This is a genomic window from Cytobacillus sp. BC1816 (assembly GCF_051353635.1).
In the GTDB taxonomy this organism is placed as follows: Bacteria; Bacillota; Bacilli; order Bacillales; family Cytobacillaceae; genus Cytobacillus; species Cytobacillus oceanisediminis_C.
This window is the reverse complement of sequence record NZ_CP195611.1, coordinates 1,630,747-2,553,492: the sequence shown is the minus strand read 5'-3', so window position 1 is coordinate 2,553,492 and position 922,746 is coordinate 1,630,747. Positions and strand designations below refer to the sequence as shown.

Genomic DNA, 922,746 nt, shown 5'->3' with positions numbered 1-922,746 from the left:
TCCTGTTTCATGGGCGATTATGGCCATTTGGTCCATGCCTCCGGGGGCAAGGCTTAAAAAGCTGGTAGCAGGGGAAAGGTGAAAAAAGTGCATAATCATAAAACTAAGCAGCACCGAACCCGTAATGAGAAGCAGGCCGCTTAAGGCAGCCAATGAAATGGTTTTAAATTTATTGGCCAGCTTTTCAGGTTTCATCATTAAGCCGATGTGAGCCCCTATTAATAGCTGGGATAAATCCAAAACAGCTGGCGGGAGTTCAGGTCCGTTTATACCGGAAATAACAAGGACTGCTGTTCCCATGATCGGACCGAGAAGGTACGGAGTAGGGAGCTTCAGTCGTTTGCTTAGGATAATGCCGGCAAAAGAAACGAAGACAAAGAGTATAATGCCAGGGAATAAATCACCCCATAAAGGTTCTGCAGCTTCAAAACCGGGACCACTGGAGACATTCAGCCAAGGTCCGAATACTAGTATAGGGACGATAAATATGATCATGGTCAGCCGTGCGACCTGCATAAAGGTAACAACTGTAATATCGATTCCTTTGACTTCCTCTGCCAGAAGAATCATTTGAGACAGGCCTCCGGGAATACTGCCGATCAAAACTGTGGGATAGTCGATGCCCATTAATTTCGCAATGAGAAGTGCAGAAAGGGCGCTAAACAGAACCATGCAAACGGTAACGAGCAAAATAAAAGGGAGCTTCTGCAGGATAAGCAGGACCGCTTCCTGTGTAAAAGAAAGGCCGATGCTGTATCCGACGATGATAATCCCGGAATCGCGAAATCCGGCTGGCCAATAAAACGGAATCCTGCTGAGCCGGCTTCCAATCATAACCGCAGTCAATGCACCAAGCAAAAAGGCAACCGGAATATGCAATAAAGAAAATGATACTGCACCTAATAAAGCAGTAAGAAAGGTGATCAATAAATTCTTATTCACAAAACAACCTTCTTTTTATTTAGTATACCTAAAGATATTTATACCATATAAAAACAATGAATGAATTACAAGTTTTATATAATCAAATGTTTTCATACAATTTATTATAGAGAAAATCATTTTATAGAAGGGGGACTAACCATGCCGGAAAAATTAAGCCATTTTGTTTTCATCTTATCGTTTATATGTCTCGGTTTATTTTTACTGCTGGGTTTTTCGCCTCTGTATGATATTTATCTGAATAAAATCGGCCATCGTCCATTTTCGCTCCTCCTGCTCCTGACAGTCCTTGTCTTCCTCGTAAGTGTTTTTGTCTTAAAGAAAGTCCAAAACTGGCAGGCAGGCTTTCATGTATTATTTTCCATTATCCTCACCCTGTTTCTTTCATCCGTCTTAGCGATCATCGTGTTCTTTGGCGGCCTATTTAGGTAAGCGAAAAGAGCCTGCACCATCAGGGGTACAAGCTCAGCGGGTTTATTGGATTGGCATCCAGTTCACTTTCCATATTCCGTCATTATTTTTGCTGAGGCCGAAGCCAAACCCTTCTTCTTCAGTTATGGAAATATAAGCTGAAGATTCATCGATAATGACTTCTTCTAAATCGGCGTTCTTCACTCGATGCAATAATGTCTGTTCTTCTGGGATAGATGGTGACTCACTTTTAGCTTTTAGGTAATCATTCAGGGCAGGGAAGGGTTTTTCAATATCTGGATCATGGTTAAACAATGCATATTGAGTATAGTAATCCTCAGTTTCCTCTGCAAACAAGAAGAGCTGAAATACATCTGCCGGGCTTAATCCTCTTAAGATCTCATCCGTCCCTCTTAATGAAAATTCTTTATACACATGGTTTAATGGCTCAAGGAGGACCAGTTCCTTAGTATTATTTACAGCCATATGGAAAGGAACAGCTTCCAATTGAGGTTCTTTGGGCATTACCACCTCCAGGATTTCAGCCTGATGTACAATGCCTTCCGCAGCGCGATATCCACCAATTATTAAAGAAACACTCTCTTCTTTAATAGGTTCAGTTATACCAAACACCTTTTTTAACATCTCCTGATCTGTCTCATTAAAAGTTATTTTTATGTTCTGCCCATCCATGAGCGGCAGTAATTTTAAGGAATCATGATCAGGCAGAAAGTATACTGTTTCTTCCCGGAAATCCAGAGTTCCTGTGACCTTTGCTTTGCCTGTAAAAGCAGCCGATAAGTGGCCATATGAATCCTTCTCGAAATTATTCAGCTTCCAGTTATTTAGCATAGCACCATCTGCAAGGCCGGGATAAAAATCTTTATCTGCAATGGCGGCCTCCTGTCCATTTTGCTTGTTAAAGACATCTGTCTGAATACCGGCAATTCCTCCAATCAATACGATAAACCCAACAGCTGCAGCTGCAGAAAGAAGTTTTGGAACATAATCTTTTTTCCTGCCTTTAACAGCAGAAGTGCCGATTCGGTTTCTGACTCTCTGTTTTTCCTCTTCAGTGAAAACAGAATCTTTCGTCCATGCAGCATTCAATACTTTCTTCACATCCTGATTCAGATCAGCCATGCTGTTCACCTCTTTCTGAAGCAGATAGTAACTTCTTCACTTTTTCCTGTCCTCTGTACAGCCTTGTTTTAACAGTGGAAAGAGGAATATTAAGGGTCTCACTTATTTCAGCCAGACTGAGATCCTGGTAATAATGGAGAAGAAATACTTCCCGGTATTTTACAGTGAGGGACTCTATCGTTTTTAGCAATTCTTGATGTTCATCCCGTTCAAGAAATGATGCTTCCGGATCTTTTTCTCTAGCCTTTTTCAGGAAAAAAACCTTTTCATTCATGACCATATTGCGGTAATGCCAGCTTTTAAGATAGTCCTTGCTTTTATTAATAGCAATTGTGAAAATCCACGTTTTAAAGGAAGATCTTTGCTGGAAACTTTCCAGCTTTTCGTAAACAGTAATAAAGGTATCCTGTGTTAAATCGCTGGCCGCATTCCAATCATTCACATAGCTGTATATCAATCTCTTCAAAACGGTTCCATACTCATTCATGATTATTTCAAGAACGAGTGCACGGTCTACTTGATCAGCAATTGACCGTTTTACATAATCATCAGGGCTCACATGACTGCCTCCTTGCTTAAATGCAGCTGCCGATTCCGGCTGCCTTTTGTTTGACTGACAGTTAGACGACAGATGCAAGAAAATCGCTTCAACTTTTTGGCATTTATTAAGATTATACTAAAAAAGCGCAAACCATTTAGTCTCCTCCTGATTATTTATTCACTTTAATCCTGATTAATTAAAACCACGTCAATGAATAGGTTAAGAACAGAAGGAGCAAAAATAATATGGGAGGCATTCATCATCACATCACTTGTTCTTATGAGTAATTCCAGCCTATACTTTTAGATTGGGAATAATAATCCCTATATTGAAAAAATGATTCTGTCCAAGTGCTTTGTTTTTGATGGGAGGATTGTTTATTTATATAATGGCTATATTGTGCAAGAAAGAAGGGAGATTATTATGTCACAATCAAATATTGCTCCACAGATCAAATTAATCGCTCTTGATATGGATGGAACCTTGTTGAATTCCAGAGGGGAAATTCCTGAAGAAAACCGTAAGGCCATACGAGAGGCAAAGGAAAAAGGGATTGAAGTTATTTTGAGCACTGGGAGATCCAGGCTTACGGCAGGCGACCATGCCGATTCTTTGGAATTGAACTCCTACTTGATCACAGTCAACGGCAGTGAAATATTTGGCCCTGATGGTGAATCAATCTCAAGGACTCCTGTTGATTCAAAAATAATGGAGTGGATGTGGAATCTATCCCAGTCCCATAAGACCAATTTCTGGGCGACCAGCTGCGAACAGGTTTGGACGAATGAAATGCCTGAAAATATTCATGACCATGAATGGCTTAAATTCGGATTTGATATATCAGATGATGAAATCAGGGAACTCATTCAAAAAGAGCTTCAAACAAAAGGGGATCTGGAGATTACAAATTCCAGCTTAACTAATATTGAGGTAAATGCTCTGGGCATCAATAAAGCCAGAGGGATCCAGAAGGTAACAGAGCTTCTGGGCATTTCGATGGAAAATGTAATGGCAATGGGTGACAGCTTGAATGACATTGCCATGATCGAGGAATCAGGCTGGGGAGTAGCAATGGGAAATGCGCAGGATATTGTGAAAGAAACAGCCAATGCTGTGACGGGAACTAATGATGAAGCTGGTGTTGCTCAGGCAATCCGAAAGTGGGCTATTTAAAGAATAAAAACCGGCAGTCATGCCGGTTTTTGGTTTATTTCGAAGTTTCTTTGGCATTTAGGATAGTTTCTTCCAATTCTACTTCTACATTTCCTTTAATCGCCCTGGAAATCATACAGGACGCTTCAGCTTTTTGCGCCAGCTTTCGCGCCAGTGAATGATCCCTTTCTGTCGCTCCTGCCTTTAACAAGATAACAGGTCGATGAATTATTTTCTTATAAGTGATTACTCCTTTGGTTACATCCACAATTCCAATTGATTCCATCGTAAGGTTTTCTTTTTCGAGTTTGCTTCGTTCCATCATAGCGGCGAGGGTAATAATATAACAAGTTGCAGCCGCTCCCAGCAGCATTTCATCCGGATTTGTCCCGATTCCGGGTCCTTCCATTTCTGGCGGAATGGAGACCTTTGTTTTCAGCTGGCCTATTTCAATTTCTCCAACATCATTCCGAAGTCCAGGCCAATATGCTTTTAAATGGAATTGGTGTTCAGCCATTCTTTTATTCCTCCAAGTTATGTATTTCTAATTACACCTTAAAGAGGAACAGGCAGAATTGCAAGACTTTACAGATTCAACGTTTCAGGCTAAGATGAAAACAGCCAACTTAATAGTTTTACTGCTAGGGGTGCCCGATGCGCGGGCTGAGAAAGAAACCGGACTGTTTTTTACCCTTCGGACCTGATCTGGATCATACCAGCGTAGGAAAGTAGTAATTGCGGGGAACGTGTTCATTCTCTTAGATTATTCAGCCAGGTCCAATTGCGGATCTGGTTTTTATTTTGTTCTCAAAAACAGATGAATTGGCTATCAATAAGGAGGATTTTCTATGAATCTTAACGAGCAGATTGTCATTATTACAGGCAGCAGCAGAGGGTTGGGCAAAGAAACAGCAAAAGCATTCGCGAGGGAAGGGGCGAAAGTTGTCATTAACTATTTCAATAGCGAGGAAAAAGCCCATGATCTGCAGAAGGAAATTGGCGAAAAAGCCATTGCCATTCGTGCTGATATTCGGGACAAGGTACAAGTGAAATCCATGTTTCAAGAGACGAAGGAACGCTTTGGAGGTCCCATTACAACCATAGTCAATAATGCACTGGTGAACTTTCAATTTGACCCTATTTCTAAAAAAGATGCAGGAACAATTCAATGGGACGATTACAAAAACCAGCTGGAAGGTGCAATTCTGGGAGCATTGAACACAGTTCAGGCAGGTCTTGAAGATATGAAAAAACAGGAGTTTGGCAGAATCATTTCGGTTGGCACCAATCTATTCCAGCATCCAGTGGTACCCTATCATGACTATACGACCAGCAAAGCTGCTTTATTAGGCTTTACCAGAAATATGGCGAATGAGCTGGGCCAATATGGAATTACTGCAAATATGGTATCGGGCGGTTTGTTAAAAATGACAGACGCCAGTGCTTCGACATCCAAAGAAGTCTTTAAAATTATTGAAAACTCCACTCCATTACGGAAAATCACAGATCCTGCAGAAGTCGCTGATGCGATTGTCTTCTTCGCTTCTCCATGGGCAAGGGCAGTTACAGGACAAAATCTGGTTGTGGATGGCGGACTAGTTATGAATTAAAGGAGGATTTTAGATGAAGATTCAGGAGTTTAGCAGTCTATTGGAAAAAGTAAGAGAGTCAAACCCTCTTGTACATAATATTACTAATGTGGTGGTAACCAACTTTACTGCAAATGGCCTCCTGGCAATAGGGGCATCACCAGTGATGGCATATGCACATGAAGAGGCAGCTGACATGGCTAAAATAGCTGGTGCACTGGTTCTCAATATGGGAACACTGACTGAAAAAGAAGTAAAAAGTATGCTCATAGCGGGTAAATCAGCAAATCAGCATGGGGTGCCAGTCATTTTTGACCCGGTTGGTGTCGGCGCCACGGCCTATCGCACAGAAACAGCTAAAAGAATATTAGAAGAATTAGATATTGCCATCATAAGAGGGAATGCTGCAGAAATTGCCAACGCGGCAGGACAGAATTGGAGTATTAAGGGCGTAGATGCAGTTGAAGCAGCAGGGAACACTTCAGAGCTTGCTGAGTCGGCAGCAAAAGAACTTGGTGCAGTCACTGTTATTACAGGTAAACAGGATATCGTTTCAGATGGAAGATCTATTTATGCCATTAACAATGGCCATCCTCTTCTAACGAAAGTAACGGGTGCCGGATGTCTTCTTACTTCAATAATTGGCGCTTTCTCTGCTGTTGAAAAGGATCCTGTAAAAGCGGCAGTAACTTCATTGGTCGTTTATGGCTCTGCCGCAGAAATTGCAGCAGAAAAAACGGGTGGCAAAGGCCCAGGCACTTTCCAAATAGAGTTTTTGAATAGCTTATATAACCTTTCTGCTGCAGATGTTGAATCATATGGCTCTTTTGAAAAAATGATCGGATAGGAGGCATTATAAATGAAAGTGAACAAAGCTTTAACCATAGCGGGTTCGGATAGCGGCGGCGGCGCGGGCATTCAAGCAGACATAAAAACATTTCAGGAACTCGGTGTTTTCGGCATGTCTGCTTTGACTGCGGTAACAGCACAAAACACTAAGGGCGTTCAGGGAGTTTATCCAATGACAGCAGAGGCAGTTTCTGCTCAAATTCAGTCGATAGGTGAAGACCTCAGACCTGACGCTGTGAAGACAGGAATGCTTTTTAGTGCAGATATAATCGAGAGTGTTTCCAATGAAATTGTGAAATACGGCTGGAAAAATGTCGTCATAGATCCAGTGATGATTGCAAAGGGAGGAGCAAGTCTTCTTCAGAATGAAGCGATAGCAGCAATGAAAAAGCACCTTTTACCTCTCTCTATGGTGATTACCCCGAATATTCCAGAGGCAGAGGTTTTAACGGGCATAAGGATTCGTTCATTAGAGGACAAAAGAGAAGCAGCAAAAAAACTGCAGCAGCTTGGAGCGAAAAACGTCATCATAAAAGGCGGTCATGAAGAAGCAAAAGACATTGCAGCAGACCTTCTTTTTGACGGAGAAAGTTTTTCGGAATTTCGGAGCAGCAGAATACAAACAGCCAACACACATGGAACAGGCTGCACGTTTTCGGCTGCCATCACCGCTGGCCTCGCTGACGGTCATACCGTGCCAGAGGCTGTTGATCGGGCAAAAAAATTCATTCAGGCAGCAATTGAAAATGACTTAGGAATTGGCAGCGGTCATGGACCTACCAATCACTGGGCGTTCAATAGAAGGAAGAAGGAGACTGAGGTATATGGCTGTTAATCCGCAGGCAATGAAAAACTTATTAAAAGTATACTTCATAATGGGCAGCACAAATTGCCATCAAAATCCTGAAAAAGTCCTTCAAGCAGCCATCCAAGGAGGCGTTACATTATTTCAATTCCGTGAAAAAGGAGCAGGATGCCTTCATGGTAAAGAAAAGGAATCGCTCGCAAAAAAACTTCAGGCAATCTGCAAAGAGAGCCGTATTCCTTTTATTGTCAATGATGATATCGAATTGGCACTTAAAATAAATGCAGATGGCGTCCATATAGGCCAGGACGATGAAACAGCCGATACGGTCCGCAGGAAAATTGGCAGCAAAATCCTGGGAGTCTCAGTGCACAGCATGAAGGAAGCGGAAACAGCGATCCGTCAAGGCGCAGATTACCTTGGCATTGGGCCTATTTATTCGACATCCACAAAGGCTGATGCCAAAGCCGTTCAGGGACTTTCCTTTTTGACAGAATTAAGATCTGCTGACATCAAAATTCCGGTTGTAGGAATAGGCGGAATTACTTCTGAAAATGCATCTCCTCTTATTGAGGCAGGAGCAGACGGTGTATCTGTCATTTCTGCAATCAGCCAGGCGGATTCGCCTGAAAAAGCAGCCGAGAAGTTATATGATGCAGTAAATAAAATAATGAGAAATGCCCATTAATTTGGGCATTTTTTATTGTATTGACGTTTGAAATACCAAGGTTTATCCCACTCTATTGAGGGTAGCTCACTAACATACAATAGAAACAGAGGGATGAACAATTGAAAAAGTGGATGGAATCAGGCCTCTATATTCAAGTGGCAGCCGTCATGCTGGTGGTCTATTATGGCTTCATTTCAGGACTTGTGGCTGCGGAAACTAAAATTGCTGAATTCGAAGGGGAAATAGAGGAAAAATATCGGCAGACTTCGGTTGATAATTACTTGAGCAACTTCAGCACGCATGAAGAATATTGGATTCGGCTAGATAATGGCAAATCCTTTGAGCTGACCGCATCATTATATGAAAGTATTAATCGGGGTGAAAAGGTCAAATTAGTGCAAATGAATGCCGGTACCATGATATTCAGGCAATAGAGCACCGCTTATGAAAGTATGCTGCATTTGCCCTTATTTTTGCTGATTGCCGTTCACGTTACAGTACTTTAACTGTGCAAGTATTGAAAATCCATGATAATGTTGTAATCAGACAGATTTTTAACATAAGGAGATATAATAGCAATGAAACTCGTTTCATGGAATGTGAATGGCATTAGGGCTTGTGTGAAAAAAGGATTTATGGATTACTTCAAAGAAGTGGATGCAGATATCTTTTGCATTCAGGAATCCAAACTGCAGGAAGGACAGATCGAGCTCATACTTGAAGGCTATCACCAATACTGGAATTATGCGATAAAAAAAGGATATTCCGGTACAGCTGTATTTACAAAAAAAGAGCCGCTCTCTGTTCGCTATGGATTGGGCGATGAGGAAACAGAAGCAGAAGGCAGGATTCTCACGCTTGAGTATGATGGCTTTTATCTTGTTAATGTCTATACTCCGAATTCACAGCGTGACCTGGCCCGCCTTCCATACCGTCTTGAGTGGGAAGAGCGGATTCGGGAGTATTTACTCGGCCTGGATCAGATTAAGCCTGTGATCATGTGCGGGGACTTAAACGTAGCTCATTTTGAAATAGATTTAAAAAATGCAAAATCCAACAGGGGCAACTCAGGTTTTACTGATGAAGAACGAGAAAAAATGACCAGATTGCTGGGATCCGGGTTTATTGATGCATTCCGGTATAAATATCCTGAAGCTGAAGGAGCATATACATGGTGGTCGTATATGGCCAAAGTAAGAGAGCGGAATATCGGATGGCGGATTGATTATTTTATTGTGTCCGAAAAGCTAAAAGAAAGAATACTAGATTCACAGATCCACTGCGATATTATGGGCAGCGATCATTGCCCGGTAGCACTTGAATTGGAAATGTAAAGCGAACCCCCTGCCAAGATACAGGGGTATTGTTTTAGTAAAACAGGCAATAATTGAAATAACATAATAATAAAGGATTGGTTAAATGAACAAAACAGAGTTGCTGAAGCTTTTTGTTCTAATTGAAAGAATATATCCGCCTTTTCGGATCAAAAACGAAATCGTACATTATTATTTTAATTATTGCCGGGATTTCGACTATGAGATGGCTTTAACCTATATTAAAGGCCATATTAGGAGAAGTCCTTATCCGCCATCAATCAGTCATATTGCTTCCGTGTGCTCACTGCATTCTTTAACAGCTGAATTACCAGACAGCAGGATTTGGGAAAAAGAATATGTCCTTGCTAATCATGTGTCTTGATATCTATTCCCATTCATTATGATGGAAAAGCTACTTTTATTTTGTTATAATGCCAGTAAATCTAATAAAAAGGTTTTCTAGGGTTCCGCAGCACCTGCTGGCCTGGTCCGAGAGAAAACTCATAGCTATAAAAGCTATGCCACGGAAGGATAAAAGCCTGGGAGATACTGTTCATCAGATATCTTCCGGGCTTTTTTCTTTTTTCCGGGAATAATATTCGTTAAAAAGGGGCTGATTTCATGCAGTGGCTAAAGGTATTTATAGCCGCATTTTTTGAAGTGTTTTGGGTGATTGGGTTAAAGCATGCGGATGATCCATTATCATGGGCAGGGACCATTCTATGCATAGCAGTCAGTTTTTATTTGATGATAATGGCTGGCAAAGTCCTGCCTGTGGGAACGGTTTATGCTGTCTTTGTGGGCTTGGGCACTGCTGGTACAGTTTTATCTGAAATTATATTTTTCGGAGAGCCTTTGAAATTATCTAAAATAATTCTTGTTCTAATTTTATTATTAGGTGTTCTGGGCTTAAAGCTAGTGACAAATGAAGATAAAGGAGCTGAAAGTTCATGAGCTGGGTGTTTCTAATTTTGGCTGGGCTTTTTGAAATGACAGGTGTCACCATGATAAACAGCTGGCACAAAAAACGGAATTGGCAATCATTATTCCTCCTGATCGGCGGTTTTGGCGCCAGCTTCTTGTTCCTTGCCCTGGCCATGAAAGAACTTCCGATGGGTACAGCTTATGCGGTCTGGACTGGAATTGGTGCCGCTGGAGGAGCCATTCTTGGCATGATACTGTACGGAGAGCCCAAAGATGCCAAACGGATATTTTTTATTGCAATGGTATTAAGTGCTGCAATCGGACTTAAACTTGTATCTTAGATATATAATGGAATTAAAAATGATTTAGGCAGGTAGGAAATGAAAAAAAATACAATCGTTTTTACAGGGGGCGGCTCTGCCGGGCATGTGACTCCAAATATCGCCATAATAAATGAACTTTCCCAAGGAGAATGGGATATTCACTATATCGGATCTATAAAGGGAATCGAAAAAGAATTGATTTCTGAAGTGGACATACCTTATTACGGAATCAGCAGCGGAAAACTTCGCCGCTACATGGATAAAGAAAATGCAATAGATCTTTTTCGAGTGTTAAGAGGGATTATTGAAGCACGAAAGCTGCTTAAAAGGCTGAAGCCCAAGCTTGTATTTTCTAAAGGCGGATTTGTATCGGTCCCTGTTATTATTGCGGCAAGCTCATTAAACATACCAATTTATATACATGAAAGTGACCTGACTCCAGGACTTGCAAACAAAATTTCTCAGCGGTTTGCAGACAGGATTTTTACTTCATTCGATGAAGCTGCATCACATTTTCCTGCGAGAAAGACTACGGCCATAGGATCTCCGATCAGAAGGGAAATCTTCTCAGGTGATAAGGAGAGAGGAAGGGAGTTTCTTGGATTTACGGATGAAAGGCCAATTTTGACTGTAATGGGAGGCAGCCTGGGGGCTAAGAAAATTAATGAAACGATCAGGGAAGCACTTCAGGAGCTGACTTCTATATACCAAATTGTTCATCTATGCGGCAAAGGACAGAAGGATGAGAGTTTAATAAACATTAAAGGCTACAGACAATTTGAATACATTAGCAATGAGCTTGCTGATATTCTCGCCGCTACAGATACAGTCGTCACCAGGGGAGGATCCAATGCCATTTTTGAATTCCTTGCTTTGAAGCTTCCTATGCTCATCATCCCGCTAACCAAAAAACAAAGCAGGGGGGACCAAATACTAAATGCAGAATCTTTCTTAAAAAAAGGATTCTCCCTTACATTGGAAGAAGAAAACTTAACAGGAGACAGCCTGCTTGAATCCCTGGACAAACTTGAAAAAAGACGGGGACAAATCATCAATAACATGCAAGCCTCGCCAATGAGCGATGCACTAACTGTTTTGATAAAGGAAATTAACATACGCCGCAGATAATCTTGAGTGGCGGCTTTTATATGGCCATGGAGAGGAAAATTCAGTGGCTCATTACCGAAGGGCCGCCCTGGAGTTTTCATGAAGACGTAAATTCAGTGGCGCACCAAAAAATAGTCGCCATAGAGCCTTCATATAGAAGAAACTCCACCTTTGAAAACTAAAAGATAAAAAGTTTGGAGTAATCTGGACTTTTGATATAAAAGAAAAGCTTGAAGAAAAAGGCCATCATCTGTAAGAAGAATTTAAGCTGCTTGAAGTGAGGCAGAGTGGTATTGAAAGAAGATCTTTGGATATTGTAAAATCGTAGGATATAAGCAAAACGGCAAAACGAAGATAGGGTTGCCAAGGCCACGCGCGTTAATAAGCTTGATTGATAATCAGAACCTAAAAGAAATGGCTTTAGATATCAAGCAGCGCCTGATTGCCTGCCTGAATAAATCTGTTTAATACTTTTCCGGCACTAAAATAACCTCTTCAAACCGGCAAGCAGTTAATAATGCTGTTTGTTTTTCTTTTTATGCATTACAATAATATGCGAATTCTAAATATTGCGAAGGTGATTCGATGGATACAAAATTAATTTTAATCGAGGGTTTACCTGGTTCAGGCAAATCTACTACTGCAAGATTGGTTCAGGAGGTTTTGATGCAAAACGTTATCGAATCAGAACTATTCTGCGAGGGTGATCTGAATCACCCGGCAGATTACGAGAGCGTTGCCTATTATGAGAATGACCAGTGGCATCGATTGCTGGAAGATTACAGTGCATTTAGAGACCAAATTTTCGAAAATTGCATTCCGGAAGGTAATGGCTATTTATTGCGGTATAAAAAGCTTGGACCTGATATTCCAGACATATTTTATGAGAAGGTATATAAAAATGATATCTATGAGCTTCCTTTGGATCAAAATATGAAACTTATAATCAATAATTGGGAACGATTTTCCAAGCGGGCTGCCAGCGGAAAAAAAGTACATATTTTTGAATGCTGTTTTATACAGAATCCTGTTACAGTAGGTATGATTAAATATGGAGCTCCGCTAACAAAGGTTCGGAATTATGTACTGGCATTGGAAAAATCCGTGAAAAACCTGAATCCGATCTTAATTTATATCAGTCAGGATAACCTTGACTTCTCTTTCAAGAAAGCGATAATAGAACGGCCGCAATCCTGGTCTGATGGTTTTATCCATTATTATACCGATCAGGGATATGGAAAGAAAAATCTTTTAAGCGGGGCAGAAGGCACTTTAAAGGTTCTTAAAGCAAGGAGGCAGGCTGAAGAGGAAATCTTGAAGGAGCTGTCCATCCGAAAGGCTGTAATCAATAACTCTGCTTTTGATGCGAATTCACATAAAGCCGCTTTGGAGAAGTTGCTGATAAATCACCCTGAAAAGAAAGGAAAAAATTAAATGCCGTATCAGGATCATTGTCCTTTTTGCAGTCCGCACCAGGATCCTCATCAAAATATCATTTTTGAAAACAGCACTTGTTATTTTCTTCAGCACGATAAAGAACAGGACGTATTGGAGGGCTGCGGGGTCATAGTGCCAAAAGCTCACCATTCCGATGCCTTTCAGCTGACAGCTGAAGAGTGGAATGATACATATGAACTTCTGCAAAAAGCTAAGGATTATTTAGATAAAAAACATGCACCAGATGGATATACGCTTGGCTGGAATGTGGGCGATGCTTCCAATCAATCCATTCTTCACAGCCATCTGCACGTCATTCCCAGATATAATGATGAACCACACGCAGGTAAAGGGCTCAGGCATTGGCTGAAGCAGGCCGATAATAAAAGAGCGATTCTGAAAAGATAAAAAAAACACACAGCGGGACTGTGTGTTTTTAAATTACTGAATTTTCGGCGGATTGCTCTTGACTTCAAGAACATCCAGCATGAATACAAACACTGGTATACCGACGATTAATCCCCAAACACCGAAGAAATGTTCAGAGAAAATCAAGACTATAAAAGTATAAAAGACAGGTAAATCCGTTTTGGATGACATAAGCTTCGGATTTAAAATATACGCTTCAATGGCGTGGATCACCATAATGACAAGTACGATATAAAATACTTGGATGAATCCGCCGAGAGAATAGGCGATTGTACATAGCGGGACAAGCGAAATAATGACACCTGCTACAGGAATTAATCCCAGCAGGAAAATAAGAATTGACAATCCCATTAGCTGAGGAAAGTCCATGATCCATAATGCAAGTGTTGTCAGGGTGCAATTCACTGTGGCAATGACGAACTGCGCCTCGATTACTTTCCCGAATGTTTGCACAAATTTACTTCCGAAATACTCGATTTCATTATAAAAGTCAGAGATTTTGCTGTGTTTAAATTTCAAGGTGAATTCGATAAGTTTCGGTTTTTCGAGCAGGAAAAACAAACTAAGGATTAGAGACAGCAATACCTGGATCGCAATATGACTAATATCGGAAAAATATTGAAGCAGGAACGCAAAGCCCTGTTCAAGATATTTCGTAATTTCATTTGTTTCGAGCATTTGAACAATATATGTAATTACTATATTGTCATGTTTTTGGGTGTAAAAGCTTTCAACCTGTTTAAACAGCTGTGATATTTCAGATACAATTAGAGGGAGATACTTGATAATTCCTATAGAAAGCAGACCGATAATTCCCATATAAAGGGTTACGACCGTCAGTTTTCTATTCAGTTTAAATCTCGATAGGACAAGCTTCACAAGCCTATCCATCAAAAATGAAAATATAAATGTAATCAGAATTAAATTAATCATGCTCCTCAGCAGATAAAGAGCCAGGACAATAATTCCAAAAATAATAAATCGTTTGATGCCGTTATTATTTAAAAATGATTTAATCGTTTCCAACTTCATTCCTCCACACTTTTTTAAGTTTCTTTAAAATTTAATGAAATGCGGAGATAATTACTCTGGAACATATAAGGGGTCATGTATTCATTACTTCTGTGAATTGCACAGGAATTTAGCGCCTGAAAATAGATCCGGTATTCTTTATAATAGGTTAGCTTCGCAGTTAATTTTACTGCAGCTGCTAATGTGCTGCTAAATGCAGGGCTTTTTAGGGCAGGTGAATCAATAACAATGGCATTTCCCTTCAGATGTACATTGAAATCAATCGGCTCCTGGCTTTGCTGCACAGATGAAGACAAACCGGATACAAGCAGGAAAATGCTGAAAAATATGTGTGCCACCTTGTTCATCCTCTTATTATCAATATATTTACTATTTTATAATACTTTTTCATTTAATTATATATCTATTTACAGGCGATATGGAAAAATTCATTACTAAGAAAGGATGATGATAGTTGGATAGGAAAAATGCTGCTATTACAGGCTGTTCCAGCGGGTTTGGAACCTTGATGGCCATTGAACTGGCTAAGAATAATTTTCAAGTTATTGCCACAATGAGAAACACGAATAAAAGCAAAATATTAATGGAGAAAGCTAGACGAGAGGGAGTTCATGAACAAATTTCCATTCATGAATTAGATATCACCTCATCCTCATCCATTGAAAGTTTTAAAAACCTGATCCTTCAATTGCCTTCAATTGATGTTTTAATCAACAATGCCGGCTATGCAGGGGCAGGATTTGCGGAAGAAATACCGCTGGAGGATTATAAAAATCAGTTTGAGACAAATGTTTTTGGAACGTTTGCAATAACACAGGCGGTTCTGCCATTTATGCGGAAACAAAGAACAGGAACCATCTTAAATGTGAGTTCCATCAGCGGGAGAATCGGGTTTCCAGGCTTATCGCCATATGCCGCATCAAAATTTGCTGTAGAAGGGTGGAGTGAATCACTTAGACTTGAAATGAAACCGTTTGGCGTAAATGTTGTGCTGATTGAGCCAGGATCATTCAGGACAGGCATCTGGACAACAGGGAAAAAGATTGCGGAACCATCCTTGAAAAAAGACTCACCTTATTATCCATATATGTCAAAAATTCAAAATTACCTTGATCAAGGCGAGCCCATTTATGAAGATCCGCTAATCGTAGCGAAAAAAGCAGTAAGCATTCTCAGGGAAAAAGAACCTGCACTCAGGTACCCGGTAGGAAAGGGGGTACGAACAAGAATATGCCTGAAAAACGTGCTGAACTGGAAAAGCTGGGAGAAAATCATATTAAAAACTCTCTACAAAAAATAGTAGTTACTTTCAAAGTCAACTAGTTTAAAACACCAAACTTTATTTTACTGCTGGGCTGATTGGAGCGGAGGATACTTGACTCCGGCGGGAGGAGGATCTCATGCCTCCCGCGGAAAGCATATTAAATAATAAACAAATACGCAGTAATAATTATTCCAACAATAAAAAAAGCAAAAGTCCCTGCTAGAAACGGATTGATATTAATGAAAAAATCCGCTCTTTCTTCTTCGTTCATATGAGTCATCATATTTAGCTTTGAATCAGCAATCACATTATTTGTCCAGGCATCACCCTGTGAAAAAGCAAATAGGCTTAATGCAAAAAGAATAAAGCTGCTGTAGGCCATGGTATCAAGCAGAGGCAAGTGAAAAAAAAGTGAAACACCCGCTGCTAAAATTGATTCTAAAATAAAGAACAACAATGCCCAAACCCAGAATTTTTTTTGTTTAACCATGCAGGACCTCCATTTTCATTTTCTTTTATAACGAATAAAACGATAAAAAGTTTCAAAATTTTCCTTTTTTTCTTCTTTTTTCATAAGCCCCCAATCTCTGATTAATTTTCTTGCATCGAGAGAAAATAAGAGAACTTATCTTTGATCATCTGGGGGAGATGGAATGAAAAAGGGAATGAAAAAATACTTAATCACGCTGTTATTATTCATAGCCCTGCTGATTGTCTGGAACCAGACGGAAGCTGAAGTATCCGGACCGCCAACCATCCATCTGCGCCTGATGGAAACCACTGATTTGCATGGAAACATGATTGGTTATGATTACGAAGACCGCAAGAAAACAGTGGAGTTTGGGCTTTCAAGAACGGCCAGCTTGATTAAACAGGCAAGAAATGAGTCTCCTAACTCCCTTCTATTTGATAATGGGGACATTCTTGAAGGAAACGGACTCGATGAGTATGCCTATAGAAGCCATCCGCTTGACATGGCTAATGTCCATCCTGTCTTTAAAGCCATGAATACCTTGCTTTATGATGCTGCGACGGTGGGAAATCATGAATTTAATTACGGAATTGATTTTATGGAAGAAAGCCTCAGGGGAGCTAACTTTCCTTATGTCAATGCCAATATATATGTTGAAGACAGCAATCAGCTCGATGAGGATGATTTGAATTATTTTAATCCCTATACCATCATAGAGAAAGAAGTAACAGATACATCAGGGGAGAAGCATAAGCTGAAAGTTGGTGTCATTGGCTTTATCACACCGATTGTTGCAGAATGGAATAAAGAGTATTTTCACGGAAACCTTAAAGTGAAAAATATAAAGGAAACTGCCGAGCATTTTATCCCTATTATGAAAAGTAAAGGGGCAGATATCATTGTGGCTCTTGCGCATACCGGTCTCCAATCCGATAAAGGACTAGATGAAAAAAAGGGCAATTCAGTTCATGCCCTCAGCAAAGTTAAGGGATTAGATGCCATTCTATTCGGTCACAGCCATTCTGTTTTTCCTGTTAAAGATGAACTGCAAAAGCTGCCTGGCATTGACTTAGAGACTGGTACCATTAACGGAACGGCTGCTGTCCAGGCTGGATATTGGGGCAATCATCTTGGTCTCATCGATTTGAAAATTGTATTCCAGGATAGCGAATGGAAGGTGAAAAGCAGTCTTTCGTCGATTAGGCCCGTTTACCGGACAATTAATAAAAAAAGCAGGGAAGTCATTCCCGCAGACCCAATAATTGAACAGATTATGAAAAAGGATCATCATGATGCCCTGAATTATTTGAAAAACAAAAAGTAAAAGGCGCCCACTGGACGCCTTTTTCCTATAAAACCGAAAACTCCTCATTTTTCAAATCAGTAATAAACATATGTCCCGGAGCATGTGTAATTATAATCTCCGGCTTCACATGCATGGCAACTGCCTGAGGTGTGACCCCGCAGGCCCAAAAAACCGGTACCTCTCCATCTTTAATGGTCACAGCGTCTCCAAAATCAGGGCGTTGAACATTGTTAATGCCGATTGCTTCAGGATTTCCAATATGGACAGGGGCCCCATGGACAGATGGGAAGCGGCTTGTCACCTGTACAGCTCTAATGGCTTCCTTCTCTGTCATCGGACGCATACTCACTACCATTGGTCCTTCAAACCGGCCTGCACCCACACATCCAACATTGGTTATATACATCGGGACATTCCGATTTTCCTCAATATGGCGTATAGGGATATTATTTTTGAGCAAGGCGTCTTCGAACGTAAAGCTGCATCCGATCAGAAATGCTACCATATCATCATTCCAATAAGATGTTATGTCTGAAAGTTCCTCAGCGAGCTCTCCGTTTTTATATACCCTGTATTTTGGCAGGTCGGTTCTAATATCAGCATTGGGAGCTGACAGCATTGGCACGGGTGAACCTGGTTCAGTCACATCAATGATTGGACAGGATTTAGGATTACGCTGGCAGAAAAGCAGAAATTCAAAGGCCAGTTCTTTTGGCAATATAGCCAGATTAGCTTGAATAAAGCCATTAGCCATTCCTGCAGTTGGATTATTCCAATCCTGGACACGTATCAATTTGCGCGCTTCATCGGGATTCAATTGAGAAGGGGAGTTCATATGAAAATCTCCTTTCATGCTTATTTAAATAGCTCGGGGATACCATTGATTAATGAATAAATCCCCATGTAAGACATAGCAATCACGATAATAAGTCCGAAAATCGTCATCCAAAGAGGATGTTTATAATCGCCGACAATTTTGGTTTTATAGGCAGCAATCAGCATTACACCTAATGCAATTGGCAGGATAAGACCGTTTAATGAACCAACTAAAACTAATATTTTTACCGGTTTTCCAATCAAAACAAAAACAAATGTAGAAATGGCGATAAAGCCGACAATGACCCATTTATGATATTTCTCGACAGCAGGGCTCAATGTCCGAATGAATGAGACCGATGTATAAGCTGCACCGACAACAGAAGTAATGGCAGCTGCCCACATAACTACTCCAAATATCTTATAACCAATATTGCCCGCTGCCAGCTGGAAGACAGAAGCAGGGGGGTTGGATGGATCGAGTGCAAGGCCCTGTGAAACCACACCCAGTGCAGCAAGAAACAGGAAAATGCGCATAATGGAAGCGATCCCGATTGCACTGACTGAGCTCTTTGTGACTTCCGGCAGAGCTTCTTTTCCTTTGATTCCAGCATCAATTAAACGATGGCCGCCAGCGAAGGTAATATAACCCCCAACCGTTCCGCCGACAAGTGTAATAATGGCCAGGATATCAATTTTATCCGGCGCAAACGTTTTGACAACTGCCTCACCGACAGGAGGCTGTGCAGTAAACATTACATAAAGAGTTAATCCAATCATGACAAATCCTAAAATCTGTGTGAAACGGTCCATTAATCTGCCCGCTTCTTTTACAAGAAAGATGCCGATTGCCAAAATTCCGCTTAAAAGAGCGCCCATTTCAGGGGATATCCCGAAAATAACATTTGTTCCTAAACCGGCACCAGCAATATTCCCAATATTAAAAGCAAGTCCGCCCATGACAATCAGGGCAGCAAGGAAATATCCCAGTCCCGGAAGGACATCGTTGGCAATATCCTGTGCGCGTTTTTCAGAAACGGCAATGATTCGCCAGATATTCATCTGTGCCCCAATATCGATAATAATAGAAATTAAAATGACAAACCCAAAACTCGCAAGCAGGGTTTCTGTAAAAACTGTTGTTTGTGTCAGAAAGCCTGGGCCAATGGCAGAAGTGGCCATAAGGAAAGCGGCACCAAGCAATAGACTGGCATTAGATTGCTTTTTCATTCTTTTTCCCCCAATAATTCTTTTTGTGGTTATCTTTCGTGCTTCTTTTACCTTGCAGCAGCACTTTTAGTAATGATTCAGTGCCAATCGCGCTTAATTATAGGGCTTCAACGGCACTATTCCAGCTGATGAGTGCCATTCAAGCTTTATCATTCGACTTCAACGGCACTATTCCCCCCTATCAGTGCCATTCGCGCTTAATTATTCGACTTCAACAGAACTATACCCGACAGCCGCCCGAAAAACCTACACACTATCTTATAAAACCTCATTTGCACTATTACAAGCAGATGAGAACCATTGAAACCTATGCAGTATCAATTATTCTTGTTTTATGCGGTCATCCATAAAGGAACACCAATTTTTCATTATTTCAACGAATACCGATATTATTTCAAAAAATCGCTGATTTTTGCTACTTGGATGCCTGCTTCATTCAGAGCTTTCGGAATATATTGGGCAAATTCAAGTGCACTTTCCCCGTCACCATGGATGCATATCGTATTTGCCTCAATGGAAACATCTGTACCCTGGACAGAATGAACTTTTCCATCCTTGACCATGCGGATTACCTGATTTACAGCGTCGCTATGATCTGTAATAAGTGCATTGTTTTCCCTTCTTGAAGTAAGAGATCCATCCTCCTGGTACGTGCGGTCTGAGAACACTTCATTTGCAGAGCGGAGTCCGATTTTCCTGCCGGCTTTTACTAATTCGCTTCCAGAGAGCCCGAAAAGAATCAGTTCAGGATCGACTTTATAAACCGCTTCTGCGATTGCTTCTGATAATGGTGCGCTTTTTGAGGCCATGTTGAATAATGCACCGTGCGGTTTTACATGCTGAAGCTTTCCGCCTTCTGATTTAACAAATGCATACAAAGCGCCAATTTGATAGACCACTAAGTCATAAGCTTCCTGAGGGGTTATGTTGATATCCCTCCGGCCGAATCCATGGAGATCCTGGAGTCCCGGATGGACTCCCAGACCAACATTCTTCTCAAGTGCCATCTTAACTGTTTTTCGCATGGTCGCTGGGTCGCCGGCATGAAATCCGCATGCAATATTGGCAGAAGTTATATGATCAAGAATTTCCTCATCTCGCCCCATCTTGTATAAGCCAAAGCTTTCTCCCATATCACAATTAATGTCTACAATGTGCATCTTAATTGCCTCCTCTTGTTTTTAAAAATATACCTTGCTTTAATTCCTTTAATTTCATTTCTCTCTTAATTAATAACTGCTGCGCCTGTTCATTTGAAATTTCTGCAAAACTTAAGGAGTCTCCAGGTTTGGCCTGCGCCAGAAGGGGAAGATCGACAGCAGCAGCCTGTCCAATTTTGGGGTAACCCCCCGTTGTTTGCCTGTCAGCCAGCAATACAATCGGATTTCCATCCGGAGGAACTTGTATGGAGCCAAAATTTACAGCTTCAGATATTTGCTCAGCATGTTCTGATAGCGCAAGGGCAGGGCCTTTCAGTCTGTAACCCATTCTGTCCGATTGTGAGGTCACTTCAAAGGCATGTTTAAAAAGCTGAACCTTGCTTGCTTCAGAAAATAAATCAAATTGGCGGCCCCTGGTTATTCTGATTTCTGGATTTGCCGCTGTGTCCGGTATGAGTTCTGATGCAATACCCCAGTCGTTTTCAACAAAGGTTCTATCAAGAATCTGTTTTGTCAAATACTCCGTTATTTTCAATGACTGGAGAGAAGGTTTGCCGGTTTCCAGCAGGTCTCCTGACTTTAATGCTCTGCCTTTATAACCGCCAAGGCCTGCGCGGAGGTATGTGGATTTGCTGTTCATGACTTCAGGTACCGAAAATCCGCCCGCAACAGCCAGATAGGCTCGGCACCCTTTACGGCACTGGCCGAATTTAAGTTCACTGCCTTTTTTCACTAAAACGGATCTCCATGTCCGAACAGGCTGGCCATTGATGGAAGGGGATAGGTCCCCTCCGCAAATTGAAATGAGTGTATCCTCTTTAAATGTTAGCATTGGACCCATCATCGTTATTTCTAAAACAGGATCATTTTCTTTGTTTCCAGCCAGGAGATTGGCCATCCGGTGTGAAAAAGGGTCCATTGCCCCGCTGGAAATCACGCCATACTTTTGGTACCCGGTTCTCCCCAGGTCCTGAATGCTTGAAAGAAGTCCGGGCTTTAAAACGTTAATCATTGTTCCGTCTCCTCCCAATGATGGTATTCTTCCAGACTGATTGGCTTGAATTTGATATGGTCGCCTGCTTTCAGGAGAGTAGGGGATTCATCCATCGGCCGAAACAATTTAACAGGAGTACGCCCAATCAGCTGCCAGCCGCCTGGCGTCTCAATGGGGTAAATCCCTGTCTGCATACCGGCAATCCCTACCGTTCTTTCCGGTATCTTTAGACGTGGCGTATCCCGTCTTGGTGCGGCAATTTGCTCTGACATTCCGCCAATAAAAGGGAATCCCGGTGCAAATCCAATCATATAGACCAAGTAACTGCCTGAAGAGTGAACTTCAATAACTTCTTCAGGTGTAATCCCATTATGCTCTGCCACAAAATCAAGATCCGGCCCAAATTCTCCTCCATAGCATACCGGTATTTCAACGATTTGAGGTTCCTGCATATCATTTTCCGTCAGTTCTTCAATAAGCGGTGTTATCAGTGAACACACGAAATCAAACGGGAGCTGGCCATTTGAAAGCTGATAGGCTTCAAATGGATTATAAAAAATGGTTACAGTTGTGTAAGCAGGTATGTATTCAATCATCCATTCGGGTGGGTGCTTTTCGAGAAAGGCAGTCAGCGATTGAACTTTCCGATGTGTTTCCTTGCTGATTTCTTTCCCAAGCTCAACAAGAACAGCATCTTCCCCCAAAGGGTGTAAAGTGTATCTCATCATTTCACCAGCTTTCGCAGAAATTTGTTGTGCGGAGGAATGAAATATTATTTAGATATAATAAATATTCATTTTCGTTATAAAGAAATGCATTCATTATTCTTTCCTTTGAAAAGGTATAGTCATATCGTTTAACGGTAGAACGAAAAAAATTATTAGTAAAGTTATATATTTATGCAAAGTCCTCAGCTGAAGAATATAATATTCTATAATAGACTGAAAATTCTTTTTGTGCAAATTATTCTGCCAGTATTCATACCATTATCTTCAAAGTTTAGTTTGTCCATCATTTTGGGAATAGAGGAGGGATATTACCAATTTAGGGAGAGATCATATTGGAAGCAGACATAGAAATGAACTTATCAGAAAGATTTGAGGCTGCCTTTAACCGTATTCACAAAGCCTTAAAACAATCTGCTAAAAACGCCAGAACAGATAGATTTTATAAACTTATAGAAATACAGAAAAACCATTCGCTGATTCGATTATATGAAGATGATTTGCACCAGTTTGCCAAACTGCGAAATGCCATTGTCCATGAAAAAATAGACCTTGATTATTATATTGCGGAGCCCCATCGGGAGACGGTAGAAAAGATTGAAAGAATTGCAGGCCATTTTGAAAAGCCAAAAACAGCACTCTCCATAGCTGCAACTCCCGTATTTTATTTTTATGAAGATGGCAAGCTAGCAGATGTACTTGCCATAATCAACAAATTTTCGCACTCCCAATTCCCGATTTACTCGAGAAAAGAGGAATATTCATGGCTATTAACTTCGGCAGATATCGTGAAATGGATGGCAGAGCACTTTACAGAAGAAACAATCCAGTTGAAAAAGGTGAAAATTAAAGAGCTTTTCAACAAGAAATCGAAGCATCAAATCTCGTTTGCCGGCAAAGATACATCAATATTTGAATTAGAGGATATGTTTGAGTACTCCCGAAATAAAAGTGAAAAGCTGGAAGGGATTATTGTTACCGAGAATGGAAAGCCGACTGAAAAACCAAAAGGCATCATTACAGCGTGGGACCTCCTGGAAGCCGATTTCGAAAATTAAAATGCAAAAAAGGTGCCAGGCAACAGCTGCACCTTTTTTGCCGGTTCCGATTATTGCAGCAGTCCCAGACGTATCATAGTGGTCCTATCCTGGATATTCATTCCTGCAGACCTTCTTGCAAATGTCCCTTTTTTTGCAATGCCAAAGGAATAGCGTGAAGTCGATGTAAACCGGATCATGGCTTCAGTCCCTCCTTCAGAAATTGGCGCTGCATTATTACTTTCCCGCGATTTTGAATAATAAAACTTTTTTGCTGTATAAATTAAAGCCTTCTAAAAAATCATTAAAGATGATAATATAAACTGATAGTTCAATAACAAATCCGTGTACACGGTAGAGGTTCTAGCTACCCTCTTTAAAAAACTAAGGAAAACAGGTCTGCTTTCTTAGTGGTCCTGTTTTTCTATTTAAAGGAGAATTTTTATATGAAAAATGACAAAGCACTCGTTGTGTTCAGCGGTGGTCAGGATAGTACAACTTGCTTATTCTGGGCAAAGGAACGTTTTGCAGAAGTGGAAGCAGTCACTTTTAATTATAATCAGCGTCATAAGCTGGAGATCGAATGTGCACAGCAAATAGCAAAAGAGCTGGGAATCAGGCACCACATTCTGGATATGTCCCTATTGAATCAGCTGGCACCAAATGCACTTACCCGTGATGAGATTGAAGTTAAGGATGGGGAGGAAGGCGAGCTCCCATCCACATTTGTGCCTGGGAGAAACCTTTTATTCCTGTCATTTGCCGGTGTGCTGGCCAGTCAGATCAACGCAAAGCATATTATAACCGGGGTGTGTGAGACAGATTTCAGCGGCTACCCTGACTGCAGAGATATTTTTATTAAATCATTAAATGTTACACTTAATCTATCAATGGATCACCAGTTTGTGATCCATACACCTTTAATGTGGCTTAACAAAGCAGAGACATGGAAGCTGGCAGATGAATTAAATGCCCTCGATTATGTGCGTGAGAAGACACTGACATGCTATAACGGAATTCCGGCTGATGGCTGCGGTGAGTGTCCTGCATGCCATTTAAGGAAAAATGGCCTTGAAGAATACCTCAAGGAAAAGGAGGAGCTTTAAGCCATGTACGGTTTCAGGATTGTTGATAAACTGCAGAAAATTAATGAGGATATTAAACCCGATCAGCTGAAATACCACCAAAAGCGTGTATTGGTCAGCAAGGAATTCACTTTTGATTCAGCCCACCATCTGCATTGCTATGAAGGCAAATGCAAAAACCTGCATGGGCACACCTACAAGGTGGTTTTTGGCCTAAGCGGATTTGTGGATGACAGAGGGTTAATGATAGATTTTGGCGACATTAAAGAAATTTGGAAAAACGAAATTGAAATATTTCTGGACCACAAGTATCTGAATGAGACACTGCCGCCAATGAATACGACAGCAGAGAATATGGTTGTCTGGATTTATGAAAAAATGGCAGACAGCCTTCAAAACAGAAAAGAGCAATATATTGGGGCAAGAGTAGAATTTGTGCGCCTTTTTGAAACTCCTACAAGCTATGCTGAAGCAAGAAGGGAGTGGATGGAGGTTGAGTAAGATTCCTGTTCTTGAAATATTTGGGCCAACCATTCAGGGTGAAGGGATGGTGATCGGCCAGAAAACGATGTTCGTCCGTACAGCAGGATGTGATTATTCCTGCAGCTGGTGTGATTCATCCTTTACCTGGGATGGAAGCGCAAAAGACAGCATCCGCCAAATGGAACCGGAGGATATTTGGAACGAGCTTAAAGAGCTTGGCGGGGATGGATTCTCCTTTGTAACGATATCCGGCGGTAATCCAGCCCTTCTAAAAAATTTGAGTGATCTTATTTCATTGCTCAAAGCAGAAAAAATTAAGATCTGTCTGGAAACACAGGGGAGCTGCTGGCAGGATTGGTTTTATGAAATTGATGAACTGACCCTATCCCCAAAACCGCCGAGCTCAGGCATGAATACAGACTTCGATGTGCTCAATTATATTGTGAATAATCTTCAGACCCAAAGTAAGGCTGACCAGCAGTTCTCACTGAAGGTTGTTGTTTTTGATGATAAGGATTATGAATATGCAAAAAACGTTCATAAGCGCTATCCCGGTGTTCCGTTTTATCTGCAGGTGGGAAATGATGACACTGTTACAGCTGACGACCGAAACTTATTGCAGAGACTGCTTGACAAATATGATTGGCTCATTGAAAAAACGATACATGACAGTGATTTGACAGATGTTAAAGTACTTCCGCAGCTGCATACATATGTATGGGGCAATAAGCGGGGAGTGTAGTATCTGAATATCCCGCACCAATGGCTGCGGGATATTTTTGTTAAGGATGTTCACCAATATATGACAGATTCCGAGAAATTTATGATATTATACGTTTGAACTTAACAATACATAAGTGCTGTAATTTCTATAGATAGGGAGAGTTAGATGACAGATAACACCATTATTCGATTTAATTCCGTTACAAAAAGATATGATAATGATCCGCCGGTTTTAAAAGATGTCAGCTTTGAAATTGAACGCGGGAAGTTCTATACCCTTTTAGGGCCATCGGGCTGCGGGAAAACAACCATATTGCGATTGATTGCCGGCTTTACTGAACCTTCCGAAGGGGACATTTATTTTAATGGGCGAATAATAAATAATGTTCCAGCAAACAAAAGGCAGGTAAACACTGTTTTTCAGGATTACGCTCTATTTCCGCATCTGAATGTGTATGAGAATATTGCATTCGGTTTAAAAATCAAAAAATTAAAGAATGCAGATATTGATAGGAAAGTAAAAGAAGCGCTAAGATTTGTGAACCTTGAAGGCTACGAAAATCGGGAAATTAAAGAAATGTCAGGTGGACAGCGCCAGCGTGTGGCCATCGCGCGTGCCATTGTCAATGAACCAGAGGTTATTCTCCTGGATGAGCCTTTATCCGCACTTGATTTAAAGCTGCGGACCGAAATGCAATATGAGCTGAGGGAACTGCAGAGGAATCTGGGCATTACATTTATTTTCGTCACACATGACCAGGAAGAAGCATTAGCCATGTCAGATGAAATTTTCGTGCTTAACAGTGGAAGCATCGAACAAAGTGGAACTCCTACTGATATTTATGATGAGCCGATCAATCGTTTTGTGGCAGATTTTATTGGGGAATCAAATATTGTTGCTGGAACGATGATCCAAGATTATCAGGTAAAGTTTGCCGGAAAATTATTTGAGTGTGTTGATGGGGGCTTTGAGCCAAATGAAGATGTAGAGATCGTCATCCGGCCTGAAGACCTGGCTATTACTGCACCGGAAGACGGGAAACTGAAGGTACATGTTGACTCCCAGCTTTTTAGGGGCGTCCATTATGAAATCAGCTGCTATGACAGCGATGGCAATGAATGGCTGGTCCATTCAACCAAAAAGGCGACAGTCGGGGATCAAATTGGCCTTTATTTCGATCCCGAAGCAATACACGTCATGAGGCATGGGGAAACAGAAGAGGAATTTGATAAGCGTCTTGAAGCTTATGAAGAGGAAAGCCATGAGAACTAACTCCCGCAACTTTTATTTAATTCCTTATGTCCTTTGGATTGCCCTCTTTGTTGTAGCGCCATTGCTTCTTGTTCTGTATTATTCGTTTTTCGATATTGAAGGGCACTTCACTTTGGAGAATTATAGAAAGTTCTTTACACCCGTTTATTTAAAAATGACCCTGAGCTCCTTTTGGTATGCCTTTTTAATTACGTTATTTTCATTGCTGATCGCTTATCCGACAGCCTTTTTGCTTACTAAGACGAAACATAAGCAGCTTTGGCTCTTATTAATTATCCTGCCATCGTGGATTAATTTGCTTTTGAAAGCCTATGCTTTTCTGGGCATCTTTGGAACATATGGGGCAGCGAATAGCTTTTTGGATGTCATGGGAATAGGGGGAAGGCAAATTCTGTTCACTGATTTCAGCTTTATCTTTGTGTCGGTATACATTTTTCTTCCTTTCATGATTTTGCCAATATTTAATTCTTTAGATGAACTCAATCCAACCCTTCTTGATGCCAGCAATGATTTAGGCGGGTCTTCCTGGGTAACATTTAAACGCGTTATTTTTCCTTTGACACTTGACGGGGTGAAAGCAGGATGCCAGATTGTCTTTATCCCTGCACTTTCTCTATTCATGCTGACAAGGCTGATTGCAGGAAACCGTGTCATTACTCTGGGAACAGCCATTGAACAGCATTTTCTAGTGACACAGGACTGGGGAATGGGCTCGACCATTGCCGTATTCCTGATTATCGCAATGGTGTTCATTATGGTGCTGACAGGCAGAAGAAAGCGGGGGATTCTATAATGAAAAAGAACAGGAGATGGCCGGCGATTTATTTGGCTCTTATCTTTATCATCCTGTACGCCCCGATCTTTTACTTGATATTTTATTCATTCAACAGCGGAGGAACCATGTATCAATTCGAAGGTTTCACCCTGGATTGGTATCGGGAGCTGTTTGCTGATACCCGCTTGCTCATCATTGTCCTTAACACTATTATTATTGCCCTATTGTCTGCCGCGATTTCGACTATAATTGGAGTGGCTGGAGCACTTGCCATTGCCTATGCGAGAAAACGAAGAGTGAAAAACACGCTCTTGTCACTGAATAATGTGCTGATTGTCAGTCCGGATGTCATTATAGGCGCCTCGTTTTTGATTCTGTTTACAATGATCGGACTTAAGCTTGGATTTGTATCTGTTTTGCTTGCACACATTGCCTTTAGTGTTCCGATTGTTGTGCTGATGGTTTTGCCTAAAATAGAAGAAATGAGCACGTCCATGATTTATGCAGCCATGGATCTTGGGGCAAGCAGGTTTGATGTGCTGACTAAAGTCATTCTCCCTTATATTACTCCAGGAATTTTCGCTGGCTTTTTTATGGCCCTGACGTATTCCCTGGATGATTTTGCGGTAACTTTCTTTGTTACAGGCAACGGCTTTACCACATTGTCTGTCGAGATTTACTCACTGGCAAGACGGGGAGTTTCTTTAAATATTAATGCTTTATCTGCTTTGCTTTTCCTATTTACAATCATTCTGGTAATAGGCTATTACTTTATTACAAAACGAAATGATAAGCCGAATGGAATGGGGGTGAGGCAATGAAGAAGCTTGTTCAGGCGCTCGCCGCCGTACTAATTGTTTCATTTGCCTTGTTGTACATCGTTTCAGGGCTGAATTCCTCTCAGGGCTATACAAGCGGCAATACTTTGACCATTTTTAACTGGGGCGACTATATTGATGCAGACTTGGTGGACAAGTTCGAACAGGAAACAGGCATAAAAGTCATCTATGAGACGTTCGATTCCAATGAAGCCATGATGACCAAAATTGAACAGGGCGGCACAGCCTATGATATTGCCGTTCCATCTGAATATGCAATTGAAAAAATGAAAGAGGAAGACCTGCTTTTGCCGGTTGACCATTCGAAAATTCCGAATCTGAAATATATTGATCAGCGTTTTATGAACCTGCCTTTTGATCCCGGGAATGAATATTCGATTCCATATTTCTGGGGAACAGTCGGGATTCTTTATAACACCGATATTTTAGGAGATAAAAAAATCAAAAGCTGGCATGATTTATGGGACCCTGAATTAAAGAACCAGATCCTGCTGATTGATGGGGCACGGGAAGTAATGGGCATGGGGCTCAACAGTCTGCATTATTCTCTGAATGACAAAAATAAAGACCATTTGATCGAAGCAAAAGAAAAGCTCGATAGTCTTACTCCTAACATTAAAGCCATTGTCGGTGATGAAATCAGAATGCTGATGGAAAATGATGAAGCCGGCATTGGGGTGGTCTGGTCCGGCACGGCACAGGAGCTCATGTGGGAGAAGGATAATCTGGAATATGTACTTCCGGAAGAAGGCTCCAATCTTTGGTTTGATAATATGGTCATCCCTAAGACTGCCAAAAACCCGGAAGCGGCCCACCAGTTCATGAATTTCATCCTTGACCCGGAAAATGCGGCACAAAATACAGAATACGTTGGATATTCAACGCCGAATAAAGAAGCGATGAAATATATGGACGAAGAAACAATCTCAGATGAACGATTCTATCCCGATGAAGAAATGACAGCTCGGCTGGAGGTTTATGAGAACCTGGGAAAAAGGATGCTTGCTTATTATAATGAGCTTTTCCTTGAGTTTAAAATGCATAAAAAATAAAGTGCTGCCAGGATCAATTCCTGGCAGTTTTTGCATTGGAACTGTTTTAAAGATTCAGGGAATGCTAGCCCAAAGGAGGATGGAAAATGAAAATATTCATCAGTATATTTTTATTGATTTTTTCATTCGCAAGTATGGGGACTTCCATAAGTGCTGCCCCGCTAAAACCTGAATTGGCGATTGTCATTGACGATCTGGGAAACAACATGAAGGGAACAGCAGAAATGATGGAGCTCCCGGTGACCTTAACGGTTGCCATCATGCCTTTTATGCCAACGACAAAAGAAGATGCAGAACTGGCAAGTGAAAATGGACATGAAGTGATCGTTCATATGCCGATGGAGCCGAAAAGAGGAAAGAGGAGCTGGCTAGGTCCAGGGGCAATCACAACTGATTTAACCGATGAAGAAATCCGCAGCAGGGTGAAGAGTGCCATTAAAGAAGTGCCGCATGCCGTCGGGATGAATCATCATATGGGTTCAAGAGCCACTGAAAATGAGCGGGTCATGAGAATAGTCCTTAAAGTATGCAAAGAACAAGGATTATTTTATCTCGACAGCAAAACAACCGGCAAAAGCGTCGTTGGCAAATTGGCAAAAGAAATAGGTGTACCCTATGTAGAAAACAATATTTTCTTCGATGACATATACACCACTGCCCATATTACAAAACAGGCTGACAGACTTGCTGAAAAACTGGTGAAAAATGAACGAATTATCGCAATCGGCCATGTCGGCATCACAGGAACAAAGATGGTTAATGTGCTTAAAGAGTATATACCTGTTTATAAAGAGAAAGCAGAGATAGTGCCGCTGTCAGAACTGATTCCAGGCTATGAACTTATTGACGAAGGACCATAAATAAAATAAAAGCTGCAAGCCTGGTGTGGTTTGCAGCTTTATTCATGGTGTGTAATAAAACGGTGATGGTGAATACGGTTTGAATCCTAAAAGGTGGCCGCCCACATTCCGGTCTGGTTAGTCCCGCAACGAAGCGATGTTAGAAGAGGTGGGCGACCGTGAATATAGTATATGCAGTGATGCAAAAAGGATGCAGCAAAACCTCCCTGAATACAGGAAGGTTTTGTATGATTTTATTGATCTTGTATGGCATGGGTGTGCGGCACCTTTTTAAACGCGAGATACATCATCGGAACAATGATCAGGGTCAGGATGACCGAGAATAAAATGCCTGAGATAATGGTGATGGCAAGCGGCGTGAAGAGTGCGTCGCCGCTTACTGCAACAGGTATTAAAGCAACGATTGATGTTAATGCAGTCAGGATAATGGGCCTGAATCTGACACGACCAGCTTCTACTACTGCTTCTTGAATGGTCATTCCTGTTTTTAATCCCTGTTCCATAAATTCGATTAAAACAACAGAGTTGCGGACTACTATGCCGGTCAATGAAACCATGCCCATAACAGCAAGGAAACTGATTGGCGTTTGTGTAACGAACAAGCCTAGAATCGCACCGGCAATCGCCAGGTAAACGGCAACTAACACAAGGAATGGCAGGCCAAGGGAATTAAATTGAAATGCGATCAGCAAATAGACAAGGAAGATCACAATAATAAACAATACCGTTATTTCGGCAAAGAAATCATTTTGTGCCTGGTTTTCCCCGCCTATTGAAATACTGTAATTTTGATCATTCAATTTTTCACGTTCGTCTTCTACTAGATTTTGCACGGTTTCCTTAAAGGTTTTCTCATCCTTCGGGAAAGCCCTGATTGTAATGGCCCTTTCTCCATTTTGGTGAGGGATCCGCTGAATTTCTTCCGTTCTTTCTTCCTCAACAAGCGTATCTGCGGAAATCATTGCTGGAGGTCCACCCTGAGTACTTTCCGCTGGTATTTCCAGCTTGGATAGGTCAAGTTCTGCACCTTTTTCTCCAAGAAGGATACTCATATCTCTTTTGACAACACCATTATCAAAAGCTTTAAGCGGGATCCCTTCTGTAACCAGCCGAATCTGCTCACTGATCTCGTTTACCGTTATCCCATATTCCTCAAGAAGCTCTCTCTTCGGTACGTATTTTAAAGTTGGTTCCATACTGCCAATGTTATCGACTACAAAGTCGGCTCCTGCTTCATTCATTTCTCTGGAGAGATTATCGCGGAGTTCCAGCAGTTTTTCTAACTCAGGCCCTTTGACTGTTACCGTCACAGGTGCACCAGCAGGAGGCCCCTGCTGTATCGTTTCCATGAATATTTCTGAATCGGGATATTTCTCTCTCAAAATGGGCGACCAGTCATCGATTAACCCCTGTGCCGTCTGGCTCTCACGGTCCACCCGGGCAACAATCTGACCTGTATTGGAACCAGTCACATTAAGGGAGCTATTGAACAAGTTAGGCAAACCAGTCCCGGCAAAGACACTTGTTTCCTTCACACCCTTGTCGCTTAAAAGCATCTTTTCAATGTTCTCAAGTTCTTCAGCAGTCTCTTCAAGTGTTGTACCGATCGGCAATGACACATCTATAGTGACTTCTTCACGATCCGCAGCAGGGAAGAACTCAAAGGGCGTTAACAAAGCAAGGCCTAGGATAGCTGTAGTAACTATCAATCCTAAGAAAGAAACAAGCTTAGGTTTTTTGGAAATAGACTTTAAAAGCTTGTCAGCATATAGATCTGCTGATTTATTCAGCGGTTTTCCCAAAAGACCGGGTGCATCCGGAACTTTCCTGCTCGTTCTGCTGTACATCATGTAGCGCATCATTGGTACAAATATCAGTGCAACCAAAGTTGAAGCCAAAATGGTTGTAATCAGCACTGTTGGCAGCGCACGGATAAATGCTCCATTCCCTCCAGACAGAAAGATAAGCGGCAGGAAGGTAAAAACAATCGCCAGGGAGGACGTAACAATCGAAACCCAGATTTCTTTTGTCCCATTTATGGCTCCTTTTAATGCATTGTCCCCGAGCTTATACCTTCTCTGGATATTATCATTAACAACTATGGAGTCATCAACCAAAATCCCTAATGCGATTATGGCACCAATCACCGAGATCTGATTTAAATCAACCCCGGAAACCGGCAGGGGAATAAGCCCGATTAATACTGAAATAGGTATAGCCAGTGCAACAACAAATGCGCCTGAAACAGTAAGGCCAAGTGCTGTTGTTAATATAACCGCAATGACTGAGATGGCAAGGGATAGGAAAAGCCCGTCAAAAATCTCAGTGACAAGATGAGCCTGAGAATAATAATTCTCAATACCCACATTCTCAGGCAGGGATTTACTGAGTTCCTCCATTTTTTCGCTTACGCTTTCATCAACTGACGGAATATCCTGTCCTGCTTCCACAAAAGCTGTAAATGAAATCGAAGGTTTGCCTTTAAATGTAACAATATCTCCTTTTTCCTTCTGGACAATTTCTACATTGGCAATATCACCGAGAACGACTGATTCACCCTGGGGAGTCTTGCCTGCAAATACATTCTCAAGCTCATCCTCAGTTGTAAAATGATCGACGGTCAATTGAACGATTTCTGAATTTATTTCTTGTTTTCCTATTGGCGCAGGGTAGTATTCTTCATTTATTGCCTCGATCACATCAGGCAGAATGATGCCCTTTTCTTTTAGTGATTCTGGGTCAAGCTGGATGGCGATTTCTTCTTCAGCTAAACCTTTAATAGTTACACCTTCAACTCCTTTTAACGATTCAACTTCTTCCTTCCATCGCGCCAGTTCATCCTGTAAAGGAAGAAGGTTATCTATACTGTCACTTGTAAGATGGTAAGAAACGATTGGCATTTTTACATTCGATTCATTAATTTCAGGCTCAAAGGCTTCCTCAGGAAATCCGGCGGCTGCATCTGAAACAGCCTGCCGGATATTGCTGAACACTTCTTTTTTGTCTTCTCCGTCAGATACGGTTACGATAATAGCAGAGAAACCGGCTGCTGATGAAGAACTGATTTCTTCAATCCCATCAATGGACTGCAATTTTGTCTCAATGGGATTCGTAATATTTCTCTCCACACTGTCAACAGTCGCTCCGGGATAAACCGTATTCACCGTCCCGATATTAATGGCTGTTTCAGGAATTTCCCTTTGAGGGAGCTGTAAAAATGTAAAGGCTCCTACGATAACAAACAATAAAAATAAGATTAATATGATTTTGGATCGCTTTAGAATCCATTCAAGCATAAATTCTCCTCCTAAAAAAATGACTTTCGGGTCAAAATGAAAATAAATCACTTTTAATGTATTGAAAAATAAAGGTTTTCACCCCGACTTAATAGTCATTTTGAAGTGTTTTGTTAATGGAGTCAAGAATGGATGTGCTGAGGGACGAAAACTTATGTATGAGGTGTTTAGGATATGAATAAACGGGAAGCAATTTTAGAAACTGCAGTAAGCCTATTTGCAGAGAAAGGGTACAATCAGACCTCCATGCAGGAAATCGCAGATGGGGTCGGGATTTCCAAAGGATCCCTGTATTCTTTTTTTACTTCAAAAGAAGAGTTGATGATATCCATATATGAACATTATCAGCAGCTTGTATTTGAGAGGGTATTTATCATCGGTCTGGATGAAGATCTGCCGCCGCTTCAAAAGCTTGAGAAACAATTCACTGTTCAGTTTGAAGGAATATTGGAATATAAAGCATATATGAAGATGCATATGAGGGGAGAAGCTGCCACAAATAGTAAAAAAATTTCCGCTATGGAACACAGAATGAGAGGACGGTTATTTTCCTGGCTGGAAAAGAGTCTAGTCAGTCTTTATGGCGAAGAACTCTCAGCATATAAATGGGATATGCTGTTTATGATTCAATCCATATATCGGACCTATATGATGCTCATGGTTTCTGGAAAGGCGAAAATTTCACCTGCAAAAATTGGAAAGCATATCGTCAGACAACTTGAAGCAATGGCAATTGACTTTATCAGGGGAAACAGCCATCCGATTCTAGATGAAGAGATGATGAAGGATTTTGTTGTTGAAATGGACAAAGAAGGTGCATTCATTTCTTTTGAGAAAAGGGAGCAGGCATGGAAAACGTTTTATACCAAGCTTAAGGATTTGGAAAAAAGTGAAGCATCCTCATTAAAAGAAATTGCCAATCGCATATCAGAAGAAACAAGAAAATCCAGACCTGAAATGGTGGTAATCAAAGGACTATTCGCTTTATTAAAAGAGAACGGAGAAATAGCGGCTGCCGCAAAAGTGCTGGAAAATGAAATACTTTCTGAATAAAAATATCCATCCATTGCAAAACATAACATTGTCAGAACTGTAAAAAGTGCGGCAATGTTTTTTTTGTATTTTTCATTTACTCATGAATTAGTCCCCATTGTTAGGGGTATGTAAATAATAGATCAACAGGAAGGGGTGAATTGCATGCTTTGGACTTTAGCAGGTATTCTGCTTGTATTATGGATACTCGGATTAATATTTAAAGTAGCAGGGGGCATCATTCATATACTGCTGGTAATAGCAGCGATCATCATTGTTGTAAACTTTATAAGAGGCCGTGCATCCGGTAGGGGATAAATGAAAAAAGCCTTCAGTTTTGGAGGCTTTTTTCATTGGTACTTTAAAGTTAATGTATTTGATCCATCCCGTTTAAAGCTATCCCGTGCTGCCAGCATTTATTTTTCGAATTAACTCTCATTAATACGCTGACCTTCAGACCTGTTTTCGAAAGGAGGCAGCCGAACCTCTTCAGGCGAGTAATATAACGGCAGCGAAATAGTAAAATTGGTTCCTTTATTCTGTGTGCTTTCTATTAAATATTTCCCTTTCAAACGACTGATGATGTCAAAAGATATCATTAATCCTAAGCCGGTTCCTTTTGTTTTAGTTGAGTAATAGGGCTGACCGAGCATTTGAAGTTTTTCTTTTGACATTCCAACACCTTCATCTTTAATTTGTATTTCTGCTGCAGTATTTCTTTTGAATGCTTTAACCTCTAGAATACCGCCATCAGGCATGGCTTCTATACTATTTTTCATTACGTTTATAAATAATTGCTTCATTTCATTTGGATTACCCATGATAAAAATCCCTTCAAAAATACTTGTCCTTATTTCAACCTTTGTCATCAGTCCATAAGGCCTCATAAAATCTGCCGCTTCCAATAGTACTCCGGAAAGAGAAACTTTACTGGCACCAGGAGTTTCCGGTCGTGCAAGTGAAAGGAAATCACTAATAATATGATTGGTTCTGTCCAGCTCTTCCAAAGAAACTTTAATAAAGGACTTTTGATCTGCAGTCAGGTTTTTTTCATTTTTAAGCATTTGCAAAAACCCTCTTACAGTAGTCATTGGATTCCTAATTTCATGGGCAACAGACGCAGCGAGCTGACTGATCGCATTGATTTTTTCAGCATCTCTCAGTTTTTGCATCATCTTTTCCTGAAGCAGATTCATTTCAATCAAATAGATAATCATAGAAAGAGTCACAATGGAAACTGCTGAAAACAATAGTAAGTATGGAGCGTCTTCTTTTATATCCTTTTGAAGGAGAATAACATACCTGGTTATCGTAATGGGAAGATAAAATAACACAGCTATACTGAGTTTTTGTCTAAATGTACATTTTTTATAGAATTTTGAAGCATAGAAAAAGAGCAAAGAAATAAATGTGTAATTTACGAGCGCAATCCAAATATCTCCTGGTGAAAAAAAGCCCTTAAAAGAAATCAATACAAAAATAGTCAGGAAACCCGCAACAGGGTTAATGTAAAAATAGGCGACAAAAACAGGAATAAATTTCAAGTCAAAAAACTGACCGCCTGCAATTTCCACCGGGAAAGTCATAGTAAGGAAAAGGGCTAAAAAAAGACCAGAAAAAAGCGGGGCCGAAGTCTTCAAGCGATCCCCCTGATGGGAAGAGATTTTATGGATAAAAGGGATCATCATCATAATCAGAAAGTGAAAAATCAAGTCAGCTGTAAAATCATACAAAAGAACCATTCCTTCAACATGTAGGTATATTAGTAATTAAACAAAAGAGAGGAAGAATCCTTTATATGGGAACAATTATATTAATTCTGTTTATTTGAAGGACCATTTGTTTACATAACATTATTATGGAATAAATTTGATTATTTACTTATGACCCGCAGTTTCCATTATAAAAACCGGCCCCCAGGGGCCGGTTACTTATCATGCTATTACCATTTCAGTCTTCAATTCTCCAACAATATTCTGGACTTCACTGCCTTCAAGAGTTTCTTTTTCAAGAAGGGCATCTACGAGAGTTTCAAATTGACGCTGATGATTTGCGATGATCAATTCGCATCTTTCCAGTGCTTTCTGGAAAAGATCCTGCATTTTTGCTTCTTTTTGACCTTTGTTAAAAGTAAGCTCAAAGCCGTTATCCAGTAACCCGGTGTCAACCATTTGCTCAATGATATGCTTGGCTTGTTTAACATCACCGCTTACTCCAATGCTATGCTCGCCAAGAATCATTCGTTCTGATACACCGCCAGCGAGAATCATGGCAACCTGATCAAGCAATTCACTTGTTGTCGATAAGTGTAGCTCTTTTTGAATAGGAGCTACGTAACCAAGTGCTTCACCCCGGGGAATGATGGTTGCTTTTCGGACGGATCCTGGTTTTGTTAAAGCAGCCACTAAAGCATGGCCAGCTTCGTGTATGGCAACCCGCTGCTTCGTACCGGGATCCTGCAATGCCCGGGTGGTTGTTCCCAGTATGGTCCGGTCCAGCGCATAATCCAAATCATCCTTTGAGATAATTTCCTGGCCGTTTCGGACAGCTCTGCGGCTTGCCGTTTCAAAAAGGGAATGAAGATCTGCTCCCGAGAATCCAGAAGTGCTTTCAGCTAAATCGCCAAGTGTTGTCATGACATCCTCAGCAAGTAATCTATTTTTCGTGTGAATATTGATAATCTCTCTTCGGCCCTTTGTATCCGGAAGAGGGACATTGAAGGAGAAGTCAATACGTCCCGGACGGAGGAATGCTTCATCGAGCATATCCTTCCTGTTTGTCGCTGCAATAAATAGTATTCCATCATTGGAATGTCCGCCGTCCAGCTGGACTAACAGCTCAGTTAAAGTTTTTTCGCTTTCTTCTCCGCCATGTTGCTTTCTTCTGCCCGCCAATGCATCTACTTCGTCAATGAAGACGACAGCAGGAGCATGCTTTCTGGCATTTTGGAAAAGATTTCTTACTCGGGATGCTCCCACACCAACGAACAATTCATTAAAACCGGAACCGCTGGTTGAGAAAAACGTTGCTCCAAGTTCTTTAGCGATTGCCTGAGCCAGCAATGTTTTTCCCGTTCCAGGAGGCCCGTATAATAGAATTCCCTTCGGCGGCTTAATCCCCATCTTCAGTGAGCGCTCGGGTTCTTTTAATATTGAAAGTGTCTGCATGATTTCCTCTTTCATTTCTTCCTGAATTCCGCCAACATCTTCAAGTGAAATGGAAGGAAGAGCCTTTGGCTTAGATACACTTTGCTTCATTGTATTTGTAGCACCCATTCCGCCTTTTCCTGACTTAAACAGGTAAATGCCAATGGCTATAAACAAAAGGACTACACCGCCCAGAATCCAAGGGGTGTAAGGTCCTGTGGTTGCGAATGTATATTGTATATTATAGGTTTCTACTAATTTATCAACCATCTCACTGTTGGGAGGCACATGGGAGATGTACTCGCCATCAGGGGCTGTGATCAGCAGTTTCCCATTTTTATATTCCTGTACTGCAACAGTCTTTCCATCCTGGGAGGCAATAATTTTTTCCACAGAAGAAAATGGGACTGTCACATCCTTTTTTCCTGCTTGTACGGTCCAAATAACCGCCGCCAAAATCACCGTGATCACCAATGCAATAGAAACAATCGTCGAAGGCTTCTTAAGACGTGATTTCAACTATTTCCCTCCTCATTAAACATACCTACATTATAAGGAAAAAGAATTGTTAATTACAGGGTTTTACGCTTTTTAAACGTTGTAAATTATGGAAAAATAATAGTTTTTTAGAGAGATTGTGCTATAACAGCATTTCAGGTGCATCTATTTGTGATAAAAATGTGACAGCGGTGAAGAAAATAAAATCATAAAACTTAATCAAAATCAAAACCATAAAATTGGAAACAGAATGTGAAATAGGGAATAATGGAACTGTGAAAAATATAAGGAAAAAAGGTGTTAAGATGGCTCAGCAGGATTTTACAAAAGGAAATATATTCAAACAGCTCCTGGTGTTCTCAACTCCAATCATGCTTACTAATTTCCTGCAGGTTTCTTATCAATTTATTGATAGTCTATGGGTTGGGAATCTGCTAGGGGCTGACGCATTGGGAGCTGTCGCGGTGTCAGGAACTGTAATCTTTACAGTTCTTTCTTTTATCATTGGAATAAACAATGCGGCGTTAACGATCTTATCCCAGCAAAAAGGCGGAGATCATGAAGAGGGGCTGAAACGATATTTGAATGCCTTTACCGTCATTCAGACAATTATGTCAGTTGCTCTAGGAATAGCTGGATTCCTGCTTGCAGAAAGAATTTTGGCCTTTATGGGTACACCTGCGGGAATGGCAGAAGGTGCAGCATCCTATTTACAGATTAACTTCATTGGAATTCTGTTTTTATTTGGATACAACTTTATAGGAACTGTACTTAGAGCGCTCGGAGACAGCATAAGTCCTCTGTACTTTGTCCTGATAGCAGTCGTATTAAATGCAATCCTGGATCCTCTTTTTATATCTGTATACCAGCTTGGTATTGATGGGGCAGCTTATGCAACAATCCTTTCACAGGGGTTCGCATTTATGATCGGAATGATATTCATACTCCGCAAAAAGCTGGCACCGTTCTCTGTCCCTTCTTGGCCGCATAAAGAGGAGGCAGCATTAATTTTTAAGCTTGGCATCCCTTCAGGACTCCAAATGACTGTTATATCGGCTGGTGTTATGGCTATTATGTCTGTTGTCACCTCCTTTGGCGGTGACGTGGTTGCGGGATTTGGTGCAGCACAGCGCATTGACAGCATCATTATGCTTCCGGCTATGGCATTGGGGACTGCAGTCAACAGTATGGCTGGTCAAAATATAGGGAAAAATCAATGGGAAAGAGTTCATCAAATTGCCTTGTACGGAGTAGTTTACAATCTTGGAATCATGTTCATCATCGCCTTTGGGACGGTCCTATTTGCCGAACACGGGGTGCGCCTGTTTATTCAGGATAAGGAATCAGTTAAGTATGGCACTGACTATTTAAAGATCATTGCATTTTTTTATCCGCTCCTGGGCATTAATTTTATATTGAATGGTGTGGTAAGAGCATCTGGTGCGATGTTTCAAGTGCTGGTACTGAATATTATTTCATTCTGGATCCTGCGCTATCCTTTAACATTTATATTTTCAAAGCTTATGGGTGATAAAGGTATAGCTGCAGGCATGGGGATCAGCTTTGCCATAAGCAGTGTCATTGCCTTTATGTATTACCGAATCGGAAAGTGGGATAAACAGATTATATTTGGCGAGGAAAAATAAATCCTTTTCACTTTCAATTTTTTCATTTATACTAAAATCGGATAATACAATAACGTGCCACAAGGGGAGCATTTTGCTGAGAGTGAACAGTTCGCTGTTCTGACCCTTTGAACCTGTTAGATAATGCTAGCGCAGGAATGTGGAATAAAAGGCGGAAGGGGTTTTTCTGCCTGCTTGTTCTCCCTTGGGGTATCGTCATACGATTAAAGGGGGATTTTTTTTATGAAAAAATTAAGCCTGACGGCGATGATTGAAGCTTCATTTTTTGCAGCATTTGCTATTATTTTGGATTTCCTTCCATCTTTAAAGCTGTCGCCTTCCATTTCGATTTCTGCTGCGATGATACCAATATTCATTTTGGCATTCAGATGGGGCTTTAAGGTGAGCTTCATTTCCGGTCTATTATGGGGAATATTGCAGATTGCCATGGGTGATGCCTGGATTGCGACTCCGCTTCAGGCATTTATCGAATACTTTATTGCATTTGCCTGTATTGGTTTAGCTGGTTTGTTTTTCCGCCCAATTCAAAATCAGCTGCGCAGCGGAAACAAGAAAAAGGCATTGGGCTGGGTAGTTTTAGCTGTGTTTGCCGGAAGCCTTGCCCGGTATTTCTGGCATTTCATAGCAGGTGTCCTTTTCTTTGGAAGCTATGCGCCAGAAGGGATGTCACCGGTTCTTTTTTCCTTCCTGGCAAACGGTGCAACCATGCTCGGAGCAGCTATTCTCTGCTCGATTTTAGCTGTATTAATTATATCTTCGGCTCCAAGATTAATCATAAGAAAGACAGATGAAATGATTCAATCTCAAAAAAGTGTATCCTAATAAAATCAGCCTCTTTGAAAATTTTCAAAGAGGTTTTTTCTTATTATAGGAAACTGCTCCTGAAAAATGGGTATATTACTCAAAAAGGGGAGTGATAGTTTGTCACACACATTGCAGGGCAACATCATAACAGGTGTATATGATGCAGAAACCAGTGCTTTTGAGATCCAAAAGGTTAAAAATTTCAGTACCCAGTCGGTCCTCAACAAAAATCAATGTGAAAATTTGTATAACTATTTATCCCTTCATGAAGAGGATGAGGGAGGACAGATTATTACACTTTACGATCAAATGCCATTAATGCTGACCAGGCAGGAAATAGGCAATTTAAAGAAAGATTTGGAGAACATTAAAAAGCTGTATCAGTAGTAAATTTTGCTTTGCACCTTTGCAAGGCTTTTTTTTTGCATAAATAATTTTGACGAATTTGTGACAAAAAGTTTGACAAATTTGTGAACATAGTTAGAATATTAAATAAAAGGGGATGAAAAAATGACTTTAAAACAGCAAAAGGTGCTGCACTTTTTTAGAAATGTGACTGCGGCCGGTATTTTACTAGGATTAATTGTCTTTATTTCAAGCTTTTTTGTAAGCGGTCTCACAGGTGAATATATATTATCAATTGGCTTAAGTATCATGGTATCATCCATGCTGATATTTGGTTTTGGTTTTTTTATCAACGTAATGGAAGAAATGACAAAGGGAAGCAAGGGTATCAGACAATACAAATAAAACCGGCCTCCAAATGGGAGACCGGTTTTTTGTTTTGTCCTAGCTCCAGCGGGGAGAAAAGGCGATGGAGCTTTTCTTGATTTAATGAGCTGCGTGCCCAGAGGTTAAGACCCAAATAGAACCTACTACAATAACAATAACCATAAATACGGCATAAATCATATTTACTAAGTTCGTTTTGCCGTCTTCGCCTTCTCTTAAGTGCATGAACATGAACAGCTGCATGCCTGCCTGTATGACAGCCAGTGAGCCGATGATCCACATGATCACTTTAAAAGAGAGGTTCGTTTTTAAGGCAATTCCTGCTGCTCCAAATGTCAGCACAAGAGAAACAACAAATCCAATGACATGGCTTATAGGGAAGCTTTTTGATTGATGATGTTCCATTTAAGCCACCAGTCCCTTCAAATACACGAATGTGAAAATAAAGATCCAGACTACATCAAGGAAGTGCCAGTAAAGGCCGATAATAAACGTTTTTCTTGCTGTAGTAGGGGTAAGGCCTCTTTTTAAAAGCTGAATAATGACCATAGTTGCCCAGCCAATACCCAAAGTAACGTGGGCTCCGTGTGTGCCCAGCAAGACAAATAAGCTGGAAAGGAACGCACTTGTCTGCATCGTTGCGCCTTCATGGGCATAATGGATAAATTCATTAATCTCCATGAATAGGAATCCTGCGCCAAGAGCAAGGGTAATCACCAGCCAGGTGATTAGCCCTTTCAGGTTATGGCGGCGCATTTCAAAAATGGCGATGCCCATTGTAAAGCTGCTTGTTAAAAGGAGGACTGTCTGAATCATGACATCCTTGATAACAAAGATATCTTTATGTGTTGGTCCTCCTGCATAGCGTTCATATAATACGCCATATACTCCGAACAGAGTGGCAAATAGAACGATTTCAGCGCCAAGGAAAACCCAGAAGCCAAGAATATTCATCCGGTCCTGTTCAGTTTGATATTCAAGGGGCAAAGAAGTATCCACTTTAGCTGACATGATCGTGCACCTCTCCTTCTGTTTTTCTCCAGGCATTTTCAATTCTGTGAATTTCATCTTTCTTAACATGGAAGCCTTCATTGTAATCGAATGAACGAATGATCAATCCAGCAAAAATGCCGATGGCAGCTACAGCTGCAGCGATGTGCCATTCAAATACAAGGAGGAAGCCTGCAATCCCAAAGATGACACCCATATAAATCGGAAGCCAGGAATTGCTTGGCATATGAATCTCTTCGATTTCACTGTCAAATAACGTTAAGCCTTCATTCTTTTTCTTCATGTGCCAGAAAGGATCAAGGGATTTAACTTCCGGCAGTTTTGCAAAGTTATAGAATTGAACAGGTGAAGCAGTAGACCATTCCAATGTCCTTGCATCCCATGGGTCGCTTGAGATGTTTCTGTCGGCATAGCGGATGCTCCAGTAAATGTTGTAGCAGAATACAGCAAATCCGGCTGCCAGAATGATGGACCCAATTGCCGAAAGCATGAAGAGTGGTGCAAATCCAGACTCGGCGGAGTATGTGTATGCACGTCTTACAGCTCCGTTTAATCCAAGGAAGAACATAGGCATGAATGTTACGTTAAAGCCGATAACAAAAAGCCAGAAATGCCATTTCCCGATTTTTTCATTAAGAATGAAACCGAACATTTTTGGCCACCAGTAGTAAAGACCTGCAAATACCGCAAATACTACACCTGGAATTAATACATAGTGGAAGTGGGCAACCAGGAATAATGTATTGTGATACTGATAATCCGCTGCACCCATTGCAAGCATTACGCCGGTAACCCCGCCAATCACGAAGCATGGCACGAATGCAAGTGCCCATAGCATGGCGGAAGTAATTTTTATGCGGCCTTTACGCATCGTAAACAGCCAGTTAAACATCTTAACCCCAGTCGGTATGGCTATCGCCATTGTCGTGATGGAGAAGAAAGAGTTAACCGCAGGGCCTGATCCCATTGTATAGAAATGGTGGACCCATACAACCATACTTAAAAGCGCAATTCCAAGGATGGAAAATACCATTGACTTATATCCAAACAATGATTTTCTTGAGAAAGTTGCAATAACTTCTGAGAAAATACCGAATGCAGGAAGGGCAACAATGTAAACCTCGGGATGTCCCCAAAGCCAGAACAGGTTAGCCCAAAGCATATCCATTCCTCCGCCTGATACTGTAAAGAAGTGTGTTCCATACAGACGGTCGAATGTCATCAATGCCAATGCAACTGTGAAAATAGGGAAAGCAGCCACAATCAGAATGGATGTTACAAAGGTAGTCCAAGTGAACATTGGCATTTTCATCAGTGTCATGCCTTTTGTTCTCATTTTCAAAATCGTAACGATGAAGTTTATACCTGTCATTAGTGTCCCGATACCAGCAATTTGCAGCGCGACTGCATAAAAGTTATTGCCGATTCCCGGGCTGAATTCCTTGCCTGCAAGAGGGAAGTAAGATGTCCATCCTGCATCAGGCGATCCCCCAATGACAAATGAAATATTAAATAGCATAGCTCCGCTGAAGAACAGCCAGAAGCTAAGTGCATTCAGCTGCGGAAAGGCAACGTCACGCGCACCGATTTGAAGCGGAATAACAACGTTCATTAATCCAATCAAGAATGGCATCGCCATGAAAAGAATCATAATAACGCCGTGTGTTGTAAAGATTTCATTATAGTGCTGGGAATTCAGAAATTCCATTTCAGGGCGTGCTGTCTGAGCTTTCATCAGCAAACCGTCCATCCCGCCGCGGAAGAACATCAATACTGCGGAGATGATATACATGATACCGATTTTTTTATGATCAACTGTAGTCAGCCATTCTGTCCAGAGGTATTTCCACTTTTTTAAATAAGTGATGGCAGCTACTGCACCAATCATCGTTAATAAAATAGCAATCTGTGAACCTAGTATAAGGGGGTCCCCAGTAATAAAAAACTCATCCCATTTAATGCCCATGATGGTCACCTCCATGGTTTTCTTGACTATCATGGCTATCTTCTTCGCCATGACCTTCAATTACGTTTGGATTCTCATTTTTATAATTGTCATCTTCTTCGAAGGTTTTACCTTGATATCCATGGCCTCTGTAGAGCTCAGGATTTGTATAAGCTTTCGAATTTGGATCAGCATGGTTAACCCATTCTAAATGAGTATTGGAATATGTCAGCCTTCCTAAATGTGTAGGCTTCAGCAGCCCTTCGTATTCTTTCTCAGTCAGTTTAGGTGCTGTATCTTTAACGTCGTCAACCCATTGGTCAAAATCTTCCTGTGTTTGAGCAAGGACTTCAAACTTCATATCCGCATATCCGCGGCCGTTAAAGTTGGTGTTCTGTCCTTCATATGATCCAGGGTTATCTGCGACAAGATACAGTTCCGTTTCCATTTTGGGCATCGTATATTTCTGTCCGCCTAGTGCAGGCACCCAGAAAGATTGCATGGTGCTGGCAGATGTCATTTTAAAGAGAACCGGCCTATCTTCTGGAATATTGACATAGTTCACTGTTTCAATGCCTTCTTCAGGATAGCTGAAGATCCATTTCCAGTCAGCAGATGTTACATGTATTGTAATAGGTTCTTTTTCTTCATAGCCTTTAGGTGTTTCTTCCAGCGCATAAAGTGTTTTTACTGTCGGGATTGTTAAGGCGATGACAATTAAAATCGGAATCCCGGTCCAGATAATTTCAAGAAGTGTACTTCCATGCTCCTCAGGGGGTTCATAATCTTTATTCTCAGGTCGTTCACGGTATTTCCACACAATGTAGCCGAATAATCCAAACACGACTGCAACGACAAGAAGCATCCAGATCAGGGACCAGTTAATTAATTCGGTAATGCTTCTTGCAACGGGGCCCTGAGGTTCAAACACAACCATATTGCAGCCGCTTAGAACCATTAAGGGCAATAGAGCTGTTAAAGAAAGCAGCATTTTCTTCATCTGATGTTTCATCTCCTTTTGACAAAAAACTATTGTTAAATAATTCACAAATAATGTGCGGGTTTTCACAAAGATGCCAAAAAAATATATAGCTGGTAAACATAAACATCCTTAAAACCCTAATTTAACTTAGTTATCACTGTGTAAATGATATTAACATAAGCAAATATGAAAAGTTGTGACAAAAGTTAGAAGGAAATAAATGTAAGATATTTGGACAGCTGATAATTTTGTGCAAATAGCATTATTACAGGGTTTTGGTCATCAAAACAACTTTTGAACAAATTTTGAACTTTAATGCAACACCCAAATTATTATATGTTACTTCTATATTCAAACAAAAAACCGCCAATAAGAATCTCCATACATTAATTAAATGGATTCTCTCTTTATTGAAAAATACTGAATAGTACAGTAACATGGACTAAAAATAGAGAAGGACAGGGTGAGGAAATGATTGATTTAAGAAGTGATACGGTTACAAAACCAACTGAAGAAATGAGGAAAGCGGCTTATGAAGCAGAAGTTGGGGATGACGTATATGGAGAGGATCCATCAATAAATAAATTGGAAGAGACCGCTGCTGAGGTGCTTGGTAAGGAGGCAGCTCTGTTTGTAACGAGCGGCACGCAGGGAAATCAGATTGCCATCTTAACACATTGCCGTCCGGGCAATGAAATTATTCTCGAAGCAGAAAGCCATATTTTTTATTATGAAAGCGGCGCTTCATCTGCCTTTGCCGGGGTCCAGACAAGGACGCTGAAAGGGACAAGAGGTGCAATGAATCCCTCAGAAGTGGAGTATGCCATTAGGGGAGAAGATCAGCATTATCCGGAAACAGGATTGATTTGTCTCGAAAATACTCATAATAGAGCTGGCGGTGCCGTAATACCTATTGATAATATGAAAGAAATATACAGCATTGCCAAAACGAATAATATTCCCGTACATATTGATGGGGCAAGACTGTTTAATGCAGCCGCAGCCTTAAACCTGCCGGCTGCTGAATTGGCCAATCATTGCGACACTGTGCAAGTATGCCTCTCAAAGGGGCTCGGAGCACCTGTTGGTTCCATTCTTGCGGGCAGCAGAGAATTTATTGCTGCAGCAAGAAAATGGCGCAAAAGATTGGGCGGTGGACTCCGCCAGGCTGGGATCATAGCAGCTCCGGGAATTGTTGCATTAACAAATATGAGAGAGCGTTTAGCCGAGGATCACGAAAATGCTCAATACCTTGCACAGCAGCTTGGACAAATCAGAGGGATTGAAATCGTAAATCAAGTGGATACAAATATCATTGTGGCTGATGTAAAAAACCTTAAAATGAACTCATCGGAATTTGTTGAAAAGTTAAAAGCTGAGGGCGTGCTTTCAGGCACTTTCGGACCTTCTTATGTCCGTTTTGTCACTCACTATGATGTTACTAAAAACCAGCTTGAAGATGCAATCAAAGCCATACACAGAACAGCTGGTCAAATGATCTAACTGCAAAAAAACGCATGTTTTCTGCCGCATGCGTTTTTCCAATAGCACACAAATGGTTATAGCTAAAAAAGGAAATCGGCGCATTAGCCGATTTCCTTTTTGTTGATTAGAGGTTCAAGCTGATTTTTTATATCATCAAGCAATTCATGAATGGTCACTTCATCATCTGTTTGCCCTTTATCAAGAGCTGATTCCAATAGCTTTGCAAAATCATTAAAGTTAGTTTTCATAATAGACACCTTCAAATTGCAATGTATTTTATGACTCTATTCCCTGTTAAGATTTTTTAAAACTCATTATATATTATTAATTTCCCCGCTGAGGCGTGACGAAAAGTGAACATCCATTCAACTTGTTCTTTGTATGGATGTTTAGATCCAAAGAAATCCGGGTAATAAATACTGATTAAATTTCTCAGCTGCCCCCATACCTGTCTAATACAAAGCGAATAGTATAGCAGGAAAGAGATTTTAGATTCTTTTATTAAAACAGGAGGTCTGGTTATGAGATTGGTGCAAATGGATATTGATCAGCTATTGGAATCTACATCGGAAATTGCCGAAGAAGACCTTGGCTATATGATCAGACATGTAGAAATTGACCATTTATTAGAACGAACCCAGGATTGGTAATATATATGGAAACTCCCCGCAGCGAGGAACTGAGGGGAGTTTTTTATGCTGAAGACTTATTTTCTTGAACATGATTCTTGAATCGAAGAGATTTTTTAGAAGATATTACTACCCCCAAGGTGACAATTCCTCCTCCAATTATCTGATACAAATACAATTTTTCCTCCGTAAAACACAATGCGAATATGATAGCGAAAACAGGAAGAAGATTCAGGAAAACCCCTGCTTTGGCTGCTCCAATTAAGGAAACTCCAAAATTCCAGGATAGGAAAGCCATAACTGAAGCCAGGAAACCCACATACAGCAAGATTCCTGCGGAAGGTAATGTGAAGACAGGGCTTCTTTCCAGCACTAAATATTCAATAAAGCTTAAAGGCGCCAATAGTAAAATGCCGATAAATGCGGATGCATAAAAAGAAGTTAGCATCGGCAAAACGTCTGAATATTTTTTGCCAATTACCGAATACAATGCCCACATAATGACTGCTGCCAAGACGTATAGATCTCCGGCATTTATTTTCCATGAAAGAAACATTTCTATCGATCCTTTTGAAATAATATATAAAATGCCAAAGACTGAGAGGAGAATTCCTGCTGCCTGTCGGGCTAAAAGCTTTTCTCTTAATATAAATATGGCTAGAATGGCGATAAAAAGGGGTGTAGTACTATTTACCACAGATGCATTAATAGAAGGGGTGTCTTGCAGCGCAAAATAAATGATTGTATTGTAGCCGGCTACACCTGTCACCGCCAATAGCAAAAGTATCCGTTTATGGTGCCAAATAATGTTCCAATCTTTTTTTAGCTGCTTGACCATAAAAGGAGTTAAAAGCAAGAATGCTATAATCCATCGCAAAAGGGAAAAGAGGAGCGGCGGAAAATAATCGACACCAATTCTCCCAATTACAAAATTACCTCCCCAAATCATGTTAGCTAAAATCAGCAATAAAAAACCATACTTTTTGTTTGTCTCATCCAGCATTTGAGAAAACCTTCTTCCTGCACTGTAATAAATTAAATTTTACCTTTATCGCCAGGAAAATTCATTAATTTCAGAAATTTTATAAATTTTAATTTGTAACTATTGGAAGAATTAACCCGTCAACTTACTTAAAAAGGGGTGTCTTTCATGAAGAAAAAATGGTTTTTTCTTGCCGGAATCACACTGATCATTATTTTATTGGCGTCTGTCTCGTTTCTTAACAGATTAAAAATTGTCAGTAGTCTGCCAGAAAATAATGAAGAAGTTACAGTTCTGAATAATAAAGTGTGGGAAGTTGCGTTTTCAAAAGAACTTAATTCAAATAGTGTTAACAGCAGGTCGGTTTATATTTTGAATGAGAAGGGAGAAAAAGAGCAGGTAAAAATCTCACTGGAAAATAATAATAAATCCATTGAAATTCAGCCGCCTAATGAAGGATATAATCTAAATTCTCCATACTATACATTGGTTCTTACTAAAGAAATCAAGACAAAGGGCGGACATAACCTAAATCAATCAGTAAAGACTGCTTTCAAAGTTATAAATACCCTGCCGGCAATCGGCTCAAGAAATAACTTGAACAATTACTTTTCAAAAATGCTAAATGAAGAAAGGACTTTCCTTGCTGGAAGGGATATGGCAGTGAGTGAGGAGAGCAGCAGTGAAAAGAGCTCAGCAGATTCTGCAGGAGCAGACTTTTCCGCGACAAATGTTCAAGTAGCCGGTATAGATGAAGCTGATCTGATAAAAACGGATGGTACGCATATTTACAAAATTACTGATAATAAAGTCCAGATTATTAAGGCCTTGCCGGCTGACAAAATGAAGATGGAATCTATATTAACATTTAATCAAGAGTTCTCTCCCTATCAGCTATTTATAGAGGGCAATCAATTAATTGTTATGGGCCACAGCTATAAAGATGCTCCTGATCACATAGGAAAACCGGCTTCAAAAAAAATGATTGCACCTGCATTTCATTCCACAAAAACAATTGTTTTTAATATCGAAAATAAACAAAAACCAGCACAAATCAGAGAGGCGGAGATCGAAGGCAGTTTGCTCGCTTCCAGGCTAATGGATGGAAGAGTATATTTGATTACAAGTTATTATCCCGAATATTGGATTTTAGAAAGAAATAAAAATGCAGATCTGCGCCCTCGTTATTTTGATACTGCCGAGAGCAGGGAGCCGCAGATCGTTGATTATAATGAGATAAAATATTTTCCCGGTTCCCAAAACGCAAACTATATTAATATAGGTGTATTGAATTTAAGAGCCGACAAAGAGCCACTATCAGTCACAAGCTACTTAGGCAGCGGAAATGAATTCTATATGTCCAATAATAATCTATACTTATCAGCCGCCAATTACAGTAATGAAACAATCGCAGACAGACAGATGCCCCATCCGGATACGAGCATCTATAAGTTCAATATAAAAGACGGAAAAGTAGAGTTCCAGACATCAGCTGTAATAAAAGGCACCGTTTTAAATCAGTTTTCAATGGATGAATATAATGAAAACTTCAGAGTGGTAACAACCAAGGGAGAGGCCTGGGACGAGAGAACTCCTTCATCCAACAGCCTTTATATTTTGGATAAGAATTTAAAACAGATTGGACAGCTTGAAGACCTGGCTAGAGGGGAACGGATTTATTCTGCAAGGTTTATGAATGACCGTATTTATATGGTTACTTTTAAGGAAACGGACCCGCTCTTTGTTATTGATGGGTCAAATCCGGAAAAACCGTCTGTACTGGGTGAATTAAAAATTCCCGGCTTCAGCAATTACCTGCACCCATTAGACGAAAACCACCTCATAGGCTTTGGACATGATACGAAGATAACAGGAGGCAAAGGACCAGGCAGTCAGCCTGTTATTACAACGGACGGTGTTAAAATATCTTTATTCGATGTTAGTAATACCAATAAGCCCGTGGAAAAAGATACAGAAATAATAGGAGGACGCGGAACATATTCACCTTTAAATCACGATCACAAAGCTCTGTTCATCCATAAAAAGAAAAATCTATATGGATTTCCGGTTTCGATCTATCAAAATAAAGAAGGAAGCCAGTTTGAATCAAATTTCGACTACCAGGGTGCGTTATTATACAAAATTACTGCCCAAAATGGAATCGAGCTTCAAAGTCAAATTACCCATCAGACAGAAAATGCAATTTATGAAGAATGGGAAGATGCAATCGAAAGGCTTATCTATATCGAAGACCACATATATAGCATTTCCCCTAAAAAAGTGGAGGCCTACCATATAGATGGATTCAAAAAAGCAGGAGAACTTGAGTTAAATTAATTGAAGGACCAGCCATTTTCTGGCTGGTTCTTTTTTTATGCGTGCGCAAAAAAACGATAATGGCAATGAATCACCATATATTTGAATGAAAATGTTGAATGAAGGATAATATAATGCTGATAGTCTATAAATATAATTTTCCTAAACGGCTGGCGAGAATATGAAAGGCAGCAGGATTCCTAAATTGATATCGTCCTAATTGGCCATGCTGTGGAATACATATATGGCAGATACTGCAGCAGTCTGCTGCATAAGCACTATATAAAAACAAATGAAGATCCAAATGTCCTGCGGGTTTTGAAATACGCGCTATCCATCGCCAAGGATCACATAGACGACATTTCCTCACTCTTTAAAAAAGAAGAATTTCTCATACCTGATGGATTTAATGAAAAAGACCTGCACAATGACACACCCAAATTATGTTCAGATGTAACCTATTTAAGATTCATGCATCATTTGGGAAGAACCGGATTGAATGCCTATTCTCTTGCTAAATCAGTTTCTGCAAGAAAAGACGTTCGAAGCATGTTTAAAAAATACTATGAACAAACAGAGAAACTTTTTGATATGGCTGCTGAAGTCATGCAAGAAAAGGGAATTTTCATTCGATCACCATATATTGAATATCCTAAGAAAGTAAGTTATGTATCAGATTATCGTTTTCTGGGCGGAATTATCGGCAAAAGACGGCAGCTGCTGGCCATCGAAATCGCCCATCTGGGTACGAATATCGAACTATCCATTATTGCTAAAACCATGCTTTTGGCATTCAGCCAGGCAGCCGGACAAAAAAATATACGCGATTATTTTAAAAGGGGCTATGAAATGAGCCTGGAGCATGTCGAATATTTTCTCAATGTCTTAAAAATGACGAGGTGGCATATCCAAGCACGTGGGATGGTTCCATTACAGACTCAACCATCTCACCTTTTTCGGATAAATTAATGATGTTTCTAATCGCCAGCATAACTGCGGCCGGCGTAATGGACTTTGGAATAGCCATCGGTGCAAGCGTTAGAAAAGACCTGGCTATTCAGTATGGTAAAATGATGATCAAAGTCGGTGATTTTGCAGATGAAGGAGCAAAAATTATGATAGACAACGACTGGCTGGAAAAGCCGCCTCAATCACTTGATAGAGAAAAACTCAGGAATAAATAGCTGAAGCACCTTTTTACAGGTGCTTTATTTTTTTATTATGAATGCAAATCAAAATTTGGGGTAATAGATTACTAGCTTAGGAGAATTAAAAAAGGAGATGATCAGATATGCGTAAATGGATGCTTGCTTTTACCGCCTGCATTCTGATGACAGCATGCAGTGCAGAGGAAGAAAATAGTGGAGAAGCAAAGAATGATTCAACTAATAGCCAGGAATATAATGAAGCTACTAATACAGAAGGTGAAGAAAAGCCTCTCTCAGTTGCTGAATTGGAAGATCGTATTAATGAGGGAATGAATATTGATACTTACTCGGCCGAAGTTCAATCATGGGCGGAAAAAGGACAGCTTGAAATGGAAGAAACAGTTATCGTCGAAGAGGAAAACACATCATCTGCTGATATCCTGCAGCTTGCTGATGGATTTCTCGGAGTAGCTTATGATGAAAAAGAGGTGACAGAAGTTAAAATGTTCCAGTCAGCAGAACATGCCAAAGAATATTTTGAATCTCTATAACTGGAAAAGTGCTGGAGTTTGCCTGTCTGAATTTTAAATATTCTAATCCAACTGATAGTAGACCTTCCGGATGGAAGGTCTTATCTCATTCTGGGCTATTTACCATAATGGCCGCCACCTGCATTAGTCGATCATAGAACAGAGCCGATGCAGGGTTTTGATCCAGCCCCGATTCCTTAAAGGCCTCTTTCATGCAGGCAAGCCATCTTTGTGCTCTCAAAGGTGTAATCTCAAATGGCAGATGCCTTTGCTTCATGGCCGGCGGTCCAAACTCCTGGCTGTAAAGAGGCGGTCCTCCAAGAAATTGTGTAAGAAACATCCTCTGTTTTCGCTTAATTTCCTCTATATCTCCTTCAAAAAGGGGACTTAATACCGGATCTTCATAAACACGGGGATAAAACGCCTCCACTAGCTTTTCAATGGTTTCAGTTCCGCCTATTTCATCAAAAAGCGTTTTAAAATCCTTCACGATTCTTCACCTGCTTGAATTAAATTTTAATTCATTATATAGAAGTTATACTAACTTAAATGTGATTTAAATCACAGTATGATAATTGGCGAAACTTTTTTTATCTGTGAACGTACATTAAAGAAAGAAATCGGAAGGGTGAGAAGATGGATAAAAAAGGCTGTATTAAATGCGGCAGCAATGATGCCGGTCAAAAAGAAGTTGCTATGACTGGTACAGGACTTTCCAAAATGTTTGATATTCAGCATAACCGCTTTCTGGTAGTTTACTGTAAAAACTGTGGATACTCAGAATTCTATAATAAAAACTCTTCCAATGCAGGAAATGTTTTGGACTTTTTCTTCGGCGGATAAAAGTAAATGTTCATGCATTGCCCAACATGCGGCAATGTTTTTCTTTTTTAGGCAAAAAATTTTGTTAGCTGAAAGGAATGTGAGAAAATTATCCAGTATCCTAATTAATAAAAAGAGGTGAAAGAATGGAAAATTTACAATCTGCTGCACCATTACATAACGGTGTCAAAATGCCGTGGCTGGGACTGGGTGTTTTTAAGGTTAAGGATGGAGACGAAGTTGTCCAGTCAGTGAAATCAGCCATTAAAGCAGGATATAAAAGCATTGATACGGCAGCAGTCTATCAGAATGAAGAAGGTGTAGGCCAGGCAATCAAGGAAGCAGGCGTACCTCGTGAAGAACTTTTTATTACCACAAAAGTTTGGAATTCTGACCAGGGCTATGATTCCACAATCAATGCATTTGAAACCAGCCTTAAAAAGCTGGGTCTCGATTATATCGACCTTTACCTGATTCATTGGCCTGTGAAGGGGAAATATAAAGAAACATGGAAAGCCCTTGAAACTCTTTATAAAGAGAAAAGAGTAAAGGCAATTGGTGTGAGCAACTTCCAGATCCATCACCTTGAAGATCTGATGCAGGAGGCTGAAATAAACCCTATGGTTAACCAGGTTGAGCTTCATCCTTTGCTGAACCAGGCTGAGCTAAGGGACTTCTGCAAGAAACAGGACATTCAAATAGAAGCATGGTCACCACTGGCACAGGGGGAGCTTCTTGAAAACGCAGTATTGAAGGAAATTTCCCAAAAGTACAGCAAATCGGTTGCACAAGTTATCTTAAGATGGGATCTTCAGAACGAAATTGTTACAATACCCAAGTCAGTAAAAGAACATCGCATCATTGAAAATGCTGATGTATTTGACTTTGAGCTTTCTTCAGAAGATATGGACAAAATCAGCGGCTTAAATGAAAATAGACGAGTAGGTCCGGACCCTGATAACTTCGATTTCTAAATAATACAGCAAACCGGCAGGCAAAAGGCCTGCCGGTTTCATTTTATTCCTCAAAATATTCCCTAAATTCTTCTGTATCCGTTTCGGCTTTATTCTTAAAGTAAGGATTATCTTCAGTCGAATTTTCTGGATCTAGATTTGTCTTTATCACAAGTGTTGGCCCCGAAGTATGCCCGGCAATCATCCGATCATTCAGTTCTTCGAAATCCGGCAGCTTTTTGCTTCCTGGTTTTATTGGATCCACGGCTGCACCTCCCAATCAATAGCGTGCAATGAGCAGGCGGATTTTATTCACTCATATTCCTTGATAACTAAATAATGTTTGCACAGGAGGAAAAAAGGATATTAGGGAAGAAAACATTCTTTGGTATTTACATCACCCTGTTTTGATGGAGGAAGAAACAATGAGTATTTTCGAGAATATTTTGGATATCCTGGAGAAAAAGGGAGCTATATCAATTCCTTCCTTGCTTGACGAAATGAATAGACTAAGCAACTTTCAGAATTCCAACCAGAAACCGCTTGAATTATCACATGTAAAATCTGTCATCAGCAGAAAAAGAGAAATTTTCCATATAAAAAATAATATTGTCACGATTGACCCTGATAAAGACCCCATCCTATTGAGTGTCAGCCTCGGCGGTTATCCCGGGCCGTGGTACAAAATTGAAGTAGATTTTATCAATGGACGATTTGTCTATTTTGAATGGCATTTAAGTTCATTCTCACCTCGAAATGCTCTCCCTGCAGCATCAGGCAGCATTGAGGAATTTAAGAAGGAATTATATAGGCTTAAATTTTGGAAGTGGCAAAAGGAATACCAAAACCCAGGAATCATACTAGATAGTGTGACATGGTCCATAAAGCTGATTACAAAGGAGAATATATTTGAGAGTCAGGGCATACAGGCATTCCCTAAGGGCTGGGAAAAGTTTTGCAAGGCACTTTCAAAGCTGACAGGAAAATATATCTGCTGAAAAGCTGCTGCTAAGGAACTAGCTGCAGCTTTCTTAGTGTTCTGAAATTATCTTAAGGACAAAACTCTTATCCTCCTCATCAATGAAAAGGCAATATTCTTCTTTCTCCGTTATGTCAAGAAGAAGCTGAAGTTCTTTTGGAATATGAATAGAACCATTTTCAGATACAAGTCTTTTATTATGGGTTGATTCCAAATCGGCCTTCTCAATAATAATTTGATCCTGGTCGAAGCGAAGATCAGCCAGTTTTCCCGGCAAAAGCCCAAATTGGCTGCGCCACTTGCCTGGGAGCAGGATTTTACCAGTTTTATTGAAATTTTTGCATTTATACATTGTTAACATACTGATCAGCTCCTTCTATGCTTGTTAATCTATTACACATATTGGAATGTTCAAAACACATATTTAAAAGGAAAGTTAAAAATGTCTGCCCTTCATGCGGAAAGAGTGAATAAATTTCCTATAAATACAAAACCTTTAAAAAAAGGTGGGGTAAGATGAAAAAGAAGCTATATTTGGTGCTTATAATTCTCCTTTCCTGGCTGACCGTTCCGTTCATAGGCAAAAGGGATTTTAAACGTTTTTATCCAGCAGCCATTTTTATGTGCCTTTATGTTTTGATAGAAGGATTTATCGCTGAAAAAAACAAATGGTGGACTATTAAGGAAAGACTTCTTCCAAAGCTCAGTGGTGAATTGCCAATGATATTAGGGCCGTTTTTTGCGGGATCTATATGGATATTAAAATTAACTTATGGCAGGCCCTTGCTGTATATCCTTTTGAATACAGTTGTTGACGCCTTTTTCGCCTACCCTTTTTATAATTGGTTCAAAAAGATCGGGATTTGGAAGCTTCTCCGTTTTTCACAGCTGAAGCTATTTATGCTGTTCTTGATGAAATCCATATTTATGTATGTTTTTCATATGGCATTTGTGGATAAAAAAATGTTATCGGCGGCAGTTGGCGGATTAAGAAATTACTTTAATATATCCCGAATGAATAAGAGAGAGGAGAGAGGATAATGGAAAAAAAGGACACGTCCTGTACAGATGATAAAGATATTCTTCATCATCTAATGGAAGAACAAATTGCTTATATCTGTGTAGAGGAGGAAGAAGAAAGGATGAAGGAAGAAAGCATGGATAACGGGAATAACGATTAAGATTTTTTACTGAAAGAGGTATAAAATGAAAAAAATAATTATCAGCCTTATGGTTTTGTTCGCTTTATCAGAATACATTCCCATTCGGGCATTGTACGTAGAAGCGCATACTGAAAGACCAGAGCCAGCCTATGCTAAATGGGGAAGACTTGCAATGGAAACAGCAAAAAAGAAATACCCAAAAGCTAAAATTCTTGACTACTTGCATATCGGCAGAGAAAAAAGACAAACGACAGACATCGAAAAGTTCAAGCTATGGATAGAGGATGAGGGCAAGGAATTCGGTTTATACATTGATATTGAATTTGATTCAAAAACTGACAGAGTAATCAGGATCAATACGCGAAGATCAGTTAATTAACTTGATCGGAATAAACCAGGGACTTTATCAAATTGAAGTCCCTGGTTCCTTATTTCTCAAATTCAAATTTTGAATAACAATCAATCGTGAAATCTGCATAGGGGTTAGGGTTGCGGAATGAACAGGTGCTGATGCCGATCTGTCTGGCAGGCATTAAATCTGTATCCTGGTCGCCAATGGCCAAATCAATATGATAGCGCCGATGAAGATATTCATAGGATTCGGGATCCGGCTTTAAGGAGAAACCATCAAATTCAGGACAGATAACTTCTTCAAAATAGGAAGTGAGTTTCCAATACTCGAGCAGCTCCTCAGTAGATTGCCGATTCCGATGGGTTACCAGCACGTTTAAATTATTTTGTTCTAATATTTGTCTGACATATGGAAATAATGGCTTCTCATCATGCTTAAAAGTTGCTTCCATTTGACGAAAATCAGCAATTTTTTCCGGAGAAACATTAAATTTCTGATATGCTGTCCCGTTTTTAAGAGGCATAAGAACTTCACGAGGATTCAGCTCTTTGCCGGATATGCGAATAAAAGCCTGAACCAATGTGGGCCATGTATCTAGAATAGTGCCATCTAAATCCCAGAGAACATTCATAAAAATCTCCCCTCCTTGGAATATAACCATTGTAAAGGTTTTAAAAGGGGAAAGGCAAATACCCGGCAAATTATTTGCCGGGTATTATACTATCTTAATACATTAAAATATCTTGCTTCGGGATGGGCAAAGACCATTGCAGATACAGAGGCTTCCGGTTCCATCATGCATTCTTCTGTTAGCTTAATACCAATATCCTCAGGCTGTATAAGCCTAAATAGCTTTTTCTGGTCCTCCAGATCAGGGCACGCAGGATATCCATAAGAAAAGCGCTGTCCCTGGTACTTCGCCGCAAAACGGTCTTTCATAGTCATTTCAACTGGATCAGGGAATCCCCAGCGATCCCGTATCTGACGATGGATCAGCTCGGCAAGCCCTTCAGCTGTCTCCAAAGCCAGCGACTGCAGGGCATGACTTTCCAGGAATCTGCCTGCGGCTTTTAAACGGTCTGCTATACCGCGTATACCCTTCCCGGCTGTTACAGTAAAGAAGGCAGCATAATCCATTTGACCGCTTTCTTTTGATTTAAGGAAGTCTGCCAGACATAGGAATGGCTCCGTTTCCTGGCGCGGGAACTCAAACGTTTCAATGACCGTTTTTTCATCTTCATCATAGATATACACCTTATCGCCATCTGACTGGGCAGGGAAGAATTGATAAACTGCTTTTGGTTCAATCCAGTTTTTCTCTTTTGCTTCAGCAATCAGTTCATCCACCATTGTGTTAATCTTTATCGCTTTTTCATCTTTTTCTGCAAGCAGCTTTTGCAGGTTTCCTTTTAAGCCAAGGTGATGGCCAATCAGCATTTGCTTATTAATATACGGCTCGACATGTGAGAGGGAATATGTTTTCAGCAAATGCCGCTTTAAGTCTTTTGGAACAAAAACTGGCACTTTAGTGCTGACTGTTGGTTTAGGCTTTACTGCAACTGCAACCGATCCGCGGTCAAAAGGGACTGCATTCAGCACGGCTGCCTGTTTTTCTGCCTGCTGAATCCTCAGTTTCTCAGCTTCTTCGGGCTCCTGAAGCTGATTGGCTAGAGCTAGTCCATTCATGGCATCCTTGGCATATAGTACAAGTCCATCATATTCCTTTGAGATCTTAGTATCTGTAAACTTTCTTGACAGAGCAGCGCCGCCTACTAATATCGGAATATCGATTCCTGCCTGTTTCATGTCATGCGCCGTAATGACCATCTGCTGTGCGGATTTAACAAGCAGACCTGAAAGGCCGACCATATCCGGATCCTCACGCCTGATTTTTTCAATCAGTTCAGCAGGGGAGACCTTGATTCCCAGGTCTATCACTTCATATCCATTATTGCTTAAAATAATATCCACAAGGTTTTTCCCTATATCATGGACATCCCCCTTAACGGTTGCAAGGATGATTTTCCCCTTGGATGAAGATTGTGCAGCATCTTTTTCCATATAAGGTTCCAGGTATGCAACAGATGCTTTCATAACCTCCGCACTTTGAAGGACTTCTGCAACAATCAGCTGGTTATCATTGAACAATCTTCCTACTTCTTTCATTCCATTCATTAATGGTCCATTAATGATGTCAAGCGGAGCAGGGTAAGCTTGCAGGGCCAGATCAAGATCAGGCAGCAGCCCTTCTTTTGTTCCCTCCAGAATATAATAGGCGAGGCGTTCCTCAAGGGTCATATCCGGGAGAACACTTTTGCTTTCTTTCTTCTTATCCCGGTAAAAATCAGTGAAAATGGCAAGTGATTCATCAGTAGTTTCGAAAAGGAGCTTTTCAGCCATTAAAACCTCTTCCTTTGAAATGGAGGCAAATCTTTCAAGTTTTTCCGTATTCACTATCGCATAGTCGAGTCCTGCTTGAGTACAGTGATACAGGAATACTGAATTTAATATCTCCCTGCCGACAGGAGGGAGGCCAAATGAAACATTACTGATTCCTAATATGGTTTGAACCTCCGGGAAAGCCTCTTTAATAAGTCTTATCCCATCTACCGTTGCCTTTGCAGACCCGATGTATTGCTCATCCCCTGTGCCGACGGGGAAGACGAGGGGGTCAAAAATAAGATCCTCAGGTGGAATTTGATACTTATTTACAAGTAAATCATACGAACGCTTTGCAATTTCAAGTTTTCTTTCCGCCGCAACACCCATTCCGACTTCATCAATTGTACCTACTACCACAGCTGCACCATATCGATGGATCAGTGGAGCAATAGCTTCGAATCTTTCTTCGCCATCCTCCAGATTAATGGAATTTATGATGGCTTTACCCTGTGAATAAGTGAGGGCCTTCTCGATAACCGTTTCGTCAGTTGAATCAATGACCAGCGGAACCTTAATTTTTTTTACTAACTCCTTGATAAAATTTTCAACATCCTGCATTTCTTCACGGTCAGGATCTGCAAGGCAAATATCAATAACGTGGGCTCCGCCTTTTACCTGTGCCCGGCCTATTTCAGCAGCTTCCTCGAACTTTCCTTCAGCAATCAGCCTTTTAAACTTGCGAGAGCCAATTACATTTGTACGCTCGCCGACCATAATAGGCCTTAATGTCGGGTCATCATAAATCAGAGGTTCAATTCCAGAAACTTTATGGAGTGAATTCCCCTCATAATTCCTGGGTTTATATTCTTTAACCGACTCAGCAATCGCCTGGATATGTTCAGGGGTGGTTCCGCAGCAGCCGCCTACGATATTCAGCCAGCCTTCCTTGGCAAAGCCCTCAAGCTTGCTCGCCAGTGATTCCGGAGTTTCATGGTACTGTCCTTCCTCATCAGGCAATCCTGCATTGGGATAGCAGCTGACTGCAGTAGATGCCAATCCTGACAAAGAACGGATATGGTCCTGCATGAATTCGGGCCCTGTCGCACAGTTGAGTCCGACTGCCAGTGGTTTCATGTGTTCCAGCGAAATATAAAATGCTTCAATCGATTGGCCTGCCAGAGTCGTGCCCATCGGTTCAATCGTTCCCGAAACGATGAGCGGAAGTTTAATTCCCGTCTTTTTTGATGCATTTTCAATGCCGATAAAACCAGCCTTCACATTCAGCATGTCCTGGCTGGTTTCCAGGAGGAGAAGATCGGCTCCACCGTCAATTAACCCTCTGGCTTGTTCTTCATAAGCCTCTATCATTTCTTCAAATGTAGACCCGCCTGTTACACTCAGCGTCTTCGTCGTAGGTCCCATGGCACCAGCCACATACCTCGGCCATTCAGGAGTTGAAATGCGGTCTGCAGCTTCTCTGGCAATTTCAACAGCAATTTTATTTAGATCATAAGCTTTTTCTTCCAGGTCGTAATCTGCCAGAACAATGCTGGTTGCGCCAAAAGTATTGGTTTCAATAATATCTGCGCCGGCTTTTAAATATTCAAGGTGAATATGTTCTATCACCGAAGGAGCTGTTATATTTAAATTCTCGTTGCAGCCTTCATATTCTTCACCGCCAAAGTCATCCGCGGTAAGATTGGCCCTCTGCAGCATGGTGCCCATTGCTCCATCCATGATCAGGATTTTCTTTTTTAGCTGCTCCTGCAGTGATGGTTTATGCATGTTGTTTCCTCCTTGAAAGCCGCTCGGTTGTCTCACGGGCATAGTTTGATAGTTCAACAGTCATTTCATAGCGCATAAATGGAGTGATGAGGTAAATGCCATTAAACAGCTCTGCCGCGGCATCGATCAGCGACTTGGCAATGGCTATGCCTTCAGCTCCAGCCTGTGCAGGATCATCCTTTAATGAAGCCATACGGTTTCTAATGCTGTCCGAAATTTTGATTCCAGGAACTTCATTATGCAGAAACTCAGCATTCCGGCTTCCGGTAAGAGGCATTAGGCCTATATAAACAGGTGCTTTTAAATCTTTCACAGCCTCATGAACTTCCAGCAGCTTCTCTTCAGAAAAAACAGGCTGCGAGATGAAATAATCCGCACCATGTTCAATTTTCTTTTCAAGCCGTCCAACAGCTTTTTCCAATGAGCGGACATTGGGGTTAAAAGCGCCTGCAACTGAAAAGGCAGCTTTCTGGCCGAGATCTTTCCCTGAAAAAGATAACCCTTCATTTAACTGCTTGATCATACTGATCAATTCAAATGATGAGACATCATATACAGAAGATGCTCCTGGAAAATCACCGACACGTGCAGGATCACCTGTTACGGCTAGAATATCATTTAATCCAAGTGCGTGCAGACCCATTAAATGGGATTGCAGTCCAATTATATTCCTATCCCTGCAGGTCACATGAACAAGCGGGCGCAATCCAGTCTGCTGCTTGACGAGATAGCCAAGCGCAGAGTTGCAAACCCGGGGGGAAGCAAGGGAGTTATCTGCAAGTGTAATCGAATCTATTCCGGCTTCCTTCAATGCTTTTGCACCTTCAAAAAAGCGTGAAGTATCAAGCTTCCTTGGGGGATCCAATTCAACAATGACGGAAGGCCTTTCCCTGACAATATCATGAAGGGGAGGGAGCTCTCTTGATGATGACGGCTTTTCGGAAACAATGACTTTATTGATTGCCCTTGTCTCTTTTTCCTCGATTGGCGCAAGCCCTTTTAATTCGTCAGAAAACGCCTTAATATGGTCAGGTGTTGTTCCACAGCAGCCTCCAAGCAGGCGGACACCCTGATTTCGGAATTCAATCGCTGACTGCCGGAAATATTCTGCATCTCCTTCATAATGAAATTTGCCGTCCGTATAGGCTGGAATACTGGCGTTCGGATAAGCAGATAGATAGGCATGCTTTGGCAAAGGTACACTTTCCAGAGTTTTCAGCATATGATGCGGACCAAGCCTGCAGTTGAGTCCCACAACATCCGCACCAATTCCTTCAAGCTTTGTTAAAGCATCACCGATAGAGGTCTGGTTCTGAAGAACTCCTGCTTCCTGAAGAGACACCTGTGCGATAATCGGCAAATCAGTTTCCTTTCTGGCTATGGCAAGGACCGTCTCAAGTTCTTCCAGATCATAATAGGTTTCAAGCAAAATACCATCTACATTCTCAAGCAGCAGGCAATATAGCTGCTCTCTGAAGCTTCTTTTTATTTCTTCAAGTGTAATCATGTTGGGCTTGAATCCTCTAATCCCGCCGATTGTACCAGCAACATATGCGCGGCCCTTGGCAGCTTTTTTGGCAATCCTTGCTGCAGCACTGTTAATCTCCTTAACGGAGTCCTCCAGTCCATAACGCTGCAGCTTCAGATAATTCGCCGCATACGTATTTGTTTGGATTAATTCAGCCCCTGCGCCTATGTAAGCTTCATGGATGTGCTGGATCTGTTCAGATTGTGATAGATTTAATTCCTCAAAACAGCTGTCGGTACCATAGGAGTACAGAAGAGTTCCCATCGCGCCATCTGCTATGATGATTTCATTCTTTAATTTTTTTAGGAAACTCAAAAGATCACCCCCGCTGTAAAATCGAATGTTTTGTTTGTCCGGCAGCAGATAAAGCTGCCTTGAAATCTTCTATAATATCATCTGCGCTCTCCAGGCCAACAGATAGACGAAGAAGACTGTCCGTTATTCCGCGCTGATCCCGTTCGGATGCAGGCATGGCTGCATGTGACATTTTTGCAGGGTAGGAGAGGATGGATTCAACAGCTCCCAGACTTACGGCAAAAACAGGTATTTTGGCATTCTCAACAAATGTTCTCATCGATAGCTCATCTTCAAGCTCAAAAGATAGGACAGCACCTGCGTTCACAGCCTGCTTTTTCTGGATTTCATATCCGGGATGATCTGCAAAACCTGGATAATGCACCTTCTTAACAGATGGGTGATCATTAAGAAAGCCGGCAATTTTCTCAGCTGATTTGACAGACTGATCAAGCCTTACCTGCAGCGTTTTAATGCCTCTCAGCACAAGCCAGGCATCCTGAACACCCAGAACAGCTCCAAAGGAATTCTGGAGAAAAGCAAGCCTTGCACCCAATTCCGGATCTTTCACAACCGCCAGGCCAGCAACGACGTCGCTGTGTCCGGATAAAAATTTGGTTGCACTGTGCAGCACTATATCTGCACCTAACGAGAGCGGTTTTTGAAGGGCAGGGGTCAGGAATGTATTATCCACAAATGTCAGGGCTCCATGCTGTCTTGCAAGTGAACTGATGGCCTGTATATCAGTCACTTTCAGCAGCGGGTTGGAAGGAGTCTCTACATAGAAAACTTTCGTGCTGGGACGAATTGCTTCTTTTACTTCCTCAAGATTTGTCATATCAACAAATGTGTGCTCAATTCCAAAACGGGACAGGACTTCTGTTGTCATACGATAGGTTCCGCCATATACGTCTTCTGTAATGACAACATGATCTCCCTGTGATAAGAGGAGGAATGCTGTAGAAATCGCAGCCATTCCAGAAGAAAAGGCAAACCCTCTAATACCTTCTTCAAGCTCCGCTATGACTTCTTCAAGTGCTTCCCTTGTTGGATTCAGGCTGCGGCTGTAATCATATTTTCCGAACGCATCAATATCTTTTTGATGAAAAGTGGAGGCATGCTGGATCGGTACACTGACAGCTCCTGTTTCCGGGTCGAATTTTTGATTATTGTGAAGTAATTTGGTTTGGAATGTGTAATTCGAACTCATCGTACTGCCTCCTTAACAACCCTTGCAAAAGCATGTTCAAGATCCGCCTTCAAATCTTCTGCACTTTCTATTCCAACCGAGAAACGCAGAAGCCTATTACAGACACCGGTTTCAATGCGGATTTCTTCAGGAATGTCGGCATGTGTCTGGGTTGCTGGATAAGTTATGAAACTCTCGACTCCGCCAAGGCTTTCTGCAAAGGAGATAAGGGAGAGGCTCTGCAGAAATGGGTTCACCCAGGATTCATCCTTGATTCGGAAAGATATCATGCCTCCTTTGCCGGGATATAGGACATCCGTTACTGCATCGTGGCCCGATAAAAATTCTGCTAATACCTTCGCATTTTCTCCATGCCGTTCCATGCGGAGAGAGAGTGTCTTCATCCCTCTGATCAGCAGCCATGAATCAAAAGGGCTAAGGACAGCACCTGCGGCATTGTGGTTCATAGCCAGTGCATCACATAACTCTTTGCCTTTTGCAGCAATTAATCCGGCAAGGACATCATTATGTCCGCCAAGATACTTTGTTGCACTATGGATGACAATATCAGCTCCAAGCTTTAACGGCTGCTGAAGGAGAGGGGTATAAAACGTGTTATCAACGATAAGGAGGATATTATGCTTTTGGGCAATGTCTGCTATCAATTGAATGTCAGTCTGTTCCATCAGCGGATTAGTTGGTGTCTCCAGAAATATTGCCTTGGTCTTTTCCGTGATTAAAATTTCAACATCTTCGGGATTGCTGGTATTTACATATTTGCACTGAAGTCCCCACTTCTTGAAGCCCTGTTCAAGCAGACGATATGTACCGCCATATAAATCCTTGGATACAATCCATTCATCTCCGGATTTAAAAAGAGAAAGTATGGTAAGAATTGCGGCCATTCCAGAACTGCATGCATAGCCTTGGTCGCCTTCTTCCAGATCGGCGATCGCCTTTTCAAGCAGCTGGCGGGTGGGGTTGCCTGTTCTGCTATAGTCAAATCCAGTTGACTGCCCAATACCTTCATGGCGATATGCCGTGGAAAAATATACAGGCGGATTGACAGCACCTGTTGCTGACTCGCTCCTGTTTCCGATTTGCGCTAATCTTGTGTCAATATTATACATGCTTGTAACCACTCCTTAGTAAAAATAAAAAAAGCCTTCTATAAGAAGAAGACTTTTTAATGTGATCAGCCATTCTTCTTATCTTTCAAGTTTTTAGAAACTTGCAGGAATTAGCACCTTTTCAATCAAAAAAATGATTGCTGGTTGCTGAGGCGTCATCGGGCCTTACCCTCGACCTCTCTGGATAAGAAATCAAATATTAAATTTTCTCTAAACTTTACTACAGTAAACCGTTAATCGTCAACACTTTTTTGAATATTTTATGTTATAAAAAATATCCGATAAGGTGTTTTCAGTCCTTTTAACCTAAGTGTCCGTTTTCAATGGGGAATGAGGAAGATTATGAACAAAAAAACTTCCCATCACATACTGGGAAGTTTTTAAGGGTATTCATTCTTCAATCAATTCGTTAACCGGCACATCCATTTCTTTTTCAGAATCTGCTTTTGTGTAAATACGTGCTGTCTTAGTCTGTTCATCTACATGCTGAATGATGATCTGGATGCCATTGAAAGTAACACTGTGCATTTCAGCAGACTCGGCAATCTCTTTTGCTCTGCCAATATTCATGGAAAAACCTCCTGATTTTGAATAATTTTAATGTGTCTTAAATATACACTAATTATTCTTTTGAAAAAAACCTGGCATAAAATGTTAGAAGTGGATCACTTCAAAGTTCAGAATATTTGTTTTATAATGAAGGCAAATGAAATTTTTCTTGGAGGGAAGCTAATATGCGTGAACATAGCCACTGCCGCCACCGGTTTTCGGAATCCGAAGGACCAGCAGTATTCCAGACCATGGATGGCATTGAAGTAAATGTTTCTGGTTCCATGTTCGAAAAATGTACAACTTGCGGCCATTTTGATTTTCCTGTGGAAACGAGAGAAGCAATTGAATCTTCCCTAAAAGAAAACAGAAAAAATTCGAATGCAGCGAAACAAATCTATATTAACTTAGTTGAGACTTTTTAAAGCCGAACAGCATTTCGGCTTTTTATTTTTGCCTCTTCTAAAAACCACCCAGTTATTTCTTATTTATAATTGTTTAACATTTAACAAAACATTTTATTAGAATAAGTAATTACTAAAAAAATTTTTTTAATAGTTTTCCACTATATTCATGTTTTTATCTTTGTACAACTAGATTTTCCGTGTTAGAATAACTGTGGAAACGTTTTATCCTCTGAAAAATATTATTATTCGTAAAAATAAAACGTTAATGCATCTTATAGACGGGTATTGTATTTTCAGGGGAGAAAAATGCATTTGAATTATTTACTTAAAAACAGTTATGGAGGTAATTTTCCATGAAAAAGCCATCGAATGGTGAGGGACCTTTTGAACAAGGATTTCATGGCCCCAACCTTGGCTACGTTATTGAACTATATGAAAGATACTTAGAGGATCCATCTTCTATCGATCCTGAAATGAAAGACTACTTTGAAAGAAATGGTTCCCCTCTAGCGAGTGAAGGAACTCCGCAAATGGCTTCATCAGCAAATCAGCCAATGAATGCCGGACAGCTTGAAAAAACACTTGCTGCAATTCGCCTTGCTGATAATATCCGCACATATGGCCACTTGGCTGCAGATATTTATCCGCTGGGTAACCATAAATCTGAAAGTGCATTATTCGAACTGAGCAAATATGGCTTATCTGAAAATGATTTAAAAGAGATTCCTGCCGGTGTGATTACTAAAGACGCCACGTATCCTTTACGCAACGGACTCGAAGCAATTGAATTCCTGAAAAGCGCTTATATGGGACCAATTGCGTTTGAATTCCAGCATATATTTGATGAAAACGAAAAAGACTGGCTTCGCCGTAAAATAGGGGCCAACAGCCACAAACTGTCAATGCAGAAGGCGGAAAAACTGAAAGTTTTAAGAAGACTGACTGAAGTTGAGGAATTTGAAAAGTTCCTTCATAAAACATTCGTTGGACAGAAAAGATTCTCAATTGAGGGTCTAGATACAATGGTTCCATTACTGGATGAAATTGTTTCTGAATCCGTTTCTGATGGTGCCAAAACGATTAACATCGGAATGGCCCACCGCGGAAGGTTAAATGTTCTCGCTCATGTGCTAGGAAAGCCGTATGAAATGATCTTCGCGGAATTCCAGCATGCTCCAAATAAAGAACTGGTTCCTTCCGAAGGATCTATCGGAATCAATTACGGATGGACAGGCGACGTTAAATATCACCTAGGCCTTGATAAACAGATCAAAGATGAGAATACGACCATAGCCAGACTGACATTAGCTAACAATCCGAGCCATCTTGAATTTGTAGGTTCACTGGTTGAGGGCTACACAAGAGCTTCACAGGATAATAGAACAAAGGCCGGATATCCTGAAGTGGATCCAAAAGCTGCTTTAGCCATTATCATTCATGGAGACGCAGCATTCCCAGGACAGGGAATTGTAGCAGAAACACTGAACCTCGGACAGCTGACTGGCTATAATACGGGCGGATCGATCCATATCATCGCCAATAATACAATTGGCTTCACAACAGAATCACATGATTCACGTTCTACCAGATATGCAAGTGATCTTGCCAAAGGTTATGAAATGCCAATTCTGCATGTTAATGCAGATGAACCTGAAGCAGTAGTTGCAGCGGCAAGAATTGCGTGTGAATATCGTGCAAAATTCCAAAAGGATATCCTTATCGACTTAATCGGATACCGCAGATTTGGGCACAACGAGATGGACGAGCCTATGACGACTAATCCACTTATGTATAATATTATTCGCAAGCGTCCAACCGTGAAAGCGCTGTATGCTGATAAGCTTTTAAATGAAAAGATCATTTCAAAAGAGGAAGCAGAAGGCATTCACCATGATGTACTGGAAAAAATGAAGGCTGCCTATGAAAAAGTGCCAAAAGAAAAGAAAGAGGCGGAGTTAACCGATCCCCCTGAAACAGTTGAAAAGGGTCTGCCAAATATTAAAACAGCTGTGTCTGTCGATAAATTAAAGCAAATTAACGAAGAATTATTAAAATGGCCAGAGAATTTCAACGTGTTTGATAAACTCGGCAAAATCTTGCAGCGCAGATTGGAAGCGCTTGAAGGAGACGGCAAGATTGATTGGGGACTTGCCGAAACACTTGCTTTTGCAACCATTTTATCTGATGGCACCCCTGTCAGACTGACTGGCCAGGATTCTGAGAGAGGTACATTTGCACAAAGAAACGTTGTTCTGCACGATCATACAACTGGAAAAGCGTATTCACCTTTGCACAAGCTTTCAACAGCCAAAGCATCTTTCGATGTCCATAACAGCCCATTATCTGAGGCTGCTGTAGTAGGCTTTGAATATGGATATAATGTATTCGCTCCGGAAACGCTTGTTCTATGGGAAGCTCAGTATGGTGATTTTGCCAATGCGGCACAGGTAATGTTTGACCAGTTTATTGCTGCTGGCCGTGCGAAATGGGGCCAAAAATCAGGTCTTGTCATGCTTCTTCCACATGGCTATGAAGGACAGGGACCTGAACATTCAAGTGCCCGCCTGGAAAGATTCCTGACTCTTGCGGCAGAAAACAACTGGACAGTAGCCAATCTATCTTCTTCAGCACAGTACTTCCATATCTTAAGAAGACAGGCTGCCATCCTCGGAAAAGAGGAAGTTCGCCCGTTAGTGATCATGTCACCTAAGAGTCTGCTGCGCAATCCAAATGTCGCTTCAAATGGACGGGAATTGAGCGAAGGAGAATTCAAGTCTGTTATTGAACAGCCTGGTTTAGGCCAAAATCACAAAAAAGTGAAACGCATAATTCTTGGAACAGGTAAGATCACAATTGATTTATCCGAAAACCTGAAAAACTACCAGGATCAGGATTGGTTCCATATTTTACGAGTGGAAGAAATCTATCCGTTCCCAATGAATCAAATTAAAGAAATTTTAACCCGCTATCCTAATGTAGAAGAAATCGTCTGGATTCAGGAAGAACCAAAAAATATGGGTGCATGGAATTTCGTTGAACCTAGACTGAAAGAAATCGCAGGAAGCGATATCGATGTCAGCTACATTGGAAGAAGACGCCGTTCAAGCCCTGCTGAAGGTGACCCGACTGTTCATAAGAAAGAACAAGCACGGATAATAGATGAGACCCTATCGCAGTCTCACGGGCAGTAAGCCTCGCGCATTAAGACTCAGATAGATGAATTGAAACAGAATTAGCGGGAGTCAAACTCCCCGTAGAGGCCCGATTGGTGCAACTAACAATCAGCAGGAAAAATCCCCCGCTGATTGAAGTTTCACTTTAACACGCAAGCAAGAAGGAGGAAATTAAGGTGGCAGAAATCAAAGTTCCAGAATTGGCGGAATCCATTACAGAAGGTACGGTAGCACAGTGGCTAAAACAGCCTGGTGACACAGTAAATAAAGGTGATTATGTAGTAGAACTTGAAACAGATAAAGTAAATGTTGAAATCATTTCTGAACATAGCGGTGTTTTACAGGAAATTAAAGCACAGGAAGGCGACACGGTTAATGTAGGTGAAACCATTGCTATCGTTAATGAAAGCGGACAAGCTGCACCTGCTCCGGAAAAAACGGAAGAAAAACCTGAGGCTCCTAAAGCTGAACAGCCTAATACAGAGGCTCAGCCCGAACAGCCAGCGGCTGATGAAAAGACTGGCGGACAGCGTCCGATCGCTTCTCCGGCAGCACGCAAGCTGGCAAGAGAAAAAGGGATTGACCTAAGCCAGGTGCCGACAGCTGATCCACTGGGCAGAATCAGAACCCAGGATGTTGAATCCTTCAATCCAAATCAGGCAAAACAGCAAGCTCAGACACCAAAACCGGCAGCAGCTTCTAAACCTGCTGAACAGCCAGCCGGCGGAAAAGAAGTCGAACGAATCAAAATGTCACGCCGCCGCCAGACCATTGCAAACCGCCTTGTAGAAGTTCAGCAAACAGCTGCGATGCTGACAACATTCAATGAAGTGGACATGACAAATGTGATGAACCTTCGTAAGAACCGCAAAGATAAATTCTTTGAAGAAAATGATGTTAAGCTTGGCTTCATGTCATTTTTCACAAAAGCGGTAGTAGCAGCCCTTAAGAAAAACCCTTATTTAAATGCGGAAATTCAAGGTAATGAAATTGTTCTTAAAAAATTCTATGACATTGGTATTGCCGTGTCAGCTCCAGAAGGTCTTGTCGTTCCGGTTGTACGTGATGCAGACCGCAAAAACTTTGCTGAAATCGAAAAGGATATCATGGACCTTGCGGTTAAGGCCAGAGACAACAAACTTGCCTTATCAGATCTTCAGGGTGGAAGCTTCACTATCACAAATGGCGGTGTATTTGGCTCCATGATGTCTACGCCAATCCTGAACGGACCACAGGTTGGTATTCTTGGAATGCATTCTATCCAATTGCGTCCGGTTGCAATTGATGCTGAAAAAATGGAAAACCGCCCAATGATGTATATCGCACTTTCCTATGACCACCGAATTGTTGACGGTAAAGAAGCTGTCACATTCCTGAAACGCGTCAAGGAACTGATCGAGGATCCTGAAAGCCTGCTTTTTGAAGCATAATAAAATTAGAAACCAGAGCGGAATTCGCTCTGGTTTTATTTTTTTCTTTATTGAAAATTATTTGCATTAAGGAAACATTGTACTTGTTATTCATATTATATTAAAAAGCAGGTGATGAGCTTGAGAAGAAGACAAATGAAGATACTGCAATACAGTACGGTTTTAAAGAAACTCGGTGTTCTCAGTGAACAGGAATATGAAAATATTAAAAAGGCAAATAAACTTTCAGCATACTTGAGGAAATATTAAAAAAAGCGGGAGTATCTCCCGCTCTACATATCCACTAAGTATTTGGCAAATTAATATTAAGTTGAAACTTAATCTTTAAACGGCTTCAGTCCCCGTTTTTGAATTTCAGTTTTTAATATCCTAATCCATTCCTTTTCAGACCCTGACTTCAATGCATCACGATACGAGACGACCAGCTGTTCATTACTCATAATTTTCATTATGCATACCTCCTGGTTAAATGGATTGAATATTCTATTTTTAATTATTGTAAAGGTTTTTTAAGTTTTTGTGAACCCTTTATAAAGAAAAGATTTATTTCATTATGATGACATTTTTTGTGGGGGCTTTTCAGCAGCTGATAGTGGACTCGAATACAAACCGAAGGTAAGATTTATATAAATAGATTGCAAAAAGGAGGAAGCCGCTAATGAATCTGGCACTAGACCACCTCGTCCACTTTATTAAAGCTGAACCATCTGAAGCAGTGGAGAAATGGGAGAATGCAGGATATAAAGCAGTAATGGGAGGAAGCCACGAAAACTGGGGTACCTATAACAGCCTTCTATATATTGGACAGTCATACATTGAATTCTTATCAATTGAATCAAATCATATTGCCTCTGCTGCTCAAAACCCGCTCATTAAACAGCTGACAGAGGAACTCCCGTTAGGAGAAGGCATCGGGCAGTTCTGCTTCCGAACCAGTAATATTGAAGGTCTAAAGTCTGAATTAAAGAGGAAAGGCTTTGAAACCCTTCCAATTTTTGAAGGAAGCAGAAGGAGGCAGGATGGAAGTATGCTTTCGTGGAAAATGCTGTTCTTTAAAGAAAACCCCGATTATAAATATCCTTTCTTTATTGACTGGGGGGTGGAAGACGATAGAAGATTTGAAGAACTGCGACATCTTGGCTTTATGGATGAAAACCTTGAAAATAAAAAAATGGAAGAAATCTTTATAGCCTCCATTGACTGTGAAAAATCTGCAGATTCATGGCAGGCGATTATGCCGATTTCCATGGCTGATGTTTACATAAGCAGTGACGGAAAGGAGAAGAGAGCATCCATTGGAATTGGCTCAGTAAAACTCACCTTTTGCCAGCCATTGCAGGATGAAGGAAGAGCTTTGGAAGTTCTGAAAAAAAGAGGAGAAAAGCCCTTTTCTGTTCAGTTTTCGCCTGGTCTTGAAAAAGAATTAATCCTATTTGAAGCTGTTTATTTTTAAAGGAGGGTGCCCATTGTTAAGGAAATTCACTGTAAACACTTCTGAACGAGACCAGTTTCTCGAAATAACTTCAGAAGTACAGGCATACATTAACCAGTGTGGAATCGCTGAAGGAGCAGCAATTGTCTATTGCCCGCATACAACTGCCGGCATCACCATAAATGAGAATGCAGATCCGGATGTTAAGACTGATATGATCCGACGATTCGATGAAGTATATCCGTGGGATCAGCAAGCAGACCTTCATATGGAAGGGAATACCGCAGCGCATATGAAAGCGGGCACTGTCGGTTCCTCACAGCATATCATCATAACAGAAGGACAGCTGCTGCTGGGCACCTGGCAGGGTATTTACTTCTGTGAATTTGATGGACCAAGGACGAGAACATTTTATGTGAAAGTTTTAGAATGAACAAAGGAAGCTGCTCTTATATTAAAGGGCAGTTTTTTTATTATGAAAGAGTACACATTTGATGAATCTATCCTTAAGATAATGAAGCCAGAAAATAAGCTATCAATATATGAAAATATTGAATATTCAGCAATATATGATAACATAAAATGTAAGCGTTTTATATCAGCATCTTAGAGAACTCTTTACACAATGATTAGATCATCACATACCGAGGAGGATTTCTGGATGACGGAATTATTGAATCTAACAGTAGGGAAGCTCCTGGAGGAGAAAGCCGGCCTTCACCCTAATCACGAAGCTGTAGTTTACGCAGATCGCGGGCTCCGAATGAGTTATAAGGAGTTTAATGAATATTGCAGGCTTGCTGCCAAAGGGTTTATGAAGCTGGGTCTTGAAAAAGGAGAGCATATTGCGGCATGGTCAACCAATACGCCCGAATGGCTTACATGCCAGTTCTCAACAGGCAAAATGGGTGCTGTCCTTGTAACCGTTAATACAAACTATCAAGCCGCTGAGCTTGAATATCTATTAAAGCAATCTGACAGTACAACTATTGTTCTGATGGAAAAGTTCAGAGAAACCTCATACATAGAAATGCTATACAGTATTGTCCCGGAACTTAAGGATTCTGAGCCAGGTCAGCTGAAAAGCAAAAGACTTCCTTTCTTAAAAAATGTTATCGTGATGGGAGAGAAACGTTTTCCCGGAACTTACAGCTGGGAAGATATAATCAAGATGGGCGAATCAGTCACTGATGCAGAACTCAATGATCGTATGGGGAGCCTGGACCCGGACGATGCCATCAATATGCAATATACATCAGGGACGACAGGCTTTCCAAAAGGGGTTATGCTCACACATAACAACATAGTTAACAATGGCTATAATATTGCAAATTGCATGCGTTTAACAAAAGATGACCGGTTATGTATTCCTGTTCCGTTTTTCCATTGTTTCGGGTGCGTGCTGGGAACGATGGCATGCATATCCGTCGGCGCAACCATTGTGCCGGTGCAGGAGTTCAGTCCTAAAGCTGTTCTGCAGACGGTCCAGGATGAGAAATGTACAGGCCTGCATGGGGTGCCGACAATGTTTATTGCAGAGCTGAATGATCCCGACTTCTCAAAGTATGATCTATCGACTCTCCGTACTGGCATAATGGCTGGATCCAATTGCCCTATTGAAGTCATGAAAGGCGTTATTGAAAGAATGGGTGCAAGTGAAATAACCATTGCTTACGGACAAACAGAATCCTCTCCAGTCATTACGCAGACACGGACGGATGATCCGGTTGAGCTGAGAGTGGAATCTGTGGGAAGAGCACTGCCTAATGTGGAAGTGAAAATTGTGGAACCAGGCACCAATAACGAAGTACCGTCTGGAAAACAAGGGGAATTGTGTACAAGGGGCTATCATGTCATGAAGGGATATTATAAAAATCCGGATGCTACGAAAGAAGCCATTGATGAAGAAGGCTGGCTCCATACAGGTGATCTCGCTGTAATGGATGAGAACGGGTACTGTAAAATCACTGGAAGACTGAAGGATATGATCATTCGCGGAGGAGAGAATATATATCCCCGCGAAATCGAAGAATTTCTTTATACTCATCCAGCGATCCTGGACGTTCAGGTGGTTGGAGTCCCAGATGCCGTCTATGGTGAGGAAGTGGTCGCCTGGATAATCCTTAAAGAAGACACTGAATTAACACCAGCCAACCTTCGGGAATACTGCAAAGGGAAAATCTCACGCCATAAAATCCCTCGCTATATTGAGTTTACTAAGGAGTATCCAATGACAGCTTCTGGAAAAATCCAGAAATTCAAATTGCGGGAACAGGCTAAAGAAGTCATTGAAAAAGCAAATACTTTAAAATAAAGTACATGTAACCTGTTGGGACTTTTCCAGCAGGTTTTTTATGGAACTCAGCCTTCCTTCATTCATTAGTCTTAATAAATCTCAATCTCCCAACCAATGTTTTACTGCGTGAAAGTATATAAAATGAGATTAAAGATAAATGGAAGGGAGAAATAGAAAATGTACGAGGACATTTATGTCATAGAAGTTTTAAATAAAGCTAAGCTTAAGGAACTAGCAGAAAAAAGCCAGATTAATCCGTATCAAGAAAATACAAAGGAAAAATTGTGCTGCAAGCTGCCTATAGTAAAAAAGTTCACAGTATGCCAATGCAGCTAGGATGGAGAATATTCTCCATCCTATTTTTTTGAAAAGAATCTTCAGAAAATGATAGTATAATAAACAAAAGAGAACAAAAAGGGGAGCAAGTGCTAATGACAATACAAAAGCTGTTTGTTTATGGAACCTTAAGAAAACATGAGTCAAATCACTTTGTTTTAAAAGGCAGTCCCTGCATTGCAGAGCAGGCATGGGTATATGGGGAGTTATATGATACAGGACTCGGCTACCCCTCTATGAAACCATCACTTGACCAAAAAGTGTACGGAGAACTTTATGAAGTGCACTTAGATCATTTCACTGACCTGGATGAGCTTGAGGATTATATCCCGGGCAGAAAAGATAATTTATATGACCGGGTGGAACAGACTGTTCATACGGATACTGGAGAAGTAAAGGCACTGGTATATGTCTCCTGCCGGGATGATCTTTTAGCCGAACCCATTCTTCATGGAGATTGGAAGCTTTACCGTTTAATGAAGGATAAGCCGGAAAAGACCTTTTATTTTGCTTACGGTTCCTGCATGGATGATGAGCGGTTTTGTGTGGCAAAGGTAGATCATCATTTTAAAACCATTGTCGGTGGGGGAACGCTGGCCGGTTATTCGATGCAATACCTATTTTCCAGAGATGATGGAGGAAGGGCAGACATTATTGAAAATGGCGGCGTCACGGAAGGAGTTCTATATGAACTTCCTTATGAAGGAGTTGAATACCTGTTCCATAGAGAAGGGTTTTATGGTCAATGGTATCGTCCTGCCTTTGTGAATGTCAAGGTTGGAGAAAAGTTTTATGAAGACGTCCTGACTTTTCATGTTTATAATAAAAAAGGCGAGCTTCCCCCGCCTGACCATTACGCCCTTGAAATTCTCCGGGGAGCAAGAGGGAGAGTAAGTGACGATTATTACAGAAAGCTTGAACAGCAGCTGGAAAAACTGGGTGTTCAAATTAGATTGGATGCATAGCAGCATAAGACTTAAGGATGAGCAAAAGTTCATCCTTTTTTCTATATTGTATGGTCCTGATTCTTCTGTGATAAAGCAGTTAATATGGAATAGGAGGACCATACAATCCATGAAGCAAAATTATATGAAGCACATCTTGATTCAGCCAATTTTGAAAGAAGCATTGAGTTTTATGGAAACCTTGGCTTTAAAGCAGCGTACACAATAGAAGACAGGAAAGCAGCATTATTCTTTCTGGGGGAAAATACATGCTGGGCATCTGGGAAACAAAAGTCACCCCGATTTATAGAAGTCATTGCATTTTCCGTTTCGGCAGACAAGCTGCGGGGAATTATGCCTTTTTTAATGGAAAAGGAATCGGGGTGAGGGAAAGCTTTGGCTTGTCCATACTTGGATGCCAGCTGCTTCGGTATATTTTTTATGAGCCAGACGGCCATTCATTAGAGTATAAAGCTGTCTTAGAGGATGAAGCAAGACCTTACTTGAATCTAATGTACTTAAGTTAATGGGAAGGAATAAAATAATGCAAAATTTTTAATTGGTGGTTTGAAACAGGCTAAGCGGGTGGTATATTACCTTTGCCATCATCTTAGAAAGAAGGTCATCAAAATGAAAATTATAGCAGATAATGGCTTTTATGAAGTGGAATATGAAAACGAACATTATGATCATTTAGAGTTTATACGAATAGACCAAATCTGTGAAATTACGTATGTAACAATGAAAAACACACTAACTGGAGAAGTCTATACATTTGAAGCGGATAAAATCAGGAGATTCCGCAAAATAATGAAGTTAATTCCAGCAGTTAAAGAGAATCTAGTTGCAGACAGCAGATCGTATTCTTTATAATAATTACTAACCATATAAAGTTTGCAGACTGTGAAGGAGTGGCAATTTTGATTCATTTAAAATGGCATGAACGAGAAACATTGAAAAAAGTAAAATGCGTGCATACAGATGCAGCAAAATACATTGTTGACCGGGCATTGACGGCAGGGAATATCTATGATGTAAAAAATGAAACTGAAGAATTCTATTTTATCCTAGACAATTCCGGAAAAGTAAGCGGATTTTATAAAGACTATTTCCAGGATGCTTAGTTCATTAAAGAAAACGGCTATTTGATAGCCGTTTTCTTTTTTTTACCTCTGTGTTGGGAAAATTCTGCGGACAGTTTCTGTAAATTCATCAAAAAATCCTTCGATTGGCTGACCAGCTCGAATGTCCTCTGTATATCCTGTCATTCGATCATAAAAGTCCGGGTTAACAGAAACATATACATTATCAATATCCTGATCGACCGCTTTGACCTGATCTGAAATCTTCCCCTCGACATCCTTAGTCAATTCTCCATTTCCATCACTCAAGCGTGCGGCAACATAGGCATTATTGTCTGTTACGATTACATTCGCAGACTCAACCTCTGGAATAGAGGTAATTTTATCTACAGCTTTATCAGCAACCTCCATTCGCGGGGATTCATTGCGATTCTCATTGTTCGTTCCCGTGCGGGTAAGATCAATCCCCGGTTCAGTGGTGCGTCCATTTTCGCCATAGTTGCTGTCGTTCACTTTTGTAGGCTCTGTCAAGTCTCTGTTTCTTTGAGCTGTCTCATTCATATCAGCGTTATTCATAGCACATCCTGCAAGCAACGCAGCTGAAAGAGCCCCTGCCATAAATAATTTACCTTTGATCATTCACTTTCCTCCTTCCGTTTTTCCCCCTTATCTTTCCAAGAATAGGCGCTGTTATTCCAATTTCTTTTATCTGTAAACAAAAAAAAGGAGCATGGCATTTAGCCTGCTCCCCATGTGATTATGACTCTGACATGAACTGCACGGTATCAGATTTATCTTTTGTATATAACCTTCTGCTAAGCCATGATTGAAAAACTAAAAATATTCCGCCCGCAGTCCAATATAGCGGCAAAGCGGCAGGGGCATTTAAAGAAACCAGCATAATCATTACAGGAGACAATAAACCAATCAATTTCATTTGCTTTGGCGTTTGCGCAGTCATATTGGTTAAAGTGAACCGGTACTGAAGATAGTACACAATTCCTGCAATTATAGTGATCCAAATATCAGAATGACCAAGATTGAACCAGAGAAACGAATGTGCAGCAATTTCCTGATTCCCTCTTATGGCATAATAGAACCCCATCAGAATGGGCATTTGAATAAAGATTGGCAGACATCCCGCAGCATTCAAAGGATTTACTCCATGAGATTGATACAAACCGAACATTTCCTGCTGCAGCTTTTGCTGCTCCTGCGGTTTTTTCGCTGTTTTCAGCTTTTGCTGGATTTTATCAAGTTCAGGTTTTAACTTATCCATTTTTTCCTTCATTAAGCTTTGATTTTTATATTGTTTCAGCATTAATGGCATCAGTATCAGCCTTATCATTAAGGTAATGAAGATAATGGCCAAGCCGAAATTGCCATGAAAGAAAACGGCGGTTCCGTGAATTGCCCATGCAAACGGATCGACAAAATAATGGTGGAAAAAGCCTGTTCCTTGACCTCCTTGAGCCTGACAGGCGGTTAAGAATATTGGCATTACAGTAATTATGATAATGGTTAATAACAGTTTAATTTTTCTCATATAGGTCAAACCTCCCGCTTTATTTTTTCTTCAAATAGGGGAGAGACCTTCAGGCTCATCACTTTGTTCGCCTTTTTTTAGTATAAGTTTGGCAATCCAGGACTGAATCGAATCGCAAATAAAGCCCCGATCCATGCGGAACCCTGAAAGGCTTTCATATTCTCTTTGTTCTTTCTCAATATATCTGGTACTGTATAAAGTCGTCTCTATTTTCCAAATGATTAACAGCTTTGCAGCTAAACCAATGATATATGTTAAATAAAGAGTATATTCTGATGAAATAAAAGACGATTCAGTTATTAATTCAAAGATATTATTTCACCTCTATTCACAGATTTAAGTATAATTGAATGCCGCATTGAAAACAATTGCAGATGTAAACCAATTGCAAAAAAGTTATCGTTTGTTCATTCTATTGTACCTATGCAGGAATATAATAGGAGAAAGTATATATTATATCGACTTTAGTATGATACACTCTATCAGGGAGATTAATTAATCATTATCTCTAGTTCAATACATGAATGGTGGGGTATTTTGTCTTTGTTAAAACAAAAACCAATTATAACGCTTGCCAAACTCCTAGTACCCTTATTCATTTTGCTGTTTGTCATGGTGGAGGCAAAAGGGATATTCAATGATTTTAATTGGGCTCTCCTTGAGCTTTATGTTGACCGGCTAACCTTCCGAAGGCTATTTTTTATCCTTTTATTGGGACTGGCTGCACTTTTTCCAATGTATTTTTATGATGAAATACTCCAAAGGCTTTTCAGAATTAGAGTGCCTAAAAAAAAGCTGTTATTTTATTCTTTATCTGCCAACGCATTCTCTAACTTCATCGGATTTGGGGGCGTGGCCGGAGCTACACTCAGGTCCTATTTTTATAAGGATTACCTGACTGGCAATACTCCGTATATCAAAGTAATTGCCAAGCTGTCGCTATTTTACCTAACAGGCTTGTCCATATTGTCATGGATCGTCCTTTTTACAGATTTACATTTATACGATGATGTTAAACTTATAAAGATTGCAGTCTGGGCCGTTGCGGCTTATACACCTCTGCTGCTGGGCCTTTACTTTTTTAAGTCGTCTTTTTGGAATACGAAACACATCAAAAAAGGATTTGCAGGGGAATTGCTGGCTGTTTCTTTATCGGAGTGGCTATTTATTATTATATGTATCTGGGGAATAGCCCGGGCCCTTGATGTATCGATTTCATTTTTTGTTCTGTTTCCCATTGTCATCATTTCAGCTTGCGCTGGCATTGCGAGTATGATCCCTGGAGGCATTGGATCCTTTGATTTTGTATTTTTAATCGGACTGGAATCACAAGGTGTTCCCACCGAATTGGGGCTCTTGATTCTAATGTTCTACCGTCTCAGCTATTATGTAGTTCCTGTGTTTATCGGCACGCCGTTTGTCATGAACCAGTTATGGAATAACAGAATACCGAAAAACAGCTTCAAAATATAAAAGAGCCTTTGCGGGCTCTTTATTCTTGCTGTCTAGCTCCAGCGCCTATCCCCTCGGGGTCATAAGCCGTTTCCTTACAGAAGGAAAAAAGCCTTCTATACAGTAACCGTCTTATGCCTGTCGTTCCTTGGCAGTCGCCTCCACATTTCGAGCAATCCTCCCAAAAAGGCAAAGGAAGCCTTTCCGTTAGGCTCGTCTCGTGCTTGAGACCCCCAGGACAAGGGAGGCTCCGTCAGCATAATCTTCGCATGACCAAAAGCAGCAGTTTTTAGGAGGATGGGGGACATGCTGATGTTGCCGCAGAACCTGGCGTTCTTAATCTCCGATCATTCGCGGGCATGGCGCTTCCGCGTTTCTTACTCACCAAAGGACATCAAGTATATCTTTATTGAATAAATTTGTATCAATATTGCATGCCTTCGCGTCAATTCCATACTGCCAGCCTGCAATCAATGAATTTGCAGGAGCTTCAGGTTTATATCCAGGCGCCTGTTCCTGCTCAGTAATTCCTGCATTTGGCGCAGCTGTCCATATGAATGTGTTTTCAAGAAGGGAAGAATCTTTGGCTGCTGCTTGACTGAAAGATTTAGTCAGGGCCTGTTCCTTATCAAAAATTCCATATATGCCAGGATGATAGGGTGACTCTTCCATTGCTTGATACCAGCCTTCAATAAAGGAAGAATCAACAGGATAATTTGGCTCAATATCCGCAAAAATCGCTACACCCTCCGGTATTCCCAGATCCTGTGCCAATTGGATAGCCGCTTTCGCCTCACTCTGTCCATTTTCTATGCCTGTTGCCTCATTAAATCGATTCCAAATCACGAGTAATTTAATATCATTGCTTTGCAGAAATTCAGCCTCTTGAGGTGTAATGCCTGCTGATACACCTTCTTTATCACCTAAATAGCGTCCCCACACTTTAGGCGACCCGAAGTTTTCCTGTACGCAAGAAAGCAAGTCGCTTGTGGTGAGACTTGCAGAGTCTACACCCCAAACGACTTCATCATCCTCTGATTTTCCACCCTGGTCATTTTTCGCACCTTTGTCTCCGCTGCTGTCTTCGGTGCCGCTGTTTTCATTTTCATTTCCATTTCCTGTTTGACCGGAGTCCTGATTTTTATCAGCCTTATTTTTGATTGTATTTGATACATTAACATCCACATTTACCTCAATATCATTCGTAACATTATTGTCAATTCGGCTATCTTCATCATTATTCAAATTGTTGTCGATTGAGTTATTAACTTTAGCTTTATTTCCTTTTATATTATTTTTTACTTGATTAGTGATATCACTGTCATTGCTTTTGCTTTGGCCATCTGGAATGGTCTGGGTTTTTGGAGCGTCATCCTTTGAATCCATCAGGGAGAATGCAAAGAGCGAAATCACTACAGCAAAAAATGCGGTCACAACGAAAGGCAAAAGGCCCCGTCTTTCCATATCTCACAACCCTCCTTGTCAATTCATGACATCCTATGCGGAGGGCAGAAAGTTGGTGATTGCCGTAATAGGGAAGTGCATCCCGAGGGAATATTCAGGCTTCTTATCGCAATATAATATCACAGCATGTGATATTCGGGAAATAATTTTAAAGTATTATAACAGCATAATACCGCTGTTCAACATAACGAACAATCACAAAGGAATGTGTAAAAAAATCCTTAACGGGTAAATACCCGTATGGCTGTAGGTTGAAAAATTTGATAAAGGCGATAAACTTCACTACTATTAAAAATAATAGCCAAATATTTCATCTATTTAAGATGATAAAAACTGGAATGGGGGATAATAGCAGATAACAGATTTTTAAAAGGAATTGTAATATTTGTCAAAGGAGGTTGCGATAATGCAGAGGGAATTTACGGATGATAGTATAGCTTTACATACTGATTTGTACCAAATAAATATGGCTCAGACTTACTGGGAAGACAACATACATAATAAAAAGGCGGTCTTTGAAGTGTTCTTCAGGAAACTGCCTTTTGGCAACGGCTATGGAATTTTTGCCGGCCTGGAAAGAGTTATTGAATATATTGAAAACTTCAGATTTACAGACAGTGATCTGCAGTACTTAAAAAACGAATTGAATTATAAAGAAGGTTTCCTCGAATACTTGAAAAACATGAGGTTTTCAGGGACCATCAAATCAATGGAAGAAGGTGAGCTTGTATTCGGCAATGAGCCAATTTTGCGTGTAGAAGCTCCGCTGGCTGAAGCCCAGATTATTGAAACAGCTATTTTGAATATCATTAACTACCAGACATTGATTGCTACAAAAGCAACTCGAATCAGAGAAGTAATTGGCGATGGAACAGCCATGGAATTTGGTTCAAGAAGAGCCCATGAAATGGACGCAGCTATCTGGGGTACCAGAGCTGCCTATATCGGCGGCTTTGATGCCACTTCCAACGTTAGAGCAGGCAAGAAGTTTGGCATTCCGGTTGCAGGGACACATGCCCATTCATTTGTACAGGCTTACCGGGACGAGTATAAAGCTTTTAAGAAATATGCCCAGACCCATAAGGACTGTGTTTTTCTCGTCGATACGTATGACACTCTTAAATCCGGAGTACCGAATGCAATTAAAGTGGCGAAGGAAATGCGGGGTCAAATTAACTTTAAAGGGATAAGGCTTGATAGCGGGGACTTGGCTTACCTTTCTAAAAAGGCAAGAAAAATGCTGGATGATGCAGGTTTTCCTGAAGCAAAGATTATTGCTTCCAATGATCTGGATGAATACACCATCATAAACCTGAAAGCTCAAGGAGCCAAAATCGATATTTGGGGCATTGGCACAAAACTCATTACGGCGTACGAACAGGCTGCATTAGGGGCTGTTTATAAACTCGTTTCAATAGAAGATGAAAATGGAAAAATGGCTGACACTATAAAAATAAGCGGCAACCCGGAAAAAGTGACAACTCCCGGATTAAAGAGGGTATATCGGATTATTAACAGAGATAACCATAAATCAGAAGGGGACTATATTGCTCTGGATCATGAAAATCCTCAAGCTGAACCAAAGCTTAAGATGTTCCACCCTGTTCACACGTTTATAAGCAAGTTCGTTACAAATTTCGAAGCCAGAGAACTTCATAAAGTGATATTTCAGGAAGGCAAGCTTACCTATAAAGTTCCATCTTTAAAAGAGATGCAAAGCTTTGCAAAGGATAATCTCAATGTATTATGGGATGAGTACCGCCGTTCTCTAAATCCAGAGGAATACCCAGTCGACCTTAGCCAGAAGTGCTGGGATAATAAGATGAAAATGATCAGCCAGGTGAAAGAAAATATAAAAGGCTGATGCTTTAATACGAGGGAGGAACCTGCAATGAATCTGCAAAAAGAAATTATGGAAAGTTTAAATGTAAATCCGAATATCAATCCGAAGGAAGAAATAAAGAAGAGAATTGAGTTTCTAAAGGATTATCTTGTTAAAACAAATTCAAAAGGCTATGTACTGGGCATAAGCGGCGGCCAGGATTCCACTCTTGCAGGAAGACTTGCGCAGCTTGCGGTTGAAGAGCTTCGAAAAGAGGGGAAGGATGCAACATTTATAGCAGTCCGCCTTCCGTACGGCGTTCAGCAGGATGAGAAGGATGCACAGCTTGCCCTATCCTTTATTCAGGCCGACAAAGAAGTGGTCTTTAATATTAAAAATGCAGTCGATGAAGTGAAAACCGAGTATGATCGTATAATTCCGGAGGAACCTCTGAAGGATTATCATAAAGGCAATGTTAAAGCCCGCTTAAGAATGATTGCCCAATATGCGATTGGAGGCCAATACGGCTTGCTGGTCATCGGCACGGATCATGCTGCAGAAGCAGTGACTGGATTCTTCACAAAATATGGCGATGGCGGTGCAGATGTCCTGCCGCTGTCCGGACTGACAAAAAGACAGGGAAAAGCACTTCTTAAAGAGCTTGGGGCAGAAGAAAGACTATACTTAAAAGTGCCTACAGCAGATCTTCTTGACCAGAAACCCGGACAGGCTGATGAAACTGAATTAGGTATCTCATACGATGAATTGGATGACTACCTTGAAGGGAAATCAGTCAATCCGGATGCTGCAGAGAAAATCGAAAAACGCTACCTGGTTTCTGAACACAAGCGCCAGCTGCCTGCATCAATGCACGATAACTGGTGGAAATAAGCCTGCTTGAAAAGGAAAATCCATTAAGGGATTTTCCTTTTATTTTTGGTTCAGCCTCATAAGCATTTCCTCGTAAGACCGTTCTGGTTCATCCACATTCAGCAGATGCGGCTGGCCTTTCTTTTTAAGCCATACATTTATTCATAAACCAGGGGATCTTTTAGCAGAATTTCGAACATCGGCTTTTTTATGAATTAAATCAGGCACCCTGGCATCAAATTTCTTTTAATATTTTTCAATGGAAGGTACATCCTTTTTGAGAATTCGGACTGCAGCAGCAAGTGAGATTCCGTAACACAAAAGGTGTTAAGCGGGTGGCGTTTTTCTCGGCCAGAAAGTACAATGCACCAGAAACATTTGCTATTAATACGATATATGCAGCAACAGCATTCCATGAATGAAGCCAATAATGCAGTCCGATTGATTCAATGGCAATCGCATGGATCATCAAAATATATACAGCATTTATACTTGTTTTTTGATGGTAGGTAAAAGCATCGCCATGAGTTATCGAAGTTTGCTTTTCCATGAAAACAGGGCGTAATTAAACATTGCGAGTTCAGCCACAAAAAAAGACCCTATTTTATGATTGGGGAAATGCTTATCCGCCGATCTCTTAGCATTAAAGAGAAAAAGCGAATTGATTTCATTCAGCCTGCGGTATTCTCTCAAAAGTCCTGGCAAATTAGTAAGATCTTATAGGCAATAAACAGCTCCAGCCCAATAAAAAACATTTCGGAAAAACGTTTAAATAGGGAAAATAGGAAAAATGCGGGAAATCCCTGACAGGAATACTAAATTAAGCAGCACGGTTTCCTGCTAAAATGACTGCACCAAAATACTTCAGCGAATATCTCTAGCGCAGTATAAGGAATACACCAATAGCGGTACAACGACCATAAAATCAAGCAGGGAGCCAACCGCCTCTTCGTGTGGAACCGGATCAAAAAGGGTGGTTCTATATAGAGTATAGTTGGAAAGCAGGATCAAGCATGTTAGTAAACCAAACCAAAGCCATTTAGGCCTCTTTAAAGAATTTGTTAAATTTATCCACCACTTTTTCAGTATCTTACACAGGTAACAAATCACACTAAAAAGTCAGTTCCAGCAACCGGAACTGACTTTTTATTATTCTCCAGTAAGAATTTGATAAGCCCATTCTGCCGCTTCCTCACTTGGCGGCTCAATCTCCTTCAGCGGATATTCCAATCCGAGAGCTTCCCATTTATATACACCAAGCTTGTGGTAGGGAAGGACCTCAATCTTTTTTACATTTTTCAACTCTCTAATGAAACGCCCCATCTGTTCCAGATCACTTACATCATCAGATATTGTAGGGACAAGTACGTGGCGGATCCATACAGGCACCTGATTATCAGATAGATGCTGGGCAAATTGAAGTATATGTTCATTTGTAAGACCTGTCAGTTTTTTATGCTTTTCCCTATCAATATGCTTTAAATCCAGCAGCACCAGGTCCGTATAGTCCAGGAGCTCTTTCAGCTGGGTTTGAAAAAACGGTGAGGTGGAATAGCAGCCTCCCGATGAATCTATTGCCGTGTGAATGCCAAGTTTCTTGCATTCTTTAAAAAGTTCTATAAGAAAAGGAATCTGAAGCAAAGGTTCACCGCCGCTTACTGTAATGCCGCCTCCGGAAGCCGACAAAAAAGGGAGATAGGATTGCAGATCATTCATGATTTCTGTAACGGACATTTGTTTTCCTGACCCAATCTCCCAAGTGTCTGCATTATGGCAAAATTGACAGCGAAGTAGGCACCCCTGTGTAAAAATGACATAACGAATGCCAGGCCCATCTACTGTACCGAATGTCTCAATTGAATGAATGTTGCCGTCCATCATCATCTTCCTTTCCAAAAGCAGCCGGCGCCGGCGGAGCCGCATCACTTTTGCTCAAGCTTTTTTGAGGAGGGGGCCACTTCTAAGGGCCCGCCATCCTATTGGTTACATTGATTCATGGAATGTTCTATTGATAACATCAAGCTGCTGCTCTTTAGTCAGTTTAATGAAGTTCACAGCATAGCCTGATACCCTAATGGTTAACTGTGGATATTCCTCCGGGTGTTCCATGGCATCCAGAAGCGTTTCTTTATTGAATACATTTACATTTAGGTGATGTCCTGACTTTATGGCATATCCATCCAGTATAGATACAAGATTGCGAATTCGGCTATCAGCATTCTTTCCGAGTGCTTTAGGGACAATGGAGAAGGTGTTGCTGATGCCATCCAGCGCATATTTGTAGGGTAATTTTGCAACAGAAGACAGGGAAGCAAGCGTTCCTTTCGAATCTCTCCCGTGCATCGGATTGGCTCCTGGGGCGAATGGCTCGCCGGCACGCCGTCCATCAGGCGTATTGCCGGTTTTCTTGCCATATACCACATTGGATGTAATGGTTAATATAGACATCGTATGCATAGAGTTTCTGTATGTCGGATGCTTGCGGAGCTTTTTCATAAACCTTTCAACCAGGTCTATAGCTATGCTGTCAACGCGATCATCATTATTGCCGTATTTCGGGAAATCTCCTTCTGTAATAAAATCAATCACTAGCCCTTTCTCATCACGGATTGCCTTAACAGTTGCATATTTGATCGCACTTAGTGAATCGGCCGCTACACTTAAACCCGCAATGCCAGTGGCCATTGTTCTGAGAATTCCGGAGTCATGCAGAGCCATTTCGATCCGTTCGTAGCTATATTTATCATGCATGTAATGAATGATATTCAGCGTATTAATATAGAGATCTGCCAGCCATTCCATCATTAAATCAAACTTCTCCATCACTTCTTCATATTGAAGGATGTCTGAGGAAATTGGGGCATAGGAAGGGCCGACCTGGACGCTGAGTTTTTCATCCTTGCCGCCATTAATGCTATATAACAGGGCCTTTGCAAGGTTTGCTCTTGCACCGAAAAATTGCATTTGTTTCCCAATCTCCATAGCAGAAACACAGCAGGCAATTCCATAATCATCCCCATATTCAGGAAGCATGATATCATCGTTTTCATATTGAATTGAACTTGTTTCTATTGACATCCTTGCACAATATTTTTTGAAATTCTCCGGAAGCTTGCTGGACCATAATACTGTTAAATTCGGTTCAGGTGCCGGACCCAGATTATTCAAAGTATGAAGGAACCGATAAGAATTTTTCGTGACTAGCGGGCGTCCATCATGCGCCATCCCGCCAATGGACTCTGTAACCCATGTCGGATCGCCGCTGAATAATTCATTATAGTCAGGCGTTCTCGAAAATTTAACTAGGCGAAGCTTCATTACAAAGTGATCGACCAGTTCCTGGGCTTCCTTCTCGGTAAGCACGCCCTTCTGGATGTCTCTTTCTATGAAAATATCAAGGAAAGTCGAAACACGGCCAAGGCTCATAGCTGCTCCATTTTGTTCTTTGATGGCAGCAAGATAGGCGAAGTACAGCCATTGGAAAGCCTCAAGAGCATTTCCAGCAGGCATTGAAATATCAAAACCATAGCTGTTTGCCAGCTGCTTCAGTTCATTCAGAGACCTGATCTGTTCTGAAATCTCTTCTCTAAGGCGAATATTGTCTTCCGTCATCACACTTGAAGTTGATTTCAAATCTGCCTTTTTGGCTTCAATCAAGCGGTCAACTCCATAAAGAGCAACCCTGCGGTAATCACCGATAATCCTGCCTCGGCCATATGCATCTGGCAGGCCAGTAATAATGCCGGCTTTGCGGGCAAGTTTCATTTCATCGGTATAGGCATCAAACACGCCTTGGTTATGTGTTTTGCGGTAGTCTGTAAATATCTTTTCCATCTCTTTGCTGGCTTCATAGCCGTATGCTTCACAGGCTGCCACAGCCATTCTGACTCCGCCAAACGGCTGAAGAGAGCGCTTAAACGGAAGGTCAGTCTGAACACCCACAATTTTTTCTTTTATTTGGTCCAGGTATCCAGGTCCATGTGAGGTAATGGCTGAGACGATTTCTGTGTCCATATCTAGCACGCCGCCATTATCACGTTCCTTTTTCGTGAGCTCCATTACTTGTTCCCATAATGAAGAAGTAGCTTCTGTTGGACCCTCCAAAAACAATTCATCCCCGAAAAATGGTGAGTAATTCTTCAATATAAAGTCTCTAACATCAATTTCACGTATCCAAATGCCTTTTTTAAAGCCCTTCCAACTTTCCATATTAGTTCACCTCATATAATTAATGTGTATAACAGTTATTACAACTTAACTATACATTCAATATAACAGATTAAATGTGAAATAAATCACAAACATTTTGAACGTAATGTGAAATATAGTAAATCCGTATTTAATAACGCTTATGTGTACTATAAAACCTATCGTACTTTTGAACTGTTATATAGAGATTGAAAATCAAACTAAAAGAAAAGGGAAGAGGAGGTCATGAAATTCTTTCAATCAGCGCCAACAATTACCTGTTTAATAGAATAAGAGATTTTGATTAAATATAAATATGAAAACATTATCAAAAATTTCATTCATTCTGATGTTGTCTGTCGCACTTGTCTTTGGATTCAATTTCGATGCAAAAGCATCAACAGTACATACCGTTCAGCCAGGGGATACAATGTGGAAGATCGCCCTGAAGTATCAGGTGGGAGTTCCTGAAATCATTAATGCCAACGGGCAGATTTCAAATCCGAACTTCATTTATCCTGGGCAAAAGGTGAATATCCCTGCTTTATCAAAAGCTACCACAAGTGTGGAAGAGCAGGTAGTTCAGCTCGTAAACCAGGAAAGGGCAAAGTATGGATTAAAGCCCTTAAAATCAAATTGGGAGCTTGCGAGAGTGGCAAGATACAAATCTCAGGATATGATCAATAAGAAGTATTTCGATCACAACTCTCCTACATACGGAAGCCCGTTTGATATGATGAAGAGCTTTGGAATCACTTACAGAACCGCTGGAGAAAACATTGCTGCAGGTCAAAAAACACCTCAGGAAGTTGTAACAGCATGGATGAACAGTGAGGGTCACCGCAAGAACATCCTATCAGCCAATTTCACAGAAATCGGTGTTGGATATGCACAGGGCGGTTATTATGGCCATTACTGGACACAGATGTTTATTGGGAGATAAGAAAAAAGGCGGAAGCGCCTTGCCCACGAAGGAAAGCAGACTAAGAACGCCACGTCATGTGGCAACGTCTGCATGGCCCCCATCCTGGGGGCCTCGTTTCGAGGGGATAGGCTGCTTGCGCTAAACAGTTTTCAAAGTAAAAGTTTTCTATTTATTTAAGAAAAGCACCGGATTATCCGGTGCTTTTGCTTTTCCCATTAGTCTACTACAATATAAGCAATCATTGGTCCGCTATTATCCTTATCCGGGTGAGTAAGACACACTAGACGGTAAACGCCTTCTTTATCAAATTGAAGTGGGACAACCGTCTCTTCTGCTTTTTTAACCACACCTTTAATATCAGTCCCTTCTATGATGTATGGATGTTCCATTCCATTTACTCCCCAAATCTTCAGATTTACCTTTTCACCTTTTTCCAGAAAAATAGTTCCAGGATCCCAGCGATAAGCTTCAATTTCTTTGCCATCAGGCAGCTTAGCCTTAAATTCTCCTGTAACCATATGAATTTCCCGGACTTTTTCGCCCTCCTTCTGGTTGAATACTGTCACACTATCAGATTTTGAAAAAAACCATACTGATGCAGAAACGATTACTGAAAATATGATGACAAATGCAATGATGCTGCGTTTCTTTAATACAAGAAAAGGCATGCTCATACTCCTTCCAAATTGGTTGTCCCTATATAGATATGCAGGAAGGGCATCATTACTTGTCTAATATTTCTGAGATTTTTACGATAATTTCTTTACATCTGCCAAAATATTATTTCATAATAGAATTAAAAAAGGATGTGGCAGCATGTACAAAGTACTTGTGGCCAATCGGGATGAGTACGATACGAAAGGCATAGAGTGGCTTCTTAAATCTTCTATGAACGCATGGCAGGTAGAGTCTGCCCAAAATGAATCAGGACTTATTAAGAAGCTTGAAACTTTTCAGCCAGACCTATTGATTTTTGAACTTGATCTGATAAATGAAGAAAGTTATGATTCATTTTTAAAAACCACTCAGATCATAGGGCCGGATTTGATTGCCTTAACAATGGAAGCGACCTTCTCACAAGCAAAAAGAGCAATCGACATGGGTGTATCCGATTTAATACTTAAGCCGATTTCAGCAGATATTTTATTGAAATCAGCGCGAAAGATTCATAGGCGCAATCAGATGATTAGTCGGACTGCTGAACAAAACTTCAGTAAAGAAGCGGAAAAAGACTTCAATTACCAGGATTTATTTATAGAAGAATCTGATTCGGCTCAACCTCTTGTATCTATCGGAATTAAGACCAAAAACCCGCTGGAGCTTCCTGAGCTTTTTAAATTTCTTGAAAGCTTTACTTTCCAAAAAGCAGTTCACTATTTTATTTTGAGTGATATGATTTTGATTATTGCAGAAAAATCTGATGTGGCCTGGAAAGAGGAGAGCCTCAGGTTTATGAGAGACTGGCAGGAAACGTCAGCAGAACAAATTGCCATCAGCATTTATACGGGTAAGGAGGACAGCGGAACCGTCAGAAGCCACTATCTTGCCAACAGGAAACTGATGGAGGTAACGTTTTACAGGGGATTTAATCAGGTAATTGAGGACAGCTCATTGCCTAAATGGCTATCAATTGATCCATTCTTAACCCCTGAGGAACAGAGCAGGTGGATTGATTTCCTGAATCAGTCTGATTTAGAAGCGCTGAAGTCATGGTTTTACGAGGAGTTTCTTATTTTGGCAGACCCTTATCCGGAACCGGGACTCATCAGAATTCGGCTGACCAGTATTCTTGCGCAAATTCGCAGGCATATGAAGACTTTCCGGCTGGCAGACGGTGAGATGGAGAAAGAATATCTTCGTTTATTCCAGACTATCCTTTATTCCCCTTTGATCTACCGGGTCATTAACGAAATGATTAGCTTCATTTCCTATATTTTTGAAACCATACGCTCTGATAAAAAGCTGAAGCTGGAACCTACTGACCGAGTCCTATTCTTTATAGAGACGAATTACTGGGACCCTAAGGTTACTCTTGAAAGGGCAGCTGAATATGCAGACCGAAACCCGAATTATATCAGCTCCATGCTCGCAAAAAAATGCGGCAAGTCGTTCCGGGAGCTGCTTAATGAAACGAGGATTAGGCAATCTGCCAAGCTTTTGATCGAATCAGAAATAAGCATTAAGGAAATCGCGTCTGTCTGCGGTTTTCGCAATCAGCAATATTTCAATAAAGTTTTCAGTAAGATTAAAGGAATGCCGCCAAATCAATTTAGAAAGAGCATGCATAAAACCTCCGTGTAACCGGGGGTTTATTTTTTTACTCTAATTATAAAAATACTTATATTTATATAAAATTTACAGAAAAACACTATTAAAATCTAATAAAATTATAAAAAATCAAACGTAATTATTATACTTTTCAGATAGTTATTATTATAAAATCTAAATATGAGATAACATTGGAGGGATAACAATGAAAGCGGAAACAAAAAGAGAAATAAAAAACTATCAAGGCAGTGAGCTTCATGCTAAAGGCTGGATTCAGGAAGCAGCACTCCGCATGCTTATGAATAACTTAGATAAAGAAGTTGCAGAAATCCCTGAAGAGCTGGTTGTTTACGGCGGGATTGGGAAGGCAGCACGAAATTGGGACTGCTATGACGCAATTGTCAAAACATTGCTTGAATTAGAAGACGATGAAACACTTCTTGTTCAATCAGGAAAGCCGGTTGCGGTCTTTAAATCACATAAAGATGCACCGAAGGTATTGATCGCCAACTCGAATCTTGTGCCAGCCTGGGCAAATTGGGATACCTTCCATGAGCTTGATAAGAAAGGCCTGATGATGTATGGCCAAATGACAGCTGGAAGCTGGATTTACATCGGCAGTCAGGGAATCGTACAAGGTACCTACGAAACATTTGCCGAGCTTGGCAGACAGCACTTCTCCGGCTCACTGAAACAGACCATTACTTTAACCGCAGGCCTTGGCGGAATGGGGGGCGCTCAGCCGCTTGCTGTAACAATGAATGATGGTGTCTGCATTGCTATTGATGTAGATGAACACCGCATTGACCGCAGACTTGAAACCAAATATCTGGATACAAAAGTTTATTCAATTGAAGAGGCTATTAAATTAGCAGCTGAGGCAAAACATGAAGGCCGCCCGCTTTCTATCGGTCTTTTAGGCAATGCAGCTGAAATTCTGCCAAAAATGCTGGAAATGAACTTCATCCCTGATGTCCTGACTGACCAGACTTCTGCACATGATCCTTTAAATGGCTATGTTCCGATCGGCTATTCTTTAGAAAAAGCAGCTGTTCTGCGAGAGGAAAATGCTGCTGAATATGTTCAGAAATCAAAGGCCAGCATGGCTGTCCATGTTCAGGCTATGCTGGACATGCAAAAGAAAGGTGCAGTCACATTTGATTACGGAAACAATATCCGTCAGGTGGCAAAAGATGAAGGTGTTGAGAAGGCTTTTGATTTCCCTGGATTCGTGCCTGCCTACATCCGGCCGCAATTCTGTGAAGGAAAGGGACCTTTCCGCTGGGTAGCACTATCAGGAGATCCTGAAGATATCTATAAAACAGATGAAGTGATTCTGCGCGAATTTGCTGATAATGAACACCTTTGCAAATGGATCAAGATGGCACAGGAGAAAATTCAATTCCAGGGACTGCCTTCAAGAATTTGCTGGCTTGGATATGGGGAGCGCGCCAAATTTGGAAAAATAATTAATGACATGGTGGCAAAAGGTGAATTGAAAGCACCGATTGTTATCGGCCGCGACCATCTCGATTCTGGTTCCGTTGCATCACCAAACCGTGAGACAGAAAGCATGAAGGACGGCAGCGATGCAGTGGCAGACTGGCCGATCCTGAATGCACTGATCAATGCGGTCGGCGGTGCGAGCTGGGTATCCGTCCACCATGGAGGCGGCGTAGGAATGGGCTACTCACTTCATGCAGGAATGGTTATCGTGGCAGACGGCACAAAGGAAGCAGAACAGCGCCTTGAACGGGTACTTACATCTGATCCGGGCATGGGAATTGTGCGCCATGTTGATGCAGGCTATGATCTTGCTATCAAAACTGCAAAAGAAAAAGGCGTAAACATTCCGATGATGAAATAAAGATTTTCTATTGTATTTTATGAACTTTGCAAATAATGGCGGAAAACAAGCAAAGAAAACACCAAATCAGCAAAAAACCAAGCCAATTTGCAAAGAAGCCAGTTTAATTCTGCAAAAAAACTCTTAAACTGGCAAATAACCTTTTATATTTTTTAATAGGAAGCACTCCAATTCATGATTATTATGGATTGGAACTTCCATTTTTTAAGGAGGAGCACATTATGCACTCAAAACCTATTTTTATCAAACATGCAAATCAAATGATTACATTAAAGGGCAGCTCCGTACAGCCGCTGACAAAAGAAAAAATGAGCGAACTTCACATCATAGAAGACGGGGCGGTATGGATTGAAGAAGACATTATCAAATCAGCAGGTACAACAGCGGAACTTGAAGCTGACTATAAAAGCCGGCTTCATGATGCTGAAATCATTGATGCCTCAGGGAAAATTCTCCTTCCAGGACTTGTTGACCCGCATACACATCTAGTTTATGCAGGCAGCAGGGAAGAGGAATTCAATATGCGTCTGAACGGGGCGACGTATATGGAAATTATGAACAATGGCGGCGGAATTCACGCCACCACTTCAATGACCAGAAAAGCATCTGAAGAGGAATTGGTAGAAGCGAGCCTTGTCCGTCTTGATCGCTTTCTTAAACACGGTGTAACCACAATAGAGGCAAAAAGCGGATATGGCCTGGATTGGGAAACGGAGCGCAAGCAGCTGACTGCAGCCCGGAAAGCGGACGAACTGCATCCGGTGGATGTTGTTCGCACCTTTATGGGTGCACATGCGGTTCCCGCAGAATACAAAGAGAATCCAGACGCTTTTGTTGATTTGGTCATTGAAGAAATGCTTCCGATAGTAGCAGAAGAAAAGCTTGCTGAATTCAACGATATTTTCTGTGAAAGGGGCGTATTCACTCCAGAACAGTCCAGAAAGCTGCTCGAAGCAGGGAAGAAGCTTGGCCTGATTCCGAAAATCCATGCTGATGAGATCGAACCATATGAGGGGGCGGAACTTGCCGCTGAAGTCGGTGCTATCTCTGCAGATCATTTGCTTAGAGCATCTGATAAAGGAATGGAGATGATGGCTGAAAAGGGAGTAATAGGTGTGCTTCTTCCAGGCACAGCTTTCTTCTTGATGGCTGAAGCCGCCAGGGGCCGCCGGATGATCGATAAAGGTGTGCCGGTTGCTTTATCAACGGATTGCAACCCCGGCTCTTCGCCAACCTGCTCCATGCCTTTTATGATGAATCTTGCTTGTATGCACATGGGTTTAACACCGGCAGAAGCCATTACTGCCGCTACAATTAATGCAGCACATGCCATCAATCGGGCAAAAGAAGTGGGGAGTATTGAAGCCGGGAAAAAGGCTGATCTGCTTCTGCTCAATGTTCCAAACTACATGCAAATGCAATATCACTACGGAATGAACCATACAGACACAGTGATTAAAAATGGGAAAGTGGTCGTTAAAGGAGGAAGCTTATGCTGCCAACAATAAATCCTCCCGGGTTCTTTTGGCCGCAAGCCGAATTAGGAACTGACATAAAGGTGAGTGAATGGATTCGTCAAATCCAAAGGGAAGAGGATCTGAAAAAAGAAAAATGGGATGTCGTGCTATTCGGTGTCCCCCTTTCCCGCTCATCCATAAGCGCATCAGGAGCATCTGAATTCCCTGAATCATTCAGGAGATCCTGGAAAGGCTTTTCCACGTACAATCTGGATTTTGAAAGTGATCTTCAAAAGATGAAGGTTGCAGATCTTGGCGATGTAAAAATGCATTTCACGGATATTCCGCAATGCCATTCCAATATTAAACAGACAATGAAAGATGTAAGAAAACAATTTCCTCATTCATTTCCAATTGCGATTGGGGGAGACCACTCCATTACAGCCATGCTCGTCAGCGGCCTGAAAGAACTGGAGCCAGAAAAAGAAATCGGCATACTCCAGCTGGATACTCACCTTGATCTCAGAAGCCTTGAAGACCACGGGCCGACTAATGGGACACCAATCCGCAACCTGATACAGAACAGCATGATTAAAGGGGAAAATGTCTATAATATTGGCCTTCATGGCTTTTTTAACAGCCAGTCACTTATCAGGTATGCAAAAGAGCACAAACTCAATTATATTACGCTTAAAGAAGCCAGGAGACGGGGAATTGAAGAAACGGTTCAAGAAGCACTTTTGCAGCTGGAGTCAAAAGTGGATAAAATTTATGTCACGATTGACATGGACGTACTTGATATCGGCTTTGCTCCTGGGGTTCCTGCATCCACACCAGGCGGCATGAGCACAGAAGAATTATTCAATGCGGTATATGCGGCAGGACTTTCTTCCAAAACGGCAGCCATGGATATAGTTTGCCTCGATCCAACAAGAGATCACAAGGCACAGCCAACGGTAAAAGCAGGTACGTACACTTTTCTGACCTTTTTGACAGCATTAATGAACAGAAGGTAAGGGGCTGACTTTGCTCCTTACCTCTAAATTACTAGGGGGAATGAGAATGGAAAAAGAAACTGCAGTGAATCAATCTCACCAGCTTGAGCTCAAGAATCCAAATGCAGCTTTGAAAAATAAGGTTAAATTTTTTCTTTTCAGCGCAATTGGCATATTTATGTTTTTTGTTCCTGTCACCGTTAATGAGAAATCCTCCATCATGCTTGACCATATTGTCACAGCCATTCAGACTTCCATACCTGCAGCTGTCCCTTATTATGCCTTACTCATCATCATGCTTGGCGCCATTTATCCTTTCTATACAAAATCCTGGAACAAGAACAAAGTAAATATTGTATTCTCCATTTTTAAAGTGATTGGGTTATTTGTCGCCATAATGATCGTCTCCGGCTATGGCCCTGACTGGCTATTCAACCCGAGTATGGGACCGTTTTTGTTTGACAAACTCGTCGTGCCAGTCGGGCTGCTTGTTCCAATCGGCTCCGTTTTTCTGGCACTGCTGGTTGGATATGGCCTCCTTGAATTTTTCGGTGTCATAATGCAGCCGATTATGAAGCCGATCTGGAAGACACCCGGGAAATCTGCAATCGATGCGGTGGCATCCTTTGTAGGAAGCTATTCAATCGGGCTGCTCATTACAAACAGGGTATTCAAAGAAGGGAAATACAGTATTAAGGAAGCCGCCATTATTGCTACCGGATTCTCAACCGTCTCCGCAACTTTTATGATTGTTGTTGCCAAAACACTTGGATTGATGGAAATCTGGAACACATATTTTTGGACGACCTTTGCTGTAACCTTCATCGTAACGGCTATTACAGTAAGAATCTGGCCTCTTAGATCAATGAGCGAAGAATATTACAATGGACAGCAGCCTCCAATGGAAAGCTTTTCAGGGAGCCGTCTGCAGGAAGCCTGGAAAGAAGCGATGGATACAGCCGCACAGTCCCCGGTTTTATGGAAAAACATCAGAGATAATTTAAAAGATGGGATTGTCATGACGATGTCCATTTTGCCATCCATTATGTCTGTAGGCTTATTAGGATTGGTTCTAGCAGAATTCACTCCTGTTTTCGACTGGCTTGGATATATCTTTTATCCATTTACTGCTCTGGTGCAGCTGCCTGAGCCATTATTAGCAGCAAAAGCAAGTGCAGTGGGGATAGCTGAAATGTTTTTGCCGGCATTGCTTGCAGCAGAGGCAGCACTGGCCACTAAATTTGTTATCGGAGTCGTTTCAGTATCAGCTATCATATTCTTTTCTGCACTTGTCCCGTGTATTTTATCAACAGAGATCCCGATCACCATTCCGCAGCTGCTGGTCATCTGGGCAGAAAGAACCATTTTAACGATACTGATTGCTGCGCCTCTGGCCTATATATTGCTTTAACCGGAAAATCCCCGTTGATTGCAGCGGGGATTTTCCGCATAGAATTTTCCTGCACATCCAAACTAGTAGAGGAATGAGTCTAAGAATAGCAGGTGATTGAAATTGTACAGGCTGTATACACATAATGACCTTGATGGCGTCGGATGCGGCATCATTGCAAAGATTGCTTTTGGAAAAGATGTCGAGGTACGCTATAACTCTGTAATGGGACTTGATCATCAGATTGAAAAATTGTTCGAAAATGAAAAAAATTTGAAGGATGACTTTTTAATTATCACGGATTTATCTGTTAATGATGAAAACTTGATTAGGCTTGATGATCTGGAAAAAAGCGGCGGCAAAGTCAGATTAATTGACCATCACAAAACAGCCCTGCACTTTAATGATTACAGCTGGGGCAGAGTGAAGGTTCAATATGATGATGGCAGGCTCACCGCTGCAACCTCTTTGCTGTATGAGTATCTCCTGGAACATAAACTGATTAAATCATCCCTGGCTCTGGACGAATTCGTAGAACTTGTCCGCCAGTATGATACTTGGGAATGGGATCAAAATGAGAATATTAAAGCAAAGAATCTGAATGATCTATTCTTTATGGTTTCCATTGAAGAATTCGAAGAAAAAATGACGGAAAGAATTATAAACTCAGACCATTTCGAATTTGATGATTTTGAACAAAAATTACTGGAAATGGAAGAGGAAAAGATTGAGCGTTATGTTAGACGGAAGAAGCGGGAAATTGTCCAAACTTTCATTGGTGAATTTTGTGCTGGCATCGTCCATGCTGAATCCTATCATTCTGAATTAGGTAATGAACTTGGCAAAGATTTTCCCCATTTGGATTATATCGCTATCTTAAACCTGGGGGGCAAAAAAATCAGTTTCAGGACCATTCATGACCACGTTGATGTATCTGCCGTCGCCGGAAAGTTTGGAGGAGGAGGACATGCAAAAGCCTCAGGCTGTTCCATGGGAAAAGATGCTTATAAACTATTCGTTCAGGATATTTTTCCTCTGGATCCCATGAGGCAGGATGCATTCAGGAACAAATACAATAATAAAAGTTCTATGCAGGGATCACTTTACGAAAATAAGAAAGGAGACAAATTTTTTATTTTTGCTGCAGGCGAGAACGATTGGATTCTGGAAATGAACGGAAAGCCAATCCGCGAACCCTATCAGAACTTTCAGCAGGCAGAAAATTTTATTAAAAGAAAATACCAGGCATGGCTTGTTCATGATGATATTTATGTAGAATTTTTAAAGCGTTTTTATATAAAGACAAAAAATTAGCAATGCCGCCTTATTAGGCGGTTTTTTTTTCAAACCCACCCTGCTAAATATTGTAAATTTCATATATAATTGAAACATATATAGATTGGGGGAGGTTCTATGGAAATATTTTTGTTTATTTTTGGTGTGATTTTCGCTGCCATATTCATTAAAGTTCTAATTACTGGTTCAAAAAGAGATCCCTTTATTAAAGATGAGCCACTTCCTGAACATCTGGGAATGCAGTCAGACGACTATCTTCCACTGATTCAAAAATTAGAAAAATTTTTGCCTGAAGGGTACAGGGAGAATATAAAAAATCGTGTACTGAGAGAGCACCCGAAATGGAAAGACTACGCATATGATTGGACATTTTTTGAGCTGAAAAGATATTTTGTGATGAATGCCATACTGAAAACAGTGCCTATGTTCAGCAGTAAAGCGGATGAAATATGGCATGAAATGCTCATGTTTACCCGTGATTATGATCAGTTTTCAAAAAACTTCTTTGGGGAATACCTGCACCATTCCCCAAATATGGACAGCAACCCCATCCCAGGGGAAAGGGCTTTTTTTGACTGGGTGTACTTAAGTCTTTTTGAAGCAGGCCATAATAGCAGAAGAATTTGGGGAAGGTTTTTGCAAAATCCGATTAAAAAGGAAATACTTGAGGATTTCAGAAGCATGAATGAGACTGAACTGTTAAATAAGTATTTCAGGGCAGGAACTGATTGGCTTGAATTGAAAAAGAGAATGATAGAAAAACTGAAGCATGAAATATCTGAATCAGAATCAATGAAGCTTGGGAAAAAGCCGCTTGAATTTTCGGAGCCCGCATCTGTAAGCCAGTATTCCTCACTGTTGTTTCCAGCCGTGTATTTTTCGGTTTATGACCCAGATGGGTTCGAGGACCATATGAATGAACTTCTTCCCCCGGAACTCGCAAAAGACAGTGCTGCAGGAATGGTTTACTGCACCGGGTTCTCTTGCAGCAGCCATGGTGATCATGATTCCGGAGGTGGACATGATTCAGGCGGCTCCAGCTGTTCGAGCTGTGGAGGAGGATGCTCCAGATAAAAAGCAGTCCAATTGGATTGCTTTTTTGTTTTTCAAAATTTTAAGTTCTTGCGGTTTTGGAAAAGATAGAAACAGGGCATTACCTTTCATTATCATTCTTCACAAAATACGGCATTAAATTTTCAATTATGTAACAATTTATAAATATCATATAAGCATGCTTGAATTGTCTGGTACAATCAGTAATGATTATCGGTTTGAATTGGATGTGTATTCATGAAGAAATTGCTTGCTTTCATCCTGCTTTTATTCAGTTTTCCGACTGCATATGCAGCAGCTGAAAAAACAAAAGACCCTGAAATTATCAGTGAAGCCGCAATCGTAACAGATTCTGAATCAGGTGCAGTTCTGTATGCAAAAAATGCGGATAAAAAGATGTACCCTGCCAGTTTGACAAAAATAGCAACAGCCATATATGCCATTGAAAATGGAGACTTAAAGGACATAGCAACTATAAGCAAGAAAGCATCAGAGGTTGAAGGAACACGAGTTTATTTGGAGGAAGGAGAAAAAGTGCCTTTAATAAAACTCATACAGGGAATGCTGATTAATTCAGGAAATGATGCCGCCTGGAGCATTGCTGAGCATCTGGACGGCAATACGAAAGCATTCTCTGAGAATCTTAATCGCTATCTGGAAGAGAGTGCAGGATTAAAAAATACTCACTTTGTTAATCCTCATGGTTTGTATGATGAAAACCACTATACAACGGCAGGGGACCTTGCAAAATTAACTAATTACGCCCTGAAAAATGAGACCTTTAGGGAAATCTATGGAACAAAGGAAATGAAGTGGGCAGGAAAGTCATGGGACACCACCATCTTTACTCATCACAGGATGCTTAAAGGTGAGGTTCCATTCAAAGGAGTGACAGGGGGAAAAACCGGTTTCGTTGATGAAGCGAAGCAGACCCTCGCCACTTCTGCCGAAAACGATTCAATAAAGTTAACGGCCATTGTATTAAAAGCTGAATTTAAGCGGGATATTTATAATGATACAAAAAACCTTTTGAACTATGGGTTCAGCAACTTTGAAACTTCTACACTGAGCAGCACTGACGTTTTTCCTTCCGATGGAAAAACCTATACAACTGGCGGTGAAAATGTAGCCATAACATTACCAAAAGGAATCTACGAAGAAGACATTACAGCAAAAGGAAAGCTGCAGATTAAGAATGAAAACGGAAGGATCATTCAATCTGTTAAGCTTCTGGAAGACAAACAAGATGAAGTGGCTTCCAGCCAGCTGAAAACAGATAAGGAGCCTGAGAAAGAGACAACTGGATACTATGGCAGAGTCGGGTTAACGATATTTTTATTTGGGATCTTTATGCTAATATTGAGGAAAAATCTAAAGGAAAAAGCCAGAAGAAGAAGAAGACGGGTTTAATGTTTAATGCCCGTCTATTTTTTTTTGAAAAAAGACTAAAGAATTTCTCTTTAGTCTTTGGACAGTCTTTTATTGCATTCTTTGCTCCACCTGACGGCATACCTCATCCGCAGATAGGCCGCTTGCTTCAATGACAGAAGCCTTTGTAGAAACATCCTGCATACCCATCACATTTGAATCAACACCGCTCACTACACAGCAGGAGCAGTTCTCAGCATCATGCGCCGACTTCATATCAACCACTTCATATCCTTTTTGGCGAAGCGCTTCCGAAACATTTGTTAAGGATTGTTCAACCGCTACTCTTTTCGTCAATGTTAACACCTCCTCCGTTTGTTAGATTGGCTTTTGTTCTCCATTTTTATTCCATGGATAAAAATAGCCTTAACACGAAACAGTAAGAAAGGAGGTGTTTAATAATGAGCAAACGCAAAAAAGACCCTTCAAAGGCTGGACTAAGTTCCCCAAACATCGAAGGGCAAGGTACAACCAATATGGAAACGGGCAGCAGGACGGCTTCTTCTGCACGACATAAAAAGAAAAAACAAGATTTTTAACAAAACTAAAAGCAGGAGGTTATTTCCTCCTGCTTTTACTGTCTACTGATACATTTCAGCAACTTGTTTTTGAATGGATGAATCTTCTAAATACTCATCATATGTCATTTGCTTATCGACGATGCCAGCCGGTGTAATTTCAATAATTCGGTTGGCAATGGTTTGAATGAACTGATGGTCATGTGATGCAAAGACCAAAGACCCTTTGAAATTAATAAGCCCATTGTTCAATGCTGTAATGGATTCCAAATCAAGGTGGTTGGTTGGCTCATCCAGCATAAGTACATTTGCACCGCTCAGCATCATTTTGGAAAGCATGCAGCGGACTTTTTCTCCACCTGAGAGAACGCTTGCTTTCTTTAGAACTTCCTCACCAGAGAATAGCATTCTTCCAAGGAAACCTCTCAGGAAACTTTCACTGTCATCAGCGGGTGAGAATTGGCGCAGCCAGTCCACAAGATTCAAATCAGAGTTTTCGAAGAACTCCGAGTTATCTTTCGGAAAGTAGGATTGAGATGTTGTAACACCCCACTTATACGTTCCCTCATCCGGCTCCATTTCACCAGTCAATATTTTAAATAATGTAGTCTTCGCCAATTCGTTTGTGCCAACTAACGCAATTTTATCATCTTTGTTCATAATAAAGCTGACATTATTCAGAACTTTAACGCCATCTATTGTTTTGCTGATGCCGTCTACCCTTAGCAAATCATTCCCGATTTCACGGTCAGGGGAAAATCCGACATACGGATATTTTCTGGAGGACGGTTTAATGTCATCCAAAGAAATCTTGTCAAGAAGCTTTTTGCGTGAAGTTGCCTGCTTGGATTTTGATGCGTTTGCACTAAAGCGGGCAATAAAGCTTTGCAGTTCCTTGATTTTTTCTTCCTTTTTCTTATTAGCATCCTGAGCCATTCTTTGGGCAAGCTGGCTCGACTCATACCAGAAGTCATAGTTCCCAACGTAAATCTGAATTTTACCAAAGTCAAGGTCGGCAATATGAGTACATACTTTGTTTAAAAAGTGACGGTCATGGGATACAACAATAACAGTATTTTCAAAGTTGATCAGGAATTCTTCAAGCCATTGAATGGCTTTGATATCCAAGTGGTTGGTCGGCTCATCCAGCAAAAGAACATCCGGCTTGCCGAAAAGGGCTTGCGCAAGAAGAACTTTCACTTTTTCGGAACCAGAAAGGTCAGCCATTTTTTTGTCATGAAGTTCTTCTTCGATGCCCAGCCCCTTCAGCAAAATAGCTGCTTCAGATTCTGCTTCCCATCCGTTCAGTTCTGCAAATTCACCTTCAAGTTCAGCAGCCTTCATGCCATCTTCATCAGTGAAATCGGCCTTCATATAAATCGCATCTTTTTCCTGCATCACTTCATACAGGCGGGCATGTCCCATGATGACTACTTTTAATGCTTCAACCTCTTCGTATTCAAAATGATTCTGTTTCAGGACAGCAAGACGCTCGCCTGGACCTAAATGAACACTTCCCGATTGTGCCTCGATTTCACCGGATAAAATCTTTAGAAAAGTTGATTTACCGGCACCATTTGCTCCAATCAAACCATAGCAATTGCCAGGTGTAAATTTAATATTAACATCTTCGAATAGTTTGCGGTCGCCGTACCGAAGACCTACATTACTGACAGTTATCATATTATTTTTATTCCTCCAAATACATAATCCTTAAAAGTATACCACTTTTAGCACGTAATCGCGAATTCTTCATAATACAATCTGCCGGCTTCATAAAAGTTAAGAAAATTAAAAGGAAGCGGCAGGTAAAAGTCGAATACATAAAGATTATAAACATAATGAGAGGAAGTGCTTTTTGTAATGGAATCTCTTTTAAAAGAAGATGTAAAACTAAAACCTTTCAGCTTCACAATTGAGAGGGGAAAAATCAGGGAATTTGCTATGGCAATCGGAGACAGGAATCCTATTTATTATGATGCGGACATTGCGAGAAAAGAGGGGTACCGGGACATCCCCATTCCGCCCACATTTCCGACGGCCATAGAGATGTGGGGAGGATTGGATTTCGAAACCCTAATAAGCCTATTCGGCCTTGACCCCCTTAAGGTTCTTCACGGAGGTCAGGAATATCGCTATTTAGGGGAATTATGTGCTGGCGATACAATAACTGCCGGTCCTCAGTTAATCTCAGCATTTGAAAAGAGGAATCTCCGTTTTATCACTATAGGAATTCATTACAAAAACAGTGAAGGAATCAAGGTTCTATATTCGGAATCTACCATTATCGAAAGAAGGGGAACAGAATAATGAGCGATTTAACAGCAATTCACAAACCCGAAATCACACATACACAGCTGGTCAAATATGCAGGAGCATCCGGTGATTTTAATCCAATTCATACAGTAGTACCGGTTGGGGAAAAAGCGGGATTGGACGGTGTGATCGCCCATGGGATGCTCATTATGGGAATGGCAGGCGAAGCACTGGCTGATTGGTTTCCGAGAAAAAACCTGAGAAAGTTCAAAGTGCGCTTCAGCAAAATGACGCGTCCTGGCGAGAAACTGACAATAGAAGGAAAAGTGACAGGGGAGAGAATGGAAGAAGATGAGAAGAGACTGACAGGAGAAGTTTCAGTTAAAAATGAAGCTGGTCAATTAAAGCTCTCCGGACAGTTCGAAGTAAAAATATAATATAAAGGAAGGATTTCTATGGGAGGTCATATTGGAGTCCAGCTCAAGCCAAAATCAAAGTGGAAGAAATACTCACTATGGAGCTTTGCAATCCTATTAGTGTTATTGGCTGCGGCATTTTTCGTTATGTTTGGTTATTTATCGCGCTCAATCCCTAAAACAGAAGGAGAGGTCAAAATTGGATCCATAACTGCGGATGTTAGGGTAAATCGCGACGGCAATGGCATTCCCCACATACTTGCGGATAATGAACGAGACCTCTTTATTGCACAGGGATATGTGCAAGCTCAGGATCGCCTTTTTCAAATGGATTTAAGCAGGCGGCAGGCATCTGGGAGATTAAGTGAAGTGATCGGGGAAGGAGCCGTTGAAAATGATAAATACTTTAGGACACTTGGGCTGAGAAGGGCTGCAGAAGCATCCTATGAAGCCTACTCCCCGGAAGCAAAGCAGATTTTAGGCTGGTTTGCAGAAGGAGTAAATCTATATATTAAAGAGGTCAAAGAAAATGGAAAATGGCCGCCTGAATTTTCCATACTTGGCTATAAGCCTGAAGAATGGACTCCCGTGGATTCACTTACTATAGGCAAATATATGGCATATGATCTTGGAGGACACTGGGAAAGCCAGGCATTCCGCTATTATCTCCTTCAGCATTTTCCGGAAGAAAAAGCGTATGAATTATTCCCCTCATATCCGGAAGAAGCCCCATACATAATAGGAAAACACGACTTAAATATTGAAGAAAGCTTTGCAAATGCAATCACTCCACCGGAATTTAACGGAAGCAATAACTGGGTTGCAGCCGGCAGCAAAACGGCATCCGGAAAGCCAATTCTTGCAGATGATCCGCATTTATCACTCAGCACACCTTCCATATGGTATCAGATGCATTTGCAATCCCCGGAAATGAACGTCAGCGGAGTCATTTTTGCAGGTATTCCGGGCATTATTCTCGGTCACAATGAGAACATTGCATGGGGAGTAACCAATACAGGACCAGATGTCCAGGATTTGTATATTGAAAAAAGGAATCCTTCCAATAAAAATGAGTTTCTATTCAATGGAAAATGGGAAAAGGCAGAAGTAATTGAAGAACCAATTAAGGTAAAAGACAAGGAGACAATTAGCTATCAAGTAACGATTACACGCCACGGACCTGTAATTTCGGAATTTGCTGCAGACAGCGGCAAAGATACCGTTCTTTCTTTGCAATGGACTGCCCTTGAACCTTCAAAAGAACTGGAAGCCATTCTAAAAATGAATAAATCATCGGACTGGAATCAATTTGAAGAAGCATTGGAGTTATTTCATACACCCGCACAGAACTTTGTATTTGCCTCGCCAGATGGAACAATAGCCTATAAAGCAAACGGGAAAATCCCCATCAGAAAGAAAGGAGACGGATTACTGCCAGTACCTGGCTGGTCGGATGAATACGGCTGGGAGGGCTATATACCTTATGATCATCTGCCAAAAGCGATTAATCCAAAAGAAGGATACATCTCAACTGCAAACAATAAGGTTATGGATGACAGCTATCCTTACCATATAAGTCATGATTGGGCACAGCCCTATAGGCAAATGCGCATTCAGGAGTTCCTGAAAAGCAAGAATGATCTTACAGCAGAAGACATGATGACCCTGCAGATGGATCAGAAGAACCTGCAGGCAGAGGAATTTATACCCGTTTTCCTGTCTGAAATTAGAAAGCCAACTTCCAATCTTGAAAAGGAAGCTTTATCTGCCTTGAGTAAATGGGATTATAACGACAGTAAGGATGGAGCAGCCCCTCTCATTTTCAATCTTTGGATGAAAAACATTTCCGATGTTCTTTTTGAGGATGAGATATCAGCAGAAATGAGGAAGCTTTTTAAAGGGCAAAAGCAGGCAGTGGATGAATTATTGAGAAATGCAGCAAAAGGCAGGGAAAGCCGCTGGATAGAAGAAAAGGGGGGACTGGAGGAAGTCCTTTCTCGATCATTGAGTTCAGCAGTAAAGAAAGCTGCAGAACTTCAAGGAAATAATCTGTCTGAATGGAAATGGGGAGACTATCACCAATTAGCCTTTTCCCATCCGCTTTCAAGTGTAAAACCTTTAAACTTCTTGTTTAATAGAGAAGGGCAGATTCCTGTTGGCGGAAGTTCAGTCACTGTTCAGGCCGCAGCTAATAAAGAAGATGGTACAGTAAATCATGGGGGCTCGTGGAGATTTGTGGTGGATACGCAAAACATGAATACTGCCTATCATCTTGTTGGACCGGGACAATCCGGACATCCTCTAAGCCCATGGTATCATGACCAGATGAGCAGCTGGGCAGAAGGGAACTATCATAAGACAGCTCTCAATGAAGAGAGGACCAAGCATACACTTTTATTAAAACCTTAAAAATGCTTCCAAAAATCATAAAATGTTTCTTTTTGTTCATAGTTTTTTCATATTTTTCATGTAAAATATTAATCATACAGGCAGGGAAAAAGGAGTTTTTCAAATGGCTAAAAAGCAGCTGGTTGATTTGGTAAACAGATTAAAAAAATCCGGTATTAAAGTAAGCTTTTCAAAGCCAAGATCAAAAACTTTAATACTCATTAACCAAAACAAAAATTTATCTTCTTCTGCGAATTAGGTTAAAAAAAGTGGCGGATCCAGAATCCGCCACTTTTTATTATATTTGCTTCATAATCTTATTGAAAACATCATTCTTATCAAAGTCTTCTCCCATGGGGAACTTCTTAATAAACTTGTTATTCTCGTCAAGCAAATAGACAAAGGTGCTATGAACGTAAAAACCATCACCGGGATCACGGTATTGAAATTGAAACGTGTTAGCTAGATCCTGAATTTCAGACTGATCTTTTTTCAGTTTATCAGGCTCTGCAGTAAGAAAGACCCAATTGCCATCATTTTCGATTTCAAAGGTATTTCTATATTTTCGAAGGACCTCTGCGGTGTCTCTATAGGGGTCGATCGTTACAGTAATGAATTGCACCTTCTCCCCAAAAACACCTTCCTTGCTAAGATCACCTTTCAGCAGATTCATCCTTTGTGTAGTAGTCGGACAAATATCCGGACAGTGCGTATAAATAAATTCAACAAGCTTCAGTTTTTTATCCGACTCTGCAAAGTCATATACCTTCTCATCATCTGTTAAAAGTGTAATATGATCAGGTATCTTGGCAGTCATATCACGAATAATAAAAAAAGAAATGCCGGCTGCTATGCCTAATATTACGATAATAGCGGATATAATATAAACTTTTTTCATTATTTCCCCTCCCAATATAAGGATAAATAATATCCATCAAAAATCCTATGGATAATCTGTGAACTTATTCTTAATACAGGGGAAATTAAAGTGAAGCAATAAGAAAAGCATCCGATTTACGTCATGCTTACAACCTTTCCTCCTAAGATCGAAAGGTTATTTTAATAAATGAAGGAGAAAAATAGGAAAAAGCTAGTTTGAAAAGGGGAGTCGTATGAAAGCAACCGATTTACTTGTTCAATGCTTAGAAAATGAGGGCGTAGAGTATATTTTTGGTATTGTGGGGAAGGAAACCCTTGATCTGATTGATTCATTGTCAAAATCGAAACAAATTCAGTTTGTAAATGTTCGTCATGAACAAGGAGCAGCTTTTATGGCGGATGTTTACAGCAGATTATCAAAAAAGGCTGGTGTGTGCACAGCGACATTAGGACCTGGTGCCACAAACCTTTTGACTGGAATTTCGAGTGCAAATTTGGACCATTCTTCAGTTGTAGCCATAACAGGACAAGCTGGCTTTAATAGGCAGCACCAGGAATCCCATCAATATTTGGATATAGTCAAAATATTTGAACCTGTAACAAAGTGGAGTGTTCAAATAAAAGATTCAAGTACCATTCCAATGATCATTCGCAAGGCCTTTAGATTAGCTAAAATGGAAAAACCTGGTGCTGTTTTAATTGAATTTCCAGAGAATCTTTCTTCACAGATGATTTCTAATCACACATTATCTGTGACACCTATTCCAAGAAGTACACCAAGTTCACAAGCTTTAGAGAGTGCATGTACTATATTAGGTCAATACCAGAAACCACTTGTCATAGCAGGCAACGGTATAATAAGACAAGAAGCTGTTTCGGAACTCATCACATTTGTGGAGAAGCTAAAATCACCTGTTATCCATAGTTTTATGGCGAAAGGGGTGTTACCTAAAGACAATCCCCTTAATTTTTATACATTTGGATTTAATGAAAAGGATGAAGTTTTACCAATCATAGAGGAAGCTGATTTGTTAATCGTCGTAGGGTATGATTTTGTTGAAAAGCCTCCTAAGGATTGGAATAAAAAGCAGCGTCCTATTTTACATATTGATCCTATTCCAGCCGAAATGGATGAACACTATCCTTTAAAGGGAGAATTGGTAGGTGATTTAAATCAGACCTTACAGGCACTTAATCAACTGGAACTTCCATTTAAACCATGGGTTCCGATGGGGAATTTAAGAGAAAGGGTTAAATTGGCTTACCAAATCGATACAGATTCAAAAAAAGATCAATCATTGACGATAGAAAATGTCTTAAAGGTGATTGAAACAATCACACCAGAAAACACCATCATCATTTCTGATGTAGGTGCCCACAAGGTATCCATTGCCCGCACCTACCAACCAAATCAAGCCGGTCGACTCATTATATCAAATGGCTTAGCCTCAATGGGGATTGCCTTGCCAGGTTCCATTGGTGCCAAAATAGCTTGTCCAGATGCTCCGGTTATTTGTATCACCGGAGACGGAGGGGCTTTAATGAATATATCTGAATTAGAAACGGCTCAACGATTAGGCCTATCGTTTATCATCATTGTTTTAAATAATGCAGCATTAAAATTAGAGGAACAAATGATGCAGGAAAAATTCAATAGCAGCTTTGGAACTGCTTTTGGCAACCCTGACTTTGTGCAATTAGCCAACAGTTTTGGAGTAAAAGGTGTAAGACCTCATCAATTGAATGAATTTGAACAGACATTAAAGGAAGCTTTGAAGCTGGCCGATGAAATGACCTTGATAGATGTTCAGATGGGGGATGAGAGATAAAATTGTCAAAAGAGACAAGCGGACGTCAGTCCCCTTAAATAGAATCTAAATAATTATAAATCAAGGAACAAATGCGAAAATATTACCACAGTACCATGGTTATTCCAAGGTCGTTCTTTACCTTTTTGGGAGGATTGCTTGGAATGTGGAGGCGACTTCCCAGGGACGACAGGCATAAGACGTGCCCTGTAAGAAGGTGTTCTTTCCTTCTGGAAGGGATTTACTTATGACCCCGAGTCCCTAGGAGCCGCAACTAGACAAGCTTGTGACCTCGAGCGGGCAGGCGCTGAAGCTAGACAGGGCTCAGAAATCCAAGATAGAATTTCTGATAAATAAAAAAGGAACCCCGCAAGGTTCCTTTTTTGGTTCGGCTATTACTTCATTGAAATCCAAACACTCTTAACTTCTGTATAGTTATCCAGAGCGTATGATCCCATTTCACGGCCGATTCCGGATTGCTTGTAGCCGCCAAATGGAGATGCTGCGTCAAATGCGTTGTAGCAGTTCACCCAAACTGTACCTGCACGGAGTTTGTTGGCCACATAGTGTGCATTTGCCACATCCCGAGTCCAAACACCCGCAGCTAAACCATATTCACTGTTATTAGCCCGGTTAATTAATTCGTCTAAGTCATCATAAGGCATGGCCGAAATAACAGGTCCGAATATTTCTTCCTTTGCAATCGTCATTTCATCACGAACATCAGCAAAAATAGTAGGGGAGACGAAGTAACCTTGCTCTTGCGGCTTTTCGCCTCCTGCTACAAGCTGGGCACCTTCGCTCAGTCCTTTTTCAATGTAACCAAGAACGCGGTTTTGCTGCTCAGCAGAAACAAGCGGGCCAATTTCTGTGTCAGCATGAATGCCGGCACCTTGTTTAATTTTTTTGGCATGTGAAGCCATATCAGCTACAACATTATCAAACTGCTTTTTTTGTATGAAAACACGGGAGCCGGCACAGCACACCTGACCCTGGTTGAACATAACACCGTTCAGAGCTCCTGGAATAGCTTTTGATAAATCAGCGTCTGGCAGAATGATATTTGGAGACTTACCGCCAAGCTCAAGCGTTACGCGCTTTAACGTTTTTGAAGCATTCGACATAATCAGTTTGCCTACTTCAGTAGAACCAGTAAACGCAATTTTATCTACTAATGGATGATCGACAAGCGGCTGGCCAGCTGTTTCTCCGAAACCTGGAACAATATTGACAACCCCTGGAGGGAAGCCGGCTTCATCCATCAGCTCAGCAAGATATAATGCAGAAAGAGGTGTTTGCTCCGCTGGCTTAAGTACAACCGTACATCCTGTTGCAAGAGCAGCACCCAGCTTCCACATTGCCATAAGAAGAGGGAAGTTCCAAGGGATGATTTGGCCCACCACACCAACTGCCTCATGGCGAGTATAGTTGAAGAATGGCCCGCTGACAGGAATAGTCTGGCCGACAATCTTTGTAGACCAGCCTGCATAGTATCGCATATGTTCAACAGCCAGAGGAATATCGGCATTAGTTGTTTCACGGATTGGCTTACCATTATCCAATGTCTCAAGCTGTGCTAATTCTTCACTGTTTTCTTCCATAAGATCAGCAAGCTTATACATCAGGCGGCTGCGCTTAGAGGCGCTCATTTTTGACCATTTGCCTTCATCAAAAGCCTTTCGGGCTGCTTTTACTGCCAGATCAATATCTTCTGCACCGGCTTCGAAAACAGAAGCAAGAACTTCTCCTGTAGCCGGGTTATACGTATCAAACGTTTTCTGTGATTTGCTTTCAACAAATTCACCATTGATATATAATTTTTTCTTTCCGCTTAAAAACTTTTCCACCTTTTCTTTTAAACCTGCAGTTAGCTGACTCATATAATTCCTCCTTAAAATAGTAGTCTATGTATTTCCATGGTGCAAAACTTTTAGAAGAATACTTATGGTAACGCTTACAATCATACTTTAACATTAACAAAAATATAAAATCAACTCTGAATTAAAATAATTTTCAGATAATATTCGACAATTCTCGCCTGTTCCCGAATTTACATCAAAAAAAAGCATACCGGATTAATCCAGTATGCTATAAAACTATTAAATTAACATTCCTGCAATTGCTGCACTTAAAAGAGAAGCAAGTGCTCCAGCTATTACAGCTCGAATCCCAAGCTTGGCTATATCGTTCCTGCGTTCAGGAGCAAGGTTGCCCAGTCCGCCCAGGAGAATGGCCATTGAGGAAATGTTGGCAAATCCGCAAAGCGCGAAACTTACTACTGCAACAGTCTTTGGAGACAGGCTGCTGATTTCTGGAGCGAAAGCTGAATAAGCAACAAATTCATTCAATACAAGCTTTTGGCCAATATATCCGCCAGCCTGTACAGCTTCAGCCCAAGGAACACCTACTGCAAATGCAAGAGGGGCAAAAACAAAACCAAGAATGGTTTCCAGTGTAAGATTTTCAAATCCGAAAAGCCCGCCTGCAAATCCGATAATTCCATTGATAAGAGCGACCAGAGCGATAAAAGCAAGAAGCATAGCACCGATGTTTAATGCAAGCTGAAGTCCGACACTTGCACCGCGTGCCGCAGCGTCTACCACATTTACAGAATCAGTATCTTTTTCAATAGTTATGTCGTCTGTTGTCTCTGATACTTCTGTTTCAGGTATCATAATTTTAGCGAGGACAAGACCGGCAGGTGCAGCCATGAAGCTTGCAGCAAGCAAGTATTCCAATGGTACCCCAAGAAGGGAGTATCCTATAAGAACTGAACCGGCTACTGATGCAAGGCCTCCGGTCATAACAGCAAACAGTTCAGATTTCGTCATTTTGTTCAGGAAAGGGCGGACAATTAATGGAGCTTCCGTTTGTCCGACAAAAATATTGGCTGCTGCAGACATGGACTCTGCCTTGCTTGTTCCAAGCAGCTTGGACAAACCTCCGCCAATGACCTTTATAATTATTTGCATAATCCCGGTATAATAAAGAACAGAGATAAGGGAAGAAAAGAAGATAACTGTAGTCAGCACTTGGAAGGCAAATACCATTCCTACTCCTGAACCTTCCTGGAACAAGCCTCCGAATAAAAAATTTATTCCTTCATTGGCAAATCCGACAATATTATTTACTGCAAATGTCATTTTTTCTAATACTTTTTTTCCAAGTTCCCATTTGAGAACTGCAAAGGCAAATACAAACTGGATAGCCAGCCCGCCTAAAATTGTACGGAGATTGATTGCCTTTCGATTTGATGAAAGGAGTAAAGCAATCCCCAATACAGCAGCAACTCCTAATAAACCCCATATAAAACTCATGTTGACACCTCATTTGTTGAATTTAGAATAATGAAAACGTTTTTACGAAACGCCAAAAATATAGACCTCTCATCAAAGAGGTTTGTGAATAGACGTCAGACATCTAACTTGATTACATGTCCATTTTACCATGAATCCGTTTGCAGTAAAGAGTTTTTTTCCTGCCAATTAAAATTTGTTGAATAATCTCCTATTTTTATTCACATTTTAAATGAGTTAATCTCTTCCAAGGGGGCAATAACTGAAAAACATCTTATACAGCCAGCTTATAATAAATGAATCTTTGATTTTATTTTCATCCCGCCTTATAATTGCCCATTCGGGACAAACATCATTTTCATACACTGTCACTAGATGTCAGGAGGTGTTGGAATGGGTGCAGGCGCAGGGTATGGCGGCGGTTTTGCTTTAATCGTTGTCCTGTTTATACTTCTAATCATTGTTGGTGCTGCTTTCGTTGGCGGAGGCTACTAATTATCTAAAAAAATGACAGCGCAAAAAATCTGCCCGTGTTTGGGCAGATTTTTTGTTTTTGCCCTTCCTGTTTGAAATGGAACAGTATGATAATGAGTAAAATGTCCAAAATAAAGATAGTTCTAAATTAGAAGGAGGGATTCCATATGAATAAAAAAGACAAAAATGAGGGAACAGATATTGCAGGCAGATATTATGAGACTGAAGATTATAAGAGGAATGATCAGCTTTCATCAGGCCTGGCGACAACACATGAACAAGTGAGTGACGCATATATGGAAGGACAGGCGGATGCAGTAATTGAAGACGTTGTCGGTGTGGATATTTCCATTCCGCGCAAAGGGTATGATGAATAACACAATAGTAAGGAGGCAATTCAATGGCACCAAAAGATGCTCAAGATGATCTGGGCCAGTATAAAATGCCAGAAGTTCTCAGAAAAAAGAGGACTTCATCCTATCGGGTGGGATACCAGGCTACAACAGGCAACCAGACACCTGGTGAACCTGAAGCAGGTAAGAGAACAGATCAAGAAAATTAAAATCTGTTCATGCATGGATTGCTGATTTAGATTGCAGTGGTGATAAAATCTATAATGAAAAAGAGAGGATGTTTTGGACATCTTCTCTTTTGTTTATGAGTAAATAAGGAAAATAGGAACATTGCACATGAAAAGTGTTATTCCACTTGAATTTTTATTTTTTGCACAGCATTATATCCATATCCTTTTCTGTTCCAGTAAGGCTTTATTGGCTGCATATTGCCCTCTGAATCACTGGCCCTCACAAGAATGGTATGCTCACCCTTGTATGCCTCCCAATCAAAATGCCACTTTACCCAGGAAAATTTTTCGTTTTCCCTGTATTTAAGCGTGGCCTTCCTCCATGTATCCCCATGATCAATGCTAATTGCCACCTCATTAATTGTTCCCGTGCCAGTCCAGGCAATTCCTCTAATAGTCTGAAGTCCTTCTTGAATAATGGAATAATTCAAAGGCTCCTGGATTGTGCTATTAACATTTATGGCTGTAACAGGCTTTTTATCCAGATCGCTGTCTTTAAAAGGATAATAAACATAATCTTTTGTTTGAAAAGGACCATTAAATTCATGTCGAATAATAAAAATATTCATAAGCCATTTGACGGAGGACATTGCATACCATTGAGGCACGATTAGCCTGAATGGATACCCATGCTTATAAGGTATGGGCTTGCCGTTATACTCATAAGCTACAATCGTATCTTCGTGGAGTGCCTTTTCAATTGGCAGGCTTCTGGCAAAGTAAAAGGATTCATTCAAATCTTTTCGTTCACCAAAATCCATTCCGGCAAACACAGCTTCTTTACTTCCATCCAAAAGTCCGGCTTGATCCAGCAGTTCCTTTAAAGGCACCCCTTTCCATTTCCCCTGACTGACTGCTCCTTCTTCCCATTGCTCACCAAAAACCTTTGGTTTAAATTTGGCTCTGTTATTGCCAGCGCACTCCAGAGGGACCAGAATGGTTTTGGAAGGAAAGCGGGAAAGTTCACTTAAAGATATTTCCACCGGTTTATTCACGTTGCCGCTAATGGACAAAAATAAATTCTGAGGGTTTATTAGCGGGTAGGAAAAATGGTTTCTTAAATAAAAATAATCCTGCGGTGTTTTCCAGTGCTTCAAAAAATGAATGGGAGACTCCTGATTTTCAGGAGACAGACTTAGCGTTTTCAGATAAGGTGCAGAAAACTGACTATTCATGAACCATCACCTCCATTCATAAATACAGTGTAATGCCCAAGGTTAGAACTATTCATTTATGCCAGCTAAGTTTAATACCGGTATTAGGAGGAATAATCATTTATATAACATGTGGAAGGGCGGTAAGGGAATGAAAGAAGAATTGAAGATAACAGGACACAGGCCTTTTCCGCTGCCTGATAAACCCTGGGTTATGGAACAAATATGGAATGATGTATTATTTGCTCATTGGCCAGTGCCTGCGGAAATAATGGAAAAACACATCCCCTCAAAGTTAACATTAGATACATACAACGGTACAGCATGGGTTGGAGCAGTACCTTTCTGGATCAGTAAAATGAGGGTGCGCGGCTTGCCGACATTGCCAATTATGAAATCAATGAATGAATTGAATGTAAGGACTTATGTGGAATATGCGGGCATTAAAGGCGTATATTTTTTTAGTCTGGATGCAGACAACTTTTTAGCCGTAACAGGAGCCAGAATGCTGTATTTCCTTCCGTATATGAATGCCAAAATGCAAGTCAGTAAGTCTGAAGGACAAATTAATTATGAAAGCAGGCGAACACAAAGTCCTTCAGAGAACGGCCAATTCAAAGCAGATTATAAGCCAATATCAAGCCCATTCAATTCAAAACCCGGAACACTTGATGAATGGCTGACTGAAAGGTATTGCTTATGGGTAACAAAAGGTGAAAAGGTTTATCGCGGGGATATCCATCATACAAAATGGCAGCTGCATGAAGCTTCTTGCACGATACATCAAAACACTTTAGCTTCATTTTTGCCCCGAAAGCACTTTAAAGGTGAACCGATAGTACACTACTCTCCGGAAAAACATGCTTATTTCTGGCCTTTAATAAAGGTTTCTTCACCATAACAACTAAAGATTGATCCTACTAATGAAAGGAACATATTCACTGCTTCATTTTTTATAGTAAATTTCTGCGAGCCGTTTTTTTGCTTCGTTATATGATAGCCCGGATTGACTGTTCAGCCTTTTTACTTCATCAATATCCGTTCCTGCTATAGTAAGGTTTCTCTTTTTCTGCCGGCGGTCCATTGCATCACCTCCTATTCAAAATTTGTTCAAAACATTTTCTATAATTTTCCCCTTTCTTGTCCATACTAAGAAAAAAAGGGGGCGTTTCCTATTTTTTTCAATAAAAAAGGCCAAGATGACAAGCCGGAAGTTGTAATGCTGGACACAGAGGTGTATTCCTGCAATAGCTGCAATGGCTGGATGAGAAAAGATTTTGCCTCTTCAGATTTAAAATGCCCATTATGCGGTGATGAAACAACTGCCGAAATGAGGGAATTGCCGCAAATTTTGTGATAATTAATTTTTGAAAGACTGTTGTCACAAGATAACAGTCTTTCTTATTAATGATTTAAAAGTCTCCATACAATTCTTGAAAGGCCTGTTCTGCATCATGTTCAGATGAAAACAAAGCATCGTCTTCTTCTATTAAATGGAAGGATTCATTAAGGAAGAGGGCCACTGCATTAGGGTCTTTAGGATGCGGTACAATTTCTGCCGGCCTTACGTTTGCAACACTTGGAGTATGAGGGTTATGATAAATAACAAAAACCTCATCACCTGATTTCACTTTTTTAGGATCGATTGTCTCCATTCCATTCACTCCTTTAATTATAGGTTTTCGTTTTGCTGTCCAATTTCTTTAGCACCTATAATAGCATTTGCCGTTTCCTGCTGTTCATGTTCATCAACTGAATCCCCAGCTGCATGTTTTAAATTTGGAGATTTGCCACCCGTTTCAATGGTGACCATCTCTTCTTTTGGTGCATATGTCAGGTACTTTTCATCGTTTTCTTTCATTATAAAACTCCTTCTGATTTAGATATTGGACACCTTTCTTTAAAGTTTTCTCTCCGCATTGGTCTTATATTCAACCATATTAATCCTAATTCAAATGGGCAGAGTAACTATATAGGTTTTAAATGGGGTGATAAAAATCGAAGAAAATAAAGACTTGATATCAAATATTCAGAATGAAGCATTCTCTTTCAGCGATTCATCTGGGCTCGACCGAATTATTCAAGCTGCCGGGAAAGCGAAATTTGTTTTATTGGGGGAAGCTTCTCATGGTACATCAGAATTTTATACAGTAAGAGCAGAAATATCAAAAAGACTAATTGAACAAAAAGGGTTCAACTGTATCGCTGTAGAAGGAGACTGGCCTTCCTGCTTTACCATTAACAGATATGTTAAAGGTTATGTACCTCTGGATCCCCTTGAAGCACTCAAAAATTTTAACAGGTGGCCGACATGGATGTGGGCAAATGAGGAAAATAAAGATCTAATAACCTGGCTTTATAATCACAATCAGCTAATAGATGAACACAGCCGAAAGGCGGGTTTCTATGGCATCGATATATATAGCTTATGGGAATCCATGGATGAAATAATAAACCTTCTGGAGACAAAGGAAGCTGCAGAGCTGGAAGCTGCTAAAAAAGCATTTGCCTGCTTTGAGCCTTTTCATCGGACACCTGAAAATTATGCAGTTTCTGCGGCCTTATATGGGGAAGGATGTGAAAAAGAAGTAGCCGATCTTTTACTTAAAATAAAAAATAAGTGGGAGCCTACCAGGAACTGCGAAGAAGAATCACTAAACCTTATGCTGAATAGCCTTGTTGCCGTAAATGCAGAAAACTATTATCGAGCAATGGTAAAAGGCGGGCCTGATGACTGGAATATTAGGGATCATCACATGGTAAGTGCCATAGAGGCGGTCTCCAAATATTACGGAGAAAATGCCAAGGTAATCGTATGGGAACACAATACTCATATTGGAGATGCAAGAGCAACAGATATGAAAGAAGAGGGGCTAGTTAACGTTGGGCAAATCCTTCGCGAGAAATATGGGGAAGATCAGATTTTCGCACTCGGGTTTGGCACTCACTCAGGTACCGTTATAGCTTCGGAACAATGGGGGGATGAGATGCAGGTTATGGAGGTGCCTCCAGCACAGGCAGGGAGCTGGGAGGATGCACTTCAAAAGGCAGGCCCGGGTGATAAGATTTTGTTGTTCACTGATGATAACAGGGAATTATTTAATGAATCTATCGGTCAGCGAGCCATCGGAGTCGTATATAACCCTGAATATGAACAGTACGGGAATTATGTGCCTACAAAAGTCTCACTCAGATATGACGGTTTCATTTATATAGAGAAGACCCGTGCCTTGAAGCCAATTAATATACCTGTAACGTTATCATAACATTGGCAATTACAAACAAAAAGATCCGCTATCAAGTATTCACCTCCATAAATTTTGGGATTTGCTTAGAGGTTACTGATCATCATATAATTTGGTTATTTCTATAAAGCCAGAGATCAAATGAATGATAATGAGTAGTATATTTAACCTAAAAAGCCCCTCCGGTAAACGGAGGGGCTTTTTTGCTACAAGTAGCTGTTTTCCAATTCATCCACCAACATCCCCACATAGCTTACGGCTTTGCGGATTGGATCTGGCTTAGACATATCAATGCCTGCACTCTTGAGGAGATCGAGCGGCTTTTTCGTTCCACCAGCTTTTAAAACATCAAGCCAGCGGTCAATGGCAGGCTGGCCTTCCTCTTGAATGCTCTGTGCCATAGCAGTGGAAGCAGTCAAACCAGCTGAATAAGTATATGGATAGAGTCCCATGTAATAATGAGGCTGTCTCATCCAGGTTAAAGCCGCCTTATCATCCAGTTCAACCGTATCACCCCAGAATTCAGCAAGTGTTTCCATCTTTTGATCTGAAAGTGTTTTTGCCGTTAACGGAATCCCTCGATCAGCAAGATTATATATTCTTCGCTGATATTCTCCCTCGAGAAGGTGTGTGACAAAGTTGTGATAATAAGTTCCAAGCAGCTGAAGAATTACCCAGCGCTTCATTCTCTTATCCTCAGTGCCTGCCATTAAATGCTGTCCGAGCAGCAATTCGTTAAGCGTTGATGGAGCTTCTACAAAGTAGGTTGAAGGGCGGGTATTCATTATACGCTGATATTTATTAGCCAAATAGAAATGACCCGCATGCCCAAGCTCATGAGCAAGAACAAAAGCACCGCGCATTGTGTCTGTCCATGTAATCAGGATGAAAGGATGTGATCCATATGGACTTGAACAAAATGCACCTGTAGATTTCCCTACATTGTCAGCCAAATCAACCCAGCGTTCAGTCAAGCCTTTCTTCATTATATCCGTATACTCTGGTCCCATTACTTTGAGAGCCTCTAATATGACTTTTGATGCTTCTTCAAAGGTTGTTTCAGGATTGAACTCCGGATCAAGAGGCGCCTTCAGGTCACAAAAAAGCATCTTATCCAATCCAAGAACTTTTCTCTTTAACTGAGCATATCTGCGCATATGGGGGGCAAGCTCTTTTTGGATAATATTCAGCTGATTGTTGTACATTTCCTCTGTAACATGCTGGGAATCCAGGAGCATTTGTGTGACTGAACTGTATTTTCTCAGCTTTGCAAATGTTACCTGCTTTTTCACCTCGGCAGAATAGGCAGAGGCAAATGTATTCTTATAGTTTTCCAGTGAATCTGTAAATGAGGCATAGGCATTCCTTCTAATGGCAGTGTCTGACGAAAACTCATAACGATCTTCGTAAAGAGCAAAAGAGTTTGGCAAATCGTTTCCTTCACTGTCATTAAAAGAGGAAAATGGCATGTCAGCAAGTTTTGCGGCCTGATACATATTATACGGAGCTCCAAGTACTTCGCCCAATGCTGCCAGGGCTTCTTCCGTCTCTGGAGAAAGCCTGTGCTTCTTTGATTCAAGAAGATCTGTCAGCTGTTTTCTGAAAGGCTCCAGGCCGCTTTCATCGTCTATGTATGTTTCAATCGTGCCTTCAGGTAAGGACATTAACTCAGAATCAATAAACGAAAGAGCGGAGGCTGCTTTTGCTCTTAAAGATGCAAGTATGGATGAATTTGCCTGATTGTCCGGATTCGTTCCATCCTCCGACTGACGCAAGCTAGCATACGTTCCAGCTTGAACCAAACGGATGGAGAGCTTTTCCTGAGCAGAAAGGCAGCCCAGTAATATTTGCGGGCCTTCATGGAGCTTTCCCCTGTACTGCTCAAAAACAGCAAGATCTTCATCTATACTTCTCATTTCTTTATGCCAATCTTCCTCTAAAGCAAATAAATCCTCCACTTTCCATGTTCGATCTTCCGGTACCTCAACACGCCTTAATCGGGTTACTGCTGTTTGAACCATTTAACGATCCCTCCTATTTCGATTCTCTAAATATAGAGATTATGGGACAATTATACAGGAAGGCCTAATAAATTTATAGACTTTTCAAACATTTTAAATTTACTGTACTGTAACAGCTGAAGGTACCTTTTTAGTGGAAATGGTGACATATAGGAGTAAATAAAAAGCGGAGGGCCTGACGCCTTCCGCTGGATGTACTATTCCATTTTTTTTGAAAGACACCGATCACATTCCATTAGATAAGATTCGGCCTGTTCCTTGACTGTTTGGCCGCACTCCGGGCAAACCTTTTTGGGAAGAGTTCTAAAAAATTCAACTGGACTTTTGATCATGAATTTTCCTCCTTTTTATAATACAGTTTATTTTGTTTCCATCTGTTGTAGTACAGTATATACCAAACAAAATGAAATGTGAAGAGTTTGGATTAAATTTTTTAAAAATTTTATCTATTATATTTATTGGTGCTAAATAGGAATTTGGTTTGCATTAGGATAGAGGGGAATGAAGGAAGGAGTCCGAAGTCGCACCCATTTGGACAGGACAAGGGGATATCCATTGGAGGGAGTCGGATGCATGCGGTAAAATCTAATAATTTCTAGCTAATACGGCAAAAGCTCTATCTGTTCTAATCAACTTCTGATTTTATTTCGCCGAGCCCCTTCCAAGGCTGCAATGATTCCATTACAATCATATTTAAAGTAATAATGAGGAGGCTAAATGCCTGCGATGACTGAAATAAGTGTATCTTTTAATCCAATATTAATATTTGTAGCGGTTTTACTGACCATTATGGCTTCCTATACAGCATTAGATTTATTTACATTGATTAAATCATCTGACAGAAACCAGAAATTCTTGTTCTTAGGCGGAACTTTTTCCCTTGGAATCGGGATTTGGATTATGAACTTTATTGGCATGGTCGCCATCAACATAAATGCTTCAGGAAGTTATAATATTCCGCTCACCTTATTGTCCATGATTTTTGGCATATCGTTTACCGGTATGGCATTTAATACAGTAATCGAACGCGAGCTAAAGACAGGCAATCTAATTGCGCGAAGCTTCTTTTTAACTATGGCAGTCCTATCTACCCATGTAACAGGAATGTTTGCTGTGGGGATGAATGTGCAGTTTGGCCCTATCATATTTCTCATTTCAGCACTAATCATTTTTGTTTCTTTTTTATTTTCACTATGGATGCTCTTTTATTCGAAAAGTCTTTCGTACTCCAGACCTATCTGGATCAAGCCCTTAAGTGCACTCATTTTCACCGGGGCCATTGTGGAGGGTTATTTTCTGCTGATCCGATCGTCATCATTCTATTCAAAAGGCGAAATTAGCAAGGGAAGCTCGCCGGAAACTTCTCTAATTTATCTAGTATTTTTTGCAGGGATTTTTATCCTGGGGGGGCTCATTGCTTCAAGCACTTTAATCAGCAAGCGGCTTGAAGCAAGTGATACCCATTTACATGATATTAAGGCTGCACTTGATGAATCATCTATAGTGGCTATTACAGATCCAAAGGGCATTATCACTTATGTGAATGACAAATTTGTTGAGATATCTAAATATGAAGAACATGAACTGATTGGCAAAAATCACAATATCTTAAATTCGGGTTTTCATCCGCCGGAATTTTTTCAAAATCTATGGAAAACAATTAAATCAGGGGAAATATGGAAGGGGGAAATACGCAATAAAGCAAAAGACGGAAGCATTTATTGGGTTGAAACTACAATTGTCCCCTTTCTCAATAAAAAGAATAAACCCTATCAGTATGTTTCCATCCGAACAGATATATCGGCATTGAAATCAGCTGAAGCCAGCCTTAAACATTCCCTGAAAGAGGTAAACGATGTTAAATTTGCGCTTAATCAGTCTTCCATTATTGCCTTTACAGATGAAAAAGGAACAATAACCAATGTAAATGAGAAGTTTTGTGAAATCTCCCAGTACAGCAGGGAAGAACTGATAGGACAGAATCACTCCATCTTAAATTCAGGACTTCATTCAAAGGAATTCTTTAAGAACCTATGGAAAGCAATTGCCCAGGGAGAAGTCTGGAAGGGGGAAATACGCAATAAAGCAAAAGACGGATCTTATTACTGGGTTCATACTACGATTGTGCCGTTCCTGAACGCAAACGGAAAACCTTATCAATACTTATCAATAAGAAGCGATATAACAGAGAGGAAAAAAACTGAAGAAGTTTTGCATCAGCAGGATAAACTGGCAGCAGTGGGCCAGCTTGCTGCAGGGGTTGCCCATGAAATCCGCAATCCGCTCACAACCATGAAAGGATATACAGAATTCCTGCAGCTGGATGAGACACATGAAGAGCGGCAGGAGTACTTAAGCATCATTTTGGATGAAATTGACCGGGTAAATAATATAGTTGAAGATTTTATGGTTCTCGCTAAGCCGAAAGCCGCAGAACTGGAAGAAAGAGATATCATACCTATTATTAAAAATGTGGTTTCTTTTTTGGAATTTGAAGCCCGAAAAAGAGACGTGAAAATTGGTTTCGAATACGAACAGGATATCATTCAAATTGAATGTGACGAAAATCGGTTAAAACAAGTCTTTCTTAATTTTATCAAAAATGGAATTGAAGCGATGCCTGATGGAGGGGACATCACCGTTAGAGCTAGTATTATAAATAACCAGGTTCAAATTGCTATACAGGATACAGGGATAGGAATCCCGCAGGAAAAACTGAAAAAAATCGGAGAACCTTTTTTTACAACTAAAAAGAATGGAAACGGCTTAGGCCTGATGGTCAGCTTTAAAATTATCGAAAGCCATAACGGAAAAGTGTTTATCGAGAGTGAATTAAATAAAGGTACCACATTCAATATTGTTCTGCCTGCGAAATCTGCATAGCCAATCCCAAAAGAATTGGCTTTTAGGTTAGAAATTAATTCCTGTCCTGTTTAATAATTGATTTTCCAATATATAGGAAAAACATCATAACATTGGAGAGATTCCCATGATATCAAGGAAAAACATGAATTTGGCTTAATTATGCCTTCACCTCTGAAATGTGTTTGTTATCGTTCTGTTATATGCGTAACGGGATTATTATCTGTTTGTTCTTTTTTAGTAAAGATTCCATGTTATTATTAACCCCGTTAGCTAAAAACAAGCTATACGGGAGGTTTTAACAACATGAAAAAATCAATTTTATCTTTTGTAGCTGCTGCGGCAATTACCGGAACAGCAGGTGCTAATGTACAAGCAGAAGAAGTGACAGTAAAAAAAGGCGATACTCTCTGGGATTTTTCCCAAACATATAATACACCAGTTGAGATGATAAAAGAATGGAATGGGTTGTCTTCTCATATCATTCATCCAGATGATGTACTTAATGTATATCCGGAAAAGAAATACATAGTATCAAAAGGCGATACTCTTTGGGATATAGCAAGAGAACATAACGTCACAGCAGAGGCAATCAAAGAATGGAACAACTTAAGCTCTGATTTAATTCTGCCGGACAAGGAATTAATCCTTTATCCGAATGCTAAAGCTGTTAATGCAGCAGTTGCTGCGGTTAAGGCTTCTCCAGCAAAATCAGAAAAGCCTGCAGAGACAGTTTCAGCTCCTGTGCAAAATTCTGAACAGCCAGCAGCAAAAGAAACACAGCCGGCACCAGAAGCAAAACCAGCAAAGTCAAATCCAGAACCAGAGCCAGCCAAACCTGCGGCGGAAACAAAACCTGCACCTGAGCCAGTCAAGCCTGAAGCGGAAGCACAGCCTGCTGCCCAGGCTGAAACACCCGCGGAAACTGCAAATAATGAAACAGCTCAAAATGTGCTTAATATGGAAGCAACAGCCTATACAGCCGATTGTGAAGGATGCTCAGGAGTCACTGCTACAGGGATCAATTTAAAAGAGAATCCGAATCAAAAAGTAATCTCTGTGGATCCCAATGTGATACCACTGGGAACTAAAGTCCATGTTGAAGGTTATGGTAATGCTGTAGCGGGTGATACTGGAGGAGCCATTAAAGGCAACAAGATTGATATCTTCATGCCTTCTCAGGAAGACGCAATCAATTTCGGCAGAAAAACAGTTAAAGTGACGATTCTAGATTAATACTAGAAAGAAGGCACCTTTCCAGGTGCCTTCTTTTCTTTACTCTTTGTCATTATTTCCTCTTGCTTTTTCCTCCTGATGTACAAAGAAACTATGGACTGGTTTCGCCAGCTGTTTAAAGCTTTTTTCAAAGCGTTCAGAGAGGTGGGAGGCCCGCTCGTAAACAACCGACTTAAGATTGTCTAATTGCCTGCTGATTTTTTCTGTGATTGCTTCCTGCCGGTTTAAGCGTTCCATTATCGACTTACTGGCCTGTTCCTGTACACCAAGCTTCATGTTTAATTCTTCTTTCATTTGCTCCTGTGTAATTAATTTTTTCTCAGCTTCCTCTGAAAATGCTGCAAACTGCTGCTCTAAACGTTCCATAACCTTTTTATGATAAACTTCCTGTAAACTAAAGTTTTTATTTATTTCTTCTTTCATTTGCTCCTGTATTCCATAATTCTCTGCCTTTTCCTCCGAAAATGCAGAGAACTGCTGCTCTATACGTTCCATTACGGTATTATGAAAAACTTCCTGAACATCAAGCTTCTTGCTTAATTCTGTTTTCATTTCTTCCTGGGCTTTAAAATTTGAAACAGCTTCCTCAGTAAAAGCGTCAAATTTATCAAACTTCCGGCAAAGTGCCTGAGTTGCCGCTTCCTGGAAAGATACTTGTTCAAGTATCTTCTGATTTACCGGCTCTTCATTTTCAAGAGTTTCCATAATTGCTTTATTTATTTCCTCCAATGCAGCCAGCCTTTTATTCAAAGTATCATTTTCCTTCTCGCGCTGGTTCATCATTTCCAGGAAACTCATCATATACGCATCCTGCTTTTCAAGCTTAGCTGTCAAATGCTCAATATGATTATTTTGTTTACCAGCTGCTTTTTTTACAAGTTTACTCATGTCGGAAAAGGAATCATCGAGCTGACTTTTCATATTTTCATATGTTTCGGAAATACGGGTATTAACAGTTTGCTGTTCTTTCAAAACTTCCTGGAGAAAGTTCAGACGATAAGTACCCTGATTGGAAACAGTGTCTGAATGGCTTAGGTAAAGCTTAGGGTTTCCATCCCCATTTGATTGTTTGGCCATAGGAACACTCCTCAGTTTTCACTTTTTATAACAGCCTATGCCAGCCCTTTTTGAGAGGGATGGGCACTATCCTATAAAAGCCTAAACATTTCAAATTTGATACTGAAAGCATCGTTAGGATGATGCTCTGGATCATAGAAATTTCGTAAATCGTAATAAAAGTGTTGCAAAAAATTGAAAAAATAGGTAAATTATTAATTGTCAGTAAATTGGCAGGCAATGTCAAGGATCTGACTACATAGGGAGTCAACCAAAACTACCTCTAAAACAAAAAGAAGGAGAGGACCATCACATGAAGAAATTATCTTTCTTGCTTTCAGCAGCTGTACTGACACTAATACTTGGAGCATGCTCAAACGAAGAGGCTTCTAAAGGGGAAGAAAAGGAAGAGTCCGCAGCTGAGACGACTGAGGCCGCCGATGAAGGGAAAGAAATGCGCTCCGCTCTGCTAAGCTATCAGGGAGAAGTGACAAAAGTAATTCGAAACACAGATGCAAACTTGACCGCTGAAGGTCAGGATCCAGCTGAAGCAGCTGCAGCTTTTGAAAAGGAAGCGAATGCCGTGTCTGTACCAGAAGAATTAACAGACTACACTAAGGATATAGAGGCAGCGGTTGATAGCCTTTCTCAATACTATGCTAAAAAAGCTGAACTTGTAAAAGCAGGGTCCGAGGATATGGCGGAAGCAGAGCCATTTAAAGAGGAATATATCAATTCAATGACTAAAGTTTTTGAAGAAGTGGAACTATCTGCTCCTGCTTTCAACAGCGTTTTCCAATAAATGCGCAGCAAACAGCCCTATTTGATTTGGAATAGGGCTGTTTGTATATACTAGGGCACATCATGCCCCATTGAACTTTGAAGAATTTCAAACCACTGGTCCCTGTTAAGTTTGTAGGTTAATGAACCGGCTGCACGTTCAATTCTTTCAATCTTGCCGGAACCGACAATTGGCATGATTCGGGCAGGATGATTTAAGAGCCAGGCAAATAATACTTCATCAATATCACTTGCTCCGATTTCCTCTGCAACTTTTTGTAATGCTGCTTTGAGGCGTGCCGATTTTTCTTCAGTACCGCTGAAAATTTTGCCTCCAGCTAATGGGGACCAGGCCATCGGAGCAATTCTTTTTTCCATGCACAGATTTAGTGTGCCATCCTCATAGTTCTCCAGATGATAGGCAGAAAGTTCAATTTGATTTGTAATCAGATCCAAATCAAGGTATGACTGAAGCATCGTAAACTGATGGCTTTTAAAATTGGAGACTCCAAAATGCCTTACCTTGCCGGCAGCCTTTAAACCTGAGAATGCCTCAGCAACTTCTTCCGGATCCATAAAAGGATCAGGACGATGAATGAGCAAGGTATCTATGTAATCTGTTTTCAGACTTTGCAAAGACTTCTCAACCGAAGCAATAATATGTTTTTTTCCGGTATTGTAATGATGGGATTTATGCTCAGGGCGGTCTGGTGACTGGAGTACAATCCCGCATTTCGTTACAATCTCCATTTTTCCGCGGAGCTCAGGCTTTTTCTCAAGAGCCCTTCCAAACAGGCTTTCACATGTATAGCTTCCATATATATCGGCATGATCAAATGTCGTTATTCCCAGTTCCAAACACCTTTCTATTAAGGTGATTAATTCTTCATCAGAAAATTTCCAGTCAGATAGTCTCCATAGACCATGTACGATTCTTGAAAACGACAGATCCTCTGCCATCTGCACTCTATCCATAAGTATCATCTCCTAATTTTTTTCGCACTGTTATTATCTCTGAAAATGCGAAGAATACCAAGCTAAACGTTCTTCAGCATTGCAAAGGCTGCTGGATCATTATAAATTGGAGACATAAAAATAAGAGGCAACTGTTTTGTCACCTCATTTTTATCCGCATATTTTCAGCAGCGGTTCAACCATTTGTTCATGCAAAATCATAATTTTTGATGTGTAGGAACAATGATCTTTATAAGCTGTTTGAAGTTCCTGATAAAAAATGGTTAATTCGTGAACGTTGGAGATCAATTCTTCATCAAAAATGCCTGAACGGCTTAGAAGGATATTCTCATATTTTTCAACAAGCTTTTTAGTTTTCTTTATCAATTTCCAAGCATCTTTCATACGAAAAGCATCATTTAATTGGGAATAGAATTCTATCAAGTCTTTTTGGAAAATATTCTTAAGTTCCTTGTTGAGCCTTTCAATAGGAGGAAGTTCAGCTTCCTGAAATATAAACTGCTGCAGCATAATAAAATCGGTCTTTACATTTTGTTCTTCAAATGACTGATATATCCGTAAAGTATTAAAGGCGTCGTACATGGGATGATGGGGTTCTCCGATAAAAGAAAGCTCATAGAAAGACAATGCTTTTTCAACTGAAGCTGCAGTCCGTGAAGCTCTTTTTGTGAAAATAGCCTGAAAATCGACATATCTTTTGGTAATCTTATCGATTGTAGCTTGGGGGAGATTATGCCTTAAAGCATCGGCTTTTAATCTTAAGAGATCACTGGTCGACCAGGAATAGAATCTTGCTTTTTTAACTCCGCCGACCCAAAAGAGAAAATCTTTAAACACCTCAGAAAAGTCATCCGCTGTTTTTAAATCAGAGTCGGATATCCCCGTCAATTCTTTGCAGAATGGACTTAGCGGCGAGTCCTGCTGCGGACGAATGAACCTGTCAAATCCAGTAACCATACCTGTTTCAAGTTCAACTTTTACAGCACCGAGGCGAATGGCCTCCATATCTTCAAAAAGTATACCTTTTTTGCTGCATAGCATTTCAAAATCAAAGAAAATCAGCTGTTTTAGTTCGGCCATACGCCTTCTCCCCCTTTCTAATACCAGCTATCCAACAAGATATTATAAAGAATGACAGGCAAAAAGGGAAGGGACAGAATTATCCATCAGGATATTAGGCAGGAATGAAACTTTTTTCCCAGCACAATGGCAAATCGGTTTACGATTTCTTTTGAAACGTTTACACTTAAAGGGTACATAGTTTTTAGTCGCAAATATGCGATACCTCTCTTAAAATTATTGAACTTGAAAGGATGGATGAAGTTGGGTATTTCTTTATCGAAAGGGCAAAAAATTGATTTAACCAAAACTAACCCCGGGTTGTCTAAAGTAATAGTAGGACTCGGCTGGGATACAAATAAATATGATGGAGGCTTGGATTTCGACCTTGATGCCAGTGTGTTTTTATTAGATGCAAATGGCAAATGTGCCTCTGATAAAGATTTTATTTTCTACAACCAGCTTGAAGGCGGCGATGGGTCAGTCCTGCATACAGGTGATAACAGAACAGGTGAGGGCGATGGCGATGACGAGCAGGTAAAAGTTAACCTTAGTGCTGTTCCTGCCTCCATTGAGAAGATTTCTTTTGTCATTACGATCCATGATGGGGAAGGCCGCGGCCAAAACTTTGGCCAGGTCTCAAATGCATTTGCAAGAATCATTAATGAAGAAACAAATGAAGAATTAATCCGTTATGATTTAGGAGAAGATTTCTCCATTGAAACTGCCATTGTTGTAGGTGAATTATACCGTCATAATGGCGAATGGAAATTCTCTGCCGTTGGTTCAGGCTATCAGGGAGGACTTGCCCGTATTGCGACTGACTTCGGTTTGCAGGTAGGTTAACTACCATTATTGCCAGGCAGAGCAGCCGCTTTTCCCTGGCTTTCTCTTTAGGGTGTATTCCCCTCATATCGATGATCTGCCTAAAAAAAGGACCTGTGTTATGAAGGAGTGATTCTCTTGGGTATTCAATTATCAAAAGGTCAAAGAATTGATCTGACTAAAACAAATCCTGGCCTGACTAAAGCCATTATCGGGCTGGGCTGGGACACGAACAAATATAGCGGCGGTCATGACTTCGACCTTGACGCTTCTGCATTTCTTGCAGATGAAACCAGTAAATGTGTAAATGATCATGATTTTATTTTCTATAATAACCTGCAGCATCCAAGCGGAGCAGTTATACATACAGGAGACAACCGTACAGGTGAAGGAGACGGCGACGATGAGCAGCTTGTTGTCGACTTTACCAAAATACCTTTACATGTTCATCGTATTGGCATAACTGTTACTATTCATGATGCAGAATTAAGGCAGCAAAATTTCGGGCAGGTTTCCAATGCATTCGTAAGATTAGTGGATGAATCCAATAATCAGGAGCTGCTTCGTTTTGATCTTGGAGAAGATTTTTCAATTGAAACAGCAGTGGTTTTCTGTGAATTATACCGTCATGGGAATGACTGGAAGTTCAATGCCATTGGCAGCGGTTTCTCAGGCGGCTTGGCAGCTCTTTGCCGAAACTATGGATTGCAGGTTTAATTTTTCTTATGGCACCCAAATGGTTTGGGTGCCTATTTTGTTTGTCAAGTGAAACCTTCAGCCTATGCCAATGGGTATTAATCCCATACTTAAAAAATGGCGAATGGGCAAAATAGGTGTGTGAAAAACCTTGAGAGGAAGGGATGCAGTATGTCACTTGAATGGTTTGACAGGGTAAGCGGAGAATTGCAGGACCATCTTGAATCAATTTGCAGTAAATATGATCAGATTGGCCAATTGTCGATTGACCGGGGTGCCAAGCATCCCAGAATGGAGTTTTTTATTGAAACCAGTGATAATGATAGAGAGTATTTTTGCACTCTTTTCTTTGATCCGCATAATGAAGAGTTCTATGTAGAGGACTTTGATTTTGAGCTGGGACATACTTCTAAAACAATGCTTTTTGATATTGAAGACATCATCGATACAGTCCACGAAAGTCTTCACGATTACATGAATGGCGAAGATGAGGATCATTTTGCATTTGAAGATGATGAAGAAATATATGTTTCAGAAGAGGAAGATTTCGACATTGCTGAAGAATATGATTTTGGAGGCGAAGGTGATATCTTTGAAGAAGTAGATGTAGAGTGGGAAACTCCTGAGGTAACTGCCTTTTTCAAGGAAGACGAAGTGGAGGTATCCTATCAGTTTGGAGTGGTACATGAAACCGGTGATGGAGTTCTCCGCAGGATTAATCGCATTTGGACAGATGACGAAGAAATGATCAAAGATGAAGATCACTTTATCTTCAGCAAAGAAGAGGCAAGCACAATCATTGCCATGATTGCCAGCCACATGGATTCCCTGAGCGGGCATGAAGCTGATTATCAGTAATAATTCAAAGTGAAATGAGAAAGTGGCTATCAAGAATTCTTGAAGCCGCTTTTTTGTGCATCAGCAGAAAAAGAAATGACTCGTTCACACAGCATACAGCACCGAATCACCCCTCGAATAACAACCTTATAAAATTTTACATTTGGCCGCATTTCTCTGATGGTACTATTCAGGCTTGACTCCCCCATAAACTGATTAAAAGCAGGTGAAAAGAGGTGCATTATGGGAATTCATATCGTACAGGCAGGCGATAGCCTTTGGGCCATTTCTCAAAAGTATAAGGTTCCTATCCAGGATATAAGAACGGCTAATGGCCTTGAGAATGGACCTGGCATCATTCCTGGTTTAGCGCTATACATTCCGGAAAGCGGACCTGTTATCAGGTCTTATCTGGTAAAGCCGGGAGATACATTATGGAGCATTTCCCAGCTTTATCAAACTACAATTAATCTCATCCTGTCAGCAAACCCGGAGATAAGGCCGGAGGGGCTATATATCGGACAGAAGATAAATATTCCTTCACCAAGCAGATTAGTCATGGAAACATTAGGGTTCATAGTTCCGTATTCTCCTGATACTTTTTTACCCTCTTTCAGGGAAACAGCAAAGTACTTAACCTACATTGCCATTTCTGCCTATTCTTTAACAAGGGAAGGTTACGCATATATTGAACTTGACGATACAGCCATATTGGCAGAAAGCCGCCGTCTGAATGTCATTCCACTGCTGATGATCAGAAACCTTGCACAAGGTGAATTTAATGCAGAATTGATTGGCGGGGTGCTTGAGAATCCTGCAAATAGGAGGAACTTAATCTTAAGCCTAATGAATTTTGTCGCTCAAAAAGGATATGGGGGCATCAGCCTGGATTTTGAATTTATCCCGCCGCCAAGGCGCCAGGATTTCAATTCATTCATTAGAGAATTAAAAAATGCCTTAGGGCCAAAAATTCTTCATGTCAATGTACATGCTAAGACAGAAGATCTCCCGGCAAACCGGATAATAGGGGCATATGATTATAAAGCAATTGGGGAGGGGGCCGATATTGTTGCAGTCATGACCATGGACTATGGTTATCCCACTGGTTCTCCTAATCCCGTCGCTCCACTATGGTGGGTTGAAGAGGTCATTAAATATTCGATCACCCAGATTGACCCGAAAAAACTGCAAATAGCTTTGCCGTTATATGGATATGACTGGAGAACAGCGGATAATCTAACCCGCTCATTTTCCATGCAAGCCATTCAGAATTTAGCTTTAAGCAGAGGAGCAGTCATTCAATTCGATGCTTATGCGGCATCCCCATGGTTCCGATATTGGAACGGAGAAGAAGAACATGTGGTTTGGTTTGAAGATATCCGCAGCATTACAGAGAAATATAAATTAATTGACCAGTATAATCTTTTAGGAATGACATACTGGCAATTAAGCTTGCGTTTTCCGCAGAACTGGGCATTTGCGGATAAAAACTTTACAATTCTATAGCCCTTTTCTAAAGAAGCTCTTTCATTTCTTCTTCAAAATAGAACATTTTTGGTTTTTCTTTTATTGTATATGTGTATTTCTTCATTTTCGCCACATAACAGGTTTTGTTGATCGTAACTTTCTCTCCCGTGTCAATCAGAATAACAATATCATTATGCTCAAACTTATTTCTGCGCTTCACACTGATCCCTCTTTCTTTACACATATAAAGTGTTATTAACACATTATCTCATACTTCTGTGGAATTAACCCTATTGATCTTAATGGAATTATTCAGGTTCCATTATTTTTTGCATATCCGCAAGTAAATGATATATTAGTCTAATTGAATACCATAGTGAACAAAGGAAGATACAAAATGACATCAACACTTGGCTTAATAAGAGACTGGCAAAAAGCCATCCAGGCTGAGATCTTACATTTAAAAAAATATGGGAGCTCCCGCTATTTAATGTTAAATGGGCAGCTGCTTTCAAAAACAGATGCATATACCTATTTTTTTGATACACCTTCTTCCATTAAAATTCCCACTGGATCCTCCATAAAAATCGAATGGGGAAGAAAGAGAGTGGAAGGAAGAGTCCTTTCTGCGGAAGGAAATAATGTCATAGTGGCATTAGAAGAGGATATTGGAATCGAACTATCGGAAGCTTATTTGCTTCATGATCCCTGGGAGCTATTGGATCAGCTTTTTCAGCGCTTAGAGGACATAAAAGAAAGTAAAAGAAAAAGAAATAGAATAAAAAAATTGATGGATCCTTCCATGCCACCTCAACACCCTGCCGATAAGGTAAAGACTGGTGCCCATGAATTGATTTTGCGTTCTAAGTACAATCCAGTCACTTATGTCTGGGGACCCCCAGGCACAGGGAAAACCTATACACTGGCACGTGTGGCCGCCAACAAATATTTTAAAGGACAAAGTGTTCTTATTCTGGCCCACTCAAATCAAGCAATAGATGTCCTTATGGCAGAGATTTCATCCTTTGCATCATGCAAACGAAAAATTCCTGATGGGGATCTCCTTCGTTACGGGTCACAAATCGGTCCAGCACTATTCGATCATCTTTCATTAACAGCCGAATATCTTTTAAATAAGCAGCATACAAATCTCTCGGAGCAAAAAGCTGCCCTATTTGAGGAACGCCGCCTGCTTAAACAGGATTTATCCCGATCCTTCAGCAAGAGAGATTCCGATCATCTTATTGAAATAGAAAAGAAGCTATCTGGAGTAATTGAAAAGATCAGGCAAAAAGAAATAGAATTTGTAAAAAATGCTTCTATTATTGGCACAACACTGGCAAAAGCTGCAAGTGATCCGTCAATTTACGGGAAAAATTTTGATTTAGTCATCATCGATGAAGCCAGCATGGCTTATGTTCCACAAGCTGCCTTTGCAGCTTCACTTGGCAAAAGAGTCATCATTTGCGGTGATTTTAAGCAGCTTCCTCCTATTGCTGCCTCAAGACATAAATTGTCGGAAAAATGGCTAAGAGAAGATATTTTTCATCACTCTGGCGTGTCAGACGCAGTCAAGGATGGACACTTGCATCCGCATCTTTTTCTATTAAAAGAGCAGCGCCGTATGCACCCGGACATTTCAGCATTTTCGAATAAACATATCTATCATTCACTTGTTGGTGACCATCCGGATGTTCTGGCTGCAAGATCTGATATCGCTGCCTGTACGCCTTTTCCCGGCAGAGCTTCGATCCTGCTCAATACAGCCGGATCTGGTGAATATGGCATGAAAGATGGCAGCTCAAATTCAAGAATCAATTTATGGGATCTTTTGCTGGGATTTCAGCTAATACATGAAGCATATACAGGAGGAAGCAGGTCCATAGGCTATGTCACTCCGTATCGGGCACAGGCATTATTAATGGAACAGCTTCTGGGTGAGCTATATGAGCAGGAAAGATCTGCAGCTGATATTATTGCTGCAACAGTTCACCGTTTTCAGGGAAGTGAACGGGATGTCATGATTTTTGACTCTGTCGATGCTCAGCCCCATGACAGAGCTGGAATGCTATTAATCGGGAAAGAAAGCGAAAGATTATTGAATGTTGCCATAACTAGAACCAAGGGAAAATTTATTCATATTTCAGATTTGGAATTTTTACACAATAACGTATTTAAAAACAAAACATGGCGGAAGCTGGCAGAACACCAGCTGCACAATGGACAGGCCATTCATCCTGATCAGATTGGCAGATGGATCAAAAATCAGCATCCAAGCCTACAATGGCTGCATGCAAGAAAGCTGGAAAATGTGTTTGAGGATATTTCTAAAGCTAAAAAGGAGATTATTCTCTCCCTGCCTGTTGGCAAGGAACTGGGGAATGAATGGGGAAAGGCACTTTCAGGGAGGCCTTCGCAAACGAAACTTACCATGCTTGCCAAGCATTCAATCCCTTTCGCTGCACCGGATGAAATTTTGCCAAGCGGCTTTCCGTTTCCCTGCATCATAATTGACGGACATATTTTGTGGCTGGGCATTCCTGCAGAGGCCCATAAAAACGCACGGCCCCCATATGTAGCAGCAAGGCTTCAGTCAGCGGCTGCATGCTCGTATCTTACATCTCAATTAAAATAAGAAAAGCGCAAGCGCCATGCTTACAAAGGAACATAGACTAAGAACGCCACTTCCTTTGGCAACGTCTGCATGGCCCCTATCCTGGGGGCCTCAAGCACAAGACGAGCCTCCCGGAAAGGCGTTCTTTGCCTTTTTGGGAAGATTGCCCGAAATGTGGAGGCGACTGCCCAGGGATGACAGGCAAAAGACAGTTCCAGTAAGAAGGCGTTTTTCCTTCTGAAAGGAAACGGCTTAGACCTGAGAGTCCCTAGGAGCCACAACTAGACGAGCTTGTGACCTCGAAAGAGCAGGCGCTCCCCCTAAAAGCTAACGCTTTTAGTCGTGGGATGCTGTCGTTAAGTATTCCTTGTGAAGCCGGACAGTTATTAACTCCAGAATTTATACATTCTTATCCATTAAAAAAGACGCCCCAGAGAGGCGTCTTTTTATACGTATTGCGGCGACCCGACTGCACTCCACATAGTGCATTGCCAGTTAGGCTTGTCTGTCGTCTTATGCAATTAGCTCATCGCTTTATTAATATAGCATTATTCTATAAAAGAAACAAGAGTTTTTTGTGCTCTTCCGTTGCATTCCTTTCATTGTTCAATCAAAATATACCTATAATACATTGATTAGGGTTGTGATTATATGAATATGAAACCATTAAAAGGTCAGCATCATGTCTCTGCCATAACAGCCAATGCTCAGAAGAACTACGAATTTTACACCAGAATCCTTGGAATGCGGCTTGTTAAGAAGACAGTAAACCAGGATGATACCACGATGTATCATTTATTTTATGCAGATGAAAGGGGTAACCCTGGAACTGACCTAACGTTTTTTGAAATCAAAAATGCTGGCCGCACATACAGGGGGACGGACAGTATAACTTGTACATTTCTGCGTGTGCCATCTGATGAATCGCTTCTTTATTGGAAAAAGAGACTGGCAGAACAAGATGTTTTGCATGAAGAAATAAGAGAAGCAAACGGAAAGAAGATACTGTTCTTTGAAGATTTCGAAGGGCAGAAATTGGCCCTGGTTTCCGATCAAAATAATAAAGGAGTAAAAGGCGGGAGGCCATGGGATAGAGCTGCCGTGCCACCAAGCCATGGAATAATCGGGCTTGGACCCGTAATGCTCACCGTCTCCGACCTCGGATCCACCGCAAATCTGCTTATAGAAGGAATGCAATATCGAAGAAGAGGAGAATATTCTTTGGATGGAGATACTGTAGTTGTATTTGAAACCGGTGAAGGAGGAAACGGGGCAGAAATCCATATTAAAGAACGCCATGACTTGCCAAAGCAGCGTCCAGGCCGGGGAAGTGTCCACCATGTTGCTTTTCGGGTGGAAAATGAAGATGAATTAAGAAAATGGGTACGAAAACTGAAAGAATTGCGGATTGCCAGCTCTGGTTTTGTAGAGAGGTATTATTTCAAATCTTTATATTTCCGGGAACCGAACGGCATTCTTTTTGAACTGGCAACAGACGGACCTGGATTTGAGGCAGATGAACCTTTCGAGCAATTGGGAGAAAAGCTGGCACTTCCTCCATATATTGAAGACAGGCGGGAGGAAATCGAGGCAAAGATAAAGCCTCTGGACACGACAAATGAATAGAATAGTGTTTAGGGATGAACAAAAGTGTTCGTCCCTTACTTTTGAAATTGAAACTTTTTATGAAGTTTGTTCGTTTAATATATAATAAGGAGATATAATAATGGAACTTAATGAATAGAGAAGGAGTCATCATGGAAAAATTTCAGCGTTTCAAGGAAGCTTTTTCTGGGTTTTGGCGAAAAAAACACCTGACACAAATTCTGCTTCTTTTAACACTAACTATAGTACTTTTAACCATTCTATTTTTTGCGTTTTTGGCAGCTGCAGCAAACGTGGAAACCTTAAAAGAAGGTTTAAGGCAGTCAACTGTTATTTACGATAAAGATGGTGATGCTGCTGCAGGACTTGCGGAGAATAGGGCAGAGGGTGCAAAGATTGAAGAATTGCCTGAACATGTGGGCAATGCCGTTATTGCGATTGAAGATGAACGCTTTTATAAGCATAACGGTTTCGATATCAAAGGCATTGCCAGAGCCTTTTTTGGCAATTTATTTGCAGGCAGCATAACCGGGGGAGGGAGTACGATTACTCAGCAGCTGGCCAAAAATGCATTGCTCTCCCCTGAACAGACGTATAAGCGAAAAGCTGAAGAGCTGTTCCTGGCCGTAGAAATCGAAAAAAATTATAAAAAAGATGAAATCCTGCAAATGTATTTAAATCAGGTATACTTCGGAAGCGGTTCATGGGGAATTGAACAGGCATCCAATAAATATTTCAGCAAAACCCCAAAGGAACTGAGCATAAGCGAAAGTGCACTGCTTGCAGGGCTTCTCCAATCGCCTTCTGCTCTCGATCCTTACAATCATTATGAACGGGCGATGAAAAGAAGAAATGTTGTTCTTGGAAAGATGAAAGAGCATAAAATGATTTCAGCCGAAGAGTATGAGAACGCTGTAAATGAGAAGATCCAATTAAAGGAAGGAACACGAAGCAAGCAAGAAAGAAAATACCCCTACTATGTTGATGCCGTACTGGATGAAGCTATAAATAAGTATGGATTAACTCAGGAGGAGATTTTTACAAGAGGATACAAAATATATACGGAAATGGATCAAAATCTGCAATCAAGCCTGGAAAATGTTTATGAAAAGGACTCAATCTTCCCTCCAGGGATGAACGGAGAAATCGTCCAGAGTGGTGCTGTCCTTCTTGATCCTGCTTCAGGGGGTGTCAGAGGGCTTGTTGGAGGCAGAGGTGAACATGTGTTCAGAGGATTCAACAGGGCCACACACATTAAAGCCCAGCCTGGATCAACACTTAAGCCATTAGCTGTTTACACACCCGCACTAGAAGAAGGCTACTCACCAACATCCATGCTAAAAGATGAAAAAGTGACATATGGAGATTACACTCCAGCTAATGCTTCCGGACAATATGCTGGCGAAGTGTCCATGTATAAAGCTGTGGAAGACTCTATCAATGTTCCAGCCGTTTGGCTTCTTAATGAAATTGGACTTGATAAAGGTCTGGATGCGCTTGAGAGGTTCGGCATACCGCTTGAAAAAGAAGATGAATATTTAGGGATTGCCTTAGGCGGAATGAGGAAAGGGGTCTCACCCTTAAAGATGGCAGAAGCATATGCGGCATTTCCAAATGGCGGAAAGCGGCAAGATGCCCATTTAATTACGAAGATAGTAGGCCCAACAGGCAGCATCATTGCCGAACGCGACAAAGAAACAGTTAAGGTTACGACGAAAACGGTATCGAATCAAATGACTTCCATGCTGCTGAATGTGGTGGAGACGGGCACTGGAAGCGCAACAAAGATAGAAGGAGTTCAAATTGCCGGAAAAACTGGATCAACCCAGCTCCCTTATAAGGACATTAACGGAACGAAAGATCAGTGGTTTGTTGGCTATACTCCGAATTTGGTTGGCGCCGTTTGGCTGGGGTATGACCAGACTGACAGGGAACATTATCTGTCAAAAAGCAGCTCTGAAACAGCTGTACCTGTTTTTAGAGCGATTATGGAATCAAGCCTGCCATATATGCAGGAAGAGGAATTTACTACTAAATCGGTAAATGAAAAGCTGGAAAAAACGGAATTAACAGAAGAAATTGGACAAACCATTAAAGAACAGACAGAAAAATTTGAAGGCAAATTGAGGGAAGATCTTCCCATCTGGAAGGAAAAATTGAGAGAAGGCAAGCAGGAACTTGAGGAATTCAGCAGATTCCTCAAGGAGAAATGGGATCAATTCAGCAATTAAAAGGAATGAGAGAATGGAAAAAATAACCATTCTCTTTTTTTTGCCTCAGGTAAACTTTATACTGGAATAATTCAGCAAAACAGTGTAATCTAAATATTTATAGCACACACTAACAAAACGACAGCATGTGCTAGCGAATTGCTAGCTCTAAGATATTAATGGCTAGGAGGATTCAAATGAGTGGAGAAACCCGTATTCAGCTTAACGTCCGCATAACAAAAGAGACTTCAAATATGCTCGATGAAATTGTTGATTATTATCAGGAAAACACGAAACTCGGCAGGATTTATAAAGGTGATGTTTTAACAGATATTATTGAAAAATCATACGAAGTAATGAATAAGCAAAAAAAGCTCAATAAGAAATTTTAATCCTGATTGGAGGGGGATTACATGAGAGATGTAAAACTAACCGACATATATCAGCATCGGATCGCACAGAAATATATTACACGCTCCGGCATCGCTCATGCTATTGCAGTTGCCTACCATGCTTTCCAGCTCGCACATGAATCCGGAGAGGATGTTGATTCCGCAGCTAAAGCAGGTTTCATGCATGACATCGGCCATTATACCTGGTATAAAAATGGAAAGTGGGATTACGACCTTTACCGGCTGAATGACATTCATGCCATTAAAGGTGCTGAGCGGGCACACAAACTCCTGATCAGGCTTGGAGAAAACCCGATTAAAGCAAAAGAAGTAGCCTTAGCCATCCTATTTCACACGGATTCATTTCTGCCTGGCGGTGAGGTTGTAAGAACTCCCCTGCAATCCATAGTCAAATTGGCAGATGAAAAAGATGAAGAACCTGGAGGAGCGCATCATTATCGTGAACTTGATTTTGAGCGGGCCATGAAAAGCCTCGAAATACTCGATAATAAGATTGATGATTATCTTAAGAAAAAAGAAGAATAACCTTAATTTCTGTCATGTTATGCGCTTCCCCAGGAAATCCGTTACTTATAAACTGCTATTTTTTGAAGGGAAGCGCCTATTTCATGAAGAAATATAATGTATGGAAATGATCCGATTATCAATATTATGATGACCAGGGATGGTGTTGCGGCAGTGAGGGCAAGGACTCGAAGACAACAGTCATTTAATGTGGAAGAAGTCAAATTTAAATTAACAACTGTATTTCTGCATCTCTCATTTTATGCATTTATCATATTTATCCTTCTATTATTTTTGGAGTTATTTGGTTAAAGTACATACAAACGTTCCAGGGCAAGTTAAGCGGCTTTGCCCTGGAATAAAGATTATTTTTTTGGCAGCATGCCTTTTTCCTTTAAATAAACTTCCACTTCACTAAATTCTTCTACCGGCACAAAAGATATGTCTTTTTTCCAAAGAAGATCCTGAAGTCCATTTTTGGCAAAAGTAATGTCAGCATACTCTGCCGGGTGTGAATCCGGTTCACTGTCCCCAATAAAAAACACTGTTTCATATTCCTTCTTTAAGTCCTGAATGACCTTCGATTTATCAATGCCATACCTTTCAGAGTAATGCTGATGATCCTTATCTATTTTCATGTGCACATTCTTCTCATGATAATACCCTTCATTCGAAAAAACCTTCACATGTTCCACTCCAAATTTTTTTAATAGGTGGTAAATATAATAGTCTGTGCCGGCACTTAAAATATAAAAATCTCCGCCGTTCTGCTGAATCTTTTCGATAAAGTCAGGTACATATTCATCTATTTCTATTGAATTAATATCGCTGATAATTTGATCTTCTTCCTGATTGATGGAGGTAAATACCTTATTTAAAAAATCGATATCCTTCATCTCTCCAGCCTTCCATTTGGACATCAAATCCCGGCCCTCCGGAAAATATTTATCCATCAAAATTAAATAGAAGTCCCTTTTTGAAATCGTTCCGTCAAAGTCTGAGACAAAAGCCCACTTTTTCATTCTATAAACCTCCAATAAGCCATTTCTTCTTTTTATATTACTATGCTACCTTAGCATTACCCTTTATTTTTTATGTTCAATCAGCGAAAAAGCGCCTTTTAATTTTATTCCTGGCGAGATTAATGGTATTATTAATTTGATTTTTACATAAGGAGATGATTAGTATGGCAGAAAAAGGATACATATTAATGAAAAACGGTGAAAAGGTTGAATTTGAACTATATCCGGAAGCAGCACCAGGGACAGTTGAAAATTTCATAAAGCTGGCTAACGAAGGCTTTTATAATGGTTTGAATTTCCATCGTGTAATCCCTGGTTTTGTAAGTCAAGGGGGCTGCCCGAATGGAACAGGCACTGGCGGTCCGGGATATACAATCAAATGCGAAACAGAAGGAAACCCTCATAAGCACGAAGCAGGTTCTCTTTCAATGGCACATGCTGGCCGTGACACAGGTGGAAGCCAGTTCTTTATTGTTCATGAGCCTCAGCCGCATTTAAATGGCGTTCACACAGTGTTCGGAAAAGTAACATCCGGCATGGAAACTGTAAAAGCTATGAGAAATGGCGATGTTATGGAGAAAGTTGAAATACTTGAAGGTTAATTCGCTTCAGTAAAAAAGAGCCTTAATGGCTCTTTTTTTGTTTTGCCATAAATACCTGGCTGAAAAGTCCTTATACTAAGAAAAACTAACTGTATTGGAGTTGATGTTGAGTGGGTGCCATTGAAAGAAACGGCTACCGGTTTGAGCCTGAATTTAGCGTCATCAGCCAGAACGGTGCCATACATGTTTTTCATAATGGAAAATTTGTAGACGAACTTAAATTCGAATTTTCCGGAAAATTCCCCGAAAACGACCAAATAGAAGACATGGTTGCTCAGTATTGCATTAGGCATGGATTATAGAAATTCCTCTATGTTTGGCGTTCCTGCTGAATAGAGCAGGGCGTCTGCCCTTTTTTTCCGCTTAAGAGTTTCTGTTTTAAACGCAAGTGGATTTTATGTAAAATAACTATACCTTGCTATTAAGAAAGGATGGTTGCATGAAGCCTATTAGAGACCATTTGAAACAAAATCTTGATTTACTGTTTGTCGGCTTCAATCCAAGTATTCGATCAGGAGAGACAGGTCATCATTTTGCAAATCCAAACAACCGATTTTGGAAAATCCTATATGAATCAGGGCTGACTCCCCGCAAATTTGATGCATTTGAAGACTACAAGTTATTGAAATTGGGATATGGCATGACAAATATTGTACCCAGACCTACTAAAGCAGCAGATGAAATTACAAAAGAAGAATATAAAGAAGGAAGAGAAGAACTGATTAAAAAGATTAGTGACCTCAAGCCAAAAATCATTTGCTTTGTCGGAAAGGGAGTTTACCAGGAATACAGCGGGAGAAAGAAGCTTCCATGGGGCATCCAGGAAGACTCCGTGGTACCTGGCACCCTTGACTTTGTCGCTCCATCTTCGTCTGGGCTGGTAAGGATGAAAATAGATGAAATCATTCAAATTTATGCCGAAATCCCAAAGCTTTTAAGATCAATAAGATGAATATGAAGCAAGCTTTATTCTTCAATTTTTAGACCTTTACTGAGTTATGCAGTTATTTGACATAATTACCTGCCAACTTCCGTTCCATGTACGAGTATGCTTTATCATTTCACTCGTTTAATTTCCATGACCTCATTCATTGACCTTGCTGCCAGGCAGTAAATTGACTGTTTTCTCCATTCGATTTACTGCATTCCTCCTCAGTTCACCTATGAAATTGAATTATATCACTATCATTCTCAATCATTCATTATAGGGCAAATAGCACAAATACTTCCTATTTATCTTCATAATTCATGGAAATTCCCTACGAACGATACTGTTGTAAAGTATTCAGAATTGTTAAAATAAAAACAACAGCAAGAACCAGCTTCAATTTAATCTCTTAAGGAGGGAAAGAAATGGAGCAATATGTTCGCATTATTCCTTATAAGGTGATTCAGCAGGAAGAGGAAGTTAAGGAAGTTCCAAAGGGTGTGGAATTGATTCAGGCTCCAAAGATATGGAACGAGACAAAAGGAAAAGGAATTAAGATTGCTGTATTGGACACAGGATGTGATGTAAATCACCCAGACCTGAAGGATCGGATAATTGGCGGACGCAATTTTACAGACGATGATGCCAGCAGCCCGGATATTTATTCAGATTACAACGGACACGGCACTCATGTAGCAGGAACCATTGCAGCGAATGAAAATGACGCTGGTGTTATCGGGGTAGCTCCTGAAGCAGAACTCCTGATTGTGAAAGTCTTAAACAAAGATGGCTCGGGACAATATGAATGGATCATTAATGGCCTGCATTATGCCATCGAACAAAATGCGGATATCATTTCCATGTCACTTGGGGGACCCGCTGATGTTCCTGAGCTGCATGATGCGATTAAAGCGGCTGTTAAAAAGAATATCCTTGTGGTCTGCGCAGCAGGAAATGAAGGAGATGGCGACGATTCAACCGATGAGTTTGCTTATCCTGGCTGCTACAACGAGGTGATTAGTGTAGGGGCAATAAACCTTGAAAGAAATTCTTCCGAATTTACAAACTCTCATAATGAAATAGATTTGGTAGCGCCTGGGGAAGGGATATTATCTACCTTTCTAAATGGAAAGTACGCAACCCTGAGCGGCACTTCAATGGCTGCGCCACATGTTTCAGGTGCGTTGGCCCTGATCAAAGATTTTGCCAACAGGCATTTTGAAAGAAAACTTTCTGAGCCTGAACTTTATGCACAATTAATCAGAAGGACTGTCCCGTTAGGCAATTCGCCTAAACTTGAGGGAAATGGACTTGTGTATTTAACCGTTCCTGAGCATTTAACTGGCATCTTCGACCAAAAGTTCAAATCCATAGTTGTTAATGCTATATGATTAAAGTCAACAGTATTTCATTGGCATGGGCCGAAGCTCAGTCAAAGTATATTGAAAGGGTTCAAAATGAACCCTATTACGACTCACAGAAGGATTTCCTTAATCAAGAGAATTACTACAGCACCCTTGAATTTGATAAGGAAAACATTCCGGAACAAATTCAAGCTCTGCTGGTTCGTACCCATACCCATCAATTGGATTATTCACCTCATCAATTTGTTTATCCATGGGTGGATCTGCAGGAAAACCTCAAGCTAAAGAGTTTATATTCCGGTACCGGCATTGACCCTCTTAAAGCGATTGACCAGGATTTAAAGCTGCTTCAGTCGATTCAAAGAGGGTTCAGCAGCAATGAGAGAATTATTTTTAATACCGAGCATGTCGTTCCGCAATCATGGTTTGAAGAAAAACAGCCAATGAAAGGGGATTTGCATCATCTCTTTGCCTGTGAACCCGCATGCAACAGCATGAGAAGCAACTTCCCATACTATGATTTTGAAGACTATGTACCAGAAATCCAGATAGAGAGTGTCAGGAACGGCTGCGGAATGGCAGACCAGGAAAAGTTTGAGCCTGAATATGGTAAGGGTATTGCTGCAAGAGCCGTATTCTATTTTTCAGTTAGATATAAAAAAGTAATTGATATTGCAGAAAAGATGGATATGAAGGTTTTGAAGAGGTGGCATGAAGAAAATCCCGTGACTCTATATGAGAAGCATAGAAACGCTGCCATTCAAGAACTCCAGGGAAACCGCAACCCGTTTATTGATTTTCCGGAACACGCAAAGGAAATGTTAGGATAATAGGAGAGCCCGCCTGAAACTCAGGCGGGTTTGTTTTATAATAAAAGATAAAAAAGGAGCAATCATGTGCAGCCATTTACAGAAAAAGTTATAAAAATCATTAAAAACATCCCAAGAGGAAAAGTCATGACTTATGGGCAAATCGCAAGGCTGGCCGGGAGCCCCAGAGGAGCAAGACAGGTGGTCCGGATTCTTCATACCCAAAGTGAAAAGCATCAGCTTCCGTGGCATCGGGTTGTGAATGGGAAAGGGGAAATTGGGTTTAAAGAAGGAGATTTGCATGACATTCAGAGAGAACTTTTAGAAAATGAGGGGATTCACTTTAATATAAATAAAAGAATTGATTTGCAGGAATTTGCCCATGAATCATCCCAGCAAATATAAAGAAGCGTGCATCCAATTGGAAGTCACGCTTCTTTATAATCATAAGTACCTATTTTGTCCTTGATGCATATTCCTCAATCATTTCATTTGTTACATACTTTCTTGCAGGTATAATTCCCTGTTTAGAAAGTTCATTGATATCAGCAGTTACTTCATTTATCTTATCCGCGGAAAATGGAAGTCCCCGCCTGCATAGATCCAATGCTTGCTCAATATAGTGTTCGCGTTGCTGTTCCAAGGCAGCAAATTTCGTTATTATCTTATTCTGCTTTCCTACATGTTCTGATATTGCTTTATGTACACTCATTCTTTCCACTCCTTATAAAATTCACATGTTTTTATCATACCATTTTCTAATAGCATTTTAAGAATAAATATCCTTACTAGCATAATATTTATTTTAGAAGAAAATAGGAAATAATAGCCAGTCCTCATAACTTTTAAAGTGGAGAATAAAATAGTTAAGTAAATTAAAAATTGATTCCTTTTCCTCATTATGGAAATAAAGGGAACACACCTTTCTAAGAAGAAAAGGTTAAGAAACAAAAATGGAAGGTGGCTTATACATATGAAAAAGAGTGTAAAAATAAATATCAGTTTATTGCTGGTATTTATGCTGGCACTTGTTCCTTTTGCTCAGCCCGAATCACCTCAAGTCCAAGCAACGGAAGAAGGCGGCGAACTTGTACAGCAGTTAAACCAAATGCTTAATAATGATCCAATTCTTCAGGGAGGACTTGCAGGAGTCAGTATCCGCAATGCAGAAACTGGCGAGCTGGTATACGACCATATCGGGGATATACGTTTAAGACCTGCTTCTAATATGAAGCTCCTAACAGCAGCTGCGGCTCTAGAAACATTGGGAGAAAATTATCAGTTCACAACAGAACTTCTTCACACAGGTTCAATAAAGGGAAAGACACTTCAAGGTGACTTGGTCTTAAAAGGAAAAGGTGATCCAACCCTTTTAAAGAAGGATTTTGATTCATTTGCTGTTAAAGTAAAAGAAGCTGGCATCAAAGTTATTCAAGGCAGCCTGATCGGTGATGACACGTGGTATGATGATGTACGCTATTCAACCGACCTTTCATGGAGCGATGAATCATGGTATTATGGCGGACAAGTCTCAGCACTTACTGCCTCCCCAAACGAGGACTATGACGCGGGTACAGTAATTGTAGAGGTTTATCCCGGAGAAAAAGCCGGGCAGGAACCGATTGTCAAAATGGTGCCGGAAACAGATTACATTAAGATCGTCAATAAGGCTAAAACCGTCTCTAAAGACGAAAAAAAGAATATCCATATTGAAAGAGATCACGGAACGAACACAGTTACAATTGAAGGAGAAATTCCAGTTGAAGGCAGCCGTTCAAGGGAATGGATTGCTGTATGGGAGCCTACTGGCTATGCATTGGATCTATTGAAGCGTTCTCTCGCTGAACAAGGCATTAAAATCAAAGGGAAAACAGAAGCTGGCACTTCCCCAGAAGGCGCAAAACTATTTGCTGAGCATAAATCCATGCCTATCAAAGATTTGCTCATACCATTTATGAAATTAAGCAATAATGGCCATGCTGAAACATTAATCAAGGAAATAGGAAAAGTTGCCAAAGGGGAAGGCAGCTGGGAAAAAGGGCTTGAAGTATTGGAAGAACAAGCAGCAGCCCTTGGAATGAATAAGGAAACTCTCGTGCTCCGGGACGGTTCCGGAATCTCACATGTAAACTTAATTCCAGCAAATGAAATCTCAAAACTTCTTTTCGAAGTACAGGACGAAGAATGGTTCAACTCCTATTTGAACTCATTGCCGATTGCCGGCAATACAGACAGGATGGTGGGAGGGACTCTTAGAAATCGCATGAAAAATACCAATGCCGACGGGAATGTCAAAGCAAAAACAGGTTCTATCTCAACAGTCAGTTCATTATCAGGATATGTTAAGACGGCCAGCGGGGAAGAGCTTATCTTTTCTGTTATTCTGAATAACTTGACTGACGGCGGTCAAGGTAAGGTTATTGAAGACAAAATTGCCACGTTATTAGCCGATCAATAAAATGAATAGATAAACCGAAGCAACCCGCCTATCGGCCTATGACCTCCAGTTCTTAGGAGCCGAAACTAGACACGCTTAGACCCGAGAGCCGAGACAGTTATCTAACTTCAGAATTTGTACATTCTTAACTATTAAGAAAAGGGCAGGATACCGTTTCACCGGTATACCTGCCCTTTTTCTGTCTTATTCTGCTTTTGCTGCCTGTATCTGCAGGTCAATTTTCACTTTATCTCCAACAAGAACTCCCCCTGTTTCAAGGGCTGAATTCCAAGTTAAGCCATAGTCGCTTCGTTTGATTGCTCCTGCAGCAGTAAAGCCGACTTTTTCATTGCCCCATGGATCTTTTCCTGATCCTTCATATGTCACAGTAAAGGTTTCTGTTTTTGTTGCACCATGAATAGTAAGATCGCCGGTAACATCATATTCATCATCACCCTTGCTTACAATGCTTGTTGATTTAAAGGCCATTTTCGGATGGTTCTCAACATCAAAGAAGTCCGCAGAACGCAGGTGGTTGTCACGATCTTCATTGCGTGTATCAACACTTGAAAGTGAAACATTGAATGTAATATCAGCAGTTGTTAAATCTGCAGGATCTGCAGTTATTTCTGCATCAAAGCTATTAAAGCTGCCTTTAACGTTTGCAATCATCATATGCTTGATTGAAAAATCCACACTGCTGTGCGCAGGATCAACTGCCCATTTTGTTTTAACCACATTTTTCTCCTCCAATAGTTCGAATTCATTTGTTTTGAATTCAAGATATTTTAATTCTAGATAAATTATATGCCGGTTTAAGTTTTATGTCAATGATATTTTTTCAAAAGATGGTAAAATGAAGACTACTTAATTTATCAATATCATACATAACCTAAGTCATAATTATTACATTACAGTTTAATGATGTTTAAAGGGGAACGGACCATGAATCAGCTTGAACAGATATACAATAATGCTGCAGAGCATACAAAAATAAAAATCCTGGAGGATGCCGACCGCTATCTGGGCAGTAAAGAGTCGATGCCCTCGTATAAGGAATATCTTTCTGAAAGATTTCATTATATCGACCAAATCTGGGTAAATGTGTGGCTGAATAAAATCACAGCCAAAATATCCAAGCATGAAAAAAAGAAATATCTAAGTGAAAAAGGATACGACACAGAAAATGTTGACAGGAAAATAATCAATCACCTGTTCCGGACTGAAATGAGGGATTATCAGCCTTTTAATAGTTTGGACTGGCTTAATGACCTATTTGAAAGCAATAAGGAAGCTTGGGCTGAGCGCTATGAAAGTGCACGGGCTCATTTTCTGCAGAAAACAGAAGAGGAGCGGCTTCAGAGAAAGAAGTATCGTATCCGCGAAGATATTGAAAAGAATATTGATGAAATTATAGAAAGAGATTATAGCCTTCTTTATCTTCATGTCAGGCATATGGCTTCAAAGCAGCTGGTTTCCGATCTTAGAAACAAGATAAGATATCAAAAAGTGGATACCTTTGCTCTAGAGGAAAAACTTGAGGAGACAGGCAGATTTGATGCAAGTGATTATACTGTAACGGGGGAATTCTTTGAGGAGCTGACAGGAAATATTCATAAAGCATTGTATGGGGGCAAAGGCTACTTTGAATATGAAGCCTATTACTATGTCTATAAGAACCATATTTCGGGATTTCTGTCCGATTCCCTGCAATCGCTCGTCCTGCAGAACCTTCCACATCATTTATTCGAGGAATATGAAGACACCTATCAGAAACCCCTGACCGGTAAGTCGGTGAAGAAGTTAATGGCCCATACCCTTCAGGATCTTGATGAAAGCTTTTTTGAAAGCATTCAGGAGGAATATATTGAAGATTTGCTGAGGCTTGCAGATATACCGTTTGACCCTGAAGTCCATAAAGATCTGCTCGAGAAGGACATTGCTGACCGGGAGAGAAAAATAGCAGAAGAATTAGCTGAGCAGCAGCGGAAGAAAGAAGAAGAGGAACGCATGCTCGAATATATATTCGGGCAGGAATACAGCCCCTCTGTGGAACGGGCCAAAAGGTATGTACTTCATATTGGTGAAACTAATACAGGGAAGACACACCATGCCCTTGAAGGAATGAAATCAGCCCAAAGCGGCATGTATCTGGCGCCTTTAAGGCTATTGGCACTCGAGGTATATGATAAACTGAACCGCGAAGGTATACCCTGTTCTTTGAAAACCGGTGAAGAGGAAAAAGCAGTTGCCGGTTCTGAGCATCTTTCCAGCACGGTTGAAATGTTCTACGAAAAGGACTATTACGACGTCATTGTAATTGATGAAGCCCAAATGATCACGGATAAAGACAGAGGCTTTTCCTGGTATAAAGCAATTACCAAGGCAAATGCCAATGAAGTCCATATCATTGGCAGCCGCAGCGCTAAAAGCATGATGCTTCAGCTTCTTGGCGAAGCAGATATTGAACTGAATGAATACAGCCGGGATATTCCTCTTGAAGTCGAAGCAAAGGAATTCAAATTCAGCCATGTAAAAAAAGGCGATGCACTCATCTGTTTTTCAAGAAAGAGAGTACTTGAAACTGCCTCAAGACTTCAGCAGGAAGGGCACTCAGTAAGCATGATTTATGGAGCGATGCCTCCTGAAACCAGAAAAAAACAAGTCCAGCGTTTTATAAAGGGAGAAACTTCAGTCATTGTTTCCACTGATGCCATTGGGATGGGACTTAACCTGCCTATCCGGAGAATTGTTTTTTTGGAAAACGATAAGTTTGACGGAACGAAAAGGAGAACCCTTACTTCACAGGAAGTAAAGCAAATTGCAGGAAGGGCAGGAAGAAAAGGGCTTTACAACATTGGAAAAGTGGCTTTTACAAAAGATATCAAAAGAATGAAGGCCTTGCTTGAAATGGTGGATGCCCCGGTCCACAGTTTTGCAATAGCCCCAACAAATACAGTATTTGAAAGATTCCAAAGGTATTACCGCGATCTCGGATCATTCTTTGAGCTTTGGGATAAGTTCGAGAGCCCCAGAGGAACCAAAAAAGCAGCACTATCAGAGGAGAGAGATCTATATGAAAGGATACGCGGAACAGAAATTGAAGCAAAGCTTGGCCTAATGGACCTGTATGGTTTTCTCCATCTGCCATTCTCAAAAAAAGAACATGATCTTGTCCGTCAGTGGGAAGAAACCATGTATGCCATTATTGATGGCGAGGAACTTCCTGAGCCCAGAATCAAGAACCGGAATCTGGAAGAGCTGGAATTGACTTATAAAGCAATTGGCCTCCATTTGCTGTTCCTGTATCGTCTTGAGCAAAGAACAGAAGCGTTATACTGGGAAAGATTAAGGGAAGAAATCAGCGACCATGTTCACGAAAGACTAAAAACCGATATTAAAGAGCTCTCAAGAAAATGCCGAAAGTGCGGCAAAAAGCTGTCCTGGGAACATGAATATCAAATCTGTGATGAATGTCATTCTTCACGCTCAAGGAGAAGATATTATTATAGAAGGTAACGAATGGATGGGATCAGGATGTTATTTGGCTGTCACGTAAGCATAAGGGAAGGATATTTAGGAGCTGCAAAAGCTGCAAGGGCCAGGAATGCTTCTGCCTTTCAGTACTTTCCAAAGAATCCAAGAAGCTTGAGCGTAAAGGATTTTAATCGGGAGGATGCTGCTCTTTGCAGAGCATTTTGCAAAGAGCATGAAATCTTCTCGATTGCACATACTCCTTACCCAACCAGCCTCACACCTCACCCGGAGAAACAAGAGCTGACGATTAATTCTTTGCTGAATGACCTGGAAATAGCCAGTGCCTGTGGCTCGGCAGGAGTGGTTGTACATTTTGGAAACCCAATCAGCAACAAGGATTCGCTTGCAGGGTATCAATTAATGATTGAAATTCTTAATCAAATCCTCTCCTGCCGGGAAGACCATTGCTTAATCCTGCTTGAAAACACTGCTGGCCACCCTGGGTCAATGGGTACAACAATTGAGGAGCTTGTTCAGGTTCGGAGCCTGTGTGAACACCGGGATCAGATTGGTTTTTGCCTGGATACCTGCCATGCCTTTGCCAGCAATCTCTGGAATGGAGAGAATCTAAATGAATTTCTTAAAAAAGGGGAAGAGCTGGGCTATTTCGATCATCTTAAAGCCATTCACTTTAATAACTCCAAATATCCGGCAGGCTCAGGCAAGGACAGACACGCCAATATATTTAACAAAGGTCATATAACTGAGAAACAATTTGATCAGCTTATCAAAGCTGAACCACTTCGAGGATTGCCATTAATTCTTGAAACACCTTCTGGTGAAGGAATTGAACATCATGAAGAAATTGAGCTTCTAATTAAAAGATGGGGAAACAGCCATGACAAAAAGCCTGCTGTATTATAGCAGGCTTTTTAGGTCATGCCGATTAAGGTTTTAAAACTACCTTGATGCAGTTGTCTTCATGTCCATTGAAAATTTTATAGCCATGACTCGCCTCTTCCAAGTTAATCTTATGGGTAATAATGTCTTTCGGATCAAATTCTTTATTAACGATTTTCTCATAGAGCATTGGCATAAATGGTATAACAGGTGCCTGTCCCATCTTAAGTGTAATGTTTCTGGTGAAGAAGGCACCGAGAGGGAACATATTATAGTTTGCTCCATAGACACCCGTTATTTGAACTGTTCCGGTTTTTCTTACAGCCTTTGTCGCAATTTGAATGGGACCCAGGGTGCCGCCTTGGAGCTTTAATTTTTGCTCTATAAACTCAAGGGGCGACTTTTTCCCGTCCATGCCTACACAATCGATTACTACATCGGCGCCTCCCCGGGTAATTTCCTTTAAATGCTCTCCCATATCAGGATACTTGGTGAACTCGAAGACTTCCACTTTGTTTGCTGTCTTTGCGTGAATGATCCGATAATCAAGGTAATCAACTGCAATAACACGTTCCGCGCCTTCCATCCATGCAAATTTCTGCGCCATTAATCCAACCGGGCCACAGCCAAGGACAATAACTGTATCTCCCTTTTTAACACCGGCGTTAACAACGCTCCAATAAGCCGTCGGAAGTACATCTGACAAAAATAATAGAGATTCATCTTCCAATTCACAGGATTCCGGAACCAGAAACGGCGTGTAATTGCCAAAAGGGACTTTTAAATATTCTGCCTGCCCGCCTGGATGATTCCCGAATTTCTCTGTGTATCCGAAGTATCCCCCTGAATCATAATGCGGGTTGGAATTATCACATTGGCTGGTTTGATCCTGCTGGCAATAAATGCACTGGCCGCAGGATACATTGAATGGGATTACGACTCTGTCCCCTTTTTTTACTTTTGTTACATCTGGTCCAGTCTCTTCCACAATACCCATTGGTTCATGGCCAATAATATAACCCTCTGGGAGGGGCATGTTGCCCTGGTATAAGTGCAGGTCAGAACCGCAGATAGCTGTGGATGTAATTTTAACGATAATATCATCTTTCTTTTCAAGCTTAGGGTCATCCACACTTGTTACAGCTACGCGATTTGGCCCCTGATAGGTTACCGCCTTCATATACAACACTCCATAAATTAAGATTTTTATCAGTATAAAATATCAATAAAACGGTAAACAAAAATTGGTTTGTTATACTTTTTACAGATTCATCTTAGAGGCAATAATATAAGTTTCGCTCATCTGTATTTTATTATTCGTTTTACATTTTAAAATGGTGGAAGACACTCGAGCTTTTAGGAAGCCAGTACATTTGAAAGAGGGGATTAACCTTGAAAATAAGCATTTTGGATCAGGCTCCCATTTCATCGGGATATTCAGCCAAGGAAGCACTGGAAGCTTCAGCACAGCTGGCTCAGTCAGCAGAGAGGCTCGGCTACACAAGATATTGGATTGCAGAACATCATGATTTATCCGGCTTTGCCTGTTCAGCTCCAGAAATCATGTTGAGTTATATCGGTGCAAAAACAAAAAAAATACGGATTGGTGCAGGTGCTATACTGCTGCCGCATTATAAACCATACAAAATTGCGGAATCGTTCAATATGCTTGCTACATTGTTTCCTGGCAGAGTAGATCTGGGAATCGGAAGGGCACCAGGAGGATCGGCAGAAGCGTCTATTGCGCTTTCCGATAATTTCCTTGAAGGTGTCCGCAAAATGCCTGATAAGGTGATGGAACTTCTTCAATTTTTAAATAATGATTTTTCAGAGGATCACATGTTTGCTAAAATATCCGCTTCACCTCTGCCAGAAATCAGCCCGGAACCATGGTTATTGGGGACAAGCAGGAAAAGTTCTTTAATGGCTGCTGAGTCTGGAACTGCTTATGCATTTGGTCAATTCATGAGTGAAAAAGATGGAGAAGACATCATAAAACAATATAGGGAAAATTTTATTGAAAGGGGACTTATACAGAAACCAAAAGTTATTTTAACAGTTTCGGCTATATGCGCTGATTCAACATATGAGGCTAAAGAGCTGGCACTCAGCAGTATGCTTTGGAAGATAAAAGCAGAAAACAGGGAAGGCAATGACGGGATTCCTTCCATTAAAGAAGCAAAAAACTATTTTAGCAGCCTGGATGTGGAGCCATTTAACAATAGACACCGCGTTATTATTGGAAATCCGAAAGAAGTTGCCGAGCAGCTGAAGGATATGAAGCAGCTGTACCAAGCAGATGAGATTATGATTGTTACCATCGTTCACCGTTATGAAGACCGTTTGCGCTCATATGAATTGATCGCCAAAGAAATGATCAAATAAATATAAAATTAATGAATCTTGCCCTATTAATTTGAATACATATTCATGGAAACCAACTATGGAATTTTTCAAAAGGGGCGGTAAATATGGCAAGCTGCACACATCAGGCAGAAGTGAACGTGCCAATAACGGCAATATGGAATTTTGTCAGTAACATTGGAAACTGGGCTCCCTTAGTACCCGGTTACATTACACATGAGGTACTAAGTGAAAAAGAGTCTACCTGGAGCTTTAAAAGCGATATGGGGATCATTAAGAAAAAAATCGAATTGAAGGTGGATATAACAAGCTGGCAGGAACCAACCAAGGTAACCTTTCAATTAACAGGGCTTAATGAGAAATTTACTGGACATGGGTATTTTCTTGCTTCCAAAGGAAGGAAGAATAATAACTTGATGACAGGCGCTCTTCAAATTACCGCTGAGGGTATGATGGCTAAAGTGGCCAATTCATTGCTTAATACATCTCTTCCGGAAATTACTGCTGAGCTTACTGAAGCTGTTGCTTTGAAGCTGGAACAGAATTATAAAGAACATGCAGGCGTATAGTTTTTAGTGCAACGCAAAGAACTCATTAACTTGAGTTCTTTTTTAATCCCTTATTTCGTATATCGATTGGCATAGCTGGATGCAACGAATGCTTCCGGCTTGATTTTTGGCTCGAGCCCGATCGATTCTATCCTTGATACCATTTCACTAACAAATTCCCTGGTCTTATTCCTTTTCCCAGATCCGATATCCATATGCCCTTCCATTGAGAAGGACCCGCCTTTATAAAGAAATGGAAGTACGATATCAAACATTTTATCTTTGCATTCCTCAGTAAATAAGGAGACGACTTCTTCCGTCAGCGAGGTTTCAAATGAGATTCTCTCATGCAGGTGCACCATTTTCCTTGGAATAATTGTCTTTCTAATACATGCCCAGGCACCTTTCCGTTCATTTTGAATAACAATTCCGGTTATGAACACTGTTCGATTGCAATGAACCTGTGAATCAGTCCCAATCATCAAGCGGAAGTTCCCATCAGGATTTCGCCTCATGAAAAGTAAAATACGATTGAATACCTGCTCAAACGTCAAATTCCGCTCCTGGAGATTTTGAAATTTATATTCAGCACTCACCTATTATCACCACATTAAGTAATTTGTCTGGGAGCAACACTCTTCCACAACCTTTAACTTAAGATGTTAGACTTTTACTACCATTATATTGAGAGGCTCCGAACAAGTTGTTTATTTTTTGAAAAAATTATATTTAGCATTGTTTAAAGGCTGGATGAATGGGAATGCGCAGATTGATCAAAACTATGGGCAAAGGAGGAACACATATGAATAAAACATTAATTGTTGTACTTAAATTTGTATCAAGCATGATTGCTTTTGCCATAGCACTTGATTTATTTTTCGATGCAACATTTGCCGATATTGTTTCTTTCAGCCTACTGGTAACGGTTATGTCCTATATGCTTGGTGATCGGATAATTCTCCCCCGCCTGGGAAACCGGAATGCCCTCATTGCTGACTTTTTCCTTGTTTATGCATCTGTATGGGTTTTTGGGAGTGTATTGCTTAACAGTTACTTGCAAATAGCGTGGGGAAGTGTCATTGCAGCTGGAATTATCACTCTTTCCGAAGTCTTTGTGCACCGCTATCTCCAGAAAGGGGCCGACGTTAGCCAGGAGGAAAATCGCAAAGAAGCGGCCTTAAATCCGCGGCTGGCGTATGGAATGGAAATGGCCGAAGAAAAAGAGCCAACAAAGGACTGGGATTGACTGAATAGTAAGCAACTAAACCCAATGCAGACTTATCGGTCGGTATTGGGTTTTTTAAATCAGAATAAGAATACCTTGCTATTTTGCCATCAAACATCCAATATTAATAAGGGTGAAATTTCTTTAAATCTTCACCTGAGCCTCTAATAAAGAAAGTAAAGAAAGCAGGGACTTATTTGCAGGATTTTTTAACATTAGGTATTTCAACTAAACTCACCAATATATTGCTGAGCCATGGCATTGGAAAACCCACTCCCATTCAGGAGCAGGCAATACCCGCTGTGATGGAGGGCAGGGATATTATTGCACAGGCACAGACTGGAACTGGCAAAACATTCGCCTTTATTCTGCCGATTCTTGAGAAGCTTGACCCGAATGCTGTCCATATTCAAGCTCTGATTGTGACACCGACAAGGGAATTAGCTCTGCAGATTACAGAAGAAGTTCAAAAACTGATTGCAGGCGATGATGATTTAGAGGTATTAGCCGTTTATGGGGGGCAAGATGTGGACAAGCAGCTCAACAAGCTGAAGAAAAAGGTCCAAATTGTCGTTGGTACGCCTGGCCGGCTTCTCGATCATATTAAGAGGAAAACGATTGATTTATCACAAGCAGATTTTTTAGTATTGGATGAAGCCGATCAAATGCTCCATATTGGCTTCCTGGATGAAGTGGAAGATATTATTAAAGAAACACCAGTCAAAAGACAGACCATGTTATTTTCTGCAACAATACCAGCAGAAATCAGGAATCTCGCCAGGAAACATATGAAAGAACCAGAGTATATGCAAATCGAAAAAACACAAGGACCAGCACAATCAGTCAAGCAAATCGCCATACATACGATCGACCGTGCCAAGCAGGCCACACTCATGCAATTAATTCAAACTCACAGACCTTATTTAGCAGTCATCTTTTGCCGGACCAAACGCAGGGTTAGCAAGCTTAATGATGTACTAAAATCAAATGGCTTCGAATGTGATGAGCTTCACGGAGATTTATCTCAGTCCAAACGGGAACAAGTGATGAAACGATTCAGGGACGCAGAATTACAGCTATTAATAGCAACTGATGTAGCTGCAAGGGGACTTGATGTGGAAGGTGTCACACATGTATTTAATTATGATATTCCACTGGATCCGGAAAGCTATGTTCACCGCATCGGAAGAACGGGAAGGGCTGGCATGAAGGGGATGGCAATCACTTTTTATTCATCCGCAGATAAACCGCTTCTTGAAGCAATTGAAAAAGGGCTGAACATTACAATTTCCAAGCAGAACCTTGGCAATAGCCAGGAAAGGCAAAAGCCTTCCAGGCCATCAGAAAAAAACTCTCAAGCGCGAAAAAGCCCAGCTTCACCTGGAAGAAAGAAAAATGATAATCGGGAAGATACAGACAGAAAAAAGAATGAAGGCAAAACTTCCCCGGCAAAGAGCAGAAAAGGGCAAAGGAAAAATTCAAAACCATCGAATTCAGCTGGTAATGTAAACCGCAGCAAATCACAATCAAAAAAGAAGACTTCAGCGCCTAAATCTGTGAGTAACATGTCAAAAAGACGCGGAAGGTAGCCATAATTAAAGGAGGAGCGAAATGTTAAAAGAACGGATTGAAAATCAACTCAAGGAACAAGGAAACGAAATATACAAAGAAGAAAAAGAATTTGCTGAAAAGCATCAGCTATTATCCAATGCTGAATCGTTAATTATAAAAAATCCTAAAACCCGCTTTGCAAATGCTTATATAGAGAGAGGAAACAAGGAAACAGAAGAAGTCCTCTCACAGGAGACGCCCGATTTTCTAAACCAGCCTATCGATTATTTTGTGAAAAATATTAAAGAGTTTATGTACCTTGAATCTGAATGGTTTGTGATTATTGGTGCAGACGCCATCTCATTTGAATTCGATGACCTTTTCCGAACCTATGATGTCATGCTTGGACTAAAATTGCCTAAAAAGAAAGCAGAAACAATAAGGTCATATTTAAAAAGAACATTACAAGGTGATTCAGCAACATTTGATTTAATGTTTAACCAGCAAGATGGGTTATGGGAACTCAATTTTGCATTGGATGACTTGGAAGGCTTTGAAGAAGATATGACCATAAATGATGCTTACAATCTAATTTACAGATATCTATTCTTATTGGCAGAAACAATTGAGGAAGTGAACTAAAAAAGCGGTTCAATCGAGCTGCTTTTTTTATTTATTTTTTTACCATACCACGGATATTTCTATATAAAATTCTGCATGATAAAGATTGTTAATAAAAAAGGAGGAATCTAATTGGAAAATCAGCCTAACCAAATGCATCAAAATATGCATACAGGAAATATACCTCAGCAGCTCAACCATGGAGCACATGAAGTTCTTGATGTTCATGAGGTTTTATCAGGTACAGTCGGCACCTTAAACACATACTCACTATTACGTCAGCACGTACAAGATCAGGAACTGGCAAGTATAATGGACCGCCAGTATCAATTTGTGCAGGAGGAATACAATACTACACTGGAATGTTTCCAGACAGGTAAAGATCCTTCTATACCAACACAGAGCTATAAAATGAACCAGGATAATGATTTTATTTATGGTTTAAAGCCTTCTCAGCCAAAAAAGCCAATCCAATCTGTCACCGAAATGAATGAAGAAACAGTTTCCGGCTGCCTTCTGGGAGCATTAAAATCGGCCGCTTCCATGAAAACCATGGCTGCACTCGAAACAACAAATCCAGTTGTTCGGAGAGTACTGGCTGATTCAGTCCCAAATTGCATTGAGATGGCTTATGAACTTTCAATTTATCAAAACAAACATCATTATTACCAGGTACCTCAGTTTGCACAGCAGGATATGCAGCAAATGTTAAATGCATATGCACCTGCACAGGGGCATATGCAAAACCCTGCTCAAGGGCAAATGCCAAACCCTAACATTCCTCATTAAAAGAGAGCCCCTTGGTAATATGCCAAGGGGCTTTTACAGTCTTTTGCTTATGTGGTTATTTAAAGGTCTCATTTGATAATGGAGAGCCAGCAGCTGTATGCTGATTCATCCAATCAAGAGACACTCTGGAAACTGTCTGCCAATCCGGAATCTTATCTTTATTTTTCTCAATCCAGCTCATTGCGAATTGGGAATCAATTCCTTTTTTCTCACATTGGCTTAAAAAATCCAGTACGGCTGATTGATTGAATTGATCCCAGCCTCCGCACACATTCTGCCAAATCTGCTCAATTGAAGCTTGTATGGGTGAATCGATTTCTGTATTGCCGAGTTGATTATGGTTGCGCATGCAAAACTCTCCTTTATATTTAATGTCAATTTCATTATGTCCTACGTAATTAGAAGTCATGTGTGAGGCAAAATAATCCTGAAAAATAAAAATTTTTTTTAGGGAAGCTTAAAAAATATAGCCTGTTTATAGGATCTCATCTTAATTTTTCAGCAAACCATGACATTTATCATGGTTTGGACATGACACTCATGTCTACAAAACCGTTTGAAAACCCTTTATCATAAGGTTAACGTCATGAAGAAGGGAATTAAAAAATGACTTCTAAACAAAAACAACTCAACTTAAAAAAACAAATGGCACCATATGAAAAATCAGATTTAACACGCAGCATCATGCAGCTGGTCAATACTCTGGGACCTTTTTTCCTGCTGTGGTTCCTTGCTTACAAGAGCCTGAGCTTTTCTTACCTGCTGACGCTTGGCATATCTGTCATTGCAGCTGGCTTTCTGGTCAGGATCTTCATCATTTTCCATGATTGCTGCCACCATTCCTTTTTCAAAAATCGCAAAGCAAACAAAATCGTTGGCACAATCACAGGGATACTTACCATTTTCCCCTATCACCAATGGCAGCATGACCACAATGTTCACCATGCAACCAGCGGTAATCTGGACAAGCGTGGTACAGGTGATATCTGGACACTGACAGTAAAAGAATACCAAGATGCGTCATGGTCGACACGTGCAGCCTATCGTATCTACCGCAATCCGTTCGTCATGTTAGGTATTGGCCCGATTTATGTATTTTTGTTAAAAAACCGATTTAACAGAAAAGGGGCCAGAAAGAATGAACGCATCAATACTTATCTAACAAACGCAGCTATCGCTGGTTTGTATGCGTTCATGTGCTGGGCTATCGGGTGGGAAGCGTTCCTGATGGTGCAAGGTCCAATCTTTTTGATTTCCGGAGCAGCGGGGATTTGGCTTTTCTATGTACAGCATACATTTGAAGACTCCTATTTTGAAGAAGATGATAAGTGGGAGTATGTAAAAGCGGCTGTAGAGGGAAGCTCCTTTTACAAGCTTCCAAAAGTATTTCAGTGGCTGACCGGAAACATCGGGTTCCATCATATTCATCACTTAAGCCCGCGTGTGCCTAACTATAATCTCGAAAGCGCACATTATAATACAGCTGAGCTTCAGAATGTACCGACCATTACTCTTTCAACCAGTCTGAAGTCACTTCGATTCCGCTTATGGGACGAAGAAGCCCAGGACTTCACTGGATATGGAGCAGCAAGGCAGTCTGCCCTCAGCAAAAAACAGAGCAGAGCGAAAACGGCATCTGTGAAGCCATAAACTAAGTCTATAGTCTACTGAAGAACAGCTCCTTTGTGATATGATAGCAAAGGAGCTGTTTCATTATTTCACGATAAAAAGAGGGTACCTCACATGTTTAAAAAGTATTTCACCACTTTGAAAAGTTCAGGCATTTCTCCTTATATATGGAGTGTATTCAGCATTTTGCCGTTTTATTTCATCTTCAGATCCACCTCTAAAATCGCCATAGCTGTCGGAATTATCCTGACCATTTTATTTTTTATATCTTTGCGTTTTGCCTTTATATCCCGGAAGTGGCCTGTCTATCTATGGACAGGCATCTTAATCAGCATATCGATTACGATGACCATTCTGTTTTCGTTTATTTATTTTGCTTTTTATATAGCTTATTACAATGGCCATATCAAAAACAGGATTGCATTTTTAACGTTATATGTCATCCATCTGGTCGCAACTACCATCTCAATAAATATAAATTTTGTCACACAAAAGCCATTATTTCTCGAGCAGATACCTTTTATCATTATCATCTGGATCAGTGTAATTTTGCTTCCATTTAACATTCACAATAAGAAAAAGCAGGAAATGCTTGAAGAACAGCTCGAAGATGCCAACAAAAGGATCGCGGAGCTCGTCAAACAGGAGGAAAGGCAGCGGATTGCCCGCGATCTTCATGATACACTCGGACAAAAGCTGTCTCTGATCGGATTAAAAAGCGATCTGGCCAGGAAGCTCATCAGCAAGGATCCTGACCAGGCAAGGGAAGAGCTTATAGACGTTCAGCAAACAGCCAGAACAGCATTAAACGAAGTAAGAAAAATGGTTTCCCAGATGAGAGGAATCAGGCTGAAGGAAGAAATTATACTTGTTAAGCAAATTTTAAAGGCCGCCTCTATCGAATTCATCGGGGAAGAAGATATCAAATTAAAGAACGTGTCAGTATTCCTTGAGAATATTCTAAGCATGTGCATGAAAGAAGCTGTGACAAATGTAGTAAAACACAGTAATGCTACAGAATGCCGCATCAGCATTGAACAAACCTGGAATGAAGTTAGCATTAGTGTCCAGGATAACGGGGTCGGCATGAATCCCGCAACAGATGTCGGCAAGGGGTCAGGACTGCTTGGATTAGGAGAGCGGCTTGACTTTGTCAATGGAAGTCTTGATATCGTGTCTGAAAATGGAACAACGATTATAATGAAGGTGCCAACAGTCGTAAAGGAAACAAATAAGGAGGAAAAGGCATGATTAAAATCGTCATAGCTGAAGACCAGCGGATGGTGCTTGGTGCTTTAGGATCCCTGTTAAATCTCGAAGAAGATATGGAGGTCATTGGCAAAGCATCAAATGGCAAGGAAGCCATATCTCTTGTCCAAACCCTCAAACCGGATGTATGCATCATGGATATTGAAATGCCGGAAAAGAGCGGCTTGGAGGCGGCAGAAGAATTGAAAGGCATGGGATGCAAAGTTATTATTCTGACAACCTTTGCAAGGTCAGGCTATTTTCAGCGTGCCCTTAAGGCCGGTGTAAGGGGATACTTATTAAAAGACAGCCCAAGTGAAGAGCTCGCCAGCTCAATCAGAAACGTCGTGGAAGGAAAGCGCATCTATGCACCTGAATTAATGGATGATGTATATGGAGAAGAAAACCCGCTGACCGATCGTGAAAAAGAGGTGCTTGAGCTGATTGCCGACGGCAAAAACACCAGGGAAATTGCCGATCAGCTCAGCATTAAAACAGGAACCGTCCGAAACTATATATCTGCTATTCTTGACAAGCTCGAAGTTACGAACAGGATTGAAGCCATTACCCAGTCCAAAGAGAAGGGCTGGTTTAAATAATAGTGTTTCTTGCGAAAAAGGGCAGCAGCCAACCCAGGCTTAGCTGCCCTTTTTCATTTTCTTTAATTCTTCCATTACGACGAAGGCCAAATCATCATTTCCGAACATTGATAGAACACCAAGCAAAGTCTCATCAGGCACATCACCAGCTTCTTCTTTAGGAACTGTCAGCTCCAGGGCTTCCTGCAGTGAAATATTTTTCCTTTGATCTGGGTATGCCTTTAAATAGATTTCCTCGGGATCTAAATTATGATTAATGCACCACTGGGCAAAAACGAGAATCATCATTTTTTCTTCGCCCTGATAGTTTTGAATAATTCTTTCTTCAAGCTCTTTACTGTTCATCATCATAAATCTCCTTATGTATTTATATATTGATTATAGATTTAAATCCATGATTTTTCATCATAATTGACAGTTCTTTTGCAAATAGAATTTTCAGTGATCCGAATTAATTCTAAATTTATTGTTAATTCATATTGACAATTAAATAGGAGAATATCATAATATTAGAAAAACTTATAAAAACTTTAACAAATAACTGCACTACTGCCTTGAAGTAGAAAAGAGCGAAAGGCAACCTTTTCAAAAACAGCATATGAGTCTTATTACAATATATAAGCAGCTGTTAAACATCCTTATAGGTTGTTGCCGGGAAGCAAGCCCTTTCGTCCACGCTCGGAGGATGACTGGGCGTTTTTATTTATCCTCTAATAAGAGCAGCAGCAAAAGCAGGCATGAGGTTTTTAAATCATCTACAGATAGGGAGTTTTGACAATGACTGAATTTAAAATTGAAATCAATCGCACACCTGAGAAAAAACAAAAACCTGCATTTGATAATCTGGAGTTTGGCAAAAATTTTACCGATCATATGTTTGAAATGGATTATACTGCCGGCCGGGGATGGCATGATCCAAGAATTGTACCTTACCAGCCGCTTTCACTTGATCCCGCTGCAATGATTTTCCATTATGGGCAAAGTGTCTTCGAAGGGTTAAAAGCATATCTTACAATCGATAAAGAGGTGCTGCTTTTCAGGCCTGAAAAGAATATGGAGAGATTGAATAAATCCAACTCCAGGTTATGTATTCCTGAAATTGATGAAGAGCTTGCTCTGTATGCCTTAAAAGAATTAATATCACTCGATCGTGACTGGATTCCCAATGTTGAAGGAACTTCACTGTACATCCGTCCATTTGTCATTTCAACTGAGCCATACCTTGGAGTGGCACCATCAAAGAGATACAAATTCATCATTATCCTTTCTCCAGTAGGCGCCTACTACAAGGAAGGCATCAACCCTGTTAAAATTGCTGTTCAAAACGAATATGTCCGTGCCGTAAAAGGGGGAACAGGCACCGCTAAAACCGGAGGAAACTATGCAGCGAGTCTGAAAGCACAGGAGCTTGCCAGCTTAACTGGTTATTCACAGGTACTATGGCTGGACGGCAAAGAAAATAAATATATTGAAGAAGTGGGAAGCATGAACATTTTCTTCAAAATTAACGGTGAAGTTGTAACACCTGAGCTTAATGGAAGCATCTTAGAAGGAATCACCAGAAACTCTGTACTCGAGTTACTGAAGTACTGGGATATTCCAGTGGCTGAGCGCAGAATCTCTATTGAAGAAATCTACCAGGCACATGCGGACGGACAGCTTGAAGAAGCATTCGGAACAGGCACTGCTGCTGTTATCTCTCCAATTGGCGAATTTTTCTGGGACAATAAGAAAATTGAAATCAGCGGTGGCATCACCGGGGAATTATCCAAGAAAATCTATGATACTTTGACTGGAATCCAAAAAGGTACCGCGCCAGACCCGTTTGGATGGAGTGTAAAAGTGGAAAAAAAAGAGGCAGCAGGCATTAAGTAATCCTCAATGCAGGCATGGATCGGCATCATAAAGCCGATCCTTTTTTTATTTTAGGCATGAAAATCTGCTAAAACGGGAAAATATAGAAAGAACCTACTATGGAGAGGAGATAAAAAATGGACAAAATAGAAGTTGGAGAAGTATTTACAATCAGTGATGAAAATGATCAGGAAATGGAAGTGGAGGTTCTCGCTTCTGCAGAGGTAGATGGCCATCAATATGCTGCTGTCAGCTTCGTAGAAGATCTTGAAGAAGACACAGAAGAAGATATCGACGTGTTCTTTTTAAAACTGGATGAAGACGGCGATTTTACACCCATTGAAAGCGACGAAGAATTTAACAAAGTCTCTGCCGTATTCGAGGAAATGATAAACGAGGAATAGAAGAGAAGGAATGGTTCCTTCTCTTCTTTTACATAGGAAAAGGCTTAAGCTCCTAATCTTCGGAGAACGTAATTTCCCCCCTTATTAAAGGGAAATCTACAATAGGAATGACATAGCAGGTGATCCAATGAAAATATTATGCATCGATGGCGGTGGAATACGCGGTGTCTTTGCTGTCAGCATTTTAAAAGCTCTCGAAGAGGAACTGAATCTGCAAGCAGGTGACTATTTCGATATGATTGCTGGCACAAGCACCGGGTCGATAATTGCCGCTTCACTGATCCTGAAGAAAGATATGAGCGAGGTCTTGAAAGGATACGAGTCATTCGGGAAAAAGATTTTTGTAAAACAGGCAAAGGTTGGTCTCTTTAAAAGTGTATACAGTGATAAGTACCTGCGGCGTTTTATCCGAAAAGCTTTTGGAGAAACGGAGCTTTCCGATATTAATAAGCCGCTTTTAATTCCTGCTGTCGATGTGACCCATGGCAAGCCATTTATTCACCGTTCCAATTACGGCAGTACTGGAAATGAAAGTCTATCAATGAAGCTTTGGGACGCAGTACTATCCTCCTGTTCAGCACCTGTTTATTTCCCTCCGAATAACATCAGCAACAGTTATTTATCGATAGACGGAGGGCTTTGGGCGAATAATCCATCACTCGTTTGCATTACGGAGGCTATGCATCACTTCAAGGAGGAACTGCAAAATATAAAAATTCTTTCCCTTGGAACCGGTCTTCAAAAAATCGACTTTACGATTGACCAAAATAAATACTGGGGTGTAAAACATTGGCTGCCTTTCCAGCTCCCGTCCATGAAGGTTACGCCGAAGCTATTGGACCTGGCCCTTCATTTATCTTCCGAATCTGTTACCTACCATAGCAAACATCTGCTTGGAGAAAATTACTTGCGCATAAATGAAGAACTGGGGGAAGAAATGCCATTTGATGAAATAAAGTTTGTGGAGGAACTGGTTATGCTTGGAGAGAAGGTCTATCAGGACCGGCGGGAAGAGATAAAGCAGTTTATACTATCGTGATTTGAAATCCCTAAAAAAGAGCAAGGGTGTTGCCCATGCTCTTTTTTCTCATTTTGTATTTTTCAAGGAATAATACTTCACGGGTTCTTCTGTATTTTGGAGAGCTTCAGCAATCGTTCCCATAAGGCTGAATGGCCCTTTGGCGTCATGGCCCACTTCCCAGATCATCATTCCGCCGAATCCGTGATTGAGAGCCAGGGCTGTTTTCTTTTTCATCATATTGGCACCATTATAGTAGTACTCAGTGCCATTTAGGCTGATCTTATCCTTTGCTGCGTTTTCGGGATTAGCGCTTATGACTGCATTATATGATACGGGCTTTATGGCAGGATCTGCTGGCTGAGCATAAAGCGGAACCCCCAGAACCAGCTTATCTTTTGGAATCCCCTGTGAATCAAATAGTTGTCCCCAATAGTTTGCAATATTCTCTGTAAAGGAGTACGGAGAAAGATTGCGAGCATTGTAACCGCCATCCCACTGGCCGTCATAAGCCATTATATTTACATAATCAACCTTCATGAACATAGCAGGCTCATATACAACATAGCCCATCTCTGTCCCAGTGACACTATGAATTTTGGCATGGACCGCAACAGACAGCACTTTGCCGTTTGCATGAAGCACTTCGCTTAGCTTATTGATAAAGACAGCCAGGTATTTTGCATCCTCTTTGGAACGCGGATGCTCAAAATCAATGTCAATGCCATCAAGATTTTCGTTTTGAGCCAGCCCCGCCAATTCTTTTACAAGCCTGTCTCTCGAAGAGCCATCAGCTATGGCTTGTTTAAAATAATCATATGATTCCCCGCCATTGATATGAAACCATCCCCCTACGGCAAGTATGGCCTTTACATCTTGACGGTGTGCATTTCTTACCACACTTCTCAGATTTTTCAGGGCTGAATCACCATTTAAAGAAATGCTTCCGTCCTTCTCGGGATGAGCGAAAGAAAAAAGGATATGAGACAGGTTTGAATAATCGATCGATTTGGGGTCACGGTAATCCTGGACATAACCCATCAGCACTTTTTCAGGAACCTCAGAAAGCTTCGGGATTCCTTTTTTGACCGGAAGTTTGCTGGATTGTGAAACCGGCATAGGCTGTTTTAAAGGCTGGATCTGTTCCGTGTTGTTTGTATAGTAAATGCCTGCAGCAAATCCGCTGGAAAATATAAGAACAATCAAAATCATCATTCGGTGTATTCTTTTCACAAATAGTAAACCTCCATCATTCAATCCTTTAAAAGTGTATCAAAAAAGAGAACAAGGAGGGGGTGGTAATTTATTGCTTGCATTCCATTCTTAAATAAAACCATAAACTTTCAATAAAATATGATTCTCATCACATCCCAAACTTTTCCCCCATGGTACATTCCTTATAAGCAATATATACAGCCTTGAAAAGAGGAGGAAATATACAGTGAGCGAATTGATTAATAACCGTGAACAGAAGGACCATCATAACAGTCCAGTTCAGAACACCGGAGGCGAAACTGCTCATCTGAAGCCGGAAGAACAGCCCGGACACCCCGTACATACATTCATCCGGGAGAATAGGGCAATTGATAAGCATTTGAGGGAAAGGGTAAAAGTCCATCTCGAGGCGTTCATCCAGGAGGATAACGGGGAAAATGCTTATAAACTATTAGAAGATTGCATCCTGCTGCTCGATCTTGATAAGCATTACAGCCGGAAGGAAAATCTGCTTTTCCCATACTTGGAGAAGTACGGAATCTATGGTCCAACAAATAATATGTGGAGCATCGATGACTTTATCAGGGATGGAATCAAGGATGCCAGGAATCTGCTCAGCCAATACGATGGGGATAAGCAAAAGGTCACCAATGCCGTGCGTTTCATATTCAATGAAATAAGCGCCATGATTTACAGGGAGGAAAATATCCTTTTCCCCATGGCTTTAAAGAATCTTACAGAAGATGAATGGGTTAAGATTGACCATGAGAGCGACGAGATTGGCTTCTGTCTGACTGGCCCGGAGGGAGAATGGAAGCCCGAACGCAAAGGGATTGACGGGAATGCAATATCAGAAGGCTATATCAAAATGGAAACTGGCATTTTATCATTGAAACAGCTGGAACTATTATTCAATCACTTGCCTGTTGATATCACATTTATTGATCATGAAGACGTAGTCCGCTATTTCTCTCATGGAAAGGAAAGAATCTTTGCCAGAACCAAAGCCGTGATAGGGCGAACCGTGCAGAATTGCCATCCTCCCCGCAGTGTCCATGCTGTGGAAGAATTGCTGAAGGATTTTAAGGCTGGCCGAAAGGACTCTGAAGATTTCTGGATAAAATTCAGAGATAAATATGTTTATATCCGTTATTTTGCCGTAAGGGATGAAAACGGAAGCTATGCAGGAACACTTGAATTCACACAAAATATCAGTCCCATCCAGAGTATCGAGGGAGAAAAAAGAATTCTTTCATAATCGTAAAAAAGCTAAGAGCGTCCACTCTTAGCTTTTTTTGATTTTTGAAGGATTATTAATCTTATATGTCACTGTTTCTTCTACAATGAATTCCTTGTCACAATCTTTGCCTTTAGGCAGTTTCTTTTTAACAATTTTCCCATCAAATTCAAGGCTTTCCCCTGGCTGAAGTTCAAATTTCTTTAGAGTTTTTGAGTGGGAGCACCAGCCAAGTCCCACTTCAATCGGTTCATTCTCTTGAATGACAACATCTTCTAAGACGATGACTTCATCATTATCTTCATTGAAATGGTTCCAGCTTAAGGCAAATTGTTTTACTTTAGCGGTAAAATGGACTTTTTCTGCTGGCAGTTCCAATGCAGGCTGTTTTTCCTTCTTGGCTTTTTTTGCTGAAGGCTTTGTCTTATTGCTGTTTTCAGCCGGATTCTTAGTAACGTCTTCATGCTTCTCATTTTCTTTTTTGGGAGCATCCTTTTCAGAAGGAGGAGCAGAGGAGGTATCCGCAAAATCAGCAGCCATTGCCTTTCCAAAGCTCGGGGACTGCATCTCTTTAAGATAAGCAGGGTGTATGCAGCTCAGATTTCCGTCCTGAAATTCAATTATAATTGTATAATAATCACCAGATTCACCGTATACCTGATAACCTTTCACGGTTACAAGGCGCTGCTGTGATTTTTCTTTATACCAAAATTCCTTCTTAACTTCCCTTGTAGTTGATAATCCCCATTCCCTGACTTTTTCTTCATAATGGGCATCGTCCTGAAAAGTTTCAAAATTCCCCACTGGAGGAAAATATGCCGTATTGTTTGGGTCTTCAATATGAGGCAGCGTTATTGCCAATCCGTCCACATCCTTTCAAGATTATTTTAATGGCCGTTCGTGATAAAATCAAAAATGAGGGAGGGTTTTTCCGATAACTTTTGAATATAGTTAATAAATGAATGACAGTTTTGCTGTAAAGGAGTCTATAAGATGAAGACATTCAACAACAGAAATGACGTTCCGCAAAATGAAAAATGGAATCTGGAAGACATTTATTCAAGTTTGGAAAAATGGGAGGAAGATTACCAGAGGATTGGACAATTAGCTGATAAGCTGAAGACCTATGATGGCAAGATTCAAGATGGTTATTCCCTGTATCAATATCTTGAGCACAAAGAAAAACTATCTTACATATTTAATAAGCTATATGCTTATGCGATGCTAAAAACAGATGAAGACACACGGATGTCTGATTCGCAGGCATTGGTGGACAGAGCAAAGCAATTAAGCGTAAAAATCAGTTCATGCACTTCTTTTTTTATGCCTTTTCTTTTAAGCCTGGATGAAGGAACCCTAAAAAGCTATATTGCTGAGGAAAAGGCCTTGAAATACTTTGAGGAAGACCTGCTCGAATCTTTCCGCTATAAGCCTCATGTCCTTAATAAAGACAAGGAAGAAATTCTGTCCCGCCTTGGCGAAGCACTTTCGGTTCCCAGTCATACATTTGGAATGATGAATAACGCTGATATAAAGTTTGGAGATATAACAAAAGACGATGGCGAAAAGATTGAACTGACACGCGGGATGTATGCAAAAATTATGGAAGAGGAAGACCGGGAAAAGAGAAAGGAAGCGTATAAGGCCTATTACCAGCCGTATATGCAGCTAAAGAATTCCATTTCTTCCACCCTTTCTGCTGCGATAAAAAACAATGTGAGCATGGCCAGTATCCGGAATTATCCTTCAGCCCTTGAAAAAGGATTATTTGGTGATAAGGTACCAAAGGAAGTATATGTAAATCTTATTGAGACAACTAAAAAAAATATCGGGGCAATGCATCAATATACCAGGATCCGCAAGAAACATTTAGGCCTTGACGAGCTGCGGCAATATGATTTGAGTGTTCCATTAGCAGAGGGTGTAAAACCTGATATATCTTACGAAGAAGCTTATGAAACGATGTGTAAAGCATTGGAGCCTCTTGGAGAGGATTATATTAATATTCTCAAGGAGTTTAAGTCGGGGCGCTATATTGATGTGCGGGAAACTCCAGGGAAGCGGTCAGGGGCGTATAACTTGGGCATCTATGGCGTTCATCCCTATATCCTCCTGAATCACCGTGATGATCTGGACAGCCTTTTTACACTTGCTCATGAATGCGGACATGGTGTCCACAGTAAGCTGAGCTCACAGCACCAGCCGCAGATTACCGCCCGTTACAGCATCTTTGTAGCGGAAGTGGCTTCAACAGTGAACGAAGTGCTTCTGATTAACTATTTGCTGAACAGAGAAAAGGATAAACAAGTCCGCAGGCATCTCCTTAATCATTTTATTGATCAGTTTAAAGGAACCTTCTTCACCCAAGTCATGTTTGCTGAGTTTGAGATGAAAACTCACGAATTAGCGGAAAAGGGAGAGCCGCTTAACGCTGAAGTTTTCAGCGGAATCTATGAACGCTTATTCCGCGAATATAATGGGGATGAGATTGTCTTTGATGAAGAGGTGAAATTCGGCTGGGCAAGGATCCCTCATTTTTACCGTCCATTTTATGTTTATAAGTACGCTACCGGATTTGCGTCTGCCATTCATTTGGCAGCGAAATTTCTTGAAGGGGACAAAGAAACGCTGCAAAGCTATCTTGAGTTCTTAAAAAGCGGTAGTTCCGATTATCCCCTTGAGCTGTTAAAGAAAACAGGAGTGGATCTGACTTCCCCATATCCAATTGAAAACTCACTTCGAAAATTCAAAGATCTTGTAGAAGAATTCGGAAACCAATAAAAATCTTGCCTGTTTCTTGACTTAGAAACAGGCTTTTTTACTGTCATAGTTAAAAGAACAGCTTGCTGAAATATAATTAATGGACAGGATGAAATATTCCTGCAATAATTGATGCAAACTTTAATTAAAACGAAGATAGTGCAAATATAATTGTGAAGGATGAAAGGATGAAAGTAATACTGGCAAGCCCAAATTTTCACCAGGCAAGAGGAAATACGGTTACCGTTCAGCGTATTTCTGATGGACTTAATAAGCTGGGCATCGAGACTAAAATCATTAATATCACAGACGATTACGAATTCACTTGCCTGCCAAAGGCTGATATTGTGCATGGCTTTAACGCTTACAGGTTTGGCGAATTTATTAAAGGACTTGGTAAAAGGCCTGAAAGATATGTCGTAACCATGACAGGCACAGACTTAAATATCGATCTTTATGATCCTGTAAAAAAAGCAGTGGTTATGGAAACCATCCTCCATGCCGAAGCCATACACGTATTTGATGAAGAAGCCAAGCTGGTACTGGCAAAAGAACTACCGGAAGCAAGAGATAAAATCAGCGTTATCCATCAGGGCACTGTAATATTTCCTGAACCTGGAGGCGATTATAAGAAAGAACCTGGCACTTTTTTATTTTTACTGCCGGCAGGGATCCGCAAGGTGAAAAATATTCCTTTTGCCATAGAAAAGCTTAAATTGATTTACGAAAAAAATCCTGAGATGCGATTTTGGCTGGCGGGCCCTATTATTGAAGAAGAAGAGGGGTATATTGTAAAATCCCTTGCAGAAGAGAATAAAGAGTGGATTCAATATCTTGGGCAAATCCCCCATCATCATATGGGGGAGCTATATAGGCAAGCTGATGCCGTACTGAATACATCCCATTCTGAAGGCCAGCCTGCTGCTATTTTGGAAGCAATGGAATATTGCCTTCCTGTACTTGCTGCCAATAACCTGGGCAACCGAAATATTATTGACCATCAGAAAACCGGTTTAATCTATACTAATACGGTCGAATTTCTTGATTATGCAGACAAACTAGTGAATAATTACGAGTTGAGGATAAAATTGGGGCGGGCTGCCAAATTTTATGTTGAGTGCAGCCATTCTTCAGAATATGAAGCTAAAATACTTCAAAAAATTTACAAAGCCATTTTAGAAAAGTCCCCAAGTAAATAATGAATAGGCAAGGAGAGAGAAATATGTCGAGAGAAGAAATCATAAAACTAACTTCTTTATCTACAAAAGGCGGCTGAGGATGCAAAATTGGTCCTGAAGACCTGGCGCAGGTTCTGCGTCATTTGCCAAAGTCTGTACCTGACCCCAACCTCTTAGTAGGACTGGATACATCTGATGATGCAGGCGTATATAAAATAAATGATGAAACTGCCCTGGTGCAGTCACTTGATTTCTTTACTCCTATCGTGGATGACCCGTATATGTTCGGGCAGATTGCCGCAGCCAATTCACTTAGCGATATTTACGCTATGGGCGGAAAGCCAATAACCGTTATGAATATTGTAGGTTTTCCAATCACAAAATTGGATAAAAGCATCCTTGCAGATATTCTTGCTGGGGCATCCGATAAAGTTAGAGAATCCGGTGCTGTTTTAGTTGGCGGGCACTCCATTGACGACCAGGAGCCAAAATTCGGTTTATCTGTGACTGGAACAGTACATCCTGAACGAGTTAGAACAAATGCAGGAGCCAAGCCTGGCGACAAACTGATTTTAACCAAGCCAATTGGCGTGGGCATTCTTACTCAAGCGATAAAAAGGGCTATGCTGGATCAGGAAGGAATCGACCGAGTAATGGAAGTCATGGCTGCCTTAAATAAAGACGCAGCGGAAGCTATGGATAACTACCAGGTCAATGCCTGCACAGACATTACCGGTTTTGGCCTTCTAGGCCACGCAATGGAGATTGCGGAAGGAAGCGGCACGGGCATTGCCATTGAAAGCAAAGCCGTTCCAATTCTTCCAAAAACAAGAGAGCTTGCTGAACAGAATATTATTCCAGGAGGCTCCAAAAAAAATCATAAATGGCTGTCCGGCCGGATTCAATATGAAAATATTGATGATGTGGACCAAGTGATACTATGTGATGCCATCACATCTGGGGGACTTTTAATAACCATCCCTGAAACAGAAGCTGAATTGCTCCTTAATGACCTTAAGGAAAAAGGAGTAGAATGGGCTTCCATCATTGGGACTGTCACAGATCAGAATCCTGGAAAGATTACTGTTATCTAAAAAAAAGGACTCGAAAAGAGTCCTTTTTTACCTTTACTAAATACGAAAAAAGGAAGTGCAAACATGAAAAAATTTTTAATGCTCATGACTATCTTTTCACTGCTGCTTTTGTCAGCATGCAGCGAAAATGAAGCAGATAACAAAGACGGAAACGGAAAAGAACAATCTAAAGAAACGTTCACCATTGGGGTCATCCCAGTTCAAACAGAGGGTTCCATGGAAGCTGCAATGGAGAAACTGCAGTCCACATTATCTGAAAAACTCGATAGGGATGTAGCTGTCGAAGTATATCCGGATTATAACGGGGTAGTGGAAGCCATGAACTACGATAAAATTGATATGGCTTATTTCGGCCCGTTAACATATGTTGTTGCACATGAGAAGAGCGGCGCAAAAGCCATCATTACACAGCTGATCGACGGAGAGCCATTCTATTATTCATATATCATTACCCATAAAGACCACCCATGGAATTCACTAGAAGATTTACTGAAAAACAGCAGTGAAGCTGACTTTGCCTTCGGTGATATCAATTCAACTTCAGGATCTCTTATCCCATCCATTGAATTGAAGGACCGCGAAGTCTACAAATCAGAGGATGAACACAGCTTTAAGTCCGTCAGATTTACCGGCTCGCATGATGCTACTGCATTGGCAGTTCAAAATAAGCAGGTTGATGCAGGTGCGATCGACAGCGCCATTTACAATCAATTAGTGGATTCAGGAAAAGTAGATGGAGATCAGATTAAAACGATCTGGAAATCAGAAAAGCTTTTTCAGTACCCTTGGGCTGTACATGAAAATACCGATGAAGAAACAATTAAAACATTAAAAGAAGCATTTCTAGCGATTAAAGATCCGGAAATTCTGGATGCTTTCGGGGCAAGCGGATTTACAGAGGCAAGCAATAAAGATTATGAAAGCATCCGCCAGGCTGCCCTAAAAGAGGGACTCATTAAAGAATAGGGCTGATAAGATTGTGGTTTAAAAAACACAGCATATTAACATATTTCGTGTTAGCTTTATTCGTTTATCTAAGCATGAGGCTAACGGAATTCGATTTATCGAAATTCAAAGACTTCCGCAATATGATTGACTTTCTGTCCCATTGGTTCCCGATGGATTTTTCTCTTCTTCCAAAGATACTTGAAGACAGTCTGGAAACATTGGCCATGGCTTTTTTGGGAAGCTTTTTCGGGCTTATTATCGGACTCCCTTTAAGCTTTATGGCCGCCAAAAACACGTCCGGCTCTAAACTTATTTACCATTTAACCAGAGTCGGCCTCAGCTTTGTCCGTTCCATCCCTGAAATTGTTTTCGGTCTAATTCTTCTTACGGCTCTTGGACTTGGTCCTTTTCCTGCTGTCCTGGCCATTATGTTTCATAACATTGGGGTTCTGGGAAAACTGATCTCAGAACTCATTGAAGCATCCGATCCCGGCCCGCAGGAGGCCATGAAAGCAGTAGGTGCTAAAAGCTGGTTTGCTTCCCTGTTCAGCATCCTGCCTCAAATATGGCCAAATGTATTGTCGAATTACTTCTACCGGTTTGAGGTTGCCATTCGAACTTCTCTTATATTGGGGTTTATTGGAGGTGGAGGAATTGGCCAGAGACTTTTTAATGATTTTAAAACCTTCCAATACAGTTCAGTTTCACTCGATGTACTGATCATAATGATCATTGTTATTCTTGTGGATCTTTTCGGAAGCTATGTTAGGAACCGAGTGATATAAAGGAGGCCTGAAATGCTTGAGATTCGAAATATAACAGTCCGTTATGCCGGCATGAAGCATAATGCCCTGAATTCCATAAACCTGACGATCCATCCTGGTGATTTTGTTTGTGTGTTAGGTAAAAGCGGTGCTGGAAAATCCACTTTAATCCGCTGTTTAAACGGTTTGCAGACACCATCATCTGGGGAAATCATCTGGGATGGCCTATCCTTTTCTGCACTGAGTGATGAACAGCTTCGAAAAATCCGCAGGGAGATGGGAATGATCTTTCAGCATTTTAATTTAATTCCCCGATTGACTGTCCTGCAAAATGTTCTGACAGGCATGTTCGGCTACAGGAACAGCTTCAAAAATCTTATTGGATGGTTCACAGATGAAGAAAAAGCTCAGGCTGCACAAGTCATTGCAGAGGTGGGCTTAGCCGATTTTGCCAATCGCAGGGTCGAGCATCTTAGTGGCGGGCAGAAACAGAGAGTCGGCATTGCAAGGGCTCTCCTTCAAAAGCCAAGTTTCCTTCTAGGCGACGAGCCTGTTGCGAGCCTGGATCCGGGAACTTCAGACCGCATATTCAGCTTGCTTCAGGAGATGCATGAGCGTCATAGGCTTCAAACCATTATAAATGTCCATGATGTTCAGTTAGCTAAACGATATGCAACCCGCATTATCGCTTTAAAAGATGGGGAAGTCGTTTTTGATGATAAACCAGAGCAGTTTACAGACGATATGTATGCATTTACATATGATGCTGAAAGTTATGGCGAAAAGTCATATATCCGTTCGACTTAGTAAAGGAGGAAGAGGAAATGGCCAATTGTCCATGAGTAGTGGATAGCTCGAACGTCGTGTACGTTTCGAATGACCCTGATATCAAACTATTTAATGAAGGCCATACATCGAAGAAAACAGTGGTATTGACCTTTGATGATGGACCAGGAAGAGTTCTTCCGGAAATATTGGATATCTTGAAGGAAGAGAATGTTCCAGCTGTATTCTTCTGGCAATCCAGGCTTTTATACCCTCAGCGTCCGTGGGGAAGAGTCATGGAAGAAGGTCATCAGATAGGTACCCACTCTTCAAAGCATTCCAACTATGTTAACCTGACTCCACATGAACAAATCCAGGATCTCCACAACAGCAAAACTAAGATTGAGTCCATCATCGGCCAGGAAGTGAAGCTATTCCGGCCCCCATATGGGCAGTACAATGAACACACTATAGCTGCAGCCAAACAGCTTGGGCTATCAACCATCATGTGGAGAATATCGTCAATGGACTGGGAGCTCAAAGAACAGCCTGAACAAATTATCGCAAACGTCATAGAGAACCTGGAAGAGGGAGCGATCATTCTTTTGCATGAATTAGCCCAGACTGTTGAAGCTCTTCCTGCTTTAATTGCTGAGATCCGAAATAAAGGCTATGAATTCAGTTTGCTCTAAAAAGTATCCTTGTGCAGGATACTTTTTTTGTGCAGTGAAAAAAGCAGTATTTTTTTAAAAGCAGATTGATATATATTGTGGAGATAGGATGCAATTAAGGGGGAGCGCCAGCTTGTTTACTAATATTGTGACTTCAAACGGGACTCTAAATGACCGTTTCATTTTAAGAAGAGAGAACTTATATCAGGGAGCGAACGGCCGGTTTGTAGAGCGTTTTTTTATTGATGCGTCAAAAAGCTATATTTTCAAACCTCTGACAAACAATACTCAGCTGGGAAAAGAAGTGTGGATTTTCGAGAATGTCCTGGCAGAACTCCCGCTAAAGTTTCCAAAAATCCTGTCGTACTCCGTTCAAAACAAACTAAGCAATAATTGGATTATTTTAGAAGACCTTGGCACCATTACACATACTTTTGATCCCAATATTGCACTGGAAATAACTGCATTAATGGCCAAATGGCACTCTTTGCCCGCTGAGCGGTTTTCCCATGCACAGCTGAAAGGTCCAAAACCGCCTATTGAGGAGATGGCAGACCATATTCTGCAGAACAAAGAGAAAGTTTTTACTATTCTTAGGTTACATAATGTTTCAGAGCATTTAGGCAATATCATTTTCAGCGCATTTACCAGTAAACCCTTTTCCGCTGTGAAGGTTCTTTGCCATGGGGATTTGCACCAGGGGAATTTTGGGTATGCGGGCGATAAGACAGTGGTTCTGGACTGGGAACATTGCCACTTGAACACACCTTTATGGGATTTGTTCCATTTAATCGATATTTCACATCCGGATTTCCCAAAGCCTAATAACCATACTTTGCGAAATATGATTCTGGACTGTTATTGTGAAGAAATTCAGATTTCTGCTCCTGACAGGAAAAAATTCAAACAGGAATATTATTTGTTTTCAGCTGTTTATTCGGTTTGGATGATGTTGCTAATACAATCAGATTTAGACAATCAAAGAGAGAAATGGACTCCAGAACAGCTTTCGAGGCAATTAAAAGAGACAATACGCAATCTTGTTGAATGTGCGGAAGAAATCATTTAGAACGAAAGTCAGTTCATGCTGATTGACACAATTTAACTAATATGATATTTAAATATTGTTTGGCACTCTTAAGACTTGAGTGCTAAAGTAAGGAATATTTGAAAGGGGAGAGACTAACATGGAAACAAAACAGTTTCAGGCAGAATCCAAGAGATTATTGGAAATGATGATCAACTCCATTTACTCTCAAAGAGAGGTGTTTCTGAGGGAGCTTATTTCCAACAGCAGCGATGCGATCGATAAGATCTACTATAAAGCACTTACAGACGATTCCTTAACGTTTGACAAAGAGAGTTACTACATAAAGGTCGTTCCTGATAAGGGAAACAGAACATTAACAATCAAAGATACAGGCATTGGAATGACAAAGGAAGAGCTGGAAAACAACCTTGGCATCATTGCTAAAAGCGGTTCTCTGGCTTTTAAGAAAGAACAGGAGATTAAAGATGGCCATGATATTATTGGCCAATTCGGCGTAGGATTTTATGCGGCATTCATGGTCGCTGATGTTGTAACTGTGATCAGCAAAGCCCTTGGCAGTGAACAGGCGTACAAATGGGAATCCCATGGGGCGGAAGGATATACGATTACGCCATGTGAAAAAGAGGCAGTCGGAACTGATATTATCCTTAAGATAAAAGAAAATACGGAAGATGAAAGCTTTGATGAATACCTCGAAGAGTACCGCTTAAAATCGATCATAAAGAAATACTCAGACTTCATCCGCTATCCAATTAAGATGGATGCAGCAATCAAAGAACCAAAAGAAGACGCTGAGAATGAGAATATAGGAAGCACCGAAGAGCAGACCATCAATAGCATGGTTCCAATTTGGCGGAAAAATAAGAGTGAACTGACAGACGAAGATTATGAAAAATTTTATCAGGAAAAGCATTATGGCTTCGACAAGCCTGTAAAGCATATCCATATTAATGTGGATGGCACAATCCGCTATAATGCAATTTTATATCTTCCTGAGAATATTCCATTTGATTATTATTCAAAGGAATATGAAAAAGGCCTCGAGCTATATTCCAATGGCGTATTAATTATGAATAAGTGCGGAGACCTTCTGCCTGATTATTTCAGCTTTGTAAAGGGTATGGTGGACTCTGAAGATTTATCACTTAACATTTCAAGGGAAATGCTTCAGCATGATCGGCAGCTGAAGCTCATTGCGAAAAACATCAGCAAAAAGATTAGAAACGAACTTCAAAGTCTGATGAAAAATGAGCGGGAAAAATATGAACTATTTTATAAATCGTTTGGAAGACAATTAAAATATGGTGTATACAGCGATTTCGGAACTCATAAAGAAATGCTCCAGGATTTATTGTTGTTCTATTCTTCAAAAGAAAAGAATTTAGCATCACTTGATGAATATATATCAAGGATGAAGGATGACCAGAAATATATTTATTACGCAGCTGGTGAGTCACATGAAAGAATAGAAAAGCTCCCGCAAACTGAACTTTTGGCTGATAAGGGTTATGAAATACTGTACTTTACAGAAGATATTGACGAGTTTGCCATTAAGATGCTTATGACCTATAAAGAGAAGGAATTCAAGTCTGTCTCAAGCGGAGATCTCGGCATAGAGAATGAGGAAGAAAAGGTATCCGAATCAGAAGAAAAAGAACATAAGGAATTGTTCAGCAGCATGAAAGAAATTTTGTCAGGAAAAGTGACTGATGTACGAATTTCCAAAAGGCTTAAAAGCCACCCGGTTTGCCTGACAGCTGATGGAGAAGTCACCATTGAGATGGAAAAAGTCCTTAGCAGCATGCCGGATAATCAAGACGTAAAAGCAAATAAGGTTTTGGAAATCAATTCAAACCATGAAGTCTTCCAAGTCTTAAAAAATGCTTTGGAAAATGATAAAGAAAAATTATATCTGTATACAAACCTCCTATATAACCAGGCGCTGCTGATTGAAGGCCTTCCTATCAGTGATCCTGTGGAGTTTACGAATGATATTTGCAAAGTAATGGTTTAACAAAACGTTTTAACAGCCCGAATCAATCGGGCTGCTTTTTTTTGTACTCAATTATTGCTGGCGGAAAGAACCTGCATAATTGAATGGCGAACCAGTCTGAAATTGACTCTGGTTATTAAAAGGCTGCTGCATTGCTGAAAGACTTCCTCCAGCCATCTCTTGTCCAGTAAGCTGTCCCTGCATTTGAATGCAAATGTGTACGACTTCCTGGCATCGCTGATTGGCTAAATCATGGCTTTGCAGGCTTTGTTCAATTAATTGGGCAGCCTGCTTTTCACGTAGGAGGCTGTTAATATGCATACAACTCAACATGGAATACTGCAGGCAAGTCAAGCCAGGCAGCTTGCTCAGCAGCTGATTCAGCAGACACAGCAGGGAAGCCAGCAATATCGTATGATGCTTCAGCAGGAACAGGAGAACATTCAAATGCTTGAGCAGATAATGTTTTGGGACAATTGCCCCTTTGATATATTTCTCATTGCTCAACACCAGCACACTAGAAAAATAAATCAATAAAAGGAATCATTTTCTTACGCCAAGTAACTTAATTCAAGTGCAGCTATATATGGAATAATTTTTGTGCTAATAACCAGACTAACAACTAAAGGAGGGAGATTATGCAGCATTCCAAGGCATTGGCTCTAAAATTTCCCGCAAGTTTTGTTCTCTTATATATCATTCTCGGAGTATTCTTTGGAATGAGCTTTGTAAATGTATTTATTATAACAGCCATTCTGGGCATTACAGCTTATATTCTTGGTGATATGCTCATACTCCCAGGGAGCAGCAATGTAATTGCAACGGCAGCCGACTTTGGATTGGCTTTTTTGCTCATCTGGTTTTTGAGTTCAATTTTAACCAATGGTTACAATCTTATTGCAATGTCAATAGCCGCAGCTCTTGGAGTCGCATTATTTAAATATCTATTCCACTTATTTTTGCTCAGAAATATGACAGAAGCAAGTAATGAAAAAGGCACTATTAACCAAGGAAATCTCCGCTTTAATACTGAAGTTTCCGAGGACTTAACACCTGTTAGACCGGATGTAAGAAGCGAAGAGGATAAATAACACATTCTGAAAGCTCTTGGAAAGGGGATTATTATGTCAGTTTTCGTTTACCAGACATTTGAAGTAAAGCAGGACAGTTTTGTTGAAGCTTTAAAAAACATGAGAATGATCCAAAGCTACCGAAACGAGAATTATCAGCATGAGGTTGAGCTATTATCCCCCATTTCAGGAAAAGACCATACTTATGCTTTTCTTTTCAAATATGAAGGTCTCGCTGAAATGGAGCTTCAAAACAGAAAGATGTTTGAGGATGAAGAATATAAAAAGCTAATCGAACAATTCTTCCTACAAGATATTGTCCAGGGCAGCATGAACACACAGATGTTCAGATCTGTTACAGGGTTAAAAAGCGACAGTTCAGAACAAAAGAAATAAATGCTTTGGCATCATCCTTTACAGATTTGAACGGAAGCCGATCACCAAAAGGAATCGGCTTATTTATTTGAATTGAAAACAAAAGAACGATTAACAGCCTTAGAAGCTAAACAGGAGGTACACCATGGACTTCTTTCTTCCCAGCGGAAATTCCTCAAAAAAAAGTGATTCCGGTGACCTAAAATGGTGGCAATTATCATTAATAGGTGTTGGCTGTACGATTGGGACCGGTTTCTTTCTCGGTTCCGCCATTGGCATTAAGATCACCGGACCATCCATTGTATTTTCATTTATATTAGCGGCACTTGGAACCTATATCGTCTATAATCTTTTGGCTAAAATGACAGCTGAAGACCCTCAGGAAGGATCTTTTTGCTATTACGCTAATAAAGCCTATGGAAAGTGGGCAGGTTTTAGCTGCGGCTGGAATTACTGGTGCTCAAATATACTTATCATGGGAAGCCAATTAACCGCGCTCTCCATTTTGACAAGATTTTGGTTTCCTCATGTGCCCCTTTGGGTCTTTGCAGCCGGTTATGCCATCCTCTCCATTATAGTGGTATTAACAGGCAACAAAGGTTTTGACAAGGTGGAGGACCTGTTTGCAGTTATTAAAACAGCAGCCATTATTATGTTTATCATCCTCGCAGCCGCTGCTTTGTCCGGAGTGATTGATGGAGATGCCAGGCATCCCGGATTCCCCGGTTCTTCAGGGGATTGGTTTCCTGAAGGCTTTAAGGGCTTCTGGTCATCCTTGATTTATGCTTTTTATGCATACGGAGGAATTGAAGTTATCGGGCTAATGGCAACAAGGTTAAAAAAGAAGGAGGATGCACCCAAGGCGGGCATCATTATGCTGATCGTCCTTGTCATCATCTATGTCATTTCTCTTGGCTTAGCCGTGTATATGGCTTCACATGGTGCTTTTAATGAAAAAGAGAGTCCTTTTGTAACTGCAATGGATAAGTATAATCTGGCCTTCTTCCCGCACGTTTTTAATGCTGCAATCATTATTGCCGGCTTCTCTACGATGACCGCTTCACTGTTTGGAGTAACAGCCTTACTGGTTACTATGGCTAATGATGGCGATGCTCCAGCGGTATTTTCAAAAAAGATAACGAAGTGGAAGGACCTTCCTTTACCTTCGCTGGGATTGGCTACAGCCGGTTTAATTGCATCCATCGTAACCGCCTTATTGCTGCCAGGCAAAATATATGAGTATATCACTACTGCTGCTGGTATATTAATTTTATTCAATTGGTCATTCATCATCATTTCAGCTCTTCGGATTCTGGAAAATAAAGTGTTCGGAAAGATAATGGCTGCGGCGGGATTGCTTCTGATCCTGGCTGCGGTAAGCGGCACATTAATTGAAAAGTCAATAAGGTTTGGATTTTTTGTCAGTTTAATATTTGTGGCATTAATAGCGATCGTGGCCTTAATTATGCAAAAAAAAGTATGGAAAAAAGAGGGCGGGAGCAGCTGTTAACAATAAGAAACAAACACCAGTTTTCATTCTGGTGTTTGTTCAGTTTTTAGACACTGGCAGCCGTTTTATATAAATATCTGCAAGAAATAACCGAAAAGGGTTGTTAAAGGAATTCACTAAAATATCATTGCAGAATTTTAAATATAGGAAGAGGGCGGACTCTGTTTTTCAAGTCCTCTTGATGGACAAGCTTACTTTAAATATGGGGATAATTTCTGAATGATTTGATTCAGCTTAAGAGTATTTTTTTCATACATTTGTTGTGCCTTCTTGGAATCAGTCTGCAGGGAAAACACTTCGAGGTCAGCTGCACACTTTTTTATCATTGCCATAAGCAGAGGACGCTGTTGTGGTGCAGGAACCTTTAGTGAATCATCAAAAATATCTACAGTCAGTTCTCCATAAGAATTAATTTGACCCAAAAAAATGTTATCAATGGTCAAACCCAGTTTTTCTATCTCCATGTAAAGCCATTTTCTCGTTTTCCCTGACTCAGCAAGGGGATCGTTTAGAATTTTCCCATCCATAATAACCGTTTGCGGCTCTTTTTCCTGAGGCAAATTCAATTGAAGATCCTTTGGGGTAAGCGGCTGGTTTTCTTTCTTCAGCATGATGCTAAGGTCTCCGCGCGGCTCTAAAACAGCAAACTCCACATCTGCTGTTTTAAAAACATTTTTTTGGCGAAGCAGGGAGGATAAATCATCAATCGAATATCTTTCTTTTTTTAAATTATCTTCTAATATTTTTCCATCTTTAATAAAGATTGTACCTTTTCCTTCAAAGAAATCACGGAAGCTTTTACTCTTAAGCGAGAGAATATCAGCAAATAATGTAACCAGACCAAAAATCAAAATAGAAAAGATTCCGCTGGCCCAGTGGTTATCCAGCCCCATAATAATTTCACCGGCTATACTTCCTATTGTAATTCCTGATACATATTCAAAAAATGAAAGCTCTGATATTTGTTTTTTTCCTATCAGTTTGGTTATAGCAAATAAAACACCTGCGAATAAAATAGAACGTGCACCAATAAGCAGCCATTCTGGCATATTTTCATCTCCAAGTTCAGTTAGTTTGGTTTATATTGCGGTTCCTCAAACTCTATAACCTTTTTTCGGTGTTCAAGATCAGTTTTTATCTCGCTAATTTCCAGCATTGATTCATGGAATAGGCGCTTTGCTTCTTCATCCATTGAGGTTAAAGCCAGGTTTGATAACTGTGCTTCTATAGAACGTATGGCTGCAAGACATTGATTTACATTCGAAGCAATTGTCATTGGGATCACACCATTCAAGATAGAATTAATAATTGAAATAGGGCCGGCATATGCCAGCCTGTTTGTCTACTGATTATATTGTGGTTCCTCTTGCTGAATCTCTTGAAGCCTTGGTTCAAGGCTGTCAATAATCGATTGTGTTTGCTGTGCGGCATTCTGATACAGCTGCTTAGCATTTTGGTTTTCCGTAGCCAGTGCAAACGTTTCAAAGCTGGCCTGTGCGCTCTTCAAGCCAACAATTGCTTGCTTTACTTGAGTTCCAACTGTCATCTTTAATTCCTTCTTTCAAATGAGAAATAAACTACACAATATATTATTACTTTTTATTGAATGCTTATGTAATAAACTTCATACCAAATTCAGTAAGCTTATCATATAGGGCGATCTGGATCTCCCTTGGAAGACCTGGCTGCAAGCTGCCATATTAAAAAGGCACTATATCCGTTCATTTCCATAATTAAAATTACCATTAGATTAACATCCTATTTACTATAGCTTATGAAGGAGGGGGACCTAAATAAATCATGTTCCGTAATATTTTATTATCAATATGGATATTCCTGGATCCTTTTTATTATCCTTTTACCCGGTTACAGCATCTTACAGCAGATCCGGAAAAAGGAGGAGTTTTTCGCGTGAGGCTAACAAAATATAAAGGGAATGACATTCAATTATCTGACGGTGCTATCATAAGAAAAAATGATCTTTTACTTAAAATTCATCTGCATAATGTCAGGCTGTTAAATGATTTTAACTATATGACAAATGAATTATTAAAAGGAAGAGCCATCTATAAACGTGTTAAGGATTCTATGCCGCTTTTGACTGCATTTATCCTCAACCATCCGGAAGAAACGAAAATAAAAGGGGTTATTGGCATCACCCTTATAAACAAGGGATTCAGTGCGCTTGGGTTTGAATGCATACCTCCAAAAAATAAACTTTACTGCTGGTTTAAAAAAACATTTCAATTGCCTATATATTTTTTGTCGTGTTCAAAAATTTCTGCTGCAAATATTAAAAAGCATCGCACTGTTTACTTATTGATGTCTAAAGAAAACCTGATTAATAAATATAAATAAAAGATGCAGACTGTTTCCTCTAACTCCCACTAGGACTGTCCCCTCAATCCCCTTATACTTTGAAGGAGGGAGGGGATATGAAAATGGCATTATTTTTCACTTTAATTTTGTTCTCCGTTTTCTGTTATATTATTTACAAAGCCAATAAGAACACAAAGAATGTAACGATAAATTCAATTTCCGTTTCCCGTCCTAATATCTCAGTTTCGGGAGATAACATAAAAATTCTTCATATATCTGATATGCACCTAGAAAATATATCTGTCAGTCCGGATGAATTATTTAAGATGATCTCAAAACAGCCAGTGGATCTAATTGCTCTTACAGGCGATTTTCTTGACCGCAAACGAAGTATTCCTAAACTTGCGGGCTATCTCCATGCACTGAACAAGACAAATCCAAAGCATGGCATGTATGCAGTCTTTGGTAATCATGATTATGTTTTAAAAGGCCATAACTTTGAAACATTGAAAAACACACTAGAAGAAAATGGCTGTAAAACACTTCAAAATGAGCATGTGTCGATACAAGTTAATGGGGAAAAATTAAACATCATTGGAATTGATAATTACAGTACCAGACACAGTGATGTAAAAAAGGCCTACGAAGGCGTATTTGAAGGCTGTAATCTAGTTTTGACACATGATCCCAATATTGTATTAGAGATGGAAAATATTCCTTTTGATTATTTATTATCAGGGCACTTTCACGGTGGACAAATTCATTGGCCAAAGCCGTATCATTTGATAAAAATGGGTAAGCTTGTCCGCATGAAAATGGTTAAAGGTCTTCATTATCATAGCGGAAAGCCTTTTTATATAAGTGAGGGACTGGGCCAGACAGGGGTCAATATCCGTATCGGCAGCCGTCCTGAAATCACTTATCATGAAATATCTTAATGCATTTCTAAACCTTGCCCAATAGGCAAGGTTTTTTAGGCGTATAATAAACATGTACAATCAGTAATTTACAAAAAAAAAATTTTATGATATGCACAAATATTATTTACAAACCCATTAAAATTTTTGCCAGCATATTAAAATCCCTAAAAGTAAAAATTATAATGGGAGGGACGTATGATGGTTCCTTCTTATTACTTAAAGGGGAGTGCTTAAACTTGAATAACTGGATAAATGCGATTTTTAATATGGGCAGAATGCAGCCATTTTTAAATATGTTTGGAAGAAAGAGAAGAAGGAACAGAGGAATGCTATGGGGATCTTTAATTAGCCTTGGTTTAAGTGCAGCTGCATATGGCTTTACGAGAAATCGAGGCAGAAATATGGCTCGTCCGTTTCAAAACTTAATGAAAAATACAGCCCAAATGACAAATTTCCAGAAGCCAAATATGGCGGGGCTAACTGAGTTTGCAGAGGAATTTACATCGAATAAGAACCCGATAAACAACAAATTCAATAATACTGCCCAAACGACAAATTTTCAGAAGCCAAATACGGCGGGATCAACTGAGTTTGCAGAGGAATTAACATCGAATAAGAACCCGATAAACAACTAATAAAGAATAGCATAGCAGCCCACGTATTTTGTGGGCTTTTTTTCATTTATATAATTTTACTTCAATATTGGATCATCTTTTTGATTGATCCAGCTTGTTATGGAACCATAATTTATAACAAAGGAACAAGCAGAGAAGAAATAATAGATACCAAATTACTCCCAGCAAAAAATTATGAAGTGATAAAAACAATTGCTCGCCGCTGTATGCAAGCATAAACATAGGAGGCAGCATTCCGATTGCAGTAGCTATAAAAAAATGCCTAAATGGAATATCAGCTATTCCACAATAGATATTAAACACCAGAGGAGGGATAATAATTATCATTCGTCCAAACAAAATAGCCATAAATGCATTTTTTTCAAACAGGTACTGAAATTTATTAATTGCTTTATACTTTCCTAAGTAGGCAGTGAAATAATTCCTGAAATAGTATCTTGATAAAAAAAAGTAAATTGCCGAAGTCAAAAGAATGCCAAACCAATTGATCAGCAGACCAACCATCGCACCAAATTTAACTCCCATTAATCCTGCAAATAGAGTAAATGGCAAGAAAGGAATAGAGGCAATCATGACAGAAAATAAAAACATTAAGGGAAGCCAAGATGGGTCACTGGTTCGCATCCATTCTAAAAAGTAATCTTTATTGGTCATTCCAACGATCAATAAAATGACATATGCTAATACAATCCACCATCTGCGCATCAAATTTGCTCCTTAATTATATCCCTAAATCTAATCATTCCCGGCTTCCTTAATTTCAGTATGCTTATTTTATTGAAAAGAAATGTATTCACCTGGACAAAAAACATTTCTTAAAACCCATCATAAAATAACATCAAGTAAAAAATGGGGGAGGCAGTTAATAAAATGCACTATTTTCAAAATATGAATTATGGTTCCTATATTCCATACAGAGATATAAAAAACGAGACCTTAATGATTGTAAAACCATTTGTAAATTATGGCTTAACAGAAGCAAAATTTACTTCAGTTTCTCATGCAATGACTGAGGTTGCAGCCATTGCGTACTTGCTTGGAAAAGGCTATAATCCGCAAACAGCTTATAAATTGGTGGAATCCTGGGAGGTTAATGAATCATTCTAAATTTAGCATACGAAACTTTTAGAAAAACCTGAATTTAACATTGCCTGTGATTTATAACTAAACATAAACCTTCGCTCATTTGCTGAGAGCAGGTTTATGTTTTTCAATAATTCAAACATCCATTATCAATTCCAAAATTCCAATATCCATTTTTTCAAATCTACAATCCGCAGCTGCTCGATACTTTTATCTGTTCCTGTAACAATGATGGGGATTAGTGAATCATCTTTATGCATGGAGCCATGGGCACCGCCACCGGAATGTTCAGGTGAACTTTCTCCAATAAATTCATATCCGGGTTTTGCGTCAACGACAAGAAATTCTCCTTCCTGAGAATTCATAGCTCCATGTAACCTTGCTAATCCATCAGGATAATCCCCATAATGAATATTCTTGTTCTTTAAGGTTAAATCGAGAATGGAAGTATTTCCTTTTATAGACCAGCCTTGATTATAAACATCACGATAGGTTCCACCTGGCTTAAATTCGAAGGATCCTTCATGATCCCCGGATATCACATGTATTAATTCTTTTTCCTTCCATGCAATCCAGGCAATCCTCTGATCTGTTTTCAATCTTCCGGCAATGTCTTTAACTGAAACACTTTCGTTAATTTTATAGACATATGCCATTCGTTCATTTGCTGTAATGACAATTTCATCGTCTTTTGCAGCAGGCTTGCCGAGCTTTAAAATTCTATATTCAGAAAGGGTTTCTTGTAAATCGATTAAAGCTTCTTTTTTCGATTCAATGACAGGTGACTGTTTACTGTCTCCAATGATTATCCAGTTATAATTTTTAAGGGCATCTTCCCATTCCGGAAAACTATTCAAGACCTCCTGAAGATACTTATCAAGTTTTTCAATTCCTTTTATTGTATTTGGCCCTTTCCTATGTACAGTAAAGTCATTTCCTGAAATATACAGGATTGTAAATTCAGGAATAATATTTTTTTCCAAAAGGTATTTTAATTCTTGAACCGCGAAGGCATCATTAAGTCCTAAACGGTTCACGATGTGATTTTTCTTTTTGTCCTGTTGAATAAATGCACCTAAAGACAGCATTTTCGGCCCAGCGGTTTCATATTCCGAAGGTAAATTACTCACTTTTGTTATCAGCTTTGGTACTTTAAGGGTATGACGATAATTTCCCCGATAAATAAATGCGTTAATGGATGCTGATTCCTTTTTAATCGTGTTCAGGTCCTCATGGATAGTGCTTACATTTGCACTGAGGTCAACGTTATTATATTGATGCATGATACTTTCAGCAAATTGGGAAACCCCAATCTTCATGATTTCAAATAAACCATTTCCATAAGTGATGATTTGCTTCTCATCTTTATTAAACCAAACGAGCCCAGGAATCTTACTCTTATCAGGGTAAGCTCCAGTTATTAAAGAACTGTCGATTGTAACCGACATGGTTGGATAGGAACTTACTACATTTTTACTATATTGTCCGTGTTCTAAAAAGAAGGCCAGAGCAGGAGCTTTTTTCTCTTGAATAGCTTTTTTTAAAGGCTCATCCATCAAGGAATCGATAACAAGAAGTATAACTTTAGGTGAAGACTGACTTTCGGTTTGAATAGCAGCTGATTTCTTATCCTGTTCATTTGAATTTTGACCACTGCTGGCGCAACCGATTAAGAGAATAGAAATAGCTATACAAGGAAGCAAACGAATCAACAAATTTCACCTGCGCTTTGAAATATAGTTTATATTAACTTTATGCAAGAATTAAATGGAGGCGGCAGCATTTGATTTTCAATTGCTATACAAAGTAATGGGATTTCTGATGACCTGTATTGTTTTTTATCAACTGAAGAGGGTTATTAGTGATCAAATGTCCTAATATACGTTCAATAATTGATTTTTTCGTAAACTTTTATTGAAGCAGTGAAATAATGCTTGAAGTTATAATGAGACAAAAAGGAAATAACAGAGGAGAGGGAGGCAAGGTTATTAATCATCAAACCAGCCAACGAACCATATTTCATTCCCATTATTAAATCAAAACTTAAGCTCAAATTTTTGGATATAATACCAACAGAAACTTTACTATCAGTATGCTTATTTTTTTGTAATTAATGTATTAATTATAGACAAAACATACTTTTTTGAAATGCATCATTATTATCGAGTACACAGGATATTAGATTAAAGGGTTAAAACATTATGGGATTGTTCCAAGAATTTGTTGCTAGCATGGAGGAGAGTAATGCCCAATAAAGATTATTAAGAGGGGTTAAGGTGGGACAATATTTTTTCTAGTTTACATAATATATATTATAGGAAGTAATAAGCTAAAACAGAATTTCTGTCTCATTATCAAAGTATACTTAAGATAATGAGACAGTATGAAAATTTTCTGTCTGATATTAATTAAATGATTTAATCTGCAACGTTAGTAATTTTGTTATTTTTCAGTTTTAATTTTTTAAAACAGTTTCGTTTTCCGATGATTCTGCTGAAGCTGTGGTCCAATATTCTGATGGTCCGTTAACAATTAACTAAATCGATATTACGCAGAAATTCAACAATCCCTCTTAACTAATACTTTTTTCGCCATCTAGTTTACATAACATTACTATGCGCAACCTTTTGTTTATATCCCTTTAATTTATTCACTATCCTGTGTAGTATTAAAAAACATTTCTTCTTGTTCTTTATTATCCTTATTGTTTTTGGTTTTTTCCCCCATCTCTCCATCCGATTCATAGCTCAATCCAAATGCTTTCTCCTGTTCTTTCTTCATTCTAAACGCTCCTTTGTTTATTTGTTTAATACAGCTGCTTTTGCCTCGTTCTGTTTTTCACAAACCGAACATACATTCCTTTATCCATTCATACTGGCTGCAATGCTGAACTTAAATATTTTCTCGGAGTCCCGTAATAAAGCAGTTTGCTGAACTCCGGGTATACGGATTCAAAATATATAAAGATTGGCGAATCAAGCAGCCAGGGATAATTGGTATAAAAACATCTGTCACCATAAACCACGGCTTTTAGCGCCAGATCCAATTCTTTTTGGAAGATAAGAAACCTTATTTTTGAGTATTGCTGATCGAATTCTCCGCCGCTGATATACACCCTTCCGCTCAGCACATACTGCCCCATTTGTGGTATCCATTCAGCAAATACTTCATCACGGAATTTAGGATTGACTGCATTAAAATCATAGCATCCGCCTATCGCCAAAGATAATTCACCTGTTGCATCTGAGTGTGTAAGTGTATATTTCCTGCTGTCTACGGGTCTGAATTCCGTCGCAGGAGGCAAATATTTAACCGACAGCTTAGATGGATCAAAATTGCTCATATTAAGCGCCCCCAAATACAAATTTCCTTATGGCCAGTATATGTGGCGCTTAATGAAACGTGACAAATGCCCATTTTATTAAGGTTTGCGCGAATTCATTTTCATTACTTTGGTGTCTTTTAACATCCATTTCCCTTCCTCATACAGCCAGAAAGATTCTACAAAGGCGATTGTATCTGCATTATAGGCACCGCTTATTCTTTGAACTCCCAATAATCCGTTTTGCCCTTCAACAGGAATGATCTTCAGCGTGCTATAAGGATTTACCATTAGCTCGGTAGGTTCACTTAGTTTTCCGTTTAAATATAGACCAAGCCGTTCATATTCCTCGCTCCGATCCCTTAAATCAAACGTATAGGATTGTTTGGTGTCTTGAATCCGAATATTAGCTTTGTAGCCATTTTCAAATTGGCTATTGATTACTAAAGGACTTGGAACAGCCAATTCTGTCAACGTAAAGTCCTTTAACGTATATAAATAAAAATTCGACAGACCGCCGCTTCCCCCTGTTGGTATACTTATAAACATATCTTTAATGGAGTCATGATTTAAATCCTCAAACTGTATTTGAGGTTCATAGCCACCTGCAAGCTCTGCTTTATATGTATTACCGTCTGAAGCCTTTATTTCGAGTGATATTTCCTTTAAAAATGATGCGCCTTCCTCATAATAAACACCCTTAATATAGACGGTATCCGCCTTAGTATCACCGGTAACATCCACTTTGTTTTTTGACACCGTCACAGCTTTATGATCTTCCTCGCCGGCATATACCCCTGTTATGGCGGATAGAGACATAAAAAAGAAAGCCGCAAACGCAAAAAGCAATTCTTTTTTCATTTACGAATCCTCCCTATTTTTCTAATAGCTTATCCAGATATGGTAATAACATGTAAAAACACATAAAAAAACCTCCTATCTTATAGATAAGAGGTTTCCATCGGTAATTATTCAGCTTTCTTTTTCAAGGCATTTTCTTTCGTTTCCCATGATTCAATTCCTTCTAATCCTGGAATGGAGTCTGCATAAAACACAGGGTCTTTCCCTTCTTTTCTCTGTGCCTTGTAGTCCTTAAGTGCAGCGAATGCAATTTTCCCGAGCATGGTAATGGCAACCAGGTTTATTAAAGCCATAATACCCATAAATAAATCTGCAAGGCCCCAAACTGTTGCCAGGTCGACTAAAGCCCCAAAGATGACCATGCCGATTACGCCAATACGATAAATGAATATTGCGAGTGGGCTTTCCTTAATGAACTCAATGTTCGTTTCCCCATAATAGTAATTGCCGATAACAGAACTAAATGCAAAGAGAAAGATTGACACAGCCACGAAAACAGGAGCCCATGTGCCAATATGAGATGATAATGCTGTTTGAGTTAATTGTATACCTGATAGATCAGGTGATGTATAGGCTCCTGAAAGGATAATCATAAATCCAGTCGCGGAACAAATTAAAATCGTATCTACGAATACACCTAAAGTTTGAATTAACCCCTGTTTAACTGGGTGAGTAACAGCAGCCGTTGCAGCTGCATTAGGTGCACTTCCCATTCCGGCTTCATTCGAGAATAGGCCCCTTTTAATACCCATCATGACAGCAGCGCCCATTGCCCCTCCAAAGGCCTGATCCATTCCAAATGCGCCTTTAACGATCGTTGCAATAAGATTTGGCACTTCAGTAATATTCATCATTACAATTACAATGGCAACAATTAAGTAAATGACTGCCATAATCGGAACTATAACTTGTGATACATAGGCTATTCTCTTAATTCCTCCAAAGATGATTACAGCAGTTAAGGCAGCAAGAATCAATCCAATTGTTAATCGGCTTGTCCCAAATGCTTCATTGAAGGCTAATGAAATTGTGTTGGACTGGACTGAGTTGAATACAAGTCCAAAACAGAAAGTGATGATAACAGCAAACAAAATGCCCATCCAGCGTTTATTAAGTCCTTTTTCCATATAGTAAGCAGGACCGCCGCGAAAACCGTCTTTATCTTTGACCTTATAGATTTGTGCTAAAGTACTCTCCACAAAACTTGAAGCGGCACCTAAAAAGGCAATGACCCACATCCAAAATACCGCACCTGGTCCGCCTGCTGCTATTGCTGTTGCAACGCCAGCCATGTTGCCGGTCCCTATCCTTGAAGCAGCACTGATTGTGAATGCCTGGAAAGATGAAATTCCCCTTTTGCCTTCAGCCGATACCATGCTTTTATCTCCAAGTATCCGCACCATTTCTCCAAAATAACGGAATTGTACAAATTTGCTTTTTAGACTGAAATAAAGACCTAAAATGATAAGTACTGCGATTAGAATATAAGTCCAGACAATATCATTCAAAAAGCCGACTGCCGAATTTAAACCTTCTAAAAATAAATTCATTCATTTTCCCCCTGTTTTTTAAATTACGGTTATTATTATCTCACAAAAATAACACCTATTCTAATCTATCAAAAGAATTTTTAATAGACAAGACGAATATTCATTCCAATGCCTTATAAACACAATAAAATTGCGTTTTAAAAGAAAAATCACCAAAATTTATATTCCCTTGTGAACGGTTCTACAAACGCTTTCAAATAATATTTTATTCGATTTTTATACAAAAAATATTAAATGAACCCCTCTGTCTTTTACAAAGGGGTTCACAAAGTTTATTCAGCCGGGGCATCTGAATCATTTTTAGGTTCTTCAACCTTCCAAATACATTTTGCCCTGCCGCTCTCGGAATCATCAATAATGAACGATCCGTTAGAGTATCTGTCATTAAAGCGGATGGATGAAGCATTAACTGCTTCTATATGGCCTTTTTCCGTTTCAATGTATAAATCATCTTTGCTGCGTACAATCACACACCCTACAATGCGATGAGGGTTTGATTTCAATTCACGAAGCATCACTACACCGCGCTTGGCACGGGAAGTCCGTTCGAATTCGCTCAGTTTCATTTTTTTAACAGAACCTCGCTGTGTAACAATCACGACAGCCTGCTCTTTCTGATCCTCAATAAGCTGAGCACCTGCGACAAAATCGCCGTCTTTCAGGTTAATTCCTTTGACTCCGGCAGCCCGGGCACCAACGATACTGACTTCTTCTTCATGGAACCAGAGGCCGAATCCCTGATGCGTGGCAAGGAATATTTCCTTCGTGCCATCTGTTAAATAAACGTCGAGAACTTCATCATTGCCTTTTACATTAACTGCCACAAGCGGCTTAGAATATCTTTGGGCCTTATAAGCCTTAAGCTCCGTTTTCTTTACCATTCCATTTTTCGTCATAAAGAGCAAGTATTCTTCTGTTTCAAAATCTTTAACTGGAATAGCCCGGACTATTGATTCATTCCGGTCGATCGGTATGATATTGGCAATATGCTGTCCAAGGTCCTTCCAGCGGATATCCGGCAGCTGGTGTACTGGACAGTATAGATAGTTTCCTTTATTCGTAAATACAAGAAGCACATCGGTCGTATTCATATCAAGCTTTGCAATCAGCCTGTCTGAATCCTTCATCCCGAAATCCTGTCCGTTTGAGGCGGCAAACGACCTCTGGCTTGTGCGCTTGACATAGCCTTCCTTTGTTACCGTTACAATCACATCTTCGCTGGCTACCAGAACTTCAAGATTAATCTTGATTTCCTCAATCTCCGCTTCAATTCTGGTCCGGCGATCATCGGCAAAACGCTTCTTGACATCCCTTAGCTCTTTTTTAACGACAGAGAATAGTTTCTTCTCGCTTTCCAAAATAGCTTTAAGCTCGCCGATTAGCTTAGCAAGCTCATCATCTTCTGCTCTTAAGGCTGTAATGTCTGTATTAGTTAAGCGATAAAGCTGGAGGGAAACAATTGCTTCGGCCTGAGGTTCAGTGAACTCAAACTCAGCAATCAGATTATCTTTTGCATCCCGTTTATCTTTAGATGCCCGGATCGTTGCAATCACTTCATCCAGTATGGAAAGAGCCTTCATTAGGCCTTCAACGATATGCTGACGAGCCTCAGCCTTTTGCAGCTCAAACTGAGATCTGCGTGTAACAACTTCTTTACGATGGCCGATATAGGCATCCAGCAGCTCTCTTAACCCCATTAATTTCGGATGACGGTTATGGATGGCCACCATATTGAAGTTATAAGGAATCTGCAAATCACTGTTTTTATACAGATAATGAAGGACGCCTTCAGGATCCGCATCCTTTTTTAACTCAATCACAATTCGAAGGCCTGTCCGGTCCGTTTCATCACGGACTTCGGCGATGCCTTCGACTTTCCGGTCCAGGCGGAATTCATCAATTTTCTTTACCAGATTTGCTTTATTCACTTCATAAGGAATTTCTGTAATGACAATTTGCTTTTTGCCTCCGCGCAAATCTTCGAATTCTGCCTTTCCGCGGACAATGATTTTGCCTCTTCCTGTTTCATAAGCTTTTTTTATTCCATCGACTCCCTGAATGATGCCTCCAGTAGGGAAGTCAGGCCCTTTAATATGCTCCATCAGATCATCGATAGAACAATCCGGCTTGTCTATCCGTAAAATAACTCCATCGATAATCTCATTTAAATGGTGCGGCGGAATATCAGTTGCATATCCAGCAGAAATACCTGTTGAGCCATTGACAAGCAAATTTGGATAGACAGCGGGCAAAACGGTTGGCTCACTGGAAGTATCATCAAAGTTTGGGATAAATTCAACGGTTCTTTTCTCAATATCTCTCAGCAATTCGGAAGAAAGGGCCGATAATCGTGCCTCTGTATAACGCATGGCGGCTGGAGGATCTCCATCGATGCTCCCATTATTTCCGTGCATTTCAACAAGAAGATTTCGAACCTTCCAATCCTGGCTCATCCGCACCATGGCGTCATATACAGAAGTATCGCCATGCGGATGATAATTGCCGATTACGTTTCCGACTGTTTTAGCAGACTTTCTAAAGCCCTTTTCGTGTGTGTTTCCTTCTACATGCATGGCATAAAGGATCCGTCTTTGAACAGGCTTTAACCCATCACGTGCATCAGGAAGGGCACGATCCTGAATAATATATTTACTATAACGCCCAAAACGGTCGCCTAATACATCTTCAAGAGGAAGGTCCCGGAATTTTTCAGCTGAACTCATGATTCAATACCCTCCTCCTCTAGTACTGAAATATTCTCATTTTCAAGTATGCTTCCATCTTCTTCAAGGCCGAATGCCACGTTGGACTCGATCCACTTGCGGCGCGGTTCAACCTTATCACCCATCAATGTGGTCACACGGCGTTCAGCTCTTGCGGCATCATCAATCTTTACGCGGATCAGTGTGCGCGACTCTGGATCCATAGTCGTTTCCCATAGCTGATCGGCGTTCATTTCGCCAAGTCCTTTATAACGCTGGAGCATATAGCCCTTACCTACTTTTTTAATGGTATCCTGAAGATCATCATCACTCCATGCATACTCGATCACTTCTTTTTTGCCTGAACCTTTGCTGACTTTGTACAAAGGAGGCAGTGCAATGAATACCTTGCCCGCTTCAAGCAGCGGCTTCATATACCTGTAAAAGAAAGTGAGCAAAAGCACCTGGATATGTGCTCCATCGGTATCGGCATCTGTCATGATGATTACCTTATCATAGTTAACATCATCCAGATTAAAATCTGCGCCGACGCCTGCCCCGACTGCATGGATAATTGTATTGATTTCTTCATTTTTAAAGATATCCTGGAGCTTTGCTTTTTCCGTATTGATTACTTTACCTCTAAGCGGGAGCACAGCCTGGAAGCGCCTGTCTCTCCCCTGCTTGGCAGATCCCCCGGCAGAATCACCCTCAACCAGGTATAATTCGTTTCTTTGCGGGTTGCGGGACTGTGCTGGTGTAAGTTTTCCTGAAAGCATGGCTTCAGATTTTTTCCGCTTCTTCCCGCTTCTTGCTTCCTCACGTGCTTTGCGTGCCGCTTCTCTCGCCTGGAAAGCTTTAATTGCTTTTTTAATTAATAGAGAGCTTGTCTCTGGGTTTTCTTCAAGGAAATAAGACAAATGCTCGGAAACAACTGAATCAACTGCGGAACGTGCTTCACTGGTTCCCAGTTTGCCTTTTGTCTGGCCCTCAAACTGCAAAAGTTCCTCAGGTACACGAACAGAGACTATAGCCGTGAATCCTTCCCGCAGATCCGCTCCATCCAGGTTTTTATCTTTCTCCTTCAGAAGATTCACTTTGCGGGCATATTCATTAAAAGCCCTTGTCATCGCTGTTTTAGACCCAGCCTCATGCGTACCGCCGTCTTTTGTGCGGACGTTGTTGACGAATGAAAGGACATTTTCCGAGTATCCATCATTGAATTGAAAAGCAAGGTCCACTTCAATTCCATTGCTCTCACCTTCAAAGCTTACTACAGGGTGAAGAACATCTTTTTCTTCATTTAAATATTCAACAAATGCTTCTATGCCATTTTCATAATGAAAAACGTCATGAAAGTCATTACGTTCATCTATGATTTCTATTTTCATTCCTTTTAGTAGGAATGCAGACTCACGAAGCCGCTCGCAGAGTGTTTCGTAATTATACGTGGTAGTCGAAAAAATTGACGGATCTGGCTTAAAGTGGATGGTAGTCCCTGATTGATTTGTTTTGCCCACCTTTTCAAGCGTTGTAACCGGCTTTCCGCCCAGCTCGAAACGCTGTTCATACACAAAGCCATCACGTTTAATTTTCACAACAAGCCACTCGGAGAGGGCGTTGACTACGGACGCACCAACACCATGCAGCCCGCCGCTTGTCTTGTAGCCTCCCTGGCCAAACTTTCCCCCAGCATGAAGGACAGTTAATATGACTTCTGGAGTCGGCTTGCCCATTCTGTGCATACCTGTAGGCATACCGCGTCCTTTATCTTGAACACTAATTGAATTATCTTTATGTATTTTGACAATGATATGATCCCCGTAACCTGCCAGCGCTTCATCGACAGCGTTATCGACAATCTCATATACAAGATGGTGCAAACCCCTTGCATCCGTACTTCCAATGTACATCCCAGGGCGTTTTCTAACAGCTTCAAGCCCTTCGAGTACCTGTATGGCATCATCATTGTAGTCAAAAGCTTCCTGATTTCTTGCCACGAACATACCCCTTTCATTTCCTGCAAAAACACTTGCCGTCAAAATCTCGGCAATAAGAACACCCAGTAAGAGAATTCGGCTTTTTAGCCCATTTTCCTTTGATACCTCAAGGATAGAACAGATGTTCTCTATTCATATTTTACCATATAATTTAGGATGGTCTATGCTTTATTTTATCTATTTATTTGGTTTTGGCAAATAAGATCTTGGGATTTTAAAGATTTATCCTGATTATTTCCGTTAGGCAAACCCTTTATTTATAGGGATTCTATAAAAAATAAAAAACATGAGATCTTAAGCAGACCTCATGCTGAATTTACTTCGTTAGTGCATGTTCAACTTTAATGCAGCGGTCCATGATGACAGTGAAGCCTTTTTCTTTTAGAAAATCATATGCTTCCTGGTTCGCCACTCCTAGCTGAGCCCAGAAGATATCAGCATCCATTTCAGCAAACTCACGCGCAATTTCCGGAAGAAACTCAGAGCGCCTGAATACATTGACGATATCTACATGTCCCTCGATCTCTTTAAGACTTCCTACAGCCTTTACACCAAGTACCTCATCAATAGCCGGATTAACCGGTATAATTTCATAACCGGCTTTCTGCATCGCCTCTGACACCATATAGGATGTACGTTCAGGATTTCCGCTTAACCCCACAACAGCAATCCGCTTTGCCTTTTTTAACAGTACACCGATTTCGTCCCTGCTTGGATTTTCAATAGCCATTTTGTTCCCTCCAATTTTTCTGGTTAATTATATTTTACCTAAAAACGTAAAAGCGCACTAACTTATTGCTCTTATTCCCAAATATTCAACTTATAAAAACTCAATGCCCTTTCAACTTTAAATCCTGCTTTTTTATAAAGAAAAAGGGCTTTCTCGTTTGTTGTTCCCACACAAAGCTTAATGCTTGCGGCTCCAGCATTCACAAAAAGATCATGAACCGCCATATCAAGCAATTTCCGTCCAATGCCCTTATTGCGTTTACTGGAGTTCACACCAATGAATTCAATGCTTCCTTCTTTTTCTTCACGATTGTATTCTGCATATAAATAGCCATTTAATCCATCCGCATCACCAGATGCATAAACTTTGTGATCATCATTCACTCTTCCGATAATCTCTTTTCCTGAATAATATGTATGGGGAAACACGGTATCATGCAAATGGATAAACTCACTATGGCAGCGAGGAGGCAATAAACTGACATCTATTAAATCAATACTGGGATATCCTTTCAGTTCCATGAATGTATGAGCAGATTGCAGCTTGAACCCGTTCCTTGAAGCAAATTCGGCAGCAGTATGGTTGGCTGTATCCGCAAACAGAAAATAAGAATGCAGATTTCCTTCAAAGTAATGAAGGGCTTTTTCCCATAAAAGTCTCATAATTTCATTTTCCTGAACAAAAGGACCCCATAATTCTGCTGTCCCTTTATTAAGATCCGCATCTACTCCCAAAAAACCTGCAATCGCACCATCCTCCCAGACAATAAATGCAGCTGATTCGGCATCACTATTCATTTCTTCCAGACTATGAAGAATATCATCTTGGCTGGTCCCCAAATACCCTATATGGCACTGGGGCAAAGAGTTCAATCTTGCAATAAACTCGGATGCCTGCACTAGATTTGCATGATTCAAATTGCCGGCTTTCACATCATCACATCCCTTTCAATATTTTACCATAATAAAACGGCTGATTAGCTCTCAGCCGTTTTAGAAGATTAATAAACGGCTGTCTCTAATCTTTTGAGCAGCCTCTTTATGCTGATGTTCGCTTCTCTTAACACCATTTCTTTATCAACCGTTTTTAGCTTCCTATTTTCCATGACGATTTTCCCGTTTACAATGGTTGTTTCTACGTCTGCGCGAGTGGCTGAATAGACAATCCTGGAGATGGTGTCGATACCAAATGACGGATACACATGAAAATCATTCAGATTAAGAATAGCAAGGTCTGCCTTCTTGCCGGGCTCAAGGCTTCCAATTTCCTTCTCCATTCCAACTGCTTTAGCTCCGCCGATCGTAGCCATTCTGAAGACTGTTCTGGCATCCATTGCTGTTGGTCCATGTACAGGCTTCTGAATGATTGCAGCCAATCTCATTTCATTGAACATATCCAGATTGTTATTGCATGGAGCACCATCAGCACCCAGGCTGACAAAAGCCTGCTGATCCAATAAGGAAGGAATTTCTGCTACACCTGATGCCAGCTTTAAATTGGATCCCGGACAATGGCTGACCTTTACACCACGCTCTTTGATGATCTTTCTTTCTTCTTCATCAAGCCAAACACAATGCGCAAGAATCAGCCTTTCATTGGCAAGCCCAATGCTGTCCAGGTAAACGACATTCCGCATGCCTAATTCTCTTTCGACAAGCAGAATTTCATTTGCATTTTCCGATGCGTGCGTATGGACCCTTACATTGTACTGTGCAGAAAGATCCCTGACATTTGTCAGCAATTCCTCTGTGCAGGAAACGACAAAACGGGGACAGAAGGCATATTGTATTCGTCCATTATCGTGATTATGCCATTTTTCAAGCAGATCTACGCTTTGCTGGATGGACTTTAAGGTATTTTCTCTTAACGGAACCGGCACCTCTTCCCCCTTATCCATCATGACCTTTCCGGCAAGTGCCCGTATGCCGCTTTCGGAAATTGCCTGAAATGCAAATTCGGTATGATTGACTGTCTCCATGTCCACCACAGTTGTTGTTCCGCTTTGCAGCAATTCGCCAATCCCCAGCATGGCAGAATAGTAGATGGATTCTTCATCATGAGAGGCCTCCAGCGGCCAGATTTTCTGCTTCAGCCAATCAAGCAGTTCAAGATCATCAGCCTGCCCTCGGAATAAGGTCTGGCATAGATGAATATGTGTCTGGATAAATCCGGGTATAATTGTTTTTCCTGATGCATCCACTACTTTATCAGCTTTATGTGCTAAGTTTTGGCCAATTTCAGCGATGCGGTCATCCACAATATAAAGGTCGCCGAAGAAGATTTCTTCAGCTGTGTTCATCGTGATGATTTCAGCATTTTTTATCAGAATACTGCTCAATTTTCCCCTCTCCCTTGCACAGAACTTGGTTCTCCGGGCTCAAGCTTTCCATAGGTCATGATAAGCTGCCTGTAAAATTGAATGGAGCGCTGATAAGCCTCCAGACTAACCCACTCGTTTGGCTGATGGGCAAGCTTTTCGTCACCCGGGCCGTAAATCAAGGTAGGAATTTCACTCCTTGGATTAAGAACAGCACCATCTGTGTAGTAGGACACCCCGTAATGGTTTGCTGCCGATTCGCCCCTGATCATTTGCGCTATTTGAATAATGTCCTCAGCAGGATCCGTTAAAATAGATGGACGATCAAGAATGGTTTCAATACTGTATTTATAAATTTCTCCTTGATCCATCAGCAGATCAAGCTTGGATTTTAGCATGTTTTTAAAACTGGAATGGGATTGAGGAGGGACGGTTCTTATATCTGCTCTGATGCTGCATTTATCTGGAATGACATTGGTCTGCACACCGCCTTCAATCATGGTAACAGCCAGACTGCTTTGTCCGAGGGGCTCCTTTTCTGTTTTCCATTCAATTTTCATTTCATCCAATAGCCGGACTATTTTAATCATATGATCTACTGCATTTATTCCCTGTTCCGGCATCGAACCGTGAGATGTTTTTCCATACGCTGTTATTTCAAGCCAAAGTGCCCCCTTATGGCCAATCACAATTTTTTCATTTGTTGGTTCTGCAATGATTAATGCATCGATTTTTCTGCAGTCATTCTCTTTTATAAAAGCCCTTGCCCCGCAGCTGTCGACTTCCTCCCCGGCTGTTGCCAAAAATGTAACGCCAGCAGGGGGTACAGTACTCGTGAGATAAAGCTCTTCCAAAGCGAGGAACATCGCTGCAAGACCGCTTTTCATATCAGAAGCTCCTCTGCCATATATGCGTCCACATGCGATTTCTCCTGAAAATGGAGAGTAAATCCATTCTCCCGTTCCAGGAGAAACGGTATCCATATGGCCGCATAAGACGAGCTGTTTACCGCTTTTTCCCGGAAGCGTAACTTCAAAATTGCTTCGAGTCTCATCAAGCATTGTCACTTTAAACGGCAGACCATTTTGTTTGCATCTGTTAATAAATGCTTCAGTCACTAAATGTTCGTTTCCGGGCGGATTAGAGCTGTCGATTTGAAGCAGCTGCTGAAGAAACTGAATATCATTCATTAATCCGCCTCCACAATTTGCATTTTAATAGGGGTCACTTTAAACCCATTAACCGGTGCCATGTCCTGGGAACAGGTTGTACAGGCAATTACAACATCGCACAATGCTTTCAGCCTTATGTAATCACCAGGCTTGGAAAGAGGCTCGGTAATGACATAATCACCGGCATCATCAAGGACATTATTCATAAATATATTGATGGGATCCGGAATGACAGGAGGGTGAATATCATACTTTTTCAAAGCAGCCGCAATATTATCATGGCAATTGGGGTGATCCTCCTTGCCAAAATCAACTTTATAGCGGTAATAATCACAAGCAGGAAAGAAAAAATCATGTTTTCCAACAGTGTCTTCCACCACCTGCATCAGCGGGCGGCGGCGGTTGCTGTAAAGCCAATCTCCCGTTTTAAGCCGAATGCTGCTTAATGAGGCACGCATATGAACAGGTGAAACATGTTCCTCAGGATCTTTATAGTTAAAACAGACAAAATCCCCCACTTGTTTTCCTTCCATATCAATAATAATGAGCTCTTCTCCTTTGTGAATCAGAGCACTTCTTCCTTCATAAGGGGGGATAATAATTTCGTCCCTGATCTTCCCCCTGTTAAAAACCTCTTTCATTTGATCACCAACCTTTGTTGTTATTCAATGAAAACGGCAACAGCACGCACTGGAGATCCCGTTCCCTTTCGAATCCTGAGCGGCAGTCCGAAATATAGAAATCGCATTCCTGCAATTTGATCGAGATTACAGAGATTTTCCGTATTGGTTATCCCATACTCCCTGCAAATGAGGTGCCCGGAGTATTTGGGATCATCCGGATGGTCAATGGCCGGGGCATCGATGCCTATATTGACCGCACCTTTTTCAGCCAGCCATTTTGCTGCTTGATAATTCAGGCCCGTATAGGTTGTGAGCCATTTCTCTGTACCATAAGAGCGATTATAGTGGCCGGTATAGAGGAGAACGATATCGCCTTTTTCAATAAATTGTTGTGATTTCCGCAATGCCGTCTCGAGATCACGGTCTGTAATATATCGATCAGGCTGGATGTGGGACACATCCAGGCAAACTGCGGGCCCGTAAAAATATTCAAGCGGCATTTCATCGATGTATTTGCCGCTTGGATCATATTCATAGGTTGCATCGCTATGGGTTGGCCCATGTTCATTGATTAATAGATTATTGGTTGCAAACATAAATCCTACTTGCTTTTCACTTTCTTCGTGAGAGATATTTGGGAAAATCATTGTTTTTTGATGAAGGGGAAAAACAGGCATCCCCTGATAAATTTCCTGTGTTAAATCGACTAATTTAACTCCCATGGTGTTCCTCCTTGCCTGCAAATTCTTTTACTATATGAAAAGCGGCAGGGAACGCCGCTTTTAGTTCAATTAATAATGGTCGGAATGACCTCAAACTTATCTACATCGATTAGGCCCATATCTGTAATTTTCCACTTAGGGCTTGTTACCAGTGACCAGAATGATAAATGCATAAACGGAACTTCCATGCCGCAGCCAAGAACATCTTTGGCAAGCTGCGATAATTCGTCTACCTTTTCACTCATTTCTTTTCCGGTTAATTCGTCTGTCATTAAACCGCCAATCCTTAATGGCAGGTCACCGACTACTTTGCTATCCTTTATCATCGCTATACCGCCATCCATTGCAATTACACGGTTCACCGCAGTTACCATATCTTCGTAGTTTGTCCCAGTTACGATGATATTGTGTGTATCATGGGCGACGCTTTCTGCAATGGCACCGCTTTTCAAATCAAAGCCATGCAGGAAAGTCTTGCCGATTTTTCCTGTTCTGCCGTGGCGTTCTACAACCAGTAGCGGCAGCACGTCCTGCTTAAGGCAAGGCAGCACAATTCCGTCTTTGACATTCAGAGTGAACTCACTTCCGCCAGTTAAGTTCTGAAAAGGTATAGCTTCAATTGCCCTTACTTTTGCTCGGCTGCCTGATGCCTCAATACCCAGCTCCTTTAGTGTTACAGGTTTTCTCTTCACTGACTTTTTCACACTTTCCGGATATATGTAAGGAGCAATATCTATGGTTAATTCGCCTTTTTCTGCTGCTTTTTTTCCTGCAAGATATACCTGGTCAACGGTCATATTATTCAGATCGCTGATTACGACAACATCAGCCCGTTTGCCTGGTGCAATTACCCCTACATCTTTAAAGCCAAAATGGGAAGCCGGATTTATGGTCGCCATTTGGATGGCTTCTACAGGATCAATGCCTACAGCAATAGTTCTGCGGACAATATCATTCATATGTCCGTAATTTAACAGATCAGCAGGCACCATATCGTCTGATACAAGGATTGCACGGCGGGAATCGAGTCCATCCTCTGTTATGGCACGAATACAGTCTGCCATATTTCTTTGGGAGGAGCCTTCACGCATGAACACACTTACACCATTCCGCAGCTTTTCGACTGTTTCTTCTTTCGTCGTAGTCTCATGGCAGGACACATGGTTCCCGCCACTGATAATATGGGCTGCAAGCTCTTTGCCAAACAAGCCTGGTGCATTCCCTTCAACCGTTTTTCCTATGCTGTTAGCATAGGAAACTGCGGCAACAAGGTCGTCTATTAATTCCGGGGCATGCTCATATACCGGCCTGATATTGCTGAAGCTTTGGATCTCGCCAATTCCCTGCACATTTGGGTCAGCCAATAGCTCTTTCATATCCTTGGAGGTCACATCAAATCCGGAGGTTTCAAGTCCGGGAGCATCAGGCACCGCGCAGGGAACTGTGAAAAGAATCCGGTTAGGAAGTGTCTTTGCTTCTTCAATCATCGCCTGCATCCCGTGAACCCCCAAGACATTCCCAATTTCATGCGGATCTCCGATCAGAGTGGTGGTTCCAGTCGGAATGGAAAGCTTGGAGAATTCCGTACATGTCAGCATTGCACTTTCAAAATGCATATGAGAATCAATAAACCCGGGACATACGAATTTCCCTTGTATGTCTTCCACTTTCGTTTTTGGCCCGATTAAGTCTTTTGCATCTCCAGCCATTAAAATATATTCGCCTTTCATCGCGACATCTGCTTTATAAATCTCCCGGGTGATGACATTGATGAAGTATCCGCCTTTTAGGACTACATCAGCAAACTGGCTGGAATCAAGCAGCACGTCAATAAGCTTGCGGTATTGCACTGCCTTTTTTATGTCTTTTGCATCCATTTATTAACCCCCTGTCTCTCCTTCTATACTGTCAATAATTCCGATAATGGCTGCATCTATAGGAGCATCTTTATTTTGGACGGCTCTTGATGCCATGCTTCCAGTCACATATATGACCTTTTCTCCTATTCCGGCACCAACAGTATCAACGGTTATAATGGGGTTCGGTAACAGCGATCCATCCAATCCTAAAGGCTGGGTAATTAATAATTTTGTGCCAACCAGATTATCATCTTTTCTAGTGGCAGTTACACGACCAACCACTATTCCCATTTGCATAAAGATCTTCCCCTTAAAGTAAAATGATTTCGATCTTCAGTTCCTTTGCTGTATCTCTTGCAAGAGGGGTAATGATAGCCCCTTTTGGAACAGCTATTTCATCAAGCATATTCAAATGGGCAAACCGGACTGATTCATCGGTAATAACCGTTTTCTTCAAATGCTGAACAGCAAAGTCTGCTTGTTCATTGAAATCTATTAATCTGATTCCGAGCATCTTCAGCTCTGCCATATGCTGACCGAGCTTTCTTTTTAACAAGTCCGGGCCTTTATCCATTCCTTTCAGTTTCCAATATTGGCTGAAAGGATCACCTCCAGACTTTAAAGCCGTGACCCGTTTTCCCTTTAATAAGCCCTTAAGGATGATCTGCACCAATGGTCTTTTTTCGTTAAGGGACAATATGTCTGTTATTAAAGAAAAAGATAGTATAGGCAAAAAGATTTCATCGAAATGATCAATTGACTGGTCATGAACCGCTGCAGGAGAGATCCAATCGTCATTTCCAGTCAGAAAAACTAACTCCTGAAGCGGAAATTGTTTAAGCATTTCTTTCTCAGCAGCCATTCTTAGTGTAATATCTTCCTTTGTTAACTTTTTCAAGTAAGAAAATCCTGGTTCCATTCCTATCATATGAGAGGTCAAAAGAGCCAGGATGTGAGGTTTTCTGTCTCTGCAGCTGTAATTTCGCAGGTAAAGCTCCTGCAGAGTGTTTTTTGCCATAACACTCTGCTTTTTGCTGCTCATGCTTATTCACCGATATTTTTTGATAATAGTGCTCTTTCAACTTCGCTGTGCGGCCTTGGAATGACATGTACCGAAATGAGTTCTCCTACTCTGCTGGCCGCTTCCGCTCCTGCATCGGTGGCAGCTTTAACCGCTCCGACGTCCCCTCTGACCATGACCGTTACAAGACCAAATCCCACTTTTTCATATCCGCAGATCTCCACATTAGCTGCTTTAACCATTGCATCCGCTGCCTCTACTGCGCCTACCAGACCTTTTGTCTCGATTAATCCCAATGCTTCACCCATTGTGTTTTTCCTCCTTAAATTTACTGTACTGATGGTTTATCTGTATCGTTATCCTTAAGGTTATTGCTTTCTTTCTTTTGCTTTTTTCTTTTCGGCTCCGCTTCAAGTTTCTTATCCCCCTCAGCCTCAGTACCAGGATGTATATCTTCCAGTTTAAAATTCGGAAGCAGTTTTCCCGCTAATTCACTGTGTGCACGAGGGATAACATGAGCAGAAATTACTTTTCCAATTCTCTCTGCAGCACTCACACCAGCATCGACAGCAGACTTCACAGCCGCTACATCCCCGTTGAAATGGATGGTCACGCCCAGAAAGCCCTCCACTCCTATTACTTTTTCAATTCCTACAATTTCTACGTCTGCTGCTTTTACGGCTGCATCTGCTGCAGAAACTGCTGTTGAATAACCAACGGTTTCAATCAAACCTAATGCTTGCAACTGAAAAATCCTCCTCCTGTAAAATTGACAAAGCTTCTCTCCGTGCCTATAAGATGCTTTCGGGATGAATAGTGCTGATCTGTGACAGCGATTCTGGCTGACATCTATTTAATTCTGCCGAATTCCTTATGAAGCCGATCAGAAATGCGAGATACCTCATCATAGTTTCCATGAAGCAGCAAATATTTCTTCTCTATTAAAAAATTGAATTGTTCAGAAGTGCTTTTTTTCATGTAACGGTCAAGGAGCAAAATAGCCGAATAGTAGTCGATTCCCTCAATGACAGCTACACCGCCTATTGAAGAGTTCAGCCCCAATTGCTTTGTAAGCCATGGACTGGGGGATTTTTCTCTATAGATTTGAGCAGTTTTAAAGGATTTTTGGGAAAGTTTTTTAAAGAAGCTCTTTAAAGCGCTTAATAGTGATCTATGATCCTTTTCATATAGCTCCAGCGAAAAGGATTGCCCGCTGTTTTTGTCCCATGTCAGGCAATATCTTAATGAAGGAAACTCTCTTAAAAGGTCATTCAGCATAAATAACTGGCCGGGCGTGCATTTTTCTGAAGTGATTACGCCGATTGAGGGTGTTTTTAATTCCCGCTGAAAAGAGCTTTCAAGAGCAGGATGAAGGTCTGAGAAAAGCCAGACTTTTACACCCTCCGGCGTTTGTCCGATAAGCTGGCTTTCTCTTGCATTTCGATCAGGTCTTATATCAGCAAAGCCAGTCTTAGAAGAAACCGGCTGTTTCCCCTGTACCAGGGATAGGGTTTGAAGCTGTGCAATTTTTTCCTTAGCTGAAGCCTTGGGAGAAGCAAGAGAATCGGTTTGCCTACTAAGGTTTGGATGTAAATCGCCAGTCTTAACCGGTACGGCATGATGCACTGAAATTCTTTTATTCATTTTTTCCTTCTGGTAATTAGGCCGGCTAATGCCTTGTATAGTCCTCTTCGTTTCCTGCTGACTGCTTGGAGGGGACTGATTGGAAACTCTATTAATGGGGTTTACCTTTGACTTGCCGTAAGGCTTCATCACTTCTTCTACAACACTTTTAATAAAGTCAGACACACATTATGCACCTCCATTAAAGAATTTTGCGAAGTTCTGAATGAGGGCGTGGAATAACATTAGCCGAAACCAGTTCTCCTCCAGTCATTGTGTGAGCAGTCTTCCCAACCTCAACAGCTGCGGCCACTGCTGCGACATCACCCTCGATAATGACGGTGACAAGGCCGGATCCGACCCTCTTTAAATCAACTAAACTGACATTTGCTGCTTTTGCCATTGAGTCCAGCGCTTCAATAGCCGCTGTCAACCCTCTTGTTTCAATCAAGCCGATTGCCTTCATTTTTGACCTCCTTTACTGCAGAAGCTTAAAGATAGTCTTCCAGATTCACTTCAATGGGGATTGAAGTCCTTTTAAATAACTCTTCTTTTCCAAGCGGATAGGTTGCATCGATGCCCATCTTATCACTGACTCCTTTTAAATGATGGGAAGACTCAAGCGGCGATCCCTTTGCACCTTGTACGATAAATATGTCATCACCTGCCTGCACTCTTGTAGCTATGGCCCATTCAACATCGTCCGAATCAAAAATATCGACATCATCATTCACAACAACCACATGCTTTAAATCCTTATCGCTTGCAAAAGCTGCGAGTGCTGCCTGTTTGCCGTCACCATCATGCTTCTTCTCAATTTGAATGACTGCATGATAACGAGCCACCCCGCCCATCGGGATATGTACAGCTTTTATATTTGGAACCACTTGCCGGACGGTGCTTAAAAGTGTGGCTTCCCTTACAAGCGCCATTGGCAGCCTTTCTTCATAGCTTGATGGAAAAATAGTCTGTGAGATAGCTTGATCACGGTAAGTAACCGCTGAAAACTCTACAACCGGCTGAGGCGTCCTGGTGCCATAATAACCTGCCAGTTCGCCAAACGGCCCTTCCAGTTCTCTTTCATATGGAAGCATTCTGCCTTCCAAAACGATTTCCGCCTCAGCCAGTACTTCCAGATCGACCGTTTTGCATTGAACAACATCAAGGGACTGGCCAAGCAGTGCACCTGCTACATCCAATTTGTCGGTATGATACAAATGTGTACTAATCTGAGAACTTAATACAACAGCCGGTACCACGCCAAACATAACAGCCACTTCCATCGGTTCGCCCATGCTTTCATAATGGGCATATTGCTCCATCAGCTCAGGGGAGGTTATGAGAATATTCGTTCGATTCTCGCCAAGATATTGCATTCTGCGTATGGAGGTATATCTTTTCCTCCCAGATAAATCTTTAACTACCAATATTCCTGAAACATAATAAGCACCTGAGTCTTCCGCATGATAGGTTGGAATAGGAAACAAGTCTGCAAGATCGAATTCCCCGGTCACCAGATTCTCCTGAACAGGGCCAGTTTGCCTTAACGTGGTTGGAATGGGGTTAACAATTGAGTTGATGATTCTAGGAATAAGTTCGGCAGATTGGATTCCCATGCTGTCAGCCATCAGCTCTCTGTCACCTCCCAAACCGGCTGCCATGGAAGATTGATAGCCTTTAATTTTTTCAAATAAAAAAGGCTCTCTTCCATGTTTGGCATTTATCACTGCCCCCAGCTCGTGCATAGGATCCACCTCTTTTTTCACCCGATGAAGAAGTCCCCTGCTCTCCCATCTATCCAGCAATGCCCTCATTGTTACAGGGTTCATGCCTTTTCCCCCCATCTCTCCAGCAGCTCATGGTCAATATCCATCATGTCCAAGATCCTTGCCACCATAAAGTTGGCCAGCTCCCATATTTCCGTAGGCTTATGATAAAAGCCTGGTGATGCAGGCATTATACATGCTCCACTCTCAGCAAGAAGTGTCATATTGCGCAGATGAATCAAATTAAAAGGTGCTTCCCGAGGAACAATAATGAACTTTCGATTCTCCTTCAAGACAACACTGGCAGCCCTGCTTAATAGCGTATCGCCGACCCCATTCGCAATAGCTCCCAATGTATTCATTGAACATGGCACGATAACCATTCCGTCTGTCTTAAAGGATCCGCTGGCAACCGCAGCGAAAAGATTCCGGTTGCTGTGGATAGTGGCATACCCCTTCAGCTCGTCCATCTTGACCCCGCATTCAAATTGCATTACTTTTTCTCCCATTTCCGTAGCAATTAAATGCGTTTCGATCTCTAATTGATGAAGAGCGCGGATCAATGTATAAGCATACAATGATCCGCTTGCTCCGGTAATGCCCACTAAAATACGCTTTTTCCTTTCCGCAGAGGAGTTAGACAACCGATTCGTCTTGGGAGAATTTCTTTTTAGCCAGCTTTTTGTAACTTTCTGTTGATAATATATCTCCGAAGATATCCATGTCTCTTAAACCTGATACATGCATATCGTCATCCTGAGAAGCGGTGGCATCTGAAATGCAAATGACATTGTAGCCATGATACAAAGCATCAGAAGCAGTGCTGCGAACACATACATTGGTCCAGACTCCAGTCAGTACGACGGTATCAATTTCTTCTTCTCTCAAGAAGAGATCAAAATCGGTGTAGCTGAATGCACTATGCCGCCTCTTCTGGACCACATAATCCCCTTTGGTCTCATCAGGCTGAAGCTCTGGAATGAATTCCGAACCCCAGGTTCCCTTAACTGCATGGACAGGCCTCACGCGAAAATCCCTGTCATTTTTTCTGTGAGCTTCCTGAACATGTACAACCTGGATTTTGTGCTCATGAGCGAATTGAATAAGCTCTTGAATTTTAGGAACTATTTTTTCGCCATTTTCACACCTTAATGCTGCTTTTTCGCCGATAAAGTCGTTTAACATATCAATAATGACCACACAGTGCTTTTTTCCCCTAAGTTCCAATCCGGTCAGCCTCCCTCTATTAAGTATTTATTGCTGTGCTACTGGGTCTTTTGTTTTTGCTTTTACCGCTTCGTATTTTTCATACTTCAATGTTCTCTCAAGCCTCTGGATGCTTTGGCGCGGAACATACTCACCATATCCTGCTTCTCCTACGATGCCTTTGTCTTCATCGTAAATCACGTTTCCGCGAATGATCGTTTGGACTGGCTTTCCTTTAAGCTTCATGCCATGCAGAGGGTTATATTTAGCCATTGATTCTGTTTTCTGCTCGTCTATTACGTATTCTTTCTCAAGATCGATAACAGTGAAATCAGCATCACTGCCAATTTCCATTGATCCCTTTTTAGGATAAATGCCATAATGAATGGCGGCATTGCGGCTCGTTACCTCGACAAATCTTGATAAGGATAAACGGCCTTTATTTAAACCTTCACTGACAAGGATCGGCACCATTGTTTCTACACCAGGTATGCCAGGGAAGGTGTTCCAGATCGTTGCCCCTGGATAATCCTTTTCTGTTGCAATTTCATATGGAGCATGGTCCGTACCGACAAAATCGATTGTTCCGTCAGCCAGAGCCTGCCAGTGTGATTCGTTGTCCTCCTTTCCTCGTAAAGGAGGAGCAATCTTTGCATAGGAGCCTCGCTCTGACATGGAGTCCTTTGCATTGAGAACAAGATAGTGAGGACAGGTTTCTGCTGTAACCTTAACACCACGCTTCTTTGCTGCTTTAACCAGCTCGACGCCTTCTTTTGTGCTCATATGTACCACATGTACACGTGCGTCTGTAGCTTCTGCAAAGCTGAGAATCAGTTCAATGGCCACCTTCTCAGCGAGGCTTGAACGCGCTTCAGCCCATGCTGGTCCGTCAAGGCGCCCTTCTTTTTCAAGTTTCTTGGAATAAAATGTGCAGATATCATAGTTTTCAGCATGAACACCAATTGGGAGACCGGTTTTTGCAACATTACTGAAGATTTCCAGCATCTCTGCGTCCGATACTTTAGGGAAGGTAGGTACAGAAGGAGTCATGTAAACTTTAAAGGCAACAACCCCCTGGTCAATCTGCGGATAAATATTATCAATCCAGCCTTCACGTGCATCCTCTCCAGTCATGCCGCCCCAGAAACAGTAATCAATATAAGCCTGATCCCTGATTGGTCCGATTTTTTTATTGAAACTCTCCCCATCTCGAACGGATGGCTTGCTGCAGCATGGCATATCTATAATGGTTGTTAAGCCTCCGGCTGCTGCAGAACGGCTGCCAGTTGCAAAAGTTTCTCTATGAGTGAAGCCTGGATCCATAAAATGAGTATGCGGATCAATACAGCCTGGAACGACTAATTTTCCTTTAATATCAATCACCCTGGCTGCATTTAGAAAAGAAATGTCATTCGTGTAGCCAACAATTTTTCCCTTGTTTACTAGAATATTTGTTAAAACCTGACGATCTCCCTGGGGAATGTTTGCATTTTTCAAAATTAAATCCATTTCTCCTGCTCCTATCTATTATTTGGATTTCTGCCTACCGAAGAAGAGGCAGATGATTTCAGCAATTGCATTTAAATCGCTTCAGCTGAATGATCTCCTTTCAGCTGTTCGATTCTTTCACTTTCACTTATATTTAAATCTTTATAATTAAATACCAAATTTAATAAAATTGCTGTGATGCTTCCCAGCACGATTCCATTTTCAACCAGCAAGCGTGCGCTAGTTGGAAGACTTTCAAAAATTTGCGGGACAACTGCCGAACCAAGTCCGATTCCTATGGAACAGGCAACGATAAGCAAGTTTTCATTTTGGCTGAAATCAACAACAGAAAGCATTCTGATTCCGGATGAAATAACCATTCCAAACATTGGAATCATTGCTCCGCCAAGAACAGCCATAGGGATAATCGTGGTCAGAGCTGCCACTTTAGGCAAAAGCCCCAAAACCATTAATATAACGCCAGCTGCGATAACTACATTTCTCGTTTTTACTTTAGTTAGCGCTACAAGTCCCACATTCTGTGAAAAGGATGTATAAGGAAATGCATTAAAGATTCCTCCTATTACAACAGCCAGCCCCTCTGCACGCAGCCCTTTTTTTATGTCTTTGGAGTCCAGCTTTCTCTCGCAGACATCTCCGAGAGCCAGAAATACCCCAGTAGATTCAATCATGCTCACAATGGCTACTAAAGTCATTGTAAGTATGGCCGAGGCATTGAATGTCGGAAATCCGAAATAGAATGGCTGAACGACATGAAACCAGGAAGCCTGGCTGACTTCAGCAAAGCTGACGAGCCCCATAAAGTAAGCAGTGATCGTTCCGGCCGCCAATGAAAGCAGCACAGATATAGCTCTCATATAGCCTTTAAAGAACCTGTTCATTAAAATAATCAGAACCAGTGTAAATGCAGCCAGGAATAAATTCTGGGCACTCCCATATTCTGGGGAACCAAGCCCTCCTGCAGCATTATTCATTGCAACAGGGATCAAGGAAACCCCAATAATAGCTACCACTGAACCGGTTACGACCGGCGGGAAAAATCTCATTATTTTACTCATAAATTGAGATAAGATCATGACGATGATTCCCGAAGCTATAATGGCCCCGTAGATGGCTGTAATGCCCTGCAAATTCCCGATGGCAATCATGGGTCCGACTGCTGTAAAAGTACATCCAAGAATCACCGGGAGCCTTATGCCAAAATGCCTCCCCCCTATTACTTGAAGCAATGTAGCAATCCCGCAAGTAAATAAATCAATTGAAATTAAATAAGCAAGCTGCTGGGCCGTGAGCCCTATTGCCGGTCCAACAATCAGTGGAACAATAACAGCACCTGCATACATGGCCAGCACATGCTGAAATCCCAAAGTCCCTACTTTCCAAGGATTTAGCTTTTCCAAAGACTTCCCCTCCAGGTATAATTCTTTGTTATGCCTCAGCCTGACTCCAGCGGATAAAAACAGGCATCACCTCCCAAAAGAAAAAAGAGTATAAAAAAAACCGCAGCAATAGATAACATCAAAGTACACATAGATGTTCTATTACTGCGGTTTCATTCAGCTTCCGTTAAACAAAAGGCAAAGGAACCGCTCCGATATTCAGGTTTAAGAAAAACTGCGGCATGCACAGCTTCCCCAAACATATTATAAAACTGCTATTCTTCAAAATAAATAACTGTGCATGCTTCTTCGGTATCAGGATCGTAATCTTTTAAAATCGTTTTGACTTTCAAATGGAGAGAATCTTCAATCAGACCCTTTAAAAGCGATTTAAATTCAACAATCAATGCTGAATCAACCGATATTGTCAGGTGATGAAAGTTCTGGCTTAGCATATGCAGTGCCTGTACACGCTTATGCTGTGCAAATATGATGACTCTATCATCAAAAGTTTCAAGACGCTGTTTCTTGACGCCTGTACCGTAGATCTCCTGATTGACACGATTATAAAGAAAAGCGAGATCTTTTTTTAATGATTGATGAAATTTTGAGGTTATTACAGTCATGTAGTCCTCCTGTTATTCACTATATTAAACAAGGCAGTTTTATAAGTCAATACAATTTATCAGAAAATTCTTACTTGACAAAATATTAACTTAACTATTACACTACAAATCAACTCCCCCTCTATTTCTATAATTGTCTTGATAATACCTTCCTCCAGCACACTGAAAAATCAAATAGAATTTTTCGTATAACCTCAATAATCGGTTTGAGGGTTTCTACTAGGAACCGGAATTCCTATCTACGAAAGGCATTTTCCTGTGGACAGCAGCCAGGAACCTTTTGTGCAGGAATTTTTTTGTGCTTATTAGTCTATTTAGAAGAATATGCATAATATCATAATTTAAATACCTCAGCTTGCTCGCCAGGCTATAATCCCTTAATACTCACACTATTTCTCATTGTCATTTTTAAGTTTCAAAGTTCTATGAGGAGGCGAAGATTTGAAAAGTATTCAGTTTATTGTTAACGGAAAGGAACGTACGGTCGTTTGCCCGCCTGCTAAAACGCTCCTGGATGTCTTGAGGGAAGATTTAGGATTGACTGCCAGCAAGGAATGCTGCGGAAAGGGAGAGTGCGGATCATGCTCTGTACTAATCAATAAAGAGGTTGTATGCTCCTGTCTAGTCCTCGCTGGTCAGGCGCAAAACCAGGTGATCACAACTTGTGAAGGAGTCGGCCTATCGCCAAATCTGGATGTAATTCAGGAATCATTTATTGCTGAAGGGGCAACACAGTGCGGTTACTGTACCCCGGGAATCATCGTATCAGCTAAAGCATTTTTAGATGAAGTTGACACGATCCCATCTGCAGAGGAAATTAAAACAGCTTTAGGCGGCAATCTATGCCGCTGTACAGGCTATACAAAAATTATCAAGGCAGTTCAGACCGCTGCTTCAAAAAAAATATCCGAACCGGAAACAGCCAGATAGTCCATGACACATACAGCTATTGTTCTTGCTGCAGGCCGATCCAGCAGAATGGGCACTTTAAAAGGACTGCTGCCGTGGCAAGGAACGACATTATTCGAGCATCAGCTGCAAAACCTCAGGGAATCTGTATTTTCTGACATTGTTGTCGTTTTGGGTTACAAAGCCGAAGAATTTATTCCAATCGCAAATAAATACCCGATCAAAATCATAATGAATGAACAATTCCATAAAGGAAAATGCTCGTCAATCATTTCCGGAGTTAAAACCGCAGGCAAGTCAGCAGAAACGATTCTTATTACAACTGTTGACCAGCCGCTTCAATCTCTCACCATTAACAGGCTTGCAGAAACTCTTGTGAAAAGCGGCTGCCTGATTGCAGTTCCTAGCCATCAAGGCAAAAGAGGTCACCCTATCCTCTTTTCCGCCCAATTGAGGAATGATCTTTTATCTATCAAGGAAGAAAGAATGGGCTTGAGATATGTAATTCAAGAGCATGAAAAATTTCTTCTTGAGGTGCCCGTGGAAAATGATCAGATTCATCTCAACCTGAATAATCAGGCAGATTATACAAATGCCCTAAAAAAATGACCTGGGAGGTAAATCAATGCTCGTATCACAAATTGACATGATTACCCCTTCCTCTCTATCCGAATGTCTGAACCAGCTATCAAAGGCAGGCAGGAAACATAAATTAATAGCTGGCGGTACAGATGCAGCAGTCCGGATGAAGGAGGGCAAATGGCGGCCAGAGATATGGATTAATATTAAAAACTTAAAAGAGCTGCGGTATATCGAAGAAAGGGAAGATTTTATCCATATTGGCCCCTTGACCACACATACCGATATGATTCAATCACAGCTACTGCAGAGAAAAGCGGATGTTCTCGTGGAAGCAGCCCGTGAAGTCGGGGCCACCCAAATGCAGAATATGGGAACAATCGGGGGAAATATTGGTACTGCTTCCCCTGCAGGCGATACCCTTCCGGCTTTGTATGTTCTCGGTGCAATACTCGAACTCACCTCCCTGACGAATAAACGAACCCTTCCAATCGAAGAGTTTTTCACTGGTCCCGGCAGGACCGTTTTAAAAGAAAATGAAATGATTACAAAAATCTTAATAAAACCGCAAAAACCAAATGGTTTAGGCATTTTCCAAAAGCTCGGCCCCCGAAAAGCACAATCCATTTCCATTGTAAATGTAGCCATTTCACTCACAATGGACAATGACCGCAAATGCGCGGAAGGAAAAATCGCCTTCGGTTCTGTGGCGCCGACTATTATCCGTGCACGCAAGTGCGAATCAATGCTTACCCTGGGGCAGCTTAACGAGGAATTAATCCAGAATATCGCCAAAATAGCCTGGAAAGAGGTCATGCCCATTTCAGATGGAAGAGCAACTGCTACATATAGAAGAGATATGGCAAGCGCTTTACTGGAAAGAGGATTATACCGTCTAATCAGGAGGTGGGAAAACCAGTGAACACCAAATGGGTTGGAAAAAGAGTACAAAGAATTGATGGCCCGGAAAAGGTAACCGGGGAATTAAAATATATGACAGATTACCATTTTGACAATATGGTTTGGGGCAAGGTCCTGCGATCTGAATATCCGCATGCCAAAATAAAATCCATTGACATTGAAGCAGCTAAAAACCTCCCAGGTGTTATTTGTGTACTTACCCATAAAGATATTCCCGGCTTTAATGGATTCGGGATTGTAGTTCCCGATCAGCCTGTTCTGTGCTCAGATGTCGTTCGGTGCACGGGGGATGCTGTAGCACTGGCTGCAGCAGAAACACTGGAAATTGCCGAACAGGCACTGACCTTAATCAAAGTGGATTATGAGCCTTTGGAAGTTGTTGCAGATGCTGAATATGCCTTAACCGATTCTGCTCCAAAGCTCCATCCCGATGGCAATTTGCATAGCCATGTAAAAATAAAAAACGGAAATATTGAAGAAGCCTTCGAAGAAGCTGACATCATTGTTGAGAATACCTACTTCTCCCCCCGCCAAATGCATGCATTTATCGAAACAGAAGGCGGCTGGGGAGTTATGGATGAAGAAGGATTCCTCACAATTCGCTGCCCTGGCCAATACGCCTACCGCGATCGAATGCAGATTGCAAGGTCCCTGGCTTATAACCCTGAAAGAATCAGAGTCATTTCAAGTCCTATTGGCGGAGCATTCGGCGGGAAAGATGAGATTACGGTTCAAATTTATCTGGCCCTCCTTGCCATGCATACAAACGGGCGGCCTGTAAAAATTCATTTAAGTCGTGAAGAGTCTGTCATTGCCGGCATAAAAAGGCATCCTTTTAAAGTGAAAATGAAAACAGCTGCCAAAAAAGACGGCACATTGCTCGCTAACCAGGTAACTGCTATTGGAGATACCGGTGCCTATGCTTCACTCGGAGGGGCAGTCATCGCTCTGGCTATCGAACATTCATGCGGCCCTTATAAAATTCCAAATGTGGATCTCGAAGGCTTCTGTGTTTATACCAATAATGGCATTGCCGGTGCCTTCAGAGGCTTTGGAGTGAACCAGGTATGTATGGGAATTGAAACCCATATGGATATGATTGCAGAAAAACTGGGAATGAATCCAATTGAACTGCGCAAAAAAAATGTCTATCATCAGGGCGAAGTTTCAAGTGTCGGCCACATTGTCAAATCCAGTGTGGGCACCTATAAAACGCTTGAAACCGCAGAAAATTGCGATCTATGGAAGAACCGTGAAAAGTATAAATCCGAAGTGAGTGAGCCATGGAAAAAACGGGGAGTGTCTCTCGCAACTTCCTTTCATGGCATTGGAATGGGCATTGGCCTGCCTGATTATGGAGCCGCCTCTATCGAACTTCTGCCCGACGGAAAATTCCTTGTAGGTGTCGGATGCGAGGAAATCGGCGGAGGCAATAGCACTGTGTATGCCCAAATTGCGGCTGAGATGCTGAACTGTGATATCAGCAATATCATGATCGTTCAAGGAGATACACAGAGGACACTTGATGGCGGTACTGTAACTGCCTCCCGGTCCACCTATACCGGCGGAAGAGCTGTTGCCGCAGCAGCACCCAAGATGACTGAGCTTCTTATTCAAACAGCTGCAGAAATGCTGAATTTACAAGCATCAAGGATTGACATAAGACCAAACTATATTGCAGCCGATGGACAAATCATACCCTATAAGTCTATCCATAAGTACCTTTATGATCATCATCAGTCTGCCAGAGTAGAAGGACACTTCTACCTTCCAAAAGAAAAGGAAGAAATCAAAGGCTCAGGCGGTGCTCCCCATCATTTATACGGATATTTAACCCATGTAGTGATGGTTGAAGTAGATACTTTAACTGGTGAAACGGATGTTTTGCGGGTTGTTTCCATCCCTGATGCAGGAAAAGTCATGAATCCCCAGGGGCTGGAGGGCCAGGCTGAAGGCGGAGCAGTAATGGGGATCGGCTATACTCTTTTTGAAGATGTACTGATAGAAAATGGTTATCATAAGACACGGAATTTCACTGATTATATCATCCCTACTATTCGCGAGACACCATTGATTGAGACCTTCCCTGTTGAAGAGCCCGAACAATCAGGGCCTTTTGGGGCAAAGGGAATTGGAGAGGTTGTAATGATTCCGATTATTGCTGCTATCATGTCAGCCATATGTGATGCAACAGGGGCTAGAATCTTCCACCTGCCTGCTACTCCTGAAAGAGTTTTTAATGCATTAAAAGATCTCAAAAAACAAAAAGTCCAATCTGCAAGGTGATGCAATTGATGAGCCGCAATTTATTTGCCCAATTAGAAAAGTCCATCAACAACAGAAAAGACACTTTTCTTCTTACCATTACAGACTATCCTGATAACAAGATCCTCGGAGCCAAAGCGTTATTATGGCCAGATGGAGGCTTCTGTACTGATGACTCACTGCTGCCACAGGATGTGAAGGATCTATTAATAGCACAATGCAGTAAACTAGTCGCCAAAAGACGGTCCGGCGCAGTGAAATTTGTGTGGAAGGACAGCAAAATTGAATGTTTTGCAGAATACTTCCCGGCTCCGCTCCATTTGATAGTGGCCGGGGCGGGCCATGTGTGTGAACCAGTGGCAGAAATGGGGCGTATGCTGGGATTTTTCGTCACAGTAATAGACGATCGGGAAGAGTTCGCAAACAGGGAACGTTTTCCATTTGCCAGTGAAGTGGTTTGCCAATCCTACCTGCATTATTTCAGAAATGTGGATATTTCGGAAAAAACCTATATTCTCCTTCTTACAAGAGGACATAAATATGACGTACTCAGTTTGAATGAACTTTTAAAAAGGAACAGCCATGCAGGATATATAGGCATGATAGGCAGCAGAAGGCGCATTTCAGGTGTTTTTAAAGAACTTCAGCAGGATTTTCCGGATGAAAGCTTTGACAATCTATATACCCCTGTGGGACTCGATATCGGAGCAGAAACACCTGCAGAGATAGCAGTCAGTATCATGGCAGAAATTCTGAAAGTAAAAAATCAAAAATCTGGAAACTCTTTAAATACACAGATTAAAAAGTATGCAAAGATGGGTTTCCATGAGGGGGCCGGCAAATGGACCAAATGCAGCTCATAAAGCGAGCCATGGAAGTCAGGAAAGGAGGTGAGAAAGCAGCGATCGCCACAATTATTCGCACTAAAGGGTCCACTCCGAGAAAAACTGGAAGCCGGATGATTGTGTTTCCCTGCGGAAGAATTGAAGGTACTATCGGCGGGGGCTGCGGTGAAGCAGAAGTGATTGAGAAGGCCTTAGAAGTCATCCAATCCAATACTCCAAGTCAAAAGCGTGTTGATTTAACGAAAGGGCTATTTTTTGAAGATGGAGGAATCTGCGGCGGAATTATGGATGTCTTTATTGAACCTATTTAGCCAAAATAATGTATAACTCCCGCCTATTCCATGGTCAAGTCAGTTTGTATTGCAGAATGGACATTTACCATGAAGAAGGAGTGACTTTTCATGTCGATAATCGAAAAGGATCTTGGGTCGGGCCTCCCGCCTGCCTCTGATGCGAACCTCTTAGAACGGCTCTTTAAGCTATCCGCACGAAACACCAACGTAAAAACAGAACTTCTTGCGGGCGTTACTTCGTTTATGACAATGAGTTATATAATCTTTGTCAACCCGATTATCTTAGCTGACGCAGGAATACCAAAAGAAGCCGCACTGGCTGCAACCATTTACGCAAGTGTCTTCTGTACTCTTCTAATGGCGCTGTGGGCAAATTTCCCTGTAGCGGTTGCCCCTGGCATGGGGCTGAATGCCTTTTTTGCCTATACAGTGGTCCTTGGTCAGGGTCTTTCCTGGCAAACAGCCCTTGGAGCTGTATTTATATCGGGAATTGTATTTTTAATTTTGACAGTTACAGGAGTCCGCCAAAAGATCGTTGATGGTGTTCCGGATGTTTTAAAGTCAGCTATAGGTGTTGGGATTGGTTTATTTATTGCTTTTATTGGCTTAAAAAATGCAGAGCTTGTGGTTGCAAATGAATCCACATTTGTCGGCTTAGGAAGCATAACAAGCCAAGGTCCGCTTCTTGCACTTTTTGGATTAATTATTGCCGCCCTCCTCATGGCGAAAAAAATAAAAGGCGCCTTGCTGATTAGTATTTTGGGTACAAGTGCGCTGGCCATGATTGTTGGCTTTATTGCCTATCCAAAGGCTGTAACTGATATTGTATCCCTCAGTCTTCCAAGCATGTCTGATACGTTTTTAGCTATGGATATTATGGGCGCAGTAAAATATGGCATCATCTCAGTCATTTTCTCCTTTACTATTGTAGAATTATTTGACAACTTAGCTACCCTCATCGGATTATCAAAAAAAGCTGGCCTCACTGATGATAATGGAAAAATTGAAAATCTGGATCGTGCACTTCAGGCAGATGCAGTTGGCACGATGGCAAGTGCAGCATTTGGAAGCACCGCCTTAAACGCTTATGTGGAAAACGCAACCGGGATCTCGGAAGGCGGACGCACTGGCTTAACTGCTTTAACTGTAGCTGTTCTATTTTTTCTGTCACTCATTTTTGCTCCGCTCATTTATTTCATACCGTCTGTAGCCACAGCACCTATTCTTATCCTTGTTGGTGCCTTAATGCTTAGTGAAATAAAACATATAAGCTTCGATGACTTCACTGATGTCATACCTGTTTTTTTAACAATTGTTCTGATGCCTTTAACTTTCAGCATCGCCCAGGGGCTGGCATTCGGCTTTATCTCTTACACACTGCTTAAGCTTCTTACAGGCAAGCATCATCAGATTCACTGGATCATGTATTTTGTCAGTGCAGCCTTTATCATTAATTTCATTATGGGCGGACACTAATCGGATGTTTGTCATTTTCAAAAAAAGCGAGGAGTTTACATGAAGCTAACCATAGAAAATTTACGAAAAAGAATTGACGTGGCAGCCAAAAGGACTCCTGCCGATCTGGTTATAAAAAACGGGAAGGTAATAAATGTATTTACACGTGAAATCATCGAGGAAGACATAGCAATTGCCGATGGATTCATAGCTGGCTTAGGAAGCTATGAAGGGAAGGAAATTATTGATGCTGGGGGCAGCTATATAGCCCCCGGGTTCATTGATGGGCATGTCCATATTGAGTCAGCGATGGTTACCCCCCCTGAATTCAGCAATGTTGTCCTCCCGCATGGAGTAACGACTGTTATTGCAGACCCTCACGAAATAGCCAATGTCAGCGGAACAAAAGGCATTGATTTCATGCTGGAATCTTCAGAAAAGATCCCGCTCGATGTATTTTTCATGCTTCCATCCTGTGTGCCTGCAACTCCATTTGAAAATGCCGGCGCTTCCCTCAGTTACAAGGATCTTGAAAAATATTACGGTCACCCGAGAGTGCTCGGTCTTGGTGAAGTAATGGATTACCCTGCTGTTATGAACAATGAACCAGAAATGCTAAAAAAACTGGAAGACGCTCATAGCAAAGGAAAATGCATCGATGGGCATGCAGCAGGGCTTAATGCAGATGAAATTAATATATACATGTCTGCCGGCATTAGAACAGACCATGAATGCATAAACCCTGAAGAAGCGCTGGACCGAATGCGCAAAGGGATGTATGTTATGCTGAGGGAAGGATCGGCGGCCAGGGACTTATTAGCACTTCTCAAATCTGTCAGCGAAAAAAACGCACGGCGCTGTTTATTCGTGACGGATGATAAGCATCTGGATGACCTAATCAATGAAGGCAGCATTGACCATAATGTCAGAATGGCCATTAAGGAAGGGATGGATCCTATCCTTGCCGTTCAAATCGCCACGCTGAATGCATCAGAATGCTTCGGCCTGAAAAATAAAGGGGCTATTGCCCCAGGTTATGAAGCCGACCTGATTTTTCTTAGTGATCTTAGGGATGTAAAGATTGAGAAAGTAATGAAGAGCGGAATACTTGCTGCAGAAAATGGGGTCATTAATGATCCAGTTACGGACAGCGCCGAACCTCCACCTGCCATTTTGGACAGTGTCAAAATCGGCAGCCTAAACGGTGAGGATTTAAGCATAAATATTGGAACTGGGAATGCCAATATTATTGGCATTATACCGAACAGCATTGTGACCAGACATCTGGTGGAAAAGGCCGATTCGCTTAATGGCTATTTCCAGTCTAATTCTGATAAAGATTATTTAAAATTGGCTGTGGTGGAGCGGCATCATCTTACCGGAAGCATCGGGCTTGGCATAATTAAGGGACTAGGAATTACAAGGGGAGGGATTGCCTCAACGGTCGCCCATGATTCCCATAATATTGTGGCAGCTGGCACCTCTGATGAAGATTTACTGGCGGCCATTAAGCATACGGCAGCAATGAAAGGCGGCCTGGCTGTTGTCCAGGATGGAAAAATCCTTGCTGAACTGCCCCTGCCTATTGCCGGGCTCATGAGTGGCCGGGATTCTTCATTTATTTTCGGACGTTTGTCTGAGTTGAATCATGCTCTTAGAACAGTCGGATGCAGCATGGAATTCAACCCGTTTTTGACGCTTTCATTTTTAGCGCTTCCAGTAATACCTGAGCTCAAGTTAACTGATAAAGGATTATTTTCCGTCAGCTCCTTTAGCCACATTAAAGCAGAAGTATAGAAAAGCGGAAGGGCCGGGGTTTCTCCGGCCTTATTTCATTTCTTAGTGACTTCCTTATTATTTAATGTTAATGCTGCCCAAGCTGTTTCATCTGCAAAGTACCTGCTCCAGCTTGCCACACCGGCCAAATTATATTTCTTTGCCAATTCAGCCCGTTTGGTTAATGATATTTCATCTTCAAGCCACACTTTATATGTGATTTTATCTTTTTCTGAAAAATGCTCAGCATAATTTTGCCCGCTTTCCGAATCATATACTGGGGTAACGTTGTTTTGACTGAGCCACTCTTTTACTTTACTCATAGAAAGTGCTTTAGAAGAAACATCCCCGTTTGATTTTTGTTCCCATAGTCTCGTATATAGCGGCACTCCCAATATTAATTTTTCATTAGGGACAATCTCCAGCAGATGTTTCAGGTTTTCTTCAACCCACGGCAGGCTCGCTACGCTTCCTGCAACCTGTGAGCTTCCCCAATGCTCATCATAAGCCATGACAACTAAATAATCTGCTATTCCGGCAAGTTTATCCCTTTCATAAAAAGCCGACCAATTACCGCTCGATGAAATGAATGTGATATCCAGAGACACGACTAAACCTGCTTCATGAAAGTACGGAGTTGCTTCCCTCACAAACTGTGTAATTAATGGCCCATCCTCCGAGTTAACATTTTCAATGTCTAGATTCACCCCATTCAATTCATACATTTGACTGAAATGCAGAAGCTGCCGAATCATATTCTGCCTTGTTTCAAAAGAACCAAATGCTTCATGTGTTAAATCAGGGTCAAATGCATTTGAAAACAAGCCCCATATTTGGTATCCCTGTTTTCGTGCCCACATTGAATAATCTTTCGAACCCAGGTTTTTGATGGAACCTTTTCCGTCCGCAAGCTCAAACCATGTTGGGGAAATGACATTGATGCCCGGCATCTTCGGGATTTTTGCAGTATTAGGGTTTTTTGTATAAACAGCTTCCCAGGTCAGCTGTATAGGGCCTTCAAGTTCTGGCACTGTATACACAGATTCTTCAAGGGAAATAGCCATCTGTTTGCTCTCACCCTTTTTTATGTATTTTTTCTTCAAATAACCAGCTGTACCGTCTTCTTTTCTAATAAAATAGTAGTCTCCTTTTTCTTGTTCTATTAAAACATTTTCCTTTGGAGATACTGAAGCCGTGTACGGAGATTCCAGACTGTCTTCCGTCCGCAGCCGAAGCAATTCTTCATGAATATCATTTTCCTTCACCTTGCCGGAAACCATTGACTCCCCATTTTTGTGAACCCATATTGCCCCTGTATCAGAGAGAATTGAATAAGTAATTGGATAGAAAGCCAAAAGGGGCTCGATTGCCAAATATTTGTCATTTCCTATCTGTTTAGCAGCTGTAAAATCCAGTTTCCTAGGCTTATCATTCACATAATAGCTCAAAGATTCAGACGGCATCTGCACTACTTTATTTTTTGTGGCGATTATGATGGATTGTGAGTCTTCATCAAAAATTATGCCTTCATCGACAAATTCCTGCAAAAACGATAATGGCAGGTAGATCGATTCACCTTCTATATAAGCATTACCGGCTTGTTTGCCCATAAACAATATCGGATGATTTCCTTTAAAGTAAGATACCTTTTCCTTTGAAGCAAAAGGATATAAAATCATGAGTACGGTTGAAGTTATCAGTGTAAAAGCAAACAAAAGCCCCGCAAAAATAAGTTTTTTAGCGAAAGGCTTTTGTGGACTTGTTTCAATTTTATACATTCCTTTTCCTCCCTTACATCCATCGTATCGGAATAAACAGAAATTGGGAAGAAAATTTAGAATGTCTTCAACTTATTTCCACCCCTCCTATATAAACGGAATGAATATAGGAAAGGTTTCAAGTTTTTATCAGTATGTTGTAAAGTGAGTAAGATTCTGCAGTCTGTAAGTAAAATATTTTACCAACGGCATTTTTTCATTGGAAGGATAGTTCTTCGTATAAATTGCACCGTTATTATTCCAAAGCATATTAAAATAGCTGTCGACATCCTTCATAACCTGGGATTGGTCAGAAGCGCTGATTTTTAAATTTGTCTCCAGGTTTAAATCATCCAGATTTCTTTTTGTAAAATTTGCTGAACCAGCTATAATTGTACTATTTTCTTTGCCGGTTACATACATGATTTTCGAATGGTATTGCTCAAAGCCCGTATTGTACCATCTGATTTTTATGTTTTCATGGCCTAATTTCTCTAATTCAGCAGCGACAGGTATATTGGGAAGCCCAATTTTCTCAGAGCCGAAAGCGTTCTGATTTGGATCCAGGATCATTTTTACTTTAACTCCCCGATCAGCTGCATTCTTTAGAGAATCAACCACTTTCCGGTCAGCAAGATAGAACATGCCAAGCCAGATGGTTTCATCTCTGTCGACTTTATTGATTTCTTTAATAATGTGTTTATAGATTTTCCCTTCAGTCAGCACCTGGGCCTTAACAGTCCCGGTTTTTTTGCTGTCTTTAGGATTAAAATCTGTCAATTTGCCTGTTGCTGAATAATCGACCACCGCCTGCTCGGTTTTTACGAGATCAGCCAGGATTGGCCCTTTTACTTCAAACGCGATATTTGAATGATATCCGCTGGCATTGTGGGGATTTCCGGATGATACAATCCCTGTTTTCTCAGTTACAAAAACCTTCCGGTGATTTGCTTTAATATTCATGAGATCGAGATATGACCGAAATGTCACATCAGGAGCATTTTCTGCGAGCGGATTGGGAAGCCAGCCTTTACCTCCCTGTCCAAGCCACTGTATAAATACACGCCAAAATGCCGAATAAATTGGATTAGAATCTCTCAAAGGAACTAATGAAGTATAAACTACATTTATTCCATTCTCCTTCAGCTTCTTGAATTCGGGTACATTATGTGATCCATATGTGCTGTTAATCCGATCTGTAATCACTGTAATATCCATACTGGGGTGGCTTTGTTTTTGTTCAATGAGCTTATCAGTTATTCTACCGCTAATATCCGGATAATCTTTATCCCCATCATTAAAACCATTGAATAAGAACATATCCATCACTATAAAATCCTCCGCCTCACCAATGGCTTCTAATATCCGCTTAAAGATCTGCTGATCGCTTTCTCTTCTGCCGTTATCTTTTTCAAAATTTAAATCGTATAAAAACTTAATATCTTCTACAGTGTAAACTTCCCCTTCAAAAGAAAGGCCTTTTGGCAATGGTTTATTGGACTGATAGATGATGGTTGCTGCCAATACCAGCACAAGGCTCAAAATAGGTATCCATACCGTTTTTCTATTTAACTTTCCCAGAACCTTTTTCACCAGGACTCCCCCTACCCTTTAGACTGCGATAACTATATATAGACCATTTTTGACTATAGTAAACTCATCTATTCGCCTTCACACAATTAAAAGACGAAGGCCTGTGCCTTCGCCTTTAAAGATATATATTTTAACCTACAAGCTTTACCAGCATATGAGATAGTTTATGCTTTTCTTCTTCAGTTCCTACCTTCCACAGTTCCTGCAGAAGCTTTTCTTCCCGGTTTCTTGGATCTTCTTTGGAAGCCAGATAATCGCCTACCTTTTGAGCTGTGTTCGCGAGCTGTTCCTCATCCATGCCCATTTTCTGGCCCAGGGAGACCTTTCCGCTTAAATATTCTTTAAACCCGTCAAAGCTTGAAAGAATTTCATCTTTCTTTTCGCTTTCCATATTACTTAGCTTTTCCTCTACATTGCCTGCTTGTCCATTTACGTTATTCATATTCTGTTCCATGCTTGAATCTCTCCTTTAAATGGATTTGATTACTGTGACAATCTACTAATACCCGCTGTTAATCATATCAAACACAAGCCGGAGAGTTTGAAAAGCCTCGCTGAAATAAATTGGACAACTTTTTATTTGCACATGGTATGCAGGTTTGCTCACATGGTACAATATACTAACATAGAAAGTATGAAGGAGAGTTTTTATGATTTATGGAATTATCATTATTTTAGCTTACTTACTTGGCTCCATTCCTTCTGGTTTAATTGTAGGAAAACTTTTTTATGGAGTGGATATCCGTGAGCACGGCAGCGGAAATTTAGGCGGTACCAATACTTTCCGGACCCTTGGAGTTAAGGCCGGCATGATTGTGACCATAGCTGATATCTTAAAAGGCACCCTTGCTGCATCGCTGCCCTTTTTCTTTGGATCGGACATGCATCATCTTGCTGCAGGCGTCTTTGCAGTTATTGGGCACATGTATCCGCTGTTTGCCGGCTTTCGCGGTGGAAAAGCAGTCGCTACATCAGGGGGAGTGCTGTTAGCCTATGTACCCTTAATGTTTCTTATCATATTGGGTGTTTTCTTTCTAAGCCTTTACATAACAAAATACGTGTCCTTGTCCTCTATTCTGGCAGCACTGGCATCCATCATTTACGCACTAATTATATGGGACATTCCACTAATTATAGTAGTATCTATACTTGGCATCTTTGTTACTTACAGACATAGGGAAAATATTAAACGAATCAGGGATAAAACCGAGCCCAAAATAAAATGGCTTGGCTGAAAACCAGCCAGCAAAACCATGCAGCAGACTAGATCTGCTGTATTTTTTTTATCTTATTTTCTATGTTTGAATTATTTTCTGATATTTCAGTCTAGTTTATTTGAATAAAGTATTAAAGTAAGATTATACTAATTACAAAGGCCTAGAGACTAAGACCATAAAGGTTTATAAGGTCAATTTTTATACATAAAGAAACATAAATTGATATCTTTCGCCATACATTAGTTTAGGCTGAAATTTCAGCCAAAAACGTTAAAGTTAGGATGAATAATTAAATGGATAAAACTCAGGCGCTGCTGGAAAACGTTTCCTTCCCATACTTTTTCATTGATCATAACTTACGAATACTCACTTCATCATTAATAAGTGCTGAAGGTGTGTTTACTGAATTACTGGCATCAGAAGATATCAGCAGATTCAACAATCTATTAAAGAAAAACGAGTCTGGCATTTTTAAACTTATAATAGGTAATAGCATACTTTCATATAGAATTTATCTGGAAAAAGATGAAGCTGCTCACTATCATCTTTTTTGTTTTCCCCTCTCTTCAGAAGAGGAAAAACTAAGAAAGATGGCAGAGCACATGCAAAAGAAGCTGCACCGCGTTAATCACCAATTAAAAGAAAAAAAGAAACACTTAAATACCGTGAAAGAGATTAAAGAATCTGTTTTGATATCTGATTATTCAGCTGATGCTGGACAGCTGGCAGGTATTGCACATGAGATCCGGAATCCGCTAACAACTGTAAAAGGATTTTTACAGCTTTTGAAGCCTTATTTGTTGGAAATTGGAAAAGAACAGTACGCTGAGATTGCAATTGAAGAACTTAATCGGGCAAATGATATCATATATGAATTCTTAAATGCATCAAAACCTCCTCAAAACATAAGAAATGAAATAGAAGTCAACCGATTAATTAAGGAAATGGAAATATTTTTCGAAAGCGAGGCGCACATAAGAAATATTAGCCTTTCTGTATGCCTCTGCCCTAATAATCCCATTTTCTATGGTGATGTGAAGCAGATAAAGCAGGTCCTGATCAATATTATTAGAAATGCAATGGAAGCCTGTGAAAGTATTCCTGCTTCAGAAGGAAAAATAGAACTTAAAGCAAAAGCCCTTAACCAAAAAGTATACATCACCATCCATGATAATGGATCGGGAATGACAGAAAGAACAATAAGCGAATTGTTTGTACCATTTTATACAACAAAAGAAAAAGGAACCGGCATAGGTCTATCCATATGCCAAAAAATAATTGAAGGGCATGATGGCAAGATTAATGTCCATTCGAAAATGTCACAGGGCACTGTCTTTGAAATTGAACTCCCGATGATTATCAATAATAGTTATTAAATATATTTGTAAACAAATATCAACGCAAATCGAATTATGACATTTAAAATAAAAAATAGCAAAAAAATGATGAAAATTGCAAAATTTCATATTAAAATTAGACTATTAATATATCTTGATACTCTATATTAAGGGGTTAATTTTTATGAAATTCAGTAAAGCCTTCTTTCTATCCACAGCCATCTGTACAATGTTATTTATTAGTTCGGCCTTATTCATCTATCAATTGCACACCGAGAATAAAGCGGAGGCAGCTGAAGCAAAACCTGCTCAATTGCATATGGTAAACAGAGAAACCACAGCGGTTAATAAAATGCTTACAGAGAAGGCTACATTGGGAGCAATTGGCGACATACTTATTCATGACCGGGTATATAATGTTGCAAAAACAAAAACAGGCTATGATTTCAAGCCAATGTTTGAACATGCAAAAACGCTATTAAAAACGCCCGACATCCTGCTTGCCAACCAAGAGACTATATTGGGAGGTCCGGAAATAGGAATTTCCAGTTACCCCATGTTCAATAGTCCTCAGGAGGTTGGAGACGCCCTCATTGAGGCTGGTGTTGACATTGTTTCAACTGCCAATAACCATTCACTCGATAAGGGAGAAAAAGGATTGAAAACATCCTTGGATTATTTGGATCAGATAGGGCTGCCACATGTGGGAACGAACAGAACACCCAGTGAACAGCAAACCTTGAAAGTAATAAACAAAAACGGAATTAAAGTTGCTTATCTTTCTTACACATATGGTACAAACGGAATTCCCGTTCCGGCAGGAAAAGATTATCTCGTAAACCTCATTGATAGAGCAGCAATGAAAGAGGAAATTAACCGGGCAAAAGATGCAGCTGACGTAGTTGTTATGAGCATGCATTGGGGAAATGAATACGAGCTTCAGCCCACAAAGGAACAAAAGGAACTGGCAGAGGTCCTCGCAAATGATGGTGTAGACATTATTTTCGGACACCATCCACATGTACTGCAGCCAATGGAATGGATTGACAGGAAAGACGGACGGAAATCTCTTGTTGTATACTCTCTAGGCAATTTTTTATCCGGCCAGATTAATGATTACAAAGACATAGGCGGTATTGCAACTGTGGAGATTACGAAATATATTGATCAAAACGGGGTCGATATTGAACTTTCCAATCCGGGGTTCATCCCGACATACGTAAGTACTATACAGCAAAAAAAATATCGGGTAGTACCGTTGAAGGATGCTGGCGGCTATGGCCTTCCCAATGCAGAGTCCAAATACAACGAAATTATGACACATATGCTCGATCATGTTCAATAAAGCGCTTTTTGGCGCTTTTTTTTGTGTAAAAATGGTAAAATATTTTGTAGATAGAGGAGGTTTAATCATGAAAACCGCTTATGTTACTAAGTCTTTTCCTTATTTGCAATTATGTATTTTCATAGCAGCAATATTGCTATTTCAATACAAACTTTTTGCTTTCGCTTTCATGCTTTCTTTTGGGCTTATCATTTTTTTACTATTCATTTCAAAGCGGGAGCGTGTTTTTTCCTGGATCATTGCAGGGTATTTAACAGGGAGTCTACTATTTCTTTATGGCGATAAATTGCTTGATGCACTGCCGTTTCAACACTCCATATTAATGATTTTCAATCGGATTCTACTGTTGATCCCTATCATTCTTCTTGTTTATATCTCAAAAAAATATAATAAAACTGCCATCCCTTTTTGGCGGAAGCCGGATTGGAATTCCCATATATTTTTTCCATTCATATGGAGCGGCTTTCATTCATTAAAAATAAAATACTTTCTTCTGATTGCTATCATGATTAATTTTGCTTCATTTGCCTATTCAATTTTTTCAGCGGAAAACTCCTTAACCAGGGACTTTCTCATATTCCTGATTGGCTTCTCCATCATTAATGGAATGATGGAAGAGCTTCTGTGGAGGGGAATCATTTTATCTAGAATGTTGGAGCTTTCCGGAGAAAAGGCAGCTGTACTTTTTTCTGGGCTGGCGTTTGGTTTTTCGCATATAATGCTGGGCTACTCTTTTATCTCATGTCTGCTGTTTGCATTTGGAGGAGTTTTTTATGCTGCCATTACAGTTAAATCCCGAAGCATTTTTCCAGCTGTCATATGGCATATTGCCATGAATCTTTTTATGATTCTAAGCGGATTCATCCCTTTTTCAGGTTAAAAGAAGGACTGCTGACAGCAGCAAGTCCTTTTTTATGTGTTGGATTTAATATGCATAGATGGATAAACATCATACTTTGCCAAATTATTAATGTCCTCCTCCAAATACCAGCTCCTGAAGAAAAATCATGCCAACAGAAAGCAAAACCAAAACGGCCACCAGGGGGACGAAAAGATTTTTGCTTTTATGAAAGATAAATGTAAGGGCAAAATACAAAAAAGCTGATACAGTTAAAAAAAGCCCTGATTCAGTTAATTTTTTAGCACCATCGGCTTGAATGAACACCTGGAGGGCTATGCCTGTAAACAGAACGGCACCTAAGATATTAAAAAAACGAAATGAATTCACCTTATCACCCCATCAATTCATTTTACGAAAACATTTTATTCGCGCATAAAGTAAAACTGGCCTATAATATGACTATCACCCAGGAGGAGGAATTTCATATGAACATACATATTGAAGATCAGGCTGCCCAATGGTATCAGGAAGAAATGCTCTTGAATAAGGGTGACTTCGTCCGCTTTTTTGCAAGATATGGCGGCTGCAGTACTGTCCAGCAAGGATTCTCATTAGGAGTCTCTAATGAACACCCACATAATGCAGGAGTCCAGATTGAAAAAAACGGAATTACTTACTTTATTGAAGAAAAGGACATATGGTACTTTGATAATCATGATTTATTCGTGACATTTAATGAGAAAGCACAGGAACCTGAATTCAAATATAACAATGGGTAAAAGAAGCAGATCCGGCCTGCTTCTTTTTTTTCAAAAGATAAGAATAAATTCTGAAGTTAGATAACTGTCCAGCTCCGGGCGCCTTCCGCTTTTCTTATAGCAGCCGTTCCAGCTGCTCCCAGAGCTTCTCCTTTTGAAGGATTTCTTTCTGCCTGGCACCAATCAAATCATAGTGCGAGTACCCATCATTACGATAGTCAATCCACTCAGGCTTCAGGCCATGTGCTTCTCCCCATTCTATCAATTTCTTCAGATCCGAACACCCGACCTTTGTGACTGTTTTACAGCCCGGGAAGCGATCATCTATCCAATAATGGGTTAAAAAAGCAATTTCTCCACGATCTATTTTCATCTTCCATTCTTGAAGATCTTTTCTGCGAAGACCGAATGCCATATATTTTCTCCATCCTTTAAGCAGTAAGCAAAATTATTTGACAGCACTCTCAGGCTGCTTTTTAGCTTCTTCGTATGCTTCATGCCAATCAGGATATTTCTTTTTAATTGAAATCGGCCGGAAATTATCCTTTTTGACACAAACATGCTTGGACAAGCCTGTTACCGCAAGATCTCCTTCATCATTGTAAATCTTATATCCATAGCTGACGCGGAACCCGTCATACTCTTCAATCCAGGTTTTTATTGTCGCGGTTTGACCATAGCGCAATGGTTTTTTGTAGGAAGCCAGGATATCCAGAACAGGCGAAATGATGCCATCCTTCTCCATTTCAGCATAACTGAACCCCAGATCTTTTATGATCTGTGTCCGGCCAAGCTCCATCCATACCAGATAATTGGCGTGATACACGACTCCCATTTGATCTGTTTCTGCATATCTTACTTCTATTTCTTTTGTTGAAATGAGCATCCCTATTCCCCTTTGCTTATCTTATTTAAAGCGATTTCGAAATCTTCTTTTTCCAAAATGCTAACCTGCTCAATATCCTCTTCACTTGCTGATATAATTCTCATTGCCTGTGCCTGAATTGCCTCATCCGCAAGGTTGGCGGCAAAGCGTCCATTCCCATTTACTTCCACCTTTGATAAGGTGCGGTTAAGGTAGTCCCCCGCTTCTTCCGTAAGCTTATATTCATATTGTCCAGCATACGAAATGATAATTTCCAAAAGCTCTGCCGTTGAATAATCCTTAAAATGAAAGAACTTTTTAAATCGGGACTTTAACCCGGGATTGCTTGACATTAGCTTCTCCATCTCATTTGGGTAACCCGCTAAAACAACGACAAGATTTTCGTTATGTCTTGTCATTTCATCCACTAATGTATCGATGACTTCTTTTCCGAAATCTCCTGATGTCTGTGAAAGTAGTGAATAGGCCTCATCGATGAATAGGACGCCGCCTAACGCCTCTCTTATCTTTTTCTTTGTTTTGATGGCGGTTTGGCCTACATAGCCAGCTACAAAATCAGCACGGCTCGCAACCATCAAATGTCCTCGTTTAAGAAAACCGCATTCCTTCAGCAATTCTGCATAAATCTTGGCTACAGTGGTTTTCCCTGTCCCCGGATTACCGGTAAATACTGAATGCAGCTGGATAGGGACTACAGGCAGCCCTCTTTCACGGCGCAGCTGCTGCATCTTTACAAATGACACTAAGTTATGAACTTCTGTTTTGACTGTTTCAAGTCCGATTAACTGGGCAAGCTGCTCTTGTGGATTCATCAGCTTTTCTTCTTCTTCACTTTCAAAATCTTCTTTCTCCAGGAGTGTATATGACATGATGTTTTCGTTCTTTTCAGCTTGGGATCCTTTTCTAAAAATGGCATCAAGGACAATGTTTCTGACAGTCCTGGCATTTCCGAACGTATCATCAACCCGCTCTTTTTCAATTCGTTTGCCCAGTTCCTGCATTGCTCCTTTTGTCAGGACATAATCATTATCCGCGGACAGCTTTTCAGCAATCTGGAGAAGCTCCTTATTAGAATAATCAGGCAGTGCAATAAAATTCGACTCTGGGAAACGGCTCCGAAGGCCAGGATTGCTGTCCAGAAATTGTCTCATCTCTTCTGGATAACCGGCCATGATAACCGCAAACTTTCCACCATATTCAGTCCCGGTCATTAGCGATACAAGAGTATCAATGGCTGTTTGTCCATAATCGCTGCCGGTCTGTCCCTCGCGCTTTAAGCTGTACGCCTCATCAATGAACAGGACTCCACCGATTGCCTTTTCAACAGCCGCCCTGACATTTTCCTCTGTTTGCCCGACAAATCCGCCAACCAGCTGTGACCGATCTGCTTCGATTACTTCTTCCCGCGGCAATACACCCAGGCTATGATAAATCTTTGCCAAAAGCCGGGCGATAGTTGTTTTGCCTGTACCTGGATTGCCAGTTAGAATCATATTGAGGCTGAGTTCATCTTTCGTTTGAAAACCAAGTGACTTACGTTCGTTTTGATATTTTAAAAAACGGTAAAAATCATGAACTCTGCTTTTGACCGAGTGAAGGCCAACCATTTCATTAAGTTCATCCAGGGGATCTTTTGGTAAAACAGACTCATCTTCCTCCGCATCAAATATCTCTTTCCATTCATTTTTCAATCTATTAATGGCATTCAAGTGCTTTTTCATATCGGTGTAGTAGGTTGAAGTATGAAAAACACCAGATATAGATTGCTCATATTCTTCAGATGCTTTTAAAAGAAAAGCTGTTTCTTCAATAGCTTTTTCAAGTATTTCAGTCAGCTTCCTATATTCAACATCCTCATAGGCATGCTGCTTTTTCTGCAGATCTTCTAACTCATCATCTGATTTATTGATAAAGCTTCTGCAAATTTCTATAAATTGCTCAGCTGTCTTTTTTTTTGCTGCCCTGTTATCGGTCTCCCGAATCGGCGGGAAGGTCAGGGTTTCAAGAAGATTGCTTTTATTTTTCCACTCCGATTTTCCTAATTGGGCAGCCGCCATACTATTGCCGCTGTCCAGTTCAACAGCTTTCTGCAGCCATGCACTGGCAAGAGTATCATCAGTATACCTGCTTAACCGGGAAATAGCGGCAATGGTCAGTAATTCCGAAAGCAGCACGGGATCTGCCTTTTCATTGATGTTTTTAATAACATTAAGCAATTCTGCTTCATTTTGTATGTATCCGTATTGATCAAGCTCATTTTTCCAATGATAAGCCTGACCCTCTGCAGGTTTTGCCTGTCTTTTCTGCTGTGTCATCGATTATCACTTCTTCTTCTTAGTTTCCACAACTTATCTTACCATATTTCTATAATTATCTATAAGTATGCGCTTCTAATCATGATCTTCCAACAGAAAAAGACCTAATCACATTGGATCAGGTCTTTATAGGATGTTAATAATTATTGTTCCCGTTATTGCCGTTCTGCTGTGCCTGATATTCGTCCTTTATTTCTGAACGGAATGAAGCCAGGCTTTCCCTGCGGCGTTCATTTTTTGCTTCAATCCTTGCTAGATCCTCAGCATTTGCATACTTCATTGATTCTTCAGCTTCGTCCATATTCTCGATAGTATGAACGATCATGGATTGAAGCTTTTCGACGTTATCGCTGCGGTCATCTGGATTTGGTCTGTTATGTGCCATGGTTTGTTCCTCCCTTTATTAGGTGATGGTACAAATTTAGTTTGTGAAAGAACAAGAAAAATATTGGCGGAAATGTGTGGGCAGCTTGCCTGAAGGTATGCCTGACCTTTTAAAACAAAAACCTGCCAAAAGAATGGCAGGTTACTTACAATTATTCGCCTTTAGTTTGAATTACTTGAGCATGCTGTCCGGATTTGTCCTGCATTTTTTTGCCTTTATTGCCGCCAAATCCGCGTGATTGTGTACCAATATGGTTCGGAGCAAAATGATTAGGGTGTCTTTTTTGATTACTCATTGATATCCCTCCTCATTTTAAGTATGGTCAAATGCAGAGGGTTTCATGATTGGCAAGTAATTCTATTCGGCCTTATTAAGACGTTTAAGCTCGAGGCGTTCTTCGATTTTTTCCATTGCATCTTGATCTTTAAGCAGCTGGCGTTTATTTTCTGACACTAATTCAGCAAAGGAGCGTTTTCTAGGCTTTCTCATAAATCTTTCACCTTCCTTTAATACCATTGTAACAGTCATTATCTCCAGAAACTCTTTAAATTATTACAACTTTTTGAAAATTTAATCCGCACATACTCAGAATACGTGAAAAAAGTACATAAGGTTCGCTGTTAATTGTAAAATATTCAGAAAAATTATTCTCCCAATTTAATTTCCTTTTTTTTCAGCGGCCTAAACCCCTAAAAAAAAACATCTGCTCTCTGCAGATGTTTTTTTACATTTCATCTATATACTGATTCATAATCTCCAGGGACATCACACTTAAGTATTTATTCCGTATAATTCCTTCTTCATCAATAAAAAAAGTGGTAGGAATCGTTATTATTTGATAGGCATTAGAGGCTTTTTCACCCTCATCGAGCAGTATTGGAAAATTCACGCGCATTTCTTCTGCAAAGCCGGCAACATCAGATTGAGGATCGATGTTCACTGCTAAGATAGCCACTTGATTTCCCTTTTGATTATAGAATTTTTGAATATCAGGCATTTCAGCTTTACAAGGAGGACACCAAGTTGCCCAAAAGTTGAGCATGACTTTCTTTCCTTTATAATCTGAGAGCTTTACTGTTTCGCCCTGAAGGTTTTTCAATTCAAAATCTGGGGCTTTCAAGCCAATTCCTAAACCAGTTTGATTTACAGGATGACTCACGACTTCATCTTTTTCAACTGCCTGCACCACAATTATTGCAGTAGTAATTATTAATAACACAGCAGCCGCAAACATTCTTTTGAACATGCTATTTTCCCTCCCGGCTATTAAAACCATTTGCTTCCTTGATTGTATTTTAACCTAGAAAAGCAAAATTAATAAGGTTCTGAACAGCCAATAAGACAGCATAAATGTGACAGATCCGTAAACAATTCCATACATCCATTTTTTGAGCGGATAGTTGTATTTCTTAATTTCCATTACTATATAGATAAATGCCAATATAGTCCCTAAAATGGCTCCTTTCCTTCCACCTGAGAAATATAAAATTCCTATAGGGCTGGTTAGAATATTTTCTGTTTGAAAGAGAATGGAACTAAACTTAAAAGTAAAAAAGCCAATGAGCATTGAATTAATCATGACATTCAGAAAGATTTTTTTAAATTCCCCGTGGTCTCTTAATGCATTTGCTATAGTAAAATAAGCTACTATACCTGAGAGCAGGACTAAAAGCCATTCATACTTCACTAATAAAGGTCCAATCAAAAAAGCACCCAATTTCAGCCCCTCCAAAGTTAATATACATTTAAGATACCTAAGCCCGTATATTTTGTAAATAAAAAACCGCTATGTGAACGAGCACATAGCGGCAGTTTAAATTAATTTGCCAATTTATCACGAAGAACCATTTGCAGGATTCCGCCGTGACGGTAGTAATCAATTTCAACTTCAGAGTCGAAACGTACAAGAACTTCAAAAGTAGTCTGATTCCCGTTTTCATCTGTAGCTGTAACCTTAACAAAGTCACGCGGTCTAACATTTTCATCGATTTGAACATCGATCGTTTCTTTTCCTGACAAGCCAAGAGTTTCTGCACTTTCGCCTGCCTTGAACTGAAGAGGAAGAACACCCATTAGAACAAGGTTTGAGCGGTGGATACGCTCATAGCTTTCAGCAATAACTGTTTTAATACCAAGCAAGTTCGTACCTTTTGCAGCCCAGTCACGGGAAGATCCCATTCCATAGTCTTTGCCGGCAAGAACTACTAATCCAGTTCCATCTTCCTTGTATTTCATGCAAGCATCATAGATGGAAGTTACTTCGCCAGTTGGCCAGTAAGTTGTGAAGCCGCCTTCTGTGCCTGGTGCGATCTGGTTGCGGATACGGATGTTTGCAAATGTACCGCGCATCATCACTTCATGGTTACCGCGGCGGGATCCATAAGAGTTAAAGTCGCGTGGTTCAACGCCATTCTCGCGAAGGTATTTTCCAGCTGGTGTATCTTTGCCGATCGCACCTGCCGGAGAAATATGGTCAGTTGTGACAGAATCACCGAACTTGCCGACAACACGCAATCCTGATAAAGGTTTAACTTCATCAGCATTAGGAGTTAAGCCTTCAAAGAACGGAGGATTCTGGATATATGTTGAATTATCATCAAATGAATATAACGGCTCATTGCTTGTTTGGATTTGGTTCCAGCGGGCATTATCATCAAATACATGCTCATATTCTTTACGGAACAATTCAGGTGTAACAGTCTGCTTAACCACTTTATTAACTTCAGCAGTAGATGGCCAAATGTCGCTAAAGAAGACATCGTTGCCATTCTTGTCTTTTCCGATTGGCTCGTTTTGAAGATCGATATCGACCGTACCAGCCAGTGCATAAGCGACTACTAATGGCGGAGAAGCCAGGTAGTTAGCTTTCACAAGCGGATGGATACGCCCTTCAAAGTTACGGTTACCGGAAAGAACAGATGTTACAAGAAGATCGCTTTCAGCTACAGCCTTTTCGATTTCTTCTCTTAATGGGCCGGAGTTACCAATACATGTTGTACAGCCATAACCTACAAGATTGAATCCAAGCTGTTCCATGTATGGAAGAAGTCCTGAATCACGCAGGTATCCAGTAACAACCTTAGATCCCGGAGCCAAAGAAGTTTTTACGAACTTAGGAACTTCCATTCCAAGTTCAACTGCTTTTTTCGCCACTAAACCTGCTCCAACTAAAACATAAGGGTTTGAAGTATTTGTACAGCTAGTAATTGCCGCAATAGCAACAGCACCCGTTTTCATCTTGGTTGAATCGCCATTTGCAAATTCAACAGTGATTTCTTTGTCGATTTCTTTCTTATCCAAGCCGAAGCCCTGGTTGCCTTGAGGAGCTGTAATAGCGTCATTGAATTCCTTTTTCATAGCAGAAAGCGGAATTAAGTCCTGTGGACGTTTAGGACCTGAAAGGTTCGCTTCGATTTCGGAAAGATTGATTTCAACTACATTCGTATATACTGGCTCTAGAGATGGATCAAAGAACATTCCATTTTCTTTGCAGTATTTTTCTACAATTTTGATTTGCTCTTCTGGACGTCCAGTCAGGCGCATGTAATCCAGGGCTTCCGCATCAACTGGGAAGAATCCGCAAGTAGCTCCGTATTCTGGTGCCATGTTAGCAATTGTAGCACGGTCAGCCAATGGAAGCTGTGTTACCCCAGGGCCGAAGAATTCTACAAACTTGCCAACCACTCCCTGGCTGCGCAGTACTTGAGTTACCTTTAATGCAAGGTCAGTAGCAGTTGTTCCGTTAGGAAGCTCGCCAGTAAGCTTAACCCCTACAACTTCAGGCACAGGGAAATATGAAGGCTGTCCCAGCATGCCTGCTTCAGCTTCAATACCTCCTACACCCCATCCAAGAACGCCGATACCGTTGATCATAGTTGTATGGGAATCAGTACCTACAAGAGTATCAGGGAAAGTTTCGAAATCGCCTTCCGTTGTTTCAAGAGCATGAACAACATTCGCAAGGAACTCAAGGTTTACCTGGTGAACAATACCAGTTGCAGGCGGAACTGCACGATAGTTGTCAAATGCTTTTTGTGCCCAGCTCAAGAACTGGTAACGCTCAGCATTGCGCTCGAATTCAAGCTCCATGTTGGCTTCAAGAGAATCAGGTGTACCATACTTATCTACCTGTACAGAGTGGTCAATAACTAGATCAACCGGTTTCTCAGGATTGATTTTGTCAGGGTCCCCGCCCATGTCAGCCATTGCCTTACGCAATGAAGCCAGGTCAACCACTGCCGGAACTCCAGTGAAGTCCTGCAGAATTACACGTGATGGTTTGAAAGGAACATCTACTTCTTTTACTTCAGAAGTTCCCCATTTTGCCAGGTTTTCAACATGCTCTTTTGTAATTACACGGCCGTCATATTGACGAAGTACTGATTCCAATAATACCTTAATAGAATAAGGCAATTTGGTAACATTACCTACTCCAGCTTCTTCCAGAGCGCCTAAATGATAGTAATGATAGCGCTTCCCGTCCAGATCAAAGGATTTGCGGGAATTGAACACATCATTCTTTGCCAAATGTATTACCCCCTCTTTCAATAAACATCATATACCAAGTGTTAGGTAATTGTCGAAAAGTTTGAATTTTCATCCATCCTTACTTTTCTCACAATTCCTATATTAATACAACCTGTTATATAAGTAAATAACAAGAAAGTTATTGTTTTTGATAAGTTTTTCTTATCATAATTTCTTATTTACTTCATTTAGCCTTTTAAATGCCGTAATTGATAGCGTTTTTCAATTAGAAGATAAAACCTGTTCTTGCTTGGTTATTATACTGATAAAACGAAAAAGAGGAATCTCATGTCTAAAAAACAACATAAATTGACATCATCCATGGAAAAATACAAGTACGGAGGTGATTCGCTATGGCTAAAAGAAAGTCTAATCATATTATAGAGGGTATGAATGCTGCAACAGGGCAGGGCATGGGCACCGGATACAATGAGGAATTTGCCAATGAACCCCTGACAGAAGCGCAAAAGCAAAATAATAAAAAGAGAAAAAAGCATCAGTAAATAAGAAAAACGGAAGCGCCTTGCCCACCTTCGACTCGGGGAGGCAGGCTGCTTGCGCCAGAGAGTTATGAAAATCCACAATATTGTTACAGTAAATTACCCGGCTGGTCGCAGCCGGGTTTATAGGTATTTATATTTATAACATTCTAATATTGGTTGACATCATCAACCATGGATCGCAAGTCCTGCTGGAATCTCTCCAATTGTGCCCGCTGATGATCGGATGCAACCTCAAGTGCATTCTCAATTTGAGCGTACGCTTCATTTACCTCCTGCTTAAGATGTTTAAGCTGATGGCCGTAACTGGCAGAATCTTTTACAATTTCAGCATAAAGCTCCTGTGCATCTTCCATTCCCTGCTGTGCTGCCTGAAATGCCTGCTGTTTATCTTTATGATATGGCATGCTTTTTTCACTCCTAATAAAATTTGTACCATTAAATTGCGCAATAGAACCATAAAATATTCCGCGAAATCACTCAGGTGGAAATCTTGAATTTCAGCCACAATTTGCAAGGCAATTTCCCATGAAAAAGAGCCACACTAACACATGAGATGATGGTGAGTTCCACCTTCTATCTTATTTACCCAGAGCTTTAAGACGGCAGCACAGTATGGCCGCTGCCTGGAGCGGAAGTCAGCATTCTATATTATGAGGAGGGCATCAAATGAATAAAAACAACGGCAAAGACATGCGAAAAAATGCACCCAAAGGGCATAATAACGATGGACAGCCTGAACCATTAAGCGGCTCAAAGAAAGTGAAAAACCGTAACCATACCAGACAAAAACATAATTCCCACCATGATATGTAGTGTTTAATCAAAAGCAGCTGCCTTTAAATCAGGCAGCTGCTAGAATTAAATAGCAGTTAATGCTTTTATTATGATGTCCTCTTCATTTGCAGTTACCGCCCGCAGATCAATCAATATTTCTTCTTTATGTATCCTCACTATTATGGAAGGAGTACAATCAATCCTTAACTGGCGGCCAATATGTTCCGCTGAATAACGCCGGTGCTTTAAAACGGCAATCCAGGATGGCAGTTCAACATCGGGCATTGTGCCTCCCCCAACTTGCCCTGTGCTTTCTCTCATAGAGCATTCATAATCCTTCGCTGCTGCTTTTAGTCTGTGAAGAAATTGTGCTGTTCTCGTTTCGAGTTCACCACTGGTCGTCAATACATCATGGACTACCGGAATATTATTAAGCCCCGCCTCCCCTTTTAAGTAATCAATAAGCGTGCCTTCGAGCGCTGCAATTGTCATTTTATCAACTCGAAGAACCCGGGCAAGCTGGTGTTTTTTTAGTTTCTCGATTAAGTCCTTTCTCCCGGCAATAATCCCTGCCTGCGGACCGCCTAAAAGCTTGTCCCCGCTAAAAGAAACGATATCTGCCCCCATTTTTATCACATCGCTTACGGCTGGCTCATTTCCGATTCCTTTGCTTTTAAAATCAAACAGTGCACCGCTGCCCAAATCTTCATAGAATATGATGTTTTTTTCTTTGGATAACTGGGCAAGTTCGTCAGTTCTAACTTCTTTGGTGAAACCAATTATTTTAAAATTACTCGTATGTACCTTCATAATCATGGCTGTATCTTCATTGACCACTTGTTTATAATCTTCTAAGTGGGTTTTATTCGTTGTTCCTACTTCAACAAGCTTCGCACCGCTCTCTTCCATTATGCTTGATACCCTGAAGGAGCCTCCGATTTCAACAAGCTGACCGCGGGAAACTATTACTTCTTTTTCTTCAGCAAGAGCTTTTAGGATGATATAAACGGCAGCAGCATTATTGTTAACTGCCATCGCTGCTTCTGCTCCTGTCAGCTCTTTGACCAGGCTTTCCAGGTGACTATGCCTGGATCCCCTTGCTCCTTCACCCAAGTTATATTCCAAATTGGAATAGTTCATGGCAATTTCAAGCATATGTTCGGCTGCTGATTTGCTTAAACGTGCCCTGCCAAGATTAGTGTGAAGAATAGTGCCAGTGGCATTGATAACCCTTTTTAGTGTATATCCATACCGAACAGTGATTGCCTCTTCGGCTTTTTTAAATATAGCTTCCGTAAACTTTTCCGTACCTGGCTCCTCACCCGTCCAATTCCCGCCAAGAATGTTATTCCTGATTTCAGAAATAACCTCTTTTAAAATATTCGTTGTATGTATAAAGTCAAGTCCATACTGTTTCATTAAATAAGTAAAACGCCGGTCTTTTTGCAGTTCATGAACCGGTAAAATATTTCTGACTGTACTTTTCATAAAGATCCCTCCAGCACTTGCCTGATTATTATATCATTTTTCACTATTTTGCATGAAATGAATACTATAGATTGAAACAAGGGGGTTTTGAAATTGAACAAAAAGGAAGATTTCCATCCGTTTAATTTGGATGAATTGGAAAAATGGATGGAGGATTATTACCTGGACCCGCTTTCATCGTATTTGGATCAAATTACTTTTCGCATCGACTTATATGATACGGAAGCGGAAATTATCGTTGAGGCGCTTTTAACAGGATGCGTTTCAAAAGATGTAACCGTTTCCTTAAAAGAAAACACTGTGATCATTAAAGCGGTTAAAATAGATGAAACTGACCCAATTCGCTGCGGCCAGCCATGTATGCGGAAGGTAAAGCTGCCTTTTTCAGTTATTAAAAACAAGGTAAGTGCAGATTTTTCCAATGAGATATTAGAGATTTTTATAAATAAAAATGAAGCTGGGCCAGGATGCGATAGAGATATCAGCATCAGTTGAAAAACTGAGATAGAGGTAGCCTTTTTGCCCTTTGTTTACATAAAGTGAAACTTCAATCAGTGGGGTTCTATCACCCGCTGATTGTTAGTTGAACCAATCGGGCCTTTACGGGCAGTTTGACCCCCGATTATCCTCCTTTGATTCCTCTGAGTCTTAAAAAAGCGGGAGTCTTACTGCCCGTTAGACTGCGATAAAATTGATATGGATCAGTAAAAAACCTCCTCCCTAGGGAGAAGGTTTGGCAGTTTATCCCTGCATCTTTTCAATAATTTCTTTGGTTTTAGGAAAAATGCCAGTATCGAGCTTAGAATAAAGCTTTTCTCCATTTACTGTCACTTCAAAAGCTCCGCCTTTACTTGGAACCAGTTCCATTTTTGAAATCTCAGAGCGAAAATGTGTAAAAAGTTCTTCCGCGAAACTCGCGGCTTTTGGTGCGTAGTTTCACATCATGCAAAATTCAACAGTTACTTCATATGCCATGTTTAAACCCCCGTGTGTAATTTGCTAAAATGTAAATATAATGACATTTTAGTATAACTATTTCATTACTGCAAATTGATTTGTTTTTCCTTCTTAATCGCTAAAAAAGAAAAAAATTCATGGAGTGATCTTATGGATGCACAGAAATACTTAAAACGGATTGAAGTATCGGCTGAACGTAATCTGGATCTTGAATATCTGAAAGAACTCCAGAGCAGCCATATGCACAAAATCCCTTTTGAGAACTTGGATGTAACAAGAAAAATTCCCATTCAGCTGGACACAGATGCGTTTTCTGAAAAAATTCTTGAGAGAAGCCGGGGAGGCTTTTGCTATGAATTAAACGGTCTTTTTCAACACCTGCTGTCAGAACTGGGATTTCAATCCCACTTAATTTCCTGCACCGTCAAAAAGCCGGATGGATGGGTCAGAGAAGATTCACATGCAGCCATACTGGTTTTTTTAAATCAAATTCCTTATTTGGTGGATGTAGGATTTGGTGATTCCGTCAGGCAGCCTTTGCCTTTAACAGGTGAGGAAAAAACAGATGTAAGCGGATCTTACAGGATAAGAGAGTCGGGTAAAGGAATATATGATCTTCAAAGACTTGAGGATGGTGAATGGAGAATTCTTTACCGTTTTTCTGATAAGCGAAAGCAGCTGGATGACTTTTATGATGCATGTTTGTTCAATCAGACTTCTCCTGAATCCCATTTTACACATGGCGACCTGGCCACTATCGCGACAAAGAACGGCCGTGTTACACTCTCAGGATTGACTGTCACTAAGTCTGAAGAAGGCACAAAAGAAAAATATGAACTAACCGAAGAGGAAAAAAAGGAATTTCTCTGCGAGCAATTCAAAATAAAACTATAAAAGGGACAGCCATACGGCGTCCCTTTTGCTTTATCATAATTTTGTTCTTAGTTTATCAAGCATATCAGCAGTCATCTTGGCTAAATCGAAGTCTGCTTTGAATCCCCACTCTTCTTTTGCTGCTCTTGCATCAATCGAATTCGGCCAGCTGTCGGCAATCGCCTGGCGCACAGGATCAACCTCATAGGAAATTTCAAACCCGGGAATATGCTTTCTGATCTCTGCCGCAATCTGTTCAGGTTCAAAACTCATTGCAGTTACATTGAAGGAGTTGCGGTGAATGAGTTTATCTGCATCGGCTTCCATTAAATCAACGATGGCATTTAATGCATCCGGCATATACATCATATCCATATATGTGCCCTGGTCGATATAAGAAGTATAGCGGCCATTTTTAATCGCTTCATAGTAGATCTCAACAGCGTAATCAGTCGTTCCGCCCCCGGGAGGAGTAACGTAAGAGATTAAACCTGGGAATCTCAAGCCTCTAGTATCAACACCAAACTTGTAATAGTAGTAATCAGACAGTAATTCGCCAGCAACCTTGTTCACGCCATACATAGTAGTTGGGCGGTGAATGGTATCCTGCGGAGTGTTGTCTTTTGGCGTAGACGGACCAAATGCGCCAATGGAGCTTGGCGTAAAGAATTGTGCGCTGCACTCTCTAGCCGTTTCAAGTGCATTCATAAGCCCTCCCATATTTAAATTCCATGCAAACACGGGGTTGGCTTCAGCTGTTGCTGATAACAGGGCTGCCATATGGATAACTGTATCCACATTATATTTTTTGGCTGTATCCAGCATTGATTTTGCATCAGTAACATCAACCATTTCAAACGGTCCTGAATGGGCAGCTTCAGACTCATTTTTTCTGATGTCTGTTGCAATAACATTATCTGTTCCATAGATTTCTCTTAATTTCAAGGTTAGTTCAGAGCCGATTTGACCTAAAGCTCCAGTAATCATAATTCGTTTCATCTTATTCCTCCAACATTTCCTCTTTGCCTTATAGATTTTTCTTTAAATAATCAAACTTAAATAATTCCCATTTCTTTGCCGACTTTTTCATAAATGGCAATAGCCTGATCCAGCATTTCTTTCGTATGTGCTGCAGAAGGCATATTTCTTACACGTCCCGTTCCCCTCGGGACAGTCGGGAAGACGATTGATTTCGCATAAACGCCTTCTTCATTGAGTTTTTTGCTGAATTCCTGTGTTTTTACTTCATCTCCAACAATACAAGGAGTAATTGGTGTTTCACTGTAGCCAATATCAAATCCTAATTTTTCCAGGCCATCCTTGAGGTAATTGGCATTTTCCCATAATTTTTCATTCAGCTCTGTGCTTTCCATCAGCAGCTCAATGGCTTTCGTGCTTGCTGCTACATCAGCAGGTGTTAATGATGTTGAAAAAAGGAATGGTCTGCTGCGGACTTTCAGCCAATCAATCAAGTCCTTTTTGCCGGCCACATATCCACCAACAACACCTATTGCCTTAGAAAGTGTTCCGATCTGGAAATCGATTTTATCGGAAAGGCCGAAGTGTTTAACAGTCCCTGCTCCTTTTCCAAGTACTCCTGAACCATGTGCATCATCCACATATGTGATCAGATCGAATTCTTCGGCGATCTCCACGATCTCAGGAAGCTTTGCGATGTCCCCATCCATTGAGAAAACGCCGTCAGTAATGACCATGATTTTGTTGTACTGTCCAGATTCTTTTGCTTCCTTCGCTTTTGCCCGTAAATCTTCCATATCAGAATGATTTACGCGAATAATCTTAGCTTTCGAGAGACGGCATCCATCAATAATGGACGCATGGTTTAATTCATCAGACAGAATGGCATCATTTTTATCCATAACAGCTGAAATAGCTGCCATGTTACAATTAAAACCAGACTGGTATGCGATGGCTGCTTCTGTATGTTTGAACTCAGCAAGCTTTTCTTCAAGTTTTGTGTGAAGTTCAAGCGTTCCATTTATAGTGCGGACAGCACCTGCTCCAACCCCATATTTCTCAATTGCTTCGAAGGCGGATTTTTTAAGTCTTTCATCAGTTGCCAAACCTAAATAGTTATTGGATGAAAGATTGATTAGTTCTCTTCCATTGATTTTGATTATAGGGCCATTTGGGCTTTCAAGAGGGTCGATTACGTTGTAAAGTCCTCTATCCTTTAAATCCTCCAGGTTTTCCTGTAAAAAAGCATCTAAAATTTTGCTGGTCATCTCAGTATCCCCCAGTACATTTTTATTGAATGTCGTCAACTCATACACAACTGTATTTTCAGAGCGGACATTATTTCATTAAACAAATAAAGCTATGTAAAGGTTTTTCAATTTATACTTTAACACATTTTTTCAATTTGTACACTTATGAAGGACAGATTTTCTATCAGTTTCTTTAATACTGCCTGATAGGTAGTTTGCCCTTTTAATTTCAAAAAAATTTACCCGGAACATTTTAGCTCTGTTGAATAAACATGCACACAAATGATCTGTTTACTCTATGAAAACACAGGGAACCAATCAAACATAGAACAATAGGTCAGGCATTAAGCCTTTGGAGGTATTTAATATGAAACATCCGCTAAATGTAACTTCGGAAATAGGAGAATTAAAGACGGTCCTTCTGCATAGGCCGGGTAAGGAAATTGAAAATCTCACACCTCAATATTTGAAAAGACTTTTATTCGATGATATTCCCTTTTTGCCCGCCATTCAAAAAGAACATGATTATTTCGCCAATATACTAAGCAATCGGGGAATTGAGGTCTTATATCTCGATAAATTGATGACAGAAGCCATACAGCAAGACGAGACTAGAATCTCTTTTATTGAAAAAGTCTTATGGGAAAGTCAATCGAATATAAATGGTTCCTACGAAACAGTAAAAGACTATCTCTTATCTCTTCCGCCTGATGAGCTGGTAAAGAAAGTGATGTCAGGTGTCGTAAAATCGGATATTGATCAGGATAAGAAAATTCATCTTCATGAACTGATGCCGGATCATTATCCTTTTTATCTGGACCCAATGCCCAACCTTTATTTTACCCGGGATCCTGCTGCGGTTATAGGTGAAGGCATTACCATTAATCGAATGCATGAACCTGCAAGGAGACGGGAGTCCATTTTTATGGACTACATCATGAATCAACATCCCCGTTTTAATAAACATGAAATCCCTGCTTACTTTAAACGTGATGATCTCTACTCACTGGAAGGCGGAGATGAACTGATATTGAGCGATGAAGTGGTCGCCATTGGCGTCAGCGCAAGAACTTCTGCACAAGGGATAGAAAAACTTGCAAGGGAACTATTCACCCGCCAGAAATCCATTAGAAAAGTTGTGGCAGTTGAAATCCCCAAAATCCGGGCATTCATGCACCTGGATACTGTATTTACGATGATTGATTACGATAAATTCACGTACCATCCTGCTATTGAAGATAGAGACGGCAGTATGAAGATTTACATACTGGAACAGGATGAGAATTCCGATCTTCTTAAAATTACAGAGAAAAACTCTTTGAAAGAAACATTAAAAGAAGTTCTTTATCTTGATGAATTAGTGTTAATCCCTTGTGGAGGAGGCTGCCCAATTGCATCGGCACGCGAACAATGGAATGATGGATCGAATACACTCGCAATTGCTCCCGGTGTAGTTGTAACTTATGACCGGAATTATGTCTCAAACGACATCCTCCGTCAAAATGGGGTAGAGGTTATTGAAATTCTCAGCTCAGAACTCTCAAGAGGACGGGGTGGCCCAAGATGCATGAGCATGCCGATAATAAGAGAAAATATTAACTAGTAATTCGGGCGGTTCCGGAACCGTCCGATTTTTTATGAGTACTATTTTATTCCAGAGATCCCTCCTTCTCCTTCCCTCCATCAAAAAAACAAGTTCTTTTAGAAAAAATCGGAAATATAAATATACTAATGTCCTTTTCAAACAAGCATTCGCCTGCTCTTTTTGTAGAATGTTTTTCTTAATAATTTATATTTATTTATAATAATTATAAAAAAGTATTGATTTTACTTTGAGAAGTGTTATCATTACAAATATAAGCAAGTTATTAAACTATTATGAGGTGATTATAGAATGACAAAAAAGAATAATCTTACGACAAGCTGGGGCGCCCCAGTTGGCGACAACCAAAATTCAATGACTGCCGGCTCAAGAGGGCCAACATTAATACAGGATGTACACTTGCTGGAAAAACTCGCCCATTTTAACAGAGAACGTGTGCCTGAGCGTGTTGTTCATGCAAAAGGTGCCGGTGCACATGGCTATTTTGAAGTTACAAATGACCTCACTAAATATACAAAAGCCGCATTTCTTTCTGAAGTAGGCAAAAGAACGCCTTTATTCGTCCGCTTTTCAACTGTTGCGGGTGAATTGGGCTCAGCTGATACTGTACGCGACCCACGCGGCTTTGCGGTTAAGTTTTATACAGAAGAAGGCAACTACGACCTTGTAGGGAACAATACGCCTGTATTCTTTATCCGGGATGCAATTAAATTCCCTGACTTCATTCATACACAAAAGCGTGATCCAAAGACACATTTAAAAAATCCGACAGCAGTTTGGGACTTCTGGTCCTTATCCCCTGAATCGCTGCACCAGGTAACCATCTTAATGTCAGACCGCGGCATACCTGCAACCCTTAGACATATGCATGGATTCGGCAGCCATACATTTAAATGGGTAAATGAACAAGGTGAAGGTGTCTGGGTTAAGTATCACTTTAAAACTGAACAGGGCATTAAAAATCTTAGCGTGGACGCTGCAGCGAAAATGGCTGGAGAAAACCCTGATTACCATACAGAGGATTTATTTAATGCAATTGAAAATGGCGATTTCCCATCATGGAAACTATGCGTGCAAATCATGCCGCTGGAAGATGCGAATACTTACCGCTTCGATCCATTCGATGTAACAAAGGTATGGTCACAGAAAGACTATCCATTAATTGAAGTAGGACGCATGGTACTGAATAAAAACCCTGAAAACTACTTTGCTGAAGTTGAGCAGGCTACTTTCTCTCCTGGAACGCTCGTGCCGGGGATTGATGTTTCACCTGACAAAATGCTCCAGGGACGTCTGTTCGCCTACCATGATGCACATCGCTACCGCGTAGGTGCGAACCATCAGATGCTGCCAATCAACCGCCCTAAGAACGAAGTCCAAAACTATCAGCGTGACGGTCAGATGCGCTTCGACAACAATGGCGGAGGTTCTGTTTATTACGAGCCGAACAGCTTTGGAGGACCTGCTGAGGCACCGGAGCACAAGCAGGCTGCATACCCTGTTTCCGGTTTAGCCGAAAGTGTTGCCTATGATCATAACGATCATTACACACAAGCCGGTGATCTATACCGCTTAATGAGTGAAGAGGAACGCTCCCGTCTTACGGCAAACATTGTTGCTGCCATGAAGCCTGTAAAAAAAGAAGAAATTAAGCATCGCCAGATTCACCATTTCTTTAAAGCGGATCCTGATTATGGTACACGTATTGCTAAAGGTCTTGGCCTGGCAGTTCCACAGGGAGTTAAGTGAACCAATAGAAATAGCGAAAGGTGCCAATAACCTGATTGGCACCTTTTTTCCGGGTGAAGTGTTAGTGTGACCCCCTATTTGCTGATCCCCCAACATTACTTCCGCGTCATGGCCATCCTGATTAATCCTTTGTCTTCCTTGTGCAAGGTTGGCTTCATGTCCATCTTAAGAAGCTTCCTGGTCCCCCCTGCCCATTCAAGCAAGAGGAGGAACTAAACGAAGCAACAGACAAAATGGCAGATGCCACCCCTGAAGAGCATAAGGAGCATCTTGAAAAAATGGTCAAATCCGGGACCATCTTAATGATGGCGGCTTTTTATTCTCTGGATATTAAAATTGAGAAAGCAGCGCGGGTGGCCTCTCTTTGGAAATGGTCATTCAAGGTTATCTTGGGAATTGGAAAAATCCGCTCATTTGCAGGGAATTATGTGATTCCCTGATTTAGCAGGATTCTTTCCGCCTATTTTTCAATCCCATAAAATCAACATCCAGCTTTAATAGAGCCTTTAATTAAGAAAAAGGCAGACTTCAATTTACCCCTATAATCGAATTACATTTTTCACAAGAAATAACTTTAGATAGAAAAAACAGTCTAAATCTAGTAAGATATCCACATGGAATATTAGAGAAGGGGTAAAAAAATGAGCGTATTAAATGTACAAAATTTAAGTCACGGTTTCGGTGATCGTGCGATTTTCAATGATGTGTCTTTTCGACTTTTAAAAGGTGAACACGTTGGACTAGTTGGGGCAAATGGTGAGGGTAAGTCTACTTTCATGAATATTGTTACCGGGAAGTTACAACCCGACGAGGGGAAAGTTGAGTGGTCACGAAAAGTTCGTGTTGGTTACTTAGATCAGCATGCTGTACTAAAAAAAGGCACTACGATGCGTGACGCTTTGAGTACTGCTTTTCAATATCTTTTTGATGCTGAATCAGAGATCAATGAACTTTATGCAAAAATGGGTGATGAAGGTGCTGATATCGATGCATTACTTGCAGAAGTTGGCGAGCTACAAGAAACTTTAGATAGTAATGATTTCTATCAAATTAATTCAAAAGTTGAGGAAGTTGCTCGCGGCCTGGGATTAGACGATGTTGGACTTGATCGTGATATAGATGATCTTAGCGGTGGGCAACGTACGAAAGTTTTACTAGCTAAGCTTTTGCTGGAAAAGCCTGAAATCCTATTACTGGACGAGCCTACAAACTATTTGGATGAACAGCATATCGAATGGTTGAAGCGTTATTTACAGGAATATGAGAATGCATTTATCTTGATTTCGCATGATATTCCATTCTTGAACAATGTTGTTAACTTGATCTATCACATGGAAAACCAAGAGTTGAATCGCTATGTTGGTGACTATGATAACTTCTTAAAAATATATGAAATGAAAAAGCAGCAGCTAGAGGCTGCATTTAAGCGTCAACAACAAGAAATTGCAGATTTAAAGGATTTCGTTGCTCGCAACAAGGCAAGTGTTGCGACTCGTAATATGGCGATGTCTCGTCAAAAGAAGCTCGACAAAATGGAAATTATTGAATTGGGGAGAGAGAAGCCGAAACCAGAGTTTATTTTCAAAGAAGCTCGTGCAGCCAGTCGTTGGATTTTCACGACTGAAGATCTTGTTATTGGTTACAATGAACCACTTTCTCGCCCTCTGAATTTGAAAATGGAACGCGGACAAAAAATTGCATTCGTGGGTGCTAACGGTATTGGTAAGTCTACTCTTTTAAAAAGTATTCTTGGATTGATCAGTCCCATTTCGGGTAAAGTGGAACGCGGTGAGTATCAATCCATCGGTTACTTCGAGCAGGAAGTTAAACAGTCCAACTACAACACTTGTATTGAAGAGATTTGGAGCGAGTTCCCAAGTATGAATCAGGCTGAAGTTCGTGCTGCTCTTGCAAAATGCGGATTAACGACGAAACATATTGAAAGTAAAATCGAAGTCCTTTCTGGTGGCGAAAAAGCCAAAGTTCGATTGTGTAAAATTTTAAACACAGAAACGAATTTATTAATTCTAGACGAACCTACCAATCACTTGGATGTGGATGCAAAAGAAGAATTAAAGCGTGCTTTAAAGGCATATCGCGGAAGTATCTTAATGGTATCCCACGAACCAGATTTCTATCGTGAAATTGCGACCGATATTTGGAATTGTGAGGATTGGACTACGAAAGTTTTTTAATTTCAGTAAACAAGTTTAAATGGTATTAGGTCAATAAGTAGACACAATCACACTCCCCTGCCGCGCAGGGGATTTTTCATTTCAGGCGCCATTTTTATCAGGTTCAAACATTGTTCACAAAAGATTCTTATTTACCTTTAAGTGCTCCATATAAACATTCTACTAAGATACTCAGGCCATTTCCTATATATGGATCACTCAAAAGCAATACAGGTACTGATTTCTTCGTGTATAATAAGGGAAGTTTTCAATAATGGAAGCGGTTAATAAATAATTGGCAAAGGACTTATAACATCCATGACAAAAAAGAAGATTGCCTGGATTACAGACAGCACTGCTTATATTTCTAAGGAGCTGCTCGAACACCCTGATGTTTATATTGTGCCTCTATCAATAACATTCGGTGAGGAGTCATTTGAAGATGGTATTGATTTAAACACAGACCAGCTGTACAGCCGTATCCGGACTGAAAAAGAAGTTCCTAAAACTTCACAGCCTTCTGCCGGGAGATTTGCTGAACTATTTGAAACATTGAAGATTGAATATGATGCTGCGGTTGCTGTACATGTTTCCAGCAAATTAAGCGGTACGATGAACAGCTGCCTGGCTGGATCAGAGCTGGCAGGGTTCCGTGTTTCCGCAGTTGATTCAAAATGTATGTCTTATGCCATTACGTCTTTAATATACAAAGGATTAAAGCTTGCTGAGAATGATGTGCCAGCACAAAAGATTGCTGAAATCCTGCAAAGTGAGGCAGATAAATCTGAGAATTATATTTTGCTTGGCAGCCTTGAGCAATTTTATAAAGGCGGCAGAATGTCAGGAACACAATACCTGCTGGGAAGCATATTAAAAATAAAGCCAATAATCCGCATTAACCGGAACGGGGAATTTGAATTGTTTGATAAAGTCCGTTCGGATAAAAAAGCAATTAAAAGACTGATAGAATTGCTCGGGGATGCATACGAAAACCACACCATTCCCCAGGTTCAAATCATGCACGGAAATGTGCTCGGCAAAGCGGAGGAATTGGCGGAGGAAATCAAATCACACTTTCCCCGCCTTGATATTATCATTGGTGAAATTAGCTCAACCATTGCTGCCCATGCAGGGGAAGGAACAATTGCCATCATTTGGCAGAATGAGAAATAGAAAAAGCACTCTCCCTAAGGAAAAAGGGAAAGTGCTTTTTTCTATTCAATCCATGTATACATATACTTTTCATCTTCTATTAACTTAGCTTTTTTCACCAATTTTAATGGCCTGAATGTATCAATCATAACAGCAAGCTCAAGAGTTTCCTTTTTGCCAATGCTTGCTTCTGTCTTCCCAGGGTGAGGACCATGGGGAATCCCGCTCGGATGAAGAGTGATGGAGCCTTCCCTGATACCCTTTCTGCTCATAAAGTTGCCTTCTACATAGTAAAGCAGTTCATCACTATTGACATTGCTGTGATAGTAAGGGGCAGGGATGGCCTCTGGATGGTAATCATATAATCTAGGAACAAAAGAACACACAACAAAGTTATGCCCTTCAAATGTCTGATGTACTGGCGGAGGCTGATGAACCCTTCCTGTAATCGGTTCAAAGTCTTCAATATTAAATATCCACGGATAGAGATAGCCGTCCCAGCCTTCCACATCAAGCGGATGATGATTCAGAATATGAGAATGTAAATATCCCCTTGTTTTCGTAATAACTTCATGTTCCCCTTTTTGATCATATGTTTCTAAGGTCTCCGGTCCCCGAATATCTCTTTCACAGAATGGACTATGTTCTAGCATCTGCCCATATTCATTCCTGTATCTTCTTGGTGTTGTAATTTGGCTGAATGACTCTACCAGGAGCACTTTAGTCAATTGCTCTTTGTCAGGAATTACCCGGTAAATAGTGCCAATTGGAATAATGACGTAGTCACCCGGATGATAGGTTAATGTTCCGAACATGGTCTGAATTTTCCCTGTGCCATAGTGAATGTAGAGCATCTCATCCCCATCACCATTACGGTAGAAGCTCTTCATCGGCTCTGTAATATTTATAGTGCCTATTAATAGATCATCATTCCCAAGCAGATATTCCCTGGCTGAAAGTGCATTTCCTTTCTTTTCGATTTGATCTGTAAACAAATGGCGATGCTTCAAGCTTTCCTGCTCCTCATACTCGGGGACATATTTTCCTATCAGCTCAGTACGTGCTACTTCTGTCGGCATGTAGTGATGATAAAGAATGGATTGGGTGCCGGAAAAACCCTTTGTCCCCATAACCTGTTCCCTGAAAAGGGTTCCATCCGATTTTTTGAAAGTCGTATGCCGTTTGTGCGGGATTCTTCCCATTTGACGATAAAACATATTTCCACCTCACTTGTTTGCAATTCGATTTTTTAAGACTCCAAGACTTGCAATCTCAAGCTCAACTTCATCTCCATGTTCAAGCCAGCGGTGTATATCTGTACCTAGCTCAAGGATGCAGCCGCTGCCAACAGTCCCAGAGCCTATCAATTCACCAGGGCAAAGGGTCACACCCTCAGAAGCACGCTCAATCATTTCGTAAAAAGAATAGTAGAGATCCTGCATATTCCCATCTGATAGAAGAGTTCCGTTTACTTTTGCTGTCATCGGCAAATCATAGCCATTTTCAACACGGAAATGCTCCAGCTCATCTTTTGTAACGATATATGGCCCTGCAGAAGTGGCAAAATCCTTCCCTTTTGCAGGGCCAAGACCTACCTTCATTTCTTTGCGCTGAATGTCTCTTGCACTCCAGTCATTTAAGATGCAATAACCGAAAATATAATCATCCGCTTCAGAAGCTTTGATATCCTTTCCTTCTTTTCCAATGATGCAGGCAATTTCCAGCTCATAATCAAGCCATTCGCATTGGCTGGGGCATGAAATTTCTTCATTTGGCCCCTTGATGCTTAAATGATTTGAGAAATAAAAAACTGGTATGTCATACCATTCGGGTATCATATCAAGTCCGCGGTTAGCTCTTGCCGTTTTTACGTGTTCCTCGAAAGCATAGAAATCCCGGAAGCTTTTGGGATTTGGAAGTGGAGCTTTTAAGGTGACTTCTGATAAAGGATATACCCCTCTATCAGTGTCCTTCAGTTTTTTGCTGGAAGATAAGTATTCCATAAAAAACTCATGATTCTCCAGGAATGCCAGCATTGTTTTGGGCAGAACACCATTGGTCGCTTCATGCATATCAACGGCATACTCCTCATTCTTCAGCCAGCCAGCTCTAATGGATCCATCTGATTTTTGAAAGGTTATGAATTTCATAGCATCACCTTGGGTCTGTTTTTCGGATTAATTCAAATACATCCGTCATCGGCCTGGTATAAATATGTCCTGCCATTCGGCCAACTGGCTTCAGTTTCTCAGAATTAATCCTTCCATTTTCATATAGCCCTTCAGCAACATGCACATGCTCCACTTTTCCAATCACCAGGCTTCCTGAACCAGGTTGTTCTCCAAAATGAAGTACCTGATGGAGACTGCATTCCAAGTGGACTTTTGATTCTTTCACCCGTGGAGGATTCACAGCAGCACTTTTTTCCTTAGTAAGCCCAGCAGCGACTAGTTCGTCTGTACCTGCCGGATAATCCGCTGCACAAATATTCATCTTTTCGGTAAAGTCTTCACTGACGATGTTAATAACGAATTCCCTTGTCGCTTCGATATTGGCAAGCGTGTCTTTCTTAGAGCCATCTGTCCCTTTTCGCATCGGTGAAAAGCAAATCAGCATCGGATCTGCACATATGGCAGTAAAAAAACTAAATGGAGCTGCATTTACATTTCCATCCGCATCCAAAGTGGTAACAAATGCAATAGGACGCGGGAGGATAGAACCAACCAGCAGCTTATAAGCGTCATTCCATTCCAGACTGGCAGGATTTAATTCCATACACCTTACACCGCCTTTTCATTTAGAAGTTTGTTTATCACATCGATGGCTGCTTCATTATCCTCCCTTGTACCTAAAGTCATCCGAAAAGCATCAAGATATCCCTCAAGCTTCAATTGCCGGACAACTAATCCATTTGCAATCAAGTTCTCCGCTATAGGATACTGACTGAAAATATAAATAAAGTTAGTTTGGGAAGGAAAAAAGCCAACCTGTAAATCATTTAACTTCTGGCTCACAAATTCCATCTCTTTAGCATTTTTTTCAGCACATTCCCTTATAAAGCCCTGATCATGTAATGCCGCTTCAGCGGCTGCCTGTGCCAGATGATTGACATTAAAAACATCTTTCACCTTATGAAGTTCATTCACTATCTCGGAATCCATGATTCCATAGCCGACACGGAGTCCGGCAAGACCGTAAATTTTGGAAAAAGTTCTTAGAATGATCAAGTTCGGCTTCTTCTCCAAAAGTGAAATAGATTCAAGGTAATCTGCAGATTGCACATATTCATAGTAAGCTTCATCCAGAATAATCAAGATATTCGAAGGAACTGTTTTGATGAATTGCAGAAGTTCTGTTTTACCGACTATGGTTCCTGTAGGATTGTTGGGATTGCAGATAAATATCATTTTTGTTTTTTTGTTGATCTGTGCATACATGGCATTTAGATTATGTGTGCCATTTTGCAGCGGGACAGTTATAGCACTGCCTCCTTCAATCAGGACGTTGGTTTCATAGCGAGGAAAGGTAATCTGTGCCATAATAGCTTCGTCTCCAGGACTTATGTATGCTCTAGTCAATAAACGGATGATTTCTTCTGAACCATTGCTAACAAGAAATTTATCTTGATTTATATTATAGAAACCTGCCAGTTTGCGCTTGAGCAGGGAAACAGTTCCGTCCGGATAAAAATAAAGGCTATTCATCGCTTTGCTGATGCTGTTCTCCACTTCGGGTGAACAGCCATACACATTTTCATTATCAGACATTTTCCGGACAGCCATTAAATTGAACTTTTCCTTAAGCTCTTCCGGCGAGCTGCCAAGCGGGTAAGAAACAATCTTCTCCACGGAGCTTTTTGTCTGGATTCTGGCCATCTTCGCTGCCTCCTCCTTTAATTATTAAAAAAGGGAGAAAGCATCTCCCCCTCAAAAAACAAAGAGTATTAATTCTGAAATTCAATTACGTCTAGCTGCAGTTCCTGCCCCTCGAGGTGTCGGGGGCGGCCAAGGCGCTTCAGCTTTTCTATTTATAAATTCCCTCTTCTTTCCTGCTCACGTTCTATTGATTCGAAGAGTGCTTTAAAGTTGCCTTCGCCAAACCCACGTGCACCTTTACGCTGAATAACTTCAATGAATAGGGTCGGACGGTCTACAATCGGCTTAGTGAAAATTTGAAGCAAATACCCTTCGTCGTCACGGTCAACGAGAATGTTTAATTCTTTCAATTTATCAATCTCTTCATCAATCTTTCCTACACGCTCAGAAAGCATTTCATAGTAAGAATCAGGTGTGTTTAAAAACTCCACCCCATTCTTGCGGAGAATGCTGACAGTGCTGACGATATCCTCAGTCAGGATGGCGAGATGCTGCACACCTGGCCCGTTGTAGTATTCCAGATATTCCTCAATCTGGGATTTGCGTTTCCCTTCTGCAGGCTCATTAATAGGGAACTTTATCCTGCCGCCATTATGCATAACCTTGGACATCAGTGCGGAATATTCTGTTGTAATGTCTTTATCTGTAAAGTGCTTCATTTCCTTGAAGCCCATTACATTTGCATAATAATTCACCCATTCCTCCATTCTCTCTACATTTCCAACAACATGGTCGATTCCGATAAAACCGGCATCTTCAAATGGAACTTCAGTTTGATAAGGCTCAAAGCCAGGCATGAATACCCCTTTATAGTTATTTCGTTCGACTAGTGTGTGAATTGTATCCCCATATGTACCAATAACTGCTTTTTTTACTGTGCCATGCTCATCCTTTATCTCAAAAGGCGGCTGTATTTCAATTGCGCCTCTTTCGACTGCAGCATTGTAGGCCGTTTCAACATCATCGACGGCTAAAGCAATATCCTTTACGCCATCCCCATGCTTTTTAATAAAATTCGATACTCTGGAACTGTCATTTAAAGTTCCGGTGATCACGAGACGGATCTTTCTTTGCTGAAGAACATAAGACACCGTTTCCCTATTGCCTGTTTCCAGACCAGAATAAGCAACTGGCTTAAAGCCGAAAGCCGTGCAGAAATAATGGCACGACTGTTTCGCATTCCCTGAGTAGATTTCTAAATAATCTACCTCCTTCACAGGAAAGAAATCGGCTTTTTTTTGTTCCCTTAACATTTTTTCATCTTGCATACTAACGCCTCCATTTCAAATATTATCAATATTTTGAATTTATCATAAATGAAATCTGCAAACGTTCTCAAGAGTTCAAGTTAAAGCTATAATGCACTTCTGCATTAAAGTAAGTCACACTTTTAATTTTTGCTCATTTTTGCTTTTGGGCGGGATGTGAATAGCCTGATTCCTTAAAGCTTCTACAGCTTCAAGCAGGCCTTCGTTTATACTGGGATGGGGATAGTTCGGGAAAATTAGATCTTCATCCCTGGCTGCCATTTCCAATGCCGTAATGCCGGCTGAAATTAGCTCAATAGCCCCAGTGCCTACCATGTGGATTCCCAGAAGAACTTGTTTTTCCTTGCAGCTGATCACTTTTATAAATCCTTCTTTTTTTCCGGCCAAAGTGCTAAATCCGTTGGCAGACATAGAAAATTGGCCAATTTCAATATCGTTGCCCATGTTAATTGCTTCCTTTTCCGTTAACCCGGCACTCGCAATCGGAGGCTGTGTATGAGCTACAATCGGAATGAAATGGAAATCGGATTGAGATTGAATCCCTGCAATCGCTTCTGCTGCTGTTTTTCCTTGTTTAATTGCTTTAACAGCAAGTGCAGGGCCTTCTGTGACATCGCCAACAGCAAAGATATGTTTCTGTGTTGTCCGGCTTTGAGCATCCACCTTTATAAACCCGGCAGCACATTGTTCAACCCCTATTCGGGATAGTCCCAGCTGATTGGTGTTTGGTCTGATTGTAGTAGAAACAAATAAATGTGTGCCTGAAATTGTTTCTATTTTTCCCTTCAATTCAAAAGTTACTGTAAACATGTCTTCCTTATGCTGTAATTCCAATACTTCCGAATTTTTTACAATGTCTATTTTTTTCTTTTTTAAAACTCTCTTCAGTTCCCGGCAAATGGATTGATCGAAATCAAAATCCTCTTTCCCATCATCAAGTATCATAGTTACTTTAGATCCCAGAGCCTGAAAAGCCATGCCAATTTCAAGCGCAATATAGTCACTGCCATAGATTAATAGTTTTTCGGGTATTTCACTCAAATCTGAAATGGAATGCTGATCTAATACCAGTTGACTTAACTCTCTGGTCCAAGGTGGTTTTTCAGGTGTTCCGCCGGTCGCAATGACTGCATTCCTGAATCTGAAAACATCAAATTTGTCTCCTTTTTCAACGCCAACCTTATCCTCAGACAGAAAAAAAGCTGAACCACTAAGTATTTCAATTTTATTGGCCTGACAGAGCGCTTCAACTCCTGCACGGAGCTGTTCAATTTTCTGCTGTTTGTATTTCTGAAGCTTATTTAAATTAAACGATATACCTCCTCCTTCCAGCCCCCATTTTTCCCCCTCTTGAAATGAAGTGAATTTTTCTGCAGACTGTGTAAGGATCTTTGAAGGAATGCAGCCTTTATTTAAACAAATCCCGCCAAGCTGGTCCTGTTCAACCAAGGTAACACTGCGTCCGAGCTGTGCAGCACGGATCGCAGCATGATACCCTCCGGGGCCGCCGCCGATAATGATGACATCGCACTCATGTGCCAGTTCTCCAACTACCATTTATACCATCTCCAGAACAAGCATTTTCGGATTTTGAATCAATTCGGCAAACCGGTTTGTAAAACGTACAGCTGTCGCCCCGTCTGCAACTCTATGATCAAAAGACATAGATATATTCATCATTGACCGGATCACAATCTGATCATCGCCTGTGACAACTGGCATCTTTTTTGTTTTATGAAAAGATACCAGTGCGGTTTGCGGATGCTGAATAATCGGTGTTGCTCCAAAGCTTCCGCCGAGCGGTCCCACATTGCTGATCGTAAATGTCCCGCCAGATATTTCTTTTACAGAAAGCTTATTTCCCACCGCTTTTTCCGTGAGCTGTTTCATTTCAGCATGAATTTCTCTGATTGTCTTATTCTCAACATGCTTAATGACCGGAACGATGAGCCCCTCATCCGTATCAACCGCAATACCGATATGGTGTTCACTTGCCAAATGTATTTCTTCCTTTTCTTCATGCAGGACTGCATTGAACACAGGAAATTCTTTCAGGCAAATTGACAATGCCTTCAGGAAAAAGGCTGTTGCAGATATATTTTGGTTCAGAATTTTAAGATCTTTTCTGAAAGTGATCAGCCCGGTTACATCGATTTCTTCAAAATGGGTACAATGTGGAATGATAGAGAGGGACTGTGCCATTTTCCTGGCGATCTGTTTCCTTCTGCCCCTAAATGGAATGATTTCCTTGTCAGCAGGAGGGTTTATTATAGTTTCCGTCAAAACCGCTTGCTTCTGCTTAACTGGGTCAGGCTTACTCTGTGAGGATGCTAAGTATTGATAGATGTCTTCATCCAAAATACGGCCAGCAGGACCTGTCCCTGTAATATTCTCAATGTCTATCGAATTTTCCCTTGCTATTTTTCTCGTAAATGGAGAAGCAAGCACCCGTTTTCCTTTGAATGCGGCAAAAGATTCCAATGGCTCATGCAGCTTAGGAGAGTTTGCAGGATGAGAAGTGACCTTCACTTTCTCGATGCCATCATGTCCCGCCGCCTCTAAAATTAAAATGGTCGTCCCCACTGTAATCGTATCGCCAGGCTCCACTTTAAATTCCTTAATAATTCCCGCTCTGGGAGCAGGTATTTCAGCAGTCATTTTATCAGTCTGTACTTCAACTAGCGGATCATCGGCTTTGACTGCATCCCCTGGTTTAACTAAAAAGCAATTGATATCTGCTTCTGTCATGCCTTCTCCAATATCGTGAAGTTTCACTTCCACGGCTTCTCCTCCTAAAACTTCATAACTTTTTCTATTGCTTGCTGGATCCTTGCCGGAGTTGGCAGGTAATGGTCCTCAAAACCGAAATATGGCACTGGTGCATCAAATCCAGTAACCCGTTCAACAGGTGCTTTCTGATATAAAAACGATGTATCATTAATGATGGCAAGTACATCATTTCCTACTCCACCGGTAGCATGAGCTTCATGGACAATGACTGTTCTCCCTGTCTTTTGGACAGATTCTGCGATCATATCTTTATCCAGAGGGAAAAGGGTCCTTAAATCAATAACATCACAATGAGTGTTCTTTTCTTTCATCAGCTTTGCCGCTTTTATAGTCTCAGGCACCATGGCTCCCCACGTAATGACCGTCACATCATCACCCTCCATGAGCTTATTGCCTTTTCCAATTTCAATGCTATACTTCCCTTCAGGAACTTCCTCCTTGGCCGAACGATAACAGCGCATCGGCTCAAGAAACAGAACTGGATCCGGGTCTTCAATGGCAGCAATCAGCAGCCCTTTCGCGTCATAAGGACTGGATGGGCAGACTACCTTAATGCCAGGCATATGAGTAAAAATGGCTTCCGTTGAATCACAATGAATTTCCGGAGCTCTAACACCAGCACCATAAGGAGCCCTTATAACCATCGGAACAGTAAAATGTCCCATCGTTCTCATTCGGATCCTCGACGCATGAGTCATGATTTGTTCATATGCAGGATAGATAAAACCCAGAAATTGAATTTCAATTACCGTTAAAAATCCATTTACAGCCAAGCCAATTCCCGCTCCGACAAAACCCGCTTCACTTAAAGGAGTATCAATAACACGGCCTTCGCCATACTTAGCTTGAAGACCATCAGTTGCACGAAAAACACCACCGTTCTTTCCGATATCTTCGCCCAGCAGCAAAACCTCTTCCTTTTCATTCAGCATGGTATCTAGTGCATCGGTAATGGCTTGAACTAATGTCATGGTCTTTGCTCCAACTGCCGTTTTCATTATCGGCCACCTCCCATCTGCTTCAGGTACTCCTCTTTCTGCTGCCTGATTTGCCAAGTCGGCTCTGCAAAGACATGGTCAAAAATAACTGCTGGATCGGCAGGGGGAAAATCTTCCATTTCGGCTATAGCCTGATCTATTTCAGCTGCTGCTTTCTCTTCAATGGTCTGCACCCATTTCTCATCAAATCTACCCATGTTCTTCAACCAGCGCTCAAGTCTTAAAATGGGGTCAGCCTCTTGTCTTCTATTGCTGCTTTCGGATTGGTTACGGTACTTAGATGGATCATCTGCAGTGGTATGTGCCCCATATCGCCACGTAACTGCTTCGATTAGTGTCGGCCCTTCACCTTTACGGGCCCTTTCTAATGCATTTAAGGTTTCAAAATAAACCATGAAAACATCATTGCCATCGATTCTGACTCCCGGTATATCATAAGCCAGGGCTTTTTGGGCGATTGTTTTTGTATTCATCTGCTTGTTAAACGGAACAGATATGGCGTATTGATTGTTTTGATTAAAAAAGACAACCGGCGCTTTAAAAACGCTGGCGAAATTCACCCCTTCATGAAAATCCCCTTCGGAAGTTGCACCGTCTCCAAAATAAGCAATAGCAGCATTTACTGTGCCTTTTTTCCTTTCTGCGAATGCAGCTCCTGCCGCATGAGGAATTTGTGTCGCAATCGGGATGGCCGGTGGAAAAATTTTCTTTCCGTCAGGCGGCACACACCCTTCATTTCTACCGTTCCAAAACAACAGGATATTTCGCAGTGAGTGGCCAAAGGTCATAGCTGCTCCGTGGTCGCGATAGGTAGGAAACATCCAATCGTTCTCCCTCAGGGCAGCAGCAGATCCGACCTGGGAAGCCTCCTGTCCTTCGTAAGGTGCATATGTGCCTATCCTGCCCTGGCGCTGGAGTGAAATAGCCTTGCGGTCAAAAATACGGATTCTTACCATATGTCTATAAAACTCTTTTACAAGTTTTTCAGTTATTTTTTCTTCATAATCGGAATTGATGATGTGTCCATTTTCGTCCATTATCCGCCTGATCGGAAAGTGATTTTCCATCTTCTCACCCTTTGGCTAGTTAATTATTTTCAGCACTTTTATACAGTATATATGTTGTTATCAGACCAAAAAAAATTAGGTTCTTACTGCCCACTTCGGGCGTTTCATATGGGAGAAAAAGCTATTTCTGCGTGTGCGCGCTTCAATACGGCTCTCGCAGAATTGGTTGGATGCTTCCACCGTTGTTATTCCATTTGCGTCAGCATGTTCGTAGATGTTCAGAAGAGAGTTATAAATAGCTTTTGTTTTGCGGAGTACCCTTTCTTTATTCGGTGTGTATAATTCGTCTGCAACCTGGATTAATCCCCCTGCATTCACAATATAATCGGGTGCATATAATATGCCCTTATCTTTAAGGATTTGACCATGGCGCATATCCTTAAGCTGGTTATTGGCAGACCCTACGATTGCTTTTACTTTAAGCAGGCCGATTGTGTCATCATTAATGATCCCGCCCATTGCACATGGAACAAAAAAGTCCGCCTGTGCCTCATATATTTCATTGCTGGAAAGTACCTTCACCCCGGCACCAAGTTCTTTCGCTTTGCTGAGAAGCTGGTCGATTGCCTGCCGGCTGATATCTGTAACAAATAAATCTGCCCCTTCCTCCAGCAGTCTTTCTGCCACTTTATATCCAACTTTTCCAAGTCCCTGAATGGCATAACTTTTGCCTGAAAGGTCGTCTGCTCCAGTCAGTGCTTTATTGGTTGCCTGCAGGCCATAAATAACACCATGTGCGGTTGGTACCGAAGAATCGCCGCTTCCTCCATAAACCTCATCAACCCCTACAATGCAATTCGTTTCCTTTAGGGCATGAACAAAATCTTCTGTAGAAGTCCCCATGTCCGTTCCTGTATAGAAGCGCCCGTTCAATGATTCAACAAATTGGCCAAAGGCGCGGAATAGTTCGGGTGTTTTATCTTTTAATGGATCCCCGATAATGACAGCCTTCCCGCCTCCGAAGTCACAATCTGCAGCTGCACATTTATAGGTCATGCCTTTTGATAATCGGAGGACATCTTCAAGGGCATCATCCACACTGTTGTATGGAAACATACGGCAGCCTCCCAATGCCGGCCCCAATCTGGTGCTGTGGATTGCAATGATTGCCTTCAACCCGGTAGATTCATCGTTGCAGAAAACGACTTGTTCATGATCTTTAATTTTCTGAAACATATCTGTCATTTCATTCTCCCCTTTATTTATGATAGCGCTTACAATAAAATTAAATTAAAATGCCTTTTTTGTTTAGGCTCAGCTGCTTCTAATCTTTTAATCTCTCTTTAACATTTCTGCAATCCTGCTTTTCTTCAGAATTACCTGTTTGACTTCACCTTCGCCAGCCAGTATTTTTCCATTATGGACGGTAATAGTTGAGTAAACTGAATTTCCATCCAGCTTGGATACGGTTGCCGTTATAATAATGGATGATCCTTCAGGTGAAGGAGATAAATGCCTGGCAGAAACTGCTCCCCCCATCCCTTCTTCTTCCTCATCCAAGTAGGGGATAATCAGCAGGCGGGATGCCCATTCCATATGATAGATCATCGTTACGGTTGAATAGGCAGGATGAATGACCTCCCCTTCAAACTGTGCGAACATCTCAGGGGAAACCACCGCATGGACAACTGCCTGGTTCCCAATTTGCAGCCCAGGTTTCATACCATCCCTCCCTGTTATACATGAAATATGTATGACGTTTATTTAACGATATGATACCATTACGTTAAATAAATAGTCAATAAATTGTAAAAACTTTAAAAATTCTTTTGATTCCCTTCCATGCAAAAAGGACTAACCAGCAAAATTGGCTAATCCTTTTTTTATTCTAAGAAAGCAAAGCACGATCACTTGCCATTTTTGTTCCGCGAATCCGCTGAAATTCGTTTAGCAGCTGTTCAATTGTCAGATGCTGTTTCTGTCCATCATCCACTTCAAGAATAATCTGGCCTTTATCCATCATAATCAGCCTATTTCCTAAATCCAGCGCCTGCTGCATATTATGAGTGACCATTAAAGTGGTTAAATTGTACTTCTTAACAATTTCCTTGGTCAGATTCGTTATAAGCTCTGCACGAGCCGGATCAAGAGCAGCAGTATGTTCATCGAGCAAAAGAATGGATGGCTCTGTGAAGGTAGCCATTAATAATGAAAGTGCCTGCCGTTCGCCTCCTGATAATAATCCAACCTTTGCATTTAGACGGTTTTCAAGGCCGAGATGGAGGGTTTCCAGAACTTCGCGAAAATAGTCTTTGCGCTTTTTCGTAACTCCTTTTTTTAAGGTTCTTGTTTTATTCCTTGAATATGCCATGGCGAGATTTTCTTCAATTGTCATGGACGGAGCGGTACCAGCCATCGGATCCTGAAAAACCCGGCCTATGAGCTTTGCCCGATTATATTCAGACATGCCCGTGACATTTTGGCCATCGATATAAACGGAGCCGACATCAGGAATCATGACACCGGAGATAATATTCATTAAAGTGGACTTTCCTGCCCCATTACTTCCGATTACGGTTACAAAGTCCCCCTCATTCAATGTGAGATTGATCGTATCCAGTGCAATCTTTTCATCTGGAGTCCCTTCATTAAAGACTTTATGAATCTGATTTAATTGCAGCACCAGTCTCACCCTTTCCGCCTGATGGCAATTCACTTATGTTCATGCTTCCTGCAAGCCTTTTGGCTTTCCGTTTCTTCTCCTTTGTGCGGTCAATAATCTTCGGCATTATTAAAGCAAGGATTACAATTGTTGCTGTAATCAGCTTCATATCACCAGGTTCCAGGAACTCTACCCTCAGTGCCATGGTCACTACAATGCGGTAAATTATTGCTCCGCCAATAACCGCGAGAGTAGTCCTGGCAATCGTTTTTGTGCCAAATAGCGCTTCACCGATGATGACTGAAGCCAGCCCGATAATAATCATTCCGATCCCCATACCAACATCGGCGAATCCTCCTTGCTGGGCAATCAATGCACCGGAGAAAGCAACCATTGCATTTGACAGGCCAAGCCCTAAAATCACCATCATATTGGTGTTGGCAGAAAGACTGCGGATCATCCTCTTGTTATCACCTGTAGCCCTTAAAGCTAAACCAATCTCCGTCTGAAGAAACCGATCTGTCAAAAATTTTATTGCCAATGTTACAACTAACATAAATAGGATAATGCCCCATGTTCTTGGGAGGCTGCCGCCAAGTCCCGCCATGGTCAAAATACTGTTGAAAAAAGAATCAATTCCTGTTTTATCCCAAAAATCCCTGACATGTGTAATAGCAGTTTCTGTGTTCAAGAGCGGAACATTTGATTTACCCATGATACGAAGGTTTATTGAATACAGAGCAATCATCATAAGGATTCCTGATAACAGCGCATTGATTTTTCCGAAAGTATGAATAATACCAGTAAGGCAGCCGGCAATAAAACCTGCAAATAAGGCAGTGATCGTTGCCAGAAAAGGATTAGCACCGCTGACAATCATGGTTGCGGCTACCGCCGCTCCAGTCACAAAACTTCCATCGACCGTTAAATCAGGAAAGTCCAAGACCCTGAAAGATAAATAAACTCCAAGTGCCATAATTGCGTAAATAATGCCTGACTCGAACGCACCGAATATGGCTGTAAACACGAAGAATCACACCCTTTATAAATTAAATTAGAATTAAAATGCATTTAACGCCGATAACTGTCAAGATTCACAGGGAATTACCGACACCTCAATAAACATACGGTTAAAAGCATTAGCTTTTTGGAGAAGCGCCTCCCCCTCGAGGTGCTGGGAGCGGGTAAGGCGCTCTTGGCTTATAGCTTAAAATTCAGCCGGCTGGATATTGCACTGCCAGAGGGCGGATTTACACTTACTCTTCATGGAACTCAGCGAAATCTGTCCATTCTTCTTTTACTTCCAGTCCTTGTGCTTCAGCTGCTTTTTTATTGATAACCAGTTTGAGGCTTCCGGGAAGCTCAACCGGAATTTCAGATGGTTTTTTATTTCCTTTTAAGATCTCAGCGGCCATTTTGCCTGTCTGATAACCAAGATCAAAATAGTTGAATCCGCTGGCTGCAATAGCCCCGCGTTTCATGGAATCCAGTTCACCCACGAATAAAGGAATTTTTTTGCTGTCAGCGACAGAAATAACCGATTCAAGCGCAGACACAACCGTGTTATCTGTAGGGATATAAATGGCATCTACTCTTCCAACAAGAGAGTCGGCTGCCTGCTTTACTTCAGCAGAGGTTGAAACAGATGCTTCAACAATTTTTGCTCCTTTTGGTTCAGCAAGTTCTTTTACCTGTTTAACCTGAACCTCGGAATTTTGCTCTCCAGAATTATAAATGATGCCAATATTTTTAACACCCGCTTCATCAATCATAAAATCAATTGTTTTTGAAGTTCCTTCCGGATGGTTATCAGTAGTACCTGTGATATTATCTCCGGGCTGATCAAAGGATTCAACAAGGCCGGCTCCAACCGGGTCTGTAACAGATGTGAAGAGAATTGGAATGTCCTTCGTCGCATTTAGAGCACTCACGGCACTCGGAGTAGCATTTGCAAAAATCATATCCACTTTATCGCCGACAAAATTATTTGCAATCGACTGCGTATTATTCATATCGGCCTGAGCATTTTGAAAATCGAATTTTACATTATCGCCTTCTTTAAAGCCTTCATCTTCCAATGCTTTTTTAAATCCTTCTGTCGCAGCATCTAAAGATGGATGTTCAACAAATTGTGTGATGCCAATTGTGTATTGCTTCTTCTCATCTCCTCCAGAAGAAGAACCACTACCACTGGATTTTTCCTCTCCACAGCCGCTCAAAACAAGCATCCCTGCAGCCATTAATAAAGAAAGAGTTTTTAACGATTTTTTCATTATATGACCCCCTATTCAAATTTATTAACTATCAGAATGCTGATAGTTTAGACCCCTTATGTATGCGCTTACATATCGAAGTGGAATCAGTACGCAAATTGGTTTTCACTATTTATATGATATTTACTTTCAATATCGTAAATACAACGTTATATTATCACCCAAAGTATCGGAGTGTCAATAATATTCTAAAAATTTAATATATTTTAATAAGTTATGATTACATAAAAAAGCAAGCAGGAATATTACTGCCTGCTTGCTAGTTTAATAGCTTTTTAGCCATATGAAGCTGAGTGTTAGCCTCCTCTATCATATTATCCAAAAGCTCCTTTACGCTTGGAAGATCAGCAATCAGGCCAGCTACCTGCCCGCTGTTCATGAACCCTTCATCACCGTCTCCTTTTATCGCTCCAATTTTATGATAGTCTTCTGAAGTGAGTTTATTAAACTCATCAAGACTGATGCCCTTTTTTTCGTAATCCAGCAATTTATTGGCATAACCGGTGGAAAGGACTCTTCGTATTCTGCCAACTGAACGCCCCACTATAAGGGTTTCATGATCGGATGCTTCAATAATTTTCTGTTTATACTGCGGATGGAATGGTGCTTCTTGGGTTGCTATGAATCTAGTGCCCATTTGCACACCGCTTGCCCCGAGTGCTAGCATGGCAGCAAGCCCTTTGCCATCACCGATTCCCCCGGCAGCCACGACAGGAACTGACACCACGCCTGTAATTTGAGGGATCAATACGAGTGTCGTGGTTTCAAGAGAACTATTGATTCCTGCTGCCTCATACCCTTCAGCAGCAATAATATCCGCGCCGGCTGTCTCTGCCTTCAGCGCCTGTCTTACCGAAGCAGCTACAGTTATAACTTTCACACCATTTTCATGCAGCTTAGGGATAAAAGGAGCCGGGTTTCCAGCCGAAAGGGATACGGCTGGAATCTTATGTTTAATTATAAGGGTAAGAATTTCCTTTACATATGGGGAGACACTTAATGCAACATTAACAGCAAATGGCTTATTTGTTAAACTTCTTGTTTCCTCAATTATCTTCTCAACTTCCTCAGGAGGCATTGTTCCTGCTCCAATGGTGCCGAGCCCTCCAGCTTCCGAGACCGCCGCTGTTAAAATGGCATTGCTAATATTCCCCATGCCGCCCTGAATAATTGGATATTTAATATTTAAAATGTCCGTTAATATATTCAACCAAATTCCTCCTCCGTCAAAATAATGTTATACTAATTTCAATAGTTTGACAATTAGAAACGCATATACTTAACAATGAAGGATGAGGTCAATGACTCAGGTAAAATACCCGTTTCAATCACATCGCCATTTTGCAGACAGGCCTCTATTCAGGCCCTTTTTCCATTTTTAGTGAAATTTTATAAAACATTATTTGCAGGGTCTGAACAAATGCATATATAGGGAAAGACCAGGCCATCTGATAGCCCTTTTCATAATGAAATATGCCGAGCTTAACAGAGAACCATTCAATCACAACAGCCAAAATAGACCAGAGGGTGACATACAGGATATTCATATATCCCTTTAGATTTAATTTCACATATAAATAAACGAAAAAGTAACTGTATGGCCCGTACATAATATAGCTCAAAAAATCAATGAATTGATATTTCGATGTATCATTCACATCATAAAAATCCCATGGCCCGACACTAATGGTGTGATCGAAGAACATCCCGATAAATATGCCGATGGTGATATGAACCGCCATTTCCAAGCCAGATAACTTTTTGGGCAGCTTCCATATAAGAATTAGCGATACCAGTAAATTGGCCAAAACAAACCATTCATTTGCGTCAAAAGCACTTTCATAAACCTTTACCATAATTAGTAGGCTCCTGCATTAGATACCTTATCCCCCTGGACAATCCGAGGCCGGCAATCAAGAAAGCCGTATTTCCTATGCCAGCTTTGAGTAAATTCCAGTTTAAATAGGTAATTACTCCGGACGCGAAGCTGAAAAGATCCATACCAAGAAGACAGATTAAGAAAATGGCGAAGACAGTTATCCTTTTTACACCAGATTGAGTTTTCCAATAAATATTTATAAACATAAGAACTAGAAAGGGTCCAATAATTTCACGATGAATCAAGAACACAATAAATAAAATAGAATCATCTGTAATATGAATCCACTTTAATTGCAGAGCAAGTATGGTTGTGTAATTTCGGGCTGCAATTGAAATTAGCATAAGAACCAGAGAGTTTTGCAAAAAGGAAAGCTTTTTTTCTATAACAAAAAAGAAACATAGTGTATAAAATGCAATTACAAGGGCTGCAGGCAGAACCATTAAATCACCTTAAGAGGCTTATTTTTAAATATCATCATACATATAATATTGTTTTGGTAAGATGCATTTATTCATTAATCCTAAGATTGTATAAATGAAAGAGCCATCCTGCCTGCAAGATGGCTCTTTCTCACTCAACCATATAGGGATGATTTAATGCGTCATAATCGGCATCCCTGTTTTTAAGTTCATTTCCTTCCTTAAAAACACTTTCAAAAAATCTTGATGCCGGTTCTGCCAGTTCTTTATAATATTCACTAAACAAAGCAGCAGCATGACTGCCGAGCCATTTATCCGGAAGAAGTTCTTCCGGAAGCCCCGGATCCACAAAGAGGAATTTCCGGTATTCATGCACAAGCTTTGTTCTTTCCACAAAACATTCTGCATTAGTCATATTCCCCTTCTGGATTTTATTTTTATCAATGATATATTTCTGGCTGTATTCGGAAATAAACTCCTGGTATCTTTCATTGATCTCTGTCAGGTTCCAGCTTTTTTCAACAATTTCGATATTTTTATGCGGACCTGCATACCTGGCAATAAAGAAATCAACATAGTCGGCAATTTCATATTTCTCAATCAAATCAAAAACTTGTTTCTCAAGATTATTAGCTGAGATCCAGCAGCTGCTGGACATGGAGCCAAAACCGCTCCAAACAAGTTCCTTCCGCAATTCATCCCGTACATTGCGGATTTCCTCCGGAATAGTATACATGAGTATGCGCCACTTGCCATCCCACTCTTCAGGTTTTAATTTAAAAATGCGCTTAGCCGCTTCCTCAATTCTTTTTTGCCCTCTTGGCGTTAGGGAGTAATAGCTTTTATTGCCGATCTTTTCTGCGCTCACCCATCCCTGCTTATTCATTCTTGAAATAGCTGCTCTGACAGACTGATCATTATGACCAAATTCGCTTAAAAGCTTTATTAGGCTTCCAATCCAAATTTTGCTTCCATAATGTGAAATATAATCGCCATAAAGTGTGAAAATCATTGACCTTGTATTCAACTTGCTTTCATCCTCATTTCATCATGTAGGTTGAACGGAAAAAATTCGTTATATACAATTGTACTAAAATTAGATAGTTTTGAACAATACTTTTTCGGCATACTAAATAATTTGACTGCCTCTGCCTTTATACATCATCGCTTTAAAGTCTTTATTAACCCTAAAAACCATAGAGTAAAAAGTCTCTATGGTAAGCGCTCGACGATTGTAGAAATCCCCTGGCCAACTCCCACACACATCGTTGCCAGGCCGTATTTTGAATTCCTGCGCTTCATCTCATGTAATAAAGTTGTCAGAATACGGGCACCGCTCGCTCCAAGCGGATGGCCAAATGCAATCGCTCCACCATTTACATTTACCCGCTCCGGATCTGCACCAAGTTCTTTTATGCAGGCTAGGGATTGAGAGGCAAAAGCTTCATTTAATTCGGTTAAGTCTATATCATTCATCGAAAGACCAGCCCTCTTCAAAGCTTTCTGAGTGGAATAAATAGGACCTGCCCCCATAATCGAAGGCTCAAGCCCTGCTGTTGCCGATACAATATAAGTTCCAAGGGGCTGTAATCCAAGTTCACTCGCTTTTTCCTCTGACATCAGCAGCAGTACAGACGCACCGTCGTTAACACCCGAAGCATTGCCCGCCGTTACAGTTCCGCTCTGAAAAATAGGTTTTAAGCTTGAGAGCTTTTCAAAAGTAGTTTCCGGACGGGGATGCTCATCACGCGAAATCGTTATCTCATTCCCTTTTTTATCCATATATGTAACAGGAATGATTTCATCGTCGAATTTTCTTTTTTCAATGGCTGATTTTGCTCTCTTCTGGCTTTCCATAGCAAACAGATCCTGTTCTTCACGAGATATGCCATACTTATCTGCAACATTTTCTGCTGTCTTGGGCATGCTTTCAGCACCGTACATTTCCTCAAGCCTGCGGTTTGTAAATCGCCATCCGATGGTTGTGTCATACATCTCCATATTCCCTCTTGGAAACTCGCTGCTTGGCTTTGCCATGACAAATGGTGCACGTGTCATGCTTTCCGTACCGCCTGCAATAAAAATATTTCCTTCTCCGGCTAAAATGGCCCGTGCAGCATAATTAACAGCGTCCAAACCGGACCCGCAAAGCCGGTTAACTGTTGAAGCAGCCACTTCGACAGGCAAACCGGCAAGCAAAGCTGCCATCCTGGCCACATTGCGGTTATCTTCTCCTGCCTGATTGGCATTTCCCAGTATGACCTCTTCAATTTCTGCAGGATTCACCATCGGATTTCTATCCAGCAGCGCCCTAATGACGATAGCTCCCAAATCATCCGGCCGGATATCCTTTAACCCGCCTTTATATCTTCCGATCGGAGTCCTGACAGCATCCACAATTACTGCTTTTCTCATTGCTTAACTCCCTCTCTGGCAATGTAATCATAGACACCCCTGCCCGTTTTGCGCCCAAGCCTTCCAGCTTTGACATATTGCTCAAGGAGCGGTGCCGGCCGGTATTTTTCTCCCAGCTTGCTGTGAAGGTATTTTAAATTATTCAGGCGCGTATCGAGGCCGACAAGATCGCCAAGTTCGAATGGCCCCATCGGATAATTCAGCCCAAGCTTAATTGCCTTATCAATTTCTTCAGGTGTGCCGAGACCTTCCTGAAGCATATAAAATGCCTCATTTCCAACGAGCGCACTTATTCTGCTTGTTACAAATCCTGGAAACTCATTAATGACTACTGTTTCTTTTCCCATCTGCCCGGCAGCACGTTTAATTGACTGCGCTGTTTCTTCGCTTGTTTCAAGCCCTTTAATAATTTCAACAAGCGGCATTTTATGGACGGGATTAAAGAAATGCATGGCAATCACTTTGTCCGGACGTTTTGTAAAGGATCCAATCTCGGTTGGACTCATGGTAGAGGTGTTTGTTGCAAAACAGCAGTGCTCAGGTGCGTGCTGATCAATGACCTCAAAAATATTTCTCTTAATATCCATCACTTCAGGGACTGCCTCAATAACAAGATCAGCTGCACTTACATGCTGAGCCAGACTGACAGAATAGGAAAGGCGATTTTTGCCTGCTTCCATATCAGCGGCTGTTATTTTATTCCTGGCGATTCCTTTTTCAAAGATACTATCAATCTCTCTTTCCGCTTGGGTTAATTGTTCCCGGCTGATATCTACAAGAGTGGTATAAAATCCTCCGACAGCACTGACATACGCAATCCCGCGTCCCATTACGCCTGAACCGATTACGACTATATTTTTCATGGTGTAATCCTCCTCTCAATTTAAAAAAAGACGAGCACCCGAAACGAGATGCTCGCAAGAAGAACAAAACGGGCAAATATTTTAATAGTTTCTAAATTTTAATCCAGCAATGGTCTATTTCCCTTGAAACACAGGCTTTCGCTTTTGCATAAATGCGGCTACACCTTCTTTATGGTCAAGAGTAAGGCCAGCCATCCGCTGTCCCTGTGCGTCTCTCTCCAAACATTCCTCTAAAGTGGATTCCCAGCTCGCTTTCAGGTTTTTCTTTATTATTGCAATGGCCGCTGTCGGCATGCCGGCAAGCCTTTCTGCAAAAGCAGTTATTTCATCCTGCCATTTCTCCATAGGAATTACCTTAGTAGCCAGGCCTAGCTCTTTGGCTTCCTGTGCATTAACCTTTTCACCAAGCACGGCAAGCTCCATGGCTTTCGCATGACCGACCAGCTTTGGCAGAAAGTAGAGGTTCCCGGCATCAGGCACCAGCCCAACATGGATAAAAGCTTCTAAAAAACTGGCTTTATCAGATAGGAGCCTGAAATCGCATGCTAATGCGAGACTCATGCCTGCACCTGCTGCCACCCCATTGACCGCAGCGATAACCGGCTTCTTGCATTTATGAAGCTCCAATACCATTGGATTATAGAATCGGCGGAGTACTTCGCCGTGATTCATATCCTCATTTACCCCCTGAAGGTCCTGGCCAGAGCAAAAAGCACGTCCTTCACCTGTAATAACAAGACATCGGACTTCGTTATCCCGGCTTGCCAGTTTTATGGCCTGCTGAACCTCTTTATTAAGCTGTTCTGTGAATGCATTCAGTTTATCCGGGCGGTTTAATGAAATCCAAGCAACACCGTTTGCGACCTCATAATTCACCGTTTCAAACATTTGCTATGTACACCCCCTTTACTTCCCTTTGAATTGCGGCTTGCGTTTTTCAATAAAGGCATTCATTCCTTCTTTTTGATCTTCTGTCGAAAATAATAAATAAAAATTCTTCCGTTCAAATTCCATTCCCTCATTTAAAGAAGTATCTACTGCTTTAAGGACTGCTTCCTTTATGAGGCGTATAGCAATTGGCGCCTGATTGGCAATTTGTTCAGCCGCCTTCATCGTTTCTTCCAAAAGAAGCTCCTCTGATATAAGCTGGTTGACGATGCCATGTTGAAACGCTTCTTTGGCATTGATTCTTTTGCCGGTAAAAAGCCATTCCATTGCTTTCGTTTTTCCGACAAGCTTAGTAAGCCTCTGCGTTCCGCCTGCACCTGGCATTACTCCCAGGTTTACCTCCGGAAAGCCAAATTCCGCGTTATCAGCTGCATAAAGCAAATCACAGCATAAAGCAAGCTCAAAGCCCCCGCCAAGGGCAAAACCATGAACCGCCCCGATAATCGGTTTCTTGATCATGGCAAGGCGATCCCAATCCTTAAATTGATTGCGAAGCTCAAAATCTATTGCCTGGTCGTTTGCCATCTCATCAATATCTGCTCCGGCTGCAAAGGCTCTGCCATTTCCGCTTAATACGATAGCCTTAATGCTCCTGTCAGCCTCAAACCCTTCCATCGCATCCAGAATCTCTGAAACCATGGGGCGGTTGATTGCATTTAAGACTTTTGGCCGGTTTAATGCAATTAAACCAAGCTTTCCATGCTGTGAAACTTCAATAGCTTCATAGCTTTTACTCATCTGCTTCCTCACCAATCATAAGTGTGATAATATCACCTGCAAATTTCATGGCGTCTTTTCCTGATGCCTTGCCTTCATCTGTTCTCATAGCCTCCTGTAAAGCTTCATGGCTGTCATAGTACATTTCGCACATCAAATAGTACTTCCCTTCGCCCCCCATAGGACTGCCAACAATTTTTGTAACCTCCATTTTGCGGAGACCCGGAATTTTGGCTGTAAGCGGCGCGTGCGCATTAAAATAATGGTCATCAAATGCCTCCTTATTTTCAGGGTGCTTATAAAGAGCGATTAATTTTACCATTTGTCAACTTCCTTTCAGGTTTAGTGGATTTGATTCATTTAATAGTATTCCCGGAGCCGGATTCATATGTTATTTGTGTTATCCAGGAATTTTTCATGGAAGGATTAACAGTTTTCCAGCATCTTAAAAATAGCATTAGACACATTGACCGGCTTTTATAACAGATTAGAAAGTCCTTATAGCTGCATCATCGTTGATACAGGCTTCATAGCTTCAAAGGGGTTCCTGCAGGATTTGCAGTATAAAATGCTGCGGCAGGCCGTAGGGCCAAACAGGTTATCCATTGTCGTATATGTGGACCCGCAAAATGGGCAATCCACATGCCATTCACCTGTTTCACTTATTAATTGTGGAGGCGGCGCAATCCCGAATTCCTTTAGCTTTAACCTTCCTGTTTCTGTTACCCGGTCAGAAGTCCAGGGCGGATGATAGATAAACCGGACTTCTATTTTTTCAAATTTCCCTGCCTTGAGTATTTCGGTTTCCACGTTTTTTCGAATGATATCCAGTGCCGGGCATCCCATAAAGGTAGGCAGGAGTTTAACCACTGCTGAATTGCTTTCCACCTCAATCTGCTCCAGCATTCCTAAATCAACGATGGAAATGGTATCTATTTCAGGGTCCTTAACATTATGAAGCGCTTCCAACGCGTTTTTTATCAACTTTTGATTCTGCTCCATTTACATCACCCTTTAAAAAACTTACCAGCTTGCAGCTGGATTTATGTTATACACCTCGCTCAAAGTAGCTAATGCAGCATCAAGGTCGGCTGTATGCTCTCCTATACGGCCATTTCCATTTTTCATTGCAAGGTCTGCCTCTGAGACTGCCAGATTGATAGATTCAAAAACAGGCTTCATGATAAGCAGCCATCGCTGCTTTAACACTTCTTCCGGTTCAATGAGACCATGGCCCGCCATATCTTTTGCCAGCGGTCCCAATGTTAAGACTCCTTCAAAATCGGCTAAAACCTTCCCAATGGCTGCTTCCATCCTCGTTCTGGCTTCCCCGCCAGCCTGCATCAGCTGCATAAACCATGTTTTCCAGTGAAGGAGATGATAATAAAGCTCCATATTAACCTTTAATGCCAACTCGGCTAAAGGCTGATAAGAAGAATTTTTTAGAGAGTCCAATCTGATTTTCTTTGATTGGATATAAAAATAATTTCTTGCTACCGCGAATGCCCAGTCATATTGTGCTGCAGACAAGTAATGACCTGGACCATTTACCGCTTCCAAAAGGACCGCATTTCTCCTTTCGGCCGCTTTTCTTGCATGGGCAAGACTGTCTACTTTGCCTTCTCCAAGATCCTCAAGCAGCTGATAAAACATGGCAGCATGGCCCATGGTATCCTGGCTGATGGATGAAAAGGCGACATCCTCCTCTATATGAGGCGCCAGTCCAAGCCACTCAGAACCCCGGTAAGCAAGAATGAAGTCATCGTCAGCCAGCTGATATAATAATGATGTCAGTGCCGGCTTAACTTTAGCATCGATTGGCATTTTATTAACTGGCTCAGTCACCTTTCTTCATCCCTCCCCATGATAGAATTTCCTTTTCATCAAGCATTTCCTGCTCGTAGTGGCGCCACTTTTTCTTCAAATATCCGTATCCTTTTGTCGTGCGGTAATCTTTGTTGTCCAGACGCTGAAGTGATTGCTTTTCTTCTCGTGTCAGCTTCCGGATATCAGATCGTTTGACGATCCAGATATCAGCAACCGGTTCTCTCCTCATAAAATTTTCCTGTGCCATGACGAGTGCGAGCTCGCGATTTGGTGCCAGCAGGGAAAATTGATATTGCAGAGGCGAGGTATCGGTTCTTTGACTAAAGACTTCGAATTCCTGATAAAATCCTTCGTTTCCCAAAGGAGACCCCTCCCATCTGAACGGTTTAGTTTGCAGTATTGAGAGCTTCGTGCACCCATTTGTTAGTCTCATAAGCTTTGCGGCGGAGTCCGAGTCGCTCCTGAGATTTTGGCCCATTATTTTTAATAATGTCCTTGAACTTATTCCAGTCAGGCTGCCTATAGACCCAAAGCTCCTGATCCTGGTCAAAATGCATTGTCTCATCCGGCAGTTTGAGGCCAAGTGAGAGAACGCGGGGAATATACTTTGTAAAAAAGTCCTGTCTTAAGTCTTCGTTCGTCTTTGTCCGGATTCTATATTTTATCGTTGTATCCTGTTTGGAAGTGCCGGTAGTAGAGGCATCACCGGGACCAAAGAACATTAACAGCGCTTCCCACCAGCGGTTAACCGCTTCCTGAACCATCACTTTCTGCTCCTCGGTTCCTTCTGCCAGCGCCATAATGATTGCTTCACCATGCTGGGCATGAAAAACCTCTTCCGCGCAAATCCGTTTAAGCGCTCTTGCATAGGGCCCATATGAAGCATTAAGCATATTGGTTTGGGTAATGATAGCAGCACCGTCAACCAGCCAGCCGATGAGCCCGGCATCCCCCCAGGTTGGAGCCTCCATATGAAAAACATTGTGGAATTTCAGTCTTCCGCTGAATAAATCCTGCATAATATCTTCTCTTGTTTTGCCGAGAGGCTTCATTAAATCTTCTGCTACACGGAGCAGCAGCTGTCCATGTCCCATCTCATCCTGCACCTTTGCCATGATTCCAAGCTTGCGTTTTAAGGAAGGAGCTTTTGGCACCCACTCCTTTTCAGGAAGTGCTCCCATAATTTCACTGATGCCATGCATCGAAATCAATTTGATTAATGTCATTCGGTAATCTTCGGGCATCCAATCATCCGCTTCAATTTTTTCTCCTGCATTTATTCGTTTCATGAACTGCTCGTATTTTTGTTCTTCTGTCATCTCTTGAAAGAAAAGAGCTTCTGACATGTGATTCACCCCCAGTGAGTTAAAAATTATTCCTTCAGGTTACTGCATTTTTCTCTGCCGGATTTACAATTCTGGTAGCTTTCCCTTCCGATCTTGGCAGCGTTTTCGGCGGATGGAGAACAAGTCCAATGGTAATAAAGCAATTTTGCTTCACTGCTTCCTTGATCTTCTTTTTCACATGTTCTGCTTCTCCCATATCTCTATAAAACTCTTCGCTCCATTCAGCATGAAGCTCCAAAACTTTTAAACTTCCCTTGTTATACACTTGGATATGGTAGTGGGGAGAAAGCTCAGGCATCTGAAGAATGCACCGTTCAATTTCGGAAGGAAAGACGTTTACACCATTCACATTAAGCATATCGTCTATGCGGCCTTTCACACGGCTCATGCGAAGCGTAGTTCTCCCGCAAACACACTTCTCTTTAGAAAGGGAGGCGATATCACCCGTTCGGTAGCGAATTACCGGAAAAGCTTCCTTCGTTAAACTTGTAAAAACAAGCTCGCCTTCCTGTCCGTTTGGAAGCGGTGTCATTTTTTCCGGATCGATCACCTCTGCATAAAAATGATCCTCTGCAATGTGCAGGCCATCCTGCGATTCATGGCATTCCATGGCTACACCTGGTCCAAGAACTTCACTCAGTCCATAAATATCGCATGCTTTAATCCCAAGCTTAGCTTCTAGTGTTTTCCTCATTTCTTCAGACCAGGGCTCTGCCCCAAGAATCCCATACTTTAATGATGTATCGGCCGGGTCTATTCCCCTCTCTTCCATCTTCTCTGCTAAATTGAGGATGTAGGAAGGAGTTCCGCAAATAACTTCTGGCTTAAAGTCTTGTATCAGCATAATTTGTCTGTCAGTATTTCCTCCAGAAACAGGTACGGTAGCCATGCCAAGCTGTTCGCTGCCATAATGCAGTCCCAATCCACCTGTAAAGAGACCGTATCCGTAAGCATTATGCAGTGTCTGACCAGGTTCGCCTCCTCCGATTGAGATTGCCCTGGCTATCAGATTGCTCCACATTTTGATGTCGTTTCGTGTGTAGCCCACTACAGTCGGCTTTCAGCTCGTTCCCGATGAAGCGTGCAGACGGACAATTTCTTTTCTATCCACAGCAAAAAGCCCGAATGGGTAATGTTTCCGCAAATCTGCTTTAACAGTAAAGGGGAGCTTTTGAATATCATTCAGGCTATTAACGTCTTCAGGTGTATTATTACTTTCCAAAAACTTTTTCCGATAAAAAGGCACATGATTAAATACTCTTTCCACTGTCTGCTTGAGCCGGTCCAACTGCAATTGTTCTATAAAATCGCGGCTTTCCGTTTCGATATCATGCAGAATCAAGACATGACCTCCCAGATTAACATCATATTAGGATAATAATTTTGTATAACGTAAAAATATCGTAATATGAAATATGTGTTATATATTTAACACAAAGATACCGTGTAAACAGGAAAAAGTCAACTTATTTTCTGAAAATTTACTCATTTATTTTAAAAGCGGAAGCGCCTTGCCCACAAAAGGAACGCAGACTAAGAACGCCACGTCCTGTGGCAACGTCTGCATGACCCCCTTCCTGTGGGCCTCAAGCACAAGTCGAGCCTTCCGGAAAGGCGTTCTTTGCCTTTTTGGGAGGATTGGCTTGTGACCTCGAGGGGGTAGGCGCTGGAGCTAGACCGTTAACTACGTACAAATTTATACAATCTGATTTAATAAAAAAAACCAGCCCGAGGGCTAGGTTAACTTTCTATGACCATTCTTTTAATTTATTCATTATGCTATTTTTCCATTTAGATATTAAAGGCTCCTCACCTTTAGCTGTCTTTTGCTTCTGCCATTCATTATAGCTTGCTGCAGAAATGAGAATAGAGCCTGCAATTAAAAGATACGCCCACCAAGGAAGATTTCCCCAATAAGGTCTTGATTGAAGCAGTACATTCAGGAGCAGAACCCCAGAGCCAACAAAGAAATAGGACTTTATTCTCCAGAAGGTGCCAGCCAGCATCGAAATCAGGGAGAGTGTGCCAACTATGAGCGCATCATAAACCGTATTGCTTGCAAGGCCATCCTGTACAAGCAGCAGGGAAACCGTTATTAGGACTGCCCACTGAATTTTGTTTGTTTGTGCTGCGTATTGCCCTTTCAGTACTTTCCTGACAAAAATAATCAGGATGATCCATGGGAGCACGTATGCCTCCCTTATAAAAAGGCCAGGCAGCTCAATATTCTTTAGTAAACTATAATAAGGCTCCATCAATAACGCTCCCGACAGCAACCCAGGCAGCCATACGTATTTGGATGCCATTCTGCCCCTCTGTAAAAATAAAAGTGCGCTGATAAGGAGTCCGGGGAGAACTTCCGCCCATAGGGAAACTTCCGGAAAAAGATAGGCGGTAAGGAAAAATACCAGCGAGATAATAGTGTAGCTATCGGCTTTTTTGTTCATTATAATTTTGGCATATAGCATTTTGCCGATGATCGCCGAAGCCAGGCCGGAACCAGCCACAACCAGAATTTTCATATCTGGAGCGATTCCGTTAATGAACAGAAATTTGAGTACTGCCGCATACAGTAATACCAATGGAACAGCAGCCAATAGATCAAGTTTAGTTCTATGCAAATATACGATCAATCCTGCAGAATAGATAATTGAAACGAAAAACGGCACATACCCAAAGGGATATGAAGTTAAAAACGACAGGATCCCAATCACAGACCAGGGTACAAGAAAGTAACCACTTCTCATTTTATCTTGAGTTTTTCCGGTTAGCCAGAATAAGAATACAGCACAGCTGACTAAAAGAACGGCATACTCACTGAAGTTCTCTTCCCATATATGATCCACGCCCGTCAAGATTACCATGAATAAAGTTAAGAATGAGCTGTAAAGGAATATCTTTACCTTCCACTCTTTAGCAGAAACCCTGAAACTGACCCAATAGACCGCCAGTGTGACCAGGAATGGCCAAATACTATTATCCCTATAGATAAAAAATGTCAGGATCATGGCAAACGGCATGTAAATATGGCCAATCCAGCTGAACCCTCTTGCCAGGACAAGGTCCTTATTAGAAATATAGAAAGCCGCGCCAAGCAAAATCCATGCGCCTAGCGGCAATTGCACCCAATTAATAAAAGGAAAGTTAAATGGTAAACCAATCAAGATCATAAAGTAAGCAAAAAGTGAAATCGATGCTGACACAAACGGAATCCAGCTTTGTTTATGGAATCGATAAAGGGCAAGATACATAATAATGCCCCCTATAAATACTGCGGGTCTCATCCAGACTTCATTGATTGACAAAGCAGCTGCTGTAAATAGTGAGATTGTATAAAATCCCAATGAGATTAAAAACACATTTCCGGCTTGAACTTTGTGCCCTTTCTTCGAAAGAACGCCATAAAGTATAAGCAGGGCAATACTTGCCATTATGGTATTCATGGCCATACCTAACTCATTCTGATAAAAGCTTGACCAGCTTCGCAGATGTTCACCATAAAACATAAAGGCAAACCCGATTGACAAAGGAATGGCCCAGGGAATCGCTTCTGTATAAAAAATCCGATTCTCAGCCGTGTTCATAAGGTACATGACAAAGCTAAAGATTAATAGCATGGAGCCTGCAGCGAGCCAATCAAGAAAACCTACTGCAGTCACAACTGAAAATAACATAATACTAACTGCCACATCCCGTGAGCTTGATTCCACCATTTTTAAGAGCGGATACTTAAGCAGATACCCGAGACTTATAAAAAGCACAAAGCCAATGAAGAAAACAGGTAAAGATAGATTATTGAACTCAAAGCCTTTATCCAATATTAGTACTATTTCAAATAGAGCAGAGGCTAAAAATACGGGTGCCAGGTAAGCAAATAGCCCGTTCCCCATAACATTAGCCAAATATATAAACTGCACCGCTAGAATAATATAAGCCAGCAGCAGTGCTGCAGATGGTTCGCCGGCCATTAACAGGATACCTTCCAATGAAATATATAGAAAAGAAAGTATGGAAACCGCTGCACTGGTCAGTCTAAAAATCTTATCCCAGGAATATTGCTTATCCATAACCTTAGGAACAAACAGAAAACTAATCCCTACAAACGCAAATAAAACTGGTCCTGCCGAATTTAAAATGGTATTTTCAATCAGCTGATAGGCACCATAGACAATCAGTAAGCTGAAGACGAAATGAAACTCCTTCCTGCCTGTTACATATACCATTGATAAGTAAACGGCTGCTGTCAGCAGAATATTCACACTGTATAAAACATGGCTATTGAAAAATAAAAGCATCAATAATGTAGAGATCACTAAATTGATTTGAGCAAAGTAAATCAATTCTCCCGAAAACAGTTTAAGGGAAGCTTGTTTTTTCAGGCGGTGATAAGCTGCGGACAGCAGAGCATTGAAGATCATCAATCCAAGAAAGAAACTGTCATTTTCAAGCTTCAATGCTGCCAAGGTATAACCAGCCCCGGCAGACAGGGCAATATAAGCAAACCATACAAAAAGACGTGAGCCCAGCTTCTGTGCAAATATACTGTATACTGGAACGACCAGTAAACTGCCAGCAGCCCCGAGCACAAAGCGTCCTTCCCCATAAAAAGAAAGATAAGGTCCAAGCAATTGAAACCAGCCTATGGACAAAATAAATATTGGCAAGAATAAACTCCCAAGAACAATAAAAGCAAACGACGTTCTTTCTATCTTTAATACCTTACCCGAAATAAAGGCAAAGCCATAGAAAATAAGTGAAACAACTGCAATAGATGCACTTTTCATGAAATTTGACATTGTATCCCAATTGCTTGTTGCCACAAAAAGTCCGCCAATAAGGAGCAGGATGACTCCTACATTCAGCAGCCAGGAAATATTTCTTTCACGGACTTCTTCCTGAGATACTTTCTTTTTCACCGTTTTTTTTGCCGGCTGAATGGGCTTTTGTCTGATTTCTTCTGCAGCTTTTGCTGCCTTAACCTGCACTTGCTGCAGCTCTTCAAAGTCCTGATAGTACTGATGGTGGGCTTTCAAGGTGATTTCATAATGTTCAGATGATATATAATCCTTGTCTTTCAATTTCGTGAGTTCAACTTGAAATATGTTCTGATGATATTTTTCTGTTTCGATCTTCAAGGATCCACCTCTTTTAAATCGAATTATATTCGATTGTTTCTATTAGTGTAATTTTACACATTATAAACTAATTAATCAATCCCGGTTTTGGCATTTTTCACCTCTCAAGGATGTTTATATAAATATTATTTAATTACAGGAAGAAATGGTATTTTGAGGAACTTCCCGCACGCTTCTGGCCCAAACTCTCCCACCCCATTTATGGAACCCCTTGATTAACCTGCATTTAACCCGTACCTTGCTGCTGCAAAAAAATCCAAATATTATATCTAATAAAATATTAAATAACAATTCTATCCGGAAAATTTTTTTTCCATTATATTATTCTAGAAATTATTACATTTGGAGGAACCATCATTGAAAAGACTAAGTATAATTATTGCGTCCATCTTATTGTTAAGCTTGTTTCCGGCTGTCAGCCTTGCAGCACCAAGTAAAGATGAAGTGGCTGAGTTTGTGAAGGAAACTAATTGGTCTGAAGAAGGATTAATTGACCACCTGGAATATTTTTGGGATATGAATATCGAAGATTTTGATACGTTGGAGGAAATGATCGAATACCTGGGTGAGCCTATTACGGAAGAAAATCTTCAGCAGCTCTTAGCTGAATATGATTTTGAAACTGAGGAAGAGTTAGCGGCTCTTCTTGCGGAGAATGGAGAAATGGAAACGAGTGACGATGTTCGGGATGTTTTCCGATATATTGATGCTTTGGATTCCACTGTTTCTTTTTTAACATATACAGGCACTGAAATTAACGACGAAACTCTTAATCAGCTATTAAATGATTACGGGCTTACAAAAGAAGAGCTCATTTCCCTGCTTAAGGAGAACGATGACTCCCTTGAAAACTACGAATATATTGAGGACCTTGATATCATGGTTTCCATTTATCTGGGTGGAGATGAATGGCCTGGTGAAGACGAAATGAACCAAATACTCGCAGATATAGATCTTACCGATGAAGAACTTGAAGCATTATTTGCACATTTTATGACTTTAGATTTCGAGAACCCTGACTTGCTTGATAAAATGATGGACCTTGAAAGCCGTTTAATGGCATTTGGCGAGTTTGATAGTGCCGGGGATTTAACAGAAGCAGAAATAGCTGAACTTATCCGCATTATGCAGGAAATGATGGATCTGTTCCAGCTTGATGCCGAGTTTTATCTTATGAAAGATGGCGGAAAAACCCATTTAACAACAGCTGAAATGGTTGCTTTGGAAGAAACAAATGGCCATGACCTGCTTATTGAACTTTATAATACTGAAGGCCAGTTCCTGGCAGATATGATTATTACAGCTGAGATGTTCAGTTCAGAGCTAATTGAAGACACAGTGACTGATTTGAATCAGGCTGAAACTGTTATTAAAAAGCAGGATCATGCTAAAGTCAAACCTGTTTCAAAACACTCAAAAACTGTAAAAGGCGGAAAGCTGCCAAACACAGCAGGCAACTATATAGAAGGAGTATTAGCAGGCATCGGCCTGGCCCTTATAGGATTTGCCATTTTACACAGACGGAAAGTAAGAGCTGCGTGAAAAGGAAATTTACATTAAAAGGAGCTATTGGTCTAATTTTTATTTTGGGTGGAATTTGGATTGCCGCTTCAAATCTTATGCCATATGTGAATAGCCAGAAAACTTCAGCCCATATAGATCCCTCCATCACTGTAAAAACAGATGTGAAGACTGAACAAAAAACGGAACAGCATAGCCTATACACTGTTCGTCCTAAAATGGGAGAAGATATGGGCGTTCTATCAATACCTAGGATATCGGCCCAACTTCCAATCTTCCATGGTACGGACGAAGATGAGTTAGAAAAGGGAGTTGGCCATTATGCCGGCAGCGTCCTTCCAGGAGAAGAAGACAATTCAGTCCTTTCCGGCCACCGGGATACAGTCTTTCGCAAACTTGGAGAAGTAGAGATTGGCGATTTGCTTGTCGTGAACACTTCTGCTGGTGAATTTACCTATAAAGTTCGTAAAATAAGAATCGTCGATGCAGACGACAGAACCGTAATTGTTCCTAAGCCAAGAGCAACCCTTACTGTCACAACCTGCTATCCTTTTGACTTTATTGGAGATGCACCACAGAGGTATATCCTCATTGGGGATCTTGTAAGAAAATAAAAAACCCGCTAACCAGGCGGGTTTTTAGAGGGAGGCCGTATTTGGCCTTCCATTTATTCTGTAATTGTGACTAACTTTACATCTGTAAAATCAAATCGATGGTAGTGACCTTCAGTACAGGTTAGTTCTACAAATCCTTCAAGGTCTTTAATGCTTCCAATTACTTCGGATTTATTTTCTGCTTCAACCTCTTCTGTTACGGTAACACCTTTTTCAAAAGTATAAATAACCTTAAACGTATTCATGTGTGCTAAACTCTCCTTTCCCCATTCATGTTCCCGTGTACACAGTGTTTAAACAAAGAAATTTCTATTGCAGTTATTTTCCATTAGTCAGATATAGCTCCACTGTATCTCTCGATGGGAAGTTAAGGACAATACTTACATTCGGCAAGGAGATAGCGTTTGATAGCAAAATGATATTCGACAGATATCGGCTGATATCACCAAAACCACATATATTTCAGCAGTTTTTCAAAAGAGAGATTCAGAATTTCTTTTCTTCCATATGCATAATACTTTAAATCTGGTTTTATTAGTTTACATAATAAAATTATTTTGCAAAAAAAGAAGTCCAGCAATTAAGTGGACTTCTCTTCCCGGTTATTCACCTAGGTCTGCATTATGATAAACTCGCTGGACATCTTCCAGATCCTCAAGAGCGTCAATCAGCTTTTCAAATTGCGCCTGTGCATCAGCCTCAAGGGTGACTTCATTTTGCGGAAGCATTGTTAATTCAGCAACTGCAAACTCATTGATGCCTGCTGACTTAAATGCTTCCTGAACTGCATGAAACTGATCGGGTTCTGCATATACGATTACCGTATCATCTTCTTCCAGAATATCACGTGCATCTACGTCTGCCTCCATCAGGATTTCCAGGACTTCTTCCTCCGTTTTGCCTTCAATGCCGATAACAGCAGTTGAGTCGAACATATAGGATACAGATCCGCTCACGCCCATATTCCCGCCATTTTTTCCGAATGCAGCACGTACGTTAGAAGCTGTGCGATTTACGTTATTTGTCAATGCATCGACTATTATCATGGATCCGCTAGGCCCGAATCCTTCATAGCGTAGCTCATCATAGTTTTCTTCCGCTCCGCCTTTTGCTTTTTCAATTGCACGATCAATGATATTTCTTGGCACGTTATATGTTTTTGCACGTTCGAGCACAAATTTTAAAGCCTGGTTTGCTTCCGGATCAGGCTCCCCTTGCTTGGCAACCACATATATTTCAAGTGCAAACTTGGAATAAACACGGCTCGTATTTGCGTCTTTTGATGCTTTCTTTTCTTTAATATTGTTCCATTTACGGCCCATATGTCCCACTCTCTTTCAACTTTGGATCTATGAAATTTATGATTAGAAATAGAGTCTTCTTTACTCGGAAGAACTCTCACCTGATTATTATACATTAAAACACCTGATTTTTTCGAGTATTGTTTCATAAGAAGAAGCATGGGATTGCATCGAGTATTGATAAATAAAAAAAGAGACACAAATGTGCCTCTAATTAGCTGCTTAATAGGATTTTTTCAAGCACCTTCTGCACCTGATACCCTTCTTTAAAGGAAACCAATATTGCATGATCTCCTCTTATTGCTTTGAGGAGTTCCGCTGGCAGACTGTTTTCAGGCTCATCAAGCCTTAATCTTTCTCCGCCGTTTTCAGACGTACTCTGTACAAGAACACTCCAGTTCTGCATATCCAATGTGCCCTTATCACCAAAAACCTTAAAAGACAGATGTTCTTTTTGCCCAATTCCCGCAATTCCGTTTAATAGAACAGGAATGCCGCCTGGAAGCTTCAATGATGCGGTAAAGCTGGTTTCACATTGATGTTCATTATCCGGATATTCCACAAAAGAACGGATATTGAGCAGCTCTCCAAAGGTATCCTGTATCATATGAATAAAGTGAGGAGCTACTTCCCGGATAAAGCCTCCCTGTTCCCTGCTGGAAATCCAATCGTTCTGCTGCCATTCACGCGGCCATTGTGTAAATTGCAGGTGCAGTTCTACCTTCTTAATCTCGCCCAGTTCACCATTCTGTATCTTTTTCCTAAACTCTTTAAAGGCTGGGCTGTATGCCATTGGAAAATTCATGGCATGGATGATTCCTGCATTTTCAGAAGCTTCAAACATTTCCTTCGCCTCTTCAATGGAATTGGCCAGAGGCTTTTCGCAAAGAAGATGCTTGCCGCTCTTTATAATTTCCATACTAATTGAATGATGCCATTTGGGCGGAACACCTAAATAGATGAGTTTGATGGTTTCGTCCCTGAGCAGATCGGAATGATTTGTATGTATCACCGCATCTGGCAGCTCAGTTTTAAATTTATCTAATCGTTCGGCTTTTCGATCACAAAGCGCTGCAATCTCAAACTCCTCATGCTGCCGAAATTGACGCAGTATCCTTTCCCCTACAGCACCCATTCCAATTAATCCAACTTTAATCTTTTCCTTCAACATACTTCACCTGCTTGTTTAATTTCATAGTTCTCAATTGAATTATACAGTTTATTATAAAAATTCTAAAGTTGTAAATTCTCTAATAAGTTAATAAACAAAAGCTGGCCAATAATTGGATAGAAAAACAATGAATGGGGATATTAAAAATAATTAACTAATTAGGAGGTGTCATCGTTGAACCTTGATAAGGATATGCAGTTTGAAATCAAAAGTACTTTCGCCCCGAATCTTAACCGTTCCCAAACACTTAGAATTCTGGAGGTGACACAGAACAGCGTTGTCATCCAGATGGACAGGTCAAATGGACGCGGAGTTTTCCCGGCAGATAATTTTCATTATTGGATTAAACGAGGTTCCCTTATTAAATTGAATGACTATCATAAAAGAACCTCTTAGAACACTGGGCAGGAGCCAGTGTTCTTTATTTTTTGGATTCATCTATTTTAGCTTTATGATGCAACTCTTTCCTTTCTGCCTCAATCAGGCAGATCCCAGCGCCTGCAGAATAACCAGTTATTATTTTCCCTGCAGCCGAATCTATCTTATCCCTCCTGTATTACATATTTAATATTGTAATCATGGACCCTGAACAGGTTTAAAGAAATGAAATTAAGTAAATAGCCTAAAAGAATGGATTAGTACAATTTAGATAAGGAGCATTGATAGATGAATAACCGTAACATCCCTCATGACAAAAATCTTGATAACAGCCTTACCTTATTACAGGAAGCGTATCTATTCATTAAAAATAGAACAGAAAAGTACCACTCTGATCTGTGAAGCACGCCTGCTCGGCGAAAAGGTTCTTTGCATAAGCGGAGAAGAAGCTGCAAACGTATTTTATGATAACAGCCTGTTTCAGCGTAAAGGTGCTGCGCCCAAAAGGATACAGAAGTCACTTTTTGGGGAAAATGCTATTCAGTCGATGGATGGCGAAGCACATATTCACAGAAAGCTTCTGTTCATGTCACTAATGACTCCTCCACATCAAAAAAGGCTCGCCCAGCTTGCCATACAGGAATGGGAAGCATTAATCCCAAAATGGGAAGGAGCAAGACATGTCGTTCTTTTTGATGAGGCGAAAAAGCTATTAACCCGTATTGCCTGCAAGTGGGCAGGAGTCCCCCTTAAGGAATCGGAATTAGAGGAGCGTGCTGAAGATTTTTATGCGATCCAGTTCAAAATTTAAGCTTCAGCCTGGCACGAATGCCTTCATTGCCAGAAAGCGGATTTGTCATGGATAATATAAGAAGGAAATAAAAATAGAGGCATCCTGCTTATTAAAATGACAGGATGCCCCTTAATATGGTTATTTCGCTATTAAGCGGTTGAACTTAAATATAAGTTGCAGGTTATTAGCGTTCGCACGCATAATTGTCCTTGTCTCTATCATGTTTTGAGTCATAGGCAGGATGTGTAGAAGGCACACCATTTGGATATACCTTCCTTAACTCTGTACAGTTTTGGTAGGACTCATTGCTGCCTTCTGCAGAAGCAGAATTGCTGGCTGTACCACTGCTGTCATTCGACCCGCTGCCGCCGGCATTCCCCGAACTTGATGAAGAGATGCTGGCTGCTGCAGAATCCAGGTCCCCTTTTGTTGTTCCCTCATCCCCGAGAGCCCATAACCCTTTATTGGCTTCCCTTGCTTCCCTTCCAAATTCCCTGAAGTATTCGCTGTATTTTACATCCGGATTGTAGGTGGATGGCTCGGCATAACCATTCAGAACCAAGTGTGCATTGAACATTTTTTCACGTATTTCATTTTCGTCCATATCATCTGTTGGGATGTCCACCCAAATGATTCTTAGCAGGCGCCCATACCGGTCTGTATCAGAGACATCTTTTTGCATCCAGATTTTCTTGCCAGTCAGCTCAGATGTGGTAAATTGGCTCGCTTCTTTTCCGTATTCCTCTACTCTTGTTGTTGATTCGGGAGTGTTCACTCCAATCAGGCGGACTTTCCTCCCGTCTGATGTCTCAATTGTGTCACCGTCTACTACTCTGCCAACGGTAACTAGTTCCAGGCCCAGGCCCTCTGCAGCCTGATTTTGATCCTGTTCCTGTTTTTGCTTTTCAGCCTCTTTTTGTTTCTGTTTTTCTTCCTGTTCTGCTTCCAGCTGTGCCTGATCCTCTGCCTGCTTTTTGGCTTCCTCTTCTTCAGCCTTCTCTTCAGCAAGCTTTTCTTCTTCAGCCTTCTTATCTGCTTCATCCTGATCTGTCTCTATTTGTTCTTTCTCAGGCACATGTACAGTTTCTGTTGCATCTGAATCTCCAGTTGCTAAAAAAATGGATAACACAAAGCCAGCAGCCATAATCCAGCCGGATCTTTTGAAATTTATCTTATATTTCCGGTACTGATTATTTAAATATAATCCAATTAAAAAAATAGCTAACCCAATAAATGCGGCAGGAGCTGCAATTCCCAGTAATAGCATAAACACAATAGCAATAGTGAAAATAGTCCATCTTATAACTTTCAAACTCTTTTTTCTCTCCCCTTTTTAAAAAATTATCCTAAATTAGCATAACTTTTTTCTGCATAAATATAAACACCAATTCACTAAAGAATTGGTGTAATAAGCCAATAAACTAAATTACTGTTTTTTCCCAAAAATCTCTTCCTGCAGTCTTCTTCCTGTTGGCGTTGCAGCCAGTCCTCCCTCAGCTGTTTCTCTGAGTGCTGAAGGCATGGATTGCCCGATAAGATACATTGCGTTGATGACTTCATCACATGGAATTCTGCTCGTAATTCCGGCGAGGGCCATGTCTGCTGCTGTCATGGCGTTGGAGGCTCCCATGGCATTTCGCTTAACACATGGAACTTCTACTAGTCCGGCAACTGGATCACAAACAAGGCCCAGCATGTTTTTAAGTGTTATTGCCATAGCTTCAGCAGCCTGTTTTGGTGTCCCGCCTGCCATTTCTACAATAGATGCTGCCGCCATGCCGCTTGCAGACCCTACCTCAGCCTGACATCCTCCTGCTGCACCGGATATGGAGGCATTGTTTGCCACCACAAAACCAAATGCTGCTGAAGTAAACAGAAATTCTATCATTTCCATTCGTGTTGGATTGAGAACTTCTTTTACAGCGAACAATGTACCCGGCACTACTCCAGCCGAACCTGCTGTAGGGGTGGCACAGATTGTACCCATGGCTGCATTCACTTCATTGGTTGCAACCGCTTTGCTGACAGCATCCAATAAAATATTTCCTGATAAAGCCTTTCCGCTCTGAATGTACTTTTGCAGAAGGACTGCATCACCGCCAGTCAAACCCGTAACAGACGTAACACCTTTCAGTCCCCTCTCGACAGCCTGTTCCATCACAGTCAGATTGCGGTCCATTTTAGCGATAATATCGTCACGAGTTAAACCAGTTACTTCTATCTCCTGCTGAATCATGATTTCAGCAATTTTTACACCTTTATTTTCAGCGAGCTCAACAAGCTCAGCAACATTTCTAAACAACATTAGACTTTCCCTCCTGATGACCAGCTAACTATTAGTCAACCATTCTGATAATTTGCGTGATATTCGGAAGCCCTTCAAGCTCTGTCATCACATCATGGCCGATTTTCTGATCCACTTCAATGACCATAATTGCCATTTTTCCTTTTTCCTTACGTGAAACTTCCATATGTCCTATATTAATCTGGTGCTTTGATAAAATATTTGTAACAGCGGAGATAACTCCAAACTGATCGTTATGAACAACTAAAATGGCAGGATGTTCACCAGATAACTTAAGTTCAAAGGAATTCAGTTCGGTTATTTCAATTGTTCCGCCGCCAATGGATATTCCTACAAGTTCAAGATCACGATCTCCTTCGGTAAGCTTGACTCTTACAGTATTAGGATGGTCTGTAACGGTATCTTCAACTGTAAAAATGACTTCAATCCCTGCTTCTTCAGCTAATTGAAGGGCAGAAGGAATCCGCTCGTCAAAAGTATCAAAGTCGAGGATTCCGCCAATAATGGCAACATCCGTACCATGTCCTTTATAGGTTTTTGCAAAAGAACCATATAAAGAAATCTCGGCTTTGGACGGCTGTTTTCCGAAAAGAGTCCGGGCAACACGCCCAATGCGTGCAGCTCCGGCTGTATGTGAACTTGATGGTCCGATCATAACCGGACCAATAATATCAAACGCAGATCTGTATTTCATTTTTTATGCCCCTTTACGTTTAAGGTCTTTAAATTCAGATAGCTGCAATGAAAATTACAGCAGCAAGCTTTTTATTTATGCTCCACAGCTTCGGGCTGCAGCTCATTAATCGTTCTGATTTTCTGCAGGTAATTATAAATGGTGAATTTGGAAACTCCAAGCACAGTTGCAACATAATCAGTTGCCCCTTTAATGAGAAATGTCCCTTTATCTTCAAGCTGGCGGACACATTCAACTTTTTCTTCTAGCGTCATCAATGAAGGTGCCTTCCTAAAACCTTGAAGTACCTGATCCACCATCTCGTGAATAACATCCTGGACGGAATTAAAAAAGGTCTCCGATTTAGAAGAATGTTCATCAAAGCTTATAAACTCTTCAATTTCTCCTCCAAAATGCATGAGCAGACTAATATCATAATTAAGACATAATGCACCAATTACTTTATTTTCATCATCACGGAGAAAAATCGTGGATGATTTCATGACATTCCCTTTTTTGGATTGTGTTTTATAATTGGCTATATCATTAACTTCGTTTTTATGTTTGGCTAATTCATTCAAAACAAGATCTGTGATGGGTGAGCCGATTTTCCTGTCCGTTATATCTCCTGCAATATGAATAAGCGATTTTTTTAAGTCGCTGAAATCGTGCACTGCCACTTCACAGCGGGAACCAAACATTCGAACTAGCATATCTGCTGTCCGGATTGCCAGGTCAAAAACAGGTCTATGGCATTCCTTCAACTTTGTCACTCCCTTTTGTGAAATCGCTTTCATTATTATACTGCTCTATATTTCTATAATTTCATATTAACATAAAAACATAGATTGTTAAAATAAAATTTTAATAGCTACAAAAAAATTGTAAGTTACATAAAAAAATTGCCGCAGCAAAATCAGATGCGGCAATTCTATATTATACATTTTTTAATACAAGATAAAGCCTGTTGACTCTCTCAGTTCGTTCCTCCTCAGAAGCAAGATCAAATTTTTTCAGCAAATGGAATACCTCATTTAAAATATCCTGTGTATGTTCCTCCTGAAAAAAAGATTGAAACAAAGAACTCATATCGTCCGGCAGAAAATCTTTCTGCTGTTCAAACTTATTTTGTACATCTTCCGGTGTGTGATCCAATTTACATTCACTCATAAAAAAACCTCCTGTATGACTGTTACTTGCTTTTTTCATTATGATAAATCATTATTCTATTTTACCTTCTACAGTCCTATTAAAACATATACCTCTTCTGCATAGTTTCTTCAAACATTTCAACTATAATAGAAGTAATTGATTTGAAATGAGTGAGTTCTTTGAGTAAACTTTCCATGAAGCTTGGCCTGCTGTTCTTTCTGATCCTTTTCGGGCTTGAAACAATTATGTTTTTCTTTTTACATAGTACCCTTGTTGAATCTCGTGTGGAGGAAGAGCTTATAGCTCTGCAGACACGCGGCAATTCACACCGTGCTATTCTTGAAAAGCACTTTGATGAAAATACGATTTCACACGTGGCTCTGATGGAATCTGAAGCAAATACAGATGTAGTCATTACAAATTCGAATAAAGAGATCCTTGGTGCTTCTGTTGATAGCAGTTTGATCCAAAGGTACATAGAAAGGCCGATTACATCTTCAATAAGGAAAGGCAAAACCATTGAGGACAATTGGAAAAAAGAAGAATATATCTCAACAGTCAGCCCGATCGAACAGGATGGAGTGCTGATTGGCCATGTATATATGTTTCAGGATACAGCCTGGATTCAGTCGTTAATTTCACGATTAAATAAACAATTTTTAATCGCCGGGTTCATTGCTGTCATTTTCACCATTACTATCATCATCTTTTTATCAAAGGCACTGGCAAAACCACTGATTAAAATGAAGGAAGCCACCTCACAAATAAGCAGCGGTGATTTTTCAGTTTCCCTTCCTAAAACCGGTGACGATGAACTTGGGGATTTAGCACGGTCCATTCAGTTATTGGCGGGTGACCTGAATTACCTCAGAGAAGAACGAAATGAATTTTTATCCAGCATATCGCACGAACTTCGCACTCCTCTTACTTATATAAAGGGCTATGCTGATATAGTTCAGAAGCGGGACCTGAGCCCGGAAGAAAGAAGTCAGTATTTATCAATAATCCTGGAGGAAACCAACCGGCTTTCAGATATGGTTAAAAATCTTTTCGATTTGGCTAGAATCGATAAAAATACCTTTGACATAAAAAAAAGACCTATTGATCTGAAGGAATTTATGAAAAAAATTGAAACAAAATTCTCACCGGCTTTCACCGAAAAAGGCATGCTGCTGTCTGTTAATTGTCTTGAATCAATTACCATATCTGCGGATGCATCAAGGCTGGAACAGATCATATTTAATCTTTTGGATAACGCCATTAAGTATTCCTCACCTGGAGATAAAACAACAATTAATATAAGCAGGACCAAGAAACATGTCATCATTAATATAAATGATACCGGAAGAGGGATCTCTGAGGAGGAACTGCCCTTTATTTTTAATCGATTTTACCGAGTGGATAAATCACGGGCAAGAGCTCTTGGAGGAACAGGTCTTGGACTCGCCATTGTTAAGGAACTTGTCCATGCTCATGGAGGGACTATATCTGTCTGCAGCAGAGAAGGTGACGGAACAGAATTTGAAATTGTTTTTAAGGGAGAAACGGAATGTGAAAACAATACTTTTGGTTGACGATGAAACGAGAATGCTTGATCTAATTTCTTTATACTTAACGCCACGCGGCTACAATTGCATTAAATTGGCTTCAGGTTCAGATGCCTTGCTTTACTTAGAAACCCGTTCTGCAGATCTCGTTCTTTTGGATGTTATGATGCCTGAAATGGATGGATGGAAAGTATGCGAGGAAATAAAAAAATATTGGGATATTCCCATCATCATGCTTACTGCCAAAAGCGAAAAGCCTGACATTGTAAAGGGATTGAACATCGGAGCAGATGATTATATTTTAAAGCCATTCGATGAAGAGGAATTATCCGCAAGGATTGAAGCAGTTCTGAGAAGAAGCAAAAAAGATGGAAAAACCAAAACCTTTAAAGGGCTGGAACTCAAAGAAGATTCTTATGAGCTTTCCTATAAAAATAAGGAAATCCTTTTGACTCCCAAAGAGTTTTCAATGTTAAGCCTGTTCCTCTCAAACCTGAACAGAGTTTTTTCACGTGAGCATTTAATAGGCTCAGTATGGGGCTATGGAGTGTCAATCGAAGACCGCACCATCGATTCTCATGTCAGAAATTTACGGGAAAAATTAAGAAAAGCCGGGTTTCCTGCAGATGAGTATCTGACGACTGTCTGGGGTTTGGGCTATAAATGGGCCGGAAAGGATTAATGGATGTTTACTAATATCATCGGATGGCTTTCAGATGTACCGATATTGGCAGCTTTTTTTAGCATATCTATGAACATTGCTGCGGCGATAACGGGGTTCCTCCCTAGTGCATTTATTACTGCGGGCACAGTTGCCGCTTTTGATCTGAAATTGGGGCTAATCCTATTAATCATCGGAGAAGCTGCCGGAGCAATTATAAGTTTCATTCTTTATCGCAAAGGACTCACCAAGCTTACCTCCTCTTTTCCTCAGCTTAAGAATAACAAATTATTTTTTAAGCTGAGGAATATGGAAGGGCCAGCTGCCTATTTCATGGTAGTTTTGCTGAGAGTCCTGCCGTTTGTCCCATCAGGCGCAGTCACACTGGCAGCAGCATACAGCAAAATGAGGCTTCTGCCCTTTGGCATTGCCAGCACCATAGGAAAAATACCTGCTTTGTTTATTGAAGCCTTTGCGGTTTCACATGCACTAAAATTTAATATGGAGCTGCAAATAGCCATATTCCTTTTAGCTGCTTTCTTCTTTTTGGTTTACTATTTATATAAAAGTTATAAATTAAGTTAAAGAGCTTATCTTAGGCAGATAAGCTCTTTCATTTTCTATTTATTTAGAAGGAGAAAGCTCGTTTTCTGTTACCCACATGTGGTTTTTTACTTCCTGCCCGTCAGCTGTAGTAAAGTCAACCATATAGACAGTTGTTTCCTGCACAGAATCGATTTCGGCAGCTGCTCCTTCCATCCCCTTCATGTGACTTGCATTTAATGTTACCTCGTCGCCTTCTTTAAATGGCTCCTCTCCTGCATCTGCAATCTCTTCATGAACTACCCATTTATGATTTTCAACTTTTTCACCTCCGGTAGTTGGTGTATAAGAGACCGTATATACGTTTGTATCGTATGCACCTGAAATTATTGCTTCGGCTCCCTCCATCCCTTCCATATGTCCTGCTGTAATGAAGGCCTTGCTTCCAACTTCATATTTAGGGTTCTCTGCTTCCTTTATACCTTCAGGGACTTCTCCGGAGCCGGAATGGTCCATGCCTGAATGGGCTCCTGAATGGCTGTTGCTTTCATTTTTCGTTGTGCTCTCTTCCTTGCTGGCACCTTCCTGTTCAGTGTCCCCGTCATTTCCGCCGCATGCAGTTAAAGTTAATACTGCAGCCAAAGAAACAAACCAGATGGCGAATTTTTTTCTTGTCAGCATATCTATTCCTCCTTTTCTTCATGTTGTTAGTATGGCAATAAATTGTGCAGAAATTATGGAACAGGCTTACAAAAGGCTTATTTAATTTCCCTTTACTAATTGAAAATATGTACATTTATTCTGAGCCAATTTTGGCAAATAAAAATGGTAAACAGACACCCTGCTGGATGTCTGTTTAGTCAGTTTAATTAAGCAGCCATTTTACGGCATTCTTCCGCACATTTAAAGCATGCTTCAGCACAGCGCTGACAGTGGCCATGGTCGTGTTTATTGCACTCGTTTCCACATGCTTCACAAATCTCTGCACATAGGGTGCAAATTTGCTTGGCAAAAGGGCTGTTTGACTGCATCGCCTTTGCTGCAAAGGCACAGATTTCTGCACACTCCCTGTCCAGGCGGATACAATCCGCCATCATTTTAACATCCTCTTCAGCTAAGCATTCATCAAAGCATACATTACAGGCTTTCATGCATTCTAAACAAGCCTGGATGCATTCTTCAAAAGATTGGCTATACATTTTATCATCCTTCCTTTTATCTCTTTACAAATATACTCTACCCCTGCATTTTTTTAGTAAACTGCATATTTTCTGCATATATTCCGCATGCAAAAAAGAGAGCAGAGAGTTATTCTCTGCTCCTAAATATTACTTCTGTATACCCGGCCCACTTCTTTCCTCTTTATATGGCACCTCTTTTTTTACATATGAGTAATCATTTCGGTTGACTGGAATAAATCCTTCCGGCTTATAAAAGCGCAGCAGGTCTTTGTAAACAATGTTATCTGACATCTCAAGCTCTTTTTTTGCCTGCTCGGAAAACGGCTTACAGGCATTAGCTTCAGCTATTTCGCCGGTTTCAGTAAAATAACAGGTCTCTTCAATCTGTGTATATTCAGGGGAAATAAAGTTGCCGTTTCGGAACGGGACTACTTCACGGTGCTTATCTGATAATAGATCTGATCCCATTTCCAGGTGATTTTTTGTATCAATGCCCAGCAGGTGAAGTAATGTCGGACGCACATCCACCTGTCCGCCAACATTATGGACAATGCCGCCATCCACTCCTGGTACATGGATGAATACTGGCACTCTTTGAAGCTTGGCATATTCAAATGGTGTAATTTCTTTTCCGATTACTTCCGCCATAGCTTCATTGTGGTTTTCGGAAATTCCGTAGTGATCGCCATACAGAACAACGACTGTTTGATCATACAGCCCGGACTCCTTTAAATCATTAAAGAACTGCTGGAGTGCCTGGTCCATATAATTCGCCGACTGGAAATAGTGGTTAACCACATCATTATCCGTTTCGCCAGTAGGAAAATCAGTATCCCACTCATCCATTTTAAAGGGGAAGTGATTAGATAGAGTGATGAATTTTGTATAAAAAGGCTGTGGAAGACCGGTCAGCATCGACATGGATTCCTTGAAAAACGGTTTATCCTTCAACCCGTAGTTCTTAGTATTTTCATCGCTCATATTGTAATACTCAGCATCAAAAAACTTGTCATAGCCCATGGTTTTATACATTTCGTTACGGTTCCAGAATGTCTTGTAGTTTCCATGGAAAGCTGCTGAAGTATAGCCTTGAGACTTTAAGATAGCAGGTGTGCCATGGAAGGTATTTTGCGCTTTTGTTACATATACCGCTCCCTGTGACATTGGATATAGCGATGTATCCATGATGAACTCCGCGTCAGAGGTCTTTCCCTGTCCGGTTTGATTCACAATATTGTCAAAATAAAATGTCTTGCCGCTGTGTGCAAGTGAGTTCAGGAATGGAGTAACTTCTTTTCCATTCAGCTTGTAGTCAATAATAAAGGTCTGCAGAGATTCCATGGATACATAAATAACATTCATGCCCTTAGCTTTTCCGAAGTATTCAGGGTTCGGAGGTGAATACTTGGCTTTCACATAGTTCTCCACTTCAGTTACATCATTATTATCCGCCAGAGCCCTTTGGCTGGCAGACTTGGCATTTTGTACAATATCATATACGGTGAAATTGTATGCTCCAAGGTATTTCACCAAGTAATTGCGGTCAAAGGAACGTGTAAGCAAGTCCGGACGGTCATTCTCGGCTATCTCAAGATTAATGAAGAATACTATGATTCCTGCAGCGATAACAGCCAGTGCAGGTTTACGGCTAATTTTCTTTCCTGGTTTGTACCATTTCCTGACTGCCAGGAAAAGAAGCAGAAGTGTATCAGTAAAATAAAAAATATCCCATGGAGACATTAAAGAAAGAGCACTGTCCCCCAGCTGCCCCCCATTTACTTTTGCCTGCATTAGTACGGGAACTGTAATAAAGTCGTTGAAGAATCTATAATAAACGACATTTGCATAAAGCAGGAAAGATAAAAATAAATTCAGGCCAATAAGCATGCCCGATTGCCATTTTCCTTTGAAAAACAAAGCAAATCCCAGGAATACCAATGTAGAACTTAATGGATTCAAAAACAGCAGAAATCGCTGTATGTCATTATTGATCCCTAAATTAAATTCGATGCGGTAGGCTATATACGTTTTTAGCCAAAAAAGGATAACTGTCAGAAAGAACACAGCAAGGCTGCTTTTCGCCACTTTCCCAGGCGATTTAAATAACTTTCCCATAAGTGTGGTTTCACCTCTTAAATTGTAAACATGCGAAAAACTTAGCAGCGGCTAAGTTTTTATATGTAAAAAATATGTAAAGCCAGCATTACTAAATGGTGAATGAATGTAAAATAATATAGCACAGTTTCAGATGAATGAAAACTGATATCTTCTTAATATCTTTCGCCTTTTTCCTGCAAAATCCAACAACTTTTTATAATAATTTTCTGTTAACCCAATCAATATGATGATAAAATGAATTTTCCCTTCATAATTTCAGTGCTGCAGGAGTATTGATCTTAAAAAGGGCCAAGCTAATAATTAAACATAGATGATTGGAGAATCTTCATGAAAGAACGTTTCTTATTTTTTATTATCGGGATGCTGATACTGACTATGGGTGTAGCCCTAATTATCAGGTCAAACCTTGGAGCTTCTGCATGGGATGCCCTGGCTGTAGGTGAATCTCAAATGTTTCACTTAACAGTTGGCACCTTTGTTTTTATTAATGGAGTCGCACTCATTTTTATAAATGCTTATTTAATGAAAAAAAAGCCTGAAGTCCTTGCAGCCATTTCCATCTTGATTATCGGCGCACTAATTGACTTTTGGCTTCTCGTTATTTTTGGTGACCTTTCCCCGCAAACATTGGCGGGTCAGTCATCCATATTGCTTTTTGGCATCCTTTCGATGGGAATGGGAGTGGCCATCTATTTGCAGGCCAAATTCCCGGCTAGTCCGATGGATACATTGATGGTGGCCATTCACACTAGATTTGGATTGAATTTAAGAAATTCAAGGATTATCAGCGAAAGCTTTGCCCTGCTGCTTGCATTCTTATTCAAAGGTGCAATCGGTGTAGGAACGATAGTTGTCACATTAACACTTGGTCTGGTTGTACAATTCTTTTACCCGGTTTTCGAAAGAACGCTCGAAAAAATGCAGGTGCCCAAAGGCCCGCTTATTACCAAATGATTACCCCCATCCTGCTCTTACCGGGCAGGATGTTTTAACTTCTTAAACAAAATGGAATCCTTCCATTCATCAGGCAGCAGGGCCTGATACTTTGCCTGTACATACCTGTCATCCATTAAGACAATCATTCCTGTATCGTTTTCAGAACGAATTAGCCTGCCCCCTGCCTGAAGAACTTTGTTCATTCCAGGATAAGTATAGGCATAATCATAGCCGTTTTTCCCTTGCTGCTGGAAATAAGCTTTCATCATATCACGTTCAAACCCGATCTGGGGAAGACCCACACCAACCACAAAAACACCATTCAGCCTATCTCCTTGCAAATCAATTCCTTCTGAAAAAACCCCGCCCATGACGGCAAATCCCAATAGAGTTCCGGAAGCATTTGGCTGAAATGCATCCAGAAACTCCTCCCTTTCTTCTTCATCCATTCCCGTTTTTTGAATGATTGTATGTACGTGCATTTCCTCATGGGAGAACCTTTCATAAACATTCTCCATATATTGATAGGATGGAAAGAAGATCAAGTAATTCCCCTTCTGTCCCTTTAGCATGTCCTTAATCGTGCTGACAATCGGTTCGATAGATCCTTCCCGGTCACGGTATCTGGTAGAAAGCGGCTGAATGTAGACCTTGGCCTGATCTTTGGAGAATGGGGAAGGAACGGAAACAATATAATCTTCCTCTTGAAAGCCAAGCATGTCCAGATAATAGTTAAGAGGCATTAAAGTAGCGGAAAAAAAGATAGCCGACTTATAACCTTTTCTGGCCTTACGCAGAAGATTCGATGGATCCAGGCAAAATAACTTGATGATCAGGTCATTCCTCTGCTTTTGAATATAAGTTACAAACCTTTCATCATACAGTTTGCCTATTCTGATGAAGTTCTGAGCAGCAAAGAATACCTCCAGCAATTCTTCATCCGTATTGCTTCTGTTTTGCCCCAAATAGTTTTCGGCATTTTGAACAAATTCCTCAAGAACCTCAAAAAGCTCTTCAGGGGGATCTTTTTCTGCGACTTCCTGATTTTCACCACATTTCTTTTTTAATGCAATAAAAATTCCATTAACCTGTTTTGCGCTAGTATGAATCCCTTTGTCCCTCCCCTTAAAGCTTCTGCTCAATTGAAGAAATGCTGATTTTTCCAGGGAACTTGAATACATTTCTCTTCCCCGGTCCACAAGGTTATGCGCTTCATCGATCAGAAGCGCCGTTTTCTTTTTCTCCTCTTCAAGCAGTCGCTTAAGTGAGACCCTCGGATCGAAAATATAGTTATAATCACCGATAATGGCATCAGCGGCATATGCAGCGTCCAGTGAAAATTCAAAAGGGCAGACTTTATGCTTCATAGCATAATTTTCAATTGTTTTTCTGGTTATCATGTTCTCCTTCTTCAGGAGGTCAAGTACGGCATGGTTGATCCGGTCGTAATATCCATTGGCAAACTCACAGCTGTCTTTTTGGCAATTGGTCTCTTCCTTAAAGCAAATTTTGTCCTTGGCCGTAATTGTGACCGATTTAAGATTCAATCCGCCATCCCCCATAATGGCAACGGCCCCTTCAGCAGCCTGACGGGTAATGGTTTTAGCTGTGGCATAAATGATTCTCTGAATATGGCCTTCTCCAATGGCTTTTAATGCTGGAAAAAGAGTAGAAATTGTTTTTCCAATGCCTGTAGGTGCGTTGGCAAATAAGTTTTTCTCCTCTGCAATGGTTTTGTAAACTGCCCCGGCAAATTTCCTCTGGCCATTTCGGTAGGCAGGAAAAGGAAAAGCCAATTCTTGTATGCTCTTTGTTAATTCCTGTTGATGCTGAACCCTCAAGTCAGCATATGGAAAATAGGATTCCAGAAGGTAAAGTATAAATTCTTCAAGTTCACGAAAAGAATAGCTTTGCTGAAATCTTTTCACTTCATCTGTTTTAGATTGTACATAGGTTATTTGAACCCTCATCTCTGGAAGATTATGATCTTTTGCATACATGAAAGCATAGCATTTAGCCTGAGCCCAATGGACAGGATAAGCAAATTCATCAATTTCAGATAGCGGGAGGGAAACAGACTTAATTTCATCGATAATGTGTTCTTCATTTCTGATGAGAAGCCCGTCACACCTGCCCTCAAGCTGAAAGTCGAGGTGATAGAAAGTTAAGGCTTCTTGCAGGTACACTTCTTTTTGATCTTCTTCCCCATAAAGTTTTTGGATTCTCTGATGAATCCTGGTTCCTTCTGAAAGCGGCACTGCAGAACGGAAGCCTGTTTCAATGCTGCCGCTTTTATAAACATATTCAACTAACGATCTAACCGATATTTTTATCTTATTATCCATTGAAACGGCTCCTTAGTTTATTATTTCTACATTATAGCACATACGTTCTATTGATAAGAAAGATTTGCAATATAAAGAAATGACCCTTTACAATTTAAGGAGAGAAAAAATGGGAGGAGTGTGAGCGGATCTGTTCGTTGCCTGAACAGGCCATAAAAGTTGAAAAAAATTATTTTTTGGACAATAACCGGAGGGTCTTTTATATTATTGGGATTCCTAATCTATTTTGCTTCAATGGATCTGATATCAAATAAAGTAATGACAGAGGTTGCCGGCAGCATCACTGATGATGATCTGGAGATGCTTGCTGCTGATCCAAATGTAGAGGCCCTCCTCGGAAGCAGCCCAGAGGATTTAACAACAGTAAATCTTGAAAAGACATCGTTGCCGATCAAGACAAAAGACGAGGCAGTGAAGAAGATTTCAGAGAGCTTTTCGATGAAGGAAATCCAGCAGAGTGTCTCAAAAGTAAAAGGCGGACTGACTTCTGAAGAGCAGAATGAATTATACAGTCTTTTAACAGAAAGGTTATCAGAGGAAGAATTAACTGCCCTGAAAATCATTGCTATACAGGAAGTAAAGAAGAGTGATTAACACCAGATAATTCCAAAGAACTGTTTTTGTGTTATTCCGAAGATTCGGGATATTAGACCAAGCAAAATTCCTTCCTTTTCATACCTTAGTATGGAAGGGAGGGATCTATAATGTATCAATTGGCATTATTATATCTTGCTTGCATGCTTGCAGGCTACGGATTGACAATGGTACCTGTTTCTGCAGTTATTACTTCAGGCATTGCCAGCTTTTTCACCATTGTCGGCAGTCTGGCTATGATCATCTTTGGTCTTGCCATCCTTTATCTTGGCGTGAAAGCTTTGTTAGGGAAATAGGTTACATTTTAGGAAACACCAGCACTGAGCGGCTGGTGTTTTCGTTTTATCTCCCTTTAACTGAACCCGTCATTCACCTGGCAGCAGCTGTGCTGAGGCAAGCTCGATCCCATTTTTATAAAACCTCTCAGCAATTACATGTCTTAACCGGCTTTCAAATTTCTGTTTGGCTTCAAAGTTTGCAACAGGGACTTCTATTAGAAAGTCCATGGCCTTATTGCGGAAATCCACAAAACGGATATCAGGTGCAGGTGCCGATAAAACCCCTTCTGTATTGGGCATTTCCATGTCGACTGCTTCTCTGAGAAGCTTTTCAACTTTATCTGTATCAGTACCATACGCTACGCTGATTAGAACCTGGGCAAGCATTTCTGAGCCTGTCCGGTTCTTAATGATTTGTTCGATGAAGTATTGGTTTGGGACGATGAGTGTTCCCTCTTTAGCAGTGCGGACGATAGTGGATCTGAGACGGATGCTTTCTATTCTACCGATCTTATTATTGATCTCGATCACTTCCCCAATTTCAATCGGCCGTTCAAAAAGGATAATGATGCCTGAAATAAAGTTACCGGCAATATTGCGCATGCCGAACCCTATACCAATGCCGAGAACCCCCAGTAGGGCAGCAGCCGCTGTTAAATCAAGGCCAACCGTTGTCAGGCTGATGGCGAGCGCTGCAATCATAACGGTATAATAGATCATTCTGTTGAATGAATAACCGAGCCCCCTGTCAACTCCATAGAATTCATAAACAGATGTTAATACATATTTGGTGAATACTTTTACGATCCGATTTGCAAGCGAGACTGTCAAAAAAGCTACAATTATTAAATATAGCGTCACATCCACATCCCCTGCTGTGAACAGGGTATAAAAAAGCCATTTCTCCCTTGAAAAATAAAACAAGAATAGAATGATAATTCCATAAAAAGCTGCCCAATTCACGAGTGAAGAAATTCCCTGCATGATCCGGTCGTTTTGTACTGACTTGCCCTTCCTCTTTTTTACGAGTAAGTTAACTGTCCATTTGGCAGCCAATATCACTCCTGCAAACAATAAAAACAGCATTGCTTCCTTAATGGTTACATTTTTTATAAACAGCATCGTTATACTCCTTCACCTGTGCGTTCTTATGTTTTACCTATTCCTCTTACATCGATTCTTAAACGGCTGTGTTTAATACTGATTGAAAAAAGGAAAGGTTATTACTAAATACATATAACAAGGTTGGGGTATTTGGATGTGGATCAATAAACCATTTTTTAAATATGCAGCAGGCACTATTTTCGTATTAATCATTATTTTTCTGCTTGGGAAGATTGATTACTTCCTATGGCCAATTCGGGCTTTGGTTGCCACTATTTTCTTTCCGGTATTGATCGCCGGGATACTTTACTACATATTGAGGCCACTGGTTAGATTGGTTTCCAGGCCTTTACCCAAAACAGCCAGTATTATCGTCATTTTTGCTGTGGTGCTAGGTGCAGGGTATTTAGGATTTAACGCAATCGGCAATTTGATTGGCGGCCAGGTTACTGAACTAAGCGAAAACCTGCCGGCAAAGATGGAAGATTTATCGGATGAAACGGAGAAAGTGGTTGAAAAAAACAATATGGGCATGTTTTCTTATGACCAAGTCAAAAACAAAGCCTTGAACTTTTTAGAGACCATTTTATCTGGCGCTGGCGAGAACGTGATGAAAGTCTTCTCTACCATTACAAGCATTGTCACTGTCTTGGTTGTGGTGCCCTTTATTCTTTTCTACTTCCTAAAGGATGACCACAAGCTTCGGCCTTTTCTGTTAAAATATCTGCCGGATAAACACGAGGAAGAAGGAAATAAAATTCTCGGAGATATTGATAAGACCTTGTTTTCCTATGTTACGGGCCAGTTTATAGTGGCTGTCGTCGATGGTGTATTAATGTATATCGGCTATATGATTATAGGCTTGGACTACGCATTAACTTTGGCATTTTTTGCGATGTTCCTTACTGTCGTGCCATTTCTTGGTCCGGTACTTGGCATCATACCCGCCATTTTCATCGGTTTACTGCAAGGTCCCGGAATGGTATTAAAAATAGTACTGGTGCTTATCGCTGTTCAGCTGCTTGAAAGTCATCTCGTTTCCCCTCATGTGATGGGCAAAAGGCTTAACCTCCATCCGCTTACAGTCATCATTATCTTAATGGCTGCAGGATCAATTTATGGTTTTATCGGAATCCTCATTGCCATACCGTTCTACTCCGTCGTTAAGGTACTTGTAAAAGACTTTAGAAGATTTTACCGTTTAAGAACAAGGAAAAGCTTGCTCTCAGAAGAAATATAAAGAGGCCGACTGCCGTTCTGGCAGTTTTTTATTTATAGGGCATGCTTATCCCAAGAAATAACAGTATAATAAGAATTGCGTGTGAATAATTTGAGAGGAGATTTTCTAAATGGCATACCCAAATACAAAAGAAACCATTAACTTACTAAAAGAAATCGTTTCTATTCCAAGTCCATCCGGAAATACCAATGAAGTGATTACATATGTGGAAAAGTTTTTGAATGAGCTTAATGTTGAAACAAAACGCAACCGCAAAGGAGGGCTAATTGCTTCCCTCCCCGGTAAAGACCAAAATCGTCACCGGATGCTGACTGCCCATGTTGATACCCTGGGAGCAATTGTGAAAGAAATTAAGCCTAGCGGACGCCTGAAGATTGACCTGATCGGAGGATTTAAATATAACTCGATTGAAGGCGAATATTGTGAAATCGAAACATCTTCAGGCAATAAATTCACCGGCACCATTCTTATGCATCAAACATCTGTTCATGTATACAAAGATGCCGGGAAAGCTGAAAGAAACCAGGAAAACATGGAAGTGCGCATTGATGAAAAAGTACATAATGAAGAGGACGTCCGTGCACTGGGCATTGAAGTTGGAGACTTTGTTTCCTTTGATCCGCGTGTGAAGACGACACCGGCAGGATTCATTAAGTCACGCCATCTTGACGACAAGGCAAGTGTCGCGATTCTTCTTCAGCTGATTAAACAGCTGAAAACTGAGAACATTGAACTGCCGTACACAACCCATTTCCTTATCTCAAATAATGAAGAAATCGGCTATGGCGGCAATTCCAATATCACACCGGAGACTGTAGAATATCTGGCTGTTGATATGGGTGCTATGGGAGACGGGCAATCGACTGATGAGTATACCGTTTCCATCTGTGTGAAGGATGCAAGCGGCCCTTATCACTACGAACTAAGAAAGCGGCTGGTTCAGCTTGCCAAGGATAATGGAATTGGGTATAAGCTTGATATCTATCCTTTTTACGGATCTGATGCTTCTGCAGCCATCCGTGCCGGACACGATATTGTCCACGGCTTAATCGGACCGGGAATTGATTCTTCCCATGCATTCGAACGTACACATGAGGATTCAATTGAGAATACAGCTAAGCTTCTGTATCACTATGTACAATCGGAGATGGTGCTTTAACAAAAAATAAGAAACTGCACATCATGAGTGCAGTTTCTTTTATTTATTCAGTTTCAGGCGGTCTTTTTCCTCTTTGCAGTTCCCATATGGAAAGTCCAAAGTCCATTTGGAGATGGGGATAGTCTTTGAACTGTGTCCAATCCCCTCCCCATTCAAATCCAAGCCCCTTTGCGATTTCCACGACCTCCATCCAATCTGCTTTACTGTTGCCGTTGCCGTCATAATTCATATCCCAGATAACCTGGCCGTTTATAGACATCAGGGCAAAATCAATCGCCAGTCCGAAATTATGGTAGGACTCTCCCCCTTTTGCATGAGTAACAATATTCCCCTCAGCAGTGCGGCCTTTTTCATATAAAGCATCCTGTTCCTCTATGCTTCTGAAATCCTGGGTGATAACAACGTTTATGCCTATGTCGGCAGCCTTAGAGATCAGCTGGTCCTTTTTTTCTGCAACTGCAGGGTGAAGCTCGGTCGGGAGAGAAGTTTCCTCCAAATTTGGTGGTCCTATATAATATCTGCTATATTCATAAACTATTAACCCAATGGTGGATAATATGAGCAGAAAAACAACTAGTTTTAACAGTGATTTTACTGGCAAGATTTCAATTTCCTTTCTCATCGGTATTCCCTATATGTATATTAAATCATAAAAAGCCTCGGATTTCCCGTATCCGAGGCTTATATGACGATCTACACAACACACCTGTTAAATTAGAAAGGATAAAATTATCTTATAACTTCAAATTTCACTTGAAAAGCCTTATGGTCAATTATCTTAAAACACTTTATACTAGTCTTCCTATTTGCGAATGAAATAATAAAATAGGCTGCTGCGGGATCATGAAAGTTTCTGATGTCATCTCTTGAAGGCAATGGGGCTGCGGAAGGATGTGAATGGTACATGCCTGTCATAGTTTGAGAGAATTTTTTCATTTCAGTTAAGGCAGCTGAGACCTGTTTCATATCCATTGCAAAAGAAGTTGGACTTTTTTCCGTACTCCTAATTTTCCACATCATCTCGTTTCGGCCATGTTGACCGGAAAGAAGCCCACATGCTTCATAAGGAAGCTCTTCTCTGCAATGATTAATCATTTCATTCAAAACCGAACGATTTATATAAACAACATTTTTGTTGTAAAAGTCAAATTTATGGTTAACGGCCGCAGCAGCTCCTGCGTCTGGGTTGAGTGGCACTCGCAGTTCCCGAAACATAGATTTTTTTCTTGCCATTGCTCGATGTTTGTTTTAATTCTTGATTTTTCCCTTTTAAAAGCCCTGATGCTTTCTTGGCTTTATTACCAGCTGGGAATTTTCTCGCTTTTTTAAAACTTTCATAAAATTTTTTCGGTGTTTCCACTTCAACCACTCCCGTTAGTTTTTTATTTTTAGTATTTAAAAGGATTAAAAACACTGCTCTGCGATCGAGCTTGAGGGTAGAATTTCTGGATTAAATCCAGTTTGTTCTGAGCTCGCTGCTGACTTGGATTCATTTGTCTTGGCTGATTATTCATATTCCTTTGCATTCCATTTGCATTAGGGGTCCTGGACCTCCTAATGGAGCTTTGTTTTTGTTCAATTTGTCTCATTTCTGTTCTTTGGCTGCGTTGACCATTTGCATTTTGCTGCTTCATCTTTTTCGATATTTTTTCCTTCTTCTGCATTTTCTGCGGAGGTAATGAAGATTGGTTATTCATATTTTCATATTCTTTTAACTGCTGCGATTTTGCATCCAGCTCTTCTTTCAGAAGATCCAATTCTGAAATCTTTTTTTCAAGACTAATATTTTTCTGCTTATATTCCTGAATCTCATCTTTGAGTTGCTGGATTTCATATAAATACTCATCTTCACTGCCAGCTATGGCCTGCAGATTTTCCTTTAAGTCAACCATTTCCTGCAGATAAAGTTCTTCATTTTTTTCATACTGGTCAAATTGCTTACTAAGCTTTTCCAGAACTTCTTCATATGAACTAACCGTAGCTTTTAATTCATTGATGGTACTTTGTAATTCTGCTGTTTTTTCCAAATACTGAGTTTGTTTATCTCCATTAAGCCAATTCCAAGCCAACTCTAACCAACTCCCTCTCTTTATGTTATTCATGTCCATTTCATGATGAATAGGCATAATAATCCCTTTTACTGCCCAATTTTCATGGAATACCTGATAATCACTGCCCAACTTCTGTATCCTCAGATAGTCCTTTTTCTTTAAGTCGGATAATTCGTTAAGCTTTCTTTCAATCAGTTTAATGCTCTGCTTTTTATCTGGTCCCATTTGAGTTACAGGGTATGAAGCCCCTGGGGCTAACTGATTATTGAGGTTATTGTATTTCCTTTTTGCTTCATGTTTTAACTGGTGATGCATTTTATTATTTCCGTTTCCATTTTTCCGCTGTAGTGCGTTCTTGTAAAACTGAGTTCTCTTTTCGTGTATTGCAGCCAAATGTTTATAATCGGATATTTCCCTTTTCATTTGTTTTTTCTGTAAAACAAACTCTTTAATCATTAAGTCTTTTTTCTTTTTATCTTTTCTCCATTTTCCCTCCTCGAGGCGAAGATGTTTTAAATAATGCCTGATTTCTCCAATGATCATTTCTGTTTGGAGGAGAGCATCGTGCGGGTTATTAAATTTCTCCTTATGGACTGAAAAGCTGAGAGTCTTTTGATTTGTTATCCCTTTATTCTTATTCAAGGAAATCTTATTATCTTGGTCATTTTGTAAACTTTTTCTGTTTGGCTGTATATCATGTTTGGAGGAAAAAAGTCTGTCTTGAAGATTTTTCATCTCACACGAGTATCGTTGCCAATTGCCGTTCCTCACTAATACAACTTTGGCCCTTTTCAACATTTCACTCTCCTCCCTCTGCACAGATTCTTGATATATCTATATGTATTTATTTTTGTCACGTTACAAGCTTAAAGAACATTAAGTTATTACTACTTATGAGAATATTAATACAGAGGTGTTAACCATGGAAAAGATTTATCTTCTAGATGAGTTTTTAACTGTTCCGTATTTGGAGGAACTCGTGAAAAGCAATGGTTTGAAAATGGTAAATCCCCCGCCACAAGAGCTTGAAGAGACCCTAAAATATTATAAACAGTGTTTAAGAGGCTCACTTGACGAGCCATACATCATGACTGATCACCAAAAAGCTAAAGTGAGAATTCCGCTAAACCAAGACGAGTACTATTGCATGGAATGGAACATGACGAAGCTGAAGTATCTTATAAAACGAGAACAAATAAAAAAAGTGGAAGTCACAGAAAAGATCATTGCTTCTTCTCTCCCGGCTCAATGCGAAGGCAATAAAGATGATAATTTGACACTGCTATCCTTCCCTCCAATCACAAGCAAATATATCCTTGCTGAAGGAAATAAGGAAAACATAAGCACCGAAAAAAAAATATGGGATGCCTATCTGATCCAGCCTCAAATACACCTTCAGGCAGTGACCCGTTCCATTTATAGGAATTTATTTGCTATCCATTTTAATTATTCCCTTATATGCAGTTATGTCGCCGGGCAGCTTACCCTTAAAGAAGTGGAAGCGAGAATACTTCCAGTTATATAACATTAAAGGAGTGATATAAATTTGCTTGCTTCCATTATCTTTCCTGTTAAAAACGAAGGAAACAACGTAAAAAACACTCTTGAATCTTTTTTCTCTGCGGAGATTAACTTTCCATATGAAATTATTATTGTAAATGACCAATCTGATGATCATTGCTGTGATTTTCTTCAGGATCAGTTTTTGGATAAAAACATCACAGTGGTGAATACACCAGGTGTAGGAGCAGCAAATGCAAGAAATGCAGGAGCAGAAAAAGCAAATGGGAACATTCTTGTATTTTGTGATGCACACCTGGAATTTGAAGATTTGTGGCTCGACAGGCTGCTTGAATCAATTCTTGATGGGACCTGCGATTCCATTACCCCCGCCATTGGTGCTATAGGCAATCCCAATTTTATCGGGTATGGCCAAACACTATGGGTAAATGAAAGATCTAATAAATTCAGGACCCACTGGAATACCAAAAGGGATCATCTATTTGAAACAGCCATTTTGCCAGGAGGGTGCTTTGCGATCAGAAGAGATGTATTTGAGGATGTGGAAGGATTTGAAACAGGGTTTCCGACTTGGGGTCATGAAGATGTGGAACTTTCTATTAAGCTCTGGTTATTCGGCTACAATTGTTATGTTCAGCCGGAAACGAAAGTACTGCATTTATTTAGGAAAGTACAGCCCTATAAAATCGAAATGGAAGATTACTACTATAACCTATTAAGACTTGCCTATCTGCATTTTAACCCCAGCCGCATTCAAAAAATCCGTAAAATGATGGTAAAGCATACAAAGTCAAAAACCGTGGAAAATAGAGTGATTCAGTATGGGGCGATGGAGAAGAAACAGGTTTATTTGAAGAAAAGGAAATTTGATGATGATTGGTATTTTCGGAGGTTTGGGATTGCGTTTTGATAGCATTTTTAAGAATTTAAGCAAACAAGGAACCACCCATCAGCATTAATTAACCGACTCCCAGGATGATTCCTCAAATGAACTCTATATGCTAGACGTTATTGCTAAATCCCTTCCTTAAAATATCCGCTACTTCGGGCCTTGTGATTTCAGGTGGAAGCTGCTCTCCATTTCTAAGCATCTCCCTAACTCTGGTGCCGCTTAAAAAGAAGCGATCCTCTTCTAAGTGGGGACATGTTTTAGCGGATGCCATATTCATGCATTTTTTACAAAAAAAACTATGTTCAAAAAATATCAGTTTAATTCCAATTTTGTCCGGGTCAAAATTGGAAAATATTTTTTGAGCATCATAAGTTCCATAATAATTTCCGACACCTGCATGATCTCTTCCGACAATGAAGTGTGTACACCCATAATTTTTGCGGATAATGGCATGATGCACAGCTTCCCTCGGGCCTGCATAGCGCATAGCTCCCGGATAGATTACCAACCTAACCCGATCATTCGGATAATAATTATCCAGCAATACACTGTAGCTTTCCATTCTGATATCTGCTGGTATATCATCCCCTTTTGTTTCTCCAACCAGCGGATGAAGTAAAAGGCCATCTACAATCTCCAAGGCACACTTTTGCAGGTATTCATGAGCCCGATGTACTGGATTACGTGTCTGGAAGCCAACGATTGTTCTCCATTTTAAGTCATTGAACATTTTTCTTGTTTCAGCTGGTTCTTTTAGATAGTCTTCAAATGGTGCGTGTGAAGGCTGATTAAGTGCATAAACTGGACCTGCAACATAAATATCCCCTTGGGTATTTAATTTCTTCACACCAGGATGATGTTGATCGTTTGTGCCGTAAACCTTCAATGCCTCATATTCTTTGTTGTAACTATATATCTCCTCTATTTTAATAACTCCGTAGGTTATATCGTCTTTCCCTCTTAGGAGGACTTCATCTCCTATTTCAAGTTGTTCAGCCTCCTTTTTATCAAGGGGAAGTGTGATGGGTATTGTCCAGGGAAGACCGCTTGTGAGATGCATGTTTTCCAATACACTGAGGTATTCCTTTTGATTCATAAACCCGCAAAGTGGACTGTAACCGCCATTCGTAATTAGTTCAATATCAGATATAGTCCAATTCGAAATTGAAATATAAGGCATGGAATCTTGTTTTAATAAATATTTTTTCCTCTCCCCTTTAGATAACCTCCCGTTTACTAAAGTACCTCCATGAGGTTCTATATTTGAATTCATTTTTTCCCTCCTTAACTATTTACAGCAATCTTTTTAGATACTCATAAAGAGATTCAGTACACTCTTTTATTGAATTTTTCGAAGTCTCTAGGATGATTTCTGGATTCTCAGGCACTTCGTAAGGCGAAGAAATCCCTGTAAACTCTTTGATTTCCCCTTTTTTTGCCCTTTGGTATAAGCCCTTTGGATCTCTTTTTTCGCACTCTTCCAGGGAGCAATTGACATACACTTCAATAAACTCGTCCTTATCAACCATATCTCTGACCAGTTTACGCTCTGAAGCGAATGGTGATATAAAGGTAACCAGCACCACAATTCCGCTCTCGACAAATAACTTTGCTACCTCTCCGATTCTCCGAATATTTTCTTTTCGATCTTCCTGACTGAATCCTAAATCGCTATTTAGTCCCTGCCGGATATTATCTCCATCTAAAATAAGGGTGGATATCCCTTTTGAATGAAGGGTTTCTTCAAGTTCATTTGCAATTGTTGTTTTACCTGATCCTGATAAACCAGTAAACCAAATGATCATGTTATTATGACCATGAAGAGCTCTTCGTTTTTCCTTTGTTACTTTAAATATGGGAGAATATAAATTCTTTTCATTTTCCATGCCTTTCCTCCTTCTTGTAAAACAGAACCTGTATTAGCTCTTATTCTTTTTAATAGTAAAAACAATGGCTATTATCCAAAGTATAAAAAGACAGGGATATATAAAGTAAGATAATGTAATCCCTATATCAGATAGATTAATAATGGTATGCAAGTTGGTTATAATTATCACTCCACCTACTGCGACTCCAAGAAGGTATGAAGGAAGTTTCCTTACCAGCCACGCTGCAATAGGAGCGGCAAACAATCCACCTAACATTAAAGCAAGAACCCAAAACCAATCGAATTCCTTCCAGCCTAAAGAGATAAGAAATCCTGCCGTTGCTGATAATGCTATTACAAATTCACTCGTATCAACAGTTCCAATCACTTTTCTTGGAACTGTGTCTTTTTGCGAGAGAAGTACAGGTGTAGTAATGGGACCCCATCCCCCTCCGCCAGTAGCGTCAGCGAACCCACCTAATAGACCAAGGATTGCAGCTTTCCTGTTAGATAGCTGGATTCCCTTATCCTCATTTGGGATACTATTAAGAAACAAAAAGCGGAATAAGATATAAACTCCCAATAACAATAAAAAAACAGAAATAAAAGGCCTGACAGCTTCTCCTGGCATGCTGCTTAAAAAGCATGCTCCAATAAATGCCCCTACACCACCAGGTAGAATTAACTTCATTACTGTCCCTCTATCTACATTTCCAAACTTAAAGTGAAAGAATCCTGAAGCGGCAGTCGTAACCACTTCTGAAATATGAATACTGGCAGATGCAACCGCAGGAGCCATACCAAGCATTAAAAGCAAAGAGGAGGATGTAACTCCGTAAGCCATCCCTAGTGATCCGTCAATTAATTGGGCAATGAATCCAACAATTGTAACAGTAAGTAATTTTCTCAATTCTTCTGCTCCAATCTGTTTTATTTTCTATTCAAAGGCATACTATATTAAATTCATATCTCTTTAACTTGAAACGGCTAATGCACCAGGTGAGGAGTGAAAAAACAACAAGTCATGAAATATACAACTTACGAAGAATTTGAAATTATTGAGGGAACAAAAAAACAGCTTACCTAATGCCCTAAACCTTTAGGGAGACATATTTGAAGGGTTGAAAAAAAGGTTTAAACACCGAGTTTAAAGTAAGGCCAGTATAGCTGTGCTTATTTTAAGTAGGAATATAGGAGGGCTGAGAGAAAGAAAATTACTTCAAAATAGATTAGATAAACTAAAAACACCATAAAACTGTGAGTAATATATTAAAAACAAAAAAATGACTTCGTTAAAAAAATATTGTTAATTAGATAGTTTTTAGAAATTTGAAGAATTAAGCCATCCCGATTTTTTTCAAAGTATAAATAAAAATGATCCCTAAAAAATGCTGGGATCATTAATTGGACACTTTAGATTCATTACATTTCAATAAACTAGAGGAGGTTAAACAAAGCTTTCCCCAATGTTTATGATTTAATTATGTTTATGAAATTTGTAGCAAAAAAGGCAACACGTGGATCCTTTTTTAATTCTTCAAGTTGGTTAATTAGTTTGGTTTTTTTATTTAATGGTAAATTAGATAAAAAGTTTATTAGCTTTTCTCCATTCCAAAGTTTATTAGCTATATCCTGCAGCATCTGGTTAAATATTATTAAAATGTATGAATATTTATTACCATAAACCTCTAAAAATCTCAAATATGATTCATAAATTAAATGTAAATTAGGAACGGATATTCTTAGGAAGTTTAAAGCGAAAATACGCAATTGTATTTCAGGATATTTATTAAAAACTCTAACAAAATTTTTATTTGCTTCTTTAGGATTTGACTTTGCAATAGGATGTTCTTGGTGATATGCTTCTAAACCAATATGGTTGAGGAATGTATATCCCTTTTTAAACAATCGGTACCCCAGTTCATGATCATCCCACCCATAGCCTGGATACTCTTCGAATAGTCCTACTTCTTTTATCGCTTCCGCTTTAATTGATACATTACCAGTACAAAAAAGAATCCAAGGAAAGTGAAATCCCTTTAAATCATTACCATAATTATCAAAAAGTGTTTGTTTATAAACTTTTACGAATGGCTTCTCAAATGAGATATGATGATATGATTCATTATAGATTTCTTTTTCAGTTATAAGCCTTACTTTTCTTCCCTTTCTAATGGATTCTAAAGTATTAGTAGGATAAGGAAGGGTATTTTTCATTAACATTTCCATATGTGATTTTTGATTATTATTAAACTCGGGATGAAAAGTAGTATATAATCCCCTTAGAACCATACTGCCACATACCACTATGTTTTTTTTCTCCATATGAGCTCTATAATGTTGAGAAATAAAGTCAGATTTTACTATTATTTCTGCATCCAGAAAAACAATAATTTCTCCACTAGCGTTCTGAATCCCGAGATTTCTGACACTTGGCCTGCCAATATTTTTATTGGAGCGTATATATTTAAAATTCAAGGAAAATAAATTGTGATTTATTATAAATGGAGTTTGATCTGTCGACCCATCATCAACAACTATTACCTCGAAGTTTTCCTTATTAAAAAGCTGACAATCTAACGACGTAAGTGTTAATATAATATCTTGATATTTATTAAAAGTAGGCAATATAACACTAACTTTAATGTCTAATTTCTTTCCTTTTCTATAGAAAGTTTTTTTAAGAAAGTCATAACCCCATTCGATATGTTCATCAAGTTTATTATCTTTTAATAATCGAATATTCGCTTGGTTTAATCCTTTTTTAAAAAACTTTATCGATTGGATTTTTCCATAGAAACACTGCCCTTTTTCATTACCGCCAATTTTTAGTGAAGGGAATATATTTGGATATTTAGATTTTTTTCCAGTAGCAAGTATTTTTTCATTTATATAAACTGTTGGTACTTTATCTATATAAACAAGTACAATTTTAATCCACTCTTTATTGTTAAATGGTATACTTAAAATTTTCTCAGTTTCATTCCTATACTTTTCTATAATACTAATTATATTGTTTTCGAAAAGTATACCCACAACAGCGCCATTGCCTTCAGTATTCACTTCTGGAGAAACTAAATAAGCTTTAAATTTTTTCTCCGCGATATAATGGGGTGAAATAATAAATTCGTAAGTAAAATTATTGGCACACTGACCAGGGTTAATTGGTGCAGTAATATATTCATTTCCCTTGAAATTAAATGGAGAGTTAAGCATAGTCCTCTCCCTTCTTCTCAGAAAGAATCTTATTAATTTTATCCTTATAAATTTCTCGAACTTTATAAAACTCTTGCATTTGTTCTCTATTATGCCGTACTGAGCCCATTGATTCATGAACACGATAGTTAGTTAATGCACAATGGTAGTAATTAAGAGGGAAATTAAGAGCAGCCCTAATCCAAAAATCATAATCCTGAGCGTATTTTAGGTCTTCATTAAAAAATCCTATTGTTTCAATAACCTCTTTAGACATCATAACTGTACAACCATTTATAGGGTTGGAATCGAGAAACGTTTGTATAATTTCTAAATCGTTCTTAAAATTCATTCCAACATTGTGTTTTGTAATAGTATTGTTTTTATCAATAATGTTAAAGTTGGTAAAACTAAACAAAGAATTTTTCACTTTCATAAATTCAAGCTGAAATTGAATTTTATTTATTCCAAATAAATCATCAGAGCTTAACCAAACTAAATATTCGCCTTTTGCTTTTTTTAATCCTCGATTAAGAGCTGCTGCTACTCCACTGTTTTTTTGCTCTAAATAAATTATATTTGATAAAAAGGGAGTTATTAGATCGTTATACTTACTAGATCCATCATTTATTAATATTACTTCGATATTTTTGTAAGTTTGACAAAATACACTTTTGATTGCTTGGTCGACATATCGGCAATTATAAAAGGGTATCAAAACGCTTACTAGAGGCAGTTCTTTATTCAAATTATTCACTCCTAAATAAATTTTCTTAAGGTAATTTATTTGTTTTTTTTCGATGGATCATACTTTTTTCCATCTGCTGCTACAAGTTAAAAAATGCTATAGCATTCAAGTAAGAAATTGTCTTGAATCTAGGAGGTGATGTCTCTGAGCGTTTTATAATTATGTTAAATCCTATAATATTGTTTCATTAGAGATATTATCAGTTAAGAAGGGTCTAGAAACATCATCTATTAATTGAGGTGTGTGTTTTACTGAGCGATTGAGAGGAAATATAAAATTATAAGAATATTTTATAGAATATTTAGTAATACTTAAATAGCACTAATCTTTTCCCTTACAAAAAGATTGCTATAAAATATTCCAATCATTAGAGACCTACAGAACCTTAATATTCCCAATTTTCACCAATCAAGGTGGCTTTCGTACCCTATTTGAATGATAAAATCTCCTGTTACTTTCTTAAAATTAATTATGTTTCGATCTGTGAATTCTTCACGCCAACTGCCAACTTTACCTTTACGAAATGTCCAAGTTTTTTGGGGGGCAATATTATTTTTCATTCTCCTTAACAATTCTTTTTTACTGATGCCTAACGTTTTTAAGTCCTCCCATAAAAAATTGATTATTTTCATTATTTCATAGTCAGCTGATTTAACATTTACTAAATCCTCATAACGTAAACTGCAAACCGAGGGATCGATACGCCATTCGTAAATTTTCTTAAATGACTCATAGACTCCTGGGTATCTATTTTTAATCCCCCACTTATTTAGATTTTCTTCACCAATTAAATCTACACCTAAAATTACAGCATCTAATTGATCTTCGAATAAAACAATTCTTTCTTTAAAAACTTGGTGAAGAGGATGATCATAAAATTTATCATTTATAAAATGAACCATGGATACAGCTACATCTCTCAAGTCTCGGTAAATAAATATTTGCTTTATTGACCTACTTTGTAATGTATTTGAAAATTCATTATAATAAGGAATGTGACTATATACCAATTCACCATTCTTTATATTTAGAACATCATTCTTACCGCCTGCCCAATATGAATTTCCATCATAAACTTCAGATATACCCCTTATTAATTGAATTAATAAATTCGTTGCACTTTTTGGAACAGAATTAATAAAAATTTTAGGTAGGTCCAGATTCTTCTTTTCCATATTTTCACTTCCTTAAATAAATTAATCACTAATACGATTATCACTCACAAACTAGCTATTTTTAGATACCAATAAATATATAGAGGCTAATTATTTCAATTTTAGAAATAGTTATACTCTCCGTTTGAAGTTAAGATAATTTGATATGATTCTTTAAGTTTTTTACTTTAACTATCGTTCAAAATAAAGCAAATATATCATTGAATTTTCAATAAATCTTGGATTAACAAACTAAAATTATTTACTATCCTGATATATGTCTTGCATGAGGTAGAAAGTTCAAATGGAAAGGTTAGATATTAATACTTAAATTCATTTTCTGAAAGAACATTTTAAAAACCGGTATACTCTTACCTTTCATAATAAGTTATGTTTTAATTCATATCCTTGCTATAGGCTAGTTTTATAGATATATTGTTTTTGTATAAAATCATCTAAAGCCTAATACTTGAAAGCATCCTTACTTAACCTTATATCGGTAAATGTAAATTGAAGAATAAATGATCGTCATAGATACTATCGGAAACGGATTATAAACCAGGCGTAACGATAATCCTTAATAAATTGACAAAATGAGAGTATTTTTTGATTTTTTCAATTTTTCCGAAATGAATCGAAGTATTACTAAATACATTCATTAAAAAGAATACAAAGAGGTAATAAACCCCATGATAAGTAGAATTTTTGGGAAGATTTAATTCTTATTGAGGATTAATAGACGATTAATATCCTTAACTTAGGCAGACTGTTTTAGAACAACGATGACTTGCAATAACCTATTGATCTTTTGAATTTTCATTTAGTAAATCTTGATACTGTAGTTTTACTTTCGCTGATTCCTTTAGTACATCATTATTATGAAGCTTTGTCCCCATCTCCCTATGGACTCTATAAAGAGTGAGCGCATTATTTAAGTGACAAATTTGATATTTAAGATATACTCTAATCCAATAATCATAATCATTTGCATAAATTAGTGATTCATTAAATAAACCAACACTCTTCACTACCTCTCTCCGCATCATAATTGTCGAACCATTTATTGGACAACCATTGCTTAAACTAAATAGCAGTTCTTCATTCGAAATATTTGAAGGGCCGAGAGCCTGAGAGATTATCCTATCCTTATTATCAATACAAAAGTAATTGGTATATGAGAACTTACAATCCCTTTCCTTCATGAATTTTATTTGCAATTCAATTTTTGTATTAAGGAATAAATCGTCTGAACTCAGCCAAGCAATATAATCACCATTAGAAATCTTTATTCCTTCATTCAAAGCAGAAGCTGTACCTCCATTTTTTTTCTTAATATAACGAATTTTTTTCTTTATATGTTTTAATGCAGCTAAATGTTTAGTGGATCCATCATCCACTACAATAATTTCTATATTTTGATAAGTTTGATTAAGTGCGCTGGAAATTGCTCTAGAAACGTACTGACAGTTATAAAATGGAATAATTATTGAAACCAGAGGGTATTTACTGGATTCCACTTTAAAGTTCCCCCCTAATAAGCCTAATTAAATTTACAATTTTACTGGTTTATTTCTTACAAAACAGATTTTACAAATAAACCTCTGTAAAATACCTTTATACCTCTAAAGCTTTTTTGTTTTATTTATCGAATAAATAAAAAGATATACAAAATGGTACAGATAAATCACCTTTATCTATTATATCTATAAAGAAAAAACTCTATAGGTGCTCTCAATTATTTGTACCATTATTAAAGCTTCATCTACCTTTAGAATAATGCTTTGTTAATATTTAACTTTATATATTTTTTATTCAATTTTGAGTCAGAGAGCTATATTTTAAGGAGGGTGTTTATAAGGTGTTTATAAAGGTGTTCAATGTCGCTACTTCTATTATGAAGGACATCTTCTAAAATAATTTAGACTTTCCTCAAGTGATGTTCTAAAAGAGAATATTGGTTCCCATCCTAGTTGGTTCATTTTTTCAGAAGAAATCCTAACTTTATCTTCTCTATTGCTCTTTTCAAATGATTTAATTTTAAAGTTTATAGGTGTCATATTTTTGTATATTTTTGCAACTTCTCCTAATGATTGGCTTTTTCCAGATGAAATTGGATAGATTTCTTTACTTATCCCTTTCCTAAAAAGGATTTCATATGCTCTGACGGCATCTCGAACATCAAGGAAATCACGCTGTGCATATAGGTTGTTCACTTCAAGAATTTGTTCAGCATTATGATTTTCCATTTCAGCAATCCTGTTAGCAAAAACAGAGCATACCCCGTTCGATTTTCCTGGTCCAATTAAATTCGTTGGTTGGGCAATAACAATCGAAAGGCCATAAAGTTCTGCCCAAGCTCTGGCAGCGAGTACTTGAAATGTTTTACTGAGACTATAAGGATGGGGAATTGCAGAGATATTTGAAGGGTCGATTTGAAGAGCTGATCCTATTATGACAGATTTTGATTCAGGGCATTCCTTATGAAGAGCATCCAGTATAAATACAGTTGATAGCAGATTGGTTTCTAACGTTCCTGTTGGATCAGACCATGATTGACCTACATGGTTTTGACCGGCCAAATGCAATAAAAATTGCGGTTTTACTCTTTTTATTAAATTTAGCACCGATTCTTTGATATTAAGATCACATTGTTCTACCTTAACACCATCGATAGATATATCCCTTCTTGTGACAGCAATTACGTTATATCCAGCAGATGCAAAATACCTGCAGGCATGGAGCCCGGTAAATCCGGATGCACCAGTAATTAATATTTTGGGCCCGCCGCTCATTTGTCATTCATCCACTCTTTAAGTTCCAAAATCATTTCTTCATAAGTGGGAACTTGATACTTATATTGACTCCTTGTATTTATTATGGTTCTATCCTGTTTTATTTCACTATCAGACTGAATGACAACGTCATCTTTATTAAATATGTGTTTGATCAAAGTCAGTAATTCATACTTTGATATCTTTTTATCGGAAGATAAATGATATAATCCCGTAATATTCTGCTGGATCATCTCATCAATTGCCTTTGCTAATTCGAGAGTTGTTACACCATTCCAATAAACTTCTTTATATCCCTTAATTGTCCCTTTTTGCTTCATAAACCACAAAAATAACCCGATTCCACTATCTTTTAATTCAGGGCCTATTATAGAGGTACGAATGGTTAAATGTACATCGCTAACGATTTCTCCAAGCTGTTTTGATTCAGCATAAACTGAAGTCCCATCTGGTATATCATTTTCAGAATAATTCCCTTTCGTTCCTAAAAATACACAATCAGTACTAATATGAATTACCTTCCCATTATATCTCTCGGCAAATTTGACTAACTGATGCGGAAGCAAACTATTAACCTGAAAGGCTAGCTTTTGGTTCTTTTCTGCAAATTCATTCAATATTCCAATGCAATTAATTATTACCTCTGGTTTTTGATTATTAATTACTTCTTCAAGCTTTAAAGAATCTGTGATATCTAGAAAAATTCCATCTTCATCTTCTTTGTTCCTTGAAGTATAGATGACGTTATATTGTGGCTGCCTTCGAAGGTAATCAACTATCATATGGCCAGCCATCCCTTTTCCTCCAAGGACTAATACCTTCATCTATATAAACCTGCCTTTCCTTAAAATTCCCCTGATTTCATCCTTGCTCATTAGGTCTTTGCTGGAATTATAGTTTAAAAGATTAACCGGTTTATAATTAGCATATTTTTCTTTTAAGCCATCAATATGAATACTTGGCAAAATGACAAAATACTCTTCATCATATGCAATTGTTGTTTCACTTTCATATTCTGAAAGGAGAAGTTCATGTATCTTCTCTCCAGGCCTGACACCCAGAATGTCAACCTCTATTCCTTTTTTTCCCATATCCTCTGATAAAACATGAGCAAGATCTAGAATTTTACATGCCGGCATCTTCATAACAAAAATCTCCCCGCCCATACTCTCAAAAGTGGCTTTGAATACCAGCTTGATAGCTTCTTCAATTGTTAAGAAAAATCTTGTCATTGCAGGATCAGTAATACCAATCCTTCCTTTTTCCTGTATTTGTTTCTTAAAGACATGGATTACACTTCCATTTGTTCCAAGAACATTTCCACCTCTTATGCAAACAAATTTAGTGTCTGTGTTAAGAGTATTGGCGTGGATGATCAGCCTTTCCCCCATTGCTTTAGATAATCCATAAAAATTGGAGGGATTTGCCGCTTTATCAGTTGAAATATAGACAACTCTTTTTACCTTGTTTTCAATGGCTGCTTCAATAACATTTTGTGTTCCGTGAACATTAGTTTTCAATGCTTCTAGTGGCTGATACTCACATACTGGTACATGCTTCAGGGCAGCAAGGTGAAAAACATAATCAACGCCCTCAGATGCTTCCATGATAATTTCTTTTTCTTTAATATCTCCGATTACAAAATGAAGCAGCGGGTTATTGTCAAATTCTTGCTTCATCAAAAATTGGTTAGATTCGTTCCTGGAAAAAATTCTTATCTCCTTAGGATTATAATCCAAAAGCTGCCTAACAAGTTCATAACCCCAAGAACCCGTTCCTCCAGTAATTAAAATTGTCTGGTTCTTAAACAACTTCCATGCCTCCCATCAATAATTTCACCACTTTATCAGAAACACCAGTCTCGCCATATCCCTCAGGCAAAGGCCAGTCTCTCTCTCCATTCAGCATTACATTTACACAATTTAATATCTTTCCAGAGTCAATACCTGATAGAACATTGCTTCCGCAATCAATTGTTTCAGGCCTTTCAGTTGTCCGACGTACTGTAACCGTGGGGACACGAAAAATACAGCACTCCTCCTGGACAGTTCCACTATCAGTTAAAACACATAACGCCTTTTGCTCCAATTGAACAAAATCAAAGAAACCAAAAGGTTCATGAAATTCAACAAAGGTATTTAGCCTAAATGATTCAAGCTTTTGAAGCTTGGATTTGGTTCGGGGGTGTATACTGCAGATGATTCTTTTCCGGTAAACCTCTGCCACCCTGTTGATTCCATTCATGATTTCTCTTAGGTGGCTTATATTATCTACATTCTCAGCCCTGTGAATTGTTGCCAAAAAGTATTCCTCTTCCTTTAGACCAAGTGACTTAATTATTTGACTCTGCTCAATACTGGTTTTATAAGCACTTAATACTTCTTTTATTGGGTTTCCAGAAAGGATGATTCTATTTTTTGGAAATCCTTCTCTCATTAAATTTTCTTTGCTTTGTGGTGTATAAGGCATATTAAAACTGGCAATAGCATCGATTATTTTTCGGTTCTTTTCTTCCGGAACATCCAGATCGAAACACCGATTCCCCGCTTCCATATGAATAACCGGGATTCCCATTCTCTCTGCCAGGATGGCACTTAATCCGCTATTTGTATCTCCAAGCACCAAAACCTTATCCGGCTTTTCTTTTAGAAGGATATTTTCTAATTGATTAAACATATTTCCAAGCTGCCCACCTAAAGTGGCCTGTTTTTTCGATAAGAAATAATCTGGTTCCCTGATCTTTAATTCCCGAAAAAACAGGTCGCTTAATGACTCAGTAAAGTTTTGGCCCGTATGGACAAGTATGTGTTTCGAGGCAAGCAAATCAAGTTTTTTAATAATAAGGCTAAGACGAATTATTTCTGGTCTTGTCCCCAAAATTGTCATAATCCTCACTTTGTGCACTCCTTTCAGCTAAAATCATTATTTCAATTCGTCCCTATTAACCTATTCATATATCTTTGATTTGAATAGGTTTGTATCATCTATTTAAGTTAATTTTTTTGCTGTCAAAATAGATTCTTTGAAAAAAAAAGAAGGGTTGCCCCTTCTTCACATAGTTATTTGTTTATTCATAGAATTAATCATCTAGTAAATTAGGGAAAGTAACACAATCCTGTACAACCAGATCTTCATCCGGTACAAATCCTAATCCTGCTGCAGCAAATGTCACCAATGGTAATCCCGCAAGATCAGTAAGAACAATGGCATAAGCATCTGGGGCAGCACCGATGTTTTCAATCAGTGTCAATGTGAACAATACAGTACGATCAGCTACACCAGGATCTGCAAAGCTTACAGTACCTGAACCTTCGACAGTCATAGTTGTAATTCCTAAAACTTCTGTACATTCCGGCATTCCAATTTCTGCAGCAGTAAACGTGAAGCTTTGATCCACAGTTCCTGTTCCTGTTCCTGTTGGAACTACGAAATCTTCTACAATCCACGAAATGGTGCTTCCACTCAATTGACAGTTGTCGCAAATTTCGGCGTTTAGTTCAGTAGTAAATGACCCTGCAACTAATGGTGCATCAAAAAGAATTCCTGCGAAGGTAATATCAACAGGACCAGTCAATGGATCAGTATCCACAAACGCCTGGCAATCACAGTTGTCACGAGGGAAGAAGTCACATTGTGCAGGCCATTCGAATTCCGGACATACGCCATTAGTAGGAAGTTCAATGTCATTTGGACGCGGGAAGCAGAATTTAGCAAGTACTTCTAGTTTTACGTCTGCTTCTACTTGAATCTCGAAACAGATATCCAGCATAACCTGAAGGCCAAGGTCTGGATCTCCAGTTTCGATGAAGTTAGTGTCACAGTCTAGTGAAATTAAACGGCAGAACACGTTATCAGCTGTAAACGGTTCTGGAGCACATACAACTAGACGGCGGGATTCACTGATAGTCGGACGGAATTGGCAGATGATAGCGCCTGTGCTATCAAAAATAGTAATGAGTGGTCTGATAGTGAAGATGACTTTTACAATGGCCACTTCTACTAATCTTCCACCAAGAGTAATTTCACGTCTTTCGATTCTGGAAGATACTGTGCACAATGCGTTTCCATCCGTATCTGGAGGAGTCAGCGGGAAGAATCCTCCTACATCCGGAACCTCACATGTTACATCCAGAGGTGTTCTTCCATCAGCAACCGCTGCAGCGACTGCAGCTGCGCAATCATCCGGCAAGGTTATTCCTGTGTCTGTAGAGATAGCATCAAAAACCCAGTCATAAACCTTGGATACCCGAATACATTCTTCTTGAACGTTATTAGGAGTCAATTGGGATCCTCTAATAGGTTTCAAGCAAATCATCCTTTCTAATAGGTTGTGTTTTCACTTCATAGTATGGATATATTTAGAATTGTGTTCTAATCAAATAGCCTGTTTTTGTTGATTCTCACGAATTCGGTCTCTTCTTCATATATATAGGTGTTACAAATGCAATTGATAAAAGGAGACTGTACACATGACCTATTCTGTTTTTATTGATGGCGAACTTTTAGGCAAAGCTCTCTATCAGTCAGCAGTTAGCCTGGCATTATTTTGTGAGCAACAGGGATTTGAAGCAGTTATTGATCAAAACAAAGAAACCATTAATATTGAAACCGGAAGAAAGCAGCACCCTATCTCAATTTCATCTCGTTCAAAGAACCAGCCGAGCAAGGACGCTGTTCTAAAATTGAATGATATTCTTAAAGCTGAGGGTTTGGATCTTTTGAAAGAACCAAGTATCACAATATTTTTGGATAGCATTGACCAGCAGTATTCTGATCAGCAATTGATCATTGAACATAATGTTCTTCTTGATGAAAGGCTAAAAAATCTTCTAATTATAGAGTTCAATAAAGCAAAAATACCTTTTGTATTAAATGAAAAGAAAAATTTAGCTGCTGATGGGAAACAGCAATTAGCCTTCAGATCTCAATTTAACGAAAATGATCGACTAATAGTAAGCATATCTCGTGCGTTTATCAGGTACTGCAGCGTTAAACCAACTGCAAATAATTCGGCAATAGTACCAATGCCACTTATAAAGTCCTGGATAAGCTCCTTGTTAGATCAAACATCACTGACTAAAACACAAGAAAAGAAAGCAGCACCAAAGGTTCCTGAAAAAACCATTAAACCCGAAAAGAATAAAAATATCTCAGCAGTCAACAGTCAAGACCTACGATTAAAGAAAGCAAATGCTGAAGTTTTCCTAAATTACACAATGCTCATTCCAAGACCGGATGATGAACAAAAAGAGTATATGGTGAACGGTTCAATCATAATGAAAAACACTGGAGATCTCGATTTAAAAAATCCTGTCATCTGCATAAAAGTACCCACTGATTCAGGGGTCTCTTTACAGGGGCAGATTCTGCCGCCGAAACTTGTTGCAGGTCTCGCCATGAAGGGCAGTGATGGAGAAAAAGGCTGGAAATATGTATATGATGACTGGAGAGAAAGAGTGAAAACCAAAGGAGAATATTGGATAACTTCCATTCAGGATTTAACCATTCCACCCGGAGGTTCTGAGGCATTTAACGGATTAAAGGTCCTCATAAGAGAGCCTAAAAATTCCTCGGTCGGTATCCATGCATTTGTATATTTTAATGAAGGGAAACAACAATACGCTTCCAACAACACCATCTCACTTTCATTTTAAGCCTGTGTTAAACAGGCTTTTTTATTTTGCAACAAACAGCCTATCATCACATAGTATATTACTGAATGCTCTAATTGTAAGGTCAGGAGGGCACATACATGTTGAATGCACCTTTCATTAAAGAAAATGGGAAACAAGACAATAGAAATCTTCAGCAAAAGGTTATTTACCTTACTGCTGAAATCTCAAAATATAAAAATAAGATTAAGGATTACCAGGAAAATTATCATTACAGTCAATTGGAAACCTTGAAAAATGAAAATCAATACTTAAAGGAACAAATACAAAAAAAACAGCAGGATGAATTAGATATTAAAGAAGAACTTAGTTCTGCAATCGCCCACTATAAAAAGAACCTGAAAGAACTTTCTTCTAAAGAAGCAGATTACCTCGTTAAGATTGAAACACTAGATGAACAGATCCGGAAAAGTGAGAAGGTCATTTTAACCCTGCAGGAAAATAACACCTCTATACGTCAGGAAATTGAAGAGTTCCAAAAAAATAGACTCTACCTGCATAAACAACTTTCAGAAAAAGATTCTGAACTGATCAAGCTGAAAAATGAGAATGAACAACTCCAATCAAAGAATAATGAATTTAAAGACTTAATTGTTTACATGAGAGATGAATTGAACAATTACTCAAATCAATTAGCGACAATCGAAAAAAAGGATCAGCTTATTATAGACGACCTGCAATATAACTTATCCATACAAAAAGAGGAAAATGAAAAGCTTCTTCTTGAAATACTGGAATACCGTACCTTAATTAGCGAATATGAAGATAAAATAATGACAAATGAAGCGTATATAGAAGAATTAAAAATAAAAGAAGATACAAACCTTCAGCTTCAACAGCAAAATGAGCAGCTGCAAGCATCAAACAGGGATTTATATGATGAAAATGTGTTGATGGAGCAAATACAAAAAGAAATAATTGCTCAATTACTATTAATTAGAGATGAAATCAAGGAATATCCAAACTCCCCTTTTAGATCGGTTGTTGTATCTAACAGTAAACTTTGAGGCAATGCTAAAAAATAAAGTTATGTGCAGAAAAGTTAGAAAATATCAGAAAGGAGAATGAACATGCTCCGCAATCATACCCCCAATTTGGATAGCCAGATACAGCAGAAAATCACTGAACTAAAATCAGAATTAGCCAAATATCAATCCATGCTCAGCCCCTCTTTTAAAAGAGATGACTCAACAGAAGGCAAAAATAACATAAAGCAAATTAATGAATTGATCAATAAAAATGATATTTTGAGAAAGAAATTGGCTTCATTATCTGAAGAAAATAAAAAACAAAGTTCCTATTTGCATATATTACAGAAGTCAGTTTATGAGCTTCATAATAAAGAATTAACTGAAGAACTTTTTATAAAAGAAGATAAAGACTTGATTTACAAATTAGAAAGCCGAATATATGAGCTTGAATTAGCGTTTTGGGAAATGCATTGTAAAATTGAGAATTTGGAAAGGGAAAATGAAAGACTGATTAAATTACCTGAAAATGAAAATACACTTCACTTATTCCATAAATCAGATTCTGGTGACACCAGCAGTGAGATCATTGTATTAAAGGAAGAAAAGAGACTTGAACAGTTAGTAAGTATAGAAACGAACACAGTAACAGCCTTCAGCAATCCAACGCTTCAAAAAAAATTTTATGATGAAGCTGAAATTATTAACCCTTTAACTGACCGCAATATAGAGCTTGAATGGGCTATAAAACTATTAGAGGGAAAAATTTTATCATTAGAGAATAAAATGAATCATCAAGAATAACACGCCTTTGAATGGGTCGTGTTTATTTTCTTTCCTTCTCCAATAACCGTTCAGTTTGTTTTAAAATGCTGATTTTGGGTAAATAAGAAGCAAGCAAACACAAGGAGGAGATACTTATGAACAAAGACCAGACAAATGGCAATGTGGACCAATTAAAAGGCGAATTTAAAAAGCAATACGGCAAACTGACCAATAATGAATCCAAAGAAACTGAAGGAAATATGGATAAAGTAAAAGGACAGGCACAGGAAAAATGGGGAGATGCAAAGGAAGCACTGTCAAAGACTTTTAGTGATCGCAGAGATTAAAAAAAAGTACTCAACGCTGCATTTGAGCGTTGAGTACTTTTTCATGATCAGAATGATTAAAAAGTCGTTTTCGCACCTAAATAACGAGGTTTCCAATATGAATTATTCATATCGCTGATTTCTACACCGCGTGAAGAACCAGCATGAATGAACTTGTAATTGCCAAGATAGATTCCAGCATGTGATGGACCGGACTTGTATGTTTCAAAGAAAACCAAATCGCCCACTCTCGGTGCTGCAACATGTTTTGTCGCACTCCAAATGGATGCTACAGTACGAGGAATAGAGATTCCCACTTTACCATATACGTAGTTCAGGTAGCCGCTGCAGTCGAATCCGGCAGGTGTGCTTCCTGCCCATTCATAAGGAGAACCAATGTATTTCTTTGCTTCATCGATCAATTCATTCACCTTTGATGTCGTTTGGCCTGCTACCTGTGATTCTGCCGGCTTGCTTGATGCCGTACCAATTACTTTTAGAGTCTGACCGGCATAAATCAAGTCAGAAGAAAGGTTGTTCATTGCCTTTAGTTGTGAAACCGATAAGTTATGGCGAGATGCAATACCTGAAAGAGTGTCGCCTCTTTTGATGGTATAAGATCCAGTGCTTGCAGGAGCAGGAGCAGAAGGTGCAGCAGTGTTAGCCGAACCTTTTACTATTAGCTTTTGACCTGGATATATCGTGTCACTGCTGATTCCGTTTAAACTTTTTAGTGTACTGACGGAAAGGCCATGTGTTTTTGCAATTCCCCATAAAGTATCGCCTGATTTCACTGTGTAGCTGACAGTACTGCTGGAAGACCCGACTGCTGAAGCGTCATGGCTGTGCGGTGCCAGCAGAGTCAGAGCTTGTCCTTTATAAATTATCGATCCTGATATATTATTCCATGTCTTTAACTCTTCAATTGAAAGATTGTTAGAGCGGGAGATTCCCCATAAGGTGTCGCCAGACTGAACTATATATTTATTTTCATGAGCACTTGCTTCTCCATTGAACGGTGTAATCAAAAAACCAGCTGTCGCAGCCATTGTAAGTAGTTGTTTCTTCAAGTTGTACACTCCTTAAATTTCATTGACAACCTAATATTAGTAATAATTCTAGTAAAATCCTATCTGAAAATAATGGACTAATAGGCAGAAAAAACCATAATTTCATAGTATTCCCTCGAGTTGTAAATTTGTAGTAAATTTATCCTGCATTTATTGGTGGTAATTTCCAAGATATCAGAAGAAATCGGGTCGTTTATCGTCATATTTCAGATTATTCTAATTAAACTTTTTTCTTCCTAAACAAAAAAATAGATCAGCATTCTTAAGCTGATCTATTTACAGAAAACTCATTAAATCCATATTCTTTTATTTTCTGCTCTGCGTGTAATACCCAAAGAATCAAGCTTTTCGAGAAAAGGAATCATATACTTTCTGGAAAGCCCCAAAACTTCCTTTGCAAGGCCCACTTCAAATTCAGCATCTGTGCTCTTTTTCAGTTCTTCAACCGCTTCTCTAAAATGATCACCATGCCAATAGTTTTGTGCATCCAGCGGTACGACGATTTCCTGGTCTTCTAAATATCGTTTTAAATCGCCTTTGAGATTCTCAGGAATCCCGGCGGAAGCATAATAATCATCAAAAGGCTTTACTTTATATCCATCTTTTTTTAATTCCGCAAGAAGATTGTCAGTGCGTTTTTGCCAGCTTTTCGGCACATGAGGATAAAAATCTTTATTCTGCAAAAACTGTCCTGTTCTTTGAAATGCACTTTTTTCAATCCCTGAATTTAAAACAAATTCAACCAGCATTTTAGGATATTGATTCTGCATTGCCTGCAGCAATTCTGCTTTATTGGCCCCTTGCTTCATTGGATTTTCCAGGTGGAACTCATTCAGGCGGTCAGCTATTTCTTCTTCTATTGCCTCTTTGATGGCTAATAAAGTGAATTCCTTGCTGTTAACTCTCAGGAAATCTTCTTCATGAAGTATTTCCTTAACCGTCAATTCATCCAGCGAGGTTTTTGCTGTAATCTCCGAAAGCGAAAGCACCTTATTTTCTGACAAAGCCGCTTTTATGCGATCTTTCGGTGTCCCTTCTTTTTTCCTGCTTAAGTCCTCAATGGTTTTTTGGCCGAACCGGTATTTTTCACCGTTCGGATCAATCACCCAGCCCCCGCCAATGGTCTCCTGGGGACTCGGCCGTCTTAAAATGAACCTGTCTCCCCTTTTGGCGACGACTTCCTCTTCTAAACGCAGCTGGCAGAGAATTTCTCCTTCTGAATTGGATAATTCATTACGGTCAAAAAAGACGATTTTCCCCATGACCTCAGCTGTACCAATATGGCATTTGATCGGCATTCTCTGTTTGACGATATACTCTAAATCTCCCACCATTTTTACCGCTACATCAATGGTTTTCGTGACGCTGAAATGCTCAGATGATACAAGGACCTCGCCCCGCTCAATATCCTCCTTCGAAACACCCGAAAGGTTAATGGCTGCCCTTTGCCCTGCAAATGCCGATTTTGCAGGCTGATGATGTACCTGCAGCTGGCGTGCCCTGGTCTCAATACCATTTGGCATGATTTTCAGAAGCTGTCCTTCTTCGACTTTTCCTTCATAAACAGTGCCTCTGACTACAGTTCCCTGTCCTTTCACCGTAAAGACCTGATCGATTGGAAGGCGGAATGCACCTTTTGCATCCCGTGTGTCCTGTTCTTTCAGCGTATGAATAATCAGCTCCTTTAACTCTTCAATCCCTTTGCCTGACAGACTATCTGTTAAAATAAAGGGAACATCTTCAAAAACAGTGCCTTTCAGTTCCTCAAGAATTTCTTCTTTTACAAGGCCGGTGAACTCTTCGTCCACACGGTCAATTTTTGTTATGGCGACAATGCCATTCCGGATCCCCAGAAAATCGAGAATTTCCAGATGTTCTTTTGTTTGCGGCATAACACCCTCATCTGCTGCGACAGCCAGAATGACTAAGTCTATTCCAGCAACACCTGCAATCATTTGCCTGATAAAACGTTCATGACCCGGTACATCCACGACTGAAATTTGAATTTCCTCATCTTCGTGTAAAGGGGCAAATCCCAGTTCTATGGATATTTGCCTTTCTTTTTCTTCTTTAAGCCTATCTGTATCCACATTTGTTAATGCTTTTGTCAATGTAGTTTTTCCATGATCGATATGGCCGGCCATACCGATTGTAAAATATCTTTTCATCAAATCTGCCACCTGCTTCTTTTTGCATTCTTTTTCCACTGTATCCTGAAAAAAAGAATCTTTCAATCATCTGATTTTATAAAGACAGCATCGCACCTATAGCTCCACAATACGCCCCATTTTGAATAAAGACAGGATTCTTGCCAAGCATGGAGGTATACTTCTTTAAAAGGTGCTTTAACGGTTCATTATACTGAACCGTGCTTCCTATATAAATAATATCGCTAACCTGGTGCTGAACTGAAGCCTGAGTGCTTAGGAGCACAATTGTTTCTGCAATCATGTTTGTTAAACTGGCAGCTTTGTCTTCCTTGCTTACATGATCATCTTTAATTTTCCCAAAATTGCTGGCAGTCAGGCTGCCATCTATCGGTGAGTTGAATGGTGCGTAAATATCTTTAACCATTAAATCTGCATTTTCGGCTTTCCCGCTGCATGCCAGCGAAACAAACGCGGAAAAATCTTTTTCACCTGTCAGCAATCTCCCCAGGCCCATCAATGTGCCACCGCCGATTCCGCTCCCGGACACTCTTGAGATTCTCCCGCCGCTGTTCAGGCAAATTGAAGTTCCTGTGCCTATACTTATTAAGAGAAATTTTTCATAAGATAAACCATCTTTCTTCATAAAATAGGATGCACCCATACCGCTTGACTCAAATTCAGGAACAATCCGGGAATTTTGAAAAAACTCATTTTTAAGGTATTCAGCCTTCCCTCCTGTCAAGGCAATTGGCGCATCAGCAGCAGTCATTTTCAGCCAATTCATAGAACTGTACAACTCATCAATCGAATAGCTTTTGTAATGAATTTGACCTTGTTCTTCAAAAGCCATTTTCAGCAGAGAACCTCCAGCATCAATTCCTATTTTTGCAGGTTTCATGCAGATTCCGCCTTTCCTTTCCAGCTTTATCTTTTCCAATCATTTTGAATGGCAGCAGCAATAATAAAAACAGGAATAGTGCCGCTATTTCCAGTGTTATTATGTAATAAGGGTGAGGTCCAAAGTAATCTATTAATGATGGATTTACCGGCTTACGGGAAAGGAACATATAATTTCCTCCTGTTAGCTTGTTTGCGAAAAATGCCGCTGCTGCACAGAAATTCAGGAAGATAAAAGCTTGGAACAAGCCCTTTCCTGTTGGCCTGAATTGATGAACAAACACGAAATAAAGGCAGGTCCAAACGATTAGATTATGGGTAATAAAAAATTGAAAATAGCGAAAATGAGGAAAGCCTAGAAACATCTCAGGAGTTAGAATCGCCATTAATGCCCCTGTGACTCCAATGTAATAGACAATCTGGAAGACAGTCTTAGATTTCGATGCCAATAATAACAGGCAAAGAACTAAGCTTATGGAGCAAAGCTGAAGCGGCAGGGTGAAGGAAAGGTCCCACTTCCCTCCATGATAAAGCCAGAGATGGTAAAACAGTTCCAATGTGAAAAGCAGAAGAAACATATACAGCCTGAATTTATGATCAAGCCGGTATAACCCTTTTCTGAATATGAATAAAAGTACAGCTGCTGCTGCAAACAAAACGACCATGGCAATATGAGATGCGGAAAAAACCATAAAAGGGAAAGCTTTATAATCATGAGAAAATACTCCGGACAAACTATTCTCTCCCTTCCGGGCTGGAGACTGCTCTCCAGGCCAGGGAAAGAATCAGTCTCCAATTAAATTATTTATTGAACCAAAGGGGATCATCATTATCAGCTTCCCCATTATAATTAATCAATACCTCTTCACCTGCTTTAATGTCCCTATAGGCGAAAAAGTCAAAGGTATGATTATCAAAATTGATATCATATACTGCATTTGGCTTGTAGGAATGGTTAAAAAGCATCCCATAGCCTAATAAAATAGCGCTGTGATTTTTCCCGTATTCAAACGCATAATCAGCCAGAGCGGTTTTTTCAATATGCTGATGCTCTATGTTTGGATAAGGAAGAACCGGAGCCTCATGAATCAGTTCACCCTTCTTGATATCACGAGTAGCAAAGACTCCTCTATTATGTTCGCCATCGCTTACTGCTGATGTCTTAATTTCGATCATTTCATTACCTGCACATTCTCGTCAATGACGTATTTTTTATTTTTCAGCGAGCCTAAATTCACCAAATTCCAATTTCTTTGTGGTCTCAAGCTGAATCACTTCAGGAGAGTACAGCTCTATGCTATTAGAAAATAGCGGACCGTCATATACAAATGTATGATACTCACCTGATTCACCCATCGGACAAACAAGCTTATCTTCAATTTCACTTACAAAGTCATGATTAAGTTCTTTGCCCAGCCAGGAATTGTCCAATACCTCTTCCCGAACCCTTATGACTTTGGCTTTATACCCTGATTCCACAAAGGCCTTTAAAGCCTTAAGACTATCCTTCTCCTCCATCCATAGAGGATATACCGCATCCAATCCTGCTTCGGCCGCTGTTTTTTCTCCCCATTCGCGGTGCCCATCCAAGTAGAGATCTCCATATGCAATGCCTGTAATCCCATATGTATCTTTTATTTTTCTTAAATCACTTACGAAACGCTCTGAGTAATCTTCAAAGGTACAATAAATAAACTCTGCAGGTATGGATAAACTTTTAGCCTGAAGCTGGATTAATTCCTTTTTTTCACCATGCCCAAAGGTTCTGCCAATTTCCTGCGGAACCGTTGTCAGAAGGCATACAACCTCGTACCCCTGTTTTATCAGCACATCTAGAGCCAGACAGCTGTCTTTGCCGCCGCTCCATGATAAAACTACTTTCTTCCCCAACAGTCATCACCAACTTTAATAGTATGGGAAAAAGGATAGAAGGTCTATCCTTTTTCCCCTGAATCCTAATTTAAAAATTGAAACTGTGTACGGCTTCCTGTCTGGCTTGCAGTTACCTCAAGACGTGCATCAATTCTTTCCTTCAGCTCAGGAACATGAGAGATGATGCCTACAAGCCTTCCGCTGCTTTGAATTTCGATCAATGCTTCTATTGCCTGGTCTAATGATTCGGGATCAAGTGTCCCAAATCCTTCATCAATGAACATCGTCTCAAGGGAAACGCCTCCTGCGTATTGCTGCACCACGTCTGCCAGACCAAGAGCAAGTGCAAGCGCTGCTTTAAAGCTTTCCCCGCCAGATAAAGTTTTAACATGCCTTTCCTGCCCAGTGTATTGATCGAACACAAGTAATTCCAGGCCGCTTTGTGCGTTGCCCTTTGACCGGTCAGTTTTTCGAAGCAGCATATATCTACCGCTGGTCATCTTTGATAAACGTCCGTTAGCTTCCCTCAGTATATCATCTAAAAATGCCGCCAGGACAAATCGTTCAAAAGTAATTCGGTAAGTATTCTGCCCTTTTGAAATTTCATACAAGTGCCCAATTACTTTGTACCTTTCCTCAAGGGCTTTCATATTTTGATTTATTTCTTTGATTTTTTGCATAGTCTCTTCATTTTGTTTTTTCTTCATAAACAGATTTGTATATTGATCCTGCAGCAGTTTCAATTGATCATCTGTTTCTTGCAATAATAGCTGCAAGCTTTCCAGGTCAGGTTTTTCAATCCCTTCCAAGAGCTGTATTAGCTCAGCGTACCGATCATGAACAGAACGGACTTCTTCCCGATATTCCCTTACTTCAACTTCAAGCTGCCTGATTTGATCTTCTGATTTTTTGGCATCCCGGTATTCTCCGTAGATTTCAAAGCCCTGGTCTTTCATGCGCTGCACAAAATTCTGCCTTTCGGCTGCAAGCTTTTCCTCAATTTTAACAGCCTGCTTTTGAAGTGTCTCCATCTTTGCCTGTTCAGCCATATGGACCGACTTTGCATCTTGATAATCCTGCTGGGCTGTTTCCAGCTGCCTTTGCATTATTTCAAGTTTCTCAGCAGCCGTTCTCAAACTCGACTCGTAAGCTTCAATAGACCGCAGGTTTTCAGGAATCGTGTCCATCATCCTCGCCAAGTTGCTTCTTTTTTCCGCATGTAAAATGGCTGCGTCATTTAGTTGGTCTTGCAGCCGGTCAATTTCTGCAGCTAGTGCTTCTTTCCTCTGCTGTGTTTTTTCCAACTCAGCAGTACAGTTTTCCAGCATGGAAGATTTTTTCTTCAGCTCAGCATGTAGTGTCAAAAGATCCTTTTTTTGATCGGCAAGTGTATTTTTCATTACAAGCAAACTTTCTTGTTTAAAGTCAGGACGGTGTTTTTGTATTTGGGCAGTCAGTTCAGCCAATCCACTCTCGCTGGAATTCATGCGGGACTGGGCTTCATAAAAAGCAGACTCCGCTTTCGCTTTCTCGGCTTCAATTTGAACTGCCTGTTTTTTTGCTTCCTTCAGGTCTTGCTCATCCGGTATATCATGTGGAGATACAGCCGGATTGGGATGGTGGTCTGAGCCGCAGACCGGACATGCCTCCCCGTTTTGGAGCCTGTCTGCTAAGATTGCTGCCTGTCCATGAAGCCACTTGCCCTCCAGTTGCTCCACAAGCAGTTTGGCATCAGTCAGCCTGGACGATGTCTGATCAAAATAATCTCTCTTATTGCTGAAGGCATTCATTGATAATTGATGCTCTTTATGCAGCTCTTCATATTTATGAAGCCGTTCTATTTCGTCTGCTAGTTTCTCCAGGTTTCGTTCATTCTCCATCTGTGCAAGCTTGCTCTTTTCAATGTCCTGCTTTTCTTCAGTCAGTGTTTTTATTTGCTGATCAGCTTTTTGATGGGCTTCATCTTTCTGTCTTTTTTGAAGCCTGAGGTTTTCAAGATTTTTTTCAAGAGAACAGACCAGTTTTTCCACTTTTGCATAAGAAAGAATGTCCTCTTTCATACTTTGCAGGTGATTAACCTGTTCGGCAGCCTGTTTTCTTTCTGCCTCGCGGTTCTTTTCAGTTTCCCATTTATCTTGCTTTTCTTTTAATAGTGCTTCAAGAGTGCCTAAATTTTTCTGAAGCTCATGAAGATCGGCATGTGCTGCATCCAGATCTTTCTTCAGTTCATGACAGAGCTGCTCCTGCTGATTGAGCAGGGCTGCTTTCTGGGCAAGAGCTATGGCATTCTCTTTTGCAGTGTATTGATCCATTAGCCCTTCCAGCTCTTCTTTCCTTTGCTTTAGCTCTTCTTTCGCCATCAGCTGTTTGAGCACCATTTCAGCTTCATAGAGCTTTTGCTGAAGATGATCTCTCTCTTCCTTTTTTTTCCTGCCTGCTTCTGTCAGCTCAGCAAGGCCTGCTGCCATCTCCTTAACTTCCTCTGCAAGAAGCGGCATGAGCAGGGTGTCATTGACACTTCCTGCTTCGAGGTAAGATTTCAGCTCCTCGCTGTATAAAGCCTGCACCTGATTAAAATACTGATCTCTCAGTTTTATCTGTTCTTCTACCGTTCTTTTTAATTCAGTTGCATCTTCTTTAAGTTTTTCTTCTATGCGCTTGTATATTTGAGTATGGAATAACCGCTGAAGAATGACTTCTTTATCCTTGCTTTCAGAAGTTAGGAGCTTTCGGAACTCTCCCTGGGGAATCATCAGAATTTGCCTGAACTGATTGCTGTCAATGATCATAATTTCTTTTATCTTTTCATCAACATCCCTGACATTTGAAGCAAGGAGCTTTTGCTCTCCATTTTCACCATACATATAAAGTTCTGCTTTGGCGCTTACTGTCGTCGTGCCATCGCCGCGCTCTTTTTTCTTTTCCTGCTGAGGAGATCTTGTAATGTAATACCTTTTATTTCTTAAAATGAATTCGAGGGAAATCTCGGTTAATGTATGATTTTTCGCAAACTGGCTTCGAAGTTCAGCCCCATTCCGATCCTCCCCGCTTGCCTTTCCATAAATCGCGTAGCTGATGCCGTCAAAAATAGTGGTTTTGCCTGAACCCGTCTTGCCGGAGATGACAAACATGGTTCGATTTCCAAGTTCCGTAAAATCAATGCTCTCACTGTCTGCGTAGGGTCCAAACGCCTGCATCGTTAATATTAATGGCTTCATTTCAGCGCCTCCTCCCTCAGCACTTTTTCGATCACATCAGTCATAACCTGCTGTTTATCTTTTGTAAATTCGGAAGTGGTCATTTGTTCATAGAATTGTTTAAACAGATCAAGCTCTGACTTTTTCTCTTCCTTTATCGATAGGAAAGAGCTTTTTTTCTTCATATCTGTAACGGCTATCCTTCTTTCAAGGTGAAGAACATTCGGGTAGACCTGTCTCAGCTTATTAATTGGATCAAGCAATGCGCCTTCATCAAAAAGGGTGATTTTCAGATAGTCATCAAGGTTCTGTTTTTCATAGAAAGCTGGATCCATCAGTTCATCAAGATGCCCTTCTATCTCTCTCAAGTCTTTTTTGGGCTTAAGTGAACGGGTACGCAAGGCAAATTCGCCATTTTCCTTCATTTCTACAATAGAAACGGATTTCTCCTGTTTAGCTTCGGAAAAAGAATATTTTAATAGGGAGCCTGAATAGCGGATCTTGTCATGCTTTATGGCATCAGGACTATGCAAATGTCCAAGTGCCGTATAGGAGAAAGGATCAAAGCAGCTAGAATGGACACAGCCTGATCCTCCGACAGAGAGTGTCCTCTCCGAGTCACTGGTAGCTCCGCCCAGAACAAAAGCATGTCCGACAAGAACGTTCGGTTCATTTGGGTTCAGGTACTGTTCAATTCTGTTCACAATTGCCTTCATTGCATCATCATGGGAGTGCACACGGTCATCATCAAGCAAATGCCTGACCATTCCGGGTTCAGCATACGGTACCAGATAAAAGTTCACACCATTAATATGTATGGGCTTAAAATCATTTACCAGTTTTCCAGACAAGTAGAACTTGCTTTGTTTATACCAGGAGCTTCCAAAGGATAGCCTTTCAGCGCTGTCATGGTTTCCGCCTATGGCAACCACAGGTGTATTGAGCTCTACATTTATTTTAAAAAGAATTTCATTCAGCAATTCTACAGCATCAGTCGGAGGTACGGACCGGTCATATAAGTCTCCTGCAATAACGACTGCATCCGGCTTTTCTTCCTCTACCACGTCAATAAATTGATGCAAAAAATGACGCTGATCTTCGGTCATATATACACCATGGACCAGCTTGCCCAAATGCCAATCAGCGGTATGGATAAATTTCATATCTAACACCCTCTTTTCCTTGCCTGAGATTCTTTCTGCAATGTTACCATTATACCAAATCAAAAAACGGTAGAGGCTAAGCAAAATTTAACAGAACATTCGTTCTAATTATATCAGAGGTTTTTTCCAAAACATAGCATTGTTCGAAAACAAAAAGAGCCCAGCATAGGCTCTTTCATCTATTGCTTTTTTAGTTTAGGGAAGTTGATCAAAATGGCAATAATACCACAAATGCCTATTAATATCGGATAAAAGGAATATGCCATAATGCTCACCGGCGAAATGGCAGCGAGTCCGGATGCAGCCAGCATCTGTGCTCCATATGGGATAGTCCCTTGTACAAAACAGGCAAATATATCAAGAATACTTGCTGATTTACGCGGGTCAATCTCATATTGATCTGCAATTTTTTTGGCAAGCGGCCCTGCAATAATAATGGCAATTGTGTTATTGGCTGTAGATAAATTTGTCAGGGATACAAGTGACGCAATACCAAATTCAGCTCCCCTGCGGGATTTTATTTTGCTTGTAGCCATGTGAAGCAAGTAATCAATTCCGCCATTAAATCGGATGATCTCAACCAATCCGCCAATGAGGATGGCAATTATCGCAAGGTTCTGCATACCAGCCATTCCCTCAGAAATCATTTGCAGGAATGAAACAAAAGTATAGCTGCCGTCTGCAATTCCGATAAGGCCAGCAAGAAGGATACCCCCGCTAAGCACAAGAATAACATTCATGCCAAGCAAAGCAGCAGCCAATACGCCAAGATAAGGGACTACTTTCAAAAAGCTGTAATCCCCGCTGGTTACCACGCTTTCCTGACCTGCTGTTAAAATCCCTAGAATCAAAGCTGTAAGCAAAGCAGCAGGCAGGACGATTAAGAAATTCACACGGAATTTATCCGTCATTCTCGTTCCTTGAGTCCTGACAGCAGCAATGGTCGTATCTGAAATGACGGACAGATTATCCCCAAACATGGCACCCCCTATTATTGCTGCAATCGCCAATGCTGTAGAAACATCTGTCTCCGCTGAAAGGGCTACACCAATTGGAGCAAGAGCTACAATTGTTCCCATGGATGTTCCCATCGATAACGAAATAAAGCATGCAATGATAAAAATTCCGACCATAAGCAGATTCTGCGGGATAAAAGAGAGTGCAAGGTTCACCGTCGAATCAACTGCCCCCATTCCCTTAGCCGTACCAGAAAAAGCCCCTGCCAGGATAAAAATGATGGACATTAATATGATATCAGGATGTCCGGCCCCTTTCGTGAATATCTCTACTTTTTCCATGAATGGCTTTTTTCTGTTCATTGCCAGTGCTATTCCGGCTGTAGCGGAAACAATGACAATGATTGGAATACTATTAAAATCTCCTGTTGCAATGCCGCTTCCTATAAAAATTAGAAGGAAAGCCAAAAGCGGCAATAATGCCCAGGGATTCCCCTTGTTTTTCATAAAAAATCTCCTCTCCGAATGGAATTTCCTGCAAAATAAAAAGACCTCTTCAAGCAAGAAGAGATCTAACAAATCAATCGTTCTCTTCTTATCTGCCAAGCACCTCTGCTTGCTGGATTTGGCACAGCGCTCTATAGAGCCCGCTGCCGAGACATCTTAGGGCCAGTCCCTCAGTCTCTCTTGATAAGCGATTCATATGAAATTATTCTGAAATAACTCACGTTTGAAAATTATACAGGAAACTCGCGAAACTTCAAGCACTTTTTTGTTATGGACTAAGAATCTGAATAATACTTTAAAGAGTGAAAATAGAGATTGGGATTAAAAAAAGCCGCAATGCGGCTTAAAACTAGTGCAGATCTTTGGGATTTGGCGGGGTATGACCCTTTTTCAGCTCCTGAAAGATATCCTCTGATGCTTGAGGTGCAGGCTGAACAGGCGACTGCAAAATCATTTCTCCCATCAGCCTTTTAAATTCTCCAACAGTCAAAGGCTTGGCATCATTCATTAACTCATACCCAAGCTGTCCATTCGGTTCAAGAGTGGCCATTTTGACATCTGAAATTTTTGTGATTCCGCTGGTTCTGAGCCTCATTTCCAGCTGATCAGCTGTAAAGCGCAATTTCCTCATATTTGCTGTTTTTAGTTTTCCATTCTCAATCACAATTTTAGATTTGCCTGTTATAAATTTTTCAATAAAATTAAACTTAACCTGAAGATATTCCATTAATATTAATGACCCAACTAAGATAGCTGCTGCAGCAATCGTTTTCCAAACACTAGTCTCAACGATCGGCTGAATAATGATGGTACCTATTGAAATCATCACAACTGTTTGGGCTAGTGTCATTTGTGAGATGGATTTTCTTCCGGCCACACGCAAAAGCAGCACCCCTGAAAAAATTAAAAGGACTGATTCCCATATAAAGTTCATCCTATAGCCACCTCCCTTTTTCTCATAGGTTATGGCATAGCAGGTACTTATATACAATCGGTAATAAATAAAACAGCCTGACCATGTGGCCAGGCTGTTTTTGTATGGGTCTGTCGATTATAGTTTAGTTACGTTAGCTGCTTGAGGTCCGCGTGCACCTTCAACAACTTCGAAAGATACTTCTTGGCCTTCTTCTAAAGATTTGAAACCTTCAGATTGGATAGCAGAGTAATGTACGAATACGTCGTTTCCGTCTTCACCTTCGATGAATCCGAAACCTTTTTCAGCATTGAACCATTTTACTTTACCGTTTTTCATGAAAAAAATCCTCCTATTGGCTAGAAAAAGCCATGTGTAAATTCACCATATACACGCTTATAACTTTACATTCATTACTCATCCAGACCATTGCCTAACGGTTGAAAAAGCAGCTAGCAAAATATAACACGATGCATAACGGCTGATTCAAATTTAGCACTTATAGGAAGGAATGTCAACTATACCACCCGTTTACAGGAGTAATTTTCAAACTATTCCGCCTTCTTTACCTTCCAATATGTGTAAATCTATCATGTTAATATATACCATTTTAGAGACAAGCAGACAAACAAATTATATGATGCATTCATAAAATATAGAAAACAGGATCAGGAGGTGAGTGGATTGAACTTACTGGATTTTTTAAACCAGAATTATTACATGCTGGTCCCGGCCCTATGGGTAATTGGGTATGCATTGAAACAAACACCAAAAATTCCTGATTGGTCTATCATATGGATTCTTGTAATTATTTCTGTTTCCGCAGGCAGCCTTGCATTTGGCTTTTCTTTTGAAGGGCTCCTTAACGGAATCGTTGCAGCAGGCGTTGCGGTGCTCGGGCATCAAATGATGAAACAGACTATAGAAGGTGCATACAGCAATAAAAGAAATAGGTGATATCAAAAAAGGTTCATCCCAATTGGGATGAACCTTTTATTTACTCTATTATTTTAAGCCCGCCAGGACATTTACAATATCTTCTCCAGTCATTTCCTGTGCTTTGCAAAACTGTATACATGATTCGATGCCCAGTAATCATAAAGCCTGGCAAGATCATTTCGGTCATATACTTTATTGGCAAACGTGCTAAAAAAATAAACGATCAGGACATTTACGACATTTGCCGGCAGCTGTTTTCTGTTTGCAAGCGTGCCCAAAGTTATTTTTTCCAATCCTCTAATATTACCGCCTGTTAAGTATTCAACCATCTCAAGCGGGGAAGAAGTTTCACACTTTTGCACAAAATCAGGGTCATTTAATAAATTTAACATAGGTCTCTCCCCTCTATAACTTCTATTTATACACATTTGGAGGAGATCAATAAACCCTTTTGGGTATTTTGTATCGAAAATGATATAAATAGCTGAGATTTGTTAAATAAATGTCACTTGCTCTTAGGTTAACCGCGAATGAACCCTCCCTCGGAATGAATCACCTGTCCTGTTATCCACTTTGACTCTTCACTTGCCAGAAATGCTGCAAGATTGGCTGAGTCTTCAGGCTGGCCGATTCTGCCGGCTGGAAATTTAGGCAAAAGGTGACTTCTAATGCTTTCATCCATCCATGTAGAATCAGTGGGACCAGGGTTAATCGCATTGACGGTTATTCCTAAATGAGCAATTTCTGCTGACAGAGATCTGGTAAATGCCGTGATGGCTGCTTTAGTAGAAGCATAGGCCAATTCACCGGGCATTGGTCCCAGTTCTTGTCCGGAAGTCATATTAATGATTCGTCCGTAAGGCAAATTCCAATCCGGAAATCTTTTGGCGAATTCTGTGCATAGAAGAAATACGGCTCTCATATTAACCGCATAGTGTGCGTCCAGTGTTTTTGCATTAAGTTCCAGATATCCATCTCTTGTTGAATGAGCTGCATTATTAACAAGTATCATCGGCTTTCCAACTGTCAAAGCAGCAGATTCAAGCACCTTTTCTGCTGATTGAACATCCGATAAGTCTGCTTCAAGACCTTTGCATGCAACCCCGATTTCCGATATCTCCTTGCTGAATACTTTTTCCCAATGGGGCTCGGCATCCCAATAAGTAAAGAATATGTTAAAATTTCGGATAGCCAGCTTTCGGCAAATAGCAGCACCTATGCCTTTATGGCTGCTGACACCTGTAACAATAACGGTCTTATTCTGTTGATTCATTCAGCTTTCCCTCCAATTTGGGCCTGCTGCGACTAGCCAGGAGATAAAGATTCCAATAAAAAAGCAGATACACAACAAGGTATCTGCCAGCTTATGGTTTGAGATTCCACAGCAAGGCATTCCTCGTTTTCATCATTTTTAAAAATAGAGAGGCCTTTGCAACATAATGAGAAAGCTGCCCTATTTTAGCTTAAAATGATTACAAGTTCTGCCACATTATAGAATCTCAATTCCCCTTCCGTATATCTCCTAATTTGAGCATATCTGCAAGAACGGGAAAAAGCAACAAAATTTTTCAGATTGCTCTGTTAGTTTACGTCAGCATTCATCCAGACATTAAAAGAGAACGATTACGTTATTTTGTTTCCCTGTGCAGGGTGTGTTTTTTTAGCTTTGGAGAGTATTTCATTAATTCAATTCTATCAGGATTATTTCTTTTATTTTTAGTTGTAATATAGTTGCGATCCCCTGTTTCAGTGCATGCCAAAGTAATTTTCACTCTCATATGATTTCCTCCATTATAGCAGAATTAAAAGCTGGCAGCCTGTCAGCCAGCATGCTCCAATCTGAACTCATTTCTTTGTCGGTTAGTAAACACCTATCCAGACTTAATGCAATTTCTTCTTGTTTCATATCCATGCCAATGAAAACAAGCTCTGTCATTCTGTCTCCAAATTCCTTATCCCATTTATCAAGCAGTTCTGATTCATTTTTTAACATTTCGTTTATTTCCACTTCTGGAAGAGCTGCTATCCATTCCCCAGCACCTTGCAGTGTTATGGATGACCCTGCCTGAGACAGGAGCCCAGCCATGTCATTTCGGGAAGCCAGCCAGAAAAAGCCTTTGGCTCTCACAATATCTGCAGGGAAATCCTCTAGCCATTGCATGAATCTTTCTGGATGGAACGGCCTTTTCCTTCTATATACAAAGGATGAAATTCCATATTCTTCAGTTTCCGGCGTATGTTCCTCATTAAGCTCCTTAATCCAGCCTGCTCCCTGGCTCGCCGTTTCAAAATCAAAAAGGCTAGTATTAAGGATCTCTTCCGGTTCAATCCCTGAATTTACGGCTTTAATAATTTTCGCTTCAGGATTTAACTTTTCTAATACAGCCTTAAGTTCATCAGCCCTTTCCGGATCAACCAAATCCATTTTGTTCAGCACCAGGACATTCGCAAATTCTATTTGGTCAATTAATAGGTCAACAACTTCCCTGACGTCACTTTCATCTGTGCCCTGTTTGCGGTCCAGAAGAGTTTCTCCGGATGCAAAGTCATGCCAAAAACGATTTGCATCTACAACTGTAACCATGGTGTCAAGCCTGCACCTTCTTGAAAGATTAATTCCTAAACTTTCATCGATATAAGTAAAAGTCTGGGCAACCGGAATAGGTTCTGATATTCCTGAGGATTCAATCAGGATATAGTCAATATCCCCATCTTTAACCAGCCTTTCGACTTCTATCATTAAGTCTTCTCTCAGAGTACAGCAGATGCAGCCGTTTTGAAGCTCTACCAGTTTTTCATCAGCCCTGGAAAAACCACCTTTTTTTACCATGGATGCGTCTATATTGATTTCACTCATATCATTTACAATCACTGCAATTTTCTGATTGCTGCGATTATGTAAAATGTGGTTGAGCAGAGTGGTCTTTCCTGCTCCTAAATAGCCGCTCAGTACGATGACGGGTATCTTCTGTGTCATGATTTTCTCCTTTTCAATATAAATAGTACTCATTCCGATTTACAGCAGATTAGTGCCCACTAATCCGATTAGATATAGTGCTGGCTCGAAAATATTGGCTGGTTTTTATCAAATCGTAATCGTTACGTTTTAAATCATATTAAAATTTTCTATCGATTGCAAGGATAAACATTATATTTTTTTATCCTCCAATTCTCCTATCCTTTCAAAATGCTCATAATCCCATTTACAATCTCATAAAATTAATATAGAGTATAAAACGAAATCATTACGATTTTAAAATGCAGGAGGATACTATGAATCGAGTTTTTCGCAGCCATATTATTGATATAACGGGCATAATTTTGATAGCCATTCTGGTATATTTAATATCTTTCAGCTCTGGCTTAGGGGTATCTTTTGATATTCCCCCTTCTCTGTTAAATTTGAATGTTATCTTTATCAGCATCCTGATAGAAGCATTGCCATTTGTCCTGATAGGTGTGCTGATTGCAGGGTTTATCCAAATTTTCATTACAGAAGATCATATAAAAAGGTGGATTCCGAAAAATAGAACAGCTGCTGTTGTAATGAGCTGTGTGGCGGGCGCCCTTTTTCCAGCGTGTGAATGCGGAATTGTCCCTATCATACGCCGTCTTATGTCCAAGGGTGTTCCAGTATATGCAGCGATTGGTTTTATGCTGACTGGGCCCTTGATTAATCCCATCGTCATTGCTTCTACATACATGGCTTTTGGAAACGATTTTGAAATAGCGGGCTTACGAATGGGAATGGGATTTCTAATTGCCATTATAGTTGCCTTTAGTGTGAGCATCTTCTTTAAGTCCGGGCAATTGAAGAAAACTCTCCATTTACCCCATAGCAGTGAAAACAATCGTTCTTTCCTGGATCGGATTTGGTCGATGCTGACTCATTCAATCGATGAATTTTTTGATATGGCCAAATATTTAATAATTGGTGCTTTATTAGCTTCCATTGTACAAGTCTATATGCCGGCAAAAACATTTTTGCAAAATGCTGATAATCCGGTAGTATCTTTGCTAATCATGATGGGCTTTGCTTATATTTTGTCACTATGCTCAGAGGCCGACGCTTTTATTGGTGCCTCATTCAGCAGCATATTTCCTAAGTCTTCCGTACTCGGATTCCTCATCTTTGGTCCAATGATCGATTTTAAAAATACTATCATGATGCTTAGTGTGTTTCGGATGAAGTTTGTTCTTGGGGTATTAGCGCTGACTGCTTCCGTTGTCTTTTTCACGCTGCTTCTTGTACAGAATTTCATTTAGGAGGATTGCTATGAAAATCCATTTTCAGCAGGCATTAAGGGCGCTTATTCTATTGGCTTTTTGCGGACTGATTTTTCAGCTTCATTATACAGGTGATATAACCAAATATATTAATCCGAAGTATGTCCGCTTAAGTCAATCCGCTTCCATACTTTTTTTATTTTTATTTTTTATTCAGATTACCAGGATTTGGACTTCCACAAAAGAAGAAGTGGATCACGAACATCATCACGGCGAGGATTGCTGCCACCATGACGATCATAACTGTTCTCATCATCATGACCATGGTGATACACCGTTTACAGGTAAAAAGCTGCTGTCCTATTCCATTATATTATTTCCGCTATTAACAGGATTCTTATTGCCTGCAAAGACTCTTGATGCTTCAATTGCTGAAAAGAAAGGCGGGCTGGCCATACTTGGTAATCAAAAAAAAGAGGTGAATACGTCGGCAGGTTCTGAGCAATCAGACTTTGACCTTGAAGACTATTCTTTTGAAGAAGAGCTGGGAGAAGCCGAGGAACTGGAGCATGACCTATCTGTAAATGAAGAAGTAGAGGAAATATCCAATGAAGAATTTGGGCAATTAAAAAAGGACCTGTATTCGTCTCCTGCTATTAAGATGGATGATAAAGTTTTTAGCTTGTATTATGAGGAAATCGGTAAGGATATTGATAAATTCATTGGCAGGGAAATTGAATTTCAGGGATTTATATATAAAGAAGAAGGACTTGCTTCCAATCAGCTTGTCATTTCCAGGTTTTTGATTACGCATTGTGTAGCAGATGCAAGTATGATTGGCTTTCTTTCAGAAATGGAGGAAGCTCCGAAACTCTATGATAATATGTGGGTCAAGGTTAGCGGAGTAATAGACAAGGCAGTCTATAATGGAACAGAGCTTCCTTTGATTAAAATTAAGGATTGGAAAGAAATTGAGGAGCCGTTTATTCCATATCTGTATCCATTAACCATTAAAATCTTATAGTGTAAAGTAAAAGGGACTCAGGCTGAGTCCCTTTTATAATTTAAATCTCGACACAACTTCCTGCAATTCTTCAGCAAGCTTTGCAAGTGACCCGGCTGATGATGATACTTCTTCCATTGTGGCAAGCTGTTCCTCTGTTGCTGCAGAAGTTTCCTGTGAAGCTGCTGCATTTTTTTCTGAAATATCCTGCACATTTGTCATGACATCAATGATCTGGCTGGTTAAGGCCGTCAGTTCCTCAACTGAGGATGAAACTTCCTCGACTTTATATGTTACATCGCCCATTGAATGGGCAATTTCGGCAAAAGCCGCACTTGCTTCCATCGTATCTTCAAGGCCCTCTTTCACCTGTTCATTCCCTTTCTCCATTGCCTGAACGGCCTGCTTTGTTTCTTCCTGAACAAGACCAATCATTTGCTGGATCTGAACAGCAGATTGTTTGGAACCCTCTGCCAGTTTGCGGACTTCATCGGCTACAACCGAAAATCCCCTGCCATGCTCACCAGCCCTTGCAGCTTCAATGGCTGCATTGAGTGCAAGCAAATTGGTCTGCTCGGCGATAGTGGTAATCAGCTCCACGATATTGCTGATTTCTTTTGATCGGGATTCGAGCGTATAAATATACTGTGTGGCATCACCTACTGAAGTATTTATTTCATTCATCTGCCTTACAACATTTCCGACCGATTTAGTGCCTTTTTTAGTTAAATAATCAGTTTTTTCTGCTGCTTCAAGCATCAGCTCGCTGCTTGAAGAAATCTGCTGCATTCCGGAAGCAATCTCCTCCATTGAAGAAGATACCTCTCTAAAACGGTAAAGCTGCTGTTCGGTGCCAAGGGCATTTTTTTGTGAAATAGCTGCAACCTGTTCAGAAGCCAATGAACTTTCCTCTGCACTCGCAGCCAGTTCCTCACTGCTTGATGCAACTTGTTCTGAAGTGTTTCTTACCTGGCTGACAACAGATCTTAAATCTTTTACCATCTTATTTAAAGATAAAATAAACGCTCCTATTTCATCCCTGTTTTTTACTTTAATGGAGCTCTGGCTTAAATCCCCTCCAGCCACCTTGTCTATCGTAGCTGCAGCCAGATTTATCGGCCTTGAGATCATTCTGCTTATAAAATATGCGATCGCCATCGCAGCCAGAATGGCTGCAATCGTAATGATAAAAGTAATGACCTGAGCAGATTTTACGCTGGATACTGTTTCATTTATCCCAGCATCTAATTGGGTTTCATAAAATTTTACAAGTTCATCCGCTTTTTTGTTAAAATCCTGGCTGACCTGTTTATCGGAGGTTTCAACTAATGACATGTATGCATTATTATCTTCCAGCTTAAACTTAATTTCTTTATCAATAATGCTCTGGTAGCGATCATGGAGCACTTTCAGCTCTTTCGCCAACACCTTTTCTTCATTATTGGCGGTTAATTTATTCAGTTCATTAATATGATGTTCCATTCTCTTGCGGGAACTTTCATAGTCACTGAGATATGTAGAGTCGCCTGTCAGGAGATAGCCTCGGATTCCCCCTGCTTCATTCATAAGCTCTGCCTTCAGTGTTTTTACAAGCATCACCTCAGAGACATTTTCATCTAGTAAGCTTTGATAATTTCTGTTAACGTTACCTAGTTCATAATTCGATAAACCGGCAACAAGACCAAATAATAAAAGAACAGACAAAAACCCGAGGAACAGTTTTTTTGCCACAGATAATTTCATGACTTTTCCTCTTTTCCGGATAAAATAGGATATTCTACTTATAATTTAACATGAACACACCTGGTAAGTCAGGTTCTTTTTTCCTATCAGCTCATATATTTACAGAAAATTCTCTTCCTTTCGCAATTATTTGCACAAAAAACAAAGAAAATGCCGCTAATCCGGCTGGCAGATTAGCGGCGACTATGCAGACCAAAGATCCTTAGGGAGGAGATCTTCTATATTATTGTATTAAGAGGGACTGAAAAGGTGTGGACAAACCCCTCCGCTTTTTGCTTATTTTTTCAGCAAGTTATTCAGCGCTTTTCCAATTGTTTTTAAAACAGGTCAGACACCTATACTGCTTTCTTCAGTAATCCTTCATATTTTTTTGCCGTTCTGATTTCGATAGTTAAAACACCATTTCCAAAGTTTGCTTTCACAAGAAGTGGGATGCCCGTAGTATTTTCAAATCTGAAGTCTTTGCCTCCATAGGACACGGTTGCATCCCTGCCCTTAGGGACATAGCCCACCGTCACGGAATGGTGGTGTTTTTCGACATAGCTGACCCTGACTTTATCGACGGCATTGAAAAGTGTGGAGGATGTTTGGCAAATTCCGCCGCCAATGCCCATCACGAGCTTGCCATTAATGGCTTCTTCGGCAGGCTGATATCCATGAGCTTCATCACTGGGACCCACGGTTGTATTAAAAGAAAAATGATCTCCGACACCTAGAATAATATTATTGATGGCTTCTGCAGAGAGTTCAATATTTTTTGTCCTGCCTGCCACGCTGCTATTAAAATGGGTCGTATATGACGCAACGACCACTTCACCCAGGTAGGGTACATCTGCAGGGTCATATCCGCTTTCAGATACATAGAGCGGCAATTCGACATCACCTCCGCTTACAGACGTATCAATAATCCTCTGCACCAATTCACTTTCTTCAAGGATAATTTCAGGCTGCCCCTTTATAATTTTCCCATCAGGACCTAATTTATCAAGTGTCATTCTTTGATCATACCCTTGCTTTGCATCCGTGCCCCGCGCTATTTCTTTAGCCCACTGGGCCAGTTCAGCTTTATATTCTCCATCATCTCCAAAGCCCATTTCAGCAGGGCTGAAGGTTTTAAGAACTGCTTTTGTATTGGGATCGATCACATTGACCACAACCGGTTTTACTTCTTCCTCTTTGGCCTGCTCCTCTTCCTTCGTCTCCTTTATGGCCTTTTCTTCATCTTTTTTAGCCTTTTCTTCCGCTGTCTTTTGCTTCGGCTCATTATCGCCGGCAGCTTTCCCTGAACACCCGGCTAATCCTATGAAACAGACAATCAACAAAAGTGATATTCCCCATTTTCGCCTACTCATTTTTTCCCCCAGCTTTTTAAATATTAGCTTCCTCTCTCTATTTAGGAAGCTGTTTCCATTTTCTAATTGTATTCACCGGCGAAATGAGGTATTCCTGCCTTGATGCAAGTTAAGTTGTACCTTTTTGCCTATTTTATAGTCCTCCGCAGCCAGACGGATTTTCCCGTTCTTTTTCAACAGAATTAACTTCACTTTTTGAAACAGATTCTAAACCATAGCCTGTTGAACTGATTTCAAGCACTTCTTCAGCCGCTTCACCTGTTGATTTTCCATTTTTATCTTTTTCCCATTTCAAACTAAAACCTCCCTCTTTCTTACTAACCTTTTATCCCATGAAGCCATTCACTATAACATTCTTTGCAGAGTATTTCTTCCCGTTCATTATCTGCCATATCAAACGAAATCAAATGCATTTGTTTGTCCGTGATCTCACTCGTACAATAAAAACACGTTTCTTTCATGAATGATCCTCCCTATTTGAAAGTGTTTTTATTTTGGGATCAGCGGTGATTATTTATTAGTGAAATGTGCCAGGCACCATTTTATGAGAAGTTTGGTGCTGCAGGATTTTCGGTTTTAGGAGATTTTTTTGCCTTATCTTCAAAAATCGGGCTTGATGCAGGCTTTGTGATAAGGGAGATTCCAACTAATGATAAGGTGGAGATGATCATAGCAATCGCCCCTGTATCAAGTGCCGGAACATAAATTCCTTTTACTTTCAGAATGTATAGACCAAGGCTGGAAATGAACCCTAAAGCAGATGAACAAATAGCAGCAGTCTTCGTAGCGCGCTTCCACAATAGGCCGATGCTTAATACAGGCAGCAATGATGCTGAGAAGATTCCCCATGAAGCATTGCCCAGCCAGCCAACGAGATCGGGGGGATTTAGGGAAAGCAGGAATGTGACAGCAATAATCACAAGAGTGAACCATCTGGATAGCGCCAATTCCTTTTTCTCAGGCAATTTTTCACCTTTCTTAATGATCTGCTGGTAGATGTCCCTTACAATCGAAGAACTCGCGACGAGAAGAAATGCTTCGCTGGTTGACATGATCGCTGCCATAACAGCAGCAAATATGATCCCTGCCACAACAGGCGGGAAAAAGTTTTCAATAAACATCGGCGCCACCATATCAGGAGTTGCCGGAGCTGCCATTTCTCCGCGATTTACCATTACTCTTGTATAAAGGCCAACAAACCACAATAAAGCTGTTATCGCGTAAGTGGAGGCCGCAATAATACAAGCCCACTTTAGCATGGAAACTTTTCTGATCATGTAGAATTTGGTTACAACATGCGGCTGACCCTGATGGCCGATTACATAAATAAAGAAATAAGAAATAAATGCAAAAATTCCGATTGGTCCTGTAGTATGGAACGCCTGCACCATATCAGGATTAATAGATGTCAGCTCAGCATTCATTTGGGACATGCCGCCAACCATTCTCATCCCGCCTATAAAAACAACTAAAGCGCCCGCAATCATGACAATCATTTGAATAAAGTCTGTCCAGACTGCACTGATCATTCCTCCGCCAACTACATAAACCGTTAATATGGCCACTCCTATAAATAAAGCAAGCTTATAATCAACCCCCAATACGGTTTCAAGCATATTGCCCAATGCCTTATATTGAGCCATCTGATAGCCAATTGCCCCGCCAAGGATGGCTAGTGCAGTAATGGCCCGCACAGTTTTGCTGTTATAGCGGATTTCCAATAAATCCGGAATGGTCAGAGCGCCAAATTTGTGTGTAATTCTCCTCATCGGCTTGGCTAATATCAAGAAGCTTACAAAGATCCCGGCAGTCGCAAAAATACCGATCATAAAAATGGCATAGCCATGCTCATATACCAGTCCCGTCAGTCCAATAAAACCGTATCCGGACATGGTTGTGGAAGAGACAGCCAAAGCGACCAGCCACGGGCCAAATCTCCTGCCCCCGGTATAGAAGGTGTCCATGTCTTTTTGGTGTCTCATGGACAATAACCCGATAACGAGTATGACAAGGAGATAGATAATTCCGATGGCCAATATCATAAAGCATCCTCCTCTTCCCCTGAATTTTTAAATGCCAATATTCCCCATATACCTGCAGCTGCCAATGACATCGGCCAAAAACCAAATAACATAAAAGTCATTAATGGCGATAATCCAAACATACCAATTCCTCCTATTCTTTTAACTACTGATCAGTAAATTTAGGATCCCTTTTTTGAATAAAAGCCCCGACACCTTCTTTAACATCCTTAGTTTGAAATACATGTCCAAAATATTCAGCCTCGGTCATTAGTGCATTCTCAAGTTTTTGCTCATAACCTTTATCGATTGATCGTTTGGCAAAAGTAAGTGCAGGCAAAGAATGAGCATTGATTGATTCCGCAAGATCCAGAGCCATTTCAAGCGACTTTCCTTTTTGGGCAATTCGGTTAATTAACCCTATCCTCCAGGCCTCCTGTGCAGATAACGGCTCACCAGTAAAGATCATCTCTTTGGCTTTTGATTTACCAACAAGACGTGAAAGCCGCTGAGTTCCTCCCGCACCTGGAAATAAGCCAAGCTTAATTTCAGGCAGCCCAATTTCTATGTGCTCCTCTGCTATCCGGATGTCACAACTTAAAGCCAATTCACAACCGCCCCCTAAAGCAAACCCATTGATGGCTGCAATTGTTGGCTGCGGCAGCCTTTCAAGTTTATTTAAGGGTTCCTGCAGCCAAAGAGACTTTTCTTTGGCCAATTCAATCCCTTTTCCCATCCAATCCGGAAAGCCTTTAATGTCCCCGCCGGCGACAAAAGCCCTTTCTCCAGCCCCAGTTATGACAACAGTCTTAATTTTGGAATTGCTTTCAATTTCATCTGCTGTAAGTGACAATAACTCAATTACTTCAGCACTCAGAACATTTAATGGCGGATTAGCAATCTTAATAATGGCAATATTACTTAGAACTGACCAGGAAACAGCTTTTGTTTTTTCCAAATCTGTCCCTCCTTCATGAGCTATATTGATCTCTGAGCATGAACTTTTGAACTTTACCGGAGGGGGTGCGAGGCAGTTTTTCTGTAAAGATGACTTTCCTCGGTTTTTTGTAGCTAGCGAGATATTTTTTGCAGTGGTCGATGACCTCTTCTTCTGTAAGGGTACAGTCTTCCTTTCTGACTATGACTGCACAAACAGCTTCAATATATTTCGGATCTGGGACACCGATAATGGATACTTCTTTCACTCCCTCTAGCCGGTACAGAACATCCTCAATTTCTGCAGCGTACACATTTTCTCCACCGCTTCGGATCATATCTTTTTTCCTTCCGGCAATGGATAAATATCCTTCCTCATCCATCACTCCTAAATCACCTGTTCTGCACCATCCACCAGTAAATGTCTCTTTGGTGGCTTCTGGCTTTCGCCAATAGCCAGCTGACACTGCAGGGCTTTTGATCATAATCTCTCCAATTTCCCCTGGAGGAAGAGGCATCCTATTTTGATCAATAATCTGGATTTCAGTCAATGGCAATGGCCTCCCTACTGTCTCACCTTTTTTACAGGCATCTTCTGGATCCAGACAGACCGCAATCGGCGTTCCTTCTGTAAGACCATAAACCTGAACCACTCCGATATGAGGAAAATTCTCTTTTAATTTTTCAAGAGCCCAAGGCATTAAAGGGTCTCCGCCTGTATAAATAGTTTTTAAACGCGTAAATTTAAAATCGGATAATGAAGACATGTTAAGCATTTCATAAATCATAAACGGAAAGAGAAAACAGTCAGTGACAGATTCCATTTCAATCACTTCCAGTATCCTGCTTATTTCAAAGCCTTTGCTGCCAGTAATCACTACAGTACCGCCCATCATTAAAATAGGAAGCGCAATATCTTCCATTGCTCCCACATGATAGAGCGGCCCTGTTGTCATTCCAATTTCCTTCCCATTAAAATTCCATTTAAGCGCCTGCATAGCAGAAAACCAATAAGTGGTTTCGTGTGTCCAGATAGCTCCTTTGGGTCTTCCCGTAGTCCCAGATGTGTACATTAGCATTACGGGATCGCTTAACCGTATGGAATCTGTATTGATTTCATCTCCGGCTGCCCCCTTCAGTAAATTCCAGCTTTGAGCCCATGCAGGCATTGATTCATCCCTATCCGCTAGGCAAATATACCTTTCCACTCCTACTTGTTTGCGAATGTCTTCAAGCTGAGAAGTAAACTTTGAATGAAAACATAGTATTTTTGTACCAGAATCATTTAAGGCATACTCAAATTCATTGCTGGTTAGCCGGAAGTTCAGACGGACAGCAATAGCCCCGATTTTCGCAGCTGCAAAATACAGCGCGAAATATTCAAGACAGTTATAAAGCAGTATACCTACACGGTCGCCTTTTTTGACACCAAGTTCCTTAAGCTTATTTGCATAAGAGTTTGATGTGCGATGAAGGCAGTCGTATGTCCATTCCCTGCCTGTTTCTTCTTTAATTGCTACTTTGATAGAATCTTCACAATTGAAATTAAGTGCCATTCTCCGTGTAAAATGTCCGAGATCCAAGAAATCCTCCTCCTTTAGTTATGTAAGCGTATACATTTTATATAAAGACCTTTCTTCTAAAAACCTATTGCAAGTATTGTGCCAGTTTAAAAATACTTGAGATAATAGTTTTCAGGCTAGTTACACAGATTATTTTTCTGATTTATCAGAAAAATAATTTCCTATGCTTGTATTCAACTATGTAATGTTAATAGGAAGAAAGCAAAAATCCGGGATTTCGGATTGTATTCCGAGTTCCCGGATTTTTGGCATTATGAGGTAATGTTATATTTTTTTATTTTATCGTAAATAGTAGAATTGCCTATTCCCAATGATTCGGCCGCTTTATTTTTGTCCTGGCTGTATTTTTTTAAGGCTGTTTCGATTGCATTCTTTTCCGTTTCTTCCAGTAGAAGTTTTAAATTTTTAATTACTGATTTATTTTCCCCTCCTTTTAAGTAATCAGGAAGTTCTTCCAATCCAATTGTTTCGCTATCCGTTAAATGGACACTTGCTTCCAGGACATTCTCTAATTCACGGATATTCCCCGGCCAGTCATATTGTTTAATCAGTGCGGCTGCTTCTGAACTTGTTCCTGTCACCCTTTTGCCTATCCGTTTTGTTGCTTTCCTTAAAAAGTGTTCAGTCAGGAGCGGCAAATCCGATCTTCTCGATCTTAAAGGCGGTATAAATAACTGAACTGCATTAATCCTGTAGAACAAGTCTTCCCGGAATAAATGATCATGGATCATTTTTTCAAGCGGACGATTTGTTGCGGCAATAACACGCACATTTACTTTTTTAGGCTGGAGGGCTCCTATAGGCTCAAATTCCTTTTCCTGGAGAACCCGTAAAAGTTTTACCTGCATATGCAAAGGCATGTCCCCTACTTCGTCAAGAAAAATGGTTCCCCCATCAGCTAAATGGAATTTTCCTATCTTCCCGCCTTTTCTTGCGCCTGTGAATGCACCATCCTCATAACCGAACAGCTCAGATTCCAATAAATGCTCAGGTATGGAACCGCAATTTACTTTCACAAAAGGTTTGTCGCTTCTTTCACTCAGCTGATGGATGCTTTGTGCCAGGATCTCCTTTCCTGTACCGCTCTCACCCCTCAATAGTATGGAAATATCACCTCTTGCAATGCGCCTAACCCTATCCTTCAGATCTATAACCTCCTCTGTTTCCCCTATCAAATCATGAAGAGAATATCTTAATCCATTTGATTCATTCCACTCGCTTCTATAATAATTAAGCTCGGATAATACCCCTTTTATATGACTGTTCAATTTCTTCCATTCATCCAAATCACGAAAAATAATCGTCCCGACTGCTCCAATAATTTGATTATTTTCGATAATTGGAATACGGTTGGCGATAACAAAATCACCCTGCAGAAATTGCAGATCAGCAAAATCCTGCTTTCCTGTTTGTGCAACCAGGTGCATTTTGGTATTTTCAATTACCTCTGTGGCATGTCTGCCAATTACTTCGTCTCTATGAACACCGAGAAAATCACAATAATTATTGCTCATATACTGGATGATTCCTTCAGTGTCCACAATCACAATCCCATAATATGTGCTTTCAAAAATTAAGTCCAGCAAATGATTATTTATGAAAAGTGCAGTATTTTTCATAATAAATCTCCTTTATATGTACTCATTAGGAATAGTTTAGCATAAAAGGAGAACTAAAGGCTGAAAATTCTAATAATTAAAAAATCGGATTGTTATTATGATCTTTTTAATCCCTACTTGACTAATCGGATAAATATGAATTAAAATAAAACTAACAAAAGGGAGGGTTCATTACATGCCATTAAACAGAGAAACATTAATCAGCAAATTATTATCTCTATCTAAATTCAAGCATAATCATAGCTTGTTTAATTTAAGTGATCGAAAGCTGGAAGCTCTGTATCTGGATCATATTCTTTTTTCACCTCACCCTCACAGCGGACATCAATCAATCAAATTAGTTGGAAAAAATAGATAATAAGAAAGCCTGCTAGTGCTCAGAATGCATTGCAGGCTTTTTCATTTATAACTATAAAAAAAGAGGGAATCTTATGATTCCCCCTCTGCTAACTAACTGTTTGCCAATTTAGGCGCCATATTCTCCTGCTTTGGCTCCTCAACGGAGTCTTCCATTGGTGTTGCACGTTTAATGAAGAAGGCCAGAACCAGTGCAGCTGCAGCGATAAAGGTTGCGACGAAGAAAGCATCGTTGATTCCCTCAAGCATGGCTTTCATTAAAACTTGCTGCTGCATTTCCGCCACAGCGGCTTCGGTCATCTGGCCGCCATTAGCCATAGCCCCGCCTTTCATCGCTTCTTTCGCTATTTCCGCAGCATGTGTTTCCGTTCTTGTTGACATAACTGTTACCAATAAGGCTGTACCAATGGCTCCTGCCACCTGGTTCAGCGTGTTGTTCATTGCTGTTCCATGAGGATAAAGTCTTCTTGGCAGCTGGTTCAAGCCATTCGTAGAAACTGGCATCATGACCATAGACATCCCGAACATTCTGATTGAGTTCAGAATAATCAGCTGTGTATAAGTTGTTTCCAGAGTCAGCCTGCTGAATACATAAGTAGTTCCCACTGTAATGGCTAACCCAATGATCGCCAGTATCCGACCGCCGATTTTATCGAACAGCTTTCCGGTTAATGGCGACATCACGGCCATAACAATGGCACCTGGAAGCATCATCAATCCTGCATCCAGCGGTGAAATTCCCCTTAATGTCTGAACATAAATCGGAATCAGAATCATCCCGGAGAACAGCGCCATATTTACCGTCATGCTGATGGCTGATGACAAGGCAAACATCGGGTACTTATATACGCCAAAGTTGAGCATTGGACGATCAGATTTCGATTGTTTTAGGATAAACCATACTAAACTGATGACACCTACAGCAATTGTCAAATACACATGAGGGCTATCCCAGCCTTTGTTCCCTGCAGAACTGAATCCATAAAGTATTCCGCCAAACCCTACACTTGATAGAATTAGGGAAAACAGATCCAGACGAATATTCACCTTTTCCTTTTTGTCTTTCAGCATGACGGCGCCAAGCACTAGTATGACACCGGCAATCGGTGAAAGGAAGTGGAATAGCATTCTCCAATCATAATGTTCAATAATCCAACCGGAAAGAGTTGGCCCAATAGCAGGGGCAAACATTAAGATCAGGCCAAATACACCCATGGCTGCTCCGCGTTTTTCCACCGGGAAACTGATCAGCATAACATTCATTAATAAAGGCATCATGATAGCCGATCCTGATGCCTGCAGCATTCTGCCTGCCAGCAATACCGGGAATGCATGAGCAACACCCGCTACAAGAGTACCAATTGTAAATAGCCCCATTGCCACAATAAATAACCTGCGGACTGTATATTTTTCAATTAAAAAGGCAGTAGCCGGGATCAAAATACCATTTACCAGCATAAAGCCAGTAGTCAGCCACTGCACGGTTGCCGCTTCAATTTCTAAATCTGCCATAATAGATGGCAAGGCAATATTTAATAATGTATTATTCAAAAAGGCGATAAATGCCCCAATCATCAAAACAGCCAGAATCCCATAGGGCGGTCGGTCTGTTTTATTATTTATTGCTTGTTCCATTACATTTCCTCCTGTACTATCAGTTCATTCTTTTATACTTGCGTTACACACAAACCATATAATATACCATGAGTACAATTTTTGCAACAAAAAAATCCTTGTTAAATAGAGGGTTTGTGAAAAATCTTAGAATGATGTACTATTAATTTATACACACAGTTCAAATAAAATGACAGGTGATAATAAATGAATGACAGGAAACTGCAAGTAATAAAAAAAGCACATCAATTATTCCTGGATAAAGGTTTTCAAGCTACCTCCATTCAGGATATTTTAGAATACAGCGGGATCTCTAAAGGAACCTTCTATAATTATTTTTCCTCAAAAAATGAGCTGCTTATGTCTATTTTTAAAACATTGCATAAAAAAATGGAAGATGAACGGAATAAGCTCCTTATTGGCCAGGACCCAAGCAGCTTAGAAGTATTCACACAGCAGATAGAATTACAAATGAATATGAATCGGACGAATAAATTGGTTGCCCTTTTTGAAGAAGTACTTGTTTCAAATGACCCTGAACTCAAGCAGTTCATTAAGGAAGGCCAGCTGAGAATGGTGGATTGGATTTTCAACAGGTTTATTGAAATTTTTGGTGAAGACAGGAAACCCTATTTGCTGGACTGCGCCGTGATGTTCCTTGGAATCCTCCATCATAACGTAAAATACTATACAAAATTCTTTGAGTTCTCTTCAAGCATTAATCCTGTGGTCCGTTATAGTGTAGAAAGAATCAGGAAGGTGGTAGAAGAGGTCAGTTCTGCCGATGAATACCTGCTGAAGCCTGAACTGATTGAAAACAGATTTAAGCAGACAGATCATAGAAATGTGCATATTCTCTGCAAATCCATTTTGACTTTAAAAAAGTCCATAAAGCAGGAAGGTCAGAACAATTGCATGGATCTACTGGACTTTATTCAGGAAGAAATGGTCCATTCGAAAAAGCCAAGAAAATTTCTCGTTGATAGCGCACTGAATACTTTGCGCAGCTGCATTTCCTTTTTGGATGCTAATGAGTTTGACAACCTAGAAATTCTTGTTTCTGCCTGTTTTAAACAGCCTGAAGAAGAACCCGTTTAATTAACAAGGCCTTCCTCCTTTTATAGGGAGGCTTTTTTCAGCTATTCCCCGTCTATTCATTCATAATCCTTCCAAAAACGGTAACACTAACACATAATGCCGAAACAAACTGGTGATTTGTGTATGAAAAAAGAGTTAAAAAAGAAGAAAAGTATATCCGAGATTGAATTTGACGAGCTGGAAAGGTCCTTTTCACGATCTCATGATTTTCAAAAAGTAAAATATAGCAATAGACAAACAGGCCTCTGCTTTTCTTTTATTTATTTCAAAACACTGACTGACCAAAAAATGATCACCAAGAATTTGCTCCCTCAGCTTCTTCAGGGTGAGTTCAACAAGATCGATGATTTGAAAAAGCTTTTGCCATCGGCAAGCATACAAATTTGTGAGGATCTTTCAAAAGCAGAACATTTGCTTTTGAATGGATATGTGATGGTAACAGTAGAAGCCGAAAAACAAAAAGCAGCTTTTATGGCTGCTAAATGTTCATATGTAAGAGAGCTGACGCATCCGGAAGTCGAGCAAACCGTTATTGGACCGAAAGAAGCCTTTGTCGAGTCTTTAGGCAATAATTTGAATTTAATCCGCAAACGGCTGCCCATCTCTGAACTGATCATTGAGGAATATATAATCGGAAGCATATCCAGAACAGTGGTGGCCGTTCTCTATATTGAGGGAATCACGAGTACAGATTATGTAAGCATGGTTAAAGAAAGAATCGAAAATATCGATTTTGATGAAATCACTGACAGTTCTTATATTGGACAGCTCATTTCAGATAATAAGAACTCTCCTTTCCCTCAGCTTCTGGATACAGAAAGACCGGACAGGGCTGCCGCTGTCCTTGCTGAAGGAAAAATCGTGATCGCCATAGATGGGTCACCGCATGTGCTGATTACCCCTACAACGTTTTCAGAATTCTTCAGCTCCTTTGAAGATTATTTTTTAAATTGGACTATCGCTTCTTTTGCAAGAATATTGCGGGCCTTTTCTGTTATTTTTTCCATACAGATCACGTCCATTTATGTTGCAACACTTACTTATCACATGGAGCTCATCCCCACGGATTTGTTAGGTACACTTGTGACTTCAAGACAGCATATTCCTCTGCCGCCTTTCTATGAAGCTTTAATGCTTGAACTGGTAATTGAGCTCTTAAGAGAAGCTGGAGCCAGATTGCCCACCAAAATCGGACAGACAATCGGTATCGTAGGAGGGATTGTCATTGGGACTGCTTCTGTGCAGGCAGGGCTGACAAGTAATGTCCTGTTAATCATTATTGCATTGGCAGCTCTTGCCTCTTTTACAACACCTGTTTACAAAATGAATAATACGATTCGATTTCTAAGATTTCCGTTTTTATTTTTTGCCAATTTATGGGGTTTTGTAGGTGTTTTATTCTGTTCCTGCATCTTGTTGACACATATGATCAGGCTTACCTCTCTCGGAAGGCCGTTTTTGGAGCCGTTTTACCCGCCAAGATACCGGGATTTGAAAGATTCATTTCTCAGATTTCCGTTTCAGCCTTTAAGGCCGTTGTATTTAAGAACGCAAAATCCGCATCGGTTTCAACCCCAGCCAAAATCAAAAGTTAAGAGAGACATTGATGAATAACAGCCTGGCTCCATGCGCCATGCTGTTATTCTGTTTTCTTTGATTTGTCTTCCCAAGGTTCAAAGGAAAATGGAATCCCGATCATTTTCGCCGTCATCTCATCATAGGACACAAGATCTTTCTTGGACAATTCTTTTAAAGTCTTTTTCCCCATGGCTCGCAAAGCCATTTTGATTTCCTCCGTGCTCGCGGTTAAAAACTTTTCTGCAGATTTTGTCCCATCTTCGATTTTAAAGGTATCCTTAAATTTACCTTCGTTCCAGACAGCTTGTGTTGGCGGTTCAAAAGGCAGTGAATTCAAAGTTTGCTTATGGGAGACAGTAAACAGCATAACAGATCCAAGGTAGACAGCATCCGCACCAAGCGCGAGGACTTTTAAAAAATGACCTGGTGTGAAGAGGCCGCCTGATACAATTAAGCTGATTTCCCCCTTCTTTTTGCGTTTTTCAAGGTGATTGGATGCTCGGATGAGAGCATGTAAAGTTGGAATTCCAAAATCGTCTGCCAATAAAGGCGGCGCACCGACAGATGCTCCCTGTCCCCCATCAACTGCTATAAAATCAACGCCCATTTCGATTAAATGGTCAATGTCTTCTTCTATTTTTCCTCCTGCCCCTATTTTTGCACCAATTGGAACACCTCCGGTTATACTGCGGAGTTCATCCACCAGTTCCTTTAAATCCTTCAATGTCTGTTTTTCAAAAAAGTGTTCCATTATATGGGCAGTTTCATTTTCCTTCAGCCCCATTACTTCCCTTGCACGGCCGGTTAAATTTTCAGGAGATATGTTTCCTCCCATCCCCATTACAGCTCCCTGCCCCAGCTTAATTTCAATCATGTCGGCACGTTTGATGGTTTTTTCTTCCTTCCCCCACTCGGTTTTGGAGAACTGAAGGATATACTTTCCTGCACTTTCAAGCTCTTCGGGAAGGATTCCTCCTTCACCGGAATTGATGGCGGTACCTGTATTCTTGGCAGCTGTTGCCAGCGCAATTTTCACTTGCTCACTCAATGCGATTCCATAGGCCATTCCGCTGATCATCAGGGGGATTTTGATTTTCATTGGTTTTTTCGCTTTTGGCCCGATTGTCACCTTCACATCAACATCTTCATCCCCGTCAATAGCAAAGGGAGAAGTCTGTGCAGGAATAAAAGTAATTTCATCAAAATGAGGCCATTTTTTCGAAGAGCCAAATGGGCGGTGCAGGACATCACCCGTTTCTGCACGCAGGTTATTTTCCAGTGCATTTTGAATGCCCATATGCTTGAAACCAGGGATCAGCTCTATGAGATTTTCCTGGTAGCTGTCTGTCATAATTATCTTCCCTGCCTGCTTAACGAGCCGCTTCATAATCCAGCGCCAGCCGATCAGGATTAAAACAAAAAAGATAAATAATATAAAAATCATAGCTAGAGTTGCAATCAACAATATATTTGTCATACGTTTTCTCCAAAAGATCTTTTAGCATCCATTATTTCCATTGACAGGGAATTTAACCTATGACATCTCGGTTTTTGGAATAAACATGAAGCAGGAAGTAAATTCTATGAAAAATATATTAAAATGAGGTGAAGTGATGGACAAACGCGAGCATATTCAGCAGGATAGTATGGATGAACAGAATCAAGTTAAAGGAAGTCTTCTTGAATCTATGATGGAGCCTATGGACCAGATTTCCAAGATTCCTCCTGAAAAGACAGACCGGAGAACCAGTGATGAAGAGATTAATTAACCAATATAGAAAGCCGGCATGATTGGATGCCGGCTTTCATTTATGATAAGGAGTATCTTGTTAGCAGTAGTTAGGCGTTTTTACTTCATTGTTATACTGTTTATGAAAATTTGAGTAGCTGCAGGGGATACTGGCGGGATCAGACAGGTCCAGTCACCGGTCAGTTCCCTGGCCCTTTTCGTTTTCTTCAAATTTTTTGAATTGCTGTGCTGCAGTTATGATGGTCTACTATGCAGACACCTTCTTTTTTAAATGAATGCAATACAGCTGTATTCAATTCCACCATTGCCCGATCCTTCAAAGCGAAGATGTGACCTGGTATCCAGCCCCATTAATGAGGCAATCTGCGGGAACACATCATAACGAAAATCGTCTGCCGGGCTTTTTGATTAACTTCCATTTTTAAAACTGGGTTTCTTTATCGTCGTAATTCATTTTAATTAACTCTCATCCTTCGAGTAAAGGTTCCGTATTGAGGTGCTTTTCAAAAAACTGCACCGAAATGACAGCCTTTTGACAATGCATATGTCATATAAAAAATTAAAACTCCTCCCAAAATAGCGAGTTTTCTTTGTTATAAAATTACCCTTACTTATTGAACTAAACACAAGTTAGTTTAAGTACAAGACTTCAAAAATTTTTTTTTAATATTAGTAAGAGGCTGTTAGTCACTTTAACAGCCTCTTGATCTGTAAAAATCTATCTTATATTTTCACTTTAATAAATTTACGTTTTCCTACCTGTACAATTAAACCGTCAGTGACATTAATGGTTACTTGCGGATTGTCCACTTGTTTCCCGTTAACTTTTACGCCTCTGTTTTCAATCATCCTTCTTGCTTCGCTCTTAGATGATAACATTTCCAAACCAACCAGCAGCTCAACAATTGATGTCTCCTTATTTCCTTTCCACTCTATTACAGGAATATCATCTGGCATTGAGCCTTTCTGGAAGACAGAAATAAAATTATGTTCTGCCTGCTCTGCAGCATCAATGCCGTGGTACATTCTAACAATTGTCTTAGCAAGCAGCATTTTAGCATCCCTGGGGTGAAGTTTCCCTGTTTCTAACTGTTTCTGAGTGGTCTGAATTTGTTCAGGTGAAAAATCTGTTATTAACTCAAAGTATTTTGTCATTAACTTATCAGGAATGGACATTGCTTTCCCGTACATTTCCTGCGGGCTCTCATCAATACCAATGTAGTTTTTCTTTGATTTAGACATCTTCTCGACACCATCAAGTCCTTCCAGTAATGGCATCAGCAATGCAACTTGCTTTTCCTTTCCAAACTTTTCTTGGAAGTGTCTTCCCATCAGGATATTAAAATGCTGGTCAGTTCCACCAAGCTCAATATCAGATTCCAGTACAACAGAATCGAATCCCTGCATCAAGGGGTAGAAAAATTCGTGTAGAGAAATTGGTTTCCCTAATGCGATGCGTTCTTCAAAATCATCCCTTTCTAATATCCTTGCCACGGTGATCTTGCCAGCCAATTGAATTACATCCTCAAACTTTAGCTCAGACAACCATTTAGAGTTGTAATGCAATTCGACTTTCTCCATATTAATAACCTTTGCAAATTGCTCGAAGTATGTTTTGGCATTGTGTTTCACTTCTTGATCTGTCAATTGTTTTCTAGCAACCGATTTGCCTGTCGGATCTCCAATTTTTCCTGTAAAGTCCCCAATAATTAGTTGGATGATATGTCCGTTCTCTTGAAACTGCCTCATTTTGTTAAGAACCACTGTATGTCCAAGATGAACATCTGGAGCTGAAGGATCTAAACCAAGTTTTATTTTTAATGGTTTGTTTTGCAGAACTGACTTGGCAACTTTTGCTTCTAAATCTTCAAGAGGAATAATGTCCTGTACCCCTTGTGTGTATATGCTCATTTGTCTTTTTACTTCATTCAACTGTTCAGTATTTAGTTGATTCATAACCTGGTTCATTTGTTATTCCTCCCAAATATTAATTAAAAATAAAAAACCACGCCCCCAAAAAAGGGACGTGGTTTTGCACGCGGTACCACCCTTGTTGAAGGAATTAATCCTTCCACTCAATGAATAACGGCTCGCCGTTCTTTGCTAAAACAATCTGGCAAAGAAAGCTCCAGGAATGTAATTCACTGTTATCTGTGTATCGATTTGCACCAACCATCGACTCTCTGGGTACAGGGAGATAGCAACTACTGGGTTTCCCATCAACGCTTTTTAATATTTAGTTGTTTTCAAAAGTTATTATCCATTATTACTTTTCTTAGGGCTCTGGATAAATTTTTCTGTTCATCGGCGGATAAACCTAAAACTATCTGGACCTCGCCACTATGGAACTTTGGATAAAGGTCCTCCATTACATGTTTTCCCTTATTAGTTAGAGAAACGTAAGTAATTCTTCTATCCCTGTTATCCGTCTTCCTAAAACATAACTCTTTCTTTTCAAGAGTTTTGGTTATATTACTAATTGTGGCTTTTGAGACTCCAGCTGACTCAGCTAATTTTTTTGTTTCAATTGATTCCCAGATCCACAAATCGTAAAGCATTGAAAACGCTGTCCATGATAAGCCGTATTGCGATAAGACTTCTTGTTCCATCTTATTTCTTAATCCTTGTGCGACGCGATAAATATTGGTGACGACTGAAATCGCATCTAGATTTAGGGAACTAATTGGAATTTTAGTTAAGCGATTAATTGTATCTACTTCTTCAGGGAGCAACTCTCCATCCTCATTAAACGAATGAATAATATCCCTCCTAAATTTCTGAATCGTTAGCTATGATACGATGCTAACAAAAAAAGAAAGTGAGTGCAACACCAAGTTTTGGTTATTAAACTAACAAAGCGTTAATCCTTTCAGGATCAACGCTAATAATAACGTCATATCTTAGATTTATCTGTTCTGTGAAACTTGATAATTATTCTTTCCGTTCTGTTTTGCTTGATACATAGCTCCATCAGCATATTTCAGCAAATTCCTGACATCCATATTGAAATCATCGCAAAAAGCAATTCCGATACTAGGAGTTATTGAGATAACAACATCCTGTACCGATACTTTATTAGATAGAGTGTCAATGATCCGTTCGGCAACATGTTTTGCATTGTCGATTGTCGTTTCCGGAAGTAAAATCGTGAACTCATCACCCGCAAGCCTGGCTACAGAATCCTTACTTCCCATACAAGCTGTAAGCCTGCTGGCGACTTCTTTTAACAAAAAGTCTCCTAAGTCATGACCAAAGGTATCATTTATTTGCTTAAACCCATCTAAATCAAGATACAGTACTGCGACTAGCCCTTTATTGAAATTAGCTGATTCAATTGCATGATTAAGTCGTTCTTCAAATAATCTCCGATTTGGCAATTGGGTTAGAAAGTCATAATGAGCCATTTGTTTCAATATTCTTTCTGAGTTTTTACGATCGGTTATATCTTGTATTTGAGAAATAAGGAATAATGGCTTGTTCCCTTCCCGCACTATGGATACAGATAATAACACCCATACAATCTTCCCGCTTTTATGGACATACCTTTTTTCCATCTCAAAAGAGTCTCTTTTTCCTTCCACTAATTCTTGTGTGTAAGATAAATCTGTATCTAAGTCCTTTGGATAGGTTAAGGCTTGAAAGTTCGTGGTAAGGAGCTCATCCTCTGTATAACCAGTAATTTTAGTTAAAGCATGATTTACCTTAATCCATTTTCCCTCTAATGAGACTATCGACATCCCAATCGGAGCAAAAAAAAAGGCCTGATTAAATAAATCTATATTTTTAAACATATTTATATCCTTTTTATAGAAAGTTGAAATGCATTCCCAATTTTTTATTTTATCTCATACTAAACTGGCAAGCAATAAATTTCACCTTTCTTGGTTAGCTTAACAGACAGAAATGGAGTAAAGGAGAACAGAGCAGCAAAAACAGCATGAGTATTACACACCATTATATAAACCTGCCCCGTTTGTTCAATGAGAGTAAGATATTGCAGGCAGCCCAAGTGACATTGAAATTGACAGCTGTCTTTGCACTGCATTTTGATGGTACAATACTTATTGTCCATTATAAATTATAAGGTCAATTGCTATCTCAAAAACGATAAAATAAGCAAAAAACCTTATAGGAAAATGACGTGTGCTGATTCACACGTCATTTTTTATGTCCTTTATCAGTAAAGCACCCGAAAACGGACCCTTTATCCTTAGAGTGGAGGCTTCTTTTTCGTCGTTATTCATTCAAATTCTCTTGTCTCCAGGTCTATTTTCTTTTACTGCCGATTTTCTGCCAAGTATCTGTCAAATCAGCCGCTGGGCTTACTTCCTTCATGCTCAGCTTCAATTATCCAGGATATAATGGTCGTACTGTCCCGGACATCCCTATCTTTTATTAACTTCAATAGCTCACGGACCCCACCCTCATTCCCGAACATGCTAAAGAGATTAAATATTTCTTTTGGTTCAGCAAAGTTGGTGTGGGGACATTCTGTCAAGCCATCTGTTGTTAGAAAAATATGATTCCTGCCTCTTCTGAGCTCCTTTGTACCCGAGCTATAACAGGGAACCGGCAAATCAAACGTATTGACATTACCCACCCATTCATAAAAACTTCGGTGGTTTTGCTGATATTCGTTAAATGCAGCCAGTTCGGGGTGGAATAAATGCAGAATACAATCCCCGATTGATAGCCACCAAAGAAATGAGCCTTTTCTGATCACACATAGGAAAGCTGTTTCACCTTTAATCTTTTTGCATTCCGCCTTGAAATCCTGGCTTTTAAATTGTTTAAGCAGTAATCCGCCAACCTGTTCAAACACCTCTCCAGGCGGCAGCACTAATAAAGCAATGATTTCCGTTTTCAGTGATTTGACCGTTTGAATAACTAACTCAGCGCTTTCAGCTGTAGTATGGGCATCAAGTAAAACAGTAAACTCCCAATCTTCGTTATTACCTATCCATAAAAGGCAGCCGTCTTCATTTTTATTTTGCCCAGCATTCCTGTTTCCGCCGAAACGCCCTAATACCATTCTTCCGATATGCTGAATGCTTATTTCATCCAGGTAAGGCTCCTCACTGCCAACCCAGGAGTATTCTAATATATTCATCGAAATGGCCCCCTCCATGATTTAACATAATAATATTGTTTAGAAAAAATTTGTCAACAAAAAAAAGAACCTCAATGGTTCTCTAATTAATTAACTCATAAATTCTCGCTTCATGCGGTTGCAATACTTCTTCATTTTCCACCCTATCACTCTTATAAATAAAGAGAACAGCTTCCGGCTTGTAAATCCATCAAAGGTAAATGTCTGTTTATCATTAAGCAATAGATCCTTATAATCTCCGTAAACCATTACCTCGTTTTGTTTTCTTCGTGCAATCAGCTTTTTACAGAAATAAAAAAACGGAGCCTTTATCTAATAAACTGCTGCTTTTATTCATCATTATATATATAAGGGATACCTCGTTTCATCATTTCTTCATTAAAAAAAGGACCTAAACAGGCCCTATCTTTATATCATCAAACGATACACTCTTGCTTCATAAGGCTTGAGTGGCAGGTTTTCAATTTCTTCATTTTCATTTGCATTCAGGTTGGAAATCAGCAGTTCCTTAGATGAATACCGGACATGGTCTGGCAGCTTAAAGTCAGGAGTTTCTTCACTGAAGTTGCAGATCACAAGCAGCTGTTCATTACCAAGAGTTCTTGTATAGGCGAAGATCTGCTCATTTTCCACCATGATTAAATCGAATGTGCCATAAACAATTACTTCATTTTGCTTTCTAAGCTGAATGAGCTTTTTATAAAAATGGAAGATGGAATCTTCATCTTTTAACACGGCTTCTGCGTTAATCCACTCATAATTAGGATTAACATTGATCCAAGGGGTTCCGTCGGTAAAGCCTGAATTCGGACTGGCATCCCACTGAACAGGCGTTCTCGCATTATCCCGGCCTCTCTTATGAATGCCTTTAAAGATTTCATCATGTGTTAAAAAATCCGGTGTAAGATCACGGTATGCATTTAACGTTTCGATATCACGGTAATCATTGATATCAGTAAACTTGACGTTTGTCATGCCAATTTCCTCACCTTGGTAAATATATGGTGTCCCCTGCATCATATGCAGGCATGCCGCAATCATCTTACCAGAAATAACGCGGTATTCCTCTGAGTCATTTCCCCACCGGGAAATGGCGCGAGGCTGGTCATGGTTGCTCCAGTATAAGCTGTTCCAGCCATCTTCCTCCAGACCCTTTTGCCACTTGCTGAAAATCTCTTTCAGTTCAGTCAGTTTCCAAGGACGCGGATCCCATTTGCCGTATTGACCGTCGCCAAGCCCGACATGTTCAAAATGGAATACCATATTCAATTCATTTCTGTCCTTGCCTGTATAGAGCTTGCCTTCTTCAACTGTTACACCGGGCATCTCGCCAACCGTAATGGTATCATAAGGGCTAAGGGCTTCTTTGTTCATTTCCTGCAGAAATTCATGAATTCTTGGTCCATTCATATAATACTTGCTGCCGTCCCCATAATTGTGTCCTTCACGAATCTCCCCCTGTGGATAGCTGGTATCTTTTGAAATAAAATTGACGACATCCATGCGGAATCCATCTATCCCTTTGTCCAGCCAGAAGCGCATCATTTCATACACTTCATTTCTTAATACAGGGTTTTCCCAATTCAGGTCAGGCTGCTTCTTACTGAAAAGGTGCAGGTAATATTCGCCTGTTTGTTCATCATATTCCCATACACTTCCGCCAAACGCAGCTCCCCAATTCGTAGGAGGTTCGCCGTTGTCTGTTTTCTTCCAGATATAATAATCTCTGTAGGAACTATCTTTGGATTTTCGTGATTCCCGGAACCACTGGTGTTCATCGCTTGAGTGGTTGACAACGAGATCCATCATAATTTTGATGCCGTACTCATGGGCTTTGACCAGCATTCTGTCAAAGTCTTCCATAGTTCCGAACTCATCCATGATATTGCGGTAATCTGAGATGTCATAGCCATTATCATCATTAGGCGATTGGTAAACGGGGGATAGCCAGATCACATCGATCCCCAGTTCGCTTAAGTAAGGAATTTTTCCAGTAATTCCGTTGATATCTCCAATCCCATCCCCATTAGAATCGTTAAAGCTTCTTGGGTAAATTTGATAAATGACACATTCTTTCCACCATGTTTTGTTCACTTTTATACAACTCCAATCTAAGAATTTTATAGAACCTTTCATTACACCGCTTATAACCCATTTCTGGGCAAAGGTGTACACAATAATCATTTGTGCAAGTGCCATTAGCAGGAGGCAAAAGTTAGATTATGGTCTGTGCTGAATTGGCCATGGAAAATATACTGATCGAGCGGCAGAATAAAGTCATTCCATGCACCAAGACTTGTGATGATGGCAAAAGTAGCATTCATTGGCACAAACAGCGGGAAAATGACTTCCCAGAAAACACCCTTGTAGTTGCACCGTCCATAATGGCCGCTTCTTCCAATTCCACAGCAACAGCAAGTATATAGCCAATACATAAAGGAAAGGTGAATATGATATACAAAATGATTAATCCAGCCTGCATACCCCAGGCACTGGTCTGCTTGGCAAGCGGCAGCATGATGATTGGGAAAGGAATGAATATGGCAATTAAAAAAAATAGAAGTATAGAAACTGATTTTTGTGTTTTCAGTTCAATGACGTAAACGTTTACGTCATTGAACTGAGAAAAAGAGAGTTATTCTTTCCTCTCTTTCACACTCATTCTTTCAATGATTTTATGCGGCATAATCCGGCTTTCCGGAGTTTCGCCAGTTTCCATTATAGTAAAAAGCATTTCTGCAGCAGCCTCTCCCATTTTTGCGAGAGGCTGTCCCACTGTTGTCAGCGGCGGAATGGACATCTCAGCAAGGTTCAAATTATCGTACCCTATAACAGATATCTCCTCCGGGACCTTAATTCCCAATTGATAAGCTGCTGATAAGGTCCCTATAGCCATTTCATCACTTGCTGCAAAAATCGCTGTAACATCCGGGAACTGTCCGATAAGCTTTTTCAAGCCCTCCACCCCATCAGGGAAATTAAATCCCCTGCTGAACACAATATTATCGGGACTCAGTGATATGCCATGATCTGAGAGAGCTTTTTTAAAGCCTTCAATCCTAGGAACCCCCGCGATAATATCATCCTTTTTTCCGCTTATCATTCCAATGTTGGTATGCCCTTTGTCGATTAAATGCTTGGCTGCAGCATATGCTGCATGATAATCGTTGACCTTTACAAAAGGTACGGGGTACGCATAGGACTCGGTCGAAAGCAAAATCATCGGCACCTTGGCTTTCGTTACAAATTGATAATACTCATCCTTCAATATTTCACTGGCAAAAATAATACCGTCTACCCTTTTTTCGATAAGCAGCTGGAGATATTTCATCGTTTTTTCGCCATTTGATTCTGTATGGCAGACGATCACACTTGAACCGTTGTCATTGGCAGCCTTTTCAATGCCATCCAGCAGATCGGTAACGAGAGAACTGGATAGCTTCGGGAAAAGCACACCAATCGTATGTGTTCTTTTGTTAATTAATCCTCTTGCCACTGCGTTTGGCTGGTATCCCAATTCTTCAATCACTTTTAGAACCCTGAATTTTGTTTTTTCCGAATAGCCTCCCTGGGCATTCAAAATCCTGGAAACTGTTGCAATGGAGACATTTGCTATTTTGGCAACATCTTTGATGGTATTAGTCATATCCCACCTGCTTAAAATTGCTGTATTATTTTAGTTACGAAAACGTTTACGTTGCAATATTATCATTTTGTGTAAGCCTTTTCAATACTTTTTATGACTATTTTGAAATTAGTATATCCATGAAATTAATAAAAAGGAGCCTAAAGGGCCCCCTTTTAAGAAAATATTCTGCGCTTTACCAGCTTATTTGTTTTTATAAATTAGTCATTAAATGCCTTTTTCATTATTATAAAAATGGGCTAATTCAATAACCGCACTCCCGATCCTCTCGACTTCCGGAAAAATGACTCTTGCAATTCCTTCTTCATGTAAAGCTTGTGCAGTTACTTTTCCAACCGATAAAGCCACAACCTGTTCTGATAAACAACTTTTTAATTGCGCATCTGCCTTCTTTTTCCGGGCGAAGGTGAATAAATTCCTTACTTGAGGTGTGCTGGTGAAAAATACTGAATCAAGCTTTCCGTCAAGGAGTTCGGACAGCAGCTGATTCATTACTTTTTCCTCAGGAGGAATATGGGTATATGGCAGAATTTCTTCAAAGTCCGCATGGTTTTCTTCCAGCCACTGTTTAAGGCGTGGTGCCGGATCCCCGTGAAGCTGCAGGGCTACTTTCCGGCCTGTTAGGGAATGAGCTGAGAGCTCCCGGATTAAGCCTGCAGTACTTCCGTCATCATCCCGCACTGAAGGTGTGATATCAAGTTTTTTCAAAGAATTAACGGTTTTATATCCCCTTGCTGCAATATTTGCTTTTTGCAGGCTGTTGATAAGGGAGTCACCCTCATTCATATCAAGAGCAGTTTGATATATGGTTTCGACTCCGATTCCGGTAGTAAAAATAATCCATTCAAAGCTTTCCTTTATTATCAGTCTTACGTGATCATGAAGTTTACCGTCTTTGAGCAGTGTTGTCCCCTGGGCTGGCCTGCTGAGGGCAATTCCTCCCTGATTCTCCACCAATTTGCCGATTTCTTCTATTTTCCGGGAACCTAAAAGTGCAATCCTTTTGCCCGCAAGCTTTTTCATCTTACTCCCCCTAGTTATGTATCTTTTTATTTTTAATTATAAAGGTTGAATGGTTATTTATCACATAATAATAGGGCTTGAACCAGATTTAACTAATGCATAATGGTATTCCACACTGAATCAAATGTAAACATACCTGCTTTATAAAAATATTGAGTTTGGGATGTGACTTATTTATATTCGTATAGAGGGATTATATTTTCGCTTTATCCTGCAACAAAAAAACTGCCTGCAGGATCTCCCGCAGGCAGTTTTTGAATTATTTATCAGCTGGTTCTTCTTCAGCCGATTCATCAGTTACTTCGTTCTTCTTGTTAACCCCATTACTTTCTGCTTTATAATCGTACTTTGAACGATCAACCGGTTCGAAGTTTTCAGGTGTGTAGAAGCGGAGAAGATCTCCGTTCACGACTTTATCAGATAGCGCCAATTTCTGCTCGGCACTTTCCTGAAGTTTTTTCGCCTCTTCAAAACGGCTTTCATCCAGCAGTTCACCAGTTGTAGAGTCATAAAACTTTCCGTCAACAGATGAGATGGTTGGACTCATGAAATCTCCGTTACGGAAAGGAACAAGATCATCATGCTGTTCTGATAATAAGTCTGTACCGAATTGCAGATACTGTTTAGTATCAATTCCAAGCAAATGCATCAATGTTGGCATCAGATCAATCTGACCGCCAAATTCATGGTTTACTCCGCCTTCCATGCCAGGTACGCGGATGAATAGAGGCACACGCTGCAGACCGGCACTATCGAACGCTGAAATTTCCTTGCCAAGCACTTGTTCCATTGCTTTATTATGGTTCTTGGAAATACCATAATGGTCACCATACATGACAATCACTGAGTTCTCATAAAGGCCGGAAGCTTTAAGCTGCTCAAAGAACTGTTTAAGTGCTTCATCAGCATAACGGGCTGTCTGGAAGTAATTATCGACTGATTTGTCCCCGGTAGTATGAGGCTCAATTGTCGCCAGTTCCTGATCCATATGATAAGGATAGTGATGGGACACAGTAATGAATTTAGAATAGAACGGCTGTTTAAGCGACTTAAGGTACGGCATGGATTGTTCAAAGAACGGCTTATCCATTAGACCATAGTCAGCCATATTTTCTGGTTTTAAATCATAGTATCCTGCATCGAAAAAGTTGTCATAGCCAAAGGATTTGTAAATTTCGTTACGGTTCCAGAAACTTCCGGAGTTGCCGTGGAAAACTGCAGAAGTATATCCTTTATCCTTAAGAATTGCTGGTGCTGCATTGTACGTATTCATACCCTTTGTTGTAAAGGCAGAACCCTGCGGCAATCCATATAGGGAGTTTTCAAGGATAAACTCAGCATCTGCTGTTTTCCCTTGTGCAGTCTGATGGAAGAAGTTATCAAAATACGTTGTATTTTCTTCTTCAATCAGTGAGTTCAAGAATGGTGTTACTTCTTCACCGTGCAGTTCATAGTTCATTAAGAATGTCTGAATGGATTCCAGGTGAAGGTAGATCACATTCATCCCTTCTGCTTTTCCGAAGTACTTCGGGTTCGGTTCAGCATAATTCGATTTTGTAAAGTTAATGACTTCGGTTGTATCACTGCTATCCGCCATAACTCTTTGCGCGGATGCCTTCGTGCTTTGTACTGCATCATAAATCGTATAATTGTACATGCCTAAATACTTAACAATGTAATTACGGTCAAAACCTCTTGTCAAAAGTTCAGGGCGGTCTGTTTCAGCCAATCCCAGGTTTGCAAAGGAAATGGCCAGAGAAGCATAAATTAATGCTGCTGATCTGCGGCGCGTCAAGTCCTTTGTTTCCACTTTTACGACTTTAAATACAAGCAAGCCGGCAAGCACGATGAAATCAAGGAAGAAAAGGATATCAGTCGGCTGTAATAATGAACTGATGCTTCCGCTGACGTCACCAAAGTTCTGTGTCTGCGTCAAAGTCGGCAATGTAATAAAATCATTAAAGAAACGATAGTACACTGCGTTCGCAAACAGCAGGAAGGAAAGCAAGAAATACATTACCATCAAGGCGATATATTTTCTTTTGCCTTTAAAAAAGAATGCAAATCCTAAAAAAAGCAATGAAGACCCCAGCGGGTTAATGAATAAAAGGAACTGCTGCAAGGCACTTTCAATGCCTAAGTTAAATTGTGTCATTTGAGTAATATACGTTTTCATCCAGAGCAGAAATACTGCTAAAAAGAAAAAGCCAATATATTTATTTAATATATCCTGACTTTTATGAAGTAAAGTATTCAAATTCATACACCTGCCTTCTAGCACATTATTCTAACATACTTCGCTAGTAATTTAAAAATCTTATGTTGGCAATCAGCCCAATAATTATTAGTTTACGTGATAAATATTAATAATCTATGAACATGCAAAAAAGCACTGCACAAGAATATAACTATACTCGCATTTAATAAAATGTCAAGCATGTCCAGATAAAATGCTCTTTAATGACTATTAAACAGAGTAAGTGCCCAGTACACAGCCTAAGCTGGGTGTTGCCCATTAATAAATGCTGCACGTCTATATAGACGAATGAAAAGCAATTTGGTTTCACTTTTTATGTAAAAACTTATAAATCTTTAATTTTCAAGGAAGAAGAAAAATCAGACAACAGCCAATATATATGAAGAATGTAGACGAATTATACATAAAGGCGGAAATTCACATGGACCAAAAACACCAAATTAACGAGTATATGGACATTCTAGCTGCAGGCAATTATTTTAATGGATGTGACCTTGCCGCCCATAAGGGAAAAGTCATTCTGAATGAAGGATATGGACTATCAAGCTATCAATATGCCACTAAAAACAATCCTATTACAAATTCCGCATTGGCTCTTTTACAAAATCTTTTGCGGCAGCAGCTGTTCTTCTGCTTCACCAGCAAACTTAGTTGAATTTGTTCGATATTTATATTAAAGACTTTCCTTCTGAAAAGGGTATGACCTTTCATCACTTATTTAGCCATTCATCAGACGCAGCCGATTTTTACTTTTCTCCTGAATACTGGGAAAAATTTATGCGTCTGCCCTCCAGCCTGGTTAGGACATGCAATACAGCAATTAAGAATTTTTACTTCTAACTGCTTTAATGGAAAACGTTTCAGATTTATCCTATGTATAATTCCTCCTGGAGAATATTTTTAAACCTTTTCAATAAAAAAATGCAGGAATTGATAAAGGCCGTTGGATTGTAAAGGACTTGCCTTCCGAGCATTCGGTCTGGGAACAGGTCATTCACCCAAAGTATGTCGAAATGAGCATTCCTCAGGGAGCATATGAATGTACAGAACTGCAGAGGATTTAATAAATGGACAGAAGCTTTGCGGAATGGTGTACTGCCAAACAAATGCATAGACCTCCTGGAGGCTATGGGTATGGCTGTTTTATTAACGGCGAACAAAGGATAGCGAGACACTCTGGGGATATTAATGGATTTACAAATGAACTTTTGAAGAACTTTAAAGAGGATCTGACCATAGTCATCTTGAGTACTATGAATATCACACCAGCAGACAAAATCTGTGAGGATCTATCCTGCATCATTTAAAAAGAAAAGGTGTGAATGCCACAAAGGTTAGCATCCTCAAGCGAGCCTGTTCCCGCGAGAATGCAGACAGGAGAGTACCGAGCGCAAGAATTATATGCTGAGGTCCATTGGGGGAAAAATAAACTATTGTGACTAAGCCAAAGAAATATGGTGCGTTATATATGTAATAAAACCCATTACCATTGCAGATGAAAAAATATTTTTCAAATCGGATATTATGAAGTTTTCATTTTCGAATTGAAAGGTTAATGCCTCGAGTTAGTGGATATAGATGGGCAAAAGCAGACGCTGAAAAAACTAACCGCACTTCTTGGCTGAGTGCGGTTTTAGTTTACCATAATATTTTTATGTTTTGTTTTACCATACTGATTTAAATTCTCCGGATTTTCCTGTGTTACTTGCTGTAAGAATCTCAATATTTTTTGTTACCTTTGTTGTATAAGTGAAATCCCCATAACAGTATGGATAGCGGAAATTATTCTTGTCGCCTCCGCAATTATAAATTTCCGGATTTTGTTCGGCCTGTTTGAGTGAGAATTCTTTTGCGATTTCTTCACTGTGTTTTCCACCCTGATCAGCAACAAAGTCAATATATCCGATTCCCATATTGTAGGCCTGGATAACCGCAGGGAAGTCTACATTTTTTTGACTGCCATAATTTAATGCTTTCTGAAAGTGTTTAACACCCTGCTTAATGCTTTGTTCCGGATCCTGAATGGAATTCGGGGGCAATCCTGCTGATTCCGAAGCCTGCATCGGATCACCGCCCTTTCCTTTGCTTTCCTGCTGCATGATCGCGGCCAATACGAGAGTATATTCTTCAAGGTTAACTTCCTTCAATTCCTTCTGAAGGATCGGGGTATAATTCTGAACGTCCCTTGACACAGTATTAGGCAGTAAGGAAACAGCTGTTTCCTTAATATTAAGCTGCTTGAATTGGTCAAATAGGACAAAAATCAGAACCAAAAAAAATAACAGGAATGCTACATTCGATCTGCGTTTTGTACGCTTTTTGCTTTTTTTACGTTTCATTGCTGCTCTCCCGGTTTCTCTATTAATATTTCAGGTTATTATTATAGCAGAAAATACTGATATTTTAATAGGAATAGGTCCTTTAAGAAGTCCGGAAGAAGGTTATCGGAAAAGTTCGGTTTTTCTCGTTGGATTTTATCTGCCTGTATTTTGGTTTATCCCAGCATTTTAAATATATTGGTCAGTTTTTTTATACTGGCTTTCTGCTATACATACCAAATGAATGCTAATAACCGAGCATTCCTGTCTCCGCTGATTACTTTTTCCTCTTCACAATAATGCCTGCGTCTTCCTCCAGAGGTTTTATTACTGCCGACATATCCTGTTCGCTATGACCTTGCTCAGCGGCTGTCTGGAATGCTTTTTCAGCCAGTTGCCCGGTAAACTGGTTTAGGCCGGCCTCCTGTAAAAGCTGGTTGGCAAGCCGGACATCTTTATGGACATATTTCACTGCCCCTCCTGGTGTGAAGTGGCGATTGAATACGTATTGTTCCATATGCCTGCGCAGAATTCTGCTGTCACCATAGCTTGTCTTCAGCACTTTCAAGAGCTGTTCGGAATCCAGACCATAAGCAGATCCGGCTACCATAGCCTCTGATGCAGCCAGAGAGTGAACAGCAACAAGATACTGATTAATCAGTTTGGCAATGCTGCCTGAGCCCGAAGGTCCCAGATATTCTATGGTGTCACCGAGCACCTCCAGTACCTGCTTAACTTTATGAAATGCCACTTCCTCGCCGCCTGCCATGATTGTTAATGTCCCGCTTTCTGCTCCTTCAGGACCGCCGCTAACCGGACAGTCAAGATAACTGATCTTTTTTGCATCTGTCATCTCAAAGATTGTTTTACTCGTGTCGGCCCCTACCGATGTAAAGTCAATGCATATCGTTCCGGGCCGGGCAGTATGTATGATCCCCTCTTTACCTGTATAGACGTTCAGCACATCGTCCGGCATAGAAAGACATGTACACACGACTTGACATTGGCTGACCAGGCTGCTGATCGTTTCCGAATAAAAGGCACCCAGCTCAATAAGGGGCTGTGCTTTTTCAATTGTCCGATTATGAACCATGAGGTGAAAACCATTGCCCAGGAGGCGCTTGGCCATCCTCGATCCCATTACTCCTGTACCAATAAATCCAACCTTCATGATATCACCCCTTTCAGCCAAGCAAAACTCTCTTCACTTCTGCCTTGCGGATTATATTCAAGACCAATTAAACCTCGATAGTGTTTACTCAAATATTGAAGAATATCGGTATAATTCATTTCACCTGTCCCTGGCTCCTGTCTGCCCGGATGGTCAGCAATTTGCACATGCGAAACCAGCTCAGCGTATTTTTGATACATGGAAAGAGAATGGCCATGAATTTTTTCGATATGGTAAAAGTCGAATTGAAGCCTCACATTCGGCAAAGCGACACGAAGGATTATGTCTGCTGCCTGCTGGATATCATTTAAGAAATAGCCAGGCATATCGAATGGATTGATAGGCTCAACTAATAGGGTTATCTCATGCTTAGACATTGCAGTGCCCGCAAAAAGGAGATTTTCTATAAAAACTTCCAGATTATTATCTGGGTGTATCCCCGCCATACAATGTATCATTTTAACTCCAAGGCCATTAGCATAACGGATCCCCTTTTCAACTGATCTTTTAAATTCTTCTATGCGCTCTGGGTCTGCTGCCAGGCCACGGTCCCCTTTTTCCCATTGACCTGGCGGCAGGTTAATTAAGTCCATCGATAACTGGTTTTGCTTAAGCTCTTTTTTGATTTCTTCTATTGTATATGTATATGGAAACTGGCACTCCACATAAACAAAACCAGCTTCACGGGCTTTTTTGAACCGCTCCAAAAAAGGAACCTCTGTAAAAACGGTTGAAAGATTAACAGAATATCTATTCATGGCAGCCTCCCTTAAAAAGGATTTTTTACTTTCAAATTAAACTGCAGAAGTTTTTTGCAGTTCATAGCCATTTACAAAGTACTGCATCGTTTCTTGCTCATTATCATTCAGTTCACGATTGACATAGGATTTATAGGCATTCTTCATTTCTTCCATCTGTCCTTCGAATTCTTCTGTTAGACGTGCTGCCATCCTGAGCATGGCCGCTTCCTCCTGGTACTCTGCCTTTGAGATGGCCGTCCCGTGGGACAAGATATATGTATCTGCATCAAACTGATCCAATGCATCCATTAGCTGAAGCACGCGGCTTGCCGTGTAATTCCATTTACTTGCGTAAAGATTCGCGTAAATCGCATCACCCAGAAATAATATTTTTTCTTCTTTTATATATACCACCACCGAATCTGGAGAATGGTCACCGCCGACTTGCTGCAGTTGGCAAGCCACACCGCCAAGATCTATTTCTAGTTTTTTCTCGAACGTGATATCTGGAAGTTTAATCTTAATTCTTCGATCATTACCATACTCTTTCTTAATGGCGCTCGCGCAAAATTCTATTTCGACTCCACTTTCCACACGCTCATCCAATGCATCATCTGTCCATTGAAAAGGGATTAGTTTTTCTATTTCAGCTTTGGTGAGTCTGGAAGCAATAGATGGAATATCAAGCGCAGACAGGCCGAAAATATGATCCCAGTGCCAATGAGTCAGCACCACCATCCTTGGTGAAGGTATACCCTGTTTCTCCAGTTCGCTTAAAAATAATTGGGCATGAGCTTTTGAATTGCCTGAATCAATCATCAAAGTCATTCGATCCCCGACCACTGCCCCTAAAATAGGACGGTCAGTTTCTGAAACAGGAGTTTGATACCAAAACCTGTGCCTAATTTTTACTAAAGTTTGCATAAAATCCTCCCTGCGATCTTTTGTACATTAATTCGTTAAAAGTGAAGAGAATCCTTTTTCTCTATTATATAGAAAAAAACTGCTCAATACCTGAGCAGCCCATTTTATCATTAAGATTCGCCTTTATAAACAAAGTAATCAAAATCGGCAAATTGATTTTGGCCGGAAGTGTCCTGACATTGCATGCCGACGAATGCACCTGTAAAAAACCCGCCGCCCTTTATGTAATCATCCGATAATTTATGGGATTGGAAAGGAACTGCAAGTTCTATCCAGTTCTCACCATCGAATGAATAAGAATAATTATACTCATGGTTATGGACATTTACACGAAGGTAAACATATTTCACGTCTGCCGGAATTTCAATTTCATTCCCTTTTAACGGCTGTGAGAATGTAAGATTATCGCATGACACCAATTCAAGGATTCGTCCTTTATCTTCATTCCAGCTGACCTGGCATGACGTCCAGTTTTCAGTATTATAATAATTGACGAGTCCGGCAGATTGCTGGAAGGTTTTGGGCTCAAACGCCACCTTTGTTTCAGCAGTAAAGGAAAAATGCTGCCATCTCCTAGCTATGAAGGCCTGTGTAAATTTGGATGTTAAGCTTTCTTTCCCATATAATCGAAGATGGCCTGGGTTTTCCTTCAATGATACAATATGGTCCCCAAGCGGAATCCTTAAATTCTGGAAATGCAGGTTTAGGGTTTCACTATCAAAATCGTCTTTTTCCGGAAAATCTCTTCCCCACTTTGCTTCCTTAATCTTTGGCCCTTCTATTTCAACGGAAGGCTCGTTCCCGCAAGTCACATAAGGCCAGTCATCCTTCCATTCCAGCCTTTGTATGGCAGTCTCCCTTCCAAGAGGACAATAACCGCGCGGGTCAAGTAAGGGATGTCCCTCTCTTGTTAAGGGGCGTCCTGTTAGATGGACAAGAAACCATTCATCTGTATGGGTTTGTACCATTGAGGCGTGTCCGGCCTTTTGCAGTGGGTTCCTCGGTGACCCAAAAGATGAAATGAGCGGATTTTCAGGGTGTACATCATATGGCCCCCTAATATTCTTTGATCTCGCAATAGTGGCCTGATGATCATATTTAGTCCCGCCTTCAGCAGTCAGCAAATAATAATAACCATTGATTTTATACAAATGCGGAGCTTCTGTCAGTTTGATATCGGTCCCCTTGAAAATGACCTCCGCTTTCCCTGTCAGCTTTTGCTTCTGTACATCATATTCCTGCAAAGCAATTCCGTAAAAATTGTGATGGCCGGCACGGTGATCCCACACCATATTGACCAAATATTTTTTTCCGTCCTCATCATGAAACATAGAAGGGTCAAATCCTGAACTATTTAAATACACAGGATCAGACCATTCCCCTTCAACGTTTTCACATACTGAAAGATAATTATGGCAATCCTTCCACTGGCCATCCACCACTTTTACATCCGTATAAATAAGCCAGAACTGGCCATCATGATAGGATAAAGCAGGTGCCCAAACCCCGCCTGAATCCGGATTTCCTGTCATATTAAGCTGGCTTATCCGGTTTAATGGCCTTGCAGCCAGACGCCAATTTTTCAGATCCTTAGAATGATAGATTCCAACACCGGGAAACCACTCAAAAGTGGAAACAGCAATATAATAATCTTCTCCCACCCGGCAAATGCTCGGATCAGGATTAAATCCTGTTAAAATCGGATTGCGTATGAGTGCCATTTGACCACACCTTTCATTTTCTTAAATATGTCTGCTTAAGCCGGATTGCCTGAACGGTTCTCGCTGCCGGTGCTTTTCCCTCGCTTCAATTTTCCTAAAACTGTACATTCCCCCGCACATCAGAATCCATGTAATGGAAACAGCGCTAAAGAAGGGAATAAATGCAGGACTGTACAACAGCATAATAATGATGGATCCGGCAGAGCCTGCTAAAATTAGGGTAAGATGCAGGTTCAGGATCCCAAGCAGACATGAATTTTTTAGATATTCAGTTACTCTTAAATCGTAATGTACATAAACCGGAAAAAGATACATCAGAGTAATGAAATAGAGAGCAGATATAATCAGCAGCGGTACGAAAAATAGCAGCTGCTGAACCCCTTCTAGGCCATTAACAAAATGTAAATCCAAAAGAATGAACCCCGCGCAGATGACAAGTATGAAACCAAGCAAATTAGATTTAAAGAATTCCTTTTTATAGATTGATAGGAAAGTATCCCAAAGAGGCACTTCTGTATGTTTCATCTGCCATTTGCGGACGATAGTGAAGAGGGATACGGTTGCCGGCATGAAGCCAAATACGATTAGCCCCGCCACCGTAAATAAAAACCAGAGCAAGTTAACATAAGCAAGCTTCATAATCCATTCACATATTGTAAATAGCTTGCCCAGCGTATTTTGCATGTTTGTCACCTCCTCTGCTTTGAATCATTAGCCTTTAACCGAACCGGATGCTATCCCCTCAATGATGCGATTGCTTAATATCAGAAAGGCGATTAATATTGGCAGGATGCTGATGACCAGTGTGGCACCGATAGCCCCCCAATCCGTAGTATACTGGCCAATGAAATTCTGGATCCCAACGGTGAGTGTTTTAAAGCTATCCGAACTGATAAATGTATTCACAAATACAAATTCATTCCAGTTGTAGATCATATTAATAATCGCAGCAGTTGCCATTACCGGCATCGTCATAGGCAGTGTTATTTTAAAGAAAATATGATGTATGGATGCGCCATCCATGACTGCTGCTTCCTCAACCTCCCGTGGCAAAGCTTCATAGAAGCCCAGCAAAATCATAATAGTGATTGGAAGGTTAAAAGCTGTGTAAGTTAGAATAATGGATAACGGATTATCAATCAGATTGATATTGGTAAAAGTGCTGAATAAAGGGATCAATGTTGAATGGACCGGTATCATTAAACCTACCATAAACAGTCCCAGCACCAGCCTGCTGCCTTTCCAATGCATTCGCGTAATGGCAAAAGTAACCATGCTGGCTAAAACAACAGTCAGAATGACGGCTGCAAGGGTGTACGTTACACTATTTATAAAATAGAGGCTAATGTTTCCTTCCGTCCAAACCTTTGCGTAATTTTCCCATTTAGGGTTTGCAGGCAATGAGAATGGAGACATATTGAAGACTTCCTGGTTGTTTTTCAAGGAAAAAAGAAATAACCAGATAATCGGGAAAATCTGAAACACGGCGACCAGAACCAGGAACACATACATGATGCCATATGCTATACGGTTCATGATCGGTTTTGAGACAAGCTTTGTGTCCAGTCCATTTCCTATGCGTGGAGTGCCATCAGGTTTTACTGTTTCCATACATTTTCCTCCCTTCCATTAATAGATATCTTCATTAGCAGCTGTAAATCTGCGGATGATGTAGGTAACAACAAGACAAATGACCAGCAGAAAAAATCCGATGGCACTTGCATATCCAAAGTCAAAACCTTTAAATGCTTTTTGATACATATACGACGCCATTACTTCGCTCGCTCCATTCGGACCGCCTCCGGTCATGACATAAATCAGGTCAAAGTATTTCAGCGAGCCTACGACTGCAAGAACAATTGTTACTTTAATTACATTCATTATCAAAGGAAGCTTTATTTTTAGGGCAATCTGCCATGGAGAAGCCCCATCAATTCTTGCTGCTTCAACAAGTGATTCGGGAATATTTTTTAATGCTGCATAATAAATGAGAATGTAAAAACCTGCGTATTGCCATATAATTGGTATAATGATGGCATAAAGTGCGAGATTGGCATCCGCAAGCCATGCAGGCGGATCTTCAATGCCGCTAGCCATTAACACTGTGTTCAGCATGCCATTTGAAGGGTGGTATATTTTCATCCAAAGCTGTGCAATTGCGACTGATGCCAGCAGCATGGGGATCAGGTATATCTTCCTTAATAAATCTGCACCTTTGATTTTACCGGCGAGGATAATGGAAATGAACAAGTAACCGATTAGACTTATTGCTGAAAACAGGGCCAGCAAAAAGGAATGCAATGCACTTCTCCAAAAGAGTGCATCTTTCATCAGTACCTTGTAATTCTTTAAGCCGATGAAATCCATTTCTCCAATGCCATTCCATTTCATTAAACCATAGTAGCCTGTCTGCACAATCGGTATATAGATCAGCGCAAGGACCAGGAAAAGGGCAGGTGTGATGTACAGTGCAAGGACTTTTTTATTGGAAAGCACTTTATTCATTTCATTTCAGCTCCTTCCTGTTAGAATTGGAAAGGATATACCCCGCCAGCAGATATATCCTTTTCCGGGAATGCTGTTAATTCCCTTCCTCAGCCTTAAGAGCCTCTTCATGCTGTTTGGCATAATCAGATGGTTTTACTTCATTGCCGAACAGTGATTGTATAAGGTTTAAATGTGTTTCTGCAACCGAAGCACTCATTTGGACATCAGCAAATAAGGTTAAGCTGCTGGCTTTATTTAACTCGTTTAAGACATCAATATACAGGTCTGGAAGATCCACTTTACCGGTATCAACCTTCGTGGCAGGAATTACACCCGCTTTTTCAACAGATTGCTCTCCCCACTTTTCAACAAAAAACTTTACAAATTCTTTTGATTCATCTTTAACCTTTGAATTCTCAGCAACGAATAACCCTACTCCCGGGCCGCCCACCCAGCTGTCGATATTTCCTTTGCCGCCGTCAACGGTCGGGAATTTAAAGAACCCAACGCTATCCCTGAAATCCTGCGGGATTTCTTCATTCGTCGTAAAATTAGGGAGCTCCCAGGTTCCCATAAGATACATTGCCGCATTTCCGTTCAGGAACTCAGCCTTTCCTTCATCATTTGAAAGTCCATTATAGCCTTTATTAAATGCGTTCTCTTTGACAAGTTTTTGAATTTCTTCAGCAGCCGATACCAGTGCCGGATCTTCGAACGAACCGGAGCGGTCAATGGCTTTATTAAGAACTTCAGCCCCGCCAATTCGGTCTGCCAGGTACATGTACCACAAGGATCCTGTCCAGCGGTCTTTATTTCCAAGTGCAATCGGAGCAACACCGTTGTCTGTCAATGTCTTAACAGCATTTTCTAACTCGCTGTAAGTTTGGGGTACATCAAGATTATATTTCTCAAAAATTTCTTTATTGTAGTAAATAGGTGCAATGTTCAGCTCAAGAGGCAGACCATAGGTTTTTCCATCGAGAGCATAGGCTTCCGTAGTCCCGCTGACAAAAGACTCCTTCAAACCATCATTTAATACATCATCCAGCTCGGCAAATAGACTGCCCTTCACAAATGGAGTCATATATCCCGCTGCCCAGGTAAACCCTACATCCGGCAATTCATTAGAAGATGAAAGAACCTTGATTTTATTTTTGTACTGTTCATTTTCCAGAACTTCGACTTCAATTTTCACATCTTCATGCTCGGCTTCATATTGTTCAATAATATCTGTAACAATCTGATTTTGCTGCTTGGAACTTCCTGCCGGCCATAAATGCATGAATTTAATGGTTTTTTTAGAACCGTTTTCACCACTGGCCGTATCCGTATTTCCGCTGCATCCTGCTAGCGCTGCTACTAGGATCATCACTGCAATAAGTAAAAATGAATGCGCTTTCTTAGGCATTTCTAAACCCCCTATTTCTTAATTATTCTAACAATTCTAATGATAACACCACTAAAAAATCGCGGTAAGGTAACCGCGATTGGGAAAAATTCCACTATTTTTAGATTGGAGTTTCATCAAGTTCGGTCAGCTTCCGGTATTTGCTGGGGGTCACACCTTCCGAGTCTTTAAAAAGCTTAATAAAGTACTTGGCTGTTTGATAACCGGCCTGCCGGGCCACTTCATCTATTGGCAAATCCGTGGTTATGAGCAGCTTTTTCGCCAATTGCAGCCTTTTTCTTGTCAAATATTCACTAAATGTAATGCTGGTCTGCTCTTTAAACATCGCACTAAAATAACTGGCATTCAAATGCACTGCATCAGCGACTTCCTTGAGAGAAATCTGTTCCGGAATGTTTTTGTTCACATAAGCAATAGCTTGTTTGACAGATGAATTTACATACTCTTTTTTTGCTTCCAGCTCTAACAGGCCCTGATCTGCAACTTTCTCCAAATAATCTGCCCTGATCATATGTTCTTCCGTATCAAGGGCCTCTTCAATAGCCTTTATAAGACTTTCCTTCCGCAGTGGTTTGACCAGATAGTTGAGAACACCGAGCCGGATGGCTTCCTGGGCATATTCAAAATCAGGATAGCCTGAAACAATCATGACAGCCGGCTTGTATCCTTGGTTTCTAATGTTTTTCAGCAGTGCCAATCCAGTCATTTCTGGCATGCATATATCTGTAATAAGCAGGTTCACTCTGGTTCTCTTGAATAATTCTAAAGCTTCATGTCCATCAGCTGCGCTTAGAATCTCAAATCTCCCTGCTGACCATCCTTCCAGTGTCTTTTTCAGCCCCTGTCTTGTGGTTTCTTCATCATCCACTATTAAGATTATCTTTGTATTCACCTTTAATTCCCTCCCCCGCAGGTATTACGAACACAACTTTAGTGCCTGAACCCAACTCACTTTCCAGATGAAGACCGCCAAGGGAATAGGCATCATAATAAAGGCTGAGCCTTTTGTTAACGTTTGTCAGCGCCATCCCAATCCCTTTAAATGAAGAAACATTCTCTTTTTTTATCTCCTCGTTTAACTGATGGAGCTCCTTATGATCAATACCTGGCCCGTTATCCTGCACCGTGATTTTGATCGAGTCCCCACCGGCTGATTCATCTAATTGGATAAGGACAGTTCCTTGTATTCTCTTATTTTCAATTCCATGCTGTATAGCATTTTCAACTAATGGCTGTATAATCAGTTTTGGTATTTTCACACCAAGGAGCTTGGGTGGTGCAGCAATTTTCCATAACAGTCTTTCGCCAAGCCGCATTTTCATTAGGCCCATATACCGTTCAATATGATCAAGTTCATCATGTATGGTAACCCATTCAGAGGAGCTTCGATTCCCGATTGTATATCGGAAAAGTTCAGACATTGAAATGACAATCTCAGCCAATTCCTCTTCCTCTTTCTCCTCCAGGGACCAGTACAGTGCATTTAGAGTGTTGTAAAGAAAATGCGGATCAATTTGGGCCTGCAGTGCCTTCAGTTCAGTTCGTGACCGGAGCAATTCTTTTTCATAAACAACTTGGATTAAGTGGTTGGTCCTTTCAACCATTTTATTGTAGGTGTTATTTAATTCAATAAATTCAAGTGAGGAATTACTCTCAGGATTCAGTTTTAATTCATCCATTTTGGCATTTTTCATCGTATTAGTCAGTTTCTTAATCGGTCTGGTGATCATGGTAGCGAGCACTATGGACGAAATGACAAATAAAAAGAAACCAAGGGAAACAGCTAAAACTATTACAGCACGAACTTTCGAAACGCCCTGAAGCAGAAAACTCATCGGCTTCAGGATGACAAAAGTCCAGCCTGTCAGAGCTGACTTTTCGGTAACAGCCATATATTCCTGACCATGGATCATAATCGATTTTTCCTCTTGCTGGATAATGCTTTTTATGTCAATTCCGTAATCATAAGTAATGGGCGTTAAGTCGCGATCGAGAAGCATCATATAATCATTTTGTCCGTTTTCTTGATTATTGCCCTGAACCTGAAAATAACTGTTGGAAATACGGACGACAAGATAACCGCCATTCGTGAACCAGCGATCCATCAGACTGACTCTCCGTATGGCAGCAGAATAGCTGCTGTTCCCATGATCCTTCCCTGTCCAAACAAGCTTACCCTTTTCCTTGTCAGCGGCTTTTACCCACTTTGAATCGACAACTTTAAAAATATTTTTCCCATCGAATGGAAAAATCCTTTTGCCTTCTGTATTATACAGTTCAATTGAAGATATTCCATCTGAGTATGCATATGTATTATTGATGATTTTTATCAGGGATTCCAATTTTCCATAATCCATTTTTTCCCCTTCAAGCATCTTTAGCAGCATTTGCTGAACATTACTATTGGTCATGAGCTGATTAGTCAGAGTATCAATTTGTTTATAAAGTGTTTCCATTCTTCCGTTGGCTTCTGCAGCGGTTTGCTGAATCTGGCGTTCTGCATTTTGCCTGAAAAAGCCGCCTAATTGGTCGTAAACAACGAGTGAAACAAATGCCAGGACAAAAAGCATGACGCTTAAAAACACTGCTAAAATCTGGTTCCGCAGTGTATTGAATTTTCTTAAAGAAGAAAGAAAGCTCTCCATATGAATCACCTATTCTCAGGTTATCTAATATATTTATTTAAATATAGCAGATTTAAAGTTGGATAACATGAAAACCCTTACATTATTTTATTTGGGCTTTCACCCTCCTTTATTCTTTTTGAAAGCATACGGCATTTTATTTATGGAGCATAAATAGAAAAACTGCTCAATACCTGAGCAGCCCTTGTTTGAAAGTTATTCTATTTCAACGATCATTTCAATTTCTACAGGGGCTCCGCCTGGAAGGGAGGCAAGCCCCACAGCTTTGCGGGCATGTCCATTTTCCTTGCCGAAAATGTCATGAAGCAAATCTGATGCAGCGTTAATGACTATAGGATGATTTTTAAAGCTGCTTGTTGAGGCAACGTATCCATCCATTTTGATGATTCTTTTTACTTTATTTAAATCTCCAATGATCTCTTTAAGGGCTGCCAGCAAATTCAGCGTACAAATTCTTGCTGCATCCTTTGCTTCCTCGATAGAGATATCTTCCCCGACAATACCTGCATATTTTTGTGCACCATTTACCCTGGGTGTTTGTCCGGATAAAAAGACTGTATTGCCTGAGATAACACCCGGTTCGAAAGGCATTCGGATATCAGCCAATACTGGGAGCTGGATATTCAGCTCTTCCAGTCTTTCTTCAATCCCCTTTTTTATCCCTTTCATCGCTATGCCTCCTGGGAAACACTTTGTTTTAATGAAGAATATAGTTGTTTAGTGAATTTAAATGAGCGGTGAGTATAATAGACTTTGGCGAAAGCATGATTTTCACAAAGTGAGCATTTGATTTCATATGGAGCTTTTCGAATATGAGGAGTTTTTAATATTTGCATGGCTTCTTTTAAATGTGTGCTGCAAACCCACATAATGTCACCTTCTTCTATTTTATTGGGATTCTATATACTATTACATTCTGTAATGGGCAAATGCTGTTGGTTTCATCCATTACAGAATGCAGTATTCGTAATCTCATTTTCCTGTTGTAACGGTTTGCTTTAATTTATCCGGCTTTCTCTTTTTTACCTGATCCGTAACTTCATCGTCCCATGAAATGGTGATATCCCCGTCTGTAACAAATGTCTGGCAGCCTAAACGATACCCTTTCTCCAGCCAATCTTCTCCCAGCTTCCTTCTTTCCTGGATTTTTACGTTGTCCAGGTATTCTGCTCCTTCTTCGGTTTTAAAAACACAAGTGCCGCAAATTCCACCGCCGCAGCGATTTGGCAGATCTCCATCATAGCGGAGCGACATTCTTAATATATTAGAATCCTCAGGCACTTCCAGAGTTTTGTTGCTGTTGACAAAATGGATGTTTGGCATGATTGAATTCCTCCCTGTGAGTTCGTTTCTTGGTTCTTGGTATACAATATACCATATAAATAATATTCAGACAATACTAAACTTTTAAATATTTTATCTTAGAATCCCGTAACTGCAGCAGTGCCTTGCCCTGTGACCCTTGTGCATTCTATAGTCGATATTCTTGGCACATATTCCCACTGGTTTCTTCTCCCTCTAAGGCCAGTTCGGACTGATTTCTTCCTCTCCTGTCCGAAGGAACTTTCATTATTTTCTTTTACAGTCATTCATAAACATTTTGCTGTTGAAATTTTAGCAGGTCCCTTTTTTTAATGCTGTTCATATACGCCATGTAAGCTTTCTTCGAATTTTCAATATGAATCCTCATCAGGTATTCAGCTATTTCGGCATCTTTATCGCGCAGTGCCTTCATTATATCGATATGTTCTTTTAATGAGACCTTCCTTCGTCCTGGTGTTTCATATCCCATATTGGCCGCCATATGAATAAAATCGATCAAGCCTGATAGGATTTCATATAGTTTTGGACTTTTGGATGCTTTATTAATCAGCCTGTTCATTTGAATATGTTCGAAATTGAAGTTTTCTTCATCCTGTTCACTTAGCTCCATTAGTTCCTTAATTTTGAGATCCAGTTCTTTTTGTGTGCCTGTATCCATTCTTTGTGCTGCCAGTTTTACAGCCAGCACTTCCAGAGAAGAGAGAATCGTAAATACCTCCAATACTTCATCCTCTGAGATATTGGAGATGACGACCCCTTTTCTGGGAACTGTTTTCACGAAACCTTGAGATTCCAGCCTGAACAGAGCCTCCCGAATCGGAGTGCGGCTAATGTTGAGCCTGGCTGCGAGCTCCCTTTCTACCAGTCTGTCTCCAGCCTGGTATTCTCCTTCTAAAATGAGTTTTTTCAGATACAAATACGCATGTTCGCGTATGGATATTAAGTTATTTTCCTCCCATGTTCTATCCATTTTATCACCGCCTATTTTTATTAAGATAAAAAGATCCCTCCATAAAATAAAGCTCCAAATATAACAAGCGAAGGATGAACCTTGAATTTGATTAATGTTAAATAGCTAACTGCTGCAAGAAGTATAAGATGCAGCATTCCGCTGTTTTCAAAGGCTGTCAAAAAGAACTGGTAGGCCATGACAGCCAGGAGGACAGCAATGATAGGCTGCACGGATTTGGTCATTAGCTTCACTTTAGGGGAATCTTTGAATAAATTAACAAACTTAAACAGGACGATGACTGCCAGCGCTGATGGCAGGATGGTAGCTGCTAAAGCAACTGCCGCCCCTAAAACCCCGCCTAATTCATAGCCGATGAATCCGGCCATTTTCGTTGCTATGGGACCCGGCAGCGCATTGGCAATGGCGAGAACATCCCCAAATTCAGATAGCTTCATCCAGCCATTGTTGTTCACTACTTCAATTTGAATGAGGGGAATCGTTGCGGGACCCCCTCCGTATCCTAGTAGATTCGCTACAAAAAATGCCCAAAAGATCTCCCAATATATCATGAACTTTTCTCCCTTACTGGCAAGTACTCTTCAATTGCCTTTTTATTCGCCTGCTCCTTCCGATGGGCAATATAAAATGCTGTGCTTAAGACTATCGCAATTAAAATACCGGGATGCCATTCCATAAACTGAACAAATACCAGTGATACACCAGCCAGCATAAGGTTTTTCGGAAGCCCTAAGCCCTGGCTTCCTTTCTGATAAAAACGGTAGGCCATCTCTGCCAGCATAAAACCGATGACAGGTGTCACTCCCTGCACCATTCCGCTTACAATTGGGGACTGGCGGAAAGAGTATAAAACGCCAAGCAAAGCTAGCATGGCAATAATGGAAGGTAGGATATGTGTAAGGATGGCTACAGCGGCACCCATGCTGCCTTTTACTTTGTAGCCGATATAGGCAGCCATTTTCGTTGCAATCGGTCCTGGCAGCGTATTGGCTAATGCCAGAATCTCCCCGAATTCCTCCTCCGTCATCCATTTATATTTCTTAACTGCTTCAAATTCTATCAGCGGTATTGTCGAAGGACCTCCTCCATACCCTGTCACACCGGTGCGTGCAAATCCAATCGTCAATTCAAGATAAGGCTTCATGCGATCCTCCCCTTATTTAGGTGTTTTTGACTGAAGAAGGACCTCATTCCGCTATCTATTAACAACGAATGAGGTCCCTTTCTATTATTTTTTAATATCTGCTTCGGTTACGACTTCATAGCCGTCTTTTTCCAAATAAGATTGAAGGGCTTTTAATGCAGCCGTCCCAACAGCCGTATCCTGCTCGCCATTTCCTCCGCTGATGCCGATTCCGCCAACGACTTCACCATTAACCACAATTGGGAACCCTCCCACAAACACAGCAAATTTGCCATTTAGCATATGCTGGATGCCAAATGCCTCATTGCCTGGAAGGGCAGGCCCGTTCGGTTCTTTATTGAATAGATGGGTGGAGCGTTTATGGCCGGCAGCAGTGTAAGCCTTTGCAATCGCAATTTCAGGCCCGGTGATTCTTGCTCCATTCATGCGTTCGAGTGCAATCACACTTCCGCCGTCATCGACAATTGCAATGGTTTCAAACACATTGATTTCCGCTGATTTTTCTTTTGCTGCTTCAATCATCAATTTTGCTTCTTCCAATTCAAGCTTTATAGCAGTTTTCATCTTCATTCTCCTTCTGATTTAATAACCAATATAAACGGTTTTTACTTGAGTGAAAAATTCCAGGCCGACTCTTCCTGACTCCCGGAACGTAGCCGTGCTGGACTGCTTTAATCCGCCAAACGGTGCATTGATTAAGTTGCCGGTTGTAGTCCGGTTCACTTTTACCGTGCCTGCCTGAATGTCTTTAGTAAATTGGCTGGCTGTTTTTAAATTATTTGTCACAATGGAAGCAGACAGCCCATAGTCCACGTCATTGGCAATCGCAATGGCTTCTTCATATGTATCTGCCTCGATCACGGCAATGACAGGGCCAAAGATTTCTTCCTTGGCAATCCGGTGATCTGGTTTAACATTAGTAAAAATGGCAGGCTGCACAAAATATCCTTTTTCATATTCACCTGATGTGAGACGCTTACCGCCAAATACTAGATTCGCACCGTCTTCTTTCCCAAACTCAATATACTTTAGGACATTTTTCAGCTGCTTTTCATTTGCCAGCGGACCGATCTTAACTCCTTCTTCAAAACCGCTGCCAATTCTAAGTGCGCTTGTTTTTTCAATTAATTTCTCCACAAATGCTTCTTTTACTTCCTTCATCACAATCACTCTGCTTGTTCCTGTACATGCCTGCCCGGTCAAAGAAAACCCGCCATTAACTGTTAATGTGGCCGCAAGATCAATGTCAGCATCTTCCATAACTAAAAGCGGATTTTTTCCGCCAAGTTCCATTTGAGTTCTGGTAGTGAAAGAGCATTTGCTGTGGATGTCCTCTCCTGCAGCTGTTGAGCCAGTGAAGGTGACAGCCTTGACAGCAGGATGCGTGACTAATAAATCACCTACATCAGATGCCTTCCCAGTAACAAAGTTTAAAACACCTTTTGGTATACCGGCCTCGTGCAGCGCTTCAACAAGCCGAACGGCAATCAGAGGGGTATCTGAAGAAGGTTTGAAAACCACTGTGTTTCCAGTAATTAATGCCGGAGCAATTTTTCTCGCAGCAATGGAGATGGGAAAGTTCCATGGCGTGATCACACTTACCACTCCAAGCGGTTCTCTTTCCGTCGAAACTCTCATATTTGGATCATCATTCGGGAAGGTTTCACCTGTGAAGCTTTGTCCCTCGACCGCATAATAGCGAAGTGTTTGTGCAGAGCGCAGCACTTCATTTTTCGCATCATTGACATGCTTTCCTTCTTCCCTTGTCAGTTCTTCAGCATATGTGGCCGCATTTACTTCGAGTATTGCTGCTGCTTTGTTCAAAATGGCTGCACGCTTGGATGGAGCTGTCTTTGCCCAGCCAGGGTATGCTTTACTGGCGGCTTCAATTGCCTCTTTTACATCGGTTTCATTGGATGCCTGAAAAACGCCGACGACATCTTCCGTATTTGCAGGGTTCACACTATAAAACTTCTTTTGGCTCGCAGATTCCTGCCACTCACCATTAATATAGTTATTGAATGTTTCTACCTTTGTCGTAATCAAACTTATCACCTTACTCTCTGTTAGTTTCTCCCTTTCCTGCACCAACTTCTCCTAGTATAGAAATGGCCGCCACATAGACCTCGATGGACAAGATTTAGTGTGACGGCCTGGATAATACCTATTATTTTGCTTCTACTAAAGATCCAAGATCTTGTTCAAGATATTCTCTCCATAGGCCATCCATGTACATGCGGCGCATTTTCGCACCTGTGCGGACTACTTCAAGGCAGCGCTGCTGTAATTCAGGAGTATCAGCATGGTCCAAAACAATCTTGTAGCCGCGTTCTCCATGGATTTCGTCAGATACAATGTGCAGATCGAAGAATTCGATTTCTTCATCTGTGAATCCGTATTGTGCACGGAGAGCTGGAGTCTGCTTTCGATAAATGTCCGGAACCTGGGACTCGAGGCCGACAACTAGAGCAGCCGTTGCTACAACGAAGTTTTCACGGGCTGCCACTGCATAGCACCAGCTTTGCAGGCCTAAAGTTGTTGGAGCCATGTTTTCTGGATCAATCACTCGTTCGCGGGTTGTTCCACATGCTTCAGCAAAGCGAATCAGTAAGTCTGTATGACGGTCGGCCGCAATTTCTTCTTCATACATATTTTGAAGTGTGAAATCTTTTGCTGCTTCAAATTTCGGATCGGTTGGAGTGTTGTGATAGATGTACGCTAAGTAGTCAGCAAAAGGTCCAACATAGTGGTAATGGTTTTCTGCCCATCTGGCAAAATGCTTTCTTTCCAGTTTTCCTTCAGCCCAAGCTACAGTGAATGGAGCTTTCTGGCTATGGTTTCCTTTAATGGCTTCCTCTAGTTCTTTGCGAAATTCATCTTTCGATAATAATTCTGGCATGTGTAAACTCCTCCTCGAAATTTATGTAACCTATTGGCACTTGATATTTTGTATACCAAAACTTTTAAAAAAATAATAGGTTGTTAATTTACAACCATATTTAATCTTGTTTTTTGGTCTTTGGTATACCTTAATGAAATCATAACCTATTCTTTTTGAATTGTAAACATAATTTTAAGAATTTTTTAAAGATTATTTTTTCTTTAGTGATAGATTGTAAGAATTTAATAAAGCAGCTCTTCTTTCAGATCAAGCAGCTCGGAAAGTTCTTCAGCCAGATTATCCAGGGCTTCTTCAACGATTTGCTCTCCGATTTCCCTGCTCCCTTGCCGGCCATCACCTATACATCCGTTTTCAGTCATTTCTTCATAGAAATAAAATCCCTGTACAGCTTTCCCCGGCCGGAGTCTTTCCCATTTTCCGCCTTCCTTGATATCTCCTTTTTCCAAGAGGTCCACTCTTACCAATTCAGGAGCAAGATACAGGGCTTCAGACACTTCACGTTCGCAGCTGTGGCCAAATAAAGGAGATTTTACATATTTCCCGATAGATTCCTTTGCAGATGAAGTGGTTTTTGCATAGTAGACTTCTACTTCCAATTCCTTTGTGATAGTCATGGCGGCCAGACTCAGGGTAGATTGGTTTCCGCCATGTGAATTCAAAAATAAAAACTTCTTGATGCCATGCTGTTTCAGTGAGGAAACCATGTCTGTAAGTACGGCAATCAAAGTAGATGGCTGAAGTGTAATTGTTCCGGGAAAATGGATATGATGCTCGGAAACTCCCATATTAACAGACGGTGTCACAATAGTATATGGGAACATTCTCTTCCCCAGTTTATTAGCCATTCTCTCCGCTAGCACCGCATCACAGCTTTCTGCCATATGTGGGCCATGCTGTTCATGTGCTCCAACAGGAATAATGGCAAACTCTACTGTTTCCAGTGATTTCTCGACTTCCTTCCATGTCATTTTAGTAAGATTATAACAATTCATTTTCTTGATACCTCGCTTATCTTAGGTATTTTGTATACCATTAATAAAAAAATAAAAAACTATTTAGTAATGGCTGCAGTTGTCTTCTTGGGAGGCTTTACAGAGATGTTTTCCTGGGATATTTCAATATCGTTTTGGATTGTCATTTGACAGGTTAACCGGTACCCTTCTTTCACTCTGTCGCCAAGCATTTTTTCTTCCTTCCAATTTGGCGGTGCGAGATCATCTCCCCCATTTAATACTATGCACGTACATTTTGTACATCTTCCCATGCCGCAACCATATTTTAATTCCGGAAACTGGCGGATCCCTGCCAGGACAACCAAATTAGCATTATCCTTTACCTGCTTTTCCACAATCTCCCCATCTACATGAAGCGTAACCTTCGGCATAATATTACCCCTTTCAGTTTATTCTAAAAATTTTGATACTTTTTTTCAAAGTATACAACCTTTCGGGAAGATTAGCAAACTCGTTTTTTATTTTTCTGTGTGGTAGATGTCTTTAACTGGATTAACTACCATTTCCAATGGGTGCGATTAATTTCGTCGTTATTCAGCGAGATTGGCAACCATTTTTCTTTGGGTCCAATTATTTTCGTCGTTATACGACTACATTAAATGCCATTTTAATTAAGCTTAATTTTTTTGGTCATTAATCTGCAGATTGGCTCCTGCCTGTTTCCTCTTTAATGATCAAAAGGTATCCTTTTCGCTGAATTATTAAAAAATTTAGAATATATTATTGAATATTTCAAAATCTTAGTATAAAATAAACTTAACAGAAATGGTATACAATATTCCAAACTAAAGGAGGTATGCTCTCGAGCTACATATGAGCAATTCTGCATTTGTAACTAAGTTCAAATAAAACTAAAGGAGTGTTTTAATTGGGTAAATATATTGTATTAACAAACAAAGATACTTTCCAGACCATTCTAGAAAACGAAGGTTTAAAGCCTGTTGAGACATATCATTTTTATTTTTTCGATAAGCTGAAGGCTAAGTATACAATCGCGGAAGTTTTGGATGAGAATATGAAAATCCAGCTTTATGAAAAGTATGAAGGAAAAGAGTATGTAAATCATATAGGTGTAAAATTCTTTGAGCGGTTTGAAACGCTCGAAGCAGCCAGAGAAGAACTGGATGAAATAGTAAAAGCATCCGGCAATAGTGAAGACTCCATTCATTCCAAACTGATAAAATCTGATGAAGTAGCAGTATAAATGTTATTACGAAACCCGGAAGAAGCCGCTCTTCTTCCGGGTTTGCTGTTCATAAGAAAACGGAAGGGCTTGCCAGGGGGAGGCTGCTTGCGCTGACAGTTTTCTGGGTTCAAAATTCTAACTTTCTTATTCTATAGAAAAAACCGCCAAAGAAAGGCGGTTTTACTAGAATTTTAAAGTTCTTCTCAAACGGGCTAATTTTCTTTCTGTTTTCTCAATTGCATATTTGGATCCAAATAGAAAATGGAACATCGGGGTGTCCTCCTTTTTTCTCTAACCTGTTATCATTATTATATTATGAATTTTTGAGATTTACAACAAAATTGTATACCAAATACCAAAATAACGATAGAAATGTGGCTGATTTTTGAATAAATAAAGAAAATGCGTGATTATGGTATACAATTTCATTTACTATTTACTTTATTAAAGATCGCGAGGGTGTCTGATATGCTGAGAGTTTTATTTTTGACCGTGATTGGTTTGTATTTGCTGTCCACTTTGCTTCCGCATTGGAATATCGATCCCCTCCTCTCTATCCTGTGTTTTATCATCGTGGTTTTAACATTCAGGCTTGCGAAGAAATTCGTACAGATCCTCGGGGGTGTATTCCTGGCTTTTGGTTCTGTGCTGCTTTGGACAAGCGGCTCAGACTGGCAGCAATATATTCTTGCCTTTGGTCCAATGCTTGATCTGCTTACCATGTTTACGTTAATACCGATCCTCGGGATTCCGATTAAACTTGGGCGATACGGGGAAGGCATCCAGGCTATCATCCAAAAACGGATAAAAACATCTGGTCATTTATATATGATGACTTCAGGGATCTCTTACTTTTTTAGCATTTTTATGAATCTTGCCACTCTTCCCATGACGTATTATTCAATTAGGCCGGCACTCGGGAGCTTTCCGGTACGGAACAAGGAACGATTTATGAGCAGAGCGATTTCCAGGGGATTTGCAATGCCTTTAATTTGGGCGCCTGTAACGCCGATTGTGGGAATAGTGATTACAATGACGGGAGTCAGCTGGGTATCCATCCTCCCCTATGTCATTCCGCTGAGCATATTGGGTTTAGCAATGGATTGGTTTATTGGTTCCCGTCAGTCCCAGCCTATGAAACTCCCACAGCCAGGCGAAGTATCTGTGCATGAAACAGCAGCAGCCCTGGAAGCAGGTTATCCCGCTCGTGCTGGCAGAGTTTTTCAAATCCTGATAGCCATCGCAATTTTTAATGTTCTTGTATCTCTTGCTGAGACGCAGTTATCTTTGCCTTTCTTAATTCTTGTTTCTCTAATCGTTATTCCATTTGCATTCAGCTGGTCCCTTATATTAAAAAAAGGGAAAGAATTTGGAGAACAGCTTGCTGACCATTTCAATTCCTTCGCCTTAAGCATGAAGGATCAATTTTTCATTTTTTTATCAACAGGCTTTTTTATATCAGCCATGAACTTGTCGAATGCAAATGAAGTGCTTTATGAATGGATTGCAGCTTTTATAAATGTGGCAGGGGTCGAAATTTTCCTGATTATCTTGCCTTTGATCCCTTTAGGGCTGGCCTTTCTGGGCCTTCATCCAGCCGTGTCACTTGCATTGATGATTGAAGGCGTTAACCCGGCAGCCATCGGAATTTCACCGCACATTCTGACCGTTGCGATGCTGTCTGGGGCTGTTTCCGCCTTCTTAGTGGGCCCATATAATGCCACTCTTGGCCTCATGTCCAACATTATCAAAGTCGATTCCTATAAAGTCTCCAACTGGAATATGCCATTCGCGGCAGTTTATGTTGCTTGTGTGATGTTTTATTTGTTTTTACTGGAAAAATTACTCTAATAAAAAAAGCTGCTGATCAAATAGTTCTAATCAGCAGCTTTTTTGGTGGATTCCTTTAGTTCTTTCACAATCTCCTGTGCAAAATGCCCCAAGGTGCCTTCACTGTAAGAGCGGATGACTTCAGGTGCCAGGGAGGAGAGAGCTCTCTTAATATAAGCTGGCGGATAGTCTTTGCTGATGAAATCTTTCTCGATTTCCACGGCTGTCTTTAAGGCAAAGAATGTAGCCAGTTTGTTTACTTCTACTAATCTTTCTTCACTGTCCTTTACAATTTCCCCCAATGGCTTGATAAGGTCCACTATCGGACCTGGCAATTTGTCCTCTGAAATAAACAGCCCTTTTCCATTCTCCATTAAATCTCTCGAATGCCCCATATACTTCAATCCGTATACCTTACAGGAAGGGATTCTCTCTAAAATACTTTTCGTTGGAAGTGCAGTCGCCATGTTGATGAAAGCAACAGAAGACTCCACAGGAAAAATGCTTTCCATAAATGAAATCACTTTTCCGGCCGGCAAAGCGAGCAGAATGATATCCATTTGTTTAAGTTCGTCATCGGTTAAAGGGCGTCCGTTAGGGAACCTTTCAGCAAATTGTTCTGCCTTTGATCTGTCGGGATGATAGATGCCGATTGGAAGGTTTGATTTATGCCAGTGAGTCATCATGGCAGTCCCCAATTTTCCAATCCCAGCTAAACCTATTTTCATCATGTGCCTCCTATTCTCTCTGAAAAAAAAGACTATCCTCTAAGTTAGTTTATTCTAACTTTGCAGGATAGCCTTTTATTTTTCAAGATTACTGTTTTACCAGATTAAAATAGCAATTAATGTGGCGATAAAAAGGCTGGCGACAACAGGGAGAAAGTTTTTCCTGGCCAGTTCCAGCGGTGAAAGCTGAAGGAATCCTGCTACTGCCACAAGGGAAGACCAGGCCACAATTGTTCCTCCTCCCCAGATGGCACCCATCTGCCCGATCGCTGCCAATGTGGAAGGATCGATATGGCTTCCATTTGCCAAAGCACCCGATAAGGCACCTGTTAACGGCAGCCCAGAAAAGCCTGAACCATCCAAGCCAGTGATCAGACCGACTATTAAAAGACCAAAACCGGCAATAAAGGCATTTTCCGGAATATATGCCTGGCCTGCCTGTATCATATCAAACAGAAATGCAGGCTTGGCAGCGCTTTCATCTAGAGAAAGTATCGTGCCGGTGAAGTCTGAGCTTCCCATAAAGAAGAAACCTGCTATGGGAATAACCGGGGCCATCGCTCTAAAGGCGAAAACAAACCCTTCCGTTAAATGCTCGCTTATTTTATCCAAAGCATGGATGCGATTAAAAGCCACGGTGGCAAGCACTAATAGAAGTGTCGCTACACCGCCGATAAAGGCAGCGCCATCTGTCCCTTCAAATCCGGATCCGCCTGTTAACTTTGTTGAGAACATATACAGCATAACAGCCAGCATGGATAAAGGCACTAATACGGCAAAGACCTTACCCCATGTATTTTTTCTCTGGATGGTTTCAGCACTTTCTTCAGCTGTGGCCGCAAGTTCATTGGCTACACCAAAAAATGCTGAATTTTCAGGGTTTAACGAGGAGTCATGGTGGCCTTTTTTGACAATTGATTTTCTATGCGCCAAATAAATATAGGCTAATGCACTTACTCCTGTAATGACAGAAAGAACTAATGTCTTATCAGCAACCAGTGCCTTATCAATTCCAGCTGCTTTGGCGCTTAGCATCGGTGCTACCTGCATGATATAATCAGAAGAAAGCGCCATTCCCTGGCCCGCAATGACAATGACCATGGCAGCCGTCATCACAGGCAGACCAGCCCTGACTGCTGCCGGGACCAGCAATGCACAGATAAGCGGGACAGCAGGTGTTGGCCAGAAAAAGAGTGAAATTACATAGGTAGTAACCATTAATACTAAATAGGAAACATGCCCATTGATCATTACCTTCTCAATCGGGCCGATAAGCCTTTTATCAGCTCCCAGGTCTTTCAATGAATTAAGAAGTGCGATCATTAGGGAAATGATTAAGAATATACTGAACAACTCTTTTGCTGCGAGGAGATTAGCGTTAAATACCGCCTGAAAGCCAGCGATAAGACTTCCTTTATAGATGACTGCCACAAAGAAAGTTCCAACGATAACCGGCAAGACAACGCCTCTTCTGAAAAGCATCGTTGCAATTACAGACACAGTAACAATTGCATAGACCCAATGAGCAAATGTTAACTCCATATATTCCCCTCCGTTTTTCGTTATAAAAAAAATCTCTTTATAAATAGATTGCAAAAGACAGATTGCAGGAGGCATGATCTGTTTATCTAAAGCTGACTATGTAATACCTCGACACTTGGCTTATTCAGGAGGTTTTGAAACATTTTCCAAAAAGCATACTGCATTTGGTGGATTGTATACCAAACTAAACAAAAAACAAAAAAGCGATACTCTTCGATGTGTTCGTGTTATGCGTGTTCGCCAGCCGAATCATCCAATACTATTTACTTATGATCCTACAGAAATACAGTTCTAAAGATCAGCCTTTCTTCCTCTGGTTGACCACCTCCCTTTTTCACTATTTTAAACTTGTATACTATAATAACACTAAAAATAAATATTGTGCAAATAATTTTGAAAATTTAGATGTTTTAATATTTTCTATAAAATATATTGCTCTCTTTATGGATTTAAGGTAAAATCTAGAATAAAATTGCACAAAGTATATCGTATACCAAATTATATATTCCTATTTTTAGGGGTGATCCCAAGAAGGAGTGATAAATATGCTTAAAGCTGGAATTATCGGTTATGGAACGCTGGGGAAAACCATTGCGGAATTAATTGAAGCCGGCTATGCTGGCGACGTGGAGTTAAAGTCTGTGCTGGTTAGAAGAAAAAAGGGGGCACAGCATGCTGACAAACAGACATTTGCTCTAACATCAGATGAAGCAGGATTTTTTAATGGGGATTTAGATATTATCATAGAGGCAGCGGGTCATCAGGCTTTACAAATGTTCGGGGAGCAAGTGCTGGCAAATGGAAGCCATCTTGTAGTGCTTTCCGTTGGAGCATTGGGAGACCCCGATTTTTATGATAAACTTCAGATTGCGGCTAAGCAGCATAACCGGCAGATCTATATCCCGTCTGCAGCTATCGCAGGCCTGGATCGGATTGCTGCAGGTGCAATGGGAAAAATTGAAAATATCACTTTAATTACAAGGAAGCATCCCCGCAGCTGGAAAGGTACGATAGCGGAAGAAAAAGTGGATTTACATACGCTGACAGAACCATTTTGTATTTATGAAGGGAATGCACGGGAGTCATCCAAGCTGTTTCCGCAAAGCGTGAATGTATCAGCGGCCCTCAGCCTTGCAGGAATCGGCTTTGAAGAAACAAAAGTAAAAGTCTATGCTGATCCAACTATCCAATCGAACACACATACCATCAAGGCAAAGGGTTTTTTTGGCGAGGTGGAGATATCCGTATCGAATATTCCTTATGAAGAAAATCCAAAATCCAGTCCAATCGTCGCCATGAGTGTGGCAAAGGTTTTAAAAAATTTAACTTCGCCAATTGTGATTGGAGTGTAAAAAAATTAAGAAAGGGCTTCTGCTCTTTCTTAATTTTTCTTTTCACTCTGCTGCACCGCTTCAATATATGCTTTTTTTGAGTTTTCAATATGTATTTTGGTCAGATATTCAGCCATTTCCATTTCTTTATTGACGATGGCTTCCATGATTTTTAAATGTTCCTCCATTGACTTCTTTGCCCTGCCCGGATTTTTATGCCCGATTTTGGCAAATGCGCGAATGTAATCGGATAATCCGCTCAGCATCTCATAAAGCTTCACATTTTTTGCAGAGCTGTATAGAAGATGATTGAGCTCTCTATGTAATTCAGAAGCATCCTCTTCAGGATTGTTTAGGTATTCCTCGACCTTTTTTATGCTGGCTGTGAACTTGCTTTCCATTTCATTATCCAGTTTTTGAACAGCCAATTTTGCTGCCAGTACTTCAAGTGATGATAAAATGGTAAACACTTCGATAATTTCTTTTTCGGAGATATCCGCTACAATTACGCCTTTTCTTGGGACTGTCTTAACAAACCCCTGGGATTCCAGGCGGAACAGCGCTTCCCGAATTGGTGTCCTGCTGATGTTTAATCTCTCAGCAAGTTCTCGTTCCACCAGACGGTCTCCCGCTTTAAATTCTCCATCCAAAATAAGATCCTTAATATGCAGATAAACCCTCTCGCGTATCGAGATCAGATTATCTTCCGTCCAGTTATTCCCCATCCCTTTCCCTCTTTCTCTTTAGTTTACGCTCATTATAACTTACCTATCGGGGTACAGCAATTTTTTGGCTGATTTACCCAATTCATGTTTAAGGAACATTCATTTTTTCAATTACTCCTCTGGAAGTATTGTCATTTGCCGCTACACGTGAAATGATTTCCGCAATGATTTCAGCCAGTTTTAAAACCATGTATAATCTCGTGCTGTTTAAGGAATGTACAGGTGATAATGGATCCAGCGTATTGACAATCGCCTTCAAATGAAAATCACCCACACTCGGAAGAGCCCGATTCACTGCATTTCCAGGAATAAACGACCCTTCCCTTATTAAAATATAACCGATTTGCCGCTCGTCTCCTAGGCAGGCATCTATGCCAAATATAAATGGATCATCATAGGTTTCTTTGATTTCTTTAAGCACCTTTTTGATATTCAATGCGTGAACAGGCTCCTGTAAAGTCCCATATACTGGATATGGAATATTTTTTTCCTTGAGGATCTTTCCTGCCAATGGCCCAAGAGAGTCTCCTGTTGAGCGGTCAGAACCAATGCACAAAATAACGATTTCCCTGGATGTGCTGTAAAAAATCTGTTCCAGCTTGGTTACCATCTTTTCGATTTCTGCTTCTTCCGTCGTTTCTTTAATGGAAATATAACTCGCTGCATCGACAACATTTTTGTTCTGTTTGCTGGATGAAAATGGCCACATCTTAGTCCCTCTCTTTCCGGTAATCGTTATTTATATTCCAAATCGTCTTTTTTTAATAACTTAATTGATAATCATTCTTAGTGTATACAATGAATGCAGCAATTGTAAATTTTTATTACCAATATATTTTGTCCTACCCAGACTATTGGCGATATATCCCCGATATTTAATATCTTTCTACAATCATACTAGAAGCCCAAGCTTTCGTTCATCTTCTTTTTAGTTCCTTTGCAGAATATTTTATTTGCTTATACAAAAAATATTTTTCACAGAGGTGATCAGAATGAAAAAGGATATTAATAAAGAAATTGAAAATCAAACCAGCACTTCCCAGGATATTTTGATGGATCGGGTAAATCAGGCTTTTAATAAAGTGGCGGAGGATGTAAGAGGGATGGTTGCAGAGAGTATAGTGAAGAAGAACAGCAGATAAAAAGAAGCTGGCTCCATGACCAGCTTCTTCTATATTAACTTAAAATCCTGATGATTCCGCAGGAACAATCCCATTATAATCTGTCCAATAACCTGCTAAGGGATAAGACGGGATTCTATTCCAACTCTCAGGATCCACATCATTTACTTCTCCTGTAACATAGCCATATATCAAGGATTTTAAAGCTAAATAGTTTTGTTTTGTTAAATATCCATTCGATTTCTGCCCCAGGCTGCCATCGCTTGAATTGCCTTTCGTTTCAAAAAATACTGCTGGATGGCTGTGATTTTCCGGGTTTAAACCATTAAAATTCAATCCCATCATCATAGCTGATACGACTCCGCCTTTAATGTCGATATCGTAGCCTACTTGTTTTTCACTATCAACAATCTGGTAGCGGTCAATATGAGTATAGCCGTATCCGTTCATTTCATCATAGACATATGCCAACATCTGTCTTGTTACATCATTGTAGTTTTTGTATGCAGGCAATGTTGGTCCATTCGGCGCAAGGGAAATACCGAGTGAAAATGAAGTTGCTTCATTTGTTCCATAAATCTGTTTTAATCCTTGATGATGCAAATCGATCGCAAAGTCAGGTTTCAATTCTGCCCAATAGGAATAAACAACTTTAGACTCATTGGCTTTAAAGCCGCCTTCAGCTGCCCAATCCCGATTCAAATCCAGTAATTGTCCAGTCTCCATAACCTTTGTACCGCGAGTATTCATTTCTGCTCCATCCGGATTGTACATTGGAATGAAGTATAGTGTGGACTCTTCCAGAACGGTCTGTACCTCTTTGGAAGAGTTGCTCGCATAAGTTTTTAACAGCTGAAGCGCTGCCTCAGTAACCAGCTTTTCATTACCATGGATTTGAGCCTGAATCCAGATTTTCTTTTCCCCGGTTCCAACCTTGGCGACATAAATGCTTCTGCCCTGCTCAGATTTGCCGAAGCGGTCGAGTGTAAAAACTTCCACTTTCCCCTTGCTTGTCTGTTCAATGCTTTTAAGCGTTTTCACGACATCTTCGTAGGAGAGCATGCTGTTAATACTTGTGTTTCCATTTGTAGATGGCCCTCCTGGTACGTTTGCCGCAAAGGAAAGTGTGGAGAACAGCATAACAAGAAATGCTGTCAGCAATGCGATTTTCCCTGCCGATTTCCTCATATGTATTTCATCCTTTCTATTTAGCCCCTTTCTTCGGGACTCTAAAGAAATGATAAGGGATGGGCTTGTCCCTTGACAGAGAAAAAAGAATGAATTTTCCGCTAATTCAAGAGATCATTTTTTTAATTTTGGCAAAGTGATTGGGAATAAGGAACTGTTTTACACTTTAAATCGATAAAATATGACAAAACCCAACATATTCCCCACTTTCTTTTTTCCTAAAGTTAAAATTGACAAATCTTTAATAAAAATTAACTATTTCGCCTTCCGAAAAAGGTGTTATAATACTATTTATAAAATTTTACAGAAATGAAGGCGAGTCGTTTGAAAAAGAGATTATGGCTTATTTATGGAATGCTGACTTTGGCTACTGCTACATGGGGCAGCGCTTTTATTGCCGGCAAGTTTGCTGTTCAAAGCTTTGAACCTGCAACAGTTGCTTTTTTGCGGTTTTTGGGAGCTGCCATCCTGCTTTTTCCGCTCATGTGGATCATGGAAAAAGACCGGAAACGACCGAATATGAGAGATCATGGATTGTTTGCTCTTTTGGGCCTGACCGGAATTGCCTTATATAATATTTGTTTTTTCCTGGCCACAAAGCATGCGCCCGTGATTAAAAGTTCATTATTTATTGCTTCAAACCCGGTGCTGATTGTCCTTTTATCAGGGTTATTTCTAAAAGAGAAGATAACAAAAAATCATATCATTGGAATGGCCGTTGCTTTGACAGGTGTAGTGTTTATTATTACAGATGGCCATTTACTTACTCTTTTCCAATATGGCTTTGAACCCATTGACTTCGTATTGCTAGGAGCTGTGGTCAGCTGGGCCATCTATAGTGTTGTGGGGAAAGTGGTTTTGAAAAAATTCAGCTCAGTGGAATCCACCACTTATGCAGTTGCCTATGGAACCTTATTTCTATTGCCATTCGCTTCTGCTGAAACATCTTGGATGGATATCCAGCAAGCCAGCATTATGACATGGATTGCTATTGCCCATATGAGCATTTTTGTTACCGTGGTTTCATTTGTCATGTATTATAACGGAATTAAAGAGGTCGGTGCGGCCAAGGCCTCCATTTTTATTAATGTGATGCCTGTTTCCGCCGTTATCATGGCTACGGTCTTTTTGGGTGAAACATTCACTATGGCTCATGGAATAGGGGCAGCATTTGTTCTGACAGGTGTTTATATAGGAACAAATGCGAAAATGTTTCAGAGAAGGATGCATAAACAGTCAATGAAAAATGAGACAGCATAACAATGCAGTCTCATTTTTTTCAGCTCGAAAAAAGTCTACTGGTGATCATAATAGCTTTTCTGTTTATGTATAAAAGAACGTGCGAGCTCAATTGCTTTTAGAGCCTCGCCTTTTTCTGAGTAAAAGTGGAAAAGCTTTTTCTCATAATGGTCGATTAAAATGCCATAGCCAATTTTTTTAAAGTACGGCAAGGCTGTTTCCTCAATAAATTGATAGTATTGCTGTTCTTCTTTTTTCAATAGATGAAGATGAAGCTGAAAATAAATCCAGGTATATGAATCAGCTGCTTTTGCCCTCTCCATGCCTTCTTCAGCTAATTTTATCAGCTCACTGCCGGCCTGAAGTTTTCCTTTATAACATGTATGGATGTATCCATCTAAAGCAGTTAAATAGTGAGGAGCATTTTCGGCCGTAAGCTTAAGCGCTTCTTCATAAAGGCCTGCAGATTCCCTGTATTTCTTTCGGCGAAAATATTCGAATCCCAAATTATGATAAAGCTTGGATTTCCGGTCACCTGAATTACATGCATCACATAACTTAATTAATTGTTCATATTTTTCCTTTGTTTCATTAAAATCATGTAGTTCTTTGGCATTTAGCTGAACAATCAGCAGCATTTCTGTGTCGATAATGCGGAGAATGTTTAAGGTTCTTTGAAAATATTGAAGAGCCTTTTTCCCATAATAATAGGCTGTTATATTTGAATGGATGGAATGGTAAGCAATCGCTAAGTGGTAATAGTATTCTTCATAGGTATACTGATCTCTGTCAATGGAAGTTAAACAGCTGATACAGTCACGGTATTGGCCTGTAAGAAAGTAATAAATGCCCTGGATATGCTTCAACAGATTCGCGTCATGAGGCGAAAAGGCAGCGGAAGTTTTATTAAACTCCGAGATCAATTTTGATGCTGACTCCAATTCACTCACAGATAAATAGTACCTGGCTGACAGCAGGCCGTATAGAGTCTGAAAATCAGGCATATGAATCAGTTTTTCAGACTGCAGTTCCTTTTTTATCTGTTCAGATTCCTGTATTCGCTGCATAATCATGCTCTCATGCCATTCATCCAGCCTCTTTGCAAGCTGATGATATCGAAGTATTTCCTCCTCGGGATTAATGCCGAGCCTCCTGGCCAGGAGGTGTGTAATTTCCCCGGAGTATTCGGTAATTCCCCGTTCAATTTTACTCAAATGGGTTACTGAACAAATCCCTTCTCCCAGCTGACCCTGAGTTAGACCCTCTCTTTCCCTGTAAAACTTAATTATTTTCCCAATGATCATGCTGCACCTCGGTATTAAATTTTCTATTATTATAGTGAAATTACCAGTGATTTTCTATAGGTTAATAGAAACAGGCAGGAGAACGTGTCTCCTGCCTTCTGTGCAATTCTTATTTTTCTTTTGGCTCCAATCCAATCATTTTAAGGAAATCCTCAAGGCGTTTTTTCCCGATTGTTTCTTTCGGCTGATTTCCTTTTCCTGCTAATGAGCCTTTCGTTAAGAAATTCTTTTCAATCCATCTGACATCTGTTTCATCGACCACCCCATCCTGGTTAATATCGAGATGTGGATTTTTAGGGGCTTTCTTGCCATAATTATCAACTGCTTCTTTCAGATCCCGGATATCGACAATCTGATCCTGGGTAACATCCCCTGCAAGGTTATCTTCGGGGTTAATTCTTACATACAGGCCTTGCTGCTCTCCCTCTTTTTCAATGCTTGCCATTACATTCTTATATTCAGCCATATGGCCAGGCACCTCGACATAGACGGTATAAGCTTTTTTATCTGCTGGTACAATCACTTCAAAGAGGCCCTTGCTGTCCAATGTTCCCTCATATATCTTTCCATTTGCAGCTTTGGCGAAGACCTTTGCCTTAAGCTTGGTAAAATCGTATTTGTTATCAATCCAGCCTCCAGAGGTTAAGAAAGCTTCCGGAGCTATATTACCGGTTATTCTTGAATGTGAGGAATTGAATTCAAAATGGTTCAAGCTATATGCAGGAATTTTTGTTTCTCCACTTTCTCCCTGTTTTTTATAAGATAACTCCTTTAAACCAATGGAAGAGTATCTTGCATAATTTGTATCATCTGCTACCTTAAAGGTAACATCAAGGAATGGCATATCCCCGCTAATGCCCTCGAAATCAGCTTTTGAAAGCGATGCTCCGACCTTTACTCCTGATTGGGTAACAACAGGTTCATCCAATTCAATAGAAATTCCTTCTTCATCTGCAAATTTTTGAAGCTTTGGATTCACCTTAACTTTCTCGAATTCAAAGAAATTGAGGAAAGGCTGCACCTCAAATGAACCTGAAATAAATTTATTCACATTATTTAAATCAAGGGTCATGGTAATCTCATCATTCAGCGCTACACTGCTCTTATCAAATCGGCTGGTCGCATGTTCGGTGCCTTCCTTCATGAACACATATTGAGGACTTGAAAATGTGTTCACCGCTGTGCCCATATCCCAAGGGAATAGCTTTAACTGATAAGGTCTGGCTTCATATTCTACCGGCAGCACACCAAATTTTGAAGTGCCATCATCTTCAAGCTTCAGGAATCCGCTAATAAATGGGCTGCCATTTTCATAGTAAGCAGCTGTATTGGTTTTTTGAGTAAAATCCATTCCTTTTGACTGCAGCAGGTCAACTGTTTTATCTGTAATATTTCCATGTACCCAGAATGCGTGATGGCCGTCTTCATCGGTTAACATGCCATCATTTATTTCGATGACTCCCGGTTCAATATCCAGATCCACTTCCGGCGGGGTATTATCTACGATACCAACACTCTCGTAGTGATAACTTTTCCCTTCTGAATCCCGGCTAATCAGATCAAGTACATAATCTCCCTCTGGCAGTTTTTGAATGTAATCAGCTATTGGCTGCTTCTTATTCCCGGTGAATGGATAAACAAGTCCCCTGTGTCCAAAAAAGATCAGGTATTCCTTATCAGGGGCTGCCTGGCTGCCGTCATAGCTTCCTACGAGCCCAATAGCTTCGCCTGTTTTGGCATCTTTGATAATCAGGTCAAACGTTTCCATCGGGCTTTTAAACTTAAAGACAAAGTGAGAACCTGGTGCATAATATTGATGGAATGGCGTATCTGTTGTAACAGAAGGTGAAAGCGGCTCGGCATAGGCAATTCCTTTGTCTGTCACTCTTATGGCAAAAGGAATTTGATAGCGGTCATTTGGATTTGCCTGATTAACCACATGAATATAGCCTTCATAGCGGCCGATTTCAGCCGATTTTGGAATGACAATTCCAGCCTTAATTTGTTCTGTTTTTCCTGCTTCGATTGTCAGCGATTCAGGGACATTGACTTTAATTTCATTTTTAATTCCGTCCTGTACACCTTCCCGGGCTGCATGATATTCCACTTCTACTCTCAATGATTGATCCTGTTTACTATTATTCGCCACTTGAATGCTTCGGCTGTCCTCGATATCCTCATTGTTAAAGTAATGGGTGCCGTAGCTGATGGAACCAGTAATCTCATCTACTTGGATATATTCTCCGTTTTCTATATGATCGGTTTGATCCATTACTTTGAAAGATATGTCCGAATGAACAGCCTGATAGGCATCTACCCGGCCAGCCCCCACTTCATATACTGAGTAATCGCTTTTCAAGTCATCAGATGTGTTCATCATAGCCGTTTTAACAGCGAATGGATCCAAGTCTGGATTTTGCTGAAGCATAAGTGCCGCCACACCCGCTATGTGAGGAGTCGCCATAGAGGTTCCGTTCAGCCTCGCGTAGGCAGAGCTATAATCCTGTCCCTCTTCCGGGTGATTCATGAATTCCGGATAAGTGGAGAATATGGAGACCCCTGGGGCCACTAGATCCGGCTTTATATCATAATTGCTGTTAACGGGCCCTCTTGAGCTGAAGTCTGCAAGAGAATCTCCTTCCGTTTTAACTTCAGCAAGCTGATTAAAGGTGAGAGATACTTCAGGATTCTCTTTTAAATAGTCTCCATCTCCCTTTGTAAGCTGGAACGTTGGGATATATTTGGTGTTTTCTCCTATGTAGGCAGGGATTTCACCTTCAGTGTTATTAAAAATGATGACAGCTGCCGCGCCTGCATTTTTTGCATTTTTCACTTTTTCCTCAAATGTCAGCTCTCCGCGTTCAATTAATGCAATTCTGCCAGCTAACTCTTTCCCTGTAAAATCTCCTGGTTTACCCAATCCAGTAAACACAACAGGATACGATTTGCCTTCCAGCATTTTCAAGTCATCAGAAAAATTCTTGGCAAGTAATTTCATAGATTTAAAAACCTTGTCACCTGCACTGGCTTTAAAAGCCGGAATGGAAATGGCTGCATCACTCGCACCTACCGTAATCCCAAACGCACTCGTACCTGGCGATCCAAGCGTCTTTTCGCTTGGGCCCGCATTTCCTGCTGCTACAACGGAAACCACACCTGAGAGCATCGCGTTATTAATCGCCACTGAAGTAGGATATAAAGGGTCATTTACACTAGCACCTAGGGATAAATTAATTACGTCCATGCCATCCTCAACAGCTTTATCAATGCCTGCCAGCACTCCATCTGTTGTACCTGAGCCATACGGACCGAGAACTCTGTAAGCAAATAAATCTACATCAGGCGCCACTCCTTTAACAGCATAATCAACTGCATTGTCTTTTTGCGCAGCAATTGTGCCGGAGACATGCGTACCATGGGAAGTATAATAAGCAGAACCATTTAGAAACTCAGGCCTGTTCGCCGCTTTCCATTCATCATAGGTCGCTTCCATTGGGTCTGCATCATTATTGATAAAATCCCAGCCTTTCACAGAGGCAGGATCGAATGCTTTCGGATCTTGTCCGTTTTCCGCCCGGTACCCTTTATAAGAATCTGTTAAGTCAGGGTGCGAATAATCAATTCCTGTGTCCAGAACTCCCACCTTGATTCCTTTTCCGGTAACCCCTTCATCGTGAAGCTTATCAACACCGATTTGCGGAATGCTGTCTGCCATCTTCGGCTTTATTTTAGATTGCTCTACTGAAGGAAGATCCAGCTGGACCTGTGCATTGCTCCAAATTCGTTTTACTGCGCCAGATTGCAGGAGTTCTTCCACTGCTATACCTGGGAGAGTCATAGAAACACCATTGAAGGCATTCCTGTATTCTCGTTTTACTTCAATTTTACCGGCATCATACAATGAACTGCTTTTATTAGCCTTCAGCTTGCCAACATGTGCTTTGAATTCACTGTGGGATTTCTCTACTTTTTCTTTAGCTGAAGAAAGAGAAAGTTTTTTGTTCTTTAAAGCTTCTTTCTTTACCTCCACCTTTGCAGGAGCCTGGTTAAACTCCACAATGACTTCGAACAGCTCAGGAGTGGTGGTATTTACTTCAGGGGAAATAATGAATCCCGGCCCTATCTCAAGCTGTTCTAGAGCATCTCTTTGTTCTTTCGAGAGGCCATTTAAGATTTTTTCCGCTTCGTCCACCGTGATCTCCGGCTTCTGTGCAAGCACATTAAATGGAATGGAAGCAGTGAATAATAAACTTGCAGCTATAGCCCCTTTTAATAGATTATTGCGTGACTTCATATTTTTCCTCCTGCTCTTTAATTGATAGAAAAGTAAGAATACTCACTATACTCATCTTAAAGGGCAGAGATGTGAGCAGTAAATTGGGGTAATAAAAGAGGTACATTACTACTAAATTTCTTACTTTCTGGTGGTATTTATCTTGAAAATAGGATAAAGAGCATCTTGATAGGCAGGAGAAAAGTATAAATTTGGAAGAATGGGATATTGATTACCCCAAATGGGCGATGGGGGCGAGTTATTGGGTGAAACTTTTTTCTTGGGCTTTATGGCGACCATTTCTTTTCCTTACTTTTTTTATTTTTGTCATGTGCGATCCATGGCGACCGTTTTCTTTTACTAGCTTGCATTTTCGTCGTTATAAATGATCCATGGCGACCATTTTCTTTTCCTCCCTTCCGTTTTCGTCTTTATGAATGCTCCATGGCGTCCGCATTCTTTCCCTCGACATGAACTCTTCAGAAAATCTATCAAGTAATTAATTGACAAAACTAACACAAAAAAAAGGACACTCCTTCAATTAGAAGTGTCCTATCTGCAAATATTATTTCGAAGCGACACTCCCTTGGAACACACGCTTTAAGGCATCTGCCGCCTGCTCAATCGATTTTCTTCCCTGCTCCAGCACACCTGGCATCCAGAAGAAGCCATGGATCATGCCGTCATATCGTTTGGCTTCAACCGGGACGCCTGCTTCTTTTAAGCGTTCAGCGTAGGCTTCCCCTTCGTCTCGCAGCGGGTCAAACTCACCCGTTAACACTAATGCAGGCGGCAGTCCGCTTAGGTCTTTTGCCTGCAGTGGAGAGGCATATGGATTTTTCCCATCCTCTTCATTCCGCAAATAATGATTCCAGAACCATTCCATGCTGTCTTTCGTTAACAGATAGCCGTCTGCATTTTCAGTATAGGATTCTGTTGCATAGGAATGGTTGGTTACAGGGTAAATCAGCATCTGATAGGCAATTGAGATTTCGCCCTTGTCTCTTGCCATGAGGGCAGCAACTGCTGCAAGGTTTCCGCCTGCACTGTCGCCGCCGACGGCAATGCGGCTTGGATCCACTCCAATGGATGCTGCATTTTCAGCCACCCATTTGACTGCAGCATACGAATCATCCGCAGCCGCAGGAAATTTATGTTCCGGAGCCAATCTGTAATCCACAGAAACGACCACGCAATTCGCCAGGTTCGTTAAAAGCCGGCAAGGAACCTCTACTGTCTCCAGGTCACCGATTACCCAGCCGCCGCCGTGATAGTAGACGAGTGCGGGAAATAGGCCTTCTCCTTTAGGAGTATAAATTCGGACAGGTATCTCTCCTCCTGGTCCCGCAATATTTCTATTTTCAATCTTTCCTACTTCCTCAGGTTCTCCAGCCAGAGCTCTGAAATCTGTAGTGAGCCTGGCTTCCTCTGGTGATAGCTGGCTCATCGGCGGAGCTCCTGCTGCTTCCATTTGTTCCAATAAAAATTTTGCCTGCGGATCTAATGCCATTATTATTTTCCCCCTATTAATATATTATAGACAGGGCAGGTGTAATGCCTGCCCTTATCAACATCCACTTAATTCACAGCACTTTTTTCAGAGGCTTTGAGGATAAAACCTTCATAGCCTTTTTCGGCGACTTCATCACAAATCTTTCGGTAGGTTCCTACACCGCCAAGATAGATTTGGAAGCCGCGGGCTTTTCCTTCAATGTTGGCTCCCATATACCAGGAATCTGTTTTCGTAAATAGGGTCTGGTCGGCGATTTCACGGCAGTGCTTGCTCCATGTATTTTCCGACTCTTCCTTTACTTCAATGACAGCCTGGTTCTGGTCGCGCATATAGCTAATGCAATCAGACACCCATTCCACATGCTGCTCAATCGAAACCATCATATTGCTCAGTACGGACGGACTCTCAGGTCCAGTCAGCATGAACATATTTGGGAAACCTGCTGTGCCAAGGCCAAGATAGGTTCGAGTATGGGAGCCGCCTGCCCATTTCTCTTTCAGGGAGACGCCGTCTTTTCCGCGGATATCCATCTTAAACAGCGGTCCGGTCATCGCATCAAATCCTGTAGCAAACACGATCATGTCAAGTTCATAGTCAGCATCTGCAGTCTTAACGCCGGTTGCGGTGATCTCTTGAATCGGTGCTTCCTTTACATCCACCAGCGATACGTTATCCCGGTTATAGGTCTCGAAATAATCTGTATCAATGATGGTCCGTTTAGTGCCATAAAAGAATCTCGGAAGGAGTTTATCCGCCACTTCAGGCTTTTTGACTGTTTCGCGGATTTTAGAGCGAATGAACTCTGCTACGATTTCATTGGCTTCCGGAGTAATGGACAAGTCATTATATGTGTAAGTAAGATTTAACAGACCTCCTTTTTTCCAGGCTTCTTCAAAAACCTTTTGCCGCTCTTCAGGAGATTCATCAAACACAGAAATGTTTCTTGGCTCCTCAGGGATGCCCGTAATGGAATGGCGCATTTTTGCTCTGATTTCCCTGTAATTTTTCCGTATATTTTTCAGGTATTCTGGATCATTCGGAGTATTCCTGGCTGGACTGCTATATTGCGGGGTCCGCTGGAATACGGTCAGGTGCCTGGCTTCTTTTGCAATGACTGGGATTGCCTGGATACCGCTGGAACCTGTGCCGATGATGCCAACGCGCTTGCCCTGGAAATCCACTCCTTCATGCGGCCAGTGCCCTGTATGATGCCATTCGCCCTTAAAGTCTTCCAGCCCTTTAAATTTAGGTACATTGGACGCTGACAAGCACCCTACAGCTGTAATAAAATATTGGGCAGAAACCTTTTCACCATTATTTAAATGAACGTTCCACCTATTTTTCTTTTCGTCAAATTGCGCGGATTGCACCCTTGTATTGAACTGCACATTACGCCGCAGATCAAACTTATCCGCTACATAATTTATGTAGCTTAGAATTTCTGGCTGTTCGGCGTATTTAGCAGACCAGTTCCATTCCTTCAGCAGTTCCTCAGAAAAAGTGTAATTATAGTAGATGCTTTCAACATCGCATCTTGCGCCGGGATACCGATTCCAATACCATGTCCCACCGACATTATCGCCTGCTTCAAATACCCGGGTGGAAAAACCAGCCTCCCGCAAACGATGCAGCATATACAGTCCAGAAAAACCAGCCCCTACGACAACAGCATCAAAATCCGTGTGAGAGTTCGATTTTTGAATAGATGACATACTTTCTTCCTCCTCAAGATAATTAAATATTGAAAGCGATTACATTTTTTCTTTTTAAAAATGCCTCCTCTCCGGCAGGACTTAAATTTTACTCTAACTTAAGCTTACTATCATTAAGTTGTATTGAATATTCACAATTTTCTATATATAATATCCCTATAAGGAAGGTGTTTATATGGGAATAGGATCTACCATTTTGGATAATATCCAGAATTTAGAAGATATCGAGAGTCATGAGGAAAAGCTGTATAAAATTCTAGAGGTTTATATGAACGTTTTTCCTGTAAAGAACGCCTATTTATTCCGGTATTCACCTTTAGGTTTTATTGGTGAAGGAATCATCGCATTAACGTGCCACGGATTAATTCATATCAGGGATATCAGGGATGATATTCGTTCATTGCCGCTCATTTACTCCGCCCTTTATGAAAGAAAAGCAAAATATTGTTCTGGGATCGAGTACCTTAAGCAAATAAACATCAAATACATAACAACTTCCAATGTCAACTCCTTCCTGGCTACCCCGATCTGCTTTGGTGCCGTTCCCATCGGCTATATTTGCACAAACGAATTTGATGAGCATGGAAAAATTTCTGATCAGCAGCTTTCTTCTTATACCCAATTTGGTCAACACGTAGGAAAAACCCTTGAAAAAACAGAAGGTAAAGAAGATGCCCGGCTATTAAGCAGAAGAGAAATGGAGGTCATGAAAAGGATTTCCTGGGGAGAAAGCATCAAAGAAATGGCTGATTCCATGTTGATCAGTGAAGTCACCATCAACCAGTATATTAAAACAGCTATAAGGAAACTGGGGGCTCAAAACCGGACACAGGCAATTGCGGAGATGTTTCGACGAGGGATGATTTCGTAATTAGCGCACCAAAAAGGCCCTTTTCTTACAAAGAGGGCCTTCTTTTCGATTATTTCTCCATCATCAATTTTAAAATCAGCTCATCCGTATGACGGGTTCCTTCATTTCCTAATTTACAGAAACTCTCGATGCTCTTTTCAACGTCATCGTGAATAAATCCATCGGTTGATTTGATTTCCTGATCGTTGAGCGCAAGGAGGGCAGACTGCACAGCTACATTGGAGCAGGTAGATACTTTCATGGCACAGCCGGCTTTTGCTCCGTCACAGATCATTCCGGAAACATTCCCTATTGTGTTTTGAATGGCTGCTTTAATTTGCTGAAGCTGTCCATCCAGCAAATATACGATGGCTGCACTTGCCCCCATTCCTGCAGCAGTTACACCGCATAGTGCTGAAAGCCGGCCAAATTTAGATTTAATATGAATGGTTATCAAATGACTGAGTGCCACTGCCCGAATCATTTTTTCCTCAGAAACCTTTAGCCTTTCTGCAGCTGCAACAACTGGAAGAGTGACTGCGATTCCCTGGTTGCCGCTTCCTGTATTCGCCATTACAGGCAGTGTAGAGCCCGCCATTCTCGCATCTGATCCAGCTGCTGCCAAAGACATTGCCGCAGTGGCAATATCATCAGACAAGATGCCCATTTTCACATTTTTCTTTATCGTTTTCCCTACCTTTAGGCCATATTCGCCAGATAGGCCCTCCATTCCAATGACCCGATTGAGCTCGATACTCTTTTTAACAAGTGATAAGGAACTGATTTCTGAATTAAGCACCCATTCATATATCTCATCAATGGAGAGTGCAATTAATTCATCTTCTTCCGATTGAATTCCTATATTTTCACATCCGCCCTTGTAGATAGCCTTGCCATCAACCTCTATTAAAGTAATATTGCTGTGATTATCAGAGATTACCACTCTGGCAGTCTGCATATCTGTTTTTAAGACCGCTTCGATATAGAGCCTTTTTGGCGTCTCTGCCTGGAGGGAAATTACTTTTCCTTCTTCAATAAGTTTTAGCGCCAAAAGTTCATCTTCTGGCCCCACTCCCTCTAATACTTCCAGCTTTCTTGCAGGGTCCCCTGCCACAGCGCCGATTGCCGCTGCGAAATCAAGACCATAGGAATTCATGCCGGGTATTCCGACTGACTTAGCATTTTTAATGATATTTCCGCTCGCTTTTAAGCAAAGCTCCTTTATTTCCCCTTTTGCATGGCTCTTTGCCGTGGCTGCAGCAAGTGCAATAGCAACAGGTTCCGTACATCCGAGGGCAACCACTAATTCTTTTTCCAGAATTTTTAAGATCTTGTGCTTTTCCATTTTTCATACCCCTAATTGTTTAAAGTAAAAGAATAAACTTTAACTATTATAATCCAAATAGTGAAAAATTAAGAGAGGCAATATTTCCTTCCACACTAAAACTCCTCGGAATCAGAAAAATAGGATCAGCTTTGTCTCTTTAATCTTTGCTGAATAATGAACTGAGATTCTTCAATGAATATAATCTTCCAGTCACCATAAACAGGCTGTTATAGTTTCTATGTACATATTCATCAATAATGGTGAGCCCTTTTACAAACCGGTCCACCAAATAATTTGTGTACTTTGGGTCCCAGACAAAGCGATTGATTCTGTACAGCTCATCTGCGAGGATATGGAACTTAAAGTCTGCAGCAATCAATTTGATTTGATGTAATTTGTCAGTGTCCATATAAAAGATATTTCTTTCAAGATTTTTATCGAGAAAGGCAAGAAAGTCCTTAATATTTTCAGCGAGCAGGTTTGCTTTTTCCATCTCATATTGCATGCCAACATCTCCTTAAGCACAAGTTCGATTAAGAAATGTGTATGATAATTGGGCATAATTTAAAACAGTTCTCCATGCAAAAACCGCCCGGATTCTCTCCAGACGGTTTTCGAGTACTACTTCAGAAGCTCCTCCTTCTCCAAATACTCCCGGGCAGTTTCTTCAGCACTTGCCCCTTCAACATTGACTTTATAATTCATTTCACGCATTTCATCGTCACTGATTTTACCGCTCAGTTTGTTTAAGGCTCTAATCAATTCGGGGTGTTCCTCTACTGTTTCTGCTCTTAGCAATGGTGCACCCTGATACGGAGGGAACAGATTCTTGTCATCCTCCAGGACAGTGAGGTTATATCTTGCGATTTCACTATCTGTAGAATAAGCATCCACCAGGTTGATTTCTCCTTTTTCGATTGCTCCATAACGCAGCTTAGGCTCCATGGTTAAAACAGTTGGAAAATCTAGGCCATATAGCTCCTGAATGCCCCGATAGCCATCTTTCCGATCCGAGAATTCAAGGGTGAAGCCAGCTTTTATGTCTTGCTCGACTGCTTTTAGATCTGAAATGGATTGCAGGCTAAATTCCTCGGCCAATTGCTTAGGAACTGCCAAAGCATAGGTATTATTGTATGCCATCGGTTCTAACAGCTCCATGCCGTATTGTTCCTTCATTCCTTTTCTGGCCTGCTCATAAACCTCTCCACGGTCGGTGCTTACCGCTGTCTCTTTTAAAAATTCGGCAATGGCTGTACCGGTAAACTCAGGGTACACATCGATGCTTCCTGATTTCAGCGCATTGAAGACAAACGACGTCTTTCCTAATCCAGGCTGTAACTCAACTTTAAGGTCGGTTTCATTTTCAATCAGTAATTTGTACATATTAATAAGTATTTCCGGTTCTGAACCAAGCTTCCCGCCAATGACAAGGTTCTCTTCTGTTTTATTTGTCAGTAAAGGGATTGTCATAACCAGTATCATCGAACAAATGAATAGCACCAGCGCTGTAAGCGATCTTTTAAATGACATATGCTCGAAGCGGCGCAGCAGCATGTCAAAAAGAATTGCCAATATGGCTGCAGGTATAGCCCCAATAACGATCAGTGCCGTATTATTCCGGTCGATTCCAAGGAGTATCAGGTCTCCCAGTCCTCCTGCTCCAATTAATGCTGCAAGTGTAGCCGTTCCGACAATTAAAACCATAGCTGTCCGGATTCCGGCCATTATCACCGGCATGGCGAGAGGAAGCTCTACCTTCAAGAGCCTTTTCCTCCTGTTCATTCCCATTGCCCTTGCCGCTTCGATAATAGAATCATCCACTTCCTTTATGCCTGTATATGTATTTCTTAGAATGGGCAGAAGTGCATATACGACTAGTGCGATAATAGCCGGGATTTTCCCAATGCCGAAAAAGGGAATTAAAAGACCAAGCAAAGCTAATGAGGGAACAGTCTGCAATACTGCCGTCACTCCAATGATCCCCTCTGCTATTTTTTGTTTGTTAGCCAGATAAATTCCAAGCGGGATCGCAATTAGGACGGCAAAAAACAAAGCAATTAGCGAAATCTGTATATGCTCTATAAGTACACTTAATAATTGCCCTTTCCTCTCATTAAGAACAGAGCTGAAGGTATTCATGACCTCACCTCTTTCTTCATGCTGCCAGCCAGATTACGTATAAAAGCCTGCCTGTTAACTATTCCAATGATGTTTCCTCCCTCTTCCACAGCAAGTTCATCATGAGCGGCCAATAAACGAAGCGTTTCTTCCAGTGAAGCTGAGACGGAAATAACTGCCCCCTTCTGTTCGGTTTCTGAAATCGGAAGCAGGATATCTTCAAGGCTGAATCCCTCCATGTACGGTCCCCGCTCTTTCCCGACAAACTGCCGGACAAATTCATCCTCCGGGTTAGCAAGAAGCTCCTCTGGAGTGCCAACTTGCACGATATTCCCGTCCTTCATGACACAAATGCGGTCACCGAGCTTTAAAGCTTCCTTCATGTCATGTGTGACAAAGACGATTGTCTTCTCTATTTTTTTCTGAAGATGGATTAGGTCGTCCTGTAGCTTTTCCCTGCTTATGGGATCCAGCGCACTAAAAGGCTCGTCCATCAGGATGATGGGCGGATTGGCGGCCAGGGCTCTTGTTACTCCGACTCTTTGCTGCTGTCCCCCTGAGAGTTCATGCGGCCTTCTGCTGCGGTATATGTCAGGCTCCAATCCGACCATTTCCAATAACTCATGAATCCGTTCTTTGATTTTTCCCTGTTCCCAGTTCTTTAGCTCGGGTACAATTGCAATGTTCTCCGCAATTGTCATATGAGGAAAAAGAGCAATCTGCTGGAGGACATAGCCGATATCCCAACGGAGCTCATGAATGTCATAATCACTTATCCGTTTGCCTTTGATGGATATCGTTCCTGATGTCAAAGGAATCAATCTATTAATCATCTTCAGAACGGTTGTTTTTCCAGAACCGCTCGGACCGATAATAACGAAGAACTCGCCTTCTTTTATATGTAAATTAATTGAATCAACTGCCTTGGTTCCATTCCCATACTGTTTTGACACATTGTCAAATTGAATCATTGCTCCACCCCTCTAATAAGTTCTCATCTGGATTATTCCCTATTTTTCACGGAAAAACTGCCGTGCAGAAGTTTTCTTTTTACTGTTATACCATCATACAGATAGATAAGTTATTTTTCCATTATGGGGTTTTATAAAAAAGGACAGCCTCCATCAAATAGAGGCTGCCTGTTATTATGCCGGAGACCTGTTCAGTTTCTTAAAGAGGTCCGGAAAGTCATTTCTAATTGTTTCGCGGATATCTCCAGATGCAAGGTGGCGAATGGGATAGGCTTTTACTTTTTTTAGGGTGGAGTGCGGGTTTCCTTTAAAAACATTAACTGTCTCTTCTAAAAATCTTTCCTGCTGAAACAGATGATTGTTTCGATTTTCAAAAACTTTGTTTTCTGTTTGCTCATAAATAATATAATAGTCTTCAATGATTTCACCACGGAACATCTCCTGCGTCTCGATTACTTCGTATACTTTCATCGGTATCAATCTCCTTTTTAAAATTAATTTGCTCTTTTCTAAAGATAGGTAATTTTAAGGTTGTCCGTTGATTTCAGCACGGGACACTTGCTTTCCGCGGGGAGGGACGAGAGCCTTCTCGGCAACGCCTGCGGGGTCTCCCGCTCCCTCTCCTCCCGCAGGAGAAGTGTCCTCCTCTTCAATCAACTCAGCAGTTAAACTTAGTTAACCACTTAGAAACATAGAACCTTAAGAAAACAGCCATTAATTCAGAGTGACGAAAGTGATAAAATAAATCCATTGGCAAAACCAGCAGCTTGATACTTTGGATATTATGATTTACTTCGCTTGAACATGCCTCCGTATACAAATTTCAGTCTATTGGCTTATCGTCTCGCTCTTTAAGATTTCGATCCGGGCAGCACCGGTTTCCTGGGCGGCTTTTACTACTGCATCCTTTACAGCCGGGACAACTCTGCTGTCGAGCGGTCCTGGGATAACATAATCTGGTGATAAGTCTGCAGCGTCGATTAATCCGGCGATGGCTTCGACAGCTGCCATCTTCATTTCTTCATTAATTTCAGTAGCCCTTACGTCCAAAGCTCCTCTGAAAATCCCCGGGAATGCGAGGACATTGTTCACCTGGTTAGGCAAATCAGATCGTCCTGTTCCTACCACTATAGCCCCTGCCTCCTTCGCCTCTTCCGGCATGATTTCAGGAACCGGATTTGCCATGGCGAAAATAATGGAATCCTGACTCATTGTCTGGACCATTTCCTTTGTTAAAGCTCCTGCAGATGAAACCCCGATGAACACATCAGCTCCAATTATAACCTCTTCAAGCGGTCCCTGGCGTTTATCCTGATTGGTGATTTTCGCCACAGACTCTTTCACAGGGTTCATTCGCTCCTGCCTTCCTTCATAAATCGCTCCCTTTGTATCGCACATGATGATATCTTTAACACCCATATTGAGGAGCAGTTTGATAATCGCGATTCCTGCGGCACCTGCCCCATTGATAACAATTTTTATTTTATCCATTTGTTTATCAACAAGCTTTAAAGCGTTTTTTAAACCGGCAGCCGTTACGATTGCTGTTCCATGCTGGTCATCATGAAAGACGGGAATATTCATTTCCTGCTTAAGGCGTTCTTCAATGTAAAAGCAATTAGGTGCCGCGATATCTTCCAGGTTGATGCCGCCAAAGGAAGGCTGCAGCAGCTTGACTGTATTAATAATATCTTCGGGATCCTTCGTATCAAGGCAAATCGGAACGGCATCAATTCCTGCAAAAGCTTTAAATAGTGCAGCCTTCCCCTCCATGACGGGCATAGAGGCTTCAGGGCCAATATCGCCAAGCCCCAGCACCGATGTTCCGTCAGAGACAACGGCGATTAAATTGCCTTTTATTGTATAATCATAGACTTTCTCAGGCTTGTCATGAATTTTTCGGCACGGCTCTGCTACTCCTGGGGAATAGGCTAAACTTAAATCCTTCATGCTGTTCAGCGGCATTTTCACATCAATTGATAACTTCCCTTGAAACTTCTCATGAAGCAATAAAGATTCTTTCTGCAGATCCATCTTAACCATCTCCCCAAATTGAATATTGTCAATTTTCAGTATTATATTGTTGTAGATTATTATATAATGAGTGGTATCCATAAATGAAATACATATAAACTATAATCATTATGCCTTTTGGTTATATGAAGGGGTGATATCTTTGGATATACGGCATTTGGAATATTTTGCTGAAGTAGCTCACCACTTAAGCTTCACAAAAGCATCCCAGACCCTGCATGTCACCCAGCCGTCCATCAGCAAAGCCATAAAAAACCTCGAAGGCGAACTGGGAGTGCCGCTTTTTTACCGGTCATCGAAGCAGCTTGAATTAACGGATGCGGGAAAAGCGGTGCTGATCAATGCAAAGAAAGTGCTGGAGGCATTTAAAAACCTGACTTTGGAGTTAACAGATGTTACGGAGCTGAAGAGCGGTGAAATCAAAATTGGCATCCCTCCTATTGTAGGAGCAGCTTTTTTTTCAAAGCTCATCAGCCAATATAAAGAAAAATTCCCATTGATCGAAATTAAATTAACAGAGGTTGGCACAAAGAAAATAAAAAAGGGAGTAGACGATGGAACATTGGATATTGGTCTTATTTGCACAGTGCCTGCACAAGGCAGCAGCTTTGAAATTATTAATGTTTTAAAGGACCCTTTAATGCTCATTGTTCACCGAGAACATCCGCTGGCATCAAAAAGTGAGGTGCACTTTTCACATTTGGCAAATGAGCCCTTTATACTCTACCGGAAAGATTTCACCCTTTACGACCTGATCATTGAGGAATGCTCGAAAAGCGGATTTCAGCCCAATATCGTCTGTGAAAGCTCACAAAAGGACTTCCTGCTGGGGATGGTTGAAGGAAAACTGGGGATCACTATGCTGCCAAGTAAAATCTGTCAGAATATAAACTGCCAGGACCTCGTTGTTCTGCCTATCTCTGAATCTGCTGTAAATTTGGAGCTCGGGATGATCTGGAAAAAGGATAAGTACTTATCGTTTGCAGTGCGGGAGTTTATCGGCGGTGCGGAGAATTTTTTAGAGAAAGGAATATAAAAAGGGCCGTCGCAAAAATGGTAAATTCGACGGTTTTTACCTTTTGGTTTTATTGACTGCAAGCCTTTATAAATGCCTCAAAAATAGCTATGGATGGGTCATCATTCTTTTGTGTCATGCATTCAGGGTGCCACTGTACCCCTAGTACAAAGCTATGATTATTACTCTCAAATGCCTCAATGACTCCATCATTTGCTTCGGCACAGACTTCAAAGTTTTCGGGCATCTTGCGGACAGCCTGATGATGATAGCTGTTTACTTTAAAACTTTGCGCACCAGTGGCTCTGTGCAGAAGAGAATTTCTTTTTACATTCACAAAGTGGGACGCATGCCACCTGGGTGCTTTTTGGGCATGCTGCAAAAGAGGGACTCCCATCTGGGAGTAGATGTCCTGATACATATCACCTCCAGCAGCAATACTGAGGATTTGGCAGCCCCTGCATATGGCTAAAATCGGTTTATCAAGAACCAGCATTTTTTGAATAATGCGAATTTCAAACGTGTCTCTTTCCGGACAGATGCTTCCCAGATTTTGATGGGGTTCTTCACCAAATAGGGTGGGATCGATGTCCCCTCCACCCGTAAGAAGCAGCCCATCCAGCTTTTCAGCTAATTTTTCAATTTTGTCATCTTCCAGAAGATTAGGCACAACAACCGGAACGGCCCCAGCGTTTAATAATGAATGGATATTATCAATTGAAACGGAAAGCTGCAAGTCATCTAAATTTGATGTAACCCCTATGATTGGTTTCATTCGGCACCTCTGGCTATATAGTTTAGGAGATTATTCTACAAAACCAGGAAGAAATCCTACCTGCCTGCAATTAAAAATGGTAAAAAACGAAGTCAAAAAAAGCTGCCCATCTTCTGGACAGCTCTAGCTTCATATTAATATGGATCCGTTTCGCGGCTTTTCTCAACAGCTTCCTTTGCTGCCTGGTTCTCAGCGATCGAACCCTGGCCATATTTTGATCTTCCAGCGTCTCGGCCAGGCACTTGCTCTTCCCCGCTCATTGCCAGCAATTCTTTCATTACTTTCTCGGTTCCTTCCTTCACGCGGCGGCCATAATCTTCATCAGCCTGTGTGAAATGCTCAAACATAGCATCCTGGATACGTTTGTCACATACCGCGAGTGCTTCAGATAGGTTTTTGATTAATTCATCGCGCTCCCAATCTTCAAAGCTCCGGTAGGTATGGCCTGCCTGACCATAATTATTTGGACGATCGATAGGTGCGCTCATGGCTGCAGCATTATAGGTTGGCCGATGCGGTGTGCGCCCTTCTTCAGGTGCTTCCTTGAAGCCGCCCTTCATCGATGGCTCATAGTTAATATGCGGATTTTCTCCCGATTCTTTAGGGTCACGTGTATCCATTTGGCCGCGCTGCTGGTTTGTGCGCACAGGTCCTTTTGGCGCGTTTACCGGCAATTTCAGATAGTTTGCCCCTACGCGATAGCGCTGTGTATCGGAATAAGAGAAAGTCCGGCCCTGCAGCATCTTATCATCGGAAAAATCCATTCCGTCAACAAGTACCCCTGTTCCAAATGCAGCCTGCTCAATATCTGCATGGTAATCCACTGGATTGCGATCTAGCACCATTCGTCCAACAGGCAGCCAAGGAAACTTATCTTCCGGCCATAGCTTCGTATCATCAAGGGGATCAAAATCAAGTTCTGGATGATAATCATCCTCCATAATCTGCACAAAAAGCTCCCATTCCGGATAATCTCCCAGTTTAATCGACTCAAATAAATCCTGTGTGGCATGACCGACATTTTTCGCCTGAATTTCGTTTGCCTCTTCCTGTGTCAGATTGCGGATGCCCTGTTTCGGCTCCCAGTGATATTTCACCAGTACCGCTTCCCCTTTTTCATTCACCCATTTATACGTATTGACTCCGGAGCCTTGCATATGACGGTAAGTAGCGGGAATTCCCCAAGGTGAAAACAGGAATGTAATCATATGTGTGGCCTCAGGTGTCCGGGACACAAAGTCAAACATCCTCTCAGGATTTGACACATTTGAAACAGGATCTGGCTTGAATGCGTGAATCATATCAGGGAATTTCATAGCATCCCGAATAAAGAAAATTTTCAGGTTATTCCCCACTAAATCCCAGTTTCCATCCTCGGTGTACATTTTTACCGCAAAGCCGCGCGGATCACGGGCAGTTTCGGGTGAATCTTTTGCTCCTGCTACAGTAGAAAAGCGTACCATCAATGGCGTCTTCTTTCCTGCACCGGAAAAAACCTTTGCGCGTGTATACTTTTCGACCGGTTCATCCCCAACTTTTCCGTATGTCTCAAAGTAACCGAATGCCCCTGCGCCTCTTGCGTGCACCACACGCTCCGGTACCTCTTCCCTGTCAAAATGGGAGATCTTCTCAATGAAATGGTAATTCTCCAAGGTCGCTGGTCCCCGATTGCCTATCGTGCGGATGTTTTGGTTATCAGTTACAGGGTGCCCCTGCCGAGTCGTCAAGGTCTCACGCTTTACATCTTGATCATTTTCTGGATTCATATCTTTGTTCTCTGCCACATTCAAACCTCCTTAAAGTGAATGACCATATTTTTCCTCTTTTCCAGAAAAATATTCCCGATTTTACCATGAGTGTTATGTATTGGAGATGTTTCCAAAATACAAATACTGCCGATGTTATCGTACCCTGTAAAATGGAAATGAAACCATTATCCCTAAAAGCTCTTCTTTGAATTCGTTCGAATAATGTTCACCCCTTTGTTTAAAAATACTCATGTCCAAAGGGAGGTGTAGACGTGCCGAACCTAAATGATAACAAGTTCAAGAAAATTCAATCGGAAAGCCAGAAGCAGGGTAAAACATATGAAGAATATGCTGCAGAACTGGAAGCGAACAAAATGAAGGCTCAGAAAAGAAAATAGAAAAGAAGACCCGCGCTTTTCCCTTCAGTTTTTAAGGGAACGGGCGCTTTTTATTTTCAGCCCTTTCTTTATCAACATATTAAAAGTCTTTAATGAATATTTTTGTATAAGCAAATAAGGGAGGGGTTCAATTGGTAAAGAGAAACAGAAAAAAGATTTTATTATTTTGTGACCCTGGAATTGACGATTCCTTAGCGATCATTTATACATTGCTGGATCCATATCTTGAACTGGTCGGACTTGTTACAAGCTATGGGAATGTAACTGAGGACCAGGCTACAGCCAATGCTTATTATCTGCTTGATCTGGCTGGACAAAAAAATGTTCCTATTATTCCTGGTGCTGCTCAACCTGTTCAGCAGGAAAAAGTCACGTACTACCCGGATATCCATGGAGCCGAAGGCCTTGGGCCTATCCAGCCCCCATCAGATATGAAATATCAAACCTATCCATTTGATACAATACGTATCCTTATTGAAAAGTATCAAAAAGATTTGATTATTGTTGATACCGGAAGATCAACCAGCTTGGCGACAGCCTTTATACTCTTTGACGAACAGATTAAACAAGTGGGGGCTTTTTATATCATGGGCGGTGCTTTCTTTGTTCCCGGGAACGTTACACCCCTTGCAGAAGCAAACTTTTATGGTGATCCTGCTTCTTCCAATTACGTCTGTAAATTTGCCAATAACCTAACGATTACCCCTTTAAATGTAACAGGATTCGCCTTATTGACCATGGAAACAGTGGAATATGTAACAAATACTGTTGCGAACCCTTTCACTTCGTTATTAAAACCTATATTCGAGTACTATTATAAGGCTTATCAGAAGCTGGTTCCCGGCATTCAAGGAGCACCTATTCACGATCTGCTTACCATCATGATCATCAATAATCCTGCTATAGCAGAATACATTTATTACGACGTAAGTGTCATAGATGGAACTGTAGAGGGAAAGGGTCTATCATACATTGATATCCGGCCAGGAAGTCAGAAGGGAAAGACAAGAATAGCCGTTAAACTTGACTATGAAGGCTTTATCAACGAGTTTATCAGTGTTATGCTTGCTTAAAATTAATGATAGTCTACCGCCGCTTGTCCAGCTGATTGCCTTAGCTGATTTGTATGTCCCTCCTGCAGGTCCGGATCCCTCAGGTATTGAATAGATAAACTCCAGAATTATTGGTAAACCCAATTTCTGCTGCCAGGATTTTGTCCAGCATGATTGTACCCTCATTTAATAATTTGACAATCACTATTCCCCTCTCTGATCTACCATACAATGTAAATGATTTAAAATGGCTCTTTCACCTATATATCGACAGGGGATATTTAATAATTTGTCCGCACCCCGTTCATAGTTTGTTAACATTTAAGTATTACAATAAATTTGTACCGAAACATCATACAGCCCTTTTTCTTTACCCCTTCAGGTCCGGCCCTTATTGAGAGGCCGGATTTTTTTATTTATATCTTTCACCCTCCCAAAAATTTGAGCACTCTCCATGCTACTATTTCCCTTGTAGAGATCAAAATAACTAACTGGAGGAATCAATATGAAACATAGGAAATTGGTAAAATTGGCTGTGGCAGGTTTGGTGTCTGTATTGTTTCTAACTGCGTGCGGTGAAACCGAAAATGTATCAACCAAAAGCAAAACAGAGGAAAATGGCGAGGAGCAAAGTGCGAAGCCTGAGGAGAAGAAAGATGATTCCAAGATCGGCTCCCGCTCCAATCCTATAAAAATAAATGAGATAGCTACGATTGAAACGGTCACCTACGATGATTCATCAAATGAATATAAAACAATAATCGAGCTGTCAGTGGAAGAGGTCCTACGCGGACAGGATGCGCAGCAAAAACTGAAGAAAATGAATGAGTTTAACGAGAATGCACCGGAAGGGTATGAATGGGTTCTTGTAAAAAGCAAAGTAAAGGTTGCCGACTCTGAAACAGAAGACCATCCATTCACCATCGATGGAATCATGAACTTTAAATTTGTCAGTGAGAACGGCGACGTATACAGCGGCGATACTGTCGCTACAGCAGAACCTGATTTTTCTTTTGAAATGTATAAAGGAAACGAGAAGGAAGGGTATATAGCAGGTTTAGTAAAAACAGGCGAGGATGCCAAAATGGAGTATGATTCCTGGGTAGGAAATACAGTGTTTTTTGATTTGAAATAAAACTTCAAAGCCCCTCTCATTATTGAGAAGGGCTTTTTTCCATCATCCTTTTCCCGCCTGGAATCCGGGATATTGTGTCATGCCCCCGTCAGCGTATAATGTCAATCCTGTAACATAGCTAGCTTCTTTGGAAGCCAGCCACACTGCACAAGCTGCGATTTCTTCGGGCTTGCCGATGTAGCCCATAGGAATGAGCTCAAGGACACCTTTTTTCAATTCAGGATCTGAGAATTTTTCATCATTAATCGGTGTATCAATAGCACCAGGGGCAATGCAGTTCACCCTGATCCCGTGCGGAGCAAATTCAAGAGCAAGAGTCTCAGTCATCAATTTGACCCCGCCTTTGCTTGCTGCATAGTGAACAAAATGGGGCCAGGGAATTTCCTGATGAACAGATGACATATTAATGATCGAGCCTTTTATTTTGTTTTCCAGCATATAATCAATAGCTTCCCTGCAGCCTAGAAATTGTCCAGTCAAATTCGTTGAAATAACTTTATTCCAATCCTCCAGGGTGAGTTCTTCAGATGGGACTTCATTTTCGATTCCCGCGTTATTGATCATAACATCGAGAGAATCAAACGTTTTAATTGCATGGGCTATTATTCCTTTAATATCCTCTTCCGTTGTAACATCCCCCTGGATGGCAGAGGCTCTTCCGCCTGCTTTTTCAATTGTTTCTATGATACCCTGTACCTCCTGTTCCTCATTGAAATAATTGATGACTACTTTCGCTTTTTCAGCACCGAATCGCTCCGCCATTGCCTTCCCGAGCCCGGTCGCTCCGCCGGTAATAAGAACAACTTTCCCTTCAAGACTTGGATACATAAGATCCGCTCCCTTATTTTTATTTTTTCGTAAAGCCCAGCAAAACTCCCCCTGCGATAATAAACAAACAGCCCAGGAGAACCATAAACACCTGTTTTTTGCTTTTGCGTTCATTTAAAAAGAAAAGCCCGCCAATGGTCGATATTACAATTCCGGTCTGGGAGAGTGAAAAGCTGGTGGCAACGCCGATTTTCGGCAGTGAAAGCAGCAATCCCAGATTCCCAGTGCTCCAAATCAGGCCCGTAATGATATTCCTTATAGCAAATTTGTTATATGGCTTGCGGCGCAGAGTTATGAGGAATGCTCCTGTTACCATTCCAATTGCCTGCGGCAGAATCGCAGACCAGCCGTCAACATTAAACCAGCGGATTAAAACGACATAGCCCACAAAACCTGCCGTCGATAAAAGCAGTACAAGCAATCCTTTCTTGAGACTTTTTCCCCGTTCCTTGTCATCCCCCTGTTTCAGAGAAGTCAGAACGGCACCGGCAATAATGCAGACCAAAGAGGTAACCCCGATGATAATGCTCATCCTTGTTTCCCATTCTTTAAAAATGAATACCCCAAAGAAAGTTGTTCCAATAAGCTGCAGACCTGTGGACATCGGAGCTGTCTTGGCAACCCCTAAATAGCGGACTGCCCCAAACTGATTTTTCTGCCCGATCGACCAGAACAACCCAGAAATAAAGCCGACTGCCCATACGATATTGGACAAATCCGGCCTCTTGAAAAGATAGACAGCGATGGCAAATATCAGGGCTCCTATTGTCGTACCAAGTGTCTGGCTGTCCTCGTCCCCACCAAGCTTGTTGCTGACAAATACAATGCTGCCCCAGGAAACTGCTGCTATGAGGGCTAGTAGAATTCCTGTCATGGTGTGTACCTCATCTTTCAATTTTATGTACAATTTTAGATTGCGGCTATAGAAAGACTCTTATTCCACAAGCGAAAAAAGTATTGAATTATTTATTATCTTTCCACAAAAATAAACCAGTGAAACCAATAGCATCAGCAATCTATCTTTATAAAAGCTGTTTGACAGATATTTCAATATAATAATTTATCGCACAATTTATAATATTTGTGTTAAACTAACAAATATCACTGTCAAATAACAGTGAAAAGCAATTATTCTCTTTTATATAATAATCACTTCGGAGGGAATTCTATGAAAAACGCAATCAGCAAGTGGAACCAAATAAGCCTGGTCAAAAGAATTCTGCTGGGCATTATCGCAGGTGTCGCCCTGGCTTTGACCATCCCTAAAGCAGCGGGATGGATCACTATCTTCGGCACGCTTTTTGTAGGCGCATTAAAAGCTGTAGCGCCGGTATTGGTATTTTTCCTGGTAATGCACGCCATTTCCAAGCATAGAAGCGGCCATAAGACGAATATGAAATCTATTATCGCCCTTTATGGCTTAAGTACTTTTCTTGCTGGATTTGTCGCAGTAGTTGCTAGCTTTATTTTTCCGGTTACCCTGTCACTTGCTCCCGGAGCTCAGGATGTAACACCTCCTGGAGGGATAGCAGAAGTTCTTAAAACTCTCCTGACTAACGTAGTGGACAACCCGGTCAATGCACTGATCAATGGCAACTATATCGGTATTCTGACTTGGGCGATCCTCCTCGGCATTGCTTTAAGAAAAGCTGCTGATACAACAAAAAACATGCTCGCAAACTTCTCAGATGCCATCTCGACTCTAGTGAAATGGGTGATTAGCTTCGCCCCAATCGGAATCATGGGTCTCGTGTTTGATGCGATAGTCACCAATGGTCTTTCAGCATTGCTTGATTACGGAAAACTGCTTGCAATCCTGCTGGGTTCCATGTTCTTTATTGCTCTTGTTGTGAATCCGCTTATCGTATTCTTAAATATTCGCAGGAACCCATATCCTCTAGTATTTAAATGCCTGAGAGAAAGCGGAATTACAGCATTCTTTACGCGAAGCTCGGCAGCGAACATCCCTGTAAATATGAGCTTATGCGAAAAGCTTGGGCTGGATGAAGATACTTATTCCGTATCCATCCCATTGGGCGCAACGGTTAACATGGCAGGTGCAGCTGTTACGATTTCTATTCTGACTCTTGCAGCTGTCCATACACTTGGCATTCAAGTGGACTTTGCAACTGCCCTTATCCTTAGCTTATTAGCAGCAGTTTCTGCAGCAGGTGCTTCTGGTGTTGCAGGCGGTTCCCTTCTTCTCATCCCTTTAGCAGCCAGCTTATTCGGAATACCGAATGACATCGCGATGCAGGTTGTAGGTGTAGGATTCATCATAGGGGTTCTTCAGGATTCTTGTGAAACGGCCCTTAACTCGTCATCAGATGTTCTATTTACCGCAACTGCTGAATATGCAAAGAAACGCAAAGAAGGAAAAATTGTGAAAATCAGTGCCTGATAACAAAATAAAGGAGTCAGTCCTTTGACTGGCTCCTCAACAAAAAAGCCCTCTCGATGGAGAAGGCTTTTTTCAATTATGTATTTTTCCATTTGATGCTATAAGTTTAGATAGACTTACTTGGCATTTGCATCCGGCTGGTGAATTCCGAAAATATTCCCTTCTGTATCCTTATAGTAACCCTGCCAAGCCATTCCAGGAAGAGCATACTTCGGCAATGCGACAGTGCCGCCATTCTCAATGATTCTGGCTTCAGCTGCATCATAGTCCTCCACACCCATCGTGCAGGCATATCCGTTTAACGCTTGATTAGCTTCTGGAGGAGGTCCCTGCCTTTGCATCAGAGCTCCGTTAATGCCCAGCTCTTCTTCATTTCCAGTCACTGCTCCATAATAAGGCATTCCGGCATACTCACTCCAATCCTGAAATGACCATCCGAATACTTCGCCATAAAACTTCTTGGCGCGCTCCATGTCGTCCACATGAACTTCAAAATGCACTAATCTGCCCATAGTCTCCTCCTTCGAATTACGTAATCGCTTACAAATCTATTATAATGCTTATGGAAAAAAGTACAAGGCGCCTTCTTATCCTCCTATTTCTCTTGCTGAATTCCTTTTTTCTGAAAATAAACAAAAAGATCCGTTTACCAAAATTAATACGGGTGATTCAGAGATATAGGTTAGATACAAGTGAAAATAGACGGTTCCTATTGGCAGGATAAACAATTCAAATAGGAAAAAGGCATACGCTAGAAACATAGCAATCAAAATTTATTTTTAAACACCATTGGCATAAAATCAAATACAGCACCGGAACTAAAGCAAGTAACGCTCTCTGATGGTATCAGTTCAGGTGATTTTTTCCTCTCCTGTATAAACCCGACACGATTACAAGTTGATAATAAGAAGCGAACCGAACCAAAATCTCATACGCTGCTCCTCCTTGGGTCTATACTGCCCCGCCAAAGAGAGGAGAAGAAGAAAATTCACAGCTTCCTCTTCCACATTTTTAGTTAATAATCATATAGAGGGCATCTGTTAAAAAGAGCTTTCTTGATACATTCAGCCCTGCTAGTTTAATTGCTTCTTCCATTTGACATGAAGCAATTTAGGATTTCAGTCAATATAGACTCATCCCCGTCCACTGCCAATAAGTACAATAGAAAATAACAGCAATGGCAATGTACAGCGGCATTAGGATAGCACTTAACCTGGCTAAAATACCTGCATCATAACTTAATTCATCATCTTCATAAAAAAGGAGCAGTGCCTTAGAACTTACTGGAAAAGTGATGCAATAGTTCATGCCTATTAAACTGATAAAGACGGCTGCGTGCGGATTCATTCCCATTGACTGGCTAAACAGAATGATACCTGGAACCAAAACAATGGCCCTTGTTGTATGGGATGTAATGTATAAATGGCTGGTGACGGTGATGATAAGAATCACTGCTGCCATAATCCAATCCGGAGCATCAGTGAAGATTTGAAGGAAGCCTGTAATCTTTCCTTCCATCCAATCGACCACACCATTTACAACAAGAATTTTTCCTAGTGCGGCAGCGGCTGCAACAAAAAGAATCAAATTCCAAGAAACTGCTTTAACCCCCTGTTTCCAGGTAATTACCCCAATTTTCGGCATGGTCAGCGCAATTGCCCCAATCATGGAAACAAATGCAAGATCATATCCATGGAAACTATCAGTCATCCATCCTATGATCAGAAGAGAAACCATTATTAGAGTTTTAATTTCCGCTCCTGTAAGCATTCGAGCTCGCGTATCCTGTATATTATGTATAACAGGTGATTCTTCCAAATCCTTATCGCCCCTCATCATCCGCTTAACGGTTATTGAGCTCACGATTGTCATAATCAATGCAAAAGGCAGTCCCCACATTAGCCACTGCAAATAGGAGATGGATTGGCCAGCCGCAGTTTCCAAAAGCCCAACACCAATAACATGGGAACCAGCACCAATAAGTGCTGCCGATGTACTCATTAAAATGACGATTGGCATTGTGATTGTAAGAATTTTTTTCTCTTTTGCTGTCAGCCTGCTTGCCAGATGAATGATGAGCGGCCTTGCCATGGCAGCTCGGGCGGATGTTGAAGGAATAATAAAAACAGAAGCGAAAAGAAAGGATATCATACCCCTTCTCAGCTTTGCCGGCGTCCGGCTTTTTCCTAGGGTAAACTGAATAAACCGTTCGGTTAAACCTGATTGTTCAACAGCCTCCCCAATGATAAATGCCCCGACCATCAGCCATACCACTTCCTCCGAAAGGGACAGGTATAATAGCTCCTGGCTCGCTCCTTTCATTAAAATGATGAATACTACACTGGCAAGTGCAATGAATCCAGCAGGGAGTTTTGTTGAAACCCATAGTGTCACAGCGGAGAGAAAAATGAAAATCGATAACTTTGCTTTATAATCAACCCCATCAACGAAGGCAATTAACAGAAAAAAGATGACATGGGCGCTGATTATGGCCAGGCTTCTCCCGGAAATACGGTCTATAAGCATAAATGATGGATGGCCGGATTGCCCATGCTTTTCCATTCTAGTCTGCATATTAGACAGCCCCTTCATTGACCCGGCTTCTGGAGGCCATTTTATAGCCAATGTCCACTTGCCGCATGACTGATTCTGTACTGTCCTCAATCCACTGAGGAGCATACAGAATTGCTTTTTCCAGAGATGTCGGCTTTGGAATAATGCTTAAAAAAGCATCAATGCCGGCATCATAATTCAATGATGCCCCTTTTCCAACCGTACCTGTGATGGCTATGACGGGTATATCGTATTTTTTGGCAATTCGGGCGACCTCAGTCGGTATTTTTCCATTTGGAGTCTGGAAATCGATGCTCCCTTCCGCTGTCAGCACGATGTCAGCGGTAGCAATTTTTTCCTCTATTTTTATGTATTTTCTTATAAGGCTGAAACGTGGATGAAGCACTGCGCCAGCAAATGCAGCCAAACCTGCCCCGAGCCCCCCTGAGGCACCGCTTCCCTCGAGGTATCTGACATCAAACCTATAACTTTCTTCTATAAGATTCGCATAGTGCTCCATTGCTTCAGATAATATTATTACCTGCTCTTTGGTTGCACCCTTTTGCGGGCCAAATATCCTCGCTACTCCATTGTCCCCGCATAAAACATTTTTCCAATTGCAGGCCACGTCAATTTCTATTTGTCTGACTCGCTTGTCCATGCCTGAGTCATCGATTTGCATTATTCTTAATAAATCAGCACCTCCCTTTATTTCGGCCACATTCCCATCACCATCCAAAAATCGGACACCAAGTGCCTGAGCCATCCCTGCCCCCCCATCTGAAGTGCCGGAGTCGCCGCAGCCGATCAAAATACGGTCAGCTCCAAAATCCAAAGCAGCAAGTATCAGTTCCCCTACCCCATAAGTAGTCGTCAGTAAAGGATTGCGCTCCTGCAGCGGAACATGCTTCAGACCTGCCACTGCAGCCATCTCGATAACAGCAGTCTTTTCACCATTCTCTGCAAAAATGCCGAAATGGGCATTTACCTTTTTGCCGACAGGACCGGTCGCATCCACGTAAATCAAATGTCCGCCTTTTAATCTCGTAATGGTTTTAGCAAACCCTTCTCCGCCATCAATCATAGGAATTATTTCAATGTCGGCTGCCCCGTTATAACGCTGCGCTCCCCTTTCCATCGCCAATGCCACATCCTCCGCATCCAGGCACTCTTTAAAACCTGACGGTACAATCACAATCTTCATTTTGTCTTCCTCCTAAATAAGTTAGTAATTGTAATGTACCTTCCAAAAACTAGAATTCTTTTAAAATATCATTAAAAAATGATGAGAATGGTGCTGCCCTTATCTGCTAAAAGGAGCATCTCCTATAAATTCAGTTTTATAAAAAAGGGGAACATAACCAAAATAAGCCGCCCTAAATAGGGCGGCTTATTTTGGTTTGATAGGGATTGGACGGTTTAATAATTGCTAATTGAATAATGAGGCATTAGTGTCGCCATACGCATACTTTAAGGTGAAAACTGCGGCTTATTAATAAGGTGCCTAGCACTTTAAACAGCCTTTTTAAAGCTGCATAGGGCATACACCTTATGTAAACTCACAGAAAAACCTTCCTGCCGGATGGATGATAAAAATTATTTTTCAAGTATGGCTTTGATTTTTTTCAAATCCTTCATATTTGCTCTTCTTATCATCGGTTCCATCAATGGAGACATGACCTTATTAAAGCCTTTTGGGTTTCCTTTATTTCTTAATGTCATGCGGGTATGGTTCTCTTCGATCGCTTGCCATGTATAGATAGTCTCCATTGGAAATGGGCCATTTGCAGTTTTCATTACCAATATTTCATCTGGAATATAATCAGTAATTTCGTAAACATAAGCAAGTTCCCGGCCAAGAAACTTCGCTCTAAAAGCAATCTGTGATCCTAGTTGAAGCGGTTTTGGTGTCTTCCACTCAACAGCATGAATATTGACATACCATTCAGGAGCATGATCGGGATTTGAAGCATACTCTGACACTTGTGAAACAGGACAATTAATTGTTATTTCTGTGATTACATCTACCATCTTGTCCTCCAGAATTAGTTAGATTCTACGTATTTTTTTAGCAGGGTTCCAAGCAGGTATTCCCATCCCTTGGAATGCTCCTCTTCCCATTGCTCCTGAATAACACCAGACGCTGTATGGGAAAGCTGCAGCAGCGTCACTTCTTCTTTCTCAAGAAGACGATACGTATAGGCACTATTTACCGCTCCATGCATGCCAAGATGGCCGTGCAGCCTTATTTCTTCAGGAGCATTCACATAGTATACATTCCCCCAGACTGCGCCTTCTTTTTCACCCCATTTTTCGGTAAATTGTCCGCCTGGAACAGGCTCAAACGTAAAGTGGGATGTTACTCCTTTTGGAGCTATGCGAAACTCCCACCACTCTTCCACCTTTTCGGTTAATGCCCTAAATACCTCATCTCGTGGTGCATCAAGAAATATCTCCTGTTCAATGCGAAACTCCTTTGCTGAATCCATCGGTTTGTCTCCTCCTTTATCTTGAACGGCCCTCCGTAAATTCAACAGCGAGCTGGCTGCGGATTGCATGTATTTACCTACCCAGCGCTCATGCATTTCCTGAAGGGGCACTGCATTAAGAAAATGCCTTTTATATTTTCCTTCTCTCCGCACCAAAACTAAATGGCCTTCCTCTAAAATTTTTAGATGCTTCATAATGGCATACCTTGTGACTTCAGGAAAATGCTCGTTTAGTTCTCCGGTCGTTCTTGGCGATATTTTAAGAATATCGAGAATTTCCCTGCGGATTGGATGTCCCAGTGCCTTAAAAACGGTGGATAGCTCGTCGCTCATTACATCGGCCCTTTCGTTATGAATGAAAGTTTAACATGTGACCAAATGGTAACACATCTTACATGTTACCACATGGTAACATATCGGCTGTCACTGGTCAAGGATTGGTTTATGATGATCAACTAATTTTCTAATCCAATTAAAAGAGATGCTCTGTATTAGAACATCTCTTCAAACTTACTCATTATTTTAATTACATAAGTGCTAAAGGCCCCGCTGCTTTTGCACGGATTTTTGTGGCATTCCCTGGCAGATAGGCAAGAGGAACATCTTCAAAGTCTACAATGAATAACTTTTCCGGGTCTGCACCTGCTATTATCGCTTCTTGACGCGCCATTTCCTTGGCTGCTTCAAGTGTTTTCTCTCTTCCTAGCTCATCGACAGAGAAGACTTTTTCAATTTGCCCGCTGACTTGAGCTATTGCAGATCCTATGGCATTAGCGACACCGGAATTTTGAGGCTTAATGACTTCTGAAGCCCCGTTCAGTTCTCCAGGCAATAGGACGCTCCCACCCCCAACCAGAATGACGGGCACAGGTTCGTTACTGGTTTTCATCTTATCAATGGTTTCTTCAACCATTCCAACCATTCTTTCATAAATTCTCTTTAGTAAACTTTGTTCTAAATGAGCGACATGCTTCACATCTCCTATTTTTGCTTTACCCAAAGCAACGGCAATATCTGTTGCCGTTAACGTATCCCCGCCAAAAACAAGACTTTTCTCCCGAAGCAGATATCCAACACTATCTGGCCCAATTTGGAACTTCCCATCTTCCTGAAGCCGGATAATCGTACCGCCTCCAAGCCCAATCGATACGATATCCGGCATACGGAAGTTTGTTCTCACTCCCCCAAGCTCCACCGCTAATGAGGATTGACGCGGGAAGAAGTCGACCAGTACCCCAACATCTGTGGTTGTTCCACCAACGTCCACCACAATAGAATCTGCTCGATCTGTTAGGTATGAAGCCCCCCGCAGACTATTCGTAGGCCCGCAAGCAATCGTTAAAATTGGGTATTTCACCGTATATTCTACTGACATTAACGTTCCATCATTTTGTCCAAAGAAAACTTTAGCGTGAATCCCCTCTTTTTCCAGTGCATTTACAAATCCTTGAGCCGTTGTCCTGGCTACGTCTACAATGGCTGCATTGAGTATGGTTGCATTTTCCCTTTCCAGTAACCCGACACTGCCAATTTCATGAGATAAAGAGAGAGGGACATCTTCACCAACAACCTCACGAAGAATAGAGGATGCTCTTTTTTCATGTTCACTAGATACGGGTGAAAATACAGATGTGATCGCAATGGAGTCCACTTTTCCTCTGAGATCTTTTCCAATATCGTATATGTGCTGTTCATCTAATTCTACAATTTCACGACCATCGAACTCATGACCCCCTCGAACCATAAACACATGCTTGCCCAGTATTTCTCGAAGATCATCTGGTACACCTACTAATGGTTTTATCGCTAAAGTTGCTGGTGCACCTATACGGATGACGGCTACTTTATTTAGCCGTTTTCTTTCTACAATCGCATTCGTACAATGAGTGGTACCTAACATCGCATACTTAATATTTTCAACAGGTACCTTAGATACTTCCACAACTTCCCTCATGGCCTGATAAATTCCACTGCTCACATCATCTGTTGTAGGTGATTTTACTTCAGCAACTACTCTAAAGTGTTCATCCAGGAGAACTGCATCTGTATGAGTACCGCCTACGTCAATTCCAATACGATAATTCATTATTTTCGTACCTCCTTACCCATCAGCTGCTCAATAGGATTAAAATCCAAGTCATAACCAAAATAACGGGGACCGGCAACTTCTATTCCTTTTTTCGTGCGCCATTTTTGGTCACATGGTATGCCAATAATCACACAGCGAGCCCCATATCGTAACCCTTCTGTCGTAATCGGCAACCCGGTTTCTGAATCAAGTACGGCTATTAAGTCTGGTGTAACGCAGAGAATCTCTTCATCTGTTTTTGCAAGAAGATGTTCGTTTTGAAAATGAAGGAAGCATTCATTAGACTTATAATCACCTAACCCTTCAATGGTCGCCTTCCCCTTCGCAAACCCTTCCTGTGTCCTGCGATTAATGTCCGAAACCTTCCCGTTGAATAATTTATAGCCTTTTGTTATTTTAAGAACTTCATCAATGGGGTTCAGGTTATTAATCTTTGCATTACGAATGGTTCTTCCAATTTCCTCTTCGTATGTTAATGAATGATGAATGGCTGATTGCTTGACCGTTTTCCCGTCCATCGGATATATGGCTAACATGACCGATCCACCCATTTCAATCGTAGCAGACCGCGCAATTCTCTCTGCCCAAACACTATTTATAGTGTTTAGAAGAATATCATTTCCTTTTTCGTCTGACAGAACCATCGGAGTTGCCGAGACACCATCCAGATAGAACGTTACCATTTGCAGCTCAGGGAAAGCGCGTCCCATACCGTCCGCATCAACAACAGGCAAACCTAATCTTGCAGCTAAAGCAAGAGGCAGCAGAGAGTTTACCCCTCCTGCTTCAATTGGCATGGTGGCATATACATCTTTCCCCATGTATTCTCTAATTGTTTCAAAAGAAGAAAGGGCCTCTTCTCCACTTGGCACTTTTTCAACCATTACAGTTGGTGCACCCATCATAGCTGATGGGACTACAAGAGCATCATCCGGTATCTCATCTGGACTTAATAGTTTAATAGGACCATATTCTTCAATTGCCTGAAGGGCCATTAATTTCCCAATATAAGGGTCCCCTCCTCCGCCAGTACCTAAGAGGGCAGCTCCGATCGCAATGTTTTCGATTTCTTCTTTACCGATATATCTCATCCTAGAATCCTCCTTTGAGTATCTTCCTGGTGTTCTTTCTCCTTATTTTTTTTAACACTGCTTGCCAATAATTGAAGAACAAACGCCACTAGAAAAGCATCCAATCCTGAAGCGCCAGTTATCGAGAATAGCCCGAACCCATTCGGGCTTGGTGTTGTTATAAAAGCAGCTAATGAGGCAATTAGCCAGATTATGATTGAAATTGGGTTTACATTTGGTACATTTGCTAAATTTTCATAGTTAAATTTTTTGCTGTTTAATAAGAAACTCCCGACATATATTCCGCCTATTGGTGGGATGAGTGCGCTTAAAAAGACTAGAAAAGGAATGAAACTATCATATATCCCTGCTACAGCCATCAAAGTCCCAATAAAACCGGCAGTTATGGTTAACACATATTTAGGCACCTTTTTAAAAACAACTGAAAAACCCAATGCTGAGGAGTATAGATTGTTATCATTTGTTGTCCATTGGGCTAAGATCAGAATTAACATGGCAGAGGTGCCCCATCCCAAACCTAGCATGATTGCAACAATATCCACTTCTGCTGTCGCTTTTGCCAGAATCGCTGCAATGATCAGGACTACACTAAACCCGCCAAAAAAGCCAACAAATGAAGAAATCACAGCATCCTTTACAGAACGGGCATACCGGGATATATCAGGACCAATAATTGCTCCAGTTGCCAGAGATCCAATAATAAGAGAAATGGAGAGTCCGATTGTCAAAGGTTCACCTATAATAGAAGTCTCTAAAACTTCTTTAAGTGACCTTTCATTAATAACTTTAATGAGTGAAGCCACTAACAAAATTCCCAGTAATGGAACTGATACAATACTTAACTTTTCGATAGCCTTGTAACCGATAAACGCAGTAGACGTCATTAGTATCCCGCCAACAACAATAAGGATTTTAGGATGGACACTAACGCTGAAGACATCTCTAATCACGTTATGTAAAGTTGAACCAAATAAATCAAGCTGGACCCCGAACCACCCAAACAAAGCAATCGCAATTATGATGGAGACAGCATAGGAGCCATACCTTCCTAAAGCAAACATAGAAACTAAAGGTGTCGATAAACCAGTCTTTGCCCCTACCACACTGCAAAGAGCACTTAATATTGCAAGCAGAAAACACCCAATGAAGGAGGCGATAATTGCTTCATTAAATGGCAGCCCAGAACCAAGCGCTCCACCAAGAGCGGTTGCTGATAATGCAATGATACCTCCTAGCCACACCAAGGATAATCGTCCCCATCCTTTCCGCTGATCCTGCGGTACTGGTTCACGTTCATAATCTTTTACTAAAGGCTGCTTATTCCTATCACTCAATTTCCATACTCCCCCTTTTCCAAAAGCACACTATTAAGAACTTTCAGAGTACCTTTGATCCAGCTGCTCTAATATAGACATCATTAATTCCTCAGCTAATTCAACTTGCTCTTTAAAATCCTCACCTTCATATAAGTTGATTCCCCAAAAAACGCCATTTCCAAGAAGAACATATTTTTTTACTGTCCTCTCAATATCAATTTGGGTAATAGATGGATAACTAGCTTTTAGGGCTTGTTCAAGGGATTTTGATAACCAAGCATTAAATTGGAGCATATGCTTGGTTAGATAAGTATGAATTTCTGGGATCGGCGATGTAACCAATGAAATGTAAGCGTTTGTTCCTTCTTTATCTCCCTTATGATGGTCTACAATTCCATGTAGCAGTGCTGTAAAGATCTCGCTATCATGCTTGCCCATGTTTTCATTTATAATGTCTTTCATTTTGGTGAAGTGATTTTCCAGCAATTGCTGAAAAGCAGCTATAAACAATTCATTTTTATTTTTATAAAAGAAATAAATGGAAGCCGGTTTGATTCCCACCTCATTTGCGATTTTTCTCATCGTTGCTCCGTCATAACCATGTAAAGAGTATTGAACAAGAGCAGCATCAATTAACTTCTGTTTCATTTTCTCACCACCTAACGATTGTTAGGTTGATTATAAAAGGGTTATTGACCACTGTCAATTAATTTTTAGAAAATTACACTAAATTAAAATAATTAATTAATTCAAAAGCCTAGACATTCTATTTCTCATAGTGATACCTCTCTCATAAACTATACCTACCTATTCTGTATATTTTTCCACAGAACATAAAAAAGAGCTAATCCGAAAAAGGAAGAGCTCTTTTTAACATTCCGTACTAATATTTAAAATCCCTCAAAATCCGGCGCAATAAATTTGATTTCTATTAAATCTTAGTTAGTATTTTCTATTAGATAAACTATATTATTTTCCCACCTTAAAGATAGAATTAAAAAAGCTGAATAAAGCATCCCCCGCAATAAAACCTGCAGCTAAAATGGTCATAGGCAGTTCTGCTTCCTTGCCCTTCCACTTTAAAACTAAAAATCTTATTAGAATACCCGCTAACACAGCCCACCCTGCAATAGGGTTAACTAACAATAAGCCAGTGGAAAATAAAATCCCCATCTGCCTTTTTGAACCGCCTAATAATTGTAAGAGTGCCCCCGGAATAGCCCATAGGAAAAGCTGAGCAGCTATATCACCGGATACACCTGATTCAATAGTTGCTGCATACACGTGATTAACTGGAGGAATTAAGCCCTGTGAAAAATAATTTTCATAGGTTAATAACACGACGATGGAAGCAACAGAAAAAGCCAGCAATCCTGCATATAGCTGCTGCTGTCTTCCTTTTCTTTCAAATTCAAGATCTTTACCATTTCCTCGAAGTATATAACCAGTTTTCAAATCATATCCCATATCGGCAAATGCAACTCCAGTTGAAGCACTAAATCCTGCTAAAAGGGCAAGTGCTGGTGCTGGAAAGCCAATGATAATTCCAATAATCAAAGTGATCAATGCAACAGCGAATGCAGGGAACCAGCCGGCATGCATAGCTGCAATCCCAACAATCAGCTCATGGGCGAAAGCTGAAATGGCTGCAAACAGTAAAAAGCCAATCATCATACCAGGGGACATGTCAGTTAAAAGCCCACCCATTAAAGCTAGAAAAAGGGCAATTGCAAGGTAGGCTATAAATCCATATCCGAATGCTTGCTTAATATCTTTTACATTTCTTGAAAAAGGAATTTCTTCTAAAGCAGCTGCTATCTCATTTTTGCTTTTCCCAATAGGTATATTTGAATTTTTCTTTTGAAAGATAAGGACTATAACTTGAAATAGTGCAACTATTCCGGCACCTATCATAAACCCGTGGGGAATATAATATTCACTAAGCTCAATACCAAATAATGCTGTAGAATAACCGCTTAGTAACAACCCGATTCCAAACATCGTCAAAGCCCAAATATTACCTATAAAAGCTACACCAAACGCTGACATAGGAATTTTTATAATTGAGCCTGCAATTCCAATAACAATTCCAATGCTTAATAGCTTAGCCCGCTTTCCGCCTTCATCTCCAGCCTTGATGGACTCAGCTGTGGCAATACCTGGCGGCCATGCTTCTTTTGCCGGGAAAACTTTTGTATCAAAAAATTTATACAATAGAATAGCGTCTACAAACATCGCTAAAGTAACACCAATAAATAGGGGAATAATTAAATCTGTCATTCCTAAAACATATGGAATTCCAATTGGCAGAATTAAACTGCTGGCTGCTCCAAATGTGGCTGCTGAAATAGAAGTTTGAACTAAATTTTGCCTGTGTACGGATTTAAACTTTAAGAACATTTTAATAGGAATTCTCGCTATCAGCATGGCAAAGATAGCACCAATTATTGAAGTATTGGCTGATATGCCTAGAGATGTAATTAGCTGAACTCCAATAATAGCACCTATTACTGCAGTTGCCAGTATCATTGATAAAATAATAGGATCAAAGATCGTTGGATGCTCCCTATTTTCTGTTTTATTAATATCCATAAACATCCTCCTCATTTATTATTAGCAAGATGCCTACTCTGGGTGATTTTATTTATAATGACTATTATATTGCTTCAAGTATTGCTGTATTTTTTCAGCTTCCCTTTGCAAAATGGCCAATGAACTTTCGAGGTCCTTTTCAGGAAGACGATATTCTGGACCAGAAATTGTCAAAGAAGCAATAATATCATTTTCTCTGTTGAAAAGAGGAACCCCTAAACCAAAAACTGATTCAGAAAATTCTCCAACAGAATATCCCCAACCCTTAGCTTTTATTTCGTCCAAATCATTGAACAGCTTTTCCTCGTCTAAAATGGTGTTCTTTGTAAAAGCCGTAAGTCCGTTACTAATAATCTCTTTTTGCTTTTCTCTAGGAAGATAAGCCATGATAACTTTACAGGATGCCCCTACATACAAGGGGGTTCTTGTTCCCATTGAGACCTCGTATTTAATTTTGTGAGAGCTTTCTGCTATCTCTACAGTTACACCATCCGTTCTATCCAGCCACGTTAAGAAAACAGATTCCTCTACCTTTTCAGCAAGTCTCTTCATAATTGGATAGACAAAATCGGATAGACGCAAATTTTCTTTCACAATCTGACCAAATTCTATAAAACGAAATCCTAGTTCATACTTTTTAGAAATAGGGTCTTGCACTAAAAACCCATACTTTTCAAAGGATGATAAAATTCGGTAAACAATGGAATGGCTAATGCCTACCTCTTTTGCAAGCTCTCTTACTCCCCATGATGGGTTTTCTCTGGTAAAGTATTGTAAGAGTTCTAATGAGTTATCTAACGTTTTAAGTGACATAAATAATTTCTCTCCTTATTGTCTCTTTTTCAGAAACAGTGTTTCTTTTGCGTAGTTATTATACAATAAGGATTTTGATTCTAACAATAAGGAATTTTTAGAAAAATAAGTAAATCTTTTTAGAAGGATCCGGTTTACCGGATCCGGGCTCGTTATTGATTAGCACTTAATCTACCGAGTGTTAAACCCTGGATATTAAAAGTATCCGGATCGATTAAGACACCAAATTTCTCCTTGGCTTGCTGAATAGAAATATAGCCATTCTTTACATCCCTGGCTACTTTTTCTGCAGGACGCTTTAAAGGATTCCCATAGCCTCCGCCTGTCGCAGTTACCAGTTTTACAATATCTCCTTTATTAATCGGATACCTTGCTGATACTCCAAAAGGACCTACAGATTCACTATCCTGTGTAATAACTTCAACATAGTTTGAAGAGCCTTCCTCTCCATCATTCATTCCCCATGGAGCAAATTTATGCCGGCCAAAACTTACAGAAAGCTTTTGATTATCACTTAATGACTGGTAAGAACGTACAACTCCTGATCCTCCAATATATTCTCCAGCTCCTGCTCCATCACAGCGGAGGCTATATTCATTGACAAGAACACCATATCTGTTTTCAGCAACCTCGATGGGGATATTATAGGTTTCACCATCTCCCATACAAAACTGCCCTCGCTGGCCATCTTGTCCCGCTCCTGCTCCCCATCCCCCAACCGAAGGTTCAACAATGAGAAATGGAGTGTTAGTTTCCGGATGATTGCCTGATAAAACCACTGAGCACACGGATAATAAATGCCCCGCTGTTAATCGATCTGGCAGATGTGGCGCAAGTGCCTTCCAAATCAGGTCTGCACCCCCAATACGCCCTTCAAAATTCATAGATACTGGCGCTGGACGTTCTGCTGAAACAATAGAACCTCGATCGGTTATTATTCTTAATGGGTTAAATACACCTTCATTAATATTTTGCTTGGGTCTGATTATTGCCAAATACATCACTCTTACACTTGCAAGTAAACCAAAATATGAACAATTGACAGGATTATTTACCTGAGGATGACTTCCCCGAAAATCACATATAAACTCATTTTCAGTAATCATTATTTTCACATTTATGGGATATGGACCGCCTTTTGAGCTATCTCCTTCAATAAAATCTTCAGCAAAAAATTCTCCCTTTGGAAGAGATTCCAATTCTTTTTTTGCCAGCAGCTCCCCTTGCTTTAATAGATCATCAATAGCTGAAATCACCAATTGTTTATTATGTTTATTACATAGTTCCTCAAAACGTTTTGCTCCTGTCCGCAAGGCAGCTACTTGGGCCCACATATCACCCAGAGATAATTCTGGAAGCCGGACGTTTGATGAAATGATATCCACTACTGCTTGATTAACTGTACCTTCTTCAAAAAGTTTAATTCCCGGAAGCTGCAGACCTTCTTGATAAATCTCTGTTGAATCACTGGTAAATGAACCGGCATCCTTTCCGCCAACTTCTGTCCAATGCCCCTTATTAGCGGCAAATCCTACTATTTCACCTTGATAAAATATAGGCATTACCAGCCCTACATCAGATAGATGTGATCCTCCCCCAACATATGGATCATTGATAATTACGATATCCCCTTCTTTTAGATCCTTGCCATTATTGAATCTATGAATAACATGCTGAACCATTGGACTTAACATTCCGATAAAGCTAGTAACACCGTTTCCTTGGCTTATTAATTGTCCTTTCGCATTTGTAAGACCACAGGCGTAATCTAGTACTTCATAAATAATGGGGCTCATTGAAGTTCTCGCAAGAGCAAGAAACATTTCATCCCCAATGGACATAAGTGAATCTTTTATAACCTCTAGTGTAAAAGGGTTCACTTTGGTTTTTTCTGATGACAACATTTATTTCACCCCTGTATCAATAATCAAGTTTCCGTAAGAGTCCATTTCAATGGACTGGCCAGAATAGATTAGCGTTGTTGCAGACTGTTCCTCGATGATTGCTGGTCCTTCAATTCTCATCCCTGGTTCCATATCCTTCCGATAAAATACAGCTGTCGATGTCCAGCCTGAATCTCTAAAGAAAACAGGTCTATTTTCTTTTAAAGCCGAATTAACCGTTTTACCTTCTATTTTTAATGTTGGGAGAACAGGTTTATCCACTTTTCCAAATCCCGTGAGATGTAAATTAACTATTTCAGCAGGAGTTTCAGGCAGTTTAAAAGTGTAATTCTGTTCATGAAGATCATGAAAACGTTCGATTATTTCAGTTATGCTTTCTTCAGTCCAATCCATGTTGGTGACTGGCACTTTTACTGTATGCTCCTGCCCTAAATAACGCATGTCCACAAAACGGCTAAAGACGATCTGGTCTTCTTTCATTCCTTCTTCTATAAATTGGCTATAAGCGTGATTTGTGACTTTATCCCATCGCAGATTGATATCTTCTAAATTGATTCCATCTAACTGTTTGATATGCGTTTGGATATAATCATGGCGCAAATCTGTCATTAACATTCCCCAGGCAGAAAAAACAGACGAAGCAACGGGAACAATGACCTTCTTTACACCTAACTCTTTTGCCAGAGCGGCAGCATGCATAGAACCGCCACCGCCAAAAGCAATCATGGTAAAGTCCTTCGGATCATGTCCTTTTCGGATTGAAATTAATTTCAATGCATTAAGCATATTCGAATTTGCAATATCAATAATTCCCATAGCTCCTTCTACGTATGAAAGATCATAGTGTGAGGAAACCTTTTTCTCAATTGCTTTCTTTACTTTTTCAACGTCTACTTCATAATCAAAGTTATCTTTTGAGAGACGCCCGGTAATTAAATTGGCATCTGTGGTCGTTGGATCCTCTCCTCCCTTTCCATACGCCACAGGCCCTGGAGAAGCACCAGCAGATTTCGGACCTACTTTTAATGAACCGGCAGAATCGATCCAAGCTATAGAACCGCCGCCATTACCAATTTCAACAATATCAACTACAGGCACCTTAACAGGATATCCTGCTGTTTTTTCGTTTTTTTCAATATAATAATCAGTTGTAATTTTTACATTTCCATTGGTAATTAAAGAGCATTTAGCTGTAGTACCTCCAATATCAAAGGCTATAATGTTTTCCTCTCCCAATATTTCGCCAAGAACCGCAGCCCCATAAATACCTGCTACAGGACCGGATTCCACCATATTTATTGGCGTTTCCTTTGCTCTTTCAAAAGTTGTGACCCCACCGTTTGATTGCATAATATAAGGCCTGCTGTTTACGCCATAATTCATCATTTTTTTATTAAGCTGATCAATATATGAGGCTGCTATCGGTTTAACATATGAGTTCAACACTGTTGTGTTTGTTCTTTCATATTCACGCCATTCTTTTGTAATTTCGTATGATGCCGTAACCGATACTTCAGGCCATAAATGCTTAATTAAGTCTACTGTCTTCTCCTCATGTACGGGATTGATGTATGAGTGCAAATAGCAAACAGCAATAGCTTCCACTTTCTCCTTTTTGAAATACTCAATAATTGATGGAATTTGTGTTTCATTTAATGGGTATATAATTTCTCCCCTAAAATTTAATCTCTCCTCAACCTCCATCCGGAGATACCTTTCCACAAACGGTGCCGGCTTCTGATACCGGAAGTTATATAAATCCGGTCTATTTCCTCTGGCGATTTCAAGAACATCTCTAGTTCCTTGGGTAGAGATCAGGCCAACCTTGACACCTTTCCGCTCTGTCAAAGCATTTATGATGACTGTTGACCCATGTATAAACATTTCAATGCTTTCAGGATTGATCATACTTTTTTGAAGTACATTCATGACCCCCTCTTCGAATTTAGAAGGGGTTGTATGTGCTTTTGCCATACCGAAGTTACCATTATTATCTGCGTAGACAAGGTCCGTAAAAGTTCCCCCAATATCTGTCGCAACCCTCATGTAAAATCCACCTTTCATTCAATATGAAATCATTTTGTCTCTATATTAGAACCATCGGTTCTAATCTTATTAAAATTATAGTTAATTTACAGAAAATTATCAATATACACACAAAAAAATATTTAAAAAAGCTGACCGTAAATAACGATCAGCTAAAAAATATGACTATTCATTGGTGTAGTTTCCATGAAAAGACATAACATTTAATATTAAACCATTACCTTTTTTTAGATTCAGCGCAGTTCCTGCCAGGAAAACATTATCTATAAATCTACAGTTGTGAACTTATTTTTACAGGGCAAGCTCTGCAAATTAGAAAGCCATGGCTGTAATATCCATGGCTTTTCATATACCTAAATTCTATTCCACTTAATACGAGCTGTTCTTCATCCAAAATTGCAGTTCAGCAATAGATAGCATTAAAGGTCCACTATGAGATTCTTCAAATATAACTTTGACTTTAACCATTTTTTTGCCTGATGGAATTTGAGTATGTTCAGCTAAATCGTAGGTTACAGATTTATCGCTTGACCCGACTTCCTTTCTGCCCAAATCATACTCATTCCCCTCTTCATCATAAGCTTTTGCAAGGAGAACTTTGATTTTCCCATTGGTATAAAGCGGTCTGTTAAATACTTCAAATCTGGTAAGTTCTGCAGGACTTTTAAAGCTGAAATCAACCTCTAATGGAAGAGAAATACCATCAGCTTCCGTAATGCTCCACTTTAGCTCCGCCAGGGAAGATTCACTTATTTCACCGTCAATTAACCGCAGGAAGGCTTCGGCCCCGTCCTGCATTTTATCTGCTTCACCAGAAACGGCGATATCCCGTGCGGTCAAAAGCAGTTCCTTCGGCTCTTCCGGCTGTTCGACTTCACCAGGCTCTTCTCCAGGCTTTAAAACCTGACCAATTTCATCGATGGTATCAAAGCTTGTATTCACAAGCAATGATCTCGTAATCGGTATATCAAACTCTAAATCTTTCTTCGCTTTTAGCTTAATGGCTGCCAGAGTTGATGTGCCTTCTAACGTTTCAAGAGAGCCTTTGTTTGAAAAAGCAGCCATAATTCGTTGCTTATCATTGCCTATTCCAGCAAGAATTGAATAATTCAGCATATTTTCGGTAGAGTTAGAGGAGTTGGCAATTCTCCCGCCACAATCAGATCCTTCTAAACACTCTTTTACAACTTCATACTTATTTGGATCAATTTCAAGTTCAAGATTGAAAGCATTAATATCCTTCATCCCTGCACCTATTATCTCTACTGTAAACTCTTCCCCTGCTTTTAATTGCTGCTTATCAGGCCGAATGCTCAGCAGTCCTGCTGCAGGACGCTTAGTCGGCTGGAGCTCTGTCTCACCAAGCTGTCCTGCTACATACATTAAATCATATGAATCAATCACGCCATTATAGTTAATATCAACTTTGGACACCTGATCCCAAGAAGTATCTGTGGTGTCCACACCCATATAACTGGCAAAGAAAAGCAGATCCTCTTCGTCGATGGCACCATTAGGTATGTTTTCACCGACTACAATTCCTTCAGTTTTATCCTTTTTGTAAGGCCTGAATTCCTGTGCAGATCCGAATTTCCCCGCAGCATCCTTAATCGTTAATTTGATATACCGTGCAGTTACCTCTTCGTTGAATTGAATCGTTTTTGTCTCATTGCTCCTAATAAAAGTCCCATCGCTAATAACATTTTTGTATGTCTTACCATCAAGGCTGACATCCAGGTCATACTTAAGAATTGTTCCGTTCCCTGCATCCGGTCTAGGTACATACTCCAGCTTATCTAATTGATAGGCAAGCTTCATATCAATCTCAAACGTATGAGGAAGAACGTTTCCTGACCCCCAAGCTGTATGCCATTGTGTTTTCTCATCTCCGTCTACTGCTCTTGATGCCTCGCTCCCAGGCTGATTGCTCGAGGCACTGGCTGTCATATTCTTCGGAACGTTCCTGAATCGATCAAGCTTAGTTTTTACAGTTATTTCATCACTCCAGTCTGATGCACCCTTTGTATTTACTGCCCGTATACTATACCTGTATTCTGTGTCAAAATTTAGATCATCGTGCTCGAAAAACGGGTTCTCATTTTCTTTTTCCAAATAAACATTTTTGTATATCATTCCATTTATTTTAAGGTCATAGGAAAGATTCTCACCTTCAACTTTAGTCCAGTTAAGTTTTATGCTTTTATCTGTAATATTTTCATCTGCGGCTCTGAGTCCAGAAGGCACATCAGGTACTTCTATATCTTTTACTTCTTTCTCTTGCGTGTTGTTAAATCCATTTACCGTAAGCATCACTTTATTCTTGGTTATATCTGTTTTCGCAATCTTTACAAATAACTTTGGTGCAGTAGTTACCTTTGTTTTGGCGAACTCAGAGTTTTCCGTTGAATATTTATTAAGATCCGGACTTTCATTGTAGAAATAAACATTTTCCGAGCGCCTGTATTCTTCCTCTGTTAAAGCTTTTCGCAATTTAATATTTTTGCCGCCAACCTTTACAGTTACAGATTCAGGCTGCTTTCGAGTATTAACGAGGACCTCGGTTCCTCTTTCCTTGACCATTCCTTTGTAGCCTTTTCCTTTAGCTTTGTGAACGGTAATTTTCACTTTATCATTTGCTGCGACAGATGAAATCTTGGTTTTTGAATTCTTCCCAGATTTGTAGTCAGTTGTTTTACCATCATCCTCATAAAGAGTAAATTCAGATTTCCCTGCTGGATATATATCAAAAATTCGATTCTCAGATCCATCCAGCTCATTAATCGAGTTGTTTTCAGGAGCCAATGGGATGATTGCTCCATTTTTCACGAAGACCGGTGTCTTCCACAATGGGGCGTCAAAGTTATTTAAAACTGCTCCGCCCTGATACTGCTCACCCGTAAAATAATCAATCCAAACCTGTTCAGAATCCGGTAAGTAGATCCCGTTTCTTACGCCAGCCGCATGATCCTTTTCATTGTAGACAGGCGCTATCAGCAAATTAGGCCCCCACATATATTGATACTGTGTATCAGTGCTATACGTAAATGGATCTTCCGGATACTCCAGCATCATTCCCCGGACAGAAGGCATAGAAGTGGAAGTGGATTCTTCTGCAATTGTATAAATGTAAGGCATCATTTGGGCTTTTAGCTTCAGATACATGCGGTTTATGGAAGTATAAGGTTCTCCATAATTCCACGGATTTTTGGATTTGCTGTAATCGTTTCCGGATGACGCCCATCCATCCATATCAATTTGAATTGGCGAGAAAGCCTTCCATTGAAAGTCTCTTGTCTGGATGACCGGATCTCCTCCGAAAATACCATCCATATCCGATCCAACATTCGGATTGCCGGATAATCCCGCTCCAATGTATGTTGGGATATGCATGCGAATGTATTCCCACTCCCCTCCATACTGGTCACCAGACCAAAGGGTAGCATAACGCTGGGTGCCTGCCCATCCATCGAGACTAATCACAAACGGGCGCGCTCCGCCTGAGTTTTCCTGCTTTTCAATTCCTTCAGCAGCCTGGCGTGTTGCGTTAAGTGCCATGGAATAGCCCTGTCCTACCCATGCAACATCCGTTTTAACAGCTCTTACTCCAGCCTTCACTTCACCATCAAGATCCCTGCGCAATGGGCTATCCTCAGGCAGGCTTGGGTCTGGGTATAAATTGCTTTGTGTCCAGAGGCCAACTTCAACCTCTTTCTCATTTGCTTCATCCGCAAATTTCTCTAAATTCTCTAATCCACCATAGCCGCAGCCATAACCGTCATTCGGCAAAAACCAGCCGAGAGGCATATCCTTCGCCACATATTGATTTAATGTATCTAAGCCTTTGCCAAGGAGGGTTCTCTGGTCTTTATGGCCGTTGTGAGTGCCATTAAAGCAATCTGCGTGCCCTAAATAAAACGCATATTCCGGCATTAATGCTGCTTCTCCAGTCAGCTCGGTATATTCGTTAATAATTTCCGGAATGGAGTCTTCAACAAAATAATAGGCGTCAAATCTATTTTCCTCATGTGAAAAAGTTGCATTTTTAGAAAAGTCATAGACACCTGGCTTAAACGTATTTCTCATCACTCCATATCCTTCAGTGCTCAAGTAGAACGGAACAGGGCTTGATGCTGCACCTGCATCCCATCCACCTCCGATGGAGATATTAATTTTATTATTTTTGTGAGAGTAGTAGCCGTTTTGCTGTCCTCCACCGTAAAAGTATTCATCATCTTTTGTATTAAGTGTCTGAACTGCTCTATTCGCTTCAAGAGAAAGCGGCTCCTTCTCACTCCAGATAACCTTGTTATTATGTTTATTAATCAGGTTCATTTTGGAGTCCGTTTTGGAGATTTTTAGTTCCAATATCTTTGTATATATCCTATAAAAATCGGAATCTTCTTTTACCTTTACGTTTACAGTTCCATATTCTTTTTGGTAGTCGTTTTTATCTTTATCCACGATTTTAGTCACATGGTCAGGCTTGTTAGGTGTTGGGTATTCAGGATATTCACTGCTCGGATCCAGGTGAAGCCTGAAAACATTGTCTTTTAGAAAGCTTAATTTAATTCCTTGTCCAGAAGAGAAATCAAGATAAATATCACTGCCTTCTTTTTGTATCCCGCTAACTTTGCCGATGGAAGAAGTATCTGAATTTTCTTCAGCATTAGCTGCACTGACTGGAATAAGCGATATGACCAGTAGGAATGAAAGAAATATTGAGGCAAATCTTTTCAGTTTATTTCGCTTTCTTAACAATATCCGGCACCTCCGCGATCTTTTGAAAAATTTTATAAACTGCCTGACCAAGTTGAGTTTATTGAAATTTGTTCAATCAACGTATTCAAATTTTGGAGATTTATATATCCAGTCCTCTCTTCCATTGCGTTTGCTGAGCCGCAAGCAGAAGCCAGGATCAGGGTATCCTTCACTGTATATCCTTTTGAAAGTCCAGCGGCAAAACCTGCAATAAATGAATCTCCGGACCCCACAGCGCTAACTGTCCGAATTTCTGCAGTTGCAGCTTTCATCCGTTCGCCTTTATAATGAACGAATGATCCCCTTTCACCGTCTGAAACAATCACAACCTCTATACCATTCTCAGCTAGCTTCTTCATCGATTTCCAGATTTCTGCTTCTTCCCGGCAGGGATGGCCAAGAAGCCCTTCAAGTTCCTCACGATTAGGTTTGATTAAATAAGGTCCATAGGGCAGAGATTCGGCTAGTGCCTCCCCGCTGGTATCCAGAAGAACTTTAACTCCATGATTTTTAGCTTCTTTTATCATCCATTGATAGAGGCTGTACGATACTCCAAGGGGCAGTGAACCACTTACTATAAGGATTTGAGCTTCAGGTATTAGGATGCGCAGGCGCTGCCTTAATTCTTCCTGCTCCAAACCGGAAATAAAAGGCCCTTCCTCAAGAATTTCTGTCTGGTTGTTTCTGCTGTCAATTATGGCCAGACATTGCCTTGTTTCACCAGCAATCTGAACAAATTCATCACGCACACCCAGCTTTGCCAATTCATTCCGAATAAAGTTTCCGTTACTTCCGCCTAAAAAACCGGTTGCCGTCACACGTTCTCCAAGAATGCTCAACACCCTTGTAACGTTCAGTCCTTTTCCTCCTGCAGTTTTAAGGGGACTTTTCGTACGTGTGCTTCCTCCGGTCTTTAGGTACTTTAGGCGGTAGAAAGTATCTAAAGCGGGGTTAAGGGTAACGGTTAAAATGCTAGGCTTTTCCATTGCTGCCACACATAAGTATTTTTTCCTCGACTACCTTCTTCATGGCTTCTTTGCCTGGAGTCATATATTTTCGGGGATCATTTGCATCTGGATTCTCGGTAAAGTATTGTTTGACCGCATTAGAAAATGGGATTTTTAGGTCTGTTGCAATATTTACCTTGCAAATACCAAGTTCTATTGTTCGCTTCACCATTGTATCCGGAATATCGGAAGCCCCATGAAGGACGAGAGGAATAGAAACCATGGAGCGGATCTCATCCAGCCTATCAAAATCAATTTTAGGCTCACCCTTGTATAATCCATGTGCAGTTCCAATAGCAACTGCCAAAGAGTCAATTCCGGTTAACTCCACAAATTTTCCAGCCTGCTCCGGATTGGTAAACTTAGCGTCCTTTTCATCCACAACGAGGTCGTCTTCTACTCCCCCTAGGCGGCCTAATTCAGCCTCAACAGAGACCCCATATTCATGGGCATAATCGACAACTTCCTTTACAATCTTGACATTTTCTTCGAAGGGATGATGGGAGGCATCGATCATCACAGACTTAAAACCAAATTCAATATATTTCTTGATTTCTTCAAAACTCTCAAAATGGTCAAGGTGGAGTGCAATCGGAATCTCATATCTTTTTGCTGCAGCATTTCCAATTGACACCAAATAGTCACCGCCGGAATAAGAAATGGTACCTGGTGTGGAAGCCAGTATGACAGGTGAGTTCAATTCCGCTGCAGTATCCACCACCACTTGGAATGTTTCAAGGTTGTGGATATTGAAGGCAGGAATCGCATATTCTTCTTGCTGCGCTTTTCGGAACATATCAATGGTGTTTACAATGTTTTTTTTACTCAATTTATTTTCTCCTCCATAAAAGCAACTTTTCCATTAACAAAGGTGGCTATTACATTGAATGCATCGTCTATCACAGCTGCATTTAACTTTTTTCCAATTTCAATGGTGCCGATCTCATGATCAACACCCAGCAATTTAGCTTGATTTAAAGTAGCCATCGGCAAAATGGATTCAAGCGGCATTCCTAGAACCTCCTTTGTGTTTCTTAAGCAGCTCATTAAATTTGCAGTACTGCCTGCCAGGGATCCAGTTTCCATTGTTCTGGCTATTCCGTCTTTTACTCTGACAGTTATACTTCCAAGCTTATACTTCCCATCCGGCAAATCCCCTGCGACCATACTGTCGCTAATTAATAGAATCCGGTCTGCACCTTTTGCATTGTGAAGCAGTTGAATACCTGCTGGATGCACGTGTTCCAGATCAGCTATCAACTCGCAAAAAATATGGTCATTTGTCAGGAAGGCTCCAAGACATCCCGGATCACGATGGGTGAATCCACGCATTCCGTTAAAGGTATGAACCGATATACTAGCCCCACTTTCTATTGCAAGATTGGCAGTTTCATAGTCTGCATTGGTATGTCCCAGTGAGACAAGAATTCCCAAATTTTTCAGATAGGGAATAACCTCTAAAGCCATCTTCTTTTCCGGTGCCAACGCTAGAATTTTAATCGTATTTTGGGATGCTTTAATTAACTCATCAATATCTGTCATGGATATTTCTCGCATGTAATTCACAGGATGCGCGCCTCTGTGCTCAGCGGTTAAGTAAGGTCCTTCAACATACGAACCGAGGATTTCGGCTCCGGCTGTCTTTCCTATTTGTCTGCCAATCTCGCTAACGGCAGCCTTTATTTTCTCAAAATCGTGGGTAAGAGTAGTAGGCAAAAAGGAAGTCACCCCATGCCTTGCAAGTGATATAGAAATCGCCTGCAAAGCTTCCGGCGCTGCATCCATCGTGTCATTCCCTGAAATGCCATGGATATGAATATCAATAAGGCCTGGGATAACGGAAAATCCCGAGAAATCATGTATTTGGCAGTCTGGTTTCACTTCCGTAATATCCATTATTAATCCATTCTCATAAACCACAAATCCTGAATGTATCCGTTTGTTAGGGCAATAGATTGTACTTGCATAAATAGCCTCCATTAAATACCTGCTCCATCTCTCTTGAGGCGATCAGATTTCTGGAAACATTTTATCGCTTCTCTTCCAGAAGTAATGGCCATTTCTTTTAGTTCGTCAAAGGATAAATTATTTTTCATGATTGCAGTTTCAATGATCATTGCAAGATTTGCACCGCCAATAACAGCAGCATCCTGTTGCTTATTTGTTAGAGAAACAGCGGATTTAAAGGGAGAGCCTCCCACAAGATCGCACAGAACAAGTACTCCATTGCAGCCCTCTAAGTTTGATAAAGCTGCTTTAAGCTTGATTTCCAGATCTGATGTAGAATCTGATTCCAAGAAATCAACATACTCTATATTGGGCTGGTCCCCTGCAATCAATTTAACTGAAGAGTGAAGACCCGAAGCAAAGGAGCCATGGCCCGAAACAATTATTCCATTCATTTTTTTCCTCCTCACTCCTGTTTAAAGAATAGTGCCAAATGGGAATGGTATCTTGCCAATTATGCCAATTACGACTGTAATCAGTATTAAAATGACCGGGGACAAGCCTCTTTTCAGTAAGTAATACATTAATAAGGTATAGCCTAACGGGAGTATGTTTGGCATGATTTTATCAAGTAAGTCTTCCTGCAGGGCAATTTCAGCTTTTCCTGCATGAATGACAAGATTTGCTTTTATCTGCACAAAAGAGGCAATCAGCCCCCCAACCACTGTCAATCCCACTATTGAGGCAGCATGAGAAACTTTCTTCGTGTTTTCTTTTAATGAGCTGATAGCATTTGTCCCGGCATAATAGCCATATCGCATTAAACCAAAGCGGAGACCAAAATGGACGACATTGAAGATAACAAGGAACACAAGTGCTCCTACCGGATTTCCATCTGCCCCCAGTGAAGCACCTATACCAACACAAATGGGCAGAAGCGTAAGCCAAAACAGTGCATCCCCGATGCCGCCCAGCGGACCCATCATGGCAACACGTATAGCCCGGATGGTGTTCCGATTCTGCTTCTTTTCTTCCATTGCGAGAACAATCCCCATAATGATGTTAACTAGAAAGGGATGGGTATTAAAGAATTCCATATGGCTTTTCATAGACTCACTTAGGTCCTGCTTATTTTTGTGAATCTTCTTTAGTCCTGGAAGGATAGAGTATAGCCAGCCTGCAGCCTGCATTCTTTCATAGTTGAAAGATGCCTGAAGTAATAATGAGCGCCATACCAGTTTGTTTAGATCTCTCTTTGTAATCACCTGTTCGGTTGAAGGATCTTCATAAATTTCAGGATTGTTTACCTGAGCAGATATTTTCGGTTCAATGGCTGCATTTTCAGATGCCACGGCCTCTCGCTCCCCTCATAGCAGCCCCCTGGCCGCCAGATGTTTTATAAAAGTCATACATAGCAATTGCCAGACCGATTAGCGCGACAGCAATAATAGGCATTTGCAAATAGGTAACAAGAATGAATCCGACGATAAGATAGGCAATATACTGTTTCTTCAGCATAATTTTTAAAAGCATGGCAAAACCAATGGCTGCCATCATCCCGCCAGCCGTACCAAGACCTGCAATGAGCCAAGCTGGAAGTGATTCGACTACATTCTTGGCTGCCTCAGCTCCAAAGTAGATTGGAAGGAATGCAACCACAAAATAGAAAACGAATAAAGTTGCTATTCCCAGGTAATTAATCCTATCGATGCCTTTTGTATTTGCTTCTTCTGCATATTTATCTGCTTTATGCATGACAGGTGAAAAGGCTGTAAACATTAATGTGATGCACGCCTGGACTGCAACGGCAAATGGAACAGCAACTCCGATTGCAACTTGAGGATCTTGCCCAGTCAAAATTGCAAATGCTGTACCAATTATTCCGCCAATAACTACATTTGGAGGTTGAGCTCCTGCAAGCGGTACCATTCCAGCCCATACTAATTCAATTGCAGCCCCGGTCATCACACCAGTAGGCAAATCGCCTAGAATTAACCCAACGATGACTCCAGTTACAATAGGGCGGTGAATGTGTAACAAACCATTAAACAAGTCGATGCCGGCAATGCCAGCCCATATGGCAATCAACAATGCCTGAAGCAATATTTCCTGATCCATCCTTCACACCATCCTTTCCCTTAAAGGAATTTATAAATGTCATCTGGCCTTTCATCAGGAACACGGCGCACTTCGAGTTTCACACCATGTTCTTTTAGTTTGCGGAATGCTTCTTTGTCAGCTTCATCAACAGAAACGGTGGAGTAAATTTGTGTCTTCCCTTCAGAATAGTGCATATTTCCAATATTCACTTTTTCGATCGGAACACCTCCTTCGACAAGCCTCAGGACATCCTGAGGAGTTTTAACTACTAAGAAAATATATTGGTCTTCAGATGCATCATGAATAATGTCTGCAGTTGTCTGAATCGAGAAAAAGCGGACACCGATTGCATCAGGGACTACCATTTCCATCAAGTCTTGCTGTATTTCATCTTCAGCTACCTCATCATCAGCTACAACAATGAGGTTAGCCCCAAGGTGATTAACCCAGGTAACACCTACCTGACCATGGACAAGCCGGTTATCAATTCGAGTCAATAAGATGTTTGGCACTTTGTATTCCCCCTCTTTTTTAAAAGTTATATATGTTAACTCCTTTAACAACCCTATTAACCATTCCGGTTGGGCTAGGATTATCAGGTGTCACCCCCAGGCGGATGGAGTTAAACAACGCAAATAACTGTGCGATGATTAAGTAATTCAACGCAATCAAGTGGTCTTCCAGGTGAATATTCTCCTGCTCCGGAAGAATAAAAGCGCAGTCACATAATTCATTAATATCTTCATCACTGGTATTTGCAATTGCTACCACTGTTTTACTGCCGCCATCATTCTTTAACTCTTGCAATAAATCAATCTCGTATTTTCTTGTATAAGGATCATTGGAAATAAAAACGAAAATCAGGGTTTCGTCATCCACCAGTGACTTCGGGCCATGTCTAAACCCAAGTACCGATTCGTGAAATGTTGGTATCTTCCCGGAAGTAAGCTCCAGATGCTTTAAGCTCGCCTCCTGCGACAAGCCTTTTAGAGTTGACGAACCAAGATACACAACTCTTTTCTTATTGAGGCTGACAATACTTTTTAAGGTTTCATATTTCGTGGTTAAAATGCTCTCAGCGTTTTTGGAAACAGCTTCTGCTTTTTTCTTTAACAATTCGAATCGATCTAACTGGAAAATAAGGAGAGCAGAAAGGTACATACAGCTAAAAGAGCTTGTCATCGCAAACCCCTTGTCATTTGCCTTTTCCGGCATTAAAAGGAGCAAAGAATTTTCGTCATTTCCAGCTTCCTTTGCAAGCTGCCCATCTGGATTGCATGTGATGATTATTTGGCTAACATTGTTGATCAGCTTTTTAGCCAAGCTGTAAGTAGCAATTGATTCAGGGCTGTTTCCACTTCTGGCAAAAGAGACTAAAACAGTGGGAACTTCTGGCTTCAAATAATTCAGAGGGTTTGTAACAATATCCGTGGTCGAAATTGAGTCAATTTGATAAGAGAGTTCTTTTCTTAAATGAGGTGTTAAAGTATCCCCAACATATGCTGATGTACCTGCTCCAGTAAAAATAATCCGTGCCTGTTTGGCAATTAGCTTTTGACTGATAAAATCCTTAATGACTGCTTTTTGATTTTCGATAATACTAACTGTCTGAAGCCAGAGTTCCGGCTGTTGAAGAATTTCTTGTACAGTGTGCTGCGCGCCTTTTAGTTCTTCTATGTGTAAATTCTTTACTGATCCCATAGGAATTCACTCCATTCTTGTTATCTATTAACTTTCTTATAAAGGACTGTCTCCCATCCTTTTTACCGAAGTTCGATACAGACAGCCAAATAATCCGGCATCCGCTTTTAACTTGCTTAAATGCACCCTTTTTTCAATCCCCTCCTGAAGCGGGTTTTGCACTAGATTTTTAAGTTCCTGTTTTATAAGGCCAAAGAATTCAGGCTGGTTAATAATAACCCCTCCACCAACTACGACTAAATGTGGATCGACTATGGTAAAGAGCTGATGTAATCCCCTAGCAATACACCTTGCAGCACTATAAATAATCTCAGACGCCTGAAGGTCTTCACGATGATATAGGTCCATAGCGTCAGCAACGGTAAATCTCGGGTTAAACATTTTCTTCGCTTTTACTCCAATGGCAGTTCCTGAAGCAAGATTCTCTAAGCTTATGAGTTCATCACCATTCTCCAATAGAGTGAGTCCGATCTCTCCAGCAATTCCTGCTCCACGCAGAAATTTACCTTCAGATAGCAGACATGAGGAAATACCCGTACTAATCGTTACATAGGCAAAAGTCTCCTTTGCCATTTTCCATTCAGTCCACTCACCATAAGCTGCCATATAAACATCGTTATCCATCACTATTTCTGCATTAGGAAAAAATATCTTGAGCTTTTCTCTAAGAGGAAAATTCCTCCATGGAAGATTATTTTGATAAACAGCAAGCCCATAAACTGAATCCACTTTTCCTGGAATCCCCAATCCAATAAAGCTGATTTCTTCAGGTTTTAGTTTTTCAGCTTCCATTATTCGGAAAAACAGGGCAAGTATACAATCAAATAACCCATTTGCATCAAGTGATACACTAGCAGCCTGTACTCGTTGTTTTAATGTCTTTTCCTTATCAGAAACAAAGGCAGCTGCGATTTTTGTACCGCCGATGTCAGCTACTAATACTGTCATATTTCTACTCCTATCTGGATGTTTTTAATAATCGTCTTACAACCCATCTACGGGAAGATGGGTTGTTGGTACAAGTTAGCGGAAAATTTAACTCATAGCCTTGACACTATGAGTCTTTAAAAACCTTTTAAGTCAGTTCAGTATAGAAACGGCATCGGTCACCGCGGACAATAGATCGGCAAAACTCTACAGGCTTTCCTTCTTTATCAAATGCTGTCCTTTCTAATAGTAATGCAGGAAGACCTTCCTTGGTCTGAAGAAACTTGCTCTCATCTGCCCGGATTAGAACTGGTTCAAAAGCTTCTTTTGCTCGCGTAACGACAACATTAAATTGCTGATCGAGCAAATCATATAGTGATATCGAACCAATTTCATTTAACTTGGTCATATCAGGTACCGTCTCTTTTGTAAAAAACGATGATTCCAGAATAAAGGGTTCGTCATTCGCACATCTCAAGCGTTTTAATTCAATAACATTGCTGTCATTTTTCATTTGCAGCCCTTCTTTAATTTTGGCACCAGGCTTAACTTCCCGAATATCTATAATAATGTCTTTAGGATTCATTCCATGCTCTTTAAGGACTTTGCTAAAACTATAAAAACCCATTAATGGCTGCTGAAACTTCGGCTTTGAAACAAAAGTGCCTTTGCCTTGGATTCTATACAAAACCCCATCCTGAACAAGCTCTTCGATCGCTTTTTTTACTGTATTCCTGCTTACCCCATACTCTTCCATTAATTGATTTTCAGAAGGAACTTTGTCTCCAGTATTCCAATTACCATTGTCAACCGAATCCTTTAATATCTCTTTAAGCTGATGGTAAAGCGGGATAATACTATCGTGCTGCAATTGTTTCATTGAATCCATTTCCTCCAGTTTGTTCTTTAGCAACAATAATTATTTGAAAATTTAATTAAATTATACCATTTAAAGTTACCCTGTCAACCCAACAACCCATTACATATGTTATCAATTAATGGGCATTTTCGACAAAAGACTGAAATTAGCTATTTGTATCATAATCCAATGCCCACCCCCAATAAACACTCCTCAATGATCGGTTGTTGGGTTAAGGTTGATTCAAATAAAACTTATTGACAAACAACAGAGGAGTTTTGAATCCGAAAAAATATTTTCTTTTTACTTTCCTCCAGTAACAGCAATCCCTTCAATAAACTGCTTCTGCAGGAAGATAAACAAGATCAGCATTGGCAGGATGGCTAAGAAAGATCCAGCCATTAGAATTGGGTAATTGGTCAAAAATTGCCCCTGAAGTGAGGATAGTCCCACTGATAGAGTCATAGACTCAGGAGAACTATTGACAATCATCGGCCACATCAATTCATTCCAGCTCCAGAGTGTTGTAAAGATCCCAAGAGCGATTAAACCCGGCTTTGCAAGCGGAAGCATCACCCTCCAATAAATTTGGAAATGGTTGCAGCCATCAAGTCGGGCTGCCTCCTCCAATTCTTTAGGCAGTCCCATAAAAAACTGCCGCAATAGAAAAGTGCCAAACGCGCTGAATAATCCCGGTACAATGACTGCTTGAAGAGAATTGAGCCAGCCTAATTTCACCATAATCATATATTGCGGCAATAGGAAAACTTGCCCAGGCACCATTAACACAGTAAGCGCTAACAAAAATAGAATGTTCCTGCCCGGAAATTCAATTCTGGCAAATGCATATGCAGCTAATGAACATAAGAACAATTGGCCGGCTGTTCGAAGAACTGTAATAATTACCGTATTGTACATAAATTTGAAAAAGGGCAGGAGACCAAATACCTCTTTATAATTTCCCCATTGAAAATCTTCGGGAATCAAAACCGGGGGTACTTGAATCGACTCAGCATACGTCTTTAACGAGGTAAGGATCATCCATAAAAAAGGCAGAACCATTGCTGCAGCCCCAATAATCAGGATGAAATGAAAAAGGAATGTTTTACTTTTAAAAAGCTTAAGTGACCTGTCCATCGACACCACTCCCTTTAATCATAATGAACCCACTTTTTCTGAAGAACCATCTGGATGGCTGTAATAATTAAAATGACCGCTAATAAGAGAACCGCAATAGCCGCAGCATATCCTTTATCGTTTAATACAAATGCATGCTGATAAAACAAATAGACTATAGACTGTGTACTTTCAAGCGCAGTGCTGCTTTTCCCAATCATCATGAAAATCAAATCGAATACTTGAAAAGCACCAATCAGTGACATAATGGACACAAAGAAAATAACCGGTGAAAGCAGAGGCAGTGTAATTTTAAAAAATACAGTGACAGGACCTGCCCCATCAATTTCTGCTGCCTCATAATACATCTTTGGAATACCTTGCAGCCCTGAAAGAAAAATGACCATATTGTAGCCAATACCGCTCCAAATCGCTACCGCGATAATCGAATATAAAGCTATATTGGGATCACTTACCCACTGTGGCCCTTCAATTCCGACCAAGGATAATAAATAATTAAACATACCGTAGTCTGCGTTATACAGCCATTTCCAGACCATCGCAATGGCAGCTGGCATAGTGATGACTGGTAAAAAGTATAAAGTACGGTAAATAGATTTACCTTTGATATTCTGATTTAAAAGAACAGCCACAATAATGGACAGGAAAATTCCAATTGGCACGGTAAAAATGATATAGATGCTTGTGTTTTTAAATGCTTGCAGAAGTGTTGCATCCTCAAGCAATCTCTTATAATTGTCTAACCCTGTCCACTCATACTGTCCAAATGCCCCCCATTCGGTGAAGCTAAAGTAAAAATTCTGAACAATGGGCCAGAGATAAAAAATAAACAGTCCCAGCATTGTAGGTGCAATCATAAGATAAGCCCAAAAATAGTCTGAACGCTTCCTTGTTTTGGCGAGGCTCGAAACCTTTATCCTATTGGCTGATTTTACTTCTGTCTGAAGAGGCACTTCCTTCAAAGTCATCCCTCCTTATATAGATGGAAGAGAAGAATAGCAAAATCCTTCTCTTCAATAGTAATTACTTGGATAATGCCTCATTTGCTTTTTTTGTCAGCTCTTCTGCTGCTTCTTCAATACTTATTTCCTCACTCCACGCCTTTTTAAGTACATCTGTTTCGTACTGCCAGATTTCCCCCGTGTTTTCCACACTTGGCAGAGGCACTGAATATTCTGCTCCATCAATAAATGCCTGGAGGTTTAAATTAGGGACTGATTCTTTCCATGCATCCTGTGTACCATTAAATGCCGGAATAACGGTTCCCGTTTTGGCAAAGACTTCTGCTGCTTCTTTGGAACCAAGAAATTGAACAAACTTCCAAGCTTCTTCTTTATGTTTTGTATTCGAAGATATTACATTGGAAAGCCCGTGAATAGAAACGGCACGTTTTTTCCCTTGTGGAACCACCGCTACATCCAAATCGGGATTTTTCTTATATTCAGGAACCATCCAAGGACCATCAAACATCATCGCTATCTTTCCAGATGAGAATAATTCAGAAGCAGCCGTTTCGGTCATCTGGGCTTGAGTAGGAGAGAGTCCTTCTTTAATAAAACTGACATTGTATTCTAATGCCTCGATTGCTTCAGGCTGGTCGAACCCTACAGACTTATTATCCTCAGAAATGATATAGCCGCCATTCTGCCAAATGAAATCATAATATCCGCCTTGATTCCCCATCAATGCCGCATAGCCCCAAATTCCTTTTTCTTTGTCAGTCAGCTGTTTCGCAGCTTCCTTCAATTTCTTCCAATCCCATGTTTCATCCGGGTAGGATACTCCAGCTTCATCGAAGATTTTCTTGTTATACCACAGTCCAGTTGTATCGTAATCTTTTGGGATCCCATAAACCTCTCCATCTACCGTGTACAGATCAATTAATGATTCCGGATAATTATCTAAGCTATAGTCGTCCTTTTCCGCCATTTCACTCAATGGAAGAATGACCTTCCCTTCTGCATACTGAACAACATGTGCACCATTCATCCATAAAACATCTGGCAAAGCACCTCCCGTTGCCGCTGTTTCGAGCTTTTGAAAGTATTGGCCATAAGGAGTGATTTCTGTTTTCACTTTAATGTCCGGATATTTTTCATTAAATAACTTAATAATTTCCTCAATCGCAGGAACCTGCTTTTTATCCCAGAAACCATACGTAATCTCAGCCTTGCCATCTTTTTCTCCGCCGGATGCTGCATCACTATCACTGCAGCCTGATAAGCCAATCAAACCTAATACAACGGTTACTAGCATGATGATCCATTTCTTCATCCCATTTCCCTTCTTTCCTAAAGTTTTTAGTTTGCCTAACTCAAAACATAAGGGGTATATCTCTAGATGAATCAAAATGTTGTGGACGATATGATTTCTATAACGTTTACCACCTCCTTGGATAACGTTTTCCATAGACCCATTTTTCTGCATTAAGACTAATCTTAACTGGTCAAATATATTGCAACACTGCTTAAAGAGCTGTGTTCACAAACTTTTAAACTTGAATATTCCCAATTAAACCAAGATAATATTCATCTATATTGATAGATTGCCCCTGGTTTAACCGTGACTCTTCCGCCGCGAATGCCATTAGATGACTTCTTACAGATGCGGAAACAGAAGAAACACTGTCCTCTTTATTACCGTTCCGGATCTCTTCCAGGAAAAGTCTCATAATTCCGCGGTCTCCACCGCCATGCCCGCCTGCCGGCTGGTCAAAATGAATCACAGTTTCCTGCCTGGTTAGGAAATTAAAAATTGAGATTTTATTTTCTTCCATGTTCCCGCGGATTTCACCTTTGGTTCCCATTATTTGAACGATTCGAGTTTGTTCTCTTGTAAAACCGCACATATTGAAGGTTGCAGTTGCTCCTCCCTCAAATTCCATATTAACAACCTGGTGGTCAACTACATTATTATCTGAACGATATACACATTTTCCATAAGGGGTTTTACTCAATGCTTCAATTATGCCTTCATTTGTATAGTCTTCTGTGAATTTTTTTGCCCATCCTCTTCCTTCACCAAGGTAATACCTTCCTGCATGGAATGGACACTCCGGCTCGGCAGGACATCCATCCAAGCATCGCAATGGGGCTCCTTCCGGGGCATTTTCCGCTTTAAAATGCATCAAGGATCCATACGAACTAAGTCGTTTACACGGTTTTCCCATTACATATGAAATGATATCCATGTCGTGACAGGACTTCTGGAGGATCATCGGACTTGATTTTTCTTTGTTATTCCAATTGCCTCTTACAAAGCTGTGTGACATATGCATAACTTCAACATTTTCATTTAATTGAAGAGATGCAACTTCACCGATCTCCCCTCTGGAAATTACCTTTTTAATAGCTTTCCAAAAGTCGGTATACCTGAGCACATGGCAGATAGTCAGCTGCCGGTCATATTTTTTAGCTTGCTGTTCCATTAATATACATTCCACCGGGTCTGGTGACATTGGTTTTTCCAAGAGGACATGATACCCTTGCTCTAAAGCTCTCATGGTAACTTTGAAGTGGTTTCTATCCAGGGTGCAGATAATGGCAATATCGGCAATTCGTTTGTCCAGCTGTGAGATCTCTTCCCATGATTCATAGCAATTTTCATTTGGAATTTGATGTTCTTGCTGGATTCTCCCTCTCCTTTCTTTCTTAGGTTCTGCAACAGCAACAATATTTAATTCATGCGGATAATTGAGGGCATATGGTGCATATGCTCTCGCACCTCTGTCTCCAGCTCCGATAAGGAGCGCTGTCATTGTCTTCATTTAAATTTCTCCTCTCTATTGAGCAAATAAATGTGGAAAATTTCCGTGTTTTATCCAAACGTTTTCCAAACTTTTTTAAAAAAAGAACCGATTAGGTCCGTTTTTTAGAAGATGATTCACGAATAACTAACTCAAATGGCAGAATAATTTTGATTGGCAATACTACTTTTTCCTCTACCATTTCCATAATCGTTTTCGCGGCCATTTTTCCCATTTCATATTTGGGGATTTCTACTGTTGAAAGCGGCGGTGATGAATATTTCCCCATTTCAATATTATCCACTCCAAAGAAAGCAATATCTTCGGGTATTCTTAACTTATTTTCTATAACTGCTCTCATTGCAGCCAGTGCCATTAAATCACTTGCACAAACCATAGCTGTCGGCAATTCTCCCGGACTGCTTTTAAGAAGCTGATTCATTCCCTCATAACTGTTTTCCATTTTCCATCTGGTATTGATAACCCATTCATCTCGAATAGGAAGGCCTGCTTCTTTCATAGCAGATTGATAACCTTTAAATCGTAATTCTTCATTTAAGTCCTGGAAGGCTTCATTAATTCCACCGCCGATAAACCCAATATCACAATGACCCAGACTCACTAAATTCTGTACAACTTTTTCCAACGCGGCCACACGGTTATAATCTATAATGGCAATATCTTTATCGGAATAGTAGAAGTCAAGTCCCACAACAGGAATCGTTTGCTGTATGTAATCAATTAAGCTCTCATCAATACTGTCGATCAGCAGCAGTCCTTCAATACCAAGATCATGAATGGTCTTAAGAAGAAGTGCTTCATTTTCAATCTCATCCTTCGTAATACTTATTAATGTATAATCATTTTCTGTTAAAGTATCACGAATACCAGTATAGATATTAGAAAAGTATGGATTTATTTCAGCCTGTATGGGATTTGCAACCCATCCAATTTTCATTGTCCTGGCATCACTTTTATTTTGTCTGTTGCTAACCAGATTTCTTGCATGCTGATTGGGTGTATATCCCAGCTCTTTGACAGCCTGCCAAATTTTATTTCTCGTTTCCTGGTTAACATTCCGTGTCTGGTCATTCTGAATAACTCTGGAAACAGTAGAAATAGAAACGCCAACATACTCCGCAATATCCTTTAATCTAACCACAAAACACACCTCTAGGCTGTAACTTCCTGCAGTAATCGCCGGAATTTTTTGAATTTAAATAGACTATAGCACCTGAATTTATTTTAATCAATAGCTTTTAACATTTATTTATTTTTAATGAACTCCTTCCAGGCTGAAATCCCACCCACTAAAACAGCAGCATTAAATTCTTTTTCAGAAAGGACAGCTGCACACCGAGCTGCTGAATTTCCTGTTGTGCATGCAACGATTATTTCTTTCCCCTGTGGCAAAGAGTTAATTTTGCCATCAAAAGTGTGATTTAAGATGTGTGTTTTTGGTATATTTAAACTTTCGATATTAGAATCTTCTAAATGATACGCTTTGTATTTTTCCTCTGCTCTTACATCTAATAAGGTGACATTCTCTTGCTTCATTTTTTCATATAATTCTTTTGGAGTAATTTTGTTATGTGTCAATGTGATCTGCTCCTTCAAAATAACTTTAATTTATTTTACGACAAATAGGAGAATTTCTCACGATTCATAGAATTAAGATAGGCCGTCCATACTGCACAAAACTATTTACAGTATGGACAGATACCTTTTATTTTTTATTTTTTATTTTTTATTTTTAATGTTTATTATTCCCCGCTTACACCTAACACCTGTCTTGCCATCTCCACATATTCCTCCTGCCCAGATACTATAGCAAACTCTGCTATGGCAACTGGAAATGCCGCTTCCAATTCAATGATGTGCTCTTTCATCTTAGGCCATGTGTATCCCCCTGCTTCCCGATATGCTTTAATCAGGGATTGGAGCCCATCTTCACCGAATGCTTTGTATTGAAATACAAAGTCATTTGACACATCTGAGACCTTTGCTTCAGTCCAATCAATTAACCCTGTCACATTTGCGTCTTCATCTATTAAGGTATGGCCTGCATGTACATCACCATGAATAAAGCCTGTTTCCCCCGGCCACAGCTCATCATCGTTTAACCAATCCTGCCATCTTTTCCACAGCGATTCATCTACTCCAAATTTTGCCTTTACCGCGCCCATTCGCTCTCTCATTGATTGCCTTAGCTCTTCTGATGAGTGAACCACCAATCCAGCCTCGGCCGCATGCTCCTTTGGGATGCTATGAATATCAGCCAGAGCCTTTCCTAGGGTCACATGAAAGCTTTTCGGCACATTATTGATATCCATTTCCCATACATAGTTTTGAATTTCGTGATCGATTGTCCCAGCCGGTATTCCGTTTAACTTCTTATATGCAATCAATTCATTCGTATAAATGGACCAGTCTGGTGCCTGGTAATTCATTATGTTCTTATTCACCAAATCTAATGCTTTCTTCTCATCCATCGTCCTTGGCATAACATCATCACGCCTGGGAAAGCGAAGCACCCATTCATTTTTTTCCTGATCTACTGCGAATACTACCCGAAAGTCCATTCCTGATTCATTAAATACTACCGAATCCTCCTTAAGCATAAGCCCATGACGATCTGCAATTTCTATCACTTTATCCCTCGTATTTGTCATTTTTTCACAACCTATCTTTAATTTCGCATACAGGTTATTAAGGTTCTCTTGTAAGTTCATATGCTGCAGCATTGAAAAGAATTTCTTGAACTTCAGGATAAATTTCCTCACCTAGATCTTTTTTATGAATAACCATTGCTAGACATGCCCGTATGACACCCGCGATCACTTCTACATCTTTATTTATGATTTTGTTTAGTTCCTTATTCTCCTTTATAAATTCCATAAGGGGAACAATACTTCTTAAAGTCTTCGTTGCTGGATATTCGTGATTTATCTTTCTAGAAACCAGGTTGTATTCTTCCAGATTGGTGATTAGTCTCTGTGTTAATACATTTGCTTCCAGTGCAGAAGACATTTCATGAAGATAAACTTTTATGGCTCTGCCTGTATCCTTTTCCTGTTTCACTTTTGGCCATACCTGTCTTTCAACACTTTCCCCTTCTAAAGTTAATAACTCAAGATAAAGCTTTTCCTTTGATTCAAAAAATACATAAAAGCTGCTTTTTGCTATAGATACAGAAGATGTGATTTCTTCTATAGATGTATTTTTCAGCCCCTTAGCTATAAAAAGCTGGTGGGCATTCCCAAGCATATCCAACCTGATTCTTGCCTTTTCTGCTTCGGAGAATTTTGGCATTTTATATTCCACCCCTGGCTTAAGGAATTATATAAACATAAAAACGTTTAGATTATTTGTTTTTATAATATGTAAACTTAATAAAAATGTCAAATATAATATAGGATTACAAGCCTATTTTTAATCTTAAAAGCTGTATTTGTTCTTTCGCTAAAAGATTCTTTCCGTTCGTTTGAGTTTAACCAAGGTAAAGTCTTACACATTAATATTTTGAAAACCTAGGGCAATAGCTCAATGATTAAAACCGCACGGATAATCATAACCGTGCGGTTTTTAGATTTATTACTAATGCTTTAACTCAGGCAGGTATCCCTGTATTCATTCCAGTTCCACAAAGAATAGACGATCCCCATCTGTTCATTAGGATAATCTTTTATAGAAATAAGGAATCTAAATGAGCCATTCGCATTTGCTTAGTATTTATATGATTGTCCGCCATCAATTGGAATAACTGTTGCATTGATAAAGTCAGCTTGTTCAGATAGCAGGAAAGCTACCAAATAACCCACTTCTTCTGGTTTACCGAAACGTTTCATCGGGTTTGGCTCGACAAACTGTTTCCCTACCTCTTCCCAGTTTTCCGGATCGATTTGTTTTAATGAACCTTCGACCATCGGTGTCATAATGGCTCCTGGTGCAATAGCTTTGATGCTAATTCCGTATTGGCCATATTCAATTCCGGAGTTTCTTGTTAATCCAACAACACCATGTTTACTGGCTGCATACCCAGATTGGCTGCCTACCCCGCGAATACCTCCAACAGAAGCAGTGTTAACAATAGAACCAAAGCCTTGTTCTCTCATCACCTTTAATACATGTTTCAAACCGTAAAAAACACCATTTAGATTGACGCTTACTACCTTTTGGAATTCATCAATACCAAAATCCTCTGTCAGGTTTTGCTTTCCTTCGATTCCTGCGTTGTTGAAGAAGCCATCAATCTTACCGAAATATTTCACTGTTTCATTCACATAATTTTCTACAGCTTTTTCATCTGCCACATTTGCTGTGATCAGGATCATTTCAGTTTTTGGTGCAACTTCCAGCACTTTATTTTTGGTTTCTTCTAATGAAGCCCCATTTAAATCTACCAGTGAAAGTTTTGCACCTTCTTTTGCTACTTGTATGGCAGAGGCTTGACCCAAACCTGATCCTGCACCAGTTATCAAAATTACTTTGCTGCCAAATCGATTGTCCATAGTAAATATCCTCCTCGTTTTGTTGAAACATTTTTGGGCACTTTTAATCTCTTCATTTACTTTCAATTAAAATATATTTAATTAAGGATATTTAATCTTAATGTTCCTTCTATCAGAAGTACACTGTGTGTTTTATAAAATCAACCAGTGTAAGAACTGTTCATGATTTATTGAGCCGTATAGCCGCCATCTACAGTTAAGCTGCTTCCTGTCATGAATGAAGAATCATCAGAAGCCAAGAATAATACTGCTTTTGCCATTTCGTCTGCTTTGCCAAGGCGCTTTACTGGAGTAGCAGCAACCAAAGCTTGCTTGCTTTCTTCCGGAATAATGGGAGTATCAATAAATCCAGGGCATAGAGCGTTGATGCGAATATTTTGTTCTGCGTATTCGAGTGCAAGTGAGCGGGTTAAGTTAATAACGCCACCTTTTGCAGCATTATAGGCGGCTGAACCTGGAGATCCTACGAAACCATACATCGATGCAGTATTCACAATTGTACCGCCGCCTGTTTTCAGCATTTCGCGAATCGATTCACGTGCTACTAAGAAGACACCATCCAAATCAACATTTACGGTTTTGCGCCATTCGGAGTAATCTAAATCATGGGAAGGATGAACACGTCCTATACCCGCATTGTTAAAGACAATATCCACTTTTCCAAATGATTCGGCCGTTTGCTTAAAGATATTTTCTACTTCTTCTTCATTAGTAATGTTGGCTTTAATAAATAGAGCAGTGACGTTAAGCGCTTTCAATTCTGCTTCAAAAGCCTTACCTTTATCCTCATTAAGATCAACTACAACCACTTTGGCACCTTCTGAGGCAAATAAACGTGCTGTAGCTGCTCCTATTCCGGATGCTCCGCCGGTTATTACAGCGACTTTGTCTTGTAATTTTGCCATTTTACATCCTCCTAAATGTTAAGAAATTAAGCCAGACACAACGATAATTTTGTCTGTTATTGCTTACAATTTAATTGTACTCCTTTGTACACTTTTAACAATCAATAAGATATCATTAAGTGTCTAGTAGATAGACATTTATGTACTATCTGTCTATTTTGGGGAGGTTTTTTATGGATACTGAGCAAAGTACAACATCTGATAGACAAAACCGAACAAAGGAACATTTAAAGCAAGCTTTAATTGATCTCATAAAAGAAAAAGGCTACCATCCCGTTACAGTAAAAAACATTGTTGATTATGCTTCCTATAATCGCAGTACTTTTTACATCCATTATCAGGATAAAATTGATTTAGCTGAAGATCTTAGAAATTCGATGCTTCAAGGGCTGCAAACTTCGGTGGGCGAACCATATATACCAGGAAACAAAGTCTATACATCCAAGCTTAATGCGCCATCTTTTAATATCGTTTCATTTATATACAAAAATCGGAACTTTTTTGAACTCATAAATTATGAAGACACTTTACCAGGATTACACACACACTTTCCACAAGCAATTCTAAAAATCTATAAGGAACAATTTGTATTTGAGACAATTAACAATATCCCGGTCAATATGGACTACTTTAAACGTTATACCGCTTATGGATTTTACGGACTTCTTCAGAATTGGATTCAACAGGGATTTATAGTGTCTCAGGAGGAATTTATCCAAGAAGTCATTAATTTAACAAAAACGCATATATACTCTCTTAAGTATATTGGAAAGAAAGTATGAGCTCAGGGCCTTAATTCAAAGCAGAGTAAAAAAAGGCATTACTCAATTGAGAAATGCCTTACTCCCTAAATATTTACTTAGTAAATTCCCACCGCATCAAATCCAGCATTAACTGCAGATTCTTCCCCGCTGCCTTCCCCATAAAGATCAATGGCAGATTGAACAATAGCCTGACGCGCATCGCTAAAATCAGAATTAGAGGTTAAATAAACAGTTAAAGCACGGTAATAAATTTTTCCCAGCTTCTCCCTGCCAAGTTCCTGTCCAATTAGGTATGCTGCATGGTTTGTTATGGAAGAATTCACATGGACTCCGCCATTATCGACATTTAAAGGCATGTCGTAATATTCATCCATATGAGCCGGATAGACTCCGCTGCCATAAGCTGCTCTTTGCGGATTACTTACGACAACACTGTTAGGATCACTTAAGCTGCGCAATCTCGTTACACCATCAGCTTTAGCAGCAGGTGCCATAATGTCCTCGCCCATTTCCCAATCTCCATCGTCAACAAGTACACCAAAAACATCAGCAAATGATTCGTTTAGAGCTCCAGATTGATTTCGGTATGCAAGGTTAGCAGTATGAGTGATTACACCATGAGTCATTTCGTGGGCAGCAACATCAAGGCCGGCTGATAATGAGATAAAAAACTCACCATCCCCATCGCCATAAGCCATATATCGGCCGTTCCAAAAAGCATTATTGTAATCTGTACCCATGTGAACATAAGAATTGATAGCCATTCCTTCCCCATCCAGAGAATTGCGGCCATGCTCATTTAAGAAATACTCATACACCCTTTCGGAATTATAATGTGCATCTACTGCTGCTCGATCATAATCCCCTATAAATGCTGCGGAATTCCCGGCATATATTGCATCATTATTTGAATCCCAATCATTTTTAGAATCAAATGTAAAGATTCCATCAAGATTTTCATGAGAATAATCCGCTAACGCAAACTTTGTTCCTGATCCCTCTTCCTTCACTCGGGATATATGGAGCTCCCTATGGTCTCCATGAACACCTTTACCAAAACCTTTTTGTGTTTTATTTTCTTCAGCATGCATTATGCCATTGTATTTATCAATAATATTACCTGTCTTTGCATCTACAAACACAAACCAGTTTCCAGGCTCATCCCCCATGAAGTTTACATTTACTTTATAAGCAGTATGATTTTCCCCTTCAAATGGATAGACAACAAGCTCCGATTCTGGCTCATATGTAAGTTCTGGTGGCGCGATTACAGCAGACAGCGCTTCTTTGATTGCAGCATCACTGCTTATGGAAACTGAGGTGTTCACAGCATCATCGGCAATGGCCTGATTTACTCTTCCATTAACGATTACTACTTCATTATGCTTATTATAATGAACAATTACCTCGGATCCTTCAACGGCCAGACCGTTGATTGTCTGATTAAAACGAACGTGTGTCATACCGAGGTCATCCTTTTGTACATCTTTCACTTTCAGATTTTTATCAGGGTTTTTGATGCCTGTTTTATCCTGGTGCTTCTTTAAATAAGTTAATGCATTGGAAGGAGAACTGGAAGAGAATTTCTCAGCAAATCGCTCTTTCACAAATAAAGGAACATTTGCTTTTTCATTCCACTCCTTGGAAGCTTGTATGTGATGGATCTTTCCCGACTCTGCGGGCTGGGCAAAAACATTAACCGGGATAGAACCCGCCAATAAGGCGGATGAAAGCAATAAGGGGGCTAGCAGCTTTTTTTTCAATCTTTGGACCTCCTATTATTTAGATACTCTAAATTATAGAATAGAAGGATCAAATCCGAATGAATAATAAGAATTATTTGTATATTAAAAAAACTGTCGAATTGATAGTAAATAATTACCAGATTTATTCCTTGAACAGGAGCCTATGAAAATTCAATTCATTTCTACTAAATTTTAATAGTCACAAAGCTATTTTGCCCATTCTGTGTTGACAAAGCTTTATGGTGTGAAAGTTTGAGCAACAATGGTAAAAACGGAACGAAGTGAATAGCATTATAAAACAACAACAAAAAGGAAGATCGTAAAACCTATGAAAGGACCTCCAATGAAGCGGTCTTACAATTCCTTTTTTCAATTAAAAAGATTTAATATGGTATGTACCTTATAATAGTATTAGGCATGTAATTACTTCGAAAGGTGAATGATATATGGGAAACATACATAATACGTTTGGTATAAACAAATTCAAAACGATGAAGGAAACACCCAAAGCTGTTGAATTTAAAAATATCGTAAACAATGAAGTTATTTATTTACTTCCAAACAAAGAAATTACGATCATTTTAAATCCAAAAACAGTTGAAAGAAAAAAGGAACTGATAGAAATATCCACAGGTCTGCGACATAGCACGGCTCTCCGGGAATTCCCAAAACGGGAACATACGGGCAATGAACCGATCTGCTATGGGTATGCATATAAATTTACTTCTGATGATGAATTAGATGTATTTCTAGGTGAGTTAAATAATTTATAGTTTAAAAAAGGTTCCTGCCCCCTAATTACTAAAGTAACCTGGGGAAGGAACCATATTATTTCTTCTTCTGCCTAAACAAATCAACGGATTTATACCCTTGTGATAATATATCGACCATTTGTGCTTCGCGTTTCTCACGGGTTTTCTGCTGCTTAACAGAAAAGATGTAGCGAGCCCAATCCTTTTGATAACCTGGTGTCAGTTCCAGATAAAATTTCAATTCATTGGGGTACTCTGCTAAAATCTTTTCAATATCGCTCACGTTATCTTTGTAATCAGCCACACATTGACTAGGAGCGGATGGTTTTTTCTCCTTCTTCTTTTCTCGCTTCAATCCAACTACCGTAAAGACATCATCCACACTTACCATCCGCGAGAATTTCACATCGCTATTTTCCACATACCCATCTTCTCCCACTTTCATCGCCGGAAATATATCATCTCTATGAACATATGTATCATACCGTTTATTCCCCTTTTTTGGATAAGCGAAAAATAAATATCCTTTTTCGAGCAGCAGCTCCTCTTTGATAACTCTTTGAGTATGCTTCACCATTTCATCAACCAATTCTACAAAAATGAAAATAGCGTCATGCCCGCCTGATAATTCCGTTTTAAATCCATTAAAGATATCATAATCACTTGGCTGATTTAGCACTGCCATATTGTTGTATTTGCTCAGCTTTAATTTATCTATGATTGCCATAATTTTCTCCTTTTATATTTAAGCTTTAGACCGAGCACTATATCGCAAAACAGTATTCAATTTTGCCCGACTATTAGAATTTCCTTTCCCCTTTATCATAAAAACTTTTGATCCGGCTCGGAAATTAAATTCAGGTTTTTTTTAAAATAAATACAATTATACAATTGCTTCTCTTTCTCCATTCATTCTTCATTTTCTGCTGCCATCACTTCTCTAAATAGCTTTTCAAGGAATCCAAATCTTTCGCACAGGCTTTCTTAAAAGCACCAGCCATCAGTTTTCCAAACAGCTTTGACAAACCAGTAAGTCCCTTAATTTCACCACCTAAAGTAACTTCAGAAGCACCACCTGCTGAATCTATTATGTATGTAAAAATAAATTCTCCTTTGCCTGTTGTTCCTTTGGTTCCGTCACAGCGAAGCACAATTTTATTAGGCTCATCCAGACCGATAACTTCAAAATGTTCTGCAGCTTCTTTTCCAAACATTTTCCTTTTCTCTTTCCACTGACTCCCTACTTTCAATGGCCCGCTATCGAACCGCTGTATTCCAACCAGACCTTGCATCCAGTCCTTTGCCGAATCAAGGTCAATTAAACCGTTGTAGGTCTTTTGTGCAGATACCTGAATGGTTCTTTTCACTTCAAAACGAATACTCAAGTTAACTGCCCCCTCTCAATAACTAATAAGAATGTCCATTTCACACTAATATTTTATTATATAATTGTCATTACTTTTACTATATTTTATACTTCTATTAAATTAAAAAATTCCTGCGATATGAAAGGATGATTAAAATGAGTGCGGAGCAGCAAACGACTTCAAGTCTATCACTGAAAGAGAAAGCAGTATCCTTCCTGCAGCTCGTAGCATCAGGCCAAGTCCGTGAAGCCTACAAGCGTTACATCGGTCCGGATTTTACTCACCATAATCCCTATTTCAAAGGCGATGCAGATTCACTCATGCACGCGATGGAAGAGAATGCAGCACAAAACCCTAACAAAATTCTTGAAGTCAGACTCGCAATCCAGGAGAATGAAACCGTTGCGGTTCATTCCCATGTGAAGCAAAATTCAGAGGATCTTGGGGGAGCAGTTGTCCATATCTTCCGGTTTCAAGATGGCCAGGTGGCTGAACTATGGGATGTTGGACAGCCTGTGCCTGAGGACTCACCTAATGAAAATGGCATGTTTTAATCAAATTTTGTGTATTACCATGATTATTTATGAGCCCAACAAAAGTGATGCTCTTTAAAACCCAAGGCTAATCATGTCTATACCTGAGCTTGGTATTTTAATACATTATCACTTTTATGCGTTTTCACTTTAATTAGTTGAAATTACATTCAGAATTGTATAAAATTAAATTGGTCGAACCCTCACAATTCGACCCCCTATTATCCATTGGGCTTAGGAATTTTCTAAGCTCTTTTTTAATGTTGCTTCCATAGCTGCTTGTATAAGATCGATTGAAACTGAAAAACCTATCCTTGCAATGAACGTGCGTATCAGCTTGGTTTTCAATAGGAGGATTACAATGGAAAACGTATTCGATTATGAAGATATTCAATTAATTCCCGCAAAAAGTATCGTCAATAGCCGATCTGAATGTGATACAACGGTATTCCTAGGGGGACGTGCGTTTAAGCTTCCAGTGGTGCCTGCCAATATGCAGACGATTGTAGATGAGAAAATTGCCATATATTTAGCAGAGAACGGGTATTTCTATATCATGCATCGATTCGAACCGGAGAAAAGAATTTCTTTTATAAAAGATATGAAGGCACGTGGACTATACTCATCGATCAGTGTTGGGGTCAAAGAAGGCGAATATGGGTTTATACAGCAAATTGCCGATGAAAAGCTTTCACCCGAATACATTACCATTGATATAGCTCATGGCCATTCCAATGCTGTCATCCAGATGATCCAGCATATTAAGGAATACCTTCCTCAAAGCTTTGTGATTGCAGGCAATGTCGGAACCCCCGAAGCCGTCAGAGAACTGGAGAATGCTGGTGCTGATGCTTCAAAAGTTGGTATTGGACCTGGCAAGGTATGCATCACAAAGATTAAGACTGGATTTGGAACGGGCGGCTGGCAGTTAGCTGCACTTCGCTGGTGTGCAAAGGCAGCAAGCAAGCCGATCATAGCAGATGGAGGTCTTCGCACTCATGGTGACATCGCTAAATCGATTCGATTCGGTGCAACAATGGTGATGATTGGTTCCTTATTTGCAGGACATGAGGAATCTCCTGGAAAAACCATCGAGAATGAGAAAGACGGAAAACTCTATAAAGAATACTTTGGCTCAGCCTCTGAATTTCAAAAAGGCGAAAAGAAAAATGTTGAAGGCAAAAGAATTTTAGTAGAACACAAAGGATTTTTAGCAGATACGCTGAAAGAAATGGAACAGGATCTCCAGTCCTCTATTTCTTATGCAGGCGGCAACAAGCTGGATGCCATCCGCCATGTCGATTACGTAATTGTTAAAAATTCAATCTTTAATGGTGACAGGGCTTTTTAACCCCCTAATTTATAAAACCACAGAAGATGCCTTCCTTTTCCCATAAGGAAGGCATCTTCTGTGGTTTCAGCATTTCCTTTTAAATTGGACAAACACATATGAAAACACTTCAAAAAGCAGATATGTTATGTACCCTTTTTTAGGTTAAGATCCTATAGACTGCTCTACTGCATTTTCCCAGCTCGGAAAATAATACAATGCATTTTTCATTAACTCTGGATTTGATTTTTTTACTTGCTTCTTTCGGGGCGGCTCCCCTTCTTTTTCCAACAGTTCAGAGATCCCGGTCAATACTTCTTCAACACTCATGCTTGTTTCCACATTATTCCTCCTTTTTGAATTCAACTATATAATTTCCATATGATGAAAAATTATTCAGCATTCCTTCAAAATGATTCTTCAGTATTTAGCTAGTATTCTATCTTACAAAAAAATAGCGACTAAATAAGGTATAAAGGTTTCGGATTAAAAGATTAGTTTCATCCCTTCATGACTCGCCATAAACCCCAGCTTATTATAAAAACGATGTGCATCATCACGCTGCTTGTCAGTCGTCAATTGAACAAGACCACACTCCTCAGACTTTGCTATGGCAATCGCTTCTTTAAACAAGGCTTCCCCTATCCCTTTACCACGGCAGCGCTGATCGACACGCACCCCTTCAATTTGTGCTCGTTTCATCCCTTGCCGTGCTAACCCAGGAATAATTGTTAATTGAAGGCAGCCAATCACAGCCTGACCGTCTATCGCCAAAATAATCTGATTTCCGGCCTGTGCTACTATTGCCTTAAATGCTTTATAATAACATTCCGGCAGAGGTTCTTCATACCTCTCACGCTTTGCTCCTAATTCATCATCGGCAAGCAAGCGGACAATAGCTTGTAAATCTTCTTCAATTGCTTTTCGAAAATGCATTGACAATCGCTCCTTCAGCACGAAAATATTTAAATACATCACAGATTACTTTCTATTAATATTTTATTTTCCCTTCTATTCTGCTCTTTTCCCGAAACTTCTGCTTTCACCTAAAAATCAATAAAATTAAACACACACTTAAAAATATTAATTTTTTTCATCAATAAATTCCATTATTGTTATTTATATTTTTGTTTTAATGTTATATAATCATATCAAATAAAAGGAAGGAATTTTATTATGGCTTATAAATTAATCACAGATTGCCCTGTATGCAGTAAAACATTGAAAATTACAAAACTGCAGTGCTCTCATTGTCATACAACGATTGAAAATGAGTTTGAATTATCTAAGCTGGCATCATTATCAAAGGATCAGCTTCATTTTGTGGAAGTATTTTTAACATGCAGAGGGAATATCAAAGAAGTTGAAAAGGAACTTGGGATTTCATATCCAACGGTTCGAGGCAAGCTAACAGACATCATTTCATCCCTCGGATATGTGCAGAAGAAGAAAAATGAAGCAGATGAGAAAAAAGTTGTCACCATGTTGGAAAATGGCGATATCACACCAGAAGAAGCCATTAAGCTATTAAAAGAGGAATAGGGAGGATTTATCATGAAGGAAGAAATTATAAGAGTGTTAACAATGGTTCAAGAAGGGAAAATTGATGCAGATAAAGGATCTGAACTAATCCAAGTATTAAAAGAGAAAGCAGAAACAGGTAATAAGCCAGCAGTAAACACGACTAAATATTTAGATAAAACTCTAAAAATCCGTGTTGTATCCGCCGAAAATGATAACGTCACGGTCAATTTGCCAATAAAACTTGTTAAGGCAGTATTAATGGCTGGACACAGCATCGCGGCGAGTATCCCCCAATCAGAAAAATACGTTAAAGATATAGACATAAGCCTTATTATAGAAGCAATCGAAAACGAATTAGATGGCCAAATTGTTGATATTAAATCGGCAAACGGAGATACCGTTTCGGTCATCATCGATTAGTGTAATGCTTATGCTGTATGTAAAAGTGAAAGCAAAAGACATTCGGTTAACCATCCCAATTCCATATGCTATTTTAAACCTTGCTATTTCAATTTTTTGTTCAAAATTGTTTCATAAAAACGTAAATAAATGGACAAAAGAGCACTTCGAAAGAAAAAAACTGGATTTTACCTTTCCATTAATTGATAAAGAAGCGCTAAAGCCTATTGTCAAGGAACTGAAAAATCAAAAGGGGATCGTGATAGTAGATGTCAAGGCTAAGGACGGTTCTGAGGTTCAGGTAAGACTATAATTTATTTTTACATCTATCCCTGACGCATTTTTAAAAAAAGCCTAATTTCTGGCTTAAAATACCAAGATAATTAGGCTTTTTTTACTTTATTCCTCTTCATTTTTGAAAGTTCCATAGAATATTTTCATTTAAAGATAGGCCTCTGCGACTTTTCCCAGCCTGCGAATACCCTCTGTTATTTCCTTCTCATCCGCATAACTGAAGGAAAGGCGCAGAAATTCCGTTCCCGCTGCCTGATCTATGTAAAAGTACTTGCCAGGAATAAAAGATACCCCCTCTGCCAGGGCATGTGTCAGCAGTTCCGATGTATCGGCACCGGGAATTTTCATCCACAGGAAGTACCCCCCTTCGGGCACATACCAGGAAGCTGATTCAGGAAAGTACTGTTCCAGTGCGGAGGTCAGAACATCTCTTTTAGACCGGTATGTATCTCTCAAGGTTACCAGTTTATTATTAAGATTCGTGTTTGCTAAATAAACTGCCATCGCAGCTTGAGCAAACGGATGGTTCAAATCTTTTTTAAACCAGGCGCATGCATGGATTATTTCGCTTGCTCCCGCTATCCATCCTATACGCATGCCCGGGGCCACTATCTTGGATAACGAACCGACATGCAGAACTCGAGAGTATTGATCCATTGCTTTTAGAGTGGGGTAACATTTATTAAATGATAATTCCCCATAAGCATCATCCTCAACTATTAGGAAATTATATTTTTTGGCAAGCTCCAATACATGCTGCCGGCGCTCTACTGACATCGTCGTGCCTGTAGGATTTTGAAAGGTTGGGATCGTATAAAGAAAACGCGGCAGAGTGAGCCCTTTTTGCCTCCTTTCCTCTAGAATCTCTTCCAATACACCTGTTTGAAGTCCGTGCTTGTCTACAGGAATACTAATTATATGTCTGGTGTAATTTTGGAAAATTTCTAAAGCCTCCATATAAGTAGGTGATTCTATTGCCACGATTGACTCCTCATTAAGGAGAATGCGGGCAATCAAATCGATCGCCTGACATGCACCTGAAGTGATCAAAAGCTCTTTTTCTGCAACAGATATACCCCGCTCTTTCAATCTCTTTAAAACTTGTTCCTTGAGTTTTATTATTTTGGGACTCCCTATATAATGGAGCGGCAAATCATGTTCTTCCTCTAATAGACTGGTAACAGCTGCCTTTACCTCCTCATCAGGCATAAGGGCAGGAGCTGGATAGCCGCAATGCAGGCGTATACACTCATCTGGAATTTCCGGAATCCACTCCCCAGGGGGAGTATTCTGAAGCGCCTTTTTGATATTATCAGGAAAAAAAGAACCAGCATTCACTTGAATCTACATCCTTCCGGCAGTTTTATTATTCATTATAAACTTATTGCCTGTGATGCTCCACCAAACCTATAAAAGCAAGTGATCCTCGAAATGTTTCTTTACTTTTCCCCACTCTTCCTTTATGACACTATACAGGACAGTATGACGAATGGTCCCTTCTTTTCGTATCATATGATTCCGAAGAAGGCCTTCTTTTACGGCACCGATTCGTTCTATCGCTTTCTGTGATCGGATGTTTTCATGTCCGGTTTTGATTTGGACGCGATTAAGTGAAAGTTCTTCAAAACAGTATTGTAATAATAAATATTTACAGTTTGTATTAAGATCCGTGCGCCAATAAATAGGGTTCATCCAAGTGGAGCCGATTTCAAGATGTTTATGCTGGGCTGAAATATCGAGAAACCAAGTAGCACCGATGATCGTCCCTGTTTTTTTATGGACAATGACAAAAGCAAAATCGGTACCTCGCTCCCGTTTTTGTATGGCATCATTGACATAATGAATGACCCGGCATTTCTCAGTTAAATCAACAGACATATGCTCCCATATTCGTTTATCCTGAGCTGCTTCACAAATTCCTTCAACATGCTCAAGTTCCATAGGAATTAATTGCACAACATTGTTTTCTAATTTCTGCATGCTATCACTCTCCTTGAATCAATTAAAACCGAATTCTGGTATGATAAAAATAACCAAAAATGAATTTTAATATAATACCAGGGAATGATTCGATGGAAATTCAAATTTTGCTTTCGGAAAATGGAATAAAGTATAAAGAAATCTATGAACAAATTCGGCTGGCGATTCTGGAAAAAAAATTGACAGCTCATGCAAGACTTCCTGCAAAGCGGCGGCTGGCTGAACAATTAAACGTAAGCATTATAACTGTTCAGTTGGCTTATGAACAATTGCAGAGTGAAGGGTACTGTTATTCAGCAGAACGCCGGGGCTATTTTGTTTCTGAAATTCAGGATGAAATGCACTATAGTCAGATTAATGCATTGGACCTGGAGAAAAGAAATCAGCATGAGTTTCTCATTAATTTTAAAAATGGGCAGATTGATGCCTCTGCCTTCCCCTACAAACAATGGAATAGACTTTATCGAAAAGAGCTTAAGGAATCCAATGCCAGCAATGCCCCGTGGCAGGGTGAATATTCTTTGCGTTTTCAAATTGCGCAATACCTGCAGCAAGCTAGAGGGCTGGCCTGCCAGCCGGAGCAAGTGTATATATTCAGCGGATTTCAGCAGCAGCTGCTAAATGTCTGTTTGTTTTTTAAGCGGAAAGCCATCGGAATAGAAGATCCAGGTTTTATTCGGGCAAGATCTGTTTTTGATCAATTACAGCTGCCTTGTTATCCGATTTCTGTGGATGTAGAAGGATGCTGTGTGCCTGATGCTGATGAGCCAATAAAATTATTGTATACGACACCAGCTCATCAATACCCTACCGGTACAATTATGTCTATTGCCAGAAGGATTGAGCTGTTAAATTGGGCAATTAAACAGGACGCTTATATTATCGAGGATGACTATGATTCTGAATTTCGCTACAAAGGTGCACCAATCCCAGCATTGTCCCATTTGGATTCAACCGGGCGGGTACTGTACTTTGGCACCTTTTCAAAAACATTGCTGCCATCACTTCGGATCAGCTATCTGATTATGCCAGCAGCACTGCAGCAGGACTTTGAAAAATTTAATGCTTACCAAAAGTCGAATGTTTCTAGAATTGATCAGCAAACTGCTTCAAAATTTATAGAAGAAGGACTTTATACATCTCATATAGCAAAAATGAGAACGTTATATCGAGCCAAGCGGAGCTGTTTGATAGAAAGCCTATCAAAACACTTAGGAGACCACTTTGACATAATTGGTGATACAGCGGGCTTGCATATCATCGTGACATTACCCGAAGGATTAAAAGAAGCAATGGCCATTGAACTGGCGAAGTCCTGCGGTGTGGAAATGGATGCCGTCTCACCTATGTATCAGCTTCAAAAGCCAAATCATCAAGTGATGATTGGATATGGTGCCCCCTCAATGGACGAGATTCAGAAAGGGGTCCAGTTAATCGCTAAAGCATGGAAAAGTCATCTGAGCAAATAAGTTAAGCCATATATTCCCACTATTTAAAAGAGCGCTTATCCTACGGGATAACGCTCTTTTGCCGAAGCAGCAAACATGCACATCTTTTCCTTAACCGCTGCCATAAAATCAAACATATTCATCCCCTGGATTTGCTGGAATTTATACAAGTCCTGGTTATAATACATATGAATATGCTTGCCGGTGATTCCCCTTTTTTCTTCAATGGAAGTTATATTGATATACGCAAATTCTTCAACTAATTCCTTGGTTGTCCCTGATGCAGGAATTCCATAAAACAGCAGTCTTTTGTTCGTTGCTGCAAAGAAGCCTGGATGAGGTGCTAAACAGAAATGAGCCACTAATGAACAGCTTAAACATTCAATAATGTTTTCATCTTCATGCAATACATGTTTAACCTGATTTATATCACTCTTCATGGAACGCCCCCCTCATATTTCACTATCAAACCGCAGTCTTCACTGCCAATATCAGTCCAGTAGACCAATCCAATTCTGTAATGTCAAGGTCAGGTCTGTCCTGCAGAGTTTTCAGAAGCTTAGTGGCTTTGATCCTAAATTCCTCAGGCAATTTCTGCTGCGGAAACACATCATGAATCACATAAAAACCGCCGATATTTAATTGATCCAGGGTTTTGTCCAGAAGCTCGAATTTCCCTGGCCACGTATCTGCAAAAATAAAATCGAAGCTTTCTGATAGGTTTCTAATAAAAGCTGCACCGTCCTCACAGCAAAATGTGATTCTGCTGTCATACCCGAGGTTTTTTTTCGCGATGGATTGCACTGTTGAATCTATGTCAACCGTCGTTAGCTTACTGCATTCATCCATCCCATCAATGATCCAGGAAGCAGACGCCCCCGTACCTGTGCCCAGCTCCAAAAAGCTTCCTCCTGGTTTTGAGGCAGCCAGCCCCTTTAGTAAAAACCCTGTTTTCCGATCACATGATTGCCCGAAACCCAGCAAATCAGAGTCCTGTAATATCCTCGAATATGCTTCCGGTACCTGTATAACGCCGTTTTCCATTTTGCCATTCCTCCTCTTTCTTCGTTATTATTTAAACCAAGCTCAAACTAAAAATACATCAAAAAAAGGCCTCTTTATAAGAGGCCTTTACTATCAAAAAAACGACCTCTTATCTCCCAGAGCTTCAACTCTGTTGGAATTAGCACCTTCCTGACATAATCAGGGGTTGCTGAGGCTTCGCAGGGCCAGTCCCTCCACCTCTCTGGATAAGAATTTGTATAAAATATATATTTTCAACCAAGTATTGCATATTTTTTGCAAGATGGCAATACTTTAATTCTTTTAATCTAATGAACTGCTTCCTCTCCCTGATAAATTCGAAACGCCGGAACAATCGTATCCGACACAATCTCTTTCCCTTTTTCCCGGATGAAATCCAATTTATAATACGCATCGAACCTCTGGCTGATCTCTGTTTTCACCAATTCAGGCGGAGTAACGACGATGAATTGGAACTTCAGCTTATCAGCTACAGCAAAAATCGGATCAAGCACATGTGCAGAAGCCGCTTGGCCGAACGGATTATCACAGACTAATGGAACCCAGCTTTGATCGGTTTCACTCTTAACCGAAAGAAGCATCATCATCATGACCATGCGGGCAGATAGCTTTTGGCCGCCGCTGCCATCGGATTTAGTCTTTGAACCCTGGTTGATCGTCTGCCAGGTTGAATAATGCTCACGCAGCGGTTTTCCGTACATGAAGGCATTATCAGTACGCATATTATATACCAGCAGCTCCGGGTAACGATTCCTGAGGGAGACAAATAAAATCTGCTCATCACTGATGAGCTGTTTGATTTCCTGATCCAGCTCCAGATTATTGTCATCAATCATCTCGAATCGTTTCGTAATTTTGTTAATGGCCGAAACAAAATGCTGTTTCAGTAAAGCTTCAATATCTTCCGCCTTTTTAGGCAGGATGTCTTCTTTGAGCTGGACGAGCGGGAAAGAACCCCGTTCATTCTTAAGCTTCATTTTTGCAATCATCGAGCGAATCGCTTCCGAAATACTCAGCACCTTCATGCTCGCACGACTGGCCCAGAAGTTTTGCGCTTTCTCCGCCCGTTCTTTATCGCGTTCCAACTGTTCTAAGCCGCTCTGTGAAAAGCGCTTCATGTTTTGAACCACACTTTGAATATGTGCATAATGCCTTGTATCCATATGATCAAGCGTAGTTAAGACTTCATTCTTAAAGCGGATTTCCCAATCCTTGCCTTCAATATTGAGCTTTAAATTGCGCAGGGATTGTTCAATTTTTGCGTGCTTCTCCTGGCCTTCATCCTGGATATCCTGATGTTTTTCACTCCAGGAAATGATGCTTTGCTTTCCTTGACTCTTTATTTTTTCAATATCTTCATCCGTAAAAGCTGCTGCTTCCTCTTTAAGGATTACGGATAGATGTAATTGATTGTTTTCAAACTCAGCAATGTTTTGCTCCGTCTCTTTTTTGCGCTCTTCCGTTTTCTTTATTTCTGCATTCGTCTGTTTGGTCTGGTCAGTAATCTCAACCGTCTTCATCTCCAGATCAAGTTCTTCCCATTCTTCTGGCTGTTTATCATGCTTGGCCACTTTTTTAACAGTCTTATCGCGCTGCGCCTTCGCATGCTTTAAAGTAGTATCAGAAACTGTTACAGCTGTTCCCTGCTCACGCTCTTCTTTCTCTGCTGCCTTTGATTCCTTTGCAGCTGTCTGAACCATCTTTTCCAAAATACTCATGGGTTCATCCGGTATAGGTGCATCCTTCCACTCTTCGTTAAGAGCATGAAGTTTTTTCTCCAGCTTCTTTTGCTGTTTTTGCTCCGATTCTCTTGTCGCCTGGATCGCCAGCAATTCACTGGCTTGTTCTTCTTTTGATTTTTGCAGCTGTTTAAGCTCCTCAATGCTTCCAATGATTTCTTCCAGCATATGTGATGATAATCGCGGAACCTCCTCAGAAGCTTCTGCTTTCCCAGCGGCTGGAAACACCGCACCATCTATAAAGAAGCTAATCTCCTTAATATTTTGCTCGGCTGATAGTTTCCATTCCAAGTACGTTTGGCTCCACTTTTCCTGCAGATCAACGATGATTTGATGCTCGTTTGCAAGCTCTTTCTGTACACTTTCGAAAGCTACCTTTTGTTTCTCTTTTTCCTGCTTTACCCGTTTATTTTCATGATGCAGCGACTTTTCACGATTAAAGTTTTCCAGGGACTCCACATCTTTAGATAGATTTTCAATCTTTTCCTTCGTCTTTTCAAGCTGATCTCTAAGTCCCAGCTGCCGTTCTTTTTCTTTTTCCTCCTGCACGATGATGGCCTGCAATTCCGTTTTCTTGGAAAGCAGGGCTTCTTTTTCCTGAAGCAGCGTTCTTTCGATATCACCCGCAAGGTCATTGGAAAGGAAACGGTCGATTTCTTTTAAAATACGACGGAGAGAACTCTCTGTTTTTTCCATTTCTATAAGTGTATCTTTTTTTTCTTCTATTTGTTTGGCAATCTTAATTTTCCAGTTCGTGAACTGATTTTTATCTGTCAGAAGTTCCTTCTCCGCACCGGTGATCATCACAAAGGTATCTTGCTGATTTTTGCCCGCCATTTCTTCCCTCATAAAAATCGGGACAGGGCTCTTAAACATTCTTCCTGCAAGGACCTGTTTATTCATTTTTTCCCATTGAGGTCTGCTGACCACTAAGCCATAGGGAAGCAGCGGATGAGAAAGCATGTGGCTCGCCATTTCATCCGGTTTTAAAGATTGGAGAAATTGTGAGCCGTAAAAAACATCTATCCCTGTTTTCTCATCAATCCATTCCTTCAGTTCCTTCACATCATTATTCGCAATCCAGAAATGCTCATCATTCAAAGCATAATCCAGCTGCGTTTCCCAGAGCTCTTTCTTCATTTCTTCCACTTGCTCACGATTTTGAACGAGGAGATCTTCCACCTGCAGGGCATATTTGGATAAAAGAGCGTTCGTGAACTGTCCTGAGACATCATTCAGCACACCTTGCAGCTTGTCGTACAGCTTCGCTTCTTTTCGTTGCTGCTCTTCACTTTTCATCTTTAACTCTTCACACTTTTCTTCAGAAAACTGAATGGATTGAGCGAGCGTACCATGCGCAGATGCAAGCTGATTTTGCTTTTCATTCGATTGTTTCTCTTTTGCCTGTAAATCCTCGAGAGCTGCTTTTTTGGTCTCTATCTGCTTGTTAAGATTCTCGATAAAGCCCTTTAAATCATAGGTTAAGCGATCACCGAATTCTTTGATAAGATGTTCTTCTTTTGATTCAAATTCATGAATTTGAATATAAAGAAAATCAATTTCCGTACTAAGCTGGGCAATCTCCTGGGTCTTTTGCTTATCCTGCTTAGACAGGTCGTTTGTTTTTTTCTTTAATAACTTCTGATATCCGGAATAATGCTGAACAGCTTCCCTAATAGCCGCGGAGGATTTTTCCCACTGCTGTGCAGCTTCTTTTTTGATTTCATCCATTCTTTGATTCACTTGCTCTAGGCCGCTGTTCTGCTCTAGCTTCATAATCTGCTGGGAAAGCGCGCGAATGCTCTGTTCCCCTTCATTCCATTCTTTCAATAACAGATGAAAAGCCAGCTCATCTTTTCGCTCCTGCTTTTCTTTCACCGTTTCCTGCAGACTTATATGCTTCTTCTGCTCTTCCCCTAGTTTCTTCTCCCAATCCAGCACTTCCCGGTGAGCCTTTGCGTACTCAAGGTTATCTTTCTGAAAGCGCAGTTCCACTTGCTTGCCCGTTAGTTTTTCGATTTCCTTTTCCAGCCCAATGAGTGTTTCTTCTTCCGTTTTCTTCAAATGCTCCAAAGCACCAAGCAGCTGTCTCCCGACCATTATGCTGTCCTCAACAATTTCTTTATGCCCGATGCCCTTTGCCAGACTCTCTTCAAAAGGAAGAATATCTTCCAGAAACTCTTTATGAGCCTGCTCTCTTTTCAGCAAAACAGGCAGGTCCTTTGCAATGCTTGCCTGACTCTTAAAAATCTCCACCAGATCGTTCTTCTGATGCTCCGTCCGGTGCAGGACCTGACTGACTGTAGGAATAATCCGCTTTTGGAACAGGGAGTGATCATCTTCAGCACCTTCAAAGAATTTTCCGACGCCGCCTTCATCCTTGTTAATGTCTTTCATAATATCCCAGTCTTTGCGGTTAATGCCGTATGTATCAAGGATGCGGTAGTGCTTCTTTGTATCGCGGTAGACATCATAGCCATTCCATTTTAAATAATCCTTCAGGCCTTCTGTATCAGCCAGTTCACCATCTTCATAGAGCGGAATATGTTCAAGGGATGCTTCTTCTTTCCGTTCAAACTCCCTTGTATAAAACGTAATATTCGGGACAATTTTCGCTTCCTGTTCAAGCGTTTTGCTTTCTCCGCCTTCTTCGTTCATGGAAATCCGCTGTTCTGCTGAAAACATTCCGCCCGTCACCAAATGCCTGCTGTCAGCCCCGTCGAGTTCCCATTGCATAAGTACATGAAAGGTATAAGGAATGAATTGCTCTTTATTATTAAAAAAGAATTGCTGATAATAGCGGTTGTTCTGCTTTCCCCAAGATGTTCCTGGCTTAAGAATCTGGAAAATGGTCTGCAGGAAAACCCCTTTCCCGCCTCCATTCATCATGGAAATAAGGCCATTTGTGGAGGTCTCCTCATTATGGAAGTTAAATGTTGTATCTTTGTATTGCTTTTGCATGCCATCATATTTCAGGCCGGCAATTCTAATTCGATGGATTTTCGGCATGCTGATCCTCCTCTGTCTTCATTAATTCCTTGAACATTTCATAACGGTCATAATCATGATACAGATATTCAATCCGCTCAAATAATTCCTGTTTCGGAATCGCCTTTGGAATATCCTCCCGATCGAGAATGACAATAAGTCCTTCTGTCTCCAAAAGACGCATGCTGCTTGCAATCAAACCGATACGCGTCCTGCGATTGGCCTTCTTAGATCCATAATCATCCGTGTCGACCTCCATGTATTTCCATGTTGTCACGACGTCCTTCATATCAATTTTTTCATCTTCTCCGAAATCAGGTTTTGATTTAAGAATGCTGTCCCAATTCATAATGACATCATTTACTTGCCGTTCAAGAGTATAGAAGCTAATCCCTTCCCGCTTGGTACGGATTTTAGCCGCCTGGCTGCGGTCGATGCTTGCCAGGAATGCCATAATAACTACGCTCATCAGGTGAAAGTGTTTCTTAGTTTCAACCTGCTTATGCCTATCCTTCATATGAGTAAAATTTGTAGCAAAAACAGAACCAGTCGGCTGCACGACGAGCTGAATCCGTTTTGGCGATTCAATGATAAAGGTACCGGATTCGTCTGCCAATAAAAGAACCGTCTGTCTTACATCAGGATCGAAATACGCCTGAAAGTGCTCGCTGTTTTCGTCGATGACTTTGTCTTTTAATAGAGTAAAATAAACCGCTGATGCTTTCTTGATACTTTCTGCACTCATCATTTCTCCTCCTGTACACAAATTTTAAACGGAGTGATTTTCATTTGATACCAGAGGAAGGGTTCCGCCCGATGATCAAACTCGGTATATATTTTCAAGCCTTCAAACACCTGGAATTGAGGATATTCCTGCATCAGTTTATAGAGGAGAATCTCCCGTTCATCACTTAACGACTCTTCTTTCCGATGCAGCACCTGAACCTTCAGCGGCTTTTTATCAAACATCATCCATAAATCAATCGTTTCCGATTCTTCAAACCATAAATCCTGGACTTCGAGCGGTAATGTCGTTAAATCAGCCAAAGAAAACTCTCCGTATGTCTGCAAATATTGAAACACATAGCTCCAGGCCTTGATGACAGAATCCCAGTTCGTTACCCTCTGATGGGTAATGCTTTCCTCTTGCACTTCTTCCTCCATTACCTCTGTCAGCTGCTTTTCATCAAATTCCTGCTCTCCCCAAATCCAGTCCAAAGGCAAGATAAATTCATTCTTTGGCGAAAATAAAGGACCTAATACTTTTTCAACTCTATCAAATGAAGAAAACCCTTCTTTCATGAACCAGTTCTCATAAATATGCTCCCTGAATGACACAAGGCTCGTTTCCCAAAACAGGGACGGGCTTTCCGCTTTCAGCTTCATTTCATAGGAGATATTTTGAATCACAAGCTTGGCGAAACGGTCATGCAATTGCCTAGTATGACCGATCTTTTCCTGGAGAAGGATCAATTCTTTTTGAATAAGATCATCTTCCTCATTTCTTCGTTTCGTTTTCTCAATCATGCTGCTGATCGTGCGGAAGTGATTCTTCTCTTCTTCGAACTGCTTTTCAATTTCCGAACGGTTATCAGCCCTTTGCATTTCTTCTTCCATCAATAAGATTTTGGGATTGTTGATCATTTCTTTTTGAAAGGAAAATTCTTTTGCCATTAAGCGGTTGACCCGTGAAATGAGGTGATCGAGGTTTCGAGTAGCTTTGCGGAAATTACCGTTTTTTATCAGCTGCATACTATAAAGCTGTTCAATAGTGATTGAGAATTCCTCTGCCATTTCCCTGCTCATGAAAATCATCTCCTGTGAGACATCGGTGAGCTTGTAGACAATGGATCCGCCCATCTCCAGGTTCGTATATAATTCATCCATTGTCACATAGCGGAAAACCTGAGTCTCCCATGATTGCCTGATTTCATCGTAATATAGGGCTTCAAAAGGTCTGCTGTACTCCTCTTTCCCCTGATACAGAAGCCCGCTTGTGATCCGTTCAGCCTGTTTCTCATCGGCCAAAAGCTTCATTTGCTTAATTGTATCTTCGACCATATACTTAATATCCGATTTTCTCCGATTATCATCATCATTCAATTCCCGATAAAAAATGGTAAGGAGCACCTGCATCAGAATCGTTTGGATATGAGGCTTCAGCTCTCCGACTTCCATTCCTCTCCCGAGCTCAAACAGCGGGTTCAATCGCTGCATCCGCTGAGCGAATCCTTCCCATGATTCGTTCACATCCATCTCCTCCATGTTTCAATTGTTAAGACTTCCTGAGGAATCCGTTTATTTTCCTGCCATAAGTGCATTAATAGTTCCCGTTCTTCCTCGGTAAACCACTGAAAGAATGCATCTCGGTATTTAAGGTATTGAAGCTGGCCTGATTTCTGTCCATTACTTTGATCTATACATTCGAGCATTTTACGGTAAATCTTTAATGCAGGCTGAATACAGCAATCCGGATATTTTTCAATCAGCCTGGTCATGATCCCGTACCCTGCCGCATCAAGATCTCCTGCATAATAAAATAGATACGATTTAGCCGGGAAAATTTTAAAGAAAAACGAAAAGCTCCGTTCAATTTTAGTTCCTTCCCCATAAATGATGAGTTCAGGCTCATAATCAAGCAAATCACTTTCCAATAATTGAATGGAAGTATGAAAGAATGATAGATTCTCGACAATCAGCACTCTCTGAATATCTTTGATTTCTTTTCCCTGCTTCATCCAAAATACAAAAGGCTCCCCGTATTTCACCACATTGAGCTGTTCTTCCGATATTCCAATTCGCTCTAAAAAGCCTTTTCCATCAGGAAAACTGATCCCGTCCTGCAGGAATTTTTCATGGCCGAACAGCTCCAGGCTTCTCTCCTCGAGTGAAACGGTTTCCCGTTCACCGCTGGATTGGAGAAAAGCATATAAATTCTGGATTCGGCTCCACTCTTCTTTCGTCTGCCATTCCGGGTGCCGTTCATAAAATGAAAAATCGAACAGATCACTCAGTTTCATCATCCCGAGCCGGTCCCATTTGTCGGCTTGAGCTTTCACATTAACCCAGTAATATAAAGGCAAAGACGGTGTTTTCCCATTGTATTGATTATTATGTATAGGGGTCAGCTGCCCATCCATTTGCAATGATTGAATAGCCTCATAAAAAAGCGAATAACCATCCATTTCGTAATAATCATCCAGCAATTTTCGCAGCTGAAATTCTAAATCGTTTATGTTTAACTTCTTCTTTTGCTTCGGGTGCTGAATATCTTGAATGAAACTTCTTACCCTTGTTTCGATGATGTTGATTTTGTTCACCTTCTTAAACATCTTGGGGTCAGTAGAGACCATTATTATTCATGAGGACATCATTTTTATTATAAACTAGTTGAGGAAATGATGGTAATTGGATTTTTTAATCTCAGGCTGTAGCTTGCCCCTCATTGTCTTTAGAGTATTATTTTTCGTATAATACAATTTTAGCGAATTGTAGTTTACATAATTAGATTAATTTCAACTAGATCAGTGCAAAATTGTTTTTTGTATTTTGAAGACTCCTATAGCATTCCTGTAGAGCGTTATTTTTGAGCTTTGATAAAAACAGGGTTCCTCAGTAAGATATGAGTAAGACTCGACTCTAACTCAACCTTAGGAGGAACCCTTACTATGAAGTTTAAAATGCTAGACAAACAAAATCAACTAATCTAAAGAATTTGGACAAACATCTTGTCGTTGGAGCAGATATTGCCCAACGATTCCACGTATCCAGGGCTGTCAATTTCCGTGGAATCGTTGTAGGAGATCCAATTACTTTCCAAAAGGACGAAGGCGGGTTTTCGTCCCTAGTAAACTGGATTCAAATTCTTTAAAGATTACATAAATTAGAGGATACCATTGCCGGGATGGAGCCTACAAGCCATTACTGGATACCCTTTCATAATTGCTGATAATGCGTGACATTAAGGTAGTAACAGTCCATCCTCATCTGGTTAAAAGGAATGAAGAAAATCGAGATAACACGCAATCAAAGAGTGAAAAGAAAGATGCACTGGTCATAGCCGATATGGTGAAGAATGGCTACTATACATTTCTCAGGCATGCTTCTGAGCCGTTTGAATAACTAAGGGTTCCATGTCAAATCGAGATGTCTTTGTTAAAGGCTTGTAAGCTCTGTTAATCAATTAAATCGTTGGGTAGACATTGTTTTTCCCGAACTCAGGCAAGTCTTTAATGTCATTACTGCCTAAGGGGCAATCGCCACACTCCGTCTATTCCCAACCTCGGTGGAACTGGATTTGAAAAGGCAGCCTGGGTTATAGATAGCCTATACTTCTCAATGTAGCCAGGAACTCTGTAGGTACCAGGCAAACAATTCAGGCTCATAAATTCCATCTGGAACAGTTACTCGAAGGTATTACCTTGCGGTTCACCAACTCTAAAGAATCGAGCTGGCAATAAAGGAAGAACTCCCTAAAATACCTTTCGCTGATAAGCTATTTAAGATCAAGGGAAATTAGTGAAATTTCGTTTGCCAGTATTTTAGGGGAAGCAGGAGAATAAAGTGGATTTTCACACGGTAATGCTTTACTCCGCCATGCGGGACTCCACCTCTCTGAAGCTAGTTCTGGGAAGTGGAAAGGACAAATTGTCATATCAAAACGCGGAAGGTCATGACTAAGGCGTTTCCTTTATCTAGCCACTATGAGCTTGGTAGTGAACAAAGCATAGTTTGTGAACAAAGCATAGTTTAAGGCTATTCACTCTAACAAAGTGAAAGTCAAGAAAATGAAAAAGATGAACTCGATAATGAAACTGATTGGTAAATTGTCCAGGGTTTCTGTAGTAATAGCACGAAATAACGAATCGTATTGTCTAAAGAAAGTTCAACCCTTAACGGAGTTGGCAGCTTAATTTAATATTTTTGTTCTCAAAAAAAGCTAGATCGAGTGTTGGCCTATTCGCAGGATTTGAAAATATGTTCGGAGTTCCCTCCCATGTCTCAACGGGTCATTTTCCCTTTCATTCCTTCATCATGCCTATCCTAGGGGTGGAGGCCAGTCTCTGGTAGCCTCCAAGGGCGGCGTGGAGAAGTGCAAATCATGGTAAAATATGGAGTATTCTCCTGCTCCTCTCTTTAACTATGCCCTCACGTGGCCAATTGTCCAGAATCTACTCCTTTCAAGCAAGTAAGTATAATCCGAGGGGTATGAAATCCTGCGAATAAGCGAACTTTCGTGAAAAAAGCGTATTTAACTGAGGGAGCTTTAAGTGTTTTTTTTCAGTTCAAACAGCCCTAAAGTACAACCACTGTACTTGAAATCTGCATATAAAGTTTCATCGACATCCCACCATACATCAAAACCTGAATCATCTCATAAAACAAAAAACATTCTTCATAATTATCTGCTAATAAACGTGTATGTGTAAGCTCCAAACGAATTTAATCCATTTCGTCACTTAGACTACCCAAATATTTTTTCAAGTTTCTTTCCCCCTTCATTAACTTGAAAAATTAAGGTGAATATGTACCTATCCTCCCCCATAATAAAGCCTTTGCAATCTTCTATATGTTATCGCCAGTTGGATTAGCTATTGAACAATTTATAAATGAGATACTATTAATTCAGCACCTCCGTCAAGTTGATATTCACCAAAACCCGAAGGTAACATGAAATGATCTCCCTTTTGAAAGGTGTATTTTGCATCTCCTTTGGCCAGTAAACCTGATCCCCCAATGACGCTAATAAGTTGGAAAGAATGGTAATGCATCATTTTAGCAAACCCGTATAACTCCCATTTATTCACAGTGAAGTAAGGACTCTCAACAAATCTAGTAATCTTCATCTGCCCTGTAGTCTCAACCACAGACTTAATATCCACCTCAACTGAAGGAATTATGGTAACTACAATAGACTGCTCAATATGCAACTCACGTAAGTTACCCATTATCTCTTCTGTCATAATCGTAAACTCTATAGGTTGTATCCGAATTTTGCTGTGTTTCAAGGATAACGATTCCTTTTCCAATAGCATGGACCGTTCCGGATGGACAAAGAAGAAGTCACCTGGCTTAACCGCTACCCTGTGAAGAAGTTCATCCCATTTTCCTTCACGAATCAGCGCTTCAAATTCGTCCCTTGTCTGGGCTTTATGCCCGTATATTATCTCTGCTTCCGCATCACAATCTATAATATACATAATATACCAGCACTCTGTCTTACCCAGGTCACCTTCATGTTTAAGACTATATTCATCATCAGGGTGGACTTGGACAGACAAGTCCTGGGCAGCATCGAGGATTTTTGTTAAAAGCGGAAAACGCTCTCCTTCAAAATTCCCGAACAACCGGCGGTGTTGATCCCATAATTCGCCTAACGACATTCCCTTTAACTCACCATTCTTAACAATACACTGGCCATTTCTATGAGCAGCAAATGCCCAGCATTCACCGATCTGATTGGAAGGAAGTACGATTTCAGCTGCTCGCCTCCCCAAAGTCGTTCTTTAAAAACAGGCTCAAAAAATAATGGATATAACGAAATCTTATAGAACCTCACTTGTTAATATTACTAATATTCAGACTTTATATTATATTCCTCTTCTGATACTTATTTCTCTCTCATACTGAGAAAATGATAAAGAGCACCTACTTGACCAGCGGAATTTCCAAATTTACACACTTCAATCTCAGTAATGGATAAAAGGCCGGGACAAATAAGATCGAGGCGGTCCCGTATATGATTCGCAAAATTAGGCTGTGCACTTATTCCGCCTCCGAATAGGATCTTATCCGGAGATAGTGTATGAATGAGATTGGCACTGCCGACTGCAAGCGTTTCAAAGAACTTGTCTACTATTTCCGAAATACGATGGTCATTAAGATAATAGCGTTTAAAAAGCTCTTCTCCAGTTATTCTTTCACCAGTTTTGAGAAACACCCGATGAAGGAGGTTCCAGGTGGAGCCCAGCCTGCTAAATGTAGTATTCTCTATTGGCTGTGAAGCGTCCATAAACATTCTCCCGACTTCACCAGCCAATCCCTTTTTTCCACGATATAGATCACCGTTTAAATAAATGCCTCCACCTATCCCTGTTCCAATCGTCAAGCAGACAAAGTTGCTGCAGTTCTGTGCATTTCCTTTCCATTTTTCTGCTAACGCAGCGCAATTTGCATCATTTTCAATTTCAATTGGAATTCCAAGTTCTGCAAGCTCATTTTTAATATTCTTTCCTATCAAATCGGTTATTTGTCCTGCATAATGGACATAGCCGCTTTTCTCGTCAACTGCTGCAGGAACACTAAGGGCCAACCCGCTAAGTGTATGCTTTTTCTGATAAGATTTTGCTGTTTCAATAAGCAGCTGAAATATCGATCCATTCCGTTCAACCGGTGTTTGGAATGAAGCTCTCTCTATAACATTTGAGTGTTCATCCATTATGGATAATTTCACGGAGGTACCGCCGATATCATATACTAAAAATTGGTACACCCCTCTCCCTCCTTCACTAAAATCCATTATTTTTGGCAAGTTCTCTATACCAATACCCACTTTTTTTAGTAGTTCTTTTATAGTTTTCCTTCAAGTCAACTGAGACAAGCCCATACCGATTTTTATAAGCATTTAGCCATGACCAGTTATCTAAAAAGGTCCATACATGATACCCTTTCACATTTGAACCTTCCTGAAGCGCTTTATGTATCCATTTTAAATGGTTCATATAAAAGGAAATCCGATAATCATCCTGGATGATTCCCTCCTTATCCTTAAACCTTTCTTCATTTTCAACACCAATACCATTCTCTGATATAAAGCACTCAATGTTTCCATAGTTATCTTGAATATTTTTCAAAATATCATAGATTCCCTTTTCATAAATTTCCCATCCGCGATAAGGATTCACCTTTTTACCTGGCATATCATATAAATCAAAATAAAATTCTGGCATAAATGGAGCATTTCGATTCGGCAGGTGTTCCTTTGCCTTAACTCTTCTTGGCTGGTAATAATTAATTCCCAGAATATCCACAGTGTTATCACGAATAGTTATTAAATCACTTCGTTCATAGCTTGGGAGGAAATCTTCTTCCTTCAGCATTTCTATTAATTTAGCAGGGAACTTTCCTTTAATAGAAGGATCTAAAAATGATCGATTGAATAATAAATCAGCTCGTTCTGCTGCATCTAAATCGGCTGGATGTCCGCTCCTTGGATAGGAAGGAGTGACATTTAGTATGATGCCTATCATTCCTGCAAAATCAAGATTATGATACTTTTCTATCGCCTTTGCTGAGGCTAAAATGGAATGAAAGGCAACCTGTACCGCCTTTTTAAAATCTGTGACTGCGGGATAATGATGGCCATATAAATAACCACATTCCACGGGAACTATCGGCTCGTTATGTGTAAACCATTTCTGAACACGATCACCAAATAGAGTAAAGCAAGCAGTCGCATATTCTACATATGCTTCAACTACTAAGCGGCTTTCCCATCCGCCTTCGTTTTGTAATGATAGCGGCATATCAAAATGATAGAGATTAATAAACGGTTCAACCTCATATGAGAGTAATGTCTCTATGACCTGATTGTAGAAGTTAACAGCCCTCTCATTTAACTCTCCTCTCCCCTCTGGAAACATCCGTGACCAGGAGATTGAAAAGCGAAAACTATTATGACCTGTTTCTTTTATCAGTTTAATATCTTCCTTATATTTAGAATAAAATTGGGAAGCCTGATTGGGCCCAATACCATTAAAGAAACGATCTGGTTCTGTTTCATGCCAGTAGTCCCAAATATTAACTCCTTTTCCGTCTGCCTTTGCATCCCCCTCCATTTGTGTAGCAGAAGAAGCAGAACCCCACCAAAAATCATTTGGAAAGACATACTTCAATTCAGATCTAGCCATTTAACATACCGCCCTTCTAAATAACCAAAAGCAAGCCGGAAAATGGAATCGCCGGCTCCGCTTTATATATCATAATTACTTAATATTCTTTTTCCATTCGTCATATTGCTTTTGAATTTCTTTTAGAACTTTATCTAAACCAGCTTCCTTAAGCTTTTGATTGGCTTTTGGCAAAAATTCCTCTGGATCAACACTGCCTGTTAACAATGCTGGAGCAAATTCCTGTGAAACGTTTGCAATTGCAGCGATTTCGGTTCTAACAGGAGTTGTATCAAAATAGAATCCTAGAGTTGGTGCCGGACTGGAAGCGTCATTAAATGATTTGAATTGCTCCCATTTATCTTCAGGGTCATTTTCATATAACTTAAGTATGAAATGGTTTCCTAGAGAATAACTTGGCATGTTATAGTTTTCTACACGTGCAGGAAGGTCTTTAATTTTTCCATTATCAACCTCTTCGTAATGGATATCTTTAATCCCCTTATCAACTAAGTTACGAAGATACGGATCTGTGTTTAATAAATTCAGGAACATCATTGCGCGCTCTGGATTTTTTGAAGTAGCAGAAATTGCTTGGATTGCACCTGTTACTGAGTTATTGAAAGTAATTGGGTCGTGCATTGGCTGTACCAATACATCATAACCTGCTGAACGAGACCAAAGTAATTCTGCTGTCGGCTGATACATTTCCTTACGTACAAACCAGTTCTCAACCTCTAGCGGCCACGGATCTGTACTTGTAGCAGCATCTGCTTTTATATAGCCAGCCTTGTAGTATTCATGCATGGTCTTTAATGTTTCCATCATGATATCAGATTCATAGATATTCACGACTTTATCCGTTTCCCCATCTATAGGGAACGCAAACGGCATCTCATCCTCTAACACATAATCAAATGGCAGATATGGCTTAAATGTTGCAATTGGTGTGAAATTAGGCTCGTTTTCCTTTACTGTTTTTAACAATGGTTTTAAATCCTGCAAAGATTTAACACTTGTTACATCCATATTGTATTTATCTACCAGGTTCTTATTAAATACGTAAACACTTTGCTGGCCAACTTCTTTATTGGATGGAATTCCATAAAGCTCTCCATCAATTTTAGCTCCTTCTAAAAACGCTGGATCAAGTGCTGCTTTTAATTCCTTTCCATGGGAATCCAGTAGTTGATTCAGGCCCTTGAAGGCACCTTTTTGTGCATTTAATACGTAGTTTCCACCTGCAGTGTAAGCAATATCAAAAGATTCACCTGAAGCAATCATCACTTGCATTTTTTGGTCGTAATCGCCCCAGTCAATTTGCTTAAGCTTCACTGTAGTGTTGATCTTTTCCTTTGTATACTTACTAACCTCTTCAAATACTTTGTCTACATCTTTTTGCGGAGTTCCAATTGTATACCATGTGATCTCATACGCCTCCAGCTCTCCATCCTTTTCATTACTTGATGCCTTTTCATTACTCTTGCATGCTGTGAGCAGTGTTGCTGCAGTAAGCAGCACGATTAGAAAAATTGCAAACTTCTTTTTCATTCTTCAATCCTCCCTTTTTATTTTGTTATTCTTTTACTCCGCCAATGGTAAGTCCCTTCACAAAGTACTTTTGGAAGAACGGATATCCAATTGCAATTGGCAGGGTTGAAATGACAACCATAGCCATTTTGGCTGCATCCTGAGGAATGGACTTCATTACTTCATTTTGCATACCACCTGTTAGTGCATTTTGTCGTAAAAATTCAATATTGTTCTCTATTTTCATCAGCAATGACTGAAGAGGCACCAAATGAGGTTCATCAATAAACAAAAGGGCATTAAACCAATCATTCCAATAGCCCAAAGTACTGAAAAGGGCGATTGTTGCAATCCCAGGCAAAGAAAGGGGCATCACGATTTGGACAAAAATCCGCAATTCACTTGCTCCATCCATCCGTGCAGATTCAAGGATTGACTCTGGAACAGACCTTTGGAAAAAGGTTCTCATAATGATAATGTAAAAAGCATTCATAGCAAGGGGTAGGATTAATGCCCAAATCGAATTGCGCAATTGCAGAAATTGTGTAGCCACTATATAGAACGGCACTAATCCGCCGCTAAAAAGCATCGTAAAGAAAGCAAAAAATGTAAAAATTTTTCTAAACTTAAATTGTTTTCTGGATATAGCATAAGCGTAAAGTGAAATCATAAGCACACTGATAATCGTTCCAAGTACAGTGATTAAAATGGTAATTGTATAGGACTGAAACAATTGATCCTTCATCTGCCAAAGATATTTATAAGCTTCCAGACTCCAATTCTCCGGAATAAGCTGATATCCATTTCGAGCTAGAGATTCTTCGTCACTCAGGGAGATGATAACAACATAAATGAATGGAAAGATACACATTAAAGCAAATGAGCCTATTAAGATATTCATCAATAGATTGGGAATCCCACTTAACCCGTGTATGGAATATTTCTTCTTTTTTTGATTTGGCTTTGTTTCCTGCTTTATAACAGTCCCAGTTTCTATCCCAGGTTGGGAGCTATTCAAATTTGTTGTCATGATTTATTGCCACGAGTTCGCGGCTCCCCTCCCTTTATTAGAATAGTGCATATTCTTTGTCAATCTTCTGAACTAGATAGTTTGTAAGTAAAACTAGGATAAATCCAACAAATGATTGATAAAGGCCTGCAGCGGTACTCATACTAATATCTCCCATTGTTGTTAATCCTCGATATACATACGTATCAATTACATTTGTTACTGAATATAATGGGCCTGAGTCTCTGGGAACCTGATAAAATAAACCAAAGTCAGCACTGAAAATTCTGCCGATATTTAAAATGGTTAGGATAACCATAAGGGGTGTAATCAAAGGAATCGTAATGCTTTTTATCTGTTGCCACTTGCTAGCCCCATCAATCATTGCCGCCTCATAGTAGGTACGGTCAATTCCTACAATGGCAGCTAGATATACGATACTTCCATACCCAACACCCTTCCAAATACTTGTCAGAATAATAATGGCTGGCCAGAACTTGGGTTCGTTGTACCAAGAGATAGCATCAATTCCTAACCAGCCTAGCATATTATTGAGTAAACCACGGTCAACACTCAGAAAGGTAAATACAAAATAACTTACAACTACCCATGATAAAAAGTGCGGAAACAGCATACCTGTTTGATAGATTTTACTTAGCCGCTTGTTGGCAAGTTCACTCAAAACTATTGCTACAAATACCGCTAACACAAGACCCAGGACAATAAATACTAAATTATAGAGTACTGTGTTTCTTGTGATAATCCATGCGTCATTTGTATTAAATAGGAATTTAAAATTTTCAAAGCCTACCCATTCGCTATTTTGAACACTTGCGAAAAATCCATTTGGATCGAAGCGGAAATTTTTAAAGGCTATCACTGTTCCAAACATTGGCAGATAGGAAAAAAGTAAAAACCATATTGTTCCTGGCAATACCATGAGGAGCCAAACTCGGTTTTTGTAAACATCTTGAAAAAAGTTTTTAATATGACTCACAAAGCGCCTCCTCTCTTCAATTGAAAACCCTTACATGATAATCATAAAAAAAAGTGGCAAACACTTAAAGTTAACAATATTTAGATTTACTGTACTTATTAAACATTCGGAAAAAATGCATGTAAATAAGGGGGCATTGGTAAATAAGAAACGGGCAAGAATGTTTAGGATTCCGGTTAGCTTTCATTTCAAAATGAACAATATATGAAACAGAGCCAAATAAAAAAATCCTGCTAGACAGGATTTTTTGGTCGTTCATTCATTGTTCTCCAGGCAGATGGCGTAATACCCACTACCTTTTTGAATTGCTTATAAAAATAGGCAGAATCTGAGTAGCCAACCATTTTCCCAATTTGACCTGCCTTTTCATGAGTATCTCTTAATAGCTGCTTTGCTTTTTCTAATCGAATATGATTAATATATTCAGAGAATACAAGTCCTGTTTCTTTTTGAAAAAGCTGGCCCAAATAAATGGAATTAATATGAAATTTATAACTTAAAGTTTTTAATGACAGCTCCTCATTATAGCATTCGTGAATATGCCTTATAACACTTTGTATAACAGGACTATGATGCCCTGCCTTGGCCTCAATTTTTTCAAAAACAGTTCTTATATATTCTGTTAGAATCGAACCAAGCTGATTAAGCGAATGTGACTCTAAAATGCTTTTTACAATCGCAACTTTTTGATTAGCAGCACGATCATTCACCTCTTTTTGGACGGAGGTAATGATATCAATCGCAAAGCCTCGAATGCTTATTGGAGACACCTTTTTTGAAGATTGTGCGATTTGTTCAAATGCACCCTCTATCCAGCGAAATGCCATCTCCCTTTCCAGACTTACAATATATCTCTTCAGATCATTAATTTCATAGGTGGTCGAAATAGTGGTATCAGAGTATTGCTTCGTATAATCATCAGTGATTATATGACTCTCTTTAAGCACTAGGCGATAGCCCGCAAGTTCTTTTGCACGATCATAGCTTGTATGAATGTCTTTTATTGAATGAACAAGTGATCCAACACTACTAAAATACATACATGGAACAGTGATAGCTAACAGCCTGTGCAGCTGATCCGCTTTTTCTTTTATATCATCTTCATTCTTTGCCCAGGCAAGAAGGATTAACTCACCATCAGGATTTATAATGCAAACTGACTGAAATTTTCTTTCAACTTCAAAACGGACCTTTGCCAAGAAAGAATTGTCGAGATTATTGGAGAATTGAATCAAAACAATTGCTAAATTTGTACATTCAAATTCCAGATTATAAAGTTTAATTCTATCTCGCCATTCCTTTTCATCGATTTCCTGGTTCAGTCCTCGCCAAATCGTATTATCTCGCAAGATTGTATATGCTTCTTCATGATTCGTTGATTTTCCAAGCTTTTCTACACAATTTAGCAACGTAAAATGAAGCTCCTGTTCATTAACTGGCTTAAGTAAATAATTTTCAATGCCTAGCTCCATACCTTTTTTCACATAGTTAAATTCTTGGTATCCAGATAGGATAATACACTTTATATTTGGATTACGTTCCTTAATTTTACTGATTAACTGCAGCCCGTCCATTACAGGCATCATAATATCTGTTAGTAAAATATCAACCTGTATACACTCTATTTTTCCCAGTGCCTCTCTTCCATTCGAAGCATCTCCAACAACGTGCAGTCCATAATCCTCCCATTGTACTAAAGCCTTCATGCCTTCGATAATAAAAGGCTCATCATCTACAATAAAGACATTATACATTTGCATTCCTCCTTCTAGCGGCTGGAATTTTAATGAAGACTGTCGTTCCTTTCCCTTCAACACTATGAATTGTAAGGCCATAATCTATTCCATATTTTAATTGAAGCCTTTGGTGCACGTTGCTTAATCCAATAGAATCCTCTGTCGTGGTGGTACCTTCTCTTAATTTTGCTTGAATATAAGTAAGCCTTTGAGGGGAAATCCCTCTGCCATTATCATGTATCATTATCTCAATGTCCTGGTTTTTACTTTTTACTTGAATCAATAATTCATTTTCTTCGGTTTCTTTTCGAAAACCATGAATAATATAGTTTTCCACAAGAGGCTGCAGGGTGAATTTTAATACCTTTTCATCTAGAAAGGTTCCAGGAATGTCATAGGATACCTTTAACCGATTGTGATATCGTATTTGGATAAGTCCCACATATTCCTTTACATGTTCAATTTCATCTGAAATCTCCACAATTTCCTTGCCGCTTAATGAGTAGCGAAACATTTGCCCTAAGCTATAGATCATATTACTTGTTGTTTTGGATCCATCTGCAATGGCCTTCATCCGGATGGCCTCAAGTGTGTTATATAAAAAATGAGGCTGTATTTGCGACTGAAGCGCTTTCATTTCTGCGTCTCTTTGTTTTAGATTTAGAACATATACATCCTTAATATATTTATTGAGGTCATCCAGCATTTCGTTAAAGCTCTCGGATATTGTAGTCAATTCATCCTTTTGCTTGCTTTGTGGAATTCGAATAAGCAGGTTCCCGCTTCGAACCTCGTGTATGGCTGAATCGATTGCACTAATTCTTCTGGAATAAGACCTCATGATAAAATAAGTAACTCCTATAGCAATGCTCGAAAGCAGCATGGTTGCGAGCAGCATATATTGCTTTACATTTGTTACTTTCTTCATCTCTTTCTCAGGGATTAATCCGACATATAAAAACCCCATTTGCTCATCTGCTAAAGTATTTACATAATATTTTTTACCTTCCCATTTTACTTCAGAAAAAGCAGTGATGAACGGAAGACTCCGCAGCTGATCAGGATTTACTGGTTGATTCGAGCTAAAAAGACTGGTGCCATCCTTACTGATAATATGTACGGATCCTTTGTATTGGGATTTTCGCAGCCGCAGCATGTCTTGAATGCCTGCTGTATCATAATATACGGTTAGATCCCCGATTGTTTTAAGGGTAACCGGGTCATTAATGAAACGGGAAATTTGAATTGTATTGTAGCCCTCTTTTTTTGGCTCCCATTTAACCAGCTGCAGCTCCCCGTCTCCATTTCCTAATTTAAGATTCCTGGATGTCTCTTGCGCTAACTTGCTGTTCTCTAAAAAAAGATTCCATCTATGATGATTATTTATATAAATATATTCAGTTCCATAGTCTGCACTTTTTAAACTAACAGCATTGATATCAAGGTCTTGTGTAAAATACGCCTGAAAAAACGTATCAAGATTATTGGGTACAAATGAAGAGCTTTCACTGTATTTATCCAATCGATAAGACAAATAGGTACTATAATCATTTTGCAGGGCGAATGCAATATCATAAAGAATAAGGTCTTTTTTCAAATACAATTCTTTTATTGCATTCTGAACAAACTCTTGTTTTCGATTAATACTCAGTTCAATTTGTTCCAGTGTTTGCGTGCTCGCATCTTTCTCCCTTTGAATAATTACTTCTGTGTAATACCTTGATAAAAAAAACAATAGTAAAAACATAGTTAATAAGGTTGTTGCTGAAAAAAAGAATAGAATTTTGCTAAATACTTTATTTTTCAGATGCTTCTCCATTGCAAGACACACCCCTAATACGATTCTATCGGAAAGCTTGGCTTTCCGATAGATTGTAATCTACTCCTATTTTATCAAGAAAAATAGACAAGAAGTGTTTTAATTTCATATGGGTTAATCGTCATTTTAATTTCCCCGGTATTCTCTGCTCCCTCTGCTTGTTCCATTAAATTCGTTTCCACCCATTTTTCAACGTGAAATGGGAAGTCTAAATTGATTGTTCCGCGCCTGCCCTCAAATTCATGAAGACGAATAATTACAGCATCTTCATCTTCTTTTTTCTTAATGGCATCCATGATGACATGATTATTATCGACTTTCACAAACGACTTTTCCTTCGGAGCAAATCCGCCTTTAACAGCATTTAATGGATGATTCAAGTACCAAGCTTGTTTTACAGTTTGCCCTTCTCTCCAATCCCCCAAATGAGGAAGCAAAGAATAGGTAAATTCATGCTCCCCTTGATCCGCTGTTGGATCTGGATATATAGCAGCCTTTATTAGAGAAAGGCGCATGGTATTTTCCTTGATGTCATATCCATACTTGCAATTGTTCAATAGGCTTACACCATATCCGGCTTCAGATAAATCTGCCCACTGATGGCCTACAGTTTCAAAGCGCGCCATATCCCAGCTCGTATTCCAATGTGTCGGCCTCTTCACATTTCCAAACTGAATATCAAACATTGCATCCGTCGTCCGTATATCAACAGGAAATGCTACCTTCATCAGCTTACGTTGCTGATGCCAATTCACTTTTGTTTTGAAGTCGATCCTGCGATTGTCAGCATAGAAAATCATGTCCTGTTCAATCCGTGAATTTTGATATTTCCATATAGTCCGAATCACAATTCGTACTGGACCGTTTTCAGCAACCTCAGTGGATACAATTTCATGGACCTCCTCTACCTTTTCCTGATAATACAAGTCGATATCCCATGCATCATGGGCTAAAGGTTTATCTTCGAAAATTTGGAGTACATTTCCATTTTGATCGGCTTTTAATACATTACGCGCTGCTTCCTTATCGTAGAGTGATGCTATTTGCATGGATTCATTCCATTTTATTGAATAATTAGGTGTTTCTAATGATTGTTCATTGTACATAAAGGGACTCTCAGTATTAAAAGTCTCTCCTTGATGGTATTCCACCTCTATAGCTCCAAAGGATGCTGGTTTCCCGATTTCAACTAACCATCCATTTTCGGTACGCTGACTTCCTTGCGTTACACCCTGTTTTGTTGTCCAATAACCATTTCCTTGATTTGTTTCATCATGAGGAATGCATACAAACTGTTTGTCCTGCCATTGTGCTGCATTAAGGACAGTGTAGGTCTTGGAATTTGTTTCAACTAATCTCTCAATCTGTTTTAGCCTGATTTGGTTTTGAATATTCTCTGCCTGGGCATATTCCAGCTTCGCATCTTCATATACCTCTTTGATTGAAGAGCCTGGAATAATATCGTGAAATTGATTTCGCAAGATAATCTTCCAGCCCTCATCCAGCTGCTCCTTCGGGTACATTTTCCATGTGGAAAGTAAAGAGCTCCATACAGAAAGCCATTCTATTTCTCTGTAGCCTAACTCTAGTTTTCGGTTCATACGTTTTGTGTAAGCTTGGCTTGTGTAGGTCCCCCTATGATACTCAAGATAGAGCTCTCCATCCCATGTATGCACATATTCATTTGTATTCTTAATCGTATCGTGCAGCTTTTTGAAGTATTCACCCGCTCTTGCTGTTTTTACTTTCGGGAGACCAGGCATATTCTCGAACCTGCGGCGCAGCTCAAGCATTTCCCGATTTACACCGCCTCCTCCGTCCCCATAACCGTATGAAAGGAGTAAATCCTGGTTAATATCCTTGTTCCGATAGCTCTTCCATGCTCCAATTATTGTTTTGGCGGTTAATAAACCGTTATATGTGTAAAACCATGAATCAGGTGAGTTCCACGGTTCTGGAGTCGTAATGAAATGCGTTAAAATTTCTGAGCCATCAATTCCCCTCCATTTAAACGTATCATGCGGCATCCTATTGTATTGGTTCCAGCTAATCTTTGTTGTCATAAATGTATGAATGCCTGATTTTTTCAAAATTTGCGGGAGTGCCCAGCTATATCCAAACACATCTGGAAGCCATAAATACTCACAATTCACCCCAAATTCTTGATTAAAAAATGCTTTCCCATATAAAATCTGTCTGACAAGTGATTCGCCACTTGGAATATTGCAATCCGCTTCAAGCCACATAGCACCTTCCGTTTCCCAAAGACCTTCTTTCACACGATCTTTAATCATTTCATAGATTTCCGGGTAATCATTTTTTATATATTCGTATAACTGTGGCTGGGATTGAAGGAAATAGTATTCAGGGAATTGTTCCATTAAGCGAAGTGCTGTAGAAAAAGATCGAGCCGCTTTTTCACGAGTATGCTTGAGCCGCCATAGCCATGCAACATCAATATGAGTGTGTCCCACAGAATGAATGGTGATTGGGCTATGCTTTTCAATCTCCCGTAAACTGCTCTGTAATACCTCTCTTGCTTGCCCGCAGCTTTTGTAAAATATATCGTCTCCTGGCTTACTCCAATCAAGAACGGCAAAGGCCCGGTTTAAAGCCTTTATAATATCATGCTTCTCAGTCCTCTCATCACCTAACTCCTTAATCGTTTGCCATGCAGCCAAAGAGGTATAGTAAAGGTCATCAACTGCTTCATCTAACCAGCAGATTTGTGATGTCTCCAGTGTATAGATTTGCTCTCTGGGTTCTCCGCCGCCCTCCAGACCTGACCACAATCGAAAATGCAGCTCAACAGCTTTTCCGGTCTCTTCCTCTTTGAAGAATACCTCTTGATGATTCGAGTCCACGCCTTGATAGGGCTTGTGATTGACAAATAACAAAGACTCAAAGCCAGAGTTATTTCCTCCGCCTGTACGTCCAAAGTCAAACAAACCAACTACTTTTTTTCTTTGCCATTCAGCAGGAATCTTACAGAATGTATGCAGCCAAAGATATCGATCTCTCCCCCTCCATTGATCTCCTTGCTTTAAGATATACCCTTCCATTTTTTTTGGTGGATAAGTCCCTATAGCTCCTTCATCCTCCACAGCTTGAAACTGGTGAAGCTGGATGGCATCCCGATATCTGAAACCCGATAACTCTTGTATTCTTGCCTCTAATTTTCTTTCAGTTAAAAACATATTCATACCTCATTTTTTCTGTAGTTTATGGTTTCATCTTCACGGATACCGACATCAATTTGGTTTGTACTGTTTTTCAAGCGAATGAAACCGATTTATACTTACATTCATGATCCAATAAGCTGGTAAAACACCTAGTAAAAAGGGGATTAGTCCTGGCATATTCACCAGTAAATAACCAATAAAGAATAGGCCAATCGCTATTAAAAAGGTTGAAGTGGGACTAATTAGAGAAATAATAAAGGATTGTTTGATATACTCCTTTACGGAATAATGATAATGGACATAGAGAGGGAAAAAGTGAATTACTGTATTCACGAATAACAGAATGATAAAGCCTATAAACACATAAAGCACCACTGAAATAGTTCCCTGCATCCCTTCTGCAATTTTCAAATCAAGATAAAGCAGCACACCAATAATAGCGAAGATCATACCAGTTACATTAGAGCGGACAAATTCTTTTTTATAGGTATTTATAAAAAGCTTCCGAATTGAAAAATCAAATTCTTTCAGCTTCCATTTCCTCGTAACTGTAAATAAGGCCACTGTTGCTGGCATAATGCCAAAGACACCTGCTCCAACTGCCGTAAAAGCAATCCAGAGAAAATTAGACCAGGCTAATCTGACAATCCACTCACTTGCTTCTTGAAACATTCTCCCCATGATTTTCATCCCCTAGGTAGTTTGGTTAATTTTGATTCTGCTAAAAAGCCTGCTAACGTTTTAAAAAGAGGAAAGGAGAAGAATTCCCCTTTCCAAACTTGTGCTTATTTAAAAACCGTATGCTTCGAATTCAAATATTCTCGTTGCTTGGTCTCCACCTTGAGTTGGCTGCTGAACCGCAAGACGAAGATATCGGCCTTCGGTCAATTGAATAGAATGCTCTGAAATCGCAGCCGTATTATTATTTACTGTTACAGCATTCGTCCAATTCTCTCCATCCAGGCTTACCTCAATCGTAAATGCTCTTGTATTAAATGCAGCTGGCTCTCCACCTGCTTCTGCATGCTTAATAACAAAACTTGATAAGTTATATACCTCGCCTAAATCCACCATTAACCAATGGTTTGCACCAATTGCACACCATTTGCTGTTGTTTGTAACACTTCCATCCACTGCGTATTTTGCTGCTTCTGAAGGTGCACATTGTCCGCTCGCTGCTGCCATTTTGTTTAACGCCACATTGCTAATATTTTTGACTTCCTCTGAAATCGTAATGAACGCTTCTTTTAGAAGCACGTCCTCTCCCTCGCTGTTTTTTGCTTTTAAGGTTACAGAGTACACCCCTTCTTCCTGGTAGGTAACAATAGGAGTGTTATCTTTACTTACCTCTGGAGATCCGCCTTCAAAATGCCACTCTACCTCTTCTGTTGCCTCAGAGGATTTATTGAAAAATTGAATTTCTTCCCCAGGCGCTGCAATTGTTTGGCTTACACTAAAGTCTGCTTTAGGTGTTGGATATGGCGGCCACTCGAAACTTACAGTTGCTGCTTCACTTCGAACATATTCTGGTGTAACCGCAATAATTTCTAGAGTTGTGGCAGCTTCCTTACCGCTTCTTCTTAACTCAGAAAGATAGAATGCATGATTAGGTACAGCGCCAACAAGCACTTTTTCCCCATTCGGAAGCTTTCTGTAGATTTCATAATGAAGAATCTGCCCTTTAACCGGTTCCCAAGCTACTTCTGCGTCTGCATATAAGCCATCTGTGAACACAGCATTTTCAACTTTTAAATTGTTTGGTACATCAGGCACTTCTTTGTCGTTATGTTTATTTTTTACCTTTAACTCACCAATATTCATCTGGTAATTCTCGATCGTATCCTCGCTATCAAAGAAAAGAGAGATAGTTGCTATGTCCTTGCCTTTGTATTGGTTAAGCTTAATTGTCTCTTCAGTCCAGTTATTATGACTTTGTTTCTTTACGTCAAAATAAACAAATTTCTCCGGCTGTTCAGCAAAGCTTATTCCAATCTTCATGTTTGGTTTTTTCACAACTGTTTTGTAGGTTACCGAAAGCTCAGTATCCTTCTCGATTGGAAGATTTGTTTTATAGAGCTTTACATGTGTTGCATTTTCCTTTGAAAGGTTTCCCGAAACCTCTAGAGAACTGCCACCGTAAAATGCTGTATTCCAATCAAAATCCACATCTAGCGCTTGACCTTTACTTTCTCTAATCCAGCGCCATGTTGGCAAAATATCTTGCAAACTACGATTATTCCATTGAGAGTCTCCAAGAACAACACCATCTACAGCAAAGAACTTCCCGCTTCCAGTATTAAAATGAGTCACAAAAGGAAGTTCTTGTATAACTGTTTTCGCAGTAAAATAGTGAGCTATACCCTTCCAGCTGCCATTTTCACTTGTCTTACGAGGATCCCCGGCCATTCCAGTCCAGAATTCTTGCTCCTTTTGATAAAAAGATTCCATTGTATCAGTTGTTTTAAATGCCCAATCTGGACGATAGATGCCTAATGAAGTCAGTGGAGCCTGCCCCTCTGGAAAAATTCCATTCCAACGAATATTTGTTTGTGTTCCATTTGCTTCTACATCAATTCCAGTGAATAGATCATAAGGGCTTCTTCCAATTTCTAATGCTTTGTTATGAGAGGATTGCTGATTCGTCCACCAGAAATTTAAAAACATGCTATCTGATATTCGATCAGTACCATCCTGCAGGAACATTTTATTCTGATCTGTAAGATGATTTTGCCAGCTAATCGAACCATTTTCAACCATGGAGTCGTACCACATAATATGCATGCCTTCAGGCTTATTATCCTGCAAATACTTCAGGAAATCCCTCGTCTTTTGGGCTGTTTCTACTGTACCGCCTTCTGTTTCCTGATTAATAAACCAGCCATCAAAGCCGTAATATTCAGCTGCCTCGATCAGCTTATCTCCTGCAGGAAATGAGCCATCCTCACGCTGAGAAAGCATTTGATCTACCCACTGCTCCTGTCCCCCATATACCTTAGGCGGAAAGAACACATTTCCTAAAATCGGAACACCATTTTTATGAGAGGCATCGATTACATCTGCGCTAGGCGGAACGATAATGCCTTCTCCTGCAGATCCAGCCCAGTACACCATTAAATCAACGTATTGCCAATAGCTAAATGTGTTTGCGAAAAAACCTTTTCCACCTTGTGATGGGACACCGCTCGTATTTGGATTCAATGCCGATAAAGCAACTAGCTTCGCCTCGGATTGAGCCGTTTCATTCACATTAAACTTTGTCTCACGCTCGGCTAATGGAACGGAACTTTTATTATAAACCGCATTAGGATCCGCTTCAGGACTCCAATCTAATAGAGTCTCCGGATACCAATAGGATGATTCAGGCGTCTTCGCAAAGCCTGTTCCCGGTAAAGTACACACTAAAAGCAACCCCAAGAGAATTGTGATGAAACTCCATTTTCCCTTTAACATTAATCCACCCCTGTTCGTTAGATACTTTCGTTCTCTTTCATAACTAGCTTGAGTGTATGTTTCTGCTTAAGATGTTGTGGCCTTCCAATTACTCTTCGATGCTGCTAATCTTTTAAAGCTGTCACTGCTTTTTGCCATCCTGCAAGCTCATATGAAGCGGACTTCCCTTTACCGCATATCCACAAAGACTTAACACAAACTCACTAAACATCGAATTCGCCCATGAGAACCACTCTCTAGTAAATTCTTGAGGCCGGTCCGCGTCAAAGCCTTCATGCATGAAGCCCGTTCCGCCATCTGTATGTTTCATCACCTCCAGTATTCTGTTTTTATCAGAAGCATCATTTGATGTCATTCCTTCAATCGCTAATGCAATATGCCAAATATAATGATCTGGAGTATGCGGACTTCCAATTCCTTTTGCCGCCTTCCCTTCATAATAATATGGATTATCTCTGCTCAACAAAAAACGGCGTGTATTTAAATATGTGGTATCTTGAAAGGAACAGAAGCCTAAATAAGGTGCAGCCAATAAGCTAGGGACATTCGCGTCATCCATTAAATTGTATTGACCCATTCCATCTGTTTCATAGACAAACATGTCACCGTATATCGGATGATGTAAAACCGCAAATTCATCAATTCCTGCTTCTATTTCAGATGACAGCTGTTCACATTCGCAAGCAAGTACCTCATCTTGAAGGACTTTTCTGCATATCTCGGACGCATATCCTAATACAACAACTGCAAACATGTTAGCTGGAACCAAATATCCATATAAACAAGCGTCATCGCTTGGTCTAAAACCACTCCAGGTCATTCCCGTTCTTTTTATTTTAGATCCTTTCCCTGCTCTATGTAATGTGTCTGATTGTCTGCAATTGTTTCTCTCAAAAAGATAAGGTGAATCATCCTCGTGATTTTGCTCTACTCTCCATACTTGCAGAATGTTGTGCAAAACTTGAACGAATGCATCGTTAAGATGAGTTGTCTTCCCGGTTGATTTCCAAAGCAGGTATGCAAGCTGAATCGGATAACATAGTGAGTCAATTTCATACTTTCTTTCCCAAACCATTTGTGACATATCTGTGTTATCTTCCTGGTGTCCTTTTCCATTTTCTGTCTCATTAAATGCATTCGCATATGGGTCGTGCAGAATATATTTAAACTGCCTGCGAACAACCCCCTCAATAAGGTCTGCTATCTTTTTGTCCTCTTCTGCGGCAATTAAATAAGGGCGAACTTGAGCAGCTGAGTCACGCAGCCACATTGCTGGAATATCACCAGTGATGACGAATGTGGTTCCATCCTCTTGTGGCTTTAATGTTGTCTCATACGTATTTACGAAGCATTTTTCAAACATTTGCTGAAGCTTGCTGTCATTTGGAAAATGTTCCTTTACCTTTTCGATTATCTTTGCAAGTGATGCTGGTATAGCTTTTTCCTTTTTCATCCCTTCACTCCTTCACTTTCCAGCCAAAACTTAAAATTTCAAATGGTTTAATTTTAGTTAGAACATGTGCACCTTTCATAGGCTCTGCTAATGTTTCAATAATTGTACTTTTGTATGAAGCTGACCCGTTCATGATAGCAGCGCTGAGGAATTCCTCCTGTTCTGATGTATTAAACCATCGAACTATGACATCATCTCTTTCTTCTGCTAGCTTCATAGAGGAAAAGGCGGCCGCTTTTCCTTCCCATGAGAAAAATGTATGTTCAGCCGGAAGCTCCCCATCATGCACATTTGTTTGAACTGAAAGTACGGGCACTTGGAAATCATAAGCTTCTTTGTATGCCTCTGAACTAACGACAGTCCCCTTATGTGGAATGATCATCCATTCCGCATAATGTGTTCCAGGACATTGGGCCTCTGGAGTTGGGAAGAGGCCCCAATCACCTAACTCTGATGTTGCTCTGAGAATCGTAACAGCAATGGTTTGCATTTCTTCCAATACTTCATATTCATGTAACCCTTTGTTTGCAATAGTTAATCCATAATCCCCGTCCGAGATACTTACAAATGCTTGCTGATGAAGATCAAAGCTGGGATTCTCCCATTCCCGTTCTGGGGTATTTGAACGTTTAACCACTTCAAAAATACTGTCAGCATAATGCTCAGTTGTTTTTAAGCTTGTTGGGAACAGAATACGCAGCCGGTGATCCTTGGCATTGTTTTCTATCTTTACCTTAACCTTTGGACCTTTTGCTTTTTGATCTAAGTGTATTTGCGTTACTAAGCGTAGAGTTGCCATTTCATTCGACCTGCCAGATGTGCGGTCTTTATGCCAAACTAACTTTTCCTTTTCCAACGCAAGCTGTTCATCAGCTTCTTTCGGTATTTCCCACTCATGCACCACTTCGATAATGGATCGAATGGCATTGTTTTCGATAACTTTAATCTCAGCTTTCTGGCCTTCTGTTGTAAGCGGCTCTTCTCCGTCTGGCCTTCTAAACATATACTCATTGCCAATATCACCGCTGTTTTCATAGATGCCCAGATTTTCATACACTTTATTTGTTTTCTTATCTGTAAGCGTAAATGAGCCATTCTCGTGAATCCCGATATGTACATATTCATTCTCGAGGAAGTAACCATTTGAAACTGGGAGTTGGTCTGGTTTTTCTTGCCAAGTTTTTGGTTTGAGATAAAATGTCTTATACCCAAACCCCGGAAGTGCTTCAGCTATGAATGTTATTCGCAGCATTCTTGAATAGTACGGCTGCCGGAAGCCATCGTTTGGAAGATCATAATGAAATCTAACTCCAAGGTCATTTACGATACACTCATGCTCTCTTCCATCAGCATCAATTACCGCTAAATCAGGGATTTCCTTAGCACGTAACGTACCTGGTATCTCTGAAAAATCCATCTCCGAAAAATAGATTTTCTCTAACTCTATCTCCTTTTCAACGACTGCATTTCTTGTGTTACCTGATGTGTTAAGAACCACAACAGGTATGGCGTTAGCTCCCATTTGGTTCGTTTCTATATAGGATACAATTTCTTTTGCTTTTTCATCGATAATCATGGACGCCGTTTGTTTTACTTTTTCAAATCTAGTCACCATTTCACGATGAACTTCATCTACACTGCAGCCACAAATACTGTCATGCGGATGATTTTCCATCAAAGTTTTCCATGCATAGCGTAAATATTCTCGAGGATAATCCTGACCTATCAAATATGAAAAAACAGCAATTGGTTCTGCTGCTTTTTCAAGCATTATTTGGCATTCTTGATTCATCTGTTTTAAGTAAATTCGTGCTGATGCTGTATTTACAAGTGTGGACCAGCCATCTGTACGCTGATTACGGAGCTCACCTGTAATAGTTTGAAGATTCAGTGTAAGTGATTTTGTAAGGGCTTCTATATAATCATCAAAATTTGAATGTGTAAATGTAATGTCTGGATATATCTCTCTTGCAACCTTAATCGCTTCACCCATATCTGTTTGTACAGGCTGATGGTCACATCCATTCATAAATAAAAGATGTGTTGTGGAGGAATAACGTTTTGCATCTGAAAGCTTTTTTTCCCAATATTTCTTGGCTTGCTCTCTGTCCACCGGGACTTCATTTCCATTTGAATACCAATTCGCAAACAAAATCCCTAATACCTCTGATCCATCCGGGGATTTCCAGGTTAGCTCAGAATAAGGAGACTCAAAGGTTTTTGCATCACTCACCATATTATTAAAACCAGTTGGTTTAACTCCTCTTCCAAAAGCAGCTGTATGAATACCTGCCTGCTGAAGCAATTGGGGTGCCTGACCATAAATACCAAATGTATCTGGAAAATACCCTAATTTCGAAACAGCACCATATTCCTTCGCATCCTGAAGCCCATAAAGCAAATTTCGCACATTTGCCTCTGAGCTTGTTAAAAATGCATCCTGTAAAACGTACCATGGCCCGATATGAAGCTTCTTTGCTTGAATTAATTTTTTGAGAGTCTCTTTCTTTGCCGGTCTAATTTGCAGATAATCCTCTAAAATAATGGTTTGCCCATCCAGGTGAAAGCTTTGAAAGTCTTCTCCATTTTCAAACATTTCTATGAGGGTATCTATCAGTTTGACTAGATAATAGCGATGCTTTTCAAAAGGCATATACCATTCCCGATCCCAATGTGAATGTGAAATAATATGAGCGGTAGTTTTCGATTCCATGCTGTTCCTCCTATTTAGTATTCTCTAATATGGAAGCAGCTGCTCCTTTTACACCTGCCATTGTCCCATGACTTGCTCTTTCTATTTGCAGGGTAAGTTTGTGCTGGTCAAAAAGAAAGTCAGGCAGCTTATTCTTAACCTTTTCGTAAAACTCTTGCTGACCGATCATAACCCCGCCGCCAAGAATCAGCAGTTCGGGATTTAAGGTTTGAATGGCTTGGCTTAGCCCAAGAGCAAGATAGGAGGAGGCCTCCTCAATAACCTCTTTTGCGAGCGCATCCCCCGCGGCAGCTTGAGCAAAAAGCTCTTTTCCATTCCAGGTCGGTTCTGCAGAAATTCCCTCATTAACAAGTCTTATCTTCCAAATGCTCATAAGCGCAGTTCCTGAAGCTAAAACTTCTAAACATCCTCTCTTCCCACAGCCGCACAGCGGACCATCTGGCTGTATTACACTATGACCTACTTCACCTGCTCCAGATGCTGCACCTTCATATAACTGGCCATTTATAATAATTCCGCCACCAATTCCAGTGCTAACAGTTACATAAAGGACGTGCTTATGTGTTTTTCGAAACGTATAAAAATACTCTCCCAACGCAGCTGCATCAGCATCATTTAGCAGCCTTGCCGGCATTTGGAAAGCGCTCTCAATTTTATGCATAAGCGGATAACCATGCCAGGTTTTCAAATTGGGTGGATTGCCTATAATTCCTTTCTTCTTATCAATAGGTCCCGGACACCCAATCCCTATTCCCACAATCCCTTGGTGGTTCTCCCTCATTTCTGATACGTATGAAATTATTTGATTTATTGCATAATCAGGGCCTGCATCCACCTTAGTTGGGAATTGCGTATTCGAAATAATATGGCCATTCTCTTCTACAACTCCAATTGCAATTTTCGTTCCCCCAATGTCAATGCCAATTGCTTTCCTCATAAACTTCCCCTTCTTCCGCTTTTCCTCACCATAAACATATGTTCAAGTAAATCGAGAGTCAACACATCCAGGTAAACTGATAAAGTTATTCCATCTAATCTAAAATTTATCCATTTTCAAAGTTAGTATCCTATTTATTTAATCTCCCTTTCTATGGACCATTAATTTTTTTTGTCCTGTTCATTCAGCCATAAGAAAACTGCACCTCCGCTACTGGTCGTTCAAACGGAACGGGGGTGCAGTTTAAAAAGAGTACTTTTTATTTGCTTTACTTCCATTGCAGCTTCCACTTCTTCAACGCTCAGTTGATGTCCACTATTCTCCCATTTGCCAGAGCCTATTAAACCGTTTTTATAATGTTAAAATTCACCCAGCTTAACTTATCTTGATTTCGAGATATTATAAAAAATAACCTTAAACTGGCCCTTTTATCTTTTTAAAATGATGAACCAGGGGATCTGCCTCATCAGAATTTAATTAATCAAACATATCTTCAACTAATACATGATATTTAGGCATGACTTCGCACATCAATTCCTCTCTATCATTCGTTTTAATAACATGTATCATACTCCGATCATCTAATCCATAACAGGAATGGTTGGTTATTCAATTTTTTTGTCAATCGCTTAAATATATCTTTATTTTTTTGGTACGATAACAAAATTCAATATATCATATGCAAAGGGAATACGAGTCAAGGTTACAAAATGGCTTTCTAATACCTCAAGTAATATAAAAATGGATCTAAAAAGGATATTCTAATCGAAGAAAGTAAATACCTGCCGGGGCAGCCGTGATATAGGAAACAGAAGGTCTATTATATTTTGTGTTCAGTGAAATAAATAACTGCCTAAGAAATTACTTAACTTCCTATAATAGGATAAAGGACTTAATTGACACTATAGATTGTGCTTCTGTTTAGATATCATTGTAATATTCATTTAGCTTACTCCCAACTCTTTAAAGCGAATCCTATTAAAGACTCACATAAATATAAGCTGCCTTGTTGGCAGCTACTTTATCCTCTTGTTAATAAGCACTCCCCCAAATTTCGGCTTTTTCTCAAGGACCTCATGCATCATTTGTGGTTATACTTTATTGAAAATCCAGTTAATAATATCAGGCTATACGCCCAGAGCAGCCAGGAAGCGAATAAAGGAAGAGAAACATCAGTTAAATTTGGAAAAACTTTTGCAAAATAAATAATGCTTAATATATCCAGCAGCATTCCTGGAAGAGCGATTTGCACAGCTGCCTTTAACCGCTCTGTTTCTGGAATATTCCTAAAATAATAGTAAGGATAGGTTGCAATTGTAATTAAAGGAATTGCCAGAATAAAAATCGCAAGCACAAAAAATACCTGTTCCGGAATTAAAAAAATCTGCCCAAATAAACGGAATAATATTGTTGCTGACATCCATAATAAAACGCCCCATGCAATGTTAAGCATAAAATACACCTCCTGCAAAGATGTGCTTTATTATTCGCTGGAAATCGTTTACCTCCTGCTAATAATTGGTGAATTTTATGTAAAGATTCTTCAGGTGTTACACTGCATCAGGATATTCATTTTCTGACTGGTACATATAAATCAACCTTACATTTCCCCTCTTCATCTTCAGCGGGATTATTCAAATTAAACTCAAGGTTGTGCCGATCATAATCCGGTTCATAATCGCTATTTGGCAGCCATTCCCCAAACATGTATTGATAGGCACCATTCAATTTATCAGGTATATCATAGAAATGATACAGAGCATAATCTCCGCCAGGCAGCTTTCTAAATTTCACTTTTTGATGTTTTTCTTTATCAAAACCCTCAGGAATGGTAACGCAGGCATCGTGGCGGCAATCCTTGCTTTCCACCAGTTCAGGATTATCCAATGAAATGCCGATAAAAGATTGCTTTGGCGGCAACAGCCCATAGGTGTTTGCCCAGCTAATCAAATCTCCCCAATGATCCTGCAGTTCAAAATAACTTCCGGTACGCCTGATATATGCAACTTCAGTTTGGGGTAATTCCATTACAATGATATTCATTTTCACATCTCCTTTATGGAAGTATTTACCTCAAACAAATTTCGGCACCTTTTTTAAATTTCCTCCTCCCTTTGCTTTTTTCCAATAAAAAAAGCGCGCAGCTTTTATAACTGTACGCGCTTTTATATAGCAAATGCATGATTGCCGATTTTTTTCACAACTTCACGTGAAAAGATCCACTGGCTTGTAGCTGTTTCAGGATTATAAAAATATAGGAGCTCTTCGTTTTGCTCCTTATCCACAAGAGCTGTCTCAACGGCCTGAACTGCTTCATTACTTGCCGGTTCATTGATGGAACCATTTTGAACAGGTTCAAAAGCATTCTTTTGATAAATAACATCCTTGACTGTATCCGGGAATTGTTCATGCTCGACTCGATTCAGCACCACGTCAGCAACCGCAACTTTCCCTTCAAACGGCTCCCCTTCTGCTTCAGCCTGTACAAGTCGGGCGAGCAGCTTTTTTTCTTCCTCTTGGATAAATCGATGATCCGTTGATGATGACTCCTTCGCGTCAACCTCAACTTTTTTATATGTCAGTGTTTCTGCACCTTTCTGATCAACTGTCTCAGCATCGAAATGATCAGCAGGAAACACGCTATATGAACCCATAATGAGTGAAATGGCAGCAACAAACGTTACTAAATTTTTCATTTGTAAACCTCCTGTTTGTAGTTTTTTAGGCAAAAACAGGCCACTTACAAGGCTAACAGGTTTACACTGATAACTCATTAGTGAATCTATGGGAGAATTACCAGTCAAGAAATAAGAAAATTCAATTTGCTCTAATAATAAACTAAGTTGTATATTTGTTATAGCATGCCTTGAAAAATACATAATTAAACATAATGGTTAACAGCCTGGAAAATAAATGAGGTGTTAAATTAAATGAAAGTACTTGAAACAGATCGATTAATTCTTCGCTGGTTAACTCCAGATGATGCAGTATTCATTCTCGAACTTTTAAATGAACCTGCATGGATTCGTTTTATTGGCGATAAAGGTGTACGTACCCTTGAGGATGCTAAAAATTATATTGTGACCGGCCCCATGAAAATGTACTCGCAGATGGGCTTTGGCCTTTATATGGCAGAACTCAAGGAAGGAAGCACTCCTATTGGAATGTGCGGTTTGATAAAAAGAGATTCTTTAGAAGATGTGGATATAGGCTTTGCTTTTTTATCCAAATATCAAAATAAAGGTTATGGTTACGAGTCAGCCTCTGCTACACTGAGATATGGACATGAACAACTCGCTCTAAAGCGGATCCTGGCTATCACATCCCTGGACAATCATGCTTCCTCCAGGCTGCTTGAAAAGATTGGCATGGACTATGAAGGAACGATTTATTTGGATATGGAAGAACTTAAATTGTTTGCATCTAAATAATGAATTATTGAAGTATATTTTCTATCTTGAAAAAAGGAACCTGTCCTTTAGCTCATAACATATTTACTCAGCCAGGATCAGGCACCTTTCTTACATGAATAACGATCCTGCCCCTTTTAATAGGATCTTTCCAAAAAATGGTCAGGACCACACCAAGACGTTTGCTAATAGGTAAGCAAACAGGACCAATCCCTCTCAGATTGGTCCTGTTTGTTTAATTTTTTCCCAAAATCTGTTTGATAAGTTTTTTGTTCCCTTTGGTTAATATGTTCTCATAGTCAATGTATTCGTAAATATCGTCTGTTATGCTGCTGCTAAACTGTGCTAGCTCTTCGACCGTTAAGTCTTCAATCGCCATCTTTTGCTCTTCACAATAGATAATGAGCTTGCCGACGATTTCGTGAGCATCTCTAAATGCAGTCCCTTTGCTCACTAAATAATCTGCAACTTCGGTTGCGTTCAAGAAACCTGCTTTAATGGCAGCTTTCATGTTTTCTTCCTTTACCAGGAGCGTATCAATCATTTTTGACATAATTTCAATGCAGTCTATCACAGTATCGACTGCATCAAAAAACTGTTCTTTATCTTCCTGCATGTCTTTGTTGTATGTGAGCGGCAATCCTTTCAGTGTCGTAAGCAACGAAAAGAGAGAACCATATACTCTGCCTGTCTTGCCTCTAATAAGTTCAGCTCCATCCGGGTTTTTCTTTTGAGGCATGATGCTGCTTCCCGTTGAATAGGCATCATCCATTTCGATAAATTTGAATTCCTGGCTGCTCCAGAGAATGAGTTCTTCACTTAAGCGGCTTAAGTGCATCATTATAATTGAAAAACTTGACATGAGTTCTAGTAAGTAATCCCGATCGCTTACCCCGTCTAAAAAATTGTCTACCGGTTTAGCGAACCCCAAAAGGTCTGTGGTTATTTGACGGTCGATGTTGTGTGTTGTACCTGCCAATGCACCACATCCAAGCGGGTTTTCATCCAAAATGTCAATGGCATTCTGGATTCTCTTTTTGTCACGGCTAAACATTTGTACGTATGCACCCAAATGATGGCCAAATGTTATGACCTGTGCCCTTTGCAAATGTGTGTATCCAGGCATAATGACGTTATTATTTGCTGCTTTCTCATTTAACGAATTGATAAGTTGCTGAAGGACAGTCACCACTTCTCCGGCTTTATTTTTTGCATAAAGTCTCATGTCAATCGCCACTTGGTCATTCCTGCTTCTTGCAGTATGAAGTTTCTTTCCTATGTCACCAATTCTCTTTGTCAGATTCATTTCAACAAAAGAATGGATATCTTCATATTCGCCTTCCACTTTCAATGCACCAGACTCTATATCGCTTCTGACCGATTCCAGCCCATTAATAAGTAAATCACCTTCAGACTCTGTAAGTAATTTACATTTTACAAGCATTTTTACGTGGGCAATGCTTCCCGTTATATCCTCATGATACAGCCTATTATCAACAGGTAATGATGTATTGAATTTCTCCATGATTTCATCTTCACGTTTAGTGAATCGTCCGCCCCAAAGTTTCACTTATAATTCAACCCTTTCACTATGCTTTCTTGTGTGTATTTTGGATAATACAAAAACAGCTGCTATAAGCAGTACTATCGTCAAGATTAAAGTGAATGCACTTCCTGTGATCCCGGCAACGACAAATCCGATTAATGCAATCGATCCATTAATGAGTGCATATGGAAACTGCGTTTTTACGTGATCGATATGATCCGCGCCTGCCCCTGTTGACGATAAGATCGTCGTATCGGAAATTGGTGAACAGTGATCTCCGAAGATACCACCTGACAAAACAGCTCCTATACAAACTAACAAATGCGCATCCAGACCTACAGCCATGGGAATAGCTATTGGGAGCATAATCGCAAATGTCCCCCATGACGTCCCGGATGCAAGAGACATCCCCGCTCCGACTAAGAATAAGATTGCAGGTATGATGAACGATGGAACATTTCCTTTCATCGCCTCAACTATAAACCCTGCAGTCCCCATTTCATTAATTACTTTCCCAAGCGACCAAGCAAGGACAAGTGTAACTGCAACGTAAACCATTTTCTGCATTCCAGTTGTATAAATATCAATAATCTCGCCGAACTTTTTCACTTTATACATAATCATTAAGACGACAATCGATAACGCCGCAAATAGGTACGCAGCACTTAAAGAGACCCTGAATTCATTTCCTGGTACCGGCTCAAACGGGAAGCCGAATGAAATCAACAATCCAAAAAGGGTGATGAATAATACCAATAGCGGCAGCCAAATTAATACGGCATGTCCATTTTTTGTAATCTCCTCCACACCTTCTGGTTTTCTAAGAGGTCTCGACTCAGGCCAATACAGATTGCCTGTTTGCTGCACTCTATTTTCCGCCTTTGCCATCGGTCCAAAGTCCAATTTTGTCAACGCCACTAGAGGCACCATTGAAACGGTCAATAGTGCATAAAACTGAAATGGAATGACTTGAATAAGCGTACTGAATTCAGATGTGTTTATGTTCAGCAATTCAAATTCTTTTTTTATAAGCCCCATTATATATACGCCCCATCCGATGAATGGGATCAATACTGCGACGGGAGATGACGTTGAATCGATGATCCATGCAAGCTTCTCCCTTGAGATTTTGGCTTTATCGAAAATCTTTTCAAAAACTGGTCCAACGATTAGTGGTGTTCCCAAATCGGAAAAGAAAATTATAATTCCTCCAAACCACGCAGAGATTTGCGCTTTTGCTCGTGTGTTAATGTACTTTAGGGCACCTGAAGCAAGTGCTGCCCCTCCACCCGACTTCTCCATAAGTGCTACAAACCCGCCAATGAAAAATAATAAAACTAAGACTGCTGCATTGTAACTATCCGCTACTTGCGGAAATATAAAATTTCCGATTACTTCCATTGTCGCTTCGAAAGGACGGCCTCCCACAAGAATCAGGACTCCAATATACACTCCGGAGAACAGGGATACGATAACATTCTTTGTAAGTATTGCAAGAATTACAGCAATAATCGGTGGTATTAAAGACACCAGACCCATGTGATCCATAAACAAAATCTCCCCTTAAACTAAGTAATGTCGCGCTTTTTTTATACATCCTTTTACATAAGGGTAAATGTTTAATAATTACCCTAAATTAAATTATATTTAACGCTTCTATTAAACGCAATAACAATTTAAAATTTTTAGATAATTTTTCAGTTCCAATATAAAAAGACTGTTGAGGTGATTATTCCCAACAGTCTTAAACAATTTTATTTGGCGAGTTTGTCAGTTTGTAGACTCGTCTCGGTCTTCCCCTCGCCGGGTATTCTTCCACCCCGGTATATTCAGCTAAACCCGCATCACATAAACTTTCTATGAAACGTCTTGTATTTCTTTCATCCTTAGATAGTTGAATTGAAATCTCTTTGACTGTGAATTCCTTTATTCCTGCATTCCTTATTAAAGCAAATAGTTCGATATAATGTTTAACATTGATTTTCTCGTTTTTAAGTTTAGTCATAAAGTTTTTATCATTAAAAAATGGGAAATCAATCTTTTCTATGTTTTCACTATCTACTTCAACGACTTCACCATTTTCGTGAACAATAATAATAGAACCAAATCTCTCTTTGGATTGTTTTAGTGCATTGTTTGCATTCAGTTCCGCTGAAAATATAGTTTCGCCGAATCCTATGCCTACCCCCACCTTTAACCCAGACTCCAATATCAATTTGTTTACTGTCTCTTCAATCTTTCCTATTTCCCGTTCACTATCACCGCGAGAACTAAATATTAAATAGCGGCCCAGCCCTTTTTCAATTAGTGATCCATTCAAGTGTTCACTTAGGTTTATTAAAATCTCTTTTAATTTCAATTCCATATACTGGAGCTGATATGTTTGTTTTGAACTTTTGAAGTGATTTTCCAAATGTCCCATTTCAAATAGCTGAACAGCAACTTGGGACTCCATAAAGTAAAAAGTCTTTATTTTTTCAGAAAGTATGTTTAATGTATGGCGGATTTCAATATCACTTGTTGAAATTCGGAATGCAGGAATACTCATTTCTTTTAGTTGTAAATATACTTCTTCAAAGCAAGTGATTGCTCCCTTTGTCTCACCATTTTCCCATAAATGTCTGTGGAAACCTATTAATTCTTCTGTCGATGTTTTTTCGGAAAAAGTTTTCACATAAATCTTTTCGGGTTTAATATTGAGTTGGTTAAAAGCAGTCTCTAAATGACTTTTTGAAATCTCATCTATGCTAAATTGATCTAAAAAAGAACCCGTTTTGTATGCGAACTCCAAAAGCCCTTTGAAAATTCCAGCTTCAGTGTGGTCGATATAAATTTGTTTTTCAGTATTTCCTGCCACTTCACATGCAATGGTATAAGAAATTTTCCCTGAAAAAATCCATAAATCAACATTGTTATTATTATTTTTTATTATCTCTTCAGTTTCCCGCACTTCTTTATACGGATACGTTAAATAAATTACATCTAGCTTTAAACCTTGTGCGATATGTATGATTCTTTCTACTGAGGATTGTGGACCGACGACCCCCACCCTAAACATGAACAAGCACTCCTTTAATAATAGCGATACAATCTTCTTTCCAGTTTAATGATACACATTATTCTGTAAATAATTAAGTTTGATTTTTATTTTTTATACTTCACTTCTATTCCTTAATCTAAATTTGCCAAAAGCAGATGGACAGTTAAACAATAAAAACAAAGGTATGTTAGATGAACAGGTCAGAAAAACAAAAAGATCAGACAAGCTTTAAAGGTGCCTGCCCCGATATTCATTCATGTCCAACAAATTATCACGGCGTGAGTCAGGCACCTTTAATTGCACAAGTTGTTTTTCTCTTTTATTAGGCAATATTAACTTTAAATGTCCAGCAGATATTTCCTCAGTATTCCTTTTATCTTTTCATCCGCAAAAGAAGCATCCACACTATTCATATATATATGTTTATAATCCTCAGCACTCATAGCAAATTCATTTGAGACTATATCACATTCCTTTGCCATCGTTGTATCTGATACCGTTCTGTTGTCCGTATTAACTGTTACTTTTATGCCATCCTTATGGAAGTCGTAAATTGGATGATCGCTGAATTGGTTAACAGCTTTGGTTTGAACATTACTGGTTGGGCACATCTCAAGTACCACTTGTTTTTCCTTCACAATTTGGTATGCCTCTTCACAGTCTTTAATAAATACACCGTGTCCAATTCTTTCAGCTCCTAGCCATTCAACGGCCTCCAGCACATTTTTACCGATTCCCGTTTCACCGGCGTGGATGGTGACTTTGTATCCATATTCTCTGGCCAGCGCGATCGGTTCAATGAATTTTCCGCAGAAGCCTTCCTCTTCGGATGCACATAAATCGATGGCAACAACCCCTTTTCCCAGAAATGCCTTTCCTTTTTCGACGACCTCAAATGCACTTTCCACACTCATAGTTCGCATGCATGACAAAATGATATTTCCTTTAATGTCAAATTCCTCTTCTGCTTCTCTCATCCCTTCAATCACACTTTGGATGATTGCTGCTACGGATAATCCCTTTCGCGTATGAAGTAATGGGGCAAAGCGTACCTCCATGTATTTCACATTTTCCTTTGCTGCATCTTCAAAGAGCTCAAAGGAAATTCTTTTTAAATTTTTCTTTGACTGCATGACTAAGTTAGGAATGGAGAATCTTTTTAAATATTCATCCAAGGATTCGCAATCCAACGGGGCAATTAGTTCTTCTTTGATTTTTTCTTTATCAAAAGAAGGCAGGCTGATGCCCTCTCTCTTCGCGATATCTATGATGGTTTCTGGCCTGACACTCCCGTCCAAATGACAGTGAAGTTCAATTTTAGGCATAATAACAAAATTCATAGCTGGACCTCCTAGATTTTTTTACAAAAAAAAATTCCTGATTACGAAGAAAATACAGCACATGTATCTTCTTCGTAATCAGGAATTATTGGTTCCTGGTAGAGACCTCCAAACCATATTATTGGAGTTATACGAATGAAAGTATTTCATTAGGTTTTTTAAAAGGATAAATAATATTATCTTTTTTGTCAATCACTTATTTAAAATTTTAGCAGCTCTTCAATATGCCCTATTGCACTAAGAAGCCGTTCCTTATAATCTCCGCTCAGAGTTTTGTAATCAACCTTATGATTGTTCAGCAGTGTTTTTAGAGCATCGTTGTTTTGGAGCCTTACCTCGTGCTCTCCATGAACACGAAGTCCATCATCTACCCATTTCACATCAGGTTCAAGGTATAGCCACAGGTCATAATCCTGGAGGCTCGCTATTTCATCCAGCACTGTTTGATGCTCATTGTTGTATAGATTTGAGTAAAATTGAGTCACAATTGCCTCTGTGTCGATAAAAACAACCCTGTTCGCTCTTTCAATCGCTTTAATTTCTTCAAGCTTATGGCCATAAGCAATTTTGTGGTAATCTTCCTTAACTATTATACCTTCACAGCCGCCTAGTTCTTCGCATACAATTCGGCCATATTCCTCAACATAGGAAGTATTATAGACTTTAGCAAGATTTCTTGTCAGGGTAGATTTCCCGCAGCTTTCAGTTCCCACGACAACAACCTTTTTTACAAAATAAGGTTTAACAAAGTCAGGAATGTACCCCCAATGATGAAAGACGCCTTCATTACGGATCGCTGTTGCCGATATATTCACATGTCCCCGATTTGGATCAATCAATTCGTGTTTCGCATCAGGATAAAGTTCATTAAAGATATCGCTATACTCATACTCTGAACTAAATACATAATCAATGCGCTTTCCAATTGCCTTTTTAATTTCCCTGGCACCTTCAGCCCAATTGTAATCTTCATTCCCCTGATCGTCTTTAATGGAAATGACCTTCACATGCGGCATATCTTTTGTTAATTGACTCAGCCAGCGCAAACGGATATGAGGCAGAATATAATCCATTTTAGAATGCTGGCACAATTGCCTGTCACGCATTTCGCTATGGGACAGAACAACGTACAGTTCGTCAACGATGGATGAGGCCTGCACGATGGCATAGACGTGGCCAAGATGCAGCGGGAGAAACTTGCCCCCAATAAACCCGACTGTCATTTAAACCGCCTCCTTATTCTGTTTCACATATAATTTCCGCCAGTTGATATAACCATAAATGCTGTTGACCAGGAAAGCAGTCCACATGACTAGCATCGAAAAGTCATTGCCGCCCTGTGTGATGAGAGCACCCGCCCAAAGAATAATCGATAATACATTAACCGAAATCCACAAGAGCCATTGCTCAGCAAATCTCTTTAGCATTAATATTTGCGCTGTTATTGAAAGGACATTTGTAGCTGAATCCGTCCAGACAAAATTGCCCTCTAAATATCTAAGGAAAAACCCGTATCCAATTGTAAGGACGACAATGGATACTAATGTATAAAGCCAGCCCTTTTTTGTCAGACTTTTAACTTTCACATCTTCCCCTCTAACATCCCGATTTGTTTTATGCTGTCTCCACAGATAAATACCGATAAATTGCACCGGAAAATAAAACAGGGCATTAAGCATGGCTTCACCATAAAGCCCATAACCGTAAGCAATATAAGCATAAGTTAAGGTCTGCACGATGCCAAAGTAATAGTTTGCAATCTTCCCCTTTGCCACCAGCACCACACATAACATGCCGCTTATGGATGATATCAGGCCAAGCAGTGAATCCGACCAGGCAAAGAAAAGATAAATGTTAACCAATGTAAAAGTGATCAGCCATATCATTTCAAACCGCGTCCAGTTCTTAAAAATCCCCATGTGAATCTCTCCCCTTATATGATTTCCTTTCAACCTTGCAGCTTATTTCTATACACGGACACAATCGGCTGGAAGTCATTAAATCGATAAAGCTGAGCCGGCGTCTTGGAATATCGGTTCGATTTCTTAGGCTTTCCTTCTTCCAATACCGCTTCAATAAAAGGCAGTGTCGGTGCTTTTCTGAAAAAGGCAGCATCAGTCGAGATCGAAGGATCATCCAAAACTGTCAATAAGACGCCCTGAAGTTCAGAAAGCACAAATTCCTCAGGAAGAAAATGCTTAGCAAGTGTTGTGAGCGCCATATCTTTTTTAATAAACCAGAGTGCATCATCCATAATGGTCCGATGATCGAATGCAAGATCAAGTTCAAGTGCTTCTTCAAGAGTAAACAGCCCAATTTCAGAAGCATCATAAGTCTTTTTCCGGCTGCTTAATGCCGCTTCATTTGCAGTGACATAATGTGCATTAGAAATAATCCATCCCCGCAGATCCCGCCCGGGAGAATCATAGACACCAAAATGCTTTATTTTCAATCCTTCCACTCCGGTTTCCTCCGCTAACCTTCGTTCCGCCGCCTGAAAAGCTGTCTCTTCGGGACGGACAAATCCTCCCGGGAGTGCCCACTTCCCTGCTTCCATGTTCGAATTTCCTTCATGGTCCAGCTCACTTCTTTTAATCAGCATGATTTTCAGCTCTTTTTTTGGAGGTTTATACTCTCCAACTTGTTCAGATGTGATTGTAAAAACGGCAATATCACTTGTATAACCGTCTGGGGTAATAAATTGATTATTCAAATTGGTTCACCTCTTTTTTAATTAACATTTTGTTAATTGTTAATTAAAATATATTCCATTATTTTCTGTAAGTCAAGATAATTTTACAAAGAGGATTTCTTTTAAGAAAAAGATTCCTATTCCCTCATTCATTTACCTTTTACCGCAGATTTGAGTAAAAAAAAGAAAGTGCCTAATCATTAGACACTTTCTTTTTTATCTTAATGTTGGTTTTTAACTACTTCTTGACCACGGACATTCCACGTTACAGCGAAGATTATGGCTGCAAGGACACAAGATGCTGTTAATAGCATAAATCCTGCATCCCATCCAGATGCATCTACAATGACACCCATTAACGCATTAGCTGTTACAGTACCTCCGAGGTAACCAAACAATCCAGTTAATCCTGCTGCAGTTCCGGCTGCCTTTTTAGGAACAAAATCAAGTGCTTGAAGGCCGATTAACATTACCGGTCCATAAATAAGAAAACCGATCGCAATCAAACAAATCATGTCGATCGTTGGATTTCCTGCCGGATTAAACCAGTAAACAAGAACAGCGATCAATACTCCCAGCATAAACACAAATCCTGCAGGACCGCGGCGCCCTTTGAAAAATTTATCTGAGATCCAGCCGCATAATAGTGTTCCCGGTATACCCGCCCACTCATATAGAAAATAGGCTACGCTGGACTTGCTCATATCGAAGCCTTTTTCTTCGCTCAAATAAGTTGGTGCCCAGTCCAGTACACCATATCGGACGAAATAAACGAAAATGTTGGCAATAGCAATGGCCCAAACCCATTTATTATTTAACACATACTTGAAAAGAATTTCTTTTGTTGTTAATTCTGTTTCAAAGGTTTTCTTGGTTTTACTTGGATAATCATTGCGATATTCTTCAATGGATGGCAGCCCAACCGATTGAGGAGTATCACGAATGAGGAAGTAGGCAATGAATGCAACAATAATGGCTACAAGTGCAGGTAATATAAATACACCTTCATAGCCTGAAGAAGAGCTTCCTGCTATACCTGCGAACATCGCTGCACCCGCCACGGCAAGAGGTGCCATTAGCCCCCCGCCGACATTATGGGCTACATTCCAAACGGCTGTTTTGTTTCCTCTTTCATTGATGCTGAACCAGTGTACAAGAACACGGCCAGATGGCGGCCAGCCCATACCCTGGAACCAGCCATTTAAGAAAAGCATAATAAACATAATAGCAACAGATGAAGTAAAGAAAGGTATAAACCCCATTAATAAAGAAAGAATAGCAGAAAGAATTAACCCTGCAGGCAAGAACATCCTTGGATTACTCCGGTCTGAAAAGGTCCCCATGACAAATTTACTGATGCCATAGGAAATAGAAATAGCAGATAGTGCAAAGCCAAGTTCAGTTTTGGAAAAACCTTCTTCAATAAAGTACGGCATGGCCAGTGAAAAGTTTTTCCGGATTAAATAATACGCTGCATAACCAATGAAAATTCCCAGAAATACTTGAAATCTAAGTTTTTTATACTCAGAATCAATTTGTTCTTCAGGCAATCTTTCAATTGGGGGAGCAGGCTTAAACAGTTTGAACATTCAGGTTCCCCCTAAGATAGATTTGACAACAATATTAACTGCTAAAAAAACAAAACCCATACTTTAATAACACTTCCAGGAATGAAAGTGCCAAAAAGCATGGGTTCTCCGTTTCTCCACCATAGTTAACTTGTTATGTCAAAATTCTAGTATTATTTGTAAACGATGTCAATAGCTTATAAGACTATTTAGATTGTTTTCGAGAGGTACAAAAAAGGTGCCTGCCCTCTTTTAAGGTCCAGACACCTAAATACATATCTACAGCTTCACTTCAACTGGCTTAACTGCCGTTTTTACTTCACTTTTTACAGCAGGTTTCTTCGACCAATAAGTTGCAAGAATTGGCCCTGAAATGTTATGCCAGGCAGCTGCCAGCACACTTGGAAGTGCTGCCAATGGACCAAAGTGTGCAGTTGCAAGTGCAACACCTAAACCGGAGTTCTGCATTCCAACTTCAATAGCAATCGCTCTTCGGTTTACTTCATCCTGACCAAGTACTTTTCCTGCAAAATAGCCAAGCAGGAGTCCGAATCCATTGTGGAGCATAACGGCTGTAAAAATCAGAAGCCCAGAAGCCGCAATGGTTGCTGAATTGCCTGAAACGACTGCAGCCACAATCGTGATAATAGCAGCTACCGAAATAAGCGGTAATACAGCTAAACTTTTTTCTACTCCCACAGGGAAGAATTTCTTAATGGCCAAACCCAGAACAATCGGAACAATGATCACTTGGACAATGGATTTAAACATGGCTACAGCATCAACCGGCATCCATTGGCCGGCAAGCAAAAGGAGAATCAGCGGTGTCATGATCGGCGCCAATAGAGTTGAGACGGAAGTCATAGCGATGGATAACGGTACATTTCCCTTTGCCAGATACACCATAACGTTAGAAGCCGTTCCCCCAGGTACGCAGCCAAGCAAAACTAGTCCTGCTGCCAATTCTGCCGGCAAATTCAACAGTTTCGCAATGACGAAAGCGACCAGCGGCATGATGATGAACTGTGCACAAACTCCGATTAACACAGGCAGTGGTTTGGTAAAGATGATTTTAAAATCGACTGCCTTCAGTGTAAGTCCCATTCCAAACATGACGACGCCGAGAAGGATGGTAATATAGCCTCCTAACCCCAAAAATGGGTCTGGAAACATAAAGGCAATAACCGATGTTAAGATAACCCACACAGCAAAATATTTTCCTGCAATGGTACTGACCGCTTCTAATACCTTCATATCATCACGCTCCTTCTTTTGTCTTTAAGATTTTATTGGGATTAAAAAGGTTATCTGGATCCAGAGCCTGTTTGATTTTTTCCATCACCTGAAGAGCCTGGCCATGTTCTTTTTGCTGATATTTCTGCTTCCCTACCCCTACACCATGTTCACCCGTGCATGTTCCGCCGCGTTCCAGGGAATAAAGGACAATTTGTTCATTGAACTTTTCAGCCTTAGCCACCTCTTCCGGGTTGCTCATATCAATCATTAGAAGTGTATGATAATTTCCATCCCCCACATGACCGACGATGCCTCCAGGAAGTCCCAAAGAATCTACCGCTTCCCTTGCATGGCTTATAGCGCCAGAAAGTTCTGAAATCGGAAGGCATACATCCGTCACCATCATTTTCTTTCCGGGATGGCCGTGGATATAAGCATAAGCAAGGTTATGCCGGGCCTCCCACAAACGATTTCTTGCGGCATTATCGGTTTCAAATTCAATATCAAGACAGTGATGGTCTTCGACTATTTCTCTTGTGAACGCGATATCCTGCTTCAAACCGGCTTCATTGCCGTGAAATTCCAAAAAGAGTGTTGGACTTTCGTTATAGTTTGTTTCACTGAACAGGTTCACCTGCTTCATGGATGGTTCATCAACAAGCTCTACCCTGGCAATTGGAACACCTGCCTGTAATATGGATACAACCGCTTCAACCGCATCGTTCAAGGATGGAAATGAGGCTCTTGCCGCCATCACATGCTCCGGAATTCCATATACTCTTAATGTCAATTCCGTAAAGCAGCCAAGCGTCCCCTCTGAACCAACGAATAAGCCATTCAAATGGTATCCCGAAGAGGATTTAGCAGCTAAATTTCCTGTATGTATGATCGCCCCATCAGCCAGAACCACTTCCAAATCACGCACCTGATCACGCATGACTCCATATTTCACCGATGTTGTTCCGCTGGCATTAGTTGCCGCCATTCCTCCAAGCGTAGCATCCGCTCCCGGATCCACAGAGAAAAACAGTCCATATTTTTTTAATTCCTTGTTAAGCTGCGTGCGGGTCACACCAGGCTGTACCCGGACAAGGAAATCATTTTCACGCACTTCGAGGATTTTATTCATTAAGGAAAAATCAACCGTAATTCCATGTTCGTAAGGTATGACGTGCCCCTCGAGACTGGACCCCAGACCAAAAGGAACGATTGGAACTTTATATTGGTTTGCCAGCTTTACAACTTCACTAACCTGCTGGGCTGTTTCAGGAAAAACCACAATATCGGGAAGGCTCTCCTTGTGGTATGATTCATCCCTTCCATGCAATTCTCTTACTGTCTGATTTTCTGTTACCTGCTGCTCAGAAAGAACCTCCTTTAAAGCATGCACGAGGCTCATACTAGCTGTTTCCATCCTATATTCCTTCTTTCTTCTGCTGAAAATTTGGTCAAACCAATGCTATAATTGGTCCAACAAGTTAAGTCAATTATACTAACTTATCAGAAAAATTCAATTATTAATTTAATTATTTTTTCAGTATTGATTAATAGATTTTAGGTCTGTTACATTTAGAAAAGTGAATGAGGCCTATTCTGAAAAGAGGTTACGGGGAATGTCGGAGAAAAAAAAGACCTATCTTGTTTTAGTAGATAAAATTATAGAACGCTATTTAGGAGGTAATCTCAAACCGGGTGAAAGGCTGCCTTCAGAAAGAGAATTGGCAGGCCAGTTCAATGTCAGCCGGACAACCATCAGAGAAGCCCTGAGAACCATGGAACTGAACGGGCTCATCGATATCCGCCAGGGAGGCGGAAGCTACGTTAAAGTCTCTGAGGTCATCTCAAGAAAAGAAGAAATCATCACAGCTGTCAAAGCAGAAAATCCGCTAGTTTATGAAATGCTGGAGCTCAGGCGTGCACTGGAAGTTGAATCAGCCTTCCTTGCAGCCAAAAGAGCCACTTCAGCAGACCTGGAGAAGCTGCGTATAGCTCTGAATCATATGGCTCTGTCCAAACAAGACCCTGAGTTAGGGTTAAAAGCTGACCTTGACTTTCACATTGGAATTGCCGAGGCCACCCATAATTCGATTTTCATTGAATTGATACATACCCTTAGGGGGCATATGAAAGATACGATTAAGGCTACACAGAGCCATCGCTTTAAGGACCCGTCCCGTTACGAGGATACGATGGAAGAACATAAGGAAATTTATCTGGCTATTGCTTCTGGAAATGGAGACAGAGCGAAGGAATTGATGGAGGGTCATATTACGAAGATTCGGGAGGAATTGGTAGTGTCGATGGTGTTTGGTTTAGGAAAAGAAATTTAATTATTCTACTTTCTATTTGGCAGGGGGTTGGTGAGTTTAATGTGTAAGACATCGATCGCCAACGCATCATCAATCCCAGTATCAACATCAAATATAATCGGCTTCAAATTCAAACACCTCTAAATGGCCATGCGTACTTCTACCCATTAATCCTCCCATATTTGAATGGGAGGATTTTATGAATAAACTTTTTTAAATTGTTATATTTTTAAGTTCAACCTATTTATAACTCCATCTAAAGAAGGCATGCCACTTTGAGCCCCTTTTTTCTCAACTGCTATAGAAGCACTTGCATTTGCAAATCTTACTGCTTCTTCTATATTTTTTCCTTCTGTTAATGCAACAGCCAAGCTTCCATTAAAAGTATCACCAGCACCTGTTGTATCAACAGGATTCGTTTGAAAACCTTTAATGAATACATGCTTTTTACCATTATAAAAACGGGCACCTTTTTCACCTAAAGTGACAATTAATTTATTAGGATACCTTTCTAATGATTGTTCAATATTTTCACCAAAAATACTCCTACATTCAGATTCATTTGGTGTTATATAAGTTGCCAAATCAATAAATTCATGTTGAAAATGATTGACCGGTGCTGGATTCAATACCACAGGAATATTTTGTTCCTTACATATTTTCAATGCTGTATGAACTGTGTTTGATGGTATTTCCAACTGCATGACCACCATTTCACTCTTCATAATTTCTTTTTTAACAAGTTCTATTTCTTTGGAAGTCAATGAATTATTTGCCCCAGGAACGACAATAATTCTATTATCAGCATTAGATACGATGATTGTAGCAATACCTGTTGTTTCATCAGGCAATAAAAACACATGATTTGTTTTTATGCTTTCTTCTTTCAGTGAAGTCAACGCCATCTTGCCATAATCATCAGCACCACAAGCACCAATCATTTGAACTTCCTTCCCTAATCTCGCTATCGAAACTGCTTGATTTGCTCCTTTTCCGCCAAAAAATGTTGAAAAAGAGGTTCCTAACGTCGTTTCTCCGTTTTTAGGTACGTGATTTGTTTCAACAACTAAATCTATATTTATGCTTCCAATTACGGTAATCATACAATCACCTCACTTTTACTTTTCCGCACCCAGCTTTTTTTCATCCAACTCACTTACGATATTCGATATTAGTATTTTTTTAGAGCTTCAATCATGAGTTGCCAGAAACCTTCGACATCGAGCTCCATGCCGAACTTGGCATTGATTTTCCTGCCCGTGACGCCATGCAGGTCGACTAATGTTGTTCCTGCAGTGAACTCGCCTTTTGTCTCCACGGCAATATTGACAGCTTTCATCTTAAACAGTTCTGGGGCAACAAGATAGGCTACCGCCAACACGTCGTGTACTGGTGCTCCATCGAAATCGAACATTTCTTTATAGGTGGAAGCAAAAAATACTAATAATTCACCGACGATTTTAGCGACTTTATTATCGATCTGGTTCACTTGATGGATCACGTCTTTTGTTGCTAATGCCTGGTGGGTTATATCCAAGCCCATGACAGCGATTGGCAGGCCGCTGTCAAAAACTTTTTTCGCTGCCTCTGGATCAGCCCAAATATTAAATTCAGCCGATGGCGTCCAGTTACCAATGGTTCCTCCGCCCATTAGGACGATTTCTTCAATATTATCCTTAATTTCCGGTGCTTTTGTTAAAGCAAGTCCAATATTGGTAAGCGGTCCTGTCGGAACAAGGGTTACCGGTTCTTTTGATTCTTTTACGAGCCTGATGATTGTATCGACCCCGTGTTCGTCGCTCCAGCTGCGGGATGGTTCTGGCAGCTCCGGGCCATCCAAGCCTGACTCTCCATGGATGCCTGGCGCGTTTTCTCGAAGGCGGACAATCGGCTCACTCGCTCCTTTAGAAACAATGACATCGTGTAAGGAAATTAAATCGCAAATTTTTAACGCATTATCCGTTGTTTTTTCAATTTCGGCATTTCCAGAAACTGTTGTAATTCCTAAAATTTCTAATTCTCGCCGTGCAGCGGCTAAAATAATCGCAATGGCATCATCATGACGTGGATCACAATCTAAAATAATTTTTCTTTGACTCATTCCGATTCACCTCTATTATACTATTACATTACAATCCCCATTATTGTCCCTGAAATGACAGATGCTAATGTTGCACCTAACAATAATTTCAAAGAATATTTGGCAACATAACTTCCTTGTTTTTCACTGATTGATTTAATTGAACCAGCGACAATACCCACTGTTCCAAAATTAGCAAAACTAACCAAGTAAACAGATACGATTGCAACTGTTTTATCAGAAAGACCATATACAATATCACCAAAACTCAACATGGCAACGAATTCATTTGTTACAAGCTTTGTAGCCATAATTCCGCCTGCTTGTACAGCTTCTGCCCAAGGGATGCCTATTATGAAAGCGATTGGGGCAAAAATATAACCGATAACCGTTTGGAAAGAAACATCAAATACGCCTAGGAAAATGACATTAACCAATTCCATTAAGGAAATAAATCCTAATAGCATAGCAGCGACAACGATCACAATTTTAAAACCGTCCATGACGCTATCCCCAACCATTTGGAAGAAAGGAACTCTTTCATTTTCTTCCACTTGAATTAGATCCTCATTTTCTTCTAAATCATATGGGTTAATAATATTCGCAACGATAAGTGCACTAAAGATATTCAATACGACAGCGGTTACAACATATTTTGGCTCTAACATGGTCATATACGCCCCGACCATTGCCATACTGACTGCACTCATTGCTGAGGTACAAATGGTGTAAAGTCTTTGTTGGGATAAAAGGGGAATTTGTTTAATTATCGTCAAGAACACTTCAGGTTGTCCAAGTGCAGCAGTAGATACAGCAAAATAGCTTTCTAATCTACCCATTCCTGTTATTTTACTTAAAATTAAACCTATATATTTGATAATGAATGGAATTCACTTTAATGTAATTAAGGATTCCTATTAATACCGACATGAAAACAAGAGGCAGTAACGCCACAAAGAAAAACGTTGTTGCACCTTCATTTACCATGCCGCCAAAGACAAATTGAATTCCTGCATCAGCAATCTTCATTAAACTTTCAAAAAAAGCGCCCACTTTGGTAAGAACATTAAGACCTATACTCGTATTCATCATGAAGAACACTAATATTATTTGCACGGCCAACATGATAAGGATTCGTTTATACTTAATTTGTTTTCTATCATTACTAACTAAAAATCCAACCACAAAAACAAGTAAAATTCCTGTTATTAAGAAAATAAAATTCATGTACAGCCTCTCCCTTAATATGGCAACGCTTTCAAATTTTCAAAAAAAAACTTCTATAAAGTTTGATTGTTATCGATTATTGTAAACAATAGTCTGATTAGTTAACTTTATAGAAGTTAAATTTATCCTATCTGCGAATATATTTATAAATTATTTAGTTTTGTTATTGAAGCTAACAGCAATTTGGGTTCCTACTTTAGCATTGTGTTTTACTAATTCAATATTGGCATCAAGGCTTTTGCCGCCAGTTATTTCTTTAATTTTACCCAGCAAGAATGGTGTGCTATCTTTACCAACAATATGTTTTTCTTCTGCTTCTTTGATTGCCTGATCGATAATTCCATTGATATAATCTTCATCCATCGCATGTACTTCAGGAATCGGATTTGCGATTACCGCTCCGCCTTTAAGGTCTAATTCCCATTTCACTTTCAATGTATCTGCAATCACTTCGATTGAATCTGTAGAGAAATTTAATTTATGTTCACTTTTTCTTGTATAGAAAGCAGGCAGGACTTCTGTCTCATATCCAATGACAGGAACTCCTTTTGTTTCTAAATACTCAAGAGTCAGACCTAAATCAAGGATTGATTTAGCGCCTGCGCAAATGACAGCCACATCTGTTTGTGCTAACTCTTCAAGGTCAGCTGAAATATCCATAGTCGTTTCTGCACCTTTATGAACCCCGCCAATACCACCTGTTACAAAGATTTTTATATCAGCTAAATTGGCACAAATCATGGTTGTTGCAACAGTCGTTGCACCTAGTTGTTTCGTAGCAATAATTTGCGCTAGATCACGCCTTGATACTTTAGCAACACCCGAACTTTTTCCAAATAACTCTAATTCATCATCTGTTAAACCGATTTTAATTTTTCCATCAATGATCGCAATGGTAGCTGGAACGGCACCGTTGTCACGAACAATTTGTTCGACTTCACGAGCCATTTGTACGTTTTGTGGATAAGGCATACCATGAGAAATAATCGTAGATTCTAATGCTACAATGGCTTTCCCTTCTGTTTTTGCTTGCTGTACCTCTGCAGATAGTTCAATATATTGTTTCATTTACATTTCCTCCATATCTAATATAAATTGTTTTTGAGATAATTCTTGCCTAACTGTATACTTTGACATAATGGTTTTATGTGCATTGACCAAACCAGATTTGATAATGTGGTCCAATTCTTTCTTTTGCAGCCAGGAATAAATAACTCCTGAACAAAATGAATCTCCTGCACCTGTCACATCAACTACCTTTGGTGTTTCGATAGCTGGGAAATAATAAATCTCTCCATTCTCAACCCCCGCCATTACACCTTTAGATCCATTAGTCACAATCACATTTTTCACACCAAGCTTCAACCACTTTTTAACAGCTTCTTCCCAATCTTTCTTATCATTCATGATCATGTTCATGTAGGTCTCGGTTTCATCTTTGTTTACTATGAGCCAGCTCACTGCATTCAACGATTTTGGAAGCCTGTTCATTTTAGGCACTGACACTGGGATAATTGCTAATGGAATATGATGTTTGGAAGTAAAGGAACAGAGAAAATCAATCGTTTCACTCGGGCAATTCAAATCAGCAATGACACATTTAGCTTTTCTGAGTATATGGCTGTTTTTGATCAGCAGCTCAGGTGTAATGTTTTCATATATATCCATGTCAGCTACTGCGATTGATAGATCGCCATTTTTATCTAATACTGCCGTATAGGAACCTGTAGACGAATGTTCAAAGGCAGCAACATGCTCCAGATTCATAAATGGAGATGATAAATCATAAATCTCTTTCCATTCTGAATCGTTCCCTCTGGCTGATAATAAGATGACTTCCTCACCAAGCCTTCCCAGGTTTTCCGCAATATTTCTTGCCACTCCTCCTACCGATGTAGAAGATTTAACTGGATTAGATGTTTCATGAGTGATCACATGTTTTGCATAAAATTTTCGATCAACATTCGCTCCGCCAATACAAATTATAGGATTTGTTTCATTTAACACATAAGCTTTGCCTAATATATATTCCTTCTTGATTAACCCGGAAATAATATTGGCAATGGAGGACATGGATAAACCAACTGCTTCTGATAATTCCTGCTGAGAGATAAATGGATTTTCTCTGATCAAGTCTGCGATTAATTTTTCATTTTCGCTCATTTCAATAGTCATGGTATCCCCCCTCTCTCTCAATCTCTCCAAACAAAAGTTTATTCGATAAACACATGTTCAGTATACGCTTTCATTTTGAATTGTCAATAGTGCTGTGAAAAACAGAACTCATACTTTATCATTTTTTTAAGACTTTGTTAAAACACGGATGCTGTTTCCCATGCAAGAAAGCCCGCTCTTTCAAGGGAAAACGGCGGGCGAAAAATTTTTTTCGAATTACTGAAAATGTAAACATCAACTGCTATGTTTTTTCAAATCCTTTAACACTGCAGGCAGCTTTTTTGTTTTTAAACTTTTCATATTAATTGTTAATCCGTTTCTGCTTAGCAGGACTGGCAGCCCCATTCCTAGAATAATGGTTACGATCCCAACTATTTGAAGTGCAGTAACTGTTTCACTTAATAAAATAACAGATACCATTACGGCAATAGGCAATTCAATCGCACTCAATATCGATGACGTTCCTAAACCAACTTTAGGAACGGCTATTGTGAACAGGAAAACCGGTATGATCATTCCAAATAACCCCAACGCTAAACCATAAAGCCAAAGACCTCCGTTAAACAAAGTCCCATTCCAAATAATTTCCGGCGATTGAAATACTGCAGTTGTCATAAAAGCAAAGAAGGAAACCCATACTAACCGATTAGAAGTTGTCATAGATGCATTTGCCCTTCCATTGGCAAATAAAAATAGTGAATAACAAAGAGCTGCTGCTAACCCCCATAACCACCCTTGAAATGGTATCTGAGATAAATCAACATCGATTAAACCAGCTGCGGGTATTGTTCCTGCTACCAATATGATTAAAGAGAGTGATTCAATTCGACTTGGAAATTGACGTTTTGTAATACAAGAGATTAACATACCTATCCATGTAAATTGAAACAGCAGGACAACTGCCAAAGAAGCTGGCAAATAGTTCAAGGAATGTCCATATACAATATTTGTTAAACCAGTTAAAACGCCAGCAATAATAAGAATTTTTATTCCATTAAAGCTAAATTTTCTTCTGTTTGAAAGCAAGAATATGCCTGAAGCGAGGCAAAAGCCAATAAAAAATTGACTTGTAACTGCTTCTGAAACCGAAAAACCACTCCTCATTGCTAGTTTTATAATCGTAGAAACAACACCATAACTGCTTGCCGCTATCACTACCAGCAGGGGATACAGATAGATTCTCATGATATATTCCTCCTCATACATGTTTTTGAATGGACTTTAACTATGATTTTAAAAATTCCAAAAAAAATCATAATCTCCAATATAAATCACAGATTGACTTTTTTGCAATGTATTTTTTGGTTATAATGGATTGATTAATTAATCCGATCAGTCCATTTAAAATCAGGTTATTATGTATTGCCAGGTACAAATATGGTTGTCTGGCAGATGCATTCATCAAACTTTTAAGAAAGTGAAATGTGTGAGAATGGGTCCTTAATTTAATAAGTTACAAACTATTGATTGAGGAGAAATGAGGTTGTTTCATGGATAAAGAGAAACAAATTTTAGATTACATAAAAATGAATCCTTTTATTTCACAGCAAGAATTATCAAGTAAAGTAGGCTTATCACGACCTGCCGTTGCTAATTATATTGCTAACCTGACGAGACGGGGTGAAATCAAAGGCCGCGGCTATATTCTGCGAGATGAATCGCAGATTGTCTGTATTGGAGGAGCCAACACAGACCGGAAAGCACGGACAGATCATAAAGTGCGTCTGTATTCATCAAATCCGGTAAAAATAACGGAGGCTTGCGGCGGTGTAGCACGTAATTTTGCCGAAAATTTAAGTCGGCTGGGCGTAAACACTTCTCTGATTGCTTGTGTGGGAAATGATAGAGAGGGCAACTGGATCCTAAATGAAACGAAAAGCCATGGGGTTGATGTTAGTCAAGTATGGGTGCTGCCTGCAGAACGGACCGGGACATTTACAACCTTGTTAGATATTGATGGCGAAAGCATTGTCTCTATGGCCGATATGAATATTTACGAAAAAATAACAACTTCCATGTTTGAGGAAAAATGGTCCCATATTGCTGCCTCGCAAGCTGTTTTTCTCGATACGAATCTTCCTAAGGAATGTATAAATTATGTGATTAAACGCTGCAGAGATGTAAACATTCCATTGTATATTGACCCTGTGTCTTCAGCCAAGGCACAAAAACTTCCTTTGCGTCTTGACGGTGTTGAACTGCTGCTCCCTAACCGGGAAGAAGCAGAAATCCTTGCTGAAACAAAAATTGACTCAATCAGCGACTGCCAAATTGCCTGTGAAAAAATTAGAAAGCGTGGCGTTGAAAACGTTATTATAAAGCTTGGTGATCAGGGGATTTATTATTTCTCTGATGAGGAATCCGGGCATTTGTCTCCTGTCAAAACGGATGTTGTTGATGTCACTGGGGCTGGTGAAGCTTTTGCTTCATGTGTCATAAATGGACTCATGAACGAAGAATCGTTGTTTAGTGCTTGCCAGTTAGGACTGGCTGGTGCTGCTCTTACCATTCAAACTGATGAATCTATATCATCATTTTTAAAACCTGAAAAACTTGATGAAATAGTAAGGAATTTTATGGATGAAAATCCAAAGGTTTAAGCTGCAATTATCGATCCTTGATAAAAGAGGGTGACTCAAAAGATCGTTATATGACGATCTCTTGGGTCACCCTCTTCGTTGTTGCCTGCTTATAAGATTGGCTCTTTCAATCCTGCATTAAATCCAGATGCAAAACAATAGTATAGCAGAATACGTACATTAACCTAATATGCCAATTATATACGGGTTTGGAGCCTTTCTGAGATAAAAGCAGTCTATGACGTCTAGAAGTGCTATAAATGTGAAATATAACAGAATATGTTGAATTGTCACGTTTGAGTACAATTTATTATTATTGATACTATATTATTATTGGAAAATAATAATGAATTAACTTATTTGCAGAGTATCCTTGTGAAAAACATCACGAAAGGGAGTTGATACTGTAGAGATTTGATACCTCTAAAGGTAACAATCGAAACGAAGAGTTAAGTGATGATTACTCATTGGATAGAGTACCTCTTAACAAAAGAAACATGGGCTGGTTAAGTTCTACTAACATCACATTTGGAATTACAACGGCTATCTTCTATTCCCAAATTTGGTGCAATCAATGCCATCATTTCAGCTCTATACGCCATTTTTGTTGCCGGGATCCTTGGAACATTCATTGCCTATTTATCTGCATAATCGGGAATGAATGTGAACTTATTATCAAGGGGCGGTGGATTTGGCTATATTGGCGCATCATTAACCTCTATTATTTATGCTACTAATTTTATAATGTACTTTGCGCTTGAAGGGTTAATTCTAGTAGCAGCTGTACACGAATTCCTTCCCGCTATCCCAAAATGGGCTTTAGTTCTTTTCTTCGGTACGATTGTCATTCCGTTAAATTGGTTTGGGATCAAGCAATTGGACAAATTGCAAAAATGGTTATTGCCTCTATTCGGTATTTTTTTAATTGCTGCAATTGTTGTGGCGCTCTCAATCCTTCCAGTTATGATAGGAGTTTTTGGACCTATATGCCAGAAAATGTCAAATTGGAGGGACCGCCTTATTGCTATGTATTGGAATGCAGCACGAATTCTGGGTTTAACACCACTGCTTACTTCTGATTATGCTCGTTTCTTGAAACCAAAGGATACAAAAATTGGAATATCCGCAATCGGATTTGTTCCGCAGATTTTTTGTTTTGGTGTGATGGGCGGTATTGGAATTTGGTTCGGTGTTCGACTCGGAGAGCCAAATCCTGGAGTATATATTGTCCTGCTGCTTGGTATCTGGGGAGCTCTATTTACAATGATCACTCAAATAAGAATTAATGTGACAAATATCTATAGTGGTTCATTGTCACTATCCAACTTTTTCGAAAATGTTTTTAAGTTTAAACCAGGCAGGCGCTTTTGGGTAGTGGTTCCAGGAATATCCGCAATTATCCTGATGCTTGGAGATATTGTGAATCATCTTGAAACTGTACTGACTTTCCAGGGAGTTTTCCTATTATCCTGGGCGGCTATTTTAGTTACAGATGCTGTTTACATTAAGAAAATTTTAAGAATCGGGCCTGGCTATTATGAGGCCAGACAACAGAATTTATATAAATGGAATCCTGTTGGTGTCGGCTCACTACTGATTGCAACCAGCCTAGGAACGGTTGCTGCACTAGGACTTATGGGAACATTCCTGCAAAGTACTGCAGCATTTTTTGCGGCTCTGCTCGCATCAATCATAACAATTATATTAGCTGTTGCAACCAAAGGAAAATACTATATTAAGCAAGAAGCCAATGATAATGAAAAAAATGAATATATTGCATAGATTTTTTAACTCTCTACTTATAAGATAACCTTGTTAATCAAAGTTTCTATCAAGGATTTTATTTATTTTATTTTGGATAGTTAGAGCTAATTTTTGTTCTTTGGTTCCTGAGCGAAAGATATTATATCTCAGGAGTAATACCGTGAATCTTGCATCTCTTTGTTAAGCGTAATTAAAGTTAAGTCTGATAGAAAACCAATTTTCCTCCTCCGAAATTTAAATAAACACAGCAGGAATCCTCTGTTATGACCTGCTGCTTCTTTAAAAACTATCTGCAAGAAACACTCGAATAGTACAATATGCGGGAACACATCCTAAATATGCTTTTACTCCTGAAGAAATTAAAAAGATACACAAAAAACCGCACAGCATGTTCACTTTACGGCATTAATATGTATTTTTTTGAAAAATATTCAATTCTACTATGCTAATATTGAGGGAATGGAGATGATTACTCAACTGCGGTTAAGAATAGTATTGGTATTTATCACCTTTACCTTATTCTAAAAAAGAAAAGAAGCAGGCAATCCTTATCGGGTTCCTGCTTTATCTCTTAATATCAGCTCCGTCTTAATCTCTACCTCTATTGAATATATGAGACAACACAATGGTATGGGTTAGTCATAAAACTCTATTAACCTTATCTTCTTGGAACCACTGTTATCGACCTCTGCCCCACACCTAATCCAACGAAATCCTCACTTTATCATCCAAATATTTCGTTTTGCTATATCCAGTAATATTCAGACTTTGAGGGATCACTTTATCGCCATGTAACTTCAAGCTTTGAACCGTAAAGAAGTGACGGGGCTGTTCCATTTCTTCGTATATTTTTGGTGTGACTTTATTCATATCATATTCTTTCCCATTTTTATCAACAATCACTCCTTCATAGTCTCCCTCCATTGAATTTTCACCTTGCTCAGTCTCAATAAAGTAATGAAGCGATTCATACGCTCGATTCTTAATTTCATGATTGCTGAAGATAACGGTGGACGGCTGACCAATTTCCACCTTATCAATGGAGATGGTGCTGCCTGCATATTTAAAGGTTTGAGGGTATTCCTTGGAAGCATCAAGTTTAATTGTTTTATGATCTTCAATTGATAAATACACACTGCCAAATTGAACCTTAACCTCATTTGTTTCTTTTTCAAAAAGAGGTTCAAAATTCGCCTGAAAAATACTCCAACTTATATCTGGCTGATTATGCACATAAGAATTTCCATATTGATCAGCTTTCAAAAATTGATTGTTAACTTCAAGATCATTAAAATTAATCATTTCTATTCGCTTCGCTGACTGTTCATTATTAATGCCATATTGCAAAATTGTCGCTGACGGAGCAAGGATTAGTTTATCCAGCCGAACCGGAACTCCCTCAATTTCTATATTTTCATCCAATGCATACTCGGTAGAAGGCTGTTTTGTTAAAGGAATTTCAAAGTTCCACTCTCCTGGTTTCTGCTCCATACTCATATAAGAATCAGAGGTCTTACGTATTATTTTCATTACATTATTAATTTTGAGCTTAATTGTACCTTTATCCTCTTTTAGCGGCGGCAGACTAATCTTCCCATGATAAGTGTTCTTTTTCTTATTGTTGAGCTCCGATTCAAAGTCAGGAGGATAGTACCTTTGATGAGTATAATCATTCATGATCTTTCGTTTGTCCTCAATATAAACGCTATCATCATAATTTATCAAAAATTGATTGTTTCCATTTGTATCTTCTATTTCATAAAATATAAGGGTCTGAACATCATCAGCAATCGCACTCTTAATCTTTATTTTCACCCCATCACTTTCTGCTTCCAGGTTCAGCCTTTCACCCACATCCTCCTGCAGAAAGGCCCGCAGCTCCTGGTTTTCCTCTGTCCAGGTGTAATAAAGTTTTGAAAAGACACCTGTAATTCCCCCTGCTAAAATGGCTAAAACGAATATACTTGCCGCAATAACCCCATTTCTTTTACGTTTACTCTTCTTTTGCTGAATGAGACTTTCCCTTTGTGCAACTCTTTCTTTGATATTTCCCATAAAACCTTCGGGTACACCGAATTTCTCAATGGCTTCAGTAAAGCTCACCATAACTTCCTGTAAGGCAGCTAAATCCTCCTGGCAGTCCTGGCAATGATAGATATGCTTTTCAAAATCAATTTTTGCAGGCCGTTCCAGGTTTTTCTCCAGATAATCAATGTAAATCTTTTGATACTCGATACAGCCGTGATAGTGCTCTCCATATCCCATTCCGTTTCTGAGTGACTGGAGTCCTGAGAATAAAAGCTCCTTAACCTGTTCGGCTGAAACCTGGAGAAGCTGTGCTGTTTCGTCCTTTGTGAGACCCTTTATGTATGTTAAAACCAGTACTTCTCTTTCCTTCTCTTTTAACTGATGGAGTGCATGAAATAACTCTTGATAGGAATCACTTTCCTCCGAAGCTTGTAAACTTTTATTATGAGAAAGCTCCCGGCAGATACGGATAAAAATGGATAAAACCCACATTTCGAAAAATGTGCGGCTTTTAAACCTTGGCAGCTCCTTATGCACCTGTAAAATGGCCCGATAAAAAAGCTCCTCAATCTTGCGCTGGTTCCCAAGATAAGACCAGCCAATTGCATAAAAGGATTGCTGATGCTGTTCAAACCAGCTAACAATGGATTCTATGTCTTTTACTCTAATCGTCACTGGTAAAATGGGATTATTCTTTACTGGGATGATCAAGACCATTCTCCCCTCTATGTATAACTACTTAATTTATATACCTGGTTTTATTATAACGATTAAAGTGATATTGTTCACCAAAATTTGGATATAAAAGTCAGGCTCCCTTAGGCAAATTAAAAAACTCCTTTTGCAGGAGTTCTGCAAAGGAGTTTTTCCAATAAAAAGCTATCTATATCCCTCAGCATTGGCCGGTTTCCCCGCCTCCTGAACCTCAACCAAATATCGGAAAGCATCAGGCTGCGAACCGTCCAGATCATGAAAATTGTACATTTTGGCCAGCTGGCCACTAGAATAGGACCCGCCATTCAACCGTTTATTATCAGGATCTTTTGCTATAGCACTAATTGCACGGCCTATATACCTTGGTGTTTCTGAGATCACGAAATGAGGTTCCTTTTCGGCTGCGTCTTTCCAGTTCTCTTCTGTTACCCCAAACACCTCGAGCATGATTTCAGAACGCATCCAGCCAGGTGAAACAGCAACCGCTGTGCAATCATAAGGAGCAAGTTCATGTGCCAGCGCTTTAGCCATGCGGATAACCGAGCTTTTAGCCAAATCATAAAATAGAGAAAGACGGTAACGATTTTGATTGTACTCCTCTGTTCCGTCTGTGATTTCGGCAACTAATCCGCCTTTGTTTTTGATCAGGAGCGGAAGGGCATAATGACTTGTGATAATATGCGTATCAATCGCCAGACGAAGCATTCTCATCCCCTTCTCCAGGGAATGCTCCCAAACAGGTATATCCCATTCCATCAAATTTTCGCTTCCCCATATATCATTGACGAGGATATCCAGCCTTCCCTGTTCCCTCTCTATTCTTTCAATCAATGACTGCACCTGTTCAGGTATCAGATGATCCACTTGGACAGCAATACCATTACCACCCAGTTCGTTGACTAATTCAGCTGTTTCTTCAATGGTTTCCTTACGGCCATATTCCGACATCTGATTTCGTGTCGTACGACCTGTAACATACACTGTAGCTCCTGCAGCCCCCAGTTCCATGGCGATGCCGCGGCCAGCTCCCCGTGTTCCTCCGGCTACCAATGCAATTTTTCCTTTTAATGCCGTCATTCCTATCTGCCCCCTTTTGTGTTATATCTATACTATAATCATTAATGTTGACATCCAATGTCATATTTAACATTTTTATTGTCCAGGAGTGAAATGAATGCGGGCTGACAGACTCATTTCTATATTATTATTGCTTCAAAATAACGAAAGAATGACCACAAGGGAATTAGCAAAAGAATTGGAGGTAACAGAACGCACCATACACCGGGATATGGAAGCCTTAAGCGCTGCAGGCATTCCAGTCCTCGCTGAACGCGGAAAATTTGGCGGATGGAGACTGCTTGAGAAATACAGAACAAATCTTACCGGGTTAAAAGCAGATGAAATTAAAACACTGCTTCTCTCCCCTTCTTTCCAGCACCTTGCGGATCTAGGAATAAGCGATGATTGGAAAGAAGCACGCCAGAAACTCCTTGCAGCGATTCCCGCTCCAATGAAAGATGATGTTAAAGACATTTCCAACCGGATTCATATTGACACCGGCACTTGGAGACAAACACCACGGGAAATGAAGTCATTTGGAATAGTACAGCAGGCCGTTTGGGAGGAGAGAATGCTTCAGATTCAATATGAAAAGGCTGATAAACAAACGAGCGATCGAATCGTAGAGCCATTAGGACTGGTCGCTAAAGGGAATACCTGGTATCTCATAGCTGCTTCTGATGAAAAGATAAAAAGCTATCGTGTTTCAAGAATAGTGGATGCAGAACTTATGAATGAGAATTTCAGCAGGCCCAGCGACTTTGATCTAGCAGACTATTGGTTGAAATCAAAGCAGACATTTATTAGCACCCTGCCTAAGTTTGAGGTGGATGTTGAGATGTCTCCGACCATTATTCAGCGGATTAATTTTACTGGGCGATTCGTACAGGTGATACACATGGATAATCCTAAGGATAATGGATGGATTCCGGCAAGTCTTTGCTTTGATACTGAACAAGAGGCTAGAGAGTATATACTTGGGTTTGGGAATCAAATTAAGATTGTAAGGCCTGTTTCGCTTAGGAAAAGTGTTAGGGGGATGGCTGAAGGTGTGGTTAATTTATATAGTGAAAATGAGAGATAAGCAGAAAAAGTATTCTTGAGATCAGTAGTGCCTTTCTTAATCATTGACTTACTAACTCTAGGTCAACTCAACTCCTTCCATTCTGCACTCTACTGTATTCTATATATGTCACAATACATAAGATTTGGTGAGTTTACTCCTTAATTGCTGTTTAACTAAAAAAACCTTAAAGGGAAAGATTTCACTCTATAATTGTCAAATCATATCTTTATATTCCTTATAAACTACGATAGTTTGCAGTTATTTTATTCTTGCCCTGGATGAATAAATTAATTAACGATACGTTAATCACCCACTGCAAAAGTAACTAACCAGTTCAAATTTATGCTATAATATAGAATATTCAGACTATTGAAGGAGCATAGCAGATGAAACAAAATATTATTGACATTGTCCAATCACAAGTGATTGCATCAATCAAGGAAGAAGACGACCTTGAAAAGGCAGTCCGGTCAAAAGCCAACATCGTCTTCATCCTTACTGGAAATTTGATTACGATGAATGGATACCTGAAAAAACTAAAACAAGCCGGCAAAACTACCTTCATCCATATTGATTTCATCGATGGACTGTCCAACACAAAGAGTGCCATTAAATACATAGCAGAAATCTGGAAGCCAGCCGGCATCATCACAACGAAGAGCAACCTGATTAAATATGCAAAGGAAGAAGGCCTAATGACGATCCAGCGCCTTTTTCTTATTGATCGCAATGCTCTTGTCAAGGGTATCGATATCGCACATAATTGTAGGCCGGATGCAATCGAAGTTCTTCCTGGTCTTATGCCATCTGTTATTGATAAACTGACGACAATGACAGCGCTGCCGATCATCGCTGGCGGCCTGATCAGTCATAAGGAAGACATTCTGAATGGATTAGGGGCCGGTGCACTCGCCATTTCCTCTGGTGATCCAAAGCTCTGGAACCTGGATCTTTAACCAAATAGAGCTCAATTCACAAGAGTTGAGCTCTATCTCTTTTCAAGTTCCAACCTCTTCCTGATTTTCTTCTTCTGTCTTTCTTTTTTTCTTAAACCTTGGAAAACGCACTCTCGTAATCTCCCTCTCTTCAAAGTAGTTTCCTATCTTTGTAATGGTGAATGTAACCAACGTTGCGAAGATGACGATGGTATAAAATCCTGCTCCAATTCCAATCCCGACTCCCCCAGCGTAAAAGATCATCGCAGCTGAAGTCAGCCCCTTTACTCTCAACCCGTCTTTCAAGATCACACCTGCACCAAGGAAACCCAGACCTGATACAATCTGAGCTGCCAGACGCATAGGATCCATCACTTTTCCGCTATCCGGCTGACTTAGCAGCTCCGCGCTTTCGATCGAAACAATCGTAATCAGTGTACATGCCACCGACACATACGTATACGTTTTTAAACCAGCCGGCTTATTTTTCGATGTCCTGTCCCATCCGATTAAAAATCCTAATACAGCACTGACCACAATCCGAAAATAAGTCTCATAATGCCAGAAGAATTCAGTCATATACTCCATGTAAACCGCCATCCAACCAACTCCCTTCACGATAAAAAGAGACCACGCCATGAAACGAATGCTAAATCTCCCCACTAAAAGTGGGGAAATCATAGTGTTCGCTTCATAGGTGATCTCTTTTGCTCTTCCTACAAGCCGGGTATATTTTCGTTACTTTTAATTATAAAGCATTTGCTGCTCCACATCAAGTATTATTCTAATAATTCAGAATATACTTAAATATCCTGCCGAATATGCATTGTCACACCAAAGCCCCCATATGATTAAATTAGGAAATAAAATAGTGGGTGGAGATGAAGAGAGCCCTGTGCCAATTGTGTGTACGATGATCGTACATTCTGTTGGCATGGGGTTCTTTTCATTTTTACATAAAAAACATTTTTAAAAGGAGGAAGTTGGTTGAAAATTAAATCAATTAGCTGGCTAGCTGCTTTTATTCTCATTTTAGGAATCGGAATGTTATTAATTCCAGCACAAAACGCCAAGGCAGAAGATGCAAGCATACCCAACCTGTTGATCACGGAATTGATTCCTAATACCGATAACTACGCAGGTTATGATGCATTTGAATACTTTGAGCTTTATAACAATAGCCCGGATCCAATCGACCTGAAAGGATATCGATTCGCTTCCCGTAATTGGGACGAAGAAATCGAGGAAGCATACATTTTGAAGCCTTGGGAAACAGTAGTGGTCTGGACAAGAACCGCATCAATCAGCCCTATTTTACTGGATGCATTTAACTATAACTATTTCTTTTCCTACAAAAGTAAGTATTTAAAAGAAGAGGATACAATCATCCTTGGCAACATCGGCGGACTAGTCAATGGTGGTAACACACTGACCGTTTATGACCCCGATGGCCATGAAGTCGTCAGAGCGGATTATGCAGCAGAGGACGTTTCTCTAAAGAAAACAATCACCTTTACCTATCCTAAGGGCAATACACGGAAAATGGAAAAATTATCAATAAACCAAAACCCGACTCCGGGATGGCTGGTAGAAGATCAAGCCCCAGCTCGTCCAGTAATAGATAAAGAAGCACCGCATCCACCGGTCAACCTGGAGGCGGCTGCTGGCAGTGGAAATGCTACATTGACCTGGGATGCATCTTCTGAAACAGATCTATTCCGTTATCATATTTACAAAGATGGCCATTTCGAATATTCAGTAGATGCATCACAAACAGAATTTCCCCTTTATATGTTGATCGGCAACCAAACGTACTCATTACAAGTAAGCGCAGAGGATACATCAGGGAATGTATCGGAAAAATCGGCCCCTGTACAAGTAATACCAGAACACCAAATCATTACTCAGCTTGAACGATGGAAACATCAAAAAGATCCTGCCTATCAAAGTCTATGGGATATCAGTTCGGAAGGACCGGTGATTGCTGGCCTAGCGCAAGGACTGGTCCCCCAAGGATTAACCTATTATAAGAAAAAAGACTGGCTGCTTACCATAAGCTATGTCGATGATGGAATTCGGCCTGGTACCATTACCGTAACAGATCGCACGACAGGCAAACTGTTAAAATCCGTTGTCCTTTACAACACAGATGGCACACCGTATACTGGTCACGCTGGCGGCGTTACCGTCAGTCGCGATCATGGCTGGGTAGCTTCCGAGAATTACTTGTTCAGCTTCAATTTAAGTGATCTGGAAGAAGCGGAAAATAACGGAGAAATCCAGTTCACAAAACAAATACCATTACCGGTCGAGGCGGCTTACACAGTTTATGATGAGGGCATTCTCTGGGTCGGAGAATTCTATGAGGCAAGCTCCTATCCGACCGATCCATCTCACCATATTGAAAACAGGGATGGAGAAATGCACTACGCCTGGATGATCGGCTTCAATTTGGAACGAAACAACGACTTGCTTGCTGGAGCCCATTGGGATGGCTCACCTGAGCACAATGCTGTGCCGGATTACGTCCTTTCAACAACTGGAAAAGTCCAAGGCGCCATTATACAAAAAGCAGCAAGGAATGGCATCAAGCTAAGTACATCCTACGGAAGAGCAAACGACAGTGTACTATATCGTTATGAATACCCATTAAAAGAAGACCCTCATTCCTATGCCACTGTTGAAGGAAAAGAAGTACCCCTATGGTTCCTTGATGGGCACTCTGCTAAACCACGCCAAAGTATCGAAGCAATACCAATGCCAGAAGGAATCGTAGAAGTACAAAAAGAACTCTACGTCGTGTTTGAGTCCGGAGCAGATAAATACCGCTATACGACCACCTATCCGATGGACAGGATGCTCAAAATTGATATGAAGAAATTGATGATGGATGATAAAGAAATCGAATAACACAAAAAAGGGAGCGGGATTCTATTACCGCTTCCTTTTTTAATATCATTTTAACGATAGCAATCCACTCACCGAGGGTAAGACATAATCTGGCTTCCACGGAGAAACCCTCAAGTCCTCCTTGGTAGTAATCCCACTAAGTACAAGTACTGTTTTCATTCCAGCTTCGATTCCCATCCGGATATCCGTTTCGAGGCGATCACCGATCATCACACATTCATCCGGCTTAAGCTGCAAAATTCCCAATGCTGTTTCAATCGTTAGAATGGATGGCTTTCCGATCTGTACATCAATCGTTTTCCCGGCAACGGCTTCCACCGCACCGATCATTCCGGCACAGTCCGGAACATCGCCGACCTCCATGGGACAGGTTCTGTCAGGATTGGTTGCAATCATCTTTGCACCAAGCTTTACGGACTGATAGGCAAAATTCAAATGATCGTAGTGAAAATCTCGATCCCATGACAGCACAACGACGTCGATCTCTGCTGGTGTCAGCCCTTCCCGAAATCCGGCAAGTGCCAGTTCATCTTTGATTGGCTGCTCTCCAATCACATACAATGCGGCATTAGGATGATGTTCCCGCAAATATTCAATCAAGGTAAGTGTCGGATTCAAAATGTTCTCCAGTCTCGCATTGATCTTGAAGCGGCGCAACTTTTCCACATAACGCTGACGCGATTCAATCGTCTTGTTTGTAAGGAATAGCACTTTCTTCCCCTCATTGAAAAGGGAATTCACCACTGTATCTGCTCCTTCAATCAATTGCTTCCCAAGATATACGGTGCCATCCAAGTCAAAAATATATCCTTTCAAGTTTCTCATTGGTCTCCTCCATCCAATAAAGTGAAACTTCGATCAGTTGGTGTCTTACTGCACGTTAGACTAATAAAAAATTCCTTGAGCATGACGATTCCTCCAATTTAATAATTGGATGCCGCCTAACCCAAGGAATCTCCTCATCTCTATCCTTGTTTCTATTTACCTATACTGTTTTCGTCATCATGTCTTCACCGATGAAGACCTTCAAGTTGTTAAGCTTTGCCACCTCTTCTTCATATGGTTCTTTATCTGACAAGTGGACTAACACAATCTCACCGATTTTATCCAAATCATACTTCACTACAACTTCAAAAAGACTGCTGTGGTTACCGGCCACTTTACGAGCAGATGTCGCCTCATGAATTAACATATCTATATGGTCATACTGTCCGATTAGTGCGTTGATTTCCGTATCACTTGAATAAACGACTACTCGACCCGGGCATCGTACCTCCAGCCCAACAGTAGGAACAGAATGAAGCGCTTTAAAACAGGAAAACGTCATCTCCCCGCCTGACAGCAGCTCCTCTTCCTGATCACCATCAAATGTTTCCACCTCAATGGGAAAGGCGATCGGCCACTTGTCAGCCTCCATTGTCGCCAGCCATTCGTGAAGCTTTTTCTCATTACGGTAATCGCAAAAAATCCGTAAAGGCTTTTTCCTGTCTTCCAGCCACATCCCCCACAGCAAAGATGGCAACCCATATATATGGTCGATATGAAAATGGGTGAACACCACTGCATCGAGCTCACTTAAGTCTATCTGCATCTGCTTCAGTTTCCTGCAAGGATTGCCGCTGACATCGACCAGGACATGATAACCGTCATTCGAAAAGCAAATTGAAGTATTATCGCGATTGGAACCGGGATAGGCACTTCCCGTTCCCAAAAAATGAATATCCATTTAACCACCACCTATTTGATTCCTGAATGCATGAAGCTTGATACGAATTGTTTTTGGAAAATGAAGAAAGCAACTACCAATGGCATGATGACCATTACCGTACCTGCAGCGACCATTCCCCATTGTGCTCCCGTTTCATACGATTGCGCAAACAAGGCAAGTCCGACGGTCAACGGCCGGGACTCGACAGAATCCGTAATAATCAACGGCCACATGAAGTTGCTCCAATGGTGACTGACGGACACGAGCGCAAACGCAATATATGTCGGTTTTGCTGATGGAATGTATACATGCCACAGCGTTTGATACCATTTACAGCCGTCTATTCTCGACGCTTCATCGAGATCATACGGGACCTGCTTAAAAGTCTGGCGCAGCAGGAATACCCCGAATGCTGATGCCCAATACGGCATCATGACGGCCAGCTTCGTATTAACGAGCCCAAGCTGGCTAATAACCTGGTAGTTCGGGAACAACAGAATTTCAGGCTGAATCATCAGCTGGAGCAAAAACAAGATGAACAGTACATTTTTTCCTTTGAAGTTCACCCGCGCAAAAGCAAAAGCTGCAAGCGTAATCGTGAACAACTGGACTATCAGCACGCCAAATACGATGACGAACGTATTGATGTAGTATTGGATAAATGGTGCAGTCTCCCACGCTTTCACATAGTTTTCAACTGTTGGGTTTGAGACCCAGAACGGAAAACCTCCATTGATCACTTGATTCCCGGGAGAGAAAGAAGTGATGATTACCCAAAGCAGCGGGATAAACGAAATGATCCCAAGAACAATAATGATGCCATAGTTCAGTTTTTTCATCTATTCTCACCCTCCTTAATAATGGATTTTCCGATCAAGGTACAAATAGTTGAATGCTGTGATCCCCAGCATGATGACAATCAAAATCACGGTCAGAACGGCAGCTTTGCCAAGATCCCAGTTCGTAAATGCCGCTTCATAGATATGATAGAGCAGCAGATTGCTGGCATTATCCGGTCCACCCTTAGTCATAATGTACAAGTGGTCGACGTTCTTGAATGAATTCGTAATCGCCACGATCATGACGAACAGCGTCGTCGGCATCAGTAGCGGGAACGTGATATGACGGAACATCTGGAGCGGTTTCGCCCCTTCGATCTCAGCCGCTTCATAGACATCTCTCGGTAAATTTTGCAAACCAGCTAAATAAAAAATCATATAAAAACCAGCATCTTTCCAAATGATCATGACAATCATTACAATCATTACTGTATTGGGATTCCCCAGCCAGTTCGTGTCCCCTGCCCCGAACAAATGAAGGAAGTTATCGAGCAGTCCGTACTGAGGGGTGTAAATGAAAAGCCAAATATTCGCTACCGCAATTAACGGAATGATTGTCGGGTAGAAAAACGATGTCCTAAGCAAGGAGCTTCCGGCCATTTTTTTATTCAGCCAGATGGCAAGATACATCGCCAGGAACAAACTCGTTGGCACTGTCCCAATCATGAAGATGATGTTATTCAGGATGACCTTCCTGAATATCTCATCAGCTAAAACTTCTTTATACTGATCCAATCCGGAAAACTGCAGCCGGGTCATCGGACCACTGTAGAAGCTTAACTGGATCGACTTGAGAGTTGGGTAAAACGTAAACATAGTTAAAAAAATGAAAGAAGGAAACAGTAATCCGTAAGCGAACAGATTGTGCCTCGTTCCGGAACTGAATTTTCTTCGCTTCGTTGTCATCAGATCTAACCCACCTTTCTTGTGAATAAAGGGAGCCCAAGTCAGCATATTTTCACTTGAGCTCCACTCCATTCACTCCACTGCTGCAGCTTTTATTACTGAAAAGGCTTCAGCACTTCTTCTGCTTTCTCCTGAGCTTTTTCCAATCCTTCGTCAACTGAGCTTTGGCCAGTCAAGATCGATTGAATATGATCATTGAAAATTTTCTGCACCTCACCATTTTGGTAAGTTGCCAATTCGCTATCCGCATATTCCAATTGCTCGCGGGCAACAAGTGCAGGCGGGAATTCCTCTACATACTTTTTCAACAAGTCCGTTTCATAAGCAGATTCTCTAGTGGCGACATATCCTGTATCGATAGACCACTGTGCTACACGCTCAGGTTCCGTAAGAAATTTCATGAACTTGACCGCAGCTTCTTTGTTAGCTTCGGGAAGATCTTTGAACAAGTAGATGTTTCCTCCTCCAGTCGGGGATCCATACTGATTATTTGCCGGCAGGAATGATACACCGAAATCAAAGTCTGCATTGTTCTTCACATTTGTCAGATTACCTGTCGTGTGGTACATCATTGCTGTTTTTCCGCTCAAGAAGTCAGAAGGAACTGTCGCCCATTCAATGACACCCTCCGGCATGATCTTATGCTCTTTTCCAAGGGACAACCAGTAATCCATCGCTCCTTTTGCGTAAGGTGCGTTGAAATACACTTTCTTTCCATCTTCAGACATGATGTTGTCTTCAGTCTGAAGTGCTAAAGCCTGGAACATCCAGTACTGATATCCAGTACTCGGGATTTCAAGACCCCATTGGTCCTTACCGCCATTTTTCGTCAGCTTCTTACCGTATTCCACCAGCTGATCCCAGTTTTCAGGTGGAGCTTCCGGATCCAGTCCGGCCTCTTTGAATGCGTCCTTGTTGTAGTATAGGACAATTGTGCTGCGCTGGAATGGCAAGCTGTATACCTTATCCCCGATAGAAGAATTCGCCATGAATCCATCGTAAAAATCATTTAAGTACTCTTCGTCAAACAAAGGTGTCACTTCCTCGATCAGGTCGTTCTCAAGTAAGGTGAAAAGATCGATTGAGAATAAAACAGCAAGTTCAGGCGGATTCCCTCCTTGTGCTGACGCCATCACCTGAGTCATAGTTTCAGCATAACTGCCGCCATATTTCGCATTGACCTTGATATCAGGATTTTCTTTCTCGAATTCTTCTACAATTCCATCAACAATGTTCGCTACATCCCCGCCAACCGCAACCGGGAACCAGAAATCAATCTCAGCCGTTTCTTCCACTTTAGTGTCACTGCTGCATCCGGCAAGGACAACCAGTAAAACTAAAACGAATGTTAAAAACTTAACCTTCATGCCATTTCCCCCTTAATATCCATTTTTTCATAAAAAAACCCATGAACAATAACTGCATCACAAAGAAGTGTCATGCAATTTATTGATCACAGGGAATCTCCGCATCTCTACCCTAGACAATAACCTGTCTAATATATATGTCTTATTACTCACAATAATAACCAATCCTTTGCAATAAAATTTTGAAGGTTTTATCATAGAATTTTTATCTTACTAAAACAATTGAAATCATGAAAAAAGGTGCCTGCCCCCTTAGGCATTAACGTTTTAACGCAGCCGGGGTCAGACACCAATAATCCAAATACGAGCCTCCTCAATCAATTTTGAGGCTCGTTTTTAGGGCAGGAGTACATTTATGTGACTCCTGAAGATAAATTAATTTCATGAACTATTTCACTTTTTAATGAACTCAGACAGCTTTGCTTTATAGGCTATTTATATGTTTTTACACGAATTCTTTTCTTCCTTATCCCCTATATTTAATCGCTAGTCCTTTTAAGAAGTTTCTGGAAAAATTGTCTAAGCATACTTTATAATTTTTATGTCCTTCTTTTCTTAAAAAAGCTCCGAGTTCTCCTTTTGATACGTTTAATCCAGCTTTTTTGAATACATCTATCATGTCCTCTGTTGTTAAGGACAAGGCGATTTTGGTTTTCTTTAAAAGAATATTGTTTACATTTGTATTATTTTCTATGGATGGTTCTGGCGTATTATTTTGACCTGGTTTTGGCTCTTGTTTACCTCTTTTATAAATTATGAAGCCATTCAAAAATGAATTTAACATACTATTTGTTAATTTTATTTGGCTGTCATTCTCTTCTTCATCATCTGTCTTTTTGAGGATCTTTACCACCTCTGGTACGGACACCTCTATTCCTCCAAGTTTAAAGATCTCTGCCATTTCACTATTTTTGATTTCTAACGCATATCTCAATCGAATTAATATATCATTATTATCCATCAGCTTACTTCCTCCTATTTTTCACTGCTCTTTATTACAACAGTATCCATTTAAATATCTTAAGTCTATCATAGCCGAACCCTCACAATGAGAAGAATTCGGAAACAATTAATTTAATATGCTTTAGCACCCAAAGAGAGTATATGGATGAAATAAAAAATCGCACAGCATTCCACTGTGCGGCACTAATATGTATATTTGGCGGGACCGCCTGGGAATCAAACGCAGCTGAGCTGGCACGCACCAGAACCCCGCAGAGATGAAGCAGGGAGTTGATAAAATGGATAAAACGCAAAGTGGCAAGAAAATCGTATCTGTCAACCCTCACACTAAAAAAGTGGGAGATAAAACTGTTAAGGTTCCTGGCCATCGTCGTTCTACACCAAATTATCCTCTTAAGCCTTCAAACTCTCCAAAGTTCGCAGGATTCACATTTTTTTTTGGGACATAAATAAGCAGGGAATGGCATATCATGGATTAACTAAGGGTGGCATCTTTCCTCCCCTTAGTTCTGGTGATTTCAACCAGAAATGCGACAATAGGTAAATCTTGGTGTATGGGTGGATAGTCTTAAATCCACCCTTTTTTATGTAGATAATTTGCTTCTTTGTATGTATATAATTCTAATAAAACTTTAAAAATTGCCTCTAATACATTTACTACAATACTGTTACCGGCTAATTTGTATAAGGTGGAGTTTTTATAATTTCTTCTACCTGGATACTATTTTAGTACCTCATCGAAATCATCATCAGTAAAACCCATTAGCCTCCAACATTCACGTTCACTTAGTTATCAATAATGCCCATCCTCAATTTAATAATCCCTGCATATGGACACCTATCTTGTCTTGTTGAGATAGTCCAACATCGTTTACAGCAAGCCTAAAACAGTCTTTAGATAAACTGCTCGAATACCGTTAGAGCATATTATTATTTTTATTAAGTATTATTTTCATATATGTATATTTGGCGGGACCGCCTGGGAATCGAACCCAGCTGACCTGGCACGCAGGTCACAAGCGGTTTTGAAGACCGTGGAGGGCACCAGCACCCCAATCAGCCCCGTAAAGACTCTTCCTATTATAAGGGCAAATGGTGCTGTTTTCAAGACTAATGCTTCCTTTCTTGTCGTATCGCGGCACAAGGCTTATAATAAGGACAGGAAAATATGTGTGTAGGTGAAGGAAATGCTAGAAGGCTGGTTTATGTATTTTATATTGTTTTGGGTTGTTGTTTTGATTTCTTTCTTCGCGATCGGCGGCTTTTTTATGTTCCGCAAATTCTTAAAGCGCATGCCGAAAGAAGATGGCAAATCGGATTTGGATTGGGAAGAGCATTACGTTAATGAAACGCGCCATCTATGGCAGCAGAAGGAAAAGGATCTGCTTGAGGATCTGGTAAGTCCAGTTCCTGAACTGTTCAGAGATGTAGCAAGAATGAAGATAGCCGGCAAAATCGGTGAACTTGCCCTAAAGGAAAAGGCAGCGCAAATTAATCAGGACCTCCTGATTCGAGGCTACATTCTAGCCACTCCAAAAAGGGATCATAAATTCCTGCGCAAGAAATTGACAGAAAAACAGATAAATATGACTCCATACGAGCACTTATTTTAGGCCATTTCGGATCACCGGAATGGTTTTTATTATTCAGAGTTTATAAGAGCCAAACATCGATTCAGCACGTGTGGATAGAGTGGAGGGCGCAAGATCCTCGAAAATGCTGCCGCATTTCCTTCGTGCGGTGTATGTTCGGGGAAGTTTATTCATCGTCCTGCGGGAGTAGTGAACCAGGGGAGACCCCGCAGGTGTCACGCCGAGGAGGCTCCCGGTAGCCCCGCGGAAAGCGAGTGCGTGCAGCGGAAATACACACACCAAAATTCCAGCATCAAACTGAATTTTTAAAGGATACTCTCCAACTTTGTTGAATAGAAATGAAGAGTACTCTATCCAAAAAGGAGAAATCCAATGTCCACAAAAGAAGTCTTACTAAAACAACTATCCGCCTGCCTCGACCAGCCCAATTGGTTTGTCCCTTTATCAGCAGCCATCGAAGGACTATCAGCAAAAGAAGCATCATTCAAGTCTGGAACCGCCAATTCGGTCTGGCAGATCGTCAGCCACCTCACCTTCTGGAATGATCGCTATCTAACAAGATTCAAAGAATTGCCGCTCGCTCAAACCCATATCGCCAATGACGAAACATTCAGCACCAATGAATCCGTTACTGAAGAGGATTGGCAATCTGCCATAAAGGCTCTTCAAACCGTATTATCTGAGTGGATCAAATCCCTGGAAGAAAGCAGTGAAGAAAAGCTTCTCTTATCCGCCTATAAGGAACCAATTGAATCCTGGTCGTCTGTCATTTCCAATCTAACCATACACAACGCTTATCATATCGGACAAATTGTCGAAATACGGAAAATGTATGGACTTTGGGACCCTAAGAATGGGGTCCATTAATCGCAAACGCAAAAAGCCGCCGAGCGCAATGCCCGGCGGCTTTCATTCTATCAAGTTGTTTTCGGATTCCCTGATCCGTGCAGCTCCTGATGAAGCTTCCGATAATTCATATACATCGCTATCCTCCACGGTAAGATCATTGAAAACGCGAGAATCCAGAACATGCCGCTCAGCTGACCATAATCAATCGTTGAGCTGAGGACCATTTTTCCAATGATCCGGATAACAAGCAATCCTATCAATATAAAAGCGAAAGCTTTGGAACGCTTCAGATAAATGTCGCTGTCTCTGATTTCAAATGAAGAAGTTTTAATTAAAAGGATGGAAAACAGCAAACCAACTGTGGCTGCTTCTAAAATCTCCATTGGAGTTACGCGAAAATAAGGCACGACAAACATAAGAGCACCTGTGCTCATAAAAATCGGCGGCAAGATGATTTTCTTGGCGGAAGCCGGCTTTTTTGCAGCCTTCATGCGGATGAACATCACGAAGATTGCCATAAAAACGGCACCGATTGATGAAATTAATACATAGTCCATTCGATTTCATCCTCTATTTCATTTGATTACTAACCATATTATATCTTAATAGGCTTGATTTAGGTACTCAGAAGGATAAAAGTCATTAAAAAAAGCCACTCCAGCTGATACCCGGACACATCCGTATGTCCAGGGTACCCTGAGTCAGCTCCTAGCTTAATACCCGATTCACTGCTTCTAATACACGGCCTTCATCAAATGGTTTTATGATAAAATCTTTCGCGCCAGCTTCAATGGATTCGACCACTACCTTCTGCTGGCCCATGGCTGAACACATGATTACTTTCGCATTTGGGTTGTCCCTCTTAATTTCCCTGACAGCCTCAAGTCCGCTCATTTCAGGCATTGTGATATCCATCATCACCAGATCAGGCTTCAGATTTTCAAAAAGGTGCACGGCTTCTTTTCCGTTTTCCCCTTCTCCTACAATTTCGTGGTCTGCTTTTTTCAAAATGCTGCCAAGGGTAACCCTCATAAACTTTGCATCATCTACTATTAATATTCTCGCCACCGCTGTTTCCCCCTTGTAGTGCATTGGAAGCTATATCTCTATTATACTATAATCATAGTAAAAAATACCCATAATTACAAATTAATAAACATCTTGGGGAATAAATTCATTTCCTTTTGTGAAAAACACTCTTCCACGCTCAAAGAACACATATTAGAATATATCTAAGTATCAGATAAATAGCAATTGAAAGAATATGACAAATTTCGACCAGATCGCATAGCCCTTTTTACTTATAGCAAAAAAAGCACATTCCATAATTGAATGTGCTCTTGCTTTTAAAAACCAGTAAATCCGCCAAAAAACGGCGAAAGGAATATGATTATTTTTGTCATCCAGTCAAAGAATAAGACAACACCCATAATCATCATTAAAACACCGCCGATTTTCATGATCTTGGCGCTGTTTCGCCTGATCCATTGCATTTTTCCTATAAAGAAGGAGAGAACAAAGAATGGAATAGCAAAGCCAAGAATATACGCAAACATGTAAACCATGGCCGAATTAGGATTTGTGACAGCTAATGACCACACTGCCCCTAATATTGGGCCCGTACATGGAGTCCAGCCTGCTGCGAATGCCATTCCGATCAAAACTGAGCCAAAAAGGCCGGATGGACGGTTTTTAAATTCAAAACGCCTTTCCTTCATAAGAAATTCCGGTTTAATAATACCTACGATCAATAATCCAAAGATGAATACAAAGATAGCACCAATTTGCCTGATTAAATCCTGGTACTGCTGAAAGAATTGGCCAAGCAAAGTCGTGCCGAAACCAATTGCGATAAAAATGGCCGAAAATCCGATCAGGAAGAATAGCGTATGAAGCATGCTCCTTCTCTGCAGCATTGCATTCTCTTCTTTAATCTCCCCTACAGACATTCCGGTAATATACGATAAAAACGCCGGATATAATGGCAGGCAGCAAGGCGATACAAAGCTTAAAAACCCTGCCCCTAATGCAATAAATACATTCAAATCTGTCATAGTCACAACTCCTGATACTCATTCATTCCCTTTTCATTCTAACAAATCCCATATAGAAAAGATAATGGATAGAATGTGAACATTTTGTGTCCCGAATATTTCACACATTTCTGAGTAAACCACCTGCTATTATATTAATTCATATTAAATTTCAACCTAAAACATGTATTTTTAATGTAAATGTTAATAAAGTTTAAAACAAGTTTCTTTTGAATTAATTACCATTATTCGATATACTAGGATAGGACTTAACAAATTCTGTTATTATCTCTCAGCTTTTGACATGGAATCGAATTGGCAGAGTAAAACCTACATATAGGAAATTATCAGAGAGGAACTATTGGCCATGTGTAAACAGGAACTGCTTACATTGATTGAACAAAAAAGAACAGAGTTAATTCAAGTGGCCATGAAAAGCGGCTTAAGCTCTGCCGCAGCAATCCGGTACAGCCAGGAACTGGATGCCCTATTAAATGAATATAACCGAACCTTTATAAAAAAAGTGCAGACACATTAAGAAACAGCCATGCAACCAATGCAGGCTGTTTTTTAAATTTCATCCCTCTGGTCTAAGCAGTTATTTATTAATAACAATCGATAATTTATAATTTGCATGCTTGTTTAAATCGGTTAAAAATTGATCTAACCGCTCATTGGACGGAAATTTGCATTCAAGTAGATAACAGCCATCCCCGCTGATTTTATAATTATGTATGATTTCCTGCTGTGTTTTTACGAAGGTCAGAAACGGCTGATGATTCATACTTTGAGTAATAACTGTAATAAAAGCATGGATCGAATATCCTAATTTCTCCTGGTTCATTTTGATTGTATATCCCTCAATTACGCCCTGATCCTCTAATTTTGCCACTCTTGATGCGGCCGCCTGGCCAGTTAAATGGACTTTTTCCCCCAGCTCTTTCATGGTGATCCGGCTATTTTTGGAGAGTTCCTCCAACATACGCTGATCCGTGTGATCCAGCATTTTTTCAACTCCTTTCACTTTTCAAGTTAAACGGCAAAAAGACTTGATTTTATCTATGTAAGCACCAATGGGTCTTAGTATAAACTATACGTAAATCAAAGAAAAGGAGTACATTTATATGAATATACAGCAAATCCGCAACGCTACATTAGTTGTCAATTATGCAGGGAAAAAGTTTTTAATTGATCCCTTTTTAGCCGAAAAAGGGACTTACCCGCCTTTTCCAAATTCATTAAGACAGGATCAAAACAATCCTTTAACAGAGCTTCCGGTTTCCATTGATGAAATTATTCAAAATGTGGATGCAGTGATTGTTACCCACCTGCATTTAGACCACTTTGATGATGCAGCCAAACAGGCATTGCCAAAGGACATTAAAATGTTTGTGCAAAATGAAGAAGATGCTGCTGAAGTGAAAAATGCTGGTTTTAACAATATTGAAGTTCTCCATGAAGATACTGTTTTTGAAGATATCCAACTAATAAAAACAAAGGGCGAACATGGCAGGGGCGAAATTTTAAAACTGGCCGGTCTGGTTTGTGGAGTGGTCTTCAAACATTACAGTGAAAAAACGCTTTATGTAGCTGGAGATACAGTTTGGTATGATGCTGTTCAGGAAGTCATTGAAACACATAGCCCTGAAGTCATTGTTGTAAATGGCGGAGATAACCAGTTTCTTGAAGGCGGCTCGCTTGTTATGGGGAAAGAGGATATTTATGAAGTTTCCAAAGCTGCCCCAGATGCCAGGATTATTTCAGTCCATATGGAGGCAGTCAACCATTGGACTCTATCGAAGGAAGAGTTAAAAAGCTATAGTAAAGACAAAGGCTTTTCCGATCAACTTTTAGTGCCTGAAGATGGAGAATCCTGCTCCTTTTAGAGACGAAAAGACGTGTGGCATTCACACGTCTTTTCTATTAACCTACTGCATCCTCCACTTTTTCAGCAGACCCATTCTGAAGCAGATACATTTTGTGATATAAGCCTCGCTTTGCAAGCAATTCCTGATGTGTTCCTCTTTCTACTATTTCCCCCTGATGAAGAACGAGAATCAATTCTGCATCCTGAATCGTAGACAATCGATGAGCAATGGCAATGGTCGTGCGGCCCTTCCGCATTTTTTCCAGTGCAGTTTGAATCGCTTCCTCTGTTTCTGTATCAATATTTGCTGTTGCTTCATCCAGCACAAGAATTTTCGGATTGGCAGCAATCGTTCTTGCAAAGGCAATAAGCTGTCTTTGTCCGCTTGAAAAAGTCGATCCACGCTCAACCACCGCATGATCATATCCGTCTTCCAGCTTATCTATGAATGTATGGGCCTGAACAAACTGAGCCGCAGCTTTAATCTCTTCATCTGTCAATTCCTCATTATGAAGTCTGATGTTATCCTTAATCGTCCCATAAAATAGGAAAGGATCCTGAAGGACGAGCCCCATCTTTGTGCGCAATTCTTCCGCTGGATAAGACTTAATGCTTTTTCCGTCAATGAAAATATCGCCGCGCTCATATTCATAGAATCGCATCATTAAATTAATAATTGAGCTCTTGCCGCTGCCGGTATGGCCAACCAGGGCAACGGTTTCACCCGGCTTGGCTGTAAAAGAAATATTTTTCAATACATCCCTTTTGCCGTCATAGGAGAAGCTGAGGTTCCTGAATTCAATCTCTCCCTTCATAATTCTATCAGACAGTTTATCCTCCTGTGCCGGAGCAAGTTCCTTTTCGTCCAGCAGCGCAAAAGCCCTTGAAGCGGCAATGATTGCCTGCTGATACATGGAAAGTCTCATCATGATCTGATTTACAGGCTCAAAAAAGCGGTCCAGATAGCTGATAAAGGCATACAGCACACCAATTTCGATCGGACTGTTAAAAGAAGAAATGCCAAAGAAGCTCAATACAATAATAAGTGCCAGAATATACACAAGGTCAATGGCTGGCCTTAACAGGAGCCCATCCATTTTGATGTTGCGCATACCTGCCTGGTAATGCTGTTCATTAATATCGCCAAATTCCTTCCGCAGTCTTCTTTCCTGCCTGAATACCTGGATGATGGACATCCCCTGCAGTGATTCACTCAGCTTTGCATTCAGCTGGCTCAGCCTTTCCCTTAAGTCCTTATAAAATACCGAACTGTATTTTCGGTACGTACGAATGATCATAAAAAGAATCGGGAGAATCACCAGGCAGAATAGAGCCAGCTTCACATTCAGGATAAACATCGCCACAAAGATCCCCGTCAGCAGGAAGGCACCCTGAATGAAGGTAACCAGGACACTGACAAACATATCTTTAATCGCCTCAGTATCATTGGTAACCCTTGATACAATGCTTCCGGCAGGCGTTTTATCAAAGTATTTCAAGCCCAGTGACTGAACTTTTGAAAAGACATCCACACGCAGCTGCTGAATGATTTTAAGCGCAATTTCCTGAAATTTCAGCAGCTGAAAATAGGATACCAGCACATTCATAATTTGAATGCCCAGATATGCTGCACCAAGGGCAAATAACGGCTCAAAAACCAGATTCCTTGGTGTTAAATAATCATCGATAAAAATTTTGACAAGAATTGGCCCCAGTATGTCTCCAATCGTTGTTAACAGAAGCAGACTGAAGGCAAGAATGATTGTTTTCTTATGCGGTTTTGTATAGGAAAGCAACCGGAAAAGGACCTTCCGCTGCTCTTTCCCCTTCATAATCGGTGTCTTTTCCATCGTCTTATCCCCCATGCTCCACAAGCTCTTCCAGCTGCTGGCGCAGATACATATTCTTATACCAGCCTTCTTCTGCCATCAGTTCATCATGTGAACCCCGCTGAACAATTTTCCCTTCATCCAGCACCAATATCAGATTAGCATGCTGAATGGCGCTCAGCCTGTGAGCGGTTATGATTGTTGTCTTGCCTGACCGCTCACCACGCAATGAAGTGAGGATCGCTTCCTCTGTTTTCGCATCAACGGCAGAAAGGGAGTCATCCAAAATCAATACTTCCGGTTTCATCAGAAGTGCTCGTGCAATGGAAATACGCTGTTTCTGTCCTCCGGAAAGCGAGACCCCTCTTTCGCCAACAACGGTTTTATATCCATCTGTAAAATCGAGAATATCTTCATGGATATTGGCCAGTTTCGCTGCCGCATATATATCTTCAAGGTCTGCATCCGGTCTCGTGAAAGCTATATTTTCAGCAACGGTAGCCGAGAACAGGAAGTGCTCCTGCGGGACATAGCCAATCGCTTCCCTCAGCTTTTCAATTTTATAGCGGTTGATAGGATTTCCGGTAAAAAGAATTTCCCCTTTATAGCCATCAAACTCACGGATCAATAGCTTCAGCAGTGTGGTTTTGCCCGCACCTGTTTTACCTGCTATGCCGAGAGTTTCTCCTCTTTCCAGGCTAAAATGAATATCCTTAAGCAGCGCTTCCTGTTCACCCGGATAGGCGAACTCCTCGATCTTGTACTCAAGATCACCGCTCGGAACTTCATTGATGCCTGTATTATCATCCTTAATATCGATTTCTTCTGCAAGAAGCACAGAGACTCGATCATAGGAGGCGCGGCCTCTCTCGACAATGTTGAACAGCCAGCCAAATGCGAGCATTGGCCAAATCAGGAGACCAAGATAGGTAGTAAATGAAACCAGCTGCCCGATTGTCAGCTCTCCTGCAATTACAAATCTTGATCCAAATGCAATAGATAGGAAGAAAGAGATTCCTACAATAATGCTGATCGTTGGATCAAATAAAGAATCAACCCGTGCAACAGAAATGTTCTTTTGCACTACATCTTCAGACTGCCTGCGGAAATCTTCAATATCTTCTTTTTCCTGGCCGAACGTTTTAATCACTTTAATTCCTGAAACACTTTCCTGAGTTTTGTCATTCAGTGAAGAAAAAGCCTCCTGTGCTTTGTGGAACCGTTTATGAAGAAGTGTTCCATACCAGCTTGTCAAAAGTGCCATAAACGGCATCGGAATCAGACTGATGAGTGTAAGCTTCCAGCTGATTGTTGTCGCCATGGCGATGATAACGAAACCGCCTGTCGCCAGTGAATCAACAAATGTGAGGACCCCCGCTCCTGCCGTCTGCTGAATCGCCTGCAGATCATTTGTCGCATGGGCCATCAAGTCCCCCACCCGCTTTTTCTGGTAGAAGGACTGTGACATATTCGTAAAATGCTGATAAAGCCTGTTGCGCAGGAGTTTGGACAGCTTAACGGCTGATCCAAAAATCATGATGCGCCAATAATAGCGAAGCACATACATCATGAGGGCGGCAACAGCAAGAAGTCCAATCCACATTAATAATGCTTTTGCAGTCAGCTCGCCATTTTTAATCGAGTCGACCACAATGCCGACCACCTTTGGCGGCACAAGCTGAAGCATTGCCACAAATAACAGCAGAATAATCCCGTTTACATAAGACTTTTTCTCCTGGTTAAAAAACCACATCAAATCCAAAAAAACCTTCATACCCCATCCTCCGAAATCCGAAACATAATAGCTTAAACAGTTTAACAAATATTAAGAAAATAAGGAAGATATTTTCTCACAAGAAAAAAGCACCCATTTGGATGCTTTATTGCCCTAATGCTTCTATGCGGTTTAACAGGCTTGTTGCCTCATTAATGGTGGTGAACAGCTCTGATTTCTCCAGCTGATCCAGTGCAAGGCTGCCGCTCTCCAATACTTTATTGATCTCAGCCAGAAGCGCTTCATTCTGGGTCACCAGCTCCTGATGAACATCTTCTGCCAGCTTCGGGATGTCCTGAAGGGCGATAAATTCTTCAACTTCCTGCTTAAGTGTCGTCAATCTGTCTTCAAGTTCCTGCTTTAATGCCGGATCCGCTGCCGCCTCCTGAATCATTTGCGGCGCCTCTTCAGCAAAGTCGCTTAATGTATTGATATGCTCAGTCGCTTCATTAACATAGTCAATGGAATTATTCACTTCACCCAGAACGGAACAGCCGCTTAATAACATAGAAACGGTAAGGAGCCCTATTAGAATTACTTTTTTCATTTGCTCGTTCCTTTCATGATTTGTCATAGTATATATACGGTCTGTTTCAAAGAAAGTTTCATTTTGCATATAAAAAAACCACCTTCCTGGTATTGTAACAGAAAAGTGGTTTCCGATGGGATGCTTGTCCCTGATTACTTGCCAGTCTGCTTGTTCATGGCATTCATCATTTGGTTGATTTTCTTTTGAGATGGCTTCATGCCCATTTGCATCATCATCATTTTAAGCATTTGTTCATTAATTGGCGGATTTTTCTCCAGGTAGCTCATCATATATTTTCGAGCAATGAAAAATCCTAGTGCTACACCGGCAAGAAGCGCCAGTACACCAACTAGAATGTACATACCCATACTAACTTCCTCCTTCATGTTGTCTATCATACAGTGTACTAGACCAAAGGTTATTATACAATATTTGCTTCATTTTTTCTCTTATTTTAGACGAATTTTCTCTCTTTTATCGGTTTTAGCCACCCATAGCGCTTATGCTGGAGGTCAACAGCCAGGAAGGAAGACTCGCTTTTTCGAAGCACTTCGAAAAATACTGTCTCTGCCTCATAGCTGCCGGCCGCTTCTAAAACCAGGCTCCGTTCAAATACTTCAAGCTTCGCCCTGCTTCTTTTGCTCATCTCTATATAGTATGCACTTTTTTCTATGATAAAGTCCTTTTTTCGCTGCAGCTGCTGATGGATATATTGATGCACTTTCAATCCCGGGATTGGCTTAGTCACAAAATCAATTTGCTTCGATAGAATAAACTTCATTTCACCTGACGAACGCTCATACTCTTCAAACAACTGAAAAAACATCCGCTCTCTGCCAAAATAATGGGAAGCAAATTCATCTTCTATTAAATACAATTGATAAGCTCTCATCTGGCCCCTCCTTCCGGGACAATCCATTTCTTTCAATTATAAGCAACCCAAAATAAGGAATGTGTCTGAAGATGTTAAAAACTTTCACTAATTTTGTCGAAAACGAAGAATTCAGTTGATTATGAGGATTCTTGCTGGGAGAGCTTCAATATTGAATATTATTACAATTATTCACTATATCTTATTCCCAGATTTGATTGCTGGTAATCTTGTTTTTTATGAATAGAAGTTCAAGGTAATATACTCTATGCAGACCATTTTTATTCGCTTGCCTTTGTTTTGAGCTACATGAACCATCTTTGACGTCTATTTTTATTCCCTTCGCTCTGATTTGGGCTTCATGAACACTCTTTGACGACTATTTTTATTCCCTTCGCTCTGATTTGGGCTTCATGAACACTCTTTGACGACTACTTTTATTCCTATCCTTACTTTTAAGGCTTCATTAATCTTTTTACACAAAAAAGGAAGAGCCTCTCAGCTCTCCCTTACTGGTTACTATTATCCCTGCAGCAATGCTTTTACGCGTGCTACAACGTTTTCTACTGTGAATCCGTATTCTTCCATTATCTTCTCACCTGGTGCAGATGCACCGAAGGTATCGATTGCAAGAACATCGCCTTCGTCTCCTGCATAACGGTGCCATCCAAGTGAAGATCCCATTTCAATGGCAAGACGCTTCTTGACTGTCTTTGGAATTACGCTTTCTTTGTACTCTTTTGATTGAGCTTCAAAGCGGTCCCAAGCAGGCATGCTTACTACAGATGCATGGATGCCTTCGCCTTCAAGCGCCTTTTGTGCTTCAACAGCCAGGCTGACTTCAGATCCCGCAGCAAGCAATAAAACATCCGCGTTGCTGTTGGAAGCTGGAGAAACAACATAAGCTCCTTTTTGTACGCCTTCGTATGCCGCTGAATCCGTTCCTTTTAAAGTAGGAAGGTTTTGACGGGTCAATACTAATGCGGTTGGCTTGTTTGTTGATTCAATTGCTGTTTTCCATGCAGCTGCTGTTTCATTTCCATCAGCAGGGCGGACAACAGAAAGATTTGGCATTGCACGCAATGCAGCAAGCTGTTCTACAGGCTCATGCGTAGGTCCGTCTTCACCGACAGCGATGCTGTCATGGGTGAATACATACGTAACAGGCAGGTTCATAAGTGCAGCCAGACGGATTGCCGGGCGCAGGTAATCAGAGAACACAAAGAATGTCCCGCCGAATACTTTTAATCCGCCGTGAAGGGCCATACCATTCAATGCAGCACCCATTGCAAATTCACGTACACCAAACCAGATGTTTCGGCCGTCAAATGACTCACCCGTAAAGTCGCCTGTACCTTTGATCATTGTTTTGTTGGAGCCTGCAAGGTCTGCAGATCCGCCAAAGAATGAAGGCAGGTTTTGTGCGATTGCATTTAGCACTTCACCGGAAGAAGCACGGCTTGCAAGGCTCTTTCCTTCTTCATAAACAGGGATGTCTTTATCCCAGCCTTCAGAAAGTTCGCCATTGATTGCCTGCTCAAGCTGTTTTCCCAACTCAGGATGCGCTTCTTTGTACTGTGCAAAAAGGTCTTCCCACTCCTGCTGCTTTTTAGAGCCGCTTTCCACAACCTGCTGCTTGAAGTGATCATATACTTCCTGTGGAATATGGAAATCTTCTTCGAAAGTCCACTTATAGGCTTCTTTCGTTAATTTCAATTCGTCGGCACCTAGCGGAGCGCCGTGAACATCAGATTTGCCTGATTTGTTTGGAGAACCGTAGCCAATGACTGTTTTAACTTCAATCATTGTTGGCCGGTTTTCATCCTGCTTCGCTTCTTCAATTGCTTTTGCGATTTCGTGAAGATCATTTCCGTCTTCTACGCGGATATACTGCCAGCCGTATGACTTAAAGCGCTGTTCAACACTTTCAGAGAAAGACTTATCAAGGTCACCATCAAGCGAGATATCATTTGAATCATATAGAACAACCAGTCTTCCAAGCTTTAAATGGCCAGCAAGGGAAGCGGCTTCAGCAGAAACGCCTTCCATAAGGTCTCCATCACCGCAGATGCTGTATGTATAGTGGTCAACAACATTGAAGTTGTCCTTGTTGTATGTTGCAGCCAGGTGGCGTTCAGCCATTGCCATACCAACAGCCATGGCAATGCCTTGTCCTAATGGGCCTGTTGTTGCGTCAACACCTGGAGTATGGCCATATTCAGGGTGGCCAGGCGTCTTGCTTCCCCACTGTCTGAACTCTTTAATATCATTCATGGAAACATCATAGCCAGAGAGATGAAGAAGGCTGTATAAAAGCATGGAGCCATGTCCAGCAGAAAGGACGAAACGGTCACGGTTGAACCATTCAGGATTATTCGGGTTGTGGTTCATGAAGCGTGTCCAAAGTGTATAAGCCATTGGCGCTGCACCCATCGGCATCCCCGGATGGCCGGAATTCGCCTTTTCAATGGCGTCGATTGATAAAGTACGAATGGAACTGATGGATAGTTCATCTGTGTGATTAAACATTCAATACATCCTTTCGAGTAGTAATTCTTTACTCTTTTAATATTATCGGGTGTCCCTTTTTTTCACAACCAATAGGGTCAGGAAAAGGACAAAAAAGCCGGTTTGTTACTATATTGACACAAAAAGACCCGGCGTATGTAAAAAAAGCGGAGATAGCCGGTAATAGGAGTCATCTCCGCTTTCTATTAAAAGAAGGAATACAGCATTGTGTATCCCTTTCAATTATAATATTAGTGAAGGCGGTTTTTATTTTGGAATTCTTTCAGTTTTTTCGGAGTTACGTCATTTCCTTTCGGATCAACGATTGTAACACCTTTAAGCGTGTTCAGCATGCCAGAGCGGAAAGTCTCCAAATACTCTTTGCGGAGAGAAGTCTGTTCTTTTGCTTCTGCTTCTGTTAAACCTGATTCCTTTGCCTTCTTTGCCAGTTCATTAATTCGGGCAAGTTTTTGTTTTGGCAGCATATATTAAAGCTCCTTTATATCAAAAGTTTACCTTTGGATATTCTGATAGAAGTTTTTATTATACAATAGCTTCAGATATGGAACAATACTGAAACTCAACTGCCATCATACTAAAAAAGAACACTTTTGACAAGAAAAGTGCTCTATTCAGCAAGTGATTCCATATGCTCTTTATACCTTCTATGGACTGTTGCTTTAGAGATATTGTACCCAAAGCCCCTGAGAGTTGCAGCAATCTCTGCAAATGTTAACTCGTTTTTCCTTAGCCGGACAATTTCCTCTATCGGCACCTCTATTCTTTCCCTGCCGCCATTTGCTCCCTGATTGCTTAAGTTCTTCTCGGGGCGGTATCCTTTATCAACAGCCCGCTGCATGCCGCGTTTAATTTTGATGTTATGAAGCTTTCTCTGATATTCTTCTACCATCCCAACAATGTTCAGCACCATCGAATCTGATTCCGAAAGCTCGAGCTGGCCGTTATTCGAAATGCTGTACAGCTGGACTTCTTCCTTTAGGATGCAATGGAGTATCGCAATCTTTGCATTGCCCCGCCCCAGCCTGGTTTCATCCTGAATGAGGACAACCTTGATATCCTTTTCTTTAATTAAGTCTAAAAGCTCCAATATACCGTCCCTTTCAAGGTCATATCCGCTGGCCTGCTCGCGTATCACCTTGACTACTTCAAAATCATGCTTTTTCGCCAGATTTACCAGCTCTTCTTCCTGCCTTGAAAGGGACGTTTCCTGAGTTTCCTTTGTTGTACTAACCCTGCAGTAAATAATTGCTTTCATAGCTTCTCCTTATTCGTAAAGGTCTGAACTGGCAAGCTCTTTATAAGGCTCGTCATCCAATGCTTTTACTGGAATAACAATTTCATCGCCCGGAAAAATCCTTCCTGCCGCTATCTCATTATTTTGTTCGACCCAATTAATAAATTGATCTGTAGACAGCGAATGTTCTGCCGAAAAACTCTCAGCAATTTCCCATAAAGAGTCACCTTCTGCAACAGTGACTTTCACAAACTTTTCCGTATCAGGTGTTTCTATTTGCACGAGCATAATAAACGATGCTGCCAGGCTTAAAACGAAGAGAATAATAGCATAAGAATATGATTTCCACAATTTTTTCAGCATGATATACCACCTCTAAAAGAATGTATGTTCGTATTTGTTATTTTTATTATAGACCGAACATTTGTTTTGTGTCAATAAAAATTCGAACTTATGTTTGTATCATATGGTAATTGATGCTATAATTGAGACAACAAAAACATACGAGGTGCGTAAAGATGGTGAAATTATCAAAAAGGCAGCAAGATATATTAGAGTTTATTAAAGAAGAAGTTAAATTGAGAGGCTATCCTCCTTCTGTAAGGGAAATCGGGGAAGCAGTCGGCCTGGCTTCAAGCTCAACAGTTCACGGCCATCTCGCCCGTCTTGAAAGCAAAGGGCTGATCCGCAGGGACCCTACCAAACCGCGCGCAATTGAAATTTTAGATCTGGACGAGTCTTCGCACATCCCTAAAATCAGTGCTGTCAATGTTCCGATCGTCGGTAAAGTAACTGCAGGGCAGCCGATAACGGCCATTGAAAATGTTGAAGAATACTTCCCTCTTCCAGAAAGAATGGCACCAGCTGATGAGCATGTATTCATGCTTGAAATCATGGGAGAAAGTATGATTGAAGCCGGAATCCTTGATGGCGACTATGTCATCGTCAAACAGCAGAGCACTGCCAATAATGGAGATATCGTGGTTGCCATGACAGAGGAAGATGAAGCAACTGTCAAAAGATTCTTTAAAGAAAAAGACTATATCCGGCTTCAGCCGGAAAACTCTACAATGGAACCTATCATCCTTCGAAATGTTTCTATCCTCGGCAAAGTTATAGGTGTATACCGCCATATGCATTAATAGAATGATAAAAAGCAAGCAGCCACTGCCTGCTTTTTATTTTTTCCAATTTTAAGAAGGTTATCAGTTCCTATTACCTGATGCTATTAGCGAAATCATACGAAAGTAACTGATACCTTTTCTTGTGGTCCTAAGTTACAGTCATGTATGACTATTTTATTATTCAGAAAATTCGGTATTTTTATGCATATTAATTTATAGCCACTTTCTATATAATGGTAATACACCGAGAATCAACCTAAGGTCGCTTGTCCAAAATCTCGACTTTAGGAGTGTGAAGAAAAAATGTTTTTGAACATTACCTTCGCTTTGTTGATTGGTGGGCTGGTCGGTGTCGTTGGACATATTCGGAAAGAAGGCAAAATGGTCAAACCCAGAAGGACAAAAAAATTCATCTATCTGGGGGTCTTAGAAGAAGTTATCATGGGGGCTTTAGCGGCTGTTTTTTTGGTCGTATCTTCAGATCCTGACTCTGCCTTAAAGGTAGTGCTCCTTGCGGTAATTGCAGGATTTGGAGGAGACGCACTGCTGACATGTCTCGATTTCCTAAAGATCAGGCATAAAGAATAGAGAGATGCAGAGAAATACAAATTAGTAAAACCTCGTTCACTTAGAAACGGGGTTTTTGTATTTGATTTATATAAAAACCCCCTGCTCCCAGCAAACAGGGGTTTTCGGATTTCGGATTTTCTTAGTAAGTGCACATATTTTGTCCGTGCTCCCAGGGATGTACCTCCGTACGAAACAATAATACAAAAGGTTTCCGGTAAAAATCCCGGATTTTTTACTCTTTTACTATTTTTTCAAAACTGCTCCTTCTGCTAAACCAATGGGCAATTAAGTATAGTAAAACTAAGATAAAAAAGGAATAAGTATAGGCCCAGTCGATTTTTTTATATAAGTGCAGAATTGACATGATAGGCATTCCCACAAAAGCACCAAACCCACCGAACAATACAGCCTTCACTATTGGATTAATATTTGGTTTGAATTGAATTAAAAACATTATAGCTACTGGAACAATTCCATATCGAAATGAGTAGCTGATCGTTGGTATTGGAATGACCTTTACCGGATAGGCCCATTTACCAAAATCAACACCTAATCCATCGATGGTTGTAGAGATTATCATCGTTATAAAAGCCGCAAATAACAAACGGGCAGAACTCTCTTTTTTCCGAAAAAATGCCCACAAAATCCAAGGAACAAGTAACATCGCTAAGGCTGCCCACCAGCTTAAAGTAAATAAGAAAGTGTTTAAATTAACATCGGCAATCAATTTATTTGCATTGGTAATGATCTTATTAGTCTTATCAAGTTGATTTAATCCTTCTTGGAATGTCATGATTCACCCGCCTTTTACATTCCTTGCCTCGCGTCTAATGCTTAATATTTCAAATTAATTATCTTTTATTCTTATCCGCCCCCTTTACCTCCTAATAAACTGATTCAGCTTGTATTTTTTAGAAGTACCTGCATCAACCTCTAGCCCTATTCAAATATAATCTCCAAGACTATCCCTCTTAACATTTTTGGATATACAATTTACATATAACACTTTTGTAAAGGGTGAGTCGTCTGAACATTTCAAAGAAGCTCGGTATTTTAAGTTGGTTTGCTACTTGTTTGTATTTTAAATGAACCATCCTTCATATTGACTGCTACAGTTCCGTACAGTTTTTTCAATCATGCAATGAGCGACCTTGGCGTTACTTCTTGCGGGCAATACACCTATTCAATTGCACCTCATGAGATTTGTTCTCCTTACCATTTTTGGATGAATGTATTGTTTATTAGTAACGGATTAACCTTTTAATTTGTTTTTTTGTATCTTTCACAAAACCTTGAGAAGACAAGATTAAACGGGTTAGCTACAATTTTTATTCTTATCCTAGCTTTAGGTAATATTGTGTCCGGCTTTATGCCAGCTGATATAAATTTATATCAACTTGGCATGATTACTGTCTTGCCCGGTCTTTATATATTTGCAAAATCTTTAGAAAAAGGAAGACGCTGGACTCAATACTGCATAGTCTTATTACTAGTCATTCTTATACTCATCCTCTTAACAAATTTCATCCCTATGCCAGCCGGTTTATTAAAGAGGTTATGCTATTTAGTGATTTTCATATGGGGTACTTTACTGGCGTTTATTTTAAGTAAATGATTTGTTTTCATCCCTCCACTTCCTTAGCTCTTGAGCTCTTTAAATACCTTAATTAACTCACTTTTCGTTTATGGATAATTGACCAACTGGAACAGAGAAAGTTACGGCTGCCAGCCTTGGAATACTTTTAGCCATAACAAAAACCCCTAAACAAAAATGGTGTCAAGAGGTTTAATTTATAGTACATGCTTAAGTACTGAATATGGCTTGTAACTAATAATCATTATTTTCAGTAACGGGCAAATCAGAGCAGATATGGTCTTACACTCCGTTTCAAGTAAAAAAAAATTGAAGGTACTCGAATGCAAGTATTGAAAAACTAAGTGAGGAAATTCTTAAAGAAGGGGCAGAATAGGGTAGAATAAAAAACCCTAATAAATAGCCTCCCCTTTTCCCCAAAAAGAAAAACCCTTAATACCAATGGTATCAAGGGTTTATTGCCTCTTAGTACATGCTCAAGTACTGCTCGCGCTCCCATGGATGCACTTGCGTACGGAACATATCCCACTCAATTTCTTTCGCTTCAATGAAGTGTTCGAAGATATGTTCGCCTAGAGCGGATACAATGACTTCATCCTTCTTAAGCTCATCAAGGGCAGCAGCCAATGTAGCCGGAAGATCCTTGATGCCTTCTTCTTCACGTTCCTGCTTGTTCATTACATAAATGTTGCGGTCTACTGGTGCCGGAGGAGTCAATTTGTTCTTGATTCCGTCAAGACCAGCTTTTAGAAGTACAGCCATCGCAAGGTATGGGTTTGCAGCAGGGTCAACACTGCGAACTTCAACACGTGTGCTTACACCGCGTGAAGCCGGGATACGGATAAGCGGTGAACGGTTTTGAGCAGACCATGCAACATAACAAGGTGCTTCATAACCAGGAACCAAGCGCTTATAAGAGTTAACGATTGGGTTTGTTACTGCAGTAAATGCTGTTGCATGATTGATGATGCCTGCGATAAAGTGGCGAGCATCTTCACTTAATTGAAGATCGCCTGTTTCGTTGAAGAATGCATTTTTGCCATCCTTAAATAATGAAACATTGCAGTGCATACCTGAACCGTTAACACCGAACAGCGGTTTAGGCATGAATGTCGCGTGCAGGCCATGCTTGCGGGCAATTGTTTTAACAACAAGCTTGAATGTCTGAATCTGGTCGCAAGCTGTTAATGCATCCGCATATTTGAAGTCGATTTCGTGCTGTCCAGGTGCAACCTCATGGTGGGAAGCTTCAATTTCAAAGCCCATTTCTTCAAGCTCAAGCACGATATCGCGGCGGCAGTTTTCACCAAGATCAGTTGGCGCAAGGTCGAAGTATCCGCCATTGTCGTTCAGTTCAAGAGTCGGCTCTCCCGCCTGGTCAAGCTTGAATAGGAAGAATTCCGGCTCAGGCCCTAAGTTGAAATCAGAGTATCCCAACTCTTCCATCTCTGCTAAAATACGTTTTAAGTTGCTGCGCGGATCGCCAAGGAATGGAGTTCCATCCGGATTGTAAATATCACAGATCAGACGTGCAACCTTTCCTTTTTCTGCTGTCCAAGGGAATACCACCCATGTATCAAGGTCTGGATATAGATTCATGTCTGATTCTTCAATACGCACGAAACCTTCGATTGAAGATCCGTCAAACATCATTTTGTTATCAAGCGCTTTTTCAAGCTGGCTGATCGGAATTTCCACGTTCTTGATTGTTCCAAGAATATCCGTAAACTGTAAACGGACGAATTTTACATTTTCCTCTTCTGCAATACGCTTAATATCTTCTTTAGTAAACTTTGCCACTGGTAGTTCCTCCCTTAAATTTACATGAGTGATTTATTTTTTGCTCTGTTAATGTGCGCTCAGAAATCCAAGACAAAATCAACGAGCTTAAAAACGGCGTTATTAATGGAAAAAGCGGTGCATGTTGCCCTGCCGCAATGATGAGCGATTAAACCGGCCGGCCTGCACTATTTCCTTGCGAAGAAGTTTCCGGATTTCTTCATCTGATAGATCCCGTCTCGCTTTTTCTGCCTGCTTATCCAAGTTTTCAGTTATCGCTTGCTGTTCTTTTACGAAAAATAGCTGCTTGATCCCAGCCATGTTCACGCCTTGATCAATCAAATCTTTGATTTCCAAAAGGACATCGATGTCGTTTAAGGAAAAAAGCCTTCTATTTCCGTCAGTTCTAGCTGGAGAAATTAATTGGTGCTCTTCGTAATAGCGAATCTGCCTGGCGGTCAGGTCAGTCAGCTGCATAACAGTACCAATCGGGAAAAGCGGCATGGAACGTCGAATTTCGCTTCCAGTCAACTATTTCTCCCCCTTTTCAATTACTTCTTGAGTTTATTATATGTAATGTCAGATAATCTGTCAACAATATGTTAGCTTTTATAACATGATTTTTTCAAAAAATTTTTGCCTTTCATATTTTCATATAATTCTCAGTAAAGCAACAGAAAAGGACAACTAACTATGTAGCTGTCCTTCTTAATATTTACCTAATTTATTTGGACTAAACCTTTTTCCAGCAATTGGTTCAGCGCGATGCATACAGCCATTTTCACATGTGAATAAGTCAGCCCGCCCTGAACATAAGCAACATATGGCGGCCTGATAGGACCATCAGCCGTAAGTTCAATGCTGGCACCCTGAATAAAAGTCCCCGCTGCCATGATTACATCGTCTTCATATCCGGGCATATAAGCAGGATAGGCAGTTACATGGGAATTAACAGGAGATGCAAATTGAATTGCCTGGCAAAACGCCACCATTTTTTCTTTATCATCAAATTGAACAGATTGAATTAAATCGGTTCTATTACTGTCCCACTTTGGGTTGGAGTTCATTCCAAGCCTCTCAAGCAGCGCTGCTGTAAAAACAGCCCCTTTCAGCGCCTGACCGACAACATGGGGAGCCAGGAAAAAGCCCTGATACATTTCCTGAAGGCTGTAAAGGGACGCACCCGCTTCTGCGCCAATTCCCGGTGAAGTCATTCGATATGAGCAGGCTTCCACCCATTCTTTCTTCCCGACAATATAACCGCCCGTCTTGGCAATTCCGCCGCCAGGATTCTTGATGAGCGACCCGGCCATCAAGTCTGCTCCAACATGGCAAGGCTCACGGTCTTCAACAAACTCTCCATAGCAATTGTCAACAAAAACAATCGCATCAGGTTTAACTTCTTTTACAAACTGGATCATTTCTTCAATTTGTTCAATTGTAAATGAAGGTCTTGTCGCATATCCTTTTGAACGCTGGATACCAATCATTTTCGTGTTCGGCCTGATTGCTTTTTCAACGGCAGGATAATCGATGCTTCCATCTTCCTTCAGCGGGATGCTATTGTATCCAATGCCGAACTCTTTCAGCGATCCGTTCCCTGTTCCCCGAATTCCCACAATTTCTTCGAGTGTGTCATATGGCTTGCCGGTGATATACAGCAACTCATCACCTGGCCTCAGTACCCCAAAGAGTGCAATGGAAATGGCATGCGTACCTGATATTATCTGCGGGCGGACCAATCCTGCTTCTCCGCCGAAAACTTCTGCATATATTCCCTCCAGCGTATCCCGGCCGATATCATCATAACCATAGCCGGTTGAAGGAATGAAATGCGAATCGCTGACCTTAAAATTTTGAAAGCTCTTTAAAACACGGAATTGATTCTCATCAATCCCCTCATCTATTTTCGATAAAACTGCTGAAATCTGCTGCTCCACTTCTTTTACAATTGGCTGGAGCCTTTCCCCCTGTGATAACTGTTGAAACATGATGTTCTCCTAACTATACGTTATATTTCTTTAATGGCCCTGAAATCTGATGGTCCTCGAGGAAATAGCCCTTGCATACGTAAAGTTCTTTGTCTTCATTGAAGGACAATTCCCTCAGGATGGTTTCATTCTTGAGCTGTGACAGTAATTTGCCTTCTGTCGAAGGCACCTCCACATGGTAATGCTTCATCATACCCAGGATCATCTGCTCGATTTTCCGTTTCAGCTCATTGCGGTCATCTTCTTCAAAGGAACTGATCTGAATCGTTTCTGTTCTGGCGGTCGGTACAAAATCAGGATGCTTTAAATCTCTTTTATTATATACCGTCAGCTGTGGTATTTTATCATTTTCCAAATCTTCTATCAGTTTGTTGACTGTCTGCTCATGCTGGTAATAATCCGGATTAGACATATCTACAACATGAAGAAGAAGATCTGCTTCCTTTACTTCTTCCAGAGTGGAACGGAAGGCTGCAATAAGTGTAGTCGGCAAATCCTGAATAAATCCGACCGTATCTGTCACAAGTGTAATAAATCCGCTTGGCAAAATCAGCTTCCGGGTCATCGGATCAAGTGTGGCAAATAACTGGTTCTCTTCATAGGAATCCGCCTCAGACAGCCTGTTAAAAATCGTGGATTTCCCTGCATTTGTGTAGCCGACAAGTGCAATTTGAAATGCTTTGTTTTTCTTCCTTCGTTCACGATATCTGTCACGGTGCTGAACAATGACGGAAAGCTGGGTTTTAATATCATCAATGCGGCGGCGGATATGCCGGCGGTCTGATTCAAGCTTGGTCTCACCTGGTCCCCTTGTGCCGATTCCCCCTCCAAGCCTTGAAAGCTGGACACCCTGGCCTGACAGGCGCGGCAGCAGATACTGCAGCTGAGCCAATTCGACCTGGAGTTTCCCTTCTTTAGAGCGCGCCCTCTGCGCAAAAATATCTAAAATCAGCTGTGTGCGGTCAATAATCCTGGCATCCAAATCTGCAGATAGGTTGCGGACCTGACTAGGTGAAAGCTCATCGTTAAAAATGATAATATCTGCTTCCATTTCTTCCTGAAGCGCAGCCAGTTCCTCCACTTTCCCTTTTCCTATATATGTAGACGGATGAACCCGTTCCCTTTTTTGAGTAATCGAAGATAATACTTTTCCGTTTGCGGTTTCAGTCAGCGATTCCAATTCTTCCATTGAATATTCAAATCGCTGGTCATCTTCATCAGTATGACAGCCGACAAGAATGACTTTTTCATAATCTGGCTTATGTTCCAACCAGCATCCCTCTTTCATATGCTTATTTTAATTGATAACATCATAACAAAAAACATTTTTAAATACTAATTTTTACCGCTAATCCCAGGCTTTTGCACCGTCCATTTGAAATGATAAAAAAAATGGTTGTATTTCTTTTTTTCCGTGTTAAAATCATATTGTTTGGAAAGAATTTACGTTTTTAATTAACTTAAACTTAAATAGATATATAGTTTTGCATCAAGAGGAGAAATAGCATATGACATGGGAAGTTTTAAGTATGATCGGCACTGTTGCTTTCGCTGTCAGCGGCGCAATTGTGGCGATGGAAGAAGAATATGATATTTTAGGTGTATACATCCTTGGGATTGTTACCGCTTTTGGCGGCGGGGCGATTCGAAACCTGCTAATCGGTGTTCCTGTCTCTGCCCTCTGGGAACAGGGTTTATTTTTTCAGATTGCCCTTTTATCCATCACAGCGGTAATGCTGTTCCCTAACAACCTTCTTAAACACTGGCAAAAATGGGGCAATTTCACTGACGCAATCGGCTTATCCGCCTTTGCCATCCAAGGAGCATTGTACGCAACGGAAATGAACCACCCTTTAAGCGCCGTTATCGTGGCTGCTGTATTGACAGGAAGCGGCGGGGGCATCATCCGTGACCTTCTTGCAAGAAGAAAACCGCTTGTATTACGGTCTGAAATCTATGCGGTCTGGGCTATCCTCTGCGGTTTCGCTGTCGGACTCGGAATTGCCTCAGCATCGTTTGAACTATACACTTTGTTTATTATTATTACCGCTTTGCGGGTTTTATCTTACACATATAATTGGAAGCTTCCGGTTAAGAGGCTGGGAACAAGCAAAAGCATCGGCTAGCCGATGCTTTTTTAATATTATAGGGTTGTTAAAAACATTGATATCGCAGGGAAATAAGTAATAATAAATAAATCAAAAACCATTACTGCAATAAAAGGAATTATAGCCTTGATTAATTTATCGTAGGAAACATCAGCAATTCCCTTCACTATGAATAAATCCAATCCAACAGGAGGAGTAATTAAACCAACTGATAAGTTAACAACCATGATTAATCCGAAGAAGACCGGGTCAATGCCTGCTCCCAGTGCTATTGGGAGAAGCAATGGCGTTAGGATCGTAATGGCTGCTGATGCGTTAAGGAAGCACCCTGCAATAAAGAAGATAATATTAAACATAAATAGTATTAGGTATTTATTTTCAGTTGCGTTCATTACAAGCTGTGCAAGCTGCTGAGGAATTTGTTCAGCCGTTAATAACCAGCCGAATAAATTTGCCCCGGCTATAATAAAGACAACCATTGCAGACATTTTTCCGGCGTTTATAAACGCTTCAGGTATATCCTTCCAATCCATATCTTTATAAACAAACTTATTAATGATGAAAGCATATGCAGCTGCGACTGCACCGGCTTCAGTAGGAGTAAAGATCCCGCCCCTGATGCCAAAAATAATAATTAACGGCAAGAGCAAAGCCAATATCCCTTCATATAAAGTTTTCCGGAATGTTGTGAATTCAAATGTCCTTTTTTCCTCAGAATAATTGTTTTTCCTGGTTAACCAGTAATTTAACATCATTAAAGACAAGCCTATTAATATCCCGGGTATGATGCCTGCTGTAAACAGGTCCCCTATGGAAACTCCAGCAGTTACACCGTATACAATCATGGGGATGGATGGAGGAATAACTACAGCTATTGTACCCGCACTTGCAACAGTGGCAGCTGCAAATCCTTTATCATATCCCTTGGACTCCATCATCGGGATCATCATTTTACCTACAGCTGCTGTATCTGCTGCTCCTGATCCTGATATCCCGGCAAAAAACATACTTGTTAAGGTAGAAACCTGGGCAAGACCTGCCCTTACCCAGCCCACAGCAGCAAAAGCAAATGCTGCTATTCTTTTGCCCATGCTCCCTGACATCATAAATTCCCCTGTAAGCATAAAGAATGGAATTGCCAGCAGTGGAAAGGAATCAACTGATGTAATCAAACGCTGTGGAACCACTTCAAGAGGAATATAATATATGCTTGATATAAATCCTGAAATGGAAGCTATAATTAAAGATATTGCTATTGGCACACCCAGAATCATTAATAAAAACAGTACAGCCAACACGATTACTGCTACCGTCATCAATTTCCCTCCCTTTCAGCTAACCCATATTTGTATTTTGGGGTTCTACTTGAACGACCACTCTTTCATCCCTTTTTGCAGTGTGCAGCTCCAAAATATTGACCGATGAGTGAACAAAACAGACAATTGAGCAGACTAGGACTGCTCCGTAAATAAAAGTCATATTCAATCCAAGCGAAGGAGAAATCTGCTGAACGGAGAACTTCAATATTCTTGATCCATAAATAATGAGAAACAGAAAAAGTGCACTGTTAATACATTCAACCAGCAGCATTACTTTACTTTTCCATTTTTCTGATAAATAATGATGGAGAATTTCTACTTGGGCATGCCCTTTGCTTTTATATACGATTCCGATTCCTAAAAACACGATCCATACAAACATATACCTGATAAGTTCTTCAATCCAGGTTAAATTGAAAATACTGAAGTCTACAAAAGGGAGTATACTTTTTGCAATCGCACTTTGCAGGACGTATCTTGAAAATACCTGATACACTGTGGAGATAAATGCAATGACAAAAAACAAGATAACAATATTTCTCGATATCTTATCCGCTTTGTCACTCAATTTCCCGAAAAATTCACTCATTTTTCTGCACCCCCGTTATTTATTTTAAGTTTTCTATCTTATCAAACAGCTCTTTTCCTATCGTTTCTTCAAATTCCTCATAAACCGGCTTTACTGCTTCCCTAAATGAATCCAAATCTGGATTCTCTTCAATTTCTATCTCCGTATTTTTAAGGTCCTCCAGCAGTTTTTTCTCATCCTCCAAGGCTACTTTGCGTTCATAATCAACTGCTTCTTCAGAGGCTTCAGATACTGCCTTTTGCAGTTCTTCAGGCAATGTGTCGTATGTTGTTTTACTCATAAGAAAAACAGCAGCATCATAGTTATGGGCAGTTAATGTCAAATAGCTCTGCACCTCTTGGAATTTATTTAAATAGATTTGAGCAAGCGGATTTTCCTGGCCGTCGACCACTTTTTGTTCCAAAGCAGTATATAGTTCACCGAATGGAACAGGAACAGGAGTTGAGCCAAGTGCTTTGATGAATGAGATGTATGGAGGTGACTCCTGGACTCTCAATTTTAATTTCGCTGCATCGGCACTTGTCTTAATGGGTTTCTTATTATTTGTCATATGCCTCCAGCCATTCTCCATATAGCCGAGGTTGATAAGGCCCCTGTTCTCTAAATCAGAAGCGATCTCTTTACCTATCTCCCCATCAAGGACCCGAAAAGCATGCTCCCGGCTTTCAAATAAATATGGAAGGTTAAGCAAATTAAATTTAGGGGCGAAATTGGTTACTGGTGCTACTGAACCAATATGAAAATGGATGGAGCCAATTTGCGCGCCTTCTATCTGGTCTCTTCCATTTCCTAATTGGCTGCTTGGAAATATATCAATTCTTATCCGCCCGTTAGATTTTTCTTCCACCAGCTCTTTAAACCTCAATGCCCCTTTGTGGTAAGGATGAGTTTCCGTTTGAAGATGGCCCAGTCTCAATACATATTCTGCATCCGGCTCTTTGCCATTAACATTGCTGGAGCAGCCGCTCACAAATATTAACAATAGGATTGATAAGATAGACAGATATACCCTCATAAAATTCGCCTCCCGCACTATATTGTAAGCCCTTACAAATACATGATTGAAAAACTGCAAGGATTCCTCAGATTTACCCCCGCCAATTCTACATAAATTAGCTGTTAATATTGTTAATTGATTAGACTAAATTGATTTTCCCATTAAAATCCCTCCTTTTTATTCACTATCCTGCTGATCTATTAAAATCTTTTATTTTGGAATGACTTTTCTTAAAGTAGATTAAATAAGTTATGGTACAGTCACCCAACCACTACCCATATTCTATTTATAATTTTCTAAAAAATCAATACTTTCTAAATTTTTTTGTTTAATTTTTATATTTTTCTTGATTACCCTTTATAAAAATGCTTAAATGAAATTGTATTGGTTGGGTCTCCTGACCACTGGACCAATTTTACAAAAAAGGAGGCAGAAGATTGAGTAATGCTGGAGCAACAAAACTGCATAAAGCAAAAACAGTTCCCCTTCACACAAGAAAAAAAATTAAAACCTTAAAGCTGCAAAAGGGCTGGTTAAAAGGAGTTCTGCTAACTTTAATACTTGCTGTATTAGCTGGTTCAATAGCGAAATTGCCTGTTTTTTCAGTAATGGGAATCATGATTGTTTCCATACTTCTTGGCATGAGCTGGAAAGGAATAATGGATGTGCCAGCCGATGCATCTACCGGAATCACATTCAGCAGCAAGACTCTTCTCCGCGCGGGAATTATTCTGATGGGATTAAGACTCAATGTTGAACAAATCTTTGCCGCTGGCTTTTCTCTTATTATTGTCGATATAATTGTAATCGGTTTCACTCTTATCCTTATGATGTATATCGGAAAACTTCTCTCAATCGACCGCCATTTATCAGCACTGATTGCAGTTGGAACTGCAATATGCGGGGCTGCTGCCATAGTTGCTGTTGCCCCGCTAATCCGGGCTAAAAATGAGTTTACTGCTATCTCCGTAGCTTTTATTGCCATTATGGGTACTATTGTGACAATCATTTATACTTTTTTGTTTCCCGTACTGGACCTGAGCCCTTACGATTATGGAGTATTAACAGGGGCAACTTTGCATGAGCTTGCTCATGTCATTGCAGCTTCTGCTCCAGGAGGTGATGTAAGCAGTGATACTGCCATTCTGGTGAAGCTGGGACGTGTAGCATTATTAATTCCTGCAGCGATTATACTCGGATTAATATTTAATAAGCACAGCTTAAACAAACAGAATACCAGATTCAGAGATTTGCCGGTCCCATGGTTTATCTTTGGCTTTCTGTTTATGTGCCTGATTAATACGGCTGGCATACTTTCTGATAGAATGACCCAAATGCTAATCGCACTAAGTATCTTTTTATTATCTATGGCCATGGCAGGCTTAGGTTTAGGAGTTAATTATACTGAATTTAAAAAGTTAAACAGTAAGGTAATTTTTACGGGAACTTTTGGAGCTGCCGCCTTAGCAGCATTAGGATTTTTAATCGTTTATTTCATTTAAAGCTGCCTATGAAGGCAGCTCTATTTACCCTTTTGAGAAATTTAAGACAGCGGTGTTGATTACTTGACCCGTTAATGATTTAATAAAATAGGTTGGGCCATTGAACCATTTTCCCTATAAAAAAAGCCCATCAGTAAATTTGCTTGGAGGGGTATATTTGGACATTAATAGAAAAGGAATTTCGGAGCAGGTAGCCGATAGTATAAAGAAAAAAATCCAAAATGGCGTATACAGAGCAGGTGAAAAAATCCCCGGTGAAAGAGAAATGGGAAATGAGCTTTCTGTCAGCAGGAATACAGTAAGGGAAGCCTATAAAATACTCGAAGCATATGGGTATTTGACCGCCAAACACGGAACTGGGGTCTTTGTAGCTTCACCTGAGCAGCAAATACAAAAAATGACTGAAGCTTTTTTTGTATCCTCTGATCAATTTAAGGATTTCTTCTCGGTCAGAAAAATTCTTGAGGAATGGACAGTAAAATGGTCCATAGAGAATTCAAGCCCTGATCTTATTCAGCAATTAGATCAAATCCTTAAGGAAGCAAACGAAATTGTAAGCGGTGACCAGGATTTTGACCGTCTGGCTGAATTGGATCATAAATTTCATATGACGCTTGCCGATCATTCAAATAATGTGGTTTTAGTAAGAATTATGCACTTTTTAATCGATCTTCTGTCCGAGTCACGTACAAAATCAATTAACATTCCGGGCCGTGCTTTAAAATCTGTCCAGGAGCACGAAAAGATTCTTGAGGCAATAAAGCAGAACAACATTGAGTTGGCTCAGGAACGTATGATAGACCATATTGAAAGTGTAGAATGTTCGATTTCTCAAAATACATTATCCAGCTAAAAAAGCTGTTATGGTGTTTATATGCCTCATCCAATTGGATGGGTCAATAATCACCATACAGCTTTTTTTAAAGAGAAAAGCTTTTACTGGAATGGTCAAGTGACATTGCCTCAGGAAAAGGGATATGGAAATCCGCCCCCAATTCTTTTAATTCCTGTTCAACATTGCCTGATAATTCAATTCCTGTTAATTGCCTGCTGGCACTTTCTCTTTTTCTTCTTTCCCCCGGGTAGCGTATTTCACTTACATCTGGTTTCTTAGGAACTTCTTTCATTTCCTGCAGCAAATTTTGAATAGAGGTAAAGAACAGTGTTAAATCCATAAACTTTTTAATATCCAGTAACAAAAAGAAGTGTCCAACATTTGCATTCTCTGTTTCATTGTCATCATAAAGATTTTTCACATGGGGGCCAAATGCGGCTCCTGAAAGTACACCAGTTAATATCTCAACAGCAAGCGCGAGTGCAGCCCCTTTTGCTCCGCCAAGCGGTAATACAGATCCTTTTAAGGCAGCCGCAGGTTCCTTGGTGGGATACCCATCTTCATCAATTGCCCAGCCATCCGGTATTTCAGTTCCCTGTTTTGCGGCCAATATGATTTTCCCTCTAGCCACTATACTGGTTGATAAATCAATTATTACAGGCTGATCGTTGCCAGTTGGAAAGCCAAACGCGATTGGGTTAGTGCCAAAGAAAGCTTCCTTCCCTCCCCAGGGTGCGATCCCTGGCGGGGAATTAGTAAAGCCTATACATGCGAGATTCTGCTCGCATGCCATTTGGCAAAAATACGAAGCAGTCCCAAAATGATTGCTATTACGAATCGCGATTGCTGCAGTGCCGCTTTCTTTTGCTATTTCAATACCTTCTTTAATCGCCTTCCAGCTTACTACATGACCCAGGCCATTATCGCCATCAATCTGAAGCACGGTTGGAGCTTTTTTTGTTACTTTAATATCTGGATTCACATTTATTCTTTTATCCATAAATCGTTTGGCGTAAATGGGAAGTCTGCTGATCCCGTGACTATCTGTACCTTCTAAGTTTGCTTTTACCAGTGAATCCGCGACAACTTCCGAATAATCTTTGCGCATTCCCATTTTTTCAAGAACTTTTTCACAGAATTCCTTTAGATCCGATTCATTATATGTGTTCATGTCTAAACTCCTTTTTTTGTACTCTCTTTAAAAAAGGATTCTCCCCGCTCAAAAATGTGCAGGGAGAAATTGAATCAGGCGCTTCGGTATAGTTTTGTCATGACAAATTCACGATGTCCCAAAGCTTCAGCACTGGTCAAGCGGCCATTTACCGTACGGCAAATAACTTCCATTAATTTGTCGCCTGCTTCTTCCAGGGAAATCTGACGGGACAATAATCCCTGTACATCTACATCAATATGCTCGCTCATTGTTCCAGCTGTTATCGGATTTGCGGTAATTTTCACAACTGGCTCAATTGGATTTCCGATAATATTACCCTGCCCTGTTGGGAAAAGATGGAGTACTGCACCGCCAGCTGCCATTAACGTAATGCATTCTGCAGCTGCTGAAGAAGTATCCATAAAATACAAGCCCTTGCCATTCTCTGGCTTTTCTGCTGGGTCAAGCACCCCAATTACTTCCTTCGTGCCCGTTTTGGCAATATTTCCAAGAGCCTTTTCTTCTATAGTTGATAGGCCTCCTGCAATATTTCCCTGTGTTGGCTGTGAGCCAAGCAAATCTACTCCTTTGGATTCGATTTCGCCTACATAATCTTTATAAATAGCCATAAACTTTTCATGAAGTTCAGGCGTTGCCATTCTTTGTGCGATTAGATGTTCTCCACCTGTTAATTCAGATGTTTCCCCAAAGAATACCGTCGCACCGGCATCAACCAGGCGGTCAACTGCCTGAGATACTGTTGGGCATGATCCCAGTCCTGTAGTCGTATCCGATTCCCCGCACTTAATGCTGATCGTTAAATCTTTTAGTTCAATCGGCTCTCTCTGCAGTTCAGATGCCCATTGAACATACTCTTTAGCTTTCCATGATGCTTGTCGGATTGTTTCAAAGTCGCCATTTCCCTCGATAGAAAAATAGGATACTGGTTTGCCAGTTTCTGCAATACCTTCCGCGATCTTCTTGGACCAGTTTTCTTCAATGCCGATGACAATAACCGCTGCCACATTTGGATTTGAACCGGTTCCTATCATTGTTCTGAAATGAAGGTCAAGGTCTGGTCCATACTGGAGTCTTCCATATGCGTGAGGAAGGGCCATCGTTCCTTGAACTTGTCTTGCAACAGCCTCACAGGCAGCATTTGAGATATCATCAACAGGCAAAATGATGACATGATTGCGTATACCAACTTTTCCATTTTCTCTGCGGTAACCCATTAGTGTATTATTCATATTTACCACCTCGCCGTTTTAATATTATGAGTATGGACATAGTCTCCTACAGCCCATTCCGTTGTTGTTAACCCAATTTGAATTCCGTATTTTAAGACTGGCTGATTACTCTTTAAGTCCACTAATGAAATTTTATGCCCTAAAGGAATATCCCCGCGAGACTTTACAGACACCTCAGAATTATCATCCATAAAGATTCCGATAACCTGTTCTCCTTCTTTTATTGGACTAGTCGCTACCCCTACATGATCTCCCTTATGATGAATTAAAAACTTATGTGTGCTAACCTCTTTAGACTCAGGAGAATGCGTGTCTGCCAGAGTTGTAGATTGACTGTTATTACTCATTCGATTACCTCCTTTTTATTTTGGTTGGGTGACCCAACCACTGTTTATAGGTTAATTAAACCACTCCTAAATGGCAAAGTCAATTATTTATTTAAATTTTCGGAAACTTTTTTAAATTACACATAAAGACGGCTGATTTTTCATAACCTTTGCTACTTCCTTTGCCACCAATAGAGAAGTTCTAATTTGTGATTCTTCCGTTAAACCAGCAATATGCGGAGTAATGACAGCATTTGAGCAGGTCAATAGTTTGTTCGACTGGTGAATTGGTTCTTCCTCAAGTACATCCAGAAACGCTCCTGCAATCGAACCATTGGTCAAAGCAGCTTCAAGATCAAGTTCATTTATAATACCGCCTCGGGACGTATTAATAATATAGGAAGAAACCTTCATTGATTGAAGTTCTGTCTCGGAGATTAAATACTTGGTTGAAGGTGTAAGCGGGACATGCAAGGAAATAAAATCACATTCAGCAAGCAGATCTGTTAATTCTTTTATTTGAACCCCAGTTTCAGAAACGATGTGATCATAATCCGCGATAAAGGGATCATAGCCGATCACTTTCATTCCAAACGATTTTGCTCTTTTGGCAACGCGATGAGAGATTTCACCTAACCCTATAAGGCCCAGCGTTTTACCCGCTAGTTCCATCCCGGTGTATGTTTTTCTATCCCAATTTCCTTTCCTGACATCATAATCAGCAAGATGTAGAGGCCGGGAAACACTTAGCATGGCCATCATCACATACTCTGCCACCGAAGTGGCATTGGCATTTTTAGCATAAACAACTGGAATTCCCATTTTCTTTGCTGATTTTGTGTCTATATTATCAAGTCCAACTCCAAGCCTGCCTATAACCTTTAATTGAAGACCAGCTGCCATTAATTCCTGATCTACAATTGTTTGATTTCTTACAATTAATCCATCGTAATTGTTGATTTTTCTCAATAATTCTTCACGGTTACTCCATAGATTTTCATCATAATCCACTTGAAAGCCATTATTTATTAACTCTTCAATTCCTTCTTTCCAGATTAGTTCAGTAATTAGGATTTTCATTTCTCAAGCTCCTTCCAGAATAAAATGGTTAGGTGACCCAACCACTTATAATTATTAAAACACCACCAGGAATTTCGGTCAATGTTTTTTGAAAATTCTTTCTTCAAAATAAAAAACATCAGTTTATCCTGATGTTTTTTTGAAATTACACTTAGAAATTCAAACAGAATCATGGTTCAGATGTTTATTTGCCGGTTTAAGCTGTTTGTTTGCCAGTTCAGTCACTTTCTTTGCAAAATTTCCTATTTATTTGCGAATATAGGTACTTTTTTTGCTAATATGCAATTTTATTTGCAGAGTTCACAATTCCATAAAAAAGACCTGCTCCACCATGAGCGGGCCCCCTCTATATTATTGCTTCACATTCGCCATTATCGTATTTGGATCAAAGCCAATAACCCAATTGCCATTCACATTGATCTGCGGCACTCCCATTTGTCCAGTGGTTGCAACCAGTTTTTGTGCCTCTCGCTGGTCATTCTGCACATTAACCTCTTTATACTCCAGTCCTTGCTCATCCAGAAAATTCTTCACCATCGTACAGTAAGGACATGTATTGGTCGTATAAACCGTAATATTGTTCATTTTATATTCCTCCTTCAGTAAAAAAACAATGCCAATGTTCTTTGACACTGTCTTTTTTTATTAAATATCCCCTTAATCGGCTTCTTCAAACACCAAATCATTGCTTCTGATGGTCATCAGATCATGTTTGTCATAGCAGTTTTGCAATAATAGACGCATGGCCTGTGTCCGGATTGATTTTTCAATGATATTTCGGATGTAGCGCCCGTTCGAAAAACTGTTTGGGCTGAGATTATTTTTCACAAAGTGTAAGTGCTCCCTCAGTTTCTTTTCAGATTCGTGGCTTAATGTATATTCCCGTTCCTTCAGCATCCGCTCCCCGATTTCCATCAGCTGCTCAATCGAATAGTCAGGAAAGTCAACAACTAGGGGGAACCGGGAATGAAGGCCAGGATTCAGCGTCAGGAAGTGATTCATTTCTCTTGAGTAGCCCGCCAGTATCAGAATAAATTCATGCTGGCGGTCTTCCATATGCTTAACGAGAGTGTCAATGGCTTCCTTGCCAAAGTCTTTTTCTCCGCCTCTTCCTAAGGAGTATGCTTCATCGATGAACAGGATTCCGCCTATCGCTTTTTTCACCAGATCCCTTGTCTTCTGGGCGGTATGACCAATGTATTCACCGACAAGATCAGCGCGCTCAGCTTCAATTAGATGACCTTTTGACAGTACATTCATTTTTTGAAAAAGCTTGCCTATTAATCGGGCAACCGTAGTCTTACCGGTGCCGGGATTGCCTTTGAACATCATATGCAATGCCTGCTTTCCAGCTTTGAGACCGGCTTCCTCCCGCTTTTTATTCACATAAATCCACGCATAGATCTCCTTTATCATTTTTTTCATCTCTTCCATTCCCACAAGAGCGCCAAGTTCTTCTTCAATTTCTTTCAGAGCTGTATGCTCAGGCGGAATGGCTTTTGGAGCCGCTTGGGATTCGGGAAGCTCTTTTGTGTATGTTTTTCTCTTTTGTGAATTGAGCACGATGCTGATCTGTCCGTTATTCTTCAGGCGAATCGGCTGGTCCAAAAGCTATCACCTCACATTCTTAGCACAGTATACGCATAGAAGTAATCGTTGTGACAAAAGCCTATATGCATCCGCAAGATTACGGTTATTAGGCTAAAATCCGACAAGTTCCCTCGCGTTTCAGCAATCACTGATGCATGAGTGTCGGTTCATGCGGTTTCCCGAGAAATAAGTTGAAATTTTCGCCTGTTCGGGCTTTCCTCCGCTTTAGTTGCTGCGATACCTGGAAGCATTCTGCCTTTTCATGGAAAACAAGCCCAGCAGGCAGGCTCCCTCATATCTATATGTATTCAGCCAACCTCCATTTCATTAAAAATATTTGCGTTGTCTTTGCATAAGAAAATAGCCCGCTTCAATTAAAGCGGGCTTTTCTTCTGAATGTTAACTTTTATATTATTGCTGGTTTTCCATATCCAGCTGAACATTGCGCTGTGGAACGAAGGTAGAAATGGCATGCTTATAAACGAGCTGCTGCTTGCCTTCTGACTCGAATAATACCGTGAAATTATCAAAGCCTTTGATTTGGCCTCTAATTTGGAATCCATTTAACAAAAATACAGTACAATTAATATTATCCTTGCGTAGCTGATTAAGAACCTGATCCTGAATATTGATTGCTGATTTCATTATAATCCTCCTCTTTTATCTCTATCATTATGTATTCGATTTTATTTTCAGCTTTCCTTCAATATGAGCAGAAATTTCAGCGAATTTTTTTTCAAACTCATGAGGGCCGGCTGTATCGGACATATCAAACCATTCCACATTCATCTTGTTTCGAAACCATGTTAGCTGCCTTTTTGCATATCTTCTTGAATTTTGCTTCAGATTTCCTACGGCATCCTCCAGAGAAACACGTCCATTAAAGTATTCATACAGCTCTTTATACCCGATGGCTTGTATGGACTGGCAATCCTTTAATCCCTGATCATATAGGGCTCTTACCTCTTCAAGCAAGCCTTCCTTCATCATGATCTCAACCCGGAGATTGATGCGTTCATATAAGGTATCCCGGTCCATGGTCAACCCAATCAGCGCCGTATCATAAAGAAGTGCTGGATCCTGATTCTCCTGATACTGAGACATCGTTTTCCCTGTGCAATGGTAAATTTCCAATGCCCTGACCACTCTTCGAATGTTATTGGGGTGAATTTTTTCCGCACTTTCAGGGTCTATGTCCAAAAGCTCCTTGAAAAGAGCATCGTTCCCTTCCCTTTCGGCGCGATCCTCTAATGTTTTTCTGAATTCCTCATCTGAAGGCGCATCAGAGAATTGGTAATCATAAATAACGGATTGAATATACAATCCCGTGCCTCCAACAATCATTGGAAGTTTGCCTCTTGAAGTGATCTCTGTGATTTTGCTGCGGACCAGTTCCTGAAATTCAGCAGCCGAAAAGGGGTCTTCAGGATTTTTGATGTCAATCAGATGATGCGGAATTCCTTCCATCTCTTCTTCTTTAATTTTTGCCGTGCCGATATCCATGCTTTTATATATTTGCATAGAATCTCCGCTGATGATCTCGGCATTAAATCTTTTTGCCAGAAGGATGCTTAATTTTGTTTTTCCAACAGCTGTAGGGCCAATCAGCACTGCAAGCTTTTCTTTTTCACTCATCTGTTCACTGCCTTTACTGCCATTCTAATTATTATCCTACCATATAGCAGGAAAATTTTTCAGGTATCATCTTACCATTCTTTTTATAAAAACAGAACATTTATGCATTATGAACAAGTTTCACCTTTCCTATTCGACAAGTTTCCTAAAATTTTCTTATAAAATTACATTTTATTAACGATTCCATAACAAACAAAGGGTAACCCCCAAAATCATGTTAATTTATTAGAAGGTTATATTGTGACAATATAAATTTGAAATTGGGTGAAGAATTCATGTTAAATACATCTGAAATTGGAATTGACTTAGGAACTGCTAATATCCTTGTATACAGCAAAACAAAAGGCATTATCCTTAATGAACCTTCTGTTGTAGCAATTGATACAGAAACGAAAAAAGTGTTAGCTGTTGGTAAAGAAGCAAAGGAAATGATCGGGAAAACACCAGGCCGCATCGTTGCCATCCGTCCGCTTAAAGACGGGGTTATTGCCGACTATGACACCACTACTGAAATGCTTCGCCAGGTTATGCGAAAAGCATCGAAAAAAGTCGGATTTGCAATCAGGAAGCCGAATGTCGTTGTTTGTACGCCATCTGGTTCTACAAGTGTTGAAAGAAGAGCCATCCATGATGCTGTCCGCAATGCAGGAGCGAAGAAGGTACATCTGATCGAAGAGCCTGTAGCAGCAGCAATTGGTTCAGGCATGCCTGTCGATGAGCCTGTCGCGAACGTGGTTGTTGACATTGGCGGCGGTTCAACAGAAGTAGCCATCATCTCTTTCGGCGGAGTGGTAGCCTGCAATTCCATCCGGATTGGCGGCGACAGACTTGACGATGATATTATTCAATATGTGCGTAAAGAATACAACGTCCTGATCGGAGAAAGAACAGCCGAGCATATTAAAATGGAAATCGGCTACGCGCTGGTTGACCACGAAGAACTGACAATGGAAGTGCGCGGCCGAGACCTTGTTACAGGCCTGCCTAAGACGATTACTCTAACTTCATATGAAATCCGTGATGCAATCAAAGAATCATTGCTTCACATTCTTGAAGCAATCCGTGCAACATTAGAGGACAGTCCGGCTGAACTCAGCGGAGACATCGTAGACCGCGGTGTGATCCTTTCCGGCGGCGGTGCCCTTTTAAACGGCATGCAGGAATGGCTTTCACAGGAAATTGTAGTCCCTGTACATCTTGCACCTAGCCCGCTTGAATCTGTAGCGATTGGAACAGGAAAAGCCCTGAAATTTATTGATAAATTGCATACAGCAGTGAGATAAGCTATAAGAAAAGCATCCATTTCGCGAAATGGATGCTTTGTTTGTTTGGTATAGTGATGTTTTGAGCAAAAAAAGGTTTTTATCGTAGAAATAAAGTTTTTTATGAGCGAAATGAGCTAAAAAAGAAAATTAGGGACGGAACGCCGATTAGTTTACATAACATAATTATCGTCTATAAATTAAAAAACGCCGAACCACTCTGGTTCGGCGTCGCTCTTTTCTACATTACTCTCTTAAACATTTTCTCCATTTCATAAGTGGAGTAATGAATGATGATCGGCCGTCCATGCGGGCATGTGAACGGATCGGAAGACCTCCGCAATTCATCAAGCAGCGCCTGGATTTCATCATTGCGGAGGTGGTGGTTCGCTTTAATGGAAGCTTTACAGCTCATCATAATGGCAGCTTCCTCACGCAGCTTTTTAATATCAACTCTCTTCATGGCTAAAAGCTGTTCAATCATATCCTCGATGATTTCCTGTTCCTCGCCTTTAGGCAGCCATTGCGGATGGGAACGGACAATAAAGCTGTTATGTCCGAACTGCTCAAGGAATACCCCCACTTTCTCAAGCTCGCCTTTGTATTCATCAATTTTAATATAATCATCCGTTGAGTATTCAAATGTCAGCGGTATAAGCATTTCCTGCAATTCACTTTCAACCTGGCCGACTTTCTCCCTGAAATACTCGTACTTAATCCGCTCCTGGGCGGCGTGCTGATCAATTATATAAAGGCCCCGGTCATTTTGGGCAAAAATATATGTCCCATGCATTTGCCCAATTGGATAGAGCGGCGGCACCCGGGATGGCTCCTCCACTGTGGCGGTCTCTGCAAAAAACTGTTTCAATCCTGCAGCTCTCGGCTCTTCGGGCTGGAATATGTGCTGATCCGCTTCAGGCAATTCTTCAGCTGAAGGGCTTAATTCCATGAAAGGAGCATCCTGCAAGTCAGGAGATTCTGCTGCTGCCGGTTGAACTGGAGGGCTTTGCAGAACTGCCCCATTCGGGTACTGCCGGATAGCTTCCTCCCTCGTTTCACGCACATAAGAAGGCACATGCTCCCGATGCTCAGGCAAATGATCCAGATCAAGAGCCGTCTGTTCTGACTTAGGCTTTATGGTCTTCGGCTGTGTAAATCCGGAAGGGATCAGTTCCTCTTTTTTAAATGCTGCCTTCAAAGCACCTGATACAAGCTCATTCAATTCATGTTCCTTGCTTAAGCGCACCTCCATTTTCGATGGATGGACGTTCACATCGACAAGGAGCGGATCCATTTCAATGTTCAGGAGCACAATCGGGTAGCGGCCGATTGGCAGCAAAGTATGATACCCCTCCTGAATGGCTTTGGCCAATGAGTAATTCTTGATAAAGCGGCCGTTGATCATGGTAGAAATGTAGTTTCTTGATGCCCTTGTAATCTCCGGCAGGGCAGCATAGCCGCTGATTTTAAAATCAAGTGAGCTTGCTTCAATCCGAACCATCTTTTTCACAATATTGATCCCATAAATAGCTGCAAGCACCTGCCGGACATCCCCATTTCCGTTCGTCTGCAGGAGCTTTCGCTCATTATGGATCAGGCGGATGGCGACCTCCGGATGGGCGAGCGCAAGCCTGTTAACCACATCTGTAATATTGCCAAGCTCTGTGTGAATCGTCTTCATATATTTAAGCCTTGCCGGCGTGTTGAAAAATAAATCCGTCACGGTAAGGTCAGTCCCTTTTCTGCCGGGTGCCTTTTCCATCACTTCGACTTTTCCGCCTTCGATGACAACACGTGTGCCGGCATCCCCGGTTGAGGTTTTCATTTCAATTCTCGAAACTGACGCAATACTTGGCAATGCCTCTCCTCGGAATCCGAGCGTGCGGATGCGGAAAAGGTCATTTTCGTCTTTAATTTTACTGGTGGCATGGCGATGAAAGGCATTCAGGACATCATCTTCTTCAATACCATCGCCATTATCGATAATGCGGATTTTGGCCAGGCCGGCTTCTTCCGCTTCGATTTCAATAATCGTACTTCCGGCATCGATCGAGTTCTCCATCAATTCTTTTACCACCGATGCTGGCCTCTCCACCACCTCGCCGGCAGCAATTTTATTAGAAAGCGCATCCTCCAGCTGAATGATTTTCCCCATCTCGTCACCCCCTGTTTTTTAATTCTTCAATTTCCTGTGCAGTTCATATAATGTATTTAACGCCTGCATTGGTGTCATATCAAGGATATCGAGCGCTTTGACTTTATCAATAGCCTTTTTTTCCTTAGAGCTTATTGAAGGTTTCTTTACATCTTCAGGCTCCTCAAAGAAAGATAATTGGGCAGCAGGATCTGCCATTTTTTCTGCTGCAGGAATCTCTTTTTTTACAGGACCGGGATCGTTCGATTCCAGCCCTGTTAAAATTTCATTTGCCCTTACAATCAGTTCATTCGGGAGCTCTGCAAGCTGGGCAACATGGATTCCGTAACTCTTATCTGCCGCTCCTTCCTTAATTTTATGAAGGAACACAACCCGTCCATTTTGCTCGACTGCGCTGACATGGATGTTTTTCACCTTCTGCAGTTCTTCTTCAAGCACCGTCAATTCATGATAATGCGTGGAAAATAAAGTCTTCGCACCAATCCGGTTGTGAATATATTCAATGATTGCCTGCGCCAATGCCATCCCATCATAGGTGGATGTTCCGCGCCCGATTTCATCGAACAGTATCAAACTGTTTTGAGTGGCATTCACAATCGCATTTCTCGCTTCAAGCATCTCGACCATGAACGTACTCTGGCCGGAAATAAGGTCATCGGCGGCTCCGATTCTCGTAAATACCTGGTCGAAAATTGGCAGCACGGCTTCAGAAGCAGGCACATAGCAGCCGATTTGCGCTAAAATCGCGGTCAGGGCGATTTGCCGCATATACGTACTTTTACCGGACATATTCGGCCCTGTAATCAGCAGCATTTCCCGGTCCGCATCCATATAACAGTCATTCGGCACATATTCCTGTGCGTTCAGGACTTTTTCAACGACAGGATGGCGGCCGTCTTTGATATAAACCCGTCTATCATTTGAAAAATTTGGCTTTGTATAATGTCTTTGCTCGCTGACAGCGGAGAAGCACTGAAGTACATCCAGCTCACTTACCGTTTTCGCCAGTTTTTGCAATCTCGGAATAAATTCTTTTACATGTTCGCGGACATTCGTAAATAATTCATACTCGAGCTCCACACACTTTTCCTGTGCTTCCAGTATGAGTGATTCTTTTTCCTTTAATTCAGGCGTAATAAATCGTTCAGCATTGGTCAGGGTCTGTTTGCGCTCATATTGCCCTTCTTTCAGAAGATGCAGGTTAGCGCGAGTAACTTCAATATAATAGCCAAACACACGGTTAAAACCGATTTTTAATGATTTAATGCCTGTTTTTTCACGTTCCTGCTTCTCAAGCTGGGCAATCCAGGTTTTCCCGTTGCGGCTTGCATCACGGTACTTATCCAGCTCTTCATGATAGCCGTCCTGAATGATGTTTCCATCCTTCAAAGACAGCGGCGGATTTTCCATTATCGCGCTTTCCAAAGTATCCGTGACTTCTTCACATGCATCCAGGCGCTCAGCAAGCCTCACTGCTTCCTCATTGGGCAGATTTGAGACCATTTCTTTTAAAACAGGTATCTGCTGAAGAGATTTCTTAAGCTGCACAAGGTCGCGGGCATTTACATTTCCAAATGCCACTCTTCCTGCAAGGCGTTCCAGGTCATAGACTTCCTTCAGTTTTTCCCGGATTTCTTCCCGTTCAAAGAAAGAGTGAATAAGCGTTTCAACCAGCGAATGGCGGCGTTTGATTTCCTGTTCATCAATGAGCGGCCTGTCGATCCATTGCTTTAAAAGCCTGCCCCCCATTGCAGTCTTCGTTTCATCCAGGAGCCATAACAGTGAGCCCTTCTTGCCTTTGCTGCGGATGGTTTCTGTCAGCTCAAGATTTTTTTTTGAAAAAAAATCGATTTTCATGTATTGATTGATCTGATAAGTAGCCACTTTTTGAAGGTGATCCAGGCTCCTCTTCTGCGTACGGTACAAGTAATTAATCAGTCTGGAAGAAGTTGCCCTAAGCTTGTCCTGATTTAAATCATCCAGAAGTCCCTCGAAAGTGTCCCGGACTCCGCAATCATCCTCGAATGAAATCGCCATGACGGAGCGTTCTTTCATTCTCCTCTGCCACTCTCCATCAAAGTCTGAAGAAATGACTACTTCCTTTGCTCCTGACATGGACAGCTCGTTCAAAACCTCATCAAACCCGCTGCTTAACATCGTTACCTTTGTCTCACCTGTTGATAAATCATTGGTGGCAAATCCAAAAGTTTCATCCTCAAAGACTGAAATTGATGCAATATAGTTGTTTTCTTTTTCCTGAAGGCCTTTACCTTCCATCATTGTTCCAGGTGTGATAAGCTGTACGACTTCCCGCTTCACAACTCCTTTTGCCTGTTTCGGATCTTCTGTTTGCTCGCAGATCGCGACTTTGTATCCTTTTTCAATCAATTGTTCAATATAAACCGGTGCTGAATGATACGGCACCCCGCACATGGGAATCCGTTCTTCCGTGCCTCCCTCGCGGCTGGTTAATGTGATTTCAAGCTCCTGTGACGCTTTAAGTGCATCCTCGAAAAACATTTCGTAAAAGTCGCCAAGGCGAAAAAATAAAAAGGCATCCTGATATTCTGCCTTTACCCTTAAATATTGCTGTATCATAGGCGTGTATGCTGCTGCCATAACTTCCTCCAACGATCCATAATCTATTATTTTAAAATCCTGTTTTAGAGATTTCCTCTAAAAACGTCTTTTTCATTATATCATAGATTATCGGCTGACTCAGAGGTGCAATATTTGCCTTGACATTTCTCTTATATTGATAGGCTTATATATTGAGCCATTGATTTCAGCACGGGACACTTGCTTTCCGCGTGGAGGAATGAGAGCCTGCAGGGGTATCTCACTTTCCTCTCCTCCCGCTGGAGTCAAATATCCTCCGCTTCAATCATCGCATTGGTTAAACTATATTTGCGTTTTTAGTGAGCAGCAAAACAGCTGGCCTCAAATAAAACAGCAGCCCCAAATGGAGAGCTGCCAGGATTTTAGTTATTGATGTATTTTTCGAACACATATCCGAAGTCTTTCACATTATATTTCTTGCGGCTGTTCATAAGCCAGTTGAAGGCTGTTTCATTTAGTACACGGAAATTGTCCACCACATTGGCGTCCTGACTGGACACTGAACGTCCAAGAGTGCTTGATGCCAAATTCAGGCTTTTTTCAGCATACTCCATGGACACTTCATTTTCGCGGCTGATTTCGGAAATGCGGATCAGAGCTTTATATAAATCTTTCAATTCTTCGATATGCTTTTTATGTACGTCAATAGAAAATGCCTGAGAACCGATCACGAATTTGATTTCCACATCCAAATCGACTGTACCAGCTGTTTCCAGCATCACATTTGAAATACTGTATTCGCGGTAGCTGTAGCGCTTTAGAGTTCGTTTTTTGCTGACAGCACTAGTACCATCCAGATGTATAAGTGCCTTATTCGTAAAGCAGTATTCATCCGATTTGGACTTGATCAGGAAGTAAATTTTCTCATTATCTTCGTGCAGGACATAATCGTCAGCATCAACTTTGTCATAGTCTGCCGGCTGGATGACGCTTCCCACATCGCTTAATCCCAGCACATCAGAGGCAACCTTTTTAAACATAAACCCTCAACCTTTCTGCATTCATTTTACTACTTTGCTATTTTAACATATTTAGGAAAACGACGGCTTATTCATTTGAAAATTAACACTGGAAAAGCTCCAGGCATACCGGAAGCTTTATATTCCTGGCGTATTCATTAATACAATCGGCCATCCGTCGGGATCTTCAATTGTCACTCCGCCTCTGCCCCAATATGGATTTTCCGGTTCTGTTTCCAAATAACCAAAAGAAGCAAGCCTTTCGGCAATGGTATCCCGCTCCAGGCGGTCTCCCACATAAAAGACTAATAGATGCTCCTTTGTCGGCAGCGGAAGCTCCATTTTTTCCTTAGATTGAGTAAATTCAAGATGGTATTGGCTATCAGGCAGACCAATCATAATACCATCATAGCCTTCATGATTCCAAAACTCGCCGACTCTCTTCAGCCCCAGTCCTTTTTCATAAAAGGAAATGAGTTTATCAAGCTGGTTTGTCGGACGTGCAATGCGAAATTGCACAGCCGGGATGGTCCCTTCCCATTCCTTCCTCACAATCACTTCATAAGGATATTCCTGATGCTGAAACATGGCATCCCCTGGTCCCGAAGCAAATATCTTAATTGGGGAAATAACGGCAGCCTTTTCTGTTGGATACCAGTTCCTCCCTTCCTTCACAAGCACAAAAACCCCTTTCCTGTCTCCGTAAAAAGCAAACGTCTCGCTGGAATCCATCTGTTCATTGTGCAGATACTGATCTAATTCCCGCTCCATTGCAGCTACATCATTGACTGGCAAGCCAACTTCCCCGACATCATGCCAGCGGAGACCCTCCTTTTTTCCGCCATTCAAAGGCCGCTCCAGCATCTCTATAATATTTCCGTCCGGATCGATAAAATATGCCTGCTTTCCTTTCCAATACATACTGTACTCGCCGCTCTCATTTGGCAGCAGCACACTTTCAGCACCTAATTTCTGATACATATGTTCAAAGTATTCAGCATTGGTCCTGAAACATACATGATAAAAGGGGATTGCTGCATCTTTCTCAAAAAGAATCTTTGTTGAGCCGGCCATAATTGTAAAATAACTCTGAGTCTCCGTCAGCAGCTCCATCTCCAGCACAATTGTATAAAATTCTTTCATCCTGTCTAAATCATGGCACTTCAAATTCAATTGAAATATTTTCATCCTCGCCTCTCCCCCTTACATCCTATACTTCCATTCTAAGGTAAGACTCTGCAGATGCATTCAGACTAAAGGCGGAAGGTGCTGTCGTTAATTCGCTTGAATTTAGCTGACATTATTAAATCTAAAAAGAAAAACTAGGAAGCAAAACCTCCTAGTTTGTCATTACTCTTCTTCAGTTCCCACCAAGAAATCCGGATTTAAATCCTCGAATTCTTCATCTTCCACATCAAGTCCCCAAGCGTCATCATCGCACTCGCACTTGTCTGGGTGAACAGCTACACAAACCTTTGTTTCGCCGATCACCTCGACCATGAACTCTCTTTCCACAGTGACGATGATTTTGTTGCCATTTGGAGAAATGACTGCTTCACAGCAGCTTGGCTGCTGCAGAACACGGGCGATGACATCATGATCATCCAAACAGTCCGGATCACGGTACTTTAATTTAATGACATCTTTATACTCAACCCGTTCGGTAACAACTTCGGTTTTTGTATTATTGTTGAAAGAGTACCAAACGTTAATGTCATAATGGCCGCAGATTTCCACTGTTCTTCCAGCTTTTTTCGCCTCGTACGTATGGTTTATGATCCAGCAGCCAAGTATGCTTGACGGATGGTGTGACGGGCAGATCGTATGATTGGACTGTGTGAATTTACGTCCTTTCGCAACGACCGCTTTCGTTATAATCTCTCTGTAATCTCCCATTGCGAGCGAACCCTCCTCATTCATTTTCAATTCATCCTATGCGGGATATTAGACTAGTGTGCGATAATTTTTATGAATGTTAGGCAAAAGTATTGGCATGATTTATAGTATGCCGGAAGCGGGCGAATGTTCCGGTCAGAACAAATCAGGCAGGAGAATTCTCTATATAAATGAGGAAAATGACTGCCTATGGTAAGGACTTAAAACTCACTAATAGGTATGTAATTGAAAAATGCACGTTTGTCCTACTGCATTTGCGGAGACAGCTTGGCTCTTGGATCAATATAATAAACTATCGATAAGGAGGTGAACAGGAATGGCAGACAAGGAGAACTCCAACTATAAAGTTTCAATCAATGGCAAAGAGCTGACAGGGGAAGAAGCAAAACAATATGCAGAAGAAATGGTCGCCAAGTTTACTGAAACATTGGGCGGATTCTATACAAAAGGATTAGAAAAAATTCAGTCTGAAGAGTTAAAAGGAAATCTTATGGAATCTCTTAAGCCGTTGAAAAACTTAGAAGGGCTCTTCACAAAAAATTCCTCCGGGATCGGGAATATGATTCCTGCATTAAAAAATCTGCTGCCTGTTGTGGAAACATCCGAGGATTATAAACAGGTGAAACTATCTGTAAACGGTAAGAAACTTCTGGATCTGGATCTTTCAGACAAGATGAAGAAAGACTCATAATCTAGAAAACAGCCACTTCAATCAATTGAAGGAGGTGAAAAAATATGCTATCAAGATGCTATGATGATTACAAAAAAGACAATGGCGTATTGCCGAGCGGCGGAGCAGTAAATGGAGCAGACAGCGGCAATGAAGCGGAAGCTTTTACTTTCGCTGCACAAGCAAACCTTCCTCAAACAAACCTAAACGGCCAATTGCCGATTTCTGGTGGAGGATTTGCTGTTAATGCTGCACTGATCAACATTCCAATTCTTTCAGCTCAATACAATATTGCAAATGGAGGAGACTCCACAGCCATTTCTGTGAACACTACAACTCAGCAGCAAAGCAACAAAGCGTAATTAAAGATAAAGCAATTCTTTCTATGCAGAGTCTAAAAATGTCCAAAAAGAAGGGAGGGAGTACCATGCTAAGCCAAAATATGCAAAAGCTGGATCTGGATCCTGAAGTCCTCAAGCAGCTGGGTATTCCAAAGGAGTTTATTGATATGGCAGCAGATGCCGGAATACCGTCGATCAATAACCATGCTGCCGGGGGTAAAGGCGGACGGGCAATCAATCTCACATATGTGGATAATTACTCGACATTGCTTCTTGTATATACTTTTCTCCTCAACTTTTTGGACAAAAAATCTGATGATGCAGGGACAAAAATGCTGAATCAATCCCTGCTGTCAACGTTAAATGCAGCGCTCATCGAACAGCAGGAGTACAGAAAAGAATTTTTAAAGGCAGTAGAACTATTGCGAAACCAATAAAAGGCCCCCCACAACCCATGGCCAAAACCAATTCCTCCCTTAATATAGAACGTAAAAACACCCTGCACCAATTGGTGCAGGGTGTTTGGCTCTCTGTTTATTAATGTGTACAGCTGCTGTTGCTGATTTTTGATCCTGTTTCACCGCTCAGGAGATTTCCGCCTGTAGAAGTAATGACTTCGTCTGTTACAGTGTTGGAGATCGTATTAGCCACAATCTGCAGTAATTCATTAACATCCACCTGGGATTGCTTGAATTCCTGGACAACAGGGATTTCATCCAGCTGCTGTTCCAATTGGGCAATTTTTTCTTCTGTTTTCTTTAATGCTTCTGCTTTACCATAGTGCTGAAGATTGACAGCCTGCTTTTGCAAGCCTTTGATTGTTGTAATGGTAGCACTAACCTTTTCATTTTCATTAATCTGTGCTTCAGCACGCTTGAAGAAATCCACTTCTTCTGTCTCTGCAATCATTCGTGCCAATTCCTTTGCACGTTCTACAATCTGATCTTTTGTGTATTTAGCCATTACTGCTTCACCTCAACCGCGTCTAGTTCTTCTACCATTTCTCCGTTTAGGGACCATGTCTTCGCATCCGTTACTTTTACATTCACAATTTTGCCGATCGCTGTTTTCGGTCCCTTAAAGTTTACCAGCTTGTTCTTTCTTGTGTAACCTGCAAGAATTTCAGGATTATTCTTGCTTTCCCCTTCCACAAGTACTTCGACAGTCTGGCCTTTATATTTTTTCATTGCTTCTGCCGATAATTCATTAACAATTGCATTCAGCCGCTGAAGACGTTCTTTCTTCACTTCCATTGGCACATTATCCACCATTTTGGCCGCTGGTGTGCCTTCACGAGGTGAGTAAATGAATGTATAAGCAGCTTCAAAGCCTACTTCCCGATACAGGGATATTGTTTCTTCGAATTGCTCTTCTGTCTCATTAGGATAGCCGACGATGATATCAGTTGTGAAGGTAGCCTCTGGAATAGCCGCTTTAATCTTACGGACCAATTCCAAGTATTGTTCCCTTGTATATTTACGGGCCATAATCTTCAGCACATCTGTTGACCCCGATTGAACTGGCAGGTGAATATGCTCTACCAGATTGCCGCCTTTGGCCAGCACTTCAATCAGATGATCATCAAAGTCGCGCGGATGGCTTGTTGTAAAGCGTACTCGCGGAATGTCGATTTTGCGCATTTCATCCATTAAATCGCCAAGACCGTATTTCATATCCTCAAAATCTTTTCCATACGCGTTTACGTTTTGCCCAAGCAGGGTAATTTCCTGGTAGCCCTGAGCCGCTAACTGGCGAACTTCCTGAATGATATCCTCAGGACGTCTGCTCCGCTCTTTTCCTCGTGTATAAGGTACGATGCAGTAGGTGCAGAACTTATCACAGCCATACATAATGTTAACCCATGCTTTAATATTGCCGCGGCGCACTTTTGGAAGGTTTTCAATAACATCACCTTCTTTAGACCATACTTCGATAACCATTTCCTTCGACATATATGCTTCTTGAAGAATGTTAGGAAGACGGTGAATGTTGTGTGTTCCAAATATCATATCTACCTGGTTATATGTTTTAAGAATCTTGTTAACAACAGATTCTTCCTGTGACATACATCCGCAGACTCCAATTAGAAGATCCGGATTTTCCTTTTTTAAATGTTTAAGATGGCCAAGTTCTCCAAATACTTTATTCTCGGCATTTTCACGGATGGCACATGTATTAAGCAAAATGACATTTGCATCTTCCACTGATTCTGTATGCTCATAGCCAAGACCAAGGAAAATACCAGCCATAACTTCGGTATCATGCTCATTCATCTGGCAGCCGTAAGTGCGGATATAGAATTTGCGGCCATTTCCCATTCCATGAAATTCTTCTGGAATGTTAAAGTCTTTATGATATTTCACTTCTTCTTTACCGCGTTTTTTCGCTTCCTTTAAGGAAGGTGCAGTATAAACAGTTTCAAAGTATTTGCTGTAATCCTTTACGGATTTTTTGTCCGAAGGATTTACTTGAGTATTATCTATTCTTTGCTTCTCATTCATTTTATTAAGTCAACTCCTTGCTATTATTGAGATTTTTCCGTAAGTTATTGAGTTTTATTACGTAATCTTCAACCCTATAAGTATAAGGCAGGATTATGGCAAACTCAAGTTGATTTCATTTCCTGTTTGCGGTAATCCTAATTTTAAACGTTAGTATACAATGAAGTTAATACAATCACTACATAATAACCAAAAAAACCCTAACCCATAGGGGCTAGAGTCGATTGATAAATATAAGCAAAAAACTTTCCTTCCTTTTAAAGAAACGTACCCGTTACTTTAAGTACACTTTTTCACAATCTTGTCCATAGTAAGTTGAATTTCTATTGATTTGAAACGTAAACCCGCCTTAATAATTCTCTAACTCATTATTTAAATCTCTTAATAACACATCTATCTCCACCGTTACTGAATCTTCATTTATTGGGAAAATGGATGGTTTAACTCTATCTTCCTTCATACCAACAAGCCATTTGTCAATAAACTCATATAAGTCAATCGGTTTAGCTTTGAATTTATTCCACTCATTAACGGCACAGTATTCTGCAAATTCTTTTTTAGGAAAGAAAGGAATCAACATATTTCCATCATCATCCTGTGCTGTTGCCCAACCATCGTCATATAACCCCCAGACTTCCTCATAATCAGCGACCTTTTTAACAAAATACTCATATCTTATATTTGGTGGCTGTTTAATGACCGATTCAAATTCTTTTTGGTTCATATTATTATCCTCCAGTTACTGCATTTAACAAGGCATTTAACATATTCTCCAATACTGATAAAAACACCTTCCTGAACTTAACTGCTAGTTAGTTCAATAAAGAATTTTACACTTTTTTTCTTAAAACTGTGGGAAGAACATAAACTCATAGGATTTTCCTGCTATATAGCAGTCTAATAATTCGGTGTCAATTTTTTATTTTTCTCATAATTAAATTTAGACCAATCCTATAAATCCAACATATGGTAATATAATAATGGGTGTATTTACATAGAAAGGATTGAGAACGATTAATAAGATTAATAGAATTAAAATTGAGAATGTAAAAGGGAAGGATTTATATGAATTAAGATTCAATGAATTACATGCCAATTTCCCTAATTTATTTGTTGCACCTAATGGGTTTGGTAAAAGTACCATTGCTACGACTTTTAAAGCATTGAAATCCAACAAAATTGAATTGGATAAGGAAGATTTCTTTCAGGGTGACGATACAAACCTTCCCTCATTAGCACTGGAACTTGTCTTAGATGATGTTGGCAATAGTACACTTGTAGCTGATACAACCAAGAATGAAATTAGTCCTTTAATTGATACATATGTGATAAACAATCCAGTCTATGCAAAAAGCACTTCTCGAAGGCATGGAGGGTTTTCTACAGGAACAGCAAGTTTAGGTGTGCGAGATTTAGAAATTTATAAAAATGTACCTTCAAAAGTTGAAATCCCTTATAAGATAAGTGAATTTAGAGAGAAGTTTGAGGGAAAAGGCAAAGTTTTTCTAAACATTGCGGAAGTATTTAAAAGTGTAAAAAATTTAACAATAATTTGTGATAACTTTGAAATTCTTAAAAAGTGTTCAAAACAGGTAAGACCCCAAAACATAATTAACCTACTCTTTGAACAAATGGAGGAAAGTGGTTCAGCTTCAAGGATAAAAAGTAGTATTTCAAATGATTCAATAACATCATTTAAAGGAAATACATTACTCTCAGAAGCACTAAATATTGTAGAGGGATTAGAAAACCTACCTTTCGAGTTAAAAGAAGAAAACGAAAAAGATTTATTATTAACCGCAATTCAAATTATTGAAGTAATTAAGGAAATGGGTAGTGATATAAAAAAAGCTAAAACATATTTAGAATATGCTGAGATTCGTAAAGATATAGACTATAAACTAAAAATATTTAATACAACTGGAAGAACTATTCGAACAAAAGAAACAAGAAATAAACTTGTTATTGAATTTTTAGCTGCTAATAAAATGTCTAACGGTGAAAGAGATGTTTTAAGTTTTATATCTAACCTTTCCAAGTTTAGGGTTAAATTCACAAAAGACATAGGAGTTCTAATTATAGATGAAATTTTTGATTATCTTGATGGTTCTAACATGTTGATTGTACAGTATTATTTATCAAAGATGATTGAAGATTGTAGAGAAAACGGTAAAGTACTGTTTCCGATAATATTAACCCATTTAGACCCTACGCTTTTTAATAACTATTACTTTAATAGACCTAAAATCCATTATTTAAAAAATTACTCATACACTCAAGATAGGACCATGCTAGAATTACTGAAAATTAGAAGTAATAAAGCCCATCGAGAGTTAGGAGATAACTTATCGAAATATTATTTACATTATCATCCTGAAGGCTTCCAATTTTCTGCAAGTGATAAACCGTTAATTACTAATAATGACTATCATGATTCTTCAATTTTTTATGAAATGATACATAATGAAACTGAAAAATTTTTAAATGGTGAAAGCTACGACCCGTTAAAGATAATATGTGCGATTAGAGTAAAGATAGAAAAGTTAGTATATGATTTGCTATCTACTGATGAGGAAAAAACGAAATATATTGAATCTCACACTACAATAAACAAGTTAAACTATGCTGTTGGACAAGGTGTAAATGTACCTGAAGATTATTTCTTACTTCAACCTCTGTATAATGACGGATTGCATTTAAACAACAATGATAATGCAACAAAAAATAAAATTCTGAGTACATGCTTAAAGTTAGATAATATTGTTGTTCAAGGGATTGTTCGTAAAATCCAAAGTAATGAAGGTAGTAACTTGGTTTTAACCCATGCTTAATAATAGTCAGATATTTTAGTAGTAAATATTGGTTATTTCACAATATAATTAGAATAGAAAGTGAGGTGGAAAAGTATGCAACTAAAAGAACTTAGCAGTTCGTCAAATTACCATAAGGGCTATGGTGCAGGTAGTGGAGAAGTAATCAATGAAGAATACGAGTGCCCTTGTGGAAAAGGTAAAGTCTTTTATGAAAAAGATGCTATTCCAGGTTTTAGAGACAGCGATATTTATACTAACTGTAAAGAGTGTGATGATAAATACACTTTTGGAAGAGGTACAGCAACTTTGAAATAACGGTACATAGTGGGCTTCCTTCGGGAAGTCTTTTTTTATATATAGAAAAAGGAGATAACCAGTTAAGGCTATCCCCTAAATTAAAATCCTGCCTTCTTTTATGGTATGTTCCCCGTTAGAATCCTGACGGTATACAGTTCCAGTTGCGAAAGTACCCTGATTTATAAAATAACCCGTTCTCTTAAACTTTGTTACAGCTTCCTTTGTTTCATCCACTATAAAGAAACAAAGATATTCTTTGTACCGATTATAGAAAACAACCTTGTACATTATTCACCATCTCCAATTGGATAAAATAAGTACGGATATACTTCCCCTTCTAAATTCTGCAAGTAGACTTTTATACAGTCATTGTCCGTTAAAATGTTAGTACCGATTCCAGTGTAATGATTCACCTTGTACGGTATGCCCCCTATAACCATTTCAGGCTTAGTATCTAGTTTCTTAAATACTGATTTAATTCTATCCCTTGGTACTTTAGAAAGAGAATAATCCCCATCAGGGAAAACAGTAAAGACTTCAATCATTCTTTTCACCCTCCATAAGATAGGAAATATCAGCTTCAATGATTTTTCTTTTTCTCCCCTCTTCCAGTTCCTCTCCACCGATAACAAAGACGGTCTTTTGTTGGTCTATCGTATGTCTGATATTAAAGTCACCGTCAATCTTACTCATTAACTCAATGGCTTTGATTTTGTCACTGGCATTCACTGGGGCTTTAATGATTTCACCAGTCTTAAAGTTTGGATAATAGTTGTAGTCCTCACCCTTTGCAATATTTGTTAGTAATTCCATTTTCTTGGTGGTCTGAATAACTAACGGTTTAATATGAATTTCCTGAATCTGCTGTATCTTGGCTTGTACCAGTGGATTGTCTAAATACTTATAACCAGTGGTACGGGATTTAATACCGATTTCATCTATTGCTTTTTGAAGGTTCTGCCCATGTTCGATATACGCATAACAAAAAGCTTCTTGTGTCTCAGATAAATAATCCGGCTTTGATTTACCATTTTTTGTATTGTGTCGTTTTAGCTGCTTTTCCACTTTTATCTATCCCTTCCTTTTATGATTAGAAAAAAAAGAAGCAGGGATGTTATTCCCCACTTCCTACCTCTGAATCAATTTCGTTAATCTTGCTTTTTAGTTCGTCTACACGTTGCTGTCTTTGTACTCTCCCCTCTACCGAATTATCTTGGCGGTATGCTTTTAACTCTTTTGTTAACCCTTGTTGGTAGTCCTCAAATGAATCATAGGCGGAGGATACTTCTAAGTTCTGATGATATTCAAAGTCGTGATTTACTTTAGGGCGGTTAAGATACATTTCCAGTTCCCTGTGGTCTGTGTTGTTTGCTACTACTGCACCCTCAAAGAACTCCTTTGATAAGTCCTGTTTGAATGAACCGTATTCGATTGCCATGTACTCAGCAGGGTAATTTTCCTTAAACTTCATTTGGTCTAACTTATCCATAGATTGGAAAGTCTCCATTGTTAATGGTTTTAGGTCTTTAACCGTTCCAGTATCACCCACCGTATAGAAACTTAGTACACCTTCCATATTCACAAAACGTGTTTCCCCTCTATTCTGTACTATGTTTGTGCTTGTGTTCCCCTTGGCTAGTAACTGCCTTAACTCTTCTTGGTAGCCTTGACGTTCTGCCTTTCTCTGTGCTACGTGTTTTTCTGCCATTGCCTTCATTTGTCTTCCTACTGCTGTATTTAAGAATGCTTGCATATTCATGTTTAAATTCTCCCCTTGTCATATCGTTGTATCATTGAGGTTAACCGTTTGTATTCTATTTCCAATTTCTCATTCTCTTCCAGTGCTTCTTTTAGCTGTTTGTTTAAATCATAATTATCCTTAGTAGCAAAGAAATATTTCCTCTTTAATCTCTCATTCTCCTTGGATAGTATTGTTATTGTGTCTTCTAATATCTGGTTCATATCACTTCCTAACCTCCTGATAGTGTTGTCGATTATAAAAACATTTGGACACCCCTATTTCTACCTCACTGGATAGAATTTAATAGGAATGTCCTTAGCCATTACAATCATGTTGTAACGGGTGAAGCAGGGGAATGTCTGTGTCTTTGGTTTCCTTTTCCCCTACTGTTTGGTTTTGGTTTTTTTACCCTCATAAGCAACCCCTTACCTATGAAGAACCAAACATCCAAACTCAAGACTGTTACCTCAACCCTTCCAAGGAAAAGGACAGTAGAACGATAAAGAAAATGGCGGTGGGATACTTACAATTGTTTCCTCTTGGCTATGCCAGTTTTTCTTCTTGCTTTTTCCCATGTTGGTGAAGAATCTCCACTAAAATAAAAAAAGGTTTGGCGGGGCAACCTCTACACACAAAAGTAAACCCCACCTGATGAATGATGAAATCAAGTAAACAAAGAAAAATTACAAGGACAAATCCACTTTGTCATATTGAAGAATTGGTTTGAATCCTGACCAATCTTCTGAAGGTTTTCCAGTCCTTCATTGGTTACCCAAACTCTAGTAATTTAGGTAACCTAGTAAGAGAGGAAATACAAATGTCATGAAACTTCGGGTCAATCTCTCGACTGTCCTTATACTTCCTAGGGCATTAGACACCCACTTTTTACAGTGTTTTCCTAAAAAAGTTTTATTTATTTTCAGTTTTAAAACCTCTTGTCCATTGGCTTGTATGTCCTACATTGCAGTATTGGCTGTAAACAGGCTTAGTGTTACCGTACCATCTTGGGTAGTCCTTTAGGCTTGTTTCCTTTTTGATTGGGTTAGATTTAATAGTGTTTGTTGTCATAGTTGTCACTTCTCCTTTAGTTAATAGTTTTTGTAGTTTGTTGATTGCTAGCGTGTGGTGTTGGTAAACATTAGATACGTTGCATTCCATTACTGTGGCAACCTCTTTAAAGGGCATACCGTAAAAGTAATGCAGGTAAATAATAGATTGCTGATTCATAGTTAATTGACGGATAGCCTTATGCAGTTCCTTGTCCTCTTCCTTCTCTATTACTTCATCCTCTACCGTCTTCCCCAGTGAGTTATTAGATAGGACATAGGCAGGGTTTACATGGGTTAGATTGAAAATACATTCTTCCTTGCCTTCATCGTCTTCCTTGTACCTGAGGGCATTCTGTGCATTGTCTTTATGGTTAGGGTTCTTTATCTCATCATTTTGGTATTCGTATGACTGGAAGCCCCAACCCCCTTTATGTGTGTGCTGTCCTTTAAAGGAAGTCATATATTTTACTAGATACTCATAGGCATCCATTCTCATAGCTTCCCTTTGTCCTCTAGCAATCTTAAAAGTAGTTCCAGTACCTTCTCCGTATGTTGTAAATGCTTCATATCCAAAGTCACCTGATACGGTAGCCCCTATAAGCTTCTTGAAGCCCTCTAAGTCCTCTTCACGTTCCTTAAGGTATTCATCCTCTAGCTTGTCTATTTCATTGTTTATGAGGGCTGTACGCTGTCTACCATTCTTTATTAGCCCTGCTTCTCTTACATTCTTTCTAAATACTTGGTGTAGATATGTTTGGAATTTCATTCTTGTTCCTCCTAGATGTTTTTTAATGCCTATATCCTAATAACAAAGTGAATCGGATATTTGCACCCCTATATATTTTTAATAAAGCGAAACTTGTTATTTGCACCCCTATACTCTATTAACGAGTGAAATTTGAAATCTGCACCCCTGCCCTTTGGAAATAAAAAAAACCACTATAAAAAGTGGCTTTGAAATTCCCTATATAATAGATAGATAAAATTATTTAAAAAACTTTTAGAAACTACTGTAAAAAGTGCCCCTAAATTTCCCTAGGTAATAGATAGTTACTTAAGTTTACCGTTTGTTAATTGATTGATAGTTAATAAGAAACAACAAAGCGAAGCTTAGTCATTGTTAGAAAAAACAGTGCAGGTTATTATTAGATTGTACTTTCTACCCTGCTTCCTTCCAGTCAGCTTCCCTATCAAGGGATATATAGGAGATTAGTAGAAAGGTTATGGAGAATATAACGGTGAAAACTCTTTTATATAAGAAAGAAAGACTATGTACACTTTTTGTCCACCGTTTACACCCTCCCCAACTATGACAAGTTCCAACAAAGCCTATGATAGCAGCGATTAGTGGGACACTTTATGTCCAACCTAGTGATTATTTTCTAGCGTTGTACCACACAAATGTCAATAGTAAATTGTTGGGAATTAACTTAATCACAGAAAAATACTTTTGTCAATGGTTATTTTGAAGGGATTTTCAAATCATAAAATACCCATCTTGTCAACAAGAAATTTACAGGGAAGTAATCTACATTTGTTGGTAAAGAGGTTTGTCAAGTAAGGGTAAATACACCGTTATGTCAAGTACCAATTTAAGGAATATGGAGATTGTCTTTATACAACCCTCATACAACCAAGGTGGTAAGAATTGGGGTGATACTTACTGTAATCCATAGGAGATTATCTTTCATATCCTAGGTACACTATCCTTAATTGTGGGGGTAATGAATATCATATACATTTATGTGTATAAATATAATTATGTATGAAGCAGACCGCATACCCCTCCACTTTCCATAAAAGTAAATATATTCCTGGTAATATGGATTTTTATACCAATAGAATAGAACGGTTTATTATCCCTCTATATCCAGTATGTACCATATATAACAACGCTTATTTCTATGTACCATTTAATCCCAATTGATTATTTGATGATAACACATTGACATATCCTGTATCTATTACCATATTCACCCTTTTAGTCCTTCTTGTTATTTCATAACATTTAATCCATTTGTTACCATAACGGTTGATTGAATAAGGTTGGTAATTGTTGGTAATGGTAGGGGTAGTTTAAATATTGGAAGAATTTGGTGGTGGGTATTAATATCTAATACATTTCTAACATAAAATCGGGGCATCCATTTTTATTTTTTCTCAATATAAATTGGCGAAACAAAATAGATTAATCGTTTAGTCAAGTAAAGAAAAAGCGTCTCCACATTATTGTAGAAACGCACCTGTTAGTTCAATAAAATTTAAACTTCTTCTTGATATATTTCTGAATTTATCGGCTTTAAATTCAAAGGTATTTTAAACTCCTGAAGGTTTTCTATATGATTAAAAAAATCATCTATATCATCATAATCCATTGACCATTCTGATACTTCTAACTTTCTTAACTCAACTGTCGGTTTAAATAAAAATTCACAGTGAAGTTGTTCCATATGAGAATACTCATCATCTTCATAATTAGTAAATTGACGTACAAAATCAAAATGAAATAAGTCCTCTCCAGTAAAATCATAAACACCACATTGAAATAGAATTTCTTTATCTTCTTCTCCCTCAACTGGTTCTTTACAAAAATCCTTAAATGCTTCCCAAACTTCTTTTATATTATCAGCATCTTCACCAATCTTATCTTTAAGATAACTTTCAGCATTTTTAACGGTAATCATTTCAACACCTCCAATATTATTATGTAAGTATTCCTATTAATATAAACAGCCCTTTAGTTCAAAAAAACCTACCGTTAATAGGTAGGCTTGTAGCATGATTTAATTAGGAGTATCTCTTTCTAAGAGTGGTTAACGGCGAAGCGTTCCTTCCTCTTTCCAGTACCGTTTTGTCTTCCATTGATTGTATATATCTTTCGGTTGTCGCTAACTGGTTATGTCCTAACAATCGTGACACCGTATAAAGGTCTGTATGCCCTAGAGAGATTTGTGCATAGCTTCTCCTACAACTATGAACCAAAAGCTTTACATCTACCCCACAGGCTTTCCCTGACCGTTTAACAACGTTAAGTACAGCATCATGACCCATTCTACCGATAGAGGATACATCCTTCTTTAACCCTCCACCTTTGGTACGTGTACAGACGAACAGGAAGGGGCATTCTTCCCCTTTTAGATACTTCTCTCTAGCCCTTCTATACTTCGTTAGCTGACGCTTTAAATGAAGGCTTACAGGTACTAATCGTTGCTTGTTACCTTTACCCCTAATCAATAGGGCATCATCGAATACATCCGTTAATAGAAGTCCTGATAACTCAGCAGAACGGACACCAGTTTCAAATAAGCAGGTTAAGATAGTTCTGTTTCTAACATCCATGAAATTACTCCCACAATAGAAGTCAATCATCTTCTGAATGTCCTCAATGCTAAAAGGCTTAATCATTACCTTTTCTTCTTTCAGTAGTTCTATATCGTCTAAAGGGTTATCCTTCAGTATCTTTTCTTTGATACAAAACTTATAAAAGTTATTCAAGGTCTTTAGTTTGGTGTTAGTGGTGTTAGCTTTGATACCTTTATCGAGAAGATATTTAATCCACCGTTTGATATGTCTTGTAGTAGCATCCTCTAGTTCCATCTGAAAGGATTCCCATAACCATCTTTCAAACTGTAATAAAATGGCTTTCTTGTTCTTGACGGTATACTTGCTATAATTTTGGATTTCGATTTCCGTAATGTAATCTTCTAGTGATAGGTTCATTTACTGTAATCCCTCGCCTTTTTAGTATTAGCGAAGATTACGGCAAACTCATAATTTCAACTTAGCGGAAAGTAGCTTGAAGCCTTGGGGCTGTAAGGCTGAATGAAAGCGAAGCGTAGGAGTAGTCCTTTACGGATTTTTTGTCCGAAGGATTAGCTGTTTGCACTTGCTGGCTTTCTAAACGCTGTTTTTCGTTCATCATGTATCCCCTTTCTCTTTCTCCTGAGCAGCATCTATCATTTAAACTCAATTTTCAGCTATTATGTGTGTGCATTTTATATATGTGCACATTATTATAGTATAAGGCTTTCTTATAGTTAAAACAATAGAAAACAGCACTCAGCCTCTTATCAGCAGCTATTACTTGTATGTACGTTCTGGTATAGTTTTAATCCTGCACAATCACTAATACTAGACTAAATTTAATATTTTTTGTGTGATAAGTGTCACATTATATACAATCTCCTTAAGCTTCGCCTTTGGTGAATGCTTTCTCCATTATGCAGATTGTTTCCCCGGATTCTTCTAAACTTTCCTTATTTTCCTGATATGTTTACTCAAATTCTGCTTTCATTTCCCCAGTTTTAACGTTTTATTTGCCAAATTCACAATAGCCATATCTCCGTCAAAAAAAGAAGCCCGGGAGCCCCGGGCTTCTTTCTATTACATAAATTCAGCTGCAAGTTTATCAAAGTGAGCTTGATCTAGTTCAAGATCCGCTTGTGATAAAGGTGATTCAGAGTAACCTGAAAGCAATTCCTGGTATGACTTGCGCTCTGTGTCCTGATAGATTAAGCCAGTTACTAGGCCACTGTGCTTCATAAGAGTCTGCATGGCCATTTCACGGCTTGAATTGTCATAGCCTTCCACATCGCTAAGCTTTGTCAGGTTTTCTTTAAACCAGTCATATGTGTTTACTTTATTATATGTAACACATGGGCTGAACACGTTAATTAAAGAGAAGCCATCATGCTTAATGCCTGCTTCGATTAACGCAGTCAGATCTTTAAGGTCAGTTGAGAAGCTTTGTGCCACGAAAGTCGCACCGGCAGTTAATGCCATTTCCATTGGAGAAATCGCCTGCTCAATAGAACCTTGTGGAGTAGACTTGGTTTTGAAGCCAGCCGCAGAACGCGGTGAAGTCTGTCCTTTTGTTAAACCATAGATTTGGTTATCCATTACGATATAAGTGATGTTCACATTACGGCGGATCGCATGGATCGTATGGCCCATACCGATCGCGAATCCATCTCCGTCACCGCCGGATGCGATAACTGTTAAATCCCGGTTAGCCATTTTCACACCCTGGGCGATTGGCAGTGAACGCCCATGAATGCCGTGGAAACCGTATGAATTGATGTAGCCGGAAATACGTCCGGAGCATCCGATGCCTGATACTACAGCTAAGTTCTCAGGCTCTAAACCAACATTTGCTGCCGCACGCTGAATCGCAGCCTGCACGGAGAAGTCTCCACAGCCTGGGCACCAGTTTGGTTTTACATTATTGCGAAAATCTTTAAACGTGGCCATTTAGAACAACTCCTTGCATTTTGTGTGAATTTCATGCGGCAAGAATGGATTTCCGTCGTACTTTAATAGCTTATGTACTTTCTCAGCATGTCCGACGTTCATCTTCATGATGTTCGCTAATTGTCCTGTAGCGTTGTTTTCTACTACAGCAATTTTCTTAGCTGACTTCACAAGCGGCAATAAATCATCAGTTGGGAAAGGATGAATCAGGCGAACTTGTGCATGATTTACTTTAATACCGTCCTGTTCAAGCCTGCTCATTGCTTCCTCAATTGCACCGCGTGTTGAGTTGAAGCCGACAATCAGCAAGTCTGCTTCTTCATGAGGAGCATGCTTGTGAACAGGTGTATTGAATTTAATATTTTCAATCTTGCGGAAACGCTTATCCATTTGAGCATTCCGGTTTGCAGCTGATTCTGAAGGTTTTCCAGTTTCATCATGTTCCACACCGGTCACATGGTGAATTCCGTTCTTCATACCAGGGATCACACGAGGTGAAACTCCATCTTCTGTAACTTCAAAGCGTTTGAAGTAGCCTTTGTTTTCAATTTCAGGAAGTTCTTCTGTAACAAGCTTTCCTCGGCGGATTTCAACTTTGCTGAAATCAAGCGGCTCCACTGTCTGCTTTCCAAGAGAAAGCTGCAGGTCTGAGAGAACAATAACCGGGCACTGATATTCTTCCGCAAGGTTGAAAGCTTCAGCCGTATCATAGAATGCTTCCTGTACCGTACTTGGAGCAAGCACGATTTTTGGAATTTCGCCATGAGTTCCGTAAATCATTGCCATTAAGTCTGATTGCTCCTGCTTTGTCGGAAGTCCTGTAGAAGGGCCGCCACGCTGTGTATCAACGATAACCAGCGGTGTTTCAGTAATTCCTGAAAGGCCGATCGCCTCCATTTTAAGGGAAAGCCCAGGGCCAGCAGATGCTGTAAGTGAGCGGACACCTGCGTAGTTCGCACCTATTGCCATAGTAACTGCGGCAATTTCATCTTCTGTCTGGATGACAGATCCGCCAAGAGCCGGAAGCTTTTTAATCAGATATTCCATGATTTCGGATGCAGGTGTGATTGGATAAGCAGCCATGAAGCGGCATCCGCCTGCAAGTGCACCAAGAGCGATTGCATCGTTTCCGATCATGAATAAACGCTTCAGTCCGTCAGCCTTTTCAAGCTCCATTAATTCCACGTCATCACTAAGCTTTTCTTTCATGAAATCAAAGCCAGCCTGAATGGCTTCCATGTTCTTATCGACAACCTGCTGCCCTTTTCGCCCAAAAATCTCTTGAACTACTTCTTCAAATACTTTAATATCTAAATTTAGAACTGCACATGTCGCTCCAACAGCAACCATGTTTTTCATCAGGGATGTTCCAAGCTCTGTAGCAATCTCTGTAAAAGGGACTGCATACAAAGCTGCATTCGTATCTTCTGGCTGTTTAGGATCAAACTTTGCATCTGCAATCATGATCCCTTTATCGTGAAGTTCTTTGTAGTTTAAATCGATTGTTTCCTGGTCAAAAGCTACCAGAATATCTAAATCGTCCGAAATAGAACGAATTTGTGACGTGCTGACGCGAATCTTGTTATTCGTGTGCCCGCCCTTAATACGTGATGAAAAGTGGCGGTAACCGTACAGGTAGTAGCCTAAACGATTTAGCGCAATGGAGAAAATCTCCCCGGTACTTTCAATACCTTCCCCTTGCTGTCCTCCAACTTTCCATGAAAGTTGATTGATCATGTCTTACACCCCTTTAGATACGTTAAGAAATTATGTAAAAACGTTTATTTAATATAAGTGTAGTACTTGTCCAGTAATCCGGTCATTCAACATGCCTTTAAGGCTATATTTTTGGAAGATGGATGGGTACTAAACGCTTTCAATTCTAGACCTATGCGTCTAAAAAAGCAACCCTTTCTGAATATTTATTGGTTAAAAGATGAATATTTTTTTATTTTTTGAAAAATACTAAAAAGATCATTTTATTTTGGAATTAATGGGTCTCTCATATCCCTTGATATACAGTTTTTTCACCATTTTCACCTTGGAAATCTGCTATAAAAATTCCGAAATAGAAAATTTTCAGCTTGTATATCAGAATAATATTTTGTTAGTTCATTTATCAGGCTATCGTATTTTCTTGCATCCTCCAAACCTGTAACTCTTCCATCTGTGCCGTCAAAATCCGAACCAAAGCCTACATGATTTTCTCCTCCTAGTGAACAAACATGTTCAAGATGTCTTAGGATATCAGTAATTGTGGCTGATTGTTTTCCTGATAAAAACTCCGTCACAAATGTAATGCCCATCACACTGTCCCGGTCAATCAGGGCTTCAATCTGTTCGTTTGATAAATTACGGGGATTCGGGCACAGCGAATAGCAGTTCGAGTGAGAAGCAAAAGGATAGTCCGCCCATTCCATCACATCCCAGAACCCGCGTTCAGATAGATGGGATACATCGCACCATGCTTTGCTGGCATTTAATTCATAAACCACTTGTTTGCCAAACGAAGAAAGCCCTGCCCCCCTTTCTTCAAGCACTCCATCAGCAGCACAATTTGCATAATTCCAGGTCAGTCCTACTGAAGACACTCCCAGCCTGAGAAGCGTCTTCAATTTAAGCAGATCGCAGCCAACTGCATCACATCCTTCCAATGTCAGCACTGCCCCTATTTCATCATCCTGCAGCAGGTCGATGTCCCGGCTGCTTCTAATGAGCTTTAATTGCGGGCTGGGCTTAAGCACTTTGTCGTAAAACAGATCGGCCATATAGAGGGCTGCGTTGAACTTCATTTCCGGATGTACAGATTCAGGAACATATATGGCAAAGCACTGAACTTTGAAACGGGAAGCCTGCAGACCTTCCAGATTTACCTGAAGACTGCCTGAATTTTTAAAGTCAACCTTTCTGTCCATAAACATTTTATATAGGACATCACAATGCGCATCAAATATTTTCACACTGTCTTCCTCCCTTTTTCTGTATAGCTACATCTTATTAAAAAAAGAACCTGTTTGCCTATGATGCAAACAGGTTTTAATATTTCTTAACGAATTTATATTTTGCTGACTTATGCATATGACAATGGATGATTTCCCGTTCTGAAGCTTTTGGCTAACGCGGCTCCACAATCAGCTTAATGGCAGTCCGCTCTTCGCCGTCAATCAGAATATCCGTGAATGCAGGGATACAAATTAAATCCACTCCGCTAGGCGCTACGAATCCTCTTGCGATCGCTACTGCCTTAACAGCCTGGTTCAATGCACCCGCACCAATTGCCTGGATTTCCGCATTTCCTCTTTCGCGAAGAACTCCGGCAAGCGCACCAGCTACAGAATTAGGATTAGATTTTGCTGAAACTTTTAATATTTCCATTCCTAGCTCCTCCTCGTTTTACCCCTCCTGTATGCATTACTCAAAGCGCTGATTCCCCTTCTGCAAAGGCCGAATGCCTTCAGAGAGGCAATTACTTTCCGTTCACGTCATACTGCTTTGATGGAATTTAGCACCAGGTCTATATATCATTCCATTGCTACTATATTCAGCTTGGAATTCACATATTCCGGCTTGGACAAAAAAAGCAGGGTTTCAAGCTGATTTTTCTGAAAAAAACTAAAACTGCATTCGGTCATCCGAATGCAGTTTTTTATTTGTTTACGTATAAAAAGGGTGGTCATCGTTAATCAAGATCCGGTCAATTTTTTTTGCCAGCCCCGTTTTTGGACTTAGCTCAATGAACGCTGCACTTAATTGAGTCCTGCCTTCTTTCGGAACCTCAAATCGAACCGGCAGCCCAGTCAAAAACCTTTTGATCACAGCTTCTTTTTCAACACCAAGGATTCCGTCATAAGGGCCTGTCATTCCCACATCAGACATAAAAGCAGTACCGCCAGGCAAAATACGGTTATCGGCTGTCTGCACATGCGTATGCGTACCCACGACTGCTGATACTTTTCCATCCAAATACCAGCCCATTGCCTGTTTTTCACTTGTTGCTTCCGCATGAAAATCAACAAAAATGAATGGAGTCCTTTCACGGGCTTCCTTTATCAGTTCATCCGCCTTTTGGAAAGGACAATCACTTGTATTCATAAAAGTCCTGCCCTGAAGGCTGATAACCGCTACTTCCTCTGTATTGAATTTTAAAAACACCATGCCTTTGCCAGGATTATTTGATGGAAAATTGGCCGGACGAACCATATATTTAGCGCGGTCAATGAATTCAAAAATCTCCCGGTTATCCCACGTATGATTTCCGAGAGTTACCGCCTGAGCACCGGCCTCCAGGAATCCCCGGTATATCTTTTCCGTAATTCCCTTTCCTCCCGCTGCATTTTCCCCATTGATAATCGTGATATGCGGGCGGTATTTTTCTTTTAGCTTCGGTACATATTCAGTGATCATATCCCGCCCCTGGGATCCCACTACATCTCCGACAAACAATATATTCATGTCATATCCCTTTCTGTTTTTAAAGATATATGTATGCTTTTCCAGTCTTTATTATTAGTTTAACATAGTTTCCTTCATCAAAATAAAGCACACCCCGAAAAAGAAAAAAGCGATGCATGTGCATCGCTTTATTTTGCATATTCAACGGCCCTCGTTTCACGGATAACCGTGACCTTGATGTGGCCTGGATAATCAAGTTCCTCTTCAATCTTCTTACGGATATCCCTTGCCAAACGATGAGCTTCAAGGTCATCAATTTGTTCAGGCTTAACCATAATGCGAATTTCGCGTCCTGCCTGAATGGCAAATGATTTTTCAACGCCATCATAGGATTCTGAAATCTCTTCAAGCTTCTCCAGACGTCGAATATAATTCTCAAGAGTCTCTCTTCTTGCTCCAGGTCTTGCTGCTGATAAAGCATCAGCTGCAGCGACAAGCACGGCAATGATCGATGTAGGCTCTGTGTCACCATGGTGGGAAGCGATACTGTTGATGACAACAGGATGCTCCTTATACTTAGTGGCAAGTTCCACACCGATTTCAACATGGCTTCCTTCCACCTCATGGTCGATTGCTTTTCCAATATCATGAAGCAATCCAGCACGGCGTGCCAATGTTTCGTCCTGTCCTAATTCCGCCGCCAATAAACCTGAAAGCTGAGCCACTTCCATTGAATGCTTTAACACATTCTGACCGTAGCTTGTACGGAATTTTAAACGGCCAAGAATTTTGATTAAATCTGGATGCAGACCGTGAACACCAACCTCGAAAGTGGTTTGTTCACCAATTTCGCGGATGTGTTCATCCACTTCACGGCGGGCCTTATCAACCATTTCCTCAATCCGAGCTGGATGGATGCGTCCGTCCTGAACCAGTTTGTCTAAAGCTAAGCGTGCTGTCTCACGGCGAATCGGATCAAAACCGGATAAAATAACCGCTTCCGGCGTATCATCGATAATAAGATCAATTCCAGTCAGAGTTTCAAGAGTACGGATATTACGGCCTTCACGGCCAATAATGCGCCCTTTCATCTCATCATTTGGCAGGTTGACAACTGATACTGTAGTTTCAGCTACATGATCAGCTGCACATCTTTGGATAGCCAGTGACAAGATTTCCTTCGCTTTTTTATCTGCGTCCTCTTTCGCTCTAGTCTCGCTCTCTTTTACCATAATAGCGACATCGTGAGCCACTTCCTGCTCCGTGCGCTCTAAAATGATGGACTTTGCCTCTTCACGAGTCAAGCCTGAGATGCGTTCCAGCTCAGCTTGCTGCTCTTTAATCATCTCGTCCACTTTGCTTTCCATCTCTTCAATATGCTGTTGTCTTTTGCTAAGAGAATCGTCCCTCTTTTCTAAAAGCGCTTCACGTTTATCTAACGTTTCATCTTTGCGATCAAGGTTCTCTTCTTTTTGCATTAAGCGATTTTCTTGTTTTTGCAGTTCATTTCTTCGATCACGAATTTCACTTTCCGCATCTGTGCGAAGCTTGTGAATTTCATCTTTCGCTTCAAGCAGGGCTTCTTTCTTCGTAGCCTCAGCTTCTCGCTTTGCGTCTTCAAAAATCTGCTCAGCAGCATTTTTAGCCCCTGCAATTTTTGCTTCGGCAATAGATTTGCGAACAAAATAGCCAACAATAGCACCGACGATTAGGCCAAGCAAAATGGAGATGATTGCTGTTACTAGATCCATCATTTCACCTCCTCTTGCTATGAACTTGTTTGTGTTACGTTTTTTAAAGTGTCGGCATGTACATTGTCCAATTCAACATACAGCACTAAGGCTTTTAAACGTTTCAATCTTAAAAAAGCACTGGGCATCCATTTGAGGGCTGGCATAATATTAACGTATGAATAGCCAATGGAGCCTGGAGCCAGACAAAGTCTAACTCAGTAAGAATTTCTTTACATATAAAATGTAAAATATACATTTTTAATTGTAAAGCTGTGGAATTTTATTGTCAAGGGTTTGTCCTGTGGGCTTTTCTTAATATTTCGATTGGTTTGAACTCTTAATTATTTTTGATTAGGCACATTAAATGCCTAGAAAATACTAACTTTAATGCAGCCTGTTGAAAGGGGGTGTTGATTTACGATGAAGGCACTCGCTTTCCGAGGGCTGCCGCGAGCCTCCTCGTCGCTTCAATCAACACGTACCATATAAAAATTTAGCATTATTACAGTCCTTAATTAAATTTTCTATAAAAAACACTGTTTTTACTAATTGGATTTCACTCCTTCTTCCCCTTGTGCTAAAAAAGCAATTTATTATTTCGCAGCCTAATAAATACAATTCATGCAGGGGAAAGAACAGGATAAATCTGCGCTATTCACTCCATATCTATAAGAAAAGCAAAGCCGCCCGGGCTTTGCTTTTCCTTTGTATTAATCGATCAGCTCGAATTCTTCCTGCTCTTCGTCTCCGCTGATTACTTTATCTTCATCAAGTCCATAATGTTCACGGATTTGTTTTTGGATAGTGAGGCGGATTTCAGGGTTTTCTTTTAGGAATACTTTGGCGTTTTCACGGCCTTGGCCAAGGCGCTCTTCGTTGTATGAGTACCATGAACCGCTCTTTTGGACAATATCCAGCTCAGAGCCAAGATCGATGATTTCGCCTTCCTTAGAGATTCCTTCACCGTACATGATATCTACTTCCGCCACTCTGAATGGAGGAGCGACTTTGTTTTTGACAACTTTGATCTTTGTCTTATTACCAACCATTTCATTGCCTTGCTTAAGGGTTTCTGCACGGCGCACTTCAAGACGGACAGAAGAGTAGAATTTCAATGCACGTCCGCCAGGAGTAGTTTCAGGGTTTCCGAACATAACTCCGACTTTTTCACGGATCTGGTTAATGAAAATCGCAATGGTTTTTGATTTATTGATTGCACCTGATAGTTTACGAAGTGCCTGAGACATGAGGCGGGCCTGTAAACCAACATGGGAATCACCCATTTCCCCTTCAATTTCAGCCTTTGGCACAAGGGCTGCAACAGAGTCAATTACTAAAATATCAACAGCGCCGCTTCGAACAAGTGCTTCTGCAATTTCAAGTGCCTGCTCTCCTGTATCCGGCTGGGAAAGTAGAAGCTCGTCAATATTTACACCAAGCTTTTGTGCATAAACTGGGTCTAGAGCATGTTCAGCATCGATAAAAGCAGCTTGCCCTCCGCTTGCCTGAACCTCTGCAATTGCATGCAGGGCTACAGTTGTTTTACCTGAGCTCTCAGGTCCATAAATTTCAATAATACGTCCTCTTGGATAGCCCCCTACCCCAAGAGCTGCATCAAGGGCAAGGGATCCGCTTGGTGCAGTGGAAATTTTGCGGTCAGTCTGTTCACCAAGCTTCATGATAGAACCTTTACCAAATTGCTTTTCTATTTGTTTTAACGCCATTTCAAGAGCTGCTTGACGATCACTCACTAATAGTTCCTCCTTTTATATAGACGAATCTATCTTTTGATTAGATTCGTTTTGTCTCATCTCAAAACCTAACTCTACTATAAACCTTTTCAATGCATTTGTCGAGCAAAAAGTCGAACATCCATTCGATTTTTTTCACCGGGACATTTTGCCCAAAAATATCAATTCATGCTGGGGAAAATGTAAATTTCACGTGTGAATCAATAGAAGAAATGGCATTTTGATAAGAATTCTGTCTATTTTTCTGGCTAATAAAAAATCAGAACGCTTTTCAGGCGCTCTGACTTTCTTTTAATGCTTTTATAAGAAAATGGCAGCCGTATTTTACCGTACGGACCCGGTTTGCTGCCCTGGTTCCCCCAAGGTTCAGCTTTTCAGTCTGGACAGGGTTCCCTTTTATCCAGATGCCTATATATACGGTTCCCACAGGGTTTCCTTCCAGTTCGTCAGGACCTGCAACACCTGTGAAGCTGATCCCGATATCTGAATTAGTCAGACTGGCAACATTCTCAGCAAGCTCTGCTGCACACTGAGCACTGACGACCCCGTCGTTATCAATCGTTTCTTTGCGGACTTTTAAAACTTCAGCCTTAACTTCGTTTGTATAACAAACCACTCCGCCTTTTAGAAGGCCGCCTGCTCCCGGAATGGATGTAAACTCCTGCTGAAACATGCCGCCTGTTAGACTCTCAGCAGCGGAAATAGTCATATTGTTTTCCTTGATCAGCTTGGTAAGCTCATGCATCAAGGAAGTGTCATCGTAGCCATAGAAGAATTCTCCGACACGGCTGAGGATCTTGGCTTCAGTTTCATCCATCAGCATCATTGCCGTGTTAGGCTGGCTATGCTTTGCCGTAAGCCTTAACGTGACTTCTCCATCAGAGGCGAGCGGGGCAATCGTTGGATTGCTCTGCGCATCGATAATATCTACAATCTCAGTTTCAAGCATGGCTTCTCCAATCCCGAAAAAGTGCAATACCCGGGAAACAATCACATCTTCTGTGCCCAGCTTGGATTGCAGGGCCGGAAAAGCATGTTTCAGGAACATAGGCTCCATTTCATTTGGAGGTCCCGGAAGGAGTATAAAAACATGCCCGCCATTATCGGAAATCATTCCAGGAGCCATCCCATGCTCGTTAGGAAGCACTTGTGCATCCTCAAGTACAAGAGCCTGTTTTTTATTATTTTCAGTCATCTCTCTGTCGGTCCGTTTAAAATACAGCTCTATGGATTCAAGCGCCTGTTCATCCATGACAAGCTCTTTGCCAAGATGGCGGGCAATCGTTTCTTTTGTCAAATCATCCTTCGTCGGTCCCAGCCCGCCAGTGAAAACGATCAGATCTGATCGATCTTCCGCAATTTTGATCACAGACTTCAGGCGCTCAGGGTTATCACCAACCACTGTATGGTAAAAAACATTAATGCCCAGTTCAGCAAGCTGCCGGGAAAGAAAGCGGGCATTTGTATTAACGATTTGTCCAAGTAAAAGCTCAGACCCGACAGCTATAATTTCTGCATTCATTCAAAAGCCCCTTTCTGGCTAAAAAAATTACTTTGAGTTAATGAAGGCCTGCTTGTTTTTGGCAAAATAGTCCCAGCCGGACCAGATGGTAAAGAACATCGCAACCCATAGGGCAATCAGATCAAACGGAATTGAAACCATTTCAAAAATAACATTATGTAAAAGCAGTGCAGAAATGGCCACAATTTGAGCCCAAGTTTTGATTTTGCCCAGCTGATTCGCTGCGACTACTTCTCCTTCCCCCGCCAGAACGAGCCTTAAACCTGTTACGGCAAATTCACGGCTGATGATAATAATCACAATCCAGGATGGAGCCAGCTCAAGATCAACCAGGACAATCAATGCTGCAGAGACGAGGAGCTTGTCTGCGAGCGGATCAAGAAACTTACCCAGATTTGTAACCAGATTGTATTTGCGGGCAAAGTAGCCATCGACCCAATCGGTAACTGAAGCAATGATAAAGATAAGAGCTCCAATCAGATGGGTTACCGGCATATCCGCTCCAAGGAATTCTACATTTCCCCACGAAAAAGGAACAAGCATTACGAGCAGAAATACGGGTATCAGCAATATACGTGACACTGTAATTTTATTTGGCAGATTCATGTTTTACCTCCAAGTATAGTAAATGAAGCTTCTTTCATTAAAAGGTCTCAGACATTCGCTGCAAACCTATTAATGATAATTTTTACATAAAAAGCGAAAATAGTCATCTAAAGAAGATGACTATTCGGTCTTCGGTGCGTACTTAATGGTTATATCCTGCTTGACGGATTGTGAAGGCGGCACCTTATACTCAATTTTCTCGCCGTTTACATAGATTTCAGTTTGAGTCGAATTACCGACTACAATGGAAGCTTCCGATTCCTTTGAAAAATCTTCCTTATGGCTTTTTGTGCCATCTGCTGTCAGCATCCCCTGGTATAAGGAATTCCCTTTGCCGTTTTTGATATTCACCCAAGTTTCTCCTGTAGACACAACCTCCAGTTCAAACTTGTCCGCATTTTTCAATTCATAAACCGTTCCATTTCCGCTGGATTGCACTACAGCAACCTCCTGCTTTGGTGCTTTCTCGGCTTCTTGATCCTCGGCAGTTTCCTCAGCAGAGTCTTTGTCAGCAGATTCTTCTTTGTCTCCTGCTGATTCATCTTTATCATTTTCATCTTTTTTACTATCTGAAAGGTTTTCAGACTCTTCTATGACCGTCTGCCCATCTGTCCGATCTGATGGCTTCTCTTCATTATCCGCCTGATCTTTGGTCCCAAGGAAATTATAAAGGACAGCGATGAGACCAATTATAAAGACACCAATGAGTACCTTTGGAAGAATATCGAATACCTTTGAAGTCCTGCCAGAAAGATCTTTTCTGGATTGAACACGGGATAGCTTTTCCGGAATATCATCATTCACCTGTGCCGGAATGTCATTTTTATACTGCTCGAAAATTTCTTCCGGCTCAATTCCAACCGCTTCAGCGTATTGCTTTATAAATGCCCTGACATAAAACTTTCCGGGCATCATGCTATAATCGCCCTCTTCAATTCCCATCAAATAGCGCTTTTGTATTTTTGTGACCTTTTGCAGATCGTCAAGGCTCATATCTTTAGCCAGCCGCGCTTCTTTTAAACGATTGCCTAGTTCTGTCAATTTACAACACCTTCCAACTTACTAAAAATCAAAGCCTCCAAAATCAGATTCAGAGAACATACTGTTTTTCTCTACTACATCATAAGTAATCTCTTCTTCAGGATCGTGTCGAAGCTCAATAATATAATCGAAATCATTAAGGGAGTATTCAGTGTTTTGCACAAAAATATCCGGATGCTCTACTACCTTTACTGCAGGAAGACGCATAATTTCCCGCACAAGCTGCCAGTGGCGTTCATTTGCACGTCTGGTTGAGACAATTCCGTCTATTATGAATAAATTGTTTTCATTATATTCATCCTCGATCAGCTGGTTGCGTATCGTCTGCTTCAGCAGAGTGGATGAAACAAATAGCCAGCGCTTGTTGGCACAAACACTTGAGGCCACAATGGATTCAGTTTTTCCAACCCTTGGCATTCCCCTGATCCCTATTAGCTTGTGCCCTTCCTGTTTAAATAATTCCGCCATGAAGTCGACTAATAACCCAAGCTCGTCCCTGACGAACCTGAACGTTTTCTTGTCGTCGGCATCCCTTTGAATGTATCTTCCATGGCGCACGGCAAGACGGTCTCTAAGTTTAGGCTCCCGGAGCTTAATCACTTTAATCGTATCCATTGTATTTAAAATCGATTTTAAGCGTTCAATCTGTTCGTGGTCTTTAGCCAGAATCAGCAAGCCCCTTCGGCCTTCATCCACACCATTGATGGTAACGATATTTATGGATAGCATCCCCAGCAAGGAAGAAATGTCACCAAGCAAACCGGGACGATTCTTTTGGATTTCATATTCCAAATACCATTCTGTTTTCTCCACCGGAAAACCTCCTCCTGCATGATGCGCGGCTCTTTGCGCATTTTATATGTATATGTATATCTTTTATTAATGTAAATTTTTATTAAACTTACCCTAAATTTTCATCTAGATTCTATAATATATGATTTTTTACCAATATGAAAGGAAAAACCCGTCTGGCTGGGGAGGAAATTCTTTTTGGGGAAAACGAAAAGAGAGGATCTCCTCTCTTTTCGCTGATTTACATTAAATTCTTATTGAGAGCCGTCGTTTTGAACAAGCTTTACCATCATATTTGCAATGGCATGCTGCTCATCCGGGCTTGCTACAGACCAAAGATCAGCCAGGATTTTTTCCTGGTCATTCTTCGGCTCCACTTGCTTGGCTAAATAATCGCCGATTTGGTAAGCAAGGTCATTTACAGTATCCTTATTCATCCCCTGGTTCTGTCCCTGATGAAGACGATCTCCAAGGAAGTCTTTCCACTGCTGCCAGTTATCTAGTACAGACATAATTATTGCCTCCTTTAAATGTTGTACAATTATATTGTGCTTAGGGGCTGAATAAAATATGCATGCACTAATACACATGGACCAAAAAATATGAAAACTTCTTTGAACGATAGGCAGTTACGTATACCAGCCGCCATTTACAGCCAAGACCTGTCCGGTAATATAGGATGCCCTTTCTGAAAGAAGGAAGGAAACGGAGTTGGCAATATCAGCAGGCAAGGCAAGCCTGCCCATTGGAATATCGCTTTTTACGGCATCCAGCTCCTCTTCAGTAAAATCATTCAGCATAGACGTCTCGACGGCACCTGGGGCAACCGCATTAACCCTCACCCCGCTCAGGGCAACTTCCTTGCTTAAAGCTTTTGCAAAAGCAATTTGGGCACCCTTCGCTGCAGAGTATGCAACTTCACAAGCTGCACCTGTCTGGCCCCATATAGAGGAAATAACTACAACATTCCCGCTGCCCTTTGAAATAAGTTTTGGCAGAAGCTCTTTAGTAAGCAGAAGCGGTGAAGTAACCTGAAGGGTCATCAGCGCCTCAGTTTCCGTTTCCGGCAATTCCGTAAGAAGTCCGTATTGTGCTGACCCGCTATTATGGATAATGGCATCAAGCGAAAAAATATTTGGTATAATTTTTTTATAGCCGCCTTGTACAGACAGGTCTGCCTGGATGGGAATATATTCTCCATCAAAAGCCTGCAGGCGTTCCAGCAGACTGTTTATACTCTGCTTATTTTGATTGTAATGCAAATAAAGCGAATAGCCTTCCTCTGCCAGTTTAATGCTGATTTCCTGGCCGATTCCTCCGCTCGCTCCAGTTATTAACGCGAATTTCCTCATTTTTATACACTCCCGAAAAAAGCAAAGCGCCTTATATGGCGCTCTGCTGAAACAGCTTTTTATTTCTTAGGCACAACCTGACAAACCGTAAATCGTTCTTCGCTAATCAAATGACCAGCCGCATTTTCTACATCCTCAAGTGTGATGCTTTCAAGCGTCGGCACGACATCAAACAAATCCATCTCATTAAAAGCATACCGGGTAAATTGATTGGCTATATATTCAGGTGAATTGACAGCACGCAGGAATGCACCTATTTTCTTCTTTTTTGTCCGATCAAGTGTTTCCTGTGAAATAGCTCCCTTTTCCCTTGCATCCAGCAGCATCTTTTGCAATGTATCAGCCAAACGGTCAGGATCATTTGTGTCCCCGCCTACCATGGCAAATCCAAAGCCCTGTTCCTGAGTATAATCAAAGGAGAATGTGTCATCAATCAACCCTTCATTATACAATGAGCTGTAGTGCTCAGAGCTTTTACCGAATAAGATATCCAGCAGCACATTCAGACTCAGTTCATTTTTAAGCATTTCTTTACCGGATTGATTTGCATTTCTGCTCTTTATCCCAACAAGGCACTTTGAGGTCTGAACATTCATCTCAAGAACCTTTTTCTTTTCGGCCGCTTCAGCAGGCTCTTCTTCGAATTGGCGTTTAATTTCCGGCATCTCTTTATAATCCTTCTTGCTTTGATTAGTTCGAACCTGAGACATAATCTGATCCGGATCTACGGGTCCAACAATGAACAGCAGCATGTTGCTTGGGTGGTAGAAGGTTTCATAGCATTCATACAGCATATCTTTCGTAATATGGGAAATGGACTCGATCGTACCCGCGATATCGATTTTAACCGGATGGTTTTTATACATATTTTCGATCAGGCCAAAATATAATCGCCAGTCAGGATTATCATCATACATGGTGATTTCCTGGCCGATGATGCCTTTCTCTTTTTCAACAGTCTTTTCTGTAAAATAAGGGTCCTGCACAAAATCAATCAGTGTCTCAAGGTTCAACTCTACATTCGACGTGCTGGAGAATAAATAAGCCGTCCTGGTAAAAGAAGTAAATGCATTAGCTGATGCTCCCTGCTTGCTGAATTGCTGGAATACATCGCCGTCTTCTTTTTCAAAAAGCTTGTGCTCCAAAAAATGGGCAATCCCATCAGGAACATTTACAAATTCATCTTTCCCGGGGGGCAGGAAATGATTGTCAATCGAACCATATTTCGTTGTAAACGTGGCATAGGTCTTGTTAAATCCCTTTTTCGGCAAAATATATACATCCAGCCCATTTTCAAGGTTTTCATAATACAGCTCTTCCTGAAGCTGGTCAAAAGTGATTTTTTCCATTACTTGCCCGCCTCCTTTCCTGTCAGGAAATACACTGTATCCAGGCTGACCTTCTTAGCTGTTTCGGCAATCTCCTCTTTAGTTACCCTATCCATTTCATCCATCCAGGTTTGAAGCGTAATTTCTTTGCCTGACACAACATTATGGTAGAGGACCTCGACGATCCCGCGGGCTGTATCAACAGTCTCCAGAAGCTGATTTTTTATGACTGCTTTGGTCTGCTCCATTTCCTGTTCCGTAAAGTCCCCGTTTTTCATGGCTTCCAGCTGTTCTTTAATAATATTCACTGCCTGGTCATAATTACTATTATCGATCCCCGACATAACCATCATTAAGCCTTTATGGCTTTCAAGGCGGCTGGCTACATAGTATGCAAGACTGGCTTTTTCGCGGACATTCAAGAACAATTTTGAGTGTGAAAAGCCTCCAAAAATTCCATTGAATACCTGAAGTGCATAATATTCAGGATCACCGTAAACGACATTTGTCCGGTAGCCGATATTTAGTTTCCCCTGCTTTACATCCTGTTCTTCTTTGACTTCGTTAACAGATTCCCCGGTTCTTCCTCCAGATGCTGGGGCTGTCTGCGGTTTTCTTTCCTCTAAAGATAAAAGCTCCCCTGCATAGGATTCGGCATCTGCCTCATCCACATCACCTATTACATATAAATCAAGCTCATCCTGCGCCATTGCCTGCTGATAATATTCATAAAGGCTTTCAGCCGTAATTTTATCCACATCTTCTTTCTCGCCATGCACATGGAGCGCATAAGGCTCATCCTTGCACATTTCCTGTACCAGCCGAAAGTTGGAATAGCGCATTTTATCATCATAAACGGATTGAATCCGCTGTTTCAGCGTCCTTTTTTCTTTTTCAACCGTATCCTGGTCAAAAGCTCCGCCTTGCACATTTGGCTTAGTCAGGATCTCCGATAAAAATTGGAACGCCTTTTTCAAAAGAGGAGTTGGGTCTGAAAGAAATTTCTCATTCGCAATTTCAACAGAAATGGTAATGATATGATACTCTCCCTTTTTCGCCAAATCCACAAAAAGAGTTGCACCATATAATTCATCAAGATAAGAGCGCAGCTTTCCCGTTGCAGGGTATGATGAACTGCTGCTTTGCAGGACATGCGGCAATAAAGATCTTAATGTGACAGTATCCTTTTCAAGCGGGGCTTTCATTTTCCAGACCAGTGTATTGGTTTTATATTTCTCTGTTTTAACTACGTGAAGCTTATAGCCATTCATGGCTTTTACGGATTCAGAGATTACAGCCATTTCTTTTCCTCCTGTCGGTAGATTGATGATTCCAAAGTACGGTCAGTATTAAGAATAGGGAATATCACCTATATGTAAACACTTTGCTGCTATCTTCTATAATATCCTTTGTATTAAATCATATTCTTACTATACCTTGCCCTATTTCTTTAATTCAAGTTATTGGCTGTCTTGGAAGGTTATTGAACAAAACAAAAACCCCTTTTAGGGGTTAGCTAACAGAAACTGACTTAAGTTTAGCATCATGATTTTTCATCACTATTCCGCATTTACTTTTTTCCGGTATTCTTCGCCTGAAACAGATACTGATCAGCAATTTCAAGACTCTTATTCACCTTGCAGGTCGCCAGCAATACGCCAAAACTCATGCTGATGGGGAGACTTTCAGATGTAAGCTTATTTTCATTAAGCTTTACAAAATGGTCTGAAAGAAGGCCTCCGGCTCGTTTCTTCCGATTCCAGCATCAAGAAGGCGAATTCTTCCCCTCCATAGCAGAATGCTTGACCGCCGAAGATATTAACCGCTTCACTGAAAATTTCTCCTAGCTCTTTTAATAAATCGTCTCCTGCCGAATGTCCATATTCATCATTAATCGCCAATCGGCATCAAAGGGCTAAATATACCGCCGGATGAAATGATGAGCCCAAAAAAGCAATGTAATCAAAATCGATTCCTGCATTTGTAATTATCGAAAAACCTTTGGGGCTGCTATTCATCTTATGAAGGGCAATTGGTGCGGCTGTCATATATAGATCCCCGAATGAAAATAGAATCGGAAAGGATTCACTATTGTCGGAAAATGATGGCAAATAAAACAATAAAGCTGCCGATTCCAGTAAAATCCAGTTTAAACAGAAAAAAATCTTTTCTGTTTCATAATCATCCAGATATAAGGAAAAACGCAAAATCAAAGATCTAAGCTCTTTTTCTAATTAACAAACTTAAATAGGATAAGATTTGCGCTGAAAACTATAAAAAGCCCCATTTCTATATGAAATGGGGCTTTGCTGATTAGCGCTTTCCTTTTACATATGGAGTACCAGATGCTTTTGGAGCATCGGCGCGTCCAATGAAACCAGTCAATGCCAGAATCGTTAAAACATATGGTGCAATGAGAAGATATACATTTGGAATATTCTCAAGGAATGGAAGGCTCGAGCCGATGATACTCAAGCTTTGCGCAAATCCAAAGAATAAAGCCGCCCCCATAACACCAAGCGGATGCCATTTACCAAAGATCAATGCTGCTAATGCCATAAAGCCCTGGCCGCTGATCGTTGCATGGCCGAAATCTGAAGAAATAGATTGTGCATACACACCGCCGCCAATTCCTGCCAGGGCACCGGAGATTAATACCCCAATGTATCTCATTCGGGTAACATTAATACCCATTGTATCTGCAGCCATTGGGTGTTCACCAACCGCCCTCAGCCTTAGCCCGAATGGAGTTTTAAACATCACAAACCAGGCAAGAAATGCAACGGCAATCGCTACAAATGAAGTATAGTATGTGTTTGAGAAAAACAGTTTTCCTAATACAGGTATATCGCTCAAAAATGGTATATCCACCTTGCTGAACCCTTTTTGAATAATATCGGTCTGGCCCTTTCCATAAATGAATTTAACCAGGAACAGTGCAGCTCCAATTGCCAGAAGATTAATGGCGACGCCTGAGACTACCTGGTCTGCTCTAAACGTAATAGAAGCAACAGCATGCAGGATGGATAAAAGTGCTCCTACAACCATAGCTGCCAGTAATGCTACCCATGGCGTCATGCTGCCAAATACGTCTACGAAAGTAAGGTTAAAGACAATGGCAGTGAATGCTCCAATTACCATCAAGCCTTCTAAACCAATATTTACAACACCGGAGCTTTCTGAAAAGTTTCCGCCCAATCCAGTGAAAATAAGCGGGGCTGCCCAAAGCAAAGTTGATGGAATAATAATTAATAGGATCTCCATTAAGCCCACTTACTTCACCCCCTTTTTGCTGATACGGTCAATAAAGATGCGAATCATATAGCTTGCTGCAACAAAGAACACAATAAGAGCAATGATAATATCCACCAGTTCATTTGGAACTCCAGCTTCAAGCGGCATATTTAAGGCGCCGACCTTCAAGCTTCCGAATAGCAATGCTGCAAAGATAATCCCGATTGGACCGTTACCGCCTAGAAGTGCAACTGCGATACCATCAAACCCTACTCCGGTAAAACCGCCCTTGATGGCTGCGTATCCGAATGTACCCAAAGCTTCCATCGCACCCGCAAGACCAGCAAATGCTCCTGAGATCACCATTGAAAGAATAATGTTTCTGCTGACGCTCATGCCTGCATATTCAGATGCATGCTGGTTAAAGCCTACGGAGCGCAATTCGTATCCCTTTGATGTTTTTTCTAATAGGAACCACATTAAAAATACACAAGCTAAAGCAATTAAAATTCCCCAGTGCAGACGAGAATAGTCAGTTAATCCCTCAAGAAATGGGGAACGCAGTGATGCAGAGTCTGCAATCATCTCAGTACGGTCACTTTTTTCTGAAAGGACAGTACGGATTATATAGTTCGTTACATGCAATGCCACATAGTTCATCATGATCGTGACAATTACTTCATGGACTTTAAACTTGGCTTTCAGCAATCCTGGAATAAATGCCCATAGTGCACCCGCTGCTGCTGCTGCAAGAACAGCCAGCGGCAGATGGATGAACTTTGGAAGTTCAAATGCAACCCCTACCCAAACAGCAGCAAGCCATCCGACGATCAGCTGTCCTTCAACACCGATGTTAAATAAGCCTGTACGGAAAGCAAATGCAACTGCCAAACCTGCAAGAATATAAGGAGTGACCTGCCTGACAACTTCACCAGTGTAGTAGATTTCTCCAAAAGCACCGTTCCAGAGGGCAATAAATGCAGATCCGGCATTATACCCTGTTGCTATCATTATGATTGTACCTACTAATACGCCAAGCAGAACGGCAACTAGAGGCACGACAATATTCTTCATGCGATTAGACATGGTTTTCGCCACCCGCTTCCTTCCGTTTAGAACCGGCCATCAATAAACCTAATTCTTGTTCAGTTGTTTGTTTCGGGTCAACTACTGCTACAATTTCACCTTCATAAATAACAGCAATACGGTCGCTGACATTCATGATTTCATCCAATTCGAATGAAATAAGCAGCACAGCTTTCCCCTGGTCACGCTGTTCAATCAGACGCTTGTGAATGTATTCAATCGCTCCAACATCCAATCCGCGTGTCGGCTGAGCAGCGATCAGGAGATCTGGATTTCGGTCAATTTCACGTCCGATAATGGCTTTCTGCTGGTTACCTCCAGAAAGTGCCCTTGCAAGTGTATATTCACTTGGGGTTCTAACGTCGAATTCTTTAATCAGCTTTGTTGCTTTGCTGTAGATTTCTTTAAAGTTCAGAACACCTTTTTTAGAGAATGGAGCTTTGTAATAGGTTTGCAGAACCATATTCTCTCCAATCGGAAAATCGAGTACAAGTCCATGCTTATGACGGTCCTGAGGGATATGCCCAACGCCCTTCTCCGTTACTTTTCGCGGTGGCATATTAATAATTTCTTTGCCATTCAATTTAATTGAACCGCTTTCAGACTTCCTCAAACCTGTGATAGCTTCTATTAACTCAGACTGTCCATTTCCGTCTACACCGGCAATACCGAGAATTTCTCCGGCCCGTACATTAAGGTTAAGGTTATTAACCACACCAAGCCCCCGGGAATCTTTTACATTTAGATCCTGAATTTCAAGCACTTGTTCCTGCGGCTTCGATTCTGTTTTATCCGTTTTAAAAGTAACTTCCCTTCCCACCATTAAACTGGCAAGTTCATTAGGATTCGTCTCGCTGACATTAACCGTACCGATTCCGACCCCTTTGCGGATTACCGTTACTCGATCACAAACTTCCATTATTTCCTTCAGCTTGTGGGTGATTAAAATAATAGATTTGCCTTCCTGAATTAAGGTTTTCATAATCTGAATGAGCTCTTTAATTTCCTGTGGAGTAAGAACTGCTGTAGGCTCATCAAAAATAAGGATTTCTGCTCCCCGATACAGGGTCTTTAAAATCTCTACCCTCTGCTGCATTCCTACAGAAATATCTGAAATTTTCGCCTGAGGGTCTACAGCAAGTCCATATCGCTCGGAAATTTCTCTGACTTCCTTCTCAGCCTTTTTAATATCTATTTTTCCGCCTTTAGTCGTTTCTTTTCCTAGAATAATATTTTCAGTGACGGTGAAACGGTCTACTAGCATGAAGTGCTGGTGAACCATCCCGATGCCCAAGTCATTTGCTATATTTGGATCGGTGATGCGCACCGGTTTTCCTTTAACTTTTATATCACCCTTTTCAGGCTGATATAAGCCAAAAAGGACGTTCATTAATGTTGATTTGCCCGCACCGTTTTCGCCAAGCAGCGCATGAATTTCACCTGGTTTCAGCTGAAGCGTGATATTATCATTTGCTACGATTCCAGGAAACTCCTTGCGGATGTTGAGCATTTCAATAACATAATCCATTTGTTTCACTCCTTGCTCAAAATATAAGGAAAAAATTAGTAGTAAGAGGTCAGACCTTGGCAATTCTTAGAAAAACCTGGCCAAATTGCCAAGCTCATCTTAATGAATAGAAAAATTTAATTATTGCATTAAAAATCTAAGTGAAATACAGAATTCTTTCTGTCCTTCAATTAAACTTTTAATTTTAAAAAAGGAATAAGAGGCCGCAGTGCAACCTGCTTATTCCTTGTAAGTTAATTATTCAGCTGAGAAAGAAGCCAGTTCATCTTTTGTAGATGGAACAGTCACGTCACCATTCTTGATCTTTTCCTGCCATTCTTTAACTGCACCTTCGATTTCTGCTTTAGCAGATACTTCCGGATTGATAGGAGCAAGGCCTACACCGTCTTCAGCCAATCCGTAAGTAGTCGTTTCTCCGCCAGGGAAGCTGCCGTCTTTTGCCTTTGTAGAAAGGTCCTTAACAGCATTGTCTACACGCTTAAGTGCAGATGTAAGGATTACATTGTGCTCTTTGCCATCGATTTCAACTACACCTTCAGCTGTCTGGTCTGAGTCAACACCAATTGCCCAAAGTTCTCTTTCCGGGTCTTTCTTTTTAAGGTCACGAGCTTCCTTGAAAAGACCGTTACCTGTTCCGCCAGCAGCGTGGAAGATTACGTCGACTCCAGAAGAGTACATTTTAGAAGCAATTGTCTGACCTAATTCAGCTTTATCAAATGCTCCAGCATATTGAACTTCTACTTTAATATCAGGGTTTACCGCTTGAACACCAGCAAGGAATCCAGACTCGAAACGCTCGATAACCGGAATCTCCATTCCGCCGATGAAACCAATTTTGTTTTCTTTAGTTGCTTTCGCTGCAGCAACACCTGCAAGGAATGCAGCTTCCTGCTCTTTGAACATGATGCTTGCTACGTTTGGCTGATCAACAACCGCGTCAACGATTCCGAAATGAGCATCCTTTTGCTGCTGAGCAATCTCATTGATTGCACCTTCCATTAGGAATCCGATACCGAAAACAAGATCAAAATCTTGACGAGCTAATGTATTAAGGTTTGTAGAATAGTCAGCATCTGATTGTGACTGAAGATAGTCAAATCCGCCTTTTCCTTTTTCAAGTCCATTTTCTTCACCAAATGCCTGTAAACCTTCCCAGGCAGATTGGTTAAATGATTTATCATCTACACCACCGACATCTGTTACCATCGCTACAGAGAATGCTTTTTCTTTTTCGTCTCCGCCAGCTGTTTCTCCGCCTTTTTCTTCACTTTTGCCGCAAGCACCCAGAATCGTTCCAGCAGCAAGAACTAAAGATAGCGCCAATCCGAATTTACGCTTTTTCAAGGTTGGTACCCCCTAAGAAATTGTTTTTGCATTAGCGGAATGAATGATTGTGTTTTCGTATATCCCCCAAAAGCTAGATTCTCTTTCTGAGGACATGGAAACTGAACTTATCAGCTCTGAAATAATTGACCGAATAGAGAATCGGTGTATCCGCTTCATCGAAATGCATCTGCTTCAATACCAGCAATGCAGTTTCCGGGTCACATTCCAGAATAGGTGAAATTTTCTCGTGATAGCCAATAGGCTCGATTTGGGCAACAGCATAGGTAATTTTCCGGTTTGCCTCTTCTTCAAGCATGTTGAGGATCGACTCTTGTTCGTGGGAAAATGTATCCGGTAGAATATTCTCAGGAACTTTATCCACACAATACACGACCGGTTCACCATTTGCAGTTCTCACCCGCTCAATCACGGCAATCTCCTGGTCTAACGAACATGAGAATCTGCGGATATCATCTTCAGTCGGTCCCATAGTTACAGAACTTAAGAAAACGGTTCCCGGCTTCATCCCTGCCTGCAAAATCATATTTGTGACACTATTAAGCTGTTCGATGCCTGATGTGAAAAGCGGCTTTGCATTGACAAAGGTGCCTACACCATGACGGCGGATAATTACGTTTTCTTCTTCAAGAATGCGCAATGCCTCCCTCAGTGTAGCTCTGCTAACACCAAGCTGTTTGGCAAGATCAAATTCAGACGGAAGTTTTTCTTTTTCTTTATAAACTCCATCTTCAATGTCTTGTTTTAATCGATCGATGACTTGCAAATATAAATGCCGGTTATCTGACTTAATAGACATGCAGGGTTCCTCCAACTTCAGTTCTCAAGACATCAGACCTCTGATGTTCAATCATTCCTACTAATCGAAAATACTATAACACTTTTTACCCAATAAAGAAATAGAAATTTATTAATTTGTCGAAAAAAGGTGAAAAGAACAAAATGTTTGTGAATCCTTCTGTACCAATTTCTTTTTTCTGGTATAATACTACTTTGAAAACGATTACATTAGAGATTTCGGCTGAAAATGCACCTGACAAAAAATCCTATTTTGCGATGAGTTGAAAGTACCATACCTCTTTATTTTATGTAAGCGTTTTTAGTAGTATGGCATATTCCCATACCTTTTTTTATTGCCGGCATTTTTTTGGCATATATCTTTCAAATACATTAAAAAATGGCCGTCCGAAGACTGGCCATTTTTTAATGTGTCATTCTTATAAAATTTAGGAGCTGGCTTCTTCCGAAGGCTTGCCCTGCAGCACAGCTCTTGGCTTGCTGCCTTCATATGGACCGACAATGCCCCTTGCTTCCATTTCATCAATCAGCCTTGCAGCCCTGGTATAGCCGATCCTGAATCTCCTTTGAAGCATGGAAACAGAAGCAGTCTGCATTTCCAGAATCAATTCAACAGCTTCTTCATAAAGATCATCATCCACTTCTCCTGCTGCTTCAGGAATATCCTCCGGAATCATTTCTTCCTGATATTGTGCCTTCTGCTGACCGATGACAAAATCCACTATCTCTTCTACTTCTTCATCAGAAAGGAAGGCACCCTGTACACGGACTGGCTTGGAAGCACCTACAGGCAGGAAAAGCATATCTCCTCTTCCCAGAAGTTTTTCCGCACCGCCCATATCCAAAATGGTTCTGGAATCCGTCATGGATGAAACCGCAAATGCAATCCTTGATGGTATATTTGCTTTGATTACACCTGTGATAACGTCAACTGACGGACGCTGCGTTGCGATAATTAAATGGATGCCTGCTGCCCTTGCCATTTGAGCAAGGCGCGTGATGGCATCTTCGACATCTGAGGACGCTACCATCATTAAATCTGCAAGCTCGTCCACTATGACCACAATGTACGGAAGAAGGGGCTGCTGTGCTTCCTCTTCGGCATTATGCCTTTTTACATACTCATTGTAGCCTTCGATATTTCTTGTTCCAGTATGGGAGAAAAGCTCATAGCGCCTTTCCATCTCACTGACGACTTTTTGCAGCGCCTGAGCAGCTTTCTTCGGATTTGTCACAACCGGCGCCAGCAAATGCGGCACCCCGTTATATACATTCAATTCCACCATTTTAGGGTCGATCATCATTAATTTTACTTCATGCGGCTTTGCCCTCATCAAAATGCTGGTAATGATTCCGTTGATACACACACTCTTTCCGCTCCCTGTTGCACCGGCAACAAGAAGATGGGGCATTTTATTGAGTTCTGCCAGGACAGCCTCTCCAGTAATATCACGGCCAAGCCCGATTAGAAGCTTCGAGTCCGGTTTGTCATTTTGCTTGGATTCAATAACTTCCCTAAGAGAAACCATGGCCACTTCAGAGTTCGGAACTTCTATGCCAATGGCGGATTTACCTGGAATTGGTGCTTCTATCCTGATATCCTTGGCTGCCAGTGCCAATGCCAAATCATCATTCAGACTAACGATTTTGCTTACCTTCACCCCAACATCGGGATGCACCTCATATTTTGTAACAGCGGGTCCTAAATGAACCTGTGTCACTCTCGCTTTAACCCCAAAGCTCTGAAATGTTCTTTCGAGCTTAGCAGCATTCGCATGGATAAGCTCATACTCACCGCTTTGATCCGTTTGCCTTGGCAATTTCAATAGTCTGATTGGCGGCAGCTCATAGTCTTTGTTTTCCACTTCAGTAAACGTAATTGGCGGTGCATTCTCATCCTCCGGTTCACTCTCAGCTGCTTCCTGATTAGAAGCCGCTTCCTGAGGATCTTCCTGATAAGCTCTTTCGGCAAAGCTTGAAATAATCGGTTCTGGTGACGGTTCAGATACCGGTTCAGCAGTATTATTGATGGTAATAACAGTCTCAGGTTCTTCTTCGTGCTGAATAGCCTGCTGTTCTTCTTCTCTTCTTGACTGCCTTTCTTCACGTCTTTCTCTGCTTTTTTGTTTCCATTCTTTCATATCATCTATAAAAGCAACCCATTGTTTTTTACAGAAATTCAGCAGTGCGGCCATCATTTTTCCGGCTGCATCTCCAAACGTTTTTCCTGTAATGAGAACGAAACCGATAATAATTAATAAAAAGGCCACAATCTTTGAACCAGCTTCATCAAAAAGATAATAAAACAGTGCGAAAAAAATAGCCCCTAGCATTCCTCCGCCTAAATCGGTTGTGCTTGTTTCTCCCCGGACTTCCATCCGGAATAGTTCCCACGTATTGGCTATCACACTTGGATCATCAAACTTCCCACCATTTGAGAGAAGCTGAAATAATGTGACATGGCTTAACAGCAGCAGGGAGCTGATAATGAGATAAATACCTATTAATTTAGTGTGGAATAGATAGGGAAGAGATCTCTTCCACATCAGGTAACCTGAAAATATGACTAATCCTATCAGGCTGAGCATGTACCATTCGCCCATAAAGAAACGGAAAAAAAGCACTGTTGTTTTGCCGACCGCTCCTAGCTTAGCAATTGATATTACAGCAAGTGCCAGTATAATCAGTGCAATAAGTTCAAATTTCATTGTCCGTTTCAGTGTTTCGTTCTTTTTAGATTTTCTTTTCTTTCTTTTGGCCATTTTATCACCTTATCATTATTCTTATTAACAGCATCATCAAAAATCCATTATGTAATACACCATGTCTGCTATGAAAGAAGAAGCAGCCATTTTTTGGCTGCTTCTAAAGTTAATTTTATTATATCATATCGATTCTTATTTAAGTTGTTTTTTGAATGTATTTCTCAGCTTAACTGCGTCAAAGTGATCATAGACCCGGGAGTATATCTTTCATCCATATAATGGATGGGGTCGCTGCTCATGATTCTTAAGATTCGGCATTCCTGTCCTGCACTCATTTCGACTAAGAGGGGGATTCCTTCATGAGACACAATTTTCTGTTTGCCAAAATCATCCTGCTCATTTTGGTAAATAAGCTCTTGAGGCATCATTGTATAAAGGATCATTGAACAATCACTTCTTCTTTAGGTTTATTCATACCAATCAGTTCATTCAGCTTTGCCAGCGCAGGCCCTACCCCTCCTACTTCATCAATCAGGCCATATTCAACAGCATCCCTGCCAACCACGTTTGTTCCAATATCCCTGGTTAGGTTGCCTTTATCAAACATCAGATCTTTAAATTTCTGTTCGGAAATATTTGAATGCTTTGTTACAAAATTAATAACCCGATCCTGCATTTTATCCATATACTCAAATGTTTGCGGCACACCGATTACCAGGCCAGTCAGTCTGATAGGGTGGATTGTCATCGTAGCAGTCTCTGCAATAAATGAATAATCGGATGACACAGCGATAGGCACACCAATGGAATGGCCTCCTCCAAGGACAATGGAGACGGTCGGCTTTGATAAAGATGCCAGCATTTCTGATATTGCCAGTCCAGCCTCCACATCACCGCCTACTGTATTCAAAATAACCAAAAGACCTTCTATTTTTGGGTTTTGCTCAATCGCTACAATTTGAGGAATTAAGTGTTCATATTTTGTTGTTTTATTTTGTGGCGGAAGCTGAAGATGTCCTTCTACTTGCCCAACAATGGTCAGGCAATGAATTTTTGAATCCTGAGACAGCTGCGGCACATTCGTCTGTCCAAGCTGCTGAATCTTCTCCATAAGGGCAGATGGTTTATCCTCTTTCGGCTGTTCCTGGCCTTCCCCGCCCTCATTGCGGTTATTTTTCATATCATTTTCCATCCTTATTTCTCCCTTCAAGCAATATATTGTTAGTATGAACGCGGGATTCTATTTCATGCGCATTATTGCTGAAGAGAGAAGGCAAAAAACACAGCCAGGCATTAAATGCCGGGCTGTGTTTTATTTGTTATCCCTCCATCAGAATAGGAAGGATCATTGGTCTGCGTTTTGTTTTTTCATACAGGTACTGATTCAGGCTGTCACGCATATCCTGCTTAATGCCGGACCAGTCAAAGGCTTCTCTGGCAAGGTTTTGCTCTACCGCTTCCCTTACTATTTTTACAGCTTCCTCAAGAAGCTTTTCTGATTCCCTGACATATACAAAACCTCTTGTAATGATTTCAGGGCCAGCGGATATTTTCTTTTCCTTTTTATTAAGAGTGACCACCACTAATAAGATTCCATCCTGCGAAAGCAGTCTTCGGTCCCTTAATACGATATTTCCAACGTCGCCGACACCGATTCCATCAATCAGCACATTTCCTGAAGGGATTTTTCCTCCGGGAACGATTGCACCATCCTTAATTTCTGCTACATCGCCTTTATCAGGGATGAAAATTTGTCCGCTTGATAATCCGCAGTCCCTGGCAATTTTAGCATGCGCTTTCAGCATACGGTATTCCCCATGAACCGGAATGAAGAATTTCGGGCTCATCAGATTAATCATAAATTTAAGTTCTTCCTGGCTGCCATGGCTGGATGTATTAAAAGTTCCTTTCCCAGGGATGACTTCAGCACCCGCTCTAAACAGCATATCAATTGTTTTAAAAATTAATACCTCTGTTCCTCTTAATGGAGAGGCGGCCAGTAAAACGGTATCACCCTTCTTAATATTCACCTGTCTATGAGACTGCTTCGCCATTTTTTGAAGCGCTTCAATCGGCTCCCCCTGAGTACCTGTGGTAAGAACAACGATTTGGTCATCATTGTATTTGCCGATTTCAGCGACAGGTATAATCACATCTTCTCCTACCTGCAAATAACCAAGCTGCATGGCAATATCAAAGACCTTTTGCAGACTTTTCCCGACCACTGCCACTTTCCTGCCCGTTTCCATGGCCGCATCAAAAATATGCTGTATACGGATTAGGTCAGACGCAAAGGAAGCTGCTATGACTCTCCCCTTAGCAGCATAGAATGCAGCTGTCATCTCTCTGGCCACTTTCGATTCTGAGTTGGTGTATCCAGGCTTTTCTGCTTCTGTACTGTCAGAAAGCAGGCAAAGAACCCCCTCTTCCCCTAAGCGCGCCATTTTGCCGATTTCAGGTTTGTATAAGGCAGTCGCTGCCTGATCGAATTTGAAATCTCCTGTATACACAATCGCACCTTCGGAAGTATGGATAGCAACACCGACACTATCCGGTATGCTATGGCCTGTCCTGAAAAAAGTAACATCTGCCGAATCAAATTCAACCTTGGCATCTGAATTAATTTCAATAAACTTTGCTTTGCCTCTGTATTCCTGTTCCTTCATTTTGGCTTTGGCCAGCGCCAGAGTCAGCTTTGTTCCATAAACTGGAACATTGACCTTTGTCAGCACATAAGACAGACCGCCAATGTGATCCTCATGCCCGTGTGTCAGAAAAATCCCTTTCACTCTTTCCTTATTTTGAACTAAATATGTAATATCCGGTATCACGATGTCAATTCCGAGCATTTCATTTTCAGGGAACATTAATCCGGCATCGAGTACATATATGTCCTCATCCACTTCTGCCAAATACATATTCTTCCCAAGTTCTCCGACTCCTCCGAGTGCTGCTAGCTTGATGCTTTCATTCTGTCTCTTTTTCAATTTACGTATCCTCCCATGCATGTTCAGCCGATCAAGATCAGTTATTCATATTATACTTGAAGTCATAAAACCATGACAACCAAATTTATACATAGGGCTTAATGGGGCGGGCAAGATACTTTTGGCTTCTCATAAGCTTACAGAGTTTCATTGAAGAAGATAGCCCTGGTTTAGGCTGCTTTGAAGCTCCATGCCGACCATTTCCACTCAAGGCTCTTGATTTTGGGCTCCATGCGAGCTCTATGGTGACCGTTTAAACTCAAGACTTTTCATTTTGGGCTTCATGCAAGCTCCATGATGAATTAACAAAAATAAAAACCAACCAGAAAACACTGGTTGGCAAGCTCGAATTATTTAAATAGGGCAGCAACTGCGCTGCGTTCCTGTTCTGTTAACGGAACCATAGGAAGACGGACGGATCCGACATCAAGCCCTCTAAGCTGCAGTGCAGTTTTTACAGGCACTGGGCTCGGAGCAGCAAAAAGGCCTTCCATGACCGGAAGAATTTTTTGATGGATTTTTGCAGCCTTTTCATTTTCACCATTCAGGTAAGCTGTGATCATTTCCTGCATTTCATTGCCAATTACATGGGAAGCAACAGACACGATTCCAGTTCCCCCAATTGCCATGCATGGAAGAGTAAGCCCGTCATCACCGCTATAAAGCATAAAGTCATCATCCGTATTGGCAATGATTTTTGCCATTGCATTCAGATCTCCGCTTGCTTCTTTAGCTGCCGCAATGTTTGGAATTTCCGAAAGGCGGATAATTGTTTCAGGGAGAATATTGACTGAAGAGCGTCCCGGAATATTATAAACCATTACTGGGAGGCTCGTGTTTTCTGCAATTGCCTTGAAATGCTGATAAAGCCCTTCCTGATTTGGCTTATTGTAATAAGGTGCAACGATCATGATGGCATCTACACCAATTTGCTCTGCTTTTTTCGTTAATTCAATTGATTCGTACGTATTATTGCTTCCAGTGCCGGCAATCACAGGCACACGTTTGTCAGCCACTTTCACTGCGTGTTTAAATAATGCCAGCTTTTCCTCTTTTGTCAATGTTGGCGACTCGCCGGTAGTCCCTGCAATAACCAATGAATCTGTACCATTTTCAATAAGATGATTGATAAGCTGTGTTGTTTTAGGGAAATCAATATGTCCCTTATGATCGAATGGCGTTACCATAGCTGTTGATACTCGGCCAAATAGAATCATGTTTACACTCCTTGCAGATGTTTAAAAGACCGGGAAGATACGGGCGGATTTGCCGAATAGGATGCAAATCCGTCGTTAACCGCTGAAGGGTTTTCTTCCCCTTTTTAAACATGATATTTTTCTAAGATTAAATGTCTGTTCTCTCATATTCCGCTAAATCTTCTTCCAGGCGAAAAGCATCGTGCAATGCATTAACAGACTTTATCAAATCTGCCTGCTTCACCAGAACCCATATTGTTGTATGGCTGTCTGCAGATTGCAAGATGCGAATTCCCTGCTCGGACAATGCCGTCACGATTCGTGAAGCCACGCCAGGAACACCCTGCATTCCTGCACCGACAACCGAAACCTTTGCACACTCTCTTTCAACCAGCGGATCGTGACCCAGGCCCTTTAGAATACTAATCGCTTTATCAGTCATTTCTTCCGTAACCGTGTAGTTGACGCCATTTGGATATATATTGATAAAGTCAACGCTGATCCCCTGGTTTGCCATCGCTTTAAAGACCTCAGACTGAAGATCATATTGATCTTTCTTCGCAAGAACCTTTATTTGAGTCACATTGGATACGTGGGCTATTCCTGTTACCGAGCGCTCTTTAATATCTGTTCCGCGTCTGTTCTTATTCAAAGTTGTGACAAGTGTTCCGAGACTATCGGAGTATGTTGAACGGATTCTGATCGGAATCTTAGCCTGCATGGCAATTTCGACAGCACGAGGGTGAATCACCTTAGCACCCTGATACGCCATATTACAGACTTCCGTATAAGTGACAACTGATAATGGGCGTGCATTTTCAGCTATGCGCGGATCAGCAGTCATGATGCCTTCCACATCAGTAAAGATATCAATCCACTCGGCATTTAGTGCTGCGCCAAGAGCTGCTGCGGAGGTATCACTGCCGCCCCTTCCGATCGTAGTGACATCACCGGTTTTAGAAGAACCCTGAAAACCTGCGACGACGATGACATCTTGATTCTCAAGCTCTTTCAATAGTCTGTCGCATTTCATATCGATAATTTTTGCATTTGTATGATCATTATTTGTTCTAAATCCTGCCTGTGCTCCTGTCAGAGCTGCTGCTGTGATTCCCTGTTCATTCAGCATGTTTGAAAAAACGACACTTGAAATGACTTCACCGCAGGATAAAAGCAGATCCGTTTCGCGTTTGCTGATCTTGCTGTTATTGCCTTCTACAAGCGAAAGCAGTGTATCTGTTGCATAAGGATCGCCTTTTCGGCCCATCGCTGAAACAACGACAACAACCTTATATCCGTCAGCCAGCGCTTTTTTTATGTGTTTAAGCGCATGTTCGCGGCTATTTTCATCGCGAACTGATGTGCCTCCATATTTTTGAACGATGATATTCATTAAAACACCTCTAACCTCTCAACATGAAGAGAATACGTTAACTATTTCACTATGCCTAGTTTAATTAAGCTTTCTGCGATCTGCACAGAATTCCATGCAGCCCCTTTAAGAAGATTATCAGAAACCACCCACATATGGAAGCCTTTATCCTCATCCAAATCTTTGCGGATACGGCCGACAAACACATCATTTTTACCGACACAATCAGCAGGCATTGGGTAAATCTGATTATCCGGATCATCCTGCAGGACAACACCTGGTGCATTTTCAAGAAGGCTCTTTATTTCATTTGCATTAACGCTGTCTGTATCTACTTCAAAATAAAGGGACTCTGAGTGCCCGGTTGCCACTGGGAGGCGCACGCATGTAGCAGCCACTTGCAGCTCTGGCATGTGCATGATTTTCTTTGTCTCATTGATCATTTTCATTTCTTCAAAAGTGTAGCCATTATCCTGAAACTTATCAATTTGCGGAATCGCATTGAAAGCAATCTGATAGTGTTTTTTATCGCTCTTAACAGGAAGGATTGCAGGCTCATATTCTTCATTATTTATAATGGCTTTTGTCTGTTCATTCAGCTCTTGAACTGCAGCTGCTCCTGAACCTGAAACAGCCTGGTAAGTAGAAACAATCACTTTTTTCAAACCGTATTTTTCTTTAACCGGCTTTAGTGCAACAACCATTTGAATCGTAGAACAGTTTGGATTGGCGATAATGCCATTATGTGAATGAAGGTCGTCTTCATTGACTTCAGGTACGACAAGAGGCACATTTGGATCCATACGGAATGCACTTGTGTTGTCTACCACAATGGCACCATGTTCAACCGCATGAGGAGCAAGTTCCTGAGATACGCTTCCGCCGGCACTGAATAATGCAATATCCACATCTTTAAAGCTCTCTGGATTTGCTTCCTGAACCGTATACTCCTGGCCATTGAACGTTACCTTCGAGCCTGCAGAACGGGCTGATGATAAAAGTGTTAATTCAGAGATTGGAAAATCTCTATTTTCAAGTGTTTGAATTATTTGCTGGCCAACTGCACCAGTTGCTCCAACTACCGCGACATGAAATCCTTTTTTCTGTTCCAAAGTTCTTTTCCCCTTCCAGTACCATTATATTTTTCTAGCAAAATTAGTTTTTTAGTGAAAAAACAATATGCCCAAAATTCAATAGAACGGCAGCCAAATTCAATTGGCAGCCGTTTTCCTGCCTGATTTTGAAGATGGCAGGCTTCCATTTATATTATCAGCATATTATCATTACTCCAAGAGGTTAATATAATTTTAAACATAGCTTGGAGGTTGGTTATCTTAATAACCTTTATTCTAACATATTCGTTCACTAAAGGACTAAAATTTTTGCTAGAAAAAAAAGGGGGTTAATTTTCGTCTTTATATCTTTCCACCAAAACAGGCTGCAGCTGCTTGCCTTCCATGGCATGAATCACTGTGTCAGATAATGCTGTCATTCTTGCCACCATTGAATTTGGCTTCTTCACAGGATCATCCTGGCCATATGGAATAAAATAAATATTTTTCGTAGCCATTAGTCTCATTAAGTTTATCCCATTTAAACCCAATGCATCATTTGTGGATATTCCGAGCACAACTGGTTTGCCGTTTCTTAAAGTTGCCTTTGCTGCCATTAAGACGGGCGAATCAGTCATAGCATTGGCAAATTTGCTCATGGTATTTCCAGTTAACGGGGCAATCACCATACAATCGAGAGGTATCTTAGGTCCCAGCGGTTCCGCTTTCACAATTGAATCGATCACTTTATTGCCAGTGAGATCTTCAATTCTTTGAACCCAGTCTTCCCCTTTCCCGAATCTAGTCTCAGTGCTCTTTACCGTAAAGGTTACGACCGGAAGCACTTCAGCCCCTGCAAGAACGAGCCTTTCAATTTCCGGAAACACTGCATCGTAGGTGCAATGTGATCCTGTTAAACCAAAGCCGATTCTTTTTCCTTTCAAACTCATATTGTATTCCCCTTTCTCTTTTGCAAATCTTCCATAATCAATTGAGAAAGAACATTCGCCAGTATCTGCCCGGCTGTTTTCGGAGCAACGATTCCAGGCAGACCTGGTGCGAGCAGCGCTTTCACTCCCCGTTTTTCCGCATAGCGGAAATCGGTTCCTCCGGGCTTTGAAGCCAGGTCAATGATAAGCGTATGTGTAGGCATTTTCGAAATGACGGACGCTGTTACAACTAAATGGGGAGCAGTATTTATGCATATATCAACATCTTTTACAGCATCCTCAATCTCTTTCAGGTTGAATGGGGTAAGACCCATTTCCGTTATCCGGGCTATGTGTTCACTTTTTCTCGCGCCCACTTTTACATTTGCACCCAGTGCATGAAAGGTTCTTGCCACACTCATTCCGACTCTGCCAAGGCCGATTACGGCTATATTAGATCCATGAATGGTGAAATCAGTATGCTGGATCGCCATCATGATGGTTCCTTCTACTGTTGGAATTGAATTATAAATGGCTACATCATCCCGTTCAAATAATTGAACAAGACGGCGGTCTGCCGACTTAGTAACTCCTGTTAAATACGAGTTGGTTATGCCGGAATAAACTGTACAGTGTGCTGGAGTCTGCGAGAGAATTTCCTCTTCAAGAGTTACCTTTTCATTGGAGAAAATTGTCTCAATCTGCCCCTCCAGGCCCGTGCCGGGAACAGGCAGGATAATCGCGTCTATATGGGAAAAATCCACTTCATCTATTTTTTCTTTTACCGCACCAGAGAACGCATGATCCAGCTGCTCAAATCCGATTAATGAGAGCTTTGCATCAAGCTCAGTCAGTTTCCGGATGATTTCGAGCTGCCTTGCATCACCGCCGATGACTGCAATTTGGGTTCCTGTCAGCATGCAACACTCACCTTCTTTTTTCTTTCTTTTTAAGAAAGCATTTATTTTTGAAGCCAATGACCGCATGACTCCTGTAAAAAAATATCCTCGCACCGGCAACGCCACTATACAACAGCTGCGGCACGAGACAGCAATTGCACAAGCAGATTTATCTTAAACGAAATGTGGCGTTTTTTTGGCCGGCAATTTCATCTAATAACCATAAGGGAATTCTTGTATTGAACTACTTCAACATCTTATGTATGAACGGGGCAATAGGTGAGTTTTCCACTTAAAAGAAAATGGGTCAGCGCGGAAAGAAATTTTTAGACATTAAGGAGATGAGATTTTCATAAAACAAAAAGGACCTAAGAGGCCCTTCATTCAAGATTATTCCTGCTGATCATCATTTTCCGGAATATCAATAATGATCATGTCATTGCCTATCTTTCTTATATGCTGCCATGAAACTCGAATTTCGTCTCCTTGGCGCTTGAAGCCGAACCACTTTAATGACGGAATGAGCAATGCCTGGATCTGTCCATTTTTTTCATTTATTTCAAGATCTGTCTGCCCAAGCACCCCCAGCCGTTCCGCACGCTTCACATCTACGATTTCCTTTCCGCTCAGCTCACTTAATCTCATCCTCTGCCCTCCTCTTTTCTCTTTCTCTATATTTTTATCGTTCTGGGAGAAGTTTTAGAAGTCCAGGACAAAAGAAAACAGCCTGCAATATACAGGCTGTTTCTCTCATGTTAATTTCCGGTTTAGCAACGGGACACAACAAACTTATTAAAGGTTTTTCGGAAGTTCTCCCTCCGGGCTGATTAAAGCAACAGAATAATTGTCTGTGAAAATGGCATTCGCCATGTCGTTCACGCCTTGCATGGAAACTGCATCGATTTCTTCTACAATTTCATCCATAGAACGATGGCGACCCAGCAGCAGTTCGTTTTTGCCATTACGGCTCATTCTGCTGTTTGTGCTTTCAAGGCTAAGCATCAAGCTTCCTTTTAGCTGTTCTTTGCTGTTATTCAGCTCTTTATCTGTAATGCCTTCTTTTTTAAGAGTGGCTAGGGTTTCCTGAATGGTATCAAACAGTACGTCCAGCTGTTTAGCGCCTGTTCCGCCATATAGCGTCACTATACCGCTATCCTGGAAGGCAGAATGATAAGAGAAAACAGAATATGCCAATCCTTTTTGTTCCCTGACATCCTGGAATAAGCGGCTGCTCATGCTTCCACCCAAAATATTATTTAAAACAATCAGATTGTACATATCTTCATGCCCTACCTGCAGCCCCTCGAACCCCAAGCAAAGATGTGCCTGCTCTGTATCCTTTTTACGGGCAAGATGGTTTGAATGAAATTCAGGCTTCTGCTCTGAGCGTTCTCTTTTTCCGCCTTCATAGGATCCAAAATATTTTTCTGCTTCTTTGATGAAAGACTCATCGATATTTCCGGCAATGGAAATCACAACATTTTCAGGTGTGTAGGTTTCATGCATATACTGCTTTAATGTTTCACCATTGAACGTGGCTAGTGTTCCCTCTGTTCCAAGGATCGGATAGCCAAGAGAGTGGTTCTCATAGATTGCCTTACTCAAAAGATCATGTACGATATCATCAGGCGTGTCTTCATACATTTTGATTTCTTCGTAAACAACATTCTTCTCTTTGTTCAGTTCCTCATCCACAAACGTGGAGTTAAAAAACATATCAGAAAGCACTTCAAGAGCAAAGTTAGAATGGGTATCGAGTACTTTTGCGTAATAACATGTATATTCTTTTGAGGTGAATGCGTTCACCTGGCCGCCAATGCTATCAAAGCTCTCGGCAATTTCCCGGGCTGATCTTGTTTTCGTTCCCTTAAAAAACATGTGCTCGAGGAAATGAGAGATTCCATTATTTTCGGGAATCTCGTTTCGTGAACCTGTTCCGATCCATACTCCGATCGCAACAGAACGGACGGTTGGAATGTTTTCTAGTACGACTCTTACTCCGTTTTGGCATGTATATTTCTTGATCAAGTAAATTCCTCCTGTTCTGAAACCCAAAGACATACGTCCATTAGTTTATATTATTATTGTTATTTTTTCCAAAATCCTGATTATTATTTTCCCGATTCTGGATTCTCTTCTCACTTAACAATTCGGATACTGTTCCAATCTGAAGGTTCTTTTGTTTAAGCCCCGTTATAAGTCTATCGAGTGATTTTTCGGTGGAGTCAGTAGGATGCATCAGAATCAGTGCTCCGTTATGGACCTTTGATAACACCCTATTTATCAGCACATCCGGGGATGGCTTTTTCCAATCCACTGTATCAACAGTCCACATAACAGTGCCTAGGTCCTTCTCAGCAGCAATCTTCACTGTTTCATCTCTATAGCTGCCGCTTGGTGGAGCAAACCATGTAATGGGCTTGCTCAGCTTTTCATCCATCGTGGCTTCAATCACATCATTTGTCTTTTGGATTTCTTCCCTTGTTTTAGCAGAAGAGATTACTTTCATATCCGGATGAGTATAAGAGTGGTTGCCCACTTCATGTCCTGCATCCATAATCATTCTGGCAAGTTCCGGATTATTCTTTACCCATCTTCCTTCAAGAAAAAAACTTGCTGAAACATTATGTTCCTTTAAAGTTGCAAGCATACCGGACAAATATTCATTTCCCCATGCCACATTGATAATGAAACTAACCATCGGTTTTTCGGGATGGCCTTTATATACAGGTGACGGAGGGAGATCCTTTAACTTCACCTTCGGTTCAATTTGTTTAAATACAAGCTTATCTTCATTGAACTTCTTCTCTGATTTCATCTTTTTATAAGATGCCTCAACATCTACTTCAATTCCGTTAAGCCCTGGAATGGCTTTCCAAACACGGTCTATTTTTGCATCCTGTGCAGGAATGCTGTATTCATCTTTTTTTGCTGTAATTTCTTCATAAAGTAAATCCTTAGACTTGGAAACAGGTACCGCTCCCGTCTCCTGTTTGAGGCCAGATACATACTGATCAGTAAAAGGATTATTGATAAAAGCAAGTGCCATAACAAACATGATGGCGATATGGATAAACTTTCTCATTCTTCATGCCTCCTTCAATTCATAGTATGATTCAAAGGGACAAGGTAGAACGGAAGCATATTACAAAGGTATAGGGCAAATGCCCCCATGGATATACGTATATGTAAAAAGCCAGGGTTTCCCCTGGCTTCTAGGAAATTCAGCCCAGCAAAATGCTTCTCTTCTAATTAGAGGTTAGTATTATTGCTGTGCTTTTTCCTTTTGCTCACGCTGTTCACGCAATACGGCTTTGCGGGAAAGGTTTACGCGGCCTTGCTTATCGATTTCAGTAACTTTTACTAGAAGTTCGTCACCGATGGATACAACATCTTCCACTTTTCCTACACGCTCTTCAGCAAGTTCAGAAATGTGAACCAAACCATCTTTACCGGAGAAGATTTCAACAAATGCACCGAATTTTTCAATTCGTTTCACCTTGCCAAGATACATTTGTCCAACTTCCACTTCACGGACGATATCTTCAATAATCTTCTTCGCTTTTTGATTCATCTCTTCATTTACAGATGAGATGAATACTGTTCCATCTTGTTCGATATCTATCTTAACGCCTGTTTCTTCAATGATCTTATTGATCTGCTTTCCGCTTGGCCCAATAACATCACGGATTTTATCAGGGTTAATTGACATCATTAGAATCTTAGGAGCATATTCAGACAGCTCTTTTCTTGGCTGCCCAATAGTGCTCAGCATGGAATCAAGAATCTGCATGCGGCCTTTTTTCGCCTGCTGCAAAGCTTCCTCAAGAATCTCACGAGACAAGCCTTCAATTTTAATATCCATTTGCAGGGCAGTAACACCCTTAGAAGTACCCGCCACTTTGAAGTCCATGTCACCCAGGTGGTCTTCCATACCCTGAATGTCTGTCAGGATTGAATAATGTTCGCCTGATTTAATAAGTCCCATTGCTATACCGGCAACTGGCGCTTTAATAGGCACCCCGGCATCCATCATGGCCAATGTACTTGCACAAATACTTGCCTGTGATGTTGAACCATTAGATTCCAATACTTCAGATACTAGACGGATTGTATAAGGGAAATCCTTTTCAGATGGAATGATCGGCTCCAGAGCGCGTTCTCCAAGTGCACCATGACCGATTTCGCGGCGACCTGGCCCTCTGATTGGCCCAGTTTCACCTACACTGAAGTTAGGGAAATTGTAGTGGTGCATGAATCTCTTTTCTTCTTCAATGCCCAGTCCATCAAGAATCTGTACATCTCCAAGAGCTCCTAATGTACATATGCTCAGAGCCTGAGTTTGTCCGCGTGTAAATAAACCGGAACCATGTGTGCGCGGCAGAAGGCCTACCTCTGATGATAGCGGGCGGATAACATCCAATCCGCGTCCATCCGGGCGAACTTTATCTTCTGTGATGAGACGCCGTACTTCAGCTTTAACAATTTTATCAAGAATCTGCCTGATTTGCTTCAGCTTGTCTTCGTCTGCTTCTTCACCTTCATATTTAGCTGTAATTTCTTGTTTAACTGCTTTAATGGCAGCTTCTCGGGCATGCTTCTCCTGCACCTGGATAGCTTGAATCATATCATTCTCACAAATGCCGCGAACTTCAGCTTCAAGGTCCTGATCAACCTGGTATAAAACAACTTCCATTTTCTCTTTGCCGATTTCAGACGCAATTTCTTCCTGGAAAGCAATAAGGCGTTTGATTTCCTCATGGCCAAACATAATCGCCTCAAGCATTGTTTCTTCAGGCACTTCATCTGCACCAGCTTCTACCATGTTAATCGCATCTTTTGTTCCGGCTACAACCAGGCTGATATCGCTCTTCTCGGCCTGATCCACAGATGGATTAATGATAAATTCTCCATCGATCCGCCCTACGCTGACCCCTGCAATCGGCCCGCCGAATGGAATATCCGACACAGAAAGGGCTAATGATGAGCCAAACATTGCAGCCATTTCTGATGAGCAGTTTTGATCCACACTCATCACCATGCTTACAACCTGTACATCATTTCTGAAACCGTCAGCGAATAATGGACGGATTGGCCTGTCAATCAAGCGGCTGGCCAAAATCGCTTTTTCACTTGGACGGCCCTCTCTCTTAATAAACCCGCCCGGAATCTTACCAACAGCATATAAACGTTCTTCATAGTTAACTGTCAGTGGAAAGAAATCCAGATTTTTCGGTTCTTTTGATGCTGTAGCAGTACTTAATACTACAGTATCGCCATAGCGCACTAAAACCGCACCGTTAGCCTGTTTTGCAAGCTGGCCAATCTCAACGGTCAATTTGCGCCCAGCCCACTCAAGGCTGTAGACATGTTTATCTTGTCCCATATTTGTACCCCTCTCTGCTTTCACTTAAGGACAGGCGTCTCTTCTGCCTGGTCCGTTCAATTGTAATTTATCCTGCATTATCTGCAGATAATCCTGCCATGACAGCAGCATAGACTGATATGCTCTGCTTTGCCAGCAGTCCATTTTTATATAAAAGCATGAAATGCTCTTTAATCATAATAAAATTAGGCATCTTATAGTATGCACAATTTTCCCGTTTGCTAAAATAAGAATAACTTATGTATGTACATGATTAGGAACAAAATTCAAGTTTTTAAAGCTAATAAAAAAGCGGGAAAAAATCCCGCTTCTGTTGATTATCGACGTAAGCCAAGCTTATTGATTAACTCACGGTAACGAGCAACGTCTTTGTTGCGAAGGTAAGTTAATAGGTTACGGCGCTTACCAACCATTTTCAAAAGACCGCGACGTGAATGGTGGTCTTTCTTGTGAGTACGTAAATGGTCGTTCAAATTGTTGATTTCTTCAGTAAGGACAGCGATTTGAACTTCTGGAGATCCAGTGTCGCTTTCATGAGTTTTGAACTCATTGATTAGCTCATTTTTACGTTCTTTAGTGATTGCCATCCGGTTCACCTCCTAAATTTTCAATCCCCTGTTACTGAGCAAGCGTCGGTGACTCGACTTGCCAAGCAAAGGTTCATTTGGTACGTTACTTAGAATACAACTTTTTATGACAAAAAGCAAGGCTAAACCCTGTTTTTCTCAAAATATTGCTCAGTCTGCTGTTTATCCTTCGCAATTTGGGCGATTAATTCCTGAACGCCAGCAAATTTCCTTTCGCTTCTAAGATGTTTATGCCATTCAACCGTAACTTTTCTGCCATAAATATCTGAAGAGAAATCAAAAATATGGACTTCAACCGATGGCCTGTCCCCTTTTTCCTTATTGAAGGTAGGTTTGTAGCCAACATTGCATACACCTTCATACCAGTTGCCATCTACTAAGAATCTCACAGCATATACACCTGGCGGAGGAATGATGCAGTCATCCGAAACATCCACGTTCGCAGTAGGAAAGCCGATTGTACGGCCTCTCTTATCGCCATGGATAACGGTTCCTGATGTTTTATAATATCTTCCTAAAAGGTCGGGAAGCTCAGCTGTTTTCCCTTCCCGGATGTATTTCCTTATTAGCGTAGAGCTGATTTTTTCGTCATCTTTTGCAAGCTTTGCAACGACCGAATAATCAAATTGATCCCTTGAATGAAACAATAGAGTTTCCATTGTACCGCGCCCCATCCGCCCATAGGAATAATCAAAGCCTGCTACAACATGCTTTGCATTAAGACCAATCAGGTATTGATCAACAAACTCCTGCGGCAGAAGATTTGCAAACTCTCTTGTAAAATTGATGATAAACAAATAATCTGTGCCCAGATCAGCCATGATAGCAATTTTATCCTCAAGAGGCGTAATATACTCCACATGCTGAACGCTTTTCCCCAAAATAACCGATGGATGCGGGTCAAATGTCATAACGGCACTTTTTAAGCCTTTATGTTCAGCTATTGATTTTGCTTCACGGATGACTTTCTGGTGACCCAGATGAACACCATCAAAGTATCCAAGTGCTATTGCCATTTCAGGAAATTCAGTTCTATCCATTCGATGGGGATGATTTATATGAATAACTTCCATATTATTGATTCACCTTTTTCTACAGAGCCTGGACCTATAAAAATGCACAGCTTTCTAACGAGTGCTTATTGATCATTTCTTAACACCTTTACTGGCTTCATCATGCCAGGTTTGCGTGGATGATGCTCATAGATAGCCAGCACGAGGCCTGCATCTGTTTCCACAGCAATTGGCCCTTCAGTGTTATGCAAATGATCAGGGATAGTTAATACAGCCCCATTTTTTACTTTCTCTGCTACTTTATCACTTATTTGAAATTTCGGCAAATGAGAGAGCGCGGCTTCCATAGGACGAAGAACCTCGACCATTGTCCCCTTCTCCACTCTTTCTTCTATTTCTTCAAAAGTCAGGCAATCATCGAGTGTCAATGAGGCAGACTGGATTCTAACCAGCTCAGACATATGGGCAGGGTATCCCAGTTCACTTCCAATCATGACAGCGAGCGTACGTATATATGTTCCTTTGCTGCAGGCTACACGGAAACGGAAGGTAATATTCTCACCCTCAAACATTTTTCTGTCATCGAGCAGTTCGATAGAATAAATAGTAACTTTTCTGGACGGCCGTTCCACTTCTATTCCCTGTCTTGCATATTCATAGAGGCGTTTCCCATTCACTTTTACTGCTGAAAACATGGGAGGTGTCTGAGTAATTTCCCCGGTCAGACTTTGAAGTACTTCCATTATCTGATTTCTGGCAATAGGTGCTGTAACATCTTTTCTTTCCACGACTTCTCCTGATGCATCTTCTGTTGTCGTAGAATAGCCTATTGTGACTTCTCCCTCATACGACTTTCCTGCATCTGTTATGTATTCAGCCACCTTTGTTGCCCTCCCGAGGCAGATTGGGAGTACTCCAGTTACGTCTGGATCGAGTGTGCCAGTGTGGCCGATTTTTTTCATCCGCAAAATCTTCCGCAGTTTAAAGACACAATCATGGGATGTCATTCCTTTAGGTTTAAAAAGCGGCAAAATTCCTTCCATATTATGTACCACCTTGTCTCTGTGATTAGAAAAAAATGGATAGACAAAATGTCTATCCATTCCATTATTCTTCTTCTTTGGAGCGATCCTCATCTTTGGAACGGCCTTCGTCCTGAATTTGATGGAGCAATGATTCTATACGGTTACCGTAGTCGATTGATTCATCAAATTCGAAAAGAATTTCCGGCGTTTTTCTCAGACGGATTCGCTGGCCAATTTCAGATCGGATAAAGCCTTTTGCTTTAGCCAGGCCGCGAAGAGTATTTTCCCTCTGTTCCTCATCACCCAGAACTGAGATAAATACGGTTGCCTGCTGGAGATCCCCAGTAACTTGAACATCGGTGACTGTTACAAATCCAACCCGCGGGTCCTTTATTTTCCTGCCGATGATTTCGCCCAGTTCTTTTTTCATTTGTTCTCCAACTCGATTTGCTCTAAGGCTCATTCTATTTCACCTCTTCTTAAAGCCACTCTAAATCTGTAATTGTCCGTTCTATTTCCGGGAACGAATCAATCATCTTCAGCGCATTTTGCAGCTCGTGTTCCGTTGAAACCTGGGTGGACGAAACGGCCACAATGGCAATTTTTGTCCGTTGCCATAGGTCCTGATAGTCCACCTCAGATACAGATACATTGTATCTTTGCTTCAGCCGGGTTAGAATCCGCTGCAAAACAGCCCGTTTTTCTTTCAAAGAATGTGTGTCATAAATGATACATTCACAGGCTGCAAGCCCAATTATCATTAACGTTCCACTTCTTCCATAATATATGCTTCGATAACGTCGCCTTCTTTAACGTCATTGAAGTTTTTGATGGTAATACCGCATTCATAGCCTTGGGCTACTTCTTTAGCGTCATCTTTGAATCGCTTGAGAGCATCAACTTCCCCTTCAAAAATAACAACTCCATCGCGGATTAAGCGGACACCGCTGTCACGAGTGATTTTTCCGTCTGTGACATACGAACCGGCAATGGTACCGATTTTTGAAACTTTGAATGTCTGGCGTACTTCAGCCTGGCCGATGATTTTTTCTTCGAACTCAGGATCAAGCATACCCTGCATGGCCAATTCAATTTCCTCGATTACTTTGTAGATAATGCGGTGCAAGCGGATGTCTACATTTTCTGCATCTGCCGCCCGTTTCGCATTATTGTCAGGTCGAACATTGAATCCGATCACAATAGCATTGAAAGCCGCAGCTAAAGTGATGTCAGACTCGTTAATGGCACCGACACCTGTATGCAGGATACGAACATTAACACCTTCTACATCAATTTTATGAAGAGCAGCTGTTAATGCTTCCGCTGAACCTTGAACATCCGCTTTTACAACGATGTTTAAGTCTTTCATTTCCCCTTGTTTCATATGTTCAAACAAGTTATCAAGACTTACGCGTGTTTTTTCGTTTCTTTGAGCCTGCAAGGCCTGCTGGGCACGAGCTTCACCAATCTGGCGGGCTGTCTTTTCATCATCAAGAACAGCAAAGCGATCACCAGCTTGAGGTACATCGTTAAGACCTGTAATTTCAACAGGTGTTGAAGGTCCGGCAGTTTTCACCCGGCGGCCAAGATCATTAACCATTGCACGGACACGGCCAAATGAGTTACCGACAACGATTGGATCTCCTACCTTCAATGTACCATTTTGCACAAGAAGGGTCGCAACTGAACCGCGTCCTTTGTCAAGCTGTGCTTCGATAACTGTACCAACGGCATTGCGGTCAGGATTTGCTTTGTATTCTTCCACTTCACCTACAAGAAGAATCATTTCAAGCAGTTCATCAATTCCATCGCCTTTAATAGCTGAGATTGGAACAAAGATTGTGTCTCCGCCCCATGCCTCTGGAACTAGGCCATGTTCAGTCAATTCCTGCATAACACGGTCAGGATTTGCTGCTTCCTTATCCATTTTGTTAACAGCCACAATGATTGGTACTTCTGCTGCTTTTGCATGGTTGATTGCTTCAACCGTTTGCGGCATTACACCGTCATCTGCTGCAACAACGAGAATTGTAATATCGGTAATTTTCGCACCGCGGGCACGCATAGTCGTGAACGCAGCGTGTCCAGGAGTATCCAGGAAAGTAATCTTCTTGCCGTTTTCTTCAACTTGATATGCCCCGATATGCTGAGTGATTCCGCCTGCTTCTCCTGCTGTTACTTTTGTGTTGCGGATGGAGTCAAGCAATGTTGTTTTACCATGGTCAACGTGTCCCATGATGGTTACAACAGATGGACGTTCCACTAGTTCGGCATTTTCATCTTCTGAGAAGTATACTTCAAGATCAGTTGTATCAACCAGTATCTCTTCTTCTACTTCCACACCGTATTCACCTGCAATCAGCTCAATGGCATCTTTATCAAGTTCCTGGTTAATGGTTGCCATAACACCCAGCATGAATAGCTTTTTAATGATTTCAGAAGGTTCGCGGTGCAGCTTCTTTGCCAGTTCCGCTACAGTCAGTGATTCGCTGAAAGTTATTTTTGAAGGAAGCTCCTTCACCTTTTTAGGAGCTGGGGCCACATGAGTCTGCTGCTGCTGTTTGCCTTTGTTGTTTTTATTCTTATTGTTGTTTCGGTTATTGTTTCGGTTGTTGTTATTGTTTCTATTGTTGTTATTATTGTTTCTATTGTTGTTATTGTTGTTATTGCCCCGGTTATTGCCGGATTGGCTGCCCTGCCCCTGGTTTCTGCTTTCACCTGATTTATTCTGGGGCTTGCCTTTAACAGCTGTTGAATTCGCAGCACTATTATTTGAAGCTGGTTTTTGATTTCCTTGCGGTTTTTGCTGATTTTGAGGTTTGCTCTGTTTTTGAGACTGGCTGTCATTCTTGATAAAGATGCCGTCAAGTTTCTGGACTGCAGCCGGCTCAATTGTAGTCATATGATTGGAAACCTCAATATTCATGTCTTTTAATTTTGTAATAACATCCTTGCTTGAAATGTTATGTTTTTTCGCATATTCATATACACGCATTTTACTCATACTTTCACCCCCGCTAGTATTAATCGAGCAACGTTAACAGCTTTTTTGCAAATCCGGCATCTAACACTGCCACAACAACGCGGGCTTCTTTCCCTATAGCCTTACCAAGCATTTCCCGGTTTTGAATCAGCTTATAAGGAACCCCGAATGATTTACATTTATCTGTAACTTTCTTTGCCGTATTTGCGGATGCATCTGCAGACAGCAAAACAAGCTTTGCTTTGCCATTTCTGATATCTTTAACAGCAAGCTCTTCTCCCGAAGTAATTTTCCGTGCCCGATTGGCTAAGCCAAGCAATGACATCCATTGATTTGAGTTCATTTGGATTGCCGTTTCTCCTTCTCTATTAACTCCAAGAGTTCTTCATAGATAGCATCACCTATGGAAACTTCTAAATGATTGGCTAAGATATTCTTTTTCTTTGCTAATAAAACTGCTTCCTTTTCTTTGGAAAGATAAGCCCCGCGCCCTGATTTTTTTCCGGTCGGGTCTACAGATACTTCCCCTTCTTTGGAGCGAACGATGCGAACGAGTTCTTTTTTCGGCCTCATTTCACCGGTAGCGACACATTTTCGCAAAGGAACTTTTTTACGATTGTTCACGATCATTCACCTCTTCCCTATTCTTTTCCCTCTAAAAGATCATCCTGAAGATCGAAGTCTGCCGCATTTTCGTAGTCTTCGTTTTCATAACCATCATTATCAAAGTTCAGCAGTGTTTCATCCCGCGGAAAGATTCCGGCTTCACGGGCATCTGTTTCTGATTTGATGTCAATTTTCCAGCCTGTAAGCTTGGCTGCAAGTCTTGCATTCTGACCGCGCTTTCCGATTGCCAGCGATAGCTGATAATCCGGGACTACAACTGTTGTTGCTTTGTCATCTTCATTTACAATTACGTCAAGCACCTTTGAAGGACTAAGTGCATTGGCAACGAAAACTACCGGATCTGAAGACCACTTTACAATATCAATTTTTTCGCCCTTAAGCTCATTTACTACCGCCTGTACACGTGTCCCCTTAGGGCCTACACACGAACCTACCGGATCTACTTCTTCATTGTCTGAATGTACGGAGATCTTAGAACGGTCTCCTGCTTCACGCGCAACAGATTTGATTTCAACAGTTCCATCATAAATTTCTGGAACTTCAATTTCAAATAATCTTTTCAGCAGGCCAGGATGCGTTCTGCTAACAAAGATTTGTGGTCCTTTTGTCGTCTTTTCTACTTTTGTAATAAAGACTTTAATGCGGTCATGGGGCTGATAACGCTCATTTGGCATTTGTTCGTTCGCCGGAAGGATCGCTTCAATCTTTCCAAGGCTCACATAGATGAACTTAGGATCTGTACGCTGAACAATTCCCGTCATGATATCTTCTTCACGGTCGATAAATTCAGAATAAATGATGCCTCTCTCCGCTTCACGGACACGCTGTGTAACAACCTGTTTGGCCGTTTGGGCAGCAATTCGCCCAAAGTCCTTAGGAGTTACTTCCATTTCGACGACGTCTTCCACCTGGTAGTTCGGGTTGATCTTTTGAGCATCTTCAACTGAGATCTCAAGACGCGGATCAAATACTTCATCCACTACCTCTTTGCGTGCAAAGACTCTCATCGTTCCGTTTCCTAGGTTTAAATCAATGCGCACATTCTGTGCCTGGTTAAAGTTTCTGCGGTAGGCTGACACCAATGCAGCTTCAATTGCTTCGATAATCACATCGCGAGAAATGCCTTTTTCTTTCTCAAGCAATGTCAGAGCATCCAAAAGTTCACTGCTCATGAGATTTATATCCCCCTTTAATTCTCTTATAAAATGATCAACTCTGAGTAGCAATTGCTTATATTAATAAGACAAGTAAGTATTGGTTTTTAAACGTCAATAACTGTCTAGCTCCAGCGCCTACCCCCTAAGTGGCCACAACCCGGTCCTCCCCCAAAAGGCAAAGGACGCCTTTCCGGTAGGCCCGACTTGTGCTTGTCGAGGGTGGGCAAGGCGCTTCCGCTTTTCTTAATAAGCAAGCCCGCAATCAGCAGTCATTAGAAAACAACGGCTAAACGGGCATTCGCTACCTTCTCATAAGGAATTTCGATCCTTTTCTTCCTTGTTTTAATCGTCACTTCAACCGTAACGGTCTCCCCATCAAATTGGGTTAACACACCTTCGAACGTCTTTTCTCCATCAATCGGCTCGTATGTTTTTATGAAAACATTCTTGCCGACTGCCTTAACAAAATCACTGTCTTTCTTTAGAGGGCGTTCAGCTCCCGGCGATGAAACTTCCAAGAAATAGTTGTAAGGAATCGGATCTTCAGCATCAAGCTTTTCACTTAGCCTTTCACTGACAGTTCCGCATTCCTCGATATCAACACCAGTTTCTTTATCAATAAATACGCGAAGGAACCAGTCTTTCCCTTCTTTTACATATTCAATGTCGACTAATTCTAAATTAAGTTCATCCACAATAGGGGTGACCAGTTGTTCCACCGTTTCAGTCACTTTGCTCATTCATTTCCCTCCTTTTTACTGGATTCTTAGCTCTTGTTTTACAAAAGTTTTATTTTGATATACAGGAAGACTTTTCGGATATATTGTTGTTTTTCATCTATCTATATTGTCCGCTGATTTCCGCTTCAGGCTGCTCATCGAACCTCGGGGCGGGCGGTGAGCAGCCCAGGCGCTTCACGCCTGCCGGATCTCACCTGTCCCGCATGAGTTTTCGCTCTTCCGCTACAATCAACTCAGCAATTAATATACAAAAAGCAACAAAACTTACGAAAACAATCTTCAGGAAAAAACCGTACACAACACGAAAGAGTGGGTTGCCCCACTCTTCCTTTTGCGAGAGTTATTCTTAGTATTTCCAATAAAACTATACCATAACCAATTTTTTTATGCAAATGGAATAGCTGTCAGCAGAAGGGATTGGAACATTTGGCTGCCCTCTTTTTTAGAATAGGGAAAGCTGATTTTGTTCCGGAAGGGATTCCAGGCAGCCGTGGTTATCCAGATACTCGATAATTGTCTTGGACACTTTTCCGCGCTGCTGCAAATCTTCTTTGGATAGGAATTCTCCTTCTTCTCTTGCTTTAACAATATTAAAAGCTGCGTTTGTACCCAATCCAGGAATGGAATTAAACGGCGGGATCAAAGAATTTCCATCAATGATAAACTCATTTGCGCTAGAGCGGTATAAGTCCACCTTTTGGAAATTAAAGCCCCTTTCGTTCATTTCCAAAGCCAGCTCCATTACGGTTAATAGATTTTTTTCTTTCGTAGAAGCATCAAGTCCCTTTGCATTTATTTCCTCGATGAGCGCACGTATCGCATGGGACCCTTTAACCATGGCATCAACGTCAAAGTCCTCTGCACGGACAGTGAAGTATGCTGCATAGTAAAGAAGCGGATGGTGCACTTTAAAATATGCAATCCGGACTGCCATTAATACGTAGGCAGCCGCATGAGCTTTAGGGAACATGTATTTAATCTTTTTACAGGAATCAATATACCATTCCGGCACTTCATTCTTTCTCATTTCAGCTTCCATTTCATCGCTCAGGCCTTTACCCTTACGAACCGATTCCATAATTTTAAAAGCAAAAGCAGGCTCAAGCCCCTGATAGATTAAATAAACCATAATATCATCGCGGCAACCGATTACTTCACTTAAGTTACAAATCTTATTATGGATTAATTCCTGGGCATTTCCGAGCCAAACATCCGTACCATGAGAAAGACCCGAAATCTGGACAAGTTCTGAGAAAGTGGTCGGCTTTGTATCTTCAAGCATCTGGCGGACAAAGCGGGTACCAAATTCCGGTATGCCAAGTGTTCCAGTTTTACACATGATTTGCTCTTCTGTCACACCAAGCGATTCCGGCCCGCTAAAAATTTTCATTACTTCAGGGTCATCTGTCGGAATCGTTTTTGGATCAACACCGCTAAGATCCTGAAGCATCCTTATGACGGTTGGGTCATCGTGCCCCAGTATATCGAGTTTTAATAGATTATCGTGAATTGAATGGAAGTCAAAATGAGTCGTTTTCCATTCAGATGTCCGGTCGTCAGCTGGGAACTGAATAGGCGAAAAATCATAAATATCCATGTAATCCGGCACAACAATAATACCGCCAGGGTGCTGTCCGGTTGTCCGCTTTACCCCTGTGCAGCCGGAAGCAAGCCTGTCAATTTCGGCACCTCTGATTTGAAGATTATTATCCTGCTGGTATGCTTTGACGTAACCATAAGCTGTTTTGTCTGCCACAGTACCGATTGTTCCTGCACGGTATACATATTCCTCCCCGAATAGCACCTTTGTATAGTTATGGGCCCTCGGCTGGTATTCCCCCGAAAAGTTCAAGTCAATATCGGGAACCTTATCTCCCTTGAAACCAAGGAACGTTTCGAACGGGATATCATGTCCATCTTTCTTATATTTTGCTCCGCAGTTCGGACAGTCTTTATCAGGCAGGTCAAAACCGGAGCCGACTGAACCGTCATTGAAAAACTCGGATGTCTTGCATTCCGGGCAAACGTAATGAGGAGGCAGCGGATTTACCTCAGTTATTTCGGTCATCGTCGCAACAAAAGAGGAGCCGACTGATCCACGGGAACCAACAAGATAGCCATCATCCAGTGATCTTTTTACAAGCTTATGAGAGATCAGATAGATAACCGCAAACCCATGCCCGATAATACTCTTAAGTTCTTTTTCAAGTCGGGCTTCAACGATCTCAGGCAGCGGATCACCATAGATTTTCCTTGCCATGCCGTAACTCATGCTGCGCATTTCTTCATCTGCGCCTTCAATTTTCGGCGTATACAAATCATCTTTAATCGGCTTAATTTCTTCAATCATATCCGCTATTCTGTTCGTATTCTCTACCACAATTTCCTTCGCTTTGTCTTTGCCAAGGAATGAAAAAGCGTCAAGCATTTCATTAGTAGTCCTGAAGTGAACATCCGGGAGCTGATGGCGATTCAGAGGATTTGCGCCTCCCTGTGAATTAACAAGGATTTTTCGATAGATTTTATCATTTGGATTCAGGTAGTGTACATTGCCGGTCGCGACTACCGGCAGATCGAGTTTATCCCCCAGCTTTACAATATTGCCGATAATCTCTTCCAGCGCTTTTTCATCTCTTACAAGTTCAAGCTCCAAAAGGTGTGCATAGACAGCTTTTGGGTGAACTTCAAGATAATCATAGAATTGCGCTGTATCTTCCACTTCATCTGGAGATTTCTGCATCATGCCTTCAAAAACTTCGCCCTTGTCGCATCCCGATCCAACCAGAATTCCTGCACGATGCTTTTGCAGGACTGACCTCGGAATGCGGGGCACTCTGTAAAAGTATTCAAGATGTGAAATAGATACGAGTTTAAAGATATTTTTCAAGCCTTCTTCTGTTTGTGCAAGCAGGGTGCAATGCGCTGGCCTTGCACGCTGATAGGCATTTCCCTGACCCATATTATCATTGAACTGATCATGATATTCGATTCCTTTTCCATCTGCATGCTTAAGCATTTTAAGCAGCAGATAACCCGTAGCTTCCGCGTCATATATGGCACGATGATGCTGGGTGAGTTCAACGTCGAACTTTTTGGCAAGCGTGTTCAGACGATGATTTTTCATGTCCGGATATAAAAAGCGTGCGAGTTCAAGAGTATCTATTACAGGATTAGGGGCTTTGCCTATACCCATTTTTTTATAGCCTACATTTAGGAATCCCATGTCGAAAGAAGCATTATGGGCTACTAAAATAGCATCTCCTGCCCATTCATGGAACTTCTTCAGAACCTCTTCCACTTCTGGTGCATTCTCCACCAGATCATCGGTGATTCCTGTCAGATTGATCGTTGTTGCCGACAAAGAGTGATGAGGGTTTGCAAAGGATTCAAACCGATCAATGATTTCACCATCATGAATTTTAACCGCGGCAAGCTCAATGATCGTATCATATACAGCTGATAAGCCTGTTGTCTCAACGTCAAATACAACATAGGTATCTTCAGTAAGCTTGCGATGCGCATCATTATAGGCAATCGGCACACCATCATCCACAAGGTTCGCTTCTATTCCGTATAAGATCTTTATATCATTCTTTTTCCCGGCACCATAGGCTTCAGGGAATGATTGAGCAACAGCATGGTCTGTAATGGCAATAGCTTTGTGTCCCCACTTTTTCGCCTGTGAAACCAGTGCACTGACAGATGAAACTGCATCCATTTGGCTCATCGGTGTATGAAGATGAAGTTCAACCCTTTTTTCTTCAGCAGGTGATGTATCCTGTCTTTGAATAGGTTTAATTTCATTGATATCGTTCCCGATCATTACCAGGTCACGTACAAATGTATCGTTTTGTATGCTGCCTCGGACTTTTAGCCACATACCTTTTTGAACATGCTGAAATAAAGCAGCATCCTCTTTGTCCCGCGAGAACATTTTTACAAGAATGGAGCTGGTATAATCAGTAATTTTGAAAGTTAAGAGTGTCCGGCCGCTGCGGAGTTCTCTCGTTTCAGCAGCAAATACATAGCCTTCAACGGCTATTCGGCGCTCTTCATCAACTATATCAATCAATTTGCGGTAATCTGCATCGTCTTTAATGGTAAGACCGATTGTAAGCGGCCCCTGAGGTACTGAAGGATCTGCTGATTCAGCTTCTGCTTCTTTCTTCTGCATCTCGATTGCTGCCTGGAGACCGCGCTCCTGGTCTTCTTTGCGTTTGGCCTCCATGAATTTTTCATATTCTTCATTGGATCCTTCAGAAGATACCTCAGTATCAACTGTTAAGGCCGGAAAGCCAAAAACTTGAAAAACATCCGAAATAATGCCGGCATACTTCTTCTTGATAGACAATCCTTCCAATTCATTTCGGACCTTGATGACAAGTTTGTTTCCCTGAACAGAAGGAACCTGTTCATTCAGAAGCTTAATGAGCGGGGGCGCCATCCCATCCATTTCTTTGATGCAGTTGTGCCAGTATTCAAGAACAAGCTGTTCAGTAAAATCCTGATTTTTCACAGATATGCTGTAGGAAATTTCTGCAATATGGGAAAATGTCTTTTCCAGCTGATCTGTGAAGCGGCTATATACACTGCAAGGTACAATCTTTGGAAAAGCAAAATAAAAATGCCATTTCCGTGACTGCCTTTCGACTATGACCCTTTCGATTTGGGCATCATGAAAGTGCTGCACAAAGGCATCTTCAGTTAGCTGCATCTGCTGGAGCAAGAGCTGAAATCTAGAAGGTTCGCTCATCTTTCTCTCTCCCATCTAATAAACATGGTTTATTTGTTAACTTCTATTATTTATAGTTGTTTTTGCTTAAGAATTCTGTCCGTTGATTTCAGCACGGGGCACTTGCTTTCCGCGGGGAGAGATGAGAGCCTCCTCATCTTCGCCTGCGGGGTCTCTCACTTCCCTTGCTTCCCGCAGGAGTCAAGTGCCCTCCGCTACAATCAACTGAGTATTAAAATAAGTTTCACCGTTTTAACACAGAGTAAACTCCATCACAATTAAGAAATTAGACAGACGGACTTAATTATAACATATCAAATCAGATATTTATTGAAAAAACGGATTCCATTTTGGAACCCGTTTTTTCGTCTAAATCAAAAGGAACACTGCCCATATTCTTATAGTGCAGACATCATTTCAGCGATTTTATCTGCTAGCTGATCTTTGTGAATTTCATGCATTTCACCTGTTTTCCTAACTTTCACTTCCACGATGCCTTCTGAAGCTTTTTTGCCCACAGTTATGCGGATTGGCAAACCGATTAGGTCGGAATCTGCAAATTTGACTCCGGGACGCTCCTGACGGTCATCCATTAATACTTCATAGCGATCCCTCTTTAACATAGTATATAATTCCTCAGCAACCGCAGCCTGAGCTTCGTCTTTCATGTTAATAGGAATGAGATGCAAGTCGAATGGAGCCAGTGAGCGCGGCCAGATAAAGCCGTTCTCATCGTTGAACTGTTCAGCAACGGCAGCCATAGTGCGGGAAACTCCAATGCCATAGCAGCCCATAATCATTGGCTGTGTTCTGCCATTTTCATCTAAATAAGTCGCTTCCATCGCCTCACTGTAGCGGGTGCCCAGCTTAAAAATATGTCCAACTTCAATTCCTTTGGCAAATTGAATCGTTCCTTGTCCATCTGGTGAAGGGTCGCCCTCTTTAATGAAACGAAGATCTGCATATCGGGTTACGTTGAAATCACGTTCTGGGTTAGCATTGACATAGTGAATTCCTTCTTCATTTGCACCGCATACACCATGCACAATGGCTTCCACTGCATGATCTGCAATGATATCAATATCGTTCACCCCAATAGGTCCCAGTGAACCAACAGCACAGCCGAGAATGTTCTTAGTTTCTTCGGCATCAGCAAGCTCCACGGCAGCGGCTTCAAGCAGATTTTTAAGCTTGATGTCATTTACTTCATGGTCGCCGCGGACAAGTACGAGAACATATTTTTCATCAGCTTTAAAAAGAAGCGTCTTTATGCACTGCTCTTTAGCCACGTTTAGGAAAGTTGAAACTTCTTCAATTGTTTTTTGGTTTTCTGTTGCTGCCTTTTCCAGTTCCTGAGGTTCCTCATTTCTCTTTGAGTATTGCGCAAGGACTGGGGCCATTTCAATATTGGCAGCGTATTCGGAAGCATCTGAGTAAGCGATAGTATCTTCTCCTACTTCCGAAAGAACCATGAACTCATGTGTATCTTTACCGCCCATTGCACCCGAGTCAGCAATGACAGCTCTGAAATTCAGGCCGCAGCGTCTGAACACATTAGAATAAGCTGTAAAAAGTTTATCATACATTTCATCAAGGCTTTCTTGATTTGAGTGAAATGAATAAGCATCCTTCATGATAAACTCACGCCCGCGAAGAAGCCCAAAACGGGGTCGCTTCTCATCTCGGAACTTTGTCTGAATCTGATAAAGAGCCATTGGTAATTTCTTATATGATTTTACGGCATCACGAACCAGGCTGGTAATCACTTCTTCATGAGTGGCACCCAGAGCGAATTCTCGCTCATGGCGATCCTTCATTCTCATCAGTTCAGGTCCGTATGTATACCAGCGCCCGGATTCCTGCCATAGTTCAGCCTGCTGAAGCGCTGGCATCAGAAGCTCGACAGCCCCTGCATTATCCATTTCTTCTCTGATAATCGCTTCAACCTTTTGCAGAACTTTTTTCGCTAAAGGCATATAGCTATAAATTCCGCTTGCATTCTGGCGGATAAAACCAGCCCTAAGCAATAATTGATGGCTTCTGGTTTCGGCATCTGCAGGGACTTCTTTTAATGTAGGAATAAGCGTCATGCTCTGTTTCATTTATTTGCACCTCAATTAAAAATATGTATTGAATCTGCTTTCTCAACAAAAGAAGGGTCTCCCGGTCTTCAGAAAAAGCTAATAGCTTCCTAAAGACCAGACCCTTCTTCTTCATGCAGCTCTGCTAAGTTTTACAGGAAAAATCTCTGAATATCATTCCAAGTGACCACGAGCATTAATAGCATTAAAAGGGCAAATCCAATAAAGTGGACCATCCCCTCTTTATGGCGGTCAATCGGCTTCCCTCTTACAGCTTCAACAGCAAAGAACATTAATCTTCCGCCATCAAGAGCCGGAATTGGAAGCAGGTTCATAATTCCCAGATTTATGCTTAGGATGCCTGCCCATTTCATTAAGTAATAGATGCCTGACTTGGCTACCGTATCTGTTGAAACATAAATACCTACCGGGCCAGATAATGCATCGATTGAAAATTGTCCAGTGACAAGCTTGCCTAGCATGACAAAAATCTCTTTAGTCCAGAAATAGGTTTCCTTAGCTCCATAGGTTATGGCCTTTAAAGGTGATTTCTCCATTGGACTATATACACCAATGATTCCAATCTTTTCGCCTTCAACATCCTGAACCTTCGGAGTAACCGGTATTGTATGTTCCTGGCCGTTTCTTTCCACCAAAAACTCCAATTCTTCACTTGGGTTTTGTCTAATGATTTCTACCACATCTGACCAGCTTGAAATTTCTGCTCCATCAACACTTTGAACCAAATCGCCTTCCTTAAGCCCAGCTTCATAAGCTGCACCATCAGGGGTGAGTTTGCCCAGTGCAGGTTCATTAGTTGGAATCCCCTGCAATAAGGCTATTAGAACAAAAACGATAAAGGCAAGAACAAAATTCATCATAGGGCCTGCGAATATCGCCATTGTTCTCTGGCCCAATGTCTTTGATGCAAATTGACGGTCATATGGGGCAATGAGCGTCTCTGTTCCATCCTCAACCAGCACAGCTGAACGGCTGATTTTAAAAATTTGGATTGACTCTTCCTCTTCACCCTCAACATACCCTTTTATTTCAAGGGCATGCTCAATATCAGCATCTTCAACTTCAACTATTCTTGCATCTGGATATTTATCTTTATTGTTTAAAATAATTTTGCTTACTTCCTCGTTGTCATCAAGAATCAGGCCGATACGGTAGCCAGGTTTTATTTCCACCATCTCGGGATCTTCACCGGCCATGCGCACAAACCCGCCTATTGGCAATAGACGAATGGTATAAACTGTTTCATCTTTTTTAAAGGAAAACACTTTAGGGCCAAATCCAATAGCGAACTCGCGGCAGAGAATTCCTGCTCTTTTTGCAAATATTAAATGTCCCAGTTCATGGAAAAATACCAGTGCCCCGAAAATAACAATAAAGGCTATTACTGTACTCAAGTTTTAACCACCTTTTTTTAGAGGTTGTTCAAATGTACTGTGTGAGTGTATTGAATTTATTACTGCCATTTGAACGCAAGCTTATAGAAGCGAGTTAACATATTTCCTTGTCTCCAAATCTGTTGCCTGGATCTCATCAAGACTTGGATTTGAGATAATGTCATGGCTGCCCAGTGCTCTTTCTATGAAATCTTCTATTTGCAGGAAAGTAATCTTTCCATCTAAGAATGCAGCAACAGCAGCTTCATTTGCTGCATTTAATACAGCTGGCATTGATCCGCCAGCTTTTCCTGCTTCATAGGCAAACTTTAGGCAGCGAAAGCGTTCAAAGTCCATTTCTGCAAAATGGAGCTTGCCAATTTCAGCAAGATTCAGCCGGTTTGCTGTTCGGAGCGGGAGCCTGTCAGGATAAGTTAAAGCATACTGAATAGGTACTCTCATATCCGGGGTGCCTAGCTGTGCGATTACACTGCTGTCATGAAATTCTACCATGGAATGGATAATGCTTTCTTTATGAAGAAGGACGTCAATTTTACTGTAATCCATGGAGAAAAGCCAATGTGCTTCAATTACTTCAAGCCCCTTATTCATCATAGTAGCAGAATCGATGGTGATTTTAGCTCCCATTGACCAATTCGGATGATTAAGCGCCTCTTCAACTGTCACATTTTCTAATTCCTTGCGGGATCGGTCTCTGAAGCTTCCTCCAGAAGCTGTCAAAAGGAGCCTTTCAATATTTTTCTCTTTTTCCCCCTGCAGAGATTGAAAAATTGCTGAATGTTCACTGTCTACAGGAAGAAGCATCACACCGTTTCGCTTTGCTGCTTCCATGACCAGATGGCCGGCAGTCACAAGGGTTTCCTTATTTGCGATGGCGATTGTCTTCTTTTCCTCAATCGCCTGCAATGTGGAATCAAGTCCTACGCTGCCTAAAACTGCATTAACCAGTATTTCAGATTTTGGATAAACAGCTACTTCTATCAAACCTTCATGTCCATATGTAAATGTTATGCCGGGAAACTCAGCTTTAAGAATATCTGCAGAACTTTTTTCTGATAGTGAGACAAGTTCTGGCTGGAAGTCAGAGATAATTTTCCGGGCAAGGTCTATATTTCTGCCTGCAGACATGGCTGCTAGCTTAAATTCCTCTGGGTGTTCCTTAATGATATCAAGGGTCTGTGTCCCAATCGACCCTGTTGCACCCATTAAACTGATATGTTTCATAGTCTCCTCCTATAAGAAAAGCGGAAGCGCCTTGCCCACCCCCTAATATCGGTTTAATACCACTAGGGGACAGGCGCTGGAGCTAGACAGTTATCTATTAATCAAATGTGCACTATTCTTTGGCCATCAGCTTACAGCAAGTGAAAAAAGTGGAGCAATGGCAGGACAAATAATAAGCTGTCAAAGCGGTCCAGAATCCCGCCATGACCAGGCAGAATATTTCCAGAGTCTTTTACATTATAATGACGCTTTAATGCTGATTCCACTAAATCCCCTATTTGCCCGAACACTGACAAGATTGCTGTAATCACTAATAATCCCAGCATGGACTCATCAATATCTGTGAAGAGTATAAATAATGCCGCCACGGCAAGAGCACAGACTACACCACCAATTGACCCTTCCACAGTCTTATTCGGGCTGATTTCAGGCCAAAGCTTTTTCTTCCCCATTGCTTTCCCTATGAAGTAGGCACCTGAATCTGTTGCCCAAATAAGAAATAATGCAAAAAAGAGATATGTCAGACCCTGATCTGCGAAGCGGGTCTCCATAAAATAGTAAAACCCAATGCCAACATATAAAGTAGACATAATCGAAAAAGCCACATCATCAAAATTAAATTTATTTTTTGCTGCAACAGTATACGTTAGGAAAAGAAGTACCCCAAAAAGAGCTACCTCAATTTTTGTATAATTCAAATCATCCAGGATAGACTGAAATTCTTTAGGCAAAAGGAAAATCCACAATAATAGTAAAGAAATAATGCCTGGAATCGAGAATAAACTTAAATTCCTCATTTTCAATAATTCATAAAGTGCAATTGATGCCAGCAAGTATGCCAGGATGATGATTGGCATGCCTCCATATATAATGACTGGCAGGAGGACTGCACCAAATATAATTGCTGTGATAATACGCTGCTTCATTCAATTTTTCAACACCTTTATTGTACTCCCCCAAAACGCCTTTGGCGGCTTTGGAATACTTCGATTGCTTCGAGCATTTGCTCTTCATTAAAATCCGGCCACAATACATCCGTAAACCAGAATTCTGTATAAGCAAGCTGCCAAAGCATAAAATTGCTTAATCTGATTTCACCACTTGTACGAATCAGCAGATCAGGATCCTGCAGTCCGCCCGTCATGAGGTAGGATGAGAATTTTTCTTCATTCAATTCATTTTCATCCATTATACCACTTTTGCAATCATTTAAGACATGCTTGACAGCTTCTAGTATTTCGGCTCTGCTTCCATAATTAAGTGCAAAGTTCAACACCAGGCCCGTGTTATTTTTTGTCTCTTCCATCGCTTTGGAAACTGCATTTCTGGTATGAGCAGGCAAGTGATCAAAATAACCAATCATTCTTACTTGCACATTCTCTTCTACCAGCTCTGGCAGGAAAGTTCCCAGAAATTCCTCAGGCAGTTTCATAAGAAAGTCCACTTCCATTTTAGGCCTTTTCCAATTTTCAGTAGAGAATGCATATAGAGTTAAGGTCTTTACTCCAATATCGCTTGCAAATCTAGTGATTTTTCGGACAACCTTCATTCCCTCATGATGGCCGGCAACTCTTGGAAGAGCTCTTTTTTTTGCCCATCTTCCATTTCCATCCATAATGATGGCCACATGCTCAGGAATTTGCAATTCTTTTATTTTTTCAACTCTCTCTCGGAGATCGGAAGAACTGTTTTGGGACTTCCATAACTTCATTTTATCAAACATAAGTCTGCTCCTTTAAAATAGGTTAATCCTCCGATAAAAGATAAGTGAAACTTCAATCAGCAGGGGCTTTATCCCAGATGATTGATAGCTGATATTCATTCATAGTATCTTTTAGAGATTATTCTAATGGTAAATTATGATATTGCCTCTTTCCGCATGATAATATCATACCAAAAATAAAAAAATATATCTCTAAAAAAGTATGTTACCAGAAACTAAATTCAGGATAGGAATACTGGCTTCTATGCATATTTCAGCGAAGTCAGCGTGCAAATACACAATCTGTTTATGCAGCTCCCAAAGAGTAAAAGAACCCCCTATTGATAGAGGGTTCTCAGTATAGAGTCATTAAACTGCAAGAATTTCTTTCTCTTTTTCTTTTGTTAATTCGTCAATCTTACTGATGTGATCATCAGTAAGTTTTTGAATGTCATCAGAAAAACCGCGAAGGTCATCTTCTGTAATATCTCCATTTTTTTCAAGCTTTTTAAGGTCATCATTGGCATCGCGGCGAACATTGCGGATAGCAACTTTTGCGTCTTCCGATTCTTTTTTGACAACCTTCACGAGCTCTCTGCGGCGTTCTTCAGTAAGCTGAGGAATAGCCAATCTGATAACACTGCCGTCATTAGACGGATTTAAGCCGATATCAGATTTAAGGATGGCTTTTTCAATTTCTCCAAGAATGGATTTGTCATAAGGAGTAACGACTAAAAGGCGCGCTTCTGGAGCAGACACCCCGGCTAGCTGATTTACAGGAGTCGGCGCACCATAGTAATCAACAGTAATGCGATCAAGCAATGAAGCATTTGCTTTACCTGCTCGGATGCTCGCAAGCTCCCTTGTGTAAGCTGAAATTGCTTTGGTCATTCTTTCTTTTGCATCTGCAATAACTTGTTTCGGCATTATTTTTTCCCCCTGACGATTGTTCCGATTGTTTCACCCATTACGGCGCGGTTAATATTGCCTTTTTCCATAATTGAGAACACAATTAATGGAATGTTGTTATCCATGCATAAAGATGAAGCTGTAGAATCCATGACAGCCAATCCTTCTTTCAAAACATCAAGATAGGAAAGCTCATCATATTTTTTAGCATTTTTATCAATGCGAGGGTCAGCTGAATAGACGCCATCCACATTGTTTTTCGCCATAAGAATTACTTCTGCTTCAATTTCCGCAGCTCGCAATGCTGCAGTTGTATCAGTAGAGAAGTAAGGATTTCCGGTTCCTGCAGCAAAGATCACAACCCGCTTTTTCTCAAGATGGCGGATGGCTCTTCTGCGGATGTACGGCTCAGCGACCTGCCTCATCTCTATTGAGGTTTGAACTCTAGTCTCCACACCGAGATTCTCGAGGCTATCCTGCAGCGCCAATGAGTTCATGACAGTAGCAAGCATTCCCATATAGTCGGCATTTGCCCTGTCCATACCCATTTCTTCTCCGATCTTTCCGCGCCAGATGTTTCCGCCGCCGACAACGACAGCAACCTCAACATCTAATGCGGCCAGATCCTTAACTTGTGCAGCAATTGATTTAATCACTGAAGGATTAATTCCGAAACCTTGCTCTCCTGCTAAAGCTTCTCCACTTAATTTCAAGACCACGCGTTTGTATTTAGGGCTGCTCATAAGAACCTCCATATGTAGTATAAAAACTCACCATTGCTTTTTAATTTTATCTCATTCTTGAAAAACAGGGAACACAAAGTGTTCCCTGAATCATAGCTGAATTAATTAATATTTAAAAATTACTTCTTAACTTGGTTCATTACTTCTTCAGCAAAGTTGTCTTCACGCTTTTCAATGCCTTCTCCAACTTCGTAGCGAACGAACTCACGGATTTTTCCGCCTTTAGATTCAACGAATTTGCCTACCTTTTGATCAGGGTTTTTAACAAAAGCCTGGTCGTTTACGCACACATCTTCGAAATATTTGCCAAGGCGTCCTTCAACCATCTTAGCAACGATATTCTCAGGCTTGCCTTCGTTAAGAGCTTGCTGAGTCAATACTTGACGCTCGCGCTCTACCTCATCCTGTGATACTTCATCACGAGATACATATTTAGGGTTTAGGGCAGCAATATGCATTGCAACATCTTTCGCTGCATCTTCGTCAGTTGTTCCTTCAAGAACTGTTAGCACACCAATGCGTCCGCCCATGTGAAGGTAAGCACCGAAAGCATCGCTGTCAGTTTTTGTTTTGATTTCGAAGCGGCGAAGAGAAAGCTTTTCTCCGATTTTAGCAATCGCACTGTTGATGTGAGATTCTAGAGTTGCACCGTTTGCCATTGTCTGGCCAGCAGCTTCTTCAACAGAAGCCGGCTTTACAGAAAGCAAATGTTCTGCGATTTCTTTAACAAGAGTTTGGAACCCTTCGTTCTTAGCAACGAAATCTGTTTCAGAGTTTACTTCAAGGATAACAGCTTCGTTTCCGTCTACTTTAACAGAAGTAAGACCTTCTGCAGCAATACGGTCACCTTTCTTAGCAGCTTTAGCGATTCCTTTTTCACGAAGGAAGTCGATTGCTTTTTCCATATCACCTTCAGTTTCCTGAAGTGCTTTTTTACAGTCCATCATGCCTGCGCCTGTTTTTTCACGAAGTTCTTTAACCATTTGAGCAGTAATTGCCATTATGAGATCCTCCTTAATGAGTTATGTAATAATATCTTTACCATTTAAAGCTGTATAGAAAACTAAACATTGCCTTTTCTTTAAAAAAAGGTGATAAAGGGTGCTCCCTCTTATCACCTTCTTTTAAATCAAGAAAAAAGCACCTTAGAGCAGTAGAGCTCCAGCGCTCCAAGGCGCCTCCGCTTTTCTATTAAGCAGTTGTAACTTCTTCGCCTTGTTTAGCTTCAAGGATAGCATCTGCCATTTTGCCTGTTAACAATTTAACAGCGCGGATAGCATCGTCGTTTGCAGGAATTACAACATCAATTTCATCCGGGTCACAGTTAGTGTCAACGATACCAACGATAGGGATGTTTAATTTATGTGCTTCTGCAACAGCAATGCGCTCTTTGCGCGGGTCAATAATGAATAGAGCATCTGGAAGGCTCTTCATGTCTTTGATTCCGCCTAAGAACTTCTCTAAGCGCTCTTGCTCTTTCTTCAATTGAACAACTTCTTTTTTAGGAAGAACTTCGAAAGTTCCGTCTTCAGACATTCTTTCGATATCCTTTAAACGCGCAATACGCTTTTGGATTGTTTCAAAGTTTGTTAAAGTTCCGCCCAACCAGCGCTGGTTCACATAGAACATACCAGAACGGATTGCTTCTTCTTTAACAGAATCTTGAGCTTGTTTCTTAGTTCCTACGAAAAGGATTGTACCGCCGTTTCCAGCAAGCTCCTTAACGAAGTTATAAGCTTCTTCTACCTTCTTAACAGTCTTTTGAAGGTCGATGATGTAGATGCCGTTACGCTCAGTGAAGATATATTTCTTCATCTTAGGGTTCCAGCGGCGAGTCTGGTGTCCGAAGTGTACACCAGCTTCAAGCAATTGCTTCATTGAAATTACTGACATTTGTGTTTCCTCCTAATGGTTTTTATTTCCTCCGCCCATATCATTTTCAGCCGGCAACTGCATTTGAACAGCACCATCCGGCTAAATCCATAAGCGTGTGTATTAACACCATTTGTTAATATAGCATAAGTGTTTTTCACAATCAAGCTATTCTTGCTGATTTTGACGAAATTTAAGCATTAACTCGATTTCTGTCTTCCCTTTTCCTAATTTTTTTGCAATATCCTCCACATTCAGTCCCTGTTTTTTCATCATAAACACTTGATCTTCTATTGATAAGGTGTTCTCTGCTTTAGCACTCTGACTGCTATCTGATTGCGTTAGAGATTCAGTTTCCTTTAAAGATGCTAAACCTTCTGGTTCATTCATCTCTTCCTCTGAAGCCCTTAAATTCTTTTTGTATGCTTTAGATGCCTGGTAGACGGATGCTCTGGCAAATCGCAATGATTTCTCATCAGAATCAGCTGTATTTTCAGCATTTTTTCTTTCCGTATTTAGCCGGATACTTTTTTCTTTTTCAGATGATTGATTTTTAGCATTTATCTGCGAAAATTTGTTAATAAAGTCATCGTTTTCTTCCTTCATTTGAATAAGGTAAGAAGATATGACGTCTTCCATTTCAACAAGCACTTTTTCCTGGTTTTTCTCTGCTTCCATTAACTTATTCTGACGCAGAAACAGCAAAATAATGGCTAAAAACGCTACAATATTCAGCAGCAGGCTAATAGCTAATAGAAAAGCTGTCATGATATCCCTCTATCCGCTGTAGTCAATAACCTTCCCTTTGTACGGATGGTTCTGTTTGTCATTGCTTTCTTTTTTCTGATTTTCTTTCCGATCATGTCCACCGGCCTCTTTTTGGCTTTCGCTGTCATCATTGCCAAGATTGACATTTTGTTTTTGCTCATGTTTGATCACGGTCTTCCGCTGCTTCTCAGCATTTTCCCGTGTACTCTCGGCAGCAAACCCGCTGATTGTCTGTCCCCTCTGCTGAAGCTGTTCCTGGATTTTACCTGCGTCAAACGTTCTCGGCAATGCTATCTGCAGTTCTATTGATTTTAAACTCATCCCGGATCACTTCCTTAATAAAGGATCGTCTCTCCCTGCTTCTAAAGGATTACTTCTTATTTCTCCCTTTGAAAAATGGAACTTTAAAGATTTGACTGTCTGGCGAATCACTTTTGAATATTTTCCAAAATGCATAGAAGTGTTTGGATAGACTTTCCCATAAATAACGATCGAAGCTTTCATTTTCTCATCTTTTTCTTTTTCCAGTTCGGAAAGCTCTTCATTTATTTTGGTCAATTTAACCTGCAAATGAGCTTTTGTGGCCCTTTGTTTAAGAATAATGATTCTTTGTTCTTCCGACAGCTTTCCTGTAAGTCTTGCCATTTCTGTCAGTCTTTCATCAATACTATCCAGTTTTTTGATTGTTTCCTGCAGTTTGGCTGATTGGTTTAGGAGATCTTTTTCGGCCTTATCCAAATTGGAGACCATCCCTGCAAAAAGCTCCGTTTTAGTAAATAGGTGATTGCCCAGCTCTTTAATCTCTATATCAGAGCCGGATAGAAGCTTACCTCCGATGACCAATGCGCCGCTTGACCTGATCGCTCCGCCAGCATGAACATAACTGTGGAGGATTGATTTTGCTATAATTACGTCCTGTTCAGCCTTCACTTTTGCCTGATTTAGATAAGCTGCCTGAACAGAGCCTCCCGATATAACCGAACCCTTATGACTGCCGGAGATTCCGCCAGAAATAAGGACATTGCCATCCGCCTGCAGGAAAGACCCTTCCACCAGACCGGTAACAATGATGTCTCCTCCAGATTTAATTTCATAACCGGCAGGAACATTCCCGCGTATCATAACATTCCCCACAAAATTTATATTCCCTGTTTTTAAGTCAAGGTCGCCGTTCACTTCAAACACCGGATTTACAGAGATGCTTTCTGGTGTAAAACTAACCTGACCGTCCAATAGCGAATAATATTTGCCGCCATTTACTAATACATTCTTTCCTGCTTTGACTCTTAAAGGTTTTCCATTCTTTGCTGGTATGGACTCTCCTAATATATCTTTACCAGGAGCACCCGGGGTAGAAGGAATAACAGATGCAAGGAGCTGTCCTTGTTTAACAGACGGAATATGGAGAACATCTCTAAAATTAAAACCCTTTCTCCTCGTTTGCTGGTTAAAAGTGACTTCATTTAACAGATATGCATCACTGCCATTTTCTGCAGGAACTCCTTTTGCTAATAGAATGGGATATTCTACTGAGAAAGGATCTCTGCAGATTCTCTGGATTACTTCTTCGCTCACACCAAATGTGATTTTTTCGTCAGCAAGCAGTTTGTACAAATCTTCAGGGTGGACGGCTCTATCCAGCTTATTAATATCTGACGGCTGAATCAATGCAGCTAACCGTTGACCATCGACTAAAATTTGAAATTGGTTTTCCATGCTGATTCCTTTCTGTGCAGAAAGAAATGACATTAGATTATATTGCTTTTTCCAGCAGCTGCCTAAGCTTAAAAATTGACTTTGAATGAATTTGAGAAATACGGGAGGTAGATAGGCCCATTACTTCGCCAATTTCTGTCAGTGTTAATTCTTCTTTATAAAATAAACTTAGCACCAGCTGCTCTTTTTCATTTAATTGTAAGATTTTTTCAGCCATTTCTTCCAAAATTTCATTCTTTAATACCTTTTCTTCTGGAATAATTGCTTTTTCATCCTTAATGGAGTAACTGCCATCCTTTTCTTCAGCATCGGGCTGTTCATCAATTGAAAGAATGTTAGCGTAAAAATGTTCGTTCATAACAGAATACACTTCATCTTCCTGCATCTCTGCTTCTTCAGCAATTTCATGCACAGTTGCATTGCGCATCAGCCGCTGCTCCAGCTTCTCAATGGCAGCTTCTATTTTTTTCGCTTTATCCCTCGTACTTCGCGGAAGCCAATCTTCTTTCCTTAATCCATCCAAAATTGCACCGCGAATGCGAAAAGAAGCATATGTATCAAATTTCAAATCTCTTGCAGGATCAAATTTTTCCAGAGCGTCATATAACCCCATTAGCCCCAGGCTTCGAATATCATCTCTTGAAACATTCTTCGGCAGGGTAGCGGATATCCGCTGTACATGATAGCTTACAAGAGGCAAATATTTTTTCACAAGAAAATTTCCCGCTTGAGCATCACGAGAGTCGACCCATTTAGCCCAGTATGTGCTTTCTTCTGTTATCAGGTCTGTCATGGCCATCCTCCTCAAACGTTTCCATTTCTATTAACTATTGTTAGTATATCAAAATGTTTCCTATAAAAATATTAACTACAGTCTTCACCGCTCACTTTTAACTAATCAAGAGGGGACGTGTTCTTCGAAGAAGTTATTGGAGAGATTTATAAATAAGCCGGAGAAAAATCAGCTTTATGGCTGGCGGTGATAATCTTGTAATTTACGGATTTTACTTACAGATTTTTAAAACCGGAATAAAAAAGCTGATTCTCTAAAAACTGCACATACTTTAAAACAGGCGTTTAAATAATCACTTGATCTTTGTTTACAGTCCGAATCATCAATTCGCCTGATTGAGGGTTGAATTCGATTGTTCTGCCGCTGTGGCCCCCAACATCTTCACCTAAAATGGCAATTTTCAAGAATGAAAGTTCCTGTTTTACTGCCTCTACGTTCCTAGGACCAATCCTCATTAAATCACTTCCGGAGGAGTACTTAAACATTTGGGCTCCGCCGGCAATTTTCGCTTTTAATCCTGAAGATCTAGCCCCGCTTTTCGCCAGAAGGCTCACTAAGTCCCTGATTGCAGTATCAGCATACTTAGCTGAATTAAAGCCTGCACCTTTGGCAAGAGAGGAATCAGGCAGCATAATATGTGCAAGCCCGGCAATTTCTGCGCTAAGGTCATAAAGAACCACACCTACACAGGAACCAAGTCCTGATGTCCTGATTAAGCTGGGGGTTTTAACAATATTCATATCTGCAATGCCTACTTTTACAACTTGAAGAAGATTATTCATGATCCGGGACTCCCAAGGCCTTAAAAATGATTTGAAATGATTCAGGGTCAGGAAGCAAAAAAAAGTGGCCATTTACAGCATCCGTATTTTGAACTTCTTCATTTAAAGCTGTATCAATTACGATGGCGTAATCGCTCACCTGTGAGATTTCCAGCAGCCCCGTGCCAATTATTGCTCCCACCATATCAATGCTTAGCATCGGCACAGAGGGAAAAAGTGATAGTTTGGTAAAATCCGATAAAGAAGATAAATAAGAACCTGAGAGAATGTTTCCAAGCTCCTGCAGTGCAGATAGGGCAAGTTCATCATATGGCAATTCATCTGCACGGAAAGGTATGTTTCCAGGCAGTTCTCGAATGAAGATTTCAGCCTGTTCAAGAGGCAGGACAAAAAACATGCTGCCTGGGGCGTCTCCTTCTATCCTCAGAAACACCCCGGCCACTACATTTTCTGCTCCTCCAGCCATATCAATCATTTCATCAAATGAAACAATTTTTACATCTGGTACAGACATATCAATTTTTTTATTGAGAAGCGTTGATAACGCAGTCGCCGCATGCCCTGCTCCAATATTCCCGATTTCTCTAAGAATATCCAATTTCATGCTGCTGATATTCTTGTCTAAAAAATTCATCCTGCTATCCCTTGTCCATCCTGGACTGTCAATTCTTCAGGATTCAGGACTCTTTCCAAATCTATCAGGATAAATAATCGCTTATCGATTTTCGTTACCCCTTTGATAAAATCGGCCTCTTCAGAACCGATTACCTCTGGAGGGGGTTCAATAGATTCAAGGTCCACATCAATGACATCATTTGCAGAATCTACAATCAGCCCAACTTCCATATCATCCAATACCGCGATAATTACTCGTGAATGCTCATTATATTCAGCCTCTTCCAGATTAAATCTGCTTCTGAGACTAATGATTGGCGTCACAACCCCCCGTAAATTGATGACTCCTTTTACAAAACCTGCTGTTCGTGGGACCCGGGTTATATGCTCAACCTTTTCTATTGAACGCACCTGATTAACCGGAATTGCATATTCTTTCTCTTTCAGCTGAAATACAATCAATTTTAAATCTGCGGCTGCCGTCTCAGTCATCCTGTTCACTCCTTTGTAAACGTCAAAATTAAATTATTTAATCAATGCATTACAGTCGACTATCAGTGCGACCTGTCCATCGCCTAAAATTGTTGCACCGGAAATGGCAAACACGCTGGTTAAGTAGTTTCCAAGGGATTTTAAAACCACTTCCTGCTGTCCAATAAAGGAATCTACAACAAGCCCTGCCATCTTTTCCCCTTTTCTGACGATGACAACGGAAATGAATTCTTCTTCAAGATTCTCAGATGGCACCTCAAAAATTTCCTTCAAAGAAAGGAGCGGAACCACTTTTCCTCTGAAATCAATCACCTTTTGATTGTGCGCACTTAAGATGTCTTCCTTTCTGATAATAGCAGTTTCAATAATAGACGATAGAGGGATTGCGTATTTTTCTTTCTCAATCTCAACGAGCATGACTGAAATAATGGATAAAGTTAATGGCAGCTGTATGGAGAAAATCGAACCCTGCCCCACTTTTGAATCTATTGATACTGATCCTCCCAATGACTCGATTGTATTCTTTACAACATCAAGCCCCACACCCCGTCCGGAAACATCTGAGATTTTATCAGCAGTCGAGAAGCCTGAAGCAAAAATCAGTTCATAAGCCTGTTTGTCCGTTAGAGTGGAAGCTGTTTGCTCTGTAATAATGCCGTTTTTCAGTGCTTTCTTTATAACCTTATCTTTGTTTATGCCTGCACCATCGTCTTCTATTTCAATGAACACATGATTGCCGCTGTGATATGCCTTTAATACGACATTTCCTTCTTCACTCTTTCCATTTTCTTTGCGGACTTCCGGTGTTTCGACCCCATGGTCCAGTGCATTTCGGATTAAATGAACAAGCGGATCGCCAATTTCATCAATAACAGTCCGGTCAAGTTCGGTTTCTGCCCCAACTATTTGGAGATTGATCTTTTTATTTAAATCTCTTGCCAATTGTCTGACCATTCTTGGGAAACGATTAAATACCGTTTCTATTGGGACCATGCGCATATTCAGAATAATATTCTGAAGGTCCCCTGAGATCCTTGACATATGCTCAACCGTTTCATGCAGTTCCTGATTGTTTAATTCCTTAGATATTTGTTCAAGCCGTCCCCTATCAATCACCAGTTCTTCAAACAAATTCATAAGGATATCCAATCTCTCGATATTTACCCTAATCGTTTTATTGCTGACTTGCTTTGCTGCCGGGGCTTTTTTTTCTTCTTTTGGCATATCTGAAGCAGCCTCTTCGGCCACTTCTGCGGCAGGCAGTACAGCTTCTGCCTCTTTAACAGCCTCCTGAGAGCTGTAGTTCCCCATAGATAGCGGCAGCACTTCAATCCTTTCCACTTCCGATACCTTCAAAAGTTTTTGACGGATATCTTCAGGTGTATCTTTAGTAATAATTGTTACGGAAAATTCCTGATCAAATTGCTCTTCTTCAAGCTGCTCAACTGAAGGTGTGGCTTTGATCACTTCCCCGCTCTTCTCAAGAACTTCAAAAACCATGTATACTCTGGCGGCTTTCAGCAGACAATCTGCCCGCAATGCTATTGATATTTCATAGGATTCAAAGCCCTGCTCCTTCGATTGCTGAATAACTGTCAATTCAAAATCATCATATGTACTCTTGATCAGTCCTTGCGGTTCTGCAATTGCTGCTGCCGTTTCGGCTCTCGCTGCAGACTGCGCCGGACTTTCCCCTTTTTCGATCAGCATTAATTTTTCTACAGCTTCGGAAACATCCCTTTTGCCGTCACCGCCTTCTGCAATTGACTGAACCATTGCTTCCAGATCATCAACAGCCAGAAAAACGACATCCAGAATTTCAGCATTCACTTTAATTTTCTGATTTCTGATTGCATCAAGGACATTTTCCATTTGATGGGTTAAATTTGCGAGATCTTCATACCCCATGGTAGCTGACATGCCTTTTAGCGTATGCGCTGATCTGAAGATCTCATTAACTATTTTAATATCTTCAGGATTTTTCTCTAATTCCAGAAGCTGTTCATTGCACGCCTGCAAATGCTCCTTGCTTTCTTCAATAAATACCTCTAAATATTGATTCATCTCCATGTGCCTGCACCCCTCGGCTTTAAACAAATTTCAATATGGATTCTGCTATACGTTCAATATTCTGCACATCATCTGCCAGACCGGACTCAATCACTGCTCTTGGCATTCCAAATACAATCGATGTTTCTTTTGATTCGGCAATAGCCTTTACTTCACCTTTTTTCTTCATTTCCATCAGGCCATTTTTTCCATCTGCACCCATTCCTGTCATGATAACAGCAATTTTTTGAATCCCGCTGATTTCACCTAAGGACTCAAACATCACATCAACTGAAGGCCTGTGTCCGTTCCTTGGCGGTGAATCATCCAGATGAATAACTAGATCCTTGCCTGATCTTGCTGCTGTTAGATGAAAGCCTCCTGGAGCTATGTATGCCGTGCCGTTCAGAAGAATATCCCCTTCCTCGGCTTCCTTTACCGATAAATCTGATAAACCGTTTAATCTGCTGGCCAGCGATTTCGTAAATCCGGCAGGCATATGCTGAACAATCAGTACCGGAGCGTTCAGATTTCCAGGGAGGTCACACAGCACTTTTTGAAGAGCCCGCGGTCCGCCTGTGGAAGTCCCTATGCAAATTAGCTTTCTGGGATTTGAACTCGATATGGAAGCAGAGCGGCTGATCTGCATAGATTGACATAGTTCTATTTTACTATAACTTTGCTGTAGTACGGCAGGTTTTTTTCCAATAGCTGAAAATTTAACCAGCCCTTTTATATTTGCCTTACTCGCCTGCACTATCTTTTCTGTTAATTCAGTTTTTATTTTATGCAGGTCCAATGAAATTGGACCAGATGGTTTCGCAATAAAATCTACTGCACCATATTCCATAGCTGTGAAGGTGTTTTCAGCACCTTCCTTCGTGGTGCTTGAAAGCATCACTACAGGAACGGGCATGGTCTTCATAATAATCTTTAGAGTTTCCAGGCCATTTAGGACCGGCATTTCAACATCCATGGTTACTGCATCAGGATTTAATTCTTTTATCTTCCTTAGACCCTCTTCGCCGTTTCTGGCTGTCCCGACAACTTGAATTCTGTCATCTTCAGAAAGGAAATCCGCAATCAGTTTTCTCATAAAGGCTGAATCATCTACTACAAGCACTTTGACTGTCTTCATGCTGATTCACCCCCTATTAAAAAGAAATTTTTTTAGTTTTAATATAAATTGGGCAGAATGGTGTTCACCAGTATGTCCGATTGGCCTGCCGCCAACTTTCTCAGTCATTTTCCGAATTGCTTTTGAAGCAGCTGAATTCCCTTGATGCAAAATAAAAGGGATTTGCCGTCTAACTGCCTGCTGTATGCTGTGATCATCCGGAATGATTCCTAAGAGGTCAGCCTCCCTCCCTAAAAATCTTGATACGACAGCTGAAATCCTCTTATACGTTTCCTTCCCTTCTCTCTCTCCTTCAGATCGATTAATGACCAAATGAAATGGAATCGTCCCATCCAAAAGGTGTATATGTTTCATTACAGAGTATGCATCAGTGATAGACGTTGGTTCAGGTGTCGTAATAACTGCAATTTCCTGGACTGAGAGTATGAACTTAGCCGATTCCTCTGTAATGCCTGCACCCATATCAAAGATGATATAATCATAGTTTTTGATGAGGTCAGCAAGTTCTTCTGTGAATCTTGAAATTTGCTCATCATCCAGTTTCACAAAATGCGAAAGGCCAGTCCCTCCGCCGATATAGTCAAGTCCAAGAGGACCCTCAGAAATAATATTTTTCAGTGGGATATTCTTTTCTAAAAAGTCAGCAATTGAATAGTTAGCAGACCTTCCCATTAGTATTTCAAGATTCCCCATACCAATATCCAAATCGAATAACAATACCCTGTCGCCAGTTTTGCATAGGGAAATGGAAAAATTCAATGAGAAATTAGATTTCCCTACTCCACCTTTTCCGCTTACAACTGCTATTGTTTTAACTTGATGATTTCGGCTGTCTTCTTCTTTCAGCCTGGCTCTTAGCCTTTCTGCCTGATCGTTCATTTTTTATTCCCCATTAGTTGTTTTACAATAGCCTCTGGCCCTGCCATCAGGATATCATCAGGAACATCCTGTCCATTTGTAATATATGCTGCACCTTTTTTGTATTTATGAATTATGTTGTACATGGAACCATAAGTTGACGTTTCATCTGCCTTTGTAAAGATCAGCTTATCAATGTCTATAATTGAAAACTGATTATAGATCTCTTCCATATCCTTTTGTTTCGAGGTAAGTGAAAGCACTAAAAAGGTTTCCATTTCATTTTCGAAATCAATGACATTCTTTAAATCTTCTACATACTGTTTGTTTCTGAAATTCCGCCCTGCTGTATCAATTAAAACCACGTCATATTCCTTCAGTTTATCGGCTGCCTGTCTGAAATCTTCTATTGTATAGCAAACTTCCAAGGGTATATTCAGGATACTTGCATAGGTTTTTAACTGATCGATCGCAGCTATCCTGTAAGTGTCGGCTGTGATAAATGCAGCCTTTTTTCTATGCTTAATAACACATTCTGCTGCCATTTTCGCCAAAGTAGTTGTTTTTCCAACACCTGTTGGGCCGGCTACATTGATATATTTTTTGCTGAGAGACATACCGCCAAATGGAATATCCTCAATTTGCTTTATAAGTTCATCGTGCAGCCAGTCCTCTATTTCAGAATCCTTAGCATTCGCACCGCACAGGTACCATTTCTCCAGCAATGCTTGAAGAACATGAACCTGAACGGACTTTTCAATTTCCTGTTCATCAAGAATGAACAGGGCTTTTCTTATCGCTTCGGGGTAAATTGAACCTTCCTGCTGTGCACCGGCAAAAGAGGAAATCATCTCTTTCAGGCTGCTTAGCTCTCTAATCAGCTCATCTGAAGTTTTTAAGCTCGAAATTTGAGCTTCTCCTGCACTCCCCCTGTAATGGTCTGAAGGAGCTGGGACCGCTGCCGGCTTTACTGAGGGCTTTTGCTCTAATTCCTGATTCGAGTCCACCGCGGCCATTACTTCAATAATCCTTTTTTTAAAAAAGCCCAGAACCCCGCCGGTATATACTACTCTTGAATTTAGAATTACAGCATCCTTGCCTAGCTCCGTCCGGATTTGTTTCATCGCATCAGGCATCGATGCTGCCATAAACTTTTTTACCTTCAATTAATATTCACCACCCCGACACTCTGAACTTCCGCATTTGCTTCAAGTTCGTTATAGGAAAGAATCGGTATTTGCGGAAAATACCTTTCTGTTAATTGCCTGACATACATTCTGACTGCTGGAGAACAAAGGACAATTGGCGTCTGCTCCATCAGTGAAAGCTGTTCCACCTGCGAAGCAATTGATTCCAGGATATCCTGCGATACGGTTGGGTCCATGGATAAATAATTGCCATGCTCTGTCTGCTGAACACCTTCTGCAACCAATTTCTCGACTTTCCCTGATAGGGTTACGACTTTTATGGAGTCACCCTGCTGTGAAAACTGGTTAGTAATTTGTCTGGCCAAAGCCTGACGGGCATACTCGGTAAGCAGGTCTGTATCACTTGTAGATTTTGCAAAGTCAGCAAGTGTTTCAAAAATAACCGGCAAATTCCGGATTGAAACATTTTCCCTTAGTAATTTCGCAAGCACCTTTTGAACTTCGCCCACTGACAATGGATTTGGGGTCACCTCTTCAACAAGGATTGGATAGCTTTCCTTGACATGGTCAATCAGCTGTTTTGTTTCCTGGCGGCCTAATAGCTCATGGGCATTGCTTTTTATTACTTCTGTAATATGAGTAGATACAACAGATGGAGGGTCAACGACTGTATAGCCAAATATTTCTGCCTGCTCTTTCATTTCTTCTGTTATCCATTTTGCCGGCAGACCAAATGAAGGCTCAATCGTATCAATACCTTCGATGCTATCATCTTCAATACCAGGACTCATGGCTAAATAATGATCGAGCAAAAGCTCGCCGCGTGCCATTTCATTTCCTTTTATCTTCAGCCTATATTCATTCGGCTGCAGCTGAATATTATCACGTATCCTTACCACAGGTATGACAAGCCCCAATTCGATCGCCAGCTGCCTTCTGATCATCACAATCCTGTCAAGAAGGTCACCGCCCTGATTTGTATCGGCAAGAGGAATTAGCCCATAGCCAAACTCGAATTCAATTGGATCTACATTTAAAAGGTTAACCACACTTTCAGGACTTTTCATTTCATCGGTTTCAATTTCTTCTTCCATCTCCAGCAATTGTTCCTTATCAGGCTGGGGAGTCTTTGCAATCGTGTAACCTCCGAAAATCATTAAGCCGCCAATCGGCAAAGTCAGCAAGAGCCCTATTGGTGTCAGCAAACCTAAAAGAATAATAGTTCCGCCAGTAACATATAACATTTTCGGATAAGCAAACAGCTGGGAAGTAATATCTTTACCAATATTTCCATCAGATGCTGCCCTTGTAACCACAATACCCGTTGCAGTGGAAATTAACAGTGCCGGGATTTGGCTGACAATTCCGTCACCAACTGTAAGCGTCGAGTATTTCATGGCTGCTTCTCCAAAAGGGAGCCCAAGCTGCATCATCCCGATGACCACACCGAACAGAAGGTTGATTAGAGTTATGATGATCCCAGCAATGGCGTCACCTTTAACAAATTTGCTCGCACCATCCATAGAACCGTAAAAATCAGATTCACGGCTGATTTTTTCGCGGCGTTCCCGGGCTTCATGCTCTGAGATCATACCTGCATTCAAGTCTGCATCGATACTCATTTGTTTACCTGGCATCGCGTCGAGTGTAAAACGCGCAGCTACTTCGGAGACCCTCTCAGATCCCTTCGTAATAACGATAAACTGGATAATGATGAGTATTAAAAATACAACAAGACCGACAATGACGTTTCCTCCGGTTACGAAAGAGCCAAATGTTTCAACGACTTTACCAGCTTCCCCTTCTGATAGAATGGACCTTGTCGTAGAAACATTTAACCCCAGCCTGAATAATGTCATTAACAATATTAACGAAGGAAAAATGGAAAATTCGAGCGCTTCCTTCATATTCATGGATGTCAGCAAAACCATTAGTGCAAGCGCAATATTTATAATGATCAGTACACTTAAAAGCCAAGGGGGAAAAGGGATAATTAGCATGGCTACTATTAGAATTACACTCATCAATACTGATAAGTCTCTTAATTGCATCGAAACTCTCTCCTTACAAAAAGCGGAAACGCCTTGGCAGCCCTTCAACAGCTTCCTAAGACCAGCTATTTCTATTAAATATTAATCTGGTTAAATTTTGTTTTGGATTCTGTACACATAGGCTAAAATTTCTGCGACAGCTTTAAAAAATTCTTCAGGGATGGCCTGCCCTATTTCCGCCTGGCTGTATAGAGCCCTGGCAAGAGGCCTGTTTTCAACAGCAATCACATCATTTTCCTTTGCGATTAATTTAATCTTTTGGGCAACAAAGTCAACCCCTTTTGCCACTACGATGGGGGCATCACTTTTGGTTTCATCATAGCTCAGAGCTATGGCAAAATGAGTTGGATTGGTAATGACCACATCCGCTTTAGGGACTTCCTGCATCATCCTTCTCATCGCCATTTCCCTCTGCCTCTGTTTAATCTTGGATTTAATTAATGGATCCCCTTCAATATTTTTGTGCTCATCTTTTATATCCTGTTTTGACATTCGGATGTTCTTTTCAAAATCATATTTTTGATATAGATAATCCAGGACCGATAAAAACAGGAGTGCCGCTGAAGCAATTAAACCCATTTGAACGGTCAGGCTGGCAAGTGTGACCATCGCTGTTCCAACCGATTTTTGAGAAAGAATTAATATTTCATCTATTCTTAACCATAAAACAGCAAACGCAGCGACACCCACAAAAGCAATTTTGAGCATCGACTTCAGCAGTTCCACGATCGCTCTCATGGAAAAAATCCGCTTGAATCCTTTTATTGGATCCATTTTCTCCAATTTAGGCTGTATAGCTTCTGTTGAAAAAAGAGTGCCCACCTGCATAAAGTTTGCAGTAATCCCCGCCAGCATAGCAACCAGCATGATGGGACCTAAAAAAAGAACCAATTCTTTTAAGACATCGAGAAAGATTACCTGTATATTCGCCTCTGTCAGCGGCATCATCATATAATCGTTAAATGAGTGCGTAAAAATATATAAGATGATATTCTTCAAATACGATCCGGCAAACAGCAGAAACAGAAACACAGCAAGAAGGACGATGGCTGTATTTACATCCTGGCTTTTTGCTACTTGCCCTTTTTTTCTGGAATCCTGCCTCTTTTTCGGTGTGGCTTTTTCTGTTTTTTCTCCGGAAAAAAGCTGAAGATCTAAAGAGAGCAATAACTTCATTCTAAGAACCTCCCATAAGTTCCATGAGCCCTCTCATTGTCTGGAGCATCGATTCAAACGCAAGGGAAACAGCATACATTAATACGCTCATAACAATGATTAAAACAATAAAACTAACGCCAATTTTCAAAGGAAGGCCAACGACAAAGACATTTAGCTGCGGAACTGTCCTGGCAACAATCCCTAATGCGACATCAACAAGAAATAGACTGCCAACAACAGGAATGGACATCTGAAAGGCAATAACGAACATCGTATTCAGGGCTTTTATGACATATTCCGCCATATCCTCATCCCCAAAAGAAATCCATGCCTGATCCAGAGGGATAAAATGGTAGCTATAGAACACTCCATCAAGCATTAAATGGTGCCCATTGACAGTTAATAGAAAAAAGAGAGCTATCGTATACAAATACTGTCCCATTAATGGACTTTGTGCGCCTGTTTGAGGATCAATCACATTTGCAATGGCAAAACCCATCTGGAAATCAATGAACCCCCCTGCAATTTGAATCGCAGAAAGAATCAAATACGCTATAAATCCTACCATCAGCCCTACTAATGCTTCTTTAATTATTAAAAGAAAATATGTGCCGTCAATTTCAAGCACTGGCACATCCATTCCCAGGAACATTATCCATGCCAGAAAGAAGCCAAGGCCAATTTTATGTGCGGCCGGTATGGATCTGTATGAAAAAAGGGGCATCATTAAAAAGAAAGATGTCACCCTTACAAAAATAAGTAAAAAGGCAGGAAAAGAAGGCAGAAAATCTAACATAGCATCAGCCAACAAACCTGGTCAAATTAGAGAATATTTCATTGGCATAAGAGAGCATATGGCTAAGCATCCATGGCCCAAAGAATACAACACCTACAAGGACCGCCACGATCTTAGGAATAAATGCCAGCGTCTGTTCCTGAATTTGAGTTGTAGCCTGAAAGATGCTGACAACCAAGCCGACTACGAGTGCCAGAATAAGCAAGGGACCGCAAATCATAAGTACGGTGATAATCCCTCTTTCTGCAATGGATATAACTGTTTCTGGAGTCATTCTGAATGTTCACCTGCTTAAAAGCTTTGTAAAAGAGATTTAACTACTAAATACCAGCCGTCTACAAGTACAAATAATAATATTTTAAACGGCAAAGAAATCATAACCGGAGGAAGCATCATCATCCCCATGGACATTAATACACTGGCAACAACCATGTCGATAACGAGAAATGGAATAAAAATCATAAAACCAATTTGGAAAGCTGTTTTGATCTCACTTATGGCAAATGCCGGAACAAGACTCGTAAGCGGGATATCTTCAATCGAAGATGGAGCTTCCGCTCCGGAATATTCAAGAAATAAAGCCAAATCTTTCTGTCTTGTGTGGGCACTCATAAACTCTTTAAACGGGATCGAAGCTTTTTCATAAGCTTCTTCCAGATTTATTTCTTCATTAAATAAAGGTGTTAAAGCCTGTTCGTTCACTTCTTGCATCGTCGGTGCCATTATAAAAAATGTCAGGAACAAGGACAAGCCGATTAAAACCTGATTTGGCGGCATTTGCTGAGTAGCCAGCGCCGTTCTGACAAAGGAAAGAACAATGACAATCCTTGTGAAGCACGTCATTAAAATTAGAATACTGGGCGCGAGAGAGAGTACCGTCAGCAATAAAAAAAGCTTCACAGATGTAGATACATTTTCAGGAGAACTGCTATTAAAAAACTCCATGAATTCATTCATCTTTCTTCTGGCCCTTTCTTTCTAACTCATCAAACAGTTTCTTTCTGCCCTTTTTAATATCATCCAGCTGAATCCCGAGCAGCGAGCTGAAATTGGGGCTGCCTTGCTTGCTTCCTTCTGTTTGCTGTGTTCTTTTAATCACCTTTGTCACAATATCGCTTGGTCGGATAAGCTGTTCCAATTTGTCATTATGCTCATTGATGATTTGACTGTATTCTTCCGAATCGTCTATTTCTTTTAACAGCTGAATATTTTCTCCTACCCCTACTACAAAAATGCGATTTCCCACTTTTATCAGCTGAACTGACCTGTTCGCACCTAAAGCTGTGCCGCCGAGGTTTTCAACTAACTGCGACCTGTTATATACCTTACTTTTTTTGTTAATGAACTTTAGAAGAGCATACAAAAGTCCAATAGTGAAGCCTGTTGCTAAAATCATCTTTATAAAGTCCCAAAAATCAAGACCAATTTTTCCGCTTTTATCCTGCTGAGTCTGCTCTTCCTCTGTCTTTGAATCTTTTGATTCCTTTGTTTCCTGCTTCTCGCATTCCTTAGGATTTTCCATACATTCTTTAACACTATTATTTAATTGCTCTGCCTGGGCCAGCGGCTGCACGCCCAGCAGAACAATTGAAAACAACAGCAGCAAAGAAATCACTTTCTTTACATTCAACACCATTTTGCACCCTCTAAAAAGAATAATCACTAGCCCAATGTTTTGCCGATTGCCTCGAGCACTCTATCAGCCTGGAAAGGTTTTACGATAAAATCCTTGGCGCCAGCCTGAATAGCATCAATGACCATTGCCTGCTGGCCCATAGCAGAACACATAATGACTTTTGCACTCGGATTTAATTTTTTGATTTCTTTTAGAGCTGTAATTCCATCCATTTCCGGCATGGTAATATCCATTGTGACAAGATCAGGCTGAGTTTCCTTATATTTTTCAACAGCTTGTGCACCGTCAGCAGCTTCACCCACTACCTCATAGCCATTCTTGGATAAAATATCTTTTATCATCATTCGCATAAAAGCTGCATCATCAACTATTAAAATTTTATGTGCCATTTTAATAACCCCCGCTTATCATCTTAGTTTTTTTATTCGGTCGCTCTGGCTGATAATATCTGTAACCCTCACACCAAAGTTTTCATCAATGACAACCACTTCACCCTGGGCGATTAATCGGTTATTGACCAGAATGTCAACAGGTTCACCTGCCAGTTTATCCAGTTCAATAATCGATCCTGAAGACAGTTCAAGAATTTCCTTAACGGAACGTTTGGTCCTTCCGAGTTCGACCGTTACCTGAAGCGGTATATCCAAAAGCATATCTAAATTCTTTGTTTCATGCTCCTGCATGTGATATGGTTCAAAGCTCGAAAAGGCTGCCGGCTGTACATTCGGCTGCACTCCATTTGCATAAGAGCCTCCAAAATGCTGTGGACCGGATTGCTGAGCCTGGTTTTGAGCCGGTATATAGCTTTGAGGGTTTGATGCCTGATTCATAACCGGCTGTGAATATGCCGGCGGCTCTCCGGAATAACCTGTCTGAATGTAAGGCTGGTCTAATCCGCCTGTGTGTACTTCAGGTTTCTTATCAAACGAAAGCTGACTTTCCTGATATTCGGGCTGTCCTTGAACTGCTTGCTTCTCTTCAGAAACTGTGTTATCTGCCGGAAGACCCTGACCCGGATTCAATAATTCATTTACTAGGCTTTTGCCAAATTCCAGAGGAAGCAGCTGCATAATATTCGAGTCGATCAGACTTCCTATTTTTAATCGGAATGAAATCCTTATAAGCATGTCATCAGCAGGAACTCGATCAGCACCTTCCCCCTGCGGCAAATCAAGTATATCAATTGCCGGCGGTGAAATATCAACCTTTTTTCCAAAGATGGTTGACATCGAAGTTGCTGCAGAACCCATCATCTGGTTCATTGCCTCCTGAACCGCGCTTAACTGAATTTCACCCATTAGTTCAGCCGGGTTGGTTCCATCTCCCCCAAGCATCAAGTCAGCAATGATAGCTGCATCCGATTGCTGAATTACAAGCAAGTTGCTTCCGAAGAAACCTTCCGTATAATTCACCTGAATTGCTACATAAGGATGTGGGAATTCTTCAGCTAATTTCTGACGCAAAACAACTGAAACAGCTGGAGTTGTGATATCAACTTTCTGATTCAATAATGTAGACAATGCTGTTGCAGAGCTCCCAAATGAGATATTGCCGATTTCCCCTAACGCATCCTGCTCCATATGGGACAGATAATCTTCGGTTTGAAAAAATGCCTCATTATAACTTTCCGTTTCATCGCTGTCATCAGCTGCTCCCCTTAACAGAGCATCAATTTCATCTTGCGAAAGCATATCATCACTCATCATCCTCATCTCCCCCTTTCACAGTGTCTAAAATTTGCACGGCCATTTTTTTGTTCATTTTCCCAGGCTGTCCGATGAATTTAGGAATATTCCCGATTTTTATTGTTAGCGCCTGGTCAATTCCCTGATTTAACTCAATGACATCACCAATATCAAGAGATAAGAAATCCTGAATGGCTATGTCAGAACTGCCGAGTTCACATATGACTGGAACTTCCGCCTTTTGTATATTTCGTTCTAGCCGGGCAATGACCTCCGGCTCCCTTTCCTTTTTATCCGTCTGCATCCAATAATGTACAGACAGCTTGGGAATAATCGGCTCGAGAACGACGTGAGGTATACATATATTAATCATCCCGCTCGTTTCCCCAATAGTCGTGTTTAATGAAATAACGACGACTGTTTCATTAGGCGAGACCATTTGCAGAAATTGCGGATTCACCTCAAAATCAGCCAAAAGCGGATCAATATCCGCGATTGTACTCCAGGCTTCCCTTAGGTTTTCAAATGCCCTTTCAAATGTAGCAGACATGATTTTTGTTTCAATTTCTGTTAAATTGTCAACTTTATTTATGCTGGTCCCCCTGCCGCCCATCAGCCTGTCCATCATGGCATAGGCGACATTTGGATTCACTTCCATAAGAATTCTTCCATCAAGAGGCGGCACTTCAATTACATTTAGTATTGTCATTTTCGGTATGGACCGGATAAATTCCTCATATGGTATCTGATCCGCAGAAGCAACCGATATCTGCACATAGGTCCTCAGCTGGGCAGAAAAAAAGGTGGTTAAGAGCCTGGCAAAATTCTCATGTATTCTTGTTAAACTGCGAATTTGATCTTTAGAAAATCTTAATGCTCTCTTAAAATCATAAACTTTTACTTTTTTCTCCGTTTGTTCTTTTTTCAGTTCATCTGCATCCATTTCTCCGGTAGAGAGAGCCGAGAGCAGCGCATCAATCTCGCTTTGCGATAAAACCTCACCTGACATGAATCCTCACCTCCATCTATTGCAGTTAGTTATTTGGTTATCACTGGAGGAGAGATTCAGTAATGTACACCTGAACGATCTTTCCTTCTTGCATTAAACCGTTAATCTTGGTTTTCAAATCTTCCTGCAGCTTGATTTGGCCTTCTTTCCCCTGTATATCCTCTGCTTTCATTTCAGACAATTCCTGAATGATGAGGTTTTTCACCTGAAAATCTCTTTTCTGCAATTCCTCTTTAGCTTTTTTGTTTTCAGTCTGGATTTTAAAAGAAATCCTGATATAATCATCACTCGCTAAATTAGCTGTAATTTGCGGGATATCAACAGAGGCTTCCAGTACATCATCAATGGTGGGCTCTTTTGTTTCACCATCACCCGAAAATTTCATCACAATCACCAGGGCAATAGCTCCTACAAGTGTGATCGCTACAAGCATCATCAACATTATCATTAACAGCTTATTGTTCTTCATTTTTATTTCCCTCCGCCAGCTGCTGCCCCAGAAGATTAACAGATTGATAGAATCCTAAAATCGATTGCATGACTACATCTTCAGATTCCTTTACAACATACTTCTTTCCATTAGTGAGCGTTATCGTCGTATCTGGAAAAGATTCCACTGTTTCTATGTACAAAGCATTTAATACAAAAGTTTTGCCGTTCAGGCGAGATACTTTAATCAATGTTTTTTCTCAGGGCTAAAGGTTCTTTGCCCTCAGCCCTGACCCTCCTTTAGATTATCGTTTTAAATTAACAAGCTCCTGCAGAATTTCATCTGATGTTGTAATGATACGGGTATTTGCCTGAAAACCGCGCTGAGCTGTAATCATTTCAGTGAATTCTTCTGAAAGGTCTACGTTGGACATTTCCAGGGTTCCGGAAACGAGAACTCCTGCACCATTTTCTCCTGGGGTTAATGTGACTGCATCACCTGAGTTTACAGTGTCCTTATATAGATTGTCTCCAATTTTTTCAAGACCGCCATTATTATTAAAGCGTGCTATTCCAATTGGTCCGGCAGCCTGCAATGCATCGTTCCCGTCTATTAAGAAGTTTATAGTTCCGTCATTCGATATACTTAAGCTTTTAATTACGGTAGCATCCCCCCCATTTAATTGGATAGCTGCCCCATCAGCTCCTTTTACTTTATCTCCTGATGCCGTAACAAGGTTTGCATCATCATCAAGATATAAATTTCCAGCGCGGGTATAATAGGTGTTATTCCCTCGCTGAACCATCAAGTAGCCATCACCTTGAATCCCTATATCCAATACACGGCCAGTGGTTTGCAGACTCCCCTGTGTATCAATTGTATCTATAGATGATAATTGTGAACCAAGACCTACCTGCTTAGGATTAATACCTCCCGAATTTGCTCCGCTTCCTGTTGCACCTGAAATAGTCTGACTCACCATATCTTTAAAATTCACGCGACCTTTTTTATATCCAAATGTATTAACATTCGCAATATTATTCCCAATAACATCCAGCTTCGTCTGAAAGTTTTTCATCCCGCTTATACCTGAATACATTGAACGTAGCATTAATTTTTGCTCCTCTCTTTAATGCTGCTTCTGTCAGTCGGCAGCATAGGCTTCCTTAAAAGGTCCAGCCATTATTTTTATTGATCCAGAATTATAGTTCCATCAATATTAGTGAATATTTGTGTTCGAGCTTCCTTACGATCCATCGCAGTGATTACTGTATTATTCTTAGCACTGACTACAAGTGCTGCGTTGTCGAGCAATACCAAGGATTCTTTAACACCCATATCCCTGGCTTCCTGTACCTTATCTTCAATTTGCTTCCACCGCTCTGCACTTATATGTATACCTCTTTGTTCAAGTCTCTGCTTTGCATGTTTGCTGACAATTAAATTGCCTTCAGTCTGCAGGGCTGTTTGGAGGTGGGCAGAGAATTTATTTTGTGATTGCTTAGAAGTTTGAACAGCATTCCCCTTTGGTGTAATTACCGGCTGGGTGTGGATCGGACGATAAATAAGTTTATCCACCCACTCACTTCCTTTTACTCATTTAGTTGAGAAATATTTGCAGGTTCAAGCTTCGTTCCATCATCCAAAATAAATACAGCTGTATTATTCTTATACTGGATAGAAACTACTTTTCCAGTTCCTTCTTCAATAATTGGTTCCTGGTTTGGTTCACTTGATTCTGTCAATTTATGCCAGGTGACATTTTTGCCTAAAAAGTTATTGTAAGTCATTAGCTGGTTCTGCTCCTGAAAAGCCACTAACTTCTCCATCGTCTTATTCATATTAGTCATCTGCTCCAATGACGAAAAGGTTGCCATCTGTGCAATAAAGTCCTTGTCCTGCATAGGGTTCATTGGATCCTGGTTTTGCAGCTGTGTCATTAGAATTTTTAGAAAGTCATCTTTGCCTAATATATCTGAGCCGGTCTTTCGGGTTTGGCTTTGGTAGTTTGATAGCATTAGGGAAGAATCTATTGTGTTTGCCAATTACTATCACTCCTATGCTTCGGTATTAAGAAGGGCTTCTTCAAACGAGCTGTTAAATTCGCTCTCAGGCTGCATATTATTTTCATCCTTATTTTGCTGCTGCCTCTGTTCCTGCTGCTGGGGATCCCTGTTAAAGGAGCGGTCCTGCTGCGTCATTTGCTGAGAGATTTCAATTCTCTCAATCTGAATGTTTTGTGAACTGAAGGCCTGCTTTAGACCATTAATATGTGAATCAAGAATTTCTTTGGCTGAGCCAGTTGATGTAAGTATCCTGGCAATCATCGCAGAGTCCTTTTGAATAAGCTCTATGCGCAGCGCTCCAAGATGGTCAGGATTCAGCTTGATAAATAACTTTTGTGTTCCTCCCGTTTTGAGAAAGCTGCTCTTGGATAATATGTTTTCAAATTGCTGCATAAGCTGATCTGGACTTACTGTCCTTCCCTGCGGATTCAGCAGAGCCATCTGTTCCGGTTTTGAAAATGATTGAACCTGAACAAAACCCTGCAAAGCAGTTTCCGGTCTATTTATGATTTTAAAGGCTGCCTGACCCAAATTTTCATTAGCAGAGTTATTTTGTTGTTTTGCAGTGTTTAATTCGTTAGCAAGCGGGGTAAAAACTTTTTGTATAATACTGCCTTTATCAACAGAAGTACTGTTTATTAGCCCCTCAACTTTTATTTGGACATGATTTAGAAATTCCTTCACATTCATTTTGCTGCTGAGAAAATCCTTTTTTGCAGACAGAATGTCATACAATTTCAAAGCTTTTAATGCTCCGCTAAAATCTTTTCCCTGCAGGATCATGCCTTCTTTTACATCAAAATTTGAGATTGCTGAAATTAATAATTGGATTTTGTTGCCATCATCTAAATCTTCCATAGAATATACATCTTCAAGCTTTACACCTGGCAAAACCTGGTCCATAAAACCCTCTAGCATCTGCACTAATTCTTCCTGTGTAAGATTCAGCTGCTCCGAAATGACCTCTATGATGTCAGTGTCTGTTTGAAAGGAAATCTTCTCCAGAAGCTCGCTTCCGTTTTCTAATTCGGTGATCTCACCCACTTTAAGAAACTCCATTAATTCTTTTAACTGTTCGACCTTCTCCGCATCAGCTGCTGCAGGCAAGCTTTCTGCTTGCGGTTTGGCAGTTCCGGTTAAAGCAAAGAAAAGACTCCCAAAACCAGTGCTGCTTGTATCTTGCAGAGATATTTTATCTTCGGATGAATATTGTGCCTGAATAAGTCCTAATCTTCCGATCTGCACTTAAATTCACCTCCTCTCAAGACTTTTTGTTAATTATTCGATCCGCTTTTTTCTTTGGCAGCGGTCAGGAGTGCTGTATACCGTGCGGCATCCTCCGGGTTCATCTTCTCCATAATGGCAGCCAGCGTGTCAGAATTAACATTTGATAATATTTTTACAGCTTCCTCATCCTTCATCTCAGTTAAAATGGGTGCTGCTTTTTTAGCGGTAATATTTTCATAGGTTTTTACGATATCTTTAAATGCTCGCTTGTTTTCTTCCTTTATAGCCGTAAGCTCGTTGATTTCTTCTTCGAGCCTCTGTTTTTCGAGCGCTGCTCTTTCTAATTCCAGGTCTTTGCTGTCAAGCTGGCTTTCCATCTGAGATATCCTTGCTTCACGATCTTTAACTTCTGCCTGCAGTCCGATGAGCTCCTCCTCCATCACTTCCTGTGAACGGAATTTCTTGTCATCCAAAACGGAAGCTAAAAAGGGCACCTTTTGGCTATATTCTCTGGCTGTTTCAAAAATGTTGTTTCCTGATAATGTGAAAACCAGCAGGGCTACAGTTATTCCGAAAAGGATCGGAATCAAGAAAGCGAATATAAACCATTGAAACCTGCTTGTTTTGGGTGTCTCTTGTTCTTCTGGCATTCTTTCCATTTAACCACCTAATTTCCCCGATTCATATACAGCTGAATCGAGATATCATCCATTTGCCTTCCTTCTGCTTGCTTTATGCTTTCCAAAAAGCCAGTTAAATCTTTTTCCTGCATTTTTTCATATTTCTTTACTTCAATATTCTTTTCCATTAGTTTTTCCTGCTGAAAATTCATTTGGGTTCGCGCATTGGCGACCATTTTTTGATAATGGTCAATTGTTTTCTCAAGGCTGCTCACAAAATGCTGGTGATGCCTGATTTCCTGAACCGGAAGGCCTTCAGCCAGTCTTGATTGCTGATATTCCTCCAGATCTTCTTTCTTTTTCAGAAGATCGTATAGTTTCTTGGCAGTTTCTTCAAATCGTATGACAGCCTGATTGTATACATCAAACGCCTGATCTTTTTCTCTTTCTTTTATCTTCAAGATTTTATTGAACTTAAATTGATACTGCAATTTTTATTCCCCTTTTCCAGCTAATCCTTTTAATTGGCCAATGCTTTCCAAGATAGAAATTTTTTCATTCGTTTCTTGTTTCAAAAAAGAGATAATCGAAGGATATAATCGAATGGCTTCGTCTATTTCCATCGATGACCCGCGCTTGTATGCTCCAATATTAATTAAATCCTCTGCATTTATATACGTGCTAAGCATTTCCCTTATTTTTTCTGCTGATTTTAAATGGGAGGCATCTGCAATATGGTTCATAACCCGGCTGACACTTTTCAGGACATTAATAGCCGGATATTGCCCTTTGTTCGCTAAAGCCCGATCCAGAACAAAGTGTCCATCCAGTATTCCCCTGACTGTATCAGCGATTGGTTCATTCATGTCGTCTCCGTCGACCAATACGGTATAAAATGCAGTTATAGAGCCATATTCGTTTGTTCCTGTTCTTTCAAGCAGCTTAGGAAGAACAGCGAAAACAGAAGGTGTATAACCTTTTGTTGTAGGCGGTTCACCGACTGCGAGGCCGACTTCCCGCTGCGCCATAGCCACCCGGGTTACTGAATCCATCATTAACATGACATTTAAGCCTTTGTCCCTGAAATACTCAGCAATTGCTGTGGCCGTGTATGCCCCTTTAATTCTCATGAGTGCCGGCTGGTCTGACGTAGCTACCACCACGATGGACCTTTTCAACCCTTCCGGGCCAAGATCCCTCTCAATAAACTCCCTAACCTCTCTTCCCCTCTCGCCAATAAGTGCGATCACATTTAAATCCGCATTGGTATTGCGTGCTATCATTCCAAGAAGTGTACTTTTTCCGACACCGCTTCCTGCAAAAATCCCGACCCGCTGCCCGTTTCCTACAGTCAGCAGGCTGTCGATCATTCGTACTCCTACTTCAATAGGCTCAGAGATTGGCGGTCTTTTCAGCGGATTAGGAGGCGTTTGTTCGGTTAGGACTGGTGTTAAACCCTTTGGCAAATTCCCCCCATCGAGAGGCTGTCCCAGTGAGTCTATTGCCTGTCCTATAAGAGCAGGACCAATTTTCACCTCAAGAGGCTTCGAGGTCGTCTCGACAAGGCTGCCTGGCGAAATATCCTGTACAGCAGTATAAGGCATAAGAATCACATTCTCATTTTTAAAACCGACGACTTCCGCCTTGATCCTTCTTGTCCGTCCTTTGCCTATATGAATAATGCATACATCCCCAATTGAACTTTCCGGACCTTGAGACTCAATCATCAAACCGACTACTCTTTTTACTCTGCCAAAACGTTTAAAGCTATCAATTTTATCCACCTCATCGATCAGCTGTTTAAGGTTCAATTGGGTTCACTCTCCAGCATCTCAAAGAGTTTTCTTTTTATTTCTTCAAGCTGGCTGTCAACACTTGCTTCAATACGCCCATTTGCAGATTCAATTATGCAGCTTGTATTGCTTAGTTCCTCATCTGGATAAATATATAAATCTGTCTCTTTTGGAAATACCCGGATTAGTTCATCCTTATGGGAAAGGATCAAATCATAATGCATAGGATGTACATGGAGCTGAATCTCAGTGTATTCCCTCGCTTCCTTTATTGCTCTTTTTACAATAGAAAGGAATTGATCACCATTTTTATCAAGAACTTCTCCAAGAATTCTTTCTGCAACCTTTAACCCCAGATTTAAAATAGTCTGTTCTGATGATTCGATATGCTGCTGATAATCATGTTTGGCTGAGTTTACAACTTCTCTTGCCATATGAATCAGTTCACTGTATTCCCGGAGACCGTTTTTTCTGCCATCATCAGCTCCAGCAGCAAATCCCTCAGAGCGGGCTTCCTCAAGAACTCTTTGTTTTTCCTTGTCTAGCGCTTTGAGCTGCTCCTCAATTTGCCGTGTCATATTTTCTGAATCTATTCTAGCAGTATTGACAATCCGTTCAGCTTCCTCACGGGCACTTTTTAGCATGGCTTGAAGTTCTTCATCTGTTCTAGCCAAGTTTTGCTCAATTGCATCTTCAATGGGGGTTAAATTGCTTTGCAGCTGTCTGATAGAAATGACTTTCTTTTCTTCTTTCGGCACAGCTGAAGAAGATGATTTAATAAGCCTAGACAATAATATCATCCCCTCCGCCGCGAGCGACGATGATCTCTCCTGATTCTTCTAGTCTTCGGATAATGCCGACTATTCTTGATTGGGCTTCCTCAACGTCTCTTAATCTTACAGGACCCATATATTCCATCTCATCCTTAAAGGTTTCAACCATTCTGGATGACATATTTTTAAAGACGATTTCCTTAACTTCATCACTGGACACTTTTAATGAAAGCATGAGGTCCTCACTTTCACAGTCACGGATAACACGCTGTATGGCGCGGCTGTCAAGGGTAACGATGTCCTCAAATACAAACATTCTCTTCTTAATTTCCTCAGCAAGCTCAGGATCCTGAATTTCCAATGCATCCAGAATAGTCCTTTCTGTCGCCCTGTCAACCCCATTAAGAACATCGACAACCGATTCAATTCCGCCAGTCTGAGTATAATCCTGTGTTACAGTAGAAGACAGCTTTCTCTCGAGAATCTGTTCAACTTCATTGATAATTTCGGGAGATGTGCTATCCATGACGGCAATCCTTTTTGCAATATCCGCCTGCATTTCCTGCGGCAGCTCTGACAGGATCTGCCCTGCCTGCGCTGGATCAAGATAGGACAATATCAATGAGATTGTTTGCGGATGTTCATTTTGAATGAAATTCAGAATTTGTGCAGGATCTGCCTTTCTGGCAAAATCGAATGGCCTTACCTGCAGAGAAGACGTCAGTCTATTAATAATAGCTGAAGCCTGCTCGGTGCCAAGTGCTTTCTCGAGAACTGTTTTTGCGTAACCAATCCCGCCCTGAGTGATATAGTCCTGCGCCAGGGCAATTTGATGGAATTCTTCTAGTATTTCTTCTTTAGCAAACGAATCAACTTTTCTGACCCCGGAGATTTCCAGGGTCAGCTTCTCAATTTCTTCCTCGCTTAAATGTTTATAAACAGAGGATGCAACATCAGGACCAAGTGAAATAAGAAGAATTGCCGCTTTTTGTTTACCTGTTAGTTCTGTTTGCTCTTTTTTTGGCATTTTTCATCCTCCTTAGTCTTCTGCGATCCAAGAGCGAAGCAGTTTTGCAAAGTCTTCAGGCTTTTCCTTCGCCATTTTTTCCAGCTGCTTGCGTCTCAATGTACTTTCTGTTTCATGCTCTTCATTTACATCGGGAAGATTGAATGTCTCTGCAGTTGGTCCTTCTATCTCTTCTTCTTGCTTCTGCCTCTTTCTCGCTTTAACAAAAAGGAATATTAATAGAGCAATGACTAATAGCAGTACTCCTCCAATTGCATAAATCCACCACGGAATGCTGGTGCTGGTCTCATTTGAAAACTCAACTTTACCATTGAAAGGCTGTACGGAGACGACAATTTTTTCCTGAATTGCCTCATCTGTTAATTCTGCATCAGCTGCAGCATCCTTATTAATGGTTGTGCGAACAACAGTCCCAAGTATCTGGGTAATATCATTAATTCTTTCCTGAGGAAGTGATGCAGGATCATCTGCCGTCGGCGGCTCCACCATTACCTGAATGCCCAGGTCTCTGACTTTATAAGGGCTTTCGACAATCTCCCTGCGGATTTTATTTACTTCATTATTAATAGTCTCTTCTATCCGCTCATAATCCCCGTTTGAATCACCGGTCGCTACATATGAATCTGTCCCAGCTGGTTCATCGTTTCCTCCCAGCGCAGGAGTTCCTCCTGCTCCTTCGCCATTGCCGGTAAAAGTCTCCGTAATTTTTTGAGCACTGATAGCTATACCTTCCATATTTTCTTCATCAACAGGCGTAACCAGGTTTTCTTCCCTGTTTTCCTGGGTAAAGTCAATATCGGCGGTTACAGATACAACAACCTTATCCTGCCCCATTAAAGTGCCCAGCATATTCTGCACCTGGCGCTGTACATCGCGTTCTATTTCTTTTTTAATTTCATGCTGTGCCGCAAAAGTGCTTTCTGGTGAAGAGTTTTGTTTATTTTTTAAGTCAAAATACTCAAAAAACTGATTGGTAATGACGATATTATCAGTGGGAAGATTTGGTATGCTTTTCGCAGCCAGGTGATATAGAGCCTGGATTTGCGATTCTTCAAATTGATAGCCTGGTTTCGTGTTAAGAACAATAGAGGCGGATGCTTCCTCCGGTGAATTATTTACAAAGATTCCTTTCTCCGGAAGGTTAATCATTACCTTGGCATCATTTACTCCATCGATCCCTTTCATCAAATTCGCAAGCTCAGTCTGCATTGCTTCCAGCTTTAGGACATTAAATTCGTTTTCAGTCATGCCGATGCCGGCATTCTGGCTGAAAAAAGAATAATCAATGCTTCCGGATTTCGGTATTCCTTCTGCTGCCAGTTCTACTTTCAGAGTATCCACTACCTCTTCAGGAACTTTAATCGTTGTACCGCCATCTGCGATTTCAGATACAACGCCCCTGGTATCGAGACTTTCTTTGATCGTCCCAGTCTCCGAAGGTGTTAAATTGCTATAAAGAGGAACTAGAGTAGTCCTCGTACTTAGGATCGCGGCAGCCGCAATCAGCAATATACATATCGCAGCAGCACCAATCATAACCGTCTTTTGTTTTTTCGTCCTGCTGCTCCAGTATTCTTTCACTTTGCTTATATATCTCTGTAGCGTCTCATTCATTACAATCCTCCGGTTATTCTGTCTAAGCTAATAACCGCCATAACTAGTTTTTAGCTTTAATCATTTTCATTCATGAAAAAATTGAAAAAATCTCACCATTTAGTGGATCCTTTCAATTTTTTATTTTTATTCAAAGGGAACAGCTGTAAAATTAAACTTGCATTCTCATCGCTTCCTGATAAGCTTCAATTACTTTATTTCTGATTTCCAGTGCAGCCTGCATTGTAATGCTCGCTTTCTGTGATGTAATCATCACCTGGTGAAGATCAACATTTTCTCCCTTTGCAAGTTTTTCAGTCATAACATCTGACTGAATCTGGGCATTATTTATTTTTTCAATTGATTGCTTTAAAACGGACGAAAAACTTTGCTGAGCATCGAATGATGTATATGTATGAGTCTTTTGATTTTCAGCAGGCTTTAAAGTATTCACTGGCATAAAAGTTACATTATTCATTTAACGTTCTCCTTATTTGCCGATTTCCAAAGCTTTCATCATCATGCCTTTAGATGCATTAAAAACAGTTACATTGGCTTCATAAGATCTTGTCGCACTAATCAGATCCGTCATTTCTCTTAGAGGGTCCACATTCGGCATTTCAACATATCCATCCTCATTAGCATCGACATGGGTGGGATCATAAACCATTTTAGCTGGCGTCTCCCGATCTTCTACAATTCTTGAAACCTTTACACCGTTTCCTGCAGAGCTTCCGCCTGTTCGGCTCATTGCCATATTTAAAAAAGATGAAAATTGTCCTTCTTTCGGTTCCAATACTACTGATTTCCTTCTGTAGGGGCCCTCTCCATTCACACTTCTGGTAGAGTCCGCATTGGCCATATTAGAAGAAATTACATCCATGCGGAGCCTTTGGGCAGTAAGAGCCGATGCTGTGTTATTCATACTATGAAACATAGACATTACTATTTTCCTCCCCGCAATACATTCTGCAGGCTAGAAAACTTCCCGCTTACTCGTTCAATCACTGCATTATAGTAAATCTGATTTGTAGCCAGTTCCGCCATTTCCTTATCTACATCTACACTGTTGCCATTATGATTGTAAGAAGCATTGCGTTTTGTCACTGCACCTTGCGCCGAAGATGATCCATTCTTAAAGTCGTAATGCCTGAAGTCACTTTTGTTTGCTTCCATTGATCCTTTTAGAGCGCTCTGAAAAGCCTCTTTAAAGCTTGCATCTTTTGCTTTATAGTTTGGAGTGTCCGCATTTGCAATATTTTGAGATATTACCTTTTGCTTAAGCGAAGAGTAATCCAATGCTTTTTCTAAAGTTGATATAGTGCCTGAAAACAGTTTCAATCACAACACCTCATATAAACACAATTTTTATCATGGTAATTATTGTAGAAATTTGGTGATAATGGACAAATTATGTCATCATAAACATTATTGTAATGAATATGAAATAATATGTCTATGAACATAAGGTTAATTTTAATGATTCTTTTGTCCTATTTTCGACAAATCTTTTAAATATGCTGAAAGTTACATTGATTTATTTCTAATAATTACCAATCGCACATACTTCTTTCTCCCATCTAAAATTCATCCACACCCCGCTCGTGATTCTTTTGAACTATCTAATCTAAACAAGGCAAATGCTTATAATGTAAAATAAGCCAAAAATCCTTATAAAAAATGATAAAATTACATAAATTTACCAACGATTTTGTAATCTATTTGTAATAAAAAACCCGTCATTTATAGACGGGTTTTAAAGGACTATATTAGTTAGATTTAAGTTTTTCTAATTCAACCAGAAACTTATCGTTTAGAACTTTGATATAAGTACCTTTCATACCTAACGATCGGGACTCAATAACCCCTGCACTTTCCAGTTTTCTTAGGGCATTTACGATTACAGAGCGCGTAATGCCTACACGATCAGCAATTTTTGATGCTACAAGAAGCCCTTCGTTGCCGTTAAGCTCTTCAAAGATATGCTCGATCGCTTCCAGCTCACTGTATGAAAGAGAACTGATTGCCATTTGTACAACAGCCTTGCTGCGTGCTTCTTCTTCAATTTCTTCAGCTTTTTCACGAAGGATTTCCATACCAACTACAGTAGCACCATATTCAGCAAGAATTAAATCATCATCATGGAACTGCTCCTGTAATCTGGCAAGAATTAAAGTACCCAGACGCTCTCCGCCGCCGATTATTGGAACAATTGTAGTCAAACCATTTGCGAAAAGATCTTTGTTTTCAACTGGGAATGCAGTATATTCACTTTCTACATCCAGATTTGATGAAGTTTCCTGGATGTTAAATAAATTTTTAGTATATTCTTCAGGGAATTGACGATCTGCAAGCATTTGCTTCATGCGCTCATTTTCAATTTGCTGGTTTACAGCAAATCCAAGCAGTTTGCCTCTGCGGCTCACCACGAAGATATTTGCTTCGATTACATCGCTTAGTGTTTCTGACATTTCCTTGAAGTTAACCGGTTTTCCGGCCGCTCTTTGGAGCATTGCATTAATTTTTCTTGTTTTTGTTAATAAATCCATTGTATTTCCTCCTATTTGCTATAACCCATAAACATATATTTTGTTAAGATTAAATAACTTATTACTTCTTTAAACATTCGTATAAAATTTAAGATTCATTCCTCGTGTACCCTATGACATGGATCTCTAAACAATGGGTCATAGAATAAACTGGCTTAAATCCTTATTGCGGGAAATGGCTCCCAGTTTCTCCTCGACATACTGAGGGGTAATTGTGATTTTTTCCATTGTGATATCCGGTGCTTCAAATGATAGATCCTCCAACAATTTTTCCATGATGGTATGAAGACGTCTAGCACCGATATTATCTGTATTTTGGTTTACTTCGAAAGCAAATTGAGCAATCCTACGAATAGCATCGTCAGAAAATTCAATTTGTATACCTTCAGTTACCAATAATGCTTCGTATTGTTTTATTAATGCATTATCGGGCTCAACGAGTATTTTGTAGAAATCCTCAACGGTTAGTTTCGTGAGCTCCACACGGATCGGAAAACGTCCCTGTAATTCAGGAATCAGGTCGGAAGGCTTCGCCATGTGGAATGCCCCGGCAGCAATAAACAATACATGGTCTGTCTTTACAGAACCGTATTTGGTTACTACTGTTGAACCTTCTACCACCGGCAAGATGTCTCTTTGAACCCCTTCTCTTGAAACATCAGCTGAAGAACCGCCGCTGTTTTTGCTGGCTATTTTATCGATTTCATCAATGAAAATAATTCCTGACTGTTCAGCGCGGAATACAGCCTCCTGACCGACTTCGTCCATATCAATCAGCTTTTGGGCTTCTTCATTTGTTAATATCTTTCTTGCTTCCCGTACAGTCAGTTTCCTTTTTTTCCTTTTCTTCGGCATAAGGCTGCTGAGGGCATCCTGCATATTCATGCCCATCTGCTCCATACCTGAGCCCTGCAGCATGTCAAACATGGAAGGCTGCTGCTCCTCTACTTCAACGGTAATAACTTCATTTTCCAATTCGCCAAGTGCAAGCTTTTCTTTTACAATCTTGCGCTTTTCCTGGAGGTTAAAATCTTCTGTCTGATGCGTATCCTGCTGCTGATCATTACCCCCGCCAAATAGCATTTCGAGAGGATTTTTATAATTAGCTGCCTTTTTGGCACCCGGTACAAGCAATTCAAGGATGCGGAGGTTGGCACTTTCTTCTGCTCTTTCCTTTACACTGGCCATCTTCTCTTCTTTAACCAAACGGACGGATGTTTCCACAAGATCCCTGACCATGGATTCAACATCCCTGCCAACATATCCGACCTCGGTAAATTTGGTTGCCTCCACTTTAACAAATGGGGCACCGACCAATTTAGCCATTCTGCGTGCAATTTCAGTCTTTCCTACTCCAGTCGGGCCAATCATCAGTATATTTTTAGGATTTACTTCATCCCGCAATTTTTCTTCAAGCAAGCTGCGGCGATAGCGATTTCTAAGTGCAACAGCGACTGCTTTTTTTGCATCCTTTTGACCGATGATAAATTGATCCAAACGCTCAACAATTTGGCGGGGAGTTAAATTTGTTCCTTTACCCATGCAACAGCACTCCTTTTATTAGAGTTCTTCCACAATGATGTTGTGGTTTGTATATACACATATTTCCGCAGCCATTTCAAGCGAGGCCTTCGCAATTTCTCTTGCTGACAGGTGTTCGCCTGCAAATCTCTTTAAAGACCTTCCAGCTGCAAGAGCATAGTTGCCTCCTGATCCAATAGCCAGAATTCCATCATCCGGCTCAATAACTTCACCTGTACCGGAGATAAGCAGCAGACTATCCGTATTCATAACAATAAGCATTGCTTCGAGCTTGCGTAAAACCTTATCGCTTCTCCACTCTTTTGCAAGCTCCACAGCTGCTCTTTCAAGGTTTCCATTATACTCTTCAAGTTTTGCTTCAAACATTTCGAATAACGTAAATGCATCTGCTACTGAGCCTGCAAATCCAGCCAGCACCTTACCATTAAATAGCTTTCTGACTTTTCTTGCAGTGTGTTTCATCACAACTGCATTTCCAAAGGTAACCTGGCCGTCGCCGGACATTGCACATTCACCATTATGATGAACAGCAAATATTGTTGTAGCATGAAATTCGGACATGAAAGACTCCTCCTTTGGAGCATATTGCCTTTGATTTTTTTCTGCAGACTATTAGGTAATGAATGTCTTTTGCTATGCCCGCGGATGATGGGCCATATAAGTTTTTTTCAAGTATTCATTCGTAACATGTGTATATACCTGGGTTGATGATAGAAATGCGTGTCCAAGTAATTCCTGAACTGTTCTCATATCAGCTCCATTTGCCATTAGATGCGTCGCAAATGTGTGGCGAAGCATATGGGGATGGATTTTGCCTGTTAAGGATGATTTCTCGATAATCTTATCCAGGATAGTCCTGATTCCCCTTGCTGTAAGCGGGCCGCCACGGGCATTCAGAAACAAATTTTCCTGCACGATCCCATTGGCAAGCAATTCTTTACGTCCATGGTTTATGTATGTGTCAAGTGCATCCTGGGCAAAGCTTCCAAAAGGGACATACCGCTCTTTACTGCCCTTGCCGCGGACCAGAACCGTTGAAAGATACATATCCAGGTCTTTTATGCGGATTTGGCTGCACTCGCTGACCCGGATGCCGGTTGCATACAATAGTTCAAGAAGTGCTTTATTTCTTTGCCCTAGAGGAGTACTGGCTTCACAAGCATTGAAAAGCTGCATCATTTCCTCCTCATAGAAAAATTCCGGCAGCTTTTTCTGCGCTTTCGGAATGGAAACAAGTGCAAAAGGATTTTCAGCGACTTCTTCTTCTCTGAGCAAAAATTTAAAAAAGCTCCTTAAGCTTGATATTTTCCTGGCAACTGACTTACGGGACATCTTTTTATCGTAAAGATCGGTTAGATAAATCCTGACATCCTGATATTCGACTTTTGTTAAATCCGCAATTGCTTGTTCAGACATGAACATAAAAAATTCACCAATATCATGCTGGTAATGCTCAATAGTATATTGTGAATAATTTTTCTCAATTTGTAAATATTCAATAAACAACTTTAAAGAAACGTTCACATTTTCAGACATTAAATGTTCACCTCGCAAGGGCTACTAAATAGTATCACAACTCAGCAGCCCAACGCAACATAATTTACAAATTTTTCACAAAGTTCTGAATTGTTCCTAATGCTCTTTCCGCATGCTTTTCATTTCTTTCTTTTTTCCCTCTGATTTTTTCAGGAAGTTCAGGAAACAAACCAAAATTAGCGTTCATAGGCTGGAAACTTTTCGGGTTAGCGGTAGTAATATAACGCGCCATGCTTCCAATCGCAGTCTCATGAGGAAACTCTAAAGGATCTTCTCCTTTAACAAGCCTGGCAGCATTGATTCCTGCCACAAGTCCGCTGGCCGCAGATTCCACATAACCTTCAACCCCTGTCATTTGCCCTGCAAAGAACAAATCATCCCGGTTCTTGAATTGATATGTTGCGCGCAGAACTTTTGGAGAGTTGATAAATGTATTCCGGTGCATAACGCCATACCTTACTATTTCAGCATTTTCGAGACCAGGAATCAAGCGGATTACTTCTTTTTGCGGCCCCCATTTCAAATGTGTCTGGAAACCTACAATATTATAAAGAGTTCCGGCAGCATCATCCTGTCGAAGCTGAACAACTGCATATGGCCTTTTTCCTGTTTTCGGATCTTCTAAACCTACCGGCTTCATCGGGCCAAAAAGCATTGTTTTCTTTCCCCTGTTTGCCATCACCTCTATTGGCATGCAGCCCTCGAAAAAGATTTCCTTTTCAAATTCCTTTAATGGAACTGTTTCTGCGGAGGTAAGAGCCTCATAAAAACGGTCAAATTCTTCTTCTGTCATTGGGCAATTCAAATATGCCGCTTCTCCCTTATCATACCGTGATTTCAAATAAACTTTATTCATATCGATTGAGTCTTTTTCTAGAATTGGAGCAGCCGCATCGTAAAAATATAAATAATCTTCTCCGGACAGCTCTTTTAATTTTCCGGATAGGGCTTCACTTGTCAACGGTCCTGTAGCGATTACAGTTGGCCCTTCCGGAATATCTGTCACTTCTTCATGTATTACCGTTACATTCGGATGGTTTTTGACTTGTTCCGTTACACGAGCCGCAAAATCATGCCGGTCAACTGCCAATGCTCCCCCAGCAGGAACGGCACTGCTGTCAGCTGAATGGATGATAACAGAATTCAGCTTCCGCATTTCTTCTTTTAATACACCGACTGCATTCGTTAAAGTATTTGCACGCAGAGAGTTGCTGCAGACAAGTTCGGCAAATTTATCTGTGTGATGGGCAGGAGTCTGCCTTACTGGCCTCATTTCGTAGAGCTTTACTCTTATTCCCCTGCTGGCCAGCTGCCATGCAGCCTCACTGCCTGCTAATCCCGCTCCTATTACATTTACTGCTGTATCTTTCATAAAATGAACCTCCATATATACTTATGATGACGATGTCATGATTAATTTAGATTTTTTAAAAACAGTCCCTCTTACTTTACCCTGTTCTTATTCATTCTGCCATTTTACAATACGTTTTAAAAATAAAAAAGTTTCATGAACGATTTGAAGCTGATATTCTTTGAAACAAACGAAGGAAACCTTGCTGGAAGTATTCTGGATGCACATCCCTCAATAGAAAAGAGTGAGCATTTAAGCCCACCCTTAACTTTGCTTTTCTTCCTTATAGTCGCATTCAACACACTGAACCTGGACACCTTTTTTGAGTTTTTTCTCAACTAAAAGGTTATCGCATTTAGGACAGCTTCTTGGCAGCGGTTTATCCCATGAAATAAAGTCACATTCAGGAAATCTGTCACAGCCGTAGAAGATCCGGCGTTTTTTGCTTTTTCTTTCTATTATATTTCCTTCTTTGCACTTCGGACACTTCACACCAATATCCTTTACAATCGGTTTGGTATTGCGGCAGTCAGGGAAATTGCTGCATGCCATGAATTTTCCATAGCGCCCCATCTTGAACACCATTGGATTTCCGCATTGCTCACAATCTTCACCTGCAGGTTCATCCTTAATTTCTACTTCCTGCATTTCTTTTTCCGCTATCTCAAGATTCTTTTCAAAATCTTTATAGAATTCATCAATGATCTGTACCCAATTGACCTTGCCTTCTTCAACATAGTCCAGGTCTTTTTCCATCTTTGCTGTAAACTCGATATCAAGGATTTCAGGGAAGAATTCCATGATTAGTTCAAGAACAATTTCCCCCAGTTCAGTCGGAATAAAACGTTTGTTGTCTAGCGCAACATAACCCCGTTTTTGAATTGTGTCAAGAGTCGGAGCAAAAGTGGATGGCCGTCCAATCCCCTGTTCTTCAAGTGTTTTTACGAGCCTCGCCTCAGTATACCTTGGAGGGGGCTGAGTGAAGTGCTGTTTGGGTTCGATGTCTTTTTTAAGGACTTCATCCCCTTCCTTCAGGTCTGGGAGCATATTATCTTTTTCCTCTGACTGATCATCTGTGCCTTCAACATAGACTTTCATAAATCCAGGGAACTTCACTTTTGACCCTGTTGCCCTGAAGATCACTTCACCATTCTTTAAATCCACACTCATTGTATCCATAACAGCTGGTGCCATTTGGCTTGCAACAAAGCGTTCCCAAATGAGCCTGTATAATCGAAGCTGATCACGCGACAAGAATTCTTTTAAACTTGCAGGCGACCTTAATGTGCTTGTCGGGCGGATGGCCTCATGGGCATCCTGGGCGTTGCTGTTTTTCTTTTCTTTTTTCTTTTCACCCTGCAGGAATTCTTTCCCGTAAGAGTTTTGAATATAATCTGCTGCTTCATTTTGCGCAATTTCAGAAATGCGTGTTGAATCAGTTCTCATATAAGTAATTAAACCAACAGTTCCTTCTTTGCCTAGATCAATTCCCTCATAAAGCTGCTGTGCAAGCATCATGGTTTTCTTGGCACGGAAATTTAATTTCCGTGCAGCTTCCTGCTGAAGTGATGACGTTGTAAAAGGGGCGGCAGGATTCCGCTTTCTTTCCTTCTTGGTAACCGACGCCACCTTAAATTTATTGCCCTTCATTTTACTTAATATATTTTGAACATCGCTTTCAGACTTCAATTCCACTTTTTCATTTTCCAGCCCGTAAAAAGCTGCATCGAAGGCTGTTTTGCCTTTTAGGAACTCACCGTCAATGGACCAGTACTCTTCTGGTATAAAGTCCTTAATTTCCTTTTCACGGTCGATGATCAGACGGACTGCAACAGACTGTACCCTGCCCGCACTTAATCCTTTTTTTACTTTCTTCCATAATAACGGGCTGATATTATAACCGACTAACCGGTCCAGCATCCGTCTTGCCTGCTGGGCATCAACAAGATCCATGTTGATTGGCCTTGGATGCTTAAAGGATTCTTTAATGGCGTCTTTCGTAATTTCATTAAAAACAACACGGCAGTCTGAAGTAACATCCATGTCCAGGCTATGTGCCAGATGCCAGGCAATTGCTTCCCCTTCTCTGTCGGGGTCAGCCGCGAGGTAAATTTTCTTGGCTTTTTTGGCCGCTGACTTAAGTTCCTTTAAAACCGGGCCCTTTCCACGAATGGTTATGTATTTTGGTTCAAAATTATTTTCCACATCTATGCCCATTTGGCTTTTAGGAAGATCCCTGACATGTCCCATGGAAGCTTTCACTTTATATTTTTTTCCTAAATAACGCTCAATCGTTTTTGCCTTTGCAGGTGACTCAACGATTACAAGAAACTCTGACATCAATAGTCCTCCTTGAGAGGGATTTTTAAACATTCAGGCAAAATCAATCTTGAAATGCGGGATTTTTTATACTGCTAAACTTGCCTGCTTACATTTATCAATAACGTATATTAAATAGCCTCAATTGAATATTTACATTTTGTGGAGCGGCTTAAATGTCTCTTTTAGCATAATTGAAGTATTATAATTTATTCTTTGTCAGCTTGCTGGTATCATCAGCTTTACTGCTTTCGTATTGAAATATTCATTATTATTCTACATTCTATTCAAGTTTGTCAAACTTAAGCGGAATATTTCCGCAACCGTTTCCAAGAAAAAACACAAAAATGAATAAAGAAGCAGACTGTTTCTTTCCATAATACCTGTTGCAAAATGTATAACAGTTTTAATAGAATTTCAACCTTTTTGTAAAAAATCCTTTAAATTAACATATTTAAAATGAGCCGATGTAAGAAAAAGGATCACTAAATCAAAGCAAGGCTCCTATTTCATTTTCCTGATTAGTAAAGGAATTCTTCTAAGATCTCCTCAGCTGATTTTACCAATTTAGCACCTTGCTGTATTAATTCATTGGTTCCCCCAGAAAACGGGCTAAATATATTTCCGGGAACTGCAAAGACATCTCTTCCTTCTTGAACCGCATAATTTGCTGTAATAAGGGAGCCGCTTTTGCTTTTTGCCTGGATTATCAGTGTGCCTCTGCTAATGCCGCTGATGATCCGGTTTCTCATTGGAAACTGCCATCTTGAGGGTCTGGTGTCCGGCGGATATTCAGAAATAACCAGCTGATTTTTCATCATTTCATATGCCAGCTTTTGATTAGCCTGAGGATAAATATGGAACAGTCCTCCGGCTATGACACCAATTGTTCTCCCTTTATTTTTGATTGCTTCCTTATGCGCAATGGCATCAATGCCAGCAGCCAGCCCGCTTACAATAATTACCCCTTTTTCAATAAGCTTGGGAAACATGTATTGAATGGCTTTTTCTCCATACTCTGATGCCTGCCTGGAACCGACAACGGCCAGGTGAGTTCCGCTATTCAGAAGACTGATATCACCTTTCGCATAGATTATCCATGGCGGCTGGTACGTTTCTTTTAATAGACTCGGATATTCCTTATCAAAAATTGTTATGGTTTTAATGCCATTTTGTGAATATTGGCGTATTTGTTCCTGGATTTGATCCGAATGAAGATCTTGGAGTACTGAAAGAGAATCTTGGGAGGTGAATATACGGGGTATTATTCGACTTTGTGTATGATTATACATACATTTTAATTGGGGATCTTTCTTAAGAATATTATAGATCATTTTCCAGTTCATTCCTCTGCAATGATGGAGATGGGTGAGCCTCATATTAAATTCATTCATAGGTGGCCTCCTGTTTTTTTATAAAGCGGGGTACGTGCGGGGATAAACGGATTTGGCAATGCAGAAATAGCCCCTCAAACAGAGGGACTACTCTTAAGTTATTTAAATAAGATTAATGAGTTTTACACTGATCAAAAAGGCCTTTTTCTTTTAAAACCTTTATCAGGGTTTCACCCATTACGGATGGAGTGTCTGCTACTTGAATACCGCATTCATTCATAACACGGATTTTTTCATCAGCCGTTCCTTTGCCTCCTGAAATAATTGCGCCGGCATGGCCCATACGTTTTCCTGGAGGGGCAGTGCGTCCGCCGATGAAGCCTACAACAGGCTTAGTCATGTTTGCTTTAACCCACTCTGCAGCTTCTTCTTCAGCTGTTCCGCCGATTTCACCAATCATGATTACTGCATAAGTTTCTGGATCTTCATTAAATGCTTTTAATACATCAATGAAGTTTGTTCCGTTAACCGGGTCTCCGCCGATTCCAACAGCAGTAGACTGGCCGATTCCGGCCTGTGACAGCTGATGTACCGCTTCATAAGTCAGTGTTCCAGAACGGGAAACAACCCCAACATGACCTTTAGTATGGATATATCCAGGCATAATGCCGATCTTACACTCATCTGGAGTAATAACACCAGGGCAGTTAGGACCTACAAGGCGAGTCTTCTTGCCTTCCATATAACGCTTAACTTTTACCATATCCAATACTGGAATATGCTCAGTGATACAAATGGCAAGATCCAATTCTGCGTCTACCGCCTCAAGAATAGCATCTGCAGCAAATGGAGCTGGAACATAGATAACGGAGGCATTGGCACCTGTAGCCTTAACTGCTTCCTCCACAGTATTGAAGACAGGAACACCTTCTACTTCAGTACCTCCTTTACCAGGAGTTACACCGCCGACAATTTGCGTTCCGTATTCTAGCATTTGCTTAGTATGAAAAAGGGCTGTTGAACCAGTAATCCCTTGAACTATAACTTTTGTATCTTTATTAATAAATACGCTCACGTTAATTCTCCTTTCTTGTCTAAAGAGTGCCATTCTGTACTCAAAGGTCATAAGCAAAAGCCCTTTCAGCCAACACGCCTTTCGGATTCCGCTAATTGCCTTAGACACTGAACGGCCGCTCAATTTTGATTCTTAGCCTACTAAAGAAACGATTTTTTGTGCGCCGTCAGCCATTGATTCAGCCGCAATGATATCGATATCGGATTCAGCAAGGATCTTCTTGCCCAATTCAACATTTGTACCTTCCAGACGTACAACTAAAGGTACAGTCAAGCCTACTTGCTTCGCTGCTTCCACTACGCCAGTGGCAATGACGTCGCACTTCATGATTCCGCCAAAGATATTAACAAAAATACCTTTTACATTTTTATCAGAAAGGATGATTTTGAAAGCTTCAGTAACCTTCTCAGCAGTTGCACCGCCGCCAACATCAAGGAAATTGGCCGGGTCTCCGCCATAGTGTTTGACGATATCCATAGTAGCCATCGCCAATCCTGCACCGTTAACCATGCAGCCGATATTTCCATCAAGGGAAATATAGCTCAGGTCATATTTGGATGCTTCGATTTCCTTTGCATCCTCTTCTTCAAGGTCACGAAGAGCCATGATGTCCTTTTGACGGTAAAGAGCATTTGAATCAAAGTTCAGCTTTGCATCCAGAGCCATTACCTGGCCGTCACCAGTTACAACCAATGGATTGATTTCAGCGATAGAACAATCCTTTTCAATGTAAGCTCTGTATAAGCCCATCATAAATTTAACAGCTTGTCCGACAAGCTTTGATGGGATATTGATATTAAATGCGATTCTGCGCGCCTGGAATGCTGTTAAACCAAGTACAGGATCGATTTCTTCCTTGAAGATCTTTTCAGGCGTCTGTTCAGCTACCTCTTCGATTTCTGTGCCGCCCTCTTCAGAAGCCATTAAAACAACACGTGATGTTGCGCGGTCCAATACTAAGCCAACATAATATTCCTTCTTAATGTCACAGCCCTCTTCAATCAGTAAACGTTTTACTTCCTTGCCTTCCGGGCCTGTTTGATGTGTAACAAGTGTTTTCCCTAGGATTTCACCTGCATATGTACGAACTTCGTCAAGATTTTTGGCAACTTTTACACCGCCAGCTTTACCGCGTCCTCCGGCGTGGATTTGTGCTTTAACCACACATACCTCAGTGCCAAGTTCTTTAGCAGCTTCAACAGCTTCTTCTACTGTAAATGCCACTTTTCCGTTCGGAACTGCCACCCCGTATTGTCTGAGGACTTCTTTACCTTGATACTCATGTATATTCATTTCCCATCCTCCTATCTAACTCTTTCAAAAAAATAGACTGCGCTTTCATTTTATTAAATGAAAAACCCCTTGTCTACCATTTACTCTAAAATATTATATTTCTTTAAAAATTAAAAATATTAAAAAGTGCCGAAACCCTGTCATAATAGATGTTTTGAACATAATTTATCATAAAAATATTTTTTTAAAATAAAAAAAAACTGCCTTTTCGACAGTTTTCTTTTCTATTAGACTCAAGTAAAATCACGCTGTCATCCCTTCGAATTGATTCGCTGAGAATGAACCATATTGGTTTACCAGAATAGATTATTTTTTATTTTCCCTCATCCCGGCTTTCTGATCAGCCCTGTAGATAAAAGCAAACACCTCAGCAACAGCCTGATATAGTTCTTCCGGTATTCCCTCATTGATGTTAAGCTTGCCAAGAAGCTCCATAAGAGCAGGATCTTCCTGAACCGGAATGTCATGTTCCTTGGCCTTCGCAAGGATATTTTCAGCAACCAGGCCCTTCCCCTTTGCAGATATCCTTGGTGCTCCCTGACCAACAGGATCATAGGTTAGTGCTACCGCTTCTTTCCTTTGTTTATCATGAACTTTTTTCATATCCTTAGATCTACTCCGCTGAATTGATTTGAATGTACAATCGATGTCATTGTATCTCTTGCCATAAGTGAATCTCCTGCTGATTCTGCCTTTTGGAAGGAAACTGAGGACAGCTTATAATTTAATTTTAATAGATTTTCTTTTAATTCAGCGGCAAATGGAGCAGTTAAATCCTTTATTTCTGTGTGCTCATTAATAACTGAAATTTTAATGATTCTGTTTTGAACTTGGAGATCGACAATGGTTTCATTCAGATGCTCTAAATTCAAATAAAATATAACCCGGCAATGGCTGGGATCTATTTTCCCCTCTTTCGTTTTCCGGCCGCTCCATTGCATTGTCAAATCTGAGGTCTTTCCCCATAAGGAAATAGGCAGCTGAAAGATATATTGCTGCAATGGGCCGGATTCCTGTGAGAGCGCCTGAAAGCCGGTTAATTTATGCAGAAGCCGTTCAGCTGCATCTTTAGCTATGTGCGAAGTTTCTTCATTTATAAAGCCCATTAGAAGCGGTTTAAGGGTATCCAGCTTTTCGGAAGCTCCTTCATCGGAATGTTTTAATAAATTCAGGACGTCATATTCATGAGAAAGCCCCAATGTTCTGATTATTCTCTTCAGCTCACTATGAAAATTCCGCTGTTCATATGTAATGTTAGACTCTGTTTGCAGGCTATTTTTCAATTCTTCCAGCATTGTCATTTCCTTCAGATTGAGAGCCGCTGCTGCCAAAGGTTTCTCACCGGCCAGTAATCTCCCCGCCTGAACAGCAGCCTGCTTTATCCCCTGAACATCTGACAATAATTGATCCAGATCATCATTTAATGTGTGGGATAGAGCTGATTTGACAATGTCGTTAAGCAAATTCTTTTCTGCAGGAAAAGAAATCTTGCCATTTCGAATATCATTGAATAAGATTTCCAAAGTTTGAGCTAGTCCACTGCTTTCCGATCTTTGTCCAATAAACCCATTTAGCTTTGCAAAGTTCAATATAAATCGCTGCCTGTTTCCGGAATCGTTTGCTTTCAGAATTTCCGTCAGGACATGACTAATCGGTTTATTTTGGATGCTTCCTTCCATAAGCAGCTTTAAAGCCGCATCCTCGGCCGTTTCACCTGGCATAAGCCCCAATACTTTCAAGAGCTGGAACGCAGTGTGTGAACTTGCCTGGTTTTTTGTATTCAGCCATTCAGAAAACAATCTGAATATCGCCTGCCGGCCCAACTTTTCTCTTGAAGTCTTTGTCAGATCCCGAAGCAGCGAATATATTTGCTGCCCATTGGATGATAAACCACTACCCTTTAACTCCTCCTGCAATTCCCCCATAAGGGATGAAAGAGAGTCCCCATCCAAGACTGAGGATAGCGCTGAAAAAACGTCCTTTGAAAAGGGAAGCTGCCTTATAATCAGCTCTTTTACTGTCCGCAGTCCATCTACAGCTGATCGGCTTTCCTTGATCCATTCAGATGCCATTTTTAGAGTTTCACCTGTAATTGGAAGCTGCTCTTTAAGAAAAAATTGAATAAGCATCTTATTTTCTCTAGATAACTGCATTCCCAGCTGGCTTAAGAGGCTTTCAGCCGGGGCTGCCGAACCTGGTCTGTTTGCAGATTCCATTACCTTTAAGCGCAGCATTCCCTCACCTGGCTCAACTTTAAACCAATATCTGATGTTAGCTGACAAAGGGGTTTCCAGCTGTGCTATCACTTTTTGTGAACCAATTTGCACCTCTGCCGTCTGGTTTGGAAATAGCTTTCCTATTTTACCGCTGACAATCTGCCCAGGTTTAAATGCAGCCGTTTTTAATGCATTGTTCTGGTCATGCCTTATGATTCTTTGGATAATATCAGACGGCTTCATGCCCTCACCTCTTTTCTATTCACTAATAAGATTTTTTATTGGTGCAAAGCTTTTCCGATGATAAGGAGATATTCCATGCAGTGTGAGGGCTTCAAGATGCTCCTTCGTCCCATAGCCCATATTTTTCTCGAATCCATATTGCGGAAACTCTGTACCTATTTCAGCCATCATTCTGTCTCTCGTGACTTTAGCTATGATAGATGCTGCAGCAATCGATATGCTTTTGCCATCTCCCTTAATGATTGCTTCCATTGGGTAAGGAGTTAATAGCTTTACGGCATCTGCAAGCAAGAAGTCCGGTTTTGGGCTCAGCGCTTCAATTGCTGAAAGCATTGCCTTTTTTGTCGCTTCAAATATATTGATGCGGTCGATTTCTTCCGGATCAATGATTCCAACGCTGAATGCTACAGCCTTAGCCTTAATTCTCTCAGAAAATTCTTCTCTTTTGCTCTCCGGCACCTTTTTTGAATCATCTAAACCAGGGAGGAAGAAGTCTTCTGGCAAAATAACTGCTGCAGCCACCACTGGTCCTGCAAGCGGCCCCCTGCCTACTTCATCTATTCCGGCAATAAACTGAAAACCCTGGCTCCTGTACCGAACTTCATACTGACTCATTTCTTTATGCTTTTCATATATCTTTTTTTGCTGCAGATTTCGGGAATGCCATCTTTCTAAAAGCTGCTGTACTCCTTTTCTTTCATCATGTCTTATGAAATGAAGAAATGGGTCATCCTCTAACTTAATTGTTTTGATCTTTTCTTCAATTTGACGAATGGTCAATTTTTCCATATAATACTCCTTTTCAATCTAATGTATGTATCGGCATTTTCGCAAAAAAATAAAGGCCTCCTGTGAACAGAAGGTCTTCATCTAAATTATTCAGCTTCACTCCGAACTCCCATCTCTTCGGGCAGCTCCAAAGTGATTGGTCCCAATTTTTCAGAACGGAATTCTCTGATTACCAGCTCTGTCACCTTATCATAATCAATTTCGCCGCCGCCCATCAGACACCCGCGCAGCCTGCCGATTTTATCAAATACTTCCACAATATCTTCAGGAATTTCATCAAGCTGATATCTCTCATTCAGGCGATCTGGATACCTGAGGCCGAGAAAGCGCAGAGCATACACTGCAACATCCTGAAGATTTAGTATAGTATCTTTTATTGCTCCAGTCAGAGCAAGCTTAAGACCTACTTCCTGATCTTCAAATTTTGGCCATAGGATCCCAGGGGTATCGAGAAGCTCCATCTCTTTCCCTACCTTTATCCATTGCTGGGCTTTTGTAACACCGGGAGTATTTCCTGTCCTGGCTATATTCTTTTTGGCCAGGCGATTGATAAGGGTGGACTTTCCAGCGTTTGGAATACCTACAATCATTGCCCGGATTGCTCTCGGCTTGACACCCTTTGCCTTCATGCGATCGAACTTTTCCTGAAGAATACCCTGAGATGCGGAAACGATTTCCTTCATGCCTTGTCCGGCCTGTGAGTTTATCGCAAGAGCTCTTATACCCTTATCTTCAAAATGTTTGATCCACTTTTTTGTCGCTTCTTTATCAGCCATGTCAGCTTTATTCAATAAAACAAGGCGGGGTTTGTGCTGAATAATTTCATCGATCATCGGATTTCGTGATGAATATGGAATCCTTGCATCAACGAGCTCAAAGATGATATCAACCAGTTTTAATTTTTCTGTAACCTGCCTGCGGGCTTTCGCCATATGGCCGGGAAACCACTGGATCGTCACAGCTGGTCACCTCCATCCAATATGTATTTACAAAGCAAAGAATCAATCAACAATTCGAATGTCCTCTATAGGCCAGTATATTACTCCGGCATCACCCAGTACTTCTTCCATTGCAACAGGGCCAATGTGACGGCTGTCCTTGCTGAAGCGGCGGTTGTCACCCATTACAAATAAGTGGCCTTCAGGCACTGTTTCCTGTCCTATCTTTTCTTTTAAAGTAAACGGCTCCGTCAGCGGCCCATCGATTACCTGCTTTTTATATTCATCCAGGTAAGGCTCTTCATAAGCTTTCCCATTTACATAAAGAGTATCATCTTTGTATTCAATCTTATCTCCAGGAAGACCTATTACCCTTTTGATGTAATCTTTGTTTTCCGGTGCATGGAAAACAATGATATCGAAGCGCTCCGGCTCGCCAATCTTATAACTGAACTTATTAACAATCATTCGATCCTGATCATGCAATGTTGGCATCATGGACAAGCCGTCAACCACAATCGGAGCAAATAAAAAATATCTGATGACTGCCGCTAACAGGACTGCGATTACAAGAGCCTTTGTCCATTCCCACAATTCATTTTTATTTTTTGCCATTAAATCCCCCACCATTCTTCTACCCCATTAATTAATCTGCATGGAAAGTGTTGTCTTTTTTATTTTACAAAAATTCTTCTCAATAAACACGATGGGAACCTTATTTATATATTATTTAACATTTATGTAATATTATTTGCATTCGGCTGTCTCATGAAAGAAAAAGGAGCTTGATTTAACAAGCTCCTTCTTTTCTTTATTATCGAATTTCTTTGATACGAGCTTTTTTACCGCGAAGGTTACGCAGGTAGTAAAGTTTCGCACGGCGGACTTTACCGCGGCGGATAACTTCAAGCTTCGCAATCTTAGGTGTGTGTACAGGGAATGTACGCTCAACGCCTACACCGTAAGAAATCTTACGAACTGTGAAAGTTTCGCTGATTCCACCACCACGACGCTTAATCACAACACCTTCGTATACCTGAACACGCTCACGAGTTCCCTCAACAATACTTACGTGTACACGTACAGTATCACCAGGACGGAAAGACGGAAGATCTGTACGAAGCTGTTCTTTTGTGATTTCTTCAATTAGTTTTTGCATCGTTTTCAACTCCTCTCAGCAGACGCTCTTGCACAACCTATATGTTTGCAGCGGAACATCTTTATCAGACGCAAACTGAACAAGTTCAGCCTAAGTCACAAAAAGTATCATACCATACTTGGACGGCAACTTCAATGTTATTTATCTTCTTTTTTTAAGATCAGAGTAGATCTTTGAACTTCGATAACTGCCCAGCTCCACAAGGAACTCTTAGACAGCATCATCATCGCACGACTAAAAGCGTTAGCTTTTCGGAAGAGCGCCTATTCCCTCTAGATGTCGGGGGTGATTAACGCGATTCCGCTTTTATTTCTTCTAGCCATTTTTGCTGTTCTTTTGTTAACTCTGCATCCTCAAGAAGATCAGGACGCCTTAAATACGTCCTTCTCAAGGATTCTTTGGCTCGCCACTCGTCGACAAGGCGATGATTCCCCGAGATGAGGACATCCGGCACTTTAATACCCCTGAAATCCGCTGGACGGGTGTAATGAGGGTGTTCAAGAAAACCTGTGCTGAAAGAGTCCTTCATGTGCGATTCTTCGTTGCCCAATACACCTGGCAGCAAACGGACAACACTATCGATTACCACCATGGCTCCAAGCTCTCCTCCAGTCAGCACAAAATCACCAATCGAAATTTCATCGGTTACCACATGTTCCCGTATTCTTTCATCATACCCCTCGTAATGTCCGCAAACAAAAATCAGGTGATCCATTTCAGCAAGCTCTTCAGCTTTCTTCTGCGTAAAGCGTTCTCCTTGAGGACACAGGAGAATAACCCTCGGAGACGCCCCGCTTTTACTTTGAAGATCATCTACAGCATCAAATATGGGCTGCGGTTTTAAAACCATTCCCGCCCCTCCGCCATATGGATAATCATCTACTGTTTTGTGCTTATTGTCGGCATATTCCCTAAAGTTGACCACGTTGTATTTCACTGCTTCATTTTCAGCCGCTTTTTTTAGGATGGAATGCCCAAAAACGCCTTCAAACATTTCAGGAAACAGAGTGAGCACATCAATATTCATCATGAAAGCAATCCTTCTATCGCATTAATTTTCACAAGTTTGTCTTCCACATTAACTTCCTTAACAACATCTTCAATATACGGGATCAGTATTTCCTTCCCGCCTTTTGCTTTAATTACCCATACATCATTTGCTCCAGGAGATAGAATTTCCTTGATTTTACCTACTTCCGCTCCATCAAGCGTTTCAACAGTACACCCTATGATTTCATGGTAGTAAAATTCATCTTCTTCAAGATCGCCTAACTGATCTTCTGAAATTTTAAGGATGCCGCCCTTCATTTTTTCAATCTCATTAATATTTTCGTATCCTTCAAAGGTAAGCAAATCGAATGATTTATGGGTACGGTGAGTTTTCACTGTCAGCTCAATTGGATCACCTTTTGTGTCAGGCATGAACAAATAAAGTTTATTTCCCGGCTTATACCTTTCTTCTGCAAAGTCTGTTTTGGAAATGACTCTTGCTTCCCCTTTTATGCCATGGGTGTTCACGATTTTTCCTACGTTGAACCATTTCTGCATGTATTATCACCTCTAGCGTATTTCATCAACAATTCCATCTCTTATGATGATGGTTTTCCCTTTTTCTATGTCTTCCCATCGGGTACCCTTTTGAACCTCAATAATCGCCTGGACTTCTTTTTCTTTTAATTCGCTTCCTAATGGTAGCATATGTAATTGTTCTATTTGAAAATCGAGCAGCTGGACTTTTTCCTGCCTCATTTGAATTTCCTTTTCAAAATGCTTTTTAAGACTGGCCGGATGCAGTTTTTTGGTTTTTTCCTGTTTTTTCAGTTCAAACTTCAGCTGATCACTTTCTTTCTGCAGCTGTTTTTTTTTGGCCATATAGCCTTCCAGCAGTTCTTTCTTGCTGTTCTCTGTAAGCACCTGCTTAACTGTAACCGATTGAATGATGTGCATGTACAGCGCCTCCCAAATTTGATCCGATTAAAAAACTGCTTTACTGACTGCTGTCAAATTCTTAGTTGGCGATGTCTATATTTTAACTTTTCTCGTGAAATGCTGTGTTACTTATATATTCTGCCCGTTGATTTCAGCACGGATCACTTGCTATTCGCGGGAAGTGAGGGTAATGCGGCAGCATTTTCGAGGATCAAATGCCCTCCGCTCCAATCAACTCAGCATATGAAACAGTTTTAACAGAGGACAATAAAGTTCAAACAGCAGGATTTTTTAGATTGTAAAAAAAGGAGGGGAAGCCCCTCCTTTTTTGGTAATACCCTGCTCAGTGCAGGATAATTATTCGATGATCTCTAAAAAGATCTTCTTTTGTTCTGATGAACCTGATGCATAGACAACGGTCCGTATTGCTTTCGCAACGCGCCCTTGCTTCCCAATTACTTTCCCCATGTCATTCTTGTTGACGGAAAGCTGATAGGTTACGCGCTGATCCTCTTCTTGGACATTCACTTGAACATCTTCCGGAAAATCAACAAGGGGCTTAACAATCGTTTCGATAAGCTCTTTCATCTTATAATGAATTACTTACCGTTTTTAGCGTTATGGAATTTCTCCATAATGCCTTGCTTAGAGAAAAGGTTGCGTACTGTATCAGATGGCTTAGCACCTGTCTGAAGCCATTTAAGAGCCAACTCTTCATTGATTTCAACGATCGCTGGTTGAGCAACCGGGTTGTAAGTTCCTACTGTTTCAATGAAACGTCCGTCACGAGGAGAACGAGAATCAGCTACAACAATACGATAGAAAGGGTTTTTGTGAGCACCCATACGCTTTAAACGAATTTTTACTGCCATTTTAAATAAGCACCTCCGAATAGTTTCACACAAGATAGTATAATATCAGATAGTCAATTAGTTTGTAAAGGTTTTTTTCTTTACATCTTATGAAAAGCTTTGCTGACAGCTTAAAAAGGGTTAAAAGGAAGCTTAAATCCGCCTTTTTTCTTGCCTTTTTGCTGCATGCCAGCCATTTGCTTCATCATCTTTTTCATGTCTTCAAATTGCTTCAGCAGACGGTTAACTTCAGGCACGGTTCTTCCGCTTCCCTTGGCAATCCGTTTGCGGCGGCTTGCATTGATGATTTCAGGATGAATTTTCTCTTCCTTCGTCATCGATTTAATAATCGCTTCAACATGAGTGATTTGCTTCTCGTCGATTTGAATATTATTCAAGCCTTTGATTTTGTTTGCACCAGGCATCATTTTCAGCAGCTCATCAAGCGGTCCCATGCTGCGGACCTGACCAAGCTGATCCAAAAAATCATCGAATGTGAAAGAAGCCGTGCGCATCTTCTGCTCAAGCTCTTTTGCCTTTTCTTCATCCACATTGGCCTGTGCTTTTTCAATTAGGGATAGGACATCTCCCATACCTAATATACGAGACGCCATCCGTTCTGGATGGAACGCTTCAAGCGCATCCAGTTTTTCGCCAAGACCGACGAATTTAATCGGCGTGTTTGTTACGGATCTAATGGATAGAGCCGCACCGCCTCGAGTATCGCCATCCAGCTTCGTCAGGACAACTCCAGTAAGACCCAGCAGATCATTGAAGCTTTGCGCTACATTCACCGCATCTTGACCAGTCATGGCGTCTACAACAAGGAAAATTTCATCTGGATTGGAAAGCTCTTTGATTTGCTTTAGCTCATCCATTAAGGCTTCATCTACATGCAGCCTTCCTGCTGTATCGATCAGAACATAATCATGATGATCCTCTTTTGCCTTTGCGATTGCCTGTTTTGCAATTTCAACAGGGCTGACTTGATCACCAAGGGAGAAGACGGGCATATTAAGCTGTTTGCCAAGTGTTTCGAGCTGTTTAATCGCAGCAGGGCGGTAAATATCTGCAGCAACCAGCATCGGATTGCGGTTATACTTTTTGCGGAGCAGGTTTGCAAGCTTTCCGGTTGTAGTCGTTTTACCGGCACCCTGAAGACCGACCATCATAATGACTGTCGGGGGGCGATTGGAAACAGCAATTTTGCTTTGCTCTCCGCCCATAAGTTCCGTTAATTCTTCTTTAACAACCTTAATGACCTGCTGTCCTGGGGTCAGGCTCTTTAATACTTCCTGTCCGACAGCACGTTCGCTGACTTTTTTGACAAACTCTTTGACCACTTTGAAGTTTACGTCCGCTTCCAAAAGGGCGAGACGGACTTCGCGCATCATTTCTTTTACATCCGCTTCATTGATTTTGCCTTTTCCGCGGATTTTCTGAATTGTATTTTGCAGTCGGTCGGCCAATCCTTCAAATGCCATATATGCCGCCTCCTAATCTAATTTCTCAAGCTCTGCCACTGCTTCTTCCAATGCTTCCCGGGAAGGTGAGCCTTCCTGAAGCATCACTTTTATTTCTGCAATCAGCTTGCTGCGCTCTTGAAATTTATGAAATAATAATAGCTTTTCTTCATACTCTTCAAGCATTGCTTCTGTTCTTTTAATGTTGTCATATACCGCTTGCCGGCTAACATCATATTCCTCGGCAATCTCTCCAAGAGAAAAATCATCCAGGTAGTACAGGGACATATAGCTTCTCTGCTTAGGAGTTAACAACGATTGATAGAAATCATATAGGTAGTTCATCCTCGTTGTTTTTTCGAGCATCCCTATCCCTCCTTGTTAAGTGAAAAGCCTTTACAAAGTAAGTTTACATAGAAGTTCTTAGCATGTCAAGAAAATACCTTTACAGCATTGGCAATTCTTATTTCCGGATGAAAGCTTCAGGAAAAAATTAAGCTGGCACCCAATCTGATTTTACTTATTTTACTTATTTTACTTATTTTTCCTATTTTTCGCATCCAGCAGCCTTTTCATTCGTTCTTCTCTTTCTTTCAGCGGGGATTCTGCTCCAGGCTTCGGCCGGTTTGGTTTTTTCTTTTCTTTTGTTTTTTCCGTTGTTTCTTTTACAGAAGTTCCCGCTTGAAGTTTACCAGGCATCTGCACGGAAGAAGATTGTTTTTCCCTGTAAGCTTTAAGGTTTTGAATTTTCATAGGCGCCTCAGGCTTTTCCTTTTTATTTCTGTTTTTCTTCAAAATTCTCGAAGTGAGAGCAGCTAAGCCAAAGCGCCTTACAGCGATTTCTGAAAAAAAGATCAGGAATGCGGCGAGAAGCAGCCATTCGCTGATTGGCTGTTTGGTGCTGGCTGGTTTTTTCAGGGGCCGGAAAGCTTCTTCTCCAGTTTCCAGCTCCTTGCCTCCAGTCATTTTTGAGAGTGACTCCAAATGCTCTTTATTTGTTCCCTTTTGCAAATACTCTTCTGAATAGGGAATAGTAAAACCAGTCTGATGAACCTGTATATTCCCATTTTGATCTGTCTGTTTAATATTTAAAAAAAACATTCCTGCACTTTCCGGCATTGCCGCCTCATATTTACCTGGAGCAGTGAGTCTAATATTGGTTTCTATCTGTTCGCCCGTTTCCGACACAATGGATGCCTCAATCGGCAAAGACTTGCTTGCTGCAGACTCCAGGCTGAGCACTGTATTGCCATCCTTATTCTCAACAGCAACCCTGTAAGGTTCACTTTCATATTGCGGCAGGGTTTTAGTGACAAGCTGATTAATAAATGATGGCCACTTTTCCCAGCGGGCCCAATCTCCTGACCATTTGCCTGAGGAGTCAGATGTAAAGGCAGCTGCCCGCCCCATTCCGTATTGCCATTCAGAAAGTACAGGATCTTCTTTTTCACTTAACAGCGGCACCTGTGCTCGCGGCTTGGCCGTAGCAGCTATATAGGCATTCATTTCTGGAACACCTTTTTCAAAGAGTGAGGACCAGTCAGGGTAGGGCTGAACACTAGGATAGAATGGATTGTCTTCTATATAGGTTCTCGTAGCCATTACGGTTTCGCGTGATAATATGCTTGGAATGACGGAAGAGTCAGTAACATCATAAAAACGCCCTGACCCCATTCCCGCAAGATCTTCAAGCAGCCCCCTGTCAGCATCCTGACCAAGTGCAACAGTTGATAGAGTGATATTCTTTTCTTTCCCGCTTTCGATTAAAAGCTCATAGTCCCCATTTGTGGCAGATTGGCCATCTGTCAGCAAAATAATATGCTTCCTCTGAAGCTGCAATTCTTCAAGCTCACTGTAGGCTTGTTCCAGAGAAGTAAAGATTTCTGTCCCTCCGCCTGGTGTAATAGATCTGATTTTTTCAATTGCCTTCTTTTTATCCTTGAGAGGCTTGGTTTCAAGGATTTCCCATGGCCGGTCATCAAATGCTATGAATCCGAGTGTATCTTCTTCACGCAGCAGTTCCACTGAACGGGCAGCCGCCTCTTTCGCCAATTCAATTTTATTCCCGGCCATGCTTCCAGAGCGGTCCATAACTAATACCAGGCCTAAGGAAGGCATTTCTTTTTTGCCCTTGATATCCATATCTACCGGAAGCAATTTCTCAATCGGAGTTTTAAAATAGCCCCCCAGCCCGAAGCTTTCTTCACCGCCGAACATAATAAAACCGGTGCCGAATTCCTTAACTGCCTTCTCCATCAATGTCATTTGGTGCTCTGAGATAACTGTTGCAGGAACATTATTAAAAATAATCGACTGATATTGCAAATACCCTGAGAGAACGGTTGGAAGCTTCTCTGGAAGAACCGTGTCTGTCTCGAGGCCTGAACCTATTAACAAATTCGCAATATCACCCGCGTCCTCCCCTTGTACGATCAGGACCTTAGGGGTTCCCTTAACATTAACAACCGAGTGGAGTGTATTGTTTTCAGAGAAGGCATCCTGGTCAGCAGCTATCTCTGCTTTATATACCGTTAACCCTGCAGTATCTGCTTTGTGAGTAAAGGTATATACATTTTTCCCTTCATTCACTTGAACGGTTTTCTTTAAAACCTCTTTATGATTTACAGATAATCTGATATCAGCTTCTTTGGCAGTATTACTGGTAACTTCAATTGTAATCGGAGCCTCTTCTCCTAAATAAAGTGATGGGGGCATCTTTAAGTCTGAAATTGATACATCGTCACCTGCTGCTGTTCTTAATGTTACATGGTCAATCTCGATATTTCGATTCTTTAGAACTGAGGCTGCCTCCAGGCTTTTGCCTGCTGTTTCATTTCCGTCCGACATCAAGACAATTCTGCCAGAGGAATCCCTCGGAATGAGTGAAGCGGCAAATTGCAGGCCTGCTTCCAGATTCGATTGAGAATCCTCTGCTTTCCCGTTAAATTCGGTAACAGCTTCAAGGTTCCTGCCCAAATTCTGTTCAAGCACTACATTTTTGCCAAAGGCTGCCACCGCAAATTGATCCTCACTTTTCCTGTGGCTGGAACTGTTTTCTATCCAGGCTAGTGCTTCCTCATCTGCACCAATGCTTGCAGAGCGGTCTGCCAGATATACGACGGTCTGCCCCTTAATCGGAAGGAGGAACTGTGGGACGGTCAGTGCAAAAATTAACAATGAGAAAATGACCAGTCTTAGACTCGCAATCAAAAATTTCCCATTTTCTTTTCCCCTGTGATTTCGAATATACAAAAAGACCATAATGACAGCAGGAATCAGGAGCAGAAACAGGAAGGGATATTTAACCTCGATGCCCACGGCGAAATACCTCCCATTCGATAGCAATCAGTATAAAAGCAATTAATGCCAGCCAGAACCAGAGGCTTTCGTTGGGCCTTTGTATCATGCTGTTTTTTTCAGAAGATTTTTCATTCAATGTGAAAGATTCTCCTATTCCTGCATTTTTCTCCCTTTCATCCAGAAGGACAGAAAAATAATAAATTTGATTTCCTGATACCGCCTGGTAAGTTCCGGGAATCACAGGAGCTTTAAAGTTTTCTTTGTTTAAATCAAGGGAGTAAAGATTTTCGTCTTTATTATTGAAAATCTCCCAGCCACCATTTCCTGTGCCAATATTTATCCATCTCTCTTCTCCTGCGTTGAAATATCCGAGGAAATCTGATTGCTGGGATAACCAATGATAAGAGTTATACAAAAAGATTGGAAAACCTGGCAGGAGTGGCCAATCTGTGTCGGATAGATCGAAATTGACAATAATAATTGGCAGACCATTCTGCATTCCCCTCTGAATTAAGGGAATGTCTCCACTTTTTAAAACAGTCTCCCATTCCCCTTTCAATGCAGCGGAAGCGGAACTGATATACACACGCTCAAAGTCTGCATATTCAAATAAAGGATCCTTATCCCCTGAAATTGCCTCTTTAAGTATTGTTTTTTCCTTGCCTGTGTTAAAAAAGATCGTTGGCAGTTCAGGAAGTTCCGATAATGTGCTTCCTTCTGCTACAACCACACCCTTCATTTCAAAACCTTTGAGAGCAGCTGGGTCTGTCTGCAGCAATTCGGCTCCTATGGTTTGAAAGCCCTTCACCGCAAACGGATTTACATCCCCCATTGTGTAAACTTTTGGTTTTGGGTCTGTGTAAATAGAGGCTGCGAAATTATCTGCACTGTAGCCGTCATTAATGGAGATGGATGCCTCATAATATGGTTTTTCAGGCAGGTTTTTAATTTGGACGGTTGTTTGTTCATTTGCTTTCAATGATAAATTTTGTTCAAACAAAACTTCATTCTCAAATTGGACGGTAAAACCTGTTTCTATCTTTCCGGCAGACTGGTTTTCTATCACCGCAATGGCTGAGATTCCATCACCAGCTGCAGCAGTCCCAAACGATTGGAGCGAGACGTTCCTTGCATCCTCTCCAATATTATGTACAACAGTGTATAAACCAGCCAGATCCTCCATTAAATCATTCTTCACAGCCGAATCTGAAAAAATATGAAGAGCTGTGTCTTTTCCAGAAGATAAGGAACCTGCCAATAAGAGGGCTTTATCCATATTTTCATGTTCATAAGTAAGATTCAGCCCATCAATGGTTCTGCGAATGGCATTTGGATCATCTTCACGGCTTAATAGGATCTCATTTTTCTCTCCTGCTTTAATCAAGGTTACCTGCTGACCATTAAGCTTGCCGGCAAGTTCAAGCATTTCCTCTTTTGCCATCTCAAAACGGCTCTTTCCTCCGCGTTCAGCCGACATAGAGGCGGATGGGTCTATAATGATGATTAAATGTTCTCCTTTTAAAGAATCTTCAAGCCAAAATGGGCGCACAAGGGCCAGCATCAATAAGATCAGAGCCAATAATTGCAGCCAAAATAATAGATTCTGCTGAAGCTTTTTCAGCCAAGGGGAAGCCTGCCATTCGTTCAGCACCTGCTCCCAGAGCAGATTGGATGAAACGGTCTTTTCCGTGTATTGCTTCCGAAAGAAATAAAATAGGATAACTGCTCCTATGAAAATGGCTAATATAAAATAGATAGGATTTAAAAATTGCATTGTATCCTCACCTGACCAGCCCCTTCGCATACAGATCCCTGAAAAGAACGGTCTGAAGATCTCTTGTTTCCGGGGCATAGATATACTGGCCGCCATACCGTTTGCATAAAGTCTCAAGCTGTTCATTATGTTCTTTTAGGCGCTTTTCATATTCAGCTAATACGGAAGGGCTCATGCTGACATTTACTGCAGTCCCTATCTCACTATCAATCAACTTTATATCTCCAGAATATGCAGGAGTCAGTTCTTCATCTGCCTGCACCTGAAATAGCCAGAACTCCTGTTTTAACCCCCTGAGCTTCCTAAAAAGGTTTTCCCATTCCTGGAGAGGCTCAAAGCCATCCGCTATTAATACAGCAAGCTGCTGATGTTTAGAAAGAGTTTCTTTCAGACAGCCCAGAAAGTTTGTGGACAGAGCTGCAGGTTCAATTTTTTGGATTTCCATGAACGTTCGCCTGCTGTAAACAGAGCCTTTCCTCTTGATAGGCTGTACTCCTGCAGAAGAAACAGCTGAAAAGAAAAGCCGGTCTTCACTTGAAAGCACCATAAAGCTCAAAGCTGATGCCAGCGCTTTGGCATATTCCCATTTCTGCTGGATTTTTGTCATTGATGACGTTGCATCCAGGTAAACTGCAATAGAAAGCTCCTGCTCATCCAGGAAGCGTTTGATATAATGTTTTTGTGTTCTGCCATAGACATTCCAATCTATTTGTCTAATATCGTCACCAGGCTGATAGGCCCTGAAATCAGAGAATTCCATGGAAGATCCGAATTTATGGGATTGCCTGGAGCCTGAATGAAATCCTCTTTTCCTTGTCTTTGCAGCAATCTTTCGTTTTTGAAGCTTTCCAAGAAAAGCATGATGGATGTTCATCAGCTCTTAGCTCCCCAGGAAGTTTCGTTTAACATAGCTTCAATAATCGAATCCGCTGAAATACCCGCTGCCTCTCCCTCAAAGTTCAAAATAAGACGATGCCGCAAAACCGGAAAGGCAACGTTTTTAATGTCTCCTATTGATACATGGAATCGACCGGAGCACATGGCTCTTGCTTTTGCCATACTTATCAGACTCTGAAGGCCGCGTGGACCGCTGCCATATTGGACGTGCTTTTTCACTGTTTCTGGTGCCCCCTCTGAATCCGGGTGCGTGGCAGTGATCATCCAAACGGCATAATCCAGGATTTCATCTGATAGGAGAATTTCTCTCGAAAGCTCCTGTAGAGCAATGACATCCTTCAATCCAGCAGCTTTATTTATATGGATTTTTTGCGTCCCCGTAGTCCTCCGGGCAATTTCTTTTAATTCTTCTTTCGTCGGATACACAACATTCACCTTGCATAAAAACCGGTCCGTTTGTGCTTCCGGCAGGGGATAAGTCCCTTCCATATCAATTGGGTTTTGAGTTGCGAGTACAAAAAATGGCTTTTCCATCTTTTTGGTTTCGCCCATAATAGTGACCGTTTTTTCTCCCATTGCCTCGAGCAGGGCACTTTGTGTTTTTGGTGTTGCCCTGTTAATTTCATCTGCAAGGATGATGTTGGCAAAAATGGGTCCTTTATGAAAACTGAATGTTTGCCTGCCAGCCTCATCAGGCTGAAGCAGCATGGTTCCAGTTATATCGGATGGCATAATATCAGGGGTGAATTGAATGCGTGAAAATTTAAGATCAAGTACTTCAGCAATGGTTTTAATCAGCATAGTTTTACCCAGCCCTGGCAAACCTTCAAGCAAAACATGTCCTCCTGAGAATATGCTCCATAGTACATGTTCGACCACTTCTTCCTGGCCGACTATAAATAATTGAATTTCATCTTTTACTCTTGCTATAATATCTGCTGCTTGTGCGAATTGCTGTTCTTTTTCCTGTATTACCGACATCACAGTCACTCCTTGTCAGGATCTATACTAGTAAAATAATTTTTAACGATTTCCTCTAAATCAGCCGGAAGCTTATACCGGTCGGTACTTTGTCTGTATGCTTTTTCATAATTCCCAAAAACTTCACTGTACGGTCTGATATTCCCTTTTAAAACAGGACCTTCCCCTTCAAGCTGCTCTCCTGGACTTCCCTGTCCAAGGCTGCCGCTGTCATTTTCAATATTCGTCTTCCCTTCCATGCCAGATGGAATGGTGAGCAGATCCCTGGATCCCTGTCCGAGCCCGGCACCTCCTCCAAGACCGCCGCCCGACCCATTCCCTGAGCCAGCCCCGGTACCAGATCCCGAACCATTTCCTGAGCCCGTTCCATTTCCTGAGCCGCTGCCTGAACCCGATCCGCTGCCATTGCTGCTGTTTGAGCTATTGCCGGCTTGATTTTGATTATTTTGCTGATTTGAATTATTCTGCTGCCCCTGCTGAGGAGTATTGGAGGCGTTTCCTGAACTGCCTGGCTTGCCAGGCGGCGAAAACGCGAGCTGTCCCGGCGGCATTCCATTCGCAGCCATTTGCTGCTGTAATGAAACCCCTGTACTCTGCAGAGCTTCTTGTGCTGCAGCCAGCTGTTTTAAAAGCTCTTCTGATTGCGATGCCTTTTCGAGCTGATCCAGGAGACTTGACAGCTCTTCTTTAGACAACTGTGCATCACTGCCAGTAAGCTCCTTCAAGGCATTTCTTTGATCTTTATTAAGTTCCTTCCTCTGCTTATCAAGCCTTGACAACTCTTCCCTAAAGGAAACCAGATCTTTTTCTTTCAGCATTCGGCTTAATTGTTCTAACCCGCTCTTATCAAGATTATTTTTAACATTTTCCAGGGCTATTGATTTTTCTTTTTCTTTAATTGCTTTTAATTCTAAGCTTTTGGTTTGCTTCTCTAATTCCTTCAAAGCTTCCTCAGCTGACTTTTTTTCTGCAATCTTGTCTTGTGCTTCTTCTAATGCTTTTTTCACTTCAGGATTCTTTTCTTTCTCAGCTTTTTTCTCAAGTTTCTCCTTAGCCTCTTCAACTATCTTGATTTCTTTCTCCTGTTTTAGCGCCAATTCCATTTTTTCGCCGGGAATCATGTATAAGAGCACAGCCAAACCAAGAAAGGGCAAAAACATTAGAAAAGGTTTGGGAAGAATGAAAGTTTTCTTCCTGCCTAAAACAAGATGATGCACCTTTTTCATATGCTTTACTGCATCTGCCAGCTGCAATCTTGCAAGAATGCCATCATCGTGCAGGAAAGAATGGGCTGTAATGACCCTGTCTTCCGCTACAAACGTGTTATACAAAGAGGCAGCCTGGATCATGTCAGGACGCTTCTTCCAAATTCGAAAAGCTGTATAAAGAGCAGACAGAAATAAAATCAAGAAGAGATAGTTTTGCAGAAATGGGATAACCAAAAATCTTGCTGCCATCATAAGAAAAAAGGCCAAGACAGCAGCTGATAAAAGGAACACCTGGAATTCCTTAACTATCAGCTGAAATAGGAGCTGTCTTTTTACCGGTTTTAAAAGTCTAAGATATTGATTGCGGTTTTCCACCGATATCATTCCCTTATTAAAATTTACGGGCAATCCCGTTTTCAGGGATTTGCCCGAATAAATACTAGCCCTTTTTCATATTGGGACGGAGTTTTTTTATGCTCAGCAGAATAGCTCCAATGAAAATCAATGTGTACGAAATTAAGTATGAAATCCATAAAGGAAATTCAATGCCTGTTGATCTGGTAATTTCATTGGTCATTTCCGGCTCAAAGGTGCTCATCAGTATAATGACCGGGTTGAGCATAGCCGGGAAATATGCAAGAGGATTTGTTGGCTGAGTCCCTGAATAGCCATATGCATTGGTTAATTGCATAAAGATCAAAGTCAGGAATGCCGTTCCTCCTGCTAGAAATAAAGTAACCCCATAGGTAGTAACCATCGAGACAATTGTTTTTCTAATGAGCGTTGAAAATAAGACCCCGAGGCTTCCATAAACCAGGATGGTAAATAAATAAAATCCCATTGTTGTAAGCAGCTGACCTGGGGAAATGCCTCCAAATAAAAACACAAAGCTATAAAGAGGCAGACTTGCCGCAATAAGCAAAATCAAATATGAAATGGAAGAGATCAGCTTGCTTAATATAATGCTTGAAGAGCTTTGGGTCGTCGTGAGCATGATATTTAAGGTCTGCCTTTCTCTTTCACTGCTGATAACCCCAGCTGTTAAACCGGGAGTAATAAACAGAATTAAGCCAAGCTGCAATATAGATAAAACCATAAACATTGTTCTGCTCTGATCAGGCTTAAAAAAGCCCTGCATGTTATTTGACAATGATTCTATAAAGATAAAACCAACAATGATAAGCCCTAATGCCAAGAGGTAAAAGAGTACCCCCAGGTAGCTTTTAAAGCTGCGGAAGCGGAGCTTAAACTCTTTATTCAGAACAGGATTTACGACTAAATTCTTCATGTCAGCTCAACTCCCTTTGTAATTTCCATAAAAACATCTTCCAGATCAGTTTCTGCTTCAGCAAAGCTGGTGATCGCTAAATTATTTAAAATGGCTCTTTTCAGCAGTTCAGTTTGTTCTTCAGCGGTCCCTTTATAAATAAATTGAAAAGATGCTCCGTCTTCCAGTAAAGCCAATTTGAAGATATTAGGATCATCCTCAAAGAAAGAAACTGCCTTTTCTGAACTTCCATGAACTTTTACAATGATCAGCCTTTCTCCCCTCAGCTGTGACTGAATATCAGCAACAGACCCCTGAGCCACCAGTTTTCCCTGGTCAATAATGCCGATGGTATCGCACATTTCTGCAAGTTCAGGCAGTATATGTGAGGATATTAAAATCGTTTTGCCCATGCTTTTCAATTCTTTTAATATTTCCCTCATTTCAACCCTTGCTCTTGGGTCAAGTCCTGATGCAGGTTCATCCAGAATCAGCACTTCAGGATCATGGATAAGGCACCTGGCCAGACAGAGACGCTGTTTCATGCCTCTTGATAATAGGTCTACATATGACTCTCTTTTATTTGACAAGTTGACTAAGTCGAGAAGCTGCGGAATCAGCTTCTCACGTTCTGCAAATGGTATGCCGTAACTCGCACCGTAGAAGTGCAGATATTCATCAGCCTTAAGCTGGTCATAAACCCCGAAGAAATCCGGCATATAACCTATCTGCTTTCTCACGAGCTTTGAATCCTTTTGAACATCATACCCGTTTACGTAAGCAGAGCCCGAAGTGGGGGCAAGTAGGGTTGCCAAAATGGAGAATGTTGTGGATTTTCCTGCACCATTCTGTCCGACAAAACCAAATACACTGCCTTTTTCTATATTTAAATTTAAAGAATCAAGTGCTGTAAATTTTCCGTATCTTTTCGATAAATCCATAATTTCGATCATTTTGCCACCTCCCCTTTGATCGTAACAGCCGGCAATTGAACGAAAGGATCTCCCTGAGCCGATTTATTCAGCTTTATAATAAAACGGCCTTCTTTTGAAATAAACTGGGTTAAGTCATCTTTACTTGTCAGCTTTATGCTCCTTTGATCCGGTTCAATCGGCAGCCACTCACCAGTTTTATGGTTTTTTATCGAATACAGTACGTTTTGGCTATTGATCCTTACCGAAATTTCTTCTAATCTATATGTTTTCTCTTTTAGCTGCTTTGGAAGGCTGAGAATATATTCATATTCTCCGTCTTCCAGCATCATTTCTGCATTCGTGCTGCCCATGCCTTTTTCATAAATCTGGCCCTGAATCACATTCCAATCAGCTGCCATCATTCCATCTTTCAGTGTAAAGGATCCGGAGAACTCATTTATGGCCTCAAATGGCTGAAGGATCATATTTGTGTTATTCTGTTTTTCCTTCTTCCCTATCATGGCTACATCAATAATTGATTCTTTTGTTATACCCGCAAGGACTGGCTGAGCAACATCCCCAAGCAGAAATGTAGTGGAGGCGTATTCAAGCTTTTCTCTTCTTAATCTATTTATATCATTTTGACCATTGGCAGGGTATGCCCCGTTTAAAGTTCCTCCATATGGTCTGCTCAGCAGGGTTTGCTTTATGGTTTTATCCACTTTAATTGTCTCATCTTTATTGATTGGCCCTAATTTGATTGCTTCATTGCCTGACCAAATATATAATTCTTCAAAATTATACTCACTCTCGTTTTTGATTGTTCCAGTTAATCTTTTTTCCTTAAGGGTGAGGTCCGCTTTAAACTTCCCATTGATTTCTGTCTGCGCCTTTCCGTAAATCGTTTTGGACGACCAATATTCTACCTCAGGAAAAATAATCTCATTGTTTTTTACCTTTTCAGCCATGATTCCTCCTCTAAGGGGATCAGATGAAGTGGAATTGTTTGAATAAACCACTGCATTAAATTCACCTTTGGGGATTGAGAGGGTATATCCGCCGCTTTTATTTGAAAGCAGGGTTGAAGCCTGATATCCGGTAAGCAGATTGTTATTCACTTTATATATCCCCATCTGGTTCAGCTGCGGCTGAGAAATTCTATCTTTTGCCCCCATTCCAAAGACCGCTGCACCCATTAGTATGGCGATGGAAGGAATGATCCACCAGGAATGCTCCCGTTTATCAAGCTTCCTTAATACAAAATAAAGAACAGGCACTATCAGAATAATATAACCGGCAAAAAGCCCAATAAGCTGCCCAATTGAAAAATTGGATGCAGGAAAGAATTCATTCACTTCTGCAAATTCCCAATACAGCTGGTCCAGGTAATCCTGAGAATATGTGCTGGTTCCAATGCCGGCACCTGATGCCTGATTAATAAAGTCTGCAAACCATGTGTCGTATCCCTCCCATGAAGAAAAAGGCTCATCTCCCAGTGAAAAAGCTGTCTGCAGGATCGTCCCGCTTCCATACTCCTTTTTCACTGCTGCTGGAAGATCCCCGCTTTCAGCAATAACTTCAGCACCGGTATCAATTGGACCAGTAAAGAAGTTGAGTTCTTTAAAATCCGGCTCCTCGCCCTTAGCTGCCTGGAGGAATTTTACTGCACCGGCTGCCTCGTTTTCAGATTTCATTGGCAGCAAAGAATATAGCTCTCCATAGGCACCGCTTGCATCAGGTCCGCCTCCGGCAATCAATGCTCCACCGTTGTAAACCCAGTCCCTTATAGCATGTTGTTGTCTGTCACTAAGCTGGGACATCTTGTATTCATCAATCAGCAAATAATCGAGTGTTTCCAATCCTGTCGCTTCATCCGGCAAATCTTCCTTACTGAGTTCAATCATCGTTTTTGAAGGAAGAGTCCTCAATTCTTTTACACGGTCATAGTTTTCACTGAGAACACCAATTACTTCAGTTGCCATATCGATAAATTTCGGCTTTAAAGTATTTTCGCCTTTAAAACTAACCTTTTTTCCGTCTTTCCAATCTCCTGCATAAAGAGTCAGCAATGGAATGTTCTGATACATGGAAGGGTGGTCCTCTGTCATGCCAGGGATGGAAACCAGGTATTCCTTAGCTGTTCCGGCAGGAAGCTCTACTTTTACAGTAACCGTACCGCTCGTATTGTAGGATGGATGGTAACTTATCAGCAAATCCCCGCTAAATGCCTCTCCTGTATTTTCCATCTTAATCCGCAGAGGAAAGCCTTCTCCTCTTTTCACTTTTCCGCCAAAGCCCTCATCCAGAGAAACTTTGATGTCTGTGCTGGCAGCTTCTGCTGTCTGGAATGGATGAAACATTAACACAAAGCAGAATATAGCCATAATGATCACTTTTAATTTTCCGTGCAACCCAATCTCCCCCATTAAAAATCTTAAGTATCAGCCTTATGTTTTTTTAGGCAGTCTTTATAACTATAAATTATTGCCAGCCTGATGACTTCTTCCATAGTATAGACGCAGCCGGCTGACAAAAAGTTCCTGCTGATAATTATTTAATTAGTTTGCCAGACCTAATTTGAAAGACATTTATTAACATAGTGTAATTTTACACTAAAAAATATAATTTTCAAACTATTTTTACATATTTTAAATTTCATAAAAAACAGCCGGAGAACTCGCTCTCCGGCTGTTTATCAATTTTTATTCTTCCTCTTCTTCTTCTGCTTCTTTTTCGACTATGTCGGCAAAGAGTCCATAGACATACTGTTCTGCATTGAATTCCTGCAGGTCATCCATTTTTTCTCCTAAACCTACAAATTTCACAGGGATTTCAAGTTCATTTCTGATTGCAAGAACGATGCCGCCCTTTGCAGTTCCATCCAGTTTTGTAAGAACTATACCAGAAACATCAGTGGCTTCCTTGAAGGTCTTAGCCTGAATCATGGCATTTTGTCCAGTGGTAGCGTCAAGTACTAGCAATACTTCATGCGGGGCCCCCGGTACTTCCCTTTCTATTACACGCTTTACTTTCTCCAATTCTTTCATCAGATTGACTTTATTCTGCAGGCGTCCCGCAGTGTCACAGATTAAAATATCAGCATTGCGGGACTTGGCAGCTTGAACGGCATCATACATGACAGCCGCAGGGTCAGAGCCAGCTCCCTGCTTAATGACATCAACGCCGACACGTTCTCCCCAAACCTCAAGCTGTTCAATAGCTCCTGCACGGAAGGTATCTCCTGCTGCAAGCAGGACACTTTTTCCTTCATTTTTGAACTTATGGGCAAGTTTTCCGATCGTCGTCGTTTTACCGACTCCGTTCACACCAACAAATAGGATAACAGTTAGTCCCTCAGTCTGAATATTTAATTCTGTGGAGGTTTCGCCTGCGCTGTCATAAATTTCTACAAGCTTCTCTGAGATGACAGCCTGCACATCGCGAGGATCCTGAATATTCTTGCGCTTTACTTCTCTTCTCAGCTCTTCGACCAATTCCATAACAGTGTCAAATCCAACATCCGCCCCAATTAAGATTTCTTCCAGTTCCTCAAAAAATTCCTCATCCACTTTACGGTACCTGGAAACAAGGTCATTTACCTTATTTGAAAAATTATCGCGCGTTTTGGTTAATCCGTCTTTAAACTTTTCAGTAACACTATCTGTCTGCATGGTGATTTTTTCTTTTAGTTTTTTAAAGAAACTCATGTTTTCACTTCCTTATCAAAGCAATATGTATAAGTGCGGAACAGTGTTGTAAGCTGTCCCGCATTAAAGCTGCTATTGAGTAATTAATTCCCTGGTTTCTTCCAGACGTACAGATACCAGTTTGGAAACACCGGATTCCTGCATGGTTACACCGTATAAGACATCCGCTTCTTCCATTGTTCCTTTTCTGTGGGTGATAACGATGAACTGTGTTTCGTCGCTGTATCTCTTTAAGTATTGGCTGAACCTTTGCACATTTGCTTCATCTAAAGCTGCCTCTACTTCATCAAGGATACAGAATGGAACAGGACGGACTTTCAAAATGGAAAATAGCAATGCAATTGCTGTAAGTGCTCTTTCTCCACCAGATAATAATCCGAGGTTCTGCAGTTTCTTGCCTGGAGGCTGTGCGACAATTTCCACACCTGTATTCAATAAATCATCAGGCTGGGTCAATCGTAAATCGGCTCTGCCGCCGCCGAATAAGGATTGGAAAACCGACTCAAAGTGAAAACGGATCCCTTCGAACGTTTCTTCAAATCGCCTTTTCATTTCAACATCCATTTCATCGATAACCTGGAATAACGTATCTTTTGCTTCCTGAAGGTCTGTTTTTTGTTCAAGCAGGAATTCATATCGTTCAGATACTCTGTCATATTCTTCGATTGCTCCGAGGTTCACAGCCCCAAGCTCTTCGATTGCCAGCTTTATGAGTTTTACTTTTTTTCGTGCTTCATCAATCTCAATCTGCAGCGGATATTCCTCTTTAGCACCTTCAAAAGACAGCAGATATTCTTCCCTTAAATGATTCAGCCTATTTTCCAGCTCAACATCCAGCCGGTTCTGCTTAACTTCCTCATCTTTCAAAACTTCTACCAGACCCTTATGCTGGCGTTTTAATTCTTTTGCCTCCAGTTCCAGGTCCTCTAAAGATGTTTGGAGCTTTAAGCGCTCATCCCTTCTTGACACAATTAATTCAAGCGTTTCATTCTTTTCCTTTAATTTTTGCTGTGCCGCCTCTTCCAGATGCTGCTCACCTGAAGAGCTATTCGTCATTTCGGATGAGAGCAGTTCTAAATCTTCTTTTACTGTCTTCAGCTTTTCCCTGTTAACAGCAAGCTCTGAATTTATTGCGGCTAGCTTGTCCTCCGCATGATTCAGCTGCTCACTCTTGGAAGCGTAGCTGATTTTCAGCTCATTTATTTCAGATGCCACAGTTTCCTTTGACGTCTGCTGGGTGTTTTTTCTTTCTGTTAATGCTTTAATTTCATGATCAAGATCAGCTATTTGTTTTTGCTGCTGCTCCAATAGATCTGCCAGCTCACTCTTTCTGATCAGCAGTCTTTCTCTATCTTCCGAAAACTGTGCCTTGTCCATATCATAAAGAGATAGGCGCTCATTAATGCTTTTCTCCTCAAACTCTACTTCCAGAAGGTCTCCTTTCACCTTCTGTTCCATCAAACGAAGCTCTTCACCCGTTTTTCTAAGCTGTTCAATTCGTGTTTCCTGTTTTTGGATTTCATTTTTTTGCAGTTTCACTTGTTTTTCAAGATTAGCTGTTTTGGATTCCATATCCACAATTCGGGATTTCAGCTCTTCAAGTTCACCTTTACGTGAAAGAATTGAAGTGCTTTTCTGTTTTACAGCTCCTCCTGTCATTGATCCTCCGGGATTCACCACATCCCCATCAATTGTAACGAGTCTCACACGGTATTGAAGCAGCTTCGCCAGTTCATTAGCTCCTTTAAGATCCCGGGCAATAACAACATTGCCAAGCAGGTTTTCAATTGCGGGCTGGAACCTCCCGTCAAACTGGATCAGTGAAGCCGCTTCACCAATAAAGGCAGGGTGAACTTGAACCGAGTGCAATTGTCCAGGGTTAAGCTTCTTCCCCTTCACTACACTCAATGGCAGGAAAGTGGCTCTGCCGTATGAATTCTTTTTCAGGAATTGGATGGCACTTCTTCCATCCTGCTCATTCTGTACGATGATATGCTGCATGGCACCGCCAAGAGCAGTTTCAATCGCCGTTTCGTACTCTTTCGGCACCTGAATTAATTCCGCTACCGCTCCTTCAATTCCCTGCAGCTTGGTGCCTCTTGCTTTCAATACTTCCTTTACCCCTTGGAAAAAGCCCGAAAAGTCTTCTTCCATTTCTTCAAGCATTTCCTGCCTGGACTTTGCCTGCTGCAAGTACTGATAAGCCTGATACAATGTTTTTTCCTGCTTTTGATAATTACTCTTTAATGATTCAAGCTTGCGGTCTTCATGGCGGAACACATGTACCTGACTCTCTAATTCATTTTGCAGGTTTTCAAGGTCTGATTGTATCTTTTGTTTTTTCTCTTCGTTTTTCATGCGGTCGGCAATATACTTTTCGTTATCCATTTCAAGTTTAGAACTGCGCTGCCCCTGCTGGTTCAGTTGCTGATCAATATTCTGCAGTTCGTTTCTTGAAGCCGCCTGGCTATTCAGCACTTCAATATAATCACTTTTCAGCGATTCAATTTTTTCTTCCGTATTTTCACTGAAGAGTTTGAGCTGATCCTGCTTTTCCTTTAATGCTTTCTGAAGCTTAACTGCTTCTGTTTTTACTTTCCCCTTAATGGCCGACTGCTTTTCTTCTTGCTCTTTTAACTCAGTTATTTTCATGGAAAGTTCTTCCATGTTTCGATGAAGCTGGTCTTTATTCTGGCTGGCATTTTTCTTTCGCTCTTTTAGGACTTCTTTTCTGCCTTCCAGTTTTTCTAGCTCTTCACTGGCATGAAGGAGGATGTCCTGCAAATCATTTACTGATTCGTCGATTGCGGCAATATGATCCTTTAATTCTTCCATTTTGGCTTCTTTGTTCTGGATAATTGCCGATAACTTCATTTCATCTTCTGTATGCTGCTCAAGCTGACGTGAGAGCTGCTCCCATTTTGAATGCAGTTCCTCTATCTCATAAACTGTAAGGGCAACTTCTATTTTCTCAAGCTCTTCCTTCTGCTGCAGATAATCTTTCGCAATCGAAGCCTGAATTTTTAAAGGCTCTACCTGGCTTTCGAGTTCATGTAGAATATCATTCACCCTGTTTAAATTATCCTGGGTTTCAGAAAGTTTGCCTTCCGCTTTCTTCTTTCTTGTCTTATATTTAAGCACACCAGCCGCTTCTTCGAATATCGTCCGGCGTTCTTCAGCTTTGCTGTTTAGTATTTCCTCTACCCTGCCCTGACTTATTATTGAAAAAGCTTCTCTGCCAAGGCCTGAATCCATAAATAAATCTACTATATCTTTTAATCTGCATGTTTGCTTATTGATTAGGTATTCACTGTCTCCAGATCGGTAGACCCTTCTTGTAACACTGACTTCACTGTATTCGATCGGCAGACCCTGATCGCCGTTATCAAGGGTCAGTGTCACCTCAGCAAAATTCTGCGCTCTCCGGGAATCACTGCCCGCAAAAATGACATCCTCCATTTTCGCGCCGCGAAGGGACTTAGCTGATTGTTCACCCAATACCCAGCGTATGGCATCTGTTATATTGCTTTTTCCGCTTCCATTTGGACCTACAACTGCCGTAACGCCAGGAACAAAATCAACCGTTATCCGCTCAGCAAATGACTTAAATCCAATAACATCAAGCCTTTTTAAAAACAACCCTGCTCCCCCTCTGTCTCCTCCAAGTTTCTATTCTTTGATGTCACTTGATATGATTTTTCAATACTTCAAGGGCCATTTGGGCTGCATGCTGTTCCGCTTCTTTCTTTGATCGGCCATTGCCTGTTCCAAGCTCCCTGCCATTTAGAGAAACAGTGGAAACAAATTCTCGATTGTGGGCTGGCCCTTTTTCATGAAGGATTTTATATTCAATTGCACCTGCACCATCCCGCTGCACAAGTTCCTGCAGCTGGCTCTTGAAATCCATCACATGCGAAAAAGCACCTGAATCAATCTTCGGAAAAACAACTTTCTCCAAAAAACCGACAACCGTATCTAATCCTTTATCCAGGTATAGTGCACCTATAAAGGCTTCAAATACGTCTGCAAGCAGGGCCGGACGGGTTCTTCCTCCTGTCATTTCCTCCCCTTTTCCAAGAAGCACCAGGCTGCCGAAGGACAATGCATGGGCAAATGAGACCAGGGATGGTTCGCAGACAACCGCAGCCCTCAGCTTAGTTAATTCTCCCTCGCTCATCATGGGATATTTTAGGTAAAGGAACTTTGAAACAGTCAGTTCCAGGACAGCGTCACCCAAAAATTCCAGTCTTTCATTGTCTTCATAGGGCTTTCTCCGATGCTCATTCACATAAGATGAATGGGTAAAAGCTTGCTTTAATAATTTTTCATTTTCAAATTGAATTCCGATTTCCGTCTGGAATTCTTTAAATTGTTTTTCGATTGCGCGAAATGATTTTCTATCCTTATCCTTATTGCTGCGCATAATGCATCCACCTTGCTAATATTAATATTCTTTTTATTATTAGGGACATTTCAAAAATATTGATGTTTTAGTTTTTTAACCAAGCCCGTTGATTTTCGCTGCAGGTACTAAAGCTATCCTGCGGGGCAGCCGGGAGCTTCCTCAAACAACACCACACGAAGAAAATGCGGCAGCCTTTTCGAGGATCTCGCACCTTCCGATCCAGTCAACTCAATGAACAATATAGCTAACTGCTCAAATGCCACGAATTTTAAGTAAACTGACATTCATAAAAAGCTTAAATGGCCTTCCCTAAGTTTACGTAATAAACATCAAAAACGCAAAATAACTTCTACTTAAAAAGCCATTTTAAGTTTCATATGGGTACAGCCATCTTCACAGAAGAAAGCCCCGTTATTCAACGGAGCTTTTGCCTAACATATTTACTGTCCACAGCCACCTGCTGCCGGGCGACAGCTTTAGCCATGCTTTCCTTCTATGCAACAGGTAACACCGGACAGTAAACATCTGCTGATAAAAAATGGCTGCAGCGAGGGGTATACCCTCACTGCAGAGTGGTCCAACTAATGATTATTGGCTAGCTTTTATGTAATTTACAGCGTCACCGACTGTTGCGATCTTTTCAGCATCATCGTCAGAAATTTCCATGTCGAACTCGTCTTCTAATTCCATTACTAATTCTACTACGTCAAGGGAATCAGCACCTAGATCATCTTTGAAAGAAGCTTCCAATTTAACTTCAGACTCTTCAACACCCAGACGGTCCACGATGATTTTTGTTACACGTTCTAATACTTCTGCCATGCTTGTCACCTCCCCTCAAGTATTATAGATTATTTTTAGCCTTTATTGAAAGGTTTTATAAAAAATTTTGCATTACAAGCCTGTTACAAACTACATGACCATACCGCCATCAACATGAAGGGTTTGTCCTGTCATATAGCGGCTGTCCTCTGAAGCAAGAAACACTGCCACATTCGCAATATCTGCAGGGTCGCCGAAACGGGCCAAAGGAATTTGCTTAAGCATCTGCTCTTTTACATCCTCGTTCAGCTTGTCAGTCATATCAGTTGTGATAAAGCCTGGTGCAATGGCATTGACCATTATCCCTCTTGTTGCAAGTTCCTTTGCAGAGGTCTTTGTCAGGCCTATAACACCAGATTTGGCAGCGACATAGTTAGCCTGGCCAGGATTGCCGCTGACTCCAACGATGGATGAAATATTGATAATGCGGCCGCTGCGCTGTTTCATCATCTGCCTTGTAACAGCTTTTGTACAAAGGAATACACCTTTCAGGTTAATGTTAATAACATCATCCCATTCGTCTTCCTTCATTCTCATAAGCAGATTGTCCTTCGTAATTCCAGCATTATTAACCAAAATATCAAGCTTGCCAAACTTTTCTACTGTTTCTTTAACCATGCTTGCCACGGAATCACTATTTGACACATCGCATTGGATAGCAAAAGCATTTCTGCCTAATGCTTGTATTTCATCAACCACTTCGTTCGCCCTTGCCTCACTTCCGGAATAGTTAACCGCGATATTTGCACCTTGCTTAGCAAGACCCAAAGCAATTTCTCTTCCGATTCCGCGGGAAGCTCCCGTTACTAAAGCGGCTTTTCCCTCTAGCTTCATCTTAATTCCTCCTTCAAGGATTCTGTAACTGCCTGACAGGATTCAGCATCAGAAACGGCATACGTTTTAAGGGAACGATCTACCTTCTTCACTAAGCCTGACAGTACTTTTCCAGGTCCTATTTCAATAAATGTATCTACTCCAAGCTCTATCATCTTGCGGATTGAATCCTCCCAGAGTACAGGTGAATACAGCTGTTCAATCAATCTGCTGTTGATTTCTGAAGCGGAAGTCATTTCAGAAGCCGTAACATTTGCAATGACAGGAACAACTGCATCTTTGATCTCAATATTGTCCAGGACTTGCCTGAACTTCTCCGCAGCAGGCTTCATTAATTCAGAATGGAAAGGACCGCTTACTTCCAGCGGAAGCACACGCTTGGCACCTTCTTCTTTAGCCTTTGCAGAAGCTTGTTCAACACCTGCCCTTGAACCTGAAATCACAATCTGTCCAGGACAGTTCAAATTTGCGAGCTGAACCGGATTGCCGGCTGCCGTAACCTCTTCTGTGACTGCAGTAAGCTTGTCCCTGTCTAGTCCCAGTACCGCTGCCATTGTTCCCTCACCGTTAGGAACTGCTTCCTCCATGAACTCTCCTCTTTTACGGACAGCATAAACTCCGTCCTCAAAGGATAGTGCTTCCGCTGCAACGAGTGCAGTATACTCTCCAAGGCTGTGGCCAGCCACAAAATCAGGTGTTACACCCGACCTTTTAAAGTAATCGAGGATGGCAATGCCAGTAGTCAACAATGCCGGCTGGGCATTTGTTGTTAGCGTCAATTTTTCCTGAGGCCCTTCAAAAATAAGTTCTGATAGTGAAAAGCCAAGTTTTTGATCAGCACTCTCGAAAAATGATTTTACTTTCTCATCCTGTTCGGCTAAGGCTTTTCCCATTCCTGCAGTCTGTGATCCCTGCCCAGGAAATAAAAAGGCGATTTTACCCATCGTGCTTCCCCCCAAATAAAATAAGTTTATTTAATGGCTGTTTTTTCTGCTTCTTTTTCAACAGCTTCCTTAATCGTTTGAGCGACATTATTTTCTACCATATCCCTAGTCTGTCTGACTGCACTGAATAAAGCAGTAGCATCTGAGGAACCATGAGCCTTAATAACCGGCGCCTTTAATCCGAATAATCCAGCACCGCCGTATTCCGAATAATCCAGCTTGGATTTAAGCTGGTATAAATCAGGCTTTAAAGCTGCTGCTGCCAATTTCGTTTTAAAGCTGCTGGTCAGAGCTGTTTTTAACATTTTAAATACAGAAACAGCAGTACCTTCAATTGTCTTTAGGACCATATTGCCGGTAAAGCCATCTGTCACTACAACATCTGCAGCTCCCTCAAGCAAATCGCGCGCTTCCACATTGCCGATAAAATTGATATCAGCATTCTTCAGCAGGTCGAATGTATTTTTCGCCAGCTCATTGCCTTTTTTCTCTTCAGTTCCGATATTTAGAAGGCCCACTCTAGGATTGGAAACACCCCGGACCTTTTCTGTATATATGGATCCCATAATCGCATATTGAAGAAGATGCTCAGGTTTCGCATCTACATTCGCCCCTACATCCAACAAAAGGAACCCTTCACCGCCTATCGTTGGAAGCGTAGGTGATAATGCCGGGCGTTCGATGCCTTCAATCCTTCCCACCACAAAAAGGCCTGCTGCCATAAGAGCACCCGTGTTTCCTGCAGAAATGCATGCATCCGCTTTACCGTCTGAGACAAGCTGTGCTGCAAGCACCATTGATGCATTTTTCTTTCTGCGTACCGCCCTCACCGGCTCATCATTCGGCGTGATGACTTCATCTGTATGTAAAATCTCAATCCGCTCGTTTGAGGTAAGGTATTCCTTTATTTTTGACTCATCACCAACAAGGGTAATGTGTATATCCTTAAACTCTGCGGCAGCTTTCATTGCGCCAAGGACAATTTCCTTTGGGGCATTGTCGCCTCCCATTGCGTCTATGGCAATTTTCATGATGCTTCATCCTTTAGTGATTATTTTTTTCTGAACATGTCGAATTCGCCCTTAAATACCTGTTCGTTATTCACAAAGCTATTGACTTCAACAATCGTCCTGCCGCTGTCAACATCAATTGTAAGGACCTTGGCTTTTGCTATAACACGTTCACTTAATCGTACTGGCCTTGTAAATTGAATATTGGCTTTCGCTGTCAATGCCAGTTCATCGTTTATTACAGCAACTGCCAGTGAGTTGGCCTGTGCAAACAAGTGATGACCCCGGGCTATTCCATTCCGCTTGAAAACATGTTCATTTTTTACATCGAAAATGGAAATTGCCGTTTTATCCAATTCTATATCTATTATTTCACCGATTATTTCTTCTATGGGTAGAGATCGGACTTCATCCTCGAAAGTTTTTTCAGCAACATGCTTGATTCGCTCCCGCAATTCCGGAATAGATAATTCCAAACGGTCGAGCCTTATTGTCTGGACGCTGACAGAGAACTTATCTGCAAGTTCCTCGTCCGTAACAAATGGATTTTCTTTTATTGTGTCCGTTAATAAATGCTGGCGTTCTTTTTTATTTCTTTTCATTAAAAATCCCACCGTCCGAGATATTAAGACTAGGTACTAATAGTAGTATATAATCAAAAAAAGCAGATTGCAAGAAAGAACTTTTCTGCAATCTGCTTTAAGTGTGATTGAATATTTGTCTAGCCTGCATACTCTGGCCGCTGATTTCCTCTGCAGGCCCTCCTCTCTCCGCTGTGAGGAACAGAGTTCCTCACAGCCGCCTGCGGGGTCTCACGCAGAACATTGAATCATCTCCCTTGAATTAACACCGCACGAAGGAAATGCGAAAGCATTTGCAAGGATCAAGCACTCTCCACTCCAATCGACTCAGCGTGGGATATTGATGCTTCGATCCTTTAGTCAAGTTTTTCCCCTTCCAGCACTCCGGTTTCCTTTAAATAATTTCTCAAAGGCAGGTACTCATCTGAATGCCAGAATTCATGGGATTCAACAAGAGCTGCTGCATCGTTTCTGGCGGTTTCGAGAGCGCGGTAATCATGGACCATATCGGCGACTTTAAATTCCGGAAGACCGCTTTGTTTTTTACCGAAAAAGTCCCCAGGGCCCCTCAGCTCAAGGTCCTTTTCACTTAGGGCAAATCCGTCATTGGTTTCCGTCATGATTTTCATGCGTTCTTTTCCAACTTCCGATTTGGGATCAGCTAAAAGAACACAATAAGATTGTTTATCTCCTCTTCCTACCCTGCCCCTTAATTGGTGCAGCTGTGCAAGTCCAAACCGCTCGGCATCATAGATCACCATCATCGTTGCATTTGGGACATTTACACCCACCTCGACAACTGTAGTAGAAACAAGAACTTGAGTTTCATTTCGGCTAAAAGCCTTCATCACATTTTCTTTCTCATCTGGATGAAGCCTCCCATGCATGAGCCCGACATCATAGCGGCCATGAAAATGATGCATCAGGGTTGCATGGACATCTATAGCGTTTTGAACATCCAGTTTGTCAGACTCCTCAATTAGGGGACAGATCACATATACCTGCTGGCCTGCTGAAAGCTCCTTTTCCATAAAACCAAGTACTCTATCAAGCATTTCAGGTTTTGCCCAATAAGTTTCAATCGCTTTTCGCCCTGCCGGCATTTCATCTATGATGGAAACATCCATTTCCCCAAAAACAGTAATGGCCAATGTCCTCGGGATTGGCGTGGCAGTCATAAACAGAACATCCGGACTCTCGCCTTTTTCCCTGAGGACGCGCCGCTGTCCGACACCAAATCTATGCTGTTCATCAGTAATAACAAGTCCCAGTTTATTAAATTCCACTTCTTCCTGGATAAGTGCATGTGTGCCTATAAGAACATCGATTTCTCCATCCTTTAAATGCTGAAGAATTTCTCTTCTGCGCTTTCCTTTGACAGAGCTTGTTAGGAGTTCACATCGCAAGCCAAATGGCTCAAGCATCGTCTTTAAAGATTCCGCATGCTGCTCTGCAAGGATTTCGGTCGGAACCATTAAAGCTCCCTGGAATTCTGCTGTCCTGCTGGCATATAGAGCGATTGCCGCAACAGCCGTTTTGCCGGAACCAACATCCCCCTGTAATAGCCTGTTCATCCGATAAGGCGATTTCATATCAGACAGAATCTCATTAACTACCCTTTTCTGGGCACTGGTTAAGGCAAACGGAAGGGAGTCTATAAACTCCATCAGCCTCGAAAAATCATAAGGTTGCGCAATTCCTTTAGACTGCTCTCTTTCAATCTTTCTTAGTGCCTGCATTTTTAATTGAAAATAGAAGAATTCTTCATAAACAAAGCGCCGTCTTCCCTGTTTAAGTTCCTGATCATCGGCAGGAAAATGAAGCGATCTCATAGCATCTCGCCTATTCAAAAGCCTATATTGCAAAAGATATTTTTCAGGCAAAGTTTCTGATATCTCATTCCCATACTGTGAAAAAGCCAGTTTTATAAAACGTCTGATTCCCTTGACAGTGATATTTCCTTTGACACCGTAAACCGGCTCAAAATCCTTGTTATTGGAGGCACTTCCTATTTTTAATTCATTGGCTGTTATGATCTGGCGGTGCTGGTCCCATTTGCCTGTCACTGTAACAGTTTCGTTCAAAGTAATTTTGTTCTTTAAATATGGCTGATTAAACATGACCACTTGTATCAGATATCTGCCTACAAGAACTCTCAGAGTCAGCCTGGAACGTTTCCTTCCATAATAGGCGAGTGAAGGTTCACTGTGAACCTTTCCTTCCACAGTTACTCTTTCATCATGCTTGATCTCTTCCAGGTCCTTGAGTCTGTAATCCTCATATCTATACGGAAAATATTCAAGCAAATCTTTTACAGTGTTTATGTTCATTTCAGCAAGTGATACTGCTGTTTCCTCTCCGATGCCTTTAACAGCTGTAACAGACTGATTATAATTTGGATTCACGTTTATTGAACGGCTGCCAAATATATTTTCTCAAGGCAGTCCGCCACCCCTCCCTGCTCAATTACTTTTAACTGCAGGCTATGTAAAGCCTGCTTTATAACTAACACACTATATTTTAAATAGGCAAGTAACTAATCTTTAATCAAATAAATTAATATTTCCGAAGCTCACTAATATATACTCGTTTTAAATGGACAAAAGCGAAGGCTGGGCCCTCGCTTTTTTTTTGTTTATTCAATTGAGAATATAAAAGAGTATAGTGGCTGTTTGCCATCATGCACTTCGACTTCGACATCTCCATACTTATCTTCAATATAGCTGATAAGTGCATCCACTTCTTCTTCTGCCGCATCTTCACCTTTTAATACGGTTAGGATCTCAGAATCTTCATCAATCATTCCATCGAGAAGATCTTTGGCAGCCTGTACCCTATCCTTGTTCTTGACAACAATTTTCCCATCTGCGATGCCCATAAAATCATCTTTTTCAATTTCGAGGCCATCGATGCTTGTATCACGGACAGCAAAAGTAATTTGGCCTGTCTTCACATGCTGAAGGGCTTCTGACATGCCTTCTTCATTTTCTTCGAGTCCGGCACTTGGGTTAAAAGCAAGCAGGGCAGCCATTCCCTGAGGAACGGTCTTGGAAGGAACAACCACTGCTGCTTCTTCAGTCACTTCTGCAGCCTGCTGTGCAGCCATTATGATATTTTTATTGTTTGGCAAAATGATTACTTTCTTGGCGTTAACTTCTTTTATGGCTTTTACAATATCTTCCGTACTAGGATTCATTGTCTGGCCGCCCTCAATGACTGCATGTGCTCCGATGCTTCGGAAAAGATCCGCAATCCCGCTTCCCATTGATACTGTCACGATTCCGTACTCCTGCTTTTCCTTTGGCTTAGCTTCAGCTGCCAATGGTGTAGGAACGTCTTCAATTAAATTGGTATGCTGCTGGCGCATGTTTTCAATCTTCATATTGATTAAGCTGCCATAGCGCTGTCCGTATGTCAGGCAATCTCCTGGCTGTTCAGAGTGGATATGTACTTTTACAAGCTGTTCATCCGCAATCACAAGAAGCGAGTCCCCATATTTGCTTAAGTCCTGACGGAACTTATCTTCAGAAAAAGGATTAGAAGATAGCTTTTCAGTTTCAAACTTGACCATAAACTCTGTGCAATAACCAAATTCAATATCTTCAGTGTTCATAAAACTATGAACATTTTTATGGTGTTCTGCGCTAACCAGGTCGTCCATCTTTGGAAGGGCTGCTGGTGTATCCGGAAGTTTTTCGCCCTTGAGCTCAGCAAGGAATCCTTCATATACAAAAACAAGACCCTGTCCGCCGCTGTCTACAACCCCAACTTCTTTTAAAACTGGAAGAAGATCCGGAGTGCGATTTAAAGAAGCCCGAGCTTCTTTTAAAACTTCCTCCATAATTACTACGATATCATCCTCATTTTTTGCAGCCTGCACCGCTTTTTTTGCGGAATCTTTAGCAACGGTTAAGATTGTTCCTTCAACTGGCTTCATTACAGCTTTATAAGCAGTCTCTACACCTGAATTCAAAGCATCAGCAAACTCTTTGCCATTGATGGATGATTTCTGTTCTATGTGCTTTGAGAAACCTCGGAACAGCTGGGAGAGAATTACTCCAGAGTTCCCGCGGGCCCCCATCAGCAAACCTTTAGAAAGAGCAGAGCCCACCTTCCCAATATGTTCCTGAATATTAGCTTTTACTTCCTTTGCACCGGAAGTCATTGACAAATTCATGTTGGTTCCTGTGTCTCCATCAGGAACAGGGAAAACATTTAACGCATCCACTAATTTTGCATTAGCAGATAAATGGTTCGCTCCTTGTATGACCATTTCGGCAAAAAGCTTCCCATCTAAATCTCTTTTTGACACAAGTCTTTCCTCCTCACTACGGGTTCGTTACACGAACTCCCTGAACGTAAATATTAACCGAGTCCGTACTTAGCCCAACCGTTTTATCAAGGGTGTATTTCACTTTAGATTGCACATTGTGGGCAACCTCGGAAATTTTCGTTCCGTAACTTACAATAATATACATATCGATATGTACTTCATCTTCTTCCTGGCGGACAATTACACCGCGGGTAAAATTCTCTTTTCGAAGTATATCTGTAAGGCCATCTTTAATTTGATTTTTAGAGGCCATCCCTACGATGCCGTAGCAGTCGACTGCTGCTCCGCCTGCGATTGTTGCAATTACGTCATTAGAGATATCAATTTGCCCGAAATTCGTTTTTAATTCGATGGACATGGTTCGTTCCCCCTTTGGAAATTGCTTTTAATAAAAGCCTCTTCAAGCGCTCCCGCTTTACGGAGACGCTGGCGTTCCCCCTTATTGTAAAAGGCAAGCTTGCTGTTAAAGGAGAATACATCCTTTTCAGCTGGGCAGCGATCTTTCTAACTCCAAGCTTTATGCATACCTTATGATATTTTACTATATGGGCTGTAATATTGAAAGTCATACTTCCCCATCTCTATTATAGCTCATGTTCCATGCCCCTATGTCAAGGAAATTTTCTTGAAAGCAAACTATTGCAATCAGAAGGGTTGTATGATAAATTATTAAAGTATCTTTTAATGTCGAAATCCGAAGAGGAATTCCTCATTAATTCAGATGGATGAATCTGACTATTGCAAATGAAAGCATTGAAAAATAGTTTCAGCTTATGCTTTTAGTAAGGAGGGAAACATACATGCCACGCAAATGTGTTGTAACTGGTAAAAAAACAACTTCAGGTAACGCACGTTCTCACGCGATGAACGCTAACAAGCGTACTTGGGGTGCTAACCTTCAAAAGGTACGTATTCTTGTAGACGGTAAACCTAAACGTGTTTGGGTTTCTGCAAGAGCACTTAAATCAGGTAAAGTTGAGCGCGTTTAATCTGCTCAGGGACATCCTTTTAGGATGTCCTATTTATTTTCCGTTTTATAATCCACTATCCATTTTCCCCCATTCAATCAAAAAATAAAAGCACCCCAGAGAGGTGCCCAGTTTTTGATGCTATTTTCTTTTTCATTTATGGGAGTTTACCCCTTTTTGAAGGTCCCTAACATGGCACGCACAATGCCCCCTAAAAATTTAGGAAGTTTGATTGTATAAAATCTCATTACTCGTGTCCCTCCTCACGATCTTACGCATCCATTCTGTCATTAAATCGTCTTTACCATCTTATTCAAATAATGAAAGATGAGTACTCATGATTACAAAAAATGATCAGAAAGCAATTCATGCCAACACTTATATCCAGCGTCCCAGCACCTTGCAGGGCAGCACAGGCCCGGCACTTAATCCTTGCTTCTTACAACCATTAATATGCCTTCAGTAAAAGAAAAAGTACCACAATCATCAATAAGTTCATTGCTGATACAAAGAGTAGAACCGGCTAGGACGGTCCGGTCTGTGAGCGGATACTTGAAATTTCTTAATGTGAGGCCTTTAATTTCCATTGTGATCGGGACAAAAGAAATGTATTTGAATTTTGGATTTTGCTTTATGGTGTATTCACCTGGACCTTTAATATAAACCTTATTTTTTTGGTCAATAATTTCGACAGGGACAAAGATTTCTTCAATTACAGGCTTTATTAACAGCTGAATATTTGCAAATAAGTGGTCAAGCCGGCCGCCTGTGGCGCCAAACAAACGAATTTTCTCAGGATTTTGGTCCAGTGCCCAATTCAGGGCAAGCTCCATGTCGGTTTCGTCTTTCTCCGGCTTGAACCTGTTCAGCTCTTTTACTTTTTCTTCAATGATTAATAGTTCTTCATTTGACACAGAATCAAAATCACCAAAAGCCATTTTCGGCTGCATTCCATTTTGAATGAGTATGAGCACTCCTCTATCTACCCCGATCCAAATGTCAGAAGCATTACCGAATGAAGACAGTTCAGGCAGCAAATCCTCAGGGCCGCCAGCTAAAATATTTATAATCATTTCATATTGCTCCAATCATGATATATATCTTGAATTATAAAAAGCCAGCTATATTCCAGCTGGCCCTTTTTTATTTCGAACCTTTTAAAGCAGTGATCGCCCCGGCTCTGTCTTTCTGATTATAAATTGCCGACCCGGCAACAAGCACATTGGCTCCAGCTTCAATGCACAATTGTGCTGTTTCTTCATTCACTCCGCCGTCCACTTCAATTTCAATATTTAGACCTTTTGCGTCAGCCATTTCCTTAACGGCCTTAATCTTAGGAAGAACGCCATGGATGAACTTTTGTCCTCCAAAACCAGGATTAACTGACATAAGCAATACCATATCTATATCATCAATAACATGCTCAATCATATTAACTGGTGTAGCCGGGTTAAGAACCACTCCTGCCTTGACGCCAAAAGATTTAATAAAATGAATTGTTCTGTGAAGGTGCTTGCATGCTTCTGCATGTACAGTGATATAATCTGCCCCAGCATTAGCAAATGCCTCAATGTAGTTATCCGGATTTTCTATCATCAAATGAACATCCAGGGGCAGCTTTGTCACAGGACGGATTGCATCAACAATTAATGGACCGATTGTTATATTCGGTACAAAATGGCCGTCCATTACATCGACATGAATATAATCAGCTCCTCCTCGCTCTACATCTTTAATCTCTTCTCCCAATTTAGAAAAGTCTGCCGATAAAATAGAAGGTGCGATTTTTACCATGAATTAATACCTCGGCTTTCTATCTTTTATTTCCTGCAGAAAGGTTTTGTAGTGCTCATATCTGTAGGAAGGAATTTCACCGTTTTCACTGGCTGTCTTCACAGCGCATTTAGGTTCTGCCATGTGCAGGCAGCCTCTAAATTTGCATTGGTCGCTTTTCTCCTGAATTTCCGGAAAGCAATAATTAAGATCCTCCAATTCGATATCTGTAAATTCAAGGGAGCTGAATCCCGGGGTATCAGCAACAAGCCCTTTTCCAACCTCTATCAGCTCTACATGCCTGGTTGTATGCTTCCCCCTGCCCAAATGTGAAGAAATATCATTAGTTTTCAGCTCTAAATCTGGTCTTAATACATTTAACAAAGAAGATTTCCCCACACCCGACTGTCCTGCAAAAACGGATATCCCGCCTTCCAGATATGGCTTTAAGTCTTTAACGCCTTCTTCTGTTTCGGAGGAAGTCAGCAAAACATCATAGCCGGCTTTGCGGTAATCTGATGCATATTGCTGAATTTCCCTATATTCATCTTCGTCTGTCAGATCTATTTTAGTAATGCAGATGATTGGCTTGATATGATTGAATTCAACCAGCACCAGGAAACGATCTAATAGAGAGGTGCTGAAGCCTGGTTCAACAGCTGAAAACACTAGAATGGCCTGATCAACATTTGCGACCGGCGGACGGATCAGCTCATTTTTCCGTTCTTTTACTTCTAAGATGTATCCTTCTGTAATACTTTCAGCCTGAAACACAACTTCATCACCGACCAGCGGGTTAACCTTATTTTTCCGGAAAACTCCGCGGCCTCGGCACTGAATGGTTTCATCTCCGCTTAAAACATAATAAAACCCGGCTAAGGCTTTAATAATTTTGCCCTCAGGCATAGCAACACTCCTTGCTTATGATTCTTCTTCCGGATAAGGAATTTCCTTTTCTTCAAAAACCTGGCCATCCCGCAGAACCTTATAAGTGGCATTCTGTCCAGGAGCAATCGTTATATCAATTGGTATTACCGTATCTTCATAAATCAGCTCTGTATGAACTGGTTCAGAACCAGGATTATTCATATCCTTGATGATAATCTGAACTTCATTTGGCTCCCCTTCGGCTGCAGGCTCATATGGAACACTGATCTCAATATTTTCTGTTTTAGGAAGAAGTTCTTTTTTCCCTTTTGAAAGAACCACAGTCACTTTCTGTCCCCTTGCCAGGTTTGTGCCTGGTGCCGGATCCTGTTTGATGACTAGTCCTTCAGGGACTTCCTCATGAAATTCTTCTTCACCATATTCTACTTTTAATCCCGATGATTCTTCGTACTCCTGCAGCCCCTTTTCGTTATAGCCGCGCAGATCTTTTAAGGCAATTGGCGCCGGGCCTTTGCTGACAGTAAAAATCAATTCTGTATCCTCGGGAACAACAAGGTCGCCTTCTGAGAAGTTTTGGTCCAGGATTGTCCCAGCCGGCTCACTCTCATTATTTTCTTCTGTTTTTTCAATGTTTTTAAAATTTTTGCTTTCAAGCAAGCGGACTACATCGTCATATTGCCTGCCCTGGTAATCGGCTAATTCAAATTTTTCCTTGCCAGTGCTTTCATAGATATCAATGGAAGTTCCTTCTTTTACGGTTCTGCCTGCTTTCGGATCTGTTTTTACTACCAGACCTTCTTCCACATCAGGGTCACTTATCGGCTTTGTATCCCTAACCGTAAACCCTGCGGCAATAAGCTCTGCTACTGCATCTTCCACCTCTTTACCGGACACATCAGGAACCTGGACATCCTTGGGCTCAATAAGATCAGGTAAAACAGTTATGGCGAGGATGCCTAATACAGCCAGAAACAAAAAGACTGATACCAGAATAATTGGCCATTTCTTTTTCTTCTTTTTTTCCTTCTTCTTCTTATCAGGGAGAGGTTTTGCCACAGGCTGCGTGTCTCCCTTTGGATCCTTTGCATGTACAAGTGTTTCGTCCATGCTTTGATATGGGCGGTCATCTGTAATAACAGGGATTGCCTTTGTAGCATCATCGTCAATCGGGACCATAAACTTTTCTTCATGAAGCCTTTCGGGTTCAAGAGCTGTACTGATATCCTCTTCCATTTCTTCAACAGAATCATACCTGTGAAAAGGATCTTTAGCTGTCGCTTTTAAAACGATATTTTCAACACTTTGCGGTATGGAAGGATTCCATCTCTTAAGGGAAGGCGTCTCTGACTGCAGATGTTTGAGAGCTATCGATACAGCGGATTCACCTGAGAAAGGAAGCCTTCCTGTCAAAAGCTCAAACATAACAATGCCAAGGGAGTAGATATCAGACTTTCTGTTGGCCATCCCCCCCCTGGCCTGTTCCGGAGAAAGATAATGAACAGAGCCTAAAACAGAATTGGTCTGGGTTATACTGGTGGCGCTTAATGCCATGGCAATTCCGAAATCAGTAATCTTAACATTACCATGCCTATCTATCAAAATATTATGCGGTTTAATATCCCGGTGTATGATATGGTTTTGATGTGCATGAGATATGGCAGAGGTCAGCTGTTTCATAATTTCCAGCGCATCATCTATGCGAATCGCGCTGTTTTGCTGTATGTATTGCTTTAACGTTTGTCCATCTACATATTCCATTACAATATAATAGATAGAATCCTCTTCGCCAACATCATAGATACTGACAATGTTCGGGTGGGCTAAGCTGGTAGCTGACTGGGCTTCACGATGAAAACGGCGGATAAATTCTTCATCTTCGGCAAAATCCATCCGAAGCACTTTCACGGCTACATCTCGATCTAGAATCATGTCATGGGCCAGGTAGACATTTGCCATGCCGCCTCCGCCAATCATATCAAGAATCTTATAGCGGCCGCTTAATCTTCTTCCCTTAATCATCATTTATCATCCCGCTCTCATTGCTTTCAAAATACTCAGCAATCACGAGCGTAATATTGTCTTCGCCGCCATTATTATTGGCCTGTTCAATCAGCACTGCGGCTTTTTCCTCCAGTGTTCGTCCGCTTTTGAGGATTTCAATCATTTCAGCCACAGCTACTTTGTTGGACAAACCGTCAGAGCATAATAATAATAAATCGCCCTCTTCAAACGTAATGGTTTTGATATCCATCTCAACCGCTGCTTCAGTTCCCAATGCACGGAGGAGCACATTTTTTCTTGGATGATGCTCAGCATCTTCCTTGGTAATCTGCCCTGACCTTACAAGTTCATTCACTAGGGAATGGTCTTCCGTCAGCTGCTGAAAACCCGATTCATTCAAGATATAACATCTGCTGTCGCCGATATTGGCAATTGTCGCAAAACGATCGGTACATATTACAGCCACAACAGTTGTACCCATGCCCTCACATTGTTCATTTTCTTTCGAATGTTCATAAAGAATCGTGTTGACCTCTGCAATATGCTTCCGCAGCCATCCTTCCGCCTCTTCGGCAGTCTGAAAGTCATCTGTCTGATCCCAGAACCCTTTTAAACTTGTTAACGTCATTTCGCTTGCCACATCGCCAGCCCGGTGGCCGCCCATGCCATCTGCTACGATGGCAAGGCGCTGCCCCTTGCTGTTCACATAGATGCCGCCATTATCTTCGTTATGCTGCCTGACTTTGCCTTGATCTGTCATAAAAACAGCTTTCATTCTGTCACCTCGTCTCCTCTTTTCGCTCCTTTGCACGAAGTTGTCCGCATGCTGCATCTATATCATGACCGTGCTCCCTGCGAATGGTTACATTAATGCCGTGGTTCTTCAGTGTCTTTTCAAAAGCAAAAATTTGATCCTTGGGTGTCCTCACATAATCTCGTTCGGGCACATAGTTTACTGGAATCAGGTTAACATGGCACTTCACATTTTTTATTAGCTTTGCCAGCTCTTCGGCATGTTCCACCTGGTCATTGACCCCTCCGAATAAGCCATATTCGAAACTCACCCGTCTGCCTGTTTTATTTATATAATACCTGATTGAATCCATAAGGTCCGGCAGCTTATAAGCTCTATTTATTGGCATCAGGCGGCTTCTGATTTCGGTGTTTGGAGCATGTAATGAGATCGCGAAATTGATCTGCATATTTTCATCTGCAAATTTATAGATTTTTGGGATGATTCCGCTGGTCGAAACAGTGATATGGCGTGCACCGATATTCAGCCCTTTATCATGGTTGATTATCTTCAGGAATGACAGCATACTGTCATAATTATCAAATGGCTCACCGATCCCCATAATTACAACCGAGCTGACCCGTTCATCTGTCTCATCTAGTGCCTGTTGTACTTTTACGACCTGAGCAACGATTTCTCCTGCTTCAAGATTACGTTTTAATCCGCCTAAAGTTGAAGCACAGAATGTACAGCCGATTCGGCAGCCCACCTGAGTAGTTACACATACTGAATTACCATAGTCATGCCTCATCAGTACAGTTTCAATCGAATAGCCATCATGAAGTTCAAATAAAAATTTTATTGTCCCATCAGCTGACTCCTGCTGAATGATCGTTTTAAGAGTTGTCAGCGAAAAATTTGCTGATAGTGCATCTCTTAACCCTTTTGACAGGTTCGTCATATCCTCAAATGATGTGACTCTTTTTGTGTAAAGCCAATCAAAAATTTGCTCAGCCCTGAAGGCTTTCTCATTATTTTCTTTAAGCCAATCCTTCAGCTCATGCAGCTGTAAAGTATAAATGGATGGTTTTTGTTCGTCTGCTGTTATTTTCTCTGCTGCTGTTTGTTCCATTTATTGCACCTTCTTTCTCAGACAGGCAATATAAAACCCGTCCGAACCAATATCCTGCGGTAAAATCTGCAGTTCAAAATTATCTATAAACGGAGCAATTGCTTTAGGCATTCGCTCACGAACTGATATATCTCCCTCAAATTCCGCATTATTCTTTAAAAATGACTGGACAACATGCTGATTCTCTTCCTTATCCACTGTACATGTACTATAAACAAGAATACCACCTTTTTTCAGCAAAGGTGAAACGGCATCCAAAAGGTTTCTTTGAATCTTATGAAGATGATATAAATCATCTTCTTTTTTTGTGTATTTCATGTCCGGCTTTCTTCTCATAACTCCAAGACCTGAGCATGGGGCATCCACTAAAATGCGGTCAAAAGATTCTTTTTCATAATGCTCCTGGACTTTCCTGCTGTCAAGGGCATTTGTCTTAATATTCGATAGTCCCAGTCTATCAGCATTATCATTAATCAGCTTTACTTTATGCTCATGAAGATCCAGTGAAATGACTTGTCCAGTATTTTGCATTTTTTCTGCAATATGTGTGGTTTTTCCTCCGGGTGCTGCACAGGCATCCAGGATCTTTTCATTTGGATTTCCTCCAAGGGCATATGCAGCAAGCATGGAGCTTTCGTCCTGAATAGTAATCAGGCCGTCTTTGAAAACACGCGAATTGGCCAGGTTTCCTCTTAAACATTTAATGGCAACTGGTATAAACTGACTTGGTTCTACTTCAAATCCTTCTTCCTTTAGAAGTGACAGGCATTCATCCCTCGAAGCCTTGACCTCATTTACCCTTGCAGTCTGAAGTGGAGCAGTCAAGTTAATTTCACACATTTTCTTTGTTTCTTCAAACCCAAGCTGATCGGTCCATCTTTTTACGAGCCACGCGGGATGGCTAGTCTCAATGGAAAGGCGTTCAACACTGTCTTCAATTTGCTCAAGATCTGGAAGCCCCTTTCTTTGAACGTTCCTGAGCACGCCGTTGACCATGCCGGAAATTCCTTTATGCCCCCATCGTTTAGCTATTTCTACTGCCTCGAAAATAGCTGCGCGGTCAGGAATTTTATCAAGAAAAACCATCTGATACAGTGTTAGCCTTAAGAGCTGGTTAACCCAGCTTTCAATTTTTTTGTTGCCTGCTAAAAACGGCTGCAGGTAAAAATCGAGTGTCATCCGGCGCTGAAGGGTACCATAAGTCAGTTCCGTTAAAAGTCCGATATCCTTCTGGTCTATTTCGTTCTTTTTTATGGCGTTATTCAGCAAAAGATTGCTGTAGGACTGATTTTTTTCAATGGCTTCAAGAAGTTCCAGTGCAGTTTCCCTTACATTTTTCTTTTTTAGCTTATTCATTCGGTGTCTCCCAAATGGCCGCCGGCAGTTAGATGGGACCCCGCGCCTCTCAAGAATTGTTCTGCTCGCATCTTTTTCTTTCCGGAAGGCTGCAGTTCTGTAATTTTAATGGCTGTCTCATTCCCTGCTGCCACAACGATTCCATCTTCCTCAAGCCTGATAATTGTTCCCGGTTCTTTGCTTTCAGCAGATTTGACCTTTTCCGAATTCCAAATTTTAATCACTTTGCCGTCAAAAGTTGTATAAGCAACCGGCCATGGGTTTAACCCTCTAATGTGGTTATAGATTTCTTCTCCGTTTTTGCCCCAGTCGATTTTTTCCTGTTCTCTTTTAATATTATAAGCAAAAGTGGCTTCTTCATCATTTTGCCTGATGGGAGTGAGTTCACCATTCAGGAGCTTTGGCAGTGTTTCAGATAAAAGCTTTGACCCTGCAGCGCTAAGTTTATCGTGAAGAGTGCCAACTGTATCTCTTTCCGTAATCGGCACTTCCACTTGGGTTAAAATATCGCCGGCATCAAGCTTCTCAGCCATGTACATAATGGTGATTCCTGTTTTTTCTTTCCCCTGCAGAATGGAGTAGTGAATGGGTGCACCGCCGCGCAATTCAGGAAGTAAAGATGCATGTACATTAATGCAGCCGAACTTGGGTGCATCCAAAAGCTCCTTCGGTAAAATTTGCCCAAACGCAGCCGTGACAACCAGGTCAGGCTTAAGAGCAAGAACTTTCTCCAGCTCTTCTGGCTGGCGGATTTTTTCGGGCTGATACACAGGGATGCCCTGTTTTTCAGCTTCGACTTTTACAGGCGGGGGAGTAAGGGTCTTTTTCCTTCCAACGGGCCTGTCAGGCTGAGTAACCACTCCGATTACTTCATATCCGTCCTCTATTATTTGCTTCAGTACAGGCACTGAAAAATCGGGTGTGCCCATAAATACGATTTTTGTCATTCAGCTTCCAATCCTTCCAACTCTTCTTCGTTCAAGTATCTTGTAACTTTTGAGGTAAATAGCACCCCATGCAAATGATCAATTTCATGGAGGATCGCTCTAGCCAGGAAATCCTCAGCCTCGAGGGTAAAATATTTCCCTTTTCGATCCTGAGCCTGGATTTTTACATATTCAGGCCTTGTTACTTCACCATATAACCCAGGAAAGCTCAGGCACCCTTCAGGTCCTGTCTGTTCCCCATTCGTTTCAAGGATTTCCGGATTAATCATTTCAATTGTTCCAAAATCATCATCTATATCAACAATGGCAATTTGCCTGCTAAGCCCGATTTGCGGAGCAGCCAGCCCGACACCATCGAATTCGATCATCGTATCATACATATCATTTAACAATTTGCCCAGCTTCTTATCAAACACCTTAACGGGTTCACATTCTGCCTCCAGAATCTCAGCCGGATAAGTTACAATTTTTTTTACTGCCAAAACGTTTCCTCCATTTTTATCTATTTTCAACCAATTTGAGTTTATTCATAACCACAAAAACGGAAGCTCCTGAGCAGATCCTACTAAATAGCTAACGCTTTTAGTCGTGTGATTTGAAGCTGTCGAAACGTTCCTTGTGAGGCCAACAGTTCTCAAATTTCAAACAAATCTTATGCTTTATGAAACTACATTAAAATATAAGGATTCAGATCAATTGAGACGGATAGGCCCCCAGTTGCAATATCCTGCTGATAATTATCCAGGATTTTCTTCAGCGCTTGCCCAAGTTCCGGCTCCCGCTTGTATTTTATCAGACATTGATACCGATATCTATTATTGATCCGCGGTATCGGGGATGCAACAGGACCAAGGACTATGCTTTCAGCAGATAATTTTGACTGAATGTACTGCGTGATCTTCTCAGTTACCGAAACAGCCTTCATTAATTCCTCGTGGCTGACGGTGACAAGGGATATATAGTAGAAAGGGGGATATCTATGAATTTTACGGACCATCATTTCTCTTTCATAAAATTTATCGTAATCCTGCTCCCCTGCCAGTTCAATACTATAATGTTCAGGAGTGTAGGTCTGAATAATTACCTCCCCTTCCAACTCATGCCTCCCAGCACGCCCGCTTACCTGAGTCAGAAGCTGAAAGGTTTTTTCAGAAGAGCGGAAGTCAGGCAGGTGCAGCATCGTGTCTGCCGATAATACGCCTACTAAGGTAATATTGGGGAAATCAAGGCCTTTAGCAATCATCTGAGTCCCAAGAAGAATATCTGCATGACCTTCCTGGAATTGATCAAGGAGCTTTTCATGTGCTCCCTTCCTGCTGGTTGTGTCGACATCCATCCGGATTACCTTCGCTTCCGGTAAAATTTTTGCCAATTCCTCTTCCACTTTTTGAGTGCCGGTTCCAAAATAACGGATATGTTCACTTTCGCATTCCGGGCATGCATTCGGAACGGGTGCCTCATAGCCGCAGTAATGGCATTTCATCTGCTGGTTATACCGATGATAAGTCAAAGATATATCACAATGAGGACAATTAATAACATATCCACAGTCCCTGCACATAACAAATGAGGAATGCCCTCTTTTATTTAAAAATAATACGATCTGCTCTTTTTTACCGAGACGGTCTTTAATTTTTTCAAGGAGCTTCCTTGAGAACATCGAGCGGTTTCCTTCACGCAGCTCTTCCCGCATATCAATGATATCAACGGAAGGGAGAGACTGATTGTTCATTCTATTTTCGAGAGTGAGAAGATGATAAACTCCTTTATGTGCTCGCGCAAAAGATTCCAATGAAGGAGTTGCACTGCCAAGCACCACAGGACATTTATGATTTCCTGCTCTTTCGATGGCGACATCCCTTGCATGGTATCTCGGGTTTTCTTCCTGTTTATAGCTGGTTTCGTGCTCTTCATCAATGATAATGATTCCGAGGTTTTCAAAAGGGGCAAAGATAGCCGATCGGGCTCCGACAACAACCTTGACTTCCTTCCGCTGAATCTTTCTCCACTCATCATACTTTTCTCCAGCTGAAAGGCCGCTGTGCATTACGGCAACCTGATTGCCAAACCTGCCCTTAAAGCGTTTGACCATCTGCGGAGTTAAGGAAATCTCAGGAACAAGGACAATGGCTTCTTTGCCATCCTCAAGCACTCGCTGAATGGATTGCAGATACACCTCAGTTTTTCCGCTTCCTGTTACCCCATAAAGCAAAAAAGTTTCATGCCGGTTATTTTCGATAGAATTAAGGATGGGAATTATGGCCTTTTTCTGTCCATCTGTCAAAGAGAGCGGTTCAGTTCTTTCGAATTCACGGTCTCCAAATGGGTTTCGGTAAATTTCCACATCCCTCTGGCCAAGCAGCCCTTTTTGCATAAGCACTTTTATGGTGGACGATGTTATTCCAAGCAAGGAAAATAACTCTTTCTGATCGACCGGTCCCTCCTCATGAAGAAAATATTCAAGCACTTCTTTCTGTTTGGTTGCGTTGCCTGGAAGCTGTTGAAGGTAATCAGCAAGCTTATTAGAGGCAGCAGCCGCGAATATCTGCTTCACTTTTTTCTTTTTCACTCGTTCTTTTACTTGATAGATAATTTCGATGGTTCCATTGGATGCTTCCTTTTGAAGAAGCGGCAAAGCTCCGCTCTTAACTGCATCATCCCATAAAATTTCTTCAGTTTTCTGAAAGAGAGCAAATACTTTTTCAGCAAGCAGTTTACGATCTGCAGTTTTTGCCAATACAAGCTTCTTTTCGTATTTTGCCTTCAATGCTGCAGGCAGCATTGCCTGAAAGGCAGAGATTTTGTAGCATAATGTTTTTTCTGTCAGCCATTCACCAAGAGTCAAAAGCTCCTGGTTAAGCACTGGATTTAAGTCCATCGGCTCTGAAATGGATTTTAGCTGCTGAAAATCGGACTCTGCTCTTAATGCTGTTACAAACCCCTGGATCTTTCTTGGTCCAAATGGTACAACAACCCTCATGCCAGGGAGAATAACGCCTTTCAGATGAGAGGGGATTTTGTAATCAAATGCCCGGTCAGTCTGTTTGGCTGGTACATCGACAATGACTCTCGCAATATTCATTCATGCTCATCCTTTAGCAAAATCACAGCTTCTTCAAGAATTTTTACAGCAACATCCTTTTTTGGCATAAGCGGAAGCTTTTCAGAAGACCCATCTTTTTTAAAAAGTGTAACAATATTAGTGTCTGTTCCAAAGCCTGCACCTTCAGCAGTTACATTATTGGCTACGATCAGATCGGCATTTTTCCTCTTTAGCTTGCCCTGTGCATACTCATCAACCTGTTCGGTTTCAGCCGCAAACCCTATAAGGATTTGCTTCTTCTTTTTTTGTCCCAGTTCGAATAATATATCTTTTGTTCTTTCAAGCTCCAATACTTCATCCCCGGGCTGTTTTTTCATTTTTTGCGCAGAAGTAACCTTTGGACGATAATCGGAGACTGCAGCAGTCTTAATGACAATATCCGCATGATCAAATTCGCTTATTGCCGCTTGATACATTTCCTGAGCAGATTCTACCTTTATCAGTTTTAAGCCAGCAGGAGCATTAATTGTAACCGGACCGGATATCAATACAACTTCAGCGCCTGCAGATACAGCTGCTTCGGCAATTGCATAGCCCATTTTACCCGAAGAATGGTTGGTAATATAACGGACAGGATCAATTTTTTCCCTTGTTGGGCCGGCAGTTATAACCACTTTCCTGCCAGTTAGCTCCAACCTGGAAGGCTTAAAAAATTCTCCAATTGTTTCTGTAATTTTCTCTGGTTCTTCCAGCCTGCCTTTTCCAACATAGCCGCATGCAAGATATCCTTCTGAAGGCTCTATAAATCTGTATCCAAAACGATATAAGGTTTCAATATTTTTCTGGACAGCAGGATGGCTGTACATATGTACATTCATTGCAGGTGCAATCCAGATCGGTGATGATGCCGCCAAGAGGGTTGTTGTGATCATATTGTCTGCAATCCCATTAGCCAGCTTTCCGATTACATTTGCAGTAGCCGGAGCAACAAGAATTAAATCAGCCCAATCAGCCAGGTCGATATGAGCAATAACCTTCGAATCTTTTTCATCGAAAGTGTCAGTGTAAACATCATGTCTTGAAAGCGCCTGAAAAGTTAATGGTGCAACAAATTTAGCTGCCGATTCACTTAGGATAACTTTCACCTGCGCTCCGGACTGCGTAAGCTTGCTCGTTAATGCTGCAGCTTTATAAACAGCAATTCCACCGGTTACACATAATAATATCTTCTTTCCAGTCAGCATTATATGACCCCACCAATCTCAAAAAATAATTCATCTCTATGAAAAACGGCCTGGCTATATTTTTCTATAATCAGCACTGGCCATTAATGGCTATTAGTTTTCATGATAGTTTTATTATGCAAGAAGAGCAGTGAATTTTCATCTAATAAAACCTCAAACAAAAATAACAACCTTTTAAAAGGTTGTTATTCAGCGATTTTACTCGTATGATTCATTGGCCGTCTTTTCGCCCAGTCGGTAATGAAGCTGGTCTGCATGAATTTCCTCAAGTGCTTTTCCCACATTTTTATGTGATTTATAGCTCTCAAGCTGCGGTCTGGCATTAAGCTGAAGCTTACGGGCACGCTTGGCAGCAACAGAAACAAGTGAATATTTGGAATCAATCTTTGTCATTAGAGAATCAATAGAAGGATAAAGCATATTTATTCTACCTCCAGCATCTTTTTGTATTTAGGTTCTACACGTTCCCTGCGGCAGTGTTCTGCTACCACAATGGATTTAATTCTTTCACAGGCAAGATCGATTTGATCATTCTCTACAACATAATCATATAAGTTCATCATTTCGATCTCTTCTTTCGCTGCACTCATGCGATTGTTGATTATATCTTCCGTCTCTGTCCCCCTGGTTACGATACGGTTCTTAAGCTCGGATAAACTAGGTGGAACCAGGAAGATGAATAAGCCGTCAGGAAATTTCTCACGCACTTGGCGGGCACCCTGAACTTCGATTTCAAGAAAAACATCTTTGCCCCGGTCCAGTGTTTCCCTTACATAATCAACTGGCGTTCCGTAGTAGTTTCCGACGAACTCTGCATATTCAAGCAGCTTATCCTGCCTGATCAGCTCTTCAAACTCCTCACGCGTTTTGAAAAAATAATCAACTCCATTGACTTCTCCCGCTCTCGGAGATCTCGTTGTCATTGAAATAGAGTATTCAAACGCAGTATCAGGCTGAGCAAATATCTCTTTTCTTACTGTTCCTTTTCCTACACCTGAGGGTCCGGATAGAACAATCAATAACCCTTTTTCTTTCATTTATAAAATCCTACCCTTCCTCAACAATTTCATCACGGTCATTTAATCGGTGCGCAACAGTTTCCGGCTGGACCGCAGACAAAATGACATGATCACTGTCCATAACGATAACAGCCCGGGTGCGTCTGCCATATGTAGCATCTATTAAAGAGCCCCGGTCACGTGCGTCCTGAATGATCCGTTTAATCGGGGCGGATTCTGGACTGACTATTGATATTATCCGGTTGGCAGAGACAATATTGCCAAATCCGATATTGATCAGTTTAATTGACATTTGGGTCCTCCAATCATCAGTTATTTATTTTGACCCCCAGAGCCGGAATCTAAACAACTGCTATTCAATATTTTGAACTTGTTCCTTCATTTTTTCCAATAAACTCTTTATTTCAACCACTTCAGCAGCTATCTCTGCACTGTTTGCCTTGGACCCGATTGTATTGGCCTCCCGGTTCATTTCCTGCAGAATAAAGTCAAGTTTTCTTCCAGTCGGTTCTGAAAGCTGAAGGGTCTTTTCAAATTGGCTTATATGACTTTGAAGTCTTGTCAGTTCTTCACTGATATCCGCTTTATCAGCGAACATCGCTACCTCTGTTAAAATTCTCGGCTCATCCACCTGGCCATCAAGAAATTCTCTCATACGCTTTTCCAATCTCTCCCGGTAAAGCTGCACGACCTTTGGGGCAAACTCTCTCAGCTTGCTGACCCTGCTGCTTAAAAGAGTAAGATGGCTTCGGAGATCTTTTTCCAGCTCATCCCCCTCAAGCCTCCTCATCTCCGTTAACTGCAGGCATGCCTCTTCAGCAGCAGAAAGGACCATCTGGCTCAATTCTTCATTGCCGGACTCCTTTTCTTCTATACCAATCAATTCTTCCCGTATGACATTCCCGATGGATAGATCCGTTGAGATTTGGTACTTTGTTTGAATTGCAGTTATGTATTGATAATATTCATCCAATAGGTCCCAGTCAACATTAACTTTCCTGCTGGACAAGCCATCGCCGTCAATGGTGATATAAACCTCGATTCTGCCTCTTTTGATATGCCCGTTAAGCTTTTTCTTTATCTTGTCTTCTATATGCATCAGCTGTCTGGGCATTCTGATCTGAAACTCGGAAAAACGATGGTTTAAAGTCTTTATTTCAACCGTAATGGAACATTGCCCGGATTCTTTCTTGCTCCTGCCATAACCAGTCATGCTTACTGCCATTTCTCACACTTCCTTTTGGGAAAAGCACAGCTTATAAAAAGCACTATTACTTTCAGTTAGCGGCATGATGCCTGTGCAGTCTATGTATAGGGCTTTTACTAATAGATGTTGTTCTAGCTTATAACCTCGCCCGTTGACATCCGCTGCAGGCACTAAGGCGAACCAGCGGGGATGCAGGAAGTCTCCTCGACCGCTGTGTCTGCGGGGTCTCCCCTGGTACGCTACTCCCGCAGGACATAATGTGCTTCCTCGAACGAACACCGCACGAAGAAAATGCAGTAGCTTTTTCGAGGAACTCGTACCTTCCGCTCCAATCAACTCAGTGGACAACTTGGTTAGTCCGCATTATGCAACAATTCGACAAAAGCCATGTATTAAATGGAGATTTATATGTTTGCTCAAAAAAGAAAGGTAATAGAGCTCTTCTCTACTACCTAAAGGATTATAACATATTTCATTTTGTTTTTCTTGCCAAAAATGTGCCTGCCAGTAAAAATGTTGGTACGGCTGAGAGTCCTGTGATCATAAACCAGTCACGCAATTCAATTGGGACGGTGTGAAAAATTGGCTGAAGCGGCGGATAGTATATGACAACCAGCACTAAAGCAAGGGACGAGATGACTGCCCAGACTAAATATTTATTGCCGAAAGGATTTCTTGAGAACACAGATTTTTCACTGCGGCAATCAAATACATGAATCAGCTGTGCCATTACCAATGTGGCAAATGCTACTGTCTGTGCATACGCAAGATGTTCCGGATTTGCTCTATAGGCAAAAATGAACGCAAGTAATGTCACAAGGCCAATTAAAAACCCTCTGGACACTACTTTCCAGCCAAGCCCTCTAGAAAATACACCTTCCTTGGGACTCCTCGGCTTCCGCTTCATCACATTTTCCTCTGGCTGGTCAAGGCCCAGAGCCATTGCAGGAAGGCCATCCGTTACAAGGTTCACCCAAAGAATCTGAATTGGCACTAACGGCAGCGGAAGGGCTAGAAGCATAGCAAACAGCATAACCAGAATTTCACCAACATTGGATGCAAGCAGATATCTGACAAACTTTCGAATATTCTCGTAAATATTTCTTCCTTCTTTTATCGCGGCTTTTATGGTCGCAAAATTGTCATCGAGCAGTACCAGAGCGGATGCCTCTTTGGCAACATCGGTCCCAGTAATGCCCATTGATATTCCGATATCTGCTGCTTTAATGGCCGGGGCATCATTGACTCCATCCCCTGTCATGGCAACAATATGGCCCCTGTTCTGGAGAGCCTTTACAATTTTTAATTTATGCTCAGGCGATACTCTGGCAAATACTGCGACATCCTCAACCACATCTTCAAGTTCTTCAACCGACATCTCTGCCAGGTCCTTGCCCTGAAGGACTTTAGAGCCTTGTGTTAAAATGCCTAACTGCTTGGCAATCGCCTGTGCTGTAATCACATGATCTCCTGTAATCATGATCGTTTTAATTCCTGCTTCCTTGCACTCCTTGACTGCTTCCCTTACCTCAGGCCTTGGCGGATCAATCATCCCCTGCAGCCCGATAAATGTTAATCCCTTCTCCGCCTCTTCTTCATCAAGAATGACATTTTTTGAGGGGATTTCCTTAAAGCCAATCGCTATCGTTCTCAAGGCTTGAGAAGCAAGATCTTCTATCGCTCCCTGAATTTCACCTGAGAGCTCCCTCGAAAGAATCTGCCGCTTTCCCTCCCAAAGAACCGATTCACTCTTCCCGACTAATACATCGGGTGCTCCCTTGGTTACAATAAATTGCCTACCGTTATGATCCTTTACCACCACACTCATCATTTTTCGGACAGAGTCAAACGGAAACTCATTGATAATCTGGAATTGGTTTAACAGACTGCTCCGGTTATAGCCCGCCTTCATGGCCGCTACTAGCAGAGCCCCTTCTGTTGGATCTCCATCAATCACAAACTCATTGTTTTTCTGCTGTATTTCAGCATGGTTGCATAACATGCCAAACATCAGCATTTGCTGGAGTGCTTTATCACTTTTCGGTTCAACTTGATTCTCATTTCTATAAAAATGGCCTTGAGGCTCATAGCCGATACCATCTACTCTCCACTCTTTCCCGCCGCTCCAGAGATGTGTAACAGTCATTTTGTTTTGAGTCATAGTCCCAGTTTTGTCTGAGCATATCACAGATGCACAGCCCAGTGTTTCAACCGCTGGAAGCTTCCGCACGATTGCTTTTTTTCTTATCATTCTTTGTACACCAAGGGACAGAGCTACCGTCACGATGGCCGGGAGCCCTTCTGGAATGGCTGCTACTGCCAAGGAAACACCGGCAAGGAACATTGTATATAATTCCTGCCCCTGCACCACACCAGCCACAACGACAAGAACAGTCAGTAAAATCGCTGCCGTAATGAGGATTTTGCCCAGCTGTTCCAATCTTCTCTGAAGCGGAGTTGTCATCGTTTCCGCATTCTGCAGAAGATCAGCAATCTGTCCCATAGCCGTATTCATCCCGGTTCCGACAACTACGCCCAGCCCATTGCCACGGGTTACCATAGTCCCCATAAAAGCCATGTTCTCCATATCCCCAATTGCCAGATTAGCAGTTTTCAAGGAACCGGTCCTCTTTTGGACAGGCAGAGATTCTCCGGTCAAAGCGGATTCCTCAATTTCCAGGCTATTGGACTCTACGATTCTAATATCTGCTCCAATTCTGTCTCCTGTTGCAAATTTCAATAGGTCTCCTGCCACCACTTCTTTGGAGGGGATCTTCTTCCATTGTCCTTCACGCAAAGCAATAACTTGAGGTGCTGATAATTCCTTAAGTGCATGCAAAGACTTTTCGGCTTTCCTCTCCTGAAAGAAGCCCAAGAAGCCATTTATGACTACAATTGCAATAATGGCAATTGCATCAATATATTCACCAAGCAGCCCTGATATTAAGGTCGCTGCTAATAGGACAAGAACCATGAAATCTTTAAATTGACTAAAAAATAAGAGTAAAGCCGACTGCTTTTCTCCCTCTTTCAACTCATTATAACCATATTGTTTATGCCGTTTTTTTACATCATCCTCTGTTAAGCCCGCCTTAATATCTGTATTTAAGGCTTGCTCAACCTCCCTTTCATTCATTTCATGGAACTTCATCCGGACATCACACTTCCTCCTTTGTGGTTTGAGAAAAGCCATGAGCTGCATGGAGAAGGGATACAATAGTAATAAAATTCATCAGCACTCACAGCCAGACTTTAAGAGAATCCGCCAGATGGCAGACCGTCCTGCTTCTTCTGGTAAATCAAGTGAAGCAGAGTTGTCCAATCTCACTCTAAAGAAAGCATATTCAGCCCTGTCCAAAAAAATGCTATTATTATTAGAAAAGCGGAAGGCGCCGGCTTATAAAGGAACGCAGACTAAAACCGCCACGTCCTGTGGCAACGTCTGCATGACCCGCATCCTGCGAGCCTCAAGCATAAGACGAGCCGGCTGAAAGGTTGTTCTTAAACCTTTTGGACGGATTGGTTTATGACCTCGTGCCGATGGCGCCTGGAGCTAGACAGTATTAGAAAACCCGAAGTGCCTCGCGAAGACATTAAGCCAAGCCTTAAAACTTGATTTTTATGATTTAAATGAAAGAATAATGTATATCTGCAGCAAGTGATAGGCTGTTATTTTTAATAGAAGAGGATGTTCCAATATGTCATTTGATGGTTTGTTTACAAGAGCAATGACGAAAGAGCTTATAGATACTTTAAAGGGCGGCAGAATCAATAAGATTCAGCAGCCTTATAAGAATGAAATTATTTTAGTTGTGCGGGCAAATGGTCGGAATCACAGGCTCTTGCTGTCAGCCCATCCAAGCTATGCGAGAGTCCAGCTTACCAATGAAGCACACGAAAACCCATCAGAGCCCCCGATGTTCTGCATGCTTTTAAGAAAACATCTGGAAGGATACATACTTGAAGATGTCCATCAAATCGGGCTTGACCGTATAATCGTGTTTGAAGTTAAAGGCAGGAATGAGATTGGTGATACATCCTATAAACAGCTGATTGTTGAGATAATGGGCAGACACAGCAATATTACACTTGTGGATAAATCCCGCAATATTATTCTCGACAGCGTCAAACATGTATCTTATGCAGTTAATAGCCATCGTGCTATTTTGCCCGGACAGGAGTACATTCTCCCTCCGTCCCAGGATAAAATGAATCCATTTCATGCAGACAAAGACGATTTACTTCGTAAGATCGACTTTAACAGCGGAAGAGTGGATAAACAGCTTGTAGCGAGCTTCGCTGGAATTTCACCGCTTTTTGCAAAAGAAGTAATACACCAAGCTGGTCTTATAAACAGGACAACTGTTCCAAATGCCTTCCAGCACTTAATAGAATCCCTAAAGGAACATTCCATAAGGCCGGCCATTACAGCAGGTGAACAAAAGGAAAGCTTTTATTTATTGCCTCTCCAGCATATAAAAGGGGGTAGCAGGGAATTTAATTCCTTGAGCGAAATGCTGGACCGGTTTTATTTTGGAAAAGCGGAAAGAGACCGGGTCAAACAGCAATCCAATGACCTTGAACGTTTTATAGTAAATGAGAAAGAAAAGAATGAGAAAAAAATTGAGAAGCTGAAAAGAACCCTGCATGAAGCAGAAAATGCCGATAAACATCAATTGTATGGAGAATTAATCACAGCCAATATTTATGCGATTCAAAAGGGGATGAAGGAAGCGGAAGTCATCAATTATTACGATGAAAATGGCGGAGCGGTTACCATTCCGTTGGATCCACAGAAGACTCCTTCAGAGAATGCACAAAAATATTTTACAAGATACCAAAAAGCAAAAAATGCCGTAATTGCTGTAAAAGAGCAAATTAAGAAAGCGGAAGAGGAAGCGTCATACTTCGATTCTCTTCTGCAGCAAGTAGAAACTGCATCAACAAGAGACATTGCCGAAATTAGAGAGGAGCTTGTTGAAGGCGGTTATATTAGAGAAAGGCAAAAACGAGGCAGCAAAAAACAGCAGAACCTCAAGCCTGTTCTTGACCGCTATACCTCCACAGACGGAACGGAAATATTGGTTGGAAAAAACAACAAGCAGAATGATTATTTAACGAACAAATTGGCTGCAAGGGATGAGATCTGGCTGCATACAAAGGATATCCCTGGTTCACATGTGGTTATCCGAAGCAAGGAACCGGCAGAAAATACCATTCTTGAAGCTGCATCTCTGGCGGCATACTTCAGCAAAGCCCGTAATTCCAGTTCAGTACCCGTTGACTTTACCCAAGTCCGGCATGTGAAAAAACCAAGTGGAGCGAAACCAGGATTTGTCATATATGACCATCAGCAGACAGTTTACGTTACGCCTGATGAAGAAACGGTGCTGTCATTAAAGCAAAGTCTGTAAATAAATGAAAAAAGCAAGCTCAGATGCTTGCTTTTTTCATTATCAAAAACTGTTTTATTGTGTTACTTTTCCCCACTCTTCAGGATCTTTTCGCCATTCAACCAGCTTCTTCATATCCTTTTCTTGGATATAGCCATTTTCAACGGCTACTTCTGTCAGAGCTTCAATATCGGTCAGGGTATATGCTTCGATTTTTTCTTCGTCCAGCATTTCCTTTCCTTTTTCCAGCTGGTATGTAAAGATAGCTGCAACACCCAGCACTTCACAGCCCGCTTCTCTTAAAGCCTTGACAGCAGTGATGGCACTTCCTCCTGTTGAAATTAGATCTTCCACAACAACAACCTTCTGGCCTTTGTCAGCTTTTCCTTCAATTTGTTTGCCTTTCCCATGGCCCTTAGCCTTTGAGCGGACATAGCACATAGGCAGTTCCATAATGTCACTTACCCAGGCAGCATGCGGAATGCCTGCTGTTGCTGTACCTGCAATTAGTTCTGCTTCAGGAAATTTGTCCAGAATGATTGCTTGAAGGCCCGAAGCTATTTCTTTTCTAACTTCAGGGTATGACAATGTAAGACGGTTATCGCAATAGAGTGGAGCACGCAATCCTGAAGACCATGTAAATGGATCGTTTGGATTTAATGCAACTGCTTTTATATCTAATAGTTTTTCTGCTATTTTACGCTTCATTTAGAACGCCCTCCCAGGATTGCTTGCATTCAATATATTTTTCAAATGGATTTTCCGCTCTTGTAATCGATCGGCCTACTACAATTGCGGAAGCCCCTTCCTTTCTGGCGAATTCAGGTGTTGCCACTCTTTTCTGATCTCCGGAGTCGTCAGATGACAGGCGTATTCCCGGTGTTACAGTCAAAAAGGAAGATCCTATTCGCGAACTTATCTCCTTTGCTTCAAAACTTGAACATACTACCCCATCAAGTCCTGCTTCTTTGGCAAGCTTGGCATAATGAAGAACAGATTCGTTTAATGAAGCAGGAATTAATTGCTCTGATTTCATTTGCTGTTCGGATGTGCTTGTCAGCTGCGTCACAGCAATACAAGATGGCCTTTTCCCTGAACTTGCGGCTTCTAGTCCTTCACGTGCTGCTTCCATCATGGCTTTTCCTCCTGCGGCATGGACATTAACCATATCGCAGCCAAGCCCGGCAAGTCTCTTCATGGCACTTTTAACGGTATTAGGAATATCATGAAGCTTGAGATCAAGGAAAATCTCATGCCCTTGTTCTTTTAAATCGTGAACGATGGAAGGACCCTCTTGGTAAAATAACTCCATGCCGACCTTTAGAAATAATTTTTCATTTTCAAAGTTTTTTAGAAAATGATTAACTTCCATTTTCCCTGGAAAATCAAGAGCAATAATGAGCGGCTTTTTCATGCTTTTTCCAGCTCCTTCCAATACATTCTGAAATATGTTCATATCCCAGCTTTTCAATAAGTTCGGGCAGCCTATCGATAATTTTCGGACACACAAAAGGATCTACGAAGTTAGCTGTTCCAACCGCTACTGCACTTGCACCTGCATAGAAGTATTCGATGACATCCTCTGCAGATTCAATGCCGCCCATTCCGATGATCGGAAGGGACACCTGCTGGCTCACTTCATAAATCATCCTAAGCGCGACAGGCTTAATGGCCGGCCCTGAAAGTCCCCCTGTTCTATTTGCCAAAATCGGATTGCCTGTTTTTAGATCGATTCTCATGCCAACAAGCGTGTTGATCATCGTTAAACCGTCAGCTCCGCCATCTTCCACTGCTTTCGCCATTTCTACAATATTTGTGACATTTGGTGAAAGCTTCACATAGACAGGAACCTCTGAAACCTCTTTTACTTTTTTCGTTAGGTTTTTAGCAATTTCCGGGATAGTCCCAAAGGCAATTCCGCCTGTTTTTACATTCGGACAGGAGATGTTGAGCTCGAGCGCATGCACATTAGGGCTTGCAGAAATTTTTTTTGCAACCGCAACATAATCTTCTTCCTGCGAACCGGCTACATTGGCAATGATCGGTACATTACATTGTTCAAGCCAGACCAGTTCTTCATTCACCACTTTTTCCAGTCCCGGATTCTGCAGTCCTATCGCATTCAGCATCCCTGCTGAAGTCTCAGCCACTCTTGGTGTTGGATTTCCAAAACGGGGCTCAAAGGTTGTCGCCTTGATCATGATCGCACCCAATTGGCTCAAATCATACAGCTGGCTGAATTCTCTTCCGAAGCCAAAGCATCCTGATGCAGGCATAATTGGATTTTTTAATTCCAGTCCAGGCAGACTGACATTTAATGAGTTCATAGAACTACCTCCCCTGCTTTAAAGACCGGTCCGTCACTGCAGACTTTTTTATAACTGTATCCATCAGGATCATCCCCTGTATGGCAAACGCATGCAAAGCACGCCCCGATGCCGCAGCCCATCCGTTCTTCCAATGAAAGGTATACGGTTTTATGAGAGTATTGATTTTCAAGCGCCTTCAGCATCGGCGTCGGGCCGCATGAATATAAAACATCGAAATTAATCTTAAATTTATTAATAACATCTGTAACAAAGCCTTTCGTTCCTGCGCTTCCATCAGCTGTAGCCAGATAGGTCTCGCCCAGCTGAGCAAACTTTTCTTCATAGAAAACGGCACTTGCTGACTGAAAACCAAGGACATGTATCACCTTAACACCATGGCTTACAAGCTGTTTGGACAACTCATAAAGAGGGGGGACTCCGATTCCTCCTCCCACAAGAAGTGCTGTATCCCCCCGGCCAGCTTCACTGATAGGAAACCCATTTCCCAGCGGCCCCAATACATCTGCGTAATCGCCAGGTTTTTTTTCTGAAAGCATCACCGTCCCCCGGCCTTCAGCACGATATATCATCTTAAACCGGCTTTCATCAGGTAAAATCTCTGCAATGCTGATCGGCCTTCTTAGCATCGGGTCATAACCCCCGGATATTTTCAAATGCACAAATTGCCCGGGCTCTTTCATTTCATGAACAAGCTCACCTTGAAGGGTGAGCTCGTAAATATTTTCGGCAAGTTTATTTTGCGATATTACAGTGCATTGTTCCTGTCTGATCAAGATAAAACCGCCTCCCGGACTTGTTCTGGCTTATCCATCGCATCTGCTGAGAAATTCATCGATTCGATTACTTGAAGGATTGCTTCTGCCGTATCCAGGGAAGTAAGACATGGCACGCCATTTTCCACCGATTCACGGCGGATGCGGAAGCCATCTCTGGCAGGCTGCTTTCCTTTTGTTAGAGTATTTATAACAAATTGTGCTTCGCCATTTCTGATGACATCCAGAAGGTTTGGCCCTTCTGAGCCGATCTTTCCAGTCACTTTTACAGGAATGCCGGCAGATTTAAGGAATAATGCTGTTCCGCTCGTTGCCATTAGCCTGTAGCCGATGGATACAAATCTCTTTGCCAGCAGCAGCGCCTCATCCTTATCCTTATCTGCGACAGTCATTAGTACCGTTCCAAACGGCTGGATTTTCATACCGGAAGCAACAAGGCCTTTATAAAGGGCTTTTTCAAGCGTTGAATCTTTGCCCATAACTTCTCCAGTTGACTTCATTTCAGGCCCTAAAGTGATGTCTACTCTTCTTAATTTCGCAAATGAGAACACTGGGACTTTTACAAACACGCCTTTTCTCTCCGGCAGGAGGCCGGATCCGCAGCCCTGCTGAGCCAATGTTTGGCCCATGATAACTTTCGTGGCGATTTTGGCCATTGGCACGTTTGTAATCTTGCTCAAGAAAGGAACCGTCCGGCTTGAACGCGGGTTGACTTCCAGGACATATACTTCCCCTTTTGCCACTACATACTGGATATTCAGGAGACCTATAATGCCAAGGCCCTTAGCCATCTTCTCGGTATACTCAACAAGCTTGTCTTTGATTGCTTCTGATATATTTTGAGGAGGATAGACGGCAATGGAATCTCCCGAGTGTACTCCAGCTCTTTCAATATGCTCCATGATGCCTGGAATGAGCACATTTTCTCCATCCGAAATGGCGTCCACCTCTATCTCCTTCCCAGTCAGATACCGGTCGATCAATACTGGATGCTCTGGATTTACTTTAACAGCGTTCTCCATATAATGAAGAAGCTCGGCTTCTTTATATACTATCTCCATGGCTCTTCCGCCAAGTACATATGATGGACGGACAACTACGGGATAACCGATTTCACCAGCAACCGCAACTGCCTGCTCCACTGATAAGGCAGTCTTTCCTTTTGGCATCGGAATGTCCAGCTCTGCAAGGGCATGCTCAAATTTATCCCGGTCTTCTGCCCGGTCTACGTTTTCAAGAGAAGTTCCGAGAATTTTCACGCCTCTCTTTACCAGATCTGCTGCAAGGTTAATCGCTGTCTGTCCGCCAAATTGCACAACTACACCTTCTGGCTTCTCAAGATCAATGATGTGCATAACATCTTCAATCGTGAGCGGCTCAAAATATAGCTTATCAGAGATGCTAAAGTCAGTAGAAACAGTTTCCGGATTATTATTTATGATGATTGCTTCATAACCTGCTTCCTTGATTGCCCATACTGCGTGGACAGTTGAATAGTCAAACTCCACTCCCTGGCCAATCCGGATAGGACCTGAGCCAAGAACAACAACGCTTTTGCGGTTAGTTACATCCGATTCGTTCTCATCTTCGTAAGTTCCATAGAAATACGGTGTTTCAGATTCAAATTCTGCTGCACATGTATCTACCATTTTATAAACCGGTACAATGGCATGTTCTTTTCTCCAGCTGTATACTTCCATTTCACTTGAATTCCACAGCCTGGCAATTACCAGATCGGCAAATCCCATTTCCTTTGCAGCTTTCCCTGTTTCAGGGTCAAATGGTTTCTCTGTTAATACACTCTCAAAATCTATGATTTTCTTAATCTTATGAAGGAAAAATAAATCAATCCTGCTCCATTCATGGATCGTCTCGATGGTAACTCCCCTTCTGATGGCTTCTCCGATATAAAACAAACGTTCATCGCCTGCTTTTCGAATCCGCTTTTCGATCAATTCATTCGAAATTTGGTCAGCGTCCTTCAGCTCAAGATGATAAATGTTTGCTTCAAGTGAACGGACTGCTTTCAGAAGAGATTCTTCAAATGTGCGCCCTATCGCCATCACTTCACCTGTAGCCTTCATTTGGGTCCCAAGCGAACGGTTCGCAGATTCAAATTTATCAAACGGCCAGCGTGGAATTTTTGAAACAATATAATCCAATGCCGGTTCAAAGCAGGCATAAGTTTTTCCTGTCACAGGATTCATCATTTCATCAAGTGTCAGCCCCACCGCTATCTTGGCTGCCAGTTTGGCAATCGGATATCCTGTTGCCTTGGATGCTAGTGCCGATGAACGGCTCACACGCGGGTTAACTTCAATGATGTAATAATTGAAGCTATCCGGATCAAGTGCCAGCTGAACATTGCATCCTCCTTCAATCTCAAGAGCGCGGATAATTTTTAATGAAGTGTTTCTTAGCAGCTGATACTCACGATCACTCAAAGTTTGGCTTGGAGCTACAACAATGGAATCACCTGTGTGGACACCTACAGGATCGAAGTTTTCCATATTGCAGACAACAATTGCATTGTCATTGGAGTCTCGCATCACTTCATATTCAATTTCTTTGAAGCCCGCAATGCTCTTTTCAAGCAGGCACTGTGTTACAGGACTGTTCTTCAGGCCGCTTGTCACAATTTCGATTAACTCCTCTTCATCGTGGCAGATTCCCCCGCCTGTTCCCCCTAATGTAAAAGCAGGTCGTACGATGACCGGATAGCCAATCCTATTTACAAACTTATATGCTTCCTCAAGGTTATGGATTATTTCACTTTCAGGCACCGGCTCACCAAGTTCATTCATCAGACTTCGGAAAAGATCCCTGTCTTCCGCTTTTTGAATAGCAGATAATTTTGTACCGAGGATTTCAACCCCGCATTCTTCCAATACACCTGATTCAGCAAGCTCTACTGCCAGGTTTAACCCTGTCTGTCCTCCAAGAGTAGGTACAAGGGCGTCAGGGCGTTCTTTTCGGATGATGCGGCTGACGAATTCCAGCGTAAGCGGCTCTATATATACTGCGTCGGCAATTTCAGTATCTGTCATGATGGTAGCAGGATTGGAATTTACAAGGATGACGCGATATCCTTCCTCTTTCAATGCAATGCAGGCCTGTGTTCCGGCATAATCAAACTCTGCTGCCTGTCCGATGACAATTGGTCCTGATCCGATAACTAAAATGCTTTTTATATCTGTACGCTTTGGCATGCTGCAGCACCTTCCTCTTTATGTGATTCAATCATTTGCAGGAATTGTTCAAATAATCCATTTGCATCCTCTGGTCCCGGTGAAGCCTCAGGGTGATATTGCACAGTGAACGCCGGAACTTCTTTATGTTTTAACCCTTCAATCGTTCCATCGTTTAATGCAATATGTGTTACTTCCAGAGGAGTACCGGTAACAGAATTTTTTTCCACTGAATATCCATGGTTTTGAGATGTTAATGCTACTTTTCCGGATTGCAAATCTTTAACCGGATGGTTTGAACCGCGATGGCCGAATTTCATTTTTTCTGTATTGGCACCACATGCAAGGGCAAAAAGCTGATGTCCCAGGCATATCCCAAAAATCGGAACGTTTCCTAACAGACCTTTAATCATTGTGATTGCTTCCGGAACATCTTTCGGATCTCCGGGCCCATTTGAAAGCATAACCCCATCCGGGCTCATGCTGAGTATTTCTTCAGCTGTTGTATTATATGGTACAACAATCACATCACAATCCCGTTTGTTTAATTCTCTTAATATACCGTGTTTCATGCCGAAATCTACAAGGACTACCCTTCTGCCGCGGCCTGGGCTTGGATAAGGTGTCTTTGTTGAAACTTGCTTAACCTGATCGTTTCGCAGCTTGGTTGCCCGCAGTTTTTCAATGATTAATTCCGGGTTTTCACTTATGCTGCAAATAGCACCTTTCAGCGTACCATGCTGCCTGATAATTCTTGTTAATTTTCTAGTATCAATCCCAGCAATTCCGGGGATGTTTTTCATCTTAAAATATTCAGCAATTGATTGTTCATTTCTCCAGTTTGAAGGATACTCGCTTGCTTCTTTAACAATGAACCCGGAGATTGCTGGGGAGATGGATTCAAAATCATCTCGATTAATTCCATAATTTCCGATTAAAGGGTATGTCAATGTTACAATTTGACCGCAGTAGGAAGGGTCAGAGAGAATTTCCTGATAACCCGTCATTCCTGTATTGAATACTACCTCTCCAATAGAATTCGTATCGCTTCCAAACCCTTTTCCAATAAAAATTGTTCCGTCTTCCAGAATCAGTTGTTTTTTCATGCTTTTACACTCCCTCTGTTCCAAACAATTTTTCCTTCTGCTAAAGTCATAACTGGCCAGCCTTTACAATCCCAGCCAGTAAATGGCGTATTTTTCCCTTTTGATAAGAACTGAGCAGGGTCAATCTGTTCCTGGCGGTTTAGATCAAGCAGGACAAGATCAGCGATTTCACCTGCTTCCAATTTTCCTGATTGAATGCCGAATGCCTTTGCTGGCTTGATTGTTAAATAATCAATCAGCTGTTTTAGGGTGAATATCCCCTTCTCGACGAAGTGTGTGTATAGAAGCGGGAAGGCTGTTTCAAGTCCAACAATCCCAAAAGGCGCCAGTTCCATCCCCTCTTCTTTTTCTGCTGCTGTGTGAGGAGCATGGTCGGTCGCGATAAAATCAATCGTGCCGTCCAGTAATCCTTCGATTAAGGCAGCTCGGTCATCTGCCCCTCTTAGTGGAGGATTCATTTTAAAGTTTGCATCCAAATCTGGAATATCTTCTTCACATAGAAGGAGGTGATGAGGTGTCACTTCGGCCGTTACCTTGATGCCTGCCCGCTTTGCATCTCTTACCACCCTGACAGACTCTTTCGTGCTGATGTGGCAGACATGATAATGGCAGCCAGCAGCTTCAGCAAGGAGTACATCCCTTGCGATTTGCACTGATTCACAGACCGAAGGAATACCATTTAAACCATTCTCTTTAGCAAAAACTCCATCATGTACGGAACCTTTGTTAATGAGGGTATTTTCTTCGCAGTGCGCAACAATCGGCATGCTGATCTCTGCGGCATTCCTCATTGCCTGCAGCATCATGGCTGCGGATTGCACCCCAACTCCATCATCTGTAAAAGCAAACGCTCCAGCTTCTTTCAGTGCTTTAAAATCTGTTAATTCCTGGCCAAGCTCACGAATTGTAATCGATGCATACGGCAAAACCTTGACCGACGCAGTCTCTTCAATACGGCTGTTCAATTTTTCAAGCTGTTCTTTCGCATCGGGTACAGGCCGGGTATTTGGCATCGCTGCAACCGTCGTAAAACCGCCTTTTGCTGCTGCCTTTGTGCCAGTTTCAATGGTCTCTTTCTTTTCACCGCCAGGTTCACGCAAGTGTACATGCAGATCTATAAAGCCTGGTGCAATCAATAAGCCCTCTGCATCAATCACTTCCAATGCCTTTTCCCCGATACCTGCACCTATCCCGGCGATTTTTCCTGACTCTATGTAAATGTCAGTTTTTACAAAGTTCCCTTCTTTAGTAAGCAACTGGCCATTTTTGATTAATGTTGACATGATTAGCTCCCCCTTCAATATGTTCAATCGATCTTTTTAGTACAGCCATTCGGATGTACACACCATTTTGCATTTGTTTGAAGATTCTGGAACGCTCGCATTCCACCAGGCAATCTGCTATTTCTACACCCCGATTTACAGGGGCTGGATGCATGATAATGCTGTTTGGCTTCATTATTCTTTCACGTTCTTCTGTAAGGCCGTATGCTTGGTGGTATTCTTCAGCCGTTTGATTCGCTTTGGATTCGTGCCGCTCATGCTGGATTCTCAGCAGCATGACAGCATCAGCGGTTTCAACAGCTGTGTCAACATCTTCATACATGCCATTTTCAAGCAATTCTTCATTGAACCATTCTTTGGGACCAGAGAAAACAACCTTCGCACCGAGCCGCACAAGTGCATCTGCATTGGATCTTGCGACACGGCTATGGGCAATATCACCAATGATGGCTACTTTTAATCCTTCAAAGGAACCGAATTCCTGTTTAATTGTCAGCAGGTCAAGCAGTGATTGTGTTGGATGGTGGCCGCAGCCGTCCCCTGCATTCAGAATGGAAACACCGCTTCTTCCTGTCAATTCGTCAAAATAGCGGTCCTGGCTATGACGAATAACGACTGCATGCACACCGATTGCTTCAAGTGTTTTTACCGTATCGTATAATGATTCACCCTTGGATACACTTGACGTGCTGACTTCAAATGGGATTATGTCCAGTCCAAGCCGCCTTTCAGCTACTTCAAAGCTGCATTTTGTCCTTGTGCTATTCTCAAAAAAGAGGTTGGCGACAAAAACCTTTTGTTCAGGAGTCCAGGTTCCGCCGTTTAAAAAGCATTGCGCATCATCAAGTATTTTATTGATTTCTTTAATTTCCAACTCTGAGGTAGTGAGCAAATGTTTCAATTTTTTTCCTCCTCTTCAAAAAAAACACCCTGCCGATTTGGTCAGGGTGCTGCAAAGTTGAGGCAGCCAGATATACGGATACACTGTTCCCGTATAGCCTGTTTGCCGCCAACACCCTTATAAGCCTCTCGGGACTTAGTTAAAAAGCGTTAAGCTACATTATTTTTTTTTTCGTTTTCAGCTTCAAACATATCTTCCTTAGCCTCTTCTCTTCCAGGGAGAATCAGGTTCAGGAGAACACCGCTGATCGCTGCCAGTGCCATCCCTTCCAATTTGAATGCCCAAATTTCAATATGGGCTCCGCCAATTCCGAGTACAAGGATGACTGATGCGATAACCAGGTTACGGTTGTTTCCAAAATCCACTTTGCTGTCAACAAGCATTCTTAATCCTGATGAAGCGATGATCCCGAACAGCAGGATCGATACGCCTCCCATTACTGGAGTAGGGATCGAGCTGATCAGTGCTGTTACCTTGCCAATGAATCCGAAGATGATGGCGATGACTGCAGCACCTGCCAGTACATAGACACTGTAAATTTTCGTAATGGCCAGTACACCAATGTTTTCACCGTAAGTTGTCTTTGGCGGACCCCCGATTAATGCCGAGATCATTGTACCTGTTCCATCAGCAAGAATGGAGCGATGAAGACCCGGTTCTTTTATATAGTCTCTCCCAACCACTTTTCCAAGGACAAGCTGATGGCCTATATGTTCAGAGATTGTCACAACAGCCACCGGAATCATTAGAAGTGCCAGATCTAGGGTTATCCTCACTTCATAATCAGCGAACGGGATTAGGAATTCCGGCATTTCGAACCAGGCTGCCTGCTGTACAAGCGAGAAGTCTATCAGGCCCACAGCCAGTGAGTATACATACCCGATAATGATACCTGCAAGAATCGGCACCATGCTGAGCATTCCTTTTGCATAGATGGAGAATATGATTGTTGCACCTAAAGTGATGAGCGCTGCTGAGAAATGCAGCATGCTGTATTCACCCGTTTCAGGGTTGTTCATGGCCATACCGACTGCTGTGCCTGCTAATGCCAAACCGATTACAATGATAACCGGGCCGACCACGATTGGTGGAAGCAGATTCATAATCCAGCGGTAGCCTGCTTTTTTGATGATCAATGCTATGGCTCCATATACGAGTCCTGCCATAAAGCTTCCGATCATGGCAGCACCCGGGCCGCCAGCAGCTTTTGCTGCGATGATCGGAGCAATGAATGCGAAGGAGGATCCCAAGTATGCCGGTACCTGCCATTTTGTTATGATGAGAAAAGCGATGGTTGCAAGTCCGCTTGAGATTAAAGCTATGGCAGGATTTAATCCTACTAAGTAAGGTACAAGTATAGTGGCTCCGAACATTGCGAATAAGTGCTGTATACTTAATGTCAGCCAATGGGCCGGTTTTGGAACATCTTTTATATCCAGAATAGGCTTATGCATGCCAATCTCTCCTCTTCATTTAATTAAAAAACCCTCCTTGCCAGATTCGCAAAGAGGGTATAAGAGCACAGCAAAAGACAGACTGCTTCTGCTGAGTTCCCCTTTGCCAGCCTCTCTGGACTGAATTTAAAAGGGCTATTTAATTTTCAAAAATGCTTACTTGATCGTTTTCATCCACTTCCTTCAGCTCGACAACAATTTTCTCCGAACTTGAGGTTGGAATGTTTTTGCCTACATAATCAGCTCTTATCGGAAGCTCTCTATGGCCCCGGTCCACAAGGACTGCCAGCTGAATCTGGGATGGCCTTCCGATGTCAATCAGCGCATCAAGGGCAGCTCTGACCGTTCTTCCTGTATAAAGAACATCATCGACCAGGATCACTTTCTGATCATTTATATCTTTTGGGACGTCTGAGCCTTTGACAAGCGGCTCCTGATTTTCAGTCTTTTTCGTAAGATCATCTCGATAGAGAGTGATATCAAGTTCGCCTACATCAATTTTGGCACCTTCTATTTGTTCGATCCGCTCAGCCAGGCGATTCGCCAGGTAAATCCCCCTGGTCCGGATTCCAATCAGGATGCAATTTTCAATCCCTTTATTTTTCTCTATGATTTCATGAGCAATCCTTGTCAGCGCTCTCCTGATTGCCTGGTCATCCAAAACAATTGCTTTTTGCTGCGGCATTCTGATCACCTCTATTATCTGATTCTCTTCGGTTAATGTTATATACAAAAAACCTCTCACCGATCTGGCGAGAGGGTAAACGTTTCTGTTTCTGCAGAATAAGGATACAATTCTCCTTATTCAATCCGTTTCCTTCCCAGCCTCACGGGACTGTTTTAAAGGACTTATTCAACTATTGTCATCTTATAGCACAATTGGACAATTGTCAACGATTATTTGCCAGTTTATCTAATAGCTCCTTGAAATAGGCAGGCATAGGTGCTTCAAATTCCAGGTACTCGCCTGTTCTTGGATGATCAAATCCAAGGATCCCTGCATGCAGTGCTTGGCCTCCAAGATCAAGAGTTTTTCTTGGACCATATTTAGGATCTCCTGCCAGAGGGTAGCCAATGTATTTCATGTGAACACGGATTTGATGGGTTCTTCCCGTTTCCAGCTGGCATTCCACCAGTGTAAAATCCCTGAAACGCTCAAGGACCTGAAAATGCGTAACCGCATGTTTTCCATTGTCAACAACAGTCATGCTTTGACGGTCTTTGGGATCGCGGGCAATTGGCGCATCAATCGTTCCATAGTCGTGAGGAATAACTCCATGGACAATGGCACGGTACTTACGTGTAACGGTTTTATTCATCAGCTGATTCACAAGACTTTCATGTGCCATATCATTCTTAGCAACCATAAGAAGTCCCGATGTATCTTTATCGATTCTATGAACGATTCCTGGCCTCATGACCCCATTAATTCCTGAAAGATCTGTGCAATGTGCCATAAGTCCATTTACAAGGGTGCCAGTGCCATGGCCGGCTGCCGGATGAACTACCATTCCTTTTGGTTTGTTCACCACCAGGACATCTTTATCTTCATAATAAATATTCAGATCCATTTTTTCCGGCACGACATCTAATTCTTCAGGTTCAGGAATAGATATTTCAATTTTATCATTTGCCGTACATTTGTAATTGGTTTTCGGCTTCTGCCCATTTACAAGGACATTGCCATCTTTGATCCATTGCTGAACCTGCGTTCTTGACCAATCTGCATTCAATGTGGATAACACTTTATCTATTCGTTCTCCTGCCTGTTCATCAGGAATGATGTGTTCCATTTTCTCCATAAGATTTCTCCTTTTTCTTTGCTTCTCTCTCTTCAAGCAGCATCTGAATCATCAATAGCCCTACACCAATGACCAGCGCCGAGTCAGCAATATTGAAAACAGGAAAGTCATAGCCAAAAATATAAGTGTTTACGAAATCCACCACTTCTTTTCGAAATACCCTGTCAATAAAGTTTCCAATCGCTCCGCCCAGCATCAGGCCCAAAGAGACTCCAAGAAGCAATTTGCCTTTGGCTGCTTTTTGAATGTAATAAATGATACCAATTATGACAATAACGGTTATTACGTAGAAAAACCACATTTGCCCCTGCAGGATGCCCCAGGCAGCGCCACGGTTGCGGTGAGATGTAATATAAAGAAAGTCCTCAATAACTTTAACACTTTCCCCTAATTCAAAGTTCTTAACAATCAGCCATTTCGTAAACTGATCAAGTGCTATCACGAACAATGCAATTATGTAATAAAACACAAAGGCAACCCCCATATCTCATATCATTACCTTTGCATTTTAGCACAAACTGAATAAAAAACACAGCACACGCCTAAACTCAGTGGAAAATAGATTTTCTGTAGAATCTGCCCAGCCTGCTGCAATCCTCCATTGTTTTCAAGGTAGGGATCATCTGCAGCAAATCTGCCGGAAGCAGTTCACCTGAAATTTCACATTTGCCAAAGCTTCCAGATTCAATTTTGCTGAGTGTTTGTTCGATATCATGCAGTTCTTCCAATAAAATAGGTTTTATTAAAGCAGAACTATTGCCTTCCATCAGTCTTTCCAATATTTCCTGTCTTGTATTACGGAGTTCTGAATATAGCCTATCTGCCTTTGCATCCATGCCGTTTCCTCCGTTCTATGATGTTTACTTTATTATCTTCTCGGAACGGATTTCAGACACGGGCAAACTTTTAGCAAACGGCACAACATTTAGTGAAGGTGGAATTATTTATAAAATGGATTTCGAAGTCCCCTTATAATTAAAAAAGAACCTCATTTATCAAAAAACAGTCCCTCAAATAATTGAGGGACTGCCGGTATTTAAGCCAAGTGGCTATAATTATTTTTTACAACCTCAGCACAGCGAGGGCATAGAGTGTCATAGCCTTCTGTCTGGCCGACTTCTGGAGTGACTGTCCAGCAGCGATCACATGTTTTGCCTTCAGCTTTGGAAACCACAATTGCAGTATTTTCAAATTTCACTGCATTTTCAGGTGCATCTGACAGGCTGCCTGCTATCTCAAATCCAGAAACGATAAAGATTTGCTGAAGATTTTCCTGAATTGAATCCAATAGGCTCTTTGCTTGATCGTTTACATAAAGGGTTATTTTAGCAGTAAGAGATTTGCCGATCACCTTTTCATTACGCGCTTCTTCCAATGCTTTAAGAACATCATTGCGAAGCTTCATGAATGCAGTCCACTTTACTTCCAGCTGTTTCGCGTTTGGAAGCTCTTGATATTCTGGCATATCCGTCAATTGTACACTTACTTCCTTCACATTCGGAATAAAGCTCCAAACTTCATCTGAAGTATGGGAAAGGATAGGTGCAACAAGTTTTGTCAGAGCAATCAGGCTCTCATATAAAACAGTTTGGATAGCTCGGCGTTCTGCATTATCTTTCGCTTCAATGTACAGGACATCTTTTGCAAAATCAAGATAGAATGCACTTAGGTCCAATGTACAGAAATTATTAACAGCATGGTAGATGCTGGCAAACTCATAGCGGTCATAAGACTCTCGAACATTCTTGATCAGTTTATTCAGCTTAACAAGCATAAACTGGTCAACTTCGCGCAGGTTTTCAAATGAAACCGAGTCAGTTGCCGGGTTAAAATCATCCAGATTTCCAAGCAAGAAGCGGAACGTATTGCGGATCTTTCTATATACTTCCGCAACCTGCTTCAGAATAGCATCAGATACCCGGACATCTGCCTGATAATCAACTGACGCCACCCATAAACGCAGAATGTCAGCACCAAGCTGATTCATGACTTTTGCTGGAACAACTACGTTTCCAATGGATTTACTCATTTTTCTTCCTTCGCCATCAAGTGTAAACCCGTGGCTCAGAACACCTTTATAAGGTGCTTTTCCTGTTACTGCTACTGAAGTTGAAAGTGAAGAGTTAAACCAGCCTCGATATTGATCAGAGCCTTCAAGGTATAAGTCTGCAGGACGCTGTAAATCGTCGCGCTCTAAAAGAACTGCCTGATGGGAAGAACCGGAATCGAACCATACGTCCATGATATCCGTTTCTTTTGTAAACTGGCCATTCGGGCTTCCTGGATGTGTAAATCCTTCAGGCAGCAGTTCTTTCGCTTCTCTCTCGAACCAGATGTTCGAACCATGTTCGCGGAAAAGATTTGATACATGTTCAATGGTTTCATCTGTGATAATTTCTTCTCCATTTTCCGCATAAAAGACAGGAATTGGCACACCCCATACACGCTGGCGGGAGATGCACCAATCACCGCGGTCCCGGACCATGTTAAATAGTCTTGTCTCACCCCATGCAGGATACCAATTTGTTTCCTTAACAGCTTCCAAAAGTTCATTGCGGAAATCTTTAATGGATGCAAACCATTGGGCAGTAGCACGGAAAATAACTGGCTTTTTCGTTCTCCAGTCATGCGGATAAGAGTGAGTAATAAAAGTAAGTTTTAATAAAGCCCCAGCTTCCTCAAGTTTTTCAGTAATCGGCTTATTGGCTGCATCATAGAATAAACCTTCAAAGCCAGGAGCTTCACTAGTCATGTTTCCTTTATCATCAACCGGGCATAATACATCTAACCCGTACTTCATGCCTACATGGAAATCGTCTTCCCCATGGCCAGGAGCTGTGTGTACACACCCAGTACCAGCATCAGTTGTAACATGCTCACCCAGCATAACAAGAGAATCACGGCCATAAAGAGGATGCTCGGCAACTACATTTTCGAGGTCGGTCCCTTTTACCGATTGGACAACTTTATAGTTTTCCCATTCAAACTCTTTAGCCACTGAAGCCAGTAAATCTTCAGCAACCATAAACTTTTTGCTGTTTGCCTCAACTACACTGTAGGTAAGGTCCGGATGAATTGAAATTCCTAGGTTTGCCGGAATAGTCCATGGAGTAGTAGTCCAGATAACAATATGAGTATCCTGATCCAATACGTTCCTGCCATCTTTTACTTTAAAAGCAACATAGATGGACGGTGAACGTTTATCTTTATATTCAATTTCAGCTTCAGCCAGAGCTGATTCAGATGATGGTGACCAATATACAGGCTTTTTGCCTTTATAGATATAGCCTTTTTTCGCCATTTCCCCAAATACTTTTATTTGCTGGGCTTCGTACTCAGGTTTTAGAGTGATGTATGGATTCTCCCAGTCACCGCGGACGCCTAAGCGCTTAAATTGACCGCGCTGGCTGTCAATCTGCTCATATGCATACTCTTCACAAAGCCTGCGGAATTCCGCAACGCTCATTTCTTTACGCTTTACGCCTTTGTTTGTCAACGCCTGCTCAATTGGCAAACCATGTGTATCCCACCCAGGAACATATGGAGCATTATAGCCAGTCATTGACTTAGAGCGTACGATGAAATCCTTTAAGATTTTATTCAGCGCATGGCCGATGTGGATGTCGCCATTTGCATAAGGAGGACCATCATGCAGAACAAACATTGGACGGCCTTTGGTCCGTTCCTGGACCTTTTCATAAATATTCATCTCTTCCCATCTTGCCTGAATTTCAGGTTCGCGCTTTGGAAGATTGCCGCGCATTGGGAATTCGGTTTTTGGCATTAATAAACTATCTTTGTAATCCATTCCTTTGCCTCCTGTTTATAACTCATTAAATACCATGATAGCCAATGAGAGCTGATAAAAACCACAGTGAAATACAAAAAAACCTTCTCATCCCAAAAAGGGACGAGAAGGTTATATTCTCCCGCGGTACCACCCTTGTAGATGAAATATGACCTGTATTTCATCCGCTCAAAGAATTCTTAACGTGAATGAACCGCCTTGGCCTACTGATAGATGTACGTTCGGCAAGGAACTCAAGGGTGATTTTCCAGCTTTTGCTTATACCCGGGCTTCCACCATCCCCGGCTCGCTTACAGAGTGACTATGCCAATCTGTACTTAAGCTTTGAAAAAAACTGTACTGTCCCTCTCATTGTTGATAAACATCGTATTTTACTTTGTTTTAAAATTATATGCGATATTTCCAGCTTTCGTCAAGCCAGTGATTCTTCTTCTTCTCTTAATGACTTAAGTTCAGTGGAATCCAGCTTATATTCCATTAAATGATCCCAATCATCGTTGTTTAGCATATCAAGCTGTGCTTCAACAAGCATTTTGAAACGTGTCCGGAATACTTTGGACTGTTTCTTTAAATCTTCAATATCAAGTGCGATTTTTCTCGCTTTAGATAGGGATTCGTTCACAATTCTGTCAGCATTCTTTTCAGCTTCTTTAACGATTAGCTTCGCTTCTTTATGGGCATTGCGCTTGACTTCCTCTGCTGCTTCCTGTGCAACCACAATAGATTTATTAAGTGTTTCTTCAATTGTGGTAAAGTGGCCTATGCGTTCGTTCGTATCATTGAGCTTTTCTTCAAGCTCTTTTTTTTCCCTGATCAGGATTTCGTAGTCCTTAATGATCTGGTCCAGGAATTCGTTTACTTCATCTTCGTCATAACCGCGGAATCCTTTGCTGAATTCCTTGTTATGAATATCTAACGGTGTTAATGGCATGTTTGCCACCTCCCAGGTCTGTTGATCTTATGTAAATTGGTTTGAGCCTGCTGGTTCATTTTAATTATAGCAGACTCCGTAGTCTTTTGATTATTTATTCGACAGGTTGTTTCAAATTCCTTCAAAGTTTATAATTATTTCTTTTGACAGGTAATTAATTGTTTTTGTAATTTATATTGCCCGTTGACTTCCGCTTCGGGCACTTTCTTTCTGCGGGGAGGAACGGGAGCCTCCTCGGCTTCGCCTGCGGGGTCTCCCGCTCCCTCTCCTCCCGCAGGAGTCAAGTGGCCTCCGCTACAGTCAACTCAGCGTCTTAAACATGTATTACATTTTAAAACTATAAAAACCATAAGTGGGTATTTTTAATATTCCCCCCTTCTATTACCCTTGCCTCCCAGTAATAATCCTCCATTTGTCCTTCTTTGTTTTCCCATCTATTTCTATTATTTTGGAACGGCCTTGTCCCCTGACTGAAATGATGTCGCTTTGCTGGCATTCAAATGAGGGGTTTTCTATTTGCGTCCAATTGACTTTGACTAGTCCCTGCTGGATATAGAGCTGGGATTTTTGCCTGGAGATATTGTAGATGGCTGAGATGACTGTGTCCAATCTCAGGGATGAAGAGGTGATGGAGCTTTCTTTCCACACTTCTGCTGATTGGATCGCCTCTGAAAATGGCTTTTTTTTCAGAGACACGGAAGCTCTGCCAATTGACTGCAGCTGCAGGCTGATGTAATCTTCAATTTCTTGTGCTGCAAAAAACTGGATTCTGTCATCTTCAAAAAGGATATCACCGAATTTTCCTCTTTTTAGCCCCAGAGACATTAGACTGCCCAGCACTTGCGGGTGTTCTATGGTGACAAACTTTTTTGGATATTCAAGTTCAAACAGCCGAATTTGAAAATCTCCCTCATCACTGTCATAGTAATCCGGAAATATGAGGGCTCTCCTTCTCTCAGAATTTGGAGTTCCGCCAAATAAAGCAAATAAAATTCCGGAATGCTGCCCTATGACGCTGTTAAGGATTTGCTGCTCCCTTGGATCAAGAAAATCAGTAAGCTTCGGAGCATATGTATTTTCCACAAGGTCTCTCCAGTTAAGAACCTGATCAACAAATTCTTTTTCTTCCGGCCGGAAGTGCTGATAAATGGTCATCTTTAAGGAACCTCCTTTTTACACAAATAAAAAAGGGCCATTTTGATAGCCCTGTTTGTAGTATTATGAAATCCAATAAAAAAGCTGCTGCAAACCTCCAGTGGCAAATCGCAAAACTAAGATAGCCACAATAGGAGAGATATCAATCATTCCAAGCGGAGGAATGATTTTGCGGAAAGGCTCAAGGTACGGTTCACAAATCCTTGCAAGAAACTGGCCAAAAGCGGATTCCCTGGCATTAGGGAACCAGGACAGCAAAATATAAATAATCAGTGCCCACGAGTAATAATAAATTGCAGATGACAATATCCCAAATACTAATTCCATTAAATGCTACCACCTCGTATTTTCTAATTCTTGTTCTTTCATCAGCTGAGAGATATTTCCTGAAACCTCAACATTGTCAGGGGTACATAGAAAAATATCAGTTCCAATCTTTTGAATATCTCCGCCGATGGCATAAACGGTTCCGCTTAGGAAGTCAACAATCCGCTTCGCCTGATCTTTTTCTATTCTCTGCAGATTGACAACAACAGCTCTTCTGTTTTTCAGCTGATCCGCAATATCCTGTGCTTCTGCATAAACACGCGGTTCAACAAGAACTACTTTAGAAGACTTCTGCACACTTTGGAGGCTGACGATGTTCTGTTTTTGAACTGGCTGCTGCTGCTTTTGCACCTGCTTCACCGGCTCTCTTTCTTCTTCGATGATTTCCTCTTCCTTATAGTCATATTCATCATCCAGGAAGAAAAATGTTTTAAATTTTGATTTTATACTCATTTTATCAATCCTCCTGACTCTTTTGGCCTACTAAAGCAGTACCAATCCTCACCATTGTGGCACCTTCTTCAATTGCCAGGGAAAAATCATTAGACATGCCCATTGAAAGCTCAGTACAAGGAGCAAAATCAAATTCCAGATCTTTTACCTTTGTTTGCAGGTTCTTTAGCTTCCGGAAACAGGAACGAAGCAATTCCTCGTCCGCTGAAAGTGGTGCCATTGTCATAAGGCCGATGATATTGATATTTTTATAATCAGCCAGGCATGAAATAAAGTCAGCTACCTCTTCAGGATTTATTCCCTGTTTCGACTCTTCGCCTGAGACATTAACCTGAACAAAACAATTTATCTTTCGGTCAGCCCGCTTGTTGATTTCCTTCGCGAGGGAATGCCTGTCCAGTGAATGAATATAATCCACTTTATCAATGATATTTTTCACTTTGCGCGTTTGCAGCGTTCCAATAAAATGCCATGTAGGCTTGTCCTTTAACACATCCCACTTGGCAAGCAGTCCTTCATCCCTATTTTCACCTAAATGAACAATACCTGCTTCAAGAGCTTCTTGTGCCCTTTCCGCTGTTACGTACTTAGTAACAGCAATGAGGGTAATTTCTTCTGTCTTACGGTTGGCCTTAATGCACGCTTCCTGTATAGCTGACTTAATTTGCTTTAAATTATCTTCTACTCTCATTTAGCTTCCGACTTCCTCCTTCCAGCCAATAAAGCTCATCATTCTGCCGGTCTTTCCCCTATCTCTTCTGTGGGAAAAAAAATAGTATTCATGACAGCTTGTGCAATAATCAGTAATCATGATATTTTCATGAGGAATTCCTGCATTTATCAGAATTGTCCGGTTAAGCTCTTTCAAATCAAGCTGGAATTGATTGTCACTAATTTGATTATATGGCTTTATATCGACATCTTCTAGTATTTTTTGCACTTTTGAAATAACACGATCATCAACTATATAACAATTTCTGCAAATGGAAGGGCCAATCACGGTTTGGACCTCACTTAAGTCAATGCCTTCTTTGGCAAATAGCTCGGCCATCTTCCTGCCAATCCCCCCGACAGTACCTTTCCAGCCTGCATGGGCCATGCCTATGGCACCTGTCTTTTCATGCAAAAAGTAAAGCGGTACACAATCCGCATAACAGAGAGTCAGCATGACACCTTTAGAATAAGTGAAAAACCCGTCAGTACCAGAAAAGGAATCCTCGTAAACAAGAGCACCCTTCCCTTTATCTTTTCTGGTAACTTCTTTTATATTTATTTCATGAGTTTGTTCAGCACCAACCCACTTTTCATGAGAAAACCCAAGCAAGTCAGCCACATGCTGCCGATTTCGGCTGACTGCTTCATTGCTGTCGTTCACATGCAATCCTACATTAAGCGTTTTGTATTCATTACGGCTGCAGCCGCCATTTTTAGTTGTAAAACCGGCCGTTATATTAGGAAAACGATCCGCCCACTGTTTTATGACAAAATACTCTTCCGTTTTTAAAGAAAATGGTTCCATGCGATTAACCCCATCTTATTTTTCTATAGTTTACCACAAGGCAGGCAGTGATGACACCATTAACAACTCTTATGCTTCCTCCTCAATATATTTTGGCTCAATCGCGTCCTGATAGCGGACCAGTATGACATCCTCACCAATTTTTATAATATTTTTCCACGGTATGACAACATCAGCATCTCTCCCAAAAAAACCCAACACCTTTCCCGCTCCCCCAATAATAACGGCTTCAATTTTCCCTGTATTTATATTAATATCTATATCCCCAATATTTCCAAGCTTTTTGCCGTCAGCTACATTTACAACATCCTTCATTTGAAACTCAGATATTTTCACCATCGACATTTCACTCCCAATTTATGTTCTTATTCAATATATGTTTGCCCCTATAGGAAAAATGTTTGGTAAATATAAAAAGCAGCCAAATTGGCTGCTAGCTTTGAATATTCTTATTCATTTGTTTGATTGCCGCTTTTTCAAGCCGTGAAACTTGAGCCTGGGAAATGCCAATTTCCTCTGCCACTTCCATTTGAGTTTTGCCCTGGAAGAAGCGTTTTCTAAGAATCAGTTTTTCCCGCTCATTCAGTCTTCTCATTCCCTCTTTTAGGGCTATCTCTTCGATCCATTGAATATCTTTGTTCCGTTCATCGCTCAGTTGATCCATCACAAAAATCGGATCTCCGCCATCATTATAAATGGGTTCAAATAAAGAGACAGGATCCTGAATTGCATCCAATGCAAAAACGATTTCTTCATGAGGCACATCCAGCTCTTTTGCTATTTCTTCCGCTGTAGGCTCTCTGGATGTTTTGCTCATTAAACGTTCTCTTACCTGCAGAGCTTTATAAGCAATGTCCCTTAATGAACGCGAGACGCGAATCGGGTTATTATCACGCAGGTACCTGCGTATTTCCCCAATGATCATCGGAACTGCATAGGTGGAAAACTTAACGTTTTGACTTAGATCAAAATTATCAATAGATTTCATTAGACCGATACAGCCGACCTGGAAAAGGTCATCAACAAATTCGCCTCTGTTATTAAAACGCTGAATCACACTTAATACGAGACGCAAATTGCCGTTGACGAGTTTTTCCCGTGCGGTTATATCCCCCTTATGCATTTGCTTGAAGAGCTCTCTCATTTCTTCGTTTTTTAAAACTGGAAGCTTTGAAGTATCAACACCGCAAATTTCTACTTTATTTCGAGTCAATCCATTTCCCTCCTCACAGGAGCTGCTGTACAAAAAACAGTATCTCCTTGGAAAGGAAAAATATGCACCGGCTAATCCGACTGCCGGATGGGGAAACGGTCAAAGCATCATAAACACTAGGTTTTTCCCTTGCAAAATTTTGTAAAAAAATATTCCTGCTAAAAGTTCTAAACCATCTTATTAAATTCTTTTTTTAATCTTTTTATTATTCGTTTTTCCAGACGTGAAATATAGGACTGGGAAATACCCAGCATATCTGCCACATCCTTCTGAGTTTTTTCTTCACCCGATCCAAGGCCAAATCTAAGTTCCATTATCTGTTTTTCACGATCCGAAAGCTGATGCAATGCCTTTAGCAGCAGCTTTTTATCAACATTTGCTTCGAGATCTTTTGTGATGATGTCATCCTCAGTGCCAAGCACATCGGAAAGAAGCAGTTCATTGCCATCCCAATCGATATTGAGGGGTTCATCAAAGGATACTTCAGAACGGATTTTATTGTTCCTTCTTAAATACATTAGAATTTCATTCTCAATACAGCGGGATGCATATGTAGCCAGCTTGATTTTTTTCTCTGGATTAAACGTATTTACAGCTTTAATAAGCCCAATGGTTCCAATGCTGATTAAGTCCTCTATATTGATGCCTGTATTTTCAAACTTTCTGGCGATATACACAACAAGACGCAGATTTCTTTCAATTAAAATGGACCTTGCAGCTTTATCTCCCTTCGGAAGCTTGATCAGGAGCATTTCTTCTTCTTCCTTACTAAGTGGAGGAGGTAGTGCTTCGCTGCCGCCTATATAATATACTTCATCTGTTTTGATCCCCAGCTTAATCAATAATTTATACCAATAGTAGGATAAGCGAAGTTTTAACTTTTTCATGATTTGTCCTCCTTCTAAATTATGTTTTTGCAGAGTATAGTATATTAACTTACTTTTGCATCCTGCTTCATTGTACTTGTACCTGTAAGCATCTTAGGGTGAACAATGCACTGAAACGCATCGTCCGCAGAAAGCTGCTGCATGGAAAAGGAAACTAATCCACGCTCCGCTTCTATTATTTCATTCTCTTTTTCAAGGAGAATGCGGTCAGGCTTGAATCCTATAATCAACTGGTGTTCTTGTCCAACAACCTTACATGGAATTACCCTCATTTTATGCTCCCAATCCCCGCCAATTGAATCACTGCCCATAATGATATCTTCCGGGTTCCCTGCCATTTTAATAATTTCAGGCGGGAACTCGTCAAGCCTGTCTTTAACGGATATAAACATCACTGGCATTTTAGAAATGGGATCGTATAACTGGTTGCCGCTGTCTATTAGGCCTTTGAAACGGAATTCTGTTTCATTGATAACAACACGCACCATTACTAAAGAGTCATACTGAATTTTTGTCATCTCGATTCCTTCAACGTTTCTCTTAGAGAAATGCCAGGCAAGAGGAAACCCAAGAAGTACAAACAGCCAGCTGATTGGATCACCAAAGCCCTTAACACTGGCGAGCATGACGGATGAAGAAAGCTGAAAATCAAAATTAATAAAATAATGAATGCCTATTAAGGAGCCTCCAACTAAAAAAGTAGCAAAATAAAAAGTCATGAGACCTTTTAGAAAGTAACGCAAACGCTTAAAGCCAAAAACAGCCAATACCATTGCAACTGAGAATAATAATTTAGTGAGCGGGTGACCTGAATATTCATTAAATGGTGTAAATACTAATAAAATGATGATCGATCCTATTAAGCCGCCTGCAAAAATCCTCCAAAGCCTGATTTCTCTTTTTAGTATGATGGCTGTTAGATAAAGGAGAAGGCTGTCAAACATAAAATTTAGCGCCCAGATAATATCCAAATAGACGGTCAATTATCTTCCCCCTTAGAAAAGCGCAAGCGCCTTGCCCACGAATAAACGCAGACTATGAACGCCACGTCCTGTGGCAACGTCTGCATGACCCACATCCTGTGGCCCTCAAACACAAGACGAGCCTCTCGGAAAGGCGTTCTATGCCTTTCTGGGAGGATTGACTTATGACCTCGAAAGGGTAGGCGCTGGAGCTAGACAGTTATCAAAGATTAAAGTTATACTTCTTGCTTCCTCTTCAGAATCAGCATCTGATAGAGTGACTTTAGCGGTCAAATTCTCTCATATATTTATGTGCTATGATTCTGTTAGAAAAAAGTATAGCGCATTTCAGTAAAGAAAGTGTGTCGCTTTCTGTATGCAAAAAGATAGAAATTTTCCCTATTCCCAACGGATTTTGTCATTATTTTTCTATTTATTGCTCCTTCACTTTTTCACTTGGTGTGATTTATATCACATTTTTTGTTTTCAATATCAACTATAATGACAGTGAAAATAATAAGAAGGAGTTTTGCTGATATGTTGGACACAAAAACAATTGAAATTATTAAAAGCACTGTACCTGTACTTGAAAAACATGGCGAAGATATTACGAAAACCTTTTATAAGTTAATGTTTACAAATCACCCTGAACTGCTGAACATCTTTAATCATGCTAATCAGAAACAGGGCCGACAGCAAAAAGCACTGGCAAATTCTGTATATGCTGCTGCAAAATATATCGATAACCTGGAAGCTATTCTCCCGGTTGTCACACAAATCGCTCATAAGCACAGATCTTTAGGCATTAAGCCTGAACATTATCCAATTGTTGGAGAGCACTTAATTCTTGCAATCAAGGAAGTGCTGAAAGAGGCTGCTACTGAAGATATTATTGATGCATGGGTTAAAGCTTATGGTGTGATTGCGGATGCATTCATCGGATTAGAAAAGAGCCTTTATGAGGATGCCGCTGATCAGCCAGGAGGCTGGGATGACTTCAGAACATTCACTGTTGCAAAAAAGGTGAAAGAAAGTGATGTAATTACTTCCTTCTATTTTACACCTGACGATGGAGGAAATATTTCCAGCTATCTTCCGGGCCAGTATATTAGTGTGAAATTAAATATTCCAGGAGAAGAATATACGCATATCCGCCAATACAGCTTATCTGACTCACCGGAAAAGTCATATTACAGAATCTCTGTTAAGAAAGAAGAAGGTAATTCTGAAAAACCGGACGGAAAGGTTTCCAGCTATCTTCACAATGACCTGAAAGAAGGCGATCATTTAGAAATAAGTTCTCCTGCTGGAGAATTTGTTCTGGATGGAATAGATAATCCTGTCGTTCTGCTTAGCGGCGGAGTAGGCATTACACCAATGCATAGCATGCTGCGTCATCTTGATGCAACAGGAGTAAAGCATGAAACAATATTTGTTCATGCTGCACTCAACGGAAAAGTACATGCATTTTCAGAGGAAGTACACGAAATTGAAAAAAATAATCCATTGGTAAAAACCTATTTCTGCTATGAAAGTCCAACAGAAAAAGATAAGGCCGAAAAGACCTTCAGCAAGGAAGGTTATATTACTTCAGAGTGGTTAAACACAATAGTGCCGAATAAAGAAAGTATGGTCTATATGTGCGGACCCGTTCAATTTATGCAGGCTATGTACGAGGCATTGCTTGAAGCAGGCTTTCTGAAGGAAAATATCCGCTACGAATTCTTTGGCCCTTCTATGCAACTTAAGGAATCTCAGACGGTTTAAATATAATTAAGCATGGCTCAGAATATGAGCCATGCTTATTTGTGTAAAAACCTTCATAACAATTGATAAAACCCCTGGAATCAAGTTGATTCCAGGGGTTTTATCAATCAAACTTTATCTTCTGCGGTTACGGTTGCGGAGGAACGTAGGGATATCCAACGTTTCTTCCGGCTGTTGAGATTGGCTGCTTCTTACAGATTCTTGCGGAGCTTCTTCTCTCTTTGGTTCACGCTTCATAGACGTTCCCATGCCAGGGGAAGATTTAGGCTGTCCAAATGTTGGCCTCATAGGCTTAGGCTGGATCACTTCTTCATTAAATCCAGTTGCAATGACCGTTACAACAATCTCATCTTTAAGGTTTTCATTAATTACGGAACCGAAGATCATATTCACGTCCTGATCTGAAGCTGAAGCAACAATGTCAGCAGCTTCCTGTACTTCATACAGGCTTAGATTTGATCCGCCAGTAATATTCATTAAGACACCTTGTGCACCATCAATTGATGTTTCAAGCAAAGGTGATGAAATCGCCTTTTTCGCCGCTTCTGCTGCACGGTTTTCCCCTGCTGCAACACCAATACCCATTAGTGCAGAACCTTTATTGGACATGATTGTCTTCACGTCTGCAAAGTCAAGGTTAATTAATCCCGGAACAGCAATCAAGTCGGAAATACCCTGAACACCCTGGCGCAAAACATTATCCGCTTCGCGGAATGCTTCAAGCATTGGAGTGCTTTTATCAACAATTTCCAATAGCCTGTCATTAGGAATGACGATCAGTGTATCAACCGCTTCCTTCATAGCAGCAATACCGCCGGCTGCCTGAGTGGAACGTTTGCGGCCTTCAAAAGTGAATGGGCGGGTAACAACACCAACAGTCAGAGCTCCTAAATCACGTGCAATCTGGGCGATGACTGGAGCCGCTCCTGTTCCAGTCCCACCTCCCATGCCAGCTGTGACGAATACCATATCAGCACCTTTCAGTGCTTCTTCTACCTGCTCTTTACTTTCTTCTGCTGCTTTTTTACCTACCTCGGGGTTGGCACCAGCTCCAAGTCCCCTTGTAAGTTTGCCTCCGATTTGCATTTTCACTTCTGCTTTTGATAAGTTCAGCGCCTGAGCATCCGTGTTAACAGCAATAAACTCGACGCCTTGAACACCATGCTCAATCATTCTGTTTACTGCATTGTTACCGCCGCCTCCAACGCCGATGACTTTTATAGTTGCTAATGAATCCAAATTTGTATCAAATTCCAACATGACTAATCCTCCTAATTCGTCGATATTCCTAAGAACACCTTTTTTGATTCGCTTTTTATACGCACTCCCAAAATGGCTTTTCAGTGCATTTTTCTATCCGCCGTATGGCTTTTGATTCCGTTTCCCTAACCCTTGCGAATCAAATCAAGTTATTCGAAAAAGTATCCGAGGAACTTTTTAACTCTTGATGTGATTTTTTCTTCCGGCTGTTTTTCCGGCTTTGTTTTCGGTTGCGGTTGCGGTTTTTGCACTCGTTTTTCTTTTGCTTCAGGGACAGTCACTGGCTGTTCCATTTTTCTGCCCTGTATTTTCGCATTCTTATATGCGAACTTAATCAATCCAACTGCAGTCGTATACTGCGGTTCCCTCACGCCAATATAATCAGGGATTGCGATGCGCACTCTATTTTGGAAAACATCCTGTGCCAGTTCAAGAACTCCCTGAGTATTCGCTACGCCTCCAGATAGTACATAGCCCCCTGGAAGATCTTTTGCTCCAAGACGTTTCACTTCGTGCTGGATAAAATCAAAAATCTCTTCCATCCGGGCTTCAATAATATCTGATATTTCCAGCTGATTAAATTGCTGATGCTGATCGCTTCCAATGATAGGAACACTGAATACCTCATCTTCAGATGCATGGTCATAGAACGCATAGCCATACTTTGTTTTGATTTTTTCTGCATCTTCTGTAGATGTGCGGAGTCCGATAGATAAGTCTTTTGTGATATGGTCTCCCCCTACAGGAAGAACACTGGTTGCCTTTAAAGATCCATTTTCAAATATGGCAATGGTTGTGGAACCGCCGCCAATATCAACAAGTGCAACTCCCAGATTTTTCTCATCCTTTGAAAGAGCGAATGCACCTGCTGCCAGAGGCTGAAGTGTAATATCCATGATTTCAAGGCCAGCGCGTTCAACACAGCGCAGGGTGTTATGTAAAATCGTTTTCGATCCTGTTATAATGGTGCCTTCCATTTCCAGCCGCACACCAATCATTCCGCGGGGATCACTGATTTCGTCCAATCCGTCAACGATAAACTGCTTTGGAATGACATCAATGATATCTCTTTCCGGCGGGATTGATACAACTTGTGCCGCATCTATTACTCTAGCAACATCTTCGTCTGTAATTTCCCTATTCTCACTCGAGACTGCAACAACACCATGGGATGGCTGAAGCATAACATGATTGCCGGTAATTCCTACAATCACATTTTTTATCTCCATTCCTATCATTCTCTCAGCCTGTTCGATTGCCTTTTTAATAGAATGAACGGTTTCGTCTATATCAACAATGGACCCCTTGCGTAACCCTTCTGACTGTACATTGCCAACACCAATAATATTTAAAGAGTCATTGACCATTTCCCCAATGATTACTTTTACACTGGATGTACCGATGTCAAGACTAACATATATTTCATTGCTGTTCATTCTCTGGCACCTCCTTTTTTTTGCAATTCCGATTATTGAACAACAATCTTTTTTTGCTGTTATTTGTTTTAGTAAGTTAGTTTATCTATAAAATTATTCGTCAAAACTAATACTTTCCCTTTTTTAAATATCATTTTTTTCTGTTTTTTCTCTGTTTTGGGACCATTTTGCGATTAAAATTCTTCTGATGACCGCTATATTTTGGAAAAGCCTGACCCCAAAAGCAAATACTGCTGCTAAGTACAAGTCTACACCAAGATGGACACCCAGAAAAGCTAAACTTGCTGCCAGCAGGATGTTAAAAAAGAAACCGGAAACGAAAACTTTTTCATCATAAATATTTTGAAGCTGAGCCCTGACCCCTCCGAATAGAGTATCCAACGCGGCAAGAACAGCAATGGAAAGATAATTCGAATATTCATCCGGCACTTTTATATCTGTCATAAGTCCAAGTATCACACCTATGATCAATCCTAAAACAGGAAGCCACATTATGATTTGCCTCCTTCGTCAGGTTTCACAGGCTCCATATATCTGATCCTTAATGCCTCATCATATGCAGGAATCGTGATAGGCTCTGCAGACTTTTCCACCTTAACCCGCAGATTGTCAATGAAAAATTCTTCTGCAGAATTTGATACTTGCATGCGATTAAAAAGCTTCTCGGCAGATTGGGCATTCTCAGTTATAACTTTCACTTCAATAGGCAGGTGATTTAAGGCAAATCCATCTATCATGGTCTCCCTGTTGATATCCCTTATGACTGTCGTGTTGATGATCCTTCTGCCTCCAATGGAAATGTGCTGGGCGTCATACATATTTAACTCATTGACAAGCCGCTTGAGCAAATCCGGGGAAACAGAATCAGCCTGCTTGCCCAGAAGAAGCTCCTCATGCACCGGTTCAATGCTTATGATTATGCCTGGTCCCGTCACTTCACTTAGTCCGGCTTCCCTTTTTAATTCTTCCAGCGTTTCACGAAGCACTTGCTCTTTGCTTTGTTTGCGCTTTGTTTCATATTGGGCAATTTTTTCTTCATTTGAACTAATTTCTCGCAATAGTTTTAATTGCAGCTCTTTTTCTTTAAGGATGTCAGCTCTTAGCTGCCAGGTATCCCTTGTATCCCGGACAGCCGGTTCCTTCACTGTTTGAAACTGTATGGCAATCATAAAGCCAATTACTACTGTTATAAAGGTAAAGCTGAATTTCTTTTTGCTGTCCACTTTAATTCCACCTTGCTTTCCCGAATAAATTACACTGTGGACAAATTAATACTGCTTACGAATGCTGGATTGGCTTTAAGAACCCAGTAATGGTTCCATGATGATTTCACCCTTATTCTCTAATGTGAATTGGATGTTCTCATCTACCAATGTGTCTTTTACTCCGCCTGTCAGGTTCAGTGCGGATGAAAGCACTTCGGCATCACCTATGGCAGTGATGACAAACGGAGCAGGATGCTGGTAGCCGTCAACTTCTATAACAGGTCCATTGCAAACAATATAGGAACTGTGTGATAGTCTTTGGCCATTTATAGCTACTGCGGAAGCTCCGGAAATATAGAGTTCATTTATAACCTTAAAAACATGGTGTTCATGAACGATATAATTGTTTATATTATCTTCATCCGGATCGTAGTCACCATCTGCCAGAGTTACTTCCACTCCTCGGCCCTTTACTTTTACTTTACCAAGATGCATCCTGTACTTCTCAGCATCCTCGGCAAGATTAAAATAAACCTGGGCTTCCTGTGAAAGCTCCTTTTCAATATCAAGTACGTTTTCCTGTTTTGTATTTAATTCTTTTTGAAGAGATCTGTTTTTTTCCTCCAGTTCAACAAGCTGATTACGGAGTTCCAAATCTCTTTCCCACTGTTTTCCGCTTAATGCAGGCTTTTCTTCTTCTCCCTGTGTAAGGTGATAGGAAAATGCCATCATGTAACCCAGTACGAGAAACACCAGGGAGAATATTACATGATTACCCTTCACCTTCATTTTCTTTTTCAACTTCTTCAGCTCCCTCTGTTTCATAAGCTTTAAAATAAGAGCCTACTTCCAAGTCGATGATTCCTTTATTCTCGGGATCCAGCTGGCTTATGATAGAAGGGTAGTGTGCCATTTTTTCTGAAAAGCTTCTTAAAGTAGCACTGACTTCAAAACCATCATTCATATACAAAGTAATATGGTTGGAATCTGTCTTTTTGGGAGAATGATGGATTTCGGAAATCGAATTTAACACCTCTTCAGGTAGTGATTCAAGCTCCCCAATCATCATATTAAGGATGTCGCCCTCAGAAAAGTCATTGAGGATAGGAGCGTTGACAGGGATTTCCGCAACTTTTTCATCCTTTAATATGCTCCCATTCTCCATAACAGGAAGGTAGTGCTTCTCTTTCGCTATGTAGGCCATCCGCTTCAGTTCATCTACCTGTATATTAATTGTGCTTGGCAGCTGAACTTTAACAGTTGAAGATTTTATTTCAGGCAGCTCTTTAAGCTTACCCTCAATGCCCTCTTCGTCAACCTTCCAAATATTTGTTTTTTCAGTAACACCGCTAATTTGAATAATTTCTTCTTTATCATAAATTGAATTGCCGGATACCTTAATTTGTTTAATATGGCTTAAGGGCGATTGAAAGTAAATAACTAAAACAATCAGCGAGAAAAAAAGCAGCAGCAAAAAGATCAGTCTTCTGTTCGCTTTCTTCTTTCTTTGCTGTTTAAGCTTCGGTATTCGATCCTCAAGCGAGACAACCTTACTTTTCTCCACTTTTATCACCCCATTAAGAAAAGCGCAAGCGCCTTGCCCACCCCCGTCACCTCGAGGGAGCAGGCGCTGGAGCTAGACAGTTATAGAAGTTTAGAGCATACCTTCCTATTTTTTCAGAATAGCGCAAGGACAATGAAAAAAAACAATTAAGAAGCTTGTCCAGCACAATTTATGCAATACTAAATTAGGGAAGAGAACGGCATGTGAACCATGCCGTTCTTACTACATTTACTGTTATCTAATAAATTATTATATCACAATAAATGGTATACGTAAGGTATTATTCCCCGTTACTTTCGACCGATTATTTCTACTTCTGTCTCCATTTTCACTCCATACAAATCAAAGATTGTATCCTTAATATGCTGAATTAATGCAAGTACATCTTCCGCCCTGGCATCTCCCGCATTCACGATGAAATTCCCATGCATATTGGAAATTTGCGCTCCACCGATGCTATGGCCCTTCATTCCGGCTTTTTCTATCAGATGGCCAGCATATTCTGGAAGCGGGTTACGGAAAATACTGCCTGCACATGGGAAGTTCCAAGGCTGGGTTTCCTTCCTGTAATCCTTATTTTTTTGCATTGCAGAGGAAATTTTTTCCCTGTCTCCCTCTGTAAGCCGGAAAACGGCCTCAAGAACAATACCCGGACGTTTCTTTTGAAGGACGGATGTTCTATAAGAAAATTCCATTTCTTCGTTGGTTAGCCATTCCATCTTCCCATCTTCGAAAAGAACATGTGCATTGGTCAGGATCTGCGAAATATCAGAACCGTGAGCACCAGCGTTCATATAAACTGCTCCGCCTACAGACCCGGGAATCCCGCTGGCAAATTCGAGACCTGACAAGCCTTTTTTACTGATAATTGTAGAGAGGGCAACCAATGAATAACCGCCGCCTGCTCTTAATTCCGTACCATTAAGATCCAGGTGATCCATGCCGCGGCCCAACTTAATGACCACTCCTTCTATGCCTCCATCAGATACGAGCAAATTAGATCCTCTTCCAATTGCTCTCCATTTCAGTTCATAGCTATGGATTAGTTCCATCGCTTTTGCCAGGTTTTCTATGGAAGAAGGCTCAATAAACAAATCGGCGGGTCCGCCAATTTTCATTGTTGTATGATTAGCCATCGGCTCATTTTCTTTAACTGATCCGATGTTTAATTCTTTAAGCTTGCTGATAAATTCGTCCATATTTACCTCCCTTTCTTGATCTATGCCTAAATTTATTTATTCTATGCAAATTTTCTAATCAGGGCTACTTCCCATTATTTGAAACCAGTTCGGCCATTAATTTGTATAGCCTATTTGATGCATCACGGATCCCAAGTTTTTTCGAAGCTTCCTTCATGTTACTCATCTTATCTTTATCGAGGATGATTCGGTCGATGCTGTCAATAAGCTTTTTCCCTGTTAACTCTTTTTCAAGCAAAAGTTCTGCAGCACCATGGTCGCTTAGCGCTCTTGCATTTTTCTCCTGGTGGTTATTTGTTACATATGGGCTTGGGATTAAAATGCTCGGAATTCCTAAAGAGGTTATCTCTGCCAAAGTGGTGGCTCCCGCACGTGATACAACCAGGTCTGCTCCGGCCAGCACTTCTGGCATATTGTGAATAAATGGTTTAATCATTACATTTTCAGGGCTTCCGACCAGCTCTATTTCTTTTTGTACATCCTCATAATGGACGTCCCCTGTGATATATAGAACCTGATATGGCTTTTCACCCAGCTCAGCCAGAGTTTTTAGAACTGCATCATTGATTGGCCTTGCCCCTCTGCTGCCTCCAAAGATTAACACAGCAGGGACACCGGTTTTTAATCCTGCTGATAGTCTCCCCCTGATCCCATCCTGTCCCAGCACCTCTGAAGCACGCGGATTCCCTGTCATGACTGTTTTAGTATCCGGAAAAAAAGCCTTTGCTTCTTCAAAGCATACTGCGATTTTATCAACATATCTGCTTAAAAACTTATTGGTTAATCCCGGGACGCTGTTTTGCTCATGGATGATGGTTGGAATGCCAAGCTTTGAAGCAGCATATACAACTGGACCACAAACATAACCACCCGTGCCGATGACGACATCTGCATTAAATTCCTTAAGCATCTTTTTACTTTCACGAACACCTTTCAGAAACCTTAAAACAGTTTTAACATTTTCCAAAGATAGCTTTCTTTTAAAACCCGTTATATGTATTGATTTAAAAGGGATATTTTCACGATTGACAATCGTATTTTCAAGCCCTTTTTCAGTTCCAATATATAGAAATTCGGCATCTTTATGTTCTTTCTGAATTTGTCTTATAAGCGCAAGTGCCGGATATATATGTCCGCCAGTTCCTCCGCCGCTAACAGCAATTTTCATTCTTTCACCTCAAAAAAAATCTTATTATCAAAGAAATCAAAGCTTTATTTCTTGAACAAATATAAAGCTATCAGATTAATTGAAGGTCATCCAGCGTTCGAGCGGGAAACACTTCCCCTCTTTCCCCTATTCTACTATATTCAAAACAAATAGATAGGAACGTACATCATAATGTTAAAGAAATGTAATAATGTGCAAAATTGCAAAGAAGTTTGATAATTCTTCGATGCCGGATAAATTTTTTCTTCCAAAAAAGAAACCCTGCTTCACAGGGTTTCCAAAATGCATGTTATAAAATGCGCTAATACCTTGCATATCTGCTTATATTAAGCAGAACCCCTATAGCCATGAGCATCAGTGTCAAAGACGATCCCCCGTAGCTCAGAAACGGAAGTGTGATGCCAGTAACAGGCATCAGTCCTGTTACTACTCCGATATTTATCATTACCTGAATAGCGACCATTGCTATGATCCCAACAGCCAAGAAACTCCCATATAAATCAGGGGCGCCCAGCGCTATGCGGATGCCGCGCCATAAAAGAAGTGCAAATAATAAAATGACAAAAGATCCGCCTATAAATCCCAGTTCCTCAGCTAAAATAGCAAAAATAAAATCTGTCTGCGGCTCAGGAAGATAAAAAAACTTCTGTCTGCTCTGCCCCAGACCAAGGCCAAACAATCCTCCCGGCCCTATTGCATATAAGGACTGGATAATCTGGAATCCGCTGCCCAATGGATCTTCCCATGGGTCTAGAAATGAAGTAATCCGCTTTATCCTGTATGGGGCCGACAGAACAAGTGCCACAAATCCGGCCAAGCCTGCAGCGCCAAACCAGACAAAGTGGCTGATCCTCGCTCCTGCGATAAAAATCATGACAACGCAAGTACCCACCATTACAGTTCCAGTGCCTAAATCAGGCTGCAGCATTATTAATCCAAATGCTAAAAATACGAGCCCTAAAGATGGAACAAGACCTTTTCTGAAAGAGGTAATCAGCTTTTGTTTTTCGGAGAGGAATTTTGCCATAAACACAATCATGGCAAGCTTCATAAACTCGGAAGGCTGAACTGAAAATGCTCCTACCCCAATCCAGCTCCTCGAGCCATTTCGCACATTGCCTATTCCAGGGATCAACACCAGGAGCAAAAGTACAAAACAGACAATGATTAAAACCTTTGCCCATGTTCTCCATGTCCAATAATCCACATTCATGATAAAAAACATCGCAATAATTCCAACTCCGGCAAAAAGCATTTGCCTTTTCGCAAAAAAGAAAGAATCATCAAATTTATAATCTGCCCAAATTGCACTTGCACTATATACCATAGTCAATCCTACAGCAAGCAGCATAAAAGTGACGATCATTAATATAAAATCGGGAGTGGTTTTTTTGGTCGGCAACGAAAACACCTCGAATGCAAGTTTTAGGGCTATCAAGGAACCTTTTTCTGCCGCAAATAAACTTGCCTGTTTTCCGGCAGTCTTATTGCGTTCCTTATTAAAGCTCTAAATGTCACGCGAAGCAGATGTATGCCTTTGCTGAAGTTCCCATAGTCCCGCAGACAAGCCCTTAATTAAGCTTATGCACCGCATCTATAAACATGTCTCCCCGAACCTCAAAAGTTTTATATTGGTCCCAGCTTGCACAAGCAGGAGAAAGCAGAATCACATCTCCTGGCTCTGAAAGCTTAAAGGCAGCAGGTACGGCTTTCTCAACATTATCGACACGCTCAATTGTTTTTATTCCCGCTTCCATTGCTGCATTTTCAATCTTTTCAGCTGTTTGTCCAAAGGTTACAAGTGCTTTTACCTTTTTGAGAGATGGGATGAGTTCATCAAAGCCATTTCCGCGGTCAAGACCGCCTGCAAGAAGAATGACTGACTGATCAAATGCTGACACTGCATTCTTCGTTGCTAAAATGTTCGTTGCTTTAGAATCATTATAAAATTTCCTGCTCTGGTATTCGCCAACATACTGCAGGCGGTGCTTGACTCCGGTAAACGAACTTAGAACTTGGCTTATGGCTTCATTCCCGACACCGGTCAGTTTGGCAGCAGCCACTGAGGATAGGATATTCTCAAGATTGTGCTCTCCCGGCAATGAAACATCTTTTCTTTCCATCACTTGTTCATCATTAAAATAAATCAGGCCATCTTTTACGTATGCCCCTTCAGACAGGACTCTGGAAGTTGAAAAAGGTATTATTTTAGCCTCTGACCGTGCAGCGGCTTCCATTACTTTATCTTGATCGGCATTGACAATGAAATAATCCTTTTCAGTCTGATTCATCGTAATATTTGCTTTGGCTGCATGATACTCTTCTCTAGTGCCATGATAATCCAAATGGGCATCATATAAATTTGTTAAAATGGCGATTCTCGGCCTGAAATCCTGAATACCCATCAGCTGAAATGATGAAAGCTCAATCACGATATTATTTTCTTCTCCAGCACTCTGGGCAACCTCGGAAGCTACTGTTCCAATATTTCCTGCTATCAGCGGCATTTTGCTTCCTGCCTGAAGCATTTCAAACACGAGAGTAGTTGTGGTGGTTTTTCCATTTGTACCTGTAATCGCAATAAAAGGAGCTTCAGAGACCTGAAAGGCAAGCTCCACTTCTGTAATGACCGGTATGCCCTTTTCTAGAGCTCCTTTTATCATTGGATTATGGTAAGGAATACCCGGGTTTTTTACAATCAGCTCGAACCCCTCTTCCAGAAGTTCAATTGGATGGCCCCCGCAAATAACTGTAATCCCTTGTTCAAGCAGTCCCTGAGCTTCAGGATTTTCCGCAAGAGGCTTATAATCGTTAACAGTTACAAATGCTCCAAGCTTATGTAAAAGGGAAGCTGCACTCACTCCGCTTTTGGCCAGTCCCAGCACTAATATTTTTTTATGTCGATAGCGATTTACCTCTTTCACTTACACCCACACCTCAATATAGATTCCTAAGATTGCAAATAATAGGCCTACGGTCCAGAATGTAACGACAACCCGCCATTCTGACCAGCCCACCAATTCATAATGATGATGGAGCGGGCTCATACGGAAGATCCGCTTCCCGGTGGTCTTAAAAGATGCCACCTGTAAAATAACAGATAATGTTTCAATAACAAAAACACCGCCGATAATAATCAGGATGATTTCAAGTTTTGTCAAGATGGCTATGGTCGCAATAGCCCCTCCCAGAGCCAGTGATCCTGTGTCTCCCATAAACACCTTTGCAGGGTGGGCATTAAAGACAAGGAAACCCAATACCGCTCCCACTACAGCTACAGAAAAAATGGATACTTCAAATTGGGATTGATTCCATGCCAGGACTGCAAATGCTCCAAAAGCGATTGCAGCAGTTCCTGAAACAAGACCATCAAGTCCATCTGTCAGATTGACAGCATTCGAGAATCCGACCAGCCAGAAAATAATAAATAAAACATACCCCCAGCCCAAATCAATCGAAATGTCTGTCAGCGGAATATGCACTTCTGTTGAAAAATCATTTTGCTTGAAAACAAAATAAAAAATAACAGAAATAATAATTTGGCCCAGTAGCTTTTGCTTTGAAGTCAGACCTAAGTTTCGCTTTAATACTACTTTAATAAAGTCATCAAGAAAACCGAGGAGTCCAAAGCCCAGGGTAACGAGCAGCAGCAAATAAGTTTCTACAGTAGGTTCTGAAAATTTCCCGGTCATAAGCAAAGTGGTCACCGTAACGGAAAGAAGAATCATGATTCCGCCCATTGTCGGTGTACCTGTCTTTTTCTGATGGGATTTAGGGCCTTCTTCACGGATGCTCTGCCCGAATTTCAATCTTCTCAGGAAGGGAATAAAAATGGGAGACAGCAAAACCGTAATTAAAAAGCCTGCCAATATTGTGAAAAAAATAACTTGCTCCATCATACTTATCCCCTCCTTTCCGGCTTGGCATTTCCTGCAGCTTCCGCTAATCTTTCAGCCATCACAGCAATATCATATGTTGCTTCGTTTTCTTTAAGACTTTTTTCACCTGAAATAAGGAAATTAGTTGTGTTCATCTTTTCTTCTGATTTGCTTAATTTTTCTATATATAATTTCATGATGTCCTTTAAGCCTTTCGTTAAGTCGTTAGTATAAAAAATAGGGAAATGATTCGGGGTATATGCGGGCGTCTCGGCATTCTCATGCCAGAGAGCAGCAATAGCCCCTTTTTCTATAGCTTCTTTCAGATTTCCGGCCTCTCCAAAAGGAATATAAATTCCTTTTGGCTGCAGGGCGGAAGAGGAGGAAGCGACCGTATGAAATTCAAGCTCATTATCCTTTATCCCTTTTACGGACGGAAACAATACCGCTAAATCCCGATACATCAAATACATTTTATCGCTCCTCTATAGCCTCTTTTGCGACAAGGCGGTCATCAAAGTCGAAAACCTCGTTTCCTACCTGCTGATATGTCTCATGGCCCTTGCCGGCTATTAAAATAACGTCTCCTTTACTGGCATTTTTCACCGCATAGTGAATGGCCTCTTTTCGATCGGCGATTGTTTTATAACTTTCACCTTTTACTCCCTCTTCCATGTCCCTAAGGATTTGAATCGGGTCTTCACTTCGGGGATTATCAGAAGTAAAAATCGGGTCTGTACTGTACTGGCATGCAATTTCAGCCATTAGAGGCCGCTTGGATCTGTCTCTGTCTCCTCCGCATCCCACGATGGCAAAAATGCGATTCAGGGCAAATTGCTTTACTGTTTCCAAAGCATTTTTCAGGCTGTCCGGAGTATGTGAATAATCAACAATCACAGAAAAATCCTGACCCGCATCTACGGTTTCAAATCTGCCTGCTACGCCTTTAACTTCTTCAGCAGATTTGATGATTTGCGAGATTGATATCCCTGAAGCGATCCCTGCACCTATGCTGGCAAGGACATTATAGATGCTGAATTTGCCTATCATTTTCAGAGAAACTTTATGCTTTCCAAATGGAGAGATTAAGTCAAATTCCGTCCCGCCAGCAGTCATCTGAATATTAATTGCCCGGAGGTCAGCTTCCTGATCGATTCCATAGGAAATGACATGAGCTGCCGTCGATTTTTCATATTCTGCAGAAGCAGGGTCATCTGAATTTAAAATGGCATACTTCGGCTCTCTATGATTATAGGCGCTTCCGAGCTGGGCAAAAAGCAGCCCTTTTGCTCTCCTGTATTCTGTCATTGTTTTGTGATAATCCAGATGATCCTGGGTCAGGTTTGTAAATACGGCTATATTAAAATCACAGCCATGAATGCGCCCTTCATCAAGTGCATGTGAAGACACTTCCATTACGGCTGAATCTACACCTGCATTTGCCATTTTTCTAAATGTGCTTTGCAGAGTCAAACTTTCAGGAGTGGTATTTTTCACTTCAAAGGTTTCATCGGCAATCTTCGTATACATCGTGCCAATTAATCCAGTTTTCCTTCCTGCATCTGCAAGGATTTTCTCTATCAAATGGCTTGTTGTTGTTTTGCCATTGGTGCCTGTTATGCCTATTAAATGAAGCTGCTTGCTCGGCTGCCCATAAAAGGCATCAGCCAGCACAGCCATGGCCCGTTTTGTATTCTTTACCACTATAACTGGGATATCCAATTCCAATTCTTTTTGCGCAATGACTGCTGCTGCACCTTTTTCGGCAGCAGAAGCCGCAAAATCGTGGCCATCCACCGTATAGCCCTCAATACAAACAAATAGACTTCCAGGTGTAACTTTCCGGTTATCGTTAACAATCGCTGTGATTTCCGGGTTTTCCCCTTTAAAAGTCATATAAGGCTGCAAAAATCGCAGCAATTTATGTAATTCCATGTCTACCAATCCTCTCGTGTTAAACAGAACAATCTAATCTTTTTTTATGCTTCTGATCATATTCATTTTTAATTTCTCAAACTAACATTCTAAATGATGGCGATATATATTGTACATGATAATTGCTTATTTAGCTATTTAATATATAGAACCCAAAACCTGAAAGTATGTTGCGGTTTCCTTACAAACAAAAAAATTCAGGCGGCGCAGGATGATGCCGCCCTCAGTCCTATTCTTATTTCTCGTCAAAATACAGCCGAATCGTTGAACCTTCTTTTAACTTGATGCCAGGCTGAGGCGTTTGCTTGACCACTGTATTTCCTTTGCCGCTCGCATCAATTTTCAGGTTAAGGTACAGCTCACCCAGGTCCTTCTTTGTCAGGCCGACCATATCAGGAACTTCTATCATTGGTGAATCCATCCATGTCAGCTCTTTTTCAATTTGATTTTTCCGCGGCTTTACACCCATGGCCCGCAAGCTGTCCCCCATGATTTCCCCTACAATCGGAGCAGCAACTACACCGCCGAATTGAATAGTTCCTTTTGGATTATCCACTGCTACATAAACAACAAGCTGGGGATCATCTGCAGGTGCGAACCCTATAAATGATACAATATGGTTATTTTCCAGGTATCGGCCGTTTTGCGCTTTTTGTGCAGTCCCGGTTTTACCGCCTACACGGTACCCGTCTACAAAGGCCTTTTTTCCTGATCCTTTTGCCACAACTGATTCAAGCGCTTGTCGGATTTCATCTGATGTTTCCTTTGAGATTACTTTTCTTTTTGCATCCGGTGATTTTTTCATCAATATTTCTCCGGTAGCCGGATTAATAAGCTCTTTGGCTATATATGGGGTATATAATGTTCCGCCATTAACGGCAGCCGAAATGGCTGCTACCTGCTGAATCGGGGTCACAGAAACGCCCTGTCCAAACGCAGTAGTTGCCTGCTCAACTGGGCCAACCCGATCGAGATTAAATAGAATCCCTTTCCCTTCGCCCTGCAGGTCGATACCAGTCTTTTCTCCGAACCCGAAGTCGCGGATATATTTAAACAGTTTTTCTTTGCCTAACCGCTCTCCCAGCTCTACGAAACCAGGGTTACAGGAATTCTGGACTACTTCCAGATAAGTCTGGCTGCCATGGCCGCCCTTTTTCCAGCATCTTAGTCTGGCACCGCCAACTTCAACAGATCCCGGGTCATGGAAATGATCCTTTTCCAAGTCTACCTTGCCCTCTTCTAACGCAGCGGCCAGAGTGATGATTTTGAATGTGGAACCAGGCTCGTATGTACTCCAGATTGGCAGGTTCCGGTTGTATATTTCCGGGGGTACATTCCTAAAATTCGCAGGGTCGAAATCTGGCCTGCTTGCCATGGCAAGAACTTCCCCGTTATTTGGATTCATGGCAATTGCTATTATTCCATCAGGATTGTACTCAGCCTGAGCAATATCAAGCTCCCTTTCTACGATTGTCTGAATCTTGGAATCGATAGTGAGCTTTAAATCCATACCATCAACCGGCGGCTTGTAGTCATCCGCCATATCGTTCATCCGTTCTCCCTTTGCATTCGCATAAAACTTAACAGATCCTTTTTTTCCTTTTAGTTCTTCGTCATAATATAATTCAAGACCCATAAGACCCTGATTATCAATTCCCGAAAACCCCAAAACATGCGAGAGGTAATTCCCGAAAGGGTAATGTCGTTTTGAATCTTCTCCAATGTATAGGCCTTCAATTTCCAATGCACGGATTTCTTTCGCTTTTTCATGGGAAATTTTTCGGCCTTCAGGGATTTTCACACTTGATTCTCTTTTTGTAATCAGCTGGTAAGCTTTTTCTTTTGACATATTCAGCACTGCAGCCAATTTCTCTGCAGCATCGGCTGGATCCTTTATTTGCCTGGGTACAACATAAACAGTTGGGGCACTGACATTCGTAGCCAGCGGAACACCGTTGCGGTCGACGATTTCTCCTCTTTCCGGTTCGAAAGGGATGTCTCTGCTCCAGAGTTCCTTTGCGCCATCTGTAAGCAAATTCCCCAGAAAGAATTGAACATATCCAAGGCGCAAATCAATAATAAAAAAAACGAGAATACCAACAAACAACGCTACAGTCAGCCGTTTTCGAACGGTTACATTTGAAACACGCATGTACGGACGAACCTCCTTAGATTATGGCTCGTTCCAATATATGCTTGTACATAAATGAATAGAACGCACTGCCGCTCATCCGGCAGTACGTTCTAATTTAATCCAGCACTGCTTCCTCTTCTTCCTGCTGCTCTTCTGATTCTTCGTTTTCTGCGTTTTCCTCATTATATTTTTCTGCAGGCGGCTCAAGTTCGACGATTAAATAGTCACCTTCCCTGAGTGCAGAACCAGCCTTCAGATTTTGCTTCACCACATATCCGCTTCCAACAGTATTCAGCTTTAAGTCAGCAAGCTTTGCCACCTTCATAACATCCCTCAGCGACCATCCATTCATATCAGGAACCGTTAGATCGCCTTCCGTCTTTAAGATTACTCGTTCTCCTTCCAGCAAGTTGTACATATTTCCAGGGACCTGTCTTTCAACCTTGCTACCCTTTCCCAGTACAATAGCTTCAAAACCGGACTTTTTCAATGCTGCTTTTGCTTCCTCAACTGTTTTCCCTTCCACTTCAGGTGTTTGTTCAGAGTTTGCCTTCAGTTCCTTTGCAGGCTCGATATTTAAATATTGAAGACTGCTTTTCATAACCGGTGTAAAAATCTTGGAAACCGGCTCGGCACCGTTTGTGCTCAGGTCAATATCCGGCTGCTGGACCGCAACATAGATGATCAGTTCAGGATCATCTTTTGGCGCCATGCCTAAAAAGGAGAAGATAAAATTTTCATGTCCCGTTAAATATCCTCCGCCATTTGGGTCAGGGATTTGGGCAGTCCCCGTTTTTCCGGCAACCTCGTAGCCCTCAATATTATACCTTTTGTAGCCCGTTCCTTTTTCAGAAGACACAACCGTTTCCAGGATATCCCTAGTTTTCTTGGCCGTTTCTGCTGAGATTGGATTCCCCTTCACTTCCGGCTTTGTTTTCTTTAAGACTTCATTTTTATCACCATCAACAATACTGCTGATCACATGAGGCTTCATCATTTTGCCGTCATTTGCAATGGCAGTAGCTGCCTGTACCTGCTGAATCGGCGTAATGGCAGAACCTTGCCCGAATCCGGTAGTTACCTTATCAAGCGGCCACTCGTAAGCGATTTTTCCGCCTGTTTCATTCGGCAGGTCAATTCCTGTTGGATTTTCAAACCCAAACTTTGTTATATATTCCCTGTATTTTTCATATCCAAGCTTCTCTTTAACTATTTTCGCGAAAGCCACGTTCGACGAACGCTGAACACCTTCAAGATAAGTAATGGACCCCCAGCCCCGTCCCTGGTTATGGTCTCGTATAGCCGGTGAATTTTCTGTTACTTTATAACTTCCTGATTTATACCATTCATTAGGATCAAATTCTCCCTCCTCAATGGCTGCAGCCAATGTAAAGATCTTCATAGTGGAGCCGGGCTCAAATGAGTTTTCGATCACTTCATTATGCCACGTCTCTTCAATGCCTTCCTTTGTTTTCGGATGAAAGGATGGCCTCTGTCCCATTGCCAAAATCTCACCCGTTTTGGCATCCGCGACTACAGCAACCATCTTTTTCGGCTTATACTCTTCGTCTACTTTATTCATGGAATCTTCAAGGAAAGTCTGGATCTTTTTATCGATTGTCAAATACACATCTTTGCCATTTTGAGCCGGCTGGATTTTTTGATCTCCATTTGGGAGGAGATATCCCCATATATCGCTTTCATAGCTGAACTTTCCATCTTTTCCTGTGAGCACATCATTCAAACTCTGTTCAAGGCCCAGCATCCCAACTGTATCGGTCTTATTCGTCTTCGATTTTTTCTTTTCAACATATCCGACTAAATGTGAGGCAAAGACCCCATTTGGGTAGAACCGTTTGGAATCAGTAATGAATGTAATTCCCGGCAATTCCATATCTTCTATTTCTCTTTTTGTCTTTAACGGAAGATCGCGCCCCTCTTTACCAAATTCCACCTGGAATGGCGTCTCCCCATCTTCTGTTTTCTTCGTTAGGATCCTATATATCTCCGACTCTTCCAGATCAATTGCTTTTGAAAGCGCCGCTGCTGTTTTTTCAGGGTCTTTCACATAATCCGGCTTCATACTTTTGTCAAGGATTGCTACAAGCTTGTAGGAAATGGTATCCTCGGCAATGACTTCACCATTGCGGTCATAAATAGTACCCCTTTTGGCTTGAATTGTCTTTTCACGTTCATATTTTTGCTGAGCTTTTGCCGCAAGTGCATGTCCCGCTGCTTCACCTGTGACCTGAATGGAAACAAAGCGGAAAATTAATACAAAAAAGAGCAGGCTGAATATTAAAAATAATATCGCTGCTCCAAAATTGATATTTGGCTGTTTCTTCATTAATCTTCCACTACCTTGACATTATTTCCGCTGAATTTAAGTCCCATTTCCTCAGCTTTTGCTTTAATGCGTTCGTATGTACTTAATTCGCCCACTTGCATTTCGAGATCTGTATTCACTTTATTCTGCGTTTGGATTGCTTCTTCTGTTTGCTGAATTTCTTTATTCACTTCATAAATGGCTGCCTGGTTTGAAACCATTTGTACTGCACCAAAACAAATAATGCCAGTGAAAGCAAGTCCCAGTATTTTTTCCCCGGGGGAAAGCCATGACTTTTTTGATAATTTCTTGGGAGCCTGGACGGGTTGGGTTTGGACATCAAATTGTTTTTCCTCTTGAATTTTCCGGGCTAAATTGCTCATAATTCCCCTCCTGTAAATTTTTTATTTATTCTCTGCTTGAGTATTCGTAATCGCTTAAAGCTTCTCTGCTATTCGCAGTTTAGCGGACCTTGCACGGTTATTGTGTTCCAGCTCTTCTTCTGAAGGCAGAATCGGCTTTCTGTTAATGAGCTTTAAGATTGGTTTATATTCATCTGGAATAATCGGGAGGCCGTGAGGCAGATTTGGTGTTTCACTGGCTTTTTTAAAGGCCGCTTTACAAATCCGATCCTCCAGTGAATGAAACGTGATCACGCTGATTCTTCCATTGGGATTTAATATGTCAATAGCCTGGTGCAGAGAGTCCTCAAATACACCAAGTTCATCATTAACAGCTATTCTAATGGCCTGAAATACACGTTTGGCGGGATGCCCGCCTTTTCGTCTGGCAGGAGCGGGTATTGCCTCTTTAATCAGCTCAACCAGCTGGCCTGTTGTTTCTATCGGGGAAACTTCCCTGGCCGCTTCAATCTTCCTCGCAATTTGCTTCGAGAATTTCTCTTCTCCGTATCTGAAGAAGATTTTCACAAGTTCTCCATATTCCCAGCTGTTTACTACGTCATAAGCGGAAATGTCAGCGCCTGTATCCATTCTCATATCAAGCGGGGCATCATTATGATAGCTGAAGCCTCTTTCAGGTGTATCCAATTGAGGTGATGAAACGCCAAGGTCATATAGAACACCATCTACTTTTGACACACCCAGGTTTGCAAGTTCTTCCTGAAGATACTTGAAATTACTTTTGATGATCGTAATTCTGTCACCATATTCAGCCAGTTTTTCTATTGCGTGAGCAATCGCTGTGTCATCCTGGTCAAATGCGTACAGCTTTCCTTTTTCAGACAGCTGGGAAAGAATTAATTCACTGTGGCCTGCGCCGCCCAGCGTACAATCCACATACACTCCATCAGGATGGATATTTAAACCTTCTACTGTTTCTTTTAATAGCACTGTTGTATGTTCAAACATTGTTGTATGAATCCACCTTTCCAATCCGAGAAGCACGAGATGCATTAATGGCATCTGGAGCTAAACAAATATCTTTGCATTATGGGAAATTATATTACTAAAACATTCCCATTATATATCAAACCCAATCATGTTTTCCGCAATATCAGCAAAAGATTCCTCTGATTCTGCAAAATAATCTTCCCAAAGATTTTTGCTCCATATCTCGATCCGATTGGAAACGCCCAGCACTACACATTCTTTTTCCAATTTTGCATATTGCAGAAGAGGGGAAGCAATATTTATTCTTCCTTGTTTGTCAATTTCACATTCAGTTGCACCTGAAAAGAAAAAACGGGTAAATGCACGGGCATCTTTTTTGGTAAGCGGAAGGCCCTTTAATTTTTCTTCAAGCTGCCTCCACTCATCCATGGGGTAGCCAAACAAACATTGATCAAGTCCGCGTGTCAAAACAAATGTTTCCCCCAAGTTATCACGAAACTTGGATGGCACGATGAGACGGCCTTTATTATCAACGTTGTGATGGAACTCACCCATGAACATACCCACTGCACCCACTTTCTAACTCAAATGTACCACAATCCCCCACTTTCCTCCACATGTTTTTAATTATTCTACCACTTCATATAAAATCCTGCTTCCCATAAGGTATTCCCCCATTTTCCGTTCGTCTTTTTATTACATTTTCTTTAAATTCTTTACTATGCTTTTCTTAGATTTTCATGATGGGAAATAGTCAGGATATAAAGGGATCTCATCCTTTTTCTTCAAAAAAAAGGACCTCATCCGCATGGAAAAGGTCCGAAGAATAATGGCGAATATTAAATTTTTATGACTTTGTGTGTCCCATTAAAACAAAAGGAGTAATCAATAAATTCTTCAAGGAAAGTCATCCCATATTTATTAAGGTAATAGAGAACATTCCATACTCTCTCCTGAGGAACTCCACCCGGCCTCAGTGAGTTTTCAGCTTTTTCAAATTTCATAATGATTACTTCATGTTTTTGCTGTATGGATTTCTGGATTTTATTCTCCATGAAATCTATCTGCCTTATTAAAAGATCTTCATTTTTCTTTAACATAGGAAGAAGGGCGTGAACCTCTTTCATTGTAAGTTCTTCGATTAGATCATAGTTTTGTTTTACTTGAGCTTTTGTTTTTTGGAATTGGGCTTCTATGCTTTCATTTTTAATACTCTTCAGAAACTTATCTTTCTCTGCTTTCGTGCCAGATACAAGCACGCCCTGCAAATCAAGTCCTAATTCCCTCAAATCACTTTCAACAGAACGTTCTAAGATAGTGATATTTAAACGGGGCATAATAGGAGGCATTTTCATTCCAAACCATTCAAATGCCATTTTTAGTTCAGCCCAATAGGCAATTTCGCCAGGACCGGCTATAAAGGAAAGAACTGGAAACAGGCATTCCTGTGTGATGGGCCTCGTCACCACATTATTGCTTAGTCGTTCGGGATGATTTTCTGAAATCTCCAGAAGCTCATTCATTGAGAACTCGTGAGTTTGTTCCTTACCCGTAAATACCTTTTTCTCCTGATTGAACTCCAAAAGTATTCTTTCTTTATGCTTTTCGTCATAATAAAATAGGTTTGCAGCATTTTCACTTAAGTCAATGGCATTTGGAAACCCGGCATTCTCCAGGTTTTGCTGCTGGCTTTTCACACGTTTTGTGATATCTTCAAAGCCTTTGATCTGTTTGCTAAAAATGCTGCTTTCAAGTCTGCGAAGCTTTTGGTCACCGGAATCAACCAGAAGAAGCCCTGTTTCTTTAAATAAATGCATAATAATACCGGCAAAGAGCTCCACATAGGTTTGAGAATGCATAATAATTCCTTCTAAACTCAGAAGAAGTTCTTTTGTATGTTCCGTCTCTCCGAAAGTCTCAATGATGTCTTCCACCCACGCCCTGCACTTTTCACGGTTTAAAGGGATATTTGAAACCATCTTCTTCTCTAAAACTTTTTCAGGATAAGTCATTTTTTCCATTTTATTATTCTTCTCGATGAAAATATGATTTACTTCCTGATAGTCGTGGTCCTCCCCCGCAATCCAGAATACCGGAACAACAGGGATTCCCAGCTTACTTTCCTGCTGCTTTGCTAGATTTATGATTGAGATAATTTTATGTATAGTGTAAAGGGGTCCTGTCAAAATCCCTGCCTGCTGCCCTCCGATAATCACTGCACTATTTTCTTGCTTCAGCTTATTTAGCGAGTCATGAACAGCCGGGGAAGAAGGAAATTGACCCATAAACTCTCCAATATATTCAGAAAGTTCATTTCTCAAAAACGACCGGCCCTTCAGTTCAGCTAACCGTGCTTTATAATCAGAGTCGGAATTATAACGATAGTGAAAAAACTGCATAATTTCTTCTGTTTGTGCAATATAATCTGTTGCAAACCGGTTTGTTGCCGGCAATGAGAGATTAAGAATCTCCATTAATGAACTTCCTTTCTCATAGCTGATCAATTTTAATTTTCATCTTATGAGTATAGCATTGTCTTAAATGAAAAGAAAAAAACTTTGCTTACCTAAATGCTTTAATTCTAAATGTAAAATAATTATGTTCTCTGACCTGCTTTACTATGGAATGAAGACAACAGAAGTTACCCTTTGAACAAGTCCAATTAACATCAGAACTATATAAGCGGTGAAATAGAGTAAGAAATTGAATCTCCAGAACCCTTTGAATAAAGCACGGAGATTGATTTCCTGCTTAATTCTCCAATGCATGATAATAAAAGTGACCGCTGTAATCAGCAGGGATAGCACTATCATCCATAAATAGGATTTATCCCAGATGACGATAATTAAATAGTGAACCGCCAGAATAAATAATAATGTGCTGACATCCAGGGCAATATGTACAGATCTTTTGTGTTTTTTAGTGATTTGTTTGCTGATAATAAAAACAGCCAGATATCCGAGCAGCGGTATGGTCACCAATGTTGCAATTAGGCTTGAGAACACAGTATTCAACTCATTTCCCCCTTTTTATTCCCTGCCTTTGATCTGACAATAAAGACTTTCAGAATATGGAGCAGACATCTTCTTCCTTTCAGCTTCCTCAAGGATATATCCTAAAATAGCATCTATCTCTGTTTCTCTGCCTTCTTCGATATCCTTAAGCATTGAAGATCTGTTCATACCCGTTTCCTCACAGACACTTTTTACATGGGTTAATGAACCTGCTTTATCAGAAATACCTAATATGGCACTTACCTCGTCAAACAACCTCAAAAATAGCTGATAATAATATTTATTTGTTAAGAGTTCACCATTTCTCACACGGAGAACTGCTGTAAGCGGATTTATAACACAGTTTACGATTAATTTTTCTATTAGCATTTCTATGTGATTCTCGGCAAATTTAAAAGGAAAATAACAAGATACCGATTCGGATATTTTCGATAAAGATTCCACATCTCCCTTTAAAGCAGCCACTTTGGTGACCCCGATCCCAGTATGCAGCACTGTGTCAGGCTCTGACTTTAAAGCACCATGCTCGACACTGCCCACATAAACATTTTCCGCTTCAAGCATTTCAGCCCATTTCAAATGCCCCATGCCATTTTGCAAAAACAAAAATGAGCCACTCTGGCTTGTATTCATTTCCGATAAGTCCTTTACAACATCAGGAATGCTGTATTGCTTAACCGCAATGATTGTTAAATCCTCTTCCCCTTTCCATTCCTTGAAATGGAATGCCTTGACAGGGGCATTTCTGCGAATGCCTTTTCTCTCGATTGTAAGTCCTTTTATGCGCAGCTTTTGCAATTGAGTACTGTTTCTAATATAAACACGCACTTCATGATTTTCATTTAAATAATGGGCAAACAGAAGGCCAATGGCGCCTCCTCCAATAATAGCTATTTTCATAACAGACTCCACCATTTTTACTTTTTAAGCATATTTTAACAAAATAAGATAAATTCATGGGTAAAAAGGAATGTTTTAATCAATAATTTCAATATTTATTTTCTTAATTCCATTTTTCATCAGCTAAATCCTTTAAAAAAATCCCTTTTTCGAAAATCGAAAAAGGGATTTTTAAAAGGATAAAGTATTAAACTGGATAAACCGGATGTTTGCGGATGCTGAATGTCACTTCTTTTGTCTCATACAGATTAAAACGGTTAATTAAAACATTTCTTAATTCTGAAGGTGCAACAATTTCGTCAACAATTAATTCAGAGGCAAGTTTATAGATATCAATTGTTTCTTTATATTCCTGCTGTTTTTCCTGTACATATTTTATCTTTTCTTTCGGATCTTCAATCGCATTGATTTTATTGGAATAAACCGCATTTACTGCTGCTTCAGGACCCATAACTGCGATTTGTGCTGTAGGCAGGGCTATGCAGCAATCAGGTTCAAACGCTGGCCCAGCCATTGCATATAACCCGGCTCCATATGCTTTTCTGACGACAACTGAAATTTTCGGCACTGTTGCAGAACTCATCGCAGCAATAAGCTTTGCACCATGTCGGATAATCCCCGCTCGTTCCACCTTAGTCCCAATCATAAATCCAGGGACATCTGCAAGGAACAATAGCGGAATATGGAAAGCATCACAAAGCTGAATAAATTTCGCTGCTTTATCAGCAGAATCCACAAATAAAACCCCGCCTTTAACCTTTGGCTGGTTGGCAATAATCCCTAAAGGCCTCCCCCCAATCCGTGCAAGTCCCGTAATGAGTTCCCCGGCAAAAAGTTTCTTTATTTCAAAAAAGCTGCCTTCATCAATTAAGGAATCAATACACTCATACATATCAAATGGGGCATTTTGATTTTTAGGGATAATTTCTTCAAGGCTGCGGCCGGATTTGGGCATTACCGCCTCGAGCTTCACTGGTTTTTCTTTAAAGCTTGCAGGAAAGTACGCCAAGTATTTTCTTGCTGATTCAATAGCCTCTTCCTCACTATATGCAAGCAAATCACCACAGCCGCTGACAGAACAATGCATGCGGGCGCCGCCCATTTCTTCAAGGGTAACCTTTTCCCCAATAACCTTTTCTGCCATTCTTGGCGAACCCAGATACATAGATGCATTTTGATCTACCATAATAACAATATCACAAAACGCAGGTATATAAGCTCCGCCAGCAGCAGAAGGTCCAAAAAGCAGACATATCTGCGGTACCATACCTGAAAGTTTTACCTGGTTATAAAAAATTCTCCCTGCTCCGCGTCTATTCGGGAACATTTCAAGCTGATCCGTAATACGGGCACCGGCAGAGTCAACCAGATAAAGGATCGGAACTTTTAACTTCTCTGCCGTTTCCTGTATACGGATAATCTTTTCAACCGTCCTCGCACCCCAGGAACCTGCTTTTACTGTTGAATCATTAGCCATTGCGCAAACGGTCTGGCCATTTATCCTTCCAACTGCTGTAACAACCCCGTCTGCCGGAAGATCACTTTCCTGGCAGTTCGCAAACTTGCCATCTTCCTCATAGAATCCGTCATCAAACAGGAGTTCAAGCCGTCTTCTGACAAAGAGCTTATTTTGGGCTTCATTCTTTTCATGATATTTTGGATGTCCGCCAGCTTCTATCACCCTGCTTCTTTCCTGCAGCGTCTCAGTTAATGTCTTTGCAGTGGTCATTCCCATCCTCCTAAAATATGAATTTTTCGCTCGTTAAACTTGATTATTGCTGCACGGAGCATAAGGGGCTCAGCATCAGCCCCCTGTCATTGGATATCCGTGTCTCAGCCTTCTTATTCGAATACGATTAGCACATCGCCTTCGTTAACAAAATCTCCTATGCTTACCTTCACATCAGCTACTTTTCCAGCAGCTTCGCTTTCAACCGGAATTTCCATTTTCATGGATTCAAGCATTAATACTTCCTGGCCTGCATTAACCTCCTGACCCGCTTCGACCAAAACATTTAATACAGTACCTGCCATTGATGATGTAATTTCTTTCATTGTATTTTCCTCCTTTTAGTTAACAGCAAAAGCCTTCTGCGCTAGAAATGATGTAGAATAATTTCCTTTACGGAAATCTTCGTCTTTTAATATTCCTTTAAATAATGGTGCATTGGTTTTAATGCCTTCAATCCCCAGTCCATCAAAGAATTGCAAGGCATTTTCTATCGCTTCATCCCTTGATTGGCCAAATATTATGCATTTTGCAATCATTGGATCATAAAATGGGCTGACTGCCGTATTTGAAGCATATCCATAATCAACTCGTATTCCCGGGGCATCTGTCCATTCAAATTTAGACAATTTGCCTGGAGAAGGCATAAAGCTTACAGGATCCTCAGCATACAGCCTAAATTCAATTGAATGGCCAACCTGCTTAATGCTATTTTGCTGCAGCGGCAGCTTTTCACCTCTTGCTGCAAGCAGCTGCCATTCTACAAGATCCAGCCCAGTTACTTGTTCGGTTACGGGATGTTCAACCTGAAGTCTTGTGTTCATTTCAAGAAAATAAAAATTCTCCTGCTCATCCACAATAAATTCAATGGTTCCGGCATTTTTATAATTGACTGCTTTGGCAGCAGTCAAAGCCGTATCATACATCTTTTGTTTTGTTTGCTCTGAAAGGAAAGGTGATGGTGATTCCTCTACTACTTTCTGATGTCTCCTCTGAATAGAGCAATCTCTTTCAAATAAATGTACGATATTCCCATGATGGTCACCAAACACTTGTATTTCGACATGTCTGGCATTTTCTATATATTTTTCGACAAATACTTCATCAGAGCCAAAATAGGCTTTTGCACGGGCTTTTGTGGAGTCGAAAGACTTAGCGAGCGCTTGCTCATTTTCACAGCGCACCATTCCAATACCTCCGCCTCCTCCACTGGCCTTCAGCATGACTGGATAGCCCATAGAATCTGCAAGCCTGCATGCTTCCTCAATTGTGGATGTTCCCTCCCCGCTTCCTGGGACAATCGGCACTCCCGCTTCCTTCATGGTATTGCGAGATACAATTTTATCTCCCATCAATTCAATGGTTTCAGGATCTGGCCCAATAAAAGCCATACCCGCATCAATTACAGCTCTTGCAAAGACGGAGTTTTCTGATAAAAATCCATATCCTGGATGAACTCCATCTACATTCTCCCTCTTTGCAATTTCCAAAATGGCCTCTGACTTTAAATAAGATTTATTAACAGGCGGTTCACCAATACGGAAAGCATATGTAGCTTCTTTAACAAATGGCAGGTCTTTGTCTGCATCAGAATATATGGCAACAGTCTCAATTTCCATTTCACGGCAGGTTTTTATTATCCTCAAAGCAATTTCTCCCCTGTTGGCGATCAGAACTTTTCGCACATTCAGTCCCCTTTCTCATTGTAGTAATCCTGCAATAATATATATTTCTACAATCTTCTGCCTATTTCCTTCTGTTTTTGTAAACGCTTTCTAATTTTTATAAAAAAACTAAAAATATATTAAGTTTTTCATATGTGCAGAATTTTTTGTTTAATTGTTATATAATAATAGACATAGAAAAAACCTTTCAACTATTAGGAAGGCATTATAAAGCGGTTACATCTTCAGAAGTCCTATACATCGATGGCTAAGGGGGAGATTTTATGAACTATAGAGTTGAAAAATTAAAAGTAAATTATAAAACGCTGGAAGAGTTTAAGAAATTCAAGGAGTATGGACTGCAGGAGCTATCTATGCTTGAAGACCTTGAAGCTAATATTATTGAAAATGACAGCGAGTCGCCTTTCTACGGCATTTATTTTGGAGATAAACTTGTAGCACGCATGAGCCTTTACCAGATAGAAGCAAGATTCGACCGATATTTCGAACCAGCACAGGATTATTTGGAGTTATGGAAGCTTGAAGTCCTGCCTGACTATCAAAACAAAGGCTATGGCCAGACACTTGTAGAATTTGCCAAAGGATTTGGACTTCCTATTAAAACAAATCCCCGCGTAAAATCGAAAGCCTTCTGGGAAAAAATGGGGTTCGAACCTGTCCATTATGATATGGAGCGCGATCTGGGAGAGAATCCGCTGGCCTGGTTCCCGGCAGGAGTTAAAGAACAATCCCATTAAGTTCCTGTCTACTAAAACTAAAGCATTAAATAAGCGGACTAATATTGTCCGCTTATTTCTATTTATTTTTATTTACGATTTATCTATTTCTCCACCTTCTCAGGCTTTATATCGGGATTCACAGTAAAGTTCAAGTTTTTGTGGCGGGTGCCGTCTTTGAGCCCGACAAGCTTTCTTGCGCTTTCCATAATTTCTACCAGTGCTTTGTAATCCTGCTCCATTGTATTCAATTCTTTAATTAATTTTTCATTTTCCGCTGCCAGGTAGTACATTTGCTTCTCAAGCTCCTGAATGCGTTTTTTAGGATAAGGATCTTCTGAGGCAGCAGGCTTCTGAGCTTTTTCATATAACTCTTTCAGGAAAGAGGCTAATTCATCAAACTCGATAATCCTTTTTATTGACTGAACTGACTTTTCATTTCCTTTTTCCGCCTTTTCCTCTCGAACAGCAGGAAGCTCTTGTTCCATTTCCGCAGCCTGCGGGCTTTTCTTCATTTCTTTTCTTTGTTTTTTTGCCAGTTCAATTCCTGATTTATATTGTTTTCTTACATAGGAATTCCAGCGAAATCCGCAGGCAGCCGCGGTTCTGCTTAACTGTTTGCCAACTTCTTCAAATGCCTGAAGCTGAGTTCCTCCTTCACGTATATGACGGAGCACGACTTCTGCAAGCAGTAAATCTTCATCTTGAGACCAAGCATCCTGACGGGTTGAAGACATCAGTGTATCCCTCCTAGTGTTTTTCTTTATACATATGCCAATGCTAGAAAAGATAGACTGATATCATATTATAAAGTGTAACTTTATTCATCCCCAGGTAATTAATGGTTTTTTGCCTATATCGGAAGGATATGCTTAAGGATTATTCAGGAAACTGTCAACTTTATTATGGTGCGCTTCTCCCTCCCATAAAACCGAACAGCGACGCACTTCTTGATCAATTCTCTCTTCTAAGCCAGCTGCAGCCCACTTTTTTACAAGAAGGCTTTTATAAGCTTCCAAAACCTCACTCTCAAGCATGAGCATTCTTTCCAGAAAGCTCTTGCACCCTTCGATTGGATCCCCTTCAAAGACAGAATGTATGAAACCTAATTCTTTTAATTCTTCATCAGAATATAATTTTGCCTCCATCAGCATTCTCATGGCATTGGCAGGAAGCATCTTTTCCATAATGATGGAACCGCCGCCCCAGCCGGTTGTTATGGCTAAAGTTCCCTGGATAAAACCGGCTTTAATTCCTGCATTGGCAATCCGGTAATCACATGCAGCAGCCAACTCACAGCCGCCGCCGACAGCTGCTCCATTCAATATAGCAATAGTTGGTTTTGGCAAGAATAGTATTTCTTTTAAAAGACCAGCCATTCTGCTTAGCATTCCAAAAGCCTCATCTTCTGTCTTTAAGCTGTGAAAGGAAGATAGATCACCTCCTGAGCAAAAAGCCTGGTTTCCCTCACCTGTAATCGCAAGTGCCTTAACTGATTTCTCACCTGCCTTATGAAGTGCGATCTCCAGGCCATCCATAACTTCATAGCTTATGGCATTCCTTTTTTCGGGCCTGTTAATCTTAAATACTAAAAGTCCATTCTCGAATTCCTCAATTATGTAAGGGTTCATGGCTGCCTCCTTGTAATTGGTTAAACTATTTATAATGTTAGCAAAAATATACATAGACTTGTACTAATTGATGAGGCAAATCACTGCCTAAAAACGACAAAAGCACAAGAACTAAGTTCTTGTGCTTTATATCTAAAGGATTAGTCGTTTACTACTTCTTTTCCTTTGTAAGTTCCGCAAGCTTTGCAAACGCGGTGAGCAAGTTTCATTTCACCACAGTTTGGGCATTCTACCATACCAGGAACCTGTAATTTAAAATGGGTACGACGTTTTCTCTTCGCAGTTTTAGATGTTCTTCTAAAAGGTACAGCCATTCTTCCCACCTCCTTAAAGAGTATTAGAGGATGTCCATAGGAATTGGACACACCCATTAAGAAAGTTATGAAGGCCAGAGCAAGCTGGTGTCTTCAAGTGCTTCTTGTTTTTCTTCCGTTATGAATCGGAAGAAGGATCATTCTGATCAAAAAATTGAGCAAGTCCGGCAAGACGAGGATCTACTTTATCCTGTTTATCCTGCTCCTGAATGACCTCCCAATCCTTACCGGATTGAGGAGCTCCTTCTTCACTGCTGTCTTCGCAGAAAACTTGCATTGGGACTTCGAGTAAAAGGATCTCATGAAGGATCGGATTTAAATCAATCACATCCCCTTTTACCTGGTGAACCTCCTCTTCAGTCTCATAATCAAGACCTTTTAAAAGGAAAGTTTCAGTTGTTTCAACATTAATTGGATAATTTACGTCAACTAAAGTACGAGAACAAGGCAATATTAAATGACCCTTTATATTTAAATGAAAAGTCACTTTGGCAGAATCGATATCCGCACGGCCCGTCACATGCATTGGTGATGCACCGCGTATTTCCGGATTCAATTTCATGACCTCATCAACATTGACCGTTTCATCAATGGGAAAATCCTTGCTTCGATATTTTTGTAACTGACTTAAAGTCCATTTCATACGAATCACCCCAAGGCAACAAAGGTAATTATAGCCTTCCTATAATTATTTGTCAATATTTTTTCTTTACACTATAATGTAGCTAATATCATACTGTTGAAGGCTTCTTCAGTAAAAAAGTTTTTGCATGACTTAAAGATTTTGTTTCTTAATACTTTTTCCATTACATATCTTTTTAAACCTTTTCGAGGAGTATGTCAATATGAATGCAACAGGTGTAATTGTAGAATATAATCCTTTTCATAACGGCCATGCCTTTCATTTGGAGCAGGCAAAAAAAATCTCAGGTGCAGAAACCATTATTGCTGTCATGAGCGGCAACTTTCTGCAGAGGGGGGAACCTGCATTAGTTTCCAAATGGAAACGTGCTGAAATGGCATTAAGAGCTGGTGCAGATATTGTATTTGAACTTCCTTACCAGTTTGCAGTTCAGCAGGCAGATATTTTTGCAAGCGGAGCTGTATCCATTCTGGAAGCAGCCGGCTGCAGCAGCCTTTGCTTCGGAAGCGAATCCGGCAGTATGCAAAGCTTTCACCAAACTTTATCTTTTCTGGAGGAACATAATGCTGCCTATCAAGAAAGGGTCAGAGTGCATTTGGATGCTGGCTTCAGCTATCCCAAGGCAACATCCATGGCATTCCTCGATCTGAACCCTGAAGGTGAATTGGTTGACCTTTCAAAACCTAATAATATTCTTGGCTTTCAGTATTTAAAGTCAGCCCGAAGGCAATTTTCATCCATGGAACTTTTTACAGTTGAAAGAAAAAGCGCAGGATACCATGACGAACAATTTGCTTCTGATTCCATAGCAAGTGCAACAAGCATCAGAAAAGCACTTTTTTCCAAGAATGGAGAGATTGAATGCATTCGGCAATATGTTCCGGAATCTACATATCAAGGTTTACTCCAATATAAAAAAGAGTTTGGCGGATTTCACCAATGGGAACAATATTGGCCCTTCTTAAAATTCCGTCTTGTTCATCTTCAGCCAGAAAAGTTACGGGACATTTATGAAATGGAAGAAGGGCTGGAGCATAGATTTTTATCAGCAGCACTCCAGGCAGAAAGTTTTCAGCAGTTTATGGAGAAGATTAAAACTAAGAGGTACACCTGGACAAGACTTCAGCGGGCTTGTGTGCATATCCTTACGAATACAGAAAAAATAGAGATGCCCAACAAACCATTAAAAGCGGAATATCTTCATCTTCTGGGGATGTCCAAGAACGGCAGGAAGTATTTAAACAGCCATAAATCCGATTTAAAACTGCCGCTGATTTCAAGAATTTCTTCACATGCTGCACATCAGCTGCAGCTGGATATTAAAGCTTCCCGGGTATATGCAATGGGTATAGATGGTGCCCGGGACCGAACTCTAATGCAAAAGGAATTTAATCAGCCTCCTATTATGGTTGATTAAATCATTTCCTTAATTTTATGAACTGATAACTGCAGTTCACCAGCAGATAATGCAGATAATAAAGAAAAGCCAGCGGCATTTATTGATTGCCGCTGGCTTTTCTTTGATTGGTTTAAGCTCCTTTTAATCCAGGCTTCTTAAAAATTCAACCGCATCATCAAAGGTATCCACAGGAACGATTTTCATATCAGTCTTGATATCCCTGGCTGTTGCAACAGCGGCTTTGTAATTGGAGTCTTCTGCTCCTTTTTCATTAGGGGCGAGGAAGATTTCTGCTCCGGCTTTGTCAGCGGCCACTATTTTTTGCTCGATGCCGCCTATTCTTCCAACTGTCCCTTCCGAATTAATTGTTCCGGTTCCAGCTATTTTATAGCCTCCAGTCAAATCTTCTTTTATAAGCTGATTGTAAATTTCAAGTGAAAACATCAGCCCGGCGGAAGGGCCGCCAATTTCTTCACTGTTAATATTCACAGCTGGTTCGACCTCTATTTCTTTGTCATCAACCAGGGTGATTCCCACGCCCGGCTTTCCTGTTTCTTTAAGTGTCTTTAAAGGAATCGAAGTTTCCTTAGTCTTATCCTGGCGTTCAAAGGTTAATGTTATTTCACTGCCCTCCTGTTTATTGGAGACCAAGCTGATAAATTCATCAGAGGATTTGAACTCCTTGCCATCCACTTTAAAAATGCGGTCACCAGCCTGCAGTTTGCCATGAGCAGGCATATCAGGCAGCACATTAAGGACATATACGCCATTATAATGATAATGAATAGGTATGCCAGCTTTTTTATAGGCAGTTTCAATAGCAGCCAATTTGGAAGTTGCCATCAGATGCAGCTGCCGTACATTATATTCTTCTTCTGTTTCATTTTCGGATCGTATTTCTTCTACAGGGTATAGTTCCTGATACTTGCTGAATTTAGCAGCAGCATATGCATATATGTTAGCCCGGCCCATTCTTACAGTCGTCAGCATAAAGCTGCCTTGTTCGTCATTGCCGTTTTCGACTTCAATAATTGGTTCCAGTTCTTTAGCCATACCTGGCTTTGATACATAATAAGGCAGATAATAAAACGAACTAGCCAGAAGAATAACTGCCAAGACCAAGAAGGAACGGGTATAAAACTTGCTTCTCATCTATCAGGATGCTCCTTCCATTTAGTTATGTAATGATGAATACTGTCAATATGCTTTTTTGCTTCCTCTTCGCCGATTTTGATGATTTCTTCTATATTGGTAAATGCACGGGAGCTATACATTTCCACCCGGGGCCTGATCATAAAATCGGAAGCTATTTCCCGGTGAGTAACCAGCTCCATTTGCATGATATCCAGACTTTGCATAATAACGTCATAGATTGAAGTGATTTCCGCATTCGTTTTGACATGTGAGACATCGATGGCGATGATAATATCAGCCCCCATTTCTTTAACAACAGACACAGGAACCCTGTCCACTACTCCTCCGTCCACTAAAAGGCGCCCATTTAATTTTTCAGGCACAAATATGCCTGGGATGGAAATGCTTGCCCTTACAGCATCAGAAATGGGGCCGCTTTTAAAAACAACCTTTTCTCCAGTCATTAAATCAGTAGCCACAACATTTACAGGAATATCGAGGTCCTCAAGGTTTTTTCCATGGGTAAATATGCGGATCAGTTCCTTTACTCGTTTCCCTGAAACAAAACCCATTTTAGGCACAGTGAAATCTAAATAATACTTCCTTTTAAATGCTTTGGAAAGTTTATATAAACGATCAACATCAAGCCCGGCCCCATAAAAGCAGCCTACCATGGCACCCATGCTGCTGCCGGCAATATAATCAATCGGTATGCCGGCCTCCTTCAAGACCTTGATGGCACCCAGGTGAGCGAATCCCCGAGCTCCTCCCGAACCAAGTGCCAATCCTATTTTCGGTCGCTGCAAAAGACTCCCCCCTCAAACGCCAATGGCCCATTAGAACTTTGCCTTCAAGTTATTCTATTCTTTTTATTTCCAAAAGGAGCATACAATAAAAATCTTCAGCGAAAATTCAATATGCCTGTACCTAATTCTATGGTCTATTTTAAAGTTCTATGAGTATATTGAGTTATATGGGGACAAGACTTGACAGCAAAAGTTTGATCCTTGTATACCTTTGTTCTGTCCATAAAATTGACAATAAATGAATAAGGTCAGTGAAAATATATATACAAATGCTTCTTTATTTTACCATTGTTTAAATTCATTGCACAGTCAGTACAACTTGAGGGAGGCTTGTCCGTGTTTCGTTCCAAATTAAAAACGGTTACTCTCGCACTCTCTGTAACCTTAATGGCCATCTCATTAATTTCCTTTCCCCAGGAATCGGTTGATGCATCAATCAGGGGATTAAATATGTGGTGGGAAATTGTGTTTCCCTCATTGCTGCCTTTCTTCATTGTATCGGAAATGCTGATCGGCTTCGGTGTAGTAAAGTTCATCGGGGTACTCCTTGAACCTTTAATGAGGCCTTTATTCAGAGTACCTGGAGTCGGAGGATTTGTATGGGCAATGGGGATGGCTTCAGGCTATCCAGCCGGCGCCAAACTGACCGCAAGACTGCGGCAGGAAGGACAGCTATCAAAAACAGAAGCAGAGCGCCTGGTTTCTTTCACTAATTGTTCAAATCCTTTGTTTATCTTTGGCGCAGTATCTGTTGGTTTTTTTAATAACGCCAAGCTTGGTGTTATATTGGCACTGGCTCATTATCTCGGCAATATTACTGTCGGTTTAATAATGAGGTTCTACGGAAAAAAAACCAGGCAGCCTCCACCTGGTGCAGAGACGTCAAAACCATCGTTACGGGCAGCCTTATCAGCCCTACATCGGACAAGAATAAAAGATAATCGCCCGATAGGCAAGCTTCTTGGGGATGCAGTCATGTCATCCATCCAAACACTTTTGATGATTGGCGGATTTATCATATTATTCTCCGTTATTAACAAACTTTTATTTCATCTGGGAATCACGGCATTCCTTGCTAAAGGCTTAGAGGCAATACTGTCAATATTTAGTCTGCCAACCGAATTGAGCATCCCATTCATTTCAGGCTTATTTGAAATAACACTTGGCAGCCAGATGACAAGCCAGGTTCAGCAGGCAACATTAGTCCAGCAGGTCATTATTGTCAGCTTCATACTCGCATTCAGCGGATTCAGCGTGCAGGCTCAGGTAGCAAGCATCCTGGCCCAAACTGATATTAATTTCAAGCCATTCTTTTTCGCAAGAATCCTTCATGGCTTTGCAGCTGCCTTTTATGCATACATCCTTTGGCATCCTATTTATGAACGGTTTTACAATACAGAACAGCCGTCCAATGCCATTCCGGTCGGATTTTTTGAGAAATATTCATTTTTCGGCAAATTATTTGATGGAATAGCCGCTTCAGGACCTCTTATAACCATACTTGCACTTTGTGTTTATACCTTTATGCTCGCAAGGCGCTTGGATAAGAGATAACAAAAAAACGGGTACCTATCAATCGGGCACCCGTTTTATTATATTCCAGTACAATCAGGGGAAAAGAAACCCCGATTTGTTGTTTAGCTAAACTTATTCTTAAGAGCCTTTTCTACAGTGTCAGGAACGAGTTCTGATATGTCCCCGTTATATTTTGCCACTTCTTTCACAATGCTTGAACTTAAGAACGAATACTGATTATTAGTCATGATAAAAAAGGTTTCCACTTCATCATTCAAGACTCTGTTCATGGATGTTATCTGCATTTCATATTCAAAATCAGAAACAGCCCGCAAGCCCCGAATGACAGCATTCGCATTTACTGATTTTGCATAATCCATCAGAAGCCCCTGAAACGAATCTACTTTAACATTTTTAAGATCCTTTGTGACTTCTTCTATCAGTTGAATTCTTTCTTCAACAGTAAAAAGAGGTTTTTTTGAAGAGTTATTCAATACAACTACATAAACCTGTTCAAATACCTTTGCCGCCCTCTTAATAATATCCAGATGGCCATAAGTTATTGGATCGAAGCTGCCTGGACAAACCGCAATGCCTCCCATTGATATCCCCCTGTCATGTTCTTAATGTGTATCGTTTTCGATAAGCATTCTAAGTATGTATTATTCAGCCCAGCTGTAGATTGAGATAGAAATTATCCCGTAATTTTCATGTTTCCGCTGAACCAGTCTTCCGACTGAATCAGGGAGCTCTACATCAGACCCATGTTCGCAGAGAATCGTTCCCTGACCCGAAAGCAAATCATTCTTATCAATTAACTTCAGAAGCTTAAGAAGCTGCTGCTTGCGGTATGGCGGATCGAGAAATATATAATCGAAAACCAGATCTCTTTTTACTATTGCCTTAAGGGCACGATCCGCATCATTTCGATATACTTCCACCTTTTCCTCAAAACCGCATGTCCGAATATTTTCATGAATGGTTTGGATGGCCTTTCCGTCTCTATCCACAAAAATTACCTTGTCTGCTCCTCTGCTGAGGGCTTCAATGCCAAGACCGCCGCTGCCCGCAAATAGATCAAGCCCAAGGCCCCCGTCGAAATACGGCCCAATTATATTAAAAATAGCTTCTTTTACTTTATCAGTAGTCGGACGGGTTGAACTGCCCGGAACAGCTTTCAATATCTTCCCTTTTCTTGTTCCTGATACCACTCGCATACTATCACCGCTAACTTGCAAAATGTCAATTTTCCTGTCTGCTGGGATGGAAAACTGCTTTTTTCTATCCTATCCTACCATATCTTACAATTGGTAGCCACCCGGCAATTTGTAAGCGGAATCATCAGCTGAAAAAATATATAGCATGAAGTGTATATCCGTGAGGATTGTGGAAATAATGTAATTAACAGCATCTTTTCGAGGATGTTGTTGCCAACCGCGGAGAAGACTTACGTTTCCCCATAAGTTCTTCCTCCGGTTTCTCCTCTCCCTTTGCCTTCTATCCTGAAAAGGATATAGAAGGACCCTGCAGTTATCTGCAGGGCTTTTTATTTTGGATTCATTTAGTCTGGGACATCAGATGAACCTCGCCTTCTCTTTCTTCAGCAGTCACTCCGAACAGTGATTTAAACCAATGGATTTCCATAAATACGGTTCCGTTTTGATTGGTTAATGGATTTTCAAGCAGCCCGTAGTCTTCTTCATTATAAATGAAAACATTTTTATTTAAGTAAAACCGATAACTGTTATTCCCGTTTGACAAAATTATCGTTTCCTCACCGGCTAGAATCTTAACTTCATATCCTAATGACTTCATCGTCTCTGCAAATGGAAGAAGTCTCTTCCCATCCCTATAGATTAAATCAATGTTTGCTTTCTCAGCACCCGATACCAGTAGTTTTTTTTCTTTCTCGAAATACATTGGAACAAACGGAGCATCGCTTTTTGTATTCATTGTGAAAAACTGTGTGTTAAGACCTTTCACATCACTTAAGAGCTTGTCCAGCTTTTCTGGAGTCAGAGAATTCACCTTGTTTACTATCATAAAAAAGGCTTTCAGCTCATCTTCGGTTAACTCGCCCTGCAGCTCCTGCAGTAATATGCTTCCCTTTTTTGAACTGGGTTTCATATCTAATAAGCCGGATGTTAAAACATCGATTATCCACATTTGAGAGCTGTCTGCAAACTTTCTTTGAAACAGCATAGTAATAAGATCTTTTTCCAGCATTCTGGCCTCCGTGTGAGGAGATGCAATAAGGATATTTTCATTCTTATATTCAGGATATTGATCAGTAAAGATAATCGTCAAGAATGGAAAATTCCCAATGTCATTTAGTTTTTTGAAATTTGAGCTGGCTTTCTGTATGTCTTCTGAATATACTTCTGCATTGTTAATAGCTTTCTTTAACAGTGGTTTTTGCTGCCAGTAAAGTGGTGGAACATTCCCTTTGCCCTCGAAATAATAATAATCGATATGTTCTAATTTCTTTCGGGCTTTTAGACGGATTCCCGCTGCCCACGAACCCTCTCTTTTGAAAGAATCCGAAATAGTTATAGACAAACTTTCAGCATTTTTGCCGGGAATTTTCACAAACCAATCAGTTAACAAAAATGCTTTATTTCCTTCATTTATTGGTATAGCATACTCAAATATCATTTGATCATCAGAAGAAAAAAAGGTATAAGGATTTTCATCTGCTGCATCACAGGCTTCTCCTGCTCCATTCCTGCATTTCCATTTGAACAGAGTGTCGGGAATAACAAGTCTATATTCTTCCTGTGCCATAAGCCCCTGTACCTTTTGAGTGATTTTAAGTTCATTTAGACGTGTGTCAACTGTGATATCCTGTGTAATAGCCCCGGAACTCTCCAAGGCAATCGCATGCTCAGAATAAGCCTGCCACTGCCACAACAGCATGCCTGAAATGATTCCAGACAAAATTATAAAAATAAATAAAGATGCCTTCCACATTGCTATGCCCTCTTAGTCAATTTTCTTTTAACCTAACAATACCAAAGGGAAGGTCATCCGTCACAATTTTTTTGTATAATTTGTATGAAAGTTCATATTTTATGCCCGGAAAGTTTTTCATGAACAGAGGTGATAAAAAGGACCATAAAAACTTCTCCGCCAGATACGTCAATTCATTTTATGCAAAATCAAAGTCCACACCATGATCTAAAATACTGCTCACATGCCCAATGCTCATGCAGGTAATTGCCCAATCATCAAACGATACACCTTGTGACGACGTAAATTCTTCAAGTTCACCAAGTGTCAGAGAAAAGACATCCATATTATAAGCTGCTGTCAGCATCCCCTTTGCACTGAGTGCTGCAATGATGGAGACCACAACAAAACCATTCATATGATGAATATGCCTTTTTTCAATTGCAGAAATATCCCACTTTACCAAATATGATGCCCACAGAAGAAATGTCATCGAAAGAAAAAGGTAAAGCATACATCCACTCTCCCCTCTGCTTATTAGGTGCTACTTCTATTTTTATGCTGAAAATGATAAAGTATGGATGGACAAAAGGCATTTTATTTTTAAGAAGTGAATGCAATGAGTTTTTAAGGGGGCTTCTAATTTGATACAGCGTTTTATAGAAATTGGTGAAGGATACTCTGATATTTATGAATTAATTGAAATTGCCAGGGCAAATAAGCATCGATTGTCACACATGGCTGCTTTCCATACGAGCATTGATAATAAAGAAGTGACATCCCTGGCAGTGATACTGAAGCCGACGGACCCTGGCGGATTTCAGCCTTTATATATTTGCCGGGAAGGGATACCTAATCCAAAGACATCACCAAATAAACGGTATGATTTATTTGCGGATGCTGCAAAAGCACTTAATAAGGAAATTATTCAGCTGGCAGTAAAGCCTTCTGCTATTTTTAATGAAAAGGAATTATATTTTCAGTATTTGATTGGGATTTTAAGGCTTAATCACTATATTGCACCGCTGCAATAAAAGATTTCACAAAAAGGCATGAGCTTTTGCTCACGCCTTTTTAAATTCCCATCTTATAATCATATTCTTTAGCCTTGTCCGGTTTGGAATTTTCAAATTCGGTTTTTAGGAACGGCTTATAGGATGGCTCCACTTTTTTAACAAAAGAATATGAATTTATCTTCTCCATAATTGTTTCCGCATCAGCAAGATCAGAATATAGCACAACATATTTCAGCCGCTTCGAAACAAAATGCACATTTCCAAATCTTCTTAACATTTTCGCCTGCTTTAATGAATAAAGCCAGACAATTATTCCTTGCCTTTGACCAAGCATATAGTTTTCCCCTTCAGCGATCGTTTGTTTTATTTAGTCTAGCATAGAAAAATGTCAGTTTTCAATGGGAAGGTTCAAACTGTGTACTAATCCAAAACAAAAAACCAGCATTTGCTGGTTTTTTTTAAGCCGAGCAGCCACAGCTGCCTCCAGAACCGCAGCCACCTCCGCAGCTTGATTCAAAGAAGGGATTGCCTGCTGGAACTTTAATATGTTCAGAAACAGAACGCCCTATCAGCATGCTTATCTCATCCAGCAGATTTTGCAGGCCCGTTTCGGCTCTTCTGAATTCTGCCACATGGGCATCCATATCCATGTCGCGCTTTAGCTCCCTAATAGACATCATAACCCTTTTGTATTCGGGATGATACTTGCCAAATCGCTGAACTTCTTCATACAGTTCTTTCATTTTGACAAAATCCTGTATCTTCCTTTGTGTTTCACGGCTGTTCTTTAATTTATATAAACTTTTGCGGTAATGTTCCGCTTCTTCAGATTCTGTAATCATAGCTGCAAGTTCGTCAGCTTTGTCCAAAATAGCCATTCTTTCTAATGTAGCAAGCAAAACAGCTCACCTCCGTTTCTTATTTTATCATGAAACGGTTTAAAGCTAAAGCAAGTAAACTAGGGGATCACCACAATAAACTCTCTTTTTGAAGATGCTTCAGCACTGTTGCCTTTTATGAGCTCCAATCCAATTCGATGTTTGCCTGATGGAAGTCCTTTGACTATAAAAGCAGCTGAATGGATTTCATCCTTTTTCTTTCCGTTTACATAAAGCAGAATTTTGCCCTTTTCTTTACTGCTTTGTTTCCTAAAGGAAACATCCTGCACAATGCATTCAACGAAAATGTCTCTTCCTTTCACCTGGTGTCTGACAAAAAAAGGATCTTTGGCTGCGCTTTCCACACCTGAAGGAGCCATAAGCGATGCTGCTTCAACTTCTTTTACCGAACTGGCTTCCATTTTTGTTTCTGGTTCTGGTATATCTTTCTGGCATGCCGCAAGTACAAAAGTAATCAGCAATAAAAAAATGCATTTTTGCCTTTTCATTATTTTACACTCCTTAATGATGTCATCCGTAACCATCTGATAAAGATAGTGTTTGCCCAGCAGCTTATTTTTACTCTGTAATTCTTAAAGTGACAGCGCCATGCCCATCTCTGACCACATGACAGGCCCTTGGAGCAAGACAGAACAAATAAAAAGCTCTCTCGGGTACGAGAAAGCTTCCTAACTGGATTGAGAATTCATAGCCTGAAACATACTCATCATCATGGAAGCCATTTGCACTCCATTAGTAAACTTTTCAACTTGGTGGGGAATCGTTTTTTTGTAATAATGCAGTGCGGCCACTTCAAGAGATTGAATTTCATTTGGATTTCTGCTCAGTGTTCTATACCAATGAGGCTGCTCACGGATAAATTGCTTTAGTTCCTTTTTTTGTTCTAGATACTCGACAATATCTTTTCTCATCTGTTTAACCCCTTAATCCTTTTTAAATGTAAAAGGGCTGCTTGGTTTAGATACACTTGATTTTGAGCCTCCTGATGGTTTCTGGCCGCCTCCCTGGAATTGGGAAATAGCCCCCTGCACTGCTGAAAGCGCCTGGCTGAGATTACTGATGAACCCCTGCATTTGATTCGCATCCATTTGCTTAAGAGTACCCATGATACTGCCCACCCAGTCACTTTTTTTCTCTTCTGGCTTTTGTGCTTCTTCTTTGTTTTCTTTAAAAGAATCCCACCTTGAATCTTCTTCCCCAAGCAAATACCAATCCTCATATAATTCCTGCCAAGTTGTATTTCCAGCCCTGACTTCCTTGATGATTTGCGGATTCTGTTTTACAAACTCTTTAAACTTTTCGACTGAGGGATGAAGTTTCGTTTTAGTCATGCCCTATCACCTCGTTCTGATGCAAATGCCTATAATACCATATGAATAGGAATGGAAAAGGTGAATGAAATGCCTGCTCTATTCAGTCATTAAAATAAATTCAAAAATTCTGCCATTAATGTTAATATATGAATGCAGAAAGTTATCGAAAGGTGAATTAGAATGAACAGAGAACTTATGGAATTATTTGATCAGTGCACCAAGAATGCAACTGAGGAAGAATTAAGCGCCTTAGAGTCCCTGCTTTTAGGTTTTCATAAAAGACAGACAGGTCAAAACAGCTCCTATATCGGCGGACTTCTTCATATGGAACGGCAAATAACTGAAGATGAATGCATTCTGACTGTCCCTTTAAGTCAGATAGTAAATAATCCGCTCGGCATTCTCCATGGAGGAATAACCGCAACCATTATTGACTCTGCCATGGGAACACTTGCAGCATCACTTCTTCCAGAAGGCTTTGGGGCTGTTACTACACAGCTAAACATTCATTACCTTGCAGTTGGTAAAGGGGAATACGTGACATGCAGAGCGACGATTGACCATAAGGGAACAAAAAGCATGGTATTATCTGCAGATGTACTCCGTTCAGATGGAAGAAAAATTGCACAGGCAACAGGCAGTTTTTTTATCATCGAAAAGAAGAACGTAAATAATTAAAAGCAGGTGGGAAGATGGTCACCGCTATCGTTATACCAATTATTTGCCTTTATTTTTTTTGGCTGACAAAAAAGGAAATGCGTGAGGGTTATGAGAAGTGGGCAAGCTTAAAAACTGTCCCTGAAGAGGCCATAATGTCCGGCGAAGTCGTCCAGATCAGCGAGAGCAGGCAGCGCTATAATTACAGCCGCTTTGTTCATGTTCTTGAGCTGACCATCCAAACAAAGAGCAACAAGCATTCCAATATAAAAAAAATCACCCCTTTAATGGAAAATACCAGAATTCCTTCTGTAAAAATCGGCGATTCTGTTCATCTATATGGAAATTGGAAGGATGACTTTTTTCACGTTGGCCGTATTCAAATTGCAAAAACTGAAATAGAGCCTAATACTGATAAAATCCCCTTTAAGTAGCAGTGTAAAAAGACCATCATAAAAAATGGTGATACACTTAACTTGGAGAGGATTTTTCATGGGGAAGACAGGAAGAACTCATCAAAAGAACTAAGTGGTATTTACCCTATCGCTTGGTAGTTGAGGTTGCGCAAGTCTCAAAATCAGGTTACTATAAGTGGCTTAAAATGACCTTTCTTAGAGAGGACAGGCAGATCAAAGAATGTCTAATAAAATCACATATTATGGCGATTCATCATACATACCTTTTTATGTTACCCTCGCATAAAAATAGCCCTTAAAGACGAAGGATTTGATATAAATCATAAGAAAGGTATATCAATTAATGACTGATATGAATATTCGAGCTGAAAATTAGGAAGAAGCGAAACTTCTTTTTCGGAAGGAAGCCTTCCGTTATTTATTCAAACTTATTAAACCGTAACTTTAAGGCTCTGGAACCATATGAGAAATACGTGACAGAAGGTATATTCAAGTTGGAGATTCATTATATTAACTTTCCGTTATACACGATTTTTACTGCAATGAGGTTTTAGCCTGGAATAATTCAAAGAGTAATGACTTAGAATTGGTCCTTAATACAATCGGTCTATTAACACAAAAATGAAACGAGTATGGTGTGATCCTGCATTCAGATCAAGGCTTCAATTACACGTCTAATCAATACCACAAAAAGTTAAAAAAAATAGGCATTCAAGGCAGCCATTCTCGCAAAGGAAACTGCCTCGATAATACCTGTATTGAGTCTTTCTTCTCTCATCTAAAGACAGAGAAGTATATCGATCACAGTTTAAAACAGAAGAAAGAATTAATTCAAATACTTGAAGAATACATGTACCTCTATAACTATAAAAGATTCCAGAAAAAACTAGACCAGTGTGCTCCGGTTGAATACCGGCTCACACTGGCTGCTTAGTCTTTTTTAAGGCTGTCTACTTGACAGGGGTAAGACCATACATAGGCTTTTTTTCAATTTCAGGTTTCTCCATCAGCTTTTTTTATGAAATTTTGCGTATAATGCTTTTTATAAACTCCAACTCCAAGATGTGTAAACTCTTCGTTCAGCAGACTATCCCGGTGGCCTTTGCTGTTAAGCCATCCTTCAACGACAGCGGGGGCATCCGTATAATTTGCTGCTATATTTTCCCCTGCAGCCTCATATGAGATTCCCCCAGCTTCAAGGCGATCCGACAAATCGCCATAAGTTTTAGAAGTATGAGAAAAGTCATTGTTTACATACATATCTTTACTATGGGCAAAAGCTGCAGCTGCAGTCATATCATCCCATTTCAACGGCTGTAAATGATGTCTGACCCTTATTACATTTGTAAGGTCAAAAATTTGCTTTTCTTTCGCTCTCTCTACATCTTCCTCAAAGGCAGGAGAAGCCAGGGGGGGCTCCAATAATTCACCACGGTAAACCATTTCATACGGGCGAAGCTTAATTAAGGTGGCTGCATCCATTACTCTCACACTGGAGAGTGTCCCTGTAAATCTATCTATATTCAGCTGTGCATAATACTCTCCAACCATCACCAGCGGCCTTGTATTGAGGTCATCTTCGGACAATTCGAAACGATATGAGCTATCTTTTACTTTAAGGTTAAAATCTGTTTCAAAAAAAACGGATGCATATAATTCACCAATGGGCTGCCCTATTTTGAAAGGATACATGTCTGCATCTTCACCTGTCGCAAACAAACTAACCACTTTATTTTTGCTTATCCCAGCCTGAATGTACTCAGTACTGCTTTTATTATATATCCACCAATCGTAGCCATAAAAAGAAGGATCTATTCTGGACGGTGCTCCGAAACTTTTCTCAAGCTCCGAAGCGGATTTACCTATAAAAGATACCAAACCTTTTTCAGGGAACCCTGTATTGGAAGATAAATTATCGTCATTGTTTTTTATATCCTTAATTGCACCAGGCTGTGTATTTTCCGGATTGACAAGTATTTCACCTTTCTCATCTCGCCCAATATCTATGTAAAAGCCCACTGCCAGAAAAATAGAAATTAAAACTAAAATTCGAAAAAGTGCCCTCAGAGAACCGTCCCTCCCTTCTCTCATTCATTGTATTTAATGTATGTAAAAAGTATAACATGCAATGTGTTCTGCATAATGGAATCTGGACTAAATTCTCGCAATATATACTATTAATCATACCATTAGGCGTATTGTTTATCTATTTTTTTCACTGAATTCCCCATATAAATAATCTATATATACAAATAGCGGGTCTCCTTTAAATTGCTGGTTTGGTCTAGAAATAATGTCCGTGAACTTCAGATAATAAAAAAGAACACCCTAACGGTGTCCTCTTAATGCTGTGCTTCAGTTTCGTGTTTTGAAATATCAGTAAGCGCTTCTCCAGCCTGGTCATCTGTTAAATGACGGACGGCAAAGTCCCCGAGAGATACTATTCCAACAAGCTTGTCACCTTCCACAACAGGAAGCCTGCGAATTTGATGTTCAGCCATCAAGCGAGCAGCTTCCCGAGCCTCTGTATCCCTGGTAACGGTTACTAAATGGCTGCTCATAATATCTTCTACTTTGGATGAAGCAGGGTGTTTTTCTGCCACACAGCGAAGAACGATATCCCGGTCTGTAATCATTCCTACTAACTTTTCACTATCCACAATCGGGACAGCCCCTACGTTTAATTCTTTCATCTTAACTGCCACTTCATACACATTGTCCAGAAGAGAACAGCTTTCAACTTGGTCGGTCATAATATCACGAATCATTTCCATTTTTCATCCTCCTTGATTTTTCTCAACAATGAATATGGTCCAATAGTGACCGTGCAAGCCTCCTTGAATATAGCCAACACCAATATGTGTTGCCTTTTTGTTTAGAATATTATCCCGGTGGACTGAGGAATTCATCCAGGCAGCAAACATTTCATCAGCTGTTTTATAGCCCGCTCCAATATTCTCCTTTACGGTCAGAAAAGAAATCCGCTGATTCCTTAACATTTCAATAGGATTTCCATATGTGGGAGAATTATGTGAAACATATTCTAATTTCATCATGTCCAAAGACTTTTTCTTGGCTGCACCATTCAGATGCAAATCTACAGATAATGGTTGAAGCTTTAGTTCTTTTCGTTTTTGGTTAGCGAGCTCCATAAGGTCATTTTCATTCACATCCATTTTGGGAATAGCAAATTCTCTTCCATGACCAGGAATGGTAATAATTTCACCAGGGAAAATTAAATCAGGGTTTTCTATCTGGGGGTTGCTATTAATAATTTCTTGTAAATCCTGCTGGAATCTTAGCGCTATTTCCCAAAGTGTATCCTTTTGCTCAACCCTGTAATCTGTTGCAGCGCCTACAGGATCTGCTGTTAAAAAAATAAAAAAAAAGAAGATAATAATGGTTTTGAATTTCTGCAATTGACGCTTCCCCTTTCACAGTTTGGCAGCACCAGTTTCTATTTGCTAATGATAAGGCAGCCAGTCCTTCAATTATGACATTTCAACTAACGTTCTTTCAGAGGTCGATGTTTTCTTGCATGAATCCGTTGCAAGTTACGCTTTTTTCTACTATTATTAAATTTGAGATAAACTTGTTAAAATTATGCATGGATCGTTCATCTGAACCATGGATTGTTTTCAGGAGGGACAATTATGAAATTTGAAAACACAGGTCTGGAAAATAAAAAAGCAGACTTAACCCGCTTAGATGAAGTAATGCTTTCACACGGACTGGTCCGTGAAGGGCAATGGGATTATGAAAGAGTTACATATGACCGTAAGTTCGAATTAAAAGAGGGTGTATTTTACCTTCGTGTGTTTGGATATGCTGTTGAAGGAGATGTAGGGGCACATAGAGCAAATATTCAGCTTATGACTCCCCTTCTTGGCAAACATTATTATCCGCATGGGGTAGAATACGGTGAAGGAGAAAGTTTCCCTAAATCATTAGTAAGTCAATGCGAAAAAATTCTAAGTGAGATCAATGCAGAGATTGACCAATTCGCTGAGTAATTTTTGCTTTTTCATTATGATTAATGAATGTATTTTTTACATGGGAAAGACGCATGAACATCATGCGTCTTTTTACATTAGCTGTATGACCTTCAAAAATCATAAGTTCCGGAGACTGTTTCCTGCAGGAATAATTTTTTGAATTGAGAGGTCAACTCTTTTAACTTCCAGTCCGGTTAAATGAACAATTTCATCTTTGATTTCTTTCTGAATCTGGAGAGTTTCCTCCAAAATATTTTTTCCCTTAATAAAGTTAAGCTTAATCTTCAAATATACTTCAGTATTTTTAAAAGAGATGGAGATCGGGTCTTTTATTTTCTTAAAGAATGTGAATCTTTCATGATTAAGAGGAAAGACGCTTTCTCTTTCCTGCAGGCTGGATTCTACGATGGCGGAGATTATATCGCTGGCTGCCTGAATCGTCTCGAAGTCAAGATGATCATTATGCATCTTTCTTTCACTTCTTTCTGTACGATTTTTTATAAATCGGGCAATAATCTCTCAGTTTTAAACCAATTATTTTCAGTTTTTATAATATTTAATGCATACTATAATCAAAGTGTTACGATCTTTTGATGGTTAACTAAATTGGGGAAGGGGACTTATTTTGTCTGCGATATTTACAAAACGTTTTTTATTAATATTGATTGCTGTAATTCTTATAACTGTCCTTTTTTATTTCATTTTGCCTGTTTCTGTTCCGCTGATTGTTGCATTTATTACAGCATTAATCCTGGAGCCAGTTGTGAAACTGCTGCAAAATAAAATTAAAATAAACCGAAGAGTATCTGTGCTGATTACTTTTCTTGGATTTGTCCTCTTCATTGGCTTATCTGGCTATTTTATTACGACAAAAGTGATAACTGAAGCCATTAAACTTGTTGAAAATGCTCCTATGTACATTAATGAAATCACAAAAGCATGGCTCAGGGCGGAAGCGGACTTTTCCAATGCCGCCAAAGACCTTCCTAGAGACCTTGTTGATGAAATAAGCAACCAGATTCAATCCTTCTTGAATAAAACGAAGAATGACCTTGTCGCTTACGTAAATATTGATAGCTTAAAAGCACTTCTGACAAACATCCCGAATTATCTTGTCAGTTTCATCGTATATTTGATTGCATTATTTTTGTTTTTAATAGATCTTCCGCGATTAAGGAAAGGCTTATATAATCACCTTACAGAAAAAACAGCAGATAAAGTCAAGTTTATGACTTCACGGCTATCTTATGTCGGATTTGGCTTTTTCAAGGCTCAATTCCTTGTAAGTGTAATTATCTTTATCGTTTCCCTGATTGGATTATTATTCATCAATCCAGAAATGGCATTGATCATGTCTATAATCATTTGGATTATTGATTTTATCCCTATTATTGGCTCGATTGTCATTCTGGGCCCATGGGCATTGTTCCACCTGCTGACAGGAGATTTAGCTATGGGAACGCAATTGGCGATTCTTGCAGCCGTCCTGTTAATTATCCGCAGGACAGTAGAGCCAAAGGTAATGGGCACCCATATAGGGCTATCCCCGCTTGCTACGCTAATAGCTATGTATCTAGGCCTGAAACTCATTGGAATACTGGGCTTCATTATTGGTCCATTACTGGTCATTGCCTTTAATTCTGCAAAAGAAGCAGGGCTTATTAAGATGAAATTCAAAATATAAACTGTGTTAAAAAGTAGCTCTCTATTCTCTTAGATTGTTATTTGCGCTATGCATTTAGTCCGTTGATTTCCGCTGCAGGCACTTGCTTTCCGCGGGGAGGAACAGAGCTCCTCGGCTCGTCTGCGGGGTCTCCCTCTCCAATCAACTCAGCAAAATAAACTATGTTAATTGCGAAAACAACCCAATCGAGTAGAGGAAAAATAAATTAAATTTTTTTTGCCCCTCTCACAACACCGTACGTACGGTTCACGGTATAGGGCACTTCAATTTACATTACAGTGTGTGTACTTTTAGATAGTGTTCTAAAGCAGAGGGGAGTACCCTCTGCTTTAGTCTGTTGTTTGAGATGGCTCTTTGGACAACTTTCGATAGTCCAATGTACCGGCAACCCTTTCGACAGAAGGCTAATCCTTTCGCTTCTTCTTCGGATATTCCTAGTTGAATTAACGATTTGATTTGTTTTCTTGGAACCTTCCATTGCTTCCAGATGATTACTCTTATTCTTGAACGCAACATCCCATCTATCTTGGCCATTACTTTTCTCATATTTGCGATTCTAAATGAATTTACCCAACCGAAAATGACTTGTTTTAAGCTTAAGAATTCTGAAATCTAAAGAGACGATTCCATTTCGTTTTGTAAGTTGTCGTAGCTTTCTTTGAAATTTCTGTACTGATTTTTTGTGAGGTTTCACTTGGTATCTCTCAGTTTTGAAATCATAGTAGTATCCAAATCCTAAAAATTTTAACTCTTTTGGACAAGAGACTTTACTCTTTTCTGCATTGATTACCAACCCTAATTTTCCTTCTATAAATCTCACGATTGTCTTCATCACTCTGTCGCTGCTTTCTCGCTCTTCACAAAGATGAGAGCGTCATCAGCTTATCTCACGAATCGCAGCACTTTTCTTTCTAGTTCCTTATCTAGTTCATTCAACATAATATTGCTCAGTAGTGAACTGAGGTTTCCCCCTTGCGGAGTCCCTACGGGAGTCTCTTCATATCGTGATGTTGAAACACTATAATTTGTTCAGCCCTCCATGAATTAATTTCACTACTATGGCATCTGCTGACTTCTTGCGACTAACTTTTTTCGACTGTACTTGCGTAAATCCGGAAGACCTCCCAGGGTAAGACATCTATCTTTCCTGATTTACTCTATAAAGTTACGCACATCTTTTGGACTTTGACTTGTCTTGGAGCCTTATCCCTTTAAAAAGCTTTAGTATCAGATTTCTGTACGTCGAGCCAAGGTTTCATTCCGCGCTTCCTCCAGCCCTTATCTCACGATAAGTACCTTGCGCTTCCTTAGTGGTTGGCTGATGCGTACCCCCACAGTAGACTTTCACCACCTAGATAGTTGCCATGCCTGGCATACAAGTAAAAAAGCGTCCGCCAGGACGCTTCTTCTTTCCTACATACATCTCAACTGTGTTTTCTTAAAAAAAATCATAGAAAAAGGATTGTTGAACAGGAATTTTTCTTTCTAGTATCTCAGCATCATTCCTTGGTCCTTTAATTTCGCCTAATTCATATAGCTCCATTGGCCTCTTATAGCCAATTATAATCGCTGAAAGGGCATTGATAGACATATGCAATCCTCGTGCTGGAGGGTTTATGCATTGGCTTCCTTCTTTCTCTTTAAACACCCTGACACCATCGTCTTCAATTAAGTAGCTTCCATTATTCCATGGTGCATGGTGATCCTCAATATGCAAAAAGACATTTTCACTATTTTCATTGAATGAATATTGGCTGAGACACTTATCAGCATTGACGATTCTCCCCATAAAGTAAGGGAAAACCTCCATTTTTAAATTTGGCTGATTCAGGTAATAAGGAAATGGATCGTGTACTGAAGTAATGATCTTTACTTCCTCAACCATCGAATCATGCTGACAGATAAAATTCCATAAATTCACTCTGGCTTCCTGATTTAAAGCCGCAAATTCTTCGATATCCATTTTATTGTCTTTTACTTTGAATAAAATATAGCCCTGTCCTTCACCTGCTTCGTCAAAGTACACCGCAATCTGGCTGTCAGAATAAACAAAGTTCTCCCACCAATATGCGTCTCTGACAAGCCCGCCTGAATACCTCAGCATATATTTTTTATAAATCTTTTCTATGGTTTTTGTGTGCTGATTCTTAGTATATCGTTTAATAGTCCCTGAAGATTTTCCGGCCATTTGTAAATCTATTTTGTTAATAAGTGTTTTCTTATATTCGGTGAATATTTCCCATCCGTATTTCCGATAGAAAGAAATATTAAAAGGATGCAAAAATGAAAATAGCTGATCCTTTTTGTCCATCTCGGTTAAAGCGTGCTTTATCAGGCTGCTTACATACCCTTTTCTCCTGAATTCAGGATATGTTGCCACACCTGCAACACCTCCCATGTTCCATTCAAGTCCATTAATATGAACTTTAAGGGGGATGATGTGGAGCTTCGCAGCCAGGCTTTCCTCTTCCCAGATACCAAAAATGGAATGTTTTTTTAATCGGTCCTTCCTGGCTGGAATGTCAGCTTCAGGCACATTGTACTGAAAAGCATACATGGAAAGCTTCATGGCCTCTATATATTCATTCTCTGATAATTTCCTTACAGACACAAAATTTACTCCCAATTAAATATCCTTATAAATATTCGCCATAAACTTATTAAGTCCTTTTAAAACGGGAAGTGGATATAATTTTAAGCATAAAAAAAATACCGCTAAAAAAGATAGCGGCATTTTTAGCCTGTTACGTACCCAAAATCGCCTTAATGACAGAGGTTGTTTCTCCGCCGTGATAGAAAACATACAGCAGCAAATAGACTGCAACACCTGTTATGCCAGTAAAGAACCAGACCACACTAGTAACCGGGCCTAATTTTCTATGTGATGCTAATTTATTTTTATAGCCTGTATATAATGAGATAATTCCTAATACTGCTCCTACAGTTGCAAGCGTAATATGGAAAATTAAGAAAATTGTATAATAAATTTTTATATCATCAGGTCCCCCGAAAGCAGTATTTCCTATAAATACTGTTCTGCTGGCATATATGATAAAGAAAATAACAGCAAACACAGCAGCCAAGGTCATTGTTTTTTTATGAGCTTCAAGCTTCTTTTGGCTAATTTGGACCCACCCAATCGCAACCGTTATTGCACTGAGTACAATAAAGGTAGTGCTGATGGTAGGCAGTATAGGTAATGAGTATTCCATAAATTCTTCCTCTCTCCAATATCGGTTTGAAATTCAGCAGTATGTTATTTTTATTACAAAGTTAATTTTAGTAGAGTGCACTGTTTTTTTCAACAAACTGTAAGGGCTTTTAATAAAAGTTCCTTAAATGTTCAATATTTAGCAATTAGTAAGTGATAGATTTAATTGCTAAGTTGAGAAAAAGGCAAAATTAGTTTTAAAAAAACTCCAGCCGCTGACTGGAGTTTCCTATTATTTTACTAAATGCGGATTTAGCATTGTTTCTTCCTCTGAAGGCGTAATTTCCTGTTCTTTTTTGTACCATGCATAGAAAATTTGGGCGAGGATGATGCCATAGACAATTTCCTGGATAATCTTCATAATTACCCCGCCAAGCTGCTGGTCGTGTATAAGTGACATTGAATTAAACATTTCGGGTCCGCTGAGGTTCAGGCTTGCCAGTGTTGAAGAAGGGACACATAACTGAAGGGCCTGCGCCCAGGCATTCGGATCAGAATATGTGTTGTACATTGGAGTATCTGCAAATATAATCAATGCACACGCAGGTGTCAATAAAACACCATTGGCAAAAACATATCCTACCTTTTTCAGACCGTCAAGTGACTCCATTTCAGGGAGCTCATTAATCGTCGGCCACCACATAAAGATTGCAAGCAGGAACAAAGCAGATGTATACACAGTATGGAGCATCATATCCGTTTTGACTACATCAAAAACATCCGGAATGTGATAAATGGAAAATACTCCATTAAACAGGATTATTGCTATTAATGGCTTTGTAAAAAGACGGAATACCGGTTTAACAGTTTTGTGATTAATCACTGCTCTCCATAACCATTGAGGGACCCCCATGACTACAAGAGGAGGAACAACTAAATACAGGATAGCCATCTGAATCATATGGGCATAGAACATTAAATGGCCCATCAAATCCACAGGGGAGCCCTTAATTACATATAACACGATCATCGCGACAGTAAAATATACACCCTGCCTTCTAGTTAAAGGCTCGCTATTTTTGAACTTTCCGCGGTACTTTATTGTAATCATATAGTAGCCTGCAAGAATCAATAGTACAAATAAAAAGAAATACGGACTCCAAAGTGCACGAAAACCGAATATTTCTAAAGACATGCTTTCACCTCATTCAATATTGCTCAACTGCCATAAACGCATCCTGCCATGAATATTCTGCTTTCCATATTGACAAGTATCATTATACTCTTTTCATCCTGCAATCTCAATAAATCAGTAAATGCTTATTAATTTGCTAAAGCTGCGTTACATAAAAAGAAAATCGGCCATCAGCCGATTTTCTCTTATACTTACCACCAAATAACAGTCAAGAAAGCAATGATTGTTATAAATCCGACTAACGCTCCGGAATATAAGAACAATGCAGGTGCTTCATGACCTTTGTGACTCATATGCATGAAATAATATAATTGAAAGATTACTTGCACGATAGCAAGAATCAGGATGAATGGAACAATAAACCATCCAGAGAAACCTTCATAACCTGCTGCAACGAACGCAACAATTGTCAGGAAGATCATAAGTGCAAACGTGATAACTTGATGTTTCATCTCTTCTGCACTTTTTTTGCGTCTATATTCAATGTCTACTCTTGGGTTACCTGAGTTTGGTTGTTGATTGGCCATCAGTTTATCCCACCATTCCCATTAAATATACTACAGTGAAGATGAATACCCAAACAACGTCGATGAAGTGCCAGTACAGGCTGGCAACATAGAACTTAGGAGCATTGTAAAGGTTCAATCCTCTTTTGCTGTTTCGGATCATTAAAGTAGTGATCCACAATAAACCAAATGCAACGTGCCCTCCATGGAAGCCGACTAATGTATAGAAAGCTGAACCAAAGGCGCTGCTTGTGAAGCTATGATGGAATTCATGCACATAGTGATTGAACTCGTAAATTTCCAAACCTAGGAATCCAAGCCCAAGCAAAACAGTAATTCCAAGCCATAGCTGCATCTTTTTAAAGTTAAAGTTTTTCATGTGGTACATAGCGTACACGCTTGTTAAAGAACTTGTTAATAATAGCATCGTCATAATAAATGCCAATGGAATTTCAAACAAGTCCTTTGCTAAAGCCATATCACTGCTAGGTACTTTATCTTTTAAAGCAAGATATGTTGCGAAGAGGGATGCGAATAGAACCGTCTCTCCCCCAAGGAAAAACCAGAAACCTAAGAACTTGTTCTTGGCTTCGAGGGTTTGTTTTTCAGGCGACGCCGGCCATGTTTCGTAAGTCATTTTTTGTTCAGCAGCCATTATGCCTTAACCCCCTTATCATTATTATCTTCCAAATCTTCTTTATGAATGTGGTATCCGTGGTCATCCTTAACAGAGCGAACAAACATTGAACCTAAAGTAATAAGCATACCAAAGATTAGTACTGGAATACCCCAGCTATGCTCCGCTCGGTACATTGCACCAAATGCAGCAACAAATAGACCTAAAGAAATTACAAATGGAATGAAAGAGTTGTTTGGCATATGGATATCACCAAGCGGCTCAGCAGGTGACATGCCTTTTTTTCCTTCCATTTTTTCAAGCCAGTATGCATCAAGACCGCGAACAAGCGGAAGCTGCTTGAAATTGTAAAATGGAGGCGGTGATGGAATGGCCCATTCTAAAGTACGGCCATCTCCCCAAGGGTCATTGCCAACTTTTTCATTTTTAACACTTGTTATAACAATATTAATTAACATAATGATTACTGCAGCTGCCATGAAGAAGGCACCGACAGTACTAACCATATTTGCCGTTTCAAGTCCCTGTCCAGGAAGGAAAGTGAAGATACGGCGAGGCATTCCCCAAAGGCCGAGGAAATGCTGGATAAAGAATGTTAAGTGGAATCCAATAAAGAATAATACGAAAGTAATTTTTCCAAGGAACTCGTTTAGCATTGTTCCGAACATCTTTGGCCAGTATAGATGTGCGCCAGCAAATAATGCAAACACAACACCGCCGACAATAACATAATGGAAGTGAGCAACTACAAAGTAGCTGTCATGGTACTGATAATCCTGTGCAGCAGATGCAAGCATTACACCAGTTACACCGCCGGCTACGAATGAAGGAATAAAGGCAACAGCCCAAAGCATCGGAGTTGTGAACGTTATGCTTCCGCCCCACATTGTAAATAGCCAGTTAAAGATCTTAATACCAGTCGGTACTGCAATCGCCATAGTGGCAACAGCGAAAATTGCGTTAGCGATCGGCCCCATACCAGTTGTAAACATATGGTGAGCCCATACCATGAATCCTAAGAATCCAATAAGGACCGTTGCGAATACCATGGAAGAGTATCCGAAAAGACGCTTTCTTGAGAAAATCGCAAATATCTCTGAGAAAATACCGAAAGCCGGCAATACCAGGATATAAACTTCAGGGTGACCAAAAATCCAGAAGAAGTGCTCCCAGATAATTGTATTACCGCCCATTGCCGGATCAAAGAAGTTAGATCCAAACATACGGTCGAAAATTAACAGGAATAATCCTACTGTTAAAGCAGGGAATGCAAACAAAATCAATGCAGATGTAACAAAAGTAGCCCAAGTGAACATTGGCATACGCATGTATGTCATACCAGGAGCACGCATGTTAATGATGGTAACAAGGAAGTTAATACCCCCGATTAACGTTCCAGCACCTGATATTTGCAGCCCAAGTGCATAGAAGTCGATCCCATGCCCTTCAGAAGCAATTGATAAAGAAGCATAAGAAGTCCAGCCGGCATCAGGAGCTCCGCCCAAGAACCATGATAGGTTCAAGAAAACTCCGCCAAAGAAAAACAGCCAGAATCCTAAAGAATTCAAGAATGGGAACGCAACGTCACGCGCACCGATCTGCAGTGGCATAACTGCATTCATAAAAGCAAAAATTAGTGGCATAGCCGCCAAGAAGATCATCGTTGTACCGTGCATTGTTAATATCTCATTATACAATCCGGCACTTACAAAGTCATTATTTGGTACTGCAAGCTGAATACGGATGAACATGGCTTCCAATCCGCCAAGCAAGAAGAAAAATCCGCCAGCTATAAGATAAAGGATTGCGATTTTTTTATGGTCAACAGTTGTTAAGTAATCCCATAAAACCGCTCCGAAACCTTTTTTTTGTGCTAAGGTACTCACAATTTTACCTCCCTTTTCAAAAATCCCCTATTGTTCGGTAACTTTCAAGCCCATTAAATATTCTGTAAGGGCATCAAGCTGTTCTTCAGTCAATTCGCCATACGTACCTGTCATTTTATTTCCAGGCTTGAATGTCTCTGGATCTCTTAACCAATCCTTAAGATCTTCCTCAGTATGGTCAAGGATACCAGCAATACGATCACGATCACCGAAGTTCGTTAAGTTAGGAGCTAGACGAGCTGCTTCTGGAGCAGTGTTAGCTGGTGTTACAGCATGACAGCCGATACAGCTGTTGTTGAAGACTTCCTGACCAGCTTGAGCCAAATCAGTCTCTGCCTTTTTAGGTTCTTTAACGTCCTGCATGGCAGTTACCCATTGATCGAATTGATCACGTGGAACCGCTTTAACTTTGAAATCCATTAGAGCGTGTGATGGGCCACAAAGCTCAGCACATTTTCCATAGAAGAAATTATCAGCCTCAGCAGCCTTTTCACCATCAAATTTCAGCCAGAATTTGTTCACGTTGTCAGTGTTCGTATCCAGCTTACCGCCTACAGCAGGGATCCAGAAGGAGTGCTTAACATCTGAAGCTATCAGATTGAAATAAACTTTTTCATCAGTTGGCACAACTAATTCCTGGCCAGTGATAATTTCCTGGTTTGGATATTCGAACTCCCACCAGTATAAGTTTGCACGCACATTAACAACAAGTGCATCTGTTTTGCCTTCTTCATTCTTCTTTTCCATTGGGCTTACATCTGCAAGCTTAAAGGTAGCAGAAACTGTAGGTACAGCAAGAATTAGAAGCAAAAGAATAGGAATAACAGTCCAAATGATTTCCAGTTTGTGGCTTCCTTCAACTTGTTTTGGAATTCTGTCGTCCTTGCGGCGGAATTTAAAAACAACAATAAAGAAGATTACTGTTACTACCGCAATTACTCCTACCATTATTGCAGTACTTAACACCATCAAATCAAATTGTGTTTGCGCCACTTCGCCGGCAGGATTCAGCGTAGATAAATACGGTTTGCCGGAACAAGCGGAAAGAATGAGCGCCATCATTGCAAACAGAGAAAAAAGACGCCACTTTGCAAGCCTTTTCATAGCTTAATCAAACCCCTCTTTCGTAAAAATTTCATTTTTTGAATTGTTTGATCAAAAAATATGGATAAATCCTCTCTCGGTACTAGCGAAAGAAAGAATTTCCTAACTAAGTTAGATAAGTGTGATGATCACCATAGCTACAAACATGATGGTCAGATATTGCAGGGAGTATACAAACATTAATGTAGCCCATTTTATATCATTGTTAAATTTCCTTGCATATAATCCCGTCAATAACCATCCAATGTTCAAAGCTGTGGCAAGGATTAAAAAAGGCAATCCAAGTGATGGCATAAGAAATGGCAGCGGCAATAATGCTGCAACCCATATGTAAATATGCCTTTTGGTAGTTTTAAACCCTTTTACAACTGGAAGCATGGGAACTCCCGCAGCCCGGTATTCCTCCACCCTTCTCATTGCTAAAGCATAAAAATGAGGAGGCTGCCAGATAAAAACGATAGCGAACAGCACCCAAGCCATTGGGTCGAGATTGCCATCGGCAGCTGCCCATCCAATCAGCGGTGGAACTGCACCTGAAATGCTGCCTACAATCGTATTGGATACAAATCTGCGTTTCGTCCACATTGTATATAAAACAACATAGCTGAAAACGCCAATTAATCCTATTACAACTGCAGATGCTGTTGTAAACATTAAAAAGGCCGTACCAAGGCCAATAAGGAGAAAGCTCAAAAGTGCAACCTTGCCCGCATTTACTTTCCCGGTAACAGTTGGCCTCCCTCTTGTTCTTTCCATTAATGGATCAATGTCGCGGTCAATATAATTATTTAAGCTGCAGGAGCCTGCAATAATCAATGAGGAGCCTATGACTGTATAAAGAACCAGATCAAGATTATTGAAAAATCCCTTTCCGGAAAAATGCAGTGCAAGCCAAAGACCGGTGAAGGTTGTAATCAGATTGGAGTTTACAATGCCTATTTTGATAAGGGCAAGGAAATCCTTCCAAACTGCAGTCTCAGGTATATCTTTTTGAAGGCTTCGCTCACTGTCCTCAATAGCAGCATCACTCAAAGCCCGTGAGTTAGACATATCTTTTCCTCCTTTATCTCTTATCGCAGACAATAGCTATCTTTGCACTACACCTACTATAAAGCATAAATGCCTGCAAAGCTATGTTCGCGATAAAAAAACGAGGGGTAAACCCTGGATGGATAATAATAATCCTAATAGTTTTCTACCATTAATAATGTATTCAAACTGTTTATTATCTAATGAAACTAAACCATTTCTCTGTATATTAAATCACACTTTAAAACTCTTTTGTGAATTTTTTTAGAATAATTTATGACTAATTTGTGTCAAAAATTAAATTCACTTAAAGAATGGTTGCTTTTTTGAGATAATAAAACTGCTTTAGAAAACTAAAGAAGAAAAAATATACTCACTTTTATGTATTTTGTGATACTTTCCGCGACAGGGGTTAACCATTTAATACCCCCTTTATATTTCTAGCAAACTCCATTACAAGTTTCAACCTTTTTTACTATAATTAACTTTATAAATTTTATAACTGTTGTAAAAAAAGCTTTATTCCTGTACTATCGAAAAAGTAAAATGACGTACATTATTATATGGCTTTTTATAGAATCTTTGATAAGATAGAAAACGGACAAATACTTAGTAATTCAATTGTTTTCCCAATGATAGACATAGAATATTTAAAGAAGGTGAAAGGCTTTGCAACGATCTTTAAAATGGTTTGCCGTTCTTACTACTATCGGCATGCTTTTAATTTTGCTCGGCGGTGCCCTGGTAACTAAAACTGAATCAGGAATGGGATGCGGGAAATCCTGGCCGCTTTGCAATGGCGAATTTGTTCCTAGCGACATTACTCCTGAATTGATTATCGAACTGGCGCACAGACTTGTTTCAGGCTCAGTTGGTTTTATGGTCCTGATATTATCGATTTGGACGTGGAGAAAATTAGGACATATAAGAGAAACAAAGTTTTTATCACTCACTTCGTTCTTCTTCCTTGTCCTCCAGGCTTTAATCGGAGCGGCCGCAGTAGTATGGGGGCAATCTGACTTTGTACTTGCCCTTCATTTCGGGATTTCTTTAATATCATTTGCTGCAGTACTGCTTTTGACTTTACTTATTTTTGAAGTAGATAAGAAATTCGAGGCCGAGAAGCTCATTATTGATAAAAGAATGAGGAAACATATCATTGGAGTTTCTATTTACAGCTATGCTGTTGTATACACTGGCGCCCTTGTGCGCCATGTTAATGCAAGTCTAGTCTGCCGTGACTGGCCGCTTTGCTTTAACGGTTCTTTCGCTCTACCGGAAAATATGTATGAATGGGTGCAAATGGGCCACCGAGCTGCTGCCGGATTAATTTTTATATGGATCGGTTACATTACTTACCTTGCAATTAAGCATTACAAGGAACAGAAAGTTGTTTATTGGGGCTGGATCATTTCATTTATCCTAGTAACGCTGCAGGTTGCTGCTGGTGCATTAGTTGTTTTAACCCGACTTAACTTGTATATAGCTCTTGCCCACGCCTTCTTTATTTCCTGCTTATTTGGAGTATTAAGCTATTTTATCCTTTTATCCTCACGGAGCAGGAAGAATGAGCTTGCTTTTTCTGCTGTTAGGGAAAAAGAGAAAAATGATGAATCTGCTATCCCGACCATTACTTCCATTCCATAATTACTTTAAACAAAAGAGCTTCGGCAAACTGCCGAAGCTCTTTTGCTATATTTATCGAATCTAACAGGCAATATGGCTCCCACTTCATGACACAGTGGAATCAAGGAGGATAAATGGGCCCAAAAAGAAGAACAAAGACTAAGACGCCGCGTACTGTGCCAACGTCTTTGTGGCCCACTCCTCCCAAAAGCTCTCACTTTTGGTCGTGCGAAGAAACATACTGACGAAGCCTTCCTTGTCCTGTGGGCCTCCTAAACTGACAATCAGTGGGGATAAAGTCCTCACTGATTGTTAGTTTTACCTTATTTTGACAGCTCTATCAATAAGTCTCCTGTTTGAATTGCTTCACCGTTCAAGACGTGGATATCTTTAACTGTTCCAGAATATGGCGCCTGTACAGTTGTTTCCATTTTCATAGCTTCTGTAATCATTAAGTGATCGCCCTTTTCGACTTTTTCACCTTTTTCTACAAGCACCTTGATTACAGTTCCCGGCATGCTGGCAGCAATATGACTTTCATTATGCGGATCAGCTTTTGCCTTGGAGGCTACAGTCGCTTTAATGCTTTCATCTTTTATGCTTACTTCACGAGGCTGGCCATTTAGCTCAAAATACACAATTCTTGTGCCATCAGCTTGAGGCTGACCAATTGAAACCAATTTTACTATTAATGTTTTACCTGTTTCAATTTCAATTTCAACTTCCTCACCCAATCTTAAACCATATAAAAATGTTGGGGTGTCAAGAACAGAAATATCACCAAATTGTTCACAGGTCTTAATATAGTCCATAAATACTTTTGGATACAGTGCATAGGCAATCGCATCAAAGCTTGTAACCTGCCTGCCCAGTTCTTTAAAGAGTTTTTCTTTTAAAGCATCGAAATCCACATCTTCAAGAAGCTCTCCCGGTCGGACAGTGATAGGCTCTCTGTCTTTCAATATGACCTTTTGCAGTTCTGCCGGGAATCCTCCATATGGCTGTCCTAAATAGCCTTCAAACAATTCTACAACTGAGTCTGGAAAATCCAGAGATTTGCCTTTATTCAAAACATCCTGCTCTGTCAGCTGATTCTGGACCATAAATAATGCCATATCACCAACTACCTTGGAAGAAGGCGTAACTTTAACGATATCACCAAACATTTGATTCACACGGGAATACATGTCCTTAACTTCATCCCACTTATCTCCAAGGCCAACAGCTTTAGCCTGCTGCTGAAGATTACTGTATTGTCCGCCTGGCATCTCATGCTGATAGACTTCTGAATGAGGGGCCTTCATGCCGCTTTCGAAGTCCAGGTAGTATTTGCGCACATCTTCCCAATAGTAAGATAGCTGCTCAAGCGCCTGGATATCAATTTTTGGCTGTCTGTCATTCCCCTGCAGAGCGTAATATAAAGAATTAGCACTTGGCTGTGATGTTAAGCCTGCCATTGTGCTTAGGGCAGTATCCACAATATCCACTCCAGCTTCAATAGCTTTTGCATATGTGAAAATTCCATTTCCACTCGTATCATGAGTATGAAGGTGAATTGGAATGTCAACAGTCTCTTTCAATTCAGATATAAGGGTGTAGGCTGAATGCGGCTTCAATAAACCAGCCATATCTTTGATTGCCAGTATATGGGCTCCCTGATTCTCTAACTCTTTTGCCAGGTCTTTATAATATTTAAGATTGTACTTTGTTCTGGCAGGATCCAAAATATCACCTGTATAGCACATGGAGGCTTCTGCAATTTTCCCTGTCTGTCGGACAGCGTCAATTGCGACTTCCATCCCTTTAACCCAGTTAAGACTATCGAAAATCCGGAAGACATCAATGCCAGCGTAGGCTGATTTTTCAACAAACTCTCTTATTACATTATCAGGATAGTTTTTATATCCCACTGCATTTGATGCACGAAGAAGCATCTGGAATAAAACATTTGGCATTTTTTCGCGCAATGCCAGCAGCCTTTCCCAGGGATCTTCTTTCAGGAATCTATACGCGACATCAAAAGTTGCACCGCCCCACATTTCAAAGGAAAACATATCAGGAAGCAATTTTGCTGTCGGTTCTGCGATATGCTTCAAGTCATTTGTCCTTACTCTTGTCGCCAGCAATGATTGATGGGCGTCACGGAAGGTCGTATCAGTAATTAAAACTTCTTTTTGCTCTTTAATCCATTTAACAAGCCCTTCAGGACCGTGATTGTCTAAAATTTGTTTTGTGCCGTCCTGATAATCTGTGCTGTATTTTAATTTTGGCACCCGCGGCTCATCAAATACCGGACGTTTTTTCTTTTCAATTCCCGGGAATCCATTAACAGTTACATTTCCGATATAATTCAGCATCTTCGTTCCGCGGTCTTTCCTTTTAGGGAACAGGAATAGTTCAGGTGTTTCATCAATAAATGATGTATCATATTCCCCTCTTAAGAATTTCTCGTGTTTTACTACATTCTCAAGGAACGGAATATTTGTTTTAATGCCCCTGATTCGGAATTCCTGCAGGTTCCGCACCATTTTTGATGCTGCCTGCTGGAAAGTCATGGCATGCGTTGAGAGTTTAACCAGCAGTGAATCATAATAAGGTGTGATCACCGCTCCCTGGAAACCGTTCCCCGCATCAAGCCGGACGCCGAAACCGCCGCCTGATCTATAAGCCATTAACCGGCCAGTATCAGGCATGAAATTATTTAAAGGATCTTCTGTTGTAACACGTGATTGAATGGCAAATCCATGAATGTTAATATTTTCCTGTTCAGGAACACCCACTTCTTTACTGTGCAGGGAGTAGCCTTCAGCCACTAAAATCTGTGTTTGTACAATATCAACTCCTGTTACCATTTCGGTGATCGTATGCTCAACTTGAACACGCGGATTTACTTCAATGAAATAAAACTGTTCACCTGATACCAGAAATTCCACAGTTCCTGCATTAATATAATCTACATTCTTCATAAGATTAACAGCAGCCTGGCATATATCATCTCTTAATTTTTCCGAAAGAGATACGCAAGGTGCTACTTCTACAACCTTCTGGTGACGCCTCTGGACTGAACAATCTCTTTCATACAGGTGGACAATATTCCCTTCATTGTCACCAATGATTTGAACCTCTATATGTTTTGGCCTTTCTATGAATCTTTCAACATAAACTTCATCATTGCCAAAAGCTGCTTTAGCTTCCGACTTTGCACGCTCATATGATTCCTTAACTTCTTCCAGGCTCCTTACGATGCGCATGCCTCTTCCGCCGCCGCCAAGTGAAGCTTTAATGATTATCGGGAACCCGTGATTTTTGCCAAAGCTAATCACTTCATCCAGGCTTTCTGCAGGGCCATCACTGCCAGGAATAACCGGAATTTCAGCAAGCTGTGCCTGCGTTCTTGCTTTAACTTTATCTCCAAACATGTCCAGATGCTTAGAAGTAGGACCGATAAATATGATGCCCTCTTCCTCGCAGCGTTTTGCGAATTCTATATTTTCAGATAGAAATCCGTATCCTGGATGAATGGCATCAACATCACTGCTTTTCGCAATATCAATGATTCCTTCAATATCCAGATAGGCATCAATCGGTTTTTTACCCTTCCCTACCAGATAAGCTTCATCCGCTTTATAGCGATGATAGGATCCGGAGTCCTCTTTGGAATAGATGGCTACCGTGCGGATATCCAGCTCTGTGCAGGCACGGAAAACCCGAATGGCAATTTCTCCTCTATTGGCTACTAATACCTTGTTAATTCTTCGGTTCAAACAAAACACCCCATCTTTATGTATTTTTTGGCAATATTCTGCCAAATTCAAGTTGAGGCCGGGTGGGTTTCCCGCTGGCCGGCCTTAGTAACTTTGAATTGGCTGCTCCCTGATGGAAGCAATTATGTAATCAGCTTCGCTGATTGATGTATAAATAAAGCACGTTTTCTGTGCCTATTTACGAATGGAAAATGTTTTTTCGGAATCCAGTTCCATAGGTTCCGGATTTGTCTGTTCATTTTTATTTTTGTATTTTTGTTCATAATTTACAAACATAGATACATTGACTAAAATCCCCATTGCAATCGAAAGCTGAAGCAGAGATGAACCTCCATAGCTGATAAAAGGAAGTGTAACACCTGTCAGCGGCATAACACCGGAAATCCCTGCAAGATTAATGAATGCCTGAATACCTATCATAGCGGATATGCCTATAGCCAATAAGCTGCCAAAAGCATCTTTACACTTTAAACTGATAAAGATTCCTCTCAGGACAATATACCCGAGAAGCAAAATCACAAAACCTACTCCAAATGCCCCAAGCTCTTCAGCAATTACAGCCATAATGAAGTCTGTATGCGCCTCAGGAAGATAGCCAAGCTTTTGTATACTTTCACCAAGTCCCAGGCCTTTTAATCCGCCTGCACCAAGGGCAATATAGGAATTCGAAAGCTGATACCCGAATTCTGAACCAAAAGGATCTCTAAATGCTTCGACCCTGCCCATTCGATAAGGTGCGAAAATCTTATCTTTTAACAAGAGGATAAAAGGCGCAGCTAATAGTACTCCAAATAGTCCTAGCCTAAATATGTTTTTGAAATTCATGCCTGAAGTAAAAATGACGGCAGCTGCTACCAGAAAAATAATCATCGCAGAACCAAAGTCAGGCTGAACTGCAACAAGCAAAGCGGCTAGAATCAGATAAGCAAGCGGGGGAAGAACCCCTTTATTAAACTCATTAATATAGGGCTGCTTTTTGGCATAGACAGCTGCTAAATATATGATGACTGAAAGCTTGACAAATTCTGCAGGCTGAAGGCTTCTGCTACCGATTTCAAACCAGCTCATCGCACCGCCGGCTACTTTACCAAAAATAAATAGAGCAATCAGGCCGAATAACGAAATGAACACCATTGGAACAAGAAATTTATTACTTTGCATAGCTTTGTAAGGAAATAGAGCGACAATAATAAAAACAATTGCTGAGATAATTAAATGCATTTTTTGTTTATTATAAAAAAAGTCGCTTTCCTGATCATAGATCTGCACAGCTGTTACCATGCTTGCACTGAAAACCATAATGAGTCCAAAAACAGATAACAGGGCTACTGCAATAATCAGGGTATAATCATATGATTTTAATATTTTTTTTAACATCCAGCCCTCTTCCCTTATCTTCTAAGTTTATTACTTATTCTACTATAGTATTGAATATCCTGCTTCGAAGAAAAGAAAAGTTAATTTAAATGTAACACAGCAATGAAAAAAATTCTATAATTATGTCATACTAATTTTAAATTAAGTTATACAATTTTAACATTTCTTTTCTTTTGGATATACTATTTCTTTTCTTTTAAAAGTTCATCCAGTTATAAAAAAACTCAAACAATCTTTAACAGATGTTTGAGTTTTTTTTTATTTTTTTACTGAGGCTTCGTGGAGCATGGATAGCTCCCTTTCCAATTCATCTAAAATAGCCTTGCCTTCAGCCTCTTCAATTAATCCAAGACGGACAGCAAAATCTATTTCTCTGGATAAGCCAAACATCTGGGTATCAAGAACCTCCTCATATAGAGGACATTGAGGCATAGTCAGGTTATCCATTTGCACCTTAATTAATTTTAATATTTTAGCAGCATCTGCCTTTAATAGAGCATTTGCTTTTTCTTTGTGATCAATAATCATGTCAGAAGCCAACTTTCAATCCCTCCATTTCCGAGCGATCATCCTATCTATAAATTTTATACTTAAGCTTGGAAAAAAGCAAGGATAATAAGGGATTCCAAAGAGAAATGATTCTTGATTCTCTGCAGAACACCACTAATATGGCCTGTCATCAGTACACTTCAGGATTGGTCCTGTTCATTAAACCGCCGAACCAATTGAGCGACTGACAAGCCGCTTAAAAACCTGTATACTTAAATTTACATACTTAATGCACAACATGGAGCTGCCAGGAGGTCTAATATGGAGAATATAATTACCTTTAAAGGAAACGTTAAATACCAAATCACCTTAGATCCAGGAGTCTGGATATTCGATGATCGAAGACTCGATTTAACAACATACTTTATTCAAGATGATATCAGGAAAAATGAACTTGAGGAGTATACCAAAGCAGTCTCAAAGCACTGGGATAGAGAAATTATGGAAGGTGCAGTATTTCCTCCAACACTTAAAACAGAAAAGAAATTTGAAAAAGAAAAAGTTCTGACAGGCACATTCGGTATACCTTTTAAACCATTTCTTAGGAATGCAGAACCGAAGGAGAATGCTGAAACTGTTATCATTGAAAGTGAAGATGGGGAAGCCCGATTAGCCTTATCTCAAGCCGAGGAATTGATATTGGGGTTCTCAAAGGATGGAAAACCTTTAAAAGAAGATGGCCCTGTTCATGTCTATTATGGGGATGGAAGCAATCAAAATTCACCCATAAAAAGTGTGAAGGCATTTAGAGTTGAATGACCGGAGAGGGCGATTGTGAATCGCCCTTTTTTATTTAATGTATTAAATATTTGAACGTCGAAAATTACTAGCTCCAGCGCCTCCCCCATCGAGCTCACACATGTCTTGTTGCGGCTCCCAGGGGCTCGGGGTCATAAGCCGTTTCCTTTCAGAAGGAAGAACGTCTAACATGAACCATCTTATGCCTAAGGCACCGCAGGATGCGGGTCATGCAGACATTGTCTCAGGACGTGGCGCTATTAGTCTGCGTTCCTTGAAAGGGCAGTCGCCTCCACATTTCGGGCAATCCCTCCCAAAAAGGCAAACGACACCTTTCCGGGAGGCTCGTCTTGTGCTTGTCGGGGGTGGGCAAGGCACTTGCGCTTTTCTTTTGGGAGTCAAACGGGCATGAACCTTCCCCGTCATATAAACCGCATATTCCAGGGCCACTTTTAGGCAGGCTATAATAGGTCAGCAGCAAGCTGGGCAAGGCCAGATCTCTCACCTTTAACAAGTTTGACATGGCCTGAGATAACCTGATCTTTAAATCTCTCCACCACATAAGTGAGCCCGTTGTTATAAGCATCCAAGTAGGGATGATCTATTTGCTCTGGGTCTCCCATCAGGACAATTTTACTTCCTTCCCCCACCCTGGTTAAAATGGTTTTTACCTCATGTTTTGTCAGATTCTGCGCTTCATCAATAATAATAAATTGATCTGGTATGCTTCTGCCCCTAATGTATGTCAGAGCTTCCACCTCAATAGAGCCCATACCAGCCAATATTGCATCCAATTCACCTGGCTTTTTGACATTAAACAGGTACTCCAAATTATCATAAATCGGCTGCATCCACGGCCTTAACTTTTCCTCTTTTTCTCCGGGAAGGAATCCCAAATCTTTTCCTACCGGCACAATGGGGCGAGCCACCAGCAATTTTTTGTATTGGCCATAATCCTCTGTCTGCATTAATCCGGATGCCAGCGCCATAAGAGTTTTCCCGGTTCCTGCCTTTCCGATAAGCGTAACAAGCGGCAGATCATCTCTAAGCAAGAGCTCGAGAGCCATTGTCTGCTGGACGTTCCTTGGCTTGATCCCCCAAATATGATCATGGTCAAAAATAAGCTTTTTCACCATTTTTCCACTTTTGTCCACAATACCAAGCGCAGACGAAGATGAACCCAGCGCATCCTTCATCACCAGAAACTGATTAGGGTATAAAGGATGGTTCGCTATTTCTGATAGCGGCAGTTCTCCTTTTTCATAAAAGCGGTTCATAATATCGAGACCGATATAGACTTCCAGAAATCCAGGATATAAATGATCATTTTCAACCACACGGTCACTTAAGAAGTCTTCTGAAATTAGCCCGATAGCATCTGCTTTAACTCGGACAAGGGCATCTTTGCTTACAAGAATAACCGTTCGTCCATTTTCTTTTGTCTCTTCCTCAAGTGATAAGTTTTTTGCAACTGCCAAAATCCGATTATCATTTGTTTTTTCTACAAAGATCTCTTGAAGTTCATGAAACGACCTATGATTTAACTCTATTCGCAGGCTTCCGCCATTTTCAAGAGGTATTTTCTCATGCAGCTTACCCGTCTCCCTCATGCTGTCAATCAGCCGGGATACTTGTCTTGCGTTCCTCCCAATTTCATCCATATACCTTTTCTTAGAATCAACTTCTTCCAGGACTACAGCTGGAATGACTACTTCATTTTCTTCAAATGAAAATATGGAATTAGGATCCTGCAACAAGACATTGGTATCTAATACGTAAATTTTACTCAATATGATGCCTCCTGCTCCTCTTGTGTCTTTATTAAGCAAATTACAAAAGCGAGGTCCCCTGCTTGCGGATGCAGCTTTATGAAAGAATCACCTTCAATCTTGATGGATTATTCTCCTGTTGTTTTATATTATTCATTCCTTTTAAGATGTTGATTAATCAGGAATAAAGCTTTCTTACGAAGTGGACAAATCTATCTTGGTAAAAATATATGTAATGCCGAATAAAGATAGAAGAAATTTTGCACAATAACATTAAAGAATCTCATTATTCCTGAACCTGAAAAGTCAAGTGACCATTTTCAATTTCAGGGAAATTTTGATCGCCCGGAGGTGTCAAATATGAATAGATGGCTGCTGATATGCATGGCAGGATTGCTATTATCAGGGTGCGGTATGAACGGCAATCAGGCGCAGGACCATCAGGAACAGCAAAATACTAACACTATAAATGTTAAAAATAGTACAATACAGGAAGTTGACAGGGAAACTGGACAGCAAGTTTCCAGGCATCTTGTCAATTTGGCTACCCGAGTCCCTAATGTGAATGATGCGACTGCTGTTGTTCTTGGACGTTTTGCTATTGTCGGAGTAGATGTGAACAAAAACCTCGACCGTTCTGAGGTTGGAACAATTAAGTATTCAGTTGCCGAAAGCCTCAAAAATGATCCTCATGGTGCAAGAGCAATTGTAGTGGCTGATCCGGATATTAACGCAAGGCTTCGGGAAATAGCTGAAGACATCCAAAACGGTGAGCCCTTGCAAGGAATCATGAATGAACTGGCAGATATCGCGGGACGGCTTATGCCTGAAGTTCCTGCCGATTTAGTTGATCCAAAAAAGAAAAATGAGAAAAACGCAACCGAAGATCCAAAGAAAAAGCTCGACAACAATCAGGAAAAACAGCTCGAACAAAAACAGGAAGAACAATCGAATTATCATAAATAAAAGGGTGACAGGCATCTGCTGTTTTAGATAAACGGCTAGGTGCCTGCCGCTTTTTTAGCCCCCAAAAAAAGCTTAGTTCCCAAAGGGAACTAAGCTTTTTTCATCGCTTCCATAACCTGTTTATCCAAACGGGCTGCTGCGTCTTTATCATATGTTTTGTCATATTGCGGCTCTACTGTGATTTTAGACCCGTAAAACATAACATCACGGACTTCTTTCACAGTGATCTCCATAAGTGCAAGCTTAAGAGGTACTCCTTCCATCTTTTCTGCCTTAACAGAAGCTTCACCAGCGATGGAATATGTAGATTCATTTGCAATAATATTCAGAACAACCATGTTATTGCTATTTATGTTTTGAACAATCCTGGAACGGTTATCGACTGCAAAATACAATGTTTCCTCATTTTTTGCCAATACCCATGATATCGCATTGACATTAGGACCGCCGGTTTCAAAATCAACAGTGGCAAGTGTAACAAATCGTTCCTTTTGCAGTTCGTCATATAATGGTTTAATTAATTTCGGTTCTACCTGATTTGCCATTCTTTTCCCTCCTTTATTAACTTCATCATAGTATGATAACGCTTTTCTTTCAACCAATAACATCCTTTTCCTCAAGTCTGTTTGAAGCCTTTGCACTTTAATACTAATATGAACTAACACAATAAACCCGATACGGCCAAACCGTAAAAATTTTAATTTGCCGTTAAAGCATTCGAATCAATCCTTAACTTATACTATAATGGTATTAACAACAGCTAAAACAATATGAGGTGTCCTATGCGAGTTAAATGTGTACTTTGTGATAAAATCGAATCAATTGAAAACGAGTCCTTACAGGCTAAACGGCTTCGAAACCGCCCTATTCACACATATATGTGCAAACCATGTGAAACAAGAATTACCGAAAAAACTCAAGAAAGAGCAGAAACCGGAAACTTTAACCTCTACCGAAGCAAAGTCCAGGAGGAAGAATGGTAAATCGGGCAACACCGATCACGAAGCAACAAAAGCGGAAGCTCCTTGATCCCCTGACAGGCTTAAGACGAATTACACAGAAAGCCTCCCAAAGCTTACTTTGGGCGGGCAATGTATCGCTGCTGAAGTATTCCTTGTCCTGATTTCTGGAGTGATTTTTCTTATTACACAAGGGGCAGGCGCTAGAGCTGGATGCAGATAATTTTTCATCAAAGTTATTTACATCGGTATATTTTTGAAATTCCTAAACTATAAAAAAGCCGTCCCTAAGAACATATAGGGACGGCTTTTCTTAATCCTCTGGATAATTCACATACTTTTCAGGTTCATTTTGAATCTGATTAAGCATCACTTCTATTAATTCACGGGGAAAACGGCTCTTTTTCCGTTCTCTATCCTTAGAATAATGCACAAAGTACATTAAATCATCTTTCTCAACTTCGATATCAGAAATCCTATGCTCTTCTGAAAGAATGTCAAAAAACATTTTTTCCGTGTCTGCTGCTGCTGTATCATCCGGACGTTCATCACAGACAATTTTTATCGTTAACCAGTTATACAGTGAATCCTGCAAAGATTTCATCTCAGCCTCTCCCTGTTATTCCGCCTTTGCCTGTTCCTTCTTTTCCTGGTGAAGGCGGATTTTATAGACAATCAAGATTAACGCAGCCACAACAAGTCCTTCTGCTACAGGAAGGAATACCCCAAGAAATGTCAGCATAGTGCATCCCAAAATTAAGAAGGTGTATATCACAGCTGATTTTATAATAGGAAGTTTCTTGGCAAATCCCAATTTAAAAACCAGGATAGATAATAGAACAATTGTTATATAAAGAAGCCACATTCCGGTTGTGGGATTCTCATCGACTTTGAACAAAGCAGCGAAAAAAGACAGGCGCTGTGAAACATCCATATCCTTCTCTCCTCTCCCTTCTTAGCCTTAGTTCGTTTCAGCGTATTTCTTCTTCTTGGCCATTCTTTCACGTTCATTTTTGTCAAGAATTTTCTTGCGAAGTCTGATTGACTCAGGTGTTACTTCAAGTAGCTCATCATCATTCAAATATTCCAACGCTTCTTCAAGTGTCAAAATACGCGGCTTTTTAATTACATTCGTTTGATCCTTATTAGCAGAACGGATGTTGGTTGCATGTTTCACTTTAGTGATGTTGACAGTAAGGTCATTTTCGCGAGTATGCTCTCCAACAATCATTCCTTCATAGATTTCAGTACCTGGTTCAACGAAAATGGTACCTCTATCCTCTACTTGCATAATACCATATGTGGATGACTTTCCGCTTTCCATGGATACAAGTACACCTTTGGTTCTGCCTCCGATTTGTCCTTTAATTTCAGGCTGGTAGCTGTCAAATGTGTGATTGATAATACCATATCCGCGAGTAAGCGTCATAAATTCTGTGGAGTAGCCAATTAGTCCGCGTGCTGGGACGTTGAATGTTAATCGCACTTGGCCATTTCCGTTATTGACCATATCAAGCATTTCACCTTTACGTGTACCCATTGATTCAATGATTGAGCCGGTATTATCCTCTGGCACATCAATTTGAACACGTTCTACCGGTTCACAGCGAACACCATCAATTTCTCTAATAATTACTTCAGGCTTGGAAACCTGCAATTCAAAACCTTCACGGCGCATATTTTCTATAAGGATTGATAAATGAAGTTCTCCACGTCCAGATACAACCCAAGCGTCAGGTGAATCTGTATTTTCGACACGAAGACTCACATCTGTCTCAAGCTGGGCACGCAATCTTTCTTCAACTTTTCTGGCTGTAATATACTTGCCTTCTCTCCCTGCGAACGGACTGTTATTTACAACGAAAGTCATTTGCAATGTTGGCTCATCTATTCTTAGAACAGGTAGTGCTTCCTGATGCTCGACAGGGCAGACTGTTTCCCCGACGTTTATATCTTCCATCCCAGAAACAGCAATTAGATCTCCAGGATAAGCTTCTTGAATTTCCTCGCGCTTCAGGCCGAAGAAACCAAAAATTTTCGTTACCCGGAACTGTTTTACAGATCCATCAAGCTTCATGAGTGCAACTTGCTGGCCGACCTTAATTGTTCCCCGGAATACACGGCCAATTCCGATTCTTCCCACATAATCATTGTAATCTAAAAGGGCAATCTGGAATTGGAGCGGCTCTTCACGATTATCAATAGGTGCCGGTATATGGTCAATAATTGCTTCATAAACCGAATGCATATCATCATCCTGTTTATCAGGAGTTGTACTTGCAGTTCCAGCAATAGCTGACGCATATATGACCGGAAATTCAAGCTGGTCCTCGTCTGCACCAAGTTCGATAAATAAATCGATTACCTCATCAACAACTTCTGTTGGGCGGGCTGATTCCTTATCAATTTTATTTACTACTACGATTGGTGTTAATTTTTGCTCCAGAGCCTTTTTGAGTACGAAACGAGTTTGGGGCATACACCCTTCATATGCATCAACTACTAATAAAACACCATCAACCATTTTCATGATACGTTCTACTTCACCGCCAAAATCTGCGTGTCCAGGCGTATCCAGAATATTAATCCTTGTATCTTTATATTTAACTGCAGTGTTTTTAGCTAAGATCGTAATACCGCGTTCTCTTTCCAGATCATTTGAGTCCATCGCGCGCTCTTCCACGTGCTCATTTGAACGGAAAGTCCCGGACTGTTTTAAAAGCTCGTCAACCAATGTTGTTTTACCATGGTCAACGTGGGCTATAATTGCAATATTTCGAATATCTTCTCTTAATTTCAAAAGATTTCCTCCTATTTATAAAAACTGAATCACTTTTCAACATTTTTCACAACTGATACATTATATCACAATTACTATAGAAACCTAAAAGCTTTTTGTGTAAAATAATGTAGAAAAGGATTTATTTCTGATGTACGCTGTTTATTTTTATTCTCTTTACCTATTTTTCGCCAGTATTTACTTAAAATAATCCGCTTGGGAGTGTAAAAAAATTTATGAACAAAATCAAGTGGCCTTTATTAGCCTTTGCGATTGGGGCAGCTCTATGCATGATGGGCATAGGCGTTGCAGTAGCTGAAAGAAGCATTATAGGCATGATCATTGCCATCATTGCTTTAATTTTTGTAATGGGATACGGTTTTAAAACAAAGAAGAAAATGAGGGAAGACGGTTTATTATAGAAACGGCATAAAAGCTGCAGCTCTACGCTGCAGCTTTTTCAAATTAATGGACAGACCATTATTAAAAAGTCTTTTCCATCAGGGGAAGCCTCCATTTTGAATTGCTCAAAACCGGCATCAGCTAAAAAATATATCCAACTTTGCCGGTTTTCAGGAACACCTGCAAAGAAGGACTTTTCTCCTTTTTTCTTTAATTCTGCGGCCAACTGCCCGATAATCTCAGTACCGATTCCTTTCCTTCGAATACTGTTCTTAACCAGGATGGTACCGAGCCATGGTTTCCGGTTAGAAGGAGATGAATTTACATGGAATGTGACGGCTATCCGTTCTCCATCATGTCTCCAAATTCTCCACTCCCCATTCAATTCCTGATACCTGGCCATATAATCCATTAGGTTATGCCCGCTTTTTTCTTCTTCTTCCCAAGCAGCACTATCCCTGATGACCTCTAAAAAAAATGGAAAGTCTTCATCTGTGAACCTGCTGCCTGATAAATTACCAATTTCCATTTTTTAAATATTCTTTCATAATTTCCTGATGAAGCCCTGGCTTAGAGACAAAAACAGAGTTATTTTCAAGATAGTTCAGCGGATCACCTTTAACGGTTGTTGCAATTCCTCCCAGTTCCTCAATCATAATCACACCTGCTGCGAAATCCCATGGAGCCAGACGCATTGTTATGTATGCATCAACCCTCCCGGATGCAATATATGCCATTTCAATTGCAGCTGAACCATAGGATCGGGTTCCTCTTGCATTTCTTACGAGGGGAGCCAGTAGTGATGGATCAATTCTTCTATTTTCCGTAACCCATGTAGCATTCAATCCGATTATTGCCTTTGAGACATCCGTTTCCTGTAATGGCGGAAGTTCCAAATCATTCATGAATACACCCTGCCCCTTCATGCAATGATATAACTCATCATTGACTACATCGTAAATTAAACCAATTTTCCCTTTTCCATTTTCATAAATGCCTACTGATATGGCAAAGTTTCTTTGCTGATGGACAAAATTCATTGTTCCGTCAATTGGGTCAATAATCCAGATAATTCCTTCCATATCACTCAGCTTATCACCGAAACCCTCTTCACCAAGAATTCGATGGCCAGGATATTTTTCATTAATTTTTTTTATGAAGAATTGTTCTGTTTCCTGATCTATATCTGTCACTAAATCGTTTGCATTTGACTTGGTGGTGATGGTCAACGTTTTGCTGAAAGAATTTTTAATATTCTCGCCAGCCTCTTTAATCAAGGCTTTGGCATATGTATGAATTTCACTCCAATTTGTCATGGGTCCACCCTCCGCTTGGTATATCCTTAAAATATAACTAGCTTAAATTAAATAGCAATGTTCTTCAAGTTATATACTCTCCTATGATGCGGGTTATCATTTGCAGTAAAAACAATTAACAAAATAATAAACGAACTCCTCATAATATTCTGGGAGTCCGTTTCTAATTATCCTTTCTTTTCTTTTGCATTTTTTCTGCCTTTTCTCCTTTAGTCACAATTAATCTTAAAGCGCTTTTAATCTAAGAAGTTCCTGCCTGATTTTTTCAAGCTTTAGTTTTGATTTTTTCTGAAGATCTTCATTTTTTTCTGACATGGCATCAAACAAAGTTGCTAACTCATAATCCATTTCCAGCCTTAAGACCGCAGTTCTTTCCCTATCACCATTTTTCTTCTTAACTGTATTCATAAGTTGTTTCATTAGACAGTACACCCCTTCCAAAAGTGTTTAATTTTCTGATTATTTTTACTATTATCATATGAAGGACAATTCTCAGTTGCAACTAATTTGTGCGATAACCTAAAACTTTATTTAGTCTCGTCTTTAGAGCTTAAAATTTTTCGATTGTTCGAGGTTATGCTACAATATTTGACAAAGCATATAGGAGGTTAGCTTATGTCTTTTTCTGGTTTTACGAATGATGATTTCGATGTCTTTAAAATAGATGGACTTGATGAAAGAATGGACAGATTAAAATCTGTTATTAGGCCTAAGTTAGAAGATTTGGGACGCCATTTTGCACCCTCTCTCTCAAACCTGTCCGGAGATGAAATGTTCCCTCATGTTGCTAAGCATGCTAGGAGAACAAAGAATCCGCCAAATGATACTTGGGTCGCATTTGCAGGCAATGCAAGGGGATACAAAATGCTTCCGCATTTCCAGATAGGTTTGTGGGAAACGCATGTATTCATCTGGTTTGCCATCATCTATGAAGCACCGAATAAAGCTGCTGCAGGCAAGTCTTTTGAGAACAGCCTGGATAAATTTTATAAAGAGATACCCAAAGATTATGTCTGGTCCGGCGATCACACAAAACCAGATGCTGTTATGCATAATCAACTTTCCAAAGAAGAATTGAAATCCATGTTTCAGCGCCTGCAAAATGTTAAAAAAGCTGAAATTCTTTGCGGCTATCATATTTCTCGAGAGGATGCCGTTCACATGTCACCTGATCAGTTTATTGAAAAAGCTGAATCTGTATTTAGAAATTTATTACCCCTATACAAAATGGCATAAACATGTTTCGCACTACGTGGATTACGCAGCTCAAAAAAAACAAACCTTCAATTTGAAGGTTTGTTTTTTTACTAAGTCTATTTCTGCATTCTTACTTTATCCCCGGCTGAACGTTCTTTGGCCAATTTAACTGTCCGGTAAGAGGAATAGCCGCTTTGTTCTTCAAATTCATCACAGATGTTTTTCTCCTGGGCTTTCCCCGGAACGATTTCCTTAAAGCGTCTATATGCATTCATGAATTGTTCTCGCTCAATTCCTTTTTCATATGCCATTTCAATGCTTTCAAAGTATTTGATAACGTCAACTATTTCTTCTGTTGACCAATCCTGGTCAATTGGGTATTGATATTCCATTTCACTTCACCTCATTTACGATAATTCATGGTGCATTTTTCACATTATTTTATCATAATTATTTATTCCATTTCCCCCTGATTGATTCTCCTTCTGCAATGATCTGCTGGAATAATTCTTGAACAGACGGGATATCCTTAATTAATCCCATAACTTGTCCAGCCCATGCAAATCCTTCATGGTCTTTCCCTTCATATATATATTTTTTATTAGCATTCCCGCTAATGTAGTCTTTTAACTGCTCATAGCCGCCGTTTTGCTTTTCGATTTCGAGTATTTTTTCCGACCATGAGTTGGCGATAACTCTTGCAGGTGCACCTATAGTTCTTTTTATTACTACTGTGTCATTTTCTGTTCCTTCAACTAAACGATTTTTATATAATTCAGAAGCATGTACGCATTCCTTTGTTGCAACAAATCTTGTCCCCATCTCAATACCCTCTGCTCCAAGGCTTAATGCTGCCATTAGGCCCCTGCCGTCTCCGATTCCTCCTGATGCAATAACAGGAATGGATACAGCATCAGCCACCTGAGGTACTAGAACGAAGGTTCCAATATCATCCCTGCCTAAGTGTCCGCCGCCTTCCTGCCCGACAACCATCACAGCATCAGCCCCAAGTTCCTCCGCCTTTACCGCCTGCCGTTTTGCCGCCACAAGTACAAGTTTCTTAACATTGACACCCTTTAATTGATCAAAAATAGGAGCAGGATTTCCCCCTGTCATAGAAATAACAGGGACTTCTTCTTCAATCGCAACATTCAGGTAGTGAGAAAATGGCCTTCCATGCTGTCCAATAGCAAAATTAACTCCAAATGGTTTGTCTGTCAATTTCTTCACCTTTTGGATCTCATCTCTTAGTTTTTCCGGGCTGCTGAGAGACATTGCGGTAACCTGCCCTAATCCTCCGGCATTTGAAACAGCTGCAGCCAATTCTGAATAGGCAAGATGGGCAAGGCCGCCCTGTATAATTGGATATTTAATTTTCAATAATTCTGTCACACGTGTGTTCCAGTTCATTTATATACCCTCCATTTCTTCCTAACTTTTATTTTCTATTCGTAAGGTTTAAATTCCTGTTAACTTCAAAAACTAATGGCAAACCGAAATGTGGAGGACGACAAGCATAAGACGAGCCCTGCCTTAAGGAAGGGGCTGGCAAGCCTTTCGTCCCTAGGAGCGGTAACTAGAATGCGCTTTAACAGAATGAGTGTGCAATAAAACTTTCTATGCAAAGGGATTGAATAATGCTATAATGCAAATGTTTTATAACAGCATGAGCATATTGAAATATTATTATTAAAGAGGTGTGGGAATAAGTTGTCTCAATACAAAACACCGCTGTTCAGCGGTTTGCTTGCACACGCAAAAAAGGACCCGGTACAGTTTCATATACCCGGCCACAAAAAAGGTGCCGGGATTGATCCGGAATTCAGGGAATATATAGGTGATAATGCACTCGCTATTGACCTTATCAACATTGGTCCTCTTGATGATCTTCATCAGCCCAAAGGCATTATAAAAGAAGCACAGGATCTTGCAGCAGAGGCCTTTGGGGCAGATAAAACATTTTTCTCTGTACAAGGAACAAGCGGAGCCATCATGACCATGGTTATGGCTGTCTGCGGGCCAGGAGATAAAATCATTGTTCCTAGGAATGTTCATAAATCCGTCATGTCTGCAATTGTGTTTTCAGGGGCAACCCCTATTTTTATACATCCTGAAATTGATGAAAAATTGGGCATATCTCACGGAATAACAACTGAATCAGTCTCGAAAGCCCTGGAACTTCATCCGGATGCAAAAGGGGTATTAGTGATTAATCCTACCTATTTCGGTATTTCTGCCGATTTAAAAAAAATTGTTGAAATAGCCCATTCATACAATGTACCTGTCCTTGTGGATGAAGCCCATGGTGTGCATATTCACTTCCATGACGAGCTTCCATTATCCGCCATGCAGGCCGGAGCTGATTTAGCAGCAACATCAGTCCACAAACTGGGCGGATCCATGACACAAAGTTCAATCTTAAATATGAAAGGGAACCTTGTTTCTGCCAAAAGGGTACAATCCATTTTAAGCATGCTGACAACAACTTCCACTTCTTATTTATTGCTTGCCTCCTTGGATGTTGCCAGAAAACGTCTTGCCACTGAAGGAAAAGAACTTATTCAAAAGACTATTGATTTGGCCCAGTCCATCCGCAGTCGCATCAATGCAATTGACCGGCTATATTGTGTCGGTGAAGAAATACTGGAAACACAAGCGGCGCATGACTACGATCCGACCAAATTGATTATTTCTGTTAAAGAACTTGGCATGAATGGTTTCGATGTTGAAAATTGGCTTAGGGAGCATCATAATATCGAAGTAGAAATGTCTGATTTATATAATATCCTTTGCATCATTACCCCCGGTGACACTGAAAGAGAAGCTGATATCTTAGTTTCCGCTCTTGCCGAACTCGCTAATGAGCGTAAAGGAAATACTGAAAAGCTTGAAACTCAAGTGCTGCTGCCTGATATTCCCGTTTTATCACTTACACCCCGTGACGCATTTTATGCCGATACAGAACTGGTTCCATTTGACAAGTCAGAAGGTAGAATTATCGCTGAATTCATTATGGTTTATCCACCCGGAATACCTATATTTATTCCAGGGGAAATCATTACTAAGGAAAACCTTCGTTATATTAAAACGAATATGGAAGCGGGACTTCCAGTTCAAGGGCCGGAAGATTATGACTTCAAATATCTTCGCGTTATTGAGGAGCACCGGGCCATCAGATAATGCAAAAGAGCCTTCCTCTTTAGGAAAGGCTCTTTTTATTATTAACGATTATTTTTTGTATTCTCTGTTTTATCTCCGTCACAGCAATTGCATTTTTTTGAATATAGTACTGTTACTTTTTCATCCTCAAAGTGATCAATAGTTGAATTGCAAGCCTGGCATACGATTGTACCCATCTTTTCATTCTCCTTTTCAATGAGTTTTAGTATTATTTGAAAGCGCTTTATCTATAAATCAATAATAATATAACATTATTAAATTATCAAGCCCAATTGTATAACATAATTATTTTTTTATTGGTATTTAAGCTTATAAGAATTATAAACCTTTATTAATAGTATGACATAATAAAAAAAACAGACCAATTCGGCCTGTTTTTTTGTTTAATCGTATTGTTCTTCGAAACGCGCACCAGGGATCGCTTCTATGAAAAACTCGCTTAAATCAGCCGCCTGTTCATATAAATCAAGCTTAAATGCCTTTTGCAAGTATTCGATGTCTTCGAGATCTTTAGGGTCGAGGAGAGTGGAGCGGCCGGTCTGCATACAAATAACCAGAGGCTTAGAAAAGAAGAGGTTTGTATAAACAATTCCAAAATCATAACGTGTTGACTCGGTCGTAAATCCAACAAAACGGACATTCACGTTTTCATGCTCATCATAGAGCTTCTCAAAATAATCCATAAAATACCTCCTTTTTGAATAAATATTTAGAATATTATTATAATTCACTTTAGGCGCTTTGACAAGTAATTTATATTTACCTTACTATTTTAAGTTGTCATAAGATTTTATCTAATGCTAGAATGAAGGAAGATGTTCATTACCATAATTATGGGGATAATGGGGGGAAAGATGTTGGCAGCTAATTCTTTTATCAAGCTGGTTCCTTCATCAGCTAAGGATAATATTTCAACTGAAGAGCTTAAAGAACTTTTCTTATATTATAAGGATATTACAGGTAAAACAGGCAGCCAGATTAAATGGGAATATAATGATGCCGCTTTTCCTTATGAGATTAAAGAAAAGCCTGAAGCAAAAGGAACCTGGTTTTACCTATTTTCAGACCATGACCGATATAACGCCATATTGCTTGGCATTGATAAAGAAAATGTTATTGAGGAAGACGGTTCTGAACGGGAGCAGGTCTACATACAGGTTACATTGTCGGAAACTGCAACATTTGGAGATAAAGGTAAAGCAAATGAATTTTGCAAATTTCTCGCTAAAAAGCTGCAAGGTGAACTGCATCTCTTCAATGGAAGAATCATGTACTATTATAAAAGAAAATAATTGATTATAAAAAAAACGTTGAGAACAGCAGCTGCTGTTCTCATTCTATTTCCTGGCTGATCTGAGCAGGATCAACTGGGCTAAATCCTTTATTCCGCAGCCCTTTCACAATATCCTCTAATGCTTCTTTTGTCCATTGCCTATCATGCATCAGTAAGTTTGCACCATTCACTAAAAAGGGTGAATTAATCATTATATCTGCTAAAGCATCTTTTGATTGATATTCCTTTTCCCAGTCATATCCGTATGTCCAATTCATGAGAAGCATGTTTTCATCCTTAGCAACCTTTCTGCTGTAGTCTGAAATGGATCCAAATGGTGCCCTGAAGAATTTTGGCCTCTCTCCGATAATCTCTTCTACTCGATCATTAAGACTAACAATCTCATCATATTGCTGTTCCTCGGATAAAGTTTTTAAGTTGGGGTGGCTGTATGTGTGATTACCGATAGCAAAACCAAGTTCGTGAATAGCTTTCAAAACTTCTGCTTCTTCCGGAGTATCAATAAAGTGTCCATTAACAAAAAAGATAGCTGGTGCTGAAAGTTTTTTTAAGATCCTGGCCATCTCCAATGCATTTTTATCAGGAGCATCGTCAATGGTCAGTAATACAACCTTTGAGTTTGCATGATTCATTGGTTCTATTGTCCAATTACTTGCATTTATCTTGTATTGCGGCTCTGATAAGGATACAGCTTCTTCTTTCGGTTCTTTTTTGGCATCTTCTTTGTTCTTCTGCAAATTGGATTCATGAACTTTGGAATGATCATCCGAATTATTTTCTTCTTGCTTATACTCTTCTTTTTCCAATTCTGATGGCTGACTTTCAACCGCATTAAGATCCGTACATGAAGCCAGAATCATTAGAAAAAAAACGCCTATGATAAGTCCCTTTATTTTCATATTGACCTCCTAGAGTGCTTATTCCTTTAAACTCACCCCAATTAGTGTTAGTATGTAAAATGGCCTTTTAAAGGAGTTGTTCCCCTTTTTGATACCTTACTATTACCTACTGATTTTACCCGAAATAGATACGTTTTGAACATTTAAAAGTAAAATTTAGAATTAAGTGTGGATCTATACATCCTTTCGATTTTCGAAATGCGATCTTTTTCGGGAAGCTGCTCTCCCCTGCTGAGCTTCAATATGCTTTAAAAATCAAGCTATAACTGTCAGGAATGCGGAATGCTTATTTTCCTGCATTTTTAGGATTAGGAGTATTACGGAATTATTCTATCTACGTTCATTTTATTAAGATTTGGAGGGATTTGATGAAGAAACTGACACCCGTATTTACGGTTTCAGTCATATTCACAGCAATTTTTATTTTATGGGGACTTGTCCCGAAGACCATACTGCCAAAGGGCAATCTTGATTCTGTTACAGCATCTGTTCAAGGATTCATATTAGAGAAGTTCGGCTGGTTTTACCTTTTATCAGCTTCTATCTTTTTAATTTTTTCTATCTTATTAGCATTCAGCAAATACGGGAATATTCGTCTGGGCAAGGATGCAGATAGGCCCGAATATAGCTATTTATCATGGTTTGCCATGCTCTTCAGTGCCGGGATGGGAATAGGCCTGGTTTTTTGGGGAGTGTCGGAACCTATGTATCACTTTTATGCCCCTCCTTTTCTCGAAGGACAGACACCAGAAGCAGCTAGGGCAGCCATGAGGTACTCCTTTTTCCATTGGGGTCTTCATCCATGGGCTATTTATACTGTCATTGGGCTTGCACTGGCGTATTTCCAGTTCAGAAAAGGAGCACCGGGAGTTATCAGCTCCATTTTGAGGCCAATTTTAGGGAGCAAAGTGGATGGGCCGCTGGGCGTATTAATTGATTTTATTGCCGTCTTTGCTACTGTTTTCGGAGTTGCAACATCATTAGGTCTGGGTGCCATTCAGATTTCCGGAGGACTTTCTGGAATATTCGACGGCATCGGTAATAATTTCACCACTCAATTAATTATTATTATCGTTGTAACGGTCTTGTTTATGCTTTCAGCCCAAACCGGATTAAACAAGGGAATAAAGTATTTAAGTAATTTAAATATTATCTTAGCAATATCTTTATTATTATTTCTTCTGTTTGTAGGTCCGTCTAACTTTATTATGGACCTGTTCACAACGACTATTGGCTCTTATCTTCAAAATCTTCCATCCATGAGCTTCAGGCTCAGCCCTTTTGATCAGGAGCTGACATGGTTTCAGGATTGGACCATTTTTTATTGGGCATGGTGGATTGCCTGGGCGCCATTTGTCGGTACGTTCATAGCCAGGATATCCCGTGGAAGGACAATAAGAGAATTTGTCATTGGTGTGCTTGCTGTTCCAACCCTATTTGGAGCCCTTTGGTTTTCTGTTTTTGGAGGAACAGGTATATACCTTGAATTCTTCGAGGCTAAGCCTATCATGGAAACAATCGAGCAGCAGGGAATGGAAGTAGCACTGTTTACCGTGTTTGATAACTTCCCTTTCAGCACTGTTCTTAGCTCAATGGCTATTTTCTTAATCAGTACATTCTTTATTACTTCTGCAGACTCAGCTACCTTTGTTCTTGGTATGCAGACGACTAACGGCAGCCTAAACCCTCCCAATAAAGTGAAATTTGTCTGGGGCATTATTCAATCAGCATCTGCAGCCATCCTTTTATGGACCGGTGGTCTTGAAGCTCTCCAAAGAGCTTCCATTATAGCTGCACTCCCTTTTACCATCATTATGCTTCTAATTGTGGTATCGCTGGCTAAATCGTTTAAAGAAGAAGTCATCCAGAAAAAAAATAGCTAATAATAATAAAAAATCGGCTCCTGCAAAAGGTGCCGATTTTTTTATCCTTACTCGTATCTTTTACCAATGAGACAAGTAGGACATTGCAAGATGGAAAGATGCATACAAGCTTAAGCTCATAACAGTTACCATAAATGTTTTTTTTGCAGACTTAATTACCCAATTTCCAATGTTTATTGCCAAATAGAAAAAAACAAAAAACATAATGACTTTATATATGAGCTGGTCATATTTTGACAGCCATTCAATAAAAGTATATCCGCTCCAAATTAACATCTGCAGCAAAAGAGCTGTATAAATCTTCATGCACTCCACCACCAAACTTTTTAATCCTTACCCGCTTTTTTAATTGAAGAAACACTTGTGTATGTAATATATGTTGAAAAGGATATTCTTATTTTTCATTTCTGTAACATTTGAATGACAAGCCAAAATTTTCTTTTACTATATGATAAAATACTCATAAATATTAAGTTCTTATTATGAATTGCTCAACAACTGTTAGAAGACTGGAAAATTACCGAGACTTCTATACTGATTCAGATGAAACGATCTTATCTCATACTTTGGAATTTATAATAAAGTGAGGGCAAAATGATGAAAGGTTTGCCGCTGATCATAATTACTGCACTCTTGTTTATGACCTCTTCATGCAATCATAAGGAAGTAAAAAAAGAGCTGAAGATAGACGATAGTGTTAAACAGCTCATTTTTTTCACGGATAATAAACAATATGAACAGGAAATATCCTATTATGATGCCATCATCGAATTAAAGAGAAGCTATCCGGATCTGATCAAGAATATGAAAATCATAACAGCTTCTGAATCCAGCCATATTAGCAATTATAATGTAGAAAACTGCCCTGCCATGCTGCTGGTATATCAAGATAAAGTGATTGTTGAAATTAAAGGCACTGTACCTAAAGAGAAGATCATTCATCCGCTTGCCGATGCAATGGATGAAAAGGACTAAAAGTAGTCATCATATACAAAAAAATCCTTCCCGCCAGGGAAGGATTTTTAAATTATTTTACAATGTGAATTGGGCTTCCAATAGCAACTTCTGCTGCTTCCATTGTGATTTCACCCAATGTCGGATGAGCATGAATAGTCATGGCAAGATCTTCTGCAGTCATGCCTGCTTCAATAGCCAATCCAAGCTCAGCAATCATATCAGATGCACTTGCGCCAGCGATTTGCGCACCGATTACAAGACCATCCTCTTTACGTGTCACTAGCTTTAAAAAGCCGTCAGTTGAATCAAGTGCAAGGGCACGGCCATTAGCTGCGAATGGGAACTTCGCTGCCGCTACTTCGATTCCTTCTTCTTTAGCCTGCTGCTCAGTATATCCTACAGAAGCCAATTCAGGCTCAGAGAATACCACAGCTGGGATTGCTAAGTAATCTATTTCTGCGTTATGGCCTGCAATTGCTTCTGCAGCAATCTTACCTTCGTAAGAAGCTTTATGAGCCAATTGTGGACCTGCAACAATATCACCAATAGCATAAATATTGCTTACATTCGTACGGCATTGTTTATCGATTTCAATAACACCGCGTTCAGTCATCTTAATGCCGGCTTGTTCTAAGCCCAATTCGTCTGTATTTGGACGTCTTCCAACCATTACGAATACATAATCTGCGTCAAGAGATTTCTCTTCGCCTTTTTCTTCAAACTTAACGGTAACTCCAGTTTCATTCTCTTCAACACCTTTAGCAAGTGCCTTCGTAATGAATTCAACGCCTTTTTTCTTTAAGTTCCGTTTAACAAGTGATGACATTTGCTTCTCAAAACCGACAAGGATATCATCTGCACCCTCAAGAACCGTTACTTGAGAACCAAAATTCGCATAAGCTCCGCCAAGTTCTATACCGATAACACCGCCGCCAATAACGACGATTTTCTCTGGAATCTCTTGAAGTGCCAGTGCACCTGTTGAATCAAGAACTCGTTTGGAGAATTTAAACGTTGGCAATTCAATTGGACGAGATCCTGTAGCAATGATCGCATTTTTAAAAGTATAAGTTTGTGCGGAATTATCGTCCATTACACGAAGGGTATTCGCATCAACGAAGTAAGCTTCCCCGCGCACGATGTCAACTTTATTGCCTTTTAAAAGACCTTCTACTCCTCCAGTAAGCTTATTAACTACACCAGATTTAAATTCTTGTACTTTTGTAAAGTCAACTTTTACATTTTCAGCTGTAATACCCATTACATCTGAGTGCTTTGCATTTTCATAGCGGTGGCCTGCTGCGATTAAAGCCTTTGAAGGAATACATCCAACGTTTAAGCAAACTCCGCCCATATTAGCTTTTTCTACGATTGTTACTTTTTGTCCAAGCTGTGCTGCACGAATCGCTGCAACATATCCACCAGGACCCGCACCAATGACTATAGTATCTGTTTCGATTGGGAAATCTCCTACTACCATTTGTTATTACGCCTCCATTAACAATAGTTCTGGATCATTCAGTAAACGCTTGATGTGATTTAATGCATTTTGTGCAGTTGCTCCATCAATAATTCTGTGGTCAAAGCTTAGTGACAATGCCAATACTGGAGCAGCAACAATTTCTCCATCCTTCACTACTGGCTTTTCAGCAATACGGCCTATTCCAAGAATGGCAACCTCAGGATGATTGATAACCGGAGTAAACCATTGACCGCCGGCAGAACCGATATTTGTAATTGTGCATGAAGCACCCTTCATTTCATCTGGAGCAAGCTTGCCATCACGAGCTTTACCAGCTAGCTCATTGATTTCATTAGAAATGGCAAATGTCGACTTGCGGTCTGCATCCTTAACAACTGGCACAAGAAGACCTTTTTCAGTATCTGCTGCAATACCGATGTTGTAGTAATGCTTATGGATGATTTCACCTGCTGCATCATCAATTGAAGTGTTTAGTGCCGGGAATTCACGCAATGCACTTGTTAATGCCTTTACCACATAAGGAAGGAATGTAAGCTTAATTCCTTTATTAGCTGCAACTTCTTTAAACTTCTTGCGGTGTGCAACAAGTTTCGTAACATCAATTTCATCCATTAATGTTACGTGTGGAGCTGTATGCTTAGAGTTTACCATAGCTTTTGCAATTGCTTTACGGATTCCGCTCATTTTCTCGCGAGTTTCTGGATATTGTCCCGCAGGAATCGCCTGTGCAGCTGCAGGTGCAGTTTCTTTTGCTTCAGCCTTTGGTGCGTCTTCTTTAGCAGTGGCTTCAGCACCTTTTGCTCCGCCATTCAGGAATGCATCAATATCATCTTTCTGGATGCGTCCATTTTTGCCGCTTCCAGCTACCTGACGAATATCTACACCTTTGTCGCGAGCGTATTTTCTAACAGACGGCATAGCAATAATACGGCGATTAGGATCTACTTCAGCCTCAGAAATAACTACTCCTTCTTTTGGTGCATCTTGAGCAGGAGCTTCTTCCTTCTTTACATCCTGGCCAGCTTCAGCAGTTGCCTGAACTTGCGCTTCTGTTTTTTCTTCTTTAGGAGCCTCATCTTCATGGTCTCCCTTGAATTTAAGATCTTCATATCCAGGAGCATCAAAAGTAATCAATACTTGACCTACAGTTGCGACTGTACCTTCTTCAACAAGGATTTCTTCAACTTTACCTTTAACTGGGGAAGGAATCTCTACAACCGCTTTATCGTTTTGAACTTCACAAAGCACGTCATCTTCTTGTACTTCGTCACCTGGCTTTACAAACCACTTGACGATTTCACCTTCATGGATACCTTCACCGATATCAGGCAATCTAAATTGGAATGCCAATGGAATTCACCCTCCTATTATTTCGATCGTTCATTATAAAACACGTCAGGGGGATATTTTCCCCCTTGTTTTATCAGTTATATGCGATTAAAATTCAAGAACTTTTTTAGCTGTTTCGATTACATCTTTATAGTTTGGAAGCCAAACAGTTTCAGCTTGAGGGAAAGCAAAAACAGTATCTGGAGCAGCTACTCGCAGAACTGGTGCTTCCAGGCTGAGAATAGCACGATCATTGATTTCTGCAACGACATTTGCTGCAATACCAGCCTGCTTTTGTGCCTCTTGAACAACAATTGCTCTTCCTGTCTTTTCAACAGAAGCAATGATTGTTTCAATATCAAGAGGAGCAACTGTGCGCAAATCGATAACTTCTGCAGATTTCCCTTCTTTTTCAAGCTCTTCAGCAGCTTTTAGAGATTCATGAACCATTGCCCCGTAAGTCACAATAGTCAGGTCAGAACCTTCACGTTTAACTTCTGCTTTACCAAGAGGAATTGTATATTCTTCTTCAGGCACTTCCTGACGGAAAGAACGGTACAATTTCATATGCTCAAGGAAGATAACAGGATCGTTATCGCGAATTGCAGAGATAAGCAGTCCTTTAGCATCATAAGGAGTTGACGGTATAACAACCTTTAGTCCAGGCTGTTGAGCCATTAAGCCTTCCAGGCTGTCAGCATGCATTTCAGGAGTATGTACCCCTCCCCCGAATGGTGAACGGATTGTAACCGGTGAATTATATCTTCCGCCGGAACGGTAACGCATGCGTGCCAGCTGGCCGGAAATTGAATCCATTACTTCATAAACGAATCCAAAGAATTGGATTTCAGGCACCGGACGGTAGCCTTGTAAACCAAGACCGACTGCCAGACCGCCGATTCCGGATTCAGCTAGAGGTGTATCAAATACACGCTCTTCGCCGAATTCCTTTTGAAGGCCTTCGGTAGCACGGAAAACGCCGCCGTTTACGCCCACATCTTCACCGAATACCAATACATTCGGATCGTTGCGCAATTCTGTGCGAAGAGCATCAGTAATTGCCTGAATCATTGTCATTTGCGCCATGGCTTACTTCGACTCCTTTTCTTTGTATATTTCATACTGTTCTTTTAGGTTATAAGGCATTTCTTCATACATAATGTTCATAAGGTCAGTAACCTTTTGTTTAGGTGTATCATCAGCCTTTTTAATAGCTTCTTTAATATCTTCTTTTGCTTGTTCAATTACTTCGTTTTCCATGTCTTCATTCCAGATGCCCTTATCCTCAAGGAATTTGCGGAAACGAACAAGCGGATCTTTCTTTTCCCATTCATTATCCAGGTCAGAAGTACGGTAACGCGTTGGATCGTCACCGGCCATTGTGTGTGGTCCGTAACGGTAAGTTAAAGTTTCGATTAGTGTAGGACCTTCACCATTCAATGCACGTTCACGCGCTTCGCGAACAGCTGCATAGACAGCAAGCGGATCCATACCATCAACCTGAATTCCAGGAATTCCGGCTGCCACTGCTTTTTGTGCAATTGTTTTTGCTGCTGATTGTTTTTCTACTGGAGTAGAGATTGCAAAGCGGTTATTCTGAACAATAAAGATAGCAGGTGCTTTGAATGCTCCTGCAAAGTTGATGCCTTCATAGAAGTCACCTTGTGAAGCACCGCCGTCGCCAGTATAAGTGATGGCAACTGTCTTTTCGCCGCGCTTCTTCATTCCCAGGGCAACCCCTGCAGTCTGAATATATTGAGCTCCAATGATAATCTGAGGTGAAATGACATTTACACCTTCAGGGATGTTTCCGCCTTCAAAGTGTCCGCGGGACCATAGGAAAGCCTGGTATAACGGAAGGCCGTGCCAAATGATTTGAGGAACATCACGATATCCTGGAAGAATGAAGTCTTCTTTCTCCAATGCAAAATGAGATGCTAGCTGAGAAGCTTCCTGTCCGGCAGTAGGAGCATAGAAGCCCAGGCGGCCTTGTCTGTTAAGTGAAATGGAGCGCTGATCAAGAATACGAGTATAAACCATACGGCGCATTAATTCCTGAAGCTGCTCGTCGCTTAAGTCAGGCATTGCTGATTCATTAACAACTTTGCCATCTTCGTTTAAAATTTGTAGAGTTTGGAACTGTTCTTCAACTGTTTCGAGCTGTTTTTTAGCATCGAATTGTGCCTTCTTTGTTTTAGAAGCCATATCAGTCACCCTTTCCTTTCATAAAAAGACGTTAATAGAGTTTTATACACAAAATTTAGGTTACCCAAAACGAAGCCATATTAGATACTCTTTCAAAGGCAAAAAGTTTTCTCTTTCGGCATGTTTTATTAAGCATCTCTAAAAAGCAGAACATTCGTTTCTGCCATATGCATACTTTTAAATAGTGTTCCACAGATCACTTCTAAAAAAACGTCTTTCGGTTCATCTTTAACTATCATATTCTGTATCACTTTATTTTGCAACATAATTGATACAGAATTAATTACGAGATTTAGTTTAATACACCTTCAAGACCTTAGTCAATTACCTTGCTTTTTGTTTTTCACAGTTTCCATACTTTTTATATTTTTTATTGATAACCAAAACTGTATTATCGGATGAACCTCATCTGTACTATAAAAAACTATTATATTCCGATGTGTTATAGTAAAGAGAAGCCTCCCGTCATTATTTTAATATAAAAAGCACCGCCCTCAAAAAGAAAGCGGATTCATCCCGAGCCGTGTTTTCTCCCATTCAATTGCTTTTAGAATAGCAAAAAGCAAAAAAAATGCCGGGCATAAATATGCCGGCATAAAAATTATTCTTCTGTTTTTATTTCAAGTCCTGCTTCTTTATAGAAATTAAGTTTGGCTTCGTTATACTCTTTTGTTTTTTCATTGAACTGCTTATTTGAAGCCAGTATCTTTTCATACATATCATTTATTTTGCTCACTTGGCCTTCCAGCTGTTCTAGAGTAAGATCCTCCTTTTTAAACATGGCATATAATTCTTTATCTAATTGAGTCGCTTTAGAATAATCCTTGTAAAGAGTGTCATGGATTTTATACCTGTCCATCATGATCTCATACAGCTCTTTAGCTTTATCTTTCAATTTTTTATCCTCTATCTCCTCTATGGTCGGAGATAATGTCTCAAATTCTTTTTTCGACGCCTGGATGCTTTCCTGCTCTTTCTCCATATGAGTAACCCGCTGCTCCACAATGGAGGAAGCCTCATCAGACAGCTTTTTAATTTCCTTGAAATCCTTCATCCCCAGGTTGATAATTTTATCGTATAATTCCTTTTCTCTTTTTTCCAGCTTAACGAGCGGTTCCTGCTGCTTTTCAAAATCCTTTTCTTTAGCTACTACATTCTCCAGCACATCATATATTTTTTCCTCGGGATCCGGGCTGTTCATACAGCCTGTGAGGATGAAAGCCCCTATGATAAAAACAAGCAGCAGTCTGCTTTTGTTCAAAATCGACACCTTGAAACCCCCTTACTTATAACATTTTTAACTATAAAGGTACCTGCCCGGTTTGACAATAGCCCTTTGGTTCGAAACTCTTCGCATCATTACAGAGCTTGTCCTTATTACAAGTATAATTTAAATCTATTCACTTCATTTTTCCTTTATGACTTGGGTAATGGCCTACACCAAACATCCCTTGAAACATAGGCTATATTAATCGTCCTAAGCGGCAAGGCAAAAAAAATGGACGATAATCTTACTTTAGGGAGGTTATCCTACATGTTCGGATATGGCGGATACGGTTATGGATGCGGTTATCCAGCAGCAGGAGCCGGCTGCGGCAGAGGTTTTGCGTTAATTGTAGTATTATTCATTCTCTTAATTATAGTTGGCTGCGCTTGCTGGAAGTTTTAATTACTTGAGAAGGTGCCAAAGGCACCTTCTCTTATTAACTTTTTTGCCCCGCTCTGATAGACTGAATATAATTAAATAGACAAAGGGCTTTTTTGGCTATGGCATTTGATCTTCTAGCCAATAATTTTGCCATTTTTCTTTATTACTTAGCGGGAGTGAGAATCATGCTGAGCATGAAAGATATTATTCGCGATGGCCACCCAACTTTAAGGAAAATTGCCGCGGAAGTGGACATGCCTCCATCTGCAGAAGAAGTACAAATTTTAAATGAAATGATGGAATATGTAAAAAACAGCCAGGATCCAGAGCTTTCTGTAAAATATGGCTTAAGGGCAGGCATTGGTTTAGCTGCTCCTCAAATTAATATTTCCCGGCGGATGATCGCTGTTCATGTAACCTATAACCAGGAGTTATTCAGTTATGCTCTCTTCAACCCTAAGATCATCAGCCATTCCGTGCAGCTTTCTTATCTGGCTGCAGGAGAAGGCTGTTTATCTGTTGATGAATCCATACCCGGTTTTGTGCCCAGATATGCAAAAGTAACTGTAAAAGGTACCGATCTGCAGGGCAATGAAGTAAAACTCAAGCTCAAAGGGCTGCCAGCCATCGTATTTCAGCACGAAATTGATCATCTGAACGGAATCATGTTTTACGATCACATCAATAAACAAAATCCTTTTCAGCCAATTGAAAATGCAATTGCTATAGAACGGTAGCTTGCTGCTGCATAGCAAAACATAACAAAAGGAAAGGAAAGCCTCCAGCTAATTAATCGGATGCTTTCCTTCACTTCCTATATTAATTGAAGTTCCTTTAGTCCCTTCCAAATTCCTTCATCGTCAACACCGGAGGTTACATGGTCTGCTGCCTTCTTAACCACTTCTTCTGCATTGCCCATTGCTACTCCGTTTCCTACAGCGTTCAGCATCTCTATATCATTTAGTCCATCTCCAAACGCGTATACATCCTTCAAATCAAACCCAAGTCTTTTTATCATTTGTTTTATCCCCTCAGCTTTAGACCCGCCTGCAGGCAAAACATCAACAGAGTATGGATGCCATCTGATAAAGCCAAAATCAGGATATATAGAAGAAGAAATATACTTTTCCTCATCCTTTTCCTCGCAGAACAGCAGCGATTGATATAATTCCCTGCCACTGTAAAACTCACGATCTTCTTCAGGATGCGGAAACTTTAAACTGCTCATGCTTTTCTCAATAAATGCATGGTGGTGTACGGAAGATTTCATCGTTTTCTCATTCATAAACACCAATGGATGCCCATTTGACTGTGCATGAAGATATAGCTTTTCAATCTCAGATGATTTAAGAGGATTACGATAAATGGGTTCGTTTTCGAATACTACATATTGGCCATTAAAGCTGACAAATGAATCAATTTCGAGTTCGCTGCGAAGACTTTCAAACATGAAAGGCGCCCTGCCGGTGGCAATTGCAACGAAAGTTCCGTTCTCTTTCAGCTTGCCGATTGCCTCTTTCGTACTATCCGGCAAGTTTTTATCGTGATCCAATAAGGTCCCATCTATATCAAAGAAAACAATCTTTTTCATTTTAAAATTAACTTCCTTTCAAGCGTTATTTTGCTGACTGCTATGACATGATTTATCGTAATAAAACACTAAACCCATAAAGTTAAAAAGTCAATTTCCTTTCTATTAACAGACGGTATTTCCATTTTTACCCACGAGAGATTTAACTATTTTACCATATAATATAAATAAGAAAAGCAGATGCGCCTGCCCTGCCCCCGACAACGAGGCAGGCTGCTTGCGCTAGACAGTAATTAAAAGAGACCTCATTATTTACAAAAATCTGTTTAAAACGTCCTTGCTGCCTTTACTTTGGACAAGGATCGTTTAAAATAGAAAGTAAGGAGTTGATCCACTATGTTAAAGAAGCTGAGAAAGAAGCTTTTAAAACAGTGGAATGAAATGCTTCGAAAAAAATCAATTGCCTGACAAATTTGAGCCCTTCAAACTTGCGAAGGGCTCCTTCCTTATTGTAAATTGGTTATCAGTATACTTTTTTACATAGATTCGGGAGCATATTAGCACTGAGAAGAATTTATTATTAAGATCCGGCAGGAAAAAACATGTAATACATGTTATTATTTTATATATTAGATAAAAGTTTTTTATCGGATTAAGGAGAGATAGAAATGATTTTCAAGGTATATTATCAGGATTCTAAGACAGAGGTACCGGTTAGAGAAAAAACAAAAACCATTTTTGTGGAAGGCGATTCTGAAAGAGACGTACGCAAAAAGCTGGCTGACCGCAACTATAATATTGAATTTGTAACTTCTGTCCAAGGAGAATTCCTGGAATATGAAAAACAAAATGAAGACTTTAAAGTATTGGAGATTGAGTAATTTATGAAATTTGTTAAAAATGATCAAACAGCCGTTTTTGCCCTGGGCGGACTGGGTGAAATTGGAAAAAATACTTACGCTGTGCAATTCCAGGATGAAATTATCCTGATTGATGCTGGAATTAAATTCCCTGAGGACGAGCTTCTTGGAATCGATTATGTTATTCCTGATTACACTTACTTAGTGAAAAACGAAGATAAGATTAAGGGATTATTTATCACTCATGGGCATGAAGACCATATCGGCGGAATTCCATATCTCCTAAGAGAAGTTAACATCCCGGTCTACGGCGGAAAGCTGGCCCTTGGCCTTCTGAGAAATAAACTTGAAGAACACGGACTATTGAGACAAACCACTCTTCATGAAATTAAGGAAGACGATATCATTAAGTTCAGGAAAACTTCCGTGACTTTTTTCCGGACGACTCACAGTATCCCTGATTCATATGGCATTGTTGTTAAAACGCCGCCTGGACAGGTTGTTCACACTGGGGACTTCAAATTCGACTTCACTCCTGTGGGAGAGCCGGCCAACCTGACAAAAATGGCTGAGATTGGAAAGGAAGGCGTCCTTTGCCTGCTTTCTGACAGCACAAACAGTGAAATACCTGAATTCACCATGTCTGAACGCCGAGTTGGCGATAGTATTCATGATATCTTCCGCAAAGTTGAAGGACGGGTTATCTTTGCCACTTTCGCTTCTAATATTCACCGTCTTCAGCAGGTGACTGAAGCGGCTGTCGCGAATGGCAGAAAAATTGCTGTTTTTGGAAGAAGCATGGAAGCAGCTATAAATATCGGACAGGAATTGGGTTATATTCAGGCACCAAAGGACACCTTTATTGATGCGCATCAAATTAATAGACTTCCAGCCAACCAGGTGACGATCCTATGTACAGGAAGCCAGGGAGAGCCAATGGCAGCCCTATCAAGAATTGCTAACGGAACGCATCGCCAGATCCAAATCATTCCTGGCGACACTGTTGTATTCTCTTCCTCTCCCATTCCCGGGAACACAATTAGTGTCAGCAGAACTATTGACAGACTTTCCCGTGCAGGTGCAGAAGTCATTTATGGAAAATTAAGCGATATTCATACATCCGGTCATGGCGGCCAGGAAGAACAAAAGCTAATGCTTCGTTTAATTAAGCCGAAATTCTTCATGCCGATTCATGGTGAATACAGAATGCAGAAAATGCATGCCAAATTAGCTGTGGATTGTGGAGTGGATGAAGAGAATTGCTTCATCATGGATAATGGTGAAGTCCTTGCCCTCAGCGATGATTCTGCTCAAGTTGCAGGTAAAATACCGTCTGGTTCTGTTTATATTGATGGAAGCGGAATCGGTGATATCGGAAATATCGTTTTACGTGACCGCCGCATTCTTTCTGAAGAAGGTTTAGTGGTTGTCGTAGTGAGCATCAATATGAAGGATTTCAAAATTGCCGCTGGCCCTGACTTAATATCCCGCGGATTCGTCTACATGAGGGAATCCGGAGATTTAATCAATGATGCACAGGCACTTATTACAAAACACTTAAGCAAGGTTATGGAACGCAGAACAACTCAATGGTCAGAAATTAAGAATGAAATCACTGACACACTTGCACCCTTCCTTTATGAAAAAACAAAGCGCCGTCCAATGATTTTACCGATTATTATGGAAGTTTAAAAGCCTTAATGGACGCGAGTAGATCTATTATATTTTGTATAAAAAAGGCTGAATCTCTCACTTGAGAGATTCAGCCTTTTTCAAATTAAGACATCACTTTCTTTTCAAAACGGTTGATGTCTACGTCTGCTCCAATAACAATAAGGATGTCGTCAAATTGTATTTTTTCATTTGCCTGCGGAGATACGATAATTTCATTTTTTCTTTTTATTGCAACAATGTTGATTCCATACTTTGCACGGATATCAAGATCAATAATGCTATGGCCAGCAAGTTTTTCATTAGCTACAATTTCTACTATGCTATGCTCATCCGATAGTTCCAGATAATCCAGAACGTTATTAGAAACGATACTATGTGCAATTCTTCTGCCCATATCCCTTTCAGGATGAACAACATGATCTGCCCCTATTTTCCTCAATACCTTTGCATGATAATCATTTTGAGCTTTAACGGTAATCTTTTTAACCCCTACCTCTTTTAAAATTAATGTGGTCAGGATGGAGGCCTGAATATTATCGCCAATTGCCACGATAACATGGTCAAAATTGCGTATTCCCAAACTCTTGATAACGGATTCATCCGTGGTATCGCCAACCACTGCGTGTGAAGCGATTCTAGCAAATTCGTTCACCCGGTCTTCATTTACATCAATTGCCATTACTTCCATGCCTTCTTCAGCCAGAGCATGGCAGATGCTTCCTCCAAAACGTCCAAGTCCGATAACAGCAAATTCTTTCTTCATCCTATCTTCCCCCAGCATAGTTAGCAATATAGACAATAATACCATATTAGCACAGACAGAAGTATAGCTATTAGATTTTCCTTCCTGACAAAATAAAACCTCCGAGCGGAGGTTTTATTTTGTTCAATCACATTGCATCAAGCATATTGAATTGTGCTTTTACCAAATGATAATATTCACCTTTTGCATTCATTAATTCTTCATGATTTCCTTGTTCTAAAACATTTCCATGATCCAGCACAAAGATTTGATCGGATTCACGGATTGTGGATAGCCTATGGGCAATAATAATGGCCGTTCTGCCCTTTAAAAGTGTTTTTAAAGCCTGCTGGATTTTGACCTCTGTCTCAGTGTCAATACTGGCAGTAGCTTCATCAAGTATAAGAATACGGGGGTCTGCAAGCAAAGCACGGGCAAAGGAGAGGAGTTGCCTCTCACCCACCGATAATATATTTCCTCTTTCCTCCACTTCGGTCTCGTATCCCTTGGTAAGTTTTGCAATAAATCCATGTGCACCGACAGCTTTGGCTGCTTCCACTACTTCTTCATCAGTTGCATCAGGTCTGCCAAAACGGATGTTATCATAGATTGTTCCAGAAAATATGAAAGTGTCCTGCAGCACCACACTGATTTGCTTGCGCAAACTTGATAGGGATACATCCTTAAGGTCGCAGCCATCTATTTTTACAGTACCTCCTGAAGGATCATAAAAGCGGCTGATTAAATTGGCTATCGTCGTTTTACCCGATCCTGTATGCCCCACAAGAGCCGCGGTTTGCCCTGCTTTTATCTCAAGGCAAACCCCATTTAAGGCAGTTCTTTTTTCATCATAAGAAAATGTGACATTCTCAAATTCAATTTTCCCTTTTATCTCCTGCAAATGAAATGCATCGTTGCTTTCTGATACGATTGGTTTCTCATCAAGGAATTCAAAGATTCTTTCAGAGGAAGCCATTCCCATGAGAAGCTGGTTATAAACCATCCCAAGCCGAGAAATAGGCTCCCAGAACATTCCTAAATAAAAGGCGAAAGAAACAAATACACCGATCGAGATTGACCCATCCTGAATCAGATGTGCCCCAAACCAAATCAGTACAGCTGTGCCCAGAGCATTGGTCAATTCAACCAGCGGCCTGAACATAGCATTTTTCTGAGATGCATTTCTCCAGCTTTCAAAGTTCTCAGTATTCACACCATCAAAGAATGCCATATTCTCTTTTTCCTGTGTAAAAGACTGGGTAATCCTTATCCCCTGAATGCTTTCATTTAAGTGAGAATTCAATTTGGATTGTTTTAACCGGACCGTTTGCCACGATCTGCGGATATTTCTGCGCAAACTTGTGGAGATAAAAAACATGATAGGCAAAATGACCATGATAGCCAAAGTCAGTTCTGGACTTAGAGTAAATAAAATAATAAAAATCCCTGCCAGCATAATCAGATCCATCAGCAGATTTATGACTCCATTGGTAAACAGCTCCTGAAGCGAATTTATGTCATTCATAATCCTTACAAGTATGGATCCTGCCGAACGCTGATCAAAAAAACGATGTGAAAGGGTCTGTACGTGTGTAAATAAATGTTTCCGAAGATCATAAATGACACTTTGGCCAAGTTTATTCATCCATTTAATCCTGTAATAGTTTGCAGCATATGAAATGGTGTAGAGTACTGCAATCACTGAAACCAGAATGGCAAGGAGCCCGCTGTCCTTTTCAATCAATGCTTTATCTAAGGTATACACACCTATTAAGATGGGAATTATAAGCCTGACTGCTGTATTTATTAATACCATTATAATAGATAGCGGAAGTAAATTTTTTCTGTATGGCTCCATATAACTGAATAAGCGCAGCATCTGCTTCCAGTTAAATGGCTTCTCAATAACTTCGTCTGAAGAGTATTGAAATCTATTTAACACATTGTCATTTTTAGTTTTACTTTTTTTCAAGGAGGCACCTCCTAGCCTGCATTTGATTGGAGAACCTTGTCGCGGTCCTGATATTGAATATCGTAAATCCGCTGATATGGGCCATTATTTCTAAGAAGCTTTTTATGTGTCCCCCGTTCTGCCACTCTCCCGTTCTCTAGTACAAGTATTTCATCAGCATGCTTCAGGGAAGAAATCCGGTGGGCAATGATAAAGGTAGTTCGATCAGCCATTACTTCTTTCAAAGCTTTTTGTATTCTGAATTCTGTTTCCATATCCACAGCACTTGTTGCATCATCCAATACTAAAATGCTGGGATCTGCACAGATGGCCCTTGCTATCGCAATCCTTTGCTTCTGTCCGCCTGAAAGCCCCATGCCCCTTTCGCCAAGAACGGTATCATATTTATCAGGAAGCTCCATGATAAATTCATGTGCCTGTGCACGTTTGGCAGCTTCAACGATTTCCTCCATAGTGGATTCAGGCTTTCCGAATGCAATATTTGCTTTAATCGAAGAAGAAAACAAAAAGGATTCCTGGAGAACAAAGCCAATGTTTCTTCTGAGAGATTGAAGAGAGTATTCCTGCACTTTTACCCCATCAATAATCACATGACCTTCAACTGGCTCATAAAATCTTGTCATAAGCTGTGTTAAGCTCGTTTTTCCTGATCCCGTCGAGCCTATTAACCCAATTACCTTTCCTGGCTCAGCGTGGAAAGAGATATTGGATAAAGCGTCATTATCATCCTTGGTATATTTCAGCGTAACATCGCGAAATTCCACCTCACCCAGCAAACGTTCTGCCTTAACACATGATTCTATATCCTCAATCTCATTATCTGCCTCAAGGATCTCAATGAGCCGCTCTCCGGAAGCTTTAGACTGAGAAAAGAGATTAACGATGAATCCAAGGTTCATAATAGGCCACATAATATACCAGACAAGGCTGTAAAAAGCGACAAGTTCCCCTGGCCTCAGACTGCCAGCCATAACAAGATAACCTCCGTAAGCCAGAAGCAATACAACACTTAAATTTCCCAAAAATTCCATTAAAGGAAAATACTTAGCCCAAATATCCGATGTAAAGAGATATTTATCTTTATAGTCACTGTTAGAGTCATTGAATTTATTAATCTCAAAATCTTCCCGTGATAATGACTTCACTGTATTAATTCCGCTTATATTCTCCTGAACTTTTGTATTCAGTCGGCCGAATGATTTACGGATGCTCCGGAATGCCGGATGCACAGCTTTATCAAATTTAAAGGTAACTACCGCAAGAAAAGGCAGCGTAATAAGGGTGACAATCGCCAGTGGGATTGAATAATAAAACATGACCGAAACACTGATAAAGATCAGTAAAACAAAACGAATGAGTTCAGAAAATCCGAATGAAAGAAAAAAACGGAACCCCTCAACATCAGCAGTAAGCCGAGACATTAAATCGCCTGTTTTTGCATTGTCATAATATCGAAACGGCAAGAACTGCAGCTTTTCATAAAGTACATTTCTAAGTTTATAGACCGATGTGATCCCAAACAAATCACCAGTGTACTGATGGATATAAGTCGCTGCCCCTTTTACACCCATTATGGCAATGAAGCCTAAAGCCAAATAGGGTATCCACCCATAATTTCCCCCAATGACAACTTCATCAATTGTCAGCTGAAGGATCATCGGATACACAACCGTAATCGCTGTCACAATAAACAGAAAGAATATGGACCAGAGAAAGTAATGTTTAAATGGCAAGTAATATTGCTTTAACTTTTTAAATGTTTCCATCTGCATGCCCCCTTTTAATTTGCGGAAAAATTAGAAAAGTTAGAACGTAATATTAAATATATCGAGTTTCGAAGTATTTTTCCACCCCTTTTTGTTTGATTTTTCCACTTTTTTTGAAGCCTATCTTTATAATGTGTCTATTCAAACTCCTAATCTTTATTAATGCCCTTCAAAATCGCTAAAATGGCTTTCGATCTAAAAACCTGCATATCAGTAATTTGATTATTCACATCGAGGCCATTATATAGAGCTGTCCGCATGAGAGAAAGCTAACCGTTTGCATATAAAGTGCTGTTGCGATAAAATGATGACTTTAATCATACTGAAAGGAAGCGTTAGAATGGAAAATCAAAATTTATCGCAAATAAATTGGGAAGCCCTGCTGATAGATGCCGGACTTATTCTATTAAAGCTGGCAGCTATCTATTTTGCATTTTTAATCGTTAAGTCTGCGGGAAATAAAATCATACATAAAAGTTTTGAGGGAATCGGGAGGAAGGAAAGAATATCTCCGGGAAGATCGAAGACACTGCAAAGTCTTGCTAAAAACATTTTCTCTTACGTACTTATTTTTATTTTTGCTGTTACGATTCTTCAGATTTTCGGTATAAAAGCAACTGCCATTCTTGCCGGTGCCGGGGTAATCGGATTAGCGGTCGGCTTTGGAGCTCAAGGCCTTGTCAGCGATGTAGTAACAGGATTTTTTATATTGCTGGAAAGGCAAATTGATGTCGGGGATTATGTTACAACCGGAAGCTACTCAGGAATAGTGGAGCAAATCGGATTAAAAACTACACAAATCCGCGGTTTTGACGGAACATTGCATTATATCCCCAACCGGGAAATTACCAGTCTGAGCAATCATTCCCGCGGCAATATGCGCGCACTGGTTGATATAGGAATCTCCTATGATGACAATATTGATGAAGCTATCACAGTACTTCAGGAAACCTGCGACAAAATCGCCGAAGTAAACCAGGCGATTGTTGAAGGACCTAATGTCATTGGCGTACAAACATTAGGCTCATCGGATGTTGTATTAAGAATTATTGCCAAGACAGAAAACATGGAACAGTGGGCTGTCGAACGGCAGCTGAGAAAAGCACTGAAGGAAGCCCTGGAAGCTAACGGAATCGAAATCCCATTCCCTCATCAGGTACTCATTCAAAAACAGGCAGGATCAGAAAGTGCTGCCGGATAAAACCGTAAGCAAAAAGCTGATTTCGCAGAACCTAAACAGGTGCTGAGAAATCAGCTTTTTAAAATTTTTCATTTTTTAGTAAATACTTATTGCAAACTGATTTGACTTATCCTTTATACCTTAAATATGATGCAATCAATTCAATCGCTTTCTCTATTGCCGCTTCATTTGGATTCAGCCTGGCATGATGAAGTCCGTATTCTGAATCGACTCCAAGCCAAAACATGAAGCCTGGAATTTCTTCAAGCATATATCCGAAGTCCTCACCCGTCATGGCTTCCCGGCATTCAACAACGTTAATGTCTGTGTTGGAGCGTACAAACTCCATGAATTCCTTTGTTAAGGTTGCCTCATTGTAGACCTGATGATACATGCTGCCATAGTCGATTGAAGCTTCACATTCATACCCAACTTCAATTCCTTTTACTAGCGCCTGAATCCTGCTTTTTACTTTTTTCATTGATTCAGGGGATAACGTTCGGATGGTACCTTCAAGCCTTGCTTTTTCAGCTATGATGTTTTGAACGGTGCCACCTGTTATTTTTCCAATAGTTACGACCGCGCTGTCCAAGGGATCAATGTTCCTTGAAATGATGGACTGAAGCTGGCTGACCAAAGTACATGCTGCCACAACCATATCATTGGTATTATGCGGATATGCCGCATGTCCCCCTTTTCCTTTTAAATCTATGAAAAGTTCCGAGGTATTTGCAAACAGCAATCCCTCTCTCAATGCAATTGTTCCAACGGGATATTCTGGAGCAACATGGAGGGCCAATATCATATCCGGCTTCCATTCCTTCATTATGTCAGATTTAAGCATAGGTTCTGCTCCACCAGGCCCTTCTTCAGCTGGCTGAAATATAAACAGTAAATCATCGTTAATGCGTTCTTCAATGAATTTTGTTATTAGGCCAAGTGCAATCGACATATGAAAATCATGTCCGCAGGCATGCATCTGTTCACTATGCTCGGATTTGAACGGCAGGCCTGTTTCCTCAATGATTGGGAGACCGTCTATATCAGCACGGTACCCAATCATCCTGGTCGAATTCCTGCCGCTGATTTTCACAAAAATACCGGTTTTCCAAGTTTTAATTTCCATGCTGTCCTGAGGGAGAGAATACAGGTAATCTAATAGAAACTGCTGTGTTTTAAATTCACGGAACCCTAACTCCGGTATTTTATGCAGCTCCCGCCGTAATGCAACGAATGGATTGTTTGTGACCAAAACTTTATTCCCCCTTCTTAAAAATGCCCCTTATATTTCATTCACTCTACAGCAGTCTTGCGTAACCAAAAGGTTTTCACCTTTAGAAAAAGCGCGGATCGCAATCCACGCTTTTCAAACTCTTATAATTGGCGAAGTTCCTGCTTAATTTCTGTTTTAGACTTAGTCTTTTCATCAATTTCTTTAATTACACGAGCTGGTGTTCCTGCCACCACAGTATAAGGAGGCACATCATCAATGACAATCGCACCTGCCGCAACTACTGCTCCCTTACCAACCGTTACACCTTCCAGAACCACTGCATTGGCTCCGATTACTACATCATCTTCTACAACAACAGGTTTTGCTGAAGGAGGCTCAATAACTCCAGCCAATACTGTTCCTGCTCCAATATGGCAATTCTTGCCGACTGTAGCTCTTCCGCCAAGAACAACATTCATGTCAATCATTGTACCTTCACCGATCACTGAACCAATATTAATGGATGCACCCATCATGATTACAGCGTTATCACCGATTTCAACCTGGTCACGGATGATCGCACCCGGTTCAATGCGGGCTTTAATATTTTTCATATCAAGCAATGGAATCGCTGAGTTTCTGCGGTCATTCTCAATAACATAATCTTCAATTTTTGACTGGTTTGCTTCAATTGCCTGGCTAAGTTCAGGCCATTCACCAAATACCACACCGGTGCTGCCATTTATAAAGGCCTTTGCTGAAGCACCGAAGTCGATTCCTTCTAATTCACCTTTAATATAAACCTTTACAGGTGTTGATTTTGTGCTGTTCTGGATAAATGAAATAATCTCATTGGCATCCATCATTTTCATATTAAAAATCCTCCTCTATGTATAACATTGCAACTAGCATTACTTTAACAAACAAAAGCGCTGAAAACAAGAAAAATAAATGAAAATAGAAGTCATGGGTGATATCATTTTCCTTCTTCTTCAATATGTTCCTTAATCAACTCAACAAATGCCTGAACTTGCTTGAGCTGAAAGGCGGATTCATATCCCAGCAGCCATGTATCACGCTTAATCGGCAAATTATTTTCATCCAGCAGCGGGATTTTAAAAATATTTTTTTCCGCACCATTCAGCGTAATGGCCGGAAGAATAGCATACCCTATTCCATTGAAAGTCATTTGCTTGCACGTCTCAATTTGATCAACTACTATTGTCCGTTTTGGAGAGGTTTTGAACTGCCTTAGCCACCAGTCCTGAATTTCCTGATAATAGTTGGAATCACTCTTAAACTGAATAAAGGGCCTGTCTGTTTCCAGGACCTGCTCCGGCCTTGTAATCTCTGTATCCACTAGATAAAGACTGTCCTTAAATAAAGGGATTTTAATCCCCTTCCAGTCAGGAGTTCCTCTAATAATTCCAATATGAACCTGATCATCATAGAGCGATTTTAAAATTTCACTGCTCCAGCCGGTGATCAGAGAAATTTTTGCCTGGGGATAGCGGCTAACAAACTTCTTAAGAACTTGAGGCAGCCAATTCTGCCCTACGATTGAAGCAACTGCTATTTTTAAGGTGCCATGGACCTCTGAATTCAAGGCTGTAATAGACTCCCTGACCTTTTCTTCCTTCGCAAGAACTTCATTAATGAATTGTAATACAATTTCTCCAGCGGGCGTCAGTGACAAACCCTTTTGTGAGCGGAGGAATAGTTTGCTGCCCCATTCCTTTTCAATATTAACGAGACGCTGTGAAAGTGCCGGCTGCGAAACAAATAAACGTTCTGCCGCTTTTCGCATATTCATTTCCTGTGCCAGCACTGATAAAAGGTGAAATTCCGTAAGTGAAGACATAAACATCTTCCCTTCATAAGTTTTTCTTATAGTATATCTTAATTGAATTAGAGTTTCATTATCATTAAAATGGTCACAGCACCTGAAATGCTTACAGCTCTTTAAGAAAATAAAGATCTCTGCATGGTAGATGCAGAGATCTCTGGCCGTTTAATCGGCAACTTCCTTTTCATGCTTTGGCAGAGCAATTACCAATAAGAAGCTTATAACAGCAAATAATAGGACTGCATAGTACACTGAATGAAGTGAAATGGTGAGACCATTTTGCAGGATTTCCTTCACTCCCGTATTCAGGCTGTTTCTCGCCTCTTCATTTAAAAGTACATTTGCTGAATCTAAAGATAGGCTTGAATCTATGCCTTGACCATTATTCTGTATATATGATTTTATCTGGCTGTTCAGAATGCCGCCCAGCAAGGCTGCTCCTATAGTGTTGCCAAGATTTCTCATAAACATATTGGCAGCAGTGGCAATTCCCCTTTGCTTCCATTCCACTGTACTCTGAATGGAAACAATAAAAGCAGTGCTCGTTAATCCCATTCCAGCCCCGACTAAAAAGCTTCCAGCCGCCGCCCATACAGGTCCCGCTTCAGGAGTGAGTGTGACGAATAAAATGCTCCCTGCAATTAAAAATACTCCCCCTATTACAGAGGTGCTTCTAAAACCAATTTTCAGAAGAAGCTTGCCTGCAGCTGCAGAAGCTATTGGCCAACCTATCGACATCGTCGTAAGTGTAAAGCCGGCGACAATTGGTGACCTTTCCATTACACCCTGGACAAATGCCGGCAGAAAACTGGAAATCCCTATCAGCATCACACCAGTTGTCAGTGAAGCTAAATTAGCAATTAAAATCGGTTTTTCCTTCCAAATATTAAAAGGCATCATTGGCTCTGCTGCTTTTTGTTCCTGCAGGATAAATAAAATAAAGGCAATTACACTAACCGCTAAAAGGCTGATTGCTTCAATGGAATTCCAAGCCCAATTTGTTCCTCCCTCAACGAGCACAAACATCAGAGATGAAATGGAAACCGTTAATAGCACAGCCCCTGCATAATCGATCTGATGCTTTTTTCTTTCCACATTCTCATGAAGGAAGAGCCATAAGCCTGCTATAGCCATGATGCCAAGCGGAATGTTAACCCAAAAAACATATCGCCAGCTGACGAATTCAACAAGAAGCCCCCCTATTGCAGGACCCATGATGGCTGAAATTCCCCATACGCTTGATAGATAACCCTGAACCTGTGCCCTTTCCTCTTTTGTATAGATATCCCCGACAATGGTGGTTGCTATCGGCATGACTGCTCCAGCACCAACCCCTTGGATTAATCGGAAAATGATCAGTGCTGTCATTGATTCAGCAAAACCGCATAAAATAGAACCAATTAAAAATATGATAATCCCGAATGTTAAAACAGGCTTCCGCCCAAATAAGTCTGAGAGCTTGCCGTAAATCAAAACAGTCACAGCATTCATTAACAAATAAGCTGAAAACACCCAGCTATATAAAGCAAATCCGCCTAAATCCCCAACAATGGCAGGCATCGCAGTTGAAACAATGGTTGCCTCTATAGCACCCATAAACATGGCAAGCATAACTGAAGCAAGCACAAAAGGCTTTTTCGTAACTTTTCTTTTTCCTTCCGGCATTTTTTTATGTAAAGTCTGACTCAAGCATTTCCCCTCCAAAATGAATAAAAACATGAATAACGCCTGAAAATGACGGCAATAAATCCACCGGTACTCTCATCATTGAAAATAAAGCAAGCTCCCACTGCTGGGAGCTGAGTGATGTTTATCGCTTATTTAATCGTCTGATGTGTTTATTTAATTGATCCAAAACTGTTCTGCGAGTCAGTATCCCCTCAAAGTAGCCTTCCTTGTTTTCTATACATATGAAGGGATGGTCAACTAATAGTTCGATCGATTGCTGTATAGAAGACTCGGCATCAAGCCGCGGGATATTTCTGTTCATAGCCTCTTCAACCCTTTTTTGCTCCAGCTGCTCAAATTCGATCCGCTCTAGCCCGAGAATGGAATCCATGATTATGGGTGTGCTGATTAAACCCTGCAGCTTATATTGCGGGTCTAGTACAGGTATTGCTGTATACCCGCTTTTTGTTAGCACTAAGAGGGCATGCTCCAAGTTATTTCCAACCTGTACATGTGCTACCCGTTCAGAAGGAATCATGAAATCACTAATGTTAAATTCTAAAAATTCCTCGCTATGGAGACTGATCATCGCCGAAAACTCCTCAAAAATTAGTTATACTTCTTAACCATTTTATCATAGTCTCCGGCATTTTGCCCCTATTAACCTTTACTCGTTTGAATGTCTTTTACTTCATAGCCGCAGTCAGGGCAGCGAAAAATAACATTTTGATTGGACTGTGCGGTTAAAACGGCATCAATGTTTTTTTCAGCCATGCATCTTGGACATGTTACACTTGGCATCATTCTGCTTCACCTCAAATCAAAAGGTCCTTTATTACTTATTGTTCTCAATGCCTATTTTTTCGAGTCCTTATTATCTTTTAAAATTTCTTTCATTTCTTCAAGAGTTTTCCTGATCCGGATTACTTCTTTTTTTGTATTAATTAAATCTGCAAGCAAAAGAAGAACTGTAAAAAACAGCAAAATCATGAGCAGATAATACATTTCACACCTCTGGGAGATTGATATTTCATATTATAGCACGCTTTCTCTTCAAGCTATTTTTAATAAGAAAAGAGGCCCAAAAGGCCCCTTATGTATGTGGTGAATTATTGGATCAAATCGAAAATTTCGATTGTAATCATATCAATATTGTCGAATTGATATCTTTTTGGCTTTTCTTTATCGTAATATACTTCCAGTTCAAATGTTTCATTTTTCGGATGAAAAGTGACCTGGCATTTCCTTTCACCATTCACCTCAAAAAATCTTTGCATTGGCTCTCCGCCTGTTGCTTGTTCCTGTAAGCTTTTTAAGCGTGTTAATATACCTTGAAGCTGTGACATGCTCTCTCTCCTTTCCAAAACAAAACCCATAATTCTACATTTAGGTTTCTCTTTTGGCATGTTTCTATCCTAAAGAAATAAATTCAGAATATTCAAGCTCGAAGCTTTACATACCAATATTAACAGAATAAAATATTGTCAGGTGTTTGTACAAGCAAAAGCTTAATAAAGGATGTGATTTTTTTTGGCAAAACCTGAAAAATTGGCGGAAAATCTATATTTAATTGACGATTTTGATCTTTCATTGGAAAAACGTACCGGTACATATGTCTTAACAGAAGAAAAGCTGACTTTGATCGAAACTTCCGCAAGTCCTTCAATTCCCTACATACTGGAAGGACTAAGCCAGCTTCACATTACACCCGAGGAAGTTGAGTATATCATCGTTACCCATATTCATCTTGACCATGCAGGCGGCACAGGCCTTTTACTAACCCACTGTCCGAATGCAAAGGTTATTGTCCACCCGAAAGGCGGCAGGCACTTGGCAGATCCTTCCCGCTTAATTGCTGGTGCAAAAGCTGTTTATGGTGATAAATTTGATGGACTATTTAATCCTATTTTGCCTGTTCGAGAGGATAAAATTATCACAAAAGAACACAAAGAAGAGCTTAAAATAGGACCAAATTGCACCCTGAAATTTTATCATTCACCCGGACACGCTAATCACCACTTCAGTATCTTTCATCCTGGTTTAAATGGAATGTTCACAGGAGACACTGCTGGTGTATCTTATCCTCAATTAAAAGAAAATGGAATTGAAATGTATCTGCCGTCAACTTCACCAAACCAATTCGATCCAGACAAAATGCTCGAATCCATTGCCATGTACGAAAAAATGGATATTGATTTTATTTTCTTTGGCCATTATGGCATGAGTTCAAACCCCAAAGAGGTCTACAGGCAAATTAAGGATTGGCTTAAGATTTTCCTGCATGCAGGCAGAATTGCCGTATCTGAAGGCGGTTCTTTAGATCAGCAGACACAGGCAGCACAAGACATGCTTGAAGAAAAAATCAAAGTCTATCTAAATGGCAGAGGCATCCCATCTGACCACCCTGTATATAAGATCCTCTCTGTGGATATCACCGTGTGCTCTATGGGATTGATCGATTATCTGCAAAAAACAAACTAATTGCTTACTTTAAGATCCTGCATTATGATGGAATAACAAAAAACTCAGGGGGGAAGCACTTTGAAAGAAATTGTTTTATACACACAGCCGGATTGTCCGCCCTGTGAGATTACGAAGATGTTTTTGAATGAAAAAGGATATTTTTATACGATAAAAGATATTAAAAAAGATACAGCAGCCCACAAAGAGCTGACCAGGAAATATAATTCTTTTTCCACTCCTACAATTGTCATCGGAGATACTGTCATTAGGGGTTTTGACCTTGAAAGACTGCAATCTGCATTAGATGATGGCAAAAAGTGAAACTTCCATTGCAGGGATCTCCTGCCTGTCAGGCTGCAATAATTAAAATAGGAGCTTAAAAGCTAAGCTTTTAAGCTCCTATCATCTAATTGGATGCCAGCTGCCCGTTTAATTCCTGATGTTCAAATAAAGCAATTATACCTTGTTTATTATCTGTTAAAAGCATACTTCCTGAACGAAACAAAGCGTCGAATGGATTTAGCAGGAATCCGAATTGATACGACGGTTTGTTAATCCAAATTGGATTTTCAGGTGTTTTAAATGAGCTTTGTGTTGCTGCTTCTTCATTACTCTCGGCTTTCTTTAAAATTTTCTCGGGTATATTTTCACCCAGGAATTTGGTGATTTTAAATCCCCCTTCTTGTTCCGCAAGCAAAAGTCCCTCATAGTGACCTTCATATGCGACAGGGCCGTCTTGATTATCCGGAAAGTATTCATACACATAAATTTTACTTCCTTCTTTAACTACTTCTGTATTACCTGAATACGTAAAGAAGGGAATGTAATATGCAGCAGCATCAGATCCAAGGGTAAAGTACTTGCCATTCTCTGAAACAAGGTTTTCATTCAGAAATTCAACTTTAGGTTTTTCTGAAAAATATGGGTCAAGCAATTCATCGACTTCCTTCATGCTTCGCTCTTCCTCGCTCAGCGAAACCTGTGAATAAAATGCATTTTGCAGGAATTTGTATACCTCTTGTTTATTGTTAAGGCTCTCGGCATTTGTATGGGAAGGAATTGCTGCTGCCATGACTGCAATTGTGATAAAAATTCCTGTTAAGTGCTTGTACATTCCACTCTCCCTTTCTTAATCGTTCACTATTCTATACCATCAATTTTACCAGCAAATAAATCTGCTGTTGCCGGTTTTCGTACCCGAAATTCTCTTATGTTTTGACATAAAAATTCGTTTCTTGTTATGAATCTACCCGTATTGACAAAGAATTAACGCAATAAGCGGAAAAGTGTATATAAATGAAGATGTAAATATTGTTAATCAGCAGCATGTACCTATTTAAATAAAAAAAGACCCTGCCTATGAGGGTCTTTACCAATTCCATGTAAGTGCAAAATAAGTGATCATAACAAGAAGAATTCCAAAGCAAATCGCATATGTGAGAAAGATTGGGTTTCTGATATATGCATGCTTTTGAACATTATCAGGCAGTTCTGCATCAATATCACCTTTTACAGCCTTTCGCTCCTTTGCAGCAAACAGGGTGTAAGCCAGGGCGTAACCGAGTATCCCCAAACCGATAACTAATATGATCAATGTGTACATGCTCATGTCTAATCTCTCCTCAAGGAAAGTTCTACACTTACATTTCCTCAAATTAAGATTGTTTATACTTTTTAATTTTTATGCTTATAATAACCCATCATGGTTGTATAAAAATTCGTACGATAGATCCACAAATAAGTAATCATTGGTATTAAGCGGGAAGGAAAATGTCCTGATTGTTTCGCCTGTCTCAATATCGGTATACAAATCAGAGAGGATACCTTTTTTATTTATTCGCATTTTCATGATATTTTCAAGAAAGTATGGTCGCCAGCTCCAGTTTTTGTGAAGATATTCTTCCTGGGTTATCCATTCCCCATCCCGTTTGAAATAATTCGCAGATTTCTGGAATCCATCTTCATCGCAAATATACAGGCGAAAAGCTGCACCATCCAGAAGAACCGTAATCTGCTCCAAAGTTTCTTCATATACAAAAACCTTTTTATTTTTATTGGCAAAATCAATCATCTTTTCATTGAACTCCAGTGTAACCTGATACAAGGACTCCAATTTTTTCTTTTCATGCACAATAAACCGATGGCATTCACTTCGTAATTTTTCCTTTAAAATATCTCTATCAGTGAAATTTTCAGCCGGTTTTTGCAAATAATAACCTTGATAATAACGGCCTCCATTTTTCCAGGCAAACTGAAGCTGATAAACCATTTCAATATTTTCAAAAAGCATGCTCGCTCCTATTTTCCTGGCAAGCATGGATAAAGAATAGAGGATATCATTAAAATTATAGGCAGAAGCATTTGATTTCATGGACTCCAGATCCACCTTTAAAATGTCGGGAGCCAATTGCCCGATCCTGTCCAGATGACTGCTTTCATTGCCTAGTTTATCTATTGCTAATTTGATTCCATATGTCCTGTAATAATTCAATAGATGGTCCAGATGGTCAATATCGCCCTTATAATTCCGTTCTGTAATTTCCAGTACAATCCGGTCAAGGCTTATTCCTTGTTTTTCATATTCGTGGAGGGTATTTAAAAATTGTTCCCCGTCATTATACATGAGCAAGTCAGCATCCCTGTTGACGAAAAGCAAAATATCTTTATCCAGGTCCCGGGCCTTATCCAAAGCCTTTTTTAATACTTCATAATCTACTTCAATCCGGTATTCTTCAGGAATATTCTCATCCTGGAAGAACGGCCCCAGACTACTGGCAACTCCATCAGATCCTCTATATCGGCCTAAAACCTCATAACCAATGACACGATGCTCATCCGCACTGAATATTGGCTGGAAATAAGGAAATACATTATCCAAATCTGTAAGGATATCCAATGCATCCATGTCCTAGCCTCCCTATGTATATTAATGAGTTATTATACCATATTCGCTTAAAACTTTTACTATTCAAAATATAGATTCCACTTTTTGATAAAACCTCATTGTTTGGCAAAAGCTTTGCATCATATTGCTGCGCCTTCTCTCACAAGCTAATAGCAGGACATCTAAGAAAGAGGGTATTTCATGAGGAATTTCCTATTTATATCCCTTCTTATTCCTTTGCTTGGCTGCGGCCATTCAGAACCAGCCAGTTCTTTCCATAAATCTGACATTGCATCAAAAGAGCTGGATGCACTAATATCAGTCAAGGCAAAGGTACAGCAGAATGTAACAGCCCAGTCTACGAAAACTCTTTCGGCTGTGAAAAAGGAATCTGTCATTATTGATGTTCCACTAATCAGACAAAACCCCGAATTGAAGTATGGGTGCGAAGTAACCAGCCTGACAATGGTCCTGCGGCATGCAGGTGTGCAAGTGGGGAAAATGGATTTGTATAATGCAGTAAAGAAAGATAATGATCCGCTGATACGTTCAAAAGGTGATATTTTGAAATGGGGTAATCCAGCAGAAGGATTTGTAGGAGATATGACCGGAACAAGTGCAGGCTACGCTGTTTTTGATAAACCAATTGAAGAATTAGTGAATAAATATCTTCCCGGAAGAGCCGTTAATTTATCCGGCCAACATTTTGAAACGGTTCTTATGCATGTGTCCAAAGGATATCCTGCTGTGGTCTGGACAACAGGAGATTATAGGCTTCCTGATCGCTGGGAGTCCTGGACTCACTCCGGCAAAACCATTAAAACCCCATTAGATCTTCATGCAGTCGTATTAGTAGGCTATGATGAACAGTTTGTTATTCTAAACGATCCCCTCTCAGGGAAAAAACAGGTGAAGGTTTCTAAAGAACGATTCATCTCCTCTTGGAAAGCATTGCAATCCAGGGCAGTAAGTTACCAATAGATAATGTCAACCGGCTGAAAATAATTCAGCCGGTATTTATAAACATCAAAATGGAAATTGATTCAGCCACTGTCCTCCATCCATAGTGATGCATTCCCCATTAATATAACCTGCATGCTCTGAGAAAAGGAAGAATGCCAATTCTGCGATTTCTTCCGGCTTCCCGAGCCTGCCAAGAGGCACACTTTGGAGTGTCCTGTTTGCAGCATCTTCTGATTCCCAAAGCCTGTCAGCCCCTCCTGTCCTTTCAATCGGACCTGGGGCTATTGCATTCACTCTAATTCCGTATTTTCTACCCCATTCTACAGCCAAGGTTCTTGTCATGGATAATACACCTGCTTTTGCGGCTGCCGAGTGTATAACACCCGCTCCAGCATCCCAAGCATATGTAGCCACCATATTAATGATGCTCCCCTTAATTCCTTTTTCAATCCAGTATTTACCCACTTCACTCGAACAATAAAAGGTTCCATTCAAGACAATATTAATAACAGAATTCCATCCATTTGCACTCAGCTGCTCTGCAGGGCATATAAAATTTCCCGCTGCATTATTAACAAGGAAATCAATTTGTCCAAATGCACTCAGTGTTTCATTGAGCATATGTTTAACATGTTCAATTTCACGGACATCCATTTGAATTGTCAAAACTTGTCCCTGGAATGCTTGAATTTCAGCTTTTGCTGTCTCAAGGCGTTCCGGGTTTCTTCCTGTTATCACCACGTTGGCTCCAGCTTCAGCAAACCTCTTTGCCATATATTTTCCCATGCCGCTGGAACCGCCAGTAACAATGACTGTTTTATTCTTCATTCTAATTCCCCTCCCAAAAATGAATGATCATTCATTTATATTTTACCATTAAATAAAGAATTTTCGAATTATTATTTACAAATAAATTAATAATTTTAAGGAAAACGAAGGATAAAAAACAAGTATAGTTATTTCTTCTTTTTAATAGGATAGTTTGATAGTATTAAAGATACTGCTATGAGAAGGCAGTGCCTTTACTCATGTCAATAAATTATTTATAGATAGGTTGGTATGCTAAATGCCGGAAAAAGTGTCCAGAAGATCTTTTTTAAAAAGAGCTCTAGGCTTTTTTGCTGCTGTTTTTGGTATTAGTGCAGGCGGCTATTATTATGCACGGGATATTGAGCCGCGGCTCTTGGAAATTACAAAATACAAAATCTCTGACAACGCTATTCCAAAAGCGTTCCATAATAAAAAAATCATCCAATTCAGCGATACCCATTTAGGATTTCATTATGACCTGAAGCAGCTAGAAAAATTGATTGAAAAGATAAACAGCTTGAAGCCTGATATTGTCTTCTTTACAGGTGATCTGATGGATGAACCCAATAAATATAAAGAGGCAAACCAAATTGCCCCCCTCCTGAAAAGAATTCAGGCGCCGCTTGGAAGGTTTGCTATTTATGGAAACCATGATCACGGGGGCTATGGTTCTGATATCTTTAAATCTATTATGGAAGAATCCGAATTTATTCTTTTGCTGAATGAAAATCGCAAAATCGAGTTTTCCGGCAGCAGCATCCAGATTATCGGCATTGACGATGCCATGCTCGGCAGACCGGACATAAAGCTTGCCAGTCGAAGTTTGGACGATTCTTCCTATAACATTTTATTGTCCCATGCACCGGATTTAGCAGATGAAGCCTCAGCTTTCAACATCAATCTGCAGTTGAGCGGCCATAGTCATGGAGGACAAATAAAACTGCCGTTTATGGGAGCGTTAGTTAAACCGCCGCATGCTGAAAGATATTATGAAGGCTTCTATGAAATCGGCGGCCAAAGCCCTTTAACTCTTTATGTAAACAGAGGGCTTGGTACAACCCGGCTGCCCTTCCGGTTTTTATCCAAACCTGAACTGACGGTATTTACTTTACAATCAAACAGAGAGAATTAAAGGGAAAGCACATCTTTGCAGCTTTCCCTTTTTTTGCTTCCTTCGGGACACAATTTATCCAATTAGTTACAAGATCATTTTTGCAGGCATATATTTGAATAGACCTTTAAGAAAGAGGTGATTGTTATTTACCATATAGTAAAACCTGGTGAGACATTGTCTGTCATCGCAAAAAATTACCGCCGCCCTTTAAGCGAGCTCCTGGCGGCAAATCCTTCCATTGTAAACCCGGGCCTTATTTATTCCGGCCAGCGAATAGTAATACCAGGGCTGCCGGAACCTGCCTCCATTCCGTATACCATCATTGTTTCAAAAGGCAAAAGAAGCTTAACTCTTTTATATAACGGCGCCATTCAAAAAGTGTATCCTATTGCCGTCGGAAAAATGCTGACACAGACCCCAATTGGAGAGTTTGTTATTGTGAACAGAGAACCCAATCCCGGCGGCCCATATGGGGTCATGTGGCTTTCCCTGTCAAAAGCCGGCTATGGAATTCACGGAACCAATAACCCTTCCTCAATTGGCCAATCTGTTTCCAAAGGCTGTATACGCATGTATAACCAGGATGTGCTCGAATTGTCACGCATAGTGCCAAATGGCACCAGGGTACGGATACAGCCATAGCTGCTGCTTACAAAAACTTTCGCTGAAAAATTGCGAAAGTTTTTATTTTTTTTGTTGATATTTTTTTAAGCACAACATATCATATTGATATATCACTTTGATACATTGAAAGGAGTTTTATTAATGTCTATAGAACATACAATTCTCGCTGTCCTAAGCTTTTGGCCCAGCACGGGCTATAATATTAAATCTGAATTTGAACACAAAGCTGCTGGCCTTTATTGGGGAATGAGCTATGGGAGCATTTACCCAAAATTGAAAAATCTGGAGAAAGAAGGATTTATCTATGCAATCGAGCAGGAAGATGAAGGAAGAAAGAAAAAAAAGTATGAGCTCACTGCAAAAGGCTGGAAAGAGTTTGAGAACTGGCTGAAGACTCCTCCTCCTTTTCCAGTTATAAAAGATGAATTGCTAATGAAAATGTCAACGTGGCATGAAGATATGGATAATGATGTGTTAATTAGCCATTTATTTAAAAGAAAAGAAGAAGCCACTGATATTCTAAAATTTGTACAGGAATGGCCGCGAAATGGATACTCCTATGTCAGCAGACTTGGCTGCCTCTCGATTCGATATGCAGAAATGAAGCTGGAAACAGAAATTAAATGGATTGAAGAATCAATTGAAGTTCTGCAAAATAATAATCTGCCAGTTGGCCAGGATCCTCACGGCAATACTGAAAAGCTGCTAAACAGGCGAAGGATGGCCATAGGCGGGGAAAAGGGGAATTTCCAATGAAACCCGGCATTTTTAAACCACTCAAGCTGAAACCCTTTCGCTCTCTTTTTGGTGCGCAGCTATTTTCCGATTTGGGTAACTGGCTCGATTTTATTGCTTTGCAGGTTATTGTTGCTTATCACTGGGGGCTTGATGAAACGGCAATTGCCTCTGTCATTATTGTTCTCGGTCTTCCATGGGTCATTATCGGCCCATTTGCAAGTGTGTTTGTGGACAGATTGCCGAAAAAAGCTGTTATGATTGTTTGCCTTCTTTTAAGAATTGTCTTTGTCGGAGGCTTGTTTTACGCTCCCAACCTATACATTCTGCTATTATTTGTGTTTTTAAAGGGAACCGTATCAGCCCTTTACGACCCGGCAAGGCAGAGTGCGATCCGGATGGTTGTACCTGACAGCATGCTGCCTGAAGCAGTAACTCTAAGCCAGCTTTCAGTCAATACCATGAAAATTGCAGCGCCAGCTTTAGGCGGAGGGATAATAGCAGTTCTCGGACCAAAAAGCCCCTTTTTATTTGAAGCAGCAGGATTCATTGTATCCATTATTTTCCTTTCGTTTCTTCCCAGCTTAACATCTTTTGAGGAATCAGATAAAAGAATGGCTGAAACCTCTACTGTCAAAACAAGTTTTTGGAAAGAATTTTCAGAGGGCATAAAACATATTTTCCATGCTCCCCTTTTAAGGATCTCAATTATTCTTTCTTCTGCAGCTTTTTTCATCATTTTCCTTTATGATGGGTTATTTATTTTTATTGCAAAGCAGATTGGCTTTAATGAGGGAAATTTCGGATTGCTGATCAGTGCAGTAGGAGCAGGCAGTGTGGCGGGCTCACTTTTGCTGGGCCAGTGGACAGGGTGGAACCGAAAACCCGTCCACTTAATGAGTTCTTCGGCCATATTAAGCGGCACTTTTATTGTAGCTGTTGGACTCGGAGGCTTAGGTTTTCTAAATTTCCCTGCACTGGTCTGGATAATCGGTGCATGTCTATTAGGTCTTTTAGGTGCGGGAGAATCTGTTCCTTACGGCTATGTGCTCCAATCTGAAACACCAAAGCAAATGATGGGCAGAGTTTCAGCTGCCGCCATGTCCCTGCAGACTTTTTCCATGCTTATTGCACCTGCGGCAGGAGCTCTTCTTGCAAAACAGCTAGGCGCCTCTTTTGTTATGATTGGCGCTGGTTTGGCAACAACATTATTAGGTTCAACAATGCTGATGATAATATGGAAAAAATCAGGATCCTTCCAACCTATAAGAGGGAAACAGCTGGATGGATAAGCTTTTGTAATAAAAGCCTATCCTAAGTTGGTTTTATTGACTAAAAAGGGTATAATATGTTTATACCCCTTTATAATTTGAAAGGAGATTGGAAATTGAATTCTGATAAGAAACAATATCCCCATCTGCAACCAACGGTTGAAAACCTCTCTCAAGCCATCTTCACCGTTAACCGCCATGCAAAGACAGCACCAAACCCTAAATTTTTGTATAAATTAAAGCACGATGCACTTCAAAAGTTAATTAAAGAAGGAAAAGCCCGGAAAGCAGGCCTTCACTATTCTGGCAATCCAAAAAACAGCCAGCAGCAGTCAGATGTTC

General features: G+C 40.7%; 893 protein-coding genes, 1 tRNA gene, 9 pseudogenes, 9 riboswitches and 2 other annotated features (2 of these 914 cut by a window edge). Of the genes and pseudogenes, 259 read left to right on the top strand and 644 right to left on the bottom strand.

What is annotated here, in order from left to right; all coding sequences use genetic code 11:
* Nucleotides 1-942, bottom strand: partial view of an AbrB family transcriptional regulator gene (locus tag ACR42H_RS13135; protein WP_436376642.1) — the 5' portion only. The gene continues 120 nt to the left of window position 1, outside the view; 942 of the gene's 1,062 nt are visible here — the first part of the coding sequence; it begins with the start codon at nucleotides 940-942; its stop codon lies off the left edge, out of view.
* 141 nt (nucleotides 943-1,083) lie between these two features.
* Here ACR42H_RS13135 and ACR42H_RS13130 point away from each other — a divergent pair, with 141 nt between their 5' ends.
* Entirely contained in the window at nucleotides 1,084-1,374 is a 291-nt protein-coding gene (locus tag ACR42H_RS13130; RefSeq protein ID WP_113881005.1) for a hypothetical protein, read from the top strand.
* Between the two features lie 42 nt (nucleotides 1,375-1,416).
* Here ACR42H_RS13130 and ACR42H_RS13125 read toward each other — a convergent pair whose 3' ends face one another.
* Both ACR42H_RS13125 and ACR42H_RS13120 read right to left on the bottom strand, forming a co-directional pair.
* Complete coding sequence (locus ACR42H_RS13125; RefSeq protein ID WP_436376640.1) at nucleotides 1,417-2,496, bottom strand: hypothetical protein; 1,080 nt, start codon at nucleotides 2,494-2,496, stop codon at nucleotides 1,417-1,419.
* Nucleotides 2,489-3,055 (bottom strand): sigma-70 family RNA polymerase sigma factor, encoded by a 567-nt coding sequence (locus ACR42H_RS13120; protein WP_436376638.1) that lies wholly within the window; start codon nucleotides 3,053-3,055, stop codon nucleotides 2,489-2,491. The genes ACR42H_RS13125 and ACR42H_RS13120 overlap by 8 nt, the downstream gene beginning before the upstream one ends.
* Before the next feature lie 405 nt (nucleotides 3,056-3,460).
* On the opposite strand from ACR42H_RS13120, the gene ACR42H_RS13115 reads away from it, so the two are divergent.
* A complete protein-coding gene (locus ACR42H_RS13115) occupies nucleotides 3,461-4,210 on the top strand; it encodes a Cof-type HAD-IIB family hydrolase (RefSeq protein ID WP_436376636.1) in 750 nt (249 codons plus the stop codon).
* A 34-nt stretch (nucleotides 4,211-4,244) separates the two neighbouring features.
* Here the strand turns inward: ACR42H_RS13115 and ACR42H_RS13110 are convergent, their stop codons facing one another.
* Complete coding sequence (locus ACR42H_RS13110) at nucleotides 4,245-4,706, bottom strand: OsmC family protein (RefSeq protein ID WP_113881002.1); 462 nt, start codon at nucleotides 4,704-4,706, stop codon at nucleotides 4,245-4,247.
* A 116-nt stretch (nucleotides 4,707-4,822) separates the two neighbouring features.
* A riboswitch (TPP riboswitch) is annotated at nucleotides 4,823-4,933 on the top strand.
* A gap of 104 nt (nucleotides 4,934-5,037) precedes the next feature.
* On the opposite strand from ACR42H_RS13110, the gene ACR42H_RS13105 reads away from it, so the two are divergent.
* The 12 genes from ACR42H_RS13105 (at nucleotide 5,038) to ACR42H_RS13050 (ending at nucleotide 13,617) form a co-directional block, all read left to right on the top strand.
* On the top strand, nucleotides 5,038-5,799 hold the full coding sequence (locus ACR42H_RS13105; RefSeq protein ID WP_436376634.1) for a 3-oxoacyl-ACP reductase: 762 nt from the start codon (nucleotides 5,038-5,040) through the stop codon (nucleotides 5,797-5,799).
* Nucleotides 5,800-5,812: 13 nt separating this feature from the next.
* Nucleotides 5,813-6,625, top strand: a complete 813-nt coding sequence (gene thiM / locus ACR42H_RS13100) for a hydroxyethylthiazole kinase (RefSeq protein ID WP_436376633.1) — start codon at nucleotides 5,813-5,815, stop codon at nucleotides 6,623-6,625.
* A gap of 12 nt (nucleotides 6,626-6,637) precedes the next feature.
* The gene (gene thiD / locus ACR42H_RS13095; RefSeq protein ID WP_113880999.1) at nucleotides 6,638-7,462 is read left to right on the top strand and encodes a bifunctional hydroxymethylpyrimidine kinase/phosphomethylpyrimidine kinase; all 825 of its coding nucleotides are present in this window, start codon (nucleotides 6,638-6,640) and stop codon (nucleotides 7,460-7,462) included.
* The gene (thiE, locus tag ACR42H_RS13090) at nucleotides 7,452-8,120 is read left to right on the top strand and encodes a thiamine phosphate synthase (protein ID WP_436376631.1); all 669 of its coding nucleotides are present in this window, start codon (nucleotides 7,452-7,454) and stop codon (nucleotides 8,118-8,120) included. Before thiD ends, thiE begins: the two co-directional genes overlap by 11 nt.
* A gap of 101 nt (nucleotides 8,121-8,221) precedes the next feature.
* The gene (locus tag ACR42H_RS13085; RefSeq protein ID WP_113880997.1) at nucleotides 8,222-8,536 is read left to right on the top strand and encodes a hypothetical protein; all 315 of its coding nucleotides are present in this window, start codon (nucleotides 8,222-8,224) and stop codon (nucleotides 8,534-8,536) included.
* 144 nt (nucleotides 8,537-8,680) lie between these two features.
* Complete coding sequence (xth, locus tag ACR42H_RS13080) at nucleotides 8,681-9,436, top strand: exodeoxyribonuclease III (RefSeq protein WP_113880996.1); 756 nt, start codon at nucleotides 8,681-8,683, stop codon at nucleotides 9,434-9,436.
* 85 nt (nucleotides 9,437-9,521) lie between these two features.
* Complete coding sequence (locus tag ACR42H_RS13075; protein ID WP_113880995.1) at nucleotides 9,522-9,800, top strand: hypothetical protein; 279 nt, start codon at nucleotides 9,522-9,524, stop codon at nucleotides 9,798-9,800.
* A gap of 66 nt (nucleotides 9,801-9,866) precedes the next feature.
* Nucleotides 9,867-9,966: riboswitch (guanidine-I (ykkC/yxkD leader) on the top strand.
* Between the two features lie 73 nt (nucleotides 9,967-10,039).
* Complete coding sequence (locus ACR42H_RS13070; protein ID WP_071158943.1) at nucleotides 10,040-10,372, top strand: DMT family transporter; 333 nt, start codon at nucleotides 10,040-10,042, stop codon at nucleotides 10,370-10,372.
* Complete coding sequence (locus ACR42H_RS13065) at nucleotides 10,369-10,683, top strand: DMT family transporter (protein ID WP_436376628.1); 315 nt, start codon at nucleotides 10,369-10,371, stop codon at nucleotides 10,681-10,683. The genes ACR42H_RS13070 and ACR42H_RS13065 overlap by 4 nt, the downstream gene beginning before the upstream one ends.
* A gap of 39 nt (nucleotides 10,684-10,722) precedes the next feature.
* Nucleotides 10,723-11,793 (top strand): undecaprenyldiphospho-muramoylpentapeptide beta-N-acetylglucosaminyltransferase, encoded by a 1,071-nt coding sequence (locus tag ACR42H_RS13060; RefSeq protein ID WP_436376627.1) that lies wholly within the window; start codon nucleotides 10,723-10,725, stop codon nucleotides 11,791-11,793.
* Between the two features lie 564 nt (nucleotides 11,794-12,357).
* Entirely contained in the window at nucleotides 12,358-13,206 is an 849-nt protein-coding gene (locus tag ACR42H_RS13055) for a hypothetical protein (RefSeq protein ID WP_436376625.1), read from the top strand.
* Complete coding sequence (locus ACR42H_RS13050; RefSeq protein WP_113880991.1) at nucleotides 13,207-13,617, top strand: HIT family protein; 411 nt, start codon at nucleotides 13,207-13,209, stop codon at nucleotides 13,615-13,617.
* Between the two features lie 33 nt (nucleotides 13,618-13,650).
* Here ACR42H_RS13050 and ACR42H_RS13045 read toward each other — a convergent pair whose 3' ends face one another.
* Both ACR42H_RS13045 and ACR42H_RS13040 read right to left on the bottom strand, forming a co-directional pair.
* Entirely contained in the window at nucleotides 13,651-14,664 is a 1,014-nt protein-coding gene (locus ACR42H_RS13045; RefSeq protein WP_113880990.1) for an AI-2E family transporter, read from the bottom strand.
* Nucleotides 14,665-14,684: 20 nt separating this feature from the next.
* Nucleotides 14,685-15,008 carry a hypothetical protein gene (locus ACR42H_RS13040; protein WP_113880989.1) on the bottom strand — a complete coding sequence of 108 codons (324 nt, stop codon included), beginning with the start codon at nucleotides 15,006-15,008 and terminating at the stop codon, nucleotides 14,685-14,687.
* Nucleotides 15,009-15,124: 116 nt separating this feature from the next.
* On the opposite strand from ACR42H_RS13040, the gene ACR42H_RS13035 reads away from it, so the two are divergent.
* Nucleotides 15,125-15,970, top strand: a complete 846-nt coding sequence (locus tag ACR42H_RS13035) for an SDR family oxidoreductase (protein WP_436376623.1) — start codon at nucleotides 15,125-15,127, stop codon at nucleotides 15,968-15,970.
* 121 nt (nucleotides 15,971-16,091) lie between these two features.
* On the opposite strand, the gene ACR42H_RS13030 is transcribed toward ACR42H_RS13035, so the two are convergent.
* Complete coding sequence (locus ACR42H_RS13030) at nucleotides 16,092-16,424, bottom strand: hypothetical protein (RefSeq protein WP_243856073.1); 333 nt, start codon at nucleotides 16,422-16,424, stop codon at nucleotides 16,092-16,094.
* A gap of 163 nt (nucleotides 16,425-16,587) precedes the next feature.
* On the opposite strand from ACR42H_RS13030, the gene ACR42H_RS13025 reads away from it, so the two are divergent.
* The gene (locus tag ACR42H_RS13025) at nucleotides 16,588-17,730 is read left to right on the top strand and encodes a metallophosphoesterase (RefSeq protein ID WP_113880987.1); all 1,143 of its coding nucleotides are present in this window, start codon (nucleotides 16,588-16,590) and stop codon (nucleotides 17,728-17,730) included.
* Nucleotides 17,731-17,755: 25 nt separating this feature from the next.
* Here the strand turns inward: ACR42H_RS13025 and ACR42H_RS13020 are convergent, their stop codons facing one another.
* From ACR42H_RS13020 to pxpB, 5 genes are all read right to left on the bottom strand, one after another.
* Nucleotides 17,756-18,547, bottom strand: coding sequence for a putative hydro-lyase (locus tag ACR42H_RS13020; RefSeq protein ID WP_436376621.1), 792 nt, complete (start codon nucleotides 18,545-18,547; stop codon nucleotides 17,756-17,758).
* Nucleotides 18,548-18,567: 20 nt separating this feature from the next.
* Nucleotides 18,568-19,758, bottom strand: a complete 1,191-nt coding sequence (locus ACR42H_RS13015) for an NRAMP family divalent metal transporter (protein ID WP_113880985.1) — start codon at nucleotides 19,756-19,758, stop codon at nucleotides 18,568-18,570.
* A 389-nt stretch (nucleotides 19,759-20,147) separates the two neighbouring features.
* The gene (locus ACR42H_RS13010) at nucleotides 20,148-20,918 is read right to left on the bottom strand and encodes a LamB/YcsF family protein (RefSeq protein ID WP_113880984.1); all 771 of its coding nucleotides are present in this window, start codon (nucleotides 20,916-20,918) and stop codon (nucleotides 20,148-20,150) included.
* A 1-nt stretch (nucleotide 20,919) separates the two neighbouring features.
* Nucleotides 20,920-21,930: a biotin-dependent carboxyltransferase family protein gene (locus ACR42H_RS13005; RefSeq protein WP_436376619.1), complete on the bottom strand. Its 1,011-nt coding sequence runs from the start codon at nucleotides 21,928-21,930 to the stop codon at nucleotides 20,920-20,922.
* Nucleotides 21,927-22,637 carry a 5-oxoprolinase subunit PxpB gene (gene pxpB / locus ACR42H_RS13000; protein ID WP_113880982.1) on the bottom strand — a complete coding sequence of 237 codons (711 nt, stop codon included), beginning with the start codon at nucleotides 22,635-22,637 and terminating at the stop codon, nucleotides 21,927-21,929. Before pxpB ends, ACR42H_RS13005 begins: the two co-directional genes overlap by 4 nt.
* Before the next feature lie 335 nt (nucleotides 22,638-22,972).
* Between pxpB and ACR42H_RS12995 the strand changes: the two genes are divergently transcribed.
* The gene (locus tag ACR42H_RS12995) at nucleotides 22,973-23,695 is read left to right on the top strand and encodes a CBS domain-containing protein (protein WP_436376617.1); all 723 of its coding nucleotides are present in this window, start codon (nucleotides 22,973-22,975) and stop codon (nucleotides 23,693-23,695) included.
* A 50-nt stretch (nucleotides 23,696-23,745) separates the two neighbouring features.
* Here ACR42H_RS12995 and ACR42H_RS12990 read toward each other — a convergent pair whose 3' ends face one another.
* Complete coding sequence (locus ACR42H_RS12990; protein WP_258549798.1) at nucleotides 23,746-23,874, bottom strand: hypothetical protein; 129 nt, start codon at nucleotides 23,872-23,874, stop codon at nucleotides 23,746-23,748.
* Nucleotides 23,875-24,025: 151 nt separating this feature from the next.
* Nucleotides 24,026-24,068: riboswitch (PreQ1 riboswitch) on the top strand.
* A 52-nt stretch (nucleotides 24,069-24,120) separates the two neighbouring features.
* Between ACR42H_RS12990 and queC the strand changes: the two genes are divergently transcribed.
* From queC to ACR42H_RS12950, 8 genes are all read left to right on the top strand, one after another.
* A complete protein-coding gene (queC, locus tag ACR42H_RS12985) occupies nucleotides 24,121-24,780 on the top strand; it encodes a 7-cyano-7-deazaguanine synthase QueC (RefSeq protein ID WP_113880981.1) in 660 nt (219 codons plus the stop codon).
* Between the two features lie 3 nt (nucleotides 24,781-24,783).
* Nucleotides 24,784-25,260 carry a 6-carboxytetrahydropterin synthase QueD gene (gene queD, locus ACR42H_RS12980; protein ID WP_113880980.1) on the top strand — a complete coding sequence of 159 codons (477 nt, stop codon included), beginning with the start codon at nucleotides 24,784-24,786 and terminating at the stop codon, nucleotides 25,258-25,260.
* Nucleotides 25,253-25,984, top strand: a complete 732-nt coding sequence (gene queE / locus ACR42H_RS12975; RefSeq protein ID WP_436376614.1) for a 7-carboxy-7-deazaguanine synthase QueE — start codon at nucleotides 25,253-25,255, stop codon at nucleotides 25,982-25,984. Before queD ends, queE begins: the two co-directional genes overlap by 8 nt.
* Before the next feature lie 147 nt (nucleotides 25,985-26,131).
* Complete coding sequence (locus ACR42H_RS12970) at nucleotides 26,132-27,238, top strand: ABC transporter ATP-binding protein (protein ID WP_113880978.1); 1,107 nt, start codon at nucleotides 26,132-26,134, stop codon at nucleotides 27,236-27,238.
* A complete protein-coding gene (locus ACR42H_RS12965; RefSeq protein WP_113880977.1) occupies nucleotides 27,228-28,031 on the top strand; it encodes an ABC transporter permease in 804 nt (267 codons plus the stop codon). Before ACR42H_RS12970 ends, ACR42H_RS12965 begins: the two co-directional genes overlap by 11 nt.
* Nucleotides 28,031-28,834 (top strand): ABC transporter permease, encoded by an 804-nt coding sequence (locus ACR42H_RS12960; RefSeq protein WP_113880976.1) that lies wholly within the window; start codon nucleotides 28,031-28,033, stop codon nucleotides 28,832-28,834. Before ACR42H_RS12965 ends, ACR42H_RS12960 begins: the two co-directional genes overlap by 1 nt.
* Complete coding sequence (locus tag ACR42H_RS12955) at nucleotides 28,831-29,904, top strand: ABC transporter substrate-binding protein (RefSeq protein ID WP_436376611.1); 1,074 nt, start codon at nucleotides 28,831-28,833, stop codon at nucleotides 29,902-29,904. Before ACR42H_RS12960 ends, ACR42H_RS12955 begins: the two co-directional genes overlap by 4 nt.
* A gap of 86 nt (nucleotides 29,905-29,990) precedes the next feature.
* Entirely contained in the window at nucleotides 29,991-30,764 is a 774-nt protein-coding gene (locus ACR42H_RS12950; RefSeq protein WP_436376609.1) for a divergent polysaccharide deacetylase family protein, read from the top strand.
* Between the two features lie 233 nt (nucleotides 30,765-30,997).
* On the opposite strand, the gene ACR42H_RS12945 is transcribed toward ACR42H_RS12950, so the two are convergent.
* Nucleotides 30,998-34,060, bottom strand: a complete 3,063-nt coding sequence (locus tag ACR42H_RS12945; RefSeq protein WP_436376607.1) for an efflux RND transporter permease subunit — start codon at nucleotides 34,058-34,060, stop codon at nucleotides 30,998-31,000.
* A 174-nt stretch (nucleotides 34,061-34,234) separates the two neighbouring features.
* Here ACR42H_RS12945 and ACR42H_RS12940 point away from each other — a divergent pair, with 174 nt between their 5' ends.
* Together ACR42H_RS12940 and ACR42H_RS12935 are read left to right on the top strand one after the other, a co-directional pair.
* Complete coding sequence (locus tag ACR42H_RS12940) at nucleotides 34,235-35,113, top strand: TetR/AcrR family transcriptional regulator (protein ID WP_436376605.1); 879 nt, start codon at nucleotides 34,235-34,237, stop codon at nucleotides 35,111-35,113.
* Nucleotides 35,114-35,257: 144 nt separating this feature from the next.
* The gene (locus ACR42H_RS12935) at nucleotides 35,258-35,410 is read left to right on the top strand and encodes a lmo0937 family membrane protein (RefSeq protein WP_113880971.1); all 153 of its coding nucleotides are present in this window, start codon (nucleotides 35,258-35,260) and stop codon (nucleotides 35,408-35,410) included.
* 110 nt (nucleotides 35,411-35,520) lie between these two features.
* Here the strand turns inward: ACR42H_RS12935 and ACR42H_RS12930 are convergent, their stop codons facing one another.
* Both ACR42H_RS12930 and ACR42H_RS12925 read right to left on the bottom strand, forming a co-directional pair.
* A complete protein-coding gene (locus ACR42H_RS12930) occupies nucleotides 35,521-36,834 on the bottom strand; it encodes an ATP-binding protein (protein WP_436376603.1) in 1,314 nt (437 codons plus the stop codon).
* Between the two features lie 192 nt (nucleotides 36,835-37,026).
* Nucleotides 37,027-38,757 carry an AAA family ATPase gene (locus ACR42H_RS12925; RefSeq protein ID WP_113880969.1) on the bottom strand — a complete coding sequence of 577 codons (1,731 nt, stop codon included), beginning with the start codon at nucleotides 38,755-38,757 and terminating at the stop codon, nucleotides 37,027-37,029.
* A 284-nt stretch (nucleotides 38,758-39,041) separates the two neighbouring features.
* Here ACR42H_RS12925 and ACR42H_RS12920 point away from each other — a divergent pair, with 284 nt between their 5' ends.
* The 4 genes from ACR42H_RS12920 to ACR42H_RS12905 all read left to right on the top strand — a co-directional run bounded on the left by ACR42H_RS12920 (nucleotide 39,042) and on the right by ACR42H_RS12905 (nucleotide 41,936).
* On the top strand, nucleotides 39,042-40,382 hold the full coding sequence (locus ACR42H_RS12920; protein ID WP_113881226.1) for an MATE family efflux transporter: 1,341 nt from the start codon (nucleotides 39,042-39,044) through the stop codon (nucleotides 40,380-40,382).
* A 52-nt stretch (nucleotides 40,383-40,434) separates the two neighbouring features.
* A riboswitch (TPP riboswitch) is annotated at nucleotides 40,435-40,537 on the top strand.
* A gap of 67 nt (nucleotides 40,538-40,604) precedes the next feature.
* Entirely contained in the window at nucleotides 40,605-41,204 is a 600-nt protein-coding gene (gene thiT, locus ACR42H_RS12915; protein WP_113880968.1) for an energy-coupled thiamine transporter ThiT, read from the top strand.
* 99 nt (nucleotides 41,205-41,303) lie between these two features.
* Nucleotides 41,304-41,573 (top strand): hypothetical protein, encoded by a 270-nt coding sequence (locus tag ACR42H_RS12910; RefSeq protein WP_113880967.1) that lies wholly within the window; start codon nucleotides 41,304-41,306, stop codon nucleotides 41,571-41,573.
* 123 nt (nucleotides 41,574-41,696) lie between these two features.
* Entirely contained in the window at nucleotides 41,697-41,936 is a 240-nt protein-coding gene (locus tag ACR42H_RS12905; RefSeq protein ID WP_113880966.1) for a hypothetical protein, read from the top strand.
* Between the two features lie 81 nt (nucleotides 41,937-42,017).
* Here ACR42H_RS12905 and qoxD read toward each other — a convergent pair whose 3' ends face one another.
* From qoxD to qoxA, 4 genes are read right to left on the bottom strand one after another with little or no spacing between them, the layout of a single operon-like run.
* Entirely contained in the window at nucleotides 42,018-42,323 is a 306-nt protein-coding gene (gene qoxD / locus ACR42H_RS12900) for a cytochrome aa3 quinol oxidase subunit IV (RefSeq protein ID WP_113880965.1), read from the bottom strand.
* Complete coding sequence (qoxC, locus tag ACR42H_RS12895) at nucleotides 42,324-42,929, bottom strand: cytochrome aa3 quinol oxidase subunit III (RefSeq protein WP_113880964.1); 606 nt, start codon at nucleotides 42,927-42,929, stop codon at nucleotides 42,324-42,326.
* Nucleotides 42,919-44,895, bottom strand: coding sequence for a cytochrome aa3 quinol oxidase subunit I (qoxB, locus tag ACR42H_RS12890; RefSeq protein WP_436376599.1), 1,977 nt, complete (start codon nucleotides 44,893-44,895; stop codon nucleotides 42,919-42,921). Before qoxB ends, qoxC begins: the two co-directional genes overlap by 11 nt.
* Nucleotides 44,885-45,874 carry a cytochrome aa3 quinol oxidase subunit II gene (gene qoxA, locus ACR42H_RS12885; protein ID WP_436376597.1) on the bottom strand — a complete coding sequence of 330 codons (990 nt, stop codon included), beginning with the start codon at nucleotides 45,872-45,874 and terminating at the stop codon, nucleotides 44,885-44,887. Before qoxA ends, qoxB begins: the two co-directional genes overlap by 11 nt.
* Before the next feature lie 453 nt (nucleotides 45,875-46,327).
* Here qoxA and ltaE point away from each other — a divergent pair, with 453 nt between their 5' ends.
* Entirely contained in the window at nucleotides 46,328-47,359 is a 1,032-nt protein-coding gene (ltaE, locus tag ACR42H_RS12880; protein ID WP_436376596.1) for a low-specificity L-threonine aldolase, read from the top strand.
* An 83-nt stretch (nucleotides 47,360-47,442) separates the two neighbouring features.
* Here ltaE and ACR42H_RS12875 read toward each other — a convergent pair whose 3' ends face one another.
* On the bottom strand, nucleotides 47,443-47,589 hold the full coding sequence (locus tag ACR42H_RS12875; protein ID WP_166672426.1) for a hypothetical protein: 147 nt from the start codon (nucleotides 47,587-47,589) through the stop codon (nucleotides 47,443-47,445).
* Between the two features lie 273 nt (nucleotides 47,590-47,862).
* Between ACR42H_RS12875 and ACR42H_RS12870 the strand changes: the two genes are divergently transcribed.
* Entirely contained in the window at nucleotides 47,863-47,991 is a 129-nt protein-coding gene (locus tag ACR42H_RS12870) for a hypothetical protein (protein WP_258549796.1), read from the top strand.
* A gap of 43 nt (nucleotides 47,992-48,034) precedes the next feature.
* Here ACR42H_RS12870 and ACR42H_RS12865 read toward each other — a convergent pair whose 3' ends face one another.
* The gene (locus ACR42H_RS12865; RefSeq protein ID WP_436376593.1) at nucleotides 48,035-48,973 is read right to left on the bottom strand and encodes a DMT family transporter; all 939 of its coding nucleotides are present in this window, start codon (nucleotides 48,971-48,973) and stop codon (nucleotides 48,035-48,037) included.
* Nucleotides 48,974-49,120: 147 nt separating this feature from the next.
* On the opposite strand from ACR42H_RS12865, the gene ACR42H_RS12860 reads away from it, so the two are divergent.
* The 4 genes from ACR42H_RS12860 (at nucleotide 49,121) to ACR42H_RS12845 (ending at nucleotide 52,967) form a co-directional block, all read left to right on the top strand.
* Nucleotides 49,121-51,289, top strand: coding sequence for a beta-propeller domain-containing protein (locus ACR42H_RS12860; protein ID WP_436376591.1), 2,169 nt, complete (start codon nucleotides 49,121-49,123; stop codon nucleotides 51,287-51,289).
* A gap of 210 nt (nucleotides 51,290-51,499) precedes the next feature.
* Nucleotides 51,500-52,237, top strand: coding sequence for a DUF3231 family protein (locus ACR42H_RS12855; protein ID WP_436376589.1), 738 nt, complete (start codon nucleotides 51,500-51,502; stop codon nucleotides 52,235-52,237).
* Nucleotides 52,168-52,452: a DUF3231 family protein gene (locus ACR42H_RS12850; RefSeq protein ID WP_258549794.1), complete on the top strand. Its 285-nt coding sequence runs from the start codon at nucleotides 52,168-52,170 to the stop codon at nucleotides 52,450-52,452. The genes ACR42H_RS12855 and ACR42H_RS12850 overlap by 70 nt, the downstream gene beginning before the upstream one ends.
* Nucleotides 52,453-52,559: 107 nt before the next feature.
* The gene (locus ACR42H_RS12845; RefSeq protein ID WP_113880958.1) at nucleotides 52,560-52,967 is read left to right on the top strand and encodes a hypothetical protein; all 408 of its coding nucleotides are present in this window, start codon (nucleotides 52,560-52,562) and stop codon (nucleotides 52,965-52,967) included.
* A gap of 85 nt (nucleotides 52,968-53,052) precedes the next feature.
* Here the strand turns inward: ACR42H_RS12845 and ACR42H_RS12840 are convergent, their stop codons facing one another.
* Nucleotides 53,053-53,439, bottom strand: a complete 387-nt coding sequence (locus ACR42H_RS12840; protein ID WP_113880957.1) for a globin — start codon at nucleotides 53,437-53,439, stop codon at nucleotides 53,053-53,055.
* A 143-nt stretch (nucleotides 53,440-53,582) separates the two neighbouring features.
* Between ACR42H_RS12840 and ACR42H_RS12835 the strand changes: the two genes are divergently transcribed.
* Both ACR42H_RS12835 and ACR42H_RS12830 read left to right on the top strand, forming a co-directional pair.
* Complete coding sequence (locus tag ACR42H_RS12835; protein WP_113880956.1) at nucleotides 53,583-53,789, top strand: zinc ribbon domain-containing protein; 207 nt, start codon at nucleotides 53,583-53,585, stop codon at nucleotides 53,787-53,789.
* A gap of 125 nt (nucleotides 53,790-53,914) precedes the next feature.
* On the top strand, nucleotides 53,915-54,742 hold the full coding sequence (locus tag ACR42H_RS12830) for an aldo/keto reductase (protein WP_436376587.1): 828 nt from the start codon (nucleotides 53,915-53,917) through the stop codon (nucleotides 54,740-54,742).
* 43 nt (nucleotides 54,743-54,785) lie between these two features.
* Here the strand turns inward: ACR42H_RS12830 and ACR42H_RS12825 are convergent, their stop codons facing one another.
* Nucleotides 54,786-54,986 carry a hypothetical protein gene (locus ACR42H_RS12825; protein WP_113880954.1) on the bottom strand — a complete coding sequence of 67 codons (201 nt, stop codon included), beginning with the start codon at nucleotides 54,984-54,986 and terminating at the stop codon, nucleotides 54,786-54,788.
* Between the two features lie 160 nt (nucleotides 54,987-55,146).
* On the opposite strand from ACR42H_RS12825, the gene ACR42H_RS12820 reads away from it, so the two are divergent.
* Nucleotides 55,147-55,719 carry a hypothetical protein gene (locus ACR42H_RS12820; protein ID WP_436376585.1) on the top strand — a complete coding sequence of 191 codons (573 nt, stop codon included), beginning with the start codon at nucleotides 55,147-55,149 and terminating at the stop codon, nucleotides 55,717-55,719.
* A gap of 33 nt (nucleotides 55,720-55,752) precedes the next feature.
* Here ACR42H_RS12820 and ACR42H_RS12815 read toward each other — a convergent pair whose 3' ends face one another.
* Entirely contained in the window at nucleotides 55,753-56,061 is a 309-nt protein-coding gene (locus tag ACR42H_RS12815) for a hypothetical protein (protein WP_436376583.1), read from the bottom strand.
* Between the two features lie 155 nt (nucleotides 56,062-56,216).
* Here ACR42H_RS12815 and ACR42H_RS12810 point away from each other — a divergent pair, with 155 nt between their 5' ends.
* The 3 genes from ACR42H_RS12810 to ACR42H_RS12800 are packed head-to-tail and all read left to right on the top strand — an operon-like array spanning nucleotide 56,217 to nucleotide 57,242.
* On the top strand, nucleotides 56,217-56,741 hold the full coding sequence (locus ACR42H_RS12810; RefSeq protein ID WP_436376581.1) for a hypothetical protein: 525 nt from the start codon (nucleotides 56,217-56,219) through the stop codon (nucleotides 56,739-56,741).
* Entirely contained in the window at nucleotides 56,741-56,881 is a 141-nt protein-coding gene (locus ACR42H_RS12805) for a hypothetical protein (RefSeq protein ID WP_436376579.1), read from the top strand. Before ACR42H_RS12810 ends, ACR42H_RS12805 begins: the two co-directional genes overlap by 1 nt.
* A 25-nt stretch (nucleotides 56,882-56,906) precedes the next feature.
* The gene (locus ACR42H_RS12800; protein WP_436376577.1) at nucleotides 56,907-57,242 is read left to right on the top strand and encodes a DUF3889 domain-containing protein; all 336 of its coding nucleotides are present in this window, start codon (nucleotides 56,907-56,909) and stop codon (nucleotides 57,240-57,242) included.
* 49 nt (nucleotides 57,243-57,291) lie between these two features.
* Here the strand turns inward: ACR42H_RS12800 and ACR42H_RS12795 are convergent, their stop codons facing one another.
* The 6 genes from ACR42H_RS12795 to ACR42H_RS12770 form a co-directional block, all read right to left on the bottom strand.
* Complete coding sequence (locus tag ACR42H_RS12795; RefSeq protein ID WP_436376575.1) at nucleotides 57,292-57,846, bottom strand: HAD hydrolase-like protein; 555 nt, start codon at nucleotides 57,844-57,846, stop codon at nucleotides 57,292-57,294.
* An 89-nt stretch (nucleotides 57,847-57,935) separates the two neighbouring features.
* Nucleotides 57,936-61,382 (bottom strand): methionine synthase, encoded by a 3,447-nt coding sequence (gene metH / locus ACR42H_RS12790; protein WP_436376574.1) that lies wholly within the window; start codon nucleotides 61,380-61,382, stop codon nucleotides 57,936-57,938.
* Nucleotides 61,375-63,225, bottom strand: a complete 1,851-nt coding sequence (locus tag ACR42H_RS12785; RefSeq protein ID WP_436376572.1) for a bifunctional homocysteine S-methyltransferase/methylenetetrahydrofolate reductase — start codon at nucleotides 63,223-63,225, stop codon at nucleotides 61,375-61,377. The genes metH and ACR42H_RS12785 overlap by 8 nt, the downstream gene beginning before the upstream one ends.
* 4 nt (nucleotides 63,226-63,229) lie before the next feature.
* Nucleotides 63,230-64,414 carry a cystathionine beta-lyase gene (metC, locus tag ACR42H_RS12780; protein WP_113880946.1) on the bottom strand — a complete coding sequence of 395 codons (1,185 nt, stop codon included), beginning with the start codon at nucleotides 64,412-64,414 and terminating at the stop codon, nucleotides 63,230-63,232.
* Entirely contained in the window at nucleotides 64,411-65,523 is a 1,113-nt protein-coding gene (locus ACR42H_RS12775; RefSeq protein ID WP_436376570.1) for a methionine biosynthesis PLP-dependent protein, read from the bottom strand. Before ACR42H_RS12775 ends, metC begins: the two co-directional genes overlap by 4 nt.
* A gap of 75 nt (nucleotides 65,524-65,598) precedes the next feature.
* Nucleotides 65,599-65,714, bottom strand: a riboswitch (SAM riboswitch).
* Between the two features lie 199 nt (nucleotides 65,715-65,913).
* The gene (locus ACR42H_RS12770; RefSeq protein ID WP_113880944.1) at nucleotides 65,914-66,093 is read right to left on the bottom strand and encodes an H-type small acid-soluble spore protein; all 180 of its coding nucleotides are present in this window, start codon (nucleotides 66,091-66,093) and stop codon (nucleotides 65,914-65,916) included.
* Between the two features lie 164 nt (nucleotides 66,094-66,257).
* Here ACR42H_RS12770 and ACR42H_RS12765 point away from each other — a divergent pair, with 164 nt between their 5' ends.
* The 4 genes from ACR42H_RS12765 to ACR42H_RS12750 all read left to right on the top strand — a co-directional run bounded on the left by ACR42H_RS12765 (nucleotide 66,258) and on the right by ACR42H_RS12750 (nucleotide 71,331).
* Complete coding sequence (locus ACR42H_RS12765; protein WP_113880943.1) at nucleotides 66,258-66,497, top strand: hypothetical protein; 240 nt, start codon at nucleotides 66,258-66,260, stop codon at nucleotides 66,495-66,497.
* A gap of 335 nt (nucleotides 66,498-66,832) precedes the next feature.
* On the top strand, nucleotides 66,833-69,670 hold the full coding sequence (gene sucA / locus ACR42H_RS12760; RefSeq protein ID WP_113880942.1) for a 2-oxoglutarate dehydrogenase E1 component: 2,838 nt from the start codon (nucleotides 66,833-66,835) through the stop codon (nucleotides 69,668-69,670).
* A gap of 158 nt (nucleotides 69,671-69,828) precedes the next feature.
* Nucleotides 69,829-71,082: a 2-oxoglutarate dehydrogenase complex dihydrolipoyllysine-residue succinyltransferase gene (gene odhB, locus ACR42H_RS12755; protein ID WP_113880941.1), complete on the top strand. Its 1,254-nt coding sequence runs from the start codon at nucleotides 69,829-69,831 to the stop codon at nucleotides 71,080-71,082.
* Between the two features lie 120 nt (nucleotides 71,083-71,202).
* Complete coding sequence (locus tag ACR42H_RS12750) at nucleotides 71,203-71,331, top strand: hypothetical protein (protein WP_258549793.1); 129 nt, start codon at nucleotides 71,203-71,205, stop codon at nucleotides 71,329-71,331.
* A 68-nt stretch (nucleotides 71,332-71,399) separates the two neighbouring features.
* On the opposite strand, the gene sda is transcribed toward ACR42H_RS12750, so the two are convergent.
* The gene (gene sda / locus ACR42H_RS12745; RefSeq protein WP_113880940.1) at nucleotides 71,400-71,531 is read right to left on the bottom strand and encodes a sporulation histidine kinase inhibitor Sda; all 132 of its coding nucleotides are present in this window, start codon (nucleotides 71,529-71,531) and stop codon (nucleotides 71,400-71,402) included.
* 209 nt (nucleotides 71,532-71,740) lie between these two features.
* Here sda and ACR42H_RS12740 point away from each other — a divergent pair, with 209 nt between their 5' ends.
* The 7 genes from ACR42H_RS12740 (at nucleotide 71,741) to ACR42H_RS12710 (ending at nucleotide 77,214) form a co-directional block, all read left to right on the top strand.
* Nucleotides 71,741-72,535: a VOC family protein gene (locus ACR42H_RS12740; protein ID WP_436376566.1), complete on the top strand. Its 795-nt coding sequence runs from the start codon at nucleotides 71,741-71,743 to the stop codon at nucleotides 72,533-72,535.
* A 13-nt stretch (nucleotides 72,536-72,548) separates the two neighbouring features.
* Nucleotides 72,549-72,947 carry a secondary thiamine-phosphate synthase enzyme YjbQ gene (locus ACR42H_RS12735; protein ID WP_113880938.1) on the top strand — a complete coding sequence of 133 codons (399 nt, stop codon included), beginning with the start codon at nucleotides 72,549-72,551 and terminating at the stop codon, nucleotides 72,945-72,947.
* Nucleotides 72,948-73,175: 228 nt separating this feature from the next.
* Nucleotides 73,176-74,828 (top strand): AMP-binding protein, encoded by a 1,653-nt coding sequence (locus ACR42H_RS12730; protein WP_113880937.1) that lies wholly within the window; start codon nucleotides 73,176-73,178, stop codon nucleotides 74,826-74,828.
* A gap of 413 nt (nucleotides 74,829-75,241) precedes the next feature.
* Nucleotides 75,242-76,111, top strand: a complete 870-nt coding sequence (locus ACR42H_RS12725) for a gamma-glutamylcyclotransferase (protein ID WP_436376563.1) — start codon at nucleotides 75,242-75,244, stop codon at nucleotides 76,109-76,111.
* Nucleotides 76,112-76,359: 248 nt separating this feature from the next.
* Nucleotides 76,360-76,617, top strand: a complete 258-nt coding sequence (locus tag ACR42H_RS12720) for a hypothetical protein (protein WP_436376561.1) — start codon at nucleotides 76,360-76,362, stop codon at nucleotides 76,615-76,617.
* A 103-nt stretch (nucleotides 76,618-76,720) separates the two neighbouring features.
* Nucleotides 76,721-76,963, top strand: coding sequence for a hypothetical protein (locus ACR42H_RS12715; protein WP_436376559.1), 243 nt, complete (start codon nucleotides 76,721-76,723; stop codon nucleotides 76,961-76,963).
* Nucleotides 76,964-77,010: 47 nt separating this feature from the next.
* Nucleotides 77,011-77,214, top strand: a complete 204-nt coding sequence (locus ACR42H_RS12710; protein WP_436376557.1) for a DUF6501 family protein — start codon at nucleotides 77,011-77,013, stop codon at nucleotides 77,212-77,214.
* A 42-nt stretch (nucleotides 77,215-77,256) separates the two neighbouring features.
* Here the strand turns inward: ACR42H_RS12710 and ACR42H_RS12705 are convergent, their stop codons facing one another.
* Both ACR42H_RS12705 and yidC read right to left on the bottom strand, forming a co-directional pair.
* Nucleotides 77,257-77,811, bottom strand: coding sequence for a YhcN/YlaJ family sporulation lipoprotein (locus ACR42H_RS12705; RefSeq protein WP_113880933.1), 555 nt, complete (start codon nucleotides 77,809-77,811; stop codon nucleotides 77,257-77,259).
* A 118-nt stretch (nucleotides 77,812-77,929) separates the two neighbouring features.
* Complete coding sequence (gene yidC / locus ACR42H_RS12700) at nucleotides 77,930-78,718, bottom strand: membrane protein insertase YidC (RefSeq protein WP_113880932.1); 789 nt, start codon at nucleotides 78,716-78,718, stop codon at nucleotides 77,930-77,932.
* A 543-nt stretch (nucleotides 78,719-79,261) separates the two neighbouring features.
* Here yidC and ACR42H_RS12695 point away from each other — a divergent pair.
* On the top strand, nucleotides 79,262-80,191 hold the full coding sequence (locus ACR42H_RS12695; RefSeq protein ID WP_243856075.1) for a lysylphosphatidylglycerol synthase domain-containing protein: 930 nt from the start codon (nucleotides 79,262-79,264) through the stop codon (nucleotides 80,189-80,191).
* A gap of 360 nt (nucleotides 80,192-80,551) precedes the next feature.
* Here the strand turns inward: ACR42H_RS12695 and ACR42H_RS12690 are convergent, their stop codons facing one another.
* Nucleotides 80,552-81,634 carry a glycoside hydrolase domain-containing protein gene (locus ACR42H_RS12690; protein WP_436376554.1) on the bottom strand — a complete coding sequence of 361 codons (1,083 nt, stop codon included), beginning with the start codon at nucleotides 81,632-81,634 and terminating at the stop codon, nucleotides 80,552-80,554.
* A 406-nt stretch (nucleotides 81,635-82,040) separates the two neighbouring features.
* On the opposite strand from ACR42H_RS12690, the gene ACR42H_RS12685 reads away from it, so the two are divergent.
* Both ACR42H_RS12685 and nadE read left to right on the top strand, forming a co-directional pair.
* Nucleotides 82,041-83,498 carry a nicotinate phosphoribosyltransferase gene (locus tag ACR42H_RS12685; protein WP_113880929.1) on the top strand — a complete coding sequence of 486 codons (1,458 nt, stop codon included), beginning with the start codon at nucleotides 82,041-82,043 and terminating at the stop codon, nucleotides 83,496-83,498.
* A 27-nt stretch (nucleotides 83,499-83,525) separates the two neighbouring features.
* The gene (nadE, locus tag ACR42H_RS12680; protein ID WP_113880928.1) at nucleotides 83,526-84,347 is read left to right on the top strand and encodes an ammonia-dependent NAD(+) synthetase; all 822 of its coding nucleotides are present in this window, start codon (nucleotides 83,526-83,528) and stop codon (nucleotides 84,345-84,347) included.
* Nucleotides 84,348-84,582: 235 nt separating this feature from the next.
* Here nadE and ACR42H_RS12675 read toward each other — a convergent pair whose 3' ends face one another.
* The 3 genes from ACR42H_RS12675 to pflB form a co-directional block, all read right to left on the bottom strand.
* Entirely contained in the window at nucleotides 84,583-84,876 is a 294-nt protein-coding gene (locus tag ACR42H_RS12675) for a hypothetical protein (RefSeq protein ID WP_258549792.1), read from the bottom strand.
* Nucleotides 84,877-85,475: 599 nt separating this feature from the next.
* Entirely contained in the window at nucleotides 85,476-86,204 is a 729-nt protein-coding gene (gene pflA, locus ACR42H_RS12670) for a pyruvate formate-lyase-activating protein (RefSeq protein ID WP_113880927.1), read from the bottom strand.
* Nucleotides 86,205-86,309: 105 nt separating this feature from the next.
* Nucleotides 86,310-88,535: a formate C-acetyltransferase gene (pflB, locus tag ACR42H_RS12665; protein WP_436376551.1), complete on the bottom strand. Its 2,226-nt coding sequence runs from the start codon at nucleotides 88,533-88,535 to the stop codon at nucleotides 86,310-86,312.
* A gap of 295 nt (nucleotides 88,536-88,830) precedes the next feature.
* Here pflB and safA point away from each other — a divergent pair, with 295 nt between their 5' ends.
* Nucleotides 88,831-89,457 (top strand): SafA/ExsA family spore coat assembly protein, encoded by a 627-nt coding sequence (gene safA / locus ACR42H_RS12660; protein WP_157380239.1) that lies wholly within the window; start codon nucleotides 88,831-88,833, stop codon nucleotides 89,455-89,457.
* Nucleotides 89,458-89,654: 197 nt separating this feature from the next.
* Here safA and ACR42H_RS12655 read toward each other — a convergent pair whose 3' ends face one another.
* Nucleotides 89,655-90,107 carry a hypothetical protein gene (locus ACR42H_RS12655; RefSeq protein WP_113880924.1) on the bottom strand — a complete coding sequence of 151 codons (453 nt, stop codon included), beginning with the start codon at nucleotides 90,105-90,107 and terminating at the stop codon, nucleotides 89,655-89,657.
* Between the two features lie 148 nt (nucleotides 90,108-90,255).
* On the opposite strand from ACR42H_RS12655, the gene ACR42H_RS12650 reads away from it, so the two are divergent.
* The 8 genes from ACR42H_RS12650 (at nucleotide 90,256) to ACR42H_RS12615 (ending at nucleotide 101,175) form a co-directional block, all read left to right on the top strand.
* The gene (locus ACR42H_RS12650) at nucleotides 90,256-91,740 is read left to right on the top strand and encodes a helix-turn-helix domain-containing protein (protein ID WP_436376548.1); all 1,485 of its coding nucleotides are present in this window, start codon (nucleotides 90,256-90,258) and stop codon (nucleotides 91,738-91,740) included.
* Nucleotides 91,741-91,912: 172 nt separating this feature from the next.
* Entirely contained in the window at nucleotides 91,913-93,574 is a 1,662-nt protein-coding gene (gene hutU, locus ACR42H_RS12645; protein ID WP_436376546.1) for a urocanate hydratase, read from the top strand.
* Nucleotides 93,575-93,795: 221 nt separating this feature from the next.
* Nucleotides 93,796-95,082, top strand: coding sequence for an imidazolonepropionase (gene hutI, locus ACR42H_RS12640; RefSeq protein ID WP_436376544.1), 1,287 nt, complete (start codon nucleotides 93,796-93,798; stop codon nucleotides 95,080-95,082).
* On the top strand, nucleotides 95,067-96,047 hold the full coding sequence (locus tag ACR42H_RS12635) for an agmatinase family protein (protein WP_436376542.1): 981 nt from the start codon (nucleotides 95,067-95,069) through the stop codon (nucleotides 96,045-96,047). The genes hutI and ACR42H_RS12635 overlap by 16 nt, the downstream gene beginning before the upstream one ends.
* Nucleotides 96,048-96,093: 46 nt before the next feature.
* A complete protein-coding gene (locus ACR42H_RS12630) occupies nucleotides 96,094-97,437 on the top strand; it encodes a YjiH family protein (RefSeq protein ID WP_436376540.1) in 1,344 nt (447 codons plus the stop codon).
* Nucleotides 97,438-97,539: 102 nt separating this feature from the next.
* Nucleotides 97,540-98,730: a DHH family phosphoesterase gene (locus ACR42H_RS12625; RefSeq protein ID WP_113880918.1), complete on the top strand. Its 1,191-nt coding sequence runs from the start codon at nucleotides 97,540-97,542 to the stop codon at nucleotides 98,728-98,730.
* Between the two features lie 99 nt (nucleotides 98,731-98,829).
* Nucleotides 98,830-99,786 (top strand): hypothetical protein, encoded by a 957-nt coding sequence (locus ACR42H_RS12620; protein WP_436376538.1) that lies wholly within the window; start codon nucleotides 98,830-98,832, stop codon nucleotides 99,784-99,786.
* A gap of 216 nt (nucleotides 99,787-100,002) precedes the next feature.
* A complete protein-coding gene (locus tag ACR42H_RS12615; RefSeq protein ID WP_436376536.1) occupies nucleotides 100,003-101,175 on the top strand; it encodes a D-alanyl-D-alanine carboxypeptidase family protein in 1,173 nt (390 codons plus the stop codon).
* Between the two features lie 69 nt (nucleotides 101,176-101,244).
* Here the strand turns inward: ACR42H_RS12615 and ACR42H_RS12610 are convergent, their stop codons facing one another.
* A complete protein-coding gene (locus ACR42H_RS12610) occupies nucleotides 101,245-101,490 on the bottom strand; it encodes a YkuS family protein (RefSeq protein ID WP_048011629.1) in 246 nt (81 codons plus the stop codon).
* Nucleotides 101,491-101,594: 104 nt separating this feature from the next.
* On the opposite strand from ACR42H_RS12610, the gene ACR42H_RS12605 reads away from it, so the two are divergent.
* The gene (locus ACR42H_RS12605; RefSeq protein WP_019379858.1) at nucleotides 101,595-101,732 is read left to right on the top strand and encodes a YuzL family protein; all 138 of its coding nucleotides are present in this window, start codon (nucleotides 101,595-101,597) and stop codon (nucleotides 101,730-101,732) included.
* 42 nt (nucleotides 101,733-101,774) lie between these two features.
* Here the strand turns inward: ACR42H_RS12605 and ACR42H_RS12600 are convergent, their stop codons facing one another.
* Nucleotides 101,775-103,394, bottom strand: a complete 1,620-nt coding sequence (locus tag ACR42H_RS12600; protein WP_436376533.1) for an ABC-F family ATP-binding cassette domain-containing protein — start codon at nucleotides 103,392-103,394, stop codon at nucleotides 101,775-101,777.
* A gap of 180 nt (nucleotides 103,395-103,574) precedes the next feature.
* Here ACR42H_RS12600 and ACR42H_RS12595 point away from each other — a divergent pair, with 180 nt between their 5' ends.
* From ACR42H_RS12595 to ACR42H_RS12580, 4 genes are all read left to right on the top strand, one after another.
* A complete protein-coding gene (locus ACR42H_RS12595) occupies nucleotides 103,575-104,021 on the top strand; it encodes an FAS1-like dehydratase domain-containing protein (protein WP_436376531.1) in 447 nt (148 codons plus the stop codon).
* Entirely contained in the window at nucleotides 104,021-104,404 is a 384-nt protein-coding gene (locus ACR42H_RS12590; RefSeq protein ID WP_113880913.1) for a MaoC/PaaZ C-terminal domain-containing protein, read from the top strand. Before ACR42H_RS12595 ends, ACR42H_RS12590 begins: the two co-directional genes overlap by 1 nt.
* Before the next feature lie 30 nt (nucleotides 104,405-104,434).
* Nucleotides 104,435-106,792: a penicillin acylase family protein gene (locus tag ACR42H_RS12585; protein ID WP_436376914.1), complete on the top strand. Its 2,358-nt coding sequence runs from the start codon at nucleotides 104,435-104,437 to the stop codon at nucleotides 106,790-106,792.
* 103 nt (nucleotides 106,793-106,895) lie between these two features.
* Nucleotides 106,896-107,030 (top strand): hypothetical protein, encoded by a 135-nt coding sequence (locus ACR42H_RS12580; RefSeq protein ID WP_256816508.1) that lies wholly within the window; start codon nucleotides 106,896-106,898, stop codon nucleotides 107,028-107,030.
* Nucleotides 107,031-107,069: 39 nt separating this feature from the next.
* Here ACR42H_RS12580 and ACR42H_RS12575 read toward each other — a convergent pair whose 3' ends face one another.
* Nucleotides 107,070-107,669: an SCO family protein gene (locus ACR42H_RS12575; protein WP_113880911.1), complete on the bottom strand. Its 600-nt coding sequence runs from the start codon at nucleotides 107,667-107,669 to the stop codon at nucleotides 107,070-107,072.
* Nucleotides 107,670-107,883: 214 nt separating this feature from the next.
* On the opposite strand from ACR42H_RS12575, the gene ACR42H_RS12570 reads away from it, so the two are divergent.
* A complete protein-coding gene (locus tag ACR42H_RS12570; protein ID WP_436376528.1) occupies nucleotides 107,884-109,479 on the top strand; it encodes an acetolactate synthase large subunit in 1,596 nt (531 codons plus the stop codon).
* 374 nt (nucleotides 109,480-109,853) lie between these two features.
* Here ACR42H_RS12570 and ACR42H_RS12565 read toward each other — a convergent pair whose 3' ends face one another.
* Both ACR42H_RS12565 and ACR42H_RS12560 read right to left on the bottom strand, forming a co-directional pair.
* Nucleotides 109,854-111,338 (bottom strand): aldehyde dehydrogenase family protein, encoded by a 1,485-nt coding sequence (locus ACR42H_RS12565; protein ID WP_113880909.1) that lies wholly within the window; start codon nucleotides 111,336-111,338, stop codon nucleotides 109,854-109,856.
* 219 nt (nucleotides 111,339-111,557) lie between these two features.
* A complete protein-coding gene (locus ACR42H_RS12560) occupies nucleotides 111,558-112,775 on the bottom strand; it encodes a NupC/NupG family nucleoside CNT transporter (protein ID WP_436376525.1) in 1,218 nt (405 codons plus the stop codon).
* Between the two features lie 372 nt (nucleotides 112,776-113,147).
* Here ACR42H_RS12560 and ACR42H_RS12555 point away from each other — a divergent pair, with 372 nt between their 5' ends.
* The 3 genes from ACR42H_RS12555 to ACR42H_RS12545 all read left to right on the top strand — a co-directional run bounded on the left by ACR42H_RS12555 (nucleotide 113,148) and on the right by ACR42H_RS12545 (nucleotide 113,790).
* Nucleotides 113,148-113,249, top strand: coding sequence for a YjcZ family sporulation protein (locus ACR42H_RS12555; RefSeq protein WP_019379865.1), 102 nt, complete (start codon nucleotides 113,148-113,150; stop codon nucleotides 113,247-113,249).
* Between the two features lie 146 nt (nucleotides 113,250-113,395).
* On the top strand, nucleotides 113,396-113,605 hold the full coding sequence (locus tag ACR42H_RS12550) for a YozQ family protein (protein ID WP_113880907.1): 210 nt from the start codon (nucleotides 113,396-113,398) through the stop codon (nucleotides 113,603-113,605).
* A gap of 23 nt (nucleotides 113,606-113,628) precedes the next feature.
* Nucleotides 113,629-113,790 (top strand): hypothetical protein, encoded by a 162-nt coding sequence (locus tag ACR42H_RS12545; protein ID WP_009334581.1) that lies wholly within the window; start codon nucleotides 113,629-113,631, stop codon nucleotides 113,788-113,790.
* A gap of 137 nt (nucleotides 113,791-113,927) precedes the next feature.
* Here ACR42H_RS12545 and ACR42H_RS12540 read toward each other — a convergent pair whose 3' ends face one another.
* Entirely contained in the window at nucleotides 113,928-114,986 is a 1,059-nt protein-coding gene (locus ACR42H_RS12540) for a sulfite oxidase (RefSeq protein WP_436376522.1), read from the bottom strand.
* Nucleotides 114,987-115,116: 130 nt separating this feature from the next.
* Here ACR42H_RS12540 and ACR42H_RS12535 point away from each other — a divergent pair, with 130 nt between their 5' ends.
* Entirely contained in the window at nucleotides 115,117-115,866 is a 750-nt protein-coding gene (locus ACR42H_RS12535; protein ID WP_436376520.1) for a YqjF family protein, read from the top strand.
* Nucleotides 115,867-115,911: 45 nt separating this feature from the next.
* Here the strand turns inward: ACR42H_RS12535 and ACR42H_RS12530 are convergent, their stop codons facing one another.
* Nucleotides 115,912-116,049, bottom strand: a complete 138-nt coding sequence (locus ACR42H_RS12530; RefSeq protein ID WP_436376518.1) for a hypothetical protein — start codon at nucleotides 116,047-116,049, stop codon at nucleotides 115,912-115,914.
* A 90-nt stretch (nucleotides 116,050-116,139) separates the two neighbouring features.
* On the opposite strand from ACR42H_RS12530, the gene ACR42H_RS12525 reads away from it, so the two are divergent.
* Nucleotides 116,140-116,322 carry a cold-inducible protein YdjO-related protein gene (locus ACR42H_RS12525; protein WP_026041562.1) on the top strand — a complete coding sequence of 61 codons (183 nt, stop codon included), beginning with the start codon at nucleotides 116,140-116,142 and terminating at the stop codon, nucleotides 116,320-116,322.
* A gap of 55 nt (nucleotides 116,323-116,377) precedes the next feature.
* Here ACR42H_RS12525 and ACR42H_RS12520 read toward each other — a convergent pair whose 3' ends face one another.
* Both ACR42H_RS12520 and ACR42H_RS12515 read right to left on the bottom strand, forming a co-directional pair.
* Complete coding sequence (locus ACR42H_RS12520) at nucleotides 116,378-116,620, bottom strand: transcriptional regulator SplA domain-containing protein (protein WP_113880905.1); 243 nt, start codon at nucleotides 116,618-116,620, stop codon at nucleotides 116,378-116,380.
* Between the two features lie 17 nt (nucleotides 116,621-116,637).
* Nucleotides 116,638-116,826 (bottom strand): hypothetical protein, encoded by a 189-nt coding sequence (locus tag ACR42H_RS12515; protein ID WP_113880904.1) that lies wholly within the window; start codon nucleotides 116,824-116,826, stop codon nucleotides 116,638-116,640.
* A 127-nt stretch (nucleotides 116,827-116,953) separates the two neighbouring features.
* Between ACR42H_RS12515 and ACR42H_RS12510 the strand changes: the two genes are divergently transcribed.
* On the top strand, nucleotides 116,954-118,231 hold the full coding sequence (locus ACR42H_RS12510; protein ID WP_436376516.1) for an erythromycin esterase family protein: 1,278 nt from the start codon (nucleotides 116,954-116,956) through the stop codon (nucleotides 118,229-118,231).
* 185 nt (nucleotides 118,232-118,416) lie between these two features.
* Here ACR42H_RS12510 and pepF (ACR42H_RS12505) read toward each other — a convergent pair whose 3' ends face one another.
* Together pepF (ACR42H_RS12505) and yhfH are read right to left on the bottom strand one after the other, a co-directional pair.
* The gene (pepF, locus tag ACR42H_RS12505; RefSeq protein WP_436376514.1) at nucleotides 118,417-120,231 is read right to left on the bottom strand and encodes an oligoendopeptidase F; all 1,815 of its coding nucleotides are present in this window, start codon (nucleotides 120,229-120,231) and stop codon (nucleotides 118,417-118,419) included.
* A 197-nt stretch (nucleotides 120,232-120,428) separates the two neighbouring features.
* Nucleotides 120,429-120,563 carry a protein YhfH gene (yhfH, locus tag ACR42H_RS12500; RefSeq protein ID WP_009334590.1) on the bottom strand — a complete coding sequence of 45 codons (135 nt, stop codon included), beginning with the start codon at nucleotides 120,561-120,563 and terminating at the stop codon, nucleotides 120,429-120,431.
* 394 nt (nucleotides 120,564-120,957) lie between these two features.
* Here yhfH and ACR42H_RS12495 point away from each other — a divergent pair, with 394 nt between their 5' ends.
* Nucleotides 120,958-123,114: a PAS domain S-box protein gene (locus tag ACR42H_RS12495; protein ID WP_436376912.1), complete on the top strand. Its 2,157-nt coding sequence runs from the start codon at nucleotides 120,958-120,960 to the stop codon at nucleotides 123,112-123,114.
* 285 nt (nucleotides 123,115-123,399) lie between these two features.
* Entirely contained in the window at nucleotides 123,400-124,329 is a 930-nt protein-coding gene (locus ACR42H_RS12490; protein WP_436376511.1) for a LysM peptidoglycan-binding domain-containing protein, read from the top strand.
* Between the two features lie 39 nt (nucleotides 124,330-124,368).
* Here the strand turns inward: ACR42H_RS12490 and ACR42H_RS12485 are convergent, their stop codons facing one another.
* Complete coding sequence (locus ACR42H_RS12485) at nucleotides 124,369-125,406, bottom strand: hypothetical protein (protein ID WP_436376509.1); 1,038 nt, start codon at nucleotides 125,404-125,406, stop codon at nucleotides 124,369-124,371.
* A 292-nt stretch (nucleotides 125,407-125,698) separates the two neighbouring features.
* Between ACR42H_RS12485 and ACR42H_RS12480 the strand changes: the two genes are divergently transcribed.
* A complete protein-coding gene (locus tag ACR42H_RS12480; RefSeq protein ID WP_436376507.1) occupies nucleotides 125,699-126,187 on the top strand; it encodes a hypothetical protein in 489 nt (162 codons plus the stop codon).
* Nucleotides 126,188-126,237: 50 nt separating this feature from the next.
* Here the strand turns inward: ACR42H_RS12480 and ACR42H_RS12475 are convergent, their stop codons facing one another.
* Both ACR42H_RS12475 and ACR42H_RS12470 read right to left on the bottom strand, forming a co-directional pair.
* Nucleotides 126,238-127,140 (bottom strand): aldo/keto reductase, encoded by a 903-nt coding sequence (locus ACR42H_RS12475; RefSeq protein ID WP_436376505.1) that lies wholly within the window; start codon nucleotides 127,138-127,140, stop codon nucleotides 126,238-126,240.
* A 150-nt stretch (nucleotides 127,141-127,290) separates the two neighbouring features.
* Nucleotides 127,291-128,220, bottom strand: coding sequence for a 3'-5' exonuclease (locus ACR42H_RS12470; RefSeq protein WP_436376503.1), 930 nt, complete (start codon nucleotides 128,218-128,220; stop codon nucleotides 127,291-127,293).
* A gap of 243 nt (nucleotides 128,221-128,463) precedes the next feature.
* Between ACR42H_RS12470 and ACR42H_RS12465 the strand changes: the two genes are divergently transcribed.
* The 4 genes from ACR42H_RS12465 (at nucleotide 128,464) to ACR42H_RS12450 (ending at nucleotide 132,063) form a co-directional block, all read left to right on the top strand.
* Complete coding sequence (locus tag ACR42H_RS12465) at nucleotides 128,464-129,045, top strand: TerD family protein (RefSeq protein WP_113880895.1); 582 nt, start codon at nucleotides 128,464-128,466, stop codon at nucleotides 129,043-129,045.
* Between the two features lie 117 nt (nucleotides 129,046-129,162).
* Nucleotides 129,163-129,741, top strand: coding sequence for a TerD family protein (locus ACR42H_RS12460; RefSeq protein ID WP_113880894.1), 579 nt, complete (start codon nucleotides 129,163-129,165; stop codon nucleotides 129,739-129,741).
* 150 nt (nucleotides 129,742-129,891) lie between these two features.
* Nucleotides 129,892-130,578, top strand: a complete 687-nt coding sequence (locus ACR42H_RS12455; RefSeq protein WP_113880893.1) for a hypothetical protein — start codon at nucleotides 129,892-129,894, stop codon at nucleotides 130,576-130,578.
* Nucleotides 130,579-130,800: 222 nt separating this feature from the next.
* Nucleotides 130,801-132,063, top strand: a complete 1,263-nt coding sequence (locus ACR42H_RS12450) for a glycosyl hydrolase family 18 protein (protein ID WP_436376500.1) — start codon at nucleotides 130,801-130,803, stop codon at nucleotides 132,061-132,063.
* A 7-nt stretch (nucleotides 132,064-132,070) separates the two neighbouring features.
* Here ACR42H_RS12450 and ACR42H_RS12445 read toward each other — a convergent pair whose 3' ends face one another.
* Entirely contained in the window at nucleotides 132,071-132,244 is a 174-nt protein-coding gene (locus ACR42H_RS12445; protein WP_019379882.1) for a hypothetical protein, read from the bottom strand.
* Nucleotides 132,245-132,421: 177 nt separating this feature from the next.
* Here ACR42H_RS12445 and ACR42H_RS12440 point away from each other — a divergent pair, with 177 nt between their 5' ends.
* The 6 genes from ACR42H_RS12440 to ACR42H_RS12415 all read left to right on the top strand — a co-directional run bounded on the left by ACR42H_RS12440 (nucleotide 132,422) and on the right by ACR42H_RS12415 (nucleotide 139,682).
* On the top strand, nucleotides 132,422-134,659 hold the full coding sequence (locus ACR42H_RS12440; protein ID WP_436376497.1) for a DEAD/DEAH box helicase: 2,238 nt from the start codon (nucleotides 132,422-132,424) through the stop codon (nucleotides 134,657-134,659).
* Between the two features lie 630 nt (nucleotides 134,660-135,289).
* Nucleotides 135,290-136,264, top strand: coding sequence for a ring-cleaving dioxygenase (locus tag ACR42H_RS12435; protein WP_436376495.1), 975 nt, complete (start codon nucleotides 135,290-135,292; stop codon nucleotides 136,262-136,264).
* Between the two features lie 131 nt (nucleotides 136,265-136,395).
* Nucleotides 136,396-138,474 (top strand): transglycosylase domain-containing protein, encoded by a 2,079-nt coding sequence (locus ACR42H_RS12430; RefSeq protein WP_436376493.1) that lies wholly within the window; start codon nucleotides 136,396-136,398, stop codon nucleotides 138,472-138,474.
* A 176-nt stretch (nucleotides 138,475-138,650) separates the two neighbouring features.
* The gene (locus tag ACR42H_RS12425; RefSeq protein WP_113880888.1) at nucleotides 138,651-138,845 is read left to right on the top strand and encodes a hypothetical protein; all 195 of its coding nucleotides are present in this window, start codon (nucleotides 138,651-138,653) and stop codon (nucleotides 138,843-138,845) included.
* Nucleotides 138,846-138,866: 21 nt separating this feature from the next.
* The gene (locus ACR42H_RS12420) at nucleotides 138,867-139,391 is read left to right on the top strand and encodes an HD domain-containing protein (protein ID WP_436376491.1); all 525 of its coding nucleotides are present in this window, start codon (nucleotides 138,867-138,869) and stop codon (nucleotides 139,389-139,391) included.
* Between the two features lie 96 nt (nucleotides 139,392-139,487).
* Entirely contained in the window at nucleotides 139,488-139,682 is a 195-nt protein-coding gene (locus tag ACR42H_RS12415) for a hypothetical protein (RefSeq protein WP_113880886.1), read from the top strand.
* A gap of 53 nt (nucleotides 139,683-139,735) precedes the next feature.
* Here ACR42H_RS12415 and ACR42H_RS12410 read toward each other — a convergent pair whose 3' ends face one another.
* Complete coding sequence (locus ACR42H_RS12410; RefSeq protein ID WP_436376488.1) at nucleotides 139,736-140,392, bottom strand: MtnX-like HAD-IB family phosphatase; 657 nt, start codon at nucleotides 140,390-140,392, stop codon at nucleotides 139,736-139,738.
* Between the two features lie 164 nt (nucleotides 140,393-140,556).
* Here ACR42H_RS12410 and ACR42H_RS12405 point away from each other — a divergent pair, with 164 nt between their 5' ends.
* The 6 genes from ACR42H_RS12405 (at nucleotide 140,557) to ACR42H_RS12380 (ending at nucleotide 144,500) form a co-directional block, all read left to right on the top strand.
* Nucleotides 140,557-140,994 (top strand): peptidylprolyl isomerase, encoded by a 438-nt coding sequence (locus ACR42H_RS12405; RefSeq protein WP_436376486.1) that lies wholly within the window; start codon nucleotides 140,557-140,559, stop codon nucleotides 140,992-140,994.
* A 110-nt stretch (nucleotides 140,995-141,104) separates the two neighbouring features.
* Complete coding sequence (locus ACR42H_RS12400; RefSeq protein ID WP_113880883.1) at nucleotides 141,105-141,296, top strand: YbxH family protein; 192 nt, start codon at nucleotides 141,105-141,107, stop codon at nucleotides 141,294-141,296.
* A 137-nt stretch (nucleotides 141,297-141,433) separates the two neighbouring features.
* Nucleotides 141,434-141,946, top strand: a complete 513-nt coding sequence (locus ACR42H_RS12395; protein ID WP_436376484.1) for a mismatch-specific DNA-glycosylase — start codon at nucleotides 141,434-141,436, stop codon at nucleotides 141,944-141,946.
* 401 nt (nucleotides 141,947-142,347) lie between these two features.
* Nucleotides 142,348-143,313 carry a S8 family peptidase gene (locus ACR42H_RS12390; protein WP_113880881.1) on the top strand — a complete coding sequence of 322 codons (966 nt, stop codon included), beginning with the start codon at nucleotides 142,348-142,350 and terminating at the stop codon, nucleotides 143,311-143,313.
* Nucleotides 143,310-144,116, top strand: a complete 807-nt coding sequence (locus tag ACR42H_RS12385; protein ID WP_436376482.1) for an endonuclease I family protein — start codon at nucleotides 143,310-143,312, stop codon at nucleotides 144,114-144,116. Before ACR42H_RS12390 ends, ACR42H_RS12385 begins: the two co-directional genes overlap by 4 nt.
* A 66-nt stretch (nucleotides 144,117-144,182) precedes the next feature.
* Entirely contained in the window at nucleotides 144,183-144,500 is a 318-nt protein-coding gene (locus ACR42H_RS12380) for an MGMT family protein (RefSeq protein WP_113880879.1), read from the top strand.
* 49 nt (nucleotides 144,501-144,549) lie between these two features.
* Here the strand turns inward: ACR42H_RS12380 and ACR42H_RS12375 are convergent, their stop codons facing one another.
* The gene (locus tag ACR42H_RS12375; protein ID WP_113880878.1) at nucleotides 144,550-144,807 is read right to left on the bottom strand and encodes a YpbS family protein; all 258 of its coding nucleotides are present in this window, start codon (nucleotides 144,805-144,807) and stop codon (nucleotides 144,550-144,552) included.
* Between the two features lie 261 nt (nucleotides 144,808-145,068).
* Between ACR42H_RS12375 and dacB the strand changes: the two genes are divergently transcribed.
* Nucleotides 145,069-146,553, top strand: a complete 1,485-nt coding sequence (gene dacB / locus ACR42H_RS12370) for a D-alanyl-D-alanine carboxypeptidase/D-alanyl-D-alanine endopeptidase (RefSeq protein ID WP_436376479.1) — start codon at nucleotides 145,069-145,071, stop codon at nucleotides 146,551-146,553.
* Nucleotides 146,554-146,736: 183 nt separating this feature from the next.
* Here dacB and ACR42H_RS12365 read toward each other — a convergent pair whose 3' ends face one another.
* On the bottom strand, nucleotides 146,737-147,270 hold the full coding sequence (locus tag ACR42H_RS12365; protein ID WP_113880876.1) for a YceI family protein: 534 nt from the start codon (nucleotides 147,268-147,270) through the stop codon (nucleotides 146,737-146,739).
* Between the two features lie 207 nt (nucleotides 147,271-147,477).
* Here ACR42H_RS12365 and ACR42H_RS12360 point away from each other — a divergent pair, with 207 nt between their 5' ends.
* Both ACR42H_RS12360 and ACR42H_RS12355 read left to right on the top strand, forming a co-directional pair.
* Entirely contained in the window at nucleotides 147,478-150,051 is a 2,574-nt protein-coding gene (locus tag ACR42H_RS12360; protein ID WP_436376477.1) for a helicase-related protein, read from the top strand.
* A gap of 3 nt (nucleotides 150,052-150,054) precedes the next feature.
* Nucleotides 150,055-150,933 (top strand): deoxyribonuclease IV, encoded by an 879-nt coding sequence (locus tag ACR42H_RS12355; RefSeq protein WP_436376475.1) that lies wholly within the window; start codon nucleotides 150,055-150,057, stop codon nucleotides 150,931-150,933.
* A gap of 22 nt (nucleotides 150,934-150,955) precedes the next feature.
* Here ACR42H_RS12355 and ACR42H_RS12350 read toward each other — a convergent pair whose 3' ends face one another.
* The gene (locus ACR42H_RS12350; protein WP_436376473.1) at nucleotides 150,956-152,089 is read right to left on the bottom strand and encodes a zinc-dependent alcohol dehydrogenase; all 1,134 of its coding nucleotides are present in this window, start codon (nucleotides 152,087-152,089) and stop codon (nucleotides 150,956-150,958) included.
* Nucleotides 152,090-152,301: 212 nt separating this feature from the next.
* Between ACR42H_RS12350 and ACR42H_RS12345 the strand changes: the two genes are divergently transcribed.
* Together ACR42H_RS12345 and ACR42H_RS12340 are read left to right on the top strand one after the other, a co-directional pair.
* Nucleotides 152,302-153,294, top strand: coding sequence for an LLM class flavin-dependent oxidoreductase (locus ACR42H_RS12345; RefSeq protein ID WP_436376471.1), 993 nt, complete (start codon nucleotides 152,302-152,304; stop codon nucleotides 153,292-153,294).
* Between the two features lie 86 nt (nucleotides 153,295-153,380).
* Nucleotides 153,381-153,842, top strand: coding sequence for a CoxG family protein (locus ACR42H_RS12340; RefSeq protein WP_436376469.1), 462 nt, complete (start codon nucleotides 153,381-153,383; stop codon nucleotides 153,840-153,842).
* Nucleotides 153,843-153,892: 50 nt separating this feature from the next.
* On the opposite strand, the gene ACR42H_RS12335 is transcribed toward ACR42H_RS12340, so the two are convergent.
* Nucleotides 153,893-154,417, bottom strand: coding sequence for a ribonuclease H-like YkuK family protein (locus tag ACR42H_RS12335; protein ID WP_113880870.1), 525 nt, complete (start codon nucleotides 154,415-154,417; stop codon nucleotides 153,893-153,895).
* 206 nt (nucleotides 154,418-154,623) lie between these two features.
* On the opposite strand from ACR42H_RS12335, the gene ACR42H_RS12330 reads away from it, so the two are divergent.
* The 4 genes from ACR42H_RS12330 to ACR42H_RS12315 all read left to right on the top strand — a co-directional run bounded on the left by ACR42H_RS12330 (nucleotide 154,624) and on the right by ACR42H_RS12315 (nucleotide 158,007).
* A complete protein-coding gene (locus ACR42H_RS12330) occupies nucleotides 154,624-155,067 on the top strand; it encodes a YndM family protein (protein ID WP_436376467.1) in 444 nt (147 codons plus the stop codon).
* 176 nt (nucleotides 155,068-155,243) lie between these two features.
* The gene (locus ACR42H_RS12325; RefSeq protein ID WP_436376465.1) at nucleotides 155,244-156,635 is read left to right on the top strand and encodes a DEAD/DEAH box helicase; all 1,392 of its coding nucleotides are present in this window, start codon (nucleotides 155,244-155,246) and stop codon (nucleotides 156,633-156,635) included.
* A 22-nt stretch (nucleotides 156,636-156,657) separates the two neighbouring features.
* A complete protein-coding gene (locus ACR42H_RS12320; RefSeq protein WP_436376463.1) occupies nucleotides 156,658-157,239 on the top strand; it encodes a branched-chain amino acid aminotransferase in 582 nt (193 codons plus the stop codon).
* A gap of 111 nt (nucleotides 157,240-157,350) precedes the next feature.
* The gene (locus ACR42H_RS12315; RefSeq protein WP_113880866.1) at nucleotides 157,351-158,007 is read left to right on the top strand and encodes a spore coat protein; all 657 of its coding nucleotides are present in this window, start codon (nucleotides 157,351-157,353) and stop codon (nucleotides 158,005-158,007) included.
* A gap of 55 nt (nucleotides 158,008-158,062) precedes the next feature.
* Here the strand turns inward: ACR42H_RS12315 and ACR42H_RS12310 are convergent, their stop codons facing one another.
* Complete coding sequence (locus tag ACR42H_RS12310) at nucleotides 158,063-158,356, bottom strand: hypothetical protein (protein ID WP_436376460.1); 294 nt, start codon at nucleotides 158,354-158,356, stop codon at nucleotides 158,063-158,065.
* Nucleotides 158,357-158,613: 257 nt separating this feature from the next.
* On the opposite strand from ACR42H_RS12310, the gene ACR42H_RS12305 reads away from it, so the two are divergent.
* The 3 genes from ACR42H_RS12305 (at nucleotide 158,614) to ACR42H_RS12295 (ending at nucleotide 161,483) form a co-directional block, all read left to right on the top strand.
* Nucleotides 158,614-159,657: a fatty acid desaturase gene (locus ACR42H_RS12305; RefSeq protein ID WP_113880864.1), complete on the top strand. Its 1,044-nt coding sequence runs from the start codon at nucleotides 158,614-158,616 to the stop codon at nucleotides 159,655-159,657.
* Nucleotides 159,658-159,750: 93 nt separating this feature from the next.
* The gene (locus ACR42H_RS12300; RefSeq protein ID WP_436376458.1) at nucleotides 159,751-160,887 is read left to right on the top strand and encodes a histidine kinase; all 1,137 of its coding nucleotides are present in this window, start codon (nucleotides 159,751-159,753) and stop codon (nucleotides 160,885-160,887) included.
* The gene (locus ACR42H_RS12295; protein ID WP_113880862.1) at nucleotides 160,884-161,483 is read left to right on the top strand and encodes a response regulator transcription factor; all 600 of its coding nucleotides are present in this window, start codon (nucleotides 160,884-160,886) and stop codon (nucleotides 161,481-161,483) included. The genes ACR42H_RS12300 and ACR42H_RS12295 overlap by 4 nt, the downstream gene beginning before the upstream one ends.
* A gap of 39 nt (nucleotides 161,484-161,522) precedes the next feature.
* Here ACR42H_RS12295 and ACR42H_RS12290 read toward each other — a convergent pair whose 3' ends face one another.
* The gene (locus tag ACR42H_RS12290) at nucleotides 161,523-161,828 is read right to left on the bottom strand and encodes a hypothetical protein (protein ID WP_436376910.1); all 306 of its coding nucleotides are present in this window, start codon (nucleotides 161,826-161,828) and stop codon (nucleotides 161,523-161,525) included.
* 432 nt (nucleotides 161,829-162,260) lie between these two features.
* Between ACR42H_RS12290 and ACR42H_RS12285 the strand changes: the two genes are divergently transcribed.
* The 3 genes from ACR42H_RS12285 (at nucleotide 162,261) to ACR42H_RS12275 (ending at nucleotide 164,780) form a co-directional block, all read left to right on the top strand.
* Nucleotides 162,261-163,358 carry a branched-chain amino acid aminotransferase gene (locus tag ACR42H_RS12285; RefSeq protein WP_113880861.1) on the top strand — a complete coding sequence of 366 codons (1,098 nt, stop codon included), beginning with the start codon at nucleotides 162,261-162,263 and terminating at the stop codon, nucleotides 163,356-163,358.
* 116 nt (nucleotides 163,359-163,474) lie between these two features.
* Nucleotides 163,475-163,741, top strand: a complete 267-nt coding sequence (locus tag ACR42H_RS12280) for a DUF1292 domain-containing protein (RefSeq protein WP_019379948.1) — start codon at nucleotides 163,475-163,477, stop codon at nucleotides 163,739-163,741.
* A 127-nt stretch (nucleotides 163,742-163,868) separates the two neighbouring features.
* A complete protein-coding gene (locus ACR42H_RS12275; RefSeq protein ID WP_436376455.1) occupies nucleotides 163,869-164,780 on the top strand; it encodes a CBASS cGAMP-activated phospholipase in 912 nt (303 codons plus the stop codon).
* A gap of 48 nt (nucleotides 164,781-164,828) precedes the next feature.
* Here ACR42H_RS12275 and ACR42H_RS12270 read toward each other — a convergent pair whose 3' ends face one another.
* The gene (locus ACR42H_RS12270; protein WP_436376453.1) at nucleotides 164,829-165,992 is read right to left on the bottom strand and encodes a glycoside hydrolase family 18 protein; all 1,164 of its coding nucleotides are present in this window, start codon (nucleotides 165,990-165,992) and stop codon (nucleotides 164,829-164,831) included.
* A 208-nt stretch (nucleotides 165,993-166,200) separates the two neighbouring features.
* Here ACR42H_RS12270 and ACR42H_RS12265 point away from each other — a divergent pair, with 208 nt between their 5' ends.
* On the top strand, nucleotides 166,201-167,232 hold the full coding sequence (locus ACR42H_RS12265) for a DUF438 domain-containing protein (RefSeq protein ID WP_436376451.1): 1,032 nt from the start codon (nucleotides 166,201-166,203) through the stop codon (nucleotides 167,230-167,232).
* A 27-nt stretch (nucleotides 167,233-167,259) separates the two neighbouring features.
* Here the strand turns inward: ACR42H_RS12265 and ACR42H_RS12260 are convergent, their stop codons facing one another.
* The gene (locus ACR42H_RS12260) at nucleotides 167,260-168,081 is read right to left on the bottom strand and encodes a hypothetical protein (protein WP_258549791.1); all 822 of its coding nucleotides are present in this window, start codon (nucleotides 168,079-168,081) and stop codon (nucleotides 167,260-167,262) included.
* 123 nt (nucleotides 168,082-168,204) lie between these two features.
* Between ACR42H_RS12260 and pepF (ACR42H_RS12255) the strand changes: the two genes are divergently transcribed.
* The 9 genes from pepF (ACR42H_RS12255) to htpG all read left to right on the top strand — a co-directional run bounded on the left by pepF (ACR42H_RS12255) (nucleotide 168,205) and on the right by htpG (nucleotide 178,456).
* Complete coding sequence (gene pepF / locus ACR42H_RS12255; RefSeq protein WP_436376448.1) at nucleotides 168,205-169,992, top strand: oligoendopeptidase F; 1,788 nt, start codon at nucleotides 168,205-168,207, stop codon at nucleotides 169,990-169,992.
* A gap of 167 nt (nucleotides 169,993-170,159) precedes the next feature.
* Nucleotides 170,160-171,170: a glycosyltransferase gene (locus ACR42H_RS12250; RefSeq protein WP_436376446.1), complete on the top strand. Its 1,011-nt coding sequence runs from the start codon at nucleotides 170,160-170,162 to the stop codon at nucleotides 171,168-171,170.
* A 23-nt stretch (nucleotides 171,171-171,193) separates the two neighbouring features.
* Nucleotides 171,194-172,243 (top strand): selenide, water dikinase SelD, encoded by a 1,050-nt coding sequence (gene selD, locus ACR42H_RS12245; protein WP_208326885.1) that lies wholly within the window; start codon nucleotides 171,194-171,196, stop codon nucleotides 172,241-172,243.
* A gap of 63 nt (nucleotides 172,244-172,306) precedes the next feature.
* Nucleotides 172,307-173,209 (top strand): phosphate/phosphite/phosphonate ABC transporter substrate-binding protein, encoded by a 903-nt coding sequence (gene phnD / locus ACR42H_RS12240; RefSeq protein WP_113880854.1) that lies wholly within the window; start codon nucleotides 172,307-172,309, stop codon nucleotides 173,207-173,209.
* A gap of 11 nt (nucleotides 173,210-173,220) precedes the next feature.
* Nucleotides 173,221-173,976, top strand: coding sequence for a phosphonate ABC transporter, permease protein PhnE (gene phnE / locus ACR42H_RS12235; protein WP_436376444.1), 756 nt, complete (start codon nucleotides 173,221-173,223; stop codon nucleotides 173,974-173,976).
* A 12-nt stretch (nucleotides 173,977-173,988) separates the two neighbouring features.
* Nucleotides 173,989-174,762 carry a phosphonate ABC transporter ATP-binding protein gene (phnC, locus tag ACR42H_RS12230; RefSeq protein WP_113880852.1) on the top strand — a complete coding sequence of 258 codons (774 nt, stop codon included), beginning with the start codon at nucleotides 173,989-173,991 and terminating at the stop codon, nucleotides 174,760-174,762.
* 38 nt (nucleotides 174,763-174,800) lie between these two features.
* Entirely contained in the window at nucleotides 174,801-175,412 is a 612-nt protein-coding gene (locus tag ACR42H_RS12225; protein ID WP_436376441.1) for a polysaccharide deacetylase family protein, read from the top strand.
* A 112-nt stretch (nucleotides 175,413-175,524) separates the two neighbouring features.
* Nucleotides 175,525-176,460: a phosphotransferase gene (locus ACR42H_RS12220; protein ID WP_436376439.1), complete on the top strand. Its 936-nt coding sequence runs from the start codon at nucleotides 175,525-175,527 to the stop codon at nucleotides 176,458-176,460.
* Between the two features lie 118 nt (nucleotides 176,461-176,578).
* A complete protein-coding gene (htpG, locus tag ACR42H_RS12215) occupies nucleotides 176,579-178,456 on the top strand; it encodes a molecular chaperone HtpG (protein ID WP_436376437.1) in 1,878 nt (625 codons plus the stop codon).
* Between the two features lie 51 nt (nucleotides 178,457-178,507).
* Here the strand turns inward: htpG and ACR42H_RS12210 are convergent, their stop codons facing one another.
* Nucleotides 178,508-178,756 carry a hypothetical protein gene (locus ACR42H_RS12210; RefSeq protein ID WP_436376435.1) on the bottom strand — a complete coding sequence of 83 codons (249 nt, stop codon included), beginning with the start codon at nucleotides 178,754-178,756 and terminating at the stop codon, nucleotides 178,508-178,510.
* Between ACR42H_RS12210 and ACR42H_RS12205 the strand changes: the two are divergent.
* The 4 genes and pseudogenes from ACR42H_RS12205 to ACR42H_RS12190 all read left to right on the top strand — a co-directional run.
* Nucleotides 178,751-178,898 (top strand): annotated as a pseudogene (locus ACR42H_RS12205) (hypothetical protein); the annotation flags it as partial. The gene ACR42H_RS12210 and the pseudogene ACR42H_RS12205 overlap by 6 nt on opposite strands.
* Nucleotides 178,899-179,073: 175 nt before the next feature.
* On the top strand, nucleotides 179,074-179,526 hold the full coding sequence (locus ACR42H_RS12200) for a YndM family protein (RefSeq protein ID WP_436376433.1): 453 nt from the start codon (nucleotides 179,074-179,076) through the stop codon (nucleotides 179,524-179,526).
* Between the two features lie 33 nt (nucleotides 179,527-179,559).
* The gene (locus ACR42H_RS12195) at nucleotides 179,560-179,901 is read left to right on the top strand and encodes a hypothetical protein (protein WP_113880846.1); all 342 of its coding nucleotides are present in this window, start codon (nucleotides 179,560-179,562) and stop codon (nucleotides 179,899-179,901) included.
* 124 nt (nucleotides 179,902-180,025) lie between these two features.
* Nucleotides 180,026-181,390, top strand: coding sequence for an amino acid permease (locus ACR42H_RS12190; protein ID WP_436376431.1), 1,365 nt, complete (start codon nucleotides 180,026-180,028; stop codon nucleotides 181,388-181,390).
* Nucleotides 181,391-181,581: 191 nt separating this feature from the next.
* Here the strand turns inward: ACR42H_RS12190 and ACR42H_RS12185 are convergent, their stop codons facing one another.
* The 3 genes from ACR42H_RS12185 to ACR42H_RS12175 form a co-directional block, all read right to left on the bottom strand.
* Nucleotides 181,582-182,439 carry a DUF421 domain-containing protein gene (locus ACR42H_RS12185; RefSeq protein WP_113880844.1) on the bottom strand — a complete coding sequence of 286 codons (858 nt, stop codon included), beginning with the start codon at nucleotides 182,437-182,439 and terminating at the stop codon, nucleotides 181,582-181,584.
* Between the two features lie 20 nt (nucleotides 182,440-182,459).
* On the bottom strand, nucleotides 182,460-182,666 hold the full coding sequence (locus ACR42H_RS12180) for a DUF1657 domain-containing protein (protein WP_009334652.1): 207 nt from the start codon (nucleotides 182,664-182,666) through the stop codon (nucleotides 182,460-182,462).
* Nucleotides 182,667-182,732: 66 nt separating this feature from the next.
* A complete protein-coding gene (locus tag ACR42H_RS12175) occupies nucleotides 182,733-182,936 on the bottom strand; it encodes a DUF1657 domain-containing protein (RefSeq protein ID WP_009334653.1) in 204 nt (67 codons plus the stop codon).
* Nucleotides 182,937-183,190: 254 nt separating this feature from the next.
* Between ACR42H_RS12175 and ACR42H_RS12170 the strand changes: the two genes are divergently transcribed.
* The 3 genes from ACR42H_RS12170 (at nucleotide 183,191) to ACR42H_RS12160 (ending at nucleotide 185,264) form a co-directional block, all read left to right on the top strand.
* Nucleotides 183,191-183,748, top strand: coding sequence for a YkoP family protein (locus tag ACR42H_RS12170; RefSeq protein WP_436376428.1), 558 nt, complete (start codon nucleotides 183,191-183,193; stop codon nucleotides 183,746-183,748).
* An 83-nt stretch (nucleotides 183,749-183,831) separates the two neighbouring features.
* Nucleotides 183,832-184,647, top strand: coding sequence for a metallophosphoesterase (locus ACR42H_RS12165; RefSeq protein ID WP_243856094.1), 816 nt, complete (start codon nucleotides 183,832-183,834; stop codon nucleotides 184,645-184,647).
* Between the two features lie 218 nt (nucleotides 184,648-184,865).
* Nucleotides 184,866-185,264, top strand: a complete 399-nt coding sequence (locus tag ACR42H_RS12160; RefSeq protein WP_436376426.1) for a hypothetical protein — start codon at nucleotides 184,866-184,868, stop codon at nucleotides 185,262-185,264.
* Nucleotides 185,265-185,336: 72 nt separating this feature from the next.
* On the opposite strand, the gene ACR42H_RS12155 is transcribed toward ACR42H_RS12160, so the two are convergent.
* A complete protein-coding gene (locus tag ACR42H_RS12155) occupies nucleotides 185,337-185,969 on the bottom strand; it encodes a TVP38/TMEM64 family protein (protein WP_436376424.1) in 633 nt (210 codons plus the stop codon).
* A 165-nt stretch (nucleotides 185,970-186,134) separates the two neighbouring features.
* Between ACR42H_RS12155 and ACR42H_RS12150 the strand changes: the two genes are divergently transcribed.
* On the top strand, nucleotides 186,135-186,371 hold the full coding sequence (locus ACR42H_RS12150) for a hypothetical protein (RefSeq protein ID WP_436376423.1): 237 nt from the start codon (nucleotides 186,135-186,137) through the stop codon (nucleotides 186,369-186,371).
* Between the two features lie 125 nt (nucleotides 186,372-186,496).
* Here the strand turns inward: ACR42H_RS12150 and ACR42H_RS12145 are convergent, their stop codons facing one another.
* The 26 genes from ACR42H_RS12145 to ACR42H_RS12020 form a co-directional block, all read right to left on the bottom strand.
* The gene (locus ACR42H_RS12145) at nucleotides 186,497-188,059 is read right to left on the bottom strand and encodes an alkaline phosphatase family protein (RefSeq protein ID WP_436376421.1); all 1,563 of its coding nucleotides are present in this window, start codon (nucleotides 188,057-188,059) and stop codon (nucleotides 186,497-186,499) included.
* 934 nt (nucleotides 188,060-188,993) lie between these two features.
* Nucleotides 188,994-189,128: a hypothetical protein gene (locus ACR42H_RS12140; protein ID WP_436376419.1), complete on the bottom strand. Its 135-nt coding sequence runs from the start codon at nucleotides 189,126-189,128 to the stop codon at nucleotides 188,994-188,996.
* An 88-nt stretch (nucleotides 189,129-189,216) separates the two neighbouring features.
* Complete coding sequence (locus ACR42H_RS12135) at nucleotides 189,217-189,690, bottom strand: staygreen family protein (RefSeq protein WP_436376417.1); 474 nt, start codon at nucleotides 189,688-189,690, stop codon at nucleotides 189,217-189,219.
* A gap of 78 nt (nucleotides 189,691-189,768) precedes the next feature.
* Entirely contained in the window at nucleotides 189,769-190,530 is a 762-nt protein-coding gene (locus ACR42H_RS12130) for a hypothetical protein (RefSeq protein ID WP_436376412.1), read from the bottom strand.
* 107 nt (nucleotides 190,531-190,637) lie between these two features.
* Complete coding sequence (locus ACR42H_RS12125) at nucleotides 190,638-192,080, bottom strand: alanine/glycine:cation symporter family protein (RefSeq protein ID WP_113880835.1); 1,443 nt, start codon at nucleotides 192,078-192,080, stop codon at nucleotides 190,638-190,640.
* Between the two features lie 272 nt (nucleotides 192,081-192,352).
* Nucleotides 192,353-194,803 carry a DNA topoisomerase IV subunit A gene (parC, locus tag ACR42H_RS12120; protein ID WP_436376410.1) on the bottom strand — a complete coding sequence of 817 codons (2,451 nt, stop codon included), beginning with the start codon at nucleotides 194,801-194,803 and terminating at the stop codon, nucleotides 192,353-192,355.
* Nucleotides 194,800-196,782 (bottom strand): DNA topoisomerase IV subunit B, encoded by a 1,983-nt coding sequence (gene parE / locus ACR42H_RS12115; RefSeq protein ID WP_436376408.1) that lies wholly within the window; start codon nucleotides 196,780-196,782, stop codon nucleotides 194,800-194,802. Before parE ends, parC begins: the two co-directional genes overlap by 4 nt.
* A 316-nt stretch (nucleotides 196,783-197,098) precedes the next feature.
* Complete coding sequence (locus ACR42H_RS12110; RefSeq protein WP_436376406.1) at nucleotides 197,099-197,512, bottom strand: CoA-binding protein; 414 nt, start codon at nucleotides 197,510-197,512, stop codon at nucleotides 197,099-197,101.
* A 71-nt stretch (nucleotides 197,513-197,583) separates the two neighbouring features.
* Nucleotides 197,584-198,444 (bottom strand): GNAT family N-acetyltransferase, encoded by an 861-nt coding sequence (locus ACR42H_RS12105; protein ID WP_436376404.1) that lies wholly within the window; start codon nucleotides 198,442-198,444, stop codon nucleotides 197,584-197,586.
* Between the two features lie 68 nt (nucleotides 198,445-198,512).
* Nucleotides 198,513-199,850: a 5'-deoxyadenosine deaminase gene (locus ACR42H_RS12100; protein ID WP_436376402.1), complete on the bottom strand. Its 1,338-nt coding sequence runs from the start codon at nucleotides 199,848-199,850 to the stop codon at nucleotides 198,513-198,515.
* The gene (locus ACR42H_RS12095; protein WP_436376400.1) at nucleotides 199,847-201,019 is read right to left on the bottom strand and encodes a M20 family metallopeptidase; all 1,173 of its coding nucleotides are present in this window, start codon (nucleotides 201,017-201,019) and stop codon (nucleotides 199,847-199,849) included. The genes ACR42H_RS12100 and ACR42H_RS12095 overlap by 4 nt, the downstream gene beginning before the upstream one ends.
* Complete coding sequence (locus ACR42H_RS12090) at nucleotides 201,019-201,642, bottom strand: DUF1989 domain-containing protein (protein ID WP_436376398.1); 624 nt, start codon at nucleotides 201,640-201,642, stop codon at nucleotides 201,019-201,021. Before ACR42H_RS12090 ends, ACR42H_RS12095 begins: the two co-directional genes overlap by 1 nt.
* 20 nt (nucleotides 201,643-201,662) lie before the next feature.
* Nucleotides 201,663-202,346 carry a cyclase family protein gene (locus ACR42H_RS12085; protein WP_134177223.1) on the bottom strand — a complete coding sequence of 228 codons (684 nt, stop codon included), beginning with the start codon at nucleotides 202,344-202,346 and terminating at the stop codon, nucleotides 201,663-201,665.
* A 65-nt stretch (nucleotides 202,347-202,411) separates the two neighbouring features.
* On the bottom strand, nucleotides 202,412-204,223 hold the full coding sequence (ade, locus tag ACR42H_RS12080) for an adenine deaminase (RefSeq protein ID WP_436376396.1): 1,812 nt from the start codon (nucleotides 204,221-204,223) through the stop codon (nucleotides 202,412-202,414).
* Nucleotides 204,224-204,226: 3 nt separating this feature from the next.
* Nucleotides 204,227-204,502 (bottom strand): EutN/CcmL family microcompartment protein, encoded by a 276-nt coding sequence (locus ACR42H_RS12075; protein WP_113880828.1) that lies wholly within the window; start codon nucleotides 204,500-204,502, stop codon nucleotides 204,227-204,229.
* 13 nt (nucleotides 204,503-204,515) lie between these two features.
* On the bottom strand, nucleotides 204,516-205,247 hold the full coding sequence (locus tag ACR42H_RS12070) for a hypothetical protein (protein ID WP_436376394.1): 732 nt from the start codon (nucleotides 205,245-205,247) through the stop codon (nucleotides 204,516-204,518).
* A gap of 2 nt (nucleotides 205,248-205,249) precedes the next feature.
* Nucleotides 205,250-205,534, bottom strand: a complete 285-nt coding sequence (locus tag ACR42H_RS12065) for a BMC domain-containing protein (RefSeq protein ID WP_009334686.1) — start codon at nucleotides 205,532-205,534, stop codon at nucleotides 205,250-205,252.
* A 20-nt stretch (nucleotides 205,535-205,554) separates the two neighbouring features.
* Entirely contained in the window at nucleotides 205,555-205,971 is a 417-nt protein-coding gene (locus tag ACR42H_RS12060; RefSeq protein WP_436376391.1) for a BMC domain-containing protein, read from the bottom strand.
* Nucleotides 205,972-206,075: 104 nt separating this feature from the next.
* The gene (locus ACR42H_RS12055; protein WP_436376389.1) at nucleotides 206,076-207,035 is read right to left on the bottom strand and encodes a hypothetical protein; all 960 of its coding nucleotides are present in this window, start codon (nucleotides 207,033-207,035) and stop codon (nucleotides 206,076-206,078) included.
* A gap of 16 nt (nucleotides 207,036-207,051) precedes the next feature.
* Nucleotides 207,052-207,315, bottom strand: coding sequence for a BMC domain-containing protein (locus ACR42H_RS12050; protein ID WP_113880824.1), 264 nt, complete (start codon nucleotides 207,313-207,315; stop codon nucleotides 207,052-207,054).
* Between the two features lie 25 nt (nucleotides 207,316-207,340).
* Complete coding sequence (locus ACR42H_RS12045; RefSeq protein ID WP_436376387.1) at nucleotides 207,341-208,678, bottom strand: UbiD family decarboxylase; 1,338 nt, start codon at nucleotides 208,676-208,678, stop codon at nucleotides 207,341-207,343.
* Nucleotides 208,675-209,259, bottom strand: a complete 585-nt coding sequence (locus tag ACR42H_RS12040; protein WP_243856079.1) for a UbiX family flavin prenyltransferase — start codon at nucleotides 209,257-209,259, stop codon at nucleotides 208,675-208,677. The genes ACR42H_RS12045 and ACR42H_RS12040 overlap by 4 nt, the downstream gene beginning before the upstream one ends.
* Nucleotides 209,252-209,842: a cysteine hydrolase family protein gene (locus tag ACR42H_RS12035; protein WP_436376385.1), complete on the bottom strand. Its 591-nt coding sequence runs from the start codon at nucleotides 209,840-209,842 to the stop codon at nucleotides 209,252-209,254. The genes ACR42H_RS12040 and ACR42H_RS12035 overlap by 8 nt, the downstream gene beginning before the upstream one ends.
* Nucleotides 209,843-209,869: 27 nt before the next feature.
* Nucleotides 209,870-211,330 carry an allantoinase AllB gene (gene allB, locus ACR42H_RS12030; protein WP_113880820.1) on the bottom strand — a complete coding sequence of 487 codons (1,461 nt, stop codon included), beginning with the start codon at nucleotides 211,328-211,330 and terminating at the stop codon, nucleotides 209,870-209,872.
* A gap of 71 nt (nucleotides 211,331-211,401) precedes the next feature.
* Nucleotides 211,402-212,730: a nucleobase:cation symporter-2 family protein gene (locus tag ACR42H_RS12025; RefSeq protein ID WP_436376383.1), complete on the bottom strand. Its 1,329-nt coding sequence runs from the start codon at nucleotides 212,728-212,730 to the stop codon at nucleotides 211,402-211,404.
* Between the two features lie 254 nt (nucleotides 212,731-212,984).
* Nucleotides 212,985-213,335, bottom strand: coding sequence for a Na-translocating system protein MpsC family protein (locus tag ACR42H_RS12020; protein WP_436376382.1), 351 nt, complete (start codon nucleotides 213,333-213,335; stop codon nucleotides 212,985-212,987).
* A gap of 164 nt (nucleotides 213,336-213,499) precedes the next feature.
* Nucleotides 213,500-213,597: riboswitch (purine riboswitch) on the top strand.
* A 179-nt stretch (nucleotides 213,598-213,776) separates the two neighbouring features.
* On the opposite strand from ACR42H_RS12020, the gene ACR42H_RS12015 reads away from it, so the two are divergent.
* From ACR42H_RS12015 to ade (ACR42H_RS11980), 8 genes are all read left to right on the top strand, one after another.
* Nucleotides 213,777-214,265, top strand: a complete 489-nt coding sequence (locus ACR42H_RS12015) for a (2Fe-2S)-binding protein (RefSeq protein WP_113880817.1) — start codon at nucleotides 213,777-213,779, stop codon at nucleotides 214,263-214,265.
* Between the two features lie 3 nt (nucleotides 214,266-214,268).
* Nucleotides 214,269-214,853, top strand: a complete 585-nt coding sequence (locus ACR42H_RS12010; RefSeq protein ID WP_436376381.1) for a nucleotidyltransferase family protein — start codon at nucleotides 214,269-214,271, stop codon at nucleotides 214,851-214,853.
* Nucleotides 214,854-214,869: 16 nt separating this feature from the next.
* Nucleotides 214,870-215,745: an FAD binding domain-containing protein gene (locus ACR42H_RS12005; protein ID WP_436376380.1), complete on the top strand. Its 876-nt coding sequence runs from the start codon at nucleotides 214,870-214,872 to the stop codon at nucleotides 215,743-215,745.
* Nucleotides 215,742-218,030 (top strand): xanthine dehydrogenase family protein molybdopterin-binding subunit, encoded by a 2,289-nt coding sequence (locus ACR42H_RS12000; RefSeq protein ID WP_436376378.1) that lies wholly within the window; start codon nucleotides 215,742-215,744, stop codon nucleotides 218,028-218,030. The genes ACR42H_RS12005 and ACR42H_RS12000 overlap by 4 nt, the downstream gene beginning before the upstream one ends.
* 8 nt (nucleotides 218,031-218,038) lie before the next feature.
* On the top strand, nucleotides 218,039-218,872 hold the full coding sequence (locus tag ACR42H_RS11995) for an XdhC family protein (RefSeq protein ID WP_436376376.1): 834 nt from the start codon (nucleotides 218,039-218,041) through the stop codon (nucleotides 218,870-218,872).
* Nucleotides 218,851-219,165, top strand: a complete 315-nt coding sequence (locus ACR42H_RS11990; protein WP_113880812.1) for an XdhC family protein — start codon at nucleotides 218,851-218,853, stop codon at nucleotides 219,163-219,165. The genes ACR42H_RS11995 and ACR42H_RS11990 overlap by 22 nt, the downstream gene beginning before the upstream one ends.
* Before the next feature lie 90 nt (nucleotides 219,166-219,255).
* Nucleotides 219,256-220,623 (top strand): NCS2 family permease, encoded by a 1,368-nt coding sequence (locus ACR42H_RS11985; protein WP_436376374.1) that lies wholly within the window; start codon nucleotides 219,256-219,258, stop codon nucleotides 220,621-220,623.
* 39 nt (nucleotides 220,624-220,662) lie between these two features.
* Complete coding sequence (gene ade, locus ACR42H_RS11980; RefSeq protein ID WP_436376373.1) at nucleotides 220,663-222,399, top strand: adenine deaminase; 1,737 nt, start codon at nucleotides 220,663-220,665, stop codon at nucleotides 222,397-222,399.
* A 35-nt stretch (nucleotides 222,400-222,434) separates the two neighbouring features.
* Here the strand turns inward: ade (ACR42H_RS11980) and ACR42H_RS11975 are convergent, their stop codons facing one another.
* The 3 genes from ACR42H_RS11975 to ACR42H_RS11965 form a co-directional block, all read right to left on the bottom strand.
* Nucleotides 222,435-224,156 carry a glycosyl hydrolase family 18 protein gene (locus tag ACR42H_RS11975; RefSeq protein WP_436376371.1) on the bottom strand — a complete coding sequence of 574 codons (1,722 nt, stop codon included), beginning with the start codon at nucleotides 224,154-224,156 and terminating at the stop codon, nucleotides 222,435-222,437.
* Nucleotides 224,157-224,285: 129 nt separating this feature from the next.
* Nucleotides 224,286-225,728, bottom strand: a complete 1,443-nt coding sequence (locus ACR42H_RS11970; protein ID WP_436376369.1) for a phospholipase D family protein — start codon at nucleotides 225,726-225,728, stop codon at nucleotides 224,286-224,288.
* A gap of 130 nt (nucleotides 225,729-225,858) precedes the next feature.
* Entirely contained in the window at nucleotides 225,859-226,182 is a 324-nt protein-coding gene (locus ACR42H_RS11965; protein WP_436376367.1) for a DUF3243 domain-containing protein, read from the bottom strand.
* A gap of 196 nt (nucleotides 226,183-226,378) precedes the next feature.
* Here ACR42H_RS11965 and plsY point away from each other — a divergent pair, with 196 nt between their 5' ends.
* The 4 genes from plsY (at nucleotide 226,379) to ACR42H_RS11945 (ending at nucleotide 230,507) form a co-directional block, all read left to right on the top strand.
* The gene (plsY, locus tag ACR42H_RS11960; RefSeq protein ID WP_436376366.1) at nucleotides 226,379-226,963 is read left to right on the top strand and encodes a glycerol-3-phosphate 1-O-acyltransferase PlsY; all 585 of its coding nucleotides are present in this window, start codon (nucleotides 226,379-226,381) and stop codon (nucleotides 226,961-226,963) included.
* A gap of 275 nt (nucleotides 226,964-227,238) precedes the next feature.
* Nucleotides 227,239-228,321: a sensor histidine kinase gene (locus ACR42H_RS11955; protein WP_436376364.1), complete on the top strand. Its 1,083-nt coding sequence runs from the start codon at nucleotides 227,239-227,241 to the stop codon at nucleotides 228,319-228,321.
* A gap of 145 nt (nucleotides 228,322-228,466) precedes the next feature.
* Nucleotides 228,467-229,627 (top strand): CapA family protein, encoded by a 1,161-nt coding sequence (locus ACR42H_RS11950; protein ID WP_436376362.1) that lies wholly within the window; start codon nucleotides 228,467-228,469, stop codon nucleotides 229,625-229,627.
* Nucleotides 229,628-229,694: 67 nt separating this feature from the next.
* Complete coding sequence (locus ACR42H_RS11945) at nucleotides 229,695-230,507, top strand: CPBP family intramembrane glutamic endopeptidase (RefSeq protein WP_436376360.1); 813 nt, start codon at nucleotides 229,695-229,697, stop codon at nucleotides 230,505-230,507.
* Nucleotides 230,508-230,594: 87 nt separating this feature from the next.
* Here ACR42H_RS11945 and ACR42H_RS11940 read toward each other — a convergent pair whose 3' ends face one another.
* Nucleotides 230,595-230,855 (bottom strand): hypothetical protein, encoded by a 261-nt coding sequence (locus ACR42H_RS11940; protein ID WP_113880802.1) that lies wholly within the window; start codon nucleotides 230,853-230,855, stop codon nucleotides 230,595-230,597.
* A gap of 98 nt (nucleotides 230,856-230,953) precedes the next feature.
* Here ACR42H_RS11940 and ACR42H_RS11935 point away from each other — a divergent pair, with 98 nt between their 5' ends.
* On the top strand, nucleotides 230,954-231,247 hold the full coding sequence (locus tag ACR42H_RS11935; RefSeq protein ID WP_436376358.1) for a HesB/YadR/YfhF family protein: 294 nt from the start codon (nucleotides 230,954-230,956) through the stop codon (nucleotides 231,245-231,247).
* Nucleotides 231,248-231,341: 94 nt separating this feature from the next.
* On the opposite strand, the gene ACR42H_RS11930 is transcribed toward ACR42H_RS11935, so the two are convergent.
* The 9 genes from ACR42H_RS11930 to acnA all read right to left on the bottom strand — a co-directional run bounded on the left by ACR42H_RS11930 (nucleotide 231,342) and on the right by acnA (nucleotide 239,339).
* Nucleotides 231,342-231,641, bottom strand: coding sequence for a hypothetical protein (locus ACR42H_RS11930; protein WP_436376356.1), 300 nt, complete (start codon nucleotides 231,639-231,641; stop codon nucleotides 231,342-231,344).
* A 33-nt stretch (nucleotides 231,642-231,674) separates the two neighbouring features.
* Nucleotides 231,675-232,112, bottom strand: coding sequence for an acyl-CoA thioesterase (locus tag ACR42H_RS11925; protein WP_436376354.1), 438 nt, complete (start codon nucleotides 232,110-232,112; stop codon nucleotides 231,675-231,677).
* 2 nt (nucleotides 232,113-232,114) lie between these two features.
* On the bottom strand, nucleotides 232,115-234,427 hold the full coding sequence (locus ACR42H_RS11920; RefSeq protein WP_436376353.1) for an AAA family ATPase: 2,313 nt from the start codon (nucleotides 234,425-234,427) through the stop codon (nucleotides 232,115-232,117).
* Nucleotides 234,428-234,563: 136 nt separating this feature from the next.
* A complete protein-coding gene (tlp, locus tag ACR42H_RS11915) occupies nucleotides 234,564-234,812 on the bottom strand; it encodes a small acid-soluble spore protein Tlp (RefSeq protein ID WP_113880798.1) in 249 nt (82 codons plus the stop codon).
* Nucleotides 234,813-234,963: 151 nt separating this feature from the next.
* Complete coding sequence (locus ACR42H_RS11910; protein ID WP_009334718.1) at nucleotides 234,964-235,107, bottom strand: acid-soluble spore protein N; 144 nt, start codon at nucleotides 235,105-235,107, stop codon at nucleotides 234,964-234,966.
* A gap of 62 nt (nucleotides 235,108-235,169) precedes the next feature.
* Nucleotides 235,170-235,301: an FbpB family small basic protein gene (locus ACR42H_RS11905; protein ID WP_026041570.1), complete on the bottom strand. Its 132-nt coding sequence runs from the start codon at nucleotides 235,299-235,301 to the stop codon at nucleotides 235,170-235,172.
* 235 nt (nucleotides 235,302-235,536) lie between these two features.
* Nucleotides 235,537-236,058 carry a redoxin domain-containing protein gene (locus tag ACR42H_RS11900; protein WP_436376351.1) on the bottom strand — a complete coding sequence of 174 codons (522 nt, stop codon included), beginning with the start codon at nucleotides 236,056-236,058 and terminating at the stop codon, nucleotides 235,537-235,539.
* Nucleotides 236,059-236,112: 54 nt separating this feature from the next.
* Nucleotides 236,113-236,529, bottom strand: a complete 417-nt coding sequence (locus ACR42H_RS11895) for a hypothetical protein (protein WP_436376349.1) — start codon at nucleotides 236,527-236,529, stop codon at nucleotides 236,113-236,115.
* A 101-nt stretch (nucleotides 236,530-236,630) separates the two neighbouring features.
* Complete coding sequence (acnA, locus tag ACR42H_RS11890) at nucleotides 236,631-239,339, bottom strand: aconitate hydratase AcnA (protein ID WP_436376347.1); 2,709 nt, start codon at nucleotides 239,337-239,339, stop codon at nucleotides 236,631-236,633.
* Nucleotides 239,340-239,692: 353 nt separating this feature from the next.
* Between acnA and sspO the strand changes: the two genes are divergently transcribed.
* A complete protein-coding gene (gene sspO / locus ACR42H_RS11885; RefSeq protein WP_436376345.1) occupies nucleotides 239,693-239,842 on the top strand; it encodes a small acid-soluble spore protein O in 150 nt (49 codons plus the stop codon).
* A 146-nt stretch (nucleotides 239,843-239,988) separates the two neighbouring features.
* On the opposite strand, the gene ACR42H_RS11880 is transcribed toward sspO, so the two are convergent.
* Nucleotides 239,989-240,246 carry a hypothetical protein gene (locus ACR42H_RS11880; protein ID WP_009334724.1) on the bottom strand — a complete coding sequence of 86 codons (258 nt, stop codon included), beginning with the start codon at nucleotides 240,244-240,246 and terminating at the stop codon, nucleotides 239,989-239,991.
* A gap of 262 nt (nucleotides 240,247-240,508) precedes the next feature.
* Here ACR42H_RS11880 and ACR42H_RS11875 point away from each other — a divergent pair, with 262 nt between their 5' ends.
* Nucleotides 240,509-240,655, top strand: a complete 147-nt coding sequence (locus ACR42H_RS11875) for a small acid-soluble spore protein P (RefSeq protein ID WP_009334725.1) — start codon at nucleotides 240,509-240,511, stop codon at nucleotides 240,653-240,655.
* Between the two features lie 45 nt (nucleotides 240,656-240,700).
* On the opposite strand, the gene selA is transcribed toward ACR42H_RS11875, so the two are convergent.
* A complete protein-coding gene (gene selA / locus ACR42H_RS11870; protein WP_436376343.1) occupies nucleotides 240,701-242,104 on the bottom strand; it encodes an L-seryl-tRNA(Sec) selenium transferase in 1,404 nt (467 codons plus the stop codon).
* Nucleotides 242,105-242,197: 93 nt separating this feature from the next.
* Between selA and ACR42H_RS11865 the strand changes: the two genes are divergently transcribed.
* Nucleotides 242,198-242,599: an Hsp20/alpha crystallin family protein gene (locus tag ACR42H_RS11865; protein ID WP_113880791.1), complete on the top strand. Its 402-nt coding sequence runs from the start codon at nucleotides 242,198-242,200 to the stop codon at nucleotides 242,597-242,599.
* A 246-nt stretch (nucleotides 242,600-242,845) separates the two neighbouring features.
* Here the strand turns inward: ACR42H_RS11865 and ACR42H_RS11860 are convergent, their stop codons facing one another.
* Nucleotides 242,846-243,079 (bottom strand): Rdx family protein, encoded by a 234-nt coding sequence (locus tag ACR42H_RS11860; protein ID WP_347876530.1) that lies wholly within the window; start codon nucleotides 243,077-243,079, stop codon nucleotides 242,846-242,848.
* A 132-nt stretch (nucleotides 243,080-243,211) separates the two neighbouring features.
* Between ACR42H_RS11860 and ACR42H_RS11855 the strand changes: the two genes are divergently transcribed.
* Nucleotides 243,212-243,955, top strand: a complete 744-nt coding sequence (locus ACR42H_RS11855) for an arylamine N-acetyltransferase family protein (RefSeq protein WP_436376340.1) — start codon at nucleotides 243,212-243,214, stop codon at nucleotides 243,953-243,955.
* A gap of 33 nt (nucleotides 243,956-243,988) precedes the next feature.
* On the opposite strand, the gene ACR42H_RS11850 is transcribed toward ACR42H_RS11855, so the two are convergent.
* Together ACR42H_RS11850 and ACR42H_RS11845 are read right to left on the bottom strand one after the other, a co-directional pair.
* Nucleotides 243,989-244,933, bottom strand: coding sequence for an L-threonine 3-dehydrogenase (locus tag ACR42H_RS11850; RefSeq protein WP_113880788.1), 945 nt, complete (start codon nucleotides 244,931-244,933; stop codon nucleotides 243,989-243,991).
* 56 nt (nucleotides 244,934-244,989) lie between these two features.
* Complete coding sequence (locus ACR42H_RS11845) at nucleotides 244,990-246,180, bottom strand: glycine C-acetyltransferase (protein WP_436376338.1); 1,191 nt, start codon at nucleotides 246,178-246,180, stop codon at nucleotides 244,990-244,992.
* Between the two features lie 349 nt (nucleotides 246,181-246,529).
* On the opposite strand from ACR42H_RS11845, the gene arcA reads away from it, so the two are divergent.
* The 5 genes from arcA to ACR42H_RS11820 all read left to right on the top strand — a co-directional run bounded on the left by arcA (nucleotide 246,530) and on the right by ACR42H_RS11820 (nucleotide 252,861).
* On the top strand, nucleotides 246,530-247,765 hold the full coding sequence (gene arcA / locus ACR42H_RS11840; protein ID WP_436376337.1) for an arginine deiminase: 1,236 nt from the start codon (nucleotides 246,530-246,532) through the stop codon (nucleotides 247,763-247,765).
* A gap of 291 nt (nucleotides 247,766-248,056) precedes the next feature.
* Complete coding sequence (gene katA / locus ACR42H_RS11835; RefSeq protein ID WP_113880785.1) at nucleotides 248,057-249,514, top strand: catalase KatA; 1,458 nt, start codon at nucleotides 248,057-248,059, stop codon at nucleotides 249,512-249,514.
* A gap of 140 nt (nucleotides 249,515-249,654) precedes the next feature.
* A complete protein-coding gene (locus ACR42H_RS11830; RefSeq protein ID WP_436376336.1) occupies nucleotides 249,655-249,954 on the top strand; it encodes a hypothetical protein in 300 nt (99 codons plus the stop codon).
* Nucleotides 249,955-250,155: 201 nt separating this feature from the next.
* A complete protein-coding gene (locus ACR42H_RS11825; protein ID WP_436376335.1) occupies nucleotides 250,156-251,709 on the top strand; it encodes an ABC-F family ATP-binding cassette domain-containing protein in 1,554 nt (517 codons plus the stop codon).
* Between the two features lie 297 nt (nucleotides 251,710-252,006).
* A complete protein-coding gene (locus ACR42H_RS11820; RefSeq protein ID WP_436376333.1) occupies nucleotides 252,007-252,861 on the top strand; it encodes a DegV family protein in 855 nt (284 codons plus the stop codon).
* Nucleotides 252,862-252,902: 41 nt separating this feature from the next.
* On the opposite strand, the gene ACR42H_RS11815 is transcribed toward ACR42H_RS11820, so the two are convergent.
* The 29 genes and pseudogenes from ACR42H_RS11815 to ACR42H_RS11675 all read right to left on the bottom strand — a co-directional run bounded on the left by ACR42H_RS11815 (nucleotide 252,903) and on the right by ACR42H_RS11675 (nucleotide 283,265).
* Nucleotides 252,903-254,057, bottom strand: a complete 1,155-nt coding sequence (locus ACR42H_RS11815; protein ID WP_436376331.1) for a homogentisate 1,2-dioxygenase — start codon at nucleotides 254,055-254,057, stop codon at nucleotides 252,903-252,905.
* Between the two features lie 9 nt (nucleotides 254,058-254,066).
* On the bottom strand, nucleotides 254,067-254,990 hold the full coding sequence (locus ACR42H_RS11810; protein WP_113880781.1) for a fumarylacetoacetate hydrolase family protein: 924 nt from the start codon (nucleotides 254,988-254,990) through the stop codon (nucleotides 254,067-254,069).
* A gap of 4 nt (nucleotides 254,991-254,994) precedes the next feature.
* Nucleotides 254,995-255,615 carry a flavin reductase family protein gene (locus tag ACR42H_RS11805; protein ID WP_436376329.1) on the bottom strand — a complete coding sequence of 207 codons (621 nt, stop codon included), beginning with the start codon at nucleotides 255,613-255,615 and terminating at the stop codon, nucleotides 254,995-254,997.
* A 5-nt stretch (nucleotides 255,616-255,620) separates the two neighbouring features.
* Nucleotides 255,621-256,715, bottom strand: coding sequence for a histidinol-phosphate transaminase (gene hisC, locus ACR42H_RS11800; RefSeq protein ID WP_436376327.1), 1,095 nt, complete (start codon nucleotides 256,713-256,715; stop codon nucleotides 255,621-255,623).
* A 152-nt stretch (nucleotides 256,716-256,867) separates the two neighbouring features.
* Nucleotides 256,868-257,983 (bottom strand): 4-hydroxyphenylpyruvate dioxygenase, encoded by a 1,116-nt coding sequence (gene hppD / locus ACR42H_RS11795; protein WP_113880778.1) that lies wholly within the window; start codon nucleotides 257,981-257,983, stop codon nucleotides 256,868-256,870.
* Between the two features lie 114 nt (nucleotides 257,984-258,097).
* Complete coding sequence (gene lpdA, locus ACR42H_RS11790; protein WP_436376325.1) at nucleotides 258,098-259,540, bottom strand: dihydrolipoyl dehydrogenase; 1,443 nt, start codon at nucleotides 259,538-259,540, stop codon at nucleotides 258,098-258,100.
* Nucleotides 259,541-260,764 carry a dihydrolipoamide acetyltransferase family protein gene (locus ACR42H_RS11785; RefSeq protein ID WP_436376323.1) on the bottom strand — a complete coding sequence of 408 codons (1,224 nt, stop codon included), beginning with the start codon at nucleotides 260,762-260,764 and terminating at the stop codon, nucleotides 259,541-259,543.
* Between the two features lie 11 nt (nucleotides 260,765-260,775).
* Nucleotides 260,776-261,771, bottom strand: a complete 996-nt coding sequence (locus ACR42H_RS11780) for an alpha-ketoacid dehydrogenase subunit beta (protein ID WP_436376322.1) — start codon at nucleotides 261,769-261,771, stop codon at nucleotides 260,776-260,778.
* Nucleotides 261,771-262,838 carry a pyruvate dehydrogenase (acetyl-transferring) E1 component subunit alpha gene (gene pdhA, locus ACR42H_RS11775; protein WP_436376320.1) on the bottom strand — a complete coding sequence of 356 codons (1,068 nt, stop codon included), beginning with the start codon at nucleotides 262,836-262,838 and terminating at the stop codon, nucleotides 261,771-261,773. Before pdhA (ACR42H_RS11775) ends, ACR42H_RS11780 begins: the two co-directional genes overlap by 1 nt.
* 75 nt (nucleotides 262,839-262,913) lie before the next feature.
* Nucleotides 262,914-264,023, bottom strand: a complete 1,110-nt coding sequence (locus ACR42H_RS11770; RefSeq protein ID WP_436376319.1) for a Leu/Phe/Val dehydrogenase — start codon at nucleotides 264,021-264,023, stop codon at nucleotides 262,914-262,916.
* An 87-nt stretch (nucleotides 264,024-264,110) separates the two neighbouring features.
* The gene (locus ACR42H_RS11765) at nucleotides 264,111-264,500 is read right to left on the bottom strand and encodes a thioesterase family protein (RefSeq protein WP_113880772.1); all 390 of its coding nucleotides are present in this window, start codon (nucleotides 264,498-264,500) and stop codon (nucleotides 264,111-264,113) included.
* A 166-nt stretch (nucleotides 264,501-264,666) separates the two neighbouring features.
* Nucleotides 264,667-265,461, bottom strand: a complete 795-nt coding sequence (locus ACR42H_RS11760) for an ABC transporter ATP-binding protein (RefSeq protein WP_436376316.1) — start codon at nucleotides 265,459-265,461, stop codon at nucleotides 264,667-264,669.
* Nucleotides 265,436-266,467 (bottom strand): ABC transporter permease, encoded by a 1,032-nt coding sequence (locus ACR42H_RS11755; RefSeq protein ID WP_113880770.1) that lies wholly within the window; start codon nucleotides 266,465-266,467, stop codon nucleotides 265,436-265,438. The genes ACR42H_RS11760 and ACR42H_RS11755 overlap by 26 nt, the downstream gene beginning before the upstream one ends.
* A 229-nt stretch (nucleotides 266,468-266,696) precedes the next feature.
* Nucleotides 266,697-267,713 carry an ABC transporter substrate-binding protein gene (locus ACR42H_RS11750; protein ID WP_436376314.1) on the bottom strand — a complete coding sequence of 339 codons (1,017 nt, stop codon included), beginning with the start codon at nucleotides 267,711-267,713 and terminating at the stop codon, nucleotides 266,697-266,699.
* A gap of 259 nt (nucleotides 267,714-267,972) precedes the next feature.
* Nucleotides 267,973-268,923: an NAD(P)H-dependent flavin oxidoreductase gene (locus tag ACR42H_RS11745; RefSeq protein ID WP_436376312.1), complete on the bottom strand. Its 951-nt coding sequence runs from the start codon at nucleotides 268,921-268,923 to the stop codon at nucleotides 267,973-267,975.
* Between the two features lie 145 nt (nucleotides 268,924-269,068).
* Nucleotides 269,069-269,569, bottom strand: coding sequence for a hypothetical protein (locus ACR42H_RS11740; RefSeq protein ID WP_113880767.1), 501 nt, complete (start codon nucleotides 269,567-269,569; stop codon nucleotides 269,069-269,071).
* Nucleotides 269,553-269,936 carry a hypothetical protein gene (locus ACR42H_RS11735; RefSeq protein ID WP_436376310.1) on the bottom strand — a complete coding sequence of 128 codons (384 nt, stop codon included), beginning with the start codon at nucleotides 269,934-269,936 and terminating at the stop codon, nucleotides 269,553-269,555. The genes ACR42H_RS11740 and ACR42H_RS11735 overlap by 17 nt, the downstream gene beginning before the upstream one ends.
* A gap of 229 nt (nucleotides 269,937-270,165) precedes the next feature.
* Nucleotides 270,166-271,041, bottom strand: coding sequence for a phenylacetic acid degradation operon negative regulatory protein PaaX (paaX, locus tag ACR42H_RS11730; protein WP_113880765.1), 876 nt, complete (start codon nucleotides 271,039-271,041; stop codon nucleotides 270,166-270,168).
* A gap of 185 nt (nucleotides 271,042-271,226) precedes the next feature.
* Nucleotides 271,227-272,429, bottom strand: a complete 1,203-nt coding sequence (locus ACR42H_RS11725; protein WP_436376308.1) for a thiolase family protein — start codon at nucleotides 272,427-272,429, stop codon at nucleotides 271,227-271,229.
* The gene (locus ACR42H_RS11720; RefSeq protein ID WP_113880763.1) at nucleotides 272,426-273,292 is read right to left on the bottom strand and encodes a 3-hydroxyacyl-CoA dehydrogenase; all 867 of its coding nucleotides are present in this window, start codon (nucleotides 273,290-273,292) and stop codon (nucleotides 272,426-272,428) included. Before ACR42H_RS11720 ends, ACR42H_RS11725 begins: the two co-directional genes overlap by 4 nt.
* Before the next feature lie 114 nt (nucleotides 273,293-273,406).
* Complete coding sequence (locus tag ACR42H_RS11715; protein ID WP_113880762.1) at nucleotides 273,407-274,180, bottom strand: enoyl-CoA hydratase-related protein; 774 nt, start codon at nucleotides 274,178-274,180, stop codon at nucleotides 273,407-273,409.
* An 18-nt stretch (nucleotides 274,181-274,198) separates the two neighbouring features.
* A complete protein-coding gene (locus tag ACR42H_RS11710; protein WP_436376306.1) occupies nucleotides 274,199-274,978 on the bottom strand; it encodes an enoyl-CoA hydratase-related protein in 780 nt (259 codons plus the stop codon).
* Nucleotides 274,971-275,279, bottom strand: coding sequence for an EthD family reductase (locus tag ACR42H_RS11705; protein ID WP_113880760.1), 309 nt, complete (start codon nucleotides 275,277-275,279; stop codon nucleotides 274,971-274,973). Before ACR42H_RS11705 ends, ACR42H_RS11710 begins: the two co-directional genes overlap by 8 nt.
* 176 nt (nucleotides 275,280-275,455) lie before the next feature.
* Entirely contained in the window at nucleotides 275,456-275,959 is a 504-nt protein-coding gene (gene paaD, locus ACR42H_RS11700) for a 1,2-phenylacetyl-CoA epoxidase subunit PaaD (RefSeq protein WP_436376304.1), read from the bottom strand.
* A 21-nt stretch (nucleotides 275,960-275,980) separates the two neighbouring features.
* Nucleotides 275,981-276,781, bottom strand: coding sequence for a 1,2-phenylacetyl-CoA epoxidase subunit PaaC (gene paaC, locus ACR42H_RS11695; protein WP_436376907.1), 801 nt, complete (start codon nucleotides 276,779-276,781; stop codon nucleotides 275,981-275,983).
* 13 nt (nucleotides 276,782-276,794) lie between these two features.
* Nucleotides 276,795-277,145: a 1,2-phenylacetyl-CoA epoxidase subunit PaaB gene (gene paaB, locus ACR42H_RS11690; RefSeq protein WP_436376302.1), complete on the bottom strand. Its 351-nt coding sequence runs from the start codon at nucleotides 277,143-277,145 to the stop codon at nucleotides 276,795-276,797.
* Nucleotides 277,146-277,170: 25 nt separating this feature from the next.
* Nucleotides 277,171-278,130 carry a 1,2-phenylacetyl-CoA epoxidase subunit PaaA gene (gene paaA / locus ACR42H_RS11685; RefSeq protein ID WP_436376300.1) on the bottom strand — a complete coding sequence of 320 codons (960 nt, stop codon included), beginning with the start codon at nucleotides 278,128-278,130 and terminating at the stop codon, nucleotides 277,171-277,173.
* A gap of 34 nt (nucleotides 278,131-278,164) precedes the next feature.
* A pseudogene (locus ACR42H_RS11680) lies at nucleotides 278,165-279,472 on the bottom strand (phenylacetate--CoA ligase family protein).
* 406 nt (nucleotides 279,473-279,878) lie between these two features.
* On the bottom strand, nucleotides 279,879-283,265 hold the full coding sequence (locus ACR42H_RS11675; protein ID WP_436376298.1) for a hypothetical protein: 3,387 nt from the start codon (nucleotides 283,263-283,265) through the stop codon (nucleotides 279,879-279,881).
* Between the two features lie 357 nt (nucleotides 283,266-283,622).
* Between ACR42H_RS11675 and ACR42H_RS11670 the strand changes: the two genes are divergently transcribed.
* Nucleotides 283,623-284,807, top strand: coding sequence for a processed acidic surface protein (locus ACR42H_RS11670; protein WP_436376296.1), 1,185 nt, complete (start codon nucleotides 283,623-283,625; stop codon nucleotides 284,805-284,807).
* Entirely contained in the window at nucleotides 284,804-285,400 is a 597-nt protein-coding gene (locus ACR42H_RS11665; RefSeq protein WP_436376294.1) for a class D sortase, read from the top strand. Before ACR42H_RS11670 ends, ACR42H_RS11665 begins: the two co-directional genes overlap by 4 nt.
* Nucleotides 285,401-285,453: 53 nt before the next feature.
* Here the strand turns inward: ACR42H_RS11665 and ACR42H_RS11660 are convergent, their stop codons facing one another.
* The 3 genes from ACR42H_RS11660 to ACR42H_RS11650 form a co-directional block, all read right to left on the bottom strand.
* Nucleotides 285,454-285,645 (bottom strand): hypothetical protein, encoded by a 192-nt coding sequence (locus tag ACR42H_RS11660; RefSeq protein ID WP_113883874.1) that lies wholly within the window; start codon nucleotides 285,643-285,645, stop codon nucleotides 285,454-285,456.
* 357 nt (nucleotides 285,646-286,002) lie between these two features.
* Nucleotides 286,003-286,722 carry a YebC/PmpR family DNA-binding transcriptional regulator gene (locus tag ACR42H_RS11655; RefSeq protein WP_436376292.1) on the bottom strand — a complete coding sequence of 240 codons (720 nt, stop codon included), beginning with the start codon at nucleotides 286,720-286,722 and terminating at the stop codon, nucleotides 286,003-286,005.
* 193 nt (nucleotides 286,723-286,915) lie between these two features.
* A complete protein-coding gene (locus tag ACR42H_RS11650) occupies nucleotides 286,916-287,872 on the bottom strand; it encodes a Gfo/Idh/MocA family protein (RefSeq protein ID WP_436376290.1) in 957 nt (318 codons plus the stop codon).
* Between the two features lie 165 nt (nucleotides 287,873-288,037).
* Here ACR42H_RS11650 and ACR42H_RS11645 point away from each other — a divergent pair, with 165 nt between their 5' ends.
* Nucleotides 288,038-288,268 (top strand): hypothetical protein, encoded by a 231-nt coding sequence (locus ACR42H_RS11645; protein ID WP_243856082.1) that lies wholly within the window; start codon nucleotides 288,038-288,040, stop codon nucleotides 288,266-288,268.
* Nucleotides 288,269-288,538: 270 nt separating this feature from the next.
* Nucleotides 288,539-289,037 (top strand): annotated as a pseudogene (locus ACR42H_RS11640) (cytochrome P450); the annotation flags it as partial.
* 190 nt (nucleotides 289,038-289,227) lie between these two features.
* Here ACR42H_RS11640 and ACR42H_RS11635 read toward each other — a convergent pair.
* The 5 genes from ACR42H_RS11635 to ACR42H_RS11615 all read right to left on the bottom strand — a co-directional run bounded on the left by ACR42H_RS11635 (nucleotide 289,228) and on the right by ACR42H_RS11615 (nucleotide 293,191).
* Nucleotides 289,228-290,355, bottom strand: coding sequence for a thermonuclease family protein (locus ACR42H_RS11635; RefSeq protein ID WP_436376288.1), 1,128 nt, complete (start codon nucleotides 290,353-290,355; stop codon nucleotides 289,228-289,230).
* A 114-nt stretch (nucleotides 290,356-290,469) separates the two neighbouring features.
* The gene (gene sdaAA, locus ACR42H_RS11630) at nucleotides 290,470-291,345 is read right to left on the bottom strand and encodes an L-serine ammonia-lyase, iron-sulfur-dependent, subunit alpha (RefSeq protein WP_113884089.1); all 876 of its coding nucleotides are present in this window, start codon (nucleotides 291,343-291,345) and stop codon (nucleotides 290,470-290,472) included.
* A 34-nt stretch (nucleotides 291,346-291,379) separates the two neighbouring features.
* Nucleotides 291,380-292,042: an L-serine ammonia-lyase, iron-sulfur-dependent subunit beta gene (gene sdaAB / locus ACR42H_RS11625; RefSeq protein ID WP_436376286.1), complete on the bottom strand. Its 663-nt coding sequence runs from the start codon at nucleotides 292,040-292,042 to the stop codon at nucleotides 291,380-291,382.
* A 71-nt stretch (nucleotides 292,043-292,113) separates the two neighbouring features.
* Nucleotides 292,114-292,818: a helix-turn-helix transcriptional regulator gene (locus ACR42H_RS11620; protein ID WP_436376284.1), complete on the bottom strand. Its 705-nt coding sequence runs from the start codon at nucleotides 292,816-292,818 to the stop codon at nucleotides 292,114-292,116.
* Between the two features lie 139 nt (nucleotides 292,819-292,957).
* Nucleotides 292,958-293,191 (bottom strand): group-specific protein, encoded by a 234-nt coding sequence (locus tag ACR42H_RS11615; RefSeq protein WP_113883881.1) that lies wholly within the window; start codon nucleotides 293,189-293,191, stop codon nucleotides 292,958-292,960.
* Nucleotides 293,192-293,352: 161 nt separating this feature from the next.
* Between ACR42H_RS11615 and ACR42H_RS11610 the strand changes: the two genes are divergently transcribed.
* From ACR42H_RS11610 to ACR42H_RS11600, 3 genes are read left to right on the top strand one after another with little or no spacing between them, the layout of a single operon-like run.
* Nucleotides 293,353-294,747, top strand: a complete 1,395-nt coding sequence (locus tag ACR42H_RS11610; RefSeq protein WP_436376282.1) for an ATP-binding protein — start codon at nucleotides 293,353-293,355, stop codon at nucleotides 294,745-294,747.
* Complete coding sequence (locus ACR42H_RS11605; RefSeq protein WP_113883883.1) at nucleotides 294,725-295,402, top strand: response regulator transcription factor; 678 nt, start codon at nucleotides 294,725-294,727, stop codon at nucleotides 295,400-295,402. Before ACR42H_RS11610 ends, ACR42H_RS11605 begins: the two co-directional genes overlap by 23 nt.
* Nucleotides 295,403-295,405: 3 nt before the next feature.
* Complete coding sequence (locus ACR42H_RS11600; protein WP_436376280.1) at nucleotides 295,406-295,966, top strand: TVP38/TMEM64 family protein; 561 nt, start codon at nucleotides 295,406-295,408, stop codon at nucleotides 295,964-295,966.
* 39 nt (nucleotides 295,967-296,005) lie between these two features.
* Here ACR42H_RS11600 and ACR42H_RS11595 read toward each other — a convergent pair whose 3' ends face one another.
* The 3 genes from ACR42H_RS11595 to ACR42H_RS11585 form a co-directional block, all read right to left on the bottom strand.
* Nucleotides 296,006-296,605, bottom strand: coding sequence for a YdhK family protein (locus ACR42H_RS11595; protein ID WP_436376278.1), 600 nt, complete (start codon nucleotides 296,603-296,605; stop codon nucleotides 296,006-296,008).
* 188 nt (nucleotides 296,606-296,793) lie between these two features.
* Nucleotides 296,794-297,123 (bottom strand): four-helix bundle copper-binding protein, encoded by a 330-nt coding sequence (locus ACR42H_RS11590; RefSeq protein ID WP_113883886.1) that lies wholly within the window; start codon nucleotides 297,121-297,123, stop codon nucleotides 296,794-296,796.
* 129 nt (nucleotides 297,124-297,252) lie between these two features.
* The gene (locus ACR42H_RS11585; RefSeq protein ID WP_436376276.1) at nucleotides 297,253-299,220 is read right to left on the bottom strand and encodes an LTA synthase family protein; all 1,968 of its coding nucleotides are present in this window, start codon (nucleotides 299,218-299,220) and stop codon (nucleotides 297,253-297,255) included.
* A 330-nt stretch (nucleotides 299,221-299,550) separates the two neighbouring features.
* Between ACR42H_RS11585 and ACR42H_RS11580 the strand changes: the two genes are divergently transcribed.
* Nucleotides 299,551-300,177: a YczE/YyaS/YitT family protein gene (locus tag ACR42H_RS11580; RefSeq protein WP_436376274.1), complete on the top strand. Its 627-nt coding sequence runs from the start codon at nucleotides 299,551-299,553 to the stop codon at nucleotides 300,175-300,177.
* A 17-nt stretch (nucleotides 300,178-300,194) separates the two neighbouring features.
* On the opposite strand, the gene ACR42H_RS11575 is transcribed toward ACR42H_RS11580, so the two are convergent.
* Nucleotides 300,195-302,504, bottom strand: coding sequence for an ATP-dependent DNA helicase (locus ACR42H_RS11575; RefSeq protein WP_436376272.1), 2,310 nt, complete (start codon nucleotides 302,502-302,504; stop codon nucleotides 300,195-300,197).
* Nucleotides 302,505-302,663: 159 nt separating this feature from the next.
* Between ACR42H_RS11575 and ACR42H_RS11570 the strand changes: the two genes are divergently transcribed.
* On the top strand, nucleotides 302,664-303,098 hold the full coding sequence (locus ACR42H_RS11570) for a hypothetical protein (RefSeq protein ID WP_113883890.1): 435 nt from the start codon (nucleotides 302,664-302,666) through the stop codon (nucleotides 303,096-303,098).
* A gap of 110 nt (nucleotides 303,099-303,208) precedes the next feature.
* Nucleotides 303,209-303,394 (top strand): hypothetical protein, encoded by a 186-nt coding sequence (locus ACR42H_RS11565; protein WP_009334788.1) that lies wholly within the window; start codon nucleotides 303,209-303,211, stop codon nucleotides 303,392-303,394.
* A 69-nt stretch (nucleotides 303,395-303,463) separates the two neighbouring features.
* Here the strand turns inward: ACR42H_RS11565 and ACR42H_RS11560 are convergent, their stop codons facing one another.
* Nucleotides 303,464-304,498, bottom strand: a complete 1,035-nt coding sequence (locus ACR42H_RS11560; protein ID WP_436376270.1) for a mechanosensitive ion channel family protein — start codon at nucleotides 304,496-304,498, stop codon at nucleotides 303,464-303,466.
* Nucleotides 304,499-304,634: 136 nt separating this feature from the next.
* Here ACR42H_RS11560 and ACR42H_RS11555 point away from each other — a divergent pair, with 136 nt between their 5' ends.
* Complete coding sequence (locus tag ACR42H_RS11555) at nucleotides 304,635-305,720, top strand: AI-2E family transporter (protein WP_436376268.1); 1,086 nt, start codon at nucleotides 304,635-304,637, stop codon at nucleotides 305,718-305,720.
* A gap of 109 nt (nucleotides 305,721-305,829) precedes the next feature.
* Nucleotides 305,830-306,879: a M42 family metallopeptidase gene (locus ACR42H_RS11550; protein ID WP_113883893.1), complete on the top strand. Its 1,050-nt coding sequence runs from the start codon at nucleotides 305,830-305,832 to the stop codon at nucleotides 306,877-306,879.
* A gap of 43 nt (nucleotides 306,880-306,922) precedes the next feature.
* Here the strand turns inward: ACR42H_RS11550 and ACR42H_RS11545 are convergent, their stop codons facing one another.
* The 4 genes from ACR42H_RS11545 to ACR42H_RS11530 all read right to left on the bottom strand — a co-directional run bounded on the left by ACR42H_RS11545 (nucleotide 306,923) and on the right by ACR42H_RS11530 (nucleotide 309,728).
* Nucleotides 306,923-307,480 (bottom strand): M15 family metallopeptidase, encoded by a 558-nt coding sequence (locus ACR42H_RS11545; protein ID WP_436376905.1) that lies wholly within the window; start codon nucleotides 307,478-307,480, stop codon nucleotides 306,923-306,925.
* 128 nt (nucleotides 307,481-307,608) lie between these two features.
* Nucleotides 307,609-308,112 (bottom strand): Mov34/MPN/PAD-1 family protein, encoded by a 504-nt coding sequence (locus tag ACR42H_RS11540; protein WP_243856084.1) that lies wholly within the window; start codon nucleotides 308,110-308,112, stop codon nucleotides 307,609-307,611.
* On the bottom strand, nucleotides 308,036-308,239 hold the full coding sequence (locus tag ACR42H_RS11535; RefSeq protein WP_009334794.1) for a hypothetical protein: 204 nt from the start codon (nucleotides 308,237-308,239) through the stop codon (nucleotides 308,036-308,038). Before ACR42H_RS11535 ends, ACR42H_RS11540 begins: the two co-directional genes overlap by 77 nt.
* 28 nt (nucleotides 308,240-308,267) lie before the next feature.
* On the bottom strand, nucleotides 308,268-309,728 hold the full coding sequence (locus ACR42H_RS11530; protein WP_436376266.1) for a hypothetical protein: 1,461 nt from the start codon (nucleotides 309,726-309,728) through the stop codon (nucleotides 308,268-308,270).
* Nucleotides 309,729-309,852: 124 nt separating this feature from the next.
* On the opposite strand from ACR42H_RS11530, the gene ACR42H_RS11525 reads away from it, so the two are divergent.
* Entirely contained in the window at nucleotides 309,853-310,455 is a 603-nt protein-coding gene (locus tag ACR42H_RS11525; RefSeq protein ID WP_436376264.1) for a hypothetical protein, read from the top strand.
* A gap of 21 nt (nucleotides 310,456-310,476) precedes the next feature.
* Nucleotides 310,477-311,361 carry a glycosyltransferase family 2 protein gene (locus ACR42H_RS11520; protein ID WP_436376262.1) on the top strand — a complete coding sequence of 295 codons (885 nt, stop codon included), beginning with the start codon at nucleotides 310,477-310,479 and terminating at the stop codon, nucleotides 311,359-311,361.
* 91 nt (nucleotides 311,362-311,452) lie between these two features.
* Here the strand turns inward: ACR42H_RS11520 and sat are convergent, their stop codons facing one another.
* The 12 genes from sat to ACR42H_RS11460 all read right to left on the bottom strand — a co-directional run bounded on the left by sat (nucleotide 311,453) and on the right by ACR42H_RS11460 (nucleotide 325,414).
* Nucleotides 311,453-312,616 (bottom strand): sulfate adenylyltransferase, encoded by a 1,164-nt coding sequence (sat, locus tag ACR42H_RS11515; RefSeq protein WP_436376260.1) that lies wholly within the window; start codon nucleotides 312,614-312,616, stop codon nucleotides 311,453-311,455.
* A 19-nt stretch (nucleotides 312,617-312,635) separates the two neighbouring features.
* The gene (gene cysC, locus ACR42H_RS11510; protein WP_436376258.1) at nucleotides 312,636-313,229 is read right to left on the bottom strand and encodes an adenylyl-sulfate kinase; all 594 of its coding nucleotides are present in this window, start codon (nucleotides 313,227-313,229) and stop codon (nucleotides 312,636-312,638) included.
* A gap of 33 nt (nucleotides 313,230-313,262) precedes the next feature.
* Nucleotides 313,263-314,120: a sulfite exporter TauE/SafE family protein gene (locus ACR42H_RS11505; RefSeq protein ID WP_436376256.1), complete on the bottom strand. Its 858-nt coding sequence runs from the start codon at nucleotides 314,118-314,120 to the stop codon at nucleotides 313,263-313,265.
* A 560-nt stretch (nucleotides 314,121-314,680) separates the two neighbouring features.
* Nucleotides 314,681-316,426 (bottom strand): glycosyltransferase, encoded by a 1,746-nt coding sequence (locus tag ACR42H_RS11500; RefSeq protein WP_436376254.1) that lies wholly within the window; start codon nucleotides 316,424-316,426, stop codon nucleotides 314,681-314,683.
* Entirely contained in the window at nucleotides 316,419-317,153 is a 735-nt protein-coding gene (locus tag ACR42H_RS11495) for a glycosyltransferase (RefSeq protein ID WP_436376252.1), read from the bottom strand. The genes ACR42H_RS11500 and ACR42H_RS11495 overlap by 8 nt, the downstream gene beginning before the upstream one ends.
* 401 nt (nucleotides 317,154-317,554) lie before the next feature.
* Nucleotides 317,555-318,328, bottom strand: a complete 774-nt coding sequence (locus ACR42H_RS11490) for a sulfotransferase domain-containing protein (protein ID WP_436376250.1) — start codon at nucleotides 318,326-318,328, stop codon at nucleotides 317,555-317,557.
* A 776-nt stretch (nucleotides 318,329-319,104) separates the two neighbouring features.
* Entirely contained in the window at nucleotides 319,105-319,824 is a 720-nt protein-coding gene (locus ACR42H_RS11485) for a glycosyltransferase family 2 protein (RefSeq protein WP_436376248.1), read from the bottom strand.
* Nucleotides 319,825-320,199: 375 nt separating this feature from the next.
* Nucleotides 320,200-321,099, bottom strand: a complete 900-nt coding sequence (locus tag ACR42H_RS11480) for an NAD-dependent epimerase/dehydratase family protein (RefSeq protein WP_436376246.1) — start codon at nucleotides 321,097-321,099, stop codon at nucleotides 320,200-320,202.
* Complete coding sequence (locus ACR42H_RS11475; RefSeq protein WP_436376245.1) at nucleotides 321,096-321,923, bottom strand: dTDP-4-dehydrorhamnose reductase family protein; 828 nt, start codon at nucleotides 321,921-321,923, stop codon at nucleotides 321,096-321,098. Before ACR42H_RS11475 ends, ACR42H_RS11480 begins: the two co-directional genes overlap by 4 nt.
* A complete protein-coding gene (locus tag ACR42H_RS11470) occupies nucleotides 321,924-322,910 on the bottom strand; it encodes a polysaccharide biosynthesis protein (protein ID WP_113883903.1) in 987 nt (328 codons plus the stop codon).
* Complete coding sequence (gene wecB, locus ACR42H_RS11465; RefSeq protein ID WP_113883904.1) at nucleotides 322,903-323,994, bottom strand: non-hydrolyzing UDP-N-acetylglucosamine 2-epimerase; 1,092 nt, start codon at nucleotides 323,992-323,994, stop codon at nucleotides 322,903-322,905. Before wecB ends, ACR42H_RS11470 begins: the two co-directional genes overlap by 8 nt.
* A 184-nt stretch (nucleotides 323,995-324,178) precedes the next feature.
* Complete coding sequence (locus ACR42H_RS11460) at nucleotides 324,179-325,414, bottom strand: hypothetical protein (protein WP_436376242.1); 1,236 nt, start codon at nucleotides 325,412-325,414, stop codon at nucleotides 324,179-324,181.
* A 154-nt stretch (nucleotides 325,415-325,568) separates the two neighbouring features.
* Here ACR42H_RS11460 and ACR42H_RS11455 point away from each other — a divergent pair, with 154 nt between their 5' ends.
* The 4 genes from ACR42H_RS11455 (at nucleotide 325,569) to ACR42H_RS11440 (ending at nucleotide 328,851) form a co-directional block, all read left to right on the top strand.
* Nucleotides 325,569-326,753, top strand: a complete 1,185-nt coding sequence (locus ACR42H_RS11455) for a hypothetical protein (protein WP_436376240.1) — start codon at nucleotides 325,569-325,571, stop codon at nucleotides 326,751-326,753.
* Nucleotides 326,754-326,851: 98 nt separating this feature from the next.
* The gene (locus ACR42H_RS11450; RefSeq protein ID WP_436376238.1) at nucleotides 326,852-327,778 is read left to right on the top strand and encodes a hypothetical protein; all 927 of its coding nucleotides are present in this window, start codon (nucleotides 326,852-326,854) and stop codon (nucleotides 327,776-327,778) included.
* Between the two features lie 63 nt (nucleotides 327,779-327,841).
* On the top strand, nucleotides 327,842-328,543 hold the full coding sequence (locus tag ACR42H_RS11445) for a hypothetical protein (RefSeq protein WP_436376236.1): 702 nt from the start codon (nucleotides 327,842-327,844) through the stop codon (nucleotides 328,541-328,543).
* A 116-nt stretch (nucleotides 328,544-328,659) separates the two neighbouring features.
* Nucleotides 328,660-328,851: a CsbD family protein gene (locus ACR42H_RS11440; RefSeq protein ID WP_113883909.1), complete on the top strand. Its 192-nt coding sequence runs from the start codon at nucleotides 328,660-328,662 to the stop codon at nucleotides 328,849-328,851.
* Nucleotides 328,852-328,907: 56 nt separating this feature from the next.
* On the opposite strand, the gene ACR42H_RS11435 is transcribed toward ACR42H_RS11440, so the two are convergent.
* The 11 genes from ACR42H_RS11435 to ACR42H_RS11385 all read right to left on the bottom strand — a co-directional run bounded on the left by ACR42H_RS11435 (nucleotide 328,908) and on the right by ACR42H_RS11385 (nucleotide 341,894).
* Nucleotides 328,908-329,900 (bottom strand): LysM peptidoglycan-binding domain-containing protein, encoded by a 993-nt coding sequence (locus ACR42H_RS11435; RefSeq protein ID WP_436376233.1) that lies wholly within the window; start codon nucleotides 329,898-329,900, stop codon nucleotides 328,908-328,910.
* A gap of 290 nt (nucleotides 329,901-330,190) precedes the next feature.
* Nucleotides 330,191-332,068: a selenocysteine-specific translation elongation factor gene (gene selB / locus ACR42H_RS11430; RefSeq protein ID WP_436376903.1), complete on the bottom strand. Its 1,878-nt coding sequence runs from the start codon at nucleotides 332,066-332,068 to the stop codon at nucleotides 330,191-330,193.
* Nucleotides 332,069-332,144: 76 nt separating this feature from the next.
* A complete protein-coding gene (coaW, locus tag ACR42H_RS11425; RefSeq protein WP_436376231.1) occupies nucleotides 332,145-332,948 on the bottom strand; it encodes a type II pantothenate kinase in 804 nt (267 codons plus the stop codon).
* Nucleotides 332,923-333,681 (bottom strand): YwaF family protein, encoded by a 759-nt coding sequence (locus ACR42H_RS11420; RefSeq protein ID WP_436376229.1) that lies wholly within the window; start codon nucleotides 333,679-333,681, stop codon nucleotides 332,923-332,925. The genes coaW and ACR42H_RS11420 overlap by 26 nt, the downstream gene beginning before the upstream one ends.
* 67 nt (nucleotides 333,682-333,748) lie before the next feature.
* Nucleotides 333,749-334,123 (bottom strand): SET domain-containing protein, encoded by a 375-nt coding sequence (locus tag ACR42H_RS11415; RefSeq protein WP_113883913.1) that lies wholly within the window; start codon nucleotides 334,121-334,123, stop codon nucleotides 333,749-333,751.
* A gap of 36 nt (nucleotides 334,124-334,159) precedes the next feature.
* The gene (locus ACR42H_RS11410; RefSeq protein WP_436376227.1) at nucleotides 334,160-334,837 is read right to left on the bottom strand and encodes a diphthine--ammonia ligase; all 678 of its coding nucleotides are present in this window, start codon (nucleotides 334,835-334,837) and stop codon (nucleotides 334,160-334,162) included.
* A 65-nt stretch (nucleotides 334,838-334,902) separates the two neighbouring features.
* The gene (locus ACR42H_RS11405; protein WP_436376225.1) at nucleotides 334,903-338,037 is read right to left on the bottom strand and encodes an AAA family ATPase; all 3,135 of its coding nucleotides are present in this window, start codon (nucleotides 338,035-338,037) and stop codon (nucleotides 334,903-334,905) included.
* Entirely contained in the window at nucleotides 338,034-339,179 is a 1,146-nt protein-coding gene (locus ACR42H_RS11400) for an exonuclease SbcCD subunit D (protein ID WP_436376223.1), read from the bottom strand. The genes ACR42H_RS11405 and ACR42H_RS11400 overlap by 4 nt, the downstream gene beginning before the upstream one ends.
* A gap of 179 nt (nucleotides 339,180-339,358) precedes the next feature.
* Complete coding sequence (locus ACR42H_RS11395) at nucleotides 339,359-340,642, bottom strand: Na+/H+ antiporter NhaC family protein (protein WP_436376221.1); 1,284 nt, start codon at nucleotides 340,640-340,642, stop codon at nucleotides 339,359-339,361.
* Between the two features lie 85 nt (nucleotides 340,643-340,727).
* Nucleotides 340,728-340,832: riboswitch (SAM riboswitch) on the bottom strand.
* Between the two features lie 159 nt (nucleotides 340,833-340,991).
* Nucleotides 340,992-341,576 carry a DUF421 domain-containing protein gene (locus tag ACR42H_RS11390; protein ID WP_436376219.1) on the bottom strand — a complete coding sequence of 195 codons (585 nt, stop codon included), beginning with the start codon at nucleotides 341,574-341,576 and terminating at the stop codon, nucleotides 340,992-340,994.
* Between the two features lie 117 nt (nucleotides 341,577-341,693).
* Entirely contained in the window at nucleotides 341,694-341,894 is a 201-nt protein-coding gene (locus tag ACR42H_RS11385; protein WP_009334826.1) for a cold-shock protein, read from the bottom strand.
* Between the two features lie 336 nt (nucleotides 341,895-342,230).
* Here ACR42H_RS11385 and ACR42H_RS11380 point away from each other — a divergent pair, with 336 nt between their 5' ends.
* The gene (locus ACR42H_RS11380; protein WP_436376217.1) at nucleotides 342,231-342,512 is read left to right on the top strand and encodes a phage holin family protein; all 282 of its coding nucleotides are present in this window, start codon (nucleotides 342,231-342,233) and stop codon (nucleotides 342,510-342,512) included.
* 89 nt (nucleotides 342,513-342,601) lie between these two features.
* Here the strand turns inward: ACR42H_RS11380 and ACR42H_RS11375 are convergent, their stop codons facing one another.
* The 4 genes from ACR42H_RS11375 to ACR42H_RS11360 form a co-directional block, all read right to left on the bottom strand.
* Entirely contained in the window at nucleotides 342,602-342,886 is a 285-nt protein-coding gene (locus ACR42H_RS11375) for a hypothetical protein (protein ID WP_436376215.1), read from the bottom strand.
* Nucleotides 342,887-343,014: 128 nt separating this feature from the next.
* Entirely contained in the window at nucleotides 343,015-343,767 is a 753-nt protein-coding gene (locus tag ACR42H_RS11370; RefSeq protein WP_436376213.1) for an SDR family oxidoreductase, read from the bottom strand.
* Nucleotides 343,768-344,122: 355 nt separating this feature from the next.
* Nucleotides 344,123-344,272 (bottom strand): 50S ribosomal protein L33, encoded by a 150-nt coding sequence (gene rpmG, locus ACR42H_RS11365; protein ID WP_113883922.1) that lies wholly within the window; start codon nucleotides 344,270-344,272, stop codon nucleotides 344,123-344,125.
* A complete protein-coding gene (locus tag ACR42H_RS11360) occupies nucleotides 344,269-345,471 on the bottom strand; it encodes a GTP-binding protein (protein WP_436376902.1) in 1,203 nt (400 codons plus the stop codon). The genes rpmG and ACR42H_RS11360 overlap by 4 nt, the downstream gene beginning before the upstream one ends.
* Nucleotides 345,472-345,767: 296 nt before the next feature.
* Here ACR42H_RS11360 and ACR42H_RS11355 point away from each other — a divergent pair, with 296 nt between their 5' ends.
* Both ACR42H_RS11355 and ACR42H_RS11350 read left to right on the top strand, forming a co-directional pair.
* The gene (locus tag ACR42H_RS11355) at nucleotides 345,768-346,760 is read left to right on the top strand and encodes a permease (RefSeq protein ID WP_436376211.1); all 993 of its coding nucleotides are present in this window, start codon (nucleotides 345,768-345,770) and stop codon (nucleotides 346,758-346,760) included.
* 10 nt (nucleotides 346,761-346,770) lie between these two features.
* Entirely contained in the window at nucleotides 346,771-347,745 is a 975-nt protein-coding gene (locus ACR42H_RS11350) for a TIGR03943 family putative permease subunit (RefSeq protein ID WP_436376209.1), read from the top strand.
* 33 nt (nucleotides 347,746-347,778) lie between these two features.
* Here the strand turns inward: ACR42H_RS11350 and ACR42H_RS11345 are convergent, their stop codons facing one another.
* The 9 genes from ACR42H_RS11345 to ACR42H_RS11305 all read right to left on the bottom strand — a co-directional run bounded on the left by ACR42H_RS11345 (nucleotide 347,779) and on the right by ACR42H_RS11305 (nucleotide 356,978).
* A complete protein-coding gene (locus tag ACR42H_RS11345; RefSeq protein WP_436376208.1) occupies nucleotides 347,779-349,467 on the bottom strand; it encodes a methyl-accepting chemotaxis protein in 1,689 nt (562 codons plus the stop codon).
* A 335-nt stretch (nucleotides 349,468-349,802) separates the two neighbouring features.
* Entirely contained in the window at nucleotides 349,803-350,819 is a 1,017-nt protein-coding gene (locus ACR42H_RS11340) for a VanW family protein (protein ID WP_436376206.1), read from the bottom strand.
* A gap of 133 nt (nucleotides 350,820-350,952) precedes the next feature.
* Nucleotides 350,953-351,114, bottom strand: a complete 162-nt coding sequence (locus ACR42H_RS11335; protein WP_436376204.1) for a hypothetical protein — start codon at nucleotides 351,112-351,114, stop codon at nucleotides 350,953-350,955.
* 22 nt (nucleotides 351,115-351,136) lie between these two features.
* A complete protein-coding gene (locus tag ACR42H_RS11330; protein WP_436376202.1) occupies nucleotides 351,137-351,280 on the bottom strand; it encodes a hypothetical protein in 144 nt (47 codons plus the stop codon).
* Nucleotides 351,281-351,361: 81 nt separating this feature from the next.
* Entirely contained in the window at nucleotides 351,362-352,861 is a 1,500-nt protein-coding gene (locus tag ACR42H_RS11325) for a sodium/proline symporter (RefSeq protein WP_436376200.1), read from the bottom strand.
* The gene (locus ACR42H_RS11320) at nucleotides 352,858-352,983 is read right to left on the bottom strand and encodes a hypothetical protein (RefSeq protein ID WP_436376199.1); all 126 of its coding nucleotides are present in this window, start codon (nucleotides 352,981-352,983) and stop codon (nucleotides 352,858-352,860) included. The genes ACR42H_RS11325 and ACR42H_RS11320 overlap by 4 nt, the downstream gene beginning before the upstream one ends.
* A 23-nt stretch (nucleotides 352,984-353,006) precedes the next feature.
* A complete protein-coding gene (locus ACR42H_RS11315) occupies nucleotides 353,007-353,798 on the bottom strand; it encodes an enoyl-CoA hydratase (RefSeq protein WP_436376197.1) in 792 nt (263 codons plus the stop codon).
* A 13-nt stretch (nucleotides 353,799-353,811) separates the two neighbouring features.
* Nucleotides 353,812-355,359, bottom strand: a complete 1,548-nt coding sequence (locus ACR42H_RS11310) for a class I adenylate-forming enzyme family protein (protein ID WP_436376195.1) — start codon at nucleotides 355,357-355,359, stop codon at nucleotides 353,812-353,814.
* Nucleotides 355,360-355,610: 251 nt separating this feature from the next.
* Nucleotides 355,611-356,978 (bottom strand): sigma-54 interaction domain-containing protein, encoded by a 1,368-nt coding sequence (locus ACR42H_RS11305; protein WP_436376193.1) that lies wholly within the window; start codon nucleotides 356,976-356,978, stop codon nucleotides 355,611-355,613.
* A 175-nt stretch (nucleotides 356,979-357,153) separates the two neighbouring features.
* Between ACR42H_RS11305 and ACR42H_RS11300 the strand changes: the two genes are divergently transcribed.
* Nucleotides 357,154-357,336: a hypothetical protein gene (locus ACR42H_RS11300; protein WP_113883963.1), complete on the top strand. Its 183-nt coding sequence runs from the start codon at nucleotides 357,154-357,156 to the stop codon at nucleotides 357,334-357,336.
* A gap of 92 nt (nucleotides 357,337-357,428) precedes the next feature.
* On the opposite strand, the gene ACR42H_RS11295 is transcribed toward ACR42H_RS11300, so the two are convergent.
* On the bottom strand, nucleotides 357,429-358,970 hold the full coding sequence (locus ACR42H_RS11295; protein ID WP_113883964.1) for a DHA2 family efflux MFS transporter permease subunit: 1,542 nt from the start codon (nucleotides 358,968-358,970) through the stop codon (nucleotides 357,429-357,431).
* 186 nt (nucleotides 358,971-359,156) lie between these two features.
* On the opposite strand from ACR42H_RS11295, the gene ACR42H_RS11290 reads away from it, so the two are divergent.
* Together ACR42H_RS11290 and ACR42H_RS11285 are read left to right on the top strand one after the other, a co-directional pair.
* Complete coding sequence (locus tag ACR42H_RS11290; protein ID WP_436376191.1) at nucleotides 359,157-360,047, top strand: TetR/AcrR family transcriptional regulator; 891 nt, start codon at nucleotides 359,157-359,159, stop codon at nucleotides 360,045-360,047.
* 123 nt (nucleotides 360,048-360,170) lie between these two features.
* Nucleotides 360,171-361,661, top strand: a complete 1,491-nt coding sequence (locus ACR42H_RS11285; protein WP_436376189.1) for a spore germination protein — start codon at nucleotides 360,171-360,173, stop codon at nucleotides 361,659-361,661.
* A 25-nt stretch (nucleotides 361,662-361,686) separates the two neighbouring features.
* Here ACR42H_RS11285 and ACR42H_RS11280 read toward each other — a convergent pair whose 3' ends face one another.
* Nucleotides 361,687-363,102: an FMN-binding glutamate synthase family protein gene (locus ACR42H_RS11280; RefSeq protein ID WP_436376187.1), complete on the bottom strand. Its 1,416-nt coding sequence runs from the start codon at nucleotides 363,100-363,102 to the stop codon at nucleotides 361,687-361,689.
* 136 nt (nucleotides 363,103-363,238) lie between these two features.
* On the opposite strand from ACR42H_RS11280, the gene ACR42H_RS11275 reads away from it, so the two are divergent.
* On the top strand, nucleotides 363,239-363,394 hold the full coding sequence (locus ACR42H_RS11275) for a hypothetical protein (protein WP_436376185.1): 156 nt from the start codon (nucleotides 363,239-363,241) through the stop codon (nucleotides 363,392-363,394).
* Between the two features lie 60 nt (nucleotides 363,395-363,454).
* On the opposite strand, the pseudogene ACR42H_RS11270 reads toward ACR42H_RS11275, so the two are convergent.
* The 11 genes and pseudogenes from ACR42H_RS11270 to ACR42H_RS11220 all read right to left on the bottom strand — a co-directional run.
* Nucleotides 363,455-363,771: pseudogene (locus ACR42H_RS11270) on the bottom strand (nitric oxide synthase oxygenase); the annotation flags it as partial.
* Nucleotides 363,772-364,098: 327 nt separating this feature from the next.
* Nucleotides 364,099-365,343 (bottom strand): tyrosine--tRNA ligase, encoded by a 1,245-nt coding sequence (gene tyrS, locus ACR42H_RS11265; protein ID WP_113883968.1) that lies wholly within the window; start codon nucleotides 365,341-365,343, stop codon nucleotides 364,099-364,101.
* Nucleotides 365,344-365,392: 49 nt separating this feature from the next.
* Nucleotides 365,393-365,607: a binding site (T-box leader), on the bottom strand.
* Between the two features lie 14 nt (nucleotides 365,608-365,621).
* Nucleotides 365,622-366,134 (bottom strand): MarR family transcriptional regulator, encoded by a 513-nt coding sequence (locus ACR42H_RS11260; protein ID WP_436376900.1) that lies wholly within the window; start codon nucleotides 366,132-366,134, stop codon nucleotides 365,622-365,624.
* Nucleotides 366,135-366,281: 147 nt separating this feature from the next.
* Nucleotides 366,282-367,166 (bottom strand): sensor domain-containing protein, encoded by an 885-nt coding sequence (locus ACR42H_RS11255; RefSeq protein WP_113883970.1) that lies wholly within the window; start codon nucleotides 367,164-367,166, stop codon nucleotides 366,282-366,284.
* Between the two features lie 518 nt (nucleotides 367,167-367,684).
* Nucleotides 367,685-368,485: a protein phosphatase 2C domain-containing protein gene (locus ACR42H_RS11250; RefSeq protein WP_113883971.1), complete on the bottom strand. Its 801-nt coding sequence runs from the start codon at nucleotides 368,483-368,485 to the stop codon at nucleotides 367,685-367,687.
* 408 nt (nucleotides 368,486-368,893) lie between these two features.
* On the bottom strand, nucleotides 368,894-370,579 hold the full coding sequence (locus ACR42H_RS11245) for a glycoside hydrolase family 13 protein (protein ID WP_436376183.1): 1,686 nt from the start codon (nucleotides 370,577-370,579) through the stop codon (nucleotides 368,894-368,896).
* Nucleotides 370,580-370,683: 104 nt separating this feature from the next.
* On the bottom strand, nucleotides 370,684-370,809 hold the full coding sequence (locus ACR42H_RS11240; protein ID WP_436376182.1) for a hypothetical protein: 126 nt from the start codon (nucleotides 370,807-370,809) through the stop codon (nucleotides 370,684-370,686).
* Nucleotides 370,806-371,003 carry a hypothetical protein gene (locus ACR42H_RS11235; protein ID WP_436376180.1) on the bottom strand — a complete coding sequence of 66 codons (198 nt, stop codon included), beginning with the start codon at nucleotides 371,001-371,003 and terminating at the stop codon, nucleotides 370,806-370,808. Before ACR42H_RS11235 ends, ACR42H_RS11240 begins: the two co-directional genes overlap by 4 nt.
* 117 nt (nucleotides 371,004-371,120) lie before the next feature.
* Complete coding sequence (locus ACR42H_RS11230; RefSeq protein ID WP_436376179.1) at nucleotides 371,121-372,131, bottom strand: LacI family DNA-binding transcriptional regulator; 1,011 nt, start codon at nucleotides 372,129-372,131, stop codon at nucleotides 371,121-371,123.
* Nucleotides 372,132-372,338: 207 nt separating this feature from the next.
* Complete coding sequence (locus ACR42H_RS11225; protein WP_113883974.1) at nucleotides 372,339-373,154, bottom strand: uroporphyrinogen-III synthase; 816 nt, start codon at nucleotides 373,152-373,154, stop codon at nucleotides 372,339-372,341.
* A 259-nt stretch (nucleotides 373,155-373,413) separates the two neighbouring features.
* Entirely contained in the window at nucleotides 373,414-375,417 is a 2,004-nt protein-coding gene (locus ACR42H_RS11220) for an LTA synthase family protein (protein ID WP_113883975.1), read from the bottom strand.
* 373 nt (nucleotides 375,418-375,790) lie between these two features.
* On the opposite strand from ACR42H_RS11220, the gene ACR42H_RS11215 reads away from it, so the two are divergent.
* Together ACR42H_RS11215 and ACR42H_RS11210 are read left to right on the top strand one after the other, a co-directional pair.
* On the top strand, nucleotides 375,791-376,066 hold the full coding sequence (locus tag ACR42H_RS11215) for a hypothetical protein (RefSeq protein WP_436376177.1): 276 nt from the start codon (nucleotides 375,791-375,793) through the stop codon (nucleotides 376,064-376,066).
* Between the two features lie 451 nt (nucleotides 376,067-376,517).
* Complete coding sequence (locus tag ACR42H_RS11210) at nucleotides 376,518-376,718, top strand: hypothetical protein (protein ID WP_436376175.1); 201 nt, start codon at nucleotides 376,518-376,520, stop codon at nucleotides 376,716-376,718.
* A gap of 357 nt (nucleotides 376,719-377,075) precedes the next feature.
* Here the strand turns inward: ACR42H_RS11210 and ACR42H_RS11205 are convergent, their stop codons facing one another.
* The 21 genes from ACR42H_RS11205 to ACR42H_RS11105 all read right to left on the bottom strand — a co-directional run bounded on the left by ACR42H_RS11205 (nucleotide 377,076) and on the right by ACR42H_RS11105 (nucleotide 396,548).
* Nucleotides 377,076-377,750: a lysozyme family protein gene (locus ACR42H_RS11205; RefSeq protein ID WP_113883978.1), complete on the bottom strand. Its 675-nt coding sequence runs from the start codon at nucleotides 377,748-377,750 to the stop codon at nucleotides 377,076-377,078.
* Nucleotides 377,751-378,006: 256 nt separating this feature from the next.
* Nucleotides 378,007-378,900: an NAD(P)-dependent oxidoreductase gene (locus ACR42H_RS11200; protein WP_113883980.1), complete on the bottom strand. Its 894-nt coding sequence runs from the start codon at nucleotides 378,898-378,900 to the stop codon at nucleotides 378,007-378,009.
* Nucleotides 378,897-379,658 (bottom strand): hydroxypyruvate isomerase family protein, encoded by a 762-nt coding sequence (locus ACR42H_RS11195; protein ID WP_436376172.1) that lies wholly within the window; start codon nucleotides 379,656-379,658, stop codon nucleotides 378,897-378,899. The genes ACR42H_RS11200 and ACR42H_RS11195 overlap by 4 nt, the downstream gene beginning before the upstream one ends.
* Before the next feature lie 36 nt (nucleotides 379,659-379,694).
* Nucleotides 379,695-380,564, bottom strand: coding sequence for an MBL fold metallo-hydrolase (locus ACR42H_RS11190; protein ID WP_436376171.1), 870 nt, complete (start codon nucleotides 380,562-380,564; stop codon nucleotides 379,695-379,697).
* A gap of 110 nt (nucleotides 380,565-380,674) precedes the next feature.
* Nucleotides 380,675-382,285, bottom strand: a complete 1,611-nt coding sequence (locus tag ACR42H_RS11185; protein WP_436376169.1) for a glycoside hydrolase family 43 protein — start codon at nucleotides 382,283-382,285, stop codon at nucleotides 380,675-380,677.
* 21 nt (nucleotides 382,286-382,306) lie between these two features.
* Complete coding sequence (locus tag ACR42H_RS11180) at nucleotides 382,307-382,969, bottom strand: YesL family protein (RefSeq protein ID WP_436376167.1); 663 nt, start codon at nucleotides 382,967-382,969, stop codon at nucleotides 382,307-382,309.
* A gap of 27 nt (nucleotides 382,970-382,996) precedes the next feature.
* Nucleotides 382,997-383,896 carry a carbohydrate ABC transporter permease gene (locus tag ACR42H_RS11175; RefSeq protein ID WP_436376165.1) on the bottom strand — a complete coding sequence of 300 codons (900 nt, stop codon included), beginning with the start codon at nucleotides 383,894-383,896 and terminating at the stop codon, nucleotides 382,997-382,999.
* A gap of 18 nt (nucleotides 383,897-383,914) precedes the next feature.
* The gene (locus ACR42H_RS11170; protein ID WP_113883986.1) at nucleotides 383,915-384,790 is read right to left on the bottom strand and encodes a carbohydrate ABC transporter permease; all 876 of its coding nucleotides are present in this window, start codon (nucleotides 384,788-384,790) and stop codon (nucleotides 383,915-383,917) included.
* 76 nt (nucleotides 384,791-384,866) lie between these two features.
* Nucleotides 384,867-386,180 carry an extracellular solute-binding protein gene (locus ACR42H_RS11165; RefSeq protein ID WP_436376162.1) on the bottom strand — a complete coding sequence of 438 codons (1,314 nt, stop codon included), beginning with the start codon at nucleotides 386,178-386,180 and terminating at the stop codon, nucleotides 384,867-384,869.
* A 100-nt stretch (nucleotides 386,181-386,280) separates the two neighbouring features.
* Nucleotides 386,281-387,072: a response regulator transcription factor gene (locus ACR42H_RS11160; protein WP_436376160.1), complete on the bottom strand. Its 792-nt coding sequence runs from the start codon at nucleotides 387,070-387,072 to the stop codon at nucleotides 386,281-386,283.
* Nucleotides 387,041-388,825, bottom strand: coding sequence for a histidine kinase (locus ACR42H_RS11155; protein WP_436376158.1), 1,785 nt, complete (start codon nucleotides 388,823-388,825; stop codon nucleotides 387,041-387,043). Before ACR42H_RS11155 ends, ACR42H_RS11160 begins: the two co-directional genes overlap by 32 nt.
* Before the next feature lie 195 nt (nucleotides 388,826-389,020).
* A complete protein-coding gene (locus tag ACR42H_RS11150; RefSeq protein WP_113883990.1) occupies nucleotides 389,021-389,494 on the bottom strand; it encodes a RidA family protein in 474 nt (157 codons plus the stop codon).
* A gap of 303 nt (nucleotides 389,495-389,797) precedes the next feature.
* Nucleotides 389,798-390,148, bottom strand: coding sequence for a 2Fe-2S iron-sulfur cluster-binding protein (locus ACR42H_RS11145; protein ID WP_113883991.1), 351 nt, complete (start codon nucleotides 390,146-390,148; stop codon nucleotides 389,798-389,800).
* Between the two features lie 262 nt (nucleotides 390,149-390,410).
* Complete coding sequence (locus tag ACR42H_RS11140) at nucleotides 390,411-391,118, bottom strand: GntR family transcriptional regulator (protein ID WP_113883992.1); 708 nt, start codon at nucleotides 391,116-391,118, stop codon at nucleotides 390,411-390,413.
* 20 nt (nucleotides 391,119-391,138) lie between these two features.
* Nucleotides 391,139-391,669, bottom strand: a complete 531-nt coding sequence (locus tag ACR42H_RS11135) for a chromate transporter (protein ID WP_113883993.1) — start codon at nucleotides 391,667-391,669, stop codon at nucleotides 391,139-391,141.
* Complete coding sequence (locus ACR42H_RS11130) at nucleotides 391,666-392,262, bottom strand: chromate transporter (protein WP_436376155.1); 597 nt, start codon at nucleotides 392,260-392,262, stop codon at nucleotides 391,666-391,668. Before ACR42H_RS11130 ends, ACR42H_RS11135 begins: the two co-directional genes overlap by 4 nt.
* Nucleotides 392,263-392,346: 84 nt before the next feature.
* Nucleotides 392,347-392,826 (bottom strand): GlcG/HbpS family heme-binding protein, encoded by a 480-nt coding sequence (locus ACR42H_RS11125; RefSeq protein ID WP_113883995.1) that lies wholly within the window; start codon nucleotides 392,824-392,826, stop codon nucleotides 392,347-392,349.
* A gap of 18 nt (nucleotides 392,827-392,844) precedes the next feature.
* On the bottom strand, nucleotides 392,845-394,317 hold the full coding sequence (locus ACR42H_RS11120) for an aldehyde dehydrogenase family protein (protein WP_436376898.1): 1,473 nt from the start codon (nucleotides 394,315-394,317) through the stop codon (nucleotides 392,845-392,847).
* A gap of 112 nt (nucleotides 394,318-394,429) precedes the next feature.
* Nucleotides 394,430-395,161: a TenA family transcriptional regulator gene (locus tag ACR42H_RS11115; protein ID WP_053436120.1), complete on the bottom strand. Its 732-nt coding sequence runs from the start codon at nucleotides 395,159-395,161 to the stop codon at nucleotides 394,430-394,432.
* Between the two features lie 224 nt (nucleotides 395,162-395,385).
* Nucleotides 395,386-396,156, bottom strand: a complete 771-nt coding sequence (locus ACR42H_RS11110) for a creatininase family protein (RefSeq protein WP_436376153.1) — start codon at nucleotides 396,154-396,156, stop codon at nucleotides 395,386-395,388.
* Between the two features lie 59 nt (nucleotides 396,157-396,215).
* Nucleotides 396,216-396,548, bottom strand: coding sequence for a 2Fe-2S iron-sulfur cluster-binding protein (locus tag ACR42H_RS11105; RefSeq protein WP_113883997.1), 333 nt, complete (start codon nucleotides 396,546-396,548; stop codon nucleotides 396,216-396,218).
* Nucleotides 396,549-397,045: 497 nt separating this feature from the next.
* Here ACR42H_RS11105 and ACR42H_RS11100 point away from each other — a divergent pair, with 497 nt between their 5' ends.
* Nucleotides 397,046-397,381 carry a hypothetical protein gene (locus tag ACR42H_RS11100; RefSeq protein ID WP_113883998.1) on the top strand — a complete coding sequence of 112 codons (336 nt, stop codon included), beginning with the start codon at nucleotides 397,046-397,048 and terminating at the stop codon, nucleotides 397,379-397,381.
* A 450-nt stretch (nucleotides 397,382-397,831) separates the two neighbouring features.
* Nucleotides 397,832-399,214, top strand: coding sequence for a hypothetical protein (locus tag ACR42H_RS11095; protein WP_113883999.1), 1,383 nt, complete (start codon nucleotides 397,832-397,834; stop codon nucleotides 399,212-399,214).
* Nucleotides 399,215-399,240: 26 nt separating this feature from the next.
* Here the strand turns inward: ACR42H_RS11095 and ACR42H_RS11090 are convergent, their stop codons facing one another.
* Nucleotides 399,241-399,921, bottom strand: a complete 681-nt coding sequence (locus ACR42H_RS11090) for an NAD(P)-binding domain-containing protein (protein ID WP_436376150.1) — start codon at nucleotides 399,919-399,921, stop codon at nucleotides 399,241-399,243.
* A gap of 96 nt (nucleotides 399,922-400,017) precedes the next feature.
* Complete coding sequence (locus ACR42H_RS11085) at nucleotides 400,018-401,463, bottom strand: hypothetical protein (protein ID WP_436376148.1); 1,446 nt, start codon at nucleotides 401,461-401,463, stop codon at nucleotides 400,018-400,020.
* Nucleotides 401,464-402,008: 545 nt separating this feature from the next.
* Here ACR42H_RS11085 and nadX point away from each other — a divergent pair.
* On the top strand, nucleotides 402,009-402,815 hold the full coding sequence (gene nadX / locus ACR42H_RS11080) for an aspartate dehydrogenase (protein WP_436376146.1): 807 nt from the start codon (nucleotides 402,009-402,011) through the stop codon (nucleotides 402,813-402,815).
* A 29-nt stretch (nucleotides 402,816-402,844) separates the two neighbouring features.
* Here nadX and ACR42H_RS11075 read toward each other — a convergent pair whose 3' ends face one another.
* Together ACR42H_RS11075 and yyaC are read right to left on the bottom strand one after the other, a co-directional pair.
* Entirely contained in the window at nucleotides 402,845-403,519 is a 675-nt protein-coding gene (locus ACR42H_RS11075) for a GntR family transcriptional regulator (RefSeq protein WP_113884003.1), read from the bottom strand.
* 88 nt (nucleotides 403,520-403,607) lie between these two features.
* Complete coding sequence (gene yyaC, locus ACR42H_RS11070; protein ID WP_113884004.1) at nucleotides 403,608-404,228, bottom strand: spore protease YyaC; 621 nt, start codon at nucleotides 404,226-404,228, stop codon at nucleotides 403,608-403,610.
* A 283-nt stretch (nucleotides 404,229-404,511) separates the two neighbouring features.
* Here yyaC and ACR42H_RS11065 point away from each other — a divergent pair, with 283 nt between their 5' ends.
* The gene (locus tag ACR42H_RS11065; protein WP_436376145.1) at nucleotides 404,512-404,661 is read left to right on the top strand and encodes a hypothetical protein; all 150 of its coding nucleotides are present in this window, start codon (nucleotides 404,512-404,514) and stop codon (nucleotides 404,659-404,661) included.
* A 39-nt stretch (nucleotides 404,662-404,700) separates the two neighbouring features.
* Here ACR42H_RS11065 and ACR42H_RS11060 read toward each other — a convergent pair whose 3' ends face one another.
* Nucleotides 404,701-405,828, bottom strand: coding sequence for a M14 family zinc carboxypeptidase (locus ACR42H_RS11060; protein ID WP_436376143.1), 1,128 nt, complete (start codon nucleotides 405,826-405,828; stop codon nucleotides 404,701-404,703).
* Nucleotides 405,829-406,182: 354 nt separating this feature from the next.
* Between ACR42H_RS11060 and ACR42H_RS11055 the strand changes: the two genes are divergently transcribed.
* Nucleotides 406,183-407,088: a DMT family transporter gene (locus ACR42H_RS11055; protein WP_113884099.1), complete on the top strand. Its 906-nt coding sequence runs from the start codon at nucleotides 406,183-406,185 to the stop codon at nucleotides 407,086-407,088.
* Nucleotides 407,089-407,123: 35 nt separating this feature from the next.
* On the opposite strand, the gene ACR42H_RS11050 is transcribed toward ACR42H_RS11055, so the two are convergent.
* The 4 genes from ACR42H_RS11050 to ACR42H_RS11035 form a co-directional block, all read right to left on the bottom strand.
* Nucleotides 407,124-408,371: a helix-turn-helix domain-containing protein gene (locus tag ACR42H_RS11050; protein WP_436376142.1), complete on the bottom strand. Its 1,248-nt coding sequence runs from the start codon at nucleotides 408,369-408,371 to the stop codon at nucleotides 407,124-407,126.
* A 109-nt stretch (nucleotides 408,372-408,480) separates the two neighbouring features.
* A complete protein-coding gene (locus ACR42H_RS11045; protein WP_436376140.1) occupies nucleotides 408,481-412,665 on the bottom strand; it encodes a S8 family serine peptidase in 4,185 nt (1,394 codons plus the stop codon).
* A 544-nt stretch (nucleotides 412,666-413,209) separates the two neighbouring features.
* Complete coding sequence (locus tag ACR42H_RS11040; RefSeq protein ID WP_436376138.1) at nucleotides 413,210-414,154, bottom strand: alpha/beta hydrolase; 945 nt, start codon at nucleotides 414,152-414,154, stop codon at nucleotides 413,210-413,212.
* 68 nt (nucleotides 414,155-414,222) lie between these two features.
* Nucleotides 414,223-415,869: a flavin-containing monooxygenase gene (locus tag ACR42H_RS11035; protein WP_436376136.1), complete on the bottom strand. Its 1,647-nt coding sequence runs from the start codon at nucleotides 415,867-415,869 to the stop codon at nucleotides 414,223-414,225.
* Nucleotides 415,870-416,044: 175 nt separating this feature from the next.
* Here ACR42H_RS11035 and ACR42H_RS11030 point away from each other — a divergent pair, with 175 nt between their 5' ends.
* The gene (locus ACR42H_RS11030; protein WP_113884011.1) at nucleotides 416,045-416,740 is read left to right on the top strand and encodes a response regulator transcription factor; all 696 of its coding nucleotides are present in this window, start codon (nucleotides 416,045-416,047) and stop codon (nucleotides 416,738-416,740) included.
* A gap of 49 nt (nucleotides 416,741-416,789) precedes the next feature.
* Here ACR42H_RS11030 and ACR42H_RS11025 read toward each other — a convergent pair whose 3' ends face one another.
* The 6 genes from ACR42H_RS11025 to ACR42H_RS11000 all read right to left on the bottom strand — a co-directional run bounded on the left by ACR42H_RS11025 (nucleotide 416,790) and on the right by ACR42H_RS11000 (nucleotide 423,169).
* Nucleotides 416,790-418,064 carry a serine dehydratase subunit alpha family protein gene (locus ACR42H_RS11025; RefSeq protein WP_113884012.1) on the bottom strand — a complete coding sequence of 425 codons (1,275 nt, stop codon included), beginning with the start codon at nucleotides 418,062-418,064 and terminating at the stop codon, nucleotides 416,790-416,792.
* A gap of 139 nt (nucleotides 418,065-418,203) precedes the next feature.
* Nucleotides 418,204-418,551 (bottom strand): hypothetical protein, encoded by a 348-nt coding sequence (locus tag ACR42H_RS11020; protein WP_113884013.1) that lies wholly within the window; start codon nucleotides 418,549-418,551, stop codon nucleotides 418,204-418,206.
* Nucleotides 418,552-418,667: 116 nt separating this feature from the next.
* Nucleotides 418,668-420,185 (bottom strand): osmoprotectant update ABC transporter permease/substrate-binding subunit OpuFB, encoded by a 1,518-nt coding sequence (gene opuFB / locus ACR42H_RS11015; protein WP_436376134.1) that lies wholly within the window; start codon nucleotides 420,183-420,185, stop codon nucleotides 418,668-418,670.
* On the bottom strand, nucleotides 420,182-421,135 hold the full coding sequence (locus tag ACR42H_RS11010) for an ABC transporter ATP-binding protein (protein WP_436376132.1): 954 nt from the start codon (nucleotides 421,133-421,135) through the stop codon (nucleotides 420,182-420,184). Before ACR42H_RS11010 ends, opuFB begins: the two co-directional genes overlap by 4 nt.
* A gap of 174 nt (nucleotides 421,136-421,309) precedes the next feature.
* On the bottom strand, nucleotides 421,310-421,606 hold the full coding sequence (locus ACR42H_RS11005; protein WP_436376130.1) for a hypothetical protein: 297 nt from the start codon (nucleotides 421,604-421,606) through the stop codon (nucleotides 421,310-421,312).
* A 357-nt stretch (nucleotides 421,607-421,963) separates the two neighbouring features.
* Nucleotides 421,964-423,169, bottom strand: coding sequence for an NAD(P)-dependent malic enzyme (locus tag ACR42H_RS11000; RefSeq protein ID WP_436376128.1), 1,206 nt, complete (start codon nucleotides 423,167-423,169; stop codon nucleotides 421,964-421,966).
* Nucleotides 423,170-423,311: 142 nt separating this feature from the next.
* On the opposite strand from ACR42H_RS11000, the gene ACR42H_RS10995 reads away from it, so the two are divergent.
* Entirely contained in the window at nucleotides 423,312-424,205 is an 894-nt protein-coding gene (locus ACR42H_RS10995; protein ID WP_436376126.1) for a LysR family transcriptional regulator, read from the top strand.
* 49 nt (nucleotides 424,206-424,254) lie between these two features.
* On the opposite strand, the gene ACR42H_RS10990 is transcribed toward ACR42H_RS10995, so the two are convergent.
* Entirely contained in the window at nucleotides 424,255-424,959 is a 705-nt protein-coding gene (locus ACR42H_RS10990; RefSeq protein WP_436376124.1) for a gamma-glutamyl-gamma-aminobutyrate hydrolase family protein, read from the bottom strand.
* 134 nt (nucleotides 424,960-425,093) lie between these two features.
* Nucleotides 425,094-426,743 (bottom strand): catalase, encoded by a 1,650-nt coding sequence (locus ACR42H_RS10985; protein WP_436376122.1) that lies wholly within the window; start codon nucleotides 426,741-426,743, stop codon nucleotides 425,094-425,096.
* A gap of 236 nt (nucleotides 426,744-426,979) precedes the next feature.
* Here ACR42H_RS10985 and ACR42H_RS10980 point away from each other — a divergent pair, with 236 nt between their 5' ends.
* From ACR42H_RS10980 to ACR42H_RS10970, 3 genes are all read left to right on the top strand, one after another.
* The gene (locus ACR42H_RS10980; protein WP_258549827.1) at nucleotides 426,980-427,105 is read left to right on the top strand and encodes a hypothetical protein; all 126 of its coding nucleotides are present in this window, start codon (nucleotides 426,980-426,982) and stop codon (nucleotides 427,103-427,105) included.
* 131 nt (nucleotides 427,106-427,236) lie between these two features.
* Nucleotides 427,237-428,178, top strand: a complete 942-nt coding sequence (locus ACR42H_RS10975; protein ID WP_436376120.1) for a nucleoside hydrolase — start codon at nucleotides 427,237-427,239, stop codon at nucleotides 428,176-428,178.
* A gap of 484 nt (nucleotides 428,179-428,662) precedes the next feature.
* Nucleotides 428,663-429,292 (top strand): hypothetical protein, encoded by a 630-nt coding sequence (locus tag ACR42H_RS10970; protein WP_436376118.1) that lies wholly within the window; start codon nucleotides 428,663-428,665, stop codon nucleotides 429,290-429,292.
* A 42-nt stretch (nucleotides 429,293-429,334) separates the two neighbouring features.
* Here the strand turns inward: ACR42H_RS10970 and ACR42H_RS10965 are convergent, their stop codons facing one another.
* Together ACR42H_RS10965 and ACR42H_RS10960 are read right to left on the bottom strand one after the other, a co-directional pair.
* Nucleotides 429,335-430,120, bottom strand: coding sequence for a glucose-1-dehydrogenase (locus ACR42H_RS10965; RefSeq protein WP_436376116.1), 786 nt, complete (start codon nucleotides 430,118-430,120; stop codon nucleotides 429,335-429,337).
* 19 nt (nucleotides 430,121-430,139) lie between these two features.
* Complete coding sequence (locus ACR42H_RS10960) at nucleotides 430,140-430,994, bottom strand: GRP family sugar transporter (protein ID WP_436376114.1); 855 nt, start codon at nucleotides 430,992-430,994, stop codon at nucleotides 430,140-430,142.
* Between the two features lie 294 nt (nucleotides 430,995-431,288).
* Between ACR42H_RS10960 and sstT the strand changes: the two genes are divergently transcribed.
* Nucleotides 431,289-432,521, top strand: coding sequence for a serine/threonine transporter SstT (gene sstT / locus ACR42H_RS10955; protein WP_113884053.1), 1,233 nt, complete (start codon nucleotides 431,289-431,291; stop codon nucleotides 432,519-432,521).
* A gap of 116 nt (nucleotides 432,522-432,637) precedes the next feature.
* Here the strand turns inward: sstT and ACR42H_RS10950 are convergent, their stop codons facing one another.
* The 34 genes from ACR42H_RS10950 to ACR42H_RS10785 form a co-directional block, all read right to left on the bottom strand.
* Nucleotides 432,638-433,033, bottom strand: coding sequence for a VOC family protein (locus ACR42H_RS10950; protein WP_113884054.1), 396 nt, complete (start codon nucleotides 433,031-433,033; stop codon nucleotides 432,638-432,640).
* A gap of 610 nt (nucleotides 433,034-433,643) precedes the next feature.
* Entirely contained in the window at nucleotides 433,644-435,095 is a 1,452-nt protein-coding gene (locus ACR42H_RS10945; protein ID WP_436376112.1) for an SLC13 family permease, read from the bottom strand.
* A gap of 1 nt (nucleotide 435,096) precedes the next feature.
* Complete coding sequence (locus ACR42H_RS10940; protein WP_436376110.1) at nucleotides 435,097-436,278, bottom strand: glycerate kinase family protein; 1,182 nt, start codon at nucleotides 436,276-436,278, stop codon at nucleotides 435,097-435,099.
* A 392-nt stretch (nucleotides 436,279-436,670) separates the two neighbouring features.
* Nucleotides 436,671-437,105: an SRPBCC family protein gene (locus ACR42H_RS10935; RefSeq protein WP_436376108.1), complete on the bottom strand. Its 435-nt coding sequence runs from the start codon at nucleotides 437,103-437,105 to the stop codon at nucleotides 436,671-436,673.
* Nucleotides 437,106-437,119: 14 nt separating this feature from the next.
* Nucleotides 437,120-437,896, bottom strand: a complete 777-nt coding sequence (locus tag ACR42H_RS10930) for an SRPBCC domain-containing protein (RefSeq protein WP_436376106.1) — start codon at nucleotides 437,894-437,896, stop codon at nucleotides 437,120-437,122.
* A 193-nt stretch (nucleotides 437,897-438,089) separates the two neighbouring features.
* Nucleotides 438,090-439,649, bottom strand: a complete 1,560-nt coding sequence (locus ACR42H_RS10925) for a hydantoinase/oxoprolinase N-terminal domain-containing protein (RefSeq protein ID WP_436376104.1) — start codon at nucleotides 439,647-439,649, stop codon at nucleotides 438,090-438,092.
* Complete coding sequence (locus ACR42H_RS10920) at nucleotides 439,649-440,743, bottom strand: DUF917 domain-containing protein (protein WP_436376102.1); 1,095 nt, start codon at nucleotides 440,741-440,743, stop codon at nucleotides 439,649-439,651. The genes ACR42H_RS10925 and ACR42H_RS10920 overlap by 1 nt, the downstream gene beginning before the upstream one ends.
* Complete coding sequence (locus ACR42H_RS10915) at nucleotides 440,740-442,077, bottom strand: purine-cytosine permease family protein (protein ID WP_436376100.1); 1,338 nt, start codon at nucleotides 442,075-442,077, stop codon at nucleotides 440,740-440,742. The genes ACR42H_RS10920 and ACR42H_RS10915 overlap by 4 nt, the downstream gene beginning before the upstream one ends.
* A gap of 33 nt (nucleotides 442,078-442,110) precedes the next feature.
* Nucleotides 442,111-442,707 (bottom strand): TetR/AcrR family transcriptional regulator, encoded by a 597-nt coding sequence (locus ACR42H_RS10910; protein WP_436376098.1) that lies wholly within the window; start codon nucleotides 442,705-442,707, stop codon nucleotides 442,111-442,113.
* Nucleotides 442,708-443,028: 321 nt separating this feature from the next.
* The gene (locus ACR42H_RS10905; protein WP_436376096.1) at nucleotides 443,029-444,651 is read right to left on the bottom strand and encodes an OPT/YSL family transporter; all 1,623 of its coding nucleotides are present in this window, start codon (nucleotides 444,649-444,651) and stop codon (nucleotides 443,029-443,031) included.
* A gap of 48 nt (nucleotides 444,652-444,699) precedes the next feature.
* A complete protein-coding gene (locus ACR42H_RS10900) occupies nucleotides 444,700-445,464 on the bottom strand; it encodes an IclR family transcriptional regulator (RefSeq protein ID WP_436376094.1) in 765 nt (254 codons plus the stop codon).
* A 152-nt stretch (nucleotides 445,465-445,616) separates the two neighbouring features.
* Nucleotides 445,617-447,368, bottom strand: coding sequence for a hydantoinase B/oxoprolinase family protein (locus tag ACR42H_RS10895; protein WP_436376092.1), 1,752 nt, complete (start codon nucleotides 447,366-447,368; stop codon nucleotides 445,617-445,619).
* Nucleotides 447,369-449,414 (bottom strand): hydantoinase/oxoprolinase family protein, encoded by a 2,046-nt coding sequence (locus ACR42H_RS10890; RefSeq protein WP_436376091.1) that lies wholly within the window; start codon nucleotides 449,412-449,414, stop codon nucleotides 447,369-447,371.
* Nucleotides 449,415-449,783: 369 nt separating this feature from the next.
* Complete coding sequence (locus ACR42H_RS10885; RefSeq protein WP_436376089.1) at nucleotides 449,784-454,172, bottom strand: discoidin domain-containing protein; 4,389 nt, start codon at nucleotides 454,170-454,172, stop codon at nucleotides 449,784-449,786.
* 32 nt (nucleotides 454,173-454,204) lie between these two features.
* Nucleotides 454,205-455,158 (bottom strand): 1-phosphofructokinase, encoded by a 954-nt coding sequence (gene pfkB, locus ACR42H_RS10880; protein WP_113884059.1) that lies wholly within the window; start codon nucleotides 455,156-455,158, stop codon nucleotides 454,205-454,207.
* Nucleotides 455,145-455,975: a tagatose bisphosphate family class II aldolase gene (locus tag ACR42H_RS10875; RefSeq protein WP_243856101.1), complete on the bottom strand. Its 831-nt coding sequence runs from the start codon at nucleotides 455,973-455,975 to the stop codon at nucleotides 455,145-455,147. Before ACR42H_RS10875 ends, pfkB begins: the two co-directional genes overlap by 14 nt.
* A gap of 29 nt (nucleotides 455,976-456,004) precedes the next feature.
* Entirely contained in the window at nucleotides 456,005-457,159 is a 1,155-nt protein-coding gene (gene nagA, locus ACR42H_RS10870; protein WP_436376087.1) for an N-acetylglucosamine-6-phosphate deacetylase, read from the bottom strand.
* Entirely contained in the window at nucleotides 457,159-457,581 is a 423-nt protein-coding gene (gene agaF, locus ACR42H_RS10865; protein ID WP_113884062.1) for a PTS galactosamine/N-acetylgalactosamine transporter subunit IIA, read from the bottom strand. The genes nagA and agaF overlap by 1 nt, the downstream gene beginning before the upstream one ends.
* Nucleotides 457,582-457,602: 21 nt before the next feature.
* On the bottom strand, nucleotides 457,603-458,478 hold the full coding sequence (locus tag ACR42H_RS10860; RefSeq protein ID WP_113884063.1) for a PTS system mannose/fructose/sorbose family transporter subunit IID: 876 nt from the start codon (nucleotides 458,476-458,478) through the stop codon (nucleotides 457,603-457,605).
* Entirely contained in the window at nucleotides 458,468-459,244 is a 777-nt protein-coding gene (gene agaW, locus ACR42H_RS10855; protein WP_436376084.1) for a PTS N-acetylgalactosamine transporter subunit IIC, read from the bottom strand. Before agaW ends, ACR42H_RS10860 begins: the two co-directional genes overlap by 11 nt.
* Nucleotides 459,245-459,264: 20 nt before the next feature.
* The gene (gene agaV / locus ACR42H_RS10850; protein ID WP_113884065.1) at nucleotides 459,265-459,738 is read right to left on the bottom strand and encodes a PTS N-acetylgalactosamine transporter subunit IIB; all 474 of its coding nucleotides are present in this window, start codon (nucleotides 459,736-459,738) and stop codon (nucleotides 459,265-459,267) included.
* A gap of 19 nt (nucleotides 459,739-459,757) precedes the next feature.
* On the bottom strand, nucleotides 459,758-460,927 hold the full coding sequence (locus ACR42H_RS10845) for an SIS domain-containing protein (protein ID WP_113884066.1): 1,170 nt from the start codon (nucleotides 460,925-460,927) through the stop codon (nucleotides 459,758-459,760).
* A 36-nt stretch (nucleotides 460,928-460,963) separates the two neighbouring features.
* Nucleotides 460,964-461,875, bottom strand: coding sequence for an ROK family protein (locus ACR42H_RS10840; protein WP_436376082.1), 912 nt, complete (start codon nucleotides 461,873-461,875; stop codon nucleotides 460,964-460,966).
* Nucleotides 461,876-462,002: 127 nt separating this feature from the next.
* Nucleotides 462,003-462,734 carry a GntR family transcriptional regulator gene (locus ACR42H_RS10835; protein ID WP_113884068.1) on the bottom strand — a complete coding sequence of 244 codons (732 nt, stop codon included), beginning with the start codon at nucleotides 462,732-462,734 and terminating at the stop codon, nucleotides 462,003-462,005.
* Nucleotides 462,735-463,016: 282 nt separating this feature from the next.
* Nucleotides 463,017-463,850: a carbohydrate ABC transporter permease gene (locus ACR42H_RS10830; RefSeq protein ID WP_436376080.1), complete on the bottom strand. Its 834-nt coding sequence runs from the start codon at nucleotides 463,848-463,850 to the stop codon at nucleotides 463,017-463,019.
* A gap of 14 nt (nucleotides 463,851-463,864) precedes the next feature.
* Entirely contained in the window at nucleotides 463,865-464,818 is a 954-nt protein-coding gene (locus ACR42H_RS10825) for a carbohydrate ABC transporter permease (RefSeq protein WP_395858194.1), read from the bottom strand.
* A 55-nt stretch (nucleotides 464,819-464,873) separates the two neighbouring features.
* On the bottom strand, nucleotides 464,874-466,124 hold the full coding sequence (locus tag ACR42H_RS10820; protein ID WP_436376078.1) for an ABC transporter substrate-binding protein: 1,251 nt from the start codon (nucleotides 466,122-466,124) through the stop codon (nucleotides 464,874-464,876).
* Between the two features lie 217 nt (nucleotides 466,125-466,341).
* Nucleotides 466,342-467,616, bottom strand: coding sequence for a Gfo/Idh/MocA family protein (locus ACR42H_RS10815; RefSeq protein ID WP_436376076.1), 1,275 nt, complete (start codon nucleotides 467,614-467,616; stop codon nucleotides 466,342-466,344).
* Nucleotides 467,617-467,707: 91 nt separating this feature from the next.
* Nucleotides 467,708-468,757: a LacI family DNA-binding transcriptional regulator gene (locus ACR42H_RS10810; RefSeq protein WP_436376074.1), complete on the bottom strand. Its 1,050-nt coding sequence runs from the start codon at nucleotides 468,755-468,757 to the stop codon at nucleotides 467,708-467,710.
* A 104-nt stretch (nucleotides 468,758-468,861) separates the two neighbouring features.
* On the bottom strand, nucleotides 468,862-469,194 hold the full coding sequence (locus tag ACR42H_RS10805; RefSeq protein ID WP_436376072.1) for a rhodanese-like domain-containing protein: 333 nt from the start codon (nucleotides 469,192-469,194) through the stop codon (nucleotides 468,862-468,864).
* A gap of 164 nt (nucleotides 469,195-469,358) precedes the next feature.
* Nucleotides 469,359-470,267, bottom strand: a complete 909-nt coding sequence (locus tag ACR42H_RS10800; RefSeq protein WP_113884075.1) for a macrolide 2'-phosphotransferase — start codon at nucleotides 470,265-470,267, stop codon at nucleotides 469,359-469,361.
* A 37-nt stretch (nucleotides 470,268-470,304) separates the two neighbouring features.
* Entirely contained in the window at nucleotides 470,305-470,907 is a 603-nt protein-coding gene (locus ACR42H_RS10795; RefSeq protein WP_436376071.1) for a TetR/AcrR family transcriptional regulator, read from the bottom strand.
* Between the two features lie 413 nt (nucleotides 470,908-471,320).
* Nucleotides 471,321-472,106 (bottom strand): SDR family oxidoreductase, encoded by a 786-nt coding sequence (locus ACR42H_RS10790; protein WP_113884077.1) that lies wholly within the window; start codon nucleotides 472,104-472,106, stop codon nucleotides 471,321-471,323.
* A 167-nt stretch (nucleotides 472,107-472,273) separates the two neighbouring features.
* Nucleotides 472,274-473,011 carry an SDR family NAD(P)-dependent oxidoreductase gene (locus ACR42H_RS10785; RefSeq protein WP_113884078.1) on the bottom strand — a complete coding sequence of 246 codons (738 nt, stop codon included), beginning with the start codon at nucleotides 473,009-473,011 and terminating at the stop codon, nucleotides 472,274-472,276.
* 173 nt (nucleotides 473,012-473,184) lie between these two features.
* On the opposite strand from ACR42H_RS10785, the gene ACR42H_RS10780 reads away from it, so the two are divergent.
* Nucleotides 473,185-473,793 (top strand): TetR/AcrR family transcriptional regulator, encoded by a 609-nt coding sequence (locus ACR42H_RS10780; RefSeq protein WP_436376069.1) that lies wholly within the window; start codon nucleotides 473,185-473,187, stop codon nucleotides 473,791-473,793.
* 77 nt (nucleotides 473,794-473,870) lie between these two features.
* Here ACR42H_RS10780 and ACR42H_RS10775 read toward each other — a convergent pair whose 3' ends face one another.
* A complete protein-coding gene (locus ACR42H_RS10775; protein WP_436376067.1) occupies nucleotides 473,871-475,538 on the bottom strand; it encodes a M4 family metallopeptidase in 1,668 nt (555 codons plus the stop codon).
* A 428-nt stretch (nucleotides 475,539-475,966) separates the two neighbouring features.
* Here ACR42H_RS10775 and ACR42H_RS10770 point away from each other — a divergent pair, with 428 nt between their 5' ends.
* Entirely contained in the window at nucleotides 475,967-476,293 is a 327-nt protein-coding gene (locus ACR42H_RS10770; protein WP_436376065.1) for a hypothetical protein, read from the top strand.
* Nucleotides 476,294-476,348: 55 nt separating this feature from the next.
* On the opposite strand, the gene ACR42H_RS10765 is transcribed toward ACR42H_RS10770, so the two are convergent.
* Nucleotides 476,349-476,999: a YdeI/OmpD-associated family protein gene (locus tag ACR42H_RS10765; protein WP_436376063.1), complete on the bottom strand. Its 651-nt coding sequence runs from the start codon at nucleotides 476,997-476,999 to the stop codon at nucleotides 476,349-476,351.
* 205 nt (nucleotides 477,000-477,204) lie between these two features.
* On the bottom strand, nucleotides 477,205-477,657 hold the full coding sequence (locus ACR42H_RS10760) for an SRPBCC family protein (protein WP_436376061.1): 453 nt from the start codon (nucleotides 477,655-477,657) through the stop codon (nucleotides 477,205-477,207).
* A gap of 137 nt (nucleotides 477,658-477,794) precedes the next feature.
* Here ACR42H_RS10760 and ACR42H_RS10755 point away from each other — a divergent pair, with 137 nt between their 5' ends.
* Both ACR42H_RS10755 and guaC read left to right on the top strand, forming a co-directional pair.
* On the top strand, nucleotides 477,795-478,193 hold the full coding sequence (locus tag ACR42H_RS10755; protein WP_436376059.1) for a nuclear transport factor 2 family protein: 399 nt from the start codon (nucleotides 477,795-477,797) through the stop codon (nucleotides 478,191-478,193).
* Between the two features lie 340 nt (nucleotides 478,194-478,533).
* Nucleotides 478,534-479,523, top strand: a complete 990-nt coding sequence (guaC, locus tag ACR42H_RS10750) for a GMP reductase (RefSeq protein WP_436376057.1) — start codon at nucleotides 478,534-478,536, stop codon at nucleotides 479,521-479,523.
* Between the two features lie 144 nt (nucleotides 479,524-479,667).
* Here the strand turns inward: guaC and ACR42H_RS10745 are convergent, their stop codons facing one another.
* Both ACR42H_RS10745 and ACR42H_RS10740 read right to left on the bottom strand, forming a co-directional pair.
* Nucleotides 479,668-479,844, bottom strand: a complete 177-nt coding sequence (locus ACR42H_RS10745) for a hypothetical protein (RefSeq protein ID WP_166672468.1) — start codon at nucleotides 479,842-479,844, stop codon at nucleotides 479,668-479,670.
* A 144-nt stretch (nucleotides 479,845-479,988) separates the two neighbouring features.
* Nucleotides 479,989-480,438, bottom strand: coding sequence for a GNAT family N-acetyltransferase (locus ACR42H_RS10740; RefSeq protein WP_436376055.1), 450 nt, complete (start codon nucleotides 480,436-480,438; stop codon nucleotides 479,989-479,991).
* Between the two features lie 240 nt (nucleotides 480,439-480,678).
* Between ACR42H_RS10740 and ACR42H_RS10735 the strand changes: the two genes are divergently transcribed.
* From ACR42H_RS10735 to ACR42H_RS10725, 3 genes are read left to right on the top strand one after another with little or no spacing between them, the layout of a single operon-like run.
* Nucleotides 480,679-481,044 (top strand): DUF2089 domain-containing protein, encoded by a 366-nt coding sequence (locus ACR42H_RS10735; protein WP_436376053.1) that lies wholly within the window; start codon nucleotides 480,679-480,681, stop codon nucleotides 481,042-481,044.
* A gap of 12 nt (nucleotides 481,045-481,056) precedes the next feature.
* A complete protein-coding gene (locus ACR42H_RS10730) occupies nucleotides 481,057-481,446 on the top strand; it encodes an SHOCT-like domain-containing protein (RefSeq protein ID WP_436376051.1) in 390 nt (129 codons plus the stop codon).
* Between the two features lie 10 nt (nucleotides 481,447-481,456).
* A complete protein-coding gene (locus ACR42H_RS10725) occupies nucleotides 481,457-481,738 on the top strand; it encodes a hypothetical protein (RefSeq protein WP_113882161.1) in 282 nt (93 codons plus the stop codon).
* A gap of 128 nt (nucleotides 481,739-481,866) precedes the next feature.
* Here the strand turns inward: ACR42H_RS10725 and ACR42H_RS10720 are convergent, their stop codons facing one another.
* Together ACR42H_RS10720 and ACR42H_RS10715 are read right to left on the bottom strand one after the other, a co-directional pair.
* On the bottom strand, nucleotides 481,867-483,057 hold the full coding sequence (locus ACR42H_RS10720; protein WP_436376049.1) for a PLP-dependent aminotransferase family protein: 1,191 nt from the start codon (nucleotides 483,055-483,057) through the stop codon (nucleotides 481,867-481,869).
* 69 nt (nucleotides 483,058-483,126) lie between these two features.
* On the bottom strand, nucleotides 483,127-483,699 hold the full coding sequence (locus ACR42H_RS10715) for a GNAT family N-acetyltransferase (protein ID WP_436376048.1): 573 nt from the start codon (nucleotides 483,697-483,699) through the stop codon (nucleotides 483,127-483,129).
* Between the two features lie 92 nt (nucleotides 483,700-483,791).
* Here ACR42H_RS10715 and ACR42H_RS10710 point away from each other — a divergent pair, with 92 nt between their 5' ends.
* Complete coding sequence (locus ACR42H_RS10710) at nucleotides 483,792-485,168, top strand: PLP-dependent aminotransferase family protein (protein WP_436376045.1); 1,377 nt, start codon at nucleotides 483,792-483,794, stop codon at nucleotides 485,166-485,168.
* A 35-nt stretch (nucleotides 485,169-485,203) separates the two neighbouring features.
* Here ACR42H_RS10710 and ACR42H_RS10705 read toward each other — a convergent pair whose 3' ends face one another.
* The 6 genes from ACR42H_RS10705 to ACR42H_RS10680 form a co-directional block, all read right to left on the bottom strand.
* Nucleotides 485,204-485,587, bottom strand: a complete 384-nt coding sequence (locus tag ACR42H_RS10705; protein ID WP_113882123.1) for a PH domain-containing protein — start codon at nucleotides 485,585-485,587, stop codon at nucleotides 485,204-485,206.
* A gap of 25 nt (nucleotides 485,588-485,612) precedes the next feature.
* Nucleotides 485,613-486,191 carry an O-methyltransferase gene (locus ACR42H_RS10700; RefSeq protein ID WP_436376042.1) on the bottom strand — a complete coding sequence of 193 codons (579 nt, stop codon included), beginning with the start codon at nucleotides 486,189-486,191 and terminating at the stop codon, nucleotides 485,613-485,615.
* Nucleotides 486,192-486,297: 106 nt separating this feature from the next.
* Nucleotides 486,298-486,404, bottom strand: a riboswitch (SAM riboswitch).
* A 74-nt stretch (nucleotides 486,405-486,478) separates the two neighbouring features.
* Nucleotides 486,479-490,939 (bottom strand): hypothetical protein, encoded by a 4,461-nt coding sequence (locus ACR42H_RS10695; protein WP_436376039.1) that lies wholly within the window; start codon nucleotides 490,937-490,939, stop codon nucleotides 486,479-486,481.
* Nucleotides 490,917-491,663 carry a DUF6063 family protein gene (locus ACR42H_RS10690; RefSeq protein WP_113882120.1) on the bottom strand — a complete coding sequence of 249 codons (747 nt, stop codon included), beginning with the start codon at nucleotides 491,661-491,663 and terminating at the stop codon, nucleotides 490,917-490,919. Before ACR42H_RS10690 ends, ACR42H_RS10695 begins: the two co-directional genes overlap by 23 nt.
* A complete protein-coding gene (locus ACR42H_RS10685; protein WP_436376036.1) occupies nucleotides 491,663-493,174 on the bottom strand; it encodes a hypothetical protein in 1,512 nt (503 codons plus the stop codon). Before ACR42H_RS10685 ends, ACR42H_RS10690 begins: the two co-directional genes overlap by 1 nt.
* A complete protein-coding gene (locus ACR42H_RS10680) occupies nucleotides 493,165-494,238 on the bottom strand; it encodes a Wadjet anti-phage system protein JetD domain-containing protein (protein ID WP_436376034.1) in 1,074 nt (357 codons plus the stop codon). Before ACR42H_RS10680 ends, ACR42H_RS10685 begins: the two co-directional genes overlap by 10 nt.
* A gap of 348 nt (nucleotides 494,239-494,586) precedes the next feature.
* Between ACR42H_RS10680 and ACR42H_RS10675 the strand changes: the two are divergent.
* A pseudogene (locus ACR42H_RS10675) lies at nucleotides 494,587-495,831 on the top strand (IS110 family transposase).
* 690 nt (nucleotides 495,832-496,521) lie between these two features.
* On the opposite strand, the pseudogene manA reads toward ACR42H_RS10675, so the two are convergent.
* The 17 genes and pseudogenes from manA to ACR42H_RS10590 all read right to left on the bottom strand — a co-directional run bounded on the left by manA (nucleotide 496,522) and on the right by ACR42H_RS10590 (nucleotide 521,328).
* Nucleotides 496,522-497,462, bottom strand: a pseudogene (manA, locus tag ACR42H_RS10670) (mannose-6-phosphate isomerase, class I).
* Between the two features lie 66 nt (nucleotides 497,463-497,528).
* Entirely contained in the window at nucleotides 497,529-498,410 is an 882-nt protein-coding gene (locus ACR42H_RS10665) for an ROK family protein (RefSeq protein WP_436376031.1), read from the bottom strand.
* Between the two features lie 16 nt (nucleotides 498,411-498,426).
* Nucleotides 498,427-499,827, bottom strand: a complete 1,401-nt coding sequence (locus tag ACR42H_RS10660) for a glycoside hydrolase family 1 protein (RefSeq protein WP_436376028.1) — start codon at nucleotides 499,825-499,827, stop codon at nucleotides 498,427-498,429.
* Between the two features lie 75 nt (nucleotides 499,828-499,902).
* Nucleotides 499,903-501,357, bottom strand: a complete 1,455-nt coding sequence (locus tag ACR42H_RS10655; RefSeq protein WP_436376025.1) for an ABC transporter substrate-binding protein — start codon at nucleotides 501,355-501,357, stop codon at nucleotides 499,903-499,905.
* Nucleotides 501,358-501,382: 25 nt separating this feature from the next.
* Nucleotides 501,383-502,237: a carbohydrate ABC transporter permease gene (locus ACR42H_RS10650; protein ID WP_436376895.1), complete on the bottom strand. Its 855-nt coding sequence runs from the start codon at nucleotides 502,235-502,237 to the stop codon at nucleotides 501,383-501,385.
* Between the two features lie 166 nt (nucleotides 502,238-502,403).
* Nucleotides 502,404-503,333 (bottom strand): ABC transporter permease, encoded by a 930-nt coding sequence (locus ACR42H_RS10645; RefSeq protein ID WP_436376894.1) that lies wholly within the window; start codon nucleotides 503,331-503,333, stop codon nucleotides 502,404-502,406.
* Nucleotides 503,334-503,575: 242 nt separating this feature from the next.
* Complete coding sequence (locus ACR42H_RS10640) at nucleotides 503,576-505,096, bottom strand: response regulator (RefSeq protein ID WP_436376022.1); 1,521 nt, start codon at nucleotides 505,094-505,096, stop codon at nucleotides 503,576-503,578.
* Nucleotides 505,089-506,897 carry a sensor histidine kinase gene (locus ACR42H_RS10635; RefSeq protein ID WP_436376020.1) on the bottom strand — a complete coding sequence of 603 codons (1,809 nt, stop codon included), beginning with the start codon at nucleotides 506,895-506,897 and terminating at the stop codon, nucleotides 505,089-505,091. Before ACR42H_RS10635 ends, ACR42H_RS10640 begins: the two co-directional genes overlap by 8 nt.
* A gap of 74 nt (nucleotides 506,898-506,971) precedes the next feature.
* On the bottom strand, nucleotides 506,972-510,094 hold the full coding sequence (locus ACR42H_RS10630; protein ID WP_436376017.1) for an alpha-mannosidase: 3,123 nt from the start codon (nucleotides 510,092-510,094) through the stop codon (nucleotides 506,972-506,974).
* A gap of 54 nt (nucleotides 510,095-510,148) precedes the next feature.
* On the bottom strand, nucleotides 510,149-510,760 hold the full coding sequence (locus ACR42H_RS10625) for a YesL family protein (protein WP_436376015.1): 612 nt from the start codon (nucleotides 510,758-510,760) through the stop codon (nucleotides 510,149-510,151).
* Nucleotides 510,761-510,868: 108 nt separating this feature from the next.
* Nucleotides 510,869-513,478 (bottom strand): endo-beta-N-acetylglucosaminidase, encoded by a 2,610-nt coding sequence (locus ACR42H_RS10620; RefSeq protein WP_436376013.1) that lies wholly within the window; start codon nucleotides 513,476-513,478, stop codon nucleotides 510,869-510,871.
* A gap of 172 nt (nucleotides 513,479-513,650) precedes the next feature.
* Nucleotides 513,651-514,982: a glycoside hydrolase family 125 protein gene (locus tag ACR42H_RS10615; RefSeq protein WP_436376011.1), complete on the bottom strand. Its 1,332-nt coding sequence runs from the start codon at nucleotides 514,980-514,982 to the stop codon at nucleotides 513,651-513,653.
* A 4-nt stretch (nucleotides 514,983-514,986) separates the two neighbouring features.
* Nucleotides 514,987-517,695, bottom strand: coding sequence for an alpha-mannosidase (locus ACR42H_RS10610; protein ID WP_436376010.1), 2,709 nt, complete (start codon nucleotides 517,693-517,695; stop codon nucleotides 514,987-514,989).
* 10 nt (nucleotides 517,696-517,705) lie between these two features.
* Complete coding sequence (locus tag ACR42H_RS10605; protein WP_436376009.1) at nucleotides 517,706-518,632, bottom strand: ROK family protein; 927 nt, start codon at nucleotides 518,630-518,632, stop codon at nucleotides 517,706-517,708.
* Nucleotides 518,633-519,713: 1,081 nt separating this feature from the next.
* The gene (locus ACR42H_RS10600; protein ID WP_436376007.1) at nucleotides 519,714-520,085 is read right to left on the bottom strand and encodes a DUF5367 domain-containing protein; all 372 of its coding nucleotides are present in this window, start codon (nucleotides 520,083-520,085) and stop codon (nucleotides 519,714-519,716) included.
* Between the two features lie 116 nt (nucleotides 520,086-520,201).
* Entirely contained in the window at nucleotides 520,202-520,675 is a 474-nt protein-coding gene (locus ACR42H_RS10595; protein ID WP_436376004.1) for an AraC family transcriptional regulator, read from the bottom strand.
* Nucleotides 520,676-520,797: 122 nt separating this feature from the next.
* Nucleotides 520,798-521,328: a cell wall hydrolase gene (locus tag ACR42H_RS10590; RefSeq protein WP_436376001.1), complete on the bottom strand. Its 531-nt coding sequence runs from the start codon at nucleotides 521,326-521,328 to the stop codon at nucleotides 520,798-520,800.
* A gap of 234 nt (nucleotides 521,329-521,562) precedes the next feature.
* On the opposite strand from ACR42H_RS10590, the gene ACR42H_RS10585 reads away from it, so the two are divergent.
* Entirely contained in the window at nucleotides 521,563-522,063 is a 501-nt protein-coding gene (locus tag ACR42H_RS10585; protein WP_436375998.1) for a GNAT family N-acetyltransferase, read from the top strand.
* Nucleotides 522,064-522,277: 214 nt separating this feature from the next.
* Here ACR42H_RS10585 and argH read toward each other — a convergent pair whose 3' ends face one another.
* From argH to ACR42H_RS10535, 10 genes are all read right to left on the bottom strand, one after another.
* Nucleotides 522,278-523,612, bottom strand: coding sequence for an argininosuccinate lyase (argH, locus tag ACR42H_RS10580; RefSeq protein ID WP_436375995.1), 1,335 nt, complete (start codon nucleotides 523,610-523,612; stop codon nucleotides 522,278-522,280).
* Nucleotides 523,613-525,136: a Na+/H+ antiporter NhaC family protein gene (locus ACR42H_RS10575; RefSeq protein WP_436375993.1), complete on the bottom strand. Its 1,524-nt coding sequence runs from the start codon at nucleotides 525,134-525,136 to the stop codon at nucleotides 523,613-523,615.
* Nucleotides 525,137-525,332: 196 nt separating this feature from the next.
* Nucleotides 525,333-526,646: a hypothetical protein gene (locus ACR42H_RS10570; RefSeq protein WP_436375990.1), complete on the bottom strand. Its 1,314-nt coding sequence runs from the start codon at nucleotides 526,644-526,646 to the stop codon at nucleotides 525,333-525,335.
* Nucleotides 526,647-526,966: 320 nt separating this feature from the next.
* Nucleotides 526,967-527,968, bottom strand: coding sequence for an adenosine deaminase (gene add, locus ACR42H_RS10565; RefSeq protein ID WP_436375989.1), 1,002 nt, complete (start codon nucleotides 527,966-527,968; stop codon nucleotides 526,967-526,969).
* Between the two features lie 55 nt (nucleotides 527,969-528,023).
* Nucleotides 528,024-528,123: riboswitch (purine riboswitch) on the bottom strand.
* A 45-nt stretch (nucleotides 528,124-528,168) separates the two neighbouring features.
* On the bottom strand, nucleotides 528,169-529,191 hold the full coding sequence (nadR, locus tag ACR42H_RS10560; RefSeq protein ID WP_436375986.1) for a multifunctional transcriptional regulator/nicotinamide-nucleotide adenylyltransferase/ribosylnicotinamide kinase NadR: 1,023 nt from the start codon (nucleotides 529,189-529,191) through the stop codon (nucleotides 528,169-528,171).
* Nucleotides 529,192-529,887, bottom strand: coding sequence for a nicotinamide riboside transporter PnuC (pnuC, locus tag ACR42H_RS10555; RefSeq protein WP_436375984.1), 696 nt, complete (start codon nucleotides 529,885-529,887; stop codon nucleotides 529,192-529,194).
* 29 nt (nucleotides 529,888-529,916) lie between these two features.
* Complete coding sequence (locus ACR42H_RS10550) at nucleotides 529,917-530,681, bottom strand: NUDIX domain-containing protein (protein WP_436375982.1); 765 nt, start codon at nucleotides 530,679-530,681, stop codon at nucleotides 529,917-529,919.
* Between the two features lie 200 nt (nucleotides 530,682-530,881).
* Nucleotides 530,882-532,249, bottom strand: a complete 1,368-nt coding sequence (gene glpT, locus ACR42H_RS10545) for a glycerol-3-phosphate transporter (protein WP_436375979.1) — start codon at nucleotides 532,247-532,249, stop codon at nucleotides 530,882-530,884.
* A 258-nt stretch (nucleotides 532,250-532,507) separates the two neighbouring features.
* Nucleotides 532,508-533,482, bottom strand: coding sequence for a bile acid:sodium symporter family protein (locus tag ACR42H_RS10540; RefSeq protein WP_113882090.1), 975 nt, complete (start codon nucleotides 533,480-533,482; stop codon nucleotides 532,508-532,510).
* A 4-nt stretch (nucleotides 533,483-533,486) separates the two neighbouring features.
* On the bottom strand, nucleotides 533,487-534,878 hold the full coding sequence (locus ACR42H_RS10535) for an FAD-binding oxidoreductase (protein ID WP_113882089.1): 1,392 nt from the start codon (nucleotides 534,876-534,878) through the stop codon (nucleotides 533,487-533,489).
* A 199-nt stretch (nucleotides 534,879-535,077) separates the two neighbouring features.
* Between ACR42H_RS10535 and ACR42H_RS10530 the strand changes: the two genes are divergently transcribed.
* A complete protein-coding gene (locus tag ACR42H_RS10530) occupies nucleotides 535,078-535,794 on the top strand; it encodes a FadR/GntR family transcriptional regulator (RefSeq protein WP_113882088.1) in 717 nt (238 codons plus the stop codon).
* 200 nt (nucleotides 535,795-535,994) lie between these two features.
* Here the strand turns inward: ACR42H_RS10530 and rbsK are convergent, their stop codons facing one another.
* The 6 genes and pseudogenes from rbsK to ACR42H_RS10500 form a co-directional block, all read right to left on the bottom strand.
* Nucleotides 535,995-536,876 carry a ribokinase gene (rbsK, locus tag ACR42H_RS10525; protein ID WP_436375975.1) on the bottom strand — a complete coding sequence of 294 codons (882 nt, stop codon included), beginning with the start codon at nucleotides 536,874-536,876 and terminating at the stop codon, nucleotides 535,995-535,997.
* 68 nt (nucleotides 536,877-536,944) lie between these two features.
* Complete coding sequence (locus tag ACR42H_RS10520; RefSeq protein WP_436375973.1) at nucleotides 536,945-537,874, bottom strand: nucleoside hydrolase; 930 nt, start codon at nucleotides 537,872-537,874, stop codon at nucleotides 536,945-536,947.
* Nucleotides 537,875-537,897: 23 nt separating this feature from the next.
* A pseudogene (locus ACR42H_RS10515) lies at nucleotides 537,898-539,080 on the bottom strand (NupC/NupG family nucleoside CNT transporter).
* A 150-nt stretch (nucleotides 539,081-539,230) separates the two neighbouring features.
* A complete protein-coding gene (locus tag ACR42H_RS10510; protein ID WP_113882084.1) occupies nucleotides 539,231-540,148 on the bottom strand; it encodes a pseudouridine-5'-phosphate glycosidase in 918 nt (305 codons plus the stop codon).
* A complete protein-coding gene (locus ACR42H_RS10505; RefSeq protein ID WP_166672479.1) occupies nucleotides 540,149-541,243 on the bottom strand; it encodes a carbohydrate kinase in 1,095 nt (364 codons plus the stop codon).
* A gap of 246 nt (nucleotides 541,244-541,489) precedes the next feature.
* The gene (locus ACR42H_RS10500; RefSeq protein ID WP_436376892.1) at nucleotides 541,490-542,434 is read right to left on the bottom strand and encodes an EamA family transporter; all 945 of its coding nucleotides are present in this window, start codon (nucleotides 542,432-542,434) and stop codon (nucleotides 541,490-541,492) included.
* Nucleotides 542,435-542,745: 311 nt separating this feature from the next.
* On the opposite strand from ACR42H_RS10500, the gene ACR42H_RS10495 reads away from it, so the two are divergent.
* The 3 genes from ACR42H_RS10495 to ACR42H_RS10485 all read left to right on the top strand — a co-directional run bounded on the left by ACR42H_RS10495 (nucleotide 542,746) and on the right by ACR42H_RS10485 (nucleotide 545,616).
* Nucleotides 542,746-543,855, top strand: a complete 1,110-nt coding sequence (locus ACR42H_RS10495) for a carbohydrate kinase (RefSeq protein ID WP_436375970.1) — start codon at nucleotides 542,746-542,748, stop codon at nucleotides 543,853-543,855.
* Nucleotides 543,856-544,362: 507 nt separating this feature from the next.
* The gene (locus tag ACR42H_RS10490; protein ID WP_436375968.1) at nucleotides 544,363-544,485 is read left to right on the top strand and encodes a hypothetical protein; all 123 of its coding nucleotides are present in this window, start codon (nucleotides 544,363-544,365) and stop codon (nucleotides 544,483-544,485) included.
* A gap of 6 nt (nucleotides 544,486-544,491) precedes the next feature.
* Nucleotides 544,492-545,616 (top strand): purine-cytosine permease family protein, encoded by a 1,125-nt coding sequence (locus ACR42H_RS10485; protein ID WP_436375966.1) that lies wholly within the window; start codon nucleotides 544,492-544,494, stop codon nucleotides 545,614-545,616.
* A 681-nt stretch (nucleotides 545,617-546,297) separates the two neighbouring features.
* Here the strand turns inward: ACR42H_RS10485 and ACR42H_RS10480 are convergent.
* Together ACR42H_RS10480 and ACR42H_RS10475 are read right to left on the bottom strand one after the other, a co-directional pair.
* Entirely contained in the window at nucleotides 546,298-548,343 is a 2,046-nt protein-coding gene (locus ACR42H_RS10480) for a sigma-70 family RNA polymerase sigma factor (protein WP_436375964.1), read from the bottom strand.
* A gap of 162 nt (nucleotides 548,344-548,505) precedes the next feature.
* Nucleotides 548,506-549,417: an SDR family oxidoreductase gene (locus ACR42H_RS10475; RefSeq protein WP_436375961.1), complete on the bottom strand. Its 912-nt coding sequence runs from the start codon at nucleotides 549,415-549,417 to the stop codon at nucleotides 548,506-548,508.
* A gap of 97 nt (nucleotides 549,418-549,514) precedes the next feature.
* On the opposite strand from ACR42H_RS10475, the gene ACR42H_RS10470 reads away from it, so the two are divergent.
* Nucleotides 549,515-550,483 carry a helix-turn-helix transcriptional regulator gene (locus tag ACR42H_RS10470; protein WP_436375959.1) on the top strand — a complete coding sequence of 323 codons (969 nt, stop codon included), beginning with the start codon at nucleotides 549,515-549,517 and terminating at the stop codon, nucleotides 550,481-550,483.
* A 368-nt stretch (nucleotides 550,484-550,851) separates the two neighbouring features.
* On the top strand, nucleotides 550,852-551,421 hold the full coding sequence (locus ACR42H_RS10465; RefSeq protein WP_113882078.1) for a glycerol-3-phosphate responsive antiterminator: 570 nt from the start codon (nucleotides 550,852-550,854) through the stop codon (nucleotides 551,419-551,421).
* A gap of 42 nt (nucleotides 551,422-551,463) precedes the next feature.
* Here ACR42H_RS10465 and ACR42H_RS10460 read toward each other — a convergent pair whose 3' ends face one another.
* Complete coding sequence (locus ACR42H_RS10460) at nucleotides 551,464-552,000, bottom strand: MgtC/SapB family protein (RefSeq protein WP_243856141.1); 537 nt, start codon at nucleotides 551,998-552,000, stop codon at nucleotides 551,464-551,466.
* A 387-nt stretch (nucleotides 552,001-552,387) separates the two neighbouring features.
* Here ACR42H_RS10460 and ACR42H_RS10455 point away from each other — a divergent pair, with 387 nt between their 5' ends.
* Nucleotides 552,388-554,310, top strand: a complete 1,923-nt coding sequence (locus tag ACR42H_RS10455; RefSeq protein WP_113882077.1) for a lamin tail domain-containing protein — start codon at nucleotides 552,388-552,390, stop codon at nucleotides 554,308-554,310.
* A 45-nt stretch (nucleotides 554,311-554,355) separates the two neighbouring features.
* Here the strand turns inward: ACR42H_RS10455 and ACR42H_RS10450 are convergent, their stop codons facing one another.
* From ACR42H_RS10450 to ACR42H_RS10425, 6 genes are all read right to left on the bottom strand, one after another.
* A complete protein-coding gene (locus ACR42H_RS10450; protein ID WP_113882076.1) occupies nucleotides 554,356-555,135 on the bottom strand; it encodes an HAD-IIA family hydrolase in 780 nt (259 codons plus the stop codon).
* Between the two features lie 160 nt (nucleotides 555,136-555,295).
* Entirely contained in the window at nucleotides 555,296-556,036 is a 741-nt protein-coding gene (locus ACR42H_RS10445; protein WP_436375954.1) for an MBL fold metallo-hydrolase, read from the bottom strand.
* A gap of 11 nt (nucleotides 556,037-556,047) precedes the next feature.
* Nucleotides 556,048-556,857: a carbohydrate ABC transporter permease gene (locus ACR42H_RS10440; protein ID WP_113882074.1), complete on the bottom strand. Its 810-nt coding sequence runs from the start codon at nucleotides 556,855-556,857 to the stop codon at nucleotides 556,048-556,050.
* A gap of 15 nt (nucleotides 556,858-556,872) precedes the next feature.
* Nucleotides 556,873-557,763 (bottom strand): carbohydrate ABC transporter permease, encoded by an 891-nt coding sequence (locus ACR42H_RS10435; protein ID WP_113882155.1) that lies wholly within the window; start codon nucleotides 557,761-557,763, stop codon nucleotides 556,873-556,875.
* Between the two features lie 95 nt (nucleotides 557,764-557,858).
* A complete protein-coding gene (locus tag ACR42H_RS10430; RefSeq protein WP_436375950.1) occupies nucleotides 557,859-559,130 on the bottom strand; it encodes an ABC transporter substrate-binding protein in 1,272 nt (423 codons plus the stop codon).
* Between the two features lie 466 nt (nucleotides 559,131-559,596).
* A complete protein-coding gene (locus ACR42H_RS10425; protein WP_436375947.1) occupies nucleotides 559,597-560,091 on the bottom strand; it encodes a DUF1456 family protein in 495 nt (164 codons plus the stop codon).
* Nucleotides 560,092-560,371: 280 nt separating this feature from the next.
* On the opposite strand from ACR42H_RS10425, the gene ACR42H_RS10420 reads away from it, so the two are divergent.
* Nucleotides 560,372-560,542 carry a hypothetical protein gene (locus ACR42H_RS10420; RefSeq protein ID WP_436375944.1) on the top strand — a complete coding sequence of 57 codons (171 nt, stop codon included), beginning with the start codon at nucleotides 560,372-560,374 and terminating at the stop codon, nucleotides 560,540-560,542.
* Between the two features lie 518 nt (nucleotides 560,543-561,060).
* Here ACR42H_RS10420 and ACR42H_RS10415 read toward each other — a convergent pair.
* Nucleotides 561,061-561,157, bottom strand: a tRNA-Sec gene (locus ACR42H_RS10415).
* Between the two features lie 123 nt (nucleotides 561,158-561,280).
* On the opposite strand from ACR42H_RS10415, the gene ACR42H_RS10410 reads away from it, so the two are divergent.
* Nucleotides 561,281-561,706 carry a DUF2621 domain-containing protein gene (locus ACR42H_RS10410; RefSeq protein WP_113882063.1) on the top strand — a complete coding sequence of 142 codons (426 nt, stop codon included), beginning with the start codon at nucleotides 561,281-561,283 and terminating at the stop codon, nucleotides 561,704-561,706.
* A gap of 351 nt (nucleotides 561,707-562,057) precedes the next feature.
* On the top strand, nucleotides 562,058-562,552 hold the full coding sequence (locus ACR42H_RS10405) for a DinB family protein (RefSeq protein ID WP_436375941.1): 495 nt from the start codon (nucleotides 562,058-562,060) through the stop codon (nucleotides 562,550-562,552).
* Nucleotides 562,553-562,602: 50 nt separating this feature from the next.
* Here the strand turns inward: ACR42H_RS10405 and ACR42H_RS10400 are convergent, their stop codons facing one another.
* From ACR42H_RS10400 to ACR42H_RS10390, 3 genes are all read right to left on the bottom strand, one after another.
* Nucleotides 562,603-563,091, bottom strand: coding sequence for a CcdC family protein (locus tag ACR42H_RS10400; RefSeq protein WP_436375939.1), 489 nt, complete (start codon nucleotides 563,089-563,091; stop codon nucleotides 562,603-562,605).
* A 151-nt stretch (nucleotides 563,092-563,242) separates the two neighbouring features.
* Nucleotides 563,243-563,602, bottom strand: a complete 360-nt coding sequence (locus ACR42H_RS10395) for a response regulator (RefSeq protein WP_113882060.1) — start codon at nucleotides 563,600-563,602, stop codon at nucleotides 563,243-563,245.
* A 278-nt stretch (nucleotides 563,603-563,880) separates the two neighbouring features.
* A complete protein-coding gene (locus ACR42H_RS10390; protein WP_113882059.1) occupies nucleotides 563,881-564,588 on the bottom strand; it encodes a cytochrome c biogenesis CcdA family protein in 708 nt (235 codons plus the stop codon).
* Nucleotides 564,589-564,934: 346 nt separating this feature from the next.
* Here ACR42H_RS10390 and ACR42H_RS10385 point away from each other — a divergent pair, with 346 nt between their 5' ends.
* Nucleotides 564,935-565,105: an aspartyl-phosphate phosphatase Spo0E family protein gene (locus ACR42H_RS10385; RefSeq protein ID WP_009330553.1), complete on the top strand. Its 171-nt coding sequence runs from the start codon at nucleotides 564,935-564,937 to the stop codon at nucleotides 565,103-565,105.
* Nucleotides 565,106-565,165: 60 nt separating this feature from the next.
* Here the strand turns inward: ACR42H_RS10385 and ACR42H_RS10380 are convergent, their stop codons facing one another.
* Entirely contained in the window at nucleotides 565,166-565,573 is a 408-nt protein-coding gene (locus ACR42H_RS10380; protein WP_436375934.1) for an Lrp/AsnC family transcriptional regulator, read from the bottom strand.
* Between the two features lie 118 nt (nucleotides 565,574-565,691).
* Between ACR42H_RS10380 and ACR42H_RS10375 the strand changes: the two genes are divergently transcribed.
* A complete protein-coding gene (locus tag ACR42H_RS10375; RefSeq protein WP_436375931.1) occupies nucleotides 565,692-566,453 on the top strand; it encodes an MBL fold metallo-hydrolase in 762 nt (253 codons plus the stop codon).
* Nucleotides 566,454-566,490: 37 nt separating this feature from the next.
* On the opposite strand, the gene ACR42H_RS10370 is transcribed toward ACR42H_RS10375, so the two are convergent.
* The 9 genes from ACR42H_RS10370 to yneA all read right to left on the bottom strand — a co-directional run bounded on the left by ACR42H_RS10370 (nucleotide 566,491) and on the right by yneA (nucleotide 575,563).
* Nucleotides 566,491-568,284 (bottom strand): ABC transporter ATP-binding protein, encoded by a 1,794-nt coding sequence (locus ACR42H_RS10370; RefSeq protein ID WP_436375928.1) that lies wholly within the window; start codon nucleotides 568,282-568,284, stop codon nucleotides 566,491-566,493.
* Between the two features lie 4 nt (nucleotides 568,285-568,288).
* On the bottom strand, nucleotides 568,289-570,037 hold the full coding sequence (locus ACR42H_RS10365; protein WP_436375926.1) for an ABC transporter transmembrane domain-containing protein: 1,749 nt from the start codon (nucleotides 570,035-570,037) through the stop codon (nucleotides 568,289-568,291).
* Nucleotides 570,038-570,143: 106 nt separating this feature from the next.
* Complete coding sequence (locus ACR42H_RS10360) at nucleotides 570,144-570,653, bottom strand: DUF6376 family protein (RefSeq protein WP_436375923.1); 510 nt, start codon at nucleotides 570,651-570,653, stop codon at nucleotides 570,144-570,146.
* 65 nt (nucleotides 570,654-570,718) lie between these two features.
* A complete protein-coding gene (locus ACR42H_RS10355) occupies nucleotides 570,719-570,934 on the bottom strand; it encodes a YneF family protein (RefSeq protein ID WP_009330559.1) in 216 nt (71 codons plus the stop codon).
* An 86-nt stretch (nucleotides 570,935-571,020) separates the two neighbouring features.
* Nucleotides 571,021-571,458, bottom strand: a complete 438-nt coding sequence (gene sirA / locus ACR42H_RS10350) for a sporulation inhibitor of replication protein SirA (RefSeq protein ID WP_436375921.1) — start codon at nucleotides 571,456-571,458, stop codon at nucleotides 571,021-571,023.
* A gap of 501 nt (nucleotides 571,459-571,959) precedes the next feature.
* The gene (gene tkt / locus ACR42H_RS10345; RefSeq protein ID WP_113882052.1) at nucleotides 571,960-573,966 is read right to left on the bottom strand and encodes a transketolase; all 2,007 of its coding nucleotides are present in this window, start codon (nucleotides 573,964-573,966) and stop codon (nucleotides 571,960-571,962) included.
* A 230-nt stretch (nucleotides 573,967-574,196) separates the two neighbouring features.
* Complete coding sequence (locus ACR42H_RS10340; protein ID WP_009330562.1) at nucleotides 574,197-574,430, bottom strand: DUF896 domain-containing protein; 234 nt, start codon at nucleotides 574,428-574,430, stop codon at nucleotides 574,197-574,199.
* 143 nt (nucleotides 574,431-574,573) lie between these two features.
* The gene (locus ACR42H_RS10335; RefSeq protein ID WP_436375917.1) at nucleotides 574,574-575,221 is read right to left on the bottom strand and encodes a YneB family resolvase-like protein; all 648 of its coding nucleotides are present in this window, start codon (nucleotides 575,219-575,221) and stop codon (nucleotides 574,574-574,576) included.
* A 9-nt stretch (nucleotides 575,222-575,230) separates the two neighbouring features.
* Nucleotides 575,231-575,563: a cell division suppressor protein YneA gene (yneA, locus tag ACR42H_RS10330; protein ID WP_113882049.1), complete on the bottom strand. Its 333-nt coding sequence runs from the start codon at nucleotides 575,561-575,563 to the stop codon at nucleotides 575,231-575,233.
* Nucleotides 575,564-575,718: 155 nt separating this feature from the next.
* Here yneA and lexA point away from each other — a divergent pair, with 155 nt between their 5' ends.
* Complete coding sequence (gene lexA / locus ACR42H_RS10325) at nucleotides 575,719-576,342, top strand: transcriptional repressor LexA (RefSeq protein WP_113882048.1); 624 nt, start codon at nucleotides 575,719-575,721, stop codon at nucleotides 576,340-576,342.
* Nucleotides 576,343-576,627: 285 nt separating this feature from the next.
* Nucleotides 576,628-576,912, top strand: coding sequence for a DUF4257 domain-containing protein (locus tag ACR42H_RS10320; protein WP_113882047.1), 285 nt, complete (start codon nucleotides 576,628-576,630; stop codon nucleotides 576,910-576,912).
* A 214-nt stretch (nucleotides 576,913-577,126) separates the two neighbouring features.
* Here the strand turns inward: ACR42H_RS10320 and ACR42H_RS10315 are convergent, their stop codons facing one another.
* Nucleotides 577,127-577,687, bottom strand: a complete 561-nt coding sequence (locus tag ACR42H_RS10315) for a CBO0543 family protein (RefSeq protein WP_436375914.1) — start codon at nucleotides 577,685-577,687, stop codon at nucleotides 577,127-577,129.
* Between the two features lie 233 nt (nucleotides 577,688-577,920).
* Here ACR42H_RS10315 and ACR42H_RS10310 point away from each other — a divergent pair.
* Nucleotides 577,921-578,509: pseudogene (locus ACR42H_RS10310) on the top strand (DUF998 domain-containing protein).
* Between the two features lie 444 nt (nucleotides 578,510-578,953).
* Here the strand turns inward: ACR42H_RS10310 and glnA are convergent.
* The 4 genes from glnA to hflX all read right to left on the bottom strand — a co-directional run bounded on the left by glnA (nucleotide 578,954) and on the right by hflX (nucleotide 583,546).
* Nucleotides 578,954-580,288, bottom strand: a complete 1,335-nt coding sequence (gene glnA / locus ACR42H_RS10305; RefSeq protein WP_113882046.1) for a type I glutamate--ammonia ligase — start codon at nucleotides 580,286-580,288, stop codon at nucleotides 578,954-578,956.
* Between the two features lie 102 nt (nucleotides 580,289-580,390).
* On the bottom strand, nucleotides 580,391-580,798 hold the full coding sequence (locus tag ACR42H_RS10300; protein WP_113882045.1) for a MerR family transcriptional regulator: 408 nt from the start codon (nucleotides 580,796-580,798) through the stop codon (nucleotides 580,391-580,393).
* 188 nt (nucleotides 580,799-580,986) lie between these two features.
* Nucleotides 580,987-582,258 carry an aminotransferase class I/II-fold pyridoxal phosphate-dependent enzyme gene (locus tag ACR42H_RS10295; protein WP_113882044.1) on the bottom strand — a complete coding sequence of 424 codons (1,272 nt, stop codon included), beginning with the start codon at nucleotides 582,256-582,258 and terminating at the stop codon, nucleotides 580,987-580,989.
* 13 nt (nucleotides 582,259-582,271) lie between these two features.
* Nucleotides 582,272-583,546 (bottom strand): GTPase HflX, encoded by a 1,275-nt coding sequence (hflX, locus tag ACR42H_RS10290; protein ID WP_436375909.1) that lies wholly within the window; start codon nucleotides 583,544-583,546, stop codon nucleotides 582,272-582,274.
* Nucleotides 583,547-583,766: 220 nt separating this feature from the next.
* On the opposite strand from hflX, the gene ACR42H_RS10285 reads away from it, so the two are divergent.
* Nucleotides 583,767-584,384: a trimeric intracellular cation channel family protein gene (locus ACR42H_RS10285; protein WP_113882042.1), complete on the top strand. Its 618-nt coding sequence runs from the start codon at nucleotides 583,767-583,769 to the stop codon at nucleotides 584,382-584,384.
* Nucleotides 584,385-584,401: 17 nt separating this feature from the next.
* On the opposite strand, the gene ACR42H_RS10280 is transcribed toward ACR42H_RS10285, so the two are convergent.
* Genes ACR42H_RS10280 through ACR42H_RS10270 form a run of 3 tightly spaced genes read right to left on the bottom strand, consistent with a single transcriptional unit; the run spans nucleotide 584,402 to nucleotide 587,289 of the window.
* Complete coding sequence (locus tag ACR42H_RS10280) at nucleotides 584,402-585,682, bottom strand: TRAP transporter large permease (protein WP_113882041.1); 1,281 nt, start codon at nucleotides 585,680-585,682, stop codon at nucleotides 584,402-584,404.
* A 19-nt stretch (nucleotides 585,683-585,701) separates the two neighbouring features.
* Nucleotides 585,702-586,274, bottom strand: a complete 573-nt coding sequence (locus ACR42H_RS10275; RefSeq protein WP_436375906.1) for a TRAP transporter small permease — start codon at nucleotides 586,272-586,274, stop codon at nucleotides 585,702-585,704.
* 19 nt (nucleotides 586,275-586,293) lie between these two features.
* Nucleotides 586,294-587,289, bottom strand: a complete 996-nt coding sequence (locus ACR42H_RS10270; protein WP_436375903.1) for a DctP family TRAP transporter solute-binding subunit — start codon at nucleotides 587,287-587,289, stop codon at nucleotides 586,294-586,296.
* A 419-nt stretch (nucleotides 587,290-587,708) separates the two neighbouring features.
* On the opposite strand from ACR42H_RS10270, the gene ACR42H_RS10265 reads away from it, so the two are divergent.
* Together ACR42H_RS10265 and ACR42H_RS10260 are read left to right on the top strand one after the other, a co-directional pair.
* Nucleotides 587,709-588,773, top strand: a complete 1,065-nt coding sequence (locus tag ACR42H_RS10265; protein WP_436375901.1) for a YeiH family protein — start codon at nucleotides 587,709-587,711, stop codon at nucleotides 588,771-588,773.
* Nucleotides 588,774-588,930: 157 nt separating this feature from the next.
* The gene (locus ACR42H_RS10260; RefSeq protein WP_113882037.1) at nucleotides 588,931-589,626 is read left to right on the top strand and encodes a FadR/GntR family transcriptional regulator; all 696 of its coding nucleotides are present in this window, start codon (nucleotides 588,931-588,933) and stop codon (nucleotides 589,624-589,626) included.
* 67 nt (nucleotides 589,627-589,693) lie between these two features.
* On the opposite strand, the gene ACR42H_RS10255 is transcribed toward ACR42H_RS10260, so the two are convergent.
* From ACR42H_RS10255 to miaA, 8 genes are all read right to left on the bottom strand, one after another.
* Entirely contained in the window at nucleotides 589,694-590,779 is a 1,086-nt protein-coding gene (locus ACR42H_RS10255) for an Ldh family oxidoreductase (RefSeq protein WP_436375899.1), read from the bottom strand.
* Nucleotides 590,780-590,853: 74 nt separating this feature from the next.
* The gene (locus tag ACR42H_RS10250) at nucleotides 590,854-592,011 is read right to left on the bottom strand and encodes a UxaA family hydrolase (RefSeq protein ID WP_436375897.1); all 1,158 of its coding nucleotides are present in this window, start codon (nucleotides 592,009-592,011) and stop codon (nucleotides 590,854-590,856) included.
* A gap of 2 nt (nucleotides 592,012-592,013) precedes the next feature.
* Nucleotides 592,014-592,358, bottom strand: coding sequence for a UxaA family hydrolase (locus ACR42H_RS10245; protein ID WP_019381820.1), 345 nt, complete (start codon nucleotides 592,356-592,358; stop codon nucleotides 592,014-592,016).
* A gap of 111 nt (nucleotides 592,359-592,469) precedes the next feature.
* On the bottom strand, nucleotides 592,470-593,417 hold the full coding sequence (locus tag ACR42H_RS10240; RefSeq protein ID WP_436375894.1) for a hydroxyacid dehydrogenase: 948 nt from the start codon (nucleotides 593,415-593,417) through the stop codon (nucleotides 592,470-592,472).
* Between the two features lie 351 nt (nucleotides 593,418-593,768).
* Nucleotides 593,769-594,002, bottom strand: a complete 234-nt coding sequence (locus ACR42H_RS10235; RefSeq protein ID WP_113882033.1) for a glutaredoxin family protein — start codon at nucleotides 594,000-594,002, stop codon at nucleotides 593,769-593,771.
* Nucleotides 594,003-594,074: 72 nt separating this feature from the next.
* The gene (gene spoVK, locus ACR42H_RS10230; protein ID WP_113882032.1) at nucleotides 594,075-595,025 is read right to left on the bottom strand and encodes a stage V sporulation protein K; all 951 of its coding nucleotides are present in this window, start codon (nucleotides 595,023-595,025) and stop codon (nucleotides 594,075-594,077) included.
* 393 nt (nucleotides 595,026-595,418) lie between these two features.
* Nucleotides 595,419-595,652, bottom strand: coding sequence for an RNA chaperone Hfq (gene hfq / locus ACR42H_RS10225; RefSeq protein ID WP_009330585.1), 234 nt, complete (start codon nucleotides 595,650-595,652; stop codon nucleotides 595,419-595,421).
* A 27-nt stretch (nucleotides 595,653-595,679) separates the two neighbouring features.
* On the bottom strand, nucleotides 595,680-596,642 hold the full coding sequence (gene miaA / locus ACR42H_RS10220; protein WP_436375889.1) for a tRNA (adenosine(37)-N6)-dimethylallyltransferase MiaA: 963 nt from the start codon (nucleotides 596,640-596,642) through the stop codon (nucleotides 595,680-595,682).
* 275 nt (nucleotides 596,643-596,917) lie between these two features.
* Here miaA and mreBH point away from each other — a divergent pair, with 275 nt between their 5' ends.
* On the top strand, nucleotides 596,918-597,925 hold the full coding sequence (gene mreBH / locus ACR42H_RS10215; protein ID WP_113882030.1) for a rod-share determining protein MreBH: 1,008 nt from the start codon (nucleotides 596,918-596,920) through the stop codon (nucleotides 597,923-597,925).
* Between the two features lie 220 nt (nucleotides 597,926-598,145).
* Here the strand turns inward: mreBH and mutL are convergent, their stop codons facing one another.
* The 6 genes and pseudogenes from mutL to ACR42H_RS10185 form a co-directional block, all read right to left on the bottom strand.
* Entirely contained in the window at nucleotides 598,146-600,059 is a 1,914-nt protein-coding gene (gene mutL / locus ACR42H_RS10210) for a DNA mismatch repair endonuclease MutL (RefSeq protein ID WP_436375886.1), read from the bottom strand.
* An 18-nt stretch (nucleotides 600,060-600,077) separates the two neighbouring features.
* The gene (mutS, locus tag ACR42H_RS10205; protein WP_436375884.1) at nucleotides 600,078-602,678 is read right to left on the bottom strand and encodes a DNA mismatch repair protein MutS; all 2,601 of its coding nucleotides are present in this window, start codon (nucleotides 602,676-602,678) and stop codon (nucleotides 600,078-600,080) included.
* Between the two features lie 362 nt (nucleotides 602,679-603,040).
* A complete protein-coding gene (locus ACR42H_RS10200) occupies nucleotides 603,041-603,658 on the bottom strand; it encodes a PH domain-containing protein (protein ID WP_436375882.1) in 618 nt (205 codons plus the stop codon).
* A 117-nt stretch (nucleotides 603,659-603,775) separates the two neighbouring features.
* Entirely contained in the window at nucleotides 603,776-604,225 is a 450-nt protein-coding gene (locus ACR42H_RS10195; RefSeq protein ID WP_395858169.1) for a VOC family protein, read from the bottom strand.
* A 285-nt stretch (nucleotides 604,226-604,510) separates the two neighbouring features.
* Nucleotides 604,511-604,825, bottom strand: a pseudogene (locus tag ACR42H_RS10190) (VOC family protein); the annotation flags it as partial.
* A gap of 162 nt (nucleotides 604,826-604,987) precedes the next feature.
* On the bottom strand, nucleotides 604,988-605,533 hold the full coding sequence (locus ACR42H_RS10185; RefSeq protein ID WP_113882019.1) for an outer spore coat protein CotE: 546 nt from the start codon (nucleotides 605,531-605,533) through the stop codon (nucleotides 604,988-604,990).
* 316 nt (nucleotides 605,534-605,849) lie between these two features.
* Here ACR42H_RS10185 and ACR42H_RS10180 point away from each other — a divergent pair, with 316 nt between their 5' ends.
* The 3 genes from ACR42H_RS10180 (at nucleotide 605,850) to ACR42H_RS10170 (ending at nucleotide 606,981) form a co-directional block, all read left to right on the top strand.
* A complete protein-coding gene (locus tag ACR42H_RS10180; protein ID WP_436375879.1) occupies nucleotides 605,850-606,224 on the top strand; it encodes a hypothetical protein in 375 nt (124 codons plus the stop codon).
* A gap of 44 nt (nucleotides 606,225-606,268) precedes the next feature.
* Nucleotides 606,269-606,565, top strand: a complete 297-nt coding sequence (locus ACR42H_RS10175) for a hypothetical protein (RefSeq protein ID WP_217030526.1) — start codon at nucleotides 606,269-606,271, stop codon at nucleotides 606,563-606,565.
* 65 nt (nucleotides 606,566-606,630) lie between these two features.
* Nucleotides 606,631-606,981, top strand: coding sequence for a hypothetical protein (locus ACR42H_RS10170; protein WP_113882017.1), 351 nt, complete (start codon nucleotides 606,631-606,633; stop codon nucleotides 606,979-606,981).
* Between the two features lie 100 nt (nucleotides 606,982-607,081).
* On the opposite strand, the gene ACR42H_RS10165 is transcribed toward ACR42H_RS10170, so the two are convergent.
* The 3 genes from ACR42H_RS10165 to ACR42H_RS10155 form a co-directional block, all read right to left on the bottom strand.
* Entirely contained in the window at nucleotides 607,082-607,507 is a 426-nt protein-coding gene (locus ACR42H_RS10165) for a RicAFT regulatory complex protein RicA family protein (RefSeq protein ID WP_113882016.1), read from the bottom strand.
* Nucleotides 607,507-609,045, bottom strand: a complete 1,539-nt coding sequence (miaB, locus tag ACR42H_RS10160; RefSeq protein ID WP_436375875.1) for a tRNA (N6-isopentenyl adenosine(37)-C2)-methylthiotransferase MiaB — start codon at nucleotides 609,043-609,045, stop codon at nucleotides 607,507-607,509. Before miaB ends, ACR42H_RS10165 begins: the two co-directional genes overlap by 1 nt.
* A 349-nt stretch (nucleotides 609,046-609,394) precedes the next feature.
* Entirely contained in the window at nucleotides 609,395-609,769 is a 375-nt protein-coding gene (locus ACR42H_RS10155) for a DUF2750 domain-containing protein (RefSeq protein WP_436375872.1), read from the bottom strand.
* A 280-nt stretch (nucleotides 609,770-610,049) separates the two neighbouring features.
* Between ACR42H_RS10155 and ACR42H_RS10150 the strand changes: the two genes are divergently transcribed.
* Entirely contained in the window at nucleotides 610,050-611,876 is a 1,827-nt protein-coding gene (locus tag ACR42H_RS10150; RefSeq protein WP_436375871.1) for a hypothetical protein, read from the top strand.
* Between the two features lie 75 nt (nucleotides 611,877-611,951).
* The gene (locus ACR42H_RS10145) at nucleotides 611,952-612,173 is read left to right on the top strand and encodes a hypothetical protein (RefSeq protein ID WP_217026628.1); all 222 of its coding nucleotides are present in this window, start codon (nucleotides 611,952-611,954) and stop codon (nucleotides 612,171-612,173) included.
* Nucleotides 612,174-612,248: 75 nt separating this feature from the next.
* Here ACR42H_RS10145 and ACR42H_RS10140 read toward each other — a convergent pair whose 3' ends face one another.
* The 139 genes from ACR42H_RS10140 to ACR42H_RS09450 all read right to left on the bottom strand — a co-directional run bounded on the left by ACR42H_RS10140 (nucleotide 612,249) and on the right by ACR42H_RS09450 (nucleotide 760,183).
* Nucleotides 612,249-612,443 (bottom strand): hypothetical protein, encoded by a 195-nt coding sequence (locus ACR42H_RS10140; protein ID WP_217026629.1) that lies wholly within the window; start codon nucleotides 612,441-612,443, stop codon nucleotides 612,249-612,251.
* Nucleotides 612,443-612,700, bottom strand: a complete 258-nt coding sequence (locus ACR42H_RS10135; protein WP_436375868.1) for a hypothetical protein — start codon at nucleotides 612,698-612,700, stop codon at nucleotides 612,443-612,445. Before ACR42H_RS10135 ends, ACR42H_RS10140 begins: the two co-directional genes overlap by 1 nt.
* Nucleotides 612,693-613,220 carry a terminase small subunit gene (locus tag ACR42H_RS10130; protein WP_436375866.1) on the bottom strand — a complete coding sequence of 176 codons (528 nt, stop codon included), beginning with the start codon at nucleotides 613,218-613,220 and terminating at the stop codon, nucleotides 612,693-612,695. Before ACR42H_RS10130 ends, ACR42H_RS10135 begins: the two co-directional genes overlap by 8 nt.
* 49 nt (nucleotides 613,221-613,269) lie before the next feature.
* Nucleotides 613,270-613,914 carry a hypothetical protein gene (locus ACR42H_RS10125; protein ID WP_436375864.1) on the bottom strand — a complete coding sequence of 215 codons (645 nt, stop codon included), beginning with the start codon at nucleotides 613,912-613,914 and terminating at the stop codon, nucleotides 613,270-613,272.
* A 2-nt stretch (nucleotides 613,915-613,916) separates the two neighbouring features.
* On the bottom strand, nucleotides 613,917-614,117 hold the full coding sequence (locus ACR42H_RS10120; RefSeq protein WP_436375861.1) for a hypothetical protein: 201 nt from the start codon (nucleotides 614,115-614,117) through the stop codon (nucleotides 613,917-613,919).
* Between the two features lie 688 nt (nucleotides 614,118-614,805).
* A complete protein-coding gene (locus ACR42H_RS10115) occupies nucleotides 614,806-615,711 on the bottom strand; it encodes an RNA polymerase sigma factor (protein WP_436375859.1) in 906 nt (301 codons plus the stop codon).
* A 1,495-nt stretch (nucleotides 615,712-617,206) separates the two neighbouring features.
* Nucleotides 617,207-617,629: a hypothetical protein gene (locus tag ACR42H_RS10110; protein ID WP_436375856.1), complete on the bottom strand. Its 423-nt coding sequence runs from the start codon at nucleotides 617,627-617,629 to the stop codon at nucleotides 617,207-617,209.
* 103 nt (nucleotides 617,630-617,732) lie between these two features.
* A complete protein-coding gene (locus ACR42H_RS10105) occupies nucleotides 617,733-618,665 on the bottom strand; it encodes a tyrosine-type recombinase/integrase (RefSeq protein ID WP_436375854.1) in 933 nt (310 codons plus the stop codon).
* 663 nt (nucleotides 618,666-619,328) lie between these two features.
* Nucleotides 619,329-620,195, bottom strand: a complete 867-nt coding sequence (locus tag ACR42H_RS10100) for a 2-oxoacid:ferredoxin oxidoreductase subunit beta (RefSeq protein ID WP_113882014.1) — start codon at nucleotides 620,193-620,195, stop codon at nucleotides 619,329-619,331.
* Nucleotides 620,196-621,932 (bottom strand): 2-oxoacid:acceptor oxidoreductase subunit alpha, encoded by a 1,737-nt coding sequence (locus ACR42H_RS10095; protein WP_113882013.1) that lies wholly within the window; start codon nucleotides 621,930-621,932, stop codon nucleotides 620,196-620,198.
* Between the two features lie 299 nt (nucleotides 621,933-622,231).
* Nucleotides 622,232-623,155, bottom strand: coding sequence for a dipeptidase (locus ACR42H_RS10090; protein WP_436375851.1), 924 nt, complete (start codon nucleotides 623,153-623,155; stop codon nucleotides 622,232-622,234).
* Between the two features lie 154 nt (nucleotides 623,156-623,309).
* Nucleotides 623,310-623,570, bottom strand: a complete 261-nt coding sequence (spoVS, locus tag ACR42H_RS10085; protein WP_009330666.1) for a stage V sporulation protein SpoVS — start codon at nucleotides 623,568-623,570, stop codon at nucleotides 623,310-623,312.
* A gap of 279 nt (nucleotides 623,571-623,849) precedes the next feature.
* A complete protein-coding gene (locus tag ACR42H_RS10080; protein WP_113882011.1) occupies nucleotides 623,850-624,647 on the bottom strand; it encodes a TIGR00282 family metallophosphoesterase in 798 nt (265 codons plus the stop codon).
* Between the two features lie 128 nt (nucleotides 624,648-624,775).
* Entirely contained in the window at nucleotides 624,776-626,338 is a 1,563-nt protein-coding gene (gene rny / locus ACR42H_RS10075) for a ribonuclease Y (RefSeq protein ID WP_113882010.1), read from the bottom strand.
* A gap of 692 nt (nucleotides 626,339-627,030) precedes the next feature.
* Nucleotides 627,031-628,071, bottom strand: coding sequence for a recombinase RecA (recA, locus tag ACR42H_RS10070; RefSeq protein ID WP_113882009.1), 1,041 nt, complete (start codon nucleotides 628,069-628,071; stop codon nucleotides 627,031-627,033).
* 271 nt (nucleotides 628,072-628,342) lie between these two features.
* Nucleotides 628,343-629,593 carry a competence/damage-inducible protein A gene (locus ACR42H_RS10065; protein WP_436375847.1) on the bottom strand — a complete coding sequence of 417 codons (1,251 nt, stop codon included), beginning with the start codon at nucleotides 629,591-629,593 and terminating at the stop codon, nucleotides 628,343-628,345.
* Between the two features lie 27 nt (nucleotides 629,594-629,620).
* A complete protein-coding gene (gene pgsA / locus ACR42H_RS10060; protein ID WP_113882007.1) occupies nucleotides 629,621-630,199 on the bottom strand; it encodes a CDP-diacylglycerol--glycerol-3-phosphate 3-phosphatidyltransferase in 579 nt (192 codons plus the stop codon).
* A 120-nt stretch (nucleotides 630,200-630,319) separates the two neighbouring features.
* Nucleotides 630,320-631,240: a helix-turn-helix domain-containing protein gene (locus ACR42H_RS10055; RefSeq protein WP_113882006.1), complete on the bottom strand. Its 921-nt coding sequence runs from the start codon at nucleotides 631,238-631,240 to the stop codon at nucleotides 630,320-630,322.
* 21 nt (nucleotides 631,241-631,261) lie between these two features.
* Entirely contained in the window at nucleotides 631,262-632,053 is a 792-nt protein-coding gene (locus ACR42H_RS10050; protein WP_009330674.1) for a YmfK family protein, read from the bottom strand.
* A 233-nt stretch (nucleotides 632,054-632,286) separates the two neighbouring features.
* Nucleotides 632,287-632,544 carry a DUF3243 domain-containing protein gene (locus tag ACR42H_RS10045; protein WP_113882005.1) on the bottom strand — a complete coding sequence of 86 codons (258 nt, stop codon included), beginning with the start codon at nucleotides 632,542-632,544 and terminating at the stop codon, nucleotides 632,287-632,289.
* 117 nt (nucleotides 632,545-632,661) lie between these two features.
* A complete protein-coding gene (ymfI, locus tag ACR42H_RS10040) occupies nucleotides 632,662-633,384 on the bottom strand; it encodes an elongation factor P 5-aminopentanone reductase (RefSeq protein ID WP_436375844.1) in 723 nt (240 codons plus the stop codon).
* A 59-nt stretch (nucleotides 633,385-633,443) separates the two neighbouring features.
* Entirely contained in the window at nucleotides 633,444-634,733 is a 1,290-nt protein-coding gene (gene yfmH, locus ACR42H_RS10035; protein ID WP_436375842.1) for an EF-P 5-aminopentanol modification-associated protein YfmH, read from the bottom strand.
* Nucleotides 634,733-636,013 carry an EF-P 5-aminopentanol modification-associated protein YfmF gene (gene yfmF, locus ACR42H_RS10030; RefSeq protein ID WP_436375840.1) on the bottom strand — a complete coding sequence of 427 codons (1,281 nt, stop codon included), beginning with the start codon at nucleotides 636,011-636,013 and terminating at the stop codon, nucleotides 634,733-634,735. Before yfmF ends, yfmH begins: the two co-directional genes overlap by 1 nt.
* Before the next feature lie 405 nt (nucleotides 636,014-636,418).
* Nucleotides 636,419-636,613 (bottom strand): diguanylate cyclase domain-containing protein, encoded by a 195-nt coding sequence (locus tag ACR42H_RS10025; protein WP_436375839.1) that lies wholly within the window; start codon nucleotides 636,611-636,613, stop codon nucleotides 636,419-636,421.
* Nucleotides 636,614-636,619: 6 nt separating this feature from the next.
* On the bottom strand, nucleotides 636,620-636,925 hold the full coding sequence (locus ACR42H_RS10020) for a hypothetical protein (RefSeq protein WP_436375836.1): 306 nt from the start codon (nucleotides 636,923-636,925) through the stop codon (nucleotides 636,620-636,622).
* Nucleotides 636,926-637,025: 100 nt separating this feature from the next.
* Complete coding sequence (locus ACR42H_RS10015; RefSeq protein WP_113881999.1) at nucleotides 637,026-637,985, bottom strand: ABC transporter permease; 960 nt, start codon at nucleotides 637,983-637,985, stop codon at nucleotides 637,026-637,028.
* Nucleotides 637,986-639,032 carry an ABC transporter permease gene (locus ACR42H_RS10010; RefSeq protein ID WP_113881998.1) on the bottom strand — a complete coding sequence of 349 codons (1,047 nt, stop codon included), beginning with the start codon at nucleotides 639,030-639,032 and terminating at the stop codon, nucleotides 637,986-637,988. It abuts the gene before it with no gap.
* Entirely contained in the window at nucleotides 639,025-640,560 is a 1,536-nt protein-coding gene (locus ACR42H_RS10005) for an ABC transporter ATP-binding protein (RefSeq protein ID WP_113881997.1), read from the bottom strand. The genes ACR42H_RS10010 and ACR42H_RS10005 overlap by 8 nt, the downstream gene beginning before the upstream one ends.
* Before the next feature lie 237 nt (nucleotides 640,561-640,797).
* A complete protein-coding gene (locus tag ACR42H_RS10000) occupies nucleotides 640,798-641,904 on the bottom strand; it encodes a BMP family lipoprotein (RefSeq protein WP_113881996.1) in 1,107 nt (368 codons plus the stop codon).
* A 73-nt stretch (nucleotides 641,905-641,977) separates the two neighbouring features.
* Nucleotides 641,978-642,703 (bottom strand): GntR family transcriptional regulator, encoded by a 726-nt coding sequence (locus ACR42H_RS09995; protein WP_113881995.1) that lies wholly within the window; start codon nucleotides 642,701-642,703, stop codon nucleotides 641,978-641,980.
* Nucleotides 642,704-643,130: 427 nt separating this feature from the next.
* Nucleotides 643,131-645,464: a DNA translocase FtsK gene (locus tag ACR42H_RS09990; RefSeq protein ID WP_436375831.1), complete on the bottom strand. Its 2,334-nt coding sequence runs from the start codon at nucleotides 645,462-645,464 to the stop codon at nucleotides 643,131-643,133.
* Between the two features lie 164 nt (nucleotides 645,465-645,628).
* Nucleotides 645,629-645,850 (bottom strand): YlzJ-like family protein, encoded by a 222-nt coding sequence (locus ACR42H_RS09985; protein WP_113881993.1) that lies wholly within the window; start codon nucleotides 645,848-645,850, stop codon nucleotides 645,629-645,631.
* Nucleotides 645,847-646,599, bottom strand: a complete 753-nt coding sequence (locus ACR42H_RS09980) for a ClpP family protease (protein ID WP_395858164.1) — start codon at nucleotides 646,597-646,599, stop codon at nucleotides 645,847-645,849. Before ACR42H_RS09980 ends, ACR42H_RS09985 begins: the two co-directional genes overlap by 4 nt.
* Nucleotides 646,600-646,726: 127 nt before the next feature.
* On the bottom strand, nucleotides 646,727-648,394 hold the full coding sequence (locus tag ACR42H_RS09975) for a ribonuclease J (protein WP_113881992.1): 1,668 nt from the start codon (nucleotides 648,392-648,394) through the stop codon (nucleotides 646,727-646,729).
* Between the two features lie 350 nt (nucleotides 648,395-648,744).
* The gene (gene dapA / locus ACR42H_RS09970; protein ID WP_113881991.1) at nucleotides 648,745-649,611 is read right to left on the bottom strand and encodes a 4-hydroxy-tetrahydrodipicolinate synthase; all 867 of its coding nucleotides are present in this window, start codon (nucleotides 649,609-649,611) and stop codon (nucleotides 648,745-648,747) included.
* Nucleotides 649,612-649,738: 127 nt separating this feature from the next.
* Nucleotides 649,739-650,983: an aspartate kinase gene (gene dapG / locus ACR42H_RS09965; RefSeq protein ID WP_113881990.1), complete on the bottom strand. Its 1,245-nt coding sequence runs from the start codon at nucleotides 650,981-650,983 to the stop codon at nucleotides 649,739-649,741.
* 41 nt (nucleotides 650,984-651,024) lie between these two features.
* On the bottom strand, nucleotides 651,025-652,074 hold the full coding sequence (gene asd, locus ACR42H_RS09960) for an aspartate-semialdehyde dehydrogenase (protein WP_436375828.1): 1,050 nt from the start codon (nucleotides 652,072-652,074) through the stop codon (nucleotides 651,025-651,027).
* 290 nt (nucleotides 652,075-652,364) lie between these two features.
* Nucleotides 652,365-652,964: a dipicolinate synthase subunit B gene (gene dpaB, locus ACR42H_RS09955; RefSeq protein ID WP_113881987.1), complete on the bottom strand. Its 600-nt coding sequence runs from the start codon at nucleotides 652,962-652,964 to the stop codon at nucleotides 652,365-652,367.
* The gene (dpaA, locus tag ACR42H_RS09950) at nucleotides 652,961-653,863 is read right to left on the bottom strand and encodes a dipicolinic acid synthetase subunit A (protein ID WP_113882150.1); all 903 of its coding nucleotides are present in this window, start codon (nucleotides 653,861-653,863) and stop codon (nucleotides 652,961-652,963) included. The genes dpaB and dpaA overlap by 4 nt, the downstream gene beginning before the upstream one ends.
* A 369-nt stretch (nucleotides 653,864-654,232) precedes the next feature.
* Nucleotides 654,233-654,487 carry a YlmC/YmxH family sporulation protein gene (locus ACR42H_RS09945; protein WP_113881986.1) on the bottom strand — a complete coding sequence of 85 codons (255 nt, stop codon included), beginning with the start codon at nucleotides 654,485-654,487 and terminating at the stop codon, nucleotides 654,233-654,235.
* Nucleotides 654,488-654,634: 147 nt separating this feature from the next.
* A complete protein-coding gene (locus tag ACR42H_RS09940; protein ID WP_113881985.1) occupies nucleotides 654,635-655,870 on the bottom strand; it encodes a M16 family metallopeptidase in 1,236 nt (411 codons plus the stop codon).
* 40 nt (nucleotides 655,871-655,910) lie between these two features.
* Nucleotides 655,911-656,927 (bottom strand): polysaccharide deacetylase family protein, encoded by a 1,017-nt coding sequence (locus ACR42H_RS09935; RefSeq protein WP_113881984.1) that lies wholly within the window; start codon nucleotides 656,925-656,927, stop codon nucleotides 655,911-655,913.
* 180 nt (nucleotides 656,928-657,107) lie between these two features.
* Nucleotides 657,108-659,228: a polyribonucleotide nucleotidyltransferase gene (pnp, locus tag ACR42H_RS09930; RefSeq protein WP_113881983.1), complete on the bottom strand. Its 2,121-nt coding sequence runs from the start codon at nucleotides 659,226-659,228 to the stop codon at nucleotides 657,108-657,110.
* Nucleotides 659,229-659,545: 317 nt separating this feature from the next.
* A complete protein-coding gene (gene rpsO / locus ACR42H_RS09925) occupies nucleotides 659,546-659,815 on the bottom strand; it encodes a 30S ribosomal protein S15 (RefSeq protein ID WP_009330698.1) in 270 nt (89 codons plus the stop codon).
* Between the two features lie 122 nt (nucleotides 659,816-659,937).
* A complete protein-coding gene (ribF, locus tag ACR42H_RS09920; protein WP_436375822.1) occupies nucleotides 659,938-660,888 on the bottom strand; it encodes a bifunctional riboflavin kinase/FAD synthetase in 951 nt (316 codons plus the stop codon).
* Between the two features lie 65 nt (nucleotides 660,889-660,953).
* A complete protein-coding gene (gene truB, locus ACR42H_RS09915; RefSeq protein WP_113881981.1) occupies nucleotides 660,954-661,871 on the bottom strand; it encodes a tRNA pseudouridine(55) synthase TruB in 918 nt (305 codons plus the stop codon).
* Nucleotides 661,872-661,935: 64 nt separating this feature from the next.
* Nucleotides 661,936-662,316 (bottom strand): 30S ribosome-binding factor RbfA, encoded by a 381-nt coding sequence (gene rbfA, locus ACR42H_RS09910; protein WP_113881980.1) that lies wholly within the window; start codon nucleotides 662,314-662,316, stop codon nucleotides 661,936-661,938.
* Between the two features lie 16 nt (nucleotides 662,317-662,332).
* Entirely contained in the window at nucleotides 662,333-662,614 is a 282-nt protein-coding gene (locus tag ACR42H_RS09905) for a DUF503 domain-containing protein (RefSeq protein ID WP_009330702.1), read from the bottom strand.
* Nucleotides 662,614-664,857, bottom strand: coding sequence for a translation initiation factor IF-2 (gene infB / locus ACR42H_RS09900; RefSeq protein ID WP_113881979.1), 2,244 nt, complete (start codon nucleotides 664,855-664,857; stop codon nucleotides 662,614-662,616). Before infB ends, ACR42H_RS09905 begins: the two co-directional genes overlap by 1 nt.
* Nucleotides 664,858-664,876: 19 nt before the next feature.
* Nucleotides 664,877-665,179 (bottom strand): YlxQ family RNA-binding protein, encoded by a 303-nt coding sequence (locus ACR42H_RS09895; protein WP_436375819.1) that lies wholly within the window; start codon nucleotides 665,177-665,179, stop codon nucleotides 664,877-664,879.
* On the bottom strand, nucleotides 665,176-665,460 hold the full coding sequence (gene rnpM / locus ACR42H_RS09890) for an RNase P modulator RnpM (RefSeq protein WP_113882149.1): 285 nt from the start codon (nucleotides 665,458-665,460) through the stop codon (nucleotides 665,176-665,178). Before rnpM ends, ACR42H_RS09895 begins: the two co-directional genes overlap by 4 nt.
* Nucleotides 665,461-665,477: 17 nt before the next feature.
* On the bottom strand, nucleotides 665,478-666,635 hold the full coding sequence (gene nusA / locus ACR42H_RS09885) for a transcription termination factor NusA (protein WP_113881978.1): 1,158 nt from the start codon (nucleotides 666,633-666,635) through the stop codon (nucleotides 665,478-665,480).
* 257 nt (nucleotides 666,636-666,892) lie between these two features.
* A complete protein-coding gene (gene rimP / locus ACR42H_RS09880) occupies nucleotides 666,893-667,360 on the bottom strand; it encodes a ribosome maturation factor RimP (RefSeq protein WP_009330707.1) in 468 nt (155 codons plus the stop codon).
* A gap of 442 nt (nucleotides 667,361-667,802) precedes the next feature.
* Nucleotides 667,803-672,113 carry a PolC-type DNA polymerase III gene (locus tag ACR42H_RS09875; protein ID WP_436375816.1) on the bottom strand — a complete coding sequence of 1,437 codons (4,311 nt, stop codon included), beginning with the start codon at nucleotides 672,111-672,113 and terminating at the stop codon, nucleotides 667,803-667,805.
* 377 nt (nucleotides 672,114-672,490) lie between these two features.
* On the bottom strand, nucleotides 672,491-674,194 hold the full coding sequence (locus ACR42H_RS09870; protein WP_436375814.1) for a proline--tRNA ligase: 1,704 nt from the start codon (nucleotides 674,192-674,194) through the stop codon (nucleotides 672,491-672,493).
* 131 nt (nucleotides 674,195-674,325) lie between these two features.
* Nucleotides 674,326-675,588: an RIP metalloprotease RseP gene (rseP, locus tag ACR42H_RS09865; protein ID WP_113881975.1), complete on the bottom strand. Its 1,263-nt coding sequence runs from the start codon at nucleotides 675,586-675,588 to the stop codon at nucleotides 674,326-674,328.
* Nucleotides 675,589-675,669: 81 nt separating this feature from the next.
* Entirely contained in the window at nucleotides 675,670-676,812 is a 1,143-nt protein-coding gene (locus tag ACR42H_RS09860; RefSeq protein ID WP_113881974.1) for a 1-deoxy-D-xylulose-5-phosphate reductoisomerase, read from the bottom strand.
* A gap of 131 nt (nucleotides 676,813-676,943) precedes the next feature.
* Nucleotides 676,944-677,738, bottom strand: coding sequence for a phosphatidate cytidylyltransferase (locus tag ACR42H_RS09855; protein WP_113881973.1), 795 nt, complete (start codon nucleotides 677,736-677,738; stop codon nucleotides 676,944-676,946).
* A 17-nt stretch (nucleotides 677,739-677,755) separates the two neighbouring features.
* Entirely contained in the window at nucleotides 677,756-678,535 is a 780-nt protein-coding gene (locus ACR42H_RS09850; protein ID WP_009330713.1) for an isoprenyl transferase, read from the bottom strand.
* A gap of 348 nt (nucleotides 678,536-678,883) precedes the next feature.
* Nucleotides 678,884-679,441 (bottom strand): ribosome recycling factor, encoded by a 558-nt coding sequence (frr, locus tag ACR42H_RS09845; protein ID WP_113881972.1) that lies wholly within the window; start codon nucleotides 679,439-679,441, stop codon nucleotides 678,884-678,886.
* Complete coding sequence (pyrH, locus tag ACR42H_RS09840) at nucleotides 679,441-680,166, bottom strand: UMP kinase (protein ID WP_113881971.1); 726 nt, start codon at nucleotides 680,164-680,166, stop codon at nucleotides 679,441-679,443. Before pyrH ends, frr begins: the two co-directional genes overlap by 1 nt.
* Nucleotides 680,167-680,285: 119 nt before the next feature.
* Nucleotides 680,286-681,167, bottom strand: coding sequence for a translation elongation factor Ts (gene tsf, locus ACR42H_RS09835; protein ID WP_009330719.1), 882 nt, complete (start codon nucleotides 681,165-681,167; stop codon nucleotides 680,286-680,288).
* Nucleotides 681,168-681,357: 190 nt separating this feature from the next.
* On the bottom strand, nucleotides 681,358-682,059 hold the full coding sequence (rpsB, locus tag ACR42H_RS09830) for a 30S ribosomal protein S2 (protein ID WP_009330721.1): 702 nt from the start codon (nucleotides 682,057-682,059) through the stop codon (nucleotides 681,358-681,360).
* A 147-nt stretch (nucleotides 682,060-682,206) separates the two neighbouring features.
* A complete protein-coding gene (locus ACR42H_RS09825) occupies nucleotides 682,207-682,806 on the bottom strand; it encodes a DUF6115 domain-containing protein (protein WP_436375809.1) in 600 nt (199 codons plus the stop codon).
* Nucleotides 682,807-682,815: 9 nt separating this feature from the next.
* A complete protein-coding gene (locus ACR42H_RS09820; RefSeq protein WP_113881969.1) occupies nucleotides 682,816-683,127 on the bottom strand; it encodes a hypothetical protein in 312 nt (103 codons plus the stop codon).
* Between the two features lie 6 nt (nucleotides 683,128-683,133).
* Complete coding sequence (locus ACR42H_RS09815) at nucleotides 683,134-684,555, bottom strand: FapA family protein (RefSeq protein ID WP_113881968.1); 1,422 nt, start codon at nucleotides 684,553-684,555, stop codon at nucleotides 683,134-683,136.
* A gap of 4 nt (nucleotides 684,556-684,559) precedes the next feature.
* A complete protein-coding gene (locus ACR42H_RS09810) occupies nucleotides 684,560-685,315 on the bottom strand; it encodes a FliA/WhiG family RNA polymerase sigma factor (protein ID WP_436375807.1) in 756 nt (251 codons plus the stop codon).
* Nucleotides 685,316-685,599: 284 nt separating this feature from the next.
* The gene (locus ACR42H_RS09805; RefSeq protein WP_113881966.1) at nucleotides 685,600-686,097 is read right to left on the bottom strand and encodes a chemotaxis protein CheD; all 498 of its coding nucleotides are present in this window, start codon (nucleotides 686,095-686,097) and stop codon (nucleotides 685,600-685,602) included.
* The gene (locus ACR42H_RS09800) at nucleotides 686,090-686,731 is read right to left on the bottom strand and encodes a chemotaxis protein CheC (RefSeq protein ID WP_113881965.1); all 642 of its coding nucleotides are present in this window, start codon (nucleotides 686,729-686,731) and stop codon (nucleotides 686,090-686,092) included. Before ACR42H_RS09800 ends, ACR42H_RS09805 begins: the two co-directional genes overlap by 8 nt.
* On the bottom strand, nucleotides 686,728-687,204 hold the full coding sequence (locus ACR42H_RS09795) for a chemotaxis protein CheW (RefSeq protein ID WP_113881964.1): 477 nt from the start codon (nucleotides 687,202-687,204) through the stop codon (nucleotides 686,728-686,730). The genes ACR42H_RS09800 and ACR42H_RS09795 overlap by 4 nt, the downstream gene beginning before the upstream one ends.
* A gap of 33 nt (nucleotides 687,205-687,237) precedes the next feature.
* Nucleotides 687,238-689,274, bottom strand: a complete 2,037-nt coding sequence (locus ACR42H_RS09790) for a chemotaxis protein CheA (protein ID WP_113881963.1) — start codon at nucleotides 689,272-689,274, stop codon at nucleotides 687,238-687,240.
* A gap of 19 nt (nucleotides 689,275-689,293) precedes the next feature.
* A complete protein-coding gene (locus ACR42H_RS09785; RefSeq protein ID WP_113881962.1) occupies nucleotides 689,294-690,391 on the bottom strand; it encodes a protein-glutamate methylesterase/protein-glutamine glutaminase in 1,098 nt (365 codons plus the stop codon).
* 6 nt (nucleotides 690,392-690,397) lie between these two features.
* Nucleotides 690,398-691,270, bottom strand: a complete 873-nt coding sequence (locus ACR42H_RS09780; RefSeq protein ID WP_113881961.1) for a MinD/ParA family protein — start codon at nucleotides 691,268-691,270, stop codon at nucleotides 690,398-690,400.
* Complete coding sequence (flhF, locus tag ACR42H_RS09775; protein ID WP_436375803.1) at nucleotides 691,267-692,415, bottom strand: flagellar biosynthesis protein FlhF; 1,149 nt, start codon at nucleotides 692,413-692,415, stop codon at nucleotides 691,267-691,269. Before flhF ends, ACR42H_RS09780 begins: the two co-directional genes overlap by 4 nt.
* The gene (gene flhA / locus ACR42H_RS09770) at nucleotides 692,412-694,448 is read right to left on the bottom strand and encodes a flagellar biosynthesis protein FlhA (protein WP_436375800.1); all 2,037 of its coding nucleotides are present in this window, start codon (nucleotides 694,446-694,448) and stop codon (nucleotides 692,412-692,414) included. Before flhA ends, flhF begins: the two co-directional genes overlap by 4 nt.
* 90 nt (nucleotides 694,449-694,538) lie before the next feature.
* Nucleotides 694,539-695,624: a flagellar biosynthesis protein FlhB gene (flhB, locus tag ACR42H_RS09765; protein WP_113881958.1), complete on the bottom strand. Its 1,086-nt coding sequence runs from the start codon at nucleotides 695,622-695,624 to the stop codon at nucleotides 694,539-694,541.
* 1 nt (nucleotide 695,625) lies between these two features.
* A complete protein-coding gene (fliR, locus tag ACR42H_RS09760; protein ID WP_113882148.1) occupies nucleotides 695,626-696,402 on the bottom strand; it encodes a flagellar biosynthetic protein FliR in 777 nt (258 codons plus the stop codon).
* Nucleotides 696,403-696,406: 4 nt separating this feature from the next.
* Nucleotides 696,407-696,676, bottom strand: coding sequence for a flagellar biosynthesis protein FliQ (gene fliQ, locus ACR42H_RS09755; protein WP_009330744.1), 270 nt, complete (start codon nucleotides 696,674-696,676; stop codon nucleotides 696,407-696,409).
* Between the two features lie 17 nt (nucleotides 696,677-696,693).
* The gene (gene fliP / locus ACR42H_RS09750) at nucleotides 696,694-697,359 is read right to left on the bottom strand and encodes a flagellar type III secretion system pore protein FliP (protein WP_113881957.1); all 666 of its coding nucleotides are present in this window, start codon (nucleotides 697,357-697,359) and stop codon (nucleotides 696,694-696,696) included.
* Nucleotides 697,352-698,038: a flagellar biosynthetic protein FliO gene (locus tag ACR42H_RS09745; protein WP_436375796.1), complete on the bottom strand. Its 687-nt coding sequence runs from the start codon at nucleotides 698,036-698,038 to the stop codon at nucleotides 697,352-697,354. Before ACR42H_RS09745 ends, fliP begins: the two co-directional genes overlap by 8 nt.
* A gap of 26 nt (nucleotides 698,039-698,064) precedes the next feature.
* Complete coding sequence (locus ACR42H_RS09740; RefSeq protein ID WP_206836421.1) at nucleotides 698,065-698,427, bottom strand: response regulator; 363 nt, start codon at nucleotides 698,425-698,427, stop codon at nucleotides 698,065-698,067.
* Nucleotides 698,428-698,445: 18 nt separating this feature from the next.
* Nucleotides 698,446-699,744, bottom strand: a complete 1,299-nt coding sequence (gene fliY / locus ACR42H_RS09735; RefSeq protein ID WP_113881954.1) for a flagellar motor switch phosphatase FliY — start codon at nucleotides 699,742-699,744, stop codon at nucleotides 698,446-698,448.
* Nucleotides 699,734-700,732: a flagellar motor switch protein FliM gene (gene fliM / locus ACR42H_RS09730; RefSeq protein ID WP_113881953.1), complete on the bottom strand. Its 999-nt coding sequence runs from the start codon at nucleotides 700,730-700,732 to the stop codon at nucleotides 699,734-699,736. The genes fliY and fliM overlap by 11 nt, the downstream gene beginning before the upstream one ends.
* A gap of 40 nt (nucleotides 700,733-700,772) precedes the next feature.
* Nucleotides 700,773-701,201 carry a flagellar basal body-associated protein FliL gene (gene fliL / locus ACR42H_RS09725; protein ID WP_436375792.1) on the bottom strand — a complete coding sequence of 143 codons (429 nt, stop codon included), beginning with the start codon at nucleotides 701,199-701,201 and terminating at the stop codon, nucleotides 700,773-700,775.
* A complete protein-coding gene (locus tag ACR42H_RS09720; RefSeq protein WP_436375789.1) occupies nucleotides 701,188-701,412 on the bottom strand; it encodes a flagellar FlbD family protein in 225 nt (74 codons plus the stop codon). The genes fliL and ACR42H_RS09720 overlap by 14 nt, the downstream gene beginning before the upstream one ends.
* A gap of 54 nt (nucleotides 701,413-701,466) precedes the next feature.
* Complete coding sequence (flgG, locus tag ACR42H_RS09715; RefSeq protein WP_436375786.1) at nucleotides 701,467-702,273, bottom strand: flagellar basal body rod protein FlgG; 807 nt, start codon at nucleotides 702,271-702,273, stop codon at nucleotides 701,467-701,469.
* A 77-nt stretch (nucleotides 702,274-702,350) separates the two neighbouring features.
* On the bottom strand, nucleotides 702,351-702,740 hold the full coding sequence (locus ACR42H_RS09710) for a TIGR02530 family flagellar biosynthesis protein (protein WP_113881949.1): 390 nt from the start codon (nucleotides 702,738-702,740) through the stop codon (nucleotides 702,351-702,353).
* A 14-nt stretch (nucleotides 702,741-702,754) separates the two neighbouring features.
* A complete protein-coding gene (gene flgD, locus ACR42H_RS09705; RefSeq protein ID WP_113881948.1) occupies nucleotides 702,755-703,207 on the bottom strand; it encodes a flagellar hook assembly protein FlgD in 453 nt (150 codons plus the stop codon).
* A gap of 12 nt (nucleotides 703,208-703,219) precedes the next feature.
* Entirely contained in the window at nucleotides 703,220-704,473 is a 1,254-nt protein-coding gene (locus tag ACR42H_RS09700; protein ID WP_436375783.1) for a flagellar hook-length control protein FliK, read from the bottom strand.
* A gap of 29 nt (nucleotides 704,474-704,502) precedes the next feature.
* On the bottom strand, nucleotides 704,503-705,114 hold the full coding sequence (locus ACR42H_RS09695) for a MotE family protein (RefSeq protein ID WP_113881946.1): 612 nt from the start codon (nucleotides 705,112-705,114) through the stop codon (nucleotides 704,503-704,505).
* Between the two features lie 8 nt (nucleotides 705,115-705,122).
* Nucleotides 705,123-705,566: a flagellar export protein FliJ gene (fliJ, locus tag ACR42H_RS09690; RefSeq protein WP_113881945.1), complete on the bottom strand. Its 444-nt coding sequence runs from the start codon at nucleotides 705,564-705,566 to the stop codon at nucleotides 705,123-705,125.
* 3 nt (nucleotides 705,567-705,569) lie between these two features.
* The gene (gene fliI, locus ACR42H_RS09685; protein ID WP_436375780.1) at nucleotides 705,570-706,886 is read right to left on the bottom strand and encodes a flagellar protein export ATPase FliI; all 1,317 of its coding nucleotides are present in this window, start codon (nucleotides 706,884-706,886) and stop codon (nucleotides 705,570-705,572) included.
* Nucleotides 706,883-707,668 (bottom strand): flagellar assembly protein FliH, encoded by a 786-nt coding sequence (gene fliH, locus ACR42H_RS09680; protein ID WP_436375778.1) that lies wholly within the window; start codon nucleotides 707,666-707,668, stop codon nucleotides 706,883-706,885. Before fliH ends, fliI begins: the two co-directional genes overlap by 4 nt.
* Nucleotides 707,652-708,668, bottom strand: coding sequence for a flagellar motor switch protein FliG (gene fliG, locus ACR42H_RS09675; protein WP_113881942.1), 1,017 nt, complete (start codon nucleotides 708,666-708,668; stop codon nucleotides 707,652-707,654). Before fliG ends, fliH begins: the two co-directional genes overlap by 17 nt.
* A gap of 12 nt (nucleotides 708,669-708,680) precedes the next feature.
* Nucleotides 708,681-710,282, bottom strand: coding sequence for a flagellar basal-body MS-ring/collar protein FliF (gene fliF, locus ACR42H_RS09670; protein WP_436375775.1), 1,602 nt, complete (start codon nucleotides 710,280-710,282; stop codon nucleotides 708,681-708,683).
* Between the two features lie 151 nt (nucleotides 710,283-710,433).
* Nucleotides 710,434-710,739, bottom strand: coding sequence for a flagellar hook-basal body complex protein FliE (fliE, locus tag ACR42H_RS09665; RefSeq protein ID WP_113881940.1), 306 nt, complete (start codon nucleotides 710,737-710,739; stop codon nucleotides 710,434-710,436).
* Between the two features lie 12 nt (nucleotides 710,740-710,751).
* Nucleotides 710,752-711,204: a flagellar basal body rod protein FlgC gene (gene flgC / locus ACR42H_RS09660; RefSeq protein WP_436375773.1), complete on the bottom strand. Its 453-nt coding sequence runs from the start codon at nucleotides 711,202-711,204 to the stop codon at nucleotides 710,752-710,754.
* Nucleotides 711,205-711,206: 2 nt separating this feature from the next.
* Complete coding sequence (gene flgB / locus ACR42H_RS09655; RefSeq protein WP_113881938.1) at nucleotides 711,207-711,602, bottom strand: flagellar basal body rod protein FlgB; 396 nt, start codon at nucleotides 711,600-711,602, stop codon at nucleotides 711,207-711,209.
* Nucleotides 711,603-712,030: 428 nt separating this feature from the next.
* Nucleotides 712,031-712,810 carry a GTP-sensing pleiotropic transcriptional regulator CodY gene (codY, locus tag ACR42H_RS09650; RefSeq protein ID WP_113881937.1) on the bottom strand — a complete coding sequence of 260 codons (780 nt, stop codon included), beginning with the start codon at nucleotides 712,808-712,810 and terminating at the stop codon, nucleotides 712,031-712,033.
* A 138-nt stretch (nucleotides 712,811-712,948) separates the two neighbouring features.
* A complete protein-coding gene (gene hslU / locus ACR42H_RS09645) occupies nucleotides 712,949-714,352 on the bottom strand; it encodes an HslU--HslV peptidase ATPase subunit (RefSeq protein ID WP_113881936.1) in 1,404 nt (467 codons plus the stop codon).
* A gap of 18 nt (nucleotides 714,353-714,370) precedes the next feature.
* Entirely contained in the window at nucleotides 714,371-714,913 is a 543-nt protein-coding gene (gene hslV, locus ACR42H_RS09640; RefSeq protein ID WP_113881935.1) for an ATP-dependent protease subunit HslV, read from the bottom strand.
* 72 nt (nucleotides 714,914-714,985) lie between these two features.
* Nucleotides 714,986-715,888 (bottom strand): tyrosine recombinase XerC, encoded by a 903-nt coding sequence (xerC, locus tag ACR42H_RS09635; protein WP_436375769.1) that lies wholly within the window; start codon nucleotides 715,886-715,888, stop codon nucleotides 714,986-714,988.
* A gap of 64 nt (nucleotides 715,889-715,952) precedes the next feature.
* Nucleotides 715,953-717,260 (bottom strand): FADH(2)-oxidizing methylenetetrahydrofolate--tRNA-(uracil(54)-C(5))-methyltransferase TrmFO, encoded by a 1,308-nt coding sequence (gene trmFO / locus ACR42H_RS09630; protein ID WP_436375767.1) that lies wholly within the window; start codon nucleotides 717,258-717,260, stop codon nucleotides 715,953-715,955.
* A gap of 243 nt (nucleotides 717,261-717,503) precedes the next feature.
* Nucleotides 717,504-719,579: a type I DNA topoisomerase gene (gene topA / locus ACR42H_RS09625; RefSeq protein WP_113881932.1), complete on the bottom strand. Its 2,076-nt coding sequence runs from the start codon at nucleotides 719,577-719,579 to the stop codon at nucleotides 717,504-717,506.
* Nucleotides 719,580-720,079: 500 nt separating this feature from the next.
* Complete coding sequence (dprA, locus tag ACR42H_RS09620) at nucleotides 720,080-720,952, bottom strand: DNA-processing protein DprA (RefSeq protein WP_436375764.1); 873 nt, start codon at nucleotides 720,950-720,952, stop codon at nucleotides 720,080-720,082.
* Between the two features lie 112 nt (nucleotides 720,953-721,064).
* A complete protein-coding gene (gene sucD / locus ACR42H_RS09615; protein WP_113881930.1) occupies nucleotides 721,065-721,967 on the bottom strand; it encodes a succinate--CoA ligase subunit alpha in 903 nt (300 codons plus the stop codon).
* A 132-nt stretch (nucleotides 721,968-722,099) separates the two neighbouring features.
* Nucleotides 722,100-723,260, bottom strand: a complete 1,161-nt coding sequence (sucC, locus tag ACR42H_RS09610) for an ADP-forming succinate--CoA ligase subunit beta (protein ID WP_113881929.1) — start codon at nucleotides 723,258-723,260, stop codon at nucleotides 722,100-722,102.
* 306 nt (nucleotides 723,261-723,566) lie between these two features.
* The gene (locus ACR42H_RS09605; RefSeq protein ID WP_113881928.1) at nucleotides 723,567-723,863 is read right to left on the bottom strand and encodes an EscU/YscU/HrcU family type III secretion system export apparatus switch protein; all 297 of its coding nucleotides are present in this window, start codon (nucleotides 723,861-723,863) and stop codon (nucleotides 723,567-723,569) included.
* Entirely contained in the window at nucleotides 723,860-725,719 is a 1,860-nt protein-coding gene (locus tag ACR42H_RS09600) for a hypothetical protein (protein ID WP_436375760.1), read from the bottom strand. Before ACR42H_RS09600 ends, ACR42H_RS09605 begins: the two co-directional genes overlap by 4 nt.
* 15 nt (nucleotides 725,720-725,734) lie before the next feature.
* On the bottom strand, nucleotides 725,735-726,508 hold the full coding sequence (locus ACR42H_RS09595; protein WP_436375758.1) for a ribonuclease HII: 774 nt from the start codon (nucleotides 726,506-726,508) through the stop codon (nucleotides 725,735-725,737).
* Between the two features lie 86 nt (nucleotides 726,509-726,594).
* The gene (gene ylqF / locus ACR42H_RS09590; protein WP_436375756.1) at nucleotides 726,595-727,467 is read right to left on the bottom strand and encodes a ribosome biogenesis GTPase YlqF; all 873 of its coding nucleotides are present in this window, start codon (nucleotides 727,465-727,467) and stop codon (nucleotides 726,595-726,597) included.
* Nucleotides 727,468-727,509: 42 nt separating this feature from the next.
* Nucleotides 727,510-728,061 carry a signal peptidase I gene (gene lepB / locus ACR42H_RS09585; RefSeq protein ID WP_113882147.1) on the bottom strand — a complete coding sequence of 184 codons (552 nt, stop codon included), beginning with the start codon at nucleotides 728,059-728,061 and terminating at the stop codon, nucleotides 727,510-727,512.
* Nucleotides 728,062-728,260: 199 nt separating this feature from the next.
* A complete protein-coding gene (rplS, locus tag ACR42H_RS09580; protein ID WP_009330779.1) occupies nucleotides 728,261-728,605 on the bottom strand; it encodes a 50S ribosomal protein L19 in 345 nt (114 codons plus the stop codon).
* 289 nt (nucleotides 728,606-728,894) lie between these two features.
* Nucleotides 728,895-729,632, bottom strand: a complete 738-nt coding sequence (trmD, locus tag ACR42H_RS09575) for a tRNA (guanosine(37)-N1)-methyltransferase TrmD (RefSeq protein ID WP_113882146.1) — start codon at nucleotides 729,630-729,632, stop codon at nucleotides 728,895-728,897.
* Nucleotides 729,632-730,153, bottom strand: a complete 522-nt coding sequence (gene rimM, locus ACR42H_RS09570) for a ribosome maturation factor RimM (protein ID WP_113881924.1) — start codon at nucleotides 730,151-730,153, stop codon at nucleotides 729,632-729,634. Before rimM ends, trmD begins: the two co-directional genes overlap by 1 nt.
* Nucleotides 730,154-730,165: 12 nt before the next feature.
* Entirely contained in the window at nucleotides 730,166-730,552 is a 387-nt protein-coding gene (locus ACR42H_RS09565) for a YlqD family protein (RefSeq protein WP_113881923.1), read from the bottom strand.
* A 339-nt stretch (nucleotides 730,553-730,891) separates the two neighbouring features.
* Entirely contained in the window at nucleotides 730,892-731,122 is a 231-nt protein-coding gene (locus tag ACR42H_RS09560; protein WP_436375751.1) for a KH domain-containing protein, read from the bottom strand.
* Nucleotides 731,123-731,133: 11 nt separating this feature from the next.
* Nucleotides 731,134-731,406, bottom strand: a complete 273-nt coding sequence (rpsP, locus tag ACR42H_RS09555) for a 30S ribosomal protein S16 (RefSeq protein ID WP_009330784.1) — start codon at nucleotides 731,404-731,406, stop codon at nucleotides 731,134-731,136.
* A gap of 110 nt (nucleotides 731,407-731,516) precedes the next feature.
* Nucleotides 731,517-732,869 carry a signal recognition particle protein gene (gene ffh / locus ACR42H_RS09550; RefSeq protein WP_113881922.1) on the bottom strand — a complete coding sequence of 451 codons (1,353 nt, stop codon included), beginning with the start codon at nucleotides 732,867-732,869 and terminating at the stop codon, nucleotides 731,517-731,519.
* A 12-nt stretch (nucleotides 732,870-732,881) separates the two neighbouring features.
* Entirely contained in the window at nucleotides 732,882-733,214 is a 333-nt protein-coding gene (locus ACR42H_RS09545; protein ID WP_009330786.1) for a putative DNA-binding protein, read from the bottom strand.
* Nucleotides 733,215-733,382: 168 nt separating this feature from the next.
* Complete coding sequence (locus ACR42H_RS09540) at nucleotides 733,383-736,166, bottom strand: VWA domain-containing protein (protein WP_436375748.1); 2,784 nt, start codon at nucleotides 736,164-736,166, stop codon at nucleotides 733,383-733,385.
* On the bottom strand, nucleotides 736,150-737,922 hold the full coding sequence (locus ACR42H_RS09535) for a vWA domain-containing protein (protein WP_436375746.1): 1,773 nt from the start codon (nucleotides 737,920-737,922) through the stop codon (nucleotides 736,150-736,152). The genes ACR42H_RS09540 and ACR42H_RS09535 overlap by 17 nt, the downstream gene beginning before the upstream one ends.
* A gap of 7 nt (nucleotides 737,923-737,929) precedes the next feature.
* The gene (locus ACR42H_RS09530) at nucleotides 737,930-738,796 is read right to left on the bottom strand and encodes a DUF58 domain-containing protein (RefSeq protein ID WP_436375744.1); all 867 of its coding nucleotides are present in this window, start codon (nucleotides 738,794-738,796) and stop codon (nucleotides 737,930-737,932) included.
* Nucleotides 738,796-739,800 (bottom strand): AAA family ATPase, encoded by a 1,005-nt coding sequence (locus ACR42H_RS09525; protein ID WP_113881918.1) that lies wholly within the window; start codon nucleotides 739,798-739,800, stop codon nucleotides 738,796-738,798. Before ACR42H_RS09525 ends, ACR42H_RS09530 begins: the two co-directional genes overlap by 1 nt.
* Nucleotides 739,801-739,805: 5 nt before the next feature.
* The gene (locus ACR42H_RS09520) at nucleotides 739,806-741,392 is read right to left on the bottom strand and encodes a coiled-coil domain-containing protein (protein WP_436375742.1); all 1,587 of its coding nucleotides are present in this window, start codon (nucleotides 741,390-741,392) and stop codon (nucleotides 739,806-739,808) included.
* A gap of 55 nt (nucleotides 741,393-741,447) precedes the next feature.
* Entirely contained in the window at nucleotides 741,448-742,296 is an 849-nt protein-coding gene (locus ACR42H_RS09515) for an ABC transporter permease (protein ID WP_113881916.1), read from the bottom strand.
* A complete protein-coding gene (locus tag ACR42H_RS09510) occupies nucleotides 742,293-743,228 on the bottom strand; it encodes an ABC transporter ATP-binding protein (RefSeq protein ID WP_009330794.1) in 936 nt (311 codons plus the stop codon). Before ACR42H_RS09510 ends, ACR42H_RS09515 begins: the two co-directional genes overlap by 4 nt.
* Nucleotides 743,225-745,600 (bottom strand): hypothetical protein, encoded by a 2,376-nt coding sequence (locus tag ACR42H_RS09505; RefSeq protein ID WP_113881915.1) that lies wholly within the window; start codon nucleotides 745,598-745,600, stop codon nucleotides 743,225-743,227. The genes ACR42H_RS09510 and ACR42H_RS09505 overlap by 4 nt, the downstream gene beginning before the upstream one ends.
* Before the next feature lie 291 nt (nucleotides 745,601-745,891).
* The gene (gene ftsY / locus ACR42H_RS09500; RefSeq protein WP_113881914.1) at nucleotides 745,892-746,896 is read right to left on the bottom strand and encodes a signal recognition particle-docking protein FtsY; all 1,005 of its coding nucleotides are present in this window, start codon (nucleotides 746,894-746,896) and stop codon (nucleotides 745,892-745,894) included.
* Between the two features lie 72 nt (nucleotides 746,897-746,968).
* Nucleotides 746,969-750,535, bottom strand: coding sequence for a chromosome segregation protein SMC (gene smc / locus ACR42H_RS09495; protein WP_436375738.1), 3,567 nt, complete (start codon nucleotides 750,533-750,535; stop codon nucleotides 746,969-746,971).
* 43 nt (nucleotides 750,536-750,578) lie between these two features.
* Complete coding sequence (gene rnc, locus ACR42H_RS09490) at nucleotides 750,579-751,319, bottom strand: ribonuclease III (RefSeq protein ID WP_113881912.1); 741 nt, start codon at nucleotides 751,317-751,319, stop codon at nucleotides 750,579-750,581.
* A gap of 570 nt (nucleotides 751,320-751,889) precedes the next feature.
* The gene (locus ACR42H_RS09485; protein WP_009330799.1) at nucleotides 751,890-752,123 is read right to left on the bottom strand and encodes an acyl carrier protein; all 234 of its coding nucleotides are present in this window, start codon (nucleotides 752,121-752,123) and stop codon (nucleotides 751,890-751,892) included.
* 90 nt (nucleotides 752,124-752,213) lie between these two features.
* Nucleotides 752,214-752,957, bottom strand: a complete 744-nt coding sequence (fabG, locus tag ACR42H_RS09480) for a 3-oxoacyl-[acyl-carrier-protein] reductase (protein WP_436375736.1) — start codon at nucleotides 752,955-752,957, stop codon at nucleotides 752,214-752,216.
* A complete protein-coding gene (fabD, locus tag ACR42H_RS09475) occupies nucleotides 752,954-753,901 on the bottom strand; it encodes an ACP S-malonyltransferase (protein WP_436375733.1) in 948 nt (315 codons plus the stop codon). Before fabD ends, fabG begins: the two co-directional genes overlap by 4 nt.
* A gap of 26 nt (nucleotides 753,902-753,927) precedes the next feature.
* Nucleotides 753,928-754,932, bottom strand: coding sequence for a phosphate acyltransferase PlsX (gene plsX / locus ACR42H_RS09470; RefSeq protein WP_436375732.1), 1,005 nt, complete (start codon nucleotides 754,930-754,932; stop codon nucleotides 753,928-753,930).
* A gap of 20 nt (nucleotides 754,933-754,952) precedes the next feature.
* On the bottom strand, nucleotides 754,953-755,513 hold the full coding sequence (fapR, locus tag ACR42H_RS09465) for a transcription factor FapR (protein WP_113881908.1): 561 nt from the start codon (nucleotides 755,511-755,513) through the stop codon (nucleotides 754,953-754,955).
* A gap of 335 nt (nucleotides 755,514-755,848) precedes the next feature.
* Complete coding sequence (gene recG / locus ACR42H_RS09460; protein ID WP_436375731.1) at nucleotides 755,849-757,897, bottom strand: ATP-dependent DNA helicase RecG; 2,049 nt, start codon at nucleotides 757,895-757,897, stop codon at nucleotides 755,849-755,851.
* A gap of 230 nt (nucleotides 757,898-758,127) precedes the next feature.
* On the bottom strand, nucleotides 758,128-759,804 hold the full coding sequence (locus tag ACR42H_RS09455; protein ID WP_436375728.1) for a DAK2 domain-containing protein: 1,677 nt from the start codon (nucleotides 759,802-759,804) through the stop codon (nucleotides 758,128-758,130).
* 16 nt (nucleotides 759,805-759,820) lie between these two features.
* Complete coding sequence (locus tag ACR42H_RS09450; protein ID WP_009330806.1) at nucleotides 759,821-760,183, bottom strand: Asp23/Gls24 family envelope stress response protein; 363 nt, start codon at nucleotides 760,181-760,183, stop codon at nucleotides 759,821-759,823.
* 442 nt (nucleotides 760,184-760,625) lie between these two features.
* Between ACR42H_RS09450 and rpmB the strand changes: the two genes are divergently transcribed.
* Nucleotides 760,626-760,814 (top strand): 50S ribosomal protein L28, encoded by a 189-nt coding sequence (gene rpmB / locus ACR42H_RS09445; RefSeq protein WP_019381740.1) that lies wholly within the window; start codon nucleotides 760,626-760,628, stop codon nucleotides 760,812-760,814.
* Nucleotides 760,815-760,960: 146 nt separating this feature from the next.
* On the opposite strand, the gene spoVM is transcribed toward rpmB, so the two are convergent.
* From spoVM to ACR42H_RS09360, 17 genes are all read right to left on the bottom strand, one after another.
* Nucleotides 760,961-761,041: a stage V sporulation protein SpoVM gene (gene spoVM / locus ACR42H_RS09440; RefSeq protein WP_019381739.1), complete on the bottom strand. Its 81-nt coding sequence runs from the start codon at nucleotides 761,039-761,041 to the stop codon at nucleotides 760,961-760,963.
* 177 nt (nucleotides 761,042-761,218) lie between these two features.
* A complete protein-coding gene (locus ACR42H_RS09435) occupies nucleotides 761,219-761,866 on the bottom strand; it encodes a thiamine diphosphokinase (RefSeq protein ID WP_436375726.1) in 648 nt (215 codons plus the stop codon).
* Nucleotides 761,867-761,936: 70 nt separating this feature from the next.
* Nucleotides 761,937-762,587 carry a ribulose-phosphate 3-epimerase gene (gene rpe, locus ACR42H_RS09430; RefSeq protein ID WP_113881903.1) on the bottom strand — a complete coding sequence of 217 codons (651 nt, stop codon included), beginning with the start codon at nucleotides 762,585-762,587 and terminating at the stop codon, nucleotides 761,937-761,939.
* 3 nt (nucleotides 762,588-762,590) lie between these two features.
* Nucleotides 762,591-763,472, bottom strand: a complete 882-nt coding sequence (rsgA, locus tag ACR42H_RS09425) for a ribosome small subunit-dependent GTPase A (RefSeq protein WP_436375722.1) — start codon at nucleotides 763,470-763,472, stop codon at nucleotides 762,591-762,593.
* 15 nt (nucleotides 763,473-763,487) lie between these two features.
* Nucleotides 763,488-765,473 (bottom strand): Stk1 family PASTA domain-containing Ser/Thr kinase, encoded by a 1,986-nt coding sequence (gene pknB, locus ACR42H_RS09420; protein ID WP_113882145.1) that lies wholly within the window; start codon nucleotides 765,471-765,473, stop codon nucleotides 763,488-763,490.
* Nucleotides 765,466-766,230, bottom strand: coding sequence for a Stp1/IreP family PP2C-type Ser/Thr phosphatase (locus tag ACR42H_RS09415; protein WP_113881901.1), 765 nt, complete (start codon nucleotides 766,228-766,230; stop codon nucleotides 765,466-765,468). The genes pknB and ACR42H_RS09415 overlap by 8 nt, the downstream gene beginning before the upstream one ends.
* 4 nt (nucleotides 766,231-766,234) lie before the next feature.
* Nucleotides 766,235-767,320, bottom strand: a complete 1,086-nt coding sequence (gene rlmN, locus ACR42H_RS09410) for a 23S rRNA (adenine(2503)-C(2))-methyltransferase RlmN (RefSeq protein ID WP_113881900.1) — start codon at nucleotides 767,318-767,320, stop codon at nucleotides 766,235-766,237.
* Entirely contained in the window at nucleotides 767,321-768,676 is a 1,356-nt protein-coding gene (gene rsmB, locus ACR42H_RS09405) for a 16S rRNA (cytosine(967)-C(5))-methyltransferase RsmB (protein ID WP_436375719.1), read from the bottom strand.
* Nucleotides 768,673-769,623, bottom strand: coding sequence for a methionyl-tRNA formyltransferase (gene fmt, locus ACR42H_RS09400; RefSeq protein ID WP_436375716.1), 951 nt, complete (start codon nucleotides 769,621-769,623; stop codon nucleotides 768,673-768,675). The genes rsmB and fmt overlap by 4 nt, the downstream gene beginning before the upstream one ends.
* Nucleotides 769,620-770,105: a peptide deformylase gene (gene def / locus ACR42H_RS09395; protein ID WP_436375713.1), complete on the bottom strand. Its 486-nt coding sequence runs from the start codon at nucleotides 770,103-770,105 to the stop codon at nucleotides 769,620-769,622. Before def (ACR42H_RS09395) ends, fmt begins: the two co-directional genes overlap by 4 nt.
* 185 nt (nucleotides 770,106-770,290) lie before the next feature.
* Entirely contained in the window at nucleotides 770,291-772,705 is a 2,415-nt protein-coding gene (gene priA, locus ACR42H_RS09390) for a primosomal protein N' (RefSeq protein WP_436375711.1), read from the bottom strand.
* Nucleotides 772,702-773,910, bottom strand: a complete 1,209-nt coding sequence (gene coaBC, locus ACR42H_RS09385) for a bifunctional phosphopantothenoylcysteine decarboxylase/phosphopantothenate--cysteine ligase CoaBC (RefSeq protein WP_113881895.1) — start codon at nucleotides 773,908-773,910, stop codon at nucleotides 772,702-772,704. The genes priA and coaBC overlap by 4 nt, the downstream gene beginning before the upstream one ends.
* Nucleotides 773,911-774,108: 198 nt before the next feature.
* Nucleotides 774,109-774,330 carry a DNA-directed RNA polymerase subunit omega gene (gene rpoZ / locus ACR42H_RS09380; protein ID WP_009330819.1) on the bottom strand — a complete coding sequence of 74 codons (222 nt, stop codon included), beginning with the start codon at nucleotides 774,328-774,330 and terminating at the stop codon, nucleotides 774,109-774,111.
* Nucleotides 774,331-774,332: 2 nt separating this feature from the next.
* A complete protein-coding gene (gene gmk / locus ACR42H_RS09375) occupies nucleotides 774,333-774,947 on the bottom strand; it encodes a guanylate kinase (RefSeq protein WP_009330820.1) in 615 nt (204 codons plus the stop codon).
* Nucleotides 774,948-774,957: 10 nt separating this feature from the next.
* Nucleotides 774,958-775,221 (bottom strand): extracellular matrix/biofilm regulator RemA, encoded by a 264-nt coding sequence (gene remA, locus ACR42H_RS09370; RefSeq protein ID WP_009330821.1) that lies wholly within the window; start codon nucleotides 775,219-775,221, stop codon nucleotides 774,958-774,960.
* Nucleotides 775,222-775,281: 60 nt separating this feature from the next.
* Nucleotides 775,282-776,154, bottom strand: coding sequence for a YicC/YloC family endoribonuclease (locus ACR42H_RS09365; protein WP_436375708.1), 873 nt, complete (start codon nucleotides 776,152-776,154; stop codon nucleotides 775,282-775,284).
* A gap of 454 nt (nucleotides 776,155-776,608) precedes the next feature.
* Nucleotides 776,609-779,287 (bottom strand): calcium-translocating P-type ATPase, SERCA-type, encoded by a 2,679-nt coding sequence (locus tag ACR42H_RS09360; RefSeq protein ID WP_436375706.1) that lies wholly within the window; start codon nucleotides 779,285-779,287, stop codon nucleotides 776,609-776,611.
* Nucleotides 779,288-779,834: 547 nt separating this feature from the next.
* Between ACR42H_RS09360 and ACR42H_RS09355 the strand changes: the two genes are divergently transcribed.
* A complete protein-coding gene (locus ACR42H_RS09355; protein WP_436375704.1) occupies nucleotides 779,835-781,550 on the top strand; it encodes an Rqc2 family fibronectin-binding protein in 1,716 nt (571 codons plus the stop codon).
* A 54-nt stretch (nucleotides 781,551-781,604) separates the two neighbouring features.
* Here ACR42H_RS09355 and pyrE read toward each other — a convergent pair whose 3' ends face one another.
* The 24 genes from pyrE to spoIIGA all read right to left on the bottom strand — a co-directional run bounded on the left by pyrE (nucleotide 781,605) and on the right by spoIIGA (nucleotide 805,642).
* Nucleotides 781,605-782,237, bottom strand: coding sequence for an orotate phosphoribosyltransferase (gene pyrE / locus ACR42H_RS09350; RefSeq protein ID WP_113881890.1), 633 nt, complete (start codon nucleotides 782,235-782,237; stop codon nucleotides 781,605-781,607).
* On the bottom strand, nucleotides 782,227-782,943 hold the full coding sequence (gene pyrF / locus ACR42H_RS09345; RefSeq protein WP_436375701.1) for an orotidine-5'-phosphate decarboxylase: 717 nt from the start codon (nucleotides 782,941-782,943) through the stop codon (nucleotides 782,227-782,229). Before pyrF ends, pyrE begins: the two co-directional genes overlap by 11 nt.
* Nucleotides 782,915-783,856: a dihydroorotate dehydrogenase gene (locus ACR42H_RS09340; protein ID WP_113881888.1), complete on the bottom strand. Its 942-nt coding sequence runs from the start codon at nucleotides 783,854-783,856 to the stop codon at nucleotides 782,915-782,917. The genes pyrF and ACR42H_RS09340 overlap by 29 nt, the downstream gene beginning before the upstream one ends.
* A complete protein-coding gene (locus ACR42H_RS09335) occupies nucleotides 783,853-784,629 on the bottom strand; it encodes a dihydroorotate dehydrogenase electron transfer subunit (RefSeq protein ID WP_436376890.1) in 777 nt (258 codons plus the stop codon). Before ACR42H_RS09335 ends, ACR42H_RS09340 begins: the two co-directional genes overlap by 4 nt.
* The gene (carB, locus tag ACR42H_RS09330) at nucleotides 784,629-787,841 is read right to left on the bottom strand and encodes a carbamoyl-phosphate synthase large subunit (RefSeq protein WP_113881886.1); all 3,213 of its coding nucleotides are present in this window, start codon (nucleotides 787,839-787,841) and stop codon (nucleotides 784,629-784,631) included. Before carB ends, ACR42H_RS09335 begins: the two co-directional genes overlap by 1 nt.
* Nucleotides 787,820-788,926: a carbamoyl phosphate synthase small subunit gene (locus ACR42H_RS09325; protein WP_113881885.1), complete on the bottom strand. Its 1,107-nt coding sequence runs from the start codon at nucleotides 788,924-788,926 to the stop codon at nucleotides 787,820-787,822. Before ACR42H_RS09325 ends, carB begins: the two co-directional genes overlap by 22 nt.
* The gene (locus ACR42H_RS09320) at nucleotides 788,923-790,209 is read right to left on the bottom strand and encodes a dihydroorotase (RefSeq protein ID WP_436375698.1); all 1,287 of its coding nucleotides are present in this window, start codon (nucleotides 790,207-790,209) and stop codon (nucleotides 788,923-788,925) included. The genes ACR42H_RS09325 and ACR42H_RS09320 overlap by 4 nt, the downstream gene beginning before the upstream one ends.
* Nucleotides 790,172-791,110: an aspartate carbamoyltransferase catalytic subunit gene (locus ACR42H_RS09315; RefSeq protein WP_113881883.1), complete on the bottom strand. Its 939-nt coding sequence runs from the start codon at nucleotides 791,108-791,110 to the stop codon at nucleotides 790,172-790,174. Before ACR42H_RS09315 ends, ACR42H_RS09320 begins: the two co-directional genes overlap by 38 nt.
* A 149-nt stretch (nucleotides 791,111-791,259) precedes the next feature.
* Nucleotides 791,260-792,564 (bottom strand): solute carrier family 23 protein, encoded by a 1,305-nt coding sequence (locus ACR42H_RS09310; protein ID WP_113881882.1) that lies wholly within the window; start codon nucleotides 792,562-792,564, stop codon nucleotides 791,260-791,262.
* Nucleotides 792,565-792,703: 139 nt separating this feature from the next.
* Nucleotides 792,704-793,249, bottom strand: a complete 546-nt coding sequence (gene pyrR / locus ACR42H_RS09305; RefSeq protein ID WP_113881881.1) for a bifunctional pyr operon transcriptional regulator/uracil phosphoribosyltransferase PyrR — start codon at nucleotides 793,247-793,249, stop codon at nucleotides 792,704-792,706.
* Between the two features lie 205 nt (nucleotides 793,250-793,454).
* Nucleotides 793,455-794,366, bottom strand: coding sequence for an RluA family pseudouridine synthase (locus ACR42H_RS09300; RefSeq protein WP_113881880.1), 912 nt, complete (start codon nucleotides 794,364-794,366; stop codon nucleotides 793,455-793,457).
* Nucleotides 794,338-794,835, bottom strand: coding sequence for a signal peptidase II (gene lspA / locus ACR42H_RS09295; protein ID WP_009330836.1), 498 nt, complete (start codon nucleotides 794,833-794,835; stop codon nucleotides 794,338-794,340). Before lspA ends, ACR42H_RS09300 begins: the two co-directional genes overlap by 29 nt.
* A 79-nt stretch (nucleotides 794,836-794,914) precedes the next feature.
* Nucleotides 794,915-795,202: a hypothetical protein gene (locus ACR42H_RS09290; protein ID WP_436375695.1), complete on the bottom strand. Its 288-nt coding sequence runs from the start codon at nucleotides 795,200-795,202 to the stop codon at nucleotides 794,915-794,917.
* 200 nt (nucleotides 795,203-795,402) lie between these two features.
* The gene (gene ileS, locus ACR42H_RS09285; protein ID WP_436375694.1) at nucleotides 795,403-798,174 is read right to left on the bottom strand and encodes an isoleucine--tRNA ligase; all 2,772 of its coding nucleotides are present in this window, start codon (nucleotides 798,172-798,174) and stop codon (nucleotides 795,403-795,405) included.
* Between the two features lie 95 nt (nucleotides 798,175-798,269).
* Nucleotides 798,270-798,535: a binding site (T-box leader), on the bottom strand.
* A gap of 51 nt (nucleotides 798,536-798,586) precedes the next feature.
* Nucleotides 798,587-799,105: a DivIVA domain-containing protein gene (locus ACR42H_RS09280; RefSeq protein WP_113881876.1), complete on the bottom strand. Its 519-nt coding sequence runs from the start codon at nucleotides 799,103-799,105 to the stop codon at nucleotides 798,587-798,589.
* A 381-nt stretch (nucleotides 799,106-799,486) separates the two neighbouring features.
* Nucleotides 799,487-800,260 (bottom strand): RNA-binding protein, encoded by a 774-nt coding sequence (locus ACR42H_RS09275; protein WP_113881875.1) that lies wholly within the window; start codon nucleotides 800,258-800,260, stop codon nucleotides 799,487-799,489.
* Nucleotides 800,261-800,323: 63 nt separating this feature from the next.
* A complete protein-coding gene (locus ACR42H_RS09270) occupies nucleotides 800,324-800,587 on the bottom strand; it encodes a YggT family protein (RefSeq protein WP_009330847.1) in 264 nt (87 codons plus the stop codon).
* A gap of 6 nt (nucleotides 800,588-800,593) precedes the next feature.
* On the bottom strand, nucleotides 800,594-801,040 hold the full coding sequence (locus ACR42H_RS09265) for a cell division protein SepF (RefSeq protein WP_048007904.1): 447 nt from the start codon (nucleotides 801,038-801,040) through the stop codon (nucleotides 800,594-800,596).
* A 4-nt stretch (nucleotides 801,041-801,044) separates the two neighbouring features.
* A complete protein-coding gene (locus tag ACR42H_RS09260) occupies nucleotides 801,045-801,731 on the bottom strand; it encodes a YggS family pyridoxal phosphate-dependent enzyme (protein WP_436375692.1) in 687 nt (228 codons plus the stop codon).
* Nucleotides 801,732-802,559 carry a peptidoglycan editing factor PgeF gene (gene pgeF, locus ACR42H_RS09255; protein WP_436375690.1) on the bottom strand — a complete coding sequence of 276 codons (828 nt, stop codon included), beginning with the start codon at nucleotides 802,557-802,559 and terminating at the stop codon, nucleotides 801,732-801,734.
* A gap of 69 nt (nucleotides 802,560-802,628) precedes the next feature.
* A complete protein-coding gene (locus ACR42H_RS09250; protein WP_113881872.1) occupies nucleotides 802,629-802,898 on the bottom strand; it encodes a YlmC/YmxH family sporulation protein in 270 nt (89 codons plus the stop codon).
* 94 nt (nucleotides 802,899-802,992) lie between these two features.
* On the bottom strand, nucleotides 802,993-803,772 hold the full coding sequence (sigG, locus tag ACR42H_RS09245; RefSeq protein WP_113882144.1) for an RNA polymerase sporulation sigma factor SigG: 780 nt from the start codon (nucleotides 803,770-803,772) through the stop codon (nucleotides 802,993-802,995).
* Nucleotides 803,773-803,939: 167 nt separating this feature from the next.
* Nucleotides 803,940-804,659 (bottom strand): RNA polymerase sporulation sigma factor SigE, encoded by a 720-nt coding sequence (sigE, locus tag ACR42H_RS09240; RefSeq protein ID WP_009330857.1) that lies wholly within the window; start codon nucleotides 804,657-804,659, stop codon nucleotides 803,940-803,942.
* Nucleotides 804,660-804,703: 44 nt separating this feature from the next.
* Nucleotides 804,704-805,642, bottom strand: a complete 939-nt coding sequence (spoIIGA, locus tag ACR42H_RS09235) for a sigma-E processing peptidase SpoIIGA (protein ID WP_436375687.1) — start codon at nucleotides 805,640-805,642, stop codon at nucleotides 804,704-804,706.
* Between the two features lie 516 nt (nucleotides 805,643-806,158).
* Here spoIIGA and hmpA point away from each other — a divergent pair.
* A complete protein-coding gene (hmpA, locus tag ACR42H_RS09230) occupies nucleotides 806,159-807,388 on the top strand; it encodes an NO-inducible flavohemoprotein (RefSeq protein WP_436375684.1) in 1,230 nt (409 codons plus the stop codon).
* Nucleotides 807,389-807,502: 114 nt separating this feature from the next.
* On the opposite strand, the gene ftsZ is transcribed toward hmpA, so the two are convergent.
* From ftsZ to ACR42H_RS09110, 24 genes are all read right to left on the bottom strand, one after another.
* Entirely contained in the window at nucleotides 807,503-808,648 is a 1,146-nt protein-coding gene (gene ftsZ / locus ACR42H_RS09225; protein WP_113881869.1) for a cell division protein FtsZ, read from the bottom strand.
* A 149-nt stretch (nucleotides 808,649-808,797) separates the two neighbouring features.
* Entirely contained in the window at nucleotides 808,798-810,084 is a 1,287-nt protein-coding gene (ftsA, locus tag ACR42H_RS09220; RefSeq protein ID WP_113881868.1) for a cell division protein FtsA, read from the bottom strand.
* Nucleotides 810,085-810,207: 123 nt separating this feature from the next.
* Nucleotides 810,208-810,576 carry a small basic family protein gene (locus ACR42H_RS09215; protein ID WP_113881867.1) on the bottom strand — a complete coding sequence of 123 codons (369 nt, stop codon included), beginning with the start codon at nucleotides 810,574-810,576 and terminating at the stop codon, nucleotides 810,208-810,210.
* Complete coding sequence (locus ACR42H_RS09210) at nucleotides 810,576-811,307, bottom strand: DUF881 domain-containing protein (protein ID WP_113881866.1); 732 nt, start codon at nucleotides 811,305-811,307, stop codon at nucleotides 810,576-810,578. Before ACR42H_RS09210 ends, ACR42H_RS09215 begins: the two co-directional genes overlap by 1 nt.
* A 75-nt stretch (nucleotides 811,308-811,382) precedes the next feature.
* Nucleotides 811,383-812,114 carry a DUF881 domain-containing protein gene (locus ACR42H_RS09205; protein ID WP_436375681.1) on the bottom strand — a complete coding sequence of 244 codons (732 nt, stop codon included), beginning with the start codon at nucleotides 812,112-812,114 and terminating at the stop codon, nucleotides 811,383-811,385.
* On the bottom strand, nucleotides 812,062-812,853 hold the full coding sequence (locus ACR42H_RS09200; protein WP_113881864.1) for a cell division protein FtsQ/DivIB: 792 nt from the start codon (nucleotides 812,851-812,853) through the stop codon (nucleotides 812,062-812,064). The genes ACR42H_RS09205 and ACR42H_RS09200 overlap by 53 nt, the downstream gene beginning before the upstream one ends.
* A 290-nt stretch (nucleotides 812,854-813,143) precedes the next feature.
* Nucleotides 813,144-814,052 carry a UDP-N-acetylmuramate dehydrogenase gene (gene murB, locus ACR42H_RS09195; RefSeq protein WP_436375679.1) on the bottom strand — a complete coding sequence of 303 codons (909 nt, stop codon included), beginning with the start codon at nucleotides 814,050-814,052 and terminating at the stop codon, nucleotides 813,144-813,146.
* Between the two features lie 64 nt (nucleotides 814,053-814,116).
* Complete coding sequence (murG, locus tag ACR42H_RS09190) at nucleotides 814,117-815,220, bottom strand: undecaprenyldiphospho-muramoylpentapeptide beta-N-acetylglucosaminyltransferase (protein WP_436375677.1); 1,104 nt, start codon at nucleotides 815,218-815,220, stop codon at nucleotides 814,117-814,119.
* Between the two features lie 301 nt (nucleotides 815,221-815,521).
* Nucleotides 815,522-816,622, bottom strand: a complete 1,101-nt coding sequence (spoVE, locus tag ACR42H_RS09185; protein ID WP_113881861.1) for a stage V sporulation protein E — start codon at nucleotides 816,620-816,622, stop codon at nucleotides 815,522-815,524.
* Nucleotides 816,623-816,791: 169 nt separating this feature from the next.
* On the bottom strand, nucleotides 816,792-818,144 hold the full coding sequence (gene murD, locus ACR42H_RS09180) for a UDP-N-acetylmuramoyl-L-alanine--D-glutamate ligase (RefSeq protein ID WP_113881860.1): 1,353 nt from the start codon (nucleotides 818,142-818,144) through the stop codon (nucleotides 816,792-816,794).
* Nucleotides 818,145-819,119 (bottom strand): phospho-N-acetylmuramoyl-pentapeptide-transferase, encoded by a 975-nt coding sequence (gene mraY / locus ACR42H_RS09175; RefSeq protein WP_113881859.1) that lies wholly within the window; start codon nucleotides 819,117-819,119, stop codon nucleotides 818,145-818,147. It abuts the gene before it with no gap.
* Between the two features lie 2 nt (nucleotides 819,120-819,121).
* Nucleotides 819,122-819,571, bottom strand: a complete 450-nt coding sequence (locus ACR42H_RS09170) for a hypothetical protein (RefSeq protein ID WP_436375674.1) — start codon at nucleotides 819,569-819,571, stop codon at nucleotides 819,122-819,124.
* A gap of 1 nt (nucleotide 819,572) precedes the next feature.
* Nucleotides 819,573-821,033 carry a UDP-N-acetylmuramoyl-L-alanyl-D-glutamate--2,6-diaminopimelate ligase gene (locus tag ACR42H_RS09165; protein ID WP_436375673.1) on the bottom strand — a complete coding sequence of 487 codons (1,461 nt, stop codon included), beginning with the start codon at nucleotides 821,031-821,033 and terminating at the stop codon, nucleotides 819,573-819,575.
* A gap of 235 nt (nucleotides 821,034-821,268) precedes the next feature.
* Nucleotides 821,269-823,185 (bottom strand): stage V sporulation protein D, encoded by a 1,917-nt coding sequence (locus ACR42H_RS09160; protein ID WP_113881856.1) that lies wholly within the window; start codon nucleotides 823,183-823,185, stop codon nucleotides 821,269-821,271.
* A gap of 97 nt (nucleotides 823,186-823,282) precedes the next feature.
* The gene (locus tag ACR42H_RS09155; protein ID WP_436375671.1) at nucleotides 823,283-825,514 is read right to left on the bottom strand and encodes a penicillin-binding protein; all 2,232 of its coding nucleotides are present in this window, start codon (nucleotides 825,512-825,514) and stop codon (nucleotides 823,283-823,285) included.
* Complete coding sequence (ftsL, locus tag ACR42H_RS09150; RefSeq protein WP_113881854.1) at nucleotides 825,514-825,876, bottom strand: cell division protein FtsL; 363 nt, start codon at nucleotides 825,874-825,876, stop codon at nucleotides 825,514-825,516. Before ftsL ends, ACR42H_RS09155 begins: the two co-directional genes overlap by 1 nt.
* Nucleotides 825,877-825,930: 54 nt before the next feature.
* On the bottom strand, nucleotides 825,931-826,863 hold the full coding sequence (gene rsmH / locus ACR42H_RS09145; protein WP_436376889.1) for a 16S rRNA (cytosine(1402)-N(4))-methyltransferase RsmH: 933 nt from the start codon (nucleotides 826,861-826,863) through the stop codon (nucleotides 825,931-825,933).
* A 111-nt stretch (nucleotides 826,864-826,974) separates the two neighbouring features.
* A complete protein-coding gene (gene mraZ / locus ACR42H_RS09140) occupies nucleotides 826,975-827,406 on the bottom strand; it encodes a division/cell wall cluster transcriptional repressor MraZ (protein WP_009330903.1) in 432 nt (143 codons plus the stop codon).
* A 278-nt stretch (nucleotides 827,407-827,684) separates the two neighbouring features.
* On the bottom strand, nucleotides 827,685-829,319 hold the full coding sequence (bshC, locus tag ACR42H_RS09135) for a bacillithiol biosynthesis cysteine-adding enzyme BshC (protein ID WP_436375668.1): 1,635 nt from the start codon (nucleotides 829,317-829,319) through the stop codon (nucleotides 827,685-827,687).
* 144 nt (nucleotides 829,320-829,463) lie between these two features.
* Entirely contained in the window at nucleotides 829,464-829,850 is a 387-nt protein-coding gene (locus tag ACR42H_RS09130) for a DUF3397 domain-containing protein (RefSeq protein ID WP_309472961.1), read from the bottom strand.
* A 24-nt stretch (nucleotides 829,851-829,874) separates the two neighbouring features.
* Nucleotides 829,875-830,759, bottom strand: coding sequence for a 2-dehydropantoate 2-reductase (locus tag ACR42H_RS09125; protein ID WP_113882142.1), 885 nt, complete (start codon nucleotides 830,757-830,759; stop codon nucleotides 829,875-829,877).
* 187 nt (nucleotides 830,760-830,946) lie between these two features.
* The gene (locus ACR42H_RS09120; RefSeq protein ID WP_113881850.1) at nucleotides 830,947-832,488 is read right to left on the bottom strand and encodes an acyl-CoA carboxylase subunit beta; all 1,542 of its coding nucleotides are present in this window, start codon (nucleotides 832,486-832,488) and stop codon (nucleotides 830,947-830,949) included.
* A gap of 113 nt (nucleotides 832,489-832,601) precedes the next feature.
* The gene (locus ACR42H_RS09115) at nucleotides 832,602-832,814 is read right to left on the bottom strand and encodes a biotin/lipoyl-binding carrier protein (protein WP_113881849.1); all 213 of its coding nucleotides are present in this window, start codon (nucleotides 832,812-832,814) and stop codon (nucleotides 832,602-832,604) included.
* Nucleotides 832,815-832,829: 15 nt separating this feature from the next.
* The gene (locus ACR42H_RS09110; protein WP_436375665.1) at nucleotides 832,830-834,173 is read right to left on the bottom strand and encodes an acetyl-CoA carboxylase biotin carboxylase subunit; all 1,344 of its coding nucleotides are present in this window, start codon (nucleotides 834,171-834,173) and stop codon (nucleotides 832,830-832,832) included.
* 263 nt (nucleotides 834,174-834,436) lie between these two features.
* Here ACR42H_RS09110 and ACR42H_RS09105 point away from each other — a divergent pair, with 263 nt between their 5' ends.
* Complete coding sequence (locus ACR42H_RS09105) at nucleotides 834,437-834,910, top strand: N-acetyltransferase (RefSeq protein ID WP_436375663.1); 474 nt, start codon at nucleotides 834,437-834,439, stop codon at nucleotides 834,908-834,910.
* Between the two features lie 83 nt (nucleotides 834,911-834,993).
* On the opposite strand, the gene ACR42H_RS09100 is transcribed toward ACR42H_RS09105, so the two are convergent.
* The 4 genes from ACR42H_RS09100 to ACR42H_RS09085 form a co-directional block, all read right to left on the bottom strand.
* Entirely contained in the window at nucleotides 834,994-835,626 is a 633-nt protein-coding gene (locus ACR42H_RS09100) for an RsfA family transcriptional regulator (protein ID WP_436375661.1), read from the bottom strand.
* Between the two features lie 135 nt (nucleotides 835,627-835,761).
* Entirely contained in the window at nucleotides 835,762-836,520 is a 759-nt protein-coding gene (locus ACR42H_RS09095; protein ID WP_436375659.1) for an enoyl-CoA hydratase/isomerase family protein, read from the bottom strand.
* A gap of 140 nt (nucleotides 836,521-836,660) precedes the next feature.
* Entirely contained in the window at nucleotides 836,661-836,834 is a 174-nt protein-coding gene (gene rpmF, locus ACR42H_RS09090) for a 50S ribosomal protein L32 (protein ID WP_009791160.1), read from the bottom strand.
* 118 nt (nucleotides 836,835-836,952) lie between these two features.
* On the bottom strand, nucleotides 836,953-837,477 hold the full coding sequence (locus ACR42H_RS09085) for a YceD family protein (protein ID WP_206836095.1): 525 nt from the start codon (nucleotides 837,475-837,477) through the stop codon (nucleotides 836,953-836,955).
* A gap of 202 nt (nucleotides 837,478-837,679) precedes the next feature.
* Between ACR42H_RS09085 and ACR42H_RS09080 the strand changes: the two genes are divergently transcribed.
* Nucleotides 837,680-838,894, top strand: a complete 1,215-nt coding sequence (locus ACR42H_RS09080) for a nucleotidyltransferase (protein WP_436375654.1) — start codon at nucleotides 837,680-837,682, stop codon at nucleotides 838,892-838,894.
* Nucleotides 838,895-839,017: 123 nt separating this feature from the next.
* On the opposite strand, the gene ACR42H_RS09075 is transcribed toward ACR42H_RS09080, so the two are convergent.
* Both ACR42H_RS09075 and ACR42H_RS09070 read right to left on the bottom strand, forming a co-directional pair.
* The gene (locus ACR42H_RS09075) at nucleotides 839,018-840,028 is read right to left on the bottom strand and encodes a SepM family pheromone-processing serine protease (RefSeq protein WP_113881842.1); all 1,011 of its coding nucleotides are present in this window, start codon (nucleotides 840,026-840,028) and stop codon (nucleotides 839,018-839,020) included.
* Complete coding sequence (locus ACR42H_RS09070) at nucleotides 840,025-840,816, bottom strand: patatin-like phospholipase family protein (protein WP_113881841.1); 792 nt, start codon at nucleotides 840,814-840,816, stop codon at nucleotides 840,025-840,027. The genes ACR42H_RS09075 and ACR42H_RS09070 overlap by 4 nt, the downstream gene beginning before the upstream one ends.
* A gap of 336 nt (nucleotides 840,817-841,152) precedes the next feature.
* Between ACR42H_RS09070 and ylbJ the strand changes: the two genes are divergently transcribed.
* Complete coding sequence (gene ylbJ / locus ACR42H_RS09065) at nucleotides 841,153-842,370, top strand: sporulation integral membrane protein YlbJ (protein ID WP_113881840.1); 1,218 nt, start codon at nucleotides 841,153-841,155, stop codon at nucleotides 842,368-842,370.
* A gap of 83 nt (nucleotides 842,371-842,453) precedes the next feature.
* On the opposite strand, the gene coaD is transcribed toward ylbJ, so the two are convergent.
* The 4 genes from coaD to ACR42H_RS09045 form a co-directional block, all read right to left on the bottom strand.
* Entirely contained in the window at nucleotides 842,454-842,933 is a 480-nt protein-coding gene (gene coaD, locus ACR42H_RS09060) for a pantetheine-phosphate adenylyltransferase (protein ID WP_113881839.1), read from the bottom strand.
* Nucleotides 842,934-842,993: 60 nt separating this feature from the next.
* Nucleotides 842,994-843,548, bottom strand: a complete 555-nt coding sequence (gene rsmD / locus ACR42H_RS09055) for a 16S rRNA (guanine(966)-N(2))-methyltransferase RsmD (protein WP_436375650.1) — start codon at nucleotides 843,546-843,548, stop codon at nucleotides 842,994-842,996.
* 340 nt (nucleotides 843,549-843,888) lie between these two features.
* Nucleotides 843,889-845,268 (bottom strand): stalk domain-containing protein, encoded by a 1,380-nt coding sequence (locus tag ACR42H_RS09050; RefSeq protein ID WP_436375648.1) that lies wholly within the window; start codon nucleotides 845,266-845,268, stop codon nucleotides 843,889-843,891.
* 211 nt (nucleotides 845,269-845,479) lie between these two features.
* A complete protein-coding gene (locus ACR42H_RS09045; RefSeq protein WP_436375646.1) occupies nucleotides 845,480-845,773 on the bottom strand; it encodes a hypothetical protein in 294 nt (97 codons plus the stop codon).
* Between the two features lie 151 nt (nucleotides 845,774-845,924).
* On the opposite strand from ACR42H_RS09045, the gene ACR42H_RS09040 reads away from it, so the two are divergent.
* Nucleotides 845,925-846,314: a DUF7147 family protein gene (locus ACR42H_RS09040; protein ID WP_113881836.1), complete on the top strand. Its 390-nt coding sequence runs from the start codon at nucleotides 845,925-845,927 to the stop codon at nucleotides 846,312-846,314.
* A 40-nt stretch (nucleotides 846,315-846,354) separates the two neighbouring features.
* Here ACR42H_RS09040 and ACR42H_RS09035 read toward each other — a convergent pair whose 3' ends face one another.
* From ACR42H_RS09035 to ACR42H_RS09015, 5 genes are all read right to left on the bottom strand, one after another.
* Nucleotides 846,355-846,630 (bottom strand): YlbG family protein, encoded by a 276-nt coding sequence (locus ACR42H_RS09035; protein WP_113881835.1) that lies wholly within the window; start codon nucleotides 846,628-846,630, stop codon nucleotides 846,355-846,357.
* 124 nt (nucleotides 846,631-846,754) lie between these two features.
* Entirely contained in the window at nucleotides 846,755-847,195 is a 441-nt protein-coding gene (locus tag ACR42H_RS09030; protein ID WP_113881834.1) for a YlbF family regulator, read from the bottom strand.
* A 59-nt stretch (nucleotides 847,196-847,254) separates the two neighbouring features.
* Complete coding sequence (locus ACR42H_RS09025; protein WP_113881833.1) at nucleotides 847,255-847,683, bottom strand: hypothetical protein; 429 nt, start codon at nucleotides 847,681-847,683, stop codon at nucleotides 847,255-847,257.
* A 180-nt stretch (nucleotides 847,684-847,863) separates the two neighbouring features.
* The gene (locus ACR42H_RS09020; RefSeq protein ID WP_009330929.1) at nucleotides 847,864-848,106 is read right to left on the bottom strand and encodes a YlbE-like family protein; all 243 of its coding nucleotides are present in this window, start codon (nucleotides 848,104-848,106) and stop codon (nucleotides 847,864-847,866) included.
* Between the two features lie 12 nt (nucleotides 848,107-848,118).
* Entirely contained in the window at nucleotides 848,119-848,526 is a 408-nt protein-coding gene (locus ACR42H_RS09015) for a YlbD family protein (protein ID WP_436375643.1), read from the bottom strand.
* 162 nt (nucleotides 848,527-848,688) lie between these two features.
* Here ACR42H_RS09015 and ACR42H_RS09010 point away from each other — a divergent pair, with 162 nt between their 5' ends.
* The 3 genes from ACR42H_RS09010 (at nucleotide 848,689) to ACR42H_RS09000 (ending at nucleotide 850,515) form a co-directional block, all read left to right on the top strand.
* A complete protein-coding gene (locus ACR42H_RS09010; protein WP_113881831.1) occupies nucleotides 848,689-849,186 on the top strand; it encodes a PaaI family thioesterase in 498 nt (165 codons plus the stop codon).
* A gap of 77 nt (nucleotides 849,187-849,263) precedes the next feature.
* Nucleotides 849,264-849,599: a hypothetical protein gene (locus tag ACR42H_RS09005; protein ID WP_436375640.1), complete on the top strand. Its 336-nt coding sequence runs from the start codon at nucleotides 849,264-849,266 to the stop codon at nucleotides 849,597-849,599.
* A gap of 619 nt (nucleotides 849,600-850,218) precedes the next feature.
* A complete protein-coding gene (locus ACR42H_RS09000) occupies nucleotides 850,219-850,515 on the top strand; it encodes an IS3 family transposase (protein WP_113881829.1) in 297 nt (98 codons plus the stop codon).
* A gap of 59 nt (nucleotides 850,516-850,574) precedes the next feature.
* Here the strand turns inward: ACR42H_RS09000 and ACR42H_RS08995 are convergent, their stop codons facing one another.
* From ACR42H_RS08995 to ACR42H_RS08985, 3 genes are all read right to left on the bottom strand, one after another.
* A complete protein-coding gene (locus ACR42H_RS08995; RefSeq protein WP_436375638.1) occupies nucleotides 850,575-851,672 on the bottom strand; it encodes a CAP domain-containing protein in 1,098 nt (365 codons plus the stop codon).
* A 251-nt stretch (nucleotides 851,673-851,923) separates the two neighbouring features.
* Nucleotides 851,924-852,355, bottom strand: coding sequence for a CBS domain-containing protein (locus tag ACR42H_RS08990; RefSeq protein WP_113881827.1), 432 nt, complete (start codon nucleotides 852,353-852,355; stop codon nucleotides 851,924-851,926).
* Nucleotides 852,356-852,358: 3 nt separating this feature from the next.
* Nucleotides 852,359-853,000, bottom strand: coding sequence for a CAP domain-containing protein (locus ACR42H_RS08985; protein ID WP_436375635.1), 642 nt, complete (start codon nucleotides 852,998-853,000; stop codon nucleotides 852,359-852,361).
* A gap of 234 nt (nucleotides 853,001-853,234) precedes the next feature.
* Between ACR42H_RS08985 and ACR42H_RS08980 the strand changes: the two genes are divergently transcribed.
* The gene (locus ACR42H_RS08980) at nucleotides 853,235-853,594 is read left to right on the top strand and encodes a YugN family protein (protein ID WP_113881825.1); all 360 of its coding nucleotides are present in this window, start codon (nucleotides 853,235-853,237) and stop codon (nucleotides 853,592-853,594) included.
* A gap of 99 nt (nucleotides 853,595-853,693) precedes the next feature.
* Here ACR42H_RS08980 and ACR42H_RS08975 read toward each other — a convergent pair whose 3' ends face one another.
* Nucleotides 853,694-854,044 (bottom strand): Asp23/Gls24 family envelope stress response protein, encoded by a 351-nt coding sequence (locus tag ACR42H_RS08975; RefSeq protein WP_113881824.1) that lies wholly within the window; start codon nucleotides 854,042-854,044, stop codon nucleotides 853,694-853,696.
* Between the two features lie 157 nt (nucleotides 854,045-854,201).
* On the opposite strand from ACR42H_RS08975, the gene ytvI reads away from it, so the two are divergent.
* Entirely contained in the window at nucleotides 854,202-855,260 is a 1,059-nt protein-coding gene (gene ytvI, locus ACR42H_RS08970; RefSeq protein ID WP_113881823.1) for a sporulation integral membrane protein YtvI, read from the top strand.
* A 273-nt stretch (nucleotides 855,261-855,533) separates the two neighbouring features.
* Here ytvI and ACR42H_RS08965 read toward each other — a convergent pair whose 3' ends face one another.
* From ACR42H_RS08965 to cyoE, 9 genes are all read right to left on the bottom strand, one after another.
* Nucleotides 855,534-855,842, bottom strand: coding sequence for a group II intron maturase-specific domain-containing protein (locus ACR42H_RS08965; protein WP_258549810.1), 309 nt, complete (start codon nucleotides 855,840-855,842; stop codon nucleotides 855,534-855,536).
* An 856-nt stretch (nucleotides 855,843-856,698) separates the two neighbouring features.
* Entirely contained in the window at nucleotides 856,699-857,871 is a 1,173-nt protein-coding gene (locus ACR42H_RS08960) for a GNAT family N-acetyltransferase (protein ID WP_436375632.1), read from the bottom strand.
* 133 nt (nucleotides 857,872-858,004) lie between these two features.
* Complete coding sequence (locus ACR42H_RS08955; protein WP_436375631.1) at nucleotides 858,005-858,472, bottom strand: DUF420 domain-containing protein; 468 nt, start codon at nucleotides 858,470-858,472, stop codon at nucleotides 858,005-858,007.
* Between the two features lie 231 nt (nucleotides 858,473-858,703).
* Nucleotides 858,704-859,606 (bottom strand): cytochrome c oxidase assembly factor CtaG, encoded by a 903-nt coding sequence (gene ctaG, locus ACR42H_RS08950; protein WP_113881820.1) that lies wholly within the window; start codon nucleotides 859,604-859,606, stop codon nucleotides 858,704-858,706.
* A 191-nt stretch (nucleotides 859,607-859,797) separates the two neighbouring features.
* On the bottom strand, nucleotides 859,798-860,133 hold the full coding sequence (gene ctaF / locus ACR42H_RS08945; RefSeq protein ID WP_009330942.1) for a cytochrome c oxidase subunit IVB: 336 nt from the start codon (nucleotides 860,131-860,133) through the stop codon (nucleotides 859,798-859,800).
* 4 nt (nucleotides 860,134-860,137) lie between these two features.
* Nucleotides 860,138-860,767 (bottom strand): cytochrome (ubi)quinol oxidase subunit III, encoded by a 630-nt coding sequence (locus ACR42H_RS08940; protein ID WP_113881819.1) that lies wholly within the window; start codon nucleotides 860,765-860,767, stop codon nucleotides 860,138-860,140.
* The gene (ctaD, locus tag ACR42H_RS08935; RefSeq protein WP_113881818.1) at nucleotides 860,767-862,635 is read right to left on the bottom strand and encodes a cytochrome c oxidase subunit I; all 1,869 of its coding nucleotides are present in this window, start codon (nucleotides 862,633-862,635) and stop codon (nucleotides 860,767-860,769) included. Before ctaD ends, ACR42H_RS08940 begins: the two co-directional genes overlap by 1 nt.
* A 27-nt stretch (nucleotides 862,636-862,662) precedes the next feature.
* Complete coding sequence (gene coxB / locus ACR42H_RS08930; RefSeq protein WP_019381689.1) at nucleotides 862,663-863,739, bottom strand: cytochrome c oxidase subunit II; 1,077 nt, start codon at nucleotides 863,737-863,739, stop codon at nucleotides 862,663-862,665.
* A 111-nt stretch (nucleotides 863,740-863,850) separates the two neighbouring features.
* Nucleotides 863,851-864,789, bottom strand: coding sequence for a heme o synthase (gene cyoE / locus ACR42H_RS08925; RefSeq protein WP_436375628.1), 939 nt, complete (start codon nucleotides 864,787-864,789; stop codon nucleotides 863,851-863,853).
* A 648-nt stretch (nucleotides 864,790-865,437) separates the two neighbouring features.
* Between cyoE and ACR42H_RS08920 the strand changes: the two genes are divergently transcribed.
* Nucleotides 865,438-866,415: a COX15/CtaA family protein gene (locus tag ACR42H_RS08920; protein ID WP_436375626.1), complete on the top strand. Its 978-nt coding sequence runs from the start codon at nucleotides 865,438-865,440 to the stop codon at nucleotides 866,413-866,415.
* 302 nt (nucleotides 866,416-866,717) lie between these two features.
* Here ACR42H_RS08920 and pyc read toward each other — a convergent pair whose 3' ends face one another.
* The 3 genes from pyc to ACR42H_RS08905 form a co-directional block, all read right to left on the bottom strand.
* Nucleotides 866,718-870,158, bottom strand: a complete 3,441-nt coding sequence (gene pyc / locus ACR42H_RS08915; RefSeq protein WP_113881815.1) for a pyruvate carboxylase — start codon at nucleotides 870,156-870,158, stop codon at nucleotides 866,718-866,720.
* A gap of 174 nt (nucleotides 870,159-870,332) precedes the next feature.
* The gene (locus ACR42H_RS08910) at nucleotides 870,333-871,535 is read right to left on the bottom strand and encodes an FtsW/RodA/SpoVE family cell cycle protein (RefSeq protein ID WP_113881814.1); all 1,203 of its coding nucleotides are present in this window, start codon (nucleotides 871,533-871,535) and stop codon (nucleotides 870,333-870,335) included.
* A gap of 258 nt (nucleotides 871,536-871,793) precedes the next feature.
* The gene (locus ACR42H_RS08905; RefSeq protein WP_019381685.1) at nucleotides 871,794-872,075 is read right to left on the bottom strand and encodes a YlaN family protein; all 282 of its coding nucleotides are present in this window, start codon (nucleotides 872,073-872,075) and stop codon (nucleotides 871,794-871,796) included.
* A 270-nt stretch (nucleotides 872,076-872,345) separates the two neighbouring features.
* On the opposite strand from ACR42H_RS08905, the gene ACR42H_RS08900 reads away from it, so the two are divergent.
* A complete protein-coding gene (locus ACR42H_RS08900) occupies nucleotides 872,346-872,843 on the top strand; it encodes a peptidyl-prolyl cis-trans isomerase (protein ID WP_113881813.1) in 498 nt (165 codons plus the stop codon).
* Nucleotides 872,844-873,283: 440 nt separating this feature from the next.
* Here the strand turns inward: ACR42H_RS08900 and ACR42H_RS08895 are convergent, their stop codons facing one another.
* A complete protein-coding gene (locus ACR42H_RS08895; RefSeq protein WP_181782278.1) occupies nucleotides 873,284-874,615 on the bottom strand; it encodes a PhoH family protein in 1,332 nt (443 codons plus the stop codon).
* 336 nt (nucleotides 874,616-874,951) lie between these two features.
* Between ACR42H_RS08895 and ACR42H_RS08890 the strand changes: the two genes are divergently transcribed.
* Entirely contained in the window at nucleotides 874,952-875,557 is a 606-nt protein-coding gene (locus ACR42H_RS08890; protein WP_113881810.1) for a YhcN/YlaJ family sporulation lipoprotein, read from the top strand.
* Nucleotides 875,558-875,646: 89 nt separating this feature from the next.
* Here ACR42H_RS08890 and ACR42H_RS08885 read toward each other — a convergent pair whose 3' ends face one another.
* Entirely contained in the window at nucleotides 875,647-876,102 is a 456-nt protein-coding gene (locus tag ACR42H_RS08885; protein WP_113882141.1) for a pyridoxamine 5'-phosphate oxidase family protein, read from the bottom strand.
* 237 nt (nucleotides 876,103-876,339) lie between these two features.
* On the opposite strand from ACR42H_RS08885, the gene ACR42H_RS08880 reads away from it, so the two are divergent.
* Nucleotides 876,340-876,540 (top strand): YlaI family protein, encoded by a 201-nt coding sequence (locus tag ACR42H_RS08880; protein ID WP_113881809.1) that lies wholly within the window; start codon nucleotides 876,340-876,342, stop codon nucleotides 876,538-876,540.
* A gap of 289 nt (nucleotides 876,541-876,829) precedes the next feature.
* Here the strand turns inward: ACR42H_RS08880 and ACR42H_RS08875 are convergent, their stop codons facing one another.
* From ACR42H_RS08875 to typA, 3 genes are read right to left on the bottom strand one after another with little or no spacing between them, the layout of a single operon-like run.
* Nucleotides 876,830-877,120 carry a hypothetical protein gene (locus ACR42H_RS08875; protein WP_436375621.1) on the bottom strand — a complete coding sequence of 97 codons (291 nt, stop codon included), beginning with the start codon at nucleotides 877,118-877,120 and terminating at the stop codon, nucleotides 876,830-876,832.
* 15 nt (nucleotides 877,121-877,135) lie between these two features.
* Nucleotides 877,136-877,450, bottom strand: coding sequence for a YlaH-like family protein (locus ACR42H_RS08870; protein ID WP_113881807.1), 315 nt, complete (start codon nucleotides 877,448-877,450; stop codon nucleotides 877,136-877,138).
* Nucleotides 877,451-877,477: 27 nt separating this feature from the next.
* Nucleotides 877,478-879,316 (bottom strand): translational GTPase TypA, encoded by a 1,839-nt coding sequence (gene typA, locus ACR42H_RS08865; RefSeq protein ID WP_436375619.1) that lies wholly within the window; start codon nucleotides 879,314-879,316, stop codon nucleotides 877,478-877,480.
* A 215-nt stretch (nucleotides 879,317-879,531) separates the two neighbouring features.
* Between typA and ACR42H_RS08860 the strand changes: the two genes are divergently transcribed.
* Nucleotides 879,532-879,717 carry a YlaF family protein gene (locus tag ACR42H_RS08860; RefSeq protein WP_113881805.1) on the top strand — a complete coding sequence of 62 codons (186 nt, stop codon included), beginning with the start codon at nucleotides 879,532-879,534 and terminating at the stop codon, nucleotides 879,715-879,717.
* A 38-nt stretch (nucleotides 879,718-879,755) separates the two neighbouring features.
* On the opposite strand, the gene ACR42H_RS08855 is transcribed toward ACR42H_RS08860, so the two are convergent.
* From ACR42H_RS08855 to ACR42H_RS08845, 3 genes are all read right to left on the bottom strand, one after another.
* The gene (locus ACR42H_RS08855; protein WP_436375617.1) at nucleotides 879,756-880,226 is read right to left on the bottom strand and encodes an N-acetyltransferase family protein; all 471 of its coding nucleotides are present in this window, start codon (nucleotides 880,224-880,226) and stop codon (nucleotides 879,756-879,758) included.
* On the bottom strand, nucleotides 880,213-881,013 hold the full coding sequence (locus ACR42H_RS08850) for an inositol monophosphatase family protein (RefSeq protein WP_436375615.1): 801 nt from the start codon (nucleotides 881,011-881,013) through the stop codon (nucleotides 880,213-880,215). The genes ACR42H_RS08855 and ACR42H_RS08850 overlap by 14 nt, the downstream gene beginning before the upstream one ends.
* Before the next feature lie 225 nt (nucleotides 881,014-881,238).
* Nucleotides 881,239-881,433 carry a hypothetical protein gene (locus ACR42H_RS08845; protein ID WP_113881802.1) on the bottom strand — a complete coding sequence of 65 codons (195 nt, stop codon included), beginning with the start codon at nucleotides 881,431-881,433 and terminating at the stop codon, nucleotides 881,239-881,241.
* A gap of 195 nt (nucleotides 881,434-881,628) precedes the next feature.
* Between ACR42H_RS08845 and ACR42H_RS08840 the strand changes: the two genes are divergently transcribed.
* Nucleotides 881,629-882,249 (top strand): YktB family protein, encoded by a 621-nt coding sequence (locus ACR42H_RS08840; RefSeq protein ID WP_113881801.1) that lies wholly within the window; start codon nucleotides 881,629-881,631, stop codon nucleotides 882,247-882,249.
* A 77-nt stretch (nucleotides 882,250-882,326) separates the two neighbouring features.
* On the opposite strand, the gene ACR42H_RS08835 is transcribed toward ACR42H_RS08840, so the two are convergent.
* Both ACR42H_RS08835 and ACR42H_RS08830 read right to left on the bottom strand, forming a co-directional pair.
* Complete coding sequence (locus ACR42H_RS08835) at nucleotides 882,327-882,602, bottom strand: UPF0223 family protein (RefSeq protein ID WP_113881800.1); 276 nt, start codon at nucleotides 882,600-882,602, stop codon at nucleotides 882,327-882,329.
* A 58-nt stretch (nucleotides 882,603-882,660) separates the two neighbouring features.
* Nucleotides 882,661-883,620 (bottom strand): NAD(P)H-dependent flavin oxidoreductase, encoded by a 960-nt coding sequence (locus ACR42H_RS08830; protein ID WP_113881799.1) that lies wholly within the window; start codon nucleotides 883,618-883,620, stop codon nucleotides 882,661-882,663.
* Nucleotides 883,621-883,920: 300 nt separating this feature from the next.
* Between ACR42H_RS08830 and ACR42H_RS08825 the strand changes: the two genes are divergently transcribed.
* Entirely contained in the window at nucleotides 883,921-885,390 is a 1,470-nt protein-coding gene (locus ACR42H_RS08825) for an aminotransferase class I/II-fold pyridoxal phosphate-dependent enzyme (RefSeq protein WP_436375612.1), read from the top strand.
* Nucleotides 885,391-885,431: 41 nt separating this feature from the next.
* Here ACR42H_RS08825 and ACR42H_RS08820 read toward each other — a convergent pair whose 3' ends face one another.
* Both ACR42H_RS08820 and ACR42H_RS08815 read right to left on the bottom strand, forming a co-directional pair.
* Nucleotides 885,432-885,566: a GapA-binding peptide SR1P gene (locus ACR42H_RS08820; RefSeq protein ID WP_113881797.1), complete on the bottom strand. Its 135-nt coding sequence runs from the start codon at nucleotides 885,564-885,566 to the stop codon at nucleotides 885,432-885,434.
* Nucleotides 885,567-885,773: 207 nt separating this feature from the next.
* Nucleotides 885,774-886,073, bottom strand: coding sequence for a DUF3055 domain-containing protein (locus ACR42H_RS08815; protein ID WP_009330973.1), 300 nt, complete (start codon nucleotides 886,071-886,073; stop codon nucleotides 885,774-885,776).
* Nucleotides 886,074-886,244: 171 nt separating this feature from the next.
* Here ACR42H_RS08815 and ACR42H_RS08810 point away from each other — a divergent pair, with 171 nt between their 5' ends.
* Nucleotides 886,245-886,682 (top strand): DUF1885 family protein, encoded by a 438-nt coding sequence (locus tag ACR42H_RS08810; RefSeq protein ID WP_436376886.1) that lies wholly within the window; start codon nucleotides 886,245-886,247, stop codon nucleotides 886,680-886,682.
* Nucleotides 886,683-886,722: 40 nt separating this feature from the next.
* Here ACR42H_RS08810 and ACR42H_RS08805 read toward each other — a convergent pair whose 3' ends face one another.
* Nucleotides 886,723-887,583: a polysaccharide deacetylase family protein gene (locus tag ACR42H_RS08805; RefSeq protein ID WP_113881795.1), complete on the bottom strand. Its 861-nt coding sequence runs from the start codon at nucleotides 887,581-887,583 to the stop codon at nucleotides 886,723-886,725.
* Nucleotides 887,584-887,951: 368 nt separating this feature from the next.
* On the opposite strand from ACR42H_RS08805, the gene ACR42H_RS08800 reads away from it, so the two are divergent.
* Entirely contained in the window at nucleotides 887,952-889,466 is a 1,515-nt protein-coding gene (locus ACR42H_RS08800) for a glycine betaine uptake BCCT transporter (RefSeq protein ID WP_113881794.1), read from the top strand.
* A gap of 60 nt (nucleotides 889,467-889,526) precedes the next feature.
* On the opposite strand, the gene ACR42H_RS08795 is transcribed toward ACR42H_RS08800, so the two are convergent.
* Nucleotides 889,527-889,772 (bottom strand): hypothetical protein, encoded by a 246-nt coding sequence (locus ACR42H_RS08795; protein WP_113881793.1) that lies wholly within the window; start codon nucleotides 889,770-889,772, stop codon nucleotides 889,527-889,529.
* Nucleotides 889,773-890,060: 288 nt separating this feature from the next.
* Between ACR42H_RS08795 and ACR42H_RS08790 the strand changes: the two genes are divergently transcribed.
* Complete coding sequence (locus ACR42H_RS08790) at nucleotides 890,061-890,441, top strand: small peptidoglycan-associated lipoprotein (protein ID WP_113881792.1); 381 nt, start codon at nucleotides 890,061-890,063, stop codon at nucleotides 890,439-890,441.
* 52 nt (nucleotides 890,442-890,493) lie between these two features.
* Here the strand turns inward: ACR42H_RS08790 and lpdA (ACR42H_RS08785) are convergent, their stop codons facing one another.
* The 5 genes from lpdA (ACR42H_RS08785) to ACR42H_RS08765 form a co-directional block, all read right to left on the bottom strand.
* The gene (gene lpdA / locus ACR42H_RS08785) at nucleotides 890,494-891,903 is read right to left on the bottom strand and encodes a dihydrolipoyl dehydrogenase (RefSeq protein ID WP_113881791.1); all 1,410 of its coding nucleotides are present in this window, start codon (nucleotides 891,901-891,903) and stop codon (nucleotides 890,494-890,496) included.
* Nucleotides 891,904-891,909: 6 nt separating this feature from the next.
* Nucleotides 891,910-893,256 carry a dihydrolipoamide acetyltransferase family protein gene (locus tag ACR42H_RS08780; protein ID WP_113881790.1) on the bottom strand — a complete coding sequence of 449 codons (1,347 nt, stop codon included), beginning with the start codon at nucleotides 893,254-893,256 and terminating at the stop codon, nucleotides 891,910-891,912.
* Nucleotides 893,257-893,343: 87 nt separating this feature from the next.
* Nucleotides 893,344-894,321 carry an alpha-ketoacid dehydrogenase subunit beta gene (locus ACR42H_RS08775; protein WP_113881789.1) on the bottom strand — a complete coding sequence of 326 codons (978 nt, stop codon included), beginning with the start codon at nucleotides 894,319-894,321 and terminating at the stop codon, nucleotides 893,344-893,346.
* A 3-nt stretch (nucleotides 894,322-894,324) separates the two neighbouring features.
* On the bottom strand, nucleotides 894,325-895,440 hold the full coding sequence (gene pdhA / locus ACR42H_RS08770) for a pyruvate dehydrogenase (acetyl-transferring) E1 component subunit alpha (protein WP_436375607.1): 1,116 nt from the start codon (nucleotides 895,438-895,440) through the stop codon (nucleotides 894,325-894,327).
* Between the two features lie 601 nt (nucleotides 895,441-896,041).
* Nucleotides 896,042-896,710: a YkyA family protein gene (locus tag ACR42H_RS08765; RefSeq protein ID WP_113881787.1), complete on the bottom strand. Its 669-nt coding sequence runs from the start codon at nucleotides 896,708-896,710 to the stop codon at nucleotides 896,042-896,044.
* 264 nt (nucleotides 896,711-896,974) lie between these two features.
* On the opposite strand from ACR42H_RS08765, the gene ACR42H_RS08760 reads away from it, so the two are divergent.
* Together ACR42H_RS08760 and def (ACR42H_RS08755) are read left to right on the top strand one after the other, a co-directional pair.
* Nucleotides 896,975-897,109, top strand: a complete 135-nt coding sequence (locus ACR42H_RS08760; RefSeq protein WP_113881786.1) for a YjcZ family sporulation protein — start codon at nucleotides 896,975-896,977, stop codon at nucleotides 897,107-897,109.
* A gap of 164 nt (nucleotides 897,110-897,273) precedes the next feature.
* Nucleotides 897,274-897,825, top strand: a complete 552-nt coding sequence (gene def, locus ACR42H_RS08755; protein ID WP_113882140.1) for a peptide deformylase — start codon at nucleotides 897,274-897,276, stop codon at nucleotides 897,823-897,825.
* A gap of 77 nt (nucleotides 897,826-897,902) precedes the next feature.
* On the opposite strand, the gene ACR42H_RS08750 is transcribed toward def (ACR42H_RS08755), so the two are convergent.
* The gene (locus tag ACR42H_RS08750) at nucleotides 897,903-898,679 is read right to left on the bottom strand and encodes a Cof-type HAD-IIB family hydrolase (RefSeq protein ID WP_113881785.1); all 777 of its coding nucleotides are present in this window, start codon (nucleotides 898,677-898,679) and stop codon (nucleotides 897,903-897,905) included.
* Between the two features lie 608 nt (nucleotides 898,680-899,287).
* On the opposite strand from ACR42H_RS08750, the gene ACR42H_RS08745 reads away from it, so the two are divergent.
* Nucleotides 899,288-899,500 (top strand): DNA-dependent RNA polymerase subunit epsilon, encoded by a 213-nt coding sequence (locus ACR42H_RS08745; RefSeq protein ID WP_113881784.1) that lies wholly within the window; start codon nucleotides 899,288-899,290, stop codon nucleotides 899,498-899,500.
* A gap of 3 nt (nucleotides 899,501-899,503) precedes the next feature.
* Nucleotides 899,504-901,171 (top strand): ribonuclease J1, encoded by a 1,668-nt coding sequence (gene rnjA / locus ACR42H_RS08740; RefSeq protein WP_113881783.1) that lies wholly within the window; start codon nucleotides 899,504-899,506, stop codon nucleotides 901,169-901,171.
* A gap of 85 nt (nucleotides 901,172-901,256) precedes the next feature.
* Here the strand turns inward: rnjA and ACR42H_RS08735 are convergent, their stop codons facing one another.
* The 3 genes from ACR42H_RS08735 to ACR42H_RS08725 all read right to left on the bottom strand — a co-directional run bounded on the left by ACR42H_RS08735 (nucleotide 901,257) and on the right by ACR42H_RS08725 (nucleotide 905,633).
* Nucleotides 901,257-901,916, bottom strand: a complete 660-nt coding sequence (locus ACR42H_RS08735; RefSeq protein ID WP_113881782.1) for a potassium channel family protein — start codon at nucleotides 901,914-901,916, stop codon at nucleotides 901,257-901,259.
* Between the two features lie 127 nt (nucleotides 901,917-902,043).
* Nucleotides 902,044-903,867: an ABC transporter ATP-binding protein gene (locus tag ACR42H_RS08730; RefSeq protein WP_436375602.1), complete on the bottom strand. Its 1,824-nt coding sequence runs from the start codon at nucleotides 903,865-903,867 to the stop codon at nucleotides 902,044-902,046.
* A gap of 11 nt (nucleotides 903,868-903,878) precedes the next feature.
* Complete coding sequence (locus ACR42H_RS08725) at nucleotides 903,879-905,633, bottom strand: ABC transporter ATP-binding protein (RefSeq protein WP_436375600.1); 1,755 nt, start codon at nucleotides 905,631-905,633, stop codon at nucleotides 903,879-903,881.
* Between the two features lie 340 nt (nucleotides 905,634-905,973).
* Here ACR42H_RS08725 and ACR42H_RS08720 point away from each other — a divergent pair, with 340 nt between their 5' ends.
* Nucleotides 905,974-906,834, top strand: coding sequence for a mechanosensitive ion channel family protein (locus ACR42H_RS08720; protein ID WP_436375597.1), 861 nt, complete (start codon nucleotides 905,974-905,976; stop codon nucleotides 906,832-906,834).
* A 106-nt stretch (nucleotides 906,835-906,940) separates the two neighbouring features.
* Here ACR42H_RS08720 and ACR42H_RS08715 read toward each other — a convergent pair whose 3' ends face one another.
* The 7 genes from ACR42H_RS08715 to ACR42H_RS08685 form a co-directional block, all read right to left on the bottom strand.
* Nucleotides 906,941-908,065, bottom strand: coding sequence for an N-acetyldiaminopimelate deacetylase (locus ACR42H_RS08715; RefSeq protein ID WP_113881778.1), 1,125 nt, complete (start codon nucleotides 908,063-908,065; stop codon nucleotides 906,941-906,943).
* A 122-nt stretch (nucleotides 908,066-908,187) separates the two neighbouring features.
* Nucleotides 908,188-908,898: a 2,3,4,5-tetrahydropyridine-2,6-dicarboxylate N-acetyltransferase gene (gene dapD / locus ACR42H_RS08710; protein ID WP_113881777.1), complete on the bottom strand. Its 711-nt coding sequence runs from the start codon at nucleotides 908,896-908,898 to the stop codon at nucleotides 908,188-908,190.
* Between the two features lie 104 nt (nucleotides 908,899-909,002).
* The gene (locus ACR42H_RS08705) at nucleotides 909,003-909,887 is read right to left on the bottom strand and encodes a LysR family transcriptional regulator (protein WP_113881776.1); all 885 of its coding nucleotides are present in this window, start codon (nucleotides 909,885-909,887) and stop codon (nucleotides 909,003-909,005) included.
* A 150-nt stretch (nucleotides 909,888-910,037) separates the two neighbouring features.
* Nucleotides 910,038-911,537, bottom strand: coding sequence for an MDR family MFS transporter (locus ACR42H_RS08700; RefSeq protein WP_113882139.1), 1,500 nt, complete (start codon nucleotides 911,535-911,537; stop codon nucleotides 910,038-910,040).
* Nucleotides 911,538-911,682: 145 nt separating this feature from the next.
* A complete protein-coding gene (gene cbpB, locus ACR42H_RS08695) occupies nucleotides 911,683-912,129 on the bottom strand; it encodes a cyclic-di-AMP-binding protein CbpB (protein ID WP_009330996.1) in 447 nt (148 codons plus the stop codon).
* Nucleotides 912,130-912,395: 266 nt separating this feature from the next.
* Nucleotides 912,396-912,545, bottom strand: a complete 150-nt coding sequence (locus ACR42H_RS08690) for a hypothetical protein (RefSeq protein ID WP_019381664.1) — start codon at nucleotides 912,543-912,545, stop codon at nucleotides 912,396-912,398.
* Between the two features lie 104 nt (nucleotides 912,546-912,649).
* On the bottom strand, nucleotides 912,650-912,886 hold the full coding sequence (locus ACR42H_RS08685) for a YkuJ family protein (protein ID WP_019381663.1): 237 nt from the start codon (nucleotides 912,884-912,886) through the stop codon (nucleotides 912,650-912,652).
* A gap of 184 nt (nucleotides 912,887-913,070) precedes the next feature.
* On the opposite strand from ACR42H_RS08685, the gene ACR42H_RS08680 reads away from it, so the two are divergent.
* Nucleotides 913,071-914,021, top strand: a complete 951-nt coding sequence (locus tag ACR42H_RS08680; RefSeq protein WP_436375593.1) for an MBL fold metallo-hydrolase — start codon at nucleotides 913,071-913,073, stop codon at nucleotides 914,019-914,021.
* A 60-nt stretch (nucleotides 914,022-914,081) separates the two neighbouring features.
* Nucleotides 914,082-914,324, top strand: coding sequence for a glutaredoxin family protein (locus ACR42H_RS08675; RefSeq protein WP_113881774.1), 243 nt, complete (start codon nucleotides 914,082-914,084; stop codon nucleotides 914,322-914,324).
* A gap of 85 nt (nucleotides 914,325-914,409) precedes the next feature.
* Here the strand turns inward: ACR42H_RS08675 and ACR42H_RS08670 are convergent, their stop codons facing one another.
* From ACR42H_RS08670 to ACR42H_RS08660, 3 genes are all read right to left on the bottom strand, one after another.
* Nucleotides 914,410-915,117: a DUF3993 domain-containing protein gene (locus ACR42H_RS08670; RefSeq protein ID WP_436375589.1), complete on the bottom strand. Its 708-nt coding sequence runs from the start codon at nucleotides 915,115-915,117 to the stop codon at nucleotides 914,410-914,412.
* Between the two features lie 255 nt (nucleotides 915,118-915,372).
* Nucleotides 915,373-915,612, bottom strand: a complete 240-nt coding sequence (locus ACR42H_RS08665) for a hypothetical protein (RefSeq protein ID WP_113881772.1) — start codon at nucleotides 915,610-915,612, stop codon at nucleotides 915,373-915,375.
* Between the two features lie 78 nt (nucleotides 915,613-915,690).
* Complete coding sequence (locus ACR42H_RS08660) at nucleotides 915,691-916,908, bottom strand: EAL domain-containing protein (protein ID WP_113881771.1); 1,218 nt, start codon at nucleotides 916,906-916,908, stop codon at nucleotides 915,691-915,693.
* Nucleotides 916,909-917,088: 180 nt separating this feature from the next.
* On the opposite strand from ACR42H_RS08660, the gene ACR42H_RS08655 reads away from it, so the two are divergent.
* A complete protein-coding gene (locus tag ACR42H_RS08655) occupies nucleotides 917,089-917,868 on the top strand; it encodes a C39 family peptidase (protein WP_436375587.1) in 780 nt (259 codons plus the stop codon).
* A gap of 45 nt (nucleotides 917,869-917,913) precedes the next feature.
* On the opposite strand, the gene fadH is transcribed toward ACR42H_RS08655, so the two are convergent.
* Nucleotides 917,914-918,678, bottom strand: a complete 765-nt coding sequence (gene fadH / locus ACR42H_RS08650; protein WP_113881769.1) for a 2,4-dienoyl-CoA reductase — start codon at nucleotides 918,676-918,678, stop codon at nucleotides 917,914-917,916.
* A 238-nt stretch (nucleotides 918,679-918,916) separates the two neighbouring features.
* Between fadH and ACR42H_RS08645 the strand changes: the two genes are divergently transcribed.
* The 5 genes from ACR42H_RS08645 to ACR42H_RS08625 all read left to right on the top strand — a co-directional run.
* Nucleotides 918,917-919,792: a metallophosphoesterase gene (locus ACR42H_RS08645; protein ID WP_436375585.1), complete on the top strand. Its 876-nt coding sequence runs from the start codon at nucleotides 918,917-918,919 to the stop codon at nucleotides 919,790-919,792.
* A gap of 126 nt (nucleotides 919,793-919,918) precedes the next feature.
* The gene (locus tag ACR42H_RS08640) at nucleotides 919,919-920,416 is read left to right on the top strand and encodes a L,D-transpeptidase family protein (RefSeq protein ID WP_113882138.1); all 498 of its coding nucleotides are present in this window, start codon (nucleotides 919,919-919,921) and stop codon (nucleotides 920,414-920,416) included.
* A 123-nt stretch (nucleotides 920,417-920,539) separates the two neighbouring features.
* The gene (locus ACR42H_RS08635) at nucleotides 920,540-921,154 is read left to right on the top strand and encodes a PadR family transcriptional regulator (protein ID WP_436375583.1); all 615 of its coding nucleotides are present in this window, start codon (nucleotides 920,540-920,542) and stop codon (nucleotides 921,152-921,154) included.
* Entirely contained in the window at nucleotides 921,151-922,425 is a 1,275-nt protein-coding gene (locus ACR42H_RS08630; protein ID WP_436375580.1) for an MFS transporter, read from the top strand. The genes ACR42H_RS08635 and ACR42H_RS08630 overlap by 4 nt, the downstream gene beginning before the upstream one ends.
* A 95-nt stretch (nucleotides 922,426-922,520) precedes the next feature.
* Nucleotides 922,521-922,746, top strand: partial view of a YkyB family protein gene (locus ACR42H_RS08625; RefSeq protein WP_436375578.1) — the beginning only. 242 nt of this gene lie beyond the right edge of the window; only the first 226 of its 468 coding nucleotides appear in the window; it begins with the start codon at nucleotides 922,521-922,523; its stop codon lies off the right edge, out of view.

What these genes read in the sequence shown, in the direction of transcription:
- ACR42H_RS13130 (WP_113881005.1), top strand. Translation starts at nt 1,084, where the DNA reads ATGCCGGAAAAATTAAGCCATTTTGTTTTCATCTTATCGTTTATATGT.
- ACR42H_RS13125 (WP_436376640.1), bottom strand. Translation starts at nt 2,496, where the DNA reads ATGGCTGATCTGAATCAGGATGTGAAGAAAGTATTGAATGCTGCATGG.
- ACR42H_RS13115 (WP_436376636.1), top strand. Translation starts at nt 3,461, where the DNA reads ATGTCACAATCAAATATTGCTCCACAGATCAAATTAATCGCTCTTGAT.
- ACR42H_RS13110 (WP_113881002.1), bottom strand. Translation starts at nt 4,706, where the DNA reads ATGGCTGAACACCAATTCCATTTAAAAGCATATTGGCCTGGACTTCGG.
- ACR42H_RS13105 (WP_436376634.1), top strand. Translation starts at nt 5,038, where the DNA reads ATGAATCTTAACGAGCAGATTGTCATTATTACAGGCAGCAGCAGAGGG.
- thiM (WP_436376633.1), top strand. Translation starts at nt 5,813, where the DNA reads ATGAAGATTCAGGAGTTTAGCAGTCTATTGGAAAAAGTAAGAGAGTCA.
- thiD (WP_113880999.1), top strand. Translation starts at nt 6,638, where the DNA reads ATGAAAGTGAACAAAGCTTTAACCATAGCGGGTTCGGATAGCGGCGGC.
- thiE (WP_436376631.1), top strand. Translation starts at nt 7,452, where the DNA reads ATGGCTGTTAATCCGCAGGCAATGAAAAACTTATTAAAAGTATACTTC.
- xth (WP_113880996.1), top strand. Translation starts at nt 8,681, where the DNA reads ATGAAACTCGTTTCATGGAATGTGAATGGCATTAGGGCTTGTGTGAAA.
- ACR42H_RS13075 (WP_113880995.1), top strand. Translation starts at nt 9,522, where the DNA reads ATGAACAAAACAGAGTTGCTGAAGCTTTTTGTTCTAATTGAAAGAATA.
- ACR42H_RS13070 (WP_071158943.1), top strand. Translation starts at nt 10,040, where the DNA reads ATGCAGTGGCTAAAGGTATTTATAGCCGCATTTTTTGAAGTGTTTTGG.
- ACR42H_RS13065 (WP_436376628.1), top strand. Translation starts at nt 10,369, where the DNA reads ATGAGCTGGGTGTTTCTAATTTTGGCTGGGCTTTTTGAAATGACAGGT.
- ACR42H_RS13060 (WP_436376627.1), top strand. Translation starts at nt 10,723, where the DNA reads ATGAAAAAAAATACAATCGTTTTTACAGGGGGCGGCTCTGCCGGGCAT.
- ACR42H_RS13055 (WP_436376625.1), top strand. Translation starts at nt 12,358, where the DNA reads ATGGATACAAAATTAATTTTAATCGAGGGTTTACCTGGTTCAGGCAAA.
- ACR42H_RS13050 (WP_113880991.1), top strand. Translation starts at nt 13,207, where the DNA reads ATGCCGTATCAGGATCATTGTCCTTTTTGCAGTCCGCACCAGGATCCT.
- ACR42H_RS13030 (WP_243856073.1), bottom strand. Translation starts at nt 16,424, where the DNA reads ATGGTTAAACAAAAAAAATTCTGGGTTTGGGCATTGTTGTTCTTTATT.
- ACR42H_RS13025 (WP_113880987.1), top strand. Translation starts at nt 16,588, where the DNA reads ATGAAAAAGGGAATGAAAAAATACTTAATCACGCTGTTATTATTCATA.
- ACR42H_RS13020 (WP_436376621.1), bottom strand. Translation starts at nt 18,547, where the DNA reads ATGAACTCCCCTTCTCAATTGAATCCCGATGAAGCGCGCAAATTGATA.
- ACR42H_RS13015 (WP_113880985.1), bottom strand. Translation starts at nt 19,758, where the DNA reads ATGAAAAAGCAATCTAATGCCAGTCTATTGCTTGGTGCCGCTTTCCTT.
- ACR42H_RS13010 (WP_113880984.1), bottom strand. Translation starts at nt 20,918, where the DNA reads ATGCACATTGTAGACATTAATTGTGATATGGGAGAAAGCTTTGGCTTA.
- ACR42H_RS13005 (WP_436376619.1), bottom strand. Translation starts at nt 21,930, where the DNA reads ATGATTAACGTTTTAAAGCCCGGACTTCTTTCAAGCATTCAGGACCTG.
- pxpB (WP_113880982.1), bottom strand. Translation starts at nt 22,637, where the DNA reads ATGAGATACACTTTACACCCTTTGGGGGAAGATGCTGTTCTTGTTGAG.
- ACR42H_RS12990 (WP_258549798.1), bottom strand. Translation starts at nt 23,874, where the DNA reads ATGATCCGGTTTACATCGACTTCACGCTATTCCTTTGGCATTGCAAAA.
- queC (WP_113880981.1), top strand. Translation starts at nt 24,121, where the DNA reads ATGAAAAATGACAAAGCACTCGTTGTGTTCAGCGGTGGTCAGGATAGT.
- queD (WP_113880980.1), top strand. Translation starts at nt 24,784, where the DNA reads ATGTACGGTTTCAGGATTGTTGATAAACTGCAGAAAATTAATGAGGAT.
- ACR42H_RS12970 (WP_113880978.1), top strand. Translation starts at nt 26,132, where the DNA reads ATGACAGATAACACCATTATTCGATTTAATTCCGTTACAAAAAGATAT.
- ACR42H_RS12965 (WP_113880977.1), top strand. Translation starts at nt 27,228, where the DNA reads ATGAGAACTAACTCCCGCAACTTTTATTTAATTCCTTATGTCCTTTGG.
- ACR42H_RS12960 (WP_113880976.1), top strand. Translation starts at nt 28,031, where the DNA reads ATGAAAAAGAACAGGAGATGGCCGGCGATTTATTTGGCTCTTATCTTT.
- ACR42H_RS12955 (WP_436376611.1), top strand. Translation starts at nt 28,831, where the DNA reads ATGAAGAAGCTTGTTCAGGCGCTCGCCGCCGTACTAATTGTTTCATTT.
- ACR42H_RS12950 (WP_436376609.1), top strand. Translation starts at nt 29,991, where the DNA reads ATGAAAATATTCATCAGTATATTTTTATTGATTTTTTCATTCGCAAGT.
- ACR42H_RS12945 (WP_436376607.1), bottom strand. Translation starts at nt 34,060, where the DNA reads ATGCTTGAATGGATTCTAAAGCGATCCAAAATCATATTAATCTTATTT.
- ACR42H_RS12940 (WP_436376605.1), top strand. Translation starts at nt 34,235, where the DNA reads ATGAATAAACGGGAAGCAATTTTAGAAACTGCAGTAAGCCTATTTGCA.
- ACR42H_RS12935 (WP_113880971.1), top strand. Translation starts at nt 35,258, where the DNA reads ATGCTTTGGACTTTAGCAGGTATTCTGCTTGTATTATGGATACTCGGA.
- ACR42H_RS12930 (WP_436376603.1), bottom strand. Translation starts at nt 36,834, where the DNA reads ATGGTTCTTTTGTATGATTTTACAGCTGACTTGATTTTTCACTTTCTG.
- ACR42H_RS12920 (WP_113881226.1), top strand. Translation starts at nt 39,042, where the DNA reads ATGGCTCAGCAGGATTTTACAAAAGGAAATATATTCAAACAGCTCCTG.
- thiT (WP_113880968.1), top strand. Translation starts at nt 40,605, where the DNA reads ATGAAAAAATTAAGCCTGACGGCGATGATTGAAGCTTCATTTTTTGCA.
- ACR42H_RS12905 (WP_113880966.1), top strand. Translation starts at nt 41,697, where the DNA reads ATGACTTTAAAACAGCAAAAGGTGCTGCACTTTTTTAGAAATGTGACT.
- qoxD (WP_113880965.1), bottom strand. Translation starts at nt 42,323, where the DNA reads ATGGAACATCATCAATCAAAAAGCTTCCCTATAAGCCATGTCATTGGA.
- qoxC (WP_113880964.1), bottom strand. Translation starts at nt 42,929, where the DNA reads ATGTCAGCTAAAGTGGATACTTCTTTGCCCCTTGAATATCAAACTGAA.
- qoxB (WP_436376599.1), bottom strand. Translation starts at nt 44,895, where the DNA reads ATGGGCATTAAATGGGATGAGTTTTTTATTACTGGGGACCCCCTTATA.
- qoxA (WP_436376597.1), bottom strand. Translation starts at nt 45,874, where the DNA reads ATGAAGAAAATGCTGCTTTCTTTAACAGCTCTATTGCCCTTAATGGTT.
- ltaE (WP_436376596.1), top strand. Translation starts at nt 46,328, where the DNA reads ATGATTGATTTAAGAAGTGATACGGTTACAAAACCAACTGAAGAAATG.
- ACR42H_RS12875 (WP_166672426.1), bottom strand. Translation starts at nt 47,589, where the DNA reads ATGAAAACTAACTTTAATGATTTTGCAAAGCTATTGGAATCAGCTCTT.
- ACR42H_RS12870 (WP_258549796.1), top strand. Translation starts at nt 47,863, where the DNA reads ATGAGATTGGTGCAAATGGATATTGATCAGCTATTGGAATCTACATCG.
- ACR42H_RS12865 (WP_436376593.1), bottom strand. Translation starts at nt 48,973, where the DNA reads ATGCTGGATGAGACAAACAAAAAGTATGGTTTTTTATTGCTGATTTTA.
- ACR42H_RS12860 (WP_436376591.1), top strand. Translation starts at nt 49,121, where the DNA reads ATGAAGAAAAAATGGTTTTTTCTTGCCGGAATCACACTGATCATTATT.
- ACR42H_RS12845 (WP_113880958.1), top strand. Translation starts at nt 52,560, where the DNA reads ATGCGTAAATGGATGCTTGCTTTTACCGCCTGCATTCTGATGACAGCA.
- ACR42H_RS12835 (WP_113880956.1), top strand. Translation starts at nt 53,583, where the DNA reads ATGGATAAAAAAGGCTGTATTAAATGCGGCAGCAATGATGCCGGTCAA.
- ACR42H_RS12830 (WP_436376587.1), top strand. Translation starts at nt 53,915, where the DNA reads ATGGAAAATTTACAATCTGCTGCACCATTACATAACGGTGTCAAAATG.
- ACR42H_RS12820 (WP_436376585.1), top strand. Translation starts at nt 55,147, where the DNA reads ATGAGTATTTTCGAGAATATTTTGGATATCCTGGAGAAAAAGGGAGCT.
- ACR42H_RS12815 (WP_436376583.1), bottom strand. Translation starts at nt 56,061, where the DNA reads ATGTTAACAATGTATAAATGCAAAAATTTCAATAAAACTGGTAAAATC.
- ACR42H_RS12810 (WP_436376581.1), top strand. Translation starts at nt 56,217, where the DNA reads ATGAAAAAGAAGCTATATTTGGTGCTTATAATTCTCCTTTCCTGGCTG.
- ACR42H_RS12805 (WP_436376579.1), top strand. Translation starts at nt 56,741, where the DNA reads ATGGAAAAAAAGGACACGTCCTGTACAGATGATAAAGATATTCTTCAT.
- ACR42H_RS12800 (WP_436376577.1), top strand. Translation starts at nt 56,907, where the DNA reads ATGAAAAAAATAATTATCAGCCTTATGGTTTTGTTCGCTTTATCAGAA.
- ACR42H_RS12795 (WP_436376575.1), bottom strand. Translation starts at nt 57,846, where the DNA reads ATGAATGTTCTCTGGGATTTAGATGGCACTATTCTAGATACATGGCCC.
- metH (WP_436376574.1), bottom strand. Translation starts at nt 61,382, where the DNA reads ATGCATAAACCATCACTGCAGGAGCAGCTAAAAAAGAAAATCCTGATC.
- metC (WP_113880946.1), bottom strand. Translation starts at nt 64,414, where the DNA reads ATGAGTTCGAATTACACATTCCAAACCAAATTACTTCACAATAATCAA.
- ACR42H_RS12775 (WP_436376570.1), bottom strand. Translation starts at nt 65,523, where the DNA reads ATGTATAATATTGACACAAGATTAGCGCAAATCGGAAACAGGAGCGAG.
- ACR42H_RS12770 (WP_113880944.1), bottom strand. Translation starts at nt 66,093, where the DNA reads ATGAATATTGGCAGAGCAAAAGAGATTGCCGAGTCTGCTGAAATGCAC.
- ACR42H_RS12765 (WP_113880943.1), top strand. Translation starts at nt 66,258, where the DNA reads ATGCGTGAACATAGCCACTGCCGCCACCGGTTTTCGGAATCCGAAGGA.
- sucA (WP_113880942.1), top strand. Translation starts at nt 66,833, where the DNA reads ATGAAAAAGCCATCGAATGGTGAGGGACCTTTTGAACAAGGATTTCAT.
- sda (WP_113880940.1), bottom strand. Translation starts at nt 71,531, where the DNA reads ATGAAAATTATGAGTAATGAACAGCTGGTCGTCTCGTATCGTGATGCA.
- ACR42H_RS12740 (WP_436376566.1), top strand. Translation starts at nt 71,741, where the DNA reads ATGAATCTGGCACTAGACCACCTCGTCCACTTTATTAAAGCTGAACCA.
- ACR42H_RS12730 (WP_113880937.1), top strand. Translation starts at nt 73,176, where the DNA reads ATGACGGAATTATTGAATCTAACAGTAGGGAAGCTCCTGGAGGAGAAA.
- ACR42H_RS12725 (WP_436376563.1), top strand. Translation starts at nt 75,242, where the DNA reads ATGACAATACAAAAGCTGTTTGTTTATGGAACCTTAAGAAAACATGAG.
- ACR42H_RS12720 (WP_436376561.1), top strand. Translation starts at nt 76,360, where the DNA reads ATGCTGGGCATCTGGGAAACAAAAGTCACCCCGATTTATAGAAGTCAT.
- ACR42H_RS12715 (WP_436376559.1), top strand. Translation starts at nt 76,721, where the DNA reads ATGAAAATTATAGCAGATAATGGCTTTTATGAAGTGGAATATGAAAAC.
- ACR42H_RS12705 (WP_113880933.1), bottom strand. Translation starts at nt 77,811, where the DNA reads ATGATCAAAGGTAAATTATTTATGGCAGGGGCTCTTTCAGCTGCGTTG.
- yidC (WP_113880932.1), bottom strand. Translation starts at nt 78,718, where the DNA reads ATGAGAAAAATTAAACTGTTATTAACCATTATCATAATTACTGTAATG.
- ACR42H_RS12690 (WP_436376554.1), bottom strand. Translation starts at nt 81,634, where the DNA reads ATGGAAAGACGGGGCCTTTTGCCTTTCGTTGTGACCGCATTTTTTGCT.
- ACR42H_RS12685 (WP_113880929.1), top strand. Translation starts at nt 82,041, where the DNA reads ATGCAGAGGGAATTTACGGATGATAGTATAGCTTTACATACTGATTTG.
- nadE (WP_113880928.1), top strand. Translation starts at nt 83,526, where the DNA reads ATGAATCTGCAAAAAGAAATTATGGAAAGTTTAAATGTAAATCCGAAT.
- ACR42H_RS12675 (WP_258549792.1), bottom strand. Translation starts at nt 84,876, where the DNA reads ATGGAAAAGCAAACTTCGATAACTCATGGCGATGCTTTTACCTACCAT.
- pflA (WP_113880927.1), bottom strand. Translation starts at nt 86,204, where the DNA reads ATGGACGGCAACATTCATTCAATTGAGACATTCGGTACAGTAGATGGG.
- pflB (WP_436376551.1), bottom strand. Translation starts at nt 88,535, where the DNA reads ATGGAAAGTTGGAAGGGCTTTAAAAAAGGCATTTGGATACGTGAAATT.
- safA (WP_157380239.1), top strand. Translation starts at nt 88,831, where the DNA reads ATGAAAACATTATCAAAAATTTCATTCATTCTGATGTTGTCTGTCGCA.
- ACR42H_RS12655 (WP_113880924.1), bottom strand. Translation starts at nt 90,107, where the DNA reads ATGCCTTTTCTTGTATTAAAGAAACGCAGCATCATTGCATTTGTCATC.
- ACR42H_RS12650 (WP_436376548.1), top strand. Translation starts at nt 90,256, where the DNA reads ATGTACAAAGTACTTGTGGCCAATCGGGATGAGTACGATACGAAAGGC.
- hutU (WP_436376546.1), top strand. Translation starts at nt 91,913, where the DNA reads ATGAAAGCGGAAACAAAAAGAGAAATAAAAAACTATCAAGGCAGTGAG.
- hutI (WP_436376544.1), top strand. Translation starts at nt 93,796, where the DNA reads ATGCACTCAAAACCTATTTTTATCAAACATGCAAATCAAATGATTACA.
- ACR42H_RS12635 (WP_436376542.1), top strand. Translation starts at nt 95,067, where the DNA reads ATGCTGCCAACAATAAATCCTCCCGGGTTCTTTTGGCCGCAAGCCGAA.
- ACR42H_RS12630 (WP_436376540.1), top strand. Translation starts at nt 96,094, where the DNA reads ATGGAAAAAGAAACTGCAGTGAATCAATCTCACCAGCTTGAGCTCAAG.
- ACR42H_RS12620 (WP_436376538.1), top strand. Translation starts at nt 98,830, where the DNA reads ATGGAAATATTTTTGTTTATTTTTGGTGTGATTTTCGCTGCCATATTC.
- ACR42H_RS12615 (WP_436376536.1), top strand. Translation starts at nt 100,003, where the DNA reads ATGAAGAAATTGCTTGCTTTCATCCTGCTTTTATTCAGTTTTCCGACT.
- ACR42H_RS12605 (WP_019379858.1), top strand. Translation starts at nt 101,595, where the DNA reads ATGAGCAAACGCAAAAAAGACCCTTCAAAGGCTGGACTAAGTTCCCCA.
- ACR42H_RS12600 (WP_436376533.1), bottom strand. Translation starts at nt 103,394, where the DNA reads ATGATAACTGTCAGTAATGTAGGTCTTCGGTACGGCGACCGCAAACTA.
- ACR42H_RS12595 (WP_436376531.1), top strand. Translation starts at nt 103,575, where the DNA reads ATGGAATCTCTTTTAAAAGAAGATGTAAAACTAAAACCTTTCAGCTTC.
- ACR42H_RS12590 (WP_113880913.1), top strand. Translation starts at nt 104,021, where the DNA reads ATGAGCGATTTAACAGCAATTCACAAACCCGAAATCACACATACACAG.
- ACR42H_RS12580 (WP_256816508.1), top strand. Translation starts at nt 106,896, where the DNA reads ATGGCTAAAAAGCAGCTGGTTGATTTGGTAAACAGATTAAAAAAATCC.
- ACR42H_RS12575 (WP_113880911.1), bottom strand. Translation starts at nt 107,669, where the DNA reads ATGAAAAAAGTTTATATTATATCCGCTATTATCGTAATATTAGGCATA.
- ACR42H_RS12570 (WP_436376528.1), top strand. Translation starts at nt 107,884, where the DNA reads ATGAAAGCAACCGATTTACTTGTTCAATGCTTAGAAAATGAGGGCGTA.
- ACR42H_RS12565 (WP_113880909.1), bottom strand. Translation starts at nt 111,338, where the DNA reads ATGAGTCAGCTAACTGCAGGTTTAAAAGAAAAGGTGGAAAAGTTTTTA.
- ACR42H_RS12560 (WP_436376525.1), bottom strand. Translation starts at nt 112,775, where the DNA reads ATGAGTTTTATATGGGGTTTATTAGGAGTTGCTGCTGTATTGGGGATT.
- ACR42H_RS12555 (WP_019379865.1), top strand. Translation starts at nt 113,148, where the DNA reads ATGGGTGCAGGCGCAGGGTATGGCGGCGGTTTTGCTTTAATCGTTGTC.
- ACR42H_RS12550 (WP_113880907.1), top strand. Translation starts at nt 113,396, where the DNA reads ATGAATAAAAAAGACAAAAATGAGGGAACAGATATTGCAGGCAGATAT.
- ACR42H_RS12545 (WP_009334581.1), top strand. Translation starts at nt 113,629, where the DNA reads ATGGCACCAAAAGATGCTCAAGATGATCTGGGCCAGTATAAAATGCCA.
- ACR42H_RS12540 (WP_436376522.1), bottom strand. Translation starts at nt 114,986, where the DNA reads ATGAATAGTCAGTTTTCTGCACCTTATCTGAAAACGCTAAGTCTGTCT.
- ACR42H_RS12535 (WP_436376520.1), top strand. Translation starts at nt 115,117, where the DNA reads ATGAAAGAAGAATTGAAGATAACAGGACACAGGCCTTTTCCGCTGCCT.
- ACR42H_RS12530 (WP_436376518.1), bottom strand. Translation starts at nt 116,049, where the DNA reads ATGGACCGCCGGCAGAAAAAGAGAAACCTTACTATAGCAGGAACGGAT.
- ACR42H_RS12520 (WP_113880905.1), bottom strand. Translation starts at nt 116,620, where the DNA reads ATGGAGACAATCGATCCTAAAAAAGTGAAATCAGGTGATGAGGTTTTT.
- ACR42H_RS12515 (WP_113880904.1), bottom strand. Translation starts at nt 116,826, where the DNA reads ATGAAAGAAAACGATGAAAAGTACCTGACATATGCACCAAAAGAAGAG.
- pepF (WP_436376514.1), bottom strand. Translation starts at nt 120,231, where the DNA reads ATGGTTCAAACAGCAGTAACCCGATTAAGGCGTGTTGAGGTACCGGAA.
- yhfH (WP_009334590.1), bottom strand. Translation starts at nt 120,563, where the DNA reads ATGATCAAAAGTCCAGTTGAATTTTTTAGAACTCTTCCCAAAAAGGTT.
- ACR42H_RS12495 (WP_436376912.1), top strand. Translation starts at nt 120,958, where the DNA reads ATGACTGAAATAAGTGTATCTTTTAATCCAATATTAATATTTGTAGCG.
- ACR42H_RS12490 (WP_436376511.1), top strand. Translation starts at nt 123,400, where the DNA reads ATGAAAAAATCAATTTTATCTTTTGTAGCTGCTGCGGCAATTACCGGA.
- ACR42H_RS12485 (WP_436376509.1), bottom strand. Translation starts at nt 125,406, where the DNA reads ATGGCCAAACAATCAAATGGGGATGGAAACCCTAAGCTTTACCTAAGC.
- ACR42H_RS12480 (WP_436376507.1), top strand. Translation starts at nt 125,699, where the DNA reads ATGAAGAAATTATCTTTCTTGCTTTCAGCAGCTGTACTGACACTAATA.
- ACR42H_RS12475 (WP_436376505.1), bottom strand. Translation starts at nt 127,140, where the DNA reads ATGGATAGAGTGCAGATGGCAGAGGATCTGTCGTTTTCAAGAATCGTA.
- ACR42H_RS12470 (WP_436376503.1), bottom strand. Translation starts at nt 128,220, where the DNA reads ATGGCCGAACTAAAACAGCTGATTTTCTTTGATTTTGAAATGCTATGC.
- ACR42H_RS12455 (WP_113880893.1), top strand. Translation starts at nt 129,892, where the DNA reads ATGTCACTTGAATGGTTTGACAGGGTAAGCGGAGAATTGCAGGACCAT.
- ACR42H_RS12450 (WP_436376500.1), top strand. Translation starts at nt 130,801, where the DNA reads ATGGGAATTCATATCGTACAGGCAGGCGATAGCCTTTGGGCCATTTCT.
- ACR42H_RS12440 (WP_436376497.1), top strand. Translation starts at nt 132,422, where the DNA reads ATGACATCAACACTTGGCTTAATAAGAGACTGGCAAAAAGCCATCCAG.
- ACR42H_RS12435 (WP_436376495.1), top strand. Translation starts at nt 135,290, where the DNA reads ATGAATATGAAACCATTAAAAGGTCAGCATCATGTCTCTGCCATAACA.
- ACR42H_RS12430 (WP_436376493.1), top strand. Translation starts at nt 136,396, where the DNA reads ATGGAAAAATTTCAGCGTTTCAAGGAAGCTTTTTCTGGGTTTTGGCGA.
- ACR42H_RS12425 (WP_113880888.1), top strand. Translation starts at nt 138,651, where the DNA reads ATGAGTGGAGAAACCCGTATTCAGCTTAACGTCCGCATAACAAAAGAG.
- ACR42H_RS12420 (WP_436376491.1), top strand. Translation starts at nt 138,867, where the DNA reads ATGAGAGATGTAAAACTAACCGACATATATCAGCATCGGATCGCACAG.
- ACR42H_RS12415 (WP_113880886.1), top strand. Translation starts at nt 139,488, where the DNA reads ATGTATGGAAATGATCCGATTATCAATATTATGATGACCAGGGATGGT.
- ACR42H_RS12410 (WP_436376488.1), bottom strand. Translation starts at nt 140,392, where the DNA reads ATGAAAAAGTGGGCTTTTGTCTCAGACTTTGACGGAACGATTTCAAAA.
- ACR42H_RS12405 (WP_436376486.1), top strand. Translation starts at nt 140,557, where the DNA reads ATGGCAGAAAAAGGATACATATTAATGAAAAACGGTGAAAAGGTTGAA.
- ACR42H_RS12395 (WP_436376484.1), top strand. Translation starts at nt 141,434, where the DNA reads ATGAAGCCTATTAGAGACCATTTGAAACAAAATCTTGATTTACTGTTT.
- ACR42H_RS12390 (WP_113880881.1), top strand. Translation starts at nt 142,348, where the DNA reads ATGGAGCAATATGTTCGCATTATTCCTTATAAGGTGATTCAGCAGGAA.
- ACR42H_RS12385 (WP_436376482.1), top strand. Translation starts at nt 143,310, where the DNA reads ATGATTAAAGTCAACAGTATTTCATTGGCATGGGCCGAAGCTCAGTCA.
- ACR42H_RS12375 (WP_113880878.1), bottom strand. Translation starts at nt 144,807, where the DNA reads ATGAGTGTACATAAAGCAATATCAGAACATGTAGGAAAGCAGAATAAG.
- dacB (WP_436376479.1), top strand. Translation starts at nt 145,069, where the DNA reads ATGAAAAAGAGTGTAAAAATAAATATCAGTTTATTGCTGGTATTTATG.
- ACR42H_RS12360 (WP_436376477.1), top strand. Translation starts at nt 147,478, where the DNA reads ATGAATCAGCTTGAACAGATATACAATAATGCTGCAGAGCATACAAAA.
- ACR42H_RS12355 (WP_436376475.1), top strand. Translation starts at nt 150,055, where the DNA reads ATGGATGGGATCAGGATGTTATTTGGCTGTCACGTAAGCATAAGGGAA.
- ACR42H_RS12350 (WP_436376473.1), bottom strand. Translation starts at nt 152,089, where the DNA reads ATGAAGGCGGTAACCTATCAGGGGCCAAATCGCGTAGCTGTAACAAGT.
- ACR42H_RS12340 (WP_436376469.1), top strand. Translation starts at nt 153,381, where the DNA reads ATGGCAAGCTGCACACATCAGGCAGAAGTGAACGTGCCAATAACGGCA.
- ACR42H_RS12330 (WP_436376467.1), top strand. Translation starts at nt 154,624, where the DNA reads ATGAATAAAACATTAATTGTTGTACTTAAATTTGTATCAAGCATGATT.
- ACR42H_RS12320 (WP_436376463.1), top strand. Translation starts at nt 156,658, where the DNA reads ATGTTAAAAGAACGGATTGAAAATCAACTCAAGGAACAAGGAAACGAA.
- ACR42H_RS12310 (WP_436376460.1), bottom strand. Translation starts at nt 158,356, where the DNA reads ATGCGCAACCATAATCAACTCGGCAATACAGAAATCGATTCACCCATA.
- ACR42H_RS12305 (WP_113880864.1), top strand. Translation starts at nt 158,614, where the DNA reads ATGACTTCTAAACAAAAACAACTCAACTTAAAAAAACAAATGGCACCA.
- ACR42H_RS12300 (WP_436376458.1), top strand. Translation starts at nt 159,751, where the DNA reads ATGTTTAAAAAGTATTTCACCACTTTGAAAAGTTCAGGCATTTCTCCT.
- ACR42H_RS12295 (WP_113880862.1), top strand. Translation starts at nt 160,884, where the DNA reads ATGATTAAAATCGTCATAGCTGAAGACCAGCGGATGGTGCTTGGTGCT.
- ACR42H_RS12290 (WP_436376910.1), bottom strand. Translation starts at nt 161,828, where the DNA reads ATGAACAGTAAAGAGCTTGAAGAAAGAATTATTCAAAACTATCAGGGC.
- ACR42H_RS12285 (WP_113880861.1), top strand. Translation starts at nt 162,261, where the DNA reads ATGACTGAATTTAAAATTGAAATCAATCGCACACCTGAGAAAAAACAA.
- ACR42H_RS12280 (WP_019379948.1), top strand. Translation starts at nt 163,475, where the DNA reads ATGGACAAAATAGAAGTTGGAGAAGTATTTACAATCAGTGATGAAAAT.
- ACR42H_RS12275 (WP_436376455.1), top strand. Translation starts at nt 163,869, where the DNA reads ATGAAAATATTATGCATCGATGGCGGTGGAATACGCGGTGTCTTTGCT.
- pepF (WP_436376448.1), top strand. Translation starts at nt 168,205, where the DNA reads ATGAAGACATTCAACAACAGAAATGACGTTCCGCAAAATGAAAAATGG.
- ACR42H_RS12250 (WP_436376446.1), top strand. Translation starts at nt 170,160, where the DNA reads ATGAAAGTAATACTGGCAAGCCCAAATTTTCACCAGGCAAGAGGAAAT.
- phnD (WP_113880854.1), top strand. Translation starts at nt 172,307, where the DNA reads ATGAAAAAATTTTTAATGCTCATGACTATCTTTTCACTGCTGCTTTTG.
- phnC (WP_113880852.1), top strand. Translation starts at nt 173,989, where the DNA reads ATGCTTGAGATTCGAAATATAACAGTCCGTTATGCCGGCATGAAGCAT.
- htpG (WP_436376437.1), top strand. Translation starts at nt 176,579, where the DNA reads ATGGAAACAAAACAGTTTCAGGCAGAATCCAAGAGATTATTGGAAATG.
- ACR42H_RS12210 (WP_436376435.1), bottom strand. Translation starts at nt 178,756, where the DNA reads ATGCATATTAACAGCCTCCTACGTGAAAAGCAGGCTGCCCAATTAATT.
- ACR42H_RS12200 (WP_436376433.1), top strand. Translation starts at nt 179,074, where the DNA reads ATGCAGCATTCCAAGGCATTGGCTCTAAAATTTCCCGCAAGTTTTGTT.
- ACR42H_RS12195 (WP_113880846.1), top strand. Translation starts at nt 179,560, where the DNA reads ATGTCAGTTTTCGTTTACCAGACATTTGAAGTAAAGCAGGACAGTTTT.
- ACR42H_RS12190 (WP_436376431.1), top strand. Translation starts at nt 180,026, where the DNA reads ATGGACTTCTTTCTTCCCAGCGGAAATTCCTCAAAAAAAAGTGATTCC.
- ACR42H_RS12185 (WP_113880844.1), bottom strand. Translation starts at nt 182,439, where the DNA reads ATGCCAGAATGGCTGCTTATTGGTGCACGTTCTATTTTATTCGCAGGT.
- ACR42H_RS12180 (WP_009334652.1), bottom strand. Translation starts at nt 182,666, where the DNA reads ATGACAATTGCTTCGAATGTAAATCAATGTCTTGCAGCCATACGTTCT.
- ACR42H_RS12175 (WP_009334653.1), bottom strand. Translation starts at nt 182,936, where the DNA reads ATGACAGTTGGAACTCAAGTAAAGCAAGCAATTGTTGGCTTGAAGAGC.
- ACR42H_RS12170 (WP_436376428.1), top strand. Translation starts at nt 183,191, where the DNA reads ATGTTCCGTAATATTTTATTATCAATATGGATATTCCTGGATCCTTTT.
- ACR42H_RS12165 (WP_243856094.1), top strand. Translation starts at nt 183,832, where the DNA reads ATGGCATTATTTTTCACTTTAATTTTGTTCTCCGTTTTCTGTTATATT.
- ACR42H_RS12155 (WP_436376424.1), bottom strand. Translation starts at nt 185,969, where the DNA reads ATGCGCAGATGGTGGATTGTATTAGCATATGTCATTTTATTGATCGTT.
- ACR42H_RS12150 (WP_436376423.1), top strand. Translation starts at nt 186,135, where the DNA reads ATGCACTATTTTCAAAATATGAATTATGGTTCCTATATTCCATACAGA.
- ACR42H_RS12140 (WP_436376419.1), bottom strand. Translation starts at nt 189,128, where the DNA reads ATGAAGAAAGAACAGGAGAAAGCATTTGGATTGAGCTATGAATCGGAT.
- ACR42H_RS12135 (WP_436376417.1), bottom strand. Translation starts at nt 189,690, where the DNA reads ATGAGCAATTTTGATCCATCTAAGCTGTCGGTTAAATATTTGCCTCCT.
- ACR42H_RS12130 (WP_436376412.1), bottom strand. Translation starts at nt 190,530, where the DNA reads ATGAAAAAAGAATTGCTTTTTGCGTTTGCGGCTTTCTTTTTTATGTCT.
- ACR42H_RS12125 (WP_113880835.1), bottom strand. Translation starts at nt 192,080, where the DNA reads ATGAATTTATTTTTAGAAGGTTTAAATTCGGCAGTCGGCTTTTTGAAT.
- parC (WP_436376410.1), bottom strand. Translation starts at nt 194,803, where the DNA reads ATGAGTTCAGCTGAAAAATTCCGGGACCTTCCTCTTGAAGATGTATTA.
- ACR42H_RS12110 (WP_436376406.1), bottom strand. Translation starts at nt 197,512, where the DNA reads ATGGCTATTGAAAATCCAAGCAGGGACGAAATCGGTGTACTGTTAAAA.
- ACR42H_RS12095 (WP_436376400.1), bottom strand. Translation starts at nt 201,019, where the DNA reads ATGAATGATATTCAGTTTCTTCAGCAGCTGCTTCAAATCGACAGCTCT.
- ACR42H_RS12090 (WP_436376398.1), bottom strand. Translation starts at nt 201,642, where the DNA reads ATGAAAGAGGTTTTTAACAGGGGGAAGATCAGGGACGAAATTATTATC.
- ACR42H_RS12085 (WP_134177223.1), bottom strand. Translation starts at nt 202,346, where the DNA reads ATGGGAGTTAAATTAGTCGATTTAACACAGGAAATTTATCAGGGGATG.
- ade (WP_436376396.1), bottom strand. Translation starts at nt 204,223, where the DNA reads ATGGATGCAAAAGACATAAAAAAGGCAGTGCAATACCGCAAGCTTATT.
- ACR42H_RS12075 (WP_113880828.1), bottom strand. Translation starts at nt 204,502, where the DNA reads ATGCAAATGGGAATAGTGGTTGGTCGTGTAACTGCCACTAGAAAAGAT.
- ACR42H_RS12070 (WP_436376394.1), bottom strand. Translation starts at nt 205,247, where the DNA reads ATGAGCAGCAAAAAGCAGAGTGTTATGGCAAAAAACACTCTGCAGGAG.
- ACR42H_RS12065 (WP_009334686.1), bottom strand. Translation starts at nt 205,534, where the DNA reads ATGGGTGAAGCATTGGGATTAATCGAGACAAAAGGTCTGGTAGGCGCA.
- ACR42H_RS12050 (WP_113880824.1), bottom strand. Translation starts at nt 207,315, where the DNA reads ATGAAGGCAATCGGCTTGATTGAAACAAGAGGGTTGACAGCGGCTATT.
- ACR42H_RS12045 (WP_436376387.1), bottom strand. Translation starts at nt 208,678, where the DNA reads ATGAACCCTGTAACAATGAGGGCATTGCTGGATAGATGGGAGAGCAGG.
- allB (WP_113880820.1), bottom strand. Translation starts at nt 211,330, where the DNA reads ATGGATTTAATTTTGAAAAATGCAAACATTCCCCAGGGAGATCGTCAG.
- ACR42H_RS12020 (WP_436376382.1), bottom strand. Translation starts at nt 213,335, where the DNA reads ATGACTGTAATAACCTCAAAATTTCATCAATCATTAAAAAAAGATCTC.
- ACR42H_RS12010 (WP_436376381.1), top strand. Translation starts at nt 214,269, where the DNA reads ATGACACATACAGCTATTGTTCTTGCTGCAGGCCGATCCAGCAGAATG.
- ACR42H_RS12005 (WP_436376380.1), top strand. Translation starts at nt 214,870, where the DNA reads ATGCTCGTATCACAAATTGACATGATTACCCCTTCCTCTCTATCCGAA.
- ACR42H_RS11995 (WP_436376376.1), top strand. Translation starts at nt 218,039, where the DNA reads ATGAGCCGCAATTTATTTGCCCAATTAGAAAAGTCCATCAACAACAGA.
- ACR42H_RS11990 (WP_113880812.1), top strand. Translation starts at nt 218,851, where the DNA reads ATGGACCAAATGCAGCTCATAAAGCGAGCCATGGAAGTCAGGAAAGGA.
- ACR42H_RS11985 (WP_436376374.1), top strand. Translation starts at nt 219,256, where the DNA reads ATGTCGATAATCGAAAAGGATCTTGGGTCGGGCCTCCCGCCTGCCTCT.
- ade (WP_436376373.1), top strand. Translation starts at nt 220,663, where the DNA reads ATGAAGCTAACCATAGAAAATTTACGAAAAAGAATTGACGTGGCAGCC.
- ACR42H_RS11975 (WP_436376371.1), bottom strand. Translation starts at nt 224,156, where the DNA reads ATGTATAAAATTGAAACAAGTCCACAAAAGCCTTTCGCTAAAAAACTT.
- ACR42H_RS11965 (WP_436376367.1), bottom strand. Translation starts at nt 226,182, where the DNA reads ATGGAACAGAATATGAATAACGTAAATGGACAAGCAGGCAATGTAGAG.
- plsY (WP_436376366.1), top strand. Translation starts at nt 226,379, where the DNA reads ATGATTTATGGAATTATCATTATTTTAGCTTACTTACTTGGCTCCATT.
- ACR42H_RS11955 (WP_436376364.1), top strand. Translation starts at nt 227,239, where the DNA reads ATGGATAAAACTCAGGCGCTGCTGGAAAACGTTTCCTTCCCATACTTT.
- ACR42H_RS11950 (WP_436376362.1), top strand. Translation starts at nt 228,467, where the DNA reads ATGAAATTCAGTAAAGCCTTCTTTCTATCCACAGCCATCTGTACAATG.
- ACR42H_RS11945 (WP_436376360.1), top strand. Translation starts at nt 229,695, where the DNA reads ATGAAAACCGCTTATGTTACTAAGTCTTTTCCTTATTTGCAATTATGT.
- ACR42H_RS11935 (WP_436376358.1), top strand. Translation starts at nt 230,954, where the DNA reads ATGAACATACATATTGAAGATCAGGCTGCCCAATGGTATCAGGAAGAA.
- ACR42H_RS11930 (WP_436376356.1), bottom strand. Translation starts at nt 231,641, where the DNA reads ATGGCATTCGGTCTTCGCAGAAAAGATCTTCAAGAATGGAAGATGAAA.
- ACR42H_RS11925 (WP_436376354.1), bottom strand. Translation starts at nt 232,112, where the DNA reads ATGCTCATTTCAACAAAAGAAATAGAAGTAAGATATGCAGAAACAGAT.
- ACR42H_RS11920 (WP_436376353.1), bottom strand. Translation starts at nt 234,427, where the DNA reads ATGACACAGCAGAAAAGACAGGCAAAACCTGCAGAGGGTCAGGCTTAT.
- tlp (WP_113880798.1), bottom strand. Translation starts at nt 234,812, where the DNA reads ATGGCACATAACAGACCAAATCCAGATGACCGCAGCGATAACGTCGAA.
- ACR42H_RS11910 (WP_009334718.1), bottom strand. Translation starts at nt 235,107, where the DNA reads ATGAGTAATCAAAAAAGACACCCTAATCATTTTGCTCCGAACCATATT.
- ACR42H_RS11905 (WP_026041570.1), bottom strand. Translation starts at nt 235,301, where the DNA reads ATGAGAAAGCCTAGAAAACGCTCCTTTGCTGAATTAGTGTCAGAAAAT.
- ACR42H_RS11900 (WP_436376351.1), bottom strand. Translation starts at nt 236,058, where the DNA reads ATGTTCAAAAGAATGTTTGCGGCTGCTGTGTTATTAATAATTACTACT.
- sspO (WP_436376345.1), top strand. Translation starts at nt 239,693, where the DNA reads ATGGCTAAAAGAAAGTCTAATCATATTATAGAGGGTATGAATGCTGCA.
- ACR42H_RS11880 (WP_009334724.1), bottom strand. Translation starts at nt 240,246, where the DNA reads ATGCCATATCATAAAGATAAACAGCAGGCATTTCAGGCAGCACAGCAG.
- ACR42H_RS11875 (WP_009334725.1), top strand. Translation starts at nt 240,509, where the DNA reads ATGAATAAAAACAACGGCAAAGACATGCGAAAAAATGCACCCAAAGGG.
- selA (WP_436376343.1), bottom strand. Translation starts at nt 242,104, where the DNA reads ATGAAAAGTACAGTCAGAAATATTTTACCGGTTCATGAACTGCAAAAA.
- ACR42H_RS11855 (WP_436376340.1), top strand. Translation starts at nt 243,212, where the DNA reads ATGGATGCACAGAAATACTTAAAACGGATTGAAGTATCGGCTGAACGT.
- ACR42H_RS11850 (WP_113880788.1), bottom strand. Translation starts at nt 244,933, where the DNA reads ATGAAACGAATTATGATTACTGGAGCTTTAGGTCAAATCGGCTCTGAA.
- ACR42H_RS11845 (WP_436376338.1), bottom strand. Translation starts at nt 246,180, where the DNA reads ATGACCAGCAAAATTTTAGATGCTTTTTTACAGGAAAACCTGGAGGAT.
- arcA (WP_436376337.1), top strand. Translation starts at nt 246,530, where the DNA reads ATGAAACATCCGCTAAATGTAACTTCGGAAATAGGAGAATTAAAGACG.
- katA (WP_113880785.1), top strand. Translation starts at nt 248,057, where the DNA reads ATGACAAAAAAGAATAATCTTACGACAAGCTGGGGCGCCCCAGTTGGC.
- ACR42H_RS11825 (WP_436376335.1), top strand. Translation starts at nt 250,156, where the DNA reads ATGAGCGTATTAAATGTACAAAATTTAAGTCACGGTTTCGGTGATCGT.
- ACR42H_RS11820 (WP_436376333.1), top strand. Translation starts at nt 252,007, where the DNA reads ATGACAAAAAAGAAGATTGCCTGGATTACAGACAGCACTGCTTATATT.
- ACR42H_RS11815 (WP_436376331.1), bottom strand. Translation starts at nt 254,057, where the DNA reads ATGTTTTATCGTCAAATGGGAAGAATCCCGCACAAACGGCATACGACT.
- ACR42H_RS11810 (WP_113880781.1), bottom strand. Translation starts at nt 254,990, where the DNA reads ATGAAATTCATAACCTTTCAAAAATCAGATGGATCCATTAGAGCTGGC.
- ACR42H_RS11805 (WP_436376329.1), bottom strand. Translation starts at nt 255,615, where the DNA reads ATGGAATTAAATCCTGCCAGTCTGGAATGGAATGACGCTTATAAGCTG.
- hisC (WP_436376327.1), bottom strand. Translation starts at nt 256,715, where the DNA reads ATGGCCAGAATCCAGACAAAAAGCTCCGTGGAGAAGATTGTTTCTTAC.
- hppD (WP_113880778.1), bottom strand. Translation starts at nt 257,983, where the DNA reads ATGCAAGATGAAAAAATGTTAAGGGAACAAAAAAAAGCCGATTTCTTT.
- lpdA (WP_436376325.1), bottom strand. Translation starts at nt 259,540, where the DNA reads ATGGTAGTTGGAGAACTGGCACATGAGTGCGATGTCATCATTATCGGC.
- ACR42H_RS11780 (WP_436376322.1), bottom strand. Translation starts at nt 261,771, where the DNA reads ATGAAAACGGCAGTTGGAGCAAAGACCATGACATTAGTTCAAGCCATT.
- pdhA (WP_436376320.1), bottom strand. Translation starts at nt 262,838, where the DNA reads ATGGAAAATCACTTTCCGATCAGGCGGATAATGGACGAAAATGGACAC.
- ACR42H_RS11770 (WP_436376319.1), bottom strand. Translation starts at nt 264,023, where the DNA reads ATGACAGATATGTTTCAGAAAATTAAAGATCATGAACAAGTCGTTTTC.
- ACR42H_RS11765 (WP_113880772.1), bottom strand. Translation starts at nt 264,500, where the DNA reads ATGAAACCTGGGCTGCAAATTGGGAACCAGGCAGTTGTCCATGCGGTG.
- ACR42H_RS11750 (WP_436376314.1), bottom strand. Translation starts at nt 267,713, where the DNA reads ATGAAAAAATCGTTAAAAACTCTTTCTTTATTAATGGCTGCAGGGATG.
- ACR42H_RS11740 (WP_113880767.1), bottom strand. Translation starts at nt 269,569, where the DNA reads ATGGTAAAGGTTTATGAAAGTGCTTTTGACGCAAATGAATGGTTTGTT.
- ACR42H_RS11735 (WP_436376310.1), bottom strand. Translation starts at nt 269,936, where the DNA reads ATGCTAATTTCAATTGCAGCCCGAAATTACACAACCATACTTGCTCTG.
- ACR42H_RS11725 (WP_436376308.1), bottom strand. Translation starts at nt 272,429, where the DNA reads ATGAGAAAAGCAGTAATTGTGGATGCTGTCAGGACTCCGATCGGAAGA.
- ACR42H_RS11720 (WP_113880763.1), bottom strand. Translation starts at nt 273,292, where the DNA reads ATGAAAAATATAGTCGTAATCGGTTCAGGCGTAATGGGACGCGGGATT.
- ACR42H_RS11715 (WP_113880762.1), bottom strand. Translation starts at nt 274,180, where the DNA reads ATGTTTGAAACGGTGAATTATGAGGTCGCAAACGGTGTTGCTTGGATT.
- ACR42H_RS11710 (WP_436376306.1), bottom strand. Translation starts at nt 274,978, where the DNA reads ATGAGTAAAAGCTATGAAGCTATTGAAGTTTCACAGCATGGAAAGCTT.
- ACR42H_RS11705 (WP_113880760.1), bottom strand. Translation starts at nt 275,279, where the DNA reads ATGGTAAAATTAATCGCTCTTTATAAGCACCCTGAAAATAAGGAGGCA.
- paaD (WP_436376304.1), bottom strand. Translation starts at nt 275,959, where the DNA reads ATGGAGCAGAATCAAAAGTTGATAAAAAACGCGTTGGAAGCGCTTCAT.
- paaC (WP_436376907.1), bottom strand. Translation starts at nt 276,781, where the DNA reads ATGCCAATCGATGCTAAAGTTAAGCCGGCACTGACATCATTATTATAT.
- paaA (WP_436376300.1), bottom strand. Translation starts at nt 278,130, where the DNA reads ATGTCAGAAGCTCTTTTCTTTCAAGAGATGACAGAAGAACAAAAATAC.
- ACR42H_RS11660 (WP_113883874.1), bottom strand. Translation starts at nt 285,645, where the DNA reads ATGAATACGTTTAAGGTTATTTATACTTTTGAAAAAGGTGTTACCGTA.
- ACR42H_RS11655 (WP_436376292.1), bottom strand. Translation starts at nt 286,722, where the DNA reads ATGGGCCGTAAATGGAACAATATTAAAGAAAAGAAAGCATCAAAAGAC.
- ACR42H_RS11650 (WP_436376290.1), bottom strand. Translation starts at nt 287,872, where the DNA reads ATGTTGAAGGAAAAGATTAAAGTTGGATTAATTGGAATGGGTGCTGTA.
- sdaAB (WP_436376286.1), bottom strand. Translation starts at nt 292,042, where the DNA reads ATGAAATACAGATCTGCGTTTGATATTATTGGTCCGGTTATGATCGGA.
- ACR42H_RS11620 (WP_436376284.1), bottom strand. Translation starts at nt 292,818, where the DNA reads ATGAAAGCGATTTCACAAAAGGGAGTGACAAAGTTGAAGGAATGCCAT.
- ACR42H_RS11615 (WP_113883881.1), bottom strand. Translation starts at nt 293,191, where the DNA reads ATGAGTGAATGTAAATTGGATCACACACCGGAAGATGTACAAAATAAG.
- ACR42H_RS11600 (WP_436376280.1), top strand. Translation starts at nt 295,406, where the DNA reads ATGTTTACTAATATCATCGGATGGCTTTCAGATGTACCGATATTGGCA.
- ACR42H_RS11595 (WP_436376278.1), bottom strand. Translation starts at nt 296,605, where the DNA reads ATGCTGACAAGAAAAAAATTCGCCATCTGGTTTGTTTCTTTGGCTGCA.
- ACR42H_RS11590 (WP_113883886.1), bottom strand. Translation starts at nt 297,123, where the DNA reads ATGTATAGCCAATCTTTTGAAGAATGCATCCAGGCTTGTTTAGAATGC.
- ACR42H_RS11585 (WP_436376276.1), bottom strand. Translation starts at nt 299,220, where the DNA reads ATGGGAAAGTTATTTAAATCGCCTGGGAAAGTGGCGAAAAGCAGCCTT.
- ACR42H_RS11580 (WP_436376274.1), top strand. Translation starts at nt 299,551, where the DNA reads ATGAAAGAACGTTTCTTATTTTTTATTATCGGGATGCTGATACTGACT.
- ACR42H_RS11575 (WP_436376272.1), bottom strand. Translation starts at nt 302,504, where the DNA reads ATGGATAATAAGATAAAAATATCGGTTAGATCGTTAGTTGAATATGTT.
- ACR42H_RS11565 (WP_009334788.1), top strand. Translation starts at nt 303,209, where the DNA reads ATGTATCAATTGGCATTATTATATCTTGCTTGCATGCTTGCAGGCTAC.
- ACR42H_RS11560 (WP_436376270.1), bottom strand. Translation starts at nt 304,498, where the DNA reads ATGCTGTTTATAAAAAATGTAACCATTAAGGAAGCAATGCTGTTTTTA.
- ACR42H_RS11555 (WP_436376268.1), top strand. Translation starts at nt 304,635, where the DNA reads ATGTGGATCAATAAACCATTTTTTAAATATGCAGCAGGCACTATTTTC.
- ACR42H_RS11550 (WP_113883893.1), top strand. Translation starts at nt 305,830, where the DNA reads ATGGCATACCCAAATACAAAAGAAACCATTAACTTACTAAAAGAAATC.
- ACR42H_RS11540 (WP_243856084.1), bottom strand. Translation starts at nt 308,112, where the DNA reads ATGGCAAGAAAAAAATCTATGTTTCGGGAACTGCGAGTGCCACTCAAC.
- ACR42H_RS11530 (WP_436376266.1), bottom strand. Translation starts at nt 309,728, where the DNA reads ATGTTGAAAAGGGCCAAAGTTGTATTAGTGAGGAACGGCAATTGGCAA.
- ACR42H_RS11525 (WP_436376264.1), top strand. Translation starts at nt 309,853, where the DNA reads ATGGAAAAGATTTATCTTCTAGATGAGTTTTTAACTGTTCCGTATTTG.
- sat (WP_436376260.1), bottom strand. Translation starts at nt 312,616, where the DNA reads ATGAATTCAAATATAGAACCTCATGGAGGTACTTTAGTAAACGGGAGG.
- cysC (WP_436376258.1), bottom strand. Translation starts at nt 313,229, where the DNA reads ATGGAAAATGAAAAGAATTTATATTCTCCCATATTTAAAGTAACAAAG.
- ACR42H_RS11500 (WP_436376254.1), bottom strand. Translation starts at nt 316,426, where the DNA reads ATGCTTAACTCTCCATTTAATTTCAAGGGAAATGAATATATTACTGCA.
- ACR42H_RS11490 (WP_436376250.1), bottom strand. Translation starts at nt 318,328, where the DNA reads ATGGAAAAGAAGAATCTGGACCTACCTAAAATTTTTATTAATTCTGTT.
- ACR42H_RS11480 (WP_436376246.1), bottom strand. Translation starts at nt 321,099, where the DNA reads ATGAGCGGCGGGCCCAAAATATTAATTACTGGTGCATCCGGATTTACC.
- ACR42H_RS11475 (WP_436376245.1), bottom strand. Translation starts at nt 321,923, where the DNA reads ATGAAGGTATTAGTCCTTGGAGGAAAAGGGATGGCTGGCCATATGATA.
- ACR42H_RS11460 (WP_436376242.1), bottom strand. Translation starts at nt 325,414, where the DNA reads ATGATTTGCTTGAAACCTATTAGAGGATCCCAATTGACTCCTAATAAC.
- ACR42H_RS11455 (WP_436376240.1), top strand. Translation starts at nt 325,569, where the DNA reads ATGACCTATTCTGTTTTTATTGATGGCGAACTTTTAGGCAAAGCTCTC.
- ACR42H_RS11450 (WP_436376238.1), top strand. Translation starts at nt 326,852, where the DNA reads ATGTTGAATGCACCTTTCATTAAAGAAAATGGGAAACAAGACAATAGA.
- ACR42H_RS11445 (WP_436376236.1), top strand. Translation starts at nt 327,842, where the DNA reads ATGCTCCGCAATCATACCCCCAATTTGGATAGCCAGATACAGCAGAAA.
- ACR42H_RS11440 (WP_113883909.1), top strand. Translation starts at nt 328,660, where the DNA reads ATGAACAAAGACCAGACAAATGGCAATGTGGACCAATTAAAAGGCGAA.
- selB (WP_436376903.1), bottom strand. Translation starts at nt 332,068, where the DNA reads ATGAAAAGATATTTTACAATCGGTATGGCCGGCCATATCGATCATGGA.
- coaW (WP_436376231.1), bottom strand. Translation starts at nt 332,948, where the DNA reads ATGAAACCTGCAAAAATAGGAATTGATGCTGGAGGTTCTCTGCTGAAA.
- ACR42H_RS11415 (WP_113883913.1), bottom strand. Translation starts at nt 334,123, where the DNA reads ATGATCGAAATTAAGACATCAGCAGTAAGCGATGGCGAACATAATAGA.
- ACR42H_RS11405 (WP_436376225.1), bottom strand. Translation starts at nt 338,037, where the DNA reads ATGAAGCCATTAATATTAACGATGCAGGCGTTTGGACCCTACGCAGAC.
- ACR42H_RS11400 (WP_436376223.1), bottom strand. Translation starts at nt 339,179, where the DNA reads ATGAAATTTATCCATACCGCTGATTGGCATTTGGGCAAGCTGGTCCAT.
- ACR42H_RS11395 (WP_436376221.1), bottom strand. Translation starts at nt 340,642, where the DNA reads ATGAAAAACAAGGGGAATCCCTGGGCATTATTGCCGCTTTTGGCTTTC.
- ACR42H_RS11390 (WP_436376219.1), bottom strand. Translation starts at nt 341,576, where the DNA reads ATGAACTTTATATGGGAATCAGTCCTTTTAATTTTTTCAGGGGTGCTG.
- ACR42H_RS11385 (WP_009334826.1), bottom strand. Translation starts at nt 341,894, where the DNA reads ATGAAAAACGGTAAAGTAAAATGGTTCAATGCTGAAAAAGGTTTCGGA.
- ACR42H_RS11375 (WP_436376215.1), bottom strand. Translation starts at nt 342,886, where the DNA reads ATGTTAAATTTATTAAATGACCCTGATTTTGTGCAAAAGTGTGAAACT.
- ACR42H_RS11370 (WP_436376213.1), bottom strand. Translation starts at nt 343,767, where the DNA reads ATGAATCAACAGAATAAGACCGTTATTGTTACAGGTGTCAGCAGCCAT.
- rpmG (WP_113883922.1), bottom strand. Translation starts at nt 344,272, where the DNA reads ATGAGAGTGAAAATTACTTTGGCATGCACTGAAACAGGGGATCGCAAC.
- ACR42H_RS11360 (WP_436376902.1), bottom strand. Translation starts at nt 345,471, where the DNA reads ATGACACAGAAGATACCCGTCATCGTACTGAGCGGCTATTTAGGAGCA.
- ACR42H_RS11355 (WP_436376211.1), top strand. Translation starts at nt 345,768, where the DNA reads ATGAATCGAGTTTTTCGCAGCCATATTATTGATATAACGGGCATAATT.
- ACR42H_RS11350 (WP_436376209.1), top strand. Translation starts at nt 346,771, where the DNA reads ATGAAAATCCATTTTCAGCAGGCATTAAGGGCGCTTATTCTATTGGCT.
- ACR42H_RS11345 (WP_436376208.1), bottom strand. Translation starts at nt 349,467, where the DNA reads ATGAAATTATCTGTGGCAAAAAAACTGTTCCTCGGGTTTTTGTCTGTT.
- ACR42H_RS11340 (WP_436376206.1), bottom strand. Translation starts at nt 350,819, where the DNA reads ATGAGTAGGCGAAAATGGGGAATATCACTTTTGTTGATTGTCTGTTTC.
- ACR42H_RS11330 (WP_436376202.1), bottom strand. Translation starts at nt 351,280, where the DNA reads ATGAAAGAAACGTGTTTTTATTGTACGAGTGAGATCACGGACAAACAA.
- ACR42H_RS11325 (WP_436376200.1), bottom strand. Translation starts at nt 352,861, where the DNA reads ATGATATTGGCCATCGGAATTATCTATCTCCTTGTCATACTCGTTATC.
- ACR42H_RS11320 (WP_436376199.1), bottom strand. Translation starts at nt 352,983, where the DNA reads ATGTTTGGATTATCGCCATTAATGACTTTTATGTTATTTGGTTTTTGG.
- ACR42H_RS11305 (WP_436376193.1), bottom strand. Translation starts at nt 356,978, where the DNA reads ATGAAAAATACTGCACTTTTCATAAATAATCATTTGCTGGACTTAATT.
- ACR42H_RS11300 (WP_113883963.1), top strand. Translation starts at nt 357,154, where the DNA reads ATGCCATTAAACAGAGAAACATTAATCAGCAAATTATTATCTCTATCT.
- ACR42H_RS11295 (WP_113883964.1), bottom strand. Translation starts at nt 358,970, where the DNA reads ATGGAACAAGCAATAAATAATAAAACAGACCGACCGCCCTATGGGATT.
- ACR42H_RS11290 (WP_436376191.1), top strand. Translation starts at nt 359,157, where the DNA reads ATGAATGACAGGAAACTGCAAGTAATAAAAAAAGCACATCAATTATTC.
- ACR42H_RS11285 (WP_436376189.1), top strand. Translation starts at nt 360,171, where the DNA reads ATGAAAAAAGAGTTAAAAAAGAAGAAAAGTATATCCGAGATTGAATTT.
- ACR42H_RS11280 (WP_436376187.1), bottom strand. Translation starts at nt 363,102, where the DNA reads ATGACAAATATATTGTTGATTGCAACTCTAGCTATGATTTTTATATTA.
- ACR42H_RS11275 (WP_436376185.1), top strand. Translation starts at nt 363,239, where the DNA reads ATGGACAAACGCGAGCATATTCAGCAGGATAGTATGGATGAACAGAAT.
- tyrS (WP_113883968.1), bottom strand. Translation starts at nt 365,343, where the DNA reads ATGAACCAGGTTATGAATCAACTAAATACTGAACAGTTGAATGAAGTA.
- ACR42H_RS11255 (WP_113883970.1), bottom strand. Translation starts at nt 367,166, where the DNA reads ATGTTTAAAAATATAGATTTATTTAATCAGGCCTTTTTTTTTGCTCCG.
- ACR42H_RS11250 (WP_113883971.1), bottom strand. Translation starts at nt 368,485, where the DNA reads ATGAATATATTAGAATACTCCTGGGTTGGCAGTGAGGAGCCTTACCTG.
- ACR42H_RS11240 (WP_436376182.1), bottom strand. Translation starts at nt 370,809, where the DNA reads ATGAATGCTACTTTTGCCATCATCACAAGTCTTGGTGCATGGAATGAC.
- ACR42H_RS11235 (WP_436376180.1), bottom strand. Translation starts at nt 371,003, where the DNA reads ATGCTGCCGCTTGCCAAGCAGACCAGTGCCTGGGGTATGCAGGCTGGA.
- ACR42H_RS11230 (WP_436376179.1), bottom strand. Translation starts at nt 372,131, where the DNA reads ATGACTAATACCATCAAAGATGTTGCCAAAATAGCAAATGTCTCCATT.
- ACR42H_RS11225 (WP_113883974.1), bottom strand. Translation starts at nt 373,154, where the DNA reads ATGAAAAAGCTTGCGGGCAAAAGGATTGCACTTTTAGGTTCCCGGAAA.
- ACR42H_RS11220 (WP_113883975.1), bottom strand. Translation starts at nt 375,417, where the DNA reads ATGAATTTGAATACTTTACTTCATAAAAGTCAGGATATATTAAATAAA.
- ACR42H_RS11215 (WP_436376177.1), top strand. Translation starts at nt 375,791, where the DNA reads ATGAAGAATGTAGACGAATTATACATAAAGGCGGAAATTCACATGGAC.
- ACR42H_RS11210 (WP_436376175.1), top strand. Translation starts at nt 376,518, where the DNA reads ATGCATAGACCTCCTGGAGGCTATGGGTATGGCTGTTTTATTAACGGC.
- ACR42H_RS11205 (WP_113883978.1), bottom strand. Translation starts at nt 377,750, where the DNA reads ATGAAACGTAAAAAAAGCAAAAAGCGTACAAAACGCAGATCGAATGTA.
- ACR42H_RS11200 (WP_113883980.1), bottom strand. Translation starts at nt 378,900, where the DNA reads ATGAAGGTTGGATTTATTGGTACAGGAGTAATGGGATCGAGGATGGCC.
- ACR42H_RS11195 (WP_436376172.1), bottom strand. Translation starts at nt 379,658, where the DNA reads ATGAATAGATATTCTGTTAATCTTTCAACCGTTTTTACAGAGGTTCCT.
- ACR42H_RS11190 (WP_436376171.1), bottom strand. Translation starts at nt 380,564, where the DNA reads ATGCAAACTTTAGTAAAAATTAGGCACAGGTTTTGGTATCAAACTCCT.
- ACR42H_RS11185 (WP_436376169.1), bottom strand. Translation starts at nt 382,285, where the DNA reads ATGGCACTCATACGCAATCCGATTTTAACAGGATTTAATCCTGATCCG.
- ACR42H_RS11180 (WP_436376167.1), bottom strand. Translation starts at nt 382,969, where the DNA reads ATGCAAAATACGCTGGGCAAGCTATTTACAATATGTGAATGGATTATG.
- ACR42H_RS11175 (WP_436376165.1), bottom strand. Translation starts at nt 383,896, where the DNA reads ATGGAAACAGTAAAACCTGATGGCACTCCACGCATAGGAAATGGACTG.
- ACR42H_RS11170 (WP_113883986.1), bottom strand. Translation starts at nt 384,790, where the DNA reads ATGAATAAAGTGCTTTCCAATAAAAAAGTCCTTGCACTGTACATCACA.
- ACR42H_RS11165 (WP_436376162.1), bottom strand. Translation starts at nt 386,180, where the DNA reads ATGCCTAAGAAAGCGCATTCATTTTTACTTATTGCAGTGATGATCCTA.
- ACR42H_RS11155 (WP_436376158.1), bottom strand. Translation starts at nt 388,825, where the DNA reads ATGGAGAGCTTTCTTTCTTCTTTAAGAAAATTCAATACACTGCGGAAC.
- ACR42H_RS11150 (WP_113883990.1), bottom strand. Translation starts at nt 389,494, where the DNA reads ATGAAAGGGATAAAAAAGGGGATTGAAGAAAGACTGGAAGAGCTGAAT.
- ACR42H_RS11145 (WP_113883991.1), bottom strand. Translation starts at nt 390,148, where the DNA reads ATGCCAAACATCCATTTTGTCAACAGCAACAAAACTCTGGAAGTGCCT.
- ACR42H_RS11140 (WP_113883992.1), bottom strand. Translation starts at nt 391,118, where the DNA reads ATGGATAGAACATGGGAGGAAAATAACTTAATATCCATACGCGAACAT.
- ACR42H_RS11135 (WP_113883993.1), bottom strand. Translation starts at nt 391,669, where the DNA reads ATGATATATTGGGAGATCTTTTGGGCATTTTTTGTAGCGAATCTACTA.
- ACR42H_RS11130 (WP_436376155.1), bottom strand. Translation starts at nt 392,262, where the DNA reads ATGAAGCCTTATCTTGAATTGACGATTGGATTTGCACGCACCGGTGTG.
- ACR42H_RS11125 (WP_113883995.1), bottom strand. Translation starts at nt 392,826, where the DNA reads ATGAAAACTGCTATAAAGCTTGAATTGGAAGAAGCAAAATTGATGATT.
- ACR42H_RS11115 (WP_053436120.1), bottom strand. Translation starts at nt 395,161, where the DNA reads ATGCCAGAATTATTATCGAAAGATGAATTTCGCAAAGAACTAGAGGAA.
- ACR42H_RS11110 (WP_436376153.1), bottom strand. Translation starts at nt 396,156, where the DNA reads ATGAATTGTTATAATCTTACTAAAATGACATGGAAGGAAGTCGAGAAA.
- ACR42H_RS11105 (WP_113883997.1), bottom strand. Translation starts at nt 396,548, where the DNA reads ATGCCGAAGGTTACGCTTCATGTAGATGGGGAGATTGTGGAAAAGCAG.
- ACR42H_RS11095 (WP_113883999.1), top strand. Translation starts at nt 397,832, where the DNA reads ATGCTGAGAGTTTTATTTTTGACCGTGATTGGTTTGTATTTGCTGTCC.
- ACR42H_RS11090 (WP_436376150.1), bottom strand. Translation starts at nt 399,921, where the DNA reads ATGAAAATAGGTTTAGCTGGGATTGGAAAATTGGGGACTGCCATGATG.
- ACR42H_RS11085 (WP_436376148.1), bottom strand. Translation starts at nt 401,463, where the DNA reads ATGGAGTTAACATTTGCTCATTGGGTCTATGCAATTGTTACTGTGTCT.
- nadX (WP_436376146.1), top strand. Translation starts at nt 402,009, where the DNA reads ATGCTTAAAGCTGGAATTATCGGTTATGGAACGCTGGGGAAAACCATT.
- ACR42H_RS11075 (WP_113884003.1), bottom strand. Translation starts at nt 403,519, where the DNA reads ATGGGGAATAACTGGACGGAAGATAATCTGATCTCGATACGCGAGAGG.
- yyaC (WP_113884004.1), bottom strand. Translation starts at nt 404,228, where the DNA reads ATGTGGCCATTTTCATCCAGCAAACAGAACAAAAATGTTGTCGATGCA.
- ACR42H_RS11065 (WP_436376145.1), top strand. Translation starts at nt 404,512, where the DNA reads ATGAAAAAGGATATTAATAAAGAAATTGAAAATCAAACCAGCACTTCC.
- ACR42H_RS11060 (WP_436376143.1), bottom strand. Translation starts at nt 405,828, where the DNA reads ATGAGGAAATCGGCAGGGAAAATCGCATTGCTGACAGCATTTCTTGTT.
- ACR42H_RS11055 (WP_113884099.1), top strand. Translation starts at nt 406,183, where the DNA reads ATGCTGACTTTGGCTACTGCTACATGGGGCAGCGCTTTTATTGCCGGC.
- ACR42H_RS11050 (WP_436376142.1), bottom strand. Translation starts at nt 408,371, where the DNA reads ATGATCATTGGGAAAATAATTAAGTTTTACAGGGAAAGAGAGGGTCTA.
- ACR42H_RS11045 (WP_436376140.1), bottom strand. Translation starts at nt 412,665, where the DNA reads ATGAAGTCACGCAATAATCTATTAAAAGGGGCTATAGCTGCAAGTTTA.
- ACR42H_RS11040 (WP_436376138.1), bottom strand. Translation starts at nt 414,154, where the DNA reads ATGGCATTAGATCCGCAGGCAAAATTTTTATTGGAACAAATGGAAGCA.
- ACR42H_RS11035 (WP_436376136.1), bottom strand. Translation starts at nt 415,869, where the DNA reads ATGTCATCTATTCAAAAATCGAACTCTCACACGGATTTTGATGCTGTT.
- ACR42H_RS11030 (WP_113884011.1), top strand. Translation starts at nt 416,045, where the DNA reads ATGGGAATAGGATCTACCATTTTGGATAATATCCAGAATTTAGAAGAT.
- ACR42H_RS11025 (WP_113884012.1), bottom strand. Translation starts at nt 418,064, where the DNA reads ATGGAAAAGCACAAGATCTTAAAAATTCTGGAAAAAGAATTAGTGGTT.
- ACR42H_RS11020 (WP_113884013.1), bottom strand. Translation starts at nt 418,551, where the DNA reads ATGCAATATGAGATGGAAAAAGCAAACCTGCTCGCTGAAAATATTAAG.
- opuFB (WP_436376134.1), bottom strand. Translation starts at nt 420,185, where the DNA reads ATGAATACCTTCAGCTCTGTTCTTAATGAGAGGAAAGGGCAATTATTA.
- ACR42H_RS11010 (WP_436376132.1), bottom strand. Translation starts at nt 421,135, where the DNA reads ATGATTCAATTTGACAATGTGTCAAAACAGTATGGGAATGGAACCAAG.
- ACR42H_RS11005 (WP_436376130.1), bottom strand. Translation starts at nt 421,606, where the DNA reads ATGAAAGTATACGAAGTAATCGAGACGCAGGAGATGTTCCGTGGTGAA.
- ACR42H_RS11000 (WP_436376128.1), bottom strand. Translation starts at nt 423,169, where the DNA reads ATGGATCTGCAGAAAGAATCTTTATTGCTTCATGAGAAGTTTCAAGGG.
- ACR42H_RS10990 (WP_436376124.1), bottom strand. Translation starts at nt 424,959, where the DNA reads ATGAAACCAATCATAGGGGTTACATCAAATTTAGATGACTTGCAGCTT.
- ACR42H_RS10970 (WP_436376118.1), top strand. Translation starts at nt 428,663, where the DNA reads ATGAAACATAGGAAATTGGTAAAATTGGCTGTGGCAGGTTTGGTGTCT.
- ACR42H_RS10965 (WP_436376116.1), bottom strand. Translation starts at nt 430,120, where the DNA reads ATGTATCCAAGTCTTGAAGGGAAAGTTGTTCTTATTACCGGCGGAGCG.
- ACR42H_RS10960 (WP_436376114.1), bottom strand. Translation starts at nt 430,994, where the DNA reads ATGACAGGAATTCTACTAGCCCTCATAGCAGCAGTTTCCTGGGGCAGC.
- sstT (WP_113884053.1), top strand. Translation starts at nt 431,289, where the DNA reads ATGAAAAACGCAATCAGCAAGTGGAACCAAATAAGCCTGGTCAAAAGA.
- ACR42H_RS10950 (WP_113884054.1), bottom strand. Translation starts at nt 433,033, where the DNA reads ATGGGCAGATTAGTGCATTTTGAAGTTCATGTGGACGACATGGAGCGC.
- ACR42H_RS10945 (WP_436376112.1), bottom strand. Translation starts at nt 435,095, where the DNA reads ATGCAGACTAGAATGGAAAAGCATGGGCAATCCGGCCATCCATCATTT.
- ACR42H_RS10940 (WP_436376110.1), bottom strand. Translation starts at nt 436,278, where the DNA reads ATGAAGATTGTGATTGTACCGTCAGGTTTTAAAGAGTGCCTGGATGCG.
- ACR42H_RS10935 (WP_436376108.1), bottom strand. Translation starts at nt 437,105, where the DNA reads ATGGTAGATGTAATCACAGAAATAACAATTAATTGTCCTGTTTCACAA.
- ACR42H_RS10930 (WP_436376106.1), bottom strand. Translation starts at nt 437,896, where the DNA reads ATGAGCGACGAGCTATCCACCGTTTTTAAGGCACTGGGACATCCAATC.
- ACR42H_RS10925 (WP_436376104.1), bottom strand. Translation starts at nt 439,649, where the DNA reads ATGAATTATCGTATTGGAATTGACGTAGGCGGTACTCATACAGATGCA.
- ACR42H_RS10920 (WP_436376102.1), bottom strand. Translation starts at nt 440,743, where the DNA reads ATGAGATATATCGGTAAAGAAGAAATCGAAAACATTGCGATCGGAGCT.
- ACR42H_RS10910 (WP_436376098.1), bottom strand. Translation starts at nt 442,707, where the DNA reads ATGAAACAGAAGTTAATTGATGCTGCTCTTGTTCAATACTCTTTACAT.
- ACR42H_RS10905 (WP_436376096.1), bottom strand. Translation starts at nt 444,651, where the DNA reads ATGGATATTAATAAAACAGAAAATAGGGAGCATCCAACGATCTTTGAT.
- ACR42H_RS10900 (WP_436376094.1), bottom strand. Translation starts at nt 445,464, where the DNA reads ATGTCACTTAAAACGTTAGATAACTCATTAGAACTCTTACAATACTTT.
- ACR42H_RS10895 (WP_436376092.1), bottom strand. Translation starts at nt 447,368, where the DNA reads ATGTTGTCATCAGAAAAAACCAAAGTGAACCCTTTTACACTAGAGGTT.
- ACR42H_RS10890 (WP_436376091.1), bottom strand. Translation starts at nt 449,414, where the DNA reads ATGAGGGTTGCGACAGATATTGGGGGAACTTTTACGGACCTTGTCTAC.
- pfkB (WP_113884059.1), bottom strand. Translation starts at nt 455,158, where the DNA reads ATGGAAAAGCCTAGCATTTTAACCGTTACCCTTAACCCCGCTTTAGAT.
- ACR42H_RS10875 (WP_243856101.1), bottom strand. Translation starts at nt 455,975, where the DNA reads ATGTTCCGAAAAGCGCAGCAAGAAGAATATGCGATTCCTGCCTTCAAT.
- nagA (WP_436376087.1), bottom strand. Translation starts at nt 457,159, where the DNA reads ATGGAGGCTATTTATGCAAGTACAATCTATTGCCCTAACAAACGGATA.
- agaF (WP_113884062.1), bottom strand. Translation starts at nt 457,581, where the DNA reads ATGAATGGAATAATTGTTTCGGGCCATGGCTCCTTTGCTTCGGGTCTT.
- agaW (WP_436376084.1), bottom strand. Translation starts at nt 459,244, where the DNA reads ATGGATCAGGAAATATTGCTTCAGGCATTGTTGATTGCCATATGGGCT.
- ACR42H_RS10845 (WP_113884066.1), bottom strand. Translation starts at nt 460,927, where the DNA reads ATGGGATCAGTAAAGAATTTACACATAGAAGAACTAAAAGGCGCGCAG.
- ACR42H_RS10840 (WP_436376082.1), bottom strand. Translation starts at nt 461,875, where the DNA reads ATGACAGTATTAGTAGCTGACATCGGCGGTACAAAAATCGCAGCTGCC.
- ACR42H_RS10835 (WP_113884068.1), bottom strand. Translation starts at nt 462,734, where the DNA reads ATGAAACAATTGCAGCACGATAGTATTATCCCGCTTTACCATCAGCTT.
- ACR42H_RS10830 (WP_436376080.1), bottom strand. Translation starts at nt 463,850, where the DNA reads ATGGACAGGTCACTTAAGCTTTTTAAAAGTAAAACATTCCTTTTTCAT.
- ACR42H_RS10825 (WP_395858194.1), bottom strand. Translation starts at nt 464,818, where the DNA reads ATGACTTTGAAGGAAGTGCCTCTTCAGACAGAAGTAAAATCAGCCAAT.
- ACR42H_RS10820 (WP_436376078.1), bottom strand. Translation starts at nt 466,124, where the DNA reads ATGAAGAAATGGATCATCATGCTAGTAACCGTTGTATTAGGTTTGATT.
- ACR42H_RS10815 (WP_436376076.1), bottom strand. Translation starts at nt 467,616, where the DNA reads ATGAAGACAATGACAGCGCTCCTTATCGGAGCTGGAGACAGAGGTGCG.
- ACR42H_RS10800 (WP_113884075.1), bottom strand. Translation starts at nt 470,267, where the DNA reads ATGACAAATACGAGGGATAAAGTGATAGAAATTGCAGATCGTCATGGG.
- ACR42H_RS10795 (WP_436376071.1), bottom strand. Translation starts at nt 470,907, where the DNA reads ATGCCAAAATTCTCCGAAGCAGAAAAGGCAAGAATCAGGTTGGATATG.
- ACR42H_RS10790 (WP_113884077.1), bottom strand. Translation starts at nt 472,106, where the DNA reads ATGGACAATCGATTTGGCAGCAAAGTAATTTTGATAACTGGTGCAGGA.
- ACR42H_RS10785 (WP_113884078.1), bottom strand. Translation starts at nt 473,011, where the DNA reads ATGGCAAAATTACAAGACAAAGTCGCTGTAATAACCGGCGGAGCATCC.
- ACR42H_RS10780 (WP_436376069.1), top strand. Translation starts at nt 473,185, where the DNA reads ATGGATACTGAGCAAAGTACAACATCTGATAGACAAAACCGAACAAAG.
- ACR42H_RS10770 (WP_436376065.1), top strand. Translation starts at nt 475,967, where the DNA reads ATGGGAAACATACATAATACGTTTGGTATAAACAAATTCAAAACGATG.
- ACR42H_RS10765 (WP_436376063.1), bottom strand. Translation starts at nt 476,999, where the DNA reads ATGGCAATCATAGATAAATTAAAGCTGAGCAAATACAACAATATGGCA.
- ACR42H_RS10755 (WP_436376059.1), top strand. Translation starts at nt 477,795, where the DNA reads ATGAGTGCGGAGCAGCAAACGACTTCAAGTCTATCACTGAAAGAGAAA.
- guaC (WP_436376057.1), top strand. Translation starts at nt 478,534, where the DNA reads ATGGAAAACGTATTCGATTATGAAGATATTCAATTAATTCCCGCAAAA.
- ACR42H_RS10740 (WP_436376055.1), bottom strand. Translation starts at nt 480,438, where the DNA reads ATGCATTTTCGAAAAGCAATTGAAGAAGATTTACAAGCTATTGTCCGC.
- ACR42H_RS10735 (WP_436376053.1), top strand. Translation starts at nt 480,679, where the DNA reads ATGGCTTATAAATTAATCACAGATTGCCCTGTATGCAGTAAAACATTG.
- ACR42H_RS10730 (WP_436376051.1), top strand. Translation starts at nt 481,057, where the DNA reads ATGAAGGAAGAAATTATAAGAGTGTTAACAATGGTTCAAGAAGGGAAA.
- ACR42H_RS10725 (WP_113882161.1), top strand. Translation starts at nt 481,457, where the DNA reads ATGCTGTATGTAAAAGTGAAAGCAAAAGACATTCGGTTAACCATCCCA.
- ACR42H_RS10715 (WP_436376048.1), bottom strand. Translation starts at nt 483,699, where the DNA reads ATGCAGAAATTAGAAAACAATGTTGTGCAATTAATTCCTATGGAACTT.
- ACR42H_RS10710 (WP_436376045.1), top strand. Translation starts at nt 483,792, where the DNA reads ATGGAAATTCAAATTTTGCTTTCGGAAAATGGAATAAAGTATAAAGAA.
- ACR42H_RS10705 (WP_113882123.1), bottom strand. Translation starts at nt 485,587, where the DNA reads ATGAAGAGTGATATAAATCAGGTTAAACATGTATTGCATGAAGATGAA.
- ACR42H_RS10700 (WP_436376042.1), bottom strand. Translation starts at nt 486,191, where the DNA reads ATGGAAAACGGCGTTATACAGGTACCGGAAGCATATTCGAGGATATTA.
- ACR42H_RS10695 (WP_436376039.1), bottom strand. Translation starts at nt 490,939, where the DNA reads ATGCCGAAAATCCATCGAATTAGAATTGCCGGCCTGAAATATGATGGC.
- ACR42H_RS10690 (WP_113882120.1), bottom strand. Translation starts at nt 491,663, where the DNA reads ATGAGTGCAGAAAGTATCAAGAAAGCATCAGCGGTTTATTTTACTCTA.
- ACR42H_RS10685 (WP_436376036.1), bottom strand. Translation starts at nt 493,174, where the DNA reads ATGGATGTGAACGAATCATGGGAAGGATTCGCTCAGCGGATGCAGCGA.
- ACR42H_RS10660 (WP_436376028.1), bottom strand. Translation starts at nt 499,827, where the DNA reads ATGGCTAGATCTGAATTGAAGTATGTCTTTCCAAATGATTTTTGGTGG.
- ACR42H_RS10655 (WP_436376025.1), bottom strand. Translation starts at nt 501,357, where the DNA reads ATGAAAAAGAAGTTTGCAATTTTTCTAATCGTGCTGCTTACTGCAGCA.
- ACR42H_RS10650 (WP_436376895.1), bottom strand. Translation starts at nt 502,237, where the DNA reads ATGAATATCTTAATAGGCTCATTTGCTTTAATGTGTATCTTTCCATTC.
- ACR42H_RS10640 (WP_436376022.1), bottom strand. Translation starts at nt 505,096, where the DNA reads ATGTATAATGTCTTTATTGTAGATGATGAGCCTTTTATTATCGAAGGC.
- ACR42H_RS10635 (WP_436376020.1), bottom strand. Translation starts at nt 506,897, where the DNA reads ATGGAGAAGCATCTGAAAAATAAAGTATTTAGCAAAATTCTATTCTTT.
- ACR42H_RS10630 (WP_436376017.1), bottom strand. Translation starts at nt 510,094, where the DNA reads ATGTTTTTAACTGAAAGAAAATTAGAGGCAAGAATACAAGAGTTATCG.
- ACR42H_RS10625 (WP_436376015.1), bottom strand. Translation starts at nt 510,760, where the DNA reads ATGGGGAGAATGTTTCAAGAAGCAAGTGAGTGGATTGTCAGATTAGCC.
- ACR42H_RS10615 (WP_436376011.1), bottom strand. Translation starts at nt 514,982, where the DNA reads ATGAAAAAGGAAAAAGCTATACCAGCATCACTTGCAAAGATAATCGAA.
- ACR42H_RS10610 (WP_436376010.1), bottom strand. Translation starts at nt 517,695, where the DNA reads ATGGAATCGAAAACTACCGCTCATATTATTTCACATTCACATTGGGAT.
- ACR42H_RS10605 (WP_436376009.1), bottom strand. Translation starts at nt 518,632, where the DNA reads ATGAGGAAAGCAATTGGCATTGACATTGGGGGAACGAAAATTGCAATT.
- ACR42H_RS10600 (WP_436376007.1), bottom strand. Translation starts at nt 520,085, where the DNA reads ATGCTTAACATTGCATGGGGCGTTTTATTATGGATGTCAGCAACAATA.
- ACR42H_RS10595 (WP_436376004.1), bottom strand. Translation starts at nt 520,675, where the DNA reads ATGAATATCATTGTAATGGAATTACCCCAAACTGAAGTTGCATATATC.
- ACR42H_RS10590 (WP_436376001.1), bottom strand. Translation starts at nt 521,328, where the DNA reads ATGAAAAATTTAGTAACGTTTGTTGCTGCCATTTCACTCATTATGGGT.
- ACR42H_RS10585 (WP_436375998.1), top strand. Translation starts at nt 521,563, where the DNA reads ATGAAAGTACTTGAAACAGATCGATTAATTCTTCGCTGGTTAACTCCA.
- ACR42H_RS10575 (WP_436375993.1), bottom strand. Translation starts at nt 525,136, where the DNA reads ATGGATCACATGGGTCTGGTGTCTTTAATACCACCGATTATTGCTGTA.
- ACR42H_RS10570 (WP_436375990.1), bottom strand. Translation starts at nt 526,646, where the DNA reads ATGTTTAGGGTGGGGGTCGTCGGTCCACAATCCTCAGTAGAAAGAATC.
- add (WP_436375989.1), bottom strand. Translation starts at nt 527,968, where the DNA reads ATGAATTTTGTTATTATGCCTAAAATTGAACTTCACTGTCATTTGGAC.
- nadR (WP_436375986.1), bottom strand. Translation starts at nt 529,191, where the DNA reads ATGACAGTCGGGTTTATTGGGGGCAAGTTTCTCCCGCTGCATCTTGGC.
- pnuC (WP_436375984.1), bottom strand. Translation starts at nt 529,887, where the DNA reads ATGGGGATTTTTAAGAACTGGACGCGGTTTGAAATGATATGGCTGATC.
- glpT (WP_436375979.1), bottom strand. Translation starts at nt 532,249, where the DNA reads ATGTTCAAACTGTTTAAGCCTGCTCCCCCAATTGAAAGATTGCCTGAA.
- ACR42H_RS10540 (WP_113882090.1), bottom strand. Translation starts at nt 533,482, where the DNA reads ATGAAGGTATTAGAAGCGGTCAGTACCATTGCAGGAAAATATTTTGCT.
- ACR42H_RS10535 (WP_113882089.1), bottom strand. Translation starts at nt 534,878, where the DNA reads ATGGAAACAGCTAGTATGAGCCTCGTGCATGCTTTAAAGGAGGTTCTT.
- ACR42H_RS10530 (WP_113882088.1), top strand. Translation starts at nt 535,078, where the DNA reads ATGTCGGAGAAAAAAAAGACCTATCTTGTTTTAGTAGATAAAATTATA.
- rbsK (WP_436375975.1), bottom strand. Translation starts at nt 536,876, where the DNA reads ATGATTACCGTAATTGGAAGCATAAATATAGATTTAGTTGTTGAAACA.
- ACR42H_RS10520 (WP_436375973.1), bottom strand. Translation starts at nt 537,874, where the DNA reads ATGAGTCAAAGAAAAATTATTTTAGATTGTGATCCACGTCATGATGAT.
- ACR42H_RS10510 (WP_113882084.1), bottom strand. Translation starts at nt 540,148, where the DNA reads ATGAAACAATATATTGAACTATCTGCAGAGGTACAGCAAGCAAAAACA.
- ACR42H_RS10505 (WP_166672479.1), bottom strand. Translation starts at nt 541,243, where the DNA reads ATGAGCGAAAATGAAAAATTAATCGCAGACTTGATCAGAGAAAATCCA.
- ACR42H_RS10495 (WP_436375970.1), top strand. Translation starts at nt 542,746, where the DNA reads ATGGATAAAGAGAAACAAATTTTAGATTACATAAAAATGAATCCTTTT.
- ACR42H_RS10485 (WP_436375966.1), top strand. Translation starts at nt 544,492, where the DNA reads ATGAATGTGAACTTATTATCAAGGGGCGGTGGATTTGGCTATATTGGC.
- ACR42H_RS10480 (WP_436375964.1), bottom strand. Translation starts at nt 548,343, where the DNA reads ATGGTCTTGATCATCCCAGTAAAGAATAATCCCATTTTACCAGTGACG.
- ACR42H_RS10475 (WP_436375961.1), bottom strand. Translation starts at nt 549,417, where the DNA reads ATGACGGCATTAAAAGGAAAAATTGCATTGGTAGCCGGAGGAACACGG.
- ACR42H_RS10470 (WP_436375959.1), top strand. Translation starts at nt 549,515, where the DNA reads ATGCGGGCTGACAGACTCATTTCTATATTATTATTGCTTCAAAATAAC.
- ACR42H_RS10465 (WP_113882078.1), top strand. Translation starts at nt 550,852, where the DNA reads ATGAAACAAAATATTATTGACATTGTCCAATCACAAGTGATTGCATCA.
- ACR42H_RS10460 (WP_243856141.1), bottom strand. Translation starts at nt 552,000, where the DNA reads ATGGCGGTTTACATGGAGTATATGACTGAATTCTTCTGGCATTATGAG.
- ACR42H_RS10450 (WP_113882076.1), bottom strand. Translation starts at nt 555,135, where the DNA reads ATGAGAAACTTGAAAGGATATATTTTTGACTTGGATGGCACCGTATAT.
- ACR42H_RS10445 (WP_436375954.1), bottom strand. Translation starts at nt 556,036, where the DNA reads ATGGATATTCATTTTTTGGGAACGGGAAGTGCCTATCCCGGTTCCAAT.
- ACR42H_RS10440 (WP_113882074.1), bottom strand. Translation starts at nt 556,857, where the DNA reads ATGAAAAAACTGAACTATGGCATCATTATTGTTCTTGGGATCATTTCG.
- ACR42H_RS10435 (WP_113882155.1), bottom strand. Translation starts at nt 557,763, where the DNA reads ATGACAACGAAGCGAAGAAAATTCAGTTCCGGAACGAGGCACAATCTG.
- ACR42H_RS10430 (WP_436375950.1), bottom strand. Translation starts at nt 559,130, where the DNA reads ATGAAGGTTAAGTTTTTAACATTCGTTTTAGTTTTACTGGTTGTCCTT.
- ACR42H_RS10425 (WP_436375947.1), bottom strand. Translation starts at nt 560,091, where the DNA reads ATGGATAATAATGATATATTAATTCGATTGAGATATGCGTTAGAAATC.
- ACR42H_RS10420 (WP_436375944.1), top strand. Translation starts at nt 560,372, where the DNA reads ATGGATAAAACGCAAAGTGGCAAGAAAATCGTATCTGTCAACCCTCAC.
- ACR42H_RS10410 (WP_113882063.1), top strand. Translation starts at nt 561,281, where the DNA reads ATGCTAGAAGGCTGGTTTATGTATTTTATATTGTTTTGGGTTGTTGTT.
- ACR42H_RS10405 (WP_436375941.1), top strand. Translation starts at nt 562,058, where the DNA reads ATGTCCACAAAAGAAGTCTTACTAAAACAACTATCCGCCTGCCTCGAC.
- ACR42H_RS10400 (WP_436375939.1), bottom strand. Translation starts at nt 563,091, where the DNA reads ATGGACTATGTATTAATTTCATCAATCGGTGCCGTTTTTATGGCAATC.
- ACR42H_RS10390 (WP_113882059.1), bottom strand. Translation starts at nt 564,588, where the DNA reads ATGACAGATTTGAATGTATTTATTGCATTAGGGGCAGGGTTTTTAAGC.
- ACR42H_RS10385 (WP_009330553.1), top strand. Translation starts at nt 564,935, where the DNA reads ATGTGTAAACAGGAACTGCTTACATTGATTGAACAAAAAAGAACAGAG.
- ACR42H_RS10380 (WP_436375934.1), bottom strand. Translation starts at nt 565,573, where the DNA reads ATGCTGGATCACACGGATCAGCGTATGTTGGAGGAACTCTCCAAAAAT.
- ACR42H_RS10375 (WP_436375931.1), top strand. Translation starts at nt 565,692, where the DNA reads ATGAATATACAGCAAATCCGCAACGCTACATTAGTTGTCAATTATGCA.
- ACR42H_RS10370 (WP_436375928.1), bottom strand. Translation starts at nt 568,284, where the DNA reads ATGGAAAAGACACCGATTATGAAGGGGAAAGAGCAGCGGAAGGTCCTT.
- ACR42H_RS10365 (WP_436375926.1), bottom strand. Translation starts at nt 570,037, where the DNA reads ATGAAGGTTTTTTTGGATTTGATGTGGTTTTTTAACCAGGAGAAAAAG.
- ACR42H_RS10360 (WP_436375923.1), bottom strand. Translation starts at nt 570,653, where the DNA reads ATGCAAAATGAAACTTTCTTTGAAACAGACCGTATATATACTATGACA.
- ACR42H_RS10355 (WP_009330559.1), bottom strand. Translation starts at nt 570,934, where the DNA reads ATGGGTATGTACATTCTAGTTGGTGTACTGGCGCTTCTTGCCGGTGTA.
- sirA (WP_436375921.1), bottom strand. Translation starts at nt 571,458, where the DNA reads ATGAGAGCTTATCAATTGTATTTAATAGAAGATGAATTTGCTTCCCAT.
- tkt (WP_113882052.1), bottom strand. Translation starts at nt 573,966, where the DNA reads ATGTTTAATCACACAGATGAACTATCCATCAGTTCCATTCGTACTTTA.
- ACR42H_RS10340 (WP_009330562.1), bottom strand. Translation starts at nt 574,430, where the DNA reads ATGCTGCCAAAACAAAAACTTGCCCGAATTAATGAACTGGCAAAGAAG.
- ACR42H_RS10335 (WP_436375917.1), bottom strand. Translation starts at nt 575,221, where the DNA reads ATGAAAGCAATTATTTACTGCAGGGTTAGTACAACAAAGGAAACTCAG.
- yneA (WP_113882049.1), bottom strand. Translation starts at nt 575,563, where the DNA reads ATGCTGAAAAAATTGTGGAAATCATATTCTTATGCTATTATTCTCTTC.
- lexA (WP_113882048.1), top strand. Translation starts at nt 575,719, where the DNA reads ATGGTGAAATTATCAAAAAGGCAGCAAGATATATTAGAGTTTATTAAA.
- ACR42H_RS10320 (WP_113882047.1), top strand. Translation starts at nt 576,628, where the DNA reads ATGTTTTTGAACATTACCTTCGCTTTGTTGATTGGTGGGCTGGTCGGT.
- ACR42H_RS10315 (WP_436375914.1), bottom strand. Translation starts at nt 577,687, where the DNA reads ATGACATTCCAAGAAGGATTAAATCAACTTGATAAGACTAATAAGATC.
- ACR42H_RS10295 (WP_113882044.1), bottom strand. Translation starts at nt 582,258, where the DNA reads ATGTTTCAACAGTTATCACAGGGGGAAAGGCTCCAGCCAATTGTAAAA.
- hflX (WP_436375909.1), bottom strand. Translation starts at nt 583,546, where the DNA reads ATGAAAGAGGGATGCTGGTTGGAACATAAGCCAGATTATGAAAAAGTC.
- ACR42H_RS10285 (WP_113882042.1), top strand. Translation starts at nt 583,767, where the DNA reads ATGACATGGGAAGTTTTAAGTATGATCGGCACTGTTGCTTTCGCTGTC.
- ACR42H_RS10280 (WP_113882041.1), bottom strand. Translation starts at nt 585,682, where the DNA reads ATGACGGTAGCAGTAATCGTGTTGGCTGTACTGTTTTTATTAATGATT.
- ACR42H_RS10275 (WP_436375906.1), bottom strand. Translation starts at nt 586,274, where the DNA reads ATGAGTGAATTTTTCGGGAAATTGAGTGACAAAGCGGATAAGATATCG.
- ACR42H_RS10270 (WP_436375903.1), bottom strand. Translation starts at nt 587,289, where the DNA reads ATGAGGGTATATCTGTCTATCTTATCAATCCTATTGTTAATATTTGTG.
- ACR42H_RS10255 (WP_436375899.1), bottom strand. Translation starts at nt 590,779, where the DNA reads ATGAACACATATAATGAATCGGATCTAAAGGAATTCTGTGAAAAAGTT.
- ACR42H_RS10250 (WP_436375897.1), bottom strand. Translation starts at nt 592,011, where the DNA reads ATGAATAATACACTAATGGGTTACCGCAGAGAAAATGGAAAAGTTGGT.
- ACR42H_RS10245 (WP_019381820.1), bottom strand. Translation starts at nt 592,358, where the DNA reads ATGAGTAATAACAGTCAATCTACAACTCTGGCAGACACGCATTCTCCT.
- ACR42H_RS10240 (WP_436375894.1), bottom strand. Translation starts at nt 593,417, where the DNA reads ATGAAAATCCTAATTACTGAACTAATCTGGAAAGAAGGAATTGAAGAG.
- ACR42H_RS10235 (WP_113882033.1), bottom strand. Translation starts at nt 594,002, where the DNA reads ATGAACAATATTACGGTTTATACGACCAATACATGTCCTTACTGTACG.
- hfq (WP_009330585.1), bottom strand. Translation starts at nt 595,652, where the DNA reads ATGAAATCAGCAATCAATATTCAGGATCAGGTTCTTAATCAGCTACGC.
- miaA (WP_436375889.1), bottom strand. Translation starts at nt 596,642, where the DNA reads ATGAGTGAAAAAGAAAAGCTTGCAGTGCTGATTGGCCCTACAGCTGTT.
- mreBH (WP_113882030.1), top strand. Translation starts at nt 596,918, where the DNA reads ATGTTAAATACATCTGAAATTGGAATTGACTTAGGAACTGCTAATATC.
- mutL (WP_436375886.1), bottom strand. Translation starts at nt 600,059, where the DNA reads ATGGGGAAAATCATTCAGCTGGAGGATGCGCTTTCTAATAAAATTGCT.
- mutS (WP_436375884.1), bottom strand. Translation starts at nt 602,678, where the DNA reads ATGGCAGCAGCATACACGCCTATGATACAGCAATATTTAAGGGTAAAG.
- ACR42H_RS10200 (WP_436375882.1), bottom strand. Translation starts at nt 603,658, where the DNA reads ATGTTTAAAAAGGTTGCCTCTGATGTGCTGGGATTAAGCGATGTGGGA.
- ACR42H_RS10195 (WP_395858169.1), bottom strand. Translation starts at nt 604,225, where the DNA reads ATGTTTCAGCATCAGGAATATCCTTATGAAGTGATTGTGAGGAAGGAA.
- ACR42H_RS10185 (WP_113882019.1), bottom strand. Translation starts at nt 605,533, where the DNA reads ATGGGAGATTACAGAGAGATTATAACGAAAGCGGTCGTTGCGAAAGGA.
- ACR42H_RS10180 (WP_436375879.1), top strand. Translation starts at nt 605,850, where the DNA reads ATGGCAGACAAGGAGAACTCCAACTATAAAGTTTCAATCAATGGCAAA.
- ACR42H_RS10175 (WP_217030526.1), top strand. Translation starts at nt 606,269, where the DNA reads ATGCTATCAAGATGCTATGATGATTACAAAAAAGACAATGGCGTATTG.
- ACR42H_RS10170 (WP_113882017.1), top strand. Translation starts at nt 606,631, where the DNA reads ATGCTAAGCCAAAATATGCAAAAGCTGGATCTGGATCCTGAAGTCCTC.
- ACR42H_RS10165 (WP_113882016.1), bottom strand. Translation starts at nt 607,507, where the DNA reads ATGGCTAAATACACAAAAGATCAGATTGTAGAACGTGCAAAGGAATTG.
- miaB (WP_436375875.1), bottom strand. Translation starts at nt 609,045, where the DNA reads ATGAATGAGAAGCAAAGAATAGATAATACTCAAGTAAATCCTTCGGAC.
- ACR42H_RS10155 (WP_436375872.1), bottom strand. Translation starts at nt 609,769, where the DNA reads ATGAACCAAAAAGAATTTGAATCGGTCATTAAACAGCCACCAAATATA.
- ACR42H_RS10145 (WP_217026628.1), top strand. Translation starts at nt 611,952, where the DNA reads ATGCAACTAAAAGAACTTAGCAGTTCGTCAAATTACCATAAGGGCTAT.
- ACR42H_RS10140 (WP_217026629.1), bottom strand. Translation starts at nt 612,443, where the DNA reads ATGTACAAGGTTGTTTTCTATAATCGGTACAAAGAATATCTTTGTTTC.
- ACR42H_RS10135 (WP_436375868.1), bottom strand. Translation starts at nt 612,700, where the DNA reads ATGATTGAAGTCTTTACTGTTTTCCCTGATGGGGATTATTCTCTTTCT.
- ACR42H_RS10125 (WP_436375864.1), bottom strand. Translation starts at nt 613,914, where the DNA reads ATGAATATGCAAGCATTCTTAAATACAGCAGTAGGAAGACAAATGAAG.
- ACR42H_RS10120 (WP_436375861.1), bottom strand. Translation starts at nt 614,117, where the DNA reads ATGAACCAGATATTAGAAGACACAATAACAATACTATCCAAGGAGAAT.
- ACR42H_RS10115 (WP_436375859.1), bottom strand. Translation starts at nt 615,711, where the DNA reads ATGAAATTCCAAACATATCTACACCAAGTATTTAGAAAGAATGTAAGA.
- ACR42H_RS10110 (WP_436375856.1), bottom strand. Translation starts at nt 617,629, where the DNA reads ATGATTACCGTTAAAAATGCTGAAAGTTATCTTAAAGATAAGATTGGT.
- ACR42H_RS10105 (WP_436375854.1), bottom strand. Translation starts at nt 618,665, where the DNA reads ATGAACCTATCACTAGAAGATTACATTACGGAAATCGAAATCCAAAAT.
- ACR42H_RS10100 (WP_113882014.1), bottom strand. Translation starts at nt 620,195, where the DNA reads ATGGCCACGTTTAAAGATTTTCGCAATAATGTAAAACCAAACTGGTGC.
- ACR42H_RS10095 (WP_113882013.1), bottom strand. Translation starts at nt 621,932, where the DNA reads ATGATCAATCAACTTTCATGGAAAGTTGGAGGACAGCAAGGGGAAGGT.
- spoVS (WP_009330666.1), bottom strand. Translation starts at nt 623,570, where the DNA reads ATGGAAATATTAAAAGTTTCAGCAAAATCTAATCCTAATTCTGTAGCT.
- ACR42H_RS10080 (WP_113882011.1), bottom strand. Translation starts at nt 624,647, where the DNA reads ATGAATATATTGTTTGTCGGAGATGTAGTGGGATCCCAGGGGCGGGAT.
- rny (WP_113882010.1), bottom strand. Translation starts at nt 626,338, where the DNA reads ATGGATCTAGTAACAGCAATCATCTCCATTTTGCTTGGCCTAATCGTC.
- ACR42H_RS10065 (WP_436375847.1), bottom strand. Translation starts at nt 629,593, where the DNA reads ATGAATGCAGAAATTATAGCTGTCGGGTCTGAGCTTTTACTTGGACAA.
- pgsA (WP_113882007.1), bottom strand. Translation starts at nt 630,199, where the DNA reads ATGAATCTGCCAAATAAAATTACAGTGTCACGTATATTGCTGATACCC.
- ACR42H_RS10045 (WP_113882005.1), bottom strand. Translation starts at nt 632,544, where the DNA reads ATGTCTGTACTAGATAACTGGCAGCAGTGGAAAGACTTCCTTGGAGAT.
- ymfI (WP_436375844.1), bottom strand. Translation starts at nt 633,384, where the DNA reads ATGAGGAAATTCGCGTTAATAACTGGAGCGAGCGGAGGAATCGGCCAG.
- yfmH (WP_436375842.1), bottom strand. Translation starts at nt 634,733, where the DNA reads ATGGAAAAAATCACTTTTGACCAGCTTCAGGAAGAGCTGTATTATGAA.
- yfmF (WP_436375840.1), bottom strand. Translation starts at nt 636,013, where the DNA reads ATGGCTGTAATCTCTGAATCCGTAAAAGCCATGAATGGCTATAAGCTT.
- ACR42H_RS10010 (WP_113881998.1), bottom strand. Translation starts at nt 639,032, where the DNA reads ATGTCTAATCGCATGAAGAATATTGTCGTGCCTCTAGTTGCCGTTCTG.
- ACR42H_RS10005 (WP_113881997.1), bottom strand. Translation starts at nt 640,560, where the DNA reads ATGGATTATGTTATTGAAATGCTCAACATCCGCAAGGAGTTTCCTGGA.
- ACR42H_RS09995 (WP_113881995.1), bottom strand. Translation starts at nt 642,703, where the DNA reads ATGTCTATTAAGTCAGATAACCGGCATTTATATTTGCAAGTCATCGAT.
- ACR42H_RS09990 (WP_436375831.1), bottom strand. Translation starts at nt 645,464, where the DNA reads ATGGCCAAAAGAAAGAAAAGAAAATCTAAAAAGAACGAAACACTGAAA.
- ACR42H_RS09985 (WP_113881993.1), bottom strand. Translation starts at nt 645,850, where the DNA reads ATGATCCTTTATACAATGATGCCTCAAGAGCTTATTTACCAAAATGAG.
- ACR42H_RS09980 (WP_395858164.1), bottom strand. Translation starts at nt 646,599, where the DNA reads ATGGAAAATGATATGAAAAATAACCGCAATGAGGGCGGGGAAGGCCAG.
- dapA (WP_113881991.1), bottom strand. Translation starts at nt 649,611, where the DNA reads ATGATTCTATTTGGCCGAGTATCAACAGCTATGGTAACGCCATTCGAT.
- dapG (WP_113881990.1), bottom strand. Translation starts at nt 650,983, where the DNA reads ATGAATATCATCGTTCAAAAATATGGAGGCACATCAGTTCGCGATGAA.
- dpaB (WP_113881987.1), bottom strand. Translation starts at nt 652,964, where the DNA reads ATGAGTTTGAAAGGAAAAAGAATCGGCTTTGGTTTAACAGGATCACAT.
- dpaA (WP_113882150.1), bottom strand. Translation starts at nt 653,863, where the DNA reads ATGCTGACAGGAACCCAAATTGCAGTCATCGGCGGTGATGCAAGGCAG.
- ACR42H_RS09945 (WP_113881986.1), bottom strand. Translation starts at nt 654,487, where the DNA reads ATGAGATTAAGTGAGCTGAGCGGAAAGGAAATCGTAGATGTGAAGCGT.
- ACR42H_RS09935 (WP_113881984.1), bottom strand. Translation starts at nt 656,927, where the DNA reads ATGAGAAAGTTTATCCATATCGCCATCATGTTTGTTATGGCACTTGCT.
- pnp (WP_113881983.1), bottom strand. Translation starts at nt 659,228, where the DNA reads ATGGGACAAGATAAACATGTCTACAGCCTTGAGTGGGCTGGGCGCAAA.
- rpsO (WP_009330698.1), bottom strand. Translation starts at nt 659,815, where the DNA reads ATGGCAATCACTAAAGAACGTAAAAATGAGCTAATCAATGAGTTCAAA.
- ribF (WP_436375822.1), bottom strand. Translation starts at nt 660,888, where the DNA reads ATGGAAGTTATTCATATAAATCATCCCCATCGAATGGATAGAACTGAA.
- truB (WP_113881981.1), bottom strand. Translation starts at nt 661,871, where the DNA reads ATGGAAGGAATTTTGCCGCTTTTTAAACCTAAAGGAATGACATCCCAT.
- rbfA (WP_113881980.1), bottom strand. Translation starts at nt 662,316, where the DNA reads ATGAGCCTTAGAGCAAATCGAGTTGGAGAACAAATGAAAAAAGAACTG.
- ACR42H_RS09905 (WP_009330702.1), bottom strand. Translation starts at nt 662,614, where the DNA reads ATGATAATTGGGCTTGCAGCCTGTGAATGTATCATTTATGACACACAT.
- infB (WP_113881979.1), bottom strand. Translation starts at nt 664,857, where the DNA reads ATGAGTAAAATGCGTGTATATGAATATGCGAAAAAACATAACATTTCA.
- ACR42H_RS09895 (WP_436375819.1), bottom strand. Translation starts at nt 665,179, where the DNA reads ATGAACTCAAATCAATGGATGTCATTGCTTGGCTTAGCCAATCGGGCA.
- nusA (WP_113881978.1), bottom strand. Translation starts at nt 666,635, where the DNA reads ATGAGCAGTGAACTTTTGGATGCTCTGACATTGCTTGAGAAAGAAAAA.
- rimP (WP_009330707.1), bottom strand. Translation starts at nt 667,360, where the DNA reads ATGAGCAAAGTGACTGAAACGGTGGAACAACTGGTCACCCCTATTGTG.
- ACR42H_RS09875 (WP_436375816.1), bottom strand. Translation starts at nt 672,113, where the DNA reads ATGAGCGAACCTTCTAGATTTCAGCTCTTGCTCCAGCAGATGCAGCTA.
- ACR42H_RS09870 (WP_436375814.1), bottom strand. Translation starts at nt 674,194, where the DNA reads ATGAAACAGAGCATGACGCTTATTCCTACATTAAAAGAAGTCCCTGCA.
- ACR42H_RS09860 (WP_113881974.1), bottom strand. Translation starts at nt 676,812, where the DNA reads ATGAAACATATCAGTTTAATGGGTGCAACAGGGTCGATTGGGACACAG.
- ACR42H_RS09855 (WP_113881973.1), bottom strand. Translation starts at nt 677,738, where the DNA reads ATGAAGCAGCGTATTATCACAGCAATTATATTTGGTGCAGTCCTCCTG.
- ACR42H_RS09850 (WP_009330713.1), bottom strand. Translation starts at nt 678,535, where the DNA reads ATGTTTGATAAAATGAAGTTATGGAAGTCCCAAAACAGTTCTTCCGAT.
- frr (WP_113881972.1), bottom strand. Translation starts at nt 679,441, where the DNA reads ATGCCGAAACAAGTTATTGCAGATGCAAAAGAAAGAATGACCAAAGCA.
- pyrH (WP_113881971.1), bottom strand. Translation starts at nt 680,166, where the DNA reads ATGAGCAGCCCTAAATACAAACGCGTGGTCTTGAAATTAAGTGGAGAA.
- tsf (WP_009330719.1), bottom strand. Translation starts at nt 681,167, where the DNA reads ATGGCAATTACTGCTCAAATGGTTAAAGAACTTCGTGAAAAAACAGGC.
- rpsB (WP_009330721.1), bottom strand. Translation starts at nt 682,059, where the DNA reads ATGTCAGTAATTTCAATGAAGCAATTGCTTGAAGCTGGTGTACACTTC.
- ACR42H_RS09825 (WP_436375809.1), bottom strand. Translation starts at nt 682,806, where the DNA reads ATGACAGCTTTTCTATTAGCTATTAGCCTGCTGCTGAATATTGTAGCG.
- ACR42H_RS09820 (WP_113881969.1), bottom strand. Translation starts at nt 683,127, where the DNA reads ATGAGTTTAAAATCAATAGAACTGCAGATAGCATTGCCGAGAACGTTT.
- ACR42H_RS09815 (WP_113881968.1), bottom strand. Translation starts at nt 684,555, where the DNA reads ATGTCATTTCTTTCTGCACAGAAAGGAATCAGCATGGAAAACCAATTT.
- ACR42H_RS09810 (WP_436375807.1), bottom strand. Translation starts at nt 685,315, where the DNA reads ATGACAGACCTGATAACAGAAGAAAGCACATACTGGGCTAAATGGGTC.
- ACR42H_RS09805 (WP_113881966.1), bottom strand. Translation starts at nt 686,097, where the DNA reads ATGAATAATCTTCTTCAAGTTGTAAAAGTAGGCATTGCAGATATGAAT.
- ACR42H_RS09800 (WP_113881965.1), bottom strand. Translation starts at nt 686,731, where the DNA reads ATGAATTTTTTAGACAAGAATATCAGCAGCATGAAATTGGATATTCTT.
- ACR42H_RS09795 (WP_113881964.1), bottom strand. Translation starts at nt 687,204, where the DNA reads ATGACTGAGACGGCAGCCGCAGATTTAAAATTGATTGTATTTCAGCTG.
- ACR42H_RS09790 (WP_113881963.1), bottom strand. Translation starts at nt 689,274, where the DNA reads ATGGAGATGAATCAATATTTAGAGGTATTTATTGAAGAAAGCAAGGAG.
- ACR42H_RS09785 (WP_113881962.1), bottom strand. Translation starts at nt 690,391, where the DNA reads ATGAAGACAGTCAAAGTGCTTGTAGTAGATGATTCAGCCTTTATGAGA.
- ACR42H_RS09780 (WP_113881961.1), bottom strand. Translation starts at nt 691,270, where the DNA reads ATGAACGATCAGGCAGAAAGGCTAAGAGCCAGGCTGAAAGAAGAAGAC.
- flhA (WP_436375800.1), bottom strand. Translation starts at nt 694,448, where the DNA reads ATGCAATTAAGAGACTTATCAGTATTGATGAGTGTAATTCTAATAGTA.
- flhB (WP_113881958.1), bottom strand. Translation starts at nt 695,624, where the DNA reads ATGAAGTTATTGCTCTCTTTAGATCTTCAGCTTTTTTCCGGAGAAAAA.
- fliR (WP_113882148.1), bottom strand. Translation starts at nt 696,402, where the DNA reads ATGTTAGATTTTCTGCCTTCTTTTCCTGCCTTTTTACTTATTTTTGTA.
- fliQ (WP_009330744.1), bottom strand. Translation starts at nt 696,676, where the DNA reads ATGACTCCAGAAACAGTTATATCCATTGCAGAAAGAGGGATTATCACC.
- fliP (WP_113881957.1), bottom strand. Translation starts at nt 697,359, where the DNA reads ATGAATGAATTCATGGAGTTTTTTAATAGCAGTTCTCCTGAAAATGTA.
- ACR42H_RS09745 (WP_436375796.1), bottom strand. Translation starts at nt 698,038, where the DNA reads ATGGTGTTGAATGTAAAGAAAGTGATTTCTTTGCTGCTGTTGTTTTCA.
- ACR42H_RS09740 (WP_206836421.1), bottom strand. Translation starts at nt 698,427, where the DNA reads ATGGCACATAAAATTTTAATAGTTGATGATGCAGCTTTTATGCGAATG.
- fliY (WP_113881954.1), bottom strand. Translation starts at nt 699,744, where the DNA reads ATGATGAGTGATGATATGCTTTCGCAAGATGAAATTGATGCTCTGTTA.
- fliM (WP_113881953.1), bottom strand. Translation starts at nt 700,732, where the DNA reads ATGTCAGGTGAGGTTTTATCGCAAAGCGAGATTGATGCGCTGCTCTCG.
- fliL (WP_436375792.1), bottom strand. Translation starts at nt 701,201, where the DNA reads ATGAAGAACAATAAGCTGTTAATGATAATGTTGATGATGCTTGTAGCG.
- flgG (WP_436375786.1), bottom strand. Translation starts at nt 702,273, where the DNA reads ATGCTACGTTCAATGTATTCAGGTATAAGCGGGATGAAAAACTTTCAG.
- ACR42H_RS09695 (WP_113881946.1), bottom strand. Translation starts at nt 705,114, where the DNA reads ATGGAAAGAATGCCAGAAGAACAAGAGACACCCAAAACAAGCAGGTTT.
- fliH (WP_436375778.1), bottom strand. Translation starts at nt 707,668, where the DNA reads ATGATATTATTGTCTAGGCTTATTAAATCATCTTCTTCAGCTGTGCCG.
- fliG (WP_113881942.1), bottom strand. Translation starts at nt 708,668, where the DNA reads ATGCCAAAAAAAGAGCAAACAGAACTAACAGGTAAACAAAAAGCGGCA.
- fliF (WP_436375775.1), bottom strand. Translation starts at nt 710,282, where the DNA reads ATGAATGAGACGCTACAGAGATATATAAGCAAAGTGAAAGAATACTGG.
- fliE (WP_113881940.1), bottom strand. Translation starts at nt 710,739, where the DNA reads ATGAATAATGTAACTTTTATGCCAGTGAATACTTTAAAGCCTGCTGAA.
- flgC (WP_436375773.1), bottom strand. Translation starts at nt 711,204, where the DNA reads ATGTCTATGTTTCATAGTATGAATAACACAGCATCGGCTCTTACTGCC.
- codY (WP_113881937.1), bottom strand. Translation starts at nt 712,810, where the DNA reads ATGGATTTATTAACAAAAACAAGAAAAATTAATGCAATGCTCCAAAGA.
- hslU (WP_113881936.1), bottom strand. Translation starts at nt 714,352, where the DNA reads ATGGGTAAAGGAACAAATTTAACTCCCCGCCAAATTGTTGAGCGTTTG.
- hslV (WP_113881935.1), bottom strand. Translation starts at nt 714,913, where the DNA reads ATGTCCGAATTTCATGCTACAACAATATTTGCTGTTCATCATAATGGT.
- xerC (WP_436375769.1), bottom strand. Translation starts at nt 715,888, where the DNA reads ATGTCTGAAAATGTGAACGTTTCTTTAAAGTTGTTTATTGAATATTTA.
- trmFO (WP_436375767.1), bottom strand. Translation starts at nt 717,260, where the DNA reads ATGAAAGATACAGCAGTAAATGTAATAGGAGCGGGATTAGCAGGCAGT.
- topA (WP_113881932.1), bottom strand. Translation starts at nt 719,579, where the DNA reads ATGTCAGAGTTTCTTGTAATCGTTGAGTCACCTGCAAAGGCAAAAACG.
- dprA (WP_436375764.1), bottom strand. Translation starts at nt 720,952, where the DNA reads ATGAATGAATTTAATATGAGGCTCACCCATCTCCATCATTGCAGAGGA.
- sucC (WP_113881929.1), bottom strand. Translation starts at nt 723,260, where the DNA reads ATGAATATACATGAGTATCAAGGTAAAGAAGTCCTCAGACAATACGGG.
- ACR42H_RS09605 (WP_113881928.1), bottom strand. Translation starts at nt 723,863, where the DNA reads ATGAAAAAAGTTCATGATAAACAAAGGAAAGAAGCGGTAGCACTAACC.
- ACR42H_RS09600 (WP_436375760.1), bottom strand. Translation starts at nt 725,719, where the DNA reads ATGAAGCCGTCTGATATTATCCAAAGAATCATAAGGCATGACCAGAAC.
- ACR42H_RS09595 (WP_436375758.1), bottom strand. Translation starts at nt 726,508, where the DNA reads ATGGAAAAATTGACCATTCGTCAAATTGAAGAAAAGATCAAAACAATT.
- lepB (WP_113882147.1), bottom strand. Translation starts at nt 728,061, where the DNA reads ATGGCAAAAAATAAAAATGAATTGTGGGAATGGACAAAGGCTCTTGTA.
- rplS (WP_009330779.1), bottom strand. Translation starts at nt 728,605, where the DNA reads ATGCAAAAACTAATTGAAGAAATCACAAAAGAACAGCTTCGTACAGAT.
- trmD (WP_113882146.1), bottom strand. Translation starts at nt 729,632, where the DNA reads ATGAATATTGATGTGCTCACTCTGTTTCCTGAAATGTTTGAAGGCGTT.
- rimM (WP_113881924.1), bottom strand. Translation starts at nt 730,153, where the DNA reads ATGCAGAAATGGTTCAACGTAGGAAAAATCGTGAACACCCATGGCATA.
- ACR42H_RS09565 (WP_113881923.1), bottom strand. Translation starts at nt 730,552, where the DNA reads ATGCACATCATTCAATCGGTTACAGTTAAGCAGGTGCTTACAGAGAAC.
- ACR42H_RS09560 (WP_436375751.1), bottom strand. Translation starts at nt 731,122, where the DNA reads ATGAAAGAGCTTATCGAAACGATTGTTAAGCCCCTTGTTGATTTTCCG.
- rpsP (WP_009330784.1), bottom strand. Translation starts at nt 731,406, where the DNA reads ATGGCAGTAAAAATTCGTTTAAAGCGTATGGGTGCTCACAAAAACCCT.
- ffh (WP_113881922.1), bottom strand. Translation starts at nt 732,869, where the DNA reads ATGGCATTTGAAGGATTGGCCGACCGACTGCAAAATACAATTCAGAAA.
- ACR42H_RS09545 (WP_009330786.1), bottom strand. Translation starts at nt 733,214, where the DNA reads ATGCTCGAAAAAACAACGAGGATGAACTACCTATATGATTTCTATCAA.
- ACR42H_RS09535 (WP_436375746.1), bottom strand. Translation starts at nt 737,922, where the DNA reads ATGCAATTTTTAAATCCTATCTATTTTATATTAGCCATTTTCATAGGA.
- ACR42H_RS09530 (WP_436375744.1), bottom strand. Translation starts at nt 738,796, where the DNA reads ATGAACATCCATCATGCTTTTCTTGGAAAGCTTCAAAAACGAAAGATT.
- ACR42H_RS09525 (WP_113881918.1), bottom strand. Translation starts at nt 739,800, where the DNA reads ATGTCGGTAATACAGGAAAAAGAACAGCAATTCGCACAAGCAGCAGAT.
- ACR42H_RS09520 (WP_436375742.1), bottom strand. Translation starts at nt 741,392, where the DNA reads ATGATATCGGTGGAAAACCGCAATCAATATCTTAGACTTTTAAAACCG.
- ACR42H_RS09515 (WP_113881916.1), bottom strand. Translation starts at nt 742,296, where the DNA reads ATGAAGAATTTAGTCGTAAATCCTGTTCTGAATAAAGAGTTTAAGCTC.
- ACR42H_RS09510 (WP_009330794.1), bottom strand. Translation starts at nt 743,228, where the DNA reads ATGATCGAAATTATGGATTTATCGAAAAGATACGGAAAATTTACAGCA.
- ftsY (WP_113881914.1), bottom strand. Translation starts at nt 746,896, where the DNA reads ATGAGTTTCTTTAAAAAACTAAAAGAAAAAATCACCATGCAGACAGAT.
- rnc (WP_113881912.1), bottom strand. Translation starts at nt 751,319, where the DNA reads ATGCGCAGCAATAAGGATAAGGATAGAAAATCATTTCGCGCAATCGAA.
- ACR42H_RS09485 (WP_009330799.1), bottom strand. Translation starts at nt 752,123, where the DNA reads ATGGCAGAAGTATTAGAACGTGTAACAAAAATCATCGTGGACCGTCTG.
- fabG (WP_436375736.1), bottom strand. Translation starts at nt 752,957, where the DNA reads ATGAAGCTAGAGGGAAAAGCCGCTTTAGTAACGGGAGCTTCCCGCGGA.
- fabD (WP_436375733.1), bottom strand. Translation starts at nt 753,901, where the DNA reads ATGGGTAAAATCGCCTTTTTATTTCCTGGGCAGGGATCACAGACTGCA.
- plsX (WP_436375732.1), bottom strand. Translation starts at nt 754,932, where the DNA reads ATGAAAATTGCCATAGACGCAATGGGAGGCGACAATGCCCCAAAGGAA.
- fapR (WP_113881908.1), bottom strand. Translation starts at nt 755,513, where the DNA reads ATGAAAAGAAATAAAAAAGAACGCCAGCATTTATTAACGGACACAATA.
- ACR42H_RS09450 (WP_009330806.1), bottom strand. Translation starts at nt 760,183, where the DNA reads ATGTCCATCGAATTAAAAACGAATTTCGGGCAAATTGATATCTCTAAT.
- rpmB (WP_019381740.1), top strand. Translation starts at nt 760,626, where the DNA reads ATGCCACGCAAATGTGTTGTAACTGGTAAAAAAACAACTTCAGGTAAC.
- spoVM (WP_019381739.1), bottom strand. Translation starts at nt 761,041, where the DNA reads ATGAGATTTTATACAATCAAACTTCCTAAATTTTTAGGGGGCATTGTG.
- ACR42H_RS09435 (WP_436375726.1), bottom strand. Translation starts at nt 761,866, where the DNA reads ATGATTATAAATATTTTAGCTGGCGGCCCTGAGGATTTGCTGCCTGAA.
- rpe (WP_113881903.1), bottom strand. Translation starts at nt 762,587, where the DNA reads ATGGTAAAAATCGCACCTTCTATTTTATCGGCAGACTTTTCTAAATTG.
- rsgA (WP_436375722.1), bottom strand. Translation starts at nt 763,472, where the DNA reads ATGCCTGAGGGCAAAATTATTAAAGCCTTAGCCGGGTTTTATTATGTT.
- pknB (WP_113882145.1), bottom strand. Translation starts at nt 765,473, where the DNA reads ATGATTAAGGGAAGAAGATTAAGCGGCCGCTATAAGATTCTTGATATG.
- ACR42H_RS09415 (WP_113881901.1), bottom strand. Translation starts at nt 766,230, where the DNA reads ATGAAAGCTGTTTTTATGACAGATCAAGGCAAAGTCAGGCAGCATAAC.
- rlmN (WP_113881900.1), bottom strand. Translation starts at nt 767,320, where the DNA reads ATGGAACAAACAGCAGCAGAGAAAATAACAGCAGACGAACAAAAACCA.
- rsmB (WP_436375719.1), bottom strand. Translation starts at nt 768,676, where the DNA reads ATGAATAAGCTAAAAAAGAAAAATGTAAGGGAAACTGCACTGGAACTT.
- fmt (WP_436375716.1), bottom strand. Translation starts at nt 769,623, where the DNA reads ATGACAAAAATCGTATTTATGGGCACACCCGATTTTTCAGTGCCTGTA.
- priA (WP_436375711.1), bottom strand. Translation starts at nt 772,705, where the DNA reads ATGAATATTGCGAGAGTCATTGTCGATGTACCAGCCAAACAGACTGAC.
- coaBC (WP_113881895.1), bottom strand. Translation starts at nt 773,910, where the DNA reads ATGCTGACTGGAAAGAAGATATTATTATGTGTAACCGGTGGAATTGCT.
- rpoZ (WP_009330819.1), bottom strand. Translation starts at nt 774,330, where the DNA reads ATGCTTTATCCTTCTATTGATTCTCTAATGACAAAGATTGATTCCAAA.
- gmk (WP_009330820.1), bottom strand. Translation starts at nt 774,947, where the DNA reads ATGAAAGAAAAAGGGTTATTGATTGTTCTATCCGGACCCTCAGGTGTA.
- remA (WP_009330821.1), bottom strand. Translation starts at nt 775,221, where the DNA reads ATGTCAATTAAACTGATCAATATCGGATTTGGCAATATTGTCTCTGCC.
- ACR42H_RS09365 (WP_436375708.1), bottom strand. Translation starts at nt 776,154, where the DNA reads ATGGCAGTAAGCATGACTGGTTATGGCAGGAGCAAGAAAGAATCCGGG.
- ACR42H_RS09360 (WP_436375706.1), bottom strand. Translation starts at nt 779,287, where the DNA reads ATGAAGTTCCATGAAATGAATGAAAGGGAGGTTGAGCAAGCCTTAAAT.
- ACR42H_RS09355 (WP_436375704.1), top strand. Translation starts at nt 779,835, where the DNA reads ATGTCATTTGATGGTTTGTTTACAAGAGCAATGACGAAAGAGCTTATA.
- pyrE (WP_113881890.1), bottom strand. Translation starts at nt 782,237, where the DNA reads ATGAAGCGTAAAATAGCAGAAAAACTATTAGATATAAAAGCAGTTGCA.
- pyrF (WP_436375701.1), bottom strand. Translation starts at nt 782,943, where the DNA reads ATGAAAAAGCCGCTCATTATTGCTCTTGATTTTCCAGGGAAAATGGAA.
- ACR42H_RS09340 (WP_113881888.1), bottom strand. Translation starts at nt 783,856, where the DNA reads ATGAACTCATTAAATGTCAGTCTGCCTGGACTGGAATTAAAAAATCCA.
- carB (WP_113881886.1), bottom strand. Translation starts at nt 787,841, where the DNA reads ATGCCAAAGCGTACAGATATAAAAAGCATTTTAGTTATCGGATCAGGA.
- ACR42H_RS09325 (WP_113881885.1), bottom strand. Translation starts at nt 788,926, where the DNA reads ATGAAAAAACAACTGATTCTGGAAGACGGAACAATTTTTATTGGAAAA.
- ACR42H_RS09320 (WP_436375698.1), bottom strand. Translation starts at nt 790,209, where the DNA reads ATGTCAACATTAATCAAAAATGGCCAGTTGCTTACTAAAGAAGGGAAC.
- ACR42H_RS09310 (WP_113881882.1), bottom strand. Translation starts at nt 792,564, where the DNA reads ATGCATAAGCCTATTCTGGATATAAAAGATGTTCCAAAACCGGCCCAT.
- pyrR (WP_113881881.1), bottom strand. Translation starts at nt 793,249, where the DNA reads ATGCCGCAGCAAAAAGCAATTGTTTTGGATGACCAGGCAATCAGGAGA.
- ACR42H_RS09300 (WP_113881880.1), bottom strand. Translation starts at nt 794,366, where the DNA reads ATGGAGAAAATGGAACACATCATTCCTGATGAACAGGCAGGAGAACGA.
- ACR42H_RS09290 (WP_436375695.1), bottom strand. Translation starts at nt 795,202, where the DNA reads ATGGATGCAAAGGCAGATAGGCTATATTCAGAACTCCGTAATACAAGA.
- ileS (WP_436375694.1), bottom strand. Translation starts at nt 798,174, where the DNA reads ATGGATTACAAAGATAGTTTATTAATGCCAAAAACCGAATTCCCAATG.
- ACR42H_RS09280 (WP_113881876.1), bottom strand. Translation starts at nt 799,105, where the DNA reads ATGCCATTAACACCGTTAGATATTCATAACAAGGAATTCAGCAAAGGA.
- ACR42H_RS09275 (WP_113881875.1), bottom strand. Translation starts at nt 800,260, where the DNA reads ATGACCATTTATCAGCACTTCCGGCCGGAAGAAAAAGAATTTGTTGAT.
- ACR42H_RS09270 (WP_009330847.1), bottom strand. Translation starts at nt 800,587, where the DNA reads ATGGAATTAGTATTTGGGATATTGTCATCTGCAATTTATTATTACTCG.
- ACR42H_RS09265 (WP_048007904.1), bottom strand. Translation starts at nt 801,040, where the DNA reads ATGAGTATAAAATCAAAATTTAAAACATTTTTCTTCCTGGATGATGAA.
- ACR42H_RS09260 (WP_436375692.1), bottom strand. Translation starts at nt 801,731, where the DNA reads ATGAGAGTAGAAGATAATTTAAAGCAAATTAAGTCAGCTATACAGGAA.
- pgeF (WP_436375690.1), bottom strand. Translation starts at nt 802,559, where the DNA reads ATGGAACCATTTTCTTTAAAAACGGAAGAGTATTTTGTCATAAAACAG.
- ACR42H_RS09250 (WP_113881872.1), bottom strand. Translation starts at nt 802,898, where the DNA reads ATGGTGAAAATATCTGAGTTTCAAATGAAGGATGTTGTAAATGTAGCT.
- sigE (WP_009330857.1), bottom strand. Translation starts at nt 804,659, where the DNA reads ATGAAAAAGTTAAAACTTCGCTTATCCTACTATTGGTATAAATTATTG.
- hmpA (WP_436375684.1), top strand. Translation starts at nt 806,159, where the DNA reads ATGTTGGACACAAAAACAATTGAAATTATTAAAAGCACTGTACCTGTA.
- ftsZ (WP_113881869.1), bottom strand. Translation starts at nt 808,648, where the DNA reads ATGTTGGAATTTGATACAAATTTGGATTCATTAGCAACTATAAAAGTC.
- ftsA (WP_113881868.1), bottom strand. Translation starts at nt 810,084, where the DNA reads ATGAACAGCAATGAAATATATGTTAGTCTTGACATCGGTACATCCAGT.
- ACR42H_RS09215 (WP_113881867.1), bottom strand. Translation starts at nt 810,576, where the DNA reads ATGTGGCTTCCTGTTTTAGGATTGATCATAGGTGTGATACTTGGACTT.
- ACR42H_RS09205 (WP_436375681.1), bottom strand. Translation starts at nt 812,114, where the DNA reads ATGAAACAGAGGGAGCTGAAGAAGTTGAAAAAGAAAATGAAGGTGAAG.
- murB (WP_436375679.1), bottom strand. Translation starts at nt 814,052, where the DNA reads ATGGACGAATTTATCAGCAAGCTTAAAGAATTAAACATCGGATCAGTT.
- murG (WP_436375677.1), bottom strand. Translation starts at nt 815,220, where the DNA reads ATGAAAATTGCTGTTAGCGGCGGAGGAACTGGCGGACATATATATCCG.
- mraY (WP_113881859.1), bottom strand. Translation starts at nt 819,119, where the DNA reads ATGATGGAGCAAGTTATTTTTTTCACAATATTGGCAGGCTTTTTAATT.
- ACR42H_RS09170 (WP_436375674.1), bottom strand. Translation starts at nt 819,571, where the DNA reads ATGTATTTGATGTATCGGGATTTAGCGGTATTGTTTCCGTCCGTAAAA.
- ACR42H_RS09165 (WP_436375673.1), bottom strand. Translation starts at nt 821,033, where the DNA reads ATGGAATTACATAAATTGCTGCGATTTTTGCAGCCTTATATGACTTTT.
- ACR42H_RS09160 (WP_113881856.1), bottom strand. Translation starts at nt 823,185, where the DNA reads ATGCGTGTTTCAAATGTAACCGTTCGAAAACGGCTGACTGTAGCGTTG.
- ACR42H_RS09155 (WP_436375671.1), bottom strand. Translation starts at nt 825,514, where the DNA reads ATGAAGAAACAGCCAAATATCAATTTTGGAGCAGCGATATTATTTTTA.
- ftsL (WP_113881854.1), bottom strand. Translation starts at nt 825,876, where the DNA reads ATGAGCAATTTAGCCCGGAAAATTCAAGAGGAAAAACAATTTGATGTC.
- rsmH (WP_436376889.1), bottom strand. Translation starts at nt 826,863, where the DNA reads ATGTTTGAACATACAACAGTGCTATTAAAAGAAACAGTAGAAGGTTTA.
- mraZ (WP_009330903.1), bottom strand. Translation starts at nt 827,406, where the DNA reads ATGTTCATGGGTGAGTTCCATCACAACGTTGATAATAAAGGCCGTCTC.
- bshC (WP_436375668.1), bottom strand. Translation starts at nt 829,319, where the DNA reads ATGGAGATTCTTAATCTCTCATTGCCGGCAACAAACCGGTTTGCAACA.
- ACR42H_RS09125 (WP_113882142.1), bottom strand. Translation starts at nt 830,759, where the DNA reads ATGAAAATAGCTATTATTGGAGGAGGCGCCATTGGCCTTCTGTTTGCC.
- ACR42H_RS09120 (WP_113881850.1), bottom strand. Translation starts at nt 832,488, where the DNA reads ATGACCACTGCAAAGACATTAACTGAGACGCTGCAGGAAAGAAGCAGG.
- ACR42H_RS09115 (WP_113881849.1), bottom strand. Translation starts at nt 832,814, where the DNA reads ATGAAAGAAATTACATCATCAATGGCAGGTACTGTATTAAATGTTTTG.
- ACR42H_RS09105 (WP_436375663.1), top strand. Translation starts at nt 834,437, where the DNA reads ATGAACTATAGAGTTGAAAAATTAAAAGTAAATTATAAAACGCTGGAA.
- ACR42H_RS09100 (WP_436375661.1), bottom strand. Translation starts at nt 835,626, where the DNA reads ATGTCTTCAACCCGTCAGGATGCTTGGTCTCAAGATGAAGATTTACTG.
- ACR42H_RS09095 (WP_436375659.1), bottom strand. Translation starts at nt 836,520, where the DNA reads ATGAACCCTTACATAATTGAGGAATTCGAGAATGGACTTTTAGTATTT.
- rpmF (WP_009791160.1), bottom strand. Translation starts at nt 836,834, where the DNA reads ATGGCTGTACCTTTTAGAAGAACATCTAAAACTGCGAAGAGAAAACGT.
- ACR42H_RS09085 (WP_206836095.1), bottom strand. Translation starts at nt 837,477, where the DNA reads ATGAAATGGACTTTAAGTCAGTTACAAAAATATCGAAGCAAGGATTTT.
- ACR42H_RS09080 (WP_436375654.1), top strand. Translation starts at nt 837,680, where the DNA reads ATGAATGCAACAGGTGTAATTGTAGAATATAATCCTTTTCATAACGGC.
- ACR42H_RS09075 (WP_113881842.1), bottom strand. Translation starts at nt 840,028, where the DNA reads ATGAGAAGCAAGTTTTATACCCGTTCCTTCTTGGTCTTGGCAGTTATT.
- coaD (WP_113881839.1), bottom strand. Translation starts at nt 842,933, where the DNA reads ATGGGAGGCATTGCGGTTTGTCCAGGCAGCTTCGATCCAATAACTTAT.
- rsmD (WP_436375650.1), bottom strand. Translation starts at nt 843,548, where the DNA reads ATGCGAGTGGTATCAGGAACAAGAAAAGGGAAGATATTGAAAGCTGTT.
- ACR42H_RS09045 (WP_436375646.1), bottom strand. Translation starts at nt 845,773, where the DNA reads ATGACATTTCTTCTGTGGGCATCATATTTGGTAAAGTGGGATATTTCT.
- ACR42H_RS09035 (WP_113881835.1), bottom strand. Translation starts at nt 846,630, where the DNA reads ATGCTTGGTCAAAGGCAAGGAATAATTGTCTGGCTTTATTCATTAAAG.
- ACR42H_RS09025 (WP_113881833.1), bottom strand. Translation starts at nt 847,683, where the DNA reads ATGAAAAGGCAAAAATGCATTTTTTTATTGCTGATTACTTTTGTACTT.
- ACR42H_RS09020 (WP_009330929.1), bottom strand. Translation starts at nt 848,106, where the DNA reads ATGAGAAAAGATATTGTCGAGTATCTAGAACAAAAAAAGGAACTAAAG.
- ACR42H_RS09015 (WP_436375643.1), bottom strand. Translation starts at nt 848,526, where the DNA reads ATGACTAAAACGAAACTTCATCCCTCAGTCGAAAAGTTTAAAGAGTTT.
- ACR42H_RS09010 (WP_113881831.1), top strand. Translation starts at nt 848,689, where the DNA reads ATGAACAGAGAACTTATGGAATTATTTGATCAGTGCACCAAGAATGCA.
- ACR42H_RS09005 (WP_436375640.1), top strand. Translation starts at nt 849,264, where the DNA reads ATGCGTGAGGGTTATGAGAAGTGGGCAAGCTTAAAAACTGTCCCTGAA.
- ACR42H_RS08995 (WP_436375638.1), bottom strand. Translation starts at nt 851,672, where the DNA reads ATGAGAGAAGGGAGGGACGGTTCTCTGAGGGCACTTTTTCGAATTTTA.
- ACR42H_RS08990 (WP_113881827.1), bottom strand. Translation starts at nt 852,355, where the DNA reads ATGGAAATGATTCGTGATATTATGACCGACCAAGTTGAAAGCTGTTCT.
- ACR42H_RS08980 (WP_113881825.1), top strand. Translation starts at nt 853,235, where the DNA reads ATGAAATTTGAAAACACAGGTCTGGAAAATAAAAAAGCAGACTTAACC.
- ACR42H_RS08975 (WP_113881824.1), bottom strand. Translation starts at nt 854,044, where the DNA reads ATGCATAATGATCATCTTGACTTCGAGACGATTCAGGCAGCCAGCGAT.
- ACR42H_RS08955 (WP_436375631.1), bottom strand. Translation starts at nt 858,472, where the DNA reads ATGGAATACTCATTACCTATACTGCCTACCATCAGCACTACCTTTATT.
- ctaG (WP_113881820.1), bottom strand. Translation starts at nt 859,606, where the DNA reads ATGTCTTTAGAAATATTCGGTTTTCGTGCACTTTGGAGTCCGTATTTC.
- ctaF (WP_009330942.1), bottom strand. Translation starts at nt 860,133, where the DNA reads ATGGCCAATCAACAACCAAACTCAGGTAACCCAAGAGTAGACATTGAA.
- ACR42H_RS08940 (WP_113881819.1), bottom strand. Translation starts at nt 860,767, where the DNA reads ATGGCTGCTGAACAAAAAATGACTTACGAAACATGGCCGGCGTCGCCT.
- coxB (WP_019381689.1), bottom strand. Translation starts at nt 863,739, where the DNA reads ATGAAAAGGCTTGCAAAGTGGCGTCTTTTTTCTCTGTTTGCAATGATG.
- cyoE (WP_436375628.1), bottom strand. Translation starts at nt 864,789, where the DNA reads ATGTCTAACTCACGGGCTTTGAGTGATGCTGCTATTGAGGACAGTGAG.
- ACR42H_RS08910 (WP_113881814.1), bottom strand. Translation starts at nt 871,535, where the DNA reads ATGTTAAAAAAAATATTAAAATCATATGATTATACCCTGATTATTGCA.
- ACR42H_RS08900 (WP_113881813.1), top strand. Translation starts at nt 872,346, where the DNA reads ATGGAGAATATAATTACCTTTAAAGGAAACGTTAAATACCAAATCACC.
- ACR42H_RS08890 (WP_113881810.1), top strand. Translation starts at nt 874,952, where the DNA reads ATGAATAGATGGCTGCTGATATGCATGGCAGGATTGCTATTATCAGGG.
- ACR42H_RS08885 (WP_113882141.1), bottom strand. Translation starts at nt 876,102, where the DNA reads ATGGCAAATCAGGTAGAACCGAAATTAATTAAACCATTATATGACGAA.
- ACR42H_RS08880 (WP_113881809.1), top strand. Translation starts at nt 876,340, where the DNA reads ATGCGAGTTAAATGTGTACTTTGTGATAAAATCGAATCAATTGAAAAC.
- ACR42H_RS08875 (WP_436375621.1), bottom strand. Translation starts at nt 877,120, where the DNA reads ATGAAATCTTTGCAGGATTCACTGTATAACTGGTTAACGATAAAAATT.
- ACR42H_RS08870 (WP_113881807.1), bottom strand. Translation starts at nt 877,450, where the DNA reads ATGGATGTTTCACAGCGCCTGTCTTTTTTCGCTGCTTTGTTCAAAGTC.
- ACR42H_RS08860 (WP_113881805.1), top strand. Translation starts at nt 879,532, where the DNA reads ATGAACAAAATCAAGTGGCCTTTATTAGCCTTTGCGATTGGGGCAGCT.
- ACR42H_RS08855 (WP_436375617.1), bottom strand. Translation starts at nt 880,226, where the DNA reads ATGGAAATTGGTAATTTATCAGGCAGCAGGTTCACAGATGAAGACTTT.
- ACR42H_RS08850 (WP_436375615.1), bottom strand. Translation starts at nt 881,013, where the DNA reads ATGACAAATTGGAGTGAAATTCATACATATGCCAAAGCCTTGATTAAA.
- ACR42H_RS08845 (WP_113881802.1), bottom strand. Translation starts at nt 881,433, where the DNA reads ATGAAACAACTTATGAATACAGTTAAGAAGAAAAATGGTGATAGGGAA.
- ACR42H_RS08840 (WP_113881801.1), top strand. Translation starts at nt 881,629, where the DNA reads ATGTCTTTTTCTGGTTTTACGAATGATGATTTCGATGTCTTTAAAATA.
- ACR42H_RS08835 (WP_113881800.1), bottom strand. Translation starts at nt 882,602, where the DNA reads ATGGAATATCAATACCCAATTGACCAGGATTGGTCAACAGAAGAAATA.
- ACR42H_RS08830 (WP_113881799.1), bottom strand. Translation starts at nt 883,620, where the DNA reads ATGAACTGGAACACACGTGTGACAGAATTATTGAAAATTAAATATCCA.
- ACR42H_RS08820 (WP_113881797.1), bottom strand. Translation starts at nt 885,566, where the DNA reads ATGGGTACAATCGTATGCCAGGCTTGCAATTCAACTATTGATCACTTT.
- ACR42H_RS08815 (WP_009330973.1), bottom strand. Translation starts at nt 886,073, where the DNA reads ATGGATTATTTTGAGAAGCTCTATGATGAGCATGAAAACGTGAATGTC.
- ACR42H_RS08810 (WP_436376886.1), top strand. Translation starts at nt 886,245, where the DNA reads ATGTTGGCAGCTAATTCTTTTATCAAGCTGGTTCCTTCATCAGCTAAG.
- ACR42H_RS08805 (WP_113881795.1), bottom strand. Translation starts at nt 887,583, where the DNA reads ATGAAAATAAAGGGACTTATCATAGGCGTTTTTTTTCTAATGATTCTG.
- ACR42H_RS08800 (WP_113881794.1), top strand. Translation starts at nt 887,952, where the DNA reads ATGAAGAAACTGACACCCGTATTTACGGTTTCAGTCATATTCACAGCA.
- ACR42H_RS08795 (WP_113881793.1), bottom strand. Translation starts at nt 889,772, where the DNA reads ATGAAGATTTATACAGCTCTTTTGCTGCAGATGTTAATTTGGAGCGGA.
- ACR42H_RS08790 (WP_113881792.1), top strand. Translation starts at nt 890,061, where the DNA reads ATGATGAAAGGTTTGCCGCTGATCATAATTACTGCACTCTTGTTTATG.
- lpdA (WP_113881791.1), bottom strand. Translation starts at nt 891,903, where the DNA reads ATGGTAGTAGGAGATTTCCCAATCGAAACAGATACTATAGTCATTGGT.
- ACR42H_RS08775 (WP_113881789.1), bottom strand. Translation starts at nt 894,321, where the DNA reads ATGGCGCAAATGACAATGATTCAGGCAATTACTGATGCTCTTCGCACA.
- pdhA (WP_436375607.1), bottom strand. Translation starts at nt 895,440, where the DNA reads ATGGCTTCTAAAACAAAGAAGGCACAATTCGATGCTAAAAAACAGCTC.
- ACR42H_RS08760 (WP_113881786.1), top strand. Translation starts at nt 896,975, where the DNA reads ATGTTCGGATATGGCGGATACGGTTATGGATGCGGTTATCCAGCAGCA.
- def (WP_113882140.1), top strand. Translation starts at nt 897,274, where the DNA reads ATGCTGAGCATGAAAGATATTATTCGCGATGGCCACCCAACTTTAAGG.
- ACR42H_RS08750 (WP_113881785.1), bottom strand. Translation starts at nt 898,679, where the DNA reads ATGAAAAAGATTGTTTTCTTTGATATAGATGGGACCTTATTGGATCAC.
- ACR42H_RS08745 (WP_113881784.1), top strand. Translation starts at nt 899,288, where the DNA reads ATGATTTTCAAGGTATATTATCAGGATTCTAAGACAGAGGTACCGGTT.
- rnjA (WP_113881783.1), top strand. Translation starts at nt 899,504, where the DNA reads ATGAAATTTGTTAAAAATGATCAAACAGCCGTTTTTGCCCTGGGCGGA.
- ACR42H_RS08735 (WP_113881782.1), bottom strand. Translation starts at nt 901,916, where the DNA reads ATGAAGAAAGAATTTGCTGTTATCGGACTTGGACGTTTTGGAGGAAGC.
- ACR42H_RS08725 (WP_436375600.1), bottom strand. Translation starts at nt 905,633, where the DNA reads ATGGAAACATTTAAAAAGTTAAAGCAATATTACTTGCCATTTAAACAT.
- ACR42H_RS08720 (WP_436375597.1), top strand. Translation starts at nt 905,974, where the DNA reads ATGGAAAATCAAAATTTATCGCAAATAAATTGGGAAGCCCTGCTGATA.
- dapD (WP_113881777.1), bottom strand. Translation starts at nt 908,898, where the DNA reads ATGAAAATGATGGATGCCAATGAGATTATTTCATTTATCCAGAACAGC.
- ACR42H_RS08705 (WP_113881776.1), bottom strand. Translation starts at nt 909,887, where the DNA reads ATGTCTTCACTTACGGAATTTCACCTTTTATCAGTGCTGGCACAGGAA.
- ACR42H_RS08700 (WP_113882139.1), bottom strand. Translation starts at nt 911,537, where the DNA reads ATGCCGGAAGGAAAAAGAAAAGTTACGAAAAAGCCTTTTGTGCTTGCT.
- cbpB (WP_009330996.1), bottom strand. Translation starts at nt 912,129, where the DNA reads ATGATCAGTCTCCATAGCGAGGAATTTTTAGAATTTAACATTAGTGAT.
- ACR42H_RS08690 (WP_019381664.1), bottom strand. Translation starts at nt 912,545, where the DNA reads ATGTATTATCTGCTCATGATTTTGCTGTTTTTTACAGTTCTTCTTTTG.
- ACR42H_RS08685 (WP_019381663.1), bottom strand. Translation starts at nt 912,886, where the DNA reads ATGTCACAGCTTCAAGGTATATTAACACGCTTAAAAAGCTTACAGGAA.
- ACR42H_RS08670 (WP_436375589.1), bottom strand. Translation starts at nt 915,117, where the DNA reads ATGTACAAGCACTTAACAGGAATTTTTATCACAATTGCAGTCATGGCA.
- ACR42H_RS08665 (WP_113881772.1), bottom strand. Translation starts at nt 915,612, where the DNA reads ATGAGCATGTACACATTGATCATATTAGTTATCGGTTTGGGGATACTC.
- ACR42H_RS08660 (WP_113881771.1), bottom strand. Translation starts at nt 916,908, where the DNA reads ATGGATGCATTGGATATCCTTACAGATTTGGATAATGTATTTCCTTAT.
- ACR42H_RS08655 (WP_436375587.1), top strand. Translation starts at nt 917,089, where the DNA reads ATGAGGAATTTCCTATTTATATCCCTTCTTATTCCTTTGCTTGGCTGC.
- fadH (WP_113881769.1), bottom strand. Translation starts at nt 918,678, where the DNA reads ATGAAGAATAAAACAGTCATTGTTACTGGCGGTTCCAGCGGCATGGGA.
- ACR42H_RS08645 (WP_436375585.1), top strand. Translation starts at nt 918,917, where the DNA reads ATGCCGGAAAAAGTGTCCAGAAGATCTTTTTTAAAAAGAGCTCTAGGC.
- ACR42H_RS08635 (WP_436375583.1), top strand. Translation starts at nt 920,540, where the DNA reads ATGTCTATAGAACATACAATTCTCGCTGTCCTAAGCTTTTGGCCCAGC.
- ACR42H_RS08630 (WP_436375580.1), top strand. Translation starts at nt 921,151, where the DNA reads ATGAAACCCGGCATTTTTAAACCACTCAAGCTGAAACCCTTTCGCTCT.